This is a genomic window from Methylosinus sp. H3A, from assembly GCF_015709455.1.
Classification (GTDB): Bacteria; Pseudomonadota; Alphaproteobacteria; order Rhizobiales; family Beijerinckiaceae; genus Methylosinus.
This window is the reverse complement of sequence record NZ_JADNQW010000005.1, coordinates 3,516,591-4,391,449: the sequence shown is the minus strand read 5'-3', so window position 1 is coordinate 4,391,449 and position 874,859 is coordinate 3,516,591. Positions and strand designations below refer to the sequence as shown.

The window sequence follows — 874,859 nt, the reverse complement described above, 5'->3', positions numbered from 1 at the left end:
CGCAAATGCTCGGCGTAACGGTCGAGGGCCGGCGCGTTCAGACAGGCGTACCATTTCATCCGCGTTGATCCGCGCGGGTGGGCCGCTGCATCGCGCCGGCGCTTCTAAAAGCAGGTTTTATCGAAAAACCGAAACCCTGCTCGGCCTCAGGCCGTCTGCGGCAGGGCGGATTTGGCCTTTTCGACGATGGCCTTGAAGGCCTCCGGCTGGCTGATGGAGAGCTCGGAGAGCACTTTGCGGTCCACCGTGACGCCGGCCTTGGCGAGGCCGTCGATGAAGCGGCTGTAGGTCAGGCCGAATTCGCGGACGGCGGCGTTGATGCGCTGGATCCACAGGGCGCGGAAGACGCGCTTCTTGGCCTTGCGGTCGCGCGTCGCATATTGCATCGAGCGATCGACCGCGGCCTTGGCGGCGCGGATCGTATTCTTGCGGCGGCCGTAGAAGCCTTTGGCGGCATCCAGGGTTTTCTTGTGCTTGGCGTGCGAGGTGACGCCGCGTTTGACGCGAGCCATGACATGATCCTTTCAGGAAATCCGAAATTTGGGGCAGGGCCTCGAGAAGCTCAGCCGTTGGGCAGAAAATACTTCTTGATGTTGTCGCCGTCCGTCTTGAACAGGACGGACGTCCCGCGCAGATTTCGGATCTGCTTATTGGTGCGCTTGATCATGCCGTGGCGCTTGCCCTTCTGGGCATAGACCACCTTGCCGGTGCCGGTGATCTTGAAGCGCTTTTTGGCGCCCGATTTGGTCTTCAGCTTGGGCATTTTGCTCTCCTGGGCCGGGGCCCTGTTCTGCGCGCCGGGAAACCGGCGCATATTCGCGCGAGCGAAAAGAACCGCCACGGCAGCCCATCACTGGCCGGACGGTTCGGAAGCGCGGCTTATAAGCGGTAAGACAGGGGGTTGGCAAGCCCGTGGGCCGCGCGCGTCGGCGCGCGCGAAGGCGCCGTCACCGTGGCTTGGCCAGCCGCCACAGCCACAGGCTCAAGCCGAGCAGCACGATGAGCGCCACCGCGCTCGGCCAGAGCGGCAGAGCCATGCCGCTCACCTGCACGTCCGGCTGCGTCGCGAGCCGGCCCGCCTGGCCGAGCGCCATGAGCCCGAAAATGACCGCCGACACTTTCAGTCCGGTGATCTGAGAATCCATCGTCTTATCCTCCGGAGGCCTCGCGGCGTTCATATAAAGGCGCGGGCGGCGGCGAAAAGACGGGCGCCGCATTGCGGCCGCCCGCGCCTCGGCTTATCTGCGGATCGCCCCTCTCAGCGGCGAGCCTCGCATGCGGCAACCGACGATATTCCTCTCCCATGGCGGCGGCCCGTCCTTCTGGCTCGACGGCCCCATGGCCCGCGCTTTCGATGGGCTGAAGGCCTATCTCGGCGGCCTGCTCGACGATCTGCCGGAGCGGCCGCGCGCCATCCTCGTCGTCTCGGCCCATTGGGAGGAGCCGCGGATCACATTGGGCTCGGCGCCGGCGCCCGCGATGATCTTCGATTATTACGGCTTCCCGGCGCATGCCTATCGCCTGAGCTATCCCGCGCCCGGCGCGCCGGAGCTCGCCGAGCGGGCGCGCGGCCTGCTCGCGGCGGCGGGCGTCGACGCCGCGCTCGATCCGACCCGCGGATTCGACCATGGGGTCTTCGTGCCCATGCTGATCGTCGATCCCGGCGCGACGATCCCGATCGTCACCCTGTCGCTGCGGCAGGATCTCGATCCCGCCTTTCACATCGGCGTCGGCGCGGCGCTGGCGCCGCTACGCGAGGAGGGCGTGCTCATTCTCGGCAGCGGCAACAGCTTCCACAATATTCGCGCATTCTTCGACGGCGAGGAGACCGCCGCCGCCGGCTTCGACGCCTGGCTGACGGAGGCGGCGACGAAGCCCGAGGCGAAAGAGCGCGATGCTCTGCTCGAGCGCTGGAGGCAAGCGCCTTTCGCGCGCGATTGCCATCCGCGCGAGGAGCATCTTCTGCCGCTGATGGTGGTCGCCGGCGCCGCCGGCGCGGATGTCGGGCGCCGTGTCTTTCACGATTCGATCGCCGGCAAGGCGATCTCCGGCTTCGCCTTCGGCTGAGCGCTGCGAGCATCGCGCGTCACTGCGACGGAAGGGCGCCGTAATTTCCGGCCGTCATTGCGAGCGAAGCGAAGCAATGACGGTCATGCGGAAACCATATCACGCCGCGTGGCGCGCTTCCGACGGACCGAAATAATCGAGATAGCGCGCGTCGATCTCCGCGACGCGCATGATGACGAAAACATCCGTCGTGTTGAATTTGCGATCGACGACGGCGCCGTCGCCGAATTTCGCGCCTGCGCGCAAATAGCCCTTGATCAGCGGCGGCAGCGCGCTCATCGCCTTGCGCGTGTCGACGGCTTCCGCGGCGAGCATATCCATCGGCACATGCAATTCGCGCCGCGCGCTCACGCGCCAGTCGTCTTGCGCGCGCGCATGATGCGCGAGAAAGCTCAGCGCCGCCGCATGGGCGAGCGGATTGGCGCCCTCGAGGCTCGCGCAGCCGATCATCGCGTCGATGCGATGATGGCGCACATAGGCGAGTATGCCGCGCCACAAGAGCTCGATCGTGCGCTTGCCGCGATATTGCTCGAGCACGCAAGAGCGGCCGAGCTCGAGAAAGCGCATGCCGCTGTGGCGCGCGAGCAGCGGCGCAATGTCATATTCGCCGGCCGAATAGAATCCGCCCTTTTTCTCCGCGACGTCGTCGCGCAGCAGGCGATAGGCGCCGACCACCTTGGGCTTGATCTTGCCGAAGCGATTGCGCGCCTCGTGATCGATCACGATGAGATGATCGCAGAATTTGTCGAAGCGATCGGCGTCGCGGCGCGTGATCGCGGCTTTGGCGTCCGGCGTGGCGCCGCCCTTGCGGAAGAAGACTTTGAAGCGCAGCCGCTGCGCCTTGCGGATTTCCTTCTTGCCGCAGGCGAGCCGCACCTCGAGCGCGCCGAGCCGCGCGAGCGGGCCTTCGAGCGAGCCGTGCTTCTTCTTTTTCGGCTTCAGGAAATTCTGCGGCTGCAGCAGAGGAAAGGCGCCGGCGATGATCTTGCGGCCGGCGTCGGCGTGGATCGCCCACATTTCGCGTATCGTCTCCGCTCTTGTCGCGCTCGCGCTTTTGTCGCGAGCGCCTCGGATCGTTAGATCACGAGCGGGCGAAACTTTTGTGACGACGCGGGATCTGGACCGCGAGCCTTCAGGCTCTCGTCGCGAAAACAAAAGCCGAGAGTCTCTCCGTGTTTCATTGAAACACGGAGAGACTCTCGGACTCCCGCGTCGGAAGCGACGGCGCGCGAGAGTCTGCGCGCCGTCGTCATTCGCTCAGCGTCGCTGCGTCTGGGCCTGCGGGCCGTTCAGCAGCGGCGTGATGCGACGCACGGTCACGCGGCGGTTCTCGCGCGAGGGGCCTTGCGTCTGCACTTTGAGATGTTGCTCGCCATAGCCCTGCGTCGTCAGATTTTCGGGCGGCACGCCGAAGTCGCGCGACAAGATCGTCGCCACCGCCTGCGCGCGATGATCGGAGAGCGACAGATTGTCGATGTCCGAGCCGACCGCGTCGGTGTGGCCCTCGATGAGGAACACTTCCGCCGGATTGCGCCTGATCGCCTCATTGAGCGCCTCGGCGACGAGCACGAGCCGCTGCGCCTGATCCGGCGTGATCGCCCAGGAGCCGGTGTCGAAATTGATCGTGTCTATGTCGACGCTGCGCGTATAGGCGCGCAGCGACGAACTGTAGCGGATTTCGTCCAGCGTGTAGCGGCGCGGCATGGGCGCGAGCGGCGGCGCCGTCAGCGTCTCATAGAGCAGACGCTCGTCGGCCGCGCCGTAATCGACGACATAGGCGTCGGGCGCGATCTCGATCGGCGGCGGCGGCAGCACGACGACCTCCTCCGCGAAGCCGCGCGGCGGGCCGCGGAAGCCATTGTCGATGAGAATGATCTCCCGGCCGTCGGGGAAGCGGCGCAGCCGGCGCAGCAGCACGCCATTGGCGTCGGTGAAGGTCAGCACTTCGCCGCCGTCGCGTCGGGCGTAGACGCTCACATATTCGCCGCCGCGCTTTTCGCTGCGCAGATTGCCGCCGAGCTCGCGGAAGCGTTCGTTCTCGTCGTGGCGGATAAAGGCGCCGTCGCCGTCGCGCACGATGGTGCGGCCGGGCTCCTGCACGACGAAGACGCCGTCGCGCTCGAATTGCTGCCGGCGCGAGTGGACGTCGTCCAGGCGATGCGAGCCCGGCTGGCTCAGCACGAAGCCGCCGACGAGGCCGGCCGCCGCGCCGATGGCCGCCGCGGCGGCTGGCGAAACGCGCGGTCCGCCGGCGTGAGGCGGAGCGGGCGGCGGCGCTCCAAAGGGGGCGGCCGCCTGGGGCGGGGCGCCGGCAGGCGGCGCGCCGGGGCCGACGGGCGGCGGGAGGCGACCGCTGTGATCTCCGGCCGGGCCGCTGGGCGGCGGGCCGTTGGGACGCGGCGCCGCGCCGGGCGGGGGCGACGCGGGGAGGAAATTACCGCTTTGCGCAGGCGACGCCGGCGGTCGGCCATGCGGCGCCAGGGGCTCGGATTCGCCGCTTTCGGCGGGCGCCGGTTGCGGGCCGCCGAGATGCGGGGGCGCTCCCGGATGGTCGCCTCGAGGACCGCTCTGGGCGCCGCCGGCGGGAGGGGCCTCCGAACGAGGAGGCGTCGCGACGACGGGGGCGGCGCCGGTTTGTGGTCCGCCGGCCGGCGCAGCGACCGGAGCCTGCGGGGCCGGACGCAAGGGCGGCGCATGGCCTTCACGCGGCGCCGGAGGAGCGAGCGAGCCTGCAGCGGGAGCGGGAGCAGCGGGGCTGCTCGGCGCGGCCGGCGGGCGGAGCGACGGCGCCGGATGCGGCGGCGGAGCTTGCCGAATCGGCGCGGGCTGCTGCGGCGAATAGATGATCGCCGGCGCTACGGGCGCGCGTGCCGGAGCCTCGTGCGGGGGCGCTGCGCGCAATTGGGGGTGCGGCGGCGGGGCGCCGGCTCCGGGGTATGGGGCGGGTTGCGGCGCCGGGCGCGGGCTAGGCTGTGGCGCAGGCGCATGCAGGGCGGGCGCGGGGTGGAAGGGCGCAGCGGATGGCGGCGGCGCTAGTCGTGGAGCGGGGGCCGGAGCCGGAGCGGGAGCCGGAGCCGGTCGCTGCAGCGGCGAGCGCCTGTCGTGATTCGGGTTCGGATCGACGCCCGGCGGCGCGGCCTGCGCCAGCACGAGGCCTTCGCCGGCCGCGGCCGGCGCGACGACGGCGGCTTGCGGGCCGAGCGCCAGCGATGGCGTCATCAGTCCCGCGAGCAGCAAATTTTTTCGTCTCGACATTCTGTTCTCCACGACTCGGGCGTGACCGTTCGCAATCTCCCCGCGCGCCCATTGTGACGCGGGCGCAGGGCGAAATTTTTTCTTTTTTGTGGCTGCGGCGAAGCGCGGCGCAGGATCGCAAAAGGTCAGATCGCTTCGCGGGCCCCGGCCGCGCGGCGGCGGGAGCCTTCGATCGCCTCCAGGATCGCCTCCGACAGAGCGTCGAATTCGACCGGCTTCGTCAGCAGGAAGTCGACGCCGGCGCCGCGCGCGGCGCGCTCGTCCTCCTCGAGCGCGCTGGCGGTCAGCGCGACGATCGGGCGCCGGCTCGCGCCCATGCGCGCCTCCTCAGCCCGAATCAGGCGGGTCGCCTCGAGCCCGTCGAGCTCGGGCATGAACACATCCATCAAAATGACGTCGAAAGGCCGCATGCGCCCGCCGATCGCGGTTCGCGCGAGCTCGACGGCGCGGGCGCCGTCCTCGGCGCGCGTGACCAGCGCGCCGAGCTTCTCGAGATGACGGCAGACGATCAGCGCATTGACGTCATTGTCCTCGGCGACGAGCACGCGCCGTCCGGCGAGCGTCGGCGCCGGCGCGACGAATCCCGTCTCGTTGCGCGTCGGCGGCGGGGCTGTCGACAGGCGCTCGACGAGCGAGGCCGCGCGCACCGGCTTCACCAGCCAGCCGTCGAAATGGCGCAGCGCCGCCTCGCCGAAGGCGCGCCGCTCCATGGGCGAAAACATCAGGAACACGCGGCCGGCGCCGGCGCGCCGCGCTTCGTCCGCGAGACGCTCGGTCGCCGCCTCGCCGAAGGCGCAGTCGACGACGACGCAATCGAACTGCCCCTCCGTCGCTGCGCCGAGGAGGTCGGCGCCGCGCGCCTCGTCGCGCGCGATCTCCGCCTGCGCCCCGGCGCCGCGCAGGATCTCGGCCATGAAGGGGCCTTCGAAGATCGTCGGAGAGACGATCAACACGCTGGAGCCGGCGAGCGGCTTCTTGCGCTCGCGCGCGCGGTCGTCGAAGAGGGCGTGCGGCCCGCGCGGCAGAGTGAAGGCGAAGACGGCGCCCGAGCTCGAGCCCGACCCCTCTTCGATCTCCAGCCGGCCGCCCATCAGCGCGGCGAGATGGCGCGAGATGGCGAGGCCGAGGCCGGTGCCGCCGTGCCGGCGCGTCGAGGAGCCGTCGCCCTGCTCGAATTCCTCGAAGATGATCTCGCGCGCCGCCGGCGCGACCCCCGGCCCGGTGTCGGCGACACGAAAGACGAGCGCGCCTTTGGCGTCGCGCTCGACGCTGAGGCCGACGCCGCCGCTCGCGGTGAAATTCACCGCATTGCCGGCGAGATTGACGAGAATCTGGCGCACGCGCGCGGCGTCTCCGGCGACGGTCTCCGGCGCGTCCGGCGCGATATAGCTCGCGATCTCGAGATGCTTGGCCTGCGCGCGCGGCGCCAGCAGCTCCACGACGCCTTCGACGAGCGGCGTCAGAGCGAAAGGCTCGACCTCGAGCTCGATCTTGCCCGCCTCGATCTTGGAGAAATCGAGAATATCGTCGATGAGCTGGGCGAGCGAACGGCCGGAGGCGGCGATCGCGTCGACATAGCTCGCCTGCTCGGCGTCGAGCCGCGTCGCCGCCAGCAATTGCGCGAGGCCGAGCACGCCGTTGAGCGGCGTGCGGATCTCATGGCTCACCGTGGCGAGGAAGCGCGATTTGGCCTGGCTCGCCGCCTCGGCGCGGTCGCGCGCGGCGGCGGCGGCGCGCAGCTCCCAGATTTCATCGCGCAATCCTTCGAGCTCGGTCTCCACGGCCCGGCGGCGCAGCGCCCGGCGCGCGCGCAGAAACCAGAGCCAGCCGGCCGCGACGAGCGTGACGAGGAAAGCGAAGGCGACGAAGACGCAATTGGGGACAGGGGGCATACGGAGCGTCCAAAACCATTCGATGAAGGCGGTTATTTCACGACAATCGCGAGAAAAGTATGAATTGATCGGCAGGGCGTGAGCTCAGGCGGCGGCGCGCGCTCCGGCGGAGCCGCCTCGATAGGCGAGAGCTTCGGCGAGATGGCGGCGCGCGATCGCGTCCGAATTGTCGAGATCGGCGATGGTGCGGGCGAGCTTCAGCGCGCGGTGAAAGCCGCGCGCCGAGAGCCCGAGGCGTTCGGCGGCGTCGCGGATCAGCGCCGTCCCGGAGGCGTCGAGCGCGGCGGCCTTGTCGATCGCGCTCGCCGGAGCGCTCGCATTGGTGGTGGAGCCGGCGAGACCGAGCTTTTCATAGCGCCGGCGCTGGCGGTCGCGGGCCGCGGCGACGCGCGCCGCGACCTCGGCCGAGCCCTCGGCCGGCGGCGGCAAAACGAGATCGGCCGCCGACACGGCGGGAACCTCGATCCGCAGATCGAAACGGTCGATCAGCGGGCCGGAGAGCCGCGCCTGATATTGCGCGAGGCAGCGTTCATTGGGCTGGCGGCGGCAGGCGAAGCCCGGTTCGAGCGCATAGCCGCAACGGCACGGGTTCATCGCCGCGACGAGCTGGAAGCGGGCGGGATAGACAGCGCGGTGATTGGCGCGCGAGACGGCGACCTCGCCGGTCTCCAGCGGCTGGCGCAGACCGTCGAGCGCCTGCGCTTGGAATTCCGGCAATTCGTCGAGGAACAGAACGCCATTGTGGGCGAGCGAAATCTCGCCCGGACGCGCATGGGCGCCGCCTCCGACCAGCGCCGCCATAGAGGCGGAATGGTGCGGCGCGCGATAGGGGCGCCGATCGGTGAGCTCGCCGCCCGCGATCTCGCCGGCGACGGAATGGATCATCGAGACTTCGAGCAGCTCGCGCGGCGACAGCGGCGGCAGAATGGAGGGAAGCCGCGCCGCCAGCATGGATTTGCCGGCGCCGGGCGGGCCGTTCATCAAGAGATTGTGGCCGCCGGCGGCGGCGATCTCCAGCGCCCGTTTGGCGCTCTCCTGGCCCTTGATGTCGGCGAGGTCCGGGAGGTCCGCCGCGGCGGCGCGCACCGCTGGCTCCGGCCGCGCGAGAACCTGCGTTCCCTTCAGATGGTTGACGAGCTGGATCAGCGAGCGCGGCGCGATCACCTCCATCTCGTTGGACGCCCAGGCGGCCTCCGGCCCGCATTGGCGCGGACAGACGAGCCCATGGCCCCGCATATTGGCGGCGACGGCCGCGGGCAGCACGCCGGCGACCGGCGCGATCGCGCCGTCGAGCCCCAATTCGCCGAGCACCGTATAGCCGTCCAGCGCGTCCGAAGGGATGGCGCCGATCGCCGCCATCACGCCGAGCGCGATCGGCAGATCGTAATGGCTGCCCTCCTTGGGCATGTCGGCCGGCGCCAGATTGACGGTGATGCGCTTGGCCGGCAGCGCGAGGCCGGAGGCGACGAGCGCCGCCCGCACCCGCTCCCGCGATTCGGCGACCGCCTTGTCGGGAAGGCCGACCAGGGTGAACACCACATTGCCGCTGGCGATCTGGACCTGAACGTCGACCGGCTTGGCTTCGATCCCCTCGAAGGCGACCGTCGAGACCCTGACCACCATGGCGAAAGCTCCGACTCCGAGCAGAAAGAAAGCGCTCCAACGCGGACGTCGCCATAGTAGACGCGGCGTCTCGCCACGGCAAGAACAATATGAGAACGAAATTTCGCCGCGCTTCGGCAACGGCCCGCTAACCGGCGCGAGCTAGTCTGCGCCGAAAGTTCGACCCGATATTTTTGAGATTTGCGAAAGCGTCGCCATGCTGCGGCCGCGCTCTCATGGACTAAAGAGCCGCGGCGGGCTTCGCCCGAGAGATGGGAAAGCGCGAGATGTCTCAGAAGAATCGAATGATTACGGCGCTCGGCGTCGCGGCTCTGGCGTTCGTGCTGGGGCTCGCCCCGGCGAGCGGGCGGGCGGCCGAATGCGGACGCAATGGCGAGGGCTTCGAGCCCTGGCTCGAGGGTTTCCGGCGCGAGGCCGCGGCGGCGGGAGTCGCCAAGCCGGCGATCGATTCGGCGCTCGCCGACGTGTTCTACGACCGTTCGGTGATCTCGCATGACCGCGGGCAGAAGGTGTTTCGCCAGACCTTCGAGCAATTCTCCGCCCGCATGGCCAATTCCTTCCGCGTGAGCAAGGGGCGCTCGCTGTTGCTCAAACATGCGGCGCTGTTCAAGCGGATCGAGCAGAAATATGGCGTGCCGGGGCCGGTTCTCGTCGCGATCTGGGGGCTGGAGACGGATTTCGGCGCCTATCTCGGCAATTTCTCGACGATTCGCGCTCTGGCGACGCTCGCTTATGATTGCCGCCGCTCCGACAGGTTCCGCGCCGAATTGCTCGACGCTCTGCGCATCGTCCAACGCGGCGATCTCGACCCTGCGCAAATGCGCGGCGCCTGGGCCGGAGAGATCGGCCAGACGCAGTTCATGCCCTCGTCCTATCTGAAATTCGCCGTCGATTTCGACGGCGACGGCAAGCGCGATCTCGTTCACGATACGGCCGATGTGCTCGCCTCCACGGCCAATTTTCTGCAAGGCTCCGGCTGGAAGCCGGGCGCCGGCTGGGACGAGGGCGAGCCCAATTTCCCGGCGCTGCTCGAATGGAACAAGGCGAAGGTCTATTCCAAGACCATCGCCCTGCTCGCCGACAAGATCAAAGGCGCCGGCGACTGACAGACTTGGACTGACAGACTTGGACAGCGCGCGGTGGATTACTCCGCGGGCTCGGCGTCGGCCGTCTTCAGCGAATGTATCGGCCGATGCCGCAGATAGATGAAGAACATGGCGATCACGCCCGTGCCCATCAGCAGATAATAGGGCAGGGTGCGCATGAAGCTCTTGCCCACGGAGAAGGGAAAGCGCGACACCCAGCGCTCGCCATGCTCGCCCGTCACCGTCACAATGCCGACGAAATAGCCCGCATCCGGGAAGTCGTGCTCGAAATTTATCGTGCCGGTCGGATAGGTGCGCGGGCCGCGATAGGCGACGGTCACCGCATTTATGTCGGCGTTCTCCCGCTCCTCGCCGCCGACATCCTTGACGATTCTTATCTCCACCGCCATGTCGCGAAGCTCGTCCTGCTCGGCGTCGAGCGCGATGATGGTGTGGCCGGTCGCCGGAATGTCCTCGCAGAATTCGTTTTTCGAAGAGTCCGGAAGATAGCCGGTGAAATTCATTATGTCGGGGCCGATGAACAGCCGGCATCGGCCCTCTGCCGAGCCCAGCCGGCCATGGGCCGAGGCGGGCGCGGCCGCGGCGAGAAGCATGAGCGGCAAGACGAAGAGAATGGGCGGCGCGGAACGGATCGCCGAACGCAGAACCCCATCGATCGACCGCCAGAACGGGACAAGACCGCTGTCGGACATGATGATTCCCCCATGGAGCATGTGTTGCGGGCCTCGTTCCGTGGGCGCCTTCGCTCCGACGACGAAGCGAGAGCCGGATCGGCCGACCCGGTCGCTCGCCGCCTGCGACAATGCGGCATGTTAGCGCATTCTCTCGGAGCGGCAAGAGCGTGAGCGGGCTTCGTTTTTTTCCGTCTTTTCCGATAGGTTTCGGGCGCGTCGGCGACGCAATACTGCGGCCTTTGCTTGCGCTTTGTTCGGCGTGGCGCGGTCTTTGCGGGATTCGCCCCGCGGACTCTTGTCTTTCTGCGGCTCGCACGCCATATTCGGCGTCGAGGACCGCGCCGATTGGCCGGATAGACCGGGCCGCGCGGCCTTTTTCGAGAGGATGCTATGTCCAATTTCGACCGCAACACGAGCTTCGGCTATCGGGGCGGGGTCTCCAGAGCCGGCACGGCAGAGATCGACCAGGGCCTGCGCGCCTATATGCTCGGCGTCTATAATTACATGGTCCTGGGTCTCGGCGTCACCGGATTCGTGGCGCTCGGCACGCATATGCTCGCCGTGGCCAAGGAAGGCGGCCGCCAGATCGCGCTCACGCCCTTCGGCCAGATGCTCTACACGAGCCCGCTGAAATGGGTGGTGATGCTGGCGCCGCTGGCCTTCGTGTTCTTCCTGGGCTTTCGCGCCGACCGCATCTCCGCGGCGACGGCTCGCAACCTCTTCCTCGCCTTCTCGGCGGTGATGGGGTTGTCGATGTCGTCGATCATGATCGTCTTCACCGGCGCGTCCATCGCCAAGGTGTTCTTCATCACCGCGGCGGCCTTCGGCGGCCTCAGCCTCTATGGCTATATGACGAAGCGCGATCTCTCGGCCTTCGGCTCCTTCCTCGTGATGGGCCTGTGGGGCCTCGTGCTCGCGAGCCTCGTCAATCTGTTCTTCCAGAGCAGCGCGCTGCAGTTCGGCCTGTCGATCCTGTCGGTGTTCATCTTCGCGGGCCTCACCGCCTGGGACACGCAGTCGATCAAGGACGGCTATTATCAGAGCGCTGGCTATGGTCACGAGGTGGTGGCGAAGCAGAGCATTTTCGGCGCTCTGTCGCTCTATCTCGACTTCATCAACATGTTCCAGTCGCTGCTCTATCTGTTCGGCGACCGCAACGACTGACGATCCTTCGGTCGACGCGAGAAAACGAAGGCCCCGCTGCGGCGGGGCCTTTTCTTTTTCAGTCGCGCACCAATTCGAGCTTTTTTTGCAGTACGGCGATGACGCGCGCGAGCTCCTGGCCGCGACGCATCACGAGACCGCCGGAGGCGACGACGCTGAAGGCGCCCTGACGGCGGCCGAGCTCGGGGTTTTTCTCGATGCGATAGAGCGGCGCCTCGCTGGCGCGGCGATAGACGGAGAACACCGCCTTGGCGGGAGAGAAGTCGATGGCGTAGTCGCGCCATTCGCCGGCCGCGACCTTGGCGCCGTAGAGATCGAAGAGCAGCCGCAGTTCGCGCCGGTCGAAGGACACGAGCGGGGCGGTTCTGGTCTCGGGCGCGGGCCTGGACCGATCGGGGTCGTTCGTCGCGCGGCCTGCCACAACGGCGAGCAGGCCGCGCCGCCTGCTGGGTTCGGTCGTCTCCGTCTCGCTCATACCGCTTTTCCTCTTTCGCGGGCATGATCGCGCGCCGATCGCGCGAGGGCAAGACAAAGATGACATTCCGGCGACGATCGGCCCGGCGCGCAAAGATCAAATTTCACATTTTCGCCAATATCGAGCCCCTTGTCCGCCAAAGGAGCCGACCAATATCTAACGTATTGCCTCGACAGGCGCGGGAAGTGGTTTTTCCGGATTTCGTCAGCCCCCCAGCCCCCCGGAAGGGCGCTTCTCGAGCAGAGTGAGTTCGTGGCGATGGACGGGCCGGCCGGGCGACGCTCGGGCGGCCCGTCTTGTTTTTGCAGGTCGCGTGCGAGTCGCCGCGCGCAAGCTGCGCATCGCGACGCGTCCCGGCAGTGACGTGGGCCGGCGCTCTTGCAACTTTGCCGATGGTCTCCGATATCAGCTCTCGCGCACCGCTCGAGGCCGCTCGACGGGCGCCATTGCCGATCAATGACGATCTCTATATCCCGGCCAGTGCCCGCGCGCCGTCGGCCATGCTTCCATTGCGGGAGCGGCGCGCGCGGCGGAGCCGATAGAAAAAGCGGAGACGACGCCCGTGAACGACCACGCCGAAACAAATACGATCGACGCTGCCGAGCGCAGCGATTACGGCTTCCAGGCCGATGTCGCGCGGCTCTTGGAGCTCATGACTCATTCGGTCTATTCCGAGCGCGACATTTTTCTGCGCGAACTCGTGTCCAATGCGGCGGACGCGATCGAGAAGCTGCGCTTCGAATCGGTGGCGAACGAGGCGCTGGCGGCGCAGGCCGGCGCGCCGCTCGTCACCATAGCGCTCGACAAGGACGCCCGCACGCTGAGCGTCACGGACAATGGCGTCGGCATGTCGCGCGACGATCTCGTCGCCGCTCTCGGCACCATAGCGAGCTCCGGCACGCGCGCCTTTCTCGACGACCTCGAGGCGAAGGGCGGCGCCGACCAGGGTAACGCGGGCCAGGGAGGCTCCGACAAGGGAAACGCGGGCGTCGGCGGCTCGCTCATCGGACGTTTCGGCATCGGCTTTTATTCGGCCTTCATGGTCGCCGATCACATCGAGGTGGCGACGCGCCGCGCGGGCGCGTCGGAAGCGTTTCTCTGGACCTCCGAAGGCAAGGGCTCGTTCCAGATCGCGCCGCTCGCTCTCGACTCGGTGCCCGCGGTCGGCACGCGCGTGACGCTGCATCTCAATTCGGAATCGGATGAATTTCTGCAGCCCTATCGCATAGAGGAGATTTTGCGCGAGCACTCGGGGGCGATCGCGATACCGATCGATCTCGTCGAGGAGCAGGGCAAGGAGCCGCGCCGTCTCACCGACGGCTCGGCGCTGTGGACCAAGTCCAAATCCGAGGTGAGCGAGCAAGACTATAAGGATTTCTATCAGCAGATATCCGGCCAGTTCGACGAGCCGGCGCTCACAATTCATTGGCGCGCGGAGGGACGCACGGAATATACGGTGCTCGCCTTCGTGCCCGGCTCGCGGCCTTACGATCTCTTCGATCCCAAGCGCAAGAGCCGCTCCAAGCTCTATGTGCGCCGCGTGCTGATCTCGCGCGAGGCCGACGTTCTGCCGCCCTGGCTGCGTTTCATGCGTATCGTCGTCGACAGCGCCGATCTGCCGCTCAATGTCTCGCGCGAGATGGTGCAGAACAATCCGATCCTCGCCGCGATCCGCAAGGCGATCGGCACGCGCGTGCTCAAGGAGCTCGCCGATCTTTCCGCCAATGATTCGGAGAAATTCGCCGCCGTATGGAAGAATTTCGGCGCCGTCATCAAGGAGGGGCTGCACGAGGATCCGGTGCGCCGCGACGAGATATTCGCCATTGCGCGTTTCACGACGTCGCAGCATCCGGACGGCGGCCGCAGCCTCAAAGATTATGTCGAAAATCTGCGGCCCAATCAGACGGCCATTTATTACATCACCGGCGACGACAAGAAGCGGCTCGCCTCGAGCCCGCAGCTCGAAGGCTATCGCGCCAAGGGCATAGACGTGCTGCTGCTCGATGAGCCGGTCGACGCCTTCTGGGTGACGAGCGCCGTCGGCTATGACGGCAAGCCGTTCAAATCGGTGACGCAGGGCGCCGCCGATATCGACGCCGTGCCGACGCCGGAAGGTTCTTCCGACACGCCGCCGGCCGAAGCGAGCGCGGAGGTCGCGCTGCTCACCGGCATGTTGAAGGAGACGCTCGCCGGAGAGATCGACGATGTGCGCGTCTCGACGCGCCTGCGGGAGAGCCCCGCCTGCCTCGTCGCCGCCGATCACGGCTTCGATCTCCAGCTCGCGCGCATGCTCCAGGAGAGCGGCAATAAGGGCGTTTTCGGCAAGCCCGTGCTCGAGATCAATCCGCGCCACGAGGCGGTGCTCGCTCTCGCGCAAAAAGCGAAGGCCGATCGCGCCAGCGCGGAAGACGGCTTCTGGCTGCTGTTCGACACGGCGCGCATCGCCGATGGCGAGGCGCCGCTCGACGCGGCCGCTTTCGCCAGGCGCGTCGCCGCGCTGCTCGCCAAAGGGTGACGCTTCTGTCCCTGCTTGCGCTCGATCATGTGACGCGCGCCGCGGCGCTCGACGAGGTCGCGGCCTTTCTCGATCGCTCCGGCGTCGAGGATGCGCGTCGCGACGCGCGAGCGCTGCTGCTCGCCGCCGGCGGATTCACAGCGGCGGAGCTGCTGCTGGAGCCGACGGCGGCGCTCACGGGCGCCGCGCGGGAAAAACTGCGCGACTATGCGCAGCGTCGCGCGGCGCGCGAGCCGGTGACGCGCATTCTCGGCGCGCGCGGCTTCTGGACGCATGATCTCGTCGTCGCGCCCCGAGTGCTCGATCCACGGCCGGACACGGAGACGGTCGTCGAGCTCACGCTCGAGCTCATGCGCGAGCGTCGGCTCGAGCCGCTCGCGATACTCGATCTCGGCGTCGGCTCGGGCGCGATTCTCTGCGCGCTGCTCGCCGAATTTCCGAACGCGCGCGCGGTCGGCGTCGATCTCAGCGCCAACGCTTGCGCCGCCGCCGCGCTCAATCTGTCGCGCTCCGGTTTCGCCGAGCGCGCGGCGGTGCTGCGCGGGCGCTGGGCCGATGCGCTCGCTGCGCGTTTCGATCTCGTGGTCTCCAATCCGCCTTATATCGCGAGCGGCGAATTGGACGCGCTGGAGCCGGAAGTGCGGCTCTATGATCCGCCGCTCGCGCTCGACGGCGGCGCCGATGGACTCGACTGCTATCGCGAGATCGCTGCGGAGTTGCCGCGTCTGCTCGCGCCGATGGGCGTAGCGGCGCTCGAGGCGGGCGACAAGCAGGCGCGAAGCGTCGTCGCTCTATTGGCCGAGAATGGCCTCGAGCCCGCCGGAATTCGCAAGGACGCCGGCGGACGCGAGCGCGCCGTCGCCGCGCGGCGCAGCAGTTCGTGACATGCGAGGTCGTGACATATTGGCTACACCCCCTATTTATCTGAGGGACGGAACGTTCGCGCCCTTGGCGAGCCTGCCCGGGTGGACTATAGTCGCCTGCGACAAGACGCTGATCGTCGTGAGCGACGCTGAGCGCGGATGAGGGGGAATACGGCCGGTCCCCGAAATTTTGCCGAAGGCGCGAGTCCCGCGCCGCATGGGCCGGTGTCCGGCGCCACCGTTCGAACCCGAAAAGACGATGAATGATCGGGTGTTCGGCGCGCGAGACAGAGCGTGTTCGGACTCATCGAGCGTGAGCGACGGTTTCGCGATTCGACCGCGGCCGCGATGAAGGCGAGAGGCGTAACGCGCGCCGTGGCGGCGAGCGAGAGCCAGACGACTTCGACGCCGTCTTTCTTTAGGTCGAGGGGCCGACGAGCGGCCTTTGCTCAGTAGCGCCTTCGAGCGTGTCGGCGGCGCTCGGATGCAAGATGTGAATTCGGCGCAGGCTGTTCCACGAGGACGCCGCGCCGGCCGCGTGATCCATGTCTGGATCGCGCAAGCGACAGAACGGACAGAAACGCCGCTCGAGGTAGAGCGGAGTCGCTCCGTTGGATCGGGCATGGCGCCCGGCTTCCTTCTCTGACGCAGTTTCGAGCGTTCGTCCCTCTCGGCGCGTTCGGCCGAAGCACGACACGCCGAGCCAGCAAAGCGTAAGGACCTTCTCGGGGATATTCGATGAGACCAGGACAGAATAAACGCATCCGCGGCCGCAATGGGGGTCGAAAAGGGCCCAATCCCCTCACACGTTCCTACGAGTCGAACGGTCCGGACGTTAAGATCCGGGGAACCGCTCAGCATGTCGCTGAGAAATATCTTCAGCTCGCCCGAGACGCGCAATCCTCCGGCGACACGATCATGGCCGAGAGCCTGCTTCAGCACGCCGAACATTATTTTCGTCTGATCGCCGCGGCTCAGACCGCGCAACAGCAGGCGCAGGGCGGCTACGGCGGCCGTCCCTATGAGGCGGCTGAAACCGACATCGACGACGATGATGATTTCAGCGGAATCTCGGATCGTTTCGCGCCTCTCTCTGAGCGCTTGCCGCAGACCGCCGGCTATCAGCCGCCGCCGCAGCCTTATGCTTCTGCGCCCTATGCGCCGCAGCCCGCGGCGCAGCCGCAATTCGCGCAGCAGCCGCAACCGCAACCACAGCCCTACGAGGAGCGTCCGATCGGCGAGCGTCCGGTCAACGAGCCGCGCTATGAGCGCCAGCCGCGCCAAGATCGAGGCGGTTCGGATCGCGGTGGTTCGGATCGCGGCGGCTTTCGCGATCGACGCGACCGCGACCGCGGTGGCGAGCAGACCGCCGAGGGCGGCGGCGAACGGCCGCCTCGCCAGAATTTCGACCGCAATCGCGAGCGTCGTTTCCCGCCGCGCGTGCAGCCCGCCGTGCAGGACGAGGCTCCGGCCGCCGCGCTGCCGTCCTTCATCACAGCGCCGATTCGCGCGGCCGGGCCGGAGGAGACGGAGACCTTCGCTCGCACGGAGCGCACCGCGATTCGCGAGCATGAAGAGGCCGCCGCCGGCTTTCATCTCAATCAGCGTCGTCGCCGTCGCACGCGAGCGCCGAATGAAGATGCGAATGGCAATGTCGCTTCCAGCGACGAGCCGCCGCGTTCGGACGAGCTGCCGCTCGCCGATTGAGCGTAACGCCGCGGCGCGCCGTCAGAGCGCCGCGCGTCTTTGCCCGCGCGGCGCCCGCTGGGCGAGAATCTTGTCGATCCGGCGGCCGTCCTTGTCGAGAACTTCGAAGCGCCAGCCATGCGCGTCGAAGCTCTCGCCGATCTCCGGCAGATGGCCGGCGTGCGCCAGAACGAAGCCGGCGGCCGTCTGATAGCTCCTGTCCTCTGACGCCGGCATCGCCAGAAGCTCCAGCATTTCGTCGGCGGGCATGCCGCCGGAGATGAGCCATGAGCCGTCGTCGCGCTGCACGGCATGCGGCTCGGGCGGGCCCTCCGCGGTCCCGAATCCGCCGGCGATGGCCTCGAGGATGTCGGCGTCGGTCACGATCCCCTGGAAATGGCCGTATTCGTCGAAGATCAGCGCGACATGGACGGAGGCGCGCTTGATCATCTCGACCACGTCCAGCGCGTCGGCGGAGGTCGGGACGATCGGTGCTTGGCGCACGAATTCGCTCGGCTGCGGGTTCTCACCGCGCAGATAGGCGTCGAGCAGATCTTTCGCCTGCAGCACGCCGAGCATGTTCTCGGTCTTGCCGCGATAGGCGGGCAGCCGTGAATGGACGCTGGCGATGATCGTCTCGCGGATCGTCTCCGGCGAATCGTCGAGATCGATCATGTCGACCTCGCCGCGCGGCGTCATCACGCCGCGGACCGGGCGGTCGCCGAGACGCATGACGCCGGCGATCATCGCGCGTTCGCCCGGCTCCAGAACGCCGGCCGTCTCGGCCTCGGCGACGAGCGCCCTGATCTCCTCGTCCGAAACGAGATGCGCGCCTGCCGCGCCATAGCCGAGAGCGCGCAGCAGCGCGCGTCCGGAGAGATCGAGAATGAAGACGAGCGGCGCGGCGAGCCGCGCCAGCACGCTCAGGACCGGAGCGACGGCGGTTGCGATTCGTTCGGGATCGCGCAGGGCGATCTGCTTGGGCACGAGCTCCCCGACGATCAGCGACACATAGGTGATCGCCGCGACGACGAGACCGACGCCGAGCGTCTCCGACATGGCCGGAGACAAGCCGCGCGACGCGATCCATTCGGAGAGCCGCGCGCCAATGGTCGCGCCGGAGAAGGCGCCGGACAGCACGCCGATCAGCGTGATGCCGATTTGAACGGCGGAGAGAAATTTTCCGGGATCGGAAGCGAGGGCGAGGGCGGCGCGCGCGCCGGGAACCCCGCGCTCGGCCGAGGCTCGGAGGCGCGCAGGGCGCGACGATACGACGGCGAGCTCCGCCATGGCGAGCGCGCCATTGATCAGGGTCAAGGCGATGACGACGGCAATTTCCAAGTAAGGCATGGGTGAGAGCATAACGGCGCCGTTCCCGTCCCGCGAGTCCCCTTCGGGCCGTCGGCGACGCGCGGCGCCTGCGTCGGAGCGAAAAAATCCTCGCGCTCCAGTTGGTCGCACCCTCTTTTCGAGCGCGAGGGTCTTTCCCATATCGGCCATAACGGTCGCCGCAAGGGGCCGATTTCACGCCATATAGGGACGAGGCGCGCCGCTTTACGTGGCGCCTCGACGCCGGAGGGGTCTCCATGAATTTCGATAAATACACGACGCGCGCGCAGGGCTTCGTGCAGTCGGCCTTGTCGCTCGCGACACGCGAGGGCAATCCGCAGCTCACGCCCGAGCATGTTTTGAAAGTGCTGCTCGACGACGAGCAGGGGCTCTCCGCCGGACTCATCGATCGCGCAGGCGGCCGCTCGCGCGAGGCGCTCGCCAAGACCGAGGCCGCGCTGGCCAAGCTGCCGAAAGTCTCGGGCGGCGGCGCTGGACAGCCTTCGCTCAATCAGGCGACGGCGCGGCTCTTCGACAATGCCGAGAAGCTCGCGCAAAAGGCCAGTGATTCCTACGTCACCGTCGAGCGGCTGCTGCTCGCTCTCGCCCTCGAGAAGGGGACGGAGGCCGCGCGCATTTTGAGCGAGGCGGGCGTCACGCCGCAGACGCTCAATTCGGCGATCGAGGATTTGCGCAAGGGCCGCACCGCCGATTCCTCCTCGGCCGAGAGCGCCTATGATTCGCTGAAGAAATATGCGCGCGATCTCACTGAGGCCGCGCGTGAGGGCAAGCTCGATCCGGTCATCGGCCGCGACGAGGAAATTCGCCGCACCATTCAGGTGCTGTCGCGCCGCACCAAGAATAATCCCGTGCTGATCGGCGAGCCCGGCGTCGGCAAGACGGCGATCGTCGAAGGCCTCGCTCTGCGCATCGTCAATGGCGATGTGCCGGAATCGCTCGTGGACAAGAAGCTGCTCGCGCTCGACATGGGCGCGCTCATCGCCGGCGCGAAATATCGCGGCGAGTTCGAGGAGCGCTTGAAAGCCGTGCTGAACGAGATCACCGCCGCGCAGGGCGGGATCATATTGTTCATCGACGAGATGCACACGCTGGTCGGCGCCGGCAAGGCGGATGGCGCGATGGACGCCTCCAATCTGCTGAAGCCCGCATTGGCGCGCGGCGAATTGCATTGCGTCGGCGCGACGACGCTCGACGAATATCGCAAGCATGTGGAGAAGGACGCCGCTCTGGCGCGGCGCTTCCAGCCTGTGTTCGTCGACGAGCCGACGGTGGAGGACACCATCTCCATTCTGCGCGGGCTGAAAGAAAAATACGAGATGCACCATGGCGTGCGCGTCACCGACGCCGCGATCGTGGCGGCCGCGACGCTCTCCAATCGTTACATCTCGGACCGTTTTCTACCCGATAAGGCGATCGACCTCGTCGACGAAGCCGGCTCACGCCTGCGCATGCAAATCGATTCGAAGCCGGAAGAGCTCGACGAGCTCGACCGCCGCATCATCCAGCTGCGCATAGAGCAGGAGGCGCTGCGCAAGGAGACCGATCCTGCCTCGAAGGATCGTCTCGCCAAATTGGAGACAGAGCTCGCCGATCTGACCGAAAAATCATCGGCGCTCACCCAGCGCTGGAAGTCCGAGAAGGACAAGCTCGGCGTCGCGCAGAAGCTGAAGGAGCAACTGGAGACCGCCCGCAACGAGCTGGCTCAGGCGCAGCGTCGCGGCGAGTTCCAGCGCGCCGGCGAGCTCGCCTATGGCCTCATCCCCGATCTCGAGCGCAAGCTCGCGGCGAGCGAGAAGGAAGGCGCGCAGAAAATGCTCGAGGAGGAGGTGACGCCCGAGCATGTCGCGCAGGTCGTCTCGCGCTGGACCGGAATTCCGGTCGATAAAATGCTCGAGGGCGAGCGCGAGAAGCTGCTGCATATGGAAGACGAGCTGTCGCGTCGCGTCGTCGGGCAGCGGGAGGCTGTCGCCGCCGTCTCGACGGCCGTGCGCCGCGCTCGCGCCGGATTGCAGGATCCCAACCGACCGATCGGCTCCTTCATCTTCCTGGGGCCGACAGGCGTCGGCAAGACGGAGCTGACCAAGGCGCTCGCGAACTTCCTGTTCGACGACGAGACGGCGATGGTCCGTCTCGACATGTCGGAATATATGGAGAAGCATTCGGTGGCGCGGCTCATCGGCGCGCCTCCCGGCTATGTCGGCTATGAGGAGGGCGGGGCGCTTACCGAGGCGGTGCGGCGCAGGCCCTATCAGGTCGTGCTGTTCGACGAGATCGAGAAGGCGCATCCGGACGTGTTCAACGTCCTGCTGCAGGTGCTGGACGATGGCCGTCTCACCGACGGCCAGGGCCGCACCGTCGATTTCAAGAACACGCTCATCATCATGACGTCGAATCTCGGCTCCGAATTCCTGGTGATGCAGCAGGAGGGCGAGGATTCCTCCGCCGTGCATGCCGAGGTGATGCAGGTGGTGCGCGCGCATTTTAGGCCGGAGTTCCTGAACCGCGTCGATGAGATCGTCCTGTTCCACCGCCTGCGGCGCGACGATATGGGCGCGATCGTCGATATTCAGATCCTGCGGCTGCAAAAGCTGCTGGACGATCGCAAGATCACGCTGACTCTCGACGAGAAGGCGCGGGCGCTGCTCGCCGCCAAGGGCTATGACCCGGCCTATGGCGCGCGTCCGCTGAAGCGCGTGATCCAGAAGGAGCTGCAGGACCCGCTCGCCGAGGCGCTGCTCGGCGGCGACATAGTGGACGGCTCCACCGTGCGCGTCTCCACCGACAGTCAGGGGCTGACCTTGGAAGGTCGGCCGATCGGACGGCGGGGCTTCGGGGCCGAAAAAGCGGCGTGAGACGGGGGCGCGGCGGCGCCCCCTCATCCGACCCTCGCTGACGCGAGGGTCGGATGAGGGCCCTTCGGCGCGTAACTTGCTTCCCGCGAAAGCGGAGGCGCGCGAATGAAATTCTATATGACGCCGGGATCCTGCTCGACCGGAATTCACATTCTGCTCGAGGAGATCGGCCTCGTTTTCGAGGCCTATATCCTCAATCTGCCGCGAGGCGACCATCTGAAGCCCGAATATCTGGCCATCAATCCCCATGGCACGATTCCGACGCTGTTGCGCGACGACGGCACGGCGCTCTGCGATTTTGTCTCGATCGCGACATGGCTCGCCGAGACCTATCCGCGTCGCAAGCTCTTGCCCGAGGATCTCGCCGGCAAGAGCCAAGCGATGGAGGTGCTCAATTTCGCGACGCGCTACATTCATGGCGAGGGATTCCGCCGCGTCTTCACGCCGGAGCGTTACGCCGTCGCGGGCGACATAGAGGCGGTGAAGGCGCAGGGGCGCGAGATCGTCGCCGAGGCGCTGTTGAAAGTGAGCGGCGAGCTCGACGGCAAGAGCTATGCGGCGGGCGCCTTCTCCATCGCCGACGCCGGCCTCTTTTACGTGGAGTTCTGGGCCGACAAGATCGGCATGGAGCTGCCCGTCAATTGCCGCGCCCATTACGAGCTGATGAAGACGCGGCCCACCGTGCGGCAAGTGTTGGCCGAGGAAGGCTATCGCTGATCCATGTTCCGGCGCGCGACAACTTGCCGCATGGCCTCCCCCGCGGGCGCCTTGACCCTTTGCTGGCTCTCCCCTAGCGTGATGGCTCGCAGCTCGGAGTAGGCGGCCCGTGCAAGCCGAGAACCGTTCGATCTTCAGGATAGACAGAGCCGTCGTCGGCATGCTGGCGGCCGCCGTCCTTCTGTTGCAGATCGTGGCGGTCGGCTTCGCCACCGGCGCTATGGCCGAGGGCGGCGCTTTCGGCGTCGTCTGCGCTGCCGATCAGACGAGCTCGACGTCTTCCGACTCCGCTCCTCTGGAAAAGCATGTCGGCCCCTGCTGCATGCTCCATTGCAGCTCGGTGGCCGAGGTCGACGAGGCCGATGCCGTCATCATCGTCCTGAGCTTCGACTTCCCCTCTGCGGCCCCTCCCGTTTTCGACGATCGAACGGCCGCCGTCGCCCCGCCGGAATTGCGGTCTCTCTCTCCACGCGCGCCACCAGCGCGCTTCGCCTGATCCCGCGCGACGCGACTTCGAGGTCGTGACGAGAGAGGGGCGTTTCGAGCCCCCGAGCCGGGAACAGCGCGCGTCGGACGATCGAAGCGCATAGTCGCAGCGATCCTGACGCAGGAAGCGGAACTCGGAGCGATAGGCTCCCCTCCGCCCTCCCATCCAGACCATTTCCGCCTGTGTCTTGTCGAGCCGTCGCGCATCGAAGACGCGCCGCTCGCATTCCTTCAGGCAAGCTAATCGGCGATGCGGCCCACACAGCGGCCGCGGGCCTCTCCTCTTCACTCGGAAGCTCTCCTCCGAGTGGGGCTCCCAACTTTCCCCCTGCCCGAACATGGTTCGGGCAGGTTTTTTTTGTGGGTGGGGGGATCAGGCGGCGGCGGCGGTGACGCGATTGCGGCCGCCGCTCTTCGACTCGTAGAGCGCCTTATCGGCGCGGCGAAGCAGCGCCTCCGCATTGGCGTCCTGGCCGCGCTCCGCTATGCCGATCGACGTCGTGACGGGTATGGCGCCGCCATTGCGGTCTATGCAGAAGGGCTCCGATTGTATGGCGGCGCGCACGCGCTCGGCCACTTTGGCGGCGACGACCAGCGGCGTGTCGGGCATGACGATGACGAATTCCTCGCCGCCGAGCCGGCAGATGAGATCGGCGCTGCGCACCACGCGCTTCATGCGCTGCGCGAAATGCTTCAGCACCTCGTCGCCGGCGTCATGACCATGAGTGTCGTTGACCGATTTGAAGTGATCGATGTCGAGCATCATCAGCGTCAGCGCGCGGCCCTTATGGGCGGCCTGGTCGAGCAGGGCGGAGAGATGGGTCTCGAGATAGCGCCTGTTGTTGAGGCCGGTCAGCGAATCGACGGCGGCGAGCTCGATGGCGGCCTGCAGATCGGAACGCAGGCTGTCGGCGTAGCGTTTGCGGCGCAGCTGGCTGCGGACGCGGGCGACGAGCTCGTTTCGGTCGACCGGCCGCACGATATAGTCGTTCACGCCCAGATCGAGGCCGCGCAAAATGCGGTTGCGGTCGTCCATATCGGCGATGACGAGAATGGGCAGCGCCCGCGTGCGCTCCAGCGAGCGGACTTGGCTGCAAAAGCGCAGCGCGTCGAATCCATTGAGATCGAGGCTGACGGCGATGAGGTCGAAATCGCCCTCTGCGGCGCGGAATAGCGCGTCCTGCGGATCGGAGACGACCGTCACCTCATGCAGGTCGCGCAGCGCCATGGTGATTCGCTCGGCCGAGGCGCCGCGGTCCTCGAGCACGAGGATGCGGCCATTCTTGCCGGCGTCGGCCATTGCGCGCGCGCCCTTGTCGACGAGGCCGAGACTGGCCGACGTGTCCGCGCGGGCGCGCAATTCGTCGAGCATCACCTTGAGGCGGGCGAGTGAGCGGACGCGCGCGATGAGCGCGATCTCGTCGACGGGCTTGGTGAGAAAATCATCGGCGCCGGCCTCGAGGCCGCGCAGCCGGTCGGCCGGCTGATCGAGTGCGGTCACCATCACGACGGGAAGATGCGCGGTGACCGGATCGGCCTTCAGGCGCCGGCAGACCTCGAAACCGTCCATGCCGGGCATCATCACGTCGAGCAGCACGATGTCGCAGCGATCCTCGCGACAGAGCGCCAGAGCCTCGGGCCCGTTCGTCGCCGAGAGGACGTCGAAATATTCGGCCGTCAGACGCGCCTCCAGCAATTTTATGTTGGGCGCCAAATCGTCGACGATCAAAATGCGTGCAGTCATGGCGCTCGGCCTCTCATCTGTCCGCCAAAAATGCGTTCACAGTTTCCAGAAAGCGGGCCACGGAGATCGGCTTTGAGAGATAGGCCTCGCAGCCGCCCTGGCGAATTTTCTCCTCATCGCCCTTCATCGCAAAGGCGGTGATCGCGATGATCGGGATGGAGCGCAGCTGCTCGTCGTCCTTGAGCCAGCGCGTAACCTCGAGCCCGGATATCTCCGGGAGCTGAATGTCCATCAAAATGAGGTCTGGCGAGTGGCTGCGCGCCAGCGCGATGGCCTCGACGCCGCTCTTGGTCTGCAGCGTCGAATGCCCATTGGCCTCGAGGAGATCGTTGAAGAGCTTCATGTTGAGCTCATTATCCTCTACGATGAGGACGGTTTTCGGCATTGGCTCCGACTCTCGCGATTCTGCTCTCGTTCGGCGCGGCTCGCGCCCATTGGCGTCTCGTTCCCGGAGGCGGCGGCGGAAGGTTCCGTCTCGTCTCGAAATCGAAAGCCGGTGCATTCGAAGACGATCTCGCCTTCGGGTTAGCAGATGAAGATTGATGAAATGAAAATCGAAAAGACTAGACACCGTCTCGGTGGCGAAAAGCGGGCAGCCGCGCCATCGAAATCGGAGGCGCGATCTATCGCTTTGCGATCATTGGTCTTTCTGGCTGCCGATGACGACCGTATGGAGCGTTTTCTGGCGCTCACCGGCGTCGATCCCGGCGATATTCGCGCCCTCATGGGAGAAGAAGGGTTTCAGATCGCTCTGCTCGCGCATGTTTGTGGCGACGAGCCGCTGCTCATTGCTTTTTCCGCCGAGGAAAATCTTTCGCCCGAGAGCGTCGTCGCGGCGATGATGGCGCTATCGGGGCCCATCATGGATTGAGGCGCGAAAGCGGCGCAAACGCGTCAATTGCCAGGTTCTTGTGGCCGAATCACCGCCGCTTTCGTCATGCGCTTTCGTCATGATTGCCCATCGTCCAGGCTCTCCGCCCCCGCTTTGGCGATGATGCCATCCTGAAACGATTGCACGCCGGAAACGCCGATCGCCCCGACGATATCGCCGCGATAGACGAGCGGCAGGCCGCCCTCGACGGCGGTGATCCCGGGCAGGCTCAGCATGGCGACGCGGCCGCCCGCGACAATGTCTTCCAGCGCCTTGCTCGGACGCTTGAACAGGGCCGCGGTGCGCGCTTTCTGCGTCGCGATCTCGGCGGAGGCCGTCTGCGTGCCGTCGAGGCGCTGCAAAAGCACGAGATGACCGCCCTCGTCCACGATGGCGACGACAACGCTCCAGCCGTTTTTGATCGCTTCGGCCTCGGCTGCGGCGGCGACGCGCCTGGCGTCGGCGAGAGTGAGAGCGAATCTTGTCTTCATCGGCCGAGCTTCCTGTCCTTCGCAACAGCAGCGAGCGCCGCTCTTGCGCGCCGGCGCCTGCTCGAATAGGGAGGTAACCAGCACGAAACGGCCGGGACGCGCAAGCCGGCCGCAGCGCCGAGCCGCAGGTTCGGCACATTTTTCAGTGAGACCGCATGTCCCTGGTCATGCCGCTGCCCGAGCAGGCGATAATGGCGCGCCGCGAGGAGTTGCTCGCGCGGCTGCGCGCCATTCTGCCCGCCGCCAATGTCATCGCGGACGAGACCGCGCGCCGCGCCTATGAATGCGACGCGCTGGTGATGTATCGCGCTCTGCCGCTCGTCGTCGTTCTGCCGGAGACGGTGGCGCAGGTGAGCGCGATCATGGCGTTGGCGCAGGAGATGAATGTGAAAGTGGTGCCGCGCGGCGCCGGCACCTCGCTCTCCGGCGGGGCGCTGCCGCTCGAGGACGGCATTCTGCTCGGAATGTCCAAGTTCAACCGCATATTGGAGGTGGATTTCGAGAATCGCTGCGCCCGCGTGCAACCCGGCGTGCAAAATCTCGTCATCTCGAAAGCCGTCGAATATGCAGGCTTTTATTATGCGCCGGACCCGTCCTCGCAGATCGCCTGCACGATCGGCGGCAATGTCGGCGAGAACGCCGGCGGCGTGCATTGCCTGAAATATGGGTTGACCACCAACAACATACTCGGCCTCGAGATGGTGCTGATGGGCGGCGAGATTCTGCGCCTCGGCGGCAAGCATCTGGATAGCGAGCTCTATGATCTCATGGGGTTGATGACGGGCTCGGAAGGTCTGCTCGGCGTCGTCACCGAGGTCACTGTGCGGCTGCTGCAAAAGCCCGTTTCCGCCCGCGGCCTGCTGCTCGCCTTTCCCACAGTGGAGGCCGGCGCGCGCTGCGTCGGCGCGATCATCGCGCGCGGCATAATTCCGGGCGGCCTCGAGATGATGGACGCGGCGACCATCGGCGCGGTGGAGAATTTCCAGCCCTGCGGCTATCCGCTCGACGCCGGCGCGATCGTCATTGTGGAATTGGACGGCACGCCCGCCGAGGTCGATCATCTGGTCGCCGTGGTGGAGCAGATCGCCCGCGCCGAGGGCGCGACCGAGACGCGCGTCTCGCAGAGCGAGGCCGAGCGGCTGCGCTTTTGGGCGGGGCGCAAGAACGCTTTTCCGGCGGTGAGCTGCATCGGTCCCGATTATCTCTGCATGGACGGCACGATACCGCGCGGCCGCCTGCCGGAGGTGCTCACGCGCATGGACGCTCTGGCGAAGTTCCACGGGCTACGCGTCGCCAATGTGTTCCATGCCGGCGACGGCAATCTGCATCCGCTCATTCTCTATGACGCCTCGAAAGAGGGCGAAATAGAACGCGCCGAAAAACTCGGCGCCGATATTCTGCGCCTTTGCGTCGAGGTCGGCGGCGTGCTGACCGGCGAGCACGGCGTCGGCGTCGAGAAGCGCGATCTGATGGGCGAGATGTTCGACGAGACCGATCTCGCGCAGCAGCAGCGGGTGAAATGCGCCTTCGATCCACAGCATAGGCTCAATCCGGGAAAAGTATTTCCGACTCTGCATCGCTGCGCCGAGCTCGGCATGATGCATGTGCAGGGCGGCAAGCTGCCGTTTCCCGAGCTGCCGAGGTTTTGAGCGAATGATCGCCCCTTTCCGACAATCTCCGTGCGCGCACCTTCTCCCACTCGTGGGAGAAGGTGGCCCGGCCATAGGGCGGCCGAGAGGACGCCCGTCGCGAGCGACGGGCTTTTGGCCGGGTCGGATGAGGGGGCGTGCAAAATTCGCGCGGTCGAAAGAGAAGACGATATTTTTTCACAAACGGTCGAGGGCTTTCATCCGACCCCGCTTCGCGGGGCCATCTTCTCCCGCAGGCGGGAGAAGGAAGCGCGCGTCTTGTGACGGGAACAGTGTCATATGCCGCTGACGCCGAGAGACGAGAAAGATGTCGCCGAGGCGATCTGCGCCGCGATCGCCGAAGATGCGCCTTTGTCGATCGAAGGCCATGGCTCCAAATCGTCGCTCGGCCGTGCGACGCAGCGCGAGCGCGTTCTCTCGCTCGCCGCGCTCGCGGGCGTCACGCTCTATGAGCCGCAGGAGCTGGTGCTGACGGCCCGCGCGGGGACGCCCTTGCGCGAGATCGTCGCGCTACTCGATGCGCAGAACCAGCAATTGGCTTTCGAGCCGATGGACCATGCGGCGCTTCTCGGCGGCGCGCGCGACGACGCCACCATTGGAGGCGTCATCGCCGTCAACGCCTCCGGCCCGCGGCGCATAAAAGCAGGCGCGGCGCGCGATCATCTGCTCGGCTTTCGCTGCGTCACCGGCCGCGGCGAGATCGTCAAATCCGGCGGCCGCGTGATGAAGAATGTCACCGGCTATGATCTCTCCAAGCTCGTCGCCGGCTCCTATGGCACGCTCGCCGCGCTCACCGAGGCGACGTTGAAAGTCCTGCCCAAGGCGGAGACGGAAGAGACGCTGCTGCTGCGCGGTCTCGGCGAGGAGAAGGGTCTCGCAGCGCTGCGCAAGGCGTCGGGCTCGCCTTATGAAGTGTCGAGCCTCGCCTATGATCCGCAGGGCGATGCGGCGGCGTTGCGGCTCGAGGGCCCGGAGATTTCCGTCACGACGCGTCGCGACGATCTTGCGCGCTTTCTCGCTGGTTTCGGCGGCGCGACGGAAGTGCTGCGCGCAGACGAAAGCCGCGCATTCTGGACGCGTGTTCGCGACGCCGAGCCGATCGCAGGGGAGGGCGTCATATGGCGCGTCTCGCTCGCGCCCAGCGACGGTTTTGCATTCGTCGAGCGACTGCGCGGCGCCGGCGCGCCGCTCGTCGCGCATATCTATGATTGGGCCGGCGGCCTCGTCTGGCTGCGGCTCGAGACAGCGGCGGACGCGCATGCGACGGCCATTCGCGCCATCGTCGATGCGCTCGGCGGCCATGCGACGCTGATCCGCGCCGATGCGGCGACGCGTGCGCGCGTCGATGTGTTCCATCCGCAGCCTTCCGCTCTCGCCTCGCTCACGCGGCGCGTGAAGGAGGCCTTCGATCCGCGTTTCATTCTGGAGCGCGGCCGCTTGCGCGCGGAGTTCTGATGGCGCGGACGCCCCCTCCCTCACCCTCTCCCGCGCAGCGGGGGAGGGTGAGGGAGGGGGCCTCTTCGAGACAAGTCGAAAGAAGCGATGCTGACGCAATTCTCTCCTGAGCTTCTCGCCGATTCCGACATGTCGCAGTCGGAGAAAATCCTGCGCGCCTGCGTGCATTGCGGCTTCTGCACGGCGACATGTCCGACCTATCTGCTCACAGGCGACGAGCTCGATTCGCCGCGCGGGCGCATCTATCTCATGAAGGAGATGCTGGAGAACGGCCGTGACGCCGATGCACGCACCGTGCGCCATGTGGACCGCTGCCTCTCCTGCCTTTCCTGCATGACGACATGTCCGTCGAGCGTGCATTACATGCATCTCGTCGATCATGCGCGCGCGCATATAGAGAAGACCTATCGGCGGCGCTTCTTCGATCGCATGTTGCGCGCGACGCTCGCTTTCGTGCTCACGCGGCCGGCGTTGTTCCGGCAATCGCTGCGCGCCGCGGCGTTGGCGCGGCCTTTCGCGGGCCTGCTGCCTCGCGGCATGAGAGATATGATCGCAATGGCGCCGACGCATTTGCCCGCGCCTTCGCCGATCGACCGTCCGCAAATCATCGCCGCGCAGGGCGTGCGCAAAATGCGCGTCGCGCTGCTGAGCGGCTGCGCGCAGACCGTGCTCGACACGAAAATTCATGAGGCGACCGCGCGTCTGCTGACGCGGCTCGGCGCGGAAATAGTGGTGGCGGAGGGCGCCGGCTGTTGCGGCGCGCTGCCGCATCATCTCGGCAAGAGCGCGGACTCACATGCGCTCGCGCGCCGCAATATCGAGGCCTGGACGCGCGAGATCGAGCGCGGCGGGCTCGATCATATCGTCATCGACACCTCCGGCTGCGGAACGACGGTCAAAGACTATGGCCATATGTTCCGCGACGATCCTGCGCTCGCGGAAAAGGCGGCGCGCATCGCCGCAATGGCGCGCGACGTGACGGAGGTGATCGCCGCGCTCGATTTCGCGCCGTCGGCGGACGTCGGAAAGCTGCGCGTCGCCTATCATTCGGCCTGCTCGTTGCAGCACGGGCAGAAGATCGCCGATCTGCCGGTGGAACTGCTGCGCCGCGCGGGCTTCGATGTCGTTCCCGTCCCAGAAAGCCATATCTGCTGCGGCTCGGCCGGAACCTATAACCTTCTGCAGGGCGAGCTCGCCAGCGCGCTGCGTGAGCGGAAGGTCGCCAACATCCAATCGGTCGCGCCTCGAGCGATCGCCGCCGGCAATCTCGGCTGCATGATTCAGATCGGGCAGGGGATCGCGATACCGATTGTTCACACGGTGCAATTGCTCGATTGGGCGAGCGGCGGCCCGGCGCCGGTCCTCGTCCGGCAATGAATATCTGAACCGCAAATTCGCGTATTTTGCTTTTCATGTGCTTCGGAGAGAAGAGCTTGGCTCCCGCAATTCCTATTCTCGAAACGCCTCGATTGTCATTGCAGCCGCTGAGCCTGTCCGACGTCGACGCGGTGCAGCTGGGTTTCCCGCATTGGGAGACTGTTCGATTCATGTCCCGCATGATTCCATGGCCATATCCGCACGACGGCGCGCTCACCTACATTCGTGACGTCGCGCTGCCGGCAATGGAAAAAGGGCGCGCTTGGCACTGGTCGATCAGACGACGCGAAGCGCCTGACCGACTCGTCGGCGTCATTTCATTGATGGAGGGGCCCGACGAAAACCGCGGCTTCTGGCTCGCGCGGGAATGGCGGAAACGGGGTTTTGCGACGGAGGCCGCCGAGGCGGCGACCGACTATTGGTTCGAGACGCTGGAACGGCCGATTCTACGCGTTCCGAAAGCCGTCGCCAATATTCCCTCTCGGCGCATATCCGAGAAGGCGGGCATGCGCATAATCGCGTCCTGCGAACGCGATTATGTGTCGGGGAGGCTTCCCGCCGAAATCTGGGAAATCACGCGCGAGGAGTGGCGGGCGCGGCCCCGATAGAGGGTTACCGCAGAAAGCCGACGATATCCTTCACCGCATCCATATTCGTGCGCGCCAGTTCGCGCGCCCGCGCGGAGCCGTCGCGCAGCACATTGTCGATGTAGGATTCATCCGCCGTCAGCTTGCGCATTTCGGCAGTGATCGGCGAGAGCTTGGCGACAGCGAGATCGACCAGCGCAATCTTGAAGGTCGAGAAATTGGCGCCGCCGAATTCGGCGAGCACATCCGCCTTGCTGCGCTGCGACAGCGCCGCGAAAATGCCGACGAGATTATCCGCCTCCGGCCGGCCCTCGAGGCCTTTCTCCTCCGACGGCAGAGCGTCGGGGTCGGTCTTAGCCTTGCGCACCTTTTGCGCGATCTGATCGGCGTCGTCGGAGAGATTTATGCGCGAATAATCGGAAGCGTCCGATTTCGACATTTTCTTCGTGCCGTCGCGCAGGCTCATCACGCGCGTCGCCGGGCCGGAAATCAGCGGCTCCGGCAGCGGGAAGAAGGCCTGATTGAAGCCGTTGCGCGCGATCGATTCGGCGAAGTCGTTGTTGAACTTCTGCGCAATGTCGCGGGCGAGCTCCAAATGCTGCTTCTGATCCTCGCCGACCGGCACATGGGTGGCGCGATAGAGCAGAATATCGGCGGCCATCAGCACCGGATAGTCGAGCAGGCCCATGGAGGCGTTCTCGCGATCCTTGCCGGCCTTGTCCTTGAACTGCGTCATGCGGTTCAGCCAGCCGATGCGGGCGACGCAATTCAAGACCCAGGCGAGCTCGGCGTGCTCGGCCACTTGGCTCTGATTGAAGACGATGTTCTTCTTGGGGTCGACGCCGCAGGCGATGAAGGCGGCCGCGATCTCGCGCGTGTTGTTCCGCAGCGCGATCGGATCCTGCGGCACGGTGATGGCGTGCAGGTCCACGACGCAATAGAGGCAGTCGAAGCTCTGCTGCAACTCGACGAATTTGACGATCGCGCCGAGATAATTGCCGAGATGCAGATTGCCGGTGGACTGCACGCCGGAGAAGACGCGCTGCGGAAAGCTGGTCATGAGGAGCGCCGAGTGGTTGAGGCCGGCGGCTCTTATGACAATGCGGGCGCCCGAGCGCAAGAACCCGAGCGCAACTATCCCGCCTCAGCCCCGCTCGGCCGCCGCCCAGGCCTCATAGCCGCCGTCGAGGCTGTAGACCTCGGCAAAGCCCATCTCGGCGAAGGTGCGGGCGTAGGACTGGCTGGAATTGCCGTGATAGCAGCAGACGATGACGGGTTTCTCCTTCGGCGTCTCGAAGAGATAATAGGTCATATCGTCCTGGGAGGCGTTCTCCGCGCCCTCTATGTGGCCGCGCGCGAAGGATTGCGGGTCGCGCACGTCGAGGACGAGCGTCTCGCCGCGGCTCATCACGTCGCGCGCGGCGGCGACGTCGATCCTGCGAAAATCTTGCGCCATTGTTCGGTCTCGCGCTTCTTTGGCGCCGTCGGCGCCGCTCCGGCCGCGCCATGCGAAGACGGGGCCAACCGGACGTCGGCTGAACGAGAAGAGCCGCCGAAGGCGATCGGGAGGGGGAGTCTTTCTCGTGGAACCCCACCCCGGACCGCTTCGCGGTCGCGCTGCTTGCTGTTTGCTTGCTGTCCCTCGCACTCGACAATCGGCGCCGCCTCGTGTATGGCGACGCGTCCAAATCAAAACAGCGTCCCGAAACGCTCGCCAGAGCCGCTGCGGCGGCAAAAGGCGAAACGGCAGGAGTTTTTTTCATGCCCTCCATCATCGAGCAACTCGACGCCGAGCAATCGGCCCGCCTTCTCGAAGGCAAGTCGATCCCGGAATTCCGCCCCGGCGACACCGTCATCGTCAATGTGAAGGTGAAGGAAGGCGAGCGTTCCCGCATCCAGGCCTATGAGGGCGTGGTGATCTCCCGCCAGGGCGGCGGCCTCAACGAGAGCTTCACCGTTCGCAAGATTTCCTATGGCGAGGGCGTGGAGCGCGTGTTCCCCATCCATGCGCCGCTCATCGACTCGATCAAGCTGGTCCGCCGCGGCAAGGTACGTCGCGCCAAGCTCTATTATCTGCGCGACCGTCGCGGCAAATCCGCCCGCATCGCCGAGCGCATCGACAATAAGACGAAGGCCAAGGACAAGGCTGCGCCCGCGGCCGAGTGAGGCCCGGAGCTTTCCCCATCATCGCGAGCGTGGCGGAGCGATCCTGTGCGGCGATAGGCCCCAGGATCGCTTCGTCGTCTCGGGAGTCTTTTCATATTTCCTTTGAAACATGAAAAGATTCCCGGTTTTTAGTTTGACGCGTTTCCAGCGCCGGATCGGCGTCCACTTCGTCCGGAAACGCTCTGCTGTGCCGTGAAGAGGACCGATGAGCAAAATCCTGTTCTGGGATTTCGAGGGCGTCGTGGCGCGCCGCGAGCCGGATTGGCGGCTGGTGGACGGCGCGGCGGAGACGCTGGAGACGCTGGCCGCCAAGGGCTGGATCCAGATCGCCTTCGCCGCGGGGACGCAGGGTCTCGCCGCTGTGGCGGAAGGGCTCGGCCTCGCCGGCCGTTTCGCGAAGTTCTATGACGCCGGCGAGGGCGCGGAGCCGCTGGCGCGGGCGATCGAGGCCTCCCGGCCTTTCGATCAGGCTTTCGTCATCGCCGCCAGCGTGTCCGGCGCCGTGCTGCCGGCTCGGGCGGCGGTGGTTCCGTCCATTCTGGTCGGCGACGCCTCACCGCTCGCGCAATTCTGCTGCGAATCGCCGTCGGAGATCGAGCTGGCGCTCGACACTTGGACCTCGATGCGACGCTCTTTCTTCGTCGAGCCGTAACGCGAATTCTCGGCTGCGGCTCAGCCGCCGGACGAGTCGAGCGGCGCGTTCAAAATCCATCTGTGGCCGAAGGGATCGCGCAGCGCGGCGTAGCGCGTGCCCCAGAAAGTATTGGTCGGCTGCGTCTCGACCTTGGCGCCGAGCTGGCTGGCGCGGGCGACGATGTCGTCGACTTCCTGCGCTTTGTCATATTCGAGGCTCACCGAGGCGGTGACCTGCTCGCCGGGAAGCGGCGGGCGGGCGTGGCCGAGCTCGGGGAAGGCGTCCGCGAGCATCACCGAGCCGCCATTGATCGTCAGCTCGCAATGGGCGATGCGTATCCCGTCGACCGAGGGCATCAATGCCCGCTGTTGCGCGCCGAAGGCGGCAGTATAGAAAGCGATCGCGCCGGCGGCCGGCGAGACGGTAAGATAAGGCGAGACCCTCGGGCGCTGCATTTCATTCCCTCGCCGACGTTTCCCCCGCGGCGACCTCGTCGCCCCAGTCTTTCTTTTTTATAGGACCGAATTTCTGCTTATCGCGTTTCAGCACGGTAACTTCTTCGATTCCCGCCGCCGCGCAAAGCTTTATCCTTAATCCATGCTTGAGAACTTCCGGCCGAGCCAACATACGGGCCGGCGCAGGCTCGATGGAGGCTTCGGCTCGAGTCGCGACCAGATAGGCGAACTTCTCGTCCTCGAAGGGCGCGTCGGCGCCTTTGAGCAGCTTATGGTCGCGTGAGCGGGCGAGCCGCACCGAGAAATGGCACCAGTCCGGCGCCTCGAGCGGACAGGGCGCAGAATGCGGGCAGGGCAGGGAGACGTGCGCCCCGGCCGCGACGAGCCGCGCCCGCATCCGCATCAGCCGCGCATGGTCGCGCGGCGTGCCGGGCTCGACCAGGGCCAGCGCCCCCGCGCAGCGGCTCCAGGCGGCGTCGACGGCGGCGTCGAGCTTTTCCTCGGCGATTTCCGTCAAAGCGTAGCTCGCGACGACGAGGTCGAAAGCCGGGCCGAGATCGGGAGGCGCGGCGAGATCGCCGGCGATGATTCTCGCTTCCGCCAGCGACTCGCCGGCGAGTCGCCGGGCGAGCGCCAGAAAAGGCGCGCTGCGGTCGAGCAGCACATTCTCGTCCATTTGCGGCCAGACCTCGCGCGCGGCGAGGCTCGCGGTCCCGAGCCCCGCGCCGAGGTCCAGCATTCGCCGCGGAGCGAAGTCCGGGGCTCGTTCGGCGAGCCGGCCGAGCGCATGAATGGTCGCCGCGTAAGTGGCGGGAAGGCGATAGAGGGCGTAGGCGAGGGCGTCGTCTTCATCGAGAATCGCCTGCGCCGTCGTCCGGCCGGCGCGATAAAGGGCGGAAATGCGTGTGGTTCGCTCGGCCAGCGCCCGGCGGGAGCGCTCGTCCAATAGGCGGGCCAGCGCGGCCGTCAGCTCTGGCGGCGGCGCCGTCGAAAATCGCATCACGTCGAAGAGGCCTCCCGCTCGGGCGTCGCCGAGATTACATACTTCCAAGCCGAGCAGGTTGCGAGTAGAACAGCCTACCGGGTTCGGTCGAGGCCGAATTTGCGGCTCTTTTTACGGCAGTTCGGAGCAGGAACGAGACAAATGGCAGGACGCCCGCGCACGCTCTACGACAAGATCTGGGACGATCATGTGGTTCATGAGCAGGAGGACGGCGCGTCCCTCATCTACATCGATCGCCATTTGATCCATGAGGTGACGAGCCCGCAGGCCTTCGAGGGACTGCGCGTCACCGGCCGCAAGGTCCGCGCGCCGCAAAAGACGCTCGCCGTCGTCGACCATAATGTGCCGACGACCGATCGCTCTCTGCCGATCACAGACCCGGAGAGCAAGGCGCAGGTCGAGCAGCTCGCCATCAACGCCGCCGAGTTCGGCGTCGAATATTACAATGAGCATGATTCGCGTCAGGGCGTCGTCCATATCGTCGGCCCGGAGCAGGGCTTCACTCTGCCCGGCACGACGATCGTCTGCGGCGACAGCCACACCTCCACCCATGGCGCCTTCGGCGCGCTCGCCCATGGCATCGGCACCTCCGAGGTCGAGCATGTTCTGGCGACGCAGACGCTCATCCAGAAAAAGGCCGCCAATATGCTGGTGCGCGTCGACGGCAAGTTGGCCGAGGGCGCGACCGCCAAGGACATAATTCTCGCCATCATCGGCGAGATCGGCACCGCCGGCGGCACCGGCCATGTGATCGAATATGCGGGTGAGGCGATTCGCGATCTCTCGATCGAGGGGCGCATGACCGTCTGCAACATGTCGATCGAAGGCGGCGCTCGCGCCGGCCTCGTCGCGCCGGACGAGAAGACTTACGAATATCTCCGCGGCCGGCCCAAGGCCCCGCAGGGCGAGGTCTTCGACGCCGCCGTCCGCTATTGGGAGACGCTGCGCTCCGACGAGGGCGCGCATTACGACCGCGTGATCGTGCTCGACGCCGCCGCTCTGCCGCCGACTCTCACCTGGGGCACCTCGCCCGAGGATGTGATGCCGATCAGCGGCCTGGTGCCGACGCCGGACAGCGTCGCCAATCCGGCCAAGCGTCAGGCTATCGCCCGGGCGCTCGAGTATATGGGCCTGAAGGGCGGCGAGAAGGCGAGCGACATCGCCATCGATCGCGTCTTCATCGGCTCCTGCACCAATGGCCGCATCGAGGATCTGCGCGCCGCCGCAGCGGTCATCGCCGGCAAGCAGATCAACGCCCGCGTCAACGCCATTGTCGTGCCGGGCTCCGGCCTCGTGAAGGCGCAGGCCGAGGCGGAGGGGCTGGACAAAGTGTTCACCGCCGCCGGTTTCGAATGGCGCGAGCCGGGCTGCTCAATGTGCCTGGCGATGAATCCGGATCGTCTCGCGCCGGGCGAGCGCTGCGCCTCGACCTCGAACCGCAATTTCGAGGGCCGCCAGGGCTTCAAGGGCCGCACGCATCTCGTGTCGCCCGCCATGGCGGCGGCGGCGGCGATCGCCGGCCATTTCGTGGATGTCCGCAGCTGGAGGTAAGTCTCGCATGGCCTCGCCTCTCGACGATAGCGCTCTCGCCCAGCTCCGCGCCCCTTCGCTCGAGGACCTCGAGGTGCTGGCCGATGCGGCTTTCGCCTCGCTGCCGTCGCGCTTCACGCGGCTCTGCGAAGGTCTCGTGATCCATGTCGAGGATTTCCCGGACGAGGAAATCCTCGAGGAGATGGAGTGCGAGACCGAGTTCGATCTCTTGGGATTGTTCCGCGGCCAGGGCCTCGCGCAGCGCGACGCGACGGCGCACACGGGCGAGCCGCCGAATATGATCTGGCTCTATCGCCGTCCGATCATCGACTATTGGGCGGATGGCGAGGACACGCTGCAGGAGGTCATCACCCATGTCCTCGTGCATGAGATCGGCCATCACTTCGGCCTCTCGGACGAGGATATCGAGGAGATCGAGCAAAAGGCGGGGTGACGCGCCTCACGCGGGCGGGGCCGGAAAACGCAGCTCGCAGCGCAGGCCCGTCTTCTCGCCGGCGTCGATCGTGACGGCGCCGCCGAGCTGCTGCGCGAGGGAACGCGCCAGCTTCTGTCCGAAACCCGCTCCCTTCGATTCCATCGACGCCAGCCCGACGCCGTCGTCCTCCACCGTCAAGGCGAGATCGTCGCCCTCGCGCGCGAGCCGCACCTTCACCGTTCCCGCCCGATCCTCGGGAAAGGCGTATTCGAGCGCATTGACGACGAGCTCGTTGACGATGAGCGCGACTGCGCGCGCCTCGTCCACGCCCAGCGCGCAATCCGTCACCTCCGTCCGCAGCGCGATCGGCCGCAGGCCGATGAGGGCCAGACGCAGATCCGCGCAAAGATCGTCGATGAGCGGTCTCATCTCGACGTCGAGCGCGGCGCCTTGCTGAAGCAGCGCATAGACGCGGGAGACGACGGCGACGCGGCTCGCCGCCGAGAGCAGCGACGCGCGGCGGTCCTCGTCGTCGAGCGCGCGTCCCTCCATCTGCAGCAAGGAGGCGACGAATTGCAGATCGTTCTTGGTCCGATGCGCCATTTCCTGGAGATAGAGTCCCTTCATGCGCTCGGTCTTGGTCGCGCAGGCGAGGGCGGCGGATGTCTCCGCGGCGCGCCGGTCGAGCGCGCCGAAGAGCTCCTGCAGCACATAGACGATGCAGAGACCGACGCAGATGAATAGCACCAGCGCAAAGGCCTCGGCCGGATCGGAGACGGCGAAACCTTCGCCCTGGAACAAAAAATAGGCGGCGAGGGCGGCGCTGAAGGCGGCCGCCCAGCCGCCGGCGTCGCCGCCGAAGAGCAGAGCGGAGAATAGGACGGCCGGAACGAAGAGGAGAAGCTGGCCGGGCGGCAGGCTGTCGCGCAGCAGCATCTGCAGCGCGAGCGCGGCCAGCGTCAGGCCGGAGGCTCCCAGAGAACGCATCCAGGCGGGCAGGGCCCTGGAGCGCGCGGCCAACGCCAAAAGCTCATGCATGATCTGTCTCGGTCGTGACCGCGGCTTTTGCTCAGCTCGGCAGCCGCATCGTCACCTCGAATGTAGCGCCCTGCAGCGGTTGCGACCGCGCGGTCAGCGTCCAGCCGTGGCGATCGGCGATCGTCTTGCAGATAGCGAGGCCTATGCCCGTGCCTGGATATTCCGCTTTACTGTGCAGGCGCTTGAACGGCTCGAAGATCGCCTTGGCGTATTTCGCCTCGAAGCCGACGCCATCGTCGCAGACGGAGAGGCGCAGCTGTCCATCCTCGACATGGCCGGCTATGGCGATGCGCGGCGTTTCCCCTTGCCGGCGGAACTTGATGGCGTTGCTGACGAGATTATGCATGAGCCGCGCGAATTGCGGCGGGTCCGCCTCGAATTCGACGCGCGGCGCGTCGAGGCTGACATCGGCCTTGGATTCCTCGATCAGCTCGGAAATGTCGTTCAGCGCCGATTGGATTTCGACGCGCAGGTCGCGCCGCTGCACTTTGAGCGGTGCCTCGACGACGCGCGAATAGACGAGCAGATCCTCGACCAATTCGCGCGCGCGCAGCGCCGAGCCGCGCATCACCTCGCTCGCATAGGAAATATCCTTATGGTCCGAGGAGGCGACGGCCGCGTCGAGCATTTGCGAGAAGGCGACGATCTTGCGCAGCGGCTCCTGCAGATCATGCGAGGCGACATAGGCGAAGCGGGCGAGCCGCTCATTGACGCGCTCGAGCTCGACGATGCGCTGCTCCAGCGCGCCTTCCGCCGCGAGACGCGCCGCCTCCTCGCGCTTGCGCTCGGTGACGTCCTGCGCATAGCCGTGCCAGACGACGGAGCCGTCCGCCTGGCGCACCGGCTGCGCCTGCGTCTCCAGCCAGATCGCGCCCTTGGACGGATGATCGTAGCGGAACTCCTCGCGCAGCAGCGTCATCTGCGCCGCCGAGCGGGCGAAGCTCGCGCGCATGCGCTCATTGTCGGCGGGATCGATACGGCGGAGCAAGGGCGCGGCGTTGGACGCGATCTCCTCCGGCGCGACGCCGAAGACGGTGCGCACATTCTCCGCGAGATAGGGGCAGGAGCCGAAGCCGCCCGTGTCGAGCCGGAAGGAGAAGACGACGCCCGGCGCCGCGAGCGCGACATTGCCGAAGCGCTCGACGAGTCGCGCATTCTGCGCCGCGAGCCGCTCCATCGCATGGCGCGTCTCCAGATTGTCGATATGGGTCAGCGTGCGCTGGAACGCTTCGCCGACGACGACGATCAGGCCGTTCGTCGTCAGAAAGGTCGCGAAGGCGAGCGCATCCTCGAGGCCCTCGATCGACGCGAGCCAGAGCTGCGCGACCGCGGCGCTGATGAGCAGCGTCAGTGCGCCGGACACCGCGCCGCCGGTGAAGGAGGCGACGAGAACCGGCAGATAGAAGGTGACATAGGTGTGGCCGCCGCTCTCGCCGGCGATGAGCAGCCGCCAGATCACGCCCGCGGCCGCGGCGAGGAGCCCGATGGCGACGCGCCAGGAGAGCGGCGAGCGATACCAGCGCGCGAGCTGCGGCGCGAGCGCGGCGAAGATCGCGCGGACGCGGCCATCGGCGCGCGGCAGATCCGAACTCGTCGCAGACTGGGGCGGCCCTTTGACGCTCGACATGATTCGGCTCGCTCGAGGGCGCGGCGGGCGCCTGCCTTTGCGCCCTATGCGCCCGCTCCTCGGCTCATTTATGACCGAAAGCGGCGCATGGAAGGCGCTGCGACGAAAAGCCCGTCACACGGCCCGGCTTCCCGGCGTCTGGCCCTGCTCGTAATTGGTGCCGAACACATAGTCCCACCAGATCGCGTGAACGCCGAAGCCGCGCTCCGGATCGCGGAAATGATGCAGCATGTGCAGCCGGCGCACCAAATGGCCGAGCTTCGACTTCGGCTGGCCGTGATGCGTCCAGAAATGCACGCAGTCGTAGAGCACATAGCCGGCGATGAAGCCCGCCAGCATCGGCCAGGCGAAGTCTCCGCCGAAGACGAGGCGGATCAGCGTCAGCGCGATCAGCATGATCGGCGCGGAGAGCAGCGGCGGCATCACCAGCCGCAGCGGATCGCTCGGATAGATGTGATGCACGCCATGGATGAGGAATTGGAAGCGCGGCCCGAGCCCGAAGGGCAGCGGAAACACCGTGTGGAACAGGAAGCGATGGCCGAAATATTCGGTCAGCGTCCAGGCGATGTAGCCGGCGACGAAGGCGAGGAGAATATAGCCCGCGCTCGCATAATTGCTCGCATAGGCGATGAGCCAGAGAATGATCGGCCCATAGACGAGCGGCGGGGTCAGATGATGGACGCGCGAATATTTGTCGAGAAGGTCGCTCTCGAAGAGGCGCGGCGAGGCGTCGAGCGCGTCGTTTTCAGTGGCAGTCATGGGAAACTCTACTCCGCCGGGACGGGAACGAGCTGCGCGGCGCTGGCGCTCTCCACATTGGCGGAGCGCGTCTGCAGCGAATAGCGCGGGTCGAAGACGAAGGTGACGAGCAGGGCGAACCAGGAGTAATGCGCGCCGAGCGGCTTGTAGAACTCGGGCGCCATCTCGGTGAGCTCCGGCAGGCGTCGCCAGGGTATCTCGTGAAAGTCGTGATGCTCGTTGTGGTAGCCGATGTTGAGCGCGACTTTGTTGAGCGGGCCGTAATAGTCGAACGTGCCCTGATTGGGGCCGAAGGCGAAATGCTCCTGCACCCAGCGCGCGCTCAAAGGATGCAGCCCGCCGACCGAGAACCAGAAGGAGAGCGCCAGATAGAGCAGCGCATTCGGGCCGAACGCCCAGAGCACGAAGAGATCGAAGAGCAGGATGACGGCGGTGTTGACATAGGTCCAAAAGCCCATGAACGGCACCGTGCCCTTGAGCCGCGACAGGCGCGCCAGCTGGATCGCCGGGAAGAAGAACAGCCAAAGCGCCTTGCGCCCCGTGCTATTGCCGACCCACTCCACTTCCCAGCGGCTCGGAATATCGGCGTCGTAATCATAGGCCGACAGATGCGAGTGATGCTTGATGTGATAGCAGCGAAAGCCCATCGCCGTCGGAAAGGCGTTCGGCAGATCGGCGAGCAGGGCGGTGAGCTTGTTGTAGAGCGGATTGTCGAACACGCAATTATGGATCGCGTCGTGAATGGCGACGAAAGCCGCGTGATTGGCGAAGGCGCCGACGCAAATGGCGAGCAGCAGGGTGAGCGGCCAATAGGAGAGGCCGAGCCAGCCCAGAATGGCGGCGATCAGCAGCTGCCCGGCGAAGATTCCCGCGGTGATCTTGAAAGTGAGATCGTCCTTGCCGAACAGCGTCCTCACTTCCGGATGCGCCTCGAGAATGAGGCGGCGACGCTCGACATGCGAGCGATCGGCGGAGGACGTCGAAGAAATCGAGATGACATTCATGGCGTCGCCTCTTCTCTCACAGCCTCGGTTGCAGCGGGCGGCGCGCCCGCCACGCGCTTCTCATAGATGCGATGGATTTTGTCGATCTTGCCGCCGAACATTTCGATCGGCTTGCGCATGCCCATATTGTCCTCGAGCACCCAGCCGGCCTCGAGGGCGACGATATTTGCGTCGACGCAGCTGCGCCGGCGCATATCCTCGATCAGCGACAGCAGGATCGCGCCGCCCGTGGCGCTGTTCTGCAGCGTCTTGCGCGTGCCGAGCAGCAGCAGGCGCGCGGTCGAGAATTTGTGCTTGCGGATGCGCGAGATCAGCTTGAACAGATTGAAGGGCAGTAGCTTGCCGTCGAAATCGGCGGTGATCTCATGCAGATTGGGCAGCGCGACCGCGAAGGAGACCGCCTCGCCGTCGAACTCGAGCACGATGCCGAATTCCGGCGGCATCACATATTTCATGAGGTCCGCGAAGCCGTCGAGTTCGTCCTTGCCGAGTGGCACGAAGCCCCAATTGTCGCGCCAGCCGTCATTGAACAGATCGGACATCAGCGCGGTTTCGCCCTGTTTCAGATGATCGCGATCGAGCTGGCGAATCTTCAGCCGGTCGCGCCACTCGGGGCGGTCCGCGATGCGGCGCTCCTTGCTGAGATCCTGTTCGGCGGAGAGATGCCGGTAGGAGATCAGATCCTTCGCCTTGTCATAGCCGAGAGCCTCGATGAGCCGCGACAGATAGGGAGGATGCCAGGGCGTCAGATACATGGGCGTCGCTTCGAAGCCCTCGATCAGCACGCCGCTTTCGCCATTGATGTCCGGCGAGAAGGGGCCGACGATGGTCTGCGCGCCGCGCGCGCGCAGCCATTCCTCCGTGGCCTGCGTCAGCGCGCGCACCACCTCTATGTCGTCGATCGCGTCGAGCGAGCCGAATTGCCAGCGCGAGGTGGAGACGGGTTGGACCTCGGGCTTATAGACCTGCGCGCCGATGCGGCCGACCCATTTGCCGTCCTTGCGCGCCAGAAACTCCTGCGCCTCGACATGCTTGAAATGCGGATTGAGCTTGTGGCTGTAGAGATTCCAGCGTTCGGCGTCGAGTGAAGGCGCGAAGCCCTTGTGGCCCTTATAGATGAGACGCGGCAGCTTGCAGAAGGTCAGGAATCGCGAAAGACTATCGACGGGAACAATCTCGATGCCGGCCATGGCGAACACCTATCGAGCTAGAGAAGCGAGCGAAAGCTGGCATATCGACGCGGGAGAGCGGAGCGAGTGGGGGGAGCCGGCGGTCGTGAGCGGCGGCCTGCGTTTCTCTATTCCCCGCTCACTCCCTCATTTCCCTCACAGGCTCGCGCCCGCCATCGCCTTTTTCACCAATTCATGCGCCTCTGCGGCCACCGGCGGCAGATCGCGCAGCGCGTCGAGCACGGCGCGAATCTCATTCTCGGAATGATTGGCGGAGAGGAAGAAACGCAGACGCGGTTGGTCCTTGGGCACGCCGATCTGCACGATCGGCGGCACATAGAAGCCGAGGCCGAGCAGATGCTGCGAGGCCCACATGGTCTCGACGCTGTCCTGGAACAGAATCGGCACCACGCCGCGGCCAATCGCCGGCCCGGTGCTCAGCCCATTGGCGTGTGCGTAGTCGCGAAAGAGCTCCGCATTGCGCGCGAGCTTGCCGACGCGCCAGCTCTCCTCCTGCATCAGCCGCAGGGCGGTGCGCGCGGCGGCGAGGATCACAGGCGACAGGCCGACGCTGTAGACGAAGCCCGGCAGAGTATAGCGGAACCAGTCGATGACCGGCTTCTTCGCGCAGACGAAGCCGCCGCAGGAGGCGAGCGTCTTGGACATGGTGCCGACGACGAGATCGAGGCGGCCGGGATCGACGCCCTGCAGCTCGGCGAGGCCGCGGCCGGTCTCGCCCAGCACGCCGAGCGAATGCGCCTCATCGACCATCAGCCAGGCGTCGTGACGCTCTTTCAGCTCCACGAGGCGCGGCAGATCGGCGGTGTCGCCGTCCATGCTGTATATGCCCTCGACGACGATGAGCACATGGCGGAAGTCTTCGCGCTTCTTGGCCAGCAGATGGTCCAGATGCTCGAAGTCGTTGTGGCGGAATTTGATCACCTCGGCCGAGGAGGCTTCGCAGCCGGCGACGATGCTGTTGTGGGCGAGCTCGTCGATGAACAGCGCGTCGCGCTTGCCGAGCAGCCAGGAAATGGTCGTCACATTGGCGAGATAGCCGGAGACCAGCGTCAGCGCCGCCTCCATGCCGAGAAACTCGGCGATCTCCGCCTCGAAGGGCTTGTGCGTCGAGCGCTCGCCGCCGACGAGGCGCGAGGCCAGCGCGCCGACGCCGAGCCGATGCAGCTCGTGCTCGGCCTCCTCGACGATCTTGGGATGATTGGCGAGGCCGAGATAATCGTAATTGGCGAAGCTGACGAAATGCGTTCCCTTCGCCTCGAATTCGGCGCGAAGCCGGTCGATCTGCGCGAAGAAGGGATCGTGATATTGGAGGAGCGCATTGCCGGCGAAACGAAATCGTCTCGATGCGTAGTCCGAAAGGCTGTTATGCTTCGCCACTTAATGCGTCATCCCGAGTCTTTGGGCCGCGCGTGTTCTGGCGCGGCGCTCATTGGAAGCCGGCGCCCGATTCCTCGCGACGCCCGCGGTCGGCCCGCAGGCTTAGCATCCTTCGGCGCCATAGCGCCAGCGAAAGCATCGTGTCGCAATCATGTCGCAATTGTTTCGCTGGGGGCGGGGATTTCCCCTGCGGCGGAAGTTGTTCTATTGGCTCAGGCGATGACAGACGCTCCGCATCACCATTCCCGGCCCCACGCCGAACGGGCCTCCGCTCTGCGGCTGCGGGTGGAGGATCTCGCCGTCGCCCGCGGCGGGCGACGCGTCATCGCCGGCCTCGGCTTCTCGCTCACGGCCGGCGAGGCGCTGATCGTCACCGGCCGCAACGGCGCCGGCAAATCGACGCTTTTGCGCGCGCTGGCCGGCCTTTTGCCGCGCCTTTCCGGCCGCGTCGAGATCGAGGGAGCCGAGGAGGGGGAGGAGGCCGCCGCGCTCCTCCATTATCTCGCCCATGCCGATGGGCTGAAGGCGCCGCTCACAGCGCGCGAAAATCTGGAATTCTGGGCGCAATTTCTGACCGGCGAGCCGGATCGCCGCAGTCTCGCGCCGGCGCAGGCGCTGGAGCGGGTCGGGCTTGCGCATCTTTCGGAGACGCCCGTCGCCTTTCTCTCCGCCGGGCAGAAGCGCCGCATCGCGCTCGCCCGTCTGCTGGTCGTCTTCCGGCCGCTCTGGCTGCTCGACGAGCCGACCAGCGCGCTCGACGCCGCCTCGCGGGCCCGGCTCGCCCGGCTGATGACCGAGCATCGGGCGCTGGGCGGGATGATCATCGCCGCCACCCATGAGCCGCTCGGCCTCGAGGACGCGCGCGAGCTGGCGTTGGGGGCGAATTCGTGAATTCCCCGCTTCTCGCTTTGTTCTTGCGCGATCTGCGCGTCGCCCGCCGCATCGGCGGCTCGGCGACGATGGGCGTCGTCTTTTTCCTGGTGATGGTGTCGATCGTTCCCTTCGCCATCGGCCCGGACCCAAATCTCCTCGCCCGCATCGGCCCGGCGATATTGTGGATCGCGGCGCTGCTCGCGAGCCTCCTTTGCCTAGACCGGCTGTTCCAGGCCGATCTCGAGGACGGTTCGCTCGATCTCTTCCACCTCGGCCATTCGCCGCTCGAGCTCGCGGTGCTGGTCAAATGCGCGGCGCATTGGGTGACGACCGGCCTGCCGCTGACCTTGGCCGCGCCCTTTCTCGGCCTGATGCTCCAGCAGGACGAGGCGGCGCTCGTCGCCGTGACCGCGACGCTGCTCGCCGGCACGCCGGCTCTGACGCTGATCGGCGCCATCGGCGCGGCGGCGACGGTGACGCTGCGCCGCGGCGGCCTGCTGATGGGGCTGCTGGTTCTGCCGCTGACGATTCCCGTGCTGATTTTCGGCGTCTCGGCGGCGGAGGCGGCGACCGGCGGGACGGTGTCCTTCGCGGCGCCTTTCGCCATTTTATGCGCGATCAGCTTGGCGTCGCTGGCGCTGTGCCCTTTCGCGGCGGCAGCGGCGCTGCGGCATTTGGGGGAGTGACGAGACGTCGGCTTCCGCCATTCTACGTCACCCTCGACTCAACAAAGCCGTTACGCAGTCGATGATCGCTCTGCGGCGGCGATCATCGACTGCGTCGGCAGGGGTGACGTCGGCCCCGGGACGCGCGCCATAGTCGCTGATTTCTTTGTAGATATACGCTTTCGCGAGGAACTTCGGGAGCGATTTGTCGATCTCTCCGGTTTCTTTCGCCAAGCGGGCGAACTCGGCCCTCGCGCCCGAATGGGTTTTCACGCTCTTGCCGGTCGCTTCGACGATGAAGGCTTCGGCTGCATGGAAGGCTGTGTAATAGGCGCAGCGAGCGGCGACTTCGGCCTTCACAGCTCCACGCCTTCGCGGCGCAAGGCTCCCATCAGCGCCGTGGGCTCTCGATAGGCCGCGGCGAGGAAGGGCAGGGCGTTGATGACAGCGCCCGTGTCGTAAAGAATTTCGGTCTCGATCTCCGCGATCCGATCCGCCTCCCGTCCGATGCTCTCGATGTCCTCGAGGAACACGGCGACGTCGTAATCCGAGTCTGGACGCGCGTCGCCGCGGGCCCTCGAGCCGAACAGCACCACGCGTCGAAGCCGCTGGCCGTACGTGTCGCCGAGCGCGGCGCGAAACCGGCTCATGATCGGATCGATTGGGCGCAACATCACGCTCCCGCCCCGCTCAATACAGGCCGCCGGTCCCGCTTCCCACCTGCTTGTCCACATCCTGGGCGCCGCCGGAATGCAGGCCGCCGTCGCTGCCCGCCGCGGAATAGGAATCGGGCGGCGCGGTGCCCGGCTTGAAGGCCTCGAGGATCGAGCCGGAGCCCTTCGAGCGCAGGCCCGAATGCGGATCGACCGAGATCAGCTTTATGCCCGGCGGCACGCGGAAGGGCACGTCCGGCTTGTCCTTCAGCGCCACGGTCATGAAGTCGCGGAAGATCGGCGCGGCATAGGTCGCCGCCTGCGCGCTCTTGCCCTCGCCCACGGGCCGCGGCCGATCGTAGCCGATATAGACGCCGACGGCGAGGTCGGGCGAGAAGCCGACGAACCACAGATCCTTGGCCTCGTTGGTGGTGCCCGTCTTGCCGGCGAGATGCTTGCCCACGGCCTTGATCGACTGGCCGGTGCCGCGCTCGATGACGCCCTCCATGATCGAGGTGATCTGATAGGCGGTCAGCGGATCGAGCACCTGCTCGCGCTTGTCGATCAGCTTGGGCTCGTTCTGGGTCTCCCATTTGGGCGCGTCGCAGCCCAGGCACTGGCGCTCGTCATGGCGGTAGATCGTCTTGCCCCAGCGGTCCTGGATGCGGTCGATCAACGTCGCCTTCACGCGCTTGCCGCCATTGCAGAGCATGGAATAGGCGGTCACCATGCGCATCACCGTCGTCTCGCCGGCGCCGAGCGCCATGGGCAGATAGAGCGGCATGTCGTCGTAAATGCCGAAGCGCTTGGCGTATTCGGCGATCAGCGGCATGCCGACATCCTTGGCGAGGCGCACGGTCATCATATTCTTGGAGTGCTCGACGCCATAGCGCAGCGGATGCGCGCCCGTGCCATGCGCGCCCTCGAAATTCTCCGGAGTCCAGCTCTCGCCATTGGCCTGCACGATGGTGATCGGCTCGTCGAGAATGGAGGAGGAGGGCGTGTAGCCATTGTCGAGCGCGGTGGCGTAGACGAAGGGCTTGAAGGAGGAGCCCGGCTGACGCAGCGCCTGCGTCGCGCGGTTGAACTCCGACTGATCGTAGGAGAAGCCGCCGACCATGGCGAAGACGCGGCCCGTATGCGGGTCCATCGCCACCATGGCGCCGGAGATTTCCGGAATCTGCCGCAGCCGATACTGGCCCTGCCGGCCGGAGAGCGGCTCGACATAGATGACGTCGCCCGGCGTCAGCGCGGCGCGAATGCTGCGGCCGGCCCAGCGCATGCCCTCCTGGCCGAGCTGGCCGGTCTCGCGCTCGCGCGCCACCTCGCCGGATTTCTCGCGCGGCGGCTGCAGGCCGATGCGTGCGAAACCGTCATTGGCGTCCAGCACCACGGCGAGGCGCCAGGGCTTCACATCGCCGAGCGCCGGAATATCGGCGAGCGGCAGGCCCCAGTCATAGGAGATGTCGATATGGCGCATCGGGCCGCGGAAGCCATGCGCCTCGTCGAAGCGCACCAGGCCGTCGGCCAGCGCCTTGCGGGTGATGGCCTGCATTTTGGGGTCGAGCGTCGAGCGCACCGAGAGGCCGCCCTCATAGAGCTTCTTGTCCCCATATTTGTCGAGCAGCTCGCGGCGCACTTCCTCGGCGAAATAGCCGGCGACATAGGTGTTGGGCGAGGTCACGCGCGGATTGACGCCGAGCGGCTCGGTCTTGGCCTTGTCGCCGTCCTTCTGCGAGACGAAGCCGTCGGCGACCATGCGGTCGATGACGTAATTGCGGCGCTCGACCGCGCGGTCGCGATGCAGGAATGGGTGGTAGTTGTTCGGCGCCTTGGGCAGGGCGGCGAGATAGGCGGCCTCGGCGATGGTCAGCTCATAGACCGATTTGTTGAAATAATTCAGCGCCGCGGCGGCGACGCCATAATTGCCGAGGCCGAGATAGATCTCGTTGAGATAGAGCTCGAGGATGCGGTCCTTGGGATAGGCCGCCTCTATGCGGAAGGAGATCAGCGCCTCGCGAATCTTGCGCTCGAAGGAGCGCTCATTGCCGACCAGGAAGTTCTTGGCCACCTGCTGGGTGATCGTCGAAGCGCCCTGCATATGGCGCCCGCCCTGGGCGAGAATCGACACGGCGCGGGCGATGCCCTCGAAGTCGACGCCGTTATGCGTATAGAAATTCTTGTCCTCGGCCGAGATGAAGGCCTGCCGGACGAGCGGCGGCACGGCCGAGCTCGGCAGGAACAATCGGCGCTCGCGCGAATATTCGGCGAGGATGGAGCCGTCATTGGCGTGGATGCGCGTCGTGACCGGCGGCTCGTAATTGCGCAATTGCGCCGTGTCCGGCAGATCCTTCGAGAATACGTAGACGATGCCGGCCGCGGCCGCCACGCCGATCAGGAAGACGATGGCGCCGGTCGCGAAGAGGAAGCCGAAGAACCGGACGAGCAGACGCATGAAGGATGATCCTCGAAGAGACGCGTTACCTCAAATCTGGCGCGCGCCGCGCCGTCGGCGTCCCGTGTAGAGATATTTTGTCGAGACGGAAACCCGAATCGGCCTCTCGCCGCGCCCATCCTTATCCCCGTTTTTATGTTTTATTGTGGGCGCGCGGTCGCGGCGACGGCCTGAGCAGGCGCCGCGGCTTGCACTTGCTCTTGCGCCTGCTCCTGGCGTTCCGCGAAATAACGCTCGATCGCCTGCGCCGTGGCCTCGGCCGCATGGTCGCGCCATTCCGCCGAGACGAGCCGCGACAAATCGCGCGAGCTCGACAGATAGCCGAGCTCGAGCAGCACCGAGGGAATGTCGAAGGCTTTCAGCACCACGAAGCCGGCCGAGCGGCTCGGATTTTTGTTGAGATGGCCGACGGTCTGCCAATAAGCGATCAGCGTGCGGGCGAAGACGCGGCTGTAGGCGCGCGTCTCGCGCCGAGTGAGATCGAAGAGAATGTCGCCGACTTCGCCGGCGTCCTCGGATTTGCGCTCGAGCCCGGCCGCGCGATCGGCGAAATTCTCCTTTTCGGCGATTTTCGCCGCCTCGGAGTCCGAGGCGCGGGCGGAGACGGTGTAGACCGTGGCCCCCTCGACGCTCGCCTCGCCGAGCGTATCGGCGTGAATCGACAGGAATAATTCGGCCCCGGCCTGGCGCGCGACGCGCACGCGCTCGTCGAGCGCCATGAAGGCGTCCTCATTGCGGGTGAGGATCACGCGCAGCTTGCCATCCGCCTCGAGCTTCGTCTTCAGCGTTCGGGCGAATTCGAGGACGATGGTCTTCTCCTGCTCGCCATGCGGGCCGGCCGCGCCGACATCGACGCCGCCATGGCCAGGGTCGATGACCAGCAAGGGCTTGCCGCCCGGCGCGGGAGGCGGCGCCGGCTCGGCCGCGGCGGCGCGGGAGGCGGCGGGCGCCCTGCGGGCCGCCTCGGACGCAAAGCTCGCCGCGTCGGAGGGCTCGAGCTCGATGACGAGACGCGGGGTTTTCGATTTCGAATCGCTCTCGGCGCGAATGATCTTGGCGGGCCGTGCGAGATCGATGACGATTCGCGAGCGTCCGGGCGCGAAATGGCCGAAGCGGAAGGAGGTCACGAGCTCGTCGCCGCCGCGCTTGTCCTTGGGCCGGCGCCCGAGCTCTGGGTCGAGGCGGAAGGCCATTTCGGGCAGATCGACGACGATTCGATAAGGGTCGGCGACCGGAAAGACGGTCGGCGTCACCTCGGCCGTCGTCTCGAAGACGAGGCGCGCCCGGTCCTTCTGCTGTTCGATTCGCGCGGCGATCGCGGCGACCGGCTCGGGCGGAGGCGTCGGCTCCGCCGAAGCCCCGGCGATGCCGAAAGCAAGGCCCGCGGCGAGCGCGGCCCGCACGAATCCGCGCGCAAAACGCCCATGAGCCCGCGAAGGCCCGGCCCCCGTTCGCCAGTCGTCCATGTCGAAATTCGCCCCGCTCGCGCGTTCGCCCGCAAACAATATGGCGCGGCTCGCGCGAGCGCGCGAGCCCGAAATCTTTCTGAGGACATCTGGTTAATGCGGAGTTAGGAGCGGCCGCGCCGCCGGTTTCTCGGCCTGCCGCGGGCGCCTTCCTGTGGGCGAGCCGTCGGAGAGGGCACGTCCAACTTGCGGTGTCGCCTTCGAGACATTATGTATGGAAACGTTCCGTGGAAGGGTTCGAAATGCGCCTAGCGCATTTTCGGCGTTTTACGGCGTCGGGAACCGTCTCGGACGGACGGCGCGTTTTTCCACGGGATGAATTACGTTCGAATGCACGCCTCGCGCGCGGGTTCGGGACGGGCGGGCGCCGCCGTAAGGCGCTGTGACATAAGGTTTTTGTGACGAGCTCATGGCGAAGTCCATGACATGCCGCCAATCGAGGGGCCACTCCGCGCGAGAGTATCGCGCGCCGGTGGAGCTGTCGATTCGCGCTGTCTTCCCGAGCCGTCGTCACTCTGGCTCCCGGCCGGTCTCGCTTCGGCGGCCGATCGGGTCTCTCGCCCAGTCCGCCGGCGGTCGCGCCGGTTCGCGTATCCGATGTTTCGCGATCGACACCAACTCCTCGAAAACACGCGTCGACGCTCCGACGCTTCGCCGGACCGCGGTCGCATCATCCCTCACGGGATGTTCGCTCGAGACCGCCGGCGTCGCCTCGCGTCGCGCCGCAAAGAGTTTCTCATGGCCAACAAAATGCTCATCGACGCCTCCCACCCGGAGGAAACCCGCGTAGTCGTGCTACGCGGCAATCGCGTTCAGGAATTCGACTTCGAAGCCGCCGACAAAAGGCCTCTGCGCGGCAATATCTATCTCGCCAAGGTCACGCGCGTGGAGCCGTCGCTGCAGGCGGCCTTCGTGGATTACGGCGGCAATCGTCACGGCTTTCTGGCTTTCGCCGAGATACATCCGGATTATTACCAGATCCCTGTCGCCGATCGGATCGCTCTGCTCGAGGAGGAGAGCCGCGTCCATCAGCAGGAGGACGAGGAGCCGCGTCCCCATGGCGGCCGTCGCCGCTCGCGCCGCCGCAATTCGGACGGGGCCGAAAAGCGCTCCCGCTCCGATGAGGTGATCTCCGGGAGCGCCTCCGACAGCGAGGAAGGCGCCGAGATCGACGCCGCGGACGAGGCGGCGAATGTCGACGCCGCCGCGCCGGCCGAAGAGGTCCGCGCCGAGAGCGCCGAGCTCGCGTCGGCGCCCGCCGAAGAGCCGGAGGCTCCTGCGGCCGAAGCGATCACGTCGGAGACGTCCGAGGCGGAGCCGATCGCCGTCGATCCGCAGGGTTTCGGCGTCATCGAGGCCGGTCATCCGGAAGAAGCTCCGGCCGAGCCGGCCGAGCTCGACCACGAGGTCAAGGCGCGCCGTCAGGACGAGCGCGACCAGAGCGAGCGCTATGTGGAACACGAGGCCGAGCGCGAGCGCGAAGAAGCCCGCCGCCGCGACGACGACCACGACGAGGAAGAAGAGCACGAGGACGAGGAAGAGCACGTCGAGCATATCGGCGGCGACGCCATGGAGGAGGTGCCACACCGGCCTTCGCGCTCGCGCCGTCAATATAAGATCCAGGAGGTCATCAAGCGCCGCCAGGTTCTGCTCGTGCAGGTCGTCAAGGAAGAGCGCGGCAACAAGGGCGCTGCGCTCACCACCTATCTCTCGCTCGCCGGCCGCTATTCCGTGCTGATGCCCAACACCGCGCGCGGCGGCGGCATCTCCCGCAAGATCACCGACGGGGCCGATCGCAAGCGCCTCAAGGAGATCGTGCAGGAGCTCGAGGTTCCGGAGGGCATGGGCGTCATTCTGCGCACCGCCGGCGCCACGCGCACCAAGGCCGAGGTCAAGCGCGACTTCGAATATCTCCTGCGCATGTGGGAGAGCGTGCGCGAATTGACGCTGCGCTCCAGCGCGCCGACGCTCGTCTATGAGGAGGGCTCGCTGATCAAGCGCGCCATCCGCGACCTCTATGGCCGCGATGTGGACGAGGTCGTCGTCTCCGGCGAGGACTCCTATCGCGAGGCCAAGGATTTCATGCGTATGCTCATTCCGAGCCATGCCAAGAATGTCCGCCTCTATCGCGATCCCAATCCGATCTTCGCCGCCGCCGGGGCGGAGGCGCAGCTCGACGCGCTGTTCTCCAATCAGGTGACGCTGAAGTCGGGCGGCTATCTCGTCATCAATCAGACCGAGGCGCTGGTCGCCATAGATGTGAACTCGGGCCGCTCCACCCGCGAGCATAATATCGAGGACACGGCGCTGCGCACCAATCTGGAGGCGGCCGACGAGGTCGCCCGCCAGCTGCGCCTGCGCGATCTCGCCGGCCTCATCGTCGTCGATTTCATCGACATGGAGGAGAGCCGCAACAATCGCTCGGTCGAGCGTCGGCTGAAGGATGCGCTCAAGAACGACCGCGCGCGCATTCAGGTCGGCCGCATCTCGCATTTCGGCCTGCTCGAAATGTCGCGCCAGCGCATCCGCGCCGGCGTGCTCGAGGGCTCGACCGTGCCGTGCCCGCATTGCGCCGGAGCCGGAACCGTGCGCTCCACCGCCTCCATCGCGCTGCATGTGCTGCGCGTGCTCGAGGATGCGCTCATCAAAAGCGCGGCGCATGACATCATCCTGCGCACGCGCACTGTGGTCGCGCTCTATATTCTCAATCAGAAGCGCAGCCATCTGCAGGCGCTGGAGCGCCGCTTCGGCGTCGCCATCACCGTCTCGGCCGACGACAGCCTGACCGGCACCTCCTATCACGCGCTGGAGCGCGGCGAGCCGGCCACTGGCGTGCGCGAGCTTCCGGCGCAGCAGCCGCTGCGCGTCGATTCTCTTGCAGAGGATCTCGAGGAAGAACTGGAGCCGGCGGAGGCCGAGGAGGCCGCCGACGTAATCGAGATCGTGGAGCGCCGGCCCGAAAGCGCGCGACGTGAAGAGCGTGGCGCCCCTCCGTCCTTCGTCGAGGAAGACGAGGATGGACAGCCGCGCGCGCGTCGTCGTCGCCGGCGTCGTGGACGCGGCGGCGGACTCTCGGGCGGCGAAGCGCCGGCGCCGGGCGCCGAGCAGCCTTCGGACGAGGGTCTCGCCATCGTCGCGGAAATCGATGGCGTGCCCACCGCGCCCGCCAATGAAGTCCCGCGGCCCGCGGAACGGGGAAGCCGTGGCGGACGCGGCCGTCGCGCCGGCCGCTGGACGCGCTCTTCGCCGCTGCCGGCCGAGTTTCGCGAGCAGGGCGCCTTCCCGCTCGACGAGGGCGCCGAGGAGACGGCCGTCTCCACGGCCGAGGCTCATATCCCGCCCTTCGAGGCGAGCGAAGCGCCGCCTCCGGTGGTGGCCGAGGAGGCAGTTCCTCCCGCGGCTCCGCCGGGCGAGGCCGCTGCGCCGAGCGCGCCCGAGCCGGAGCGCCAGGCCCTGCAGCCCGAGGCGCTTGCGCCGGAGCCCGAGGCTCCCTCGGCTCCGATCACGCATGTGACCGCCCCGCCGCCGCCTCCGCGCGAGCCGACCGAGACCGTCATCACCCAGGCCGATCCCGACCGCCCCAAGAAGGGCGGCTGGTGGCAGCGCGCCAAGGCCTCGCTCGGCGGCGATTGATTGACAAAAAAGCGCGACGGCCCCCGGGCCGTCGCGCCGATCTTTTCGAGGCGGGCCTATTTGCCGAGCGCTTTTGCGCAGTCGGGGCCGAGTTCCGACGAGTGGTTCTGCAGGCAGGCGAGGATACGCCCACCGCCCGGCATGACGCCGCTGCACAGACGCTGATAATCCCCTTTGCAGGCCTTTTTCGCGACGTCGGCCCTATCGCCGGAAGGCGCCGTCTGCGCTACGGCGGGCTCCGCCGCAATGGCGGCGGCGAGAATGGCGGCCATGGCCGAGAGCTTCGTTCTGTTCATCGTGAGTCTCCTCGAAATGGTTGGTTGGCGCGTCAAAGGCGTCAGGCGGCGATGGGATGGCTCTCGTCTCGGCGCGATGTCTGCGCGGCCGCGCCGGGCGGCGCGAACAAAGCCCGTAGCGCGCCGCGCCAATCGTCGGCGGAGCCTGCGTCGCGGAACATGGCGACCCATTCGCCGAGCGCGATATTCAGCGGGTTGAAGCTCGGCGTCGCGCCGACGAGGCCGTAGCGCAGCGCCTCCTGCTTCGGCGCCTCGGCGAATGTGCCGAACAGACGGTCGAAGACGATCAGCACGCCGCCGTAATTCCGGTCGAGACAGGTCGAGTTGGAGGCGTGATGCACACGGTGATGCGCCGGCGTGTTCAGCACATGTTCGAGCGGTCCCAAGTGCGGGCAGAGCTCCGTGTGAATGAAGAATTGATACAGCAGATTGCCGGTGAGCATCAGCACGATCGCCATCGGATGAAAGCCGAGCCAGGCGAGCGGCAGGAAGAACAGAAAATTCCCGGAGAGCCCGGCCGTCCAGCCGAGCCGCACGGCGGCGGTGTAATTCATCCGCGTCGGCGAATGGTGGACGGAATGCGTCGCCCACATCCAGCGCACGCGATGCGAGGCGCGATGGTCCCAATAATAGAGGAATTCGACGCCGAGAAAGAGCGCGACGAGAGCGAGCGCGCTGGTCGGATCGAAATCGAAGAGGCGATGCTCATAGGCGAAGGCGTAGGGCCCGGCGACGATCAGCGCCTCGACGCCGCGCAGAGCGTTGCGCCCGAGGGCGACGCCGAGCGAGGCGGCGCTCTCGCGCAGATCATGATGCTCGCGCGCGGCGCGGCGCGCCAGCAGATATTCGAGCGCCATGAAGCCGATGGCGACGGCGAGAATGATCAGTCTCGCATGGAGATCGAGTGGAGAATTCGGAAGTAGCGGCATGACGCGTCCTCGTGAGAGGGGAGAGGCGAGCGGGCGGCGCCCGACAGGCTCAGCGGGAGACGGAGCGGGGATAGCTGTAGGCGTTGCCGCGGCCGGTGAACGACCCGCTTCGGCTCCAGGCGCCCGCCTCGGAGGCGGCCGCGATGGAGATGACCGCGGCCAGAGCCGGAGCGGCGATCGATCGAAACATGTGAAACCTCCTCATCGTCCCGTCGCCGGAATGGCGACGTGCGGAGAAGATGCGCGCGCCTCGTCCTGCGCCGATCACGGCGGCGCGATTTTTCGTCTCCGATTGTCGCCGCTTCGTAACGATGCGTAACAGCGTCTCCGCCGCTCTTGCCTCCGAGGCGCGGCCGATCGACATTTGCGCCATGAGCGCGCCCGCAGCCCGAATTCTGATGGTGGAGGACGATTCCGAAATCGGTCGGCTGGTCGGCGATTTTTTGCGCCGCGAGGGTTTCGAGCTCACCCTCGCGGCGGACGCAGAGGCGATGGACGAAGCACTCGCCCAGGCGCGGCCCGATCTCCTCATTCTCGATCTGATGCTCCCCGGCGAGGATGGCCTCTCCATCTGTCGGCGCCTGCGCGGGGGCGATTCGCTGCCGATTTTGATGCTGACGGCCAAAAGCGACGAGATCGATCGCGTCGTCGGCCTAGAAATGGGCGCCGACGATTATTTGACGAAGCCCTTCGGCCCGCGCGAATTGCTGGCGCGCGTGCGCGCGCTGCTGCGACGCGCGCAGGCGGCCCCGAGCCGGCCGGCGAGCCGGCGTTTCGCCTTCGATCGTTTCGTGCTCGATCTCGACGCGCGCGGCTTCGAGCCCGCCGAGCCCGGCCGCGAGCCTATCGCGCTGACGAGCGCGGAATTCGATCTGCTCGCTTGCTTCGTGCAGCATCCGCGCCGCGTGCTGACGCGCGATCAATTGCTCGACTGGACGCATGGTCGCAACGATGGTCGCAACGCCGACCCCTACGATCGCTCGATCGACATGCTGGTCTCGCGCCTGCGCAAGAAGCTCGAGGCGGCGGGGGCGAGCGCCGATCTTGTCGCCACCGTGCGCAATGGTGGCTATTTGTTCAAGGCCGAGGTCAGGCGGCTCTCATGATGTCGCGTTGGACGATCGCCGCGCGCCTCACGCTCATCGTCGTGGTGAGCCTGACGGCGGTCTGGGTCGCCGCCATCGCCGCGATCTATCGCTTCACCGCCGATCAGAGCGCGCGCGCGCGTCCGACCCCAGAACAAGTCGCCGCCGTCGTGGAGCTCATCGAACGAGCGCCGCCGCAGTTGCGCGCGCTCGCGCTGGAGGCGGTCGCTTCGCCGCAATTCGCGCCGCGGCTTCTGCCGGCGGGCGCGGCGCCCGAGTCTTCGGGGCCGCCCGTCGCCGAGGATATTCGCCGCGACTACGCCGCCGCGCTCGGCGACCGCGCGCTCATGCTGGAGTGGCGTCCCACTCTGCCGATCGGCCGCCGCTTTCCGCGGCTCGCCGGCGCGCTCTCCAATGCGCTGGAGTTTCGCATCGCGCTGCGCGACGGCGAGACATTGCTCATCGACACGCGCGGCGCGCTGCTCGTCGCGCGTTCTGGCGTTCCGGTCGGCTTGCTCGCCGGACTGTTCGGCACGCTGGTGGCGCTCGTCGCGCTCGTCATCATGCATCGCGAGACCAAGCCGCTGGCGCGTCTCGCCGCGGCCGTCGACGCCATCGATCTCGCGGGCGAGCCCACGCCTCTGCCGCGGCCCGGCGGCAATGCGCCGGAAGTGCGCGCGCTGCTCGCGGCCTTCGAGAGATTGCAGGCGCGGCTCGCGGGCCTCATGCGCGCGCGCATGGCGCTTGTCGGCGGAATCTCCCATGACGTGCGGACGTTTGCGACGCGTCTGCGCCTGCGTGTCGAAGGCATAGCGGATGAGGCCGAGCGCCGCCGCGCCATCGCCGACATAGACGATATGATCCGCCTGCTCGACGATGCGCTTCTGTCGAGCCGCGCCGGCGCGGGAGAGCTCACGCATGAGCTGGTCGATGTCGCAGCGCTCGTCGCCGCCGAGGTCGAGGATCGCGCGCAGGGCGGCGGCGTCGATCTGAATATCGGCGGCGCCGCGGGCTGCGTCGTGCTCGGCGATCGGCTGGCGTTGCGCCGCATTACCGCCAATCTCGTCGACAATGCGCTGAAATATGGCCATGCAGCGCATGTCGCTCTCACGCTGCGCGCGGGACAAGTCGAGATCGCCGTGGAGGATGAGGGGCCGGGAATTCCGCAGGCGCAGCGCGCGCTGATGCTGGAGCCCTTCAGCCGGCTCGAGACGTCGCGCAGCCGCAGCGCCGGCCTCGGCCTCGCCGTGGTGCGCGCGCTCGCGGAGGCGCATGGCGGCGAGGTGACGATCGGCCGCGCCGCGAAAGGTGGCGCGCGTGTCGCCGTCACGCTGCCGCTGTTCGAGAGCGGGTGAGTTACACGGCTCGTGCGATCGCATCGACGAATTGCTCGGCGGTCTCGATCGCCTGCTCGGCTTCCGAGACGCTCACGCCGACATCGTCGCCGATCGCATAGTCGGCGGTCGCTTTCAAATTATAGGCGCGCGCGAGAAATGTCGGAAAAGCCGGATCGATGCGCGGATCGTCTTTCGCGAGGCGGGCGAATTCGCTGCGCACGCCATTGTGGCTTTTCGCCCCTTTGCCGGTTTTCTCGAATATGAAAGCTTGCGCGGCGTTGTAGGCCGTAAGATAGGCGGCGCGGCCTGCCGCTTCCGGCAATTCATTGGCGAGCACGATTCGCGCTTCTCTCAGTGACTGTCGCGCCTTGGAGAGATAGGCGGTCGTCTCCGGCTGCGTCATAGATCGACGCCGTCGCGCCGAAGCTCATGCATCAACGGCGTGCGGGCGCCATAGGCTCCGGCGGAAAAGGGCAGGGCGTTGATGACCGCGCCCGTGTCATAGAGGATCGCCGTCTCGATCTCGGCGAGACGGCCGCTCTCTTTCCAGAAGCTCTCTGCTTCTCTGAGAAAAACCGCGACGTCATAGTCCGAATCGGCGCGGGCGTCGCCACGCGCGCGCGAGCCGTACAGCACTGCACGCTCGAGCCGATCGCCATAGGCGGCGGCGAGCTCGGCGCGAAAGCGCGTGAGAACGGGGTCGAGCGGAACCGGCGTCGTCATGCGGCGAGCCTGCCATAACAGAGCGCGATTTCACACCGGAAAATCTGGCGCCATCGGCGCCTTCGTCAAATCGACGTTTTCGCCGCGCCGAGCCAGGCCGCCAGGCGGTCGAGGCCGAGCCGAACCTCGCTCTCGGCGCCGGCGTAGGAGCAGCGCAGCATATGCTTGCCGCGCGTGCGGTCGAAATCGACACCGGGCGTGACGGCGACGCCGGCCTCCTCCAGCATGCGCTTGCAGAAGGCCGCCGAATCCGCCGTGAAGCGAGAGACATCGGCGTAGACATAGAAGGCGCCGTCGGGCGGCGCGAAATCGGTGAAGCCCAAGCGCGGCAAGCGCTCCAGCAGCAGCGCGCGGCTGCGCGCATAGCTGGCCTTCACCGCCTCGAGCTCCGCTCGGGCCTCGAAGGCGAAAGGCGCGGCGATCTGCGCCAGCGTCGGCGCGGAAATGGCGAGCGATTGCTGCAGTCGCTCCATCGGCCGCACCAAGGGCTCGGGCGCGACGAGCCAGCCGAGCCGCCAGCCGGTCATCGCGTAATATTTCGAGAAGCTGTTCACGACGATGGCGTTGCGCGACTGCGCCAGCGCCGTCTCGCAGGGGCGCTCATAGGAGAGGCCGTGATAGATTTCGTCCGAGACGAAGAGAATTCCGGCTTCCGCGCAAAAGGCGCAGATTTTCGCGAATTCGTCGCTCGGGATCATCGCGCCGGTCGGATTGGCAGGACTCGCCAGCAGCGCGCCGTCGAGGCGTTTTTCGCGATGCGCCGCCTCGAGCAGAGCCGCGGTCGGCGAAAAGCGCGTTTCGGCGCCGACGTCGATCAGCACGGGCTCGAGGCCGAGCGAGGTGAGAATATTGGCGTAGGCCGGATAGCCCGGCGCCGTCATGGCGATGCGCGCGCCGGGATCGAAACCGGCGAGAAAGGCCAGCAGAAAGGCGCCCGATGAGCCGGTGGTGACGATGACGCGCTCCGGCGAGACATCGACGCCATAGGCCTCGCCATAATGGCGCGCGATGCGCTCGCGCAGGGCCGGACGGCCGAGCGCCTCCGCATAGCCGATGGCGCCTTGCGTGAGCGCATGCGCTGCGGCCTCGCGCACGGCGAACGGCGCCGGCGCGCCGGGCTCGCCGAGCTCCATATGGACGATGCGCCGGCCCTGGCGCTCGAGCTCGCGAGTCTCGCTCAGCACATCCATCGCGATGAAGGGCGCGACGGCGCTGCGTTTCGAGGGGGTGGGAGGCGTCGTCATTCGATCAGCATAGCAGAGACGAACGCCGCGCGCGAAAACCCATGGCCGTGACTCTAGGCGCCCTTTTGCGACTGTTCCGCAAAGCCGCGCTGGCGCAGCAGCGCATCGACGCTCGGCATGCGTCCGCGGAAGGCGACATAGGCTTGCGCCGGGTCCTGCGTTCCGCCGGCCGCGTAGATGAAGCGACGCAGACGCTCGGCGATCTGCGGCGCGAAAGGATCGCCGGCCTCGACGAAAGCCTCATAAGCGTCGGCGTCGAGCGTCTCCGCCCAGAGATAAGAATAATAGCCGGCCGAATAGCCGTCGCCGGCGAAGACATGGGTGAAATGTGGCGTCCTGTGCCGCATGACGATCTCCTGCGGCATGGAGATTCGCGCGAGGCTCTCGCGCTCGAAACGAAGCGCGTCGAAATTCTCGTCGATCGCGCTTTCGTGCAGATCGAGATCGACATAGGCCGAGGCGCAGAATTCGACGCTGGCGAAGCCCTGGTTGAAATGGCGCGACTTGGCGATACGCTCGAGCATGTCCTCCGGTATGGGCGCGCCGGTCTCGGCGTGGCGCGCGAAGGCGCGGAGAATTTCCGGCTCCAGCAGCCAATGCTCATAGAGCTGCGACGGCAGCTCGACGAAATCGCGCGCGACGCTGGTGCCGGCGACGAGCGGATAGGTGACGTCCGACAACATGCCGTGCAGCGCATGGCCGAACTCGTGGAACAAAGTGCGTGCGTCGTCGAGGCTGAGCAGCGTCGGCGCGCCATCGGGCGCTTGCGAAAAGTTCAGTACATTGACGACGATCGGACGAATGCGTCCGTCGAGATTCTCCTGGCTGCGGAACTCCGACATCCAGGCGCCGCCGCGCTTGGAGGCCCGCGCGAAATAATCGCCGAGAAAGAGCGCGACATGCTCGCCTTTCGCGTCGCGGACATCGAAGGCGCGCACGCTTTGGTGATAGAGATCGAGCCCTTCCACCTCGACGAAGGAGAGGCCGAACAGCCGCTCGGCGACGTGGAAAGCGGCGGCGATCATCGCGTCGAGCTGGAAATAGGGACGCAGCTCGGCTTGGTCCAAATCATAGCGCTCCTTGCGCACGCGCTCGGCGTAATGGCGCCAGTCGGAGGCGGTGATCGCGACATTGGCGCCGTCGCGCTCGGCGAGCGCTTGCAGATCGTCGCGCTCGGCCTTGGCCGCGGCGAGCGCCGGCGCCCAGACGCGGTCCAAGAGCTCGCGCACGGCTTTGGGCGTCTTCGCCATCGTGTCGTCGAGCTTATAGGCGGCGAAGCTCGCAAAGCCGCTCAGCCGCGCGCGCTCCTCGCGCAGGCGCAAAATCTCGGCGATCAATGCGCGATTGTCGGTCGCCCCGCCATTCTCGCCGCGGCTGGCCCAGGCGCGGAAGGCGATGTCGCGCAGATCGCGGCGAGTCGAGCTCTGCAGAAAAATCTCGACGCTGGAGCGTGCGAGGGTGACGGCATATTTGCCCGGCGCGCCGCGCTCGCGCGCGACATGCGCCGCCGCGGCGCGGAAATCCTCGGAGAGTCCGTCGAGATCGCTCTCCTCGAGCAGCAGCAGATAATCGGCCTCGTCGGCGAGCACATTCTGCGCGAAAGAGGTGGTGAGATTGGCGAGACGCTCGGATATCTCGGCCATGCGACGCTTGGCGTTTTCGTCGAGCTTTGCGCCTGCGCGCAGGAAGCGCTTATGCGTCAGCTCCAGCACGCGCGCCTGCTCGGGCGTCGACGCCAGCGCGTCGCGGCGCGCATAGAGCGCGTCGACGCGGGCAAAGAGCGCGGCGTTCAGCAGGATTTCATTCTCGTGCCGCGCGAGCGCGCCGGATATGTCGCGCTCGATCTCCTGGAGCTCGGGCGTGGTGTCGGTCGCGGCGAGATTCCAGAACACGCCGCCGACGCGGGCCAGCAGGCGGCCGGATCGCTCCAGCGCGGCGATCGTGTTCTCGAAGTCGGGCGGCGAGGGGTCGGCGGCGATGCGCGCGATCTCGGCCAGATTTTCCGCCATGCCGGCCTCGAAGGCGGGGCGGTAGTGCTCGGGCTTCAGCGCGCCGAAGGGCGGCAGGCCGAAAGCTTCGGTCGAGGCGGAGAGCAGCGGATTTTCGGTCGTCATCTTGTCCCTCGGTCTTCGCCTCGAGATTTAAGGGCTCTCGCGCCGTTGCGCCAGCGATCTCGGCGGTTGTTCTCCATCCTTCGTTAGTGTAGTAGTCTTATAGACTAAATCTAATGAGGCGGCGGCCTTGCGCCGCCTGTCGAAGGAGCGGCGCGGTGACGCAAGCAAAGCAGGGGCCGCAAGCAGGGAGCGGGGCGGAGTTCGGCGGCTTTCCGCAGCTCGGCCGTATTGTCGCGGAGCTCGGCGAATTGCGCCGCGCCTCGCAGAAGCGGCGCTATCGCGACGGGCGTCTGCCCGAGCTGCCCTCGCGCGAGGCGACGATCGAGATCATCGACGATCTCGCCGCCAGCCTCTATCCGCGCCATTTCGGTCCGCCGGAGCTGACGACGGACGGCGCCGACGGCTTCGTGCTCTACACGCTGGACAAGAGTCTGCGCGCGCTGCGCGAGCAGGTGCGACGCGAGCTGCAATTGCTCGCCAATGGCGCTGATGACGGAAAGACCGACTATCGCCCGCGCGCGCATGAGATCGTCGACGCTTTCGCCGAGGCGCTGCCGCGGATACGCGCACTGCTCGACACGGATATTCGTGCGGCCTATGAGGGCGACCCGGCGGCCAAGAGTCTTGACGAAGTGGTCTTCTCCTATCCGGGCCTTTCGGCGATCATCCGCCACAGGCTGGCGCATCGTCTCTATCTGCTCGGCGCGCCCATGCTGGCGCGGCTCGTCTCGGAGATCGCCCATTCGGCGACGGGAATCGATATTCATCCCGGCGCCGAGATCGGCGAAGGCTTCTTCATCGATCACGGCACCGGCGTCGTCATCGGCGAGACGGCGATCATCGGAAAAAATGTGCGCCTCTATCAGGCGGTCACGCTCGGCGCGAAACGCTTCGAGGTCGATGAGACTGGCGCGCTGGTGAAGGGCGGCGCGCGTCATCCGATCATCGAGGACGATGTGGTGATCTACGCGGGCGCCACAGTGCTCGGGCGTATCACCATCGGCCGTGGCTCTGTCATCGGCGGCAATGTCTGGCTCACGCATGGCGTGCCGGCGGGCAGCAATGTCACGCAGGCGAAGCCTCTGAGCGAATCGTTCACCTTCGGCGCCGGCATTTGAACGTCACGGCGTCACCGACGCGGAGTCGCTCGTCGGGATGTCGTCTTTCACGGCGATACCGCCATTGGGCGTGACGCGATCGGAGATCGCAGAGCAGAGCGCGGCCGCATTGTTCCAAGTGCAAGTGGTCGCGCCGACGCCACGCATGCATGAGCATCGATAGAGCACGCCAGCCACGCATCGCGTGGCGCCGGAGTCGCTCGTCGATCGACAATCCTGGGCGGCGGCGGCGCTCGCGGCGATCACGATGGCGGCCGTGAGGCTCCTCCTCATCGGATATTTCATGTCGTATGCTCCGGCGATGGCTACGGATCGGCACCGGGCTATTTATCGCGCGGCCGAAGGGGATCAATATGCGTCGACTCGCCGCGTCGCACCCATGCGAGTCGTCCGCCCCGCGCTGCGAGAGGAGACGCGATGATTCGCGATTATGTCAGCCACGCCGCCAATGAGCGGACGTTTCTCGCCTGGGTGCGCACGGGCGTCGCGATCATGGCGCTCGGCTTCGTGATCGAAAAATTCGATCTTTTCGTTCACACCATCAGCGCCACACTTCCCGCGATAGAGCGCGGGCCGATCTTGCAGCGTCTCGACAAATTGTCGGGACCGCTGGCGAGCGGCGGTGGCGGCGTGCTGGTGCTCGGGGGCGTTGCGCTCATCATTGTCGCAACCGTGCGTTTCATCCACACGCGTCGCCTCATCGCCGATGAGGCGCAACATGGTTTCGACGCGGGGATCGGCGAGCTCGTTATTCTCGCCGCGCTCCTGCTGCTCGGCGCGGGTTTTGTCGTCTATCTCGCGATCGGCTGATCCCGCTCAGCGACCAGATTCCGCTCAGCGGCCAGATTCCGCTCAGCGGCCATGTGTTCCCGTCGCGGGAAGGTCTTCCTCCACATGGACAACCGGCGGTTGCTCGGCGGGCGCGTCGAGGCGCTGCGGCTCTCGCCACAACCGGCCTTCCTGCTCCGCGCGACGGAATTCCTCGAAGCCGTCGTAGATCGGCGCGAGCAGGCCATTGCATTCCGAGCGCGACAGTTTCGTCTTGTGCATCAGCACATCGACGATGCGCTCGAGCTCTTTCTGCAAATGCCGCAGCCGCATCGCCGTGACGGATTGGAGCTCTTCGAAGATCGACAGGCTCAACCGCTGCTTCTCCTCTTCGGCGAGCGAAGCGGTGTAGTGGGTCTTGAGCATGAAGGACTGCGCCAGCCGAAAGGCCGTATTCAGATTGCGGTCGTCGACGCCGTCCTGCGGCGGGGCGCTATTGAAAATATGTTCGGCGATGCGCGGCGCGAGCGCGCGCATCGCATGCAGCGCGTCCTTGTCGGCGGGCGTGGCGAGATCATTGATGAAATGCGCGACGCCCTTCTCCTGCTCGAATTGCACGTCGGCGAGCCAGAGGTCGGAGCCGGCGCGTCCCGATCCGCGGAAGAGCGAGACGCTCTGTGTCCGCAAGCCGCCTGTCGCCGAGATCAGCATGATGCCGGCCGCGCGCACCGCTGTGCGACGACGTCCCGATGTGTCGGGGTCCGTCGCCGTCATGCGCTTGCTCACCGCGCGCCTCAGCGCGCGCGCGGCTTTCTCGGCGCGGGAGCGCTCGGCCTCGATGCGTTGCTGTTCGCGCAGCGCGGCGAGCGCCTGCTCGCGCGCTGCGATCGCCGCGGCGTCGATCGTCGACGTCTCCGGCTTGGTCGACTTCGATTTGCGTCGAGTATGCGCGATATATGTGCCCACGCCGCTCCTCCGCAGAGCGCCTCGTCCGATCGGTCGCGATCTCGTGAAACGTCGCGAGCGTCTCAGGCGCCGGGGAAACGCTAGCGCCGAAGTCGACGGCTTCGCGATTGTGGAGATTCCGCTTGTGGCGATCACGCATGAGGTCGCGGGAGGCGAGGGGAGCGCCGTCACGCCGCCGCCGCGCGCATGGCCCTGCAATGACGCGGAAAAGCGGATGTATTCCTATTTACCTAGTCAAATTTATCAATTACGTTTCGATGCGGTCTTTATTCGATTTCGCCGCGGGCGGAACTGCCGCCGGCGGCCATTCAGCGCAGGCGGAGCGTCACGAATGTCGATCTTGCTTTTCCTTCATCGATGGGTGGGCGTCGTTCTGGCGCTGTTCATGCTCGTCTGGTTCGCGACCGGACTTTCCATCGCCTTCATCGGCTCGCCGACGATCGATCGAGCGCAGCGGCTGGCCCATGCGTCGGCGCTGCTCCCGCAGGATGGCTGGCTCTCGCTCGGCGAGGCGTTACGCGCGAGCGCTGCGGCCCGCGCGCAAGCATCGAAAGCGGGTGGCGAGGCCGCCGGCGGCGGCATGGCGCATGCGCGTCACGAGCATTCGGACGGCGCCGAGACCGAGCGCGGCGTCGTCGATGCGCGGCTGCTGCGTGTGGGCGGCGAGCCGATCTGGCTCGTCGAAGACGATGCGGGCCGGCGCTTCGCTCTGGCGGCGACGACTGGCGCGCTCATCGAGTTCGACCGCGAGGCGGCCGAGCGAATCGCGCGCGACTGGCTCGGGGCTCCGTCGCTGCTCTATCTCGACACGGTCGACTCGCCGGTCGGCGTGCGCAATGCGGAGACTTTGAAGCCCTTTCATCGCTTCGCGATCGGCGATTCGGCGGGCGCGCAGATCATCGTCTCGGCGCGCACCGGCGAGGTGGCTCAAGCGGCGACGCGGGTCGAGCGTGCTTTCGTCTATGCGGGCAATTGGCTGCATCTCTTCCGCTGGCTCGATGCGCTGGGCGCCGGCGACTATCGGCGCGACGCGCTGACCTACGCCGGATTTTTCGCGGCGATCGGCGCTTTCACCGGCGTCGTCCTCGGCTGGATCAAATGGAAGCCGGGGTTTTTCGGCCGCCCGACTTATGCGCGCGGGCGCACGCAGCCCTATCGCGAGAGCTGGCTGAAATATCATTTCTGGGCCGGCCTCATCGGCGGGACATTCGCCTTCGGCTGGGCGGCGAGCGGCTTCCTCTCCACCAATCCGGGGCAGATTTTCTCGCAGGCGACTGCGAGCCGCGACGAGCTCACGCGCTATCGCGGCGCAGGGCTGCCGCAGGCGGTCGTCGATTGGCGGCCCACCGCCGCGCTCGACCTCTCGGCCGATGTGGTGGAGCTGGATGTGGTGGAGCTGGCCTGGAGCCGTCTCGGCGAGGAGGCGCTGCTCGTCGCGCAATCGCGTGACGGCGCGCGCCGCGCTGTGGCGGCGCCTGGCGCCGTCTCCGGCCTCGGCGAGCAATCGCTTCTCGCTGCGGCGCGTCGGCTGAAGGAGGGCGTCGCCATCGCCTCGACCGAGACGCTCGCCGATTATGATTCCTATTATTTCGCCAATCATCGGCAGACAGCGCTCGACAAGCCATTGCCCGTGCTGCGCGTCGACTTCGCCGATGCGGAGCGCACCTCGCTCTACATCGATCCCGCGGATGGCCGTCTGCTCGCGAAATTCGACGCCAGCCGGCGCGTCTATCGCTGGCTCTATTCTGCCGTTCATCATTGGGATTTCGGTTGGTTCCGCAATCGCAGTTTCTGGTACGGCTGGATGGGTGTGTGGATTTCCTTCGGTGTGGCGTTCAGCGCCAGCGCCGTGGTTCTCGCCTGGCGCCGCCTGCGCCGCACGATCCCGGTCCCCGCGCCAGCGAGCGGCGAGCGGCGTGCGCGCCGCGCTGCCCAAGCCGCCTGATCGGGGCCGAGCCGGTCCGCATCTATCTATTTTTATCATAGAGTTAGAGATAAGAGCCCCGTCTCCGCGAGGAGGCGGGGCTCTCTTGTTTTGCGCGCCCTCCCGGCTGTTGCGCCGGCGCCACAGGCGATCGGCGAAAGCCCCCGGCTTCGAGCGAAGGTCGAGCGAAGCTGTTGACGTCCCCTACGAAATCTACGTAGTCTATAGATATTATACGTAAGCGCGCCATGGGGGAGCGCTGCGTAGACCGTCGTCGCGACTCGCAAGGGCCGCGCGCGACGGGACATGGGGAACAATCGGTGATGTCGAGAGCGAGTGGAGCAAGAAGAGAGTCGCGAGCGAGTTTGTTGCGCAGCGTCGGTTTCGCGTCATTGGCGGCGGCCGGCGTTCTGGCCTTCGGAATGGCTGCCGCCGGCCCGGCCGCGGCGCAATCGGCGCCTGCGCCGGCCGCCGATCCCAATACGGCGGTCGCCCAGGCCGCCGCCGCGGCGGCGAGCGCGCAGGTCGACGATGTCACCGTGACCGCGCGACTGCGCGAGGAAAAAGCGCAGGACGTGCCTCTGCCGGTCAGCGTCGTCGGCGCGAGGACCGCAGAACGGGAGCATATCGAAAGATTGGGGGATTTCGCGCAGAAAGTGCCGAATTTCGTTCCCTCGGTCACCAATCCGCGCACCTCCGCCATGGCGATTCGCGGCATTTCGGGCATTTCCGGCGGCGCGGACGGTTCGGAATCGGCTGTCGGCCTCATCGTCGACAATGTGTTCTACACCCACGTCGGTTTTCAATGGGCCGACTTCGTCGATCTCCAGAGCTTCGAGGTGGCGCGCGGCCCGCAGGGCACGCTGCTCGGCAAGAATACGACGGTCGGCGCCGTCATCATCCATACGCAGCTGCCGTCCTTCCAGCCGGAGGCGAGCTTCGAGACCTCCTTCGCCAATCGCGGCCGCATCATCGAAAAGGCGAATATCAGCGGGCCGATCATCGACGACAAGCTCGCCTATCGCGTCACTTTCTTCCTCGACAAGAGCGACGGCGCGATCAATGACGCGCTCACCGGCGCCGATATCCTCAACAATAATCGCTGGGGCGTGCGCGGCCAGCTCTATTATGTCGGCGATAATTTCACCGACCGTCTGATCTTCGATCGTCTTCGCTCGGATGAATATAATAATTACAGCGGCGTCATCGGCAACACTTTCCCGGTCTGGGCCAATGGCGCGATCAACACGACCTATGCGCAAAATCTCGCATCGCGCCTGCATTATCCCTTTCTCGTCAACAACCCCTATTCGCCGGTCATGTCGCGTCTCGGCAATCTCGACCAGCGCACGACGGGCGTCTCGAACGAGATCAATGTGCAGATCGGCGACAATACGCTGACGTCGATCTCCGCCTGGCGCGAATTCATTTTGCATCCGCGCAATTCGCTCGGCAACAACTTCACTCAGATCAGCGGCAACGCCTTCGACGTGAAGGTCGATCAATATTCGCAGGAGGTTCGTCTCGCCTCGCCCAAGGATCAGACGCTCGAATGGCAAGTCGGCGTCTATTCGCTGCGCGAAGCCGTGTCGTCCTATCAGCATACCGATTACGGCTATCAGGCGTCGCAATGGTTGCTGAACAATTTCAACGCCGATCCGGGTTTGCTCAATGGCGTTTCCGAGCATACGGACGGCAAGGCGCGCACTTTCAGCCTCGCGGAATTCGGCCAGGCGACCTGGCATATAGACGAGCAATGGTCGCTGACCGCCGGCCTGCGCGATACTTTCGAGATCCGGGAAGGCTCGGATTTCGGCTGGGCGAGCGGCGCCTACACGCCGGCGCAGTTCGCCGCCGTTCAGACTGCCGCGGGCACCACCTTCTTCGACACGGGCGGACGCAAGGCGACGCGCAACTCGCTCTCCGGCCTCATCAATCCGTCCTATAAATACAGCGACAATATTCTGTTCTACGGATCGGCGGCGCGCGGCGAGAAGTCGGGCGCCATCAATACGGCGGCTCTGCCGGTCTTCGACAGCAAGGGCAATTTCAAGGAGTGGCAGCCAGTCGTCACCAAGCCGGAGGTGTCATGGGACTATGAGCTCGGCGTCAAGACCAATTGGTTCGACAATAAGCTCATCCTCAACGGCAATCTCTATTGGAACGACATCTACGACTTCCAGTCGATATTGGTGAACACCGCTATCGTCGATGTGACGGGCGTGCCGCTGCGCAAGACCTATCTCGGCAATATCGGCCATGTGCGTCTGCGCGGCTTCGAGTTCGACGGCCGCTGGAATCCTGCCGAGCGTTTGTGGATCACCTTCTCGGCCGCTCTGACCGAGGCGCGCTACATCAACTACAAGAACGCCGCGCCGCCGCCGGACTGGACCTGGCCGGCCTCGCTCAACGCGAATGGGGTCGCCGCGCCGCTCTCCGTCGATCTTTCTGGACAGCGCATCACCGGCGGCGTCGCCGGCAATAGCCCGGTCGCGCCCTATTCCTTCAACATCGGCGTGAATTACGAGCAACCGCTCGGCCGCATATTCGAAGGGATCGGCGGCTTCGCCGATGTGCCGGTGACGGCCTTCACCTACGGCAATATCGCCTGGAAATATAAGACGCAGCTCTCCCAGCCGGGCTCGACCTATTCGGTGTTCCAATCGGCCTATTCCGTCGTGAATTTCGGCATCGGGCTGAAGACCGACGACGAGCGCTACAGCCTGCATTTCTGGGCGAAGAATCTCTTCGACCAACGCTACGTGACCACCCAGACGATCGGCACGGCCACGACGACCGGCTCGGCTCCTCAGACGGTGACCTTCGGCGACAACGCCTTCCGCGCTTATGGGGCGACTTTCCGGGTGAAGCTCTACTGACAAGCAGAAAGTATGAGGAGTTGAAACATGTCGAATTGGACGAAAAGCTTCCGCTCGATCGCCGCCCTCGCGGCGGTGATCGCGGCGGGCGGGGCCGCGGCGGCGGACCTTCCGTCGACGAAGGCCGCGCCTGCGCCGCCGCTGGCGCCGGCGTTCAGCTGGCAAGGCTTCTATATCGGCGCCTATGCCGGCGCCTTGCTGGGCGAGGGGGCCTTCACCTATTTCCGCGACACGCCGCTGCGCGGCGCGGGTTTCGTCGGCGGCGGCACGCTCGGCTATAATTGGCAGTGGACGCCGACGATCGTGCTCGGCCTCGAGGCGGATTTCGGCTATCGCGGCGCGATCAACGCCGAGACCGTCGCCTGGAACACGCCGAGCCCGACCGACACCGGAGTCTTCGGCACATTCCGCGGGCGTCTCGGCTACGCCTTCACGCCGAAGTGGATCCTCTATGGAACGGCCGGCTTCGCCTATGGGACCGATTTCGCGCCCGGCGCCTTCACGGCGATCCTGCCGGCGACGATCGGCCAGCTCTCCACGGGGACGACCGTGCGCGCCGGCTGGACGGCGGGCGCCGGCGTCGAATACGCCTGGTCCGACAATATCTCTGTGAAGGGCGAGTATCTCTATACGGAGCTCGCCGATTCGGGCGTGAGCTATTCCACCAATTTCGGCGCCGTGCCGATCAATGTGAAGAGCGCCGGCCATATCGTTCGCGGCGGCATCAACTATCATTTCGCGACGCCCGCCGTCGTGGCTCCCGCGCCTATCGTGACCAAATAAAGCGGGTCCGACGCGTCCGCGGCGTGATTCGACGCCGCGGGCGTCAGTGGGCCGCGGCGACGCCGCTCCATTCGGCGCCGAGCATGGCCAGCACCGACATGAGCAGCAGAACTCCGGCGAGGCGGGAGAGACCCCGGCTCGCCGCCGGTTCCGGCGTCCATCGTCGCGCGCCATAGCTCGCCGCGCAGCCGAGCGCGGAATAGAGCGTCAGGCACAAAAAGCTCGTCGTCCAGCCATAGACGAGGGCGTGCCGCCAGAACGGCCCGTCGGCGGCGGCGAAGAACTGCGGCAATATGGCGAAATAGAAGAGCAGCCCTTTGGGATTGAGCAGGCTGGTCGCGACGCCGGCCGAGAAGGCGGCCCAATCGTCACGCTCGGGGCGCCGGCTCAGCGCCTCGAAGCCGCCATCGGAGCGGATGAGGCGAAAGGCGAGCCAGGACAGATAGGCGACGCCGATATATTTGAGGGCGAGGAAAAGCGCCGGAAAAGCCTCGAAGACGAGCTGAAACCCCGCCGCCACCAGCAAGGTGAGAAGCGCATAGCCGGAGGCTATGCCGAGAGCGGAAAAGCAGCCCGCGCGTCCGCCGGACGCCAGCGAGCGGCCGAGGACATACAGCATGTCCGGCCCCGGAACGGCGATCAGACTGACGACCGTCGCCACGAAAACCAGATAACGGCCGCTCACGACATCCTCGCGCTTCTCCCCATTCGGCATGAGCCCAGCTCGCGTCCCTCGCGTCAAGGTGGGGCAGGCTCGGCGAGGCCGGCCCGGCGGTTGACAAATTTTCCCAAGGGCCGTTTGTGGACAAGCGTTGCGGGCTGCGCCACTGATCTAGAGGCGGCGGCGGCAAGCGCGCAATTTGTCGCAGCGACGCGAAGGCCGCTTGCGGTCTCACGCCAAACTGCTCAAAACAGGCGCGCCCATCGTGGAGGGATTTGTTTCCATTCGCGTTGCCGAGCCGAGAGGCAGGGGCCAGGGTCGAACTCGCGAGAGAGGTTCCATAAAGTGAGCAATGCGACAAAGGCGGAGCCGAACCGCCGGGATATCTTGTTCCTCGCCACCGGGGCGGCGGCGGGCGTCGCAGCAGGCGCCGCCGTATGGCCGCTGATCGCGCAGATGAATCCGGACGCCTCGACGCTGGCGTTGGCGTCGACCGAGCTCGACATCGCAGCCATTCCCGAGGGGCAGATCGTCACGGTCAAATGGCGTGGCAAGCCGGTCTTCGTGCGGCACCGCACCAAACAGGAGATCGAGGCCGCGCAGAATGTCCCGCTCGCCGCGCTGCCCGATCCAGAGGCCGATTCGGCGCGCGTGAAGAAGCCCGAATGGCTCGTCGTCGTCGGCGTCTGCACGCATCTCGGCTGCATTCCCACCGGCCATGAGGGCGAGTTCCACGGCTGGTTCTGCCCCTGCCACGGCTCCACATACGACACCTCCGGCCGCATTCGCAGCGGCCCGGCTCCGAGCAATCTCGAAGTGCCCGATTACGCCTTCCTGAGCGACACCAAGATCAAGATCGGCTGATCGCGGCCTCGTCGCCGTCCCAACCTCCGAGACGAAATCCATGACCGGACATTCGACTTACACGCCGAAGAGCGGCTTTGCGCGCTGGCTCGAGCGGCGCCTGCCGATCCTCGGCTTCATCCACGAATCCTTCGTCGCCTATCCCGTCCCGAAGAATCTGAACTATCTTTGGACATTCGGCGCGATTCTCTCTTTCATGCTCGTCGCGCAGATCGTGACCGGCATCGTTCTGGCGATGCATTACACGCCGGAGACGACGCTCGCCTTCGACTCGATCGAGCACATCATGCGCGATGTGAATTGGGGCTGGGCGCTGCGTTACGCGCACGCCAACGGCGCCTCCATGTTCTTCCTCGCCGTCTATATCCACATCTTTCGCGGCATGTATTACGGCTCCTACAAGGAGCCGCGCGAGGTGCTGTGGATATTGGGCGTCGTCATCTTCATGCTGATGATGGCGACCGGTTTCCTGGGCTATGTGCTGCCCTGGGGGCAGATGTCCTTCTGGGCGGCGACGGTGATCACCAATCTCTTCACCGCCATTCCCTATGTGGGCAATTCCATCACCACATGGCTGCTCGGCGGCTATTCGGTCGACAACGCCACGCTGAACCGCTTCTTCGCGCTGCATTATCTGCTGCCCTTCGTCATCGTGGCCATCGTCGGCCTGCATGTCTGGGCGCTGCATGTGACGGGGCAGAACAATCCGACCGGCGTCGAGGTCAAGGATGTGCAGAAGGAGACCGTGCCCTTCACGCCCTATGCGACGTTGAAGGACGCCGTCGGCCTCGTGATCTTCGTCGCGCTCTTCGCCTGGCTCACCTTCTTCGTGCCGAACTATACGGGCCATCCGGACAATTACATCGAGGCCAATCCGCTGGTGACGCCGCCTCATATCGTGCCGGAATGGTATTTCCTGCCCTTCTACGCGATCCTGCGCGCCATCCCCAACAAGCTCGTCGGCGTCATCGCGCTGTTCGCCTCGATCCTCATCGTCGCGGCGCTGCCCTGGCTCGACACGTCCAAGGTGCGCTCTGGCGTTTATCGCCCGGCCTTCAAGAAGTTCTACTGGGTCTTCGTCTTCGTGTCGGTCGGCCTCGGCTATCTCGGCGCGCAGCCTGCGGAGGGCGTCTATCTCCTCGCCGCCCGCATATTGATGGCCTATTACTTCCTGCACTTCCTCGTCGTGCTGCCGCTGCTCGGCAAATATGAGAAAACCTTGTCCGAGCCGCGGTCGATCGCCGCCTCCCTCGGCCAGGCCGCCACGGAGGAGAAGCCCCATGCGTGACGCGCGTCGGAAAGCGCCGATCATGAAATCGGTCGTCAACTCTTGGAAATCGATCATTGTGGCGGCGGCGCTCGCCGGCGCCGCCGGGGCGGCTCCGGCTCTCGCGGAGGAGGGCGGCGCGCATTCGCAGCCCAAGCCGCCGCGGCAGGAATGGAGCTTCGCCGGCGCCTTCGGCCATTTCGAAAATGCGCAGCTTCGCCGCGGCTACAAGGTCTATAAGGAGGTCTGCGCGAGCTGCCACTCGATCTCGCGGCTCGCCTTCCGCAATTTCGCCGAGAAGGGCGGGCCGGAGATATCCGAGGCGGAGGCCAAGGCGCTGGCCGAGAGCTATAAGATCAAGGACGGCCCCAACGACGCCGGCGATTATTTCGAGCGCCCGGGCCGGCTCAGCGACCGCGTCCCGCCGCCTTTCCCCAATGAGCAGGCGGCGCGGGCGGCGCTCAACGGCGCCTATCCGCCGGACATGTCGGTTCTCGCCAAGGCGCGCGGCTATTCGCGCGGCTTCCCTCTGTTCCTGGCGGATGCGCTGCCGGGCTTCTCCTATCAGGAGCATGGCGTCGACTATATCGTCGCCCTGCTCAACGGCTATGCGGAGGCGCCACATGGCGTCGAACTGGCGCCCGGGCAGTATTACAATCTCTACATGCCCGGCCGCCGCACCGGCATGCCGCCGCCGCTCTCGGACGGCGCCGTGACCTATGACGATGGAACGCCGCAGACGGTCGACCAATATTCCAAGGATGTGAGCGCTTTTCTGATGTGGGCGGCCGAGCCCCATCTCGAGGAGCGCAAGTCGATCGGCCTGAAGGTGGTCGGCTTCCTGATCGTCTTGTCCTTCCTGGTCTATTTCACCAAGCGCAAGATCTGGTCGAACATCCAGCATTGACGCGACAGGGCGACGCGATCCGGTGAGATCGCGTCGCCGCTCACCCCTGCAGAAACGCCCGCACGCCATCGGCCACGAATTGCACGGCCAGCGCCGCCAGCAGCACGCCGAGCAAGCGCGTCAGCACGACATTGGCCGCCGTGCCGAAGAATTGCGCCACCTCGCCGGCGATCAGGCAAAAAACCAGACAAATCGTCATGATCGCGGCGATGACCGCGATCAGCGTCGCGATGAGCGTCACGCTGCCATGCGCGTCGCTGGCCAGCAGCACGGTCGCCGTGATCGCGCCGGGGCCGGCCATCAGCGGAATGGCCAGTGGATAGGCTGCGATATTATGCACATGCTCGGCGAGCGCTTTTTCCGCCGCTTTGGAGTCGCGCTGTATGCGGACGCCGAACACCATTTCCGAGGCGATCGAGAATAAGAGAAACCCGCCGGCGATGCGGAAGGCCGGAATAGAGATGCCCATGGCGCCGAGCAGCCTCTGGCCGATGAGCGCGGAGCCCACCAGAATGGCGAGCGCATAGACGCTGGCGCGAAAGGCGATGATGCGTTTGGTGCGCGCCTCGAGTCCCGAGGTCGCCGCGACGAAAACCGGCGCGAGGCCGAGCGGCTCGACGACGACGAGCAGCGTCACAAAGGCCGAGACGAGATAGTCGAGATCCATCCCGGCCTCCGGTGGGAACGCATCCGGCAAGATAGCGCGCGGCGCATCGAGCGCCAGCATCTAGAGGCCGGGCGCCGCTTTGCTTTGCCTGCCCGCGCGCCTATAGGTTGGCGCCAGTTTCCGCTTCCGCCGGCGCGGCGATTCGCCCGCGCCTGCGCTCAAGGATCCGTCCATGCGCGTTCTCGGCATTGAAACCACCTGTGACGAGACGGCGGTCGCCGTCGTGGCCTCGCGCATCGGCGGCGATGGCGGCGACATTCTCTCCAATGAGGTGATGAGCCAGATCGCCCAGCATGCGGCCTATGGCGGCGTGGTGCCCGAGATCGCGGCGCGCGCTCATATAGATGTGCTCGAGCGGCTGATCGTGCGCGCCCTCGACACGGCCGGGACCGATCTTTCCGGCGTCGACGCGATCGCGGCCTCGGCCGGGCCGGGGCTCATCGGCGGCATTCTGGTCGGGCTCACGGCGGCCAAGGCGCTGGCGCTCGCCGCCGACAAGCCCTTCATCGCCGTCAATCACCTCGAGGCCCATGCGCTGACCGGCCGCCTCACCGAGCGGCTGGACTTTCCCTATCTCGCTCTGCTGATCTCGGGCGGCCATACGCAGCTCGTCGCCGTGCTGGGCGTCGGCGACTATAAGCGGCTCGGCTCCACAGTGGACGACGCCGCCGGCGAAGCCTTCGACAAGGTCGCGAAAATGCTGGGCCTGCCCTATCCCGGCGGCCCGCACATAGAGCGGCTCGCGGAGGAGGGCGACCCCGCGCGCTTCGACTTCCCGCGCCCCATGTTCGGCCGCGAGGGCGCGGATTTCTCGCTCTCCGGCCTCAAGACCGCGGTGCGCCAGGAGATCGCGCGGCTGGAGATCACACGCCCGGGACCGCCGACGGAGCGCGACGTCGCCGATCTCGCCGCCTCCTTCCAGGCGGCCATTGTCGATGTGCTCGTCGATCGCGTGCGCTCTGGGCTGCGCATCTTCACGCAGAATGGCGGCCGTCCCAATGGCCTCGTCATCGGCGGCGGCGTCGGCGCCAATGGCGCGATCCGCCGCGCGCTCACCCGCCTCTGCGCCGAGACCGGCCTGCGCTTCGTCTCGCCGCCGCCGAACCTTTGCTCCGACAATGGCGCGATCGTCGCCTGGGCCGGGCTCGAGCGTTTCGCGCGCGGCATGACGGATGATCTCACCTTCGCCGCGCGCCCGCGCTGGCCGCTCGACGCCACCGCCGGAGCGCTCCACCACGGCAAGGCGTGAGCTTGCGATGCGGTCGGCGGGGCGGTTGAGATGAAGCGGCTGTTGCTGGCCGCGGCGGCGACCTTCTCGGTTCCGCCGCCGCCCGGCGGCCTGCTGTCGCAGGAGCCGCTCGCCGTCGGCGTGCGCGTTTTCTATGGGCCGCGCGCCGGCTTCGAGGATCTCGATCTGCGCCTCATCGGCGGCGCGCGAAAATCCATCGACATGGCCGCCTATGTCCTCACCGATCGTGCGGTGATCTCGGCTCTCGGCGCAGCCGCCATGCGCGGCGTGCGCGTGCGAATCTATCTCGACGGGGAGGAGCGCGGCGGCCTCAGTCCCGCCGTCGAGGCCGTCGCCGCGGCGCGCAATATGGAGATCAAGCGCAAGGGTCGCTCGCGCGACCTCATGCATCTGAAATCCTATCAGGTGGATGGTCGGGCGCTGCGCAGCGGCTCGGCCAATTTTTCCGTCTCGGGCGCGGAATTCCAGGACAATGACCTCATATTGATCGAAAGCCCGGCCGCCGTCGCGCAATTCGAGGAGACTTTCGAGCGGCTGTGGGCGCGCTCGGACAATCAGAAGATCGGGATGAGATGAGCAGCGAGGAGAAGATCGCCGTGCTCGGCGCCGGCGCCTGGGGCACGGCGCTCGCCAATGTCGCCGCGACCGGCCGCTCGGGCGTCGCGCTCTGGGGTCACGATCCCGAGCATATCGCCGCTCTGGCGCGCGACCGCGAGAACCGCGCGTATCTCCCCGGCATGCCGCTCGCCGAGGGCGTCGCGCCCTGCGCCGAGCCTTCGGTGGTCGCGGGCGCCGGCGTCGTGCTCGGCGTCGTCCCCGCCCAGGCGATGCGCGGGGTCGCGCGGCGCTTCCGTCCGATTCTGGCGCCCGGAACGGCTTTCGTCATCTGCTCCAAGGGCATAGAGCGCGGTACGCGCCGTTTCATGAGCGAGGTGGCGGCCGAGGAATTGCCGCAGGCGAAGATCGCCATTCTCTCCGGCCCGAGCTTCGCCGCCGACGTCTGCCGCGGCCTTCCCACGGCGGTGACGCTCGCCGCCCGCGACGAGGCGCTGGCGCGGCGCCTCAGCGAATTGCTGTCGACGCGCGCTTTCCGCCTCTATCGCTCCACCGATGTGCTCGGCGTCGAGATCGGCGGCGCGGCGAAGAATGTGCTGGCCATCGCCAGCGGCATGGCGGCGGGCAGGGCGCTGGGCGCCAGCGCCGGGGCCGCGCTGATCGCCCGCGGCTTCGCCGAGCTGATGCGCCTCGGCCGCGCCTATGGCGTCAATCAGGAGACTTTGATGGGCCTCTCGGGCCTCGGCGATCTGGTCCTCACCTGCGGCTCGGCGCAATCGCGCAATTTTGCGCTGGGCGCGGCCCTGGGGCGCGGCGAGGCGCCGCTCGAGGCCGCCCATGGCAAGCTCGCGGAGGGCGCCTTCACCGCCTCCGCTCTCGTGGCCATGGCCAGGGAGCGCGGCGTCGAAATGCCGATCGCCGAAGCGGTGGATGCGATTCTGGCGGGCGCGATCGGCGTCGATCAGGCGATCGAGGCGCTGCTGATGCGGCCGCTGAAGGCCGAGGCTTGAGCTTTCGTTGACGGCTTCGTGCGATCGTCTCGCCGATGCAATGCGAGCCTGAAATCGCGCCCCTTTCCGGACCCTCTCCCGCTTCGCGGGAGAGGGAGCAGATTCCGCGCTTCATCGAGACTTTGCGAAACGTCGCCGCCCCCCTCTCCCGCGGAGCGGGGGAGGGTGAGGGCCTCGCGGTCTTCCGATCGAGCGACGCGCCCCGCTATTTCCCCGCCCTCATCGCCCTCACCCTTCTCGGCGCCGCGCTGCGCCTCTACGCCGCGCGAGGAGATCTCTGGCTCGATGAAATCTGGACGCTGAACCTGCTCGAGCGGGCGCGTTCCTTCGTCGATGTGTTCATCGGCCTGCATCACGACAATAATCATGTCGCCAATTCCGCCTGGCTCTGGCTCCTCGGTCCCGACGCTCCGGTTCCGCTCATGCGGCTGGCGGCGGTCGTGCTCGGCGTTCTGGCCATTCCCGCCGCCGCGGCCGCCAGCCGCCGCTATTGCGACGCCGCCGGGCTCCTCGCCGCCTTCGTCTTTGCGACCTCTTATTTCTTCGTCCATTACGGCTCGGAGGCGCGCGGCTACGCCGGCATGACGCTCGCCGTCCTGCTGGCCTACGGAATCTTGGACGCCATTGTGGTCCAGGGCGCCTCTGGGCGCCGTCTGCTGATCCTAGCGGCGGCGATCGGCTTTGGAACCTTCTGCCATCTCACAATGATCGAGGCGACGGCCGCGCTCGTTCTGACGGCGGTCGTGCGCGCCCGTCGGCGCGATCTGGGCCGGGCCGTCGCCATTGGCGCTGTGGCCGGGCTGGCCAGCCTTCCGGCGCTGGGCTGCTTCGTCTATGGCGCTCTCGCTCCGGATTTTCAGGTCGGGGCGATGGTCCCGTTGAGCGCGCAGATTTTCGCCGAGGGCGTCTCGGGAATGGCGCGGGCGACGCTGGGCTTCCCGCGCGGAGTCGATGATTTCGCCATTCTCGCCATGGCGGCGCTGCTCGCGCTCGGCCTGCTGGCGGTTCTGCCGGCCGAGCGGCAGGTGTTTCCGGCGATCGCGGTTTTCGGCCTACCGCTGCTGCATGTCGCCGCGGCTCTGCCGAGCCAGCAATATCCGCGTTTCCATTCCACGGCGGCGATCGGCCTGGCGCTGCTCGCCGCCGAAGGCTGCACGGCGCTCTACCACGCGGGAGCCTGGAGGCGCTGGGCGGCGATCATCCTGCTCTCAGGGTTTGCGGCCGGCGACGCGCTGAAGCTCGCCGATTTCTACCGCGACGGCCGCGGCCATTACGCCGATGCGGTGAAGATCATGGCCGAGCGGAAAGAGGCGCCTTACGCCGTCGATTTCGCGCGAGGGGAGACGAAGGCCGTCGTCGCCTATCACGCGCGCAGGCTCGGCGTCGCCGCGACGCCCGTCGCCCTGGCGGATTGGTGCGCCACGCCGCCGGTTTTTCTGCTGGTGGTCGATCTGCCGGATGCGAATGCGGACCATGCGGAGCGCCGCTCGGCCGGACCGTCGGATTGTCGCGCGGCCTTCCGCCGTCGCGGCGCCTTCCCGGCTTCCGGCCTCTCCGGATTCGCCTGGACGCTCTATGAGCGCGAGGAGGGCGTCACAATGTCGGGGCGATGACGCGCACGCGTTTCTTGACGCCATCGGCGCCGACGATCTCCCGCGTCGTCTCGCGGCCCGCGACCGGCCGTTTGTCCGGCTGAGCGGGCTCCGGGCCGGGGGAGGGGAGGTTGGGCGAGACGGCGCCCCGCGCAGCGCGCGCGGCGATCGGCCGCGAGAGCTCCTCCGCCTTTTCCTCCGAGACGACGAGATCGCCGCGGTTCCTCTCGGCCAGCAGGCGCTCTGCCTCGGCGAGCGTCTCCGCCCAGCTGCGGCCGGCCGGGCGGCAGGAGCAGGTGGGGTCGTAGCTCTTGGTGAATTTCAGCGCATTGGGATGGTCGGCATAGGCCTCGCCGTCCATCGACACTGCGGTCTCTATGTCGCGTGAGGGCGAGCGCGTGTAGAGCGCCACTTCGACATTCGGGCATTGCGCCCGGCAGATATCCTGGAGATCGGCGAGATTGGCGCGGCGGGCCGAATAGCTGATCGGGAAGAAGCCGCCGTCGCAAGCGCGCACGCAGACCGCGAGCGAGCCGCCGCGCGCGACCGGCGCGCCATTGTCGTCCAGATCGCTCTCCTGCGGCGTCGCCGGGAGCTCGCGGGCAGTCGTCGGCTCCTCCTCTTGCGAGCCGAACAGCTCCTCGAGAATATTGCGCTGGCGGGAGACGACGCGCGTCGGCTGCGGCCGGCACTGCTGATCGAAGCGCGCCTGCAGCGCCTGCCGCTGGCCGTCGCCCGAACTCTGCTGGAGCGAGGCGAGATTGGAGCGCATCTGCGCGACGCGGCCGTTGATCGCGCCGCATTGCGGCGGTGGGGCGTTGCCGAAGAACAGGAATTGCTGCCGATCGCAGCCGATGGAGCGCCCATAGGCGACGGTGCGGTCGATCTCTTTCTGCTGGGTCGCCGCGGCGGCGCGATAGCGGGCCGAGCCCGCATTATTGCCGGCGGCGGCGATCTGCGCGCGCAGATTGTCGCAATAGGCCGATTGCGCCAGAGCCGGCGAAGCGAGCAGCGCTGCGGCCACCAGGGCGAGCGCGCCCGCGAGGCGCCGTAGCGGCCCCTTCCGCGAAGCTGTCTCCGGGGTGATATGTTTGGCCGACATTGGTCCTATATCACGCGATTCGAAAGGCGAGGCGCCGGAGGCCGGCGAATCCGAAACCGTCGAGCTCGAGACCATATCGGGCATATCGTCCGTTCGATCAATCGGCTCGCGATTGTCGCGAGCTTCTTGTCGCGAACAAGGCGCGTCACGACATTTGTCGAGGGAATTTCCCTGCGCTCTGGAGGAACGCACTTATGAAGCCGTCCAAATTCGTCCTGTCCGCTCTCGTCACCACGGGGCTTTTCGCCGCTGCGGGCGCAGCGCCCGCCCGGGCCGACGGGCCGGACCTCATTTTCCGCAAGTCGACCGACTTCAAATTGCTGACCCCGAACGACAAATTGGCGACCTATGTGCTCGACGACCCGGAGATCGACGGCGTCGCCTGCTATTACACCGTGCATGAGAAGGGCGGCGTCGCGGGAATGTTCGGCGTGGCGGAGCAGACCTCCGACGTGTCGCTCTCCTGCCGCCAATATGGGCCGGTGAAATTCAAGGAGAAATTCGGCCAGGGAGACGAGGTGTTCAGCGAGCGCCGCTCGGCTCTGTGGAAGCGCCTGCATATCGTGCGCGGCTGCGACTCCAAGCGCAATGCGCTGGTCTATATGGCCTATTCCGACCGACTGATCGAAGGATCGCCGGAAAACTCCACCTCGAGCGTGCCGATCCAGCCCTGGGGGACGGGCGATGTCGCGCAATGCGGCGAGTTCTTGAAGAAATAACGGGCCGGCGGGCCTGCGCCCGCCTGCTCTCGATCGCTGCAGGATCAATCGCCGCAAGAGACGACGGCGGCCTCCGCCGTCGCAGGCCTGCGCGCCGAGGCCGGGCCGATCGCAGAGGTCACATCGTCGGCGCGGCCGAAGGCCACTGCGGGGCCGTGACCATGCGACTCGCACCAGGAATCGGCGACGACCTTCCCGCAATCTTTCTTCTGCGTGATGCATTCGACGACGCCGTAGCCTTCGTGGCCGGAAATCAAATAGACGTTTTTCGGCGCTTCGACGGCGCGCGCGCCGCCCTGCGCCGCCGCGAGCAGCAATCCGCCCAGCAGCGGAATGGCGAGACGCGGCAGAACGAGACGCTGAAAGTCGGTGGAGAACATGGGGAGCACGCCTCGCGCGGGGACGCTCATTCGCCTCGCCGCGCCGGCTTTCGGTTTATCCGATCGCGGTTAAGGCGCGGTTAAGTTCGCGCCGATTTGCAGGCCTGTCTGTGTGCGCGATGCTGGCGGCGGCGCTCTGCCACGCGGCAGGGGCTGTCGATCCGCAGAGCTTTTGATAGGAAATAATTCAGAGCGCGCGGGCGCGCCCCGGCACCGCGCGGCGCGGGGGTGAGAAAGGGCGTTTCGGGACGCCCCGGCCCCTGACGGCCGTTGCGCGAAGAATTCGATCGGGTCCAGAGCGTCCCGAAACGCGGTTGTCGTTCTCGTCGACATCCCGAGGCTTGGTCGGACCCGCGAATCCTGGGGTTTCTCGATCAAGACGCGATCGAGTCCGACGGCCTGGGATCACGGAGCGGTTCTTGTTTCTCCCTATGGACGGGAGAAGAACGCCGCCCGGCGACGCGCTGCCTGTCCATGGACGGGGGTCGCCATCCCGGATGGAGCCGCCCCCCGCCCGCGCCCCACGACCCGAGGAGCGCGCCCTTTGTGGGAGGGAGTGGGAGAGAGTGGGAGGGGTATAGGAATATTTTCAGGATGTGTCAAGGAGGGCTGTCGGGATCCCCGTCATGGCCGCGCTCGTCGCGGCCATCCACGCCGCGACCTCCCGGAAAAGCCGACGACACGAGCGAAACGGCGCTGTCTCTTCCTCCAGCGCGTCGCCGTGTCCTGGCGTGGATGGCCGCGACAAGCGCGGCCATGACGATGGAACATGAGGAGTGGGCTCTTGCCGCAATGCTGTATTTGCTGCATAATGCAGCATTGTTGGAGGGTGAAATATCCGACCTCGGCGGGCAGAAAATTAGCTGTCGACTTCAATAGAAAACGTGGTCTTTGAGAGCTTCGCACTGCGGATCGCGATATTTTCGCAAGGAGATCCTTTCATAAGATCACTAAGACGCCGACGATTTTCGTCGCTAAATTTTGGTCCTGTAATAATCGAAATTAAACTATCTTTATGGAATGCAACGCTTTTGGTTATTTCATCATCATAGACCACACGGATTTCGGATTCGTAAGCCCATTCCTCCGACTTTACAAAGAAAAGAATCTTCTCACTTTCTGCGCGTTTGAGAGGGGTGGCGTTGACCGGAATCCTAGGGCCGCCCAGCTTGGATGACAAAGAAAGCGCGAGGCTCAATGGATAGGTCGGGCGGTATTTCGTGTAACCGACATATCCCAGAGTATGATTTCTTTTCCACCTAAATCCTTTGGCAAGGAACTGAAGACAAGCGCCTTGGTAGCTGTTCGCATAATGAGCCCACAGCAGACCAGAATCTGCTCTCTCGCAGAACGAGATAATTCGATACTGAGTGGCGACACTGTTAAGAAATGATAACGCCTGCTGCCGATACGGCTCACAGTCTGAAAACACGTCCTGGAGTGGCATCGGCTGTTTACCAGAGAATCTCTCCATGATGTCATTATGTCTTACGGCCGCTGCAATCGTGTTTGGTTGGAGGTCGTCGAAAGTGTTTGGCGACAGCTCGAATGGATCGTTTAGACTTAGAGCAGATGAACCAACGAGCTCCAAATTGTGTAAGGTCTTATATAAGTAATCCCATGAGATATCAGAATTTAGACTTACATACTTGAACATTGATTGATGGTCGCTTGGTCGCTTTAGGTTGGTTCCTGTCTGAATTCGTGTAATTTCGTCGGCTGTCCAGCCCTCAAAATCATAGTTTGACATAGTTTTTACTTACGTCTCCCAGCAGTCAGGCGTGTGCCGAGGCTGATTATCGTCGAAACGCATGCCGCGCACAATGAAGCAGGTAGTGCCTGCTCAAAATCCAATCCGCCGCACTCCCCGCCCCTCCCGCCCGCTTGTAGCCCGGCCGCTTTTCCCTATAGTCCGCCTCGACAATTCCCACGGCGGACGAGGCTATGACGACCACCCCCCTACGCATCGGCACACGCGGCAGCCCTCTCGCTCTGGCGCAGACGTGGCAGCTGCGGGCCTTGCTGGCCGCGGCGCTCGGCCTCGCCGAGGACACGCTGCCGATCGAGGTCATCCGCACGACGGGCGACATCATCCAGGATCGGCCGCTCTCGGAATCGGGCGGCAAGGGGCTGTTCACCAAGGAGCTCGATATCGCCCTCATCGAGGGGCGCATCGATCTCGCCGTGCATTCCTCCAAGGATTTGCCGACGCATCTGCCGCCGGAGATCGCCATCGCAGGCTATCTCCCGCGCGAGGATGTGCGCGACGCCTGGATTGGCCGCGATGGCGCGACGCTCGACGCGTTGCCCGAGGGCGCGGTGGTGGGCACGGCGTCGCTGCGGCGCGGCGCGCAGGTGAAGCGGCTGCGGCCGGATGTCTCGATCGTCCTGCTGCGCGGCAATGTCGAGACAAGGCTGCGCAAGGTGGAGAGCGGCGAGGTGGACGGCACGCTGCTGGCGCTCGCCGGGCTGAAGCGGCTCGGCCTCGAGCGCCACGCCACCGCCATTCTGCCGATAGAGGATTTTCTTCCTGCCGCCGGACAGGGCGCCATCGCCGTGACCAAGCGCGCTGGCGACGCCCGCGTCCGCGAGGCGCTGGCCGCCATCCTCGATCCGGCGACCGCCGCGGCGCTGGCGGCCGAGCGCGCCTTTCTCACCGTGCTGGACGGCTCCTGCCGCACGCCCATCGCCGCCCATGCGCGGCTCGACGGCGAGGAGATCGCGTTCCATGGCATGGCGCTGCGGGCGGATGGATCGCAGGTCTATGAAGCGCGACGGCGCGGGCCCGCCATAGACGCCGCGCTGATCGGCGACGATGCGGCCAATGAAATTTTGCTGCGCCTGCCGAACGGGGTCGCGGGCCTCACATGAGGCGCGTTCTCGTCACGCGGGCGAGAGAGGACGCCGAGCGCACGGCGGAAGAATTGCGGCGCCGCGGATTTGCGTCGCTGATCGCGCCCGTGCTGGAAATCGCCGCGAGCGGCGCGCCGATTCCGACGGAGACTTTCGACGCGATCCTCGCGACCAGCGCCCGCGCGATCACTTTTGTGGGCGAGGGGCTGGCGGCTTTGCGCGCGCCGTTTTTCGTCGTGGGCGCCAAGACGGCGCAGGCGCTCGCGGCGCGTGGCGCGCAGGCGGAGGCGAGCGCGCCGGATGTGGCGGCGCTGACGGCGCTGTTGCAATCGCGCTTCGCCGGGCCGTCGCGTTTCCTCTATCTCGCCGGCCACGACCGCAAGGACGATCTCGAATCCTTCCTGCGCGCGCGCGGCCATGCGGCGACGGTCGTCGAGACCTATGAGGCGCGCGCGGCGCCGGCGCTCGGCGGCGAGGCAATAGCCGCGCTGATCGCCGACGAGATCGACGCCGTGCTGCATTATTCGGCGCGCAGCGCGTCGATCTTCCTCGCTCTGGCCGATGCGGCCGGAGCGCCCCCGCCGCTGCGCGCGCGCATCGCGCATCTCGCTCTGTCGGAGGAGGTCGCGCGCGTGTTGCGCGAGGCGGGCTGCGCCGAGATTCGCGTCGCCGCCGCGCCGGATCAGGCGAGTCTTCTGGCTGCGCTCGAGGCGGTTTCGCGATAGGGCCGCGCTCGCGCCAGCGGGACGAAAATTGCATAGCGTCGCCGGCGCCTCTAAGCTGCATCCTTACGCCCGCTCCGCTCGCGCCATCGCGCGCTGTCGATCGGCCAGCTTCTCCGAGGATGAAATGACGAAGACGTCGATTCTCCGACGACGATTTTTTTCTCTTCTCTTTCCGGCTCTCGCCCTTTGCGCGGCTGCGCTTTCGCCGGCGCTGGCGGAGCGCCTGCCGCTTTCGGACAATCTCGTCGATCTGCGCAGCGCGCAGGGGCGCGAGTGGTTCCTCGAGGCCGAGGCGCGCGAGGCCTATTGGCCGCTCTCCTCGGAATTCGTCACTCAGAAGAACGGCTCCTTTTGCGGCGTCGCCACTCTGGTGATGCTGCTCAACGGCCTCGACATTCCAGCGCCCGCCGGCGATGGCATGGGGAGCTTCTCGCAGGACAATGTCTTCAGCGAGAAGACCGAGGCGGTGGTGAAGCGGGAGAGCGTTCTGCGGCGAGGCATGACGCTCGACGAGTTCGGCGGCCTCGTCGCGAGCTTCGGCCTCGAGGCGAAGGTCACGCATGCCGCGCAGAGCTCGCTGGAGGAATTCCGCGCGAGCGCGGTGGAACATCTCTCGCGCAAGAGGCGCCATGTCGTCGTCAATTATCAGCGCGCCGCGCTGGGGCAGGCGCGCAGCGGACATATCTCCCCGCTCGCCGCCTATGACGCCAAGACGGATCGCTTCCTTCTTCTCGACGTGGCGCGCTACAAATATCCGCCCGTCTGGATCTCGGCCCATGATCTATTCGATGCGATGAATACGACCGACGCCGGCAATGAGGGCCGCAGCCGCGGCTTCGTTCTCATCGGCCCGGCGGCGGGAATAGGCAGCGGGCAATAGTCGGCCGCTGCGCATTGCTCCACACACGAGTCCTCGATGCGATTGCTTCTCTCTCTCATTTTCTCCCTTCTGGCTCTCACCGCTACGGCCGAGCCGGTCGCGACCGGGCGGCGCGGCATGGTGGTGAGCGAGCATCGTCTCGCGAGCGATATCGGACTCGACATATTGAAGGCGGGCGGCAACGCCGTCGATGCTGCGGTCGCTGTCGGCTATGCGCTCGCCGTCGCGCATCCTTGCTGCGGCAATCTCGGCGGCGGCGGCTTTCTGCTGCTGCATCTGCCGGGGCGCGGCGAGCGCTTCCTCGATTTTCGCGAGACGGCGCCTTCGGCCGCTACGCCGGATATGTTCCTCGACGCCAAAGGCGATGTCGACAAGCAGGCGAGCCGCATCGGTTATCGCGCCGTGGCGGTTCCGGGAACCGTGCTCGGTCTCGAGACCGCCCATGCGAAATACGGCCGCCTCCCGCGCGAAAAAATCATCGCGCCGGCCATTGCGCTCGCCGAGCGGGGCTTTGTTCTCGAGGAGGCCGACATTCGCCTGCTGCGGGCGGCGACGCGATTGAAAGACAGTCCCGCCGCGGCGAAAATCTTCTCGCGCGCGGATGGCTCGCCGTTGCAGGCGGGGGATCGTCTGGTCCAGAGCGATCTTTCGCGTCTCTTGCGCGAGATTGCGGAGCAGGGGCCGCGCGCCTTTTATGAAGGGCGCATTCCGCAGGCGATCGAGCGCGCCGCGCAGGCCGAGAAGGGCGTGATCGCGGCGCATGATTTCGCGCTCTATGACGTCATGGAGCGCGAGCCGGTCCATTGCGTCTATCGCGGCTATGATTTCTACTCCTCCGCGCCGCCGAGCTCGGGCGGCGTGGCGCTGTGCGAAATATTGAATATTTTGGAAGGCTATGATCTCGCCGCTCTCGGCTTTCACACGCCGCAATCCTCGCATCTTCTCGTCGAGGCGGAGCGTCGCGCCTTTTTCGATCGCAATAATTCTCTCGGCGATCCGGATTTCGTGAACAATCCGGTCGCGCGTCTCACATCTCGATCTTACGCGGCCGCGCTGCGAAAAAACATCGGCGCCGATCACGCGACACGCTCGGCCGATCTTTCGCCCGGCGCCGCGCCGCGCGAGCGGCTGGAGACGACGCATTATTCGATCGTCGACGGCGAGGGCGGCGCCGTCGCCGTCACCTATACGCTCAACGGCTATTTCGGCGCGCAGATCATGGCGCCGGAAACGGGCGTGCTGCTCAATGACGAGATGGATGATTTTGCCGCCGCGCCCGGCGCGGCCAATGGCTTCGGCCTGGTGCAGGGAAGCGCCAACGCCATCGCGCCCGGCAAGAGGCCGCTCTCCTCCATGTCGCCGACCATCGTCATGAAAGACGGAAAGCCCGTGCTCGTGCTCGGCAGCCCCAATGGGCCACGCATTATTTCGGTGACGTTGCAGACGGCGCTCAATGTCATCGATCATCACATGTCTTTGGCGCAGGCGGTGGCGGCGCCGCGCATTCATCACCAATGGCTGCCGGATGTCGTGCTGGCCGAGCCCGGCGCGCTCTCCGCCGACACGCGCCGGCGGCTCGAGGCGATGGGGCACAAGATCGAGGATCACGCGCCCTTCGGCGCATCGGAGGCGATCGCGATCAGCGACGGCGTGATGACGGGCGTCAATGATCCGCGCTCGGCGGCGGGAGCGGCGCGCGGCTATTGAGCCGGGGCGAGAGAAGGCGGGGTTGCGGATGCATATCGACTGGACGAATTTCACCCCTTGGAGTGCGGCGGCGGGCGGCGTGGCGATCGGCCTCGCGGCGGGCCTGATGATTTTGCTGCTCGGGCGCATAGCGGGCGTCAGCGGCATTGTCGCGGGTCTGCTGCCGCCCGCGAAAGGCGACGTCTCCTGGCGCGTCGCTTTCATCCTCGGCCTCGTCGCCTCGGCCGCGCTCCTGCGCCTCGCCGGCGCGGCGGCGACGCCGGTCTTCGACATAGGCTATGACGCGACCATCGTCGCCGGACTGCTCGTCGGTTTCGGGACGCGGCTCGGCGGCGGCTGCACCAGCGGGCATGGCGTTTGCGGCCTCTCGCGCTTGTCGCCGCGCGCGCTCGTCGCCACGCTCGCCTTCATGGCGAGCGGCGCGCTCACCATTTTCGTTCTTCGCCACATCATGGGTCGGCCATGACCAGATCGACGATCGCCGCTTTCGCCATCGGCCTCCTCTTCGGCCTCGGCCTCTGCGTCTCCGGCATGATTCTGCCCAGCAAGGTGAAAGGGTTTCTCGACGTCGCCGGCGCCTGGGATCCCTCGCTCGCCTTCGTCATGGGCGGCGCCATCGGCGTCGGGCTGATCGCCTTTCGTTTCGCGCGCGGCCGCTCGCGCGCGCTGCTCGGCGACGAGATGCGCCTGCCAACGAATAATCGCATCGATGCGCCGCTCGTCATCGGCGCGACGATCTTCGGAGCAGGGTGGGGGCTCGCAGGCGTGTGCCCCGGCCCAGCGATCGTCGATCTCGCCTTTCTCGAGCCGCAGGTCGCCGTCTTCGTTCTCGCCATGCTCGCCGGAATGGCGATCGAGAAAGGCGCGCGCGGCTTCATCGGCGGCGCGCGCTGACGTTCACGCGCCGCGGCCCAAAATCGTTTTTATGCGCGCGTCGAGACGTTGGGCGAAGGCCTCGGTCGAAAATCTGGTCTCGGCGAGCGTCCGAGCCGCGGCGATCTTGGCCTCTCGCGCTTTGCGGTCGGCGAAGACCGTCTGCATCGCTTCGACGCTGTCGGCGAAATTCGGCTCCGCCCAGAGCTGGTCGCCACGCGTGCGCGGATATTCGCCGGGGCCGACCGGAACGAGGCGATAGGGCACGAGAAACGCCGTCCGATCGTCGCAAAATTCCATATTGCCGGAATAGGCGGTGGCGATCACCGGCGTCTCCAGCGTCATCGCCTCCAGCATATGATAGCCAAAGCCCTCGGCGCGATGCAGCGAGACATAGCAATCCGCGCCTTCGATCAGCGCCATCTGCTCGTCATCGTCGAGAATGCGGTCGACGAGAATGATCCGATCGCATTCCTCGACGACATTGCGAATGGATCGCCAGACGTCCATTTCGCGCGTCGCCCGCACTCTGTCGACGCTATGCGTCTTGATGACGAGCTTGACCCTCGCCTCTTTTGGAAAGGCCGCGAGAAAGGCGCGCATCGTCCCGAGCGGATTTTTCCGATAGACGCCGGAGAGCGCGTCGCAGGAGGCGAGAAAGACGAAATCATCCGCGCGCGCGAAATCTCCATAGACGAGCGAACGCGCCGCTTCGCGCCCCCTTTTGCGCAAGGAGCGGCGCGATGTGCCGACCGTGAAGGTCGGTCTATGGCCGCTGAGCGCCTGCGTCGTGAAGTCCGACGCGGACCAGAGCTCGTCGACCAGCGTCAGGCCGAGCATTTGCGCCGGATGCGGCGTCGGCATTTCGAGATAGGGAAAGGCGACGGTCCGGCTGTCGGACCACACGTCCGGCAGATAGGCGATCGCGCTCGGCAACTCCTCGAGATTGAGGTGAAGAATATTGATCTTGGCGCGGCCGGGCGTCGTCGAAAGAGGCGCGGCGTCGGAGCGAATCCGGTTCGGATAATCCAGAGTGAAGTCGCAGAGCCGCACGGAATGATCGAGGCGTTCGAGCGCAGCGGCGAGCGCGCGGCAGCTGTCGGCTATGCCGAGTTGTCGGCTGAAGGGACCGATGAGTTGAATGTCGACCGTCTCGCCTTCGGGCGCGGGCAGCGTGACCGCATGCGCGCGATGTCCCGACGGCGTGCGCGAACGAAAACGCTTCGCGCGATCGTCATAGCCGAGCGCGTCGATCGACGCGCGCCAGCCCGACACTTCGACGCCGCCGGTCCCGAACAGGCGTCGCGACTCTTCGTCGAAGGGCGCGACGCCGTCCTGCTGCGGCGACAGAAAGGCCTCGAGCCAATCTCGCGGAATGAAGCTCAGATAATGCGGCGCCCGGGCGGCGAAGAGGAGCATGGCGAAATAGGCGGCGCGCCGATCGGCTTCCGTCGCGATATTCATGCGGCGTAGGAGGGGATGCGCGTCGAGGAAGCGCTTCATGAAGGCCGAGAGCGGGAAGCGGTAATGATCCTCGCAGGAGCGCAGCAGCTGCGCATGCGCTTCCGCGACGAGGCAATCCTCGACATTGAACGCAGCGCAGCTGAATGCGGCCCATCGAAAGATCGCGTCGAGACGCTCGGCCTCGGTCGCGCGCTCGGGCGGCGCTTCGGCGAAGAGGCGCATCGCTCGGCTCGGCGCGAAGCGATCGCCCGCGGTCGGCCCGTCATTTAGAAATTCGATGTCTCGCGCCGAGAGCGGTATGCGCAAGGGTCGCCGCGCGCGTCCGTAGAATTCGACATAATGGGCGAGAAAGGCTTCGCGATCCGCGATCGAAATGGTCGCGTCGAATTTGTCGGCGAGATCCCATTTATAGCGATTATGGTCGAGATAGGCGCAGAGCGCTTCTCCCAGAATGGGCGGCGGGGCGGGAACCGACGTCGGCGCGAACAGCAATTCCGTCGTGTGCAACGTCTGCGCCGCGCGAGGCGTAGAGGCTTCCGCCGTCTCGTGCTCGCGTGAGGCGAAAGCCGTTGCGAATGTCGCGCGAAGATAATCGTCCCGACCGAGGCGGCGAACGAACAGCGCGCGCGCTTCCGTCGATGTCAGCTCGAGCGGCGTCTCCGCGACGGCGTAGACGCGAATCTTCGTTTCGGCGCCACGCGAGAAGGTCGCGGGAATTGCGACGTCGAAGCCATGGCGGCCGTCGCCTATGCCATGGGCGGCGAGATCGTCTCTCGGCATATCCGCCGATCGTCGGCAGACGAAGACATCGTCCGCGAAAATATCGACGAGCACGCGCAATCTCGGATGCGCGGGGCGATAGGCCCAGCCATGGACGACGCCGTCGCGGCATCCGTCCAGGCGCCCGACGATGTCGAGATCGTCGGTCGGAAGGCCGAGCGAGAGGCGAATGAGCTTGATCGCTCGGCGCTGGGCGACGCCCATATTCGTCACGCGACCTGGATAGACAAGGTGAAATCGAGCGTCTCACCGGGGCGGGCATGCGCGATTCCTGGTTTTTGATCGAATTCGCCAGCGAATTCGATCGGCGAATCATAGCCTCGCCAGGGCTCTATGCATAAGAAATCCGCTCCGGGCTTGGACCAGAGGCCGAGATGCGCGAAACCCGTCCAGCCCACCTCGACCGACCGCCCGCTCCCGCAGGAATAGACGAGACGCCGGCTCTCCAGCGCGTCGAAAATGATCGCGTCATCCGCAAACAGCGTTTCTCGCAAGGAGAGCGTGTCATTCTCCACCGGAGACGGCTCCGTTCGACCGACGAGTCCGCCGACCAGCCTCCGCACCGGCGCGGGCTCGTCGCGCTCGAAGCGGATTTTGCTCTGTTGCTTGGCGGCGTCGCCGAGCGGCCAGCGAAAGGCCGGATGCGCGCCGATCGAAAAATGCATGTCGTCGACGCCGAGATTGGTCACGCCATGGCGAATGTCGAGGCGCCGATCCGACAGAGTGAATTCGACCTCGAGCAGAAAGTCGAAGGGAAAAGCGGCGCGCGTCGCGGCGTTGGAGCGAAGCGAGAAGCGCGCGAAATTCGGCGAAGTGCCGATGATCTCGAACAGGCTGTCGCGCGCAAAGCCGTGTTTGGGCATCGCATAGCTCTCGCCGCGATAGTCGAAGCGGTCGTTCGCCAGCCGGCCGACGATCGGGAACAGCAGCGGACTATGCTTTGGCCAGATCGGCTCGCCGCCCCAAAGGTAGTTCACGCCGTCGCTGTCGCGCAGCGATTGCAGCTCCGCGCCTTTCGGGGAAACGAAAGCGGTGAGACTGTCGGATGACAGGGTCACGCCTTCTCGCTGATCGGTCTTCGGCTCTGCCATTGCGTCAATTCGTGCGCCGATTCTCGAAAGGAAACTGGGCGGCCGGTCGGGCGCCCTCGAGGCGGGAGCCGGGATCGATCCCGGCTCCCGCCTTGTGTGATCGACGATTTACGAGAGGCCGCTTTCGCGGCCTCAGGCTTTCGCCAAGGGTTTGAGCCGCTCGAGATCGGCGTCGACCATTTCGCGGATCAGCTGGTCGAGCGAGGTCTCGGGGGCCCAGCCCAGGGCCTTGCGCGCCTTGGAGGAGTCGCCGAGCAGAATTTCCACCTCCGCCGGGCGGTAGAAATTCGGGTCGATCACCACATGCGCCTCCATGTCGAGGCCGGCATGCGCGAAGGCGATGCGGCACATGTCGCGCACAGTGGTGGTGACGCCGGTCGCCACCACATAATCGTCCGGCGTCTCCTGCTGCAGCATCAGCCACATGGCGCGCACATAATCGCGCGCATGGCCCCAGTCGCGCTTGGCGTCTATGTTGCCGAGGCGCAGCTCCTTGGCGAGGCCGAGCTTGATGCGCGCGACGCTGTCCGTCACCTTGCGGGTGACGAATTCTATGCCGCGCAGCGGGCTCTCATGATTGAAGAGAATGCCCGAGGAGGCGTGCAGGCCGAAGCTCTCGCGATAGTTGACGGTGATCCAATGACCGTAGAGCTTGGCGACGGCATAGGGGCTGCGCGGATAGAAGGGCGTCTTCTCGCTCTGCATCGGCTCCTGGATGAGGCCGTACATTTCGGAGGAGGAGGCCTGATAGAAGCGCGCGCCGGGAGCGCCGAGCCGCACCGCCTCGAGCACATTGGCGACGGCGACGGCGGTGATGTTGGCGGTGAGGATCGGCTGGCGCCAGGAGGAGGCGACGAAGGACTGTGCCGCGAGATTGTAGATCTCGTCCGGCTTCACCTCCTGCACGATGCGCAACAGGCTCGAGAGATCGCCGAGATCGCCGTCGAGCAGATGCACGTCATCGGCGACGCCGAGCCAGCGGAGCCGATGGTCCTCGACGCCCCGATGCGAGGAGCGCCGGATCACGCCATAGACCTCATAACCTTTGCCGAGCAGTAGTTGTGCGAGATAGGCTCCGTCCTGCCCGGTAATGCCCGTCAACAGCGCGCGTTTCGTCATGCACCCCTCTTTATTTGTAATCCGCTCTCGCGGCGTAAAAAATTCGTTCGAACGGGCCTCTATAGGCCCTCTAGGCGCGGCTATACAAATCGGCGAGACGCACGATATCGTCCTCGCCGAGATAGGAGCCGGTCTGCACCTCGATGAGCTCGAGGTCGATTCTGCCGGGATTGCTCAGGCGATGAATGCAGCCGATCGGCAGATAGATCGATTCGTTCTCGTGAACGAGCAGCGTCTCCTGATCGCGGCCGACCTCCGCCGTTCCCTTGACGACGATCCAATGCTCGGCGCGATGAAAATGCTTCTGCAGCGACAGACGCGCGCCAGGCTTCACGACGATGCGTTTCACCTGATGCCGATCGCCGGAATCCACCGACTGATAATAGCCCCAGGGACGGAAGATGCGCTTGTGCTCGCCCGCCTCGCGGCGGTTCTCGCGCTTCAATTGATCGACGAGCTGCTTGACATTGTCGCCATGCTCATGGCCGAGCACCAGCACCGCATCCTGCGTCGTCACCACAATGACGTCGTCGACGCCGACGACCGTCGTCAGAGTGTCGTCCGAGCGCACATGCACATTGCGCGAGTCGCGGATCACGCCATTGCCGCGCACCGAATTGCCGGCCGTGTCGCGCTCGGTCAGCTCCCAAACGGCGCGCCAATTGCCGACGTCCGACCAGCCGATGTCCGCCTCGATCACCGCGGCTCGGCGCGTCTTCTCCATCACCGCGTAATCGATGGAGGTCTTGGGCGCGCGCGCGAAAGCTTCGGCGTCCAGCACCAGAAAATCCAGATCGCGGCGCCCGGCGTCGATCGCTTTTTCGGCCGCCTCGAAGATCGCCGGCTCGAATTGCGCGATCTCCTCCTGCATCACATCGGCGCGGAAGATGAAATTGCCGCTGTTCCACAGATAGCCGGCGTCGATATAGCGCTGCGCCGTGTCGCGATCGGGTTTTTCGACGAAGGCCTCGAGCTTGGAGACCTCGCCGAAAAGCCGTTCGCCCGGTCGCAGATAGCCATAGCCGGTCGCCGGACTGTCGGGCTTGACGCCGAGCGTGACGATATGGCCCTCGGCCGCGGCGGCCGCCGCCTTTTTGCAGAGCTCGACGAGGCCTTGTCTGTCGCGCACGACATGGTCGGCGGCCAGCACGACGACGATCGTCTGCGGCGAGCGCCGGGCGGCGAGACCTGCGGCGACGGCGACGGCGGCGGCGGAATCACGCCGCGTGGGCTCGAGGACGATATCGGCGCAGGCGCCGATCTCACGCAGCTGATCGGTGACCAGGAAGCGATAATCGGCGTTGGAGATGATGACCGGCTTGTCGAAGGCTTCGTCCGACAGCGTCTCGATGGTCGTCTGAAAGGTCGATTTCTCGCCGATGAGCGGGATAAATTGTTTCGGGAGCGACTCCCGCGATTCGGGCCATACGCGCGTGCCCGCCCCGCCGCACATAATGACAGGCAGAATTTTTGTCATGTCTCGCCTTTCGGTCGAGGGATGATTCGGCGGGGGCAGATCATGAGAGGGAAGCCGTTTATCAGAATTTTCTCTAATAGATCGAGCGCTTCTATAGCGCAGGTCCCGTCCCTGCGGCCTTCCGCCAACGACTGGACGAGCTATAGGATGAACCCTCCGAGCTTGGCAAGTCGGCCGCGCTATCGTGGTGTGCGCTGGCTCACACGCGGCCGCCGTCCTGCGCGACAAAGGCGCGCCAACCGCCGAAATTCGTGATGTCTTCCGCGCCGGCGAGGGCCGCCGGCTCGACGAGAAAACCCTTGGGCGACGAGCCGTCGGCGAGGCGAAGCGCGCCGATGCAGAGCGGCGGCGGAACGGCGGCCACAAAGGCGCCGAAATTCGCGCGATCCAGTGATCAGACTTCGACCTCCACCTCGCCGCGTCCGGTCTCGTCGCGCAGCAGGCCGGGCTTGGGCGGCGTCTGTCCGACGAGCGCGAAGAGCCGATAGCCGCTGGTCGTGCGCGCTGCACGCAAAAAGCGCGCGCCGAGCGAGCGCAGCTCATCGTTGAGCGGCATGCCCGTAAGATGCGCGCCGACGACGGCGAGCTCGATCCGATCATCCATCGCCGGCGGCGGCTCAGCCTTGCGGGGGCGTGGCCGCCAGACGGTCGCGCCCAAAGTCGTTTCGCTGGCTGCGTGGAGATCGCGGGCCAGCGCGTCGGCGTTCGCCGGGCCGCGGTCTTCGCTCACGACGAGGGCGGCGAGGCCTGACGTTCTTCCTGCGGGCGCGGCAGGCGCGCGCGCCGCGCGGGGAGGGCGGCGAGGATGCGCTTACGCTCTCCCTCGGAGGCGGCGCCCCAGCCGGCTATCTCCGCTATCGTCCGCGCACAACCGATGCAGAAGCCGGTCTGCTGGTCGATCCGACAGATTTTGACGCAGGGACTCTCGGTCATCACACGTCCAGATTGGCGACGTTGAGCGCATTCTCCTGGATGAACTCGCGGCGCGGCTCGACGACATCGCCCATCAGCTTCACGAAAATATCCTCGGCCTCGGCGGCCTCCTTCACCTTCACCTGCAACAGCGAACGCACCTCGCGGTCGAGCGTCGTCTCCCACAATTGCTCGGCGTTCATCTCGCCGAGGCCCTTGTAGCGCTGGATCGCGAGGCCCTTGCGGCCCTGCGCGGCCATTGCGTCATAGAGCGCGAGCGGGCCGGAGAGCGGCGTCTCGTCGCCCCGCCGCGCCAGCGCCGCCGGGCCGGAGAAAATCTCGCGCAAGGTCTCGGCGCGCTCCTGCAGCTTGCGCGCTTCGCTCGAGGCGAGCAGCGCGGCGTCCAGCGTCACCGCCTGAGCGACGCCGCGCAAAGTGCGGTGGAAGACATAGCCGCCCTCGCGCAATTCGCCGGTCCAGCCACGCTCGGTCTCCTCTGCGATCGCATTGAGGCGGTTCGCCACCTCGGCCGCCTTCGCATCGGCCTGCGCCTCGTCCTGCGGCGGCTGCAAGGCGCCGGCCATGGTCGTCTGCTCCACCACATTGCGGTCGTAGCGCGAATGCAGGCTGGTCATGATCTGCCGGAAGGCGCGCGCATCCTCGAGCGCCTGGCGCAGATCCTTGCCGGCGCGCTCCTCGCCATTGCCGCAGCGGAGCACTGCGCCCTCCAGCAGCGAGTCGATCAGATAATCCTCGAGCGCGCGCTCGTCCTTCAAATATTGCGTCGATTTGGCCTTGGTCACTTTGTAGAGCGGCGCCTGAGCGATGAACACATGGCCGCGATCGATCAACTCCGGCATCTGCCGATAGAAGAAGGTCAGGATCAGCGTGCGAATATGGGCGCCGTCGACGTCAGCGTCGGTCATGATGATGATCTTGTGATAGCGCAGCTTGTCGGCGTTGAACTCGTCGCGTCCGATGCCGGTGCCGAGCGCGGTGATCAGCGTGCCGATCTGCTCGGACGACAGCATTTTGTCGAAGCGTGCGCGCTCGACATTGAGAATCTTGCCGCGCAGCGGCAAGACGGCTTGAAACTCGCGATTGCGGCCCTGCTTGGCGGTGCCGCCGGCGCTATCGCCCTCGACGATGAAGAGCTCGGCTTTGGCCGGATCACGCTCCTGGCAGTCGGCGAGCTTGCCGGGCAGATTGGCGACGTCGAGCGCGCCTTTGCGCCGCGTCAGCTCGCGCGCCTTGCGCGCCGCCTCGCGCGCGGCTGCCGCCTCGCAGACCTTGGAGACGACGGTCTTGGCCTCCTGCGGGCGCTCCTCCAGCCATTGGTCGAGCAATTCATTGACGACATTCTCCACCGCCGGACGCACTTCGGAGGAGACGAGCTTGTCCTTCGTCTGCGAGGAGAATTTCGGGTCCGGCGCCTTCACGGAGACGACGCAGGTCAGGCCCTCGCGGCAATCGTCGCCGGTCAGATCGACCTTCTCGCGCTTGGCGAGGCCGGAACGCTCGGCATAGCCGGTGATCTGCCGCGTCAGCGCGGCGCGAAAGCCCGCGAGATGCGTGCCGCCGTCGCGTTGCGGAATATTATTGGTGAAGGCCAGAACATTCTCGTGGTACGAGTCGTTCCACCACAGCGCCACTTCGACATTGATCTGATCGCGCTGGCCGTGAATGAGGATCGGCGCCGAAAGCAGCGGCGTCTTGGCGCGGTCGAGATAGCGCACGAAGGCCTCGAGCCCGCCCTCGTAATAGAGTTCCTCGCGCTTCTGCTCCGCATGGCGCATGTCGGTGAGCACGATACGCACGCCGGAATTCAAAAAGGCGAGCTCGCGCAGACGGCGCTCGATCGTCGCAAAATCGAATTCGATCATGGTGAAAGTGGCGGAGGAGGGCAGGAAGGTGACTTCCGTGCCGCGCTTCGGCTTGCCGTCCTCGATCGGCGCGGCGCCCACGACGGCGAGCGGCGCGACGGCGTCGCCATTGGAAAACTCCATGAAATGCTCGCGCCCCTCCTGCCAGACGCGCAGCTTCAGCCATACGGAGAGCGCGTTGACGACGGAGACGCCGACGCCATGCAGGCCGCCGGAGACCTTGTAGGAGTTCTGGTCGAACTTACCGCCGGCGTGCAGCTGGGTCATGATGACCTCCGCCGCCGAGACGCCTTCCTCCTTGTGGATGCCGGTCGGAACGCCGCGGCCATTGTCGGTCACGGTGCAGGAGCCGTCGGCGTTCAGCGTCACGGTGACGAGCGTGGCGTGGCCGGCGAGCGATTCGTCGATCGCATTGTCGACGACCTCGTAGACCATGTGATGGAGGCCGGTGCCGTCATCGGTGTCGCCGATATACATTCCGGGACGCTTGCGGACGGCGTCGAGCCCGCGCAGCACCTTGATCGAATCCGCGCCATATTCTTGCGGCGTCGTCGCATCGGCGTCGTCGGTCATGGTCGGGGACTCCTCAGGGGTGAACAGGACGATTCGAGAGCTTTGATTTTACCGCTAAACGCGGCCGAAAAGCACGAAAATCCGAGGCCTACGAGCCACAGGCGAAGCAATCCAGAGCCGTGAGGCCGCCCTTGGATCGCTTTGCTGCGTTCGCGATGACGACTCACCGAGGCGGCGGCTCACGCCCCGGCGACGAAAGCCCCCGGCAACCTCAATATACGGCAGGCGCCGCCCGCCTCCACCGCGCCAGCGCCCGCCTCGCGAATGAGCAGCGCCTGCGAGCGCGCGAGCTCAGTCAGCAGCGAGGAATCCTGCAAGGCTTGCGGCGTGGCGACGAGGCGTCCCTCGGCGTCGCGCGAGAGCGTCGCGCGCATATAATCGCGCCTTCCCTTATTGGCTTTCAGCGGCGCGCCGGCGATGGCGGCCTCGCTCTCGTCGGCGCCTGCGTGCGGATCGCCCTGCAGCGCGCGAATGAGCGGGTCGAGAAACACCAGAGCGCAGACGAAAGCCGCCACCGGATTGCCAGGCAGGCCCAGAATGCGTGTGTCGCCGAGCGTCCCATGGATCAGCGGCTTGCCCGGCCGCATGGCGATGCGCCAGAAGTCGAGCGTCATGCCTTGGTGGGCCAGCGCCGGCCGCAGCAGATCATGATCGCCGACCGAGGCGCCGCCGAGCGTCACCAGCACATCGGCCTTCGCCGCGCGTGCCTGCTCGAGGCCCTTTTCCAGCTCCGCTATGTCGTCGCGGAAAATGCCGAGATCGATCACCTCCGCGCCCGCGGCTTCGGCGATGGCCGCGACCGCATAGGAATTGCAGGCGATGATCTGGCTCGGCCCGGGCTCGGCGCCCGGCGGAACCAGCTCGTCGCCCGAGGCGATGAGCGCGACGCGGGGACGGCGCGCCACCGGCAGCAGCGGATGATTGATCGCGGCGGCGAGCGCCAGCTCGCTGGGGCCGAGACGCGCGCCGGCGAATAGCGCGGCGTCGCCCTCGCGGAAATCGAGGCCGCGCGGTCGAATGTGCCGTCCGGCCGGGGGTGGGGAGGCGGCGCCGATGCCCGCGGCGTCGACAGTCGCGTCCTCTTGCAGGAGGATCGTGTCGGCGCCTTCGGGAACGGGCGCGCCGGTGAAGATGCGGACGGTCTCGCCCGCTCCGAGCGGCGCATGATAGCCATGGCCGGCGGCGCTCTCTCCGACGAGTCTGAGCCGCGCGCCGGGCGCCGCGAGATCGGCGGCGAGCAAGGCATAGCCGTCCATGGCGGAGACCGCGACCGGCGGCTGCGTGCGGCGAGACACGAGATCCTTCGCCAGAGTGCGGCCGAGCGCCTTCGCGAGGGGGGCGTCTTCTTCTCCAGAGAGGCGCGTCACGCCGGCGAGCACGCGGGCGAGGGCCTCGTCCACGGACAGCAATTTGTCGTCAGCCATTTTGGTCCACTTCGTCGCGACGCCATTCGCCGGAGCGTCCGCCGCGTTTCTCGACGAGCTCGACGCCCTCGATACGCATCCCGCGATCGACGGCCTTCAGCATGTCGTAGATCGTCAACAAGGCGACGCCGACCGCGGTCAGCGCCTCCATCTCCACGCCGGTCTTGCCGGTCACCGACACTTCCGCCGTCGCGCGCACGCCCGGCAGGCTGGCGTCCGCCTCGAGATCGACGGCGATCTTGGTGACGGGCAGGGGATGGCAGAGCGGGATCAGCTCATGCGTCTTCTTCGCCGCCATTATGCCGGCGACGCGCGCGACGCCGAACACATCGCCCTTCTTCGCCTGCCCCTCGACCGCGAGAGCGAGCGTCGCCGCATCCATCACGATGCGCCCGCGCGCTATGGCGACGCGCTTCGTCTCCGCCTTGTCGGAGACGTCGACGATATGCGCTTCGCCCTTGTTCGAGAGATGCGTCAGCGATCCCATGTCTATGCGCGCGTCCGTCTGTGCTCGCCATTGGCGGAGCCATGCAGCAGCTCGCGCGTCGCTGTCGCCACATCCTCCTTGCGCACGAGGCTCTCGCCGACGAGGAATGTGTAGACGCCCGCCTTCTCGAGCCGCAGGCAATCCTCATGGCTCGTGATGCCGCTCTCGGCGACGATGATCTTGTCCTTGGGAATGCGCTCGACGAGACGCTCGGTCGTCTCCAGAGTCACATCGAATGTGTGCAGGTCGCGATTGTTCACGCCGATGAGCCGCGTCTCGAGCGCCAGCGCGCGGTCGAGCTCTTCCTCATTATGGACCTCGACGAGCACATCCATGCGCAGATCATGCGCCGTGGTGTTGAGGCGCTCGGCTTCCTCGTCGCCGACGGCGGCCATGATGATCAAGATGCAATCGGCGCCATAGGCGCGCGCCTCGAACACCTGATAGGGGTCGTAGAGGAAATCCTTGCGAATCGCCGGCAGGTTCACCGCCTTGCGCGCCGCTTCGAGATCCTCGAGCTTGCCCTGGAAGGAGGGGCCGTCGGTCAGCACGGAGAGGCAGGCGGCGCCGCCCGCCTCATAGGCGCGGGCCAGCGCCGGCGGATCGAAATCATGGCGCAGCACGCCCTTGGACGGGCTCGCCTTCTTGATTTCCGCGATCAGCGCGATGCGGCCTTCCGCGAGCTTGGCCTCGATCGCATGGACGAAGCCGCGCGGCGGATCATGGTCGCGCACATTGCGCTCGAGCGTCGCCAGCGGCATACGCACCTTGGCGTCGTTGATCTCGGTCCGCTTATAGGCTTCGATCTTGCTCAGAATGTCGGTCATGCCGCTTTTGGTCCTTCGCGCCTTCGAAAGGTTTTCTACCACGAAGACACGAAGGACACGAAGCATTTCCCGCCAGCGCGGCCGCGCGTCGCAGGGAATTTCAAGGCTTCGGCGCGCCTTGCGCATTGGAGACGCGAATGAGCGCCTCGAGCTTCGCCTGCGCGGCGCCGCTGTCGAGCGCTTTTGCGGCCAGCTCCGCGCCCTCGCGAAGCTCCGCCGCCGCCCCCGCCACGACCAGCGCCGCCGCAGCGTTGAGAACCGCTATGTCGCGATAGGCGTCGCGCCCGCCCGCCAGCACGGCCCGCAGCGCGCGGGCGTTATGGGCCGGATCGCCGCCGACGAGCGCGTCCGGCGTCGCCCGCGTGAGGCCGGCCTCCTCCGGCGTGACGGCGAAGCTTTTGACGACGCCGCCTTCGAGCGCGACGACTTGCGAGGTTGTGGTCGTCGTCAATTCGTCGAGCCCGTCCTCGCCATGGACCAGCCAGACGCGCTTCGAGCCGAGCTCGGCCAGCACGCGCGCCAGCGGCTCCAGCAGCGCGCGAGAGGCGACACCGAGCAGCTGCCGCTCGACGCGCGCCGGATTGCACAAGGGTCCGAGCAGATTGAAGATTGTGCGCAGGCCGAGCTCGGCGCGAATCGGCGCGGCATGGCGCATCGCCGGGTGATGCGTCGCGGCCGCCATGAAGCAAATGCCTGTTTCCGCAAGGCAAAAGGCGGCGTGTTCGGGCGTGACGCCGACCTTGACGCCGAGCTCCGCCAGAACGTCGCTCGCGCCCGAGCGAGAGGAGGCCGCGCGGCCGCCGTGCTTTGCGACGCGGACGCCGCAGCCGGCGACGATGAGCGCAGCCAAGGTCGAGACATTATAAGTTCCGGCGCCGTCGCCGCCCGTCCCGACGATGTCGATGGCGTCCGCCGCGCCCTCGACCGGCGCCATTGCGGCGCGCATCGCCTGCGCTGCGCCGACGATCTCCTCGATCGTTTCGCCGCGTTGGCGCAGGCCCATCAGAAAAGCGCCGAGCTGCGCTGGAGTCGCGCGGCCCTCGAGCACGACCGAAATCGCCGCGCGGGCCTCCTCGCGCGATAGCGTCGCGCCGGAGGCGATGGTCGTCAGAAAGGGCCCGAGGTCGGTCATGGTTGCAGGTCTCGGTCGCAGGTCTCTGATGAGGAGTGCGAGCCTTCAGGCTCGCATAGGCTCACGCGACTTTGGCGGGGCGGCGCGTCGCGTTCCACTCCTGCGCGAGATCGAGGAAATTGCGCAGAATCTTGTGGCCGTGCTCGGAGGTGATGCTCTCGGGATGAAATTGCACGCCATGCACGGGCGCGCTCTCATGCGAGAGGCCCATGATGAGTCCGTCCGGCGTCTCGGCGGTGACGCGCAGGCAGGACGGCAGCGTCTCGCGCGCGACGATCAGCGAATGGTAGCGCGTCGCCTGGAACGGCCCCTCGATACCGCGGAAAATCGTCTCGCCCTTGTGCAGGATCGTCGCCATTTTGCCATGCACCGGCAAAGGCGCGCGGATCACATCGCCGCCGAACGACAGTCCGATGGACTGATGGCCGAGACAGACGCCGAAGATCGGAATCTCGGCCCAGGCCGCGGCGATGAGATCGAGGCAGATGCCCGCCTCCTTGGGCGTGCAGGGGCCGGGCGAGAGCACGATGGCCTCCGGGCCGGCGGCGAGCACTTCGGCGACCGAGACCGCGTCATTGCGCTTGACCGTCACCTCGGCCCCGAGCGAGCCGAAATAATGCACGAGGTTGAAGGTGAAGCTGTCGTAATTGTCGATGAGCGTGACTTTTGTCATTCGCGCGGGTCCGGTTCTCGGCGGTCACGGCGCTTCCACCCGCCGTGGCGCGATTTTCTCGGCTCTTCGGCCGCTCAAGTCAATTCACGCTTCGGGCCTTCGCGACACGCCGCTCGTCCGAGGTCGCGGTCTGCGCTACATCTATTTGAATTATATTCATATTTCTACTCACGCCGGGCCAGCCGCCAGTCTGGCCGCATATTGGCGATGAGCATGATCTCGCCGATGCTCTGGCGCGTCAGCAGACCGACGAGCGTCTCCTCAGCGTTGAGCACGCCAATGGCCGAGGCGCCGGCGAATGTCTCGATCGTCTTGTCGAGCGGCGCGCCTGCGCTCACGGTCGGCGCGTCGCGCCGCACATAGGGCGCGATCGGCGCGCCGCGGTCGTCGCCCTTCAGCGCGCCGATAATGTCCGAGCGGTCGAGTAGGCCCATGAAGCGGCCGTCGGCGGAGACCACCGGAAACTGGTCCTGCGAGGTGGCGAGCAGGGTTTCGACCGCCTCGCCGAGATCGGCGCCCCAGCCGATCGCGGCGATGCGCGTCTCCATGGCGTCGGCGACCGAGAGGCCGCGCGCGGCCTCGCTCGCCGTCGTCATCTGCGCCTCGCCGCTGGCGGCCATGTAGACGAAGATGGCGATGAACACGAGCAGCGGATTGCCGAACAGGCCCAAGAATCCGAGCATGAAAGCGAAGCCTTGGCCGATGAAGGCGGCGATGCGCGTCGCCCGCGCGCGCGGCAACCACATGGCGAGCGCGGCGCGCAGCACGCGGCCGCCGTCCATGGGGAAGGCCGGAATCAGGTTGAACAGCGCCAGGAACAGATTGGCCGCGGCGAGACGCGCGAAGACATTGAGATGCGGGTCGTCGAGCTGCGTGAGCGCCTCCGGCTGGAAGGTGCCGAGCGCGGCGAAGAGGATCGCCGCGATGACGATGTTCACCGCCGGGCCGGCGAGCGCGACGAGCAATTCCTGATAGGGTTTTTCGGGCATATGGTCGAGATTGGCGACGCCGCCGATCGGCAGCAGCGTGACCTCCGTCGAGACGATGCCGAAGCGGCGCGCCATCAATATGTGCCCGAACTCGTGCAGCACGACGCAAGTGAATATGAGCGTGATGAAGATGACGCTGTCGCGCGCGGCGATCGCGCCGCCGCTGCGATAGGCGGAGAAGCCGATCCAGGCGAGCAGCAGCAGAAAGGTGATGTGAATGCGGACGGCGGTGCCTTTGAAAGATCCGAGAGTGATCGCCCAGCGCATTGAGGAGGCCTCTGTCTCGACGTGACGTCCGCGATGCGTTCTCATAGCAGAAATCCCGGAGGAAATCCCGAGGTTCGACGAGCGGGTCGAGAAAGCGGACATGAAAAAGGGCGATCGACGCAGGAAGCGACGATCGCCCGAGTAAGGCGGAGAAAGTCTCGAGGAGGAGAGGCGTCAGAGGCGATAGCGAATCTGATCCGTCCAGAAGCGCTCGAGGCGCGTCAGGGCGGTGTTGACGCTGCGGAACTCGGCGGTGGAGACGCCGCCGATCTGCTCGACGGTCGTTGCATGCTTCTCGTAGAGCGCGGCGACGATGTCATGCACTTCCTTGCCCTTGGGCGTGAGGCTGATGCGCACGGAGCGGCGGTCGACGCGCGAGCGGGCGTGGTGGAGATAGCCCATCTCGACGAGCTTCTTCACATTGTAGGAGACGTTTGAGCCGAGATAATAGCCGCGCGTGCGCAACTCGCTCGCAGTGAGCTCCTTGTCGCCGATGTTGTAGAGCAGGAGCGCCTGCACAGAATTGACATCGCCGCGATTGCGGCGGTCGAACTCGTCCTTGATCACGTCGAGCAGGCGGCGATGCAGACGCTCCACCAGCGTGAGGGATTCGAGATAGATCGGACGAATTTCGTTGATCTTCTCCGCGCGGGCCTGCGCCGCCTCGGTCTTCGACGCCGTATTCATGAACAAGCTCCGTCTCGTCTTATGCGCCGGATGTCGTTGGTCCGGTCCGCTCTCCATGGACACGAACCTATCCGCCGCGAATGAAGACCGCTTTAAACAACAGCCTGAATCCGTCGTTTACCTCCACTACCGTCGACGGGGTGAACGGTCGGTAAATCAAATCGTTAGAATTGTATTAGGCTTGTTGCGGCGCAGCGTTTGCGCGCCTAATCGCCGAGCCGGCCGAAGAGGGCGCGCGCATGGCGTTGCAAGCGGCCGAGGACGCCGTCGACAGCCTCGAACTCGGGAGCGCGCCGCCTGCGCCGCTTCTCGCGCAGGCGCTGCGCCTCATAGTCCCGGCCGGCCTCATAGGTGAGGAAGAAATAGAGGCCGATGAGCGCCAGATCGAGGGCGATGAGCCAATAGCCGCCGGCGAAAAACCCCGGCACGCTCAAGGTCACGAATATTTGCGCGCCGGCGATGAGCAGCCACAGCACGCCGCCCCAGGGCGTCGCCAGCCAGAGCCCGACGCCGGCGACGAGATCGAGCACGGCGAAAAAGACGACCGCGATGGCGGCGTTGGTCGGGGCTTCGTCGAAGATCGGCTTGCTCGCGGTGAGCACGATGACCCATTGCATCACGCCCTGCAGCAGCCAGAACAGCGCCATTATCCGCATGAACAGCGTGAGCATATTGCCCCAGCGCGCAGCCGCCCCGGCCGCGCCCGCATCGCCGAGGCGGATCGGGCGGTGAGGGTCGTCGGCGTCGTCATAGAGCGAATTGTCGGTCACACGCGGCCTCTTTCGCTCGGGTCTCGCTACTGCCCGCGCCTGGCGCGCGTCGCGAAGCGCACCGCTTCCTCGGCGGCGCGGAACAGCGCCTTCGATTTGTTCACCGTCTCGCGATGCTCATAATCCGGATCGCTGTCATAGACGACGCCGGCGCCCGCCTGCACATGCATCTTGCCGTCCTTCACTATGGCGGTGCGCAGCACGATGCATGTGTCCATCTGACCGCCGGCGCCGAAATAGCCGATGCAGCCGCCATAAATGCCGCGCTTGTCTGTCTCGAGCTCGTCGATGATCTCCATGGCGCGCACCTTCGGCGCGCCGGAGACCGTGCCGGCCGGAAAGCCGGCGGCCAGCGCGTCTATGCAGTCGCGCGCGGGATCGAGCGCGCCTTCCACATTGGAGACGATATGCATCACATGGCTGTAGCGCTCGATCGTGAAACTGTCGGTCACGCGCACGGTTCCCGTCGCCGCGACGCGGCCGACGTCATTGCGTCCGAGATCGAGCAGCATCAAATGTTCGGCGCGCTCTTTCTCATCGGCGAGAAGATCGGCGGCGAGGCGCTCGTCCTCCGCCTTCACGGCGCTGCGCCAGCGTGTGCCGGCGATGGGGCGGATCGTCACTCTGCCCTCGGCGACGCGCACGAGAATCTCGGGCGAGGAGCAGACGATCTGGAAATCGCCGAAATTCAGAAAGCAGAGAAAGGGCGCCGGATTGACGCGGCGCAGCGCGCGATAGAGCGCGAAGGCGGGCAGGGTGAAGGGCGCAGTGAAGCGCTGCGACAGCACGACCTGAAAAATATCGCCGGCGCGAATATAGTCCTTGGCGCGCTCGACCATTTCCAGAAAACGTTCGGGCGTCGTGTTGGAGACGGGCTCCTCGGCGAGCAGCAGCGGATCGGCCTCGGCCTCGCGCTGCTCGAGCGGCGCCTCGAGGGTCGCGACCACGCCGTCGAGCCGCGCGAGCGCGGCCTCATAGGCGGCCTGGGCGGTAACGCCCGCCGCGGGCCGCGCCGGCGTCACGACGATGATCTCGTCGCGCACATTGTCGAAGACGACCATCACTGTGGGGCGCAGCAGTATGGCGTCGGGCACGCCGATCGCGTCCGCTTTGGCGGGCGGGAGGCGCTCCATCAGCCGCACAGTGTCATAGCCGAGATAGCCGAACACGCCCGCCGCCATGGGCGGCAGATGCGCGACCTCCTCTATCGCCGACGCGGCGAGCAGCTCGCGCAGCGCGTCGAGCGGCGGCTTCGCGCAGGGCTCGAAGGCGGCGGGCTCGCGCAGCGCGCGGCGATTGATCTCGGCTTTTTCGCCTCGGATGCGGAAGACGACGTCCGGATCGAGGCCGATCATCGAATAGCGGCCGCGCGCGGCGCCGCCCTCGACCGATTCGAGCAGGAAGACATTCGCCGGCCGCTCGCGCGCGAGCTTCAGATAGGCCGCGACCGGCGTCTCGAGATCGGCGACGAGCCGCGTCGCTACGAGCGAGGCGCGGCCCGCGTCATAGGCGGCGGCGAATTCGTCGAACGCCGGTTCCGACAATGCGCTCACTGGTTCTGATCCGCTCCGCCGGTCGCCGCCTGCAACGCATGCTCGTTGATCGAGACGTTGAAGACCTTCTCGAGCGCGCCGACATATTGCTCGAGAATATCATTGGTGAAGGCCGGCCGCAGCTGTTCCGCTGCCGCCTTCGCCTCGATCGAGGCGGGATCGTAAGCCGGCGTCGACGCGCTCTTGACCTGGAAAACGAGCCGTCCGCCCTCGACGGCGGCCGAGCCGGCGCCATGCGGCGGCGCGTCGAAGATCGCGACGATCGCCGCGGTCGAGAGCTCGGGATGCGGCGCGCGCTTCACGTCGTTCACATGTCGCGTCTCGGCGCCGGAGCCCTTGGCGACGTCCTCGATCGCCTTGCCGGCGCGCAGCTCCGCGGTGAGCGCATCGGCGCGCTCGGTCAGCGCCTTCTGCTGCTTCTCGCCGCGCAGGGCCGCCTCGACGGCCTCCTTCACCTCCGCGAAGCTGCGCTGGCGCGCCGGCTCCACTTTGGCGATCTCGAACCAGACATAACCGCCGTCGCGCGTCGGCACAGTGTCATTGTCGACGCCGACGTCGGAGGCGAAGATCGCCTTCAGCAGATCCTCGGAGCCGAACAGGCCCGCGATCTCCTTGCCGGCGGGGTCGAGGCCGGTCGAATCGACGGCCTCGACCGTCGTCACGTCGAGCCCGGCCGATTTGACGGCCTCGCCGAGCGCCTTGCCGCCGGTGCGCTGATCCTCGATCGCGTCATGCAGCTTGCGCACGGAGGGGACGGAACGCTCCCGCGCGATCTCGCGGCGCAGCTCGTCGCTCGCCTCTTCGTAGCTGCGGGTGAAGACGCTGGGGACGATCTTCTCGACCTGGAGAATGGCGAAGCCGAAGGCCGTCTGGATCGGGCCGACGAATCCCGGCTGAGGCGAGGCGAAGACCTTGTCGGCGATCTGCTTGTCGCCGAGGTCGCGCGCCTCGAGCAGGCCGAGGTCTATGTCCTTCTGCGAGAGCTTGCGCTCGGTAGCCAGCTGATCGAAGGCGAGGCCGCCGCCGAGCCGCTCCAGCGCCTTCTCGGCCTCATCCTTCGAAGCGAAGAGAATCTGGCGCAGATGGCGCTTCTCGGCCGTGCCGTAGCGCTTGGCCTTGACCTCGTCATAGAGCTTGCGCGCCTCCGCCTCGCCGATCTCCTGCGGCTTGGCGAGCGACGCCGGCGTCACCGTGAGCAGGGTGACCTTGCGATATTCCCGCGCACGGAAGCTCTGCTCGCGGTCGTCGAAATATTTCTTCAACTCCTCGTCGGTCGGCTTGGCGACTTCGCCGACGGCCGCGGCCGGAAGGAGGAAATAATCGATCTCGCGCGTCTCGCTGCGGAAGCGATGCAGCGCTTCGAGCACGAGGCGCGGCGGCTCCAGCCCGGCGACGATGGAGTCGGTGAGCTCCTTGCGCAGATAGCTGCCCTTCTGCTCGACGAGGAAGCTGCGCTCCGTATAGCCGGCGTCGCGGATGATCTGCTTGAAGCGGTCGGAGTCGAACTTGCCCGTGGGGCCCTTGAAGACATTCTCTTCGCGGGTGAGGCGCAGCGTCTCGTCCTCGGAGATGGCGAGGCCGAGCGCTTTCGCCTTCTGGTCGAGCGAAAGCTCGGTGATGAGGCGTTGCAGCACCTGCTGGTCGAGGCCGAAGCGGCGCGCCTCCTCATTGGTGATCGCGCGGCGGGCGCGCTGCTGCAGGCGGCGCAGCTCGTTCTGATAGGCGCCGCGGAAGGCCTCGACTGAAATTTCGCCGGAGCCCACCTTGGCGAGCCGCGTGGAGGTGAAGCCGCGGAACACGTCGCCTATGCCCCACACCGCGAAGCTCAGCGCGATGAAGCCCATGACGAGCCCGAGGACGATGCGGCCGATCCGGTGTTGCGAGGCGATGCGCAGGCCTTCCAGCATGATGTGGGGCTTCCCTTGGGCGTTGCGGTCTCCGGCTCTTTCGTGTGCTCACGGCCGGAATTGGCGCGGACTATAGGTAGCGTCGCCTCCACTTGCAATCTTGCCCTCGCCACCCTTTCGGGCGGGCTATGGCGTGGCGGCGATCGGCTGTGACGGCGGAACCGTCGTCGCCTCCGCACGTTTGGACGCCCTGGGGGGACGCCGCGGTCTCTCGCGTAGAGCTCGCGATACGGGAGTGTGCAAATGAACCTCACGAATCTGACCATGGGCGCGGTCGCGCTCGGACTCCTCGCTATGACGGTTCCGACGCTGGCTTTGCCCTCGGCGGTTCCGGCGCTCGCCGCCGGCGCGGCCTCAGATATCGCCAAGGCTCGTTATCAGGACTATCCGGGCTCGCGCGCCTCCAAGGCGACAAAAGGCCGCTCCTCCGCCTATAGCGGAAACTCGGCATTGCAGAAAAGCTGGAAATCCGGCAAGGCGCGCGTCGCCGGCCAGAGCGGTTCGCCAGGTCGCTCCGAGGCCCAAGGTCGCTCCGAGATCCAAGGTCGCTCGGCGCTTCAAGGTCGCTCGTCCAGCCAGGGCCGCTCCTCGGTCGGCGGGCATGGCATCGCGCCCTATAGCGACATTCCGCATCGCATCATGAAGGGCGGCGCTCACGGCTCTCACGGAGCGCCGGCCGCTCGCTGACCGCCGAAACCTCATGGCCCGCGCGGGCTCTGCGCGCCGCCGGACGCATTCGCTGCGCCGGCGGCCGTTCGGCGCGCGCGGCGCTTCTGGAAATCGCCATTTTAGAAATGGTTTGGGGAGACAAGGGCTCTGAGCGGCGCGGCGGCGTTAACGCTCGGTTAACCATGGGCGCGGAGACTCTTCGTCCTGAGACATCGCTGCGGCGTCGCTCAGGAGGTCTCCCATGTCGACGCCAGAGGCGCGCCGAGCAGCGTCCCATTCGCGGCCCCACGGCATTCGGCTTTCGTGGCTTCTCGGTCTCGTCGCTTTGTCTGTCGGGGCGGGGGCGACGGCCGGCTTTCTCCTCGGCGCGCGCACCGGGGTCAAGGACGCGCTCCACGCCGCGCAGAGCATAGACGCTCAGACTCTCGCCAAGGCGCTCGACTGGAAGCCGGAGGTTTCTGTCGGCCTCGAGCAGCGTCGCGAGATCGCCCGCCTGCTCGACGAAGCGCGGACGACGCGCGCGCTCATCGAAGCGCTTCGCCATGACGAGGAGGCGTTGCGCGCCGGGACGCGGCTGCGCGCGCTGGAGTCTGCCCGCGATTTGGGCGCGACGCGGCTGGAGCGGCTCGAGTCGCGGCTCGATCGGCTCGAAAATGTGCGGATCGATCCCATGCCGACCGGGTCTGTCGCGCCGAGGGGCGAGTTCCGCCGGGACGCCCGCCCGGCGCCCGGCGCCAGCGCGCGGGACGGCCGCTGATCTCTGGTCGCGCCGACACGCAATCGTCACACGCCTTGGCCATTGGACGGCGGCGCTTCGGCGCCGTTCGATTCCGCGCGCTCGGGAGGTGACGGAAACGGCTGGCCGTGCGACATCCTCTCCCGCCGGGGCTCAGCCCGCCGGCGTTCTCGCGCCTCGCTTCGCCGAAAGCCGGTCGTTCATGCTGAATAGTTTCGTCTCGCTCACTGCGCTCGGCCGCCGCACACTGCCCAATCTCTGGGACTTCGTCGCCCTAGGCCTCGTTCTCGGGGTCTTCGCGCTCGCCGCCCTCGGCTGGCGCGGCATGGCGATGCCGCTCGAGGCGCCCGAGACCGCGCAATTGACGCTCGATTATTCGGCGCTGCCCTATTACGGCCTGCGCACGACGCTGCGCATGTTCGCGGCGATCGGCTTCTCGCTGCTCTTCACGCTGCTCTATGCGACTCTCGCCGCCAAGAGCCGACGCGCCGAGATGATCCTCGTGCCGCTGCTCGACGTGTTGCAATCGGTGCCGGTGCTCGGCTTTCTCTCCTTCACTGTGACCTTCTTCCTCGGCCTCTTCCCGGGCTCGACGCTCGGGGCGGAGGGCGCCGCCATTTTCGCGATCTTCACCAGCCAGGCCTGGAACATGGCCTTTTCCTTTCACCAGTCTCTGCGCACCGTGCCGCGCGATCTCGACGAGGTCGCCGCGAGCTTCGGCCTCACGCCCTGGCAGAAATTCTGGCAGCTCGAGGCGCCTTTCGCCATGCCGGGCCTCATCTGGAACATGATGATGTCCATGTCTGGGGGCTGGTTCTTCGTCGTGGCCTCGGAGGCGATCACGGTCGGCGATGTGAATGTGCGCCTGCCGGGCGTCGGCTCCTATCTCGCGCTGGCGATCGAGAGCAAGCGCATCGACTGCGTCGTGGTGGCGGTCGTCGCCGTGGCGCTCATCATTCTCGCCTATGACCAATTGCTGTTTCGCCCCATCGTCGCCTTTTCGGGAAAATTCCGCGTCGAGCTGTCGGCCTCGCAGGACGAGGCGGAGAGCTGGGTGCGCGACCTCTTCGTCCGCACGCGTTGGCTGCGCGTCGCCGCGGCCTGGCCGGCCGCGCTGCTCCGCCGCGCCTCGCTGTGGAAGCTGGCCTTGCCCTTTTCGGCGCCGCGCATGCCGCAGAGCCGCCGGGCGGTCGTCGTCTTCGATGTCGTCTGGTTCGCGGCCATCGGCGCGGTCTTCTTCTATTCGCTCTTCCTCGTATTCGAATTCGTGCGCAGCGCCGTCAGCGTGGACGAGTTCCGCCATGCGCTGCTGCTGACCTTCTACACGCTGATCCGCGTCGTCGTGCTGATCGCGCTGGCGACGCTCGTCTGGGTTCCGATCGGCGTCTGGATCGGCCTGCGCCCCCGCGTCGCCGAGAAGATCCAGCCGCTCGCGCAATTCCTCGCGGCCTTTCCGGCGAATGTGCTCTTTCCCATCGCCGTCATCGGCATTCTCACCTTCCGGCTCGATCCCGACATATGGCTGTCGCTGCTGATCATCTTCGGCACGCAATGGTATATTCTCTTCAACGTCATCGCCGGCGCCTCCGCCTTTCCCAATGATCTGCGCGAGGTCTCCGCCAATTTCCGCATTCGCGGCTTCGCCTGGTGGAAGAATGTCATTCTACCGGCGATCTTCCCCTATTACGTGACCGGCGCGCTCACCGCCTCGGGCGGCTCGTGGAACGCCTCCATCGTCGCCGAATATGTGAAATGGGGAAACGACACGATAGAGGCGCAGGGCATAGGCGCCTATATCGCCGCGGCGACGGCGGCCGGCGACTATCCGAAGATCGTGCTCGGCGTCTCGATGATGAGCGTCGTGGTCATTCTGTTCAACCGGCTGTTCTGGCGCCAATTGTTCGGCTTCGTCGAACGGCGCCTGCGCCTCTCCTGAAGGGTTCCGCCATGTCCGCGACAAAAGCGCCTCTGCTCGAGCTCCGCAACGTCTTCCAGGCCTATGGTCGCTCGAGCGGCGAAAAAGGCCCGATCGTGCTCGACGATATTTCCCTGCGGCTCGACGATGGCCAGATCGTCGGCCTGCTCGGCCGCTCGGGCTGCGGCAAATCCTCGCTGCTGCGCATCGTCTCCGGCCTCGCGCGGCCGACCGGCGGCGAGGTGCTCTATCGCGGCGAGAAGGTGGACGGCCCGGTCGACGGCGTCGCCATGGTGTTTCAGAGCTTCGCGCTGTTTCCCTGGCTCTCCGTGCTCGCCAATGTGGAGCTCGGCCTGCGCGCCAAGGGCGTGCGCGAGGCGGACGCGCGCCGCCGCGCGCTGAAGGCGATCGACATCATCGGCCTCGACGGTTTCGAGAACGCTTTTCCCAAGGAGATTTCCGGCGGCATGCGCCAGCGCGTCGGCTTTGCGCGGGCGCTCGTCGTCTCACCCAATATTCTGCTGATGGACGAGCCCTTCTCGGCGCTGGACGTGCTGACCGCCGAGACCCTGCGCACCGATCTGCTCGATCTGTGGGTGGAAGGCCGCATGCCCATCAAATCCATATTGATGGTCACGCATAATATCGAGGAGGCGGTGCTGATGTGCGACCGCATCGTCGTGCTCTCCTCCAATCCGGGCCGCATCGCCGCGGAAATCCGCGTGACGCTGGCGCATCCGCGCAATCGGCTCGATCCCGAATTCCGCCAGCTCGTGGACCAGATCTATGCGCTGATGACGCGTCGCGCCGAGCCGCCCAAGCGCGAGGGGACCTTCCCGGGCCTCGGCCTCGGCATGGCGCTGCCGACGGTCTCCACCAACACGCTCGCCGGCATGATCGAGGAGGTGGCGGCGCCGCCCTATGACGGCAAGGCCGATCTGCCGGCGCTGGCCGACAGCCTGCAGCTCGAGATCGACGATCTCTTCCCCGTCGCCGAGACTTTGCAGCTCCTGCGCTTCGCCGAGCTCGCCGAGGGCGACATCAAGCTGACGACGGCCGGCAAGCGCTTCGCTGAGATGGACGTCGATCAGCGCAAGAAGCTGTTCGGCGACCATTTGCTCGCCTATGTGCCGCTGGCGCAGCGTATCCGCCGCGTGCTCGACGAGCGGCCGTCGCATTACGCGCCCGCCACGCGCTTCCGCGAGGAGCTCGAGGATTATATGAGCGAGGATTATGCGGAGATGACGCTGCGGAGCGTCACCACCTGGGGCCGCTATGGCGAGATTTTCGCCTATGACGAAGGCGCGCAGACCTTCAGCCTGGAAAATCCGCAATAAGCGCGCCCGTCACCGCACGCGGTTCAACTGCCCGCGCAGCTCGCCTTCCGGATGCTTGGACGAGTGGATGTTGAAATACCATTGGCCATCTTCCAGCTGCTTGACCTGCTTGGCGTCGAGCGTCGCCGAGCCCTGGAATGTCTCCTCAACGGCCTCGACCGGCAGCACCGGCGCGGCTTTCTCGCCGGCCTTGGCGGGCCCGTGGAAATGCGCCTTCAGCTCCTGGCCCTCGAGGCCGACAAAATAGCCCTTCCAGCTGATTTTCCGCGTCTTGGGATCCAGCGTGACGGCGATGGAGCCGACGCCCTTGCTCGCGCTCGGCGGATTTTCCGCCCCGCCGCTGAGATCGCCCTTGAACATCTGCACTTCCGCCGCGGCGGGAAAGGCGGCGAAGGCCAGAGCGACTGCGGCCGCGAGCGCGAGCGATGCATTCAGCGATGCGTTCCTGGACATTTGTGGAGCTCCTGTGTCAAATGGCGGAAACAACGCCCCCGAGGGCTTGCCACCTAACGCGCCCGCGCGACGCTTCAAGCCGCCCGCCTGAGCCTTTACGGCCGCGGCGAGAGAGCCGACCGCACGGCCGCGCCTCGATTTGGGAAGACGACATGGCCGACTGGTATAATGAGATCAGCCTCGAGGATTTGAAGAGCGGCATTGCCGACAAGTCGATCATTCTGGTCGATGTGCGCGAGGCGGACGAATACGCCCAGGGTCATATCGACGGCGCGCTGTTCGTGCCTCTGTCCGCCTTCGATCCGACCAAGATTCCGACGCCGGCGGAGGGGCAGAAGGTGGTGATCTATTGCCGCTCCGGCAAGCGCTCGGTGAACGCCATGGAGCAGGCCCGCCTCTTCGGCCGCCGCGACGTGAGCACGCATTTCGGCGGCGGCATCATCGGCTGGCAGAAGGCCGGGGAGCCGGTGGTCACGGGGATGTGACGGGGCCGCAGGCTCACGTTTTTGCCTGCAGTAGATCCATGAAGAGCCGCGCGGCGCGCGAGGGCGTGCGTCCCGGCGCGGCGGCCAAGCCGAATTTGCGGTAGAGCGGCGGATCGAGCCGCGCGACACGTAAGCCCTTCCGCTTTTCCGGCAAGGTCGACTCGGGCGCGAGGCCGACGCCGACGCCTTCGCGGACGAGCGCAATGGCGCTCGTCCAGTCGCGCACCTCCATTCGGATATTCGTCAAAGACAAGCCGGCATGTTCGGCGAGCGTGCGCGCATGGATATGGCATCCTCCGGTCGCGAGCACGAAAGGCTCCGCCGTCAGTTCGGCGAGCGACACGGATGATCCACGTCGCGCCAGACGATGAGAGGAGGGCAGAACGCAGACCCAGGCGTCCCGCCCAATCGTGATCGTGTTTCTCTCTGGTGGCGGATTCAATACGACGCCGAGGTCCACCGATCCCTCGTCGAGCCAGATTTCGACCTCCCGATCATCCGTCTCCAGCGCGATCACGTCTATGTCGGGGTGGAGCGTGCGGAAGCGCCGGAGCAGGGGCGGCAGAAAGGTCGCGAACACGCTGGGGAAGGCGGCGATGCGGAGCGCGCCGAACTGCTCCCCGGCCGCGAGCGCCGCTTCTCGGCGGATCGCCTCCACATGAGTGAACGCCGCGCGGGCGTGCTCGAGAACGCGTTCTCCGAACGCCGTCAGCTCGATTCCGTTTGCTTTCCTCACCAATAATTTGACGCCGAGACTCTCCTCCAGCGCCGCGAGCGCCTGGCTCAGGCCGGACTGCGTGACGCCGATCGCTTCGGCCGCGGCGGTGATGCTGCCGGATTCCGCTACGGCGATCAGGCCGCGGAGCTGTGTCAACTTCATATTAGAGCTGCTTATATGAGAAATCTTTTACCGTAATTTTTCTTCTCCACTGCGCCATGTCAACATGCCCGCGTCCTTCTTCGACGGAGATGTCTGGATGAAGCTGTATTTTGCCGCCGGCGCCTGCTCTTTCGCTCCGCATATCGCGTTGCAGGAGCTGGGGCTGCCTTACGAGCTCGTACGGGTGAACAATCGAACCAAGAGGACGTCGGAGGGCGGCGATTTCTGGACGGTCAATCCGAAAGGCTATGTCGCCGCGCTCCGCGTGGGTTGTGGCGAGACGCTGACAGAAGGGCCGGCGATTCTCCAATTTCTCGCCGATCTGAAACCGGAGGCGGGGCTCGCGCCGCCGAACGGCGAATTGGAGCGCGTGCGTCTTCAGGAATGGCTCAACTTCATCGCCAGCGAGCTTCACGCCGGTTCGAGCCCTTTGTTCGATCACGCGTTGCCGAAGGCGGCTCGAGAGTTCTTCGAGGCGCGACTGTTCAAGCGTTTCGATTGGCTCGATTCGGCATTGGTCGACCGTCCATTTCTAATGGGTGGGGCCTTCACGGTCGCCGACGCCTATCTCTTCACCGTGCTCGGCTGGATGCCGCGCTTCTCGATCGATCTCGGGCGTTGGCCGAAGATCGGCGCCTATGTCGCGCGGATTGCCGCGCGCTCTTCCGTGGAGGCGGCGCGGGCTCGCGAGGCGGCGATCCCTGCGGTCGAATGACCGTAGCGGCTCGAAGCCCTCACTCCCACTCGATCGTCCCCGGCGGCTTGCTGGTCACATCGTAGACCACGCGATTCACCCCGCGCACCTCATTGATGATGCGCGTCGCCGCCCGGCCGAGGAAATTCATGTCGAAGGGATAGAAATCCGCCGTCATTCCATCGGTGCTCGTCACGGCGCGCAAAGCGCAGACATGGTCGTAGCTGCGGCCGTCGCCCATCACGCCCACTGTGCGCACCGGCAGCAGCACGGCGAAGGCCTGCCAGATCACGTCATAGAGCCCGGCCTTGCGGATCTCGTCGAGATAGATGGCGTCCGCCTTGCGCAAAATCTCCAGCTTCTCGCGGCTGATCCCGCCGGGGCAGCGGATGGCGAGGCCGGGGCCGGGGAAGGGGTGGCGGCCGACGAAAGCCTCTGGCAGGCCGAGCTCGCGGCCGAGCGCGCGCACCTCGTCCTTGAACAATTCGCGCAAGGGCTCGACGAGCTTCATATTCATGCGCTCGGGCAGGCCGCCGACATTGTGATGCGATTTGATCGTCACCGAAGGCCCGCCGGAGAAGGACACGCTCTCGATGACGTCCGGGTAGAGCGTGCCCTGCGCCAGAAATTGCGGCGCGCCGCGGCCGTCTGCGGCGATCTTCCTGGCCTCTTCTTCGAAGGTCTCGATGAAGAGGCGGCCGATCGTCTTGCGCTTGACCTCCGGGTCCTCGACCCCTTCCAGCGCTTGCAGGAACAGCTCCTGCGCCTCCACATGCACGAGCGGAATGTTGTAGTGATCGCGGAAGAGGGTGACGACCTCCTCCGCCTCGCCGCCGCGCAGCAGGCCGTGATCGACGAAGACGCAAGTGAGCGCGTCGCCGATCGCCTCATGGATCAGCACGGCCGCGACGGCGGAATCGACGCCGCCCGAAAGCCCGCAGAGCACGCGGCCGGCGCCGACTTGGCGGCGCACGGCCTCGATCGCCTCGCCGCGAAAGGCCGACATGGTCCAGTCGGATTTCAGCCCCGCGACATTATGGACGAAATTGGAGATGAGCTTGGCGCCATCCGGCGTATGCGCCACCTCGAGATGGAATTGCACGCCGTAGTAGCGGCGGGCCTCGTCGGCGATGGCGCCCATTGGGGCGTTCTCGGAAGCGGCGATGACGCGAAAGCCTTCCGGCAGGCGGGTGACGCGGTCGCCATGGCTCATCCATACGGGATAGTGGCCGCCCTTTTCCCACACGCCGGAAAAGAGCGGGCTCTCCTCGACGACGCCGATCTCGGCGCGGCCGAATTCGCGATGATGGCCGCCCTCCACCGCGCCGCCCAATTGCGCGGCCAGCAGCTGCTCGCCGTAGCAAATGGCGAGCACGGGGATTTTCGCGTCGAAAATGCTCTGCGGCGCACGCGGCGAGCCGTCCTCGGTGACGGAGCAGGGGCCGCCGGAGAGGATCACCGCCTTGGGGCGGATTTCGGCGAAGGCGCGCTCGGCGCTCTGAAAGGGCGCGATCTCGCAATAGACGCCGGCCTCGCGCACGCGCCGCGCGATGAGCTGCGTCACCTGCGAGCCGAAATCGACGATCAGCAGCTTGTCGTGGCGATCGGCGATGTCGTGGTGGAAGCTCTCAGTGGCGGTCATGCTGGTCTTTCGTGTGTGGGGGCGGTTGCGGTTCTGACTAACTCCCGCGGTCGGTCATGCGCAAGAGCGCGGCGTGCCCCCTCCCCAACCCTCCCCCGCTACGCGGGAGAGGGGGCAGATTGCGCGCTTCATCGAAATTGCGCAAAAAATGTCTGTAGAACAACGACCGCGCCGTTCTTCCCCTCTCCCGCGCAGCGGGGGAGGTGGCGAGCGTAGCGAGCCGGAGGGGGCCCCGGATGCGACAGACACGCCTCATGACGAAGCGCGCAAGGAGTCTCAGACGCAAGCTGACGGACGCGGAACGTAAGCTCTGGTACGCTTTGCGCGCGCATCGACTCGCAGGCCTGTCCTTCCGCCGCCAAGCGCCTTGCGGGCCGTTCATCGCAGATTTTCTCTGCGCCGAAGCGTGGCTCGTGGTCGAAGTGGATGGGGCCACTCATTCGACCGAAGAAGAAATCGCCTACGACAGGCGTCGTGACGAATGGTTCGCCGCCAATGGTTATCGTTTGCTGCGCGTGACCAATTCGGAAATCTATCGAAGCCTCGACGGCGTCTGTGAGACGATAGTTTCTGCCGCTCACCCGCGCTTCAGCACGCACACATAGAACCCATCCGTCCCCGCCCTGTGCGGCGTCAGGCGAATGCCTGCCCCGAGCGGCGAGGCGAAGCGCGCCAGCTCCGGCAGCCCGGCCTTGGCCGCCGCCTCCTCGGCCGGAACGGCGGAAAAATCCGCATGATCGGCGAGAAAGCGGACGATCTGATCCTCGTTCTCGTCGCGCAGCAGCGAGCAGGTGACATAGACGATCCGTCCGCCGGGCTTCACGAAGCGTGGCGCCTTGTCGAGCAGCTCCCGCTGCTCGGCGATGCGCTCCTCGAGCGCGCCGGGGGCGATGCGCCATTTGGCGTCCGGATGGCGTCGCCAAGTCCCGGTTCCGGTGCAGGGCGCGTCGATCAGCACCAGGCCGCAGCGGGCCTCGAGATCGGCGAGGACATCGGCCTGCCCGCGCGGGGCGCGGACCTGCACATTCCGCGCGCCGGCCCGTTCGAGGCGCGGATAGATGGGCGTGAGGCGCCGGCCATCGTCGTCGAAAGCGTAGATTTGCCCGCGATTGTGCATCTGCCCGGCGAGGGCCAGCGTCTTGCCGCCGCCGCCGGCGCAAAGGTCGAGCGCCTGCTCGCCGGGCTCGGCGGCGCAGAGCAGGGCGGCGAGCTGCGAGCCCTCGTCCTGCGGCTCGACGAGGCCTTTGACATAGGCGGGCTCGGCCGTGAGCGCCGGGCCGCGCCCCTTGGCCGGCGGCGCGATGCGCAGGCCGAGCGGCGAGAGCGGCGTCGGCTCGGGGGAAAGATGCGCGAGACGGCGCAGAGCGTCCTCGCGCGAGGATTTCAAAATATTCACGCGCAGATCGACCGCCGCGCGTTCGGCGAGCGCGCGGCCCTCATCGGCGGCGGACTCGCCGAAGGCCGTCTCGAAGCGCTCGGCCAGCCACTCGGGATAGTCGCCGCGCACATAAGCCGGCGCGCCTTCGAGCGTCACTGTGGCGAGGCGCTCGCGTTCTTCGTCCGTGAGCGGGGCGGAGGCGTGGCCCTCGCCGGAAAACAGCGCCGAGATTTCCTCTCCCGTGAGGCCGCGCGCCTCACGCAGCGAGCCGATCACGACGGCCCGCGGCGTTTCCGCGCCCATGAGAAAGGCCGCAGAGGCGCGCTTTCGCAGCGCGTCGAAGACGAGGCTCGAAATGGACGCGCGGTCCTTGGAGCCGGCGAATCTGTGGGAGAGACCCCAATCCTTGATCGCATCGGCCGCGGGACGGCGGCGCTCGGCGAGTCCGGCGAGGATTTCAATGGCGGCGGAGATTTGGGCGGCTGGCGTCATGGTCGGTCCAGCTTTACGGCCTCTGGGGCCCGCAGGCCAGCGCCTGCACGCCCCTCGAGAGCAGATAGCGCGTGGAAAAACAAAAAGTCTCAGAAAATAGCCATGGTCGCGCTCATGGCCACATTCTGGCCTCAATGGCCTCGCTCAAGTCATGTTGCGCCGCGAAAATCACGGCATTTTCCACCCCCCATCGACGGAAGCCAAAATGCGCTCTCTTCGTCCGCTCGCCGCTATTCTGATCGCCCTTTCGCTCGCCGCCTGCGCGGCGCAGTCGCAGCCCGACCTGACCCCGCCGCCGAAGAAGCCGCTCGACGCGAAGACGCAGCTCGAGACCGGCCGCAAATATTGATTTTCGCTTCGCCGTCGCGGGTCGTCAAAAGACGATCCGCGCGGCGAAGATCGCCCCTCAGCGTCATTCCGCGGACGAGGATGCGTCCGCGTAGAGCAGCGCCAGCAGTTTCGCCGACAATTCTTGCGTCGACAGGCCCAGAGCGAAGGCGGTCTGTCGATAGTCGCCGTTGAAGCGGCGCAATGTGCGCAGGACCAGGCGGCGTTCAACGGCCTCGATCGAATAGCCGATGAGCATATCCACGGCTATGTCCGCAGTGTCGAGCGGAATTTGTCCGTGATTTTGCGTAGGTTGAGCGGCGGCGCGATCGATCGCATCCTCCTCTCCGGCGATCAGCAGGATTCGGCTTTGGTCCGAATCCCCGTCCGTCGGAATGCGAGGACGTTTGCTCCGATCGGCTCCCATCGGCTCGCCCTTCGACGCCAGCGAAAATGCGACAGGATCGCCGACGGAGAGATAAGGTCCGTCTTCGTCGAACCGCACCAGAAATTGCGGCGCGAGGCCCTGGAAATCGACGGCATAGACGAGCGTCAGCTCCGCGCCGAGCGCCCGCAGCCTGACGCGGCGATATTTGCTCTGATCGTCGCCGGATCGCCGGCTTCCCGATTCTTCGTCACGACGCAGTCCACGCCGTCCGAAGGGCGTTGCGCTGGCGCAGGCGCGTGTGGAGCGGCCCGACATCAGGCGCCTCCTCGCGCCTGCCAGCCCGCATAGACGCCGACAACCGCCGCCACGAAGACCAGCGCCGCACAAGCGGCCCCTCCGGCCGCCAGAAGCCCGACGACAGCGCCGGAGATCGCGGCGATCATCATTCCGGTGACAGTGTCCGACACGCGGATATCCCCGGCCTCGAGGTCGCCGGGGCGCGCGCGCTCGTCCGGGACAGCAAGCTCGTTGCTGCCTAAGGTCGAAGGGAAAGAAGACATTTTTTCATTCCCGCGTCGGCGCTGGGCGGCAGCGTCGAACTCTCGATTTCGCGGCATAAACGGTCCTTTGTGACCATAACTAGCGCGTAAAAATCCTGTGACATCGTGCGCATGTTAGCATTGTAATTACAGGATTATTTTAACCGAGCGCATATTTCAAGGCGCTGGAAAGAAAGGACCGATTTTGTCAAGCCTTTCTGTCTCGTAATGAGATTGATTGGTAGACAAAAACCGATTCTTTACGCTGTAACGGCGCTATTTTGGCATCGAGACACGAGAACAAATAATGATCGTCGGCTATGCGCGAGTATCGACGGACGAGCAGAAACTCGATCTGCAGATCCAAGCCTTAGAAAAGGTAGGATGTGATGAAATTTTTACAGATCATGGGCGATCAGGACTCGATTTTGGTCGCGCAGGTCTGGAGAAGGCGATGCAAAATTTGAAGTCGGGCGATACTTTGATCGTCTGGCGGCTGGATCGGCTCGGCCGGTCTTTGCCGGCTCTCGTCGTGCTGATGGATCAACTCGGCAAGCGAGGGATCAATTTTCAGTCTCTGACGGAGAACATCAACACGACCTCATCGGGCGGCCGGCTGATGTTCCATATGATGGCGGCGCTGGCCGAGTTCGAGCGCTCCCTCATCAGCGAGAGAACGCGGGCGGGGCTGTCCGCCGCGCGCGCGCGCGGCTGCACGCTCGGCCGGCCGAAATCGCTCAGCCCTAATCAGATCGCCGACGCCTTCGAAGCCATTCGAGACGAGAAAACGCAGTTGCAGGATGTGGCGGTGGGGCTGGGCGTATCCGTTCGCACGCTCCGGCGGAGCCTGCGCGATGCGTTTCCCGGTCGGAACGGGCAGTTGGGTTAAACAAAAAGCATAGAGTCTTTTCATGTTCCGATGAAACATGAAAAGACTCTAGCGCGCAGCTTCGGCGAATGTCATTCGGCCACGAATTTCCCCGCCACGCGATGCTGGGCGCTGATGCGCCGCACCGTGCCGGTCGAGGAGCGATAGACGAGCGTCTCCGTCTCGATGAAATCCTTGCCGAAGACGACGCCGAAGAGCAATGGCCCGTCGGTGACGCCGGTCGCGCAGACGACGACGTCGCTCGAGGCGAGCTCCTCGATCTCATATTTCTTGCGCGGCTCGAGCACGCCCATCTCCGCCGCCCGCGCGACCTTGGCCGCGCTGTCGAGCAGCAGGCGCCCCTGCATTTGGCCGCCGACGCAGCGCAGCACGGCCGCCGCCAGCACGCCCTCCGGCGCGCCGCCCGCGCCCAGATACATGTCGACGCCGGTCTCGGCCGGCTGGGCGGTGAAGATGATGCCGGCCACATCGCCGTCGCTGATGAGCCGCACCCGCGCGCCCGCGGCGCGGCATTTGGCGATCAATTCGGCGTGGCGCGGCCGGTCCAATATGCAGACGGTCACATCCTGAGCCGCGACGCCTTTGGCCTCGGCCAGCGCGGCGATATTGGCGCCCGGCTCATTGTCGAGATCGACGATTCCCTTGGGATAGAAGGGGCCGATCGCGATCTTGTCCATATAGACGTCCGGTGCATAGAGCAGCGAGCCCGCCGCGGCGATGGCGACGATGGAGATCGCGCCTGGCATATCCTTGGCGCAGAGCGTCGAGCCCTCGAGCGGGGCGACAGCGAGGTCGACTCGCGGGCCGCCGCCGGCGCCGACCTCCTCGCCGATGAACAGCATGGGGGCCGAGTCGCGCTCGCCCTCGCCGATGACGACGCGGCCGCGAATCGCGAGCTTGTCCAATTCGCTGCGCATCGCGTCCACGGCGGCCTGATCCGCCGCCATCTCATCGCCGCGCCCGCGCCAGCGCGCCGCCGCCACCGCCGCCCGCTCGGTGACGCGGGCGAGCTCGAGGGTCAGATTGCGGTCGAGGGATTTGTCGACGGCCGATGGGGCGCGCGCCATGCCTTTATCTCCGGCGATGCGCTCTATTCGCGCTCGATGCGGATGACTTGCGCCGGCTCGGCGATGGTGCCGTCGGCGTAGATCGCCTCCAGAGCCTCGCGCACCAGGCGCTCCGTCGTCGCATGGGTGATGAGAATCACGCCGACCGGCGACTCGCCGACGCGCCGCGCGGTGCGCGCGCCGTGCTGCATGATGCTCTCCAGCGAAATCTTGCGCTCCGCCATGCGCGTGGCGATGGCGGCGAAGGCGCCGGGCACATCCGGCACCGACAGGCGAATGTAATAGCCGCCCTCGTGCAGCGCCGCCGGCGCGCGCTCGAGCTTGCGCAGCGAGGCGCTCGGCAGACCGAAGGGGGCCGAGCGCACGCCTCTGGCCACATCCGCTATATCGGCGACGACGGCGGAAGCCGTGGCGTCGCCGCCGGCGCCGGGGCCGACGAGCGTCAGCTCATGCACCGCGTCGGCGTCTATGGTGACGGCGTTGGTGACGCCCATCACCTGGGCGATCGCCGTCGTCTTGCGCACCATGGTCGGATGCACGCGCTGCTCTATGCCCTGCGCCGTGCGCTGGGCGACGCCGAGCAGCTTGATGCGGAAGCCGAGCTCGCCCGCGGCGTCGATATCGGCCAAGGTGACGCGCTCTATGCCTTCGATCTCGACGGCCTCGGGCGCGATGCGTGCGCCGAAGGCGAGCGAGGCGAGAATGGACAATTTATGCGCCGTGTCGAAGCCGCCTATGTCGAAGGTCGGATCGGCCTCGGCGTAGCCCAAGCGCTGCGCCTCCTTCAGGCATTCCTCGAAGGAGAGGCGCTCCGCCTCCATGCGGGACAGGATGTAATTGCAGGTGCCGTTGAGAATGCCGTAGACGCGCTCGATCGAATTGCCGGCGAGCCCCTCCCGCAACGTCTTGACGATGGGGATGCCGCCGGCGACCGAGGCCTCGAAGGCGAGCGCGACATGGCGGCTCTCGGCGAGCTCGGCGAGCGCCGAGCCATGCGCGGAGAGCAGCGCCTTATTGGCGGTGACGACGGATTTGCCCTTGGCGAGCGCCGTCTCGACGCTGAGGCGCGCCGGCCCCTCGGCGCCGCCGATGAGCTCGACGAAAAGGTCGATGGCGTCGGAGGCGGCGAGGGCGACCGGATCGTCATGGAAGGTCGCGCCGCCGAGGTCGACGCCGCGGTCCTTGCCGGGATCGCGGGCGGAAACGGCCGTGACGACGATGTCGCGCCCCGTGCGGCCCGCGAGCGCCTGCGCCTGCCGCTGCAGGAGCCGCACGACAGAAGCGCCCACCGTGCCCAAGCCCGCGACGCCGACGCGCAAGATTTCCGCCATTTGACACTGTTCCGGACAAAGAGTTCGCGCCGCGACGCGAGGCCCCGGCGCGGGCTGTTGTGACTTATTCCGGCGGGCGGATCAAGGAAAGCCTTCCCGGGGGCGGCGCGCCGAACGCGAGCGGCGGCGCGCCGAATCATGGACCTCGGCGGTTCAGCGCCGGCCGGTCAGCAGCCGCATTTGGCCTCGCAGGACGTCTTCTCGACCTTGGCCTTGTCGATATTGCCATTATAGGCCTGCGTCGCCTTGATCCAGACTTCGTCACAGCTCTCCATGCAATGGGCCTGCTTGTCGTCTCCACGCATGTCGCAGCTCACTTTTTCGACGAATCGCGGGGAGAAGAGATCGCCCAACCGATAGGGATTGGCCCGAGCGACGCTCGCGCCGGCTGCGGCGGCGACCAGGGCGAGTGTGACGACGAGGCGTATTTTCATTTCGTTTCCTCCATTTGCGGGCGCTCGAAACGCCGCTCGCGCCGATCGCGAGGCCGACGAGGCCTTCTTCTTTCGTTTTCATTCGAGCCGCCTTCGACCTGCGGGATGGGCGAAGGCGGCTCGATCGACCGGGGAGCGCGCCTCCGGCGACGAGAAGCGACAGCGACGCGCGCCCCCGGCCCGCATCGCCGCGCTCTCTCCGGATCGACCGCTTCGAGAGGGATCAACGGGCGGCCGCCGGAGGAAGAGCGAGGATGCGAACAGGCGCAATCGACGATGCGGGCCGGCATCGGCAATTACATCGTTCTACGAGATATTTCCTATCGTAGAACGATATATATAGCAAGCCCGCGCTCGCGTCCGGCGAGGCGTCGCGGAGAAGCCGCGGCGAATTCGGGACAGTCGATCGGGACTGCGACTTGACGGACGGCCGGGGAGCGAGCATGTTAAGGCCCATGATGAGCACGCTCCGTTCCTGCATCCTTTGTCGGATCATTATCAGCTAGCGCAAAAGCTGGCCGGAGCCGTCACGTCCCTCGCTATGACACGCAATGACGCCCCGGGCCGGCAGGCCGAGGGGAAATTCATGTCGTCCGACGCTCCCGTTCTGAAGCTCTACAATACGCTGACGCGCGCCAAGGAGGAGTTTCGTCCTCTCGATCCGGCGAATGTGCGAATGTATGTCTGCGGCCCCACCGTCTATGACTACGCCCATATCGGCAATGCGCGGCCGATCATCGTCTTCGACGTGCTGTTTCGCCTGCTGCGTCATCTCTATGGCGCGGATCATGTGACTTATGTCCGCAACATCACCGACGTCGACGACAAGATCAACGCCCGCGCCGCCGAGCGTGGAATCACGATCCGCGAGCTGACCGAGGGCACCAATAAAATCTTCCAGGAGGATGTGAAGGCGCTCGGCTGCCTCGAGCCGAGCGTGCAGCCGCGCGCCACCGAGCATATTCTGGAGATGATCGCGATCATCGAGAAGCTCGTCGCCGCCGGCCACGCCTATGCCGCGGACGGGCATGTGCTGTTCGACGTGCCGTCGATGGCGGATTATGGCCGGCTGTCGCGTCGTCCCCTGGACGAGATGATCGCCGGCGCACGCGTCGATGTCGCGCCCTATAAGCGCGGCGACATGGATTTCGTGCTGTGGAAACCCTCCAAGGAGAGCGAGCCGGGTTGGGACTCGCCCTGGGGACGCGGGCGTCCCGGCTGGCATCTCGAATGCTCGGCCATGTCGTGGAAACATTTGGGCGAGATCTTCGACATTCATGGCGGCGGCGTCGATCTCGTCTTTCCACATCACGAGAACGAGATCGCGCAGACGCGCTGCGCCTTCGGTCATGAGGCGATGGCGAATTATTGGATGCACAATGGCTTCCTGCAGGTCGAGGGCGAGAAAATGTCCAAGAGCCTGGGGAATTTCGTGACCATCCATGAGCTGCTGCACACGGAGAATTTCGGCGGGCGGAAATGGCCGGGCGAAGTGCTGCGCCTCGCTATGTTGCGCACGCATTATCGCCAGCCGATCGATTTTACCGTGAAGGCGCTGGAGGAGGCGGAAGCGAGCCTGCGCAAATGGAGCGCGCAGATCGGTGAGGCGTCGAGCGCGCCTGCTGCATCCAGCGAGATATCGAACGCGCTCGCAGACGATCTCAACACGCCTCTCGCGCTCGCCGCTCTGCATGAGCTCGATGCGGCGAGGCTCGACGGCGCATTGAAGCTCTTCGGCATAGACATTCGCGCCTACCGGGGCTGGGTCGATGGGGAGACGAAGCAAGCAGTGGATGCGGAAAAAGTGTCGTCACTGATATCGACGCGCCTCGCCGCCCGCGCCGCCAAGAACTGGGCCGAGTCCGACCGCATTCGCGACGCGCTGGCGGCGATGGGCGTCGCGCTCAAGGACAATAAGGATGGAACGACGACATGGGAGGTGAAGCGATGACGCTTCATGAGTCCCGATCGATCTACAACCATCATGACGCGCGCCCCTTCTCCCGCAAGCGGGAGAAGGAGACGCGCACAAAAATCACGAGAGGAGACCACGCCCATGCGTAGAAACGACTGGCGCCGATTTCTTCCCTTTCCGGGGCATTGGGCGTCCTATCTCGTGTTCAAGCTCATCATCCTCGCGCTCGCCGCCATCGCCGCGTGGCATGTGCTCGCCGCCTTCGAGATCATCTAGCCATGGCGCGCGCCGCCTCCATCCCCGGCCTGCGGCCCTTGCTGCCGACCGACGCGCCTCGGCTCGCCGAGCTGTTTCGCGCGAGCGTCGAGACGCTCGCGGCGGAGGATTACGACGAGGATCAGCGTTCCGCCTGGGCCGCCGCGGCCGATGACGCGGAGGCTTTCGCCAATAAGCTCGCGGGAGCGCTCACCATCGTCGCCTCGCTCGATGGCGAGCTCGCGGGCTTTGCCGCGCTGCGCGAGAATAAGCTCTTCGACATGCTCTATGTGCATCCGCGCGCTGCGCGGCGGGGCGTGGGGTCGGCGCTCGCCGACGCCCTGGAAAAACTCGCCGCCGCGCGTGGGGCGCGCGAGATCAGCGTCGACGCTTCCGACGCGGCGAAGGATTTCTTCGCCCAGCGCGGCTATGTCGCCTATCAGCGCAACATGCGCGAGCTGCGCGGCGAATGGCTCGCCAACACCACGATGAAAAAGACACTCGAGAGCAAGGCTGAGACGAAATGACACGGGAGAGGCTGACGCTCTTCGACACCACGCTGCGCGACGGCGCACAGACGACAGGCGTCGATTTTTCGCTCGACGACAAGCGCCAGATCGCCGGTCTGCTCGACGAGCTCGGCCTCGATTACATCGAGGGCGGCTATCCGGGCGCCAATCCGCTCGACACGGAATTCTTCGCGACGCGCCCGCGATTGAAGGCGCGCTTCGCCGCCTTCGGCATGACGCGGCGACAAGGCCGCTCGGCGTCCAACGACCCCGGCGTCGCCGCGCTGCTCGACGCCGATTGCGATTGCGTGACCTTCGTCGCGAAGGCCTGGGATTATCAGGTGCGCGTCGCGCTGCGCTCGACGCTCGAGGACAATCTCGACGGCATTCGGCAATCGGTCGCCGCAGCCGTCGCGCGCGGCAAGGAAGCGCTCGTCGATTGCGAACATTTCTTCGACGGCTATAAGGACAATCGCGATTATGCGCTGGCCTGCGCCAATGCCGCGCATGAGGCCGGCGCGAGATGGATCGTGCTGTGCGACACCAATGGCGGCTCGCAGCCGCATGAGGTGGAGCGCATCGTCTCCGAGGTCGCGCGCGTCATTCCCGGCGAGAAGCTCGGCATTCACGCTCACGATGATACGGGGCAGGCGGTCGCCGTCTCGCTCGCCGCGGTGCGCGGCGGCGCGCGGCAGATTCAGGGCGCTTTGAATGGCCTCGGCGAGCGCTGTGGCAACGCCAATCTCACGACGCTCATCGGCACGCTGCTGCTCAAGAGCGAGTTCTCGGATCGCTTCGAGATCGGCGTGACGCGCGACAGCCTCACGCATCTGACGCGCACGAGCCATGCGCTCGACGAGCTGCTCAATCGCGCGCCCGACCGGCACGCGCCTTATGTCGGCGCCAGCGCCTTCGCCACCAAGGCGGGCATTCACGCTTCCGCTGTGCTGACCGATCCGCGCACCTATGAGCATGTGCCGCCGGAGAGCGTCGGCAATCAGCGCCGCGTGCTGGTGTCGGATCAGGCGGGCAAGTCCAATATCGTCGCCGAGCTCGCGCGTCTCGGAATCGCTTTGTCGAAGGACGATCCGCGCCTCACGCGCCTGCTCGACGAGGTGAAGGAGAAGGAGGCGCAAGGCTACGCCTATGAAGGCGCCGACGCATCCTTCTATCTGCTCGCCAAGCGCGTGCTCGGCGAGGTTCCGCATTATTTCGATATCGAACGCTACAGCGTGGCCGTCGATCGTCGCTTCGGCGCCAATCTCGGCGTCGAGGAGGCGGGCGCGGAGGCGATCGTCAAGCTGCGCATCGACGGTCGTTCGACGATCTCCGCCGCCGAAGGCAATGGCCCGATCAATGCGCTGGACGTCGCTCTGCGCAAGGATCTCGGCAAATATCAATCCTTCATCGAGGATGTGCGGCTCGTCGACTATCGCGTGCGCGTGTTCCAGGGCGGCACCGATGCGGTGACGCGCGTGCTCGTCGAATGCGCGGACGCCAAAGGCGATATCTGGTCGACCGTGGGCGTCTCGCCCAATGTCGTCGACGCGTCTTTCGAGGCGCTGGTCGACGCCATCGTCTATAAGCTGGTGAGGTCCGGCGCGGTCTAGCCGTTCTTTCCTTCTCCCGCTCGCGGGAGAAGGTGGCCTCGCGAAGCGAGGTCGGATGAGGGCCGGCGCCGTAGCGAAAAGCTCAATGAATTTCCGCGAACCGCAGCAGCCCTCATCCGACCCGACTTCGTCGGGCCACCTTGTCCCATTTCATGGGAGAAGGAAGCGCGCTGCATTCAAAAATGCTGCTCAATGGCTTTCTCGTCGCCTTCGCTCTTGGCGACGCGTGTCGCGCGCAGCATGGGGATCACATCCTCTATGCGCTCGGCGACCATATAGCGCACCTCATAGCCCGGGCGGATGAAGCCGGCGTTATGCATATGCGCGAACAGCGACAAAAGCGGCTTCCAGAAGCCGCCTATGTCGGCGATGACGAGCGGCTTGCTGTGGCGGCCGAGCTGAATCCAGGTCAATTGCTCGGTCAGCTCCTCGAGCGTGCCGATGCCGCCGGGAAGCGCCACGAAAGCGTCCGACTTCTCGAACATCAGACGCTTGCGCGTATGCATGTCCGGCACGACTTGAAGATCGGTGACCGAGGAGAGGGCGATCTCGCGCTCGTCGAGAAAGCTCGGAATGATTCCGGTGACCTTGCCGCCCTGCGCGAGCGCGGCCTGGGCGACGGCGCCCATCAGGCCGCAAGAGCCGCCGCCGAAGACGAGCTCGATTCCCTCGCGCGCGAGCGCGGCGCCGAGTGCTTCCGCGGCGTGGACGAAGACGGGATCGTCGCCGGTCGAGGAGCCGCAATAGACGCAGACGCGTTCGATTTTTCGAATATCGCTCATTTTCATTTGATGGCCCGCCCGAGCACCCGCGTCAAGGCCGCCCGACGCCGGCGGCGTGAGCGGAGCGCTCGTGCGTTGGCGCTCCAAACCACCTATATGAAATCCAGATGTCATTTCGGCGCCTCCATGGCAAGGACTGGAAAAGGATGATGCGACAGGTCGACGGAGAAGAAGAGCAGGCTTTGGCGCAGGTCTCGATACATGGGGTGGTAGAGGAGCTCGAAAAGCCTAGCGGCCGGGAGTCCGTCATCGGGACCATTCGCAACCTCTGGCCCTATATATGGCCGAAAGGGCGGCGCGACCTCGAGCGACGCGTCCTCATCGCGCTCGCTCTGCTCATTGTCGGTAAATTGGTGAATATGGCCGTTCCATTCGCCTTCAAATGGGCGGCGGACAGCCTGACGGCCGACGCGGCCGTCTCGACGATCCTCGGCGGCGCGGTCGGCTTCACCATCCTCTATGGCGTGCTGCGGGCGGTCTATGCGCTCTTGACGCAGGCGCGCGACGCCCTATTCGCCGCTGTCGCCATGCATGCGGTGCGGCGGCTCGCCAATCACGTCTTCGTGCATATGCATCAATTGTCGCTGCGCTTTCACATCGGCCGTAAGACGGGCGGCCTGACCCGCGTGCTGGAGCGCGGCCGCGACGGCATAGAGACGCTCACGCGGCTCGTCATGTCGACGGCTGTTCCGACCATCGTCGAGTTCGCGCTCGTCGTCGGCGTGCTCGTCGTGCAATTCGACTGGGATTATGCGCTCGTCGCGGCGCTGACGATCGCCGCTTTTCTGCTCTACACGCTGATCGCCACCAATTGGCGCATCGCCATCCGCCGCTCGATGAACGAGAGCGACGTCGACGCCAATGTGAAGGCGATCGACAGCCTCTTGAACTATGAGACGGTGAAATATTTCGTCGCCGAACGGCGCGAGGCGGAGCGCTATGACAAATCCATGGCGATCTATGAGAACGCCAGCATACGCTCCTATATATCGCTCGCGCTGCTGAACGCCGGGCAAGCGGTGATTTATACGGTCGGCCTCGCGGTCATCATGATCCTGTGCGTGCAGGGGGTGCGCAGCGGGCGCAACAGCGTCGGCGATTTCGTGCTGGTGAACGCCATGATGATCCAGCTCTATCAGCCGCTCAACTTCATGGGCACGCTCTATCGCGAGACGCGGCAGGCGATCGTCGATATCGAAAAAATGTTCGCCATTTTGTCGCAGCAGCCGGAGATCGCCGATCGGCCGGACGCGCGCGACCTCGAGATTTTGGATGGGCGCGTCGTCTTCGACGACGTCGTCTTCGCCTATGACCGCAAGCGGCCGATTCTGCAGGGCGTGAGCTTCGTCGCCGAGCCTGGCGCGACGATTGCGATCGTGGGCCCTTCGGGGGCGGGAAAGTCGACGATCTCGCGTCTCATGTTCCGCTTCTACGAGCCGCAATCCGGCCGCATCACGATAGACGGGCAAGATATTTCTGCGGTGACGCAGCGCTCGCTGCGCGAGGCGATCGGCATGGTGCCGCAGGATACGGTGCTGTTCAACGACACCATCGCCTATAATATTCGCTATGGCCGCTGGGATGCGAGCATGGAGGAGGTGCGCGAGGCGGCGCAGCTGGCGCAGATCGACAGCTTCATCCGATCGCTTCCGGACGGCTATGAGGCGCAGGTCGGCGAGCGCGGTCTGAAGCTCTCGGGCGGCGAGAAGCAGCGCGTCGCCATTGCGCGCACGATCTTGAAAGGGCCGCCGCTGCTCATTCTCGACGAGGCGACCTCGGCGCTCGACAGTTTCACCGAGCATGAAATTCAGGAGGCGCTGACGCGAGTCTCGCGCGGGCGCACGACGATCGTCATCGCGCATCGTCTGTCGACCGTGGTCGATGCGGATGAAATACTGTTTCTGGATCGCGGCCGCATCGTGGAGCGCGGCACGCATCGCGGCTTGTTGGAGAAGGGCGGCGCCTATGCCGCTTTGTGGCGTCGTCAGCGTCAGGCCGACGAAGTCGAGGAGGCACTGCGACGCGCCGGCGGCGGCGAGGCGCAGCGCGAGCCCGAACAGGTCTGAGCCCGCGAGGATGCGCGGCGACGCGCTCAATCGCGGGATAGTCGCCGGTAGTCGCCCGGCGAGAACCGGCTGGCGATCGCGATCGAGAGAAGAATCGCGACCGCCATCGCTTCCCAGGCTCCGGAAAGATCGGCAAAGCGATCCCTTATCGCGCCTGCGAGAAACGGCGCGAGGCTCGCGACGATATAGCCGCCGCCTTGGACGAAGGCCGCTAGTTCGCCGGCGCGGACGGGATCGTCGACATGATCCAGCGTGACGATCAGCGACAGCGGAAACAATGCGCCAATGCCGAGTCCGAGCAGCAGCGCGGCCGGCGTCGCCAGAGACAGCGGCGAGGCGACGAGACAGACGAGGCCTGCGAATATGCAGAGCAGCACGGCGACGAGCGGCGCGCGGCGATCGGGAAAGCGGCCGATGACGGCGGAAACGCCGAGACCCGCCACGACCTCCGCAACGGTGACGGCGGCGAGCAGATAGCCGCTCATCTCGCGGCTCTGGCCGAGGCTCATGTAATAGGGCGGCAGCCAGGCGAGAACCAGCGTGTAAGCGCCGGTGCCGATCCCGAAGAACAACATCAATGTCCAGGCGCGGCCCTTGCGCCAGAGCGGATCGTGTATGTCATCGGGCGTCGCCTCGGTCGTTCGTGACGCGAGCGGCAGCGCCAGCCAGCCGATCGTCGCGACAACGGCCGGAAGCGCCCAGACCGCGAGGGCGCCGGGCCAGTCGAGCGCTCTCGCCAGTCCGGGCGCCGACGCCGCGGCAAGTGCGGCGCCGCCCATTATGGCGGTGGTGTAGAGTCCCATGGCGCGCCCGACGCCGGCGCCGAAGCGCTCCTTGATGACGCCGGGCAGAAGCGCCTGGATGACGGCGACGCCCAATCCGGCGCCGGCGGCCGTCGACAACATTCCGGATGCGTCGTTCCAAACCGCCCGGCTCGCGCAGGCCAGAGCGATCGTCGCTATTCCCAGAGCAATGATGCGCTTCGTTCCGAAGCGCCGCCGCAGGCGCCCGCCGGCGAAGGCGCCGAGCCCCAGGAGAAAAACAGGCAGCGTGGTGAGAAGCCCCGCTTCGGCCGAAGTCAGCCCGGTGGAGCTTTCGATGAGATCGAGCAGTGGTCCCAGTCCTGCAATGACCGGGCGGAGATTGAGCGCGAGCAGGATGATCGCGGTCAGGATCAGGCCATTGCCGACCGCGCTCGCCGGATGGGACGGACGCGGGTCCAGGGCGTCATCTAATTGTGTAGTCATGAGATTTCTCCGTCGAAAGCCCGGGGTCGAAGGCGATTGCCATCCGATCGCCGGACCGCTACTATCTTTGCACAAAGTATCTTGATATCGAGATATATCATGTCGAATGCCGATAGGTCAGAGGACCGCGCGGCGATCGCCGCCCGCCAATGGCGGAGCGAACGGCCGGATCTGGATTCATTCCCGATGGAGGCGGTGGGCCGGCTGCTCGAGTTGGCGCAGCTCATCGTCCGCGACCGGCTCAACCCTGTGTTCGTCCGCTTCGGACTACAGAATGGCGAGTTCGATGTCCTGGCGACGCTGCGCCGATCGGGTCCGCCTTACGCCTTGACGCCCACGGCGCTCTATGAGGCGACGATGATTTCGTCGGGCGGCATGACCGCGCGCATCGACCGGCTGGAAAAGGCCGGCCATGTCCGGCGCGTCAAACACCCGACGGATCGGCGCGGCACGTTGGTGGCTCTGTCCGACGAAGGCAAGTCGCTGATCGACGACGCCCTATCGATTCATGTCCAGACCGAGCGGACGATACTGGCGGCGCTGAGCGATGACGAGCAGAAGACGCTCGATCGTCTGCTCGCCAAGCTGCTCGCCCGCGTTGAAGGCGAGTGAAATCCGTTTCGTCGGGACTCCTCTTCCCGCTTCCATCCTCGCGCGTCCGGGGTCATATTCGCGGCCATGGCCTCTGCTCCGAAAAAGCCGAAAAACCCCGCCCGCCCGACGCGCGCCAAGGCCGCCAAGCCCGAGGTGTCGCCGATCGCGCCGCATTTGCAGGCGCTGCTCAATCCCGGTCTCGCCGAGCGGCAGGCCGGCTTCGAGGAGGCGCCGCAGGCCGCCTATGACGCCGGCGGGGACGAGGCGCCGGCCGAGACGCTCGACCTCGGAGGTTCGGGCGGCGTGTCGGCGACGATGGAGAGCCTCGAGCAGCTTTTGAAGCTCGGCGATCCGAACCTGCGCGAGACCAAGCCCTGGACGCCGCATCGGCCGGAGCGGCCGCAAAAGAGCGAGGGCGGCGTCAAATTCGACCTCGTCTCCGACTATCAGCCGCGCGGCGACCAGCCGCAGGCGATCGAGGAGCTGGTCGCCGGCATCGAGGCGAATGAGCGCGATCAGGTGCTGCTCGGCGTCACCGGCTCCGGCAAGACTTTCACCATGGCGCAGGTGATTTCGCGCACGCAGCGGCCGGCGCTGGTGCTGGCGCCGAACAAGACGCTCGCCGCTCAGCTCTACGGCGAGTTCAAGAGCTTTTTTCCCAATAACGCCGTCGAATATTTCGTCTCCTATTATGATTATTATCAGCCCGAGGCCTATGTGCCGCGCACCGACACCTATATCGAAAAAGAATCCTCGGTGAATGAGCAGATCGACCGCATGCGCCACGCCGCCACGCGCTCGCTGCTGGAGCGCGACGACGTCATCATCGTCGCCTCCGTGTCCTGCATCTACGGCATTGGCTCGGTCGAGACCTATACGGCGATGACCTTCGGCGTCAGCATGGGCGAGAAGCTGGAGCAGCGCCAGCTCGTCACCGATCTCGTGGCTCTGCAATATCGGCGCATCGGCTCGGATTTCACGCGCGGCACCTTTCGCGTGCGCGGCGATACGGTCGATATTTTCCCGGCCCACTATGAAGACCGTGGCTGGCGCATCTCCTTCTTCGGCGACGAGGTGGAGTCGATCTGCGAATTCGATCCGCTGACGGGAAAGAAGACGCAGGATCTCGAATTCGTGAAGGTCTACGCCAATTCGCATTATGTGACGCCGCGCCCGACGCTGTTGCAATCGATCAAGGCGATCAAGGACGAGCTGCGCGGGCGGCTCGGCGAGCTGAACAACGCCGGGCGCCTCGTCGAGGCGCAGCGATTGGAGCAGCGCACGCGCTATGATCTCGAGATGATGGAGGCGACGGGCTCTTGCGCCGGCATCGAGAATTACTCGCGTTATCTCACCGGGCGCAGGCCCGGCGAGCCGCCGCCGACTTTGTTCGAATATCTGCCGGACAATTCCATCGTCTTCGCGGACGAGAGCCATGTGAGCATTCCGCAGATCGGCGCTATGTATAAGGGCGACTTTCGCCGCAAGGCGACGCTCGCCGAATATGGCTTTCGCCTGCCGTCCTGCATGGACAATCGTCCGCTGCGCTTCGAGGAATGGGACGCGATGCGCCCGCAATCGGTCGCCGTCTCGGCGACGCCGGGCAATTGGGAAATGGAGCGCACGGGCGGCGTCTTCGTCGAGCAGGTCATTCGCCCGACGGGCCTCATCGATCCGCCAGTGGAGATACGTCCCGCGCGCTCGCAGGTCGACGATCTGCTCGGCGAGGTGAAGGAAGTCAGCCAGGCCGGCTATCGCTCGCTCGTCACCGTGCTGACCAAGCGCATGGCGGAAGACCTCACCGAATATCTGCACGAGAATGGCGTGCGCGTGCGCTACATGCATTCGGACATAGACACGATCGAGCGTATCGAGATCATTCGCGATCTGCGCCTCGGCGCTTTCGACGTGCTGGTCGGCATCAACCTGCTGCGCGAAGGATTGGATATTCCCGAATGCGGCTTCGTCGCCATTCTCGACGCCGATAAGGAAGGATTCCTGCGTTCCGAGACCTCGCTGGTGCAGACGATCGGCCGCGCCGCGCGCAATGTCGACGGGCGCGTGATCCTCTATGCGGATCACGTCACCGGCTCGATGAAACGCGCCATGGACGAGACCGACCGCCGCCGCGCCAAGCAGCAGGCCTATAACGCCGAGCATGGCATCACGCCGGCGAGCATAAAGCGCGATATCGCCGATATCTTGGGCTCGCTCGCCGAGCAGGATCATGTGACCGTGGACGCAGGCCTCTCCGAGCTGGCGCCGGGGCACAATATGCAGGCGACGCTCGCCGATCTCGAGAAGCGCATGAAGGCCGCCGCCGCCGATCTCGCCTTCGAGGAGGCTGCGCGTCTGCGCGACGAGATTTCCCGCCTGCAACGCGCCGAGCTTCTCGCCGAGGCCAATCCGTTGATGCGCCCGCGCGGAAGGGGAGGGGAGGCGCCTGCGATCTCCGGCACGCGCGCCCATAAGCCGACCGACGCCGATATGGGGCCGCATAATTTCGGCGGCGGCGAAGCGCGGCCGCTGTCGCGCCCCGCGCCGCGATCCATGGCGGGCAAGGGGAAGCTGAACAAATAGCGAAGTTGGTGAAGGGAAAGCCTAGATAGGCGATCTCTCGTTCGTCTCCTTTATTGGTCAGGTTGAAAAATCACAAACAATTTCGCCGTTGGATCCCTTGGGAATTTTGGCGGAATGACCAAAGGGAGCGCTCTCCGGGTCTGCTTTTAGAGCGTGGTCCGCCGCCGAAACTTCGGTTCCGAAAACGCGCAGCACCGCGGAACGCGGTTCCGAGAATCGAATCCGCCATTGCTGTACGCCGTTTCCATTTCCCACCGCGAACTCCAGCTCTTGCAACTCGAGTCCTCGCCAAAATCCGTCCAGCGGCACCACGACCTGCGTATATTCGCCCTTGTTGACGGATCGCGCTTTGCCAACTCCGGCTCTTATCTCGGGAGGAATTTTTACGCGAACCGACTGGTTTACTTGCGTATTCTTGGAGTCTGCGTCATTGCCGTAGCGATCTCCGATATTTTTATGGAGAGTCGCGAAAGCTTGTGATTGACGACAGCTCGCTGCTTCGTTGAAGAACGCGTCGAAATCGACAGGGTCAGCGTGTAGAGGAGTCACAAAAAGCATAGCGATTCCGCACCACAGACTTCGCATGGCCGCTCTCAATCTATTTTTGTTGAACCTGAGCTATTTGATTTTCCTGGGACTGGCTTGTCAAGGGCGGTGCGGGCGTCCATTCGGCGCGGGAATTGTTTTGACACTTGCCGCGCTCCGCCGCTTCCGCCATCCTGGCCGCGATACAATCGATCGAGTCGAAAAATTTCCCATGCCCGTCTGGTCCAATGAACAAGAGCGCGCGCTCTCGGCCGTCGCCGCATGGCTGAAGGACGGCCGCGCGCAGCTGTTTCGTCTGTTCGGCTATGCCGGCACGGGCAAATCGACGCTTGCGCAACATATCGCCGAGAGCGTCGACGGCGACGTCGCCTTCGGCGCTTTCACCGGCAAGGCGGCGTTGGTGATGCGCTCCAAGGGGTGCAAGGATGCGCGCACCATTCACAGCCTCATCTATCGCGCCACCGATACGGAGACCGAGGAGCCCGCCTTCGAGCTGAACGAGGACAGCGACGCGGCGAAAGCCAAGCTCATCATCATCGACGAATGCTCCATGGTCGACGAGGAATTGGGCCGCGATCTGCTCTCCTTCGGCAAGAAGGTGCTGGTGCTCGGCGATCCGGCGCAATTGCCGCCGGTGAAGGGCGGCGGCTATTTCACCGAATCGGAGCCCGATGTGATGCTGACGGAAGTGCATCGGCAGGCCGCGGATAATCCGATCGTGCGCCTCTCCATGATCATTCGCGAGGGCGGGCGGCTCGATTACGGCGTCTATGGCGAGACGCAAGTGGTGCGGCGCGACGCGCTCGATCCCGCGCTCATCACCAACGCCGATCAGGTGCTCGTCGGCCTCAATCGCACGCGCCGCGCCTATAATAATCGGCTGCGGCAGCTGCGTGGTTTTGTCGGCACGCTGCCGCAATCGGGCGAGAAGCTTGTCTGCCTGCGCAATAATCGCAAGAAGGGCCTGCTCAATGGCGCGCTGTTCAAGGTGAAGAGCGCCGGCGCTCTGCGGCGCGGCAAGGTGCGCCTGCTGGTCGAGCCGGAGGAGACGGCGGGAAAATTCCAGCGCGTCGGCGTGCTGCCGCAGTTCTTCGAAGGAGGCGACGCCGAGATTCCCTTTGCGCAGCGCAAGGATACGGATGAGTTCGATTTCGGCTATTGCCTCACCGTGCATAAGGCGCAGGGCTCGCAATGGGACGATGTCGCTTTGTTCGACGAATCCTTCGCCTTTCGCGAGCATCGCGCGCGCTGGCTCTACACTGGCGTCACCCGCGCCGCGCGGCGGCTGACAGTGGTGGCGTGAAAAATCGCAGCATTGCGAAGCGATCCAGCTCTGGCGCTTGACGTCGGCGCAATAGAGGCACATACATCTTTCTCATGAGCGAGCCTGATCCGGCCGAAGTCAGAGCCTGCGCGCAGAGCTGCGCCGTGGCCAATGTGCGCCGCGCGGCGCGTGCGATCGGCAAGCTCTATGCGGAGAGTCTCGGTGGGCTCGATCTCGAGCCGACGCAATATTCGCTGCTCGTCGCCTGTTCGCTCGCGGAAGGATGGACGGTCAGCAAGCTGGCCGAGATTTTCGTGCTGGACCGCAGCGCGCTCGCGCGCAATCTCGCGGTGATGGAGAAGCGTGGGCTCTTGCGTGTGAAGACGGGCGAGGATCGCCGCACCCGCGAGGTGACTCTGACGAAACAGGGCCGCGCGACTCTGGCGAAAGCGCTGCCGCTCTGGCGCGCGGCGCAGACGCGGGCGGAAGAGAAATTCGGCGCCGAACGATTGGCGCGTCTCGTCGGTGAATTGCGCGCGCTTGCCGTGGCCGTTCAGGAAGAGTGACGTTTGCGCGCGTCCTGCATGCGCAAAATCATGCGCAGAAAGGGGTATATGCACATGTCTGCCGATGCTCACGAAATCCTCTCGATGGTCCGTTCGCCGATGACGCCGGCGTCGGTTTTCGAAGCGCGGCGGTTACGCGAAATGGCGCTCGCCGCCGGAGCCGACGATGTCGGTTTCGTCTCGATCGACGATCCGGTTATCGCTTTCGAGCGCGAGGAGATTCTCGCGGCCTTCCCTTTTGCGAAGAGCCTCGTCTCCTTTGTCATGAAGATGAATCGCGAGAACATCCGCAGCCCGGCGCGATCCGCCGCCAATGTGGAGTTTCATCGCGTCGGCGACGAGACGGACGCCGTCGCGCATCGCCTCTCGCGAATGCTCGAGGATTTGGGCGTTCGCGCCGCCTATCCCTCCATGGCCTTTCCGATGGAGGCGACGCGCTGGCCCGGAAAAATGTGGGTCGTCTCGCACAAGCCTGTCGCCGTCGCGGCCGGGCTCGGGAAAATGGGCATACATCGCAACGTCATCCATCCGAAATTCGGCAATTTCATTTTGCTGGGCACGGTGGTCGTCGATGTCGAGCTCGAGTCCTATTCGCGTCCGCTCGACTATAATCCCTGCCTCTCCTGCAAGCTCTGCGTGGCCGCATGCCCGACCGGCGCGATCGCGCCCGACGGCGCCTTCGACCTTCCCGCCTGCTACACGCATAATTATCGAGAATTCATGGGCGGCTTCATGGATTGGGTGGAGACGATCGCCGACGCCAAAACGGCGGTCTCCTATCGCGAGAAAGTCACCGACGCCGAGAGCGTCTCCATGTGGCAGAGTCTCGCCTATGGACCCAATTACAAAGCGGCCTATTGCCTCGCCGTGTGTCCGGCGGGGGAGGATGTGATCGGCGCCTATCGCGACGATCGCAAGGGATTTTTGCAGAGCGTCGTCGATCCGCTGCAGAAGAAGCTGGAAACGATCTATGTGACGCCGGAGTCGGACGCCGAGGATTATGTGAAGCGCCGTTTCCCGCACAAGAGCGTGAAGCGCGTCGCCAATGGCATGCGCGCTGTCTCGATCGCGTCCTTTGCGCGCGGGCTGTCGCTGCGCTTCCAGAAAAAGCGCGCGGGCGAGCTGCATGCCGTCTATCACTTCGCCTTCAGCGGAGCCGAGCGCAAGCAACTCACCGTCGCCATCGCCGAGGGCAGGCTGAGCGTCGACGAAGGTTTGGTCGGCAAGGCCGATCTCAGCGTCTCGGCGGACGCCGAGGCTTGGCTTCGCTTCCTACGTAAGGAGACGAGCCTGGTCTGGGCGCTTCTCACCTTCAAGATAAAGCTGCGCGGCGACCCGCGGCTGCTCGCGGCTTTCGGGCGGTGTTTTCCGTGAAGTTTCGCGCATCCCCGACTATATGAGTGTGAGCGCCTCTCCCATGGGGCCGGGCGCAGATCACGCGAGGGGACATGGACAACGCGTCGAGGTCGCAACGAACCCGCAAGGCGGTCATTCAGGCCGCGCTGGCGATCATCGCGCGTGATGGGCCGGGGCGCTTGACGCTGGACGCGATCGCCCGCGAGAGCGGCGTCAGCAAGGGCGGGCTGATGCATCAATTCCGCACGAAAGAAGCGGTGCTGAAAGCTCTGCTCGAGCATCAGATCGAATATTTCGCGGATTTTTCGCGCGCCTATATGGCCGAGCATGGCGCCGGGCAGGCCGAGCCCCATCTCGCCGCGCAGATCGCGACGCTGCGCGAAACCCTCGTCGAGCCGCATTCCGTCGCATTCGCGATCTTCGGCGCCGTCGCGCAGGAGCCGAGCCTCCTCTCGATCACGCGCGAGAGCGATGGCGTGGCGCTCGAGGCGATCAAGGCCGAGGCCAAGGATCAGGATTTGGCCTTGCTGCGTTGGGCGGCGGCGCGAGGATTGGCGGTGAGCGCGCTGCTCGGCTTGTGTCCGCTCGGCGAGGATGAGCGCGAGCGCCTGTTCGACCGGCTGCTCGACGAGGGCCGTTGGGCCGCCTTGACGGAAAAATCCGGAGGCTCCCCGGCCTCGTCTACGTCGTCTGACTAGCAAGATATTGAAATAAATAGGTAAAACTCATAGGGCTGCATCGGCACTTAAAAACAAACCATCTAGACGGTTTGTATCTCAGGTGATAATCCTGCGTCCAGAGAGGTCGAGGGACCGCGAGTCCGGCCTCGGACGAGGAGACAACAATGTTGCAATCCCACAAGGTCGCCTGGCCGGTCGTCTTGACCTTCTGCCTGTCCGCGGCGGCCTGCTCGAGCGTGGAGCCGGTCGTCTATTCCGGGATCGCCTCCGCGCCCTATCTCGAGCCCAATCGGAGAGACGACGAGCGGCATGTCCGTTATCGCTATTCGGCGCGCACGGATTGGCGCAGCTACACGAGGCTGATCATCGATCCGGTGAAGATTTATCGCGGCCCGGACCATCAGTTCGGGGATATGTCGGAGGCCGACAAGGCGTCTCTCGCCGATTTCATGCAGCGCCAATTCGCCGAGAAGCTCGCAGGCCGCTATGCCGTGACGAGCGTCCCCGGGCCGGGCGTGCTGCGCTTGAAGCTGACTCTGACCGGCGCCGCGGCCAGCACGCCGGTCGCGAGCACGCTGTCGCGCTTCGATCTCGCCGGCGGTCTCTACAATGGCGTGCAGACGGTGCGGGGCGGGGAGGGGCTGCTCACCGGCTCGGCGACCTATGCGGTCGAGATCGAGGACGCTTCGACGCGCCGGCTGCTCGCCGCGCATGTCGCCAAGCATTATCCGAGCCCGATCGACATTCCGGCGAGCATAGGCGCGCTCTCCGCCGCGCGCGCGGGCATAGAGAACGGCGCCGAAGCGTTGCTCGCGCAGCTCGCCGATCCGACGACCTTCTGACCCGCCGACGCTCGGAGCCACATCCCATGAATTCGACCCCGGCCGAAACGAAGCTCGATGTTTTCGATCTGACGCCGCGCATCGGCTCTATGATCGAGATCGACGTCGCCGCTCTGATGAGCGGACGTCATGCGCCAGAGATCCGCGACCTTCTGGAGCGACGCGGCGTCCTCGTCTTTCGCGGGCTCCATCTCGATGACGCGCAGCAGCGCGCCTTCACCCGAACCATCGGCGAGCTGCTGCCGCAGGGCGACGACGGCCTATTGCGGATCACGCTCGACAGAGCGGTGAGCGCCGCCGCCGCGGATTATCTGAAGGGCTCCTTCCATTGGCACATAGACGGCGCGACCGACGATGTGCTGACGCGTGCGTCGATCCTCAATGCGAAGAAACTGTCGCCGACAGGCGGCCAGACCGAATTCTGCAACAGCTATGTCGCCTTCGAGGAGCTGCCGGAGACGGTGAAGACCGCGGTCGCCGACCTTCAAATCGTCCACAGCGTCGAGATGGCGCAATGGCTCGTCGATCCGACGCCGTCTTACGAAGATCTGCGCCGTTGGCGCGCCCACGCGCCCAAAACCCATCCCTTGGTCTGGACCCATAGATCGGGGCGCAAATCTCTGGTGCTGGGCTGCACGGCCTCGCATGTCGAAGGGGCCGACACGGATGAGAGCCGGCTGCTCCTGCGCGAATTGACCGAATGGGCGACGCAGCCGCGTTTCGTCTATCGGCACGAGTGGCAAGTCGGCGATTTGCTGATCTGGGACAATACCGGCGTGATGCATCGCGTGACGCCCTATGACCCGGAGAGCGGGAGATTGATGACCCGCACGACGATCGCAGGCGAGGAGCCGCTGGCTCCAAGGCGCGAGATCGATCGCCTTTGACTGCTGGATCATTCGAGCCCCGGCGTCACGCGCCGGGGCTTTTCGTTGGCGCTCCATTACGAAACATTCACGCGCAGACAACAATCATGCAATGCGCGTGGCGCGACTATGCTCGCAGAAGCGGGGCCGATCTCGACGCTTCGCAGGAATTGCGCCATGAACGCCGTCTCATTCGAGCTGATTATGAAGACTTTGAACCGAACCGTCGAAATCGTCGCGGTCGTGTTGTTCGGGGTCATGATGTATCTCGTCTTCACCTCCTGACCCGTTCGAGCTCATAGGTCGCCTCTCGGCCCGACCTGCTCGCCCGATCTGCCCGCCCGACTTGCCCGCCCGACTTGCCTTTGACGCTTCCGACAATTTGGGCTAAACGACTGCGGTAACGAGCCCCGGCGTTACGCGCCGGGGCTTTTGCTTGGCCCACGCGAGAAAGCAGACTGAAGCGCCATGGCGAATGTGGTCGTGGTCGGCGCCCAATGGGGCGACGAAGGCAAGGGCAAGATCGTCGATTGGCTCTCGCTCGAGGCCGATGTGGTGGTGCGCTTTCAGGGCGGCCACAACGCCGGCCATACGCTCGTCATCAACGGCGTGACCTATAAGCTCGCGCTGCTGCCCTCGGGCATAGTGCGGCCGGGCAAGCTCTCGGTCATCGGCAATGGCGTCGTCGTCGATCCGCATTTTCTCGTCGGCGAGATCGAGCGGCTGCGCGAGCAGGGCGTCGAGATCGGCCCCGAGAATTTCAAGATCGCCGAAAACGCCCCGCTCATCCTCTCGCTGCATCGCGAGCTCGACGCCTATCGCGAGGAGGCGGCCGGCAATGGCGTGAAGATCGGCACCACCAAGCGCGGCATCGGCCCCGCTTACGAGGACAAGGTCGGCCGCCGCTCCGTCCGTCTGATGGACCTCGCCGAGCCGGACACTCTGGATGAGAAGATCACGCGCCTGCTCGCCCATCACAATCCGCTGCGGCGCGGGCTCGGCCTGCCCGAGATCGAGGCCGCCGCCGTGCGGCAGGAACTGCTCGATGTCGCGCCACAGGTTCTGCCTTACATGGACGCGGTCTGGGAGCTGCTCGAGGATCTGCGTCGCGCCGGCAAGCGCATTTTGTTCGAGGGCGCGCAGGGCGTGCTGCTCGACGTCGACCATGGCACTTATCCTTACGTGACCTCCTCCAACACGGTCTCGGCCTCGGCTGCGAGCGGCTCCGGCCTCGGCCCGGGCGCGATCGGCTATGTGCTCGGCATCGCCAAAGCCTATACGACGCGCGTCGGCGGCGGCCCTTTTCCGACCGAGCTGCATGACGAGATCGGCACGCTGATCGGCGACCGCGGCCATGAATTCGGCACCAACACCGGCCGCCGGCGACGCTGCGGCTGGTTCGACGCCGTGCTGACGCGCCAGGCCGTGAAGACCTCCGGGATAGACGGCATCGCCTTGACCAAGCTCGATATTCTCGACGGCTTGGAGACGATAGAAGTCTGCACGCATTATCTCTTGGACGGCGTCCGTATCGATCGTCTGCCGGCTTCGCAATCGGCGCAGGCGCGGGTCGTGCCCGTCTATGAGACGATAGAAGGGTGGAAGGGAACGACCGGGGGCGCCCGCTCCTGGGCCGATCTCCCCGCCCAGGCGATCAAATATGTGCGCCGCATCGAGGAGTTGATCGGCGCTCCGGTCGCGCTTCTCTCCACCAGCCCCGAGCGCGACGACACGATTCTCGTGCGCAATCCTTTCGAGGATTGACGGGAATCGCCCGAGGTGGTCTTAGAAGCTCCATGGCCGACTATTATTCGCTGCTCGCTCGCGCGGTCGCCGCTCTACCGCAATCCGCGCCGGAGTCGCGGCAAGCGGTTTATGAACGAGCCCGCAAGGCGCTGTTCAACCAGCTTCGCAGCATTCAGCCTCCCGTCGCCGAGGAGGATATAGAGGCCGAGGGCCACGCTCTGGACGAGGCCATAGCGCGCCTCGAGCTCGAGATCGTCCGCGAGCAGACGGGCCGGGACGCCGCGCCCGCTCCCGGAGACTCGGCAGAGAAGCGCCCGCTCGAGCCCGAGAAGCGAGAGCCGCCGAAAAGCGCCGAATCTGTCGCCTCCGAGCCCGTCGCTTCCGAGCCGCAGGCCGAAAAGTTCCATCCTGCCTCTGCCCCCGAGAGGACGACTCCGGTCGAGGACGCGCCGGCGCAGCCGCAGCGGCCTCCGGCGCCTCTGCCGCCTCTGCCCGAGCCCGCGAGCGTCTCCCGCCGTGTGATCGTGATCGGCGGCGTGCTCGCCGCGGTCGTGGCGTTCGTCGCCGTTCTGGCGCTCCAATTCCGCGAGCGGCCGGAGGATCTCGCCAAGCTGCAGCCCGAGCCCTCCGCGGTAGAGAGCGGCGAGGGCGGGAAGCTTGTCGACCGCATCGGCGGCGATAGCGACGCTCAGCCCTCGCGCTCCGCGCCAGAGCCCAAGAGCCAGGCGGTCGCCGTCGCTCAAAAGGCGGAGCTCTGGGTCGCCGCGCCCGAGGAGGCGTCCAAGGTCAAGACCTATCAGGGAACCGTGGTCTGGCGGCTCGACAGCATGCCGGCGGGGGCCGGACAGCCGATTTCCCCCGCGATCCACGCCGAGATCGACTTCCCGACCGCCAAGCTCAAAGCGACGCTCGTCATCCAGAAGAATCTCGACCCGACGCTTTCGGCCTCGCATACGGTGAATGTGTTCTTCCACCTCGCCCAGGGGAACGAGCTCAAAGCGATCAAGGCGATCGCGCCGATCCAGATGCGCCGGCCGGAGGCGCAGTCGGGCGAGCAGGTCGCCGGCGTTCCCGTGCCGATCACCGAGAACGCCTTCCTCATCGGCCTTCTGCGCGGCAATCGCGAGGCGCGCAATGTCGTGCTGTTGCGCGCGCCCATGGTGCTCGACCTGCCCATGCAGCTAGAGGACGGCCGCGCGGCGACGATCTCGCTGGAGAAGGGCCCCGGAGGCGAGCGCGTCTTCGCCGACGCGCTGGACGCCTGGGCGAAATAGCGTCAGTGAAATAGGCCGGCCGCGGCTCCTTCACGCTGCGGCTCGCATGGCCCTATAATCGGCGCATGACGCATCCGTTCTTCTCGCTCCACTCGCATGGCTTCGTCCGCGTCGCCGTGGCCGGCCCGCGCACGCGCGTCGCCGATCCGGCCTTCAATGTCGCGCGCACGATCGAAATGGCCCGCGAAGCGGATGCGAAAGGCGTTTCGCTCGTTCTGTTTCCCGAGCTCGGATTGAGCTCCTATGCGATCGACGATCTGCTGCATCAGACGGCGCTGCTCGACGCTGTCGAATCGGCGATCGGGGAATTGCTGGAGGCGAGCCGCGCGCTGCATCCGCTGATCGCGGTGGGCGCGCCGCTGCGCTGGCGCGGGCGGCTCTATAATTGCGCGCTGATCCTGCGGCGCGGCGAGATCCTCGCCGTGATCCCCAAGATTTATCTCCCCAATTATCGGGAATTCTACGAGAAGCGCCATTTCGCCTCCGGCGCCTTCATCGTCGGCGAGGAGATGGAGATCGCCGGCCAGACCGCGCCCTTCGGCTCCGATGTGCTGCTGGAGGCGAGCGATTTTCCCGGCCTCGTGATCCATACGGAAATTTGCGAGGACGTCTGGGTTCCGATCCCGCCCTCGACGCGGGCGGCGCTCGCCGGCGCGACGGTGCTGCTCAATCTCTCGGCGAGCAACGCCATCGTCGGCAAATCCGATTATCGCGCGACGCTCTGCGCCGCTCATTCGGCGCGCTGCCTTTCCGCCTATCTCTACTCGGCTGCGGGGCAGGGGGAATCGACCACCGATCTCGCCTGGGACGGCGAGGCGATGATCCATGAGAATGGCGCGCTTCTCGCCAAGGCCGCGCGTTTCGCCGACGAGCCGCAGCTCATTCTCGCCGATATAGACATCGGCCGGCTCACGGCCGAGCGCATGCGTCAGGTCACTTTCGGCGATTGCGCCGATATAGAAGCCGACGCGACGAGCTTTCGCCGCATCGCCTTCGAGCTGCACGCGCCGCGGGACAAGAATTTGGGCCTGCTGCGCGAGGTCGCGCGCTTTCCCTTCGTCCCGGACGACGAGGCCCGGCTCGCCGAACTCTGCTTCGAGGCCTTCAACATCCAATCGCACGGGCTGCGGCAGCGGCTCGCGGCGGCGAAGTTCCAGCGTCTCGTCATCGGCGTCTCGGGCGGGCTCGATTCGACCCATGCGCTGCTCGTCGCCGTCACCGCCTTCGACGCGCTCGGCCTGCCGCGCGAGAATATTCTCGCCTATACGCTGCCGGCCTTCGCCACCACCGACCGCACCAAGGCCAACGCCTGGCGGCTTATGCGCGCGCTGGGGGTTTCCGCGCAGGAGATCGATGTGACGGCCGCCTGCCGGCAAATGCTGGAGGATATCGGTCATCCCGCCGCGCGCGGCGAGCCGGTCTATGACACGACATATGAGAATGTGCAGGCCGGCGCGCGCACCTCGCTCTTGTTCCGCCTCGCCAATCGCCATGAGGCGCTGGTGCTGGGCACGGGCGATCTCTCGGAGTTGGCGCTCGGCTGGTGTACCTATGGCGTCGGCGATCAAATGTCGCATTACAATGTCAACGCCTCGGTGCCGAAGACGCTGATCCAGCATCTCATCCGCTGGTGCGCCCGCGACGCGCATTTCGGCGCCGACACGGTCGCCGTGCTGCGCGACATTCTCGACACGGAGATTTCGCCGGAGCTGGTGCCGGGCGAAAACGTCCAGCGCACGGAAGATGTCGTCGGCCCCTATGCGCTGCAGGATTTCAACCTGTTCTACACGACGCGCTATGGGTTCGCGCCGTCGAAGACGGCGTTTCTGGCCTTTCACGCTTGGAGCGACGCCGAGGCCGGACGCTGGCCCGCGGATATTCCGGCGGAAAAGCGCCGCGCCTATGACATAGAAGAAATCAAGCATTGGCTCGGCGTTTTCGCGCGGCGTTTCTTCGCCTCGAGCCAATTCAAGCGCTCGGCTCTGCCCAATGGGCCGAAGGTCAGCTCCGGCGGCTCGCTGTCGCCGCGCGGCGACTGGCGCGCGCCGAGCGATTCGAGCCCGAGCGCTTGGCTCGCGGATGTGGACGAGATTCCTTGAGGCGCGGCGCTTCGGCCGCTGAAGTTCGACTGAAATCGATTTCGCGAGAGGAGCGGGAATGACGACCGTGGTGATCACCGGGGCAAATCGCGGCATCGGGCTGGAGCTCGCGCGCCTCTACGCCGCGGAAGGCGCCGATCTGATCCTCGGCGTCCGCAATCCGGAAAGCGCTGGCCCTGCGCCGGGAAAGAAATTGCGGCTCGATGTGAGCGACGACGGTTCAGTGACGCGCTTCGCCGAGGCGTTGGGAGGGGCGGGCGTCGATCTGCTCGTCAACAACGCCGGCGTTATCGGACCCGAGCGCCAATCGAGCGAAGACATGGACTTTTCGGGCTTCCTAGAGACATTGAACGTCAACACGCTGGGCCCGTTGCGGGTGACGCAGGCCTTGTCGGGCAATCTACGTCGCGCGCAAAGCGCGAAAGTCGCGATCATCAGCAGTCAGATGGGTTCTCTGGGCTACGCCAAATCCGATCATATCGCCTATCGGGCTTCGAAAGCGGCGGTGAACAAAGTAGCCCAGTGCCTGGCGACCGATCTCGCCGCCGACGGCATAGCGGTCGCCTCGCTCCATCCTGGTTGGGTGCGGACCGATATGGGCGGCCCCATGGCGGACCTCGATCCGAAAGAGAGCGCTCGAGGTCTGAAAAATGTCCTCGACGGTTTGACCCTGGTCGAAACCGGCAGATTCTGGAATTTCGACGGTTCGCTCATTCCTTGGTGAGAGCGAAGCTGTGAACGGGATTTTCCACGAGACCCAACGCCTCGCCGGCGCTCTCTGCGTCGGCGAGGACGGGCACGGCGGGCTGCGTTGGAACAAACGCTCGCAGGCCCCCAGACGAACGCTTCAGGTCACATATTCGCGAAAGCGGTGATCGCGGCAGTGACGGCGGCGCAGGTCGCGACGATCGATAGGATAGCCGTAATCGTGTTCATGAGCGCTTTCCCCATTATTCGTCGTTATGGGGACGAGCGGCCGCTCCTCGCGGGCGCTCGCCCAGGGTCGACGGCGCACCGTAACACGGCTTGGTCCGATTTGCGACATTTTGTCGCTCTGCAGATTCAGCTTTTGTCAAAATCTCTCTGACCACGGCCGAAGCTCGACCTCGAAGGACCAGGCGCTGCGCTTTTGGCGCAGTAGATCGAGATAAGCGTCGGCGATGGCGTCGGGCTCGAGCGTGGCGTCGGTGGGGTCGGCGCGGCCGGTGTCGCGGATCACCCCATCGATGACGACATGCGCGACATGCACGCCTTTGGGGCCCAATTCGCGCGCTGCGCTCTGGGCGAGAGCGCGCAGCGCGAATTTGCCCATGGCGAAGGGGGCCGAGAGCGCATAGGCCTTCAGGCTCGATGTGGCGCCGGTGAAGAAGAGCGCGCCGCGTCCGCGCGGAACGAAGCGCTTGGCCGCCTCCCGCGCGACCAGAAAGCCGCCGAAGGCGTTGAGGTCGATCGCCTGCCGCACCGCCTCCGGATCGAGCTCGGCGAGCGGCCCGCGAATGCGCGCGCCGACATTATAGATGACGACGTCGATCTCGCCGAGCTTCGCCTCGGCCGCCGCAAACAGTCGTTCGACCGAGGCGGGGTCGGTCGCGTCGGCGGAAAAGCCCTCGGCTCCGGTCTCGGCCGCGATGGCGCCGAGCCGCTGCGCGTCGCGCGCGACGACGCCGACCGTCAATCCGGCGGCGGAAAAGCGCCGCGCCAGCGAGGCGCCGACGCCAGGGCCGGCGCCGACGACGAGCGCGGTGCGATAGGGAATGTCGTTCATCTTTTTCCTCGCGTGTCGGCCGCGGCGGGGCCGCGACGCGGTCAGTCGTCGAAAGCGACGAAGCAGCGCAGCTCTATGCTCTCCCGCGGGCGGGCGTCCTTGGGCGTCGCCGGATCGTCGAAGGCCGTGTGAGGCGAAAAACGCGCCACATCCGCGCGCGAATCATAGCATTTGAGCAGCAAGACCTCGCCGCGCCGCATGCGCGGATAATAGAACCAGCGCTGCTCGGGCGAATAGGCGAGCGCATAGGTTTCGCCCCGGCGGTCGCGGAAGATGAGATCGCAAGCGACGAGGTCGCGCGCCGCGACGCTGCGCGCGTCGCAGACGGCGAGCGGGGCGTCCTCCACCGGGCCGAACAAAGGTCGCCAGACATTGATGATGGCGAAACGCCGGCGCGAAAAGCGCTCGGCCGCCTCCCCCAAAATTTCGCGCAGACGCCGGGGGCCGGAGTCCAACGTCTGGTCGACATGGGTGCGGCCGACGGGTTCGCGCGGCAAGGCTTCGACCGAGCGCCGGAAGCTCAGCGGGCCGGGAAGCGCGCGCCGGCGCAGCGTATGGTCGAAAATATGGACGTCGCGCGCGCGCAGCGTTTGTTTCAGCAGGCGCTCGGTCTCCGGATAATAGACCGCGCGCATCTGTTCTTCGTTCCAGAAATCCTCGACGAGCGTCGGCGCCTCGACGAGCTCGAAGCCCTCGCGATCGATCGAAGCCCCGGCTGCGATGAGGCGGGCGTCGGCGATCCGCGTCGGCAACGGCTCATATTCGCCGCTCTGCCGGGGCGCGCCCGGCGGCGGCTCGAATGTATAGGAGACCGGCTTGATGTCGGTCGGCTTCAGAAAATAGAGCTCGGCGATCGTCGCCGCGCCATCGGCCGGAGCGCCGGAACGGCTCGCCTCCATGCTCGTCGCCTTCGATCAGGAAAAAGCGCCTCGCGCGCCACGCCGGATAAATCTATCAGATTGGTCGAAATATTCAACGGGGTGCCAAATCTGCGTCGACGCTGACGAGGTTGCGTCCGCGCGACTTGGACACATAGAGCTTGGCGTCGGCGCGTTGCAGCAGGCTCTCGGCGCTCTCGAGCGGCGCGAGCTGGGCGACGCCGAAGGAGGCGGTGATGCGCCCGATCGGCGCGCCGCCCTTGATCGCCCATTTCTTGTTCTCGAATTCGGCGCGAATGCGCTCGGCTGTCGCTTTCGCCTCCGCGAAGGAGACGGAAGGCAGGATGATCGCGAATTCCTCGCCGCCAAAGCGTGCGACCGTGTCCTTGTCCTCGACATGTTTCGACATCGTCTTGGCGAAATTCTTCAGCACTTCGTCGCCGATCAAATGGCCATGGCCGTCGTTGATCTTCTTGAAATTATCGATGTCGGCCATGATGAGGCTCAAGGCGCGTTCGGTCGCGGACGCAGCTTTCGCCTCACGCGCCAGCGTCTCGTCGAAATAGCGACGCGTGAACACTTGCGTGAGCGAGTCGCGGACATTGAGCTCCTGCGTCTCGGCGAGCTCGGCGCGCAATTCGGTGATCTGCCGCTGCGATTCCTCGAGACGACGCTGATGTTGCTCCGTCTCGCGCAGCATTTTCTGATTTTCGGCGATCAGCAGGACGATGGCCGCGCGGATCTGGTCCGGGCTCGTCGTCGCAGCGAGCTCCCTATGGCCTTTCATCAGAGCCGCGGAATAGGTTTTGTTGCTCTCGAGATGCGCGCGCACGAGCGAGAGGATCGTGCCGAGCTCGCCGTCGATCAGCCGACGCGTCTTGACGAGATCCTCCGGCGCCTCTCCCGTGGCGCCGGCGCGGCTCGTGCGCGTGACGATTTCGACGACGCGCGGCGTCCCCAGCAGAACGCCGACGAAGGAGAGGGAGATGAGCGCGAGATTGCGCGCCAGAGCGAGGGGCTCATGCGCGACGCGAACAGCCTCGCCGGATGCGCCGACGCCGGTCGTCTCCCAATTGTCGAGAGACCAGGACCAGAGCGAGGCGAGGTCAGGCGCCGAGAAAAAGCCGGCTCGGCTCAGAGCGAATACGCCTGCCGCGGCGACCAGCGCGGCGCCCGCGACCAAAGCCGCGCTTCTCCTGTCGAGTTTCATCTTGGTCCGTCTTTCCCGTCTCTGCCGCCCTGACAAATTCTATTTGCATCCTCCTCGCCGGCGGAGCGGATGCTTCCGAGGCGGACGCGAATCATGCCTTGGACGGGAAGTATTGTCCTCTCTCTCCCGCGGGCGTCCATAGCGACGTTCGCGGCCGGAGGCGAGGCGGATCGAAGCAAATTCCAGGAGAAGAGCGCGCGGCGGGGTGGGGGCGGGGATCAGACGCCCTGGCCGTTCTCGTCCACGGCGACCCGACGGGCGTCGGAGAGCGCCTTGATCACGAGGCCGGCTATGGCGAAAGCGGCCAGTATCATGATCGCGGCGTCGAGCCGCGATACGCCGGCGTCGACCGTCTCGTCGATTCCCATGGCGTGGGCGGCGAAGGGCCAGATCACCATGAGAATGCGGAATTCGGTCGCGCCGAGGCCGATATAGGCCATCTGCTGCACATGGCGGGCGATCGCCCGAATATAAGTATAGGCGGAGAAGAGCAGATAGCAGATCAGGACGATGAAAGCCGACTCGATCGACAAGAACGGCGAGAGGCCGAAGGCGACGATGATCAATATCTGCGAGAAGAGATCATAGGTGTGCTCGACGAGGCCGAGCCGGGGATTGGCGGTCTGGCGATGCAGCGCGAGAGGGCCGTCAAGCGCCGCGCCGAACCAATTGAGGAAGACGCCGAGCGGGATCATCGGCATCCACAGCGCCGACCAGCGGCAGCCGACGAGCGCCACGGCGGCGACGAGCGCGCCGAAGAGACCGATGCGCGTGAGTTGCAGAGGCGTGACCGATTCCGGCAGCTCGCTGATGATCGCGCGCACGAGCCTTTGTTCGGCCGGAGCCAGAAAGCTCTGATGATGCCCCGACTTATGATCGGCGGTCTTCATGTGCGACGCACTCCGCTGTTGCCTCCGCGCGATCGGCCGTCCATCCCATGGACAGCGTTCTTGTTTTATATTGCCTCACATCCTCGCCGGCGCGCAAGCCCGAGCGAAACGCGGGTGCGCCGACCAGGCCTTAAGCCAAGCGTTAACCTTTCGAAAGGCATAGTGCCTGCGAAAATGGCGAGGACATGACCGATGGCGAGAGCAGGCTCGGCCGACGGGCCGAAGGGTTCGCTCCAATCGCGCGACATCGAGGCGGCGGCGCGTTGCGCGGCGGCGCGGCGGCGCGTTATCTCCATGTCCTATAAGGCCAATTCGGCGCATCTCGGCTCTTCGCTCGGCGTCGTCGAAATTCTCGACGCCGTGCTCGCGGTCTCCGATCTTCGTCCGGCGACGGCCCGCGCGGCGGAGCGCGACCGCGTCATTCTCTCCAAGGGCCACGCGGCAATGGCCTATTATGCGGCCCTCGAGCAATTTGCGCTCGTCGATCCGGCTCTGCTCGACGCCTATCTGCAAAATGGCACGCCGCTCTGGGGGCATGTCGGCCTCACCGACGCCGCGCCGGCGATCGACGCCACCAGCGGCTCGCTCGGCCATGGCCTGTCGCTGGCGTCGGGCTTCGCGCTCGGTCAAAGGCTGCGCGGGCGCGATCATCGCGTCTTCTGCATTCTCTCGGACGGCGAATGCGACGAGGGCTCGACCTGGGAGGCGGCGCTTTTCGCCGGCGCGCGCAAGCTCGCCTCGCTCACCGCCATCGTCGACTACAACCACATTCAATCGCTGGCGCCGACGAAAGAGGTCATCGATCTCGAGCCCTTCGGCGACAAATGGCGCAGTTTCGGATTCGAGACGATCGAGCTCGACGGGCACGATTGGGCGGCGCTCGTCGCGGCTCTGGAGCGTCCCTCGCGCGGGCGCCCGCGCGCGATCCTCGCCCATACGGTGAAGGGCAAGGGCGTCGCCCGCATAGAGAACACCGTGGCCTCGCATTATAAGCCCGCGCTCGCCGCCGATCTGGAGCTCGCCTGATGCGCAAGCGGATCATAGAGCTGATAGAGGCGGACGCCAGCGTCGATCCGTCGATCGTCTTCCTGACCGGGGATCTCGGCTTTTCTTTCGTCGAGCCGCTCGAGCAGGCGCTCGGCGAGCGCTTCGTCAATATGGGCGTCGCCGAGGCCAATATGGTCTCCGTCGCCGCCTCGCTCGCGGCCAGCGGCTTTCGGCCTTTCGCCTATTCCATCGCGCCCTTCATGAGCGCGCGCTGCTTCGAGCAGATTCGCAACGATCTTTGCTATCAGCGTCGCGCCGTGCGGCTGATCGGCGTCGGCGCGGGCTTCTCCTATGGGACGCTGGGGCCGTCCCATCATGCGCTCGAGGACGCCTCGATCCTGGCCGCGCTGCCCGATCTCGTCGTCGCCAATCCGGGCAATGCGGCGGAGCTCGACCGCTGTTACGCGGCGCTGCTCGACGATCCGCGGCCGGCCTATTTCCGCATCGCCCGCGAGAGCGGCGCGGCCTATGGCGCGCCGATCTTCTCGCCGCAGACGGCCGCCTTCGAGGCGCGTCGCGGGGCGGATGTGATTTTGGCCGCGAGCGGCGGCTCGGTGACGCAATGTCTCGCCGCCGCGGAGATTTTGGCGGCGGAGGGGGTCGAGGCCTCGGTCGTCAGCGTGCCGATCCCGCAGCCTTTCCCGGTCGAGGCCTTCGCCGCATGTTTGACCGGCGCGCCTGTCGTCGCCGTCTTCGAGGGCTATCGCGGCAATCCGCTGTCGGTCGGGATCATGGAGACGCTGCTCGCGCGCGGGCGCGGCGAGGCCTTCGTCGATCTCGTCGCGCCGCAGGTTTTCCCGAGCCTCGTCGGCGACACCGAGACATTGCGCCGGCGCGCCGGGCTCGATCCGGCGGCGATCGCCGCGCGGGCGCGCGCGCTGGTCGAGGCGCGGAGCGATGCGCGCGGCGTCGGCCGGGCCTGACCCCTTGCGCGTTTTTCTCACAGGCGGATCGGGATTCCTCGGAGCGGAGACGACGCGGCGGCTCGTCGAAGCGGGTAACGAATGCGCCGTTCTGCTGCGCGGCGAGATCGCGGCGACGCGGCTCGCGCCTCTCGCCGCACGGCTTCACATAATATCCGGCGATCTCTTCGCGCCCGAGAGCTATCGAGCAGCCCTCACGCGTTTCGCGCCGGAGGCGATCATCCATTGCGGTTGGCGCGGCGTCGCCGGCGCGGACCGCAACGACCTCGGCCAGCTCGACAATATCGTCGCGACCGGGCGGCTCGTCGACGCCGCCGCCGAGGCCGGCGCGCGCATTGCGATCGGCGTCGGCTCGCAGGCCGAATATGGCCTCCTGTCCGGCCGCGTCGGCGAAGACGCGCCGACCGAGCCGACCACGCTCTACGGCGTCTCCAAGCTGGCGGCCGGTCGGGCGCTGCTCACCATCGCGGCGGAGCGCGGCCTGCGCGCCGCCTGGGGGCGCGTCTTTTCTCTCTATGGACCCGGCGAGGCGCGGCCCTGGCTCGTGCCCTCGCTCATCCGCGCCTTCGCGGCGGGACGCTCGCCCGATCTCACCGCTTGCGAGCAGATTTGGGAGTTCACCCATGTCGGCGACGCCGCGGCGGCGCTCGTCGCGCTGCTCGACAGCGATGCGAGCGGCGTCTTCAACATCGGGTCGGGCGAGCCCATCGCGCTGCGCGACGCGGTTTTGATGCTGCGCGATCTGGTGGCGCCGGGAATCGAGCCGGGCTTCGGACGCACGCCCTACCGACCGGACCAGATCATGCATCTGGAAGCCGACATCTCTCGAATCCAGCGCGCGACCGGCTGGCGGCCGGCCGTGCCTTTGGCGCGCGGATTTGCGGAGACCATCGATTGGTTGCAATCCGCGGGCGACGCCGAAATTCATTGACCACAGGCTGTAGCGCGCGGGTCACAGGGGCGAGATAAAGAGCGGTCGCCGCACGGCAGGCCTTGTCTTCGCCAAAGAGACGGGGTCATTTGGGCGCGCGGCGAAGCTCCGGGAGCGGCTCGGAGCATTGGTCGGGGGCGGCGTGGTTTTGAAGACACTTCGTATTTTCGGTGTTTGCGCGGTCGCGGCCCTGCTTTCGGGCTGCAGCCTTCTTCCGGGCAGCGGTCCTTCCGGCGATGCGGTGATGAGCGCCGGCACGCCGACCGAATCGCAGCCGGAGACGCCTTTCGCCCTCGTCGAGATCGACGCGCAAGTGACGGCGGCGCTGGCCAAGCGAGGGGCGCCGGGCCTGCGCGGCTCCTTCGGCGATTATCGTCCGCCGGCCACGCAGCCGATCGGCGTCGGCGACACGCTGCAGATCACTCTATGGGAGGCGGCCTCCGGCGGCCTGTTCTCCTCGCCGGCGATGGACCGCGGCAGTCCCGGCTCGCGCTCGGCGGCGATACCGGATCAGACGGTCGGGCGCGACGGCTCGGTGACCGTGCCCTACGCCGGGCGCATCCAGGTGGCCGGCCGCACGCAGCAGGATGTGGAGGCGGTCATCGTCGAGCGCCTGCGCGGCAAGGCGATCGAGCCGCAGGCGCTGGTCAATGTGTCGCGCAACATCAGCAATACGGCGACGGTGACCGGCGAGGTGACGCAAGGCGCGCGCGTGCCGCTGACGCTGCGCGGCGACCGCGTGATGGATGTGATCGCCCAGGCCGGCGGCTTTCGCTCGCCGGTTCACGAGACCTTCATCAGCCTGACGCGCGGCGACCGCACCGCGCGCGCGCCGATCCAGGCGCTGCTCGCCAATCCGCGCGAGAATATTTTCGTGCGCCCCGGCGATGTGCTGACGGTGGAGCGCACGCCGCAGACCTTCACAGTGGCGGGCGCGACGGGGGCGAACGCCGTGGTGCCCTTCGATGCGCGGGGAATCACTTTGGAGGAGGCGATCGGCAAGGCCGGCGGCCTCACCGATCAGCGGGCCGATCCGGGCGGGCTGTTCGTGCTGCGCTACGAGCAATCGGCGGTGATCGCGGATTATCCGACTGTGTCGCCGCTGCTGGCGGCGCAGCGGCTGGTTCCGGTGGCCTATCATCTCGACATGCGCAATCCTGCGGCTTTGTTCACGGCGCGGAGATTCGCGATGCGGGACAAGGACATATTGTTCGTCTCCAACGCGCCGCTGACCGAGGTGGGCAAGGCGTTCCAGCTGATCTCCATGCTGACGCAGCCGGCGATCCAGGGCGCGGCGGTCGGCATGGCGGTGAAGTGAGCCGTGACGTGATCGGCGGTTGACCTGATGGGGTTGCGCGCAAAGCTCTGAATTCCGACCTAGAGGCGGCGATAGCGGTTGACGCAAGGGCGTCGCGCGGGCAAGCTGACGGTCGACGATATTGCGATGCAAAAGATGTCGCGGCCCGGGCGCGCTGGTCTCATTCGCGCAGGGCTGCGACACCCGGCTAGGTTTTCGAGGGGGTTTCTTGGCGAACCGATTGAATACGAGCCTGTTGGCGACTGGCGAGCGGCGCGTGCTGCAGGCGTTGGCGCCTCGACTTCCCGCCTGGACGACGCCGGATCATTTGACCGCCGTGGGGTTGGCGGGGGCGGCGGCGACGGCCGCCGGCTTCGCGCTGACCCATTGGTCGGCGTGGTTTCTATGGGCGGTGGTCGCCGGCCTGTTCCTGAACTGGTTCGGCGATTCGCTGGACGGGACGCTGGCCCGCCATCGCGGGATCGAGCGTCCGCGCTACGGATTTCTTCTCGATCATTCGAGCGATCTGATCGCGCAGAGCCTGATCGTGGTGGGGCTCGGGGTCTCGCCCTATTTCACTCTGCCGTCGGCGCTGTTCGTGCTGTCGCTCTATCTTCTGATGAGCTCCTACACTTATCTGCGCGTGGCGACGGCGGGGGTGCATCGCCTGTCTTATGGCGGCATGGGCGCGACGGAGTTTCGCATATTGGTGGCGTCCTGGAGCCTTTTCGCCTATTGGCTGGGCCCGCAGGTGGTGGAGGCGCGTCTTTGGCGCTTCACGGTTCTGGACGTGACGGTCGGGGCCGCTTCGGCGATCGCTTTCGCGCTGTTCGTGTGGATGGTTCGGCAGGATCTGGCGCGGATGGAGCGCGACGACGATCACGAGACGGCGACGGTTCACCGTCTGCCGACGCGCCGCCCCGCGGCCGAGCCGGCTCTGGCCGAGCCGGCGCAAGAGCTCGACAGCGAGCTCCCCAGCGCTTCCGCCGGCTGAGGCCGAGCGCAGCTTCAAAAAATCCGCGCGGGGCCATGGGAAGGCGCGCGCGGCGGCATATCTGGTCATAGCGATCCTGTCTTCCGCTCGAGGAGAAAGACGCATGGCCAATCGTGATATCCACTCCCGTCAAAAAGCCGCGCTGGAGACGCCGACCGGCCTCTCGGCCCAGGCTACGCGGGATGTGTCGGGCGCGCTCAACGCCGTGCTGGCGGACATTTTCGCGCTTTATCTGAAGACGAAGAATTTCCACTGGCACGTCTCGGGCCCGCATTTTCGCGACTATCATCTGCTCCTCGACGAGCAGGGCGCGCAGATTTTCGCGACGACGGACGAAATCGCCGAGCGCGTGCGCAAGGTCGGCGGCACGACGCTGCGCTCCATCGGCCATATCGCCAAGCTCCAGCGCATCCTCGACAATGACGCCGATTATGTCGATCCGCAGGACATGCTGGCGGAGCTGCGCGACGACAATGGCGTGCTGGCGGCGCGGATGCGCGAGGCGCATTCTGTCTGCGACGAGCGCGGCGACGTCGCCACGGCGAGCCTTCTCGAGAATTACATAGACGAGGCCGAAAGGCGCGTCTGGTTCCTCTTCGAGGCCGGCCGTCGCGGCAACGCCTGACGCGCATCGCCCGCGCCCTTCCCGTGTCGTTTCCGTTGCCCGTTGCGAAGCCGCGCGGCCGCGTGTAGGTGTGACGGGCATCGAGGTCCCATGCGCAACCCACCCCCCCAGGCCGTTCGTCTCGCCGATTACCGCCCGCCCGCGTTTCTGATCGACGCGGTCGATCTGGATATTTCTCTGCATCGCAGCAAGACGCGGGTGGTCGCGCGCCTCGCGATTCGGCGCAATCCAGTGGGGCGCAGCGGCGCGCCGCTCACGCTGGACGGCGACGGGCTGGTCTTGCGGCGCGCAGCGCTCGAAGGCGCGCCGCTCGCGCCCGAGGCCTATGAGGCGACGCCCGATTCCTTCGTGCTGCGAGCGCCCCCGGAGGGGCCTTTCACGCTGGAGATCGAGACCGAGGTCGACCCTTCGGCCAATACGCAATTGAGCGGGCTCTACCGCTCCGGCTCCGCCTATTGCACGCAATGCGAGGCGGAGGGGTTTCGGCGCATCACCTATTTCCTCGATCGGCCGGATGTGCTGAGCGTCTATACGACGCGCATAGAGGCCGATAAGAGCGAAGCGCCCGTGCTGCTCGGCAATGGCAATCCGATCGCCTCCGGCGATCTCGACTGCGGCCGACATTTCGCGGTGTGGCGCGATCCCTTCCCCAAGCCCTGCTATCTCTTCGCGCTGGTCGGCGGCGATCTCGGCCATATTTCGGAGAGCTACCGCACCCGCTCCGGCCGCGATGTGGAGCTCGCCATCTATGTCGAGCGCGGCAAGGAGCCTTTTGCTTCCTATGCGATGGATTCGCTGGTGCGCTCCATGCGCTGGGACGAGGAGGCCTTCGGCCGCGAATACGACCTCGACGTGTTCAATATCGTCGCCGTCTCCGATTTCAACATGGGGGCGATGGAGAACAAGGGCCTCAACATATTCAACGACAAATATGTTCTGGCGTCGCCCGAGACCGCGACCGACTCCGATTACGCCGGCATAGAGTCGGTCATCGCCCATGAATATTTCCACAATTGGACCGGCAACCGCATCACCTGCCGCGACTGGTTCCAGCTGTGCCTGAAGGAAGGCCTGACCGTCTATCGCGATCAGGAATTCTCGGCCGACCAGCGCTCCCGCGCGGTAAAGCGCATCGCCGATGTGCGCGGCCTGCGTCTGCAGCAGTTTCCCGAGGACGCCGGCCCGCTCGCCCATCCGGTGCGGCCGAGCCTCTACCACGAGATCAACAACTTCTACACGGCGACCGTCTATGAGAAGGGCGCCGAGATCGTCCGCATGCTGAAGACGCTGATCGGCGAGGCCGATTTCCGTCGCGGCATGGACCTTTATTTCGAGCGTTTCGACGGGACGGCGGCGACGGTCGAGGATTTCCTCTCCTGCTTCGCCGAGGCCTCCGGCCGCGACCTCGCGCAATTCGCGCTCTGGTACGAGCAGGCGGGCACGCCGCTCGTCGGCGTCGAGAGCGCCTATGACGCGGGCGCCAAGACGTTGACGCTCTCTCTCGAGCAATCGACGCCGCCGACGCCTGGCCAGAGCGAGAAGAAGCCTTTCGTCATTCCGCTCGCTCTCGGCCTCATCGGCGAGAATGGCGACGAGCTGACGCTCGAATCGTCGCAGGGCGAGAGCGGCGCGAGCGCCGCAGAATGCGCGCGCGGCGTCGTCGAGCTCTCGACGCGCAAGCGCAAGGTGGTTTTCGAGAATGTGCCGTCACGCCCGGTGGTGTCGCTGCTGCGCGGCTTTTCCGCGCCTGTGCGTCTCGCGCCGCCCCAATCGGCCGAGGATTTGGAGCGTCTGCTCGCCCATGACAGCGATTCCTTCAATCGCTGGCAGGCGGCGCAGAGTCTCGCGCTGCGCTCCATCTTCTCGCGCATAGAGGCCGCCCGCGGCGGCTCGGCGCCGGTGGAGGACGCGGCCTTTCTCGATTCGTTGAAACGCTTGGTCGAGGCGGAGGATGGCGATCCGAGCCTCGTCGCCCAGGCGCTCTCTCTGCCCTCCGAGAACGATATTGCGCGCGAGATCGGCAAGGATGTCGATCCCGATGTGATCTTCACGGCGCGCTCCGGATTGAAGCGCGATCTCGGTCGCCATTTGTCGGCCGCGCTGGTCGAGGCGCATGCGCGCTTCGCGCCCCAGGAGGGATTCTCGCCCGACGCCGCCAGCGCCGGACGGCGCGCCATGCGCAATGTCGCGCTCGATCTGTTGGCGGCAGGCGACCCGGCGCGGGGCGGCCCGCTGGCCGAGCGGCAATTCGCCGAGGCGGCCAATATGACCGATCGGATATCGGCGCTGGCGACCCTGTCGCATGTGCCGGGCGATGCGCGCGAGCAGGCCTTCGCCGCCTTCTACGAGCGCTACAGAAACGATCATCTCGTCCTCGACAAATGGTTCGCGCTGCAATCGACCATTCCGGAGGTCGAGACGACCGCGCGCATCGCGCGGCTGATGGAGCATGAGGATTTCTCGCTCGCCAATCCTAATCGCGTGCGCGCCGTGGTCGGCTCTTTCGCCAATGGCAATCCGACGCGTTTCCATGCGCTGGACGGCTCCGGCTATGCGCTGCTCGAGCGCGTGGTGCTGGAGCTCGACCCCAAAAATCCGCAGCTCGCCGCGCGCTTGCTTTCGGCGCTGCGCTCCTGGCGTTCGCTCGAGGAGCGGCGCCGTGGAATCGCCGAGGCGACGCTGCGTCGCATCCTCGCGACTCCCGACCTCTCCGCCGATGTCTCGGACATAGCGACGCGCGCGCTCGGTTGAGCGTTTACGTCCTTTTAAGGTCTGGACAAACGGCCTCCGCCGGATTCGAATGGGGCTGATTCGGGGCGGGATGCGGCGCGTTTTTCCCCCTCTTCGACAACTTGCGGGGACGAACGAAAATGGCGCGTGGGCGCGCGGCCGATACGACGACTTGCGCCGATTCGACCTGCGCGGATTCGACCTGCGCGGAGTCGTCATGGAGCGCTGCGGGCTCCGTGAGCATCGGCCGGGCGATCGCGGAACAGCTGAGCGCCCGGCATGTGACCGTGGCGCTCGGCCTCTGCGCCGCCGCGCTCGGCGCGCTGCTCTTTGCTCTGGCCGAGGCGGCCCATGAGCGGACATTGACCGAGGCCGCGCAGGATCTCGAGATTTTCTCCCGCGCCATTTCCCGCGACGTCGACGCGACGCTGCGCATCGGCGCGGCGGCGCTGCCGGGCTACGCCGCCTCGCGCGGACGCCGCGTCGCCGTCGCCGACGGGACGGGCCGCATCATCGCGGCGACGCCGCCGCTCGACGCCTCCGGCGCGCTCGTCGGCCTGCTGGGCGCCGAGCCGCTATTGACCGAATTCGCCGACAAGGCGGGGGTCATGCGCGTCACTCTGGCGGACGGGCGCAAGGCGCTCGCCACAGTGCGCAATCTCGCGCCGGGGGCGGGGCAGGTGGCTGCGATCCTCCCCTATGACGCAGCGCTCGCCGACTGGCGCGCCTTCGTCGCGCGCTATGCGGCGCTGTCGGCGGCGGCGACTTTGGCGACGGCGCTCGGGCTTTGGGCCTTTCGGCGCGAGGCGCGGCGCGCGGCGCTCGCCGAGCGCGCGCAGAGCGACATGCGCCGGCGCGTCGACGCGGCGCTCGGCTCCGGCCGCTGCGGCTTGTGGGATTGGGATATTGCGCGGGGCCGCATTCATTGGTCGGATTCGATGTTCGGCCTGCTCGGCCTCGATCCCGAGCCGCGGTCGCTGTCCTTCGGCGAATTGAAGGTCCGGCTGCATCCGCAGGATGGCGATCTCGCCGCCATCGTCGAGACGATCGTCGCCTCTGGCTCGAGCGGCATGGATCACGAGTTCCGCATCCGCAATGCGCGCGGCGAATGGGTTTGGCTGCGCGCCTGCGCCGAATTGATCGACGATTCGGAAGGCGGCAAGCGCCTCGTCGGCGTCGCTGTCGATATTTCCGAGCAGCGCGCATTGGCGGAAGGCGCGGCCACCGCCGACATGCGGCTGCGCGACGCGATCGAGACGATCTCCGAGGCCTTCGTGCTGTGGGACGCGCATAATCGGCTCGTCGCCTGCAATTCGAAATTCCTCGCTCTGCACGGTCTCGCCGCCGAGGCCGCGGCGCCCGGCGCGAGCTATGCGCGCATCATGGCGGGCGCCAGCGCCGCGCTCGCGGAGACGCAGATCGTCTCGGACCGGGCGTCCTCCTCGAGCGAGCGCACCTATGAGGCGCAGCTCGCCGACGGCCGCTGGCTGCAGATCAGCGAGCGCCGCACCAAGGATGGCGGCTATGTCTCCGTCGGCGCCGACATCACTGCGCTGAAGCGCAATCAGGAGAAGCTCATCGACTCCGAGCGCCGGCTGACGGCGAGCGTCGCCGATCTGTTGAAGTCCCGTCAGACGCTGGAGGCGCAGGCGCAGCAGCTCGCCACGCTCGCCGAGCAATATCATCTGCAGAAGGGCGAGGCCGAGGCCGCCTATCACGCCAAATCCGAATTCCTCGCCAATATGAGTCACGAGCTGCGCACGCCGCTCAACGCCATCATCGGCTTTTCCGAGATGATGCAGGCGCAGGTGTTCGGCCAGCTCGGCTCGACGAAATATGTCGAATATTGCAACCATATTCACCAGGGCGGCCGCTATCTGCTCGATGTGCTGACCGATATTCTCGACATGTCGCGCCTCGAAGCCGGCCGCGTGCGGCTCGATCAGCGCGAGGTCGATGTCTCCGGCGCGGTGCGCGCGACGGTGGAGCGATACCGCCACAGCGCCGAGACCAAGCGCGTCGAGATCAGCGTCGACGCGCGCGACGGGCTGCGCTGCTATGGCGATCACGACGCGATCGTGAAATCGATCGGCGTGCTCGTCTCCAACAGTCTGAAATTCACCACGGCCGGCGGCGCCGTGCGCGTGCGCGCGCGTCGGCTCGCGCGCTCCATCGCCATATTCGTCGAGGACGACGGCTGCGGCATAGAGAAGGCGGCGATCCCCAAGCTCGGCCGTCCCTTCGAGCAGCCGATCGCGGTCATAGAGAATGGCATGAAAGGCTCGGGGCTCGGCCTCGCCATAGCGCGCTCGCTGATGGCGCTGCATGGCGGCGCGCTGCGCATTCGCTCGCATGTCGGGATCGGCACGGTCGCCATGCTGCGCATACCCATGCGGCCGACGACGCGGGCGATGTCCGGCCAAGGCGCGCGGCCCTCGCTGCATTGACGCGGCGGGCGCGCGCCTCGCGCCGGATTTCGTCTCAGGCGACGGCCGCCGTCGCGAGAACCTCCCGCCGCGGCGGCGCGAAGGCGAGCTGCGGCTCCCAATAATTGCCCCTGTCGAACATGTGCCGCGCCTGGGCGTATTGGAACATGATGCGCGCCACGATCTTCACCGTCTCCGGCTTGCGCAGCGCCGCGCCCCACACTTTGTTCCACATGCGGCCTTCGGCGCCGCCGAGCTTGCGCACATCGGCGGCGATCTGCACCGCCTCCTGCTCGATCTCGCGGAAAGAGCTCGCATCGGGAATCGTCGCGTCGCTCGGCCCGCGCGCGCGGCCGAAGGCGTCGATGAAATTCAGCATGCGCTCGCCGAAGGCGGAAGGCGCATAGAGCGCGTTGCAGAGATTGTGCAGACCCTCGTTCAACTCCTCCATGCTCATCGTCACGGGACGAATGTTGGAGCCCCAGGGCACGGCCTGCGTCTCCACCGTGCCCTGCAAGAGGCGGCCTTCTCTGGTGATGCGATCGAACAGCGGAGTCGCTTCGGAGGCCATCAGCGCGCCGAGGCTGAAGATGGGGATCGGCGTCGACATGGCGAATTCATATTGCTGCGAGAAGACATCGGGGCCGTCGTGATCGAAGCCGACGATCATGCCGCCCATCACCGAAATGCCGCGGTCGATGAGCTTCTGCACTTCGCCGACGATGTCGATCTTGAGATTCTGCCTCTTGCCGGTCTCGCGCAGGCTCTCGAGATTGGGCGTCTCTATGCCGATGAACACTTGATGCACGCCGGCCTCGACCAGCATGTCCATCAATTCCGTGTCGCGCGTTGCGTCGATGGAGATCTGCGTGACGAAATCCATGGGATGTCCGTCGCGCCGCCAATGCGCCATCGCCGCGAGCAATTCCTTGCAATGGGCGCGATAGGCGGTGAAATTGTCATCCGCCAAGAATGTCGCGCGAAAGCCGTGCGCCCATAGCGCGTCGAGCTCGGCGAGCACATTGGCGATCGGCTTGTGACGCTGCTTGCGGCCGAGATATTGGATCACGTCGCAAAATTCGCATTCGAACGGACAGCCGCGCGAGGTCTGCACTGCGCCGAGCATGGCGCGATGATTGGGATAGAGATCCCAGCGCGGCACGGGGCTCGTCGCGAGCGAGGGCTTGTCGCCGATATAGCGGTCGCGCGGGCGCCCGGCGCGCAGATCGGCGAAGAACTCCTCGGCGATCTCCTCCATCTCGCCGCTCACGAGCACGTCGCAATGCTCGCGCAAATGATCGGGGCTGAGGCTGGCGTAGGGGCCGCCGATGATCACCTTCTTGCCGCGGCGGCGGAATTCGTCGGCGATCGCGATCATGCGGCGGCGCTGGCTGACCTTGCCGGTGATGGCGATCCAATCCGCATCATGGTCGAAATCGACGGGAGCGACGCCCTCGTCGCTGATTTCAATGGAGAAGTCCCGCGGCGCGAGCGCGGCGACGGTCGTCGAGGACAGATCGGCCATCATGACGCCGGGCCGGCGCCCCGTGGCGAGCAGGATTTCGGCTCCGAAATAAGTAGGAAAATCAGCTGCAGGATTGATGATATAAAGGGATGAGGTCATTGCGGGCCCCTTTTCCGACAAGGGCCGAATTAAGGTCTTTTTTTTAGTTGTGCGCAAGCGGGAAGCGCCCGTTCCGTAGCCCATTCGCGAGGCGCCCTGCGGCCGCGTTCGGGGGTTCTCCACAGGCTCGCAGTCGCCACGCAATAGCGGCTCGAGGCCGCGCGAGACGTCGAAACATCTTGCGCCTCAACGCGCTGTGTCGCGCCCTCCGGCGCCGAGCGGGAGGGCCCCGAGTTGACGCTCGTCGCCTCATCGCCTAAGCCTCGGGAGCCTGCGGCGAGAGGTGTTTCTACGGATGTTTTCGGGGGATAGAGCCGTTAAATGTCGCATGAAGCTTTGACCTCCGACCGGCCCGTCGAACGCGGGTCCGATCGTTCTTTCGGTCTGGTGATCGCCGCTGCGCTGACCATTGTGGCGCTGGCGCCCTTGTCGCGGAACGCCTCGCCGCATCTGTGGGCGCTCGTCGCCGCCTTCGCTTTCGCGGCGATCGCGATCGTCGCGCCCTCGCGTCTTTCCGGGCTCAATGCGCTGTGGTTCGCCCTCGGGCAGACGCTTCACAAAATCGTCAATCCGATCGTGATGGGCGTGTTGTTCTTCGGCGTGCTGACGCCGATCGCGGTCGTCTTTCGTCTACTCTCGCGCGATCCTCTCGCGCTTCGTTTCGACGCGGCGGCGGACAGCTATTGGACGAGGCGGGGCGATGCGGACGGCGCCTCCGACATGCGCAAGCAATTCTGACGGGAGATGAGCGTTATGGACATGGTTCTCGAACTGTGGGACTTCGTGACGAGCCGCAAGAAATATTGGATGGCGCCCGTGCTGGCGGTGATGCTGCTGCTCGGCGGGCTGCTGCTGCTGCAAGGAACGGCGGTCGCTCCTTTCATCTACACGCTGTTCTGATCGCTCGTGCGTATTCTGGGCGTTTCGGCCTTCTATCACGACAGCGCGGCCGCGTTGATCGAGGATGGGCGCATCGTCGCGGCGGCGCAGGAGGAGCGCTTCTCGCGCGTAAAGCATGACGCGCGCTTCCCCGCCAATGCGATCGACTATTGCCTCGGCGCCGCGGGCGTCCAGGCGCAGGACGTCGATTTCGTCGCTTTCTACGACAAGCCCTTCGTGAAATTCGAGCGCCTGCTCGAGACCTATATCGCTTTTGCGCCGCGCGGCTTCCAATCCTTCAAGACGGCGCTGCCGGTGTGGCTGCGCGACAAGCTGTTTCAAAAATCGCTGCTCGTGCAGAAGTTGAAGCATCATGCGCCGCAGATCGACTGGCGCAAGCGTCTGTTGTTCGCCGAGCATCATCTCAGCCATGCTGCGAGCGCCTTCTATCCCTCGCCCTTTCGCGAGGCGGTCGTGCTGACGATGGACGGCGTCGGCGAATGGGCGACGACCTCCGTCGCTCTCGGCGACGGCGCCAAGCTCTCCATGCAGCGCGAATTGCGCTTTCCGCATTCGCTCGGACTGCTCTATTCGGCCTTCACCTACTATGCGGGCTTCAAGGTCAATTCCGGCGAATATAAGCTCATGGGGCTCGCGCCTTATGGCGAGCCGAAATATGCGAGCCTCATTCTCGATCACATCGTCGATCTGAAGCCGGACGGCACGTTCCGGCTCGACCAATCCTATTTCGATTATTGCACGGGCCTGCGCATGACGAGCGAGAAGCTGCATCGTCTGTTCGGCGGTCCGCCGCGCGCGCCGGAGGAGCAGCTGACGCAGCGCCATATGGACATTGCGGCGTCGATTCAGGCGGTGACGGAAGAGATCGTGCTGCGCTTGACGCGCGCGCTCGCGGCGGAGACCGGCGCGCGCAATCTCTGCCTCGCCGGCGGCGTGGCGCTCAATTGCGTCGCCAATGGCAAAGTGCTGCGCGACAAGAGCTTCGAGCGCATCTGGATTCAGCCGGCTGCGGGCGACGCCGGCGGCGCGCTCGGCGCGGCGCTGCTCGCCTATCATGATTTCAACTCTGGCCCGCGCGAGGCGAGCGGCGAGGGCGACGCCATGCAGGGCGCCTATCTCGGGCCCTCCTTCGCGCAAAGCGAGATCGAGCGGCGGCTCTCCGCCTGCGGCGCGCGTTTCACGACGCTGTCGGACGAAGAGACGATCGCCGCCACAGCGCGCGATCTCGCCGAGGGCCGAGCGGTCGGCTGGTTTCAGGGGCGCATGGAGTTTGGGCCGCGGGCGCTCGGCGGGCGCTCCATTCTCGCCGATCCGCGTTCGCCGCAGATGCAGCGGACGCTCAATCTCAAGGTCAAATATCGCGAGTCCTTTCGTCCCTTCGCGCCGTCCGTGCTGCGTGAAGATGTCGCCGATTGGTTCGAGCTCGAGGAGGATTCTCCCTATATGCTGCTCGTCGCCGATGTGGCGAAGAGTCGCCGTCTGGCGACGAGCGCCGAGGACGAGGCGCTCTTCGGCATAGAGCGGCTGCACCGGCCGCGCAGCGTCATTCCCGCTGTGACTCATGTCGATTGCTCGGCGCGTGTGCAGACCGTGCATGAAGAGACCAATCCGCGCTACCACGCGCTGATCGCGGCCTTCAAAGCGCTCACCGGCTGTCCCATGCTGGTCAACACCAGCTTCAATGTGCGCGGCGAGCCGATCGTCTGCACGCCGGAGGATGCTTTCGCCTGCTTCATGGGAACGGAGATCGAGACGCTCGTCGTCGGCAATTGTCATTTGCGCAAGCAGGACCAGGATCCCGCTCTGCGCAACGATTACAAGGACAGATTCGAGCTCGACTGACGCGCCGTCGCGTTTCGGTCGGCGAGCGGGAGACGTGATGCCGGTGTCGTTCAAGAGTTTGCCCGCGCTGCGCGCCGCGGCCGTCGTGCTCGTCAATGTGGCTCTCGCGGCCGGGCTGCTGGTTCTGGCGGAACTCGTCCTCCATCGCGTCTACGATTGGAAGAACCCGTTTCTCGACAATGGCGAGACGCGACTACGCGTGCGCCATCCCGTCTTCACCCACACGCTGCGGGCGAAATTCGACGGCTATGACAAATGGGGGCCGGCGAATTCGCGCGTGTTCACCAATTCGCTGGGCTTCAAGGACGCATCGACGCGGGACGCGCCGCTCGTCGCGGATCGTCGGCGCGTCCTCTTCATCGGCGATTCTTTCACGGAGGGCGTCGGCGTCGCTTACGAGAAGAGCTTCGTCGGCCGCTTCGCGCAGGCCTTTCCCGAATTGGATGTGCTGAATGCGGGCGTCTCGACCTATGCGCCCTCCGCCTATTTCGCCAAGCTGAAATACTATCTCGACGCCGGGCTGAAATTCGACGAGGCGATCGTCTATATCGACATTTCGGACATTCAGGACGAAGCGATCGTCTATCGGCGCGACTTGAGCGGCATATTGCAGCTCGGCGTCTTCGCGGTGGACCCGGTCGCCTGCCTGCCGCAGCCGGCGCAGCTCGTCGCGCCGCCCGCGCGCGGCTGGCTGGAGGAGCATTCCTTCGTCGCGGAATTTCTGAGCAAAGCGCTTTATGCGCGGCGCGTCGAGGCTGCCGACGCGCGGGCGAGCCTCGACGATTTCATGCGCTCCGGCCGCGTCTACAGCCGGGATTGGGGCCGCGGGAGCTGGACCTATGACGCGCAGGCGGAATGTTTCGGCCCACGCGGCGTGGCCGGCGCGATCGAAAAGGCGAAAGCCGAGATGGATCGAATTCACGAGCTGCTCGCGTCCAAGGGAGTCGCGCTCTCCGTCGGCGTCTATCCCTGGCCGCAGCAAATGCTCTATGACCTCGAAGACTCGCGACAGGCGCAGATTTGGCGCGACTGGTGCGCCGGAAAATGCCGACGCTTCTTCGATCATTTTCCGGCCTTTTTCCGCTATGAGCGGGCGCATCCGGATTTCATCCGCGAGCTCTTTATCTGGGCCGACAATCATTTCAACGAGCACGGCCATGGCGTTCTCGCCGAGGATCTGATCGCGAAATATCGAGACTGAGCCTCACTCCGCCGGCGGCGCCAGCGGAACGGAAGGCAAGGGCGACACATTCGTCGGGCAGACTTTGGCCGGCGCGGCGAGCGGCAGAGCCAGCACGACGCGCAGGCCCGGCTCATTGTCCTCTATGCGCAGCGTTCCGCCATGCAGACGCGCGACCGCCGCGGCGAGCGACAGGCCGAGGCCGGAGCCCGGCCGCGAACGCGAATTCTCGAGGCGCACGAAACGTCCGATCACCCGGTCGCGATCCTCGGCGGCGATGCCGGGCCCGCGGTCGGAGATTTCGATCTCTATGCCGTCGCCGGCGCGCCGCGCGCCGACGCGAACCACGGCGCCGGGCTGCGTCGCGCCATATTTCAGCGCATTGTCGACGAGATTGACGAGCGCCTGACCGAGCAATTCGCGATTTCCGCGTAGCGTCAGCCCCTCCGGCGCGGCGAGCTCTATGCGCGCGCCATGCTCCTCGGCGACGGGCTCGTACATTTCAGCGATGTCCGCCGCGACGCGGGCGGCGTCGAATTCGCCCATGAAGTCGCTGCAATAGCCGGCCTCGGCGCGCGCGATCATCAAGAGAGCGTCGAAGATGCGGATGAGCGCGTCCGACTCCTCGATCATGTCGGTCAGCGCCTCGCGATATTGCTCCGTCGTGGACTCTGAGCGCAGCGCCGCGTCGGCGCGGTTGCGCAGCCGCGTCAGCGGCGTTTTCAGATCATGCGCTATATTGTCGGAGACCTCGCGCAGGCCGGTCATCAGCTGCTCTATGCGCTCCAGCATGGCGTTCAGATTACCGGCGAGGCGATCGAGCTCGTCATCGGCGCCCATCAGCGGCAGGCGCTGCTCGAGGTCGCCGGACATGATGCGGCGGGCCGAGGCGGAGAGCTTGTCGAGCCGCGCCAGAATGCGCCGCGCGACGATGATGCCGCCGAGCGTGCCGATGGCGATGAGCCAGAACAGCGAGGTGACGAGCGCCTGGCCGAGAATGCCGCGCAATAGCTTTCTGTCCTGCAGATCATGGCCGACGAGCAGACGAAAGCCGCCCGGCAGCTGAAACAGCCGCATCAGCGCGCGGTGATGGGCGGTCGCCTCGCCGCGTCGCTGATAGCGCGCCTCGACGAGTTCCGATTGATCGGGAAGGTCCGGCGGCAGAGCGGCGATATTGCCGACGACGAGCTCGCCGGAGAAGGTCGTCACCAGATAGAGCGAGGCGCCGGGCGCGCGCACGCGCCGCTCCACCACCTCCACCAGCTGTCGGATTCCGCCTTCCGAATATTGCTCGGCGAGGCCGCGAATGTCGGCGTCGATCGTCTGCGCGGTCTGCTCGTCGAAAATATCCTCGACATGGCTCTGCACGCGTTTCAGCACGATGCCGGCGCCGATGCCGAAGAGCACGAGATAGGCGAGCGACAGCTTGAAGGCCGTCGTGCGGAAGAGTCTAACGAGCGCCTTCACGGATCATATATCCCGCGCCGCGGATCGTGTGCAGGAGCGGCGTCTCGCGCCCCTTGTCGATCTTGGCGCGCAGTCTGGAGATGTGGACGTCGATGACATTGGTCTGCGGGTCGAAGTGATAATCCCATACGTTCTCCAGCAGCATGGTTCGCGTCACCACCTGGCCGGCGTGCTTCATCAGATATTCGAGCAGGCGGAACTCGCGCGGCTGCAGCACGATCTCCTGACCGGCGGAGACGACCTTATGGGCGAGGCGATCGAGCTCGAGATCGCCGACGCGATAGACGGTCTCCTCCGGCTTGGGCCCGCCGCGCCGGCGCGCCAGCGCCTCGACACGGGCGAGCAGCTCGGAGAAGGCGTAGGGCTTGGACACATAATCGTCGCCGCCGGCGCGCAGGCCGCGGACGCGATCGTCCACCTGGCCGAGAGCGGAGAGAATGAGGGCGGGCGTGTCGATCTTCTGCTCGCGCAGGCCCGAGATCAGCGAGAGCCCATCGAGCTTGGGCAGCATGCGGTCGATGACGAGCACGTCGTAACGGCCGTCGGCGGCCGCGGCATAGCCGGAGAGCCCGTCCGCCGCATGATCGGCGACATGGCCCTGCTCGCGGAACGCCTTCACCAGATAGGCGCCGGCGTCCGAATCGTCCTCGACGACCAATATTCGCATTTCTCTCATATAACGCGCCTCGAAGAAAAACGGCAGGCCGGCGGATACGCGCCGGCCTGCCGCGACTGATGCGCCGGGAGAGGAGACGACGTCTCCCGGCGTTCTCCATTGCGCGGCGCCCGTTACACGGGGGGCGGGCAAAGCGGGCCCCGCGCAAGAAGCTCTCGTGTTTCGACGTTTCCGACGCCGAGCCGGCGTCCGCTTCGGCTGGAAACGCTAAATCGTCAGGACGCCGGATTCACCGAGAGGGCGACGAAGCGCGCGCCCTCCGGCGATTTCACGCGCAGCAGGACGGATTTGCGTCCCTCCTTCTTGGCCGCGTCGATCGCCGCCTGCAGATCGCCGCGTCCCTTGAGCGACTGGCCATTGGCCTCGACGATCACATCGCCCTGGCGCAGGCCCTTCTGGGCGGCGGCGCCATTGGGGTCGATGCCGACGATGATGAGGCCTTCGCCGCCGCGGCCGCCGCGCACCTCGGACGCCGGCGCCACCTCCATGCCATAGGCGGCGAGCGCCGCGCCGGGCTCGACGCCATCGTCATTGGACTCGGCGGCGGCGGCCTCCTTCTCGCTGGGCAGCTTGCCGAGCTTCAATTTGACGTTCTTCTCGGAGCCGTTGCGCAGGAAGGTCAGCTCCGCCGTCTTGCCGGGGCCGAGCGTCGCTATGCGGCGGGCGAGATCGCGCGGGCCGTCGATCTTCTGGCCGTCCACGGCGGTGACGACGTCGCCGGCCTTGAGCCCGGCCGCCTCCGCCGGTCCGCCGCGCTGCGGCTGGGCGACGAGCGCGCCCTTATTCGTCTTGAGCCCGAGGCTCTCGGCGATCTCCGGGGTGATCGGCTGAATGGAGACGCCGATCCAGCCGCGCGCCACCTGGCCCTTGTCCTTGAGCGCGGCGATCACATCCTTGGCGACCTCGGCGGGGATGGCGAAGCCTATGCCGACCGAGCCGCCCGAGGGCGAATAGATCGCCGTATTGACGCCGATCACCTGGCCACGCTCGTCGAAGGAGGGGCCGCCGGAATTGCCGCGGTTCACCGGCGCGTCGATCTGGAGGAAATCGTCATAGGGGCCGGCGCCGATGTCGCGTCCGCGCGCCGAGACGATGCCCGCCGTCACCGTGCCGCCGAGGCCGAAGGGATTGCCGACGGCGATCACCCAGTCGCCGACGCGGGGCGTCGAGGTCGCCCAATCGACATGCGGCAGATTATTGCCGTCATTGATCTTCAGCAAAGCGAGATCGGTGCGCTTGTCCGTGCCGATGATCTTGGCGGGCAGCGTGCGGCCGTCGTCGAAGGTCACCTCCACCTGCGTCGCATTTTCGACGACATGATTATTGGTCACGGCGTAGCCGTCGCTGGTGATGACGAAACCGGAACCCTGCGCCTGGGTCATATGCTTCTGCCGGCGCCCTCCCGGAGCCTCGCCGAAGCGGCGGAAGAAGCGATAGAGCGGATCGTCTGGCGAGAGCTCGGGCGGCGCGCCGGGAAAGCCTTCCTCGGGTCCGCCGCCGACCTCCAGCGCCTTGGTCTTGATCGCGATGACGGCGGGCTTCACCCGCTCGACGACATCGGCGAAGGATTGCGGGCCGGAGGCGGGGAGGGCGCTCTGGCTAGGGTTCTGCGTCTGAGTCTGCGTCGCGGGGGCCTGGCCCCAGGCGAAGCTCTGCGCCGGCGAGAGGAGCGTCGCGCCGAGCGCGAGCGCGGCGGCGCCGGACATGAGGGACATGCGGAACGGGCGTCCTTCCGGACGACGCCATCGCGCCGTTCGGGTCGTGGCGAGAGCTCGACGAAAAACCATGGGCAAGGTCATCAAACCGTCTCCATCGATCTGCCTCGGGCGCGCTCGCTTTTCGAGGAGCCGCCGCCGGGGGCGCGGCGGGGCGTCCGCCTGTCGACGATGAAGATGGGGTTTGCGGGCTTACGCCACAGTGGCGGCCGCATGAAACTTTCGTAAGGCTCCGCTCGTGACGCGAGCTCGAGCGGGCGCGCGGGCAAATCACCCGAGGCGGCGAGGGAGCCCGTCCATGGCGGGCGAGGCCCGGCTCACGGCAGATTTTCCTTCGGGTTCATCGCGGACCGGGAGGAACGACAAATGCCGAATTTCGCTTTCGACGACAGCAACATCGCCTGGCGGCGCCTCGAGGGAGTGGATCACCTCTGGCTCTGCGTGCGGGACATAGACGACGACGCCGGGATTCTCCATGTCCTCTTCAAATTCGCGGCCAATGAAAAAATCCTGCTGCATCGTCACAAGACGCTGAACAAGACCTTCGTGATTCAAGGCGAGCATCGCGTCTATCACGCGAACCACGAGATCAAGGAGATCAGGCCTGTCGGCAGCTACAAGGTCAGCCCGCCTTCGGACGACCCGCATCGCGAAGGCGGCGGCGATCAGGACGTGGTCGTGTTCTTCACCATCTATGGAAAGGGCGTGCTCTACGAAATATTGGACGACGAGCAGGCTGTCGTCGGCGTCCTCACCGTCGAGGATTTTCGCGCGCTATTGTGATCGAGCGCGGAAGTCGGCTCACCCCCGGCGGGATGCGATGCCTCGATGACGACACGAATCTACCCGCGGAGCGGGGGAGGGCTGGGGGTGCGAGCGGATTGCCTTCGACGCCGGCGGCGCTTAGATCGTCGCCGATGTCACCGACGAGGCCTCGAACCATGAATGCATCGATCGCCGCGCCCGCAGCCGGGGCGGAGCCCGGCGTCGTCGCGGCGGCCGTCTATGCGGATGGCCGCCGGCTCCAGGACATAGCGATCGAGGAGGCCGGCGCCTTCGCCGCGCGTCCCGGCCATGTCGTGTGGATCGGGCTCTACGAGCCCTCTTTCGATCTGCTGGCGCGCGTGCGGCGACAGTTCGATCTGCATCCGCTGGCGATAGAGGACGCCGGCAAGGCGCATCAATATCCCAAGCTCGAGCAATATGGGGATGGTCTGTTCATCGTCGCGCGCACCGCGCAGATGGAGAGTGGCCGCATCGTCTTCGGCGAGACGCATCTGTTCGTCGGCAAGGGCTATGTTCTGTCGATCCGCCACGGCGCCTCGAGCTCCTATGCGCAGGTGCGCGAGCGCTGCGAGGCGGCGCCCCACGGCCTGTCGGAGGGCGAGGACTATATCGTCTACGCCATTCTCGATTTCATCGTGGACAATTACTTTCCCGTGCTCGCGACGATCAATGCGGAAGTCGAGGAGATCGAGGATCATATTCTCGCGCAGGCGCCGGAGAAGACCCATGTCGATCGGCTCTATGCGCTGCGACGCGACCTGTTGCGGCTCGGCAACGCCGTCGCGCCGCTGGTCGACGTCTGCCAACGCCTCGAGCATACGCAGGTGATGCCGATCGACGCCGCCATGCGGCCGCATTTTCGCGATGTGACCGACCATATTCTGCGCGTTCGCGAGCAGATCGACACATTGCGCGAGGTGCTGGCCTTCGCCTTCGAGGCGAGCCTGATGAACGGCCAGATGCAGCAGACCTATATCACGCGGCGGCTCGCGGCTTGGGCCGCCATCCTCGCCGTGCCGACGGCGATCGCCGGCATTTACGGGATGAATTTCGAGCATATGCCGGAGCTGAAGTGGCGCTACGGCTATTTCCTGGTTCTCGGCGCGACGGCGACGATCTGCGCCACGCTCTATTGGCGTTTTCGCCGCAACGGCTGGCTGTGACGCGCGGCGCTATGCCGTCGCGCGTTCTCGATCGCCTATGGCTCGGGGCCGAAAAGCCGGATCAGGCCTTCGGCCCGCCCCGCGCGATGCCGACCTTGGCCGGGCGCAGCACGCGCTCGCCGATCAGATAGCCGGGCTCGACCACTTGCGCGACCGTGCCATTGGGCACGCTCTCGTCCGGTATCTCGAACAGCGCCTCGTGCTGATTGGGGTCGAAGCGCTGGCCCTGCGCCTCGATCTTCTTGACGCCGAAGCGCGCGAGGCGGGAGACGAAGTCGCGCTCGGTGAGCTCCACGCCCTCGATCAGCGTGAGAATGCTCTGCTCGAGGCCTTCGCGCGCCGGCGCCGGCACGCTGTCGACCGCGCGGCGCAGATTATCCGCCAAGGGCAGCATTTCACGGGCGAAATTGGCGACCCCATAGGTCTTGGCGTCGGCGATCTCCTTGTCGGTCCGTCGCCGCAGATTCTCCATATCGGCGAGCGTGCGCAGCAGCTTGTCCTTCAAGCTGGCGACCTCGGCGTGGAGATTGCCGAGCTCGGTGAAGGGCTCGGGCTCGGCAATGTCGGATTCCGCCCCCGGCTGCGCCAGAGCGGAGGCGTCGGCCTCGCCGGCCTGCGCCTGACGGATGCGGGCCTCCTCGGGAGTTTCCTTTTTCTTATCGTCGCTCATGATCTCTTCCATTGGCGATGAAACGCCCCCGATATCAGTGCGGGAGCGCGCAAAATCAAGTCGGGGCGACGCTCGCGCCCGCGCCGGTCGATTTTCGCACCCGCAGCGCGAAGACGTCCAGCAATTGGCGCTTGATCGCCGCCTGACGCGAAGGCGAGACGATTTTCCCGCCGGTCAGATCGGTCACATAGAAAGCGTCCACGGCCCGCTCGCCGAAGGTCACGATATGAGCGGAGCCGATGTTGAGATTGAGATTGGAGATGGCGTTGGTCAAATCGAAGAGCAGTCCGACGCGGTCGAGGCCGGAGACCTCGATGACGGTCGCCATATTGGCGAAGCTGTTGTCGATGACGATGTCGGGCGCGATGTCGAAGGCCGTCGTCGCGGCGCGTTGCGCGCTGCGCGCGGCGACCGCCTCCGAAATGGCGATCTCGCCGCGCAGCGCTTTCTCGATGAAGTCGGCGACGCGGCGCGCCCGGCGCAATTCGTCGTCGTCCAGCGGAAAGGCGCGCGAGAAGAAGATCGTGTCCAGCGCGAGCCCGTCCGCCGTGGTGAAGATATGGGCGTCGACGATGTTGGCGCCGCTCGCCGCGCAGGCGCCGGCGATGATCGACAACAGCCGCCGATGATCCTGCGCGATGACGGTGAGCTCCACCGCGCCGCTCTTGGTGTCGAGATCGACAGTGGTGGCGAGCGGCGTCTTCGAATCGTTGAGGTCGCGCAACAGGCGCGCATGGCGCACCTTGCGGGCGAGGTCCGCCTTCAGCCAATAGGCGGAATAATGGCGCTGCGCATAGGCCGTGAAATCCGCTTCGCTCCAATCGGAGAGCGCGGCGCGCAGCTCCTCCTTCGCTTGGGCGACTCTGCTCTTGCGATCGGCCGCCGAATGGCCGCCGCCGAGCACCACTTCCGTCTCCCAATAGAGCACGTTGAGCAGCTGCGCCTTCCAGGCGTCGAGCACGCCGGGGCCGACGGCGTGAATGTCGCACATGGTCAGCACGAGCAGCATTTTGAGCCGCTCCATCGTCTGCACGATTCCGGCGAAATTCTCGATCGTGCGGCGGTCGGAGAGATCGCGGCTCTGCGCTATGCTCGACATCAGCAGATGATGCTGCACCAGCCAGGCGACGGCGCCGGTCTCCGCGGCGTCGAGGCCCAGACGCGGGCACAGCGAATACGCGATATCGGCGCCGGCCTGCGAGTGATCCTCCTTGCGGCCCTTGGCGATATCGTGCAGCAGCAGGCCGAGATAGAGCGCCTTGCGATTGGAGATCGTCGGCAGAATGTCGTTCGCCAGCGCCGCTTGTTTCGGCCCGCGGCCCGATTCGAGCGCCGCCAGCGCGCCGACCGCGCGCAACAAATGCTCATCGACAGTGTAGTGATGATACATGTTGAATTGCATCATCGCGACGATGCGGCCGAACTCCGGGATGAAGCGTCCGAGCACGCCCACTTCATTCATGCGTCGCAGCACCGTCTCCGTCGTATTGTGCGACAGCAGAATGTCGAGGAACAGACGGTTCGCTTCTTTGTTGGCGCGCAGATCGGAATCGATGAGCCGCAGCGAGCGCGTGACGGCGCGCACGGCGTCCGGATGGATCGCGAGCCCATAGCGATCGGCGGTCCAGAACAGGCGGATGATATTCACCGGATCGCGGCGGAAGACATCTTCGGCGGCGACATTGACGCGGTCGTGCTCGACAATGAAATTGTCCGGCGGCATTTTGCGCGCGCGGCGCCGCAGCCGGCCGAGCACGCGGTCGAGCATCGCCGGCGGCTTGGCCTCGCGCGCCTCGAGCGCCGCGCAGACGATGGCGGTGAGATCGCCGACGTCTTTGGCGACGAGAAAATAATGCTTCATGAAGCGTTCGGTGCGCGAGAGGCCGGCGCGGTCGTGATAGCCGAATTTCGCGGCGAGCATGGGCTGCAGATCGAAGGACAGACGCTCCTCGGCGCGGCCCGTCGAAAAATGCAGCTGGCAGCGCACGCGCCACAGAAATTCCTCGCAGCGCTGGAACAAGGTCAGCTCGCTGCGTGTAAACAGTCCGGCGGCGACGAGCTCCTCCGGCTCGCGCACGCGATAGACATATTTGGCGATCCAGAACAGAGTGTGCAGATCGCGCAGGCCGCCCTTGCCCTCTTTCACATTGGGCTCGACGAGATAGCGCGACGAGCCCGCGCGCGAGACGCGCTGGTCGCGCTCGGCGAGCTTGGCGGCGACGAAGGCGCGCGCGTCGACGCGCATGATCTCGCGATCGAAACTCTCGAGCAATTCGTGAAAGAGCTCTACATTGCCGAGAATGAAACGCGCCTCGAGAATGGTCGTGCGGATGGTGACGTCGGCGCGCGCCTGGCGCAGGCATTCGGCGACCGAGCGGCTCGAATGTCCGACCTTCTGGCGCAGATCCCAGAGCATATAGAGGATCGCCTCGACGACGCTCTCGCCCCATGGGGTCTGCTTATAGGGAAGCAGGAACAAGAGATCGATGTCGGAGCCCGGCGCGAGCGTGCCGCGCCCATAGCCGCCGACGGCGACGACGGTCAGTCGCTCGCCGAAGGTCGGATTATCGGCGACATAGACGAAGCGGACGACATAATCGTAGATCGCGCCGATGATCTCGTCCTCGAGATCGGAGAGATAGCGCGCGCAGGCCAGCCCTTTGCCGCCGGCGTCGAGATAGGCGTGCGCCGTCTCGTGACCCTCCGCCAGCGCGGCGCGCAGGATTTCGACCACCGCGGCGCGCGGCGGCTCGCCGGGCTTGGAGCCCGCGCTCACCGCGACGATTTTTTCGCCGAGCGCCGCGCGCGCGCCCTGCGCGCTCGGCTCCGCGGGCCGCGCGAGCGTGGGGACGTCACGGGACGCGCGCAGCGCGCCGGCGGCGCGCGCCTCAGCCATTCGCGCGCAGCTTCGCGAGCTTGCCCTCGATCGCGTCGAAGATCGGCGCGGCGAGGTCCGGGCCGCCGAGCCGGGCGAGCGCTCGCAAGCCGGTCGGCGAGGTCACATTGATCTCGGTGAGATTGCCGTCGATGACGTCTATGCCGACGAACAACAGGCCGCGCGCCCGGAGCGCCGGCCCGAGCCGCGCGCAGATCTCGCGCTCGCGCTCGGTCAGCGCCGTCGCCGCGGCCGCGCCGCCGCGCACCATATTGGAGCGAATGTCGTTTTCGGCGGGGATGCGGTTCACCGCGCCCAGCGGTTCGCCGTCGACGAGCAATATGCGCTTGTCGCCTTCGCTGACGGCGGGGAGAAAGCGCTGCACGACCCAGGGCTCGCGGAAGGTCGCGGAAAAGAGATCGAACAGCGAGCCGAAATTGGGATCGACTTCCGCCACTTTGAACACGCTCGCCCCGCCATGGCCGTAGAGCGGCTTCATGACGACCTCGCCATGCTCGGCGCGAAACGCGTCGATCGCGGCTTTGTCGCGCGTCAGCAGCGTCGGCGGCATGAGGTCGGCGAACTCCATGACGAAGAGCTTTTCCGGCGCGTTGCGCACGGCGGAAGGATCATTGACGACGAGCGTGCGCGACTGGATCTTCTCCAGAAAATGCGTCGAGGTGATATAGGCGAGGTCGAAGGGCGGGTCTTGGCGCAGCAGCACGACGTCGACGCTCGCGAGATCGAGGACGCGCTCCTCGCCGAGCTCGTAATAGCGCGCGCTATCGTCGAAGACGGCGATCTCCCGCGCCGGCGCGCTCAGCCGGCCGGCCCCGAGCGACAGTTTGTCGGGCGTGTAGTGCCACAGGCGATGGCCGCGCCTCTGCGCCTCGAGCATCAGCGCGAAGGTCGAATCGCCGGCGAAATTGATTTTTTCCAGGGGGTCCATCTGGACCGCGACGTCGATCATGCTCTCGATGTCTCTTTCGGGGCGCTCCGCGCCGGCCCCGTCGGGCCGCATCCGAGCAAGTAACGCGTTTCGCCGCGGGGCGAAAGCGCTTCCTCATTCGCAGGGCGACCACGAAGACGTTAACTTCGCTTGAAGGAGATTGCTCTAATTTGTGCGCGACTGTGAAAACAGGAACAAACGGGATACGGTTCTCAAATGCGGTTCACCTCGATCGGCGCCGGCCTCGCGCTCAGGCAGTTCCTCTTTCTGGCTCTGCTGCTGCTCATGGGAGCGACGGCCTATGTCTCGGTCGCCAATGTCCGCGACCTGACCGCCGCCGCTGCCGATCCGGCCAACGCCGCGCGCGCGGCGCAGCTCGCCGTGACCGCGAATCAGGCGGCGGCGACGCTCTCGCTGGAGCTGCTGCTCGGCACTCTGGCCGCCGCCTTTCTGGTGGTGGGCGTCTCCATCCCGACCATTCACCGCACCATCGCCGCGCCGATCAAGACGATCGCCCGCCAAATGGCCGATCTCGCCGCCGGCGACACCACCATCGTCGTGCGCGGCGCCGAGCGCGGAGATGAGATCGGCGCGATCTCCAAGGCTCTGATCGTGCTCAGAGACGCGGTGCGCGCCAATAATGAGATGGCCGCCGAGATCAGAGCCCGCGACGATCGCGAGCAGCGGCTGCGCCGCGAGGCCGCCATTCACGAGCAGGTCGAGCATTATTCCCATGAACTTTCGGCGACGACCGCGGCGCTCGGCGAGCTGACGAAAAAAATGGCCGGCGCTTCGGAGGAGATGATCGTGCAGGAACGGCGCGCCCGCGAGGATACGGATTTCGCCCGCACCGCCTCGTTGCAGGCGGCCGCGGATGTCGCCTCCGTGGCCACGGCCTCGGAGCAATTGCTGGAGGCGATCGGCGAGATCAGCCGACAGGCGGTCGAATCGACCACTGTGGTGCGTCAGGCCGTGCAGGAGACCAATGGCTCCAGCGCGGAAATGCTGCGCCTCTCGGCCGCCGCCAATCGCGTCGGCGATGTGGTGAGCCTCATCTCGCGCATCGCCGCGCAGACCAATCTTCTGGCGCTCAACGCCACGATCGAGGCGGCGCGCGCCGGCGAAGCGGGCCGCGGCTTCGCCGTGGTGGCGCAGGAGGTCAAGAGCCTCGCCACCCAGACCGGCAAGGCGACGCAGGAGATCGCCGATCAGATCGCCGAGATTCAGGCGGCGACCAATCTCTCCGTCTCCTCCATCGACAAGATCAAGAACAAGATCGCGGAAGTAGAGCATATTTCGGCGATCATCACCTCCGCCGTGCATGAGCAGGACGCCGCCACCAAGGACATCACCCGCAGCGTGCGCTCGGCCGCCGACAGCGCCTCGGCCATGTCGCAGCACGTCTCTCAAGTGGCGAGCGCCATGGCGATGACGGGCGCCGGCGCCGAGTCGATCGTCACTCTGGCGCGCGAGATCGACCATATGGCCCGCCGCACCCAGGCGCATACCGAAGAGCTGGCGCAGAGCCTCGCGAGCTGAGACTGGCCACGAGATAAAAAGGTTCGCAGCGCTTCGCCTCTCTTGTCAGCCCAAATCCAATTCCATCGCCGCCTCCATATGCAGCGGCAATCGCCGCGGCGCGATATAGACCGCATCGCCGCGCAGCGCATGATCCGCAGCCCAGGGATTGGACGCCAGCCATTTCGACGCCGCGCGGGAAATGCGCCGCCGCTTCTCCTCGGTGATCGAAATCATCGCCTCTTCGAGGCTCGCGCGCGCCTTCACTTCCACGAAAGCGATGGTCCGCCCGCGCCGCGCGACAATGTCGATCTCGCCGCCGCGAATGCGATAGCGGCGATCGAGGATCGTATAGAATTTGGCTCTCAGCCACAGCGCCGCGAGCGTTTCGGCGCGCAGCCCGCCGCGATGGCGCGCGCGCCGCGCGTCCGCCTGGCTCACTCGGTCCGCCCGGCCGCCAGTTTTATCGCCCGCGCATAGACCTCGCGGCGCGGCCGTCCCGTCGAGGCGGAGACGACGCTGGCCGCATCCTTCAGCGAATGGGCGGCGAGCGCCTCCTCGAGCTTGGCGTCGAGCTCGGCCTCGCTGGTCGCCTCGGCGTTCGCGCCGGGCGGGGCGACCAGCACCACGATCTCGCCTCTGGGCGGCTCCTCCTCGCGCAGCGCCGCCGCGAGCTCGTCGAGCCTGCCGCGCCGCACCGATTCGTAGATTTTGGTCAGCTCGCGGGCGATCGCCGCGTCGCGGGGGCCGAGCACGGCGGCCGCGTCCTCCAGCGTCTCGGCGACGCGCTTGGGCGATTCGAAAAAGACCAGCGTGCCGGGGATGCGCGCCAGCTCGGCGAGCCGCGCGCGCCGCGGCCCGCCCTTATGCGGCAGAAAACCCTCGAAGAAGAAGCGGTCGGTCGGCAGGCCGGCGACGACCAGCGCGGCCAGCACCGCGGACGGCCCCGGAACGGAGGTGACCTTCACGCCGCGCTCCAGCGCCTCGGCGACGAGCTTATAGCCGGGGTCCGAGACCAGAGGCGTGCCGGCGTCGGAGACTAGCGCCAGCGCCGCCCCGGACTCCAGCCGCGCGATGAGATGCGGCCGCATCACATGGGCGTTGTGCTCGTGATAGGCGACCAGCGGCGTCGAAATCCCATAATGGGCGAGCAGCGTCTTGGTGACGCGCGTGTCCTCTGCCACCACGGCGTCGGCCGCCGCCAGCGTCGACAGCGCGCGGAAGGAAATGTCCTTCAAATTGCCGATCGGCGTCGCGACGAGATGCAGTCCCGGCGCGATTTTTTCCGCCTCCGCCCGCAGGCCGAAAGCGGTATAGGCCGCCGGCGCCGTCGTCACTCTGTCTTCGCTCATGGCCATCGCCTGGTCTCCGCCGATGCGGACGTTCGATGAACCGTCCGCCTGTTCTTTTTACAGAACATGAGAAGCGCGTTCAAGGCCGCAATTTCCCCGCAAAATTCGAATTTATTGCAATTTAGGGGTTGCCGTGCGCTTTCCGCAATCGCGTATAAGACGGCGATTTCATCGGGCCGTTCGAGCGGGAGGCTTCTATTGGTCACGAGTCGGCTTGACAGGTTTCGGCTACGCGGCGCGGCGGCGTCGGCGCGGCTTCTCTGCGCCTTTGCTTCGGCCGTTGTTCTCTGCGCCTGCAATCCGACGGCGGGCCCCGGCGTGCCCGGCGCGCGCGACCTGCGCCTGTCCGCGCCGCTCGGCCCGGTGGAGGTCGGCCAGCTGACCGAGGGCGAGCAGATCGGCAATGGCGCGACGCGCATCGCGCTCATCGTGCCGCTCTCCCAGGCCTCCGGTCCGAGCCAGGTGGGCGCCTCGCTGCTGAACGCCGCCAAGCTCGCCTTCGCCGACAGCGGCGCGAATGACGTGACCATTCTGGTGAAGGACGATCATTCCTCGCCGGCGGGCGCCGCTCAGGCGACTCAGAATGCGCTCAACGAGGGCGCGGAGATCGTCATCGGCCCGGTCTTCGCCGGCGGCGTGAAGGAGGCGGCGCGTCTCGCGCGCGGCGCGGGCAAACCGATCATCGCCTTTTCGACCGATTCCTCGGTCGCCGGCAAGGGCGTCTATCTGCTCTCCTTCCTCGTCGAGAGCTATGTCGAGCGCATCGTCGACTTCGCCGCGCAGCGCGGCAAGAAGTCGATCGCCGCTCTGGTGCCCGAGAACGATTACGGCACGGTGGCGCTGGCGCAATTCCAGCAGAGCGCGGCCAATCACGGAATGCGCGTGCTGACGATCGAGCGCTACAAGCCCGGCGCCGTGCAGCCCTCGGTGCAGCGCATCGCCCAGGCCGCCGAGCAGATCGACGCGCTGTTCATCCCCGAGCAGGCCGAGGCCATGGCCGCCGTCTCGCAGGAATTGCAGGCGGCGCATATCGACACCAAGCGCATTCAGGTGCTCGGCACCGGCCTTTGGAACGACGCCCGCGTGCTGAAGCTGCCGGCGCTGCAGGGCGCCTGGTTCGTCGCGCCGGAGAACGCCGGCTTCAACACGCTCGCCCAGCGCTACCGCGCCAAGTTCAACACCGATCCGGCGCGCATCGCGACGCTCGCCTATGACGCCGTGTCGCTGGCCATCGCTTTGTCGCGCAGCCAGGGCTCGCAGCGCTATTCGGAGAATGTGCTGGTCAATCCATCGGGCTTCAACGGCGCCGATGGCGTGTTCCGCTTCAAGGCCGACGGCATGAACGAGCGCGGCCTCTCGGTGCTGGAGATTTCCGGCGGAGCGGCGAAAGTGCTGTCGCCGGCGCCGCGCACCTTCACGGGGAATGGGGCGTAAGAGCCCCCTCCCGTACGCTCCCCCGCCACGCGCTGGATTTCACACATAGCGAGACGCTTGCGGCCGTCCTGGCCGGGCTTGTCCCGGCCATCCACGCCAAGCAGCTGAGGAACCAAAGGAAAGCGCCCGCCATCGACGGATTTTATCCCATGTCGGACTCCACCGGAGCTTCGGCGTCACGCCAAACGTTCGAGACGCCTCGGCGTCCCGGCGTGGATGGCCGGGACAAGCCCGGCCAGGACGTCGCGGGGGCGAGGAGGATGTGCATTCGATAGCGCGAAGGGGGAGGGGGCCTCACGCCACTTTCGAGAAATCTGCGACCTGCAGCATCGCCTCGCGCAGCTCGGCGAGCAGGCGCAGCCGATTGAGCCGCACTTTCGCATCGTCGCAATTGACCGTCACCGCGTCGAAGAAAGAGTCGACCGGCTCGCGCAGCTTCGACAGCGCCTGCATCGCGCCCTCGAAATTCTCGGCGTCCAGCCGCTCGGAGGTCTCCTCCCGCGCGCGCTTGATGGCGGCGGCGAGCTTATGTTCGGGCAGCTCCATGCGCAGATTGGGGTGATGCGGCTCCTCATAGGCGCCGGCGCCGTCCTTTTTCTCCTCGATCTTGAGAATATTGGCGGCGCGGCGAAAGCCGGCGAGCAGATTCTTGCCGTCGTCGGTGTCGAGGAATTTGCCCAGAGCCTCGACCTTGCGCGTGATGGTGAGGAGATCGTCCGGCATTTGCGCGCTCCCTTCTCGAGACTGCGCCGAGGCCGAGGCCCCGAGCGCCGCGTCGATCAGGTCATATCGTGCGCCGCGATCGCGAAGGTAGACCTTCAGGCGATCGATGAAGAAGGCGAGGAGGTCGGCCGCATTGGCGGCCAGCAGAGGCGGCAGCGTCTCGCGCAAGAAAATCTCGGCGGCAGGCGAGGGCGCCTCGGCGCCCGCCTCTCTGCCGACGGCGTGAAGCTGCTTCTCTATGTCGCGGCGCAGATGCGCCTCGGCGTCGGCCGAGAGGGTCGCTGCGCCATTGGGCGAGAGGTCCGAGGCCACGCGATTGACCTCGCTCGTCACCAGCTCGCGCAGCGGCGTGCGCGCCGCGAGCCAGACCGGCCATTGCGCGGCGGCGAAAGCTTCGCGCAGCGGCAGCCGCAGCCCATTCTCGAGCGCGATGCGGATCACGCCCAGCGCCGCGCGTCGCAGCGCATAAGGATCCTTGCTCCCGGTCGGCTTTTCGTCGATCGCCCAAAAGCCGACGAGCGTGTCGATCTTGTCGGCGAGCGCGACAGCGATCGAGACCGGAGACGTCGGAATGCGGTCGTTCGGCCCCTGCGGCTTGTAATGCTCCTCCAGCGCCGCGGCGACCTCGGCGTCCTCGCCCTGCGCGGCGGCGTAATAGCGGCCCATCAGCCCTTGCAGCTCGGGGAATTCGCCGACCATTTCGGTGACGAGATCGGCCTTGGCGAGCGTCGCTGCCCGCGCGGCCTTGTCGGGATCGGCGCCGACGATGGGCGCGAGCTCGCGCGCCAGCGCCTCGATGCGCTTCACGCGCTCGCCCTGCGTTCCGAGCTTCTCGTGAAACACGATATTGTCGAGCTTGGGCAGACGCTCGCCGAGCGGCGTCTTGAGGTCCGTCTCATAGAAGAATTTGGCGTCCGACAGACGCGCGGCGATGACGCGCTGATTGCCGCCGACGATCGTCGCGCCGCCGTCGCTCGCGTCTATGTTGGAGACGAGGATGAAGCGATTGGCGAGGCCGCCGTCATGGCGCTTCAGCACGAAGCATTTCTGATTGACGCGGATCGTCGCGCGAATGACCTCCGGCGGAATGGAGAGAAAGCTCTCGTCGAAAGCGCCCATCAGCGTGACCGGCCATTCGACGAGGCCCGCGACCTCCTCGAGCAGCGCCGCGTCCTCGACCAGCTCCAGCCCCTGCGCCATGGCGAGATTGCGCGCGTCATGCAGCACGATGTCGCGCCGCCGCGCGCCGTCGAGCACGACTTTCGCCTTCTCGAGCGCGGGAACGTAATCGTCGAAGCGCTTCACCGGAAAGCTCGCCGGCGCGAGGAAGCGATGGCCATGGGCGATATTGCCGCTCTCGATTCCGTCGACGGAGAAGCGCACGATGTCCGGCGTTTCCATCTCCGGGCCGAAGGTGGCGAGGATCGATTGCAGCGGGCGCACCCAGCGCAGCGAATCGAGCCGCGTGGAGGCCGCGCCCCAGCGCATGGATTTCGGCCAGGGGAAGCTCTTCACGATCCCCGGCAGCACGTCCGCCAGCACGTCGATCGTCTCGCGTCCGGCGCGCTCGATGACGGCGACGTAGAACTCGCCCTTTTTGGCGTCTTTCTCGATCTTCGCCTCGTCGATCGACGCGAGGCCGGCGCTCTTCAGAAAGCCCTGAATGGCGGCCTCCGGCGCGCCGACGCGCGGACCCTTCTTCTCCTCGCGCACATCCGGCTGGCGGCCGGGCAGGCCGGCGATATGCAGCGCGAGCCGGCGCGGCGTCGCATGAGCGGCCGCTCCCTCATAGGTCAGCCCCTTTTCTGCGAGCGCGCCGCAGACGAGCCGCTGCAGATCATCGGCCGCCTGACGCTGCATGCGGGCGGGGATTTCTTCGCTGAAGAGTTCGAGGAGAAGGTCGGGCATCGATTTATCTATTTCTCGTGCGTGCGGAAACGAGGAGCGTTTCTACCCTCCCCTGGAGGGGGAGGGTCGGCCTGCGGAGCAGGCCGGGGTGGGGTGACCCCCGAGTCTTCGTCGCGAGAACCCCACCCCGCGCCTTCGGCGCGACCCTCCCCCTGAAGGGGAGGGTGGGGGCTCGGGTCTTGCGATATCTCGGAGATGACCATCGGGAGTCTCAGAGCTCTTCACTGGCCGGCGGCGGTGGCGCGCCAGGCTCCACTGTGAGAGAGCCGTACAGCGCCGCATAGATCGTGTCGAGAACGCCACCGACATTCTCGTAAACTTCCTGGTTCCAAAAGCGGAGAACGCGATAGCCTTCCCGTTCGAGCCAGAGCGTCCGCTCATTGTCGCGCTGCGACGCCTCGGGCTCCGTGTGCGACGGGCCGTCGACCTCGATCACGAGTCTTTCCCGCAAACAGACGAAATCGACGACATAAGGCCCGATCGGCGCTTGTCTTCGAAAATGCGTCCTCAGCAGCGGCACGCGATCCAGCTCGCGCCAGAGCCTCTGTTCTGCGCTGGTCGTATTCTCGCGTAGGCGGCGAGCCGTTCCGAGACGAAATCGTCGAAGCCTGTCCTCGTCGTGCATCGTCGGCCGTCCTGCTCACCCTCCCCTCGAGGGGGAGGGTCGGCCTGCGGAGCAGGCCGGGGTGGGGTGACCCCCGAGTCTTTGTCGCGAGAACCCCACCCCGCGCCTTCGGCGCGACCCTCCCCCTGAAGGGGAGGGTGGGGACTCGGCCATCGTCACAAAGGCTCCTCGGAGGCGAGCGCGTCGCCCGCATGGGCCGGCGTCTCCAGCAGATATCGCTCCACGTCCAGCGCCGCCATGCAGCCGAGGCCGGCCGCCGTCACCGCCTGGCGATAGGTCTCGTCGGCCACGTCGCCGGCGGCGAACACGCCTGGAATATTGGTGTGCGTCGTGCCCGGCTCCACCTGGATGTAACCCGACGGCTTCAGCTCCAGCTGCCCGACGAACAGTTCCGAGGCCGGCTGATGGCCGATGGCGATGAAGACGCCGTCCACATCCAGCGTCTGCGTCGTGCCGGTCTTCACATTCTTCACGCGCGTCTGCGTGACCGAGGGCGGGGCGGCGCCGCCCAAAATCTCGTCGATCGCGTGATCGAAGAGGATTTTGACATTGGGCCGCGCCGCCAGCCGCTCCTGCAGCACGCGCTCGGCGCGGAAGCTGTCGCGGCGATGCACCACCGTCACCTCGGCCGCGATCTGCGAGAGATAGAGCGCCTCCTCCACCGCCGTATTGCCGCCGCCGACGACGAGAACCTTTTTTCCACGGAAGAAAAAGCCGTCGCAAGTGGCGCAGGCGGAGACGCCATAGCCCTTGAACGCCTCCTCGCTCGGAATGCCCAGCCATTTGGCCTTGGCTCCGGTGGCGATGATGAGCGCGTCCGCCGTATAGAGCGTCCCCGAATCGCCGAGCAGCTCGAAGGGCCGCTTGTCGAGCCTGGCCTCGACAATATGGTCGGAGACCAGCTTGGCGCCGACATGCTCGGCCTGGGCGCGCATCTGATCCATGAGCCAGGGGCCCTGGATCGGCTCGGCGAAGCCGGGATAATTCTCCACATCTGTGGTGATCATGAGCTGGCCGCCCTGATCGAAGCCGGCGATGACCACGGGCTCGAGCATGGCGCGCGCAGTGTAGATCGCCGCCGTATAGCCGGCGGGGCCGGAGCCCAGCACGATGACGCGGGCGTGCAGGCGGCCTTTATCGTCTGCGGACATGAAGAGGCCTTTGCGAAAGTCTCCGCGCGGACGGCGCGGCGCGTTCGGATGGGCGCAATCTATCCATTATGCGTTGCGCCGCAACCGCCGCTCTTGCGCTGCAAGAGGCTTGCCGTGAAAGAGCGCGTAGCGCCGCGCGATCTCGGCGGCGATGGAGGGCGTCTCGTTCAGCGGCTCGTAGCGCCAATGTTCGGGCCGGCCGCGCCAGCGCCGCACAGCGCCATGCGCTTCGAGCCCATCGAGAAAGGCGGCGATCTTGGCGCCGCCGCCGTCGGGCGCGAAGACATGGACCGGCGCGCCCGTGCTCGCCGCCTCGGCGACCATATTGACGCTGTCGGCCGTCACCAGCAGCGCCTGCGAGCCGGCGAGAATCGAAAGATAAGGATTCTCGCCGTCCCCCGCCCAAAGAAAGGCCCGCGCTGCCTTCTCCCGCGCGCGGGAGAAGGCAGCGCCGCGAAGCGGGGTCGGATGAGGGCCCACGAGCCGCGCGCGCAACGCTTCGACCAGCCCCGCGGGCGTGCGCCGGGAGACAGTCGCCGCGACGCTCCACCCTTGCTCCAGCATGGCGCCGACGGCGGCGAGAAGCCTCTCCGCATCCCCTGCCGAATACCGAAAATGCCGGCTATCCCCGCCGATCAGCAGCCCCACTCTCGGCTCCGGCAGCGCCGCGATCCGCGGATCGAGCGCGGCACGCGCTTCGGCGAGGCGCTGCGGCGTCAGCCGATTCGCCGGCGCGAGCGGGGCGATGACATTTTCGCCCTCGAGCCCGTCATGGCGCGGCGCGACGATGACGTCCGCCGTCCCGAGGCCGCTCGCCGGACGATTCACATAGACGGTGAAGACCGCGCCGCCGGAGGCGCGCTTCACATGGCGAAGATAGGGGATTGTCCGCCTGCCGCAGGCGATGACGAGATCGGGATAGGGTGGGGCGAGGAGCGCCGCTTCGCGCGGGTCGATCGGGCCGAAAGGCGCGAGCGCGGCGATGAGGCCGCGCGGGGCGAGGCGGATCAGGCGTGGGGCGAGGTCGAGGGCTTCGGCTATGCCGAGGCTCTGGACTTCATGCCCGGCGCGGCCGTCGGAGAGAATCCAGGCTGTCGTGGGGCGGAGCCATGGGGCTCTCCCTTCTCCCGCGCGCGGGAGAAGGTGGCCCGGCGAAGCCGGGTCGGATGAGGGTCCGCGCCGCTCGTCAAAATATTGGACTGCGGGAGGCGCCCTCATCCGACCCTCGCTGACGCGAGGGCTGCCTTCTCCCACAAGTGGGAGAAGGAGAGCGCGCAGGTCTTCGCTCAGACGAAAGCGACCTTCAAAATCTCATAGCTCTTGCCGCCGCCCGGCGTCTTCACCTCGACCGTGTCGCCGGCCTTTTTGCCGATCAGCGCGCGGGCGATGGGGGAGGCGATGGAGACGCGGCCGTTCTTCACATCGGCTTCCGGTTCGCCGACGATCTGATAGGCCTTCTCCTCCTCGGTGTCCTCGTCGACGACGGTGACCGTCGCGCCGAATTTCACCGTATTGCCAGTGAGCTTGGAGACGTCTATGACCTCGGCGCGCGACAGCTTGTCCTCGAGGTCGGCGATGCGGCCCTCGTTCAGCGATTGCGCTTCCTTGGCGGCGTGATATTCGGCGTTCTCGGAAAGATCGCCATGGGCGCGCGCCTCGGCGATCGCCTGGATGATGCGCGGACGTTCGGTCTGCTGGCGTAGACGCAACTCCTGGTCGAGAGTGGCGTAGCCGGCGGCGGTCATAGGCACCTTGTCCACCATATCTCTTGCTCTTTCGCTCCTGGATGCGTCCGGACCCGGCCAAAAAAATTCCGGACGCCTGCCGGACCAGCGAAAGCTGCGGCGGACGGACGGATTTCCTCGATATGAACGAGCCGCGGATGCGGCGACCCTCACCGATTCGCGCGCGCAAATTTACGCGTCGGACGCGAAATAGTCCTGAAGGGCGCGGACTTCGAGATCTCCCGATACATAGGCCCTAATGCTCTGGACCGACGCGATCGCGCCGGCCAGAGTCGTATAATAGGGGACTTTATGCAATAGCGCAGCTTGGCGCAAGGAACGAGAATCCGCCAGCGCCTGGGCTCCTTCCGTCGTGTTGAACACGAGCTGAACGGAGCCGTTCTTTATGGCGTCCACGATATGCGGGCGTCCTTCCGACACTTTGTTGAGCTTTTGCGCCGGCACGCCCTGCTCCTGCAGGTAGCGGGCCGTGCCCCCGGTCGCGACGACGGTGAAGCCGAGGCTCACCAGCTGCTGGACCGCGGCCAGGACGCGCGGCTTGTCGGCGTCGCGCACCGAGACGAAGACGGTTCCCTGGCGGGGGACTTTGGTGCCGCCCCCCAGCTGGCTCTTGGCGAAGGCGGCCTCGAAGCTGCGGTCGAGGCCGATGACCTCGCCGGTCGAGCGCATTTCCGGCCCGAGCACAGTGTCGACGCCGGGGAAGCGTGCGAAGGGGAAGACCGATTCCTTCACGCCGACGTGATTCGGCGCGCGGGAGGGCAGGGTGAAGGCCGAGAGCTTCTCCCCGGCCATGATCCGCGCCGCGATCTTGGCGATGGGCGCGCCGATCACCTTGGCGACGAAGGGCACGGTGCGCGAGGCGCGCGGATTGACCTCGAGCACGAAGATTTCGCCGTCCTTCAGCGCATATTGGACGTTCATCAGCCCGATGACGCCGAGCGCCTTGGCGAGCTGGATCGTCTGCCGCTCGAGCTCGGCCACCGTCTCGGCCGAGAGCGAGCGCGGCGGCAGCGAGCAGGCCGAATCGCCGGAATGAATGCCGGCCTCCTCTATATGCTCCATCACCCCGGCGATGGCCGCCTCCTCGCCATCGGCGAGACAGTCGACGTCCACCTCTATGGCGTCGGTCAGATAGCGGTCGAAGAGCAGCGGATTCTTGCCGAGCACAGTGTTGATCTGCCCGGTCTTGTCATTGGGATAGCGCGCCTTGACGTCGGAAGGCACGAGGCTCGGCAGCGTGCCGAGCAGATAATCGTCGAGCGTGTTTTGATCGCGGATGATCGCCATCGCGCGCCCGCCGAGCACATAGGACGGCCGCACGACGAGCGGCAGGCCGAGCTCGCCGGCGACGAGCCGCGACTGCTCCACAGAATAGGCGATGCCATTCTTGGGCTGCTTCAATCCGAGCTTGTCGAGCAAGCGCTTGAAGCGGTCGCGATCCTCCGCGAGGTCGATCGAATCGACCGGCGTGCCGAGAATGGGCACGCCCGCCGAGCTCAGCGTATGGGCGAGCTTCAAGGGCGTCTGGCCGCCATATTGGACGATGACGCCATGCAATGTCCCATTGCTGCGCTCGACGTCCAAAATCTCCTCCACGTCCTCGGCCGTCAGCGGCTCGAAATAGAGACGATCGGAGGTGTCGTAATCCGTCGACACAGTCTCGGGATTGCAATTGATCATGATGGTTTCATAGCCCGCGTCGGCGAGCGCGAAACAGGCGTGGCAGCAGCAATAGTCGAATTCTATGCCCTGGCCGATGCGGTTCGGCCCGCCGCCGAGAATGACCACTTTGCGCCGATTCGACGGCCGCGCCTCATTGGCCGGCGCGCCGAGGAAAGGCGTCTCATAGGTCGAATACATATAGGCGGTGGGCGAGGCGAATTCCGCCGCGCAAGTGTCGATGCGCTTATAGACCGGCCGCACGTCGAGCGCCCGTCGCGCGGCGCGGACCTCCTTCTCGCCGGCGCCGGTGAGCGTCGCGAGGCGGGCGTCGGAGAAGCCGGCGAATTTCAGCGCACGGAAATTCTCGGCGTCCTTGGGCAGGCCGAAGGCGCGCACGCGCGCCTCCAGCGCGACGATCTCCTCGATCCGCGCGATGAACCAGGGATCTATCTTGCAGGCCTCGTGAATCTCCTGCGGATCCATGCCGAGCCGCAGCGCCTGGCCGACGACGAGCAGCCGATCCGGCGTCGGCGTGCCGAGCGCGGCGCGCAGCACATTCATATCGTCGCCGCGGCCCATGCCGTCGATCTCGATCTCGTCGAGGCCGGAGAGGCCGGTCTCCAGCGAGCGCAGCGCCTTTTGCAGCGATTCGGCGAAATTGCGCCCGATCGCCATGGCCTCGCCGACGGATTTCATCGCCGTCGTCAGAATGGGCTCGGCGCCGGGGAATTTCTCGAAAGCGAAACGCGGAATCTTGGTGACGACATAATCGATCGTCGGCTCGAAGGAGGCCGGCGTCGCGCCGCCCGTTATGTCATTGGCGATCTCGTCCAGCGTGTAGCCGACGGCGAGCTTGGCGGCGACCTTGGCGATGGGGAATCCCGTCGCCTTGGAGGCCAGCGCCGAGGACCGCGACACGCGCGGATTCATCTCGATGACGATCATGCGCCCGGTGGCGGGATCGACGGCGAATTGGACATTCGAGCCGCCGGTCTCGACGCCGATCTCGCGCAGCACGGCGATCGAGGCGTCGCGCATGATCTGATATTCTTTGTCGGTCAGCGTCAGCGCCGGGGCGACGGTGATCGAATCGCCCGTATGCACGCCCATCGGATCGATATTCTCGATCGAGCAGACGATGATGCAATTGTCCGCTTTGTCGCGGACGACCTCCATCTCATACTCTTTCCAGCCGATGACGCTCTCTTCGATGAGCACTTCGGTGGTCGGCGAGGCGTCCAGCCCGCGCTCGATGATGTCGATGAACTCCGCCTTGTTATAGGCGATGCCGCCGCCCGTGCCGGCCAAAGTGAAGGACGGCCGGATGATCGCCGGCAGGCCGATGTCCTCCAGCGCCTCCAGCGCCTCGGTCAGGCCCTTGGAAATATAACGGCGCTTGCGCTCGGGCTCGCCCGTCTCCCAGCGGCGGCGGATGTCGGCGACCGCCTTCTGCTTCTCCTCGGGCGGCAAAGCGGAAGCCTCGATCTCGGCGATCTCGGCGTTGCGCTTGGCCTTGTCGGCGGTTTTGAGATCGGTGGCGTTGGCGAGGCGCGAGCGCGGCGTCTCCAGGCCGATCCTGGTCATGGCCTCGCGGAACAATTCGCGATCCTCGGCCTTGTCTATGGCCTGCGCATTGGCGCCGATCATCTCGATCTCGAATTTGTCGAGCACGCCCATGCGCTTCAGCGAGAGCGCGCAATTCAAGGCCGTCTGGCCGCCCATGGTGGGCAGGAGCGCGAAGCCGCCGGGGATGGCGTAGCGCTCCTTCTCGATGATCTTGGCGACGATCTCGGGCGTTATCGGCTCGACATAGGTCCGATCCGCCATGTCGGGATCGGTCATGATGGTCGCGGGATTGGAGTTGACGAGGACGATGCGATAGCCCTCGGCGCGGAGGGCCTTGCAGGCCTGTGTGCCGGAATAGTCGAATTCGCAGGCCTGGCCGATGACGATGGGGCCGGCGCCGATGATCAGAATGGTCGAGATGTCTGTTCGCTTCGGCATGTCGGTCCGTCTGTCATCCTTTCTTCACGGGACATTCCCCAGAATGGGGGAACGCGCGCGTCTCGTCGCTTGCTGTCGTCCTGTATCGCGAGGGCCGCGCACAAAAAAAGGCCGCGCCGCAGCCTTTTTAGGTTCAGCGCGCCCTCCGTGAGACGAGACCCGGCGGGGCGAGAGGCCCGGCCCGGCGGTCGGGCGTGTGTTAGACGAGAATCCGCGGCAGGGGAAGGGGCCGTCGGCGCGGATCGGCGGGGCCGTCCACCTGAATGCGAGCCATGAGGCGCGTCGCAAAGGCCCGATCCGCCATGGGGCCCGCGCGGGCGCAGAGGCTCGAAGCCCGGTTCTGCGCGCGGCGATTCAGCCCTCTCCGCCCTGCGGCGAGGATCGCCGAAACGGGCCTGGAAGCTTCTGCGGCGCGGCGATCCGCAATTGCTTGTTGACGTTCATGCGTCCGAACACCACCTCGATCGCCGAGGGAGCGACGCCGAACTCGCCGGCGAGAAAGCGGACCATATGATCGGTCGCCCGGCCTCGGCGCGGCGCCGTGGTCACGCTGACCTCGAGCTGATGGCCCCTGGGCTTGCCGATGGCGTCGCGACTGGCGGCCGGCCGCCCCAGAATATTGACCACTAGAGTTTCGCCTTCCCACCAGAAAAAAGGCTCGGCCTCCGTCGATTTGCGCGTCAATTCGGATCGGCTCCCGCCCGCGTCCGCGGCGACGACGAATCGGCGCGGGCGGCGAGCCAGATCACATGCCGCGCGCCGCCGTCTCGGCCTCTGGCGCGCGTCTTCACCTCCTCCACACGGAAGCCGGTCTTGCGCAGGCGCGCGGCGAAATCGCGATCCGGCGCGCAGGACCATACGGCCAGCACGCCGCCCGGGCGCAGCGCGGCGCGCGCCGCCCGCAACCCGTCCTGGCCATAGAGCCCGTCATTGGAATCGCGGGTGAGAGCCTCGGGGCCATTGTCGACATCGAGAAGAATAGCGTCATAGCTGCCGCGGCCCGAGCGGATCACTCGCCCGACATCCTCGACCTCTATGCGGACGCGCGGGTCGGTCAGGCTGTCGCCGAACAGCTCCGCCATCGGCCCCCGCGCCCAGGCGACGACGGCCGGCACGAGCTCGGCGACGACGATCTGCGCCTTTGCCCCGAGAACGCCCAGCGCGGCGCGCAGGGTGAAGCCCATGCCGAGCCCGCCGATGAGAATGCGCGGCTGCGCCCGCGTCGCGATTTTCGCGCAGGTGAGCGTGGCGAGCGCCTCCTCCGAGCCGCTGATGCGGCTGTTCATCAGCTCGACGGCGCCGAGCCGGATGGAAAATTCCGCGCCCCGCCGCCGGAGCCGCAGCTCGCCCTCGCCGCCGGGCACGGGGGCCGTATCGAGCAGGGTCCAGGGGATCATAAAGGGGCTCTTTGGTGGGAGGGGCGGGCGCTGCGCGGAACGGTGATAGCCCGAGGCGAGATTCGGCGTCCAGCACCCCAGCGACTGGGAAAGATTTCCTCATTCTGAGGAGCCGGCGTCTAGAAGGACGAGGAAACCGTCTGCGCGGCCTTGGGCGTCGCTCGTCGCTTGCGCTGACGCGACAAAATGACTAGTTATCTGACTAGTCTGTGGAGGTCATCATGAAGAGCTGGGCCGTGCAGGATGCGAAGGCGCGTTTCAGCGAGCTGCTGGACGCCTGCCTCCACGAGGGTCCGCAGATGGTCACGCGGCGCGGCGCGGAGGCCGCTGTTCTGGTCCCGATCGTCGAGTGGCGCAGGCTTCGCCAGTCCGCGCCGCCGACATTGAAGGCCCTGCTCCTGTCCGACTCGGCGCGCGGCGATCTGGACCTGCCGGAGCGCGGCGCTCGGCGTCGTCGGCCGCCCCGCGGCTTCGATTAATGTATCTTCTGGACACGAATGTCGTCTCGGAATTGCGGCGCACCCGGCCGCATGGCGGCGTCCTCGCTTGGCTGGAGAGCGTCGCCGACCATGACCTTCATTTGTCGGCCGTGACGATCGGCGAGATTCAGGCGGGGATTGAGATCACACGCGTGCGCGACGCCGAACGCGCGGCTGCGATCGAAGCCTGGCTGGAGCAGGTCGCGGCGACCTACAATGTTCTCGCCATGGATGCGCCCGCCTTTCGCCAATGGGCGCGTCTCATGCATCGCAAGCCGGATCGGCTGATCGAGGATGCGATGATCGCCGCGACGGCGATCGTCCACGGGCTGACCGTCGTCACGCGCAATATGCGGGATTTCGAAGCGCTGGAGGCGCCGACGCTGAACCCGTTCGAGCGGAAGGCGTGATGGTCCCATCCTTGACAAATGCGGACTAAATTCCTATCTTCCTCCTCGCCTCCGCCGCATGGGGCGTCGTCCGAAGGGTCGGGCGGCGTCGGTGGGGGCACGGTTCGTAGAGGCGGGCGCAGACCCTCGTTCGCCGAAGCGACGCCACGCCGCCGGCACGGCTTCTCCTTCGTGCGGAGGCATGTGGGAACACATGCGAAAGTCGGCCGAATATCCGAGGCTCGCGCGGGGATAGATTACCCGAAAGGGGAAAACAACCCTGAGCCCGCAGGCGGCGAACAGAAAAGGCGGCCGTGGTCCGGGATGCTTCCGGCTTCGATGCGCGTCTCCTTTTACGCCACGGCCGAAACGGAGCCGCGGCGTCCCGGACCTCCCATCCTCCCGCGCCAAATTTCGGCGGCGGGCGCAAAGGCGCGCGCCCGCCTCTTCCTCGCCTCCCGCGACGTCCTGGCCGGGCTGGTCCCGGCCAATCCACGCCAACACCCCGAGGCGCCTCGACAAGTTCGGCGTGACGCCGAAGCTCCGGCGGAGCCCCACGGGATGAAATTCGTCGATGGCGGGCGCTTTCCTATGGTTTCTCAGCTGCTTGGCGGGGATGGCCGGGACCAGCCCGGCCAGGACGGCCGCAGCGTCTCGCTATGGGTGAATCCGATAGCCGCTGAAGGGGAGGGTGGAAGGCGCCGTTGCAGCTTGACACCGCCCCTTCCCCCTGCGCTTCTCCGCGGCTAGAAACATCCCTCCTATGAACATAAAGACACTCGAGATGCATCGCTATCGTTCGCATAATTGTGGAGAGCTGCGCGAGACAAAGGCCGGCGAGACCGTCCGCCTCTCCGGCTGGTGCCACCGCATTCGTGACCATGGCGGCGTGCTGTTCGTCGATCTGCGCGACCATTACGGCTTGACCCAATGCGTCGTCGATCCCGACTCGCCGGCCTTCAAAGACGCGGAGAAGCTGCGCTCCGAATGGGTCGCGCGTCTCGACGGCGAGGTGCGCAAGCGCCCCGCCGGCACCGAGAATCCCGATATGCCGACCGGCCTGATCGAGGTCTATGTGACCGAGATCGAGGTGCTGGGCCCGGCGGCCGAGCTGCCGCTGCCGGTCTTCGGCGACATCCCCTATCCGGAAGAGACGCGGCTGCGCTATCGCTTCATCGATCTGCGCCGCGAGAAGCTGCACGCCAATATCATGCTGCGCGGCAAGGTCATCGATTCGCTGCGCCAGCGGATGAAGTCCCTGGGCTTCTTCGAGTTCCAGACGCCGATTCTCACCGCCTCCTCGCCGGAGGGCGCGCGCGACTTTCTGGTGCCCTCGCGCATGCATCCGGGCAAATTCTATGCGCTGCCGCAGGCGCCGCAGCAGTTCAAGCAGCTGCTGATGGTGGCGGGCTTCGATCGCTATTTCCAGATCGCGCCGTGCTTTCGCGACGAGGACGCCCGCGCCGACCGCAGCCCCGGCGAGTTCTACCAGCTCGATATCGAAATGAGCTTCGTGACGCAGGAGGATGTGTTCGAGGCCGTCGAGCCGGTGCTGCGCGGCGTGTTCGAGGAATTCGGCGGCGGCAAGCCGGTGACGCAGAGCTTCCCCAAGATCGCCTTCCGCGACGCCATGCTGAAATATGGCTCCGACAAGCCCGATCTGCGCAATCCGCTGATCATCGCCGATGTCAGCGCGGAATTCGCGCGCGACGATGTGAGCTTCAAGGCCTTCAAGGGCAAGGTCGTGCGCGGCATTCCGGCGCCGGGCGCGGCGTCGCAGCCGCGCAGCTTCTTCGACAAGCTCAATGATTGGGCGCGTTCGGAAGGCGCGCCGGGCCTCGGCTACATCATCTTCGACGAGGAGAATGGCGCGCTGATCGGCAAGGGCCCGATCGCGAAATTCATTCCGCCGGAGGCGCTGGCCGCGCTCGCCGCCAAGGGCGGCGTGAAGGCCGGCGACGCATTGTTCTTCTCGGCCGGCGAGGAGCTGAAGGCGGCCAAGCTCGCCGGCGCCGCGCGCCTGCGCGTCGGCACGGAGCTCGGCCTGTCGAAGACGGATGTCTTCGAATTCTGCTGGATCGTCGACTTCCCGATGTACGAATATAACGAGGACGACAAGAAGATCGACTTCTCGCACAATCCCTTCTCCATGCCGCAAGGCGGCCTCGAGGCGCTGGAGAATAAGAACCCGCTCGATCTTCTCGCCTATCAATACGACATCGTCTGCAACGGCATCGAATTGTCCTCGGGCGCGATCCGAAATCATCGCCCGGACATTATGAAGAAGGCTTTCGAGATCGCCGGCTATGGCGAGGATGTGCTGCTCGAGAAATTCGGCGGCATGTATCGCGCCTTCCAATATGGCGCCCCGCCGCATGGAGGCATCGCGCCGGGCGTCGATCGCATCGTGATGCTGCTCGCGGGCGAGGAGAATTTGCGCGAGGTCGTGCTGTTCCCGATGAACCAGCGCGCCGAAGATCTGCTGATGGGCGCGCCCTCCGAGGCGACGCCCAAGCAGCTGCGCGAGCTGCACATCCGCCTGAACCTGCCCGAAAAGGGCTGAGTCTCACAACCGCGCCCCTTCTCCCGTTCCGGGAGAAGGTGGCCCGACGAAGTCGGGTCGGATGAGGGCCGCCGCGGTTGGCGCTCCTCAAAAAAATCTATCCCCATGCGTCGAATGGCGGTCAATATCGGCGCATGGTTTTTGACGTCCGCTCCACGCCGAAGCGCCCTCATCCGACCCCGCTTCGCGGGGCCACCTTCTCCCACGAGTGGGAGAAAGAAGGCGCGGCTTCATTTTTCCGCGAGCGTTTCCAGCGCGGCGCCGGTCATGCGGCAGATTTTCCATTCGTGCATGAGCTTTGCGCCCTGCGCCTCATAGAAGGCGATGGATGGCGTGTTCCAATCCAGCACCGACCATTCGAAACGGCCGAGTCCCTCGGCGACGCAGCGCCGCGCGAGATGGACGAGCAGCGCCTTGCCTATGCCGCCGCCGCGAAATTGCGGCCGCACGAAAATATCCTCGAGCCAAACGCCATGCCGGCCGCGAAACGACGAGAAAGTATAGAACCACAGAGCGAAGCCCGCGGGGGCGCCGTCGCTTTCGGCGATGTCGCAGAAGACGCGCGGGTTCGGCGCGAACAGCGCCTCGGCGAGCATCTCCTCCGACGCCTCGACCTCATGCGAGAGCTGCTCATATTCCGCGAGCTCGCGCACGAAAGCGGCGACGAGCGCGCTGTCTTCGCGCGCGGCGGGGCGGATGTGGATCACGCCTGCGTTTCCTCGACGATCTTATCCTCGACGATCAGAGCCGCGCGAACGAGCCCGCGCACGGAATTGCCGAAATAGAATTCCGCGTCGCCGGAAAAATCCTCGAGCCGCAGCAGGCTCTCGCGCGCCTCGCCGCTGGCGAGAAGATGCGCGCGCAATGTTCCCGGCAAGAGCCCGCTGGAGAGCGGCGGCGTCAGCAGCACGCCGTCGCGCGAAAGGAACACATTTGTGCGCGCGCCCTCGCAGACTTCGTCGCGCTCGTTGCGAAACAGCACCTCGTCGGCGCGGCAGCGCATCGCCGCTTCGGCCAGCTCGCGCTCATAGAGCTCGCGCCGTGTCGTCTTGTGGCGCAGCATCGGATCATCCGATTCGAAGCGCGCCTCGGCGATGGCGACGCGCCAGACCGTGTCCGGCTCGATGGCGTCGATCGGCAGCGAGCTCGCCTCGAAGCGGCCGTCGTGGCCGAGCGCATAGCGCACGCGCAGACGGTCATCGAGCGGGTCGGCGACCTCCTCGTTCAACGCCGCGAGAAAGGCCTCGTCGCTGTGAACGAATCCGAGCGCGCGCGCCGAGGCCGAGAGCCGCGCGATATGTTCGTCGAGATAGAGAAAACCGCCGCTCTCGGTCCACAGCAGCGTTTCGATCAGGCCGAATTCGTCAGCGCTCCGGTCAGGAATTTCGCCTTGATCAGACATTCTTCATATTCCTCGCGCGCCCGCGAATCGGCGACAACCGCAGAGCCGACGTTGCAGACGAGCTCCCCATCCGGGAAAAGGGTGAGCGTGCGGATCGCCACATTGAATCGGATCGCCCCGTCGGGCGCGATGAGGCCGAGCGAGCCGCAATAGACGCCGCGGGCGGCGCATTCGAGATCGCGGATAATTTCCATCGCGCGAATCTTCGGCGCGCCGGTCACAGAGCCGCAGGGAAAGAGCCCGGCGAAGAGATCGGAGAGCGTCACGCCGTCGCGCAGCTTCGCCTCTATGCCGGAGGTCATCTGATGCAAGGTCGGATAGGTCTCGACGGTGAAGAGATCGGTCACGCGCACCGAGCCGACCTCCGAGAGGCGCGAGAGATCATTGCGCAGCAGATCGACGATCATCAGATTTTCGGCGCGGGATTTCTCGTCCTGCGTCAGCAGGGCGGCGCGCGCCATATCCTCGCTCGGCATGAAGCCGCGTCGCGCGGTTCCCTTCATCGGCCGGGCGCGAATCGCGCCTTCGCAGACGTCGAAGAAGACCTCGGGCGAGAGCGAGACGATCCTCTCCTCGCCGAGCGCGACGACGCCGCCATAGGCGACCGGCTGGCGCTTGCGCAATGCGCGATAGAGCGCCGTCGCCTCGCCCTCGTAGCGGCCATGGAGCGGGAAGGTCAGATTGATCTGATAGACATCGCCCGCAAAAATGAATTCGCGGCATTTGTCGAAGCGCTCGGTATAGTCGGCGAGGCTCCAGGCCGGGGTCAGCGCGATCTCGACCGGCGCCGTCTCGGTAGCCAGCGATGCGGCGTTGCGCCATTCATATTGGCGCGGCGCGCGGAAGGCGCCGAAGAGCAGCAGCGGCGTGCGCGCCTGCGGCAGCGGGCCGCTCGCGAATTTCGCCTCCAGCGCATAGCCGAGCTCATAGCCGGCGTAGCCCGCGAGAAAGAGCCCGCGCCGCGTCGCCGCCTCCATGCGCGCGAAAGCCTGCGGAACTTCCGCCGCCGTGTCGGCGCGGATGATCTCCTCCGGCTCGTCGAAGAGCAGAGCGGCGCCGTTTCGTCCGTCCTCGAAGACGACGAAGGGGCCATCGGGCGCCTTATTGGGATCGAAAGGCTCGCGCCCGCGAAGCTCGGCGATATGGAACATGGGGGGCGCGGCGCTCCGGTTCGGAAAGCGCATCTTATATCAGCCGGGCCCGCGGATGAAGCCGCGAGTTGGTGCTTCATGGCGCGGCGTCGGGGCTTTTCGACGGCGCGATTTTGTCGAGCAGCCGGATCAGCTGCTCGATCTCGGCCGCGCTCAGCTCGGAAAAGGCGCTTCGCAAGGCTTCGGCCAGCAGAGGCGCCGCGCGTTCGAGCAGCTCTCTTCCCGAATCCGTCAGATGGTGGCGGATCGCGCGGCCGGGTCCACTCACGCGCTCGACGAGACTGCGTTTCGCCAATTTGCTCACCAGCTCGCCGACGGATTGATCGGTCATCATGCTCGCTTTCGCGAGCGCGTGGGTGGATAGGGCCGGACTGGCGCGAATTCGCTCGAGGACGACCCAGAGCGCCATCGTCAGGCCGACATTCGCCAGACATCGATCGAAAGCGGCGCTCTTGGCGATTTGCGCGCGTTTCAGACCGAGCGCCGCCAGCCTCAAACGGTCATCGAGCATATAAGGCTCCTTGCATAGATGCGCGGATCAATATATAAGGTTCCTTGTATATGGGGATCTCGCCGAAGCCATCGGAGCGCTCATGTCCGTCGTCAATTTCGCCGATCGAAAGGGCGATACCGCCCGTGTCGCTCTTATAACCGGAGCCACCGCCGGCATGGGGCTCGAAATCGCCCGCCAGCTTGCCGCTAAGGGGCTGAAGGTCGTCATCGGCGCGCGCGATGTCGAGCGCGGCCTTCGCGTCGCCGAGGAGCTCGGCTCCGGGGGAGGGGATGTCGTCGCGCTCGCGCTGGACGTCACCGATTCCGCTGGCGTCTCGCAAGCCGCCGCTCGGCTCGCCGGCGAGATCGGCCGGCTGGACGTGCTGATCAACAATGCGGGCGTCGCCAGGGACCAGCACAAGCGCCCGACGGAAACGACATTGCAGGATTTTCGCGAGACCTATGAGACGAATGTCTTCGGCGTGGCCACGGTGACGAACGCGTTTCTGCCGTTGCTCATGAAGTCGGACGATGGCCGCATCATAAATCAATCGGCCGCGCTCGGCTCGCACAGCATGACGGCGCGCATGGAGCCGCCATTGGTGAAGCTCAATTGGCTCGCCTACAACAGCTCGAAAGCGGCGCTGAATTCGATCACGCTGGAATACGCCAAGCATTTGAGGGAAACCTCGGTCAAAGTCTATGCGACCTCGCCGGGGCAGGTGGCGACCGCGCTCAATGGCTATCGCGCGGGCGGGGTGACGCCGGCGGAGGGCGCCGAAGTCGCCGTGCGTCTCGCGACGCTGGACCCGGCGCCGCCGAGCGGCGGCTTTTGGGGGCCTGCCGGGCGACTGGACTGGTAGCGTCGACCCCCGCGGAAAATTGCTCCTCGCCCCATTGCGCTATATGGAACAGCGGAGCTTTCCTCCCGTCCCATGAGCGCAAGATGCCCCATTCCCCCGATCATTCGCCGAGCGAGCGCGGAATGCGCCTCCTCTTCATCGGCGATGTGGTGGGGCGGGCCGGGCGCAAGGCCATACAGGAGCGGCTGCCGGAGCTGCGCCGTCGCTGGGGGCTCGATTTCATCGTCGTCAATGGCGAGAACGCCGCCGGAGGCTTCGGCATAACCGAGGCCATTTGCGACGAAATCCTCGCCGCCGGCGCCGATTGCGTGACGACCGGCAATCACGTCTTCGATCAGCGCGAGGCGCTCGTCTTCATCGAGCGCCAGCCGCGGCTGTTGCGCCCGGTGAATTATCCGCCCGGCACGCCCGGCCGCGGGGCCAATCTCTACACGGCCGAGAACGGCCGCCAGGTGCTGGTGGTCAATGTGCAGGGCCGCGTCTTCATGGATGCGCTCGACGATCCTTTCGCGGCAATCGAGCGCGAGGTGGGCGCCTGTCCGCTGGGCATGGCTTGCGACGCGCTCATCGTCGACATACATGCCGAAACGTCCAGCGAGAAAATGGCGATGGGCCATTTCGTCGACGGACGCGCCTCTCTGGTGGTGGGCACACATACGCATGTGCCGACGGCGGACGGGCATATCTTGCCCCATGGCACGGCCTATATGACCGACGCCGGCATGACCGGAGACTATGATTCGGTCATCGGCATGGAGAAGGAGGAGCCGCTGCGCCGCTTCACCCGCAAAACGCCGGGCGCCCGCTTCGAGCCAGCCCAGGGCGAGGCGACGCTCTGCGGCGTCGCGGTGGAGCTTTCGGCCGACGGCCTCGCGCGGCGCATCGCCCCGGTGCGGATCGGCGGCCGGCTGGCGCAGGCCAAGCCGGACTTCTGGCAGGTGGAGGACGAGACCCGCGCGGGGCTCGTCGAAGCGATCGGAGCGCCAAGGCGATGAGATGGGATCAGCTCGGCCAGTCCGACAATATAGAGGATCGTCGCCAGGAGACTGCCGACGCCGGCGCCGGGCCGAGCTTCGGAGGCGGCGGCGGGCTCGGGCTCGGCACGATCGTCATTCTCGGGGTGATCGCCTATGCGCTCGGCATAAATCCCGCGCTGCTCATCGGCGGCGCGGAAGTGTTCAGCAATATGCGCGGCGGCGGGCAGGTGGCGCAGCAGCGCCTCGACCGGCCGACGCGTCAGGCGCCGACCGGCGCGCCGGCCGATCGCCAGGGACAGTTCATTTCCGCCGTGCTCGCCGGCAATGAGCGCGTGTGGTCGCAGATTTTGCCGGAGCAGAAGGGGATTCGCTTCGATCCGGCGCGGCTCGTGCTGTTCAACGGCGTCACCGGCTCGGCCTGCGGGCGCGCGCAATCGGCCATGGGGCCTTTCTATTGCCCGATCGACCGGAAAATCTATCTCGACACATCGTTTTTCCGCGACATGGATCGACGCTTCGGCGGCGGCGGCGATTTCGCCTACGCCTATGTGATCTCCCATGAGATGGGCCATCACATCGAAAATCTGCTCGGCATTCTGCCCAAGGTCCAGCGCGCACAGCAGATGGCGTCGAGCCGCTCGGAGTCCAATAATCTCTCGGTCCGCGTCGAGCTGATGGCCGATTGCCTCGCCGGCGTCTGGGCGGCGCATGCCGATCAGAATTGGAAGATTCTCGAGAAGGGCGACATAGAGAAGGCGATCAACACCGCGCAGGCGATCGGCGACGACCGACTCCAGCAGGCCGGTCAGGGCTACGCCGTTCCGGACAGCTTCACCCATGGCTCCTCGGCGCAGCGCGTCCAGTGGTTCCAGCGCGGGCTCCAGACCGGCAAGATCGACGCCTGCAATACGTTTTCGGCGCAGCGCTGAATTTTTGGCACGACTGGGGTCGGTCGAGCGTTCATTCCAATTGCGGAAAATCTCATGGCGGACGAGCTCATTCCCCGCGCGCATCTGTTCGGCAATCCGAAAAAGGCGGCGGCGCGGCTCAGTCCCGACGGGCGGCTGCTCGCCTGGCTGCAGCCGGACGAGGGCGTGCTCAATATTTTCGTCGCGCCGCTCGAGGGCCTCGACGCAGCGCGCGCCGTCACCAAGGATCGCAAGCGCGGCGTGCGGATATTCTCCTGGGCCTATGACGGCCGCAGCCTGCTCTATATGCAGGACGAAGGCGGCAACGAGAATTTCCACGTCTTTGTCGTCGACGCCGAGGGCGGCGAGGCGCGCGATCTCACGCCCTTCGACGGCGTCGCCGCGCGCATCGGCAAGATCAGCCGCAAGATCCGCGACCGCGTCATTCTCAGCGTCAATCGCCGCGACAAGCGTTTCCACGACGTCTACGCCGTCACGCTCGCGACCGGCGAATTATCGCTCGTGCAGGAGAATCCGGGATACGCCGGCTTCATCCTCGATGACGAATACCGGCCCCGTCTCGCCCTGCGGAACACGCCGGACGGACGCAGCGAGATTCTGCGTTCCGAGGGCGGCGCCTGGGCGCCCTGGATCGTTTTCGATGCGGCGGATGCGCGCTCCTCATCGCCGCTGCATCTGGACGCCGAGGCGAAGACTTTGTTCCTGCGCGACTCGCGGAATCGCGACAAGGCGGCGCTCGTTCGCGTCGATCTCGCCTCCGGCGCGACGACGCTCGTCGCCGAGAGCGACAAGGCCGATATCGGCCATGTCATTACCGATCGCGAAAGCTATCTGCCGCTGGCTTACGGGGTCGAGCGCGAGCGCCTCGAATATTTCGCGCTCGACGATCGCATCCGCGCGGATATCGATTTTTTGAATGCGCGTGACATCGGCGATTGGGGAATCGCCAGCCGCACGGAGGATGATTCGTTGTGGGTCGTCTCGGCGGCCTCCGACACGAGTCCGTCGGTCGATCATCTCTATGATCGTCGCGCGAAGACGCTGCGCATTCTGCATCGCGCGCGGCCGGAGCTCGTGGGCGCGCCGCTGCGCCCGATGCGGCCGGTCACGATCAAATCGCGCGATGGGCTCGATCTCGTCTGCTATCTCACTCTGCCGAAAGCGGCCGAGGCGAAGGCCCCTCAGCCTATGGTGCTGCTCGTCCACGGCGGGCCGTGGAGTCGCGGCTCCTTCGGCTATGACGCGCAACATCAATGGCTCGCCAATCGCGGCTACGCCGTGCTCAGCGTGAATTTTCGTAGCTCCACTGGCCTCGGCAAGGCCTTCGTCAACGCCGGCGACCACGAATGGGGTCGGCGCATGGACGACGATCTTCTCGACGCCGTCGATTGGGCGATCCGACAAGGGATCGCGGATATGAGCCGCATCGCGATCATGGGCGGCAGCTATGGCGGCTACGCCACGCTCGTCGGATTGACGCGTAATCCGCAGCTCTATGCTTGCGGCGTCGACATCGTCGGCCCCTCCAATCTCGAGACGCTGCTCGCGACGATCCCACCCTATTGGGAATCGTTTCGCGCGCAGCTCGTGAAGGCGATCGGCGATCCGGCGACGGAGGAGGGGCGCGCATTGCTGCGCGAGCGTTCTCCCCTTTATCACGCCGACCGTCTCGCCAAGCCGCTGCTGATCGCGCAGGGCGCCAATGACCCGCGCGTGAAACAGGCCGAAGCCGAGCAGATGGTCGCGGCGCTCGAGAGCAAGAAGATTCCGGTCGCCTATCTGCTCTATCCGAACGAGGGCCATGGTTTCGCGCGGCCGGAAAACTCGCTCTCCTTCCACGCCATCGCCGAGAATTTCCTCGCCCGTCATCTCGGCGGCCGCGCCGAGCCGGTGCGGGCGGAGGAGCTGAAGGAGAGCAGTCTGCGCATAGAGAAGGGGGCGTCGGAACTCGCGCTGCCGTAGCGGCGGCTCGCGCCGTGTCAGATCGCGCGTCGCGCTTTCGTCGTCAGCTCCATCGCGCGCAGCTTTTTGGCGAGCGTCGCCAGATCGCCGGCTGCGCCGAAATCCTCGCGGCGCGCGACGAGGCCGACGGGCTCCGCCAGCCGCGGCGCGAGGCGTGTCAGCAGCGAGTTCGGCGCGGCGCGCAGCACCATGGCGCGGTCGCGCTCGCCATAGGCGAGGGCGTCGCGCAATTCGTCGACGAAGCCGCGCTCGGGCGCATGGCCGGCGCGCAAAACGAGAACATCGGGATAGCGCATGGCGGGCAGCGCGCGGGCGAGGCCAGAACGCGCGTCGACGGCTTCGACAAGCCCGCAGCCGGCCTCCTCGGCGATGACGCCGAGGCCGGAGTCCGGCGGGCCGACCAGAACCGCGTCGGCGACGAGGCCGGCCACACAGGCGTCCACGAGCGAGGCCAGAGTGCGCACGATCGCCTCGCGCTCGGCCGATTCCCGGCCGCGCCCGCCTGTCGCCGGCGGCGTGTCGAATGCGAGGATGACGGCCGAGAGCATGAGCGTAGCCAGTGGGTGCGCCTATCGTAAGACGCTCATATTCCACATTCTGGCCCTGCACGGCAAATGCGCTGCGGCGAGCTCGATCTCAGATGCGAAGCGTGTCGAATGTCGCGCCGATCTCCGCGGCGTCGAACTCCGCAATAGCGGCGGGCAGCAGCGGATCATCGCCTTCGATCCAGCGCTTCTCGGCCTCGGCGGAATTGAGAGCGAGAGCGACCGCGCCGTTGAGCTCGTAGAGACGCCAAGAGAGTCCGGCGGAACGCAGCGACGACATCAGCGCATTCTGCACGAGGCTGCGCACGACGAGATGCGGCGTCGAAATGCTGGTGTCGGCGTCGGCGCCGGCCGTCGCGGCGAGGCAGGCGTTCTTGTCATAGGAGGCGTGGCCGCGGCAGGCGAGCGGCCGCAGCCGATAGAGCAGGCAAAGGCCCGCCTCTATATAGGGGCAGGGCTGGCGCAGGGACATGCGCGCGCTCTCCGAGCAGCCATTGGCGAAGGCGTTGATCGCCGCTATGCGCCCCGGAAGATCGACGCCGCGTTGCGCCAGCGCGCGCTGATTGGCGGTGACGAAACGCGCGACGAGAAACACTTCCGGCGCCGTCGCGACGACGCGCAGCACGCAGCAGGCGGGACAATCGCCCGCGCAGGCGATGGCCGGCGCGCCTTCGGTCTGAATGGCGAGATTGCCCTCGAAACTGTCGAAGGCCTGGAGGCAGAGCGCGCCGATGAACTCCGGCCGGGCGCGGCGCTCGCGGATCGTCGCGTCGAAGGCCTGCGCCATTGCGTTGAAGAAAGAGGAGGGGCCTTCGGAGGTCGGGTCGGTCATAGGCGCGCTCGGCTATGTGGCTCGGTTACGCTATGTAACAACGATACATAATGATGAGCAAGCCACAGATTCTTCGCTCGAGCCGTCGTTCGGAGCCGCGGGTCGCGCGCGCGGCGGCCGGAACCGGCGTCCTGCTCGCGCGTTTTCTACGCCGTCGGGGGCAGGGGCGCAAAGGGGGAGGCCGCATCGATGAAACGAACCGTCTTCATCTTGTCCACGGTCGCCGCGCTCTCCGGCGCGGGCGCGGCCGACGCGCACAACGACTTCACCGATCGCGCGGAATATTTCGCGGCGACCCCGCAGTCGCCGGTCTACTATGAGCCGCAATTCTATTATTATCCGAGCTATGGTCAGCCGCTCTACACGGGGCGCTCGATCTATCTCGCGCCGCGGCGTCGGCGCCACTGAGGCGCCGAGACGCTCCTTTTAGAACTCGACCTCGAGCTCCTCGATCTCTTCCTTCTCGAGGAGAGCGGCGGCGATCCATTCCTGCATCGCCGGCCATTCGAAAATACGGTCGCAATAGGCTTGCGCGACATCGTCGAGCGGCACGTCATAGGTGCGGAAACGCGTCGCCACCGGCGCGTACATGGCGTCGGCCATGGAGAGCGGACCGAAGAGATAGGGCCCGCCATAGGTCTCCAGGCATTCGCGCCATATCTGCGTCACGCGCGCAATGTCGCCCTGCGCCTTCGACCACACTTTGAATTTCGGAAAATGCCCTTTCAAATTCATCGGCAGCGCCGAGCGCAGCGATGTGAATCCCGAATGAATCTCGCCGCAGATCGAGCGGCAATGGGCGCGGCGCAGGCGCTCGGCCGGCAATAGGCCCGCAGCTGGCGCAATCTCGTTCAGAAACTCGCCGATCGCCAGAGTGTCCCATATTTTGGCGCCGTCATAGGTGAGGCTGGGCACCAGAATCGATGGCGACAGCAGGAGAATTTCCGCGCGCGCCGCGACATCGTCGGGGCTGACGACCAGCTCCTCGAAAGCGAGGCCGGAGAGCTTGGTCATCAGCCAGCCCCGCAAGGACCAGGACGAGTAATTCTTGCTGCTGATCGTGAGCGTCGTCGCCGGCATGAGAAACGCTTCCTCCTTCTCCTTATTGTGGACTGCGCAGCAAGCCCTGTGCCATGCTAGAGCCGATCAATGGCACGGGGCTTGCTCGACGAGCCCTATCGGTAACGAGGTTTCGCGCAGCCGCATGATGTATGACGCTTATCAGAGCTACGCCGATGTGAGCAATCGACTTCGGACGGCGGCGGCGAGCAGCGAGCGATTGCTCAGTCTGTGGAAATCGACGCCCTATGCGTCGCCACTACGATGTTTCGAAGCCTATTGCGAATTGATCGCATTGCTCGGCTTCACCCATGAGCGGCCCGATTACGGCATCACGCAGCTCGCCTTGCACAATGGCGCGGTCGTCGACATCGTGGAGGAGCCCGTCTATTCCACGCCCTTCTGCACATTGCAGCGTTTCGTGCGCAAGGATGCAGAGAATCTGCCGCGCGTGCTGCTCGTCGCGCCCATGTCCGGGCATTTCGCGACCCTGTTGCGCGGCACGATCCGCACGTTGCTGCAGGACCACGACGTCTATGTGACCGATTGGACCAACACGCGCGACATTCCGCTCGCGGAAGGCGTGTTCGGCATGGACGAGTTCGTCCAGCATCTCATCGATTTCCTGCGCTTCCTCGGCCCGCCGTCGCATGTCGTCGCCGTCTGCCAGCCGACCGTCGCGGCGCTCGCCGCCGTCGCCGTCATGGCCGAGGACAATGACCCCGCCCAGCCGGCGAGCCTCACGCTTATGGCCGGGCCGATCGACGTCAGCGTCTCGCCGACCAAGGTCAATGAATTCGCCGTCTCCAAGCCGATCGAATGGTTCCGCAACAATGTCATCGGCACCGTGCCGCGCGCGCTGCCGGGGGCCGGGCGCCGCGTCTATCCGGGCTTTCTGCAGATCGCCGGCTTCATGAGCATGAATATCGAGCGCCACGCCAACGCTTTCATCGACCTCTTCCGCCACAGGGTCGAGGGCGATCATGAGAAGGCGGATCGCATCCGCACCTTCTATGAGGAATATTTCGCCATCATGGACCTCGATGCGGATTTCTACCTGCAGACGATCGAGACCGTCTTCCACCAGAATGCCCTTTCTGCAGGCAAATTGCTCTTTAGGGGGCGAACAGTGACGCCGCGCGCGATCAAGAAGACTTTTCTGCTCACCGTCGAGGGCGAGAAGGACGATATTTGCGCCGTGGGCCAGACGCTCGCCGCGCAGGATCTGTGCAGCGGCCTGCGCCCCTATATGAAGTCCCACCACCTGCAGGCCGGCGTCGGCCATTACGGCGTCTTCAATGGCAAGCGCTGGGACAATCAAATCTATCCGGTGGTCCGCGACCACATCCAATGCAGCGTGTGATCCGGCGAGTGGACCGCATCATCCGATTTGGAAGCGTGTCATTCCCGGCGCGCGCGATCGGGATTCCCGCGCGATAGCCGACATTTCGTGTCCGTGCTCTGGATTTCCCGGTCGGGCCTTCGAGCCGCCAGGAAAGACGATGCGTCTATGAGTTCAGGGCGCCGCGTTGCGCCAGCCCGGCCGGGGCTGTGACATTTTGTTGCAGGGCGTCACGGCTCGGCCACAGGGGTGGGGGAGAGGCGCTTCGCATTGCATATAATTATATGATTTAAAACAATAAAATACACAATTCAGAGGTCGTCGGGGTTGCCGGTCTATTACTGTCCTCTATAGGCCTACGGGAATTTTTCCTTGAATTTTTTGTGCGGCGCAATATTCTATCGTCACTGAATTTCGGTGCGCTCCGTCGAGCATCCTTCCCGAGCCGCGCCGCCGGAATTGAAATTTCTAAAGGCCTTCCGACCCGCACGTCCGTGGCTGTGAAGGCGAGACGAGGTCACTATGGAATCGATCAAGACTTGGTTTCAGGACTGGTCCGACGCCTGCGAATACGCCAAGGAATGCGCGCCCGACCTGTCTTTCCTCCCCGGCGAACCCTTCACCGCGCTCTTCGGCATCGGCGCCGTGTGCTTCCTCGTCTGGTGGTGGAACGAGCGTTCCCTGCGCGCGCAAATGGCGATTGTCGCCAGCACTTGGGCCACGCCGCAGCCGGTCGAGGCTCATGAGGGTCTGACCGCAGTTCTCGACCGCGCGCGGGCTTTCTTCCCGGCGGCTCTGAAGCGAGCCGCCTGATCGCGAGGGCGGACCGGAACGATCGGACGGCGGCGCCCCTGCCGTCCGCTCGTTTTCGAGGGAAGGTCGACAGGGCGGCGGCCATAGGCTAGGCGTGGAGCAGAGCTCCGCCGGACCCGCCGCCGCAATGCGCATCGACTCACGCCATTATCGCACCATCTGGGAGAACGCCGACGGAAGCGTCGAAGCGATCGACCAGACCAAGCTCCCCCATAGATTCGAGACCAAGAGGCTCGCCTCGCTCGACGATGCGGTCGCGGCGATCGCGACCATGGTCGTGCGCGGCGCGCCGCTCATCGGCGTGACCGGCGCTTATGGCCTCGCTCTCGCCGCCGCCGCCGATCCCAGCGACGAGGCGATCGAGGCCGCCCATGCGCGGCTGGCCGACGCAAGGCCGACGGCGGTCAATCTGCGCTGGGCGCTCGATCGGCTACGCCGTCTGCTCCTCGCCGCGGCCCCCTCCGAGCGGCCAGCGCTCGCCTTTGGCGAGGCCGGGGCGATCGCCGACGAGGACGCGCTCAGCTGCGAGGCGATCGGCGATCATGGCGCGGCGCTCATCTGCGCCGCCGCCACGGAGCGCCGCGGTCGGCCGGTCAATATTCTCACCCATTGCAACGCCGGCTGGCTCGCGGCCGTCGATTGGGGCACGGCGCTGGCGCCCATCTACAAGGCCGCCCGCGACGGCGTCGATCTGCATGTATGGGTCGACGAGACGCGTCCGCGCAATCAAGGCGCGAGCCTCACCGCCTTCGAGCTTTTAGGCGAGGGGATTCCCCATACGGTCATCGCCGACAACACCGGCGGCCATTTGATGCAGCATGGTCTCGTCGATCTCTGTATCGTGGGCAGCGACCGCACGACGCGCGCGGGCGATGTCTGCAATAAGATCGGCACCTATTTGAAGGCCTTGGCCGCCCATGACAATGGCGTGCCGTTCTATGTCGCTCTGCCGAGCTCGACGATCGATTGGCGCATGCGCGACGGCGTGGCCGAAATTCCGATCGAGCAGCGCGACGCTTCCGAAGTGACGCATATTTCCGGCCTCGCCGAGGATGGCGCGGTGACGCGCGTACAAGTGACGCCGAAAGGCTCGAGAGCCGCCAATTACGCATTCGACGTGACGCCTGCGCGCCTCGTCGGCGCACTGATCACCGAACGCGGGGTGTGCGCGGCGAGCGAGGCGGGACTACGCGGATTGTTCCCGGATTTGGCGTGATCGTGGTGCGCGACTCCTTCTCCCGCGTGCAGGAGAAGGTGGCCCCGCGAAGCGAGGTCGGATGAGGGGGCGCCGCGAATATCCGAATCTCGACTGCTTTGCGTCATCGCGCAAATAATCGTAAACGGCTGAAGTGGCGCGAGCCCTCATCCGACCCGACTTCGTCGGGCCACCTTCTCCCGCAGGAGGGAGAAGGGGCGCGCGCTGGTTTTTGATGCTCGGATGTTGTCATGGCCTCTGATGACGCTCCTTCCCGCAAGCGCGGCGAGAGAAAGCCCACGCCGATCGAAGATCTCTCGCCGCGGCGGGCGAAGCTCGAACATTCACGGCTCGCGGAAGAGATCGCCGAGCATGATCGCCGCTACTATCAGGAAGACGCGCCGAGCGTCACAGACGCCGAATATGACGCGCTGCGCCAGCGCTATGAGGCGCTGGAAAAAGCCTTTCCCGAGCTTTCCTCCGACGCATCGCTGACGAAGAAGGTCGGCGCCGCTCCGACGGAGAAATTCGCAAAAATAAAACATGTCGTGCCGATGCTCTCGCTCGGCAATGTATTTTCGGACGAGGAGGTCCATGAATTCGTCGCGCGCGTGCGGCGATTCTTGGGCTTTTCGGACGAGGCGCCGCTGCTCTTCACCGCCGAGCCGAAAATCGACGGCCTCTCCTGCTCGCTACGTTACGAGAAAGGCGTGCTCGTCTCCGCCGCGACGCGCGGCGACGGCTATGAGGGCGAGGACATCACCGCCAATATTCGCACGCTCGAGGAAATCCCGCAGCGCCTGCGCGGCGAGGTCTGGCCCGATGTGCTGGAGGCGCGTGGCGAAGTCTATATGCGGCGCGAGGATTTCTTCGCGCTCAATGAAAGACAGGCGGCCGCAAACAAGCCGCTCTTCGCCAATCCGCGCAATTCGGCCGCGGGCTCTTTGCGCCAGCTCGATCCCAATGTGACCGCGAGCCGGCCATTGCGTTTCTTCGCCTATAGTTGGGGCGAGGTCAGCGTCATGCCTTCCGATACGCAATATGGCATGGTGCAGGCCTTGGCGAGCTTCGGCCTGCCGACCAATCCGCTGACCCAAATTTGCGCCGGCGCCGAGGAGATGCTCGCGCATTTTCGTGACATAGAAGCGCGCCGCGCGACGCTCGGCTATGACATAGACGGCGTCGTCTACAAGGTGGACGATATCGGCTTGCAAATTCGTCTGGGCTTCGTCTCGCGCGCGCCGCGCTGGGCGGTGGCGCATAAATTCCCGGCCGAGCAGGCGAAGACCATCGTGCGCGGCATAGACATAAATGTCGGCCGCACCGGCGCGCTGACGCCGATCGCACGGCTGGAGCCGGTGACGGTCGGCGGCGTCGTCGTCTCCAACGCCACGCTGCACAATGAGGACGAGATCGCGCGCAAAGATATTCGCGTCGGCGACACGGTCGTCGTGCAGCGCGCCGGCGACGTCATTCCGCAGATCGTCGAGGTCGTCGTCGATAAGCCACGCGGCGAGAAGCCTTACGAGTTTCCCCATGTGTGCCCGGCCTGCGGCTCGGCGGCCGTGCGCGAGATCGACGAGAAGACAGGCGAGGCCGATGTCGTGCGCCGCTGCACGGGCTCGCTCGTCTGTCCGGCGCAGGCGATCGAGAGGCTGAAGCATTTCGCCTCGCGCAACGCAATGGACATAGAAGGGCTCGGCGACAAGCAGATCGAGGCTTTCTTCGAGGAAGGGCTCATTCGCACGGCTTCCGAAATTTTCACGCTGGCCGAACGAAACAGAGCGAGCCTGACCAAGCTCGAGAACCGCGAGGGCTATGGCGAGACCTCGGTGCGCAATCTCTTCGCCGCGATCGACGCGCGGCGCAGCGTGCCGATCAATCGCTTTCTCTTCGCGCTCGGCATACGCCATGTCGGCGAGACCAACGCCAAGCGCCTCGCACGGCATTTCGTCGATTTCGCCAGCCTGCGTGACACAGCGCGCGAGGCTGCGCCGGAGAGCGAAGCGCGCGAGCGCATCGAGTCGATCGAAGGCATAGGCGGCGTCGTCGCCGAGGCGCTCTACGACTTTTTCGCCGAGCCGCATAATGAGCGCGAGATCGATGCGCTTTTGGAGCATGTGACGCTGGAGCCCTTGCCGCAGATCGAGAGCGCCTCGCCCGTCGCCGGCAAGACGGTGGTGTTCACCGGCGCGCTGGAGCGGCTGACGCGCGAAGAGGCCAAGGCGCAGGCCGAGCGTTTCGGCGCGAAGATTTCGGGCTCCGTGTCGAAGAAGACCGATCTCGTCGTCGCGGGGCCGGGGGCGGGATCGAAGCTGACAAAGGCCAAGGAGCTCGGGGTCGAGGTCATCAGCGAAGAGGAATGGTTTTCTCGAACGGGGCAGTAGGGGGCGAAGTCGACCGGCGCTGCGCGAAATGGTAAGATCGCCCCGCCATTTTCAAAGTAGGGCGCGCGTCGAGATTCCAGTTTGATCTCTATGTGAGGACAAAGATGACGAGCGAACTCTCTCCGGAAAAAATCCTCGGTCTCGGTCTCGGCTTCTGGAATTCCAAGGCCCTGCTCTCGGCCGTCGAGCTCGGCCTTTTCACCGTGCTGGCGGGAGGGCCTGCGGATGCGCAGACGCTGCGCGCCCGCCTCGGCCTGCATGAGCGCTCGGCGCTCGACTTCTTCGACGCGCTGGTCGCGCTCGGAATGCTCGAGCGCGACAACGGCCTCTATCGTAATACGGCGGAGGCGGACCTCTTCCTCGATCGCGCCAAGCCGAGCTATGTCGGGCAAATATTGGAAATGTCCAATCTGCGCTTGTTCGCGAGCTGGAACCGCCTCACCGAGGCGTTGCGCACCGGAAAAGCGCAGAGCGAGAGCGCCGGCGACAAGGATTTCTTCGGCGCCCTCTATGCCGATCCCGATCGTCTGCGCAGCTTCCTCACCGCGATGAGCGGCATCAGCGCCGGGCCGGCGCAGGCCATCGCCGCGAAATTCCCGTGGAAGGATTATAAGAGTTTCGCCGATGTCGGCGTGGCGCAGGGCATGGTCCCGGCGACCGTCGCACGCGCTCATCCGCATCTGACCGGCGGCGGTTTCGATCTGCCGCAGGTGAAGTCGATCTTCGAGGATTTCATCGCGCAGAACGGCCTCTCCGATCGGCTGCGCTTCTATCCCGGCGATTTCTTCGCGGACGATCTGCCCAAGGTCGACGTCATCGTCATGGGGCACATCCTCCACGATTGGAATCTCGAGCAGAAGCGCATTCTGCTGGCCAAGGCCTATGACGCGCTTCCGAAAGGCGGAGCGCTCATCGTCTATGAGGCGCTCATCGACGATGAGCGCAAGACCAACGCCTTCGGCCTGCTGATGAGCCTCAATATGCTGATCGAGACGCCCGGCGGCTTCGATTACACCGGTGCGGATTGCCAGGGCTGGATGCGCGAGGCCGGCTTCTCGCAGACGCGCGTCGAGCATTTGCTCGGGCCGGATTCGATGGTCATCGCCGTGAAGTGAGGCGCGCGAGCGTTTCGCGTCGCTACGGGCATTCCTTCTGCACGCGGCCGAGCGCGTCGGAGAGGCCCTTCAGCGAATAAGTGTCGGTCGTCACATTGCCTTTGGCGGAGGGCGCCTTGATGACGAGCTTCGAGCCGTTCTTCAGCGCCTCGACGAACTCCTTCTCCTTCGCCGGATTCTTCACCCAGGCGTTGGCGCCTTTGGTGACGAGCTCGAAATTATCGCCGTCTATGTCGGCGCTGGCGGCGCCGCCGTCCTTGGAGGCGAAGCCGAGGATGATCGCCACCTCGTTGCGCACGGCCTCGGCCGGCCGCGTCGAGATGAAGACATAGGCTTTGTCGCGTTGCAGTTTCGCGGGCTGGCGGTCCTTCGGCTCGGCGAGCGCATAGCAGGTCTTGTCCTTGCCCTGCCCATGCGCGGTCATGGCGTTCCAATCGCCATAGGAGCCGATGGCGGTCGGCGTCTTGGCGACGGCTTTGTCCTTCTCGGCGGGCTTGTCCTTGCCGGTCCTGACGTCCTGGCTTTTGACGTCCTGGCTCTTGGCGTCTTTGACGCCTTTGTCCTTGGCGGCCTTGCCGTTCTTGTCTTTGCCGTTCTTGTCCTTGGCGCTCTTTTGTTCCGGCTCGGCGGAGTCCTCCGCATCTGCAGGCTTCTTGGCTTCTCCAGGCTTCTTGGCTTCTGCAGGCTTTTTCGCCTCGGCGGTCTTCTTCGCGTCTGCGGGTTTCTTGGAAGCCTCGGGCTTTTTTGCTTCGCCGGGCTTGGCCGTCTCGGTTTTCTTGGTCGCCTCTGTTTTCTTGGCCGCCTCGGCATTCTTGGCGTCCGGCTTGGCGGGCTTCTTCTTGTCGGCCTTGGCGTCGGAGGCCGCATCCTCGGCCGCCGGCTTTTCTTTCGCGAGGGCCGGCGCCGCGACAGTGAGGCCGAGGCCGGCGGCGAGAAGGAGGGGAAGGAAAGCTGGGCGAATCATAGAGCCGAGTTTATCGTCCGAGCCTGTGGCGAACCAGTGGCGGCGGCGCGTCCGATGGTCGCCGCAGTGGAATGTTTCCTGCTTGGCGCGGGCGCGCGGCAGACGCGCGCGAGACGAGATGTTTCCATGGCCAGACGGCATATTCTCTATATCGAGCGCGGCAAGCTGCCGAACCGCGCCGCTCATCAAAAGGCGATCGACGCGACCAAGATCGGCGTCGCGCTGGATCACGACTACGTCCCCTTCGCCGTCGAGGGCTATCTGCCCTGCACATTCGACGGCGAGGACGCCGGCTTCGACATACGTTTCTCGGAGCGCGATCCCAGCGCGGAGCTGTCGCCCGAGCTCGCCGCGGCGATCGGCGGCCGCGATGCGCAGCTCGCCATCAAATGGTCGAGCGATCCCCGCGAGAAGATCGCGGCGCTGGCCTTCAGCGCCGCGCTCGCCAAGGATTTCGACGCGATCGCCCATGATCCCGACAAGGACAAGATCATCGCCGCCGACGCGCTGCTGAAGCAGGCGAAGGCGGCGCTCGACGAATTATAGAGCTTCGCGCCGCCGCAGCAGGACCAGCCTTCCGTCGACCGGCCGGTTGGCCTCGATGCGGATCGTCGTCGCCTGTGAGACGAGCGGGACGAAATCCTTCTCCCACAGTTTTTCGATATAGGCCGGGTCATGCGCGAAGCGTCCCGCGGGCGCGAGCGCATAATCGGCTCCGGCGCCAGTCTCGAAGCTGAAAGCGAAGACGCCGCCGGGGACGAGCCGCGCGCCCACTCCGGCGAACAGCGCCGCGAGGTCGCCGAGATAGATGACCATGTCGAGCGCGACGACGAGATCGAAGCGCTCGCCGGAGCCGGGCAGGAACTCTTCGATATCCTGCTCGATCAGCCGCGCATAGATTTGGCGCTCTCGCGCCTTGTCCAGCATGCGGGGGGAGAGATCGACGCCGATGATCTCCTCACCGAAGGAGGCCAGCATTTTCGCGGCGAGGCCAGTGCCGCATCCAAGGTCGAGGATGCGTGGGAAGGCGCGTCCGGTTGCTGCCAGCAGCGGCTGCAATGTCTCCGGCAGCCGGTAGCCCAGCGTCTCGACGAGATGGCGGTCGAAGTCCGGCGCATATTTGTCGAAGCAGGCGGCGATATAGGCGCGTGAGGCGCGCTCATGCCGCCTGCCGCGCAGCGCATCGAGATGGAAGGGGATGATCTGATCCTCGGGCGCTGCGCGCAGCAGCGCCTCGCCGAAGCGGATCGCCGCCGCCTTGTGGCCGAAGCCGCAGAGCGCCTGAAAGACCGAGCGGCCGATGCGATCGTCGCTCTCCGCATGGACGCCGGCCGCGCGGCGATAGGCGGCGAAGGCCTGTTCGGGCGCTTCGTCTAGGGCCGCTTCCACGAATGCGGCGAGCGCATATTTGCGGATGATCGGCGCTTCATCGGGCAAGGCCTCGGCGGCGCGCTCGAATGCGGCGCGCGCGGCGGCGAACTCGCCGATCAGGAAGAGAGTCTGACCATAGCAGGCGTCGAGCGCCGGGGTGGAGACGCCGCGCTCCAAAGCGGCGCGCAACAGCGCGACCGCCTCGTCATAGCGCCGGCTCTCGAGGCAGATGAGGCCGAGCCCCGTCGCGGCTTCGGCGGAGGCTGGGTCGAGGTCCAGCGCCGCGCGATAGGCATGCTCGGCCGTGGTGATTTCGCCGATCTCATTGCAGAGGCCGGCGACCGTCAGCCAAGGCTGGACGCGATTCGGATCGCGTTCGATCGAGGCGATGAAACAGGCCAGCGCATCCGCCTTGCGGCCGTCGAGCCAGAGCACAGCGCCGAGGTCGGCGAGAAGGGCGGCGTCTTCCGGCGTCAGCGAGGCGGCGGTCGTCAGAGCGGCGACGGCACCGGTCACATCGCCTTCTTGCCAGAGTCCCAGGCCGAGATAGCGCAACGCTTTGACCGGTGACTCGCCAGCGTCGATCATTTCAGCGAAACGTGGAAAGCGCGCGCGCCAGACCGCGAGCGTGTCGACGAGGTCCGGCGGAGACGGCGGAGAAATATGCAGACTCATGATGCTATGCTCCCGAAACAAACGGGACATAGTCTGCCGCGCCGAGCTGACGTCAGGCTGGTCTCGCAGCCTGCGTCGATGAAAGTGAAGATGTTCGCGCGCCCCCTCCCCAACCCTCCCCCGCTCTGCGGGAGAGGAGGCAGATTAGGCGCTTCATCGAGGTTTCGCGAAACGTCGCCGTCTCCCTCTCCCGCGCAGCGGGGGAGGGTGAGGGAGGGGGCAACCGTCAGCCGGCCTTTTTCGCCGCCATCATGTAATTCACATCGGTGTCGTGGCTCTTGCGCCAGCTGCGCGTCAGCGGCTGGAAACTCATCCCGGCGCGATCGATCTCGCGCAGCCCGGCGCGGCGCAGCCAGGTCGCCAATTCGCCCGGCCGCACGAATTTGTCGTGATCATGCGTGCCGCGCGGCACCCAGCCCAGCACATATTCGGCGCCGAAGATGGCGAGCGCATAGCTCTTCAGCGTGCGGTCTATGGTGGCGAGGAAGAGCAGCCCGCCGGGCTCCACCAGCGAGCCGAGCGTGGCGACGAAGTCGCTCTGTCCCTCGACATGCTCCAGCACCTCCATGGCGACGACGATATCGAAACGCGCGCCTTCTTCCGCGAGCGCCTCGGCCGTGCTGTTGCGATAGGCGATGTCGAGGCCGGAGCGCTCCGCATGGCGGCGCGCCACCTCTATATTATTGGGGGCGGGATCGACGGCCGTGACCTTTGCGCCGAGCTCGGCCAGCGATTCGCTCAATATGCCGCCACCGCAGCCGATATCGACGAGGCGCAGACCTTCCAGCGGCTGCGCGTCATGGCGGTCCCGCGGCGCGCCATCGACGTGAAAATGCCGGCAGGCGAGATCGCGGATGTAATTCACGCGAACCGGGTTGATGTCGTGCAAAATGCCCATCTTGCCCGTGGCGTCCCACCACAGCTCGCCGAGCCGGTCGAAACGGTCGACGTCGGCGGGATCGACGCTGGCGGAATGGGGGCGGTCATGATGCTGCGGCACGCGGATCCTCTTTTGTTCGGCCTCGGCGGCCGCTCTCGCGATCTGGAGCTCTCCCTCGCGCTTCGAGACGGCTCCTTCGGAGCCTCCTCAGCATGAGGGAGAGGATTGCTCCCTTCACCAGTGGCGCTCCTCATGCTGAGGAGCCCGCGTAGCGGGCGTCTCGAAGCACGCGGAACCCCGTCGCGGCGTTGACACCGGCGGCGGGGGCGTCACATATACGCCCGCTTTTGGTCGGATGCGAGCGGCCATCCGGCTCGCCCGAGCCGGGCCCGTGTTTCTAATCTAGGTCGGTCATGGCTCGTCTGGTGATGAAATTCGGCGGCACCTCGGTCGCCAATGTGGAGCGCATCCGCAATGTCGCGCTCCATGTGAAGCGCGAGGTGGAGGCGGGATACAAGGTCGCCGTCGTGGTCTCGGCCATGTCCGGCAAGACCAATGAACTAGTCGCCTGGTGCAAGAACGCCTCCGCTCTGCACGACCAGCGAGAATATGACGCGGTCGTCGCCTCCGGCGAGCAGGTGACCGCTGGCTTGCTGGCCATCGCCTTGCAGAATATCGGCCTGTCCGCGCGCTCCTGGCTCGGCTGGCAGATTCCGATCCTGACCAGCGACGCTCATGGCTCGGCGCGCATCCAATCTATCGACGGCTCCGCCTTGCGCGCCGGCTTCGATCGTGGCGAGGTCGCCGTCATCGCCGGTTTCCAGGGAATCCACCAGCCGAGCGGCCGCATCACCACGCTCGGCCGCGGCGGCTCGGACACCAGCGCCGTCGCCGTCGCCGCGGCGATAGAGGCGGATCGCTGCGACATTTATACGGATGTCGATGGCGTCTACACCACCGATCCGCGTGTCGTTCCCAAGGCGCGGCGCATGGAGCGCATCGCCTTCGAGGAGATGCTGGAGATGGCCTCGCTCGGCGCCAAAGTGCTGCAGGTGCGCTCGGTGGAGGTGGCCATGGTGCATGGGGTCCGCACCTTCGTCCGCTCGTCCTTCGACGATCCGGCCCGTCCCAACAGCGGCACGCTGATCTGCAAAGAGGAGGATATTGTGGAAGCCCAGGTCGTGACAGGCATCGCCTTCTCGCGCGACGAGGCGCAGATCACGCTTCGCCGCGTCGCCGACAAGCCGGGCGTCGCGGCGGCGGTCTTCGTGCCGCTGGCCGAGGCCGGCGTCAATGTCGACATGATCGTGCAGGTCGCCTCGGAAGATGCGTCGACCGACATGACCTTCACCGTGCCGGCGGCCGAATATGAGCGCTGCGTCGCCATATTGGAGCAGGCCAGATCCTCGATCGGCTACGCCGGGCTGACGGGCGCCAAGGATGTCGCCAAGGTCTCGGCGATCGGCATAGGCATGCGCAGCCATGCCGGCGTCGCCGCCCGCGCCTTCAAGGCGCTCGCCGACAAGGGCGTGAATATTCGCGCCATCACCACATCGGAGATCAAATTCTCCGTGCTGATCGACGCCGCCTATACAGAGCTCGCGGTGCGCACGCTGCACTCGCTCTACGGCCTCGACGCCGAGTGAGGCCGGCTGCGAATTCGTCGCAATCGCCGCGTAATTGTCGAGACCCAGCTTTTTTAAAGTAGGAGCCGAGCATGGATGAATTGATCGCCCGCATTTCCGCAGCGCTGGGCGTCGAGCCCGAGACGGCGAGGCTCGCCGCCGGCCATGTGCTCGGCTTTTTCCGCAAGGAGTTCCCGGACGGTCCGGCGGCCGATCTCATCGCCAGACTACCCGGCTCGGAGGAAGCGATCGCGGCGGCCGAGGCGGCTCCGGCGGCGGATGGCGGGCTGCTCGGCGGCTTGCTGGGTGGGCTCGGCGGCCTCGTCGGCGGCTCCAAGGGCGATCTGATGGCGCTCGCCGGACGGCTCTCCAGCGTCGGACTCTCGATGGATCAGAGCCAGGCGCTGGCCAAGGAATTCTTCGCCCATGCCGAGGGGTTGGTCGGCAAGGAGAAGCTGAAGGAAATCACCGATTCGGTGCCGGGTCTCTCCCAGTTCTTGTGAGTTTGCGCCCTCACCCTCCTCCGCTTCGCGGGAGAGGGAAGCGGCAGGCGTTTCGCGAAATCTCGATGAAGTGCGCAATCTGCCCCCTCTCCCGCATAGCGGGGGAGGGTTTGGGGAGGGGGCGCGCTCAGCGCGGCGAAGGCGCGGAGCGTCGCAGTTGCGACAGGCGCAGGCCGAATGCCCGCAGGCAGATGGCGAGAACGCTCCCATAGACGAGCGCTCCCGCCGCGCCGAGCAGCAGCAGCGCGACAATGTCGCGCAACGGGCCGAGATGCCGCGCCAGCGCCATCGCCGGCCCATAGCCGTAGATCGCCGTCGCCAGCAGCGGAACGCTGGCGCAAAGGCTCGCGATGGAGACGCGCAGAAACGTCTCGTCGAAGCGCATCGCCCCGCGATGCAGCGCGAGGCCGATCAGCGCCGCGAGATTGATCCAGAGGCCGACGGAGGTCGCCGTCGCGAGGCCCGGCGCGCCCATGGGCTCATAGAGCGCGATCTTCAGCCCCACATTCACGACGACAGCGCCGAGCGCCACATACATCGGCGTCTTGGTGTCGCCGTGCGCTTGGAAGCTTGCGCGCGCCGAGGCGATCAGCACCAGCGCCATCAGCCCGCCGCCATAGGCCGCTAGCACATCGGCGGCGGCTGCGGCGTCGGCATGGGTGAAGGCGCCGCGCAGGAAGACGCCGCTCATGATGAGCTCGGGGATCGTCACAAAGGCGATGAAGAAAGGCGCGGCCAGGGCGATGGTCAGCGCCATCACGCGATTTTGCGCCGCTTGGGCGCCGTCCTCGTCGCCGGCGGCGATGCGGCGGCTCATCTCCGGCAGCAACACAGTGCCGGCCGCGAGGCCGATGACGCCATTGGGCAGCTGATAGATGCGATCGGCGTAATTGATCGAGGAGACGCCGCCGTCCGGCAACATCGACGCGATGATCGTATCCGCGAAAATGGCGATTTGCCCACTCGCGGAGCCGATCACCGCCGGCCCCAGCATCAGGAAGAATTCGCGCACGCGCTTCCAGTGCGGCCGCGCGAAGCCTTCCATCACGCCGATCATGCGGGCGTTGGCCATCAGCAGAGCGAGCTGCAGCACGCCGGAGATCGTCACGCCCCAGGCGGCGGCGAAGGCTGCGCTCGGAAAGAGGAATGCGACGGCGAGCGCCGCCATCATGGAGAGATTGAGCAGATTGGGCGCGAAGGCGGGCGCGGCGAAACGGCCATTGGCGTTGAGCGTGCCCTGATGCAGCGTCACCAGAGTCATGCAGAGCAGATAGGGAAAGGTGATGCGCGTCAGCGAAACGGCGAGCGCGAATTTCTCCGGCCGATCATCGAGGCCCGGCGCGAGCAGGGCGACGAATTGCGGCATGAAGGCGTAAGCGAGGATGAGCAGCAGAATCTGCGAAGCGAGCAGAAGCGTGAACACCTCGCTCGAGAATTCTTTCGCCGAGTCTTTTCCCTGCTGCTCGAGCGCCTTGGAATAGCAGGGGACATAGGCGGCGTTGAAGGCGCCTTCGCCGAAAATGGCGCGGAAATGATTGGGCAGTCGAAAGGCGATGAAGAAAGCGTCCGCCGCGAGCCCGGCGCCGAGAATGCCCGACAGCATCACATCGCGCAGAAAGCCCGTGATGCGCGAGAGCAGCGTGAAGCCGCCGACGGAGAGGAGATTGCGAATCATCGGCGGCGGCGCCCGCGATACACACTCCCCTCGAGGGCTATCGGATTCACACATCGCGAGACGCTATGGCCGTCATGGCCGGGCTTGTCCCGGCCATCCACGCCGAGCAGCTGAGAAACCGGAGGAAAGCGCCCGCTATCGACGGATTCATCCCACGGCGGGCGCCGCCGGAGCTTCGGCGTCGCGCCAAACTTCTCGAGACGTCTCGGCGTCCTGGCGTGGATGGCCGGGACAAGCCCGGCCATGACGTCGCGGGGGCGAGGATGTGTGCATTCAATAGCCCTCGAGAGGGAGGTGAGGCGCGCGTGCTGGATCGTCATTGTTCTTCCACCCCCACCCGCTCGGCGACGAGATAGAGCGGACGTCCTTTCACCTCGGCGAAAATGAGGGCGATATACTCTCCGAGCACGCCGAGCGAGAACAGCTGCATTCCGCCGAGAAAGGCGATGGAGACGATCAGCGAGGCGTAGCCGGGGACATCCACGCCATAGAACACCGTGCGCCAGAAATAATAGGCGGCCATGGCGAGCGCGAAGGTCGAGACGATGATTCCCACCACCGCCCAGACCTTCAACGGCACGGAGGAGAAGGACATGAGCCCGTCGAGCGCGAAGCGGATGAGCTTGGCGTAATTGAATTTGGAGCGGCCGGAGGCGCGCTCCTCCACCTCGAAGGGCACGCCGATCGATTTGAAGCCGATCCAGGCGAAGAGGCCTTTGGAGAAGCGCGCCCGCTCGCGCATGCGCGAGAGCGCGTCGATCGCCTGGCGGTCGAGCAGGCGAAAATCGCCGGCGCCGCGCGGCAAAGGTGTCTCGCCGAAACGATCGAACAGGCCGTAGAACAGATTGGCGAAGAGCGTGCGCAGCAGCGGCTCGCCGGCGCGGTCGCGGCGCACGCCATAGACGTTTTTATAGCCCTCGCGCCATTTGGCGATGAATTGCGCGATCGTCTCGGGCGGATGCTGCAGATCGGCGTCCATCAGCACCACGGCCGCGCCGCGGGAGTGGTCCAGCGCGGCGGCTATGGCGATCTCCTTGCCGAAATTGCGGCTGAAGGAGACGGCTTTGACGCGGGCGTCCTCGGCGTGCAATTCGCGTAGCCCCACGAGCGTCGCGTCCGAGGAGCCGTCGTCGACGAAGACGATCTCGAAAGAGGCGGCGCAGCGCTCCAGCACGGGCTTCAGCCTAGCGACGAGCGGACGGAGATTGGCCGCCTCATTGAAGACAGGGATAGCTACGGATATCTCCGGAGGCGGATTTTCGGCTTTATCGTCCATCGCTCGCCTTATAGGTTCGAACCGGGCAAGACCTAGGCGGGCGCGCGAAAATGCGCAAGCGCGAGAACTGGGGCGGGGAAGGGAACCAAGAATGACGGCGCAACGTTCGATCGCGCTCTGCGCGGACGATTACGGGCTCTCCATGGGCGTCAGCCTCGGCATTCTGGAGGCGCTGGACGCCGGCCGCCTTTCGGCGGTCTCGGCGCTGACCAACGCCGAGCGCTGGCCGGCCATGGGACGGGAGCTGGCGCGCCGCAACCACGACGCCGATATCGGCGTCCACTTCAACCTGACGCTCGGGCGCCCGCTCACCAATATGCCGAAATTCGCGCCGGGCGGCGTGTTTCCGCCGCTGCGTGAGGTGATTCGCGCCGCCATGCGCGGCAAGCTGCCGATGGACGAAATCCGCGCCGAGGTCGATCGTCAGATCGACCGCTTCTATGCGGTGATGGGCCGCGCGCCGGACCATCTCGACGGGCATCAGCATGTCCATGCGCTGCCGGGCGTGCGCTCCGCTCTGTTCGACGCGCTGGAGAAGCGCGGATTGCAGGGCGAGAAGATATGGCTGCGCGACGCCGGCGACAGAATGCATCGCATCTTCATTCGCGGCTCCGACCTCCGCAAGGCTCTTGCCGTCCGCGCCATCGGCCGCGGCTATCGCAACGAGGCGCTCGCGCGCGGCTTTCTGCTCAACGAGGGCTTCGCCGGCTTCTCCGATTTCGATCCGGATAGCGATTACGCCGCCCGCTTCGAAGCCTATCTGCGCGCGCCGGGCGAGCGTCATCTCGTCATGTGCCATCCCGGCCGCGTCGACGAGGATTTGCGCGCGCAAGACCCGGTGACGGTGACGCGCGAGCAGGAGCTCGCCTTTCTCCTCTCGCCACGCTTCGAGGAGGTGATGACGAACCGCAGCGCCGCGCTCGCCCGTCTGAGACGCGAGGTGTGACGCCTGCGCGTAGCTCAGCCGATCTCTATGTCCAGGCCGAGGTCCAGCGTCCGCGCCGAATGGGTGAGCGCGCCGACGGAGATGAGATCGACGCCCGTCTCCGCGACAGCCGCGATCGTCTCCAACGTGACGCCGCCGGACGCTTCGGCGAGCATGCGTCCGCCGATCAGCGCGACGGCGGCGCGCAGCGCCTCGGGGGCCATATTATCGAGCAGCACGATATCGGCGCCTTCGGCGAGGACTTCCTCGAGCTGCTCCAGCGTGTCGACTTCTATTTCGATCTTCACCATATGGCCGGCGAAGGCTTTTGCCGCACGCAGCGCCGGGCCGACGCCGCCGGCGACGGCGATGTGATTGTCCTTGATCAGCACCGCGTCGTCGAGGCCGAAGCGGTGATTGGCGCCGCCGCCGCAACGCACCGCATATTTCTCGAAAGCGCGCAGCAGCGGCGTCGTTTTGCGCGTGTCGCAGACCCTGGCTTTCGTATGCGCGATTTTTTCGGCGTAGCGCGCCGTGAGCGAGGCAATACCGCAGAGCCGGCCGAGAAAATTCAGCGCGACACGCTCGGCCGAGAGAATAGCGCGCGCGGGGCCTTCGATATGGGCAAGGACATCGCCCTTGCCGATGCGCGCTCCATCCTGCGTCGCAGCCGTGAAGGTGACGGAAGGATCGACGAGGCGAAAGGCGCAAGCCGCTACGCCGAGGCCCGCGACGATTCCCTCCTCGCGCGCGGCGATGACAGCGCGGGCGCGGGCGGTCTCGGGGATCGTCGCCTGAGTGGTGATGTCGCCGGCGCGGCCGAAATCCTCGGCGAGAGCGGCGCGCACGACATCTTCGACGGGCGGAGCGGGGAGCGTCCATGGGGCGGCCGTCATTTCAGCGCCTCCTCTGCGATGGCGCGCGCTTGCGCCATGGTCATATAGGAGCGATGCGCGAGAGCGTCCTCCGCCTGCGGAAAATCGGAGCGGAAATGCGCGCCGCGACTCTCGCGCCGCACTAGCGCCGCGCTCGTCACCAGCAGAGCGGTCAGCGCCATATTGCGCAATTGCGCGTGGGGCGTCGCGGATTCGATGCGCAGAATCGCCCGCGCCGCGCGCGTGAGCCCGATCGCATCTCGGATGACGCCGACATCGCGCGCCATCACATCGCGCAGCTCGTCGACGAGCCCTTGCTCGGGCGCGTCCTCTGCGTCGGGCGACGGGGCAGGGGCGGGCATGGCCTGGACATTCTGCTCGCCGATATCATTTGCGATGCGCGCCGCGAACACCACCGCCTCGAGCAGGGAGTTGGAGGCGAGGCGATTGGCTCCATGCACGCCGGTGGAGGCGACTTCTCCGGCCGCCCAGAGGCCGGCGAGCGACGTTCGCCCGCGCGCGTCGGTCGCGACGCCGCCCATGTGATAATGCGCGGCGGGCGCGATCGGAATGGGCGCGGTCACGGGATCGACGCCTCCGGCCATGCAGCTCGCATAGACCGTGGGAAAGCGCGCGGGGAACTCCGCGCCAACCGTGGTGCGCGCATCGAGAAAGGCGCCGCCTCCCGCCGCGATGGAGGCAAAGACGCCGCGCGCGACAATGTCGCGCGGCGCGAGCTCGGCGGCCGGATCGATTTCCGCCATGAAGCGACGGCCGGAGCGATCGACGATGATCGCGCCTTCTCCGCGCAGCGATTCGGTCGCGAGCGGCGCCGGATCGACGCCAATGTCGATGGCGGTCGGGTGGAATTGCACGAATTCCGCATCGGCGACGAGCGCTCCGGCGCGCGCCGCCATTGCGAGGCCGATGCCGCGCGCTTCGTTCGGATTGGTGGTGACGCGGTAGAGATGGCCGATTCCGCCCGTCGCCAGAACTACGGCGGGGGAGAGGAAATCGCGAAGCAGGCCATCGCGGCCGCGTGCGCGCAGGCCGATGACGCGGCCGTCATGGGTCAGTAATTCCTGCGCGGAAAAACCTTCCAATAATTCGATCGACGGCGTTCCGCGAACGGCGGCGACGAGCGTCTCCATTATGGCGCGGCCGGCCGTGTCGCCCTTCACGCGCACGATGCGCCGCTCCGAATGCGCAGCCTCGCGCGAGGGCGTGAATTTTCCGTCGACGCGATCGAAGGGCACGCCATAGGAGAGTAGGTCTTCGATGCGCGCGCGCGCCTCGCGCGCCATGCCGAGCGCAATGTCCGCATCGACGATGCCGGCGCCGGCCTTCAGCGTGTCCTCGGCGTGTCGCTCCGGCGAATCCGTGTCGAGCACCGCCGCCGCCACGCCGCCCTGCGCCCAGAAGGAGGCGGCGCCTTCGTCGATGGAGCCGGGCGTCAGTACGACGACGCGACGCGGCGCGAGCTTCAATGCGCAGAAGAGGCCGGCGAGGCCGCCGCCGACGATGAGGATGGGATCCTGCGTCACCACTGTGAAAGCTCCCGAGGGGGCGCGCCGGCCACTAGTCGATCGCTACGGTTGCGAGCTTGGCGAGCGCCTCGCTCTCCTTGGCGATGGCCGCCGCCACCAGTGTGCGCGTGCGCTCCGGCAGGGGCAGGGCGAGTGCGGCGCCATGGCCCTTGGGCGACATTTTGCACAGCGTCTTGCCGAGAATGTCGACGATCTTCTCATCGTCGTAATCTTTGTATTTCTCGTGGAAGTCGTCGAAATAATGCTCGAGGAAGACGATCGCCGCGACATTCTCCAACGCCTGGGAGTCGCGGTCCTTCTTCAGCTTCTCCTTGCGGATGATCGCGCCGACATGGGCGATCTCTTCTTCCTCATAGCCCTGCGCGCGCATGAGCTCGCCGACGAGGCGCGCGTGATGCACGCGGCACTCTTTGCGCCAATCATTATAGCCGTGGCGGCCGAGCGGGAATTTCTCGCGCGGAATATCCCAGCGCCGTAAATGCTGCGCGCGCGTCGCGATTTGCAGCAGCTCCGAAGCCTCGGGATAGAGCGCGGATAGGCGCGCCGTCATGCGCTCGGCGTAGACGATCTCGAAAGCGCGCTCGGCGCCGTCGATCGTCACGCGGCGTGGATCATCGGCATTGGCGGCGTCGATCGCTGCGATCAGAGCCTCGTATCGAGCCGTCATGGCCGCGCTCCTTGAAGAATCCTTCTCCCGCAAGCGCGAGAAGGGAGTCCATCACCCCAGATCGATCATCCGCTGCACGGCGACGCGCGCGCGCGCTGCGATCAGCGGATCGACCGTCACCTCTTCGCGAATATGGACCAGCGCATCGAGAATCTTCGGCAGTGTGATGCGCTTCATATGGGGGCAGAAATTGCAGGGGCGGATGAACTCGGTGCCCGTCGTCTCGGCGGCGACATTGTCGGCCATGGAGCATTCGGTCACGAGCAGCACGCGCGCCGGCTTTTTCGTGCGCACATAATCGATCATCGCCGCCGTCGAGCCGGCGAAATCGGAAATCTCCACCACTTCGCGCGGGCACTCGGGATGGGCGATGATCTTCACGCCGGGGTTATCGGCGCGATAGGTCTCGAGCTCTTCCGCCGTGAAGCGCTCGTGAACCTCACAGGCGCCGCGCCACGCGATGATCTTCACCTTGGTCTGCGCAGCGACATTCTCGGCGAGATAGCGATCCGGCAGCATGATGACGCGGTCGGAGCCGAGGCTCTCGACGACTTTCAGCGCATTGGAGGAGGTGCAGCAAATGTCGACCTCGGCCTTCACATCCGCCGAAGTGTTGACATAGGCGACGATCGGCACGCCCGGATATTCGGCGCGCAGCGCGCGAACATCGGCCGCCGTGATCGAGGCGGCGAGCGAGCAGCCGGCCTCGAGATCGGGCATCAGCACCACTTTCTCGGGGCTCAGAATCTTCGAGGTCTCGGCCATGAAATGCACGCCGCCTTGCACGATGATCTCGGCGTCGGAGGAGGCGGCGAGCTTGGCGAGCTGCAGGCTGTCGCCGACGAAATCGGCGACGCAGTGATAGATTTCTGGCGTCTGGTAATTATGGGCGAGGATGACGGCGTTGCGTTCCCGCTTCAGCTCGTTGATCGCCTTCACATAAGGCGCATGGAACGCCCATTCGATCGCCGGCATGACCTTCGCCACCCGTTCGTAAAGATGGGCGGTCGCGGACTCGACCTCCTTGTTCCAGGCGAGATTGGGCATGGGCAGCACCGGAAAGCGCTGCGCCGCGCCCTCGAGCGCGCCCAAAGCCGGAGCGGGCGCTCGCTCTTTGTCGGCGGTCTGGAACGGGATGGCCATTGGCTTGCTCCGAACTTACTTATGCTCAATTCGAGCATAAGTTGGCCAATCAAAAACTCCACCGGGGCCCCCCGACGGAGAATGGTTTTCAGCTTAGAAGCGATATGACGTTTCGGCAACCCTCGCCGATCCGTTGCTCCGAGACATATGCTCCCGATGAGCATATGTCAAATGCGCGCCGACGCAAAAAGAGCCCGCGCCGCTCCCCGCGGTCTCGGGCTCTTTGCGTCGCGGAAGGAGACGGGCTTATCGGGCGAAGACAGCGCCTTTTCGCTTCAGATAATTGCGGTCGACATAGCCGGACTTGCCCTCATAGGCGACCTTGCACCAGCTCGTCATCCAACCCTTCTGGCAGCCGGAGGAAACCACCTTCTGGCCGGGCGGTATTTTGGTGACGACTTTCCAGCTCTCGCCGGGGCCGGAGCGCACGGCGGTGATGTCGCGGGTGACGAGTGGGGCGACAATGACATTCTTCATCGTCGGCTCCAGCGTGTTTGCGGCGACGAAGCCGCGCTTGCCCTTGTAGCGGATCTGGCACCAATCGTGTTTCCAGCCCGGCCCGCAATTGTCGAGCCGGATTTCGCGGTCTCGGGCTCTTTGCGTCGCGGAAGGAGACGGGCTTATCGGGCGAAGACAGCGCCTTTTCGCTTCAGATAATTGCGGTCGACATAGCCGGACTTGCCCTCATAGGCGACCTTGCACCAGCTCGTCATCCAACCCTTCTGGCAGCCGGAGGAAACCACCTTCTGGCCGGGCGGTATTTTGGTGACGACTTTCCAGCTCTCGCCGGGGCCGGAGCGCACGGCGGTGATGTCGCGGGTGACGAGTGGGGCGACAATGACATTCTTCATCGTCGGCTCCAGCGTGTTTGCGGCGACGAAGCCGCGCTTGCCCTTGTAGCGGATCTGGCACCAATCGTGTTTCCAGCCCGGCCCGCAATTGTCGAGCCGGATTTTGGCGCCGGCCGGGATTTGCGCGATGACGGGCCAGCGCGCGCCGGGGCCTGACCTCATATTGGAGAAATCCGTGGCGACCGTGGGAGCCGCCATGGCCGTGGCGGCGCTAAGGGAGAGAGCCGCCGCGAAGAGCGGCGAGCCGAGCCGGAGTTGCATGGCGATCTCCTGTTTCGCGAAGAATTGTGGGAAAGGACGTTCTCTATGTCGGGCAGATTCGAGAACTCTTTTTCATCCCCTCTGGTTCCGCCATCGCTTTCGAGGGATCGTCTCGAGGATTCCTCAACCATGATGGCGCGAGGCTGGCCAGCGCGCGAGAAACTGTTATAGACGGCGGCCATGCCGCAAAAATCGCATCCCGCCTTCCCGCATCGCCATCTGCTCGGCATAGAGGGGCTGTCGCGCATCGACATCGGCACTCTGCTCGACATGGCCGAGGAGGCGATCGAGGTCTCCCGCCAGGTGGAGAAGAAGCGGGCGACTCTGCGCGGCCGCACGCAGGTCAATCTCTTCTACGAATCCTCGACGCGGACCCAGGCCTCCTTCGAGATCGCCGGCAAAAGGCTCGGCGCCGATGTGATGAACATGTCGGTCGCCAATTCCTCGGAGAAGAAGGGCGAGACGCTGCTCGACACGGCGATGACGCTCAACGCCATGCGGCCGGATATTCTGGTGGTGCGCCACGCTCGCGCCGGCGCCGTGCATCTGCTGGCGCGCAAGGTCGATTGCGCCGTGGTCAACGCCGGCGACGGGGCCCATGAGCATCCGACGCAAGCGCTGCTCGACGCGCTGACGATCCGCCGCCACAAGGGCCGCATCGAGGGGCTCACCGTGGCGATCTGCGGCGATGTGCTGCATTCGCGCGTCGCGCGCTCCAACATCATTCTCTTGAGCGCGCTGGGCGCGCGGCTGCGCGCGGTCGGGCCTTCGACTCTCGCGCCCGATTCGCTCGCGCGGCTCGGTGTCGAAGTGTTCCACGATATGCGCTCGGGGCTCGCCGGCGCGGATATTGTGATGATGCTGCGGCTTCAGCGCGAGCGCATGAATGGCGCCTTCGTGCCGAGCAGCCGCGAATATTTCCATTTCTTCGGTCTCGACGAGGAGAAGCTCGCCTTCGCCGCGCCAGATGCTCTCGTCATGCATCCGGGGCCGATGAATCGCGGCGTCGAGATCGACTCGAGCGTGGCGGATGGAAGCCGCTCGCTCATTCGAGATCAGGTGGAAATGGGCGTCGCCGTCCGCATGGCGGTGCTGGCGGCGCTCGCGCAGCATCTGCCGAATGTGTAGTATGCGCTTGTTTCGTCGATCGCAGAGGGGCGCCGCATGGTCTTTGTCGTTCGCCTGATCACATTGTTTTCCGAAGGGCTTCTGCAGCAGTTCATCAATGGCGTCGGCGTCGTCGCATTGATGGTCGCGCTCACTGTCGGCTTCTTTCGCCTGTCCTGGTGGAAGAGCGTGCTGATCCTCACCTTCATCTTCGGCTTCGGCGTCGAATATCTCTTCGAAGGCTGGATCAAATTCTCCGACAAGGCGGAGAGCGCCAGCGAGCGCTGGCCCTGGATGCTGTTGATCTACTTCTTCATCGTCTTCGTCGCTTATTGGAGCGGCCGCTTCGGCCGTCGCCATTTGGAGCGCCGCGGCAAGGCCGCTCCGCAAAAGCCCCATACGCACTGAAGCTTTGCGTGACGATCCGGGCCCACGGCCCGGATCGTCCTCGCATGGGTCAGACGCCTTCGAACAGCGCGGTCGAGAGATAGCGCTCGGCGAAGTCGGGGATGATCAGCACGATATTTTTGCCGGCGGCCTCTGGACGCGCGGCGATCTCGAGCGCGGCGGCGACGGCGGCGCCCGACGAGATGCCGACCGGAATGCCTTCGAATTTGGCGAGCTGGCGCGCAGTGTCGAAGGCCGTCTGATTGCCGATGGTGATGATCTCGTCGATGACCGTGCGGTCGAGAATCGGCGGCACGAAGCCCGGGCCGATGCCCTGAATCTTATGCGGTCCCGGCGGGCGGCCGGAGAGCACCGCCGAATCCTCGGGCTCCACGGCGACGACCTTGAGGCCCGGCCGGCGCGGCTTTAGCACTTGGCCGACGCCGGTGATGGTGCCGCCCGTGCCGACGCCGGAGACGAAATAATCGACCTCGCCATTGGTGTCGCTCCAGATCTCCTCGGCCGTCGTCGCGCGATGGATCTCGGGATTGGCCGGATTTTCGAATTGCTGCGGAATGACCGCGTCGGGATTTTCGGCGGCGAGCTCGGTGGCCTTGGCCACGGCGCCCTTCATGCCCTGCGCGGCGGGGGTCAGCACCAGCTCGGCGCCGAGCACGGCGAGAATGCGCCGGCGCTCGATCGACATGGATTCGGGCATGACGAGAATGAGGCGATAGCCGCGCGCGGCGGCCACGAAGGCGAGCGCTATGCCGGTGTTGCCGGAGGTCGGCTCGATGAGCAGATTGCGGCCCGGCGCGATGCGGCCGCTCTTCTCGAGCGAGTCGATGAGATTGACGCCGATGCGATCCTTGACGCTGGCGAGCGGATTGAAGAATTCGAGCTTGCCGAGAAGATTGCCTTTGACGCCCTTCTCCTTGGCGAGACGGTCGAAACGCACGAGGGGCGTGTCGCCGATGGTCTGGGTGATCGAATCATAGACGCGGCCGCGTCCCGGTTTTTCCGATCGGACGAAAATCGGCGCTGCTACTGCCTCTGACATGGGTTGCTCCTCGAATGGTGTTGGTCGCTGACGCGCTTGTGTTGACTTTAGCCTGCCACGGCCTCTTCGGCCACCCGGCGCGCACGGGGAAAGGCGATCTGCGGCGCGGTTTCCAGCGGCAGCGCCGTCGTCGCCTTGATGCGCTCCATGGCGAAGCGCGACACGACATTGCGCAAAGGCGCGACCGCGATCAGCCGCTTGTAGAATTCGTCGAAGGCGACCATGTCGGACACGACCACGCGCAGCATGTAATCGACGTCGCCCGCCATGCGATAGAACTCCACGACTTCGGGCATGGCGGCGACTGCGCGGGTGAAGCGGTCGAGCCAGGCGTCGGAATGCTCGCCGGCGACGATGGAGACATAGACGCTGAGGCCGAGGCCGAGCTTCTCGGGGGAGAGCAGGGCGACACGGCCCTGCAGCACGCCGCTCGCCTCGAGCCTCTGGATGCGTTTCCAGCAGGGCGTCTGCGACAGCCCGACCTGCGCCGCTATGTCGGCGATCGAGAGAGAGGCGTCCTCTTGGAGAATCGAAAGAATATGCCGATCGATGGCGTCCATTGGCTCGTCCCGTGGCGTTGGAGAATGATTTTCCTATAGTCCACAAAAATACTATAACATGTCAAGGTAAGAAGCGAAGCCCGAGCCCGTCCGCCGGGACTGTGGCCTGGCCGTGACGAAACCGATGAAACGCCGCGCGGGCGAGGGCCGGGGAGGGGGCTTTCGCGGCGTCGTTCCGGCGCTCGGGTCTTGTGCGCTGTTTTTTCGATGATTTTTATAGGCTGTAGAAGAAATTCGCCTTTGGGCGCGGCGCGGACGGCGACGTCGGCCGAGTGGACAATCGGCGCGAAATGGCGCCATTTTGCTGTAAAACCCGCTGGCTGTAGAAGAATTCACCATGACGCCGACGAGGCGGACTCAAGGAGACGCCGCTCCATGCTGACGAAAAAAGCGAAATACGGATTGAAGGCGATGGTCTATCTGGCGCGCTTCGAGCCGGGGCGGACGGCGCTCGTCACCGATATCGCCACGGCGAATCAGATCCCCAAGAAGTTTCTCGACGCCATCCTCGGCGAGCTGCGCAACGCCGGCTTCGTCCACTCCAAGAAAGGCAAGGGCGGCGGCTACACGCTCGCCCGCTCGCCGCAGGATATTCGCGTCGGGGCGGTCATCAGAGTGCTCGACGGGCCGCTCGCGCCGATCCAATGCGCGAGCCGCACCGTCTATCGGCGCTGCGACGACTGCGAGGACGAGGCGCGCTGCACTGTGCGGCTCTTGATGCTGGAGGCGCGCGACGCCATCGCCAATGTGCTCGACAATCGCACGCTCGCGCAGATGCGCGCGCTCGCCGAGGACGATCCCGCCGGCGCGCTGATTTCCGAGCTCGAGCGGAATTGAGGGCGCGCTCGAGGGGAAACGCGGGCGAGCTCGAGTGGAATCGCGGGGGAGGACGCCGGGCCGCCATGGACATGGGCGCGGCGCGAACCTATAAAGCGCACGGCCGAGCTCTTGCAGCCCGGCGAAGCGAAAGCGTTCGGCGAGAGGAGCCGGCCCGTCCGAACGCCTTCTTTGGAATTTTGGCGTCTTTCAATAGGCGGGGCGCCCGCGGCGGACCGGCGGCCGTCGTCGAGACCCCCCGCGAGAGGCCGGCGCGACGCCGGAAGGTCGATGGCCGAAGCTGCCCAGCTCAAAGCAGAGACGAGTTCGCAACCGGGTTCGGCGACGGCCGCGCTGCGCCAGACGATGGTCGAGCGGCAGTTGCGCACCTTCGATGTGACGGACCTGCCGCTCCTGCGGCGTTTCCTCACCGTGCCGCGCGAGATTTTCCTGCCGCATGATATCGCCCCGCTCGCCTATTCCGATCTCGCGCTGACGCTCGTCCACGAGAACGGCCGGCCGGCGCGTTCGCTGCTGCCGCCGCTGGTCCTCGCCCGCCTGCTGCAGGACGCCGACATTCGCGAGACCGATCGTGTGCTGGACATCGGCGGCGGCACTTTCTACTCCTCGGCGCTGCTCTCGCCGCTCGCGCGGGAGATCGTCGCCCTCGAGGACGATTCGAGGCTCGCGGCGACGGCCCGCTCCTATCTCCAATTCATCGGCGCGGAGAATGTTCGCGTCGAGGCGGGGCCGCTGGCGGCCGGCGTTCCCGGCGCGGCGCCCTTCGACGTCATCGTCATCCAGGGCGCGGTCGAGGCGGGTCTCGACCGTCTCTTCGAGCAGCTCACCCCCAATGGCCGGCTGCTCGCCATCGCCCGGTCGGAGCCGGACGCCGGCTGGGCCGTCACGCGTTTCGATCGCTCCGGCGGCGCGCCGGCTGGCGCGCGGGCGCTGTTCGACGCCGCTGCGCCCGTTCTGGAGGGCTTTGAAAAAGCGCCGGGTTTCGTGTTCTGACGTCTTCGATCCAAAGTCTTGGATTCGCCCTGTTTCGAGCGTCGTGTTCCGTGAGTAGGCCGAAGGGCTCGCCCTGCGCTTGCGTCGAGCGTCGGGCGCGCCTTGTTCCAGAGCGGGTCTTTGTGGAATGCGTATCGTCGAATTGCGTCCGTCGCCCTGGCTCGGGCTTTGGCTTTTGGCCATGGGCCTCGCTCACCCGTCCGCAGCCGCGGCGGAGACGCTGAAAGAGGCGCTGGCGCGCGCCTATCACGGCAATCCGGACATTAATCAGCAGCGCGCCAATGTGCGCGCAAAGGACGAGGACGCGCCCAAGGCCGCGGCCGGAATGCGCCCCAGGGCGAGCATTTCGGCCAGCGCCGGGCCGCAGAACTCCAACATCAAGATTCCGGCCGGCCGCAATCAGCTGACCAATCAGCGCACCTATATGTACGACGAATATGTCGGCTATCCGCGCGGCGCGACGTTGAGCCTCTCGCAGACGGTCTATGATGGCGGGCGCACCGGCAATTCGGTGCGGCAGGCCGAATCGGGCGTCTATGCCGCGCGCGCGGGGATGCGGCTCACCGAGCAGGCGACCCTGCAGAATGGCGCGACCGCCTATATGAATGTGCTGCGCGACACGGCGGTGCTCGATCTGCGTAAGAACAATGTCGCCGTGCTCGAGCAGCAGCTCGAGCGCACGCGCGATCGTTTCGCGGTCGGCGAGGTGACGCGCACCGATGTCGCGCAGGCCGAATCGACTCTCGCGCAAGCGCGCACCGAGCTCTATGGCGCTCAGGGCCAGTTGAAGACCAGCGTCGCCAATTATCGCCAGATCATCGGCGCGGAGGCGAAAAATCTGCAGCCGGCGCAATCGGTCGAGGCGCTGCTGCCGAAGTCGCTCGATCAGGCGATCACCGTCGCCATCGTCGAGCACCCCGGCGTCGTCGCCGCTCAGCATCAGGTCGATGTCGCCGCGCTCGCGGTGAAGGTGGCGGAAGGTGCGCTGCTGCCGACTGTCTCGGTCGGCGCGCAGCTCTCGCAGCAATATGATTCGTTTCTCGGCTCGCCCTCGACGCGGCAATTCTCCGCCGCCGCGACCGGGCGGCTCGACGTGCCGCTCTATCAGGGCGGCGCCGAATACGCCTCCATCCGCCAGGCCAAAGAGCAATTGGGCCAGGCGCGTTTCAACGCCGATCTGCAGCGCGACAGCGTGCGCGCCAGCGTGGTGTCGAGCTACGCCCAGCTCGACACGGCGCGCGCCTCCATCGTCTCCGGACAAGCGGCTGTCAAAGCAGCGGAAATCGCTCTGCGCGGCGTGCGCGAGGAGGCGCAGGTCGGCCAGCGCACGACGCTCGATGTGCTGAATGCGCAATATGCTCTGCTCAATGCGCGCGTCAGCCTGATCATCGCGCAGCGCGATCGCGTCGTCGCCTCCTATGCGGCGCTCGGCTCGATCGGGCGCCTGTCGGCCGAGAGTCTGAATCTCGATGTGGTCGCTTATGATCCGGCGGCGCATTTCGAGCAGGTGAGAGGTCTGTGGCTCGGCGTCGACACGCCCGCCCAGCGTTGAGCGGCGCGCCGTTAGCGGCTTTGTGTAAAAAAATCGTGTGCAAACTCCCGTAAGCGCAATCCCCATGGTTTTACCGAAAGGCGGAATCATCGGATGATGCGATTCGACGCTCGACCCGAGCGGACAAGAAGAGCGAGCGGCGACGATGTCGCGAGACCGCGTCGCCGCGAGACGGGAAGCAGCACATCTCATGAGCGCAGTGAACGCTTCGATCAATGCGCCGACGCTCGACGCCGAGCGCCGGTCGCATGAGCCCTCGATGGAGGAGATCCTCGCATCGATTCGGCGCATTATCGCCGACGATGACGCCCTGCCGGCTGCAAGGCGCGAGCGCGACAAGGAGAAGCGCCCGGCCGAGCCGCCCCAGCGCGAAGATGCGCCGCCCGCGCCCATCGCGTCAGCGCCCGTCGCTCCTGCGCTTGCCGCTCGCGCGCCCGTGGCCGTGCGGCCGCCTGCGCCGGCCGCCGCTGCTCCTGCTCCTGTCCCTGCGGTCGAGCCGGTGAAGCCCGCCGATTTCTGGATGCGGCCGAGCGCCGCTCCCGAGGTCGCCGAGCCCGAGCCCGCGCCAGAGTCGGAGGATCAGAGTCGCTGGACGGTGGATACGGTCGAGGAAGTCGTGGACGAAGAGCTCGACGAGCCGGTCGCCGCGCAAGAGGAGCCCTATGTCCAGGATATCGACGACGAAATCGCCGAAGAGGCGGTGAGCGCGAGCATCGTCGAGCCGAGCCCGGCCGAGCCGGCCAATGACAGCGAGCCCACACCGCTCGTTTCGACCGATGCGGCCATGTCGATCGGCGCCCATTTCCAGGCGCTAGCGGCGAGCATCGTCATCAGTGAAGCCGATCTCATCGAGCGCTACGCGCAGGACATGTTGCGGCCCATGCTCAAGCAATGGCTCGACGACAATCTGCCGCATTTGGTCGAACGCCTCGTGCGCGCGGAGATCGAGCGGGTGGCGCGCGGGCGGCGCTGACAGCTCCGCGCCGAAGCGGCGAGACCGAGGCCGTTAACGGCGCTTATACTCTGTTCGGCGCAAAGTGCGGGCATGTTCGCTCGTCATGTTTTGCGCTCCTTCGTGATCCCCTTGCTGCTCTACGGAGCGGCGGGGCTCGTGGCGGCTTATTTCGTCTGGCACGGGGTCAATGGCCAGCGCGGCCTCAAAGCCGGCGTCGAATATGAGCAGCGCATCGCCGAGTTGCGCGCCGAGCTCGGCGGCCTGAAGGCCGAGCGCGCGCAATGGGAGCGCAAGCTGGCGCTGGTGCGTGGCGATGTCGTCGACGCCGATATTCTGGACGAGGAGGCGCGCTCCGTGCTCGGCCGCGCGCATCGCAACGATATTGTGATTCTCACGCCGTCCTCGCCGCCCGCGCGTCGCTGAGGAGCTTTCGCGAGACCGCTCGTTTTCGGCGCGCTCTCGAGCTATTCTGCCGGAGGCGGGGCTCTTGCCGCGATGCGGGAGGGGACGAGGGCTCGCTCATCGCCTCATTCGCTCCCAGATATGTCAGAAGACGACGAGGATGGGCGGCCATGCCGGCAGCGGACAAGAACGCGAAATTCGCCGATGTCGCCGGCGCCGCCGAGGGGGCGGCCGCCGAGGGCGGGATTCTGGCCTTCTCGCGCGAGCAGGAGCTCGCCGCCTATCGGGCCATGCTGCTGATAAGGCGCTTCGAGGAGAAGGCCGGCCAGATGTATGGCATGGGCCTCGTCGGCGGCTTCTGCCATCTCTACATCGGCCAGGAGGCGGTCGTCGTCGGCGCGCGAATGTCGGCGCAATCCACAGATCAGTTCATCACCGCCTATCGTGACCACGGCCATATGCTCGCCTGCGGCATGGAGCCGAGGCGCGTGATGGCGGAGCTCACCGGGCGGCGGAGCGGCTATTCCAAAGGGAAGGGCGGCTCCATGCACATGTTCTCGCGCGAGAAGAATTTTTATGGCGGCCACGGCATCGTCGGCGCGCCGGCCCCGCTCGGCGCCGGCCTCGCTTTCGCCGATCTCTATCGCGGCGACGGCTCCGTCTCGCTGACTTTCTTCGGCGACGGCGCCGCCAATCAGGGCCAGGTCTATGAGAGCTTCAATATGGCGGAGCTCTGGAAGCTGCCCATCGTCTTCATCGTCGAGAATAATCGCTACGCCATGGGCACATCGGTCGAGCGCTCATCGGCGCAGGCGAATTTTTCGATGCGCGGAACGGCCTTCAACATTCCCGGCCGGCAGATCGACGGCATGGATGTGCGCGCCGTCGCCGCCGCCGCCCGCGAGGCGCTGGATTGGTGCCGCGCGGGCAAGGGACCGTTTCTGATCGAGGCGCAGACCTATCGCTATCGCGGCCATTCCATGTCCGATCCGGCCAAATATCGCTCCAAGGAAGAAGTGCAGCGCGTGCGCGAGGAGCATGATCCGATCGAGCAGGTGCGCGCCCGGCTGCTGGCCGGCGGCGCGACGGAGGACGAGCTGAAGCAGATCGACGCCGCCGTTCGCCGCATCGTCTCCGAGGCGGCGGATTTCGCGACCAATGATCCAGAGCCCGATCCGAGCGAATTGTGGACGGATGTGGTTCTATGAGGGAGGCGCTGTCGCCCCCTCTCCAGCCCTCCCCCGCTGCGCGGGAGAGGGAGCAGATTCGGCGCTTCATCGAGGGTTCGCGTCACGCCCGCCGCCCCCTCTCCCGCGCAGCGGGGGAGGGTGAGGGAGGGGGCCTGCGCCTTGGTTTCACTCGGCGGATAAATTCATGACCGTGAATGTCCTCATGCCCGCGCTATCGCCGACGATGGAGCAGGGCAAGCTCGCCAAATGGCTGAAGAACGAAGGCGACAAGGTCAAGCCCGGCGACGTCATCGCCGAGATCGAGACCGATAAGGCGACGATGGAGGTGGAGGCCGTGGACGAGGGCGTGCTCGCCCGCATTCTCGTGCCGGGCGGCGCCGAGAATGTCGCCGTCAACACGCCGATCGCCGTCATCGCCGAGGAGGGCGAGGAGATCGGCCCTGCGGAGGCCGCCGCGCCGTCGCCGGCCGCCGTTCCCGCTCCCGCGCAGGCCCCGGACATTCCTGCGTCCGCTCCCCAAGCCGCGGCCGCGGCGGCCACGGTTCCGGCGGCGCCGAAGGCCGCTCCCGCCGCTCCGTCGCCTGCTGTCGTCGCGTCGGAAATCCCCGCCGACACGACTCTCATCCCCATGACCATGCGCGAGGCGCTGCGCGACGCCATGGCGGAGGAGATGCGGCGCGACCCGAATGTCTTCGTCATCGGCGAGGAGGTCGCGGAATATCAGGGGGCCTATAAGGTCACGCAGGGACTGCTGCAGGAGTTCGGCCCGCGCCGCGTCGTCGATACGCCGATCACCGAATATGGCTTCGCCGGCCTCGCCGTCGGCGCCGCCTTCGCCGGGCTGCGGCCGATCTGCGAATTCATGACCTTCAATTTCGCCATGCAGGCGATGGACCATATCGTCAATTCCGCCGGCAAGACGCTCTATATGTCCGGCGGGCAGATCAATTGCCCGATCGTTTTTCGTGGGCCGAACGGCGCCGCCGCCCGCGTCGCCGCGCAGCACAGCCAGGATTATGCGGCCTGGTTCTCGCAAGTGCCGGGGCTGAAGGTCGTCGCCCCCTCCAACGCCTCCGACGCCAAAGGGCTTTTGAAGAGCGCCATTCGCGACCCCAATCCCGTCGTCTTCCTGGAGAATGAGATTCTCTACGGCAAGCAATGGGATACGCCCATGCTCGAGGATTTCCTCATCCCGATCGGCAAGGCGCGCATCGCGCGGCCGGGAACGGATGTGACGCTCGTGTCCTTTTCTATCGGCGTCATCCATTGTCTTTCGGCCGCCGAGGCGCTGGCCAAGGAGGGGATAGAGGCCGAGGTCGTCGATCTGCGCACGCTGCGGCCGATGGATGTTCCCGCCATCGTCGAATCGGTGAAGAAGACCGGCCGTTGCGTGGCGGTGGAGGAGGGCTGGTCGCAATGCGGCATAGGCGCGGAGATCGCCGCCCGCGTGCAGGAGGAGGCCTTCGACTATCTCGATGCGCCGGTTTTGCGCGTCACCGGCAAGGATGTGCCCATGCCCTACGCCGCCAATCTCGAGAAGCTCGCTCTGCCTTCCGTCGCCGAAGTGATCGCGGCGGCGAAGGCCGTTCTCTATAGATAAGCTTCATGGACTTTTAGACATGAGTAACTCGACGATTATACAAGATCTTACTAAAGAACTACCCAGGGATCCAAAACTCGCAATTTTGCAATTTGCGCGAACAGTGCGCGCTTACTGCAGAAAAATTTCACCAAATAAATTGGAACAGAAGGATGCCGTAGCTATATTTTTATTTTATGCAAAGTTTATTCGTAGGTTTGATATTTATGTTGATTTTTCTATAGATACAGATAGGGTGCAATCTGTAGCTCAGGATGCCGTAACTGAGGTAACAGACCGCATTATATCTAACGAGGCAAAAATTTTAGAGGCATCAATTTCTTCCGAAGTTGATGATGTTATTTCTGTATTCTCTGCGTCGGTTGACGACGATGGTTTTGGTGTAGCGAGGTTGAATTCGCAGGAAAAGCAAAAGATACATGACCATCTTTCAAATATAAGGAATCTTATTGAAGAAAGTGAGATTTCTCAAAAAAAGAAAAATGCTTTATTCGACCGGCTGAACTCCCTTGTGTCCGAGGTTGATGCGTATGGAACGCGCACGGATAGATTCTTCGCATTTCTCGGTGACATCGCATTTGTCGCAGGCGATATGACAAAGAAGGCAAAGCCGCTATTTGATGAAGTAAAAGACATGATGAAGATTGTTAGTCGTTCGCGGGCGAGACAGGAAGGAGTTTCTCTCCCACCCGGGGACGAAACGGTCCTTCTGCCGCCTCCTACCGGCTCTAATATTGGGGACTGACGACGATGACTCTCTTGGTAGGCGAGCGATCGGCCGATGGACGCATCTTCGCCTCGCCCTTGGCGCGCAGGCTGGCCAAGGAAGGCGGTCTCGATCTTTCCGCGCTGAAGGGCTCCGGCCCGCATGGGCGCATCATAGAGCGCGATGTGAAATCGGCGCTGGGCTCGGGCGCTCGTCCCGTGGCGGCGGCCTCTTCCGCTCCGGCGATCGAGGCGCTGGTCGGCATGTCCGACGCGGTGGTGCGCCAGCTCTTCGCGCCGGGCTCCTTCACCGAAGTCCCGCATGATTCGATGCGCAAGGCGATCGCCCGGCGAATGACCGAGGCGGTGCGGACCATCCCGCATTTCGCTCTGCAGACCGATTGCGAGATCGACGCGCTGCTGCGTCTGCGCGAGGATTACAATAGCGCCGCGCCCAAGGGCGCCAATGGCGAGCCCGAGTGGAAAGTCTCGGTCAACGACATTATCGTCAAGGCCATGGCGCTGGCGCTCCAGACTGTCCCGGACGCCAATGTCACCTTCACGCAGACGGCGATGCTGAAGCATAGATCGTCGGATGTCGGCGTCGCCGTCTCCATTCCCGGCGGGCTGGTGACGCCCATCGTGCGCAACGCCGAGACCAAGAATTTTCGCGAGATCGCCATAGAGTTGAAAGACCTCGCGCGGCGCGCCCGCGAGCGCAAGTTGAAGCCCAATGAATATGAGGGCGGAACGACCGCCGTTTCCAATCTCGGAATGTTCGGCGTGAAGAATTTCGCCGCGGTGATCAATCCGCCGCATGCGACGATTCTTGCCGTCGGCGCCGGAGAGGAGCGCGTCGTCGTGAAGAATGGCGCGCCCGCCGTGGCGACGGTGATGAGCGTCACGCTCTCCGTCGATCATCGCGCCGTCGATGGCGCGCTCGGCGCGACCCTGCTCGCCGAATTCAAGCGGCTGATCGAGCACCCCGCCGCCATGCTCGCGTGAGCGGCGCAGCCAGACGCGTGGCGCATCGACGCCGCGGCCGCGTCTCACTTTTCAATATTACTCTCCATTACGTAGCGGAAGCATAACGCGAATATTTCACGAAAGTCACGCGAATATCACATAGTCTTGCCGTGACGCCAAATTTCGTTCGAAACCGCCAAAAATTCCCGACCGATACGCTCCCACGTCAGGACGATGACAGGCTCTTTCCGTATAATCGAAACCATTCGGTCGGCGGCGATCGTCGGATCATGAGAATTTCGCTCAGAGGAGATTTCGAGATGGACCATGTCTCGCGCGGCGCCCAGGGCGGCTGGCGCGACCTGTCGCATCATCTTCCGGCCCGGGCGAGGATGCGGCCCACTCTGCGCCGTAAGGCGCAATCGCTGGTTCATCGCGGCGATCTCGCGCCCGACTGTATCGTGACCTCCATATTCGAGATGGGCGAATCGGTGATGTGCGTCACGCAATTCGCCTTCGGCGGCGGGGCGCGGCAGACTTTGATCGCGCCGCTGACTCAGCTCGCTTTCGATCGTGGCGGACCGCTCTCGAAGGAGATCGATCTTCTGCGCGCGCGAAACGCGATGCGAGACAGCGCGGCGACCCGCCGCGAACCGCCGACGCCGCACGCCTCCGGTCGTCGACCGTCGGAGATTTCTTAACAAGTCGTTCATCGACTTGTGCGCCGACACACAGAATTTCGCAGCCCCGTCCCGCAATATCATGGCGTTCGAAACGAGCCATAGAACGCCAAGAGATTTGGGACGGAGCATTGCGATGACCGATTTTGCCAAGAACCTGTTCGATTTCATCAAGAGCGCGACCCTGGTGACGGCGCTCGGCGCGCCGAGCGTCGCCGCCGGGGTTTTCGCCTATGAGCGGCCGGACGCGATCCTCCTGCTGCTCTCCAAGGTGCAGTCGGTCGAGATCGGCGATTTCAAGGTCGCCCTGGGGCAGAAGGCTTTCGAGATCAACGCCGATCTCGGCGAGACGAAGACTCATGAGGTTCGGGCCGATCTCATCAAGCGCGCGCGCGGACTCGGCCCGCGCGAGGTCGAGCGGCTGATCCATCTCTTGCCGCTCGACGAAACCAATATGGCGAAGCTCGGCCCCGAGGCGATCAAATGTGACTATGACAAAGCCGACGCCAGAACGCGCCTCTACGCCGTCATCGACAAATCGCTCGAAGAAAAGAAGCTGATCGAGATCGAGCGGCGCGATGAGTTCATCGATCAAAAAGTCCATCCCCAGTTCGGGCGCCCGAGCGCTTGCTATCAGACCGTCGTCACCGCTGCGGGCGCCGATGTGAAATCGATGATCGTCGCCGAATTGACGCGCTATTTCGCCGGCGAGCTCGATGTGGGGGCTCCGCCCATTGCGGACAAGCCCGCGAGCCAGAGGTCCAAGGAAAAGCTCTCCAAGACGCGCCGCGATCAGCCGCAGCGCATCGCCGCCCGCTGACGCGTCCAATTCCGCGAGCCGTCTTCGCGCTCGACCGTTTTCGATCGAGCGCAAAGCGCGCTAAGACAGCGCCCATGAGCGGCGAGGCGGACACATTCGAAGGCGCGCAGATCGTCGAGATTCTGCTGCCGGTCGCCGTCGACATGGCCTATTCCTATTTCGCGCCCCCGGCGCTGCGTCTTTCGCCCGGCGACTGTGTCGAAGTCCCGCTCGCGACGCGCAAATCCTTCGGCGTCGTCTGGTCGGTGGCGCAGGCGGGCGCCGCCGGGCCCGGCAATCTCAAGAGCGTGATCGCCAAATATGACCGGCCGCCGCTCGACGACAAGCTGCGCGCCTTCGTCGATTGGGTGGCGCGCTGGACGCTGGCGCCGCGCGGCATGGCGCTCCGTCTCGCCACCCGCGCGGTGGAGGAGGCGGCTCCCGAGACGCCCCGAATCGGCTACCGGCTCGCGGGCCCGCCGCCCGAGCGCATGACGCCGGCGCGCGCGCGCGTCATCGCCGCGGCGAAGGGCGGGCTGACTTTTCCCAAGGGCGAGCTCGCCCGCGCCGCCGCCTGCTCCAATGGCGTCGTGGACGCGCTCGTCGACGAGGGCACGCTGGAGGCCATCGCGCTGCCGCCCGAGCCGGTCGCCGCCGCGCTCGATCCCGATTACGCGCCTGGGTCGCTCCACGCCGAGCAGCAACTGGCCGCGCAGGCGTTGACGAGCGCGGTGAAGCTGGGCGGCTATCGGCCCTTTCTGCTGGAGGGCGTGACCGGCTCCGGCAAGACGGAAGTCTATTTCGAGGCCGTCGCCGAGGCGTTGCGCGCCGGCGCCCAGGCGCTGGTGCTGATGCCGGAAATCGCGCTCACCGCGCAATTCCTCGAGCGCTTCGCCGCGCGCTTCGGGGCCAAGCCCGCCGAATGGCACTCCGGCGTCTCCGAGCGCAAGCGCGCGCGGCTGTGGCGCGGCGTCGCGCTGGGCGATGTGAAGGTGGTGGCGGGGGCGCGCTCGGCGCTGTTCCTGCCCTTTGAGAATCTGCGGCTCATCGTCGTCGATGAGGAGCACGAGGCCGCCTATAAGCAGGAGGACGGCGTCGCCTATCACGCCCGCGACATGGCCGTTGTGCGCGCGCGGCTCGTGGGCGCGACAATCGCTCTCGCCTCGGCGACGCCCTCCATAGAGACGCGCGTCAATGCGCAGACGGGCCGCTATGAGCATTTGCGCCTCACCGCCCGCGCCAATGCGCGGCCCATGCCGTTGATCGAGGCGATCGACATGCGCCGCGAAGGGCCGGAGCGCGGACGCTGGATCGCGCCGCGACTGGCCAGAGAGGCGCAGGAGACGATCGCGCGCGGCGAGCAGGTGTTGTTCTTCCTCAATCGGCGCGGCTATGCGCCGCTGACTCTGTGCCGCAGCTGCGGCCATCGCTTCCGCTGCGAGAATTGCGACGCCTGGCTCGTCGAGCATCGCTTTCGCCGCGCGCTCGTCTGCCATCATTGCGGCCATGTCGAGCGCCGTCCGAATGTGTGCCCGGAATGCGAGGCGGAGGATTCTCTCACCGCCTGCGGGCCGGGCGTCGAGCGACTCGCCGAAGAGGCGGCGATCCTCTTTCCCGACGCCCGCGTGCTGGTGCTCTCCTCGGATTTTCCGGGCGGGCAGGAGCGTTTACGCCGCGAGCTCGCCGAGATCGCGGCCGGCGCTTTCGATATCGTCATCGGCACGCAATTGGTGGCCAAGGGGCATAATTTCCCCTTTCTCACTCTGGTCGGCGTCGTCGACGCCGATTCTGGCCTGGGCAGCGGCGATCCGCGCGCGGCCGAGCGCACGTTTCAGCTCTTGAACCAAGTCACCGGCCGCGCCGGGCGGGGCGACAGGCCGGGCCGCGCGCTGATCCAGAGCTGGCAGGCCGATCATCCGGTCATTCGCGCGATCCTCTCCGGCGAGGCGGAGGCGTTTTACGCGCAAGAAACGCGCTTGCGCGAGCGCGCCGGCTTGCCGCCCTTCGGAAGGCTGGCGGCGCTGATCGTCTCGGCCAAGGACGCTGGCGCCGCCGAGACCCATGCGCGCGCGCTGGCGCGGGCCGGGCATTCGCTGCCCTCGACCGATCGCTATCGCGTCGCGCCGGCCGGCGGCCTGCCGGAGGCCGATGAGATCGTGGTGCTCGGCCCGGCCGAGGCGCCCATCTCGCTCATCCGCGGGCGCTATCGTTTCCGCCTGCTGGTGAAGGCGCCCAAAAGCGCCGATCTGCAGGCCTATCTGCGCGCCATGCTGGCGGCTGCGCCCAAAGAGCGCGGCGGCGTGCGCGTGGCGGTGGATGTCGATCCGCAGAGCTTTTGGTGATATAGGAACATATTCAGCAACGCCGAAGCGTCCCGGGCGGCTCACGCGGCGCGGAGGAGGAAAGGGCGGTTCAGGACGCTCCGGCCCCTTACGGCCGGTGCGCGAAGAGTTTCATCGGGTCCGAAGCGTCCCGAACCGCGGTTGTCGTTCTCGTCGACATCCCGAGGCTTGGTCGGACCCGCGAATCCTGGGGTTTCTCGATCAAGACGCGATCGAGTCCGACGGCCTGGGATCACGGAGCGGTTCTTGTTTCTCCCTATGGACGGGAGAAGAACGCCGTCCGGCGACGCGCTGCCTGTCCATGGATGGGGGGTCGCCATCCCGGATGGAGCCGCCCCCCGCCCGCGCCCCACGACCCGAGGAACGCGCCCTTTGTGGGCGGGAGTGGGAGGGATATAGGAATATTTTCAGGATGTGTCAAGGCGGGCTGTGCGGGCGGTCGGATTTCCGTCTTTGACCCAAAGCGGACTAGAGGCGCTGAACGTTGGAAAGAAATTGGCTGACGTCCTTGCGGGAAAAGAGCCGTACCTTCTGGCCGAGGAAAGCCGCAAAAAGCCCTTCATGTCCCGCGAATGAACTCGACGTTTTTCGGTGTGAATAGTCTGTCGCCCAAGCCAGTAGAGCGGCGAAGGCCTCTTCGTCCCCGCCTCGGCGTGGACCACGTTGTTGTATATTGTCGATGCACTCACTGATGGGAATATCAAGCCAGATCAGCGTCGTTGCCCTTGAGACGGCTTCTTGTGCAAGCCAACCAAAAACACCTTCGATAATCCAGGTTTCTCTTGTGGCGGTTTGTCGGACCATGTTAACGGCGAGTTGCTTGTCGCGAGCGACGCCATAGCCGCCCGGCTCCCAGTGAATGGAGTCAAGGTCAATGGCTTGAACTCCGAGCATCTTGGCAAGTTGTTCTGACAGCCAGCTTTTGCCAGAGCCGCTGTTTCCCAGAACCAATGTTCGGGCGAAATCCGCTTTCTTGTGCATGCGACTTTCGGAATTTTGACTTGAAACACTGTCACATCAAATCTGGTCCCGATCAAGCGAAGGTCAGCTTTTGGCGCATCTCGGAAACTCAACTCGTTCCCGCTATCCCGCCGTCATTGCGAGGAGCGAAGCGACGAAGTCATCCAGGGTCGCGAGCGCATGCTGGCGAAACTTCGCGGCGCGGCTCTGGATTGCTTCGCTGCGCTCGCAATGACGCGCGGCCGGGCGAATTGGGCGTCGAAGTCGACGCTCGATGCGTCTGTGTCACGCGCGGCCCCTCACGTCACCTCATATTCCGCATCCACCTCCACGCCGAGCGCGGTGACGAGGCGGTTGGTCTCCGAGGCCATGCCGACGATGGCGAGCAGCTCGTGGAATTCGGCTTCGGTCATGCCTTTGGCGCGCGCGCTCGCCGTGTGGGAGTGGATGCAATAGGAGCAGCCATGCGCGATGGAGACGGCGATATAGAGCATCTCCTTCACCTTCGGGTCCAATACGCCCGGTCCCATCACCGCCTTTATGCTCTCCCATGTGCGCTTCAGCGTGACCGGATCATGCGCCAGAGCGCGCCAGAAATTATTCACGAAATCGCTTTTGCGCGTCGCGCGAATATCGTCGAAGACGGCGCGCGCCTCCGGCGAGAGCGCGTCGTCGGCGAGCAGAGTGACAGTGGCCATGCGTTGTCTCGCTTTCTCTCGTCGGATGTTTTGCGCGATTATAGCGCCCACGCGATCGTCGCGCATGCGCAGAGACTGGACAGGGAGACGCAAATGATCGGCAAATTCGCGCAGGCGAGGCGCGCCGCGCTCGTTCTGGCTTTTCTCGTGGCGGCCCCGCTCGCGGCGGCGCAGCAGGGGCGCGTCTGGACATTCTCCGTGGACGAGACGAAGCCGGGCCGCGCCTATCTGAATTATGGCCTGCCGGAGAGCGACGATTCCTTCGGCGGGTTTCATTGCGAGCGGCGGAGCGGCTTCGCGACGCTGTTCATCGCCGAGACGAGCGAGAGGCTGAAGGCCGGCGCGCGTGTGACGGCCCTATTGGCGGTCGGCGCGACGCAGGCGAAAGTCGCCGGCAAGCTGCTGCCGAATGAGGAGGCGGGCGTTCCGAGCTTCGAGGGGCGGCTCTCCGTGAGCGATCCGATCTTCGAGGCCATGGCCGCCGGCGAGACGCTGGTCGCGACGATCGCGCCGTCGAAGCAATCGGCGCCGTTGACAGGCGCGGCGGAAAAGCTGCGCAAATTCATCACCGCCTGCGCGAAGCCGTGAGGCCGGAGCGATTTGCCGCGTTTCGGGTCTTTTGATAGGACGGCGCATGACCGACGCGACGACTTCACCCATCACGCTCGAGGATTTTCCCGCCACGCGGCTCGTCGGTTTCTCTTGGGAGGGCTCCTTCGCCGAGGCTGCGACCGGCGTGATCGTCGCGCGCATGGAGGCGCTTCGCCTGCGCCTCGAGCTCGCGGAGGACGAACAGGTCTTCGGCCTCTCCTGGATCGACCGCGCCGACGGGTTCCGGCATTTTTGCGGCGTTCGGCGCGAGACGGCGCCGCCCGATCTCGCAGTCTTCGCAGCGCCGACGCTGCGCTGTCTCGTCATTTCGCATCCGGGTGGCGACGCCAGCGCCGCCTACACCCTTCTGATGAAGGAGCGCGACCGGCGCGGCTTTGCGGAATCGCGCGCCGTCGGCATGATCGATCAGCATCTCGGGCGGGACGGACGCATGCGCCTGTGGCTGCCGATTTGCGAAGCGTGAGGCCTGCTGCTCAGAAAATCCCCTCGATGCGGCGCAGCGCCGGCGTCGCGAAATCCACGAAGGCGCGCACCACGGGGCGCAGGAATTTCGTCGAAGGATAGACGAGGAAGAATTCGCTCGGCTCGATCTCATGGTCCGGGAGCACGCGGATCAGCGCGCCGCTGCGCAGCTCGTCGGCGACGAGCAGGAGTTGCGCGGTGGCGACGCCGCGTCCGGCGCGCAGCGCATCGACGAGGACTTGCGCGCTATTGGTCGTGAGCTTGGGCCGCACGGCGATGTCTCGCGCGGTCTCGCCTTTGCGCAGGCGCAGCGCGCCATTGCGCAGCGAGGCGTCGGTGACGAGGAGGTCGTGCGTCGCGAGATCGGCGATATCGCGCAGGGGAGCGGCGCGCGCGAGATAGGCGGGCGAGGCGACGAGAATGCGCCGGCTGAAACCGATGCGCTTTTGGATCAGCGACTGCTCGCTCGGCCGACCCATGCGCAGCGCGAGGTCGACATTCTCGAATATGAGATCGACCGCGCGATTTTCGAGCGAGAGAGTCACGGCGACGGCGGGATGCGAATCCTGAAACGCCATGACGATGCGATGCAAATGGCCTTCGCCGATGCAGCTCGGGCCGTGCAGGCGCAATTCGCCGGAGATCGCGGCGCCGTCGCCGCGCAGCGCTTCGAGCGCCGCGTCTATGGCCGCGAGCGGGCCGCCGGCCGCCTCATAGAGCGCGAGGCCCTGGGCGGTGGGGCGCAGCGCGCGCGGGCCGCGCTCGAGGAGGCGCGCGCCCGCATGCGCCTCGAGATTGCGCAGCAGCTTGCTGATGGCCGGCTGCGACACGCCGAGATCGGCGGCGGCCGCCGTCATCGAGCCGCGCTCGACGATGCGGACAAAAGCGCGGAGGGCGGCGGCGACGTCCATGCATAACCATCGGTTATGGTAATCGTGTCGCGCCTGTCGATAGACGCATGGCGGAGGATCGGCAACTCTCTTCGGTGACGATTTCAACCGGGAGAGAGACGATGACGATCGACAGGCGCGTATTTCTGGCCGCCGCCGGAGCCGCAGCGGCGCAGGGTTTTGCGCGCGCGCAGGAGTCGGGGGGGCGCTTGTCGGATGGGCTCTTGCCGGAGCGGCTCTTGTCGGAACGGCTCTTGCCGGAGGGGGCTCAGAGCCGGTTCTTCGAGGTCGATGGCCTGCGGCTGCATCATGTCGCGCTCGGCGCGGGGCCGCCGGTCGTGCTGCTCCACGGCTGGCCGCAGACATGGTTCGCCTGGCGCGCGACGATGGAGCGCCTGTCGCGCCGCTTCACCGTCATCGCGCCCGATCTGCGGGGGCTCGGATCGTCCGAGCGTTCGCCCTCCGGCTATGACAAGCGCAGCATCGCCGAAGATATCGCCGCGCTCATCGATCGCGTCGCGGGCGGACGCGCGCATGTGATCGGCCACGACATGGGCGGCAAGGCCGCCTATGTGCTCGCGCTGCTGCATCCCGCGAAAGTGGCCCGGCTCATTCTCGTCGACTGCCTCGTTCCGGGAACCGAGAATATGGATGCGCGGCGCGGCGGCGCCTGGCATTACGGATTTCACATGGCGCGCGAGATTCCCGAGCTGCTGACGCAGGGGCGGGAGAGGGACTATATCGCCGCGCAAATCCGCGCCTGGTCTTTTCGCAAAGATGCGGTGAGCGAGGCGGCGATCACGGAATTCGCGCGTCATTATGCGAGGCCCGGCGGCATGACGGCGGGCTTCGACTATTATCGCGCGCTTCCCGAGGATGCGCGTTTCGTGCAGCAGCTAGCGGATCGCAGGCTGGACATGCCGGCGCTGGCGATCGCCGGCCGCCATGGCGTCGGCGCGCGGCTCGCCGAGGCGCTACGCCCGCAGGCGAGCGCGCTCTCCTCGATCATCGTCGAAGAGAGCGGCCATTTCGTCGCCGACGAAGCGCCGGAGATTTTTTGGCGGGAAGTGGAGCGATTTCTCGCCGCGTGACGGCGTCACGCCCGCCGCACCACCAGCACCGCGTTGATGCCGCCGAAGGCGAAGGAATTCGACATGGCCGCGCGGATCGGCACGCGGCGCGCCTCATGCGGCACGGGGTCGATCGGGCATTTGGGGTCCGGCCCCTTGAAGTGGATCGTCGGCGGGGCGAGTTGGGCGCGCAGCGCGAAAATGGTGATGGCGAGCTCGAGCGCGCCGGAGGAGCCCAGCGCATGGCCGTGGATCGGCTTGGTGGAGGAGACCGGCAGACGCGCGCCGCGCTCGCCGAAGACGCGCAAAATCGCCTCCGACTCGGTGATGTCATTGGCGTGGGTGCCGGTGCCATGCGCGTTGAGATAGTCGATGTCGTCGGGCCCGAGCCCGGCGTCCTCGAGCGCCTGCCGCATGGCGGCGGAGGGCCCTTCGACATTGGGCCGCAGCGGATCGAAGGCGTCGCTCGTCGTGCCATAGCCGGCGAGCTCGCACAAAGGCTCGTGGCCCCGCGCGCGGGCCAGCTCGGCCGTCTCCAGCACGAAGATCGCGGCGCCCTCGCCGAGCACTATGCCGTTGCGTCCGGCCGAGAAGGGCCGGCAGCAATCGGGCGTCAGCACGCGCAGCGCCTCCCAGGAGCGCAGCGAGCCATTGATGACGGCCGCCTCCGCCCCGCCGACGATGGCGCGATCGGCCGCGCCGGAGCGGATCATCTGCAGGCCGACGCCGATCGCCTGGCTCGCGGAGGAGCAGGCGCTGGCGATGGTGAAGGTCGGCCCGTTGCAGGAATAGCGCATGCCGAGCATCGTCGGCGCGGCGCTGGGGATGAGACGCGGCACGGTCAGCGGATCGGCGCGCTCATGGGTCTGATATTCCTTATGGGCCTCGTCGTCGATCGTTTTGGCTCCGCCTATGCCGGAGCCGATGACGACGGCCGTTCGCGGCCCGCCGATGTCCTTGCGGCCGAAGCCCGCCTGCGCCATCGCCTCGTCGGCGGCGACGACCGCATATTGGGTGAAGGGGTCGCAATAGGGCAGAATCTCGGGCTCGAGATAGGCGAGGGGATCGAAATCGGGCGGTTGCGCGGCGATCTTGATGCGCCCGCCATAGGGGCGCGCGAGCTTCAGCGGGCGGACCTGGCAGCGGCCGTCGCGCGCCGCCTCCCAAAGAGGCTGCGCCCCGACGCCGGCGGCCGAGACGGCGCCCATGCCCGCGACCACGACACGTCTCGCATCTTGTTTCACCGCTGTCGCCAACCTCGACTTTCGCTCCGCTGCGGCGCTCTTGCGCCAATGGTCCGACTGGCCGGACGATAGTCCTTTTTGCCGTGAGGGTCGTGTCGCATGCAAGCGGGCGACCCCTCTTTTCCCCCAAAAGGCGCGCGGCGCGGCGCCGCAGAGGCCTGTAGGCCGCGGATTTGTCAGGGATTCTACTGACACCGGCCGCCCCGGGGCGCATCGGCTCGCGGTTTCTGGACCCGGCTTGACCTTCCCCTCCGGGCTCCCTATTCCCTCCTCAGCCAGTCGGCTGGATGGCCGCTGTCTTTCGGGGCAGAGGAAAGTCCGGGCTCCACGGAGACACGGCGCCGGATAATGTCCGGCGGGGGCGACCCCAGGGAAAGCGCCACAGAAAGCAAACCGCCGCGACCCTCGGGCCCGCGGTAAGGGTGAAAGGGTGCGGTAAGAGCGCACCGCTCGGGCGGCGACGTCCGAGGCATGGCAAGCCCCGCCGGGAGCAAGACCGAATAGGGGCGACTGGAAATAGCGATATTTCCCGGCCCGTCTCCGGGCCGTCGCCCGGGTTGGTCGCTAGAGGCGGCGCGCAAGCGTCGTCCCAGAGGAATGGCCATCGCGCGTGGAAGGGGCGACCCGACCGCGCCATACAGAACCCGGCTTATAGGCCGACTGGCGTCAATTCTCCTTACCGCTCCGCGAAGGGCGAGGCCGCCTCCATCAGCACGCGGACGAGACCGGCCTGGCTGCGCACGCCGGTCTTGTCGAAAATATTGGTGACATGGGTGCGTACGGTGCTGATGGCGACGCCCAAAATTTCGGCGGCCAGCGGCACGCCGCCGAGATCGACCACGGCGCGCAGCACGCGCGTCTCCTGCGGCGTCAGGCCGAAGCGCCGCGCCACCTCCGCCGCCGCCGCGGCGCCCGTGGGATCGAGCTTGCGCAGGAAGAGGATGAAAGCCGCCTCAGCGCCCGCCGCGACGGCGCTGCGGCGCTCGGCGTCCAGCGGCAGCACAGATGCGCCATGAACTCGCCGCCGGGGACGTCGATGGGAATGGCGACGCCCTGACCGCCGAGCTCGGACGGCTGAGCCGATCCGCCGAGCGCGCGGCGCAGGGCGCGATTGGCGTCATCCTCGGCGAGGTCGAGCCGGCCATTGACGTTTTTCGCCGGGCCGCCGGGCTCCAGCATGGCGAGGCCGGCGGCGTTGGCCTGCGCGACGCCGCCTTTTTGCGTCAGCAGGAAGACGCCGGAAGCGAGACTGTCCAGCACGGCGGAGAGGGATTCGGCGCGCGCCTCCGCCTCGCCCAGCACGCGGCCGATCAGAACGGCGCGGCGGATATGCGGATAGAGCAGAGCGAGAATCGCCATGGCCTCCTCGTCGAAGACGCCGCGCGTATCGTCGCGCACCAGGACGATGGTCGACAGCGTGCGCAGCGCCTTGTCGACGCAGAGCACGGCGCCGTCGACATAGCCCTGCGGCTCCATCCAGCCCTTGTAGAACTCCGTCTCGAGCAGCGCGCCATAATCGTCCCGGCTCGCGGAATTGCCCATCTCGCCGGCGCCCAGCCGGGCGACTTCGTCGGTGAAGGGATTTTGGATGTAATATTTCTCGAAATAGAGGCGCGTGAACTCTGGATCATAGCCGACATGCCAGTCCCAGGGCGGGGTGCGGTCGAGAATATCGTAGGAGATCAGCGCCACTGTGCGGGTCTCCAGCAGCGCCTTGATCGCCTCCAGCGCCTGCGGCCACGCCGAAGGCGTGAGGGCAGCGTCGTAGATCTTGCCCACGGCGGCGGAAAAAAGGGCGAGCTTCTCTATGTCCATCGCAATGTCCTCGTCGAAAAAGAATTCGTCGCAATAGGCGAGCGCGAACGCGGCCGCAGGGATAGTAGACCGAAATCGGCGCGGCGCGTAGAGCCCATGGCTAACGGCTTTCGTCGGACCGGCGCCCGCGTCAACGCTCTCTTAACCCTGACGACGCCTAATGATCGCAAGCGTCGCGCCGCCCGCGCCGTCTCCGTCGTCCGTGGTCTTTCATGATATGCGTTGTTGTTCAGAGCGATGACACGTCTTTCGGGAATAAGGCGGGCCGGCCGCGCGGGCGCGCTGGCGCGTCTTCGCGCCCGCACGGGCTCGGCAGGCGGGCGCGCCGACGCCAAATATCCGCTCTGGGGGGCGCGTCGGACAGACGCGGCCCGGCCGGGCGGCGCAATTTTCGGATCGGACGGAGAGGTGAGATGACGGCGAGCGGCGCTGAGCGGCATGTTCCCGTGCTGCTCGAGGAGGCGGTCGCCGCCCTCGCGCCGCAGGCGGGCGGCGTCTATCTCGACGCCACTTTCGGCGCGGGCGGCTACACGCGCGCGCTGCTCGCGCATGCGGACACGCGCGTGCTGGCGCTCGATCGCGATCCGACCGCCATCCGCAACGGCTATGCGCTGGTGGAGGCGGCGGGCGGGCGGCTGACGCTGGTGGAGGCGCGCTTCTCCGAGCTGGCGCAGGTCGCCGAGCGCATGGGGCTGGCGCCGCTCGATGGCGTCGTCGCCGATATAGGCGTCTCCTCCATGCAATTCGACGAGGCGGCGCGCGGCTTCTCCTTCCGCAACGACGGGCCGCTCGACATGCGCATGGAGGGGCGCGGAGTGAGCGCCGCCGACATTATCGCCGAGGCGGAGGAAGAGGCGCTCGCCGATATTTTGTATCACTACGGCGAGGAGCGCGCCTCGCGTCGCATCGCCCGCGCCATCGTCAAGGCGCGCGAGCAGGGCCGCATAGAGACGACGCGCGCGCTGGCGCAGATCATCGAGCGCGCGGCGCCGGGAAAGCCCGGCGACATTCACCCGGCGACGAAGAGCTTTCAGGCGCTACGCATCGCCGTCAATGACGAGCTCGGAGAATTGGTCGCCGCGCTCGCCGGCGCGGAGCGCGTGCTGAAGCCGGGCGGACGGCTCGCCGTCGTCACTTTTCATTCGCTCGAGGACCGCATCGTGAAACAGTTCCTGGCCGAGCGCTCGGGGCGCGGCGAGACGCGCTCGCGCCTCCTGCCGGGCGAGCCGGTTCCGCCGCCGCGGACTTTCACCAATGAAGGACGCCAGCCGGTGACGCCTTCGCAACGGGAGATCGCCACAAATCCGCGCGCGCGCTCCGCCAAGCTGCGTTTTGCGACGCGCAGCGAGGCGCCGGCGCGCGCGATCGACGAGACGCTCGCGCGCCTCGCCCGCCTGCCGGAACGCGTGAAAGGGAGACGCTGATGCTGCGCTTTCTCAATGTCGTCGCCATTCTCGCGCTGATCGGCTCGGGCTTCTACGCCTATTCGATCAAATATCAGACGATGCTGCGCGCCGAGCAGATCAACAAGATGAAGCGCGAGGCCAAGAGCGAGCGCGACGCCATCGCCGTGTTGCGCGCCGAATGGGCCTTCATGACGCGCCCCGAGCGCGTGCAGGAGCTCGCCGACAAATATCTCGATCTGAAGGCGGTCGCCGTCACGCAGATCGCGACGGCGCAATCGCTGCCCGAAAAGCCCGAGCGCATAGATTCGATCGGCCGCAAGCTGGATGCGCTCGGCCTCGGCGGCGCGGCGACGACGCCCGCCGCGATCGAGGCGCCGACGACGCCGAAAGGAAAGCCGCGATGACGACCGCCGACAAAGTGAAGCGCGCGAAGCCGGGCCTGCGCGGGCTGTTCGCCACCTCGCTCGGCAAGACCGGGAGGCGCATGCGCCTCGTCGCCGCCGGCTTCTGCTGCCTTTATGTCGGCATAGGCGCGCGGCTCGTCATCATCGGCTTCAAGCCCGATCCGACGACGATGCGTCGCGCCTCCGGCGAATCCATCGCGGCGTCGCGGCCGGATGTGCTCGACCGCAACGGTGAGATTTTGGCGACAGACGTGAAGACCATGTCGGTCTTCGCCGAGCCGCGCCGTCTCATCGACAAGGACGAGGCGACGGAGCTGCTCACCGCGGTGCTGCCCAATGTCGACGCGCGCGACTTGCGCGAGCGTCTCGCCTCGCGCAAGGGCTTCGTCTGGGTGAAGCGCGAGGTGACGCCCAAGCAGCGCGACGAGGTGTTTCATCTCGGCCTGCCGGGCGTCGGCCTCGTGCCGGAGAACAAGCGCGTCTATCCCAATGGCCCGGCCGCCGCGCATGTGCTCGGCTATGTGAATATCGACAATGCCGGCATCGCCGGCATAGAGAAATATATCGACGGGCAGGGTCTCGCCGATCTCCATGACGCGGGCTTCAGCCTCACGCCCGAGGAGTTGAAGCCGATCGCTCTGTCGCTCGACATAAAGGCGACGCACGCCGTGCGCGACGAGCTCGAGAAAGGCGTCGCCCATTACAAGGCCAAGGCCGGCGCCGCGGCGATCATGGACGTCAACACCGGCGAGGTGATCGCGCTCGCCTCGCTGCCGGATTATGATCCGAACAAGCCGCCGGACATGCGTGATCTGAGCTATATCAATCGCATGAATGTCGGCGTCTATGAGATGGGCTCCACCTTCAAGGCGCTGACCATCGCCATGGCGCTCGACTCCGGCAAGGTCAATCTCAACTCGCGTCTCGACGCGCGCGGCGCCTTGAGCTTCGGCCGTTTCCGCATCCATGATTATCACGCGCAAAACCGCGCGCTCACCGTGCCGGAAGTGTTCACCTATTCGTCGAACATCGGCACGGCGCGCATGGCCATGGGCCAGGGCGTCGAGCGCCACAAGGCCTTTTTGCGCAAGATGGGCCAGCTCACGCGCATGCGAACGGAGCTGCCCGAGAGCGCCGAGCCGATCGTGCCGAGGAGCTGGGGCGAGCTCAACACCATGACCATCGCCTTCGGCCACGGCCTCGCCGTCGCGCCGCTGCAGGCGATGATGGCCGTCTCCGCGCTGATGAACGGCGGCTATCTGATGGCGCCGACCTTTCTGAAGCGCAGCGAGGAGGAGGCCAAGAAGGACGCCGTGCAAGTGGTCAAGCCCGAGACGAGCGAGGCGATGCGCTATCTCATGCGGCTCAACGCCGAGATCGGCACGGCCAAGAAGGTCAATATCAACGGCTATTATGTGGGCGGCAAGACCGGCACGGCGGAGAAGGTGGTCGGCGGCCACTATTCCAAGACCCGCCTCTTCACCACTTTCATGGCGGTGGCGCCTTCCGACAAACCGAAGTATCTGTTCCTCACCATAATGGACGAGCCGCAGGGCCTGCCGGAGACCGGAGGCTACGCCACGGCCGCCTATAACTCGGGCCAGGTGACGGCGCAGATCATCGAGCGCGTCGGCCCGCTGCTCGGCCTGCCGCCGCGCTTCGACCCGCCGACGCAGCCCTTCCCGCTGCTCGCCCGGCTCGGCTACGGCATGGCCAATATTCCCGCCCATGGCGGGGGAGGGCATTGATGCGATTTTCCGACCTTCTCGGCGAAGCGCAAGCGGCGGGGCTCGGTGATCTAGAGATCGCCGGTGTCACGGCCGACAGCCGCGACGTGCGCGAAGGCTATGCTTTCTTCGCCGTGCCGGGCTTCGCCGGCGACGGTCTCGCTTACGCTTCTGACGCGAAGGCGCGCGGCGCGCGCGTCATCGTCGCGCCGCGCGCGGCGGAGGTCGAATTGCCGCTCGTCGTCGTCGCGGATGTGCGCGCCGCGCTCGCCCATGCGGCGGCGAAGCTTTTTGCGCGTCAGCCGGAGATCGTCGCGGCGGTGACGGGCACGAGCGGCAAGAGCTCGGTCGTCGATTTCCTACGCCAGATCTGGATCGCGCTCGGACGCGACGCCGCCTCGCTCGGCACGATCGGCGTAATCGACAAAAATGGCGCGCATTACGGCTCGCTGACGACGCCGGGGCCGGTGGCGCTGCATCAGACCTTGGACGCGCTCGCCGCGCGCGGCGTCACGCGGCTCGCCATCGAGGCCTCGTCTCTCGGCATAGACCAGCGTCGCCTCGACGGCGTGCGGCTCTCTGTCGGCGCCTTCACCAATTTCTCGCGCGATCATCTCGATCATCACCGCGATCTCGAGGAGTATTTCGCAGCCAAGATGCGCTTGTTCGACACTCTGCTCGCGCCGGGACAAACGGCGGTGATCGACGCCGACAGTTCCGTCGCCGCGCGCGTGATCGATATATGCGAGAAGCGTGGACTTACGATCTTCGGCGTCGGCGAGACGGGAAGCGCCATTTCGCTTCTCGCGGTGGAGGCGAATGCGCTCGGCTCGCAATTGCGCCTTCGCCACGCCGGCGAAGAATTCGACGTCGCTCTGCCGCTCGCCGGCGCTTTTCAGGTTTCCAATGCGCTGGTCGCCGCCGGCATGGCGATCTCCTGCGGCGAGCAGCCGGCGCAAGTCTTCACGGCGCTCGAAAAATTGCGCGGCGCGCCGGGGCGGCTCGAATTCGTCGGCGCGCGCCACGGTGCGCCGGTCTTCGTCGATTACGCCCATAAGCCCGACGCGCTGGACAAGGTGCTCGCCGCGCTGCGGCCGCTGGCGAAAGGGCGGCTCGTCGTCGTCTTCGGCGCCGGCGGTGATCGCGACAGAGGCAAGCGCCCGCTGATGGGCGAGATCGCGGCGCGCGCGGCGGATGTCGTCGTCGTGACCGACGACAATCCGCGCAGCGAGGAGCCGGCGACGATCCGCGCCGCCATTCTCGCGGCCGCGCGCGGCGCCGGGCGGGCGGAGATTCACGAGATCGGCGATCGCGCCGCGGCGATCCGCGAGGCGGTCTCCTGGCTGCGCGAGGGCGATGCGCTGGTCGTCGCCGGAAAGGGCCATGAAACGGGCCAGATCGTCGGCGATCAGATCCTGCCGTTCTCCGACCGGGCGGCGGTCGAGGCGGCCTTGCAGGGTGGGATCGAATGAAACAGCAAGCGCTATGGACGGGTCTGGGGCTGATCGGCGCGCTGCGCGCGCGCATCAGCGGCGGCCTGCCGCGCGACGTCACCGGCGTCTCCATCGACACGCGCACGCTGGCGCCGGGCGATCTCTTCTTCGCGATCAAGGGCGAGGCGCGCGACGGGCATGAGTTCGTGCGCCTGGCCTTCGAGCGCGGCGCCGCAGGCGCTGTCGTCGACGACGCCCATGCGAGCGCGTTTCGCGACCTTTCGCCGCTCTATGTCGTGCGCGACGTGCAGGAGTCGCTGGAGAGCCTCGGCGCCCGCGCGCGCGAGCGCTCCTCCGCCTATGTCGCCGCCATCACCGGCTCGGTCGGCAAGACCTCGACCAAGGATATGGCGAAGACCTTGTTCTCGCGCTTCGGCGAGACGCATGCTTCGGCCGCCTCCTACAATAATCAATGGGGCGTGCCGCTGTCGCTCGCGCGCATGCCGGCGTCGACGCGCTTCGGCCTCTTCGAGGTCGGCATGAATCACGCGGGCGAGATCGCTTCGCTGGCGCCCCTCGTCTCGCCGCATGTCGCCGTGGTGACGCGCGTCGCGCCGGTGCATCTCGAGCATTTCGATTCGCTCGAGGCCATCGCCGCCGCCAAGGCCGAGATTTTCTCAGGACTGGTCGAAGGCGGCGTCGCCATCATCAATCGCGACGACGACAGCTATGAGGCGCTGCTCGAAGGCGCCGCCGCCTCCAAGGCCGCGCATGTCTTCTCCTTCGGCCAGAGCGAGGGCGCGCAGGCGCGGCTCCTCTCTTATGACGCGGAGGAGCAGCTCGCAGAGGCGGAGATTTTCGGCCGCCGCCTGCGTTATCGCATCGGCGCGCCGGGGCGTCATTTCGCGGTGAATTCGCTCGCCGTGCTGACGATCGCCCATATCTTCGACATAGATCTCGAGCAGGCGGCCGCAACGCTCGCCGATTTCACCCCGCCCAAAGGGCGCGGTCGGCGCGAGAGCTTCTCGATCGGCGGCGGGAGTTTCACGCTCATCGACGAGAGCTATAACGCCAATCCCACTTCCATGCGCGCGGCCTTCGAGCTGCTCGGCGCGGAGAGGAGCGCGCGGCGGCGCGTCGCCGTGCTCGGCGACATGCTCGAGCTGGGGCCAAGCGCGGCGGAATTGCATGCGGGCCTCGCAGCGGACCTCGAGGCCGCGGGCGTCGATCTTCTCTTCACCGCCGGCCCGCTGATGGCGCGGCTGTTCTACGCCGCGCCGGAGCATATGCGCGGCGCGCATCGCGCCAACGCCGCCGAGCTCGAGGAAGCCGCGCTCTGGGCGATCGCGCCCGGCGACGCCGTCATGGTCAAGGGCTCGAATGGTTCGCGCATGTCGCGAATCGTCGAGGCGATACGAACGAAATTCTCGGCCGAAACCGAAGCGCCCCGGTAAAGGAAAAGACGAATGCTGACGCTGCTCGCGGACTACTCGCATCTGTTCGGTCCGCTGAATCTCTTCCGCTACATCACCTTCCGCGCCGCCGGAGCGGCCGCGACGGCGCTGTTCTTCGTCTTTTTCTTCGGCCCCTCGATCATCGACGCGCTGCGCTTGAAGCAGGGCAAGGGCCAGCCCATTCGCGAGGACGGTCCGGCTTCGCATCTGCTCACTAAAAAAGGCACGCCGACGATGGGCGGGCTCATGATCCTCTCGGGGCTTCTCGTCGCCACTCTGCTGTGGGCGAATTTGAAGAACTCCTATGTGTGGATCGTCATTCTCGTCACCGCCTCCTTCGGCGCGATCGGCTTCTATGACGATTATCTGAAAGTGACGAAGCAATCGCACAAGGGATTTTCCGGCCGCGCGCGCCTCGCGCTGGAGTTCGTCGTCGCCGGACTCGCCTGCTATGCGCTCACCACCGTCGGCGGCGAGAATATGTCGAAGGTCGCGTTGCCGCTGCTGAAGGGCTACGCCGTCTCGCTCGGCTGGCTGTTCATTCCCTTCGGCGCCTTCGTCATCGTGGCGGCGGGCAATTGCGTCAATCTCACCGACGGTCTCGACGGCCTCGCCATCGTGCCCTCGATGATCGCCGCGGGGGCCTTCGCCATCATCGCCTATCTCGTCGGCAATTCGATCTTCTCCGATTATCTCGGAATCAATCACGTCGCCGGCACGGGCGAGCTCACCATCGTCTGCGCGGCGCTCATCGGCTCCGGGCTCGGCTTTCTGTGGTTCAACGCGCCGCCGGCGCAGATATTCATGGGCGACACCGGCTCGCTCGCGCTCGGCGGCCTGCTCGGCGCCATCTCGGTCGCGATCAAGCAGGAGTTCGTGCTCGCCATCATCGGCGGCCTGTTCGTGCTCGAGGGCGCTTCCGTCATCGTGCAGGTGGCGAGCTTCAAGCTCACCGGCAAGCGCGTGTTTCGCATGGCGCCGATCCATCACCACTTCGAGCAGATGGGCTGGACCGAGCCGCAGATCGTCATCCGCTTCTGGATCATCGCCTTCGTGCTCGCCCTTCTCGGGCTCTCCTCGCTGAAGCTGAGGTGAGCGCATGACGCCGGCGACGACATTCTCGGAACGCAAGGTCGCGCTCTTCGGCCTCGGCGGCTCCGGCCTTTCGACGGCGCGCGCGCTGATCGCGGGCGGCGCGATCGTCGCCGCCTGGGACGATGGCGAGGCGGGCCGCGCCAAGGCGCGCGAGCAGGGGATCGACATCGTCGATCTTTCGACGGCGGATTGGCGCGAATTCTCCGCGCTCCTGCTCTCGCCCGGCGTGCCGCTCACCCATCCGCAGCCGCATTGGACGGTGGAGCGCGCGCGCGAAGCGGGCGTGGAGGTGATCGGCGACATAGAGCTCTTCTGCCGCGAGCGCGCGCGCCATGCGCCGGGCGCTCCCTTCATCGCCATCACCGGCACCAATGGCAAATCGACGACGACGGCGCTGATCGCCCATATTCTGCGCCGCGCCGGCAAGGATGTGCAGCTCGGCGGCAATATCGGCACGCCGATCCTCGATCTCGCGCCGCCCTCCGAGGGGCGCATTCACGTCATCGAATGCTCCTCCTTCCAGATCGATCTCACTCCCTCGCTCACGCCTTCGATCGGCATTCTCATCAATCTGACGCCGGACCATATCGATCGCCACGGCACGATGGAGAATTACGCGGCGGTGAAAGAGCGTCTCGTCGCGCGCGCCGATGTCGCGCTCGTCGGCGTCGACGACGTCTATTCCCATGCGATCGGCGCGCGGCTCATAGAGGCGCGTCGCGAGGGACAGCGCATCTATCCCGTCTCCGCCGCGCGCGCGCTCGATTGGGGCTTTTTCATCGAGGCGCGCAAGGCTCTCTATCGCGAGGCCGGCCATGGGCCGGAGGAGACCGAGACGCTCGGCGATCTCACGGGCGCGCGCACCTTGCGCGGCGCGCATAATGCGCAAAACGCAGCTTTCGCCGCCGCCGCGGCCTGGCATTGCGGACTCTCGGGCGAAGAGATCGCCGCGGGACTCGTCACCTATCCGGGGCTGCCGCATCGCATGGAGGAGGTGGGTCGGCGCGGTCGCGTCGTTTTCGTCAACGACTCCAAAGCGACCAACGCCGACGCGGCGGAGAAGGCGCTGCTCTCCTATGACGAGATTTTCTGGATCGCCGGCGGCAAGGCCAAGGAGGGCGGCATAGAACCTCTGCGCCCGCTGTTCTCACGCATCGCCAAGGCCTATCTCATCGGCGCGGCGGCGCAGGATTTCGCCCGCACGCTGGAGGGCGCCGTCGCCTATGAGCAATGCGGAACGCTCGACGTCGCCATCGCGCGCGCCGCCGAGGACGCCGCGCTGAGCGATGCGCGCGAGCCGGTCGTGCTGCTGTCGCCGGCCTGCGCCTCATACGATCAATTCGCCAATTTCGAAGCGCGTGGCGACGCCTTTCGCCTCCTCGCGCGCGAACTTCATGCACATGCGCCCATTGCCGGAGAAACCCCATGATCTCGCGCGCGGAGCGTTCCACTTTTTCCGATTGGGCCTGGACGATCGATCGCTGGCTCATCGCCGGCGTCGCTCTCTTGATCGTCTGCGGGCTCGTGTTCGCGATGGCCGGCAGTCCGCCCGTCGCCGAGCGCCTACATCTTTCCACTTTCTATTTCGTGCATCGGCAGGTGATGTATCTCGGGCCGGCGCTCATCGTGATGATCGGCGTTTCTTTCCTCTCGCCGCGCCATGTGCGGCGCGCGGCGATTTTGCTTTGGATCATCTCGCTGGCGCTCGTCGTCGGCACGCTCTTCTTCGGCCAGGAGGTGAAGGGCGCCAAACGCTGGATTTTCGGCATTCAGCCGTCCGAATTTTTGAAGCCGGGCTTTGTGATCATGGCCGCCTGGGCTTTCTCGGAAGGCGCCAAGCGCAAGGATGTGCCGGGCAATCTTCTCGCCATCGCGCTGCTGCCGGCCACGGTCGCGCCACTGGTGCTGCAGCCGGACATCGGCCAGACGATGCTGATCTCGCTCGTCTGGGCGGGGCTCTTGTTCATGGCGGGCATTCACTGGTTCTGGATCTTCGGCGTCGGCGGCGCGGGCGCCGTCGGAGCGGTCGCGGCTTACAAACTCCTGCCGCATGTGCATGCGCGCGTGACGCGCTTTCTCGATCCGCAAGCCGTGGGGCAGGGCGTCGCCGACACATTCCAGGCCGACACCGCGCTCTACAGTTTCATCAGCGGCTCCTGGTTCGGAAAAGGGCCGGGCGAGGGCACGCTGAAGCGCATTCTGCCGGACGCGCATACGGATACGATCTTCGCCGTCATCGGCGAGGAGTTCGGCCTCTTCGTCTGCATGGCGGTCGCCGCGATCTATGGCTTGATCGTGCTGCGCGGGCTCTATTCGGCCTCGCGCAATGACGACGCTTTCTGCGGCTTCGCGACGGCGGGACTGGTCATGCTGTTCGGTCTGCAGGCGGCCATCAATATGGCGGTCAATCTTCAGCTCATGCCGTCGAAGGGCATGACGCTTCCCTTCATCTCCTATGGCGGCTCCTCGCTCATCTCGCTGGCGCTCGGCTTCGGCTTTCTGCTCGCCGTCACGCGACGACGCCCGCATATAGAACCCGTCGTCGAAACGGCGCATGCGGGTCCGGCGCATATGGGGGCGCCGGCATGAGCCAGCGTCCCGTTCTGCTCGCCGCCGGCGGCACCGGCGGCCATCTCTTTCCCGCGCAGGCGCTGGCGCATGCGCTGCGCGCGCGTGGGCTCGAGGTGGAGCTCGTCACCGACGAACGCGCATTGCGGTATGGCGGCGAATTCCCCGCGCGCGCGATGCACACGATCGCTTCCGCGACGCCGCGCGGCGGCTCCGTCATCGACAAGGCGAAAGCGATCGCGACGCTCGGCGTCGGCGCCTTGCAGGCGCTGCTTCTTCTGCTGCGCATTCGGCCGCTCGTCGTCGTCGGCTTCGGCGGCTATCCGAGCGTGCCGCCGCTCTTCGCCGCCTCGCTCTTGCGCATTCCCACAGTGCTGCACGAAGCCAATGCGGTGATGGGCCGCGCCAATTCCTTTCTCGCCGGCCGCGTCGACATGGTCGCTTCGGGCTTTCCGCTCGCCGGGGTCACGGGCGCGCTCGCCGATAAGATCGTCGTCACCGGCAATCCGTTGCGCCCGGCCGCGCTCGCCGCCGCCGCGCAGCCCTATCCCGGTTTCGAGGACGGCAAGCTGCGTCTGCTCGTGACCGGCGGCTCGCAGGGCGCGCGGGTGATGGCGGATATCGTCCCGTCGGCGCTCGAATCTCTGCCGAAGGAATTGCGCGAGCGCATCGAGCTGACGCAGCAAGCGCGGGAGGAAGATCTCGCGCGCGTCGCCATGGCCTACGCACGCGCCGGAATCGTCGCGCAGATCGCGCCATTCTTCGCCGATCTTCCCGAGCGCATCGCGGGCGCGCATCTCGTCGTCGCGCGCGCCGGCGCTTCCACCGTCACCGAGCTGGCGGCGATCGGGCGGCCGAGCATTCTCGTGCCGCTGCCGCATGCGCTGGACCAGGATCAGGCGGCCAACGCCGACGTGCTGGCGAAATCCGGCGCGGCGGAAGTCGTGCGCCAAACGGATTTCACGCCGCAATGGCTCGCCGCGCGCATCGCCGAATTCGCCGCAAACCCGCAAGAATTGCAGCGACGCGCGCAGGCGGCCAAGAGCGTCGGCGTCGCGGACGCCGCCGAGCGGCTCGCCGATCTCGTGCTCGCCGTCGCGGAAAAGAAAGAACGCGCCGAGGCGGCGCAACGGAGCCCTTCATGAGAATGCCGCGCCGTCTCGGCCCCATTCATTTCGTCGGCATAGGCGGGATCGGCATGTCCGGCGTCGCCGAGATTCTTCTGGCGCAGGGCTACGACGTTCAGGGCACCGACGCCGCCGACGGCGCCAATCTGCAGCGGCTCGCAGAGAAGGGCGCGCGCGTTCATGTCGGCCATGACGCGAAATGGCTCGGCGAGGCCGCAGTCGTCGTCGTGTCGAGCGCGATCAAGCACGACAATCCCGAGCTGATGGAGGCGCGCGCGCGGCGTTTGCCCGTGGTGAAGCGCGCGGAAATGCTCGCCGAGCTGATGCGCGACAAGCGCTGCGTCGCTGTGGCCGGCACGCATGGCAAGACGACGACGACCTCGCTCGTCGCGACGCTGCTCGACGCCGGCGGCTTCGATCCGACGGTGGTCAATGGCGGAATCATCAACGCCTATGGAACCAATGCGCGGCCGGGCGCCGGCGAATGGATGGTGGTCGAGGCCGACGAGAGCGACGGCACTTTTCTAAAATTGCCGGCGGAAGTCGCCATCGTCACCAATGTCGATCCCGAGCATCTCGATCATTTCGGGGATTTCGACGGCGTGAAGCACGGCTTTCGCGCCTTCATCGACAATCTGCCTTTCTATGGTTTCGCGGCCGTTTGCGTCGATCATCCGACCGCGCGCGAGATCATCTCGCAAATCGAGGATCGGCGCGTCATTCCCTATGGCGAGAGCGAGGAGGCCGAGGCGCGGCTTCTCGATCTCGATCTTTCCGGCGGCGTCGGGCGCTTCTCCGTGTCGCTGCGCGATCGTGATACCGGCGCGGAGACGCGGCTCGACGATCTTACCTTGCCGGCGGCAGGGCGCCATAATGCGCTCAACGCCACGGCGGCCATTGCGGTGGCGCATCGGCTCGGCGCTTCAGTCGAGAAGATTCGCGAAGGGCTCGCGAGCTTCGCCGGCGTGAAACGGCGCTTCACCAAGACCGGCGAGTGGAGCGGCGTCTCGATCTTCGACGATTACGGCCATCATCCGGTGGAGATCGCCGCCGTGCTGCGGGCCGCGCGCGCGTCGACCAAGGGCAAGGTCATCGCAATCATGCAGCCGCATCGCTACACGCGGCTGCAATCCTTGTTCGATCAATTCGCGGCCTGTTTCGGCGACGCCGATGTCGCGCTGATCGCCGATGTCTATCCTGCGGGCGAGACGAAGATCGAAGGAGTCGACGGGCCGGCGCTGGCGCGCGCCGCGGCGGCGCAGGGACATGGGCGGGCGCTGTCCTTCGCCTCGCCGCGCGAGCTGCCGGAGCTCGTGCGTAAGATCGCGGCGCCGGGCGATTATGTGGTGTTTCTGGGCGCCGGCGACATCACCAAATGGGCCTATGCGCTGCCGGGGCAATTGGCGGAGCTGGCGCCATGACGCTCGCGCGATCTCTCACAATGCGCGCCCCTTCTCCCACTGGTGGGAGAAGGGGGCCCTCGCGTCAGCGAGGGGCGGACGAGGGGCCGCGGCCTTGCTCTCATCCGACCCCGCTTCGCGGGGCCACCTTCTCCCGCGAGGGGAGAAGGAATCGCGCCCGTAGAGTGTGGGAAGGAAGGGAAAGACGATGACCTTCCCCGATCTCACCGCGCAACTCGCCGCCCTCGCGCCCGATCTTCGAGGGCGTCTCTCGGCCAATGAGCCGCTCGCGCCCTTCACCTGGTTTCGCGTTGGCGGGCCGGCGCAAATTCTTTTTTCGCCGGCGGACGAAGCGGATCTCGCCTATTTCCTCGCGCGTCTGCCGAGCGAGATTCCGGTCATGGTCATCGGGCTCGGCTCCAATCTCATCGTGCGCGACGGCGGCGCGCCGGGCGTCGTGGTGCGGCTTACCGCCAAGGGCTTCGGCGCGATCACCGTGGAGCCGGGCGAGCGCATTCGCGTCGGAGCGGCCGTACCCGATGTGAAGCTCGCGCGCGCGGCCGCCGACGCCGGCATAGACGGGCTCGCCTTCTATCGCGGCATTCCGGGCGGCGTGGGCGGCGCGCTGCGCATGAACGCCGGCGCCCATGGCGGCGAGACCAAGGACGCGCTGATCGAGGCGCGCGGCGTCGATCGCTCGGGAACGGCGCGCGTCTTCTCGAACGCCGATCTCGGCTTCTCTTATCGCCACAGCGAGGCGCCGGAAGATGTGATTTTCACGCAGGCGCTGTATCAGGGCCGCAAGGGCGATCCGGCGACGATCCTCGCCGAGATGGAGCGCATCACCGCGGCGCGCGAAGCCTCGCAGCCGATCCGCGAGAAGACCGGCGGCTCCACTTTCGCCAATCCGCCGGGCCATAAGGCTTGGGAGTTGATCGACGCGGCCGGCTGCCGCGGGCTGACGATCGGCGACGCGCAAGTGAGCGAGATGCATTGCAACTTCCTCGTCAATCGCGGCCATGCGACGGCGGCCGATGTCGAGGCGCTGGGCGAAGAGGTGCGGCGGCGCGTCGAAGCGAAAAGCGGCATTCTCCTGCGCTGGGAGATCAAGCGGATCGGTGTTCCATGAGCGTGATCGAGCGCAGCGCCGTCGTCGCATGCGAGGAGCCGGAGCCGCTCTTGCGCGCGCTGTCGAGTTCGTGGCTCTGCGCGGCGCTCGTCCTCGTCGCGATCGTGCAGCAAATCGTCGGTCATATCGACTGCGACGTCTCCTGGTTCCTGACCTTCGCGGAGAAAGTGCTGGACGGTCGCGCGGCCTATGTCGAGGTGAGCGATCCCAATCCGCCGGCGGCCTTTCTCTCGCTCATGCCCGCCGTGCTGCTCGCCCGTGCGTCGCATCTCCCGCCGGAGGCGGTTCTCGCCGCGCTGGTCTTCGCCTTTGCGGCGGGCTCGATCGGCTTTTCCTTCTATCTGCTGCGGCGTGGCGCGGCGCGCAGCCGGCGGACTTGGATGCTGCTGCTCGATGCGGCGATCTTTCTGCTGCTGGTCGCGCCGGAGATCGTCTTCGCCGAGCGCGAGCATATCGCGCTGCTCGCCGTGCTGCCGCTGCTCGCGGCGCTGGCGGTGGAGGACCAGCGCGCGCCGCCGCCGCGATGGGCGCGCATCCTCGCGGGACTCGGCGGCGGCGTCGCCGTGGCGTTGAAGCCGCATTTCGTTCTCGCCATCGCGCTGCCGGCGCTGGCGATCGCCTGGCGCGAGCGCTCCTTGCGCATTCTGTGGCGCGAGGAGCTCGTCTCGGCGGCGCTGGCGGCCGTCGGCCTCACGGGCGCGACGCTCATCGCCTTTCCCGCCTATCCGACGCAGGCTCTGCCGCTGGCGCTCGAGGTCTATGCGCGGGCGCGCGATGATCTCGGCCATTTTCTCGCCCATACGCTGGCGCTGGTCTATGTCGCGCTGCTGGCGGGTTTTCTCGTCGCGGCGCGCGGCGTCCCGCTCGGCCGCGCGACTCTCGTCGCGCTGTTTTCCTCGCTCGGCTTTTTCGCCGCCTTTCTCCTGCAGGGGAAGGGCTGGATGAACCATGCTTTTCCGGCGCTCGCGCTGCTGCTGTTCGCCTGGACCTTTCTGGCGCTGCGCGACCGCATGGCGCGCGTCGCCCCGCCGACGGGGACGAAGCTGGCGCTGATGAAATTCCTGTTCCTGCCCGGCCTGCTCGCCGCGCCCGCCTATTTCGGCGTCGTCGAGCAGCTGACCGACCACGAGGAGCACCCCGGCCTGCTGGACGCGGTCGCTTTCGTCGCGCCGCCGCATCCGCGCGTGGCGACGATCGCGAGCCAGCTCGACTACGGCCATCCTCTGGTTCGGCAGCTCGACGGCGAATGGGTCGGACGGCAGAATGCGCTGTGGACGACGGCCGCGGTCGGGCGGCTGCTGACCTCCGCCGACCCGCGGGAGCGCGAGCGGCTGGAGGCGCGGCGCAGCGCCGATCTCGCCGGGCTCGCGGCGGATATTCGCGAGGGGCGGCCGGACATTGTCGTCGTCGAGGATCGGGCGACGCGGGAATGGGTGCTGCGGCGGCCGGAGATGGCCGGGGCGCTGGACGCCTACAGGCTCGCGAAACAGGCGGGGGATATCGAAATCTGGCGGCGGGCGGAGTGAGAGGGAGGCGGACATGCGAGAGCCGAAGCGGTCGGCCTATTCGAGGCTCGGCGTAGATAGTCGTGTCACTCTTCCTCGCGCCGTCCGTGAACATCTCGGCTTGCGGGCGGGAGACTCTCTGCGTTTCGTGATCGACGCCGCTGGCGTTTCGATCGCGCGCGTGGCGCTGCGGCCGGATGCAAGTTTCGCGACCTTCACGGAGTGGACGAGCGAGCAGGACGACGAGGCTTATTCCGACCTCTGAGGCAATAGGCGTAAACACCCTCCCCTAAAGGGCAGGGAGAGGGTCGGGCGCTGGACCTCCCCTCGAGGGGGAGGTGGGCGCGTGCGGCCTATTTGTAATCCACCGAGGGTGAAAGCCCTCGCACAACTCGAAGGTGCGTCATGACTGTTCACGTCGCCGTTCTCATGGGCGGATTCTCCTGCGAGCGCGAGGTCTCGCTGCGGTCGGGCGAGGCGAGCGCCAAGGCGCTGGAGAGCGTCGGCTTTCGCGTTTCCCGCGTCGACGTCGGCCGCGACGTCGCTGAGGTTCTGGCCAAGCTTTCGCCCGATGTCGCCTTCAACGCGCTGCACGGCCGCTTCGGAGAAGACGGCGCCATTCAGGGCGTGCTGGAGATTCTCCGCATCCCCTACACGCATTCCGGCGTGCTCGCCTCCTCGCTGGCGATGAAGAAAGACATCGCCAAGAGCGTCATGGCGGCGGCGGGAGTGCCGGTGCCCAGGGGCAGGGTGCTGCATCGCCTCGAGGCCGCCAAGGCCCATGCGCTGGAGCCGCCCTATGTGCTGAAGCCCGTCTCGGAGGGGTCGTCCTTCGGCGTGTTCATCGTCAAGGAGGGGCGCTCGCATCCGCCGCAGGAGCTCGCGGCCGCCGATTGGCGGCATGGCGATTTCATGCTCGCGGAAAATTTCGTCGACGGCCGCGAGCTCACCTGCGCGGTGATGGGCGACCGCCCGCTCGACGTCATCGAGATACTCCCCGTGTCGGAGGACTTCTACGGTTTCGACGCCAAATACGCGAAAGGCGGGTCGAAACACGTGCTTCCGGCGAATCTTAAACAAAATATTTACCAAGAGGTCCAACAGTTGGCCCTCGAGGCTCATCGGGCTCTCGGCTGTCGCGGCGTCAGCCGCGCGGACTTTCGATACGACGATCGCCCCGGAGGCACGGGCGAGCTCGTCGTATTGGAGGTCAACACGCAGCCGGGCATGACCGAGACCTCGCTGGTTCCCGAAATGGCGGCGCATGCCGGATATTCGTTTGGCGAGCTCGTAAGATGGATGGTGGAAGACGCGTCCTGCGATCGTTGAGAGAGCCTGTCGAGGCTCTCTTCGATGTCGCGCATCCGCATTCCGTCCAAGTCGGCGCTGTCCAAGGGGGCTCCTCCCTCCATGCCGGCTCCATCCAGGCCGGCGCCTACGCCGCCCCTTATCCCTCTTCTTCCCAGCCCGCGGAGCGGCGCGCCCGTCCGCAGTCGGCCGCCGCGCCGCATCTCGCCCAGCGCCCGGCGCGCGGTCTCTCGCGACTGGCCGCTCTTCCCGGAGTCGGCGCGACGGCGCTCGCTCTGCTCTTTGGCGGGGTCGGCCTCGCCGGCGTCGTCCAGAACGGCGGCTACGCCGAATTCGTCTCGCGCAATGGCGCGCCGCGCGACATCGTCGCGCGCGCGCTCGGCTTTTCGATCGAGGTCGTCACCATCAGCGGGCTCGGCGAGCTGAGCGAGGGCGACGTGCTCGCCGCCTCCGGCGTCAAGCCGACGCATTCGCTGCTCTTCCTCGACGCCGAGACGATTCGCGAGCGCCTGACGGCGCTGCCGCTCGTCGAGAGCGCGCGCGTGCTGAAGCTCTATCCCGATCGGCTGGTCATAGCGCTCGAGGGGCGGCGGCCCTTCGCGCTCTGGCAGCGCGACGGCAAGCTCTCGGTCGTCGCCGCCGACGGCGTCGTCGTCGACGAGATGCGCGACGAGCGATTCTTGGGCCTGCCCTTCGTCGTCGGCGAGGGCGCGGAGAAGCGGCTCGACGAATATATGCGTCTGCTCGAGGCGGCGGGCGATCTCAAATCGCGCGTTCGCGCCGGCGTGCTCGTCGCGGGGCGGCGCTGGTCGCTGGACATGACGAATGGCGTCGAGGTGAAGCTGCCCGAACGCGAGCCGGAGGCGGCCTTGGCGCTGCTGCAACGACTCCAGCGCGAGGCCAGGATCCTCGACAAGGATGTGATCTCGATCGATTTGCGCGCGTCCGGACGCGTCGCGGTGCGCCTCTCGGAGGAGGCGGTCGCGACGCGCGCGGCCGCGACGACGCGCAATTCACGCAAGGGCGGCCAGACATGAAGTCACATATCTTCCCGCCGCGAATGAAGCAGCTCGGCGCCCGCCGCAGCGCGACCATGGCCGTGCTCGACGTCGGCACGTCGAAGATCGCCTGCATCATCGCGCGGCTGACGCCGGTCGGCGACGGCTCGCCGCGTGGGCGCACGCATCGCGCGCGCGTGCTCGGCATCGGGCACCAGCGCTCGCGCGGCGTGAAAGCCGGCCAGATCGTCGATATGGAGGAGGTCGAGAGCGCGCTGCGCCGCACGGTCGACGCGGCCGAGCGCATGGCCAAATCGCAGATCGACGCGATCATCGTCACCGCCTCGGGCGGCAGGCTCGCCTCGCAGCATTTCGCCGCCAAGACGCGCGTCCACTCCGGCGCCGTCGCGCCGGCCGATGTGCATCGCGTGCTGGAGGCCTCCGCCGCTCATGTGACGGAGCGCGGCCGCGTCGTCGTCCATTCGCTGCCGACCGGCTTCTCGCTCGACGGCTCCTCCGGTATTCGCGAGCCGGCCGGCATGGTCGGCGGCGAGCTCGGCGTCGATCTCCATGTCGCCAGCTGCGATCAGGCGGCGATGCGCAATCTGCTCGTCGCGGTCGAGCGCTGCCACCTCGGCATAGAAGCCGCGGCCGCCGCGCCTTATGTCGCCGGCCTTTCCGTGCTCGAGGCCGATGAGGCGGAGCTCGGCGCCATCGTCATCGACATGGGCGCGGGCGTCACCTCGCTCGCCGTCTTCGCCGGCGGCGCGCTCGCGCATGTCGATGCGGTGACGCTCGGCGGCAATCACATCACCATGGACATCGCCCGCGGCCTCGACTGCCGGCTGAGCGACGCCGAGCGGTTGAAGACGCTCTATGGCGCGGCGATCTCCTCGCCCTCCGACGATCGCGAGACGATCGCCTTCGATCATGTGGGCGACAGCGGCGAGCATCCAGCGCATGCGCCGAAATCGCATCTCGTGCGCATCATTCGGCCGCGCGTCGAGGAGACTTTGGAGTTCCTGCGCGACCGCCTGGCCGCGTCGGGATTTTCCGCCCATGCCGGCCGCCGCGTGGTGCTCACCGGCGGCGCCTGCCTGCTCACCGGCCTGCCGGAGGCGGCGCGGCGCATTCTCGGCGGACAGGTCCGCGTCGGTCGCCCGGCCGGCATAGACGGCCTGCCCGAATCCGCCCGCAGCCCGGCTTTCGCCGCGGCGGTGGGACTGCTCGTCTATCCGCAATTCGCGGGGCGCGAATATTTCGAGCCGCGCCGCGAGGCGGAGGCGCGCGGGACTGGGACCAATGGTTACATCTCTCGGGTCGGACAATGGTTGAGAGACAGTTTTTGAGGATTTCGAGGAACGAGAGCGAGGCGCGCGTCGGCGAAGCGCTCCGGGGACGACAGCCGACGCCCAGTCGCATGAAAATCAGTCGAAAGGTCTGACGATGACGATCAATCTCAAAGCGCCCGAACTTCGGGAATTGAAGCCCCGCATTCTGGTGTGCGGCATCGGCGGCGGCGGGGGCAACGCCGTCAACAACATGATCATGTCGGGCCTTTCGGGCGTGGACTTTCTGATCGCCAACACCGACGCGCAGGCGCTCGCCTCCTCGCGCGCCGAGCGCATCATTCAAATGGGCCTGCAGGTCACCGAAGGCCTCGGCGCCGGCGCCCAGCCGGAAGTCGGCCGCGCCGCGGCGGAAGAGGCCAAGGACGAGATTCGCGAGCACCTCACCGGCGCTCACATGGTCTTCGTCACCGCCGGCATGGGCGGCGGCACCGGCACGGGCGCCGCGCCGGTCATCGCGGCCGTCGCGCGTGAGATGGGCATTCTGACGGTCGGCGTCGTGACCAAGCCCTTCCACTTCGAGGGCGCGCGGCGCCAGCGCATCGCCGAGAGCGGCATCGCCGAGCTTCAGAAGTCGGTCGACACTCTCATCATCATCCCGAATCAGAATCTTTTCCGCATCGCCACGGAGAAGACGACCTTCGCCGACGCTTTCGCCATGGCCGATCAGGTGCTCTATTCGGGCGTCGCCTCGGTCACCGACCTCATGGTCAAGGAAGGCCTCATCAATCTCGACTTCGCCGATGTGCGCTCGATCATGCGCGGCATGGGCAAGGCGATGATGGGCACGGGCGAGGCGACCGGGGAGCGCCGCGCGAGTCTGGCGGCGGAGGCGGCCATCGCCAATCCGCTGCTCGACGAAGTGTCGATGAAGGGCGCCCGCGGCCTGCTCATCTCGATCACCGGCGGCAACGACCTCACCCTCTATGAGGTGGACGAGGCGGCGAGCCGCATCCGCCAAGAGGTGGACGAGGACGCCAATATCATCCTCGGCGCGACCTTCGACTCCTCGCTCGAGGGCGTGGTGCGCGTGTCTGTGGTGGCGACGGGCATCGATCTGCCGAGCACCGCCGCCGAGGACGCCGCCGCCGCGGAAGCCCGCGTGCTGGAGGCCGCCGAGCGTCTGCGCGCCCAGGTGGCGGCGCAGGGCCGTGTCTCTTTCGTCCAGACCATCTCCGAGCCCGCTCCGCAGCCGGCGCCTCAGGCCTATGCGCCCCAAGCCTATGCGCCTCAGGCCTATGCTCCGGAGCCGCAGCCGGCCCCGGTCGAGCGTCCGGTCCAATCCTATTACGGCGAGCAGCAGCCGGCGCCGGCCGCTCAGAACGGCGTCTATCTGGAGCAGGTCGCCGCGACGCGGCCGAGCTATGCGCCGGAGCCCGCTCCGGCGCAGGCCCCGGCGATGGAGGTGCACGAGCCCTATATCCCGCCGGCCGCCGAGCTGCCGCGCATGCGCATGCCGCAGATCGAGGACTTCCCGCGGCCCGTGCAGGAGCAGTATCGCCAGGCGCGCGGCGAGCCCGCCGGCCAAGCGCCGGAGGCCGCCCGCCGCCGGACGCTGCTCGAGCGCCTCGCCTCCTTCGGCGCGAGCCGTCAGGAGGACGCGCTGCAGGGCCCGGCTACGGCCGCGCCGCGTCCGCCGATGCGCCCGCAGGCTCCGCCGCCCTCGCAGAGCCATGCGGAATACGCCAAGCGCCCCGTCGCGCCGGCTCCGCAGCCGGCGCAGGGACACGCCGGGCTCGATCCGCATGGCCGCCGCGTCGCGCCGGTTCGTTCGATCGAGGACGAGCAGCTCGAGATTCCGGCCTTCCTGCGCCGGCAGATCAACAGCTGACGCCGCCGTCCGGCCGCGAAATTTCCGAAAAGGCCCGCTCCGGCGGGCCTTTTCTCGTCCAGGGCCGTTGTAACATTCTGTAAAAAACCGTGACTGGAGCCGCGCCGCGCCGCGGACTATCCTGCGCCGGCGCCGATCGGCCACAATTCTGCGCGCCGCGGCGCGCCGCCCGTCTTCCCCGGGAGTGAAACGGACTTTCATGACCTCGCGTCGACCGACGAGGATGCAGACGACGCTCGGCGCCGCAGCGACGCTCGAAGGCGTCGGCGCGCATAGCGGCCTCGCGTCGCGGCTCGTCCTCGCGCCCGCCGAGGCGGGGTCGGGAATCGTCTTCACGCGGCTCGGACGCGGCGACGGCGAAGACGCGCCGCTGCGGGCTGTGGCGGGCAATGTCACTTCCACCGATCTCTGCATGCGCCTGGGCGCCGGAGCGGCCTCGATCTCGACGATCGAGCATTTGATGGCGGCGCTGCGCGGCCTTTGCGTCGACAATGTCGCGATCGATGTGGACGGGCCCGAGATACCGGCCATGGATGGTTCGGCCGCGGGTTTCGTCGAGGCGATCGAAGAGGCGGGAATCGTTGCGCTGCGCGCGCCGCGCCGCTTTCTCGAGATTCGCGCGCCGGTGCGCGTCGCCGACGGCGCCGCCTGGGCGGAGCTCGCGCCCGCGCCCGCCGGCGGTTTCCATATGGATGTCGAGATTTCCTACGCCGGGGCTCCCATCGGCCGTCAGCGACGGCGGATGCGGCTGACGCCGGCGAGCTTTCGCGCCGAGATCGCGCGGGCGCGCACCTTCGGCTTTCTGTCGGACGCCGAGCGTTTGTGGCGCGAGGGCAGGGCGCTCGGCGCCTCGCTCGACAATACGATCGTCATCGCGAAGGGACGCGCACTCAATCCGCAGGGGCTACGCTTTTCGGACGAATTCGTCCGCCACAAAATGCTGGACGTGCTCGGCGATCTCGCCCTCGCCGGCGCGCCGATCATCGGCGCCTTCCGCTCCTATCGCGGCGGCCATCGGCTCAATCTCGCGCTGGTCGAGGCGCTGCTGGCGACGCCTTCCGCTTTCGCCTTCGTCGGCGGCGAGGACGAAAATCCGAGGGCGCGCCGCCCCGCGGGCGCCTGGGCGCCGCGCTGAGGCGGCTCGGCCCGCGCCCGTGATTCGCGACGATGTGCGAACTCCCCAGAGATGAAGGAGATGCGGCGACTCGCCTCGCTCCGCCTCACTAGAAATCCGCCGTGAACTCGGCTATATGACGAAAAAATTTCTTCCGTTCGCCGTGCAGAAAGCGGCCCGCCCGGCGAATGGATCTTCCGCCGGAGTCCGCCTTTCTATGTCGTTCGACCCGATCAGCCACATTCCTCTGTCGTTTCTCGCCTGGGGCGCGCAAATGGTCGCGTTTCACGGGGTTGGATATGCATTCGAATGGTGCGATTCGACTGGCCGGCTGAAACGTTTCAAGGTGCGCTCGCTCGATCGCATGAGCTATCGCGAGCTGCTGCCGCGCGTGCTGTTCAATCAGACGGCGATTCTGCTGCCCTGCATGCTGGCGATGGAATATTTCGGCCTCGCCTTCGTCGGCGCGCCGCAGCTCTCCTGGACGGCGGCCGTCCTCTCGCTGGTGTGCATGACGATCGGCCATGACGTGGTGCAATATGTCGCGCATCGCCATCTCCTGCATCATCCGGAGCTGATGAGCCGGCTCGGCCATGCGCTGCACCACACGACCGGCGCCAGCAAGGCGATCAGCGCCTGCTATCAGTCCGGCGCGGATTTCTTCTTCGAGATCGTGCTGCCCTATCTGCTGCCTCTGGCGCTCGTCGGCGGCGGCGGAGCGGACGTCGCCTTCCACACCGTCATTCCGGCGCTCGGCGCACTCGGCGGCCTCTATGAGCATTCTGGCTATGATTTCGGCCTCGCCTTCCGCAATCGCCGAGCGACCGGCTGGCGCAGGCGGCTCGACGCCGTGCTCGACCATCTGACCACGAGCATCGCGCACGGCTATCACCACACGCGCGGCAATGTGAGCTTTTCCGACGGATTCGGCAGCCCCGGCCTTTGCGACATGATCTTCGGGACGCGCTGGGATCTCGTGCCCGAGCGCGTGCGGCGAAGGGAGCGGGCGGAGGCGCAGACCGGCTGACAGGCGCGCCGTCGCCTCGACGCCATAATCTCGCCCGATCCGGCACGTCTTCTGGACGCATGGGGACGGCGCGCTCGTCGCATGTTCCCGAGTGGCGCCCTTCGGCGAATTGGGTTAGAGAACGCGAATGCGAACGTCCCGCGAGGCCGAATCCATGTCGAATGCCAGATCGTTCCGACTTTCCGCCGCGCGCGCGGCCCTGGCGGCGGCCCTCGTCGCGGCGCTGCCCTCGGCGCCGGGACGCGCCGATATTCTGGACAGCATCACCAGCGGCTTCGGACTCTTCTCCGGCGAGAAATACAAGACCGAGATCCTGCCGGAGATTCCGGCCGAGGATATCTACAATCAGGGCCTCGCCCGCATGGAGGCGCGCGATTACGAGAACGCCGCCAAGAGGTTCGGCGAGCTCGAGAAGCAATATCCCTTCTCGCAATGGGCCCGCAAAGGCCTTTTGATGCAGACTTTCGCGCAATATCAAAAGCCCGCCTATGACGACGCCGTCGCCTCAGCGCAGCGCTACATCGGCCTCTATCCGACCTCGCCGGATACGCCCTACATGTATTATCTCGCGGGAATGTCCTACTATAATCAGGTTCCGGCGGTGATGCAGGACCAGGAGACGGCGGAGAAGGCGCTGGCCATCTTCACCCAGCTCGTCGAGAAATTCCCGAAATCGGAATATGTGACCGACGTCAAATACAAGATCCAAGTGGCGCGCGACCAGCTCGCCGCCAAGGATATGATGGTCGGCCGCTTCTATCTGACGCGCAAGAATTATGCGGCGGCGGTCAATCGCTTCCACGACGTGCTCGCCAAATATCAGACGACCCGCCACGCCGAGGAGGCGCTGTATCGGTTGACGGAGGCCTATTTCGCCATGGGCGTCGTCAATGAGGCGCAGACGGCGGCGGCCATTCTGGGGCATAATTTCCCCGATTCGTCCTGGTACAAGGACGCGCATTCGCTGCTCGCGACGGGCGGCGTCGCGCCCGAGGAACATCAGGGCTCCTGGCTCTCCAAGATCGGCAAGACGCTCGGCTCCAGCTGAGCGTCCGCATGGGCGAGCCGAGGGGACCGGAAGAGTAGAGCGCGCGCATGCTCGTCCGTTTGTCTATTCGCGATATCGTCCTCATCGACAGGCTCGATCTCGAATTCTCGTCCGGCCTGACCACGCTGACCGGTGAAACCGGCGCCGGCAAATCCATCCTTCTCGACGCTTTCCTGCTGGCATTGGGCGCGCGCGGCGACGCCTCGCTGGTGCGAGCCGGCGAGGAGCAGGGGCAGGTGACGGCGGCCTTCGATCTGCCGCGCGACCATCCGGCCCTCGCCGCGGCGCGCGAGTTCGGCCTCGACGCCGAGGATGAGCTGGTCTTGCGCCGCGTGCAGACCAGCGACGGCCGCACCCGCGCCTTCGTCAACGATCAGCCGGCCAGCGCCCAGGCGCTGCGCGCCATCGGCGCCTCGCTGGTGGAGATTCATTGCCAGCACGATGATCGCGCGCTCGTCGATCCGAGCGCGCATAGAGCGCTCGTCGACGCCCATGGCGCGCTCGGCGAGGCGGCGGCGCAGGTGCGCGAGCTGCATGGCGCCCTGCAGCGCGCGCGCCGCGAGCTTGCGGAGGAGGAGGCCCGCGTCGCCAAGGCGCGCGCCGACGCCGATTATCTGCGCCACGCCAATGAGGAGCTGGAGGCGCTGGCGCCGCAGCCGGGCGAGGAGGCCGCGCTCGCCGAGCGGCGCCAGACCATGCAGCGCTCGGAGAAAGTGGCGGGCGATCTGCGCGACGCGCTCGATGCTTTTTCCGGCGATCATTCGCCCGCCGGCGAGATCGCCTCCGCCGCCCGGCGGCTGGAGCGGCGCGCGACCCAGGCGCCGCAGCTGATCGAGCCGCCGGCCAAGGCGCTCGCCCAGGCGCTGGACGCGCTCTCCCTCGCCGAGCAGGCGCTGGAGCAGGCGCTCCGCGACGCCGATTTCGATCCGCACGAATTGGAGCGCATAGAGGAACGGCTGTTCGCTCTGCGCGGCGCCGCGCGCAAGCATCAGACCAGCGTCGACGCGCTGCCCGCGCTGGCCGAGCGTTTCGCCGCCGATCTCGCCGCGCTGGACGCCGGCGAGGCGCGCATCGTGGCGCTGAGCGAGGCGGTCGCCAAAGCGCAGACCGCCTACGCCAAGGCCGCCGCGAGCCTTTCGGCGGCGCGCCGCGCCGCGGCGAAAAAGCTCGACGCGCTGGTCGAGGGCGAGCTGAAGCCGCTGAAGCTCGAAGGCGCGCGCTTTCGCACCGAGATCGTCAGCGATCCCGAGACGGGCGGGCCGGAGGGTTATGACCGCGTCGAATTCTGGGTGCAGACCAATCCCGGCTCGCGGCCGGGGCCGCTGGTGAAGGTCGCCTCCGGCGGCGAGCTCGCGCGCTTCATGCTGGCGCTGAAAGTCGTGCTGGCCGATCGCGGCTCGGCGCCCACTCTCGTTTTCGACGAGATCGACACCGGCGTCGGCGGCGCGGTGGCCGATGCCATCGGCCAGCGCCTCGCGCGGCTCGCCGAGCGCGCGCAAGTGCTCACCGTCACCCACGCTCCGCAGGTGGCGGCGCGGGCGAGCCGTCATTTGCGCATCGCCAAGAGCGCCGTGAAGGGCGCGGCCGGCAAGGCGCAAGACAGGGTGGCGACGCGCGTCGCCCAGCTCGAGGAGGGGGAGCGGCGCGAGGAGATCGCCCGCATGCTCTCGGGCGCCGCGATCACCGACGAGGCCCGCGCCGCCGCCCGTCGCCTGCTCGAAGGGGCGGGCTAGAGTCTTTGCGTTTGACGCGTTTTCAACGCCGAACCGGCGTCCACTTCGGCTGGAAACGCTTTGAGGCCCCGTACGGATTCGCGCCGATTTGGCGAAAGCTCGATCTCGGGTTAAGAAGCGGTAACCAAATCGGCTCGGGAGGACGAATGAGACTGGCGATTTGCGCGGCGACAGCCGCCTTGGGCTTTGCGCTCGCGGGCTGCAATTCTCCTTCCCCCGAGCGCCAATTCGTCGCCAAAGCGGTGGACGAGCCGTCGCCGCCGCGAGTGAAGCTCTCGCAACGCGAGAAGCTCGACGAGAGCATCTCTCGCTATGCGCTCGCCTATGACATTCCCGAGTCGCTGATCCACGCCGCCGTCCGCCGCGAGAGCAACTATAATCCCGGCGCCAAGCACGGACCCTATTGGGGGTTGATGCAAATCCGCTACGACACTGCGCGCAGCGTCGGCTACAGCGGCCCGGCCAATGGCCTGCTCGACGCCGAGACCAATCTCGCCTACGCCGGCGCCTATCTCGCCAACGCTTTCCGCGTTGCCGGAGGCAACGCGCAGCGGGCGATCCAGCTCTATGCGAAGGGCTTTTATTACGAGGCTAAGCGCAAGGGGCTGCTCGGCCAAATGACGAGCGGGCGCTCCTCCACGGAGGAGAAGAGCGAGCCGGCCGTGGCGGCGGAGCCGGAGCCGCCGGTGACCGTGTTGGCCGCGATCGATATTCCCGCCGGCAAGCATCTCAGGACGACCGCGGAGCCGGAAGTCCAGCCGGCGCCGATCATGACCTCGGCGGAGGCGCAGGCCTCGATCGCGCTGGAGGCGCAGACGGCGCAGCAGTGACCGCCGAGCGTCAAAGAACGTCAGGCCAGCGGCGCGCGCCGTGATAGATGCGCAATATCTGAATGGCCTCGTTCTGCGCGCGATAGGGAATGATGAAGGGGGTTCCCACGACGACGAATTCCCGAGCGCCGAAAACGCGGCCGGGACGTCCGATGTGGGGAGCGCTGGGAAGCGTCGTTTCGATCGCCTCGACGAGATGTGAGGCGACCCGTCGGGCGGCGCCAGGATTATCGCGAGCGATATAGGCTCGGATCGCCGCCAGATCGCCGAGCGCTTTTCGCGACCAGACGATTTTCATGGAGCGGGTGTTTCATCCGCTGTGTCCCACGACTCCACCCACTTCCGCACGTCCTCATGTGGGATCGCCTCGCCCGCGTCGACAGCTCGGATCGCTGCGCGAATTCCCTCGACTTGCCATTCATTGGCGTCGAGAAATTGCGTGATCGCTTCCGACGCGAGGAAAGAACGACTGCGGCCGGTGCTCTCCGCGAGCTTCTCCAGGCGCTCCTTGGTCGTCGCGTCGACGCGGACCGTGAAGGTTTCGCTCGTTTGTGTTTTCATGTACACATCCTATCGCGAATGTGAATTCAGGCAAGCGCGCCGACGCCGTAGAGTTCCAATTCGTCGTTTTCCAGGCCTCCCCCTCGCATTGCCTCCCGCGTCGCGCTGGCCTAAGACAGCCTTCCGCCCTTTTCGTCACCAGCCCGCGCCGATGCGAGACGACGCTTTGCCCAAGATTGAGACCGAGACGCTCGCCGATCTGCGCGACGAGATCGACCGCATCGATCGTGAGATGCACGAGCTCTTGATGTGTCGCGGCGAGATCATCGATCGCCTGATCGCGGTGAAGGGCCAGACCGGCGCCTCCGCCTTTCGCCCCGATCGCGAGGCGCGGATGATGCGCGGGCTGGTCTCGCGCCATGGGGGCCTGCTGCCGGTCGATACGGTCGAGGGCATATGGCGCATCATCGTCTCGACCTTCACCTATATGCAGGCCGAATACAGCGTCCATGCCGATGATTCCGGCGGCGACGCCGCCATGCGCGACAGCGCACGCTTCCACTTCGGCTTCACCGTGCCTTATGTCACCCATCACGGCGCCGGGGCCGTTGTCGCGGCCGTAGCGGCGTCGAAGGGCGATCTCGGCATGTTGCGCTCCGCCGGCGCGCAGGAGGAGGGCGCCTGGTGGGCGCGCCTCATCGGCGCCGACGCGCCCAAGATCATCGCGCGCCTGCCCTTCGTCGAGCGGCCGAACCATCCGGCCGGCCTGCCTGTGCTGATCGTCGCCAAGCCGCTCGCCGAGGCCGCCTCGCAGGATATCGCGCTCTATGCGCTCTCGCTGCCGAAATGGCATCATGGAGCGCCGGCGGCGATCGATGCGCTCGCCGGCGAGATTCTCGCCACCGCGCCGCATGCCGGGGAATTGTCGCTGCTCGTCGCCGCGCCCGGCCATGTGAGCGCCGCACAATTCGTGGAAGGACTGGCGCGCGCCGGCGTCGGCCCTGTGAGCGCCGCGCTGGTCGGCAGCCATGCGGCGCGCTTCGAATTGGACACGGCCCGCAGCGGCGTTTTTGCCCCGAGGAGTTGACGAGATGACGAAACCTGTCGTGCGTCGAAACGTGCTGGCGATCGACGCTTACGTGCCCGGCAAGAGCGCCGCTCCCGGCGCCGCGCGCGTCTTCAAGCTCTCGGCCAATGAGACGCCGCTCGGGCCGTCTCCCAAGGCCGTCGAGGCGCTGCGCGCGCTCGCGCCCAAGATCGCCGCCTATCCCGACGGCTCGGCGACGCGATTGCGGCAGGCGATCGGCGCGGCGCATGGGCTCGATCCCGAGCGCATCGTCTGCGGCGCCGGCTCCGACGATATTCTGGCGCTGCTCGCGCACGCCTTTGTCGGCGAGGGCGACGAGGGAATCTATACGCAATATGGGTTCTTGGAATATCGCATCGTCATTCTGGCTGCGGGCGGCGTTCCCGTCATCGCGCCGGAGACGAATTACCGAGCGAGCGTCGACGCGATTTTGGAGAAGGTGACGGAGCGCACGAAGATCGTCTTCGTCGCCAATCCCAACAATCCGACCGGAACCTATCTGCCGAAATCGGAAATCCTTCGGCTCGCCGACGCGTTGCCGGCGCATGTCGTGCTCGTCATCGACGCCGCCTATGCGGAATATGCGCAGCGCGAGGATTATTCCGCGGCGCTGGAGCTCGCCGCGACGCGCGACAATGTGGTGACGACGCGCACCTTCTCGAAAATCTATGGCCTCGCGGGATTGCGCCTGGGCTGGGGTTATGGCTCCGCGCATATCGTCGATGCGCTGAACCGTCTTCGTGGCCCCTTCAATGTCAGCAGCGCGGCGATCGAGGCGGGCATAGAGGCCGTGCAGGACAAAGCGCATCTCGAGGCGGCGATCGCTCACAATGAGCGCTGGCTGCCGTTTCTGACGCGCGAGATCGAGGCGCTGGGCCTCGAGGTTCTGCCGAGCGTCGCCAATTTCATCGCCATTCGCTTTCCGGACGAGGCGGGGCGCACGGCGGCGGACGCCGATCGTTTCCTCACCTCGCGCGGGCTGGTGCTGCGCGCGATCGGCGCCTATGGCATGCCGCAGTTTCTACGGCTGACGATCGGCTCGGAAGAGGCCAATCGCCTCGTCGTCGAGGCGCTCGGCGAATTCACCGCCTCATGGCGCGCGGCGCCGCGGGCCGCGCATGGCTGACGCGCGCGCGCCGATCTTCGACAAGGTCGCGCTGATCGGCCTCGGCCTCATCGGCTCGTCGATCGCGCGCGGCATTCGCACCTATGGCGCGGCGAAGCGCATAGCGGCGAGCGATTCCTCGGCCGATGTGGTCGCGCGGGTGCGCGAATTGGCGATCGCCGACGAGGTCACGCAGAATGTGGCGGAGGCGGCGAAGGGCGCCGATCTCGTCATTCTCTGCGTGCCGGTCGGCGCCTGCGGCGAGGTTGCGCGCGCGCTCGCGCCGCATTTGGCGCCGGGCGCGATTCTCTCCGACGTCGGCTCGGTGAAAGCGGCCATCGTCGCGCAGGTCGCGCCGCATGTTCCTGCGGGCGTTCATTTCATTCCTGCGCATCCGATCGCCGGAACGGAATATTCCGGGCCGGACGCCGGCTTTGCGACTCTGTTTCAAAATCGCTGGTGCATTCTGACGCCGCCCGATGGCGCGGAGGCCGAGGCGATGAGAAAGCTCTCGGCCTTTTGGACGCGGCTCGGCGCCAATGTCGAGACGATGAGCGCGTCGCATCACGATCTCGTGCTCGCGGTGACGAGCCATCTGCCGCATCTCATCGCCTACAACATCGTCGGCACGGCCGCCGATCTCGAGGAGGTCACGCAGTCGGAGGTCATCAAATTCTCGGCGAGCGGCTTTCGTGATTTCACGCGCATCGCCGCCTCCGATCCGACCATGTGGCGCGACATTTTCCTCAACAATAAAGACGCCGTGCTGGAGATGCTCGGCCGCTTCGACGAGGATTTGACGGCGCTGCGCCGCCTGATCCGCACGGGCGACGGCGACGGGCTGTTCACGCTCTTCACGCGCACGCGCGCGATCCGCCGCAGCATCATAGAGCAAGGGCAGGACACGGCGGCGCCGGACTTCGGCCGCGCGGCGCCGCGCGAGGAGTGATGCGGTTCTGGCTGAAGGTTCGGCGCATTCCCTCTCTCCCCGCGTGCCTATCGCATGCACTCTCGAAAGCCACCAAGGCCGTCATGGCCGGGCTCGTCCCGGCCATCCACGCCAAGCGGCCGAGACATCGTCGGAAAGCGCCCGCGATCTGCGGATTTCTCAATTTTCGCGTTGGCTGCGTCGTCGCGGGCCCCGGTCACAGAGACTGTTGCCCCAACTATGGCGTCACGCGCAATTCTGGCAGAATCCTCAGCGTTTAGGCGTGGATGGCCGGGACGAGCCCGGCCATGACGGCCTACTGGAAATGTGTGATATGACTCCCTTAGCCCCGCGTGCGGGAAGAAGGAAGGCGGCGACGCTGTGCGAGCCTAGCGGCCGACGCGCGTCGAGCCGATCACGCACAGGCGCTCAGCCGACCGCAACATCACATTTGGAATGTCACATGGCCGCGCTCGTCGATCGGCCACGAGGGATTCCAGGCGATCTCCCACGCATGGTCGTCGGGATCGGCGACATAGCCGCGGAAACCGCCATGCGGCGGCGCGTCCGCCGGCCGCAATATCGCGCCGCCAGCTTCGGTCAGCCGCTTCATGACCGTTTCGACATCGTCTTTGTGCGGAACATTATGCGCCAGCGAGAAGGCTCCGGGCGTCGCGAGGCCGAAGCGGTTCATGTCCTCTTCGAGCGAGGCTTTCAGAAAGGCGCCGAGAACGAAGCCATTCATCTGGTAGAAGATGATTTGCGGGTTCTCGAAAACGGGCTTCCAACCGAAGCCGTCGACATAGAAACGACGTGAGCGCTCCAGATCGGAGACGCCGAGCGTGATGACGGACATTTGCTGTTGCATTCCACGACCTCATTGTCCGCCGGCGCGGGCTCGCGCCGCCTAAATCAGCCCCATCACCTGCAGCGCGTCGGCTATCTCCTCGCGCCGCCTCTCGACCGCCGCCTCGCCTTCGCGCACGGCTTCTTCGGTGCGGTCGAATTCGAGCAGGCCGATATGGCCGACGCGCGGCGTGATGTGAACGTCCGGCGGATCGCCGGCGAGGCGCGAGCGCGTCAAACGGTCCTGCATGATGCTGAGCGATGTCGTCATCACGCCGAAAATGCTCGGCCGATCCGGATCGCGGCGGAACACGCCGCGCGTCAACGTCTCGGTGAGCGAGAAGGCGAAGGGCTTTTGTCGCTCCTGCAGCAGAGTGACCGGATCGAAGCCCATGGTCGAAGGAATGCGCGCGGCGTCGCGCGACTTGCCGATGATGTCGGTGTTGAGATTGACGGCGATGACGAGCTCCGCGCCGAGCGCGCGGCAGGCGGCGACGGGCAGCGGATCGACGAGCGCGCCGTCGGCGAGCCAGCGCCCTTCGACCTCCATCGGCGGGAACAGGCCCGGCAAGGAAAAGGAGGCGCGCAGCGCTTCGGAGAGATCGCCCTTTTGCAGCCAGATCTCATGGCCGGTGACGAGATCGGTGGCGACCGCCACGAAAGGCGTCGGCAGCGTCTCGACGCGCAACGGCCCGACTGCGTTGCGCAGCTCCATCAGCAGCCGATCGCCCTTGATGAGGCCGCCATAGCCGAGCTGGAGATCGAGATAGGAGACGATCTTGCGCTTGTTGAGCGAATTCGCCCAGATTTCCAATTCGTCGAGCTTGCCGGCCAGGAAGCAGCCGCCGACGAGCGCGCCGGCCGAGGTTCCGGCGACGACGTCGAAAGTGACGCCCATGCGCGAGAGCGCGCGCAATGCGCCGATATGCGCCCAGCCGCGCGCCATGCCGGAGCTGAGCGCCAGTCCGATCTTGCGCCTGCCGAGCGGATGCTCGTCCGTCTTCGGCCTGTCCGTCGCTTGGTCCGCCATCGCCGCTCCGGCTCTTTTCTTCGCCCCCCGCAATTCACATATCACTATTCGCCGCCTTCGGGAGGCGCGATGGCAAAGGTCTCGCTGTCGCGACGCGCGGCGCGAGGGGAGGGCGATGAGCTCCGAGACGATCGGATATGATCGCTATCGCGTGATGGTCGAAGCCTCGCCGGCGGCGATCCTCATCGTGGGCGCCGACGGGCTCGTTCTTTACGCCAATCGCGAGACGGAGCGGCTGTTCGGCTATGCGCGTGAGGAATTGGTCGGCCGCTCGGTCGATCTGCTCACGCCGGCGGTGATCCGGCGCCGCCACGCCGCCTTCCGCAGGATGTATTACGCCGAGCCCTGCCGCCGCTTGATGGGCGTCGGTCGTGAGATCAGGGCGCGGCGCCGCGACGGCGGCGAATTTCCGGTCGAGATCGGGCTCGCGCCGCTGGTCACGGAGCGCGGCCTGCTCGTCACCGCGACCATTCTCGACATGAGCGAGCGGCGCCAGGCGGAGCAGGCCTTCGCCGCGAGCGTCGCCGAATTGGAGCGGGCGAATGAGCGGCTCGTGCAATTCGCCTATGTGGCGTCGCTCGATCTGCAGCAGCCGCTGGCCGAGATCGCCGCGCAATCGACGCGGCTCGAGGCCGCGATGGCGGCGGGCGAATGCGACGCGATCAGGCAGGCGAGCGCGCGCATGCGCCATGCGGCGATCGGCGCGCGCAAGCTCGTCGAGGATCTGCTCACCTATGCGCGAACCATCTATGGCGATCAGCAATTGGAGGTGCTCGAGCTGCGCGAGGAAGTGCAGTTCTCGCTCGCCGAGCTCGCGCAGTCGATCGCGGCCGGCGAGACCAGGCTCGAGGTCGATATTCCCGCCGCGGCCTTCCTCGGCGATCGCGCGCAATTCGCCTGCCTGATGCAGAATGTCGTCGCCAATGCGATCAAATATCGCAAGCCCGGCCGGCCGGCCGAGGTGACGATCGCCGCGACGCTCGAGGAGGGCGCGATTCACCTGTCGATCGTCGACAAGGGCGTCGGCTTCGCGCAGGAATTCGCGCAGCACATCTTCGAGCCCTTCAGCCGGCCCGAGAGCGATGTGGAATATGCCGGCACGGGCATAGAGCTGGCGATCTGCAAATCGATCGCGGATCGCCATGGCTGGGAGATTTCGGTGGAGTCGCGGCCGGGCGATGGGACGGCTTTTCGCTTCGCGATTCCGACGCTGTTCGCGCCGACTCTGTGAGGCCTTCTCCCACGCGAGGGAGAAGCCGGCCTCGCGAAGCGGGGCCGGATGAGGGCCGCCGCGATTCGTGACGTCCTTTTGGCGGACAGGGGTCGACCCCGGTCATGCTGCTGGGGCCCATCCGACCCTCGCTGACGCGAGGGCTACCTTCTCCCGCAGGCGGGAGAAAGAGTGCGCGAGCCTTTTTTGATTCAGCCCAGGCGTGAGGCCGCTTCGCGCAGATGGGCGAAAGCGTCGCGCGCGGCGTCGGCGATGGCCTCCGGGCCGCGCTTGCCGCGCATGCGCGGCTCCTTGGGCGCTTCCCGGCGCATCAGCCGCGGCTGAGCGAGATGCGGCGCCACGCCCTCGCGCATCACCGCGCGGCGCAGCGGCCCCAGCGCCGTCATGGCGATGAAGCCCGCGCCGCGAATGAGGTCGATGGGCAGATAGGGAATGATCAGCGAGCGATTGAGCAAATCGACGCCATGGGTGCGGAAGCCGATATCGGCGCGTCGATGCAGCTCATAGCGCGTGAGCCCGCGCGCGAGCTCCTTGGGATTGCGCAGATCGACGCTGGCGAGGCAGTCCTCGAGATCGGCGACGTCGCGCAGGCTGAGATTGAGCCCCTGCGCGCCGATCGGTGGAAACACATGGCAGGTCTCGCCCACGAGCGCGAGCCGCGGCCCCGTCAGCCGCGACACTTGCAGCCCGCCCATGCGAAACTCGCCTATGCCGCTCTCGATCGTGATGGAGCCGAGCTTCTCGCGCGAATAATCCTCCATCTCGTATTGCAGCTCGTCGCGCGGCTTGGCGAGGCGGCGCTTGGCGTCGCGCGGGCTCATCAGCCAGACGAGGCTGGAGCGATGTTCCGCGCCCTCGCGCGGCGGCAGCGGCACCAGGGTGAAGGGGCCCGAGCGCGTGTGAAATTCGGTCGAGATATTGTCGTGCGGCAGCTCGTGGCGCAGCAGAGCGGTGAGGGCGACCTGTGGATAGGTCCATTCCTTCGTGTCTATGCCGGCGGCGGCGCGCGCCTTGCTGCCGCGGCCGTCCGAGGCCACGATGAAATCGGCCTCTATGCGGCGCCCGTCGGCGAGGATCGCAGCGGCGCCGTCCTCCTCGAATTCATAATCGACGATGTCGCTCTCGACGATCTCGAAGCTCTGCGCGGCGCGGGCGTGCTCGAGCAGAATGGCGGTCAGCTCGTCATTGGAGACGTTGAGCCCGAAGGCGGGCAGATCGATCTCCTCCGACCGCATCACGAGATCTGGCACGGGGAAGAGCTGGTCGGTGTCGTCGACCATTTGGATCGTCTCGATCGGGCAGGCGGCCGCGCGCACCTTGTCGAGCACGCCGATCGAATCGAGGAAACGCAGCGACGCCTCGAACAGCGCGATGGTGCGGCCGGGCAGGGGCGGCGGAAAGCGCCCGGCGAGCGTCACGCGCCAGCCGGCATTGGCGAAGGCGAGGGCGGCGGCGATGCCCGTGGAGCCGGCCCCGGCGACGAGGATCTGCGTGTCGATCGCGGGGTTCGCCCCCGCCAGTGTCTCGGCCATGTGCTTCGTCTCCGTTTCGGAAATCCTTCTACACCATGGGGAGAGGAAGGCGAAGCCGCCCGCCGGCGGCTTTCCGCCGCGTTCAGAAAATCTGTTGCCTTTGTCGCGAGCGTCGATCCATGGTCGTATTCGACGTGGATTTTTTTGCGACGCGAAGTCATTCGGAGAAGATCATGGTGAAGGCCATACGCATTTACGAGACGGGCGGGCCGCAGGTTCTGCGCTATGAGGAGATCGAGCTTCCCGCGCCGGGGCCCGGCGAGGCGCAGATCGTGCAGAAGGCGATCGGCGTCAATTATATCGACGTCTATCTGCGCAGCGGCTCCTATCCCGCCGATCTTCCTTTCGTTCCGGGCTATGAGGGCGCGGGCGAGGTCGTCGCGCTCGGCGAGGGCGTCGACGAGGTCGAGATCGGCGATCGTGTCGCCTATGTCGGGCCGCTCGGCGGCTATGCCGAGGCGCGCAATATTCCCGCCGCCGCGCTGGTGAGGCTGCCGAAGTCCTTTTCCTTCGAGACCGGCGCCTCGATGATGCTCAAAGGACTCACCGCGCAATATCTGCTTCGCCGCACGCATAAGGTGAAGGAGGGCGATCGCATGCTCGTGCATGCGGGCGCAGGCGGCGTCGGCCAATTGCTCTGCCAATGGGCGAGCGCGCTCGGCGCGCATGTGATCGCCACCGTCGGCGATGAGGAGAAGGCGAAAATCGCCAGAGAAGCCGGCGCGGAACATACGATTCTCTATCGCAGCGAGGATTTCGCCGCGGCGGTGCGCGAGATCACCGGCGGAAAGCTCTGCGACGTCGTCTATGACGGCGTCGGACGCGCGACCTTTCCCGCCTCGCTCGATTGTCTGAAGCCCTTCGGACTCTTCGTGAGCTTTGGCTCCGCGTCGGGCAAGATCGAGGCTTTCGACATTAATCTCCTGTCGCAAAAGGGCTCGCTCTTCGCGACGCGTCCCTCTCTCTTCGCCCATATCGCGCGGCGCAAAGACCTCGTGAAGATGACGGAGGAGGTGGTGCGGGCGATCAAAAAGGGCGTCTTGCGGCTCGAGCGGCCGACGCTCTATCGGCTGGAGGACGCGGCGCGCGCCCATGCCGATCTCGAGGCGCGGCGTACCACGGGCGCGCTCGTGCTGGTCCCGTGAGCGACGCGTCGACCATTGGCCACAAAATATTCACATGTGTGATATTTTTGACACAGCCGCGCCGCGGCGCCCTCGGTCGCAGAATTTAGGGGATTGAATTTGCGGGCGCTGCCGAATCGCTCCGATCGGCCCCGCCCGCTCGGGCGGCGCTCGAACGTGGCCGTGTGGGCGCTCGCCGCGGCGAAGCCTGGACAAATGCGACCTTTTATGCCGGGCGCGGCGGCGCGGAATCGGATAGGCTCTCCAATTGTTCCGGCTTCGAGGTTCCTCCCACCTCCCGATGGGCCGGGGCCTACTCTCAAAACCCGGCGTTCTCGCCGGGTTTTTTTCTGCCCTCCCGTGTGACGCCGGCCGTCTTCCTGTCGCTTTTCTTCATTATCTCCCAATAACTTATGTCGCGATCTGGCCGCGACGGGGAGGGTGAGAGCGCAGCCTTCGCCGGGCGCTCGCGCATCTGCGCGGTTGCATTCGGGGCCAAAACGGCACATCTTGAGACACGCGGCGCCAGCGCCGCGAAGCATGAGGGTCGCAACGCTGACGACAAGTCTCCCCGGGGTGGCGCGCGCGCCGTCTCCTCCGGCTTCCGGGCCGATTGGCCAGATCGCCGGCTCCATTCTCCGCAATGTCCTCACGAGCCTCGACGACTCCAAGGCAGAGGACGTCATCTCCATCGATCTGCGCGGCAAGACGTCGATCGCCGATGACATGGTCATCGCGACCGGCCGCTCGACCACGCATGTCGGCGCCATCGCCGACAGAGTGCTCAAAGCCTGCAAAGAGGCCGGTCTCGTCGCTCCGCGCGTCGAGGGGCTGCCGCAGTGCGATTGGGTGCTGATCGACGCGGGCGACGTCATCGTCCACATTTTCAGGCCCGAGGTGCGTCAGTTCTACAACCTCGAGAAAATGTGGGGCGGCGCGCGGCCGAGCGAGCTGCGCGCGGTATAAGCGCCGCCCGAAGGGGCGAAACGAGACAGGACGGCGTTCGTCGCGAGCGAATGTCCGTAAGGGGACATGCGTCTCGGAATTCTCTGTGTCGGGCGGCTCAAGGCCGGCCCGGAGCGCGATCTCTACGCGCGATACGCCGCCCGCGTCGCGGCGATGCGAAATCTCGGGCTCACGGGGCTCGATCTCCTGGAAATCGACGAGAGCCGGGCGCGCAATCCGGTCGAGCGCATGGCGCAGGAGGGCGAAAGCCTGCTCGCCGCTCTGCCTGCGGGCGCGAAGCTCACCGTCTTCGACGAGCGCGGGACATCCGCGAGCAGCTCCGATTTCGCGGCGCTCGTCGAGAGCGAGCGCGATAGAGGAACGAAATCGCTCTGGTTCGCGATCGGCGGCTCGGAGGGCTTGGCGCCCGTGGTGCGGGAGAAGGCGGGCGCGGTCTTCTCCTTCGGGCGCATGACGCTGCCGCATCAGATCGTGCGTATTCTCGTCGCCGAACAGATTTATCGGGCGACGACGATTCTCTCCGGCCATCCCTATCATCGGGCGTGAGGCGCGCTTCGTGTCGGATTTTTCACCACGAAGACGCCAAGGACACGAAGATTGCATCCGCGTGGCGGCGAGGCGGAACGCTTTCGCGCGCGTCAAAGGACAAAAATGAACGAGCTGCCGCTCATACGCTTCATTGTCTGCGTCGGAGACGTCTGCGATCGCGACGGACGCGGGAGCGCGCTGCATGAGCGCTTGAGCGAGGCGCTCGACATAGATTTCGGCAAAGGGATCGCAGCCGGACGCATCGCCTGCACGCGGCGCAGCTGCCTGCGCCATTGCTCGCAGGGCGTTCCCATGCTGCGCGTCGAGCCGTCCGGCGACGTCTACGCCGATGCGGACATAGAGCGGATGCTCGATCTCGTCGAAGAGGCGCTGATGGCCGGCTGAGCCGGCCTCACTCGTCGCCGACCTTGGCCGGCTTCAGCACCACGGGGCGCAGCAGGAACGAGGGAATATGATCGCCGAGGCCGATGACCGGCGGCCCATCGTCCTCCGGCGGGCGCGTCGGCCTGCGGTCGCGTCGGTCGCCATAGGTCGGCGGCCTCTCGGGACGAGCAGCCCGAGTCGGCCTCGCTTCGCGCTCCGGCCTCGCTTCGCGTTCCGGTCGCGCCTCGCGCTCTGGCCGCGCCTCGCGCTCCGGTCGGGGCTCGCGCGCCTGGCGGGGCTCGCGGCGCATTTCGTGATCGGCCGTCGGGCGACGGCCGCTTCGCTCGCCACCGCGCGCGCTGCTGCGCCCACGGCCGCGCGACTCGCGCGCCGGCGCTTCGGAGGGCGGCGGCAGCTCGTCGAGGCGGGGCCCTTCCCAATCGATCTTATTGCCGATCAGCGTCTCGATTTGATCGAGATATTTGCGGTCGTCGCCGGTGACGAGCGTGAAGGCCGTGCCCGAGCGGCCGGCGCGGCCGGTGCGGCCGATGCGATGGACATAGTCCTCGCTATGCGTCGGCACGTCGAAATTGAAGACATGGCTGACGTCTGGAATATCGAGGCCGCGCGCGGCGACGTCCGAGCAGACGAGCAGATTGACGTCCCCATTCTTGAACGCGTCGAGCGAGGCCATGCGCGCCAGCTGGTCCATATCGCCGTGCAACGCGCCGGCGGAGAAGCCGTGCTTGTCCAGCGAGCGATGCAGGATCGCCACGTCGCGCTTGCGATTGCAGAAGATGATCGCGTTTTTGAAGTTGTCTGCGTCACGGATCATCCGGCGCAGCGTCTCCCGCTTCTCCGACTGGCCATGGCTGGCGATGAGCGCCTGGCGGATCGTCGCCGCGGTCGTCGCGGCGCGGGCCACTTCCACGCGCACGGGATTGTGCAAGAAGGCCTCGGTGAGGCGGGTGATCTCCGGCGGCATGGTGGCGGAGAAGAATAATGTCTGCCGCGTGAAGGGCACGAGCTTGCACACGCGCTCGATGTCGGGGATGAACCCCATGTCGAGCATGCGGTCGGCCTCGTCGATGACGAGGATCTCGATATTGGTGAGCAGCAGCTTGCCGCGATCGAAGAAGTCGAGCAGACGGCCGGGCGTCGCGATCAGCACATCGGCGCCGCGCATGATCTTGGCCTCCTGGTCGCCGAAGGCGACGCCGCCGATCAACAGCGCGACGTTGAGCTTGTGATTCGCGCCATATTTGGCGAAGCTCGCCTCGACCTGCGCGGCGAGCTCGCGCGTCGGCTCCAGAATCAGCGTGCGCGGCATGCGCGCGCGGGCGCGGCCCTGCTCGAGCCGGCACAGCATCGGCAGCGTGAACGCCGCCGTCTTTCCTGTGCCCGTCTGGGCGATGCCCAGAATGTCGCGCCCCTGCAGCGCTGGAGGAATGGCCTGTTCCTGAATTGGCGTCGGCGTGGTGTAGCCGGACGCCTCAACGGCCGCGAGGACCTTTTGGGAAAGGCCGAGTTCGTCGAAGTTCATCAATGGTCCTGGTCGCGGCGTTCGTGACATCTGGCAAGGGATGGACGCGCGTAGGCCGCGGGGGCGCGCGTCGTCCTCGAGAGGCGGGGCCGTCGCAAATCGACGGTCTATGTTCCGCTGGCGTTCTGCTCGACTATCGGGGAGCAAGACGCGCGCCATGCTTGGAGCCGAACGCGTCGGATGTCAATGAAATTGACGCGGCTCGTCGCGAGCGGCGCTGCGCCGCGCCGTCTGCTCGCGTCTCGGATTCGTCGTTATTTCGCGTCCAGACCGCAGGGCGAGACCGGCGCGACGGCTTTTGGCGCGCTCGCGATCGAGCCGGTGGCGGCGTGATCGACGCCGACGAAGCCGATGCGATTCAGCTGCTGAGCCGACGCTGCGGACGGCGCCGCTGCGATCTGCGCGCGGCCGCGCTCCTCTTTATGGACAAAAGCGATGAGCGGGAGCTCGCCGTTTTGTAACTTTGCCGACAGGAGATTGGCCCCGAGCACGCAGGCGAGCGCCAGCACTGCCGAACCCAAGGCCACTTTTTCGACGAGCTTGCCCGCCGTGTCCCGCCGAAACCGATCGAGCATCGACATTCGCGCCTCTTTTTAAATCGCGCGCCACGTTTTTTGACTGCGGGCGACTTTAGGGAGCGGCGGTAAAGGACGCGTTTACGCTCATGGTTTTCAATAAGTAGACAGGTGCGACGGCCGGTCGCGGGGGCGTCGAATCGAGACAATCGCGGCGCCCTTTGGAAACCCAATCCCGCGGCAGGCCGCGTCGATCGCCCTATTCACTTGTTCCGACGCGCCGGCACATTATGTCTCAGGCGGATTGTGGAAGAGGCGCGCTCGAGGCGCCGCGTCCGAGGCGGGCCTCGGACTTTTTTCGGCCGTTTCAGCTTTTCGGGTCTTGCCAATGCTCCCGCGAGAAAGAAAACTCGGCTCCTCTCCGCTTCGCCCGCTCCGAGCAAGCCGGCGAGGGGCCCGCGGCACAGAGAATGCTACGCACTCATCCGACTGGCCTGTCGCGGGCGAAACATCGGAAAGGGGAATGAGGAAAGCCGAGGTGACCGTGATCGATGATCTTACGCTCGACAACCGTGTTCCGTCCTCAGTGGACCAATACGGCGCGCCTCCCCATGCGGGCGGAAAAGAGCCTCGCAAGAGCGGCGGCGGCGATGGGGGAGCGGGGTCGGGAACGGCGCTGATCACCCGCACGAGGACGCAGACGCGGCGGCCCAACATGTACCGCGTCTTGTTGCTCAACGACGACTATACGACCCAGGAGTTCGTCGTCATCGTCCTGCGTAAATATTTCAACAAGAGCCTGGAAGAAGCCACTCGGATAATGCTGCACGTGCATAATCACGGCGTCGGCGAATGCGGCGTCTACACCTATGAGGTGGCGGAGACGAAAGTCACGCAAGTGATGGACTATGCGCGCAAGCATCAGCATCCGCTTCAGTGCATCATGGAAAAAAAGTGAGGGCGGACGATCGATGCCGACATTCTCGCGCAACCTGAAGCAGTCACTCGACCGCGCGCTCGCCTCGGCGAGAGAGCGACATCATGAGTATGCGACGCTGGAGCATCTGCTCCTCAGTCTCATAGACGACCAAGACGCGGCCGCCGTGCTGCGCGCCTGTTCGGTTGATCTGGATCTGCTCGCGAAGAGTTTGCGCGAATATATCGATCATGAACTGGACAATCTGGTCAATGAATCGGCAGGCGACTGCAAGCCGACCGCCGGTTTCCAGCGCGTCGTGCAGCGCGCGATCATTTCCGTGCAATCCTCCGGTCGCGAGGACGTCAGCGGGGCCAATGTGCTGGTCGCGCTGTTCGCCGAGCGCGAGAGCCACGCCGTCTATTTCCTGCAGGAGCAGGATATGACGCGCTATGACGCGGTCAATTACATCAGCCACGGCATCGCCAAGCGGCCCGGCCTCTCCGACGGCTCGCGCGCGCCGCGCGGCGTCGAGGACGAGGCGGAGCGGGGCGAGGGGCGCGAGGGCCGCGAGGGCGAGCAGCGCAAGAAGGAAGGCGCGCTCGAGGCCTATTGCGTGAATCTCAACCGCAAGGCGCGCGACGGCCGCATCGATCCGCTGATCGGCCGCGAGTCCGAGGTGCTGCGCACAGTCCAGGTGCTGTGCCGCCGGCAGAAGAATAATCCGCTGCTCGTCGGCGATCCCGGCGTCGGCAAGACGGCGATCGCCGAAGGCCTCGCCCGCAAGATCCTGCAGAACGAGGTTCCAGAAGTGCTCGCCGGCGCGACGGTGTTCGCGCTCGACATGGGCACGCTGCTCGCCGGCACGCGCTATCGCGGCGATTTCGAGGAGCGGCTGAAGCAGGTCATCAAGGAGATCGAGGCGCATAAGAACGCCATTCTCTTCATCGACGAGATCCATACGGTGATCGGCGCCGGCGCGACCTCCGGCGGCGCGATGGACGCCTCCAATCTGCTCAAGCCCGCGCTCGCGCAGGGCACGCTGCGGTGCATCGGCTCGACCACCTACCGCGAATATCGCCAATATTTCGAGAAGGACCGCGCTCTGGTGCGGCGCTTCCAGAAGATCGACGTCAATGAGCCGTCGATCCCGGATGCGGTGGAGATCCTCAAGGGTCTGAAGCCCTATTTCGAAGAGTTCCACAAGATCCGTTACACCAATGAGGCGGTGAAGGCGGCGGTGGAGCTCTCGGCGCGCTACATCCATGATCGCAAGCTGCCGGACAAGGCGATCGACGTCATCGATGAGACCGGCGCGGCGCAAATGCTCGTGCCCGAGTCCAAGCGCAAGAAGACGATCGGCCTGAAGGAGATCGAGACGACGATCTCGACGATGGCGCGCATTCCGGCCAAGACCGTCTCCAAGGACGACGCCGAAGTGCTGGCCCATCTCGACGAGACGTTGAAGCGCGTCGTCTATGGCCAGGACAAGGCGCTCACCGCGCTGACCTCGGCGATCAAGCTCGCCCGCGCCGGCCTGCGCGACCCCGAGAAGCCGATCGGCTGCTATCTCTTCTCCGGCCCCACCGGCGTCGGTAAGACGGAGGCGGCGCGCCAGCTCTCCACCTCGCTCGGCATAGAGCTCATTCGCTTCGACATGTCGGAATATATGGAGCGCCATACGGTGAGCCGGCTCATCGGCGCGCCTCCCGGCTATGTCGGCTTCGATCAGGGCGGCCTTCTGACCGACGGCATCGACCAGCATCCGCATTGCGTGCTGCTGCTCGACGAGATCGAGAAGGCGCATCCCGATCTCTTCAACATTCTGTTGCAGGTGATGGACCACGGCAAGCTGACGGATCATAACGGCAAGCAGATCGATTTCCGCAATGTGATCCTCATCATGACGACCAACGCCGGCGCCGCCGATCTCGCGAGGAAGCCCATCGGCTTCACCCGCGGCACGGTGCATAACACCGAGGACAATGAGGCGATCAATCGCCTCTTCGCCCCGGAGTTCCGCAACCGTCTCGACGCGATCGTCAACTTCGGCCATCTGCCGGAGGAGGTCATCGCCCGCGTCGTCGACAAATTCGTCTTGCAGCTCGAGGCGCAGCTCGCCGATCGCAATGTCACGATCGAGCTCGCCGACGAGGCGCGCGCCTGGCTCGTCGAGCATGGCTATGACCAGGCCATGGGCGCGCGGCCGATGGGGCGCGTCATCCACCAGCACATCAAGACGCCGCTCGCCGACGAGGTTCTGTTCGGCAAGCTGAAGAATGGCGGCGCGGTGCGCGTCGTGGTGGTGACCGACGACAATGGCGCCAAATCGCTCGGCTTCGTCTTTCCCGAGGGGCCGGTGCTGCCGCGTCCCGAGCGCGATATCGTCGAGGCCGGCAAGAAGCGTGCGTCCGAAGGCGGAGAGCCGCGCAAGAGCCGCAAGCCGAAGGAGAGCGACGTGGGCAAGACTGATCCGGCGCCGCGCAACGCCAGCGCCCGCCCGCGCAGCGTTCCGGAGACGCCGCTCAAGAACTGAGCAGCGCTTCGAATCCTCACGGGATGTTAATCCCTTCGACTGTATTCTCGAAGCCGGGCTCATGCCCGGCTTCGTCGTTCGCGCGCTCCCGCGAGGCTGTCCGAGCGTCGAGGTGGGCGAGCGTCGAGGTGGGAACATAGATGCGCGTGGCGATCGTTCACTATTGGTTCGTCGGCATGCGCGGCGGTGAAAAGGTCGTCGAAGCCTTGATCCGGCTCTATCCGCAGGCCGATCTCTTCACCCATGTCATCGATCCGGCCGCCGTCTCGCAGACCATCCTCTCGCGCCCGATCAAGACGAGCTTCATCCAGTCCCTGCCGCGCGCTGCGAAATATTATCGGCAATATCTTCCGCTCATGCCGCTGGCCTGCGAGCAGCTCGATCTGCGCGGCTATGATCTCGTCATCTCGAGCGAATCGGGCCCGGCCAAAGGCGTCATTCCGCCGCCGGAGGCGCTGCATGTGTGCTATTGTCACTCGCCCATGCGCTATTTGTGGAACATGTACCATGAATATCGCGAGGAGTCGGGGCCGCTGACACGCCTCTTGATGCCGCCGCTCGCGCATTATCTGCGCAATTGGGACGCGCTGTCGGCGACGCGCGTCGATCATTTCATCGCCAATTCGACGACGGTCGCGCATCGCGTCGAACGCTATTATCGGCGCTCCGCCGATGTCGTGCATCCGCCCGTCGCCGCCGACGCCTTCTCCATCGCTCCGCGCGAAGAGATCGGCGATTATTATCTGATGGTCGGCGAGCTCGTCGGCTATAAGCGGCCCGATCTCGCCATCGACGCCTTCAACGCCATGGGCAAGAAGCTCGTCGTCATCGGCGGCGGCTCCAATCTGGACGCGATCCGCAAGCAGGCCGGGCCGACGGTGTCTGTGCTCGGCCCGCAGCCCTTCGACGTGCTCACGCGGCATTATTCACGCTGCCGCGCGCTGATCTTTCCGGGCGAGGAGGATTTCGGCATCGTGCCGCTCGAGGCGATGGCGAGCGGGCGGCCGGTGGTCGCTTTCCGCCGCGGCGGCGCGACCGAGACCGTCGTCGAGAATGAGACAGGCGTCTTCTTCGATACGCAGACGGTCGAAGCGTTGAGCGAGGCGATTGCGCGCTTCGAGAGCAGGGAGTTTTCGCCGCCGCGCATTCGCGACCATGCGCTCGGCTTCGGCGAAGAGCGATTCCTGCGCGAGATGCGCGGGAAGATCGACTCCTATTTCGCCGCCCGCGGCGTGAAAAGCTGAAATGGAAAAGCGAGCTTGAAGGCTCGCGGTCCGGGGCGTGGATTGGACCGCGAGCCTTCAGGCTCGCAGCGCCTATTGCTCCTGTGCCGCGCGCTTGCGCTTGGGCGCAGATGTTTCCTTCGCCGCCTTCGTCTCCTTCGCCTTTTCCGCGCGCGGCGGACGGCGCTTCAGCACTTCGGCGAGATAGCGCCCCGTATGGCTGCGCTTCGCGGTGACGATATCGGCGGGTGGACCGGCCGCCACGATCTCGCCGCCGCCGTCGCCGCCCTCCGGCCCGAGATCGATGATCCAATCGGCCGTCTTGATGACCTCGAGATTATGCTCGATGACGACGACACTATTGCCCTGATCGACGAGCTCGTGCAGCACCTCGAGCAATTTCGCGACATCGTGGAAATGCAGGCCGGTTGTCGGCTCGTCGAGAATATAGAGCGTGCGGCCCGTGGAGCGGCGCGCCAATTCCTTGGCGAGCTTCACGCGCTGCGCCTCGCCGCCGGAGAGAGTCGTCGCCTGTTGGCCGACGCGAATGTAATCGAGGCCGACGCGCTTTAGAGTCTCCATCTTGTCGCGGATCGCCGGCACGGCTTTGAACAATACGGCCGCTTCCTCGACTGTCATGTCGAGGACGTCGGCGATGGACTTCTCGCGATATTTCACCTCGAGTGTCTCGCGATCATAGCGCTTGCCCTTGCAGACGTCGCAAGTGACATAGACGTCGGGCAAAAAGTGCATCTCGATCTTGATGACGCCGTCGCCCTGGCAGGCCTCGCAGCGGCCGCCCTTCACATTGAAGGAGAAGCGCCCCGGCGCATAGCCGCGCGCCTTCGCCTCTGGCAGGCCAGCGAACCATTCGCGGATCGGCGTGAAGGCGCCCGTGTAGGTCGCAGGGTTCGAGCGCGGCGTGCGGCCGATCGGCGATTGGTCGATATCGATGATCTTGTCGATATGCTCGAGCCCGTCGATCTTGTCGAAAGGCGCGGGATGCTCATGCGCGCTGTTGAGGCGCCGCGCCACGGCTTTGTACAGCGTCTCGATGACGAGAGTCGATTTGCCGCCGCCGGAGACGCCGGTGACGGCGGTGAAGAGGCCGAGCGGAATTTTCGCTTCGACATTTTTGAGATTGTTTCCGCGCGCGCCGGAAATCTTCAGCCAGCGGCCGGGGTCGGGCTTGCGCAGCGCATGGCGCAGCGTCACCTGCTTCGCGCCGGTCAAATATTGGCCGGTGAGCGAATTGGGATCGTCCATGATCTCCTGCGGCGCGCCTTTGGAGACGATGTGGCCGCCATGCACGCCGGCGCCGGGGCCGACATCGACGACATAATCGGCCGAGAGAATGGCGTCCTCGTCATGCTCGACGACGATGACGCTATTGCCGAGATCGCGCAGGCGCCGCAGCGTGTCGAGCAGCCGGTCATTGTCGCGCTGATGCAGGCCGATCGACGGCTCGTCCAGCACATAGAGCACACCGGTGAGGCCGGAGCCGATCTGCGAGGCGAGGCGAATGCGCTGGCTCTCGCCGCCCGACAGCGTGCCCGAGGCGCGCGACAGAGTGAGATAGTCGAGGCCGACATCGACGAGGAAGGTCAGGCGGTCGCGGATTTCTTTCAGAATGCGATGCGCGATCTCATTGCGCTTGGCGTCGAGCTTTTCCGGCAGCGCGCGGAACCAGTCGAGCGCCGCGCGCACGGAAAGGTCGGACACGTCGCCGATATGGCGCATGTCGATCTTCACCGCCAGCGCTTCCGGCTTCAGGCGATAGCCGAGGCAGGCCTTGCAGGGCTCCGCCGACATATAGCGGCCGATCTCCTCGCGCGCCCATTCGCTGTCCGTCTCCAAGAAACGCCGCTGCAGATTGGCGACGACGCCTTCGAACGGCTTCTTCACATCATAGGCGCGCGCGCCATCGTCATAGGAGAAGCGAATCTCCTCTTTGCCCGAGCCGTGCAGCAGCACGTCGCGCACTGTTTTGTCGAGTTTCTCGAAAGGCGTGTCGAGGCGGAATTTGTAATGCCGGCCGAGCGACTCCAGCGCTTGTTGGTAATAGGGCGAGGATGATTTCGCCCAGGGCGCTATGGCGCCTTTGCGCAAAGAGAGCTTGGGATCCGGGATGACGAGATCGGGATCGATCACCTGCTCCTGGCCGAGACCGCTGCAGGCCGGGCAGGCGCCGAATGGATTGTTGAAGGAGAACAGCCGCGGCTCGATCTCCGCAATGGTGAAGCCGGAGACGGGACAGGCGAATTTCGACGAGAAGACGATGTGGTCCGGCGCATAATGGTTCGAGGCATAGGCGGCCGCCGGCGCAGATGGCGCGGCGGTCTCGCTGGGTCGGCTCGCCTGATCCGCGAATTCCACCACCGCCAGCCCATTGGCCAATTCCAGCGCCGTCTCGAAACTATCGGCGAGACGCGCGCCAATGTCGGAGCGCACCACGATGCGGTCGACGACAATGTCGATGTCGTGCTTCAATTTCTTGTCGAGCGGCGGCGTGTCGGCGATCTCGTGATAGGCCCCGTCGATCTTCAAGCGCTGAAAGCCGCGCTTGGTGAATTCGGCGATCTCTTTTTTATATTCGCCCTTGCGGCCGCGCACGACGGGCGCGAGCAGATAGAGCCGCGTTCCCTGCGGCAGCGCCAGCACGCGGTCGACCATTTGCGAGACCGTCTGGCTCTCGATCGGCAGGCCCGTCGCCGGCGAATAGGGAATGCCGACGCGCGCCCATAAGAGGCGCATGTAATCGTGAATCTCCGTCACCGTGCCGACGGTGGAGCGCGGATTCTTCGAGGTCGTCTTCTGCTCGATGGAGATGGCGGGCGAGAGGCCGTCGATCTGATCGACGTCCGGCTTCTGCATCATCTCCAGAAATTGCCGAGCGTAGGCGGAGAGCGACTCGACATAGCGGCGCTGGCCTTCGGCATAGATGGTGTCGAAGGCGAGCGAGGATTTGCCCGATCCAGACAATCCGGTGAAGACGACGAATTTGTCGCGCGGAATGACGAGATCGACATTCTTGAGATTATGCTCGCGCGCGCCGCGAATGGAGATGACCTTGCCGTCGAAGAGAGCGTCGAGAGTGGTCTCGGCGGCGGATTTTTTCGAGCTTCGCATTTGCACGACCAAAACTGGAGCGGCGGGTTCGACGACGGCGAGGGCCTCGAGAAGCCCCCACCTCGACCCTCCCCCGCTTTGCGGGAGGGGGAGCAGATTCGGCGCTTCATCGAATGCTCGCGAAACGTCGCCGCCTCCCTTTCCCGCATAGAGCGGGGAGGGTGAGGGCCGACGGGCGATCGATCTTACGCCCTCCGTCCTCTCTTGCCATGCTGCGACGCACTAATCCACAGGCTCGAGCGCCCGCCATAGCCAGAGCGTGGCTGTCTCTCCCAAAGGGCGCGGCACAAATCATGCTGTCTGGACCGGGACAATCGGGAAAGGCGAGCGGTTCGATGGCGCTATACGGACAATTTTCCGCGGGGGAGGCGGCGAGATGAGCGAGCCCGTCCGCGCCGTCTTGATCGATATCGAAGGCGTCGTCCTGCCCATGGCCCTCATGACCGATACGCTCACGCCCCTCGCCGCCCAGCGGCTCGGGAGCTACATCGCCGAGCACGCCGAGGACGAGGTGGTGGAGGAGGCGCTGGAGGAGACCGGGCGACTGATGGGCGGCTATGAGCTCGATCCCACGCAGGCGGAATCGCTGCTGCTGCGCTGGATGAAGCAGGGCCGCAAGGCGACGCCGCTGAAAATCCTTCAGGGCCTCGTCTGGCAGGAGGCTTTCGACAAGGGCGAGCTCGCTGGCGCGCTCTATCCGGATGCGGTCGATTGCTTGAAATCCTGGGCTGCCGCCGGGCTTCGCCTGTTCGTCTATTCGTCCAATTCGGCGGAGGCGCAAAAGCTGCTGCTGCGCCGCTGCGCGACCGAGGATCCGACCGGCCTGTTCGAAGGGTTTTTCGACACCTCGCTCGGCCAGAAGATCGAGCCCGGCTCCTATCGCGACATCTGCGAGAGTCTGGCCCTGCCCGCGGCGTCCATCCTCCTGCTGTCGGAAAACGAGGACGAATTGGACGCCGCCAAGACTGCCGGCCTGGCGACGATCCGCATCGCGCGCGACGGCTCCGTCGCCAGCGGTCATGAGGTCGGCTCCGATCTCGCCTCGTTGAACATCGGACGGTGACGAATGGCGAAATTCACGCTCGAGACGCGCGACGGGACGAGGTCGGAGATCGCCGGCAAGGATCGCGCGACGATGATGAAGCTGATCCGCAAATCGGGCGTAGAGGAACTGGTCGCGGAATGCGGCGGCAGTTGCACCTGCGCCACCTGCCAAATCTATGTCGATCTGCCCGACGGCGTCGCCATGCCCCCCATGGAGCCCGCCGAGGCCATCATGCTGGCCAAGGCCGCCAACCGAGAGCTCAATTCGCGCCTCGCCTGCCAGATGAAATTCGACTCGAGCCTCGACGGCATGCATGTCCGCATCGCCCCGGAAGATTACAGCAATAGCTAGCGGCGCCGCGGGCGGAGCATTCTCATGCGACATCGCAAGCTCGGCCGGTCGGGCCTCGACTGCGCGCCTCTCGTGCTCGGCTGTCATGTCTTCGGCTGGACGGTGGACGAGGCGACCTCTTGCGCCATTCTGGACGCCTTCGTCGATCGCGGCTTCGCGCTGATCGACACCGCCGATACTTATTCGACCTGGGCGCCCGGCCATAAAGGCGGCGAATCCGAAACGATCATCGGCAATTGGCTGAAGGCGACGGGCAAGCGCGATCGGGTTCTGATCGCGACCAAGGTCGGCGGGGACATGCCGAATCTGGGCAAGGGTCTCTCTCGGGCCCACATCATCCGCTCGGCCGAGGAGTCGCTGCGCCGGCTCGGAACCGATCGGATCGACCTCTATCAGGCGCATTTCGACGACACGGCCGTCTTGTTCGAAGAAACGCTCGAGGCTTTCGCGCGCCTCATCCAGAGCGGTAAAGTGCGGGCCATAGGCGCGTCGAACTATTCGGCGCCGCGCCTCGCCGAGGCGCTGGCGACCGCCAGAGCCCAGGGGTTGCCGCTCTACGGCTGCCTGCAACCGCATTACAATCTCGTCACCCGCGCCTTTTACGAAGGCGATTTGCGCCGGCTGTGCCTCGAGGAGGATTTGGGCGTCATTCCCTTCCGCGCGCTGGAAGCGGGATTCCTCACCGGCAAATATCGCTCGATGGAGGATACGGTCGGCGCGGCGCGCGGCGCCGTCGTCGCGCGCATTCTCGACGATCGCAGCCTCGACATTTTGCGCGAGCTGGACCGCGCCGCGCTTCAGTTCGACGCCACGCCGGCGCAGATCGCCATCGCCTGGCTGCTGGCCCAGCCGGGCGTGACCGCGCCGATCGTCAGCGTCACGAGCCTGGCCCAGCTCGCGGAGATTTTCGGCGCGACGACGCTGACGCTCGACGCGCGGACGCTGATGCGGCTCGACATGGTGAGCGCGTGAGCGTTCATTCTCGTTCCCGGCTTGCGGCAAATCCTCGTTTGACGATAGACTTTCTCGTCAGTGTCGACATCCGCCGCAAATTGCACAGGACGAAGATGATTTTCAGGAAATTTCAGCAGGCGACGCTTTTCGCCGCCGCATGTTGCATTGCTTTTGCGCCCACGGGCGCCGCCGCCCGCAGCGTCAAAGATGGCGCCGTCGCTGCGAGCCCGCGCCGAGCGACGTCGCAGCGCGATCGCGACTCCTATCCAGAGCGCGTGGCGAGGGTGATACAGGCGCGGATCATCCAGATCGGGACGTGGCCGGGCGAAGGCGGCAGGGTGAGCGTCAAATATCGCATCCGGCCCGATGGGCGCATCGAAAATGTGCAGATCGTCTCCTCGCCGAGCGATCGTCTGGCGGAAGAAACCTACCGCTTGCTGACGGGATTGCGAGTGCCGCGGCCTCCGAGCCGAGACGGGGCGACCGCACACCAGAACGTCAATTTCGACGAGCCGCCCCCGATGCGCTGAGATCGCCACCTTTCCCTTCGCGCGGCGCCCGATTGCCCTCGTCTCCGCCGGGGGGTAGGAACGGAAGATCGAGGAACGAGGACACGCTGCTTGACGACCACGACCGCATCGAACGAGAAGCCGGCGCGCAAGCCGCTCTACCGCCTGCTCTATGTCCAAGTTCTCGCCGCCATCGTCATCGGGGCGCTTCTCGGCGTCTTCGCGCCCGACATCGCCGTCAGCCCCTGGATGGAGGCGATGGGCAAGGGCTTCGTCAATCTCATCAAAATGGTGATCGCGCCGATCATCTTCTGCACCATCGTCTCCGGCATCGCCCATCTCGAGAGCGCCGCCAAGGTCGGGCGCGTCGGCGTCAAGGCGCTCGTCTATTTCGAACTCGTCTCGACCATAGCTCTGGCGCTCGGTCTTCTCGTCGGCAATCTGCTGCGGCCCGGCGAAGGCTTTTCGGGCAAGGCGGACGCCGCCGCCGTCGCCAAATATCTCGAGCCGACCGCGCAGCGCAGCTCGGTCGAATTCGTGCTCGGCGTCATTCCCGACAGCGTCATCGGCGCCTTCGCCAGAGGCGATATTCTGCAAGTGCTGCTGTTCTCCATCCTCTTCGGCTTCGCGCTGATGGCTCTGGGCGAGCGGGGCAGGGCGCTGCGCGGCGTCATCGACGAGGCCGGCCACGCCATGTTCGGCGTCATCGCGATCGTGATGAAGGCGGCGCCGCTCGGCGCTTTCGGCGCTATGGGCTATACGGTCGGCAAATATGGCTCGCAGTCGCTGCTGAGCCTCGCCTGGCTGGTCGGCTCCTTCTATATCACCTCCATTTTGTTCGTCGTCGTCGCGCTCGGACTCGTCGCTCATCTCGTCGGCTTCAGCATTTTCCGCTTCCTCGCCTATATTCGCGACGAATTGCTGATCGTGCTCGGCACCTCCTCGTCGGAGAGCGCGCTGCCGCAGCTCATGGAGAAGCTCGAGCGCTTGGGCTGCTCGAAATCGGTCGTCGGTCTCGTCGTGCCGACCGGCTATTCCTTCAATCTCGACGGCACCAATATCTATATGACGCTGACGAGCCTGTTCATCGCTCAGGCGCTCGGCGTCGAGCTCTCGGCGGGGCAGCAATTCGTCATTCTCTCCGTGGCGATGTTGACGTCCAAGGGCGCCTCTGGCGTGACGGGGGCGGGCTTCATCACTCTGGGCGCGACTCTCTCCTCCATCGACCCGCGTCTCGCGCCGGGCATGGCGATCGTCATCGGCGTCGACAAATTCATGAGCGAATGCCGTGCGCTCACCAATATTTGCGGCAATGGCGTCGCGGCCATCGTCGTCGCCTGGTGGGAGGGCGAGCTCGATCATGACAAGCTCGCCGCCGGCCTCTCGCGCCGCATCGACCCCAGCGATGTGGAAACCGCGGTCACGACGGAATGAGGCGGGGCATTGCGCCCGCCCGCCGTGGATGCTAAGAACAAAAAAAGAACATCACGCGAATTGTGGACAAGGCGGCGGAACGCCTTCGCGTCCGCGCGTTTCGGACTAAGGTGCCGCGAGCATCATCAAAGCGGAGAGGGTCATGGCGGGCAGCGTCAACAAGGTCATCCTGGTGGGCAATCTGGGCCGCGACCCGGAAGTGCGCACACTGCCTTCGGGCGACCGCATCGTCTCTTTCTCCGTGGCGACGACGGAGTCCTGGCGCGATCGCAACAGCGGCGAGCGCAAGGACCGCACGGAATGGCACAATGTGTCGATCTTCAACGAGAATTTGGGGAAGATCGCCGAGCAATATTGCCGCAAGGGTTCCAAGATCTATCTCGAGGGCCAGCTGCAGACGCGCGAATATACCGACAAGGACGGCAATCAGCGCAAGGCGACCGAAGTCGTGCTGCAGCGCTTCCGCGGCGAGCTGACGCTGCTCGACAGCAAGGGCGGCGGCCGCGGCGAGGGCGATTACGAGGGCGGCGGGGGCTCCTATCAGTCCAGCGGCGGCGGCGGCTCCAGCTTCGGCCGCTCCTCGCCGATGGAGCGCCCGCCCGCGGAGCGCTCCCCCGCGCCGGCCGGCGGCGGACGCCTGTCGGAGCAGCTCGACGACGACATTCCGTTCTGAGTCATCGCGGATATAGGGCTCTGGAGGCCCCCTCCCTCCGCCGCTACGCGGGAGAGGGAGGCGGCAGGTAGATCGCGTGCCTTCGATGAGGGGCGGAGTCTGCTCCCTCTCCCGCGCAGCGACGCGAAGCGGGGGAGGGCCGGGGAGAAGGCGCTCCCGGCTCTCGAAATCTCTATGAGCTCCGCGAGCGCAGCCCATTCGTCCGGAATTCCCGCGACTGCGGCTTTGCGCCTGTCTGGCCCGTACGGCGGCCTTCGCCGGCCTTGCCGGTTCCCGCCGGTTGCCAGCCCGGCACGAGATGATGCTTGCCGGGGCCGATGAGATCGGCGCGGCCCATCGCTTTCAGCGCCTCGCGCAGCACCGGCCAGTTCTCGGGATCGTGATAGCGCAGAAAGGCCTTGTGCAGGCGGCGCTGGCGCAGGCCTTTCACGGCGTCGACCTTCTCCGACGCGCCGCGCCGCACCGGCTTCAGCGGATTGAAGCCCGAGTGATACATGGCCGTCGACAGCGCCATGGGCGAGGGCAGATAGGTCTGCACCTGATCGGCGCGATAGCCGTTCTTCTTCAGCCACAGCGCCAGATTCATCATATCCTCGTCGCTCGTGCCCGGATGCGCGGCGATGAAATAGGGGATGAGGAAATATTGCTTCTTGGCCGCCTGCGCCGCGGCGTCGAACAGTCGCTTGAAGCGATCATAGGAGCCGATGCCGGGCTTCATCATTTTGGCGAGCGGACCGCTCTCCGTATGCTCGGGCGCGATTTTGAGATAGCCGCCGACATGATGCTCGACGAGCTCGCGCACATAGGCCGGACTCTTCACTGCGAGATCATAGCGCACGCCCGAGGCGACCATCACCTTCTTGACGCCCGGCAGAGTGCGCGCCTTGCGATAGAGCTGGATCAGCGCGTCATGGCTGGTGTCGAGATTTTTGCATATGTCGGGAAAGACGCAGGAGGGCCGCCGGCATAGGGCCTCCGTCTCGCGGTCCTTGCAGGCCATGCGATACATATTGGCGGTCGGCCCGCCTATGTCGGAGATGATGCCCGTAAAACCTTCGGTCTTGTCGCGGATCGTCTCGATCTCTTTGAGAATCGAGCCTTCCGAGCGCGACTGAATGATGCGCCCCTCATGCTCGGTGATGGAGCAGAAAGAGCAGCCGCCGAAACAGCCGCGCATGATCGTCACCGAATGGCGGATCATCTCCCAGGCGGGGATTTTCGCATCGGCGTAGGAGGGATGCGGCGCGCGCGCGAAGGGCAGGTCATAGACGCTGTCCATCTCCGGCGTCGTCAGTGGAATGGGCGGCGCGGTGAGCCAAATGTCGCGCTTTCCGTGCCGCTGCGTCAGCGGACGCGCGTTGCCGGGATTGCTCTCCCGATGCAGCACGCGCGAGGCGCGCGCATAGAATTCCGGATCGCCCGCGACCTGCTCGAAAGCAGGCAGGCGGATGACGATGTTCTCGCTCTGCGCGTCCTTGCGGATGCGGCCCTCGTCGGGCCCGTCTATGTCCTCGGCCGAGGCCTCGATCCAACCCTCTGGCGTCGCCTCGCGCGTGAAGGCGACGCCGCGCACATCAGAGAAATCCTGCGCTATGCCGCGCTTGGCGATGCGATGCGCGACCTCGACGAGCGCGCGCTCGGCGTTGCCATAGAGAAGGAGATCGGCCTTGGCGTCGAAGAGGATCGAGCGCCGCAGCTTGTCCGACCAATAATCATAATGAGCGATGCGCCGCAGCGAGGCCTCTATGCCGCCGAGCACGATCGGCGCCTCCGGAAAAGCCTCGCGGCAGCGCTGGGCGTAGACGATGACGGCGCGGTCGGGCCTTTTGCCGCCCTCGCCGCCGGGCGTGTAGGAGTCGTTGTGCCGCAGCCGCCGGTCGGAGGTGTAGCGGTTCACCATCGAATCCATATTGCCGCTGGTGACGCCGAAGAAGAGGTTCGGCTTGCCGAGCGCGCGAAAGGCGGAAGCGTCGCGCCAGTCCGGCTGCGCGATGATGCCGACGCGAAAGCCCTGCGCCTCGAGCAGGCGGCCGATGATGGCCATGCCGAAGCTCGGATGATCGATATAGGCGTCACCGGTGACGAGGATCACATCGCAGCTGTCCCAGCCGAGCGCCTCCATCTCCGCCCGCGACATGGGCAGAAATGGCGTGACGCCGAAGCGATGCGCCCAATGCTTGCGATAGGAGAACAGCGGCTTTGCTGCGCCCAGAGGTTCGGCGGCTTTCGTCATGGTCTCACAAATATCATGGAAGGCGGGTGGGACGCGAGGAGCGTGACGCCTCGGCCCCCGCTAGACGATCTTGGCGAAAGCGGCCGCGCCCGCCTTGCCCGGCGCCTCGCGCTCGGCCTGCGGCGCGCGCAGCGCTTCGGCGAGCGCGCCCTGCGGATCGGCGGCGCCTTCGAAGATCGCCTCCACGCATTTGACGCAGAGCGTCACGCGGGCGTCGGCGAGGCGGTAATAGACCTGCTTGGCGGCGCGGCGCGTCTCGACCAGCTCGGCGCGGCGCAGCTCCGCGAGCTGCTGGCTCAGCGCCGGCTGGCCGATCGAAGTCGCGGCCTCTATCTCGCCGACCGTATGCTCGCCGGCGAGCAGATAGGAGAGGATCATCAGCCGCTGCGGCTGCGCGAAAATCTTCAGCCTTTCGGCGGCCTCGGCGGCGCGCTCGCGCGATTCGTAGATGGCGGTCATTTGTCCTTGCAGACCCTATAGAACCAGCTGTCGGTCGCGCCGGGCGCGAGCGCATCGGCCGCGGCGCTCGTCGGCGGCAGCAGCAGATCGGCGCCCGGCGTCCAGCCCTCCGGCGTCATCACCTCGCCGGAGGCGGCCTTCTGCAATGCGGTCGCGAGACGCAGCATCTCCTCCACCGAACGCCCGACCGTCAGCGGATACCAGGTGAGCGCCCGCACCACGCCTTGCGGGTCGATGTAATAGGTGGCGCGCATCGCAGAGGAATCTCGGGCGGTCTCGTCCAACATTCCATAGGCGCGGCCGATCGTCATCGTCGGATCCTCGACGATGGGGAAGGGGATGGTGACGCCGAACAAATCCCTGATCGCCCGCACCCAGGCGAGGTGGGAATAGAGGCTGTCCACCGAAAGCCCGAGCAGGGCGCAGCCGATCGCCTCGAAACGCGGCGCGGCGCGGGCGAGGGCGACGAATTCGCTGGTGCAGACCGGCGTGAAATCCGCCGGATGCGAAAAGAAGATCAGCCAGCGTCCGCGGAACTGATCGAGCCGCACGTCTCCCATTGTCGAACGCGCCTGAAAGACGGGCGCGACATCGCCGAGGCGCAGCGCCCGTGCGCCCGCCGCCGGAGCCTGAATCGGTTCTTTTTCCATGGCTTCCATCTGCACTCATTCGCTGCTTGACACAATTGTCTTATACGATTACATAGATTATGTAATTATGAAAATAAATGAGGTCGCCCATGACAGATGCAGCGCTGGAGCGCGCCAGGGAGCAGATCCTCGCCGTCGCCAAACGACCGCCGGCCCAGGTTCATACCTTCTTCGACGAGCCCACATTCACCGCTACCCATGTCGTCTATGATCCTGCGACGCTTCGCGGCGCGATCGTCGACAGCGTGCTGAATTTCGACGCCGCCTCCGGCCGCACCTCGACCCGTGGCGCGGATGAGATTGTCGATTACGTGAAACATGAAAGTTTGACGATCGACTGGCTGCTGGAAACCCACGCCCATGCCGATCATCTCTCGGCCGCGCCCTATCTCCAGACTAAGCTCGGCGGCAAGCTGGCCATCGGCCGAGAGATCACCACGGTTCAGAACGTCTTCGGCAAGGTCTTCAACTTCGGGACGGAGTTCGCCCGCGACGGCTCGCAATTCGATCATCTGTTCGACGATGGCGAAACTTTCGCGATCGGCGAGATTCCGGCGATCGCGCTGCATGTGCCCGGCCATACGCCGGCCGATCTCGCTTATGTGATCGGCGACGCGGCCTTTGTCGGCGACACTCTGTTCATGCCCGATTATGGCACGGCGCGCGCCGATTTCCCCGGCGGCGACGCACGCGCGCTCTATCGCTCCATCCGCCGGCTGATGGCGCTGCCAGAGGCGACGCGGCTCTTCCTCTGCCACGATTACAAAGCGCCGAAGCGGGACGTCTACGCCTGGGAGACGACGATCGGCGCGGAGCGCAGCGGCAATGTCCATGTGCATGACGGCGTCGGCGAGGAGGAGTTCGTCGAGATGCGCAGGCATCGCGACGCGACGCTGGATCTGCCACATCTGATCCTCCCCTCCGTGCAGGTGAATGTGCGCGGCGGACGCCTGCCGCCGCCCGAGGACAATGGCGCGCGCTATCTGAAGCTCCCGCTGGACGTCTTCTGATGACGCTCGCGGACTCCATGGCGCATGGCCTCGCCGGCGGGTCGATGATCGGCGCGAGCGCCTCGATCATGCTGCTCGGCGCGGGACGCATCGCCGGCGTCAGCGGCCTCTTCGCCCGCGTGATCGGCGTGACCAAGGCCTGCGGGCCGGATGGGCTCGCAGCCGGCTTCATCCTCGCTTTGCCGCTCGGCGCGGCTGTCGCCGCGGCGCTGGCGGGGCCGGTCGAGACGCGCTTTCCGCCGATGGCGGCGCTGCTTCTCGGCGGCCTGCTCGTCGGCTATGGCGCGCGGCTCGGCTCCGGCTGCACCAGCGGCCATGGCGTCTGCGGCCTCTCGCGCTTCTCGAAACGCTCGCTCGTCGCGACGGCGGTCTTCATGAGCGTCGCGGCGGCGACGGTCGCGACGATAAACGCCATGGGGCTCGCATGGTGATCCGCCCCACACTCCTCGGCCTCCTCTGCGGAGCGTTGTTCGGACTCGGCTTCGCCGTCTCCGGAATGGCGAACCCGGCGCGCGTGCGCGGCTTTCTGGACGTGTTCGGCGCTTTCGATCCGACGCTCGCTTTCGTGATGATCGGCGCGCTCGCGCCCATGGCAGTCGCCTGGCGCGTCGCGCGACGGCTGGAGCGACCGCTCGCGGCCGAGAGCTTCGATCTGCCGCCGACCTCGCCGATCGACGCGCGCCTCGTCACGGGCGCGGCGATCTTCGGCCTCGGATGGGGCGTCGCCGGTCTGTGTCCGGGTCCAGCGCTCGCCGATCTCGCCATCGCGCCTCTCGAGGCCGCGCCTTTCGTCGCGGCGATGGCGCTCGGAATGGTTCTGCAGCGCTACGCCACGCGGCGAAATCTGAAATCCGTCTTTCGAACGACCAATGAAACGCTTGAGCAGAAGGGCCGAGTCATGACCAGCAATGTCGGAACCTTAGACCGCATCGTCCGTCTCGCCGTCGTCCTCGTCATCGCCGTCGCCTATTGGCTCGGCGCGCTCTCCGGCGGGCTCGCCATCGCGCTCGGCGTCGTGGCGCTCGTCGCGCTCGTCACCAGCTTCTTCTCCTTCTGCCCGGCTTACCGTCTCTTGGGCGTTTCGACCTGCAAGCGCGGCTGATTGCGGCCGGCTCCAGGACGGCTGGCCGAAGCTTCCCTCATCCTGGGAGGGCCCGCCTCGAAGGATGAGGGAAGCGTCATGCGCCTTCAGGAGCTCGCCCGCGCGCTTTCAAGACAGACTCTTCGCGACCTCTCGGCATGAGCGCGAGGATCATCGATCGACTTCCGCGCCAAACGCCGCGAGAAAAACGAGGAACGATCCGTCATGAGCTTCACGAAATTATCGTCCGCTTTCTCCGCGTCGCCGCAGATTACCGAGGTCGATGTCGAGCGCGCCGCGCGCGAGGGGTTTCGTCTCGTCATCGACTGTCGTCCCGACGATGAAGAGCAAGGCCAGCCGAATTTTCGCGACGTCGCCGAATGGGCTGCGAAGCACGGCGTCGCGGCGAAGCACGTGCCGGTGACGCCGTCCAATATAGACGACGTCGCCGTCGCCGATTTCGCGGCAGCTCTCGCGACCGCGGGCGGCCCTACGCTCGGCTATTGCAAGACCGGCCGCCGCGCGAGCGCGCTCTGGGCGCTCGCTCAGGCCTTGCCGCTCGGCGCCGAGACGGTTCTTGCCGCCGCGAAAGAGGCCGCCGTCGATCTCGAGCCGTGGAAAGCGCGCATCGTCGCGCGCGGCGGCGCGCCGGCCGGAGATCGCGGTCCGGGCTCCTATGATGTCGTCATCGTCGGCGGCGGCAGCGGCGGCGTCGCTGCGGCGGCGAGCCTGTTGAAGCGTCGGCCGTCGCTCTCCATCGCCATCGTCGAGCCGGCCGAATTTCACTATTATCAGCCCGGCTTCACCCTCGTCGGCGCCGGCGTGTTCGAGCCGGAAGTGACGAAGCGTCCCATGGCGTCGGTCATTCCGGACAAGGCCGTCTGGATCAAGAAATCCGTCGCCGAATTCGCGCCCGAATCCGATGAGGTCGTTCTCGACGATGGCTCGCGGCTGCGCTATCGCGCGCTCGTCGCCTCGCCGGGCATAAAGCTCGATTGGGACGCGATTCCGGGCCTCGTCGAGACGCTCGGCAAGAATGGCGTCACCTCCAATTATCGCGCCGATCTCGCGCCCTACACGCATTTCCTCGCGCAGACTCTGCGCGGCGGCCGCGCGCTGTTCACGCAGCCGCCCATTCCGATCAAATGCGCGGGCGCGCCGCAAAAGGCCATGTATCTCTCCTGCGACGCATGGCGGCGCGCCGGCGCGCTCGCGAACATAGAGGTCGAGTTCCACAACGCCGGCGCCGTGCTGTTCGGCGTGCCCGCCTATGTGCCGGCGCTGATGGAATATGTGAAGCTCTATGCCATAGAGCTGCGCCTCGAGTCCAAGCTCGTCGCTGTCGACGGCCCCGCGAAAATCGCAACCTTCGAGCAGAAAGGGCCGGACGGCGTCGTTACGCGCGTCCAGCGCGATTTCGCCATGCTGCACGCCGTGCCGCCGCAGCGCGCGCCGGATTTCGTCGCGAAAAGTCCGCTCGCCGCCGAGACCGGCTTCATCGCCGTTGATCCGGAAACCTTGCGTCACACGCGTTACGCCAATGTCTTCGCGCTCGGCGATGCGATCGCCACGACCAACGCCAAGACGGCCGCCGCTGCGCGCAAGCAGGCGCCTGTCGTCGCCATCAATGTGCTCTCCGTGCTCGACGGCAAGGCGCCGCATGTCGGCTATGACGGCTATGGCTCCTGTCCGCTCACCGTGGAGCGCGGCAAGATCGTGCTCGCCGAATTCGGCTATGGCGGCAGGCTGCTGCCGAGCTTCCCCAAATGGCTGATCGATGGCGCGCGGCCGTCGCGCGCCGCCTGGTTCCTCAAGGAGCGTCTGCTGCCGCCGATCTATTGGCGCGCGATGCTCAAAGGCCAGGAATGGCTGTGCAAGCCGCATATGATCGAAAAATGCGAGCAGCAGCCCGCAGAATGACGAGGGCAAGGTGCATCTCGAGCTCGTTCAATATCTGATCGGCACCGGCTGCGGCGCGGCGATCGGATTCACGCTAGGCCTCATCGGCGGCGGCGGCTCGGTACTCGCCGTGCCGCTGCTGGTCTATGTCGTCGGCGTGAAGGATCCGCATGTAGCGATCGGCACCAGCGCTTTCGCAGTCGCCGTCAACGCGGCCTTCAGCCTGTGGAACCATGCGCGCACCGGCTCGGTGAAATGGCGCTGCGGCGGCATTTACGCCGCAGCGGGAATGCTCGGCGCCGTGGTCGGCTCGACGATCGGCAAGAATTTCGATGGGCAGCGCCTGTTGTTTCTCTTTGCTCTGGCGATGATCGGGACCGGCGTGATGATGCTGCGCGGACGCGGCGCGGCCGGCGACGCCGCCGTCGAATGCACATTGGAGCGGGCGCCGCGCGTCGCCTCCTTCGGACTCGTCACGGGATTATTCTCGGGCTTTTTCGGCATAGGCGGCGGCGTGCTCGTCGTGCCTGGACTCGTCGGCTCGACGGGAATGCCGATGATCAACGCCGTCGGCACGTCGCTGGTCGCGGTCACCGTCTTCGGCCTGACGACGGCGGTGACCTATGCGGTCTCCGGCCTCATCGATTGGCTGCTCGCCTTCATCGTCATCGGCAGCGGCGCCGCGGGGACTTTGATGGGCACCGTATTGGCGCGGCGCCTGTCGCAGAAGACCGGCCAGCTCGCCATCGCTTTCGCGATCGTCGTCTTCGCCGTCGCCGCCTATACGCTGTTCAATTCGCAGCTGCTTACGAAATAGCGCAGAAGCCTGCTCAGCGCATCGCCGGGGCTCGCGCTCCCGCCGGCTTTCGTCGGCCGAGCGCGAGGCGAGCGGAACCCATGCGCGACCGCAGCGCGTCTATATAGAGAAACACGACCGGCGTCGTATAGAGCGTCAAAATCTGGCTCACCAGCAGGCCGCCGACGATGGCGATGCCGAGCGGACGGCGCATCTCCGCGCCTTCTCCGGCGCCGAGCGCCAGCGGCAGCGCGCCGAACAGCGCGACGAGCGTGGTGATGAGAATGGGGCGGAAGCGCGCGACGCAGGCCTCGCGGATCGCCTCCTTCGACGACAGGCCGCGCCGACGCGATGCGTCGAGCGCGAAATCGACGAGTATGATGGCGTTCTTCTTCACGACGCCGATCAGCAGCAGCACGCCGATCATGGCGATGATGCTGAGCTCCGTTCCGCATCCGAGCAGAGCGAGAAAGGCTCCGACGCCGGCCGATGGCAAAGTCGAGAGAATCGTCAGCGGATGCAGGAAGCTCTCATAGAGAATGCCGAGAACGATATAGACCGCGGCCAGAGCGGCGGCGATCATGATCGGCTGATTGGCGAGCGCTTCCTGATAGCCGGCGGCGGTTCCGGCGAAGACGCCTTGCAGCGTCGCCGGCGCGCCGGCCTTCGCCATCGCGTCCTTTATCGCTTCGGCGGCGTCGCGCAGCGATTTTCCGTCCGCCAGATTGAAGGAGATGGTGATCGCCGCAAAATGGCCTTGGTGATTGACCTGCAAGGGCGTCACGCCCTCGGTGAATTTCGCGAAGGACGAGACCGGAATCATGGGCTGGGCGGCGGTGTTGACCGCGCTGCCCGGACTGCCGAGATCGCGCGCGGAAAAGACGCGGCTCGCCACGCGCGGATTGGCGCCGATGTAGAGATTATCGAGCGCGGCGAGCGTGTCGCGATATTTCGGCGCCGCCTCCATCACCACATGATATTGGTTGAGCGGCTCATAGATCGTCGACACCTGCCGCTGTCCGAAGGCGTCATAGAGCGTATTGTCGACCGCGCTGGTGGTGAGGCCGAGGCGGGAGGCTTTCACGCGGTCGATGACGACATCGCTGCGCAGGCCCTTGTCCTGCTGATCCGAGCTCACGTCGAGCAGCGCGCCGCCGCGGCGCAGAATGTCGACGATGCGCGGCGCATAGAGACGCAAATCCTCGAGATCGTCCGCGAGCAGCGTATATTGGAACATTGCGTTGCTCGGCCGCCCGCCCATGCGAATGTCCTGCGAGGATTGCAGGAACATGTTCGCGCCGCTGACGCGCGCCAATTTCGGCCGCAGCCGCGCCATGATCGCATCGGCCGAGGCCTTGCGCTCGGCGAGCGGCTTCAAGGTCACGAGCAGCTCGGCGACATTGATCGCGCCGCCGGGGCTGAAGCCGCCGCCTATGCTGCCCGTCGCCGAGGAAATGCCCGGATCCGCGGAGAGAATGGCGACGAATTGCTGGAGCTTTTCCTTCATCACTGGGAAGGAGACGCTCTGATCCGCGACGATATAGCCGCGCATGCGCCCCGAATCCTGAATCGGGAAGAAGCCCTTGGGCACGCAATCGAACAGGTAGAAATTGAGCGCCATGGTCGCGAGCAGCACGCCGAGCGTGACGCGCGGAAAATGCAGCGCGACGTCCAGCGTGCGGACATAGAAGCCATGCAGCGCCGCAAAGCCGCGCTCGCTCCAGCGCAGCAGGAAGAAGCGCGGCGGACCGCAATGATCGCGCAGGACGCGCGAGCACAGCATAGGCGTCGCCGTCACCGAGAGCGCGAGCGAGACGAGGATCGCGACGGACAGCGTCACGGCGAATTCGCGCATCAGCCGGCCGACGATTCCGCCCATGAACAGAATGGGCAGGAAGACGGCGAGCAGCGAAAGGCTCATCGAGACGAGCGTCGGCGCCACTTCGCGCGCGCCGTCGATCGCCGCCGCGCGCGCCGCCTCGCCCGCCTCTATGCGACGCATGACATTCTCGACCACGACGATGGCGTCGTCGACGATGAATCCGGTGGCGATGGTGAGCGCCATCAGCGATAGATTATTGAGGCTGTAGTCGAGGAGATACATGGCGCCGAAGGCGCCGATGAGCGAGACCGGCACGCAGACGCTCGGCGCGATGGTCGCTCGCGCATCCTTCAGCGACAGATAGACGATGAAGATCGCGAGAAATATCGTGACGATGAGCGTGAGGCCGATCTCGTGCAACGAGGCGCGGATCGTCAGCGTGCGGTCCTGCACGAGGCGCATTTCGACATCGGCCGGCAGCGCCGCGGCGAGCGGCTGCATCAGCCCTACGATGCGATCGAGCACTTCGACGAAATTCGCGCCCGGTTGGCGGAATATCTGCACCTGCACGGCGGTGCGGCCGCTGCTCATGCCGAAATTGCGCAGATCCTCCACCGAATCGACGACGGAGGCGATGTCGCGCAGCCGGACTGTCGCGCCATTGCGATAGGCGACGACAAGGCCTTCATAATCGGCGGCCCGCCGCGACTGGTCGTTGGCGTAGAGCGTCAGGCGGCTGTCGCCCACGTCGATCGCGCCTTTGGGGCTGTTGTAATTGGCGGAGGCGAGCGCCGCGCGCACATCCTCCAGCGAGACGCCGTGCTCGAACAGCGCCGGCGGATTGAGCTCCACCCGCACGGCCGGGAGCGAGGAGCCGCCGACGCCGACCTGGCCGACGCCGTCGAGCTGTGCGAATTTCTGCTGCAGCACATTGGCGGCGATTTCGTAGAGCTGGCCGGAGCTCATCCGCTCCGAGAAGAGCGCGATGATCGCCACCGGCACTTCCGAAGGATTGGAGGTGCGGAAGGTCGGATTATTGCGCAGCGCCGCTGGCAGATCGGCGCGTGCGGCGGCGATCGCCGCCTGTATGTCGCGCTGCGCGCCGTCTATGTTGCGGTCGAGATCGAATTGCAGCGAGATGCGCGTCGAGCCGAGCGAGCTCGACGAGGTCATCTCGGTCACGCCGGCGATCTGCCCGAGCTTTTTCTCGAGCGGCGTCGCCACAGAGGCGGCCATCGTCTCGGGGCTCGCGCCGGGCATGGAGGCGGAGACGGAGATCACCGGAAAATCGATATTGGGGACGGGCGCCGTCGGCAGCAGGAAAAAGGCGGAGACGCCCGCGAGCACGACGCCGAGCATCAACAGGCTCGTCGCGACCGGACGCGCGATCGCCGTCGCTGTGAGGCTCATGCGGCCTCCCGCGCCGCGACTTGCGCTGGCCGCGGGCGCAGGGATTTCGCCCAGCCGTCGAAAGCGAGATAGATGACCGGCGTCGTATAGAGGGTGAGTATCTGGCTGAAGATCAGTCCGCCGACGATGGCGACGCCGAGCGGCTGGCGCAGCTCCGCGCCTTCGCCGGAGCCGAGCATCAAGGGCAGCGCGCCGAGCAGCGCCGCGAGCGTCGTCATCAATATCGGGCGGAAGCGCAATATGCAGGCTTTGTAGATGGCTTCGCGCGGGGCGAGGCCGTCGTCGCGCTCGGCCTGCAGCGCGAAGTCGATCATCATGATGGCGTTTTTCTTCACGATGCCGATGAGGAGAATGACGCCGATGACGCCGATGACGCCGAAGTCGTCGCCGGCGAGCATCAGAGCGAGCAGCGCGCCTATGCCGGCCGAGGGCAGCGTCGAGAGGATCGTCACCGGATGAATGTAGCTCTCATAGAGCACGCCGAGCACGATATAGACGGTGACGATCGCGGCGAGGATCAGCAGCAGCGTGCTCACCGACGAAGAGTTGAACGCTTGCGTCGCGCCCTGAAAGACGGTGATGACGCTCGCCGGAGTCGGTATCGCCGCCTGGGCGACGGCCAGCGCCTCCATGGCGGCGCCGAGTGAGGCGCCCGGCGCGAGATTGAAAGAGATCGTCGTCGCGGGAAATTGCGCGAGATGGTCGATGGAGAGCGGCGCGGCGGTCTCTTTGATCTTCACTATGGAGGCGAGCGGCGTCTCCTGCCCGCCATTGGCGGGGATGCGCAGGCCGGCGAGAGTCTCGAGGCCGGAAGTCGAGCGCCTCGCCGTCTCCAATATGACGCGATATTGATTGGTTTGGGTGAACAGCGTCGAAACGATGCGCTGGCCGAATGCGTCATAGAGGATATTGTCGATCGTCGCGACGGAAATGCCGTAGCGCGCGGCGGCGTCGCGATCGATCTCGACGAAGAGCGCGCGTCCGCCGTCCTGTGCGCTGCTGGACACGTCGCGAAATTCGGGGAGGGCGGACAATTTGTCGACGAGGCGGCGGGAGTAGACGGAGAGCTCGGCCGGATTGGCGTCCTGGAGAGCGAAATGATATTCGCCGCGGGAGACGCCGGCGTCGATGGAGAGGTCTTGCGCTGGCTGCAGGAACAGCGAGCCGATGGCGTGGGCGCGCGCGGCGTCCTGCAGGCGACGTGTGACGGCGGCGATGGAGTCGCGCTCGGATTTTGGCTTCAGCGCGATGAGCAGGCGACCACTGTTGAGCGTGCGATTGACGCCGTCGACGCCGAGATAGGAGGAGACGCTGGCGACGGCGGGATCGGCGAGCAGCAATTCGACGAGGCCGAGTTGCTTGCGCGTCATCGCCTCGTAATTCAGCGATTGCTCGCCTTCGAAGAATCCCTGCACGAGCCCCGTGTCTTGCACCGGGAAGAAGCCTTTGCCGATGGCGGCGTAGAGCGCGCCGGTGAGCGCCAGAGTCGCGACGAAGCTCACGAGCGTCGCCCGCGAATGGGCGAGGACGAAGCGCAGCGTCGCGCCATAGGCGTCGATCAGCCGGTCGAACCAGCCTTTGCCCGCTTTCGCTTCGTGAGAATGCATGTCCTGCGCGCGCAGCAGCTTGGCGGCGAGCATGGGCGCCAGCGTCAGCGACACGACCGCGGAGATCACGATGGTGACGGCGAGCGTCACAGCGAATTCACGGAACAGCCGCCCGACGACATCGCTCATGAACAGCAGCGGGATGAGCACGGCGATGAGCGAAATCGTCAGCGAGACGATGGTGAAGCCGATCTCGCGCGCGCCGATGAGCGCGGCAGAGAGCGGCGTCTCGCCCTTCTCGATATAGCGGGAGATGTTCTCGATCATCACAATGGCGTCGTCGACGACGAATCCGGTGGCGATGGTGAGCGCCATCAAGGTGAGATTGTTCAGGCTATAGCCGAGCAGATACATCGCCGCCAGCGCGCCGACGAGCGAGAGCGGCACGGCGATGCTCGGAATGATCGTCGCGCGCGGGCTGCGCAGAAAGAGGAAGATCACCGCGACGACGAGCGCTATCGAGAAGAGCAGCTCCATTTCGACATCGTGAATGGAGGCGCGGATCGCCGTGGTGCGATCGGTGAGGATGGCGAGATCGACGGCGGCGGGCAGGGAGGCGGAGAGCGCCGGCAGCAGCGCTTTGATCTGATCGACGACGGCGATGACATTGGCGCCCGGTTGGCGCTGCACATTGACGATGATCGCCGGCTCGAGATCGGTCCAGGCGCCGAGCTCGCGATTTTCGGCGCCCTGCGTCACTTCGGCGACGTCGGAGAGGCGAACCGGGCCGCCATTGCGATAGGCGACGACGAGGCCTTCGTAATCCTTGGCGTTACGGAGCTGATCGTTGGCGTCTATGGCGAATTGCTGCGTGCGGCCGTCTATATTGCCTTTGGGCAGATTGACGTTGGCGTTGGAGATGACGGCGCGCAAATCCTCGAGCGACAGCGCATGGGCGGCGAGCTTGGACGGATTGGCGCGCACCACCACCGCGGGGCGATTGCCGCCGGAGACGCTGACGAGGCCGACGCCCGAGAGCTGCGATATCTTCTGCGCGATGCGGCTGTCGGCGAGATCCTGCACCTCGGTCAGCGGCAGCGTCTTGGAGCGCAGCGCCAGGGTGAGAACCGGCGCGTCGGCGGGATTGATCTTGGCGTAGATCGGCGGCGCCGGCAGGTCGGTCGGCAGAAAGCTCTGCGCGGCGTTGATCGCCGCCTGCACCTGCTGCTCGGCGAAATCCAGCGAGAGCTTCAAGCTGAATTGCAGCGTGATGATCGAGGCTCCGCCGGAGCTCGTCGAGGCGATCTGCGTGAGGCCGGGCATTTGTCCGAGCTGGCGCTCGAGCGGCGCGGTGATCGTCGCCGCCATCACCTCCGGGCTGGCGCCGGGATAGAAGGTGCGTACCTCGATCGTCGGATAGTCGATCTGCGGCAGCGCCGAGACGGGCAGGAGGCGAAAGCCGATCGCGCCGGCGAGGAAGATCGCCGCCATCAGCAGAGTGGTGGCGACGGGGCGCTCGATGAAGGGGCGCGAGATATCGACGGCGCTCATTGTGCTGCGCTCATTTTTGTTCGGTCAGGGCGCGGCGGCTTTTTCCGGCGGGCGTCGACCCTCCGCCGGCGGAGCTTTTTTCTCGGAGCCGGGCCCGGAGGCGAGCGTGATCTTGGCGCCGTCGCGGAGCTTGTCGACGCCTTCCACGACGACGCGCTGACCGGGCGCAAGGCCGGACTCGATGACCGCATGTTCGCCGTCGCTCGGCCCCAGCCGCACCGGACGCACGGCGACCTTGTCGTCGGTCTCCAGCACAAAGACGAAGGGGCCCTTGGCGCCGCGCTGGATCGCCGGCGTGGGCGCGAGCACGACATTGAGCAGCGTCTCCACGGTCAATTCGGCGTTGACGAATTGATTGGGGTAGAGCTTCTCGTCCTCATTGGCGAATTCGGCGCGCAGCTTCACCGTGCCGGAGGTCGCGTCGATCTGATTGTCGATCGCATAGAGGACGCCATGCGCCAGCGCTTGCGAATGCTCGTGGTCGTAGGCGACGACATCGAGCGCCTCGCCGGAGCGGAAGCGTTTGAGCACGCTCTGTAGTTTCACCTCGGGCAGGGTGAAGATCACCGTGATCGGCGAGAGCCGCGTCACCACCGCTATGCCGGTCTGATCATTGGTCTGCACGATATTGCCGGTGTCGACGAGGCGCAGGCCGATGCGGCCGTCGATGGGCGCCGCTATATTGGCGTAGCTCAAATTCAATTTCGCCTGGCCGACCTGCGCGCGGTCCATTTCGACGGCGGCGCGATATTGGCCGATGAGCGCGCGCTGCGTGTCGATCTGCTGGCCGGAGACGCCGTCCTTGACCTTGATGCGCAACAGCTCGTAGCGGGCGAGGTCGCGCTCGGCGTTCTGCAGCAGCGACTCGTCCTTCTGGAGCTGGGCCTCCGCCTGCGCGACGGCGAGATCGAAGGGCCGCGGGTCGATGCGGGCGAGAATGTCGCCGGCCTTGACCGTCTGTCCCTCCTTATATTTCACTTCCACCAGCGGTCCGGAGACCTGCGGCTTCACGACCGACGTCGCCGAGGCGGTCACCGTTCCGAGGCCGGAGAAGACGACCGGAAAATCGCCGCGCAGGATCTCCGCCGCGGCGACGGCGGTCGCCGGGCCGCGGCCAGTCGCGGGAAGCGCCGGCGTCTCGCCCGAGCGATAGCGCCACAGGCCGATCGCCACTGCGCCGACGATAGCGACGACGATCCACCGTGAGATGTTCCGACGCGGCAGGAAGCGTCTCGCCGCTCCGATCGAAGGAGGGACGGCTTCAGTCAGATCGGAACTCATTCGGTCGACACTCCGCGAGAATCGCATTCGGACAGAGGCGCGCGCCGCTCACGCCCTCAAATCGCCGGCCGGGCCGCCGAGTTGATGATAAAGAATATATGGAATATAGGAATAATCAATCTATTCGGCGCGGGCCGCACAGTCTTTTGCTTCGGCGTCAGGCGGGGGCGCGATCGAGATCGATGAGATGTCCGGCCTTGTCGCGCTTGGCGGCCAAATAACGGACATTATGGGTGTTTTTTCGTCCCTGAATGCGCTGATCGGCGACCACTTCGAGGCCCGCCTGCATCAGCGCGGCGATCTTCTCGGGATTATTGGTGAGGATCAGCACCCGCTGCGCGCCGAGCGCCTTCAGCATTTCGGCGGCGAAGGCGAAACGGCGCTGATCATTGTCGAATCCGAGCGACTCATCGGCGTCGTAAGTGTCGAAGCCGCGCGCCTGGAGATCATAGGCGCGGATCTTGTTGGCGAGGCCGTTGCCGCGCCCTTCCTGATCGAGATAGAGCAGCACGCCGCCGCCATTCTCGGCCATGAAGCGCGCCGTATAGCGCAATTGGTCGCCGCAATCGCATTTGAGGCTGCCGAAGAGATCGCCGGTGAGGCAGGCCGAATGCAGGCGCACATTGACCGGCAGCGAGAAATCCGGCGCGCCGATGATGATCGCGACCTGGTCGCGCAAGCCTTCGCCGCCGCGGAAGACGATGAATTCGCTATCGCACGCGCCCTCGAGCGGCACCGGCGCGCGCGCGACGATGCGCAGAGAGGCGAGGCGGGCGGGGCGATAGGAGGCGATATGCGCGAGCGCGACACCGAGCGGGCTCGCGAATACGGCTTCGGCGCCATCGGCACGGGCGACGATCGCCGCCGGAAGCACCTGCGCGAGCCGCATCAATTCCAGCGCGCCCTCCTCGAGCGGCGAGAGAGCGGTGGCCGGAGCGTCGAGGCGGGCGTTCGCATCGAAGGCGAGCGCATGCGCCCGCGCGGCGTCCGCGACGGGCAGCGTCACTGCGCCGGCGTCGCGTCGCTGCGCGCCGAGGCGTCGCAGCCGGGGAGCCGCTAGGGCGAGCCGCGTTCCGCCTGGCGCCAACAGCGCAAATCTCTCGCTGAGATCGGCGTCGAGCGCCTCGCAGGCCAGAGCGACGATGCGCTCCAAGGCGTCATGGAGAATAATCGGCCGGCCGGCGCGGATTTCGGCGATGGCGCGCTCGACGTCGATCTCGCCCGGCGCGTCGCGAAGACCGGGTCGCAAGGATGAAACTGTCACAAAGCCTCCGGCGCTCTCTGCAGAAGCTCGACAGATATAGTTTTTCTATCCGATCCAACAAGTGCAATTTTTCGGGTCTGACGGCATTCATGGGCGTCGCGCGCCGCGCCGCGCAAAAGACGCGTAGATGTGGAAGGACGCCCTCGATTTCTAAGTTTGTCCGACAATTCGCATCTCTCGTCACGGCGCCGCGGGCAAATTCATTCTTATGTGTAGAACTCGAGCACTTTGCTATTTATCATAGCTGATAAGTGTGAATATAATGGCGCATCGCAGCAAGACGGGAGCGTCCGATGGCCGGCACGACGCATCGCTTTTCGATCGAAGCCCTTCTCGACACGTCTTTTTCGCGCGCCGCCTGCACGGCCGTTCTGGTCTCGGCGGCGACGGTCTGCGCATCGGCGGAGCCGAGCGTCTATCCGACAGGAACGACGATCTACGACCCCGCGCGCGCCTATAATTCCTATGTGCTGTTCGCCGGCGGCGACGATGTGTCGAGGCTCGTCGATCTCACCGGCAAGGTCGCGCGCGAATGGAAATATACGGGGCAGCCGGTCGCCTTCATCGATCCGGCGCTGGCGGACGGCGCGCGCGGTCACATCTTCGTCACGCTGGAGAGCGTGGAGGGCAGGGGAACCGATCTCACCCCCGGCCGCGTTCAGACCCGCGTGCGCAAGAGCGTCGGCGAGGTCGATTGGGACGGCAAGCCGGTGTGGAGCTTCGGTTCCGCGGCGCCGGGCGGCGTCGCGCGGCAGCATCACGACATTTCACGCCTGCCCAATGGCAATACGCTGCTGCTCGCCAATATCTCCTATCCGCTGCCCGGCTTCGCCGCGCCGCAAGTGCTCGACGACGTCGCTTATGAGGTCAATCCCGATGGCGAGATCGTCTGGACATGGGCGGCCTCGGATCATCTCGACGAGATCGGCTTCACGGCCGACGAATTGAAGCTGATCAAGGGCTCGAAGAATCCGGACTATCTCCATGTCAATGATCTGAAGCCGGTCGGCCCCAATCATTGGTATGACGAGGGCGATACGCGCTTTGCGCCGGACAATCTGATCTTCGACTCGCGCAACGGCAATTTCATCGCCATCATCGACCGTAAGACGCGCAAGATCGTCTGGACGCTCGGTCCGCATTTCCCGCCCGTGTCGGAGGATGGATCGACGACCTCACGCAAGGTTCCGCGGCCCGTCGATCAGATATCCGGCCAGCATGACGCGCAGATCATTCCCAAGGGGCTGCCCGGCGCCGGCAATCTGCTCGTCTTCGACAATCAGGGCGAGGCCGGCTATCCGCGCGCTTCCGTCACATACACGGGCGGCTCGCGCGTGCTGGAGATCGATCCCGTCTCCAAGCAGATCGTCTGGCAATATACGGGCGCGAGCTCCGGCAATCCCGGCTGGACCTTCCGCAGCACGCATATCAGCAATGCGCGGCGTCTGCCCAACGGCAATACGTTCATCGACGAAGGCCAGATCGGTCGCTTCTTCCAGGTGACGCCGGAGGGCGACATCGTCTGGGAATATCTCAATCCCTATCCGCGGCGCGGCAAGGACGCCGAGACCGGGCGGCCGACGCTCAATTACAGCGTCTATCGCGCACAGCCGGTTCCCTATGATTGGGCGCCGGAGGGAACGCCGCATGCCGAGACGGCGGTCGCGCCGCCGGAGAACGCCGGCTTTCGCCTGACGTCCAAGTAGTAATCTTTCGAGTAAGCGCTTTCGATTGGAGAATTCCGTGCCGCAGCCAGACAGCGAGACGCGCATCGTCCGCATAATCGTCGACGGACGCGTGCAGAATGTCGGCTACCGGGTCTTTGTCGCCCGCGAGGCGGGACGACTGCATCTCATCGGCTGGGTTCGCAATCGCAGCGACGGCTCCGTGGAGACGCTGATCGCCGGCGCTCCCGAAGTCGTCGACGAGTTTCTCGCCCTCGCGGCGAGAGGACCGGCGACGGCGCGCATCGATTCCTATCGCGTCGACGAAGCCGACGCTCGCGCGCTCGCGGAAGGCGGCGGCGAGAGCGGTTTTGTCGCCGCCCCGGCGGTGTGAGCCGCCCTTACGCCGCGGACGAGCGGACGCGGCGCCATTCCCTGAAGCATCGGCGCGTTACGACGCGCCGGGAACGACCCGCCTCACCAAGGAAGAGAGGTTCTCATGTCGATACGCAGTTTCAAGACACTCGCCGGACTCGGACTGACCGCGTCGGTCTGGGCGGGAGCGGCGCAGGCCGCTTCGCTCCAGGAGGCGGCGACGCTTGCTTCCGCCGCCAGCGTCAAGACGCTGGAATTCGCGGGCTCGGGCCATTGGCGCCAATTCGGCCAGGCGCCTGTTCCCGGCGGCGATTGGCCGAAGTTCGACGTGTCCGCCTTCAGCGCGGCGATCGACTTCGACAAAGCAGCCGAGCGCGTGCTGATCACCCGCTCGCAGACGCCGGACGGCCGTGCGCGGCCGGCGCCCGTCGAGCAGAAGCTCGAATGGTATGTGGTGGGCGACAAGGCCTGGAATGTCGCGCCGCCGCAGGGCGCGGCTCCCGGCGCCGCGCCGGTCGCGACGCCGGCTCCCGCCGTCGTCGACGAGCGCGTCGCCGAAATCTGGACGACGCCGCAGGGCTTTCTGAAGGCGGCGCTCGCCAATAGCGCCAAGTCGGAAACCACCGGCTCCGGCGTGGAGGTCTCTTTCGCCATCGGCAATCGCCGCTTCGTCGGAACGATCGGCGCCGATAATCACGTCTCGGCGATCAAGACCTGGATCGACACGCCGGTGCTCGGCGACACGCTGCTGGAGACGCAATTCTCCGGCTATAAGGATTTCGGCGGGCTGCATTTCCCGGCCGAGATTCATCGCAGCGAAGGCGGTCATGAAATTTTGCATGTCTCCGTCGCCTCGGCCAAGGCCAATGGCGCCGTCGATATCGCTGTTCCGGCCAATGTCGCGAGCGCGCCCGCGCCCGTCGTCACTGTGGCGTCCGAGAAGCTCGGCGACGGCGTCTATTATCTCACCGGCGGCACGCATCACAGCGTCGCTGTCGAAGAGAAGGACCATGTCGTGCTGATCGAGGCGCCGCTGAGCGAGGAGCGCTCGATCGCGCTGATCCAGAAGGTCGGCGAGATCATACCGGGCAAGCCGATCAAATATGTGGTCAACAGCCATGTGCATTTCGATCACTCCGGCGGTCTGCGTACTTTCGTCGACGCCGGCGCGACCATTGTGACGCAGGACATCAGCAAGGCCTATTACGAAAAGGCCTGGGCGGCGCCGCACACGCTGCGTCCGGATCGCCTCGCGGCTTCCAAGAAGGCGGCGAAATTCGAGACCTATGAGCATAAGCGCGCGCTCGGCGACGTGCATGCGATCGAGATTCATCACATTGCCGGCAGCGGCCATTCCGATGATCTCGCGCTCGTCTATCTGCCGAAGGAGAAGCTCGTTATCGAGGCCGACGCCTATACGCCGGCCGCCGTTGGCGCGCCGCCTCCGGCGACGCCCAATCCCTTCTCGGTCAATCTCTACGACAATATTCAGAAGCTCGGTCTCGACGTCGAGCGCATCGCGGGTCTGCACGGCCGTGTCGCCAGCCTCGACGAGCTGCGCGCGGCGATCGGCCAGAAGAAGGCCGCCGCCAATTGAGAAAACAACCCCGGTCGCGCAAATCGCGCGGCCGGGTATTTTCAATTGCTCGGAGCATGCGCCGGAAAGCGGCGCCGCTTCTGGTCCCTGCGCGAGCGGTAGGCGCTGCTCTCGTAGACGCGAAGCGAGAGCTCGCGGTCTTCTAGGCTCGACGACGATGATGCGTAGGCTCCGGCGCGAGATCCCGAACCGACAGGCGTCGCCCGTTCAGCCCGTTCAGCCCATTCCCGCGGTCTTCAATATCGTGCGCGCGTCGACGAGAGCCGCTTCGACGCCGTCGTCTCTATCGAGGGCTTCGACCAGCTGCTTGAGACAGTCGATCGCCGTCGGCTCGAATAGGCGCTTCGTCACGAGATTCTGCTCCCGCGATTCTTCGACGGCGCGAAGGATCGCCCGGACATGGCGCAGCTTGTCCGCCAGTGGCTCGTCCATCGGCGATTTTTCGCCGCCGCCGACCGAAGGGGAGGAGAGCGGGCGTCGTCGCGCGCGCTCGGCGGATGGATCATAATTGATCGAAGGATCGTTTTTCTTGCTCATCGGCGATGTCATCTGTGTCGTTTTGGCGCAGTGGTCGAGAGTTCCACAACGCGAGACTCTCAAATCATTGTACTAACGCAATATTTTCACGCGGACGCAGCCGATCCGATTCAAAATGGAACGTGCGCTTTATCCGATCCACCCTAACGCAAGCGTCGTGCCTCGTTATCCTTCGAATGGAGGAGACAGGGAAAAATTCGAAATGTTCGGTGCAGAGAGGCCGACAATGCGTCGCGCCGCGCTCGATCGGACAAGAGGCGCGATGCGCTGCGCGGCTGCGTGTTTCTCCGGAACGGGCAGGGCGCGGCGTTCGATCTCGATCGTCGCGCCGAGACTCTGCCGAGAGCCGAAGGCGCGGGCCACGACGATGATGGCGGCCATGCGGCGACCACGGTCGTGACAGCGTCGAAAGGCCGCGGATAGAGTGCGGCGCTTGGGATTCCGTTCGAGCGGAAAGCGCTCTAACGACGAGCCGACGGCAATGAAAAGGCGCGCCCAATGCAGAAAATCTATAGCAAAGAGATTGTCGCCGCCCGTAAGGCGGCGCTCGTCGACGCTATCGGCGCGCTGAAGGCGCGCGGCGTCTCGCCAAAGCTCGCGGCCGTCGTCTGCTCGGCCGATCCGGCCGCGCTGAGCTATGTCGCCGTCAAGCGCAAGCACGCCGAGGAAGTCGGCGCCGCTTTCGAGGCCGTCGATCTCTCGCATGCGGGCTCCTACGCGGAAATCGAAATGCGAATGCACGATCTATGCGCGCGGTCGGACATAGACGGCGTCATTGTCGTCATGTCGTCGAAGCCCGAATTCGACGAGATCGACGTGACCAATCTCATCCCGGCGAATAAGGACGCCGACGGCCTCTCCGTCGGCAATCTCGGCGCGCTGCTGCAGAATGGTCCCCATCAGCGCTTCATCGCGCCCGCGACGCCGCGCGCCTGCATCGCGCTCGCAGAGTCGCAGGGGCCGCTCCTCGGCAAGAGCGTCGTCGTCATCGGGCGTGGACGCACGGTCGGCAAGCCGCTCGCGAATTTGCTGGTCAACGCCGGCGCCACCGTCACGGTCTGCCATTCGGCGACGCCGGACATTCCCAAATTCTCGCGCGCGGCCGACATCGTCTTCGTGGCGACGGGGCGTCCGCGTTTCTTCGGACGCGATTATTTTTCGCAAGGACAGCTCGTCATCGACGCGGGCGTCGGCTTCATCGACGGCAAGCTCGCAGGAGATGTGGACGCCGCGGCGCTCGAGGATCTGGATATTCGGCTCACGCCGGTCCCCGGAGGGGTCGGGCCTTTGACCTCGATTCTCATTCTCGAAAATCTTCTGCTGCTGATCGAGCACGCCGAGCGCGGACGCGGCGGATAGCGCTTTCGCCGCCCCCGTGCTGCCGAGGAGACATCGGGCATATTGCGACAATCAGTCCGATGTTTTTAGCGAATCATCAGCGCTTCATCGCGCCCGCGACGCCGCGCGCCTGCATCGCGCTCGCAGAGTCGCAGGGGCCGCTCCTCGGCAAGAGCGTCGTCGTCATCGGGCGTGGACGCACGGTCGGCAAGCCGCTCGCGAATTTGCTGGTCAACGCCGGCGCCACCGTCACGGTCTGCCATTCGGCGACGCCGGACATTCCCAAATTCTCGCGCGCGGCCGACATCGTCTTCGTGGCGACGGGGCGTCCGCGTTTCTTCGGACGCGATTATTTTTCGCAAGGACAGCTCGTCATCGACGCGGGCGTCGGCTTCATCGACGGCAAGCTCGCAGGAGATGTGGACGCCGCGGCGCTCGAGGATCTGGATATTCGGCTCACGCCGGTCCCCGGAGGGGTCGGGCCTTTGACCTCGATTCTCATTCTCGAAAATCTTCTGCTGCTGATCGAGCACGCCGAGCGCGGACGCGGCGGATAGCGCTTTCGCCGCCCCCGTGCTGCCGAGGAGACATCGGGCATATTGCGACAATCAGTCCGATGTTTTTAGCGAATTTCGACGCCACATCGATCGTTGTGGCGCTCGCCATGCGATCCCGCCCGGGAGCTTCCGGTGTCTCTCCGAGGCTCGAAGGTGCGCATCCGGGAGAGCATGGCGCCGCCGCGGCCGGGTGGTTTCTGGTCCATAACTTGCGTGTCGCCGCGGGCAGCTTCTTCTTTGAGGGCGATCCGATGGCGTTCACCTTTATCTGTAACACCAGCGCCGTGAGCGAAGGGGCCATGGGCCTCTTTCAGGCCGGCCGCAAGAGCGTGCTCGTGGTCTGGCCGACGGGCGGCGAGCTCAAGGCCTTTCGCGGCCGCTGTCCACATGCCGACATGCCGCTGAACGAAGCCGCCTTCGACGGCAAGACCGTGCTCTGCAATTATCACAATTGGGGCTTCGACGGCGTGAACGGCAAATGCGTGACGCATCTCGTCCGCAACGCTCTGCATCCTTATGAGCTGCGGGTGGAGGGCGACGAGATCCAGGTCGATCTCGGAGCGGCCAAGGCGGCGCGCGCGCCGGCCTGATCGGCCGCGGTTCCGGCGTCGCGTCGACGTCGCGCTTTTGGCAGGGATGTTGCTTCTAAATCTGAAACAGGAGCGACAGCCGTGCCCGAGACGCGAACCATCACGACCGAGAAGGACTTCGAGCATCCGGTCGACGCAGTCTGGCGCGCCATGACCGATTCGGAATGGCTCGCCGTTTGGTTTTTCCCGAACGACATCCGGCCCGAGGTCGGCCATTCTTTCACCATTTGGAGCCGCCCGATCGAGCGTTGGGACGGCGAGTTCCAATGCAAAGTGCTCGAGGTCGTCTCCGGCGAGAAGCTCAGCTTCCGATGGAAGGGCGGCCATGAGGAGCTCAAGGGCTTCGGTCATTACATGGATGTGACCGTCACCTGGACGATCTCCGCGCTGCCGAATGGCGGCACGCATTTCCACTTCGTCCAGGAGGGGATCTCCACCGATCCGACCTCCGATGCGCTCTATGACATCATGCTCAAAGGCGCGGACAGCGTGATGCGAAGCCTCGCCAAGCGCATTCCTGATCTCCTCGAGCACGAACCCTGACATTCGGCGCGGCGCGGATTCGCGCCGACGCTCGCGGCGCTTTGCCCGCAGTTTCATCGAAACGCGCCCTGTGCGGACGCGCACAGCGGCGCCCCTCTCGTCGACGCATAAAGACGGCGCGCGCCATGAGGCCGCGACCGTAAGAGGAAAGCGTCGATGAAAAAGAAGCTCCGCCCCTTGCTGCCGGCTCTTGTCGCGCTCGGCGCCGCCGTGAACCCCTTCGTGTCCGTTCCCGCCTCGGCGGCCGTGTTCCCGTCAGGCCCGCGCTGATTGGTGACCTGCGTAATCGCGGCGCTCAGGACGAACGCAGCGCCGTCGAGGCAGACGCCCCGGCGGCGCTGTCGCATGTCGGCATGTGTCCGCTCAGACGCAAAACGCTATAGAAACACGCGCGCGCCTTTCGCGCGCGTGCGTTCGACGAATCGGAGGGCCAATGGAGGAAATCGCCGCATCTATCGGAAATTACGTCGGCATATCGACGCCGACGGCGCGTCTGGCGATCGGCCATATTTTTGCGTTTCTGGAGAAGCGCGACGCCGCCATAGGCGGCGAGCTGATCGCGAAAGTGCCCGGCGGTCGCGAGGCGGTCGAAGACGCGGTCGCCGCGCCGCGCCGCGGCATCCTCGGCTTGGCGCTCGGCGGCCTGGGGACGCTCGTCGGAAAAAATCAAAAGGATGTGATCGAGCTCACGTCGCGGCTGACGAGCATGGGCCTGTCCGCCGCGCAGCTGCAGAAGCTCGCCAAAGCGGTTTTCGTGCTCGCCGAGCAGGCGATCGGCCGCGCCAGGCTGCAGACGATCACCGATACGATTCCGGGCCTCTCGAAGTTTCTCTGGCCGAACGGCTGACATCCTTCGTCGTTCGCCGCGCCTTGGCGGGGGGCGGCGAGGGACGCGCCTCCTCCTGGCGAGACGGCGTCGAGCCGGTCGCCGTCAGATCGATCGCCGTCGGATCGATCTCCGCGCGCTCCATCATGATCGGAGGCGCCGCCGGCGGCAGCTCGGCCTGCCGGATCATGGGCGCAGCGTCCTTGGCGGCGATGGCGGCGGGCTCGGTTCTCGTCGCATCGACATAGGCCCGCGCGCCGAGGAGAGGCGCCGCGAGCGCTGTCGCGACGAAGACGGCGCGCCCGATCGGGGCTTTGCGCGGCGCGGCGGGCGCGCCGGCCCGCGCGGCGTATCTCGCCGCGAAGACGAGGTCCGGGGCGGTTTGCGGCGCGGTCCTCCGGTCTCTGGCTCCGTCCGTTCGATAATTCCGGCCGACATGAAAGCGCATCGAAATTCAGTCCTGTCAGGTCTCGCAATAGTTGTGAAGCTTAAGGGCGCAATGGTTAATTTTGATTCACCGCGACGGCCGCGGCGCCGGCGCCCCTACATGCCGAGGCTTTCGGCCTTATATGCCCGCCTATCGCAGACAGGACGCTGGAGCGGCGAGGCGATGACGTCACGCGACGCCCCATTGGGCATCGATCTTACGATCTGCGATCGCGAGCCGATCCATACGCCGGGGGCGATTCAGCCGCATGGCGTGCTCCTGGCTATCGATCCGGACGACATGCGCATCGTCCAGATCGCCGGCGACACGCAGGCGTTGCTCGGCGCCTCGCATCGCGCGCTTCTCGGCCAGAGCGTCGAGGCGCGGCTCGGCGCCGTGGCGGCGACGCGGCTGACGCGCATCGTCGCCGGCGCCGCCGGGCCGCGCTCCTGTCTCGGCTTCGAGACCGAGCCGGGCGAAGGGGCGGTCGCGCTCGAGGGCGCGGTCCATGTCGGCGAGGGCGCGATCCTCGTCGAGCTGGAGCCGTGTCGCGGCGGCGCCGAACGCGATCCGCTCGGACTCGTGCAGAAAATGCTCGCTTCGGCGGCTGCTGCCGAAACCATAGACGCCTATGCCGAGGCGGTCGCGCGGGAGACGGCCCATGCGACGGGCTTCGATCATGTGATGGTCTATCGTTTCCTGCCGGACGGCTCGGGGAGCGTCATCGCCGAGACGATGACGGAGGAGCGCCCATCCTATCTCGGCCTGCGCTTTCCGGCTTCGGATATTCCTGCGCAGGCGCGCAAGCTCTATCTGACCAATTGGCTGCGGCTCATTCCCGATGCGCGCTATACGCCGGCGCCGATCGAGCCCGCGCTCTCGCCCAAGACAGGCCGACCGCTCGATCTTTGCCATAGCGCGCTGCGCAGCGTTTCGCCCGTGCATTTGCGCTATCTCGCCAATATGGGCGTGCGCGCCTCCATGTCCTTGTCGATCGTCGTCGGCGGCAAGCTGTTCGGCCTCGTCGCCTGCCATCATCGAACGCCGCATTTCCTCGACATGCGCCGGCGCGCCGCCTGCGAATTATTCGCGCAAATGATCTCTTTCGAGTTCCAGAGCCGTTCGGAGGCCGAGGCGGCGAAGCTGCGCATGCGCGCGGGCGAGGTCCAGAGCCGTCTCGTCGGCGCGATGTCGGGCCGGGCCGACCTCGCCGGCGCGCTGCTCGGGGGACGGCCGAATCTGCTCGATCTGATAGAGGCCGACGGTTGCGCCGTCTTCGTCGACGGCAAATGTGCGACGCTCGGCGGCGCGCCGTCCGCCGAACAGATCGGCGCGCTGCTGCACTGGATGCACGAGCGTTCGAAACAGGGCGTGTTCGCCACCGATCGCCTGCCTTTGTCCTATGCGCCGGCGGAGGCCTTCGGCGACGTGGCCGCGGGCGTCCTCGCCATCGCCGTCTCGCGCGAGCCGAAGGATTATGTGCTGTTCTTTCGCGGCGAGCTGCGGCAGGTCGTGCGCTGGGCCGGAAATCCGGCGAAGGCCGTGGAGGCCGATGGCCCGACGCTGACGCCGCGCGCCTCTTTCGAAGCCTGGGAGGAGACGGTGCGTCTCCAATCGCGGGCCTGGAGCGATGGCGAGATCGAGGTCGCGAGATCGCTGCGTTTCGCCATTCTCGAGGTCTTCGTCCATGCGCTCGATCTCGCGATGCGCGAGCGGCAGGCGGCGCAGGCGCGCCAGGATTTTCTGATGGCCGAGCTCGATCATCGCGTGAAGAACACATTGTCGGTGATCCAGTCGCTGGTGCGCTTCACCGCGCGCTCCGCCGTCTCGCTCGAGGACTTCAACGCGACGCTGCAGAGCCGGCTGCTGACCATGGCCCGCGTGCAGAGTCTTTTGACGCAGAGCCGTTGGGAGGGGCTGTCGATCCGCGCCATCGTCGACGACGAGCTCGCCCCGTTTCGCCAGGCGAAGGAGAACGCCTGCCAGATGCGCGGCGAACCAATCGCCTTGAAACCCAAGGCGGCGCTCGCCGTCAGCATGGCGATCCACGAGCTCGCGACCAACGCCGCCAAATATGGGGCGCTGTCGGCGCCGGGCGGGCGCGTGCGGGTCGAATGGCGCCGCCGCCGCGAGAAAGGCGAGGAGCGGCTCCTGCTGACTTGGAAGGAGAGCGGCGGGCCGGTGGTCGCGCCGCCCAAGCGCTCGGGATTCGGGCGCATGCTGATCGAACGCACCATGGCGATCGATCTCGGCGGCGAAGCGGAGCTCGATTTCGCGCCGAGCGGCGTCGAATGCCGCCTTCGCATTCCCGTATCGCAGATCGCTTTCGCCAAGGGGCCGCGCGAGAGCGGGGGACGCGCCGCATCCGCGGCCGAGCCGGCGGCGGGGTCGCTGTCGCATCGCCGCGTTCTGCTCGTCGAGGACGCCGCGCTCGTCGCGCTTTCGGTCCGCGAGGTGCTCGAGGAATGGGGGATGGAGATCGCGCAGACCTGCACGACGGTCTGGGACGGGCTGCGCGCGGCGCTACGACAGGATTTCGACGTTGCTCTGCTCGACATAGATCTCGACGGCGAGCCGGTATGGCCGGTCGCCGACGCGCTCGCGGAGGCGCATGTTCCCTTCGTCTTCACGACGGGCTTCGAGAGCCGGATGGTGGTGCCGCCGAGATTCGCCGGCCGGCCCGTCGCGCCCAAGCCCTATTCGCCCGAGGAGCTCGTCGGCGCCCTGTCGCGCGCCCTGTCCGGGGAGGCCGCGCCATGACGAGCCGAGTAGAGGAGAGCATTTCGCCGGCGCGCGCGGCTCTGCGCAGCGCGACCCATGCCGCACATCAGCGGCTGCATGGCCATCCGGCGCTGGCGGCGCTCGCCGCGGGAACGATCGCGCCAACGCAATATTTGCAACTGCTGGCGCGCCTCTACGGATTTCATCTGCCCTTCGAGCGCGCGCTGACCGAGGCCTCGCTGCGTCATGGCGTCGATCTGCGCATCGGCGCGCGCGCGCATCTCCTGGCGCGCGACCTCGTCGATCTCGGCGCGATGGGCGAAGCGATCGCCATTCTGCCGATGGCCGAGGCTCCGGCGTTGCGCAGTCCTGGTGAATGGCTCGGCGCGCTCTATGTGCGCGAAGGATCGACATTGGGCGCGATGCGTCTCGCCGCCGCGCTCGATCCCTTGCTCGGGGACGGAAATCCGCGCGGCCGACGCTTCCTTTCGGGCGGCGACGCGGAAGGCTGGCGCCAATGCTGCGCGGCGCTGGAGGCCGGCGCCGCGCGGGGCTTGCTGCCCGAGATCGTCGAGGGGGCGCGCGCGAGCTTTCACGCCTTAGAGCGCTGGCTCGCCGATCAGAATTTCACGCCGACCTTGCCGATCACCATGCGCGGCGCTCCGGGAAAATAGACGGAATGCGCAACGCGCGTCCGCTGGATTATTTCGCGACGACCGCGACGATGCGCGCCGGGCCGCCGGTGCCCCCGGCGATTTTCATCGGCAGAGCGAAGACGATCGCGCCTGTCGCCGGCAGCTTGTCGAGATTGTCGAGATTTTCGAGACCGGCGGCGTCGGCTCCGGCGACGATGCGATGCACCAGGAAATCTTGCGACGGGCCATTGTCCACACTGGCCGTGTCGACGCCGATCAGCTTGGCGTGGCGATCGACGACCAGCAGCGCCGCCGCCTGCGCGCCATAGCCGGGGAAATGCAGATGCGAGGCGTCGCCGGGCGTGTCGTCGCCGAGATAGGCCTTGCGGTCGCTCCAGCGCGCGCTCCAGCCGGTGCGCAGCAGCACGATCGCGCCCTCGGGAATGCGCCCATGCGCGGCCTCCCATTCGGCGATGTCTTCGGGCTTCAGCGTATAATCGTGGTCGGCGGCCGCTTTGGCGCTCACATCGATGACGAACGCCGGCCCGACGAAGCGATCGACCGGAATTTCGGCGCTCGTCCAATGGCCTCGAGCGAAATGCAGCGGCGCGTCGAGATGCGTGCCGCCGTGCTCGGGCGAGCAGAAGCTGTTGGCGGCGTAGAAATAGCCGCGCTCGGTCAGCCCATTGTGCAGGGATTTGAGCTCGAAGCCGGACGGAGAGGTCGGCCAATAGATCGTCTTGGCGTCGAACGGATGAGTGAGATCGACGATGGTCGATTTGGAAAGATCGAGGCTCTGCCCGAAGGCCGAATGCGAGACCGCGGAGCAGAGGACGAAAAGGAAGCCGCCGACGATCCGCAGCGCCATCGCGCGACCTCCCGAAAAGGAGGCTCGACTATGTCATTCTCTCGGGCCCCGGTCCAATCAGGGATTGCCGAGGCCGGAGCCCGAGAGCACGCGTCAGGGCTCGAGGCTTCTCCAGCGGAACAGCAGTCCCGCCGTCAGGCCGCCGAGCAGTGGCGCCGCGATGAACAGCCAGAGTTGCTCGAGCGCTTTGCCGCCGACGAACACGGCCGGTCCGAGCGAGCGCGCCGGATTGACCGAGGTGCCGGTCACGCGGATGAGCGCGATATGGATCACCACCAGCGCCAGGCCGATGGCGATTCCCGCCGCCGAGGTTCCGCCATTCGCCGAGGTCGCGCCGAGGATGACGACGAGAAACAGGAATGTGCCGACGAATTCGGCGAGAAAGGCGGAGGTCGTCGTGATATCGCTCCAGCCGTTCTGACCGAGCCCGGCGACGGCGACGTCATAGCCGCCCGCGCGGCCTTTCAGGATCGCATAGAGAACAGCGGCGCCGACGATCGCGCCGATGCTCTGCGCGATGACATAGCCGATGAGATTGAGGGTCGAGAGGCGGCCGGCGGACCAGGCGCCGATCGAGACGGCCGGATTGATGTGGCAGCCCGAGATCGGCCCGATGCCATAGGCGAAGGCCGTGACCGTCAGACCAAAGGCGAAGGCGATGGGCAGAACGGCGAGCGGCCCGACGCCTTGCGTGGAGCTCAGAACGCCGCCCAGGTCGCCGAGCGTGACCGAGCCGCATCCCAGCAAAACCAATGCGCCCGTGCCGATCGCTTCGGCGACATATTTTTTCACAGTCATTTCAACTCCTGTCGATCTTGAAAAATCGGTGCGATGATGAAAATCATCATCGTCGATGAACGGGAAATGAATTTAGGCTCTTACAGCGTTTCCAGTCGAAGCGGACGCTCGTCTCGGCGTTGGAGACGCGAAACATGAGAAGACTCGAGAGAGGGGCGCCAGACCGATGGTCGATCATTCGTCCGCATTGACCATTCGTCTCGACGTCCGGTCGCCGACGCAGGCCGTCGGCGATGCGCCGCTTACCGGCAAGGGCTTCGTCGTCAAAGAGAATATCGATGTGGAGGGCCATGTCTCCACGAATGGACAGCCGACATGGGCGGCGACCCATGCGCCGGCCGGCATGAATGCGCCAGTCGTCGACCGGCTGCTCGCCGCGGGCGCGCGGCTCGCCGGCAAGGCGCATATGGACGAGATGGCCTATAGCCTGCTCGGCGCCAACGCCCGCTACGGGACGCCGGTCAATCCCGCCGCGCCGGATCGGCATCCCGGCGGCTCCTCGTCGGGCTCGGCGGTCGCGGTCGCCGCCGGCCTCGCCGATTTCGCTCTGGGCACGGATACGGCGGGCTCCTGCCGCGCGCCGGCCGCCTTTTGTGGAATCTTCGGCTTCCGCTCATCGCATGGCGCGATCTCGGTGAATGGCGTCGTTCCGCTCGCCGAATCGCTCGATGTGCTCGGTTGGTTCGCACGCGACGTCGATCTTTTGGCGCGCGTCGGGGACGTGCTGTTGCCGCGCGATCTCTCCGGCGACGCGCTCGACGAGGCCGCGATCCTTCCCGAAGCCTTCGCGCAATGCGACGAGGAGACGCGCGCCGCGATGGAGCCGGCGCGCGCCGCCGTCGCGCAGAATTTCGCCTGCCGCGAGGCTGCGCTCGGCGAGGCGTTCTGGACCGAGTCGCTGCGTCATTTCCGCAATCTCCAAGCCTATGAGGCCTGGCGCGCGCATGGCGCGTGGATCGCGGCGGCCAAGCCGAATTTCGGGCCCGGCGTCGCGGGACGTTTCGATTATGCGGCGACGGTCACTCCTGCGGCGAAGGCCGAGGCCGACGCCTTTCGCAGCGCGGCGCGCGCGCGCGTTGCGGCCATGTTCGGTCCCAAAACGCTGCTCGTCGTTCCGACGACGCCTTTCGTCTCGCCGCTGCTGACGGAAGGCGAGGAGGAGCTCGATCGCAAGCGTTATCTGATGTTCCGCACTTTCCTCTTTGCGAGCTTCTTCGGCCTGCCGCAGATCAGCGTCCCGCTGTCGCGGCCCGCGGGCGCGCCGCCGCTCGGAATTTCGTTGATCGGCCCGCGCTGGTCCGACCGGCGGCTGATCGCCGCGGCGCGGGGGCTCGCGGAACGGCTGTAGCCGACGTCTCCGAAACTGTGATTTCGCCCTTTCAGCCGATTTTCCCGATCGGGGCGCCGGCGCCTTCGTACCATCCGCGCGAGCGGCGCACGATATGGACGACAGAGAGCATGACCGGCACCTCCACCAGCACGCCGACGACGGTCGCGAGCGCCGCGCCCGATTGGAAGCCGAAGAGGGCTATGGCCGTCGCGACGGCCAGCTCGAAGAAATTGCTGGCGCCGATCAGCGCCGAAGGTCCGGCGACGCACCATTCGACGCCGAGGCGGCGATTGAGGAGATAGGCGAGGCCGGCGTTGAAATAGACCTGGATCAGGATCGGCGTGGCGAGGAGCGCGATGACCAGCGGCTGACGCATGATCTCCTCGCCCTGCAGGCCGAACAGAATGACGAGAGTGAGCAGCAGAGCGCCGAGCGAGAGAGGGCCGAGCACACGCAGAGTCGCGGCCAGCGCCGCGGCGCCGCCCTTCGCCAGCAATGCACGGCGCCAGAGCTGCGATGCGATCACCGGCGCGACGATATAGAGGCCGACCGACAGAAGCAGCGTGCCCCAGGGCACAGTGATGGACGACAGGCCGAGCAGCAGAGCGACCAGCGGCGCGAAGGCGACGATCATGATCGTGTCGTTGAGCGCGACTTGCGACAGAGTGAAATGCGGCTCGCCGTCGACGAGATTGGACCAGACGAAGACCATGGCCGTGCAGGGCGCCGCCGCCAGCAGAATGAGGCCGGCGATATAGGCGTCGATCTGATCGGCCGGCAGATAGGGCCGGAACAGATGCGCGATGAACAGCCAGCCGAGCAGCGCCATAGAGAAGGGCTTGACCAGCCAATTGACGCCGACCGTGACCGCGATGCCGCGCCAATGCTCGCGCACTTGCGCCAGTGCGGCGAGGTCGATCTTCAGCAGCATGGGGATGATCATCAGCCACACCAGCGCCGCGACCGGGAGATTCACTTGCGCGACCGTCGCTTCTCCGATGGTGTGAAAAACGACGGGCGCCGCCTGGCCGAGCGCGATGCCGACGATGATGCAGAGCGCGACCCATAGGGTCAGATAGCGCTCGAAAACGCCCATGGCGGGCGTTGCGGCGGATTTGCTTCGATCAGGCTCCATGGCGGCCGGAGTTGCGCGCGGGTCCATCGGACTTCCTTTCGGTAAAGTATCAGGCTGCGGCGACGATGTGGCCCGCCAATTCCAGAAGGCGGGGAACGCCGACCGGCTCTTCCTTCAGCAGCGGGACGATCGCATAGCGCCGCGCATGTGTGGCGGCGACGGCGTCGATCTCGCGTATTTCATTGCGCGCGCGCTGACGCAGCAGCGGCGAATGCGGATGCGCGGCGGCCACGCTATTGTTGATGATCCACGCCCAAGGCTCGATTCCGGCGCGCCGCAGATCGGCTTGCAGGCTCGCGGCTTCGAGCACGGGCGTCGTCTCGGCGAGCGTCGCCAGCAGAACCTTGGTCTGTTTCGGATCCTGCAATTGCATCATCGGGGTCGTGTAATGCGCGCCTTTGGCGTCCAATTGGCGCGCCACCTCGCGATGATAGGCGCCCGTTGCGTCCAGCAGCAGCAGAGTGTGGCCGGTCGGCGCCGTATCCATCACCACGAAGCTTTCGCCCGCCTCGCGGATGACGCGCGAGAAGGCCTGAAACACGGCGATTTCCTCGGTGCAGGGCGAGCGCAAATCTTCTTCCAGCAGCGCGCGGCCCGCGGCGTCCAGCTTGGCGCCCTTGGCGGCCAATATCTCGCGACGATAGCGCTCCGTTTCGGCGTGCGGATCGATGCGGCTCACTTTCAGATGCTCCAATGATCCGTGGAGCGTTTCCGAAAGATGCGCGGCCGGATCGGAAGTGGTGAGATGAACGGGCAGGCCGCGGCGCGTGAGCTCCACGGCGACGGCGGCCGCCAGAGTCGTCTTGCCGACGCCGCCCTTGCCCATCAGCATCACCAGGCCGTGACCCTCCGCTGCGATGGCGTCGACCAGCTCCGACAGGCTCGGCGCGTCGAGCGCGATCGGCTCGTCCTCGCTCGCGCTCGCCGGCGACGGCGTTTCGACGAGCAATTGCCGCAAAGCGTCGAGGCCGACCAGATTGAACGGCCTCAGCGCGACGCGGTCGCAGGGGAGGGCGGCGAGCTCGGCGGGAAGCGCGCGCAACGCCGCCTGCTCGCGTTCAAAGATGGCGGCGGCGAGCGCATCCTGCTTCGCCTCCTCTTCCGGCAGAAAGCCGTTGATGACGAGATATTGCTGCGCGATGCCGATCGCCGCCAGCTCCTTATGCGTGCGGGCGACTTCGTTCAGCGTGGAGCGCTGCGCGCGGGCGACGAGCACGAGGCGCGTGCGCGCGGCGTCGGCCAGCGCCTCGACGGCGCGGCCATATTGCGCGCGCTGCTTGTCCAGCCCCGCCAGCGGCCCGAGGCAGGAGGCGTCGCCCTTGCCGGATTCGAGAAAGCCGCTCCAGGCGCCGGGCAATTGCAGCAGGCGGATCGTATGTCCCGTCGGCGCCGTGTCGAAGACGATGTGGTCGTAAGGCGCGGTCAGCGCGGAATCGACCAATAGCGCGGTGAATTCATCGAAGGCGGCGATCTCCGTCGTGCAGGCGCCCGATAATTGTTCCTCGATCCCTTTCACTACCGCGTCCGGAAGCTGGCCGCGCACCGGGCCGACGATGCGATCGCGATAGGCCCGCGCTGCGGCCTGCGGGTCGATCTCCAGCGCCGACAGGCCCGGCGCGCCGGGAATGTCGGTCATCCGATTGCCGATGATCGTTCCAAACACTTGCGCCACATTGGACGCCGGATCGGTGCTGACCAGCAGCACCCGCCGTCCGGCCTCGGCGAGCGCGATCGCCGTCGCGCAGGCGATCGACGTCTTGCCGACGCCGCCCTTGCCGGTGAAGAACAGGAAACGCGGCGGCTGCTCGAGGAATTTCATCTGGGGGCCTTCAGCAACTGCCGCCGCCGCAGCATCCGCTCTGCTTCGGCTCCGTCGCGGTCTCGACGAGGCCGGCCCAGCGCGCCAACTCGCTACGGCTCGGATAGCGCCCGGCGAGAGCGACCTCGCCCGCAACGAGCGCCAGAGGCAGCGCCTCTTGTCCAGAGCGCTCGAGAAAGGCTTTCACAATCGCATTCTCGGCGAAGGCGAGCGGTTGCTGGGCCAGATTGAATCGCTCGATGCGGGCGCCGTTCTGCTTGGCCCAATCGACATCGGCGGCAAAGCTCACCAGCGCCTGATCGACCTCGGTTCCGCACACGCCCGTGCTGCAGCAGAGCGCCGGGTCATAGATTTCGATTGCCGTCATATTCGTCTCCTCCGATTGTTATGCCGTCGCCACGCGCCGGCCGGCAGAATCGACGATGAGCTCGCCGTCCTCCTTGTAAAACGCGCCGCGTTGCGGCAGCGGCAGAATGTCCAGCACCGCCTCCGACGGACGGCACAGCTTCACGCCCATCGATGTGACGACGATCGGCCGATTGATGAGGATCGGATGCGCCATCATCGCGTCGAGCAATCGCTCGTCACTCAGCGTCGGATCGCCGAGGCCGAGCTCGTGAAAAGGCGTGCCCTTTTCCCGCAGCAGCGCCCGCGTCGAAATCCCCATTCGCGCGATGAGCTGCTCGAGCAGCGCGCGCGTCGGCGGCGTCTTCAAATATTCGATCACATGCGGCTCTATGCCGGCGTTGCGGATGAGGCCGAGCGTGTTGCGCGAGGTTCCGCAATCGGGATTGTGATAGATGATCACATCGGACGCGCTCATGCGGGCTCCTTCGCGCCGCAGCACGGCGCCTTTGCGGGAAGCTCCGGCTTCGGCGGACAGCATTCGCCCTGCGGCGTCGTCGGCGCGCAGCAGGCATTCGCCTCGCTCTTCAGCGCGTCCAGCGCCGGATCGCCTCCATAGACCGGGCTCTCGCCCGTCGTGAGAAAGGTCTCCCACATCAGCCCTTGCGGATCGGCGATCCAGGATTTTTCCGACCGCGCATAGCAGCAGGTGGTCGCGCCCTCTTCATAGACGAGGCCGCCGGCCTGCTTCAGGCGTCCATAGACGTCTTGCAGCTCATCCGTGGTTTCGACCTGAATGCCGAGATGCTCCAATCCGGGGCTCGCGCCCCGCGCCGAGATGGCGAAATTCACGCGCGGATCGTCGAGCATCCATTTGGCGTAATCGGGCTTTGCGACCGTCGGCGCGACGCCGAACAGCGCGCTGTAGAAGTGGATGGATCGCGGCAGGTCGTCGACGGACACATGCAGATGCAGGCGCTTCATGGAACCCTCTCGGTCTGGCAGGTCGTCTCCGCGTCAGTGACGCAGCAACCGGCGGCGTCGCCCTTGCAGCAATTCTCCGTCAGATAGGCGAGCAGCGCATTCATGACGGGATAGGCGGCCGAATAGATCAAGGAGCGGCCGTCGCGGCGGTAGGTCACGAGATCGGCGTGCTTGAGCTGATTGAGGTGGAACGACAGAGTGGTCGAAGGAAGCCCGAGCCGCTCGCTGATTTTTCCCGCGGGAAGCCCTTCAGGGCCGGCCTGCATCAGCAGTCGGAAAATATCGAGGCGCGACTCGTGGGCGAGGGCGACGAGGGCGGTTATGGCGGATGTCTTTTCCATAGTTCCATTATATTTGAAATGTTGGGCGCGTCAAGGTGTGGGGGCTTGGTGGGCGCGGCGAACTTCGGCTCGTGACCCGAAGCAGCCGTTATACCGTTCTGACCTGCAGGTCTCTGAAGGGTGGAAAGCGACATTTCCGCTCTTGGGGACCGGCTTCACAAGAGCCGACAATGCCTTGGATCGCTTCAGGCCACCAGCGAGAAGCACGCGAGATCAATGGTTGCCAGGTTGGCAAGGTAGGCCCCTTCCTTCGGATCTCTCCATCCTTCCGGCCAATTGCCAAGCAGCCAGATCGCCTGATCGAGCCGCGCCAGATTGAGGACTTCCTCCCAACTGGACACTTCAAGGTCCGTGAAGGCCACATGCAGCCGATAGCCTTGAAGGAAGCCGCGCCACTCAGCGGCCGTCCATAGCCGTCCCGGAGCAGTCGGTAGATCGCAGTGGAAGAGCAGCAGGGCCACGGCAAGATCGAACACGCGAGGCATTCTGGCGGCATGGTCCGGATCGACCAAAACTGGCTCTGGCCCGAAGACCAAGTTCGAAGCTTTGAAGTCGAAGCTGCACCCGGCGAGCGGCAGACCCGCAATCGGTGCCGCTCGCGCTGTGCGGCTGACCGCGACTGCCCTAATAGTGGCGGGATTCATACCATGGAGGCGAAGCGGCTCCTCGGCGGTGGCGAGATGGCGTTCGACCCACTCTGCGGATCGAACCACCGGCGCATCGTAGGTAGCAAGCATACGCGTCTCAGGCAGATCGGCCGCGTGCATCTGCCCGAGTAATTCCCCGGCTGCACGAATCTCGCTGTCCCGGGCGTGATAGGCGGTTCCGGACACGAACGGATAGACCACCCATTCCTTGCCATCATCTAGTCGGCGGGGGTTCGGTGAGAAGTGCAAAGCCGGGGCGACGACGTTGACACCCAGACTCCGCAGCGCTGTCAACCATTGACCGATGGCTGACCCGCCTGAATGGACAAGCCCAGTGCGCTTCACTACCCAATCGCCGTGTCTGTCTCGCACTCGGAAGACCGGTGCATAGTCGTACAATGAAACGGGCGGCTCTGGATGCTCGAAAGGGAACGCAGACAGAAATGCTGGATCGATCATGACACGAGCCTACCAAGATTCAGGATAGTCTCAACGTCCTTTTCTGGGGCAGGACTAAGTGGCGGGGAGCGTCCAGATTGGGTCGAAATCAGCTATTCGGCGTACGCGTCAAATGACCGCTATCGGCGCTCCACCCCACCCACCGCCTCACGCAGCATTATTCACCGCCAACTCCGTCGCCCCCTCCATCGCCGCAATATCGGCGAGGCGGCTCTTCAAAGCCGTTCGGTCCAGCGACTCGAAGGGCAGATTGACGAAGGCCGTCAGCCGCGCGCCGAGGCGGCGATAGGCTTCCATGAAGGCGGCGCGCTTCTGGACGTCGTCGCCCTTTGCCAGCGCCGGGTCGGCGACGCCCCAATGCGCCAGCAGCGTGTTGCGTGGCCAGGGGCCAGAGGGTTGCTCGCATATGTCGTCGCAGAGGGTGATGACGAAATCCATGCGCGGCGCATCTGGCTTGGTGAATTCCTTCCAGCTCTTGGAGCGAAACGCGCGCGTGTCATAGCCGAGCGACGACAGCAATGCGACGCCGATCGGATCGGGCCGCTCGGCGGGGCGGCTGCCCGCCGAATAAGCGCAAAAGCGGTCGCCGCCCTCGCGGTTCAGGATCGCCTCGGCCAGAATGGAGCGCGCGGCGTTGCCGGAGCACAGAAACAGCACATTGCGCGCCCGCTCGCCCGCCGATTTCGGACGCTTCTGCGGAAAGGCCGGCGCCGCGAGAGCGGGGAGCGCGACATCGTCGAGCGACGCCCCGAGATCGGCCAGCATCGTCGTGAGCACATGGCCCAATTTGCTGGAATTGGCGGCGTAGATGACCGAGCGCCCCTCGCGTCGTCCGAGGACGAGTCCTGCGCGCTCGAGATGGGCGATATGGGTCGAGAGCGTATTGTGCGGCACGGCCAGAAGGCGGGCGATGTCGCCCGCCGGCAGCCCATAGGGAAGATAGCGCAGCAGCAGGCGATAGGCCTCGAGCCGCGTCGTCTGCGCCAAGGCCTCGAAAATGCCGACGATCTCCTCCGCGGCGAGCCGTTCTTCCGCCACTTTGTCTCCGCCTCCATCGATCGCAAAAAATGTTCGAGATCGTCAGTGTTTCTTCGTCGAAAATAGTCGATTTCTCGACGCGTCGCTATCTATCGATAAATCGTCATCTCTCGAGAATTCGTTTTGGAGCGGATCGCATCGAGCGGCCGCTTGAGGCGGATCCGGGGCGGGCGTTTCCGCCGCGGCTTCCTCGGCCAACTGGCGCGCCGCCTCACGGCAGACACGCCAGAGCCTCGAGGCTTCGCGGAAGACTTCCTCATGTTCGGCGCTCGTTGCGCGCCATTGCTGTAATTCGTTGAAATCGGCGCGCGTCGCTTCACCCGAATGCAAGCGAACGACCCATGAAAGAGCCTCGCACAGCAGCGGATCTAAATCGGAAGGCGGATCGTCTGGTTCCATCAGATCGCAAGTCCGGTGATTCGAGCGTGATCAGGCCGTCCGCCTCTGCACGCGGCGCGCTCAGGCGGCCCCGTCGACCGGCTTCGCCTTGCCGATCTCCTCGAGCCGCCTCTGCAAGGAGAGCTTGTCCAGGCCCTTCATCGGCAAAGAGGTGAAGATCGAGATGCGGTTGTTGAGCATGCGGAACGCGTCGGCGAAGGCCAGATGCTTTTCGACCTCGGTCCCCTCGACAGCGGCGGGGTCCGGCAGGCCCCAATGCGCCGTCATCGGCTGGCCGGGCCAATAGGGGCACTCTTCCTTGGCGGCGTCGTCGCAGACGGTGAAGACGAAATCGAGCGGCGGAGCGCCGGGCTCGGCGAATTCGCTCCAGCTTTTGGAGCGATAGCCGTCCGCCTTGAAGCCGGACCTCTCCAATATCGCTACCGCATATGGATTGACCTCGCCTCTCGGCCGCGAGCCCGCGCTATAGGCTTTGAAGCGGCCGGCGCCGACGCGATCGAGGATCGCCTCGGCGATGATCGAGCGCGCCGAATTGCCGGTGCAGAGAAAAAGCACGTTATAGACATTGTCTTCGGTCACGAGCCGCTCCCCTAATATCGATATGTCGATAACTATCGACATATCGACTTATATCGCGATCTGCCGTGTCGGCAAGGGAAAAATCGAGCTCCTTCGTCGCCCTCGTCGCGGAGACCCGAGCGCGTATGATTTGCCTGTTTCGGCGCGTCTCGGCTTTTCCCTGTCAGATGTCCGGCGGCGAGCAGCGGCGTGTCGCTATCGCGCGCGCTCATCAACGAACCGCGCTTGCTTCTTGCCGATGAGCCGACGAGCGATCTCGACGAAGAAACCGAAGAGGAGATCATCTCTCTGCTAGAGGCGCTCAGGGCCGAGGAAGGCTTCGGCATGGTGATGGTCACTCTGGCGTTCTGATTATTATTGGCGACCTTCGTGTAGACAAACGTGTTTGCCGCGCCGTCGACGACGGCGCCTCCCGTCGGATTGGCGAGGCCGAACCCCTCGTATCGAATTCGAGCCGAACGGAACGCAAGGAGTCTCCGAGCATCGGCGTCGACGCCTCGGGGGGAGCTTTCAGAAGACGTCGATCAGCTTCGAGTTGGAAATATGTGTTGTTTACATTACGTCTGCGAATTCACATAATGCTGAAATCGTAGGCGTTCAGCCCATTTTTGGGTCGCGCGGCGCCCTGCGATAAAGCTGAAATAGTAAGTGGCTTCGCTATTGGAGGGTCTGTGTGCTCGAAAAATGCAAAGCCCGCATCGAAAAAAAGCCGGCGAGGAGGAAAGGCGCGCTTTTTGCAGTAAAGACGCCGGCTCTTGCTTATTCATGTAAATCGGATAAATGTCCGTCGATCGGGAGAATTCAGAAAAATGCAGATGGAATGGCTCTCGACGGCGATCGATTTCGGCGTCATCGGTCTCTTGGCCGCGCTCAGCGTCATCGTCGTCGCCGTGGCCCTCGAGCGTGTCTTCTTCTACCGCTCGATCGACCTCGCCACTTTCGCCAGCGTCAAGGCGCTCGAGCTGGAATTGACGAAGCGGCTCGTGGTGATCGCCTCCGTCGCGTCGAACGCGCCTTATATCGGCCTGCTCGGCACCGTGCTCGGCATCATGCTGACCTTCTACAATATGGGCCTCGACGCCTCGGCCGACGCCAGCAAGATCATGGCGGGCCTCGCGCTCGCCCTCAAAGCGACGGCGGTCGGCCTCGTCGTCGCGCTGGTGTCTGTGGTCTCCTACAACGCCCTGCTGCGGAAGACGAAGGTGCTGATGCTGAAATGGGAGATCGCCAATGGATGAGAAGCCTTTCGAGACGCTCAACGTCATTCCGCTGGTCGACGTGATGCTCGTGCTTCTGACCATGGTGCTGACCACGGCGAATTTTATCGCGACTGGCCGCATTCCCGTGTCGCTGCCGAACGCGACGCAGGCGAAGGTCGAAAAGCAGAAGGACAGAACGATCGAGCTCACCGTCGACGGGAGCATTTATTTCGACGGTCGCGCCGTGACGAAAGAGGAGCTGCCGGGCCGGCTCACAGCGCTGCCGCCGGAAACGGCCTTTCTCATTCGCGCCGACCGCGCCATCGCCTTCCAAAGCTTCATCGATGTCGCCGACATTCTGAAACGATTCAACTTCACCAAAGTCGCCGTGCAGACCAAGGCCGGCGGGAAATAGGAGGCGTCCGCGATGACTATGCAAGCGGTGGCCATGACGGCGAATGATGGCGGACGAGGAACTCGTTTCACTATTTATCACGGCTTCGCGGCTTCGCTCGCTTTGCACGCGCTCTTGTCCCTGCCTTTCATCCTCTCGCGTCTCGAGCCGGTAGAGGACGATCGATCGACGCTCGTCCTCGAGATGGACGGCCTCGTCTCGGACGATCAAGCCGATGAAAAGGTCCAGCAAGACACTGCGGGCCAGACGCAGCAGGCCGCCCAGAACGCCGTGCAGGCGCAGCAGCCGACCCCGCCCTCGGAGCAAAAGCCCGTGGCGGACGATGGCTCGCCGCTTCAGGCCAATGCGGTGACTGTTTCGACCCAAGCGCCCGCGAAACCGGAGCCCGCCGGCTCGACGCAGGTGAATGGCGTGGAGGAGCAACAGCTCGCCCGCACCATCGCGCATCGTGAAGTGTCGGAGGAGACGCTGCGCCGCGCCTATGGCAAGCTGGTGTCCAAGAAGATACACGGGCGGCTCGTCTATCCCGAGGCTGGGCGGCGCGCCGCTTGGCGGGGCGTGACGAAAGTATCGTTCTTCATTCTGGCCGGGGGGCAGATTCGATCCGACAGCGTGAAGGTGGTTTCGAGCAGCGGTGAGCCGCAGCTCGACGCCGCCGCGATGCAGACGGTTCGCGTCAGTGCGCCATTCGGGCCGCCGCCGCGGGAGATGAATGTAGCGATCGACGTCGTCTTTGGTCCCGAGCGCTGATCGAGCTCTCGACGCCTCGAAGACGAGGCCGAGAGGATGTCCACCGACAAGATCGACGCCGTGCGTGCGCTTCGCCGCAACTCCTCGGACGTGATCGCGTAAATGTGCTGGAGGTCGTCGCCAGGACCGGCGTCGCGCCGTCATCAGAGTTGTGCTGCCGGAGCGCGGCACGGCTCGCCGAGCGCGCGTAGGGCACGATGCTGACCTGATTGCCCTGATTTCCGCCGCATCCCCAGACGGTCTTCGCGTCGAAATCGGTGACGAAGAATGTATGGCCGCCGCCTGTGCGCTTCTTGGTCGCGATAGCGCCGACGATCGGCGAGAGCAGGCTCTGCCCCCATTTGGCGTAATCGAGCGCCCAGAGCGTCCCTGTGCCGTCCTGGCCGGCTTCGGCGAGACAGGCGCCGACGAATGCCGTACACCACGCGACGGAGTCGTGTCTGATCTCGGGATGGCCGGCGAGGCGATACATTTCGAGGACGACCGGATTATCGCGCGCGCCGACGCCCTCATGCGTGCCGATGTAGGAGCGCGCGATAGCGAGCCACGGCGGGATTGCGCCAGCCGCCGACGCCGAAGACGTCAGCCGCTCCCATTGCGCGAGCGCCGCGCGCGTCTGCGGGCCCGCGAGTCCGTCGATCGCGCCGCGATAGAGGCCGGCGTCGCGCAGCATGATCTGCTCATAGGCGATGCGCAGCCGCGGCCGGCGGCCAGTTCGCAGCCATACCGCCGACACTCGCCTGCACGGCGGCATAGATCGCTGCGAGCGTCGCCGGGCCGAGCTCGCCATCTCGGCGAGGCGCGCGCCCTTCGCATTGAGCGCGCGCTGAATCGCGCGCGCGTCGAGAGACCCCGCGGAAGTCGCGGTGGCGGAGATCGTCGTCATGTTTTGCCTTTCAGGGGGAGATCAAGCCGCCGTTAGGCGCGCCGATCGTTTGCGGGATGGGTAGATGCGGCAGTGCCGGCGAGGAATTATCTGCGGTCTGCCAGCCTGCCTTGGTAGTGTCTCAGTAGACACTACCCCTGCCTTTGCATATGATGAGGTAGTATGCTTTAAGAGATACGATTTAAATGGACGTGCTTACGATAGGGGATGACAAATGCCCAATGTGGTAATTACTGAACTACCCGCCTTCAAACTATATACTGATCTAGAAGACGACGATGTCGGTCGGCATGTAGCTGGAACTAAGGTATGGGAAGAGCATGTTACGGCAGCATTTCATAGATACATCCGTCCCGGAGATCTGGTAATAGACATAGGAGCAAATATTGGATTCTTCTCGATGCTCGCGGCGTCGATAGTCGGCGACAACGGCCTCGTTATATCCGTAGAGCCAAACGTAAATAACGTGCGCCTGCTTGAATCTAGCCGACGAGCGAACCGTTTTTCTAACGTCAAGATTATTCACATTGCCGCCGGCTCGAAACTAGAGCTACTTTCATTCTCTGCGCGCTTCACAAACGGGTCGGCGTCTCACATGAACGTCGACGCAGATGCTTTGAATGACTGGATTGTCCAAGCCGTCCCCCTCAATATCCTCTTGCCGACCGATAAGCGCATCGCCTTCATCAAAATCGATATCGAAGGGTTTGAGCCGCACGCCCTTGGCGGCATGGCTGATCGCATCAAAACAGACAGGCCAATTATCACAACGGAATTTTCACCGGGTTGCTTAGCTGCCAGCGGTGGGTGGGATGCAGAGGACTATCTTAGGTTCCTCATCAATCTAGGTTATAATCTTTACATCCTCGAAAATGATGGCGGCGAGATGTATTTCGGGTCGGACAGCGCTGGACTTATGGTAACGTACGGCTCCATCGCCGTTGCGCGCCAGACTTGCCATATCGACCTCATTGCTAAGCCAGTATAGGATATTTTATTTCCGACATAGGAGCAGATAGTGGTACGACAAACTGGAACATTTGAGGAATGATATGTCCGATATTGCGTTCAAACCGTATGTCGCCAAAAATAGGCGATTTGATGACCTATCGTTCCCGTTTTTGATCGTGAACGACGTAGGTAAACAGTGGTATGATGGCGGTGAAAATCAGTTCATGCCGGAGCGCGCCATTTGCAAAAGTCTAATCAAGACTAGCGATACTGTCGTTGATTGCGGCGCTCATCATGGGATGATGTCTGTTTTGTTTTCACATTGGACGGGGCCGGCCGGGAAAGTCTACTCTTACGAGATCGTCCCCGATAACATCGCCGTCATCAGGCAAAACATCGAACTGAACAAGCTCGACAATGTCACTGTGCGCCCCTACGGCGTTGGCGACGAAAATGCGGAGATTTCGATCTCTTTCCAGAGCAGCAACGCCTACGCGGATTCGAACAGCGATATCAAGGCGCGGATCGTTCGCCTCGACGATGACATTCCCACCGACGAGCGCGTTGACTTCATCAAGATCGACGTGGAAGGCTCAGACCTTCGAGCCGTCCGCGGCGCGTCGCGAGTCCTATCGAAGCGCCCGACGATCGACTTGGAGCTTCACCCGTTTCTATTCGCCGATCGCGGGGCAGTGACGGAGGAGATTTTCTCGGTCCTGTCCTACCGCAATTGGCGGTATATCGTGTTGCCCGAGATATTCGCCGATACGATCGAGATCGATGGTCAGATTGACTATAAGTGGCTGTCCGCCTTCGACAACCCGCATATTTTCTGCATCCCGCGCTGATGCTCAACGCGGCGGCGCGGAGCCGCCGCGTTCTCCTCAAAGCGCATCTAAGTCACTTCCCGGAGACGGTCCAGTTCATCTTGTTGCACCATAATTTATACGGCGTTGCGCCGGAGCCGGAATTAACGACCGTCGCGCCCCACGCAGCCCGGCGTCGCCGTCCGTGACGTAGGACTCGGTCCCGCCCGCTCCTGCATTGCATGTCGGGAACTCGCTGACCAGGAAGCCGGCCAATTTAGCCGTATTCATACTCAGCTGCCCGAAGAACATCACCGCCCCATCTTCATAGACACGTTGGTATTCGACTGCTGAAGCAACCTCACCGCCGGTCCCGGAATTATTGCCAACGTAGCGCGAAAAGTAGGGGACGATCGTGAAGTAGTTCGTAAACTCGGACATGCCGTGGCCGAGATAGTGGGTGAAGGTCGCGTCGAGGTTCGCGCCGAACACACCACCAGCGGTAAGCCCGATGTTGACGGCGCTGATACCCCCAGAAAACGTCTGCAAGGCGGACCACGTGTGCGGAATACCGAGCTGCGCGACGAAAAACGCAGTCGTCGCGACCTTTGTAGAGTTATCGGAGGCCGCTTGCGTCATTGCAGTCGCGTCGCCGAGACTAGGTATGACGAAGACAGGCGACGTAGCATGCGCAACTGCTCCTGTTCCTGTGTTACCTTCCGAGTTAGAGATATTAATCCATTCAAGGCCATTACACACCACCAAATAGTATGTCGCTCCGGAGCCGCTGTTGACGATAGTCTGGCCGATAGAGAGGCCGGCGTCGCCGTCATGGACGGCCCTCACAATCGCATATGTCGTCGTATAAATGCACACGCCTAGCGATGCTACCGTGTAGGATTCGCCAACATTATGCGACACATTCGGGATCGTAGCCGGAAGGTTATTCCATCTGGTTACGGCCCCCGTTGAGGAATCAAGCAGCGCCCCCGTATAGTTGCCTGTCAGATCGTTGTCGGTCAGGCTCGACCCGAGAGAGTTCGTGTCGTCGAGAATACCATAGCCCTGCTTGTTCGTTAGGCCCTGAAGCTTGAACTGCCCGCAATCGTCACATAGACGCGCCAGATCACCTCATTGTTCGCGCTGCCGATCTGCGTCTTGCCGCATCGGCCCTGGCCGCAACGGAAGGGGCGACTTTCGCTGATCGCGATCTCATAGCCGAGCGTCGCCGCGAGGCAGATGAAATAGGCGATCGATTGCCCGCCCTTGGCGGCGATACGCATGCGCAGGAACAGCTTGCGGCGCTCGACCGTTTGCGTAACGCCGGCGAGGCAAGGGTCCGGCAGGCCGAACTCGCTCTCCCAATCGGCGAGCGCGTCATTCGCCGCATCCTCGGGGCCGGAGAGCGTGCAGGTTGTGGAGGCGAGGGCGAGCTTCCATGTCTTGGCGTAGAGATCGGCGAGCGGATCGGCGACGGCGCGCCAGAAGCGATGCTGATAGCTGTTGTGATCGCCATCGGCGAAAGGAGCGTCAAGACGGCGATGGATAGCGCCACCGAGCTCGCCAAGCTGGATGGCAGAGTCATCGCTTACACGCTTCGGCAGTTATTTAATTCATTGGTGGGCCGGGCAGGAGGCGAAGTGTAGGCGCGTAAATCCTGATAAATCAGATGCTTGATTGTCGTCGCCGTTGGCGATGTTATGCAGATTGTGCCGCACCTGCAAGTGATCATTCTCTCGCATTCATCTCGAAGCCCAGATTTATTTGAAGGGCGCTACATGGCGGGCTGTCTGATGTTACCGCCTCCAGCAAAAATTTTGTCCTGGACAGGGAGGGGACTGAACCCAAGTCGATTTCTGCGTCCCGCCGAGGTTCGGTGCGAAACCGGGCGCTTGGCGGCGATCGCTGTGGCGCAAGACCGCGGACCATCGGCGTGATGATCCGCAGGTCAGCGGCGTCGATCTCCGCCTCACGCTCGCCGCCCTCGGCCGAGACAAGTCGAAGCGCGCCTGCTATCGGCTTCCGCGCCGAACGGCATTGCCGAGCAAACTCGATATCCGCCATGTATTTGTCCATCGCCACCACGCATGCGCCGGCCACCGATCTCGGCTTCCTGCTGATGAAGCATCCCGATCGCGCCCATGACGTCGAGCTGTCCTTCGGACGCGGAACCGCGTTTTTCCCGCAGGCCGATGCGCAACGCTGTGAGGCGGCTCTGATCCTCGACCTCGATCCGGTCGCTCTCGTGCGCGGCGGCGGCGAAGGGGTCGCGGATCAATATGTCAACGACCGTCCCTATGCCGCGTCGTCCTTCCTCTCGGTCGCGCCCCTGCCGGCGCCGCGCGACGGCGATTTGCTGGAGCGCCTCTTCGCGCCGCTCGGCTGGACTGTGGAGGCGCGCCGCATCGAGGAAGCCGACGGCGCTCCGCGCTATGTCGAGCTGCGGCTCACGGGGACACTGCGTCTCGCCGACGCGCTCGGCCATCTCTATGTGCTGATCCCGGCGATGGACGCCGACAAGCATTATTGGGTCGGCGACGACGAGGTGGAGAAACTCGTCGCCAAAGGCGGCGCCTGGCTAGCTGCGCATCCCGAGCGGGAGACGATCGCGCGGCGCTTTTTGAAGAACCGCCGCAGTCTCGCGCGCGCCGCCCTCGCGCGTCTTGCGCCGGAAGCCGAGAATGAGGACGGCCCCGAGGACGAAAAGTCGCCGCCGCGCGAAAAGGGGCTCGAAGCGCCGCTGCGTCTGCACGATCGGCGGCTCGACGCCGTCGTTGGCATGTTGAAGGAGGCGGGCGCAGCGTCGCCGATCTCGGCTGCGGAGAAGGTCGGCTGCTGCAACGGCTGGTCAACGACCGCAGCTTCGAGCGTGTGATCGGTCTTGACGCCTCCACCCGCGCGTTGGAGCGCGCCAGGGAGCGCCTGAAGCTCGATCGCGCCGGAGGCCCTTCGATGGAGCGCGGGAGTCTGCTGCATGGCGCGCTCACCTATCGCGATGCGCGCTGGGCCGATGCCGACGCCGTCGCCCTCGTAGAGGTGATCGAGCATTTGGACGCCGACCGTCTGCCGACGTTGGTCGAGATCGTCTTCGGCGTAGCGCATCCGAAGATCGTGTGCGGATTGAAGTATTCCGACTAAGCCGGCCAGCGTTCCGATTTGATGTCGGTCACCGGCGTCGTGCGTGCGCAGATCGATTTGAATGATGTTGCGCGTCGTGGACGCGGTCAAGCCTGTTCGAGTTTTGCGGGCGCCGAGCGGCGCTTGCGGAGGCTGTCGCCGGAGAGCTCGAGCCGGTAGGCGTTATGGATGACGCGGTCGAGGATGGCGTCGGCGATCGTCGGTATGCCGTGTGATCGAGCCCTTCGACATAGGCTTCGATGCAAGCGACAGCGATGCAGATTTGCTCGACGTGGCGTGACCTCGTAGCGCTTTTTTGCCGCTCTCACGGCGGCGTTGCTGCGGGGCCGCGATACGCTCGATCGGCGGGTCCGCGTGATTTCACCTTCGCTGGCGGGACTGTCAGGAATCTTGTGTGTGGGGCCATAGTAGAACCGCAGGAGGCGGGCTATGGCGATCAAGAAGGGCACATTGGACCAATTGCTGTCGGGACGCGATCCGAAGGAGGTTTTTTCCAAGGATGGCTTGTTCGATGAGCTGAAGAAGGCGCTGGCGGAACGGGTTCTGAACGCGGAGATGGACGACCATCTCGAGAGCGAAGCGGCGGCGGGCAAGGCGAACCACCGCAACGGCTATTCGAAGAAGACCGTGCTGACCGAGACGTCGAAGATCGACATCAGGGTCCCGCGGGACCGGGAGGGGAGCTTCGATCCCAAGCTGATCGCGCGCTATCAGCGCCGCTTTCCCGGCTTCGACGAGAAAATCGTGTCGATGTATGCGCGCGGCATGACGGTGCGCGAGATCCAGGGCCATTTGCTCGAGCTCTACGGCCTGGAAGTCTCGCCCGATCTGATCTCGACAGTCACCGACGCCGTGCTGGAGACCGTCGCCGAATGGCAGAACCGGCCGCTCGAGGCGATGTATCCCTTGGTTTTCTTCGACGCGCTGCGCGTCAAAATCCGCGACGAAGGCCTGGTCCGCAACAAGGCCGTCTATGTGGCGCTCGGCGTCACGCCGGACGGAACGAAGGACATTCTGGGGCTTTGGATCGAGACCTCGGAGGGCGCCAAATTCTGGCTTCGGGTGATGAACGAGCTGAAGAACCGCGGCGTCGGCGACATACTGATCGCCGTGGTCGACGGCCTGAAGGGCTTTCCGGAGGCGATCAATGCGGTGTTTCCGCAGACGACCGTGCAGACCTGCATCGTGCATCTCATTCGAAACTCGATGGAATTCGCCTCATACAAGGACCGCAAGGCGATCGCCGCCGCGCTGAAGACGATCTATCGCGCCCCGACCGCCGAGGCGGCCAAAGAGGCGTTGGAGGCCTTCGACGGCGGCCATTGGGGCAAGAAATATCCGTCGATCGCGCAGGGCTGGCGACGCAATTGGGAGCAGGTCATCCCGTTTTTCGCCTTTCCGATCGCGGTACGGCGGATCATCTACACGACGAACGCCATAGAATCCTTGAACGCGAAGCTGCGGCGCGCCGTGCGGACGAGAGGGCATTTTCCGACTGACGATGCGGCGATGAAGCTCCTCTATCTCGTCTTGCGCCAAGTCGCCGGGGAGTGGAAAATGGCGCCGCGCGAATGGTGCGAGGCGAAAAATCAATTCGCCATCATGTTCGACGATCGCTTCGTCGCGGCGTGATGGAAACCCGGCCCCGCACACAAGATTCCTGACAGTCCCTCGCTGGCCTTTCCCTCCGGGACCGCCATGCTTATTGCATCGCGACTCTTATCCAACGTCGCAGGATCGAGGCCGGTCTGCGGCGAATGTTGCGTTCCGTGATGCGCGCAGACACCATGCAGCTCGCTCCGGTTTTCACAAAGCATGCCCCTCTCGCGAATCCAATCTTCAAACGACCGTGCCGAAAACTTTCCCGATGCCGGCGGTGAGGGCCATCGCCAACGCGCCCCAGAATGTCACTCGAGTCGTCGCGCGCAGAACATCGGCGCCGCCTGCTCTTGCCCCGATGGCGCCTAAAAGCGCGAGGAAGGCCAAGGACGCGACGGACACGATGGGGACAAGCGTGCCGATGGGCGCCACGACGACCATGAGCAAGGGCATGGCGGCGCCTAGCGAAAACGTAGCTGCGGATGTCAGCGCCGCTTGCACCGGACGGGCGGTGGTGATCTCTGAAATGCTGAGCTCATCGCGCGCGTGGGCAGTCAGGGCGTCTTTCGCCATCATTTGCTCGGCGACTCGAAGCGCAAGCTCTCGATCGACACCGCGTGTGACATAGACGTCGGCGAGCTCATCGAGTTCGAACGCGACGTTATCGCTCAGCTCTTTACGTTCACGCTTGAGATCCGCTCGCTCGGTGTCGGATTGCGAGCTGACGGACACATATTCGCCAGCGGCCATCGACATGGCTCCAGCCACCAGTCCAGCGACGCCCGCGATCAAAACATCGTTTCGCGTCGCGGCCGCCGCGGCTACGCCGACGATCAGGCTCGCGGTCGAGACAATCCCATCATTGGCCCCGAGCACTGCTGCTCTCAGCCAACCGATGCGATCGACGAGGTGCTTCTCGGCGTGCAGGCGAAGACGACTCATCGGACACCGTTCGCGCGACGCCTGAGCTGGTGCGAACAAGGCGTCCGTGTGCGCTTTCCATGCACGTTACACCGATGAGTTGCAGCGGTCTCGATCAAAGCTGTCCTGTCAGAAGCAACACGACGACGATGATCAGAATTATGCCGATCACGCCGACGCCGCCGTGACCGTAGCCATAGCCATAGCCGCCGAAACGGCCGCTGAAGCCGCCGAACAAAAAGATGATAAGGAGAATGACGAGTATGAGCCCGATCGACATGAGCTTATCTCCATTTGTGATAGCCAAACTAGAGCGGCGCACTTCAGCGTCGCATTCCTTGCCGAGGCGCTGGGGCGCGATGCTGGTTGGCGAAAGAAGCCCGTATGCGGCCGTCTCGATTCAGCCCGACGGCGAGGGGCTTTTTCCAATATCGAGGTTCGAACGAGCTGCTCGACTCTTTCAAAAACGTAGCGCGGCTGTGCAATCGTTCAATGACGCCACAGCGCCGGCTCGCCCTCTCGGGCCACCGACTTTGCGACAACATGAGGAAATGCATTCAATGAATGCCAAAACCTAATTGCACGCTATCGCTTTTCGGCGGCGTGCGTCGCCGCTCGGAGAAGTGCTATCGCTAGTCGTCATTTGATCCACCCGAGGCCCAGAATTCCCGATACGATCAGAAAGATCGCGACGATGTAGTTGAGGAGCCGAGGGATGATCAGAATGAGAACGCCGGCGAGCAGCGAGACGATCGGCTGGAGGTGCTCGATGCTGATGTTCATGGACCTACTCCCTTAAAGCAATTTTTGGAGATTTTACGAACCGGATCATACCTTGAATTAGGCCGACGGAGCGAAATCGCAATCCGAGATGAATCGATTTCGCTCCGATTGTCAGGCGCCGACAGTGCAAATCGCAAAGGCGAACCTGCAGAGGCGCGTGGCAAAGAGCCGCGCGATGAAGATGCCTGGAAGTCCGTACGCCTCCCTAGTCGACGACGACGCGTCGTTCGCTTAGTTAGATTTTTTTGGCGTCCTTGATCGCGTCCTTTATTGTGTCCTTCGCCTCTCCGACCGCGCTGCGAACTGCGCCTCCGAGCTGATCGGCTTTGCCTTGCAGCTCGAGTTCCTTGTCGCCGAGAACCTTCCCCGCGACTTCTTCGATCTTGCCCTTTATCTTCTGTCCCGCGCCCTTGATGCTTTCCTTGTCCATGACATGATCCCCTGTTGGTTTATGTCCCGTTGGTTTGTCATTAACTAGGGCGCATACGGGAGTTTGACGAGTGGCGCAGTGGGCGCTTTGGCTTGCAGGCCGATCAGATCTCATGGAGCGGGGCCGACAGATCGGCCCGGAACGGGACTGTCAGGAATCTTGTGTGCGGGGCCGGGTTTCCATCACGCCGCGACGAAGCGATCGTCGAACATGATGGCGAATTGATTTTTCGCCTCGCACCATTCGCGCGGCGCCATTTTCCACTCCCCGGCGACTTGGCGCAAGACGAGATAGAGGAGCTTCATCGCCGCATCGTCAGTCGGAAAATGCCCTCTCGTCCGCACGGCGCGCCGCAGCTTCGCGTTCAAGGATTCTATGGCGTTCGTCGTGTAGATGATCCGCCGTACCGCGATCGGAAAGGCGAAAAACGGGATGACCTGCTCCCAATTGCGCCGCCAGCCCTGCGCGATCGACGGATATTTCTTGCCCCAATGGCCGCCGTCGAAGGCCTCCAACGCCTCTTTGGCCGCCTCGGCGGTCGGGGCGCGATAGATCGTCTTCAGCGCGGCGGCGATCGCCTTGCGGTCCTTGTATGAGGCGAATTCCATCGAGTTTCGAATGAGATGCACGATGCAGGTCTGCACGGTCGTCTGCGGAAACACCGCATTGATCGCCTCCGGAAAGCCCTTCAGGCCGTCGACCACGGCGATCAGTATGTCGCCGACGCCGCGGTTCTTCAGCTCGTTCATCACCCGAAGCCAGAATTTGGCGCCCTCCGAGGTCTCGATCCAAAGCCCCAGAATGTCCTTCGTTCCGTCCGGCGTGACGCCGAGCGCCACATAGACGGCCTTGTTGCGGACCAGGCCTTCGTCGCGGATTTTGACGCGCAGCGCGTCGAAGAAAACCAAGGGATACATCGCCTCGAGCGGCCGGTTCTGCCATTCGGCGACGGTCTCCAGCACGGCGTCGGTGACTGTCGAGATCAGATCGGGCGAGACTTCCAGGCCGTAGAGCTCGAGCAAATGGCCCTGGATCTCGCGCACCGTCATGCCGCGCGCATACATCGACACGATTTTCTCGTCGAAGCCGGGAAAGCGGCGCTGATAGCGCGCGATCAGCTTGGGATCGAAGCTCCCCTCCCGGTCCCGCGGGACCCTGATGTCGATCTTCGACGTCTCGGTCAGCACGGTCTTCTTCGAATAGCCGTTGCGGTGGTTCGCCTTGCCCGCCGCCGCTTCGCTCTCGAGATGGTCGTCCATCTCCGCGTTCAGAACCCGTTCCGCCAGCGCCTTCTTCAGCTCATCGAACAAGCCATCCTTGGAAAAAACCTCCTTCGGATCGCGTCCCGACAGCAATTGGTCCAATGTGCCCTTCTTGATCGCCATAGCCCGCCTCCTGCGGTTCTACTATGGCCCCACACACAAGATTCCTGACAGTCCCGGCAAAAATGCTTCAAGATCATGCGGCGTTCGACGAAATCAGGCGAACTTGGAGCGGACAAGTTCGGAAGACTGTGTTATCCATGCGGATCGGCCCAGTCGCCTCGGGCGCGGCGGTTCTCGAAGACCCAGCTCTGGTAGCGACAATTCGCAGCCAACATCGAAAGACCCTCGGCATTGAGATGGAGGCATATGGAGTGATGGTCGCCGCGGATGAAAGCCCGTTGCCCCAAGTGACGGCGCTCGCAATCAAGTCGGTGTGCGATTTCGCTGATCCAAGAAAGAACAACGAGCATCAAAAATACGCTGCTTACACGAGCGCCTCCGCGCTGCGCGTTTTCGCAGAGCGTTACCTGTAGGCGGGTCTTGCCATCAGGGCGGGGCCGATAATGTTGCCTGTCGCTAGACAACAAACAGGAAGCACATTGGTGCTCCGAATTTCGTCGCTTCTGAGGAAGGTGAGGCCGACGAGTCGCTCGAGGATCGAGCCGCGATGGCGGTCTCTTTGGCCATCTGCCCTAGCCGCGCCGCAAGAAGCGATGACAGGTCGGGACTTGGCACCAGGTCATGCGCGGCGAACCACTCCAAGACCGCCTGCGCGGGCTTAGGCCGCATCAGCTCGGAGACGACGTTGGTGTCCAGCAGGATGATGGCCTCGTTCATGAGAACGATGGCGGTTCGCGCATCGGGCCGCGCGCGGGAAGCTCCAACTCCACGCCGCCGATAGCGGCGAAGCGGGCGTGAATAGCCTGGCCGAGATTCTTCGGCGCGATGACGCTGCCGATCGCGCGGCGCAGGATTTCCCGTGCTTCTTCTTCCATGGAGCGGCCATGTTCAGCCGCACGCATGCGTAAGCGGCGCTTCAAATCGTCGTCCAGATTGCGGATTGTGATGCTTGCCACGACAGCCTCCAGAATGGCGTCGCCAGCAAAATAGGCAATGATTGCACTGCAATCAAGTTTGGCGTTGCCGGACGGATCGCGCGACGTGAATTTCGCGGGACGCTTCACGTGGGCCTTTTCCGGCCTCGCCGGCAAGGGGAACGAAGCAAAAGCTCCGTCCGCCCAACGATCCTTGATAGGGAGCGTTGCGGCTGTGGCGGAACAGTCGAAATTGCACGGATGTGTTCGGCACAGCAAGCGTCAGTGACGTCTCGTCGGCGGCGATGATATCGACTTCGAGCGCCTCTCCAGGGCGGTCTATGTCAGTGAGAGTTATTCGTCTTTCCACGACAGATGCTCCCAAACAAAATCCTTGAAATGTGATCGACGTCAATCGTGCTGCTGGTCAGGAAACGTCGGCTCCTGATGGCGCAAGCGCAATGCGCCGCCGTAGCCGGCGCACCGAGACTGCGATCGACTAATTGTCCGTCCGCCGCAACCTCACATTTTCCAACGCCTCTCGTATCATTTCGTCGACCGCGAAGCGGACATTGCTCTCGAGCGCGTCGAGTCCGTCTCTGCCGATCAGATAGAGAGCGTCGTCGACATGCGATTCGAGGAAGTAGCGGGAGATGATCGGCTGGTCGTAACCTGCGCCTTTCGATCTCGCTCTGATGCTCGCCATCGCAGCGTCACGCAGCGCGCGAGCGAACTGCTCGCGCGTGCTCAACAAAATCGTCGCCAAAGAGACGGCGTGACCCAGATGCTTCTCACGCATATTCGGACTCTCGGTCGTTTACGGACTCGCCCCCTCTGCCGCGCCGGCGCTTCCCTTCCTCGAACCGGCGGCTACCGTTTGTAGAGTATACTCCGTAGATAAATACTCTTCAAGCTGGCTGGTTCTCGTCATGGAAATGCGAGAGACGCTGGCGCGCAATCTGAGGAAATATCGACGGGCGCAACGCCTGTCGCAGGAGGAACTCGGCCATCGGGCGGAGCTCGACCGCACCTATATCAGCTCGATCGAACGCTGCGTCTATTCAGCGACGGTCGACGTCGTCGGCCGCCTCGCCGACGCTCTCGGAATCCCGGCGCTCGAGCTTTTGAGGCCTGCGAGCGAAATCGCGGTAACGAAATCGTCCGCGACATCGGCCGAAGGCGCCAGCACGAAAGCGCAAGTCAAGAAAGGCGCAAAGCCAGCTCGCAAAAGCGAGAGGCCGGCGCAAAGGGCAGCTCGAAGGAAGCCGGGTCCATAGCCGAGCGACCATGGACCCGAGCATGAGGATCACATCGGCAAGACGGCCGCTTCCGGCGACGTCAGCCGGGCGATATCCGCGAGCGCCGAGCGCAGTTCCGGCCAGGGAAACTCCGCATCTGTCGGGCTCGGCTCGCCGAGCTGAATGAGGATGGCGAGCTTGGCCGCGACGCCCGGCAGGCTGGCGGCTTTCGTCTTCGGGACCGAAGCCACAAAATCGCGCTCCTTGCCGAGAGCGGCCCGGAGTTCCGCGTCGACGGCGTCGAAACCGAGCGCCGCCGCCGCCTCGTCCCATCGCTTTTGCTGTTCGTCGAGCGCGGCGATCAGCGCTTCTTTCTCGATCGCCGGCTCGTTCGCGACCAGCTCCTCGATCTCGTCGACCGATTGAGCGATTTTCGGCTCCTCCTCGCCGGAAAGGCGGATCGTGACCTCGGGGATGCCGACCGAGTGAATGAGCCTCTTCTCGATGCGCTGCCACTGGCGCGTCAGCGCGACGACCTCAGTGTGATTGGCTTGCCAGTTACGCCAGAGCTGCAACGCGGGGTCGGACGGCGCCCCTTCCGTCCTCTTCCCGGACGGCAAGGCGCCGGTTCCTCGCAAAATGGCGCGCCAGCTAACGGCGGGCGGAGTCGTGCTATCTTCAGAATCAGCCATGATCCAGGCTCCTAGAAAGCGTGGGTTGTGGTCAGGCCGGGCGGGATGTTCCACCATCCCGTTCGGCCGCTGCTCATGAAATTGCAGTCGGGAGAAGGTAAGCCGACTAGAACGTTTTAGCAACGCATATTGGAAGCGGGTAGTGGGTCAGTTTGAATTTCTGCTTTCGGCCCCAAGCGACAAATCCTCCATCGCCAGGACATTCGCTTCGGCTGCGGCGACAAAGTCCGCGTCGTGTGAGGCGAAGAGGATCGTCTTCTCTCGGGAGCATCGACAAATAAGCTCCGCGAGAAGGTCCCGCGAGTCGAGATCGAGGCCGTTGCTCGGCTCGTCGAGCAAAAGGACGTCTGGTTCTCCAATCCAGGCCGCACACAGAACTAACTTCTTTTGCGATCCCAGAGACAGGTGGGAAAAGCGGACGCCCATGAAGGGGCGCAGCCCGAACTCATCGATCAATCCGACGACATATGCGTCGAGCGGGCGCTTTTTCGCCATGGAAACGAATTCGAGCAGGTCTGAGCCTGTCAGGAATGGATAGATCGGGCTCTCGTCCGGCGCGTAGGAAAGGCGCTGGCGCGCCCGCAGCGGCGCTTCGCGCATTCCGACGCCGGCGATGCGGATGTCGCCGGCGTCCGGCTCCTCCGCTCCGGCGAGCAGGCGCAACAATGTGGATTTCCCGCAGCCGTTCGGACCTTGCAGCGCCCAGGCTCCAGTCGAGAGCTGAAAGCCGATTTCTCGCAGGACCGGCCGCCCGTTGTAGGATTTGCGCAACCCTTCGCATCTCAACATCAGAACCGCTTCCTTCAATGGGCGATGGCCGCGATCGCCGCGCCCGACCACGCGGTCGTCAAAAACACCAAATAGAGAATGGCCCGCCGCCCGCCAAAAACAACGGGGAGCCGGACCGCCGCGAGCAACGCCAGAAAAGCCGCCGAAAGAGCGGTGAGAACAGGCACGGCGGCGACTTCGTGTGTGATCGCGGGCGGCAGCAGAATGGCCAGCGGCGGCAATCCGAGCAAACACACCAGCAAAGTGTCGCCGATCGCCCAGAATCCGGCCCGCAGGGGCAGCGTCGCGGAATAGAGCGTCATCGATGTGTGAGCCATGCGCAGCGTGCGGTAGAATCCGCTGAGGGCAATGGCGACAAACGCCATTGCGACCACGACCGTCGTCGCGGAGCGGGAATCGTAGTCGAAGGCCTGGAGCAGAAAATCGACAAAGGCCGCCACGCCCAGCGCCGCGCAAAAACGCAGGACCGAGCCGATGGGCGTCTCGACCAGAGCCTTGAGCTGAATCCGCAGAGCAATGGGTGTTTTTAGCGCCCGGCCGGTTGTCCGTGATTTTAGCGGCGCCTTCATTGATTTTATCGCGGTGGCCGATCGTGACTCGGCAAAGCCCGCCGCCGCCAGCGCCGGAGCGGCGAAAAGCAGCGCCCACTGAAGCGGCCCGCCGAAGACGGTCAGAGACAGAGCCAGCGGGAGATTCGCCGCGAGGGCCGCCATCATTGCCACGGCGTTTCGTTCGAGCAGCGCCAGTTGCGCCGACAGGAACAGCGCTAAGAGCGACAAAAGAGCAGCGATTCTAAACGCGCCGGGATACGGGCTCGCGGCTGGCGGGAGCGCCGCCGCCAGCGCGAAAAGAATCAGCCAGAGATTGTCGGCGGCGGCCAGAACAAGAAGATTGACGGCGCGCCGCGTGCCGGCCGAAAGCGGCATCGTGCGTGCGTAGGACGTAAATCCCCCGCCGCCAATCGCGTTTCGCTGCACGCCGGCCCATGCCAATCCCGCCGCTTGGACAACTAGCGGAAACACGATGCGCCACCAGAACCCTTGGTCGCGGGCGAAGAGATCGTTCAACAGCGCCGATAGCCCGAGCAGAAACGTCATGTCCCATGGGATCACCGTTCCGGCGACAAAGCACCACAGCCAATTCCGCAACAGGACGTCGCCGGTCGCTTTCGCGTACCAGCGCAACCGCATGCATGCGAACATAGGAATTGGGGACCGCATGCCCGCTCCGGGTTGTGACATTCGCCGCCCCGCCAAATCGCGGGCGAGTTTTCCACGAAATTGTGAATGAACGTCAGCGCGCGCCACTGCCCGGACTGCGCCAGCCCGACGGATGTTTTCATGGTTTGCTTGATCGTTGTACAGACTCATTTTGGGTCCGCAACCAGAATTTCAAACTGACCCACCACCTGGAAGCGCGAAGTCCATAGCGTCGCACAGCGGAGCGGTCGGGCTGTTCGGGACGGCGCATCGATTGGGGAGGAATCGGGTCCGTTCGTCAAAAAAACCCATAGCTTGCAAAGCGATAGCCGTTCGACTGGCGGCCTTGAAAAGGCCATTTAATTTCAATGAAATAGAGAGCGTTAGAACGGCTGATGGCGTCCCTGTCGTCTGCTATCCGATTCTGGAAATAAGCTTGTGAACCCGGGCTTTTCAGGTGAATTCGGAGCTTCGAGATCTGAAATGGGCTCTTGTCGCCTCGCGGCATCGAAGCCTTCGGCAAGCGGCGGAGACGCTGAACACGCGTCAATCCACCCTCAGTCGTCGATTGCACGATCTCGAATGCGAGCTCGGCGTGGACTTGTTCGAGCGCACGACCGGCGGAACGAAGCTAACGCCGATCGGTCGCGAATTTCTGGATTTGGCGCGGCCCATTGTCGACGAAGCGGTTAGCTGCCCACCGCGCGCCCGAAGTCCCGATAGGGCCGCGCCCGAAGTCCCGATACCATGTGCGCCCGAAGTCCCGAGTGTTTCCACAGACCTATCCACAGGGGCTGTGGATAAGTCGCTCGGCAGGATGTGTAGGAGCTCGCGCTGGCCGTCGCGCTCGATCCGCAGACGATAACCGGGCAGCGATTGCTGGCACACGATGAGTCGGACGTCGATCGCGAAATCCCTGAGCCTCGCGAGGCTGCCGGATTTTTGATGAAGATGCGGGATGTCGAAGGTCCAGCCCTGCCTCTGCCGGCCGGCGTGCTTGCGGGCCACGCGATAGAGCCAGCGCTCGACGCCGCCTGTCAGCCGGAAATAGGCAGGGTCGATGGCGAGCACGAGCGAGCGGTCGACGACGCCGCGGTAGAACCATTCCGGGAGGACGAATTCCATGCCTTCGACGCGGCCGTCGCGCGTCACGCATTCTTCCCATTCGTTGATCCAGGAGAACTGGCTTCGACGCCAGTGCTCGCCGTTGCGAATGGTGGTGCAGATGGCCGTCGATTGCAGGCGGGTGAGCGCGCCCTTCAGCAGTTTGTAGTCGCGCGCGCCGGTCGCCCGTCCGACCGCCTTGAGGAGCTGATAGGGCGTGAAGCGCAGGAATCGGGACGTCGTGAGGCCCAGATTCTCGGCTTCGACGATCCGGCTCGCCGCCCAGATCAGCACATCGGCATCCCATATGGTCGCCATGCCGTGCTCGGGCATGGCGAAGACTTCAACGCGCGCGCCGGCCGCCTCGTAGAGGATCGGCGCCGTGCGCTTCGCCTTGGCGAGCGAGAAGAATGGCCGCTCCATGAGATCGCGCTGATCGCGAGGGGATGCGTCCCCCGTCGCGATGACGAAGGGGTGGAGCCGGCTTCGCTCGTTCGAGATGACGGGGAGGCGGCGCGACATGGCGGCGTCGCCTCAGCGGTGAAAGTTCGGGCGGGCGATGCGCACGCCGGTGTCGACGCGGACGGCGTCGCGCGCTTCGACATATTGCGGGTCCGACGTGGAGCGGCAGGCGGCCCCATCGGCCCAGGCCTGGATGTCCTCGATCGCGTAGACGACACGGCCGCCGAGCTTGCGGAACGTAGGGCCAGCGCCGTGACAGCGGTATTTTTCGAGCGTGCGCGCGGAAAGGCTGAGCATTCGCGCGGCTTCGTGCGTTCGGACGAAGCGCGTGGCGCCCTCGGGTGATTTGTCGCGCAAGAGACGCCTCCGTAGCGGTGAGGTGCGCCGCAGGGACGTCGCGGCGTTTCGAGATCACCGTGGCGGAGAAGAGAAGCGCAGGGGGAGGACGAAGTTTTGAGGCCGGTCCGTGTCCCCCCTTCCGCGAGACGCACGCCGGGATGTGCAGGAGACGGAGAAGGTGGAAGGGCCGTCAGCGGCCGCGCAGCAGCCGCTTGTAGCCGCCGTTCATCAGCGCCATGGAATCGTGGATAAGGCGGTTCGCCTTGCGGCGCGTCGCCGAGCTCTTCCACTCGAGCGCGGGAAGCGCAGCGTCCTCGGCGTTGATCAGGGACGCGGCGATGTCGCGTGGCCCCGCGCCGCCGAGCCGGAAATCCAGCGCGTGCAGCAATAGGATGAGACGTGCGCGTCGCTGCGCAGTCAATTGCAGCGCGCGAGGAAACGGCCCTGCGGCGCCACCTCGAAGGCGGCGAACGAATCGCGACGCGACTTCGAGCCGGATTTCGAGCGACGCGTCGAGCGGCAAGATGATCGCTGGATGGCGCGGCGCGCCTTCGTTCATCCAGACATGAATCTCGCCTCGGGCCTCGGCGATCACGACCCGCCTGTCGCGGTCGTCGATCGGCGGCGCGCACGGCCTTTTCCGTCAGCATGCGCCGAATCTGGTAAGGCTCTTTGGACCATGACTTTTCCAGCGCCGCCCAGACCTGCTCCTGCCGAGCGTGGTCCGATGAGACGGTGAAGGCCATCAACTGCTCCAGCGACATTCCGTCTTCGGCATAGACGTCGAGTAGCTTCTCCGACACGCTGGTCAGCCGCAGGCGCTGCTTCACGATATTGACGCCGATGAAGAAGGCTGCGGCGATCTCCTCCTCGGACTTTCCTTTGCATCGCATCGCATGAAAGGCGCGGAACTGGTCGAGCGGATGCAGCGGCGCGCGCTGGACATTTTCAGCGAGCGAGTCGTCTTCCGCGAGGATGTCGCTCGTCGGATCGCGGACGACGCAGGGGACGGGCGCCGTTTTGGCGAGCCGCTTCTGTTTGACCAAAAGCTCGAGCGCTCGATAGCGGCGACCGCCCGCGGGAATCTCGAACATGCCAGTCTCGGCGCCGTCGGCGTCGAGCACGGGCCGCACGCTCAGGCTTTGGAGCAGAGTGCGGCGCGCGATGTCCTCGGCGAGTTCCTCGATCGAGACTCCGGCCTTCACGCGCCGGACATTCGCCTGGGAGAGGACAAGCTTGTTGAAAGGAATGTCGCGCGAGGACGACAATGTGATTTTCTGAACGGCAGTAGCCATGGGGATAAACTCCGTGACGGGCGGCCGAAAGCCTCTCTCTCGGCTCGCAGCTCGTCACGAAGCGCAGCGCCGCCCTCTCACTTTGAGGACGGCGCCGCGGAATCGACGATCAGCAAATGCAGAAATGCGCGGAACCGGAGATACGGATTTCCGTGTCTCCGGCGTTCCGGAATTCAGGCTGCGCGATCGAGGAGCTTCTTGGCGCGCGCCTCCAGATCGAGACGCGCGTCCTGGTGAGTCTTGTTCCGCGCGACGGCGGTGATGCCCTGCACGAAATCGAAGATGCTCTCGGGCTTCCGGCCTTCCTCGGCCAACACGGTCTCGATGATCTTCGCCGTCTCCCTCTTGGAAAAGCGGCGCCGTCGCAGGAACTCGTCGCGGTCCTCGTCGGTGCGCGCGACGATCTTTTCCCGCGCCGCCTTGATGCCGTTCACGAATGGCATGGGCGAGGAATCGGCGAAGCGCGTTAGCGCCGGCGCCGCCTCATGCGCGAAGCGGGAGGCGGCGTATCATAGATTCCTATTTTGGCAGACCGCGCGGAGATAGAAGCTCGCCATGCCCAGAGTCTTGGCGCCGACCTCGGAATTCCAGCAATAGAAGCCGCGGAAATAAAGATCGGGCGATCCGTCCGGCAGCCGACCGGCCTCGATCGGATTGAGATCGTCCACGAGAAAGAGAAAAACGTCGCGGTCCGAGGCATACAGAGTCGTGGTGTCCTGCGTGATATTGACGCGCGGATGGTAGACGCCGGTCGACCAGTCGAGCACGCCCGGCACCTTCCAGCGCGTGTCGCCCGTGCCGTTTCCCGCGATGCGCTGCACGGCCTCGACAAGTTCATGGTCGTAGATGCGGCCATAGTCCGGGCCGGTGACGGCGCGTAGCTCGACGCGACCATCCTCGATCTCCAGCGTCTTGACCTGCTCGGCGCGATTGGAGGTCAAACCGTATTGTAGGTTGATGCCGGCGAGCGGCGCCGGGAGCTGGCGGAGGTAGGCGGCCGGCGCGCCGACCAGGCTCACGAGCTGACCGAAGCTCCAATGCGTCGGCGCGACCGGCGCGTCGGCGCCGGGCAGCGTCAGCGTCAGGCGCTCAGCGTTGTCGCGGTTCGCCTCCACTCGGATCGCTGCGCTCTCAACGGTCCGGGTTCGGCTGCGCTCGGTCCGTCCGCGCACGGCCGCGAAGAGGTCCGACAGGGACAGGTAACGCTCGTCGGCCGGCCGCGAGAACCACTCCGACGACACTCGGCCGCTCCTCTCGCCGCGGCTCACATCCACCTTGTAGCCGCCGGCGCGATCGCGAGCGGCGTCCAGACCTTGCACCTGAGTCATGGGTCATCTCCATGACGGGCGCTGGAGTCCTCTCCTCCAGCCCTCGACCCGTCACGGAAAGCTCGCTTCCCTCTAACTCTCCAGGCGTTGCTGCGAAGCAGAACAATGCCGGGCGTTAAGATCGCGGCCCTATGAAGCGAAATCCGCCAAATATTCGGAGGTCGGCGTTACGCCCGTAAGCAGCAAATGCTCGCGCGCCCGCGTGCAGGCGACGTAGAGCAATCGGCGCTCGGTTTCGTAAATGTCGTCGAGCTCTGCTTCGTCCGCAGCGTCTGCGACACGTGCATCGAGCGGAAGGACTCCTTCGTCGCAAGCCATCACGACAACGGCGCGAAATTCGAGCCCCTTGGCGAGGCTCATGGGAGCGGTCGTCATCTCGTCGGCGCCGGCAAACCCGGCGATCGCGGCCCGGGCGCGACTGACGAGCTGCGGCGTCCGAACGAACAAGCCAATTTCATGGGGCGCGATCCCGTCGCTGAGCCAGTTCTCGACGGTTTGGCGGACTGCGTCAGCTTCCGAGGTGACGGTCGGGAGGGATTTGATTTCGGGCGCCGGACCGTCGAAGACCGAGATGATCCCGCGCCGCTCGTCCTCGAGCCCATCGGAGTCGCGCAGGACCGTTGGCAAGAGTTTATCGGCAGCGCGGCGGATCTGCTGCGAGGTACGGTAGCAGACCTTGAGTGTGTGCGACCGACCGCGCACATCGACGCCGAGGCTCGCCCAAGAAAATGGATGCTGGAAGATACGCTGTCCCACGTCGCCCGACAGGAACAGGCCATCTGCGCTGGCCGGCGCGAGGGCCGCGAAGAACTTCAACTCCGCCGGGGCGAGGTCCTGCGCCTCGTCGATGATGACATGGTCGAATGGCTTATGCGGCCGTTTCGCCAATGTTTCCGACAGCCCGGTGAAGACATTGGCCCAAGTCGTATAGCCCTCGGCCGACAGCGCGTCGCGCACCGACTGGAACACCGGCCACAATTTCGCGCGCTGATTGGGACCGAGCCGGCTCTTGCGCCCCATCCGCTGAACGGTCGAATAGGCTTCGAGCGACGAGAGGCCCCAGGCGTCGATAACGTTGATCCACTCCGATAATAGAAAACGTTCAGAAAAGCCTTTGAGATTCTCGGACGCGGCGGCGGCGCGCAAGCGTTCGCGCAGCACGGCGTCTTTGGCCATGCGGGGGCGCACGCCATGCTCGAGCTGAAACATCTGCTCGGCGATGCTTTGAAACGAGCCCGTAGTTATCCGAAGAACGATACCGCCGGTGTCGGGCGCCAGAACCAGCACCTTCTTCGCAAGCTCCGCCGCCAGGGGCTCGGAGAAGCTCGTCAGGAGCACTCTCGCATTCGGATTGTCGCGGGCGAGCCAGACGGCGCGATGAATCGCCACGACGGTCTTGCCTGTTCCCGCCGAGCCGGCAACGCGTGCGGGCCCCGAGAAGGAACGTTCGACCAGAGCCCGCTGAGACGGGTGGAGGAAGACGCTCCATTTCTCCCACGGAAAAGCGAGAGCCTGTTCCAATTCCTCTTGATTCGCGATCAGCCTGATCCGGCGCAACGCATCTGGATGTGCGAATGGACCCGCGATGATCGGGAGCAGAGCGGGCGCCACGAGCCTGCCGGTGGCGGCGTATTCCAGGAGAGCCTCTGAGGCTTCTGCCGGCAGGTGAGCGGTCAGCGCAAAGAATCCGTCCTCGCTCGCCGCACGGACATCGGCCAGCCAGTCGGCCGGCACGCCGATGGAGAGCAGCGCATCGTCATCCAAAGAAGAAAACAGCGCCGGCGAGGCTGCCGCCTTCTTTTTGCTGGTCGCGGGCTCGGGAAAGACGAAATCGAATGTCGCCGGCGGGGCGACTTCCTCCACACGCTCGCGCACCTCGACGATCTGGACGGCGCCAGTTCGTGGATGCGCCTCGATCCGCCGGCGCTCCGCCCACGAATAGGCGTCGTCGTGATGGCCGACATAGGCGACCAGCAAACTGTCGCCGGTCTTGTGAACGATCAGGCGGATGTCGCGATTGACCCGCGCCGACCAAAAATTCGGGTCCTTGCTCTTGTCGATCCGATGCAGCTGGAGACCATTACCGGTCGGGTCCATCTGAAGATCGAAGACGCTCGTCTTCACCGCCTTCTGATCCGGACTGGACAGGCGGTTGAAGGAAGCGGTGAAGGTATCGGCGATCAGAAAGTTCACGGCGCTACACCCTGAACACCTTCATCACCTCGTCGCCGAAGTGATTTATGACCTTGATGGCGATGCGGCTGCTATCCGGCCGCGCGAACGGACGCGAAATGTCGGAATAAAGCGTCGCCCATGCATCTTCATCTATGTCGGCCTGAAGCGCTGTCTTCAAGCTCTTGTAAGGATCGTTGGCGCCGAGGAAATAGGCGTGCCGGACGAAGAAGCTCTCTTCATTGTAGTCGGTGTCGATGAACCAGGCGGCGATGCCCGCCGTGTCGCTGGAGCGAATGTCGCCGGTGTTGGGGTCGAACACGTCGACGCCATTCACCTTGACGCGGATTTCCGGGCCGCCATCGTCCAGGATTTGGACGTCCGGCTCGCCGAACACGACGAACATATTGCCGCGTCCGGTGTTCTTGAGTTCTTCCGACATATGCATGTCGGGGTTGATGCGGGCCTTCAGAATCTTGAGGCTGCCGAGATTCGCCAGCTCCGACGAATGGGCGTCGAAATTGAAGGCGCAGGCGATCAGCACGTCGAAGCGGGCGTCAACCGCCTCGCGCGCGGCGGCGACGATGTCCTGCCGGCCGACCGTGCCATATTCCGGGCCGATCAGGATCGCGGCCCGACGCTCGGGGCCATTCTCGCCCTCGATGAAGGCGCCGCTGGCGCCGATGAAGTTTCCGGGCCAGGGGGTCAGGCTCTCGAAAATGATGCGGTCGCCCTTGGCCTGCTGCTTGACGCCTTCGGTCTTCAGATAGTCGATGACGATCGCCGCGAAGTCATGCCCAGCCAATTCGGCGTCAGCGGGCGAGCGCCGGCCTTCGGCCGCTTCGATCTCGTCGATCAGCTCTTCCTCGCTCGCCGGCAGCACGCGATGGGGCGAGAGGCTTTCGACCGTGAAGGGGCCGGCGACGCGAACGCGCGCATTGTCGATGTAAGGTTTGTCATAGAGATATTCGACATCGGCACGCGCGGCGATCGAGGCGTCGATCTCCCTCTGGCGAGCGATGCGCGCCTCGCACCATTTGGCGTGCGGCTCTTTGGCTGAAGCGGGGGCTCCGGCGGGCAGCTCGCGCGGAACCTGCCATTCTTCGTATGTCTTGCAGAGCGCGGTATTGAGCGCAGCGCGTAGCGGTTCAAGCACCGCCTGCCACTTCTCCCAGATGTCGTCGATCAGCGGATTGTTGGCGATCGACTTCAGGGTGATATGCGGCACGCGCTCGTAGACGAAGCCTTGTCGGAGGTCATTGTGAACCGGCGTGTCAGCCGGCACGCGCCGGTTCAGTTCGACTTCCTTGTCGCGGCCCTCGCGGCTATCGGCCAGTAAATACCATGGATAGCGCGCCGCCATCAGACGCGTGCGAGCCAGCGCCAGTGCCACCCGGCTGGTGTCGATTGTGATCCAACGGCGGCCCCATTGCTCGGAAACATAGGCGGTCGTGCCAGAGCCGCAGGTAGCGTCGAGCACGAGGTCGCCGGGATCGGTGGTCATCAGCATGCATCGCTCGATAACGGTGGTGGATGTTTGCACTACGTATGTCTTGTCTGTTGCCCCGCTAAGATCGTTCCAAATATTGGTTCGGGTCGACACGGAAAAGTCGTTGAAAGATCGAGCATATCGGACCGAATTTGAAAGCGGGATCAAGCGCTGAGAGCGCCTCAGGCGCTCCATTCCTGCTTCATTGGTTTTCCATCGGCTCTGCATAGTAGGCAGAAACTTTCTGCCCTGTATTTCGACAGGAAACCAACTCGCCGCGCCTTCCCCTTTGTCGCGCCCCGCCGACGCCGATTGAAGCGGATCAGGCGCAACGAGATTTGCCGCGTTAGCAGACGCGGCAGCTTTCTTGGGGATTAGTTCTCCCCACTCAGTTCTCACGAGAGTGAAACGCCCGGTATCGTCCTCGGTCAGTTTGCGGGCATCGTAAAGAGGATGATATTTCAAATGTGATCGGTTTTTGGAGAACCACAGGACGTAATCTGCCACGCCGCCCAAGAATTCTGCGTATGTTGATCCGGCTTTCTGAACCGTTATTTCTGAAATGAAATTCTCTCCACGAAAAATCTCATCCATCACAGCGCGTACGCGATGCACGTTCTCGTCGCCGATCTGTACGAATATCGACCCGCTCTCAGTCAGCAAATCGTGCATCGCAGTCAGGCGGTCGCGCAAATAGGCCAGGTAGGAGTGAATGCCGTCCTTCCAAGTGTCGCGGAAGGCCTTCACTTGCTCAGGTTCGCGCGAAATATCGGTCTGTTTGCCGTCCTTCACGTCGCGCGACTGCGTCGAGACCTGCCAGTTCGAGTTGAACTTGATGCCGTAGGGTGGATCGAAATAGATGCACTGCACCTTGCCGCGCAGCGCCTCGCGCTCGGCGAGGCTCGCCATCACCTGCAGGCTGTCGCCGAGGATCATGCGGTTCGACCAGTGCTGGTCGTGCTGGTAGAACTCCGCCCGCTGCTCGGGTGTGATGCCGTTGAAGTCGGCGAACAGGTCCGGCGCGTCGGTCTCGGCCTCGCGCTTCTCGGCCGTGCGGCGCTTCAGATCGTCGATGATCGCCTTGGGGTGAATCTTCTCCTGGATGTAGAGCGGCGGCACATTGACGACGAGATCGGACCAGTCCTGCCGATCCTTGCCGCGCCAGACGAGTTGCGCGTCGGAGAGCGTGAGCGCGCCGGTCTCCGCCAGCTCCTTCATCTGCGCGTCGGTGATGGTGATCTTCGCGCCGTTCCAGATCAGCTCGGGGCGGCTCGGCTCCTCTGGCGTCCGCGTCTCGCCCTCGGCCAGAGGCCGTGCGCGCGAATAATGCTTCGGCGGCATTGGCGAGGCGTCCTCCTCGCGTCGGAAGAAGCTTTCCATCTCCGCCGTCGGAATGTTCCGGCGGGTGGCCTCGTCGTGCTTGAGCGCGTCGACCTGTTTGGAGGTCCTGCCATTGGTGGATCGGGGAGTGCGGGCCATGTTCAGCTTCGATCCTGCAAGGCTTGGAAATGTCTGATATCATGGAGTTTCAACAAGGCGACAATTTCTCCCGGCAGTGGTGTTTCCGTCACCAGATAGGCCTCGACGACCGAGTCGGTTCGAACGTCCATGGCCTGACGCACGGCGCGATATTTCACACATTGAAATACGCCACGCCGCAAATCGATCTCGTTCGAAATTCTCGATTTGACCTCGATTACGATCGTCCGGTCGAGGCATTTGAAAACGACATCGACGCGGTCCCCAGAATCCAGATCGACCTCGGTGTCCGTTTTGGCGGCCATGAAATCCCGGTGAATCGCGCCAGGATTATCCATCACCCACAAGCGAAGCGCTTTATGCAAAGGACCTTCACCGCCGCTTCCGTAACCACGACCTGCGGGAACCCCATCGATCTCGCTTCCTTGCTTGCGATCCTTGCGATCGTTTTTGATGGCGGCTGCATCGAGCTTGCTCGCAAAGACACGTTCAAACAGCTTGGACCATTCTGCCTCGGAGAATTTATAGACTTCGCCGGCCGCGCGCGTAAAATAGTGTTCCCACAGCGGGGGATTCTGTTGTTTCGCATCCGCTGCTTCGAGCTTTGGCTCTCCAAAACGGCGGGCCATGAATGACCCTGCGCCCTCACTGGGTTGGCGATCTTGCTGATTGACCACCAGTACATTGATTAGCGGGGCGCTCGGCTCAACTTCCAGAATTCTCTCCATTAGGTTGCCGGCCACGAACCCTATACGCGTTGCAAAGATCGTGGAGAACCCGGCCTTGGTTTCGAGCTTTTCCTTCAGTTCGCCATAGGTGATCGTCGAGCCATCCAGCGCTACGGCTATCAACCAGCGCATCGTTGGCTCAAGCGCGTGAGCCAGCAGATTTTCATTCGTTGCGGCGTATGGCTTTGGCATGACGGCTTCACTTTGTAACGATGTTATCGACGAGCGCGGCGAAATCGTCTTCCATCATCGCCCAGTCGCGGAATTCAGCGAAAGCCCAGCGACCGAAGCCGCCGAGCGCATTGACGCCGGGAACCCAAAGCTCTCGTGTCGTCTGGGCTTTGGCCTTGTCGCTTTCATCGCGCATTCCCTTCACCTCGAGCACGAGGTTGAGGGGCTCCGCGCCGCCCGCGTCGAGGCGGACGAGGAAGTCCGGCAGGTAGCGCCGCGTGACGCCCCCGTCGCGATAGGGGATGTCGAAGCCCAGCGCCTGGTTCTTGGCGTAGGCCAGCACGCGCGGATGGTTCTCGAGCGTGAGCGCCAACGCCTCTTCCCAGCTCGAGTCGAGCACAACGTGGCTGATATGGCATTTGGGCGGCTGCGCGCCTGTCTTCCAGCAGGTCTTCGAGGTGATGAAGTTGACATGCCGGGTCGATCCTTTCGGGTTGTAGGGATCGAGCACCGCGATGATGCGTCCCTCGCTGGCGCGCGTGCAGGCGATGTCGATCTTGTCCGCGGCGCGCGCGAGCTGATCCTGATAAAGGATAGCGCCGACCGGAACACCCTTGGTGACGAGATAGCCCTCGTCGAGCTAACGGCGGGCGAGGCGCTGGATCTGCGGGAAGAGGTGCTGCTTCGGGAATCCGTCCTCGTCGCGGAAGCTCGTGTAGAGAAGATGCTTGGCGAGATTGAAGCTGATCTCCGAAGGCCGCAGCCGCTCCAGCACTTCGGGCGTAATGGTGACGCCCGCGCCGACGATTCCCTCCATGACTACGGATGTCGGGCCGATGTCGGCGGGCGTGATCTCCAAGCGGCTGTCTTCGGTGAATTCCGCTTCGAGCTTCTCAGACGGCAGATCGCGGCGGTAGCCGCTGACGCGCGGGAAGACGATCTCCAGCGACGCGCGATCCTTGATCGCATGGACGCGCGTGACCGGTTTCGGCTTGGTCGGCTTGGCGACCTGCGGCGATGTGGCGAAGTCGAACGGAATGCCCATGATGTCGGCGTATTCGACATCGAACAGGCCCGTTTCTGGATTGAGGTCGTAGGATTGCCGGCGCAGGCCACGCCCGACCACCTGTTCGCATAGAAGCTGGGTTCCGAAAGCGCGGACGCCCAGGATGTGGGTGACGGTGTTGGTGTCCCAGCCTTCCGTCAGCATGGATACGGAGACCACGCAGCGAATTTGCTCGCCGAGGCGGCCGGGGCGGCCGACAGTGTTCATCACTTCGCGGAGCAGCGCGCTCTCGCTCGCTTCGCCCTGCATGGCCCCGGCGCCCTCGCGGGCCGCCAGCTCGCGCTTGAACTGCTCGATCTCGGGGCCGGCTGCATCGCGGAATCCCTTGTCGAGGGCGTCCCCGGATTCGATCTGGCGGGAGTCGATCAGCAGCGTACGCGGACGGGGGAAACGGGCGCCCTGGTCGTCATAGTTGCGGAACAGATCGAGATGGCCGGCATGAAAGGCCGCGCGCTCGCCTTCCTCTGCGTCGCCGCGTTCGAAACCGGCGATCCATTCGAACACCAGCTTGGAGATCGCCGTGTTCTGGCACACGACGATGAACACCGGCGGCACGCCGATCCCGGCGCGCTGCCAACGCTCGAACTCGCCTTCATAATGGCTGTAGAGCGCGTTCAGTGCCGTCTTCAGCGTGTTGGGCAGGTCGAACGGGCTGAGCTTGCCGGCGCCAGCGGCGGTTTTCGGCAGGTCCTTCCCAATGTGCTTCCACAGGTCGCGGTAGACGACCGTATCGGTCTGCACCAGGTTGTCGGTCACGGGCACACGCGGCAGCTTCACGATGCCGCTCTCGATCGCGTCCATCAGACTGAAATCGGAAACGACCCAGGGGAAAAGCGTGCCTTCTTGGTAACCTGAGCCACGGAGGAAAAAGGGTGTGGCCGAAAGGTCGTAGACCGAGCGCACGCCCTTCGACAGCTTGCGATCCAGCGCCTCGATGCCGTTGATCCAGAGCCGCGCAGCCTCCTCGTTCTCGGCAGCCTCTTTCCCGTCGTCTCCGGTCAGCGCGCTTTCGGCATCCCCTCCGACCTTATGCCTGTAGCAGTGGTGCGCTTCGTCGTTGATGACGTTGACGCGGTCATAATTGAGAAGCTTTCCGCAAGCCCTCTCGAGCATCTCCGCGTCGGTTTCCGTCGTCTTGGGCAGATCAGGATCATTGCCCTGAAGGAAGCTGCGCGCGACCTTGGGCAGGGCGAGCGTCTCGCGATGCTGAAAAGCGTGGTAGTTGGTGATCACGATCTCTGCACGACGAATCTCGGGCAGCATGTCGGGCGGCACGATCTCGCGCGTCTCGTAATAGTTGTCCGGCTCGCTCGGCTGCAGCACGCGGAGCCGGTCCTTGATCGTGATGCCGGGCGCGACGATCAGGAAGGCGCGGGAGAAGTCTTTCGATTCCTTGCGGGCGGCGTTCACCGCCTGCCAAGCGATCAGCATGGCCATGACGGTCGTCTTGCCGCTGCCTGTCGCCATCTTCATGGCCAGGCGGAACAATTCGGGATTTGCCTCCTCGTTCGCCTTGGCGATCTGGTCCAACAGTCCCTTCGACACCGCACGCTTGGAGGCGACCTCGGTCAGCCAGATGATCGTCTCGACGGCTTCGATTTGGCAGAAGAAGGGACGCGGGCCTCCGAAGTTGTGATGGCGCCAATGTTCCAAGAGACGTTGCGTTACGCCGGTCACACCCCAGTCGGCGGGGTTGCGCAAACTCCGCCACCGATCGAGGTAATTGCGAATTTCGTTGATCAGCGCGTTTTCGGTGTAGGTTTCGAGGTCGAGAGACGACTGGCCGGCCGATGCCTTTTTTCGCGAGGCCGGAACGGGGACGATGAAACGGGAAGGACGGCGACCCTGCCTCGGCTCGCCTTCGAGCGGCTGACCACTCGGGTCGAGCGGATGATGCAGTTCGGGCGCACGATAGGGCGAGTTGAGAACCGGCCGTTCATAGAAACTGGTCAATGTCGCCCCGCTGCTCAAATCCCGTCGAAAAATCTACTCGGTACGCCCGTTCATGGCTATCGCTGTCAATCGGTGTGGGGTATCGACGCCGATCGGGGGTGTTCAAAACGTCCTCATAACTTCGGTCACGTGGCCGGCGGTCAGGCGAAAATCGTGGCGGTCGGGCACGGCGGTCAACAATGCCGCTGAGTGAAGCGACCGCCCCACGGAGTAGCCGGCGGCGTCAATCCATTCTACGCTTCCATTCCGCACGATTGGCCGGACGTCATAGGATCCGCGCCGTCCGTCGACGTGCGTGAGTTGTGCAGCGGTCGCCCGACCAGCGTCGGCCGCAACCGGTTGCGGGATCCGCGACCGCTGCCAAGCCAGAAAGCGCTGCGGGTCGATTAGGGTTTCGGCCTGACGATCAAATCCCTCGGTGGCGAGCCATGCTTCGAACGCGGGGCGAAGCAGAGCGGCCTCGTCGCGTGTCCTCGCGATTCCCTGCGCGAGAGCGAAAGCTACGAATGGGTCGAGCGTGCCCCAACGCAGCAGCTCTCGAAACCAGAAGCCTACCCATGGCAGTCCGGTCGTCGCACGCCATGTCTCCAATGTAGGCGTTTCGAGGTCTCCAGCGTTCCGACCCCATGCCTGAGCGACCGCCGCGCCGACCGCGACACCCAGGCGGAATTCGAGGTTCTCGGTCACGAAACGCTGCCACGCGCGGAGATGGTCTGGCGTCGGGGCCACGGCCTCCGGCCGTTGCATCCACCAGCCGAGTACGCCGATCCAGTTAGCGAGAACGATCTGATCGCCAGCCGTTTGACGGACGCGATATCCAATGCCGGGCTCAGCGCGCACGCGCTCACCTAATCGGAAGAAGAGCTGAAAGCGGGCCTCAACGGGATCGGCCCCGAAATTGGCCGCTCCCTGTAGCTCGGCGATTAGCTGCGGAGCGACAAGCTCAAAGCGGCGGCCAACGTAGGGCGTGAATCCATATTGATAGAGCCGGCGACGCTGCTCATGGTTGGGATAGAGAAGTTCAACAAAGGCACGACCCCGCTGGACAAAGCTGCGCTCAAGGAAATCTTCCTGGGCTGCGGCTACGCGTGCAAAAGTGCGTTGCCAAAGATTGCGGAGGTGCGCTTCGGCCCGGGCACCATCGATTGGCTCATTGGTCAACAGCGCGAGCTCTTCAATCGCCGCGAGAATGAACCCATCGAGTTCGTCGAGGCTGTCGCCGAGCTGATCGACAGGCACGCGTGATTCCGACGCAAGATTGGCGCCGGCGTTCTCGGGCAGGCTTACCTCAAGCCAGGCTACAAACTGCGCCTCGGTTTTCAAACCGAGGAATTGCACACATTTCTGAGCGATCGATCGCAGCAGGACGGCAAGTGGGCTGTAAACCGCTCCTTGGATCCCGGCGTCAGCCTGTAATCGCCGAAGGAGGTCGTTGTAGTCCGCCTCTGAACGCTGGACCTGTTGGAGTTGGGTGGGTCGGGTCCCCGCTGCCGTTGTTGACGGCGCCAGCGGCAGTGCGACGAAGGTCATTCCTTCGATCGCTTCAGCGGCGCCCGGTCGTCCTGCACGTCCTGCCAAGTTGCGAAACTCTGCCGTCGACATCGGCACAATATCTTGTTGCCCCGTCTGAACATCGAAGCCGCGTCGTAGGATGCTCGTCAGGAAGATGATGTCGAAAGGCAGATTGACACCTTCAGTCAGCGTCGCAGTTGCGACCGTAATCGCGCAAATCCGGCGATCGATAAGGTCGACCATCAAGCGGCGTAGCCGCTGCGGCATCTGCCCGTGGCTTGTCGCTATCCCGTGGTCGAGGAGTCTCAGCTCGTATGAGTTCGCTCCGCAATAGTCGATGCATGTTGCACGAGTCTCCTCGAAGCGCCCGCGATCGATCGGATCCGCCGGTAGCTCGAAAGCCGGGAGAGTCTCCCAACCGGGTAGGTCGAAAGCCTCCGCGAAACGCTTCATCAGGCGCTCGGGCGACTGCGCGACCGAGATAAGAACGCGCCGCTTACCCTCAAGCAGATGCAGCGCCGTCCAGAGCACGTAGTTCTCGGTGTAGTGGGGCAGGCTGTTACGGATGATCGGGGCCGGCAGCGGCATGGGTGGAATTCGCAAGGGCAGATACACCGGAGCGTCGCGACCGCGCACGTACAGCATCTGCCCGTTCATGATGTCGAGGATCGCAGCCGGTGTGCGACGGGGATCGCATTGCAGCGCGCCAATCAACTGACGACTGCTTCGATAGCCAAGACCTACCGGTAGCGCGTTCGCGTCGCCTTCTATCCATTGGGCCACAGGCAGAGCCGCGCCGCCTGCAACGGCCGTAAGTGCGATGCGGGCCATCTCGGGTTTCAGCGCCAAGAAGCGCGATACCATCCCTTCGAGGCGCATTGATCGGCTGCTGTGCGCTGCCAGCGCTAGGATCGAGTTGGCGTTGCCTTCGCTTACGACCTGATGTGCTTCGTCTATCACAAGCAGTCGAAGACGCCGGACGAGAAGGTGACCGACGTAGCGCATGAGCGCTTCGGCCTTTTCAACGGTCGCGATGAGAACCACCGGGCGGTTCGCTGTGAGCCAATAGTCGGTGATGCCCCAATCTGCACCCCCATATAGACCGGTGACGATGAGGTCTTCGCCAAGCTCAGCCGCGAGTTTTGTCTCGACTTCGCTCGCCAGCGCTCGCGAGGGCACGAGGTAGATTGCGAGTGGCGCCTGGTCACCTGCATCGACGAGCAGTAATTCCTTCACCAGCGCCAAATTGGCGACCAATGTCTTGCCAGAACCCGTCGGAGTGCAAAGTGCAAAGCTATCGCGCTCAATGAGTCGATCGAGACCTTGCACCTGCGACGTCCATAGGATCCCGCGGCCGCGAGCAAACTGCTCTCGCGCAAAGCGCCACAAGCGCTGCTGGAGGTTCGGTGCGCGTGCCGCTAGACGTGCCACCCGTTTATGCAGGCTATTGTCAGCGAACCGACGTGCGGTGGTCTCGAAGAGTGTGATCAGGATCCAGAGTTCATCGCTTGAAAGTCGAGTCGCTAGTGCTACGAGATCCGATAGCTTCTCTAACGCCTGGGAGAGTCGAGCGTCGTTGCCGCGCCGTAAGCTGTCGGCGAGTAGTCCGACTGATCGCACCAGTTCGACCACAACATATCGGCCTATCTTGCTACCCGCTGGAACCGTGGACCGGTCCGCCGCGTCGAGCCGGACTTGGCCATCACCTTCATCGAACGCAGGCTCGTCGTCCTCAGGATCTGCCTCAGGCTCCGCAAGCAATATAGCTGAGCCGCTGCGGCCGGTGAGTTCCGGATTATCACCCCAGAAGGCAGCGGACAGCCCGAGAACGTGCTCGAAATCGGCGCTCAGGAACGCTGCGAAGATTTCGGCGACGCCTTCGCCAAAGCCACCTTGTCGCAGCAAGCTAGTTGCCATCGCTGGTAAGCTTGCAAGTTGGTAGGCGCCCGCCGCGAGCAACGCAACTGGCACGTCGCGTGTGACCGAGTCGGATGACCGGGCAAGCCATTCGAGCAGTTCGCCTGCGCGCCGATAGCAACCAAGCGCCTCCACGGAGCCATCGCCGTCGAGGTCTCGAAAGATGCCCGCTGCATGAAGTAGCCGCCGGGCATCATCGAACTGTTCGCGCGATTCCCGTGCGCTCCAAGCGATCGGGGGGACCTGCCACGATGTCTGTAGGCTTCGAACGAAGAGGCGCGCCTGCGCCGGAGTAAGCTCATTCTCCGTCGCCCGACTGGCCCGGACAGCCGCGGCCAGCTCGCGGCGCTGCTCGTCGAGCCGCGCCATCAGCGTTCTCCCCACAGCGATGCGTAGAGCCGTTCGATCAGGTCGACGCCTCCTTCAACGACCATCTCCACGACCTGAAGTGGTCTTGCCGCGGAATACTCGGGTGGAGGAGCGCCTGTTGGCAAGTAGGTTGTACCCGGCTCCCGCCGTGCTGCCCTATTGCCGGCGACAAAAACGTAGTCGGTGCGAGGTAGGGGAGCTGCGCCAATAAGCAGCGCTCGATCGAGGGAGACGATCGTCTCCGCGTATTGATCTCGTGCCTTCTCGCAAAGGAGCTTGTTGATCTGCTCGAGGCCCTGCGGGGCCGTCAAGCCGGTGTTCATATCGTTCCAGATGCCATCGCCCTTGCGGACGCGTGCCCCCGCGGGACCGGTCCATTCGCCGAGCATGAGTTCGTCCATCGTGGCTGGCGTGAGCTTGGCACGCCATTTCGCTTCGCCGGCGATAAAGCGGACGACCTCGCCGGTCACCGGATCGATGCCGAGGGCGATAAAGTCGTTGCCGTGCCGTCCAGACACTTCGCGCACACGCGCTGGATCGCGCGCCAAATCGAAAATGTATGCTTCGACCTCGGCATGATAGCGGAAGAGGAAGATCGGAATGGTCCAACGGTGTCCACCCACAAAATGATAAGCCTCGGCCATCAATCCAGCGACGACCTCGCCAAACAGACCTTTCTTTGCCGTCGGCGGTAGGCAATTGGGATACTGAGCGTTCGCGCCCGGACCGTTCGCGTCGGGATGCAAGTCAATTCGAGCCGCGCGGTGAAAGACCTCTCGCGCGTCGAGGTGCGCGGACTCAAAGTAAGGGCGCAGTCCATCGATCAGTGCATCGTCGATCGGGGTGGCCTGCTCAAACAACATGTGGCCGTAATTGCCATTGTTGCGCGCCACCCCCCGCAGCCAGCGAGCAAGCAACCGCAATGGCGGAGGGCAGTTGTGCATCATCCGAGGTGTCGATTCGGCATCACGCAGTCGCGCCCACGCCACAGGAAAAGGCTGATGCGAGTCGCGTGGTCCGGCACTTTTCGCTCCGAAGGGTTCATGAGGAGCGCAAATTTAATCGGCCGAAGCGTGATGGTAATGTCTCCAAACGCCATACATTAGCCTCTAGGGATCGACGTGAACGTTCGGGTCACATGAAAAACCTGAACTGGTAAGGTGTTGAGCGGAGGCCCGACATTCGCTTGACGACCCGCGCCAGGACATGGGCGTAGCTCATCGTCACCGGCAAGGGGTCGTAGAGCGCGTCATTGTTCCAGTTCATCTTGGATAAAGCTAGGGCGGACCTGGCGGTGTCGTCCCACGGGCCATGACCCGCGTGTCGAACCAGTCTGATCGGACGAGGCGTGCTTCGCGCGCCCTGAAAATACGAGCCGCGTTCGCTAACGTCCCCGACGTCGCCGTGCATCCAGAGCAGGCTTTCGCGAGGACCCAAGCCGATCAAAGTCCCGCGGGCCACAGGGTAGGCCGCCGCCGTGCCCTTTGGCCCCCCTTGTCGGGCCGGGTCGATTCGAACGCCGCGCCATCCGACGTCCTCCACAACCTGTACGAGGTCTACGGCCTCGCAGAGGTGGAGCGCCTCCATGCAGCCGTCGATTTCCACAGATTTGAATTCGGTCGTCTTGTGAACGGTGACCCGGCGAGGCGTGCGCCCCGAATGACGGCGCCGATAAAGATCGATCGACCGGGTCATGACCCGAAACATTTCATTCCTAGAAAGAAACGGATTGTCGCGCTGAACCTCGACCTCGTGGGCGTCGTAGGCGACGAATTCGAGGCCGGCACCGTCAGCGTCGAAGACTTGGCTGCAGCAAGTGACGAAACGGGGGCGATCGGACGCAATCGACCGTACCGCGTAAGAAATGCCGATGTAGGCGGTTTCCGCGTCGGCTTCGGCCAGCTTCCAGGGGATTCCGCCCGCCTTTGCGTACAATGCCAACCCGACACGCCACATGACGCTCGCCCTGTGAGGGTACGCGAGAGCGCGATCTTCCCTCACCAGTTGGATCGGAATGCGTCGCGCGGCCGTCGCCGCCTTGAGATGATCATGCAGATCGAAATCTTCGTAGCTCGCACCAGCAAAGCCCGGCGACCAAGAGGCAGGCACGTACAAGAAGATCACATCAAACTCGTCTCGGCTCGCCTCCAGAATCTGAATAGCGCGAATAAGACGTGTCGCGAGCAAGACATGGGGCGATGCGGCGTCCCGCATTTCTCCTTCCAAGCGATCGTCGAGTTCGATATGGCAGGCCTTTGCAGCGCCCCGCATATGGAGGTTGAAGGCCGCACAGAATCCCGGCCACTTTGGCAGATAGTCTTTTCGTTCGGTGGGGTCGTATTCGGAATTCAGCTCCCTCATGAAGCTGTAGAGCCGGTGTCCCTCGCCGGCCGGAGCGATGGTCGCGACGCGAATGGGATCGGGAACCAAACCCGCCGAATAGGGCCCAAAGCGCAGGAGGCCTCGCAGGGGATGGGTATCGACGTCATCCGCCCGATCTGGATGGAACGCAAGTTTCGGTTCCGGAAACCACAGATGGGGCGTGATTTGGCTTGTCATCATCGCGATCTCCTCGAAAAGGCAGTGTCCAACCCGAGTTTGAAGACGGCGTCGACGCCAACCGTGACGCCCAGAGCGTGGAGTTCGGCGCCATCGGAAGCGATTAGACTCGCCCAGAAGGAGATCAGTTCGTTCAGCATGATATTGTATCGGCGAACGGTCCGCTCGCGGGAGAAGTCGGTCGAGGCGGCCCGGTTTTCTTCCGTGACCCCTTTCATGATGATCCGTGGCTCGAAGAGCAGCCACAACCGGTCATCTCCCCAGTCGAGACGCGTGCCGACGCCCTCGCTCCATTTCAGTTCCGGTTGCTTCGGAACAGCGCCGGACAGGCTACCGACAAGTTTCTTCAGCGGCGCCCAGCGGGTGTCGGCTGGATCGGCCGGCGCCAAGAGATCAGTGTTGCGTCGCCGGATGAGCGTCAGACCATGTCTACGGGCGAGAGCTTGTGAGAGGGCTTGGCGAAGAAGTCCCCGCTCCTGACTGTCGTAGCGCAGTCGGCGAACCTCAACGGCATGAAGATCGAATTCCTTGATGCCGTGTGCGGAAAACGCCGCTCGCACGTCGGTATCGGCGCCAAACACGAGGACGCCTGCCTGGGTTCGGGTCGCTAGAATGTCGACAGCCGCTCGCTCGATGGCGGTGACAACTTCGGCATGGCCGCCGATATTGCAATTCACACGTCGGCAAACAGACGGCACCGTCGTCAATTCGAGCGCGTTGAGCCTTACCACAGGAAAACCACTGCTGCCGCTAGGTTTGGCGGCTGGAGACCAGATGCTGCGTCGGGAGGAAAAAGCATTGAGCGCGGTTGTGTCAAGATCGCTGATCAAACGGACGAGGTCGCGTAGCGTCTCGTCGAAATTCTCGATTACGACGAGGCCCCCATCGACGCCAATTGCATCGAGCTTGGCTAGAAAAGCGGCTACCCTTGGAAGTGGTGGGTCTTCGCCGCGATGTAGCCAGAACAGGCCGCCAGGGAACGGGGAGGCTTTCTCCAGGACCTCCTCGAGCGCATCCATGATGGAGGCATCCCGTCCGCTATAGCCAGCGACGATCAAGCCCGATCGGCCACAGGCTCCCACCAGCAAGTCTCGTAAAATGGCGTCCTGCTGCCGCAACTCGTCGCCCGTGTTTTTGAGGCGGCGGGAACGGAAGTCGCCATGCAGTTTGATTTCGGCTGGCCAGCGGCCGCCGTTGAGCACATCCCTGGCGAGATCGGGGGCGTCCAGGGCAACCGTCGTCAGGTGTCCCGTTCCGTCATAGGCCTTGGCACAGGCATCGGCCACGAGCGGGTCGAAATTGGTTGTCCAGACGATGCGCGTCCGGCCTGCTTTCATAAGAGACGCGAGCGCGATGTGTCCAAAGGACGGCTTCGCGCCGGCGAGCTTGGCCGCGATATAGGTTCTGCGGTCGTGTTCGCTCGGATAGGCCGCTTCGAATAGAGCGGCATATTCATCGGGCGCGCCAGTCGAAGGGTATCGGCCCAGCCCCTCGATGAAGGATTGGAGAGACCGTCGAACGGCTGGATTGGAGAGATCGGCGACGGCCTTTAGCGAGACGCGACGCTGGCTTACGAAAAGCTGCTGCTTGAATTCCCAGATCATATCCCAGGCGGTCGGAATGCCCGCGGCGGCGGAAGCACCCGCACCTAGGAGCCACATGAGACCGCCCGCTCGCATGGAGAACCGGCGGGCGAAGTCATCGGCGGCGACGACAGGATAGGGGTTGTCACTCATCGCGCGCTCCAGACTTGCCGCCAAGCTGCAAACTCCGAGGGTCGGATCCGATAGCGGGCGAAATTGCCTTCGTGCAGGCTCGTCAGTTCGGCTTCGACGATTTCGGCGAAGTGCTGGCGATCGCCAGGGTCGATCTCTTCTGTCACCCAGTCGCCTATCCGCGCGGCAGCGTCCTTGCGGCCCAGGCGGGATCGGATGAGATCGCCGATGATCTCACGTAACTGTTCGCGGTAGCGAAGTCGGAAGGGATCGGGTTCGCCAAGCGACTGGCGGACGGCAGCATAGCGGGCGGCCGAGCGCTCGTAGGCCCAGATGAAGACGTCTTTGAGGAGGTCGATCTTGTTCAGCTCATAGACGCCGAGCACGGCTTCCGTATAGGCCTGCCGGGGTACGTCGGCGAAGGACAGCGGCGACAGATTACCCCTGATGAGGGGGATGTTCGCGGCGAGACGCGACACCCGCTTGTTCACGTCGTCGAAGGGTTGCAGATAAGGAAGTTGCACCATCACGAAGAATGCTTGTTCGAAGGAATCAGTGATCGCGGCGGCGGTCGCCAGGATCTGATCGAAGCTTTCCTCGATGAGTTGCGGCACCTCCAGCGGATGGAAGACGGAGCGTTCGATGCCAACAGCGATATATCGCAGTCTGCCGGCCGCTGTGGGATCGGCGAGCAGATTGTTTGCGAGAAGTGCGTGGAGATTGAGGATGGTATAGCGGTTGAAGCCGATCTCGTCGGCGGCGCTGACCAGGAACTCGATCGCATCCTTGTGGTTCAGGATCATCTGCGCTTCGAGATGCGCACGGCCCTTGGCCTCTTCGCCCAGTTCGATGAGGCGCTTGGTGTCGAGGAGCGAGTAAGTATTGCCTTCGAGGCGGCTTGAATTCCACGCGAGGTCGATCAGCAGCCGATTGAGGATCTGTTTGGCATAGGTGCCGGCGGGCTGTTCGGCGATCTGTGGGCGGCCGACGGCCGCTAGATGCGCGCGGTCCTGCTCGGTCAAGTAGAAAGAAATGTTCGGCCGATAGCGATCGAGGAATTTTCGGTCGTAACCGACCGGCTTACGGGCTTCTGGCGCCTGCCTAACGTAGTCTCGGACGGATGTACCCGCTTCAGAGAGCGGGATAATCAATTCATCTGCAGCTTCTCGCGCGGCCCGATCGACGGCCGTATTGGGCATCCGGTATTTCGCCCAGCGCCCTTCGCCGTCCATGATGAGACGATTTCGAGTGACGAGATGTTTAAGACGATATTGGAGAGTACGCGACGGCATCGGGTTTGCCAGGACGCGTAGAATCTCCGGCGCTGACACGCCGTCGGGGTGATGGCGGACGACATCTTCGATCGCCGCCAGTGCTTCGTCAGGAATCTGGTTTGCCAAAGCCATCTGTCCCGCGCGTAGAACTTAGGCGCAAGAATGGGGCAGTTAGGCGCAGAAATCAAGAGTAGGCGCAGGAATGAGGTCTAGACGCAAAAATGGAGTATTCGCGCAAGGAAAGCCCCGCGGATGCGGTCACCCGAGGCGGAACCTGGACACCCATGAGCCGTATAGCTTGGTGACCAATGCGATCGCGGCGGACACCATGTGGACACCAGAGCAGAAGAACGAAAGGCCGCCTTGCGGCGGCCTTATCATAACGCTTTCATTTCATTTATCAAATTTGAAGCGGGCGAAGGGATTCGAACCCTCGACCCCAACCTTGGCAAGGTTGTGTTCATAGCTGCGTAGGGCGGCGGCGCCTGCTTCTGAAGCCAGATTTTGCACGCGGCGAGCCAGACAATCCAATGTCGTCGGGCTCGAAGTGGCCGGTCATTGGCCGTACATTATCGAGAGGAGAAAAAAACCATGACCGACGCAGCATCCAGACAGAATGGGAGACGCACCCGGGCGGTGCGACTGGAGGCCCGCGTCACCGCCGAGCAAAAGAGCCTGATCGAGCGGGCGGCAGCCCTGCAAGGGCGGAGCGTCACCGATTTCGTGCTGACCAGCGTGCAGGACGCCGCCCGGCGCGCCATCGAGGAGCACAATCAGCTGTCGCTCTCGGTTCATGACAGCGAAGCGTTCGTTGACGCGCTGCTCGACCCGAAGCCAGTCAATGACCGGCTTCGCGACACTGTGCGCCGCTATCGCGAGCGAACCGGCGTTTGACGCGTGCTTGCCGGAAGAGACGAGAAGCTCAGCGTCGAGCCGCCGGCGTCGGGCCATGACAGATCGGGATTCGAGAGCGGCGTAGAGCTGCTCGACAGATATTTTCGGACGCAGGCCGGTCAGCACGCGCGAAAGAACATGGCCGCGCCCTTCGTTCTGGTGCTGCCCGACGGGACAATCGCGGGCTACTACACGCTTTCGTCGACCTCCGTGCAACTTTCCGAACTGCCGGAATCGACCCTGCGGAAGCTGCCGAAATATCCGCGGGTGCCGGCGACGCTCCTGGGCCGGCTCGCAGTCGACTGGCGGCTCCAAGGGAAGGGATACGGCCGGTTTCCGCTCGCCGACGCTCTCTACCGCGCAGCAAGGAGCGAGATCGCGCCGTTCGCATTGATCGTCGAGGCATTCGACGACAGCGCCCGCCGCTTCTACGAGCGGGAGAGCTTTCTGCCGTTCCCCGAACAACCTCTGAAGCTGTTTCGGGCGATGGCGGACATAAAGCAACTCTTCAAATGAGCGGAGACGGATGCGGGCGCCTCGAAGTTCGCATTCGGGAGAGGCACGGCGTGTCCGGCTCGGGCCGGGCGAGCAGGAAGAAAAAGCATATCAGTCTAAATGTTGAGTATCTTGGCGGTCAATCTCGGTAGGTCCAATCGGAAACGTCGGCGACCTGCTTGAAGACGTCATCGACTCCATTGGCTGTCGGATCGGCCCGCTGGAGCCACTCTTCCGCCCATGCGATCCACTCTTCAACGCAGCGTCCATCGATCTCAACGGAGGAATCGGTGGCCACTGACCGCAATGCCATCAGGAAATCGCGCGCGGTGGCGAGCTCGCGCCAATCCTGCGCCAGCTCCCTGAATTTTCGCCAGCGGTTAGCATCTCGCTTGCGCCGTTGCTGCTCTTCATAACGGCGCTTCTCGGCGAGATGGCGCTCGCGCTCGGCCGCCTCTCGATCCTTGCGTTGTTGAACGAGTAATGGTCCGGCTGCGACGAAAGTGGCCAGAATGTCCGGCAGCATACCTTCCATTGGCTGCTTTTCGGATTCAAGCCATTGGTGTGGAAGCCCCGCCGGCCATGGCCAGGTCTTGATCTCAAAAACCAGCCATCCTGTCGGCGCCAGTTCCTTCTTCCAGCCGTTGTCGCCGGGTGAGCGCCATCGCTTCTCGTCATCGGTCAGAGGCCGCCGTTCCTGCTTTTGCTTCTCGCGAACCTGAAACTCCACCTTTTCGCCCAGGACTTCGGCGAACAGGACGCCTCACTCTCCCCGCACGACCTTTCCGCCTTGGCGCTCAATCGCCTTGAAAAGCGAATCTAGAATGCGATGCTTGCGACGGTCCGTTTCGGTGAACTCGCTCGGACGGTACAGATTGCGCACCCATGGATCGCGTTCGTTGCGGGCCTGCCGCTTCTTTTCCTCATGCTCAGCAAGCCATGACGCGATCACCGCGTGTGGTCTCAGAAGGCGCTCGGGCACAACAAAGGCGGATGCGCTCGCGCGGGCTCTGTCCGCCTGTTGCTTGACCTCCGATGGTAACTCGATGGGAGGCGGTGGCAAAGGTGTCGGGCGGATGGTGATGGAGCGTGCGCTGCTCGATTTCGGCAATGGTGTCCGTTTCGGCGCTTTGCCCACGGCATGCTGCGCCCAATATCCGCGTGGCGGATACGGGATATCTTCCCGATCGCAAATCTTGGCGAGACCATTGCCACTGATCCCATATTCCTCAGCCAATCGCGACATCGGCGTCGTCCACACCGCGTTATAGAGCTCCTCTCGGGTCATTGTTGTCGGTTGTGTCGGACGTGGCTTTGGCGTGGTCTGCACAGGATTCTCAGGCTCGGCCATTGGAGTTTTCTGCGCCACGCCGAGAGCGGTCGCCGGATCCGCTGTGACATGTTTAGATTTGCGCCTACCCCCCTGCTTCTCGGTATCCAGCACTAGCGGCTCAACACATCCAGATGGCGTTGGCGGTAAAGGGGGCTGTTCTATGGGCTTTCCGAACTCTTTCCGCATCCAGTGCCCGGATGACGGCGTCGGGATATCGGCACGTCGCAGCAAAGTGCTGAGGATCGCCGCGGTGGTCCCGAGTTCGGTGACCAAGTGCGACATCGGCTTTGACCAGACGCGGTCATAGAGTTCTTGGCGGGTAAAGCGGTGTTCCATGGAGATCAGGCGGAGCGGCTGTCGTGTGTGCTCGACAAGGGATGCAAGCAATATCGTATCGAACATAATAAGAACATACGATAGCTAAGGAGGCAAGAGTTCGCCATACGACCTTGCGCGATTCGAACTTTTCATCGCCAAACGCCGCCGTCTCCCACTCTTTGCACAGGCGTAGTCTCGGCAGCTATAGCGTAATATGGAGGGCTCGGGGGTCTTTGAGCGGGCGAAGGGATTCGGCCCCTCGACCACAATTTTGGAAAGGTTGCTTTCCGCGATCTGCGTCAGGATCATGCAGACAAGTTCATCGCCTGGCTGATTTTCGTGCCGATCTCATCAACCGCTTGATGCAGGGGCGAGGCGGCGAGGTGGGCGTAGCGTGCGGTCGTGGTCGGTTGGGAATGCCCCAGAAGCGCGCCGATCATCGGCAGGCTCAGGCCGCTGGCGGCGCCGACGCTCGCGAAACTGTGTCTCAAGTCGTGCAGTCGGAGATTTTCGAGGCGCGCCGCTTTGCATATGTGCTCCCAAGGCACCCGGATAGACCGAAGCGGCTCATCGGCGCTCTTTCCTGGGAAAAGATATAGTGATTTCGGATTCCGACTGATTTTTCCTATGGTGCTGATAGCGGCCTCGGAGAGGTAGACGGTCTTCGCTCCTGTCTTGCTGTCCGGCAGCAGGAGAAAGCGACGTTCGATGTCGACGTCGGACCACCGCAAGTTCAGCACCTCGCCGAGGCGGCATCCGGTCAACAGCAGCAGTTCGATCGCCGCCACCGCGTAGGGATTTTCGGAGCGGGGACCGAGCTTCCTTTGACCACCCCGCTTGCGTTTGGCGGGCTTCACGGCATCTGGATCGACAATGAGACGGCCTTCCTTGGCGGCGTTCAACGCGCGTCCCAGGCGCGCGAGCTCGTCGACCGATAGATAGCGCTCGACCTTGTGCTCCGCGAAGCGCTTGGCGCCGCGGCAGGGATTGGAGCCGGCGGGTCGGTATTTCCAGTCCTCGGCCAGCTGGAACATCTTGGAAAGGAGCGCGTGAACGCGATTGGCGACGATCTCCCCACCTCGAACGATACGCCGTCCTTGACGCTTCGTTTTCTCGTCCTTCGCGGTCTTGCCGGCCGCGATGTCCCGCATGATGCGAGAGATGTCCTGGCGCTCGACGTCGGAGACCTTCAGCGCGCCGATCAGCGGCTTGATGTGATTTTGCAGGTTGCGCTTGTCTTGAGCCAAAGCCGAGGGCTTTTTGTGAAGCCCCGCATACTCCTCGAGATAGCGCTCCCCCAATGCCGCGATCGTCGGCACAGACCGCTCGTGAGAGCGGACCTGGGCCGGATTTTCTCCCGAGGCGATCAAACCACGTAGGCGGCGCGCTTCGTTTCTCGCCTGCTCGGCGGTGAACTCGACGCCGTGTCGGCCGATCGTCACGCGATGGTCTCGACCGCCCTGGCTGTATTGCAGGAGGTAGATGCGGCCCCCTTTAGGGGTCACCTTGCAGCCAAATCCGGGAATCTCGCTGTCCCAAAGAAAGGTGTCGCGCACCGAAGGCTCGATCGCCTCGACCGACCGCTTGGTAATCTTCTCCCGCATACCCGCTCTCCCTTTCGGCCAGAAGGGCGTCAGCTGGGAGCGAAGGCTATTGCCGAGCGCCATTTCTAGCAAGGGGACAGCAAGGAGCAGGAGGCAAGTCGCAGCGTATCCGGGCGTAGAGCCGGCGAAAGCGGCTCCGCCCGCGCGGCGGCTAACTTGTTGATTTATCGTAGTCTAGCGGGAAATTTCGTAGGCGGGAGTGGTGCCCAGGGGCGGAATCGAACCACCGACACTGCGATTTTCAGTCGCATGCTCTACCAACTGAGCTACCTGGGCCTGGGCGCCAATCGACGCCGAGAGCGGGCTTATAGAAATTGCCGTGGGTCTTGTCCAGACCCTTATGGCGCTTTTCTCGAACTCACCTGCGCCAAATCGTATCGTGGAGGCGGCGTTCTGTAGCGAGGCCGAGACGAACCGGCGTTCCAGCTGTTCGGGAGCCTCATTTGGGGGCCTATCGATCGGCAGCAGCGTCGAGCTGTGGCGCTCAGTGGCTCTCGTCGGGCGGGCCGGGGATCGGCAGAATCTCTATGCCTTCCTCGAGCAGGGCCTTCGCTTCCTCGAAGCTTGCGCGACCCCGGATCGCGCGCGTCTCGGCCTCGCCGTCCTGCATGCGTCGCGCCTCGTCGGGGAAGCGGTCGCCGACGTCTTCCGTCGTGGCGGCGATCTTTTGGCGTAGCTCCTGGATCATCGTCCGTAGCGCCGCGTGGCGTTCGTCGAGCAGCGCAGGGGCGCAATTCTCCTCCTCGCGCGAGCGGGAGGAGCGGCGCGCGACATGCGGCGCCATGATCGCCTTGGACACCTCGGTCGAATGGCAGAAGGGGCAGCCGACGGCGCCTTGCGCGGCCTGCTGGTCATAGGAGTCGCTGTCGCGGAACCAGCTCTCGAATTCATGGCCGTCCGAGCAGATCAGCCGGTAGAGGATCACGGCGTTTGCTCGCCGGCGGCGAGCAGCGGATCGAGCTCGCCCGCGCCGTCCAGAGCGTAGAGATCGTCGCAGCCGCCGATCGGCCGGCCGTCGATGAATATCTGCGGCACTGTGGTCCGTCCTTCGGCGAGCCGGCTCATTTCGGCGCGCTTGGACGCGTCGCCGTCGACGGAAATCTCTTCATAGGCGGCGCCCTTGATGTCGAGCAGCTGCTTGGCGGCGCGGCAATAGGGGCAGGTTCTCGTGGTGTAGATGACGATTTGCGGCATGACGATTTCGTGACCTCTCACATCCTTATAGGCGCTTCCCGCGCATGGTTTCAACGGAGGCCTTCGCTTCAGCTCTGGCCGACGACGCGAGCGTAGACCAGCACGTCGACGCGCGCCGCCCGCGCCCGCAGCAAGACGCGGGCCGCCGCATTCACGGTCGCTCCCGAGGTCAGCACGTCGTCGACGAGCACGATGTTGCGACCTTCGATCTCTTGTCTTTTCTCCTCCCGCAGCCGGAAGGCGCCTTGCATATTGGCGGCCCGCTGGCCGCGCGTCAGTCCGACCTGCGGCGGCGTCGGCTTCACCCGCTCCAGCGTCAGCGCCTCGACCGGAACCGCGCTCTCCCGCGAAATCACATGGGCGAGGGCGGCGGATTGGTTGAAGCGGCGCGACAGCAGCCGCATCCGATGGAGCGGGACAGGGACCAGCAGATCGGCGTCGGACAAGAGCTCTGCGCCCGCGCGCGCCATCCAGCGGCCGAGCGGCTCGGCGAGCTCCGAGCGGTCGTAATATTTCAGCCTATGGGCGAGGCTGCGGGCGCGATCGCTGTCATAGCGGACGACCGCGCGGGCCCGTGCAAAAGCGGGCGGATCGGCCGCGGCCTCGAGCGAGATCATGCCGGGGCCGAAATCGCGGTCGAAGGGCGTTCCCAGCCGCTCGCAATAGGGCTGCTCGATGAAGCCCATCTCGCCCCAGCAGCGCGGGCAGAGCGCGCCATGGCTCGCCACCGCTCTGCGGCAGACGAGGCAGACGGGCGGATAGACGACATCGAGTAGACGCGCGCCGACGCTTCCGAGCAGGGCGGCGGCGCGTCCGAGCGGCATGTCAGACCTCGACCTGACCGCCGAGCTCCACGACGCGGCCCGGCGGAATCTGGAAGAATTCGGTCGCCGGCAGCGCGTTGCGATGCATGAATTGGAAAATATGGATCTTCAGCCGCCGCCAGCGCGAGCGGCCGAGCGGCGTCACGGTGAGGCGGCCGACGAAGAAGGAGGTGTTCATCATATTGAAACGCAGCGGGCTCGAAACGGATTCGAGCATCAAGGCGCAGGGAATATTCGGCTGCTCCATGAAACCATAGTTCAACGTCATCGCGTAGAAATTATCGTCGAGCGTCGTCGTGTCGACGCGCCGCTCGCGATCGACGCGGGGCGTGTTCGCAGTCGTCACATGCAGCAGCACGACATGCTGGTGCAGAACCTTATTGTGCTTGAGATTGTGCAGCAGCGCGACCGGCACGACATCGGTGCGGCTCGTCAGATAGACGGCGACGCCATCCACGCGAGGCTTGCCGTGGAATCTGGCTACGAAGTCGGCGAGCGGGAATGTGTCGCGCTCGAGCGCCTTGCGCATGGCGTCGAAGCCCTCGCTCCAGCAGCTCATCAGGAAGAAGAGGATGGCGGCGACGACGAGCGGAATCCAGCCGCCCTCGAAAAATTTGATGAGATTGGCGCCGACGAAGGAGACATCGACGACGAGAAACATCCCGCCGACCGCGAGGGCGAGCGGCAGGCTCCATCGCCAGATCGAGCGCATCGCTATGAACATCAGCGCCGTGGTCAACAGCATGGTCAGCGAGACGGCGATGCCGAAGGCGGCGGCGAGATTTTCCGACGAGCGAAAGGCGATGGTCAGAACGAGCGTCAGCGCCATCAGCGTCCAATTGACGAAGCCGACGTAGATTTGACCGTAGCTGTGCGCCGACGTCTGGGTGATCGAAAGGCGCGGCGACAGGCCGAGCTGGATCGCCTGCCGCGCCATGGAAAAGGCGCCGGTGACGATCGCCTGACTGGCTATGACGGTGGCGAGCGTCGCCAGCGCGACCAGCGGCAATTGCAGCGGGGCAGGGCAGAGGTCGAAGAAAGGGTTCTCCGTCGCGCCGCCTTCGACGAGCAGCGCCGTCTGGCCGGCGTAGACGAGGACGAGCGACGGCAGCACGAGCCCATACCAGGCGAGGCGAATGGGACGCCGCCCGAAATGGCCCATATCGGCATAGAGCGCCTCGGCGCCGGTCGCGCAGAGGAACACGGCGCCGAGCAGCAGAAAGCCCTCGAAGCCATGGGTGAAGAGATAATGCAGCCCGACGCGCGGATCGACCGCGGAAAGAACGCTCGGATGCGCGATCACGCCTCGCGCGCCGAGAATGCCGATGGAGACGAACCACAGCGCCATGACCGGGCCGAAGAGGCGCGAGATGCGCTCCGTGCCCTGCGGCTGCAGGCAGAACAGGCCGATGAGCACGACGACGGAGAGCGGGACCACATAGGGCGCGAGCGCGGGCAGGGGCGCCTTCAGCCCCTCGAGCGCGCTCAGCACCGAGATCGCCGGCGTGATCGCGCCATCGCCGAACAGCAGCGCCGCGCCCAGCATGCCGATCGCGATGATCGCCGGATGGCGCCCGTGCTTCATGCCGAGCAGCGACATCAGTGCGAGAATGCCGCCTTCGCCGTCATTGTCGGCGCGCATGATGACGGCGACATATTTGACCGAGGTGACGATGATCAGCGTCCAGACGATCAGCGACAACATGCCGAAGGCCGTTTCGGCGCTCACATGTCCGCCGGACCAGTCGAGCGCCGTCTTGATCGTGTAGAGCGGGCTTGTTCCTATGTCGCCGAAGACGACGCCGAGAGCGCCGAGCGTCAAGGCTTTCACGCCGTTCTCATCGGCGTGCGCGGTCGAATTCGTCATGGAAATTTCGCCTCACGCCTCTTCGGCGGCCAGAGCTTCGTCCTCGAACAGGCCAGTCGGCAGTCCGTCTATGCTCCGCTGGTTCTTCTCGCGGCGATAGGCGTCGAGCGCGTCCTCGCCTTTGGAGGCGGCCCAGCGGTCGAGCCCGTCGCGCTCGCCCGTGTAATCGTAAAGCGGCACGGCGAAGCCGCAGGAGGTCTGCACCGATTCGACATCGAGCAGGATCATCTGCCGCGCGCCCGGCGGCTCCGCTCCGCCGAAGGTCGTGCGCAGCAGACGCGCATAGGCGTCGCCGCCGCGCTCCAGCGCCCGGCCTCGACCATAGAGGCGCAGGATCAGCGGCGCGCCCTCGAGCGCGCAGAACATGAAGGTGAGGCGCCCGTCCGCGCGCATATGCGCGGCCGTCTCATTGCCGCTGCCGGTGCGGTCGATATAGACGGCCGTGCGCTCGTCGATGAGGCGCAGCGTGTCGGCGCTCTTGGGCGAGACGTTCACGCGCGCCTCGGGCGCGGCGGAGGCGACGAAGAAGAGCCTCTGCTTCTCGATGAAGTCGCGATGCTGCGGCTCGATCGAGGCGAAGAATTTGCTCATCGGTGTAATTCCCGGCGCGTGCGATTCCGATCTTTGCCCCGCCTCAGCCTAGCAGGCCGGCGTTTTTCGGGGCAAGCGGATTATCCGTGAGCGCGGCGGCGTCGGGCGTGTCCGGAGCCGGTATGCCCGCGACCGCGGCATAGAGCTTCTCGACGAAGGACGGGTCCAAATCCTTGACGATGAAGACGAGGCGCGTGCGGCGATCGGCGTCCGGCCAGGCGGCGAGGCGATGCGGCGGATGGAAGACATGCTGCACGCCATGCACGGCGACGGGCCGCTCGCGATCGTCGGTGAGGCCGACGATTCCCTTCACGCGCAGCAGATGGGGGCCATGCGCCTGGCGCAGGATTTCGACGAACATATCGAAAGCCTGCGGCGTGAGCGGCGCGTCGCTGGTGACGCAGAAGGCGCGAATATGCGCGTCGTGTCGGTTCACGTCGCCATGGGCATGGACATGGACATGGACATGGCCTTGATCGTGGTGATGGTCGTGACCATGATCGCGATGATGCGCTTCATGGGCCGCGGCGACCGCCTCGTCATTGAGCCATTTGGCGACCTGCGGAATCTTGCCGGAGGCGTCATAGAGCCCGCAGTCGAGCAGGGCGGCGGGGCTCGCCTCTCCCGTCGCGGCGACGAGCCGGCGCGCCGCCGGATTGAGCCGAGCGAGGCGCTGGTCGAGCTCCGCGAGACGCGCGGCGCCCTCGGGGAGGTCGGTCTTGGTGATGATCAGCCGGTCGGCGACGGCGGCCTGCTTGACCGCCTCCTCATGCGCGTCGAGCGTCGCCGCGCCATTCACCGCGTCGACGAGCGTGACGACGCCGTCCAGTCGGTAGCGCAGCGCCAGATAGGGATGCGACATGATGGTGTGGAGAATGGGCGCCGGATCGGCGAGCCCGGTGGTCTCCAGCACCACGCGGCGGAAGGGGCGGATGCGGCCATTGTCGAGCTTGCGCAGCGCATCCTCGAGCGCGGCGACGAGATCGCCGCGGATGGAGCAGCAAATGCAGCCGGAGCTCATGACGATCATGTCGCCTTCGACATTCTCGACGAGCAGATGATCTATGCCGACCTCGCCGAACTCATTGATGAGCACCAGCGTGTCGGCGAGTTCGGGCGAGGCGAGCAGGCGGTTGAGCAGCGACGTCTTGCCGGCGCCCAGAAAGCCGGTGAGGATCGTCAGAGGAATGGGCGGCGGCGGACGACGCGGCTCGGAACGCTCGGTCATTGTCGAATCATTGCTCATTGTCTGGGTGCGGCGGCGCATGATCGCCTATCGCATGCTTGTCGTTCTTGGCAGAGACGTTCTTGGCGGAGACGTTCTTGCCGGGATTTTTTGCCGTGGCCTTGGCCGCAGGAGTTTTCGCCGCCGGCGCTTTGGCGGCGACATTCTTGCCCTGCTTGGGCTTGGCCGCTTTCGCCGGCTTTTCCGCCTTTTCGGGCGCTTCCGACTCGGCGGCGGCCTCCTGCGGCGGTTTTTTCGCCTTGGCCGCCTTTTCTTTGGCCGGCGCATGGGCGGCCTTGACCGCGGACTTGCGGCCGTGGCGCATGGAGAGCGCATCCGGCGCCGGGCGGCTGATGGGCGAGGCGGCGGCGGACGGAGGCTCATGCGCGTAGGCGGTGATCGTCGAGGGCGAGCCGACCGGCGAGCCCGGATCGCGCACGCCGGCGACCGGGCCCTCATAGCCGGGGACGCGGCCGAGGAAGATCGGGACCGGCTCGAAGCGCGGGCGGGGCAGAGCGGCGATCGTCTTGACGTTCACCTGATCGGTCGAGCCGTTCTCGCGCGGTATGGCGACGGTCATATCCTCGACCTCGGCCATGAATTCGGCGTTGGCCTTGCCGCGATGGCGGCAGACGCTGTCGCGCATGTCCGGCGCCTGGGCGACGCCGAAGGTCGGCAGCGAGGCGATCGAGCCCGAAGGCGAGCCGGTCATGAAGGCGCGGTCGAGCAGCGAGGCGGCCTTGGCGGTGCGTGCGGCGGCCGTCGGCGCGCCCAGCACCACGGCGATGAGCCTCTGGCCGCCATGGGTGGCGCTGGCCACCAGATTGAATCCCGCCGGACAGGTGAAGCCGGTCTTCATCCCGTCCGCGCCCGGATAGCGGCCGAGCAGGCCGTTGTGCGTGGGATGGATCTGCCGGCCGAGCTGCATCGCGCCTATGTTGAAAAAGCCGGCCGATTCGGGAAATTCCGTTAGCAGCGCGCGGCCGAGAATGGCGAGATCGCGCGCCGAGGTCACTTGCCGATCGTCCGGCAGGCCATTGGGGTTGGCCCAATAGGATTCGCGCATGCCGAGCTTGGCCGAGGCGCGGTTCATCTCATCGGCGAAGGATTCGACAGAGCCCGCGACGCCCTCCGCTATGGTGACGGCTATGTCATTGGCCGATTTGACCATCAGCATGACCAGCGCATTGCGCAGCGTCACCTCCGAGCCGACCGGAAAGCCCATTTTCGACGGCGCCATCGAAAGCGCGCGGGGCGAGACGATCATCGGCGTGTCATATTGGATGCGTCCGGAACGCACCGCGTCCAGAGCCACATAGACGGTCATCAGCTTGGTCAGCGAGGCGGGATACCAGCTCTGGGTCGCCTGCTCCTGCGCCAGCACCTGCCCGCTGGAGACATCGATGACGACGGAGGGGGCCGCCGACGCCGCCGACGCCGCGACGAGGGCGGCGGCGGCGAAGAAGGTCCGTAGGGTCGGTTTCGCGCTCATGTTCATCCGATCGGCCTCGGCCTCGGCCATTTTGTGGCCGCGCGTTCGATTCGAGACATTGTCCTGCTCCAAGGACGGCCCGAATATGGGCCGAATGTGGCGTAAACGCGCTCTGCGCCGTTTCGGGACGCCGAAAAGCGTCGTTATGGACAAGGGTTAGTACGCCCGGATGATCAAATTTCGTTCCAACTGCCGGGGGAGGCGCGGCGCATGCTCGCGGCTGAAGCTCGGCTAGTTGGGCCGCCAATTCTGATTGGGCAGAATGAAGAGCTTATATCGGTCGTAATAATTCAATCCGGATGCGACCGATAGGCGCGCCAGAGCGATCGAGATCGAGTCGGCGGCATTGTAGCCGGGCATCGATATTCGATCATTCACGACGAAGAACGCGAGATCGCCGGCCCCGCGCCATTTTCCGTCGATGAGACGTTCGACTCCATAGCGCAGCATAGGCGGCCTTCAGATCGACGAAATAGCTGCCGACGACGCTGAGCTCCGCCGTCTGGGCGGGGCCGACCCGCTGGGGCGGCGGCGACCGCCAGCTCCCCCGCTTCAGCTGTGTCGTCAGAAGAGATAGCCGCACCTGGTCGGTGCTGTTGTCCAGGCTGAGAACCGTCGTTGTTTCGTCGGGCATGCCGCTCCCCGAGGTTTCGTCCCCGGAGGAACAGGCGAGACGAGCTGTCGCAGATCGAAAGCGGTCCAGCTCTTGGTGTGGTTCGAATGGCGTCGGCGCGCGAGACGCGCGCCGACGCGTTCAATGGAAGCGGAAGGTCTGCTCGAAGTCGCGACAGTCTGTGTCCATGTCGAAGGGCGGCGGCGGCAGCTTCAGCGAGGTGATCATGCCCGCCGCGACCAGTGCTCGGGCGTTATTGTCGTAGTTCGCGAAAGACGCTCTGGTGACGTGGCCTCTGAAATCGACATGGAATTTGATGGTCACCGTCCCGCGTCCCAGATTCAGCTTCGGCGCGCGTTCGCGGAGCTGGTGGGTGACGGTCTGTATCCAAGCTTTGTTTTCCGGGATCGCCATGCAGGCGGCCAGAGTGGGCCGCTCCGAGGGACCGAAGAGAAATTGCGCGAAGGCCGCCGGCGACACGCCGATCAGACAAAATATGATGATTGCTCGAAACATGATGCAACTCCCCGCCGCCGGGCTCATGGATAGTAGAAGCTCTGCGAGAATAAGTGGCACTTGCCGCCGGCCGCCTTGCGGGCCGAGGCCGGCGGCGGCGGCAATTTGAGCGAAGAAATCGTGCTCAAGGCGAGGAGCGCCTGTTCGTTGTTGCTGGCTTTCACGACATTCGCATCGGCCACTCGGCCGGCGGCGTCGACGCAGAAATGCACGGTCACAGACCCATGTCCGAGCCAGAGGCGCGAGGTGTGCTCTTTGGCCTGACGGGCGATCGAGCGCTTCCATTGCTCATATTCCGCCTGGGCGGCGTCCCGCGCGGGGTCTCCCGTTCCGCCGAGCCCGTCGAAAATCGATTGCGCCACAGCCGGCTGGGAGAGCGCGAGCAGAGAAGCCACAAAAATCGTCGCCGCTTTCATAAATTTGGTCCTCGCACGAAACATAGCGCTGGAAATTCGCCGCCCGCGCCTCGTGATCTTATGAATATCCGAACGCGTAGCGCGGTCAATATCATGTGTGATTTCGTCGAGCGCCGGCAGGTTTTCCCGTCATTCGTTCCGGTCTTTTCTTTCCGGGCTGAGCGCGCCTCGTGGCGGGGCGACGCGGTTGAGGGCGGTGATCGATAGAAAGCCGCCGATCCAGGCGCCGAGCGCGGCGAACAGAACATAGGCCCAGTTCGACGTGTAGCTGATGACCGCGAAAGCGGAGAGCAGATACCACACGCTGCTCCAGCTCGCCGCCGCGACGCGACGGCGCTCCGAAACCGCAGCGTTGAAGAACACATAGACGGCGTCGGTCACGGCGGTCGACAGTGCGACTCCCGCCGCGATCGCCGGGTCGAAAGGGGGGATGTCCATGTCGGGGGCCTCTGATATGTTTCTTAGCCTGTTCGGCGTATAGTTTAGGCCGACGGACGGCGGAGTTGCCACTCGACCCATTTCGAAAAATTCGTTTGAGGAGGGCGCCATTATGGCTGAGCTATCAGCGCAACAGCAACTCTTGCTTCAGAAAGCGAGAGACTTTTATCGAAATCACGATGGTGCCGTGGGCGGATTCCAAGCCGATGGCATTCCTGAATTTCCGCTTAAGAGCGGAGTAGAGGGAGGGCCTTGGGGTGGCGCTCAAAGGGGCGGTTTCCCCAGAGGAGAAGGCTGGGGTTTTACGAGTGGAGGGCCTAGTCAGGGAAATGTCTCGACGCATGTCGAAGGACATGCTGCAGCCGTTATGTGGCAAAGGAATTTGAAGGTTGCCACGGTGGTTGTCGACCGTGAGATGTGTGGGATTTGTTCACGAGATCTTTCGCAAGCGCTACCGCCGGGGGCAACGCTGTTTGTCATCTCCGAAGCTGAAGGGCTTACGATAGTAAGAAGCTCTCACGCATTAGATGAGCGCCCGCCCTCGATCGCGCCGAGCAACGTTGGTCGTGGCGGAACGGACCGAGGTCCATCCGCTCCGCCCTCGATAGCGCCAAGCAACGTCGGTCGTGGCGGAACGGACCGAGGTCGCGCTCGACCTGTCCGTAATCCAGACGTGCAGGGAATTGCGATGGCGTTAGACCTTGCCTGGCGATGGGCCGAACAGCAGTCGATGCAGGATGTATTCGTTCAAGCGTGGAGCGAGCTTTTGGAAAGAGAACACGAAATAATCCGAAAGCAACGCGATAATCCAGTCTATCCTATATTTATAGAGATATACTATAAGATTTTTAATGAAAATAACCCGCATCTCTATAAAATATACCAATATCTCGGCCGTGCAGATATTTCGAACGGCGTCGGCGGCTTTCCAAGAGGACATACGTCACTGTGGGACTCGAACCAGCATCGATATCTGCTCGTCATACCCGCTTTGCTCAGTGACTCTACGAAGAGCAAGCCGGCAATTTTGGAACCAGCCACATGGCGGTCCGGATATACGTACGTCGTCGGAGCGCTGGTCGGAGACCGAACCATGGGCGGCGATGCGATCGCCGCACTCCGCATACTCAACGGCAGTCCAATGTACGACATTCTTCCGATACTGATGATGCTGAAGGCGAATAATTCATTTCTATTCAATAAATTGCAACAGGCGCTTTCTTGGCCGACAGCAAATGTGGGAGTGGATAGATTGCGGGCGGCGTTTTTTGCTGTCGAATTGACTTCCAGTACTGGTAATGCGTTCAATTACTATAAGACAGGTTGCCCCGAGTTCAGTCGGCTTCCCGCAGATCAGCAGGAGTCGATCGAGCAATTCCTGTCGGCGAAGTCAGAAAAACGAGACGAAGAAGGCGCCGAAATCGAGCGAATGGCGGCTGAGGAGGCGAGGAGATTGCTTCCCGGAATGTGGGACGTATGGATTGGCGATAAGGGGCAGGGGTGGAATGGCCTCTTCAAATTCATGGCCAAGGGCGGAGCCAGTTGGGCCGAAAAGGCGTCCCCAGATCGAGAAACGTCCGGAACATGGAGCATGGCGAAAGGGCGGCTATCGTGGAAGTTCGCGTCGGTAGGCGATTTTCGCACTTTCGTCGTCAAGCTGCCGCTTCAGCGGTATGAGACCAAAGGCGTGGTCCTGCCTGAGGGCCAGGGCTGGTTTTCCATGTCGAAGATATAGAAATCGGTGGGCACGCTCTGTTCGCCCGCGCTAATAAGCGCGAGCGATCAAAATCTCCTCCACTGCCGGCCGGCCGGTGAAGACGCAGACGCCCTTCGGCGCGCTCTGCTCCAGCGGAATATTGCGCAGCGTCAGCTTCAACGCCTTCAGACGCGTCTCCACCTCCTCGAGCTCGGCGCCGGTCGGGCGCGCCCAGGGCGCGCGCACCCAGCCCTTGAAGGCTGCGGCAGCCTCGTCGTCTTCGGCCGCCTTGCCGAAATAATCGGCGATCTCGGCGAAGCTCGTCAGATCGGAGCGAATATTGGCCTCGAGCCGCGCCTTGGCCTCGGCGAACAGCGCCGCCTGGATTTCCGCCAGCAGGGCGGGGACCGCGCCCACGAATTCCGCGCGGGGCGTTGCAATCGAGACGATCTTGTCGCCCTCGCGCAGCCGATCGCGGCGGATCAGAGTCACCACATCATTGGCGGCGTCGCGCGGGCCGATCTCGAGAATGATCGGCGCGCCGCGGCGCACCCAGTCCCAGCGCTTATTGGCGGCGCGCGCCGGCTTCTTGTCGACGATCGCGCGCAAAGGCGCGCCCAGCGCGAAGAGCCCGTCCAGGTCGGCTTTCAGCCGGTCGCAAAAGGCCAGAACCTCGGCGTCCTCGGGCTTTTCGCGCAGCATGGGCACGATCACCACCTGACGCGGCGCGATGGCGGGCGGCAGGCGCAGCCCGTCATCGTCGCCATGGGTCATGATGACGCCGCCGATGAGCCGCGTCGAGACGCCCCAGCTCGTCGTGTGGCAATATTCCAGCTCGCCGCTCGCGCTCTGGAAGCGAATGTTCTGCGCGTGCGCGAAATTGGTTCCGAGATAATGCGAGGTGCCGGCCTGCAGCGCCTTGCCGTCCTGCATCATCGCTTCGATGGAATAGGTGTTCACGGCGCCGGGAAAACGCTCATTCTCCGGCTTCTCGCCGGCGACGACCGGAACGGCCAGCACATCCTCGACGATCTGCCGATAGACCTCGAGCATTTTGCGGGTTTCTTCCCGCGCGTCGGCCTCGTCGGCATGGGCGGTGTGGCCCTCCTGCCAGAGGAATTCGCTTGTCCGCAGAAAAAGCCGCGTGCGCATCTCCCAGCGCACGACATTGGCCCATTGATTGATGAGCACGGGCAGGTCGCGATGCGAGGAGACCCAGCGGCGGAAGGCGTCGCCGATGATCGTCTCCGAGGTCGGCCGCACGATGAGCGGCTCCTCGAGCTTGGAGTCGGGATCGACGACGAGCTTGCCGTCCACAGCCTTCAGCCGGTGATGGGTGACGACCGCCATCTCCTTGGCGAAGCCTTCGACATGGCTCGCCTCCTGAGCGATGAAGCTCATCGGGATGAACAGCGGGAAATAGCAATTGTCGTGGCCGGTCTCTTTTATGCGCCGGTCGAGCGCGCCCTGGATCAGCTCCCAGACGCCATAGCCCCAGGGCTTGATGATCATGCAGCCGCGCACCGGGCTCGTCTCGGCCATATCGGCCTCGGCGACGATGGCCTGATACCATTGCGCGAAATTCTCGTCTCTCGTGACCGACAGGGCGCGTTTCATCTTTGCCTTCGGGGATTCGTTTTCGGGGTCCGGGCGGAGAGATAGCCCAAGCCCGCCGTCATGGCGAGCGGAGCGACGACCTCCTCCATTCGTGCGAGGCATTCGCCGATCCGGGCCTTTATGTATATAGTCCGCGCGAGCGTCCCCATTCGGTCCCGCAGGGCGCGAAGGGAGCCCGAGCCCAAGGTGATCGACAAGCTGGAATTCTTCATCACTGTCGCCAAAGAGCGCAGTTTTTCCCGCGCGGCGGAACTCTGCGGGGTGACGCAGCCTACGCTTTCGGCCGGGATCAAGCAGCTCGAGGACAGTCTCGGCGTGCTGCTCGTCAATCGTTCCTCGCGCTTCCACAGCCTCACCGCCGAGGGCGAGCGCGTGCTGGAATGGGCCAAGCGAATCGTCGCCGACACGCGGGCGATGCGCCTCGAGGTGCGGACGCTGAAGGAGGGGCTCGGCGGTCAGCTCAAGATCGCCGCCATTCCCACGGCGCTGACCATGGTGCCGGCGCTGACGACGCCTTTCCGCGAAAAGCACCCCAATGTGCGCTTCACCATTCTCACCAGCTCCTCGACCGAAATCCTGTCGATGCTGGACAATCTCGAGATCGACGCGGGCCTCACCTATCTCGACAACGAGCCTTTGGGCCGCGTGCGGACGGTGCCGTTGTTCTCCGAGCGCTATCGGCTGCTGACCGCCGCCGAAAATCCGCTCGGCAACCGTGGCAAGGTGACCTGGGCCGAGGTCGGCCGCATTCCGCTCTGCCTGCTGACGCCGGACATGCAGAATCGCCGCATCGTCGAGCGGCTGATCCGCGACGCCGGCGGCGAGCCCGAGCCCGCCCTCGAATCGAATTCGGTCATCGTCCTCTTCGCCCATGTGAAGACAGGACATTGGGCCACCATCCTACCCGAAAAGCTGGTCGACTCGCTGCGCGTCGCCGCCCCTTTGCGCTCTATTCCCATTGTCGAGCCCGAGGCCGTTCACGAGATCGGATTGGTCGTCCCGCACCGCGAGCCGACCATTCCGCAAGTGGCCGCGCTCGTGGCCGAGGCCAAGAAGCTCGCACGAAATCCGGGAGTTGGCGATTTATAGGAATCGCCTATCATGTAACCGTTCCAGATTATTGATCCCGCCCGCTTTTTGCGGCACTGTTGGGGCAATTACCTAAAATGGGCGGCCATCGCCCGTGATGGTCCGCCCTATAAGAACGGGGAAGAAATGTCTGGCGCTGTTCCGTGGAACGAGGCGCGGGCCCAGGAGATCATCGACGCCCATCTCGGGCTCGAGGGTCCAGGCCTGCCTATCCTGCACGCTATCCAGGAGGAATTCGGCTATGTGCCCGAGGCGGCTGTGCCGCAGATCGCGCAGGCGCTGAACATCTCCCGGGCCGAGATGCATGGCGTCGTGAGTTTCTATCACGACTTCCGCCGCGAGCCGGCCGGTCGCCATGTGCTGAAGCTGTGCCGGGCCGAGTCCTGCCAATCCATGGGATCGGAGAAGATCGCCAAGGATTTCCTCGAGCGCCTGAAGCTCGAATGGGGGCAGACGACCAATGATGGCTCGCTGACCATAGAGGCGGTCTATTGCCTCGGTCTTTGCGCTCACAGCCCCGGCGCGCTCTATGACGGAGAGCCGGTCGGACGAGTCGACGCCGAATTGTTGGACGAATTGGCGGCGGAGGCGCGCAACTCATGACCAAGGTCTATGTTCCCCGCGATATGGCCGCGTTGGCGGTCGGCGCCAAGCGTGTCCTCGCCGCGATCGAGAAAGAGGCCGCCGCGCGCGGCGAGACGATCCAGGTCATCCGCAACGGCTCGCGCGGGCTGCTCTGGCTCGAGCCGCTGGTCGAGGTCGAGACGCCGGAAGGGCGCATCGGCTATGGCAATGTGAAGCCCTCCGACGTTCCGTCGCTGTTCGACGCCGGCTTTCTGAAGGGCGCGGCGCACCCGCTCTCCATCGGCAAGGTCGACGAGCATCCCTATTGGGCCAAGCAGACGCGCGTGACCTTCGAGCGCGTCGGAATCATCGATCCGGTGAGTCTCGACGATTATGTCGCTCATGGCGGCGGGCAGGGGCTCGCCAAGGCCTTCGAGATCGGCCCGGCCAAGGTGATCGAGGAAGTGACGAAGTCCGGCCTGCGCGGCCGTGGCGGCGCGGGCTTCCCGGCCGGCATCAAATGGAAGACGGTCGCCGACGCTCCGGCCGACCGCCGTTACGTCGTCACCAACGCCGACGAGGGCGACAGCGGCACTTTCGCCGATCGCATGGTGATGGAGGGCGACCCCTTCGTCCTCATCGAGGGCATGACGATCTGCGGCTACGCCATCGGCGCGAGCAAGGGCTTCATCTATCTGCGCGCGGAATATCCGCAATGCGCCGAGGTGCTGACCGAGGCGCTGGAGGCGGCGCGCAAGGCCGGCTGGCTCGGCCCGAATGTGCGCGGCTCGGGCTTCGCCTTCGATATAGAGCTGCGCATCGGCGCGGGCGCCTATGTGTGCGGCGAGGAGACCTCGCTGCTCGAGAGCCTCGAGGGTCATCGCGGCATCGTGCGCGCCAAGCCGCCGCTACCGGCGCATGTCGGCTTCATGAGCCGGCCGACCGTCGTCAACAATGTGCTGACGCTCGCCACGGCCCCGGCCATTCTCGCCAAGGGCGGCGAATATTACGCTTCCCTAGGCGTCGGCCGCTCGCGCGGCACCATGCCGCTGCAGATCGCCGGCAATGTGAAATTCGGCGGCCTCTATGAGACGCCCTTCGGCCTGACGCTGGGCGAGATCGTCAACGACATCGGCGGCGGCACTCTGACCGGCCGTCCGGTGCGCGCCGTGCAATGCGGCGGCCCGCTCGGCGCCTATGTGCCCCCGTCGCTGTTCGACACGCCCTTCGATTATGAGGCGTTCCAGAAGCACGACAGCCTGATCGGCCATGGCGGCCTCGTCGTTTTCGACGACACCGTCGACATGGCGCAGATGGCGCGCTTCGGCATGGAGTTCTGCGCGATCGAGAGCTGTGGCAAATGCACGCCCTGCCGCATCGGCTCCACCCGCGGCGTCGAGACGATCGACAGAATCGTCGAAGGCGTCGACGTGGACGCGAATATCGAGCTTCTGTCCGATCTCTGCCACACGATGAAATTCGGATCCCTCTGCGCGCTCGGAGGTTTCGCCCCATATCCTGTCGAGAGCGCTCTTCGTCATTATCCGGAAGATTTCCGCAAAGCGACGCTTCCCGCCGCCGCCGAGTGAGGAGCAAAGCCATGACACTCGTCAAAGAAACCGATTACGGCACGCCCGCATCGAAGTCTGAGAAAGAAATCACTCTGACGATCGACGGCGTAGCGGTCACCGTGCCGGAAGGCACGTCCATCATGCGCGCCGCCATGGAGCTCGGGACCGAAATCCCCAAGCTCTGCGCCACCGACAGCCTGAAGGCCTTCGGCTCCTGCCGTCTCTGCGTCGTCGAGATCGACGGCCGTTTCGGCACGCCGGCCTCCTGCACGACGCCGGTTCTGCCGGGCATGAGCGTCCATACGCAGACCCCGCGTCTGAAGGCCATCCGCCGCGGCGTGATGGAGCTCTATATCTCCGACCATCCGCTCGACTGCCTGACTTGCGCCGCCAATGGCGATTGCGAGCTGCAGACGATGGCGGGCGCCGTCGGCCTGCGCGACGTGCGCTATGGCTATGAGGGCGCCAATCATGTGTTCGCCCGCAAGGACGGCAAGGCCAATTTCGAGTGGATGCCGAAGGACGAGTCGAATCCTTATTTCACCTATGACCCGTCCAAATGCATCGTCTGCAATCGTTGCGTTCGCGCCTGCGAGGAGACTCAAGGCACTTTCGCGCTGACGATCGACGGCCGTGGCTTCGACAGCCGCGTCTCGCCCGGCATGGCGGAAGCCTTCTTCGAGTCGGAATGCGTGTCCTGCGGCGCCTGCGTGCAGGCCTGCCCGACCGCGACGCTGACCGAGAAGTCGGTCATCGCCATCGGCCAGCCGGAACATTCGGAAGTCACCACCTGCGCCTATTGCGGCGTCGGCTGCACCTTCAAGGCGGAGATGCGCGGCGAGGAGATCGTCCGCATGGTCCCGTGGAAGGACGGCAAGGCCAATCATGGCCATAGCTGCATCAAGGGCCGCTTCGCCTATGGCTATGCGCTGCACAAGGAGCGCGTCACCTCGCCGATGATCCGCGACAAGGCGACCGATCCGTGGCGTGTCGTCTCCTGGGAGGAGGCCATCTCCTTCGCGGCCGATCGCTTCAAGGCGATTCAAGAGAAATACGGCAAGCGCTCTGTCGGCGTGATCACCTCCTCGCGTTGCTCGAATGAGGAGACCTATCTCGTCCAGAAGCTGACCCGCGCCGGCTTTGGCAACAACAACACCGACACTTGCGCGCGCGTTTGTCACTCGCCGACCGGCTATGGCCTCAATCAGGCCTTCGGCACCTCGGCCGGCACGCAGGACTTCGACTCGGTCGACGACACCGATGTGGTCCTCGTCATCGGCGCCAATCCGACCGACGCGCATCCGGTGTTCGGCTCGCGCATGAAGAAGCGCCTGCGTGAGGGCGCCAAGCTCATCGTCGTCGATCCGCGCCGCATCGATCTCGTGCGTTCGCCCCATATCGAGGCGGATTATCATCTGGCGCTGAAGCCCGGCACCAATGTCGCCGTCGTCACCGCTCTGGCGCATGTGATCGTGAAGGAAGGCCTCGTCAACGAAGCCTTCGTGCGCGCGCGTTGCGATTGGGACGAGTTCCAGGATTGGGCGGCTTTCGTCTCCGAGGAGCGCAACAGCCCCGAGGAAGTCGAGAAGCTCTCCGGCGTTCCGGCGGCGGATATTCGCGCCGCGGCGCGCCTCTACGCCACCGGCGGCCGCGCGGCCATCTATTATGGCCTCGGCGTCACCGAGCACAGCCAGGGCTCGACGACCGTCATGGCCATCGCCAATCTCGCAATGGCGACCGGCAATCTCGGCCGCCGCGGCGTCGGCGTGAACCCGCTGCGCGGACAGAACAATGTGCAGGGCTCCTGCGACATGGGCTCTTTCCCGCATGAGCTGCCCGGCTATCGCCACGTCTCCAACGACGCCGTGCGCCAGTCCTTCGAGCAGGCCTGGGGCGTCGAGCTCGACAATGAGCCGGGCCTGCGCATCCCCAATATGTTCGATGCGGCGATCGCAGGCGAATTCAAGGGGCTCTATTGCCAGGGCGAGGACATTCTCCAGTCCGATCCGGACACTAAGCATGTTTCGGCCGCTCTCTCGGCGATGGAATGCGTCATCGTGCAGGATCTCTTCCTGAACGAGACCGCGCATTACGCCCATGTGTTCCTGCCGGGCGCGAGCTTCCTCGAGAAGGACGGCACTTTCACCAACGCCGAGCGCCGCATCCAGCGTATTCGCAAGGTGATGAGCCCGAAGAACGGCTACGGCGATTGGGAGATCACCCAAATGCTCGCCAAGGCCTTCGGCCTCGACTGGAACTATTCGCATCCCAGCGAGATCATGGACGAGATCGCGCGGCTGACGCCGACGTTCAAGAATGTTTCTTATGAGCTGCTCGACGAGGTCGGCTCGGTGCAATGGCCGTGCAATGACGCATCGCCGGACGGCATGCCGATCATGCACATCGAGGGCTTCACGCGCGGCAAGGGCAAATTCGTCATCACCGAATATGTCCCGACCGACGAGAAGACCGGGCCGCGCTTCCCGCTGCTGCTGACGACGGGCCGCATCCTGTCGCAATATAATGTCGGCGCGCAGACGCGACGCACCGAGAACAGCCAGTGGCATCCGGAGGACGTGCTCGAGATCCACCCGCATGACGCCGAGCTGCGCGGCGTGCGGGATGGGGATTGGGTGCGTATCGCCAGCCGCGCCGGCGAGATCACGCTGCATGCGAAAGTCACCGACCGTGTGGCTCCGGGCGTCGTCTACACCACTTTCCATCACCCGCTCTCGCAGGCGAATGTGGTCACCACCGACAATTCGGATTGGGCGACCAATTGCCCCGAATATAAGGTGACGGCGGTGCAGATCTCGCCCTCCAACGGTCCGACCGAGTGGCAGGAGCAATATCGCGAGCTCTCCGAGAACGCCCGTCGCATCGCGACGGCCGCGGAGTAGGGCAGGGCGGTATCGATGGGCGCGTTCCTTCTCCCGCATGCGGGAGAAGGTGGCCCCGCGAAGCGGGGTCGGATGAGGGCCCTCGACGTTTCGTAATAGATTGGACGACGCCGGTGGTCGACGTGGTGAGTTTACGCCACGGACCCTCATCCGACCCGGCTGCGCCGGGCCACCTTCTTCCGCGAGCGGGAGAAGGGATGCGCGTTGGAGGAAGATCGCGGAAATGACAGAGGATCTTCCCGCCGCCAGCGTTCGCGTTCCGTGCGTCGCACGGCGCAATGACGCTGCGTCGGACAGCTCTCGCATTATCCCTGAAGAAACGCCCATCGCCTTCACTTATGGCGGCTCGACTCATGCGGTGATGATGGCGACGCCGGCCGATCTCGAGGATTTTTCTCTCGGCTTCGCGCTGACCGAGGGCCTTATCGATTCCGTCGCGGAGGCCGGCGAATTCGAGATCGTGTCGTCGGAGGCCGGCGTCGAGCTGCGCAGCTGGCTCGCCGGCGGGCGCCAGGAGGTCTATGCCGCGCGCAAGCGCTCCATGGCAGGGCCGACCGGCTGCGGCCTCTGCGGAATAGAGAGCCTCGAGCAGGCGAGCCGCCCGCTGCCGGTTCTCGACAATGCGCTGCGCGTGTCGTCGACGGCGCTCATCGCGGCCATGGATCGGCTGCCTGGCGCGCAGACTCTCAATCGCGAGACGCGCGCCGTTCACGCCGCCGGCTTCTGGGCGCCGGACTCCGACGCGCTCGTCCTGCGCGAGGATGTGGGGCGTCACAATGCGCTGGACAAACTGGCCGGCGCTCTGGCGCGCCAGGGCGTTCCTGCGTCGACCGGCGTCGTGCTGATGACGAGCCGCATCTCTGTGGAGCTCGTCCAAAAGGCCGCGCGCATCGGCGCGCCGATCATCGCCGCAGTCTCCGCGCCCACGGCTCTGGCCGTGCGTACGGCGGAAAAATGTGGCATGACATTGGTGGCGGTCGTGCGCGGCCGCGACTTCGAAATCTTCACCCACCCCGAACGCATTCTGGAACAGGTCTCGACCCATGTCGCATAATTCGGCCGACCGGCTCGTCAAAATGGCCAATCAGATCGGCCAGTTCTTCGCCGCGCAGAGACATTCGGACGCGGTCGCCGGCACGGCCGAGCATTTGAAGAAGTTCTGGGATCCGCGCATGCGCGCCGGCATCATCGCCCATGTCGAGCATGGCGGCGCCGGCCTCGATCAGGTGCCGCTCCAGGCGGTGCAGAAGCTCGCCGGGAAGTAGCCCCGCGGCCCGTCGCATCTTCGCGACGCGAAAGCCTTTCGGCTCAGGCGCCGACGTTTTCCGTCGTTCTGCGCCCGGCCACGACTTCGAGTTGCTGCGTGTTCTCCTGGTAGCGCCGAACGATCAGCCGAATCAGATAGAGTCCGAACTGCGGGTTCTGGAAATAGAGCTGCTCGAACTCCTCATAAGAGATCGACATCAGCCGACAATCGGTGAGAGCGCGCGCCGACGCCGTACGCACGCCTTCCTGGGTGAACAGGGCCATTTCCCCGAACAGGGTTCCCGGCTGCAGCCCAATTCCCATCTCCGAGAGCTCGATCTCTCCCTCGATCAGCATATAGGCGCGGTTCGCCTCTTCGCCTTTGCGAAACAAGACCGCGCCCGCCGTCACATTGCACGGGTGCATGAAGGGCTTCAGCCATTCGACCTTCAGCTCGCCGTCTGCGGCGCGCTTGACGCTCGCTACCAGCTTGCGCATCTCGCGCAGACGGATGAGGTCGAGCGGAAACAGAATGACGTGGCGGGTCAAGACGGCCATGTTGCCGCTCGCCGCGCCGACGACCACTCCGAGAAAATTCGCGATCGTGGATGCGATCCGCAAGCGGATCATCGTCTTCGAATAGGCGGACGCCACCGCCGCCGCCGATTGCATCCACGAGGCCGCGATCACCAGATACAGAATATGATCGCTGGTCACTTGTGATTCTCCAGGAGAGCGGAGCTTTCGCGTATCGTACGCAGCTCTACGCCTCTTTGGCGTCACAGATAGCTCATTTCTCACGCTGACGTCAGCTGCGACAACGCCTCGCGCTCCGTGCCGCCGCTGCGGGGTCAGCGTCGGAGCCGCTCCAGCACCGCCTTCGTCGCGAATCCATCGGCGGGCTGCACGCCTTCGCTCAGCTGAAAGGCATGCACGGCGTTGCGGCTCGTGCGGCCGAGCTTGCCGTCGATCGCGCCGCGATAAAAGCCGCGCGTGGTGAGCAGGCGCTGCATCTCCTTGCAATCGGCCGTCGACAGCGCCGCGACCTTCTTCGGCCAAGGCGCGACGGGCGCGCGTCGGCCGGCGATTCGGTCGGCGAGCAGGCCGATCGACAGCGCATAGGCGTCGGAGGTGTTGTATTTGCGGATCACCTCGAAATTATCGGTGATGAGAAAGGCCGGTCCAGCCGCGCCGGCCGGCAGATAGAGGCTCGCCGGCCCGCTCGCCGGCAGCGATCCGCCCTCCGCCGGCGCCGCGCCCAGCGCGCGCCATTGCGCGAAATCGAGATCGAAGGCGGCGTAGTCGAAATCCTTGGGCAGCACGACCTCGAGGCCCCAAGGCAGGCGTGGATCCCAGCCGGAGAATTTCAGAAAATTGCCGATGGAGGCGAGCGAATCGAGCCGATTCGTCCAAATGTCCGGCGCCGCGCCGCCAGCATAGCTCGCCGCATATTTCAGATAGGCCGAGGGGAGAAATTGCGGTTGACCCATTGCGCCGGCCCAGGAGCCGCGCAGTCGCGAGCGCGTGACGTCGCCTCTCTGCAGCATGACCAGCGCGGCGACGAACTCATCGGAGAAGATCGTGCCTCGATGGCCGGCATAGGCCAGCGTCGCCAGCACGCGCAGCGTGTCCGCGCCACCGGTCGCGGAACCGAAATTGCTTTCCACCCCCAATATGGCGAGCGCGATCTCCGAGGGCACGCCGCTACGCTCCTCGATCGTCGCGAGCGGACCGGAGAGCTCGCCCGCGAGCGAGCGCCCCCGCGCGACGCGCGCCGGCGTGACCGCGCCGGCGACATAGGAGGGAATGGAAATGGTGAACTCGGCTTGAGCCTGTGGGCGCTGCAGCAATCCGGGCTCCGGCGCCAGCCCGGCGACCGCGGAATCGAAAATCTCGCGCGAGACGCCGGCGTCGCGCGCCGCGGGCCATAATTGCTGCAGGAAACGGTCGAGATCAGAACCGGCAGCGCTTTCCCCGGCGTTGGCGAAAGGACCGAAAAAAGCCGTCAGGACAAAGAGTAGGAAAACGGCTGGCAATGTTTTGGACGCATCGCGGCGACTGGCGCGAGCGTGGCCGAAATCTTGTCTCATTTTTGCCCGCGAGCTTGGCCATTCTTTGGAATCTTTACACTTTTGGCCATTTTGTTTGACACTTCGCTGCGCTGCGTTTTCAATCGACATGTCTCGACTTCCACAAGGAGCCGCGAACAGGACAGGACCAAGGCGGAACGGAAATGACGCATCAACCCATGATTACGAGTTTTCGTGCGCCGATCCAGCTCGGAAAAAAGGCGATCCCCATCAAGGACGAGCATGAGCTGAAGGCCAAGCTGCGAGCCGCCGGCCTTCGCCCCACCTCGCAGCGCATCTCGCTCAGCAAGCTGCTCTATGGCAATGGCGACCGCCATGTGAGCGCCGAGGCCCTTCACGCCGAAGCGCGCGAGGCCGGCCTGCAGATGTCGCTCTCCACCGTCTATAACACTCTCAACCAATTCGCCGATGTGGGCCTGCTGCGAGAAATCGCCGTGCAGGGCCCGCGCACCTATTTTCACACCCGGACCGCGCCGCACCACCATTTCATGGACGAGGTGAGCAAGCGCATGTTCGACGTGGTCGACGGCTCTGTCGAATTCGCCAAGCTCCCCGCGCCGCCCGAGGGCATGGAGATCGTCGGCTGCGACGTGATTATTCGCCTGCGGCCGAAGCGTAAGGGATAACGGCCTTCGGGAGCGAAGCTCCCGCACCCTCTCCCGCAGAGCGAGGGAGGGCCTGGCGAGGGGGCCTCTCGGATCAGCCGAGCAGCTTGGCGATCTCCGCCTTGAGCCCGTCGGCGATATCCGGCCGCGCCAGCCCGAAGGCGAGATTGGCGGCGAGAAAGCCGAGCTTCGATCCGGTGTCATAGGTCTTGCCGTCGAAGCGCACGCCATGGAATGCCTGCGAAGCGGAGAGCGTCACCATGCCGTCGGTGAGCTGAATCTCGCCGCCCGCGCCCTTCTCGCCCTTGGCCAGAATGTCGAAAATCTCCGGTTGTAGAATATAGCGGCCCGAAATCATCAGATTGCTCGGAGCGGTCCCGCGCGGCGGCTTCTCCACCATGGCTGTTATCTCGAAGCTCGCCCCGAAATCCCCGCCCACGGAGACGATGCCATATTGATGCGTCTCCTCCGGCGGCACTTCCTCCACCGCAATGATGTTGCCGCCATGGGTCTCATAAGCCTCGACGGACTGGGCGAGGCAGCGGCTCTTCTTCGGCCCATTGCCGAGCGTCACCATATCCGGCAGCAGCACGGCGAAGGGCTCGTCGCCGACGATCTCGCGCGCGCACCAGACGGCGTGGCCGAGGCCGAGCGGCGCCTGCTGGCGGGTGAAGCTCGCCGCGCCGGCGGGCGGCAGATCGGCGATCAGCGCGTCATATTCCTTGATCTTGCCGCGCTTTTTCAGCGTGTCCTCGAGCTCATAGGCGATGTCGAAATGATCCTCGATGACGCCCTTGTTGCGCCCGGTCACGAAAATGAAATGTTCGATGCCTGCCTCGCGCGCCTCGTCCACCACATGCTGGAGCACGGGGCGATCGACGACGGTGAGCATCTCCTTCGGAACCGCTTTGGTCGCCGGAAGGAAGCGCGTGCCGAGGCCGGCCACCGGAAATACAGCCTTGCGAATGCGTTTGCTCATGATTAGTCCATTTCGAGCGAGTGTGACCCGAGCGCGAGATCGCGATGCCGGAGCGGGATTTCGAAAAAGTCGAAAGCGACTTTCCGATATCCCACAACGTCGCGAGACGACCGCTCGGCCCACGCCGGGCCAGGATTCGTCCTTAACCATTGCCCGTTAATTTCCCGTGAGGACGTCTTCAGCAGGAAGGGCGCGGAATGACCATTCTCGTGACCGGCGGCGCCGGCTATATCGGAAGCCATATGACGCTCGAGTTGCTCGACGCCGGCGAGGACGTCGTCGTGCTCGACGACCTCTCTACGGGCTTTCGCTGGGCGGTGCCGGAGCAGGTTCCGCTCATCATCGGCGATTTCGGCGACGAGGCGCTGTTGCGCGATCTGTTCGCGCGTCACGCGGTCGAGTCGATCATTCATTTCGCCGCCAAGATCGTGGTTCCCGAGTCTGTCGCCGATCCTCTCGGTTACTATCTCAACAATACGGCGAAAGCGCGAGCTCTGCTGGCGGGCGCGGTCGCTGCGGGCGTGAAGCGCTTCATCTTTTCTTCGACCGCGGCCGTCTATGGCGACCCGGAGCGCAATCCGGTGACGGAGGACGAGAGCCTGAAGCCGGTCTCGCCCTATGGCCGCTCCAAGCTGATGGTCGAGTGGATGCTCGAGGATGTGTCGCGCGCGCATGACCTCTCTTATGTAGCGCTGCGCTATTTCAACGTCGCGGGCGCCGACCCCAAAGGCCGCTCCGGCCAATCGACGCCCAAGGCCACGCATCTCATCAAGGTCGCTGTGCAGGCGGCGCTGGGGCTGCGTCCCGCCATGCAGGTCTTCGGGACCGATTATGCGACGCCGGACGGCACATGTCTGCGCGACTATATCCATGTCACCGATCTCGCCCGCGCCCATCTCGACGCGCTACGCCATTTGCGCGGGGGAGGCGAGAGCCTCGTCTGCAATTGCGGCTATGCCCATGGCTTCTCGGTGCTCGAGGTGATCGAGACGGTCAAGCGCGTCTCCGGCGTCGATTTCCCGGTCGAATTCGCCGGGCGCAGGCCGGGCGATCCGGCCGCGATCGTCGCCGCCAACGACCGCATCCGCTCGAAGCTCGGCTGGACGCCGCGCCATGACGATCTCGAGACGATCGTGCGTCAGGCGCTGGATTGGGAGCGAAAGCTGGCCGCGCGTAACGATAGTGGAGCGTAGTGTATATGCTAGGGAAATATTCTGGAACGTTTTGAATATCGACAAAACAACCCCTAAATACAATTATTTGTACAATGAATAAGCTTGCGGCATCCGATTTCGGCGCAGGCGCAGGCGCAGGCGCAGGCCGGCTTTAATTGGAGCGGCGTGGCCGGCGATCCGTCATTCGAGGCCGCGCCGCTCCCAGGGCGGAACGGGCGCGAAGCGGCGCAGGAGCTCGTCGACCGTCATTCTGACTTTCGGCGCCATATCCTTGGCGCGCGGCCAGAGAGCGTGAATCGGTGCGGGCTCCGTCGCCTCGGCGAGCAGCGATTCGAGCCGTCCGCTCTTCAAATCTTGGTCGATGAGCCAGAGGGGCAGAAGCGCGAGGCCGGCGCCGGCCAGCGCCGCGTCGCGCAGCGCTTCTCCATGGCCGAGCCTGTGGCGCGGCCGAACGCCGATCTCGACAGCCGCGCCGTCTTCACCGCGCAGGCGCCAGGGAAGCGTCCGGCCGTCGTGGGAAAAGGCGACGCAATCATGTCCGGCGATCTCGGTGGGGGTTCTCGGCCGCCCGCGCGCGTCGAGATAGGCGGGAGCGGCGCAAAGAAGCGCGCGCTGCGTCCCTAGCTTGCGGCCGATGAGGGTCGCGAGATCGCCGGGCTCGCCGAGGCGAACGACGAGATCGACGCCTTCCTCCACCAGCAGCACGTTGCGGTCGGTGAAGGAGATGTCGAGGTCGAGCTCGGCATGGCGCCGCGCGAGCTCCAAAAGCGCCGGCATGACCCACAGCCGCCCGAAGGCGATCGGCAGGCTGACGCGCAGCAGGCCGCCGACCGTCTGACGCCGGGACGCCAGAAGCGCCTCTGCGCTCTCGAGTTCGGCCAGGACTTTCAGGCAGCTCTCGTAATAGGCGCGCCCATCCGCGGTCAGCCCGAGGCTGCGCGTCGTGCGGTCGAGGAGGCGCGCGCCGAGTCTCTCCTCTAGCCGGCCGACGGTTTTGGCGACAGCGGATTTCGAGAGGCCCATCTGCGCCGCGGCGGCCGTGAAGCTTCCCGATTGCGCAGAATGGACGAAAGCGGCGACGCCGGAGAGATGCGAACGCGGGTCGAGGCTCATCCCATCGATCCTTTGACGACAAAATTGCGGAAATGCTCGTCCAAAGGAGCGCCATGAGCGCAGGATGGTTGTCAATATAGTCCTCGCCGGATGCGACCGCCGTCCCGGCGGCTGCCCGACGAATGGAGAGTCTCATGAGCGGTTCGATGCGCGTCTGGCGTCTGCGCCAATTCGGTGTCGACAATCTCGAACGGGTCGACATCCCGATTCCTGCCGTCGGCGAGGGCGAGCTTCTTATCCGCGTCGCGGCCGTGTCGCTGAACTATCGCGACAGCCTGGTCGCGGAGGGGGGACTCCTCGCCGAGCCGCCCGCCTGGCCGTTCACGCCGGTGTCGGATTTCGCGGGTACCGTCGTGGAGACGGGCGCGGGCGTGACGCGTTTTCGCGTCGGCGATCGCGTGATGGGGAATTTCTGGACGCGCTGGATCGACGGGGAGCCGCCCGTCTCGCTGTGCCGCTACGGCGAATCGCTCGGCGGTCCGCTGCCCGGCGCGCTCGCCGATTACATCGTTCTGCCCGAGACGGTCTCCGTGCGTTCGCCGTCCTCGCTCTCGGACGAACAGGCCTCGACGCTGCCCATCGCGGCGCTGACCGCCTGGTTCGCCCTGGTGGAGACAGGACGCCTCGCGGCGGGCGAGAGCGTGCTGATCCAGGGAACGGGCGGCGTCTCGCTGTTCGGCCTGCAGATCGCGCGTGCGCTCGGAGCAAGGACGATCGTCCTCTCGCGAGACGCCGCCAAGCTGCGCCGCGTCGAGGCGCTCGGCGCCGATCATGGCGTCGACACGTCACAGACGCCCGAATGGTCCGCTGCGGTCCTCGCTTTGACGGACGGACGGGGCGTGAACCATATTCTCGAGACGATCGGCGGCGACAATCTTCGCCGCTCGGTGGAAGCCCTGGCGAGCGGAGGGCGTATCTCGCAGATCGGCCTGCTCGCGGGCGAGACGCTCCAATTCCCGGCCGTGCCCTTCATGCTGCGGCGGGCCATATTGCAAGGCGTCGCCGTCGGCCACAGACGCGCATTCGAGGATCTCGTCGAGGCGATCGACCGCTTGGCCATCGCGCCGGTCATCGACCACGTCTATGGTTTCGACGAGGCGCCCAGTGCCTTCGCTCATCTCGGGCGAGGCCCATTCGGCAAGGTGATCGTCTCGATGGCGCGCTGACGCGCGCGCGTCACCCCGTGTTGCGCAGGCCGGCGGCCACGCCATTGATGGACATCAATATGCCCTGGCGGATGTCGTCGCCGGTCTGGCCGCCGCGCCAGCGGCGAATGAGCTCCACCTGCAGATAGTTGAGCGGCGCAATATAGGGGAAGCGATGATGCAGCGAGCGCGCCAGCGCCGGATTGTCGGCGAGCCGCTGGCTCGATCCGGTGAGATCGGCGAGCGCGGCGTTGGCTCTGCTCCACTCCGCCTCTATCTCCCCATAAATGCGGTCGGCGAGCGCGTGATCCTGCACGAGGCCTGCATAGTGACGCGCGATCGAGAGATCGGTCTTCGACAGGATCATGTCGATATTGGAGAGCAGCGTGCGGAAGAAAGGCCATTCGCGATACATGCGCTTCAGCAGCTCGAGCTTGGCGCCGTCGTCGCCCTCGCGGAAGCGCGCGATCGCCGAACCGAAGCCATACCAGCCGGGAAGGGCGAGGCGCGCCTGACCCCAGGAAAAGCTCCACGGAATGGCCCGCAGATCCTCGATCTTGCGTGACGGCTTGCGCGAGGCCGGCCGCGAGCCGATGTTGAGCGAGGCGATCTCGGAGATCGGCGTCGAGGCGAAGAAATAATCGACGAAGTCCGGCGTCTCGTAGACGAGGCCGCGATAGGCGTCCATGCCCCATTGCGCGAGCTTTTCCGCCACCTCGAGGAATTCCGGCGGCGGGGCCTTGCTGTGCGAGAGCAGCGTCGCCTCCAGCGTCGCGGCGACGAGCAGCTCGAGATTGATGCGGCCGATCTGCGGATTGGCGTATTTCGCCGCGATCACCTCGCCTTGCTCGGTGAGGCGGATCTGCCCGTTCACCGTGCCCGGCGGCTGCGCGAGAATGGCGTCGTAGCTCGGGCCGCCGCCGCGTCCCACCGTGCCGCCGCGCCCATGGAAGAGGCGCATGGCGATAGACGGCAGGCCGGAGAAGAAATCCGCGAGCGCGGTGGAGGCGCGATAGAGTTCCCAAATGCTCGCGAGAATGCCGCCGTCCTTGTTGCTGTCGGAATAGCCCAGCATGATGTCCTGTTGCGCGCCGGAATTGGTGACGAGCTTGACGATGCCGGGCAGCGCATAGAATTCGCGCATGATCACAGCGGCGTTGCGCAGATCGCCGATCGTCTCGAACAAAGGCACGATGATGAGATCGGCGGCGACGATATTGGCGTCGCGCGGATCGAGCGTGCCGCGCATCATGCCGCATTCCTTCTGCAGCAGCAGCACTTCCAAAAGATCGCTCACCGTCTCCGTATGGCTGACGATGTAATGGCGGATCGACTCGTGACCATAGGTCTTGCGCATCTCCGCCGCGCGCTCGAAGATCGCCAGCTCGCTCGCGACGTCCTCCGAATAAGTGGCGTCGACGAGCCGCACCGGCCGTGGGTCGCTCAGCAGCTTCAGCAGCAGCGCGCGCTTCTCCTCTTCCGAGAGCGCGGCGTAATCTGGAGCGACGCGCGCCTCGCGCAGCAGCGCGGCGATGGTCTCCTCATGACGGTCGGAGCTCTGGCGCAGATCGACAGTGGCGAGATGGAAGCCGAAGACTTCCGCCGCGCGAATCAAAGGCTCGAGACGTTGCGTCGCAATCACCTCGCTGTGATGGCAGCGCAGCGAATCGTCGACGATCTCGAGGTCGGCGAGAAAGGCGCGCGGGTCGGGGTAGGGCGCGCCGGGCGCCCGCGCATGGCGCTGCGCCTGCTGGCCGGTCAGCTCCTCGAGCGTCGCGGCGAGGCGGGCGTAGACGCCGATCAGCGCGCGGCGATAGGGCTCGTCGTCGCGATGCGGATTGTCGTCGCCCGAGCGCGCGGCGAGCGCCTCGAGCGCCTGGCTGCAGCCGGCGTAGCGGCGCGAGATGGACAGCTCGGCGCCGAGCTCATGCACCTCGTTGAGATAGAAGCGCAGCGCCGTCTCGCCCTGCATGCGCAGCGCATTGGCGAGCGATTCGGCGCGCACATTGGGATTGCCGTCGCGGTCGCCGCCGACCCAAGTGCCCATGCGCAGAAAGGGCGGAATGCGCAAGCCGCCGAGACGCTCTTCTATATCGGCGTAGAGCAGAGGAATTTGGCGCAGGAAGGTGCTGCGATAATAGCTCAGCGTATTGGCGATCTCGTCGCGCACGGTGAGCCGCGCCTGGCGCAGCAGTTCCGTCTGCCACAGCTGCGAGACGCGGGCGCGCAATTGCAGCTCGTTGCGGGCGAGCTCGGCTTTGTTGCGCGCATGTGGGCGCGCCTCCAGCAGGGCGGAGATGGCGTGCTCGGCGTCGAGCAGGCTCTTGCGCCGCACTTCCGTCGGATGCGCCGTGAGCACGGGCGAGACCCAGCCGTTGGAGAGCACTTGCGCCACCTTGCCGGGGCCGATCGAGGCCTTGCGCAAATGGGCGAATGTGTTGGCGAGGCTCGGCTGGGGGGAGGATTCGTCGCCCTGCAGCGGATGCAGATCCTCGGCGATATTGGCGAGATGGGAGAAATAGCTGAAGGCGCGGATGACGGTGACGGCCTCGCTCGCCGAGAGCGAGCGCAGAAGCGCCTCGAGCTTCTGGTCGGCCTCGTCGTCGCCATTGCGGCTGACGGCCACGGAGAGGCGGCGGATGGTCTCTATGCGCTCGAAGGCGGCGACGCCCTCCTGCTCGCGCACCGTGTCGCCGAGCAGGCGTCCGAGCAGGCGAATGTCGGCGAGCAGCGACTGATCGTCGAGCATGGCGGAGGAGCTGAAATTGGCGGCGTCTGTTTCGACTTGCATAGGGGGCGTCGATCCTCGAGCGGGGGCGCCGTCGGGCGCGGTAGGTGAGGGCAGCTATAGCAGATTTTGGCGAAATTACGATGCGGGGCGGTGATGGAGGCGGATCCGGACAGCGCATCGAACCGAATGCGGTAGCCCCGACCCGACGCTCTCCCTTGTTCCGCCCGCCCGTCCGACTTATAGACCTCGCTGCGGCCGTAACCTCACCGAGTTCGTCCAGATGGAAGACGCGTCCTCGATTCTGATTCCCGCCGCCGTCGGCGCGCTGCTCGGCGCGGCTTTCGCGTTTCTCGCGCGCTGGTCGGAGCGTTATCCGCAGGCTGGCTCCCGCCGCGTGCTGGCCTATGCGCTCATCGCTACGGCCGCGCTCTATGTCGGTCTCGCTTTCGCTTCGGACAATCCCAAGGCCTGGTTCGGCATAGAGATGACCGGCTTCGCCATTTTCGGCTCCTTCGCCTTGCTGGGTCTCGTCGGCTCGCCCTGGTGGCTCGCCATCGGCTTCGCTCTGCATCCGTTCTGGCATTTGCAGTTCCACTATGTCGGCACCGGCTCGGAGTTTGCGCCGGCGTGGTTCACGCTCGGCCTCACGGGTTTCGATCTGGCGGTCGCCGCTTATGTCGTCTATGCCGTGCTGCGTGACGCCGATCCGGCGCTCCAGCGCAAGGCGCAGCGGTCGACTGTCCCGGACGAGGACGAGCCGGAGCGCCCGCTCACGCGCAACGAACGCCGCGCCGCCAAAAAACCGCGATGAACCGCAACGCCGCAGAGAGGCTCGCTCGATGAACGCTCCCGCCGATTTCACTCTCCGTCACGACTGGACGCTGGAGGAGATCGTCGCCATCCACGACACGCCTCTCCTGGAGCTCGTGGCGCGGGCGAGCGCGCTGCACGCCCGCTTCTTCGATCCCAATGACGTGCAGAAGGCGGCGCTGCTCAGCATCAAGACCGGAGGCTGCCCGGAGAATTGCTCCTATTGCTCGCAATCGGCGCATCACCGCGAGGTCAAGCTCGACCGCGTGGAGCTGATGGGGGTGGACGAGGTTCTGGGCGCCGCCAAGCGCGCGCGGGAGGCGGGGGCGGATCGTTTCTGCATGGGCGCGGCCTGGCGTCAGGCGCCGAAGGGCGAGCGTTTCGACTCCGTGCTGGAGATGGTGCGCGGCGTGCGGGCTCTCGGCATGGAGGCCTGCGTCACGCTCGGCATGCTCGACGACGGACAGGCCAAGTCTCTCGTGGAGGCGGGCCTCACCGCCTATAATCATAATCTCGACACGGGGCCGGAATTCTACGGCGAGATCGTCACCACTCGCAGCTATGAGGACCGCCTCGCGACGCTCGCCGCCGTGCGCCGGGCCGGCATAGAAATGTGCTGCGGCGGCATCATCGGCATGGGCGAGAGCGTGCGCGACCGCGCCCATATGCTGCAGGTTCTGGCCTCCTTCGATCCTCATCCAGAGAGCGTGCCGATCAATGCGCTGGCGGCCATAGAAGGCACGCCGCTCGAGGGCCGTCCACCGGTGGATTCGCTGGAGCTGGTGCGAATGATCGCGACGACGCGCATCCTCATGCCGAAATCCCGCGTGCGCCTGTCGGCGGGTCGCTCGGGCCTTTCGCGCGAGGCGCAGATATTGTGCCTCGTCGCCGGCGCCAATTCCATTTTCTATGGCGAGAAGCTGCTGACGGCCGGCAATCCCGGCCTCGACGCCGACGCCGCGCTGTTCTCCGCGCTTTCCGCGCAAGGGGAGGGCGCCTGCGCGGCGAAGCAATAGGCGCGGGAGGCGCGTTCCAGGACGCGGAGGATAAGCGGGGAGAGACAGATGCACGGGCAAGACCGCTTTCTCCTCGCCGGCGTGATGGGCTGGCCGATCTCCCATTCGCGCTCGCCCAAAATCCATAATTACTGGCTGGCGCGCTATGGCCTCGCGGGCGCCTATGTCCCGCTCGCCATAGAGCCCGGACGGCTCGAGGCGGCGTTGCGCGCGCTGCCGTTGCTGAATTTCTCGGGCTGCAATCTCACCATCCCGCACAAGGAAGCGGCGCTTTCCGTCGTCGACTCTCTGGACGCCAGCGCGAAACGCATCGGCGCGGTGAACTGCGTCGTGGTGGAGGAGGACGGAACGCTGTCGGGCCGCAATTACGATGGTTTCGGCTTCACCGCGTCATTGCATGCGGCGGCGCCCATGTGGCGGGCGGACGCCGGGCCGGTGGTCGTCATCGGCGCGGGCGGGGCGGCGCGTGCGGTCATCGCAGGGCTCATCGACGCCGGAGCGGCGGAGGTGCGGCTGTTCAACCGGACTCTCGAGCGCGCGCAGAAGATCGCCGCCGATTTCGGCGCGCCCGTATCGGCCTTCCGCTGGGAGGAGCGCGCCGAGGGCCTCGCCGGCGCGGGCTTGCTGGTGAATACGACCAATCAAGGGATGGTCGGCGAGCCGCCGCTCGACCTGCCGCTGGATCGTCTCCCCACGGAGGCGCTCGTCTCCGATATCGTCTATGCGCCCTTGGAGACGCCGCTGCTGGCCGCCGCTCGCGCGCGCGGCAATGTCGCGGTGGACGGGCTCGGCATGCTGATCCATCAGGCGCGGCCGGCCTTCCGCGACTGGTTCGGCGTCATGCCCGAGGCGACGCCGGAGCTGCGCGCGCTGATCGAAGCGACGCTCTAACCCGCTTTCCGCTCGGCCGGTTTCGGTCGAGCGACGCGCATTTGCTCGACGACGTCACGCCACAAAGGCGGAGACGGCGAAGCGGAAGGGCGACCAGCGGCTCGAGAGTTCGACGAATTCATTGGCGCGCTTCACGAAGGTCGAATAGCGCTCGCTCGCGAAACGTGATTGCGCCTCGAGCGCGTCTCCCATCGATCGCGCCTGACCGAGCGCCAGCGCCAGATCGAAGACGGCGGCAGTGTTCTCGTTCACGAGATCTATCGTCTTCAGCGGCCAGAGGCTGGGATCGAGCGGGAGCGCTGGCTTGGCCACGGACGTCTCGATCTTCGCGGCGACGATGGTCACGGGCGCGAGCGGCGGCTCGACGGCGGGTTCGGCCACGGTCTCGAGGATCGGCGTCTCGGGCGCCGGTTCGGCGACGGTTTCGAGGAAGGTCTCGACGATGGGCTCGGCTGCCGACAGAGCCACTTCGACAGGCTCCAGCGCGGCGGCTACGGCTTCGATCTCGGCGGGCGGCGCGGGTTGCTGCTGCGCGGCCTCCGGCTCATCGTCGTCCAGCGCGTCCTTCAGGGTGATCGGCGGCTCCTTCGGCGTCGGCGCCGGCGGGCGCTTGGAAGAACCTCTCGTATGGGTGGCCATCGCTTCGGGCTCCTGTGCTCTGGTTCCGGCGCGCCGATCCGAATCGCCTCGGCGCGAGGCTCGGGGAGACGCCGCCAAACTCACGCCGTGAACGCGTCTCGTCGAGGCGCCGCGCGTCATCGGCGCGGCGCCGTCGGAACTCACTTGCCGGTCGTCGCCTTTTGCAGCGCGGCGCCCAAATCCTTGGCCTGGCTCTGGATCGCCTCGACCTGGCTCTTCACATATTCCGCCTGCAGCTGGAGAACCTCCTGCGGATCCTTCGCGCGCAGGAGCTTCTGGGCGAGGTCGAAGGCGGCGTTCACATTGGCTTCGGCGTAGCCGAGCGCCTTCGCGCTCACATCCTTGGCCCCGACCTGGAAGGTGGCGGTCGTGGTCTCGACAGAGCCGATCGCTTTTTGCGCGGCTCCGGCGAATCCCTCGAACGCCTTGCGCGCCTGCTCGACGCTCTTTTCGGCGAAGTCGCGGACTTCGTTCGGTATCTGGTAGATCGGATCGCTCACGAATGCTTCCTTCTGGTCGGGCCGGCCTCGACCGCCCGTCGGCCGAGGAACGGGCGCCGGCCGGCCGCCTATGGCGCCGTTCAACGCGCGGCGCGATTGGAAATCATCGCGCGTCGCGAAGCAACATGAACCGCCGATTCGAATATGGCTCAACTCATGTTGCATTGCAACATAATTGTCGCCGCCAACCGGCGCATCCGTTCATCATGAATCGTCGAAGCTTGTTAAAATGTCGTGCGCCGCATAGACCAAGCCGCGCCGAACCTTTAAGTTTCTTTTAACCGATCGTTCACCTTCGATCGGCCGCGTCGCGCGTTCCGCGTCGCCTTTGTTCCGCGCCGGATTCCGGCGCTTGTCGCGTCCGAAGAGGCGCTGTCGATATGAGCGAGCACGACAGGCTGGGGATCGAGAGCGAGGCGGTCGCCGCACAGATCAGCGCCGATCCGGCCTTTGCCGCGCTCGAGGCGTCTGGCGCGCCGATCGTCGCGGCCGCGGGCGAGCCGCTCGCGGTCGTCCACGCCAATGAATCCGCCATCTCCGTATTCGGCGGCGATCTCGACGCGCTCGGCGAACGTTTGTTCCGTGGCGCGGAGCCCGGCGCGCGCCGGCTCCGCGAGCTCGCGGGCGCGCAGAGCCACGCCTCGGCGCCGCGCCTCGAGCGGCTGCGCTTCTCCTTCGGCCCCATAGCGCAGACGGCGACGGTGCTGTGTCGCACCCTGGCCGCCGAGCGAGACGCGCCGTCTTTGTTCCTCGTCGCCTTGCTCGGCATGCGCTCGGCCGCGTCCGAGAGCGCCGTCCCGGCCGTGCCGCAGCCCGATCCCGAGAAAGCTCCCGAGAAAGCTCCAGAGACACTCGCGCCGCCCGCGCGGCGACCGGAGCGTTTCCTCTGGCGCGCCGACGCCGAGGGGCGCGTCCTCGACGTCACCTCCGCGCTCGCGGATGTCGTCGGGCGGGAGAATGGCGAAATCGCCGGACGGCTGTTTCTCGATCTGGCGAGCCGTCTGCGGCTCGCTTCCGACGATCGCCTCGCCGAGGCTTTCGCCTCGCGCCGCTCCTGGAGCGGGGTGGAGCTCGACTGGCCGCTCGAGGGCGGCTCGGCGCGCGTCCCGGTGACGCTCGGCGCGCTGCCCGTTTTCGACGATGGGCGTGGTTTCGGTGGTTATCAGGGCTATGGCGTGCTGCATGTGGACCGACTGCGCAGCGAGGCCGAGCCGCAGATCGCGGAGATCGAGCCGCCGCCCGTCGCGGTCGCCGAGGCTCCTGTGGAGACCGAGTCCACGCCGGTGATGGCCGGCGGCGCCAAGATCGTGCCGTTGCGGCCGATGCCGCGGCTCGAAGAGGCCGCCGCCTCCATCGGCGAGGCGCTGTCGGCGAGCGAGCGCACGGCCTTCGACGAGATCGCGCGGGCGCTCGCCTCCGCCGCGCAAAAGCCGGCCAAGGGATCTGTGCGAGATCTGTTCGAGACGATCGAGCAGGCGACGACGGGGCAGGCCGTGGCGGCGTCGGCGGAGCCCGAGGCCGAGGTCGAGCCTGCGCCGTCGAATGAGAATTTCGCCATTCCCGGCGATGTGTCGCGCGCCGCCGCGCTGCTCGACCGCCTGCCGATCGGCGTGATGGTCGCGCGCGGGGCCGAGATTCTCTACGCCAATCGCACGCTGCTCGAATATTTGGGCTATTCCGACGCCGACGCTCTCGCCGCCGACGGCGGGGCGACGCGGCTCTTCGCCGGCCGCCGGCCGCCCACCGCGCCGGATGGAACCGCGGGCGGCGTCGTCGAAGTCTTGGATTGCGATGGCGAGCCGCTCGAGGCGGACGCGCGTCTCGAGCCGATCGAATGGGATGGCGTTTCCGCGACCCTCGTCACCTTGCGCAGCGCGCATCCGCCCTCCGCCGCGCCGGAGTCCGCTCGCGCCGGCGCATTGCGCAAGGAGGCGGAAACGCGCCGCCACGAGGCGGAGGAGCTTCGCGCCGTTCTCGATGCGATGATCGACGCTGTGGCGGTCGTCGATGCGGACGGCAGATTGCGCAGCGTCAATGCGGCGTTCGTCGGGCTCGTCGGAGCCGAGCCGCGGACGCTGCTGGGCTCCGGCCTCGCCTCGCTGTTTTGCGACGCCGATCAGGGAGCGGTCGCCGATTTTCTCCGCCGCCCCGCGGGACGTGAGACGGGGGAGGGGCTCCAGGTCCAAGCGCGCGTGCGCAAAGGCCAATTGCTTCCGGTGCAGCTGACGCTCGCGCCGCTCGGCCCGCCGCCCGAGCAGAGGCGCTGCGTCATTCTGCATGTCATCCGCCGCCGCAGCTCGGACGACGAGCTCGAGGCCGCCCGCCGCGAGGCCGAGCGCGCCAGCGCCGCCAAGACCGATTTTCTGGCCAAGGTGAGCCATGAGATTCGCACGCCGCTCAACGCCATCATCGGCTTCGCCGAGGTGATGATGGAGGAGCGCTTCGGCCCGCTCGGCAATGAGCGCTACAAGGAATATCTCAAGGATATCCACACGTCCGGCGCGCATGTGCTGAGCCTCGTCAACGATCTGCTCGACCTTTCCAAGATCGAGGCGGGCAAGTTCGAGCTCGATGTGGAGCGCATCGACGCCAACGCCGTCATCTCCGAATGCGTGTCGATCATGCAGCCGCAGGCGAGCCGTAGCCGCGTGGTGATCCGCCTGTCCTTGTGGCCGCGCTTGCCGCGCATCCTTGCCGACGGCCGGTCGCTGCGGCAGATATTGCTCAACCTTCTGTCCAATGCGGTCAAGTTCAACGAGGCCGGCGGGCAGGTGATCGTGTCGAGCGCCTTGACCGACGCCGGATATGTGGTGATCCGCGTGAAGGACACAGGCATAGGCATGTCCGAGAACGAGATCGAGACGGCGCTCGAGCCTTTCCGTCAGATCGGCGCGTCGCGCGGCGGCACCGGGCTCGGTCTGCCGGTGACCAAAGCGTTGATCGAGGCTAATCGCGCCTCCTTCTCGATCAAGAGCCGCAAGAACCAAGGCACGCTGGTCGAGGTCGCCTTTCCGCCGCCGCAAGTGCTCGCGGCGGAATAGGGCGAGCCTCTCAGGCGGGGCGCGCTGGAGAGGGGAGCTCGATGAATCCGTCGGATGTCTTTTGCATGGAAGAGGCGTTTCGTCAGGCGAAGAAGAGCTTCGACGAGGGCGGTTTGCCGATCGGCTCCGTGCTCGCCGAAGGCGCGCGCATTCTCGGCCGCGGCCATAATCGCCGCGTGCAGCAGGGCGATCCGATCCTGCATGGCGAGATGGATTGTCTGCGTGACGCGGGGCGCAGGGAGTCCTATCGCGAGACGACGCTCTATACGACGCTCTCGCCCTGCATGATGTGCGCTGGGACGATCGTGCAATTCAAAATTCCGCGCGTCGTCGTGGGCGAGAACAGAAGCTTTGGCGGCAATGAGCAGTTTTTGCGCGACCATGGGGTCGAGGTGACGCTGCTCGACGATGCGCGCTGTCGCGAGTTGATGCGGAGCTATATCGAAGCGCATCCTTCGATCTGGCGCGAGGACATCGCCGAGGACGAGGCGCGTGGGGGAGCCGGGGCACAGTGACAGTCGATCTCAACGCCGATCTCGGGGAAGGATTCGGAGCCTGGCGCATGGGCGACGACGAGGCCATGCTCGACCTCGTCACTTCCGCCAATGTCGCCTGCGGCTATCACGCGGGCGATCCCGACATAATGGCGCGCTGCTTCTCGCTGGCGAAGACGCGCGGCGTCGCCATTGGCGCGCATGTGTCCTTTCCCGATCTCGCGGGCTTCGGCCGCCGGCGCATTCCCTATTCGGCCGCCGAGGTCGAGCGTCTCGTCGCCTATCAGATCGGCGCGGCGCAGGCGCTAGCGCTCTATAGCGGCCATCGCCTCACTTATGTGAAATGTCATGGCGCGCTCGCCAATGTCGCGGAAGTCGAGCCGGAGATCGCGCTCGCCGTAGCGCGGGCGACGCGCGCCGTCGACGCCGGCCTCACTCTGCTCGCCATCGCGCGCAGCGAGCAGGTGGCGGCGGCCGAGCATATCGGCGCGCTCATCGCCCATGAGGTCTTCGCCGATCGCTCCTATCTCGACGACGGACGGCTGAAGTCGCGCAGCCAGAAGGGCGCCGTCATCGAAGATCCCGATTGGGCCGCCGCGCGCGCGCTCGCGATGCTCGAGGAGCAGGCGATCGTCACCGAGAGCGGCAAGCGCTTGCCGACGCCGATCGACTCGATCTGCGTGCATGGGGACACGGCGCACGCCGTCGACATGACGCGGCGTCTGCGCGTGGCGCTGGAGCGCGCCGGCTATAGACTGTCACCCTTCGCGCCAGCGGAAGCCTGAGGCGATGCGCTACGCCGCGCCGCGTTGTCTCGACGCCGGCGAGGCGGCGCTCGTCATCGAATTCGGCGACAGCGTCGATCTTTCCATCAACGCGGAAGTGCTGGCTCTGGACGCAGCGCTGCGCGCCGCGCCGCTCGCGGGAATCATCGAGACGGTTCCGACCTATCGCTCGCTGATGATTCATTACGATCCTCTGGCGCTGGAGCGCGCCGCGCTCGTCGCCCATGTCGAGGCGCAGGAGAGCGCCATGCAGGAGAGCGCTGCGCCGAGCGTCCGCTGGATCATCCCCTGCTGCTACGAGCCGCCTCATGGCGAGGATCTCGCAGCGGCGGGCGCGGCGCTGTCGCTCGCGCCCGAGCGCGTCGCGGAGCTTCACTCGGGCGCAGAATATCGCGCTTATATGTATGGCTTCGCGCCGGGCTGGTGCTATCTCGGCGGCCTGCCGTCGGCGCTCGCGGTTCCGCGCCGCGCCGCGCCGCGCGGGCCGACGCCGCGGGGCGCTGTGCTCATCGGCGGCGGCCTCTCGCTCATCGGCGCCGATCCTATGCCGACCGGCTGGTATGTCCTCGGCCGCACGCCCGAGCGGCTTTTCGCAGTGGAGCGCGATCCGTCCTTTTTCGTCCAGGTCGGCGACGCGCTGCGTTTCGAGCCGATCGACGAGGCGACGTTTCGCGCGCTCGAGGAGAGGAGCGCGCGCGGTGAAATTGTCGCGCGGCGCGAGACGGCGTCATGAGCGCGCGTCTCGTCATCGGCACGGCGGGGCCGGGCGTCACGCTGCAGGATGCGGGGCGCCGCGGCAGCCTGCGCTTCGGCGTCACGCCGGCCGGTCCTATGGATGAGAGCGCCTTCGCCGCCGCCAATCTCGCGGCGGGAGCCGCGCCGGGCGCTGCGGCGATCGAGGTCTCGCTCGGCGGCTTGGAGCTGACGGCGGAAGGCGAGACCATAGGCCTCGCCATCGCAGGCGGCGCGTTCGATATTCGCGTCGACGGCGTGGCTCTTCCCTCCGCTTGCGCTCTATCGCTGGAGCCGGGCGCGCGTCTCTCCATTCGCGCGGGGAGGGGCGGCGCCTGGTGCTATGTCGCCGTCGTGGGACGCATCGACCTGCCGGCGGCGCTCGGCTCGCTCGCCACTCATACACGTTCGTCGATGGGTGGGCTCGAGGGACGCGGATTGCGGGCCGGCGATGTTCTGCCGCTCGCCGATCTCGCCTCGCCGCCGCGGGAATTGCTGGCGCTCGAGGCGCAGTGGCTCGCCGCCGGGGGCGAGCCGATCCGCGCGCTGCTCGGCCCGCAGGCCGATTATTTCACGCGAGAGGCGATCGGCGAGTTTCTGTCGGCGCGCTGGCGGGTCTCGCCGCGCAGCGACCGCATGGCCTATTGGCTCGAAGGCCCGCGCCTTCTTCATGCGAAGGGCCATGACATCGTCTCGGACGGCGTCGCGCTCGGCGCGATACAGGTTCCGGGCGATGGTTCGCCGCTCGTGCTGATGGCCGATCGCCAGCCGACCGGCGGCTATCCGAAGATCGCCAATGTCATCGGCGCCGATATCGGCCGCCTCGCGCAGAGACGGCCGGGTGAAGATTTCGCTTTCGTCGCCGTCTCGATCGAGGAGGCCGTCGCGGCCCGGCGCGCGCTGAGCGAGGCGATCGCCGCCGGGGTGCGGTTGCGTGCCGTGGGCGGGGAGATTTCGACGGAATTGCTGCTGTCCGCCAATTTGATCGGCGGCGTCACCGATGCGTATCGGCCTTTGGAGAAAGAGTAGGACACGCTCCTCCCCTAATCTCCCCTGCTGCAGGCTATCGGATTCACCCTTCGCGAGACGCTGCGGCCGTCCTGACCGGGCTTGTCCCGGCCATCCACGCCGAGCAGCTGAGAAACCAAAGGAAAGCGCCCGCTATCGACGGATTTCGTCCCATGCCGGGCTCCGCCGGAGCTTCGGAGCTACGTCAAACTTCTCAAGACGCCTCGGCGTGTCGGCGTGGATGGCCGGGACAAGCCCGGCCAAGACGTCGCGGGGGCGAGGAGGATGCGTGCATTCGATAGCTCGCCGCGCGGGAGGGGGAAGGCGGCAAGCATTGCGCAGACTTTTGCGAACGGCGGAATCCGCTCCCTGTCCGGCGCAGCGGGGGAGGGTTGGAAAGGGGGGCTAATCCTGCAACGGCCCCCAGGACGGATCGGACGCGTAAGACGGCGTCGGCACGGGGAATTCCGAGCGGCCGAAAATATCGACCATGAAAATCTTCGCGCCCGATCCGCCGCCCGGATCGCGGAAGAACATCAGGAACAGCCCGTTGGGCGCCCAGGTCGGGCCCTCGTTGTGAAAGCCCTCGGTGAGGATGCGCTCGCCGGAGCCGTCCGGCTTCATCACGCCTATGCCGAAGGAGCCGCTCGATTGCTTGGTGAAGGCGATGTAATCGCCCTTGGGCGACCAGACCGGCGTCGAATAACGACCCTGGCCGAAGGAGATGCGCCGCGCGCCGCCGCCGCTCGCACCCATTACATAGATCTGCTGCGAGCCGCCGCGATCCGATTCGAAGACGATCTCGCCGCCGCTCGGCGAATAGGAGGGCGAGGTGTCGATGGCGTTGGTGTCGGTGAGCCTGGTCGTCGTGCGGGAGCGTATATCCATGGCGTAGAGATTGGTCGCCGCGCCCTGCGAGAGCGACATGACGATCTTCTGCCCGTCCGGCGAGAAGCGCGGCGAAAAGGTCATGCCCGGAAAATTGCCGACCACCTCGCGCTGGCCGCTTTCTATGTTCAGCAGCAGCACTTTGGGATCGGCGGAGCCGAAGGACATATAGGTGACGTCCTGCGAGGAGGGCGAGAAACGCGGCGTGACGACGAGCTCGTCGCCGCGGGTCAGAAAGCGCACATTGGCGCCGTCCTGATCCATTATCGCGAGTCGCTTGCGGCGATGCTCCTTGGACCCGCTCTCGTCCACGAAGACGACGCGTGTGTCGAAGAAACCTTTCTCGCCGGTGATGCGCGTGAACACCGCGTCCGAGACGAGATGGGCGACGCGGCGCATATTGGCGGAATCGGTCACATATTGCTGGCCGGCGGCCTGCTCGCCCGTCGTCACGTCGAAGAGGCGGAACTCGGTCTTGAGCCGCCCGTCCGGGCCGCGCTGCGAGCGGCCGGTCACCACATATTGCGCGTTGACGGTGCGGAAGAGATCGAGATTGGGCGCGGCCTCGGAGCCGGCGGGCTCGGGGAAGCCGCCGGGCTCGATCGGGCGCAGGAAGACGGAGCGCTTGAAGTTATTGACGATGACGCTGGTCACTATGCGCGCCGCCTCGTCGCCGGAGAAATTCGTCACCGCCACGGAGACCGGCTGAAAGCCGCCGCCCGCGCGCAGATCGAGCACGCGCGCCGCGCGCGCGGGCGCGGAGAGGAGCGGCGAGAAGGCTGCGCCGGCGAGAAGATGGGCGGCCGTGCGGCGGGTGATGTCGATCGTCATGAGACAGGGATCCTGGGCGTTTTCGAATTTCGGAGGCGAAGAGCGAGACGCCGCTACATATCTTCCCTCATATCCAATTCCGTGACGCGCCAATAATCGTAATGGGGCGCGAAGGCCGCCGGAATCGGCATGGGGCTGCAGCGCCGCACGGCGGCGAGCGCCTGCTCGCCGCGGCTGTGCTCGACGGGATCGGAGGAGGGGTTGAGCAGGCGCGGCGCACCCTCGAGCGCTCCTTCGCGCGTCAGGCGGAATTCGACGCGCGGCACATAGCTGTGTGCGTTGATCGACAGCGCGGCCTGCCAGCAACGGCGATAGTGATCGACCGTATAAGCGTCGATCTGCGCTTGCAGCGTCGGCGACATGCGCGGCGCGTTCGCCGTCGGCGCGCCGAGCGAGGCGGTCTTGGTCAGATCGGCGCCGGTCGCGGCGCGCCGCTGCGGGGCCTCGTGGCTCAAGAGATTGGCGATATTGGCGGCGTCGAATTTCGACTTGGGCGCGGATTCGTCGCCGGATTTCGGCTTGGCCGGCGGCTTGTCGGACTTCTTCTTCTCGTCGGATTCGCTCGGCGCGCCCTTTTCGGCGGCTTTCTTCTTCTCCAGGAGCTTGGCCACCTCATCGACCTTCAATTGCTTGGCGGGCTCCTTCGGCTTCGCCGCTTCCTTTTTGGCCTCTTCCTTGGGCTTCGGCTTCTCGGGAGGCTGCGGCGTCTCCTTCGCCTCCTTCTCGGGCTTCGGACGCACGGGGGGCTTTGGCTTCACCACTTCGGCCTCTTCCGGCTCCTCGCGCTCGGGCGGCGTCGGCGCGGGCTTGGCGCGCTCGGGTTTCGGCGGCTCGGGCTTGGGAGGCTCCGCCTTGGCCGGCTGCGGCTCGGCTTTGGCGGGCTCGGCTTTGGGTGGCGTCGGGCGGAGGGGGGGCTCCGGGGTCGGCGGCAGAGCGGCGACGCGTTTGGGCGGGGGCGGGGCCTCGGGCTTGTCCTCCGGCTCCTCTAGCCGCGGCTTCATCGGCGGGGGCGGGGCGGCGACATCCTTCTTGGCCTCGGCGAGCGGCGGCAGCGGCTTGGTCTCATGCTGCTCGGCGATCTTGTCGGCGCGTTGGACGGGCTTGATCTCCTTGGCGGTCTTCTCGCCCTTCATCACCTGATTGATCTGCGCATCCGTGACGATATCGACAGGCACGGTCTCCTGCGCGTCATCGAATTTCTTCGTGTCCGAAAAGGCGATGAGCGTCGCCAGCAGTAGCCCGGCATGGGCGGCCGCCGAGACGATGAGGCCGGGTTGGGAACGCGAGGGCTTCAAGCCGCTCCCTCACTTCTTGTCCACTTCGGTCACCAGCGCGACCTTCTTGTAGCCGGCCGACGTCACCAGCGACATGATCTCGGCGACGCGGCCGTAATTCACCGTCTTGGAGGCGCGCATATAGATGCGCTCGTCGAAGCCCGCTTTGGCGGTCTCCTTCAGACGGTCGAGCAGCTGGCCGATCTCGATCGGCTGATCCATCAGAAAGATCTGCCCCTTGTCGTCCACGGCGATGGACAGCGGCTTCTGATCGATATTGAGCGGGCCGGCCTTGGTCTGCGGCAGATCGACAGCGACGCCAGTGGCTAGCAAAGGCGCCGCCACCATGAAGATGATGAGCAGCACCAGCATCACGTCGATGAAGGGCGTCATATTGATCTCGGCCATGGCGCCATAGCGCGGCGTTCCGCGTCGGCGGCGGCCCGAGCCCTTGCGTCCAGCGGCGATCGACGCTCCCATCTGCGCTTCTCCCGCTCAGGCCGCGCGATCGCGGCCGGACTGGCCGGCGTGCTGATCGATCTGGCGCGACAGAATGGCGGAGAATTCGTCGGCGAAGCTCTCGAGCCGCGCCTGGGTGCGGGCGACGTCGCCCTGCAGCTTATTATAGGCGACCAGCGCCGGAATGGCCGCGAAGAGGCCAATGGCGGTGGCCAGCAGCGCTTCCGCTATGCCCGGCGCGACCACGGCGAGCGAGGTGTTCTTGGAGGCGGCGATGGAGCGGAAGGAGGTCATTATGCCCCACACCGTGCCGAACAGGCCGACGAAGGGGCCGGCCGAAGCGACCGTCGCCAGCACCAGGAGATTGGATTCGAGCTTCTCGACCTCGCGGGCGATGGAGACGTCCAGCACTTTGTCGATACGCGCCTGCAGGCCCATGAAGGAGGCGCCGGCGTTCTGGAACGAGCGCTTCCACTCGCGCATGGCGGCGATGAACAGGCTGCCCATTCCGGCTGCCGGACGCTCCTGCAGCTTGGCGTAGAGATCCTCGAGCGAGGAGCCGGACCAGAACACTTCCTCGAAACGATCCATGGCGCGGCGCGTGCGCGAGAACAGCAGCACTTTGTTGACGATGATCGCCCAGCACCAGACCGAGGCGAGGAGCAGGCCGACCATCACCAGCTTCACGACGATATGCGCGCCCCAGAACATGCCCCAGATGGAGATTTCTGTAGCGGCGCCGGAGAGCGGGGCGGCGATTTCGGCTGGATTCATGAAAGTCGTCCTCGGAAGTCGCGGGGTCGGCGGCGAAACTGGATCGATCGCGGCGGAATCGTCGGCTTCTGCCCGGGGATCGGGCGGCGGCAAGAAAAATCAGGTCGCGCTCGCTTCCGCAGCGCCGAGCCGAAGGCTGCGGAGCCAGAGCGGTATGAAGCGCGAATCCGCCGAGATTTTGTCCTGGATGCGCCGCACAAACAGAAATATGAGCGGAAGGCTTAAGGGACCGTAAAGGTCAAGCGTCGCGAGGCCGGGCGACCGAGGCGAATTTCTCGCGCACCTCGGCCGGCAGACGGCGCGGCCGGCCGCCTTCCACCGCGGCGATCTTCACGCGAGCGGAAACCAGAGGCTCGTCGCCGCGCAAAACGCGCTGGTCGAGATCGAAGGAGGCGCCGGACACCTCGCGGACGATCGTCTCCACAGTGAGAGAATCGTCCATCTGCGCTGGCTTTCGGAAGTCGATCGTCATGGCGCGCACGACGAAGAACAGGCCGCCTTGCGCTTGGAGCAGGTCGCGCTGGCCGAGGCCGAGATCGCGCAACAGCTCGGTGCGGCCGCGCTCCATGAAGCGCAGATAAGAGGCGTGATAGACGAGGCCGGAAAAATCCGTGTCCTCGTAATAGACGCGGACGGTGAGGTGGTGCGGATGGGTCATTTCGCGCGCGCAAGATCGCTGGAGGCTCTGCTATACAGCAGGCGTCCGCGTCTCGCACCCCTTTCGAGCTCGAAGGCGCGGGGCCGCGAGCGGGCTCGCGTTTGCGCTGCAGCAGGCGAGTTGCGTCACAATATGTAATTATGATACACAGCGATCGACGTCGCGCGTATCGAGGCTGAGAAGGATCGATGAACAAAGAGCAATGCGTTCTCGTCTGCGGCGTCGGAGAAAGGGCTTCGGCCGTGGCCAGGCGGCTGATCGGCGAAGGCTATGCGACCGTGCTCCATCAGGAGCGGCCGCCGCGCGCTCTGCGGCGGCGCATGTGCTATGCGGACGCCTGGTTCGACGGGATCGCCACTCTGGGCGGCGTCGAGGCGCGCCGCGCCGACCGGCCGACCGAATTTCTCTGCGGCATGCAGACCCGGCAATTTCTTCCGCTTCTGCTGCGGCCTCTCGAGGAGGTCGTCGAGCGCTGGCCCTGGGACGTCATCATCGCCGCGCCCGACCATGACGGGCGGCCGGCGCGCTCGCTTGCCAATTTGGCCGAGCTGACGATCGGCGTCGGCTCCGGCTTCGTGGCCGGGACGGATTGCGATCTGGTGATCGCGACGGACGGGCTCGATCCGGGCGCGGTGCTGCGCGCGGGCGATTCGCCGCCGAGCCGCCGCGGCGCCGATCGCCTCGCGCTCGACTATTGGGATGTGATCGCCGTCGCCGAGGGCGAGCTCGCCGCGCGCAAAACCATCGGCGATCGAGTCGAGGCCGAGGAGATTTTGGGCTTTCTCGGCGAGGAGCCGGTGCGCGCGCCCGTCGCCGGGCGGATCAGCGGGCTGGCCCGGCCGGAGCAGTTGGCGCTGCCCGGCGCGCCGATCGCCGAGATCGCGACCTCCGAGCGCGCGCCCGTCGTCGGCGTCGCCGACCGCAACAAGCTCATCGCCCGCGGCGTTTCCTTCGCCGTGGAGATGGAGGCGGGCGGCTGGACCCCGGTCTCGATCGGCTCGCGCTGACGCCTCGCTCGGAATGTGCGCTGGCGCACATTCCATAGCGTCGCCGATCGGCATGGCTCGCCTGGGCGCCGCGAGGAGCGGCTCGCCGGGGCCAGTCTTTTCATGCAACGCCATTCCTTTATCGCTCTGCTCGTCGTCGTCGCGGTTTCGTTCAGCCTCGCGACGCGGCTCTGGCGTTTCGCGCTCGCCTCTTTCCACGATCCGAAATGGTCGCCGGCGCTATCGGCCGACTCCCCCGTTCATTTCGAGCCGGCCGCTGAGGGCTGCGCCCTCGTCGTCGGCCGGATGCTGCCGGAGGCGATGCGCAGCGTCGAAGACGCGCATGGGCGACCCTTCGCGCGCACGCCGATCATCGGCGTCTACGCCTCCTACGACAATTACGCCAAGGCCAATGGAATGGGCGATCCGGGCATTGCGGCGGTCGCTCTGTCGGAGCGCATCGTGCTCTCTCCGACATTGTGCGGGGCCGAGCGCGCGCGCCTCGCGCCGGTGCTGACGCATGAGCTCTCGCATGCGCATTTGCTCGGCTGGCGCGGAATGTGGGCGGCGCGTCCACCGAGCTGGTTCGTCGAAGGGCTGGCGGTCATGGTTTCGGGCGGCGCTGGCGCGGAGGAGATGAGCGAGGAGGAGGCCAGGGCCCAAATTCGCGAAGGTCACGCGCTGATCATGGCCGAGCACGGCGTCTGGGCGGATTTCTCCGCGATCGGCTTCTCGAAGGAGAAGATCGGCGATTTCTCCAAATATGATCTCGCCTATCGTCAGAGGCTGGCGTTTCGCCAGGCGGCTATGTTCGTGGCCTGGCTGAAGGCGCGGGACGCCGCGCGCTTTACCGATATTTTGCGCCGCCTGGAGGCGGGCGAAGCTTTTCCTGCGGCCTTCGAGGCGGCGTTCGGAGCCGATCTGCCGACGCTATCGAGGCGCTATCTCGCCGATATGCGCAAGTGACGGGATAGGCGCGCAATTGCATATGCCGGCCAGAGAAACGGCGCTTCAGCCTGGAGCGTCGTTCATCGACTCGAGATCCGCCTTCGCGAGAGGCAATGTGAAGCTGAAGATCGCTCCGCCGTCCGGATTGGGTCGGGTCCATATCTTTCCGTAATGCGCTTCGACGATCGAGCGCGATATCGACAATCCGACGCCTATGCCGCGTGTCTTCGTCGTGACGAAGGGCTCGAACAGCTTGGCTTCGACCTTTTCCGGCACGCCGGGACCGGAATCGGCGACATCGATCTGGATCATGTCCGCCTCGGCCGAGGACGTCGACACCATCAGCTCGCGCTTGTCCGAGGCGCTCATCGCATCGATGGCGTTCCGCATCAGATTGATCAGAACCTGCTTGACCTGGACATCGTCCACGAGCGCACGATCGTCCTTCGCATTCAAATGAAACGTCGCATGGACGCCCGACTGCCTGGCGGTCGGGAGGGTGAGCTCATAGGCCTCCTCGATCAATTTATGCACGCTCTCGTAAGTTTTCTGCGGCTCGTCACGGGAGACGAACTCACGCAGGTGATCGACCACTCGCGCCGCCCACAGCACCTGCTCGACGGCGCTTCCCAAAATGCTTTCGATGCTGGCCGGTCGCTGCTTCGACGGCAGCTTCAACGACCGCTGCGCCGCGTGGAGATAGGTCGCGGCCGCCGAGAGCGGCTGATTGATCTCATGCGCGAGGCCGGTGCCCATCTCCTTCATCGAGTTCAGGCGGTTGGCTTGCAGCTTCTGCACCTGCTCTTCGGAGCGCGTCGAGCCAGTGACGTCGATAAATGTCGCCACGACGCCGTCGATCTGTTGGGAGGCGCTGCGATAAGCGGTGAGGCGGACGAGATAATAAGGCGCGTCGGCGTCGTTCTTATGCACGCGCCGCTCGATCGAGGCCCCGCTTTCCAAGACCTTGCGAAGATCGGCGGTCAAGTCGGGGTAGTCGAGCTTTGCCGCGAGGTCGGTCAGCGGTCGTCCGGCGTCGGACGGGATGATATTGAAGATTTGCGACGCCATCGGGGTGAAGCTGCGGATGACGAGATTGTGATCCATGAAGATCGTCGCGATCCGAGTGCTCGCGAACACGTTTCTCAAATCGCTATTGGCGCGATCCAGATCGTCGATCTTGCTCTCCAGCTCATGATTGACCGTCCGCATCTCCTCGTTGAGCGATTGCAGCTCCTCCTTGGAGGATTCGAGCTCCTCATTGGTCGATTGCGTCTCCTCGTTCAGCGAGATGAGCTCTTCATTCGCCGATTTCAGTTCCTCGAGAGAGGTCTCATATTCCTCGATCGTCGCCTGCAATCGCTCGCGGGTCTCGAACAATTCACTTTCCAGCCGCGCCGCATCGCTCGTCGGCTCGCGCTCGCCGGGGAGCGGCTGGGCCACGTCGGCCGTCGAAGACTCCCTTCCTTGGAACAGAATCAAGAAAAGCGACTGGCCGCCATCCCGGTCCGGCAGAGGCTCCGCCGTCAGCGAAACGAGCTCTGTGCGGCTTTCATCGGTCTCGACCTTCACATTCTGGCGCGTCGCGGTCCGGCGCATCTCGATCGCCTCACGCAGCACGGCGCGCAAATCGAGGCGCAAACCCTTGCGCGCCATAGCAAAGAGCTGACGATCGGGCGCGCCCGGCGGCGATTCGAGATATTTGCCCGTTCGGGCGGAAAAGTGAACGATTTCGCCGTCCTCGGTCACGACGACATGGGGCGGCGCGAAACGTTCGGCGATTCGCGCATCCACCGCCCGCCGCAGTTGCGACACGGAGCCCGAGCCCGTCTTGTCGGGAGCATGAGCGGCGAAGGGAATGCTGTGCAAGCTCGCCATGAAAGGCGGCATACGCACGCGTCGACCGGAGTCGCGGGCCTCGAACAGACAATGTTTCTTGTCGAGCGGCGTGAACAGCTCGGAGAATTGGCCGACGCTCTCCGACATGCCGAGAAAGAGAAACCCGCCGGCTCGCAGCGAATAGTGAAAGATGGGAATCACCTGCCTCTGCGCGTCGGCCCCGAGATAGATCAATAAATTACGACACGAAACGAGGTCCATATGCGAGAAAGGCGGATCGCGCAGAATGCTGTGGGGGGAGAAGACGCAGAGGTCGCGAACCGCCTTGACGAGAACATAGCCGCCGGACTCGGCGGTGAAGAAGCGTCGGCGTCGCTCATCAGAAACGCCGTCCATCAGCGCTGCGGGATAGCGGGCGGCGCGTGCGATCGTGAGCGCCGCCTCGTCTATATCCGTCGCGAAAATCGTCACGCGAGGCGCGGCTCTCAGCCCGTCCATATGTTCGCGCAGAATGATCGCGAGCGAATAGACTTCTTCGCCTGTGGAACATCCTGGCACCCAGACTCGCACCGAGTCGGCCGCTCCTTTCCCCTCGAATAGCCGGGGGACCGCGCTTTTCTCGAGCGCGCAGAAGGCGTCCGCATCGCGAAAAAAGCTCGTGACATTGATCAGCAGATCCCGAAAGAGCGCCGTCGCCTCGCCGGGGAGTTGACGCAGCCGCTCGACATAGTCCGTGATCGTCTCGCATTTCTGGATTTGCATGCGGCGACGAACCCGGCGCATGAATGTCTTCGTCTTATATCCGCTGAAGTCATGTCCCGCATGATCGCGCAGCATCGAATAGATGGCCTGGCGCGCGTCGAGGACGACGCCGTCGTCCTCGTTCATCGGCGCCTCCGAGGCGACATCTTCCGGCTCCGCTATATCGCGCATGATCTCGATGAGCTTCGTCGCCATCGTATCGATGGGAACCGCGAAATCGACCAGCCCGCTGGCGATCGCGCTGCCCGGCATTCCCCCGAAACCCGGACCCGATTCATCGGTCGCCTGCGCCAGGGTCACGCCGCCGTGCTCCTTGATCGCTTTGATGCCGAGAACGCCGTCGCTGCCGCTGCCCGACAGCACGACTCCGACGGCAGATTCGCCGCGGTCGCGCGCGAGCGCGCTGAAGAAAATGTCGATCGGCGATCGCTCGTGATGGGCGGCGTCGGTCGCGATCAGCCGAAGCCGCCCCGCGGCGATCGTCAGTATCGCGGCCGGCGGAATGACATAGATCTTGTCTTTTTCGAGCTGCTGACCGTTGCGGGCGACCTCGACGCTCATTTTGGCGTGGCGCGCCAATATGTCGGTGAGGAGGCTTTTTCGGTCCGGCGCCAGATGCATGATGACGACGAAGCTCATGCCTGGATCGGCCGGCATGGCGCGGAACAGGCTCTCCAGCGCCTGGATGCCGCCTGCAGAGGCGCCGACGCCGACGATGGGGAACGACGAGTCGAGGTTCATTGGCGTCGCCTTCGGTCTCTCTCTGTCAGATAATGCGCGTCCTGGTCTTCGATGTCACTTCGATCTGTAACGCGGCATTATAGAAATCGACCAAGGCAAAGATCGTGTTCGTTCGCTTCACGAGAGCCGAGCAATGTATTTCTGGTCGAGGGACGCCACATTATCCGGGCGATGACGAGGACGCTCGTCATCTTCGTATCTCATCGCCCGCCGTGCGGGCGCGAACGAGGGCGCGCAATTGGAAAGCCGAAGCCGCAATATCGGATATTTCGTCGACGAAATCACGAAAGCCGTCGAAAAGGCCCATTGGATCGCGATCAAATTTTATCGATAGCGAGGAGCGCGATGCTCACGGCTCCGACGACCGGAGGTCGAACGCGATCGAAAGCCTCTCCGAAGCTGATGAGAAGGCGAGGAAATGTCCGAGTTCACGATCAAGGTGGCGCGCATCGAAACGGCGACGCCGAATACGAAAGGCGACCATGTTCTCGTGACATTTCAGATCGAGAGGGGGCCATTGGTCTTTCATGTCCCGATTCTCCTGAAGATGAGAGATTTCGACGACACGGAAATGGTCCAGGTCGCGCGGAACGAGCTGCATCGAACATTCGATGAATTAACGGCCCAGACCGAGAAATGGACGCTGACATCGGAGGACATCAGGATGCTCTCCAGCATAAGCTCGCGCCCAACGTCATGATTTCGTTCGCGGCGACGGCTATGAGCGCACGTATCGGCCTCGAACCCGGCGCTCGGGAGCCTCTCATCGATCGCGGCGGCCGTTTCCATTCGTCGCATCGTCGGCGCCGTTCGCGCCTTCGGCCGTCCGCGCGATCCCGGCGACGCCATTCGCTCGTCGGCGCAATTCGACGTCAGGCGCGGCGTTTTCCCCTCCGCGGGCGAAGGCCGACGCGCATAAGCGCTTGCTTTATCTTGGAAAATTGGTCGGAGTGAGAGGATTCGAACCTCCGACCCCCTCGTCCCGAACGAGGTGCGCTACCAGGCTGCGCTACACTCCGATTTGGCGTCCGCGAAGCGGTCGCCGCTGGTCGAGGCGGTTTATAGCTTCAGGTTCTTCGGCCTGCAACAGCTGTTTGCACGACCTCGCCTCTCACTTGCGTTCGAGCCGCAGATAATGGAAATCCGCCTCGTCCTCGGCCGTTCGTCGCGGCGTTTCGCGCGCGGTCTCGCGCCATTCCGCAGGGTCGAGCGTGGGAAACAGGGCGTCGCCCGCGATCGTCAGCTCGACCTCGGTCAAATGAATCACATCGGCCAGCGGCAGAAAGGCAGAATATATCTGCGCGCCGCCGGCGACGATGATCTCCGGCGATTTCATCGAATCGGCGAGGCGCGTCGCGAGGCCGAGCGCCTCCTCGAGGCTGCGCGCGAGATGCGCGCCCTCGGGACGAAAATCCGAATCGCGCGACAAAGCGACGGTCTCGCGGCCGGGCAGGGGGCGCCCGATCGATTCGAATGTGCGCCGCCCCATCAGCAGCGGTTTGCCCCAGGTCAGCTCGCGAAAGCGCTGGAGATCGCTCTTCAGCCGCCAGGGCGTGCGCTCCTCGGCGCCGATGACGCCGTTGCGCGCCACGGCGGCGACGAAGACAAGTTTCGGCGTCACGTGCTACGAAGCCTCCTCGAGAGCGCTTTCCGCTCGAACAGTATCGTTCGAGCAATCGGAATCCGATCTAAATGAAAAATTAGTCCAGTTTCCGATTCAATGAGATCGAATACCGATCTCGGCTTCCCGCCGCGCGGCCCTTTGCCGCAAGGTCGGAGCATTCCTATATAGACCACGCCCGAGTGATTCCTTTCGTCGGGCGAACCGCTCGAGGATAGTCATGTCGACTTGGACATCGAACTCCAAATCTCTGCCGGCGCTCGCGCTCGCCCTGCTCATCGCCTTCGCTCCGGCTCTCGCCGAGGCCAAAATGGGCGGCGGCGCGAGCTCGGGAAGCCGCGGCTCGCGAACCTATACGCCGCCGCCCGCGACGACGACCGCGCCGCGTCCGGCCGCGCCCGTGGAGCGCAGCATCGCTCCGCAGCCCGCGCCTCAGGCGCAGCCCGCTCCGGCCGCGCCGAGCCGTCCGGCCGCCGCTCCCGCCGCCAATCCCGTCGGCGGCGCCTTCGGCCGCGGCCTGCTCGGCGGCCTCGCCGGCGGTCTGCTCGGCGCCGGCCTGTTCGGCCTCCTCTCCGGCAATGGCCTGATGGGCGGCCTCGGCGGCCTCGCCTCCATCATCGGCCTGCTGGTCCAGATCGCGATCATCGCCCTTTTGGCGCGACTCGCCTTTCAATGGTTCTCGAGCCGCCGCTTGGCGGGCGCCATGGGCGGCGCCGGAGGCGGCGCGCGTCCGGGGGCTTTCGCCTTCACCGGCGGCGGGACGGGTCTCGGTGGCGGCGCGGCGCCGCGCCATGCAGCCAATGAGCCGGTGACGCTGCGTCCGGAGGACTTCAGCTCCTTCGAGCGCGCGCTCACCGACGCCCAGGCCGCCTATAGCCAGGAGGACGTCGGCCGGCTGCATGATCTCGCGACGCCGGAGATGGTCTCCTATTTCTCCGACGACATTCGCGCCAATGCGCGTGAGGGCGTCATCAACCGCATCTCGGAGGTGAAGCTGCTGCAAGGCGATCTCTCCGAGGCCTGGCGTGAAGGCTCGGAGGATTTTGCGACAGTGGCTATGCGCTTCTCGCTGATCGATCTCTTCATCGATCGGGCGACCGGCAAGGTCGTCTCCGGCGACGCCTCGCAGCCGACGCAATCGACCGAGGTATGGACCTTCCGCCGCCCCGCCGGCGAGGGGCCGCAGGCGTGGAAGCTCTCGGCGATCCAGCAGGCGGCCTGATCGTTTCCGCCTCTATGGACGAAAACACGAAGCGCCCCTTTCGAGGGGCGCTTTTTTCATTTCGTCGCGAGGCGTTCGAATTCTGCGATATGAGCGTCGGCGCAGCGCGCCCAGGAGAATTCCTGCGCGCGGCGGACGGCTTCCACTTTCAGACGCCTTCGCTCGGTCGTATTCGTGGCGAGGCGTAGAATCGCCGCGGCGATTTCGGACGGATCCAAGGGATCGACCAGCAGCGCGGCGTCGCCTCCGATCTCCTCCGTGCTCGACCCGCGCGAGGTGACGACCGGCGCGCCGCAGGCGAAGGATTCGAGGATGGGCAGACCAAAGCCCTCGGCGAGCGACGGAAAAACCGTGCAGATCGCCCCCTCGTAGAGCGTCCTGAGATCGCCGTCCGGGACGCGCCCGAGAAAGTGAATTCTCTTCATCGCATCTGTGGCGGTCTGATGGAGCTCGGTGAGATCGACCTTCCATCCTTCCTGGCCGACGATCAGCATGTGCAGATCACGAACTTCTGGCCGATCCGCCAGAAGCGCGAAGGCGGCGATCGCATTGAGGAGGTTCTTGCGCGGCTCGATCGTGCCGACGCACAGAATATATCGCGCGTTTCGCGGGAGAGCGACGATCTGGCGAAGCTCGCGCCGCTCGGTTCGCTCGTCCTCATCTGCGGCGAGATAGGCGATGGATGAAGAGGCCCGCAGCGTCGGCAGCGCGTCGAGCAGCTGGCGCTGCGTCGCCCCCGAATTGCAGAAGATATGGTCCATCGTCAGCAGCTGGCGGAGCTGGCGCTGGAAGGTCGCCGACGCTTCGGCGCTGAACCATTCCGGCCGCTCCAGCGGAAACAGATCATGCACCATTATGCTCTGCGGCAGAGCGGCGAAGCGCGCCGGAACGGCGTCGATCGGGAAATACGGCAACAGCACGACGGCTCGCGCCGAAATCGCCTCGTCTGCGCGCGCTTCGCGGTCGAGCCAGACGGGCTCGGCTGCAACCAATTTGCTCCACGCCTGTCGCAGGGACTGCGAATAGAAAACGCGCAGGTTCACGCGCGAATCGCGCAGCAGCTCGCTCACGACGTTCTTCACATAGCGATGAACGCCGGTTCGCGCCTTCGGATCGACGACCGCCATGCAGAGCACGTCGACATTGACATAGACGGCGACGGCCTCGCCGCTCGCCGGCGGTGACGCGCGCTTGGCTATCCTCTTTGTCAAGGCCTTGAAGGCGTTCGAATCCGCGTCGTAATGATGCGTTCTCAGCTGATCGACGAGAGCGGAATGACCCCCTGCCTCGACGAGGCGGCGCGCTTCGAAAAATTCGCGGCGCGAGGGAATGCGCTTACGCGCCGCCACCAGGCAGGCGAGAGTGAATTGCGAATCCGTCAGCTCTGCATCGGCGTCCACGCTCGGCCCGCCGAAGCGCGGCGCAGAAAGCGCGATGTCCAGCTCCGCCATCAAGGGGCGATCCGGCCGATCGCGATATTCGCCCGAACCGGCGAACTCCCGAATGACAGCCTCGCGCGGCTTGCCGGTCTCGATCGCATGCGCATAGCCGTGCAATTCATTGTCGTCACAGCCCCGTTGAAGCAGATAGGCGTAGGCGAGCAGTGCGAATTCGAAGTGCGGCAGTGACAGCAGAATGTCGAGGTCGTCGCAGGCGAGAAACGCGGGATCGCCGGGCGGCGTGAGACGAGGAACGAAATCACGTCGCTCCTCCGGCGACAGCGTCATGAATTTGACGCAGCGCAAGAGCTTCGACCTCGTGCGCGCGTCGAAGAGGGACAGATAGCGGCTATAGTAGAAAACAAATGCGCGCGTGCGGTGCTCTGCCGGACAATATGCGCTCAGAATGTATAAAATCGCCCGCACGAAATTGGCCGAGCGCAGCGAGAAGAATTTCATATTCTTCTTCGAGAACGGGCCGTCGGCGTCGAGCGTGAAGCGATTATAGAGTCGCGCGCGCAGAGCGATCAGGCGTTCGATCCCCGCCTTCTCGGCGCGCATCGTGAATTCGCTGTCCGCATGATAATGCGGCGCATTGCGTTGCTCATAGAGACCGATCTTCTCGAAAACGGATTTGTGAACGAGCGTGCCATTGCCGCATAGATAGTCGACAGCGATCATGTCGGCGCCGCGCCGCTCCTTTGCGTCGAGCGCGTCCTCGAAGACATTGGCGAATCCCGTCTGCACGAATGCGCCGCTCTCCCAATTATTATAGGCGCCGACGCCCCAGAGCCGGCCGGGCTCATTGGCGTAGGAGATCACGCTGCCGACGATGGGCGCCTCGCTGTCGAGCGCGCCCTCGACTATGTTGGTGATGAAGTCATCGGGAAGGATGGCGTCGTCATTGAGCGTCAGAATATAGTCGCAGCCGTCGTTGAGGGCGGCCGTCACGCCGGAATTCGTCGCCGCCGTCCAATAGTGCCAACCTGGATCGTCTATGACGACGACCTCGCTCGCGCCGAGAGCGCGTAGCGCCTCGGGCGTGCCGTCGGTCGAACCCGAGTCGACGATATAGAGCCGGAAGAAAGGATAGTTCTGCTTGCGCATGCTCTGCGCGAAACCGAGCGTCCAATCGCGACGATTGCGAACCGGCGTGACGACCCCGACGATCGGGTAGGCATGCTTGGCTTTCCGATGCGCGTCGGACACGGCCGCCACCAGCCGCTGCGCCTCGCGCGGCTTGTCGGAGACAGGCGGCGCTTCGCTTTCGGCGTTCGCCGGCTCGCTGCGTCGAAGGAAAAGGTCTGCCATTCTCATTGTCGACGTCCGTCGGCTCGAGAGTCATCAGCGATGGATGCGCGACCCGGAAAGCGCAGGCGCGTTCCCTGAGTGCAAAAGGCGCTGAGATAGGCGATGTCGCCATTATAGAGATCGCTCAGCGGGCCGCTGCGGCGGATCACCGTGTCGGTGACGACAAAACCCGTCTTGCGGCGCTTCTCATATTCCAAAACGCCGTCGATTTCCGTCGGCGCCGGGTCGAGCGTCACATTCACAGCGTCGAAATCTATCTCCGCGTAAGTCGCCGAAGGATTGAGATCGAGAACCATCAAAATAGCGTCCACGACATCCGCGCGATAGTCGGAGGTCTTCTGTGGCAGAGTGGTGACGAGCTGATAGTGCGCGTCATTGTAGCGATGGCTGAAGTCCTGCGTCGCGAGCTCGAGCGCGCGTGACTTGGACGAATCGAGCACGATCGTGCGGCGCGCATTCGCGAACAGGGCTCGAAAAGCTTCATCTTGCAGCAATGAGATGTCGACGCCGACCGTCACTTGCGCCTGCGCTCCGAACAGCCGGGCGTGATGGAGATCGAGATCGTCTATATCTCGCAATGCGGCGGCCTGCTCCGGCTCGAGCGGCTCCAGATAGAGAGCGAATACGGCGAGCCTTTCGATCACCGCCGGGCGCCTTTCGCGACGGCTCGCCGGAACATTCGCGTCGGCGCCGTTCTTCTTTCGATCGACGAGCGTATCGATGGCCGCGGTCAATTGCTCGGCCATTTTTCGCGACGAGAAATTTTCGGCGCGTGCATAGCCTTTTTCGACGAGCTCTCGACGCAGATCGGCATCGAGCCAAAAGCGCTCGATATCATTGGCGACAGCCAATGCGTTTCGCTCGTTTTGGAAATAGGCGCAGGCGTCGCCGCCGATCTCTGTGATCGCCGATGACGTTCCTGTGAGAACCGGGACGCCGAGCTTCATCGCGTCGACGATGGGAATGCCGAAGCCTTCATAGAGCGAAGGAAAGACGAGGCCGACGCTATGGATGAAATAGTGAAGAAGCGTGGATTCGGGGAGAAAGGCCTCGATCTGGACGAGGTCGGCGACGCCGAGGTGCTGCGCCCAGCTCATCAGTCGTTCGACGCGCTCCTTCTTCGCGCCGGCGTTTGTCAGCATGATCGGAACGTCGAGACCGCGGTGGCGGAGCACGGCGATCGCTTGCAGCAAGATTTCGTGGTTCTTGTGAATCCACGGCACTGCCGGATAAATGAGATAGCGGCGCTCGATCGATTTTTCGGCGCGCGCGGTCGCTACGTCCTCTCGCGTCAACCCGGCGTCTTCCGCCATGAAGCCGCTCAGATGCATCACTCGGATGGAGTCGACGCCATAGAATATCTGGAAGTTGCGCTTCTCGAATTCGGAAATTGCAACGAGAACGTCGGCGCGATCGAAAACATAACCATATTCGCGCAGACGCATCGTGTTTTCGGTCTCCGAAAAGAACGTCGGGTGATGCATGTGCTGTAGATCGAGAACGCAGCCGAGCACCGGCACATGTTTCGGAATATAGGTCGGTCGCAGCGCGTTCAGCGGATCGAAATAGCAGTCGCACCAGTCGAGATGCTCGCTCATCTGCGCAGTGTCGTCGGCGGTGACGACGACGAATTCGGCCTTTGGATAGCGCGGCGCGAGATGGGCGTGATAGGGCGCGACGGCGACGCGCAACGAGACGAAATCCGGTAGGTGGGTGAGATAGGCCTTGCAGACGCGACCGGCGCCGCCGGCCCCTTCCGTCTCCGGGAGCAAGCGCACGAGATTCATCAGAAGGCGGATGCGCCCGTCACTTTCGCGTTGAAGCCGCGCGGCTTGCTCATGAGCCGAATTCGGCGCGAATTCGAGCCGGAGAAGCGAGAAGGTCGGCCGCGAGCCGTCGGCAGGATCGAAGCGAATGCGGATGACCGGCTTGTCGAAGCGGCAATAGGCGGTGAAGCCTCCATCGGTTTCTTCGAAGAAGCGAATGGGAAGCCGTTCGTCCTCGGAAAATCCCGCTCCCGTGTCGATATAGAAGGAGGCTTCGTGGAGCTGGGCGAGCGCGCCGCCGCCGATCGCTCGCATCGCGTAAGAGCCGGCAGGGAGGGGAATCACGCCGATGCTGGCGAGGTCGAATTGTGGATCGGGGCCGGTGACTTTCCACTCGCCGGCCGCATCCGCATTCGCTTCGATGTCCAGTAGCGGGATGACACCGAGACTGCGGGGAAAACGGCTGATGAACTTACCGAGGTTCATCGATCCGAAAGCCGAAGTGACGAGACTTTTGGCAGATTCACCTATCGACACGCGCACCTCAAGTCGTTGACTTTGGCCAATCAATATCTCTATATCTCATCGAGTCAACTCGTTCATGACAGAGCGGCGTACGCATTGGCGCATCGACATCGGTGACTTAAATGCCTCTGCGTGCGTCGCGTATGTGCGACGGCGCACATCGAGATTCACATGGCGCGGCGGCTTCTAGCGCGTGGCTCAGTTTGATCGCGCTTCATTCCTATCACGTCGAGTGCGGCGTTGCTCGATCGCATCTCTCGTCGCAGTTTCGATTCGGCATTCGTGACGGAGCGGCATATGCCCGATCATTACGCAATCTGAGTAGAGATCGGCGCTGGCTTGGCTGTTATTCGAGCGAGCTAACGTGACTCGCGCAAGGGGGCGCAGTCGCTGGGTCGTCGGGGTTCGGCGCTTCTCTCGGGAGGACGAGGTCCCACGCCTGGACGAGGAGAGAACCCCTGGAGATGGCCTCTGGACCGAGCGGCGCTCGCAGCCTCGGCGTCCGGAGGAAAAATTTGGGCGTCCACCGATGCGATGGCGGGCGTCCCTCCGGTCTCGAAAATTCGAGTCAGCCGACGGCGTCTAGGACGGGCGCGCGCGCTGCGTTTTCCTTGGCGAGGAACCACTGATAGGCGCTGGCGATTCCCTCTTCGAGGGAAATCTTCGGGGCCCATCCGAGTCCCCGAAGCCGGTTCGAATCCATCAGTTTGCGCGGGGTTCCATCCGGCTTGGTCGTGTCGAACACGAGTCGACCCGAAAATCCCACGGCGCGCTGCACCGTTTCCGCGAGCTCGCGGATCGTGACTTCGGAGCCGGCCCCGCAATTGATGTGCTCATAGCCGTCATAATTATCCAGGCAGAACACGACGCCCCGCGCGAGATCGTCGACATGTAGAAATTCGCGTAGCGGCGTTCCCGTGCCCCAAACGACCACTTCGGCGCGGCCGGCCTCCTTCGCCTCGTGAAACTTGCGGATGAGAGCGGGGAGGACATGGCTCGTCTGCAGGTCGAAATTGTCGTTGGGGCCGTAGAGATTGCAGGGCATGACGGAAATGTAGCTACGGCCATATTGCTTGCGATAGGCCTGACAGAGCTTGATGCCGGCAATTTTGGCGATCGCGTACCATTCGTTGGTCGGCTCCAATGGGCCGGTCAGCAGCGCATCCTCGGTGATCGGCTGAGGCGCGAATTTGGGATAGATGCAGGACGATCCGAGGAATACAAGGCGATTCACCCCCGCTGCATGGGCGGAGTGAATGATATTGGTCTCGATGGCGAGATTATCATAGATGAAATCGGCCGGATAAGTGTCGTTGGCATAGATGCCGCCGACTTTCGCCGCGGCGAATACGATTGCGTCGGGCCGATTTTGTTTCAGCCAGACTTCGACGGCGATCTGATTGCGGAGGTCGACCACAGAGCGATCGACCTTCAACACCACTTCTCCCTGCGCCTCGAGATGCCTCGTCACGGCGGAGCCGACCATGCCCTTGTGTCCGGCGACCCAAACTCTGCGCGCGTCGGCCATGTCAAATTCCTTCTCGGAGCTGACGCCCGGCTACATGCGTCGAATGCATCCGGAGGTTACTACGGCAGAATATTCCCTGAGCCAAACGAAAAATCGTGACGGCGAGCGACGCCCGGCTTTCGCCCGAAAGTCGAGGCGGAATCATGTCTCGCGTCGATTGGACGCTCGCATGTCGGCGGCTTTGGAGACAGCGAAGCGCCGCACGTAGAATTGAAATGGACAATGGTCGAGCGGATGAGTCGTGGGGCCGTTCTTCTGATCTTCTGAAGATTTCGCGCCACGGTGAAAATTCGGGCCACGGTGAAACTTCGTGCCACGGTGAAACTTCGTGCCATGGTGAAACTTCGCGCCATGGCGAAACTTGGTCTTTGGACGGAAGCGGCCGGGCGTCGTCGCCGCTGCGCGCGGTTCGGCGCCGATGTTCGCGATAAGATCGTCAAATGGCGTCCCGGAAGGGATTCGAACCCCTGACCTACGGTTTAGGAAACTGGTACGAATGCGCTGATACAGCACGAGAAATTGCGGATTATTGGTTCGCGGACAGCCTCTTACGCGGCATGATCGTCGATGTGCGCTGATCTGTAAAGGTCTCCGCGCGGTGCTCTGAACAGTGCTCCGGAGAAGACGAAAATGGCTGTCCTGAACCTCACCGAGGCCCGCATCCGCGACCTCGCGCTCGGCTCTGGCATCTGGCGCGACGAGCAGGTCAAGGGCCTGATGGTCATATGCCACGCCACGACCAAGACTTACGCCGTCCAGGGCGACGTCCGGCGGAACGGACGGCACGTCCGGACGGTGCGGGTGAAGATCGACCGCGTCGACCGCATCGGCCTGCGCGAGGCCCGAAGCCGCGCCAAGGCGATCATGTCGCAGATACAGTCCGGCGTTGACCCAACGGCCGGGCCGAAGGAGAGCGGCATCACCATCTCGCAGGCGCTCAAGGCCCATCTCGGCGAGAAGGCATTCCGCGAAGCCACGTCCGAGAGCTACCGCTACAATGTCGACCACTATCTCGCCCGCTACAAGAATCGAGCCGTGGCCGACCTCGGCCGCGCCGAGGTGAGGGACATCTACGAGCGTCTGCGGGAAAGAAGCGGCCAGACGACGGCCACCGGCGTCATGCGCACGCTGCGCGCGTTGATCAACACCGCCATGCGCATGGACGAGACGATATCTTCCAACCCGGTCTGCGCCATCCGAATTCCTGTGCCTAAGCGGCGCGAGGTCGACGGCCTCGACCTTGCCGCGTGGTGGCCGGCGACGGAGGGACTGTCGCCCATCCGGCGCGATCTGCATCGCGCGATGCTTTTGACTGGCGCCCGAAGGTCGTCGATCCTTCAAGTCCGCCGAGCGGATGTCGACCTCGAGAAGGGCGTGCTGATCTTCAACCATATGAAGACCGGCGGCAGGATGCTGTTTCCGATGGGTCGGTGGCTAACGGCGATTATCGAGGCTCGCCTCGAGCACGACGAGCCCTTGAACAATCCTTGGCTCTGGCCATCACCCTTGAGCAGCAGCGGGCATGTGAGCGAGCCGAAGGAACAGAGTGCCGCTCTGCCGAGCCCTCACGAATACCGGCACCATGCCCGCACGCTCTTCATCGCGGCGGGCGTTCCCTATGCCGAGAGCGCGCTTCTGCTCGGCCAGCGGCTTCCGGGCGCGTCCGGCGGATACGTCCATGCGGAGCATCTCGTCGAGCACCTGCGGCCCCATGCGCAGGCGCTGGAAGACAGGGTTCTCGCTGCCCGCAAGCAGGACGCTCCTCCTCCCGAGAACGACGAGGCCCGCGATGCCGCGTAGGCCGTCCCGCCCCGATCGATCGAAGAAGGCAGTCGCGTCGATCTCCCGTCTCGTCGAGACGCCGGCGACGAAGATCGGCCGCGTGCCGGTCTCCGAGGTCGAGGACATCGTGAGGCGGATGCTGGCGACCCAGCGATACAGCCCATGGCTCGACACCGAAGAGGCCGCCCACTATCTCCGGAAGGAGCCCGGTACGCTGAAGGGCTGGCGGTCGAAAGGCGAAGGCCCTCGCTTCCACGTCGTCAACGACAAGTTCATCCGATATCACGTCGACGACCTCGACGCCTACGTGCGGGCTGCGGGGCAGGCGCCGAGTCCTGTCGAGGCCCCATGCGACGGCGGCGAGAAACGTTGATCCTCGTCGATCCTGATCGGTGATTATTAGACGACGCGCGCCGAGAGGAGCCCTCCAGGCAGGCGCGTGATCGGGAAGAGTCCCGGTTCTCCTCAGACAGAAGCCCATGTCTGAAACGCGAGCCGGCGGCTTGGCCGTCCGGCCGACCGGAGGTCCATGCCATGTCGGCGCCTTTGACCAAGAACGACGTAGAGGACGCGGTGCGCCGCGTGCTCGAATCCCACAGCCGCAGTCCCTGGCTCGCCACCGAGGGCGCGGCAGGCTACCTCAGCTCGACGCCCGGAACCATGCGCTCTTGGCGCGCCAACGGTGAAGGGCCGCGCTACCACGTCTTCCACGGCAAGTCGGTCCGCTATCACGTCGACGACCTCGACGCCTTTGTGCGCGGGGAGGGCAGGAGATGAGTTCGCTCGGGAAGGAGTGCGGGCGCGCCGAGGGGATCGGCGCGCCCGCACAGGATTCGGAGAAGACTGTCGAGTTCGACTTCGACGCAAACCATGATGGCAAGGCCGAGGGGTCGAGGACGCCGTCGTTCCAGGACGCGAACTGCCTCGACGCCCACGCCGCCGCGGGACACCCGCTCATCCCCCTGAGCGGCAAGAAGCCCATCGAGCCGAGGTGGACCACGACGGCGAAGCCGATGGAGTTGGCCAAGGCGAAGGAGCGGATGCGCGCCGGCGGGAACGTGGGCGTGAGGCTGCGCGCGACGGACCTCGTCGTCGACGTCGATCCAAGGTACTTCCATGACGGCGACGACCCGTTCGAGCGCCTGAAGGCGGACTTCGCTCTGCCCGACGCGCCCTTCGTGACGACGGGCGGAGGCGGTTGGCACCACTACTTCCGCAAGCCCGCAGAACTGGCCGTGGTCAACGACCTGAAGGAATACAAGGGGATCGAGTTCAAGTCGAAGGGCCGGCAGGTCGTCGCCGCCGGCTCGATCCATCCGACCACAGGCGAGCCGTATCGTCTCGAAGACGATCCGATTGCTATGTCGCTCTCCGAGGCGCCCGAAGCGCCCGGCGGCCTCCTTGACGCGATCAGGAAGTCTTCTGAAGAGACATCGAGCGCCGAGGCCGGCGAGATCGAGCCGGAGCGGCTGGCCGAATGGCTGAAGCACATCGACGTCGGCGAATACCGCGACGAATCCAAGTGGCGCGAGCTCATGATGGCCTGCCACCACGCCACGGCCGGCGAAGGCGTCGACGAGTTCGTCGCCTGGAGCACGTCCGATCCGCCCTTCCACGACCACGAAGAGATCATCCGCCGTCGCTGGCGCTCGCTCGAAAGCAAGTCGAAGGGCATCACCATCAAGACGTTGATCGCGGCCCTGCCGAAGGACAGGCGGCGCGAGGCGGTCGAGGCAGTCGGCCGCGTTCCGCCGGAGCAGGACTTCCCTGACAAGCCCGAGGCCGGGGAAGAGCCCACGCGCGACCTCATCGACCGGATGAACGAGCGCTTCTGCGTCGTCCTGCACGGAGGCAAATTTGCCGTCTTCATGGAGGACGAGGACGGCGTCCTTAACCCGCCGCGCCGCGTCTGGACCAAGATGTCGCGCGCCGACTTCGTCCATTACCACGAAGACGAGCGCGTTCGGGCAATCGGCCGCTCGCGCGAATTGTCAGTTGCGGAGGTCTGGCTCGCGAGCCCGCGCCGTCGCAAGTATCCAGGCATAGTCATGGACCCCGAGGGGCGGCACGGAGACAGGCTCAACCTCTGGCGAGGCTGGGCCGTCGAGCCGAGGCCGGGCGACTGGTCGCTAATGCGGGAACTCATCGAGGACGTGCTCTGCTCCGGCGATCGCGCCTCGTCGGACTTCGTGGTGCGCTGGATCGCCTTCATGCTGCAGAAGCCCGGCGTGCCGGCCGAGGTGGCGATCACCTTCCGCGGCACCGAGGGGACGGGCAAGGGCACGCTCGGCCGGGCGCTCATGGCGATAGCCGGCGCACACGGGCTAACCGTATCGTCGCCCGCGCAGTTCGCCGGCCGCTTCAACGCCCACTTGCGCTCGGTCGCCTTCCTGTTCGCCGACGAGGCGTTCTGGCCGGGGCACAAGGAGGCGGAGGGCGTGCTGAAGCAGCTCGTGACAGAGCCGTTCATAGCCTACGAGGCGAAGGGGGCGGACATCGCGCCGGGCCGCAACCTCGTGCACCTGATGATGGCGAGCAACAACGAGTGGGTCGTTCCGGCTGGGCTCGATGCGCGGCGCTTCGCCGTGTTCGACGTGTCGGATGGCAGGCGCGGCGACGAGGCGTTCTTCCGGGAGCTTAACGTCCAGCTCCAGAACGGGGGGCTGGCCGCAATGGCGCACAGCCTCCTGTCGATGAAGCTCGGGGATTGGCATCCGGCGCGCCACGTCCCGAGGACTCAGGCGCTCGCCGACCAGAAGGCCCTCAGCCTCGACCCCGCGTCGAAGTGGTGGATGGGCCTGCTGGACCAGGGCATGCTGCCGACCGCCGGGCCGCTCGACTGGGAGGCCGGCGCCGTCGCCCTGGACTCCGTCGCCAAGGCGGAGCTCCTGGACGACTTCGACAGGTTCCTGAAGGCGAACCGCATCTTCAGCGCCAAGGCGACCCACAAGGGCCTCGTGGCCGCCGGGAGGTCGCTCGGCCTGGAGACTGGCAGGACGGGAGGCGGCAGGGAGCGGCCCTGGTCGCTGCCGGCGCTCGCTGAGGCGCGGCGGCTATTCGCGGAGAGGCTCGGCGCCTCGGACCTGTTCGCGTGAGAGTGCGGAGCGCGCGGACGGGGGGGGGGCGAGTGCTTCCTCCCACGCTGTGACACTTGTGACGCTTGACGCTTCCGGCGATTCCCCCTTCCGTGTCGCTCGTGTCGCTCGTGACGCATGGAAAAGTCGAGGTGACACGGCTAAGCGAATGATCTGTAATGATAAACTGAGACGGTGTCGCGTGACGCTTCCGGAAACGACTTCTTCGCACGGAATTTCCGGCATCCGATCCACCGAAGACCTGGGACGGTTGGCGGAGCCTCATCGGTTCGATATTCTAAAGTGTCACTAGTGTCATAAGTGACATAAAATAAATATAAACAAATACTTATGGTGTAACGTTTGGCGTGTCGCTTCGGACAAAGCGTCACAGGCACCCAGCCGCGTATGGGCCTCCCCCTGTGGCAGGACAAGGGCGCTCTCCGACCCACTCGATTGGCACGCTCGGGGAACGCAACGGCGCGCCGCCCGCCCGCCTTGCGAGCCTCGCGCGCGTGGCGGGGCAGCGGAGCTGGCCTTTCGATGTGTCCGTCCCCTTGGACCTCTGGGTCGGACAATCCCCCTTGCGGGGGCAAGCCTCGCGCCTCGGGAGCCGCGGTGACGCTCGGGCGTGCCCCTCGAGCGCGTCCCCCATCGGGAGGTCTAAAGGCGCTCAGGTGCGCCGCTCTGCGGGGCTCGAGGATTTCTGGCCTACGAGGCTTGCGTCGCTCCTCGAGCGCGCCCCGCGCCGTCCCTGCCTCCTCGTGCAGGGCGCGGCCCGCGTCTGTGAGGCCGCTGTGGGAGGCTCAAGTCTTTCCCTTGAGCGTGCCTTGGCCAGCCTGCTTTGCGCCGCGTGAGGTCGGCGTGGGGCCCGGCCGGCGCCAGAGCATCCGTTCTGCGATCCGGCGCCGTGGACCGATTGGGGGAGTCCGAACAACGGCTTGGATGACCGTGGCCTGGAAAAGCTCCGAGCTGGGCACCGGATTCGGGGCGGCGCCGCCGGCCCGCAACGATGGCTCTCCGCGAGTCCCGCGCGCCGCATACTGCGTCGCGCAGCCGGTGGAGGTCGAGGCGATGGCATTGCAGGCGGAGGGGCGGGCGGTGCGCCGCCCCGAGATGGACCGCAAGTGGTCGCCGGCCATAGAGGAGCTCGTCCTGGACGTCGTCGCCAGGACCGGCTCTCCGAAGCGGGCCGCCGAGGCCGCGGGCGTCTCAACGGCGACGATCCACGACCATCGCAGGCGCGACCCCGAGTTCGGCACGAGCTACGCCGAGGCCATGGATGCCGCGTTCCACGGCGTGCTCGGCCGAGCCTTCGAGCGCTCCCTCGACGAGGAGCAGCCGTCGGACCGACTCATCGAGGTCCTGCTCAAGTTCCGCTTCGTCGACCGCGCGCCCGCCTTCGACCCGACCGCGCCCGGCGTCAGGACCGACGGCCCCGCAGGCCTCGACCCGCGCGTCATCGCGAGAATGGCGCCGGCGGACCGGGCGGCGCTCGCCGCGGCGCTCGGCGCCTACGTCGTGACCGAGACGGAGCTGCACGCCGATGACGCGCTCACGATCCTCAACCCGTAGTCCCGCGCTCGCGATGCTGCGCGACCTGGCGGCCGCGGATGCGCTCGTGCGGGCGCTCAAGAGGACCGCTCCGCGGGCGGTCGCTGCGGCCGGCGGCGCCGCCGCGCTCGTCGCCTGGTGCGGCGCGCCGACCGGCGCGCAGTTCTGGTCACTGCGGCCGTTCCCCGAGCGGCTCTGGGAAGCGATGGCCGGCGAGCACCAGGCGGCGAGCCGGTCGAATGTCGGCGATAACCCGTGAGGTCGCGGGGCTTCGCCACGAACTAGGCCATCGCCGGGCGCGCCGTCGTTCAACCTACTTCCCGCGTGAAGGGGGTGGGTGTGCTGTGTCACGGGCTTCCCCGCGAGGAACAGCTCGCGCGCGCATGGGGGAGCATCAGGTCGCTCTTGCGACGAAGTCGGAGGAGAGGGCCGACGCTTGACTACACGACGAAGCCGCGCTGGAGCACAGCCACCCGCACACAGTGGTGACGAAGGACGACATCGATATCGTCACGCAGGCCGTGGCCGAGGTGGTCGATCCGCGCGGGGGCTATCCATCGAGATGGCGCATCTTTCAGGCGTGATCGCGGCGCACGTGGATGCGCTGGACTGCGCGCTGCGGCACGACCTCTCGCTGGTCGAAGACCTAGTGACGCGGGTGCTGAGCGAGAAGCTGATGCGCGCGGGCTACTTAGTTGCTCGGCCTTTGGTCGACGGCGTCTGGGCGTGGGGTTCCGCGCCGTCGTTCAACCCACTTCCCGCGCGAAGGGCGCGGGCGCCTCGGGACTTCCTGGTGCCCGTCAACCCATTTCGTCCGGCTCTCGTTGGGAAGGCGTCGGTCCAAAAATATCCGAGGGAGTTCCGCCGGGAGCGAACGATGGTCCGACACTCGGCGACATCGGCGCATCCTGGTCGGGTCAGGGTGCGCCGATGGGCGCGTCCGTAACGCGATGGCGTGGACGAACGAGACGGCCTGAGGCCGCGCCCGATTCTCTCCCGCCGAAGCGAGACGCCGAGAGCGAGGAGAGAGAGCGTGGCGACGAAAAAGATCGCGCCCACCATCGGGGCCAAGTGGGTGTCCGTGACGGACATCAAGTTGGCGCTGACCCGGGCAAGAGAGAACCGCGAGCGGCAGACGCGGCTGCTCGACAACTTGTCGGCCAAGGTGGCGCAGCGTCAGAGGGACGTGGAGCGCACCCTGGCGGACCTTCACCCCAGTCAGCAAGCTTTGATTGTCGGACGGGCGGTCTCCACCTTCCGGACGCAGATAAAGCGGGAGAGCGCCGACGAGCGCCTCGCCCGCGTCCGCGAAGCCGGCAGGCTGGCCCACGAGGTCGCGGGGGCAAGGCAGCATTACGCGTCGGCGGTCCAGATGCTCATCCGCGAGGGCCTCGGCTCGGAACGGCGTTCCCGCCTCATGCAGCAGATCGAGCACAGCGGCCCGACCGAGCTCGCCAGCCTCGCCGCGCTCGCGGCGTCGACCGGCGACCGCGAGATGGGCGCTGCGCTCGTCTCCCGCGTCAACCGCATGGACGCTGGCGATCGCCCATTCAGCTCCCAGGCCCTCGCTGCGGTTCTCGTCGGCGCCGAGTTCCGCGACGTGACGGCCGCGCTCATGGAGATCGAGCGCACGGCGGAGGAGGCGGCGCACGCCGACACGGCCTTCGAGCGTGGGCACGCCAACCTGGTCCGCGCGATCAAGTCGGCGCTGGACCGCCGGGCGCAGGAGGCGGTCGGGGCCGACCTCGACGCGTTCGTAATCGGCCGCAATACGAACACTTCTTCAGCTCAATACGTGAGCCGCCACCAACGTTCGAGGCAACGTCGTCAGGAAGGCGAACAACGTTGGACCCATGGTCGAGATAGAGCGTTTCGGGTAGCAGGTGAGAGAGATTTAAATCGGGTAGAATGGGCGCGTTGCGAGTCGTTCCATTGGGAAATTCAGCTATGCCAATGGCAAGACCCCAAATGTCGACAAACTCCTGTGGCACGCCGAATTCCAACTCAGCTTCAATTCTTGCATGCTCATTGATTGAAAAGCCAAGCCCAAATCGCGACCACGATGGTCCGCTATGCAACTGACGATCAAATACTGCCCCTTCCACACGAACACGCAACTTTAGTCCGGTGCTGTGAGGCGTCAGAATAAAGCCCCCGAATCCTGCGACTGCGCCAGGCTCTTTTGGCTCTAATTGGGCAGCAACTCGGATTACCTTTAATGGCGCGGTTCCCTGTAGCCTATTCCCGGCACTCTCGAGAATCTGCTGATAATCTCTTCGGCTCGCATATTTATCTTCGCGATCCTGCTTGGCGTGCCGCCGCACAATGTCCTCCCAGCTTATTGCTGGAACATCGCATTGCGGACCTCAAACTTCAAGAGACTCGCGTTTAAGGCAGGCCGCAGGGCGGAAGAGGAGGGCGGCAGCCCTTTGAAGCCGAATCAACGCTAGGGGATATGCGATGTTGCTGGGTTTGCGCCCTGAGCCTGTCATCAATTGGGTAAGGCGCCCTGCGGATAGGCCTGCGGATTCCCAAGATTGAGTTTGCGTGATTCATAGGCAGTCGGCCGCATCGGAGGGGCCGACCGATGGTGCGACGTCACGCCTTGCGCAATGATCAATGGCAGCGCATCGAGAATTTGCTTCCCGGGCGCGCGGGAACGGTCGGCGTGACCGCCAAGGAAACCGGCTTTTCGTCGAGGCGGTGCTGTATCGCTATCGCGCCGGCGCGATTTACCGGAGCGCTTCGGCGATTTTCGTGTCGTGCACACGTGTTTCAGCCGCTGGGCCAAGGCCGGCGTTTGGGCGCGGGTTTTCGAGCATTTGGCGCAAGACGCCGACAATGAATACGCCATGATCGACACGACGATCGTGCGCGCGCATCAGCACAGCGCCGGCGCGCAAAAAAAAAGGTGGCGAAGACCAAGCGATCGGCCGCAGCAAAGGCGGATTGAGCACGAAAATTCATGCCACGGTCGACGCGCTCGGCAATCCGACCGGCATTCATCTCACGCCCGGACAGGCGCATGATCTCTTGGGCGCCGACGCGCTTTTGCCGGGGCTCGAGGTCGAGGCGCTGCTCGCCGACAAGGCTTACGACGCCGACGAACGAGTGATTCAACCTTTGCGCGACGTCGAAATAGAACCCGTCATTCCATCAAAGACCAACCGCAAAGAGCCGCGCTCCTACGACAAAGACCTCTACAAAGCCCGCAGCCTGATCGAAATTTTCTTCTGTAAGCTCAAGCAGTTTCGAGCCATCGCCACTCGCTACGACAAGACGGCCCGGAATTTCCTCGCCGCCGTCCACCTCGCCGCGGCCGTCATCGGGCTCAATTGATGACAGGCTCTGGGTTTGCGCCTTGATCAAGCGGACTTCGTCGCCGACGCGACGGCTCAGCCTGCTCAACGAAGAATTTTAGCTAGTGCCCGCTCACTCATCACGCTCGCAGTAGGAGAGAAGGGAGCGAGAGCGAAAACTCGCCTTGACAGCAAATAGCACTATTTGCTTAGATAAGCAGATCGGAGAATGGAGAATGGCTATGTCCCGTTCGGTGAATATTTCGACTGAGGTTTTTGCAGCCATCTGGGCCAACAGGGCTGCGGGAGAAGAAACCGAAGATGCTATTCTGCGACGGCTACTCGGATGCGAGCTTTCTTCCAAGGAAACTCAGAATCTAACAGAATCGCCTTCTGGCGGCGGGGTCCATGACGATCGGAACGGCGTCAACTTCCCAGAGGGCTTCGAGATTTTTCGCTTCTACAAGCGTCGAGAGTATGTCGCGCAGTCTCATGGCGGAGCATGGATTCGCAAGGACAACGGCAAACGGTTTCCGACGCTCAACCAGTTGAACTCTTCGATCGCGGCCGGAGTGGAGAACGTATGGAATGGCAACTGGAAATTCCGGGCAACTGATGGCTCGGTCAAATCGATTGCGGAGCTTCGTCGCTGATTTGACCTGCGTATACAAATGGCAGAGGTCGCCGGCAATCTACACCACCGACGACCTTTCTTCTGATCCTATGTCGCGCGACCAGTCTGAGGCTTCACGGCTGCCGGACGTCGAGCTGTCCGCACAATGCGTCAAAGTCCTCCTTCCATTGGAAGCGTCGCCCGAAGCCGCCCTCCGGCCGCGGCCGATATCCGAGAACGAGGAGGAACCCCAACGTCTCCCATTCGACGTCTTCTGTGAACGCATAGACCTCGGGCCGCCCCCGAAAGAGGTCGGGATCGTTGGATCGCGAATACTCGTCGGCCAGGGCCTGCGGCAGGACGAGCATCATGTAGGCCTCGAACAGGGTGTCGATTCTAGCCCTGGCGGCCAGGCGACTCTTGCAGTAGGACCACGGCGACTTGCCCCTTATCTCCTTCGGCCAGGCCTCGCACCGGATCGTCTCGTCGCCGCTCGGCAGCGGCAGCAGCGACCGGTGCAGGACGCTGACTTTTTCCTCCTCTTGCTCATTCATCTCGATCATAGGACCTCTCCCGAGGTGCCACGCGTGGGCTCATGCCCGCGAACGACGAAGTCGGGCGCCGACGCGAGGTCGAGCACGGCCCAGTCCGCGAGTGCGCCGGGATTAGCGCCGACGAGTGCCTCGGCCACCGCTTGCGCGGCGGCGGCGTCGGCGGCCTGCACGAAGATTGCGTTGCGGCGGTCCGCCCTGCGGAGGTGCGGCTTGTGCGCGTAGACGACGTAGTTGGCCATGGTCAGTCCTCCTTATTCTCCGTGGCCTCGTTACCCGTGGGACCGGGTCAAGCAGGACGCTTGAGTTTTCATAAGCACAACGCGAAGGTCAGTGGCCATCAGAACGAATGCCGCGCCTGCAAGAAGTGGCGGATCAACGATTCATTTAACCCTCTACGAACTGTCGATCAGCTCAATGAGAGTTCGATCATCACACGCGAACGCCGATTGCTCTTGCGGGAGCCGGAAATTTTGCAGTCCATTAAGGAGCGAGAGGGCAGAGGTCTGAAAAGCATCGTATGGGAGCGCTTCGGGCGGCGCTGCTTTTATTGCGAAAAGCCATTGACATTGAAAGAGGTTGAGCTGGATCATACTCGTCCCTTGGCCTACCTATGGCCGATTGATGAATATGCCACGTGCCTGTGCGCCGAACACAACAATCATAAGAAGGACAAGTTTCCAGTCGACTTTTATACGCTGGCCCAACTTAGGCACTTGTCGAGAATCACCGGTCTATCCCTTCACGACCTTCAGGCTCGGGCGGTCTGCGAGCCGCAACTACTGCGGATTCGTAAGGACATCGGGGGATTTGCGAACAAGTGTGACCCGCGAGCATTCAACGCTATTGCCCGGAAGGTGCGGGAAATTCGACCCGACGTTGATCTATGGGTCGAGTTGTTGGATGCAAATCGCATCGTGTACGAGCGGACGCGAAAAGCGGCTGCGGAAAGGCCCGCGAGCACAGTGCCGGCTGATGTCGAGATCGATGCTATACTAGAAGCGCTCGAAGAGTAGCAAGATATGGGTGCTCGTCGTGCCCTTATCCCTAATACCGTGTTTTTCGACGTGTTCCACATTTTCCGAAATGGTCGCGCGATGATGCAAATAACGTGAGCCAATTGAGGCTAGTCGCGTTGCCATTTCGTATCCCTTGGAGCCGCCGACGTGGAGGATTACCGGCCCCCCTGCTGCTGTAACTTCGCTGCAGACAGCAAAAAATTCCTGGTAGACTTCAAAGTTCGTTCCTTGTTGACGCTCCAGAAATTTACGGCTGGTATGATGAAAGTCGTTTTCCATCCAGCCACAGAACCACATTCGCAGCCAGTTAGGCCGGTCGAACCTCATTCCCGGAAATGGTGGCGAGCAGATGATTGCGTCAACCTGCTGAGGCAGAAGCTTGGGAAGCTCACGAAAATCTGCGTGCCATGACTTGCCTTGGATAAATCCCTGCGGCCGTTCAAGGGCCATGAGTCGCTCGCATCGAACGCTTAATCTCTCCAGCAGCGATCGATATTGAAACGGTCCTGTGGGACTGAACGGTGTAATTGGATGCGATATACGCGACAGTGCATAGGGTCGATTACCGTGCAGTATATGCAGGAGGCAGGCCTTGATGAAGTTTCGCGAGGCTGAGAGTTCCGAGCTGGCGAGAATCCGCCGAGCTTTGAGCACCTCCTCCAAGGTATCCCGGTGGTAATAATCATGCACTTGAGCATTCAGCCCAAACTCTGCAGCCATGTAATCTTCTGTTGTCAGCTTCACACTCGCCAATTCATCGGCGAACACCTCCATCTCAGATTCAAGGTCCGAGGAGGCTGGAGGCGCGACTTTTGCGCGGGCAACTGTCGAAGCGAATGGGCTCAAGTCGCAGGTGAAGGCGGGACGTCCGAGGAGACCAGCCTCGAATGCTACCGTTCCGACCCCGCCCAATGGGTCCAAGACACGATCGCCCGAGCCCGTGAACTGTCGAAGTAACCAGTGGGCAAGTGCAGGCTTAAGCTTGCCTTGGTAGGAGGAAAGCGAGTGGAGACCGTGTCCCCACGCTCGGCTGCTAAAGGGAGCTTTTGTGTGCGGAAGAGTTGATTGGAAGGCAACCGCCCTTTGCTCCAGTGGTAGTCTGCACTCAGTGAGCATTGGCGAACGTTAACTCCACCTGCTTGAGTGGCGTTTTGTCCCGAGAGTGACGCCGCGCGAGTAGCCTCTCTTCGATCAGACGAAGGCCCGCCGCACTCGCCACTTCGCCCAGGAGAATATCTGTTGGGACGTGTATGCCGTAGAATTGAGAGTCCCCGATGTCCAGCACCAGCCGGCCTCCGGGCCGGAGATAGGAAGCACAGTTTCGAAACATCGAGAGCATGTCCGAAAAGTAGCCCCTCACCAGCTCTGGAATGCGTAGGTCGGGGCTGACCCGATCGAGCTCGATAGCGACCGCCTCTACAGCGCCAAATCGGTGCTCGGCCGGGCGTCCTTTGACAACATTGCTGATGCCGCAAACCATGCATGTCTTATTGAGCTGGGAAAGCTCGCGTTCAGAACGAATGAAGCCGGTCAACCAAAGCTCAAGTTTGGTGTTACGAATGTAGCTGGTGCCATTCAGATAAGGGGGTGACGTGAGGATCAGTCCCGCTTCGCCACGTAGTTGCTCGACCGATTGACGACAATCTGCGGAAGCGAAAAGAGCTGGCGCATAGTGGGCGGGCGTGACACGTATGTCTCGCTCGATCGAAGCGAGTTTTTCTATAACTGCGCCGCGAACATCTACAACGCGCCCTTTGTATTCGTCCACTCTGCGTCGTCGCAGGTCGGCGCGTCGAGTCATGTGAGAGCAGGCTACAGTCACTGAGGCAACCGCGAGCAGTAACAGGTCACGAAAAGCTGCGTTGTCGGAACCGATCACGCGCGCTGCGTCACGCAGCACCTGGAGTTCGCGGATGTCCTTTTCCGCAAAGAAGTCTCTGCCCTCGAAAGCTGTGAAATAGTCGGAAAGGCTCTGTTCGCGCACCGAACGATGAAAATCTGGACTGTAGGCCCAGGTTCTAAAAGCGGAGGCGCATCGCTCAAATTCAGCGAACCGGAGACGTGCAATATGGCGAGCATTCACTTTCGTTTCGGCAACGAAACGCATGAAGGGGTTAGCTTCCGAGAATGCGCTCGGAACGCCCATAAGAGATGAAATCAAGTTTACCGTCCCGCTCCCTCCGAATGGGTCATACACGATGCCGTCGCTGTTATGCGCACGCACAAGATCTTCGATGTAACGTGCTGAGAACCCCTCGACGTAAGGATACCAGCCGTGAACCGGTAATCTCTTGCTGTCACGGAACGTGAGCCCGAGATTCGAATTGGCGCGAGGCTTTCCGGGGAGGGTTTCATCGGGAAACAACGATGAGTTGTCGAACAAATTTGCCGCATCGGCTGGCATGCTTGCACCCTTCTATCTTTGTTCTCTCGCCCATACTCTAGTCCAGGTCGTTCGGGTGCCGGATCGTAGCGTTACCTTTGTTGCAACGGCGGCCAGCCGAATCAGAATGCGACCGAGCCCCATAAGCTCAGGATACCGAGAGGCAGGCTCTCAAGCATATGCATTACAGCGGTTCCCACGGAAAAGGAGCGGTCTCTGAGGAGAGCGAACGAGGATTATGGCGTCCCGGAAGGGAGTCGAACCCCTGACCCCAGGTTTAGGAAACCTGTGCTCTATCCTGCTGAGCTACCGGGACAATCTGCCTCGTTCTCGGTGCCTATCCGGTGCTCGGCCGAGCCGGACGGCGCTTAAGCTTATGATCCGAATCGCCTTTCCGTTTCAAGACCCTCGAATTAGGAAACCGTTGCTCTATCCTGCTGAGCTACCGGGACCGCGTCACGGACGTCTACTAGAGCGGGGAGCGTTTGAAAAGGCGTCGCGCGTCTCCTGCATCGTCACATGCGGCCCGCCGGCAGACCGCGCCAGTGCGAGAAGATGCGGTCGATCTTTGTCGCCATGATGACGTCGTTCTCGTGCAAACCTCTGATCTTCTTCGTCTGCAGCGAGATCGTCGCATAGCCCCAGCCGAAGGCGATGTCGGGATGATGGCCCTCCGCCTCGGCCAATTCGCCGATTTGCCGCACGAATTCCGCCGCCTCGCGGAAATTGCCGAAGCGGAAGCCGCGCTCTATGCGGCGCGCCTCGTCGAGCAGCGCCCAGTCCGGCGCCTGTGCGAGCAACGCCTCGGCCTCGGCGCGCTCCAGGGGCGGAACGCCGCCGCGGCAGGGTGTGCAGGTCTTTTCTGCGAGCGTCGTCGGCATTTGGAGCCTCCTTTCGACGAGCGACCAAAATTCGCTCCCACCGAAAAAATCGAGACGCGTCTAGCGATCGATCTCGCCGAACACGATATCGAGCGAGCCGACTATGGCCGCGACATCGGCGAGCATATGGCCCGTCGAGAGACGGTCCGTCGCCGCGAGATGAGCGAAAGAGGGCGCACGGATCTTGCAGCGATAGGGGCGGTTCGATCCGTCGGCGACGAGATAGACGCCGAACTCGCCCTTGGGCGCCTCCACGGCGGCGTAGACTTCGCCCGGCGGAACGTGAATCCCTTCGCTGAAGAGTTTGAAATGCTCGATCGTCGCCTCCATCGAGCGCTTCATGACGCCGCGCGCCGGCGGTGTGACTTTGTGATCGTCGACGGCGATCGGGGTGCGGCCTTCCGGCGCGCGCAGCAGGGCGACGCACTGCCGCATCAGATGCGCGGACTGGCGCATCTCGGCCATGCGCACGCAATAGCGATCGTAGCAATCGCCGTGGCGCCCGACCGGAATGGCGAAATCCAGCTCCTCGTAGCATTCGTAGGGCTGCGCCTTGCGTAAGTCCCATTGCGCGCCGCAGGCCCGCAGGAACACGCCGGAAAAGCCGAGACTCCAGGCCTCCTCCAGCGTCACCACGCCTATGTCGGCGTTGCGCTGCTTGAAGATGCGATTGTCGGTGAGCAGCCCTTCGAGATCGTCGCAGACCGCGAGGAAGGGTGCGCAAAAAGCCTCGATATCGTCGAGGAGCGCGGTGGGAAGATCCTGATGCACGCCGCCGATGCGGAAATAGCAGGCGTGCATGCGCGCGCCGGATGCGCGCTCATAGAAGCCCATCAGTTTCTCGCGCTCCTCGAAGCCCCAGAGATTGGGCGTCAGCGCGCCGCAATCGGAGGCCTGCGTCGTGATGTTGAGCAGATGCGAGAGCAGCCGTCCGATCTCGCAATAGAGGACGCGTATGAGTTGCGCGCGCTTTGGAATCTCGAGGCCGAGCAGGCGCTCGGCGGCGAGGCAGAAGGCGTGCTCTTGATTGATCGGCGCGACATAATCGAGCCGGTCGAAATAGGGCAGGGCCTGCAGATAGGTCTTATCCTCTATGAGCTTCTCGGTGCCGCGATGCAGGAAGCCGACATGCGGATCGACATGGGAGACGACCTCGCCGTCGAGCTCCAGCACCAGCCGCAGCACGCCATGCGCGGCCGGATGCACCGGGCCGAAGTTCAGGGTGAAGCTGCGTTCCGAGCGAAGGCTGGACTGCGTTCTGTGGCCGAGGCTCATCTGCGCGCCCTCAGGGACGGAAACCGGATCGACGCGCCGACGTTATCCCTGGTCGATCCTCGATCAGGGGAGAAAGAGATGAGTGATCTTCTGCGCTGGGCCATCGTCTTTTTGGTGGTCGGTCTGATTGCGGCCTTCTTCGGCTTCGGCGGCGTCGCCGGCACGGCGGTGGAGGCCGCGCGCATATTGTTCTGGGTGGCCGTCGTGCTCTTCATCGTCGCCCTCGTCGGCGGCGTGCTGCGTCGCGGCGTCTGAGGAAGCTGGCGGCGACGGCGCGGGAGCGTCGCCGCCGCATATTGTCGTCAACGTCGTCGGGCGGCGAAAGTTGCTGCCCATCCGGCGCCGCGCGGCGCTATATTCCCTCGGGCGGACAGCGCGGGGAAGCAGCGCCTTGGACGAAGTCGAGAAAGACGTTTTCCGGCGCGCCCTCGGGCCGCTGGCCCCGCGGGCCGAGCGCCTGCCCGCGCTATTGCGCATTCCGCTCGACGCCTTTCTGCATTTCGTCGAACGCGACGGCTTCGCAATAGCGAGCCATATCGCCCTGTCGACGCTGATGTCGCTGTTTCCCTTTCTCATCGTGGTGACGGCGCTCGCCGGCCTCATCGGCTCCAAGAGCCTCGCCGACGAGGCCGGCCGGCTGCTGCTCGACGCCTGGCCGCCCGAGGTCGCGGAGCCCATCGCAGGGGAAATCCGGCGCGTCGCGACGACGCCGCGGGGCGGCACGCTCACCTTCGGCGCGCTCTTTGCCGTCTATTTCGCCTCCAGCGGCCTCGAGAGCCTGCGCATCGGCCTCAATCGCGCCTATGAGACGGAAGAGACGCGCAGCTGGTGGCTGCTGCGGCTCGAGTCGATCCTCTATGTGGTCGGCAGCGCCGTGGCTCTGCTCGCGCTCTCGGTTCTGGTCGTGCTCGGCCCGCTCATCACCGATGCGGCGGCGCGCTATCTCGACTGGTTCGAGCCCTTCGAGACGATGGTGACGCTGGCGCGCTACGGCCTCGCCACTCTGATTCTGGCGCTCACGCTCTTGGCCATTCACATTTGGCTGCCGGCGGGGCGGCGGCGCTTTCGCGACATAGCGCCGGGCGTGTTGGCGACGCTTTTGCTGTGGCTCGTCGCCGGCGCCGCCTTCGGCCGCTATCTCGCGGCCTTCTCGGATCGCTATGCGCTCACTTACGCGGGCCTCGCCTCGGCGATGATCGCGCTCGTCTTCCTCTATTTCTCTGGCGTCATCTTCATCTATGGCGGCGAGCTCAACGCCGCCATCGTCCGCGCGCGACGCGGCGCTAGATGAAAGGGAGAACGAACAAAGGTCTCCCCTCATGGCTCCTCGCGCGCGCGCTTATTGGCAGGGCTATCTGCGGCTCTCTCTCGTCTCTATCGGCGTCGAGCTCTATGCGGCGACGTCGAGCGCCCAGACCATGGCGCTGCATCAGATCCACAAGCCCTCGGGCAAGCGCGTGCGCTATGAGAAGGTCGTGCCCGGCGTCGGTCCGATCGACTCCGCCGATATCGTCAAAGGCTTCGAGATCGGCGACGATTCTTATGTCGTGCTGGAGCCGGACGAGCTCGACGAGATCAAGCTCGACAGCGGCAAGGCGATCGAGCTGGTGCAATTCGTCGGACGCGAGGAGATCGATCCGCGCTATTTCGACAAGCCCTATTATCTCGCGCCGGAGGGCGATGTCTCGACCGAGGGCTATGCCGTGATACACGAGGCGCTGCGCCGTGCGGATAAGATCGGCATAGGCCGTCTCACCATGCGCGGACGTGAGAGCATCGTCGCGGTGACGCCGCTCGGCAAGGGCCTGCTCGTCGAGACTTTGCGCTACGCCAATGAGCTTCGCGGCTATGAGCCCTATTTCGCCGAGATCGGCGAAGGCGAGAGCGACCCCGAAATGGTCGCGCTGGCGACAGAGCTCATCGAGCGCAAGACCGCGCCCTTCGATCCCAAGGCGTTCAAGGATTCCTACGCCGAGGCGCTGCGCGCGCTGGTCGAGCGCAAGCGCGAAGGCCACGCGATCGTCACCACGGGCGAGGAGGAGCGTCGCGGCCCTGGCAAGGTCATCGATCTGATCGAGGCTCTGAAGCGTAGCGTCGGCGAGAGCGCGCCGCGACCCGCGCGCGGCAAGGCGCGCGCCGCCGCTTCGCCCGCCGCCAAGCCGGCCAAGAAGACGAGCGAGACCAAGACGGGAGCGGCCAAAAAGCGCGCCTGACCGGCGCGGGGGAGCGCAATGAGGAGCGAGACGCTCGCGGCCTATCGGGCCAAGCGCGACTTCCGCCGCACGACCGAGCCCGAAGGCGACGCGCCGACGAAGGAGCAGGGCGCCTATGTCGTGCAGAAGCATCGCGCGCGTCGGCTGCATTTCGATTTTCGTCTCGAGCTCGACGGCGTGCTGAAAAGCTGGGCCGTCACGCGCGGCCCCAGCCTCGATCCCGCCGATAAGCGCCTCGCCGTGCGCACGGAGGATCATCCGCTCGACTATGGGCGTTTCGAGGGGACGATCCCCAAGGGCCAATATGGCGGCGGAGAGGTGATGCTGTGGGATCGCGGGCGCTGGACGCCCAAGGGTGATCCGCGCCGCGGCCTCGAGGAGGGGCGTCTCGAATTCACGCTGGAAGGCGAGCGGCTCCGAGGCGGTTTTGCGCTCGTGCGCTTGCCCCGCCGGCGCGGCGAGACGAAGGACAATTGGCTGCTCGTCAAAATGAAGGATGGGCGAGCCGAGGCCGATCTCGATCCGACGCATGAATGGATGCGCAGCGTCGCGACCGGCCGCAGCTTCGAGGAGATCGCGGAAGGCAAAGCCGCCCGCCCGCCGCCTTTGCCGAAATTCCGCGCGCCGCAGCTCGCGACGCAGGCCGCCGAGCCGCCCGCTGGCGATGATTGGCTGCATGAGATCAAATTCGACGGCTATCGCGCGCTCGTCGCGACATCTGGCGGCCGAAGCCGCGTTTCTACGCGCTCCGGCCTCGATTGGACGAAGAAATTCTCGGGCGTCGCCGAAGCCGCCGCGCAATTGCCGATGCGAAGCGCGCTGCTCGACGGCGAGATCGTCGCGCTGGACGAAAACGGCCGTAGCGATTTCGGCCTGCTGCAGAAGATGCTGGAGAAGCGCCCGCGCGCGCTCGTCTTCTACGCCTTCGATCTGCTGGAGCTGGACGGAAAGGACATTTCGCGAGAGCCGCTGATCGAGCGCAAGGCCCGCCTCGCCGCGCTATTGGAGGAGGCGCCTTCCGCCATACGCTATAGCGGCCATGTGATCGGCGCCGGCGCGCGCTTTCTCGCCGAATGCAGGCGCATGGGGCTGGAGGGCGTGGTCTCCAAGCGTATCGATCGGCCCTATCTCTCGCGGCGCACGCGCGCCTGGATCAAGGTCAAATGTCTCGGCCGCGACGAATTCGTCGTCGGCGGCTATCGCCCTTCGACGAAGAAGGGCCGCGACTTCGCCTCTCTGCTGCTCGGCGAATTCGTCGATGGCGCTTTGCATTATCGTGGCCGCGTCGGCGCCGGCTTTTCCGATGGCGATCTCGCTGAGATCGGCGCAGCGTTGCGTGGGCTCACACGCAAGACGTCGCCTTTTGTGGCTCTGCCTGCGGAGATCGCGCGTCAGGCGCATTATGTCGCGCCACGACTCGTGGTCGAGATCGATTATACGGAGCGCACGAAGGAGGGGCTGCTGCGTCATCCGGTTTTCGTCGGCTTGCGCGAGGACAAGCCCGCGCGCGAGGTGAAGAGTGGAGCGAAAAACAGTGACCCGCGGCGCACGCCCGGAGGCGGGGGATGATCCGTCTCACCAATCCGGACAAGCCGCTCTATCCGGCCGCTGTCCATGTCACCAAGCAGCGGCTCGTCGACTATTGGCGCCGCGTCGCGCCTTTCGCTCTGCCGCATATAGCGGCGCGCCCTCTGTCGCTGCTGCGCTGTCCCAATGGCGCCGCGCAAGGCTGCTTCTTCCAGCGCCATCATCGGCGCGGCCTGCCGCCCGGCCTGCGTCCGGCGCTGATCGGGACCGAAGAATTTCTCGTCATCGACGATGTCTCCGGCCTCGAAGGCGCGGCGCAGATGGACGCGCTGGAGCTGCACATTCGGGGCGTCCATGTCGACGCTCTCGAGCGCCCCGATCGCCTCGTCTTCGATCTCGATCCGGACCCTTCCGTCTCCTTCGACGAGGTGAAGCGCGCCGCCCGCGATTTCCGCGCTCTGCTCGAGGCGGCGGGGCTCGCGAGCTTCGCGCTGCTTACCGGCGGCAAGGGAATGCATGTCGTCGCCCCGCTCGACGCGGCGCTCGATTGGCCGACCTTCACGGCTTTTGCGAAAGGCGTGGCGACGCGTCTTTCGGCGGATGATCCGGGACGCTTCACCGCTATGGCGACCAAGGCGCGACGCGTCGGCCGAATCTACATCGACTATCGACGCAATGAGCGCGGCGCAAGCGCGGTCGCGCCTTTCTCGCCGCGCGCGCGGGAGACGCCCGCAGTGGCGACGCCCGTCTCGTGGGAGGAACTCGCCCGGATCGAGCGCGCCGATTTCTATTGTCTGGACAAGGTGGAGCGCCGCCTCGCCGCGCTACGCGCCGATCCATGGCCCGGCTATTTCGATCTGCGACAAGGCGTCTCGCCGGCGGCGTTGCGCATGTTCGCCGGAGCGAGGCTATAATTTCGACGGTGCTGTTTCTCGAAAGGCCGGCGCATGGAGACGACCGAATTGTTCCGCCGCATGACGGTGGCGCTGGCGATCGGCCTGCTGATCGGCCTCGAGCGCGGTTGGCAAGCGCGCGAGGACGAGGAGGGCGAGCGCGCCGCCGGCTTCCGCACCCATGCGCTGGCGGCGCTGCTCGGCGCCGTCTGGGGCGCGATCTCCAATCAGACAGGCATAGGCGGCGCCGTGTCGCTCGGCCTCGCCTTCGCGGTCTTCGCCGCTGCGATCAGCCTGTTTCGCTATCGCGAGATCGTTCACGACGCCACCTTCGGCGCGACGACGGTCGTCGCGTCGATGCTGGCCTTCGCGCTCGGCGCCTTCGCTGTCGTGGGCGATGTCGAGGCTGCGGCGGCGGCCGGCGTCGCCACGGCGGGATTGCTGGCGCTGAAGTCCGCCGCCCATGGCTGGCTGCGGCGCCTGAGCTGGGAGGAGCTGCGCTCCGGCCTGACGCTCGCCGCCATGACGGTCATTCTGCTGCCGCTGCTGCCAGACCGCGCCGTCGATCCCTGGCAGGCGGTCAATCCGCATGAGATCTGGCTGATGACCGTGCTGATCGCGGTCATTTCCTTTCTCGGCTATGTCGTCATGAAAGCGACGGGCGGCGCGCGCGGCGTGGCGCTGACGGGGATCGCGGGCGGTCTCGTCTCCTCCACCGCGGCGACGATGACGATGGCGCGCCTTTCTCGCGAGCAGGGCGGCGCTGCGTCGCTCTTCGCCGCAGGCGCGCTCTTCGCCAACGCCACTATGGTGTTCCGCGTGCTGGCCGTCGTCACTTTGATCGACGCCGAGCTGCTCGGCGCGCTCGCGCCGCCTTTCGCCGCTGGCGGGGCCGTGATGCTCCTCTTCGCGGCTTTCTTCATGCGCAGCGCCGCCGCCGTCCCCTCCGGCGCGGGCTTCGCGCCGAAGAATCCGCTCGATCTCGGGGCCGTGCTCGAATTCGGCGCGCTGCTCACCGTCATCGCGGTCCTGGCGCGGCTGGCGACGCGCATGGCCGGCGGCGCCGGCGTGCTCGCGGTGGCGGCGATCTCGGGTCTCGTCGACGTCGATCCCATCACTTTGTCGGTGGCGCGGCTCGATCGCGCGACGCTCGCGCTCGATGTCGCAGCGGCGGCGATCGGCCTCGCCGTCGCCGTCAACACGCTCGCCAAGGCGGCGCTGACCTGGTGGATCGGCGGCTCGGGCATCGGCTTTCGCGTCGCCGCCGCTTCGGCGCTGGCGCTCGCCTGCGGCCTCGCGATCGCGCTGCTGGCGCGCTGATAGCCGCGGAACCTTCGCCGGGCCCGCCCGTTTCCTCCGGTGAACACAAGGAGGCGAGTGATGAAAGTTCAAGACATCATGACGCGCGAAGTCTGTCTCGTCGAACCCGATCAGACGATTCGCGACGCGGCGCGACGCATGGCCGATCTCGACGTCGGCCTTCTGCCTGTCGGCGAGAACGACCGCCTCGTCGGCATGGTCAGCGACCGCGACATCGCATTGCGCGCAATAGCCGCCGGCAAGGGCGCCGAGACCAAGATTCGCGACGTCATGACGCGTGACGTTCGCTATTGCTATGTGGATCACGACGTCGAGGACGTCGCGCAGAACATGGCCGAGCAGCAATTGCGCCGTCTGCCCGTGCTCGATCGCCGCAAGCGCCTCGTCGGCATCGTCTCGCTCGCCGATCTCGCCATGGACCGCGACGCCGGCCTCAGCGGCGCCGCGCTGCGCGGCGTCTCGCAGCCCGGCGGCCATCATTGCCAGAGCGCGCGCGCCGCGTGAGCGGACAAAAAACGTCCTATTGGTCGGCCGAGGTCGGGCGCAAGAGCAATGCGCTGGACCTCGAGCTGGAGGTCTTCACGCTCGACGATCCGCGCGCCATCGCGCGCTCGCTGAAGCAATCGGCGGAGTCGAGCCTGCGCCGCAAGAGCGCGCCCTTCCGATCCGCAATGTCCATGCTGAATTTCTATATCAATCGCGCCGGCGGCGGCCTGCCGGCGGAGCGTCGCCGCATATTGGAGCAGGCCAAGGTCGAGCTCAGAAGAGTTTTCGGGCGCGCCTGAAACGTCGCCGCATTGTCGCCACGCCCGAGCTGTTAAACACATTGCAGAAAAACGTCATACATGAAACGGCAAAGTCATTGCTGGCTGCGACAGCCGTCTCTAACCTGCCGAATCGACCGAAACAGCGGCGGGAAAGCTCATGTCGGACACTCTCCAGGGTTCGGGCGACGTTCTCGCCTATTCCTCGTCCACTCGCGTCCGAGCCGAGGCTACGCCCACGCGTCTGCGGCTTCGCGAGCTCGACGGATTGCGTGGCTGGGCGGCTTTCTCCGTGCTGCTCTTCCATTCGACGTGGCAGATTTTCGGCGAGAATTTTGCTATTCTCCGCAATTCTTCGACAGCGGGACTCGTCGACGGCCCGCTCGATGTGAGCGTCTTCTTCGTCGTCTCCGGCGCGGCGCTGAGCGCGCCCTTCTTCGCGGGCGGCGGCGGCGAATATATCCTCTCCGCGGCTCTGCGACGCTACATCCGCCTGACGACGCCGATCGTCGCGACGGTTCTCCTCCTCATTCTCGCGGAGCGCTTCGGCTTTGCGCGGCTTGCGGAGGCCAGGCAATTCGCGCCGGGCCTTTCCGCCATCGCCGGCGAGACGGGGCTGAGCTTTGCGCAAGCGCTGAAATGGTCGCTCAGCAACGTCTACACCAAGCCCGCCGAATGGGGGCCGGTGCTGCCTTTCCTATGGACCATGCCCTGGGAAATGGTCGGCTCGCTGGCGCTCTTCCTGCTGCTCTCCTGCTATCCGGCGATGAAGCGGCCCGAGCGCTCGATCGCCATCGGCGCTTCTTTTCTCATGCTGCTCTTTCCCTACCTCGCTGCCTTTCTCTTCGGCGCGCTGATCGGAAAGGCGAAATTCACGGGCGCGTTGAACGCGCCGGCGCCGGGGCGTCTCGGCTTCCTAGATTCGCTCGCGGCGAAAATCGCCGTCGCTGCGGCGCTCTACGTGCTCGCCGCCTGGTCGATGACGGCGGGCGCCGTCGCCCATGTGCATGTGATCCTCGCCGTGGCGGTCGTCGCTCTGGCGCTGCGCTCGCGTGGGCTATCGGACTTCCTCGCGGAAAACGCCCTGTCGCGCTTTCTAGCGAAAATCTCTTTCCCGCTCTATCTCATTCATTATGTGGTGATCGTGACGGCGACGTCGGCGGCGATCGCCTTTGTCGGCGATAGGCTCACTTTGCCGCTCGCCTTGGCGATTTCGGCGGCGACGATCCTTCTCTCGATCGTCGCTGCCGTGCTTTTCCAGCCTATCGAGCGCTTCGCCCATTTCGCCAGCCGGCGCTTCGCCGCGCTGGTCCTCGGATGACGCGATTCAGCCTTTGAACGGGCCGAGCGCGGCTTTAATCTTCTCGGCCTGCGCCTTCAGCTTCTCGCCATCGGCCATGGTTCCCGGCGGGCGCAGGGCGACGCCCTCGAAGCGCGGCAGAATGTGGAAATGCAGGTGGAAGATCACCTGTCCGCCGGCGCTCTCGTTGAATTGCTGCAAGGTCAGACCGTCGGCCGAAAAAGCGTCCTTGGCGGCCTTGGCGACATGCTGCACGCGGGTGACGAGCGCGGAGAGCGCGGCCGGGTCTATGTCCAAGAGACCGCGTGCGGGAACCTTGGGGATCACCAGCACATGGCCCTCGGCGCGCGGCATGATGTCCATCATGGCGAGTGCGACATCGTCCTCATAGACCTTATGCGCAGGGATTTCTCCGCGCAGGATTTTGGCGAACACATTGTCCTTGTCATAGGCTGCGGCCATGGATTCTCTCCCATCTGAAACCAGGGAATTGGGCGAAGGCTGGAGACGCGCGAGAGATCGCGTTTTTCAACTCCCCCTCGAGGGGCAGGGTGAGACGCGCCATTCGAGGCTCGCAAGATTACCTAGCGTTTGAAACTAATCGCCATATTCGAACGGACGCTTGTTCTCCATGCGGAATCCGTGCGCCGGATAGACGCCGATGATCTCGAGCTCCTTGGAGAAGAAGCGTAATTCATCGAGCGCGCGGGCGAGCGGCGGCTCGTCCGGATGGCCGTCGACATCGGCGAGGAAGCGCGTCGCCGCGAATTCGCCGTCGACCATATAGCTCTCGAGCTTGGTCATGTTCACGCCATTGGTGGCGAAGCCGCCGAGCGCCTTGTAGAGCGCCGCCGGCACATTGCGCACGCGAAAGACGAAGCTCGTCATCGTCGGCCCGCTATTGGGCTCCGGCCGCTGCGGCGTCTTCGACAGCACGACGAAGCGCGTCGTGTTATGCGCGGCGTCCTCGACATTTTCCGCGAGAATGTCGAGACCGTAGATCGAGGCGGCGAGGCGCGGCGCCAGCGCCGCCTTGGTCGCGTCGCCCCATTCCGCCACTTCGCGCGCGGCGCCGGCGGTGTCGCCGGCCGTATGGGCGACGAGGCCGAGCTCGCGGATGATCCGGCGGCACTGGCCGAGCGCATGCACATGGCTATAGACGCCGCGAAGCGTCTCGCGCGTCGCGCCGCGCGGCGCCATCAGCTGAAAATGGATGGGCAGAAAATATTCGCCGATGATGTAGAGCCCGGCGTTGGGCAGGAAATGATGAATATCCGCCACGCGGCCGGCGATCGAATTCTCGATCGGGATCATCCCCAGCGCCGCGACGCCTTCGGTGACCGCCGCGAAAGCGTCCTCGAAGCTCGCGCAGGGCAGGGGATCATAGCCCGGATAGGCGTCCCGACAGGCGATGTCAGAATTGGCGCCGGGCTCGCCCTGATAGGCGATTTTCGGCCGCACGCTCATCGACGGCTCCGTTCGACTTGGTCCTGCGCCTCGCGCAGGCGTTGAAGATCGGCGCTGGTATCCACCCCGCGGGCGGCTTTGTCCAGGATCATGGCGTCTATTCGCATGCCGGCCTCGAGCGCCCGCAACTGCTCCAGCCGCTCGCGAATCTCGAGCGGGGAGGGCGGCAGGCCGGCAAAGCGCGCGAGCGCCGCGCGGCGAAAGGCGTAGACGCCGATATGGTGATAGTTCGGCCCCTCGCCGTGGGGCGCCGGGGCGCGGGTGAAATAGAGCGCACGCATCCGACGCGGCGCGACCTCGGCGCCGATCAGCTTGACGGCGTTGGGATCGTCGCGTTCGCTCGGGCCGGCGGGGGTCGCGAGCGTTGCGATATCGACCGCAAGGTCCGCGAGCGGCTCCAGCGCGACCGCGAGCGCGCCGGGCTCTATGTCGGGCTGGTCCCCTTGAAGATTGACGATCACGTCATGGTCGCCCGCCGGATCGAGCCCGCCGAGCGCTTCGCCGATGCGGTCGCTGCCGCAGGCGTGATCGCCGCTGGTGATCACGGCCCGCCCGCCGGCGGCCTCGACGATGCGTGCGATCTCGTCCGAGTCGGTCGCGACAGCGACCGGGCCGATCGCGGCGGCCAGCGCCTTTTCCAGCACATGCAGGATCATCGGCCGGCCGGCGATCGGCGCGAGCGCCTTGCCCGGAAGGCGGGAGGAGCCCATCCGGGCGGGGATGACGACGAGCGGACGGATCATGGATGAACGGTGCTCCTTCCTCGGACCGCCGCTCTCGCGGCGGCTTTCGAGCGATCAGAATTCGCTCCAAACGAGAAATTTAGACCAGTCCGCTCCGTTCCCATCGGAGCGGATCGGTCTAATAGGCGTTCTGGTCTTCGCCGACCCAGCCCTTGTCGGATCGCACGAAATGCAGCGTGCCTTCCGCCTTCAACACTTCTCCCTTCTGGAAGCTCTGGCTCTGCGCGAGGCCGAGATAGGCGCAGCGGCCGCGCGCGCGCTCATCGGCGCAATTGGCCTCGAAGGCTTCCGGGAATTGCACCTCGGCCTCGTACCAGAGCTCATAGGCTTCGGCGCTCGGCGTCTTCAGCGCGCGACCGTCGGTCTTTTTGAAGGAGATCAGCTTGCCGTTGACGCCCTGCTTGGAGAGCAGATTGCGCAGCACCTTGGCGCCGATCGCGTCATTTGGCTCGCGGCCGCCGCTGCAGGCGACGAGCGCCAGGGCCGCCGCGCTCACAAGCGCCAATCCAAGACCTCGCATCCTCATCGATATTTCCTCCCGCGCCGGCGCTGGCGCTCTGCTTTGTGGCCGGCGGCCCGTCGCTTTCGAAGATCCCCGGCCGGGTGGGTTTGCCACAAAGCTCGATCCCGAGCAAAGGCGGCGTGGAAAACTCCGTCGCTCGGCCGCTCCAGAGCGGCCCGACGGCCGGGGGTCGCTTCACAACACGCTGTTTTTGCCTTTATATCTCGAAATTTGTAGAAAATCTTGCCAGAAGGTTGCATTTTTATGCAGCTGAGCTAACCTCAGCCATGCCAAAACGTGATGCGCGTCAGGCAGCGTCGGGGGGCAAGAAGAAAAAGAACCCCTAGACATGCTTTGTGTTCGATGCGTATCGGCAAACAACTTCGAATACCCTACGGAGTGCTCAGGTCCGCCGCATCTCCTGGGTCCGTGGGGTTGGCCGGCTGGCGTTGGTTGGAGTGGCCTCCTTAAAGCCAGCGCCAGTCGGCCGCCTTCGTTTCGGGGGAAACGAAGGCAGGCGAGACGAGGGAGAAGAAATAATCTTCTCCTCTCGGCTTGAAACGAAACGAGCCCGGAACGGATTTTTCCGTTCCGGGCTCGTTTCGTTTCAAGGGTCGTTTTTGAGAGGGAAGAGGCGGGGAGGCCCGCCTCGCCTCACTTGATCTTGGTTTCCTTGAACTCGACATGCTTGCGCACGACGGGATCGTATTTCTTGAACACGAGCTTCTCGGTCTTGGTGCGGGCGTTCTTCTTCGTCACGTAGAAGGTGCCCGTGTCGGCCGTCGACAGAAGCTTGATCTTGATCATGGCGGATTTGGCCATTGCCGTCAGTCCTGAAATCGTGAGGGGACACTCTCGCTCCGGTCCCGATCCTTCACGAACCCGGCTGCGAATTGGCCGGCACCATAAGGGTGCTCGTGTCTTTGTCAAGGCAGGCCGAGGCGACTGGCGGGCAAAGGCGCGTAATCGCTCCGAATTCGCCCTTCTGGACGCGTTTCGGGCCAAATTCGCGGATGTTTCGCCCGCCCGCGCGGGTCAGCGCCGCGACGGACAGGCGCCGCCCTCGCGCCAGCGTTTCAGGCAGGCGTCGTCATTGGGTAGAGTGAGCGGTGCGAACCATCGCGCTTGCTGGCCGTCGATCAGCTGGCTCTGATCGATCCAGGTTCCCGCCGCGGGAATCACGGTCTGATAGCGGACTGCGTCGTCGCCCTGCGCGGCGGTGAGAGTCGGGGTGGAGACGACCGGCTCGGGCCCGTAGATTCCCGCCGCCGTGGCGTCGCCGGCGCGGCGCCCGCCGCTCACCAGCCAGAGCTGATTCTGCTTGGCCGCCGCATAAGGGAAGAAATCCGCGCGGCCGGTCGGCGGATCGGGAACGCCGAACAGCGCCGAATCGATCTCGACCTTCAGCGGCGAGGGCGCGCCGGCCGGGGCGGCGAGAATGTCGGTCCTCTGCACGCCATAGAGTCCGCCGAGCTCCGGCGTCGCCAGCTCCCCCGCCGTGGCGAGGCCGACGCGGCCGAGCGGCGTCTCGATGACGGCGATCTCGTCGCCCGGCGTCGCCCAGCTGCGCGCTGCGTCCGGATGCGTCGCGCGATAGCGGCCGAGAATGGCGCCGTCCGGCCCGGCGAGAGTGACCGTATGAAAGACGCGCTCGCCGGCCCGCTCGGGGTAGCTCCCCGCCACATAGGCCTTGTGCCCGCGGGCGAGAGCGGCGAGGGCGCGCTCGAAGGAGCCGCCTTGCTCCTCGGCGCGGGATTTTATCTCCGCGGGCGAAAGGCCGGAGGGAAGGCCGGACAGCTCGGGAAGAACGGTCAGTGAGCCTTTCGGCGGTTTCGTCCTGTCCATCAGCGACGGCCCCTCCGGCCACTGTGCGGCGACCAGCGTCGCCTTGCGCCGTGTCTTGGCGGCGTTGGGGTCGACCGGACTGCGATGCAATGCGAGCCAGGGCGTGTAGAGCTCCGGCCGGCGCAGGGCCAGTCGCTCGGCGCGGGTCTTGTCGGCGTCGGTCGGCGTGATCGTCGTGCTGTAGACGCCGTTCAGCCCGGGCGGCAGCTCTTCCGGCGGCGCGACGGGCGCCTGAACGAGCCTATGCCCCTCGGGCGACCATATGCTCGAGCCGCCATTATAATAGAGCTTGCCGCCGGTGATGGGGTTGGTCTCGACGCCGCTGCGGGTCGCGCCGATCACGAACACTCCGTTCTGCGCGCTCATGTATTGAACGTTGGAGACGGTAGAGTGATCGCCTTTGGATTGCGCGGCGGGCGTCCCCGGCATCACGCGGTCGGAGACCGAGTGCCAGGCGATGATCTCCGCCCCTCGCAACGCCGCCAGACGCGCATATTGCCAATAAGTGTCGTCATAGCAGATCAGCAGCGCGATGCGGCCGATCGGCGTGTCGAAGACCTCGACGCCGGTGTCGCCTGGCGCAAAGACCTTCTGATCCTGCGGATTGAGCCCGATCTTGCGATATTTTCCGATGACGCCCTTCGGCCCGAGCAGCACGGCCGTATTGTAGGGGAGGCCGGTCTCCCTATCCCGTTCCGCAATTCCAACGCTCATATACATGCCGGTCCGGGCGAGGATAGGCAGCAGAGCTTTCGTCGTGTCGCCGGGAATCGTGTCGAGATAGGGCGCGATCTGCGACGGATCGCTGAACAAATAGCCGCTGACGGCGGTCTCCGGGAAAACGGCGAAGGTCACGCCCTGCCGCGCGACCTGTTCCACCGCGTCGGCGAGACGGCGGATGTTGCCGTCGAGATCGCCCCAGGCGGGGATGAAATCCACCGCGGCGACCTCGATGGACCGCGCGGACGGCGCCTGAGCCGTGGCGACGCCGGCAGTCCAGAACAGAGCGAGAAGGATAGCGGCTGCCGTTTTCCACTTCATGCGCGTCCTCGCGAGAGGCGACCGGCCGTTGCGGCCGGTCCTTCGCATGAAATATCGGGCGCTACGGCCCCGCGACCGCTGGTGAGGCCGCTCGGGGCGAAAGTTTCGTCAAACCGCCGGCCGTCTCATTTGCGCCGCTTCTGCTTCGCGCGCTCGACGCGGCCGCGTCCAGAGAGCCGGCCGCTCTTCATCGGCGTTGATTTCCGCGCGCCGCCCGCCACCTCGAAGCGTAGCGCGCCGGCGATCGGCGTCGCCTCGACGAGCCGCGCCTCTATCATGTCGCCGAGCCGGAAGCTCTCGCCCGAGCCGCTGGTCAGCGCATGGCCGGCCTCGTCGTAGCGGAAATATTCGCGCCCGAGGGTCGCCGCCGGAATGAAGCCGTCTGCGCCGGTGTCGAGCAGCCGCACGAACAGCCCGGCGCGCGTCACGCCCGAGATGCGCGCCGGAAAACGTGCGCCGATCTGCGCGGCGAGATGGGCCGCGATGAGCCGATCGACGGTCTCGCGCTCGGCCGCCATGGCGCGCCGCTCGGCGCCGGAGATGCGCGCCGCCACCTCGGCGAGCTCGCCGGCCGAAATATCCGGCATGGCGCCGGGCCCGAAATTCAGCGCGCGGATCAGTGCGCGATGCACGACGAGATCTGCGTAGCGGCGGATGGGCGAGGTGAAATGCGCGTAGCGACGCAGATTGAGGCCGAAATGGCCGTAGTTCTCATGCGTATATTCGGCCTGCGCCTGCGTGCGCAGGATGATCTCATTGACGATATTCTCGTGCTCCAAGCCGCGCACGCGCGCCAGAATGACGTTGAAATGCGAGGGCCGCAGCACCTGGCCCTTGGCGAGCTTCACGCCGATCGTCGATAGAAATTCCGAGAGCGCGGCGACCTTCTCGCGCGAGGGCTCGTCATGCGCGCGATAGATGAGCTTCTGCCGGTTCTCCTCGAGCACTTCCGCCGCCGCCACATTGGCGAGGATCATGAATTCCTCGATCAAGCGATGCGTGGAAAGACGCGGTGGCACGACGACGCGGTCGACCGTTCCGTCGGCTTTCAGCAGAATTTTGCGTTCCGGCAGCTCCAGCTCCAGCGGCGCGCGCAATTCGCGCGCCTGATCGGCCGATTTATAGGCCCGAAAGAGCGGCTCCAGCACGCGCTCCATCAGCGGCGCGCAAATCTCGTCCGGGCGTCCGTCGAGCGCCTCCTGCGCCTGCGCGTAATTGAGCTTGGCCTTTGACCGCATCATCACGCGATGGAAGGAATGGTCGAGCTTGTGACCTTTCTCGGTGATGCGCATGCGGACGGCGAGCGCCGGCCGATCCTCGTGCGGTTTCAGCGAGCAGAGATCGTTGGAGATGCGTTCCGGCAGCATGGGCACGACGCGATCGGGGAAATAGACCGAATTGCCGCGCTCGAGCGCATCCTTGTCGAGCGCCGAATGCGGGCGGACGTAATAGGCGACATCGGCGATGGCGACAGTGACGATATGGCCGCCTTCATTGTCCGGCGCCGTATCCGGCTCGGCGAAGACGGCGTCGTCATGGTCCTTGGCGTCGGGCGGATCGATGGTGACCAGCGGCAGCTCGCGCCAATCCTCGCGATGCGCTTCTATGCGGGCGGCTTTCGCCGCCTCGGCCTCGGCGATCGCCTCGGCGCGGAACTCGTCCGGAATGCCGTGGACGCGCAGCGCGATCATGCTGATCGCCTTTTCCGTGGCGAGCGCGCCCAGCGTCTCGCGTACGCGGGCGCGCGGCGCGCCGAGCCGCGTCTTGCCGACGAGGTCGACGGAGACGAGATCGCCGTCCTTCGCCTCGCCGCAATCTTCCGCCGCTATGGCGAGCTCGCGGCCGGCTTGCTTCTTTTCGACCGGCTCGATATGCGCGACGCCATTGGCGGCGACGCGCAGCACGCCGATGACGCGCGCGCGCGCCTTGGACAGGAGTTTTACCACGCGGCCGGCGTAGGGCGGATCATTCGGGCCGGCGTCGCGATCCGGCTCGGCGCGCACGAGCGCGCGGTCGCCGACGCCGGGCAGAGGCTCGCCGGGCTTGGGCCGGCGTGGCGCGGAGATGCGGATGCGGGGAGGGGGGCCGAGCTCATCGGCATCCCATTCGGCCGGCGCGGCGATCAGCTCGCCGTCATGGTCGCGTCCCACAATGTCGGCCAGCACGACGGCGGGCAGCGCGCCAGGCCGCGTCAGACGCTTGCCGCGCCGCTCCAGCGCGCCTTCCGATTCGAGCTCGGCCAGGAGCCGTTTCAGTCCGATGCGGTCGGCGCCTTTGACGCCGAAAGCGCGGGCGATCTCGCGCTTTCCGATTTTTCCCGCATGACCGGCGCGACTCATCGCCTCGCGTTCGCGGGCGATGAAGGCGAGAATGTCCTCTCGGGAGGGGAGGGCGGGAGGAGGTGAGCCTAACTCGCGAGGTTGTTTGGTCAAAGTCGGTCTCGTCGGCCGCGGAATCGTCCCGCCGGCAGGCGCCGGGACATAAGATATATACACCGCGCGCCGGCCAGCGCGCGCCGACGATCTACGCTCCGTTTACGCTTTCTCGAGGTTATCGAACGTCAATGGTAATTGCCCGGATCGATTTAGAGCCGGATGACGAATTTGCAGTAAGCGTAAGCTATCCTATTTGCACAAACCTCGAGAGTTCCAAATATGCGGCCTGTATCGGGATCGGCTCGCTCTTTCGCGCAAGATCGAAGCGGAAATATCGCGATCATACTCGGTCTGAGCTTCGCGCCGGTCGTCATGATGATCGGCGCGGGCGTCGATTACGGCCGCATAGCGGCGGCGCGCGGCTCGCTGCAGCAGGCGGCGGACGCGGCCGTGCTCGCAGTGGCCAAGGGCATTGTCGCCTCCACCACCGATCAGCAGGCGCGCAGCCAGGCGCAGGTCTATCTCACCACCAATTACCGCAACGGCGCGGCGACGGTGGCGTCGGCGACGATCGCCAAGGATCGGCTGTCGCTCTGCATCACGGCGCAGGCGCAGGTCGCGACCACCATCATGCAGATCGCGCGGACGAGCACGATGTCGACGCAAGTGACCGCCTGCGCGGCGCTGCAGGGCGGCATCAGCCCGACCGACACCTACGAGATCGCTCTGGTGCTGGACAATTCCGGCTCGATGCGCCGAAGCACCAGCGGCACGACGAAGATGGAGGCGCTGCGGACCGCGGCGACGAGCTTCGTCAACACAATGTTCACGAAGGCGCCGAGCCGGGTGAAGTTCGCCATCACGCCATTTGCCGCAGGCGTCGTCGCCGTCGATCCGACGGTGACGTCGAATCGCGCGCTGTCCTGGATCGATCTCGCGGGCGCCAATTCCCAGCATTGGGTGGCGTTCAGCAACGGCGAAGTCGACGGCAAGGGAAATGTCGACCCGGTCAAGGCCAGGACCGACGCCACCGCCGCCGGCTTCACCAACCGCTTCGACATTTTCACCAAGCTCAAGGCGATCAAATCGTCCTGGGACTGGGGCGGATGTTTCGAGCAGCCGGTCTATCCGTTGAATGTCGCCGACACCACGCCGACGACCTTGGACCCGGAGACCCTCTTCGTTCCCTATCTCGCGCCGGACGAGCCGGACACGGGATATGACAATGATTATATCGACGACGACGGCTCGACGACGACCACGACGAGGACGTCTAGCGGAAAGAAGGGCAAAGGCAAGAAGACGACCGTCACCAGCTCGACCTGCTCGGATGTGGCGAGCGGTGATTGGAGCCAGCTCACCCATGTGTGCAAATATAAGGTGACCGCCGCGGCGGGCGGCGGCGACGGGCCGAACAGCTTCTGCCCCGATTCCTCGACGCAGACGATCATGCAGCTGAATGCGACTCAGACGACGGTGACGACGACGATCGGTCAGCTCGTCGCCAATGGCAACACCAACCTCCATGAAGGTTTCATGTGGGGTTGGCGCACCATCTCGCCCAATCCGCCTTTTTCGGCCGGACGCGCCTATGCCACGGCCAATAACCACAAAGTGATCGTGTTCATGACCGACGGCTTCAACAATTGGTCGAGCGCGCCGGACACGGTCACCGGCTCGAGCTATGAGGCGGCGGGCTACTACAGCTACAATGGGACGAAGAACAAGCGCTTCCCCGACGGCACAGCGGGCAATAAGATCGATTATCAGACCGCGCTGAACGCCGCCTCCGGCAGCTGGTCGGATTATCACGACAAATCGCGCGAGATGCAGGATGAGCTGACGCTCGAATCCTGCGCCAACGCCAAGGCCGCGGGAGTCGAGATTTTCACCATCGGCTTCTCGATCCCGAGCGATCCGATCGACGATCAGGGACTGACGCTGCTGAAGAACTGCGCCACCAACAAGGATCATTATTTTGCGGCGACCGACGCGGCCAGCCTCAACCTCGCCTTTTCGACGATCGGTACCGGGCTCGGCTCGTTGCGGCTGACGCAGTGAGGGGACGTCAGCGCTTGGGCCTGTGAAGCTCGGCGGCTTCGCGGATTGCCGCAGTCAACTCGCCGGCGGTGGTGGACGGGCGCCCGAAAGGCGTCCGTTGGTCTTGGCGTCGCGTCAATAGTTTCCTAGCGCGGGTTTCGGCCCGCTCTACGCGCGCGATCATCTCGTCGAAATCACAGAGCTTCGCTCCGTCTGGATCATATTCAGGACGCAGCGACCGCAGATGCGTGCAGACGGCCTTGTGTCCGTCGGGCCTGTCGAAGTCTGTCTCGTGGAGAATTAGCCAGATTTCGAAGCAAGGGTTGGAACGACAGACGCGGACGCCTTCGGAGATGCAGAGCGCGACGGCCTCGTTGAAATTCGGATGCTCGTCGACATCGAAAGCGGCCCATATTTGATCGTGCTCCTCGAAGGAGCTTTTCGGCTTTTTCCGCGAGCTTTTCGCGAGACCTTCGGCCCTCGCTCTCGCGACCGCGCTTTCGGCGACGCTCATAGGCACGCCGGCCGGGATTGGCTCGACCTTGATGAGCGTGTCTCGGTAGAGGCGCGCGAATGCTCGGAAATAGGCGGGTTCGGTATTCTCGCCCTCGCAATAGATGATGATGCGACGCTTCGGCTCCCGCTTGGCCTTCGCGCGTGCGAGATCCCAGCGGTCGCGCGCCATGCGTCAGTTCGTCTTCAGCAGATCGGCGGCGGCGCCCGCGAAGGGAATGGCGCCAAAACGGCCTTGCAGATAGCCCTTCTCGAGATTGTCGCCCTTACGCGTCTCTATGTCGCTCAAGGGATAGAGATGCGTCGCGCCGGTCTCGTCCTTCTCTGTGAACCAGATTTGATCCCGCCTTAGGCCTGCAGCATTTAATAGGTTCGTGTCATGTGTCGCAACTATAAGTTGGGCGCCATTCGGATTCGACTCTTTTGACGAGAAGAGAGAGAGAACGAGTTCGGATGCGCGCGTGTGGACGCAGCTACCAAATTCGTCGATGACAATGACATGTCCAGCGTCGAGCGCAGAAAAAACTGCTTCCAGAATAGCCAGCATCTGGATCGTGCCAGCGCTTTCGTCAGACATCCTCAAGAATACCGTTTGGTCATCTACCGTCTGGTGCCCTAACCGTAGTTCTCGCATGTGTTCCGACATTCCAAATGTCACTTCCGGAGGAGGTGGATATCCAATGAGCTTTTCGAACGCCGAAACAACAGCGCTTTGGAATTCGATACCTTTTTGACCGATGGCGACTTCTTCGATTTGAGCAGATGAAATACCAGAGCCAATCAATTTCAGAAAGTTAATTGATTTTGCATTCAGCCCTTGTTCGGCGAGTCGTACCGAGACGATCTCGTCCGACTTGATATTTGCGTCTACATGAATGGAAGAGACGAAGCCGGCGACCTCGCTCAACTCCTCATGATTGTTCTGCGCTGCCGCTGACAAAAAAAGACTATTCGGCCGCGTCAAATCCTCGATGACTTTGTTCCTTCCCTTCAAGCTGCGTCCGAATTTGAATTCCTGCCGTTCGCGCTCGAACAGCAGGGTGACCGGTCCGCCTCGCCAGACATGCAGCGACTCCTGCGTGAATTCATTCCCCAGCGCCTCGAAGCGATAGGCGTAGCGCGCGCCGTTCCAGACGAAATCGATGGCGAAGACGCTGGGTTTCGTCGCATAGGTCGGGTCGAGCAGAAAGGGTTTCAGCGGGATGGGCGCGCCCGGTTCGCCCTGGCGGTGCGAGTTGCGCACCAGCAACTGCATATGCGCCAGCGCCCGCACGAGATTGCTCTTGCCGGAAGCGTTGGCGCCATAGATCACGGCCGAGGGCAGGATTTTTTCCGAGCGCAGCGCTGGCGTCTCGATGAGACCTCCGGGCTCGTCCTTGAGCGCGGAGGCGATCATCGACAATTGCTGCTCGTCGCGGATCGAGCCGAAATTGGCGACGGAAAAGCGCAGCAGCATCGGATCGTCCTTTAGCCGTTGCGCAGTCTATGAGCGATTTTCGTCGACATTCCGTGAATATGACGTGTGAAATGCGTCAAGGCAACGAGAGGCGGCGCGAAATTGCGGTTTCGCGCCTCCGATCACTTCCCCGAGACCGCCTTTTTTGCGGGTTTCTTAGCCGGCGCCTTTGCCGCGGCGGCCTTTTTCGTGGGAGCCTTCGCCGTGGGCTTGGAATCGGCGAAGGGAACCTCGTCGCTCTCTTCTATGTCTTTCTTGGCGGTCGCTTTTTTCGCTGGCGCCTTGGCCTTGGAGGCGGGAGCGGCCTTCTTGGCCGGCGCCTTCTTCGCCTTCACCGGGCCGCCCTTCTCCTCGATCAGACGGATCGCTTCGTCCAGCGTCACATCCTCGACGCCCATGCCCTTGGGCAGAGTGGCGTTGACCTTGCCGTGATTCACATAAGGACCGTAGCGGCCCTCGCGCACGGTGATGGCGCCGCCCTGCGGATGGTCGCCGAGCGATTTGCCGCTGGTGGAGCCGGCGCCGCTCGCCTTGGCGGCCAGGAGCTCGACGGCCTGCTCGATCGTCAGGCTCGCCGGATCGGTTCCCTTGGGAAGAGTGGCGTTGACCTTGCCCCAATTCACATAGGGGCCGAAGCGCCCGCTCTTCACGCTGATCGCGCCGCCTTGCGGATGGTCGCCGAGCGTGCGGCCCGGGTCCGAGGAGCGGCCGAAGCGCGAGCCGCCGCCGCCGCTCTCCTTGGTGACGATCAGATCAATGGCGCGATTGCCGCCGATCGAGAGAATATCGTCGTCGCGGCCGATATTGGCGTAGGTCTTCCCATGCTGCACATAGGGGCCGAAGCGCCCGATGCCGGCGACGATCGGCTCGCCGCTCTCTGGATGCTTCGCCACCTCGCGCGGCAGCGACAAGAGGCGAATCGCCTGCTCGAGCGTGAGCTCGTCGGCCTTGATGCTCTTGGGGATGGAGGAGCGCTTGGGCTTCTCGCCTTCCTCCGCCTCGCCCTCCTGCACATAATCGCCGAAGCGACCGCCGCGCAGAGTGATCTCGGCGCCGCTTTCCGGGTCCTGGCCCAGAACCCTCACGCCCGGACGCGCGCCCTCGGCCGCATCGCCGGTCGGCGGCGACAGCGTGCGGGTGAAGCGGCATTCGGGATAGTTGGAGCAGCCGATGAAGGCGCCGAATTTGCCGAGCTTCAGCGACAATTGTCCGGCGCTGCAGGCCGGACAGGCGCGGGCGTTCGAGCCGTCGGGCTTGGCCGGGAAGATATGCGGGCCGAGCAAATCATTGAGGCTGTCGAGCACCTGGGTGGTGCGCAGCTCCTTGGTGCCGTCGACAGCGCCTGAGAAATCGGTCCAGAAGTCGCGCAGGACCTCTTTCCAGTCGATCTCATTATTGGAGACCTTGTCGAGCTTCTCCTCGAGATCGGCGGTGAAGTCGAACTCGACATAGCGGGAGAAGAAGCTCTCCAGAAAGGCCGTGACGATGCGGCCCTTGTCCTCGGGGACGAGGCGCTTCTTGTCGAGCCGCACATAATCGCGCTCGCGCAGCACGGCGAGCGTCGAGGCGTAGGTGGAGGGGCGGCCGATGCCGAGCTCCTCCATGCGCTTGACCAGCGTCGCCTCGGTGAAGCGCGGCGGCGGCTCGGTGAAATGCTGGCTCGCGTCGATCTTCTCGCGCGTCGCCGGCTCGCCGGGCTGCATCGGCGGCAGGCGGCCGCCATCCTCGTCCGCCTCGTCGTCGCGGCCTTCCTGATAGAGCTCGAGAAAGCCGGAGAAGCGCACCACCTGGCCGGAGGCGCGCAGCTCCAGCGCGCGCTTGCCGACGGCGGCGTCTATGTCGACTGTGGTTCGCTCGAGTTCGGCGGACTCCATCTGGCTCGCTATGGTGCGGGTCCAGATCAGCTCATAGAGCTTGGCCTGCTCCGGCTCGAGATGCTTGGCCACATGCTTGGGCAGGCGCGAGAGATCGGTCGGGCGGATCGCCTCATGCGCCTCTTGGGCGTTCTTGGCCTTCACCGTATATTTGCGCGGAACCTTGGGCACGAAGCGCTCGCCATATTCCTTGGCGATGACTTTCCGCGCCGAGGCGATGGCCTCCGGCGCCATGTCGACGCCGTCGGTTCGCATATAAGTGATGAGACCGGCCGTCTCGCCGCCTATGTCGACGCCCTCATAGAGCCGCTGGGCGATGCGCATCGTCTGCGCCGGGGCGAGGCCGAGCTTGCGCGAGGCCTCCTGCTGCAGCGTCGAGGTGGTGAAGGGCGCGTAAGGGTGCCGCTTGACCGGCTTGGCCTCCACCGAGCGAATGGTGAAGGCGGCGCTCTCCAGCGCTTTTTTGAAATCCTCGGCCTCGGCGCCGGAGCCGATGTCGAGACGGGTGATCTTCTTGCCGTCCGCGCCCGAGAGCCGGGCGGTGAAGGGCTCGCCGGCCTTGGTTTTCAGATGCGCGACCAGCGACCAATATTCGCGGGTGACGAATTTCTCGATCTCCAGCTCGCGGTCGCAGACGAGCCGCAGCGCCACCGATTGCACGCGGCCGGCCGAGCGCGCTCCGGGCAGCTTGCGCCACAGCACCGGCGAAAGGGTGAAGCCGACGAGATAGTCGAGCGCCCTTCGGGCGAGATAGGCGTCGACCAGCGCCTGATCGATCTCGCGCGGATGCGCCATCGCCTCTTTGATGGCGTCCTTGGTGACGGCGTTGAAGACGACCCGCTCGATGCGTTTGTCGCCGAGCGCTTTCTTCTTCTTCAATATGTCGAGCAGATGCCAGGAGATGGCCTCGCCCTCGCGATCCGGGTCGGTCGCCAGAATGACCTTGTCGGCGCCTTTGACGGCCTCGGCGATCGCCGAGATGCGCTTGGCCGATTTGGCGTCGCTCTCCCATTTCATCGCGAAATCTTCGGCCGGATCGACCGAGCCGTCCTTGGGCGGCAGGTCGCGCACATGGCCGTAGCAGGCGATCACATTGAAATCGCGGCCGAGATATTTGTTGATCGTCTGGGCCTTGGCGGCCGATTCGACGATGACGACGTTCATCGAGCAGTCCTTCAGAAATCCGGTCGCGGGCGGCCCGCCTGGGGCGTTGCCGGGGGCCCGGCCCGCGGTTGGGGCGCGAACATGGGCAAAAGGGGGGCGTCCTGTCAAATAGGGGGTGAGACGGCCCTCCCGCGGCTGCGGGCGGATCGGACGTCGATCGCCGGTTGCGGCGGCACACATTTTCGTCCCCATCCGCGCTCTATGCAGGGACGAATTCGGGGCGGGACGGCTATAGTCCGCGCGAGAAAGCGCAGCCGAGGCCGCGCCCGCTCCCGAATGCTTTTCTAAGACGGGAAGAATTCGCCATGACCCGATCGAAATTCACCACCGACGATCTTTGCGCGGCGCGCGAGGCCGGGATCATAGACGCCGCCGCCCATGAGCGCCTGTCGCGATTCCTCGACGAGCGGGGAGCGGCCGAGCAGGGATCGACGTCGGAGGGCGCGCCGCGCTTCGATATCGTCAATGTGCTCTGGTATATGGGCGCGCTGATCGTGATGGGCGCGATGAGCCTGTTCAGCACGACCGCCTTCGGCCTCTGGGGCCCGCGCGCGCTCATGCTCACCTCGCTCGCCTATGGCGTGGGCTTTGCCGGGGTGGGCGCCTGGCTCTGGCGGCGTCGCGGCCTGCGCACGCCCGCCGGGCTGCTGGTGACCTGCGCGGTCTCCATGGCGCCTCTCTTCGTCTTCGCGCTCCAGCTTCTCGGCGGCCATGATCCGACCGAAGCTACGCCCTATCATGATTTTTATGTGTGGGTGCGGTCGAGCTGGCTGCCCATAGAACTCGGGACCATCGCCGCGGCGCTCCTCGCCCTCGTCTTTTTTCCCTTTCCTTTCCTCACGATGATTATCGCCTTCGCTTTGTGGTTCATGTCCATGGATCTGACGCCCTGGCTCTTGGACCAGGAGCATTTCACCTATCAGCAGCGCGCCAATGTGAGCCTCGCCTTCGGCGCGCTCGTCATCGCCGCCGCCTGGCTCGTCGATCTGAAGCGCTGGCGGGGAGGGGACTTCGCCTTCTGGCTGCATCTTTCCGGGCTCCTGGCTTTTTGGGGCGGGCTGACGGCGCAGCACAGCGGCGACGAGATCGGCAAGGCGCTCTATTGCGCGATCAATCTTTGCCTTCTGCTGCTGTCGCTGGTGTTCATGCGCCGCGCCTACGCCATGTTCGGCGCTATCGGGGTCTCGCTCTATCTCGGCCATCTGGCGTCGGAGGTGTTCAAGGATTCGATTCTCTTTCCCTTCGCTTTGTCGGGCATCGGCGTCGCGGTGATCGCCGCCGGCCTGTTGTTTCATCGCCACGGACCGCGGCTCGGCGCGGCGGTCGGCGCGGCTTTGCCCGATTATGTCAGAGGGCTGCGGCCCGCCCATGCGCGGGAAGGGGCTTGAGCGCTCAGAGCGGGCCGATCGGCGATTGCGCTTCGCTGGCGGCCGGTCTATATGGAGAACATTCCCCGCATGGTTATCCGTAAATATCGCGGCTTCGGCCCCGCGGCGCGGGCGCGGCTTATCTCGCGCGCGGACCTCTGGCGCGCACGGCCCTCTGAAGGAGAATCGATCGATGAGCAACGCTCCGCTCATGCCCAAGGCGACCGCCGTCTGGCTCGTCGAGAACACGTCGCTCGCCTTCGACCAGATCGCCGATTTCTGCAAGCTGCACCCTCTCGAGGTGAAGGGCATCGCCGACGGCGAGGTGGCCGCCGGCATTCGCGGGCTCGATCCGATCACCTCCGGCCAGCTCACCCGCGAGGAGATCGCCCGCGGCGAGCGAGACCCGGCCTATCGGCTGTCGCTCTTGGTCTCCAAAGTCAAAGTCCCGGAGATCAAGCGTGCGCGCGGGCCCCGCTATACGCCTTTGTCGCGGCGTCAGGACCGTCCCAACGCCATTCTGTGGCTGGTGCGCAACCATCCCGAGCTCAAGGATGCGCAGGTCATGCGCCTCGTCGGCACGACGAAGAGCACGCTGAAGGCGGTGCGCGAGCGCACCCATTGGAATTCCGCCGCGCTCGCGCCCATGGACCCGGTGACGCTCGGGCTGTGCTCGCAGATCGATCTCGATTTCGAGGTCAATCGCGCGGCCAAGGATCGTCCCGCCTCTCTCGACGAGGAGCAGGGCCAGACGCTGCAGCCGGCCGAGATCACGACCGCTCCCCATCACGAGCCGACGACGACGGAAGATGTTTTCGGCAAACGTCCGCCCGCGCCGCCGGTCGAGGAGGAGGATCATTTCGACGCCGACCGCGTGTTCGGCCGGCTCAAGAATGTCGACTTCGACGACTGAGGAGGGGGCGCGACAATCTGGCGCATTTACCGCAGGCGGCGCCCTGTGATTACCTGCGCGCAGATCGAGCTTCTGGCGTCTGACGTAGACGGGGCCGACAAAAAAGTAACGCCGGCGACGGGCGGTCGCCAGCGTTACAATTCGGACGAGTCGTCAGAGAATCTGCGGACCGGACCCCCGGGTGTCGCGTCCAAAGGGAGAGAATCGAACGGCTTGTGACTTATTTGAAGTAGAAGCCGAGAATGCCGCCGGCAAGGGCGCCGACAACGGCCGCGGAAAGCGTATTCGCGACGCCGCCGAGACCTGCCGCGCCGAGGCCGCCGAGAAGCAGGGCGCCGACGCCAGCGAAGATATAGACATTGGTGGTGATTTCGAATTCGCGTTCAGCCATTGGTGTCACTCCTTTGGTTTCCAGAACGTCCCGCCTTATCGTTCGCGTGGTGACGGGTGCGCTCCTGCCCCTCTCTGCGGGGCTGTCTTTTCGACGATGACGAGCCTAACATAACCTTGTCGACTGTCCAGATCGCTTCGAGATCGGATTTTCGAGAATTTACGGCGCTTTTTCCTATGTCGAACCGATTCAACTGCTTGGCGTGGAGCCCCTTGAGGCCTGCGACGTCGCGAAATCGGTGGCTCGGCGCGATCCGGCTTGGAATGACCCCGCTAGCGCGCCTATATCGGCTCGTATGACAGCCGAAACCGTCTCTCCCGAACCTCGCTCCTCTCCCGAAGCTCGCTCCTGGCGTCGCGCCTTCGACGCGCTGGAGCCGCTTCTTCCCTACGCTTGGCGTTACAAGGTCCGAATTACGCTCGCGCTCGTCGCTCTGGGCGTGGCGGCGATCTCGACGCTCACCTTGCCGCTCGCCGTGCGCGGCATGATCGATCACGGATTTTCCGCCGACGACCCTTTGGCCGTGAACGTCTATTTCGGCGCGATGGTCGGCGTCGTCGCGATTCTCGCGCTCGCCTCGGGGACGCGATATTATCTCGTGATGACATTGGGCGAGCGAATCGTCGCCGATCTGCGCGGCGATTTTTTCCGTCATCTCACTTTGCTCGACGCGTCCTTCTACGACAGCGCGAAAACGGGCGAGCTGACCTCGCGACTGACCGCCGATACGACGCAACTGAAATCCGTGTTCGGCTCCTCTGTGTCGATCGCTCTACGCAATCTCTTCATGTTCGCCGGCGCGATCGTGATGATGATTCTGACCAGCCCCAAGCTCACCGGCGTGGCGCTGACGGCGATTCCCTTCATCGTTCTGCCGCTCATCGCCTCGGCGCGCGTGATGCGGCGGCGGTCGCGCCATGCGCAGGATCAGCTGGCCTCGGCGAGTGCCTACGCCACGGAAAATCTCGCGGCGGTGCGCACCATGCAGGCCTGCAATGCGCAGCATGTCGCGGCCGAGCGATTCGGCGCGGCCGCGGAAGACGCCTATGCGGCTGCGCGCGACGCGACGCAGACGCGCGCCTTGGTCACCTCGGTCACGATCTTTCTCGCCTTCGGCAGCGTCGTCGCCATGTTGTGGTTCGGCGCGCAGGACGTGCTGGCGGGGCGCATCACCACGGGCGTTCTCTCGCAATTCGTGCTCTACGCCGTGCTGGCGGCGAGCTCGCTCGGAGAATTGTCGCAGGTCTGGAGCGAGGTCTCCGCGGCCGCTGGGGCCGCTGGCCGAATCGGCGAGATTCTGGCCGTCAGTCCAGCCGTCGCGCCGCCGGCCGTTCCGCTGCATCTGCCGAAGCCGGTGAGCGGCCGCGTCGTCTTCGACGAGGTCAGCTTCTCTTATCCCGGGAGCTCGGGGTCCGCCGCCGTCGAGGGACTGAGCTTTTCCGTCGCGCCGGGCGAGCGCGTCGCCATTGTCGGCCCGTCCGGCGCCGGCAAGTCGACGGTGTTCCAGTTGCTCGAGCGATTCTATGACGTGTCGGCGGGCGCGATCACCATCGACGGCGTCGATTTGCGCGCGCTCGACCCGGTCGAGCTGCGCGGAGCGATCGCGCTGGCGCCGCAGGATCCGGTCGTTTTCGGCATGACGGTCGCGGAGAATATCGCCTATGGCCGCGAGGGCGTCTCGAGAGGCGCGATCGTCGAGGCGGCCGAGCGCGCGCAAGCGGCGCAATTCATCGCCGCTCTGCCGCGAGGCTATGACACGGAGATCGGCGAGCGGGGAGTCACGCTCTCGGGCGGCCAGCGCCAGCGCCTCGCGATCGCGCGCGCCATTCTCGCCGATGCGCCGATCCTGCTACTCGACGAGGCGACATCGGCGCTGGACGCCGAAAACGAGGCCTTGGTGAAGGAGGCGCTGCATGATGTGATGCGCGGCCGCACCACGCTGGTCATCGCCCATCGCCTCGCCACCGTGCTCGAAGCCTCCCGCATTCTGGTGATGAGCGGCGGGCGCATCGTCGAGGAGGGCTCCCATGCGAGCCTCGTCGCCGAAGGCGGCCTCTATGCCCGGCTCGCGCGTCTCCAATTCGACACGAGCGCGGAGGCGGCCGCGCTGGAGGAGGCCTGATCGCGACCGCTTGCGCGGGAGAGGGAGGCCGCGTCGCGGCTTCGATCGAGTTTTCCACCGATTGAACGCCGAGATTTTGCCTTCCGTCACATTGGTGCTATGAGCACCCGCCAACCCGGAAGACGGCCAGCGTCGCCGTCTTTTCGTCGTCCGGCCTCGAGCGTGGCCGGTTTTTGCGCCCCGAGGGAGTTGGCTCCATGACATCTTACGCACGACCGCCGTTGCACGAGGCTCTGACCTTCGACGATGTGTTGCTGCGCCCTAGCCACTCGCTGGTCATGCCGTCGCAGGTCGACATCTCGACGCGGCTGACGCGGGACATCACGCTCAATCTGCCGATCATCTCCTCCGCCATGGACACGGTGACCGAGGCGCGGCTCGCCATCGCCATGGCGCAGGCCGGCGGTCTCGGCGTCATCCACCAAAATCTCACTCCCGCCGCCCAGGCCGCCGAAGTGCGCAAGGTCAAGCGCTTTGAGAGCGGCATGGTCGTCGACCCGATCACCATCTATCCGGACGAGACGCTCGCCGATGCGCTGGCGCTGATGGCGCGCTATGGCATTTCCGGCATTCCGGTGGTCGAGAGGGGCCATGGCGAGAAGCCCGGCAAGCTCGTCGGCATATTGACCAATCGCGACGTGCGCTTCGCCGATAATATGCGCGAGCCGGTCGCCGAGCTGATGACCAAGCAGCTCATCACCGTGCGCGAGGGCGTCGATCAGGAGGAGGCGCGCCGCCTGCTGCATCAGCACCGTATCGAGAAATTGCTCGTCGTCGACGAGGATTATCGGTGCGTCGGCCTCGTCACGGTGAAGGACATAGAGAAGGCGACTCTCCATCCGCACGCCGCCAAGGATGCGGAAGGGCGCCTGCGCGTCGCCGCCGCCGCGACGGTCGGCGATCGCGGCTATGAGCGCGCGCTGCAATTGATCGACGCCGGCGTCGATCTCATCGTGATCGACACGGCGCATGGCCATTCGCAGGCGGTGCTCGATCAAGTCGGCCGCATCAAGAAAATCTCCAATAAAGTGTCGATCGTCGCCGGCAATATAGCGACGCGCGAGGCGACCAAGGCGCTGATCGACGCCGGCGCCGATGCGGTGAAGGTCGGCATCGGGCCCGGCTCCATCTGCACGACGCGCATCGTCGCGGGCGTCGGCGTGCCACAGCTCACCGCGATCATGGACGCCGCCGAGGAGGCGCATAAGGCCGGCGTGCCGGTCATCGCCGATGGCGGCGTCAAATATTCAGGCGATCTCGCCAAGGCCATCGCCGCTGGCGCTTCGGTCGTGATGATCGGGTCGCTGCTCGCCGGCGCCGAGGAGGCCCCCGGCGAGGTGTTCCTCTATCAGGGCCGCTCCTTCAAATCCTATCGCGGCATGGGCTCTGTCGGCGCGATGGAGGCCGGCTCGGCCGCCCGCTATTTCCAGCAGGACGTGAAGGAGAGCCTCAAGCTCGTGCCGGAAGGCATAGAGGGCCGCGTGCCGTTCCGCGGGCCTGTGGCGCCGATCCTCTATCAGCTCGCGGGAGGTCTGCGCGCGGCCATGGGCTATGTCGGCGCGCCGACCATCCCCGAGTTCCAGGCCAAGGCGGAATTCGTACGCATCACCAACGCCGGACTGCGCGAGAGCCACGTCCATGACGTGTCGATCACCCGCGAGAGCCCGAATTATCCGACCGGGGCCTGACATGCGCATCCTCGTCCTCGGCGCGGGGGCCGTCGGCGGCTATTACGGCGGAAGGCTCGTCGAGGCGGGCGCGGATGTGACTTTTTTCGTGCGGGAAGCGCGGGCGCGGCTCCTCGCCGATCACGGGCTCACGATCGAGAGCGTCCTCGGCGGCGCGCGGCTCGCGGCGAAAGCGGTCTGCGATCCGAAGGCGCTCGCGCCTTTCGATCTCGTGATCCTGACTTGCAAGGCCTACGACCTCGACGAGGCGATGGAGACGATTGCGGGAGCGGTGGGGCCGGGGACCGGCGTTTTGCCATTCCTCAACGGTTTCGCTCATCTTGACCGGATCGCGACGCGCTTTCCCCAGGCGATCGTTTTCGGCGGCGTAGCGCAGATCAGCGCGACGCTCGTGGAAAACGGCGTCGTACGGCATTTCGGCGAGCGTAACCGTCTGATTTTCGGCGCGCGCGATGGCGGGGCGGATGAACGGCTCGCGGAACTGGCGGCCGTTTACGCGCGGACTCCAGTCACGGCGAACCTCGTCGGCGACGTCGAGAAGCAGATGTGGGATAAATTCGTGCTGCTCGCGACGCTCGCGGGGATCACCTCGCTGATGCGCGCGAGTGTCGGAGACATTCTGGCGACTCCTTCGGGACAGCGTCTCATCCGGCTTCTGCTCGCGGAATGCGAGAGCGTCGCCCGCGCACAGGGCTGGACGCCCTCTCCCGAATTCCCGGAACTCCTGTCAATCCTATTCGTGCGCGGCTCGTCGCTCAAAGCCTCTATGCTGCGCGATATCGAGCGCCGCGGCCCAACCGAGGGCGCGCATATTTTGGGCGACATGCTGGCGCGCGCCCGATGCGCTGGCGTCGAGACGCCGGTGCTGGAGATCGCCACGACGCATGTGAGGGCTTATGAGGTGAGCCGGTCCTGCTCGGGCTGACGGCACGAAATTCGCGTAATTCTCGGCCTCTTCGGCGAAAGGCGCCGCAGACCGGGGACAAGACAGATGACCGATCCGAGCGCGAGCCTCGCCAAGGCGGAGGAACAGGTGCTCGCCGCCGCGCGGCGCAATTTCGACAGCTTTTTCCGCTGGATCGCTTTTCTCGACGATTCGATCAAAAAGGATATAGGCCCGAAGTTCGGCGTCGAGCTGGCGCTGAAGGCCAGCGCCGTCGAGCAGAAGGCGATGGGCCTGCTCTTCGTTTCGCGTCCGCTGAAGGAGCCGCTGCCGATTCCCTTCGAGATCGAGGGAACGACGATCCGTTTCGGCCATCCGAAGTTCGAGCGCGACGACGAGGCGACGGGCGAGAAAACCAGCCGCTACGACCTCTCCACCATCGACGATGTGAACCGCATTCTGGGCGATGTCGTGCAGGATTACATCGGTTGAGCCGAACGGGTCTGGGCTGAGCCGGCCGGGGCGTGGCATGTCGATTGCTATCTAATTCTGAGACAAGCAATCAGACGGGTCTTGGTCCTTTCATGGGGATCTGGCTCTTTGTCGGAGATCGGACATGCTGCCGCAAGTCGTCCTGGTCGATGGCGTCCCCAGATGCGTCATTCGCCCGACCGATCAAAAAGCGCTCGATCGCTTCGTGCGCAACAGCAGGAAGTGGCTCCAAGCGGGCAATTCCGACGCCAAATGCACCTACCGCCCGGCCGATGACACAGAAAGGGCCGTTTGGACGGACGCTTTCGAGCTGCACAAGGCCGCCGGCTCGGATGAGGAGAGCTTTTTCGGCATTCCCCTCGTTGGCGTAGCGGCATTGGCGGCGGCGCCGTCCGAATAGCCGCCTCAGTCGACGCTGCAGCGGATCGGGGCCGGCGGTTGCGCCGTTCCGGTCGCCGCCTGCGCGGCGGCGGCCAGAGCCATCGGACAATTGGCGCAATCGTGACCCGCGCAGCCGGCGCAAGGGGAGAGAGCCGCCGCCGCCTGAGCCGGGGCGGAGGCGCCCGTGAGGTTCTGCGCGTCGCGAGGCTGGTCGCCCGCGGCGGCCAAAGCGGAGCCGGCGATCAGCAGGGCGGGCAGGGCGAGAGCAAAGGTTTTTCGCATAGCGCGTGTCCTCGATTTTGGCGTGCTCAATGCTGGCCCGGCGCGAGCTTCACGCCGCGCCGCTCGAATGTAATGTAGGAGACGAGCGCCGTCATGCGCGGATCGTCGGGCGCGAGATTTGCGCCCTGCAGCGGATTGCGAATGCACCAGTTCACCATCTCGAAGAGCTGCGCCACCTTGCCGAGCTGCTTCTGGAACTTCGGATAGGTCTCGGGGTGCGTGTTGGCGGCGTTGGGGTGGCATTGCGCGCAGGCGACGCCATTGGTCCCGACCGCGCCGCTCGTCCATAATTCGCGACCTTTCGCGGCCACGAGCTCGAATTCCTTCTGATAGCGCTCGACGTCGGCCTTGGTGAATTCATCGGCGCGCGCCGCCGTCGCGCCGAAGGCGGCGAGACCGAAAGCGAGAAGCAAAGTCGAGCGAAGCATGGCGAACTCCGATCAATAATGGGTTTGCGGCAGACGACGCTGCGTCGGCTCCTGATAGGCGACATCGACCGGACGCCCGGCCTTGTGGTCGAAGGCGACTGTGCGCTGGTCATTGTCCCAGAGCTGATAGCGCGCGGTGACGCGGCCAGAGCCTATGTCGATCAATTGCCAACCGGTGGCGTCGCGCTCGAAAAACGGATCGGCGCGGTTCATCGGAATGGTGAGCACGGGCAGATGGCTCTCGGCCTGCGCATAGCTCTGCGGATAGGGCCAGGGCCAGGCCGTCGCCATCACCGAATTGAAGCTGATGTTGCCGATCTGATTGTACTGAATCTGATGCACATGGCCGTAGATGACGTTCACGCTGTCGAAGGGTTGAAGCAGCGCCTGAACCTCGTCGGCGTCGTCGGTCCAGAAGTTCCAGCCCTTGTAGATCTTCTGCAGCGGCGAATGGGAGAAGACGACGAGCGGCGTCTTCTTGTCCAGCTTGGCGAGATCATTGGCGAGCCATTTTCGCTGCTTGTCGCCGACCATGAAGGGCGAGCCATTGGGATTGTCGAGCCCCGCCATCTCCAGCATGCGCTGCTCGGCCGTCGGCCAGCGATGGAAGGTCCATTGCTCGCTGGTCAAAATCGAGTTCAGCACGACGAAATGCACGCCCTTATGGTCGAAGCTGTAGTAATGTGGGCCGTAGAGTTTGCTCCAATAATCGCCGAGATCGAGATAATAATCGTGCTCGCCCATGACCACGTGCAGCTTGCCTTTGAGCTTGGAGAGCATTTCGGCGCCGTGGTCCAGCTCCTCGCGCTTGCCGAGCTGGGCGAGATCGCCGCCGAAGATGACGAAATCGGATTCCGGCTTCACCAGATTGGCTTCGGCGACGGCGCGTTTCAGCCCCTGATCCCAATTGCGCACGAAGCTCGCGCCCTTGATCTGCTGGATATGCGCGTCGGAAATATAGGTGAAGGTGAAATCCTCGCGCGTCCCGCCGAAGGCCAGTGTGACCATGCTGATCGGCAGAGTGGTCAGCGCCGCGCCGGCGCCGGCTCCCGCGAGCACGCTCCGCCTGGTGATGAATTCGCTCATCTGCTCGGCTCCTTTTTCGCGATCGCGCGCGGCGTTCAGCTCATCTGGTTTTGGCGCCGAAATAGGCCGGCGTGGTGAGCGTCTCCATGAAGGCGACGAGATCGTCCATCTGCTGCTCGGAGAGGTTGAGCGGGCGAATGCCGCCGGAGAGATAATCATTCACCTTAGCCGGATCGCCTTCGCTGCGCCCGCCATTATTGTAATGCTTGACGACGTCTTTCAGCGTCTTCAGCGAGCCGTCGTGCATATAGGGCGCGGTGACCGCGACATTGCGCAAGGTCGGCGTCTTGAAGGCGCCGATCACGTCGAATTGATCGGTGACGGCGAAACGGCCGAGCTCGGACGTCTTGGGGTCGGTGAGCACGGCCTTGTCGACGTCGGCGCCCTTCGCCTTGGCGGTCAGGAATTCGGCGGAGAGTCGAGGGACGTCGAACTGCGCCCGATTGATGCCGACGCCGATATTGTGGAAGCGATTGTCGGTGAACAGCGCTTGATCCTGCTCGATCACATGGCAGGAGACACAGCGGCCCTGGCCGATGAACACCTCGAAGCCGCGCTTCGCGCCTTCCGATATCGCATTCTCCTCATGGCCGAAGCGCCAGCGGTCGAAAGGCGAATCGGCGGAGACGATGGTGCGCTCATAGGCGGCGATGGCTTTCTTCACCTCCTCCATCGTCACGCCAGCGCCGCTCTTGCCGAAGGCTTTTTTGAAGAGCTCGACATAGAAGGGATCGGAGCGCGCTATGGCGAGGATCGGCTCATGCGTGGCGAGGCCCATCTCGACGGGATTGAGAAAGGGATGCTGCGACTGATCCTCCAGCGAGGCCGAGCGTCCGTCCCAGAAGAGCGTCGTGAAATAGGCGGCGTTGATGATCGTCGGCGCATTGCGCGTGCCGGTCTTCTTGCCGACTCCGCCCTCGGCGCGAATCCCCTCGGAGGTGCGCAGCGGGCTGTCGGTGAAGGCGTGGTCGTCCTTGTGGCAGGTGGCGCAGGCGACCGTTCCATCGGAAGAAAAACGCAGATCGTGAAACAGCCGATTGCCGAGCGCGATCTTGTCGGCTGTCTGCGGATTGTCCTGAGGAATAGGGACAGGCGGAAGGCCCAGCGGCTCCGCGCGAGCGACGTCCGCGAGACCGAGCCCTGAAAGACTGAGCATTGCCGCGAGCAGTGTCGCGGCGCGCTTGCGCACGGCCATGTCTTCCTCCCCGACTCGTCGCGCCCTGTCGGATGCTCCCGCTTCTTTTCGTCGGCGCGAGGGCCACGATCCTGCCTGGAATTTTTCTAATCGGCAAGGCTTCTCATGGTCTGCACAGAGCTTTTGTCTTCGGCCTCGCCAGTAACTCTAGCTGTGCAGCGCAAAAATATTTCAGCGTTCCGGGACGAGAACAATATCTGCGGATGCGATCATGTCGTCAAATCGACATAATCGAGAAAATTGCCACGCTATAGTTGCAATTACATGATTTCTCGTAATTTGCTGCATTATTGCCTTTGCCCGAGAGCCCAGCTTGTGGTAGGCGGGCGGCGGTTCGGGCCGAGGCTGTTTCGCAGCGCACGCTCGTTTCCCAATCGGAGGAGCCCTCGGAAAATGTCACGTGCATTCATCGCCACGCTGAGCGTGATGGCGCTGTTCCCGTTCGCCGCTATCGCGGGCGATCTGCGGAGCGACGCCAACGCCGTCTTCAAGCCGATCACCCCGGCGGCGGCCGCCAAGGCCGTGAAGAACAACGACCTCACGCCTGCCAAGATCGAGCTCGGCAAGCAGCTGTTCTTCGATCCGCGCATCTCCTCGAGCCAGCTCATCAGCTGCAACTCGTGCCATAATCTGAGCCTCGGCGGCGTCGACGCCGGCTCCACCTCTGTCGGACATGGCTGGCAGAAAGGCCCGCGCCGTGCGCCGACCGTTCTCAACGCCGTGTTCAACGTCGCTCAGTTCTGGGACGGCCGCGCCGAGGATCTGAAGGCGCAGGCCAAGGGCCCCGTGCAGGCCGGCGTCGAGATGAACAACACGCCCGCCAATGTCGAGGCGACGCTGAACAGCATTCCGGGCTATGTCGCCTCCTTCCAAAAGGCCTTCCCCGGTGACAACAAGGCCGCCAATTTCGACAATTTCGCCAAGGCGATCGAGGCCTTCGAGTCGACGCTGGTCACACCCGGCTCGCGCTTCGACAAATTCCTCGGCGGCGACGAGGCGGCGCTCGACGCGACGCAGAAGAAGGGCCTGCGCCTCTTCCTCGACAAGGGGTGTAGCGGTTGCCACGACGGCGTGAATATCGGCGGCGGCAACTACACTCAGTTCGGCGCGGTCGAGAAGCCGGCGCCGGCCGTTCTGCCGGAGGGCGACAAGGGTCGTTTCGCCGTCACCAAGAGCCCGGCGGATGTGTTCTCCTTCCGCGTCGCGCCGCTGCGCAATGTCGCGCTGCGCGCTCCCTACTTCCATACCGGCCAGGTGTGGACGCTGGAGGAGGCGGTCTCGCTCATGGCGAAAACGCAGCTCGGCGTCGAGCTCGCGCCCGACGAGACGACGGCGATCGTCGCCTTCCTCGGAGCGCTGACCGGCGAGCAGCCGAAGGTCGACTATCCGATCCTGCCGGCGCGCACCAATGCGACGCCGCATCCGCAGCTGGAGGTCGGCGCGAAGCAGGGCCACTGAGCGGCTTCGCCCCAGCGATAGACAGAGCCTCCGCGCCCGTGCGCGGAGGCTTTTTCGTCAAGTCACGAAATTGTACCTTTGCATTTCTAGTGTATTCTGAGCCTTCGACACGATCATTTCGAAACGGAGCCGCGGATGACGCTCTCACGGATTTTCGCCAAAGCGTTCGCTTGGCCGCTGATTTTCGGCCTCACCGGCTCCGCGCTCGCGCAAGAGGCCTCAAATCCTTTCGCCGCGATCGGCCATATCGTCGTCATCTACACGGAGAACCGCAGTTTCGATAATGTCTTCGGCCTCTATCCAGGCGCCGAGGGACTCGGCATAGGCGCAGATCGCTTCGCCCAGGTCGATTTCGACGGCAAGCCTTTCGGCGAATTGCCGCCGATCCGCGGCGACAAGGGCGTCGACAGCCGCTTTCCGTCCATTCTCCCCAATGCGCCATTCCCGATCGACGCCTTCCTGCCCAATGCGGAGAAGACGCCGGATATGACGCATGACTTCTTCCAGGAGAAGGAGCAGATAAACGGCGGAAAAATGGATCGCTTCGCCGCCGTTTCCGGGGCGGGCGGGCTGGTCATGGGCTATTATGACGGCCGCTCGCTCGCGCAATGGCGCCTCGCCCAGGAGTTCACGCTCGCCGATCATTTCTTCCACGGCGCCTTCGGCGGCTCCTTCCTCAATCATATGTTCCTCGTCTGCGCTTGCGCGCCGACCTTTCCTTCGGCGCCGCCGTCGTTGATCGCGGAGGTCGACGAGGCGACCGGCTTGCTCGCGCTCGCCGCGGATTCGCCCAAGAGCGCGCATATCGGCCCGCCGCACTATCGAAAGCCCGGACCCGTGACGAGCGACGGCTATGCGGTGAGCACACTGCAGCCGCCGACGCCGCTCTCGCCGCGCGACTCCGCCACGCCGGCGGGATTCGGCCTGCCGCCGCAGACGCAGCCGACGATCGGCGATCGGCTCACGGAAAAGGGCGTGTCATGGGCATGGTACGCCGGCGGCTGGAACGACATGCGCGCCGGGCGCATTCGCCAGCGCGAGGCGCCGGAGTTTTTCCAGACGCATCATCAGCCCTTCCTCTATTTTGCGAATTTCGCGGCCGGCGCGCAGGAGCGGGAGCTGCATCTGAAGGACGCCGATGATCTCTTCGCAGCCGCGGAGGCGGGGACTCTGCCCGCCGTGTCCTTCTACAAGCCGGTCGGCAAATTCAACGAGCATCCCAGCTACGCCGATCTCAAGACCGGCGACGCGCATCTCGAGGAGGTCGTCGCGCGGCTGCGGCGCAGCCCCAATTGGCGAGACATGCTGATCATCGTCACCGCCGATGAGAATGGCGGCGCCTGGGATCATGTCGCTCCGCCGAAGATCGACCGTTTCGGCCCCGGCGCGCGCGTGCCGACGTTGATTCTTTCGCCCTTTGCGAAAAAGGGATTCGTCGACCGCACGATCTATGACACGGCGTCGATTCTGGCGACGATCGAGACTCGCTTCGCATTGGCGCCGCTCACCGCGCGCGACAAGGGCGCCGCGGATCTGCGCAATGCGCTGGAGACGACCGTGACGGCGCCGGGAAGCGCTACCCGCTGAGCGGCGCCGCGCCGCAGCCTAAGCCATTCTGTCACAGCCCAGACAGGCAGGCGAATTTATGGCTGCGGCGCCGAAACAATAGGCGCATCGATCATCATATCATGCTGAATAAAGCCCGCTTCAATTCCCGTCCTGGGAATCGGGCGGGCGTTGGCGCGGGTGGGACCGCCCGAAATTGCGGCGCCACATAAGCCACCTGATAGATCACCAGTAACTACTCTATAGATTATTTTGACCTACCCTATTGGATATTGTCATTATGGGGCGGAACGGAAATGGTTGCGGCTCGCCGAACGGGGGCGTTTCGGATGTTTTGGCGCTGGGAGGCGCGGGCGTTCGAGGTTTTCGTTTCGCGCGGCGATTTCGAAAGAATTCGTCACCGAGCAAACAAGAAGAAAGCCGCCGGTCGGTCCTTTTGAGGTTCGGCGCGACGGTGAGAACGGGAGGTCGGGACGGCGCTTCGTCCGACGAGAAGAAGCGACTGCGACGACATCAACCGCGGAGACGAAGGCGCGTGCCGAGCAGGGAGGCGGGACGCGGCGAAATCGCTTCGAGAATCCCTGGGAGCACTTAGGAGGAATTGAGATGAGCGTAACGACAGAGACATCGGCCGGCGCAGCCGCCGGCTCAGATGCCATCGTGGACCTGAAGGGCATGTGGATCGGGATCACGGTGCTCAACGTTTTTTATCTGTTCATCCGCATTTATGAGCAGATCTTCGGCTGGCGCGCGGGCCTCGACTCGTTCGCTCCGGAGTTTCAGACCTATTGGCTGACGATGCTGTGGACGGAAATTCCGCTGGAGCTCGTGGCCGGTCTCGGCCTCGCCGGCTATCTGTGGAAGACCCGCGACCGCAACGTCGACGCGGTGGCTCCGCGCGAAGAGCTGCGCCGCCATGTCGTTCTGCTGCAGTGGCTGACGGTCTATGCGGTGGCGATCTACTGGGGCGCGAGCTTCTTCACGGAGCAGGACGGCACCTGGCACATGACGGTGATTCGCGACACGGACTTCACGCCGTCGCACATCATCGAGTTCTATCTGAGCTACCCGATCTACTCGATCATGGGCGTGGGCTCGTTCTTCTATGCGAAGACCCGCATCCCGTTCTTCGCTCACGGCTACTCGCTGGCGTTCCTGATCGTCGCCATCGGCCCGTTCATGATCATCCCGAACGTCGGTCTCAACGAGTGGGGCCACACCTTCTGGTTCATGGAAGAGCTTTTCGTCGCTCCGCTGCATTGGGGCTTCGTGTTCTTCGGCTGGATGGCGCTCGGCGTGTTCGGCGTGGTGCTGCAGATCCTGGCCGGCGTGAAGCGCCTGCTGGGCAAGGACGGCGTCGCGGCGCTGATCGGCTGATAAGAGCCTGAACGAGGCCGCCCGCGCGCTGCGCGGACGGCCGCCTCCGGCGACGACTTTTCCGAATGCTCCCGGAACAAAGACTTCGTCCGGACGGCCGCGCTGCGCGGCGGTTCGGGCGGGGTTTGGGCGAAGGGCGCGCCGGGCGGAGAGCCGGAGAGACGCATTCCAAAGGACAATCCGGCGCGAGAGAGCCGGAGACAGGTCTCGAGACGCCGGCGTCGAGACGCCGGACGGACAGACACCAAGGAGAAGAGTGATGTCTACATCGAAGAGCGGGGGGGCTATCGGGCCTTTCCATTCCATCGCGGAAGCGGCGGGATGCGTTAAGACGTCCGACTGGCTGATTTTGACGCTGCTGTTTCTGGCAGTGCTGGGCGGCTATCACATTCACTTCATGCTGACGGCTGGCGACTGGGACTTCTGGGTCGACTGGAAAGACCGTCGTATGTGGCCGACTGTCATCCCGATCCTGGGCGTGACCTTCGCGGCTGCGGCGCAGGCGTTCCTGTGGGAGAACTTCAAGCTCCCGTTCGGCGCGACCTTCGCGGTGCTCGGCCTTCTGATCGGCGAGTGGATCAACCGCTATGTGAACTTCTGGGGCTGGACCTACTTCCCGATCAGCCTGGTGTTCCCGTCGGCTCTGGTCGTTCCGGCTCTGTGGCTGGACATCATCCTGCTGCTGTCGGGCTCCTATGTGATCACGGCTGTGGTCGGCGCTCTGGGCTGGGGTCTGCTGTTCTACCCGAACAACTGGCCGGCGATCGCCGCCTTCCACCAGGCGACGGAGCAGCATGGTCAGCTTATGTCGCTGGCCGATCTGATCGGCCTCCACTTCGTCCGCACCTCGATGCCGGAATATATCCGCATGGTCGAGCGCGGCACGCTGCGCACCTTCGGTAAGGACGTCGTGCCTGTGGCCGCGTTCTTCTCGGGCTTCGTGTCGATGCTCGTGTACTTCCTGTGGTGGTTCGTCGGCAAGTGGTACTCCACCACGAAGGTGATCACCAAGATCTGATCGACCGCGAGGTCGTGGATCACGAGATCCCTCACGCGAGGAGGGGCGGCTGCGAAGGGCTCCTGCAAGAGAGTCCGGGACCGAGCCGCTCCCGACAAGGACGACAGCGGACGATCGGCCCGCAGGGCTGGTCCGCGAAGAGAAACTTGGGAGGTTGTTCCATGAAACTGTTGGAGAGAATGGCCGTGCTGGCGACCGGACGGGTCGCTCGGCTCTTCGGCCTGGGCATGGCGGCTGCGGTCGTCGCAACGATGGGCTCCGTCGCTCCGGCGTCGGCGCATGGCGAGAAGTCGCAGCAGGCGTTCCTGCGCATGCGCACGCTGAACTGGTATGACGTGAAGTGGTCGAAGACCTCTCTGAACGTCAACGAGTCGATGGTGCTTTCGGGCAAGGTGCATGTGTTCTCGGCTTGGCCGCAGGCCGTCGCGAACCCGAAGTCGTCGTTCCTGAACGCCGGCGAGCCGGGCCCGGTTCTGGTGCGCACGGCGCAGTTCATCGGCGAGCAGTTCGCTCCGCGCTCGGTTTCGCTGGAGGTCGGCAAGGACTATGCGTTCCAGATCGATCTGAAGGCGCGCCGCGCGGGCCGTTGGCACGTTCATGCGCAGATCAACGTCGAAGGCGGCGGCCCGATCATCGGACCCGGCCAGTGGATCGAGATCAAGGGCGACATGGCGGACTTCCGCGACCCTGTCACGCTGCTGGACGGCACGACCGTGGACCTCGAGACCTACGGCATCGACCGCATCTACGCCTGGCACTTCCCGTGGATGATCGCGGCTGCGGCCTGGATCCTCTACTGGTTCTTCAAGAAGGGCATCATCGCTTCCTACCTGCGCATCAGCGAAGGCAAGGACGATGAGCAGATCGGCGACGACGACCGTCGCGTCGGCGCGATCGTTCTCGCTGTGACGATCCTGGCGACGATCATCGGCTATGCTGTGACGAACAGCACCTTCCCGCGCACGATCCCGCTTCAGGCCGGCTTGCAGAAGCCGCTGACGCCGATCATCGAGGAAGGCACCGCCGGCGTGGGAACCAAGGTTGTTCTCGCCGACCTCAAGGGCGGCGTCTACAAGGTTCCGGGCCGCGAGCTGACGATCCAGGTCAAGATCACCAACAAGACGGACGAGCCGCTGAAGCTCGGCGAATATACGGCTGCCGGCCTTCGCTTCCTGAACCCCGACGTGTTCACGACGAAGCCCGAGTTCCCGGACTATTTGCTGGCCGACCGCGGTCTGTCGACCGATCCGACGCCGATCGCGCCGGGCGAGACGAAGACGATCGAGATCAAGGTTCAGGACGCCCGTTGGGACATCGAGCGTCTCTCGGATCTGGCCTATGACACGGACAGCCAGATCGGCGGTCTGCTGATGTTCTTCGGCCCGTCGGGCAAGCGCTACGCCACCGAAATCGGCGGCCCGGTCATTCCGAAGTTCGTCGCCGGCGACATGCCCTGATCGAACCGCGTTTCGACCCTGAAATATCCGCCGGCCGGGCCTTGCGCCCGGCCGGTTCTTTTTTGCGTTCGCGCCTTTCGCGATCGCGCTTCTGAGACCTTGCGACAGCGCCTCTTCGGCGCCGAGAGCCCGAACTGGGCAATTATATCGGGATGCGATGAACGCGGCGTTTCGACGCAGGAGAAACTGTCGCGTCCGCGCCCGAAGACGCATAGAGTTTTTGCAGATAGTCTCATGCTGGCGTGATCGCCTCGGAACGCGCATCTCCGCCGTATCGTCGACGAAATAGCGATTTCAAATCGGCTCCTTTTTGCACTAAGAAAATCGGGATAGGCGAGGGCGGAGATCAGCTTCGCTCTCTCGCAGCTCGAGACAAAAAATGCGAAGCGACGCGCCGCCCGCAAGGCGCGCGTGGTCGGGAGGAAGGAAACGATGATCGTTCGATCCGTGAACTCTTGTCTATTGGCGTTAGCGCTGCTCTTCGCGTCCTTTTCCGTCACTCCGGCTCGCGCCGGTGGCGACGGTCCGGAAGCGATGGTCATGGACAATATGTGCATGGTCATGTTCGGCTATGACATGATCCACATCACGGCCTATGAGGCCGAAGGCGCGCGCGATCAATATTGCGAGCATATTCCGATCGTCGGCCGGATCATCTTCACTTTCGATATCGCCAATCCGGATTTTCGCGATCTGCCGATCGAGCTGCGCATCATTCACGATCCGCTCGTGCCGGTCTCGGCCGACACCGATCTCGAGCCGCTCACGCTCATTCATCTGCCGCCCAAGCTCTACAGGACCGGCACGTTCAACTTCGAGCACAAATTCACCGACAAGGGCCATTTCATCGGCTATGTGACGCTCACGCGTCCCAATGGCGAGAAAGAGACCCAGCAGTTCAAATTCATGGTCGGACAGACGCTGTGGTCCTATGTGCCGCAGGTTCTGGGGGCCGTGTTGATCGCGTTGATGGTCGGCGTCTATTGGCGCCACAGCCAATCGAAGCCGAAGACCGTGGATCCGGTGGATGCGCTGAAGTCGTCTTGAACAGGCGTGGCCGACCGCCCAGATCATGATGCGAATAAACCAATAATATGGGAGGAGCGACGATGAAGGTGAAGTTCGGAGCCGGCCTCGTGGCGGCTTTGCTATTCATGAGCGCCGGCGCGGCGTTCGCCCATTCCTTTCTGGTCGACGCCTCTCCGTCGGCCAAGGACCATGTCGCCGCCTCGCCGAAATTCGTGAAGCTGCGCTTTGGCGGCGGCGTGGAGGCCGCCTATTCGACGATCTCGATCCTCGATGCGAACGGCAAGGTCGTCGTCGAAGGGGCGAAGGGCGCGCCCGACAAGCCGCGCGAGCTGACGCTCGACGCGCCCGAGCTCGCGGCGGGAAAATATGTCGTGAAATATCGCGTTCTCTCCTCGGACGGCCACATAGTCGAGGGGAAATACGAGTTCACGGTCGACGCTCACTGAGTCTGGCTCACGAACATCTTTGAAAGCGGGCGGCGCCGATCGGCGGGGCGCCGCGCCGCGTTCGCGAGCGTAACGGAAGTCGAAATCCATGGAATTGGCGACGCTTCGCTTCGTGGAGAGCGTTCTGTCCGCTCTCGCCGTCGGTCTATTGCTGCTGCCCCGCCTCCTCGAGGAGGATGGCGCGCGTTTCAAAAAGCCGATCGCCGCGGCGGCGGTTCTGCGCCTGCTGTTCGGCTTCGGTCTGATCGTGGCCTCTGCGCGCAACATCATCCCCGCCGAGCGGCCGCTCGACTGGTCGACGCTGACGCAGTTCATCTCCGGCACTGTGATCGGCAAGGCCTGGGTAGCGACACAAATTCTCGCCGCGATCTTCACCGCGACGACGCTCATCCGTCTGCGCGTCGATAATGTCTGGCTCGACCGCGCGACGCTCGGACTGGGCCTCGCTGTGATCGCCGTCGTTTCGGTCACTGGCCATGCGGTGGACGACAGCCTGCCGATCTACACGCAGCTGAGCTTCCCCTTCCATACTCTGGCGGGCCTCACTTGGATCGGCGGCCTGCTCGGCCTCGTCTATTGGATGCTCACCGGCCGCGGCAAGCCGCCGGAAGTCGCCTGGCGCCTCGCGGAGCGTTGGTCCCTCGTCGCCAAGGGCGCGATGCTCGTCGTGCTGCTGAGCGGACTGGTCCTCGCGTGGGAGACGGTCGGGAGCTTTCCCTTCCTTCTGGCGACGCCCTATGGGCGGCTGCTCTCCTTGAAGCTGGCGCTGCTCTGCGCGGCGCTGCTGCTGGCCCTCTCGCTCGCGCGCTATTTGACGCTCGGCGCCTCCAAGAAGGATTTCGATATCGCCTGGTATGCTAAGATTGGCGGCTTCGAAGCGGCTTGCGCGCTCGGTCTCCTGTTCGTCGCCGGCTGGATCGCCACCATCACGCCCGCGGCGCATGAGAACAACGTCTATTGGCCGCTTCCCTTCCGCGTCACCTATGCCGGCACCTGGGGCCTGAAGGTCACGCCCTGGATCGATCCGACCTGGCAATGGGGCGTCGCCGGAGCGGTTCTCGCGCTCATCGCCGCGGCGGCCTGGTTCGCGCCTTTGCCGCAGCTGCGCGAGCGGCGCAAATTATCGACGCCCATCCTGGGCGTCGCGGCGGCCGTTTGCGGAACGGTTTCGCTGTCGGTCCAGTCCTATCCGGAGACCTATACCGATCCGCCCATCCCCTATACGGACGCTTCGGTGAAGCGCGGCTTCGAGGCGTTCCAGGCCAATTGCATCCCATGTCATGGCGTGACTGGCGAGGGCAATGGCCCCATGGCCAAGGCTCTCAAAGTGCCGCCGGCCGATCTCACTGCGCCGCATGTCGCAACGCATACGCTCGGCGATATTTTCCATTGGCTGACCTATGGCGGACAGAGCGGAGTGATGCCGCCATTCGCCGATGCGATCACCGAGGACGAACGCTGGGATCTCATCAATTATCTCACCGTTCTGTCCAACTCCAACCAGTCGCGCTTCTTGAGCCCCAAGGGCGTCATTCAATGGCTGGTCGCGCCCAATTTCGCGCTCGACGATCCCAAAGGCGAGATCGTCGACGTCGAAAAGCTGCGCGGCGTGCCGACGCTCGTCTCCTTCGCGCGCTGCAAGCCGGAGGACGCCGAATTCGTCGATCGCGTCGCGAGCCTGAAGGCGGCGGCCGAGACGGTGAAGGCGATGGGCGCGCATCATGTCACCGTCTATTTCGGCGAATGCCCCGCCGATGCGGAGGCGCTGACGCCGAGCCATCCCGACGCCACGGAGCTCACCTATTCGATCATCAACCACTATCTCGACGAGCCGGTGGTCAACGAGATTCCGGAAGGACATTTTCTCATCGATCGCTCCGGCTTCGTCCGGGCGAGATTCCGCCATTTCGGGACGGGCGACGGCAATCTGTCTTCGCTGAAGGCACAAATCGCGCTGACCGCGAAAGAGCCGGTCGTCTATGTCTCGCCGCATCAGCACTGAGCGGCGGGGGAGGAATGGCGCGCAATTCGTCGCATGGTCGCGGTGCGGCGGAACGAGGCCCAAAGAGCCTCGCTGACAATGAAGCGACGAATGCAACAGCCCGACGGCTTTCGTCGGGCGAGTAAGGGAGAACGCACATGATGATCAAGCGGCGTGATCTGTTGGCGGCGGGCGGCGCTCTATTGGGCGGCGCGGCGTTCGGCGCGTTGACTCCGATGCGCTCGGCGCAGGCTCACGAATATGATCTCGGCAAGCTCACCATCGAGCATCCCTGGGTGCGCGCGCCGAAGGACGGCGAGACCACGGCCTATTTCTACGCATTCATCCACAATAAGGGCGGGGTCGCCGACAAGTTGATCGCGGTGAAGTCGCCGAATGTCGGCAAGACGACCTTCCACGCCGACGCCAGCCATGTCGTCGCCGAAGGCGGCATCGCCGTCGCCGCCAATAAGACGACGACGCTCTCGCCCGAGGGACCGCATGTCGTGCTGGCCGAGGTCAAGAAGATCAATCCCGTCGGCTGGGGAATGGAGCTCGTCCTCGTTTTCGAGAAGGCCGGCGAAGTCACCGTCGACGCGGCTGTCGACGCGCCCGACGCCAAACATGCACATGATGCGGAAGCGTTGGAGCGCTGGGAAAAGGCTCATGCCGCCGGCAGCGAGGCCAAGCCCGCCAAGCCCGCCGCCGAGCATGACCATGGCGGCCATGAGCATCACCATCACCACGAAGAGCCTGCGGACGCCAAGAAGCCGTAACGCCAAGCTCGGCGGGGCCGCGTGAAAGCGCGGCTCCGTGGCTCGAGCGGCGAACTCAGTCGACGCCGACGAGACGCCCGATGAAGAGATCGCCTGCATCCGACGAGACGGCCGGCGTCGGCGGCGTGCTGCGCGGCGCGTTGAGCGGCAGCGCGAAGCCCAGGATAAAGGCCGCGAGCGCCATTGCGGCGACGAGGAAAAGCGAAACCCTGAACTGACGCCGCGCCGATTCCGGATCGAAGCTGCGCGTAAAAGCCGGCTCCATCCGGTCTTCGAACTTATCCACCAACGACATGACGCACCCTCTCCCGCGACGCTCTCCCCCAGAACGTCCGACGCGTCGCGACCGATCCTCCCAAAGGACGTTCGCTCGCTCTGCGAAGAATAAACGGCGGCCCGACCCGAAAAGTTTCATCCCTTGGGCAGTCGGCGCCGTTTTTTTTTCGCGAGGTGAAGTTTTTATGGTCTTTCAGCGCACTGATCGAAGCGATGCGGCGGCGCCCGCATGGCGAAAACATGCCTCTCGCGCATTTGACAGAATTGTCGCGAACAAAGCCGCGACCGTGACCGCGCCCAAAGGAAGCCACAGCGCCGTGGCGAGGGGCCGCGCCAAGAGCGGGATCACGAAGGCCGCGGCCAATGCGCTTTTCATATAGGGCCCGAAACCTCGCTCCAGCCCTTGCGAGACGAGCAGAGCGAAAGCCGGCGCGAGCGCGGTCATATCGTAATCGAGGCAATAGGGCGTGGTGAGGAATGTCGCGACGATGGCGCCTGCGGCTTTGACGCGATCGTCCGCGGCTCCCCGCCAGAGCCAGACGAGAGCGACGAGCGTCGTCGCCGTGACGAGCGTCTGCGCGGCATAGGCAGTCTTTATGTCGGCGCCGATCAGGCGCGCCGTAGCGAAGACGCTTTGGATTTTCGTAAATCCTGCGGCGCCCTGCTCGACGACGAGGCGGCGGGTGACGTCGAGACTCTGCGCGAAGGCGATCCAGCTCTCGGGGCCGAACACGACGGCGCTGACCGCGGTCATGACGAGCAGCGAAGCCGCGGCCGCGACGAGCGTCCGCCAATGACCGCCGGCGACGAGCGCGACCGGCAGCGCGAGCGCGAATTGTGGCTTATAGGCGAGCAGCGCGAAGCAGAGGCCCGCGAGAGCCGGCCGGGCTCGCAGAGCGAGAAAGCCGAAGCCGAGCAGGGCGGCGGTCAAAAACCCGTTCTGGCCATGGCCGAGATTGACGAGCGCCGCCGGAAAGGCGAGCGCCAGCAGCGCGACGCGCCAGGGCGGAGCGGCGCTTCCCCGCAGGAGCGCGAGCAGAGCGGCGAGATAGAGCGCCAGCGTCGCCAATTGCCAGACGGCGAGCGCTTCGAGATAGGGCAGATGCGCGAGCGCCGCCGCCGGCGCGAGGAAGAAGGGCGGGTAATGCCAGCCGTAGACGTCGCTGTCGGCGCCGAATTCGGCGCGCTGCTCGGCGATGTGGCGCTCGAGGTCGAAAGGCGCTTCCGGATGGCCGCGCAAAGTCTCGAGGCCCGCCACCCACACTTGGCTGAAATCCGTGCCCAGCGGATGGCCATTGGCGTCGAAGCGGCCCTTCGCCGTCACCAGCACGGCCGCGACGCAGCCCGCCGCGAGCAGCAGCAGCATCGCCGGATAGACGCGCAGACGCTCCTCGTCGAGCCAATCGCCGCTGCGCAGTTTTTCCCACATGTTCCGCGCCTCTCCACGGCTCGAGGCGAAGTCGAGCGTCGCAATTCTACGGAGGAGAGGTTAAGCGCTTCGTTTCGACGCGGGGGCGGCGGGCTGATTTTCGATTGCCCCGCACGTCCGCCGCGTCTATCTTCGACGCGATTGTGCAGCGCACACATGCCCAGAGGAGCTCCCCAAATGGCCTTCATCGCCGACGCTTTGTCACGCGTGAAACCTTCCGCCACGATCGCCGTGACGCAGAAGGCGCGTGACCTCAAAGCGCAGGGCAGGGAGGTCATCTCGCTCTCGGTGGGCGAGCCGGACTTCGACACGCCGACGCATATTTGCGACGCCGCCGTCGAGGCGATCCGCCGCGGCGAGACGCGCTATCCGCCGGTGCTCGGCATTCCGCAGCTGCGCGAGGCGGTGGCCAAGAAGTTCAAGCGCGAGAACGGCCTCGACTACAAGGCCTCGGACGTCATCGTCGCCACCGGCGGCAAGCACATCCTCTTCAACGCCTTTCTGGCGACGATCAATCCCGGCGACGAGGTGATCGTGCCGGCGCCCTATTGGGTCAGCTATCCAGAGATGGTCGCCATTTGCGGCGGAACCACCGTCTTCGTCGACACGACGATGGAGCATGGCTTCAAGCTGCAGGCGGCGGACCTCGAGCGCGCCATCACGCCGCGCACCAAATGGCTGGTGCTGAACTCGCCCTCCAACCCGTCCGGCGCGGCCTATACGCGTGACGAGCTCAGCCAAGTCGCCGAAGTGCTGCTGCGCCATCCGCAGGTGCATATCCTCACCGACGACATCTATGAGCATCTCGTCTATGGCGATTTCAAATTCGCCACCATCGCGCAGGTCGAGCCCGGCCTCTTCGACCGCACGCTGACGATGAACGGCGTCTCCAAAGCTTATGCGATGACCGGCTGGCGCATCGGCTTCGCCGCCGGCCCGGCGCCGCTCATCAAGGCGATGGACATGCTGCAGGGCCAGCAGACCTCGGGCGCCTGCTCCATCGCGCAATGGGCGGCGCTCGCGGCGCTGGAAGGTCCGCAGGATCATCTCGCCGTGTTCCGCAAGGCGTTTCAGGAGCGGCGCGATCTCGTCGTCTCCATGCTCGGCCAGGCGAAATATCTGCAATGCCCGTCGCCCGAGGGCGCCTTCTATGTCTTCCCCTCCTGCAAGGAGGCGATCGGCCGCAAGACGCCGGAGGGCAAGGTGATCGAGAGTGACGTCGATTTCGTCACCGCTCTGCTGGAGGCGGAAGGCGTCGCCGTGGTGCAGGGCTCGGCCTTCGGCACGGGACCGAATTTCCGCGTCTCCTATGCGGCGTCCAATGCGACGCTCGAGGACGCCTGCACGAAAATTCAGAGGTTCTGCGCGAGCTTGACGTAAATGGCCGAGGCGACAAATCGCGAGCGCGACCTATCGATCCTGCGCTCCGACCTTCGCGCGTTCGAATTGCGCGTGACCGCGAGGCTCGGCGGCCTGACGATCTTCGCGACCGCAATCATCCTCGTGGCGCTTTCGCATTTGCCGCGCGCGCACTGAACTTCTCGACGAGAGGACAGTGAGAAGATTATTTGACGGCGGCGACGCATCGCGCCGCCGCCGTATGAAACTGTCTTACTTCGTCGCGGCCTCGTAGAGCTCCTCGACATATTCCCAGTTCACGAGATGCTCGAGGAAAGCCTTGAGGAAGTCGGCGCGGCGATTGCGGTAGTCGATGTAATAGGCGTGCTCCCACACATCGGCGACCAGCAGCGGCTTGGCGCCGAACACCAGCGGGTTCTCGGCGTTCGGGGTCTTGCGCACGGCGAGCTTGCCGTCCTTGATCTCGAGCCACACCCAGCCCGAGCCGAACTGGCCGAGACCCTGGGTCTGGAACTCTTCCTTGAACTTGTCGACCGAGCCGAAGGACTCGACGATCGCCTTCTCGACCTTGGCGGGGATCGCGCCGCCGCCATTGGGCTTCAGCCACTTCCAATATTCGGAGTGGTTGTAGATCTGCGCCACATTGTTGAAGATCGGCACGTTCTTGCCGTAGGAGGCGACGATGATCTCCTCGATCGGCTTGCCTTCGAACTCGGTGCCTTTGATCAGATTATTGGCGTTGGTGACATAGGTCGCATGATGCTTGTCGTGATGATACTCGAAGGATTCTTTCGACAAATAGGGCTGCAGCGCATCATAAGCGTAGGGAAGGTCGGGAAGGGTGAAGGTCATAATCCTTGCTCCTGACTGGGGTTCGCGAGCGCAGCAATCTCCGCTCGCCTCTACCTAGAACCCGGCAGGGCTCCAAGCAATCTCGCACGACCGCAGTCTAACAAATTTCATGCAAAGCTCGGACGACAAGCCCGCGCGCAGCGCAAAAAACCCGCCCGATCGGATCGGGCGGGCTCGCAGGAGATGATCTCACTCGGCCTGATGGAGCGCTGCTTCCGCCGGCGGGGCTCCGCGCCGCCAGGCCACCAGCCAGAGGCCGGCGCTCAGCGCCAGGAAGCCGATCCCATAGAGGACGTATTCGATCGTGTTCCAGAGGCTGAAAACACCCACGCGGAAGGGAAAGCGCGAACTCCACTCGTGACCGTCGCGATCGGCGACGGTGATGATGGCCACGTAATTCCCCGCCTCCTTGAAGTCGTGCTCGAAGGTCATGGTGGCGTTGCGATGGATTTTCGGCGGGGCGTAGAACTCCGTCGCCGCGGCGATATCGGCCTTTTCCTTCTCCTCGCCGACATCCTTGACGATGCGCACGCCGATGGCGATCTCGCGCAAATCGACGACCGTATCTCGCGGCGCGATGGCGGCCCCCTGATTCTGGGCCATGTAGGAATCGGGCTGACGGCCGGACTCTATGGCTGTCAGTGCGATCACCGTCGGGCCGGTGCGGACGATATCGTCGCAGAATTCCTCCGGCTCGCCTTTGCGCTGATAGCCGATGAAATGCACTTTGACGGGCCCGACCGTCGTCACGCATTCGTCCTGTTCCAGCTTCACGCCGCCATGCGCCAAAGCTGAACTTGGCGTAAAAGCAGAGCCTCCCGTCGCCAAGGCGAAGAGAAAGGTGAGTGTAAATAAACTACGCCTCTTCGAGCGCGCATCCATTGGTCCGACTCCCCTGATATAGGCGGATCGTTGCCGAGTTTCGTGTTAGAGACGTTCGTCTCTACTTTTGATGTCTGTATTGGCGCCGCTGAATTCCATGTGGCGTTACGACGCAGATATGTTGTTTTCTAGGGGATTGAATATTATGTGGAAGCGCCATTGCGTCGGGTCGGACTCCGGGCGACCACAATCGCGCCGGAATTCTCGCGCCGAATGCGGGTCGAAAGCCGTCGCAGCGGCGCGCGAGCGGGCGTGCTAACAGACGGCGGGCGACGCGAATCCGTCGCGTGATCTCGGTCGCCATGCGAGAGCGAAGAGGGCGAACATGCGGGGCGTCTGGTATTTTCGTTTGACGCGTTGGGGCGTCTTTGGGCTCGGCGCAGCGCTGGCGGCTTGGGGCGTCGCGGCCATGTTCGAGGGCTGGGACAAGATCCAGATCGAGCGCGGCTGGAGCCTGTTCATTTCCGGAGCCGTGGCGCTGTCCGGCGGCGTCGTGACGCTGGCGATCGCCGCCGTTCTGTCGCGACTCGACCATGCGCTGCAGGCGCTCTCTCCGCGAATCGCCCCGGCCGCCGCAGAGGCGCCGGCGCACCCCGCGTCAGCTCCTTCTCCCGCTCCGCCGCCGATGGCGCCGCCGACAGCCATGGCGCCGCCGCCCGGCTTCGAGGCCTATGCGCCGAAGCGCTATGTCGAGGAAACGCCGGTCGCGGAAGCGCCGGTCGAGGTCGATCGCTATGAGAACGGCGGCGCGCTCTATGTGATGTTCTCGGACGGCTCGGTCGAGATTCGCGACGAGGGGCGCGTGCGGCGCTTCGCTTCGCTCTCGGAGCTTCGGGCGCAGGTCAGCGCCTGAGGCCTCAGATCGAAAGAGAAATCGTCACCGGCACGTGGTCTGACGGCCGTGTCCAATTGCGCGCCTCGCGCAGCACGGTCATGTTTTCGAGCGTTCCCGACAGCGCCTCGCTCGCCCATATGTGATCGAGCCTGCGGCCGCGGTCGGATTTCTCCCAATCCGAGGCGCGATAGCTCCACCACGTATAGAGCTTCTCCTCCTTCGGCACGAAGCGGCGCATAGCGTCGATCCAGCGGCCGGCCTCGATCACGCGGCCGAGCTTCTCCACCTCTATGGGCGTGTGGCTCACCACTTGGAGAAGCGCCTTGTGGCTCCAGACATCCTGTTCCAGCGGCGCGATATTGAGATCGCCGACGAGCACGACGCGGCCGTCCGTCACGCGATCGCGCACGATCCATTCGGCCATCTCGTCCAGAAAATCGAGCTTATGGGCGAATTTCGGATTGATCTCGCGATTGGGCTCGTCGCCGCCGGCCGGCACGTAGAAATTATGCACTCTGAGCGGCGTTCCGCCATTGGCGAAGGCGACCGAGACATGGCGCGCGTCGCCCTTCTCGCAGAAGTCGCGCGTCTCCAACAGTTCGAGCGGATGTTTCGAGACGATGGCGACGCCATGATAGCCCTTTTGGCCATTGATGGCGAAATGCTCATAGCCGAGCGCGCGAAAATCCGAATAGGGGAATTCGGCGTTGCGGCACTTGGTCTCCTGCAGGCAGAGGATGTCCGGCGCATGCTCTTTCAAGAATTGCGCGACGATCGGCATGCGCAGGCGCACGGAATTGATGTTCCAGGTGGTGATCTTCATCCGCTTGTCGTCTTCTCGAGAGGGAGGGATCGCCGCGGCCCGGCGACGTCAGCCATTGCCGCGGTCGCCGAACAAGAAAGGCGCCACATCGGCGACACCGGGCGGCTTTTCGGCGCTGAACGGCATGGGTCGGCAGACCGCCATCGCCGAGAGGCCGACGCGCGCGGTCATCAGCCCGTTGAGCACGCCCTCGCCGAGCCGCGCGGAGAGTTTTGCGGCGATGCCGTGGCCGACCACCTGCTGCAACAGCGAATCGCCGATGGCGAGGCCGCCGGTGATCGCGAGATGCGCGCCGACCGAGCGCGCGAGCTTGAAAAAGCCCAGCAGCCCCGGCCGTCCGCCATAGATTTCCGCGATGCGGCGCATCAACCTTATCGCCTGCGCGGCGACGAACAGCACGTCGAGCAGCGCACGCGGGCTGACCGTGGTGACGATGGAGACGCGCTTGGAGGCGTCGGCGATCTCGCGGCGCGCCTGCGCGTCGAGCGGATGGGCGAGATGACGCTCGGCGAGATCGACGAGATCGCGCCCATCGATGATCTGCTGCGAGAATTCCAGCACGAGCGCTCGCGCCCTGCCGGTCTCGGGGCGGTCCTCATAGAGTTTGCACAGCTCTTTCACATGTTCGCGCGCGGCTTTTATATCGTCGCCGAGGCGCGCCTCGGCGAGCGCGATATGCAGCTTGGCGATACGATTCTGGCGCGCGATCGCGGTGAACTCCTTGGCGAGCAGCGCCAAAAGCGCGACGAGCGCGGCGCCCGCGAGGACCAGGCCGACCGTTCCGAGCAGCGCCGAATGGGCGAAGAGATCCTCGACGAGATTGGCGAGCCACATGGCGCCGGCCAGCGAGAGCAGTCCGGTCACCGCCGAGACGAATAATCCGCCCCATGAGACCAGCATGCTGCGCAGAACGCCGCGCTTCTGCGCAGCCTCGATCGCCTTTTCTTCCTCGACGAAGTCGCGCGGCGTCTCGAGCTCGAGCGCGAAGACGTCGACTTGCGCCTCGAAAACGCTCGCCTGGGCGCGGTCCGCCTCCTGAGGCTTCGCGCTCCTGGGCGGGACGATCTGTTCGCCGTCGAGGCGGAAGGCGCGCGGGCGCGGTCTGCGTTCTGATTCCGTCATCTCTGTCGCTTCGAGGCGCTCTCGCCCCACAGCTTTCTAGCGCATGGGGATCGGCCCCGCTCGGGAAAATTGCCGCTCGCGCCGAGCTCTCGACAGAAATCATGCGGGTGGGGCGTTCTCGCCCCACCCGGAGCGGGGCGGTCAGGCCGGGGCCCAGGCCTGCCGTGAAGCGAGCTTCTCATTCTGCTCGACGGCGCGCAGCCGCGCCGGGCGGTTCTCGAGGCCGCGCCAATAGGCTTCGAACTCGGGCCGCTTCTCCAACGCGCCGAAGCGCATGCCGAAGCCGATCATCGAGCCGACATAGACATCGGCCGCGCTGAAGGCGTCGCCGGCGATGTAGCGCTTGCCCGCCAACGCCGTCGCCAGCGTGTCCACGACGGCGGCGTAGCAGCCGTAGCCGAAGCGGCGCTGCATATCCGCCGAAGGATCCCAGCCGACGGAATGATTGGACATCGCCGGCTCCAGGCAGCCGGCGGCGAAGAACATCCAGCGATAATAGGCGTCGCGCGCGGCGGGCGGCGGCGCGAGCGCGGCCTGTGGAAAGGCGTCGGCGAGATAGGCGCAGATCGCGGCGGCTTCGGTCACGATCGCATCGCCATGGCGGATCGCCGGCACCTTGCCCATGGGATTGATCGCCAGAAATTCCGGCGCTTTGATCGTGGTCCCATAGTCCTCGACCTCGACCCTATAGGGCGCGCCGATCTCCTCGAGGAGCCAATGGACGATCATGCCGCGCGATTGCGGATTGGTGTAGAAAACGAGTTCGGACATGGAATCTCCTTTTGCCGGCGCAGACGCGCGACGTCCATAGGCCGAGACGCTGTCAGATTCTGTCAGCATAGAGTTGCGCCAGTCTTTTTGCAGCGCATGGCGGCGGCGCGGCGGGCGCTCGTCCAACAGCTCCGCCGTCTCGATCCGGTCGGTGCGGAAATGGCGGAAGTCGCCTCTCAGCTCGCACCAGGCGACGAGCACGCGGGCGGATTCGAAAAAGCCGAGCGCCACCGGCCAGACCTTGCGTCGCGTGCGCGCGCCTTTCCCGTCGCTGTAGGAGATGGCGAGCTTGCGCTCCTCGCGCAGCGCGCGGCGCAGCAGCTTCAGCTCGACAGGCTGGATCTTGCGCCATCCCGGGCCGACGATGAGCGCGTCATGCTCCGGTCTCGTCCGTAGATCTTGCGGCAGAACCGCGCCGATTTTCGCCATGGCGCTCCGCGCCGCGCGCGAGAGCCCGTCGTCGGTGCGCTGCGCGACCCATTTGGCGCCGAGCTCCAGCGCTTCGATCTCCTCCTCGGAGAACATCAGCGGCGGCATCAGAAAGCCGGGACGCAGAACATAGCCGACCCCCGGCTCGCCTTCGATCTCCGCGCCCATGGTCTGCAGCGCGGCGATGTCGCGATAGAGCGTGCGCAAGGAGACGCCGGCCTCGCGCGCGAGCTCTGCGCCGCTGACGGGACGTCGGCGGCCGCGCAGAATCTGCAGCAATTCGAAGAGGCGGCCAGCGCGAGACATGAGCGCGAATTTAGCACGATTTGCCGCAGAATTTCACAAGAGGCGGCGGCTGCGCGCCACCAGAGCGCAGCGCTATTTCGTCGGCGGATAGGGGAGCTCGAGCTGACGCGCGAGCAGAGCGGCGAGCTGAGATTGGCGGCCGACGCCGGTCTTGGCGAAGACGCCCTTGAGCTGGCAGCGCACGGTCGCCCGCGAGGTTCCGTGCCGCTCGGCGATCTGCTCCGGCGACAGGCCTTCGACGATTCCGCTCGCGACATTCGCTTCGGCGGCGGTGAGATCGAAGAGACCGCGGATCAGCGCCGCATCGGGAGCGCGGCGCACGGCGACCGGCGTGACGACCATCAGGGCGCATCCGCCGTCGAAGAGATCGCGCGCCTGGCCGGTCATCGGAACGAGATGGACGATCACCGTATCGTCGGCGCGTCCTCTCGCGGGAAAGGAGCGGACCGTCGCGGCGGCGGGAGCGGAAATATCCGCCAAGGCGCGCCGAAGCATGCCATTGGCGGTGGAATCGGCGAGCGCGAGGCGATCGTCGGGCAGCCATTTGACGTGCCGCGTCATCTTCTCGACGAGGTCGTTGGCGGCGAGCGCTCTGCCGCGCGTGTCGAGGACTGCGGCGGGAAGCCCGATCAGCGCGAGCGCCTCCGTCGCCGCGCGCAGGCGCTCGAGGCGCCAACGCGCCGCGAGGAATCCGGCCCGCGCGAGATGGGGACGAAACGCATCGAGACGCGCGATGTCGGCGGGTTCGAACGGAGGCTGGCCGATACGGCGATTGACCTGGACCACCACGAAATCATCGGTCGGCATGGGCGCGGCCAAGGCGGCGGCGTGGCGCAGGCCGGCGGGGGTTCCCCAATGCGTCATCACTGGATCGGCGAGCCACTCCTCCGGCGTAAAAACATCATAGGCGTCGACGAAGCCGGCTCTTTCCGCGGCGAGCAGCCGGACGGTCGCCTGGCTCGTCGCGACGGCCGGCGAGTGGAGATAAGCGTCGACCCCGGCCATAGCGGACGAATAGCGCCATCCGAGCCATGCGTCGGCCCGACGAGTGAGGATGACGCCGCCCGCCGCATCCACGCAGGCGGCGAGATCATGCATCGCCTGCGGCCATAAATCCGGGTCCGTGGCCGAGCGATAGATCAGATCGACGAGATTCTCGAATTCGGCCATCGATCGGCTCTGTGCGCGACTTCCCTGAATTTGCTTTATATGGTCTCGGGTCGGTTTCGAAGCACATTCCGCGCCATGCCGCCGCGATCGTCGGCCTTTCCTCGTCTTCGTTTTCGTCCTCGTCTTGCAGGGAACGGCGGGCTCGACTAACTTCGGTCGCGCGTTCGGCGAAAGGCGTCGTCCGCGCGGCTCGGGTCTTTGTCCTTGACGTTTTTTTCTCTTTCAGAGCTCGGCGCGCTGGCGGTCGGCTATCTTCTCGGGTCAATTCCCTTCGGCCTGCTGCTGACGCGGCTCGCGGGGACGACCGACATTCGCTCGATCGGCTCGGGCAATATCGGCGCGACCAATGTCCTGCGCACCGGGCGCAAGGATCTCGCCGCGGCGACGCTGCTGCTCGACGCGCTCAAAGGCGTCGCCGCAGCGATCATCGGCGCGCAGATTTCGTCCGACGGCGCCGTCATCGCTGCTGCGGCGGCCTTCGTCGGCCATATCGCTCCCATCTGGCTGCGTTTTCGCGGCGGCAAGGGCGTCGCGACCTTTCTCGGCGCATTGTTCGGGCTGAGCTGGCCGGCGGGCCTCGCCTTCGCCGCCGTGTGGCTGTCGACCGCCGCTCTGTTCCGCTATTCCTCGCTCTCGGCGCTCGCCGCGAGCCTCGCCGCGCCGCTCGTCCTCGCGGCGAATGGGCATGGACGCGAGGCGTTCGTCTTCGCGGCCATGGCGGCGCTCTTGTGGTGGAAGCATCGCGATAATATCCGTCGTCTGCTGGCCGGCAACGAGAGCCGGATCGGGCAAAAGGCATGAGCGAGCCGCCCTCCGCGAGCCGTTTGTCGGAGGAGCAGCTCTTTCACTGGCTGCGGCTGATACGTTCGGAGAATGTCGGGCCGCGGACTTTTCGTCAGCTCGTCAACAAATTCGGCGGCGCGCAGGCGGCGCTGGAGGCGCTTCCCGATCTGCTCGCGCGCTCCGCTCATGGGCGGATGATCCGCATCGCCGAGCCGGACGACGTGCGCGCCGAGATGGCGCGCGCGCAAAAGCTCGGCGTGCGTTTCGTCGCGCTCGGCGACGCCGATTATCCTGCGCCGCTGCGCGCGATCGAGGCGGCGCCGCCGTTGCTCGCGTTGCGCGGCTCGGCGGAAATTCTGTCGCGGCCCTGTGTCGCCATCGTCGGCTCGCGCAACGCCTCGGCCGCCGGGCTCACTTTCGCCGAGCGTCTTGCGCAAGGGCTCGCGCGGGAAAATTACATCATCGTCTCGGGCCTCGCGCGGGGCGTCGATCTCGCCGCCCATCGCGCGAGTCTCGCCGCAGGAACCATCGCCGTCCTCGCCGGCGGCCATGCGCGACCCTATCCGTCCGAGCATCTGCCGCTCATCGAGGAGATCGTCGCGCGGGGCGGCGCGGTGGTGACGGAAATGCCGCTCGAATGGGAGCCGCGCGGCCGCGATTTCCCACGCCGCAACCGCATCGTGTCGGGCCTGTCGCGCGGCGTCGTCGTCGTCGAGGCGGCGCGTCGCTCGGGCTCGCTCATCACCGCGCGATTCGCGATGGAGCAGGGCCGCGAGGTGTTCGCCGTCCCCGGCTCGCCGCTCGATCCGCGCGCCGAAGGGACCAATGATCTCCTGCGCCAAGGCGCGACGCTCTGCGCGGGGGCGGACGACGTCACGCGCGCGCTCGCCGCGAGCGCCGGTCGACAGGGCGATCTGTTCGGGGAAGGGGAGGGCGTTCGCGCCGAGGAGCCGTTCTGGGAAGAAATGGACGATTTGTTTTCCCTGCAGGAACGGGCGACGAATTTCGCGCATGATCGTCCTCCGCCGCTCGCGCAGGAAGACTATCCGGCGAGCGCGCGGCGCATTGCGCTCGCAACCGCCGACGACGAGACGGAAGCGATCGACCCGGTCGCGCGGATCATGGCGCTGCTCGGCCCCGCGCCTGTCGCCGTCGACGATCTCGTGCGAGCGGCGGGTCTTCCGGCGCGCGAGGTCAACGCCGCGCTATTGGAACTCGATCTCGCCGGGCGCCTGGCGCGGCACGGGTCGAATCTCGTCTCTTTGGTGTGAACGAGCGATTTGTCAGGCGCGGCCGCGCGCCCTGGCGGCGACCGAAGCGGTCAGCTCGCGCGATTTCGCCTCGGCCTCGACACGCGCGAGATTGAGGAAATAGGCGAGCATCGTGAGCTCGGATCGATCCGCCATCGTCGCCAGCTCCCCCGCCATTTCTGCAATATAATCGGCGAGAGAGGCCGTCCTCGCATCGCTCGCGGCGGTCTCGGCGGAAAGGGCGTCTCGGCTATTTCGCATCGGCTCCTCGCGTCGGCGCGAAGGGAGCGCCGGCAATTCAAACTTTCAACCTATAGTCGTAAAATGCCTCTCGGCCTTTGACTTGTCAACGCGGTCGGAGGTCGTTTTTGCGTCGTTCGTCGACGGGAGCTCAAGTCGTCGCAGCTGAGGACCTCGGGTCGCCGTTCGCGTCGAAATATGACGCGATACAACTCAAAGTTTTTCTATTTCGGGCGCTGCTGCGGAGGCGGGAGCGTTAACGGAGGGTTTTTTTTGATCCTCGACGGTCTGGACGGAAGGTAAGGGCGCCTTAGTTCCCTCTTCACCTGGACCGCGGTTCTCATCGGAGCGGCGGCGTAATTGGAATTTTTGTCGAGGCGCGCTCGAGCGACTGATGAGTTGGGGACTGATATGTGCGTTGGCTTCCATTTACCGACAGCGCTCCTCCCTGCGCAGCCAGTCGTCCGCGCTTTCGCGACTGCCATCACCACTATGATCGTCCGCGCCGGCGCGAGCCGACGTCGAGCCGGCGCGCGGATCGCGCCGTGACGAAAGGTTCCGGCCGCCTCGTTCGGGCGGCGGGAAAGGGGGGCGAGAGCCACGAGGAGGCTTGGGTCATGAGCAAGGTTGTGAATTTGTCTCTACTGGGCGCCGCGAGCGCCGTGATCGGCTTCGCCGCGCCTATCGGCGGCGGCGCCGCTTTGGCCGGACCGGTCGGAATGGCGAATGTGGCGTCCGTGTCGCTGCCGGCGGCGACGGACGAGGTTCATTTCCGTCGTCATCGCGAAGGCCGTTCCGCCCATTACTGCCCGCCGCGTCGTATCGAGCACCGCACGGTCTATGTGCGTCGCATCATCGAGCGCCGCACCGCCTACTATCCCTTGTATGAGCGTCGCACGGCCTATGTCGCGGCTCCGGTGGCGACGGCTGTCGCCGTGCCGGTCGTGGCGGCTACCTACGCCTATCCCTCCTATGGATACGGCTATGGCGGCGGCCCCGGCATCATCGGCGCGGGCGCCGGCCTTCTCGGCGGCGCGCTGAACATCGGCTTCGGCGGCGGCGGCTGGGGCGGCGGCTGGGGTGGCGGCTGGGGCGGCTGGGGACGTCGCGGCTGGTGGTGAGCCGGTCGTTCTAGCCTCCCGTAGCGAGGCGCCCCAGCCTGTCTAGGGCGCCTTGCAGAATATAGGCCGCGGCCATGCGATCCACGACCTCGGCCCGTTTGGCGCGCGAAACGTCCTGCGCCAGCAGCTCTCTGGTGACTGCGGCCGTCGAAAGCCGCTCGTCCCAGAAGGCGTAGGGCATTCGTCGCGTCGCGTCGAAATTGCGCATGAAGGCCCGTGTCGCTTGCGCGCGCGGGCCTTCAGACCCGTCCATGTTGAGCGGCAGGCCGACGATCAGCGCGCCGATCTCGAATTGCGCGAGGAGCGCAGCGAGACGTTCGGCGTCCTTGGTGAATTTCACGCGGCGTATCGTCTCGAGCGGCGTCGCCAGCCGGCGTTCGACGTCCGACAGCCCCAGGCCGATCGTCTTCGTGCCGATGTCGAGCCCCATCAGCCGGCGCTTTTGCGGCAGCAGCGCGGCGAGCTCCTCGAGCGTCTTTGGTCCGGCGGTCATCGCAACCGCCTAGCACGGCGCGGCGTCTTCGGGAAATCCGGCGGGGAAATCCGGCGCGGCCGTTGCATGGCCGAAAGCAGACGTGCGCATTGCGCCGTCGAAGCCGCGAGTGGTATAGCGCGCGGGACGAAGTCGGAACGGAGCTCCACAAAATGTCCGTCGATCAGGCGACTGTCCGCCGCATCGCCCATCTCGCGCGCATCGCCGTCGAGGATGAAGAGGTCGAGCGCCTCGGCGCGGAGCTCAACGCAATATTGGATTTCGTCGCCGAGCTGTCGGGCGTCGACGTCGAAGGCGTCGAGCCTTTGACATCCGTCCTGCCCATGCAAATGAAGAAACGGAAAGACGTCGTCACCGACGGCGGCTTCGCCGACGCCATTCTGGCCAATGCGCCGGAAAAGGAAGACCATTATTTCGTCGTGCCCAAGGTCATCGAATAACCGCCTTCCGCAACGACGAGCGAGCGCCCGCGCGAGACGCGGGCTCAAAGACCGAACGAGCGAACGCATTCATGTCCGATCCTACGCATTTCTCCCTCGCCGAGGCGCGCGACGCGCTCGTTTCGAAGAAACTGTCGGCGGTCGAGCTGACCCGCGCCCATGTCGAGGCGATCGAGACCGCGCGCGCGCTCAACGCCTTCATCACCGAGACGCCGGAGCTCGCGCTGGAGGCGGCGCGCGAGAGCGACGTGCGCCTCGCCCGCGGCGAGGCGCGCCCGCTCGAGGGTCTGCCGCTCGGCATAAAGGATCTCTATTGCACCAAGGGCGTGCGCACCACGGCGGGGAGCCGCATCCTCGACGGCTTCACGCCTACTTACGACTCGACCGTGTCCGCCAATCTCTGGCGCGACGGCGCGGTGATGCTGGGCAAGCTCAACCTCGACGAATTCGCGATGGGCTCGTCCAATGAGACGAGCGCCTTCGGCCCCGTCGTCTCGCCCTGGCGACGCAAGAAGGATGGCGGCTTCGACGACGCGAAGATCGTTCCCGGCGGCTCCTCGGGCGGGTCTTCCGCCGCTGTCGCGGCGCGTCTCGCGCTGGGCGCCACGGCGACCGACACGGGCGGCTCCATTCGCCAGCCGGCGGCTTTCACCGGCACCGTGGGCATAAAGCCGACCTATGGCCGTTGCTCGCGCTGGGGCATTGTCGCCTTCGCCTCCTCGCTCGATCAGGCCGGGCCGATCACGCGCACGGTGCGCGACGCGGCAATCATGTTGCGCTCCATGGCAGGCCATGATCCCAAGGACACGACCAGCGTCGACGCGCCCGTTCCCGATTACGAGGCGGCGATCGGCGCCTCGGTGAAGGGCCGCCGCATCGGCATCCCCAAGGAATACCGCATCGGCGGCGGCGCCGAGATCAATGCGCTCTGGGACCAGGGCGTCGCCTGGCTGCGCGACGCAGGCGCGGAGATCGTAGAGATTTCCCTGCCGCATACGCGCTATGCGCTGCCGGCCTATTACATCATCGCTCCGGCGGAGGCCTCCTCCAATCTCGCGCGCTATGACGGCGTGCGCTACGGCCTGCGCGAGAAGGGCCGCGACATCGCCGGCATGTATGAGAAGACGCGCGCCAAGGGTTTTGGAGCCGAGGTGCGTCGCCGCGTGATGATCGGCGCCTATGTGCTCTCGCATGGCTATTACGACGCCTTTTATGTGCGCGCGCAAAAAATCCGCAGCCTCATCAAGCGCGATTTCGACGAGGCTTTCGCGGCCGGCGTCGACGCCGTGCTGACGCCCGCGACGCCTTCCACCGCCTTCGCGCAGGGTGAGAAGGGCGCGGCCGATCCCGTCGAAATGTATCTCAACGACATTTTCACCGTGACGGTGAATATGGCGGGCCTGCCGGGCATAGCCGTGCCGGGCGGGCTCGGCGCCGACGGATTGCCGCTCGGCCTGCAGCTCATCGGCCGCCCCTTCGACGAGGCGACCTTGTTCTCGCTGGCCGCGGCGCTGGAGAGCGCCGCTCCGAAGATCGACTTCCCGCAGCCCTGGTGGACCGAGGCGAAATGACGCGCAGAGCAGAGGCCGCAAAGCTCGAACCGCGCGACGAAATGTCGGACGTGCGCGCCACTATAGACTCGCTCGACGACGAGCTCGTCGCGCTGCTCGCCCGCCGCCAGCGCCAGATCGAGCGCGCCGCCGCCGTGAAGCCGTCTCTGGGCATTCCGGCGCGCGTGCCCGAGCGCGTCGACGAAGTGCTGGCGCGCGTCGCCGCCGCGGCGGAGCGTGAAGGACTCGCCGGCGAAGTGGCGCAAGCGCTGTGGCGCGCGCTGATCGAATGGTCGATAGCCCATGAGGAACGGCTGATGGGCGAGCGCGAGCAGGGCGAGGCGCCTTCGCGCTCCTGAGCCGCATTGCGCGAGCGGAGCGGCGAAGCAATCCAGGAGCCGTCCCGCGGCCCCTGGATTGCTTCGCCTTCGGCTCGCATATGACGAGCGTCGATCTTAGATGTAGAATTCTCCGGAACGAAAGACGCAGGTCGAGGACGAAGAGACATGAACACGCGCGAGACGCAGCCCAGCAAACTCATCAAAGGCGCGACCGGCGACTGGGAGATCGTCGTCGGCATGGAGATCCACGCCCAGGTGACGAGCAAGGCCAAGCTCTTCTCCGGCGCCAGCGCGGAATATGGCGGCGAGCCCAATGACCATGTCTCGCTCGTCGACGCCGCCATGCCCGGAATGCTGCCGGTCATAAATGAGGAATGCGTCCGCCAAGCCGTTCGCACCGGGCTCGGCCTGCAGGCGAAGATCAATCTGCGTTCAGTGTTCGATCGGAAGAATTATTTCTATCCCGACCTGCCGCAGGGCTATCAGATTTCTCAGTACAAGCATCCGATCGTCGGCGAGGGCGAGGTGATCGTCGATGTGACGCCTAGCGAGCGCATCACCGTCGGCATAGAGCGGCTGCATCTCGAGCAGGACGCCGGCAAGTCCATCCACGATCTCTCGGCCACCGAGAGCCACGTGGATTTGAACCGCTCCGGCGTCGCGCTGATGGAGATCGTGTCGAAGCCGGACATTCGCTCGGCGGAGGAGGCGCGCGCCTATGTCTCCAAGCTGCGCACCATTTTGCGCTACATCGGCTCCTGCGACGGCAATATGGAGCAGGGCTCTCTGCGCGCCGACGTGAACGTCTCCGTGCGCAAGCCCGGCGCGCCCTTCGGCACGCGCTGCGAGATCAAGAACGTCAACTCCATACGCTTCATCGGCCAGGCGGTGGAGGTGGAGGCGCGCCGCCAGATCGGTATTCTCGAGGATGGCGGCGTCATCTCGCAGGAGACGCGCCTCTTCGATCCCGGCAAGGGCGAGACGCGCTCCATGCGCTCCAAGGAGGAGGCGCACGATTACCGCTATTTCCCGGACCCGGATCTGCTGCCGCTCGAATTCGACCAGCCCTATGTCGACGCGCTGAAGGCCGAACTGCCGGAGCTGCCGGACGAGAAGCGCGCGCGCTTCGTCGCCGATTACGGCCTGCCGCCCTATGACGCAGGCGTTCTCGTCGCCGAGCGCGCGAGCGCCGACTTCTTCGAGGAGGCGGCGAAAGGCCGCGACGCCAAGCTCGTCGCCAATTGGGTCATCAATGAATTGTTCGGCCGCCTCAACAAGGAAGGTCTCGACATTACGCGTTCGCCCGTGTCCGCTGCGGCGATCGGCGCCATCGTCGATCTCATTTCGCAGGGCGTCATCTCGGGCAAGCTCGGCAAGGATTTGTTCGAGATCGTCTGGCAAGAGGGCGGCGATCCGCGCGAGATCGTCGAGACACGCGGTCTGAAGCAGGTGACCGACACCGGCGCGATCGAAAAGGCGATCGACGAGATCATCGCCGCCAATCCAGACAAGGTCGCGCAAGCGAAGGCGAAGCCGACGATGCTCGGCTGGTTCGTCGGCCAGGTGATGAAGGCGACCGGCGGAAAGGCTAATCCGCAAGCCGTCAATGAGTTGCTGAAGAGCCGCCTCGGCGTCTGAGACGCTTCCGACAAAGCCGAAATACGAATCACTGGCGGCGTCGATTCGATCGAATCGACGCCGCGCGAAGGCCGCAGCGCGGCTTTCGCGACGCTCGGCGCGCGCGCTGCGCACAATTTTTTTTCATGCGATCTGCGGCGCTCGACGAGCGCTCGACGGCTTTCGCGAGCGCGTCGCCGACGCCGTCTCGCGCAGACCGAGACTTGCGACGCGAAGGTCGCAGAGCGTTGGCGACAGCGTGAAACAAAACCTCGAAATGTCGATCGAGCGCGCGGCCGATGTCGCGCGCATGCGCGTCGCGCAATTGCGTGCGCGCGCTAGTCTACAAAGAAAAACAATAGATTGAACGCTTCGTCGGCGGCTGCTCATTGCGCGTCGACGAGATGACGGCGCATCTTCGCCGATGCGTGACGAGCGTTTCCGACAATGTCGAGATCAATGTCGCGATGTGGCGCGCGCGACGCGTTCTGCGCCTTTGCGACGCATGCGGCGACGTCGTCGGCGTCGCGCAGTCGCTCTTGTTTCGCGGTATGCGACATCGCTCGCGCATGCAATTCGTGAAAGCGCCACTTGAACGACTGGTTAACCACGCTACGCTATTGCCGCCTATTGTCGGTCATAGCGACATTCCGACGATATGGATCAAGGGGACTGAAGATGGCGAAACCAACGACGAAGCGTAAGCCTGCGAAAAAGGCGACCGCGAAGAAGGGTGCTCGTAAGACTGCGACCAAGAAGACCGCGACCAAGAAGGCCGCGACCAAGAAGGCCGCCGCCAAGAAGGCCACGCGGAAGGTCGCGCGCAAGGCCGCTTCGAAGAAGGTCGCCCGCAAGACCACGCGCAAGGTGGCGACGAAGAAGCGCGTCGCTACGAAGAAGCGCGTCGCTACGAAGAAGCGCACCGCGACGAAGAAGACCGCAACGAAGAAGACCGCGCGCAAGGCTCCCGTCAAGCGTCGCGCTCCGCGCAAGCCAAAGGAAACTCCTCCGGCGCCGGAAAGCTCGGAGACGGTCTGACGAAAGACCGCGGCCGAAACGCGTTCGCCATGCGCAGCCGATCCACCTCGCATCGTGAACGCGTTTCGCAGCAATCCTATTGCCCGGGCCGGCTCGGCCCGCGCTCCTCGATCGCCTGACGCGCCTCCTCTTCGGACCTCGACGTTATGGTCTCGGACAGACGGCGAAGCGCGACTTCAGGCCTTCAGCGGGTCAGACATCGGGTCGCGAATTCGCGCCAGCTCGTCCCGCCCACTCGCCCTTCCTGCTTGATCTTCATCCATTGCATCGCGCATTGGCGCATGCGTTCGCGCGGCGCGCGCGGCAGCGACGGCGGCGGCGCCGAAGTGTCGAGCGGCGGCAGCTCCGGCGGCGCGGCGGGCGGAGCCTCTGCCGGCTGCGGCGCGCGTTGCTCCGGCGGACGACGCGGCGGCGCGGGCGCGCGCGGCGCGCGGCGCGCGGCGACATGGGGCGGGCGATCGCTCGAAGGCGCGGGCTGTGGCGCGGCGACAGCGGTCGTGAGCATGCAGAGCGAAGCGACGATCGCCGCGCAGGCGCTCCGCGGCGGAGAGGGAACGCCGCCGGGGTCTCGCGCGATCACTCGTTCCGTCATCGGCTCCCAATGCTGCGTCGCGCCGCGTCCGCGGAAAAAGGCGCGGCGTCGGGCTCGACGACGGCTCTAGACCGGAACGCTGCGGGGCGTCAACGTTCGGAGGTTTCGCAGTCTTCCCAATATGGCGAGCGGCGTGTTAGGCACGCTTCGCCGCGGCGCGCATCCTCTCCTCACGTGGCTGCGCTGGAGGTCGACATTTGGAGGTCGACATGGAGTCTTCCGGAAACAAAATCAGCGCGTCATCCGCGCGGCTCACGCTCGCGACGCGCCCGCGCCGCAATCGCAAGAGCGAATGGGCGCGCCGCCTCGTGCGCGAGACGCGGCTCACCGCCGACGATCTGATCTGGCCGGTGTTTCTGCTCGACGGCGTAGGGCGCTGCGAGCCGATCGCGTCCATGCCGGGCGTCTATCGCTATTCGATCGACACGGCGCTGGAGGCGATAGAGGAGGCGGCTTCGCTCGGCGTGCCGGCGGTCGCGCTCTTTCCCAACACCGATCCTGCGCTGCGCGATCCGCATGGCTCGGCGGCGCTCGATCCCGAAAATCTCGTCTGCCTCGCCTGCCGCGCGATAAAAAAGGCGGTTCCCGACATAGGGATTATCACCGATGTCGCGCTCGACCCCTATACGAGCCACGGCCATGACGGGCTGCTGATCGGTGACGAGATCGTCAATGACGAGACCGTCGCCGTGCTGGCGGCGCAGGCGGTCAATCAGGCGCGCGCCGGCGCCGATGTCATCGCGCCCTCGGATATGATGGACGGCCGCATCGGCGCGATCCGCGCCGCGCTCGACGCCGAGGGGTTCGAGAGCGTCCAGATCATGAGCTACGCCGCCAAATACGCCTCGGCCTTCTACGGGCCGTTCCGCGACGCCATCGGCACCAATAAGACTCTGCGCGGCGACAAGCGCACCTATCAGATGGACCCCGCCAACTCGGACGAGGCGCTGCGCGAGGTGGCGCTCGACCTCGAGCAGGGCGCCGATATGGTGATGGTCAAGCCGGGCATGCCCTATCTCGACATCGTGCGGCGCGTCGTCGACGCCTTCCACGCGCCGACCTTCGCCTATCAGGTGTCCGGCGAATATTCGATGATCGAGGCCGCCGTCGCCAATGGCTGGCTGGACGGCGAGCGCGCGATGATGGAGAGCCTCACCGCCTTCAAGCGTGCGGGCGCGGCCGGCGTTCTCACTTATTACGCGCCGCGCGCCGCCGCCTTGCTGCGCCGCGGCTGAAGCCGCGGGGCCGTCTCACCACACGGATTTCACCAGCGGCAGCTTCTGCTTCAGCCGTGTGATGAGATCCTTCAGGCTCTGGCGATTGTCCTTGTCGCAGAGCTGCGCGTCGAGATCGGCCTGCACCGATTGCGACAGCCACCAGCTCATCGACACTTTGGACATGGACAAGGTCTGGCCCTTGAAGCGGGCGCAGGTCTTGTCGAGCAGCGGATCGTCGCCGCCGTCCGCGACCAGAACGGGCTGCACGCGCACGCCGATCTGGAAGAAGCTCGCGGTCATGTCGCCGGCATAGCGGTCGGTGTCGGCGTTCATCTCGACGAGGCTGCGCTGGGCGAGCGCCGCCTGTTCCGCCGCATGGCCTGCGCGCGTCGCCAACAGAGCGTCTACGGGCGCGGCGACGAGGCCGAAGAGATCGGACAAGAAATTCACGCCCGTCGCGCCGAGCCGCGGCGTGCCCGCCGCGCGCGGCGGCAGCGTATTGTCGGTGAGCGCGCCGACAGGATCGTTCTGCACCCACAGGATCAGCGGCGTGACGCCTTCGCCTTTCAGCGCGCGCGCGACATCGAGCGCGGAGGCGAGGCCGGCATTGTCGAAGTAGCCGCCGTCGACGATGCGGTCGCCATGTGTCGCGTCATCCTTGGTGCGCAGCGCGCCCGCCGGCGAGATCACGGGGAAGCGCGCGCTGAGCAGCGCCGCCGTCGACAAGAGAATGTCGGGGCCGTTGCGCAGCGACGCGACATCCTCTGCGCCATGCGCCGCGGCCGGGCACATATCGCCCTTCGGCGATTTGCAGGGCGTCGAGATCATCTCGAAGAAATCATAGGCCGCCGGATAGAGCGGCGCGCGCGAATTGCTCGCCGGGGCGGGGCGTGTCGAAATAAGATCGGTTCCGATGATGCGTGTCCCGCTGTCCACCGACGTGCCGTTGAGCAGCAGCAGCGGGGCCCATTTGCCGGCCGGCGTCGCGCGCGCATAGCCCAAGCGGCGGCACATGCCGCGCGTCGCGCCGCTCGCGCAGGGCTCGCCGGTCTGGATCAGCTCGCCGGTCCAATAGTCGTTCTTATAGGCGGGGTTGGTCACGAAATCATAATGACGCTCCCAGGACTTCTCGAGCAGCGCCGCGCGATCCTCCATCCAGCTCTCGTCGCCCACGAAAAATTTGCGCGGCGAGAAATTGTCGCGAAAGCCGAGGCCGACGACGGTCGGCGAGAGATAATCGCCGGAGACCAGCAATTGCAGGCAGTCACGCCAGCTCGTCGTCGGATCGCGGCCCTCATGGGCGCCGACCCAGACGCGCGCTGTATTGACGCAGGGCGGAGTCGCGACGTCCTTTTCCGCCACGTCCGAGAGCGCCGCGCGGAAAATCGCCGAGCCGAAGGCGCCGCCCGAGACGCCGGAGAAAGCGAAGACGCGCCGTCCGGGCGACGTCAGCGCCGGCCCATCGCCGAGATCGCCATCGCGATCGATCAAATGGCCGACGACCGTCGCCGCCATATAGGCCGCGCGGCTGGCGCCGCCCTCGGCTGCGACGATGAGCGCCGGCGGACATTCGTTCTCGGCGCAGCCATTGGCGGCCTTCCAATTGCGCACAGCTTCGGTGATGTCGATCTGCCGATCCGCCTTGGAGAGCGCGTCGGCGGCCTCGGGCAGGGTGCGCACATCGTCGAGCCGCGTATTCGCCGCCGTGATCGCGGCGGCGAAGAGGATCGCGGTCAAAAGCAGCGGCCGTCCGGTCTCATAGCCCTTGCGCACCAGCCAGCTCGCGCCCAGCACGAGGCTGCCGAGCAGAAAGGGAGCGATCAATGCGCGCGGCGCATGATCCGACAGGAAGAAGGGCCAGATCAGCGCCGAAACGAAAACCGCGGTGGTGGCGTAGAGCGAGGCGTCGGTCAGCAGTTGCAGATTCATGCTCGCGCCGATGAATTTGGCGATGCGCTGACGCTTCACGACGAAATAGACGAAAGCCGCGGCCGTCGCGGCGTCGAGCGCCAGCAGCGCCCATATCTGGTCGCGCGTCGCCGTCGCTTCCGAGAGTATGGCGGCGTTCTCGATCGAGGCCTGCGCGCCCATGAGGCCGAGCGCGACCGCGACGAAAGGCGTGAGGCCGAGAAGGCGCGGCGTCCAGGCGATGACGTGCCCGAAGCGGCGGCGCACATGGTCGCGGACGGAGCGAATGTCGTTGTCGCGCATTTCGACGCGGAGAAAATAGGGGATCATCCAGGCCGAATCGGCGTCCTCGAGCACGCGGCGCGCGCCGTAATGGACCGGGAAAGCCCAGACCAGGAAGATGGCGACGAAGACGGAGAGCCAATAATGCGCCCCGAAGAGGAAGTCGTCGAAGGAGCGATCGGCGAACAAATTCTGCGCCTGATCGACGAGGCCGAACAGCAGCAGGCCGGCGAGCGCGCTCGCCACGCTCACGCGGCAGGCCCAGAGAATGCGGCAGACCCAATAGAAATCCGTCTTCCACTGCGGCGCGGGCGCCGTGACCTCGTCTTGAGCCTCGGTTTTCGTCTCGAGCAATTGCGACATGATGCGCTCCATCGAAAAGTCTTGCCCGGACCTCTACGGTCCGGCGGGAAATCCTGTCTCGAAGTCTACGCTAGGACCGGACGGTGACAAGACGGCCACGCCTCGACCGGCTTCGCGCCTGTCGAGGCGTCGTCAGCGTGGCGTCGTCGGGGTGGACAAAGCGGCCGTCCCGTGGTTTGGCTGTGCATGCGCCGCTTCGGGCCGCGGGTCCGCGGCGCCGCTTCTTCGACCCTCTCGCGACTGTCCTTCCCAATGTCCGGCCGCTCGACTCCGTTTGTGATCATTTCGTGTTGTCTTTGCGCTATATCCGCTGCGAGAGCGGATTTTCGGCTGTGCAACAACACGACGAATCGGGTGAGCGTGGCCTTGGCCTATACGGACGGACGCAATTGGCTGTCGGAAGGGTGGTGGAATTTGCGCTCCTCGGCCTGCGAGACTTTGTTGCGCGGACCGCTCGCGGCGCAGTACTATTACGTATATGCGATGGACGAGCGTGGCGGAGAATGGAAGGGCAAGGCGTTCATGTGTACGCGTGATCGCGAATTCCGCATCGACGGGCGGGACGATTGCTTCGCGCGCGGCTTCGACCGCACGGGCTTCTTCGAGATCGACACGGGGCGTGACGCCAAGAATTGGACGGTGCAGCTCACCGATCCGACGCCGTCCTCGACACAGTGACGAGGGTGGCCGCGCGGCTCTGACAAACGAGGATTGGGCGAGAAAATGAGAAGGTTGCGGCGCGTGAAGATCATCGCGACGCTCGGTCCGGCGAGCGTCGAGAAGACCGTCGTGGCCGGCCTGTCGACGGCCGGCGCCGATGTGTTTCGGATCAATATGAGCCACACCGATCATGCCGGGCTCGCCGCCTATGTGCGCATGATCCGCGAGATCGAGGCCGAGACCGGCCGCGCCATCGGCATATTGGTCGATCTGCAGGGGCCCAAGCTCCGCATCGGCGCCTTCGCCGATGGACCAGTGCATTTGCGCAAGGGCGATCATTTCGTGCTCGACGCCGACCCGACGCCGGGCGACGCGGCGCGCGTGCAGCTCCCGCATCCGGAAATTCTTCAGGCGCTGAAAGCCGGCGATTCGATCCTCATCGACGACGGCAAGGTCCGCCTGCATGTCGTCGAGACCTCGGACGATATGGCGCGCGCCGTCGTCGACGTCGGCGGACGCGTCTCCAACCGCAAGGGCGTGAGCCTGCCGGACACCGACATTCCTATCACCTCGATGACGCCGAAGGACCGCGCCGATCTCGACGCCGCTCTGATCGAGGGCGTCGATTGGGTGGCGATCTCCTTCGTGCAACGGGCGGAGGATGTGCTCGAGGTCAAGCAGGTCGTCGGCTCGCGCGCGCTGGTCATGGCCAAGATCGAGAAGCCGCAGGCCATCGCCCGGCTGGACGAGATCATAGAGGTGGCCGACGCGCTGATGGTGGCGCGCGGCGATCTCGGCGTCGAAGTGCCGCTCGAGAAGGTGCCGAGCCTGCAAAAGCGCATCACCCGCGCGGCGCGCCGGCTGGGCAAGCCGGTCGTGGTGGCGACGCAAATGCTCGAATCGATGATTTTGGCTCCGCTGCCGACCCGCGCGGAGGTCTCGGATGTGGCGACGGCCGTCTATGAGGGCGCCGACGCGGTCATGCTCTCGGCCGAGAGCGCCGCGGGCCAATATCCGATCGAGGCCGTGGCCACGATGAGCCGCATCGCCGAGGAGGTCGAGAGCGACGGCGTCTATCGCTCCATCCTCAACGCCCAGCGCAACGCGCCGCCAAATCCCACCGCCGCCGATGCGATAGCGGTCGCCGCGCGCGACGTTGCCGAGACGCTCGACTCCATGGCGATCTGCGCCTGGACCGCTTCCGGCGCGACGGCGCTGCGCATCGCCCGCGAACGGCCGCGCCCGCCGATCCTGGCGCTGACGCCCAATCGCGACACGGCGCGCCGGCTGGCGCTCGTCTGGGGCGTGCATTCGCTCGAGACTCAGGACGCGCGCGACGTCGAGGACATGGTCGATCGCGCCTGCGTCAATTCCCTCGGCGAGGGCTTCGCCTCGCCGGGCGACCGCATCATCATCGTCGCGGGAATGCCCTTCGGCTCGCCGGGCGCGACCAATATGGTCCGGCTCGCGCTGGTCGGGGAAAAAGGCGGAGCCTGAAACGCTTTCCGATCGAGCGGAACCGTTCGATCGATCAGGGCGCTCAGGGACCGGCCTTGGCGGTCGACGACCATTCCATGATCAGCGTCGGCCGTCCCGAAAGGCTCGGCCCGCCTGCGGCGACGCGCACGAAGCCCTCGCGTTCGTAGAATGCGACGGCGCGTGTATTGTCCTGATTGACGTCGAGCCGCAGCCGCGCCGGCGAGAGGCTGCGCGCCGCCTCGATCAGCGCCTCCGCCGCGCCGGAGCCGAAGCGGTCGGGATGCACGCAGAGCTGGTCCAGCCAATGCGTGGCCGGATCGACGGTGACGAAGCCGATGAGCGCGCGGCCGGGGCCCTCGAACAGGAGCAGCGTGCGCGCGCCGCTGCGTTCCAGCTGCACCATATGATTCTGCAGCCAGTCGCGGCGCGCCTCGAAATCGATCTCCGCATAGGTCTGCCGCCAGGCCGCGACCCAGAGGTCGAGAAGCGCCGCCCAGTCCGAATCGCGGCGCGCGACGATGCGCGGGCCGGATATCGGGCCGCGGCCGTCCATGCTCAAGCCTTGCGGACAGTGTCGAGCAAAAGGCGGTGGATCGCCTCATTGCCGGCGCAGATCGCGCCTTTCGGCAGCATGTCGCCGCCGCCTTCGAGATCGGTGACGAAGCCGCCGGCTTCCCGCACCAGCACGATTCCAGCCGCAATGTCCCAAGGCTTGATGCCGCGCTCCCAATAGCCGTCGCAGCGGCCGGCCGCGACGAAGGCGAGATCGAGCGCGGCGGCTCCCATGCGGCGCACATTGCCGGTCTTGGCCATCACGGCGGCGAGCTCGGTCTGGAAGCGGGCGTGGCGGTCCAGCGCGGCGAGGGGAGGGATGCCGCAAGCCACGAGCGAGTCGGTCAGAGATTTGCGCGAGGCGACCCGCATGCGTCGATTGTTGAAATAGGCGCCCTGGCCTTTCTCGGCGACGAACATGTCGTCGGTCGCCGGATTATAGACGACGCCGGCGACGAGCTGGCCTTCGCGCTCGAGCCCGATCGAGACCGCGAAAACCGGAATGCCGTGCAGGAAGTTGGACGTCCCGTCGAGTGGATCGATATGCCAGGTGTGGGTCTTGTCGCTGCCCTCGACCGCGCCGCCTTCCTCCATGAGAAAGCTGTAGCCCGGACGGGCGCGCGACAATTCCTCGAACACGACCTTTTCGGCGCGCCGGTCGGCGGCGGAGACGAAATCGCCGGGGCCCTTCACGGACACCTGTAGATTCTCGACCTCACCGAAGTCGCGCTTCAGGCTGCGCCCCGCTTTGATGGCTGCGGCAGTCATGACGTTCATCAATGCGGATCGGATCATGGAGTCCTGGGAAAATCGCGAGGGGGGAGGTGGGCGAAGGCTTCAAATGACAGGGAGGCGGCGGGCGCGTCAAGCATTCACTGCAGGTCCGTCGACCCTGGCGTTAACCAGGAATAAACCGTGCCGACGACGGCGCGTCGCTGCCTTCACCGTTTCGAAAGCGCCGGCTCGCCAGAGTGAGGCCCTGCGCCCCGCTTCATGGAGAGTTTTCCCGTGCCGATCGATCCTGTGGACATCGTCGAGACGAGCGCCCGCCGGTCCGCCGCCGTCGCCGGCCTCCCCGAGCGAGCCGGTTCGCTCGCGCTGTCCGGCCGACCGGCGCCCTCCGCAGGGCAATTGCTGCGCGTCGGCCTGCTGCTGGCGATCGCCGCTCTCTGCGCGGGCGCGCTGAAGGCGGGCCTCGGACGAACGGTCGCCGGCGCCGATCGCACGGCCTCGCCGCAAACCTCTGGCGGAGCTTTAAGAGCTTGATCTAAAGCACTCGAGAAAAACAATTTTTTGCGAAACCGCCGATCGCCGCCGGGCGATTTGGCGGCATTCTTCGCGTGATGGTTAAGGCAAACAGATAAAACTAGATATTTCATTTGGTTAAAGCAGTCGGCTAATCTTTTTCATCAGCATTGGTCCCCCCGGCGCAGGCGGGCGCTCGACGCCGCGGGAGGGGCCCGGGCGCCGTGACCTCAGGCGCAATACGTACGGAATCAAAGATTAAGGTTAAGCAAAACCTAATAGGGCGCGCCCCGCAAATTTGCGTTACATAAGGACCATCGGAACGGAGCGAAACGATCGCGACGTTCGAGCGTTCGAGAGCGTCGTATCATGGGGCAAGCGTCCGATTCGGTGGAAAGCATTCAGACGCCGGTCTCCTTCGCGGAGAAGCTGGCGGGGTCGGAGGCCTTCGGGGCCATGTTTCGCGAGGGCATGGCGCTTGTCGAGGAGGCGGCCGCCTATCTCGACGGCGCAGGCCGCGACGACGCCAAGGCGCTGCCGCGCCCGGAAGCGCTCGCCTATGCGGCCGAGAGCATGCGGCTGACGACCCGACTGATGCAGATCGCATCCTGGCTGCTGTTGCAGCGGGCGGTCAATCAGGGGGAAATCACAAGGGTGCAGGCCGCGAGCGACAAGCACAAGGTGCGGCTGTCGCAGCAGGAGCTCGCGTCCAATCCAGACGTCTTCGCGCATCTCCCGCAGAAGCTGCGCGATCTCGCCATTCACTCGCTGCGCCTGCAGGCGCGCGTGATCCATCTCGATCAGCTGATCTATGGAACGGAGAGGGGCTACCCTTCCGCGCAATCGGAGAGCCCCGTCGAGGCGCAGCTGCAGCGACTGCGCAACGCTTTCGCTCCAGGCCTCTAACGCTTACGCTCCCGGCCTCTGAGGAAAAAGCGCCCGAGTGAAATGCCGGGCATCGAGCCCAAATGAAAAAAGCCGCGCTTCCGAGCGCGGCTTTTTTTCGGCGTCGGTATGTCCGAGCGCGCTTACTTCTTGCCGAAGGACATATTGCCGAAGCGCGAGTTGAAGCGCGACAGGCGACCGCCACGGTCGAGCAGCTGCGCCGAGCCGCCGGTCCAGGCCGGATGCGTCTTGGGGTCGATGTCGAGATTGAGCGTGTCGCCCTCGGAGCCCCAGGTCGAGCGGGTGAAATACTCCGATCCGTCGGTCATCACGACCCTGATCGTGTGATAGTCGGGATGGATTTCTTTCTTCATCGTCTTTCCTCGAACTGAGAGCCGCGCCGACGCCGGCGTTTGGCGGCGCTCATAGCGCATGGCGCGCAAAGGAGCAAGGTCGCGCGCGCGTCGCAGCGTCGCGCCGGGCGCCATTCGCGGCGCGATCAGGCGGCGAGCAGCCGCTGCACCTCATTGACGAGATCCTTGAGGTGGAAGGGCTTCGAGAGGATTTTCGCCTGCCGCGGCGCCTGATTGTCCGGATTGAGGGCGACCGCCGCAAAGCCGGTGATGAACATCACTTTTATGTCCGGGTCGAGCTCCGTGGCCCGGCGCGCGAGCTCTATGCCGTCCATCTCCGGCATGACGATGTCGGTGAGCAGGAGCTCGAACGGCTCCACGCGGAGCTGATCATAGGCGGAGAGGCCGTTGTCGAATGATGTGACGGAGAATCCGGCCGTCTGCAGCGCGCGCACCAGAAAGCGGCGCATGTCGGTGTCGTCTTCCGCCAGCAGGATTTTCGCGGCAATCTTGTCGGTCATATCGCTCCTCGCATGTTCTATGACATAAGGGCGCAGTTTGGTAAAAATCGGGTGAAAATAAGGACCCGCTCACGCCGGCCCGTGAAATTCCGGCCCTTGTTTCGCATGAACGGAAATTTTCGGGAATATGCGCGCCGAAGAGACTATGCTGCTTGTCCGCGATATTCTCTCGAGGGGGCGACATGAGCGTGAGATCGATGAGGTCCGGACGATGATGGACGACGAGCGGGCCGAGGGCCCGAGGCCTGCCGATCCCGAGCTCCATGTTCCGTTCGAGCTGGTCGAGCCCGCCGAGCTCTCCTCGCCGCTCGTGTTCTCGTCGCCTCATTCGGGGGACATTTATCCGGCGAGCTTCCTCGCCAGCTCGCGTCTCGATATTTCGAGCCTGCGCCGGTCCGAGGACGCGCATGTGCATGATCTTTTCGCTCTCGCGCCGGCGTTCGGCGCGCCGCTGCTCAAGGCGCATTTTCCCCGCGCCTTTCTGGATTTGAATCGCGAGCCCTATGAGCTCGACCCGCGCATGTTCGAGGATGCGCTGCCCGAATTCGCCAACACCCGCTCGCTGCGCGTGGCGGCCGGCCTCGGAACCATTCCCCGCGTCGTCGCCGACGCGCGCGAGATTTATTCCGGCCGGCTGCGCGTCGCCGAGGCGCTGCATCGCATCGACAGCCTGCACAAGCCCTATCACGCCGCCCTGCGCGGGCTGATGGAGCGAGCGCGTCGCCGCTTCGGCGTGGCGCTGCTCGTCGACTGCCACTCCATGCCGTCCAATGTCGCTAAGGAGAGCTCCTCCGGGCGCGAGAAGCGCAAGCCGGATTTCGTGCTCGGCGACCGTTTCGGCGCGAGCTGCTCGGCCGATGTCGTCGACGCCATAGAGACGCGGCTGCGGCAATGGGGCTATCATGTGCAGCGCAATCGACCCTATGCGGGCGGCTATATCACCGAGCATTACGGCAAGCCCGGCGCCGGCTGGCATGCGGTGCAGATCGAAATCTCGCGCAATCTCTATATGAACGAGGCCGATCTGCGCCGTGGCGTCGACTTCGAATTGCTGGCCTCCCGGCTCGGCGAGATCGTGCGGCTGCTGACGCAGGCCATGGGGCCACGCGAACAACGCGCCGCCGCCGAATAATATCAGCGCCCGGAGAGGCAATGACCGCCGTCGATTTCGAAAAATTCGTCGAACGCCTCGCCGACGCCTCAGGCGAGGCGATTCTGCCCTTCTTCCGCACCAGCCTCACCGCGGAGGACAAGGCCCCGGGCGGCGCCTTCGATCCCGTGACCGAGGCCGACCGCGCCGCTGAGACCGCCATGCGGCGGCTCATCGAGCGCACTTTTCCCGATCACGGGATCATCGGCGAGGAATTCGGCAATGTCCGCGCGGACGCCGAATATGTCTGGGTGCTCGATCCCATCGACGGCACCAAGAGCTTTATTTGCGGACTGCCGCTATGGGGCACGCTCATCGGCCTCCAGCATCGCGGCCGGCCCTGCTACGGGCTGATGCACCAGCCCTTCACGCGCGAGCGCTTCTCCGGCGATGGCGAGGCCGCCTATTGGCGCGGGCCCGCCCGCCACCATCACCCCGAATCGGGATGGAAAGCGCCGCCGCCGCCGGCCGAGGATCGCCGCAAGCTGCAGACGCGCCCCTGCGCCTCTCTCGCCGAGGCGACCTTGATGACGACCTCGCCGCGACTCATCGACGAGCGGCGGCGCGACGATTTCTTCCGCGTGGAGGCGCAGACGCGGCTCTCGCGCTATGGCGGCGACTGCTACGCCTATTGCGCGCTCGCCGCCGGCCATGTCGATCTCGTGATCGAGACCAATCTCAATCCGTATGACATTGTCGCGCTGATCCCGATCGTGGAAGGCGCGGGCGGGATCGTCACCACCTGGGACGGCGGCCCGGCGGCGCTGGGCGGCGCGATCATCGCCGCCGGCGACAAGCGCGTGCATGAGGCGGCGATGCGGGAGCTGGCCGCGGGATGACCGCATCCTCCACCGCTTGACCCCGCTTTCGCGAGACGCCACCCTCCGCGCGCCGTTCCCTCGAGACGAGAGGTCTCGCCATGCGACATATTTTGCGCCTTTGCCTTTTTGCCGTCCTTTCGACCTTCGCCGTCAGCGCGCTGGCTCAGGCGCCGCAGCCGGCGGCGCCGACCGCCAAGCCGGCCAAGAGCGCGCCCGCCAAGCCAGTCGCGCCGGCGCCGGAGCCCGCCAAGGAGCCGGCCGCCACCAAGCCGGCCGAGCTGCTCGACATAAATTCGGCGACGAAAGAAGAGCTGGACGCGCTCCCCGGCATAGGCGAGGCGCGTTCCGTGGCGATCATCAAGGGGAGGCCCTATAAGGGCAAGGACGAGCTCTATCAGAAGAACATCCTACCCAAAGGCGTCTATGAGAAGATCAAGGACAAGATCATCGCCAAGCAGAAGTGAGCGCGCGCGTCATGCGCGGCGCCGTCCTTGATCGCATTCTCGGATAGGCTGCCGATCGACGAGGTTCTGCCGCGCGTGACCGCGGCGCTCGGTGCGGCGGGCAATCTCGTCGTCGTGGCGCCGCCCGGCGCCGGCAAGACGACGCGCATTCCGCTCGCTCTGCTCGGCGCCGATTGGGCGAAGGGCGGCAATATCATCCTGCTCGAGCCGCGCCGCCTCGCCGCGCGCGCCGCCGCCGCGCGCATGGCCGCGACATTGCGCGAATCCGTCGGCGAGACGATCGGACTGCGCATGCGGCTCGAATCCAAAGTGTCCGCCCGGACGCGCGTCGAAGTCGTCACCGAGGGCGTATTCGCGCGCATGATCCTCGACGATCCCATGTTGGAGGGGATCGCCGCTGTTCTCTTCGATGAATTCCACGAGCGCTCGCTCGACGCCGATGTCGGGCTCGCTCTGGCGCTCGATGCGCAGGCGGGACTGCGCGACGATCTGCGCATCATCGCAATGTCGGCGACGCTCGACGGCGCGCGCGTCGCCGGCCTCATGCGCGGCGCGGAAATCGTCGAGAGCGAGGGCCGCGCCTTTCCGGTGGAGACGCGCTATCTCGGCCGCGATTCCAACGAGCGCCTGGAGGAGGCTGTCGCCCGCGCCGTCTCCCGCGCGCTGGCGGAGGAGGGCGGCTCGCTGCTGGTCTTCTTGCCGGGGCAGGGCGAGATACAGCGCGTCGCCAATCTGCTCGCCGAGCGGCGCCTGCCCGCCAATGTCGATATAGCGCCGCTGTTCGGCGCGATGGACCGCAAGGAGCAGGATCTCGCCGTCGCGCCGGCCGCGCCGGGACGGCGCAAGGTCACGCTCGCCACTTCGATCGCCGAGACGTCGCTGACGATCGAAGGCGTGCGCGTCGTCATCGATTGCGGCCTCTCGCGCGTCGCGCGTTTCGAGCCCGATCTCGGCCTCACGCGGCTCGAGACGGTGCGCGCCGCGCGGGCCAGCGTCGATCAGCGTCGGGGCAGGGCGGGGCGCACCGAGCCGGGCGTCTGCTACCGCCTATGGGACGAGGCCGCGACCGCCTCGCTTCCCGCCTTCGCGGCGCCGGAAATTCTCGCCGCGGATCTTTCCGGCCTCGCGCTCGATCTGCGCTCCTGGGGGCTCGACGACCCGAACAAGCTCGCCTGGCTCGATCCGCCGCCGGCTCCGGCCTGGAAGGAGGCGGTCGCTCTGCTGCGCGAGCTGGGCGCGCTGGACGAGACGGGCGCGCTCACTGCCACGGGCCGCGCGATCCGCGCTCTGCCACTCGCGCCGCGCCTCGCCCGCATGATCCTCGAGGCGGCGCGCCATGGCGAAGCGGAGCGCGCCGCCGATCTCGCTCTGCTGCTCTCTGAGCGCGGTCTCGGGGGAACGTCCTGCGATCTCTCCGAGCGCCTCGATCGGTTCCGCTCCGACAATTCGCGACGTGCTCGCGACGCGCAGCGGCTCGCGAGCGGCTGGGCGAGGCAGGCAAAATCCGCCGTCGCGCGCGAGGCGGAGGCCGATCTCTCCGATGGCGCGGTGGTCGCCATGGCCTATCCCGATCGCATCGCCAAGGCGCGCGGCGCGGGCGGCGAGTTTCTGATGGCCAATGGCCGCGCCGCCGCCGTGCAGCCGCACGACCGTCTCGCCAATGCGTCTTTTCTGGCGGTCGCCGAGATCACCGGCCGCGCCGCGCAGGCGCGCATTCTCGCGGCCTGCGCGCTCTCGGCCGAAGAGGTGGAGCGCATCGGCGCCGATCGCATCGAGACGCGCGACGAAACGATCTTCGACGCGCAGAGCGCGAGCCTGCGGCGTCGGCGCTTCCGCAGGCTCGGCGCGATCCGCCTCGCCGAGCAGAATCTCTCCGTCGAGGCGCGCGAGGATAACGCCGCCATTCTCGCCCGTGGAGCCGCCGGTCTTGGAATCTCCCGTTTGCCCTGGAGCAAGGCGCAGGCGCAGCTGCGGGACCGCATCGACTTCCTGCGCCGCGCGGAGAACGACGAGTCCTGGCCGGATGTGAGCGATGAAGGATTGGCGAAAAGCGTCGAGGATTGGCTCGCGCCTTTCATCCTCGGCCGCGCAAGTCTCGCCGCCATCACGGCGGAGGATCTCGACGCCGCGCTCGCGGCCTTGCTTCCCTATGAGCTGACGCGACGGCTCGACCATGAGGCGCCGGCCTTTTTCGAGACGCCCGTCGGTTCGCGACACGCGCTCGACTACTCGGCCGCCAATGGCCCGTTGCTGTCGGTGCGCGTGCAGGAGCTGTTCGGCCTTCAGGCGCATCCGACGCTCGCCAAGGGCCGCGTTCCCTTGACGCTGGAGCTTTTGTCCCCGGCGCATCGGCCCATTCAGACGACTCGCGATCTTCCGGGCTTCTGGGCCGGCTCCTGGGCCGAGGTGAAGCGCGAGATGAAGGGCCGCTATCCGCGCCATCCCTGGCCCGACGATCCCGCCGGCGCGGCGCCGACGACGCGGGCGAAGCCGCGGGGAACGTAAGACTTCGTGTCGTTCCAGTCTTCGCTCCGAAGGCTTGATTGCGTGCGTCTCCGCGACAGATAGAGCCGCTTGCAAGGAATCTCGCCAATGACCGAGGTTCAGACGCTCGCGGAATTCGTCGGACGAGCGCGGCTCGAGGAGATGAGCGACGCCGCGCTCGGCCAACTGAAAATCCGCGTTCTCGACACGATCGGCGTCGCCATAGGGGCGCTCGACGCTCAGCCCGTCGCGGCGATCCGCGAGCTGACGCGCGAGCTCGGCGGCGCGCCGCTTTCGACGCTCATCGGCGGCGGCAAGACGGCGCCGGATCGCGCCGCCTTCTACAATGGCGCGCTCTCCCGCTATCTCGATTTCATGGACAGCTATCTCGCCCCCGGCGAGACCTGCCATCCTTCCGATAATCTCGGCGCCGTTCTCGCCGCCGCAGAATCCCGCAACGCCAGCGGCGCGGAATTTTTGACGGCGCTCGCTGTCGCCTATCAGGTGCATACGCGGCTCAGCGACGTCGCGCCGGTGCGCGCCAAGGGTTTCGATCATACGGTGCAGGGCGCCTATGCGGCGGCCGCCGGCGTCGCCAAAGCGCTGCGTCTCTCGCGCGAGAAGATCGCCAACGCCATCGCCATCAGCGGAACTGCCAATAATGCGTTGCGCGTGACGCGCACCGGCGCGCTCTCGCATTGGAAGGGGCTCGCTTATCCCAATACCGCAATGGCGGCGACGCATGCGGCGTTGCTGGCGGCGTATGGGATCACCGGGCCGGGGGAAGTCTTCGAAGGCAATAAGGGCTTCAAGGAAACGATCGCCGGCGCGTTCGAGATCGACTGGCTGCGCGAGGATTTGGAGAGCGTCACGCGCACCATCGTGAAGAAGCACAATGCGGAGATTCATTCGCAATCGGCGCTCGACGCGGCGCTCGATATTCGCGCGCGGCCGGGCTTTTCGGCGGCGGCGGTGCGCGAGGCGCGGCTCGAGACTTTTTCTGTCGCCTTTCAGATCATCGGCGGCGGCGAGGAGGGCGACAAGCGCCTGGTGCGCAACAAGGAGGAGGCCGACCATAGCCTTCCCTACATGCTCGCCGTCGCGCTCCTCGACGGCGAGGTGCAGCCGGAGCAATATGCGCCGCAGCGCATAGTCGCCGAGGACGTGCAGACGCTGCTGCGCAAGGTGAGCGTCGCGCCTTCGGCCGAGCTCTCGGCGCTGTTTCCGAAATGGCTGCCGGCGCGGCTCGCGATCGAGCTCGAGGACGGGCGTCTGCTCGCCTGCTCGCGCGACGATTATCACGGCTTCTACACCGATCCTTTCGATTGGGCGGCGGCGCGGCGCAAATTCGATCGCGTCTCATGCGCGAAGACGAGCGCGGCCGAGCGCGACGCCATCGCCGATGTGGTCGAGACGCTGGAGCGTCGGCAGGTCGCGGAGCTGACGGCGCTGCTCGGGCGGATCGGCGCTTCGTCGGAGAGGGAGCGACGAATGCGAGCCTGAAGGCTCACGGTCCAGAGACCGTATTGGACCGCGAACCTTCAGGCTCGCACTCGAGCACGCTAGGTGAACGCCATGGCCGAGACCACATTCTCCTTCATTCCGCGCGCCGCGCGCACGGCGAAGCCGCGCCAGCGTGGGCTCACGGAAATCCGCGGGCCCTATTACAGCGCCTATGGGCGGCGCCATATTTCGGACCTCTTCGAGACGATGGGCGCCTGGATCGACGGCGTGAAATATGCCGGCGGCTCCTTTGCGCTGATGCCGCCCGAGGCGGTGAAGACATTCAACAAGACCGTCCATGACCATGGCGCCTATATCTCGACCGGCGGCTGGATCGAGAATGTGCTGCGCTTCGGGCCCGACGCCGCCACCCGCTATATCGAGGAAGCGAAATCGCTCGGCTTCGATGTGGTCGAGATTTCGGCGGGCTTCGTCAGCCTGCCGATCGAGAGCATGTTGCGGCTGGTGCGCATGGTGAAGAAAGCGGGGCTGAAGGCCAAGCCGGAAGTCGGCATTCAATTCGGCGCGGGCGGCGACACTTCGGCGGCGGAATTGGAGGCCGAGGGAACGCGCGACGTCTCCTGGCTCATCGCGCAGGCCGAGCGCGCGCTCGACGCCGGCGCCGACATCATCATGATCGAGAGCGAAGGGATCACCGAGAATGTGACGCGCTGGCGCACCGATGTCGCGGCGCGCATCATCGACAAGCTCGGACTCGAGAAAGTGATGTTCGAGGCCGCCGATCCGCCGGTCTTCGAATGGTACGTGAAGAATTACGGCAATGAGGTCAATCTCTTCGTCGACCACTCGCAAATCGTGCAATTGGAGGCGTTGCGCCAGGGCATATGGGGCACGAAAAGCACTTGGGGCCGCATTCAGAATATCGGCGCGTGATCAGGCCGGCCCGGCGCGGAAGGTCCATAGGCGATTGCCCAGATAGGACCAGAAGAAGACGATTCCCGTGGTGACGATCTGCGCCGGCACATAGGGCGCGCCCATGCGGTCGACGAAGAGGCCCATGAAGCCATAGGTGAGGCAGAAGCCGACCAAGGCGACGAGGGCGAAACGCCATGTCGTCTCCTCATGCGGCCGGTCGCTCGCGAATGTATGCCGGCGATTGAGGTAATAGGAGACGACCCCGCCGGAGAGATAGCCGGCGAGCGCGCCCGGCACGGGCGCCCAGGCGGCGAGCTCGACGAGGCCGACGAGCACGGCGTAGTGGAGGCTCGTCGCGACGACGCCCACCAGAGCGAAGACGGAGAGCTGGCGGGGGAGCGGCATGCCGAGACAATCGCATGTTTCCCGCTCCCGCGCGAGAGGGCTGCGCCCGAGCCTATTGGCGCAGAACCAGTCTGCCGGCTCCGGCCTCGATACGCGACAGGCGCGACAGGAAGGTCATGCCGAGCAGGCTGGCCCCGAGAGCGCCGCGCTCGGCGACATAGGCGTCGACATCGCGCAGCGCGATCTGGCCGAGACGGGCGTCGCGCAGCTTCACCCGCGCCATATGGGCGACGCCATTGGCGGTCTGGGCCGGATATTTGAATTCGGCGGGCGCCGGAAGATAGCCGATCGCGGCGGCGTCCTCATAGGACAGGACCACCGTGCTCGCCCCCGTGTCCACCAGCATGCGGACGCGCTGACCTTCGATTTCGACATTGGCCGAATATTGGCCGAGACGGTCGGCGACGATCGTGGCCTCTCCGAGCGTGGCGCTCGGCGCCGCAGGCGCGACGGGCGCATAGGCGCGCATCGGAGCGGCATATTCCGCCTGATGGCGGTAGGGCGACGTCTTCGCCTGGACCTGAGAGAGAACGTGAACGAGCGATTGAGATGCGACAAGCGTGAAAAACGCGCCGCCAATGGCGGTTCGTAGGATAGAGCTGGACATCGACATGGTCCCTGAACGCCGGCGACACACCGCCGGCTACGGAACGCAGAATAGCGGGCGGACCCTGATCAATACTTAAGGCGTTCCCCGAAACTCGAGCTTGTCACGGAAAAGTCGCTCAGCGCTTTTTGGAGAGGCGGCCCTGCGCCGAGACCGCGTCCAGGGCGGCCTCCGGCTCAGGCGTCGGATCGCGGATCGACGGCGCGGAGCCGAAGCCCGCGCTCACCACATGCACGAGCGCGGTCCGCACGTCCCAGCCATGGTCGGTGAGCGTTATGTCGTAGCAGGCCCGCGGCTCGCCAATGTCGGATTTCTTGGCCGCCTTCGCCTGAATGGCGAGCACCTTGGCTTTGGTCTGCGGGTTGTCGACGAGCGCCGCCAATCCTCGATCCTGCAAATGGCGATCGGTGCTGAAATCGTCGATCATCGAGGTGGTCGCCTTCTCGAACTCGCAGAGATTGGCGAGCAGGCCGACCTGCAGCAGCCGCAGCGCCATGCGTGGCTCGAGCGTGTTCAGGTCGCGGGAGACGCGTCGCTTGTCCTTCGTGTCGAGCCGCTCGAAAAGATCGGGCGGCACGCGCTTTTCGATTGTCGCTTCGCCGAAGTCGAGCTTGACGCCGGCGATTTCGGCTCCGCGCAGCCCGCCGAACCGATCGGCCAGCGTCGAGAGTCCGTCGCCGATGGCGTCGGCGTTCACGATGGCGAAGCCGATCGCCAAGACGAGGCCGAGCGTCGCGATCAGGCTTTTCAGCGCCGCGAGCGCGTCCTGCAACCCTTTGATATCCATTTCGCCCCCGAAAACGCATGCGAAAAAAGCCGATCATAGCGGCGCTCGGGCCACCGCGCCATCGTGGGCGCGCTTGCGCCCCGCCGCCGGTTCGGCTAAGGGGCTGTGCTTCATGCACTCCAGCCCGCCGGAAGAGCCGTGGCGAAGTCGAAGAAGCCAGTCGCGATCATCATGGGTTCCCAATCCGATTGGGCCACCATGCGGCATAGCGCCGAAGCGCTCGAGGCGCTCGGCGTCGGCTATGAGGCGCGCATAATTTCCGCCCATCGCACGCCGGACCGGCTCAGCGCCTTCGCCAAGGGCGCCGAGGCGGAGGGATTCGAGGTCATCGTCGCCGGAGCGGGCGGCGCCGCCCATCTGCCCGGCATGACGGCGGCGTATACGATCCTTCCCGTGCTCGGCGTGCCGATCGAGACCGCCGCGCTCTCGGGGATGGATTCGCTGCTCTCCATCGTGCAGATGCCGGGCGGCGTGCCCGTGGGCACTTTGGCCATCGGCAAGGCGGGCGCGATCAACGCCGCTCTGCTCGCGGCCGCCATTCTCGCCCGCGGCGACGCGGAGCTCGCCGAGAGGCTGCAGGAATGGCGACAACGCCAGACCGAGCAGGTCGCCGTAACGCCCCGCGACGACGCATGACGAAAGCGACGATGCTGCGTCCCGGCTCCACGATCGGAATATTGGGCGGCGGGCAGCTCGCCCGCATGCTGGCGAGCGCCGGCGCGCGCCTCGGCCTGCGCGCCCATGTCTTTTCGCCTGCCGCCGACGATCCCGCCTTCGAGGTCTGCGCCGCGCGGACCATTGCTCCTTTCGAGGACGAGGCGGCGCTCGCCGCCTTCGCCGCCGCGGTCGACGTCGTCACTTATGAATTCGAGAATGTGCCCTCGGACACGGCGGCCTTTCTCGAGGCGCATTCGGTGGTGCGGCCCAATCCGCGCGTGCTGGCGCTGACGCAGGATCGCTTCACCGAAAAGAATTTCGTGCGCGGCCTCGGCATAGAGACGGCGCCTTTCGAGAATGTCGAGGACGCCGCCATGCTGGCGGAAGCGGCCGCGAGTCTCGGGCGGCCCTCCATTCTGAAGACCAGGCGATTCGGCTATGACGGCAAGGGCCAGACCCTGCTGCGCGAGGGCGTCGATCTCGCCGCCGCCTTCCAGTCGCTCGGCGGCGCGCCTTGCGTGCTCGAGGGCTTCGTGCCCTTCTCGCGCGAAGTGTCGGTGGTTGCGGCGCGTGGGTCGGACGGCGCCTTTCGCGCCTATGACGTCTGCGAGAACGTCCATGAGCGGCATATTCTCGCGCTGACCGTCGCGCCGGCGCGGATTTCCGCGCAGACGGCGGCGGCGGCCGTCGAAATGGCGCGAAAAATCGCCGAAGCGGCCGATTATGTCGGCGTGATCGCGGTGGAGTTGTTCGTCGTCGAGGAGGCGGGCGGGGAGCGGCTGGTCGTCAATGAGATCGCGCCGCGCGTGCATAATTCCGGCCATTGGACGCTCGACGGCGCCGTCACTTCGCAATTCGAGCAGCATATGCGCGCGGTCGCCGGCTGGCCGCTGGGCTCGACGCGCCGTCACGGCGTCCGCGTCGAAATGCGCAATCTGATCGGCGACGACGCGGAGAAATGGCCGGAGCTGCTCGCGGAGGAGGGCGCCTGTCTCCACCTCTACGGCAAGAAGGAGACGCGCGCCGGCCGCAAGATGGGCCATGTGACGCGGGTGTTTCCGTAAGACCGACCGGCGCGCTTCAGCGCGCCTCGGCCACCTTGCGCCGGGCCGCCGCCGCATCGAGATTGCGTTCGACGAGCGGGGCAATGCCGGCCACGATGCGCTCCACCCCGGCGGCGTTGGGATGAATATGGTCCTCCTGCATCAGCGCCGGATGGCCGAACACGCCCGCGAGGAAGAAGGGATAGAGCGAAGCGCCCCAGCGCGCTGCGAGCTTGGGATAGAGCTGGTCGAAAGTCACATTATAGACGAAGCCCAGCTCCGGCTTGGACAATATCCCGCCGATGACGACGCGCGTTCCCCGCCGCCGATAGCCGTCGAGTATCCAGTCTAGATTGCGTGAGACGACCGCGGGATCGGTCTGCTGCAGCATATCATTGCCGCCGAGTTCGACGATGACGACGTCGGCGTCATAATCCTGCGGCGTCGAGGCGAGGCGGGTGGCGGCGTCCGCCGTCGTGTCGCCGGCCATGGAGCCGTTGACGATGTCGATATTGCGATAGCCATCCGCCCGTAGCCGGCGGGCCAGGACCGGGCCGAAGCCGTATCCCTCCGGAACGCCGAGGCTCGTGCTGAGGCTGTCGCCGAGGATGAGCAGCTTGAGCGGCGCTGGCTGAGCGGAAGCCGCGGAGGCGACAACGAAGGCGGCCAGCGTCATAGCCGGCAGAATTTTACGACGATGCGGCCGTCCAGCCGCATCGATGGGAGATGATCTGCGCAACATGACACACCCTCGAAAAATCAGACGCGATAAATCGAGGCGCAAGTTATGCGCGGCGCGTCAATTCGACATGAAGAAATCCGGGTGAATTGACGCGTCTTTCGTGCATTCGAGAGGCTGGGGCTCGGGCTCGGCCTGCATTCTCTTCACATGAGCTTCACGCGGAAGGCCCCGCCGAAGGTCGCAGGCCAGCGCGCGAGGCCGACCCTCGTCGGATTGCTGGCGCTTCCGGGGTCGAAGGAGGAATATGGCCTTTCGTCGAAGACGTTCTTTGCCCAGAAGCTCAGGCTGTAGCGATCGTCATCGGTGCGAAGGCCGAAGCCGAAATTGACGATCGCATAGGACGGTTGCCAGAACTGAACGATGGACCAGGGGTTGGTGAGCTGCGTCTTGTCCTGCCAATTCACGTTCACATAGCCGAAAGCGGTCATCGGCTGTCGCGCGAAGTCGCCGAAGGTGTCGAGGCCGGAGTCGATGAGCACGGCTCCCAACGGATGCTCGTAATTGGCTCCAATGTTGAACGTCCAGAGAGGAACGCTTTGCCACCTCGTATTGGAGAGCGACAGATATTTGGGCGCTGGGCCTCCGGTGGTCCACTGCCAATCGGTGGGTGGGGCGGCGTCCGGATAGGAAATCCAGCGCGCATCGGAGAAGGCGGCGTTGCCGGTTATCCATAGTCTTTCGATCGGGCTCCAGCGGGCGTCGAGCTCGACTCCACGCAGACGCGCATGATCGGCGTTGCCGAGCGACGACACTGAGATGGGCGCGCCGAGGGCGTCGGTGCGGCTGGCGTCGACGGTCGTGGTCTGGAAGTTGTAGAAGTCGTTCCAATAGAAATTCGCGTTGAACAGAAGCTTGTTGTCGAGCCAGTTCGTCTTGAAGCCGAGCTCATAGTCCCAGGATACTTCCGGCTTGGTGAAAAGCGGCGTCCAGGCGCTGAAGACTTTCTGTCCGGTCGCGGCGTCGGTGGCATAGGTCGGATTGCCGCTCGTGTTGACGGCGGCGGCCTTCTCCGCGCGGCCGACCAGGCCGAAGAGGAGGATATTCTCGGTCCATCGATATTGCGGATTGAGGATGCCCGTAACATGGTTGCTCGACCGTGACTGGCCGCCGCGATCCGATAGTCCATATCCCCCGGCCGCGATGATCGCCTGATCCTGATCGACGATCGACAGTGTGGGATAATATCGGTTGAGATGGCTCACCGAGCCCTGACGGATCTCATAGCTGTTGCGAAAACCCAGCGTGATCGCCAATTGCTCGTCGTAATGCCAGGTCGCCTGGCCGAAGGCGGCGAATTGAATGTCGCGCGCCTTGGTGTACCACCAGTCCTCGACGCCCGGCAGCGCGGCCGGCATGCGGAGCCATTTCGCGGCGTCGGAGCCGAATTGCACATGATGCATCTGATTGCCGGCGTCGTCGTAGAAGAGATAGACGCCGGTGGTCCATTCGAGCTCCTGCTCCTTGGGGGAGGAGAAACGGAATTCTTGGGACGCTTGGCCGACATTGGTGTCCATGCCGGTGCGCCAGAGCCCGAGCAGCTGGGTTTCTTCGCGGTAGCTTTCCTCGTTCCGGCTGTAGCCATAGGCGGAAAGCGAGGTCAATATATTCTCCCCTATGCCCCAGTTGATCTCGTTCGACACCATTATGTTTCTGACCGGATCGGCTCCCATTCCGGCGATCGAGGGCGTGTAGGGATTATAGGACAAGATCGGCTTTCCCAGCCGGGTCGCGACATTGCGCGCGAATGTCGCGCTCGGGAGCGTGCCATTGGCGTAGATCAACGATGTGTCGCCGATCGGGCCGAGATTGTAGCCGTTATATTCGTGCGACTGGTTGTAGTTGAAGATCAGCCGATCGCTGAAATTGTCGCCGACATAGAGCAATTGGCCGCGCACGGCCCAGCGATCCGTGTTCTTGTAGCCGGCCCCGCTCACCTGATCGTGAATCCATCCGCCGCTTTTGTCGAGGAAGGCGCTCAAGCGATAGGCGAGCGTGTCGTCGATGATCGGTCCGGTGACGCTGGCCTTCTCGATGACGCGGCCAAAATTGGCGTAGTTGGTCTCGAAGGTCGCTTTCCGCGTGAAGGATGGCAGCTGGCTGCGAATGATGAGGCTGCCGACGGCGGTATTCTTTCCGCCCGCCGTTCCCTGCGGGCCATAAGCGACCTCGAAGGATTGCAGATCGAAGAGCTCGCCCCACTGGAAACCCCAATATTTCCAGAACACATTGTCGACGACATAGCCGGTCGGCGATTCCGTGCCGACGCCAGTGCCTGCGCCGATGCCGACCCAACGCATGGTCTGACGCGCGGAGCGCACGACGGCGCCGTTGTTGGCGCGATAGCTCGGGATCTTCTGCTGAAACTCGTCGAGGCGATTGATGTTTTCCCGCTCTATCGCCTTCGGGTCGACGACAAAGATCGTGCGCGGCTTCTTCTGTGCATCCATCACAGAACGAGACGTTTCGCCGCGATCTTCATCGCCGTCGGGCACGACGACATCGCCGATCTCGACTCGGACCGGAGTAGGCGCTTCCTCGGCGCGCGATCGCCCCGGCAAGGTCGAGATAGCCATGAGGGCCAGAGAAATCGTGAGGCCGGATCCGCTGGATAGTGTCCGAAACTTGTACGCTGGCGCGACGCTCGACGCTGAACGGGACATGCTCTGAACCTTTATATGTATATTTTTTTGATAGGAATAATAGAGCATCTGCGGGGCCTGACCGTCAAGCGCCGCGCGAGGCAGCGCGCAGCCGATGAGCGGGCGACGACAAAATATCGTGTGATTGCAGTTATATCTGGCTGGCTTTGCGCGCGCTGAAAATCGTCGGTTGCCGCATTAAAAAATATAAATTCGATCTAATTAATGTGTAATAAGCTGGTGAAAGACATTCGGTGCGCGCTCTCGCATGGCGAGCCGCGCATTTTCTCTGCTTTTCGATCGAGGGGAGGGGCGATTTGGTCCTCGGCTGCTCCGAGGGGCGGAGGCGCCTGGGATAGCTGTGCGGCTCGAGTCGGTCCGCCCGGCGCGTCGCACGCGGATTCGTCGAAGAAAAAAGCCGCCGAGAGTTGAAAGAAGGGAAGGGCATGCGTCGGGGCTCGCCGACGCATGTCTCGGCTGATCAGTCGGCGAATTCCATGATCACCGCGTCGACGGCGAGGCTGTCGCCCGGCTTGGCGACGATCTTCTTGATCGTCACGTCGCGCTCGGCGCGCAGCACATTCTCCATCTTCATGGCCTCGACCATGCAGAGCGGCTCGCCGGCCTTCACCTCCTGGCCCTCGACGACGTCGACCGTCTTGACGAGGCCCGGCATGGGGCAGAGCAGATGCTTGGAGACGCCGACATTTTTCTTCTTTGGCATCAGCGCGTTGAGCTCGGCCTCGCGCTGGGTGAAGACGCGCGCGTCCACGGCGACGCCCTGATGCGAGAGCTCGAATCCATTGAGGATCGTCCGCACCTGCACATAGATCGAGGCGCCGTCGATCGTTCCCGCGAAGACCGGGTCGCCCGGCCGCCAGGAGGAGGAGATGCGCCGCGTGCGGCCGTCTTCCTCGTCGAAATGAACGATCAGCGCCTCGCCCTGCGTGTCCAGCGTCACATGGAACGACTGGTCGCCGAGAGCGCAGACGCGCTTGCGCTCGAATTCGAAGGGGCGGCCATGGGCGAGCTGGCCACTGATGAGGCGCTTGCGCTCATTGCCGATGTGGTCGACGAGCGCCGCGACCGTCGCCAGCACATGCGCGACCTCGCCGTCCGGCTGCGGGGCGGCGAACCCGCCCGCATATTCCTCGGCGATGAAACCCGTCGAGAGCCGGCCAGAGCGCCAGCGCTCATGCTGCATCAGCGAGGCGAGGAAGGGGATGTTGTGGCGGATGCCGTCTATGACGAAGCGGTCCAGCGCGTCGCCCTGGGCGTCGATCGCCGCGAGGCGGTCGGGGCCATGGGTGACGAGCTTGGCGATCATCGGATCGTAATGGATCGAAATCTCGCGCCCTTCCGCCACACCCGTGTCGTTGCGCACGGTGATCGCGCCCTCGCGCTTTTCCTCCGGCGGGCGGTATTTCACCAGCCGGCCGATGGAGGGCAGGAAGTTGCGGGTCGGATCCTCGGCGTAGATGCGGCTCTCCACCGCCCAGCCGTTGATCGTCACCTTCTCCTGACGCAGCGACAGCGGCTCGCCGGCGGCGACGCGGATCATCTGCTCGACGAGATCGATGCCGGTGATGAGCTCGGTGACCGGATGCTCCACCTGCAGACGGGTGTTCATCTCGAGGAAGTAGAAGCTCTTGTCCTGCCCCGCGACGAATTCCACCGTGCCGGCGGAATCATAATTCACCGCTTTGGCGAGGGCGACGGCCTGAGCGCCCATCGCGGCGCGGGTCTCCTCGTCGAGCAGCGGCGAGGGGGCCTCCTCTATCACCTTTTGATTGCGGCGCTGGATGGAGCACTCGCGCTCATTGAGGTGAATGACATTACCGTGCTTGTCGCCCAGCACCTGAATTTCGATATGGCGCGGGTTGACGATGAATTTCTCGATGAAGACGCGATCGTCGCCGAAGGAGGAGGCGGCCTCGGAGCGGGCGCGGTTGAAGCCCTCGACCACTTCCTCGGCCTTGAAGGCGACGCGCATGCCCTTGCCGCCGCCGCCGGCCGAGGCCTTCAGCATGACGGGATAGCCGATCTCATTGGCGATGCGGACCGCCTCGTCGCCGTCCTGGATGACGCCGAGATAGCCGGGCACGACGCTGACATTGGCGGCGGAGGCGAATTTCTTCGACTCGATCTTGTCGCCCATCGCCTCTATGGCGCGCGGATTGGGGCCGATGAAGACGATGCCGGCGTCCGCCAGCGCCGTGGCAAAGGCGGCGCGCTCGGAGAGGAAGCCATAGCCAGGATGCACGGCCTCGGCGCCGGTCTCCTTGCAGGCCGCGACGATCTTGTCGATGAGCAGATAGGATTGCGCAGCGGGGGGCGGGCCGAGATGAATGGCCTCGTCGGCCATTTCGACATGCAGCGCGTCGGCGTCGGCGTCCGAATAGACGGCGACCGTCTTGATGCCCATGCGGCGAGCGGTTTTGATGATGCGACAGGCGATCTCGCCACGATTGGCGATCAGAATTTTACGAAACATGCGCGCCCCGATACATGCGGAACGGCGCGCCCGCTGTTTTCGACTGTCGAAAACAGCGGGCGCGCCGGGATTTGATCTTCGTCAGGCCTTGGCCTCGGTCGCATCGTCCGGGTGGTTGACCTCCACCTTGTCGACGATGCCGAATTCCCTGGCCTCCTCGGCGGACATGAAGTGATCGCGATCGAGGGTCTTGTCGATCGTCTCATAGTCCCGGCCGGTGTGCTTGACGTAGATTTCGTTGAGACGCCGCTTGATCTTCATAATGTCCTCCGCATGGCGGAGGATGTCCGACGCCTGGCCCTGGAAGCCGCCCGAGGGCTGATGCACCATGATGCGGGCGTTGGGCAGCGCGATGCGGTTACCGGCCTCGCCGGCGCACAGCAGCAGCGAGCCCATGGAGGCCGCCTGGCCGATGCAGAGCGTCGCGACCTTGGGCCGGATATATTGCATCGTGTCGTAGATCGCGAGGCCCGAGGTCACCACGCCGCCCGGCGAGTTGATGTAGAGATAGATCTCGCGCTTCGGGTTCTCGGCCTCGAGGAACAAGAGCTGGGCGATGATGACCGAGGCCATATGGTCCTCGACCTGGCCGGTCAGGAAGATGATTCGCTCGCGCAGCAGGCGCGAATAGATATCGAAGCCGCGCTCGCCGCGGCTCGTGTTCTCGATCACCTGGGGGATCAGATACTGGTTGTAGACGTCGATCGGATCACGCATCTGTTTGCGCCTTTTTCAGATTTGACTGGCCTGCGACCGGAGACGCCACAGGGCGGGGGCGTCATGCCCCCGGCCGCGCGGCGGCCTCTTCGACCCGCCGTTCTTTCCCCCGAATGGAGCGAAAGCCACGAGCCAGCTTTTGACTCGTTGGTAGCATATTGCGGCAGGCCGTCCAGACACAAACCGCAAAAGCCGCGCGCGGGAACCCCGGGGCCGCCCTTAAGGGGCTCCGGGGCGCGGGCCGGATCAGGCGGCGGGCTGCGCCAGATCGTCGTCTTCCTCGGCCGCGAGCAGCTCTTCGCGGGTGACGGTCTTGTCGGTGACGCTGATCTTGGTCACCAGATGGTCGACGACCCGCTCCTCATAGAGAGGGGCGCGGATCTGGGCGAGCGCCTGAGGATTGTTGCGGTAGAAGTCCCAGACCTGCTTCTCGCGGCCGGGGAAGGCGCGCACGCGCTCGACCAGCGCGTCGGTCACGTCCTTGTCGTCGACCTTCACGCCGGCGCCCTGGCCGATCTCCGCCAGCACCAGGCCGAGGCGCACGCGACGCTCGGCGATCTTGCGATATTCGTCGCGGGCGGCTTCCTCGGTCGTGCCCTCGTCCTCGAAGCTCTTGCCGGAGCGCTGGCGCTCGCCCTCGAGCTGGGTCCAGATCGTGTCGAATTCCTGGGAGACGAGGCCCTCGGGCAGCTCGAACGAATATTTCTTGTCGAGAGCGTCGAGCAGGGCGCGCTTCAGCTTGGCGCGCGAGGCCTTGGCGAAATCCGCCTCGAGATTGCCACGCACGGCGAAAGTGAGCTCGGCGAGCGATTCGAAGCCGTATTTGGAGGCGAAGGCGTCGTCGATCGGCAGCTCCGCGGGGGCGGCCACGCCCTTGACCGTCACGTCGAATTCGGCGTCGCGGCCGGCCAGCGTCGGCACGCCGTAATCATCGGGGAACTTCACCTTGACGACGCGCTGCTCGTCCTTGGCCGCGCCCTCGAGCTGCTCCTCGAAGCCCGGGATGAAGGAGCCGGAGCCGAGCACCAGAGCGACGTCGCCGCCGGTCCCGCCCTCGAAAGGCTCGCCGTCGAGCTTGCCGGCGAAGTCTATGGTGACGCGATCGCCCTTGGCGGCGACGCCCTCCTTGTCCGCAAATTCGCGGATGCGGTCGGCGAGGTCGGAAATGGCCTTCTGCACCTCCTCCTCGGCGACCTCGGCGACTGGGCGCTCGATCGCAATGTCGTCGAAGGCGCCGACCTCGATCGCCGGCAGAACCTCGAAGGCGACCGAATAGGAGAAGTCGCCTTCGGCCTCCAGCGCCTTCTCGACCTCGGCCTGATCGGTCGGGAAGTCGAGGCGCGGCTCCAGCGCGACGCGCAGGCTATTGTCTTCGACGATCTTGCGATTGGCCTCGTTGACGGCCTCCTGCAGAACCTCGCCCATTATGCCTTTGCCGTAGATCTTCTTGAGATAGGAGAGCGGCGCCTTGCCCGGGCGGAAACCCTTGATCTGCGCCTTGCCCCGGAGCTCCACGAGCTGGGACTCGAGCTTGGCGGCGAGCTCGCCGGCCGGGAGGATCACCTTGAATTCGTGTTTCAAGCCCTGCGACAGGGTCTGCGTCACCTGCATGTCGTTCTCGCCTTCTCGAATCTCGACCAGTCCGGCGTTCGCCGGGAAAAATTCTCTGCCGCCGGCGCGCGTCGCTGGTGCGGGCGGAGGGAGTCGAACCCCCACGACTTGCGTCACCGGAACCTAAATCCGGCGCGTCTACCAGTTCCGCCACGCCCGCCGCCCCGACGCGCAAACGCCCGACGAGCCGCCGGCTCGCGGGCGAAACGCCAAAGGACCGAAGCCCCGAGCCGTCCGGCGTCGAAACGCTCGCGGCGACGGCCGAAATACCGGCTTCGAAATACCGGTGTCGACGCGCGGACGCCGCCACGCGCCGGCTCGGGCGGTGGGCTCTATAGCACGACGCCGCGCCGGAGCTAAAGAAAATGTCGCGCGCGGACCTGTTGAAAGCCGCGCGCCGGTCGGGCCATATGCGACGGCGAGGAGAAATCGGAGACAACATGCCGTCCAACTGCTCACGCCGCGCCTTTTTGGTCGGAGTCGCCGCGACCCTCGTTTCGCTCGACGCTCGCGCCGAGCCGCCGGCCGCCGGGCCCAAGGTGGCCGGGCTCACGACGCTGGAGGCGCGCAAGGGAACGGCGCGTCTCCTGCCGGAGCCCGCCCATGCGACGGAAATTTGGGGTTTCGGTGGGAAGACTCCCGGCCCGCTGCTGCGCCTCGCGCAGGGCGAGGATCTCGCGGTCGGCCTCGTCAACGGCCTCGAAAAACCGCTCTCCATTCATTGGCACGGGATGCGCGGCGACAACGCCATGGACGGCGTCGCGCCGCTGACACAGGCGGAGGTCGCGCCGGGCGGACGATTCGATTATCGCCGCAAGGCGGCCGACGCGGGCCTCTTTTGTTATCGCCCCTCGGTTTTCGGGGCGACGCCGGAACTGGTCGGCCGCGGCCTGAAGGGGCTGCTCGTCGTCGACGAGCCCAAACCCCTCGAAGCCGACGCCGATCTTCTGCTCGTCCTCGACGACTGGCGGCTGGATAAGGATGGAGCGATCGAAGGCGATTTTGCCGCGCCCGGGGCAGGGCGGCTCGGGTCGCTGGTCGCAGTGGACGGCTCTCCGGCGCCGGCGCGCCGCGATTTTTCGCCCGGCGCGCGCATCCGTCTGCGCTTCGCCAATCTCGCCAATGCGCGAATCATGTTCGTCGGCTTCGACAATATCCAGCCTTTCGTCGTCGCCGTGGACAGTCAGCCCTGCGACGCCTTCGAGCCGGTGCGGCGCACGATACCGGCCGCGCCGGGCGCGCGATTCGAATTGCTGTTCGATTTGCCGCAGGCCGAGAATACGACAGCAAAGCTCGTCCTGCGCGGGATCGACGAGCCGGACCGCGATCTGGCGATCTTCACCACGAAAGGCGCCAAGGCCGTAGCGCGACCGGCCATTGCCGCGCTGCCGCAGAACCCGCTGCTCCCCACAGAGATCAAGCTGCAGGCGGCCAAGAAGGTCGATCTCACATTGGAGCCGCCGGCGTCGCCGGGCGTGGGCTGGCGCATCAATGGCGCGCCGAGCAAGGCCTATGGCGGCCCGCCGCTGTTCCAGGTGAAGCGCGGGAGCCCGGTGACGCTCGGCTTCGTCAATCGCGCCGAGGTTCCGGTCGTGATGCACGTCCATGGCCATTGCGTGCGGCTTCTGCACGACCTCGACGATGGCTGGGAGCCCTATTGGCGCAATGGCGTCGTCGTGCCGCCGGGCAAGACCAAGCATGTCGCCTTCGTCGCCGACAGCCCCGGCAAATGGGCCGTCCATGACGATATTCTCGAGCATGAGGCGGCCGGACTCGCCGCCTGGTTCGAGGTGAAGTGACCACGAGAGACGCCAGCGAGGCGGCTGCGATTTGGGATCTACGAATAAATATAATATTCTGAAATAAGGATGCGATAACTTCCGAAGCGGTAGATTGACCCGCGTCGCCACCTCGCGTCGCGGCGCATGTAGGTTCAGATTTCGGTTGCATCACACTCGCGAGTTGAATCAGAGCGGCCCCGATGACCGAAGCTTTCGCGTTCGAAATCAAAAAGCCGGAAGATTTTCCGCATTGGGAGTTCGATCACATCGATCTCGAATATGACACTGTGACGCGCGCCGTGTGGATGAATTACAAGGTGTCGTCGCCTCCCTTCTATGCGATGCAGACCCTCGCGGATATGGCGAGCGTGCGCGACTCGCTGCGTCATATGTACGAACTCGACGGTTTTGCGTGCTTTCCCGTCCGCTATTTCGTGATGAGCTCCAACAAGAAGTCGGTCTTTAGTCTGGGCGGCGACCTCGTGACCTTCACATCGTCGATTCGTAGCGGCCGGCGCGATCGATTGATCGCCTATGCACATGCTTGCATCGATCTCATCTATTCGCTCGTCTGCGGCCTCTATCTGCCGATCGTTTCGCTCGCGGCTGTGCGCGGACAGTGTCTCGGCGGCGGCTTCGAGGCGGCTCTCGCCTCGGATTTCATCCTGGCCGAGGAGAGCGCGAAACTGGGCGTGCCAGAGGCGAGCTTCAACGCATTTCCGGGAATGGGGGCGGTGTCGCTGCTCACGCGGCGGCTCGGCGTGGCCCAGGCGGAGCGGATCATAGGCGCCGGCGCGATCCATCCGGCGAGCGAGATGCTCGAGCTCGGAGCCATCGATCTGACGACTCCCGATGGATCGCTGCGCGCGGCGGCCGACGCCTGGATGCTGGAAGGCGGAGATGAGCGCTGGCTGCGCCGGCGGGCGCTGTCTGAGGCGCGAAGAAGCTGTTTTCCGGTGACCAGGGACGAACTCATCGAGATCACCGATCTCTGGGCGGATTGTTCGACCGCGCTGAGCGATCAGGATCTTCGTCACATGGAGCGGCTCGCCGCAGCCCAGAAGCGCATGACGTCTTCGGGCGGAACGGCGGAGGACGGCCGGTCTCGATAACGCCGATCGCTCGGCGATCGTTTGCGACATGAAAGTCATACCGATGACGAGACGACAAATCGAGGATGTCGCGCCAGAGGACCAGAAGAACGAGATCTACGCCGATCTCGTCGAAACGCTGTTCGGCACGCCGGGCTCGTTCATCGCGGGCATCGGCGCGGGAATGCTGGTCGCCGTCATCGCATGGCTGACGACCGGCGATCTCGTCTATTTCGGCTTCGTTCTGGCTCTGCTCGTGATCAGCATGTATCGGATACATGTCTTGATCACGCATACGCGGACGCCTGTCGAGCAACGCCGGCGCGACGCGCGACAGTGGGAGTTGCGCTACGCCATCGGCGGCGTGAGCTTCATGACCGTCGTCGGCATAACGGCCGCCGTGCTGTTCAACTCCCATCACGGCGAGATGGTGGCCTATTACGGCGTTGTGTTGATGACCGGATGCGCCGGCGCGCTGGCGGGCCGCAACGCAGGGCGACCGCGCATCGTCCTGTGGCAGGTCATCGGGGTCTGCGCGCCGCTGGCCATCACTTGTCTGTTCAATTTCAGCATCTGGTACTGGGGCCTGACTTTAATCATCGTGCTCGGCATCATTTCGGTGGAGTCGACCACGAAATTCTTGAATTCGGTCCTGGAGTCGGCTCTGCGCAACGGCCGCGACGCGGACACGCAGCGCCGGCGCTTCAAATCGGCGCTGAACAGCATGACGCATGGCTTGTGCATGGGCCGCGCGGATAAGACGCTCACCGTCGTCAATCGCCGGATGTATGATTTCTTCGGCCTCGATCCGGACGATATGCCGAGAGACCTCGCCGCGCTCACCAGCATGATCGGCGAGAACACGAACATGTCCCGCGAGGACGCGCGGATATTCCTCGACCAATGGACGTCGCGAGCCTCGCTTCCGCGAACGGACGTCTTCTCCCGCGAGATCGGCAGCCGCATTTTCGATTTCCGATGCGAGCCGGCCGACAATGGCGCCTTCGTCACCGTGGTCGAGGACGTGACCGAGCAACGGCGCGCGGCGCGCGAGATCGAGCGGATCGCGCATTTCGACACGCTGACCGATCTCGCCAACCGCTTTCAGTTCCAGCAACGATTGGAACGCGACCTGCGGCACATTCGCAAACGCGGATTGAGCCTCGCTCTGCTCTGCATCGACCTCGATCAGTTCAAAGAGGTCAACGACACGCTCGGACATACGATCGGCGATCGCCTCTTGTGCGCGGTCGCCGAACGTCTGCGCGATTGCGTGCGCTCGGTCGACATGGTCGCCCGTTTCGGCGGCGACGAATTCTGCATCCTCATGCATCCGACGATCGAGACGCCCCCGGCCGACGCTCTGGCGCGGCGTGCAATCGAGGCGATCGCCCGTCCCTATGTCATAGAGGGGCACACGATCGTGATCGGCGCGAGCGTCGGCCTGTGCGTCGCGCCGCGGGATGCGACCTCGGCCGAGGGGCTGCTGAAATGCGGCGATCTCGCAATGTATCATTCCAAGGCCGCGGGACGACGGCAGGCCATCTGGTTCGAGACGGCGATGGAGGATGCGCTGGTCAGCAAGCGGCGCATCGAGCGGGAGCTCCGAGAGGCCCTGCGGACCGAGGCGCTCGAGGTCCATTATCAGCCGATCTTCGACGCGCGCGACCAGTCCGTTTCGACCTGCGAAGCGCTGACGCGCTGGCGCCACCCGCAATTGGGCTATGTGCCGCCCTCCGCCTTCATTCCGATCGCGGAAGAGACGGGGATGATCGTAGAACTCGGCGAATGGGTGCTGCGCAGGGCCTGCCGAGACGCTCATCTGTGGCCGTCCGCGGCGCGGGTCGCCGTCAATTTCTCATCGAGGCAGTTTCAGCAGCCCGATATGGTGGATCATGTGCGGAGCGCGCTCGCCGCCGCCGCATTGGAGCCGGGGCGCCTCGAGATCGAGATCACCGAATCCACCCTCATGCAGGATACGGAGGACGCCGCATCCAAGATCGCGGCGCTGCGCGCGCTCGGCGTTCGCCTGTCGCTCGACGACTTCGGAACCGGATTCAGCAGCTTGGGCTATTTGAACCGCTTCCCCGTCGACAAGGTGAAGCTCGATCGCAGTTTCGTGTCGGAGCTGAGCGCCTCGAGCAAGACCCAGGCGATCATTGGCGCGGTCTCACTTCTGACCGCCGAGCTCGGCATCGATCTCGTCGCGGAGGGCGTAGAGACCCATGAGCAGCGAGCGCTCCTCCTCGCCAAAAATGTGCATTTGATGCAAGGTTTTCTCTTCAGCATGGCGAAGCCGCAGGCGGAGCTCGCGCTGCTCTTTGCCGGAATGACGCGCGGCGGCAAGCTGAAGGTCGTCGCCTGACGGTCGGCGGAGCGCCCACGAGAGCCGCGGGCGCTCCGCCCGATTTTTTCCCGTTCCAGAGATCAGACGCGCCGGCTCGCCGGGGCCGCCGGGCTCTGCCGGCGAACCGGCGGCGCGCTGATGCGCTGCGCGCGAAACATGCTGTAGGAGGCGTTGTAGCGGCGGCCGCACTGCCGCACATAGCTCTCCGCTCCCAATAGGCCTTCGTCGTTCTCGACGATGTGCTTGACCAGGCAGAGCTCCTGCATCTGCTCGGCGGTCAGCACCTCGCCATTCTCCATGAGCCGCTCCGCCTTCACGAAGCCGAGCTTTTGCGCGAGCGCGCCATAGACGCCGATGGCCGACGCCAGATCCGCGTCGAAGCAGAAACGCGCATGGCGATCCGCGACCATCATCGAGCAGGATAATGCGAAGTCGAGATCCGCTCCGTTCAGATAGGTTCTCGCCCATGCGATCGAGATCACCGGAGCCTCGAGAATGAGGCGGGCGGTCGCCGACGCCAACTCGTCGAAGCCTTCTGCTGCGACAGCTCGAGCGTCGTCGCAATGCGCAAAGTCGAAAACCAGATATTTGAGGCCCGGCAAATGGCCTTCCGAAATTTTGCGCAGCAACAAGGTCAAGCCGTCGATGCTGTCTCGATCGAAACCGCAGGCGAGTTTGCTCACCAGGATCGTATCGAGCTCATCCATGCGATGGATCTCCAGCGACGAGCGCTGTCGGATGAAATCCAGCGGATCCGAAAAGTCGGAAGGTGAAACATAAGTCTCAGCGACGACAGCGGAGGTGATGTCGTTTTTCGAAACTACCGCATTCATGTTTCGTCTCCTATCTCGAATGGTTTCGCAATTCTTACCGAGTTACTTAAATTTTTAAAGAATTTTCGGCCGCGTCTTCGGTCATGGTTAATTTTCTTCGTCCAAAATTACGTACGTACTCCAGGGAATATAACTCTCTGGACGGGTTGCGACTTTTTGCCGCTGGCAGGATCTCGAAGAGAGTCGGATTCCTGCCCGAAAGTGCGGAAGCAGCCTGATCGGAGACGGAAGAACAGAGACCGAAGCCCACATTCGCGGTCGCCGGCTCAGCCAGCGCCGCGGAATTTCCGCGCCTCGGCGTTCTCCGGCGAAAACTTCGTCCCTATGTCGATGAGAGTGTGTGCTAAAAGCCGGGAGCGACTATCGGTCGTCGAGCCGAGTCGTATCGCGGTCGTTGACGCCGAGGTCGGCGAGAGTGTTGCAGCCGCTCGCAGAAGCGGCGAAAACCATGGATAGGGAGAGAAAAGATGAATCTTCGACTTCTGGTCGCTCTTGCCCTGGCGACGGCCGGACTGGTCGGCGAGGCCCATGCACATGGCGGCGTGAGCTCCGATACCGGCCAGTGCATCATGAAGATCGGGCCCGACACGATGAACTTCACCGGCTATCAGCCGCTGAAATCGCGCGAGGTCTTCTGCGACGATATTCCCGATGTCGGCCCGACGATCATCGTGCTGGACGCGGTTCAGGACGAATTGCGCGACATGACGCTGGAAATCCGCATTCTTCGCAATGTCGGGCAGGGCGACGACAACGAGAATCTCGAGCAGAACACGGAAGTCTATGTGCCGCCGAAGAAATACCGCACCGGCACGCTCAACTTCGAATATAATTTCACCAAGAAGGGCGACTTCATCGGTCTGGTCAAAGCGAAGGCCGACGACGGACGCGAATATGTGTCTCGCTTCCCCTTCGCGGTCGGCACGACCGAGGACAAGAACATCATCATCGCCGTGTTCTTCGCTGCGCTCGGCCTCGTCGGCTTCGGCCTTTGGTACAAGAACAGCTTCATCGACAAGAACAAGAAAAAAGCGGCCTGAGCCGCGATGGAGCGAGCGCCCCGGCCGGATGGGGATCCGGCTGGGGCGCTCTATTTCAGTTCGGACGCATTCAAGCGAGCTCGACGAGACGCCCGTCGCTGAGCGTCACGCGACGGTCCATCTGAGCCGCCAGATCGAGATTATGCGTCGCGACGAGCGCGGCGAGGCCGGTGTTGCGCGCGAGCGTCAGCAATGTCGCGAAGACATGCTCCGCCGTGCGCGGATCGAGATTTCCCGTCGGTTCGTCGGCGAGCAGAACATGCGGCGCATTGGCGACGGCGCGGGCGATGGCGACACGCTGCTGCTCGCCGCCCGAGAGCTGCGAGGGAAGGTGCCGAGCCCGCGCGCCGAGCCGCAGATAGTCGAGCAGCTCGGCGGCGCGCCGCTCCGCCTCACGGCGGTCCAGCCCGTTGATCGCCTGCGGCAGCGCGACATTCTCGAGCGCCGAAAACTCCGGCAACAGATGATGGAACTGATAGACGAAGCCGATCGTCGAGCGGCGCAGGCTCGTGCGTTCATTGTCGCTCATGTCCGACGTCGCGTGTCCGGCGATGAGGACTTCGCCGTCGTCTGCGTGCTCCAGCAGGCCGGCGATATGCAGCAGCGTCGATTTGCCGGCGCCCGAAGGCGCGACCAGCGCCACCGTCTCGCCGGCCGAGAGGGTGAGATCGGCGCCGATCAATATGTCCAGCCGCGTATCGCCTTCGCGATAGTGGCGGGCGACGCCGGAAAGCTCGAGTGCGAAAGCTGTCATGGGCCTCACTCGTGGCGCAGCGCGTCGATCGGATCGAGGCTCGCCGCTTTCCATGCCGGATAGATCGAGGCGAGAATGGCGAGCACGAGCGTCATGACGACGACGAGCGCCACCTCGCGCGGCTCGACGATGGAGGGCAGGCGCGACAGGAAATAGAGCTCCGCCGGAAACAGATTGGCGTGCATCAGCTTGTTGAGCAGCAATCGGATCGCGTCGAGATTTTTGGCCAGCGTCAGGCCGAGCAGAAAGCCGGCGAAATCGCCGACGATGCCGATCGAGGCGCCGATGATGAGAAAGATGCGCAACACCGCCCCGCGCGTCGCGCCCATGGTGCGCAGAATGGCGATGTCGGAAGATTTGTCCTTCACCAGCATGGTGAGGCCGGAGATGATGTTGAGCGCCGCCACCAGCACGATCAGCGTCAATATGATGAACATCACATTGCTCTCGACCTGCAGCGTGTCGAAGAAGGTCTTGTTGCGCTGCCGCCAGTCGGTGAGCATTAAGGGCCGGTCGAGATTGGCGTCTATTTCGGCGCGGAATTTGTCGACGGCGTCGGGGGCGTCGAGAAAGGCCTCGATCACTGTCGCTTCATTCTCGTGGTTGAAGAACAATTGCGATTCGGCGAGCGGCATATAGACGAAGACGCGGTCGTATTCGGACATGCCGATCTGAAAGATCGCCGTCACCGGATAGGCTTTTATGCGCGGCGCCACGCCGAAGGGCGTCGATGCGCCCTTGGCGATGAGAATGCTGATATTGTCGCCGACGCGCACGCCCAGCGTCTCGGCGAGGCGCTGACCGATGGCGACGCCGCCGGCGCTGTCGAAGCCCTGGAATGTCCCGTCCTTCACATTGCCGGTCAGTCCCGGCAACCGCAGAATGTCCTGCTCGCGAATGCCGCGCACCAGCACGCCCGACTGCCCATAGGGCGAGGAGACGCCGGCCGCGCCCTCGACCATAGGGACGACGAGCTTCACGCCGGGAAGCCGCTGCATCCGCGCCGTGACCTCGGCCCAGTCGGTCAGCGGCCGCTCGGCCGCCTGCACGAAGGCGTGGCCGTCTATGCCGACGATCTTGTCCATCAGCTCGCGATGAAAACCATTCATCACCGACATCACGACAATGAGCGTCGCCACGCCGAGCATGATGCCCAGAAAGGAGAAGCCGGCGATCACCGAGACGAATCCATTGGCGCGTCGCGCCCGCACATAGCGGAAGGCGACGGCCCATTCGAAGGGCGCGAAGACGCGCGTGCGCGGCGTCGGCTCGATCTCGACCACGGAAGACAAAGTAGATTCGCTCATTTTGGCATTGTGCCCATCCGCTCGAGCCTTTCAAGCGCGCCATAGAATTGGGCCTTTCTCATGCGACGGCGGCGAATCGAAGGCGGGCGCGGGCGAGTGGCCGAAAACCGACAAGGGCTCGTGTCCGGTTTCGCTCGGCGAGAAAAGTCAACGAGAAAAATTAACGCCTGGCCCTTAATTTGCTGCACTGCGGTCACCACCTCGAGGTTCGGCGGTGGGCAATCGAGGAGAACGACACATGGGTTCGATCGCCCAGCTGAAGAGCGCGCCGCGCAAAGCGCATGGCGCTGTCCACGACAATGTCGAGTTCGATCGCTTCGAGCTCGATCTCGAAGACGGCACGGCCGTCGCCTATTATCGTCTGGCGCCGGGCGCCATCGTCCTCACCCATACGGAGACGCCGCCGGCTCTGCGCGGCAAGGGCGCGGCCTCGGAGCTGATCCGCGGCGCGCTGGAATGGGCGCGGGCGCGGGGGCTCAAAGTCGTTCCGGAATGCTCCTTCGTGGCCGATTATATCGCGCGCCACCAGGAATTCGCGGATATCGTCCTTCGCAAATCGGCCTGAGCGGTCTGAGCCTGCATCCGTCGCCTCGCCGACGAACGCCGGCTCAGAGTCTTCGGGAGACGCAGGATTTTTCGAAATCCTGCTCAGCCCTCGTCCGATAGCGCGAGCCATTGATCTTCGGCCTCGGCGAGCGCCGTCGCGAGATCGGCGCGCTGCTGGGCGAGCCGATTCGCCTCCTGCGGATTGCGCGAAAAGGCGCTCGGATCGGCGAGCGCCGCATCGACGCGCGCCAACAGCTCGCCGAGCTTCTTCATGCGTTCTTCCGCGACCGCGAGCTTGCGGCGCGCTTGGCCGGCGTCGCGTTTTCCTTCGACCCGGCGAGGCTTTTCGCGCGATTCCTCGTCCTTGCGCGCGTCCCGCGCGTCGCCATTGGCCCGCGCCAGCACATAGCGGGCATAATCGTCGACGTCGCCGTCGAAGGCGCGCACAGTGCCGCCTTCGACGAGCCATAGCTGGTCGGCGCAGGCCTCCAGCAGATAGCGATCATGGGAGACGAGCACGATCGCGCCTTCATGGGCGTTGATCGCCTCGACCAGCGCGGCGCGGCTGTCGATGTCGAGATGGTTCGTCGGCTCGTCGAGAATGAGCAGATGCGGTCCGGCGAAGGAGGCGACGCCGAGCAGCAGCCGCGCCTTCTCGCCGCCGGAGAGACGCTCGATCTTCGTTTCCGCGCGCGCGCCGGAAAAGCCGGTCTGGGCGGCGCGCGTGCGAATGCGCGCCTCGGGCGCGCCGGGCATCAGCGCCGCGAAGACGGAGTAGGGCGTGTCCTGCTCGTTCAGATCGTCGATCTGATGCTGGGCGAAGAAGCCGGCCTCGAGCTTTGCCGCCCGCACCACATTGCCGCTCTTGGCCTCGAGACGCCCCGACAGCAGCTTGGCGAAGGTCGATTTGCCATTGCCATTGGAGCCGAGCAAGCCGATGCGATCGTCATTCGAGAGGCTCAGCGACAGGCGCGACAGCACGGTGCGATCGCCATAGCCGACGCTGACATTTTCAAAGGCGATGATCGGCGGCGACAGCGGCTTTTCCGGCGAAGGCAGATAGATGGGCAGCACCTCGTCGTCGACGATGGCGGTGACGGGCTCCAGTCTGGCGAGCATTTTGAGGCGCGACTGCGCCTGCCGCGCCTTGGTCGCCTTGAAGCGGAAACGGTCGACGAAGGCCTGCAGCTCGCGGCGGCGCTCCTCCTGCTTCTTGCCCGCTTTGGCGGCGAGCGCGCGCGCCTCGAGCCGCTGCGCCTCGAAGGCGCTGTAATTGCCCTTGTAGAGCGTCAGCCGGCCGCGCTCGAGATGCAGAATATGCGTCGAGACGGCGTCGAGCATGTCGCGATCATGGCTGATGACGACGACATTCGCAGGGTAGCGCGCGAGATAGTCGACGAGCCAGAGCGTGCCCTCGAGATCGAGATAATTGGTCGGCTCATCGAGCAACAGAAGCTCCGGCTGCGAGAACAGCACGGCGGCGAGCGCGACGCGCATGCGCCAGCCGCCCGAGAATTCCGAGAGCGGGCGCTGCTGCGCCTCGGCGTCGAAGCCGAGGCCGGAGAGGATAGCCGCGGCTCGCGCCGGCGCCGCATGGGCGTCTATGTCGACGAGGCGCGTCTGGATCTCGGCGATCTCATGGGGGTCGGTCTCGGTTTCGGCGCGCTCCAGCAGCGCGGCGCGCTCGGTGTCCGCGGCGAGCACGAAATCGACGAGCGCCGTCGGTCCGCCGGGCGCCTCCTGCTCGACGCGGCCGATCTTCAGCTTGGCGGGCAGAGATATTGTTCCAGTCTCGCCTGCGATCTCGCCGCAGATCATGCGGAACAGCGTCGTCTTGCCGGCGCCGTTGCGGCCGACGAAGCCGGCCCTCGTCCGCGGCGGCAGGAAGACGGAGGCTTTGTCGAAGAGAAGCCTCGCGCCGAGCCGGTAGGTGAGATCATCGATGGAAAGCATGGCCTCGCCTCTAGGGCCTTTGCGGTCGATGTGCAACGTCGGCGCCGCGGAACAGGGCCCGCGACGCGGGAAGGGGCGCCGCCCGCGGGAGGCTAACGACAAAGGCGTTCATGGCGCTTGTCAGCCCGAGCGCGGCCCTCTATATCTGCGCCCGCTTCGCGCCGGCCACTCGCCGGCGCAGCCCGCGCCCATCGTCTAGAGGCCTAGGACGTCGCCCTTTCACGGCGAAAACACGGGTTCGATTCCCGTTGGGCGCGCCATTTGCGTATAAAACCGCGAACACCCTTGCCGATTTGTTCTCCGGCGACGACGGCCTGTTCGAGGCTGGCTTTGGAGCCGTGAATGCGGATGATGTGGTCGTCGACCTCGACGGCTTCGACGACCGCCCGCAAATAGGCTCTGCGGAACGACGTCTCTCCCACGGTGATCTTCTCGCGCATGAATGTGCCGAATCGCTCGAGCTGGTCTGGTTCGAGCTGGATTTGCGGCGCGGCCTGGGCTTTGATCCGCTCCAGCGCGGCTTTCGCCCGCTCCCGGTCGGATTTGAGAGTGGCGAGACGGTCCCGAAGCAGATCGTCCATGTCGGTGACGCCGTCCTCGACCATTCTATAGAGGCGCTTCAGCCTGTCCTCAGACTGAGCGATTTCCGCTTGGAGGGCTTCCACTCGACTGCGGACCTCGTCGTCGCCGGCGGCGCGCTTCTGGGCCAGGGACGTCAATATGCCGACCAGCCGATTCGGGCCGAACAGCCGATCGGCGAGATGGGTCGTGACCAGCCCGTCGAGCCGGTCCATCGGGATCGAGCGCCCCTTGCAGCCGGTCTTGCCGACGCGCGCGGCGGTGGAGCAGCTGTAATAGCGATGCACCTTGCCGCTCTTCGAGGTTCCGGTGCGCAGCGTCATCGCGCCGCCGCAAGCAGCGCAGACGGCGAGGTCGGTAAGGAGAATGGGGCCGGTGACGACGCGGGGCGGCAGGACGCGCGGGTCTCTCGCTTTCAGGCTCGCCTGGGCCTTGTCGAACACGGCCGTTTCGATGATCGGCGGAACGGCGATCTCGATGACTTCACTTTCGGCCTTGGTTCTCCCGGTTTTGGCCTCGCGCTTGTTGAAGCGCCACCGGCCTGCATAAACCGAATTGGTCAAGACCTTGTGGACCGACGCGACGCCGAAGCGCGCGCCGAGTCGCGTTCTCAGCCCGCGCCCATTGAGCGTCTTGGTCACCTCCTTGACGCCCATCGGCCCCTTGCCGGCGTCGCCTTCGAGATAGAGACGATAGATCATCCGCACGGTCTCGGCCTCGACAGGATCGACGACGAGCTTCTTCTTCGTCGTGTGTCCGCGCTTCTCCACTTCGGCGAGCGCATAGCCGAGCGGCAGGCGTGAGCCGTTGTAGAATCCCTGGCGGGCGTTCTCCTTCATCGCGCGCAAGACGTGCTTGCCGTTCTCGCGGCTCTGATATTCGTCGAACAGCGCGATAACCTGCCGCATCATCACCTGCGCCGGATCGTCGCCGAGCTCCTGGGTGATCGAGATGAGCCGCACATTGTGCTTGGCGAGCCTGCGCACATACATTTCCAGGCCGAAGGCGTCGCGGAAGAAGCGAGAGAACGAATGGACGACGATGACGTCGATCGGATGATCGTCGTCGCAGGCGCGTTCGATCATGCGCTGAAACTCGGGACGATGGTCGTCCATGGCGGAAGCGCCGGGCTCGACATATTCGGCGACGATGCGCCAGCTATGGCGTGTGCAATAGGCGCTTGTTTGGGATTGCTGGTCGGGGATAGAGAGGTCGACCTCCGCCTGCCGCGTCGTCGAAACCCGGAGGTAGAGCGCAGCGCGAGTGCAATCGGGCATAGGGGCAACTCCCGTCGTCATCAAATTCGTTGCGCGAGTCCGATCAATCGGCCGAGTCTATTCCCAGGATGCGCAGGCGTCACCGGAATTTCGGCTGCGCCAGCGACAATAGCCCCGGATCGTCCCGCAATGATACGGGTTCCGGCTGATTGACTCGGCGACGGGGATTCCCGGGGCGAATCGAAGTAGCTAAGCTGTATCGCCATGAATCGCTGGAGGCGGGTCATGGCGACGATAGCTGCGCATTTGAGCGTCGATGCGTTGCGTGAACGGTATGTTTCGAGTTCGAACGCGCGCGAGGCGCGGCATTTCCATGCGATCTGGCTGCTCGCCAAGGGCCACACGCTCGGCGAAGTCGCCGAGATGACGTCCTTTGCCCAGCGCTGGATCGAGCAACTCGCGGCGCGCTACAACGCAGAAGGACCGGAGTCTCTCGGCGACTTGCGCCGGCGCAACGGCTCGACGGCGACGGTGTTGAAGCCCGATCTGCTCGCCGAGCTGCGCGTTCGGCTGAACGAGCCCCCCGACGACGGAGGCTTGTGGACGAGCGCGAAAGTCGCGGCTTTTCTCGCGCGCGAATTGGGGCTGGAGAAAGTTGCGGTTCAGCGCGGCTGGGAAGCGCTGAAAGCCTGCGGCATGTCGATCCAGGCTCCACGCCCCAAAAATCCGAAGGTGGCTTCGCCCGAGGAGGCGGCGGCGTTCAAAAAAACCTCGAAGACGCCGTCGCGGAGGAAGCCGCGAAGCATCCAGAGCGATCGGTCGAGGTCTTCGCCAGCGACGAGCACAGGCTCGGCCTGAAACCGGTCACGCGGCGCGTCTGGGCGCCCGTCGGCGAGCGGCCGATCGCGCATGGCCATCATCGCTTCGACTGGCTCTATGTGACCGCCTTCGTCTCGCCGGCGAGCGGCGAGACCTTCTGGTACGTGCACGACGGCGTCTCGAAGCCGTTTTTCGCGGCGCTGCTCGAGACCTTCGCGCGCGAAGCCAAGGCCGGCGTCGATCGCACGATCGTGCTCGTCATCGACAACGCCGGCTGGCACGGCGAGGCTGGTCTGAGCGTGCCGGATGGCGTGCGACTGGTTTTTCTGCCGCCCTATACGCCGGAGCTGCAACCCGCCGAGACCTTATGGGCTCTCGTCGACGAGCCGATCGTCAACAAGCACATCGGAACGATAGAGGAACTCGACGCGATCATCGGCGAAAGATGCGCCGCGCTCGCGAGCGAGCGCGACATCATCAAAAGCCGCGCCGGCTTCCATTGGTGGCCAAAAATCGCCAAGCCGAAGTAATCAGCCGGAAACCGTATGAGAAGCAAAACGAGCCGCGGAGACCGCGGCTCGAAAATTGTGCGATCGACAATCTCGCCGTCACACGGCTCGCTTCAAAACTTCGGAAACGAATCGAGGCGACCGATACGGACCAAGTCGGTCAGCGCCGAGCGGACCTGCGGCCAGGGAAATTCGGGGCAGTTCTCGCACCATTCGCCCTCGCGGAGCACAGCGTGGAGCTTGGCCGCGACGCCTTCGACGGTCGACGCCGGCGTGGCCGCCAGCGCATCGGCGAGATCTCTCGCTATATCCGCGGCTCGCTCTTCGTCTTTTTTCGCTTCGGAGTAGCCGACGGCCAAATCTGCGGCAGCCCAACGCGTACGATAGATTTCTTCCTCAATGGCGCAGCCCGCCTCGGCGCCTTCGTCATCGTCGATGCCGTCTGACGCGCGGATCATCTGCATCAATTGGGTTTCCAAGCTCTGCTGCTTCTGGCAGAGAACATCGGTGAGGTCCTGGGTGGTCTTCCATTGCGTCCACAGGGACGTTGCCGGATCGACGACCATCGTATGAGACGAGTCGACGCTCGCGATTCCCTTGAAAGGCGCCGGCGTGACGGCGCCGACGCTCGCAACCAACAAAGTCCTTCGGGTGAAAGCAGCACTCGTGATAGTCTCGGGGTCAGCCATGATCCGAGCTCCTCATAAGCCGGGTTGTGGTCAGGCCGGGCGAGGTGTTGACGCACGTCGTCCGGACGCACAGGCGCACTCGGCTCGAGGCTGTTTCCAGTTGCTCGGGCGATGTGATAGCGAGAACGCCATGCGAGTGGAATCATATCACGTCCGCCGTGGAGATCAACAATATATCATATGAGCTGTATGTGATCACAGGAGCGCAAATACGGGCGGCGCGCGCCCTCATTCGTTGGACCGCCGAAGACTTAGCGTCTACCGCAAAAGTCGGCATCGCCACCGTGCGACGCGCCGAGGGCGAAGACGGGCAGCCGTCGACCACCGCTGCAAACCTGAACGCTATTCGCATCGCCTTGGAGAATGCAGGCGTGGAATTCATTCCCGAGAATGGCGCCGGCGCCGGCGTGCGGCTGAAGAAGTAGAGGGGTCGCCGTCGACCGGCAACAAGTGGGCGATCTTCGTTTCCTTGCCCCTTCATCGACGTGGTCCGAATCGTTGGTCGAACAAGTCGCCGAGCCACGCCTCGATTACATCGACCTCGGCGCGCGTGACCGGGACTTCTTCGGGCCAATCATCGGTGACAGTCCAGGTTTCGAGGTCTCGTTGCGCCTCTCGATCGATGTTCGACCGAGCGTCATTCCGCGTCGACGCGACGCGGCGATCGGCTCCGACGCAGCGAGGATCGAGAGGATTTGCGCGCGCTCGCGACATCCCGGCAGGATCGCGCGCTCGATCTCGAACAAGAATGGCCTAATTTTACTCCGGGATGCGCTTTCCTACGCACTGCCATCGAGACGGTGAACGGATGACGGCCGACTCATGATCGCCGTGCGCGCCGAGGTCTCGGCGACACAGCGAGTCCGAGGAAGACGAGCACCGCTTGGTTGAGACGCAAAATGTCCTCGTCGTCCAAGCGCCCGATATGTGCGCCGATCTTCGATTTCGGAACGGTGGTGACCTTGTCCGCCATCAAGCGGCAGGGCACGCGCAATCCGTTGCGCTTGTTCGGCTCCACGGGCAGACGGAACAGAGGCGCATCCGTCTCGTCTGTCGTGAAAGCGCAAATGGTGATGGAGTCCGTCGCGTCGAAACTGTCATCCTGAATAATGACCACAGGGCGCGGCTTGCCCGCGTAGTCCTTGCCGCCGGCAACGGTCCAGATGTCGCCGCGTCTCATTCGTTACCGTTGTCATCGACGTCGATGACCGACACCGTATCGATGAACGATTGGTCATCGAGAGAATGGGGGCTCGTGGCGACCGCGAGCGACTGGCGATGCGCCTCCGCCCGGAAGGAAGCGGCGCGCACGTCCGGCACCCAAATCTGAATAGGGCGCAGCCCTTGGGCGCGCAGGCGCTCGCGATGATCGCGCACCTTGACGCGGGAGGGCTTGGGCTTCGCCGCTGGGGTCATAATCAGTCTCCAATTGGTTACATGTAACCTATCACGAGCCGTTGCGTTTCGACAATCCCGACCTTTTGCATCGGCTCTGGTCGCGGCCGGACCTCCACGGGGCTCGAGGCTTTCATCACAGTCCCAGCCCGCGCTTCCGGCCGAGGTCCCACTCGATGCCGCCGCCGTCACGGTGAACGCCGCTGAGATATTGGCCGATGCGCTTTTCGAGAACGGGCTGCCAAGGCACGAGCTGGAAGCCGAGGCCGTCCTCGATCATCGCGAAGCGCCCGCTGGCGAGATTGGCGACGCCCGCCAGCCGCCCCGACACATATTCGCCCGGCCCGCTCGGCGAATACGTCAGCCCGCGCTCCGCGGCCATCTGCCGGCCGACACGTTCCACCTCCCGCCGCTCCAACGTAGCGATGGCGCCGCGAGGGATGGAGATGGATTTTCCATTGTCCGTGGCGATGCCCATTTCCACCAACTGCTCGGCACGCCGATGAAGCGCATTCTTCACGTCCCGACTGAAGCCTGTTTCTACTAACGGAATCGGCTTGTCGGTGACGAGTTCGCGGTCGAGCCACGTCGCTCCGTCGCTCGCGATCTGCCGTTCGAGGTCGAGGGTCGAGAGCGTGCGCACGCGGAGTCCGTCGCCGCCCTGAGCGAGGTCATAGGCTCGGCCGCGCTCGACGATATCCGTCGGTACGCGCCAATGGTCCGCGTTGACGCGTTCGACGTGCCCGGCCCGGCGCAGCGCCTCCAGCCGGCGGACATGGAAGCGAACGAATGCGTCCGGGTCCTTGCCCTGCCGCTCGAAGCTCTCGCGAATGCGTTCGAGATGAGCGCTCGGTCGGTAGACCCCGTCCTTCTCCGCAACGATGGCGATGTTGCGGTCGGCGGGCCTCGGACCGGAAAAGGCGGGCGCGGCTTCGACGATCATGCCTCGGCCGACCTCCTCGATGCGGGTCGGATCGGCGAACTCCATATGATGAACTCGTCCGTCGACGCCGTCGACGATGAGATAGACCCGCTCGCCCATCTCGTCGCCGGCCAGCCCTTTGGCCAGCACCCGGCCTACGATCGGCTCCTTTCCGGTCTCCCCGTGGCAAACATATTGCGCGACGCCGCGCTCGTCCGCCAGACCGTGACCGGCCAGCGCCTGACGGATGGTCTCGATCGCTTCGTTTCGCGCTCCCAATTCTTTGAGCATCGGCTCGGCGCGGTCGGAAATGGCCCACCGTTCCGTCTCGAGTTCGGCAGCGAGCCCGTAGCGTTCCAGACGCCGCACGCGGCCGAGCAGCAGCGCCCGGTTCTCTCGGACCGAGATAGGAGGCGCCTTCCCCGAGCCTGAGATCAATGACGCCTTGTTCGCGCTGCTCGGCGAGCAACATCTTGTCGAGCCGCGTCAGCCGCTCCGCCGTAACTTCGTTCGTGAGCTTCGTCTGAAGCTCGATCTCGCTCTGATGGCCGAGCTCCAGCGTGACGAGCTCGCTCGCCCGGTGACGAACGCCATGCGCGATATAGTCGCCGGCGATATTGAGGATGCGGCCGTCGTCGAGCACGCCCCGGACGATGATGTGGGTGTGAGGATGGCCGGTGTTGTGATGGTCGACGGCGATCCAGTCGAGACCTGTGTCGAGGTCCTTCTCCACTTGCCGCATGAGGTCTCGCGTGAAGCCGCGTAGATCAGCCATGTCGACGGAATCCTCCGGCGCGACGATGAAGCGGAACTGATGACGGTCCTCGCGCCCGCGCTCGACGAAGGCGCGGCCGTCCGCCTCATTCTCGATCGCCGAATAGGCGTGGCCCTTCTCGCCGTCGCGGGTGACGCCATCGCGTTCGAGATAGCGGAGATGGGCGTCGACGGCCTTGCTCATCGCGCCGCGGATTTTTGGACCGCGCGTTCCGCGTTGCGGGTTGAGCTTCACGACCCGCGCCTTCACGACGACACGTCGCGATCGGAACAGTCCGGCGGAGTCGCGCCGCCAGCCGCCGCCGTCTCTCGGCAGCGACGCCGCCACCTTCGCGCCTCGTCCCCGCGCGTTGAACCGGCCGCTTCCTTCTCCTCCTTTCCGGCCGACTGCGTCCGCGGAGCCTCGGCCGATCCGGCTCGGATTGCCGCCGGCCTTGCGAACAGCGATCTCGACCTGCCGGACGAAGGGCAGCGAGCGCGGACTGACGCTCCTTCCGCCAGCTCGGGACCGGCCGGGTCGAATGTGGAAATCGTCTCTGTCGTCGCTGGCCATGGCGAGACGATCGGCGTCGAAATCCGCCTGCGCAACCGCCCTCGAACGCCGATCGCAGTCAGGCGTGAAAATACCGGCTGTAGCGTGGAGCCGGCGGGACATGCCACGTGGCGCCTCTCGAACGCCAGCGTCTATCACGCTGCAAATACGAACAAATTCGATTCTGGCGGAAACCGCGACACATCGTGCCGTATCATGCCTGCCCATTTGTAGCCTGCAAAAACCAATGTGCAGACAACCAATTACGAGCCTCGCGAGGTGCGAACGTCAGTTCGCTTTATCTTGCCCTCCTAATCGGGCGTCGTCGCGTTCACTTCTTCGCCACGAGTGTCTTCGTCTTTGGGTCGTATCCGTTTCCTTTCCTCGAAGCGACAGCCTACGTCGGGATGCGCTGTGAAGCGTCTGGCGGCCATATAGTCGTTCATGCTCGGTCCCGTGTGCCGGGCCGGCGCACATTTTTGCGTCTGGATCGCGGGGCCACAAGCAGTCGGGCTCATTGTCGGCCTCCGAGGAGGCGTCGTCGCCGGCAAGATATCGCGCTCTCCGCATCCGCTTCGATCCACTAGGTTTTCGCCCGCCGAATGGCGGAACTCGTGTCGGCGCCGCGCCGTCAATTCGTCGACATGTCGTCGTTCTGCGCGCTTCGATCGACTCCGGCGGCGCGCTCAGGACGCGATCGCCAGAGTCCTCCTCGCTCCGCTTTTCGCCGAGCCCGAGAGCTCTTCCTGCGCCGAGATGCGGAACGCGCCGTCGACGATCCACATCCGATGCATGATGACGGCGAGCTTGCGCGCCACCGCGACGACGGCGCGCTTGTGGCCGCGCTTCACCGCGATCTTGACGCCCCACGCCTTCACGGCGCACCATTTCTTCGAGCGCACGAGCATGGCGCTGGCCGCTTCGTAGAGCGCCGTGCGCTCTTCGCCGTCGCCGCATTTGGAGATATGGCCGTCGATATCGATCGTATCGCCGCTCTGAATGCGGCGCGACGTCAGTCCGAAATGCGCGCCGACAGTCTTGGATTTGGCGAAGCGGGTCGGATCGTCGACCGCCGCTTTGAACGACAGAGCCGTCACCGGACAGACGCCCGGAATCACCATGAAGCGGCGGCAGAGCTCGTCGCGGCCGACGAACTGGACGAGCAGCGTGTGCAGCCGCTTGTATTCGCTCCACAGCGTCGACCAGGCGCGCAGCATGCACTCCGTCACGCCGGCAATGAGCCGGTCATGCGCCACCAACGCTTGCACGCGCGCCTCGAACGAGCTGCGTTGAACGCGCGGCCCCAGCATCAGACCGAACACTTTCAGCGACTGACGAACCTCGTTCTCTATGTCGACCAGCTTGCGTTTCAGCGTGCGCCGATGCGTCAGCAGCAACCGCAGCCTGGCTGTCCACGCTCTTCACATGAACCGGCCTGTACCAGTCAGTGCGCACCAGCTGCGCGAGCCCTTGGGCGTCGCTCCGATCGGTCTTGTTGCGCTGAATCTTCAGAGCGGCGGCCGCCTGTCGGCTTTCCAAAAGCACCACGGGCAGGCCGAGCGCCGCCAATTCGCGATACAGCCAGGGTGCCACCGAGCCAGCTTCGTGGCCGATCCGCTCCAGACGCGGCAAATAGGGTTCGAGCGCCGCGGCGATCGCGCCGGGATCGGTCGGAACGGTCGTCTCCAAGACGGTCTCGCCGTCTTTGCTCGCCACCACGCAGATGGCGGTCTTTGTCGAAGAAGTGTCGAGGCCGGCGCAAAAAGTCATGGGAATTCGTCCTTTGCGGCGGATCGTCGTTGAACCGCCGCCACTATGCCCCACACTCCGCTCGACTGCCGAAACGCTCCCGCCAAGCCCGATTACGTCTGCATTTCTAATCGGGCTCTATTTGTCAACGTCTTTCGTGCAGCCATTTCGATTTCTCCTTCGCTTTCAAAATTGCCGTCAAATAGCAGTCGACCAGCATCCAGCGTGTCGCCGTATTGCGCTCAGTGGTGGTCCATGCATTTCTACGGGCTTGGCCAGAAGCCGGCGCCATGCTGGCCAAAGAGGAGTCGGAGTGCGCCGAGCAGTCACGCGGCTTCCGGCAAGCTGGCCCGGCAAGATAGCGGCCTTTCATTCCGGCCCGCGACACCACCACGGGCGTCTTTCCGCCGTAGCGGATGCGGTTAAACTGTTGTCGACATGATCGATCTGTTCAGTCGCTACGCTCCCATAGTGATTGCCGGCGTGCCGTCGCCTTGCGAACCATCTGCACGCGTCCAGCGGAATTCCGTGCCGTCGAGCCACATTCTGTGCATCACAACAGCAAGCTTGCGAGTAACGGCGACGACGGCGCGCTTGTGACCGCGCCGCTTCGCTATGCTCATTCCCCAAGCTTTCAAAGCCGACCACTTTTTGCAGCGAACCATGAGCGCACTCGCCGCCTCATAGAGGTTCGTTCGCACTTCAGGAGTGCCACATCTCGTGATACTACCGTCTAAAGTGCGGCGCAGGCGAGCGCCGCTCAACATCGATTTGCTCGATCTCGACGGCGACGGAATCGAGCTGACGAGCTGGATCGAGACCAACATCTTCTTCGACACGCTCGGCGACGGCAAACTGCATCAGACCGGCTGGGTCGCCGATCACGACGGAATTCTCGCGCTCGATCTCGATGGCAATGGCAAGATCGACAGCATCAAGGAAACCATCTCCGTCCATTACAACGGCGGAAGTTTCGCCGATGGCATAGCCGCCCTCGCCAGCCTCGCGCAGCCGGGCGCGACCAGCTTCTCCCGCGCCACCTCGCTCACCAATGCGGCCACCGGCCGTCTCTATTTCGATGATCTGCGCGTGTGGGTCGACGCGAATCACGACGCCAAGACCGACGCCGGCGAGTTGAAGACGCTCGGCGAGCTCGGCGTCGCCTCGATCAGCCTCGTCGGAGCCGGAAACACGGGCGAGAACATCGCCGGCAACGACATATTGAACCGCACGACCTTCACCAAGACCGACGGGACGACCGGACAAATCGCGAGCGTCGATTTTCAGGTCGAAGGCGCGGCGATCACGACCAGCACTCTCGGCGGCGCGACGGTGATCAAATCCGAAGGCGCGGCGAGCGTCACCTCCTATGTGGTGACGGATGGCGCCGGCCATTCGATCACCGCCTCGAGCTTCACGCTGGCCGACGGAACCCATCCCAACGCCTTTTATTCGACGACGGGCAATGACAGCTTCCTGGTCGACGCGACCGATATGCGCTCCTATTGGCTCGGCGGCGGCAGCGGATCGCTGACGCTGCGAGGCGGCGCGGGCAATGACGTGCTGCTCATCAACGCCGCCACGGCGCAGGCCAATATAGACGGCGGCGGCGGCTTCGACATCGTCAAGGTGAACGACACGCGCGGCGTGACGCTCGATCTGGCAGCGGCGCATGTGGAGGAGGCGATCGGCGACATCGGCGACGATGTGTTCAACGCCTCGGGCATGACGGCGAACGCCTTCCTCGACGGCGCCGGAGGAAATGACATTCTCATCGGCGGCAGGAGCCGTGATCGTGTTCTCGAATGCGGCAGCCGATATGGCGTTTGAGCTATTGAATGGAATTGCGTCACGCGGAAATGTTTTTGGAGTCTCTTTCGGGTTAGGCAGTTCTCGATCGTCTTATAGGTTGAGAGTTCACGGAAGACGCCGACTGGCCCGATAGGTGACATGGTTTCAAAAAATGACTCTTCATCGTGAACATTACACTGGATCAATCAGGCTGCTCGCGACGCGATTTGCGTTGCTTCTTTCGATTCTTGCACTGTTGGGCGAGGTGGCGATGGCTCGGGACGCGTCACAGGACGACACGATATCGGCACCGCAATTCACGGGGGCGCCGTCGTTGGAGACGACGCCGGTCGATATCCGCATGAGTGGCAAGCGATGGCGCATTCCGAGGAATTTCCTCGAAACGGCGAGGCTTCACAAGAGGTATATCGACATCACGAATTATGTGAACGAGGCGGTGCTGACGATCGTCACGACTTTTCCTGAATTTAGGGAGCTACGCCCGCCACCATTCGTTGCTACAAGCCTCTGGGCGCTTGTCAGAATACAATTCTTGTGGACTTTCTTGGGCAAGACAACAACGACGAACCCGCCGTGCGAAACAGGCCGGCGATCAGAGATGCCGCGCAGGCGCCGCAGGCAGGGCCATATGGGCTCGTCAAAGTCGCGACCAGAATTTCGCTAGTTCCGAGGGACGTCTACGTCTTCCGCGGCGACTCCGATGAAAGCTCGGTCGTCATCGGGTGCCCGCAAGAAGACCATGACAAGAGTAGACCTTTGCCGAATCTATGTCGACTTTCATGGGACGCCGTTCCTGTATCGCTATGAGAAATATCTGCTGCCCCACTGGCGCAAGATTCACGACGGAATCACTCGCCTGCTCGATTCGTTTTATGTCGGAGAGATGCGGTGAGACGTAAAACGATTTGCGAATGGGCCTCTCGTTTGCGCGACTCGGATCGTCCGAGTCGGCTCCATGAAATGATTTCTCGCCTTGGACATTGCGTGGGATCAATCAGGCTGCTCGCGACGCGATTTGCGTTGCTTCTTTCGATTCTTGCACTGTCGGGCGAGGCGGCGATGGCTCGGGACGCGTCACAGGACGACACGATATCGGCGCCGCAATTCACGGGGGCGCCGTCGTTGGAGACGACGCCGGTCGACATCCGCATGAGCGGAAATCGATGGCGCATTCCAAGGAATTTCCTTGAGATAGCCATGCTTTACAAGACGTATACGGACCCCGAGAATTACACCAACACGGCGTCACTCACGATTGTCACGACTTTCCCAGAGTTGACCGGAGCTACGCCCGCCACCATTCGTTGCTACAAGCCTCTGGGTGCCTGTCCGAATACGATCATCTTGGACTCTCTCGGGCCTGGTAGCAGAAACGAACCCTCCGCGCGAAACGGGCCGGCGATCAGAGACGCGGCGCAGGCGGCGCAGGCAGGGCCATATGGGCTCGTCAAAGTCGCAACCAGGATTTCGCTGGTTCCGAAGGATGTCTACGTCTTCCGCGGTGATTCTGACGAAAGCTCGGTCGTCATTGGCTGCCCACAGGAAGACGGCGACAAAATAGACCTGTGCCGGGTCTATATCGACGTTCATGGGACGCCGTTCCTGTATCGCTACAAGAAATATCTGCTGCCTCACTGGCGCGAGATTCACGACGGAATCATGCATTTGTTTCATTCGTTTTATGTCGGAGAGATACAATGACGCTTCGTCTGTCGTCCGAGGCTTTGAGCCAAATCAACACGCTTATATCGAACGCCGGCAATTCGCAGCGATACGCTCAAGCATATACGATTGCTCTGAACGATCTCCAAAGCACATATGGCGGCCTCGTTTTGAATCCGGATGACCAAGACGTGGTGCGTTGGCTCGGGATAGCGGAGCAGGTCAACTCGGGCGCACAAAATCCGGTCGCCGTGCTCATCCGGGCGAATAATCAAGCCGCGCTCGCCTATGAGCGAGGCCAGATCATCGATCTGTTCGGTCCAGAACAACAGGCGTCGTCGGACGCGGTCGCTAAAGCTTTTTTCGATGACATCCGACCCGACAGATCGCTCCCGAATTTTAAGGACATCCAAAAAATAGACGCCGGTACCGGCCTCCAGAGCCTGGGTCTCAGCCGCGCCGCCTGGGGCGGGGCGGTGCCGACCGAGATCAGCGGAATAGCGACAGGCTTCAACGACAATTCCTATATTCTGACCTTGACGCCCGCCGAGCAGCGCGAGGCGTTTTTAAATCACCTCAACGCTCTCGACACGACGGCCGCATTTTTTGCGGGCACGGCCTTGGGGCTTTCGCCGGAACAGCGCGATTCGCTCGACCGCAGCATCGCCAAGCTGGACGCGCAGCTTCACCACGGGGCCGACATGGCCATTGACGCGCTGAGCGGCACGGCCGACCTCGTGGATAATGCGATTTCCGGTGGTTGGAAGGCAATGCTCCGACTGTTCGGGGAAACCACCGCTGCGAACAGTTTCAACACATCCGCCGTCGGTAGTCTTTTGAACGACATCGAAACCGATCTCGCCGGCCTCTATTTCGTTCGGCCCGGCGACACCTACGGCTCGATCGCGCAAGCACTCGGTCTGCCGGGCGTCACGGGAAGCATTCTGGCGCGGTTGAACAATGACGCGAGCGGAACATTGCTCGTCGAAGGCGGCCTGGTTAATGTTGTGACGAACGCCTACTCGCTCGGATCGCAATCGGCGACGCTCACATCGGGCGCAGGCCATCTTTTGATCGTCGATCGAGCCTCCGGCCTATTATTGACGACGGCGCCGAGACCGGATGGTTCGGCTGCGGGTCTGCTCGAATTCGTCAACTCCGATGGAGGGACGGTCGCGACATTCGATCAGGCCGCCATCGGGAGCCTGACGTTGGTCGGCGGAAATTACGGCGTCGGCATTCTCGACCAGAATGGGGCGGCGGCCGGATCGATCACGATCGGTTCCAGCATCGTCGCTCATTTCGGATCGACGACGCTCGATTTGACCGGCGCTCCGAGCGGCGTCAGCTGGACGGATGGTCGATTGAATGTGCCTTTCTACCGTAATGCCGTGGGCGAGCTCGATCATGTCTATTCGCTCGACGCCAACGGCAATCTGGTTTTGACCGGGACGCGCTTCGTCGCAGTCGAGCCTTCCAGCGTCAGCCAAGCTCTGAATGGCGTCTCGGCCTTGCAGGCTACCGTCGATTCCACGGTCGGCGTCACAAATCCTTCCGGCGCGGCCGACAACTCCCGCCTCGACGTGGGCGGTGGCAACTGGTCGAACGGCGCGCCGGCGCAGCAGAATCCGGCGCTCGCCGATCCGCAGCCCAATGCGCCTGGCGGGCTCGGCTTCGCCTCCGGCGCGTTCCACGCGGCGACGCCCAATATCAACACTAACGGCTATCTCCCCGTCGCGCAGAACTATCTCGTCACCGGCAATGTCAATTGGGCCCGCCAGACCGTGCAGGCGGCTTTCGATGATTTCGCGCAGCGAATCGACAATAACGGCGGCGTCTATGTTGGCACGCCGGAGATCGTCGGCACGCCGAATAATTATCTCACGGCATTCCGGTACAGCGCGCTCGAGGCGCAAGCCACAACGCTGCAAAACATCGATCCTCTGGTCCTCGATCTCGACGGCGACGGAATCGAGCTGACGAGCTGGATCGAGACCAACATCTTCTTCGACACGCTCGGCGACGGCAAACTGCATCAGACCGGCTGGGTCGCCGATCACGACGGAATTCTCGCGCTCGATCTCGATGGCAATGGCAAGATCGACAGCATCAAGGAAACCATCTCCGTCCATTACAACGGCGGAAGTTTCGCCGATGGCATAGCCGCCCTCGCCAGCCTCGCGCAGCCGGGCGCGACCAGCTTCTCCCGCGCCACCTCGCTCACCAATGCGGCCACCGGCCGTCTCTATTTCGATGATCTGCGCGTGTGGGTCGACGCGAATCACGACGCCAAGACCGACGCCGGCGAGTTGAAGACGCTCGGCGAGCTCGGCGTCGCCTCGATCAGCCTCGTCGGAGCCGGAAACACGGGCGAGAACATCGCCGGCAACGACATATTGAACCGCACGACCTTCACCAAGACCGACGGGACGACCGGACAAATCGCGAGCGTCGATTTTCAGGTCGAAGGCGCGGCGATCACGACCAGCACTCTCGGCGGCGCGACGGTGATCAAATCCGAAGGCGCGGCGAGCGTCACCTCCTATGTGGTGACGGATGGCGCCGGCCATTCGATCACCGCCTCGAGCTTCACGCTGGCCGACGGAACCCATCCCAACGCCTTTTATTCGACGACGGGCAATGACAGCTTCCTGGTCGACGCGACCGATATGCGCTCCTATTGGCTCGGCGGCGGCAGCGGATCGCTGACGCTGCGAGGCGGCGCGGGCAATGACGTGCTGCTCATCAACGCCGCCACGGCGCAGGCCAATATAGACGGCGGCGGCGGCTTCGACATCGTCAAGGTGAACGACACGCGCGGCGTGACGCTCGATCTGGCAGCGGCGCATGTGGAGGAGGCGATCGGCGACATCGGCGACGATGTGTTCAACGCCTCGGGCATGACGGCGAACGCCTTCCTCGACGGCGCCGGAGGAAATGACATTCTCATCGGCGGAATCGCCAATGACGCGATCGGCGGCGGAGCGGGCGACGACTATATCGACGGCGGACGCGGCAATGACATTCTGCGCGGCGGCGACGGCCGCGATCTGATCTTCGGCGGCGAGGGCGACGATCTCGTGTTCGGCGAGGGCGGCGACGACACGCTGGTCGGCGGCGCGGTGTCGGGGGCGAGCGGCGCCAATATGCTCGAAGGCGACGAGGGCAATGATCTCTTGATCGGAACCGGCGGCTATACGGTGGCGCGCTATCGCGGCTCCTTCTCCGAATACAGCTTCACGCGCAACGCCGACGGGACCTTCACCATCGCGGACAGTCAGGCGGGGCGTGACGGAACCGATATTCTAAAGGACATTTCGGCGCTCGATTTCACCGACATCAGTCAGGTGCCGGTGAACGCGAGCCTGCCCAATTACGGCTATGGCATGCCGGTGAACGATCGCATCCAAGTGTCCGGCTCCGGCCCTTATGTGATCGCGGCCGCTGCCCTTCTCGCCAATGACAAGAATTACGCCGGCCTGTCGCTGTCGATTCGCGAGCTTCTCGATGTGAACGGCAATACGATCGCGCGGGGCGCGAGCGGCGCTGTGGTCGGCGGCGTGGCGGCGCTGTCCGCCGAAGGCGCGACCATCACTTTTACGCCGACGGCCGGCTTCGCCGGCGTGATGAAATTCAAATATCATGTATCGGACAGCGCCGGAAAGACAGGCGCGATCGTGCAGCAGGTCGGCACGACCAATACGGCCGAAGTGACCGGCGCGGTCTATCTCCACACGCCAGATCTCCCGTCCGAGGAACTGTTCGATCAGCAATGGTATCTGCCGGAGATCAATATACTCCCGGTGTGGAAGGACTATACCGGCAAGGGCGTCAAGGTCGCTGTTTTCGATCCTAGCGGAAACGTCGACCGGACGCATCCGGACCTTGCGGCGAACGCCCGGGAGTCGATCAAGAACAATGGCGACCCGGGAGTAGAGCGTTATGGAGCTCATGCGACGCTGGTCGCCGGGGTGATCGGCGCTGCTCGGGACGGCGAGGGCGTTGTCGGCGTCGCCTATGACGCCACCGTCGGCTCGGTCTCGCTGCCGACCGACGCGACCACAAATCTCGTAAATCTGCGGCTATGGAAGAATTACGACGTCGTGAACAACAGCTGGAGTTTCAATCCGGCTTTCTTGGACAGCTTCCTCGTCAATCCGGCTTATGAGAGCGCCTATTACGAAGCGGTCAGTCAGGGCCGCGGAGGCAAGGGTACTGTTTTGGTCTTTGCCGCGGGCAATGATCGCGCGACACGCAACACCAATGATCTGAACGAGACCAACTCTCTCTACGGCATTACGGTCGCGGGAATCAACGCCAAGACCGATCTTCCGTCGCTGACGATCGCTCCGGGGCCGTTCAGCACGCGAGGAGAGACGATCCTCGTGTCGGCGCCGGGCTCGAACATCGTCTCGACCAGCGAAATCCTGACGAGTTCGACGGGCACGGCCTTCGGTAGTGATTACGCCACGGCGGAAGGCACCTCTTTCGCGACGCCGATCGTCTCGGGCGTCGTGGCCCTCATGCTCGAGGCCAATCCCGATCTCGGCTATCGCGACGTGCAGGATATTCTGGCCTATTCCGCCCGCAAGGTGAATGATTCGGCCACGACATGGCAGACCAATCTCGCGAAGAATTGGAATGGCGGCGGTCTCCATTATAGCCGGGATTACGGTTTCGGCGAGATCGACGCGCGCGCCGCCGTGCGCTTGGCCGAAAGCTGGCAGGGCCAGAAGACCGTCGGCGCTCTGCTGGAGACCGGCTGGGGATAAAGCCAGACGGCGACCGTCGGAAATGGCGCGCACCTCATCATAGACTCCCAGGGCGCTCGATATGAGTATGCCAAAACCTTCTCAATTTCATATGCGCCGACGGTTTCTGGGATGCAGGTCGAGCATGTCGAGGCAGATGTCGATCTGGACGTCGACGCTTATCCTCTCAATGACATCAAGGTCATTCTCGAGCCGGTGCATACGACTGTCAACACGTTGAATTGGTATGGAACGATCTATACTCTCACCAATTACAATTACGTCGACAGCCAGGCGTCTACTTTGCTCGACGGCGAGCAATCGGTCCCGAGCGACGCGAGCTACGTGACCACCGCCGACGGGCATCGGCATCTCCGATTCGTATACGGCTCTGTGAAATATCGCGGAGAGAATCCTGGCGGCGATCTGTGGGTCCTTCGGATCATACGCAATTCGACGGGCCAGGAAGTGACGCCTTCGGCCAATTGGAGCATTCGCTTCTTCGGGGCGAGCGCATCGGACGCGCAGCAGTGGATATTCACAGACGAATATGCCGGCGGCGCCAGCATTACGCCGGTCAGCAACGCGGACAGCTTCAATGCCGCCGCCGCCACCGGCAACAACACGATTGATCTGCGGGGCGGAACCACCGACTCCCTGATCAACGGCAAGGCGGTGACGCTCAACGGCGATCTCGCCAAGGGATTCGGCGGAGACGGCAATGACGTTCTGATCGCCAATGCGTCCGGCGATGAGCTCGATGGAGGCCGCGGGAACGATCAACTCGTCGGCGGCGCCGGCAATGACACACTGGACGGCGGCCCAGGCAATGACGCGCTGACTGGCGGCGGCGGCTACGATACATATATTTTCGACGCCGATTATGGCCAGAGCGTCATCGTCAACGGCGTCGCCACGAATGCCGGGCCGAGCGGCGAGCTCGCTATGGGCGGTGGCGTTTCTCTATTCGACCTCCGGTTCATGCGGTCCGGCAATGATCTCGTCATCACCGTGATCGGCACCGAGAGTCGAGTCGCTGTCCGCGACTGGTTCGCCGGGGCATATGCGCAGCTTACGAAGCTCACCTTCTCTGACGGGTCGCAAATTGGCGCATCCGCGATCACCGCGCTGGCCGCGCTCGCCGATGCGCCGAGCGGCATGATCGAGAACGCCGGCAATATGGTTCTCGTGGCGGCAGGCAATAATTACGGGCTCTACGGCAAGGACGGCTCGGGGAATCCGACGACGGGGCCGCTCCTTCGATATCAGGGCGCCGCCGTGACGCCGGGCCAGTTCTCCGGGTGGTCGCTGGTGGCCGCGCAACAAACCGCGAGCGGTTATGTGGCGGCGCTCTGGAATGCGGCGCTCACGTCGTATTCGATCTGGAACGTCGACGCCAGTGGCAATTACGTTACCAGTGTGGGCCTAGAGAAGAATGACCCTCGTCTGTGGTCGTATGAGACGCAGTTCAATTTCGATCTCAGCGGCGACGGCAAGATCGGCGCGCCGCTTTCGCCGAGCGGCGCGATCGAGAACGCCGGCAATGTCGCTCTCGTGGCGTTGGGCGGTTATTACGGCCTCTACGGCAAGGACGGCGCGGGGAATCCGACGAAGGGGCCGCTCCTGCGATATGAGGGCGCCGCCGTGACTACCGGCCAGTTCTCCGGGTCGTCGCCGGTGGCTGCGGAAAAAACGGCGAGCGGTTATGTGGCGGCGTTCCGGAGTATGGACGGCACATTGTTTTCGATCTGGAACGTCGACGCCGACGGCAATCACCTTTCCCATGTAGGCGTCGCGGAGAACGACCCGGGGCTGTGGTCGTATGAGACGCAGTTCGATTTCGACCTCAACCGCGACGGCAAGATCGGCGCGCCGATTTCGCCGAGCGGGGTGATCGAAAACACCGGCAATGTCGCCCTCGTGACGGTCGGCGGCTATTACTGGCTCTACGGCAGGGACGGCGCCGGGAATCCGACGGCGGGGCCAGTCCTGCGATATCAGGGCGCCGGCGTGACGCCGGGCCAGTTCTCCGGATGGTCGCTGGTCGCCGCGGAACAAACCGCGAGTGGCTATGTGACGGCGTTCCGGAGTGCGGATCTCACATCGTTTTCGATCTGGAAGGTCGACGCCGACGGCAATTATGTTTCCGGCGTGGGCGTCGCGGAGAACGACCCGGGTCTGTGGTCGTATGAGACGCAGCTCGGTTTCGACCTCGACGGCGACGGCAAGATCGGCGCGCCGATTTCGCCGAGCGAGGTGATCGAAAACGCCGGCAATGTCGCCCTCGTGACGGTGAGCGGCTATTACTGGCTCTACGGCAGGGACGGCGCCGGGAATCCGACGGCGGGGCCGGTCCTGCGATATCAGGGCGCGGGCGTGACGCCGGGCCAGTTCTCCGGGTGGTCGCTGGCGGCCGCGGAAAAAACGGCGAGCGGCTATTTGGCGGCGTTCCGGAGTGCGGATTTCACGTCGTTTTCGATCTGGAGCGTCGACGCCGACGGCAATTACGTTACCAGTGTGGGCGTCGCGGAGAACGACCCCGGTCTGTGGTCGTATGAGACGCAGTTCAGTTTCGATCTCAACAGCGACGGCAAGATCGGCGCGCCGGTTTCCCCGAGCGATGTGATCGAAAACGCCGGCGATGTCGCTCTCGTGACGGTCGGCGGCTATTACTGGCTCTACGGCAGGGATGGCGCCGGGAATCCGACGACGGGGCCGGTCCTGCGATATCAGGGCGCGGGCATGACGCCCGGCCAGTTCCCCGGGTGGTCGCCAGTCGGCGCGGAGGCGACTGCGAATGGCTACGAAGTCGCCCTCCAATCGACCGGAAAACAGTTCCTGATATGGAACGTCGACAAGAGCGGCAATTACCAATCCGGCGCGGAGTTGGGCGGCGCTCTCGATAATGCGGACGGGAGCGGCGGCCTTTTCCTGCAAGGCGATGACCTGACCATAACGCTTTCTCCGACACAATCGACCGTGGCTACGGCGGCCGGAAACGCATTTACATTCGGCGGGCATGTGTCCGAATCGATCACGGCCTTTGGTCTGACCGACGAGACATTCGTTTTTACGCCCGGAGCGGGCCAGGACATTCTCTACGGCTTTGTGGCCGGTGGCGGGATAGGACACGACACGCTGCAGTTCAACGCCTCGGCTTTCGGCGCCGGCCTGACCGCGGCCGATCAAAACGCCGATTGGCAGGCGTTGTTGGCGCATACGGCGAATAACGCCGCCGGCTCCGCGGTGATCGCAGATGTGTTCGGCGACAGCATCATCCTCAGCGGCCTTTCAAAAGCGTCGCTGACCGCGAGCGATGTGCGATTCGTTTGAATACAGCTTCGACGATTTCCGGCGCGGATCGGGGCGAGACGTCCATGGGGAATTGGACGGTCGACATCGCCGATGCGGGCGGGGCGGCGTCGCAAGCCGTCGTGACCGGAGTAGAGGCGCTGTTCGAAGGCGCTCCCACGCCGTCGAATGCGCGTGGTCAGGCCTATCTCTACATCGATGAGTTTGCCCAATTGTCCAGCGCTTCGACCGGCTTCGATCTGAACGCGGGTAGTTCCGACAGCACCATTGACGGTCGGAGTTTGTCGATCGCGGTCGATGCTCATGTCGACGGAGTCCATCTCGGAGACGGGAGCGGAGTCGTGGTCGGAAATAGCGAAGGAGACATATTCAGCTCGGGGAGAGGCTCCGACGTCTTCTACGATGGGAGTGGACAGGACAGTTTCGTATTCCATAATGACTTTTATCACGACGCAATCGACGGTTTCGGCTCAAACGACACGATCCAGTTCGATCAATCCGTGTTCGCCGACTGGGCGCATCTTCTCGGCGCGACTCGACAAGCGGGAGCGGATAAGATCATCACGTTGGACGCTGCTGACTCGCCGGGCCGGTCCCGATCATGAATGTGCGAATGGAAAAAGGCGTAACCGGCGAGACGATCGACTCCGGCTTACAGGCGCTTTGCGGGATCGCCGCCTATTATCGCATCCCTGCGGACGCAGCGCAGATTCGACGTGAGCTCGCGCTGAGCGACGCGCCGGCGAATTCGCAGGACCTCCTGCGCGCCGCTCTGCTCGTCGGCCTCAAGGCGCGTATCGTTACTCGGCTCGATCCCGATCGGCTCGCCGTGCTGCCGGCGCCGTCGATCCTGCGACTGCGCGAAGGCGCCTATCAGGTATTCGGGGGCCGTCTGCCTTCGGGCCTCTATCGGATCGTGGATCCGATCACGCGCATCGACCGTGAGCTGACGATCGAGCAGCTCGTCGCCGCAATTCAGCCGGAAGCGATATTGATCGCCCGTAAGCTCGGCGGCACTGGCGTCGATCCGCAGACTTTCGGCTTCAAATGGTTCCTCCCCTCGATCTGGCGGTATCGCCGGCCATTGGCGCATGTGATCCTCGCCTCCTTCTTCGTGCAGATATTCGCGCTGGTGACGCCCTTGTTCTTTCAGGTGGTGATCGACAAGGTCTTGAGCCACAAGGGCTACGACACGTTGTTCGTGCTCGTCGGCGGCCTTGCGGTCATAGGCATTTTCGATGTCGTTCTACAATATTTGCGCACCTATGCGCTGTCGCATACGACCAACCGCATAGATGTCGAGCTCGGGCGGCGGCTGTTCTATCATTTGTTTCGTTTGCCGATGCAATATTTCGAGACCCGCTCGGCTGGGCAGACGGTCGCGCGCGTGCGCGAACTCGAGACGATCCGTTCCTTCCTCACCGGACAGGGGCTGTTCTCGGCGCTCGATATCTTCTTCACCATCGTCTTCATCATCGTCCTCCTCGCCTATTCGTGGAAGCTGACGCTCATCGTCCTCGCCTCGGTTCCGCTCTATCTGCTCATCGCCTTTCTCGTCCGTCCGGTGCTGCGCGAGCTCATCAACGAGAAGTTCAACCGCGGCGCGGAGAGCCAGCAGATGCTCGTCGAAGCGATCGTCGGCGTGCAGACGATCAAGGCGTCGGCCGTGGAGCCGGCGATGCAGATGCAATGGGAGGAGAAGCTCGCCGCCTATGTCTCCTCCTCCTTCGACGCGGGCTTGGTCGGCGCCGGCGGGCAGAGCGCCATTCAATATGTCACCAAGCTGACCAGTGCCGCCCTGTTGCTGTTCGGCGCCAAGGCGGTGATCGACGGCGAATTGTCGGTCGGCGAGCTCGTCGCATTCAATATGATCGCCGGCCAGGTCGCGCAGCCCATCCTGCGCCTGTCGCAAATCTGGCAGGACTTCCAGCAGGTGCAGATATCGATCGACCGCCTCGGCGACATTCTCAATGTGCCGACCGAGCCGCTGAATGTCGCGCATGGCAATCTTCCGCCGGCGAAGGGCGCCATCGAATTGCGCAATGTGACGTTCCGCTATCGCCCCGGCGCGCCGGAGGCTCTGAAGAATGTCTCGCTGACGATCCGGCCCGGCGAGGTCATCGGGATCGTCGGGCGGTCTGGCTCCGGCAAGTCGACGCTGACCAAGCTCATTCAACGTTTCTACCTGCCCGAGGAGGGGCAGGTGCTCGTCGATGGGGTCGACCTCTCGCAGGTCGGTCCCGCCTGGCTGCGCGCGCAGATCGGCGTCGTCCTCCAGGAAAATCTGCTCTTCAACCGCTCGATCCACGACAATATCGCGCTGTCGGGCTCCATGCCGCGCGCTCGGGTGATGGCGGCGGCGCGGCTCGCCGGCGCCGATGATTTCGTGAGCCGGCTGCCGCGAGGCTATGACACGATCATCGAAGAGCGCGGCGCCAATCTCTCCGGCGGCCAGCGTCAACGTCTGGCGATCGCCCGCGCGCTCGCCATGAATCCGCCGATGCTGATCTTCGACGAGGCGACCAGCGCGCTCGACTACGAGAGCGAGCGCATCATTCAGAAGAACATGCTCGAAATCGTCAAAGGCCGAACGGTCATCATCATCGCTCATCGGCTACAGGCGGTGCGGCCCTGCCACCGCATCGTTGGCGTCGACGAAGGCCGCATCGTCGAGATCGGCGCGCATGACGAGCTGCTGCGCAGGAACGGACTCTATGCGCATCTCTGGGCGCTGCAAAACGATCTGGCGGGGGCGTGATGTCTTTTTTGAAGCATTTCGCGGACAAGGAGACCGAATTCGTCCGGCGCCAAATGGTGCGCTCCGACCAGGAGTTCCTGCCCGCGGCGCTCGCCATATCGGAGACGCCGCCTTCGCCGATCCAGATCGGTCTCCTCTGGAGCATCTGCCTGCTCGCGATCCTCGCCATCGGCTGGAGCTATTTCGGTCAGATCGACATTCTAGCCACAGCGCAGGGAAAGATTCAGCCCTCGGGCCGGGTCAAGACGGTCCAGCCGCTGGAGATCGGCAAGGTGGTCGCCGTCCAGGTCGAGAACGGCCAGCATGTCGCGACGGGCGATGTGCTGATCGAGCTCGATCCGACCGAAGCCTTCGCCGACGAGACGTCGTCGCGAGCGGCTCATGCGGCGTTCCGCGCCGAATGGCTGCGCCGGAAGGCGGCAATCGCCGCCGCGGAAAGGCGCGATATCGCTCGCCCACCGACGATCGTCTGGCCGGAGGACATTTCCGAGGAGATAAGAGCACGTGAGCAACGGGTGCTCGACGGAGACCTGTCACAATTGAGGGCGGCCGTGCTGAGTTTCGACGCGCAGATCGTCGAGAAGCGCGCAGAGGAAAAGCGTCTCGAGAATACGATCGCCGCTCAGGAGACACTGATCGACACATTGACGAAGCGGGTCTCCATGCGGACCGCCCTCGTCGCGCGCAAGGCGATCGCGGCGGCGAGCCTCATCGACGCGCAGGAAGCGTTGCAGAGCCAACAGACCGCGCTCGCGACACAAAAGGGACAACTCGCGGAGGCGCGCGCCAATGTCGACGTGCTGACGAAGGAGCGCGACAAGGCGTTCGGCGCCTTCCTCGCCGACAATGCGCAGAAGCTCTCCGAGGCCGGACGGCAGATCGACGACCTCGAGCAGAAATCATCGAAGGCGCATGCGCGGGCCGGTCATATGACGCTCTCGAGCCCGATCGCCGGCGTGGTCATGGGCCTATCCGTCACCTCGAGGAATCAGGTGGTAACGCCCGGCGAAGAGCTCATGCGCATCATTCCGGACGACGCTGGCCTCGAGATCGAATGCTACGCGCAGAACAAGGACATCGGCTTCATCCAGACCGGCCAGACGGCCGTGATCAAGATCGAGTCCTTTCCCTTCACGCGCTACGGTTCGCTCGACGGACATGTCACGCGGGTGGCGCGCGACGCGATCCCGGAGCCCGACGCGCAGACCATTGAAGGCAATCCGGCCAAGACGACGAAGTCGAGCTATTTCGGCGGCGGGCAACGCACGCAGAACCTCGTGTTTCCGGTGACTGTGGCGCCCGACAGCCGGATCATGAACGTCGATGGGCAGGCCATTCCTCTGTCTCCGGGAATGGCGGTCTCGGTCGAGATCAAGACAGGCAAGCGTCGAATTCTCGAATACCTGTTCTCCCCGCTGGTCGAGACCGCGTCGCGCGCCATGAGAGAGAGATGAGCGATACTCGACGCCACATGTAAAAGCGCATGGCGTCGTTCAGTCTTCATCGGGGCCACTGTGAGAGTTCCGCGTTATGGCGTTTCAATTTTGGGCGATCCTACGCGTCTACAATGCGTCGCGCGCTTTCGATCTCGCGACGATCGCGGCCGTCTCCATCCTCTCCCTTTGTCCTTCGGCTTCGCGCATCGCTCGCGCGGAGACGATGAAGTCTTCGCTCGCTCGGGCCTATCTCGGCAATCCCGACCTGAACCAGCAGCGGGCCAATGTAAGCGCCCGCAACGAGGACGTCGCGAAAGCGGCGGGCGGCGGCATGCGGCCGAAGCTGAACGCGTCGATCAATGGCGGTCCGCAGCTCAATCGCCTCCGTCAGCCCGCCGGCCGCAACAGCAGCAATGAGCGGGTCTACAGCACGGAACATGTCATCGGAGAACCCCGCGCCGCTTCATTCGGGCTGACGCAGACGTTGTTCGACGGCTGGCGGACCGATAATTCGATCCGGCAGGCCGAGGCGAATGTCTTCGCGGCTCGTGAAACCACGCGCATCACAGAACAGGCGACGCTACTGAACGGCGCGACCGCCTATATGAATGTCTTGCGCGACACCGCCGTCGTGTCGCTGCGAAAAAGCAACATCGCCGTTCTGGAGGAGCAATTGCGCGTGACGCGCGACCGCGCCGAGCTCGGCGATACGACATTGACCGACGTTGCGCAGGCGCTGGCCGCGCTCGCGCATGCGCGAACGGAATCCTACGCAGCGCAAGCGGCGCTCGACGCGAGCGCCGCGAGCTTCCGGCAGATCATCGGCGTCGAGCCCGGTCGCCTCGATCCTGCGCCGCCGATCGAGGAGCTCCTGCCCAAGACAGTGGAGGAGGCCACGGCGATCGCGCTCGTCGAGCATCCCGGCGTCGTCGCCGCCATGAGGCAGGTCGATGCCGCGGATTATGCGGTGAAGGTCGACGAGGGCGCGCTGCTGCCGACGCTTTCCGCGAGCCTTCAAGTCAATCAACAATATGATTCGTTCTTCGGCATCCCCGGCGCACGGCAATTCACCGCGCAGGCGAGCGGCGCGCTCAACATCCCGATCTATCAGGGCGGCGTCGAATATGCGTCGATCCGCCAGGCGAAGGCCCAATTGCGCCAGGCGCGCTTCAATGCTGATGTTCAGCGCGATGCCGTTCGCGCCGGGGTCGTCACGAGCTTCGGCCAACTCCGCAACGCGAAGGCGTCCGTCGCCTCTGGCCGCGTCGCCGTGAAGGCAGCCGAAGCGGCGCTGAAGGGCGTGCACGACGAGGCCCGGTTCGGCCAGCGAACGACGCTCGACGTGCTCAATGCGCAGCAGACGGTGCTCAACGCGCGGGTCGATCTGGTCACGGCGCAGCGGGACCGCGTCGTCGCCGGCTATGCTATCCTCGGCGCGATCGGCAGTCTCTGCGCCGAGCGGCTGAATCTCGACGCGAATATCTACGACCCGACGGCGAACCTCGAGGAAACCAAGGGCAAATGGATCGGGCTCGACACCCCATAAGGGCGGTAGCAGCCACGGCACGCCGCCGCGCCCGACGGTTCCATACAATCCGCCCGCCGTGCGCGGCGGCGCCCGGTGGCGAAAGCGTGCTATCGTTTGCAAATCGGGCACAAACTGGGCGTAGCAGCGCTGTGCCGAGATCGGTTTGGGGGAGAATGGCTGCGGCGCGCCGACTACATCCGCGCGGACGCTCTGGGGCGCGAGCTGCGCCTGCCGAAGGTCGCGACGATCACGCGCCCGCGAAGGTCGCGATCCGCTCTTGGCCATGACGCTCGGCGTGATCGAGCGCGAAAGCGAGAGACGCCAACGTCTTCCCGCCGCCGGTCGGCACGGTGAGCGTGAAGAGGCCGCGCTCCATCTCCGCCCGTTTACGCACATGGGCGAAAATTTCCGCGCGCAGGGCGTACACTGTGGTGTCGCTCGCGCTAGCGGGCATTGCCGCCATATGCGCGGTCGACGCTGGGGCCTCCCTCGAGCCGTTTCTGGTTTCGAGATGGAGTTAGGTGGATTGATAATTTAAATTATTATATCAACGATATAAGTGTTCGCATCTTTGTCCTGTCCGGCGCGCTAGTCGCGACGGCGACCGGTTCACCCGATCCCGAAAACCCGCTCGAACAGCCAATAGGCGCCGACGCAAGCGATGACGCCAGAGCCGGCGCGCACAAGGCGTGGGTCGCGCAGCCCATGGGTGAAAATCCGGTCGATCGCCAGGAGCAGCGGCAGCACCACCAGCACCACGCCGATCTGCCCGGCCTCGACGCCGAGATTGAAGCTCGCCAGCGCCGGCACGAGGGCGCGCTGCGGCACGCCGATCTCGATGAGGCCGCTCGCAAAGCCGAATCCGTGGATGAAGCCGAAGACGAAAGTGTCGCGCCAGCGGCCTTCGACCTTGCAGGTGAAGAAATTCTCGACCGCGACATAGATGATCGACAGCGCGATCGCGACCTCCACCCAGCGGCTCGGTAGATCGACGAGGCCGAGCGCCGCCAGCGACAGGGTCACAGAATGCGACACGGTGAAGGCGGTCACCAGCTTCACCACCGGCCAGACGCGCGTCGCCCATAGCATCACTGCTATCAGAAAGCACAAATGATCGTAACCGGTCATGATATGCTCGACGCCGGCCGCGAAAAACTTCGGCGCGAGCTGCCAGGGCGTCAGCAGCGGCTTGGAGAGATCGACCATCGCGTCGCCGGGGAAGATCATCACCTCGCCCGGAGCCGGCTCCAGGCCCTGGAGCTGCGCCTCGGTCAGTCGCTCTCCCGCGTCGCGTTCGCCGACGCCGACGAGATGTTTGGCGCGCTTTCCTTGCGCCTCGAGCAGCTTGTAGGGGTTGTAGAAGATCTGCTCGGAAACGGCGCTGCAATTCATGCGCAGCACGACTTTCGAGTCGCGCGGATTGGCCGGGTCGGCGCCCACCGAGACGACCTCGCTCGGGCAGGTCTCTCCGGCTGCGTTCTGCAGCGCGACGCGGCTCTGAATGAATTTGCCGATCATCGCCTCGATCATGCCCGGCTCGGTGAGATCGACATCGGCCTGGTTCGGCTTATTCTCGGCGAACATGCGCTCGATGTCGGCGCCGAGAAAGCCGACATCGACGCGATAGCGGCCGTCTCCTTCGGGAACGATGCGGCTGCTGGAAATATCGGCCGTGTGGGCCTTCGCCACGCCCGCGCCGCCGACGCCCAACAGAATGACGATGAGCAGAGCGATGGGCGAAAGCGCCATTCCTGTCGACTCCCTTGACGCCTCGCGACAAGGCGGCGTATGCACGAAATCTAGATAGTGCATATCATGCCAGCCTTGACAAGGTCGGCGGTCCCGAGGGCGGTCGGGCGCCGCACCGCACAATCGCGAGTGGAGCGCGCGCCTTGCTCGCGCTCGAGAGGCCGCTTAGCATCGACGGATGCACGACAAACGGAAACCATGATCCTTCCCGCCGCGGCTCCCGCAAGCAATCGAGATCGAACCGTCGTTTTTCGCAGGGCGGCTGCGCGCATGAGCGCGTATCTCTTACTGGGCTCGGCGATAGGTCTGTCGATCGGCGGCGCGCCCTGCGCATTTGCGCGCGGGAGCGGCTCGGAGACGGCCCCGACCGATCGCCTGTCGCATTTCGAGACGCCTTCGGCGCTCGGGCTGCTCGGTCCGTCGCAGGAGCCGCCGCAGCGGGCGGAGCGGCCCATTCTGCTGGCTCATGCGATCGTCGTGCGGACCTCCCCGGCGCAGGACGGCGTCGCCGCCGGCAGTATCGGCAAGGTCGATGTCTGGTACGACGCCGGCATAAGGGACGCCTTCGCCGCTCTGGCGGTGATCAGCGCTTCCGGCGAGCGTGTCGACAAGCGTGATGCGGCGATCGACCGAGCCGACCCTGCCCATGTCTCGGTGAGCGTCAATCCGCTCGGCCCCGGCAAATATACGGTTCGCTATCGCGCTTTGTCGGCCGATGGACATCTCGTCAGCGGCGCTTGGGATTTCGAGGTCCGACCCTGAGAGGCGCGAAGGCGAGCGACGAGCGGCCGTCTTCGCGCGACGAGAAAAAGCCGCTCGACCAAGGGGAAAGGACAAATCGGCGATGAGCCCCAACGGCCGGATGAATCTAATGTTGTTCCTCGTCGTCGTCGTGATCGCCGCCGGCAATGTCGCCGCCTTTTCTTACTCTCTGTGGGGGCCCTCCTTCAGTCTTTATTGGAATGATTTTCTCGACGCGCATTTCTATCGGCCGGCCGTCAAGGCGGGCGACCGCACAATCGCGAATTGCCTCAAGGTGAGCGACTTTTATTCGGCGCGGCTGACGACCTATTTCCTCGCAGACTCGGATAAGAGCGCCGGCGGGCCGACCAATGATCTCAGCAAATATGACGAATATTGCGACCGGGTTCCGGGAACCGGGAAGGTGATTTTCTCCGTCACGCTGATGGAGAAAGACGTGAGGAGCCAATCCGTCGGTCTGTCATTCTACAAGACCGACGCCAAAGGCGCGCTCGAGCTCTTGACCGCCGTGCCCTCCAAGCCACGTCCGGCCGGCTTCGTGACCTTGGAGTCCTCGGTCGACCACAAGGGCAAATATGTCCTCAAGCTCGCTTTCGGCGAAGGCAAGAGCGAGGAGGATATGATCGAAATGCCGATTTCCGTCGGCCAGTGACGAAATCTGGAGCGAATTCTGATCGATCGAACGATTCCTTTCGATCGGAAAGCGCTCTGAGCGTCATATCGTCGGGCGACGCGCGCGGCGTTTGTGGCGCCATCGCAGGAAGCCGGTCACATAGAGGAGCAGGGGCGCAAGCCCCGTCAGCAGAACCAGCGCGCGGCCGAGCGCGCCGAATGCCTCGCCGCAATGCAGCGGGAACAGCCATTCGAGAAGCGTCTCGCCCGCGGTGAACACCTCCCGGTCCTGCGCCTGCAGCACACGGCCGCTGTAGCGATCGACGCCGACATTGCGGAATGTCTTGGTGCGGTTGGGCTCGTTCTGTGACTGCTTGCCGACGACATAGACGCCATCCTCGCCGCTCGGCAGAAGAATCCAATGCAGCCGCCCCGTGGGAAAGACTTTGTCCGCGCTGGCGACGGCCGCGTCGAGGCCGATCGGCTCCTGGCCGGGAATGGGCGTCGATTTTCCATAATCCGGCTCTGGACGCACGGAGGAGATCAGGGCCGCCAGCGAATGCGTCGTCGGTTTGAAGATCATCGCGATTCCGGTGGCGAGCATCACCAGCAGAGGAATCGCGAAATAAACGCCGACGCTCCGATGCGCGTCATAGGCGATCCTCTCCGGGCTCGCGCCCCATTTGATCTTCAAGCCCAGCCGCCAATCGCTATTGCGCGGCCGCCAGAGATAAAGCCCCATCGGAATCGAGAAGAAAACCAGAACGCCGATGGCGCCGACCAGATAGGCCTTGTTCGCGCCGAGCAGCAGCGTCCAGTGAAACGCCATGACGATCTGGACGAGGGGCTGCGAAAACACATCGTCGCCATGCGAATATAAGCGGCTTCCGATGACCTTCGCCGTATAGGGGTCGATGAACAGCTGGTGGAAATAACTGTCGAGATCGTCGGTCTCGACCATATAGCTGACGATCGCGGCTGCTCGGGCATGACGCGGCGACGTGATGCGCTCCGGCCTGCCTTCCGCCGGCATCTCCGCGGTCGCCGCCGCGAAAATCTCGTCGAGCGGGCGCAAGGACGGCCGAGCCGGCGTTTCCACGCGCATGAGCGGGGCGTTCAGCCATTCGTCTATGTCTTCGCGAAAGGCGAGCATGCTGCCGCTGAGGCCGACAAGCGCGACGATCGCGCCCGCGAAGAGGCCGATGATACGATGGGTCGCCAGAAATATTTTGCGGCCCAGCTCGTTCCGACCCATTATGGGCGCCTCCGATCGAAAGCTCGCCTCGACCACTCGGAGCGTCGCGGGAGCTCGAAATATCTCGGCTCGGCTTCGCTCGCGCCGCGTGGCCGATCGATGGGAGCGTGTTCCCGCGGCAGTGTCAATGGACGCTCGACGGCTCAGCGGTGAGAGCGCGATTTTGCGCGTCGGGAGGTTTTTGTGATTCGACGTTAATGTGTAATATCGATTTATTGAGACGCCGGCTGCGATGCCGCGCGTCGATGGGGCGATCGTCGCTGCGCTGTTCCGTCGCATCTAGGCTTATTGTATCTCTCTTGGACAGGCATAGGCTCGCCAAAATTGAAAAAAGCACGGCGGAGGACCGTATGGGGAGCGCCCAGGAAAGCAAGGAAACCGTAAGGCTGGTGGCGGTCGTCGCGATCGTCGCAGTCGTTTCGCTCGCCGTCGCAGTCGGTCTCAGAATGTGGAAATAGCGCGCCGCTCACGCGTGGTGGATCACGCGATTATATCGGGCGTGAGCTGGTCTTCCAGAAAAGCGATGCGATCGCGCAGCAGCAATTTTCGCTTTTTCAGCCGTTGAATTTGCAGCTGGTCCACGGCGCCGACCGCGAGAAGGGCGTCGATCGCATCCTCGATATCCCGATGCTCGAGCCTCAGGCGCTCTACTTCGATCCGGAGAGAGTTGCGTTCGACTTCGTTGAGCTCATCGACCATTCGACAACCTGCCCGAGCGCCGCGGCGCGGCGAGTCGTGACGCGTGATTATCGCCTCGCGTCATGTTCATCTTCAAGTCCAAATACGGATAGGGCGGCGTGTCCACGCGAATTTTCCCGCTTCTCTCAGTCGACGGCGACCGCTTTGTCCAGCTCCAAACAGGCCGCGGGGTCGACGCGCTCGAGCCGGAAGACGCGGTTTTGGCGCGTGAGCTCGAGATAGGTGGATTTCTTCTTCTGGTCCGGACCGCGCCAGCCGCTGACGCCCTCGTCCATGTAGAGCGTGAGCGAAGCGCCGTCCTCGGCGAGGTCGATGGGGAAATCGCCGCCTTCCTCGGCCGAGCCGCCGAGGCCGCCGCGGGCCATGCATTGCGCCGCGGCGTCCTCGTGGAACGATTGAATGAGGCGGACGCCGCGGACGTCGCGATTGGCCTCCTCGCTCCAGGCGCAGCCGCCGACGACATAGAAGGGCTTGGCGTGGCCCTTCTGGCGAAACTCGACGCGTAGCTCGCGCGCGTCCTCGGGCGTGAAGGGTAGCTCGCGACGAAGCGATATCCGCACCGAGACGGTGGTCTGGCCGGGATGCTCGCGAAGATGCGCTTCGTCATAGCGGCGGAAGAAGCAGGCCCCGCTCGGCGGGGTTTTCTCGATCAGCAGATTCTTGGCGGCGGCGGCGCTCGAGAGAGCGAGAAACAGCAAGGCGCAGATCGAGCGGCTCATCTTCCAAATGTCATCCCCCGGCAGGCGCCGGCGCATAGGCTTCGCGCATGGAGGCGATCTGCGCGATCTTGTCGTCGAGCGCGCTCCAATCGTCGAGTTCGGCGATTTGCGCCCAGATCGATTCGACCTCTTCGATCAGCATAGTGCAGGGGATGGGGCGACGGAAATAGGGATGGTCGAGATTGGCCGCGGGCGACGTCTCATGCGCGGCCAGCGCCTCGCGCAGTCCGGCGAATTCCGGCGCATCATAGAGCGTGGCCTCCGGGCTCGCGGCGGCGCGCTCGCGGCTCGCCAGACCACCGCGCCAATCGAAAAAGGTCTGCTCGAAGGGCGCCTGCGTCTTGCCGAGAAATTCGAGCAGTCCCTTGGCGAGCGCGGCGTCCTGCTCGGGATCGTCCGCCGGCAGCAGGCCGAAACGGTCGAGCAGCGCGAGCTGGAACTCGCGTTGAATGACGCTCTGATAGCCGCCGAGAATCTGTTCCGCCCGCTGGAGCCCGACCTGCGGCAAAATGGTCTCCGCGAGCCGGGTGAGGTTCCAGCCGAGCGCGCCGGGCTGACGGCCGAAGGCGTAGAGCCCGCTGTCGTCGAAATAGGCCGCCGTGAACTGCGGATCATAGCGCGGCGCGAATCGCCATGGCCCATAATCGAAGCTCTCGCCGGTGATGTTGATATTGTCCGAATTGAGCACGCCATGGACGAAGCCGGCAGCCATATAGCGCGCTCCGAGCCGCGCCACCCGCGCCACGACTCGCTCCAGAAAGGCGCCGGCGCGGCTTTCCGCCGGCTCGTCGGCGAGCTCGGGGAAATAATGGGCGACGCAATAATCGATGAGCCGCCCGAGCGCGGGCTGATCGTCGAGATGGGCGAGGCGCTGGAATGTGCCGATGCGGATGTGAGAATGGGAGAGTCGCGCCAGCACGCTGGAGCGCGTCGGCGAGGGCTCGTCGCCGCGATAGAGCGGCTCGCCGGTCTCGATCAGGCTGAAGCTCTTGGATGTGTCGACGCCGAGCGCCTCCAGCATCTCCGTGGCGAGAATCTCGCGCACGCCGCCTTTGAGCGTGAGCTTTCCGTCTCCCTGGCGCGACCAGGGCGTGCGGCCCGACCCCTTTGTGCCGAGATCGAGCAGCCGGCCATCCCCCGCGTCGCGGAGCTGGGCGAACAGAAAGCCGCGGCCGTCGCCGATGTCCGGATTGTATGTGCGGAATTGGTGGCCGTGGTAGCGCAGCGCCAGCGGCTTGGAAAAGCCGCCGGGCAGGGGCTCGAAACGCCCGAAATGGCCGATCCATTCCGTCTCGGTCAGCGTATCGAGGCCGACGCGCTCGGCCCAGCGCTGGTTGCGATAGCGCAAGATGTGCTCGGGGAAGCGGGCGGGCTCGACGAGGTCGAAAAAGCCGTCGCCGAGCGAGGCGTGGAGCGTTTCAGCGCGATAGCGCGGGGAAGGGGGCATGGGGCGTCTTCGCTTTCGCGTTGGGAAATAATGCGTCGGGCCAAACCGCGAAGCAAGCCGGGCGCCCGCAGGGGCCGCAAGGGCTCGGGACACAAAAAAAGGCGGAGAAGTGCTCTCCGCCTCGACGCTAGACCTCGATTGGGCTGTCAGTGCAGGCTGACGCCTTGCCGCAGCTTGTTGATCTCGTCCTTGAGCTGAAGCTTTTTGCGCTTCAGCTCGTGGAGCTTCGAATCGTCTTGTCGGCGGTGGTGATGCTCCTGCTCGATCTCTTTCTTGAGCGCCTGATGGCGGCGTTCGAGCTCGACGAGATGGGTCTGTAGCGACATACGGCGCCTCCTTTGGTTGATGACAGAAGGACGACGTCAGTGTGACACGAATTCGAAGGCCGGCAAGAGGCGAAGAGGTCGCGGGAATGTGAATTATTTCGCCGAAAAGCTCTGTTCGTGGAAGGGAATCTTAAAATTTCCTTGCTGTGGCCGGCGTCTCGGCGCAGGCGTGGAAAGGTTTCGAACGGCGCTTGCGCCTCGGCCCGACAGCCATTATACGGGCTGCACTCGCGTCGGACCGAAGCATCCGGTCGGCGCCGGGGGCGCGTAGCTCAGCGGGAGAGCACTACGTTGACATCGTAGGGGTCACAGGTTCAATCCCTGTCGCGCCCACCATTCCGAGCCACTGGTTTCCTGGCAGGACAGTCTCGGCGGTCGCCGAACGGCGACGTATGGTGCGGATTTCGTCGATACGATCCCGCTCCCGCTTGCCACTCTCAAAATATCCGACCGCGACGAGAAACGGAGCCCGGTCCCGAAAAACCTGCTCGTTGTTCGATGCTGGCCTCTTTTCGAGGGAAGTCGCCGATTGCAATCGACATCGATATCGGGTCCAATAGAAAGGATTGGAACGCCGAGGAAACCAACATGTCCGAAGCCGAAGACAAAGCGCTCGTCGCACAGATACTTTCTTCCTATCTTTCAAATAATACTGTTGCTCCTGTCGATCTTCCTTCTGTTATCGCGGCCGTGAAAAAAGCCTTCGGCGGCGGCGATGTCGAGTCGACGAACGCCGCGGATGGCGAGGTCAAACAGTGGCGGCCTGCGGTTCCGGTGAAAAAATCCGTAAACGCGGACGCGATTACTTGCCTTTGTTGCGGAGAGCCGTTCAAATCCTTGAAGCGCCATTTGCAGGCCGAGCACAAGCTGACGCCGGACGAATATCGCGCGGGCTTCGAGCTGAAGAGCGACTATCCGATCGTCGCGCCCAATTACGCCGCGCAGCGTTCGGCCCTGGCGAAGTCGCTTGGCCTCGGTCGCAAGCCGGCGGCGAAGCTCGTCCCTGCGCCGAAGAAGCGCGGCGCGCCGGCGAAGAGAGTGGCTGCGGACGCCTGACGCGCTTCGTCGGCGCCCTCGTGGCTCGCGGCGCCATAGCGCGGGCTTGCTCTGCGCTCTATGCCGGCGGCGCGACTCATTCGACATGATAGTTTTCGAAGGAGCCGGCGCCGGAATAGGGGGAATAGGCGTATCGGCCGTATTTCCGCGCTTTCGCCTCGATCACCAGATTGAACACGGCGCCCGCGATCTTCCCACGCTCCGGCAGACGCTCGATCGCATGCGCGACAGCCTCGCGCGGGGTCGCCGCCCAGCGAATGACGAGAACCGTTCTGTCGACGAGCCCGGCGACGATGAGCGGATCGAGGACGGGGCCGATCGGCGGCGTGTCGATGACGACGAGGTCGAACTGGCGGCGTAGCGCGGCCACGAGCGCCTTCATCTTCTCGGATGCGAGCAGATCGCTCGAATTCTGTATTTCAGCGCCGGCTGGAAGCACCCATATTCCGCGTTTGTCGTCGAAGAAGATCGTCGCGCTCGGCTGGGCGGAGCCGATGAGGAGATCGACGAGGCCTGGCTTTTCGCCGGCCGAGAAAATCCGCGACGCGGCCCGATGGCGAAGATCGGCGTCCACGAGAAGCGTGCGTAAGCCCGATTGCGCGGCCGAGGCCGCGAGCGCCGAGGCGATTGTCGTCGTCCCTTCTCCGGGGACGGTCGAAGTGAGCTGAATCAGCTTCGGCGGATCGTCGACATCGCTCATCGCGATCGCGCTGCGCAGCGCGCGGAACGCTTCGCCGGCGCGCGACAAAGGTTTGGCGCGCAAATAATCTGCGAGGATCGGCGCGACGCCGCCGTTCGCGCCGCCGTGCGATTTCATTTCCGATATCGAGGCCAGAAGGGGAAGCGCGAGCTTCGCTTCGATTTGCGCGAGCGTCGTGAACCCTTTGTCCGCCAATTCGCTGGCGTAGGCGGCGCCGACGCCGGCGATCACGCCGAGCGCGAGCGCGATCAGCATGGTCTGCGCATTGTCTGGCCAGATCGGAGCGCTCGGAGCGAGCGCGGCCGATATGATCCTCGCGACGCGCGGCTCGAAGGTGGATTGCTCTTGGACCAATCGCGCGCGGCGCAGCATGTTTTCGAGAAGCTTTCTGTCGGTCGCGGCGGCGCGCTCCAGCTCGCCTCGCATGATCGCCGCCGATTTGCCGCGATCGTCGGTCGCGGTGATATCGCGCAGCGTCGTCTCCGCGGCTTCTCGGCTTCCCTCGGCGAGCTCGAACGCATGGCGGACGCCGACCGAGAGCCGGCGAACCTCCGTTGCGATGGCGCGATCGACGTCTGCGATCTGCGCGCGAAGCGCGACGACGGAAGGGTGGCCGTCGGTGTAGCGGGATCGAAGCTCCGCCTCCTGTCGGGACAATTGCGCCGCGCGTCGGCGCAGCTCGTCGATCGCTCCGCCGACGCCAGGGAGCTCGGCGGCGTTCCCGCCACGACCCTCGATCCGTTGCAGCAGCTCGAGGCGCGCTTTTCGCTCGGCCGCCTCCGCCCGCACGCCCGCCACGCGTCGAGCGAGACTCGCGCTCTGCTCGGGATCGATTTTCATGCCCTCCGCCCGCGCCGAAGCGCCGGTCGCGGCGAGAAAAAGCGCCAGCGCCTCCTCGGAGTTGTGCGACTGCCGCCGCAGCGCGACGAGCCGATCGGCGAGCCAGGCGGAGGCGCGTCTCGCCGCCTCGAGCCGCGCGTCGAGCTTGTCGACGACATAGGCGTCGGCGATGGCGTCGGCGAGCCGCGCCGCTTTTGCCGGATCCATGGACGTCACCGCGATCTGGATCACACGCGAGTTGCGCAGCAGAGTGACGGCGAGCGCATTCTTCAGGCGTTCGATCGTCGCGGCGATCGTTGCGGCGCCGAGCTCCGGATCGTCGATCAGCTTTTCTCTCTCGACGACGCGCCGTAGCAGCGCGGCCGATTTGATGACGGCGATCTCGCTCTTCATCATGCGCTTGCCGATCGGGGCCGGCGTCAGTGTCGCATCGGCGCCGATCGCGCGTTCCTGTCGAATTTCGATCAGCAATTGCGTGGAGGCCGAATAGAGAGGCGTCGCCGTTGCGATGAAGAGGGCTCCGGCCACGAGGGTAAGCATCGTCGCGCCGACGAGCGGCGGCCAGCGCCTCCGGGCGAATTGCGCCGCAGAGCGAAAACTGCCGCTGCGCGCTTCGAGCCAGGCGGACGCCCTCTCGGATCGCCGGAGCATTGCTCTAGACGCGGTCAGTTGCGGCCCGTGAACAACATGCGGCGACTGTCGCCTTCGAGCACGAGGGCTGTGAGGACGGAGGTCGCGAATGCGCCCGTATCGATATTGATGCGATTGGGCAGGACTTCGGGCTCGGAGACGGGCGTATGGCCATGCACGATCAACTTTTCCCAGTTTCCACGGAAGTTCAGGAACTCCTCCCGAATCCAGAGCAGATCCTCGGCCTTCTGGTCACGGAGAGGCACACCCGGCTTCACCCCCGCGTGACAGAAGAAATAGTCGCCATAGCTCGCCGTCAGCGGCGTTTCGACGACGAATTGCCGGTGGTGATCGGGGAAGCGCGCGACCAGCGCGCGCCGCGCTTCTTCATAGCCTTTGCCGCGCATGACGGAAGAAACGTCCACACCATAGGAATGGAGCGTCTCCACCCCTCCGAACTTGCGCCAGCCGTCGAGAACCGAGTCGTCATCGAGGAAGCGCAGCAATATTTCTTCGTGATTGCCGCGCAGCGCATGAAAGGGCGTCGGAAAATCGCCGCGGCTCAGCCATTCGACGACGGTCGAAGATTGCAGGCCGCGATCGACATAATCGCCGAGGAAGATCGTCAGCGTCTCCGTCGGCGCCGAGGCGAGCTCGTCTTCGATCTGGCGCGCGAGCGCGTCCAGGAGGTCGGCGCGCCCATGGATGTCGCCGATCGCATAGATGCGCAGATTCGGTGGAAGGACTGTCGGGAATCCTATTTGCAAAGTCTGAAATTGCGCAAATCGTGAAATCGTCATCTCGCCGACCCGATCCGGTCCGTCGCGCCCGGCGGGCCGCCGCGACAGCTGACGCCGATACTAGGACATATCGTCGACCGACGAAATCGTGAGGGGCCGCGATTATCGCGCTTTTGTCCTCGATCGATCGAGAATCGCCGCATTGTTGACATATCGCTGCGGCTATGCTCAAGATAAAGAGCGCTCAATTTGGCCATTAATACCTTGTTTGCACTGGGAAATTTCCAATATGAGGGTGGCGTCGCCGGCATCGAGGGATAGGACGGCGTTCCGTCTCCAGCTGGCGGATCTCTGCTGGGCGACGGCTGCGCCCTTCATCGCTCTCGCGCTGCGCGACCCCGCGCTTCTCGATTCGAGCGAGTTCTCTCAGGACATACCCGCTCCCTATCGCTACGCCTTCCTTTCGATCTCATGCTCGCTGTTGATCTTGTGGAGCTTTCGGCTGAGCGACCGCATGGGGCAGTTTTTTTCGCTTCGCGACGCCGTCGATGTTTGCGGCGCGTCGGCCTGCGCGGTCGCGTCGAGCAGCGTCATTCTCTTCACGCTCACGCGGCTGGAGGGCGTGCCGCGTTCGACGCCCGTGATCTATGGCCTCGTTCTGAGCGCGGGCCTGATCGCGATCAGGGCGGCGACGCGGCTGCACCATAGGGACGTCTGGCGCAAAGAGCTCGAGACCGATGTCGCGGACCCCGCGGTCGCCTTGCGACGCGTGATCCTGATCGGCGTGGACCGTTTCGCTTCGGTCGCGATCAAACTGACCGATTATCAACGGCCGCGGACGACGCAGGTCGTCGCAGCCCTCGACGCGCGGCCGTCTTTCGTCGGTCGAAAGGTCGGCGGCGTTTCGATCGTCGGCCTTCCGCAGGACATTGGGGCCGTGCTCGACGAATATGCCGAGCACGGCGTCGAGATCGGCGAGGTCTGGATCGCCGATGACAAAGAGGCCTTGCCCGCCGAGCTGCTCGTGGAGGTCGCCGCGCAATGCGACGCCCGCGGCCGGGATTGCATCAAAATTTCGGAGGCGCTCAATCTCGCGCCGCGGCAGGCGCCGCCCGATATGCGGCTCGGCGCGGCGCCGGAGGGGCCTTTCGACGCGCCGGACTATTTCAACTCCAAGCGGGTGATCGATCTTTTGTTCACGAGCCTGCTGCTCGTCCTCGCCCTGCCGGCGGGGCTGGTCGTCGCTTGCGCCATTCTGATCGATGTCGGCGCGCCGATCGTTTTCTGGCAGCAGCGGGTCGGGCGCAATGGCGAGAGATTCTTCGTCTATAAATTCCGCACGTTTCGTCCGCCCTTCGATCGCTACGGCCGCCGCCTGCCGCGAGAGCGGCGCCTGTCGAGGATCGGCCGCGCGATCCGAGCCGTGCGGCTCGACGAGATTCCGCAGCTCTACAATGTGATTATCGGCCATATGTCGCTCATCGGGCCGCGCCCTTTGCTGCCGGTCGATCAGCCGGCGGACCCGCGGCGGCGGCTCAGCGTGCGGCCGGGCGTCACCGGATGGGCGCAGATCAAGGGCGGAACGCTGGTTTCGCCCGAGGAGAAGAACGCGCTCGACGTCTGGTATATCCGGCACGCCTCCTGGCGGCTGGATCTGGCGATCGCCTTTGGCACGCTCTCCGTCGCTCTCACCGGCGAAAAATTGAACCGGGCGGCTGTCGATCACGCGACCCGCTGGTATCGGCGCGAGTTCGAAGGCGCGGCGGCGGCGCGCGGCCGGGTGGAGCGTCAGGAGGCCGCGAGCGTCCGGTCACATGCGCGGCCGAAGCCTCCCGCATTCGCGCCGGGGCGACCGATTTGACGCCGCCCGTCGAATATCCTTCGCGCCGTGGCGGCGCGTCCATGCCCCGAGAGCGAATACGTCCGCGATGAAATTCATCTTCTTCAATCGTTTCTTCGCGCCAGACGTTTCGGCGACGAGCCAGCTCCTCTCGGATCTCGCCTTCCATCTCGCCTCGAAAGGGGAGGAGGTCGTCGTCGTGACGAGCCGCGGCCTCTATGACGACGCCTCCGCCGATCTGCCGGCGTGGGAGATGTCGAATGGGGTGACGGTCCATCGCGTCTATCGGTCGCGCTTCGGGCGGCATTCCATTTGGGGCCGGGCCCTCGACGCCGCCGCGCTCTACTATCATTTCGTGGCGGCGGCGTTGCGCCTCGCCGCGCGCGGCGACAGCCTCGTCGTCATGACCGATCCGCCGCTGCTCTCCGTGGCGCTCGCGCTCGTGGCGCGGCTCAAATCCTGCCATCTCGTCAACTGGCTTCAGGACGTCTATCCGGAAGTGGCGCTCGGGCTCGGCGTGCGCCTTCCGGCGCCGTTCGGCGCGCTTCTCGCGGGCGCGCGCAATCTCAGCCTCAAATTCGCCGCACGCAATGTCGCGATCGGCGAGCGCATGGCGGCGCGTCTGCGCGCCTCGGGCCTGCCGCCGGAGCGCGTCGCCATCATCCCCAATTGGTGCGATGACGAGCGCGTCATTCCCCGCCCGATCGATGACAATGCCTTGCGCGCCGAATGGGGCGCGAGCGAGCGCTTCGTCGTCGCCTATTCCGGCAATCTCGGCCGCGCGCACGAGTATCGCACGCTGCTCGACGCCGCCGAGCGCTTGCGCGACGAGGCCGATCTGCTGTTTCTGTTCATCGGCGGCGGCTATCTCACGAGGGGCCTGCGCGCAGAGGTCGAGACGCGCGGCCTCTCTTCTCTGTTCCAGTTTCGTCCCTATCAGGACGCAGAGCTCCTGCCGCTCTCGCTCACAGCCGCCAATGTCCATTGGATATCGCTGCTGCCGTCGATGGAGGGGCTGATCGTGCCCAGCAAATTCTATGGGGTCGCGGCCGCCGGCCGCGGCGCGATCGTCATCGGCGACCCCGAGGGCGAGATCGCTGCGCTGGTCACGCGCCACGACTGCGGCGCCGCCGTCGCGTCCGGCGAGGGAACCGATCTCGCCGCGCTCATTCGCCGTTTGAAGCGCGACCCCGCGATGGTCGCCCAGTGGGGGCGCAATGCGCGCGCGCTGCTGGATGGCGAATTCGGCCGCCGCCGATCGCTGCTGGAATGGGAGACTCTGCTCGCGAGCCTGCGGGGGAGACAGTTCGACGATGCGGAGCTCGCCGCTGCTCGCGAAGAAATCGGCGAAGTAGAGCCCGTCTTCGCTCGCGTGCCGGGCGAATGACGGGGCGACGAAAGAGCTGCGTCAGACGCGCGGAATGCGCGTGATCAGCATGTCGCCCAGGGCGAGCGCGTCCATGTTCGTGCGCAGAAAACAATCGAGCGCCTCCTGCGGCCGGCAGACGACGGGCTCATTCTCGTTGAAGGAGGTGTTGAGCGTCATCGGCACGCCGGTGATGTCTCGAAAGGCCGAAATCAACGCGTGAAAGCGCGGATTGGCCGAATGCGCGACCGTCTGCAGGCGCCCCGTCCCATCGACATGGGCGACGGCCGGAACGCGCGCTCGCTTGTCCGCGCGGATCTGCGCCACCGAGGCCATGAAGGGCGCGTCACCCTCCTCCTCGAACCATTCCGACGCCGCTTCGGCGAGAACCGAAGGCGCGAAAGGGCGGAAGGATTCGCGGCGCTTGATCTTGGCGTTGAGAATATCCTTCATATCGGCGCGGCGGGGATCGCAGATGATCGAGCGATTGCCGAGCGCGCGCGCGCCCCATTCCATGCGCCCTTGAAACCAGCCGAGCACATGGCCCTCGGCGACGATCGCCGCGGCGCGTCGGCACAATGACGCCTGGTCCGCGATCCGCTCGACCGAGCAGCCCGCCTCGGCGAGCCGCTCCGACTGGGCGTCGACGAGAGGCGCGATTTCTTCGGTTGCGAATTGCGGGCCCCAATAGGCGTGATCCATCACGAAGCGCCGCGCGCCGCCGCTCCTGCGCCAGACGGCGAAGGCCGCGCCGAGGGCGCCGCCGGCGTCGCCCGCCGCCGGCTGCACATAGACATGCCGGTAGGGCGTCATCCGGCGGATTTTTCCATTGGCCGCCGAATTCATCGCGCAACCGCCGGCGAGCGCGAGATTCGGCTGGCCGTGGCGCGCATGCAGAGCGTTCAGCAGATTGAAGAAGGCCTCCTCGTACATCGCCTGCGCGGAGCGGGCGATGTCGCGGTGACGTTCCTCGAGCGGAGCGGAGGGCGCGCGCCGCGGGCCGAGCAATTCTTCGAGCGCAGGCGTGAACAAATCCGCGAATGCGGGCGCGTCGTCCCAACGGAACGCGATCTTCTCCTTGTGATGGCGAAAATAGGGGAGCGCCAATTCGAAGGAGCCGTCGCCATGGAGACAAAGGAGCAGCCGCATCTGCGGCAGATAATTCGGCGCGCCATAGGGCGCGAGGCCCATGACTTTGTATTCGTCGCCATAATGGGGAAAGCCGAGATATTGGGTGATCGCCTGATAGAAGACGCCGAGCGAATGCGGAAACGACACCCGCCCTTCGGTCTCGAGCGGGCCCTCGCCGCCGAGCGCCCAGGCCGCGCTCGCAAAATCGCCGAAGCCGTCGATCGAGGCGACGCTCGCCTCGCGGAAGGGCGAGACGTGAAACGCCGAATAGAGATGCGCGAGATGATGCTCGACATGAGCGATCTCGGGAAGGCGGCGCGCATCTGGATATTCGCGCCGCAGAATTTGCGCGACGCCGTCTCTCGCGCGGCGATTGCGCGCCCGTTCCACCACGCTCGCGAGGCTCGGGCGGGCGCCGAGCAGATAACGCAGCTTCGCGCCGAGATTGGCGCGCCCATCCTGATTGAGCGCGACGATATCGACGGCGCCTATGTCGACGCCGGCTTCCGCCAGACAATAGCGCACCGCCTGCGACGGAAATCCGCCCCAATGCTTGATGCGGCGGAAGCGCTCCTCCTCCGCGGCGGCGACGAGCTCGCCATCGCGGATCAGCGCCGCGGCGGCGTCTGCGTGGAAGGCGTTGATCCCGAGAACGATCATCGCGCGCCCATCCGATTATCGCGCATCGTCGTCGCGCGCCCCGTCTCGCGTCGAAGGCGCGACGTCCGGGCTCAGCCGCTTTTCAAGCGCCATCAAAGCGAGGATCGATTCCGCGATCAGCCGTTGCAGCGCGTAAGCGAGACCGGCGCGGCCATCGAGAAACAAGCCCTTGACGAAATAGGCATAGACGAAGGCGGCGATCGGCATCAGCGGCGGATGATCGCGCAGGCGGCTCTTCAGAGAATGCGGATCGGCGTCGAGCCGCTCGACCTCTCGCGACATATAGCGAATCTGCGCCGAGACGAAGCGCGCCGTCGATTTTCGGTCGTCATGGACGATTCGGCCGGCGAGCCTCTCGATGCGGCCGTGGACGCGCCAAGCCTCGGTATGACCTCGATCGTAGACGGAGAAACAGCCGCTGCGCAAAAGCACGGTGTTCGGCGGATAGAGCGACGTTCGCAGCGCGCCGCCGAAGATCGCGTAATCGAAGGATATTTCATAGGCTGCGACATCGGGCGCGGGGCGCAGGTCGCGCAGCTCGGCGATCAGCGCGTCGCTCACGCGATAATCGGCGTCCAGCCGCAATATCCAATCGGAGGCGACGCCTGTCTCCATGACGGCGAAGCGCCATTGGCTCGCATGCGTGTCGAAAGGCCGGGCGAAGACGCGCACGCGCGGGTCGGCGCGCAAAATATCGAGCGTTCGATCCGCGCTGCCGCTGTCGACGACGACGATATCCTTCGCCCAGCGCAGATGCGACAGAGCGCCGCCGATGTTCGGCTCCTCGTCGTGAGTGAGCAGAACCGGCGTGATCCGATCCAGCAGGGAAGGGGCGGTCATCTTATGCGGAGCCTCGCGCGTCGGATCGCAGAAGGACGCTTTCATAATGCGCGATCATGTCTTTTGCGATGGCGCGCCAGCCCCATCGCTCTTCGACCGCCAGACGTCCGCGCGCGCCCATTGCTTCTGCGGCGCGAGAATCCGAGGCGAGCGAGGCGAGACCGCGCGCGATCGACGCCGCTTCGGGAGCGACGACGACGCCGGCTTCGGCCGCTATGACGGTCTCGGCGACGCCGGCCTCGCGAGAGACGAGGACCGGCCGGCCATGCGACATCGCCTCGAGCGCGACATTGCCGAAATTCTCGTTGAGCGAGACGAGAGCAAGACACAGACAAGCGCGATAGAGCGCCGATCGATCCGGCTCCTCGATCTGGCGCGCGAGGATCGTCACGCGCTCGCCGACGCCGAGTCGCGCCGCGAGCTGCGCGAGCCCTGCGGCGCGGCCTTCGTCGTCATTGCCGGCGATGACGCAGTGCAGATCGGGCGTGAGCGCGACGGCCTCGACCAACGCTTCGAGATTTTTTTTCCAGTCGATGCGTCCGAAGGCGAGCGCGAAGGTCGAACCCGTGATCGCGGCGGCGACGTCGGCGCTCGGCTCCGCCGCGCGCGCCTGCGAGGGCGGGGCGTCGACGCCGAGGCCGACGTTCCAAATGGGCGGCGGATCGAAGCGGAAGGGCTTCAGATCGTCGGCCTCGCGCCGCGAGGCGACATGAATCGCAGCGGCTTCGCGGATCGTGCGTCGCTCGAACAGCGCGATCCATGCGCTTTTGAGCAACGCGCTCTTGGCGCGCACGAGCGACGCGACCAGCATGCCATGTGGCGACAGCACATAGGGCGTGCCGCGGCTCGACGCGATGCGCGCTGCGGCGAGAGTCGGCCAGAGGAAGACGGAATGAAGGTGGAGAATATCGAAATCCGCCGCCTGTCGCCGCAGCGCGTCGCCCATTGTCGGGGATCGATAGAGGCGTCGCCCGAGCCCCGTCTCGAAATAGGTCACGCCGACTCCGTCGAGATCGACGCGCGCGCCGACAGGGACGGGCGATACGCCCGGACCGTCGACATTCGTCGTATAGACCTCGACCGCATGGCCGAGCGCGGTCTGCGCCTTGGCGAATCCATGCACGGCATGGACCGTGCCGCCATAGCGAACCGCGGGCAAATAGGTCGGCGTGACATGGAGGATGCGCAGCGTCGTCTCCGTCAAAGCGCGCCGGCGAGGCAGCGGTCGATCGCCTCGATCAGGCGATCGCGTCCAGCCTCGCCCGTATAGGCGCGGCCGAGTGTGCGGGCTTCGGCGCCCATGGCGCGCAGCCGCGCGATGGGCAGGCGCGCGATCTCGCGCAAAGCCCGCTCGAGCGCGATGGCGTCGCCGGCCGGAATCAGCCATCCGCACTCGTGCGTGACGCGTTCGACCGCCGCGCCCGTCCGATCGCTCGCGAGCACGGGCATGCCGGCGGCCATGGCTTCGATGACGACGAGGCCCCAGCCGTCATGACGCGAGGGCGCGAGGAGGACGTCGGCGCGGGCGTAGACCTCCGGCAAAGCCTTCATCTGCGTGAAGTCGATCAGCTCGACGCGTCCCGGATAGCGGCGCGCGAGCTGCTCCGCCTGCGGGCGCAACGGTCCGTCGCCGACGAAGATCGCCTCGATCGCGACGCCGTCGGCGAGGATCCGCTCGAGCGCGGCGACCGTCAGATCGGCGCCCTTGCGCGCGATCAGCGAGCCGGAGAAGAGAAGGCGCGGGGCGCGCGTTTCGACATGTTCTCGCGCGATCGCCAGAAAGCCCGAGAGATCGGACGTATAGGGAATGTTCCGGTAGCGGCGGCGCCGACCGAACTCGCGTCGGTAGGAGGCGACGGCCATTTCGCCCATGCCCCACATTTCCGAGTCGCTCGCGTGGAAAGCGCGCATCGCCCAAAGGCGATAGAGCGCGCCGAGCGCGGGCGGCATTTCGAAACCGAAGCGCTCGCCCCAAAAAACGAAAGGTCGGCGCGTCGCGCGGCGCAGCTTCAGCAGCCGACGCACGGTCGGATCGCGATAGCCGCCGAATATGCAGAGATCGCTATCGCGGACCCATTGTTCGAGGCGCTCGAAAGGCGCGTTGCGGCCGCAGGCGTGCTCATGCGCGAGCGGCGGAGCGCTCCAGGCGCGGTCCGCCGCCCTCATTCGCTCATAGATCACGCGCAGCGTCACGCGTCCGTCCGCGGCGACGAGATCGAACAAATGCGCCTGATAGGGCGACGGCATGTTCGTTATGACGACGACGGATCGCATTTGTGTTCGCTATCGTCTCGGACGGGCGGCGGCGCGGGGCGGGTTTTGCGGGAGGTGAAGAGGCTGACGGCGGTCCAGGCGAGCACGGCGTAGGTCATCAAAATGATTTCCTGCATTGAGCGCATGCCGACGAAAAAGACCATGAGGCCGAGGCTATAGAGCACGCGGGCGTTTTCATTGCGCTCGCGCAGCAGCGTCGTCCAAGAAGCAGCGGCCCAGCCGAGCAGCAAAGCGCCGATGACGACGGCGATGAGCCCATATGAGGCATAGAGCTCGCCGATGATCGAGCTCGATAGAGAGACGTCGTATTTGCCGACCAGCCCTGGAAGGCTGAAACCGGCGTCGATCGGCTTGTCCGGCCAGAGCGCGCGCGGAATGGGCCGGACGAGCACGTAATAGATCTGCTTCCAGCCGACATATTCGACGACGTCGGGGAAATAGTGAATGATCTGCGCGAGGCGCAGGAAATTGTCGTCGACATGGAACTGGCCGGCGAATTCGAAATCGTCGAGGTCCACATCGCCACTCAAATATCCCTCGAGCCCGACATTGCGGATGACGAGGATGAATTGCATCAGGCTCAGCACGCCGATCGCGCCGCCCGTCACCACCGCCGCGCGCACGATGGAGAAGCGGTCTTTCAGGATCATCCACAGCAGGAGCCCGGAGCCCAGCATCATGCCGATGATCCGGCGCCCCCCGCTCTGGGCGAGAAAGGCGCAGACGATGGCCGTGAGCAGGATGGATATCCAGACGCGGGGGTCGGCCCAACGCGCCTTGGCGCGCGTCGCCACCAGCACCGTCGCCGCCGGCAGGACATAGCCGAAATAGCTCAGATGATCGATGAATGCGTCCCAGCCGCCGAAGTCGCCGCGCGACCAGGGCGCACCGAAACGCGGCTGAAAAAGGCCGTCGATCATCCGCGCCGGATCGAAATTCGTCGGTATGCCGAAGCGCGCGATGCAGAGAGCGAAGCAGATGCATACGGCCGCGAAAGCGCTCTGCGCCGGCAGATCGGCTCTCGCGGCGCGCAAGATCGGCTTCGGCGCGCCGAAGGTCGGCGCGAGCCGCCCGAGCGGCGTGACCATCGCGAAAATCGCGATCACCTGAAGCGCGGCGATCACGTCGTTGCGACTGAGCTCGTCCAGTGGATAGGCGCCCTGCAGCAGATCGAGCAATATCCAATAGATGATCGCGACCAGGAGGAGATTTTCGGCATGGAGCAATCCACGCAGTCCCTCGCGGAGCGCGCGCATCATCGGGATCGCGAGCAGGCTCGCCGACAATAGGGCCGCAGGCCAGACCATGGCGCCAGGGGACGCATATTCGGTCGGCGTCTGTGAGACCGCGAGGATCGCGCCGACGCCGATGATCGCGGAGCCGGCGAGCGCGACGCCGACGTCGCCGGGAAGCGGCCGCATGCGCCGCTAGGCTCCCGCGCCGCTGTCGTGCCGGCGGCGCCGAATGGCCTCGCGTCCCACTTCGCGCAGTTGATCGATCACCGCGGTCGGATCGAAATCGGCGGCGCGGGAGATGGCGCGCGCCGCCATGGGGCCGAGGCGCTCGGGGTGACGCAGCGCCCAGAGGATGGCGTCGCGAAGCGCCTGCGCGCTCACCTCCGGCAGCACGATCCCGCTCGCGCCGTCGAGGACGACGTCTCCGCAGCGGCTGGAGACGATCGCCGGCAGCCCATGCGCCTGCGCCTCGAGCTGGGTGAGCGCGAATCCGTCGGAATGGGTCGGCAGGACGAACACATGCGCCTTTCGGTAGTAGCTCGCCGTTTCGCCGCGCGAAACCTCGCCGACGAACCGAATATTGCAATAATCCTTTTGCGCGCCGGCGCCCAGTTCGTCGCGGCCGACAATGAGGAACTCGACCGGCTGGCCCCGCAGGGCGGCGGCCGCCTCCAGCACCGTCCGCGCGCCCTTGCGCAGCGAGAACGCGCCGAGAAAGAGCGCCACGAGCGGATGATCCGCATCGAAGCGCTCTGGATAGCGACGCTGCGCGCTCGGCTCCTCGGGACGATACATCAACGGAACGATTGCGAGCTTTTCGTGCGCGATCCCCGCGGCGACGAGGCAATCCCGCGACCAGGACGAATTGACGAGGATCATATCGGCCGATCGGCATTCGTCGCGCCAATTGCGCCAATAGGCTTCCGGGGGCGCGCATTCGGCTCTCGACGCCTCGCCTTCGGCCAGCGCCGAGATCAGCCGCGCTTCCTGCGGACCGCCGTCGATCTGGTTCAAAATGGCGGCGAAGCCGCGGCTCCTCGCGGCGCGCAGCGTCCGCGACGCGGCATAGCTGTAACAGAGCGCGACGCCGTCGCCGCCGCGCGGCTTGCGAATATTCTCGAGCCGCGCGGCGGCGAAATGGTCGAAGCGGAGATTATCGGCCATGAGGCCGGGCCAGGTCGCCCTTTTCGGCGGTAGCCGCGCTACGCTGCGCGAGAAAACCGAAGGAATTGTGTCCGCGAAGACGCTCGCCCCCCCGAGCTCCGCCGAATAGCGGCAGGCGAGACGCGGGCCCGCCGCCCGCAGCGCACGAGTCCAGAGCCGATCGGGCGGCAGCCAGATGTCGGTGACGAGCGCGTGCAAGAGGCCGCGCCCGTGAAGCGCGGCGGGCAAAGCGTAATGCTCGCGCGCGCCGATCTGGCAGACGATCCAGTCCGCGGCTTCCGTATCGTCAGAAATCGGTCCAGTCTCCTTTGCGCAATGCGAATTTCGCGGCGACGGCCGCCTCGGACACGAGTCGCCGATGCGCTCGCATCCGCCAGAGATGGAGCGGGATCATCGCCAGTCCGGCGGCGACGCCGCGCAGGCGTCCCATCCGCAGGCAGAACCAGACGCGATTGGCGACCTGCAGCGCCGCGCGCGGATAGTAGCGCGGCGGATAGCGCAAGAAAGCCAGCAAAGCGATATTGGCGATGGCCATTGCATTTATGCGCGGCTCGGCGTGATGCGCGAGGGTCGAATTGTGAAAGACGCGCAGCCAGGGCGTGGCGACGAGCCGCCGCCCTCGGTCGATCAGGCGCAGAGAGACGTCTTCCTCCTCGGCCCCATAGGCGATCGGCAGCGGCAGAAAGCCGCCCGTCTCCAAAATATGGCTGCGCCGAAACACGACGCCGCCGCCGCCGAATCCGCCGGTCTCTCGGATGACGCGCCGATCCGGCGCGAGCCTTTCGCCGGGATGAAATATTTGCGCCGCCGCCAGCGAAACCTCCGGCAGGCGTCGGAAGAGCTTGTCGGCGCGCGCGAAGAAGTCGGGATCGATCGGATAGGAATCATCGTCGAAATTCGCGACGAGCTCGTGGCTCGCGGCCGCGATCAGCTTGGTGCGTCCGCCGCCTGGGCCGACGCCGGTCTCGCTGACGATCACCTTCGCCGCCGGGAAGGCGGCGCGCACCGCGGCGGCGCAATCATGGCGTCCGGCGTCCACATGCACGATCGTCTCGGCGGGCGGCGGGCGACAGGATTCGAGACGGCGCAATGTGTCCAGCGTCTGGTCGATCCGCTCGAAGGCGGTCACGGTCGCGGTGATCTTCGGCCGATCAGCCACGGGCCGGCCCCGTCAGGCGCGCAGTTTCGACGAGGCTCTGCGCGAAAGCCGCGGCGCCGCGCGCATTGGGGTGAAAGCCGTCGCGGTAGAAACAATCCGGCCGTGCTTCCGCGGAGAGGTTCGACGGCCAGTCGACGAAAGACGATCCGCGCTCGGCGGCCAGCGCCCCGATCGCCGCGCTGCGTTCACGAAAGATGCGCGCCGAGCCCGGAAAGACGCGCTCGTCGACGCGGGGAAGCCCTAACGCGATTGTGACGGCGTCGAGCGCGGCGCAGCGAGCGAGCAGGGCGTCATAGGCCTCGAGGAATGCCATGTCGCTCAGCAGTGGCCGGCCCGGCTCTTTTCTCAGCAGGCGGCGCCGGGCGGCCTGTTTGGCGGCGTCGACGCTCGTCTGCTTTGCGCGCCGCCACCATGTTTGGCTGAAGTAGCAGCGTGGATCGAGCGCCGAGGGGGCGCGCCAGCTCCCCGGCAGCCAGACTGGAGGCCGGCCGTCCAAGACGGCGGCCGGACGCAGGATCGACTCGAGCGCGCCGCGCAAGATGAAGACGCGCGCCGGCGCGAGGCCGCGGAGCAGCCAGAGCCATGAGGCGTCGTCGCGCACGGTCGTGCCCTCGCATCCGAGGTTCCACAGCAGCAGCCGCGCCGTGGCCGCGCGTTCGCCGACCATGCCGGCGATGTCATAGGGAACGGCCCCGGCGATCCGCATCGGCCGGAGCCGGATCATTTCCGCGCCCGGAAGCGTCTTCGCCAGCTCGCCGACGAAGCCGATCCGCGACGATCCGACCCCCTCGCAGAGGCTGTCGCCCAGAAACACCCAATTCTCGACGGTTTCGCCGCTCATCTCTCATCGCCTTGGGCGATGGCCCGCATCAGGCCCTTCAGCCGTCCGCGCAGGCTCTCGCGCGTGCGGGGGCCGCCGGCGCCGAGCAGCCGGCGCGTCGAGCCGAGGGATTCCAAAAAAGCGTAGGCCGATACCAGCGCGAGAGCATCGGCGCGCGAACGTCCGAGCGTGCGTCGCAAGATCATGTAGCGGTTGAACACATCGTCCTCCGCGGCGACCTCGACCGTGACGCGGCCGCCAGGCGCGTGGAAATGCGCCAGCCGCGCGCGCGGCGCGAAATAGAGCGCGCCGAAGCGGCGCAGCTTCAAGGAGAGATCGACGTCCTCGTTCATCGTGCAGCGATGCAGGAAAAAATCCGAAAAACCGCCCGCGGCCTCATAGGCCGAGCGCCGGATCAGGGAATTGCAGGAGCCGATCCACTCCACCTGCGTGATCTCCGCTGGCCGCGGCGAAAAGCCGAAGCGCAGCAGCGGGCCGATCACGCGCCCCTGCCATCTTTCCTCGCGCAGGCCGAGCGCATGTCGCAGCACGAAACGCCAGACGCGGGTCGGCGCCGCCCAATCCTCATTGCTGAAATCAGCCATGACGCCGACACTGTCGGCGCGCGCATCGAGCGCTCGAGCGAGCTCGGCGACGCAATCCGGCTCGAGCTCGACATCGTCGTCCAGCAGCAACAGCAATTCGCCGCAAGAGGCCGCGACTGCGGCGCGGCGCTGCCGCACCGCATTGGGCGGCGATGCGGTGAGGAAGCGAATAGAGAGGCCGCGTTCGCGCCAAACAGGGGCCGTGGCGACCGCCGCGGTCTCCGGATCGCAGCCGCCGTCGACGATGACGATCTCATCCGCCATCCGCGTCTGCGTCGCCAGCGAATTCAGCAGACGCCGCAGCGATTGCGGCCGACCGAGCGTCGGAACGATCACGCTGATCCGCATCGCGGCCGTTGCGACATCGGCGCCTTCTAGCATCGAGCCTCGCCGTGTCGGAGCGCCGTCTCGAATGTCGCGAGCGCCGCACGATGCGCGAAATCGTGATCGCCGGCTTCGCCGGCCGTCTCGCCCAGCCGCCGGCGCAGCTCCGGGTCGCGCGCGAGCGCGCCGAGCGCCGCGCCGAGCCCCGCCGTGCCGGGCTCTTCCACATGGAGCAGCGCGTCGCCGTTTGCGCGCGACCAGGCCGCCGCGGCGCAATTCGGCGGGCCATAGAGCAGGATCGGCCGGCGCGTCAGCGTATAGTCGGCGAGCTTGCTGGGGAGGGAGAAGCGCATATAGGCGTTCTCCTCGCGGAAAAAGGTCGTGGGGAGAAAGAGCGCGTCCGCGCGCGCGGAGATCTCCTCGAGAAAATCCGCCGCAGGGATCATGCCGCCGACGATCACCGACGCCCCGCAAAGACCGATAGACTCGGCCTGGGCGCCCGTGAGCGGCCCAAAAATCAGGAGCCGCCCGCCTATCGAGGCGGCGGCCGCGGCGGCGTCCCGCAGCGCCGCGACGTCGCCCGGCGAATGGATGCTTCCCGCGAAGACGAGCGTGAAGGGGCGATCCGGCGGAGTGGACCGCGCCGGCGTCGACGCGTCGCGGCCGCGCAAGGGGGGCAGGACGTTTCCCGCCACGCCATAGCGCATGGCATATTCCTCCGCCATTCCGGCAGAAATGCAGAGTCGCGACGCGGCTCGCCGATAGACGGCGCCGAATTGTCGATCGAGCGAGAGCCTATGGGCCTCGCCGCGTATCGACATGCGAGGCCAGTCGTCGTGGACGATGAAATGGAGCGGCAGGCCCCGACGCGCCGCGAAGGCCGCCGCCGCGCGCCAGGAATTATAGTGCCCGACGGTGACGACGGCGTCGACGCGCCAATCCCCGACATGGCGGGCGATGCGAAGCGCGTCATATTCGGCGAAACGTTCGACGACCGCCTCCAAGAAGGGAGCAAAGCGCGTCGTCTGCAGGCGCGGCCGCTTGCGCGTCAATGCGGCGTAGCGCACGCCCGGCAGGCGACGATCGGCCTCGGAAGACCCGAGATAGCCCTCGACGATGCGTAGAGAATTCGCTGGCCATGTCTCGAGGAGCCGATAGAGAAACAGAGAGCCGTGGCAGGAGCGCTCGACCGGGACGCAGCCGCAATAGAGGAGATTCACGTCGCTTTTCTCCAGGCTCGAATAGTCACTCCGCGCGCTCGCCGAGCTTCACCAGCGTCGGCGGCGTGGCGGAGGGCAAAGCGACGAATCCATAGCCGAAGGTCTGTTTGAAGTCCCAGCTTCCCCCTCCGACATTGGAGAAGGGCGTTTCGAACTCGATCGCCTCATAGACCTGATGATCCCAATTCACCATTGTCACCGCCGTGGCGACGTCGATGCAATAGCTTCCTGAGGCCAGAAAGATCGGCGCCGCGTCGATCGTGAGCTCATAGGAGCCGGGCTCGGTCGGCAGCGACATGGCGTCGAAATGATGCATGGACCAGAGCGCGATGCGCGAGCGCAGCGCATTGGTCAGGAACACGTCGACAGAGAGACCCGGCGTTCCATCGGTATCGAGAAGGATGCGCAGGCGCAGCGGCGTTCCCGGCAGATAAATGCGCGTCGGACCGTCCGCTCCGATCAACTCGACGGAGCGTATGCGCGTATGCGCGCCGGCGCCCCAGTCGCGACCATCTTCGCCATCCGCGTCTGCCTGCTGCAGCCGGCTATAGGCGGCGATCGTCTCGTCGACGCCGCCCTGCAGCACGAGCCGCCCGCGGTCGAAGACGAGGCCGCTCGTCGCCAGACTCTTCACCGCCGCGAGATTATGGCTGACGAGCAGCACGGTGCGGCCGCCGCCACGCGAGACCTCGTCGATCTTGCCGAGGCATTTTTGCTGGAAGCGCATGTCGCCGACCGCGAGCACCTCGTCGACGATGAGAATATCCGGCTCCAGATGGGCGGCCACCGCGAAAGCGAGGCGCACATACATGCCGCTCGAATAATGTTTGACCGGCGTGTCGATGAAGCGCTCGATCTCGGCGAAATCGACGATGGCGTCGAAGCGCTTCGCGATATCGGCGCGGCACATTCCGAGAATGGAGCCGTTGAGGAAGATATTCTCGCGGCCGGTGAGCTCCGAATGGAATCCCGTGCCCACCTCGAGCAGGCTGGCGACGCGCCCCTCGAGCGTGACACGGCCCTCGGTCGGATCGGTGATGCGCGAGAGGATTTTGAGCAGCGTCGACTTGCCGGCGCCATTGCGTCCGACGACGCCGACGACCTCGCCCTCGGGGATATCGAAGGAGATGTCGCGCAGAGCCCAGAAGGTCGCCTCGTCCTCCGGCGCGACGGCGCGGCCGCGCAGCCGCGCGAGGGGAGCGGCCGCAGCCTCGACCAGCGCCTCGCGCAGCGTGCGATAAGTTCGCGCGGGCTTGCCGATGCGATAGCGTTTCGACACGCCTTCGGCGCGGATCGCCGTTCCGCCGCGTCTGGCCATTTTCATACTATGTCCGCGAAGCGGCGTTCGACACGCGCGAAATAGGCGACGCCGGCGCAGAAAATCGCGAGCGCGGAGGCGCCGGACAGGATGACGCCCAAAGCATCCGGCGACGATCCGATGAGGCAGCGACGAAAGCCGTCGATCATTCCCGCCATCGGATTGAGAAAATAGAGCCAGCGCCACTCCGCCGGCACGAGGCCGACCGGATAGGCGACAGGCGAGGCGAACATCCAGAATTGGATGAGAAAAGGCACGACATAGCGAAAGTCGCGATAGGCCACGGTCAGCGCCGACAGCAGCACGCCTGTTCCGAGCGCGGCGATAATCATCCCGAGCACGAAGAAGGGCGCCGCGAGCTGGCTCCGGCAAAAGCCGATGTCGCTCCACGCCAGGACGACGACGAGCAGCAGAGCGGAGATCGAGAAATCGACGAGCGGCGCGCCGGCTGTCGACAACGGAATCAATATGCGCGGGAAATAGACCTTGGTGATGATATTCGACGAGGCGACGAGCGAATTCGCCGCCGTCGGCGCGACATTGGCGAAGAAGGTCCAGGGCAGCAGCCCCGCTATGGCGAAGACCGGATAGGGCGCGCCGTCCGAGGGAAGGCCGGCGAGCCGCCCGAAGACGACGGAGAGGACGATCATCATCGTCAGCGGCTGCAGCAGCGCCCATGCGACGCCGAGCGCCGTCTGCTTGTAGCGCACTTTGAGGTCGCGCGCTGCAAGGACATAGAGCAGCTCGCGATAGGCGAAAGCCTCGCGGAAATCGAAGACGCGCCAACCGGGCCGCGCTTCGATGACGGTGATCGGCTTGCGCGCGCGAGGCGATGGCGGTCCTTCACCCATATGCGTCGAGATCGGCTCATCCATTTCGCTTCACTTTTATCGGAGGGGCGGCGACGGCGTGAGGCCGATCTCGGCGGCGACTTGCGCGCCCGCCACGCCCGAGCGGAGAAGCGCCGCTCTCACTTCGTCTTGCGTCTCGCCAGGCGACAGATAGACGATCGACACGAGCGCGTCGCGCTCGACGCCGGGCGTTCCCTCCCATCCGCCGACGAGATCGGCGACGAGACTTCGGCGCGCCGCGACGGCGAGCCGCGGCCACAGCGGGATGGCGAAGGCCGCGCGCCGGCTCATCAGCCAGCCTTCATTGGGGGCGACGAGGCTCGACATGGCGAGCGCGCTCTCGACTTTCTCCATCGGCTCCTCGGTCTCGAAACGCGCCTGCGCGAGCGCCAGCCATGCGCCGCCGGAGAGCGGAATTCGCGCCAGGAGACGGCTCAGCCGCTCGCGCCGCTCGTGATCGCTCGCGCCTGCGTCGAGCTCGAGCAGCCGCGTCTCGGCGATCGCTCCCACCATGGGATCGTCGACGAAGAGCGCGAGCGTCTTCGCCGCATTCGCGGTCTCCGCGGTGAGATCTGCGAGGCCGAAGGCGAGGAGCTTTGCCGCCGCGAGCATGGCGAAGCCGGCGATCACGGCGACGGCGATCGCGGTCCAGAGGCGCAATTCCCGCAGGCGGTTCATTCGGTGTAGTATTTCTTATAGTAGCGGCCGCCGTAATAATAGGAATAGGCGTATTTGCCGTATTTCTGCGCCTGGGAGTCGATCACTTGGTTGAACACGACTCCCGCCACTTTCTTGTGGCCGGACAGCCGGTCGATCGAATGCGCCACCATCTCGCGCGCAGTCGAGGCCCAGCGCACGATGAAGACGACCTTGTCGACGAGATTGGAGATGATGAGCGGATCGACGACCGGCCCCATCGGCGGCGTGTCGATGACGACGAGATCGAATTGCTGGCGCAAGGTCGCGACGAGCGTCTTCAACCGCTCGGACAAGAGCAGGTCCGGCGGATTCTGCGTCTTGCCGCCGGCCGGCAGAAACCAGAGCTTCAACGTCTCGCTGTAGACGATCGCAGATTGCAGCTCCGCCGCGCCGACCAGGCAATCGACGAGGCCGACGCTCTTGTCCGCCCCGAAATATCGCGAGGCGGAAGGGCGCCGCAGATCGCCGTCGATGACGAGCACCCTCTGTCCCGATTGCGCCGCCGAGCCGGCGAGCGCTATGGCGAGGGTGGATTTGCCTTCGCCGGGAATCGTCGAGGTGAATTGTAGAACCTTGGGCGGATTGTCGACGTCGCTCATTTGTATGGCGCTGCGCAGCGAACGCAGCGCTTCGCTGAGGCGCGACAGCGGCTTGGCGAGCGGATATTCGGGGATGGAGAGGACAGCGCCATTCACCGAAAGCTCTCGAGACTCCATTTTCGAGATCGAGGCGAGCAATGGCAGAGCGAGGAAATCCTCGATTTCGCGCGGAGTGGTGAAGCCCGCGTTGAACCTCTCCAGCGCATAGGCGCCGAGCGTCCCGGCCATCACGCCGAGGACGAGGGCGACGAGCATTGTTTGGATCGTCTTGGGCGAGGTCGGCGTGATCGGCGCCAGAGCCGGCGTGATGATGCGCGCCTCGCGCGCCTCGAAGGTCGATTGCTCCTGCGTGACGCGCTCGCGTTGCAGAAAATCCTCGAAGAGGCTCTTGTTGACGGCGGCGGTGCGCTCCAATTCGCGCAGGGTGATGGCTTTGGCGTTGTCGAGATCGTTGGCGCCGGTGACTTCGCGCAGCGTCCGCTCGACAGCGTCCTGTCTCGTCTTTGCGAGCTCGAATTCATTGCGAATGTTGGAGGCGAGCCGCTGCGCCTCGGCGCCGATGGCGCGATTGATGTCCGATATCTGTGCGCGAAGATTGACGACCGACGGATGGTTGGGGTTATAGCGGGCGAGCAGCTCGGCCTCCTGGCGCGAGAGATCGGTCGCCTGTCGGCGCAATTCCGCGATCGCGCCATTGATGACGTCCGGCAGCTGCGTGATATTGCCGCCGCGCGTCTCGATTTTCTGCAGCATTTCCAGCCGCGCCTTCTTCTCCGCGGTCTCCGCGCGCGCCTGGACGAGACGGCCGTTGAGCTGGGCGAGCTGGTCCTGATTGAGCGTCGCGCCCGGGGTCGATCCCGAAAGACTATTCTCGGCGCGAAAGCGGGCCACCGCCTCTTCGGACTCGCGCAGCTGCTGGCGCAGCTCGACGAGGCGGTCGGACAGCCAGGCGGAGGCGCGCTTCGCGGCCTCGAAACGCGCGTCGAGCTTGTCGACGACATAGGCGTCGGCGACCGCATTGGCGAGGCGCGCGGCCTTCTCTGGATCGGAGGAGGTGAAGGAGACGTTGATCACATAGGCCTGGCCGGCGCGCGCGACGGCGATCGCCAGCTTGACCATCTCGACAGAGGCGATCGCCTCCGCCGCGCCCTCCGGCGGCGATTTCGGCGCGCGCCGACCGGGCGTCGCCGGCGGCGGCGCATCGCGCGACAGGAGGCCACGCAGGCGGTCGAAAAGGCCGCCGCCTCGAATCCGCGCGCCGCCGAACTCCGGATCGTCGACGAGCCGTTCCTTGTCGACGACGCGCCGTAGCAGGGCGCTCGATTTGATGATCGCGATCTGGCTCTCGATCGTCGGAAGATCGAGAGCGGCGTCGGTCATAATGGCGTCCTGCCCGCCGGCCTTCTCCTTATGCGGATCGAGCAGTAATTGCGCGGAGGCGGTGTAGAGCGGCGTCGTCCGGGCGATCTCGACTGCGGCGACGAGGAGGAAGAGCGCCGTCACGCCGGCGATCAGCTTCCACTGTCGCCAGACGAAATTGACATAGCCCTGTATGTCGAAGCCTTCGTCGGCTTCCGCCGGCGCAGCCGCCTCCCTCAGTGTCTCGAGACGTTTCAGCATCGAATGTTTCTTTTCTCGAAGTGCCGGGGGCTAATCGGAGAGGGAGATGCGGGAGCTCTCGGCCTGTGCGACGCCGGCGCCGAGGATGGCCATATAGGTCAGGGCCACGGCCTCGATCTGAACGCCGAAATCGACGAGAGCATGGACGCCGATGAGCAGGGAGCAGGCCGCAGCCGCCGCGGCGGGCGTGGGCGCCCGGCGGCGCGCGACCGCGCCGGCGAAACATTTGGCCGCGAGCCATAGGAGCGCGCCGATGAGCGCTGTCCCGAAGACGAGGCCGAGCCCCATGAAGGTTTCCAGATAGGCGTTATGCGCCTTGTCCCAGACATCCGCCGTCGGGATCGACCGATCGCGGTAGAGGGGAAAGACGTCGGCGAAGGCGCCATAGCCATAGCCGAAAAGAGGAGTGTCGAGAATCGCGCGCAGGGCGATCGCAAAAACCGCGAGCCGGCGACCGTCGTCGAAGCCCGAGGCGAATAGGCGCGCGACGATCAGATCGCCGAAGAAGAGGATCGTCGCGCCGAGCCCTGCGAGGACGAGGGCGATGGCTCCGACACTTTCGCCACGGCGGCGGCGTCCGCGGGAATAGGCGATGGCGAGAAGCGCGCCGGCGCCGAGAATCGTCGCGAGTATTCCCCCGCGCGAGACTGTCCCGAGCAGCGCGACGAAAATCACGAAAGCCGCCGCGAGCAGGAGCCAAGCGCGCAGCCCGGCCGCTTCGACGATCTTCGACAGTCGATAGGCGCGCGAGCCTGTCTCGGACGGAGCGTCGCGGTCGGCGAGCGGCAGGATCAGCGCCAGAGTCGTCACCAGGCCGAGACCCGCGTAAGTGGCGAAATTATTGCGATTGACGAAGGTCGAGCGGACGAAGAGCCCTAGGGCCGGCGCGTCGAAGAAGGGGATGGCCGCCGCAAAGAAGGCCGAGAGAACGAGCCCATAGACGGCATAGGCCGTGACGATGACGACGATCGCTCGCAGAAGCAGATGGACGCGGAGCGGGCGGCGCGACAATTGGAGGGCGAGCCAGAAGACGCTCGCCGCCGTCGTGAGACGAAGAAGAAAGACCAGCGTCTGGCCGCGGTCGACGGACACGCCGCCCTCGAGCGGACGCTCGAGCATCTCGCTCGCCATGCCCCAGATCGGATGCGCCGACGCTCCCGAGGCGAGGGGCGAGGCCTGGAAGAAAATCCAGAGGAGCGTCGCGCCGAAGAGCGCCGCCGGACCTGCGATCGTGGCGATCGAAACCGGATGCCGACGTCCCCCGAAAAGGACGCCGATTTCGAAGAGGATCGCGAGCGCCGGGAAATAGAGCCCGTTCACGCCCCAGGCGGGCAGGCGATTGCCGCCGAGCCAGAAGGGCGCCCAGGCCAGCCCGGCGATCAGGCCGAAGAGGAGCAGAGCGTCGAAACCGCCCTCCGCCCATAGCGCGCCGAACAGGCCGCCCGCCGAGCGCGGGCGCGCCGGCTCCGCGCGGGATTTTGCCGCCAGGAGAAGAGCGTCCCGCGACGAGGGCGTGAATTCCGGCAATGGGCGCCTTTTTCCATGCTACCGCCATTCGGGTGAAATGCGGCGTTTTCACCCGTCGGCGCAACTGCGAAGACACGCGCGTGAGCGCGCAGCCGATCATATCGCCGCAAGGGACGGCGGGTCGAGACCGCCGACGCGGCCCATTTTCGCGGGGAGCGCGCGCAAAAGCGGCCGCCCGCCGCCTATGGCGCGAAAGGTCCGTTCGCCGGCGAGACGAAAAGCCGAGGATGGGCGAGCGCGCCGCTCAATAGCGATAGGTCACGCCCGCCGACACGACGTTCTGCACAAATCCCCAGCCCGTCGAATGGGAGACGCCGAGAATATTGAGCAGGCCATTGGCGTTGGAGCCGGTCTTCTGGAATTGATAGTCCAGCGTGATCGCCATGTTGCGCCAGAAGGTGTAGTTGACGCCGACGCCGGCCGCCCAGACAGTGTCGCCGCGCGGCGAGTTGGCCCAGCGCGTCTCGCCATATCCCCCGCGCATATAGGCGGTCCAGAAGGGGGAGAAGGCGTAATCGACCTGCAGTTTGGACTGTGTGTTGAGGCTCGCCGGCGACCATTGGCCGAGATGGGCGGCGAGAGTCGTCGGCGCGGCCGCCGCGGCGAGTGTCTGGTCGACCGTGGCGGTGAAAGTCAGATAGGGCGTCGGATAATAGAGCAGCCGCGCGCCATAGGTGGGTTTGGAGACCGTGCCGCCGAGGAAATTCTGCTCGCTCGACTGGCTCTGATAGCCGCCATAGACCTCGCCGCGGAACAGGCTGATGAGATCGGAGCCGAAGCCGCCGATAATGCGATAGCCATTGGTGTCCGAGATCGAATTTTCATAGCGCCGCAGGTCGAGCGTCGGCTCGACGAAGCCGTAGATCATCGGCGAGAGCCACACGCCGCCGCGTAGCGAGGCCGTGTAGCTCAATCCGTTCTGCGCGTCGCCGCTCGCGGCAAGGAATGGAAAATTCCCGCTCGGCCGGCTGTCGTAGGCGACATATTGCACGCCGGTCGAGCCGCGCACGAACCAATCGGCGATCTTCTTCTCGACGGCCACAGAGCCGGAAATCTGGTTGGAAAACTGCTGCGACGCCGCGACCGTATAGCCGGCCGGAACATAGACGGCGGGCGCGCCCGCCCCGAAATTGGAGCCGAACAGCCCGTTCTGACGGGTGTAGTCGGCCGTGAAATACACGCTGAGGTCGCTGACGGGCGACCAGATGTGGCGCAGTCCGGCCCGCCCGGTCACATTGGTCGGGTCGACATCGGTCGTCGGCGTGGGAAACAGCCGATATTGCGAGCCCAGACCCGGATAGAGCTGGGCGTCGGCGCTGATATAGGCCGTCGTCTTGTGCAAGCCATTGTCGACGCCGGCCTGGAGCGACGGGCGCACGCGCACGCCGACGGCCGAGCGCCGGCCATAGGCGGTCGCATAGATATTGTCGTTGAAAACGGAGCCGACGAAAAGCGACGGATAGACGATCCACCCGTCGATCGCCAAGCCTTCCGCGGGATTGGGGCCCATGGCGGTGACGCCCGCCGGAGCATCCTCGCCCTTGGCGACGGAGCCGACGACGGTGGATATGAGAAGCGCGATCCCCGCCGCGACGCCATTCGGCAGCAAATTGCTCTTCATAACGCCCTCTCGAATGCGCTCAGCTTGTATGTGAAACGCGCTCGCAGTCAAGCCTTCGCTCGTCTCGGCGGGTGGCGCGGAGTGGGCGGTCAGAAATAGCGCTCCGGCACGCGGATGAGGTCGCCGGGCAGCACCGGGATCATCGGAGCCAGCGGATATTCCTTGAATCCCTGCTCGCCCACATGCTGAATGAGAATATTCGATCGGCTCGCCCGATAGGTGGAGCCGCCGGCGAGCGCTATCGCACTCATCACATTGAGTCCGCTCTTATATGTATATTCGCCGGGCTTGCCGACCTCGCCGAGTATATAGAAGGGACGAAAGCTCGCGACATCGACGGTCACTTTTGGATTGCGCAGATATTCGCCGCGGAATTTTTTGGCCAATTCCTGTTCGAGTTGCGGCTTGCTCGAGCCCGCCGCCTTCACCGTGCCGGCCAGCGGCAGCGAGATATAACCCGCCGGATCGATCTCATATTCCCCGGACAGGCGGTCCTCGCCGAAGACGGTGACGCGGATTTTCTCGCCCGGCTGCAGATTTGGCGCGGTCGTCGCCGCGGTTCGAATCAGAGCGTCGCGCTCCTCGACGGAGACCGGGCCGAGATTGGAGCCGCCGTCGCATCCCGTCAGAAGAAGACAGAGCGAGAGGCAGAGGCCGGCTGAACGAAATAACGACATCGATTTCGAATGTCCTCGTCCTGGAATGGCGCGACGCGGGCGTAGATAAGTTCCCGACGCGCGGCGCGTAATATCACGCTCGATCCGCCCATGGCGAGCGGTCGATGACTTTTCGGCGGCGGGACGCTACACGATCGGACGGCTTTGCGGCAAAGCCGCCAAAAAACAAAGTCGCGCGCGCAGCCGTCTGCACGCCGTCACGCGAAAGGACGTCTATCGCGCATGGCGACCGCTAGACTGGATTTCACGGCGGCTGTCCTGCTGCTTTCCATCGCGGCGCCGGCGCCCGGCGCGGCGGCGGAGTTGGCGCGAGGGAGCTTCGTCTTCTCCTCGGCCCGCAATTGCGCGGCGAGCGGACGTTTTCCGGCGGAGGTCTGCGCTTTCGCCGAGACCAACGCCGCCGCCGAATTCGAGGAGAAGGCGCCTCGCTTTCCGCAACGCGCCCTCTGCGAGCAAATCTATGGGGCAGGGGGCTGCTCGCTCGGATTCGTCGGCGCGGACGGATGGGTCGGCAAAAAGACGGCCGTCTTTTTCTCGCCGCGCCAGCGCGGGTTTCGCGTCACGGCGCGATCGGAGCGCGATGTGACCGTGACGCCCATGGCCGGCGATCTGCAATTTGTGACGCGTTCGGCGCTGCGGCGCGACGCTTCGATCAATCCGAAAGCCGCTCGTGCGACGACGGCGCATGGCGGCGGCGCATTCGGCGTGTCGAGCCCGGACGGGCCGGCCGGCCCGACGCCGCCGCACGCGCCGGTCGATCCGAATTTCGACTGCGCCGCCGTGCTGGAGCCGACCGACAAGGGCGATCCGGCGAGCGGCTGCGCGCCGATGCGCGCGCGGCGATAGGCGGCGAATAGTCTGGCTTCGGTAACCGTTTCTTTGCCGGCGCCGGCGATGCTGCCGCGCGGAGCGAGGACGCGCATGCACATGGTAGAATACGGCCGTCGACCGACGAGCGAAATTCCCGTTCGCGCGGGACGCCGCCCGAGAGGCGCAGGATTCGTCGCCTGCCGCCGCGGCGCGGCGATCGTCGAATTCGCTTTCATCGCCGCCCCGCTCTTCGCGGTGCTGATCGCCATCTGTCAGGTCGGCGTCGTCTTTCTCGCGCAGCAGGAGCTCGAATCCGCCGTCGAGAAATCGGCGCGCACGCTGCTGACCGGCGAGGTCCAGAAGAACGGCCTCGACAAGGCGCAATTCGCGACCAAGGTCTGCGGTGGTCTGACCGCGCTGTTCACCTGCTCGCAGGTGATGGTCGATCTGCAGACCGCGAGCGCTTTCTCCTCCATCGACACATCGGCGCCGACGCTCACTTACGATTCCAGCGGCAATGTCACCAACAGCTGGAAATTCCAGACCGGCGGCGTCGGCAGCATCCTCGTGCTGCGCGTGATCTATCAGTTTCCCGTCGTCGGCGGGCCTCTCGGCTTCAATCTGGCCAATCTCGCCAATGGGAAGCGCTTGTTGATGGCCACCGCCGTATTCCAGGTCGAGCCTTACTCGTAATATGGAACCCGCGCGAATGCCTTGTCTCTGTCGCCTGATCTCGATCGCCGGCCGGCGGATGCGCTACGGCGCGCGCGTGCTGCGGCGCGACGAGCGCGGCATGATCGCGGTCGAATTCGCATTGATGATCCCCATCGCCGTGCTGATTCTCGTCAGCGAATTCACACTCGGAGAGGCGATCAGCATCAGCCGCAAGGTGGCGATCACGGGACGCACGCTGACCGATCTCGTCGCGCGGCGGGCGGTCGTGTCGACGTCGGATCTCACGACCATATTGAACGCCTCGACGCAGATCATCGCTCCCTTTTCGACATCGAATTTGACGATCATCCTCGCCGAGGTCTCGACCGATACGCACGGCGCGACGACCGTCGACTGGAGCGAGCCGTTCAATACGACGGGTCTCGTCAAAGGATCGCCTTTCGTCTTGCCGACAGGCATGGCGCAGGCGAGCACGTCGCTGATCTACGCCTATGTGCGTTACGATTACACGCCGCCTTTCGCCACGAAGATGATCCCCGCCGTGCCGATCCGTTACACCTTCTACATCAATCCACGAGTCACCTCATCCGTTCAGCGGGTGAACTGAGCGAAAAGGCCACGCGACGCGCATGACGATCTTTTCCGATCTCGCGAGATTCTTCGCCCATCGCAGCGGCAATGTCGCGATCATATTCGCGCTCGCGGCGATCCCTTTGATGATCGCCGCCGGCGGCGCCATCGATTATGCGAGCGCCGGACGCGTCAAGACGCAGCTCTATGCCGCGGCCGACGCCGCGGCGCTGGCCGCGACGACGCCGCCGATGATGCTGAAATCCTCCGCCGTCGCCAAAGCGGCCGCCACGACGATGTTTGCCGCCCAGGTCGCGCAGATCACGCGGCAGACCTACAACGCCGCCAATCTCACCATCAACGTCGCCGACGATCCGGCGTCGGGCTCGATGACACGCAGCGTGTCAGTCACTTATGCGACGCAGGTCCAGAACTCGTTCGGCGGCTTCTATGGCTTGCGGACGTCCAACATAACGGTGAGCGCCAAAGCGAGCGCGACGACGGCGCGCAACATCGATTTCTATCTGCTGCTCGACAATTCGCCGTCGATGGAGCTCCCGGCGACGCAGGCGGGGGTCGACGCCATGAACGCCTTCGGCTGCGCTTTCGCCTGTCACGAGAAGAGCTTCACCGACAGCGAATATACGACCCACTATCCCGGCTGGGGCAGCATGGACAGTTATACTTACGCCGAGAACAACGGGATAAAGCTGCGCATCGACAATGTTCGTGATGCGGCCAAGAGCCTCGCCTCGACGGCGCAGTCGGTGATGGCTTCCAATGGCGCGACCTATCGTCTCGCCGCCTATAATTTCAATTATGGGGTGACGATGATGCAGAGTCTCGTCCCCACGACGAGCGCCAATGTGAGCGCTATTCAATCGAACATCGGAACAATGACGCCGCCATTGATGGATTCGAACAATGTGCTCGCGGCGAATTTGTCGTACACCTATCCGACCGGCAACTCGACCTATAGTACGGTCACGACGACCAGCGCGCTCAATACGAACGACGCGATGACCGATCTCAATCAGGCGCTCACCAAATTGAATGCGACCATGCCGGCCCCCGGTGGCGGCACCAAGGCCACCGGCGACACGCCGCAGGAGGTCTTGATGCTGCTGACCGATGGCGTGATCGACGCCAGCTATTATTCGAACGGGACATGCACGACCTCATTGAATTGGAGCTATTCGAACGCCTATGGCTCATTCTATCGCTGCCTTCAGCCGGTCGACACCTCCTTCTGCACGACGATAAAGAACCGCGGAATTCGCATCGCGGTCCTCTACACGACCTATTATCCGGTCCCGAGCAACGGCTTCTATCAAGGCACGGTCGCGACCTTCGCCTCGCGGATATCCGACAATATGAAGAGCTGCGCTTCTTCGTCGGATCTCTTCTTCGAGGTCAACACGGGCGGCGACATCACTTCCGCTCTGGCGATCCTGTTTCAGAAGGCGGTTTCCACGGCCTCGCATCTCACGCAATAGTCGGCGCCGCGTTGCTTTCCCGCCCGGCGCGCCTTAATCTGCGCGCCGGCCGCGCGTTGTCGTCGGCCGGAGGATTTTCGTCTCGACGCGGGCGTGCGAAATAGGGATGCGGTCATCTCCTTCGATTTTCGGCCTCTGCGCAGGGCTCGCTGCGCTGCTCGCGGCCGGCGTGGCTTTCGGCCGCGGCGGCGATCATCATGATCCGACGCCTGCGAGCGACAATCCGCCGACGATCGCGACGAGCCTCCCCGAATCAGTGGCGCAGCCGGCCGCGGCGCGCGACGCGCTCGCCGAGCGCGGATTCGAATTCGGCCTCAAATATATCGGCGAGAGTTTTTCGGATGTCTCCGGCGGATTGCGGCGGGGAACGATCTATGACGGCAAGCTGCGCGTTTCCTTCGACGCCGATCTGGAGAAAGCCTTCGGCCTATCCGGCCTCGTCTTTCACGCCAACGCCTCGCAACTGCATGGACGCGGCATAGACCAATTCTACACGGGCGCGCTGATGCCCGTGAGCAATATAGAGGCGACGCCCACGACGCGCCTCTTCGAGGCCTGGCTCGAGCAGAGTTTTGCCGAGGGCGCCTCGATCCGTCTCGGGCAGATGGGCGCGGATCAGGAGTTCATGACGCGCGCCTCGGCGAAGATTTTCGTCAACAATAGTTTCGGATGGCCGGCGCTCGCGATCGCCGATCTTCCCGCGGGCGGCGCGGCGTTTCCGCTGTCCGATCTCGGCGCGCGCGTGAAGGCGGAGACGGAGCGCTTCGCCTTTCTTGCTGCGATTTTCGACGGCGATCCGGCCGGGCCGCAGAAGACCTTCGAGTCTCCCGATCCGCAGCGCCGCAATGCGGACGGGCTGCGATTCAGATTGAAGGACGCGCCTTTCCTCATCGGCGAAGGGCAGTGGAAATATTCCGTCGACGGCCTCGATGGCGTGGCGAAAATCGGCGGCTGGCGACATTTCGGCGGCTTCGCCGATCAGCGCTTCGGCGCCGACGGCCTCTCGCTCGCCGATCCGGCGAGCAGCGGCGTTCCACTGCGTCGACGCGGAAACTTCGGTCTCTATGCGCTCGTCGATCAGCAGATTTTCCGCTCCGGCGAGCAGAGCGCCGGCGCTTTCGCCCGCGCGGAGGCCGCGCCCAATGATCGAAATCTCGTGAATTTCTACGCCGACGCCGGCGTCTCCTTTCGGGGGGCTCCGGCGCGGCCGGACGATCTCTTCGGCGTCGCCGTCGGCTACGCCAGAGTGTCGAGCGGCGCGCGTGGGCTCGATCGCGACGGCGCGGCGTTCGGCAATGGTTTCGCGCCAATTCGCTCCGGCGAGGCGCTCGTCGAAGCGACCTATATAGCGAGCGTCGTTCCCGGCTGGACGCTGCAGCCGGATTTGCAATATATCCGCCGGCCCGGCGGCAATATCGCAGATCCGCGTGATCCTTCCGGCGTCAGGAGCCTGCGCAATGCGCTGGTCGTCGGACTGCGCACGCTCATTCGCTATTGAGCGTCAGACGGAGACCTTCCGGCATTCCTCCGCGCAGGCCTGGCAAGAGTCTCCGCAGGCCTTGCATTCGGAATATTGCGGGAAGCGGTCGCATTCCTTCTTGCACGCCATGCAGACGTCGCCGACCGCCTTCGCCAGAGTCGGCGTCAAAGGCGAATTGACCGCCGCCAAGGATTCGAGCGCGGCGCAAGCGGAGACGAGATCATAGGCGGCCTTGGTGCAGTTCGCCATGCTCGCATCGTTCATCGACAACATGCCGAAGCAATGACGCAGGCATTCATTGCCCGTCGAAACGCATTCGGAGCTGGTCTTCATCAGCGCCTGGAATTTCGGCCCATGCATCATGTGCTGGGCATGTGGATTGGTGATCTGATCCTCGGCCAGAGCGCGGGTGGCGGAGAGGGCGGCGGCAGCGCCGACGGCGGCGGCGGCGACGAATTCTCGGCGTTCCATGGAGAGCCTTCCTTACGTTCGAGAAAGTTTTGCTCTAACTGGCGTGCGCTACAGAAGCTTCAATCCTTTCTTCTCCGTCGGAGCATCCGTTTCATTGCGCGCGCATGCGGCCGACGCCATCTAGGGCGAACAAGGGAGGAGGAGAGAGATGGAGCCGAAAATCGTGCTCACGCTCGCGCGCAGCGACGCTGAAGCGCTCGTGGTCAGCCTGCGCCGCCGCTTCGAGCGGCTCTGCGACATTCGCAAGGAGCTCTGCGAGCCGGACGAATTCGACGAATTGGAGCGCGAGGAGCGCGCCTATTTCGACGCGGAGAACGCGCTCGTCGAACGCATCATCGGCGTGCTGGCGCAAGCTCTGGAAGAGGATCCGCGCCACTGAGGCGATAGCGTCGCCCTCGTCTCACGCGTCGCTCGCCGTCGCATCCCAGGCGAGAGGCCGCGGCGCGCGACGGCGCGTCTCCGGCCATCGCGCGAGCAACATCCGCAACACGACCATGAGATCGGCGGCGGCGCGCGACTGGCCGAGATCGACGAAGGCGCGAATATCGGCGACGAGAATGTCGCGCACGGCGGCGGCGCCGCGGTGGCGGTTGAGGAGATAGCTGGCGAGTGTTCGCTCATGCGCCTTGGAGGGCGCGGCTTCGTCGAACGGCATGGGAACGAGGCCGCTCGGCGCCAGTATTTCGGCGATCTGCATCATCGGTCGGCTCCACGACTCGCGTCTGACGCAGAGCGCTAAACCGATGACGATGACGTTTTGTGACAGCGAGTATCGGGGAAATTACCTATGCAGCGCGGCCTCGGCGGCGCGGGCTTTTTCGCCCAGCAGCCGCTCCGCCGTCTCGGCGACGCGCAACCAGACGCCATGCCCCTCGCTGTCGCCCGCTCTCTGGAAATCGACGGCCCGCTCGCGCGCATTGGAGGGCGCCTCGCGCTCCAACCTGCGGGTCAGCGCGCGCGCGTGAATCTCGACGGCCTGGTCCAGAGAAACTTCCATGGCGTCAACTCCTCTGTCGGGCGGGACGGGCCTCGTTACGCCCATTGGGCCATTTGTGTCGCACATAAGGCGTCATTGTGGCCCTGCGGCGCATTGTCGCGGCTCATGTCGAGCTCGTGGCGAGCGCCGACGCGGCGATCCGCGTCCCGTCTGAGGAAGAACGCCGTCGTTCGACGGAGGTTGCGAGGCGGCGCAGCGCCGCGAGCGAGGTCGGCCAGTCGAGGCAGGCGTCGGTGACGCTCTGGCCATAGACGAGCGGCTTGCCCGCAACGATGTCCTGCCGCCCTGCGACGAGATGGCTCTCGATCATCAAACCGATGATCCGCCGCTCTCCTGCCTCGATCTGCCGCGCCACATCCTCGACGACGGCGGGCTGATTCTCGGGCTTCTTGCTGCTGTTGGCGTGCGAGGCGTCGATCATCAGATAAGGGGAAACCTTCGATTTTTCCGCCTCTTTCGCCGCGGCGTCCACGCTGGCGGCGTCGTAATTCGGCGTCTTTCCGCCGCGCAGGATGATGTGGCAATCCTCATTGCCGCTGGTCGAGGCGATGGCGGAGCGGCCATCCTTGGTGACGGCGAGGAAATGATGCGGCTGCGAGGCGGAGAGCACGGCGTCGAGGGCGATGCGAACATTGCCGTCGGTGCCGTTCTTGAAGCCGACGGGGCAGGACAGACCCGAGGCGAGCTCGCGATGCACCTGGCTCTCGGTGGTGCGCGCGCCGATCGCGCCCCAGCCGACGAGATCGGCGATATATTGCGGCGTCGTCATATCGAGGAATTCGCAGCCGGCAGGCAGGCCCAGCTCATTGACCTCGAGCAGCAGGCGCCGGGCGAGGCGGAGCCCGGCCTCTATATCGAAGCTGCCGTCGAGACGCGGATCATTGATGAGGCCCTTCCACCCGACCGTGGTGCGCGGCTTCTCGAAATAGACGCGCATGATGATCTCGAGCCGATCGCCGAGCTCGCGCTTCGCGTCGGCGAGCAGTCGGGCGTATTCCAGCGCGGCCTCGGGATCATGGACGGAGCAGGGGCCGATGACGACGGCGAGGCGGTCGTCGCGTCCGCGCAGGATTTCGCGCAGGGCGGCGCGGGCGCCGAGCACCACGGCGCTCGCCGTCTCGCTGCGGGGCAATTCGCGCATGATCTCTGCGGGCGGGCTCAGCTCGGTGATTTTGACGATGCGAAGGTCGTCGGTCTCTGTCGGCACGGCGGGGCTTCCTTTTTTGAAGTATCACGCCGGCGGAACAAAAAAGCCGCCAGCGGGACTGGCGGCTCTCGGGGATTTTCAGGCTTCGCGATGCTCGGTCACACGCGTTTGCCTCCCTTCGCCGCCGGCGCAGGATAGCTAAAATACCAGTAGTAGCGCGCAGAGCGGACGAGGGTCATGGGCGTGGAGTTAAAGCGGAGCGGGGGCGGAAGTCAAGCGGGGCGGATGTCCGGCGGGGGGCGAAAGTCACGCGGGTGGGGCGTCACGGCGCGGGCACGCAGAGACCCGAATATCCCGTCATGCGCGTGTTCAACGGCGATCCGTTCTCCTTGCCGTCCGCCGCAATGCCGAAAGAGGCGCGCGGCTGCAGCTTGCGCGCGGCTTCGACGCATTTCTCCTCGGTGGCGTAGCCCGGGATGGCGTTGGTGGCGACCGCACCGGCGGCCTGGGAGGTGGTGACGACGAAGGTCGCTATGACGAGCGTGTAGGACATTGCAAATCTCCACGAAAATAAAAATCGAATGAAATGCGGCGGCGCGCCGCCCGCTGTCTCCAATAGCGTGAAACGATTGCCAAACTGTCGCCGCTCAGCGGTAGATTTCGGCGATCGCCAGAAAATCCTTCGCCGTCAAGGATGCGCCGCCGATAAGCGCCCCGTCCACATTGGCGATGCGCAACAGCTCGCCGGCGTTGGCCGGCTTCACCGAGCCGCCATAGAGGATGCGCGTCGCTCCCGCGCCCGCGCCGAACAAAGTGACGAGCCGCGCGCGGATCGCGGCGTGCATTTGCGCCACATCCTGCAACGTCGGCGTGAGGCCTGTGCCGATTGCCCAGACCGGCTCATAAGCGACGACCAGCCTCTCCGGCGCGACGTCCTGCGGCAGCGAGCCGTCGAGCTGGCGTTCGACGATCTCGCTGGCGCGGCCGGCGTCGCGTTCGGCGCGCGTCTCGCCGACGCAGACGATGGGCGCGAGACCGGCGCGCAGACCCGCCTCCGCCTTGGCGCGGACCAGCGCGTCACTCTCGCCATGATCGCAGCGCCTCTCGCTGTGGCCGACGATGACATAGGCGGCGCCGGCGTCGGCCAGCATCTCGGCGGAAATGTCGCCGGTATGGGCGCCGTTCGCCTTTGCGTGGCAATCTTGCCCGCCGAGCCGGATTTCGGCGCCGGCGACGATCGGCGCGGCTCGAGAGAGAAGTGTGGCTGGCGGGCAGATCGCCAGCTCGACTTTGGCGCGCAGACCCGCGTCATAATGTTGCGCGATCGTCTCGATCTCACTGATCGACGCCGAAAGCCCGTTCATTTTCCAATTTCCGGCGACGAGCGGGCGCGGCGTGGAAGACATGTCCGGGCGTTCCTCTCAAATCGAAGCGAGCAAAGCTCGCCATATCAGCGCTCGCCGCCCTGGGCAATTCGCCGCGACGCCGCGCGGTTGCGGGCATGAGGAAAATTGTCGCCGCTCGGGGAGCGGGTTGCCGGGCGTCCGGCCGACGGCTATAAGCGCCGCGATCCTAAATCCCATCCTCGAACTCGACGAGACGACGCGCCCATGGCGATCGAACGCACATTCTCCATCATCAAGCCGGACGCCACCAAGCGTAATCTGACCGGCAAGATCAACGCCCTCATCGAGGACGCCGGGCTCCGCATCGTGGCGCAGAAGCGTATCCGCTTGTCCCGCGAGCAGGCCGAAACCTTTTATGGCGTCCACAAGGAACGCCCCTTCTTCGGCGAGCTGATCGAATCGATCACCTCCGGTCCGGTTGTCGTCCAGGTGCTGGAAGGCGAGGGGGCGATCGCCAAATATCGTACGGTCATGGGCGCCACCAATCCGGCCAGCGCCGATCCGGGCACGATCCGCAAGGAATTCGCCGTGTCGATCGGCGAGAACTCGGTGCATGGCTCCGACGCGCCTGAGACCGCCGCCATCGAGATCCCGCAGTTCTTCTCGGGCAATGAGATCGTCGGCTGATTTTCAGGCCGAGGCGTAGCTCGGGAAATAGGCGGCGAGCAGCCGGTCCCGATAGGCGACGAGATTGGCCGTGCCGGCCACGGCCTCCCGCAATGGCGATACGAGCTCGGTGACGAGCGATTCCGCCACCATTGCGAAGGCCATGGCGTCGGCGGCGCTGGGCGCCTCGCCGAAGAGATAGGGCTTGTCGCCGAGCAGGACGGAAAGCGCCGCTATGTCGCGCCGTCCGAGCTCGGCGAGCTCCTCGTCCGAGTGCCGCCCGAGGCCCTGCGCCACGAGGCTGCGCGCCACTTTCTTGCGGATCAGCGCCTTCACGAGCGGACGAATGACCGCCGGCGCGCCGGAGAAGAATTGCGCCGGACCACGCGCGAAATTGCCGTCGTCGATCCAGCGGGCCTGCACCAGCAGCCAATAATAATGTTCCTCCAGCATTTTCTCGATCGCCCAGCCGGCGGCGCGCTGCTCCGGCGTGAGGCCGGCGTCGAAATCGATGCCATAGGTCTTTTCGAGATAGAGGCGGATGAAGGTCGAATCGGCGACGATCGTCCCCTCGTCGTCGATATAGGGAAGCTTGCCCTTGGGCGCGCGGCCGTAGCCGGAGTGGTCCTCCACGAAACGCAGGCCGGCGAATTTCAGCAGCGTCATCGCCTTGAGCACGAAGGGGCTGGCGTCCGGGAGACCGAAATAGGGACCGAATGAATATAATTTGATCATCGGTAAAACCTCTTTGCGCCCTCACGGCATATGATCGACCAAGTCCGTTCACGCCACTTTGCGCGCCGCCGAGATCGAGGAATTCTCACCTTTTTACGTTAACATGGAACAGCGCGCGCAGCGGGCCGCGGCGCGTAGACGGGCGAGGCCGAAAGACGCCATGACGAAGCGGAGAGCCTATTGGACATGGCGCGCAGCGGGGTTGCTGTCGCTCGGCGTTCTACTTCTGGCGACGCCTTTCGACGGCGCGCTCGGTCTCGCCAAGCTGCTGGCCTTCGCCGTCTATCTTTGCGTTTTCGCCTTGCCGAGCCCGTGCAAAAGCGGGGCGGCCTATCCGTTCGGACATGGCTTTCGCCCCGGAGCGGGATGTCCGCGGCCGAGTCAGCCGGAGGAGGGGACGGCGAGCGCCGGCTCCGGCGAGGAAGCCGCGCCGAGCACACGATTGCCCTCGGCTGTGACCGCGCCGGAGGCGACGAGCCGCAGCGCCCGCGGATAAAGCAGATGCTCCTGCTCGAGCACGCGCGCCCCCAGCGTCTGCGGCGTATCGGAATCGAGCACGGCGACTGCGGCCTGAGCGACGATCGGCCCTTCGTCCATTTCCGGAACCACGAAATGGACGGTGCAGCCGTGGATTTTCACGCCCTCGGCGAGCGCCCGCTCATGCGTGTGGAGTCCGCGAAACGCCGGGAGCAGAGCCGGGTGGATATTGAGCATGCGCTCGCGCCACTGGCCAATGAACCAGGGCGTCAGCAGCCGCATGAATCCAGCGAGGCACAGAAACTCGATGCGATGCGTCTCCAGCACGATCTGCAGCGAACGCTCGAACTCTTCGCGGCCGGCGTAAATCTTATGGTCCACGGCGGCGACGGCGACGCCAGCCGCCTTGGCTTTGGCGAGGCCCGCGGCGTCTGGGCGATTGGAGACGACGAGCGCGATCTCGGCCGGAAAATCCGGCGCGTGGGCCGCCTCGATCAGCGCGTCCATATTGGAGCCGCGCCCGGAAATCAGGATCGCCGTGCGCAGCCGCCGGCTCACAGCGGCAGCGTCCCGCGTATGCCGACGCGGGGCCCGTCGCCCGTCGCCGCGATCTCACCGATCGCGATCGGCGTCTCGCCCGCCTCAAGCAGAGCCGCGAGCGCTTCGTCGACGCCATCCCGCGCGACGATGACGACCATGCCGATTCCGCAATTGAAGGTGCGCAGCATTTCCGCCTCCGCGACGCCGCCTCGCTGCGCCAGCCAGGAGAACACCGGCGGCGGCCGAAACGCGCCGAGGTCGAGCGAAGCGCCGAGGCCCTTGGGCAGCACGCGCGGCAGATTGTCGGGGAAGCCGCCGCCGGTGATATGGGCGAGGGCCAAAATAGCGTCGCTCCGCTTCAGCGCCGCGAGCAGCGGCTTCACATAGATGCGCGTCGGCGCGAGCAGAGCGCGGGCGAGACTCTGGCCGGAGGCGAAGGGCGCGGGCGCGTCCCAGGCGAGACCGGCCTCGGCGACGATGCGGCGGATGAGCGAGAAGCCGTTGGAATGGGCGCCGGAGGAGGGCAGGCCGAACAGAAGATCGCCCTCTTTCACCTCGGCGCGGGGAAGCAGGCGGGAACGCTCGGCCGCGCCCACGGCGAAGCCCGCGAGATCATAGTCGCCCTTGGAATAGAGACCCGGCATTTCCGCGGTCTCGCCGCCGAGCAGCGCGCAGCCGGCCTCGACGCAGCCGGCCGCTATGCCGGAGACGACCGCCGCCGCGGCCTCCGGCTCGAGCTTGCCGGTCGCATAATAGTCGAGGAAGAACAGCGGCTCGGCGCCCTGCACGACGAGATCGTTGACGCACATTGCGACGAGATCGACGCCGATCGTGTCATGGACGCCGGATTCGATGGCGATCTTGATCTTGGTGCCGACGCCGTCATTGGCGGCGACCAGCACGGGATCGGAGAAGCCTGCCGCCTTGAGGTCGAACAGGCCGCCGAAGCCGCCGATCTCGCCATCCGCGCCCGGCCGGCGCGTCGAGCGCACGGCGGGGCGGATGAGATCCACCAGACGATTGCCGGCGTCTATGTCGACGCCAGCCTGCGCATAAGTGAGGCCATTTTGTCCTGACGCCATTGCGATGTCCCGGTCCCGCGCTCGGTTTCGAGCCTGCGGCCTAGCGCCTTACGCGCGCCGGCGCAATCCGTTTCGGACAGGGGACAAAACGTTCCGAGACTCGGCCAGCTCTCCAGGATACGCTTCCCGTTCTAGCACTCTGCTTCCGTGGGAGGCCGGACACGCATTTGCCGCGCTGGGTCCGAAGCGCCGCACAGATGGAAGTTTTGTCGCGCTCGGGTGAGTGACAGCGAGCCATTCGGGCCGCCACGGACCTCGTCGGCGTCATGATCGTCCTGCCCGTCGTCCTCCCAAAAACACACTGGGCAAATCTCATAGGCGCCCCGTTCATCGAGCGTGCGATAGCCGCAACACGGGCAACGATGCACGGGCACCTCCGAGAATGGCGCGATAATATTTCTCAATATCACCGCCCCAGTTAGACACGTGTCCGGGAGGAAGGAAGGCTCAGCCGTTCACATGCTTCTCGATCGCGCTCGGATCGACGGGATTGAGCTCGACGCTCTCGCCGCAGCCGCAGGCCGAGGTCTGGTTCGGGTTCTGGAACACGAAGCTCGACGAGAATTGCTGCACGTCGAGATCCATGCGCGTGCCGAGCAGATAGAGGACGGCCGCGCTGTCGACGATGACGCGCGCGCCCTTTTCCTCGATCACCTCGTCGCCGGGCGAGGGCTCGGCCAGCGCCATTTTATAGGCCATGCCGGCGCAGCCGCTCTTTTCCACCGAAATGCGCAGTCCGATGTTGGGATTCTCGGCGCCGACGAGCAGGCCGCGCACGCGTTCGGCGGCGGAGTCGCTGAGGCTCATGACGTTCATTCTTCGCTCCTATTGCCGTCTCTTCGTCGTCCGCTTATCGCGGCCCGACGTCGCGATCAATAATTCTTCCATATGCCCGGCGTCGCGAGCTCGACGAGATTGCCGTCGGGATCGCGGAAATAGAGGCTGCGCCCCCCGCGCGGCCAGTCCATCCGCGCCTCGACCGGCGCGCCCGCTTCGGCGAGCCGGCGCTCCCAGAGGCTCAAATCCTCCAGCCGGATCGCGAGCGCGAAATGCAGCCGCCCGCGACCCTCATGCGGTGGAATCTCGCCCCCCGGCAGAACCACCTTTTCCCCCGTCGTCCCGCGCGCGAACAGCAAAAGCACGCTGCGCGGGCCGCAATCATAGGCGATGAGCCGTTGATCGGCGAACATGGGCGAAAGGCCGAGAACCTCCTCGTAGAAACGCGAGGCGCGTGCCAAATCGTCCACATAGAGAGCCGTCTCGAGACACCCGTCGATTTTCGGCGCGGGCGCGTCCATCGGCTCTCCTCGCGCTCACCACATATCGAGCGTCATGCGCGCTTCGTCCGACATGCGGCTCTGGTCCCATGGCGGCTCGAAGACGAGCTTGACGATGACGGCCATCACGCCCGGCACGAGGCTCACCGAGCTCTGCACCTGCTCGACGATCTGGCCGGCGACGGGACAGCCCGGCGCGGTCAAGGTCATGTCGATATAGACGACGTCCTCGGGCGTGATGTCGATATTGTAGATGAGGCCCAGCTCGAAAATATCTGCTGGAATTTCCGGGTCTTGGACGGTCTTCAGCGCGGCGACGATGCCTTGCGTCAGACGCTCGACCTCATCTTGCGATCGGCCCGCCGGGAGGGGCTGCTGCTCATCCCGTGTCAGCTCCCGACCGGTCACGACTTCCTGCGGCTCTACCGCGTCATCGGTCTTGGTCACGATTCTGTCTCCTTCAAGAAAACAGCGCCTTCGCCTTCAGCAGCGCTTCCGCCAAGCGGTCGACCTCGTCGCGCGTATTATACATAGCGAAAGACGCGCGGCAGGTGGAGGTGACGTTGAAGCGTTGCAGCAGCGGCATGGCGCAATGGGTTCCGGCGCGAACGGCGACGCCGGAACGGTCGATGACGGTCGCTATGTCGTGAGCGTGGGCCTCCGGCATGTCGAAAGCGACAATCGGTCCCTTGTCCTTGGCGTGACCGAAGATTCGAAGCCCCGGTATATCGGAGAGGCGCTCATGCGCATAGGCGATGAGGTCGGCCTCATGGGCGCGGATCGCCGGCCGGCCGATCTTCTGCATATAGTCGAGCGCCGCGCCGAGCCCCGCCGCCTGCACGATGGGCGGGGTGCCGGCCTCGAAGCGATGCGGCGGCGTGTTGTAGGTCACATAGTCGCGCGTGACCGTCTCGATCATCTCGCCGCCGCCGGCGAAGGGCGGCAGCTTCTCGAGCCATTCGCGCTTGCCATAGAGCGCGCCGATGCCGGTCGGCCCATAGAGCTTGTGGCCGGTGATGATGTAGAAATCGACGTCCAGCGCGCGCACGTCGACATCGAGATGCACCGCGCCCTGCGAGCCGTCGACGAGCACCGGCACGCCATGCGCATGGGCGATGCGCACGATATCGGCGATCGGTGTCGGCGCCGCCAGCACATTGGACATATGCGTCAGCGCGACGATCTTCGTCTTCGGCGTGATCAGTTTCTCGAAATCCTCGAGCGAGAAGACGCCGTCATCGTCGGTCTCGATCCATTTCAGCACCGCGCCCTTGCGCTCGCGGAGGAAATGCCAGGGCACGATATTGGAGTGATGCTCCATGATCGAGAGGATGATCTCATCGCCCTCACCGATATTGGCGAGGCCGAAGGAGGAGGCGACGAGATTGATCGCCTCCGTCGCGCCGCGCGTGAAGATGATCTCCTCGCGATCGCCGGCGTTGAGGAAGCGGCGCAAAGTCTCTCGCGCGCCCTCATAGGCGTCGGTCGCCGCATTGGCGAGATAATGCAGGCCGCGATGCACATTGGCGTATTCGTGCTCGTAGACCTGGGAGATGCGCTCGATCACCTGCCGCGGCTTCTGCGCCGAGGCGGCGTTGTCGAGATAGACGAGATCCTTGCCATAGGGCTTCTCGGCGAGGATCGGAAAGTCGCGGCGGATCGCCTCGACGTCATAGGCGGCAGTCGCTTCGGCCAAGAGTGGCTGGTTCATTTGCCGGCCCCCCGATTGCCGAGCCAGGCGCGGATACGCTCGAAATAAATGTCGCGCGTCGCTTCCTCGCCGAGCGCCTCGATGATCTCGCCGGCGAAGCCCTCGATCAGCAGCGCCTCGGCCTCATGCTTGGGCAGGCCGCGCGCCACGAGATAGAAAAGCTGGTCGGCGTCGAGACGTCCGCACGTCGCGCCATGGCCGCAGACGACGTCGTCGGCGAAGATCTCGAGCTCCGGCTTATTGTTCATCGTGGCGTTTTCGCTGATCAGCAACGCCCGCGACTGCATGGAGCCGTCGGTCTTCTGCGCGCCGGGGCGCACCACCACCTTGCCCTGGAACACGCCGGTCGACTGGCCGTCGAGCACATTGCGAAAACGCTCGCGGCTCTTGCAGTTGGCGGCCGCATGCTCGACGACGAGCGTGGTGTCGGCGTGATCCTTGCCGCCGAGCAGGGAGATCCCGTCGAGCGAGACATCCGCCTCCTCGCCGGCGAGCCGCGCGAAGATTTGCCGCCGCACGAGTCCGCCGCCTTCGATGAAGCCGAGAGATTTGAACGAGGCCTTCGCCTGCGTGGTGACGAGCAGGCTGAACAGGCGGATCGCCGATTCCGACTGCGGGCCGATGTCCGCGATATGCTCGACCTCGGCGCCGGCTCCGATCGAGAAAGCGAGAACGTGATTCTCCTGCGCGCCGGAGGGCGTGAGGGCGAGCGAGGTCTCGACGATCTTCGCCTTCGCTCCGTCGCCGACGACGACGAGCGAACGCGTGAAGGCGGAGCGCGCCTCGCCGCCCGTCGAGAGCAGCAGGATCTCGATCGTTTTCGCTACTTCCGTCGCAGGTGCAACACGCAGCACGACGCCATCCTGCATCAGCGCAGCATTCAACGCGACGATCGCGTCCGCTCCGGCGTTCTCGGGCAGGCCGAGGGCGGTCAGCGCCGCAGCGTCTTCCGTGGCGAGAATATCGGCTAGAGAGGCGACCTCGACGCCAGCCGGCAGAGCCGCGACATCGGAGAGCTCGGGACGGAAGGCGCCGTCGGCGACGACGAGCCGAACGCGTCCCTCGGTCGCCGGCGGCAGCGTGATCGCGCCGGGCGCTCCGAGCGGCGCGACGACGCGCAACGACGCCCGCAGATCGGTGTAGTGCCATGCCTCGACACGACGCGTCGGCAGCCCTTTGCGCGTGAAGAACTCCCACGAGGCCTGGCGCAACGCCGGCGCGCCCTTGCTCTTCATCGCCTCGAAGGCGCCGGCGAGAGCCGTATCGGCTTCGCTTTTCTTGTCGATCGCCTGCACGGTCATGATCCTGCCCTCACGCCGCTTCGCCGACATAATCGCGATAGCCGCTCTTCTCGAGCTCGAGCGCCAGCTCCGGGCCGCCGGTCTTCTGAATCTTGCCCTTGGCCATCACATGCACAGTGTCCGGCTTGATGTAGTCGAGCAGGCGCTGATAATGGGTGATGACGAGGAAGCCGCGATTGGGCGAGCGCAGAGCATTGACGCCTTCGGAGACGATGCGCAGAGCGTCGATGTCGAGGCCGGAGTCGGTCTCGTCGAGAATGCCGAATTTCGGCTGCAGCAGGCTCATCTGAAGAATGTCCATGCGCTTCTTTTCGCCGCCGGAGAAGCCGACGTTCAGCGCGCGCTTCAGCATGTCCATGTTGATGCCGAGCTTGGTGGAAGCCTCGCGCACCACTTTCATGAAATCGGGCGTCTGCAGCTCTTCCTCGCCGCGCGAGCGGCGCTGCGCGTTCACGGCGGCCTTGAGGAAGGTCATCGTCGCGACGCCGGGAATCTCGACCGGATATTGGAAAGCGAGGAACACGCCCTTGGCGGCGCGCTCATGCGGCTCGAGGCCCAGAATATTTTCGCCGTCGAGCAGCACCTCGCCCTCGGTGACGTCATAACCGTCGCGGCCGGAGATGACATAGGAGAGGGTGGATTTGCCCGTGCCGTTCGGCCCCATGATGGCGGCGACCTCGCCGTCCTTCACCGTGAGGTTCAGCCCCTCGAGGATTTTGCGCTCTCCGATGGAGACGTGGAGATTCTTGATTTCGATCATGGTGTCGTCCTGTTGGCTGTTCGCTGTCGTGCGAGGGACGTTGCAAATCGGAGGCCGCTCTATCGGGGCCGTTTCGTCGCCCGCCTGCCTCGTAAAGAGGCGCTCACTAAAACGCAGAGCGCCTCTTTGCTCATCGATACGTCAACCGACGCTGCCTTCGAGGCTCACTGCGATCAGTTTCTGCGCTTCCACTGCGAATTCCATAGGCAGCTTCTGCAGCACGTCGCGCACGAAACCATTGACGATGAGCGCCGTCGCCTCTTCTTCGGAGAGTCCGCGCTGCATGCAGTAGAACAGCTGGTCCTCGGAGATCTTCGACGTCGTCGCCTCATGCTCGAACACGGCGGAGGCGTTCTTCGACTCGAGATAGGGCACCGTATGCGCGCCGCATTTGTCGCCGATGAGCAGGCTGTCGCAATTTGTGAAATTGCGCGCGCCTTCCGCCTTGCGATGCGCCGACACCTGCCCGCGATAGGTGTTCTGCGAATGGCCGGCGGAAATGCCCTTGGAGATGATGCGGCTCTTGGTGTTCTTGCCGAGGTGGATCATCTTCGTGCCGCTGTCGACCTGCTGATAGCCGTTCGACACTGCGATCGAATAGAACTCGCCTTGCGAATTATCGCCGCGCAGAATGCAGGACGGATATTTCCACGTCACCGCGGAGCCGGTCTCCACCTGCGTCCAGGAGATGTGCGAGCTCTTGCCGCGGCAATCGCCGCGCTTCGTCACGAAGTTGTAGATGCCGCCCTTGCCCTCGCTGTCGCCGGGATACCAGTTCTGCACCGTCGAATATTTGATCTCGGCGTCGTCGAGCGCGACCAGCTCGACCACGGCGGCGTGCAGCTGGTTCTCGTCGCGCTTGGGCGCCGTGCAGCCTTCGAGATAGCTGACATAGGAGCCGGCGTCGGCGATGATGAGCGTGCGCTCGAACTGTCCCGTGTTCTTCTCGTTGATGCGGAAATAGGTCGACAGCTCCATCGGGCAGCGCACGCCCGGCGGAATGTAGACGAAGGAGCCGTCCGAGAAGACGGCGGAGTTCAGCGTGGCGTAGAAGTTGTCCGTCACCGGCACGACCGAGCCGAGATATTTGCGCACCAGCTCGGGATGCTCGCGGACCGCTTCCGAGATCGGGCAGAAGATCACGCCGGCCTTGGAGAGCTCCTCCTTGAAGGTCGTCGCCACCGAGACCGAGTCGAACACCGCGTCGACGGCGATCTTGCGCTGCTCGACGCCGGCGAGAACTTCCTGCTCGCGCAGCGGAATGCCGAGCTTCTCATAGGTGCGCAGAAGCTCCGGATCGACATCCTCGATCGAGGTCGGCCCGGGCGTCGATTTGGGCGCCGAGTAATAATAGAGGTCCTGATAGTCGATCGCGGGATAATCGACGCGAGCCCATTTGGGCTCCTCCATCGTCAGCCAGCGCCGATAGGCCTCGAGCCGCCACTCGGTCAGCCATTCGGGCTCGTTCTTCTTTGCCGAAATGAAGCGGACGATATCCTCGCTGAGACCCTTTGGGGCCTTTTCGGATTCGATATCGGTGGTGAAGCCGTATTTATATGCGTCGACGTCGATCTCTTCGACGCGCGCCACCGTCTCCTGGCGAGCCGCCATGTGTCCTCTCCTCGTCTCGACGGGTTCAAGGCCCGCCGGCCGAAATTAGAGCCGCCGGAGCCGCCCTTCAGGCGGCCGTCCGCCGCGCCCTGATCCTCTTTGCGACCCCTGCAAAAGCGATACCAAACAAATCTACATGCTCTTCGGTCGAACTCCAGCCCAAACTCGCCCTGAGCGCGGCCATTTCCGCGAGACCCATCGCGGCGAGCACATGGGAGGCTTTCACCTTGCCCGAGGAGCAGGCCGATCCCGACGACAGCGCGACGCCTTCGACATCGAGCGCCATCAGCAGAGTCTGCGTCTTCTGGCCGGGCGTCAGAAAGGCCGAAGTATTGGCCAACCGAGGCCCTTTTGCGCTCAGAAACACAGCCTCCGGCCAGATTTCCGCGACTTTCGCCTCCAATCTGTCGCGCAGCGCGCCGAGCCTTTCGGCCTCCGCGGCGACGCTCTCTTTCGCGACTGCGAAAGCCGCGGCGAAGCCGGCGATCGCGGCCACATTCTCGGTGCCGGCGCGGCGGCCGCTCTCCTGGCCGCCGCCACGCAAAAGCGCCTCTCTGATATGGAGTCCGTCGCCCGCGAACGCCAGGGCGCCGGCGCCCATCGGTCCCCCGATCTTATGTGAGGAAAAGAACAATGCATCCGCGCCCAGGGCGGCGAATGTGGTCTCCAGCCGGCCCATCGCCTGGGTGGCGTCGCAGACGAGCAGCCCGCCTGCCGCATGGACGAGCTCGGCCGCCGCGGCGACCGGCTGAATGCTCCCGGTCTCATTGTTGGCGGCCTGCAAAGCGAGCAGGATTCGTCTGCCTTTGTTGCACTGCAGCGTATTCGCCAGCGCGTCGAGCGACAGTGCGCCCTCGGGGTCGAGCGCGACGCTTTCTACACGCGCTGCGGGAAAGCGATGACCGGCGAGCACGGCCGAATGCTCGCCCGCGCCGACGAGCAACAGCTCGATCTCGGCCGTCGTTTGGTCTCGTTGTAAGAAAGGCGTCAAAACCAGATTGGCGGCCTCGGTCGCGCCGGACGTGAAGACGACATTGCGCGCTTTCGTCCCCAATCCCGCGGCAATCTCGCCTCGCGCGGCCTCGACGAGCGCCCGCGCGGCGCGACCTTCGGCATGGATGGAGGAGGGGTTGCCGAGCGTCTCCAGCGCCGCGAGCATGGCCTCGCGCGCCTGCGGCCGCAGCGGCGTGGTGGCGTTGTGATCGAGATAGGCGCGCGGAGTGGACATGAGTCGAAGCTAATCGCTCCGCGCGAAGAATGGGAGAGCCGATCGCCGGCCCGCGACCGGGGCGTAACTCCCCCAGAGCAGCTGCGCGCCGGGCAGGCGGCGCGTGACGGCGACGAGGGCCATAATTCCGGCGACGATCGCGATTGTCGCCGCCGCCGCCACGAGATAGCCGCTCTGGAAATCGGGCGGCAGCGGCAGGAAGCGAAAGACCACCGTCTGCGCCAGATAGATTTCGAGCGTCATCCCGCCGATGACCGCCAAGGCGTGCGACGCCGCGAGATCTCCGAACCTGTCATGAGCGGCGACCGCCGCTCTCAAAAATGCGAGCGTCGCCGCCGCGGCGACGCAGAGCATCAGCGTCACGTCCGCCGCGGCCTCCGGGCGCCAATAGGCCAAGGCGTTGTTGTAGATATAGGTGTCCCGCGTCCAAAAGAGCGATCCGACGGCGGCGAAGACAGCCGCGCCGGCGGCGACCTCCGGTCGGATGGAGCGGATCGTCAGCCCGGATCGGCCGCAGGCGTAGGCTGCGAGATAGAAGGGCGCGGTGTAGCGGATGATCGAGATCGGATAGGTTTCGATCGGCGCAAGCAGCAGCAAGGCTGCGATCGCCAGCGTCGCCCGGCGTCCGCCGGCCTCGAAGCGCGAGGCGAGGAAGGCGCAGCCAGCGCTGACCACGAGCGCCCATAAAAACCAATAGAGGGTGAGAAAATTGTCCCATATCTCCGTCGCGACATGGGCCTGCGCGCCGACGAAAGCTCGCCGCAGGCTCGGCCCCGCGGATATCGTCGACCATATGATCATCGCCAGGAGCAGGGGAAGCATGCGGCGCGAGACGAGTTCGTGAAGGCTGGTCGTCGCATCGATCTTCCGAGCGGCGAGATAGCCGGAGACCGCGATGAAAGCCGGCATGTGAAACAGATAGATCGCCTCGAACAGGCCATCGTCCCAAAAACTCTCCGTCCGCGCATGCGCGATGAATTGGACGGAGTGGCCGAAGACGACGAGGAGAATAAGAATTCCCTTGATGAAGTCCACGCTCCGGTCTCGCTCGGCCGGGTTCGTCGTCTCCGAAATCTCGAGCGAAGCCGCGCGCCGGACGATATCGAACAAGAAACCACACCTCTAGGAGCGCTTTTCGCCGCCGAGCTCGCGATCGAGCGCCCAAGAATGCGCCGCGGCCTTCAAAACTCTTGCATCTAGCGCCGTCACACATGCTAGAAGGCCCGCTCGGCCGTCAATGAGCCGCGGGTTCGGAGCGCGCCGGACGCGCGGAGGCCCGGCAAGGGCGCTCCGGCCGGAGCATAACGCATTTTGGGCGCCGGCGGAATCCGCCCGCCTGAAAATGGCGTTTTTCGCGCGGGGGAGACGAGGAACTTCATGCCCGAGGTCATTTTCACCGGCCCCGCCGGCCGGCTCGAAGGCCGCTTTCATCAATCGGCGCAACGCGGCGCGCCGATCGCCATCGTGCTGCATCCGCATCCGCAATTCGGCGGCACGATGAACAATCAGATTGTCTACCACCTCTATTACGCTTTCGCGGAGCGCGGCTTTTCCGTGCTGCGCTTCAATTTCCGCGGCGTCGGCCGCAGCCAGGGCTCCTTCGACCATGGCGCCGGCGAGCTCTCGGACGCCGCGGCCGCGCTCGACTGGGCGCAGGCCGTCAATCCGGAGGCGCGCGCCTGCTGGATCGCCGGCGTCTCCTTCGGCTCCTGGATCGGCATGCAATTGCTGATGCGCCGGCCGGAGATAGAGGGTTTCGTCTCGGTCGCGCCGCCGGCCAATCGATTCGACTTCTCCTTCCTGGCGCCATGTCCGTCCTCGGGCCTGTTCATTCATGGCGACATAGACCGCGTCGCGCCGCTCAAGGAAGTGACCGGCCTCATCGAGAAGCTCAAGACGCAGAAGGGCATCGTCATCGAGCATGCGGTGGTGCAGGGCGCGAACCATTTTTTCGAGAACCGCATCGAGCCGCTGATCGCCCAGGTCGATTCCTATCTGGACAAGCGGCTCGGCAATCCGCCGCGCATCGCAATTCCTGCGCGAGGCGACTGACGTCGGATCGCCAGCAGGATTGGAAGGATGAGAGCGCGACGTTCGCGAGCGTCGCGCTTTTTTTATGCGGAAATCGCGCACCGACCAGCGTCGGGGGGAGCGCTCCCGCCGTTCCCACAATCCTCTGAGACGGGGCCGGGGCGGGCTGGACGGTGGGCGCGGAATCGAGAAAGTGAGCCGCGCACCGGCGGGAGCGAGCAGAGGCTCGCCTCTATGCCGCCCGAGCTCAAGTTAATTTTTGTCAATATTAGAATAGGCGCCGAATAGACGCCGAGCCTGACGAGGCTATGCTTTTGTTACGAAAATTTAATGTCGTCGAATTTCGACAAAGTCGGCGACGCAGTCTCGCGAGCCGCCGGCGCATCGAAAATCATGGCGCCGCCTTCGCGCGCGGCTCTCACGCGCCCTTGGCCAGCGCCGGCAGAACGCGAGTTGTGATCGCATCCTCGTCGATCGGCCCGAGAATCGAGACGTCGATCTTCGGACCCGGCGCCACGACGAAGCTCGCGGGAACGCCGCGCGCGCCGAGCGCCCGTTGGAGGAGGGCGCGCTCGTCCCGGCCCACGGCCACGAACGGATTGCCGTGCTCGGCCAGAAAGCGTCGGGCGTGGGCGGGGTCGTCCTTCACATTCGCGCCATAGATCGCGACGCCCCGCGCCGCCAGCGCCATCACCAGATGATGCTCGGCGCGGCAGCTCGGGCAATAGGAGGCCCAGAGATAGAGGAGCGAGCGCTTGTCCCCGAGATCGGCGGAAGCAAAACCGGGGACAGGACGCCCGTCCGCGAAGGTCAGCCCCGGCGTCGGCGGCAGATCGAACGCCTCGATCGACAGAGTGTTGAAGAAGCGGGCCGAAAGGTCTTTTCGCTTCCAGACATGTTCAACGGCGGCGGCGCCGGCTCCGGCCGAAATCGCGCAGAGAGCGCCGAGAAGGAGATTGCGTCGGCTCGGCCAGGCGGGGGCGTCCTCGTCTCGCTCGATCGTCTCACTCATCTGTCGCTCCCTGCATCCTTGCGCCGCCTTCCCATCTGAAGACGAAACCCTCAATGCGGAATGAAAGAGGCGACGAAAGCTAGAGCGATCTCGCTCCGCCGGCTCAGCCGACGGCGCGGCGTGGTCCGCGAGCGCTCGCCGTCGCGATTTCGCCGCCCCTCGTCGGCGCGCGGACTCCCGTCGTTCCGGGGAAAGTCAGCGGCAGGCCCCTCGACACACGCGCCGCGAGAAAGGCGAAGGCCTGGGCCTCGATCGCATCACCCATCCAGCCGATCTCGTCGGCGGTTGCGACCGGGCAGGGGAGGCGTCGGGCGAGCTCTCCCATCAGCGTCGGATTATGCGCTCCGCCGCCGCAGACGATCGCCCGCTGCGGCGTCGAGGGCGTCTGCGTGAAGGCAAGGGCGAGCGAGGCGGCGGTGAAGGCGCTCAAGGTCGCGGCGGCGTCCTCGACCGAAAGCGTATCTGTTGGACGAATTGAAAAATCATTCCTATCTAGTGATTTAGGCGGTAGTTTCTGAAAAAATGGATGAACTAATAGCGATTGCAGGATCGCCTCGTCGACCCGCCCCTCGGCGGCGGTCGCGCCGTCGCGGTCGACCGGCCGGCCCGTCCGGGCGAGCATCAGATCGTCGATGAGCGCATTGCCTGGACCCGTGTCGAAGGCGAGGGGTTCGGCGTCGCCATCGATGAAAGTGACATTGGCGACGCCGCCGATATTGATCACGGCGACCGGCCCCGCGAGCCCGCTCGCTGCAACCAAAGCGCGATGATAGGCGGGAACCAGAGGCGCGCCCTCGCCCCCGGCGGCGACATCGGCTCCCCGAAAATCATAGGCGACATCGATTCCGATCCGATCGGCGAGCGCCTGCGCGTCGCCGATCTGGATGGTGAGCCGGCTCAGCGGCCGGTGCAGAACCGTCTGTCCATGAAAGCCGACGATATCGATCGCGGCGGGGTCGAGCTTCTGGTCGCGCAGGAATGTTTCGACCGCCTGCGCATGGCGATCGCCAATCAGCCTTTCGGCCGCTCCGACGGCTCCCGGCCGCGCCTTGCGGTCAGAGAGGCGCGTCGCCTCGGCGAGCGCGGCGCGAAGCAGCTCGCGGTCGGCCTCGGAATAAGGGAAAAAGCCGGTCGGCCCGAAGACGAGCCGTGCTTCGCCATCCGTATCGAGCAGCGCGACGTCCACCCCATCCATGGAGGTGCCCGACATCAGGCCGATGGCGCGATAGAGGGTCATAGGGCGTCTCCTGCTGCTCGCGTCCATATGGGGCGCGTCTGACGCTGATCCGGATTTCCTTGCCAGATCAGCGTAAATCGCTCAAGGGTTGCGCGTCTTTTCTCGCCTTGGGCGGGGCTCGTCATGAAACACCATTCGCATCACGCCGCGCCTTCGACGCTGCGCCGCTTTCTCGCGAGCGAGGCGGCCGGCGGCGTCGTGCTGATGGCGAGCGCGGCGGTCGCGCTCGCGCTCGCCAATTCGCCGTGGGCGGATTCTTATCACGGCCTGCTCGCGGCGCCGATCGCCGGCCATACGGCGCTGCATTGGATCAACGACGGGCTGATGGCGGTGTTTTTCCTGCTCGTCGGCCTCGAGATCAAGCGCGAGCTCGTGGATGGCCATTTGCGCCATTGGTCCGCCCGCGTGCTGCCCGGCGTCGGGGCGCTCGGCGGAATGCTCGCGCCGGCGTTGATCTACGCCTATTTCAACGGCCATTCGCCGGAGATGGCGCGTGGCTGGGCCATACCGTCGGCGACCGACATCGCCTTCGCGCTCGGCGTTCTGGCGCTGCTCGGCGACCGCGTCCCCGGCGCGCTGAAAGTGTTTCTCACCGCGCTCGCCATTCTCGACGATCTCGGCGCCATCGTCATCATCGCGATATTCTACGCCGGCGAGCCCGCGGCGCAGCCCCTTCTCGGCGCCGGGGTGACTCTGTTCCTGCTGCTCGGCCTCAATCTCTTCGAGGTGAAATTCCTCCCGCTTTATCTCCTGCTCGGCGTGGCGCTGTGGCATTTCGTGCAGCTCAGCGGCGTACATGCGACGCTCGCCGGCGTGCTGCTCGCCGTCATGATTCCGCTGCGCCTCTCCGGGCCGGACCCGGACGAGCACACACCGCTGCATCGGCTCGAGAATGCGCTCGGCCCCTTCGTCGCCTTTATCGTGCTGCCGCTCTTCGGCTTCGCCAATGCGGGCGTGGCGCTCGGCGGCGGCGATCTCGCGGCGGCCGGCGCGCCGGTTCTTCTCGGCGTGGCGCTCGGCCTCTTCATCGGCAAGCAGGCCGGCGTTTTCGCAGCTATAGCGCTCGCCATAGGGACGCGGATCGCATCGCGGCCGCCCAAGACCGGCTGGGTCCAGCTCTATGGCGTTTCCGTGCTTTGCGGAGTGGGCTTTACAATGAGCCTGTTCATCGGCCAGATCGCCTTCGAGGCCGATGAGGGCGCGATGCGCGCGACGAAGATCGGCGTGCTCGCCGGCTCGGCCGCCTCCATCGCGCTCGGCTCGCTGGTTCTGTGGATCGCGGCGAGGCGCGCGGCGGCGAGGCGTCTGCTGACCAATTCGTAAAAAATAGGTTAAACGTCTTCGTTGCTCCCATTTTTCGCGAGGCGTCGGCTCATGCCAAATTTCAAGCTTCCCCTTTCGGGCGACGTCGCCCAGACCATCAATCCCTGGACTGCCGTCTTTAGCCCCTACGGCGGTCAATTCGGGCTCATCAACATAAATCTCGGGCGCTCGAGCGCCCCGCAGGTCGAGGAGGATGTGCTTTCCGACGTCGGCAGCTATGGCAAGCAGCTGGGCCGCATCGGCGACGCGCTGGCCGTCCTTCTCGCGCATTTTCAACCGCAATGCGAGCTCACGGCGAAGGAGGAGAAGGCGATCGCCGATTTGAAGGCGATGCTCGAGGAGATCGACGCGATCAAGCGGCGCCATCATCGACCCGCGACTGCGCCCTGATACGCGAGCGCCGGCGTCCGGCACAACCTTGACAAGCGCTCCGAACCGGGTTGAACTCGAAATTATTGAATTCGAGAGAGTAGGATTTCCGATGGATCAACTTTTCCGAGCGTCCAATAGCCCCGAAGTCATCGAGCTCTATCGGCTGATGCGCGCGCTGCTCGCGCTGCGGGACATGTTCGACGGCGCCTATGAGCGTGCGGTTTTGTCCATGCTGCCCGAGACGACGCGGGCGCGCTTCGATCGACTCGCGAAATCGGTCGACGACCGATCCGGCGTCGCGCTCGCCCGGCCGATCGTCGACGATTCCTATGATGCGCTGGAAACGGTGTTCGACGAATACAAGCATGAGGTGGCGGAGAGCCTGCTCGCCGCCGCTCTCGCGGATACTGTCGCCGATTTGCCGGAGAAACTGGGCGCTCTGGAGAAAAGTCTGCTCACCGAGCGTCTTTAAGCCTCGAGCCGCGTGGGCGGAGACTGGAGGCCTCGGAGGGAATCGAACCCCCGTACAAGGATTTGCAGTCCTCTGCGTAGCCACTCCGCCACGAGGCCCCGGACGTCGACGCCGAAAGCTCGACGTCGACGTGAGAAGGCTCGCTCATACAGGACATGTCGGCGAACGGCAAGACTTTGCGCGGCGCTCGGCGAGAACTCGGTGAGTTCTTCCACTTCTCGGCGCGCCGCGCTCGATCACCAGTGATTCGGCGCGCAACGACCCCATTGATTGACGTGGAAGCCGGGGCCGCAACGGAAGCCAGGACGCGGACCATAGGCCGGCGGCGGATGATAGCCTGGACGCGGACCGTAAGCGGGCGGCGGCGGATGATAGCCAGGACGCGGACCATAGGCGGGCGGCGGCGGACGACGATGCGGCACGCAGCGGCCCCAGGGATCGACGTGCCAGCCCGGGCCGCAGCGTCCGCCGATCTCCTGCGTGAGCGAGCCGGCGGCGGCTGCGTCTGTCAGCGGCGCGGCCGGCATGGCCATCGCCGCCGGCGCCTCGACGCCGGCGAGCGCGAGCGCGGCGACGAAAGCTAGTCTGAATTTCATTTGTGTCCTCCTATCGGAATGCGCAGCGAGGGCGCGAGCATTGGCGCATGGGAATGAACCGGCGGTGAATGACGCGCATAAAAGGGCGTTAACCGATCGTTCATCGCAATGCTAAGGCTTTGTTCAACTCCGCGAGGCAAGCTGAAGTCTCGTCAGTCCAGCGGAGCTCGCAGATGAGATCGAATGTCGCGCCATCTATGCGCCTACTGGCCGGCGGCCTGATCCTGGCGGCCGCGGCCGCTGATATCGGATGCGCAGTCGCCGAGTCGCGTCGCTCGCACGGCGGCGGAGCGCTCATAGAAGAACTCGGCGCCCCCGATGGCAAAGGTTTCGACGACATCGTCGTCAAGCTCGCGCCCCTCGTCGCATCCAAGCCGGAAAAGGCGGCGCGTCCGGCCGAACGTCCGCCGGCGGCAGCTCTCGAGGCTCCGACGGTCGCAGCCGCTGCGCCGACGCCATCGATCGATTCGGCGAAGCCGGCGCCCGCGGCTCCGGTCTTCCTGCGCGAGCCGTTTCCCATCATAGAGAGCGCGCCTGTCGAAGAAATCGCCAAAGCTCGAGAGCCGGACGTCGCGGTCGAGGCGAAGGCCGAAGCGTCGACGGAGCCAGCGCCGGAGGCTGTGACGCCGGCCGTTGTCGAAGCGAAGGGCGAATCACAACAGAGTGAGGCGCCTGTCGCCGAGCAAGCCGCGCCGGCGCCACGCGCGGAAGAGCCGTCGCCGTCGGAAGAAGAAAGCGAGTCGCCGCTCGCCGTCTGGCAGGCGCTCGTCGCAGCCCTCGCGCTCGTCGGGCTGCTGGCGATGAAATATGTCAAGCGCGGGCCCGCGCCCCGCGCCGCCGAGAGCGAGCCCAAGCCGGCGAAGACCGCGGAGCGCGACTCCCAAGAGGAGGGCGGGAAGGCCCAGACCGGCCGTTTCGCCGTGCTTCTCGCGGCGATCGCCGCCGCGCGCGCGAACATCGAGCCCATTCGCGCCAAGATCGCCGCGCTCCGTGGGAAGACGGCGGAGCGCCCGTCGCAGGCGACCGCCGCGACGCCGAAAGACGCGCCGAAAAAGCCGAAGACATTGGATTGGACGGAAGTCGCGGCCGCGTTGCGTGCGCGAATCAGCGGCGCGAAAGCGACAGGCGGGCCGGCCGCGCCCCAGCCCAGTCGCGTGATCGCCCTCGTCGAGACGGAGGCGAGGGGCAGAGGGACGGACGCCAGAGGGGCCGACGCTTGGGAGGCGAGCGAGGAGGATGGGCCCGAGCTGCTCGAGCCCGGCGACGCCAGCGCCCGGACGATCGTCATGAACGCCCGGCGGCGGCTGCGCGCGGCGCAGAGCTGACGCCGCAGCGAAACCAATTGGAACGAAAATGAATCGGAAATGATTTGAAGAACTTTTCTAAACCCGTGTTTCTCCGAGAGGAACCGCGGGGCGGCAGGCCCGGGCAAACTGGCGTCGCAGACAAGAATCGCCTATAGGAAAAAGGCGGTTTCGAGCGTTGTCGACGGCTGCTGAAAGGCTCCTGTCCGGCGCGCCTCGTTCGAAACGTCCTGCGAGCGCGACCTCCGCGGCCCGCCTCTCTCTCGAGCGGCGAATCTACAACTCGCCTCACCTTCGTCGGCGAGACGGGTCGACGATGAGACGACGCTCACTCCACAGAGCCGGCGCTGAAGCGCCGCGGCAGGTTTTCGCCGCGGCGGGCGCTGGACGATCCATCGGATTGGCGAGCCATTGGCCGAGAACGACACAGACGACACTGGACCGACCCCGCCCGGCTCCGATATTCGCCCGGTTTCGATCGCCGACGAGATGAAGCGCAGCTATCTCGATTACGCGATGAGCGTGATCGTGAGCCGCGCTCTGCCGGATGTGCGCGACGGTCTGAAGCCCGTGCATCGGCGCATCATGTTCTCCATGCACGAGAACGGCCATACGCCCGATAAGCCTTACGTGAAATCGGCGCGCATCGTCGGCGACGTCATGGGTAAATATCACCCGCATGGCGACGCCGCGATCTATGACGCGCTGGTGCGTATGGCGCAGCCCTTCTCGATGCGGCTGCCGCTCATCGACGGGCAGGGCAATTTCGGCTCCGTCGACAACGACCCGCCGGCGGCCATGCGTTACACCGAGTCGCGCCTCGCCAAGCCGGCGCTGGCGCTGCTCGAGAACCTCGATGAAGGCTCCGTCGATTTCAAGCCGAATTATGACGACAAGGAGATGGAGCCGACCGTCCTTCCGGCGCGCTTCCCCAATCTGCTCGTCAATGGCGCCGGCGGCATCGCCGTCGGCATGGCGACGAATATTCCGCCGCACAATCTCGGCGAAGTGATCGACGCCGCCATCGCGCTGATCGACCGGCCCGACATGACCGTCGCTGAGCTGATGGAGATCGTGCCCGGCCCGGATTTCCCCACGGCGGCGACGATTCTGGGGCGCGGCGGCATTCGCAACGCCTATTCGACCGGGCGCGGCTCGATCATCATGCGCGCCAAGGCCGAGATCGAGACTTTGCGCAAGGAGCGCGAGGCGCTCATCTTCACCGAGATTCCCTATCAGGTGAACAAGGCTGCGCTGATCGAGCGCATCGCCGAGCTCGTCCGGGAGAAGAAGATCGAAGGCATTTCCGATCTCCGGGACGAATCCGATCGCCAAGGCATGCGCATCGTCGTCGAGCTGAAGCGCGACGCGGTGGCGGATGTGGTGCTGAACCAGCTCTGGCGCCATACGGCTCTGCAATCGAGCTTCCCGGTCAATATGATCGCGCTCAATGGCGGCCGGCCGGAGCTGCTGACGCTGAAGGACGTGCTCGTCGCCTTCGTCGATTTCCGTGAGACGGTCGTCACGCGGCGCACGAAATTCCGCCTCGCCAAGGCGCGCGACGCGGCGCATCTGCAGGTCGGCCTCGCTATCGCCGTCGCCAATATCGACGAGGTCATCCGCCTCATCCGCACCTCGGCCGACGCCGCCACGGCGCGCGAGGCGCTGATGGAGCGCGAATGGCCGGCCAAGGACATGGCGCCGCTCGTCGCGCTGATCGCCGATCCGCGGCATGTGCTCTCCGAGGATGGCGCGATCCGCCTTTCCGAGGCGCAGGCGCGCGCCATACTGGAACTGCGCCTGCAGCGCCTCACCGCTCTCGGCCGCGAGGAGATCGCCGAGGCGCTGAACAAGCTCGCCGTCGAGATCGCCGAATATCTCGAGATTTTGCGCTCGCGCGAAAAACTGTTCGGGATCGTCAAGGACGAGATGATCGCGGTCAAGGAGCAATATTCGACGCCCCGCCGCACGCAGATCGTCGATGGAGACGGCGACGTCGAGGACGAGGATCTGATCGCGCGAGAGGACATGGTCGTCACGGTCTCGCACGCCGGCTACATCAAGCGCGTGCCGCTCTCGACCTATCGCGCGCAGCGGCGCGGCGGCAAGGGTCGCTCCGGCATGCAGACGAAGGAAGAAGATTTCGTCCAGCGCCTCTTCGTCGCCTCGACGCATACGCCGGTGCTGTTCTTCTCCTCGCTCGGCCGCGCCTACAAAGAGAAAGTGTGGCGTCTGCCGCTGGCGGCTCCGCAGGCGCGTGGCAAGGCGCTGGTCAATCTTCTGCCGCTCGAGCAGGGGGAGCGCATCACCACCATCATGCCGCTGCCGGAGGACGTGTCGAGCTGGGCGACGCTCGACGCCATATTCGCGACGACGGGCGGCACGGTGCGGCGCAACAAGCTCTCGGATTTCTCCGACGTGCGCCGCTCCGGCATCATCGCCATGAAGCTCGACGAAGGCGAGGCCATCGTCGATGTCGCCACCGCGGCGGAGCAGGAGGATATTCTGCTGACGACGCGCGAGGGGCAGTGCATCCGCTTCCCGGTGAGCGATGTGCGCGTCTTCCAAGGGCGCACCTCCATGGGCGTGCGCGGCATCGCGCTCGCCGACGACGATCGCGTGATATCGATGTCGGTCCTGCGCCACTTCGAGGCGGTCGGCGACGAGCGCGCGGCCTATCTCAAGCGCGCCGCCGCTCAGCGACGCAATGCGGGAGCGGAAGGCGCGGAGGAGGGCGCGGCGGAGACTGAGGAGGCCTCGACCGCGATCGAGCTGACGGAAGCGCGCTTCCGCGAGATGGAGCAGGCGGAGCAGATCATCCTGACCGTCTCCGAGAACGGCTATGGCAAGCGCAGCTCCTCCTTCGAATATCGCATCACCGGACGCGGCGGCAAAGGCATCGTCGCCATGGCGGTGAACGCCCGCAACGGCAAGCTCGTCGCCTCCTTCCCCGTGGGCCGGGGCGACGAGATCATGCTGGTGACCGACGGCGGTCAGCTCATCCGCTGCCCGGTGGAGGGCATACGCATCGCCGGCCGCGGCACGCAGGGCGTCATCGTCTTCGACACGGCGGAGGGCGAGCGCGTCGTCTCGGTCGAGCATTTGGCCGATGCGGGCGAGGCGGAGGAAGAGGCGGGCCCCGAGGCGGGCTGAGCCTCGGATTTCGTCGACGACAGCGTTTCGCCGAGATCGAGTTTCGGCGAAACGCGGTGTTTTTTCATGGAATTTTCGCGCGGGGGCGCGCTCCGATTTTTTTTGCGCTGCGTCCGATCGCCGCCTCGGCCCTTCGACAAACGCAACCCGGCGTCAATGGCGCTCGCGCGCGCATCCGTCTAGACTCGTCTCGTCACGCAGCTTGTCCAAGAGGGGGAAAAACGCATGCTCACGATCTGGGGACGGCGCAACTCCTTCAATGTGCAGAAAGTCATGTGGCTCGTCGGCGAGCTCGGGCTCGATCACGCCCATGTGCCGCTCGGCGGCGCCTTCGGCGGCCTCGACGATCCGCAATTTCGCGCGCGCAATCCGCATGGCCGCATTCCGGTCATCGACGACGAGGGCGTCGTCGTCTGGGAGTCTCATGCAATCTTGCGCTATCTGGCCGCGCGCCATGGCGGCGAAGCATTCTGGCCGTCCGATCCGGCCGCGCGCTCTCATCTCGATCGCTGGATGGACTGGGCGCAATCGTCGTTGCAGCCGGCCTTCGTCGACGGCGTTTTCGTGGCCTATTACCGCACGCCGGAAGACAAGCGCGATTGGCCGGCGATCCGCGCCGCCGTCACGCGTTGCGCGCAGCATTATCAATTTCTCGATAGCTGGCTCGCGGATCGCCCTTTCCTCGCCGGCGACGATCTCACCCTCGCGGATATCCCCGCCGGAACGACTTTGTTTCGCTATTTCGCGCTCGACATAGAGCGGCCCTCGCTTCCCAATGTCGAGGCTTGGCATGCGCGCCTTTGCGAACGGCCCGCCTATCGCCAGCATGTGATGGTGCCCTTCGACGATCTGAAAGGCTGAGACGCCGAATGGCGCGAGGGGCGAAATTGGGATAGAGTCATTCCGTGTTTCATTGAAACACGGAATGACTCTCTAGGCTTTTGTTTTGGCGCCTTTCCAACGCCGAACCGGTGTTCCCTTCGGCTGGAAACGCGCTAGGATCGGTCTCATGAACGCGCTGCCGAAGACGAAGATGACAGCCGAGGAGTTCGTCGTCTGGGCCGAAGGTCGGCCCGGCCGCTATGAGCTCGTCGACGGCGAAGTCTTCGCTCAGGCGTCGGAGCGCGTCGCCCATGCGAAGGCGAAGCTCGCTGCTGCGCTCGCCTTGCAGGACGCCGTCCGCCGGGCCGGGGCGCCTTGCCATGTTCTCCCGGACGGAGTCGCCGTGCGCGTCGACGCCGCCACCGTCTTCGAGCCCGATGCGCAGCTTTATTGCGGTCCCGAGCTTCCGCCAGACGCGCTGCTCGTCGAAAGCCCGCTCGTCGTTGTCGAAGTGCTGTCGCCATCCACCGGACGCAATGACGTTCTCGGCAAGCTCGAGGGATATTTCCGCATCGCGAGCGTCGCGCATTATCTCATCTTCGATCCAGATTCGCCGCTCGTCATCCATCATCGCCGCGGGCAGGGCGGCGATATACTGACGCGCGTCATTCGCGAGGGCGATATACAGCTCGACCCGCCCGGTCTCTCCTTTCCGCTCTCGGCCGTCTACGGCGAAGCGCGCTGAACGCCCCTGTGTCGGCGCGCACAGCCTCATGCGAGCGCTGCGCCTAATCTCCTCTGCATCCGATCGCATTTCTTTCACGCGGCGGTTTCACAAAAGGAGATTGAAAATGTCGAAAGTGCTTTTCATCGATACGAAGACCGAGCATACCCTCGCGCCTGGCGCGACGGTTCATGGCTGGTGGAACAACGCCTCGCCCTTCAACGCGGTGTGGGATGCGCAGGCCGTGCCCTTCGCCACCGGCAGCACCGCTAGCGGCTTCACGCAGGACACGTCGCTCGAGGTGACGCGCGTTTGGCGTCATTACACGGTGACGGAGATCAAGCCGAACCCGCAGTCACAGACCGTCGACACCAAGGACGAGACCGAGATCCATTACGAGATCAAGAATATCGGCAATAGCGTCGCCAAATTCCATGTGGTGCTGAGCGCGATCTACGAGTGAGCCGGCGCGCGCGAGCCGCGAGGCTCGCGCGTCCATTCAATCGCGCGCGATGAAGAGGGCGGCGCAGCCGACAATGTCGATCTCGACATTGCGAAAGCGCCGCTCGAGCGCATAGCGCAGACCGTCGAAATCGTCGGCCCTGTTCGAGAACACGCCCTTGCGATTGTAGAACGCCATCAGCCGCCGCGCGGCGGCGGAGCGCTCGACGCCGCCTTGCAGCAAGGTCGAGCCGAAAAAGACGGCGCCGTCATTCGTCAGCGCCTTCAGATGATCGAAGACGACGGCCTTTTCGGTGATCGCGCCGGGAAGGCAATGCAAGAGATAATTGACGCCGACGGAATCGAATTTCGGCGCGTCGAAAGCGATCGGCTCCAGAACATTGCGGCGATAGGTCTGCGGCGAAAAACGCGCGATGCGCTCCGCCGCGAAGCGAAGCGCGTCCGGGTTCAAATCCATGAGCGCGACGCGCGGCGCGGCGACCGGAAAGCGACAATGGTCGAGGAAATATCCCGTGCCGATTCCGACGTCGAGATGATTGCCCGACGCGTGGAGATCATAAAGCGCGCGCAGGCGCGGCGTCGGACATTTCCAGATGAAGCGGTTGGAGAGGCCGAGGACGAGCATGTCATAGAGCCGGAGAACGGCAGGCGTATAGACGGCTTGGCCGGCGGCGATCTGCTCGGGACTGGCGGTCATCTGCGTAACGTCCTATTGCTCGCCCACCGCCTGTTCGACGGGAAGGAACCAATGCCCATTCTACGCTATTCCGCCGCCTCGCCCTACGCCCGCAAAGCGCGCATCGTCGCCGAGCTGCTCGGCTTCGGCTCCGGCCTCGAGCTCGTCGGCGCCGACACGACCAATCCCGCCGACACGCTGCGCGAGCAGAACCCACTCGGCAAAGTGCCGACGCTGATTCTCGACAGTGGCGAGACGCTCTACGACAGCCGCGTGATCTGCGAATATTTCGACCTTCTCGCCGGCGGCGGAAAGCTCTTTCCGGCCGATCCCGCCGCGCGCATCGCGGCGCTGACGCTGCAATCGCTCGGCGACGGGATCAATGACGCGGCGCTGCTGATCCGTTACGAGGCGACGCGGCCGGAGCCTTTGCGTTCGTCCGATTGGATCGCGCTGCAGACCGGCAAGGTGGAGCGCGTCCTCGCAGCGCTCGACGCCGATCCGCCGGCGGGCCCGGTCACGATCGGTCATGTGGCCGTCGCCGCCGCGCTCGGCTATCTGGACCTGCGCTTCGAAGGCGCCTGGCGCGCGAAACATCCCGCGCTCGTCGCCTGGCTCGACGCTTTCTCTCGCGAGGTTCCGGCCTACGAGGCGACGCGCGTTTCCTGATCGCCTTCGCGCCTTGGCGGCGAAACGCGCCGCCAAGGCGCGAAGTGGCCTCACATCCGCGCCGGCAGCTTGTCCTCCTCGGCGAGATTGGAGAAGCGCGTCACCTCCGCCTCGAAGGCGAGCGTGACCGTGCCTGTGGGCCCGTGGCGCTGCTTGCCGAGGATCGCTTCGGCGCGTCCATGCACGCGCTCCATCTCGTTCTGCCAGGCGATATGCTCTTCCGTGCCCTCGCGCGGCTCGCGATTGCGCAGGTAATATTCTTCTCGATAGACGAACATCACCACGTCGGCGTCCTGCTCGATCGAGCCGGATTCGCGCAGGTCAGAGAGCTGCGGGCGCTTGTCGTCGCGGCTCTCGACCTGACGCGAGAGCTGCGAGAGCGCGATGACCGGCACGGCCAGTTCCTTGGCCAGCGCCTTGAGGCCCGTGGTGATCTCGGTCAGCTCCTGCACGCGATTTTCATTGCGTGACTTGGAGCCGGAGAGCAGCTGCAGATAGTCGACGACGAGCAGATCGAGCCCGCGCTGGCGTTTGAGGCGTCGCGCCCGCGCGATGAGCTGCGCGATGGAGATGCCGCCGCTCTGATCGATGAAGAAGGGGACGCTCTGCATCTCCCGCGCCGCCTCGGCGATGCGGCGGAAATCATCCTCGTTGATGTCGCCGCGGCGAATCTTATAGGAGGGCACGCCGGATTGCTCGGCGATGACGCGCGTCGCCAATTGCTCGGCCGACATTTCGAGCGAGAAGAAGCCGACGATGCCGCCATTCACCGTCTTTGCCGAGCCGTCCGGCTGTTGCTCGGACACATAGGCCTTGGCGATGTTGAAGGCGATGTTGGTGGCGAGCGCCGTCTTGCCCATGCCGGGACGGCCGGCGACGATGATGAGATCGGATTTCTGCAGCCCGCCCATCTTCTCGTCGAGATCGACGAGCCCTGTCGCTATGCCGGAGAGGTGGCCGTCGCGCTGATAGGCGCTGCTCGCCATATCCATGGCGGTGGCGAGCGCCTCGGCGAAACGCTGGAAGCCGCCGTCATAGCGGCCGGTCTCGGCGACGGCGTAGAGCTTGCGCTCGGCCTCCTCGATCTGTAGGCGCGGCGCCTGATCGACCGCCGCGTCGAAGGCGGCGTTGACGATATCCTCGCCGATGACGATCAGCTCCCGCCGCACGGAGAGATCATGGATCGTGCGGCCATAATCCTCGGCGTTGATGATCGTCGTCGCCTCGCGCGCCAATCGCGCGAGATAGGCCTGCATCGTCACGCCGCCGGGCAGCTCCACATCGCCGAGATGCGTCTTCAGCGTCACGACGGTGGCGACGCGGCCGGCGCGAATGATCTGCGAGGAAACCTCGAAGATGCGCCTGTGCAGCTCCTCGGAGAAATGGTCCGGCCGCAGAAAATCCGAGACGCGATCGAATGCGTCATTGTTGACGAGAATGGCGCCGAGCAGCGCCTGCTCGGCTTCGATATTATGGGGCGGCGTGCGATAGGCGGGCTGGTCGAGCATTTCTCTCTCGGGAACGGAACATAGCGGGGTAATCACAGCGACGACGACATCGCGCAGAAGGCCGGAGCTCCGTGTCCCCTCGGGAGAGGAGGTCGAGCGCGGATGGCGATCGGGAGGAGATCATCCCCATCTCGGGGACGCTCAGCCCGGCCGTTCGCCTGATTGCCTCTGATGGATGTCTTCGATGCACTTGAACGCGTTGCGACAGGCACTCGAGAACGGCCGCGACATTGCCCGAAGCGGAGAGCGGCGCCAATGGCAAAGATCGCGCGCGGCCCTTCCAATGCGCGAGCGGCGTCTTTGTGAGTCATTTCCACATGCGCGGCGCATCTTTCGGCGCGCTCACGTAAAATCGATTGTGTGTGGCAATTTCGCCACGCCGAATCGCCGGCCTATGAAAAAGGCCGGAGACGCGAGCGCCTCCGGCCTTTTTTAAATTGAGCAGAATCGGTCGCGAGCGATCAGAGCTCGACGTCGCCGGCCTCGGCCAGCGCCGCGCCGACCTCGAGGCCGAGATCGTCGAGCGTCGTCTCCTCGCGGGTGGCGGCGGCCTCGCCGCGCGCCTGGCGCTCGGCCTCTTCGGCGGAGCGGGCGACGTTGACGATGATCTTCACCTCGATCTCGGGATGCAGATGCACCGGCACATTATGCAGGCCGAGCGCCTTGATCGGATGTTGCAGATCGACCTGACTGCGGTTGAGCGTGAAGCCGCCCGCGGTCGCCGCGTCGGAGATGTCGCGCGTCGCCACCGAGCCATAGAGATGGCCGCTCTCGCCCGCTTGGCGGATGATGACGAAGGTCTGCCCCTCGAGCTTCTCGGCGACGGCCTCGGCCTCCTTGCGAGCGGTGAGGTTGTGCGCCTCGATATGGGCGCGCTGCGTCTCGAAATGCTTCTTGTTGTTCTCGGTGGCGCGCAGCGCCTTGCCGCGCGCCAGCAGGAAGTTGCGCGCATAGCCGTCGCGCACGCGAACGGTGTCGCCCATCTGGCCGAGCTTGGCCACGCGCTCCAGCAGAATGACATCGACCATGGGTTCTATCTCCTCGTGTCTCTCTCGAATTTTACCGCAGCGATCTCAGCCGCGCCGCGCCTGCGCCGCCTGCTTGCGGCTACGGAACGAAAACACCGCGTCGACGACGCCGATCACGGTGAACAGGACGATCGGCCAAGCGAACAGGCCGATGACGATATAGATGACGATGAGCGAAACGCCGCCGACGCGCGTCCCGCGCAGCAGGGCGTGAACGACCGCTAGCCCCTGCATCGCCAGAGCGAGGCCGAGCGTCTCGGCGAAAACAAGTCCGATCTCGCCGGGAAGATCGCCGAGGAAGGCCACGGCGGCTGCGACGAGGAACAGCCCGGCGACCGTGCGCGGCAGCACGAATTCCTGCGCGATGTCCGGCCAGGGACGCGAGAGCGCGTCCGACGCGCGCGCCAGCAGGCCAGCGCCCCAGAGATTGAGCGTGTGGCTGAGCAGCGTCAGCGCGGCGAGAGTCGCCGGGAAGGCGAAGACGACGAGCGCCGAGAGCTGGCTCGGATCGAGCTTGTCGCCGAGCTCTTGCGTCCGCACCAGATCCTCGATCGCCATGAAGGCGCGGGCGCGCAGCGGATTGAGCGCCTCGTCGAGGCCGCCGAAACGAATCGCAGCGATCGTGACCGCGATGGAAACCGCCGCCGCCACCACGCCGCCGGCGGCGAGAACCGCCCAGGCCGGCACATGCGCGGTCACGAGCTCGCGCCTGCGCCAGGGCGCTCCGGCTGCGACATAGGCGGCGGCGAGCGCCGGAACGCCGACGAGCAAGGCGTAGACGAGGCCGAAGATCGGATTGGGCCAGATCGACAGCAGGCCGGTCGCGATGAGGGCCGAGGTCGCGCCGTGGCGAAGGCCGAAGCCCAGCGCGACGATCAAAATCGGCAATGGCGCGAGAAAGGCGAACAAAACCGCCGCCGAAGTGCCCTTGGTGATGACCGCGAACACGGCCGCGCCCGCGAGCCCTCCGCCGAGCGAGGCGAAGATCTGCGGCAGCGAAAAATCGCCGTTGTCGGGAACGGGCAGTTTCTTGCGTTCGGGTAAAAGCTGGGGCATGGGCTCTACGCTTGTTCGAGGGCGAGCACGATCATCTCGCGTCCAGCCCCCTGAACGCCGGCGAAGCCCGCCTTTTAAGGCGGCCGATCTCTTCCGGCAAGGGCAGCGCGACGAAAAAGCCGCTTCCGGCGGCCGAAAACGTCGCCGTCGGGGCTTTTTCCGCGCTATTGGCGGCGCAGAGCGGGGCCCGGCTTCTCTCCGAGCGCGCGCCAGCTTCCCGCGAGGCCGAGGACGACGGCGAAGACCAGCGCGCCGAGCGTCGTCAGAGCGACGGGCCAGGGCAGAAAGACGAACTCCATTTTCATCAACGCCACCAGGATGAAGCCTGCCGCGCCCGCGCCTGCGACGACAGAGAATATCCCGGCCACGATCCCGAGCAGCGCGAACTCCAGCGCAAAAGCGCTGGTCAGCCAGCCGCGCGTCGCGCCGAGCGTCTTCAGCACGATGGCGTCGCGCTGGCGGCCGCGCTGGCTCGCCGCCACTGCGCTGCCGAGCGCCAGCGCCGCCGTGACGATGGCGAGGCCGGCGGCGGCGCGCGCGGCGAAGGTGAGCTGATCGGCGATCTTCTCCACCGCCTCCAACGCGTCCTTGACCCTCAGCGCCGCGACCTGCGGAAAGCGCGCCGCAACTTCGCGCACGAGTCGCTTGTCGCGAACCGGATCGTCGCGATCGGCGAAAGCGACGGTGAAAATTTCCGAATAGGGCGCGTCGGCGAAGGCGTCCGGCGAGAACACCATCATGAAATTGATGCCATAGCTGCGCCAATCGACGCGGCGCAGATTGGCGACGCGCGCCGCGACGTCGCGGCCGAGCACATTGACGACCATCTCATCGCCGATTTCGACTCCGAGCCCTTCGGCGACGCGCGCCTCCAGCGAGACGAGGGGAGGGCCGCTCCGCTCCGTCCCCCACCAGCCGCCGGCCACGATGTCCGAGCCCTTCGGCGGCGCGGCGGAGAAAGTGACGCCGCGGTCGCCCTCGAGCGCCCAGGCGATCTCCTCCGGCGGCTTCAAATTTTCGGCGCGGACGCCTTTCACGGCGACGATGCGGCCGCGCATCATCGGCACATGCTCGACTCGGGAGTCGGCGGCGAAGGAGGCGAGGAAAGGCGTGAATTCGTCGACCTGCTCCTTGGCGACGTCGACGAAATAAAAGCTCGGCGTGCGGCTCTTCTGCGCCTGGAACAATTCGGCGTGGATCGAGCCTTCGATCAGCGCCAGCGCGACCAGCAGCGTCTGCGTGACGCCGATCGAGACGATCAATGTGGCGGCGAGGCTCTTCGGCCGGCGGATATTGCCGATCGCATGGCGAAGACGCGCATCGGGCACATGGGAGATTCGTCGCGCCGCGCGAACGACCAGCGCCGCCACGCCGCGCAGCAGCGCAAAGGCCGCCGCCGTGGCGACGATATAGGTCGCGGCGAGCTTCTTGTCGCCAGCGGAGACCATCACCAGAACGATGAGCGCCGTAGCCGCGGCGAAAGATGCGAGCAGAAAACCGCGCGGCGGGGCTTTCTCCTCGGCCTCGTCGCGCAACAGGCGGGCGACCGGCGTCCCATAGGCCCGGCCGAGCGGCGGCAGCGCGAAGATCAGCGCCACCAGCAGCCCATAGGCCGCGCCGACGCCGAGCGAGCGCGCGTCGACCGAGGGCGAAAAGGGCAGGGGGACGGACGCCGAAAGAGCGAAATCGGCGAGATAGGGGAAGGTCGCGCCGAGAGCGAGGCCGCCGACGACGGCGAGGCCGGCGACGAGCAGGACTTCGACCAGCGCCATCACGAAGACGCGCGAGGCCGGCGCGCCGAGCGCCTTCATTATCGCGAAAGCGTCGCGCTTTTTGGCGACGAAGCCGGCGACGGCGTTGGCGACGCCCGCGCCGCCCGCCACCAGCGCCGTCAGCGCGACCAGCGTCAGCAGCTGGGTGAAGCGCTCCTGATTGCGCGAGAATTGCGGGGAGACGGCGTCCCGCTTGCGCAAATCCCAGCCGGCGTCCGGAAAGGCCGCCGTCAGCGCCGTCACGAAACGCTCGACCTCCGCGTCGCTGGCGACCGCGCCGGCGCCGCCGAGCGAGATTCGGGTGAGCCAGCGCGCCACCGCGCCAGGCTGAACGAGCCCGGTCGCCCGCAGGGCGTCCTGGCTCATCAGCACCCGCGCGCCGAATCCGAAGCCGCCGGCGAGCTTGTCGGGCTCGCTCGCGAGCTCGGCCGTCAGCGTGAAGGCGGCGGCGCCGATCTTCACCTTATCGCCGATTTTTAAATCCAGCCGGGCGATCAGCGTCGAATCGGCGACGAGGCCGAATGCGCCATCGCCCTGGCGCAGCGCCTCGGCCAGCGGCCGCGCCGGAGCGAGCTCCACCGCGCCGGCGCCCGGATAGACGGAATCGACGGCCTTGATTTCGACAAGCGTCGCCTCGCCGTCGACGGCGCGGGCCATGGCGCGCATCAGCGCGATTTCGCAGACGCGGCCGTAGCGCTCGAAAAATTCGCGCTCCTGCGGCGCGAGGCGCCGCATGGTGGTCGCGACGGAGACGTCGCCGCCCAAAATCGTGCGCCCCTCGCGGGCGAGACCCTCCGCGAGCGAGCGCGACACGGCGCCGACGCCGGAAATCGCGGCGACGCCGATGACGATGCAGGCGATGAAGACGCCGAAGCCGCGCAGATCGCCGGAAAGATCGCGCAGAGCGAAACGTAGCGCCAACGGCAGCCGCGAGACGAGGCCGCGCTTCATGACGCCTGCGCCTCTTCGCCGTCGATGCGGCCGGAGCGCAGACGCACGGCGCGGTCGCAGCGGGCGGCCAGCGAAGGATCGTGGGTCACCAGCACGAGCGTCGCCGAGCGCCGCGCCTTTTGCGCGAAGATCAGATCGACGATGGCCGCGCCGGTCTCCGAATCGAGATTGCCGGTCGGCTCGTCGGCGACGAGGATGACGGGATCGGGGGCGAGGGCCCGCGCGAGCGCGACGCGCTGCTGCTCGCCGCCGGACATTTGCGACGGATAATGCGAGAGACGATGAGCGAGGCCGACAGCCTCGAGCTCGCGCCCCGCGCGCTCGAAAGCGTCGGCGCGGCCGGCGAGCTCCAGCGGAACGGCGACATTCTCCAGCGCCGTCATCGTGGCGATGAGCTGGAAAGACTGGAAGACGACCCCTATCTTCCCTCCGCGGAACCGCGCCAAGGCGTTTTCGTCGAGGCGAGCGAGATCGCTCCCGTCGACGAGCACCTTGCCGGAATCGGGCCGCTCGAGGCCGGCGAGCGTCATCAGCAATGTGGATTTCCCGGAGCCCGAGGGCCCGACGAGACCCACGGCCTCGCCGCGCGCGACCGCGAGGCTTATGTTCTTGAGCACATGGACGCGCGCCGCGCCCGCGCCGAGGGTGAGATCGACATCCTCGAGTTCGATGACCGGCCGCTGCACTTTGGGGGAGTCCTGCAATGGTTTGCCGCTGCGCCGCCCGCCGGTTCGCGTCCCGCGATCCGGCTCAGACGCCCGCCCCGACATATGCGAAGGCGCTCGCTGTTTCCAGTCTCCGGCCGCGCTTTCGGCCGCTCGGCCCGGCCGCTTTCCTGTGCGCCGCCGCTTTTCTGGCGCTTTTGATGACGTTCGCGCGCCCTGCGGCGGCCGAGCCTCTGCGCGTCGTCGCCTTCGGCGACAGTCTGAGCGCGGGCTTTCAGCTTCCGGCCGACGCCGCCTTTCCGGCGCAGCTCGAGGCGCGGCTGAAGAATGACGGCTATGACGCCCGCGTCGTCAACGCCGCCGTTTCCGGCGACACGACCCGAGGCGGAGTTTCCCGGCTCTCCTATGCGCTGCGCGACGGCGGGGATCTGCTGATCCTGGAGCTCGGCGCCAATGACATGCTGCTCGGCTTCGAGCCGGCGGTGACGCGCGCAAACCTCGAGAAGATCGTCTCCACCGCGCAGGAGCGAGGACTCGACGTGCTGCTCGCCGGAATGCTGGCCAACGCCAATTTCGGCGAGGATCACAAAAAATCCTTCGACGCGATTTTCCCCGAGCTCGCCGCGCGGCGCGGCCTGCCGCTCTATCCCTTCTTTCTCGACGGCGTCGTCGGCGAAAAGGGCATGACTCTCGTCGACGGGCTGCATCCGAGCCGGGCGGGCGTCGCGAGGATCGTCGCCGGCGTCGCGCCGCTCGTCGAAAAGAGCCTCGATTCGTTGCAATCCAAGCGCCGGGAGGCCGCGCAGCGCTGAACCGCAGCCGGGAACGAAGTCGCGCATAACTCTCGGTCGTCGAGAAAAAACGGGCGTCGCGCGCGGGTTTGTCGATACAGCTGTCGCATTCCGGCTATAGTGCGGTCACCATCCTTTGCGCGCGCCCGAGACGGCGCGCCGATCCGCGAGGAGGCGCCGACATCGGCCCCTCGCTCCGCCGCGACGCGGCCGGGCCGGGGCTCTGCGAGCAGACAGCGACTTCGGCCTGTACCCGCTCCCGCGCGCCTTGCGAGGCCAGGATGGAGGATCTCCGATGCCCAGACTGTTCACCGCCCTCGAAATCCCCACTCTCGTCGCCGGCGATCTCGCCGCGCTGCGCGGAGGCCTTCCGGGAGCCCGCTGGATCGACGCCGAAAATTATCACATCACCCTGCGTTTCATCGGGGATGTGGACGATGCGCTCGGCCATGACGCCGCTATGACGCTCGCCGCGATCCGCCGGCCCCCGGTCTCGATCGCGCTCGAGGAGCTGTCGAGCTTCGGAGGCGACAAACCGCGCGCCATCGTGGTGAAGGCGCGCGCCGATTCGGCTCTCGCCGAGCTGCAGGCGGAGCAGGAGCGACTGCTGCGGCGCATCGGCATTCCGCCCGAGCCGCGCAAATTCGTGCCGCATGTGACGCTCGCCCGCCTGCGCGGGGCGTCCTGCTCGTCGGTCGCGACCTATCTCGGAACGCGCGGCTATTTCCCGCCCATGCGCTTCGAGGCGGCGCGCTTCGTGCTGTTCTCCTCGCGCGATTCGGTCGGGGGCGGCCCCTATATCGTCGAGGCCGACTATCCGCTGCGCGACCGCAAGGCCGTCGGCGCCGGTCAGCGAGAGCTCACCGCCTACGATCGTTAGAGCGCTGCCAGCCGAAGCGGACGCCGGTTCGGCGTCGGAAACGCGTCTAGGATTCGGCGGTCGCCTCATCGGCTTTGCGTCCGCGCTCCACGACGGCGGCGAGCGAGGGATCGCGCGCGACCGCCTCTTCGATGAGGCGGTCGGAGGCGGCCTCGATCGTATCCTGCATGCGCTGAAAGAACTCTCGCGGCGCGAGCCCCGCCGGAATCGGCGGCAGATATTCTATGACCACCGTTCCCGGCCGCACGATCCAAGCCCGGCGCGCCCAGAACAGGCCGGAATTCAGCGCCACCGGCAGGCAGGCCGCGCCGGTCTCGCGATAGAGATGGGCGACGCCGAATTTATAGAGCGGCGGCGCGCCGGCCGGGCGCCGCGTGCCTTCCGGAAAAATAAACAATTGCCGACCCTCGGCGAATAGCGCCTTGGTCTTCTCGATGAGCTGCGGCAGCAGCTTGCCGCCCTTGGCGCGGTCGATGCCGACCTGCTCCGCGCCCATCAGATACCAGCCGAAAAAGGGGATGAATACCAGCTCACGCTTGAGGATGTAGGAGAAATCCGGCGAATGCAGCGGCAGGACGAAGGTCTCCCACATCGACTGATGCTTGCAGGCGACGATGATCGGACCTTTGGGGATATTCTCGAGGCCGCGAAACTCGAATTTCAGCCCGACGATCTTCTCGAGCCAAAAGAGCGACGTTCGCCCCCAGACGCGGCCGAGCTGCATCGAGGCCTGCCGCTTCATCAGCAGGCCGGGCAGCCAGAGTATCTGCAGCGTCATGAGATTGACGTAAAAAACGATGTGGAACAGCACCGAGCGCAGGAAGAGCATTGCGTGGGTCGCCTGACGGTTTCGCGGGGCTAGGGCGGGTTGGCGACGCCTTCTAAGCAGGATTTCGAAAAAGTGGGAATCGGTTTCTCGCCGCGAGCGCTCCGGCGGGCGTTTCCTCAGCGCGGCGGCAGCCGCGGCTCCGAGACGGCGGTCGCGCCGGCCGGTCCGGAAGCGGTGGCCGAAAAGCCCGGCTCGAGCAGCCGAGTGCGCAGCAGCACATAGAGATATTTGACATATTCGGCCGCGATGAGCCGCGTCACCGCCAAATCGTCGAGCCAGTCCTCGACGCGTAGATGATCGCTGACGACGGAGAAGGGGTAGAGCTCGACCTCGGGCAGCGCCGCCGAGAGCTCGGCCAGCGCGCGCGGCATGTGATAATTGGAGGTGACGATGATGAGCGAGCCTTTGCCGATTCCGCGCGCCCGCGCCCAGTCGCGCGTCTCCAGCGCGTTGCCGATCGTGTCCTGGGCGCGATAGCCGAGATCGACGCAGCAGTCGAAGAGCTCGCGCGAGACGGGCAGGAGCTTGGCGATCTCATGGCCGCGCGTCGCGCGATTGACGCCGGTGATGAGAAGCCGGCGCGCCTGGCCGCGCGCCAGAAGGCCTCCCGCCTCAAAGACGCGATCGGAGCCGCCGGTCAGCACCACGACGCCGTCGGCCTGCACGGTCAGCGTCGATTCGGTCCGCTCCAGCGAGAGGGCGAAGCCGATGAAGCCGGCGACAAAGGCCGAGGCGAGAAAGCAAACGAAAAACAAGGCCGCGACGCGCCAACGTCCGGGCGCGGCGGATCGGTCTGCTCCCGCGTCTCGCGCATAGGCTCGCAAGCGTCCGTCCTCGTCGTCGGCCCCGGTTCCTCGACAAGATGGAAGCGGCGCTCGAGGCCGTCCAGCGCCGAACGAAAATTATACACGGGAAGAATTCACAGCCGCGTCCGATCGCATCGGATCGGATGCGATCGCCGTCTCGGGAGAAGCCGGATCGTTCGACCGCATCCGTTCGGGCGGAAAGCGTCTATTCGGCCCCGTCCAGCCGCCGCAATTGGCGGAAGACGATCTCCTGCGACATGAAGCCGGTGAGCAGCCCGGCCGCCGCGGAAATGCCGCCGACCACGGTGAAACCGAGGGGCCCCAGGGAAAAGCTGCCGAACATGGCCTCGAGCTGGTCGCCGTCCGGCGTCGCGGTCCAGCGGTTGGCGAGATAGCCGCAAAAGAGAAAAAAGACCATGGCCGAGGCGCCGCCGATGAAGCCGCCCCTGAGCCCGAGCGCCAGAAAGCGGCGCTGAAACTGCTGGGCGATGTATTTGTCCGCGGCGCCGACCAGATGCAGCACCTCTATGATCTCGCGATTGCCGACCATGGCCGCTCGCGTGGCGAAGGCGACGGCGAGCCCCATGGCGACGACGATCAGCACGAAGACGAGCGCCGCCACCGCCACCACAGTGCGCGCCATCTGGCCGAGACGCTCCACCCAGAGCCGATGATCGTCCAGCGCGGCGCTCGGCAGGGCCTGCGCGAGCTCCCGGCGCAGCGCGTCGAGATCGATGTGGCGGCTGTCGTCCAGCTTGACGACGATCATGCGGGGGGCGGGCAGCTCGGCGAAGTCGAGGCCCTGGCCGAGCCAGGGCGCGAGCAGCGCCTCGGACTCGGCCTTGGTGTAGACGCGCACGTCGCGCACGCCTTCGGCGGCGACGAGAACGGCGGTCGCGCGGCTGACGTCGGCTTCTATGTCGCGGCCGACGACAGAGCGGATCTGCACGCTCGCCTCGCGCGCCACATCGCGCCGCCAGTCGACGCTGGCGTCGGCGACCATCAGCGCCGCTCCGGCCGAGAGCGCCGCGAGAAAGGTCATGATGGCGATGACGATGACGAGCGAGCGCCCGGCGATGGAGGAGGTGGGAACGAGCGGCGTCTCGCGGCCGAGCGTCTCCTCCAGCGAGGCGTCGCGCCCTTGGCTCGGAGACGGGGAGAGCCGGCGCAAGGCCGCGCGGGGCGATTTCGCGTCATTCGAAGACATGCAGCCGCCCGTCCGCGAGCACCAGCCGGCGCGCGCTCTCATATTGGTCCATCAGAGCCAGATCATGGGTGGCGATGACGACCGAGGTTCCGCTCTTGTGCAATTCGACGAAGAGCCGCAGCAGACGCCGCGCCAGCGTCGGATCGAGATTGCCGGTCGGCTCGTCGGCGAGCAGCAGCTCCGGCCGCACGATCAGCGCGCGGGCGATGGCGGCGCGCTGCTTTTCGCCGCCCGAGAGCACGCTCGGCAGGCTGGAGATGCGCTCGTCGAGCCCCACCCAGCGCAGCAGCTCCAGCACCTCGGCGCGATAGCTCGTCTCCTCGCGGCCGATGACGCGCAGCGGCAGAGCGACATTCTCGTAGAGGGTCAAATGGTCCAGCAGGCGGAAGTCCTGGAAGACGACGCCGATGCGCCGCCGGATCTCGGTCACCGCGTCCTTGTCGAGCGTTTCGGCGTCCTTGCCGAAGAGGGTGATTCGTCCGCGCGTCGGCTTCAGCGACATCAAGACGAGCTTCAGCAGCGTCGTCTTGCCGGAGCCGGACGGTCCGGTGAGGAATTGGAACGAACGCGGCGCAATGGAAAAGGCGAGATCGCTCAATATCTCGCTGCCGCTTCCATAGCGCAGGCCGACGTTCTCGAAGGTCAGCAAGTGTGTGTGTCCATTGGCGCGGCGGGCGCAGAATCGCCGCCCGTGAGATTAGCAGTTCACCGGCCATTAACCATATCGGCGGTTAATCGACGACATATCCGGCGGCCGATTTCGAAAATGGACGCCGGCGGCTCGGAGACCGGCCATGCGCAACGATGTCGTCAAGCCTATTCCCCCGATCCGCTCTGTCGTCGCCCCGCATTCGGGCGATGGGGACGAGTCCGCGCTGTGGCGAGAGCCCCCGCGCGAGAGCGACCCCATGCGCAACCGGCGCGAGCGCCTGCTGCCATTGATCGCGGCGATCATCGCCGTCGTCTTCGGGGCCATGGCGCTCATCGGCATGCGCGAGAAGATCGTGCGGGTCGTTCCCGTCGCGACGGCGCTCTATTCGGCTATCGGTTTGAAGGTCAATGCAGCGGGGCTCGATCTGCGCGGCGTCACCTCTAAAATCGTGACCGAAGGCGGGCGCAAAGTGCTGACCGTCGAGGGCGAGATCGTGAATTTGCGTCGCTCGGCCAATCGCGTGCCGCCGATGGCGCTCGCCGTGCGCGGCGCCGATGGGCGGGAGCGCTACGCCTGGACCGCCGCCGCGCCCAAGATGCAACTCGCCGCCGGCGAGAGCGTGCAGTTCCGCGCCCGCCTCGCCGCGCCGCCCGCGGACGGGGCCGATGTGCAGGTGCGATTCGCCAGTCTCGGCGAGGCGCGATAGCGCCTGCGTTCCCTTGGCCGTCGAAATCGCCTAATGAGGCGTCCATGCCGACGCATGCGCCTCTCCTCTTCGTCAACGCCCGCCTCGTCGATCCCGCCTCCGGCGTGGAGACTCGCGGGGGACTCCTCGTTCGCGATGGAAAGATCGCCGATCTCGGACCGGCGCTGAAGCCCGACGCCGCGCCGCAAAGCGCGCGCATCGTCGATTGCGCGGGCGATGTGCTCGCGCCCGGCCTCATCGACATGCAGGCCTTCGTCGGCGAGCCGGGGGCCGAGCATCGCGAGACCATCGCCACCGCCACCGCCGCCGCCGCCGCCGGGGGCGTCACCACCATCGTCGCCACGCCCGGCACCTCGCCGCCCGTCGACGATCCGGCGGTCGTCGATTTCGTGCTGCGCCGCGCCCGCGACACCGGCCGCGTGCGCGTATTGCCCATGGCCGCGCTCACCAAGGGGCGCGAGGGGCGGGAGATCTCCGAATTCGGCCTGCTGCGCGAGGCCGGCGCGATCGCTTTTTGCGACGGCAAACGCTCGCTGCGCAACGCCCAGACCATGCGCCGGGCCATGACCTACGCCCGCGATTTCGACGCGCTGATCATTCATTTCCCGGAGGATCGCGATCTCGTCGGCGAGGGCGTGATGAATGACGGCGAGCTGGCGATCCGCCTCGGCCTCGCCGGCGTGCCACGAGAGGCCGAGGCCATCATCGTCGATCGCGATCTGCGGCTCGCGGCGCTGACCGGCGCGCGCTATCACGCCTCCATCGTCGCCAATGGCCTGTCGCTGGCGGCGCTGGAAACGGCCAAGGCGAGCGGCCTGCGGGTGAGCTGCGGGACCACGATCAACCATCTGACGCTCAACGAGAACGACATTGGCGACTACCGCACCTTTCTGAAGCTGCGGCCGCCGCTGCGCCATGAGGACGAGCGTCGCCTGCTGGTCGAAGCCGTGGCGAGCGGGCTCATCGACGTCATCGTCTCCGACCATGATCCGCAGGATGTGGAGACGAAGCGCCTGCCCTTCGCCGAGGCCGAGGCCGGCGCCGTCGGCCTCGAGACCATGCTGGCGGCGGGATTGCGGCTCGTCCATTCGGGCGATGTTCCACTGGCCACGCTGCTGCGGGCCATGTCGACGCGGCCAGCGGAAATTCTGCGTCTGGAGCAGGGACGCCTCGCCAAAGGCGCGCCGGCCGATCTCATTCGCTTCGATCCCGACGAGCCCTTCGTCGTCGACCCGGCCGAGTTGCATTCCCGCTGCAAGAACACGCCTTTCGACACTGCGCGTCTGCAAGGTCGGGTGAAATCGACCTATGTCGCGGGAGAATCCGTCTTCGAGAGGCGAGACGGCTAAAGCTCGGCCACAGCGAAATAAGGCGATTTGCGGCCGTGTTTGGGACAAAGTCGGGAAAAACAGGCAAGTCGAATGTGAATCTTTGAAATAGGTACGTAGGTTTCCCGCCCGTAACTTCCCGAAATCGAAGGCGTGGCGTTAACCCTGATTCTGCGTTTGTTGTCCCGCGGCGCTTCGCCTTCGACGAGAAAATCGCCCGAGCGGCCGGGCCGTCACGTGGAAGAGAAACGATGCTTGGTTCCCGAATTTCCCTCGTCGCGCTGATGGTCGCCGCGGCGCCTGCGCTGCAGGCCCGCGCCCAGGAGGCGCTGCCCGATATCGACATTATCGCGACATCGCCGGAGGCGGGCGCGGGGATCGAAAAGTCGAAGATTTCCACCAATCCGATCACCATATCGCGCAAGGATCTCGACCGCGATCACGCAATCCTGGTCACCGAGACGCTGGCGCGGCGCAACGCCTCGATCAACATCAACGAGGTGGCCGGCAATCCCTTCCAGCCGGATGTGACCTATCGCGGCTTCTCGGCCTCGCCGGTGGCCGGCACGCCGCAGGGTCTCGCCGTCTATCAGGACGGCGTGCGCATCAACGAAGCCTTCGGCGACGTGGTCAATTGGGATCTGATCCCGACTGTCGCCATCGCCAATGGCGACATCGTCAGCGGCAATCCGCTGTTCGGCCTCAATGCGCTGGGCGGCGCGCTGACGCTCGAGATGAAGAACGGCTTCACCTGGCAGGGCTTCGAGGCGGACGGCCGCGGCGGCTCTTACGGAAGGCGCTTCGGCTCGCTGCAATATGGCAAGCAGATCGACAATTGGGCCGCCTATCTCGCTTTCGAGGGCATTGGCGACGGCGGCTGGCGGCAGCGTTCGGGCTCCTCTGTGCTGCGCGGCTACGCCGATCTCGGCTATAAGGGCGACAAGACCGAATTCCATTTGAATTTCACCGGCGCGGGCACGCGGCTCGGCGCGGCGGCGGCGACTCCGATCGATCTGCTGCAGCGGGGCGGATACGGCTCCATCTTCACGACGCCGCAAACCTCCAACAATGATCTCGCCTTCGTGAATTTCAGGGGCGCCTATGAGGCGACGAACCATCTGAAGTTCAACGGCAACGCCTATTTCCGACAGTTCCGGCAGGAGCATGTCGACGGCAATCTGGCGGATGTCGAGCGCTGTAGCTCGAACGCCTTCATCTGTCAGGACAATGATCCGTTCCTGGTCAATGTGCCGACCAACGCCCAGCGTCGTCTGCGCGACGTCTCCGGCAATTTCATTCCCGCCTCGGTCCTCGCCGGCGGCGTGGCGGCGAGCGTCGACAAGACGAAGACCGATTCCCGCTCCTATGGCTTCGCGCTGCAGGGGACTTATGACGAGGCGATCTTCGGCTTCAAGAACAAGCTCGTCGTCGGCGGCTCGCATGATCGTCAATTCGTCGACTTCCGCGGCTATTCCGAGCTCGGCGTGCTGCAGCCCGATCTTTCCGTGGCCTCGACCGGGCTCGTCTATCAGAACGCCGTTCCCGAGGGCGGCTTCCAGCAGGTGAGCGTCGGCGGCCGCAATTTCTATTGGGGCGTCTATGCGCTCGACACGCTGGATGTGACCGACAAGCTCACCGTCACCGCGGGCCTGCGCTTCAACAGCGCGGATATCGCGCTCTTCGATCACCGCGGCGTCTCGCTGAACAGCAATGCCATCTATCAGCGGGTCAATCCAGTCGCTGGCCTCACCTATAATTTCCTGCCCGAATTCACCGTCTACGGCAATTACTCGGAAGCCAATCGCGCGCCGACGGCGCTGGAGAACGGCTGCTCGGACCGCCTGCATCCCTGCATGATCGATGGTTTCCTCGTCTCCGATCCGCCGCTGCGGCAGGTGGTGGCGCGGACCTGGGAAGTGGGCTTTCGCGGCTATCACCCCATCGGCCCCGACAATGGCCGTCTCGACTATCACGCCGGCTTGTTTCGAACCGAGAGCTCGGACGACATTCTCGCGCTGCCTTCCGACGTGATCCAAGGCCGCGGCTATTACGCCAATGTCGGCCAGACGCGCCGGCAGGGCGTGGAAGCCGGCGTCACTTGGCGTAACGACTTCCTGGCGCTCTACGCCGATTACGCGCTCATCGACGCGACCTTCCGCTCTTCTCTGACGCTGAATTCCGGCGACAATCCCTTCGCCGACGCCAATGGCCAGATTCACGTGCGTCCGGGCAATGTGCTGCCGGGCATTCCGCGCCATCGCGTCAAGCTCGGCTTCGATTACAACATCACGCCGGAATGGAAGTTCGGTCTCGACTATATTTTGACGAGCGGCGTGCATCTGGCCGGCGACGAGGCCAATCTCGACAAGACTCTGCCGTCCTGGGGGATCGTCAATCTGAAGACCTCCTACAAGATCATGGATAATGTCGAAGTCTATGCGCTGGTGCAGAATCTCTTCGATCGGCGCTACTATACTTTCGGCACTTATTTCGAAACCGCGGCGCTGTCGGGCTTCGGCAATCCGCGCACCGTCGGACCGGGCGCGCCGATCGCCGCCTATGGCGGAGTCAAGGTCAAGTTCTGACCGTAAGGTCATGATATAGCTGAATAATATTCTTTATCAAACGGGGAGGCGGCGTTCGGCGGCGCCTCCCCTATGTTGTTTGGGCGGCCCGGCGGAATCGCGAACGCACTTGAAGAAAGGCGGCAACCGCCTTAAAGGCTCGCGCGCGCGGGACGCGAGGCGCGCCGCAACCGAAGCTGGAACCAGAAAGCATGGCCAAGGAAAAATTCTCACGCACGAAGCCGCATTGCAACATCGGCACGATCGGTCACGTGGACCATGGCAAGACGTCGCTGACGGCGGCGATCACCAAGGTTCTGGCCGAGAGCGGCGGCGCGACCTTCACGGCCTATGACCAGATCGACAAGGCCCCCGAGGAGCGCGCCCGCGGCATCACCATCTCGACGGCGCACGTCGAATATGAGACCGCCAATCGCCATTACGCCCACGTCGACTGCCCCGGCCACGCCGATTATGTGAAGAACATGATCACCGGCGCCGCGCAGATGGACGGCGCGATCCTCGTCGTCTCCGCCGCCGACGGCCCCATGCCGCAGACGCGCGAGCATATTCTGCTCGCCCGCCAGGTCGGCGTGCCGGCGCTGGTCGTGTTTCTGAACAAGGTCGATATGGTCGACGATCCGGAGCTGCTCGAGCTCGTCGAGCTCGAAGTGCGCGAGCTGCTGTCGAAATACGAGTTCCCCGGCGACGATATTCCGATCACCAAGGGCTCGGCTCTGGCGGCGCTCGAGAACAAGACGCCGGAAATCGGCCATGATGCGATCCTGAAGCTGATGCAGACGGTCGATGAATATATTCCGCAGCCGGAGCGTCCGAAGGATCAGCCCTTCCTGATGCCGGTGGAGGACGTGTTCTCGATCTCGGGCCGCGGCACGGTGGTGACGGGTCGCGTCGAGCGCGGCGTGGTCAAGGTCGGCGAGGAAGTCGAGGTCGTCGGCATTCGTCCGACGATCAAGACGACGGTGACGGGCGTCGAAATGTTCCGCAAGCTGCTCGATCAGGGCGAGGCGGGCGACAATATCGGCGCGCTGCTGCGCGGCACCAAGCGCGAGGACGTGGAGCGCGGCCAGGTTCTGGCCAAGCCCGGCTCCGTGAAGCCGCACACCAAGTTCAAGGCGGAAGCCTATATTCTGACGAAGGAAGAGGGCGGCCGTCATACGCCGTTCTTCACCAACTATCGTCCGCAATTCTACTTCCGCACGACCGATGTGACGGGCATTGTGACCCTTCCCGAGGGCGTCGAAATGGTGATGCCGGGCGATAATGTGGCGATGGAGGTGAACCTCATCGTTCCGATCGCCATGGAGGAGAAGCTGCGCTTCGCTATTCGCGAAGGCGGCCGCACCGTCGGCGCCGGCGTCGTCGCCTCGATCATCGAATAAGAAAAGCGAGCCTTTTGGGCTCGCTCTCAAAAACGGACTGCGAGCCGAAGGGCTCGCAGTCTGGACTGGGCCGCGAGCCGTCGGCCTTTAGGCTGCGAGCTGCTCTTCGAGGAGGATCGCCGGCAAACGCGCGTCCTCGGACTCGTCGCTCTGTTCCGAGCCCGAATGGGTCATCACCTCGAGCGCTGCGGCGACGGCCGAAATGCCGATCTCTCGATAGAGACGGGCGAGCAGATCGTGCGGGCGGTCGGCGGATTGCGTTTCGCTGAAATCGGTGGCGACGAGCTTCGACATGGCTGGGGACTCTTCTACTGAAGGTTTTTAGGACTCTCGTGGAATGTCGTGCATTTGAATTAAAGTCTCCCTCAGGCCGGTAAACTATTCGTAAAATCGCGGAGCCAGCCGCGCGTCTTCCACAGCTCGCGATTGGTGAGCGACGCCGCGATCGATGCTATGATCGGCCGCATGCTGCGCCATATCCCAGAAGAGCCCGTCTCCAACGCCGCGGTCTGGTGCCGGCGGCTCGCGGTTTTCGCGTTGCCGGTGGCGGCCATCGCCGTGCTTCTCGCGCGCGCCAATGCGGTCGAGCCGCAGGCGTCTCTCGCCGTGCTCGGCGGCGCGATCCTCGTCGCGCTGGTCGCGCTGCTGCTCTTTCTGGCGGCCTGCGTCGTCATTTGGCAGGAGGGCCGGCGCGGGCTGGGCGAGGCGCTCGGCGGCGCCTTTCTCGCCGCGCTGACGCTCGGCTATCCGGCCTATCTCGCCGTCCAGGCCGTGCGCCTGCCCGTGCTCTCGGACATCTCGACCGACACTTCCGATCCACCGCGCTTTTCCACATCCCGCGCGGCGGCGGCGGCGCGCGCCGGCTTCACGCCCGGCGCTTTCGACTCCGATTCCGCGGAGCGGCAGCGGGAGGGCTATCCCGACATAGAGCCGATCGTCGTCGATCTCGAGCCGGACGAAGCCTTTCAGCTCGTGCTGGAGACGGCTGCGAGCCGTGGCTGGCGGGTCATCGATCAGCGCCCGCCGGGCGGACGTTCCGGCGTCGGCCATATCGACTTTCTCGACCGCACTCTGGTGATGGGCTTCGGCGACGACATCACGGTGCGGCTGCGCCCGCTCGCCGGCCAGACGCGCATCGATGTGCGCTCGGCCTCACGCACCGGGCGGCACGATTTCGGAGCCAATGCGAAGCGGATCAGGCAATTCGCGGAAGAGCTGCAAGCGGGGCTGAATGAGAAGTGAGTGGGGAGTAGGGGAAGAAATCCACTCCCCAATCACTACTCCCCACACTTGAAATACCGCGCCTCCAGCGTCGCCGGCCCGTCGGCGCGGACGAGGCCGCGCTCGACGAGATCCTCGAGATGGGCGAAGACAGAGAGCGCCGCCGCTCTCTGCAGGCGGGCGTCGAAACCTTCATAGATGCGCGCGACGATGGCGACGATCGTCTCGTCGCCGGCCTCGAGCCGCTCCAGGATCGCCGCCTCGCGCTGCCGGCGATGGTGGAGCAGGGCGCGTAGATAGCGTTGCGGCTCCTTCACCGGACCGCCATGGGCGGGCCAATAGAGGCGGTCGTCGCGCCCGCGCAGCCTTTCCAAGGAGGCGAAATATTCGCGCATGGAGCCGTCCGGCGGGGCGATCACAGTCGTCGCCCAGCCCATCACATGATCGCCCGTGAAGAGCGTGGCTTCCTCGGCGAGCGCGAAGCAGAGATGGTTCGTCGTATGCCCCGGCGTCGCGACCGCCTCGATCGTCAGGCCGCCGAAGGCGAGGCATTCGCCGTCGGCGAGCGTGACGTCCGGCGCATAGGCGCGGTCATGCGAGGCGTCGAGGCCCGGCCCAGTGACCGAAAGATCGGGCGGCGGCGCATAGGCCGCGCAACCGGCGATCGTCGCGCCGGTCTTGTCTTGCAGAATGCGCGCCGCCGGCGAATGGTCGCGGTGCGTGTGGGTGACGAGCAGATAGCGCAGCGTCTCTCCCCCGATCGCGGCGAGCAGAGCCTCGATATGCGAGGCCTCCGCAGGACCGGGGTCGACGATCGCCAGCTCGCCTTCGCCGATGATGTAGCTGCATGTGCCCGTATAGGTGAAGACGCCGGGATTGGGCGCGACGATGCGGCGCGTCAGCGGCGACACGCGCAAAAGCGCGCCGGGCGGCGCGTTGTCGAATGTCATGAGGAAGGAGTCTCGATCGGTCATGGGCGAATATTACGTCGTCGCGCGCGACGTGACGACGCCGGCAGGGGGCAGGGTGTCCGTCATTGGAAGCTCCGTCCTTTCGGCATGGCCTCGCGCGCCTTTGCGCTGCGCGATTGCTCGAGCAGCCTTAGATCGGCGCTCATATCCTCGATCTTCTGCGCGATCACATGGACGACGCCGGATTCGTTCTGAACGCCCGTGACAGCGACGAGCCGCGCGCCGATGACCTCCGGACGCCGCCGCTCGAATAATTTCGGCCAGACGACGATATTGGCGCCCCCCGTCTCATCCTCGATCGTCATGAAGATCACGCCGCTCGCCGAGCCCGGCCGCTGGCGCACCAGCGCGAGGCCGGCGACCGTCACGCGCGCCCCCTCCCTCACCGGCAGCACGGAAGAGGGAGATAGCCGGCCGCGGCCGGCCTCGAGCGGGGCAGGGGGAGGCGCGCCATTCTCCATGACGACGACGCGCAGATAGGAGAAGGCGCGCACGACGCCGGTGAGCGAATTGCGATCCGCTATGCCTATGCCGATTTGGCCGAGCGCCATCGCCTGCGCGACCATCTCCTCGGGATACGAGGCGCCGCGCAGGAAAGAGAAGTTCGTCGTCGCGAGTTCGGCGTAGCGGGGCATCGCAGGCTCGGGCATGCGCTATGTTCACGGATTGTCCTGCATTTCCCGAACAGGGGCAAGAGCTGCGCGAGGGCCGCGCGAGCGCCCTCGAACGCCGTGCGGCGCGCGTATCGGCGCGGCGATGTTCGATGATCGTCGCAACTGTCGCAAAACTGCGACGATCGTGGGCGCGTCGCCATTTCGTGATCTGGCGAAGGCGCGCGCATTCGTGGAACCTCCGTTGCGAGCGGCGTCGCATGCAGCCGCTGCATGAGCTCACGACAGACGGCGCGCGGTTTCCCGGGCCGTCGCCGCCTGTCGCGAAGAACGCGCAAGCGAGAAAATATCAGGTTGCGGAGGGAATAAATGCAGATGAGAAAATTCCGACTGTCGATGTCCGTCTGCGCGCTCGCGCTCGCGGCGAGCGGCGCCTATGCGGATATGCTGCTCGAGCTGCAGAAGGATCCGCGACAGTGGGTGTCGCCGACGGGCGATTACGCCAATCGCCGCCATTCGGCGTTGAAGCAGATCACCACGGCGAATGTCCATAAGCTCGCCGTCGATTGGCAATTCTCGACCGGCGTTCTGCGCGGACACGAAGGCGCCCCGCTCGTCATTCACGACGTCACGATTCCTGCGGTCGTCGACAAGGACGGCAAGACGACGAATAAGGCCTTCGTCACCGATGTGATGTATCTGCACACGCCGTTTCCGAATGTCGTCTTTGCTCTCGATCTGAGAGACCCGGATCACAAGGTGCTGTGGAAATATGCGCCGCAGCAGGACGCTTCGGTCGTCCCGGTGATGTGCTGCGACACGGTCAATCGCGGCCTCGCCTATGGCGATGGCAAGATATTCCTCGCCCAAGCCGACACCACTCTCGTCGCGCTCGACGCCGCGACCGGCGCTTCCAGCGGTGAAAGCAAGGACAAGCCGATCTGGTCCGTCAAATTCGGCGATCCGTCGAAGGGCGAGACCTCCACGGCGGCGCCGCATGTGTTCAAGGACAAGGTGCTCGTCGGCAACGCCGGCGGCGAATATGGCGTGCGCGGTCATATCAGCGCCTATGACGTGAAGACTGGCGCGCTGCTGTGGCGTGGCTATTCGACCGGGCCGGACGAAGAGACGTTGATCGATCCCGACAAGACGACGCATCTCGGCAAGCCGGTCGGCAAGGATTCCGGGATCAACACTTGGAAAGGCGATCAGTGGAAGCTCGGCGGCGGCACGACATGGGGCTGGTACAGCTACGACCCAGAGCTCAATCTCGTCTATTACGGCTCCGGCAATCCTTCGACCTGGAATCCTATCCAGCGTCCCGGCGACAATCGCTGGTCCATGACGCTCTGGGCGCGCGATCTCGACACGGGCAAGGCGAGATGGGTCTATCAGACGACGCCGCACGACCAATGGGATTATGACGCGGTGAACGAGATCATGCTCGTCGATCAGGAGATCGGCGGCAAAAAGACGAAGACGGCCGTTCACTTCGACCGCAACGGCTTCGGCTACACGCTCGATCGGACGAATGGCGAATTGCTCGTCGCCGAGAAATTCGACCCCGCCGTCAATTGGGCGACGAAGATCGATCTCGACAAATCGTCGAAGACCTATGGCCGTCCGATCCTCGACGAGCGCTTCTCGACCGAGGCGCATGGCGAGGACGAGACGACGCGCGGCGCCTGTCCGACGACGCTCGGCTCCAAGGACGAGCAGCCGGCGAGCTATGATCCGGGCACGGGCCTCTTCCTCGTGCCGACCAATCACGTCTGCATGGATTTCGAGCCGTTTCGCGTCAGCTATTCGGCCGGCCAGCCCTATGTCGGCGCGACGGTCGAGATGTTCCCTGCCGATCGCGACAAGGGCGAGACGCATACCGGCAATTTCATCGCCTGGGACGCCAAGACCGGCAAGATCGTCTGGACGAACAAGGAGCAATTCTCCGTGTGGTCGGGCGCCGTCTCGACGGATGGCGGCGTGACCTTCTATGGAACGCTCGAAGGCTATCTGAAAGCGGTCGACACCAAGACCGGTAAGGAGCTGTTCCGGCGCAAGACGCCCTCCGGCATCATCGGCAATGTCATCACCTATGAGGTCGGCGGCAAGCAATATGTCGCCGTGCTCTCGGGCGTCGGCGGCTGGGCGGGCATAGGCCTCGCGGCCGGCCTCACCAAGAGCAGCGACGGTCTCGGCGCGGTCGGCAATTATCGCAGCCTGTCGAATTACACGGCGCTCGGCGGCGTGCTCACCGTGTTCGCTCTGCCGGAATAGGGCTGCGCGCCCGGCGGCCCCCTCAGCTCGGGTCGCCGGGCGTCTCGTCTCGGCTTTTGCGCCGGGTCACTTTCTTGGGCTCGCGCCGCGGGCCTTCGACCAGCCGCACCACCACGCCCCACAAGGTCCGCACGTCCTGCTCTGTCATGTTCATGCGGTGAAACATGTTGCGCAGATTGCGCGACATCACCGGCTTCTTCGTCTCGGGGCGGAAGAACTGCCGCTCGTCGAGATGCTTCTCCAGATAGTCGAAGAAGGCGAGCGTCATTTCGCGGGTGGCGGGCGGCGAGCGCTCGGTGACGTCGAAGGGCAGCGTCTCGCCATGGGCGTGGCGGAACCATTCATAGCCGGTGAGCAGCACCGCCTGCGCCAGATTGAGCGAGGCATAGGCGGGATTGACCGGAAAGGTCAGAATCGAGTCGGCGAGCGCGACATCGTCATTGTCGAGGCCTGTGCGCTCGGGGCCGAACATCACGCCATGGCGCTCGCCGGCGGCGACATGCGCGACGGTCGCCGACATTGCCGCGGCGGGCGTCAGCACGGGCTTCACCTGCCCGCGTCCGCGCGCGGTCGCCGCATGGACGAAGGAGAGATCGGCGATCGCCTCGCGCGCCGTCTCGTAGAGCTTGGCCGAGTCGAGCAGATAAGCGGCGCCGGCGGCGGCGGCGTAAGAGGCCTCGCGATAGACGGGATCGCGCGTCGGCCAGCCCTCGCGCGGCGCGACGAGACGCAGGTCCGAGAGGCCGAAATTGGCCATGGCGCGGGCGCACATGCCGATATTCACGGCGAGCTGCGGCCGCACGAGAATGACGGCGGGGCCGCCTTCGAGCTTTGGCTTGGTGTGGTCGGTTCCGGCGCCGGTCACGGGATCAATGCTCGGTCTCGCCCATCACGGCGTCGGCGTCCCGCCGCGAGTGCATGATGTCGATGATATCGAGCCTGTCGTCGCTATAGCGCATGAAGATCACGAAACCTTGGAATGGAAAGCTGCGCAGGCCGGGCGCGAGATCGTCGCGAGGCCTGCCGAGGATGGCGGGCAGTTCCGCGGCCTTCACGCATTTGTCCCGAATGCGCCACATGATTGGTGAAGCGAGCGCTTCCGCGCCCATCTCGATCGTCAGATATTCGAGAAGATCGCCGAGGCTTCGTCGCGCCGCGCTCGAATAGACGAGTCGGCGCAAATCAATATCCTCGCGCTTTCAGTTCCGCGGCTTTCTTATCGAGATAAGCGGCCACCTCTTCGTCGCTGTGCTCGCCCCCTTCGGCCAGCGACGCCTCTATCGTCTCGCGCAGCGCCTTCAGCTTCGTCTCGCGCTCCTCCACGAGGCGCAGGCCTTCGCGCATCACCTCGGTCGCCGAGGCGTAGCGGCCCTGCTTGACGAGGGAGTCGATGAACTCTTCCCAATGCTTGCCGACGGATACGTTCATGGCGCGCCTCCTCGGCGGACTATAACACGATATGTGCATAGCGTGTCATAGGCCTTGCGCCGAGGACCGCGCCAGATTGAGCGCGAGGAGCTTTTCCAGCGCCTCCTCGGTCGAGATATCCTCGGGCCAGCCATAGGCCGCCGCGACGGCGCGGTCGAGCTCGGCATGGGCGTCGGCCAGCCATTGCGGGCGCTGATTATAGAGATTGGTCAGCGTGCGCTCCTTGAGCTTGACTGCCGCTTGCGCATCCTTCGGCAGAATGCGGTCCGGATAGCCGGGGACGACCTCGGGGACGATCTCGACGAGATCGGACGGGTTCAGCCAGGCGCGGCGCAATTCGTCGAGCCGCTTCGCCGCCGCCGCTATGCGCCGGGCGCGTGGATCGTCGGCATAGTCCTTCGCCGGAATATTCGGCGTGAGGCCTTCGGGGAAGGGGAAGGTTTCGAAGGTTGTGTCATGTGTGTACACGGGGTCGTTTCCGACGCCGTGATATTGACATTTACCTAGTGACCAAGCTGTGTGAAATAACGAGCTTAGAACTCCAAAGCTTACCAGGTCGGATCGAAAAATCGTTACAACCCGAGTATCTGTAATGTATATGCTTTCAAAAAACTGAAATAGACGGTACTTTGCAACAAGAGGTGTTACGATAATTTTGTCAATATTGCGCACCTTCGATCGAAACTCTGCACCAGAGCGCCGTAATAGCCACCACTTTTTCGCTGTGCGCTGCTCTCTGTTTGTTTTTCTTAAATCTAAGTTTTTATCCTTCACGAACTTGAAGGGCTCTTCGAAGAGAGATGCTTCTGCTTCATTTAAACCAAAGAAGTCGAGAAGCCAGTAGTCGCTGGGACGAGCGGTTAGGTCGGTGACAGTTAGAAATTTTTTAACAACATCTGCGTTGGGTCTATTGTTGACGTTCAATGGTGCGCGGAGAAAGCCCCGTCCGGTCGATCCATCGACGTGAAAAACCCCTCCCCGCTCAATGCCTCGGACTGCAACCCCAAAATTTTCGGCGAGTTGCCGCGCCTTGGTCAGATCTGCCGCGCGCATAGTCAGATCGGCGTTGAGCGACTCTACCAGATCGCCGTCCAGATGCTTGCCGTCATCGCCGTCGCCGAAACACACGAGGCTCACCCGCACCGCGGCGCCGTCGACGATCCAAGGCTGGTCGCTCCAGGCCTCGAAAATCGCGCCGTCGCGAGCGATCGGCTCCAGCACGCGGCGATTGGCGCCGCCGCGAATGGAGTTGGTCGAGACGAAGCCGACTCGGCTAGCGCGCTTCTCCTCGAGCGCGCGCCAGCCTTTCGCGAACCAATAGCAGACGAGATCGGCCTCGGCCGGCACGACGCCGTCATAGGCGGAAAACAGCGCGTCGACATAATCGTCGCCGAGTCCTTTGCGCAGCAGCTTCCCGCCCAGAAACGGCGGATTCCCGACGATGAAATCCGCCTCCGGCCATTGCGCCTCGCTCCCATCCTCGGCGAGCACGGCGTCGCGTCGCTCGATCGAATCGAGCTTGCGCAGGATCGGCTCGGGACGCGAATAAATGCCGTTCTTGATCGACCATTGAATATCGCCGATCCAGATCGTCATGCGCGCCAGCTCGGCGGCGAAAGGGTTGATCTCGATCCCGTGCAGAATCTCCGGCCCGACGCGCAAGGGCGGACGCGCGAGCCCATAGAGCTCGCAATCGTTGATCGCGCGATATTCGAGGTCTTTGACCCCTTGCAGCGCCAGATAGAGGAAGTTTCCCGAGCCGCAGGCGGGGTCCAATATGCGCAGGCGCGTCAGCCGCTCGACGAATTCATCGCGCAGCCGCGCGACCTCGGCTCTGGCGGCGGCGAGTTTCTTGTCGGCGTCCTTGCGGCTCTTGCGGGCGCCGGTCTCGACGGCGGGCGCCATCAGCGCGTCGATGCGCGCGCGCGTCTCCTCCCATTCCCGACGCAGCGGGCGCAGCACGACCGGCTCGACGATCATCATGATCTTGTCCGGGTCGGTGTAATGGGCGCCGATCTGCGCGCGCTTGTCGGGATCGAGGAAGCGCTCGAACAAAGTGCCGAAAATGGTCGGGTCGATGAGGCTCCAATCGAGGCTCGTCGCCGCAAAAAGCAGGCCGATCTCGCCATAGTCGAGCAAGAGCGCGCGGCTGCCGTCGAAGAGTCCGCCGTTGAAATGGGCGATCTCGGTCAGATCGAACTCGCCGCCCTTCTCCATCTGCCCGAAGAGCTTGTCGAAATAGTCCTTCGACTTGTGCGGGCGCCGCTCGGCCGTCTGCAGCAGCTTCTTGAGCAGGCCCTCGGGCAGCAGCTTCACACTGTCGGCGAAGAAGCAGAAGACGAGCTGATTGACGAAATGGGCGACCGCCTCGCGGTCGGGATTGCGCTGCTGGAGCCGGTCCGAGATCGTCTGGAATTTGTCGGCCGCGTCGGCGGTGATCTTGGCGCGGGTGCGGGTAGGCCGCAGCGCGTCCGGATCGTGGAAGGCCGCCCGCAATATCGCGAAGGTCGCCGGGTCGGCGAGATCCTCGAGCTCGAAAGCGTAGGTCTTGGTCTCGAGATTGGTCCAGGTGGTGACGATCTGGAACCGGATCGTATCGCAGACGACGAGCAGGGGCGGGTGCTCGAGCGCGGCGGCGTAGCGGGTGAGCTGCACCAGCGCCTCGTCGAGGTTGCGGCGGCGCTTTTTATATTCCCAGGCGAAAAAGCCTTTTTTCCAGACATCCGCCCAACCGTCGCCGCCGCCGGTCTTGGAGACGCCCCTCTCGAAGGTGAAGCTCGCGCCGTCCGGGCCCGCTTCCGCAGGCGTCGGATGCTCGAACATGCGGCAGAGGTCGATGAAATGCTCTTGCGCCGCCGCCCGCTCGGTGAGGGCGTGAACCTTCCATTTGCGAATGAACTCAACGGGCGTCATAGCTTCCGTTATCATGATTCTTCGCTGGCGCCTGCTTTGCCTCGTGGGGCGCGCGCGCTATAAGGCCGGCGGCTCACGCGGGGAGAGGCATTATATGAGCAAGATCAAGGTCGCAAATCCGGTCGTCGAGCTCGACGGCGACGAGATGACCCGCATCATCTGGGCCTATATCAAAGACAAGCTCATCCATCCTTATCTCGATCTCGAGCTGCTCTATTACGATCTCTCGATCCAAAATCGCGACGCCACCAATGATCAGGTGACGATCGACGCGGCCGAGGCGATCAAGACCCATGGCGTCGGCGTCAAATGCGCCACCATCACGCCGGACGAAGCCCGCGTGCAGGAATTCGGCCTGAAGGAAATGTGGAAGTCGCCCAATGGCACGATCCGCAATATTCTGGGCGGCGTCATCTTCCGCGAGCCGATCATCTGCAAGAACGTGCCGCGCCTCGTGCCCGGCTGGACGCAGCCCATCGTGATCGGCCGCCACGCCTTCGGCGATCAATATCGCGCCGTCGATTTCCGCACGCCCGGCAAGGGCCGGCTGACGATGAAATTCGAGGGCGACGACGGGACGGTGATCGAGAAGGAAGTGTTCCGCTTCCCCGGCGCCGGCGTCGCGATGGCGATGTACAATCTCGACGATTCGATCCGCGAATTCGCCCGCGCCTCGATGAATTTTGCGCTGAACCGCAAATTCCCCCTCTACCTCTCGACCAAGAACACGATTCTCAAAGCCTATGACGGGCGCTTCAAGGATTTGTTCCAGGAGGTGTTCGACGCCGAATTCAAGACGCAGTTCCAGGCGCAGGGCCTCACCTATGAGCATCGCTTGATCGACGATATGGTCGCCTCGGCGCTCAAATGGTCCGGCGGCTATGTGTGGGCCTGCAAGAATTACGATGGCGACGTGCAGTCCGACACGGTGGCGCAGGGCTTCGGCTCGCTCGGCCTGATGACCAGCGTGCTGATGACGCCGGACGGCAAGACCGTCGAGGCGGAGGCGGCGCATGGCACGGTGACGCGCCATTATCGCGAGCATCAGAAGGGTCACGCGACCTCGACCAACTCCATCGCCTCCATTTTCGCCTGGACGCGGGCGCTCGCCCATCGCGCCAAGCTCGACGGCAATGAGGCGCTGGCGCGCTTCGCCCTGACGCTGGAAGAGGTCTGCGTCTCCACGGTGGAGCAGGGCTTCATGACCAAGGATCTGGCGCTGCTCGTCGGCCATAATCAGAAATGGCTGTCGACCACCGGCTTCCTCGACAAGATCGACGCCAATCTCGCAGCCGCGCTTTCGCTCGGTAAATGAACGCCGACGAAGTGATTGTGCTAGCGGAGCGTCGCGGCTATATAGACGCCGCCGTTCAGGCTTAGGGAGGATTCGCGGCCATGGCGGTGGATCTAGACGCGAGCTACAGACCGTCCGAGCAAGAAGATTTCATGAACGACCGGCAGCGCGAGTATTTCAGGCGCAAGCTGCTCGCGTGGAAAGACGAAATACTGCAGGAGAGCCGCGATACGCTCGCCACTCTGCAGAGCGAGAACGAAAACCATCCCGACCTCGCCGATCGCGCCTCCTCGGAGACCGACCGTGCGATCGAGCTCCGCGCGCGTGATCGTCAGCGAAAGCTCATATCGAAGATCGACGCCGCGCTCGCGCGGCTCGAGGACGGCACCTATGGCTATTGCGAGGAGACGGGCGAGCCGATTTCGCTGAAGCGGCTCGACGCCAGGCCGATCGCCACTTTGTCGATCGAGGCGCAAGAGCGGCACGAGCGGCGCGAGCGCGTCTATCGCGACGACTGACGCCTCGGTCTTTTCTCGCCGAGCTTCGAATCGAAAACAGCGCCCGCGGCGAAATCCGCGGGCGCTGTTTTGTTTATCGGATATTGTCCCCGGTCAGGCCTTGCTAAAGTCAGGGCTTGGCGTCCGGGCGGCCGAGCAGGCGCGCCATTTCGGCCTCGAGCGAGTCGAGCGGATCGACCGCCGCCGCGGGCGGAGCAGGCGGCTCCTCCGGCGGAGGCGGAGGGGGCGGCGGCGGCTCGACGATCACAGGCTCGGGCGGCAAAGGCTCGGGAGCCGGCGGCGGCGGTTCGGGAGCGGGCGGCGGCGGGGCCTCGGCGACCGGCGGCGCGGGCGGCTTCGCGGCGCGCGAGAGGAAGGGCGGCGGAGCCGGCCGCGGCGGCCGCGGCGTGGGGGTGAAGGGCGGACGCTGCGGCGTGAAGCGCGGCGTTCCGGCGCGTGCGGCCTCCGGCGGCGCGGCCGGCTTGGCCGGCGGCGGGCCGAAGAGATCGGGCGGCAATGGCGCCAGTCCGGGCGCCGAAGGCGCCTCCGGCGGCCTGGGCGCTTCGTTCTCTGGCGACGGAGCCGCTGGGCCGATCGGCGGCAGGATGGGCGCGGGGACGGCGGCGGGCGCGTGAGGCGCGGCGGGCCCCTGCGGCCAGCCGGGGCCGGCGGAGGCCTCCTTCTCGCGCGGGCGCTGCTCGCGGGCCTCTACCCGACTGATCGAGGCTTCGACCAGCAGATCATTGGGGCCGCCGATGAGCAGAAGATGCTCGACATTGTCGCGCCGCACGATGACGAGCTGCCGGTCGCCGTCGACATCGAAAGTATCGACGATGTCGAGACGTCGCGGGCGATTGCGCGGCCCAGGAGCCTTGATGCGTCGTCCGAACAAGAGTCGGTAGATGTAGACGAGCAGCAGCGCCGCGAACAGGAACGCGACTATTGCGGCGAGTATCGGCAGGAGCTGCGACTGAGTGATGCTGGACGGCATGAATCTAATTTTCTTTCGTCGTGACGCGGCGCGAGCATGCAGTCTATCAGCGTTGGACGCAAGCGCGCCTCAAAGGTTAACCAATGGTTAATAGTGCATTCTTCACGATTCGCGCTTGCGGAAAATGCGCAAGGACATTGCCATGCGCCCCGGCCGGGGCCATTGTTCCGCCTGATTCTGCCTGCGCCGCGGCGTTTGCCGGGCGCAGGAGCCCATCATACGGCCCGAAGAGACGGCCCATGAGACAATTCCCGTGACCGACAGGACGGCGCCGCCCGCTTACGATCGCACCGAACGCCCCGGAAACGTCGGCTTGGTTCTCGCGCTCGCCGTCGCTCTCGTCGGCGCGATCGTCGTGGCCTCGCTGCTGCCGGCGCCCGTCGCGCCCAAATTCGCCGTCGGCCTGCTGGCGCTGCTCGCCGTCGCCGGCGTGTTCTGCGCTTTCGCCTATGCCGTTGGATTCTTACGTTTTCCGGGCCGCTCGGCGCGACTCGACATCGCCCGGCAGATCGCCGACTCCTTTTCCGAGGGGCTTCTCGTCACCGATGGCGACACGCAGATCATCTACGCAAACGACGCCTATCTCGAGCTCTGTGGCTCGCGTGATCCCGCCGGTCTGCTGACGGTCGAACGACTGTTCTCAGGGCCGGCCGAGGTGTCGGAGGCCATTTACCGCCTCGCCCAGGCGGCGCGGGCCGGACGCGCTCATGTCGAGGATGTGCGGCTCGTCCCGCCGCTCACCGGCGACGCCGAGGTCGGCTGGTATCGCATCCGCGTGCGCCCGCTCGACCGCGACGGGGCGCGCCACACGAATCTGTGGACAGTCGTCGACGCGACCGCCGACCGCCAGCGGCAGGAGAATGTCTTTCAGGAGCTCCAGCACGCGATCGACTTCCTCGATCATGCGCCTGCGGGCTTCTTCTCGGCCGGCCCGGACGGCGCGATCTCTTATATGAACAAGACGCTCGCGGGCTGGCTCGGCTATGATCTGACCCAGGTCGGCTCCGGCGGCGTCTCGCTCGCGGATATCGTCGCCAACAATGGCTCGACTCTGCTCACCGCGATCACCGGCGGCTCGGGCGAGGTGCGGACCTCGCAGATCGATCTCGATCTCAAGCGGCGCAACGGCCGCTCGCTGCCGGTGCGGCTGCTGCATCGCGTCGCCTTCGGCCAGGACGGCGCGCCGGGGGCGTCGCGGACGCTGGTGCTGAATCGCACCGCCGGCGAGGAGCCGGAGGAGGATCTGCGCGCCGCCGAGGTTCGATTCGCGCGCTTCTTCAATTCGACGCCCATGGCGATCGCCGCCGTCGATCCGGACGGAAAGGTGACGCGCTCCAACGCAGCCTTCGCCAAACTACTGCCGCAGGCGATGAAAGGCGGAGCCTCCGCCTGGCCCGTGCTGGCCAGCGTCGTCGAGCGCGACCGCGCCGCCCTCGAGAGCGCCATCGCCGCCGCGCTCGACAATCGCGGCGACGTTCCGCCGATCGACGCCGCTCTGGAGGAGGAGGACGGCCTGCCGACGCGCTCGGCGCGCTTCTTTGTCGCCCCGTCCGAGGACGCCGGCAAGAAGGGCGCGACCATCTATGCGCTCGACACCACCGAGCATAGAAAGTTGCAGGAGGGTTTCGCCCAATCGCAGAAGATGCAGGCGGTCGGCCAGCTCGCCGGCGGCGTGGCGCATGATTTCAACAATATGCTCACGGCCATCCTCGGCTATTCCGATCTTCTGCTCGCCAATCACCGGCCGACCGACCCGTCCTTTCAGGACATTATCCAGATCAAGCAGACGGCCAACCGCGCCGCCGGGCTCACCCGCCAGCTGCTCGCCTTCTCGCGCCGCCAGACCTTGCGCCCGCAAGTGCTGCAGCTCGGCGACGTGCTCACCGAGCTGCAGCTGCTGCTGCGCCGCCTCGTCGGCGAGAAGGTCGAGGTCGATTTGAAGCACGGCCGCGACCTTTGGTTCGTGAAAGCCGATATCAACCAATTCGAGCAGGTGGTCATCAATCTGGTGGTGAATGCCCGCGACGCCATGCCGGAAACTGGCGGACGCATCCAGCTGCGCACGCGCAATGTCGCGGCGGGCGAATGCGCCGCTTTCGGCGAGGCCTCGCTCACGCCGGCCGAATATGTGCTGATCGAGGTCGAGGACAATGGCTCCGGCATCGCCCCCGATGTGATGGCCAAGATTTTCGAGCCCTTCTTCACCACCAAGGAGGTGGGCAAGGGCACGGGACTCGGCCTCTCCATGGTGTTCGGCATCGTCAAGCAATCGGGCGGCTTCGTCTTCCCGGCGAGCGAGGTCGGGCGTGGCACGGTTTTCCGCATCTTCCTGCCGCGGCATGTGCCGGAAGCCGGCGAGATCGCGGCAAAGCCCGAGGCCGCCAAGCCCGCGGCCGATTACACGGGGCAGGGGACGATCTTGCTGGTCGAGGACGAGGACGCCGTCCGCGCCTTTGCGGCGCGGGCGCTGGGCTCGCGCGGCTATAATGTGATGGAGGCAGCCTCCGGCCTCGAGGCGCTGGAAGTGGTGGAGCGCGAGGGCCAGCGCATCGACCTCATCGTGTCTGATGTGGTGATGCCGGAGATGGACGGCCCCGCCATGTTCGCGGAATTGCGCAAGCGTGGCGTGACGGCCAAGGTGGTGTTCGTCTCGGGCTACGCCGAGGAGGCTTTCGCCAAAAATCTGCCCGAGGGCGATTTCGGCTTTCTGCCCAAGCCTTTCAGCTTGAAGCAGCTCATCGAAACGGTGAAGGCGAGCTTGGGGTGAGAGGGCGCGGCCCTCCTTCTTCCCTCGCGGGAGAAGGCGCGCGCACGCAGGTTACGCGCAACCGAAAATCGCCTATATCCGCGCTATGACTCGCACGGCGCTCTACACCGGCTCCTTCGATCCGCTCACCCTCGGCCATGTGGATGTGATCCGCGCCGGGCCGAGCATTTGCGATCGCCTCGTCATTGCGATCGGCGCGCATCCCGGCAAGACGCCGCTGGTCCCGCTCGAGCAGCGTATCGCGCTCATCGAAACGGTCTGCGCCGGCCTCGACGAAGCCCGCTCCTGCCGTTTCGAGGTCGTCTCCTTCGCCGGCCTCGCAGTCGAGGCGGCGCGCGCCCATGGCGCCGAGCTGATCCTGCGCGGATTGCGCGATGGCGCCGATTTCGACTATGAAATGCAGATGGCGGGGATGAATCTCGCCATGGCGCCGGAGATCAGAACAATTTTTCACCCCTCTTCTCCGGCGGTCCGGCACATCACCGCGACGCTCGTGCGGCAGATCGCCTCTCTCGGGGGCGACGTCTCGCCCTTCGTTCCGCCCGAGGCGGTCGAGGTTCTGCGCCGCGCGCTCTCCGGCCGCTGACCAAAACAATCCAAGGGAGGCTCCATTGCCTATCGATCGCCGCAGCTTCACGCTCGCCGCTCTATCCGCCGCCGCCCTCGTCGGCGCGGCCCATGCCGAGGACGCGCCGCCGCATACGCTCTATCTCGACACCAAGGACGGCCGCATCGTCATCAAGCTGCGCGCCGACATCGCGCCCAAGCATGCGGCGCAGATCGAGACGCTGGCCAAGCGTCATTTCTACGATGGAATCGTCTTCCACCGCGTCATCGACGGCTTCATGGCCCAGACCGGCGACCCCACCGGCACCGGCATGGGCAAGTCGGACCTCCCCAATATCCCGGCGGAATTCTCCAAGGAGAAATTCGTGCGCGGCACTCTGGGCATGGCGCGCAGCCAGAGCCCGGACTCGGCCAATTCGCAATTCTTCATCTGCCTCGCGCCGGCGCGCTATCTCGAGGAGCAATATACGGTGATCGGCGAGGTCGTCTCTGGCATGGACGTTGTCGACAAGATCAAGAAGGGCGACAAGGCCGACAATGGCAAAGTGTCGAGCCCCGACAAGATCATCAAGCTGCGCCTCGCCGGTGACAATAGCTGAGCCGCCGCAAAGGCGAGCGGCGAAGCGATCCAAAGCCCGCTCGGGCCCCTGGATTGCTTCGCATCGCTCGCAATGATGGGACACAAGACATCAAGGAGTGGACATGTCCGAAGCCGAAAACCTGAAGCTCGAGACGACCAAGGGCGATATTCTGATCAAGCTGCGCCCCGATCTCGCGCCCAATCATGTGGCGCATATCAAGAAGCTCGTCTCCGAAGGCTTCTATGACGGAATCGTCTTCCACCGCGTCATCGAGGGATTCATGGCGCAGACCGGCTGCCCTCACGGCACCGGGACGGGCGGCTCGAAATATCCTGATCTGAAGCAGGAGTTCAACGCCGCTCCGCATGTGCGCGGCACCTGCTCCATGGCGCGCGCGCAAAATCCCGATTCCGCCAATTCGCAATTCTTCATCTGCTTCGACGACGCCCGCTTCCTCGACAAGAAATATACGGTGTGGGGTGAGGTGATCTCCGGCATGGAGAATGTCGACCAGATCAAGCGCGGCGAGCCCGTCCAAGACCCGGACAAGATCGTCAAGGCGACGCTGGTCTGACGAAGGCTCGCGCATTCCTTCTCCCGCTCTGCGGGAGAAGGTGGCCCTCGCGTCAGCGAGGGTCGGATGAGGGCTCTCTCCGTCTCCGCATATTTTAATAATGCGCGGCGAGCGGAAGGATTTTGCCGTGCGGGCGTCGGCCCTCATCCGACCCCGCTTCGCGGGGCCACCTTCTCCCACGAGTGGGAGAAGGAGTCGCGCAGGAAGATTCCACCTAAAAACCACATGCGCGTCGATCTCTTCGATTTCGAGCTGCCTCAAGAATCGATCGCGCTGCGTCCCGCCGATCCGCGCGGCAGCGCGCGGCTGCTCGTCGTCCCGACAGATGGCGCGTTCATGGACCGTTCCATCCGCGATCTGCCGGAGTTTCTCGCGCCCGGCGATACGCTGGTCGTCAATGACACGCGCGTCATTCACGCGCGCCTCTCGGGGTTTCGCGCACGGGGAGAGACGCGCGCGCATATCGAAGCGACCTTGATCGAGCGCGTCACCGCAGATCGCTGGCGCGCGCTCGTCAAGCCGGCGAAGAAGCTCGCCATAGGCGAGATGGTTCGCTTCGGCGCCGATGGCGCGCTCGCGGCGCGCGCGCTCGAGAAGGGCGAGAATGGCGAAATTCTCCTCGCCTTTTCGCTGTCCGGCGCCGCGCTCGACGAAGCGGTGGAGGCCGCCGGCGTCATGCCGCTGCCGCCCTATATCGCCGGCAAGCGCGCGGCGGACGCACGCGACGAAAGCGATTATCAGACCTTGTTCGCCGCCCACGCCGGAGCGGTCGCGGCGCCGACCGCGGGTCTGCATTTCACGCCGCGACTGGTCGAGGCGCTGCAGGCGAAGGGCGTCGCGCTGCATCGCGTGACGCTACATGTCGGCGCCGGAACCTTTCTTCCCATGAAGGTCGACGACACCGCCGCGCATAAGATGCATTCCGAATGGGGCGCTCTCGACGCCGCGACGGCGCAGGCGCTGAACGAGACGCGGGCGCGGGGAGGGCGCATCGTCGCGGTCGGCACCACGGCGCTGCGCCTGCTCGAGAGCGCGGCGCGCGAGAACGGACGGCTGGAGGCGTTTTGCGGCGAGACGGCGATCTTCATCACGCCCGGCTATCGCTTCCGCGCCGTCGACGCGCTGCTCACCAACTTCCATTTGCCGCGCTCCACTCTGTTCATGCTGGTCAGCGCCTTCGCCGGCCTCGAGCGCATGAAGGCGGCCTACGCCCATGCGATCGGCTCGAACTATCGTTTCTATTCCTACGGCGACGCCTGCCTGCTGTTGCGACAATGAGCGATTCCGCCTTTCTCGATGTGCGCGTTCTGGCTCTCTGGCGCGACGATCGCACCGAATGTCCGCTGACGCTCGATCTGCGCATCGACGCCGATAGCCGTCGCGTGATCTCGCATTGGGAGACATTCGGCGCCTGCGATCTTTCGGGCGGCAAATGCCGCCCCTTCGTGCTGCGGCGCGACGGCGCGCTGGATTTCGGCGCCGGCGCGGCGGAGGCTTGGCGGAGCGATCTGCGCACTATCGTCATCAAGGTCGGCGAACGTTTCACGGTCCATTGGAACGAGCGCGATTGCGGGCTTTACGAGATCGTCAAAGTGGCGTCTCTCGGCGCCAAGAGCTGAATAAGAGAGACGCATGACGCAGCAATTCGCTTTCCAGCTACTCGCGAAAGACGGCGCCGCGCGGCGCGGCCTCGTCTCGACGCCGCGCGGCGAGATACGCACGCCGGCCTTCATGCCCGTGGGCACTGCGGCGACGGTCAAGGCGATGTTCCCGCAGGACGTGCGTGCGACGGGCGCCGATATCGTGCTCGGCAATGTCTATCATCTGATGCTGCGGCCAGGCGCGGAGCGCGTCGCGGCGCTCGGCGGCCTGCATGAATTCATGAACTGGCCGCATCCGATCCTGACCGATTCCGGCGGCTTTCAGGTGATGTCGCTGTCGAAGCTGCGCAAGCTCGACGAGCAGGGCGTCGCCTTCCAATCTCACATCGACGGCTCGCGCCATATGCTGACGCCCGAGCGCTCGATGGAGATTCAGCGCCTGCTCGATTCCGACATTCACATGCAATTCGACGAATGCGTGCGCCTGCCCTGCACGGAGGCGGAGGCCGAGCGCGCCATGCGCCTGTCGCTGCGCTGGGCGGAGCGCTCGCGCAAGGCTTTCATCGACGGCGAAGGCAGAGCGATCTTCGGAATTGTGCAGGGCGGCGCGTCCCCGCCGCTGCGCATAGAGAGCGCGCGAACGCTCGCGGCCATGGATTTCCACGGACTCGCCATAGGCGGTCTCGCCGTCGGCGAGCCGCAGGACGTCATGCTGGCGATGCTGGAGACGGTCATCCCGCATCTGCCGGAGGGCAAGCCGCGCTATCTGATGGGCGTCGGCACGCCGGACGATATCGTGCAATCGGTCGCGCGCGGCGTCGACATGTTCGATTGCGTGATGCCGACGCGCGCCGGGCGCCACGGCCTCGCCTATACGCGCTTCGGCCGCGTGAATCTGCGTAATGCGCGCCATGCGGACGATTCCGCGCCGCTCGACGCGGGCGCCGCCTGCGCCTCGGCGCGCGATTATTCCCGCGCCTATCTGCATCATCTGGTGAAGGCGGGCGAAATCCTCGGCATGATGCTGCTGACGCAGATCAATGTCGCCTATTACCAAGAGCTGATGGCCGGGCTTCGCGAGGCGATAGAGCAGGGGCGTCTCGCCGATTTCATCGCGCAGACGAAGGAAGGCTGGGCGCGCGGCGAGGCGCACCGAGCGTGAACGATTCGTCAGAGGTATAGGGTCAGGAGATAGCCGACTCCACCCAGCTGCGCACGCCTCGTAAATAGGCGAGCGCCAAAGTCTTCGGTCCGAGACTCGCGATGGTCAGGCAATCGTCACTGTTCGAACCAAAGAACGGTTCGAGCAGAACGCCAGGCACGTCGTCGAGCGCATAGAGGGAGCCGCCGCCTCGATCGGATCTATCGACGAGCACGACGCCGCGGTCGCGCAGACCGAGCGCTTCGACAGTGCTGGTCCTGCACGATTCGGCGAGAGCGCGCGGTCGTCCGATATCTCGTCGACAAAGCACGGAGGTTCCGCGAGCGCTGGGCTGTCCGCTGTTGAAATGCAGCTCCAAAGAACATCCAGCTCCCCAGTCCTTCACTTTGTCATAAACGGCTTTGACTTCCTCGCCATAGGATGCGCTCGGCTCGCGCAAGAAGGTTTCAGCTTCGAGATTATAGTGCCACGCCTCGTCTTTGATCGACTGCGCGACCCCTTGGTTGAACTGAAATTCGTGGGCGTTGATCGGTGACCCTGCGAAAGCGCCGGGCGATCGGCGATTGTGCCCGACCACGATCGCGACGCGGAATGCCCGCGCGATCGACGTCGACGGACTATTTTGAGCGAGTTCTCGCTCTGCTTCCGCGAGGTTTCGGAGAACGACGGCGACATAGTCGCGATCGGTCGCGTAACCTTGGCCGGCGATATAGCGGAGATAGGCGGCCGAGTCGTTTTCGTAAGAGCGATAATCGTCGTATGGGCCCGACGAGATGAAGCGCCAATATCCTCGCACGAAGGCTTCGATGGAGGAGAATTTGCAGTAGGTCGTCAGTTCCCCGTCGCTGCCGCGGTAGTCGACCGGGTCGGCGTATCCTTGCATCCTCTGTCGGAACTTGATCCCGCCGAAATTCAGATGCTGGGTCGCGAGAACACTCGTTCCTCTCGCAGATTCGACGATCCATTGAGCGAGGCTCGCGGCTTTCAGAGCGGGGGTCACGCCACTGAAATTTTTGTAAAAATCGATAAGGTCGGTCCAGATGGACATCGCATTTCCCTCCAAATTCTCATATCGAACGGAAAATGATGAAAATGACTTGACCGCGAGCGTAGCAAAGTTTTTCGCAGAACGAAAGCCGTTTTCGGCGAACGATTCGTCGCGTCTCTTGCAGAGGAGCTGCAATGTTCTCGAAGACTGCTGAACCGACATCGGTCAATGTCGATCTTGTCCGGGAGCTGACTTGCTTCGACGCCTTCGGCGCGCCGACGCGGCGGATCGAGGAGGAGGGCGTCCTCTATCTCGTCAATGAATTCTGGACCTCCGCGCAGCGGCAGGCGCATTCGCTGCACGAGATCAGCTATCGCGCCTGCTTCAAGCCGCAATTGCCAGGCTTCTTCATCTCCCGCCTCACGCGCGAGGGCGAGGCGGTTTTCGATCCCTTCATGGGCCGCGGCACCACGCCGATAGAGGCCGCGCTCCAGGGACGCCGGCCTATCGGCGCGGACATTAATCCGCTCTCCATTCTGCTGACGCGTCCGCGCCTCGCGCCGCCGTCGCTCGCCGCGATCGAAAAACGGCTCGCCGAAATTTCGTGGGAGAGCGACGAGATCGAGCGCGACGATTTGCTCGTCTTCTATCATCCCGAAACATTGCGGCGGCTCGACGCGCTGCGCCGCCATCTCCTCGAGCGCGCCGAGACGGACCCGGTCGACGATTGGATCAGAATGGTCGCGATCAATCGCCTGACCGGACATTCGCCGGGTTTTTTCTCGGTCTATTCGCTGCCGCCGAACCAGGCCGTCTCGATCGAGGCCCAGGCCAAGATCAACGCCAAGCGCAAGCAGGCGCCGCCGCCGCGCGATGTGGCGGCGCTGATCCTGCGCAAATCGTGCGCGCTTCTCTCGGACGGCGTTCCGCCGGAACATCCTTCGGCGCTGCTCGCCACGAGCGAAGCCTGGCGCGCGCCCTTTGTCGCCGACGGCGCCGTGCGGCTCGTCGTCACCTCGCCGCCGTTTCTGGATGTGGTGCAATATGCGAGCGACAATTGGCTGCGCAATTGGTTCGCGGGCATAGACCCGGATGCGGTGCGGATTTCCGCGCATCGCGGCGAGGCGGAATGGGAGAGAATGGTGCGCGCCTGTCTCGAGGAGTTCGCGCGCATCGTCGCGCCGGGCGGTCATGTCGCCTTCGAGGTCGGCGAGGTGCGCGGCGGCAAGGTGCTGCTGGAGCGGCTCGTCTGGCGCGCCGCGGAAGGACTGCCCTTCGAGCGGCTGTTCGTGCTGGTGAACAGCCAGAGCTTCACCAAGACCAGCAATTGCTGGGGTGTCGGCAACAACGCCAAAGGCACGAACACAAATCGCGTGGTGACGTTGAGGAGGCGGTGACGTCTCAGCCGACCAGGGCGAAGGCCGGATGATAATCGACCGCGCCGAACGCGATCGTCGATCCTAACGGTAAGGCCATGAACAAATCTGAAGGACCACCGGCGAAGCGAAGCCCGGCATAGATGCCGAATCCAAAACGGCCATAATACTTCGGCTCGCCGAAGACGACGCAGCCGGCAGCGTCTGCGGCGCGCAGCCTCGACAGGGCAGCATCGATCAGCGCGGCGCCGGCGCCGCGGCCTTGGCGCTCGGGCAGCACAGCGATCGGGCCGAGGCCGAACCAGCCGAGCGAGGCTCCGTCGATCGTGATCGGCGAGATCGCGACATGGCCGAGAATGACGCCGGCGTCCTCGGCGACAAGGGACAGTGTGAGCGCCCCCGCGTCGCGTAGCGCGTCGACGAGCTCGCCCTCCCGCCCATTGCTGAACGGATGGCCTTCGAAGGCGGCGGAGACAACTCTCCGCACCGCGTCGCGATCCGCTGCGATCTCGTCTCGGATGAGCATGTCTCGACGCCTTTGATCAGCCCTATCTCTACGGTAAGAGTGCCGTCACACTGCGCCACCGTCAACGTCGAGCTCGCCCCATGACCTCCAAAACCACCCGCGACATGCTCGCCGCCGCCAGCGCCTGCGTCGCCTGCACGGCCGCCGCCGCCTCGCTTCCGCCCGGCTTCGTGCGGCTCGCCGATCTGGCGCCGCAGATCGTGCAGGACATGCGCTATGCGGGCTTCGACAATTTCACCGGCCGCCCCGTGCCCGGCTATGGAGCGGCGCAATGCTGGCTGCGCGAGGATGCGGCCAAGGCGCTCATCGCCGCGCAGGTGGAGGCGAAGGCGGAAGGCTTCGAGCTCATCCTCTATGATTGCTATCGGCCGCGCCGCGCCGTCGCCGCCTTCATCGATTGGGCCAAAAGCTCCGACGAGAGCATGAAGGCGCGATATTATCCGCATGAGACCAAGCGCGATCTGTTCGCGCGCGGCTATATCGCCGAGAAGTCCTCGCATTCGACCGGCCTCGCGGTCGATCTCGGCGTCCTCGGCTGGGATTTCGGCACGCCTTTCGACTTTTTCGACGAGCGCTCCTGGACCGCGAGCAAAGATGTGAGCGCTATGGCGCAAGAGCATCGGCGGCGCCTCGAGGCGCTGATGCGCCGCCACGGCTTCCACAATCTGCCGACCGAATGGTGGCATTTCGCCTTCACCGGCTCGAGCGAGGCGCCGAGCTTCGACGTCGAGATCGAGTAGTCAGACGTCCTTGCCGAAGCGCTCGAACAAATAGCCCAGCATGCCGAGCGAGAGCTCGGTCTCCGGCGCGAAGACGCGGCCGATCTTCTCTTGCTCGAGCAGCTCGGCCTCCGTCTCGTCGCGCGCGCGCAGCGCCACGCCCACGGCGGGATTGGCGCGCCTTGCGGCTGTCACCATTCTCTGCAGATCGCAGCTGTCGGGCGTCGTCGCGACGATCAGCTCGCTGGCGCGCGCGATATGGGCCTGGACCAGCGAGGCGGGCTCGGAGGCGTCTCCGCAGACGGCGGCGATATCGCGCGCCCGCAGCGCCTCCACCAGCTCGCGATTCTGCTCGATCACCACGAAGGGAACGCGCCATTCGAGCAGCTTTTCGCCGATCTTGCGTCCCACGCGGCCATAGCCGACGAGCACCACCTGACCGCTCAAGCGGGAGTCGTCGACGGTCGGCGGCAGCTCGGCCAAAGGATCGAGGGAGCGCGCCTTTTGCCCGAGCCGCGCGCGGATCGGCTCGATCGCGACGAACATGAGCGAATTGAGCGCGATGGAGACGAGCGCACCGGCGAGGATCAGATTGCGCCCGTCCGGCGAGATGAGGCCGAGCCCGACGCCGAGGCCGGCCAGAATGAAGGAGAATTCGCCGATCTGCGCGAGGCTCGCGCCGACGGTGAGCGCCGTGTCCAGCGGATAGCGCAGCGCGAGAGTGAGGGCGATCGCGGCCAGCGTCTTGCCGACCATCACTATGCCGACGACGGCGAGCACGCGCCAAGGCTCGTCGATGAAGGCGCGGGGATCCAAGGCCATGCCGACCGAGACGAAGAACAAAACAGAAAAAGCGTCGCGCAGCGGCAGGGATTCATCCGCGGCGCGATGGCTGAACTCCGACTCGCGCATCATCATGCCGGCGAAAAAGGCGCCGAGCGCGAAGGAGACGTCGAACAGCTTGGCGGAGCCATAGGCGACGCAGAGCGCGGTGGCGACGACGCAGAGCGTGAATAATTCGCGCGAGCCGACGCCCGCCACCCAGAACAAAATGCGCGGGAACAGCCGCCGTCCGACCACCAGCATGAGAATGACGAAGGCGGCCACTTTGGCGAGCGTCATGCCGACGATCGGCCATATATCGACCGCGCCGGCGTCGGCGTCCGGATCGCCGCCTCCGAGCAGCCCCGCCGCAGGGGGCAGCAGGACCAGCAGCAGAACGGTCGCCAGATCCTCGACGACGAGCCAGCCGACGGCGATGCGGCCGTTGATCGTCTCCATTTCGCCGCGCTCCTCCAGCGCACGCAGCAGCACCACAGTGCTGGCGCAGGAGAGCGAGAGGCCGAAGATAAGCGCCGCGCCGAAATGCCAGCCCCAATAGGTGGCGACGCCGACGCCGAGCGCCGTGGCGATGGCCATTTGCACCACAGCGCCCGGCGCGGCGATGCGGCGGACGGACAATAAATCCTCGAGCGAGAGATGCAGGCCGACGCCGAACATCAGCAGAATGACGCCGATCTCGGCGAGCTGATCGGCGAGCGAGACGTCGGCGACGAAGCCTGGCGTCGCCGGCCCGATCAACACGCCCGCGAAGAGATAGCCGACGAGCGGAGAGAGCCGCAGCTTGGCGGCGATGAGCCCCATCACGAGCGCGAGGCCGAGCGCGGCGGCGAGGGTCGTCAGCAGATCGACGCCGTGATGCATCTATCCTCCCGGGAGCGTCAGACGGTCGAATAGAGCAATTCGAGCGCCAAGACGGCCCGAGGTGAAGACAGCCCGAGGTGAAGACAGCCCGAGGTGAAGACTGCTCGAGGCGGAAGACGGCCCGAGGTGGTCAATCGGCGCTGGGCAGGCGGCGGATGGTGAATTCGATGCGGCCGTCCTCGAGCTCTCGCCAGAACTCGATCTCGGTCATATAGGCCGCCTTGGGATAGAGGTCGAACCATTCGCGCGCCTTGGCGCGGGCCTCGCCGCGCTCCAGCGTGAAGCTCTCGCGCCGCCAGCCGTCGCTGCGCGCGCTTTTGATCGTGCGGGCGCGATCGGCGAGCCGACGCGCCACGTCCCTCGGCTGTCTCGTCTCGACGCCCATACGCTACTCCTGCGGTCGATGCACGAATGATAGCGCGCCCGTCGCTGAAAAGAAAAGCCGTACGCAAAGACACGCCGAGGATTTTTTGCGCGTCTCGACGCACTGGTCGGGGCGAGGCTGCGCCCCAGATTCCTCGCCGAGCCATTCCGATGGCGCAAGATCCGGAAATATGTCGCAAAATCGCCAGTCGCATATTTTGAACGCGGCTTCCAGCCTGCTCGGCATCTGCTTCGTGCTGATCACTGGCCTGAAGATCAGCGGAGCGAGCGACAGCACGCTGCTCGACGAGGTCGCCATGGCCTCGGCGGTCGGCTTCGTCGCCTCCTGCCTGTTCTCCTTCGCGTCCATGCTCCAGCTGCGCACGCCGATCAATTACGAGCTGATCGCCGATTTTTTGTTCGTCCTCTCTATGCTCTGCCTGTTCGCAGCGGTGCTGATGTTCGGACGCAGCCTGTTGTAATCACACGTTGCAATCAATCATGGAAGCGGCGGCCGCATCGCGTCGCGCGTCGCCTCCTCGACCAGTCGCGTCACCGTCGCCGGATCGCGCGGAAAACCGGCCCTGATCCATTTCGCCTGCAATTCCTTAAGCATCGCGCCCAGCGCGCGGCCGGGCGAGAGCCCGCGCGCCATGAGGTCCGCGGCTTTGACCGGAAAATCCGGCGCCGGCGCCTCGGCGAGAAAGCGCGCCGCGCGCAGCCAGAAGGCCTCGTCCGCCGCGGCGCGGCTCTCCGCATGGGCGAGCGCCAGCGCGTCGCGCGCGCCGTCGCGGCCCTCTTCGAAGAGAAGCCGCGTCAGCTCCAATTCGGGCGGCGGCGATTGCGCGCCATGCAGCCCCTCGAGAATGCGCGCCGCATGGGCGAGGCGGCGATGCTCGGCGTTGGAGAGCCGCAGCCGCTCGCGCAAGCGGTCGGCGTCCTCGGGCGCGAGAACGCAGAGCGCGCCGAGGCGCAGCAGCGGATCGACGCCGTGGGAAAGCGTCGCCTCGATCGCGGCGATCCGCTCGAGCCGCGCCGGGAAGGTCGCGCCGACGACGATTTCCAGCACGCCCGCCTGCGAGATTTCGCGCGCGACCTCCACCGCCCGGCGCGCGGCCAGCAGCTTCAGCGTCTCGGCGCGGATGCGTTCGCCGGAGAGCGCGGCCAAGCTCGCGCGTGCGACGATCGCCGCATGAAGGCCCGCGGCGTCCAGCGGGCCCTCGCCGAAAGTCGCGTGAAAACGGAAGAAGCGCAGCACGCGCAAATGATCCTCGGCGATGCGCGTCGCCGGATCGCCGATGAAGCGCACGCGCCGCGCCTCGAGATCGGCGAGGCCTCCCGCATAATCATGGAGCTCGCCGTCTTGCGAGAGCGACAGCGCGTTGATGGTGAAATCACGCCGCTGCGCGTCCTTCTCGAAATCGTCGCCGAAGCGCACCTTGGCGTGGCGGCCGAAGGTCTCGACATCCTCGCGCAGCGTCGTCACCTCGAAGGGCGTGCCTTCGACGACCACTGTGACCGTGCCGTGATCTATGCCCGTCGGCACGCTCTTGAGGCCGGCGGCGTTGGCGGCCTTGGTCACCGCCTCGGGCAGCGCCGTCGTGGCGAGGTCGATCTCATGCGGCGTGCGGCCGAGCAGGGAGTCGCGCACGGCGCCGCCGACGATGCGCGTCTCGCCGTCCGTCGCGCTCAAAGCCTCGAGCAGGCGGATGATCTTGGGATTGTCGAGCAGACGGAGCGGCAATTTACTGAAAGCGGCCGGGCGCGAGCCGGCCGTCCTCTATATGCGCCGGCACATAAGTTCCCTCGTTGCGCGGCGACAGCAGCGCCAGAAAGACGAATCCGGCGACCGCGATGGCGAGGCCGACGATCGTCAGCGACGAGACGACGCCGCGCGTCCACAACGCGGCCACGAAGGGCCAACGCCGACGCGTCAGCAGATAGAGCGCATAGACGACGAAGGGCGTGACGAAGAGCAAAGCCGGTTGAACGATGACCCGCCACATGGGACGCCTCGCGATCGATCGGCGGCCGGAGCCGGCGAAAAAGGCTCGCGCGAATGACGATTCCGGGAATCGCCGCGCCGAGCCTGCGCAAAATTATAGCACGACCGGGCGCCTGCATGCCGGCCGACTCGAACGTGTCTGAAATTTAAAGCATTTTACAGATAGTTAGTCGTAATCGAAAAGATGTGCGCCGGCGCGGCCTCAATTTTCTGGAAAGAATTGCGGTCCCACCGCTCCCAGTGCGGCGAGCGCTTCAAGTCCGGCGATTTTTCGCGAACCCTGAGTTCGCGCTGCAATGACGGCGCGGATCGCAATCGCGGCATGACGCCATCACCGTCGAACCGGCTGGGCGCCGCGTTCGCGAGCGTCAAAAAGCCATAGTTGCCGGCGAACCCGTTATTCACAGCCACGCCGTCCCCCGCGCGGGGCTTTCGCCGTGCTGCGCTCGAGCGCGCTGAAATTCATCATTCTTTAACGTCGACAAGCGTCCTTTCCGGCTTATCCTAGGGGGAAACTGCGACGCAGCCGGCGTCGCCGATCGAAGGACAGTCAATGACCGAGCAAGATTTGGCGAGCGCTCCCGTCGCCGCCGCCGAGCGTGTCCTCGAACAGATCGGCCGCGCCCGCGCCGCGGTCTCGACCGTCATCTTCGGCCAGGAGGAGGCGGTCGAGCAGGCTCTCGTCACTCTGCTCGCCGGCGGCCACGGCCTGCTCGTCGGCGTGCCCGGCCTCGCCAAGACCAAGCTCGTGGAAACCTTGGGGAAGGTGCTCGGCCTCGACGAGCGGCGCGTCCAATTCACGCCCGATCTGCTGCCGGCAGATATTCTCGGCTCCGAAGTGCTCGAGGAGACCGCCGACAAAAAGCGCGTGTTTCGCTTCGTCAAAGGCCCGATCTTCGCGCAATTGCTGATGGCCGACGAGATCAATCGCGCTTCGCCGCGCACGCAATCGGCGCTGCTGCAGGCGATGCAGGAATATCATGTGAGCGTCGCCGGCGAGCGTCACGATCTGCCGCGCCCCTTCCACGTGCTGGCGACGCAAAATCCGCTGGAGCAGGAAGGAACTTATCCTCTGCCCGAGGCGCAGCTCGACCGCTTTCTTCTCCAGATCGACGTCGACTATCCCGACCGCGCCAGCGAACGCCGCATCTTGCTGGAGACGACCGGCGATCGCATCGTGGAGGCGCGCAAGACGCTCTCGGCCGAGGATCTCATCGCCGCGCAGCGGCTCGTTCGACAATTGCCGGTCGGCGACAAGGTCGTCGACGCCATTCTCGATCTCGTGCGCTCGGCGCGGCCGGGGGAGGGCGACGCGGAGATCGCGGCCCATGTCGCCTGGGGCCCGGGCCCGCGCGCGGCGCAGGCCCTGATGCTCGCGACCCGCGCCCGCGCGCTTTTGTCCGGGCGGCTCTCGCCTTCGCTCGACGATGTCGCGGCGCTCGCAGCGCCGGCGCTGCGTCACCGCATGGCGCTGACATTCGCCGCGCGCGCGCAGGGCAAGACCATCGCCGGCCTCGTCGAGAAGCTCGTCGCGAGGATCGGCTGAGGTGGCGGGACCGGCGGTTTCCACGAGCGCCTTCGATCCATCCGAACGGCTCGCGGCGAGCGCGCGGCGCATAGACGCAGCGGAGCTCGCGAGCCGTCTGCCGGACGTCGTCATCCGCGCGCGGGAGGTCGCCGCGACCGTCGTCCATGGCGCGCATGGCCGCCGGCGCGCGGGGACGGGCGAGAATTTCTGGCAGTTTCGGCCCTTCGGCGCAGGGGAGGCGGCCCATCGTATCGACTGGCGCCGCTCGGCGCGCGACGATCGGCTTTTCGTGCGCGAAAGAGAATGGGAGGCCGCCCATTCCTATTTTCTGTGGATGGACTGCTCGCCTTCCATGGCTTTCGTCTCGTCGCTGGCGCTCGAGCCAAAGCTCGATCGCGCGCTGACGCTCGGCCTCGCGCTCGCCGACGTCCTCATGCGCGGGGGCGAGAGGATCGGCCTGCTCGGCCTCACCCATCCCATGTCGACGCGCGACATCATCGAGCGGCTGGCGCAGGCGCTTCTCGCCGCCGGCCCTGCGGCGCGTGGCGAATTGCCCGAGGCCGTCGCTCTGCCCGGCGGCGCCAAGGCGCTGCTCGTCTCCGATTTCCTCTGCGATCCGCAGGCGCTCGCCGAGCGCCTCGGAACGCTCGCGGCCAATGGCGCGGCGGGCGCGCTGCTGATGATCGCAGATCCGGTCGAGGAGACATTTCCGTTCGAAGGCGAGACGATCTTCCTCGACACCGACAGCCGCGCGCAACTCCGCGCCGGCCGCGCTCAGGCCTGGCGCGACGCCTATGTGGAGCGTCTGTCGCGGCATAGGGACGAGATCGCCCAGGCTGCGGCGAGCGTCGGCTTCGCGCTGCAGATTCACCGCACCGACCGCCCGGCGGCGGAGGCCGCCCTCTCTTTGAGCTTCGCGCTCTCTGGACGATTGGAGCGCGTCTGATGGGACTGACTTTCGCCGCGCCGCTCGCGCTATTCGGGCTTCTGGCTCTACCCGCCATCTATTTCTTGTTGCGGGTGACGCCGCCGCGCCCGCGGGAAATCGTCTTTCCGCCGATCCGCCTGCTCTTCGATCTGTTGCGCCGCGAGGAGACGCCGTCGCGCACGCCCTGGTGGCTGCTCGCGCTCCGCCTCGCGCTGGCGGGCTGCGCAGTGCTGGCGATGGCTGGCCCCGCCGTCACTCCGACGGCGACGGCTTCCTTCTCTGGGGCGCCTCTGCTGATCGCCATCGACGACGGCTGGCCCGCGGCGCCGGATTTCGACGCCCGCCTCGAGGCGGCGCGCGCCATCGCCGCCGATGCGGCGCGCTCCGGCGCCAGGATCGCCGTTCTGCCCATGTCGGACGCCGAGGCCGCGCCTGCGCTCGAGGACGGCGGCAAGATCGACGAGCGCCTACGCGCGCTCGCGCCGCAGCCCTTTGTCCCGGACCGCGCCGCCGCAGCAGCCCGGCTCGGCGAATTCGTCGCCGCGCATCCCCGCGCGCGCGTGATCTGGATCGCCGACGGGCTGGAGCAGGGCGGGGCGCCGGCCTTCGCCAATTCCCTGACCTCGGCGGCCGCCGGCGGCGCGGAGGTTCGGATTCTGGCCAGCGATCATGTTCCGCGCGCCCTTTCGACGCCGCAGAACACCGCGGGCGGTCTCGAAGTGGACATTGCGCGCGCTTCCCTTGCGACAATCTCCTCCGGCTCCGTCTCCGCCTATGACCAGCAGGGGCGCGCGCTGGCGCAGGCGCGTTTCGATTTCGGCGCCGGGCAAAAAGCGCGAGCGCGCTTCGATCTGCCGATCGAATTGCGCAATGAGGCGGCGCTGCTGCGCATCGACGGCGAGGCCTCGGCCGGCGCTGTGGCGCTGCTCGACGGTCGCTCCAAAGTGCGCCGCGTCGCCGTGCTGAGCGGCGCGAGCGCCGATCTCGCGCAGCCGTTGCTGGAGCCGCAATATTATCTGCAAAAAGCCTTCGCGCCTTTCGCCGAGGTGCGCGAGCCGCGCCCCGGCGCAGCCGATCCGCTGCCGGGCCTCATCGCCGAGCAGCCCAATATCGTCGCCCTCGCCGATATCGGCGTGCTGCCTGCGGACGCGCATGAGGCGCTGATCCGTTTCGTCGAGGACGGCGGCGTGCTGCTGCGCTTCGCGGGCGCGCGCCTGGCCAATGGCGGCGACGATCTCACGCCCGTGCGGCTGCGGCGCAGCGGCCGCGTGCTCGGAGGCGCCATGTCCTGGGACACGCCGAAGAAGCTCGCGCCATTCGATCCGTCGAGTCCCTTTTATGGCCTCGCGGTTCCCGACGAGGTGACGGTGACGCGGCAGGTGCTCGCCGAGCCGGAGCCCGGCCTGCCGGCCAAGACCTGGGCGGCGCTCACCGACGGCACGCCGCTCGTCACCGCCGAGCGGCGCGGCAAGGGGCTCATCGTGCTGTTCCATGTGAGCGCCGACGCCGCCTGGTCCAATCTGCCGATCTCCGGCCTGTTCATCGACATGCTGCACCGGATCGCCGCCGAGAGCGGCGAGGCCGCCGCGCGCCGCGCCGAGGATGGGCCGCGCAGCGACGCCCCGGCGCTCGCGCCGCTCGTCACTCTGGACGGGCGCGGCCGCATGGGCGCCCCGCCGCCGTCGGCGCGTCCCATCGCCGGCGATTATGACGGCGGCGCCAGCCGCGACCATCCGCCCGGCTTCTATGGCGCCGCCGATACGCCTCTCGCCGTGCAGCCGCTGCGTCCCGGCGACGAATTGCGCAGCTTCGATTTCGCCGGGCGGGGGCTCTCGGTCTCGGCGCTGCGCGCCGGCGCGCCGATCGATCTGCGCCCTTGGCTGCTGGCGCTCGTCTTCCTCGCTCTGCTCGCCGATTGGCTGATCCTGCTGGTCATGTCCGGCGGCTTGCGCCGCGTCGCGCCGATCGCGATCGGCGCGCTCTGCGCTCTGGCCGTTCTCGGCGGAGCGCCCGAGGCCGCCCGCGCCAAGGACGCGCCGGCGGCCGCTTCGCCGCGCGACCGCGAGGTGGCGCTGACGACGCGGCTCGCCTATGTCCTCTCCGGCGACGCGCGCGTCGACGAGACCAGCAAGCTCGGCCTCGAGGCTTTGTCGCGCGCGCTCAATCAGCGCACCTCCTTCACGCCCGGGGCGCCCGTGGGCGTCGATCCCGCGCGCGACGAGCTCGCCTTTTATCCCATGCTCTATTGGCCGATCGTCGCTTCCGCGCCGCTGCCATCGGCGCCGGCGATCGCCAAGATCGGCGTCTATTTGAAACAGGGCGGCACCATCGTCTTCGACACGCGCGACGCGCTCACCGCGCATGAGGGCGGGCCGCCGACGCCGGAAACGCAATGGCTGCGCGATCTGACGCGCAATCTCGACATTCCGCCGCTCGAGGTCGCCCCGCGCGACCACGTCATCACCAAGACCTTCTATCTCATCGACGGTTTCTACGGCCGCACGATCAATGGCAAGACCTGGGTCGAGGCGCTGCCGCCGGAGAGCAAGGACGATCCGACGCGGCCGGTGCGCGCGACCGACAGCGTCTCCTCCGTCGTCATCACCTCCAATGATCTCGCCGGCGCCTGGGCGGCCGACCGCAACGGCCAGCCGCTCTACACGCTGACGCCGGGCGGCGCGCGCCAGCGCGAGCTCGCCATACGCGGCGGCGTCAATCTCGTGATGTACACGCTGACCGGCAATTACAAATCCGATCAGGTCCATGTTCGCGACCTTTTGGAGCGGCTCGGCCAATGAGCGAGCTTTCCCTCACTTTCACGCCGCTTCTGCCCTGGCCGGCGCTCGCCGTGCTGGCGATCGCGGCGGCGCTCGTCGCGCTTCTCTCGCTGCACGCGGGCGGCCGCGGCGCGCCTCTGCGTCTCGCCACCCTGGCGCTCGTGCTGCTGGCGCTCACCGATCCTTCGCTGCTGCGTGAGCAGCGCGAGCCGCTGAAGACGATCGTCCCGATCGTGCTCGATCGCAGCGAGAGTCAGAGCTTCGGCGAGCGCATGCCGCAGACGGACGCCGCGAAGGCGGCTCTGGAGACCGCCCTGCAAAAGCTCGGCGACATCGAGCCGCGCGTCATCGACGCCGCGCGTCCGGGCGGCGAAGCGGATGGAACCAAATTGTTCCAGGCGCTCGAGGAGGGGCTGAAGGACGTCCCGCGCGAGCGCATTGGCGCTGCGATAATGGTGACGGATGGGATCGTTCACGACATTCCCGCGAACGCCGCCGCGCTCGGCTTCAAGGCGCCGCTGCATGTGCTGGTCACCGGCCATGAGGGCGAGCGCGACCGCCGGCTCGAACTCGTCGAGGCGCCGCGCTTCGGCATCGTCGGGAAAGACCAGACCATTCGCGCGCGCGTCGTCGACAGCAATCTCGGCGGCGCGGAGCCTGTCGTCATAGAGACGCGCCGCGACGGCGTGGCGCTCGCGCCCATTGTCGCGCGCGCCGGCGAGATCGTCGATATTCCGGTGCGCGTGGAGCATGGCGGCTCGAACGTCGTCGAGCTCGAGGTCGAGACGTTGCCGGGCGAGCTGACCGCCGTCAACAATAAGGCCGTCGTCACGATAGAGGGCGTGCGCGACAAGCTGAAGGTGCTGCTCGTCTCCGGCGAGCCGCATCCGGGCGAGCGCAGCTGGCGCAATCTCTTGCGCTCCGACGCCAATGTCGATCTCGTGCATTTCACCATTCTGCGGCCGCCGGAGAAGCTCGATGGCACGCCGCCGAACGAGCTGTCGCTGATCGCCTTTCCGACAGCGGACCTCTTCGGCCGCAAGATCAACGAATTCGATCTCATCGTCTTCGATCGCTATTCGAACCAGACGATCCTGCCGTCCGTCTATTTCGACAATATCCTGCGCTATGTCGACAATGGCGGCGCTTTCCTCGTCGCGACGGGGCCGGATTTCGCCACTGTGCAGGGGCTCTATTACTCGCCGCTCGAGAGCATCATCCCGGCGCGGCCGGACGGCTCGCTCTATGAGCGCGCCTTTCGCGCGAGAGTGAGCAAGGAGGGGGAGAAGCATCCCGTTACGCGCGGGCTCGAGGGCGCAAAGAGCGATCCCCCCGCCTGGGGCGAGTGGTTTCGCCAGGTCGATACGGACGTGGTGAAGGGCAATTCGATCCTCACTGGCGCCAATGACAAGCCGCTGCTGGTGCTCTCGCGCGAGGGCAAAGGGCGCGTTGCGGCGCTGCTCACCGATCAAATTTGGCTATGGGCGCGCGGCTATGAGGGCGGCGGCCCGCATGTCGATCTGATGCGACGCCTCGCCCATTGGCTGATGAAGGAGCCCGATCTCGAGGAGGAGGCGCTGCGCGCCAGCGCGCATGGCCATGACATAGCGATCGAACGCCAGAGCCTGAAGGAGGCCCCGGCGCCCGTGACGATGACGACGCCCTCCGGCGCGACATCGCCGATCGCTCTTGCGCCGGCCGAGCCCGGCCTCTCGCGCGCGCATCATACGGCCAAGGAGACGGGGCTCTATCGCTTCCAGAGCGGCGAGCTGACGGCGCTCGTCAATGTCGGCGCGGAGAATCCGCGCGAGTTCCGCGAGGTGGTCTCGACCACGGAGAAGCTGCGGCCGCTCGCCGAGGCGACCGGAGGCACCGTGCGGCGTCTGGCAAAAGACGCGAGCGGCGCGATCGTCATGCCGCGCATCGTGGAGATGCGCGAGGCCTCGGTTTTCGGCGGCGCGGACTACATCGGCGTGAAGCGCACGGGCGCGAGCTCGCTGAAGGGCGTCGAGGTCGCGCCACTGGCGATGGGGCTGTGGGGCCTCGCGGCGCTGCTCGGGGCGATCGTGCTGGCGTGGGGCTGGGAGGGGCGGAGGTAGGCGACCATTGGCGGCTTTCGTCTATCTAATTGCAATTCAGATGTGATCTCGGTCTATGCCTTCCCCAAATCACCCGCTGAAGCCATGTATAGCTTCCCTGCGTTGCGGAAAAGAAATCATAATCGTTGTCGATAGCGCGACGAATTGCGTGCAAATGCGCTTGTTTTTCTTCATCAAGCGCCTTGATGAACGGATTATTTTCTGTGATCATTCCGTCGTCGTCTGGGACAACAACGCGGTCCTTGATCTCTATAGAAAGACCAGATCGATATTTGCTGGGAATTCGTCGAATATCAAAATCGAAATTGTCTCCATTGGCGGTAGGATAGGGTAGCAACGAATATATGTATCTGCTCGGGATGCCGTCCCATAGGCTGTCGAATATCTCGACCCCTTTGTATTTTAATATGGGCTTTTTAGACATATGAGAACTCGACGCTATGGCTCGCTCCGTTCGACGTCGATAAATAGCAGCGCATGACATCTTCGCAAAGCGATCTTCACTTCAACGCGAACGGCACGATCACATCCACCGCGAACATGCCGGTCGAGCGCCGAACGCCGCTCGCGCCAAAGAAAGGCGCCGCGCCGGTCAAGGATGCGTCGAAGCGCAACTCCGGCCGCAATGTCAGGCCGGTGATCGGCAATCCTTTGGGAATTTGCGGCGTGATCGTCAGGCCAGCGGTGAGCTCCAAATAGCTCGTTCCCCGACCCTCCGGCTGGAAGATCGCCGAGGGCGCGTAAAAGCCGTGGTCTATGTTCATGTAATCGAAATAGCCCGGATAGGCGCCCACGAAATAATTATTATGGTCGCGCCAGAATTCCACACGGCCGTTGAGCTGGAACACATCGTCGATCTTGTAGGACGCATATTGCGCGATCCCATAGCCATTGACGCCGCGCGCGCGGCGCGGAACGAGCGCGGCGTCGAAGCCATAGAGGTCGGCGAGCCTGTTCAACACGCCGTCGGATAGTCCGGTGATCGAAAGAGCGTTCCATCCGTCGTCGCGAACATAATTGATATCCATGCTCAAAGTGAGCTTGTCGGTCGCCTTCCAAGTGAGGGTGACGTCATTGCTGTAGGACAAGGCCCGATTGGGATCGCAGGCGCATTCATAGGGAATGTTCGGCCAGCCGACGCCGAGCGGATCGAGCTGCTTGGGATCTTCTGGACCTATATGCGTCGTTCCGAGAATCGTCAGCTTGCCGTCGAAGGCTTTGATGCGCATGCCGCCTTGGAAAGAGGCCGCATTGTTGTTGTCGCCGGGCCAGCCCAGGCTCGCGCTGTCGCCGGACATCACGCTCGCATGGACATAGAGCCAGGAGGAGAGATCGGCTGACAGCATCACGCCTGTCTGTTTGAGCGGAATGCCGAAATTGAAAATATAGGAATGGCTGTAGAACAGACTATCCACCAATTCGGCGCCTTCGAGCGTGACGAACTGGCCGATCCTCACATCGAAGCCATTGTCGATGATCCAGGGCAGATGCGCGGTCGCGAAGGCCTGGAGAATGTCGAGCTGCGTGCGGTCGCGCATCGCATAATCGAGCTCGCCGAGAAAGTGCGTGTAGCGCGCGTCGGAGCCGACCATGCCCTGAATCTTGAAGCCGAAGTCGAAATCCTTCGTCGCTTTCGGATCGGGCAGGCGCTGCATCGTCATCACGCCGGCGTTGAATTGCGGCTGATTGGCGCGATCGGTGAAAAGATGCCCCCAATTGAGCTTGTTGAAGGGATTGTCGAAGTTGAAAGTGGAGCCGGCGTTGACGAAGCCGTTCACCGTCAACGAGTCGAGCCAGGCGGGCGGCGGCTTTTTTTTCTCCGATTTCTCGTCCGCGCCGGAGCGCGACGAAGATCGTGCGCTGGAGGCGGCAGGCGGCGTCGGCCATCCGAGAAGCGCGCGATCGTCGTCGTCTTCCGCGAATACGGGAGTGACCGCGAGCGTCGCCGCGACGACGCAAGCCGCAAGTCTCGATTCGACCACAAGGAGGCCAGCCTCTGCTTTGAAAAAATCGAATGAAACGGGAATACGGATAACGCCGTCGATCAGGGAGGCCTATCCGATTCCGCCGGCGCGCGGGAGTCGGTTATTCCACGGCCCTGGTCTGCGGCTCCGACAGGTAATCCTGCGAGCGCATCTCGATGAGCCGCGACACGGTGCGGGCGAATTCCTGCGCCTCGTGCCCGCTCGGCGCGCGATAGAGTTCCTGCGCTTCGCTCTGCGCGGAGAGGACGAGCCGCGTTTTCTTCTCATAGAGAATATCGACGAGTGTGATGAAACGCTTGGCCTCGTTGCGGCGCTCGAAATTCATCGCCGGGACTTCGTCGATGAAGATCGTGTCATAGGCCTCGGCGAGAGCCATATAGTCCGAGGCGCCGATCGGGCGAGAACACAGCTCCTCGAATGCAAAGCGCGCGACGCGCCCCGCCGCCTGCGGGATCATTATGTCGCGACGAGCGACGCGCAGACTCGTCGGCGCGCCTGTCGCGACGCCCGTCAGCTGCAGAAACATCGCGTCCAGCGCCGAGCGGGCGCGCGCGTCCGCCGGGGTGAAGAAGGTCTCGCCGAGCGCTGTCTTCTCGAGGCGGAAATCGGCGCGCGCGTCGAGGCGCAGAATGTCCAACCGCTCCTCGATCAGCGCGATGAAGGGCAGGAAGAGATCGCGATTGCGGCCGCCTTCGTAGAGCCGGCGCGGTTCGACGTTGGAGGTCGCCACCATTATGACGCCGCGCTCGAGCAGCGCCGTGAAAAGGCGCGAGAGAATGGTCGCGTCGGCGATGTCGGTCACGCAGAATTCGTCGAAGCAGAGCACGCGCGTCTCGCTCGCGATCTCCTGCGCGACGCGCGCGAGCGGATCGGTCGCGGCGCTGCGGCGGGCGGCGAGCAGGCGCGCGTGAACATCCGCCATGAAGGCATGAAAATGCGCCCGGCGCTTGGCCGCGAGCGGCAAGGCAGCGAAGAACATGTCCATCAGCGTCGTCTTGCCGCGCCCGACGAGGCCGTGAATGTAAACGCCGCGCGGCGTCCCGCAGGGCGCGCCGCGTCCGAGCAGACCGCGCAGCCGCGCGGCGAGGCCGCTCGCGGGCGGCTGCCGGGGCCGACGCGCCAGCTCGCGCGCCAGCGTCTCCAGCCGCTCGAGCGCGGCGAGCTGCGCCGGATCGCGCTCGAGCGCGCCGCTCGCGACCAGATTTTCATAACTGGCGAGGAGGGGGTGCGGCGCCGTCACTCGCGGCGCCTCGTCGTCGAGGTCACAGCCGGCGCATCCTGCCATTGGCGGCAGCGAAGGCCCCGTCGCGCAGCTCGCAATAGAGCAGACGCTCGGGATCGACGGGGCCGGGCATGACGATCTTGCCGCGCGGCGCGCGAGCGAAGCCGAGGCGGGCGTAATAGTCGAGATCGCCGACCAGCAGCACCAAGCCGTGACCGGCCTCCCGCGCGGCGTCCAGCGATTTCTTGACCAGCGCCTCGCCGAGTCCCTGCGAGCGGAAGGCCGGCTCGACCGTCAGCGGACCGAGCAGCAGGGCGCGCGTCTCGTCGATGAGGATGGAGGTCATGCGATTGGCGCCGACGAGCAGAGTGCCGACATGGGCGACGAAGGAGAGCGACAAATCCGCCTCGACGCCCTCGCGGAGCCGATAGGCCGTGCGCGCGTAACGGCCCGGACCGAACGCCCGTTCCTCGAGCTTTTCGATTTGGGGCGCGTCGGCCGGCGTCTGCGGCGAGAAGCGGATGACGAGATCGATCATGGCTGCGCATAACATGCGCCGCCCGGCCGGCAAAGACCGTGCGCCCGCCGGCCGGCCGCCGCATTGCTTCCTCGAGTTTCTGCGAACGTCGATCGCTGAAATTTTGTCAGGAGCTCGATCGCATGCATCGCCGCCCATTTCTCCTCGGTCTCGGCGTTTCCGGCGCGATTCCCTTCGCCCGCGCCGCCGGCGCGACCGATCTTTCCGCGCGCGTCGGCGAAATCGAGCGGCGCTCCGGCGGGCGGCTCGGGGTCGCGGTTCTCGCGAGCGACGGGCGGCGCTTCACCCACCGCGCGGACGAACGATTCCCCATGTGCTCGACCTTCAAGGCGCTCGCGGCCGCGGCCGTGCTGAAGCGCGTCGACGCCGGCGCGCTGTCGCTCGAGCGCAAAATCGCCTATGGCCACGCCGATCTCTTGGATTATGCGCCGGCGACGCGGGCCCATGTCGAGGACGGCGCGATGAGCCTCGGCGATCTCTGCGCGGCCGCGATGCGGCTCAGCGACAACACCGCCGCCAATCTCATTCTGCGCACGCTCGGCGGGCCGCAGGCCGTGACCGAAATGGCGCGATCGCTCGGCGATGAGGCGACGCGGCTCGATCGCGATGAGCCGACGCTCAACAGCGTCATTCCCGGCGATCCGCGCGACACGACGACGCCGATGGCGATGGCGCGCGACTTGCGCGAGCTGATCACGGGCGAAACCTTATCGGAAGCGTCGCGGCTCCGGTTCGAAGACTGGATGGTCACGAGCGAGACCGGCAGGAAGAGGCTGCGCGCCGGCCTTCCGCCCGATTGGGGCGTCGGCGACAAGACCGGCACCGGAGAAAACGGCGCCGCCAATACGATCGCCATTTTCCGCCCGCCGCGCCGCGCCCCGCTTTTCGTCGCAGTCTATCTCGCCGATGCGCGCGGCTCGAGAGAGGAGCGCGACGCTGTGCATCGCGACGTCGCGAAATCGATCGCCGAGACTTTCTGACCGGCCCGAGTCTTGCTCAAAAATCGCGCATGACAGCGATCGAAATCAGACCGGCGACGCAGGCGGATGCGCAGACGATCGCCACCCTCCATGTCGCCTGCTGGGGCGAGACCTATACGCCTCTCGCCCCGGCGGAAATTCTCGCCGAATACACGCTGGAGACGCGTCTCGCGCAATGGCGAGAGAGTTTGGGCGGAGCTGGGCCGCAACAGCCGCCGCCGAGCGTGTTTCTGGCGCTGCGGGAGGGGCGCGCCATAGGCTTCGCCGCCAGCGGCGCGCAGCAGAGCGCCATTCTCGGCGAGCGCGGCTACGCGGGCGAGTTCCAGGCGATCTATCTGTTGAAAGAGGCTCAGCGCCTCGGCGCCGGCCGCAGTCTGATGCGCGTGATGGCGCAGGCGCTGCGCGAGCGCGGGATCGAATGGGGGAGCCTCTGGGTGCTGCGGCATAATTTCACGGCGCGGAAATTCTATGAGAAGCTCGGCGGCCGCAAGATCGGCGTCGAAGGCGCCTGGCGCGGCGTGCCGGAGGTCGCCTATGGTTGGCGCGATCTCGGCCTGCTCATCGATCCACCGCCGGCCAAGCCCTGGTGAATGAAGCTGACGAGCGAGTTTTCGATCCGCGTCGCGACAGCCGAGGATGCGCCGACGCTCGCCGCGCTCAATCTCGCTTGCTGGCGCGAGACCTATGAGGGGCTGCTGCCGGCCGAGACCTTCGCGGCTCTCACGCTCGAGGAGCGGCTCGACCATTGGCGCGGCGTTTTTCAGACGAGCGGAGCGCGTGTCGCTCTGGTTTTGGATCCGGGCGGCGAGGCCGTCGGTTTCACCCAATGGCGCGCGCATGAGTTCGTTCTCGGCGGCCGGCTCGGGCGCGGCGGCGAGATTTGCGCGATCTATCTACGCCGCTCCGCGCAGAGACGGGGCCTCGGCCGCAGGCTCATGCGGCTGATGGCGCAGGAGATGCGCGCGAGCGGCTGCAAATGGGCGAGCCTCGTCGTGCTGCGCGAGAATCTCCCGGCGCGCCGCTTCTATGAGGCGATGGGCGGGCGCCGTTTCGGCCGCGAGCTCTCCTGGCGCGGCGTCCCGGAGGTCGCCTATGGCTGGCGGGACGTCGGCCGGCTCGCCGATCACCAATAGGGCGAGATCGGCGCGCCGCCGAAGACCTCGGCGATGCGGGCGCGCGTGGCCGCGGTCGTGTCCGAAGGAAGCGCGTCGAGTGAAAAGAACCCCGCCTCGGCGATCTCATGGTCGGGCGGGCGCGGCGCGCTCTGGCGGAAGGCCCGCGCGACGAAAAAGGCCACATGATCGCGCTTGGAGATGCGGCGGTTGAGATAGACCCCGCGCAGCTCCGCCGGCTCGTCGAGATGAATATTGCCTTCCTCGGCGAGCTCGCGGGCGAGCGCCTGCTCGAGCGTCTCGCCCGGCTCGACGCCGCCGCCGGGCAGATAGAAGCCCGAGATATAGGTGTGGCGCACCAGCAGCACGCGACGCTCGGCGTCCACCACCAGGCCGCGCACGCCGAGCGTCATCGGTCGCATGGCCATGCCGGCGAGCACCACGAGGCGCGTCGTCAGCAGGGTCCGCCAGCCGGGCTCGCTCATCGGCGACGCGCCCGCGAGGGATGCCCCGCCGATTCAAATGACTGGCGTTCCATGGTACGACACTCTAGAACCGCTCTAATTCGTCGCTGGCGCGAGCGAGAACGTCGAGAGCTAACTAGCGCCGCCGTTCCGCCATGCGCAAGGAGCGCCAGATTGAAATCCTTCTCCGACCTCACGGAACGCGAGATTCTCGCCGTCGCCATCGCCTCGGAGGAAGAGGACGGCCGCATTTATCAGAGCTTCGCCGAAGACCTCTCCGAGCGCTATCCGTCCTCCGCCAGCGTCTTCGAGGAGATGGCCGAGCAGGAGGCCGCCCATCGCCATGCGCTGCTCAACCTCTATCAGAAGCGCTTCGGCCCCAATCTGCCGCCGATCCGGCGCGAGGATGTAAAGGGCTTCCTGCGCCGAAGGCCGATCTGGCTGACGCGCAATCTTTCGCTGGAGACGATCCGCAAGGAAGCGGAAGTCATGGAATATGAGAGCGCGCTCTTCTACCAGCGAGCCGCCGCGCGGGCGACCGACGTCGGCGTGCGCAAGCTGCTCGGCGATCTCGCCGCGGCGGAGCAGGGCCACGAGACCTTGGCCTCGCGCCTCGGCGCGCAGATTCTGACGCCCGGCGCGAAAAAGGCCGAGGACATCGCCTATCGGCGCTTCTTCATCCTGCAATATGTGCAGCCGGGCCTCGCCGGCCTCATGGACGGCTCGGTCTCGACGCTGGCGCCGCTGTTCGCCGCCGCCTTCGCAACGCATAATAATTGGGAGACCTTCCTGGTCGGCCTCGCCGCCTCGATCGGCGCCGGCGTCAGCATGGGCTTCGCCGAGGCGCTCTCCGACGACGGCTCGCTCACCGGACGAGGCTCGCCTATGCTGCGCGGCGGCGTCTGCGGGCTGATGACGACGATCGGCGGCCTCGGCCATACGCTCCCCTATCTCGTGCCGGATTCGATCCCCAATAGTTTCGGCATAGCGACGACGATCGCCGGCGCGGTCGTCTTCGTCGAGCTCTGGGCGATCGCCTTCATCCGCGCGCGCTACATGGACACCCCGTTCATGCAGGCCGTATTTCAGATCGTGCTCGGCGGCGCGATCGTGCTGGCGGCCGGCATTCTCATCGGAGGCGCGTGAGGATCGGCATGGGATTTCTGCTCGCCCATCTCTCCGACGCCCATATCGGCCCGATCCCGCGGCCGAGCCTGCGCGAGCTCGCCGGCAAAAGGCTGACCGGCTACGCCAATTGGCTGAATAAACGCGCGCAAGCGCATGACATGGGCGTGCTCGGCCGGCTCGTCGAAGACATAGAAGCGCAAAAGCCCGACCACGTCGTCATGACGGGCGACATCGTCAATATCGGCCTCGACGCCGAGATCGCGGCGGCGCGCCGCTGGCTCTCGAGCCTCGGCCGTCCCGAGGATGTGAGCTTCACCCCCGGCAATCACGACGCCTATGTCCCGGCGGCCGTCCCCCGCGTGGCGGAAACCTTCGCGCCCTGGACGACGTCGGAAGAGGGGGAGGGCTTTCCCTATCTGCGGCGCCGTGGCGGGGTCGCGCTCATCGGGCTCGATTCGGCCGTGCCGACCGCGCCTTTCGTCGCCTCTGGACGGCTCGGCTCGGAGCAGCGCGAGAAATTGGCGGCGCTGCTCGACAAAACCAGGTCGGAAGGGCTCGTTCGCGTCGTGCTGCTGCATCATCCGCCGCATCGCGGCGGCGCCAAGGCGCTGCGCGGCTTGGATGACGCCGCCGAGCTGGAGGCGATCATCGCCCGCCATGGCGCGGAGCTGGTGCTGCACGGGCACAATCATAAGATCAGCTTGCATCGCCTGCCCGGCGCGCATGGCGAGACGCCGGTCGTCGGCGCGGCCTCCGCCTCGGCGAAGGCCGGCACGCATAATCATCGCGCGGCCTATAATCTCTATTCCATTGCGCGCGAGGGCGACAAAGTCGTCATCTCCGCCCGCTCACGCGGGATCAAGGACGATGGCGAGGCGATAGAAGAGTTGACCGGGCTCGCTCTGTGAGGACGCGTCAGCGCGTCAGATAAGGGCCGATGGCGTAGACGGCGAGCTGCCACAGCAGAAAGAAGAAAGCCGCCGCGCCAGCGCCCTGCGCCAGGAACAGCGCCGCCCGGTAGACTTTCTCGCCGATCCCGCCGGGCCGGGGCAGGACGGGCAGTCTCGCCGTCGGGGCCGCGATCCGCTTCTTCTTCACCTCTTCGGCGAAGGCGCGGGCGCCGCCCTGGCCGGCGAAATCGAAAGCCAGCGCTCTTTCGCGCTCGATCAGCCGATGGGCGATATATTCGGTGATCGCCTCGACCACCGTCGCGACATTGTCGCTCTCGCCGATGGTGACGCGGCCGTGGCGCGTGTCCTGCAGAAAGCGGAAGGTGCGGCGATCGCGGCCCATCTCGACGAATCCGACATGGTCGATGAAGAGGCGCGGCCGATCGCCATGCGAGACGCCGATGTCGAAGAGATCGCAATCCTCCGGCAGCTGGGCGAGAACCGGACCCAAATGGTCGCGTAATATCTCGAGCCGCGCGGTCTCGGCGTCGCGCAGATCGGCGAGCACGCCCGAGCGCTCGGCGTTGGCGAGACGCGCTCGCCGCATCGCGCCGGTCAGATTGGCGACGCGCGTTTCCTTGGTCTCGGCAGTGAGGGCGCGCTGACCGGGGCCGCCCCGCTCTCCGGCGGTCCGCCTGTCGGAGACAAGGGCCGGGGTGGCGGGCGCGTCGCCCGTCGTCGCCGTCTGGCCGTCCCTCTTGGACTCGTCCATCTCACTCATTCGCACAAAAGACCGCATGGCGCATCTCATCCATTATACCCTGTCGCGACCGAGTTTCGACTGGAAAGCGCCGCTGGCCGCACAGGTCCGGCCGGCGCTCCCGTCTCATGTATCGATCCATTATCGGCGACGAGCTTTTTCTTGTTAGATCGCAAAGGCGGATAAAACATGACCGTCGTTACGATCGCGCCAATCGGATGTCAGGAATAATACTTATAATTCGATATGAATAGTAGATGAGCGCAGCCGGTTCTATCGATGTTCCTTTCAGCTGCTCGGGAAACACGCCGGCCGCGACGACGCGGATCGCTCGGCCGACAGCCGAGCTTGCGGAAGAGTCGACATTTGCGCCGCCTTCCGGCAAATCTCCGGCCGACGAGAGCGGGCGCCCGCGATTCGCGCGCAGGAGGAGGCCGCAGCCCGCCGCTGGCCGCGCGCAAGTTGGAGACCCATATGGCGCCTTTCGACGCCGGCCTGCCCACGGCGGGCGCGCGATTCGGGCGGATCGCGTTCGGTTCGATCTGCGGACTGGTCTCCGCCCTGGAGGCGGGCGGAGGCAGGGAGCATCTGCTCGTCGCCGGCTTTTTCGCGGCGACGAGCCTATTCCTGCTGCGGCCGGCGCTCGGGCGCATCCGCCAGGGCGTCGATTTCGCGCTGGATTTCGCCGCGATCGGCGCGCTCGCTTTTCTCTGCGATCCCTCCGGCGTGCTCTGGCGCGCGCCGGATTCGCTCGCCAGCCTGTTGACGCTGACGCCGATCGGGGCGAGCACGGCGGTGGGCCTCTATCTCCTCGGCGTCGCCATTCTGCCGGGCTCCCGTTTCGCGTTGCGCGGGGCGCTGTTCCTGCTGCCGTTCCTGTTCTGTCTCCTGGTCACGCTCGGCTCGCGGACGATCGGCGATTTGGGCGGGCTCCTCTTTCTCGGCCTCGAGGTTCCGCAGACGGCGCGCGTCATCGCCGCGCGCGCGCTCGTCCTGTTCCTGCTGAACGAGGCCGTCATCGTCGGCGCGCCGCTGGCGCTCGGCCGCTATCTGCCGCAGCAATGGCGCCCACATGGCGTGCTGTTTCTCGCCGCTCTGATCGCCGCCGTCACGCCGGAGATCGCCAGCCTCGGCGCGCATCCGCATGTCGCCTTTCTGCCCGCGCCGATCGCGATCGTCGTCGCAGCGCTGCTCGCCGCCGCCGCCCAGGCCGGTCTGTGGGGCGAGACCTATCTCGTCACCCAGGCCATGGCCGGAATGCTGCGCGGGACGCCCTCGCTGCCGGTCATCGTGCTCAGCGATTGGAAGACCGGCGCCGCCAAGGGCGCCGTCTATGGCTTCGTCTTCATGGCGCTGCTGCTCGTCGCGGGAATGATCGTGACCTTCCCGCCGGCACTCGGTCTCGTCGTCGCGGCCGGGCCGGTCGGCGGCGCGCTCATCGGCGCGGCGACATTCCCGCTGGTCCGCGCCATCGTCGAGAGCACGGATTCGACGCCGCCCTTCTACGCCCGGCTACGGGGCGAATATCGGCGGATCGCCAATCTCCCGCGCGGCCTCGTCGCCGGCGCCGCGGTGGGATTCGCGCTTCTCCTCGGCCTGCCGCACGAAGACGGCGGCGCGCGTTTCCTCTTCGGCGCAGGAGCGGGTCTTCTCGCCTATGCCGGCGTCGACATGGGCTTCGATCTCTACGCTCTGCAGCAGAAACGCCGCCAGCACTTGCGCAGCTGGCGCGTCTATGCGCTCGGCGCATTGCTCGGCGGTCTCGTCGGCGGCGCCGTCGCCTGGTATCTCGACGCCGATCAGCTCGCGACGATCACCAAGAAATTCTTCGCCTATATTTCCCTGAGCTATGCGGCAGACGGGCGGCCGGTCGCCGATTACGTCATCCGGCCGCTATTCTCCAAATGGGGCGCGACAGATCTCGGCCTCGTCGATGGCGGCGTGCGACTGTTCTTCGACGAGTCGCTCTCGGGCGTCATCCAATGGGTGTTCGCCGCGCCCTTGTTCTCGATCAACCTGTTCTTCCTCACGGCGCTGGTGCGCCGCAGCCTCGCGCCGCTACGTCAGCTCGCGAGCTGGGAAGGCCTCGACATGCTGGTCGAGAACGCCGTGCGCGTGCTGCGCTGGGGCCTGTGGATGGCGCCGGTCATCTATTCCTTCCTGAAGGCGACGCCGGACCCCACTTGGTACAATCAGGACGGCCTCATCCGCACCGGAATCGCAGTGTGGATGAATCATGTGCTGCCGGACCAGGATTTCCGCGCCTGGAGCCTCGACATATTCACGGCTCTGCTCGCCTATGACGCGATCCGCGTGCTCATCTGGTTCGACCATATGGGTCTGCGCGTCGCGACTTTGGTCAACCTCTCCTTCGTCGGCGGCGATGTCGCGGATGAAAAGGCCGCACGCTTCATCGGCAAGGCGCAGAAGAGCCGCGCGATACCGGAAGGGCTGCGCCGCTTCGCGACCTGGGCGCCGCTGCTGCTGCCCTTCTATATTCCGCGCGGCGCGGAATGGGATACGGCCTGGAGCGCGGCCGAGCGCATGTCGCATCTTCGACCGCCGTCCTATTCCTATCTCATCGGCGGCTATATGGCCTATGCGGGCGTGCTCTCCATCGCGCTCGTCGTGTTCTTGCTGATGCAGCTGGCCAAGGCCGGCAAGCTGCCGCTCGAGGGAATCACCGGCGCCGGTGGCGTTCCGGGCTCCAAGCCATTCGAGCTGACCAATGGCCTCGTCACCAGCCAATGGTTCGAGGACGGCCAGGGGGCGATGCGCGTCGAGGGCGTCGCGCGCGGCGGCCCGCCGATCGATCTCACCCGCCGGCCGGACGATCACGCCCATCCGCGCGGACGCTTTTTGTTCTTCCGCGAGGATGGCCGCGATCTCTGGTCTTTCGGCGCCGCGCCGACTTGCGCGCGCTGCGAGAAAGTATCGCTCGAGAGTGAGGGCTGCACTTTCCTCTATTTCCTGATGGAGCAAGGTGGCTTCGCCATAGAGGCGAAGATCGCGCTCGCGCCGGACGAGGCGGTGGAGATCACACGTCTGCGCCTCGTCGATCTCGAGCAGCGTCCGCGCAAGATCACGCTCGCGACCTTGCGCGAATGGGTGCTGAACGAGACCGGCGTCGAGCAGCGTGACGCCGCCTATAACGCCATTCACATCGGCACATGGTTCGTCGGCGGATTGAATGCGATCATCGCGCAGAACCGTTTGCTCAAGGGCGGCGCGCGCCGCGACGTCGACCGGCGCCTGTCGCCCGAGGTCGGCTTCCATGCGATCGGCGCCTGCGAGGGAACCAAGCTTCGCGTCATCGGCTATGAGGATGTGAAGGCGCGCTTCTACGGCCTCGGCGCCGCCGGCGCGCCGGACAGTCTGCGCGACGGCGCGCCGCCACGCGACATATCGGACGAAGGCCTGCTGTTCGGCTTCGAGCCGATCGCGAGCCTGCGTGCCGAGCTCGAGATTTCGGCCGGCGGCGCGGCGGAGATCGTCATCGTCGACGGCTGGGCGCGCGACCTCGCCACAGCGACGCGGACGATCGCCAAGCATCTCTCCCGCGACGGCGTGAATTTCGTGAGCGTCGAGGCGGCGCTCGCGCATAAGCGCGCGCTGCTGCAGCCGCCCGTTCCGGCCGAGCATCGCTTTTCTTTCGCGAAGGACGGCCGCAGCCTCACGCTTCCTCCCGACACGCCGCGCCTCTACGCCCATGTGATCGCCAATTCGGTCGGGCAGGGCGCCGTGCTCGGCAATCACGGCGATATCTATTCCTTCCACGGCAATTCGCGGCTCAACAGCCTGACGCCCTTCCGCATGGGCGAGGGCCGCATGACGCCGGCGGGCCAAGCGATCTATGTGTATGATCTCGCGCGTCAGGACGCGCATTCGGCGAGCTTCGTCCCGCTGCGGCGGCGCGACGCCGAGCATAGCGTCGAATATGGCCTCGGCTATGCGATCTATCGCGCGCGCCGCGACGATCTCGATCTCGAATTGACCGTCTTCGTCCCGCCGGAGCAGCCCGTCGAAATCAAGCTGCTGCGCATCGTCAACAACAAGGACCACGAACGGCTGCTACAGATCGTGCCGGCGATGGAGATCGTCTTGGCGGAGACGCCGAACGACAGTCTCGGCCGCGTCGAGGCGATCGCGGGCGAAAATGATCGCGCTCTGTTCTTCCGCAATCCGGACAATAATTTCGTCCAGGGCTGGGCCTTCGTCTCGACCTCGATCGAGGCGGAATTCGCCGAGACCTCGCGGCGGCGCTTCCTCGGCCATGAGAGCCGCGATCCGGCGCTTCCCTATATGGTCGAGCACGGCCATCCCGACGCCGGCGCGCCGGAGCATCAACGCAAGGTCGCGAGCTTTTCCGGCGCGATCGATGTGCCCGCCCATGGCGAAAAGCTGGTCGTCGTCGCGATGGGACAGACGCCGACGCTGGAAAGCTCGAGAATATTGGCGGCGCTCGCCAGCGACCCCGCTTTTGCGACCCGCGCGCTGGAAGAGACCAAGCGCGATTGGGACGCGCGCCTCGGCGTGCTGCGCATCACGACCAACCGGCCGGAGTTCGACCGGCTCGTCAACGACTGGCTGCCCTATCAGCTGCTCGTCTCGCGGCTCTGGGGGCGCTCCGGCCCGGCGCAGCGCTCCGGCGCGACCGGTTATCGCGACCAGCTGCAGGATGTGTTGCCTCTGATCCATCTGTCGCCCGAGCTCGCCCGCGCGCAGATTTTGAAGCACGCCGCGCATCAATTCATCGAGGGCGACGCGGTCAAATGGTGGCATGACGCGCCCGATGGCGGCTGCGGCATAGCCGATCGGACCCACGCCTCCGACCCGCATCTGTGGCTGCCCTATGTCACCGTCCGCTATGTGAAGGGCACGGGCGACGACGCCATTCTCGATGCGATCGAGCCCTTCCTTGAGGCCGAGCCGACGCCGGCGGATCGCGAAGGCAATGCGAGCGTGCCGCTCACATCGCGCGACAAGGACAGCCTGCTCGGCCATTGCGCGCGCGCGATCGACTATTCGCTCGAGCGTTTCGGCGCCCATGGCCTTCCGCTGATGGGCACGGGCGACTGGGACGACGGCCTCAATCTCCTCGGCGCCGAAGGGCGCGGCGAGAGCGTCTGGGTCGGCTTCTTCCTGCACGGAATTCTCGTCGACATCGCGCCCCTCTTCGAGGCGCGCGGCGACGTCGCACGAGCGGCCCGCTATCGCGAGCGCGCCGCGACGCTGCGCTCCGCGCTCGATACTTGCTGGCGTGGCAACCGTTTCCTGCGGGCTTATGCGGATGATGGAACCGAGGTCGCGCCGATGAGCGCCATGACGGCGTCCTGGCCGGTCCTCTCCGGCGCCGTGGATTTTTCGCGCGGCAAGGAGGCGCTGGACAATGCGATGGCGCAGCTCGCTCGGCTCGACCGCATTCTGCTCGTCAGCCCCTTCTTCGACGAGAGCTCGCGCCCCTATCCGGGCCGCAGCGCCGAATATCCGCCAGGCGTGCGCGAGAACGGCGGCCAATATTCGCATGGCGTCTCCTGGCTCGTCGACGCGCTGACGCGCCTCGCACAGGAGGCCGCAGAGCGCGGCGATCACGCCGAAGCCGATGCGCTCTTTTCCCGCGCCTGGAGCGCCTGGTTCGCCATCTCGCCGCTGTCGCGCCTCACGACGCCGGAGCAGGCCGATGTCTATGGTCTCGCGCCGCATCAGCAGCCGGCCGACGTCTATGAAGGCGAGGGCTATGAGGGTCGCGGCGGCTGGAGCTGGTACACGGGCGCCGCTGCGCGCATGCTCTCGGCCGCCTATGGGTTGCTCGGCGTAGAGATGATCGACGGCGATTTGCGCCTGCGTCCCGACGCCTTCGAACCCAAAGGCGATTTGAAGCTCGAGAGCGTCAGTTGGCGCGGCGAGACCTTCTCCGCCTGACGCGCATCGGTTCACCATGAATCGGCGCCCGAGCCGGGCGCCGCTTGTGGACAAAGTGTTTTCAATTTAGCTTTTTTCAGCTCGATCTGCGGCTTGCGCGCGAGCGTCATGCGGCGTTTCCTTCATGCGTTCATGGGCGCGTTTTTGCTCCTGCGCCGCGGCGCTGTCGATTCTCCATTCGACGGCGTGCCGCGCCGGCGCGTTTCTACAGAAACCAGGCGAGGGGATCGTCATCGTCTCGACGAGTTTCGCCGACGCGCACAAGGCCTATGACTCGCGCGGCAAGCTCGTCGCCGCGCCCTCCTACGCCAAATTCGAGACGCAGGCCTATGTCGAATACGGCCTCATCGACGAGCTCACCTTCGTCGCCGAGTCGAGCTATATGCGCTTCCGAGGGTCCGATGGCTCGCGTCAGCTCGAGCAATTGCAGTTTCTGACCGCCGAAGCGCTCGCCGGCGCGCCGCTCTATCTGCCGCCGGGGGTGGGCGGCGGCGCGCGTTACGAAGGACTCGGCGCCGGCTGGCTCGGCGGCCGGCTGCGCCTTCTCGAATGGGGCGCGACGGTCCTCTCCGTGCAAGCGAGCCTGCGCGCCGCGACGCCCGCCGCGCAGACCTATCTCGACATGAAGCATCGGCTCCAGGAAGACGTGCGTCTCCAGCTCGGCTGGCCGCTCGAGCTGCTCGGCATTTCCGGTTTCGGCGAGGCGCAGCTCGGCTTTCGCTCCACGGGCCAGAGCGGCGACGAGCTTCGCGGCGAGATGACCTTCGGCCTGCGGCCGATCGACGGCGTGCTGCTGCTGGCGCAGAGCTTCATCGCCGTCTCACCCTGGAGCGGCTCGGCGCCTTTCATGTCGTCACAAAAGGCGCAGCTGAGCGCGGTTTGCGATGTGACGAACGAGGTCGCCGTGCAGCTCGGCGTGCGCGCGGCGCTGCGCGGCGTCAATGATTCCGCCGAGCGCGGTCTTCTCGGCGCTCTATGGTATAGGTTTTGAGACAGGCCGCGGGCGAGGGGAAGATGACGCGCTGCTTCGGACTCATTCTGGCCGGCGGGCAGGCGCGGCGCATGGGCGGCGTCGCCAAGCCGCTGCTCGAGGTCGGCGGCGCGCCGATCCTCGAGCATCTTCTGCGCCGGCTCGCGCCGCAATGCGTGCGGCTCGCGCTCAACGCCAATGGCGATCCGCAGCGCTACGCCGCCTTCCATCTGCCGATCGTGCCGGACAAGGTGGAGGGCTTCGCCGGTCCACTCGCCGGCGTGCTCGCCGGGCTCGACCATGTCGCCGCCAATTTCCCGGATATTCCGCTGGTGCTGAGCGTTCCGGCGGATACGCCTTTCATCCCGCATGATCTCGCCCAGCGCCTCGCGAGCGCGCGCGCAGACGCGAAAGCGGAGATCGCCGTCGCCAAATCGGGCGACCGCGTGCATCACGCCGTCGCTCTATGGCCGGTGGCGCTGCGCGAGCCGCTGCGCCATGCGCTGGTGAAGGAGGATTTGCGCAAAGTCTCGGGGTTCATCGAGCGCCACGCCAATACGCTGGTGGAGTGGCCGGACGCGCCTTACGATCCATTCTTCAACGTCAACCGGCCGGAGGACGTCGAGCAGGCCGAGCGCATTGCGGCGAGCCTCGAGGCTCAGCGGTCGTAGACGAATTCGATGCGGCCGACGATGCTCTCGACCGGCACGAGGCCGACGCCCCCGTCCTCCGTCGCGACGCGCGAATCCGCGGCATTGTCGCGATTGTCGCCGAGCACGAAGAGGCGCCGCGCCGGGACTTCGACGATCGGTGTCGTCGACAGCGGCGGCGTCGACTTGTCCGAGCAGACGATCTTTTCGTAATGTGTGAAGCTGCGCCCCTCGGGCAATCGCTCCTCGACCAATCGGCTGTCGCAATCGGCCTCCGCCGGCACGTCCGACGGGCGGTCGAGAACGCGCCGCGGAACCTGCGCCTCATTGATCCACAGCTCGTTGCGAAGCAGCCTCACGCGGTCGCCCGGCAGTCCGACCACGCGCATCACCATGTCGCGGCCATCCTCCAAGCGGAACACGATGACGTCGCCGCGCATCGGAAGAAGATCTGGCCAACGGCCGGCGAGGGGGAGTGGAAACCAATCATAACTGAAGGGCCCGAGACCATAGGCGAGCCGGTTCGCCCAGACCGTCGCCTCCTCATATTCGATCGTCGGCTCCATGACCTCGCTCCCGAGATGATAGGTTCGGAAGACGGGTCCGATATTCGGCAGGCAGGCCCAGACAACGAGAAACAGAAGAAAGCCGATCGCCGTCATGCGGCGAAACAATCGTCGATCGGCGATGTCCGCCGGCTCCGCCGCGTCGAAACTCATTTTGAAAATCCCGCAACGATCCAAATCCTGCGTCGGCGTCCGGCGCGGGCGTCAGATTATCGCGAGGCGTAGCGGGAGTCACGGGCGTGCGAGGCGCCGCTCATACAAATCCCGGATCGATCTTGCCCGTCGACTCGAGCCAGCGCGGCGTCGGCAGATTCTGCCCGCGCAAAAACTCGAGATTATAGAGCTTGGACGCGTAGCGCGTGCCGAGATCGGCGAGGATGGTCACGATCGTATGGCCCGGCCCCAGCTCCTTGGCGAGGCGGATCGCGCCGGCGACATTGACGCCCGAGGAGCCGCCGAGCAGCAGGCCTTCGTTCTCGGCGAGATCGAAGATGATCGGCAACGCCTCCGTATCGGGTATCTGATAGGCGAGATCGATGGGCGCGTCCTCGAGATTGGCGGTGATGCGGCCTTGCCCGATGCCCTCTGTGATGGAGGAACCCGAGGCCTTCAGCTCGCCGGTCGTGTAATAGGAATAGAGCGCCGCGCCGAGCGGATCAGCGATGGCGATCTTCACGGAGGGTTTGCGCTCCTTGAGCGCGATGCCGATGCCCGCGAGCGTGCCGCCCGTGCCCACCGCACAGACGAATCCGTCGATCTCGCCGTCGGTCTCGGCAAAAATTTCCGGCCCGGTGCCGCGAATATGGGCGTCGCGATTGGCCACATTGTCGAATTGATTGGCCCAGATCGCCCCTTGCGGGCTCTCCTTGGCGAGACGCTCGGCGAGGCGGCCCGAGAGCTTCACATAATTATTGGGATTGGCGTAGGGAACCGCCGGCACCTCGACCAGCTGCGCGCCCTGCAGGCGCAGCGTGTCCTTCTTCTCCTGGCTCTGCGTCTCTGGGATCACGATGACGGTGCGGAAACCCAGCGCATTGGCGACCAGCGCGAGGCCGATGCCCGTATTGCCTGCCGTGCCCTCGACGATGGTGCCGCCCGGCTTCAGCGAGCCTTCCGCGATGGCGGCCTGCACGATGGAGAGCGCGGCGCGGTCCTTCACCGAGCCGCCCGGATTCATGAATTCCGCCTTGCCGAGAATGCGGCAGCCGGTCGCCTTCGACGCCGCCTTCAATTCGATGAGCGGAGTGTTGCCGATCGCTTCGATGACATTGGCGGCGAATTTCATGTCGGACCCGTCCTTTACGCGCGACTAATCCGCGCTAGCCGATAGAAAGTGGGAAGCAAGGATTATTCCTATTCGCTTCCCTCCCGCCGCTCCAAGCGGAAAGTTGCGGCATGCGCGGCGCTCTCGCCGGGGGCGAGGATTCGCATGGAGGGCTTCTCATAGAGATCGCCGCGAAAATCCTCCGGGTCTCCGTGCCCGGTCCAGGCCTCTATGCAGAGGAAAGGCGCGGGCGGCAGCGCCCATAGCGCGATATGGGGAAAATCATCGAGCTCGACCGAAAGCCCGAGCCCGTCGCCATTGTCGTAAAAGAGACGGCGGCTCGCCGCGCCCAGAAAGCAGAGCGCTTCCTTTTCGAGGAGCTCGGCGGAAAGCGGAAGCCGCCCATTTTCCAGTGGGATGGCGCGTCGGTGGGAGGAGAGCAGGCCACCGGGCGCGATGACAGGAACCTCGCCTTGCTCAGGCGCGTCGAAATGGATCGCATGCGGCGCGGCCGAGCCGCCGAGAGGCCAGCGAAATCCCGGATGGAGTCCGACCGCATAGGGCAGGGACCGCGCGTCGCGATTGGTCGCGCTCAGCGAGACGCGCAATTCGCCCGGCCTCAGGACGAAATGCGCCTCGAGACGAAAGGCGAAGGGATAGAGCGCACGGCTGTCCTCGTCCTCCTCGAGCACGAGAGAGACCGTCTCCGGCGACCGCTCCCGGATCGCGAAGCGCTTATGCCGCGCGAAGCCGTGCAGGCCGAGCGGGAAATGCGCGCCGTCGACGCGAATTCCGTCGCGCGTCCAGCCCACCACGGGAAAGAGCAGCGGCGCAGTCTGCGGCCAGACCTCGGGCTGCGGCTCCCAGATCAGGTCGACGCCTTCCGCGCGCCACGAGAGGAGCTCGGCGCCGAGAGGAGAGACTTCGGCCGTGTCGCCGGGGCCGGCCTGCAGACGAATCACATTGCTCATGGGCCGATCGTAGCGAGCGGGGCCCTGGCCAGGGAGGGGCGCGCGGGCGCTGCGCCTTCTGCGGACGGTGAAGGACGTAAGAACGGTGGAGACGCTTCTCCACCGCATTGACCCGCCGGACCCACGCCGCGATGCTTTTCAGCAACGATTCTCTTTTCGTCGCCGGGCCCTGGATGCTGGATAAAATCGCCGGGAGCGACCGACCGCCCTACCTCGGGGTCGAGCGCTCCATTTCGGGCCGCGCCTGGCGCGCGCGCCTGCGGCCGCATGACGAGGCCCAGGCCGCCGCCATCGCGCAGATTCACGGCCATGGCGACGCCCTCGCGCGCGTGCTGGCGGGGCGGGGCGTGACGCAGGAGACGGCCGCCGCTTTTCTCGACCCGACCCTGCGCGCGCTCATGCCGGACCCGCTGCTGCTGCAGGACATGGACGCCGCCGTCGAGCGTCTGGCGCGGGCGGTCGAGACCCGCGAGCAAATCGCCATTTTCGGCGATTATGACGTCGACGGCGCGACCTCCTCGGCGCTTTTCGTCGAATTTCTGGAGGCGGCGGGCTGCCCGCGGCCCTTTCTCCACATTCCCGACCGCATTCTCGAAGGCTATGGCCCCAACGCCGAGGCGATCGCGGAGCTGAGGGCGCGAGGCGCGAGCCTGCTGGTGACGCTCGACTGCGGGACGACGAGCCACGCCGCGCTCGCCTCCGGGCGCGCGTTGGGGCTCGACGTCATCGTCATCGATCACCATCAGGCGCCGGAGGTTTTGCCGGACGCCATCGTCGTCAACCCCAATCGCGCCGACGATCTCTCCGGCCTCGGCCATCTCTGCGCGGCCGGCGTGGCCTTTCTCGCGCTCGCGGCGCTGGCGCGCGAGCTGCGCCGCCGCGGGCATTGGACCAGCGCGCGGCCGCAGCCGGACCTGCTCGCGGGCCTCGATCTCGTCGCCCTGGCGACGATCGCCGATGTCGCGCGGCTGCACGGCCTCAATCGCGCCTTTGTGGTGAAGGGCCTCGCCGTCATGCGGGGCCGGGCGCGGATCGGTCTTTCGGCGCTGCTCGACGCAGCGCGCGTGGACGGCCCGCCGCGGGCCTATCACCTCGGCTTCGTGCTGGGCCCGCGCATAAACGCCGGCGGGCGCATCGGCGATGCGGCGCTCGGCGCGCGGCTGCTGACGCTGTGTGACCCTGTCGAGGCCGCCCGCATCGCCGCCGAACTCGACCGGCTGAATGTCGAGCGCCAGGCGCTGGAGAAGGCCACTCTCGAGGAGGCCGAGGCCGAGGCGGACCGGCAGCTCATGCGCTCCAATCGCCTCTCCTGCCTCGTCGTGGCGGCCGAGGGATGGCATCCGGGCATTGTCGGAATCGTCGCCTCGAGGCTCAAGGACAAGTTCAAGATTCCCGCCTTTGTCATTGCAAAGACAGGTGAAATCTGTTCAGGCTCAGGTAGAGGCACGAGTGGCGTCGACCTCGGTCGCACGGTGCGGCTCGCCGTCGAGGAGGGCCTGCTCCAGAAAGGCGGCGGGCACGCCATGGCGGCCGGCGTCACGCTGGCGAGCGAGCGAATCGAGGCGTTCCGCGCCTTTATGAACGACGCGCTGCAAGAGGATGTCGAGCGCGCCCGCGACGCCGACGCGCTGCTCGTCGACGGCGCGCTGACGGCGCGCGGCGCGAGCGTCGAATTCGCCCGCGAGCTCGAGCGGGCGGGGCCGTTCGGCGCCGGCAATCCGGAGCCGCTCTTCATATTTCCGGACCATCGCATCGTCGATGCGGCGCTCATCGGCGCGTCCCATGTGCGGGCGCGGTTTCAATCGGGCGACGGGGCGCGGCTCGACGCCATCGCCTTTCGCGTGGCGGGAACGGCGATCGGCGACGCGCTGCTCGAGGGTCGCGGACGGCGGCTGCATGTCGCTGCGCGACTGGGAACGAATGTGTTTCGTGGATCGGAGCGGGTGGAGACGCGCATCGTCGATCTCGCCGTCCCGGATCGCCAAACATGGTGAACGCGGCGCTACGCCCGGCGATTCCGCGGCCTCTGCGCGGCGAGCCGGGTCCGTCGCGTCGCATTTTTGTCGCAATCGACCCTTCTCATGGCGAAGCTCGAGGATGCGGGAGAGGGAGCGCGAGGCGCGTTAACTCTCGAGTAATTCGGGCGCGAGACATTGAGGCGTGCGGTCGCGCCGACCTCGTGGTTTTCGGAGCCCCGCAAGCGTGGTCCCGCAAGGCCGCGGGAGCGAAGCGAACCGTCCCCCATTTCGAGCGAATGCGCCCCTGACATGCGATCGAGATCAAAACTGCCGGACTTTCGCAATTCCTTCGTGCTTCTGGGCCTCTGCGCGCTTGCGGGGTGCTCGTCCGCGCCGCCCGTGGCGCAGCGGATGGCGCGTTCGCAGGTCGATCCGCGCTATGGCGTCGCGCCGAGCCCGCGCGTCGTCGCCGATGGCGAGGAGGTGCCGCGGGGCGGCGGCTATTACATGGTGGGCAAGCCCTATCAGATCGCCGGAAAGACCTATTATCCGAGCGAGCGCTCCTATTCGGCCGTCGGCCTCGCCTCCTGGTATGGATCGGATTTTCACGGACGTAAAACGGCGAATGGCGAAGTCTTCGACCTCGCCTCGATCAGCGCCGCGCATCCGACCATGCCGCTGCCGAGCTATGCGCGCGTCACCAATCTTCGCAATCATCGCTCGATGATCGTGCGCGTCAACGACCGCGGCCCATATCACGGCGGGCGCGTGATGGATGTGTCGCAACGCGTCGCCGAGGCGCTCGATTTCCACCGTGTCGGCACGGCGCGGGTGAAGGTCGATTATGTCGGCCACGCCGCGCTCGCTGGCTCCGACGACGCCAAGCTGCTCGCGACTTTGCGCGAGGACGGCAGGCCCGCGACGCTGCCCGGCGGCGCGCCGATCATGGTGGCGACCAATCTTCGCGAGCCGCCGAACCGCGTCGCCCGGCTCGAGCGCGCGGAGGAGGCGCAGCCCGAGCGCGCCGAACGCGCGACGACGTCCCGGGCCGAGGCGAGGGACGAGGAGATCACGCCCCGCGCCGAAGCGCGCGAGTCCGAGAGCCCGCGCCACTCCGAGGCGCGCGCCGCCGAGAAAGAGCCGGTCTCGACCATTCCGACGCCCATTTCGGCCAAGGCGCTGGCCATGGCCAAGAGCGCGCCGCTGCCGCCGTCGCGGCCCTTCGACCTCGGGACGGCGCCCGCCCGCAGCGCTCGGCTGAGACAAGCACTCAATTAACCTCGACGGCGGTCCTACCGACCGAGCGCAGCGCGAGGCCGTTGCTTTCTGCGGCCCAACGCGCCACATTTTAGCGGAACTCATTGCGTGGGGCCGTCGACGCGCTCCGACGGCGATTCGAAGAAGGCGAAAGACGCGTGCCTGTCTCCCTTCCCAAATCCCTCCTCTGCCTCGGCAAAGTCCAGCTCGGCATGGCCTTGGCGGTCTCCCTCATCGCGCCGTCGGCGGTCTTCGCCGAAGGTTTCCAGACCAGCGCGCCACGCGCAATTCTCGTGGACGCGGGAACGCATACGGTGCTGCTCGAGAAGGGCGCCGACGAATATGTGACGCCCGCCTCGACGGTGAAGATCATGACCGCCGAGATCGTGTTCCACGAGATCGCCGAGGGACGGCTGAAGCTCGACGACGAGTTCACCGTCTCCGAGCACGCCTGGCGTAGCGGCGGCGCGCCGGCCGGCGGCTCGGCGATGTTCCTCGCCGTCAACAGCAAGCCGCGGGTGGAGGATCTGATCCGCGGCCTGGTGATCGATTCCGGCAATGACGCGGCCATCACGCTGGCGGAGGGCGTCGCGGGGTCCGAGGAGGCCTTCGTCGGCCGCATGAACAAGCGCGCCTCCGAGCTCGGCATGACCAAATCGATCTTCGGCAATCCCTGGGGCCAGGCGGGACCGGACCAGAAGGTCACGCCGCGCGAGATGGTCCAGCTCTCCGCGCATCTCATCAAGACCTATCCGGACCTCTATCGCTATTTCGGCGAGAAGGAGTTCACCTGGAACAAGATCCGCCAGCAGAACCGCAATCCGCTGCTCACCATGAGCATTGGCGCGGATGGGTTGAAGACCGGCAATATCGATGATTCCGGCTTTGGCATGGTCGGCTCCGCCGTGCAGGACGACCGGCGTCTCATCGTCGCCGTCTATGGACTGCACACGGCCAAGGACCGGGCCGAGGAGGCGCGCAAGCTTCTGCAATGGGGCTTCCGCAATTTCGAGGAGAAATCGCTGTTCAAGGCCAATGAGGCGGTCGGCTCCGCGCAGGTCTATGGCGGAACCGCGGGCTCCGTGCCGCTGACCTCGCCGAGCGACGTCAAAGTGCTGCTTCAGCGCGGCGGCTCCGAAAAGCTCACCGGCAAGATCGTCTATGAGGGGCCGCTGATCGCGCCGGTCGAGGCGGGAACCAAGGTCGCCAAGCTGGAGATCCGCCGCGGCGCGACGGTCGTGCTCGAGCAGCCGCTGGAAGCCGCCGAGACGATAGAGAAAGGCTCGCTCGCGAGCCGCGCTTTCGACGCGGCCTATGAATATGCGGCCGGCGCCATTCACAACAAGCTGTCGAAGAAGCAATGAGCGCAGAGCCGCCGCTCGGCCCGGCGCGTGGGCAGGAAAAGGGCCAGGCCGGCAAGTTCATCACGCTCGAGGGCGGCGAGGGGGCCGGCAAGTCGACGCAGATGCGCCGGCTGCAGGAACGTCTCGCGCAAAAAGGCGTGGAGGCGATCGCGACGCGCGAGCCCGGCGGCTCGCCGCATGCCGAAGTGTTGCGCGAGGCGCTGCTCGGCGGCAAGGCGGCCTCGCTCGGCCCGCTCGGCGAGGCGATTTTATTCTCGGCGGCGCGAATCGATCATCTGGACCGGCTGATCAAGCCGGCGCTGGCGCGCGGCGCCTGGGTGATTTGCGACCGTTTCGCCGATTCGACGCGCGCCTATCAGGGCGCGCGCGGCGGCGTCGATCCGCGGCTCATCGCTCTGCTCGAGCGCGTCGCGCTGATGGGCTCCTCGCCGGACCTGACCATCATCCTCGATCTGCCGCCCGAGACCGGCCTTGAGCGCGCCAAACGGCGCCGAGCCCCGGACGAGGCCGCCGACCGCTTCGAACGCGAGGGGCTGGAGTTCCACCGCGGCCTGCGCCAGGCCTATCTCGACATAGCCGCGAGCGAGCCGGGCCGCTGCTGCGTCGTCGACGCGCTGGCGCCGGAGCAGGAGGTGGCCGAAGCCATTTGGCATGTCGTCGAAGCGCGCTTTTTTCGACCCGAAATCGTCGTTCCTCTCCAGAGCCTGATTGCGTGAAGCGCGACGTAGAGGCCCCGCCGGAGAGCGACCGCTTCGCCGATGCGCCGCATCCCCGCGAAACCCATGCGCTGCTCGGCCATGCCGGCGCCGAGAGCGAGCTCGTCGACGCTTTTCGGCGCGGCAAGCTGCCCCAAGCCATTCTCATCGGCGGGCCCGAGGGAATCGGCAAGGCGACGCTCGCCTGGCGCCTCGCGCGCTTTCTGCTGGCGCATCCCGACCCGTCCACGCCGGAGGCGGCGAGCGCCCGGTCACTCTTCGTCGGCGAGGAGAGCGCCGTCAGCCGGCGCATCGCGGCGCTGGCTCTGCCCGATCTTTTTCTGCTGCGCCGCGAGTGGAACGAGAAGACCAAGAAGCATTTCACCGAAATCCGCATCGAGGATGTGCGGCGGCTGATCCATCTCTTCCATCAGAGCTCGGGCGAAGGCGGCTGGCGCGTCGCCATTGTGGATTGCGTCGACGATCTCAACCGCTCCAGCGCCAACGCCCTTTTGAAGCTCATAGAGGAGCCGCCGGAGCGCTCGCTGTTCCTGCTCGTCGCGCATCAGCCGGGACGCGTTCTGCCGACGATCCGCTCGCGCTGCCGCAAGCTCACGCTCGGCCCGCTCGCCGAGCCGGACGTCGTCGCCGCGATCCGCGCGCTCGGCGCGCCCTGGAGCGAGCTGCCGGAAGCGACGCTCTCCGGCGCAGCGGAGGGAGCGGAGGGCTCCGTCCGCGAGGCGCTGCGGCTGCTGGATGGCGACGGTGTCGCTTTCGACGCGGCGCTGCGGGCGATGTTCGCGCGCCTGCCGCAGGTCGATTGGCTCGCCGTGCATTCACTCGCCGACCGACTCGCCGGGCGTGACAATGAGCACGCCTATGAGACCTTCATGAGCGGCCTCTATCGCTTTCTCGACCGAATTATTCGGTCGAAAGCGGGCGAGGGCGCGAGCGCGGCCAACCTCGCCCCTTATGCGCGCGCCTGGGAGCGCATAACGGAGGCGGCGCGCGATACGGAAGTCTTCAATTTCGACAAGCGAGGGCTCATTCTGTCGATCTTCGCCGATCTCGAAGAAGCGGCGAGGCGATAGGGGTTTCCTTGGACGGCGTTCCGACCTCGAAAGGCTTCCCGCCCGTCGCGCGCGCCGACGCGCGTGTGCTGATCCTCGGCTCGCTGCCGGGACAGGTCTCGCTCGCCCACGTCCAATATTACGCCCAGCCGCGCAACGCCTTTTGGCCGATCATGGGGCGGCTCTTCGGCGCCTCGCCGGAGATTCCCTATGAGGAACGGCTCAACCGGCTGATGGCGCGGGGAGTCGCGCTGTGGGACGTCTGCGCCGAGGGGCGGCGGCCGGGTAGCCTCGACCAGAAAATCGACGTGGCCAGCGTCGAGACGAATGATTTCGCGGGTTTTCTCGTGGCTCACGCCCAGATCGGGCTGATCTGCCTCAACGGCGCCAAGGCCGGCGATCTGTTCCGCCGCAAGGTCGCGCCGACGCTTGGCTCATCGGCGCCGCGCAGCCTCGTCCTGCCGTCCACGAGCCCGGCGCATGCGGCGATGACTTTGGAGCGCAAGCTGGAACATTGGCGGGCGGCGCTCGGGGAATTCCTCTAGCATCCCAGAACCACACCGTCTGGTTCCAGGAATTCACGATCTCGTGCGGCGCGCCGAGATGGTCTGGCGCGATGTAGAACACCGAGCCGCCCTGCAGTGTCGCGATCGGCAGATCGCCGAGCCAGACGATCTCCTCCCGCGCAAGGTACAGGTCCGGCCAGGGACGGCATGCTACCGGCGATAATTGCACAACGGGAATTTTTTTAGCGTATGATCAACATCAAGTCCTGTATTTTCAATTAGACTCGTGATATCTGCAATCAATTTTGGAAAAAACAGAAGCATCTCATCTAATTTAACTGTAATTTCTCCAAGTATTCTTTCCGATCCGCCTACGACAAACTCGATTTTTACCTTCATTACCCGCTCGCCCGCCGGACTCGCCGTAAGCCAAAAACCTTCGCCAATTTGCACTTCGAACCCGCTTTTTATTCCGAGCGATAAAGCACAGAGCATTTCATACAGCAACGGAAGCGCATCAACTTTAACTCCATAATTCGAGCCAACGCTTATATGTATAGTCAATATCATGCTCATGGCAAGATGCTCCCAGTCATCTATCTCGTCGAGCTTCTCTTGCTCGAATGGCCCAGAAAGCCGGGATATATCGACCACATCAAACCATGACGCCTTCATTTTACCCTCCTACCGTATGCTGGATGTCACTTCGGAAACGCGCCCGTCACCGTATAATAGCCAGGGAAAGCTGGTGTCCCGGCTGCTGCAAGCCGATCGCGCTCACGAGCCGGCCGCTCCCGGCATCATAGCTCCATTGGCCTCTGGAGAAAGTTGCTGCGCTGCACGCCTGCCGCTTCCACAGGGCGGCAAAGCGCGCTAGACCCGTGTCCATGGCTGAACGTCCGACCTTCATGATCACCACCGCCATTCCTTACGCGAATGGCGCCCCGCATATCGGTCATGCGTATGAACGCATCGCCACCGACGCCTTCGCGCGCTTCAAGCGGCTCGACGGCTTCGATGTGCTGTTCGTGACCGGAATGGACGAGCACGGCCAGAAGATGCAGCGCACCGCCGAGCGCGAGGGGCTGACCCCGCAGCAGCTCGCCGACCGCACCGCCGACCAGTTCCAGACCATGGGCGAGACGCTGAACGCGCTCGCCGACGATGTCGTGCGCACGACGCAGCCGCGCCACGCCGACGCCGCGCTCGAGATATGGAAGCGCATGGAGGCGGCGGGCGATATTTATCTCGCCAAATATTCCGGCTGGTACTCGGTGCGTGACGAGGCCTATTACGACGAGGGCGAGATCACCGAGGTCGACGGCAAGAAGCTCGCGCCGACCGGCACGCCGGTCGAATGGGTGGAGGAGGAGAGCTGGTTCTTCAAGCTCTCGGCCTATCAGGAGAAGCTGCTCGCGCTCTACGAAGCGCATCCGGAATTCATCACGCCAGAAAAATACAGGAACGAGATCGTCGCCTTCGTGAAGCGCGGGCTCACCGACCTCTCGATCAGCCGCACCACTTTCGATTGGGGCATACCTGTCCCGTCCAAGCCGGAGACCAATTCGCCGCATGTGATGTATGTGTGGGTGGACGCGCTCACCAATTACATCACCGCGACCGGCTTTCTGACCGGGGAGGAGGAGCGCGCGCGCTTCTGGCCGGCGAACGCCCATGTCATCGGCAAGGATATCACGCGCTTCCATGCGGTCTATTGGCCGGCCTTTCTGATGTCGGCCGGCGTCCCCTTGCCCAAGCAGATCGTCGTGCATGGCCATTTGTTCAGCCGCGGGGAGAAGATGTCGAAGTCGGTCGGCAATGTCGTCGATCCGATCGATCTCGCGCAGCGCTATGGCGTCGATCAGCTGCGCTATTTCTTCCTGCGCGAGATTCCCTTCGGCCAGGACGGCAATTATTCGCATGAGGCGATCGTCAATCGCATCAACGCCGATCTCGCCAATGACCTCGGCAATCTGGCGCAGCGCTCGCTGTCGATGATCGCCAAGAATTGCGGCGGCGTCGTTCCGACGCCGGGCGAATTGACCGACGCCGACCGCGCGCTGCTCGCCGACGCCTCGGCGGCGCTCGGCAAGGCGCGCGAGGCGATGGACGCCTATTCGCCGCATCAGGCGCTGGCGGAGCTGTTCCGCGTCGTGGGGGACGCCAATCGCTATTTCGCCGGCGAGGAGCCCTGGGCCAAGAAGAAGACCGACCCGAAGCGCATGGAGACGATCCTCTATGTGACGGCGGAGGCGCTGCGGCGGCTGGCGATCGCGCTGCAGCCTTTCATTCCCGCCGCGGCCTCGAGCTTGCTTGGTTTGCTCGGCGTTCCAGCCGAGGCGCGCGATTTCGTCCAGGCGGGCGAGGCGCAGGCGCTCATCCCCGGCGCGCCGCTGCCGGCGCCCGCCCCCGTCTTCCCGCGTTATGTGGAGGAGGGGGAGGCGGCCATCGGCAAGAACTGATGCGGAGAGGATCGTGAGCAAGCTGCAAGGGAGCCGGCTTCGAGCGGCGGCGGCCGCCGCCGCCATCCTTTGTTCGGGCGCCATCCTCTGTTCGAGCGACTTGCACGCCGAAGGCTGGCGCAGCTATCACAACCCGCGTTTCGGGACGACGGCCGATGTGCCAAAGGACTGGAGCATGGGCGCGGCGCCGGAAAATGACGACGGACGCGTCTTCACCTCGCCGGACAAAAGGTCGGTAATCATCGTCTATGGCGGATTTCGGACCTTCCAGAAGGAGCAGGAGATCGCCGATCGGCTCGCGCCGGGCGAGGGCGAGACCATCACCTACAAACGGCGGAGCAAGGACTGGGTCGCGGTCTCCGGGACGAAAGGCGACCGCATATTCTATCGAAAATCACTGCTGTCCTGCCGCGGAGCGGTCTGGAACAATGTGTCTATCGAATATCCGGCTTCCGAGAAGAAGAAATTCGACGCGCTGGTGACGCGCGTCTCGCATTCGCTCCGCCCCGGACGGGCCGAGGGACTGGTGACGGACTGCCGCTGACGAGGCGAATAGAGAATGCTCATCGACACACATTGCCATCTCGACTTTCCCGATTTCGCTCCGGAACAGGAGGAGGTCGTCGCGCGCGCCCGTCGCCAAGGGGTCGCGCGCTTCGTCACCATCTCGACCCATGTCGAGAAATTCTCGGCGATCGCCGCGATTGCGGAGCGGTACGAGGATGTGTTCTGCACGGTCGGCACCCATCCCAATCACGCGCATGAGGAGCGCGAGGCGAGCGCCGCCGAGCTCGTGGAGCTGGCGCGCCATGAGAAATGCGTCGGCATAGGCGAGGCGGGGCTCGACTATCACTATGACAAGGCCCCGCGCGAGCTGGCGCATCGCGTGTTCCGCACCCATATCGCGGCCGCGCGCGAGAGCGGTCTGCCGCTCGTCATTCATTCGCGCGACGCCGACGCCGATTGCGCCGCCATTCTACGCGAGGAAATGGGGAAGGGGGCTTTCAAGGCCCTGCTCCACTGCTTCACCAGCTCGCGCGCGCTGGCCGAGACGGCCGTCGAGCTCGGGCTCTACATCTCCTTTTCGGGCGTGGTGACGTTCAAGAACTCCGGCGAATTGCGCGAGATCGCGCGCGACGTGCCGCTCGAGCGGCTTCTGGTCGAGACCGACGCGCCCTTCCTCGCGCCCGTCCCGCATCGCGGCAAGCGCAATGAGCCGGCCTATGTCGCCGACACAGCGCGCACGCTGGCCGAGGCCAAGGGCGTCTCCTTCGAGGAAATGTCGGCGCAAACGACGGCCAATGCGCTGGCGCTGTTCTCCAAAATGACGCCGATCGAAGACGATCGGGAACGGCGGGCCGCGGAATGAGCCTGACGGTCACTATATTGGGCTGCGGCTCCTCGGGCGGCGTGCCGCGAGTCGGCCAGGGCTGGGGCGCCTGCGATCCGACCAATCCGAAGAATCGTCGGCGCCGCTGCTCGATACTGGCGATGCGGACGGATGGCGCCGCGCGGACCAATGTGCTGATCGACACCTCGCCCGATCTGCGCGAGCAATTGATCGACGCGAAGGTCGACCATCTCGATGCGATTCTCTTCACCCATCCGCACGCCGACCACACCCATGGCGTCGACGATGTGCGCGGGCTCGTCCTGGAGAGCGGCCGGCGCATTCCGGCCTATCTGGACGAGCCGACGGCGAAAATGCTGACCGATCGCTTCGACTATATCTTCAAGACGCCGCCCGGCAGCTATTATCCGCCGCTGCTCGACGAGCATCGCATCCATCTCGGCCGCGAAGTGTCGGTCGACGGCCCAGGCGGAACGATCGAAGCGACGCCGTTCCGGCTCGACCATGGCGACATGGACGCTCTGGGGTTCCGAATCGGAGGCCTGGCCTATACGCCGGACCTCAATTCCGTGCCCCGAGAAAGCTTCCGCCATCTCGAGGGGCTCGACGTCTGGATCATCGACGCCTTGCGCCACAAACGCCACGGCACGCATCTTTCCGTCGGCGAGGCGCTGGAATGGGTCACCCATTTCAAGCCTCGCCACGCGATCCTCACCGACCTGCATGTCGATCTCGACTATGAGACGCTCAAAGAGACTCTGCCGGACAATGTGACGCCGGCCTTCGACGGAATGCGGATCGAGCTGGCCTGAAGCCAGCGCTCGAAGCAAAGCCCATTATCCATGACTGCGCCGGCCAGCGGCGCGCAGCATCGACGCATGCTAGGCTGCGCCGGCGGAACGCCTCCGCCGAGCCGGACGATCCGTCATTGAGGCATGCGATTTTAAGTTCCATAATATCGATTATGCGAATCTTGGAATTTACAACGCGTTCTAATTCTTGTCGATTGCCCCCAACGGCGGCCGCCCCTCTCCGTCGAGACGACGCGTAACACGACCGCCGCCGTCGTGGATGACGGCGCTCTTTGCCGCGCTCGCGCCACTTTTCAGGCCTTCGATCGCGCGTTCCTCCCACCCGATTCGTCGGGTGGCGAACAGCGGCCTCGGGTTTTTTCGCCTCGTCGGCGAATTCATCTAGCCAGAATGGGCCGTTTACTGGTAAAAAGGCGATTGCGCGGGACTATATGGCATTCAACTGGCACACTTACGAACGCACCGGAACCGGCTCTCTCCGCGAGACGCCGGTGGACGCGCGTCGTCGGCGCTTTTGCGCCCGGCGAGAGGCCGTGCATGTGGCTATAGCGGTCTTTTGGCGGATGGCGGAGACGAGTACCAAGACATGAGCAGCAAAGGTCGAGACTTCCGGGGACCCAGAAAACGCGGGTTCGACGACGACCCGCCGTACGGCTATGACAGCCCGCGGCCCAGCCGGCCGCCGAGGTCGCCATTCGGCGGAGGTGGCGGATTCGGTGATTCGCCGCCCCCTTCTTCCAACGAGCCCGCGATCGACGCGGTCGTGAAATGGTTCAAGCCCGAGAAGGGCTTCGGCTTCGTCGAGCTCGGCAATGGCACGGGCGACGCGTTCCTGCATATCGGCGCGGTTCAGGCGGCCGGCTTCGAAGCCTTGCCGCCCGGCGCCAAGCTGAAGGTGCAGGTCGCGAGCTCGGTCAAGGGCCAGCAGGTCTCGCGTGTGCTCGAGGTCGATCTTTCGACCGCGACCGCCGAGCGCCCGCGCAGCCCCAGCAGCAGCGGCGGCGGCTTCGACCGGCCTCCGCGTCGTCAGGCTCCCGATCCGTCGACGGCAGTGCCGGTCACCGGCAAGGTCAAATGGTTCGACGAGACCAAGGGCTTCGGCTTCGTGCAGTCGAACGACGGCGGCAAGGACGTCTTCGTCCATATCTCGATCCTCGGCCCCTCCGGCGTCAATCATCTCGCCGAAGGCCAGCCTGTGACGATGCAGGTCGTCGACACGGCAAAGGGTCGCGAAGCTCTGTCGATCACGCTCGACTGACGCGCTGAAAATGCGAGCCGCAAGCCGAATTCGGCTTGCGGCGGCGCGCGCCTGCCAGCAATGACGATTATTTACCTCGGATGCGCAAGTCGGGTCCGAGGCGCTGTCGTTTGCAAGGCGTACTACGGCCCCGGACCCTCGGATCGACTGCAGAGGGCTGCACACCAAGGGCGCAGTCGATATCCGGCCTCGATGCTAGAGCAAAGCGCCTCGAATTCCTCACCTTTTTTGCGCGACCGACTGCGTCAAAACAACGCGCCGCTCGCGCTTTCAGACGCCCGTTCGGCCGGCCAGAGGCGCATCGATGACACAGGATGAAATCGCGCGCCTCCTCGGCATAATGGCGGCCCTGCGCACGCCGCAAACCGGCTGTCCATGGGATCTCGAGCAGACCTTCGCGAGCATCGCCCCCTATACGCTCGAAGAAGCCTATGAAGTCGTCGATGCGATCGAGCGCGGCGATCTCGGCGATCTCCGCGAGGAGCTCGGCGACCTGCTGCTGCAGGTCGTCTTCCACGCGAGGCTGGCGGAGGAGGTCGGAGCTTTCGCCTTCGTCGATGTCGTCGCGGCGATCTCCGACAAGCTCATCCGCCGCCACCCACATGTATTCGGCGACAAAACCGCGGCCTCGGCGGCCGACGTCTCGGTGCAATGGGCGCAGATCAAGGCGCGCGAAAAGCAGCTCCGCGCCGAGCGCCGCGGCATAGAGGAGGCGCCGGGCCTGTTGGACGGCGTTCCACCCGCCCTGCCCGCTCTGACGCGCGCGATCAAATTGCAGGAGAAGGCCGGCAAGGTCGGCTTCGACTGGAACGACGCGCGGCTCGTGCTCGAGAAAATTCGCGAGGAGACGCTGGAGGTGGAAGCGGAGCTCGGGGAAGGAGACGCGCCTCCCTCGCCCGCGGTCGCGGAGGAGATCGGCGATCTTCTCTTCGCCGTCGCCAATCTCGCCCGCCATGTCGGGGCCGATCCCGAGCAGGCGCTGCGCGGCGCCAACGCCAAATTCGAGCGGCGCTTTCGCTTCATCGAGCGCGCGCTCACGGAAAAGGGAACGCGCCCGCAGGATTCGACGCTAGACGAGATGGAAGCATTGTGGCTCGCGGCGAAAGCCGCCGAGCGTGCGTGAGCAGCGGCCCGCTCACTTTTCGAATTTTTCCAGAACCCAGGGCTCGCCGCGTCCCTCGCTCAGCCATGCCTGATAGCTCGGCAGAGCGAGAATCGCGTGCATATAATCCTGCGCTTGCGACGAGACCTCGAGGACATAGGTCGTAAATCGACAGACGACCGGCGCAAACATGGCGTCCGCGGCGGAGAAGGCGCCGAAGAGAAACGGCCCCTCCGATCCGAAGCGCGCTCTCGCGTCGCGCCAGGCGGCGTCGATACGCGCGATATCGGCGGCGGCCTCCCGGCTCGGCGGCGCGATCGGGCGCGGCGCGCGGCGGAAATTGGTGGGGAATTCACTTCGCATCGAGGTGAAGCCGGAATGCATTTCCGCCGCGAGCGAGCGCGCCAGAGCCCGCGCCGCCGGATCGCGCGGCCAGATCGCGAGATCGGGAAAGCGCTCGGCGATGAATTCGATGATGGCGAGCGAATCCCAGACGATTACGTCGTCGCTGCGTAGCGCCGGAACCTTCCCGGCCGGCGAAAAGGCGAGGAGCCTCTCTTTCGACTCCGGGCCATAGAGCGGAACCACCGTCTCCTCGAAGGGAATCTCGAATTGCTTCAGCAGCAGCCAGGGCCGCAGCGACCAGGAGGAATAGGCCTTATTGCCGACGAGCAGGGAGAGAGTCATCGAAGCGTCCTCAATGGGCGGTCTGGGAAAAGAGGCTCAGCAAAATGACGCCGGCGATGATGAGACCCATTCCGGCCATTTCTCCGGCATTGAGCGTCTGGCGAAACACCAACCAGGCGACGAGGGCGATCAACGCTTGGCCGACGCCCGACCATATCGCATAGGCGACGGCGACCGGAATGCTGCGCAGAGCGAGCGACAGCAGGAAAAAGGACACGCCATAGCCGATGACGACGATGATCGAAGGCAAAGGCTTCGAAAAAGCCTCGCTCGCCTTGAGCGCGGAGGTTCCGACGACCTCGCAGAGAATGGCGATCACCAGATAGATTCGATCCATGATGCGGAGGCCCCTCGGAGTGCGAACGCCTCGCGGCTCGAGGCGCGCCTATGAAATTAGCGCGCGCGCCGCCGGGTCGTCGCTTCCGCGCGCACTTCGGCCTGCGGATAGCGCCGCGTCACCCCGTCGAATCGCTCCGGCGCGACGCGCACGACAAGCCGCGCTCTCCCGTCCGGCAAAGTCTGCCGATCCAGCACTTCCGTATGGGCGTGGAGCCAGGCGATGCCGGCGCCGTCGGCGGGATCGAGCTCGACCTCGAGCCGGACGCGCCCTTCCGCCAGTCGCGTCTCTATGCGATCGAGCAGCGCGTCGAGCCCCTCCCCGGTCAGCGCCGAGACGAGCGAGGGACGGTCGACGCCCTTGCGGCCGCGCGCGGCGACGCGCATGGCGGCGAGCCGCTCCGGATCGAGCGCGTCGATCTTGTTCCAGACCTCGAGAATGCGCGTCCCCGCCTCGCCGGAAAGGCCGAGCTCGCCGAGAATGGATTCGACGTCGGAGGCCTGCGCCTCCCAATCGGGATGCGAAACGTCGCGCACATGCAGGATGACGTCGGCCAGCGTCACCTCTTCCAGCGTGGCGCGGAAGGCGGAGATCAGCATGGTCGGCAGATCGGAGATGAAGCCGACCGTATCCGAAAGCAGGATCTTTGCGCCATGCGGCAGGCGAATCTGCCGCAACGTCGGGTCGAGCGTCGCGAACAGCATGTCCTCGGCCAGCACGCCGGCCTTGGTCAGGCGATTGAACAGCGTCGATTTGCCGGCGTTGGTGTAGCCGACGAGCGCGACGACCGGATAGGGCACCTCGCGGCGCTTCTTGCGGTGCAGGCCGCGCGTGCGCTTGACCTGGTCGAGGTCGCGCTCGATGCGCGCCATGCGCTCCTCGATGAGGCGGCGATCGGTCTCGATCTGCGTCTCGCCGGGGCCGCCGAGGAAGCCGAAGCCGCCGCGTTGACGCTCGAGATGGGTCCAGGATCGCACGAGGCGCGATTTCTGATAGGCGAGATGGGCGAGCTCGACCTGCAGCGCGCCCTCCTTGGTGCGGGCGCGGCGGCCGAAAATCTCGAGGATCAGCCCGGTGCGGTCGATGACCTTGGCGCCCCAGGCTCTTTCCAGATTGCGCTGCTGCACCGGCGAGAGCTGGCAATCCATCGTCACCAGCTCCGCCTCGGCGGCTTTCACCGTCTCGGCGATCTCCTCGACCTTGCCCTTGCCGAGATAGGTCGCGGGCCGGACGTCGTGCAGAGAGACGGCGATCTCGCCGACGATGTCGAGCTCGATCGCCTCGGCGAGGCCGACCGCTTCGGCGAGCCGGGAGACAGGATCGCGCTCCGCCCCCTGCCCCGCGGCTTCGGAAGGCCGCGTGCGCGTGGGATAGGGGCCGACCACGAGAGCCTTTGTGGACGCGCCGGCGGTCCGGTCCTCGGACGCTGATGTTTTTTCGCTCAACCCGACCTCGACCCGCTGAGCGAAGCGCGGCGGCGGCTCGCCCCGCATCTTGTCAGCGTCTATTGTTTTCGCGGGACTTTCAACGGAAAATCGGGCGCCGATCTTCCGAAATCCCGCTCAGCGATGGCGTTCTGGCGCGCTCTCCGCGCCTTCCTCACCCGGCTCGAACATATGGATCGGATGACCGGGCATGATCGTCGAGATCGCATGTTTATAAACGAGCTGGGAATGCCCATCGCGGCGCAGCAAGAGGCAGAAATTGTCGAACCAAGTCACGATGCCCTGCAATTTGACGCCGTTGACCAGAAAAATCGTGAGCGGGACTTTGTTCTTCCTCACGTAATTCAAAAACGTATCTTGCAGATTCTGCGCGCGTTCGGAGGACATCGGCTATCCTGTTCTGTTTTTCGTTATCGGGGCGACTTGCGTCGCTCTTATCGGTCCATAGCCATCCAACCGCATATTAGAGACTGCGCCGGCGCAATGCGCAAGACGCAACTCCTTCATGCGGCGAAAGGCCTCCACTTACGGTCCTGTAACTCGCTGTTTCGACGTGTTTACGACGAGACGAAACGCATCAACTAGAGCCAAACAGCCGCAGAGCCAATAGGAAATTTTCACAAGGTCTTGTATCGGCGAGATTTGTCGCCTCATTCGATGGCGAGCGACTTCAACTTGCGATGGAGCGCCGACCGCTCCATTCCGATAAATTCGGCCGTTCGGGAAATATTGTTGCTGAAGCGATTGAGCTGGGCGATCAGATATTCTCTCTCGAACACTTCCCGCGCCTCGCGCAGCGGCAGGCTCATCAGTTTCTCGCCACGCACGCCGGCCGGCGTCGAGGGGACGAGCTGGCCGATCTCCGAGGGCAGCATATCGGCGGAAACCTCGGCGGTCGCGTCGCCGGCGGTCAAAATCATCAGCCGCTCCACATTGTTGCGGAGCTGGCGGATATTGCCGGGCCAGTCGTGCAATTGCATGACGGCGAGCGCGTCCTCGCTGATCTTGCGGCGCGGCATGCCGGAGGTCGCCGACACCTGCTCCATGAAATATTCGATGAGCTCGGGGATATCTTCGCGACGCTCGGCGAGCGAGGGGATGCGGATCGGCACCACGGAGAGGCGATGGAAGAGATCCTCGCGCAGCGCCCCCTCCTCTATCGCCGAGGCGAGGTCGCGCGCCGACGAGGAGATGATACGCACATCGACCTCGACGCGCGCCGTCCCGCCGACGCGCTGAAACGTCTGCTCGACGAGGACGCGCAGGATTTTCGACTGCGTGTCCTTGGGCATGTCGGCGATCTCGTCGAGAAAGAGCGTGCCGCCATGGGCCTCCTCGAGCGCGCCGATCTTACGGGGCCCGTCGCCGCCCTCGCTGCCGAAGAGCTCGATCTCCATATTTTCCGGCGTGATCGTCGCCGCATTGATGACGACGAAGGGGCCGAGGGCGCGCTGCGAAGCCGCATGGAGACAACGCGCGGCGAGCTCCTTGCCCGAGCCGGGCTGGCCGGTGATGAGCACGCGCGAATTGACCGGCGCGACGCGGGCGATGATCTGCTGCAGCTGATGCGCCGGGAAGGAGCTGCCGACGATGCGGTCCGAGGCGCCGGCGCGCTGGCGCAGCGCGCTGATCTCGCGGCGCAGATGCGAGGCCTCGAGCGCGCGCTCGGCGACGAGCAGGAGACGATCCGCCTTGAATGGCTTCTCGATGAAGTCATAGGCGCCGAGCTTTATGGCGCTCACCGCTGTTTCTATATTGCCGTGGCCCGAGATCATCACCACAGGCAGATCTTTGTGCTGCTTCTGGATGATCTCCAGAACCTGCATGCCGTCGAGGCGCGAGCCCTGCAGCCATATGTCGAGGAAGACGAGATGCGGGCGGCGCTGCTCGATCGCCGCCAGCGCGCCATCGGCGTCCTTGGCGGTGCGAACGCCATGGCCTTCGTCGCCGAGAATGCCGGCGACGAGCTCTCTGATGTCTTCCTCGTCGTCGACGATGAGAATGTCGCTGACCATCTGCCTCACCATTCACGAAGTCCGCGCCTGCGCCTCCTCCGCCGCGGCGGCCTCGCCGAGCGGAATGAACAGGCGCACACAGGCGCCGGTTCCGGAGGGGGCGTCGAGCAGTTCGAGTCGTCCGCCATGGTCCTCGATGATCTTGGCGACAATAGGCAGGCCGAGCCCGGTGCCCTCGGCGCGCGTCGTCATATAAGGCTCGAGCAGGCGCTGTCGGTTGAAGGCCGGGAATCCCTTGCCATTGTCGATCACATCGATCTCCGCCATTGCGTCGCGCACGCCGAGGCTGATATCGATCCGCTTGGCGTCATGCGCCGCGGCGTCCTCGCGGGCGGCGATGCCCTCGGCGGCGTTTTTCACGATATTGGTGAGCGCCTGCGACAAGAGCCGCCGGTCGAAGACCGCGAAGACCGGCGCGTCCGGCAGTGTCAGTGTCATTTCCACGTCGTTATGGGCGACTCGCGTCAGAAAAAAGGCCTGGCGCATGCAGTCGCACAGATCGTCGCGCTCGGGCCGCGCCTTGGGCATGCGGGCGAAGGAGGCGAATTCGTCGACCATGCGCTTGATGTCGTCGACCTGCCGCACGATCGTGTCGGTGCATTGGTCGAAGATGTCGCGCTCGAAGGTGATGTGCTTGCCATATTTGCGCTTCAGGCGCTCGGCGGAGAGCTGGATCGGCGTCAGCGGATTTTTGATCTCATGAGCGATGCGCCGAGCGACATCGGCCCAGGCGGAGGTCCGCTGCGCGGTGACGAGATCGGTGATGTCGTCGAGCGTCACGACGAAATCCGAGCCCCCCTGCTGCATGCTCGCCGAAGTGACTCGAACGGCGAGCGTCAGCTCCTTGGCGCCGCGCCTGATGTTGATCTGCGTCTGAATAGCGCGCGGAAAGGCTTCCACCGCATCGGCCAGAATGGGCGCGATCTCGGGGAGAGCTTCGGCCGCCCGCGCGCCGATCGCCGCCGTGGCGCCGTCACGTCCCGCTCCGCCGACGAGAAGCTCCTCCGCCGAACGGTTGAGCACATTGATCCGCCCCTCCGCGTCGACGCCGATGACGGCCGCCGGCACGCCGGAGAGCACCGCCTCGGTGAACAGACGCCGCTCCTCGTTCTGGCGATTGGCCGTGAGCAGACGGCTCTGCTGCTGCTCGATCTCGCTGGTCATATTGTTGAAGACGGCGCCGAGCCGGGCGAGATCGCCGTGCGAGCGCTCGACATCGACGCGCACATCGAGATTGCCGGCGGACACTTGATCGGTCGCGGCGATGAGCGCGCGGATCGGCGCGACGAGCCGGTCGACGAAGTCGAGACCGACCCAGACCGCCGAGAGCAGCATTATGGTGGCGAGCAGCGCATACATGACGGTGAAGGCCTTCTTCACCGCGCCGCGATAGGCCTCGAAAGCGTCATAGGTGGCGATGAGGCTCGCCGCCTGCTCCGGAAATTGCACGCCGAAAGGATCGACCGGACGCGTCACATAGAGGAATGTGTCCGGAAAGGTCGACAGCGGCCGCAGCGCGACGAAAGTGCGCCCGTCGTCGATGACGAGGCAGAGCGGCTCGCCTATGCGCGCATCCTCGAAATCGGAAGCCGGCGGCGCGATGACGATCGCCGAGCCGTCGGCCGTCACATCGACGCGCTCCAATATCTGTCCGTCGGTCTTGACGATCGCCGCCACGGAAAAACCGAGGAAGCGCGCTCGCGAGACAAAAAATTCGTGGAACAGCCCGCGATCGGCGTTGAACATGGCGCGCGCGCGATCGAGGTCCGAGGCGGAGAGCTGCGCCTCCTGCAGCAGCGAGCGGCATTGCGTCTCGCGGAACACGCGCGCCGCCTCCGCCGTGCTATGCACCGAGGTCTTCACCATGGCGAGGAATTGCGGGTTCAGCGCGCGCTCGAGCGTCACCGAGCCGACGATGGCGAGAATGATGGCCGGCGTCAGCGCCAGCACGGAGAAGAAGCCGACGATGCGAATATGGAGCCCGGCCGCCGCCGCGCCGCGCCGCCAGGAACCGATGAGCGAGCCCGCCTTGACCAGCACCAGAGTGGCGAGCAGGACCAGCGCGACCGCGTCGGCGAAGAACAGAGGATAGACGACGTCGCTGGTCGGCGCGACGGGCGCGAGCTCGGCCATGACGAAGAAAGTCGCGAGCGCGCAGGCCACTGCCGCGACGACCGCGATCGGCCCGAACCACAGGCGCCAAGATCTTTTCCTGGGCGCGGCCGGCGGCGCAGGCGCCTGAATCTCTCCCGCCATGGACATGCGCCTGTATAGGTCGCGATGCGCGGAGTGGCAATCTCGCGCGCTCCCTTCTCCCGCGAGCGGGAGAAGGAGTCCGCGCTATCGCGGCGAGCGCATCAGGCGGATGTCGAGATCGTTGACCTTCTTGCGCAGCGTGTTGCGGTTGAGGCCGAGCAGCTCCGCGGCCTTGATCTGATTGCCCCGCGTCGCGGCGAGAGCGGCGGAGATCAGCGGCACCTCGATCTCGCGGATGACCCGATGATAGAGGCCCGGCGGCGGCAGGCGATCGCCATGGTCACGGAACAGCTTGGCGAGATGCTGCTCGACCGAGGTGGAGAGCGTCAAATCCTTGTCGGAGGGCATATCCGCCATGACGGACGTCGCCGGCAGGAGCCGGTCGCCGGGCGAAGCCTGACGCATCTCATGCTCGAGCTCGAGCTCCACCACCTGCTCGGTGATGACCTCCTGCGGATGCAGGGCCGCGAGGCGCCGGATCAGATTCTCCAGCTCGCGGATGTTGCCCGGCCAACGATAGCGCTTCATGCGGTCGAGCGCCGCCTGCTCGATATATTTCTGCGGCAGGCCCTCGCTCGCCGCCACTTTGAAGAAGTGATGCACGAGGTCGGCGATGTCCTCCGAGCGCTCGCGCAGCGGCGGCAGCCGCAGCGGCACGACGTTGAGGCGGAAATAGAGATCTTCGCGGAACAGGCCCTGCTGGATCAGCGCGCGCAGATCCTTATTGGTCGCGGCGATGATGCGGACATTGGTCTTGATCGGCGTGCGGCCGCCGACGGTCGTATATTCGCCCTGCTGCAGCACGCGCAGAAGACGCGTCTGCGCCTCCATCGGCATGTCGCCGATCTCGTCGAGGAACAGCGTGCCGCCCTCGGCCTGCTCGAAGCGGCCGATAGAGCGCTGATTGGCGCCGGTGAACGAGCCCTTCTCATGGCCGAACAGCTCGCTCTCGATGAGATCGCGCGGAATGGCCGCCATATTGATGGCGACGAAGGGGCCCTTCTTGCGCTTGCCGTAGTCGTGCAGCGCGCGAGCGACCAGCTCCTTGCCGGTGCCGGACTCGCCATTGATCATGACAGTGAGGTCTGTCTGCATCAGCCGCGCGAGCGAGCGATAGATCTCCTGCATCGCCTGCGAGCGGCCGACGAGGGGCATGCCCTCCATATCGTCCGGGCCGTCGATCTCGTTCTTCTTGCGCGGCTCGGCCATGGCGCGGCCGACGATGCCGACCAGCTCCTTCAGATCGAAAGGCTTGGGCAGATAATCATAGGCGCCGCGCTCGGAGGCGCGGATCGCGGTCATGAATGTGTTCTGCGCGCTCATCACGATGATGGGCAGATCGGGGCGCAATTTCTTGATGCGCGGCAAAAGCTCGAAAGCGTTCTCGTCCGGCATCACGACATCGGTGACGACGAGATCGCCCTCGCCCGATTGCACCCAGCGCCACAGGGTTGCGGCTGTGCCGGTCGTGCGCACCTCATAGCCGGCGCGCGACAGCGCCTGCGCGACCACCGTTCTGATCGCGGCGTCGTCGTCGGCGACCAGAATCTCGCCGTGGGTCATCGGATTTTTCTCCAGCAGATCGTTCTCACGAGCGGCGCTCTCTTGGCGCCGGCTCCGGTCCCTCGGCGACGGGAATTTGTTTTCTGGCTCGTCGTTCGTCTGCTCGTTTCTCCTCGTCTTTGTTGCGATACATCGGCATCAGGATACGGAAAGTGGTTCGCCTCGGATGAGATTCGCATTCGACGATGCCGCCGTGGTCATTGACGATCTTGGCCACCAGTGCAAGTCCGAGGCCAGTTCCGGAAGTCTTCGTGGTGACGAAGGGATCGAACAAATGCGCGGCTATGTCCTCGGGCACGCCGCGGCCATTGTCGCGCACACAGAATTCGAGCGGCAGGCCGACCGGGCGCTTCTCGCCCAGCGTGCGCAGGCTGACCCCGGGCCGGAAGGCGGTGGAGAGCTCGATCTCGCCGTCTATGGCGTCGCCGATCGCCTCGGCGGCGTTCTTCACCAGATTGAGGAACACCTGCACCAGCTGGTCGCGATTGGCGGCGACGGGCGGCAGCGAGGGGTCGTAATTCTCGATGAAGCGAATGTGGCGGGCGAAGCCGCTGCGGGCGACGCGCTTCACATGGTCGAGAACGACATGAATATTGACCTTTTCGCGCTCGAGCGGCCGCGAGTCGGAGAACACCTCCATGCGGTCGACGAGGCGGACGATGCGGTCGGTCTCCTCGCAGATCAGCCGCGTCAGCGCCCGATCTGCGTCTCCCACCGAGCTTTCCAGCAGTTGCGCAGCGCCGCGAATGCCCGACAGCGGGTTCTTGATTTCATGCGCGAGCATCGCCGCGAGCCCAGAAACCGTGCGCGCCGCCCCCCTATGGGTCAGCTGCCTGTCTATTTTATCGGCAATTGTGCGCTCTTGCAGCACGACCAGCACGCCACCCTCGCTCTCGGGCAGCGGCGCGCAATGCACATCGACGCGCCTTTCGCCCTCCATTCCGGGGCGGCCGAGGTCGATGCGATATTCGTTGATCGCCGAGCCGCGCTCGCGCACCTGCTCGATGAGCGCGAGCAGCGGCGAGCCGAAGGGCACCAGACGGCCGAGCTCCTGCCCGATGAGGATCGGCTTGCCGATCTCGAAAAAGGACTCGGCTGCGGCGTTGGCGTCGACGATCACGCCGTCCGGGCGGATCGCCAGGATCACATTCGGCAGCGCCTCGAGAATGCAGGCGCGATTGTCGTCGGCGATAACGCGCAGCCTCGCGCCGACGGGCGTCGTGAGCGCGCTCTTGCGCCGCTGCGGGTTGGATTCGGCCGTCATCTCGACACCTCGGACTCATTTTCGGGCGCGGATCGCGCGCCGATCCTCTATGGGACTTTCGCGTCAGCAATGTGCCGGAGCCGGCTCCCTTTGCGCCGGCTCGAGCGAGAACAGCCGGCGAAGAAGTCCACGGACTTCTTCGGCCGAGGCGGAGGCGACGAGCGCCCCGCGCAGACGCGCGCGCTCTTCGGCGCCTCCTTCCGCCCGCTCGGCGTAGGCGGATAGATGCTTGCGCGCGTGGCGCAGGCCGGCGTTCGCGCCCATGGCCGCGAGCAGGCCGTCCAAATGGTCCAGCGCCGCCTCGAGCCGCGCTGTCGCGGAGGGCGCGGCGCGGCGACGGCCGGTCGCCAGAAAATGCGCGATGTCGCCGACGAGCCAGGGCTGCCCCAGCGCCGCCCGGCCCACCATCACCGCATCGGCGCCCGAAGCCGCGAGCATCGCAGCGGCGTCCCGCGGCGAGGCGCAGTCGCCATTGGCGACGACGGGAATTTCGACGGCGGCCTTGACCTCGGCGATCGCCCGCCAATCCGCCCTGCCCTCGTAGAATTGCGCGCGCGTGCGGCCATGCACCGTCACCATGGCCGCGCCCTCGGCCGCGACGAGACGGGCGAGCTCGGCGGCGTTACGGCTAGAATCATCCCAACCGAGCCGCATTTTGACGCTGACCGGAACCGAGACCGCCGCCACGGCGGCGCGCACCAGCTCGGCGGCGAGCGCGGGCTCGCGCATCAGCGCGGCGCCGGCGAGGCCGCCGGTCACGCGCTTGCAGGGACAGCCCATATTTATGTCGATCAAAGTGGCTCCAGCGGCTTCGGCCCGGCGCGCCGTCTCGGCGACGCCGACCGGATCGCGCGCCGCGATCTGGACGATATGGGTGTCGAGGCCGGAGCCGTCGAGCCGATGGCGGGCCTCGGCGTCGCCACGCGCCAGTGCGCTCGCCCCGACCATTTCGCCGACTGCCGCGGACGCGCCGAAACGCAATGCGATCCGCCGCATGGCGAGATCGGTCACGCCGGCCATGGGGGCGAGCAGCGCCCGCCCCTCGAGATGAAGCGAACCGATGCGCAAAGGCGTGGCTCCTATGGTCTCGCCTATAATTTCATCAGTTGTCATCGTGCCTATACTATATGCAGACAGCCATACGTACGCAATGAGTACATCCCCGAGATTCGCGAAAATTGACGCCAAGGTGAAATTGACGCGACAGCGAAAAAGCGGGAGAGGAACCTTCTATGAGCTCTTCCTCGACCATTGCGATCCTCACCGTCGCCGGCGGCCGCGGCGTGCGCGCGGGCGACGGCCTTCCAAAACAATATCGTGCGCTCCTCGGCAAGTCTGTGCTGGCGCGCACGCTCGAAGCCATGCACCAAGCTGCGCCTTCGGCTACGCTCGTCGTCGCCATCCACGCCGACGACGCCGAGCTCTACCGCGCGAGCGTCGCCGAGCTTTCGGAGGGCGCGCGGGATCGGCTGCTCGCACCCGCGATCGGCGGCGCGACGCGGCAGCAAAGCGTGCGCAACGGCCTCGAGGCGCTGGCGGCCCTCTCCGCCTCCCCGGATATCGTGCTGATCCAGGACGCGGCGCGGCCCTTCGCCGATGCGGCGCTCATCGGCCGGGCGATCGAGGCGGCGCGCGCCCATGGCGCGGCTGTGCCCGGCCTGCCGCTCGCCGACACGGTGAAGCAGATCGACGCGGAAGGCGTGGTGACGGCGACGCCCGACCGCGCCAGCCTGCGCTTCGTACAGACGCCGCAGTCTTTCGCCTTTCCGCTGATCCTCGAGGCGCATCGGCTCGTCGCCGGGAGCGGCGGCGAACTCACCGACGACGGCATGGTCGCCGAGGCCGCCGGCCACAAGGTCCATGTGTTCGCGGGCGACGCCGCCAATTTCAAGCTCACCACGCCGGAGGATTTTTTGCGCGCGCAAGACAGGCTGCTCGGCGAGCTCTCGGATATTCGCACCGGCCAGGGCTACGATGTCCACGCCTTCGGCGAGGGGAGCGAGGTCTGGCTCGGCGGCGTCCCGGTGCCGCATACTCATGGCCTCGCCGGCCATTCCGACGCCGATGTGCTCGCTCATGCGATCACCGACGCTCTGCTCGGCGCGCTCGCGGACGGCGACATCGGAAAGCATTTCCCGCCCTCAGACCAGCAATGGAAGGGCGCGCCCTCCTCCATATTTCTGGCCTTCGCGGCCAAGCGCGTGCGCGAGCGCGGCGGGATCATCGCCCATGTCGACGCCACCATCGTCTGCGAGGCGCCCAAGGTCGGCCCGCATCGCGACGCCATTCGCGAGAGCCTCGCGAAAATCATGGAGATCGATATCGGCCGGGTGGCGGTGAAGGCGACGACCTCCGAACGTCTGGGCTTCACAGGTCGGCAGGAAGGCATGGCGGCGCTGGCGCTGGCGACGGTGCGGCTGCCGGCGCTCACGCCCTGAGCACAATTCAAAAAAGCGGGTCCGCAGGCGGCCTCATCCGCCCGCGGCCATCGGCCATTCACAAATCCGTCATAAAAAATAATGCCTTATCGACCGCGACGTTAGCCGTTTCGAAACGCGACCCTGTGCATGTTCGCGCGTCGCTTCCTCCACACGGCTTTCAATCAAATGAAATCGAGCATCGCACATAAACTCGGCGGCGTCGTCGCGCTGCTCGGGGCTGTCGCCCTCTGCCTCTCCGTTTTCGCCTTCTGGCAATCGCGTCTCCACGCGCGGCAGACGGATGAGATCGAGGCGGCCTATGATTTCGTCCTCGAGGTGCGCGGCCTCGCCCAATCCGTGCAGCATGTGGCGATCCTCGCCAATTCGGTGTTTTCGTCGGACGACAAGAACGATGTCCAGCGAAAGCTGGTGATCTTGCGACAGGCGCTCGACCGGCTGCGCGAATCGACCGATGCGCTCTTGCCTCGCGCCGGCGATCGCATGTCGGAGCAGCAGAAGACGAGGCTCTCGCTCGCGATACGCGAATTCATCGCCTATCAGAACGATACGATCGAGTTCGGCCTGACGATCTCCCCCAAGGCTGCGTTGGTTCAGGCGAATGACGAGGCGACGATCGCCAATCGCGAGCGCATGATCGCGGAGATGGACGCCTTCGTGCGCGAGACGCTCGAGCGGCTCTCGACCGAACGTCGCGCGGAGGACGTCCGCCGACGCAGAGACGAGGCGTTGACGCTGGCTGTCCCGACCACGGCGACGGCGTTCGCCATAATCGTCGCGCTCTGGATCGTCGCGACGCAGATCCGCAGACCGCTCTCGACGATCGCGCTGGCGTTGAAGCGCGCCTCGAAAGAGGAGTTCGACGAGAATATCCCCTTCGTCGAGCAGCGCGACGAGATCGGCGACATGGCGCGGGCGCTACGCGCTTTCGAGGCGGCGGCGCAGGAAAAGCGCCGGTTGGAGCGAGAGGCCGAGGCGCAACGTCGTCTGGCGGCAGAGCTGCGCGAAGCGAGCGACGCCGAGCGCCGCCGCGCGGCCGATGAGCAGGCGCAGGTCGTCGCCGCGCTGGCGCATGGGCTCGAGAGGCTCTCGGGCGGCGACTTCACCTCCCGGCTCGCAAAGCCCTTCGCGCCGCAATACGAGCCGCTGCGTGCCGACTTCAATCTCGCCGTCGAAAAGCTGCGGCGCGCTATGGCTGCGGTCGCCAAGAACTCCCAGGCCGTTCTCGACAGGACGACGGAAGGGGCCCGCGTGGCGGATCATCTGGCCGAGCGCAGCGAAAAGCAGGCGCTGGACCTCGAAAAGGCCGCCGCCGACCTCGGCCACTCGTCCGATGCGATCAGGCGCACCGCCGAAACCACCGCCGAGGCGCGCGATCTCGTGACGCGCGCGAGCGACGGCGCGCAGAAGGGCGGCCGCGTGCTGCAGGAAACGATCGCGGCGATGAACGCCATCGAAGCCTCCTCCGGCCAGATCGGTCAAATCGTCGATCTCATCGACGAAATCGCCTTTCAGACCAATCTTCTGGCTTTGAACGCCGGCGTCGAGGCGGCGCGCAGCGGCGAGGCGGGTCGCGGCTTTGCGGTCGTCGCCTCGGAAGTGCGCGCGCTCGCCCAGCGCGCGCTGGAGGCGGCCAAGGCGATCCGTCGGCTGGTTTCCAATTCGCAGACGCAGGTCGAACGCGGCGTCGCTCTGGTCAAGGAGACGAGCGGCACGCTGACCGGGCTCGTCCAGCTGACGGCGGCGACCAATGTGCTGGTCGCAGAGATCACCGCGGCGGCCAAGGAGCAATCGACCAGTCTCGGCGACATTTGCGCGACGATCGGGCGTATCGACCAGGCGACGCGCGAGAACGCCGCAATGGCCGCCCAATCCTCCAGCGTCAGCGCCGCGCTGGCGGATCGCACGCAAGAGCTGATCGAGCAGGTTCAGCGATTGCAGATCGTCGAAGCGCATCCCGCGCGCGCCGCATGACTGCGGCGCTTTGACGGAGCGGGGAGCCGCACTATGCTTCCATTCGACCCGCTCCGAGATCGACAGACGCCATGTCCGCTCCCGATATTGTCGTCCTCGCCACGAGGCTGCTCGACCTCTGCCGCGCACAAAGCCTTCGCCTCACGACTGCGGAATCCTGCACCGGCGGGCTCGTCGCCGGGGCGATCACAGAGGTCGCCGGCTCCTCGGACGCCTTCGACCGCGGCTTCGTCACCTATTCCAACGCCGCCAAGGAAGAGATGCTCGGCGTGCCGCATGATATCCTAGAGCGCTATGGCGCAGTCAGCGCCGAGACGGCGCGGGCCATGGCCAATGGCGCCGCCGAACGCTCCTTCGCCGATATCGCCGTCTCGATCACAGGGATAGCCGGCCCCGGCGGCGGCAGTGAGGAAAAGCCCGTCGGGCTCGTCCATTTCGCCTGTCTGCGCAAGGGCTTCGGCGTCGAGCATGTCGAGCGTCGCTTTGGTCCTGGCACGCGCGAGGCGATCCGCGAGGCCTCGGTCGTCCAGGCGCTGGAGCTGATGATCGCGGCCGCTCAGCGGCGGCCGTAGACCTCGCCGGCGCGCTTCACGAAAGCGTCCGAATATTTGTGGAAGGCGGAGTCGAACATCGCCCCCATGACGAGCCCGAGCGTCCGGCTGCGGAATTCGTAATTGATGTAGAAATCGACGACCGAGCGCGGCGCGCCGTCCGGCCCCGCGGGCTCGTCGGTGAAGGTCCAGCGGTTCTCGAGCTTTTTGAACGGGCCGTCGACATATTCGACGAGGATCTCGCGCTTGTTCGGATCGCAGGTGACGCGGCTGGCGAAGCGCTCGCAGACCGCTTTGAAGCCCACCTGCATCTCGGCGAGGATCACCTCCACGCCGTCCTCCGTCGTGCTGCGGCGACGCACACGCAGCGCCTCGCAGAGGGGCACGAATTTCGGATAGGATTCGACGTCCTTGACCAGGGCGAACATGTCGTCGGCGCGGAAGTTCACGCGGCGGCGGTTGCGGAAGCTCTTCATGGGCGAAGCTATTACCACTATTGCGGAAGACCGGAAAACCGCCTTTTCGCCCGCGCGACGCGAGCCCTTCCCGCCCTATCTGCGCTCCCCGGGGGCCTTCGACCCTGAGGAAAAACATGTTCAAGATCAAGCGCGCTTATGAGCCGGCGAGCGCCGAGGACGGCAAGCGCATCCTCGTCGATCGCCTGTGGCCCCGCGGCCTCGCCAAAGCGAAAGCCGAGCTGGACGAATGGGATCGCCGCGTCGCGCCGAGCGACGGGCTGCGGCGCTGGTACGCGCATTCGCCGCAGCGCTGGCGGGAGTTCAAGGCCCGCTATGCGCGCGAGCTGCGCGAGGCCTGCCCGGAGGAGCTGAAGCGCCTGCGCGCGCTCGGCCGCGGCAAGGTGGTGACGCTCGTTTTCGCCTCCCGCGCGCCGGCGATGAACAACGCCGCCGCGCTGAAGGAGATCATCGAGACGCGCCGAGCCGTTTTGCCCGCAGCCTCTCGAAATCTGCGCCGGCATGGTGCGAGGAGCGGGTGAGCGGCGAGGATGACACCATCGAAAAGCCCTTGGCGTAGGCGATCGTCGTGAAGGCCTCGAACTCCTGCGGCGTCACGAAACGCGCGACCTCATGGTGCTTGCGGGTCGGTTGCAGATATTGACCGATGGTGAGGAAATCCACATCGGCCACACGCAGATCGTCCATCACCTGGAGAATCTCGTTCCGCCCCTCGCCGAGCCCGACCATCAGGCCGGATTTGGTGAAGATCGTGGAATTGAGCTCCTTGACCCGCTGCAGCAGGCGCAGCGAGTGGAAATAGCGGGCGCCCGGCCGCACCGTCACATAGAGCGACGGCACGGTCTCGAGATTATGGTTGAACACATCCGGCCGCGCGGCGACGACTTTTTCCAGCGCGCCGTCCTTGCGCAGGAAATCCGGCGTCAGCACCTCGATCGTCGTCGTCGGACAGGCGGCGCGTATGGCGCGGATCGTCTCGGCGATATGCGCGGCGCCGCCATCGTCGAGATCATCGCGGTCGACCGAGGTGACGACGACATGGGAGAGGCCGAGCTTGGCCGTCGCCTCCGCGACCCTCTCCGGCTCGGTCGGGTCGAGCGCCGCCGGCAGGCCGGTCGCCACATTGCAGAAGGCGCAGGCGCGCGTGCAAACCGACCCCATGACGAGGAAGGTCGCGTGCTTTTGCTCCCAGCACTCGCCGATATTGGGACAGGAGGCCTCCTGACAAACGGTCGAGAGTCCGCCGCCGCGCAATATCTCCCCGGTCTCGCGCCAGGCCGCCGAGCCCGGCGCCTTGACGCGGATCCAATCCGGCTTGCGCACGACGGGCGTGTCCGGCCGATGCGCTTTTTCCGGATGGCGCGCGGCGGCGGCCGCGTCGCGCTTGCGCGGGTCGTCATGGAGGAGATCGAGCAGAACGGTCATGGCAATGCCTAACGCCTCGGTCTTTCGCCCGGCGGGACGGGCGCGCGAGGCTGCGGTCCGAAGCCGTGACGACGGTTCTCGCCGTCGACTCGGGCCCAGAGGGAGACGATGATTATGGACCCGAGGAGGCCGGCGAGGAAATGGCCGATCGAGCCCTCGGCGGCGAGCCCGCCGAGATCGGCGAATTTCGCCCCGAGCCATGCCCCGGCGACGCCGATCGCCATATCGGCAAAGAGCGAGTTTGTCCCCCACAGGAGCGCTCCGACCAGCCAGCCGACCAGAGCGCCAATGACGATGAGCGGCAGGAAACCCGCGTCTGGCCTTCCGAGAAAACCGATGGCCTCTTCCATTCCCGCCTCCTCGATCGGAGCGAGCGCCGCCCGTCGCGGCGATTGGCTTCTAAGATAGGCGCGTCGCCCGCGCGCCAGAAGAGGCGCAGCGTCGCAGGACGCGAAAAGGCATGTTGAAGCATCATCTCAGGTGAAGAGACTTATTACGTATTTTCAATAACTCGGCATCATTACCTAATGTAATGAGCAAAGCTCTGGCCTCCCGAGCGGGACGTCAAACATGCTCCACGGCGAGGACGCCGGGGATCGTCTTCAGCGCCCCGGCGACATCGGCCGAGACGGAATAGCCGCCCGGCAGTTTGATCTCCACCTCGCTGGCCATGCGCTCCAGCGCCACGACGATCGACACCTCGCCCTCGCCCCGCGTCGCCAGCCGCGACTTCAGCGCGTCGAGCGGCGCGGCGTCCTGCAGAAAGATGCGCAGCCCCTTTTGCGCCCGCGCGGCCGCGGCGGCGAGCGGCTGAACCTCGGTGATGCGTGCCCGCACATCCTCGCCTTCCAGCGCGGCGGAGAGCGTCACCAGCACTGTCGCGCCCTTCTCGAGCAGGTCGCGATATTGGTTGAGCCCCTCCTGGAACAGGATCGCCTCATATTGGCCGCTGTCGTCCGAGAGCTGGACCACGCCCATTTTGGACCCGGATTTGGTCCGCCGCTCGGCGCGGTCGAGCACGACGGCGGCGAGCCGCGCGGCGGTCGCGCCGCGCTTCACCGCGACGGTGAACTCGGCCCAACGTGTGAGGCGCAGCCGGCCGAGCACGCCCGCATAGGAGTCGAGCGGGTGGCCGGAGAGGAAAAAGCCGGCGGCGTCGAATTCGCGCTTCAGCTTTTCCGAGGCGGTCCAAGGCTGGCTCTTGGGCAGGACGATCTCCTCCTCCGCCTCGGCGCCGCCGAACAGCGCATTCTGTCCGGCCTGCCGATCCTCGGCGCAGCGATTGGCGCAGGCGAGGATCGTCTCGATCGCGCCGACGACGCGGGCGCGGTCGGCGTCCAGCTCGTCGAAGGCGCCGCAGCAGGCGAGATTCTCCAATACCTTCTTATTGACCTCGCGCGGATTGATCCGTCGCGCGAACTCCGAGAGATTGCGGAAAGGCGCGGCGCCGCGCGTCCGCACAATGGACTCCGCCTGCCCCTCGCCGACGCCCTTCACGGCGGAGAGCGCGTAGCGAATGGCGAGATTGCCATCGGAGCCGGGCGCGACGTCGAAATCGACGCCCGAACGGCGGATGGAAGGCGGCTCCACCGCAATGCCGAGCCGCCGCGCCTCATTGCGGAATTCGGCCAGCTTGTCGGTGTTGCCCTTGTCCAGCGTCATGGACGCGGCCAAAAACTCCACCGGATAATGCGCCTTGAACCAGGCCGTCTGATAGGCGATCAGCGCATAGGCCGCCGCATGGCTCTTGTTGAAGCCGTAGTCGGCGAATTTCGCCAGCAGGTCGAAGATATCGCTGGCCTTTTGCGCCGTGAGGCCGCGCTCCACCGCGCCGGTGACGAAGCGCTCGCGCTGGGCGTCCATCTCCGCCTTGATCTTCTTGCCCATGGCGCGGCGGAGCAGATCGGCCTCGCCCAGCGAATAGCCGGAGAGCACCTGCGCGATCTGCATTACCTGCTCTTGGTAGATGATGACGCCGAATGTCTCCTTTAAGATGTGCTCGATCTTGGGGTGAATGTAATCGGGCTCCTCATCGCCGAGCTTCACGGCGCAATAGGTCGGGATATTGGCCATAGGGCCGGGCCGGTACAGCGCCACCAGGGCGATGATGTCCTCGAAATGGTCGGCGTGCATTTCGACCAGCGCCTTGCGCATGCCAGCGCTTTCCAGCTGGAACACGCCCACCGTCTCGCCGCGCCCGAGCATCGCGTACGTTTCGGCGTCGTCGAGCGGAATGGCGGCGAGATCGAAATCCGGCGCGCGCCGGCGCACCAGATCGACGGCGGTCGCCAACACGGTCAGCGTCTTGAGGCCGAGGAAGTCGAATTTGATGAGGCCGGCCGGCTCCACCCATTTCATATTGAACTGGGTGGCCGGCATATCGGATTTGGGATCGCGATAGAGCGGCACCAGCGCGTCGAGCGGCCTGTCGCCGATAACGACGCCCGCAGCGTGAGTCGAGGCGTTGGAATAGAGCCCTTCGAGCGCCGCCGCGATCTTGAACAGGCGGGCGACCTTTCCATCCTCGTCGATGGCCTCGCGCAATTTCTGCTCGCCGGCGACGGCCTCGGCCAAAGTCACCGGCTTGGCGGGGTTCTGCGGGACCAGCTTGGCGAGCTTGTCCACCTGCCCGAGCGGCATTTCCAGCACGCGGCCGACGCTGCGCAGCACGCCTCGGGCCAGAAATGAGCCGAAGGTGATGATCTGCGCCACTTTCTCGGCGCCATAGCGCTCGCGGACATAATCGATGACCTCGCCGCGTCGCGTCTGGCAGAAGTCGATGTCGAAATCCGGCATGGACATGCGTTCGGGATTGAGGAAGCGCTCGAAGAAGAGGCCGAAGCGCAGAGGATCGAGATCGGTGATGGTCAGCGCATAGGCGACCAGCGATCCCGCGCCCGAGCCGCGCCCCGGCCCGACCGGAATCCCTTGCGATTTGGCATATTTGATGAAGTCCGAGACGATCAGGAAGTAGCCCGGAAAGCGCATCTTCTCGATCGTGTCGAGCTCGAATTCGAGGCGCGCGTCATAGGTCTCGCGCGTCTGCCCCGGAGCCGGCGGCTGCGCGAGGAGGCGCGCCTCGAGGCCTTCCTTCGCCTGCCGGCGCAATTCGCGCGCCTCTATGTCCTCGAGGGATTCCCCGCCCCCTTCCCCGTCCAGCATGAAGCGCGGCATGATGGGCTTGCGCGTCAGCGGGCGGAAGGCCGAACGGCGCGCGATCTCGACCGTCGAATCCGTCGCCTCGCGGAGGTCGGCGAAGAGCTCGCGCATCTCCTTGCGCGTCTTGAAATAATGCTGCGGCGAGAGCCGCCGGCGCTCGGCGACGCTCGTCACCGTGCCCTCGGCGATGCAGAGCAGCGCGTCATGCGCCTCGAAATCCGCCGCCGTCGCGAAAAACGGCTCGTTGGTCGCGACGAGAGGCAGGCCGCGCCGATAGGCGAGATCGAGCAATTGCGGCTCGACGCGCCGCTCCTGATCGAGGCCATGGCGCTGGATCTCGACATAGAGGCGGCCGTCGAACAGGGGCAGCAGCGCCTCGAGCCGCGCGCGCGCCTGCTCCGGCCGGCCTTTCGCGAATTGAGCGTCGAGTCCGCCCTCGGCCCCGCCGGTGAGCGCGATCAGCCCTTCGCAATTGGCCGCGAGACTGTCGAGCGACACATGGGAGGCCTCGCCGAGCGCGGGCTCGAGATAGGCGCGCGAGGCGAGTCGCATCAGATTGGCGTAGCCGCGTTCCGACTGCGCGATGAGCACGATATGGCCGCGGCCATCCGTAGCTCCCACGGCGCTCTGCGTCCCATCGCCGAAATCGATGGTGAGCTGAACGCCCGGGATCGGCTGGACGCCGGCCTTGGCGGCCTTTTCCGAAAACTCCAGCGCGCCGAAGAGATTATCCGTATCGGTGACGGCGAGCGCCGGCATCTGGTCCTTCTGGGCCAGATCGATGAGCCGCGTGAGCGTCAGCGCGCCTTCGCGCAGCGAGAAGGCGGTGTGGACATGCAGATGAACGAAGCCGACCTCGTCGATCACGCTCATTTGGCCGCCTCCTCGCACGCGCCCCCGGTCTCCGGCGGCCATATCGCGCCGCAGCGGCCGGATTCGCAACGCGCTCGTCGCCGCCCGCGGATTTTACGCACAGGCTTCGCGATTTTGCCGCGGCGCCACAGAGGTCGAACAAACGAAAAGCCGGGCGGAAAATTCCGCCCGGCTTTTCCGAGACGAGGGTCGAGGACGCGTCGAGCCGGCGGCTCACTCGCCCGCGGAATAGACTTTCGTCGCCGCCGCTTCGACCGGCTTGAACGCCTCTTTGGCGAGGCTGGAATAGAGCTCGCCGAGCTTGGTCGCCTCGGCGATGAAATCCTCGTACGCGCCCTTGGCGTAATCCGACTGCAATTGGATGGCTTCGTCGATCTTCTTGACACCGATCAGCTTTTCAGCGAGGAGGCGGCTCTTTTCGAAGGACTTCTTCGAATAGTCGGTCGTCTCCGCCGCAATGGTCTGCCAGCCCTTGGTGAGGGCGGCCGCCGCCGCGGACACCGCTTCGAATTGCTCCTTGCCCGCCTGCTGAACGCTTTCGAAAGTGGCAACCATCGGTCTCGTCCTCGTATCGAGCGCGCTTCGGCCTTCGCCCCTTGGCGGACTCCATGCGCTCAGGTGACAATGAAAACTTATATGCAATGCACAATCGAAGTCAATAAGAATGTTGCGATGCAAAACCACAATCCCGAACGGCTTTTGCCTTAACCAGGGGGTAACCTCGGTTCGGTAAGATTGTAATCATGTGACTTTTCGGCAACGCCCACGCTGGCGGGCGCGGCCGAGCACATGACGCGGGCAGTGAAACGGGATTGGGATAGATGACGAAGCGTGGCGTCGCGAGCGGGCTCGAGCGGTGGAAGTGGATGGTAGCGCAAGCCGCGATCCTGTCTGCGCTATTGGCGCTCTTCTCGTCGCCCGCGGAGGCCAGGCGGCATCATTATTCCGGGCGGGGCTATCACGCGCGTCACGCCTTTATCCATCATGCGGCGCATCATCGCCGCGGCGGCGCGCATCTCGTCCATGCGGCGCGGCGCGGCCACGCCGGCGGCGGTGGGGGCCCGGCATTCGCGGCGATCGTCGTCGACGCGAATAGCGGCCGCACGCTCTATGCGCGCAACGAGCACGAGCTGCGCCACCCCGCTTCCGTCACCAAGGTGATGACGCTCTATCTGCTGTTCGAGCAGCTCGAGAAGGGCCGCCTGCGGCTCGATTCGCCGCTGGTCATCTCCGCCCATGCGGTCGCGCAGGCTCCGACCAAGCTCGGCCTCGCGCCCGGCCAGACGATCGAGGTCGACAGCGCCATCAAGGCGGTCGTCACCAAATCGGCCAACGACATCGCCGCGGCGATCGCCGAGAACATCGCCGGCGACGAGGAGACTTTCGCCGAGATGATGACCCGCAAGGCCCATCAGCTCGGCATGACGCGGACGCATTACGCCAACGCCTCCGGCCTGCCCAATGACCAGCAGATCACCACCGCGCACGATCTCGCCGTGCTCGGCCGCGCGATCCAGGACCGCTTCCCGCGCTTCTACCACTATTTCTCGACTCACGCCTTCGTCTGGCGCGGCCAGTCGCACCGCAATCACAATCATCTGCTCGGCCAGATCCGCGGCGTCGACGGCATAAAGACCGGCTACACCCATGCCTCGGGCTTCAATCTGCTGACCTCGGTGCGGCGCGATGGCCATCATATCGTCGCCGTCGTCATGGGCGGACGCACCGCCGCCGCGCGCGACAATGTGATGGCGGGACTCATCGCCGAGCACATCGGCGACGGCGCGCCAGTTCGCACCGCGCGCGCGATCACCGAAGGCGAGCCCGCGCCGGTCGCCCGGATCGACGCCGCCGAGGAAGAGGAGACTCCGGTCGTCGCAGCCGCGATCACGGCTCCCCCCGCGCCGCGCGCCGCGCCGCCGCTGGCGCTCGCCTCGGCCGCTCCCGTTATCTCGCTTCCGACGCCCGAGCGCGCCGACAAGATTCGTCCGGCCTTCGTCGCCGGCGGTCGCAAGGCCGCCGAGCCGGCGCCCGAGCGCGGCGCCCGCCGCCAGCCCGAGCCGACGACGCGCCGTGACGGGGTCCGCGCGACCACGGACGGCTCGACGGCGGCCAAGGCCGGGCATGGGACGAAATCCGCCGCGGCGACGACGCCGGCCGCTCTGCCGCGCGCTTCGGAGACCGATCGCACGCTGGTCGCCCGCAGCGATCGCGCCGAACCGTCCAAGGCCGAGCAGGCGCGTCCGATTCACTCGGGTTGGATGATTCAAATCGGCGCGACGGACGACGCCGAAAAGGCGCAGCAACTGCTCTCGCGCGCTCGCGCCAAGGGCGTGCCGGCCACAGCCAAGGCCTTCACCGAGAAGGTGCAGAAAGGGCGAGAAACGCTCTATCGCGCCCGTTTCGCCGGGCTCGAGGAGAAAAGCGCGGAGACGGCCTGTCGCGCCCTGAAGCGCTCCGGCTTCTCCTGTTTCGCGACGAAGAATTGAACGACGGACCTATTTTTCCAAAAAGCGACGAGCGTTGAGCGAACAAGGCCGAGCTTCAATGATGATGACGACGCATGAGGACATCTTTGGCTTCGTTGACCCGGGCCGCGAGATCGGTCGTCCCGCCATGGTCCGGATGAAGCTTCTTCATCAAATCGCGGTGCGCCCGCGCAATGTCCTGGCGCGCCGCTCCCTTTTTGAGGCCCAGAATTTCATAGGCCTCATCTTCCGAAATCGTGCCGCCGCGGCGGCCTGGTCCGACGCCGCCCGCATCGGCGCCCCCCGCGTCGCGTCGACCGTCTCCTGTCTGACGCCAGCCGGCAAACCGGCGGTCCAGATACACCTCTAAGAGACGCGCCCCTTCCGGATCGACGCTGCGGCAATGGCGGTAGAGCTCCATCACCGCCGATCGGGTGAGCGCGTCCAGTCTCTTGCCCTCGTCCTTGCCGGCGAGGATCGTGCCGCGGATGGCGCCGCTCGAATGGTCGAGCTCCATCTCGATCATGGCGGAGCGCACACGCGACATGCCGCCGCCCGCGCTCGCATGGCCGAAGCGCTTCACCCCGCGCGAGAAGGCGCCATAGAGCCACATGCCGACAGAGGTCAGCACCAGGCCGATGTCTATGCGTCCGCGCAGAATGAAGAACAGGCCGAGCGCGATCGTCGCGGCGCCGCCGCCTTTGCGAATCATGCGAGCCATCGCCGCAGGCGAAGCGCGTGTGAACACGCGCAATCCGTAGAGCGCCAAGACCAATGCGAGAAATCCGATCAGAACGGGCATGAAGCGGGCTCCTCACCCCATCTGTGACAAAAGAAGACGGGCGGCGTCTTCGCCTTTTGTAGCGCGCCGTTCGAGCTCGGCCAGCCCGCCCGCGGCATAAGCGGCCGCAGCGGACAGAAGCTCGGCGAGACGGCGCGGCGCTCCGGCGTCGAATGCGGCATAGGCTCCGCCGGTCAACCGCGCGATCTCGCGAAAGGCGGAGCCGGCTTCGGCGTCGCCGCCCTCATGGAACATGAAGGCCTTGACGCCGAGAAGGCCGAGGCGGCCGGCGAGTTCGCAGAGCTCGTCGACATTTTCCTCCATCGCGTCGCCGACGAAGACCAGAGCGCCGATGCGGCGCGCGCCCGTCTCCTCGAGCGCGTGGCGAAACACCTTGGCGATCTGCGTGCGGCCGCCGCGGCAGGAGATTTTCGCCATCAAGGCCGCGAGCCCCTGCCCGCCGCCGACGAAATCCGAGGCTCGGCATTCGCCGAAGCCGCGAAAGAACACGAGCTGCACATCGAGCCCGCCGAGCGCGGACGTCGTCTCGAACATGCGTCCCTGCAAAGATTGCGCGAGATCCCATGTCGGCTGGCGGCTCATCGTGGCGTCGAGCGCGAAGATCAGCCGGCCCCGCTCGGCCGAGGCGTCGACGCGCCGCGCCTCCCGAATGAACGCCTCCACCGCCTCCGCGCGAGCGGAGCGGGAAAGCGGCGCATTGCCTCGTTCATCGCTCACGGCTGTTCACGTCGCGTCCCTGACCGTCTATATCAGATCGGGCGCCGCCCCGGAATGACAAGAGGCGCGAGCCTCGCCGAACAAAAGCGGCCCGCCGCCGATCTCGGAAGAATAGGCGAGTCCGTCGCGCGCCGCGACAGAAATCGCGCCATTCTGCGCTCACGAGAAAAGTGAAATGACCCTTTACGCAACCTTGCCCCGCTCGGCGCCGATTGCCGCTTTGCCAGGAGAACCGAGCGCGCAGGCTCAAGCGCTGATCGCGGATTTCGCGCGGCGTCTCGCCGAGAGCGGCGCCCGCGTCGCCGGCGTCACCCAGGCGCGCGTGCTCGACGAGGCGACCGGCCGCAGCCGCATCGTGCTGCGCGACGTCGCCGATGGCGCGCTCTACGCGATCTCGCAGGATCTCGGCGCAGGCTCGGTCGCCTGCAATCTCGACTCGAGCGAGTTGGCGCTCGCTTGCGCCGCGATCGAGCGGCGCGTCGCCGAGGGCGTCGACCTCGTGGTCATCAGCAAATTCAGCAAGCAGGAGGCTGCGCGCGGCGGCTTGAGCGACGCCTTCCGCGCCGCGATGCTCGCCAAGGTTCCAGTGGTGACGGCCGTCTCTCCGCATTATGTGGAAGAGTGGCGCGCATTCGCCGGCCCGCTGGCCGAATTCCTCGAGCACGATTTCGACGCGCTCTCGTCTTGGTGGGAGCGCGCGCAAAAGGCTCAGCTCACGCGCGCGGAGTGATCCTCCAAACGGCGGCGATGCCGGTCACGCGATAGCTCCAGCGGCCCGGCGTCCGGCGCGCGCGGCGGCTTGACGCTCACGACCAGCGCATAGCTCACGATCTGCAGCAGGAACCAGGAGCCGAGCTTCGCCGGGCCGACCGGAGACCAGACCGCGAGCTGGTTCGGATAGAGCCATGTGCGCGTGAAGGTTCCGATATTCTCCGCCGACCAGATGAAGATCGCGGCCAGCAGAGCCGCGAGCAGCAACGGCATCGATCGCCAGGAATGATGAACGCGGTAATAGATCCATGTGCGCGCAAAAAGCGCCGCCGTCGCCGCGAACAGCAGAATGCGCAAATCCCAAAGATAGTGGTGAAGGAAGAAATTGACGTAGATCGCGCCGGCGAGCGCCGCCACCGTCCACACAGGCGGATGGCCGATGAAGCGGAAATCGAAGATCATCCAGGCGCGCATCATGTAGCTGCCGATCGCCGCATACATGAATCCGGTGAAGAGCGGCACGCCGCCGATGCGGAAAAAGGCGGGCTCGGGATAGACCCAGGAGCCGACCGCAGTCTTGAAGACCTCCATGATCGTCCCGACGAGATGAAACAACAGAATGACTTTCGCCTCCTGCAGGCTCTCGAAGCGCGTCGCGATCAGCAACGCCTGAATGGCGAGCGCCGCGAGAAACAGAAAGTCGTAGCGCTCGAGGAAAACGTCGCGCGGATAGACGAAATGCGTCCCGATGAGCAGCGCGATCATCAGAAAGCCGAAGAGGCAGGACCATGCCTGCTTCACGCCGAAGCGTAGAAACTCGTAACCGAGACGGCGCAGCGGCCGCTGCGCCGCCCAGCGCGCGAGCCGCGCCTCGGCGACGGCGAAACGCGCGAGCGGAGCCCATTGCGCCGCCGCGCTCACGCGCGGATCGAGACTGTCGCGATCTGTCACCTCGCTCACCGCACCGGGGGTGCATACATCAGCCCGCCCTTGGTCCAGAGCGCGTTGAGACGGCGATCGAGGCCGATGGGCGAACCGGAGCCGAGATTGCGCTCGAAGACTTCTCCGTAATTGCCGACATGTTTGACGATGCGATAGACCCAGTCAGCCTCGAGCCCGAGCCCCTCCACACGGCCGCCGTCGACGCCGAGCAGGCGCCGCACGCGGGGATCGGCGGATTTCAGCTGCTCGTCCGCATTGGCGGAGGTCACGCCGAGCTCCTCGGCGTCCACCATGGCGAAATGCGTCCAGCGGACGATGTCGAACCATTGGTCGTCGCCCTGCCGCACGATGGGGCCGAGCGGCTCCTTGTCGATGAGCTCGGGAAGAATCGCATGATCGCCGGGCGCGGCGAGCTCCTGCCGCTTGGCCGCGAGCGTCGAGAGGTCGGCGGTGAGCGCCTCGCATTTGCCGTCGGAATAGGCCGTGGCCGCCTCTTCGAATGTGGGAAAGAGCCGCGGCTCTATCGGCTTGACGCCCTCGCGCCGAGAATCGACGAGATCGAGCTCGAAGGGCGTGCCCTGCTGCACGCAGACCGATAGGCCGCCGAGATCGCGCAGCGAGGCGATGGATTTTTTCCGGGCGAGAAATCCCTGCCCGTCGAAAAAGCTGATCGCCGCATAGGAGAGCCCCTGCCCCGCGTCGCGCGACAGCGTCCAAGCGGCGCCACGCGCCAATAGATCGACCATGCCCGATTGCAGCGACTTCACGCGATCCTTGGCCGAGAGCGTCACGAAGCGCATTTTATCGGGATCGTCGAAAATGGCGGCGGCGAGCGCGCGGCAGAAGTCGACGTCGAAGCCGCTCCAGCGGCCGGCCTCGTCCTGATGCGCGAAGCCGGGCAGGCCATTGCTCGCGCCGCAGATCAGGAAGCCGCGCTTTTGCGCCTGCTCGAGCGTGGCGGCCTGCGCGGCGGCGGCGAGCAGCAGAAAGCCCCCGAGGAGGATGATGCGGCGAGAGAAGCGAGAGATCATATCCGACTCGGGGTTTCAGCTGGCGACGCCTCGAGCGATCATTGGACAAATTCCCCATGATCGCCCATGTCCCGCCCATCGGCGCCGATCGCGTCGAAACCGGCTATACTGCGGCGCGGAACAGGCCGCCGCAAATCCGTTCGACGAAAGGCGCGATAGGCGAGACATGAGCGAGACTAAAGGACAATCTGGGCGAAAAAAGCGAAGCCGCACCCGTCTCGCCCATGCCGGGCGCGACCCCTCGCAACAATTCGGCTTCGTGAACACGCCGATCTATCGCGGCTCCACCGTGCTCTTTCCCGATACGGCGTCGCTGCTCGCCAATCGCGGCGCCTATACCTACGCCACCAAGGGCACGCCGACGACGCATGCGCTGGAAGAGGCCTGGATCGACGTCGCCGGCGCGGCGGATGCGGTCGCCGTCCCCTCCGGCCTCGCGGCCATCACCCTCGCGCTGCTGACGGCGCTGAAGGCGGGCGACCATCTGCTGGTGACCGATTCCTGCTATCTGCCGGCGCGCATGTTCTGCGACACGGTGCTGAAGCGCCTCGGCGTCGAAACCACATATTATGATCCGCGCATCGGCGCCGGCGTCGCTGCGCTGATGCGGCCGAACACGACGGCCGTTTTGACCGAATCGCCCGGCTCGCAGACGCTGGAGGTGCAGGACGTTCCCGCCATCGCCGAGGTCGCCCATGCGAGAGGCGCCTGCGTGATCCTCGACAATACTTGGGCGACGCCGCTGTTCTTTCCGCCGCACGAGCGCGGCGTGGACCTCGCGATCGAAGCGGGCACCAAATATCTCGCCGGCCATTCCGATCTTCTGCTCGGCCTCGTCTCGGCGAATGAGAAATGGGCCAAGCGCCTGCGTGCGGCCTACAACGCTTTCGCCATGTGTCCCGGCCCGGAGGACGTCTTCCTCGCTCTGCGCGGCATGCGGACGATGGAATTGCGCCTGCGCGAGGCCGAACGCGCAGGGCTCGACATCGCCCACTGGCTCGCCGGGCGTGAGGAGGTCGCGGAGGTGATCCATCCCGCCTTCGAGAACCATCCCGACCACGCTCTGTGGAAGCGCGACTTTCTCGGCTCGACGGGCTTGTTCTCCTTCATTCTGAAGCCGGTCCCGCCGGCCGCCGTCGCCGCAATGCTCGATGGGCTGGAGCTGTTCGGCCTCGGCTATTCCTGGGGCGGCTTCGAGAGCCTGGCGCTGCCTTTCGACTGCGCCTCCTATCGCACCGCGACAGCGTGGGCTCCCGGCGGTCCGGCGATACGTCTCTCGATCGGGCTTGAGGATATCGACGATCTGAAGGAGGATCTCGACACCGGCTTCGCGCGCCTGCGCGCCGCCGCGCAGAAAGCATAAAATTCGATCGCGCTTTCGATACGTAATCCCCCCGATTTCCCCTATCGACGAAAGCGCGTACTGACGAGACGAGGCGCGACGGAATGTCGCGGAGCGGCGGACTCGAGGGGAGCAGTTTCATGTATGGCGCGCAAGGCAGGGCTTTCGATCCGACGCCCACATCGAATGAGGTGATGTCGGGCGTGCGGCCTTCGGCGCAGCATGACGTTCTGCTCGCCTCCTATCTTCTCGGACTCCGCCATGGGCCGGCCGTGGTGCGCGATCTGATCGTCGCCGATCTCGACGGATTTTTGGACCTCGGGCTGAACCGCCGAGCGGCGGATCAGCTCGTGGTGCTGCGGGCGTTTTTGGCGAAGTTTCCGGAGGCTGGACGGCCTCCTCGAGGCTTCGAGGCGTGATGCCTTCTGCGTGACAATGTGTGCGGCTCGAGGCGAAGCTCGCCGAGACCATGGCCATATTCTGGTCGCGCGCGCATTGGATCCGCTCGCGCGCATTTCCGTGACAGAAAGAAACACCCTGCATGGGACGAAATCCATGCAGGGTGTTCGCTGAAACGCGCGTCAGAACTCGACCTTCAGCGATCCGAGGAAGCTGCGCGGCGCGCCGGGCATGACGCCGATCGTGTCGCCCGGCGTGACAAAGTAGGTCTTGTCGAGCAGATTGTTCACATTGAGCTGCGCAGTCACCTTCAGATTTGACACCATGAAGGAATACCGCGCCATCACATTGACGACAGCGTAGCCGGGAATTTGAAAGTTATTGGCGTTATTACCCTGAGTGGAGCTGCGGGCGACGAAGCCCGCGCCGAAGCTCGCTCCGCGCAGAACGTCGAAATCCGGCTCGTAGACCGCCCAGAGACTTCCGGAACTCTTCGGCACGCCGTATAGGCGATGGCCGACATTGCCGTTGTTGTCCTTCAATATCAAGGAATCGATATAGGAATAGCTGCCGACGACCTTGATCTCCGAGGTCACTTGGCCGCTCACGTCGAACTCCCAGCCGCGGTTACGCGCTTCGCCGGTCGAGACCTGCGCGCCGAGCGCCGAGCGCGCTGGATCGGGATCGGGCGTCGGCACATTGACCTTCACGATGTCGAACCAGGCGACGGTCGCGGTGAGCCGCCCGTCGAATAGATCGGTCTTTGCGCCGAACTCCCATTGCCGCGCAGATGTGGCCGGTAGGAGATTGGTATTGGGACGGGTGGAGCCGTCCACCACAGGAGACAGGCCGAAATTTTCGACATAGCTGCCATAGAGGCTCAGCTGCGGTATCGGCCGCCACAACAAGCCGACGCGCGGCTTGATCGCGTCGTTGTAAGACGTGGCCGTGGCGAGCGTGACGGGCGTCGGAACCGTGTCTATCGCCGTCGAGCCCATTCGCGCATTATCGTATCGAAATCCAGCCAGCAGGTGGAAATCATAGGGCAGAGTGATCTGATCCTGGAAATAGAAGCCGTACCAACTCTGGCCGGCGTCGATCGAGAAGGCCCAGTCCGGGTTGGCGTAGAGATAGTTCGGAAATCCGGTATGCACCGGGCGGAAGAGATCGATCGAGGGCGCGGAGAAATTGAATTTGCGCTGAATTCTATAGTTGTCGAGATAATAGTCGCCGCCCGCGAGGACGTTGTGCGAGAGGCCGAACGCGTCGAACCGGCCCTTTAGGTCGAAGCTCGTGAAATAGGCCTGCGACTGGACCGCCGGCTGGTTGATGATGCGGTCGATTGTGCAAGAGGCGACGCTGCAACTCGAGAGATTGGGCCACAATGGCACGACGACGTTGTTGATCGCATCGCGAAAATTCGCATCGAAGCGGTGCGATACGGACCAGTTCGGATCGATGTTGTAGGACCAGTCGAAACCGACGCGCAGATCCTCCTTCAAATAGGACTCGCTGCCTACCTCGCCGTAGTTGCGCGAGATCGGAACGGGCGCTGGAACGCCGTTGATCACGGGCACACCGAAATCCAAAGGCGCGCGCCCGCGCTGATACTCGAGATAGACGTTCAGCCGCGTGTCGGCGGTCGGCTCATAGCGAATCTTCGGCGCGACGAAGATTCGGTCGGTATGCGCGAACTCCCGAAAGGAGTCGGCGTTCTCGTAGGCCGCGTCGATGCGATAGAGTAGCGACTTGTCGGCAGTGAGGGGACCGGTCGCGCCAGCGGTCGTGCGATAAAGGCCGTAAGAGCCGATCTGTTGCTGCAGATCGTAATGCGCCTCGCGGGAAGGCTGCTTGGTCACGACATTGATGAGGCCTCCAGGCTCGAGGCGCCCGTAGAGGATCGAGGCCGGCCCCTTGAGCACCTCGACGCTCTCGACGTTGGCCATTTCTCTCGTGATCGGCGTGAACTTGTTGTCCACGCGAACGCCGTCGAGATAATATTTGTAACTCTCGAAGCCGCGCACGAGAAAGCCCGACTGAAGCCCGGCGACAGGAATCGGCGTCACGCCGCTGACATTGGCGAGAGCGTCGTCGATGACGACGATCTGCTGATCGCGCAAGATCTGCTGGGGAACCACCTGAACGCTGACCGGCGTCTCGATGATCGGCGTGTTCGTCTTGGTCGCCGTGCTCGTCGATTCGACTTTGTAGGCGTTCGAATTGCCGGCGCCGCCATTTTCTCCGCGTCCATCGCCTCTGCCGCCAGCACGAACCTGCGCCGCCTCCGCCCCCACATCGATCGGCGGCAGCGCCTCCGCCCCTCCCGCATCGCTGCGCACGGCGTCGTTCTGCGCCAATATGATCGACACCGCCGTCTCGTCGGGACCGCCGAAACGATAGGTCAGCCCGGTGCCCCAGAGCAGACGATCGAGCCCCTCGCGCACCGAATAGGCGCCTGAAAGCCCCGGCGTGCGCAGCGCCCGCGTCACCCGCGCGTCATAGAGCAGATGCAGGCCGTTCTTCACGGCGAAGGCGTTGAGCGCCGTCGCCACTGCTCCCGCGGGTATGTCATAGACCATGACGACGCCGCTGCGCTCCTGCGGCGAGAGGGAGGCCTCGGCGGGCGTCCCTCCCAGGGCCATGGCGCCGAAGGCCATGGCTGCAACCGTCGAACTCATCGCCGCACCCTCGTTACGCAGACCCTTCTTCGTCTTCATCGCCGCTTCCCGTCGAATGTGCCGCGGACTTTTTCCGTCCGTGTCCATTCGACGCGCTCGCGCCGATTTCGGAATGTCGAAGCGTCAAAAAAACTCGAGCCGCGCCGACGTGGCCGGCGGCGCGGCTCAATCGGTCAACACGATCAGATAATCTGTGAGGTGAATCGCGCGCAGGCCGAGAAAGAACTCGATCTCGCGCAAGGCGGTCAGCGGCTCGGCCGCGGAAAAGACGCCGCTCACCCGCCGCGCGCAGATCGACGGCCACAAACAATAGACGCGCCCATGGCGGTGGCGTCCGAACGTCGCCAGAACCTCGCCGAGCGGGCGGTCCTCGACGACGAGCGCGCCGCGCCGCCAGGCGCCGATCGCCTCCGCCGCGACATCGCCGGGCCGCGCGGCGGGGGCCTCCGCCGCAAAGGAGGTCTGCTGGCGCTCTGCGACAATGACTTTTCCGCCCCCGCTCGCCACAGCCACCCTATGCTCGCCGACGGCGACACGCGCCCCGCCCGCCGTCAGCGCGACGTCGAAGGCCGTGCCGAGCGCGGTCACCTCGCCGCCCGCCGCCTCGACGACGAAGGGCCGCGCCGGATCGGGCGCGACCTCGAACCAGGCCTCGCCCGCCAGCAATCGGACGCGGCGACGCCCCGCCTCGAAATGGATGGCGACGGCCGACGCCCCATCGAGCTCGACGCGCGAGCCGTCCGCGAGGATCGCCGTCCGACGCTCGCCGACGCCAGTCGAATGGTCGGCGCGCCACAGCAGGGAAAGATCGCCGAACCAAACGGCGATGGCGATAGAGGCGGCGAGCAATCCGCCCCAGGCGGCCGCGCGTCCGGGCCGCGCGAGGCGCTGCTGCGGCCGGCGGGCCGGACGCAGCTCCCGCGCCTGCGCAAACATTCCGGAAATATCGGCATAGGCGCGGGCGTGGGCGGGGTCGGCGGCGAGCCAGGCGTCGAATTCGGCGCGCGCCTCGCCGACGAGCTCGCCCGCCGTCTCCCGAATCCACCATTCAATCGCCGCCGCGTGGAGGGCGCCGTCATCCGTCGTCATCGCGTCGTCGCTCCACGCGCGACGAACGGCGCGCGCCTGTCGAATACGACGCAGAAAAGCGAAAAAAGGAAGGTCGGGGCTAAAAATTCTCTCACCCGAGCGCCGCCCAGCAACGCTGCATGGCGATGCTCATATGTTGGCGGACCATGCGCTCGGAGACGCCGAGGCGCGCCGCGATCTCGGGAAACGACAGATCCTCGAAGGCGCAGAGCTCGAACACTTCCCGGCAGCGGGGCGGCAGAGCCTCGATCGCCGCGGCGAGGCGGCGCGCGCGGCGATCATGGTCGACGATCTCGTCCTGCGGCGCGTCGCCGTTCGGCCTCTCGCCGAGAAACTGTTGGAAGCTCAGATATTTGGTTTCGGTGCGTCGGCGTCTGGCGAAATCGCGCGTCAGATTGGCGGCGATCTGCTGGAGAAAGGCCGGCGGATCGGCGACATCGTCGAGCCGCTCGTGCCGCAGCGCGCGCACGAAGGTCTCCTGCAGCAGGTCCGAGGCAGCGTCCGCGCCGACGCGGCGCGTGAGATAGGCCGTGAGGACGCGCCTGTTGCGCACGAACAGATCGCGAATGAAATGAGATTTCTTTGTCGACATTCGCCGCCGCCCGCGGCGGTCTCGGCGGCGCGCGGGACGCGACGGACGAGACCGAAAGAAGAGGAAATCAGAGTGATGTAGTCGATCGGCCGATCGACGACGGCGGCGGCGCGCGTGACGAAAATAGGCTCCGCCGTCCGATCGGCGGCGGGGGACGCCGGCTCTGGAATGGAACGTAGAGCGCCCCGCGGAGTGGCGCGGGTTCGGGCTTCGGCTCCGAGAATAGCGCGATCGGCGGCGCATCGCGCGAGCAGACGCGGCACAAGATGCACTGTGCATGCGAATGGTCGCGCTTCGCCGGCGCGCGATCGCCGGACCCGATGTCGCAGAGCTGGTCGGCTCCCAGAGACAGGGCCCAGCCCGACTGCGCAAAAGGCGCGCTCGCCTGCGCGACGCCGACGATCGCCTGGAGCAGCAGCCACGCCGCGGCAAGCGCGGCGTGCGCGCCGTGCAGCCGGCCGATATGCGCCCGAGACGAAGCCATGGTCCCATTGGAGACAGGCGGAGCCGTGACCGTCAAGGCGGAAATGCGCCGCGCAGCCGGGCCGAGGCGGAAATCGCCAGACTGTCGCAGCGCCGCCACGGTCGAAGCCACAGCGCGAATGCTGTGCGCTCGACTCTAAATGGTCAAGGACAGCCGCACCACGCCGGCATGCACGAATTTGCTCACCGCCAGCTTCGGCCCGGTCGGCATGAACACAGTTCCATAGGCCTGGTAGTTTCCCGTTTGAGGATTGGGGACCACCCCGGTCGGAGAGCAGCGCTGAACGGCGACAAATCCTCCGGCGACCGGCGGAAAGATGGAGATTTTGTAGTATCGCAGCACGGTCGCCTCGGTTCGGGAATAATAGATCGTTCCGCCCGGATGGCCGCCGTTGCCGACGTTCGGCGTGACCGGATTGACCGGGACGGACTTGACCCTCACGCGCGCTGCGCCCAGGCCGCCCGCAGGAATATTCGGCGTGATCGGCGCAGGCGCCGCCTCGATCGCATCCGCGACCGCGATGAAAATCAGCGGCTGACTGGCGTGTTGATTGTGAATGATGATCTCGTAGCGCATGATCTGGTTCCCAATCCATTTCGAGAAAATGCGGCGACCCTCGCCTTTCGGTTCGCGGCGGCCGATGGCGACGAAATAGCCCGTGCTCGAAAAAAGCGGTGTGGGAATTCACACAGAACGATCGAATTGGCGCGCCACGGCGGCCGTGCTCGCGCGCCGACGAGCTCGCTCTCGCATCGATGACGTCAGCGCTATTTTTCGCCCGACATCGGATGAACAGGCGGGGCGTTTGCGCGCGGAGGCGCAAACGCAGATCACGTCAGCGCGGCCTATGCGTGAATAGAGAGGCAGAGAAAAATATTGCGCCGAAAAGCAACAAATAGAGTCCGAGGCCAACCGGGCGCGACAGGCCGAACCAATCTTGAAGAAGCTGCTTCGTGACGCTTGCGGCGACGACGCTCGCGATGCAGAGGGCGATGGCTCTGCCGCCTCGACTCGAGGAGCGCGCGCTCGACATAGATTCGTATCTCTTAATCTAAATCGGACGAGCGCATAATGCGCTTGCTGGCGACCCCGGTAGGATTCGAACCTACGACCTACTGCTTCGAAGGCAGTTGCTCTATCCAGCTGAGCTACGGAGTCGATCGTCGCAATCTAGCATGTTCGGTCGGCGCCGTCTCGGTCACGATTTCGTCGTCGAGACGCCGGACTCCGACCAACTTCGGTCTGCGCCGTCTTCGGCAGGCGCTGCGAAAAAAGCATCGAAGGGAAAATCATCGGCTCGTGCGAATCGAACACCGGGCGGAGCGCGACGAAAGGCTTCCGGTCGTCGACCGCATGGCGACCCCGGCTGGATTCGAACCAGCGACCTACCGCTTAGAAGGCGGTTGCTCTATCCGGCTGAGCTACGGGGTCGTGACGGCGGCGGTGTCGCGGCGTCAATGCGTCCACTGGCCGACGCGCTGCGTCTTGAAATTATCGGCATAAGACATAATGCGGCGCGACGGCGCGCCGGGCTTGGGCTCCTCCACGCGATAGACGAGCGAGCGTCGCTCGGCGTAGGCGATCGCCTCCTCCTTGGTGGAGAAGCGCAGCCTGATCTGCGCCTTGGCGTCCGACGTGCCTGTCCATCCCATCAGCGGATCGAGCTCCCGCGGGGTCTCGTTCTCGAATTCGAGCACCCAGGGCTTGGCCGGTCCCGGACCGGATTGCGTCGCGCTGGGGGACGGGCGGTGAATGCGTGCGGTCATATCGGCCTCGGCAAGAGCCGGCTCGCGAGCCGGCCAGAACGAAATAGCGGCGCTGTGGCGGGGACTCCGCGCCAATGGTCGGGGCAGCAGGATTCGAACCTGCGACCTGAAGTACCCAAAACTTCCGCGCTACCAGGCTGCGCCATACCCCGTCTCGCGAATAGGCCGCGGAGCCCATTTCCCGCCGAACGCCTCGCTAGCACGAGGGCGCGCCGCTCACAAGCGCGAGCGCGCGAGCCGACGCCGCCTATCTGTCGAAAATCGGATGTTTGACGACGTCGCCGACAGAGATCGACAAGCGCTGGGCCGCGCCGGCGGCGAGCTCTATGACGGCGAGCGCCGCTCCGCCGGAGGAGATGACCCGTTCCGAATAGGGCTCCGCTCCGAGCGCTACGGAGACGATGCGGCCGGCGCGCGACACGAAGATCATGTCGAGAGAAAGCGGCGTGTTCTTCATCCACATGGAGACCGGCCGCTCCTCATGAAAATCGAACAACATGCCGCCGTCGGCAGGAAGCGCGGTGCGGTACATCAAGCCCCTCTCGCGCTGGTCCGGCGTGCGCGCCACCTCTACGCGCAGCAGATGTGGGCCGGTCGTCGTGACGATCTCGAGCGGTTCGACAGCCATTTTGACCGCGGGAGGCGATGATCCCGCCTCCTTCGCGCGGCCCGGAACAGGCGCGCAAAGAAGAAGGACGAGAAGCGTCACGACGACGCCGGAGACTCTCCGCGACAACTCACCCGACATGTTCACCCTCGTCACATTCCGACCGCCGAACGCAGCGCGGCATCGTCGAAACGCTCGCGCTCGACGGCCATTCTGCCATTGCGATCAGGAAATACAAAGCGGGCCGGAAGCGTGCGTCTCGCTCCGCTTTAATGCGAGGCCGGCAGCGCCGATTCCAGCGGTCGCACTTCGGTCGCCATCAGGCCCTTGGGGCCGTCGCCATAGCGCACCAGCACGCTGTCGCCGGGCTTCAGCTCGGCAAGTCCGTAGCGCCGCACCGTCTCCATATGGAGGAAGATATCGTCGGTGCCCTCGCCGCGGGTGAGGAAGCCGAAGCCTTTCACCCGGTTGAACCATTTGACGATGGCTATCTCATAGCCGCTCGACGGCGCCACTTGGACATGGGTGCGGGGGGCGCCGTTCTGCGAAGGATGAACGGCCGTCGACTCGTCCATGCCCACGACGCGGAACACCTGCATTCCCTTGGCGCGTTTCTGCGCTTCGCAAACGACGCGCGCGCCTTCATAGGCCGACTGGTATCCGGAACGCCGCAGGATCGTCACATGCAAGAGAATATCCGCGCCGCCATCATCCGGAACGACGAATCCGTATCCCTTCGAAACGTCGAACCACTTGATGGTTCCGGACACTTCGACGAGATCGAGCCCGGCTTCGCCGTTTTCGACATTGATGGCCGACGCGCTCAACTCATTCTGGAATGAAATTTTTGCGCCCAACAGACCAACTCCCCCTGCCGATTCGGAACGAATGCGCTCCGCTCGCCTTCGAAGACTCGAATCGCGACGCTCGCCCGTGAATCACTGTGGTTAAGATATCATCGCCGCGCTTTCCTCCAACCGACTTTTTTGTCTCGAGCGCCTTCGCTGTGGATACAAAGCCCGAAAATGCTTGGCGTTCCGCGCCATCGACGCGAGTTACGCGAAATACCGTACGAGCGCCTTCGGCGAGCGATCGCCGCGTCGCGAGAGAGAAATTTCCGCGTTGCGCGCGATTTCGCAGAGCCGGTCTTCGCCATGAAAGCGGCGCGATTCGGCGCCACAGCCACATTCGGACGCGCGACGCGCGCCTCGTCCCCCCGCGCGGCCCGGCGATCGCGCTGGACAGAGCGGCGCGAAACAATATGCTCTTCCATATGTTGCGGTCCGCACGAAGCCGCGACATAGTGCGCCGCCGCCACAGAGGGTGGCGCGCTTGACCGGCCGCAATTCCCGCGAGAAGATCGCGCGCCGCCCCTATAGGATACGGACGCTGAACGAATGACCTTTATTTCGCCGCGAGACGATCGCGACCTGGCGCAGGACGGCGGCGCCCCGAATTTCGATCTCGCCTCCCTTTATGCGGAGCGCGAGAACGAGCGTTTCGCGCTGCACTCGCAGCATCTCAACGAGATGTGGGTACGGGTGCTGAAGACGATCGGCTACGACGTCGGATTCGTGCGCGGCGCCGGTCAATATCTCTATGACCGCAAGGGCGCGCGCTATCTCGATCTCTTGAGCGGTTGGGGCGTGTTCGCGGTCGGACGCAATCATCCCGCGCTGCGGGCGGCGCTGATGAGCGTGCTCGGCGCGGAGCTGCCCAATCTTGTTCAGCTCGACGTATCGGTGCCCGCGGCGCTGCTGGCGGAGCGGCTGCTCGGCTTCGCGCCCTTTCTCGACAAAGTCTTCTTCGCCAACTCCGGCACGGAAGCCGTCGAGGCCGCGATCAAATTTTCGCGCGCGGCGACGGGCCGCGCGGGCATATTGCATTGCGCGCATTCCTTCCACGGCCTCACCTATGGCGCGCTGTCGCTCAATGGCGACGAGATTTTCAAAAAGGGCTTCGGCCCGCTGTTGCCCGATACGCGTGAGATTCCGTTCGACGATCTCGTCGCGCTCGAGGAGGCGCTGCGGCATCGTGATGTCGCGGCCTTCTTCGTCGAGCCCATTCAGGGCAAGGGCGTGAACATGCCGGCGCCGGACTATCTCGCGCAAGCCGCCGCGCTCTGCCGCAAATATGGGACGCTGTTCGTCGCCGACGAGATTCAGACCGGCCTCGGCCGCACCGGAAAATTCTTCGCGATCGAGCATTATGGCGTCGAGCCCGATCTCCTGCTCGTCGCCAAGGCGTTGTCGGGAGGCCACGTCCCCGTCGGCGCCGTGCTGACGCGCAAATGGATCTTCGACAAAATGTTCGACCGCATGGATCGCGCGGTCGTGCATGGCTCCACCTTCGGCAAGAATGAACTCGCAATGGCCGCCGGCCTCGCGACTCTCGAGGTCATCGCGAGCGAGAAGCTCGTCGAGAACTCCGCCGCCAAGGGCGAGCGTCTGCTCGCCGCCTTCCGCGCCATGGCCGAGCGCTATGAGCTCGTCGCCGATGTGCGCGGCAAGGGGCTGATGATCGGAATCGAATTCGGCGAGCCGCGTTCGCTGAAGCTGAAAGCCGCGTGGAATCTGCTGGAGACGGTCAATTCGGGCCTGTTCTGCCAGCTCATCAGCATTCCGTTGTTCGAGCAGCACAAGGTGCTGACTCAGGTCGCCGGCCATGGCAATCACACGATCAAATTGCTGCCGCCGCTCACCATCGACGATTTCGATTGCGATCTGATCGAGCGCTCCTTCGACAAGGTCATCGCCGACGCGCATCACGCGCCGGGAGCGGTCTGGTCGCTCGGCAAGACGCTCGCCGGCCATGCGCTGAAAGCCAAGCTCGGTTAGCGGAAAATCTCGGTTAACGAATTGGGAACGCGCCTTGCTCCTGGCAGGCGCGCGACAGGGAGCCGCGCCGATTTGACACGTCGGCGCAAATTTCCGCCCTGCCGCGCTCTGCTTCGAAACGAAAGGCTCCGATCATGCGTATCAGTGCGACGATTCTGTCAGCGGCCTTGCTGGCCGCGCTCTTTGGCCTTCCCGGCCCATCCATCGCCGGCGCGCGAGGGCCGGTCGTCATTCGCGGGCTCGGTCCCGATGATTTTACTCCTCGGGCCGCCGCGAATTTCCGGCATAGTCGCCCCGCCCATCCTGCGCGCCGCTGGCGGGAGCCGGAGCCGGCCTATGCTCGCGCTGCAATAGCGCCACCGCGCTTCCGCGTCGCAGCGGCGGAGGATGCGCAGGACTGGCGGCAGTCCGCTCGGCCGCGCTATCGCGCGAGCGAATTCGCGCCTGCGCCTTATATAGAGCCGGCGTATTACGCGCCCGAGAGCAATCCTTATGACCGCGTCTATCGCCCTGGAGCCTATACGGCGGCCGATCCGATTCCGCCGAGGCCTGGGCCGATCTATGGCTATTACCTCGACGAAGGCCCCTTCCCCGCGCCGAGATGAGCCGAACGACGCCGCCCGCGCAGCGTGACTCGAAACGGACGCATTGATCGGCTTAGACGTCATGCGTCTGTTCGAGGCCAGAATGACGCCATGAGGGAGACGTCATGAGCATCCTGACCCGGCGCGCCTTCCTGAAGGGCGCGATCGCCGGAGCGGCTTCCGCCTTCGCGGGAGCGGCCTACGCCTTCGGCTATGGTCCGCTGCAGGGACCGCGCGTCGCCCGCTATCGCGTCGCGCCACGCAATTGGCCGAAGGGCTTCGCGCTCGAGATCGCAGCGCTCTCCGATCTCCACGCCTGCGATCCCTGGATGTCGATCGAGCGCATCGACGCCATCGTCGATCGGATGAATGCGCTCCGGCCGGACGTCATCGTGCTGCTCGGCGACTATGTCGCCGGACTGCATCATTTCGCCACGCCGATCCCCGCGGCGCAATGGGCGCGCGCGCTCTCGCGTCTCAGCGCTCCGCTCGGCGTCCATGCGATCCTCGGCAATCACGACATGTGGGACGATCGCAATGTTCAGCGCCGCGGCGGCGGCGATGTGATCGCGCGCCGCGCGCTCGAGGACAATGGGATTCCCGTCTATGAGAATGCGACCGTGCGCCTGAACAGCCGCGGCCGCGACTTCTGGCTCGCCGGCCTCGCCGACCAATATGCGATTTCCGTCGGACGGCGCCGATGGAAAGGGCTCCACGATCTGCCGGCGACGCTCGCCGCCGTCACGACCGACGATCCTGTCATCCTATTGGCGCATGAGCCCGACGTTTTTCCCGATGTGTCGGAGCGCGTCGCTCTGACGCTCTGCGGCCATACGCATGGCGGACAGGTGCGGCTCTTCGGCTGGGCGCCGATCGTGCCATCTCGTTTCGGCAATCGCTATGTCTATGGCCATATCGTCGAGGACGAGAAGCATCTCGTCGTCTCCGGCGGTCTGGGATGCACGGGGCTTCCGGTGCGCTTCGGCGCGCCGCCGGAAGTGCTTCATGTGCGGGTCGAAGCGCCGGCGGCGTAATGCGCGCCGGCGCCCGATCATTCGCCGGCCGCCTTCAGCTTCTCGCCGCTCTGGCTGCGCGCCAAGAGCTCGGTGAGCGCGCGGCGATATTCGACCGGCATCACCTTGCGGAACTTCGGCTTGTAATTCTCCCAATCGTCGAGGATCGCACGCGCGCGCGTCGAACCCGTGTAGCGTAGATGATTGGAGATGAGATGCTTCAGACGCTCGGCGTCGAACCGCGTCATATCGGTCATCACATCGACGCGGCCATGCTGCTCGAGATCGCCGCTCTGATGATAGCTCTGCGTCATCGCGGTCTCCTCGTCGCGCACCGGCTCGAGATCGACCATTGCGAGATTGCAGCGCTCGGCGAAGCCGCCGTCTTCATCGAGCACATAGGCCACGCCGCCCGACATGCCGGCCGCGAAATTGCGGCCCGTCTGACCGAGCACGACGACGACGCCGCCGGTCATATATTCGCAGCCATGGTCGCCGACGCCCTCGACGACGGCATAGGCGCCCGAGTTGCGCACGGCGAAGCGCTCGCCGGCGACGCCGCGCAGATAAGCCTCGCCCGCAATGGCGCCGTAGAGCAATGTGTTGCCGACGATGATCGACTTCTCCGGCACGATCTGCTTGGCGTCGCGCGAGGGATAGACGATGACCTTGCCGCCGGAGAGGCCCTTGCCGACATAGTCGTTCGCCTCGCCCTCGAGCCGCAGCGTCACGCCACGCGCGAGAAAAGCGCCGAAGCTCTGTCCCGCCGTGCCCGTCGCGCGAATGTCGATCGTGTCCTCGGGCAATCCCGTATGACCGTAGATGCGGGCAACCTCGCCCGACAACATCGCGCCGGTCGAGCGATCGACATTGCGGATCGCCGTCTCGATGGATGTCTTCGCGCCGCGGTCGATCGAGGCGCGCGCCGCCTCGATGAGCTTATTGTCGAGAACCTTGTCCAGCCCGTGATCCTGCGCGAAGCTGTGGCGGATCGCGGCGCCCTCGCCTGCCGGCTTGTGGAACAGCTTGGAGAAGTCGAGTCCCTTCGCCTTCCAATGGGCGAGCGCCTTCTCCTTGTCGAGCATCTGCATCTGGCCGATCAGCTCGTCGAAGCGGCGATAGCCCATTGCCGCCATCAGCTCGCGAACCTCTTCGGCGACGAAGAAGAAGAAGTTGATGACATGCTCGGGCTGGCCGACGAAGCGCTTGCGCAGCACCGGATCCTGCGTCGCGACGCCGACAGGACAAGTGTTGAGATGGCATTTGCGCATCATCACACAGCCCGCCGCGATGAGCGGCGCCGTCGCGAAGCCGAATTCATCGGCGCCGAGCAGCGCGCCGACGATGACGTCGCGGCCCGTGCGCAAGCCGCCGTCCACCTGCACGGCGATGCGCGCGCGCAGATTGTTCAGCACCAAAGTCTGATGCGTCTCGGCGAGGCCGATCTCCCACGGGCTGCCCGCGTGCTTGATGGAGGTGAGCGGCGAGGCGCCCGTGCCGCCGTCATAGCCCGAGATCGTCACATGATCGGCGCGGCCCTTGGAGACGCCGGCGGCGACCGTGCCGACGCCGACCTCGGAGACGAGCTTCACAGAGACATTGGCGCGCGGATTGACGTTCTTCAAATCGAAGATCAGCTGCGCCAAATCCTCGATCGAGTAAATATCATGATGCGGCGGCGGCGAGATGAGGCCGACGCCCGGCGTCGAATGGCGCACTTTGGCGATCACCGCGTCGACCTTGTCGCCGGGCAATTGGCCGCCTTCGCCGGGCTTCGCGCCCTGCGCCATCTTGATCTGGATCATGTCGGAGTTGACGAGATATTCCGCCGTCACGCCGAAACGCCCGGAAGCTACCTGCTTGATCGCCGAGCGCGCGCTGTCGCCATTGGGCAGCGGCTTGAAACGCTCCGGCTCCTCGCCGCCCTCGCCCGTGTTGGATTTTCCGCCGATACGGTTCATCGCAATGGCGAGAGTCGTATGCGCCTCGCGCGAGATGGAGCCGAAGGACATGGCGCCGGTGGAGAAGCGCTTGACGATCTCGCTCGCCGGCTCGACCTCGTCGAGCGGCACGGGCGCGCGTCCATCCTCCTCCGCCGTCTTGACGCGGAACAGGCCGCGCAGATTGAGCAGCTTCTCGTCCTGCTCGTTGAGATGCTTGGCGAAGGCGCGATATTTGTCCTGCGCATTGGCGCGCACGGCATGCTGCAGCAGAGAGATCGTCTGCGGCGTCCAGCTATGCGCCTCGCCGCGAATGCGGAAGGCGTAATCGCCGCCGACATCCAGCGCGTCGCGATAGATCGCCACATCGCCGAAAGCGTCCTTGTGACGGCGCACGGTCTCGGCCGCGATCTCGTCGAGGCCGACGCCCTCGACGCGCGTCGTGGTGCCGCGGAAGAATTCGTCGATGAAGCCCTGCGCCAGGCCCACGGCGTCGAAAATCTGCGCGCCGCAATAGGACTGATAGGTCGAGATGCCCATCTTGGACATGACCTTCAGCAGGCCCTTGTCGACCGCCTTGATGAAACGCTTGATCGCCGTAGGGCCATCGACGTCGGAGGGGAAATCCTCGGTCGAAGCCTCGAGCGTCTCGAAGGCGAGATAGGGGTTGATCGCCTCCGCGCCATAGCCGGCGAGCAGCGCGAAATGATGCACCTCGCGCGCTTCGCCGGTTTCGACGACGAGGCCGACCGATGTGCGCAGGCCGCGGCGAATGAGGTGATGATGCACGGCCGCGGTGGCGAGCAGCGCCGGAATCGGAATGCGATCCGGCCCCACCATGCGGTCGGAGAGGATGATGATGTTATAGCCGCCGTTCACCGCTTTCTCGGCGCGCTCGCCGAGCCGGTTCAGCGCCTCGCGCAGGCCGGCGGCGCCGGTCGCGGCGTCATAGGTGATGTCGAGCGTCTTGGTGTCGAAGCTGTCTTCGATATGACCGATGCAGCGGATTTTTTCCAAATCCTCATTGGTGAGGATCGGCTGCCGCACTTCGAGACGCTTCTTCTTCGACGAGCCCTCGTGATCGAGAATATTCGGGCGCGGGCCGATGAAGGAGACGAGGCTCATCACCAATTCCTCGCGGATCGGATCGATCGGCGGATTGGTCACCTGCGCGAAGTTCTGCTTGAAATAGGTGTAGAGCAACTTAGGCTTGTCGGAGAGCGCCGAGATGGGCGTATCCGTGCCCATGGAGCCGATCGCCTCCTGGCCGGTGACGGCCATGGGAACGAGCAGAAGGTCGAACTCCTCCTGCGAATAGCCGAAAGCCTGCTGGCGATCGAGCAATGACACATCGGCGCGCGAGGCGCGCGGCTCGACGGGCTTCAAATCCTCGAGCACTATCTGCGTGCGCTCGAGCCATTGCTTATAAGGCTGCGAGGAGGCGAGCTCCTTCTTGATCTCGTCGTCGGAAACGATGCGTCCCTGCTCGAGATCGACGAGCAACATCTTGCCCGGCTGAAGACGCCATTTCTGGACGATCTTCTCCTGCGGGATCGGTAGCACGCCCATCTCGGAGGCCATGACGACGAGCCCGTCCTCGGTCACGAGATAGCGCGCCGGACGCAGGCCGTTGCGATCCAGCGTCGCGCCGATCTGGCGGCCGTCGGTGAAGGCCATGGCGGCGGGGCCGTCCCAGGGCTCCATCAGCGCGGCGTGATATTCGTAGAAAGCCTTGCGTTCGGCGTCCATCAGCGGATTGCCGGACCAGGCCTCCGGAATCAGCATCATCACCGCATGGGCGAGCGGATAGCCGCCCTGCACGAGAAACTCGAGCGCATTGTCGAAACAGGCGGTGTCCGACTGCCCCTCATAGGAGATCGGCCACAGCTTCTCGATGTCATTGCCGAACAGCGGAGAGGCGACGGAGGCCTGCCGCGCCGCCATCCAATTGAGATTGCCGCGCAGCGTGTTGATCTCGCCATTATGCGCGACGAAGCGGTACGGGTGCGCGAGGCGCCAGGACGGGAAAGTATTGGTCGCGAAGCGCTGATGCACCAGCGCGATGGCGCTGATGAAGCGCGGGTCTTTCAGATCGAGGAAATATTCGCCGAGCTGCGAGACCAGCACCATGCCCTTGTAGACGATGGTCTGCGAGGACACGGAAACCGAATAATGCTCGCGAGCCGCCGGCCCCCGCGCATAAATCTCGTTGGAGGCGGTCTTGCGCGCGAGATAGAGCCGGCGCTCGAAATCGATGTCGTCGGTCACGGCCTCGCCGCGGCCGATGAACACCTGGCCATGCACCGGCTCGACCGCCTTCACCGCCTCGCCGAGATCGCTCGAATCGACCGGCGTGTCGCGCCAGCCGAGCACGACGAGCCCCTGGGACGCGGCCGCCGCCTCGATGAATTCCTTCGCCTTGGCGCGCTCCGCATCGTCGCGCGAGAGGAAGAACTGGCCGATGGCGTAATGGCCGGGCTCCGGCAGCGCGAAGCCGAGCTTGGCGCATTCCTCTTTGAAGAACTGGTGCGGAATCTGCACGAGAATGCCGCAGCCGTCGCCGAGCTTGGGATCGGCGCCCACGGCCCCGCGATGATCGAGATTGAGCAGGATCTGCAGACCCATCTCGACGATCTCGTGGCTCTTGGCGTTGTGCAGATCGGCGACGAAGCCGACGCCGCAGGAATCGTGCTCTTTGGACGGATCGTAGAGGCCCTGAGCCTGCGGCAGGAGGGGGTCTCTGGCGTCGATCGCGGTCATGGCGGCGTCTCCCGGGCGAGTCCGGAGGCGGCTCGGCCCGATCGCCGCGCCTGCGTCCCCGTCCCCTATCGTCGAATTCATCGATTTGCTCCGAAGCGCGCGGATGCGTCATCGGAGAAGAATGGTCAGCAAGGCTGACATATCAGCGGGAAATATTGTTGCCAGATTTACGCGCAGCACACAAGCAATCTGCCGCCACAAAACCGAAATCCCGGCGCATTCCGCCCGCCGAGCGCGCCGCCTGCGTCCAAAGCTCGCCGCAATGGTCGCGGAAGCTCCGCTGTCGAGACGGGGCCCGATGATCAATGAAGATGTGGAGCGGTTCATGACGCTATCGAGACTGCGGCCGAAGGTCTTGCTCGCCCTTGCGAGCCTCGCGCCGATTGCGGCCGCGACGCCGGCCGCGGCGGATTTCTTCTTTCGCCCTTTCGGCTACGCCTTCCACCGGCCGATCCCGGAGACGGCACCCGACGCCTCGCCGCGGGCCATCGCTGAAATATTGGGGGAAGAGGGCTTTCGCCTCGTCGGCGGGCTCGGCCGCCGCGGCGATCAAGTGGTGGCGACCGGCGTCGACCGCCGCGGGCGCTACAGGCGCTTCCTCATCGACCCCTATGAGGGCGAGATTCTGAAGTCCTGGCGCGTCGGACCGGAGGTCGTCCACGAAGCGCCGGGCTTTATCGACGCGCCGCCGGCCGCCTATCGCGGCGCGCCGCCGGTCGAGACCCATGACGCGCCGCGAACCGGAGCGGTCCAGGATCCTCTCGTCGTGCCGGGCCTCGGCGCCGAGCCGCGCCGTCCCGCGCCGCAATCCGCCGCCTCGCCCCGAAGGACGGAGACGCCGGGCCGGACCCACGCCGCGGCCCGGCCCGAAGGCGCCGAGACGCAGCGCATCCCTCACGCGCCGCCCTCGCAGGCGACAAAGCCGCCCGCGCGGCCGACCCAGTCCGCCGCGCCCCACGGGTCCGAGAAACCGGCCTCGCCCAGACCTGCCGCCGAGACGCCAGAGGAGCGGAAAGCCCAGCCGCAACCGCAGTCCGCGCCGACGCCCGTCGCGGCTCCAGCGCCTCAGGCGGCCCCCGCGCCGGCGACCGAGCCGAAAGCCCCGGCGCCTTCCCAGGATGCGGCGCCCCACGCCGCCGCGCCCGTTCCGGAGCCGTCCGCCATCGTCGGCCACCAGCAGGCCGCCCCGGCGCCACAGGCCGCGCCCGTCAATCCCGTCTCGGCGGAACAGTCCAAGACGCCGCCGACGCCAGAAGCGCCCAAGCCGACGCCAGGCGGATGAACCAAAAAAAAGAGGCGTCCCCGCTTTGGGACGCCTCGATTTTTCTACGGCTATGGAAGGCCGGTCAGGCGGCTTTGGCGTCGATCGTCTGCGCCGGAGCGCCGCCGCCGATCTCGATGCGGCGCGGCTTTTGCGCCTCCGGAATCTGGCGGACCAGATCGACATGCAGCAGGCCGTTGGCGAGGCTCGCTCCGGTCACGACGACATGGTCGGCGAGCTGGAAGCGCCGCTCGAAGGCTCGCGCCGCAATGCCTTGATGCAGGATTTCGCGCTTGACGCCGGTCTCAGGCGCAGTCTCCTTGGCGCCCTTGATGGTCAGCGTGTTCTCGCGCGTCTCGATCGACAGATCTTCTCGCCCGAAGCCGGCCACCGCCAGGGTCACGCGATAGTCGTTCTCGCCCGTGCGCTCGATATTATAAGGAGGATAGGCGGGCGCCGCCTCCGGGCCCGCGCCCTGGTCCAGCAGGGAAAACAGGCGATCGAAGCCGACGGTCGAGCGATAGAGCGGGGAAAGATCGAAGTGACGCATGACATTGTCCTCCTAGAAGCGACAGTGGAGCGCGATCGGGATCGTCGTCCCCGCTCGCGCCGGGGATGAAGCGCGTCCGCTACGGCCCGCGCTGAAATTCATGTGGGAACGCCTTTCGCGCCATGCAAGAGGCGTCCGGGGCCGGTCGGTGTCGCAATTTTGTGACGGGGGCCGAGTTTTTCGCCACGCGCGTGACGAATTCATTGACGCCGGAAATTGCCCGGCTCTAGGGTCGCGCATGGCGAAGCCCAGGTCTCTCGGCTCCAGATCGGCCGGCTCCAGATCATATGGCCCCGCGGCGAGACGCGCGCTCGTCTCGATGCTGGCGCTTTGCCTTTTCGCGCTGCAGGCGCTGTTCGCGCTCTCCATCTCTCGATCTCACGCGACGGCCGCGGACGTCAGCGGCTTTTCCGCCTCCGCCTATTGCGAGCCGCACAGGGACGGCGGCTCGCCGCCGGCCGATCGCGATCACGCTCCCTGCTGCATCCTCTGCGTCGCCGGACGCGACGCGCCGCCCATCGCCGCGCCGGAGGATGAGGAGCCCGCTTTCGCGCTTCCCATCGTCTCCCTCGCGCCGCTCGCCTTTGGCTGGGCCGCGCCGGCGGAGCGCGAGCCGATCGGCTGGGCGAGTTCCTGGTCGTCGCGCGCCCCTCCCCTCGCCTGACCCGCGACGCGCCGCGCCAGCGGCCGTTCCTTACGACCTGACAAAAAGACAGACCGGACGCCGCTTTCTGCGCCCGGCGGCCGCCGTGACGGAATGGCGCCATGTCCGACAGCAAATTCTTGTCTCTGCGCGACCTGTTCGCGCGCACGCAACGCGAGCTGACGCGGTTGCTCGCGCGGCGCGTCGGTCCCGATCACGCCCCGGACATCGTCCAGGAGGCGTTTTTGCGCGTCATGCATCGCAATATGACGGAGGAGATCGCCGATCCCCCCGCCTATCTGCGCCGCACGGCCGTCAATCTGGCGATGGATTTTTCGCGCCGGCGCCGGCTCGAGACGAAAATCTTCGTCGCCGACGCGGACGCCCCCGACGCCCTCTCCGAGGAGGCCACTGCGGAGCAGAGGCTCGACGCCGACCGGCGCGCGCGCCTGCTCGCCGAGGCGATCGAGGCGCTGCCGCCCAAATGCCGCGAGGTCTTCGTCCTGCGCATGCACGAGGACGTCCCGCAAGACGAGATCGCGGGGCGGCTCGGCATTTCCCGCAATATGGTGGACCGGCATTTGCGCATCGCCATTCAGCGCTGCCGAAGCGCGGTCCAATAGAAAAATCTCGCAGCGGCGCATCCTGATCGGCGCCCTCGTTCGTCTGTATGAGTGAGGAGTGAGTTTCGAACGATGACCGGCCGCCCGAAAGACGACCACGGAAGCGACGATTCGATCGACGCCCAGGACGCCGCCGTCATCTGGTGGGTGAGGCGCGACGCCGGACGTCTGTCGGCCGCCGAGAGCGCCGCTTTCGAGGCCTGGCTCGCCGATCCCGCCAACGCCGCGGCCTTCGATGAGATTTGCGCACTCTGCGGCGATGTGCGGGCTCTGAAGCGGCGCCACGTCACCGCCCCGGCGCCCTCGCCGCGGCGGCGTCGTCTGGCCGTAGCGGCGGCGCTCGCCGCCTCGCTCGCCGCAATGGCGAGCTTCGACGATCTTCGCCTCCTCTGGAGCGCGGACTTCCGCACCGCCACCGGCGAGACGCTCGTCGTCGGCCTCCCGGACGGGTCGAAGGTTCAACTCGGCGCAAAATCCGCGCTCGCGGTGAATTACGCCGCCGGCAAACGCGAGCTGACGCTGCTCGAAGGCGAGGCCTTCTTCGATGTCGCGACGGACGCCGCTCGGCCTTTCGTCGTCGCCGCGGCGGGCGGGACCGTGACCGCGCTCGGCACCGCCTTCGACATTGCGCTCGAGGAGACGGGCGCGCGCGTGACCGTCGCCGAGCACAAGGTCTCCGTCGCGAGCCGCGGCGAGAGGACGCTGGTCGAAGAAGGACGCCAAAGCGGTTTCGGCCCCGTTGCGCCGACGAGCGCGCCCGTCGCCGTCGCGGTGCAGGATGCGACCGCATGGCGGCGCGGCAAGCTCATTTTCGTCGATCGCCCGCTCGGCGAGGTCGTCGATATTCTCGCGCGCTATCACCGCGGCTATGTCCTCATACCGAGCGCCGCGGTCCGTAAGCTGCGGGTCACCGGCGTATTCGACGCAGCCGATCCGATCGGCGCCTTGCGCGCGATCGAATCCTCGCTCGATCTCGACGCCATTCACCTCGGCGACTATCTCGTCGTGCTGCGCGGATGAGACAGAACGCCGCATCATGCGCTCGCATTTTTTCGCAGGGCGGACGTGCGAGTTTTCGCGCTCCATTCGTCAGAGTTAACAGAGGGACTGTTTCGTCCCTGCTGAGAACTCGGAGAACGACGGATGAAGCGGCGATATTTTCGTCTCGAGAATAAGAACATGGGCGCGACAGCGATAGCGACGGCTCTGAGCGCTCTCGTCCTCGGACAAAACGCGCCGGCGACCGCGCATGTCGCAATGCCGGAAGCAGAACTTTCCGCCGCGGTGCGCAGCTATGAGATTCCGGCGGGCTCCGTCGCCTTGGCGCTCAATCGCCTCGCCGACGCCACCGGCGCGCAGCTCGTCTACAAGGCGAGGCTGACGCGCGATCTCACGACGCGCGGACTCGTCGGCGCATTCACGCTGGAAGACGCGCTCGATCGTCTGCTCGCGGGAACGGGAATCGGCTATCGCCTGGCGCGCGACGGACGCAGCGTCGCCATCGTGCTCGCGCAGAACGAGACTGTGCGCAACGACGCCGGCGCCGTTCCGCTGCCGCCGATCGAAATAGCGGCGGAACGCGAGCGCGCGCTGCGCGCCGCCGCAAAGCGCGCGGACGGCCCCTTCACGCCGATCGGCGTGACGGAGATCAGCGGCGAGGCGCTGGACGCGCAACGTCCTAATGCGAGCGATACGTCGCAACTGCTCTATGGGGCGCCGGGCGTCGATCTCTATGAAGCGGGCGGCGTGTCGCGCCTTCCCGCGCTGCGCGGCCTCGCCGACGATCGCATCAAGATTCTGCTGGGTGGCGTCGAGATCACCTCGGCTTGCGCCAATCACATGAATCCGCCGCTCTCCTATATCGATCCGAACAATGTCGGGAAGATAGAAGTGCTCTCCGGCGTGACGCCGGTGAGCAAGGGCGGCGATTCGATCGCGGGCACGATCTCCGTCGAGCCCAAGACGCCGATATTCGCCAATCCGCGCGTCGCTTCGGCGCCCGGCCTCGTTCCGTCCATCGCCCCGGGCGTCATCGCCTCAGGCTCGATCTCGGGCTTCTTCCGCAGCTCCAATAGTGGATTCGGCGTGTCGGGAACGGCGAATGTCGCCACCGAGCATTTCAGTCTGCTCTACAATGGCGGCTATACGCGCGGCTCCGACTATCACGCCGGCGACAATGGTCCGAAGGTTCTTTCCACCGGCTTCATCTCCGAGAATCATTCGGCGACCTTCGCCTATCAGAACGACGGACATCTCTTCACGCTGAAGGGCGGCTACCAGAACATTCCCTATCAGGGCTTCGTCAATCAGCGCATGGATATGACCGCCAATCGCGCCTATTCCGTCGACGCCGGCTACAAGGGCGCGTTCGAATGGGGAAAGCTCGAGGCGCGCGCCTTCTGGCAGCATACCGCGCATGAGATGGGCTTTCTCTACGACAAGCAGCCCGCCAATATGCCGATGAATACGTCCGGAACGGACTATGGCTATTCGATCAAGGCGGAAATTCCACTCGACCCCTCGAATCTGCTGCGCGTCGGCAATGAGTTCCACGGCTATCATCTGAACGATTGGTGGCCGCCGATCGTCGCCAGCATGATGATGGGCCCCGGAACCTATTGGAACATCAATGGCGGACAGCGCGATCGCGTCGGCACATTCGCGGAATGGGAGGCGAAGTGGACGCCGCAATGGACGACATTGCTCGGCGTGCGCAACGATATCGTCTGGACGAATACGGGAGACGCGCAGGCCTATGATCCGCGCAATCCCATCCCGATGGGCATGATGAGCATGTCCAATCCAGACGCCACGGCGGCGCGTTTCTTCAATGCCCGAAGCCATGCGCGCACCGACGTCAATTTCGATATGACGGCGCTGGTTCGCTACGAGGCCGATGAGACGAGCTCCTATGAGCTCGGCTATTCGCGCAAGACGCGCTCGCCCAATCTCTACGAGCGCTACGCCTTCGGCGTCGGCGGCATGGCGAGCAGCATGATCGGCTGGTTCGGCGACGCCAATGGCTATGTCGGCAATCTCGATCTGAAGCCCGAGGTCGCGCATACCGTGTCCGTCACCGCCGTCTGGCGCGATCCCGTCCACCGCGACTGGGAGGTGAAGGCGACGCCCTATTTCAGCTATGTCGAGAATTTCATCGACGTCGACAGAATCGGCGGCTTCACCGACAAGAACGGCTCCTGGTTCCCGATCCTGCAGTTCCGCAATCACAAGGCGCAACTCTATGGCTTCGATCTCTCGGGCCGCGCCAAGCTGGTCGAGACGCCGGAGCTCGGACGGCTCACGCTTTCGGGCGTCATCGGTTATGTCTATGGCGAAAATCTCGACCGCGGCGACGGGCTCTATCACATCATGCCGCTCAATGCGCGCTTCGCTCTCGAGCATAAGCTCGGCGGCTGGAGCAACGCCGTCGAGCTGCAGCTCGTCGACAGCAAGACCCATGTGAGCACGGCGCGCAACGAGCTGAAGACGCCCTCTTACGGGCTCGTCAATCTGCGCACGAGCTATGAATGGGACGCGTTCCGCATCGATCTCGGCGTCACCAATGTCGCCGATGTGCGTTACTACTCGCCGCTCGGCGGCTTCGACTATACCAACTATAAGAAGACGAGCCTCCCCGGCGCCGTGGCCGGCCCCGGCCGATCCTTCTATGCAGGGCTGACCGTGAAGTTCTGACCCTCGCCTTTTGCGCGGTCGGACGAGTCATGCGATAGACGGGACGAGAGGCGCGCGCAGCGTCTCTCGTCCCGGCCGCAGCAGGACCGCCCGACATGCCGCTCACCGAAATGCAGCTCGTTGCGACGCCGAGCAATCCCATACCGCCCAATGCGTCGGTTTTCGCCATTCGCACCGCGGACGGACGCATGCTGCGCGCGGCCAGCTTCGCGCCACGACGCGGGGCGATCGGCACTGTGGCGCTGTTCCAGGGCCGCGCCGAATTCATCGAAAAATATTTCGAGACCATCCACGACCTGCTCGCGCGCGACTTTCATGTCGTGACGCTGGATTGGCGCGGACAGGGCGGCTCGGAGCGCGACCTCTCCGATCCGCGCAAGGGCCATGTCGACGATTTCGCGCTCTATCAGCGCGACCTCGACGCCTTCATCACCGATGCTCTGGCGCTCGAGTGCCCTTCGCCATGGTATGCGCTCGCGCATTCCATGGGCGGCGCCATTCTGCTCGACCGCGCCCATTCGGCGCGGTCGCCCTTCGATCGTGTGATCGTCGCGGCGCCCATGATCGATTTCGAAGGCTTGCGCTTTCCGATCGGCGCGCGCGCGATCGCCGACACGCTCGACATGTTCGGACTCGGCGCGATGTATGTGCCGGGCGGCGGACCGAAATCGCTCGAGGAACAGCCTTTCGAGCGCAACCGCCTCACCTCCGATCCCGCGCGCTTCGCTCGCAACGCCGATGTGCTGCGCGCCGCGCCGCATCTCGCCGTCGGCGATCCGACGGTCGGGTGGGTCAACGCCGCCTTCCGCATGATGAAGCAATTCGGTAGGCCCGACTATGCGCGCGCCGTGCGCACGCCGATCATGGCCTTTCTCTGCGGGCGCGACCGCATCGTCTCCTCCCGCGCGATCGAGCGTTTCGCTCAGCGTCTTCCGGTCGCGAGCCTCATAGAGGTTCCAGGGGCGCGCCATGAGTTGCTGATGGAGCGCGACGAATTGCGTGAGCAGTTCTGGGCGGCGTTCGACGCTTTCGTCCCCGGCGAGGCGGTGGATCGCGCCTAGCGCATGGTCCAGACGGGCGCGAAGCGGTTTTTAGAAGAGAACATGCGAGCTCCGATCGTTCTGGAGCCCGCCCATCACTCGAAGGCGGTCTGGAAGCGCACGATCGCCCGCGCGACCGGCCGCGTCGGCAGATAGCAAAAGGAATTTGTGGCGATCTTCGCCTCTTTGCAATGCTCGTGCTCGGCGTTCCACTCATAGCCGAGCCGCTCCATGCAGCCGACGATATGGTCGTGCAGCACCCTGCTGTTCTTGTGCCGCTCCTCGGGCAGTTTGGACTCGCTGTCCAGCTCGCAATCGGTCACGTCGATCTTCAGCCCGGCGAAATAACGCCCGCTGCTGCTGCTCGTCACGAAGACGAGTTCTGTGGCGACGATGAAGGCGAGGCCGATCGCAAAGGCGACGCGCGCTTTGAACTTGCTGTCGAAATAATCGATCCCGATGAAGGACAGACCGCCCAGAGCGAAAAGGCCGCCGCCGAGCACGAGCGTCAGCGGAGCCACGAAGGCGGCAATGTCCTCGTTCATCGGCACGTCTCCCGTCCGTTCCCGACAGGGCGCCGCCTTCCCCTCAGTCTCGAGGTCAAATGGAGCAAAAGCTCCGAACGGCAAGCGCCCCGCGGGCGAAGAGAGAACTTAGCCGCGCCGTCGCGCCCGGGCTATTCGAATCTCAGCTGGAATGCAGTGATGGTGCGGTCGAAGCCGCTGGCCGGCAGATAGCAATAGGGATTGGTGGCGACCGGCGCGTCCTTGCAATTGCGATGCGTCGGCGACCATTCATAGCCGGCCTCCTGCATGCAGCCGAGTATGTGCTTTTGAATGATCTTGGCGTCGCCGCCGAGTCGCGCCTCCGGATGCGCCGACTCGCCCTCCAGCTCGCAAGCGGAGGTCTGCACCTGCTGCGCCTTGAAGAAAGAGACGCTGCTGCCGGCGAGCACGACCTCCAGAGCGGCAAGTACGATAGCGCCGACGACGAGCGCGGCGATCGCTTGAACGCGCGACTTCAGAAATTGGATGTCGATGAAATAGAGACCGCCCGCAGCGATCAACGCGCATCCGATGACGAGAGCGAAGGGAGTGATGAAAACCGAGAGATCCTGATTCATAACCATTCCTCCTGCATTTTGAGCGCGAACGCCCTTACTCGATGATCTTGCGATCATCGGCTTCAGCAGGAGTCATCAGCCTCTTCGGCGGTTATAGGGGGCACCCCATCCCCTGGTCGTGACGGCTTTCGCCCCCGCGACCTTATGTAGCAAATTCGATACAGAAAGGCGGCGGCGACGTCAATGCGCCGAAAGGCGGCTTCACCGCGCCTCGGCGAATCCCAACGTCTTGACGCCGCTCTGCGCCGGCGCCGGTTCGCCGCGTGTCGCGGCGGCGATCGTCACGCCCGATTCGCCGCCCGCCGCGGCGGCGAGCGCCTCGGGCGTGTCGGAGAGAAAGGCGGCGAGCTCGTCGGCTCCGCGCGCCGCCACCTCGGCGAGCGCCCTGTCGTCGAGCAGCGTCCAGGGATCGCCCGCGCCCCTCACGGCGATCTCGTCGGTCAGACGGCGGGCGCGCCGTCCATTGCGGTCGAAGACGTCGAAGACATAGGCGAAGCGCGTCGCGCCCTCGGCGCCCGCATAGGCGGTGAGATAGCCACGCAAACGATAGGCGGCCTCCGGCTCGCCGGCGGAGGCGATGTCGCGGCTCTCGGCGGCGCGGACAAAGACCGGGCGGAAACGAGCGAGCGCCTCCTCGGGCGCGCCTTCGAAGCTGGTGAGCGCCACTGGCGCGCCGCGCGGACTGACGCCGGGGCGCGGCGTCGGACGCTGCCGCTGGGCCAGTTGCTCGGGACGCGGATGGCCGATCTCCACCGCCGTGTCGACACAGCCGGCGAGGGTGAGAGCGCCGAGAGCCGCGCAGACAGGCGCATGAAAACGACGGTCGGAGCGTTTCAGGTCGCGCATCGTCTCCGATTCCCTCCGCCGTATGATGTATGAATTGCTAACAATGATCGGCGCGGCGGTCCAGCCCCCGCATTCCCCATCCGCAATTCCCTGCGTTTCCTTTCGCGCCGTCTTTTCGCCTCACTCGCGCCATCGACCGCATCGACGATCAAGCTCACGTTAACCTTACCGGCATTCGATACGCCGCGACGAGGCGCGCAAAGCTTTCGTCAAGGTTGACGGAACCTTCGTTTAACCTCTGCGCAGATAGGACTGGCGACAGTAGAGCCGTCGTCAGAGGAGTTTCGAGGACATGGCATTCGTTTCCGCCGCGCGCGCCCTGCGCTTCGCCGCCGCCCTGCTGGCGGCGGTCTCGCTCGCCGCCTGCGCCAAGAACGCCGAGGACGAAAACGCCGCGCTCGCAGGCGCCAATGGCCGCGGCGGCTATGCGGCGCCTGGAAGCCCGCAGGATTTCGTCGTCAATGTCGGCGACCGCGTCTATTTCGAGACCGATTCGAGCGAGCTGACGTCGACGGCGCAGGCCACCCTCGACAAGCAGGCCGATTGGCTGCAGCGCTACGGGCGCTATTCCTTCACCGTCGAAGGCCATGCCGACGAGCGCGGCACGCGCGAATATAATTTCGCCCTCGGCGCCCGCCGCGCGGAAGTGGTGAAGAATTATCTCGCCTCGCGCGGCCTCGCGGCGGCGCGCATCCGCACGATCAGCTTTGGCAAGGAGCGGCCGGTCGCCGTCTGCGACGACATTTCCTGCTGGTCGCAGAACCGTCGCGCCGTGACGCTGCTCTCGGGCGGCAATTCCTGACGCCAAAATGCGCCGGGGGCTGGACCCGGCGCTCGTCCTCGACGCGAAAATGCGCCCGGGCAAGCCCCGGCGCTTGCATCCTCGGCCGCGATGCGGCATGAGAGCCCCGACGGCGCGCCGTCACCGCAGGAGTGTAGCTCAATCGGCTAGAGCACCGGTCTCCAAAACCGGGGGTTGGGGGTTCGAGTCCCTCCACTCCTGCCAGATTCAAAAATAAAGCAATAGAAATCAGGATCTTATGCCATGCGGGGCAGCGTCCGCCCCACTCGGTATGACATGCTGTTCCCCTGCCAATTCCCCCGATCAGCCTTACGGCGCCCGATGCGAGGCGCTTGCTTTTCGCCCACCAACGTAAGGTCTCGAGACCTGCCCCAACGTCATTCAGTCGTCGAGCGTTCCGGCGCCGCCGGACGGTGATCCGCGCAAACCTCGACCATCTCGAATGAACCAAGAAAGAGCCCCGCCGGTGAAGCACCGGCGGGGCTCTTTCTGCATTAACGAAATTTGATCGATTGATTTAGGCGGCCAGCAACCGTTCGTTGCTATGGGACCGGCGCGCCAATGATTGGCGTCGAACGAGGTATCGACATGTCGGTCGATCCAGATCTCGCGCGCCTCGTCGCGCGAACACTTGAGAACACCGATCGGCTTCTCGAGGACGAAAAAACCTCCTGGGACGTCGCCGTGACGGGCGTCGGGAAGGTTATAGCCGACCTCGCCAATCGCTACCCACAACACAGCGACTGGATCGAGAAGCAATATGCAGAGTGGCGGCGTAAGCATGGTCATTGAGGCATTTTTCGCAGAGGCCGTCTTTTTTCGTTGCGGCCTCCCCTAAACCCTGGTCCGATCAGCGAAAATACGGGATCGGCTCCGGGCGTAGGCACATGATTCGAAAAAATCCCACGGAATCGTCGAAGCAGTCGGCAGTCGCTGAATTCGATCGCGTATCGACGATGTTGAGCCTGATCGACTATCTGATCGTCGAGGCCAAGCAGTCAGATCCAATGGTCGAATATTTCTTGCAAATGGCGAGATTATCACTTCTGGAAGAGGAACAGGCGCGCGCCGACGTCGAAGGCCGCAATTGACGATGACGTCGCCTCGACGTTTCCCCCGCAAAACGAATAGACCGGTTGGCGCTTTCCGGCGAACGGCGACGCTCATCCTCCGGCACGCGGACGTGTCGTCCTCCGAATTTGTCCCCCAGCGCGACGGCTAACGGCACGCCCTTCTACCTGGCTGGGGGCAGCGCCGAAGAGTGGGACAGGGCCATAGACATGCCGTTGATATGATTAGATTATCCCAGCGCTGGAAAAGCGGAAGATATCTGTCCAACCCGCTGAAGCAAAACAGAATGGCTAGTCACTCCACACCTGCCAGCGCCCTCACCCGGATTTACACGATCGCTTTCTTCCCGCGGCCGCTCCAGCGAGCGCCGATCGCGGAAAACTGTCGGCGAATACAAAAACGCCCCGCCTGTTCATCCGAGGTCGGGGCGTTTCTCGCTTCGGCTCCTGACGAAGCCGGAATGATCGCAGACTGAGAGCGCCCTGTGGCGAAAGCAAGGCGTCGCCGCGCGGTCGAGCCGCAGTGTCTGCGTGAATCAGATCCGGGCTCGCGACACGGGTTTGCGATGATCAGCCGGCCTTTGGAATCAGCGCCTTCAAACGCTCTGCGCCTTCCGGAACCGCACGGCGCGGCGGTCCCCCGGGAGGCGGTCCGCCGAGCGGCGGGCCGGCGAAATGGTCGCCACGCGGCGGCGGCTGGAAGGGCGGCGGCGGCACGGCGCGCACCGCCTTTCGGTCGATTCGCACCTGCAGCGTCGCGACATAGCGGCCCGCGCTCTCGCGCACCTCGCCGCGCGTCGTCTCGCCGGCGGCGAGCGCTATTCCATCCGTCGAATTCAGCGTGTCGCGCAGACGGCCGCGCGCATAGTCGCCGAGATTGGCGTAGAGGAATTCGCTCAGCGCGTCGGGCAGGAATATCTGCGAGGTCAGCCGGGCGGTCGCGCCATCGATGATCTTGAAATGAACATGGGTGGTGCGGCCGGGATACCAGCCGGGATAGACGCTCGAGAAGCGCGCGCGTCCATCCGCCCCGGTGATTTGCGCGCCCCTCAGAAACGTCTTTCCCGAGAGATCGAGCCGTCTGTCCTCGCCCTGGCCGCCAAAGCCGGAATAGCGGCCCTGCGCGTCACAATGCCAGATATCGACGCGGGCGCCCGGAAAGATCGCGCCGGTTTCGTCGTGGACGATGAAAGCAATGTCCAGCGGGACGCCGGCGAGCCCTTCGGCGATGTCCGACCGCCGCAGGTCGAGATCGAGATAGAAGGGCCCCTCCTCCGCCGCCGCCGTCAATGGAGGGGCGGCGGGTTCGGGAGAGGCGGTCTCCGGAAGGACGGCGGTCGCCGAACCGGCGAGCGCCACGGCCACGAGGCCACGTCGCGTCAAAGCAATTTTCTCGCGCATCTAATTCCTCAGTCTTTGTCAGCGCGCTCAGAATGAAGCGGCGCAGTGTCGGATGCGCGGCGGAAATTCTCTCCCGCGTTTCCGGTCCATGTCCGTTCGCCGACTGGCGCGGGGTGGGCTTTCTCGGCAGACGGGCTATAAGTCGCGTCGTCAGCCATCCCGCATCTCGAATGAGCCGGTCTCCCGTGAAACGTCCAACGCTCGATTCCTTCCGCCGCATCGTCGTCAAGGTCGGCTCCTCGCTGCTCGTCGATCCTCGCGAGGCGAAGGTGAAGCGCGAGTGGCTGGCGCGGCTCGCCGGCGATCTCGCGGCTGCGCATCGGCGCGGCGCGGATGTGCTCGTCGTCTCCTCGGGCGCCGTGGCGCTGGGACGCAGCGTTCTGGGTCTGCCCTCCGGCCCGCTGCCGCTCGAGGACAGCCAGGCGGCGGCCGCCGTAGGCCAGATCGCCCTCGCCCGAATATGGGCGGAGACGCTGGGCGATCTCGGCATCACGGCGGGGCAGATTCTCGTCACCTTCGGCGATACGGAGGAACGCCGCCGTTATCTCTACGCCCGCGAATGCCTGACTCGGCTGCTCGCGCTCAGGGCGGTTCCCGTCATCAACGAGAACGACACGGTCGCGACCTCCGAGATCCGCTATGGCGACAATGACCGGCTCGCCGCCCGCGTCGCGACAATGGCGAGCGCCGATCTTTTGGTGCTGCTCTCGGACGTCGACGGTCTCTACACCGCCCCGCCGGCGAGCGATCCGAATGCCAAGCTGATCGAGATCGTTCCGCGGGTCACGGCGGAGGTGGAGGCGATGGCCGGCGGCGCCGCCTCGCAATTTTCGCGCGGGGGAATGCGCACCAAGATCGAGGCGGCCAAGATCGCGACCACCGGCGGCGCCCATATGGTCATCGCCGACGGCCGCGTGGAGGCGCCGCTCACCCGCATAGCGGAAGGTGGGCCCTGCACTTGGTTCCTCACGCCCTCCTCGCCGGTGACGGCGCGAAAAAAATGGATCGCCGGCTCGCTCGAGCCCAAGGGCGTGGTGCATGTGGACGACGGCGCGGCGCGCGCGCTGTTTTCCGGCAAGAGCCTGCTGCCGGCCGGCGTCACGGCGCTCGAAGGCGGCTTCGCGCGCGGCGATTGCGTCGTGATCCGCAATGCGGCGGGCGGGGAAATCGGTCGCGGACTCGTGACTTACGACGCATTGGACGCGGCCCGCATCATCGGCCGCTCCTCGCGCGACATAGAGGGACTGCTCGGTTTCAAAGGGCCGGACGAAATCATCCATCGCGACGACATGGCGCTCGCCGGCGACTGACGCGCCGACGCCTTGCATTTTCCGCCGTCGAAACTCGGGTCTCGAGCGCGGCCGCGGCCCTTGGCAGAGGGAAGGGGCGCTCCCATATTTCTGGCGCCACGCCCGCGAAGAGGGCGGGTTCCAACTGGGAGAGACACATGTCACCCGAAGAACGCCAACTGCTTGCCGGTCTGTTCGAGCGTACGCGCAGCGCCGCCGGCGGTCAGCGCGATCAGGAGGCGGAGAGTTTCATCGCCGAGCAGCTGAAGTCGCAGCCGGGCGCGCCCTATCTGCTGGCGCAGACCGTTCTGGTGCAGGATCAGGCGCTGCAGGCGGCCAATCAACGCCTGCAGGAGCTCGACAGCCGCGTGCATGAGCTGGAGAGCCGGCCGCAGCAGCAGTCCGGCGGGTTCCTCGGCGGCTTGTTCGGCGGCGCCCAGCGGCAGGCCCCGCCCCCGCCGCGTCCGGCCCCGCCTCCGGGCTATGGCCAGCAGCCGGCCTATCCGCAGCAGGCGCCGGGCGGTCCCTGGGGCGCGGCTCCTGCCGCAGCGCCGGGTTATGCGCCTCCCGGCTACACCCCTCCTGGTTATGCTCCTCCGGGCTATCCGCCGCAGCAGCCGGCCGCTGGCGGCGGCTTTCTGAAGGGCGCGCTGGGCGCGGCAGCGGGCGTCGCCGGCGGCGTGCTGCTCGCCGATTCGATTCGCGGCCTGTTCCATGGCGGAGCCGGCGGCGCGGGGAGCAATCTCGGCATAGGCTCGGGCTTCGAGCATGCGAACGCCGGCGGCGGCGACACGATCATCAACAACTACTACGGCGACCAGGGCGGCGCCCCCTATCCGGACGCCGGCTACGCCAATCCCGATCCGGGCGGCCCCGATGTGCAGAGCGCCGACTATGACACGGATGCCGGCGGCTTCGACGATGGCGGCGGAGACGGCGGCTTCGACGTGTGATCGGGCGAGTTCGAATTGAAATCGCGGCGCGCCTCTCCGGCGCGCCGCTTTTTTTGATCTCGATCGCCTTCATCGCTTCATTGGCCGAGCGCGATATGACGCAGAAGCTCGCAATTCTGACGCTCCCGTTTCCCTCGACGGCTTTGATCCGCGATCCCACGCTACGCACCGACGGCTCGGACTTGGCGTTCTCGATGGAGTTCGACGACGAAGGCGAGATGCGATCCGCCGGCCTTCGCTTCGTGAAGGAACGCGCATTCCGCAAGCGCTCGGAAAGCCATTGCGCCGCATGGCATGTCGCGGACGCGACACAGAGACCTAGCTCCGCTCCGTCGAGACTATTGCAGTGACGCGCGCAGACGAATTTGTCTGCGCGCCCCCTCGCTCGCTTCGACCAGCGTCGAATGTGTCGAGAAGATGCGCGAGCTTTCGGTAGAGTTCCCTATTCGCCTCGCGCCCGCCTTTCTCGAAAGGCTTCATGCGCGCGCCATGGGTCGCGGCATTGTGGTCGAAGGCTCTGCCGAACGCCTCGTCCAGCCGCTGGTGGCGCCATTTTCCTCGCTCGAGCCGATCTTCGAAGCCGAAAATCCCCTCGCCGCCGACTGGATGTGCGCGGCCGATGAACGGAAAGCGCTGAGAGATCATATTCACGACGCCGTCATTCTCGCGCCAGAGCGCCATCGTCAGCTCTCCGCTTCCCCAATCGGGCGTCGGCGCCACGGCGAAATCTGGACGTGTCGCTATGTAATTCGCCGAATCCCGCATCGTCAGATCCATGGCGCGGTCGGGGCGATGCCTTTTGCTCAGAAAGGGCAAGCCCAAAAAACTCCCCTCGCGCGTCGCGCTGGAGACGAACGAGAGATAGAGGCTGTTCTCGAAGGTCTCCAGAGACCGATTGAGGTGCGCGGCGCCGTGCAGAGTGACGTCGCATCCTAGATTGTCGCCGCTCTCGACGAAGCGGCTGGCGTCGAGTCGCTGCGCGAATAATTCGCCGCTCGCCTCTTCGCGCGTCCAATGATCGAGATGCAGATCATAGAGGCGCGACGCGCCGACGCTGGACAAAGCAGAAACGACGGAAAGGGCGCCGGCGACCAGCGCGCTCGGCAGCATTTTGGGCTTGCCCTGCTCTTCGTCGCAATAGCGATAGGCGAGTGTCGAGCCATTGAGCGGACCAGAGATGGCGACGATCGCCTCCACCCAATCGGCGCTCGAACCGACGCCCCAGAAATCCCGGGCCAGAAGATTTTGCAGCATACGGCAGGTCTGAGCGCCGGCGCTGTGGCCGATCACAATCACCGGATTTTCGGCCGACCAGCCCTCGACGAAGCCGCGGCCGGTATAATCGCGCGAGAAGCGCGCATGGCCGGCGCCGGCGCTATGGCTCTCGCCATAATCGATGCGCGCGCCGACGATCTGCGCGAAAAGCTCGCAGGCGCAATCATGGACCGAGCTGAGCGGCCCGCATTTGGCGAGATGGGTGCGAAAGCGCGGCGTAAATTGCGCCGGAGCGTCGCCCCAATAGGGAAGCCCGCCGAGATCATTCGGCCCCCATCCCATCAGGCCATGAACGAAAACGACATTGCTCGACTTCATCGATAGCGGCCCTCGTCGATCGCGACGGCTCGCAAGCTAGCAGGAAGCGATTTCTGCGTCAGGGCGGCGAAACGGTTCTGATCGCACGCGATCACGAATCACGAATTCGGCGTCAATTCTGCAATTCGTCACATGCCGCGTGATAAGGCCAATTTCGATCAGTTGTTCTGCAGAAAATTATCATACTTGCTTTACAACATATCGAAGCATATAAATATGATATTGATATATTCTAATATGAGATTAGACAATAATCTCCAATTATGATATCAGTTGTCGCATAGTTACGTGTAGGTGTGAATTTGAGCGTTCCGCATCTATGCCATTGTATTATTTATTTCCGCAAATGTCTTTTATTTAAGTGCTTATACTACGCACGCATTGCGAAATATCTGCATTTTTTAGGCGTCGTAAGATTACGGCATGCGCCTTGCTGTGAAAGACCTGACGTCGGGATTGCTTCTGGTCTGCGGGCGGCACGAGCCTCGGTGTGTCGCGCTTTGCGTTGCGAAGCGCGCGCCTGCCGCGCTCGGCCTCTGCGAACGCCTGCGCGGAACGACGTCACAAGATAAAATCTAGCGGAGGAAACATGGCTATCAGTCTCGCAACCAATGCGGCGACAGACGCGCTGAAGGTCAATCGCGCGCCGGTCGGAATCGAGCCGCAGGAAGTCCATAAATGGCTGCAGAGCTTCAATTGGGACTTCAAGGAAAACCGTACGAAATACGCGACCAAATACCGTATGGCGAACCAGACCAAGGAGCAGTTCAAGGTCATCGCCAAGGAATACGCCCGCATGGAGGCGGCCAAGGACGAGCGGCAGTTCGGCACGCTGCTCGACGGCCTCACGCGTCTGGGCGCCGGCAACAAGATTCATCCTCGCTGGGGCGAGACGATGAAGGTGATCTCGAACTTCCTCGAGGTCGGCGAATATAATGCGATCTCCGGTTCGGCGATGCTGTGGGATTCTGCCACCGCCGCCGAGCAGAAGAACGGCTATCTCGCGCAAGTGCTCGACGAAATTCGTCACACGCATCAATGCGCTTTCATCAATCACTACTATTCCAAGCACTATCACGACCCGGCCGGCCACAATGACGCGCGCCGCACGCGCGCCATCGGCCCGCTGTGGAAGGGCATGAAGCGCGTCTTCTCCGACGGATTCATCTCCGGCGACGCGGTCGAATGCTCGATCAATCTGCAGCTCGTCGGCGAGGCCTGCTTCACCAATCCGCTGATCGTCGCGGTGACGGAATGGGCGGCGGCCAATGGCGACGAGATCACGCCGACGGTGTTCCTCTCGATCGAAACGGACGAGCTGCGCCATATGGCGAACGGCTATCAGACGATCGTCTCGATCGCCAATGATCCGGCGGCGGCCAAATATCTCAACACCGATCTCAACAACGCCTTCTGGACGCAGCAGAAATATTTCACGCCGGCGCTCGGCTATCTGTTCGAATATGGCTCCAAGTTCAAGGTCGAACCCTGGGTGAAGACCTGGAACCGCTGGGTCTATGAGGATTGGGGTGGAATCTGGATCGGCCGCCTCGGCAAATATGGCGTCGAGAGCCCGGCTTCGCTGCGTGACGCCAAGCGCGACGCCTATTGGGCGCATCACGATCTGGCTCTTGCCGCTTTCGCGCTGTGGCCGCTCGGCTTCTCGCGCGTGTCGCTGCCGGACGAGCAGGACCAGGAATGGTTCGAGGCGAATTATCCTGGCTGGGCGGATCACTACGGCAAGATCTACAATGAGTGGAAGCGGCTCGGCTATGAGGATCCCAAGAGCGGGTTCATCCCCTACGCCTGGCTGCTCCAGAACGGCCACGAGGTCTATGTCGACCGCGTGTCGCAGGTGCCGTTCATTCCGACGCTCGCCAAGGGCACGGGCTCTCTGCGCGTTCACGAATACAACGGCCACAAGCATTCGCTGACGGATGATTGGGGCGAGCGCCAGTGGCTGTCGGAGCCGGAGCGCTACGAGGCGCAGAATCTGTTCGAGCAATATCTCGGCCGCGAGCTTTCGGACGTCATCGCCGAAGGCCATGGCGTGCGCTCCGACGGCGTCACGCTGATCGCGCAGCCGCATGTGCGCGGCGACAATCTGTGGACGCTCGAGGACATCAAGCGCGCCGGCTGCGTCTTCCACGACCCGCTGGCGAAGTTCGACTGATCCTCGCCCGTCGCAACCCTGCCTTCGCCGGACGCTCGCGCCCGGCGAAGCGAGCCCCCTCGAGGAGAACGCTCCCCAGAATTTCGGAACTGATCGTTGCTGCTTTTTTCGGCCGGGCCGAGCAGGTTGCGCGTCCCGCGCGCCCCTTCTCGGCCCGGCCGAACGCTACTCTCTACCTCACAGACTCGCCCTCTGGAGATTTTCTTCGGAGGGCCTTTTTTCGTGGGCTGGAACGCGAAAGGCTCCGGGGTGGGCGAAGCCCGACACCGCGAAAACGCCCCCGTCCGATAGCGCCCCTCCTTGCGCCCCGCCCGCATTCCCCGTAACACCCTGCCCCCATGTCCGACGCATTCCGCCCCAAATCCGACTTCCTCGCGACGCTCATCGAGCGCGGCTTCGTGCATCAATGCTCCGATTTCGAGGGGCTGGATGAAAAAGCCCGCTCCGGCGAGCTCGTCGCCTATGCGGGCTTCGACTGCACCGCCTCGTCGCTGCATATCGGCAATCTCATGTCGATCACTCTGCTCGCCTGGCTGCAACGCGCCGGCGGCAAGCCTCTCCCGCTCGTCGGCGGCGGCACGACGCGGGTCGGCGATCCCTCCGGCAAGGACGAGAGCCGCAGGCTCCTCACGATCGAGACGATCGACGCCAACAAAGCCTCCATCAAGACCGCTTTCGAGAAGTTCCTCACCTTCGGCGAACGCAAGACCGACGCGATCCTGCTCGACAACGCCGAATGGCTGACGAGCCTCAACTACATCGACTTCCTGCGCGACGTCGGCCGGCATTTCTCGGTCAACCGAATGCTGTCGATGGATTCGGTGAAGCTGCGGCTCGAGCGCGAGCACGAGCTCTCCTTCATCGAATTCAACTATATGTGCCTGCAGGCCTATGATTTCGTCGAAATCAGCAAGCGCTATGGCGCCACGCTGCAGCTCGGCGGCTCCGACCAATGGGGCAATATCGTCATGGGCATCGATCTCGGCCGGCGCCTCGGAACGCCACAGCTCTATGCGCTGACGGCGCCGCTGCTCACCACGGCTTCCGGCGCGAAGATGGGCAAGACCGCCGCGGGCGCGGTCTGGCTCAACGCCGACCAGCTCTCGCCCTACGACTATTGGCAATATTGGCGCAATACGGAGGACGCCGACGTCGTCCGCTTCCTGAAGCTGTTCACCTTCCTGCCGCTGGACGAGATCGAGAAGCTCGCCGCGCTCGGCGGCGCCGAGATCAATGAAGCGAAGAAGGTTCTGGCCACCGAGGCGACTGCGCTGCTGCATGGGCGCGAGGCGGCCGAGCTCGCCGCCGAGACGGCGCGCCGCACTTTCGAGGAGGGCGCGCTCTCCCTCTCTCTGCCCAAAGTCGCTGTAGCGGCGAGCGAAGTGGCGGCGGGCATCGGCGTGCTCACCGCCTTTGTGAAGGCGGGGCTGGTCGCCTCCACCGGCGAAGCGCGCCGGCAGATCAAGGCCGGCGGTCTGCGCGTCAATGACGCTCCCGTCACCGATGAGAAGGCCGTGCTGTCGGAGAAGGATTTCGCCGAGGGCGTCGCCAAACTGTCACTCGGCAAGAAGAAGCATGTGCTGCTGGAGCGGGTCTCGGAGTAGATCGTCCCTCCCCGACCGCAGCGGAGCAAAAATCTATCTAATAGCTGCTATTTGCGCAGCGCCGCCTTCGCGAGCATGGCGGAATATCGCCTCTCCACCAGGAAAATACCCATATTTCAATACATGCTCATAGCCGTCGGCGCAGATTATTCGCCTAATTTCCTATTTAGTTTATAGACATAATAGATAAATACCCCTACTAGGTATGACATCGTACGTTGCGCCCGATAGCCCCGGGAGACGGTCTTCGAACGCAGCGGACGAAGGCGAGGAGGAGTCCGGGGGGATTCGTCCTCTGGTCGTATCTCTAGGGGATTTGGTAATGGCGGTTGTCCGAGGAACGTTTTTCACGAAGCGTCTGGCTTCGAGCGTGTCGCTGGCGTCCATTCTGGCGGGGATTGCGGCCGGCGTCCCCGTCGGAGAGGCGCTCGCTCAGGCGACCGCGCAACAAGCGGCCGCCCCGAGCCAAGAAGGCGGAGCGACGGCGGTAGCCGTGATCGAGGACGTGCAAGTGACCAGCTCCGAAGCCGCCGGCGAAAAGCTGCTGGAGAAGGTGCTGACGAAGACGCCGCGCTCGGGGAATGTGGTCAGCGAACGCGCCCTGGAGGAGCAACAGGTCGACACTTTCACCGACATCTCACGCCGCGTCGCAGGCTATCGTCCGAACATCTCGACGGCGAGACAATCCCGCAACTCGCTCAGAGGCGTCGGCGTCGCGGCGGGCGGCGGAACCGGATCGGCGTCGGAGACGGGCTATATCGTCGACAATGTCTATTGGAACTTCGCCGGCTTCCAATGGGGCGATCTCATCGATCTGAGCTCCGTCGAGCTGGCTATGGGCCCGACCGGCACGGCCGGCGGAAAAAACACCAACGCCGGCTCGGTCATATTGCATACGCAAGCGCCCGCCTTCGAGCCGAAGACGATGGTGAAGTCGACATTCGGCAACTACAACCACTTCAAGCAGACCATCAACACGACCGGCCCGCTGATCGAGGACGCCCTCGCCTATCGTTTCGCCGCCTATCTCGACCGAGGCGACGGCTGGATCAAGGATCCGCATACAGGCACGACCTATCTGGACACCAATCGTCTGGGATTGCACTTCCAGCTCCTCGGTGTCGGAGACGGATGGAGCGACCGCGTCAGCTTCATCTACAACGCCTCCAACGAGCACAACGACTATCTCACGGGCACGATCGGCGACACGAGCCTCGTCTACGCCAATGGAACACTCCCGTCGGCGACCTTCTTCCAGAACGTCATCAAGAAGCTCGGCAAACCGATCTGGACGATCGACCCGAACACGCCCTATCTGTCGCGCGGCGGCCGCGACCCGGCGCATATCTTCATGCTGTCGAACGAGCTCAACTACCAGATCGGCGAAAATATGCTGACCGCCATCACCGCGGTCGGCTACGGCTCCTTCGTCAACTGGGGATATTCGGACAATCAGCTGCTTCAGCTCGGCCTCGGCTCGGGCAGCATGGACACTTATGTCCTGCAGAACTCTCAGGAGCTGCGGCTCTCCTCGCCCAAGGAGCAGGAGTTCGAATGGACGACAGGCCTCTACGGATTCTATGAATATGCCTGGGATCGCATGCACCACTATGACTATGGCGTCGACACGGCGGCCTGGCTCGGCAATCCCGCTGCGCTTCCCGGCCTGACGCCCTGGTGGCTCAACAAGTCGGGAGATTTCCAAATCGCCGCTTATGCGCAGGGAACCTACCATGTCGACGAGAAGTTCTCGCTGACCTTCGGACTGCGCGACAGCTATGAAATCCGATATAGCTCCAACAAATTCCGGCCCAACTATTACTTTGGCGTGCCTTACACGGTCTGGCAGCAGGAAGCGGCGATCGTCGCCGGCGGCGGCTACGGATGGTCCGACTCCGGCGGCGAGACGAAATATCACAATGGCGTCACCGCCATCGTCAATCCGCAATACCAAGTGAACGACAACATCTTGGTGTACGGCGTGGTCGGGCGCGGCGACAAGCCGCAGTCGGTGAACACTCAGAACCGCCCCTTCTACATCAACGGCGCCGCTCAGTCCTTCACCCAGGGGTTCAGCCGGCCAGAGGTCTCCTGGGACTACGAGCTCGGCGCAAAGACAAATTGGTTCGACGGCGCGCTCATCTCCAACGTGAACCTCTATTGGAATGATCTCTATGATTTCCAAATCACACAGACCAAGACCTACACCAGCAGCGCCGGCGTCACGACCAATGTCTCCTATCTCGGAAACGCTCCCCACGTACGGGTGCGCGGCATCGAATTCGTGGAGCGCTGGACTCCGTTCGAAGGGCTGACGCTGAACGCTTCTGGCGCCTACAACGAGGTCCGCTACGTCGACTATAAGGAATCGCCGTCGCCGACCGACTGGACGTTCAAAGGCGGCCCGTCGACGATCTCGCTCAGCAACACCAGAGTCACGGGTCTGCCGTGGTGGCAGGTCAATGGCGGCTTCAATTACGAGCACAGGCTCGGCAACATACTCGCGGGCCTCGGCGACTGGAGCGATCGACCGATAACGGGCTTCGTCTATTCGAACGCCTCCTGGTTCAATAAAGCGCAATATACGAACCCGCGCTCCTTGGTCCAATATTGGCAGCCGGCCTATGTCATGTTGGACGCCGGCCTCGGATTGCGTACCGAAGACCGCAAATACAGCCTCACGCTCTGGTCGAAGAATCTTTTCAACAACCGCCCCTGGTCGAGCTGGACGCCCGGCACCTCGTCGGCTCCGACGACAGTCGGCATCTCGACGCAGGGGCCGCGCACATTTGGCGTCACCTCCTCGATCACCTTCTGAAGATCGCAACTCGATTGTCGGAGAAAGGAAACAATGAAAGCGTCACTCTCGATCGTCGTTATCGGCTGCGCGCTCGCGCTCGCCGCCTGCAATTCGACGAATTCGCCCAAGCCCGCCGTCGCCGCCAATGAGGACTATAAGAAGCTCGGCGGCATTCACGCCCATCATACGCCCGAGCAGCACGCGGCGTTTCTGAAGCGCGTCGGGCAATTGCCGACAGACGACGAGGCGGAAGGCGCGACGGCGGGCGGCGGCGGCCATCACCACTGAGCGCGCCAAAATGTGGAAGGCCGCTTCCATCGACGCGCGAGCCGCCCTGGCGTGGCTCGCGCTCGTTCTGCTCCTCGCCTGCGGCGGCGCCTTCGTATTGGCGGCGACGCTCCGAGACTCCTCGGAGCCCACCGGCCCGATTTGCCGACGCGCGCGATGACGACGCCTTTCGCCGCTCGCGCTCCTTCAGCGCGGCGCCGGCGCGCTCTCCGGCAGGCGGCCCGTGCCGGTCCCGTCTATGACGCCGAACACTTTGCGCAAAAGGCCGGGCGCGATCACCGACAGCGGATTGACCGTCAGCACCGGCGCGCTGAAGGCGCCGCTCACGCGAAAGCTCACCGCGAAGACGCCCTCGTGCTGGCCGCCGGCGAGCATGAAGCCGATGACCGGAATATTCGACACGAGATTATTGAGCCCATAGGCGGGCACGAAGGAGCCCGACACGTCGATGCGGTCGTGCGCCATGTCGATATAGCCGTCTACGGTGAGGCCGATCTCCGTCCCCGACATCACCGCGTCGCGCATGGCGAGCCGGCCATTCGCCCAGGTGAAGGAGGATTGCACGCGCGCGAATTTCACCGAATCGGGATCGAAATGCGCGGCGCCCTTGTCGTCGGTGCGCGCGGCGCCCTGCATCACCAGCTGGCGGATGGCGGGCTCGTTCTGCAGATAAAAATCATTGATGCGCATGGCGCCGTCGGAGCGACCCTGATTGAGCAATATGGTCGCCGTCAGCGCGCCGCTCTCCATGCGATGATAGAGATCGAGGAAAGAGAGGAAGGCGCCGCCGTCGCTCGTCGAAAGGTCGATCTGCGGCGCGCCGCTGGGATGGCGCGTCAACATGGCCGCGAAAGGCTCGCGGCCGAAATTGCCGGTCAGCGACAATTGCCGCGGCTTGCCGCCGCGACGCTCGAAGCGCAGATCGACATTGGAGAGGATCTGCTTGCCGTGTCCGGTGACGATCGGCGATTTGAGATCGAGATCGAAATCATCGCTCGCCGGCGGCTTTCCCGCGACGGCGGCGGCGGATGGCTCCGCGGAAGGCTGCGAGAGATAACGCAGCAGCGGACGCACGTCGATATTGGCGCCGCGCACGACGAGCTTCAGCGCGTCGCCGCCGCGCGTCGCCTCGAGCCGCATGTCGTCGCCGGGCGAGAGCTTCACCTGGGAGAGCTTCGCCGAACGCAGAAGGCCGTCGCGTCCGAGCTCTACGACGCCGGCGAATTGCTGCAGGCCCGCCTCGGCTTGCAATTGCTCGAGCGCCGAGCCGTCTGGTCGCTTCACCAGAGTGAAGCTCGCGCTGCCCGGCTTGCCGAGCGGTTTCGTCAAGCCGGGTAGAGGATGGTCGAGCGCGGCTTTCGAGAAGTCGATCTCGAATTGCGACTCGGCGTCCTCGATCGGCAGCTTGGTCTGCACCTGCACGCCCACGACGCCGGAAACGCCGGTAAAACCATAGCCGGCGCGCAGGCGCGCGGCGTCGTCGAGCGACAGCGACAATTGCGCTTGCGCCTGTCCCTTCTCACCGGCGGCGCGACGCAGATCGAGCGTGACCGGCGCGCCGAACACGCGGCCCGCGCCCGTGACGCGCAGCCCCTCGCGATCGGAGACGAGCCGCAGCGCGGCTCCCTCCAGGCGCTCCTTGCCGATGAAGCGCTCCATGGAGAGATTGCTCGTCTCGGCGTCGACGGCGATGCGCGTATGCTCCTCCTTCGCCGATTGGCCGAGCTCGAAATCGATGCGCAATTTGCCCTCGATCTGCCCTTTGAGCGCGTTGGCGTCCATGGGCAGGCTCGCGGCCGGGGCGACGCTCTTGAGCGAAAGAATATCGGCGACCGCCTCGACGCCGCCGGCGAGCTTCAATTCGATCCAGGCGGGCGCGGGATCGGGGCCGAGCGAGGGGGCGCGGAAGACGCCCTCGGTGATGGCGAGCTTGCGTCCCGGCGTGCTCTCCATCACCCCCGAGGAGGCGACGAAAGAAGCCGTGCGGCCGGTGAGCGCGATATGGCCGTTCATTCCATTGATCGGCCACAGGCCAGGAACGGCGTCGACGAGCGTCGCGTTCTCGAGATCGAAATCGCCGCGCAGCGCGCCGTCCGGCGGCGGCCGCTCATAGCGCCCGGCGATCATCGCCTGCGGGTCGAGATCGGCGGCGAGCGCGCCGCTGCGCATCACGCCCGCGGTGATATGCGCGTCCATCCACATGCGCGTCGGCGCGGCGACCTGCGTCGGCCAGATGCGCAGAACGGAACGGATCGGCGTCTGCGTCGCGCGGATCGCATATTTGAGATGCGTCCCATCCGGCTGCGCGCCATCGACCTGCGCCGAGGCCGTGGCGTGGATCTCCGGGCCGTCGAGATAGACGCGATCGACCGTATATTTCTTCGCCGTCAGATCGAGCGTCGCCGAAAGGCCGGCGTTCTCGATGACCAGCGGCGCCTCGCCATGGCGCTCCGGCAGAAAGACGCCTGGCCGCGCGAGATCGAACGAGAGCGCGAACGCCCCCGCCCCTTCCGCCGGCGGCGTCAGCGCGCCCTTGAAGCTCAGCCGCGCGACGCCGGTGCGGATTTCGACCGGCTCTATCGCGAGCAGCCGGCGCTCCATGTCCCAGCGGCCCGAGATGGAGAGCTCCTGGAGCATGAAGGGTTCGGCGTCGGGCTCCTCGAGGCGGAAGAACCCCTCGCCAGCGGAGAATTTCCCGCTCGCCTCGACGACGCGGCCGTCGCCGGCGAGCGCGAAATGCAGATCGAGCGACAAAGGCGCGTCAGTGTCGAAAGGCAGCGTGCGCGCGCCGACGGCGAGCGCGACTTCCTCCATGGAGAGGCTGCGCAGACGCGCGTCGAGCGTGCGCCGCTCGCCCATGGCGCCCCTGGCCTCCACCTCGGCGCCCACATGGCCGGAGGAGCCCGTCGCCCCGAGGCGCAGCCGTCGCGCGCCGGCGGTCTTGTCGAAGCTCAGCGCCAGATCGTCATAGACGATCGTCTTGTCCAGCGTGCGGTCATCGATGACGAGGCGAGCGTTGGAGACGCCGACCTTGTCGATCGCGCCGATCGGGCTTTCCGGACTGACGATGAAATCCATCAGCGCGCGCAAAGCGCCGGCCGCCTGCCGCAGCGAAGGGACAGCGGGGGCCGCCTGCGGCTCGGCGGAGGGTTCGGCGGGCGGCGGCGACGTATCGAGGGGAATGGCGACCGGATCGGCGCCGGGCGCGGAGATCGCCACCACGCCATCCGGCAGAACCTCGAGCCGCAGCTCGAGGTCGAGCACATCGAGCCGGCGCGGCGTCAGCCTGCCGACGAGGAGTCCCTTGGGGTCCACCGACAATTGCGCGCGCGGCGCCGCGAGAATGGTGCGCTCGCCGCTCTTCATGGCGAGGCCGTTCACCGTGAGCGTGAGGCCGTGATCCGTGCTGGCGATGGCCGCCGAGCTCAGCGCGAATTGGTAGCGATGTGTATAGAGATCGTCGAGCGCCTCGACGATCTTGGGGGCGAGCCAGTCGGAGGCGATGGGGCCGCGCGCGAGCGCCGCGAAAAACGCGCCGACGGCCAGAACGACGATGAGCAGCGCCGACACCGCCACCACCGACACGCAACGCACGACGCAGAAGGCGCGCAGCCGGAGCGAGGTGGAGCCGCGAGGCGCAAATCCCAAAAAAAAGCGCGGGATCCGCGCTCCGATCGGCGGGCCCTCGTCTATCCTCTGCGTCAAACGCCCGCCCTTCGGTTCGACCGCGCCAGTCCGCTCGCGCCCTCGGACGCGCCGGCGCCGAATCTGCACGGCCTCGAGAAGATCACAACTCGTACGGCGCGCAACTGGGGATTTTCACCAGAATCTCTTGCGAAGCGCGCCATCCTCTGCATGCTGCCGATTGTAACGGCGGATGAGACGAAAGGAAGGCGCAGTGACCGAGGCGAAGAAATCCACAGGCTTGCGCGAAGGCGACGCGGCCCCCTCCTTCGAGCTGCCCGGAGCCGGCGGCGAGACGCTCTCACTTTCCGGCTTTTCCGGCAAGAAGCTGGCGCTCTACTTCTACCCCAAGGACGACACCTCCGGCTGCACCAAGGAAGCGATCGAATTCAACGCTTTGAAGGCCGATTTCGCCAAGGCGAAGACCGCGCTCGTCGGCGTCTCGCCGGATTCGCCGGCCAAGCACGACAAATTCCGCGCCAAATACGAGCTGACCTTTCCGCTCGCCTCGGACGAGACGAAGGAAATGCTCTCCGCCTATGGCGTGTGGGTCGAGAAGAGCATGTATGGCCGTAAATATATGGGCGTCGAGCGCTCGACCTTTCTGATCGGCCCGGACGGGAAGATCGAGAAAGTCTGGCGCAAGGTCAAAGTGCCGGGCCATGCGGCCGAGGTTCTGGCGGCGGCGAAGGGGAAGTAGACCCCTCGCCCTTGCCCGAGGCGGTTCTAGCAAACCTGCACTCGTCCTGAGACGCCCATTTTTTATGGCTCGCCGGGGCGAGGAGCTGGTTTTGACCAGTTTTCTTGCCCCCCGATCGCCGATGGTCGATTTGCGCAAGCGCAGCCACATGGCGTTGTGCGGCTCGCGTCCCGTTGTTACGCTTCGAAAATGGCTATTCCCGATTATCAATCATTGATGCTCCCGGTCCTTTCGGCCGCCTCGCTGGGCGAAGTTCGTATCGGCGACGTCGTGGAGCGCGTGGCGGAAAGCCTCGCCCTGACGGCGGAGGAGCGGGCGCAGCTGCTGCCTTCCGGCAGGCAGACCCTTTTCGCCAATCGCGTGCATTGGGCGAAAACCTATCTGAACAAAGCTGGCTTGGTCGAGATCACCCGGCGCGGGCATTTCACGATCACAGATCGAGGAAAAATAGCGCTGCAATCAAATCCTGAGCGTATCGACAATGCCTTTTTGAACCGGTTCGAGGAGTTCCGGGATTTCGTCAAAGGCTCACAGCAAGAAGACGCCGAGGCTCCTCCTGTCGCTCTGTCTCCGATCGAACTTCGATCGCAGACGCCCGATGAGATCATGCGTGAGGCGCATCGTGAAATCGATGCGAGCCTGAGACGAGATCTGCTCGATCGTGTTCGCGGCGCGCCACCCGAGTTTTTCGAGCGGCTGCTCGTCAATCTGCTCCTCGGGATGGGTTTCGGCGGCTCCGTCGCCGACGCTGGACGCGCTCTAGGTCGCAGTGGCGATGACGGCGTAGACGGCGTGATCGATCAAGACGCGCTCGGGCTGGATCGGGGTTACATACAAGCCAAACGCTATGCCGAGGGCAATAATGTCGGCTCGGGAGCGATCCGAGATTTCTTCGGAAGCCTCGATCGGCACAAGGCGACCAAAGGCCTGTTCGTGACGACCTCGCGTTTTTCGGCTTCGGCTATAGAAACGGCCCAATTTCTCAGCAAGCGCATCGTATTGATCGACGGGGACCAGCTCACGAAGCTGATGATCCGATACAATGTCGGGTGCCGAGTAGAAGAGACGCTCGAAATCAAGAAGATAGACGAAGACTATTTTGAATGATCGGCCTGCGGTCGAGCAGGCGAACCGCCATCTTTTTAGGGCTACAGTGATCACAACTCCTCCTCGGTCCACGGGAGTTCGATCCGCCGCGTCTACCCGCGCCTCCGCTTGACGCCGCCATCCCGCTCGGCTACCCCAATATATGTTATAATATAACATATGGCGCGCCATGGCCCAGACTCCCGACCCTCGCCTCCCCGTCACCGTCCTCTCCGGCTTTCTCGGGGCCGGAAAGACGACGCTGCTCAATCATGTTCTCAATAATCGCGAGGGTCGGCGCGTCGCCGTCATCGTGAATGATATGAGCGAGGTGAATATCGACGCCGACCTCATCCGCGACGGCGGCGCGGAGCTGTCGCGCACCGACGAGAAGCTCGTCGAAATGACCAATGGCTGCATCTGCTGCACCTTGCGCGACGATCTGCTCGCGGAGGTGCGGCGCCTCGGCGAGGAAGGCCGCTTCGATTATCTGCTGATCGAGAGCACGGGCATAGCCGAGCCGCTGCCGGTCGCCAGCACCTTCTCCTTTCGCGACGAGAATGGCGCCAGCCTTTCCGATCTCGCCCGGCTCGACACCATGGTCACAGTCGTCGACGCGGCCAGCCTGCTGCAGGACTATGGCTCGAACGACTTTCTGCGCGACCGCGGCGAGGTCGCCGGGGAGGACGACGATCGCACCCTCGTCGATCTGCTGGTGGAGCAGATCGAATTCGCCGACGTCATCATCGTCAACAAAGCCTCGGCGGTGTCGGAGGAGCGGCTGGCGCTGGTGCGCAAGGTGGTGAAGTCGCTCAACGCCGACGCGCGCATCGTCGAGACCGATTTCGCCGCGGCGCCGATGGACGCCATTCTCGACACCGGCCTCTTTGACGAGGAGAAGGCGCAGCGTCATCCGCTATGGCACAAGGCGCTCTACAGCCCGGAAGACCATGTGCCGGAGTCGGAGCAATATGGAATAGAAAGCTTCGTCTATCGGGCGCGGCGGCCGTTCCACCCCGAGAAATTCAACGCTTTCATCAATGCGACCTGGCCCGGGCTCGTGCGCGCCAAGGGGCATTTCTGGCTCGCGACACGGCCGAAATGGGTCGGCGAATTCTCGATCGCCGGCGCCGTCGCCCGCGTGACCGCAATGGGCTATTGGTGGATCGCCGTGCCGAAACAGCATTGGCCCGACCATCCCGACTGGAAGCGCCATTTCGAGCGCAATTGGGACGCGGTCTGGGGCGATCGCCGGCAGGAGCTCGTCTTCATCGGAATCGGCATGAACGAGGCGGCGATTCGCGCGGCGCTCGACGCCTGCCTCGTCGGGCCGCAAAAGCCCAAACGCTTCGACGCCTCGGCCTATCGCGCGCTGCGCGACCCCTTCCCCGCATGGGAGAGCGCCGATGCTGCGTGACGAAGCCGCTGCGCCCGTGTCGCGGCGAGCGCCGCGAAATCTCATGCAGTCCCGCTCGATCTGCCTGATTCCGCGGGAATTAGAGCCGGGAGTCGCCGCCGCGCTGGACGCGACGACGCTCGCCAGCCCGCTACGATTGCGCGTGACGGGCGAAGAGGAGACGCTGCGGCGCGCGCTGGCGCAGGGCTTGGCGGACGCCGGCCTCGAGCCCGCATGGCTCGCGGAATGGCTGGTGAGCGATGTGATGCGGCTCGCGCTTCTCTATCGGGAGGCGACGCGCGCGGGCGAGATTCGCGTGCGGCTCGAGACGATCGCGGACGACGCCTGTCGTTTGTTTCACGTCGATTTCGTGCGCTTTCGCCTCGTGACCACCTATCGCGGGCCGGGCACGCAATGGATCGCGCCGGCCCCGGGAGCGGACCCTCTCGCCGAGGAGCCCATTCGCCGGCTCGAGCGCGGCTGGGTCGCGATCCTGCGCGGCGAGAAGGCCGCGACCGCCGAAGCGCCCGCTCAGCCGCATCGCTCGCCGCCGATCGCCGGAACGGGCGTCGAGCGTCTCTTTCTCGCGATCGACGAGGCGCCTTCCGCCTCCCGTTGAAAGAAGTCAGACCGCCTCGGCGCGCGCTATTGCGCCGGCGCGGCGGCGGCGCGGGCGGCGAGTTGCTTCGTCACCTCGTCCAGCCCCTTTTTCGCCGCGGCGAGAGCAGGATCAAGCGACAGCGCCTGCTCGAGATCGGGCTTGGCGTGCTCGAGATCGCGCTTGCCGCGATAGGCGTTGGCGCGGTTGAGGTAAGCGCGCGCATATTTGGCGTCGATCGCGACGGCCTTGCCGAAATCGGCGATGGCGCGGTCGAAATCGCCCTTGGCGTGCAGCGCCAGACCGCGATTGTTGTAGGCGATGGCGAGCTTGCCGTCGCTGGCGATCGCCTTGTCGTAATCGGCCAGCGCATGGTCGAGATCGCCCCTGGCCTGATAGAGCGCGGCGCGATTGAGGTAGGCCTGAGCAGATTTGGGCTCGAGCTTTATCGCCGCGTCGAAATCGGCGAGCGCTCGATCGAGATCGCCCTTGGCGCGATAGGCGCGGCCGCGATTGCTCAGCGCGGCGGCCGATTTCTTGTCGAGCTCCAGCGCCTTGTCGTAATCGGCGATGGCCTTGTCGAGATCGCCCTTGCCTTGATAGGCGCCGCCGCGGCCGAGATAGGCCGCGGCCTTCGGCTGCGCGGCGACGAGCTTGTCGTAATCGGCGATGGCGTGGTCGAAATCGCCCTTGGCGCGATAGGCCGCGGCGCGATCGGCCAGAGCGACCGCCGAATTGGGGTCGATCTCCAGCGCCTTGTCGAAATCGGCGAGCGCGCGCTCATAATCGCCCTTGGCGTGATAGGCTCCGCCGCGATTGACGTGCGCGGCCACGCGATTGGGCTTGGTCTCCTTGTCGCCGCGGGCGATCACCTCGCCGCAGCCCTCTATGCGCTTGTCGGGATCGGCGGCGCGGCAACCGCTCCAGGCGTCGCCCTTGGCCTCGGCCGCGACGCAGCAGAGGGAAAAGGCCGCAGCCAGAGCGAAGCGGAGCGGCGAGCGAAAAGGGGTCGAGACGAAAGCGAGGGGCGCCATTTGGCCGACGGGCTCCATTTGTTGACTATTTCACTATGATTTCATTTCGCCGCGTCGAGGGCAATCGGAAAAACTGCGCGTCGGGCCGGCGTCATGCGCGGATATCGCGCGAATAATTGGTCATATCTGGCGACGCAGGGCCGCCCTCATAGATCATTTTATGAAACAACTCAACAGATTGCGCGGTTTTTTGGCCTTGGCTCCGATCGATGGCCGCCGCGTCCCCGCCCCGCGAGCGAATCCCCTCTGCCGTCGCCCTTCGGCCCCGGCTTCGACCTCGCGGCGCCCGCGACGTCTCAGCTCCGAGCGCGGGCCGGCGCGGCCCCGTCGTCGCCCGGAAAAGCCGTCAGGCCGGAAAATCGGTCGAAAACATGCGCAAAGACTCCGAAAACATGCGCCGAGACACTTCAGGACCGGAAAAAAGTACTCTAAGACTTCATGTCGATGAGCCTCTTGACCTCTACCGATGATCTCGCCGCCGCTTGCGCCCGTCTCGCCCGTCATCCCTTCGTCACCGTCGACACGGAGTTCTTGAGGGAAACGACTTTCTGGCCCAAGGTCTGCGTCATTCAACTGGCCTCGCCCGAGGAGGCCTTCGCCGTCGACACTTTGTCCGAAGGACTCGACCTCACGCCCTTCTTCGAGCTGATGGCCGATGAACGCGTGGTCAAGGTCTTCCACGCCGCCCGCCAGGATCTCGAGATCGTCTGGCGGCTCGCGCGGCTGATCCCGGCCCCGCTGTTCGACACGCAGGTCGCAGCCATGGTCTGCGGCTTCGGCGATCAGGTCTCCTATGTCGAGCTGGTCAAGGCTATCTCCAAGGAGAGTCTCGACAAATCCTCGCGCTTCACCGATTGGTCGAAGCGGCCGCTGTCCGCGGCGCAGATCGACTACGCCATCGCCGACGTCACCCATCTCCGGCAAATCTACACGCATCTGCGCGCCCGGCTCGAGCGCTCCAACCGGCTCGACTGGCTCGCCGACGAAATGCGCACGCTGACCACGCCCGAGACCTATGAGCAGAGCCCGGAGAACGCCTGGGAGCGGCTGCGCCATCGCGTGCGCAAGCCGCGCGACCTCGCCGTTCTGATGGAGCTGGCCGCCTGGCGCGAGAGCGAAGCTCAAGGCCGCGACGTGCCGCGCTCGCGCGTGCTCAAGGACGATATGCTGATCGAGATCGCGCTCGCCGCCCCGCGGACGCAGGAGGCGCTCGGCAATCTGCGCGCCTTTCCGCGCGGGCTCGAGCGCTCGCGCTCCGGCGCGGACATCGTCGCCGCGATCGAGCGGGCGCTGGCCCGCGATCCCGCCACTCTGCCGCGCATAGAGCGCGAGAAGCGCGGCAGCTCCAGCGGAGCCACTGTCGAGTTGCTCAAGGTGCTGCTGCGACAGGTCGCCGAAGAGACGGGCGTCGCCACCAAGATGATCGCCACCGTCGAGGATCTCGAGGCGATCGCCGGCGACGATGCGGCGGACGTGCCCGCCCTCTCCGGCTGGCGGAGGACGATTTTCGGCGACAAAGCCCTGCAGCTAAAGTCCGGACGGCTGGCTCTGGCTGTCGAAAAAGGCAAGGTCGTCACGCTCGACTGGCTGGACAGCGACGAGTCCGCAGGGCGCTGAATCCGCCTGCCGGGTAGGTAACTCTCCCAGCCTTTTACGCTTATCCACACCTATTCGTACAGGTAGGTCAGGGTGGTCCTGCGCCGACCCGACCGTGCGCGCCGGCCTATCCGATTTTGCGGCGCACAACTCATCTTTCGATCTGAATTCATTGCATAATCGAATAGTTCGATAGAGCTCGACCTGCGACAATGCGCGCCTTGAATTCGCGCTGCTGCGCTGCAACATACACTCATGTTGCGACGCAATGTGATCTCGATGCGGCTTCGGCGCGTAGAGGTCTGTGTCGCGAAGGCGCCTCCCGGCGCCGCCGTTCGAGATGAGGAAGGACAAGACCATGATGACAGCAGGAAAACGCATCTTCGCTCTGGCCCTCGCCGCTGTGCTGAGCCTTTCGGCGGGCGTGTCCCTGCGCGCCGAGCCCCACGGGTCGGCGACTGCGCCGGTGACGCTGAAGCCGCTCGCCGCGGCCAGCTTCGACGCGGGTCAGAAGCATGTGTTGAGTTACTTTGTCGGCGGCGACGGCGCCTGCCGCTTGACGGTGATCATCTTCGACGCGCCCTCGCTCGAGGAGGCGACACCCGCGACGGCCACGACCAGGCTCATCGTGCCGATCTCCACCGGCAAGTCGGCCAATCTCGACACCGCCGTCGCCAAGACGCTGCGCTTCGCCTGCTCGGCCGACGCCGCCGCCATGACGGTGACCGCGCAAGACCGTATCGCGCCCCGCGCCGCTTATTGAGTATGAAAAACGCCGCCTCCGTCAGCCGACGGGGGCGGCGGCCTCTATCACCGCCTCGGCGCCGATGAGACGGCCGAGCGCCTTGGACCGGCTGGCCAGCCGCTCGCTCACGAGATCGGCCAATTCCTCCGGCAAGGACAGAACCAGCCTTCCCCCATGCGTGACGAGCGGCGTGCGCGGCAGAACGCCGGGCATCGCCGCCGTCAGCAGATAGGCGACGCGCAAGGCAGCCGAGAGAACGCGCGCGCGCTCCAGCAGCCGCGGCGACATGAGACCGCGAACCGGCAGCGCGCCCTCGCTGTCCGGGCCGGCGTGGCGCAGCACCGCGACCAGCGCCAGAAAGGCGCGGCCCGGGTGGTCGACGGCCACGAAGGCGGAATTGGCGATCACATTCATCGCCTGATTGGCGCGATAGTCCGGATGCGCGCGCCAGCTCACGTCCGAGAGAAAACAGGCCGTGTGACGCAGCCGCGCCTCATCTTCCGTCTCGTGCAAGCCAGACGAGTCGAAGAGCGCGTCGGTCCAGGCGATGAGATCGTCGCCATAGCCCGGCGCGCGCGCCATGGCCCGCTCGAGCTCGCGCGCCGCGGCGACAAGCGGATCGGCCGCGCGCTGCTCCTGCGACAGACGCTCATAGAGCAGCCCCTCGCGAACGCCCGCGGCGGAGATGACGATCTCCTTTGGCCGCGCCTTGCGAATCACCTCGTCGAGCACGATCGCCCCATAGGCGAGCAGCGGACGGCGCGCCGTCGAGACTGCGGCGATATCGGCCAGCGCCTCGCTGTCGACACGCTCCAAAAGGCTGGCGAATTCGGCCGCGTCGCTCGTCGGAATGCGATAATTATGCATCATGTCGAGCGGATAATTGCGCTGGCGCATGTGCAGCCGCGCCAGGGCGCGCCAAGTGCCGCCCACTGCGTAGAAGGCCCGGCCCTTGAGCCGCTGCAGCGGAAGCGCGTCGTCGATCGCCTTGCGGGCGATTCGCGCGGCCTGACGCGTCGAGCGGCTCGCGGCGTCCATCAGAGCGAGGCCGCCGAGCGGCAAGGTCACCCCCTCGCCCATCGCGCCGCCGTGAAGGTCGATGAGCTCCAGCGAGCCGCCGCCGAGATCGCCGACGACGCCGTCCGGCTCATGAATGGCCGAGATCACGCCGAGCGCCGAAAGCTCGGCCTCACGACGGCCCGACAACAGCGAAATCTCGCGGCCGATCGCATCCTGCGCGGCGGCGAGGAAGGCGGCGCCATTGACGGCGTCGCGCGCCGCGGCGGTCGCGATCACCTCTATGTCGCAGATTTCCATGATCTCGCAGAGCGAGCGGAAGCGCCGCAGCGCGGCCAACGCCTTGCGAATGGCGTCGTCCGGCAGCCGGCCGGTGGTGAAGACGCCACGCCCGAGCCCGCACATGGCTTTTTCGTTGAAGATCGGCGTCAGCGCCCGCTGCAGCCCCGCATAAGCGACGAGACGCACCGAATTGGAGCCGATATCGACGATAGCGACGGGCCGCTGCGCATCCGCGAGCGCCGCGGCCTCGATCTCCGCCGCGTCAGTCCTCGCGCGGCTTGAGGAGCGAACGCGGACGCCATTCCTTGAGAGACTTGCCACGGCCTGAGAGACTCGGGTTGGTCATGAAGTATTTATGGGCGTTGAACCGCTCTTCGCCCTCCGGGGGTGTTATGCGTAAGGACGAGCCATCCGGCAAGACTCGATAGCTCTGTTCGTTGTCGATGAGATTGGCCAGCATGATCTGATCGAGGATCTGCTGATGGACGGTCGGATTGGTGATCGGCATCAGCACCTCGACGCGGCGGTCGAGATTGCGCGGCATCAAATCGGCCGAAGAGATATAGACATGGGCTTTGGCGTGCGGCAGCGTATGCCCGCCGCCGAAGCAATAGACGCGGGCGTGCTCGAGGAAGCGCCCGACGATCGATTTCACGCGGATATTGTCCGAGAGGCCGGGAACGCCGGGCCGCAGACAGCAAATGCCGCGCACGACGAATTCGATCGACACCCCCGCCTGCGAGGCGTGATAGAGCGCGTCGATGATCTCCGGATCGACGAGAGCGTTGCATTTGCCCCAGATCGCCGCCGGCTTGCCGGCCTTGGCGAAGCCGATCTCCTGCTCGATATGCTCGAGCAGCCTGGTCTTGAGCGAGATGGGCGAAACCGCCATGCGCTCGAGCCCGGCGGGCTCCGCATAGCCGGTGATGAAGTTGAAGATACGCGAGACATCGCGGCCGATCGCCGGATCGGCGGTGAAGAGCGAGATGTCGGTATAGATGCGCGCCGTCACCGGATGGTAATTGCCGGTGCCGACATGGCAATAAGTGACGATGGCGCCGCCCTCGCGCCGCACCACCATCGACAGCTTGCCGTGAGTCTTGAGCTCGATGAAGCCAAACACCACCTGCGCGCCGGCGCGCTCCAGATCGCGCGCCCAGCGGATGTTGGCCTCCTCGTCGAAGCGCGCCTTCAGCTCGACCAGCGCGGTCACCGATTTGCCGGCTTCCGCCGCCTCCACCAGCGCGCGCACAATCGGGCTGTTGGAAGAGGTGCGATAGAGCGTCTGCTTGATCGCGACCACATTGGGATCGCGCGCCGCCTGTTGCAGGAATTGCACGACGACGTCGAAGGATTCGTAAGGGTGATGGACCGCCAGATCCTTCTGCTTGATGGCCAGAAAGCAATCGCCGCCATTGTCGCGCACGCGCTCCGGGAAGCGCGGCGTATAGGGCTTGAATTTGAGATCGGGCCGATCGAGCGCGACCAGCTCGGAAAGATCGTTCAGCGCCAGCATTCCATCGAGCACGAAAATCTCGTCCCCGCCGACGTCGAGCTCCTCGGCGACGAGCGCGCGCAGCGATTCCGGCATGTCGGCGGCGACCTCGAGGCGAATCACCGAACCGCGGCGGCGACGCTTCAGCGCCGTCTCGAACAGGCGCACGAGGTCTTCCGCCTCCTCCTCCACTTCGAGGTCGCTGTCGCGAATGAGGCGGAAAATGCCCTGGCCGCGCAGCTGATAGCCGGGAAAGAGCTTTTGCGCGCTTATGGCGATGAGCGTCTCGAGCAGCATGAAGCGCTCGCGCCCCTGCCCTGTCCCTTGCGCGCTCGGCAGGCGCACGAAACGCTCGATCTTGGACGGCAGGCGCACCAGCGCATGCAGCGTCTTGCGATCGCCCGGACGCACCAGCTCGAGCGCCAGAGTGAAGCCCAGATTGGGAATGAAGGGGAAAGGATGCGCCGGATCGATCGCGAGCGGCGTCAGCACCGGGAAGACGCGCGACATGAAATGCTCTTCGAGCCATTCGCGATCGGCCTTGGAGAGATGGCCGGGCTCGACGAGGACGATGCCGACATCCTCGATCTCGGCGCGCAATTCGCGCCAGCGCCGCGTCTGCGCGGCGGTGAGCAGATTGACGCGCTCGTTGATCTTCACCAGCTGCTCGGCGGGCGTCAGCCCGTCCTGCGACAATGTGGCGACGCCGGTACGCACCTGGCCACGCAGGCCGGCGACTCGCACCATGAAGAATTCATCGAGGTTGTTGGCGGAGATGGACAGGAAGCGCAGTTGCTCGAGCAGCGGATGATTGCGGTTGGACGCCTCCTCGAGAACGCGGCGGTTGAACTCGAGCCAGGACAATTCGCGATTGATGAAGCGCTGCGGCAGGGCGGCGAGCTCTTGCGGACGCTCCAAGAGGTCGCCCGGCTTATCCATGACGGGAATGTCGGCTCCGGTCCGCTCGGCCTCGAGATTGTCCTGGATGTGCTTCGTCATGCTTTTTCCACCTCTCGCGCGCCGGCGCGACTCTGACAGATTTTCCGCCACCCGGAACCCCTCATGCGCCGCGCGACGCGTCGAGCAGCTGGAGCAGCTCGCCGGCCAGCGCGCGCGTGACCGGGCGGCCGCGCGCGAGCGCCTCCTCGTCGAGCATGCGCACAAAGGCGCGAGCCGCCTCCAGCGAGCGCTCGAGCCGAAGCGCGACATAGTCGACGAGCGTCGCCTCGACCGCCAATTGGCGATCACGGAACAGCTTTTCCAGCACGGCGCGAATCAGAGAATCGTCCGGCGCGCCGATTTCTACGACCGGCGCACGACGTAAACGCGACAATAGATCGGGCAGCGCGATTTTCAACGTCGACGGCGGCCGCCGCGACGAGATCAGCAGCGAGCCGCCGCTCTCGCGGATAAAATTCATCAAATGAAACAAAGCGGTCTCATCCGTCACCGCCTCCAGCCCGTCGAGCAGGACGGCGGCGCCGGCGAGACGGCCGGGCTCGGGAATCTCGGCCGGCGGAACGAGGATCGCGTCATTGCGGCGGGCGAAGATCGCGCCGAGATGGGTCTTGCCGGAGCCCGGCGGCCCGACGAGCAGAAGAGCGCTGTCCGGCCAGTCCGGCCAGCGCCCGATCATCTCGAAGGCCGCCCGATTGGCGGACGAGATCAGAAAATCCGCCTCGCCATAGCGCGGCTCGCCCGCCAGATCGAAGAAGAGCTGGGCGGGGCCGCGGCGAGAATCGCCTGCGCCGGAATCGCCTGCGCCGGGCATGGGCTCAGCTCTCCCCCGGCTCGGCCGGTCCCAGAAAGAGCGCGCTCTGGCGATAGCGCCGCACAGTGAAACGCAGGATCACCCCGAGCGCCGCCGCGACCGGCGCCGCCAGCAGCAGGCCGGTGAAGCCGAACAGCGAACCGGCGGCGAGAAGCGCGAACATCAGCCAGACCGGATGCACGCCGATGGAGCTGCCGACGAGCCGAGGCGACAGAACATTGCCGTCGAGGAACAGGCCCGTGGAGACGATCGCCACCGCCAGGGCCGGCAGGCGCCAGTCCGGCCAGCCCTGAACCGTGGCGACGATGATGGAGAGGACGAAGGCGGTGATCGAGCCGACATAGGGCACGAAGCTCAGCACGCCCGCGCTGACGCCGATGAGGAAACCGAAATTCAAGCCGATGAGCGACAGGCCGATGCTGTACCACAGCCCCAGGAACAGGCAGACGAGCGCCTGGCCGCGCAGAAAGCCGGCGAGCGCCTTGTCGATGTCGCGGGCGATGGCGCGCACGACGTCGCGATGGCGCGGCGGCGTCAGCTGGTCGAGCGTCGCGACCATATCGTCCCAATCCAGCAGAATATAAAAGGCGACGACCGGCGTGATCACCACCAGCGAGGCCATGTTGACGAGCGCCGCGCCGCCGGAGACCAGAGATTTGAGGAAGGCGCCGCCCATTCGCGCCGCCTCGCTCGCGAGATCATTCACATATTTCTGTGTGTCGAGCGAAGCATCGGCGATCGGGAGCCCGAGCTTTTCGTAGACGCTCTTCACGAAATCGCCGGTCGCCTCCCGGCTGACGCGCGTGAGCAGCCCCTGCAGAGTGGTGAGATAGCCCGGCAGGCTCTCGATGAACTCCGTCAATTGCCGGCTGAGCACCGGGGCGACGAGCAAAACGATCGCCGTCACCAGCAGGACGAACACCGTCAATATGGCGAGCGAGGCGCCGAGCCGCGAGAAACCGAGAGTCTGCAGCCGGTCGGCGACCGGATCGAGCAGATAGCCGAGCGCGAGGCCCGCCAGAAAAGGCGCGAGCACCGCGCTCAGGAAATAAAACAGCGCGAAGACGAAGAGAATCGCCGCCGCCCACAAAGCGAGCCGCCGCTCGAGCCCGAGCTCGCCCGGGGCCGCCTCAATTTCACGCTCCGACATCGTCCGGCCCCATGAGCTTGACCCAGCGCCAGAGATAGACGGCCGCCGAAGCGACGGTCAATGCCGCGACCACGGCCGAGACCAAGTCCGCTGTCCCCGCGAGCGGAATGGCGAAGGCCTCGCCAGCCAGCGCTATGGTGGCGAGCAGGAGCTGCGTCGCCGTCGTCGCCTTGGAAACAGGCAAAGGGCGGAGGTCCATCGGTCGCGCGAGCAGCCAGGCGACGAACACCGCGCCGACGATCAACACATCGCGCGAGATCACCAGCAGCGCGAGCCAGGCCGGCAGCACGCCCTTGACCGCCAGCGTCGCATAGATGGAGACGATGAGCGCCTTGTCGGCGATCGGATCGAGCACGGCGCCGAGCTCGGTGCGCAGATCGAAGGTCTTGGCCAGCCAGCCGTCCAGCGCGTCCGACGCGCCGGCGAGAACGAAAATCGCGAAAGCGGCGCGCCAATGCTCGCCGACGATCATGTCGATCGCCGCCGGCGTCAGGACGAGACGTCCGATCGTGATGAAGTTCGGCAGCCACCGCAGACAGAGTGAGCGCATGACCATCATATCTGGCGCGCCGCAGGCTCGGCGCTAGACCGCTTCGCGATCCTTCAGCGGAATGCGCGCCCCGTCCCGAATGTGACGCTCCGCACACACGCGCGCAGCAGCCGAGCTATCGTGGCTGAAACGGCCCCCACTCGCCGGATCACGATGCTCCGAAGGTTAAAGCGAAAGCGTCGGAGCCGATATCAGTCGAAATACCTATGGCTCGCCGCCGCTTCGCTGCTCGCGACAAGGACGCTCTCGTTCGAAAAGGACTCCATTATGGCCCAGCATGTTCTCATGAAATTGTCGAATGGCGGCTGCTCCTGCTGCGATCCTCCGTCCGCGCCGGGCATTGCGATCGACGGCTCCGTCGGCCGCGGCGGGCGCAATCTTCCCAATGACGTCCGCACCATCCAAGCCGCCCTGAACAATGTGAGCTCCGCCGATGGCGGGCCGACGTTGAAGCTCGCGGTCGACGGTTTCGTCGGACCGCTCACCATCGCGGCGATCGAGAAATATCAGACACGCAAGCTCGGCTGGGCGGATGGCCGAATCGATCCCGACGGCCCGACGATTCATGCGCTGAACGGTCAGAGCTCCGGCGTGGCGGCGCCCGCCAAAGGCGGCGCGGCGCCCACGCCGCCGCCCAAAGCCACGGCGGAGCAGAACGCCAAATTCGTCGAGCGCATCGGCGCTTTGCTGCCGCGGGCGCGACACTGGATATCGATGGCGCAGCTCAATATCGACATGGCGTCCGACTTCGTGCGTCGCGGCCCGCCCGGCCGCAGCGACCCGTTTCCCTCTCTGCACGACATCGGGAAATCGCAACTCGGTCTCTTCGACAAATATTTTCACACGGGAAAACATTCGAACGAGACCAAGCTGCAGCAGCTGCACAAAGCCAAGCGCATCTATGATTCGATGAACACCGTCATCACCCATTCGCTGCTGGAGGCGCCGATGTTCGGCTGGGGCGTCGGCTATTTCCAGCCGGACCCCGCCGACGGAACGCTCGCCGCGCTCAATTATGTCGCCTACACTTTCTACGGCGGCTGGCAGGCGCGCCGCCCGGACGGCCGGCCGCGGCTTTCCGGCGACGACAATTACAAGGGCCGCAAGGATCTGCGCGAGGACACGATCTTCTTTCCGGTCGGGCAGCTCTTGACGAAGACCGACAATTACATGCTCGAGACGATCCTTCACGAGCTCGCGCATTTCGTCGGCCCCGGCGTGAAGAGTCCCGACCGCATCGGCGACCACACTTACGACACCAAGGCCGATTTTCTCACCGTGAACAATTGGACGGCCCTGCATACGGCCGAATGCTACGGCTATTTCGCCGCGGAATCGGCTCTGCGCAGCACGATAACCATACCGATCCACTGACCTCGAGAGGCTCGATCGACCGAACGCAAACGGTCGATCGACGCTTATTTCGACATGCAGGCCTTGATGTCGCTCGAGGCCTTCATCGCCTCGAATGTGTCGGCGCAGAATTTTTCGAGGCTCGGGCGCAGCTCGGGATTGGAGGCGTTGGCGCGCAGGCTCATCGCGCCCTCGAGCAGCTCCTTCTGCGCGGCGTGAATATTGGCGCGCGGCAGCTCGACCGAGCATTCCTCATAGCGCTTCAGCAGCGCGTCGCAGATCGGAATGCCGGTCGGATCGACGGCGAGCGCCGGCGTGGCGAAAAGGAGAACCGCTGCGAGAGACATGAGATATTTCACTGCCGAATTTTCCCTTATCGCCCAACCCGGCCGTCCCTATAGAGGCTCTGGCGCAAAAAGAAAACGGGCGACGGGCGCTCGCGCGGCCCGTCGCCCGACTCTGGCGCTGTGTCTCGCGAACGCCCGAGATTCCTTCGCGAAAGGCCGTCACAGCCCCGCGAGATAGCCGGTCGGATCGACCGGCGTCGAACCTTTGCGCAGCTCGAAATGCAGCTGCGGCGAGCCGACATTGCCGGACTGGCCGGATTTGGCGATCGTCTGGCCGCGCTTCACCTGGTCGCCGCGCTTCACATCGAGCTCGCCATTATGGGCGTAGGCGGAGACAAAGCCATTGGGATGGCGGATCAACACCAGATTGCCATAGCCCTTGAGCTCGCTGCCGGCGTAGGCGACGACGCCGCCCTCGGCCGCCTTCACCTGTGTGCCCTCGGGCACGGAGATATTGATGCCGTCGTTGCCGCCCGAGTTGAAGCCCTGGATGATGCGGCCGCGCGCCGGCCAGCGGAACTCCGGACGCGCGTCGGCGCTCGCCTGGGTGGAAGCGGGCGAGGGCTTCTCCTCGGCCTGCTGCGGCGGGATCGAGGCTGTCGGCGTCTTGTCTATGTTGCGCTGCGCCTGCGGCTGCGGGGCCGGAGCGGCTTCGGCGAATCTCTGCGGCTTCTCGACCTGCGGCGCGGCGCGAGCGATCTCCTTCGCCGGGGCCGGCTCGGGCTTCTTCTTGGCCGACTTCTCGGCGCGGACCTCTGGCTCCGGCTTGCGGGCGGGCTCCGCCTGGGCGAGCTTGCGCTGCGGCTCCGCCGGCTTCGCCTTGACGGGCTCGGGCTCCTTCGTCCGCTGCGCGAGCTGCGCGCGGGCCGGATGGGCCTCCGCCTGTTTCGGCGCCGGAGCGGGCTTCGCCTGAACAGGCGCCTGCGCGATCTGCCTGGGCGCGGACTTCACCGGCTGCGCCTCGGCCTGCTTCGGCGCGGGCTTCGCCTGCTTCGCTTCGATTTGGACCGGAGCCTGGGCCTGCTTGACGGGCGCCGGATGCGGACGCTCGGCGACCGCCTGCCTCACCGGCGTAGGCGCAGGCTCGGGTTCGGCCATCGAGGTCTTTTTCTTCGGCTCGACCAGTTTCCTGGACTCGACCGGATTTTTGGACTCGACCGGAGCGGCCGCCCTCTCCGTCTTGCGATCACGCACATCCGCGCCCTTCGCCGCCGGCTGAGGCTGCATCTTGGGCTGCACAGCAGCATGGACGGGAGCCGGAGCGGCGACAGGCGCCGCGGCAGCGGAGGCGACGGAGGCGCGATAGATCGGGATCACCAGCCGGGAGCCCGGATGCACCTCGGCCGCTTTGCCGAAGCCGTTGACGCGCAGCAACGCGTCGACCGGCACGCCATAGCGGGTGGCGATCACGCCGGCCGATTCGCCTTCTGCGACGACGACGGGCGTGCCGCCCTCGGCGCTCCAGTGATTATAGGCGCCCGCGGCGCGGGCCGGGGCGGGAGCCGGCGCAGCGGCGATGGGCGCGGGGGCCGCGGCTGGCGCGCTCTGGCTCACCGCCTGCGGCGGGGCGAGCGGGCGCTGCTCGACGACGCTGCGGCGCACGGGATTGGTCCCGGTCGGCGCGCGATCGACGCGGCCCACGGGCGCGGAATCCTGGAACGGATTGGTGAAAGGATCGGCGAAACGGGAAGCGTCCGAACAACCGGCGAGCAAACCGGCGGCGCCGGCTGCGAACATGAGCCGCTTAGCGACCCGCGATAGAAAAACACGACGCTCAATTGCCATGACGCGACCTACACTCGAACGCGATCCTCACTGGCGTTCATCTAGCCATAGGCCGGTTAAGGGAGCGTTTAAGATGAATGCGGGTTCACGCGCGCCTCGCGGATTTTAGGTAAATACGCACGCTCACAGAGCCTTGGCGCGCCCGGCGAGCGCCGCGCCGAGCCGGCAAGGGCCGAGATCGCTGTCCGTCCACAGCGGCTCGCTCTCGCGATGCGAGAGAAAAAGCCGCTCTCCCGGCCGGGCGTTCTCAGAAACCGGCGCGTCGAAACGGCCGAACACCGCCGTCCCGCCCAGCGCCAGCGCGGCCAGGACCGCATAGGGCGGCTCCTGAAAAGACATGTGCAGAATGACGCGGTCGAAATATCCGCGCGTCTCATTCGCTGCGAGGCCGTCGCCGAAGAAAACCTCGACATTGCCGCGGCCGAGCTCGGCGAGCCGCTGGCGCGCCTCTATCGCCAGCGTCTCAAAACGCTCGATCGTCACCACCTCGCGCGCGAGCCGCGACAGCACCGCCGCGCCGAAGCCGGAGCCCGTACCCACCTCGAGCACGCGATGATGCGGCTCCAGCCTCAGAGCCTCGAGCCTGCGCGCGAGATCGGCGGCCGCCGGCATGGTCTGGCCGCAGCCGATCGGCAGCGACATGTCGCGGGCGGCGAGATCGCGGAAGCGATGCGGGGCGAACAGCTCCCGGGGCGTCGTCTCGAAGGCGCGCATGATGGAGAGGTCGCGCACGCCGGCGCGCCGCAATTGCAGGAGAAGCGCCGCGCGAGCCTCGATCGACTGTTCTTCGCCGGCGCGCTCCTCCATTTGGCCCCTATTCGAAAGCGGCGGAGAGCCGCGTCAGCGTCGGATGGTCGGTGAAATCGAGGCGCAGCGGCGTCACCGAAATTTTGTTCGCCTCGACCGCCTCGAGATCCGTGCCCGGCCCCGACGTAAAATTGCCGCGGCGGAAGCATATCCAATAATAGGGAATGCCGCGACCGTCCTTGCGGTCTTCGATATGCATCAGATCGTTGGAGCGCTGGCCCTGCATGGTGACGGCGACGCCCTTCACATCCTCCGGCGTGCAATTGGGAAAATTGACATTCATCAGCACGCCCGGCGGAATGCCCGCCGCGACGAGCTTGCGAATGATATCCGCCGCATGCGTCTCGGCGCAGGCCCAATGAATATGCTGGCGGCCGGCGAAAAAGTCATAGACCTGCGACAGAGCGATGGAGGGAATGCCGAGCAGCGTGCCCTCTATGGCGCCGGCGATGGTGCCCGAATAGCTGACGTCCTCGGCGAGATTCTGGCCCGAATTGACGCCGGAGAGGATGAGGTCCGGCGGCTTGTCGGCGAGCAGCTTGCGCACGCCCATGATGACGCAATCGGTCGGCGTGCCCTTGACCGCGAAATGCCGTGAGGAGATTTCGCGCAGGCGCAGCGGATCATTGATGGAGAGCGAATGCGCGACGCCCGATTGCTCGCTCTCCGGCGCGACGACGAAGACATCGTCGGTGAGGCTGCGGGCGACTCGCTCGGCGAGCGCGAGACCCGCGCCGTGAATGCCGTCGTCATTGGTGATGAGAATGCGCATATGCTCACAAACACTGATCGCTGGCGATTCCTTCTCCCACTCGTGGGAGAAGGAATCGCGCACCTAGATTACGCTAAGGGCTACCTCGCCGCGGCGATTCGCTCCAGTCCGCCCATATAGGGGCGCAGCGCTTTCGGCACTGTGACGGAGCCGTCGGCCTCCTGATAATTCTCCAGCACGGCGACGAGCGCACGGCCGACCGCCACGCCCGAGCCATTGAGCGTATGCACGAAACGCGTCGCCTTGCCCTCGGCTGGGCGGAATCGCGCATTCATGCGCCGCGCCTGGAAATCGCCACAGACCGAGCAAGAGGAAATCTCGCGATATTTCCCCTGCCCCGGCAGCCAGACCTCGAGGTCGTAGGTCTTCTGCGAGGCGAAGCCCATGTCGCCGGTGCAGAGCGTCACCTTGCGATAGGGCAGATCGAGCAATTGCAGCACTTTCTCGGCGCAGCCGGTCATGCGCTCATGCTCCTCGAGCGATTGCTCGGGCGTGGTGATGGAGACGAGCTCGACCTTGTAGAACTGATGCTGGCGGATCATGCCGCGCGTGTCGCGCCCCGCCGCGCCCGCTTCGGCGCGGAAGCAATAGGTGCCGGCGGTGAAGCGCAGAGGGAGCTGCGATTCGTCGAGGATCGATTCGCGCACGAGATTGGTGAGCGGGACTTCGGCGGTGGGGATGAGCCAAAGGCGCAATCCAGACAGCAAGGCGGCCAAACGCAAATCAAATTCTTTGGCAGGAAACGCTCCGTTATCAAACTCAGCCAAAGCTTGTTTCATTGCCTCCGGAGCAAAAGTGATGTTGCTTGCAGAGAATTGATCTTCTCTGAACTTCGGCAGTTGCGCCGTGCCGAACATTGCGTCGTCGCGCACCAGCAGCGGCGGCGCCACTTCCGTATAGCCGTGCTCGCCCGTATGCAGATCGAGCATGAATTGCGCGAGCGCGCGCTCGAGCCGCGCGATCCCGCCCTTGTTCACGACGAAGCGCGCGCCCGAGAGCTTGGCGGCGCTCTCGAAATCCATGAGCTTCAGGCCTTCGCCAATGTCGAAATGCTCTTTCGGCGGATAGTTGAACTGCCGCGGCGCGCCCCAGAGCAGAACCTCGACATTGTCGTGCTCGTCCTTGCCGTCCGGCACTTGCTCGAGCGGCGTGTTGGGGATTTCCGACAGCGCCTTGTCGAGCGCGGCGCTCGCCTCGCGCTCGGCCTGCTCGAGCTGCGGGAAATCCTCCTTGAGCTTGGCGACTTCCGCCTTCAGCGCCTCGGCGCGGGCGGCGTCCTTCTCGCGCATGGCGAGGCCGATCTCCTTGGAGGCGGCGTTGCGCCGCTCCTGCGCCGCCTGCAGCGCCCCGATCGCCGTGCGGCGCGAATCGTCGAGGGCGAGCAGTCGCTCGGACAAAGGCTCGAGGTTCCGGCGGCTGCGGCCTGCGTCGAAAACGGCGGCGTTATCGCGAATCCATTTGATGTCGTACATGAGAATTATTCCGCCGCTGGTGCGAGGCCCTCATCCGACCCCGCTTCGCGGGGCCACCTTCTCCCGGAACGGGAGAAGGAGCGCGCACCTTGTTTTCGCGAAACGTCGGCCGCTCCCTTCTCCCCTTGCGGGAGAAGGTGGCCCGGCATAGCCGGGTCGGATGAGGGCCCTTCTCTCGCATGCGCGAGAAGGGGTCAACCCGCGGCCTGTTGTCCCTCGGCGGCGGCGCGCTTCTTCTCGATCCAGCGCACGGAGATGATCGAGGCCTCGTAGAGCAGCAGCCCCGGAATGGCGAGCGCCAGCTGGCTGAACACATCGGGCGGCGTCAGCACCGCCGCCACGATGAAGACCAGCACGATCGCATAGCGGCGCTTCTCGGCCAGGAATTTCGACGAGACGATGCCGATCTGTCCGAGCAGCGTCAGCGCCACCGGAAGCTGGAACACGACGCCGAAGGCCAGCACCAGCGTCATGATGAGCGAGAGATATTCGGACACGCGCGGCAAAAGCTCGATCTGCGCCTTGCCGGGCTCATTGGCCTGCTGCATCGAGATGAAGAAATGCAGCAGATTGGGCATGACGAAAAAATAGACGACGAGCGCGCCCAGCGCGAAAAAGACTGGAGTCGCGACGAGATAGGGGCGGAAGGCCTGGCGCTCGTGGCGATAGAGGCCTGGCGCGACGAAAGCGTAGACCTGCCCGATGACGATCGGACAGGAGACGAAGGCCGCCATGAACATCGCCACTTTGATCTGGGTGAAGAAATACTCCTGCGGAGCCGTATAGATCAGCTTGGCCTCCGGCCCCGCCGCGATCGTATAGGGAACCACCAGAAGATTATAAATGTCCTTGGCGAAGAAGAAGGAGAGAATGAAAGCGCCCAGAAAAGCCAGAAGCGCGCGGATGAGCCGCTCGCGCAGTTCCATCAAATGCTCGATCAGCGGCGCCTTGGTGGCGTCTATGTCGGCGTCGGTCATTTCGGCTGACTTTCGGGAGGCGTGGCGGCTTCACTCGCCGGCTCCGGCGCAGGCGCGGCGTCGAGGACGGCCGGCGCTTCGGGCGCGGGTTCGACAGCCGTGCTCTCAGGCTCGCCGGTCTGCGTCGCAGCCGGCGGACCTTCGATAGCGCCGACGATCTGCTCGCGCGCCTCTTTGAGCGGATCGAAGGCGACGTCCTTGCCGACGCCCGCGAAGGCCGAATCGACCTCGCTCTTCAAATCCTTGTGGACATCGGCGATTTCGGCCTCGCGCATCGCGTCCATGAACTGGCCCTGGAACTCGGCCGCCATGCGTCGCATGCGTCCGGTCAACTGGCCGATCTGCCGCAATACGCGCGGCAAGTCCTTGGTCGGAATCGCGACGAGCGCGACAATGCCGATGACGATCAGCTTTCCGGGATCGAGATCGAACATGGTCTCTTCTGAGCCTGCGCTCGGTCGACGAAAAAAGTGGCGTCAGGCCTTCTTCGCCTCGACCGGCTTGTCGTGAAGGTCACTGGCGTGGGCATGGTTCGCGAGCGGCTGATGGTCCAGAGCCTTCGCCGGCTCCTCGGTCTTCGCCTCGGAGTCGTCGTCGGCGAGGCCCTTCTTGAAGGCCTTGATGCCCTTGGCGACGTCGCCCATCACGTCGGAAATTTTGAAGCGCCCGCCGAACAGGATGAAGGCCACGCCGCCGACGATAATCCAATGCCAGATCGACAGACCGCCCATGGCGCAAACCTCCACTCGTCTTCGTGGCCGGCGAGGCCGGCCGAAACTGTCCGGAACCTAGGACGGCGGACGCGCAAAAACAAGTTGGATCGCAGGTTCGCGGGTCGATTTCTCCGACCACGCCGATAGGATTTCACCCGCCCATCCGAGGCTTCGCGCGCAGGCGCGGCGAAGACGCGCGACGCGCCCCCTATTCCTCGAGCGCTTCGGGCTCCTCCGGCGCGTCGGGCTCCTGCAGATAATCGAGCTCGAGCGCCGCCTCGGCGTCCCCTTCCAGCGGCTCCTCGTCCTCCTTGAGCGATGCGTCGTCGGTCGGCTGCGGCACGTCGAAGCCCTTGGGCAGGCGGCCGTCGAAGAGGCCGGCGCCCTTCAATTCCTCCAGGCCGGGCAGGTCGCCGATCTGCTCGAGGCCAAATTGCATGAGGAAAGAATCGGTGGTGCCATAGGTCAGCGGCCGGCCGGGCGCGCGGCGGCGTCCACGCAGGCGAATCCATCCGGTCTCCAGCAGCACGTCCAGCGTGCCCTTGGCCACGGCGACGCCTCTGATGTCCTCGATCTCGGCGCGCGTCACCGGCTGGTGATAGGCGACGATGGCGAGCGTCTCCAGCGCGGCGCGCGACAGTTTCCTCTGCTCGACCTGCTCACGGGCCAGCACCCAGCCGAGATCGGCCGCGGTGCGGAAGAACCATTTGCGGCCGACCCGGGTCAGCGTCACGCCGCGGTCGGCGTAATCCTGCTTCAGCCGCGCCAGCGCGGCCTCGACATCGGCTCCGTCCGGCAGGCGGCGGGCGATTTCGGTTTCGTCGAGCGGCTCGCTGGCCGCGAACAGCAGCGCCTCGGCGACGCGGGCGGCGTCGCGCAACGCCTCCTCCTCGCGGGCGAGCGTCGCCTCGTCGTCGAATAATTCGATGGGTCGCAAGGCTTGCGCCAAATGATGTCTCCCTCGCCTTTGGACCACGAGCCTTCAGGCTCGCTACTCCGAGGCTTCGCCGAGCGAGCCTGAAAGCTCGCGGTCCAGTTCCGTTTCCTCGTCGCGCCGCCGCAGCCAGATCGGCGCGAAGGCGCGATCCTGGCGAATGTCGAACCGTCCTTCCCGCACCATTTCCAGCGAAGCCGAAAAAGACGAGGCGCGGACGGTGCGCGCCGTTTGAATATCCACACAATAATCCAACAGATAATCGTCGAGCGCGGTCCATTGGGCCGCAATTCCGGCGAGCCGCTCGAGCGTCTCGCGCGCCTCCGCCAGCGACCAGACGTTGCGCTGGCGCAGCGTCACCCTGGACACGGCCTGCTTCTGGCGTTGGCGGGCATAGGCCGAGAGCAGATCATAGAGGCTCGCCGTGAAGGTCGAGGCCGTCCTGGTCTCCACTCCTTCCGGCCCGCCGCGCAGAAACATGTCGCGGCCGAGCCGCGCTCGCTCCTGGAGCTTGTCCGATGCGGCGCGGATCGCCTCGAGCCGGCGCAGCCGATCGGCCAGCGCGGCGGCGAGATCGGCGGCGGAGGGCTCCTCGCCGGTCTTGGGCTGCTCCGGCAGCAGAAGCCGCGACTTCAGATAAGCGAGCCAGGCCGCCATCACCAGATAATCGGCGGCGAGCTCCAGGCGCACGCGCCGCGCCTCCTCGACGAAGGCCAGATATTGCTCGGCCAGCGCCAGAATGGAGATGCGCGCCAGATCGACCTTCTGCCGGCGCGCGAGCTCGAGCAGCAGATCGAGCGGGCCCTCGAAACCGTCCACATCCACGAGGAAGGCGGGCTCCGCCTCGGCGCGCTCATGTTCGCCGGCGATGTCGAAAGCCAAATCCTGCGCCATCTCGCCTCACGGCGTCCTCTCACGTCCCCGCCCCTCGCCTCCCGTCATTGCGAGAGGCGAAGCGACGAAGCAATCCACAGCCGCGGTGCGGGCTCTGGATCGCTCCGCTCCGCAATGAAGAAGGGAGAGATTGGGCCGATCAGACGCCGGCCGCAAGAGCCGCGTCGAATTGCCGGGCGCCGTCCACAGGATCGAAATCCTCGGGCGCGGCGATTCGCGCCAGCGCCGCGCGGGCCCGCACCAGCGCGCGGCCGGCGAGATCGCCCGCCCCTTCGGCCACCGCGCGGGCCTCGACGAGCGCGCCATTGCAATGCAGGACGATGTCGCAGCCGGCCGTGATCGCCGCCTCGGTCCGCTCGCGGAAACCGCCCGAGAGCGCCTTCATGGATATATCATCGGTCATCAGCAGGCCGTCGAAGCCGATTTGCCCGCGGATCACGCCTTCGACCACGAGCTTGGACAGCGTGCCCGGCCGCTCGGGGTCGATCGCCGTATAGACGACATGGGCCGTCATGCCGAGCGGCAGATCGGCGTCGGCGCGGAAAGGAATGAAGTCCTGCGCCTCCAGCTCGGCGCGCAGGGCGTCGACGACGGGAAGCTCGAGATGGCTGTCGGCCCGCGCCCGGCCGTGGCCGGGAATATGTTTGATGACCGGCAGCACGCCGCCGTCGAGCAGGCCCTCCGCCGCCGCACGGCCGAGACGGGCGATCTCGGAAGGCGCGCGGCTATAGGCGCGGTCGCCGATGACATTATGGGAGCCGTCCACGGGAACATCGAGCACCGGCAGGCAGTCGACATTGATCCCGACCTCGCGCAGATCATGGGCGATGAGCCGCGCGCCGAGCCGAACGATCCGCGCCGTCTCCTCGGGAGCGAGGCCCAGCTTCTCGAAGGCGGCGGCGGACGGATAGGCGCGCCAGACCGGCGGCCCGAGACGCTGGACGCGCCCGCCCTCCTGATCGACGAGGATGGGGGCGTCGTCGCCGAGCGCCTCGCGGATTTCCGCGGTGAGGGCGCGGAGCTGCTCGCGCGAGGCGACATTGCGCTTGAACAGGATCGCGCCCCAGGGCCGCGCCTCGCGCAAGAAGGATTTCTCCTCCAGCGAAAGGGCGAGGCCCGAGCAGCCGCAGATGAAAGCGCGGGTCACGGAGCCGCTCATCCCCTCAATTGGCGGCGACGAAGCAGGAGCCGCCCGACGCCTTGACCTTCTCGCAGACGCCGACCGCCGCCTCGCGGCTCATGCCGGCCGCGCGCACGCGATAGACGGATTTCTCGCCGACTTTGGCGAGGCGGAAGCCGAGCCGTTTTCCGCCGAGCTGCGCGCTGTATTTGGAATTCACCGTCTGCATCAGCCGGCGCGCTTCGTCCTCCGAGCCGGCGGCGCCGAATTGCACGGCGAAACCGCCATTGCCGGCGGGAGCGGCCTCCGGCGCGGCGGGCTCGATCGCCGCGGTCTGCTCGGGAGCGGCGGCCGGCGCCGGCTTGGGACGCGGCGGCTGGGCGACGCGGGGCGTCGTCGCGGGCTTGGCCGGGCTCTTGGGCGTCGCGGTCGGCGGCTCGGCCGCGGGCTCGACGGCGCTCGGCCTGGCGGCGAGCGACGGCGGCCGCGCCGGGGGCGCCACATTGGCCGGCGCCGGACGGGCGATCGCCGGCGTCGGCGCGTCATTGTCGATGACGGTGCCATCCGGCCGCACGGAAACGGTTTTTACACGCCGCGGCTCCGCGCCATAGGGATTATTGGCGCCGCCGGCGGGAGCGGGCTCGTGCGGCGCGTCGACCGGCGTATCGCCGAGCTTGACGACGCGGATGGCCGCCGCCGGATCGACGGGCTGCTCCTGCTTGGAGACGACCTTTTTGACCGGGGCATTCTGATTGCGGTCGAGCACGGCCGCGCCGCGCTGGGGAGCCGCCGCCTCGGCGACGGTGGAGGGCTGCACCTTGGCCGGGCCCTCCGGCGCTTTGATGGTGGCGAGCTCTTGCGGCGCGACGACGCCGCCGCGATGGCCCAAGGCCAGGCCGACACTCACGGCGCCGACGCCGGCCAGCGCGACGACCGCGTGCCAGGGCCGCAGCCGATCGCGCAGCGCGCCGAAAAAGCCCTTCCGTTCCGGCGGCTCGTCATAAGGCTCGTCCACCTCGACGCCATAGTCGAGATAGTCCTGCTGCTCCTGATGCGGCCATTGGGTCTCGGCGGGGGCGCGCACGGCGTAATAATCATCCGACTGCGACTGTTGCTGCGCCGCCGGCGACATGGGCGGCAAGGCGCCCCGCAGCTCGGTCGTCTCGAAAACGTCTCTATTTCCCACGGACGGCTCCCGGCGCTGCGGTTCGGCGAACACCTTCCCATAAGGGTCGGCCGCGGCCGCCGCCTCGTCGCCGTGCAACAGCCGCGCCAGCTCGGCGAGCGGATCGCTCTTCGCCTCGGCCTTGCCCGGCTTCTCCGCCTGCTGCTCGCCGCCACGCAGGCGCCGCTCGAACTCGCTGATGTCGATGGAAGGCCCTCGGGCCGTCGCCTCGCGCATGATGCACCTTCCTGCTCACTTCCCGACGGACGCTTCGTCGCCCTTCCCGGACGCGAGCGCGCGCCGCACGCTCTAGCGCCGGCCGCGTCACCGCATCTCGTCGGGGGCGCTCACGCCGAGGAGTCTCGAACCCGACGCCAGGACGCAAGTCAAAGAAACGACCAGCGCCATTCGCGCATAGGTCGAATTTCTATCATCTGCATTAACAAAGCGTAATTGTGGCCGATCTTTGCCTTTGTTCCAATGGGAATGGAAGACGCTCGCCAGATCGTAGAGATAGAAGGCGATTCGATGCGGCTCATGGGCCGCCGCCGCCGATTCGATCAGCCGCGGATATTGGGAGATCGCCTTGGCGAGCGCGATTTCGCCTTCGTCCTGCAATAGTTCCAGAGGCGCGGCGGCGAGCGCCTTCGCCGAGACGTCGAGATCGGGAAAAGCGCCCAGCGCCTGCCGCACCGCCGATTTGGCGCGCGCATGAGCGTATTGCACGTAGAAGACGGCATTGTCCTTCGATTGCTCGATGACCTTGGCGAGATCGAATTCCAGCGGCGCGTCATTCTTGCGAAACAGCATCATGAAACGCACGGCGTCGACGCCGACCTCGTCGACCACCTCGCGCAGAGTGACGAAATCGCCAGAGCGCTTCGACATTTTCACCGGCTCGCCATTGCGCATCAGCTTCACGAGCTGGCAGAGCTTCACATCGAGCGTGACCTTATTGTCCGAGAGCGCGGCGACGGCGGCGGACATGCGCTTCACATAGCCGCCGTGATCGGCGCCCCAGATATCGACGAGAGTCGTGAAGCCGCGGTCGATCTTCGATTTGTGATAGGCGATGTCCGCGGCGAAATAGGTATTGGAGCCGTCCGACTTCTTCAGCGGCCGGTCGACGTCGTCGCCGAAATCGGTGGAGCGGAACAAAGTCTGCTCGCGGTCCTCCCAATCATCCGGCAATTGCCCCTTGGGCGGCGGCAGACGGCCGTCATAGACGAGACCGCGCGCGCGCAGCTCGTTTATCTCCTTGTCGATCTCTGAGAGCCCATTGATCTTCTCATGCAGCGTGCGCTCGGAGAAGAAGACCTCATGGCGAATGTCGAGCGCGGCGAGATCGTCGCGGATCATCGCCATCATCGCGTCGATCGCCGCACGCTTGACCGGCTCCAGCCATTCGCTCTCGCTCTTGTCCAAAAGCTCGCGGCCATATTGCTTCGCCAGAGCTTCGCCGGCGGCCTTCAGATAGTCGCCCGGATAGAGGCCCTCTGGAATTGTGATCGTCTCGCCGAGCGCCTCGCGATAACGCAGGAAGGCGGAGCGGGCGAGAACATCGACCTGCGCGCCGGCGTCATTGATGTAATATTCGCGCGTGACCTCTGCTCCGGCGAAGGCCAGGAGATTGGCGAGCGCATCGCCAAAGACCGCGCCGCGGCCATGGCCGACATGCATCGGCCCGGTCGGATTGGCCGAGACATATTCGACATTGATCTTGGCCGTGAGCGCCCCCCTGCCCTGCGGCCTGCCATAGGCTTCGCCGCCGTTCAGCACGGCGCGCAGCACATCGGCGTAGAGGCTGGGCTTCAGGCGGATATTGATGAAGCCCGGCCCCGCCACCTCGGCCTCGGCCACATTGGGCAGATCGGCGAGCGCCGCCGCGATCTCGACCGCGAGCTGGCGCGGATTGGCGAAATTGGCCTTGGCCTCCTTGGCGAAGACCATCGCCGCATTGGTGGCGAGATCGCCATGGGCGGCGTCCTTGGGCGGCTCGACGACGAAACGCGAATAGTCGAGCGTCTCCGGCAGGCGCCCGGAGGCCTTGATGGAATCGAGAATGGCGGCGATGGCGGCGTGGAAGTCGGAGAAAATGTTCATCGAGGGTCCGGGCCGAAGGGGTTCCTGAGCGGCGGATTAGCAGAATGGCGGCCGGAACGCATCTTTTCCCATTGCCGCCGCTTCGGGCGGCAATGGGAAAAGATGCGTTCGGCGTCACCCGCGTCGTCGCAACGAGCCATCCTCGTGGCCCGCAGCATTTTTCCTGCTATCTTGCCCGCACCATCGTCCCCGAACATATATTCGGCCACCAGGGCCCTGAATGAGCAATTCCGTTCCGTTCGACACATTGAAATTCGTCGAGAAGCTCGAAGCTGGAGGGTTCACTCACGCTCAGGCAAAGGCTGCGGCCGAGGCCTTCGCGGAAGCGACGACCGATATTGCTTCGGTTCGGTCCGACATAGAGATCGCCAAGCGCGACCTGAAGATATGGTTCGGCGCGGTCATGGTCGTCGCCGTCGGCGTCATTCTCGCCGCGATCCGCTATCTTCCACATGGAAATTGAAGCGCGGGCCTACGATTTTTTCGCCGCTCACTCGTCTATGCTCCAGCTCGCGAGCTCCTTTCCGGCGCTGTCCAATATGCGGAAGCCATGCGGCAGGGGCTTATGCGTGCGCTGAACGATCACATTTGCAAACAGTGACTTGGCGTGCGTGACGGCCTTATGCACGTCGCTGATGTCGGTGTTCATCCGGTCGATGACCTGAGCAATCGCCCCCTCTGGAGCGACGCCGACGAATTCGATGACGAGCATGGGAGCCTCCCGGTCAGAACCAGGAGGTCGGGCGCGGGTGAGGCTCCGTCAAGGCGCGTTGCGGTCCGCCCTCAGCCGAGCGACATTTTCTCGCCGAACAGCTTGCGGTATTCGCCGAGCGCATAGCGGTCGGTCATGCCGGCGATATAGTCGGCGACATGGCGCGCCCGGGCGGCGCCCTGCTCCCCGCTCGCGAGCTCGGCCCATTCCGGCGGCATTTGCGCCGGATCGTCGAAATAGACCGGGAATAGCCGCGAAATCACCTGTTCGGCGCGGTCCCAGACGCCCACCACCTTCTCGTGCCGATACATATGCTGGAAGAGGAAGGCCTTGATCGAGCGGTCGGCCTCGGCCATGGGCGGCGAAAAGGCCACGGTCGCGACGCCGGCGCCGCGCACATCGGCGACGCTGCCCGCCGAGACCAGCCGCAGGCGCTTCTCCGACTGGATGATGGCGTCCTCGACGAATCGGGTGATGACGCGCCGTCCGAGCTCGTGAATGACGCGGGGACGCTCGAGCGGGCCATAGACAGCCCTTATCTCGTCCAGCATCACGCCGATGAAGGGCACGGCGGCGATATCGTCCAGCGAGAACAAGCCGGCGCGCAGCCCGTCGTCTATGTCATGGGCGTCATAGGCGATGTCGTCGGCGAGCGCCGCCGCCTGCGCCTCGGCCCCGGCGAAAGTGTCGAGCTCCAGTGGAAACAGCGCGTCGAACTCCACCACATAGGGGGCGAGCGCCCGATTCGCGCGCGGGCCGCGCACAGGGCCATTGTGCTTGACGAGGCCTTCCAGCGTCTCGAAGGTGAGGTCCAGCCCGTCATAGCGGGCGTAGCGGCGCTCCAGCAGCGTGACGACGCGCAGCGCCTGGGCATTGTGGTCGAAGCCGCCATAGACCTCCATGCAGCGCTGCAGCGCATGCTCGCCGGCATGGCCGAAGGGCGTGTGGCCGAGATCATGGGCGAGCGCCACCGCCTCGGCGAGATCCTCGTCCAGGGCCAGCGCCCGGGCGAGCGCGCGGGCGATCTGCCCCACCTCTATCGTATGGGTCAGCCGCGTGCGGAAATGATCGCCGTCGAGCGGCACGAAGACCTGAGTCTTATGCGCGAGGCGTCGAAACGCCGTCGAATGGATGATGCGGTCGCGATCGCGCTGGAACTCGCTGCGCGTCGGCGAGGCCGATTCGGGAAACAAGCGCCCGCGCGAGGCCGCGGGATCGCTGGCGTAAGGGGCGCGGCCGGAAGCGGGGATCGCCAATCGTCGGCTCCTGTCATTGCAAGGTCGCGCGAGCGGCCATATCTTGGTTTCGCATATCCCGGCCGCGCGGCGCAGCGCAAGGGACGAGGCCGGGAGAAGGAAGGCCGTGTCGAAATGAGCGAATCCGGGACGATTGCCAAAGTGGAGATGAGCGAGCGGGCCGCCAAGCGCGTCCTCGCCATTCTCGCCGGCGAGGAGGCGGGCGCGGCGTTGCGCCTCGCGGTCGACGGAGGCGGCTGCTCCGGCCTGCAATACGCCTATTCGGTCGAGACCGCGCCCAGGCCCGAGGACGTCGCCATAGAGCGCGACGGGGCGAAAATCGTCGTCGATCCGGTCTCCGTCACTTATATCGCCGGCGCGCGCATCGATTATGTCGAGGATTTGATGGGCCAGTCCTTCCGCGTCGAGAATCCGAAGGCGACCGCCTCCTGCGGTTGCGGCTCGAGCTTCTCGGTCTAAATCCGGCGCGCCCTCCTTTTCGGAGCCCTGGCTTGCAATCTCTGTTCATCGGCCACTCTTATATCGACGTGACCATGCGCACGCATGTCATGCCCAAGGGCGACGAGAAGGATGTGGCGGAGGATTACGCCGTCTCCTTCGGCGGCAATGCGGTGACAGCCGCCTTCGCCTGCGCCAAGCTCGTCGGCGAGGGCGTCGATCTCTTGACCCAGCTCGCGCCCGATTGGCTCGGCCATATGTTCATGGATATGGCGGCCACCTATGGGATTCGCGTGCATCCGCGCCGGGTGCGGCGCTCCTCGCTGTCCTTCGTTCTGCCCAAGGAGGGCAAGCGCGCGATCCTGCGCGCCCGCGACGGGAATTTCCTCGAGGAGTTCCCGCGTCTCGACACGGCAGGCCTGCGCGCGCTGCACAGCGACGGGCATATCGCCGACGCCGCGCTCCATTACGCGCGCGCCTGCCGCGAGATCGGCGCGCTGACCTCGCTCGACGGCGGCGCGCTGCGGCCGGGCATCACCGAGCTGCTGGAGTTCATCGACGTCGCCATCGTCGCGGAGCGGCTTTGCGAGCAGATGTCGCTTTCGGAGGCGGACATGCTGGCCTTTCTCAAGAGCAAGGGGTGCCGAATCGGCGGCGTCACCAATGGCGAGAGGGGAATGCTCTGGTACGACGAGAGCGGCGAGGTGCAGCGCCTCCCCTCCCTGCCGGTGCCGGCGGAGCGAATTGTGGACACATCGGGCGCCGGCGACGTGTTCCACGGCGCCTATATGGCCTCCTATCTGGAGCGGCCGGAAGCGCCCTGGCGCGAGCATTTCCGTTTCGCGCGGGCGGCGTCGGGCTTCAAGATCCAGCATTTGGGCAATGAGGCGGGCCTGCCGTCCCAGAATGACATAGTAGCGACACTCGCGCTTTTTCCGCCTGCCGATTGAATGGCTTGTGGAGAGTCCGGAAGGAAATCCGGAAAGGTCGCGAACAGGGCTTGGCAAGAGTGCTTAGAGCTTGCTATATGCCGCCACCGTTCCCCGATAGCTCAGCCGGTAGAGCAAGCGACTGTTAATCGCTGGGTCGCAGGTTCGAGTCCTGCTCGGGGAGCCAGCCATCTCCTACCGCCCTGTGAAAGCCGGCCCTCGGCGCCTAGATTGGCGGCACGGGAGCCTCGCCATGCAAAAAACCATTGTCGTCACCGTCTCGCATGATCTCGGAGTCGAGACCGCGCGGGCGCGCGTCGCCGCCGGACTCGACCAGCTGCGACGGGACTATGTGGACAAGCTCGCCCATTCCGAGGTCGCCTGGACCGAAAATGCCGCCGATCTGAAGGTCGTCGCCTTCGGCCACGCAATGCAGGCGCGCATCGACGTGCTGGCCGATTCGCTGCGCATAGAGGTCTTGCTGCCGTGGATTCTCGCCGCGCTCACCGGCCGCATCCACTCCACGCTCGCCCATAGAGCCGGCGAGGCGCTGCAGATCGAGCGCAAGCCGAAGGGCTGACGTTCAGCGCTTGCCGGCGGCCAGTCGCGCCGCGCGGCGGCGATAATATTGCAGCCGCGTCGTGCGCAGGCCATCGACGCCATGACGATCGATGAAACTCGCCCAAGCCTCGAACTCGTCTCTGGTGAGAGAATAGCGCCGACAGACGTCGTCGAGCGAAATCAGCCCGCTCCGCACGGCTGCGACCACCTCGGCTTTGCGACGCACCACCCAGCGCGTCGTCGCAGGCGGCAGGCTCGCGAATTCGAAACGCTTCTCGACGCCGGCGTCATTATCGCCGATCGGAGCCGACGTCGTCACAGGATCAAGCGTCGTCATAGGACCAAGCGTCGTCATGGCGCCGCTCCAAAGAAGACCATCCGCGCCACATTGCGGAAACGGCTTCCCGCCGAGGCGGGAATCGCGAAAGATTTCCAGCAAAGGTTGAAGAAAGTCTTTCGGCGCAGCGACGCGCGACATGCGAGCTTAACCACATCCGTCCGAGCGCCGACCTTTCGAGGCGTCATGGTCTAGACTGGGCTTCGATTCGAAATCGGAGACGTCCATGCCGAAAATCTCGCTCGCTGCGACGATCGTCGCCAGCGTCGCGCTCGTGACCTCAGCCGCGGCGGAGCCGTTCGGCGCCGGACGCTTCGACGAGCCGGGCGCCCGGCCCTCGCCACGCGCGCGGGCGGCGGAGGAGCGCCGCGGCGACTTCTGGGAAGGACGCGACCACTCTCCCGAGCAGCGCAGCCGCCGGCGTCATAGGCAGCCTCCTCCGCCCGGCCAGAACGCGGGCGGCTACCCTTACGCTTACGGCGCCCCGAATGGCGGCTATTGGTACGGCGGCGGCTATGGCGGCGACTACGCCAATCCCCCGCCGCGCCCCGCGCCGCCGCCATCGCCGCGCGGACTGCACGACGGTCTCTGGTATTACTGAAGCGTCGGCGGCGCCACGCCCTCGGCGCTGCTGCGGCGCTCCAGCGCCGAGCTCACGATCTCCAGCGCGATCGCCAGAAGCGCCTCGGCGTCATTGGGCTTGACGAAAACCTTGTCCGCGCCGGCGCGCATCGCCTCCTCGTGAATGGAGGGCGCGGTGGAGGTCGTCAGCACGAACACCGGCAGATCCTTCAGCAGCAGCGAGCGGCGCAGCGACTTCAGGAATTTGACGCCGTCGAGCCGCGGCATGTTGAGGTCGAGCACCAGCACGTCCGGAAGCTTGTCCGTGATCTCCTCGCGCGAGACGAGAAAGATCGCGTCCAGACCATTGTCCACCTGCTCGCATTCAATGTCGCGCTCCAGTATGGAGCGCACGGAATCGAGGGCCCGCTTGAACAAGAAGACGTCGTCCTGATCGTCCTCGATGATTAAAACCCGGCAGGCCCGGTTCTTCGTCTCGACAGCGGACATCACAATCCCCATCTTCTCGATTGCGCTCGTTTCTCCGACGCTGTTTTCCTGAAAATAGGATGCGGCCGCGCCGCGCGCAGCCAACGAGAGCGATTATAGCGCGCGCGACAAGATTATAGCGCGTGACGAGGGGTGCGAGGATGAGCTTCGACAGCATAGGCGAAGACCACTTTCGCCTGGCGGTGGAATCGGCGCCCGCCGCCATGATCGTCAGCAGCGCCGACGGACGCATCCAATTCGTCAACGCGGAGACCGAGCGTATGTTCGGTTATCGTAGCGACGAACTGATCGGAAAGTCCATCGATATTCTCGTCCCCGCGCGCATGCGGGCGGGCCATTCCTCCTTGCGCCAGAGCTTCTTCGCTCATCCGAGCAGACGGCCGATGGGCGTCGGCCGCGATCTCAAGGCGACGCGCCGCGACGGCAGCGAGTTTCCGGTCGAGATCGGGCTCACGCCGATCGAGAGCGAGAGCGGTCCCATCGTGCTCGCGACCGTGCTCGACATCACTGCGCGGCGCGAGGCCGAGAATGCGCTGTCGCAGCGCGCGGCGGAGCTCGAGCGCGCCAATGAGCGGCTCGCGCAATTCGCCTATGTCGCCTCGCATGATCTGCAGGAGCCGTTGCGCAAGATCGCCGCCTTCTCCGACATTCTCGAGCACGCGATCTCCAGCGCGAATGAGACCGACATGACCTACGCCAACAGCGTCATGCGCTCCTCCGCGCTGCGCGCGCGCGAGCTCGTCGACGATCTCTTGACCTATTCGCGCGCCATCAACGACGCGCAGAATGTCCAGGAGCTCGATCTGCGCGAGGAGATCGAGCTCGCGGTCGACGATTTCTCCGAGACGGTCGCGGAGACCGGCGCAAGCCTCCGCATAGACGCGCCGCATGTCGCCTTTCGCGCCGATCGCTCGCAATTCGCGCGGCTCACGCATAATATCGTCTCCAACGCGCTCAAATATCGCAAGCAAGATCGCGCGCCCGACATCGTCATCCGGGCGACGCAGAACGAGCGTGAGATCGTCATCGCCTTCGCCGACAATGGCATCGGCTTCGAGAGCAAATATGAGCAGCTCGTTTTCGAACCGTTCAAGCGCCTGCATCCCAAGGGCCGATATCCCGGCACCGGCATCGGCCTCGCGATCTGCAAATCCATCGCCGACCGCCACGGCTGGCGGCTCTCCGTGGCGTCGCAGCCGGGACAAGGTTCGACTTTCTATGTCGCAATTCCGATGGGAAAAGTCGGCAATACCGAGTAGATAGGCGCTCATCGACGCCTATTCGTCCCGACACGGAGCCCCGGCATGATCGACCTCCACTATTGGCCCACGCCCAATGGCCACAAGATCACGATCTTTCTCGAAGAGGCGGGAATCGCCTATCGGATCGTCCCCGTGGACATCTCCAAGGGCGAACAATTTGCGCCGGCCTTTCTCGCCATCTCGCCCAATAATCGCATGCCGGCGATCGTCGACCATGCGCCGGCAGATGGCGGCGCTCCGGTTTCCCTGTTCGAATCCGGCGCCATTCTCGTCTATCTCGCCGAGAAGACGGGCCACTTCCTGCCGGCCGATCTGCGCGGTCGCGCGCGCGCGCTGGAATGGCTGTTCTGGCAGGTCGGCGGGCTCGGGCCCATGGCCGGGCAGAACCATCATTTCCGCAATTACGCGCCAGAGAAGATTCCTTATGCGATCGATCGCTATGTGAATGAGACCAATCGCCTCTATGGCGTGCTGGATCGGCGGCTCGCGGGGCGCGACTTTCTCGCCGACGATTATTCGATCGCCGACATGGCCGCCTATCCCTGGATCGTTCCCTATGAACGGCAGGGACAAAATCTCGACGATTTTCCCAATGTGAAGCGCTGGTTCGAGGCGATCCGCGCGCGGCCGGCGGTCGAGCGCGCCTATGCGAAAGGCGAAGCCCTTTCCCGCCCGCGCGAGGGGTTCACGGAGGAGGAGCGAAAAATCCTCTTCGGCCAGACGGCGGCGAGCGTCCGCGACGCCGGCTGAGCGCGCTCACTCGCCTTGTTTTTTCGCCTCGCGCGCGAGACGCCGCTTCTTGTTCCGCCAGGACGCGAAGAAGATGACGGCGAGAAAGACATTGATGGCGAGAACCCATTTGTCGCTCCACGACAGATGGCTCCAGATCGTCTGCAGATAGGACAATTCGCTCTCCCTTTGCGGGCGCTCGCCGCCCGCTTTTTCTCGTTTTGGCCGCCGCAGCGGCGCAGGTCTGGAATTTACGCGCAACGGCGCTTTCGATAAAGGGCCGGCGCGCTCATCCCGCCCGCAGCAGCTTCACCGCCTCGTCGCGCTCGAAGAGATAGAGCAGAACCCTGAGCGCCTCGCCGCGGGGGCTCGAAAGCTCCGGATCGCGCCGCAGGATCAGCTCGGCGTCGTCGCGCGCGGTGGCCAGCAGCCGCGCATGCGCCGTAAGATCGGCGAGGCGGAAGCCCGGCAGTCCCGATTGCCGCGCGCCCAGGATTTCCCCCTCCCCGCGCAGGCGCAAATCCTCCTCCGCTATGCGGAATCCGTCCTCCGTCTGGCGCAGCATGACGAGCCTCGCCTTGGCCGTTTCGCCGAGCGGGCCCTTATAGAGCAGCAGACAGGAGGATTTGCCGGAGCCGCGGCCGACACGCCCGCGCAGCTGATGCAATTGCGCGAGGCCGAAGCGCTCGGCGTGCTCGATCACCATGACCGTCGCCTCGGGCACGTCGACGCCGACCTCGATCACCGTCGTGGCGACGAGAATGCGCGTCGCTCCCGCCTTGAAGGCCTCCATTGCGGCGTCGCGCTCGGCGGTCTTCATGCGGCCGTGAACGAGGCCGACGCTCTCGCCGAAAATGCGCGCCAGATCCTCATGACGATCCTGCGCCGCGGCGAGGTCGAGATCCTCATTCTCCTCGACGAGTGGGCAGACCCAATAGACGCGCGCGCCAGAGGCCAGAGCGCGGCGCACGCCCTCCACCACATCACCGATGCGCGAGACGGGCAGCGCGCGCGTTTCGATGGGCGAGCGACCGGGCGGCTTCTCGTCGAGGATGGAGCTGTCCATATCGCCGAAATAGGTGAGCGCCAGCGAGCGCGGAATGGGCGTCGCCGTCATCACCAGAACATCGGCGTTCGCGCCCTTGGCCCCGAGCGCCAAGCGTTGCTGCACGCCGAAGCGATGCTGCTCGTCGACGACGGCGAGGCCGAGATCGGCGAAGGCGAGCTCGCTCTGCACCAGAGAATGCGTGCCGATGACGATATCGACGTCGCCCGCGGCGATCGTCTCGTAGAGACGCGCGCGCTCGGAGGGCTTGGCGCGGCCGGTGAGCAGCGCCAAGCGCAGCCCCGCGCCGTCGGCGAGCGGCAGCAGGCGCTCATAATGCTGCCGCGCGAGAATTTCCGTCGGCGCCATCAGCGCCGCTTGCCGCCCGCATTCGACGACGCTCGCCATGGCGAGCAACGCGACGATCGTCTTGCCGGCGCCGACATCGCCCTGCAGCAGTCGCAACATACGCCGAGAGGAGGAGAGATCGTCGCGTATCTCGGCGAGCGCGCGCTGCTGCGCGCCGGTGAGCGCATAGGGAAGCGCCGCCTCGATGACGCGCGCGATGCGTCCGTCGCCGGCGCTTTCGCGGCCCGGCGTGCGGCGCATTTTGGAGCGCACGAGCCGCAGCGCCAATTGCTGCGACAGCAATTCATCGAGCGCGAGACGCTGACGCGCTTTGCTCGCGGGCTCGATGTCCGATGGCGATTTGGGGTTCTGCGCCGCGGCGAGCGCCGTCGCGAAGTCGGGAAGGCCATTGGCGGCCAGCACGGAGGCGTCCTGCCATTCCGGCAGATGCGGCAGCCGTTCCAGCGCCCCCGCGACGGCGCGCTGCACGAAGCGTTCTTGCAATCCTTCCGTCAGGCCATGCACGGCCTCCGCCGGCGGCAGCTTGGCGAGGCCCGCCTCGTCCAGCACGCGGTCCGGATGCACGATCTGCCTGCGCCCATCATAGAGCTCGATCTTGCCACAGACCCAGCGCGTCGCGCCGATGGGCAGGCTGCGCTCGATCCAATCGGCGTTGGAGAGGAAGAAGACCAGCTCGGCGTCGCCCGTGTCGTCCTCGACGAGAACTTTGAACGGCGCCTTGGAATAGCGCCCCTGCGGCTTGCGATGTTCGGCGACGCGCACCTTCAGCACGACGACGCGATCCGTCGGCGCCTCGGCGATGGTCGGGCGCAGGCTGCGGTCGACGAGATTGATCGGCAGATGAAACAACACGTCGACGAGGCGCGTCTCCTTGCCCGGCCGCGCGAGCAGCCGGTCGAAATGCTTGGCCGTCTTGGGGCCGATCCCGGGAAGGGCGGCGGCGCGGCCGAACAGCGGATCGAGGATCGAGGGACGCATAAAGCGCTTTTTCCCCTATCGGAGGCGCTTTGTCATTCCCGGCAGCGCTCTAATCGGGCAGAACATCGGGCGTCTCCCAGGCGAGATGCTGGCCGCCGTCGACGGCGATCATCTGCCCGGTGACGCTGCGCGCCTCGGCGAGATAGACGACGGCGTCGACGACGCCCGAGACATCGGCCGCGCGACGCAATGGAACCCCGCGCGCCTCTGTCTCGAAACCCTTCTGCCCATGCACGGCGTTGGGAAACACCGGCCCCGGCCCCACGGCGTTGACGCGAATGCGCGGCGCGAAGGCCTGCGCCATGGTGCGCGTCGCCGTCCACAATGCGGATTTTGCGAGCGTATAGGTGAAATAGCGTGGCGTCGGCCGAAACACGCGCTGATCGACGATATTGACGATCGCCCCCTCGGCGTCTTCCGGCAATTGCGCCGCCATGTCGCGCGCGAGCAACAAAGGCGCGCGCAGATCGACGGCGAATTGCCGGTCGAACACATCGACGGTGAAATCCTGCGCCGCATCGAGCTCGAACACCGAGGCGTTGTTGACGAGCAGAGTGATGGGCCCGAATTGGCGCGCGGCGACGCCCATGAGCGCCTCTGTCTCGCGCGGGTCGGAGAGGTCGGCGCCGACAACCGCAGCGCGGCCGCCTTTGGCGCGGATCGCCTCGGCGGCGAGCTCCGCCTCCTCGATCGAGCGCTGCGAGGCGTGCAGCACCACAGGGCGCCCGGCATGAGCGAGCCGCGCCGTGATCGCCAATCCGATCCGCCGCGCCGCTCCGGTCACCAGAACCGGCCCCGAACCGCCTGCGCCGCCAGCGCTCATCGATCGAATCCCCATCTCTCTCGCGAGCAAGGCAATTCTCACGCCGCGACGCCGGGGTCAATGCGCCATCGAGACGTAACCATAAGCGATTTTACGCTTTATTAGGCAATCTGATCGCCTGTTTGCGATAGGATCGTCTGAAACAAAATCGATAACGACACGATAAATCCGGTTAATTCTAAATATATCATGGTTTCGACATAATCAATACATTCGAGATCGCTTTGGTTTTGCTTCCGGCCGAGCGCAGGCTCGGACGGCGCAACACTCCGTTAACGTGAACGATTTTAATTCGACCTAGCTCTGGCTGGGCCTTGCCCCTCGCCCGCCCCGAGTTTTGTGACCGCGAGCCGAAGGCCCCGAAGGCGCGCGAATGTGGAGTCGAGTTCGATGAGACCTATGCTGCTTCCCGCGCTGCTGGCGCCCGCCCTGCTCTGCGCCGGCGCGTCCGCCCTCGCCGCCGATCTGCCGCGACGCTCCGCGCCCGCCGCCGATTATTACAGCCCGCCACCCGCCTTCACCTGGCAGGGCTTCTACATCGGCATCAACGGCGGCTATGCGCTCGGCGCGTTCCAGAACGGCAGCAGCAGGCTGCTGGGCGAACCGAACGGGTGGGTCATCGGCGGCACGACCGGCTATAATCTCACCTTCGCTCCGAACTTCCTCGTCGGCGTCGAAGCGGATTTCGATTTCAACAGCTCCAAGGACGGTCGCTCGCCTTTCGCCGGCGTCTCCGGCAATGGCTCTGTCGACAATACGCTCACGATCCGCGCGCGCGCCGGCGTCACTGTCGATCGCGCATTGTTGTTCGTCACCGGCGGCTTCGCCGGCAGCAACACCACTGCGAGCGTGAACAATGCGTTCCAAGGCTTCTACGGCCAGCAGTCGAAATTCCTGGCGGGCTGGGCGCTCGGCGCCGGCGTCGAATTCGGCGTCGCGCCCAATCTCTCCGCCAAGGCGGAATATCTCTTCACCTCTGTCGGCGGCGATCGTTATTTCGATTTCTCGACCAATGCGCTGCAGACGAACATCGACACGTCGACGATCCGTGGCGGTTTGAACTATCACTTCTGACATGCGCGCCGATCCCGCCGGGAAGCGGGGTCGGCGTCATTCATTCGCATGAAACTCCATGAGCGAGCCGTTCGCGTATATCGTTCCGCTCAATGCCCCTGCGGCTTGCTCAATGCGCGAGAACCGGCTTTGAAAACCAGATAAGCGACGATCGACACGGAGACGACGGCGATGACGACGGCCTCCGCGAGCAAAGTGAAAACGATCGGATCATTGGCTCCGTAAGTGGACATTGCCGATTCCTCCAGTCGCCTGTGCGATATTTCGAGACGCCAGGCTTGCATGAAAGATTAGGCCTTCGACGCGACGCTCGACGAGCGCGCGCGTAGCCGCAGCGTCAAACAACCGCAGCAGCGCGAATGCTTTTGATTTACGTCAAAAGAGAATTTCGTCACGGCGACGAATGCGCCACACATCGCATTGCGCGCGCCTCTCGCCGACACGAATTGGCGACATAGTTTTCTTTCGTTCGCGCGCGTTTGTTCGCAGCGTAGACGAAGGAGATCGCATCATGAGCACAGTCGTCAGATTGTCGGCGGTCGGCGTGTTGGCGCTCGTCGTCGGCCCGCTCACTGTCGACGCCGCCATCGCCAGAGAAAAGCGATGTCGACAAGTCTGCGAAGAGAGAACCGAATATGAGCCGCCGCCATGCGAACAGAGGACGAGCTATGTGCGCCGCGTCGTCGAGCACAGGACGGTCTATGTCGCCCAGCCCGAGGTAGTGGCGACTCCAGTGATCGCATACCCTGCCTATACCTATGGATATGCCTACCCGTACGGCTATGGCGCGGGCTATGGCGTAATAGGGGCGAGCTTCGGCGGCTGGGGCTGGGGCTGGGGCTGGTAGCCCTCGCGGAGCGAGCGCGGCGCCTTGCAGCGCCGCGCACGAACCGACTCGAATACGCATTTGACAATGTCGAGACCACGCCTGATAGTTAAACTGGGGATTTTTCAGGCTGGCGAAGATGATCGACGAACATCACCGCGAATTTCATGGCGACGAATCCAATTCCGACGCTTCGTCGCAACTCACGCGCCGCGCGCTGCTGACGGGGCTGTTCGCGCTTCCGGTCGCCGTGCTCGACGCCGGCTCCGCCGAGGCTCAATATATCGGCTTCGGTCCATTCCGGCTGCATCTCGGCCCGACCGGCGGCGGTTATAACGGCGGCTATCCCTATCGCACGCGTCGTCCCCCACGGCAGGTCGTCCACCATCACGGCGGAGGCGGCGGCTCCCGCCACGCCTCGCGGCGCAGCCGTCGCGGCGGCAATGGAGGCGGCGGCGGCAATGGAGGCGATACGGGCGGCGGCGCCAACAGCAGCGCGACCGGGCTCGGCAAGGCGGATTACTGAAAAATCCGCCAAAGCGGCTCCATCAATATTTGCCGGATTTGCGAAGCGCGTCCAAAGCCTCGGCGGCGCCGGGAAAATCCTGCGCCTTGGCGAGGCGGTAGAGATCGCCGGCCTTCTTCACATCCTTCTTCAGAATATTCGGTACGCCCTTTTCATAGGCCTTGCCCAGCCAGAACTGGCCGCGGGCGTTGTTCTGCTCGGCCGCCTTCATGAACCAGCGAACCGCCTCCTCGAGATTCTCGCCGCCCTCCGCGTCGCCATTCTGATACATATTGCCGAGCATCGCCTGCGCGTCCGGAAATTCCTTCTCGGCCGATTTCTTGATCCATTTGAAAGCGGTCGGAAGATGCTGGGAGCGCCCCTGCCCTTTCAACGCAATCATGCCGACGATGAATTGCGCTTCTCTTTCGCCCGACTCGGCGAGGGGCTCGCCGATCGCAAAAGCGCGATCGAACTCTTTCTCCTTCAACGCGCGGCGCAAATCGGCGACCGTTCCGGCCGAGCCGAGCGAGGCCTTCTCGACGGCGGCGGTCTTCTGGCCCGGCACAGTGGACGGCTGGCAATCGGCTATGCTGAAGCCCTCGTTGCATTTGGGCTTGGCCGCCGGCGCATCCGTCATCAGCGCCGGCCGGTCGATCTCGTTTCGCACCTGCTTGATCTCGCCGACCTGGCCGTAATCATAAGTCTTCACCGTTTGACGGCGATCACTCTCCAGCTCCGTCGCGCGGCGGTCGCGCTCAACGCGATCGTCGCGCTTCTTCGCCCCGGCGTCGTCGCCGCCGAACAGCAGAGGCGCGACGGCCGCGAAAGCGACAAGAGCCACCGACACGCCCTGCAACGCCGGATGCAGCGATTTGAAGCGCCGGACCAGCGAGGTCGAGCGGCTCTTGGCGACGGCCAGAGCGACAGAGGGCAAGGAGGCGGCGGGGCTGGCGCTCGCGGTCTGCGTCGCGCGGTCGAGCAGATGCGCGGGGCTCTGGACGATCGCCGTTGCGTCCACGCGAAGGCTGGTCGCGCCGATCGCGTCGCTGAAGGCGCGGATCGACGGATAGCGCTGCTCGGGCCGCTTGGCGAGCGCCTTCATGATCGCCGCCTCGAGCTCCGGCGTCACGCCGCCGACGCGCGGCACCAGCGGCGGCGGGTCTCTGCTGATTTGGGCCTGCAGCAGCTCGACTTCGTCGAGCCCGGCGAAAGGCGGCGCGCCGGAGACGATCTCATAGAGCACGACGGCGAGCGAATAGAGATCGCTGCGCTCGTCGCCCTCGCTGCCGCGACGCTGCTCCGGCGCCATATAGAGCGGCGTGCCGATCGCCGTGCCGGCGCGCGTCATCCGCACGCTGCCCTGCACGCGGGCGATGCCGAAGTCCATGATCTTCACGCGCCCGTCATTGCCGATCATGAGATTGGACGGCTTAATGTCGCGATGGATCACGCCCATCTGATGTGCATAGGCGACGCCGTCGGCCGCCTGCGAGACGATGGCGAGGCACTCTTTGAGGCCGAGCGGTCCGCCGCGCTCGCGCAGCACGTCGTCGAGCGGGCGGCCGCGCACCAGCTCCATCACCATGAAGAGCTCATTGCCCTCGGGCAGCAGCGAATGGAGCATGGTGATATTGGGATGATTCAGGCGCGCGAGGCTCTGCGCCTCCGCCTTGAACCGCCCGACGAATTCCGGATCCTGCGTCAGCTCCGCGCGCAAGGATTTGATCGCCACCTCGCGCCCGTCGATGAAAGTGTCGGCGGCGGCGTATACTTTGCCCATCGCGCCGGAGCCGAGCAGCTCGACGATCCGGTAATGGCCGATCATTCTCTGGTCGCTCATGACCCTATGCCTCTATCGAACAATGACGACGCGCGTCGGCGGCGCGCCGTCCGCGACGACTGAAATCTTCTGCGTCGCGGCCTGATCGGAGCGCGCGCCCGGCGGCGCGACGATCCGAAACACGCCAACCGAAATATTGTCGTGCCCCCCCGCCGCGAGGGCGGCGTCCACCAGCAGCCGGCAGGACTCCTGCGGCGCGCGTTCGGGGACGATCGCGGCGAGCTCCACGTCGGAGACGAGATTGGAGAGGCCGTCGGAACACAGCACGATCGCATCGCCGATCGCGAGCGGCAACCCCTCCGACCAGATCGTCGGCGCGACTTCCTTGCGCGTTCCGACAGCCTGGAGAATGACATTGCCGCCGGGGCTGCGCTCTACCTCCTCTTGCGTCATCACGCCCTCGCGCACCAATTGCGCATGCAGCGTCTGATCGTCGGAGAGTTGCGAGACCTCGCGGCCCCTGACGATATAGGCGCGGCTGTCGCCGACATGGGCGAGCCACAGCCTGCCGTCGCGAATAACGACGGCGGTGCAGGTCGTGCCCATTCCCTTGCATTCGGGCTCGCGCGCGCTCTGCTCGAAGACGGCGCGATTGGCGGCATCGAAAGCGGCCTTCAGCGCGCGCGGCGGCTCGACATCGAGCGAATAGAACACGCGGCGCACCACTTCCGTAGCGAGGGCGCTCGCCACTTCGCCGGCCGCGTGGCCGCCCATTCCGTCGGCGACGATGGCGAGATAGCCGGATTTCGCTTCGGGCGCGTCCGGCGCCGGCGCGACAAAGGCCACGCTGTCCTCATTGGAGGAGCGCACGCGGCCGACATCCGTCCGCATCGCGCCGACGACGCGGAAAGCGCCCAAAGGAGCCTCGAGGCCCGTCGCCATTGTCCTCGACCTTCGATCAGTTGCGCTGCGCGCGCAGCAGGTCTCGCCCGAATTTGATCGGCACGGCGAGCGTCACGCGCGCGTCGCCGCGGCTACGGCTGTAGGTGAACAGGCCGATGACCTTGCCATTCGAGTTGAACACCGGGCCGCCGCTATTGCCGGCGCCCGTCGCCAGCACGGAGAGCTGAATGCGCTCGCCGGCGCTGGTCAGAGTAACGCCGTCTTTTTCCTTGAAGCCGGTCGACAGCTTCGAGACGATGCCGTCCGTCACCGTCGCCTCGGGAATGACCTCGTTCTGGACGCGCGTCAGGCCGTTCTCGACCGTGACCTGCCGCTGGACATTCTCGACCGAAATGCCCGGATAGCCGAGCACGATGACCTTCTCGCCGATCGTCACCTGATCGTCGTCGGCGAGCTCGACCTTGTCCAGCAGCTGCGGCGAGTCGATCTTGATGAGCGCCGCGTCGGAATCTGCCGAAGCGCGCACCAGAGTGGCGTTGACGCCGAGCCGCGCGCCGGGGAAACGCACCTCGAGCTGCTCGTTGCGGCCCTCGAATGTGCGCTGCTCATTGCGAGTCATGTCGGGAATATTGTTGCGGCCGATCGGAATGGCGACGCTCGACGGGAAAATGACGCCGCCCGCCTCGGGAACCCACATGTTCAAATCGGCGTAATCATCGGATTCGAGATCGATGACGCCATATTTGCGCAATTTGGCGTTCTTCGCGCCCGGACCACCGCCCAGATCGAAGACGAAGCCGAAGCGCCCCGACTCATAAGTCACTTTCCAGCCGGCCGCGACATGCTTGTTGGTGAGCAGATAGCCCTGCTCGTTGATGACGAAGCCGGAGCCGCGTCCGGAGCCGGCGATCTGCTGATTGGAGCGCTGATCGTCCTCGAGCGTCAGCCAGCGCACGACCTTGCCGTTGGGAAAGCGCACATAGGCCGGCAGCGTATCCTTGCCGATTCTGAACGTCTGATGGAAGATCGGCTTGCCGGTCTGCGTGTCGAAGAGACGCCAGCGCAGATCGATGCGCGCCGTCGCATTGGCGTATTTGTTGTAGATGTCGAGCGGCGTCATGCCGATGAGATTGGTCTTCACCTCGCCCTGAAGCGCCGCGGCGCGCTGATCGACATGCTTGGTGTCGGCCTTCACGTCGGCGAGATCGGCCTGATGACGCTCGTCGTCCTTGATCTGCTTCCAATAAACGGCGCCGCCGCCCAGCGCGATGAAAGCCAGCAGTCCCGCCGCCACCGCGCCCCAGGTGCGGCTCACGGAGCGGCGCTCCTCGACGATCAGCCGCTGCACCGTCTCCTGGCCGACCCCGGCCTTGTGCGGCGTCGCCGACGTCTTGGAAGAGGTGATCTCGGCGACGGCGGTCGAGGCCGCCGTCTGCGCCGTCTCGATCAGCCGCGTCGCGGCGGAATCGTCTATGCCGATGACGCGCGTGCGCGCCGCGAAGCTGGCTGGACGCGGCTGCAGATCGAATGTGAATTTCGGCCCTTTGGCGCCGCCGAGCTCGATCTTGTCCTCGGGCAGCAGCTCGGCCTCCTGCGAGATGCGCTGGCCGTTGAGGAAGGTGCCATTGCTGCTGTTGAGATCGAAGAGCTTGAACTTCACATTATCGCCTTCGCCTTCGATGCGGATCACCGCATGCTGGCGACTGACGACCCCGTCGATGGTGGGATCGAAGGCGATTTTCGAGGTCGGATCGCGGCCGATAGTTATCTCCTCGAGACCGCCGATCGGAAGCTGCTCGATCTGATTTGCCTTCGACCCGGACAAATGCCGAATGACGACGCGCTCGACGACTCCAACCATAGCCCCGCCCCTGAAAAAAAACGCGACTTTGTTTCGGCGCGCGGAAATCCAAAAATTGCGCCTATGTCGCCTCGATTTACACAATACCAGCGGCGCGAGCCGCCTCGCAAGGGGAGTTCGTCGGCGGCGTCGCCCGGCGACTTGCGCCGGGCGACGCGATCGTATAGCACGGTCGCGCTGGACGATGAGCGCGGAGTCCTTCTCCCGATGAGCAAGAAGCCCTTGAACCTAGTGCATTTGTCGACGCTGGTCGCGGTCGCGATTCTGGTCGGCACGGAGCTCGTCGGCGCCTCCTGGGCGGCCGGCTGGGCGCTCGGCGGCCTGTTTCAGCTCGACCCGGCGGTGAGCCGCATTTTTGAAATCGCCTTCGCGCTGGTGGGTTTCGTCGGCCTGTATTTCTTCATGCGCACCGCCGTCCGCCATGAACCGATACGCTGAGTTGCCGATCCGCTGATTTCACGCGCCTTCGGCCGACGACAGGCGTTCCCCCGCGCTGCGAGGCTCCCTGCATGATCGACGACACCGATCGCCGCTCCTTCCTCAAGGCCGCGGCGACGAGCGCGCTCGGCGCCGCCGGCGCGACCGAGCTCCACGCCCAGCCGGTTCCCGGCCGCCTCGATCTCGGGGCGCCAGAGCCCTTCTCCTTCGAGCGGCTGAAGGAGACGGCGCGTCGCCGCATCGCCGAGCCGTTTCGGCCGCCGAGCCAGCCCGATCCCGAGATCACCTCGAAGATCGACTATGAGGCCTGGGGCAAGATCAGCTACGACACGAATTACGCGCTCACGACCGGCGCCGGCCGCTTCCCGGTCGAATTCTTCCACCTCGGCATGTTCTTCAAAAAGGCCGTCCGCATGTATGCGGTCGATGGCGGCCAGGCGCGCGAGGTGCTCTACAATCCGAAATATTTCGACATGCCGGCGGATTCGATCGCGCGCCGGCTGCCGCCGGGAGCCGGCTTCGCCGGTTTTCGCATCCAGGAGCCGAAAGACGGCCCGCTCGACTGGCGCAAGAACGATTGGGTCGCCTTTCTCGGCGCGTCCTATTTCCGCGCCATCGGCGCATTGCGCCAATATGGGCTCTCCGCCCGAGGCGTCGCGCTCGACACTTGGGTCTCTGGCCGACCGGAAGAATTCCCGGACTTCACCAATGTCTATATCGGCCCGGAGACCGAGGACGGGCTGACGTTGCATCTCTTGCTCGAAGGCCCTTCCATCGTCGGCGCCTTTCGCATTCTCGCAAAGCGCGGCAAAGGCGTGGTGATGGACGTCGATTGCTCGCTGCATTTACGCGGAAGCTTCACTCGCTTCGGCATAGCGCCGCTCACCTCCATGTATTGGTTCTCCGAGACCAAAAAGCAGACCGCCGTCGATTGGCGCCCGGAGGTGCATGATTCCGACGGGCTCGCAATGTGGACCGGCCGCGGCGAACGGCTGTGGCGGCCGCTGAACAATCCCGACCGCGTGATGGCTTCGGCCTTCTCGGACGAAAATCCGAAAGGCTTCGGCCTGTTGCAGCGCGACCGCAATTTCGATCATTATCTCGACGGCGTGTTCTACGACCGCCGCCCGAGCGTGTGGATCGAGCCCAAGAGCGATTGGGGCAAGGGCGCCGTGCAGCTCGTCGAAATTCCGACCGACGACGAGATCCACGACAATATCGTCGCCATGTGGGTTCCGGAAAAACCGGCCGTCCTCGGCTCCTCTTTCGATTTCTCCTATCGTCTTCATTGGCTCGCCGACGAGCCCGCCCCCACGCCGCTCGCGCGCTGCGTGGCGACGCGGCTCGGCAATGGCGGCCAGCCCGGCAAGGCGCGGCCCAAGGGCGTGCGCAAATTCATGGTGGAGTTTTTGGGCGGCCCGCTCGAGCGTCTGCCCTTCGGCGTGAAGCCCGAGCCGGTGCTGTGGTCCTCACGCGGAACCTTCTCCTACATCTACACAGAGGCCGTCTTCGACGGCGTGCCCGGCCATTGGCGGGCGCAATTCGATCTGACGGTCGAAGGAAACGATCCTGTCGAAATGCGCCTCTTCCTGAAGCACAAGGACGAAGTGCTGTCGGAGAATTGGCTCTACCAATATCACCCGTTCTGAGGCGCAGCGCTCAACGCGCCGCGTCGAGCCGCAGGGGATAGTCGCCCTCCCGCAGAATGCGCGCCAGCGCCTCTGCGGACCGGCGCCAGGACAATATGTCGCAGGCCTGCGCAGGGGTAGCCGGCGTGGCGAGCGCCTCCTTCATACGGGCGAGCAGAGCGTCGCTGTCCGCCGGATCGAAATAGGAGACCCAATCGCCGCCGACCTCCCGGAACACGGGAATGTCGCTCGCGATCGCGCGCGCGCCGAAATGCGCGGCCTCGACGAGCGGCAGGCCGAACCCCTCCGCGATCGAGGGAAACACCAGCGCGCGCGTGCGCTCATA

800 protein-coding genes, 12 tRNA genes, 1 other RNA gene, 14 pseudogenes and 1 riboswitch (1 of these 828 only partly in view) are annotated in these 874,859 nt (G+C 65.3%); of the genes and pseudogenes, 404 read left to right on the top strand and 423 right to left on the bottom strand.

Going from position 1 to position 874,859, the window contains the following annotated elements; genetic code table 11:
• Positions 1-146: 146 nt before the first annotated feature.
• From rplT to IY145_RS23305, 3 genes are all read right to left on the bottom strand, one after another.
• Positions 147-512, bottom strand: coding sequence for a 50S ribosomal protein L20 (gene rplT / locus IY145_RS23315; RefSeq protein WP_196410379.1), 366 nt, complete (start codon positions 510-512; stop codon positions 147-149).
• A 50-nt stretch (positions 513-562) separates the two neighbouring features.
• Entirely contained in the window at positions 563-763 is a 201-nt protein-coding gene (rpmI, locus tag IY145_RS23310) for a 50S ribosomal protein L35 (RefSeq protein WP_003612034.1), read from the bottom strand.
• A 184-nt stretch (positions 764-947) separates the two neighbouring features.
• Entirely contained in the window at positions 948-1,145 is a 198-nt protein-coding gene (locus IY145_RS23305; protein WP_196410700.1) for a hypothetical protein, read from the bottom strand.
• Between the two features lie 130 nt (positions 1,146-1,275).
• On the opposite strand from IY145_RS23305, the gene IY145_RS23300 reads away from it, so the two are divergent.
• Positions 1,276-2,067 carry a DODA-type extradiol aromatic ring-opening family dioxygenase gene (locus IY145_RS23300; RefSeq protein WP_196410378.1) on the top strand — a complete coding sequence of 264 codons (792 nt, stop codon included), beginning with the start codon at positions 1,276-1,278 and terminating at the stop codon, positions 2,065-2,067.
• Between the two features lie 99 nt (positions 2,068-2,166).
• On the opposite strand, the gene IY145_RS23295 is transcribed toward IY145_RS23300, so the two are convergent.
• From IY145_RS23295 to IY145_RS23280, 4 genes are all read right to left on the bottom strand, one after another.
• Positions 2,167-3,084: a GNAT family N-acetyltransferase gene (locus tag IY145_RS23295; RefSeq protein WP_196410377.1), complete on the bottom strand. Its 918-nt coding sequence runs from the start codon at positions 3,082-3,084 to the stop codon at positions 2,167-2,169.
• A 240-nt stretch (positions 3,085-3,324) separates the two neighbouring features.
• Positions 3,325-5,322 carry an OmpA family protein gene (locus tag IY145_RS23290; RefSeq protein ID WP_196410376.1) on the bottom strand — a complete coding sequence of 666 codons (1,998 nt, stop codon included), beginning with the start codon at positions 5,320-5,322 and terminating at the stop codon, positions 3,325-3,327.
• A gap of 125 nt (positions 5,323-5,447) precedes the next feature.
• Positions 5,448-7,214, bottom strand: a complete 1,767-nt coding sequence (locus IY145_RS23285; protein ID WP_196410375.1) for an ATP-binding protein — start codon at positions 7,212-7,214, stop codon at positions 5,448-5,450.
• Between the two features lie 84 nt (positions 7,215-7,298).
• Positions 7,299-8,837, bottom strand: coding sequence for a YifB family Mg chelatase-like AAA ATPase (locus IY145_RS23280; protein ID WP_196410374.1), 1,539 nt, complete (start codon positions 8,835-8,837; stop codon positions 7,299-7,301).
• Positions 8,838-9,103: 266 nt separating this feature from the next.
• On the opposite strand from IY145_RS23280, the gene IY145_RS23275 reads away from it, so the two are divergent.
• Positions 9,104-9,943 carry a lytic transglycosylase domain-containing protein gene (locus IY145_RS23275; RefSeq protein ID WP_246722168.1) on the top strand — a complete coding sequence of 280 codons (840 nt, stop codon included), beginning with the start codon at positions 9,104-9,106 and terminating at the stop codon, positions 9,941-9,943.
• A 38-nt stretch (positions 9,944-9,981) separates the two neighbouring features.
• Here IY145_RS23275 and IY145_RS23270 read toward each other — a convergent pair whose 3' ends face one another.
• A complete protein-coding gene (locus tag IY145_RS23270; RefSeq protein WP_246722167.1) occupies positions 9,982-10,635 on the bottom strand; it encodes a hypothetical protein in 654 nt (217 codons plus the stop codon).
• Between the two features lie 372 nt (positions 10,636-11,007).
• Between IY145_RS23270 and IY145_RS23265 the strand changes: the two genes are divergently transcribed.
• A complete protein-coding gene (locus IY145_RS23265) occupies positions 11,008-11,781 on the top strand; it encodes a Bax inhibitor-1/YccA family protein (RefSeq protein WP_196410372.1) in 774 nt (257 codons plus the stop codon).
• 58 nt (positions 11,782-11,839) lie between these two features.
• Here IY145_RS23265 and IY145_RS23260 read toward each other — a convergent pair whose 3' ends face one another.
• Positions 11,840-12,256 carry a DUF2794 domain-containing protein gene (locus IY145_RS23260; RefSeq protein WP_196410371.1) on the bottom strand — a complete coding sequence of 139 codons (417 nt, stop codon included), beginning with the start codon at positions 12,254-12,256 and terminating at the stop codon, positions 11,840-11,842.
• Positions 12,257-12,818: 562 nt separating this feature from the next.
• Here IY145_RS23260 and htpG point away from each other — a divergent pair.
• The 3 genes from htpG (at position 12,819) to IY145_RS23245 (ending at position 17,341) form a co-directional block, all read left to right on the top strand.
• Positions 12,819-14,771 (top strand): molecular chaperone HtpG, encoded by a 1,953-nt coding sequence (htpG, locus tag IY145_RS23255; protein ID WP_196410370.1) that lies wholly within the window; start codon positions 12,819-12,821, stop codon positions 14,769-14,771.
• Positions 14,768-15,655, top strand: a complete 888-nt coding sequence (gene prmC, locus IY145_RS23250; RefSeq protein ID WP_312030625.1) for a peptide chain release factor N(5)-glutamine methyltransferase — start codon at positions 14,768-14,770, stop codon at positions 15,653-15,655. The genes htpG and prmC overlap by 4 nt, the downstream gene beginning before the upstream one ends.
• 717 nt (positions 15,656-16,372) lie before the next feature.
• Positions 16,373-17,341, top strand: coding sequence for a DUF4167 domain-containing protein (locus tag IY145_RS23245; protein WP_196410369.1), 969 nt, complete (start codon positions 16,373-16,375; stop codon positions 17,339-17,341).
• Between the two features lie 21 nt (positions 17,342-17,362).
• Here IY145_RS23245 and IY145_RS23240 read toward each other — a convergent pair whose 3' ends face one another.
• Positions 17,363-18,670: a hemolysin family protein gene (locus tag IY145_RS23240; RefSeq protein ID WP_196410368.1), complete on the bottom strand. Its 1,308-nt coding sequence runs from the start codon at positions 18,668-18,670 to the stop codon at positions 17,363-17,365.
• Between the two features lie 236 nt (positions 18,671-18,906).
• Here IY145_RS23240 and clpB point away from each other — a divergent pair, with 236 nt between their 5' ends.
• From clpB to IY145_RS23225, 3 genes are all read left to right on the top strand, one after another.
• Positions 18,907-21,522, top strand: coding sequence for an ATP-dependent chaperone ClpB (clpB, locus tag IY145_RS23235; protein ID WP_196410367.1), 2,616 nt, complete (start codon positions 18,907-18,909; stop codon positions 21,520-21,522).
• Between the two features lie 105 nt (positions 21,523-21,627).
• Positions 21,628-22,239 (top strand): glutathione S-transferase family protein, encoded by a 612-nt coding sequence (locus tag IY145_RS23230; protein WP_196410366.1) that lies wholly within the window; start codon positions 21,628-21,630, stop codon positions 22,237-22,239.
• Positions 22,240-22,348: 109 nt separating this feature from the next.
• The gene (locus IY145_RS23225; RefSeq protein ID WP_196410365.1) at positions 22,349-22,735 is read left to right on the top strand and encodes a DUF4006 family protein; all 387 of its coding nucleotides are present in this window, start codon (positions 22,349-22,351) and stop codon (positions 22,733-22,735) included.
• 363 nt (positions 22,736-23,098) lie between these two features.
• Here the strand turns inward: IY145_RS23225 and IY145_RS23220 are convergent, their stop codons facing one another.
• Both IY145_RS23220 and IY145_RS23215 read right to left on the bottom strand, forming a co-directional pair.
• Positions 23,099-24,469: a PleD family two-component system response regulator gene (locus IY145_RS23220; RefSeq protein ID WP_196410364.1), complete on the bottom strand. Its 1,371-nt coding sequence runs from the start codon at positions 24,467-24,469 to the stop codon at positions 23,099-23,101.
• 13 nt (positions 24,470-24,482) lie between these two features.
• Positions 24,483-24,854: a response regulator gene (locus IY145_RS23215; RefSeq protein WP_024880681.1), complete on the bottom strand. Its 372-nt coding sequence runs from the start codon at positions 24,852-24,854 to the stop codon at positions 24,483-24,485.
• Positions 24,855-25,001: 147 nt separating this feature from the next.
• On the opposite strand from IY145_RS23215, the gene IY145_RS26215 reads away from it, so the two are divergent.
• The gene (locus IY145_RS26215; protein WP_196410363.1) at positions 25,002-25,340 is read left to right on the top strand and encodes a DUF3572 domain-containing protein; all 339 of its coding nucleotides are present in this window, start codon (positions 25,002-25,004) and stop codon (positions 25,338-25,340) included.
• 77 nt (positions 25,341-25,417) lie between these two features.
• Here the strand turns inward: IY145_RS26215 and IY145_RS23205 are convergent, their stop codons facing one another.
• Positions 25,418-25,831 carry a heme-binding protein gene (locus tag IY145_RS23205; RefSeq protein ID WP_196410362.1) on the bottom strand — a complete coding sequence of 138 codons (414 nt, stop codon included), beginning with the start codon at positions 25,829-25,831 and terminating at the stop codon, positions 25,418-25,420.
• Positions 25,832-25,986: 155 nt separating this feature from the next.
• Between IY145_RS23205 and IY145_RS23200 the strand changes: the two genes are divergently transcribed.
• The 4 genes from IY145_RS23200 to IY145_RS23185 all read left to right on the top strand — a co-directional run bounded on the left by IY145_RS23200 (position 25,987) and on the right by IY145_RS23185 (position 30,920).
• A complete protein-coding gene (locus IY145_RS23200) occupies positions 25,987-27,480 on the top strand; it encodes an FAD-linked oxidase C-terminal domain-containing protein (RefSeq protein ID WP_196410361.1) in 1,494 nt (497 codons plus the stop codon).
• A gap of 279 nt (positions 27,481-27,759) precedes the next feature.
• Positions 27,760-28,935 carry a glycolate oxidase subunit GlcE gene (gene glcE / locus IY145_RS23195; protein ID WP_196410360.1) on the top strand — a complete coding sequence of 392 codons (1,176 nt, stop codon included), beginning with the start codon at positions 27,760-27,762 and terminating at the stop codon, positions 28,933-28,935.
• A gap of 87 nt (positions 28,936-29,022) precedes the next feature.
• Positions 29,023-30,312, top strand: coding sequence for a glycolate oxidase subunit GlcF (glcF, locus tag IY145_RS23190; protein WP_196410359.1), 1,290 nt, complete (start codon positions 29,023-29,025; stop codon positions 30,310-30,312).
• 35 nt (positions 30,313-30,347) lie between these two features.
• Complete coding sequence (locus IY145_RS23185) at positions 30,348-30,920, top strand: GNAT family N-acetyltransferase (RefSeq protein ID WP_196410358.1); 573 nt, start codon at positions 30,348-30,350, stop codon at positions 30,918-30,920.
• 4 nt (positions 30,921-30,924) lie between these two features.
• Here IY145_RS23185 and trpS read toward each other — a convergent pair whose 3' ends face one another.
• A complete protein-coding gene (trpS, locus tag IY145_RS23180; protein WP_196410357.1) occupies positions 30,925-31,959 on the bottom strand; it encodes a tryptophan--tRNA ligase in 1,035 nt (344 codons plus the stop codon).
• Positions 31,960-32,043: 84 nt separating this feature from the next.
• Positions 32,044-32,355, bottom strand: coding sequence for a thiosulfate sulfurtransferase GlpE (glpE, locus tag IY145_RS23175; RefSeq protein WP_196410356.1), 312 nt, complete (start codon positions 32,353-32,355; stop codon positions 32,044-32,046).
• 305 nt (positions 32,356-32,660) lie between these two features.
• Between glpE and rplS the strand changes: the two genes are divergently transcribed.
• The gene (gene rplS / locus IY145_RS23170) at positions 32,661-33,065 is read left to right on the top strand and encodes a 50S ribosomal protein L19 (RefSeq protein ID WP_196410355.1); all 405 of its coding nucleotides are present in this window, start codon (positions 32,661-32,663) and stop codon (positions 33,063-33,065) included.
• Between the two features lie 205 nt (positions 33,066-33,270).
• Positions 33,271-33,717, top strand: a complete 447-nt coding sequence (locus IY145_RS23165) for a hypothetical protein (RefSeq protein ID WP_196410354.1) — start codon at positions 33,271-33,273, stop codon at positions 33,715-33,717.
• 20 nt (positions 33,718-33,737) lie between these two features.
• Here IY145_RS23165 and IY145_RS23160 read toward each other — a convergent pair whose 3' ends face one another.
• A complete protein-coding gene (locus IY145_RS23160) occupies positions 33,738-34,154 on the bottom strand; it encodes a glyoxalase/bleomycin resistance/extradiol dioxygenase family protein (RefSeq protein WP_196410353.1) in 417 nt (138 codons plus the stop codon).
• A gap of 1 nt (position 34,155) precedes the next feature.
• Positions 34,156-35,154, bottom strand: coding sequence for a small ribosomal subunit Rsm22 family protein (locus IY145_RS23155; RefSeq protein ID WP_196410691.1), 999 nt, complete (start codon positions 35,152-35,154; stop codon positions 34,156-34,158).
• 144 nt (positions 35,155-35,298) lie between these two features.
• On the opposite strand from IY145_RS23155, the gene leuC reads away from it, so the two are divergent.
• Both leuC and IY145_RS23145 read left to right on the top strand, forming a co-directional pair.
• Positions 35,299-36,708, top strand: coding sequence for a 3-isopropylmalate dehydratase large subunit (gene leuC, locus IY145_RS23150; protein WP_196410352.1), 1,410 nt, complete (start codon positions 35,299-35,301; stop codon positions 36,706-36,708).
• A 7-nt stretch (positions 36,709-36,715) separates the two neighbouring features.
• A complete protein-coding gene (locus IY145_RS23145) occupies positions 36,716-37,141 on the top strand; it encodes a metallopeptidase family protein (protein ID WP_196410351.1) in 426 nt (141 codons plus the stop codon).
• Between the two features lie 6 nt (positions 37,142-37,147).
• Here IY145_RS23145 and IY145_RS23140 read toward each other — a convergent pair whose 3' ends face one another.
• From IY145_RS23140 to IY145_RS23115, 6 genes are all read right to left on the bottom strand, one after another.
• A complete protein-coding gene (locus IY145_RS23140) occupies positions 37,148-38,161 on the bottom strand; it encodes a sensor histidine kinase (protein WP_196410350.1) in 1,014 nt (337 codons plus the stop codon).
• A 31-nt stretch (positions 38,162-38,192) separates the two neighbouring features.
• The gene (locus IY145_RS23135) at positions 38,193-39,788 is read right to left on the bottom strand and encodes a sensor histidine kinase (protein ID WP_196410349.1); all 1,596 of its coding nucleotides are present in this window, start codon (positions 39,786-39,788) and stop codon (positions 38,193-38,195) included.
• Positions 39,789-39,902: 114 nt separating this feature from the next.
• The gene (locus tag IY145_RS23130) at positions 39,903-40,547 is read right to left on the bottom strand and encodes a sterol desaturase family protein (RefSeq protein WP_196410348.1); all 645 of its coding nucleotides are present in this window, start codon (positions 40,545-40,547) and stop codon (positions 39,903-39,905) included.
• Positions 40,548-40,555: 8 nt separating this feature from the next.
• Complete coding sequence (locus tag IY145_RS23125) at positions 40,556-41,551, bottom strand: fatty acid desaturase (protein ID WP_196410347.1); 996 nt, start codon at positions 41,549-41,551, stop codon at positions 40,556-40,558.
• Positions 41,548-42,741, bottom strand: coding sequence for a hypothetical protein (locus IY145_RS23120; RefSeq protein ID WP_196410346.1), 1,194 nt, complete (start codon positions 42,739-42,741; stop codon positions 41,548-41,550). The genes IY145_RS23125 and IY145_RS23120 overlap by 4 nt, the downstream gene beginning before the upstream one ends.
• Before the next feature lie 135 nt (positions 42,742-42,876).
• Complete coding sequence (locus tag IY145_RS23115) at positions 42,877-44,118, bottom strand: aminotransferase class I/II-fold pyridoxal phosphate-dependent enzyme (protein ID WP_196410345.1); 1,242 nt, start codon at positions 44,116-44,118, stop codon at positions 42,877-42,879.
• A gap of 219 nt (positions 44,119-44,337) precedes the next feature.
• Between IY145_RS23115 and ccmA the strand changes: the two genes are divergently transcribed.
• Together ccmA and ccmB are read left to right on the top strand one after the other, a co-directional pair.
• A complete protein-coding gene (gene ccmA, locus IY145_RS23110) occupies positions 44,338-45,009 on the top strand; it encodes a heme ABC exporter ATP-binding protein CcmA (RefSeq protein WP_196410344.1) in 672 nt (223 codons plus the stop codon).
• Positions 45,006-45,677 carry a heme exporter protein CcmB gene (gene ccmB, locus IY145_RS23105; protein WP_196410343.1) on the top strand — a complete coding sequence of 224 codons (672 nt, stop codon included), beginning with the start codon at positions 45,006-45,008 and terminating at the stop codon, positions 45,675-45,677. Before ccmA ends, ccmB begins: the two co-directional genes overlap by 4 nt.
• Positions 45,678-45,704: 27 nt before the next feature.
• On the opposite strand, the gene IY145_RS23100 is transcribed toward ccmB, so the two are convergent.
• The 4 genes from IY145_RS23100 to IY145_RS23085 form a co-directional block, all read right to left on the bottom strand.
• Positions 45,705-46,016 (bottom strand): HEPN domain-containing protein, encoded by a 312-nt coding sequence (locus IY145_RS23100; RefSeq protein ID WP_196410342.1) that lies wholly within the window; start codon positions 46,014-46,016, stop codon positions 45,705-45,707.
• Positions 46,013-46,330, bottom strand: coding sequence for a nucleotidyltransferase domain-containing protein (locus IY145_RS23095; RefSeq protein WP_196410341.1), 318 nt, complete (start codon positions 46,328-46,330; stop codon positions 46,013-46,015). The genes IY145_RS23100 and IY145_RS23095 overlap by 4 nt, the downstream gene beginning before the upstream one ends.
• A gap of 16 nt (positions 46,331-46,346) precedes the next feature.
• The gene (locus IY145_RS23090; protein WP_196410340.1) at positions 46,347-48,764 is read right to left on the bottom strand and encodes a penicillin-binding protein 1A; all 2,418 of its coding nucleotides are present in this window, start codon (positions 48,762-48,764) and stop codon (positions 46,347-46,349) included.
• 140 nt (positions 48,765-48,904) lie between these two features.
• Entirely contained in the window at positions 48,905-50,230 is a 1,326-nt protein-coding gene (locus tag IY145_RS23085; RefSeq protein WP_196410339.1) for an N-acetylmuramoyl-L-alanine amidase, read from the bottom strand.
• Between the two features lie 738 nt (positions 50,231-50,968).
• On the opposite strand from IY145_RS23085, the gene IY145_RS23080 reads away from it, so the two are divergent.
• On the top strand, positions 50,969-53,863 hold the full coding sequence (locus IY145_RS23080) for a ribonuclease E/G (protein ID WP_196410338.1): 2,895 nt from the start codon (positions 50,969-50,971) through the stop codon (positions 53,861-53,863).
• Positions 53,864-53,919: 56 nt separating this feature from the next.
• Here the strand turns inward: IY145_RS23080 and IY145_RS23075 are convergent, their stop codons facing one another.
• Genes IY145_RS23075 through IY145_RS23065 form a run of 3 tightly spaced genes read right to left on the bottom strand, consistent with a single transcriptional unit; the run spans position 53,920 to position 55,278 of the window.
• On the bottom strand, positions 53,920-54,159 hold the full coding sequence (locus IY145_RS23075; protein ID WP_246722165.1) for a cysteine rich repeat-containing protein: 240 nt from the start codon (positions 54,157-54,159) through the stop codon (positions 53,920-53,922).
• Positions 54,160-54,200: 41 nt separating this feature from the next.
• Positions 54,201-55,088 carry a sterol desaturase family protein gene (locus IY145_RS23070; RefSeq protein ID WP_196410337.1) on the bottom strand — a complete coding sequence of 296 codons (888 nt, stop codon included), beginning with the start codon at positions 55,086-55,088 and terminating at the stop codon, positions 54,201-54,203.
• Positions 55,089-55,137: 49 nt separating this feature from the next.
• A complete protein-coding gene (locus tag IY145_RS23065) occupies positions 55,138-55,278 on the bottom strand; it encodes a hypothetical protein (protein ID WP_196410336.1) in 141 nt (46 codons plus the stop codon).
• A gap of 181 nt (positions 55,279-55,459) precedes the next feature.
• On the opposite strand from IY145_RS23065, the gene IY145_RS23060 reads away from it, so the two are divergent.
• Complete coding sequence (locus IY145_RS23060) at positions 55,460-56,194, top strand: response regulator (RefSeq protein ID WP_196410689.1); 735 nt, start codon at positions 55,460-55,462, stop codon at positions 56,192-56,194.
• Complete coding sequence (locus tag IY145_RS23055) at positions 56,191-57,528, top strand: ATP-binding protein (RefSeq protein WP_246722164.1); 1,338 nt, start codon at positions 56,191-56,193, stop codon at positions 57,526-57,528. Before IY145_RS23060 ends, IY145_RS23055 begins: the two co-directional genes overlap by 4 nt.
• Before the next feature lies 1 nt (position 57,529).
• Here IY145_RS23055 and IY145_RS23050 read toward each other — a convergent pair whose 3' ends face one another.
• The 4 genes from IY145_RS23050 to IY145_RS23035 form a co-directional block, all read right to left on the bottom strand.
• On the bottom strand, positions 57,530-57,913 hold the full coding sequence (locus IY145_RS23050) for a HEPN domain-containing protein (protein WP_196410335.1): 384 nt from the start codon (positions 57,911-57,913) through the stop codon (positions 57,530-57,532).
• A complete protein-coding gene (locus IY145_RS23045; protein ID WP_196410334.1) occupies positions 57,910-58,233 on the bottom strand; it encodes a nucleotidyltransferase domain-containing protein in 324 nt (107 codons plus the stop codon). The genes IY145_RS23050 and IY145_RS23045 overlap by 4 nt, the downstream gene beginning before the upstream one ends.
• A 65-nt stretch (positions 58,234-58,298) precedes the next feature.
• Positions 58,299-59,477: a pyridoxal phosphate-dependent aminotransferase gene (locus IY145_RS23040; RefSeq protein ID WP_196410333.1), complete on the bottom strand. Its 1,179-nt coding sequence runs from the start codon at positions 59,475-59,477 to the stop codon at positions 58,299-58,301.
• 53 nt (positions 59,478-59,530) lie between these two features.
• Positions 59,531-61,591: a M3 family metallopeptidase gene (locus tag IY145_RS23035; RefSeq protein WP_196410332.1), complete on the bottom strand. Its 2,061-nt coding sequence runs from the start codon at positions 61,589-61,591 to the stop codon at positions 59,531-59,533.
• A 155-nt stretch (positions 61,592-61,746) separates the two neighbouring features.
• Between IY145_RS23035 and epsC the strand changes: the two genes are divergently transcribed.
• Positions 61,747-62,709, top strand: a complete 963-nt coding sequence (gene epsC, locus IY145_RS23030; protein ID WP_409455317.1) for a serine O-acetyltransferase EpsC — start codon at positions 61,747-61,749, stop codon at positions 62,707-62,709.
• A 3-nt stretch (positions 62,710-62,712) separates the two neighbouring features.
• On the opposite strand, the gene IY145_RS23025 is transcribed toward epsC, so the two are convergent.
• On the bottom strand, positions 62,713-62,994 hold the full coding sequence (locus IY145_RS23025) for a hypothetical protein (protein WP_196410331.1): 282 nt from the start codon (positions 62,992-62,994) through the stop codon (positions 62,713-62,715).
• Positions 62,995-63,126: 132 nt separating this feature from the next.
• Between IY145_RS23025 and IY145_RS23020 the strand changes: the two genes are divergently transcribed.
• Positions 63,127-63,519 (top strand): YidH family protein, encoded by a 393-nt coding sequence (locus IY145_RS23020; RefSeq protein WP_196410330.1) that lies wholly within the window; start codon positions 63,127-63,129, stop codon positions 63,517-63,519.
• Between the two features lie 42 nt (positions 63,520-63,561).
• Here IY145_RS23020 and IY145_RS23015 read toward each other — a convergent pair whose 3' ends face one another.
• Positions 63,562-64,443, bottom strand: a complete 882-nt coding sequence (locus IY145_RS23015; RefSeq protein ID WP_196410329.1) for a hypothetical protein — start codon at positions 64,441-64,443, stop codon at positions 63,562-63,564.
• Between the two features lie 331 nt (positions 64,444-64,774).
• On the opposite strand from IY145_RS23015, the gene IY145_RS23010 reads away from it, so the two are divergent.
• From IY145_RS23010 to IY145_RS23000, 3 genes are all read left to right on the top strand, one after another.
• Positions 64,775-66,388, top strand: a complete 1,614-nt coding sequence (locus IY145_RS23010; RefSeq protein ID WP_246722163.1) for a PepSY domain-containing protein — start codon at positions 64,775-64,777, stop codon at positions 66,386-66,388.
• A gap of 347 nt (positions 66,389-66,735) precedes the next feature.
• Positions 66,736-69,246: a TonB-dependent receptor gene (locus tag IY145_RS23005; RefSeq protein WP_246722162.1), complete on the top strand. Its 2,511-nt coding sequence runs from the start codon at positions 66,736-66,738 to the stop codon at positions 69,244-69,246.
• A gap of 27 nt (positions 69,247-69,273) precedes the next feature.
• The gene (locus IY145_RS23000; RefSeq protein ID WP_196410327.1) at positions 69,274-70,029 is read left to right on the top strand and encodes an outer membrane protein; all 756 of its coding nucleotides are present in this window, start codon (positions 69,274-69,276) and stop codon (positions 70,027-70,029) included.
• Positions 70,030-70,072: 43 nt separating this feature from the next.
• Here IY145_RS23000 and IY145_RS22995 read toward each other — a convergent pair whose 3' ends face one another.
• On the bottom strand, positions 70,073-70,744 hold the full coding sequence (locus IY145_RS22995; RefSeq protein WP_196410326.1) for a LysE family translocator: 672 nt from the start codon (positions 70,742-70,744) through the stop codon (positions 70,073-70,075).
• A 291-nt stretch (positions 70,745-71,035) separates the two neighbouring features.
• Between IY145_RS22995 and petA the strand changes: the two genes are divergently transcribed.
• The 3 genes from petA to IY145_RS22980 are packed head-to-tail and all read left to right on the top strand — an operon-like array spanning position 71,036 to position 73,728.
• Positions 71,036-71,554, top strand: coding sequence for a ubiquinol-cytochrome c reductase iron-sulfur subunit (petA, locus tag IY145_RS22990; RefSeq protein WP_196410325.1), 519 nt, complete (start codon positions 71,036-71,038; stop codon positions 71,552-71,554).
• A gap of 40 nt (positions 71,555-71,594) precedes the next feature.
• Positions 71,595-72,842 carry a cytochrome b/b6 gene (locus IY145_RS22985; protein ID WP_196410324.1) on the top strand — a complete coding sequence of 416 codons (1,248 nt, stop codon included), beginning with the start codon at positions 71,595-71,597 and terminating at the stop codon, positions 72,840-72,842.
• A gap of 22 nt (positions 72,843-72,864) precedes the next feature.
• Positions 72,865-73,728, top strand: coding sequence for a cytochrome c1 (locus tag IY145_RS22980; protein WP_196410685.1), 864 nt, complete (start codon positions 72,865-72,867; stop codon positions 73,726-73,728).
• Positions 73,729-73,768: 40 nt separating this feature from the next.
• Here IY145_RS22980 and IY145_RS22975 read toward each other — a convergent pair whose 3' ends face one another.
• Positions 73,769-74,395 carry a MarC family protein gene (locus IY145_RS22975; RefSeq protein WP_196410323.1) on the bottom strand — a complete coding sequence of 209 codons (627 nt, stop codon included), beginning with the start codon at positions 74,393-74,395 and terminating at the stop codon, positions 73,769-73,771.
• 172 nt (positions 74,396-74,567) lie between these two features.
• Between IY145_RS22975 and tsaD the strand changes: the two genes are divergently transcribed.
• The 4 genes from tsaD to IY145_RS22955 all read left to right on the top strand — a co-directional run bounded on the left by tsaD (position 74,568) and on the right by IY145_RS22955 (position 78,822).
• Entirely contained in the window at positions 74,568-75,644 is a 1,077-nt protein-coding gene (tsaD, locus tag IY145_RS22970) for a tRNA (adenosine(37)-N6)-threonylcarbamoyltransferase complex transferase subunit TsaD (protein ID WP_196410322.1), read from the top strand.
• 30 nt (positions 75,645-75,674) lie between these two features.
• Positions 75,675-76,220, top strand: coding sequence for a phospholipase D-like domain-containing protein (locus IY145_RS22965; protein ID WP_196410321.1), 546 nt, complete (start codon positions 75,675-75,677; stop codon positions 76,218-76,220).
• Entirely contained in the window at positions 76,217-77,209 is a 993-nt protein-coding gene (locus IY145_RS22960) for an NAD(P)H-dependent glycerol-3-phosphate dehydrogenase (protein ID WP_196410320.1), read from the top strand. Before IY145_RS22965 ends, IY145_RS22960 begins: the two co-directional genes overlap by 4 nt.
• 122 nt (positions 77,210-77,331) lie before the next feature.
• Positions 77,332-78,822: a glycosyltransferase family 39 protein gene (locus tag IY145_RS22955; RefSeq protein WP_196410319.1), complete on the top strand. Its 1,491-nt coding sequence runs from the start codon at positions 77,332-77,334 to the stop codon at positions 78,820-78,822.
• Here the strand turns inward: IY145_RS22955 and IY145_RS22950 are convergent.
• Complete coding sequence (locus IY145_RS22950) at positions 78,803-79,903, bottom strand: DUF2865 domain-containing protein (RefSeq protein WP_246722160.1); 1,101 nt, start codon at positions 79,901-79,903, stop codon at positions 78,803-78,805. The genes IY145_RS22955 and IY145_RS22950 overlap by 20 nt on opposite strands.
• Positions 79,904-80,097: 194 nt before the next feature.
• On the opposite strand from IY145_RS22950, the gene IY145_RS22945 reads away from it, so the two are divergent.
• Positions 80,098-80,622: a CreA family protein gene (locus tag IY145_RS22945; RefSeq protein WP_196410317.1), complete on the top strand. Its 525-nt coding sequence runs from the start codon at positions 80,098-80,100 to the stop codon at positions 80,620-80,622.
• A gap of 44 nt (positions 80,623-80,666) precedes the next feature.
• Here IY145_RS22945 and IY145_RS22940 read toward each other — a convergent pair whose 3' ends face one another.
• Positions 80,667-81,032 carry a hypothetical protein gene (locus IY145_RS22940; protein WP_246722159.1) on the bottom strand — a complete coding sequence of 122 codons (366 nt, stop codon included), beginning with the start codon at positions 81,030-81,032 and terminating at the stop codon, positions 80,667-80,669.
• Positions 81,033-81,861: 829 nt separating this feature from the next.
• Positions 81,862-82,752: a DUF2971 domain-containing protein gene (locus IY145_RS22935; protein WP_196410316.1), complete on the bottom strand. Its 891-nt coding sequence runs from the start codon at positions 82,750-82,752 to the stop codon at positions 81,862-81,864.
• Between the two features lie 194 nt (positions 82,753-82,946).
• Here IY145_RS22935 and hemC point away from each other — a divergent pair, with 194 nt between their 5' ends.
• From hemC to IY145_RS22905, 6 genes are all read left to right on the top strand, one after another.
• Entirely contained in the window at positions 82,947-83,873 is a 927-nt protein-coding gene (hemC, locus tag IY145_RS22930) for a hydroxymethylbilane synthase (protein WP_196410315.1), read from the top strand.
• Positions 83,870-84,580 carry a uroporphyrinogen-III synthase gene (locus tag IY145_RS22925; protein WP_196410314.1) on the top strand — a complete coding sequence of 237 codons (711 nt, stop codon included), beginning with the start codon at positions 83,870-83,872 and terminating at the stop codon, positions 84,578-84,580. The genes hemC and IY145_RS22925 overlap by 4 nt, the downstream gene beginning before the upstream one ends.
• Before the next feature lie 124 nt (positions 84,581-84,704).
• The gene (locus IY145_RS22920) at positions 84,705-85,460 is read left to right on the top strand and encodes a phytochelatin synthase family protein (protein WP_196410313.1); all 756 of its coding nucleotides are present in this window, start codon (positions 84,705-84,707) and stop codon (positions 85,458-85,460) included.
• A 36-nt stretch (positions 85,461-85,496) separates the two neighbouring features.
• A complete protein-coding gene (gene ggt, locus IY145_RS22915) occupies positions 85,497-87,167 on the top strand; it encodes a gamma-glutamyltransferase (protein ID WP_196410312.1) in 1,671 nt (556 codons plus the stop codon).
• Positions 87,168-87,195: 28 nt separating this feature from the next.
• The gene (locus tag IY145_RS22910) at positions 87,196-87,633 is read left to right on the top strand and encodes a YeeE/YedE thiosulfate transporter family protein (protein ID WP_196410311.1); all 438 of its coding nucleotides are present in this window, start codon (positions 87,196-87,198) and stop codon (positions 87,631-87,633) included.
• Complete coding sequence (locus tag IY145_RS22905; RefSeq protein ID WP_196410310.1) at positions 87,630-88,061, top strand: DUF6691 family protein; 432 nt, start codon at positions 87,630-87,632, stop codon at positions 88,059-88,061. Before IY145_RS22910 ends, IY145_RS22905 begins: the two co-directional genes overlap by 4 nt.
• 3 nt (positions 88,062-88,064) lie before the next feature.
• On the opposite strand, the gene IY145_RS22900 is transcribed toward IY145_RS22905, so the two are convergent.
• The 17 genes and pseudogenes from IY145_RS22900 to IY145_RS22815 all read right to left on the bottom strand — a co-directional run bounded on the left by IY145_RS22900 (position 88,065) and on the right by IY145_RS22815 (position 108,055).
• Positions 88,065-90,488 (bottom strand): glycosyltransferase, encoded by a 2,424-nt coding sequence (locus tag IY145_RS22900; protein ID WP_210332717.1) that lies wholly within the window; start codon positions 90,486-90,488, stop codon positions 88,065-88,067.
• A 5-nt stretch (positions 90,489-90,493) separates the two neighbouring features.
• On the bottom strand, positions 90,494-91,375 hold the full coding sequence (locus IY145_RS22895; protein ID WP_196410308.1) for an aldose 1-epimerase family protein: 882 nt from the start codon (positions 91,373-91,375) through the stop codon (positions 90,494-90,496).
• Between the two features lie 132 nt (positions 91,376-91,507).
• Positions 91,508-92,494 carry a GDP-mannose 4,6-dehydratase gene (gene gmd / locus IY145_RS22890; RefSeq protein ID WP_196410307.1) on the bottom strand — a complete coding sequence of 329 codons (987 nt, stop codon included), beginning with the start codon at positions 92,492-92,494 and terminating at the stop codon, positions 91,508-91,510.
• A gap of 70 nt (positions 92,495-92,564) precedes the next feature.
• A complete protein-coding gene (locus IY145_RS22885; RefSeq protein WP_196410306.1) occupies positions 92,565-93,971 on the bottom strand; it encodes a mannose-1-phosphate guanylyltransferase/mannose-6-phosphate isomerase in 1,407 nt (468 codons plus the stop codon).
• Positions 93,972-94,170: 199 nt separating this feature from the next.
• Positions 94,171-94,575 (bottom strand): annotated as a pseudogene (locus IY145_RS26650) (hypothetical protein).
• Between the two features lie 122 nt (positions 94,576-94,697).
• Positions 94,698-94,904, bottom strand: a complete 207-nt coding sequence (locus IY145_RS22870) for a DUF1289 domain-containing protein (protein ID WP_196410303.1) — start codon at positions 94,902-94,904, stop codon at positions 94,698-94,700.
• Complete coding sequence (gene gyrB, locus IY145_RS22865) at positions 94,904-97,339, bottom strand: DNA topoisomerase (ATP-hydrolyzing) subunit B (RefSeq protein ID WP_196410302.1); 2,436 nt, start codon at positions 97,337-97,339, stop codon at positions 94,904-94,906. Before gyrB ends, IY145_RS22870 begins: the two co-directional genes overlap by 1 nt.
• A gap of 179 nt (positions 97,340-97,518) precedes the next feature.
• Positions 97,519-98,763, bottom strand: a complete 1,245-nt coding sequence (gene glp, locus IY145_RS22860; RefSeq protein ID WP_196410301.1) for a gephyrin-like molybdotransferase Glp — start codon at positions 98,761-98,763, stop codon at positions 97,519-97,521.
• Positions 98,756-99,250 (bottom strand): cyclic pyranopterin monophosphate synthase MoaC, encoded by a 495-nt coding sequence (gene moaC / locus IY145_RS22855; protein ID WP_196410300.1) that lies wholly within the window; start codon positions 99,248-99,250, stop codon positions 98,756-98,758. The genes glp and moaC overlap by 8 nt, the downstream gene beginning before the upstream one ends.
• A 2-nt stretch (positions 99,251-99,252) precedes the next feature.
• Positions 99,253-100,077, bottom strand: a complete 825-nt coding sequence (trpC, locus tag IY145_RS22850) for an indole-3-glycerol phosphate synthase TrpC (RefSeq protein WP_196410299.1) — start codon at positions 100,075-100,077, stop codon at positions 99,253-99,255.
• A gap of 100 nt (positions 100,078-100,177) precedes the next feature.
• Positions 100,178-101,209, bottom strand: coding sequence for an anthranilate phosphoribosyltransferase (gene trpD, locus IY145_RS22845; protein ID WP_196410298.1), 1,032 nt, complete (start codon positions 101,207-101,209; stop codon positions 100,178-100,180).
• A gap of 61 nt (positions 101,210-101,270) precedes the next feature.
• A complete protein-coding gene (locus IY145_RS22840) occupies positions 101,271-101,882 on the bottom strand; it encodes an anthranilate synthase component II (protein WP_196410297.1) in 612 nt (203 codons plus the stop codon).
• 164 nt (positions 101,883-102,046) lie between these two features.
• Positions 102,047-103,138, bottom strand: a complete 1,092-nt coding sequence (locus tag IY145_RS22835; RefSeq protein ID WP_196410296.1) for a site-2 protease family protein — start codon at positions 103,136-103,138, stop codon at positions 102,047-102,049.
• Between the two features lie 174 nt (positions 103,139-103,312).
• On the bottom strand, positions 103,313-103,825 hold the full coding sequence (gene ldtR, locus IY145_RS22830; RefSeq protein ID WP_196410295.1) for a transcriptional regulator LdtR: 513 nt from the start codon (positions 103,823-103,825) through the stop codon (positions 103,313-103,315).
• A 206-nt stretch (positions 103,826-104,031) separates the two neighbouring features.
• The gene (locus IY145_RS22825) at positions 104,032-104,595 is read right to left on the bottom strand and encodes a DUF6163 family protein (RefSeq protein WP_196410294.1); all 564 of its coding nucleotides are present in this window, start codon (positions 104,593-104,595) and stop codon (positions 104,032-104,034) included.
• Positions 104,596-104,621: 26 nt separating this feature from the next.
• Positions 104,622-106,139: an anthranilate synthase component I gene (gene trpE / locus IY145_RS22820; RefSeq protein ID WP_196410683.1), complete on the bottom strand. Its 1,518-nt coding sequence runs from the start codon at positions 106,137-106,139 to the stop codon at positions 104,622-104,624.
• 5 nt (positions 106,140-106,144) lie between these two features.
• Positions 106,145-108,055, bottom strand: coding sequence for a SurA N-terminal domain-containing protein (locus IY145_RS22815; protein ID WP_196410293.1), 1,911 nt, complete (start codon positions 108,053-108,055; stop codon positions 106,145-106,147).
• Between the two features lie 243 nt (positions 108,056-108,298).
• Here IY145_RS22815 and IY145_RS22810 point away from each other — a divergent pair, with 243 nt between their 5' ends.
• From IY145_RS22810 to IY145_RS22795, 4 genes are all read left to right on the top strand, one after another.
• A complete protein-coding gene (locus IY145_RS22810; protein ID WP_196410292.1) occupies positions 108,299-108,742 on the top strand; it encodes a hypothetical protein in 444 nt (147 codons plus the stop codon).
• A 223-nt stretch (positions 108,743-108,965) separates the two neighbouring features.
• Positions 108,966-109,481 carry a hypothetical protein gene (locus tag IY145_RS22805; RefSeq protein WP_196410291.1) on the top strand — a complete coding sequence of 172 codons (516 nt, stop codon included), beginning with the start codon at positions 108,966-108,968 and terminating at the stop codon, positions 109,479-109,481.
• 181 nt (positions 109,482-109,662) lie between these two features.
• Complete coding sequence (locus IY145_RS22800) at positions 109,663-111,396, top strand: ABC transporter permease subunit (protein ID WP_196410290.1); 1,734 nt, start codon at positions 109,663-109,665, stop codon at positions 111,394-111,396.
• Between the two features lie 11 nt (positions 111,397-111,407).
• Complete coding sequence (locus tag IY145_RS22795; protein WP_196410289.1) at positions 111,408-112,712, top strand: AAA-associated domain-containing protein; 1,305 nt, start codon at positions 111,408-111,410, stop codon at positions 112,710-112,712.
• A 9-nt stretch (positions 112,713-112,721) separates the two neighbouring features.
• Here IY145_RS22795 and IY145_RS22790 read toward each other — a convergent pair whose 3' ends face one another.
• On the bottom strand, positions 112,722-113,165 hold the full coding sequence (locus IY145_RS22790) for a CHRD domain-containing protein (protein WP_196410288.1): 444 nt from the start codon (positions 113,163-113,165) through the stop codon (positions 112,722-112,724).
• 152 nt (positions 113,166-113,317) lie between these two features.
• On the opposite strand from IY145_RS22790, the gene IY145_RS22785 reads away from it, so the two are divergent.
• Positions 113,318-113,650: a rhodanese-like domain-containing protein gene (locus tag IY145_RS22785; RefSeq protein WP_196410287.1), complete on the top strand. Its 333-nt coding sequence runs from the start codon at positions 113,318-113,320 to the stop codon at positions 113,648-113,650.
• A 13-nt stretch (positions 113,651-113,663) separates the two neighbouring features.
• Here IY145_RS22785 and IY145_RS22780 read toward each other — a convergent pair whose 3' ends face one another.
• Positions 113,664-114,530, bottom strand: a complete 867-nt coding sequence (locus tag IY145_RS22780) for a LysR family transcriptional regulator (RefSeq protein WP_196410286.1) — start codon at positions 114,528-114,530, stop codon at positions 113,664-113,666.
• A 97-nt stretch (positions 114,531-114,627) separates the two neighbouring features.
• Between IY145_RS22780 and gstA the strand changes: the two genes are divergently transcribed.
• Entirely contained in the window at positions 114,628-115,245 is a 618-nt protein-coding gene (gene gstA, locus IY145_RS22775) for a glutathione transferase GstA (protein WP_196410285.1), read from the top strand.
• Positions 115,246-115,264: 19 nt separating this feature from the next.
• On the opposite strand, the gene guaA is transcribed toward gstA, so the two are convergent.
• Positions 115,265-116,866, bottom strand: a complete 1,602-nt coding sequence (gene guaA, locus IY145_RS22770; RefSeq protein WP_196410284.1) for a glutamine-hydrolyzing GMP synthase — start codon at positions 116,864-116,866, stop codon at positions 115,265-115,267.
• A 236-nt stretch (positions 116,867-117,102) separates the two neighbouring features.
• On the opposite strand from guaA, the gene IY145_RS22765 reads away from it, so the two are divergent.
• Positions 117,103-117,471: an endonuclease domain-containing protein gene (locus IY145_RS22765; RefSeq protein WP_196410283.1), complete on the top strand. Its 369-nt coding sequence runs from the start codon at positions 117,103-117,105 to the stop codon at positions 117,469-117,471.
• Here IY145_RS22765 and IY145_RS22760 read toward each other — a convergent pair.
• Complete coding sequence (locus tag IY145_RS22760) at positions 117,444-118,736, bottom strand: RsmB/NOP family class I SAM-dependent RNA methyltransferase (RefSeq protein WP_196410282.1); 1,293 nt, start codon at positions 118,734-118,736, stop codon at positions 117,444-117,446. The two genes, IY145_RS22765 and IY145_RS22760, sit on opposite strands and share 28 nt — an antisense overlap.
• 205 nt (positions 118,737-118,941) lie before the next feature.
• On the opposite strand from IY145_RS22760, the gene IY145_RS22755 reads away from it, so the two are divergent.
• Complete coding sequence (locus IY145_RS22755) at positions 118,942-119,085, top strand: hypothetical protein (RefSeq protein WP_196410281.1); 144 nt, start codon at positions 118,942-118,944, stop codon at positions 119,083-119,085.
• A gap of 63 nt (positions 119,086-119,148) precedes the next feature.
• Here IY145_RS22755 and IY145_RS22750 read toward each other — a convergent pair whose 3' ends face one another.
• Together IY145_RS22750 and IY145_RS22745 are read right to left on the bottom strand one after the other, a co-directional pair.
• Positions 119,149-119,766: a hypothetical protein gene (locus IY145_RS22750; protein WP_196410280.1), complete on the bottom strand. Its 618-nt coding sequence runs from the start codon at positions 119,764-119,766 to the stop codon at positions 119,149-119,151.
• Positions 119,766-120,011, bottom strand: coding sequence for a hypothetical protein (locus tag IY145_RS22745; RefSeq protein ID WP_196410279.1), 246 nt, complete (start codon positions 120,009-120,011; stop codon positions 119,766-119,768). The genes IY145_RS22750 and IY145_RS22745 overlap by 1 nt, the downstream gene beginning before the upstream one ends.
• Positions 120,012-120,297: 286 nt before the next feature.
• On the opposite strand from IY145_RS22745, the gene IY145_RS22740 reads away from it, so the two are divergent.
• On the top strand, positions 120,298-120,879 hold the full coding sequence (locus IY145_RS22740) for a recombinase family protein (protein WP_196410278.1): 582 nt from the start codon (positions 120,298-120,300) through the stop codon (positions 120,877-120,879).
• Between the two features lie 71 nt (positions 120,880-120,950).
• Here IY145_RS22740 and glpX read toward each other — a convergent pair whose 3' ends face one another.
• The 3 genes from glpX to IY145_RS22725 all read right to left on the bottom strand — a co-directional run bounded on the left by glpX (position 120,951) and on the right by IY145_RS22725 (position 123,711).
• On the bottom strand, positions 120,951-121,946 hold the full coding sequence (gene glpX, locus IY145_RS22735; RefSeq protein ID WP_196410277.1) for a class II fructose-bisphosphatase: 996 nt from the start codon (positions 121,944-121,946) through the stop codon (positions 120,951-120,953).
• A 23-nt stretch (positions 121,947-121,969) separates the two neighbouring features.
• The gene (locus IY145_RS22730) at positions 121,970-123,277 is read right to left on the bottom strand and encodes a homoserine dehydrogenase (protein WP_196410276.1); all 1,308 of its coding nucleotides are present in this window, start codon (positions 123,275-123,277) and stop codon (positions 121,970-121,972) included.
• A 167-nt stretch (positions 123,278-123,444) separates the two neighbouring features.
• Positions 123,445-123,711: a hypothetical protein gene (locus tag IY145_RS22725; protein WP_196410275.1), complete on the bottom strand. Its 267-nt coding sequence runs from the start codon at positions 123,709-123,711 to the stop codon at positions 123,445-123,447.
• 586 nt (positions 123,712-124,297) lie between these two features.
• On the opposite strand from IY145_RS22725, the gene cysS reads away from it, so the two are divergent.
• The 4 genes from cysS (at position 124,298) to cimA (ending at position 128,000) form a co-directional block, all read left to right on the top strand.
• On the top strand, positions 124,298-125,662 hold the full coding sequence (gene cysS / locus IY145_RS22720) for a cysteine--tRNA ligase (RefSeq protein WP_196410274.1): 1,365 nt from the start codon (positions 124,298-124,300) through the stop codon (positions 125,660-125,662).
• 105 nt (positions 125,663-125,767) lie between these two features.
• Entirely contained in the window at positions 125,768-125,902 is a 135-nt protein-coding gene (locus IY145_RS26210; protein WP_281433679.1) for a hypothetical protein, read from the top strand.
• Positions 125,903-125,904: 2 nt separating this feature from the next.
• On the top strand, positions 125,905-126,408 hold the full coding sequence (locus tag IY145_RS22715) for a GNAT family N-acetyltransferase (RefSeq protein ID WP_196410273.1): 504 nt from the start codon (positions 125,905-125,907) through the stop codon (positions 126,406-126,408).
• Positions 126,405-128,000, top strand: coding sequence for a citramalate synthase (gene cimA / locus IY145_RS22710; protein WP_196410272.1), 1,596 nt, complete (start codon positions 126,405-126,407; stop codon positions 127,998-128,000). The genes IY145_RS22715 and cimA overlap by 4 nt, the downstream gene beginning before the upstream one ends.
• Before the next feature lie 176 nt (positions 128,001-128,176).
• Here the strand turns inward: cimA and IY145_RS22705 are convergent, their stop codons facing one another.
• Positions 128,177-128,782, bottom strand: coding sequence for a TIGR00730 family Rossman fold protein (locus IY145_RS22705; protein ID WP_196410682.1), 606 nt, complete (start codon positions 128,780-128,782; stop codon positions 128,177-128,179).
• Positions 128,783-128,931: 149 nt separating this feature from the next.
• Here IY145_RS22705 and IY145_RS22700 point away from each other — a divergent pair, with 149 nt between their 5' ends.
• Positions 128,932-130,848 carry an ABC transporter ATP-binding protein/permease gene (locus tag IY145_RS22700; protein WP_196410271.1) on the top strand — a complete coding sequence of 639 codons (1,917 nt, stop codon included), beginning with the start codon at positions 128,932-128,934 and terminating at the stop codon, positions 130,846-130,848.
• Between the two features lie 26 nt (positions 130,849-130,874).
• Here IY145_RS22700 and IY145_RS22695 read toward each other — a convergent pair whose 3' ends face one another.
• On the bottom strand, positions 130,875-132,095 hold the full coding sequence (locus IY145_RS22695; protein WP_196410270.1) for an MFS transporter: 1,221 nt from the start codon (positions 132,093-132,095) through the stop codon (positions 130,875-130,877).
• Between the two features lie 99 nt (positions 132,096-132,194).
• Here IY145_RS22695 and IY145_RS22690 point away from each other — a divergent pair, with 99 nt between their 5' ends.
• Positions 132,195-132,707 (top strand): MarR family winged helix-turn-helix transcriptional regulator, encoded by a 513-nt coding sequence (locus IY145_RS22690; protein WP_196410269.1) that lies wholly within the window; start codon positions 132,195-132,197, stop codon positions 132,705-132,707.
• A gap of 66 nt (positions 132,708-132,773) precedes the next feature.
• Positions 132,774-135,269 (top strand): excinuclease ABC subunit UvrB, encoded by a 2,496-nt coding sequence (gene uvrB / locus IY145_RS22685; RefSeq protein ID WP_196410268.1) that lies wholly within the window; start codon positions 132,774-132,776, stop codon positions 135,267-135,269.
• A gap of 57 nt (positions 135,270-135,326) precedes the next feature.
• On the opposite strand, the gene IY145_RS22680 is transcribed toward uvrB, so the two are convergent.
• Positions 135,327-135,827: a hypothetical protein gene (locus IY145_RS22680; RefSeq protein WP_196410267.1), complete on the bottom strand. Its 501-nt coding sequence runs from the start codon at positions 135,825-135,827 to the stop codon at positions 135,327-135,329.
• Positions 135,828-136,026: 199 nt separating this feature from the next.
• Between IY145_RS22680 and IY145_RS22675 the strand changes: the two genes are divergently transcribed.
• From IY145_RS22675 to IY145_RS22630, 10 genes are all read left to right on the top strand, one after another.
• Positions 136,027-137,118, top strand: coding sequence for an ATP-dependent RecD-like DNA helicase (locus IY145_RS22675; protein ID WP_196410266.1), 1,092 nt, complete (start codon positions 136,027-136,029; stop codon positions 137,116-137,118).
• Between the two features lie 74 nt (positions 137,119-137,192).
• Positions 137,193-137,645 carry a MarR family winged helix-turn-helix transcriptional regulator gene (locus IY145_RS22670; protein WP_196410265.1) on the top strand — a complete coding sequence of 151 codons (453 nt, stop codon included), beginning with the start codon at positions 137,193-137,195 and terminating at the stop codon, positions 137,643-137,645.
• 84 nt (positions 137,646-137,729) lie between these two features.
• On the top strand, positions 137,730-139,019 hold the full coding sequence (locus IY145_RS22665; protein ID WP_246722158.1) for an SCP2 sterol-binding domain-containing protein: 1,290 nt from the start codon (positions 137,730-137,732) through the stop codon (positions 139,017-139,019).
• Positions 139,020-139,093: 74 nt separating this feature from the next.
• Positions 139,094-139,699 (top strand): TetR/AcrR family transcriptional regulator, encoded by a 606-nt coding sequence (locus IY145_RS22660; RefSeq protein ID WP_196410263.1) that lies wholly within the window; start codon positions 139,094-139,096, stop codon positions 139,697-139,699.
• A 146-nt stretch (positions 139,700-139,845) separates the two neighbouring features.
• Positions 139,846-140,523 (top strand): DUF3313 domain-containing protein, encoded by a 678-nt coding sequence (locus IY145_RS22655; RefSeq protein WP_196410262.1) that lies wholly within the window; start codon positions 139,846-139,848, stop codon positions 140,521-140,523.
• Positions 140,524-140,549: 26 nt separating this feature from the next.
• The gene (locus tag IY145_RS22650; protein WP_196410261.1) at positions 140,550-141,410 is read left to right on the top strand and encodes a TauD/TfdA family dioxygenase; all 861 of its coding nucleotides are present in this window, start codon (positions 140,550-140,552) and stop codon (positions 141,408-141,410) included.
• Positions 141,411-141,857: 447 nt separating this feature from the next.
• The gene (locus IY145_RS22645; protein ID WP_196410260.1) at positions 141,858-143,153 is read left to right on the top strand and encodes an adenylosuccinate synthase; all 1,296 of its coding nucleotides are present in this window, start codon (positions 141,858-141,860) and stop codon (positions 143,151-143,153) included.
• Positions 143,154-143,185: 32 nt separating this feature from the next.
• On the top strand, positions 143,186-144,409 hold the full coding sequence (locus IY145_RS22640) for a hypothetical protein (protein ID WP_196410259.1): 1,224 nt from the start codon (positions 143,186-143,188) through the stop codon (positions 144,407-144,409).
• 65 nt (positions 144,410-144,474) lie between these two features.
• Positions 144,475-146,508, top strand: coding sequence for an NAD(+) synthase (locus tag IY145_RS22635; protein ID WP_196410258.1), 2,034 nt, complete (start codon positions 144,475-144,477; stop codon positions 146,506-146,508).
• Positions 146,509-146,566: 58 nt separating this feature from the next.
• A complete protein-coding gene (locus tag IY145_RS22630) occupies positions 146,567-147,232 on the top strand; it encodes an SDR family oxidoreductase (protein WP_196410257.1) in 666 nt (221 codons plus the stop codon).
• 348 nt (positions 147,233-147,580) lie between these two features.
• Here IY145_RS22630 and IY145_RS22625 read toward each other — a convergent pair whose 3' ends face one another.
• From IY145_RS22625 to IY145_RS22610, 4 genes are all read right to left on the bottom strand, one after another.
• Complete coding sequence (locus IY145_RS22625; RefSeq protein ID WP_196410256.1) at positions 147,581-148,273, bottom strand: SDR family NAD(P)-dependent oxidoreductase; 693 nt, start codon at positions 148,271-148,273, stop codon at positions 147,581-147,583.
• 41 nt (positions 148,274-148,314) lie between these two features.
• A complete protein-coding gene (locus tag IY145_RS22620) occupies positions 148,315-149,172 on the bottom strand; it encodes a CmcJ/NvfI family oxidoreductase (RefSeq protein WP_196410255.1) in 858 nt (285 codons plus the stop codon).
• Positions 149,173-149,245: 73 nt separating this feature from the next.
• The gene (locus tag IY145_RS22615) at positions 149,246-150,334 is read right to left on the bottom strand and encodes a GGDEF domain-containing protein (protein WP_196410681.1); all 1,089 of its coding nucleotides are present in this window, start codon (positions 150,332-150,334) and stop codon (positions 149,246-149,248) included.
• Positions 150,335-150,579: 245 nt separating this feature from the next.
• Positions 150,580-151,251: a CDP-alcohol phosphatidyltransferase gene (locus IY145_RS22610; RefSeq protein WP_196410254.1), complete on the bottom strand. Its 672-nt coding sequence runs from the start codon at positions 151,249-151,251 to the stop codon at positions 150,580-150,582.
• Positions 151,252-151,443: 192 nt separating this feature from the next.
• Here IY145_RS22610 and IY145_RS22605 point away from each other — a divergent pair, with 192 nt between their 5' ends.
• The 8 genes from IY145_RS22605 (at position 151,444) to IY145_RS22570 (ending at position 162,245) form a co-directional block, all read left to right on the top strand.
• Positions 151,444-152,277 (top strand): transketolase, encoded by an 834-nt coding sequence (locus IY145_RS22605; protein WP_246722157.1) that lies wholly within the window; start codon positions 151,444-151,446, stop codon positions 152,275-152,277.
• On the top strand, positions 152,277-153,221 hold the full coding sequence (locus IY145_RS22600) for a transketolase family protein (RefSeq protein ID WP_196410253.1): 945 nt from the start codon (positions 152,277-152,279) through the stop codon (positions 153,219-153,221). Before IY145_RS22605 ends, IY145_RS22600 begins: the two co-directional genes overlap by 1 nt.
• A complete protein-coding gene (locus tag IY145_RS22595) occupies positions 153,196-154,152 on the top strand; it encodes an NAD(P)-dependent oxidoreductase (RefSeq protein ID WP_246722156.1) in 957 nt (318 codons plus the stop codon). The genes IY145_RS22600 and IY145_RS22595 overlap by 26 nt, the downstream gene beginning before the upstream one ends.
• Before the next feature lie 244 nt (positions 154,153-154,396).
• The gene (locus IY145_RS22590; RefSeq protein WP_246722155.1) at positions 154,397-155,470 is read left to right on the top strand and encodes a polysaccharide biosynthesis/export family protein; all 1,074 of its coding nucleotides are present in this window, start codon (positions 154,397-154,399) and stop codon (positions 155,468-155,470) included.
• Between the two features lie 208 nt (positions 155,471-155,678).
• Positions 155,679-156,443, top strand: coding sequence for a CDP-alcohol phosphatidyltransferase family protein (locus IY145_RS22585; protein ID WP_246722154.1), 765 nt, complete (start codon positions 155,679-155,681; stop codon positions 156,441-156,443).
• Between the two features lie 103 nt (positions 156,444-156,546).
• Positions 156,547-157,068, top strand: a complete 522-nt coding sequence (locus IY145_RS22580; protein WP_196410251.1) for a Dps family protein — start codon at positions 156,547-156,549, stop codon at positions 157,066-157,068.
• A 90-nt stretch (positions 157,069-157,158) separates the two neighbouring features.
• The gene (pepN, locus tag IY145_RS22575) at positions 157,159-159,819 is read left to right on the top strand and encodes an aminopeptidase N (RefSeq protein WP_196410250.1); all 2,661 of its coding nucleotides are present in this window, start codon (positions 157,159-157,161) and stop codon (positions 159,817-159,819) included.
• Between the two features lie 119 nt (positions 159,820-159,938).
• Positions 159,939-162,245, top strand: a complete 2,307-nt coding sequence (locus IY145_RS22570) for a PAS domain-containing sensor histidine kinase (RefSeq protein WP_196410249.1) — start codon at positions 159,939-159,941, stop codon at positions 162,243-162,245.
• A 34-nt stretch (positions 162,246-162,279) separates the two neighbouring features.
• Here the strand turns inward: IY145_RS22570 and IY145_RS22565 are convergent, their stop codons facing one another.
• Positions 162,280-163,848, bottom strand: coding sequence for a radical SAM protein (locus IY145_RS22565; protein ID WP_196410248.1), 1,569 nt, complete (start codon positions 163,846-163,848; stop codon positions 162,280-162,282).
• A 321-nt stretch (positions 163,849-164,169) separates the two neighbouring features.
• On the opposite strand from IY145_RS22565, the gene IY145_RS22560 reads away from it, so the two are divergent.
• Genes IY145_RS22560 through IY145_RS22545 form a run of 4 tightly spaced genes read left to right on the top strand, consistent with a single transcriptional unit; the run spans position 164,170 to position 167,791 of the window.
• Positions 164,170-164,586 carry an SxtJ family membrane protein gene (locus IY145_RS22560; protein ID WP_196410247.1) on the top strand — a complete coding sequence of 139 codons (417 nt, stop codon included), beginning with the start codon at positions 164,170-164,172 and terminating at the stop codon, positions 164,584-164,586.
• Between the two features lie 15 nt (positions 164,587-164,601).
• A complete protein-coding gene (locus tag IY145_RS22555; RefSeq protein ID WP_196410246.1) occupies positions 164,602-164,748 on the top strand; it encodes a DUF5989 family protein in 147 nt (48 codons plus the stop codon).
• Between the two features lie 6 nt (positions 164,749-164,754).
• Entirely contained in the window at positions 164,755-166,590 is a 1,836-nt protein-coding gene (locus tag IY145_RS22550; protein ID WP_196410245.1) for a carbamoyltransferase, read from the top strand.
• Between the two features lie 37 nt (positions 166,591-166,627).
• The gene (locus IY145_RS22545) at positions 166,628-167,791 is read left to right on the top strand and encodes an SGNH/GDSL hydrolase family protein (RefSeq protein ID WP_196410244.1); all 1,164 of its coding nucleotides are present in this window, start codon (positions 166,628-166,630) and stop codon (positions 167,789-167,791) included.
• Between the two features lie 3 nt (positions 167,792-167,794).
• Here the strand turns inward: IY145_RS22545 and IY145_RS22540 are convergent, their stop codons facing one another.
• The 3 genes from IY145_RS22540 to IY145_RS22530 all read right to left on the bottom strand — a co-directional run bounded on the left by IY145_RS22540 (position 167,795) and on the right by IY145_RS22530 (position 171,619).
• Positions 167,795-169,237 (bottom strand): ATP-binding protein, encoded by a 1,443-nt coding sequence (locus tag IY145_RS22540; protein ID WP_196410243.1) that lies wholly within the window; start codon positions 169,235-169,237, stop codon positions 167,795-167,797.
• Entirely contained in the window at positions 169,221-169,904 is a 684-nt protein-coding gene (locus IY145_RS22535) for a response regulator transcription factor (protein ID WP_196410677.1), read from the bottom strand. The genes IY145_RS22540 and IY145_RS22535 overlap by 17 nt, the downstream gene beginning before the upstream one ends.
• Before the next feature lie 224 nt (positions 169,905-170,128).
• The gene (locus IY145_RS22530; protein ID WP_246722402.1) at positions 170,129-171,619 is read right to left on the bottom strand and encodes a Do family serine endopeptidase; all 1,491 of its coding nucleotides are present in this window, start codon (positions 171,617-171,619) and stop codon (positions 170,129-170,131) included.
• A 375-nt stretch (positions 171,620-171,994) separates the two neighbouring features.
• On the opposite strand from IY145_RS22530, the gene IY145_RS22525 reads away from it, so the two are divergent.
• Positions 171,995-172,411: a regulator gene (locus IY145_RS22525; RefSeq protein ID WP_196410241.1), complete on the top strand. Its 417-nt coding sequence runs from the start codon at positions 171,995-171,997 to the stop codon at positions 172,409-172,411.
• A 158-nt stretch (positions 172,412-172,569) separates the two neighbouring features.
• Complete coding sequence (gene corA / locus IY145_RS22520) at positions 172,570-173,577, top strand: magnesium/cobalt transporter CorA (RefSeq protein ID WP_196410240.1); 1,008 nt, start codon at positions 172,570-172,572, stop codon at positions 173,575-173,577.
• 61 nt (positions 173,578-173,638) lie between these two features.
• On the opposite strand, the gene grpE is transcribed toward corA, so the two are convergent.
• From grpE to gshB, 3 genes are read right to left on the bottom strand one after another with little or no spacing between them, the layout of a single operon-like run.
• Positions 173,639-174,247 (bottom strand): nucleotide exchange factor GrpE, encoded by a 609-nt coding sequence (grpE, locus tag IY145_RS22515; protein ID WP_196410239.1) that lies wholly within the window; start codon positions 174,245-174,247, stop codon positions 173,639-173,641.
• Between the two features lie 55 nt (positions 174,248-174,302).
• The gene (locus IY145_RS22510) at positions 174,303-177,143 is read right to left on the bottom strand and encodes a [protein-PII] uridylyltransferase (protein WP_246722153.1); all 2,841 of its coding nucleotides are present in this window, start codon (positions 177,141-177,143) and stop codon (positions 174,303-174,305) included.
• Complete coding sequence (gene gshB, locus IY145_RS22505) at positions 177,136-178,092, bottom strand: glutathione synthase (RefSeq protein ID WP_196410238.1); 957 nt, start codon at positions 178,090-178,092, stop codon at positions 177,136-177,138. The genes IY145_RS22510 and gshB overlap by 8 nt, the downstream gene beginning before the upstream one ends.
• 195 nt (positions 178,093-178,287) lie before the next feature.
• Here gshB and IY145_RS22500 point away from each other — a divergent pair, with 195 nt between their 5' ends.
• Positions 178,288-179,610 (top strand): methyl-accepting chemotaxis protein, encoded by a 1,323-nt coding sequence (locus tag IY145_RS22500; protein WP_196410237.1) that lies wholly within the window; start codon positions 178,288-178,290, stop codon positions 179,608-179,610.
• 45 nt (positions 179,611-179,655) lie between these two features.
• On the opposite strand, the gene IY145_RS22495 is transcribed toward IY145_RS22500, so the two are convergent.
• Positions 179,656-180,030, bottom strand: coding sequence for a YraN family protein (locus tag IY145_RS22495; protein ID WP_196410236.1), 375 nt, complete (start codon positions 180,028-180,030; stop codon positions 179,656-179,658).
• Positions 180,027-180,941 carry a 16S rRNA (cytidine(1402)-2'-O)-methyltransferase gene (gene rsmI / locus IY145_RS22490; RefSeq protein WP_196410235.1) on the bottom strand — a complete coding sequence of 305 codons (915 nt, stop codon included), beginning with the start codon at positions 180,939-180,941 and terminating at the stop codon, positions 180,027-180,029. Before rsmI ends, IY145_RS22495 begins: the two co-directional genes overlap by 4 nt.
• A gap of 198 nt (positions 180,942-181,139) precedes the next feature.
• Here rsmI and IY145_RS22485 point away from each other — a divergent pair, with 198 nt between their 5' ends.
• Positions 181,140-182,375 (top strand): penicillin-binding protein activator, encoded by a 1,236-nt coding sequence (locus tag IY145_RS22485; RefSeq protein ID WP_196410234.1) that lies wholly within the window; start codon positions 181,140-181,142, stop codon positions 182,373-182,375.
• A 294-nt stretch (positions 182,376-182,669) separates the two neighbouring features.
• On the opposite strand, the gene glyS is transcribed toward IY145_RS22485, so the two are convergent.
• From glyS to IY145_RS22445, 8 genes are all read right to left on the bottom strand, one after another.
• The gene (gene glyS, locus IY145_RS22480) at positions 182,670-185,006 is read right to left on the bottom strand and encodes a glycine--tRNA ligase subunit beta (RefSeq protein ID WP_196410233.1); all 2,337 of its coding nucleotides are present in this window, start codon (positions 185,004-185,006) and stop codon (positions 182,670-182,672) included.
• Positions 185,007-185,217: 211 nt separating this feature from the next.
• A complete protein-coding gene (locus IY145_RS22475) occupies positions 185,218-185,631 on the bottom strand; it encodes an endonuclease domain-containing protein (protein ID WP_196410232.1) in 414 nt (137 codons plus the stop codon).
• A 155-nt stretch (positions 185,632-185,786) separates the two neighbouring features.
• Positions 185,787-186,782, bottom strand: a complete 996-nt coding sequence (gene trxB / locus IY145_RS22470; protein ID WP_196410231.1) for a thioredoxin-disulfide reductase — start codon at positions 186,780-186,782, stop codon at positions 185,787-185,789.
• 66 nt (positions 186,783-186,848) lie between these two features.
• Positions 186,849-188,000, bottom strand: coding sequence for a mitochondrial fission ELM1 family protein (locus IY145_RS22465; RefSeq protein ID WP_196410230.1), 1,152 nt, complete (start codon positions 187,998-188,000; stop codon positions 186,849-186,851).
• A 68-nt stretch (positions 188,001-188,068) separates the two neighbouring features.
• Positions 188,069-188,545, bottom strand: coding sequence for a transcription elongation factor GreA (gene greA, locus IY145_RS22460; protein WP_196410229.1), 477 nt, complete (start codon positions 188,543-188,545; stop codon positions 188,069-188,071).
• Between the two features lie 153 nt (positions 188,546-188,698).
• Positions 188,699-192,193 (bottom strand): carbamoyl-phosphate synthase large subunit, encoded by a 3,495-nt coding sequence (gene carB, locus IY145_RS22455; RefSeq protein WP_196410228.1) that lies wholly within the window; start codon positions 192,191-192,193, stop codon positions 188,699-188,701.
• Between the two features lie 354 nt (positions 192,194-192,547).
• Entirely contained in the window at positions 192,548-192,877 is a 330-nt protein-coding gene (locus IY145_RS22450; protein ID WP_196410227.1) for a DUF167 family protein, read from the bottom strand.
• Positions 192,874-193,590 carry a spermidine synthase gene (locus IY145_RS22445; protein WP_196410226.1) on the bottom strand — a complete coding sequence of 239 codons (717 nt, stop codon included), beginning with the start codon at positions 193,588-193,590 and terminating at the stop codon, positions 192,874-192,876. Before IY145_RS22445 ends, IY145_RS22450 begins: the two co-directional genes overlap by 4 nt.
• A 221-nt stretch (positions 193,591-193,811) precedes the next feature.
• Here IY145_RS22445 and IY145_RS22440 point away from each other — a divergent pair, with 221 nt between their 5' ends.
• The 3 genes from IY145_RS22440 to aspS all read left to right on the top strand — a co-directional run bounded on the left by IY145_RS22440 (position 193,812) and on the right by aspS (position 197,021).
• Complete coding sequence (locus tag IY145_RS22440; RefSeq protein WP_196410225.1) at positions 193,812-194,069, top strand: type II toxin-antitoxin system Phd/YefM family antitoxin; 258 nt, start codon at positions 193,812-193,814, stop codon at positions 194,067-194,069.
• Positions 194,069-194,479, top strand: coding sequence for a type II toxin-antitoxin system VapC family toxin (locus IY145_RS22435; protein WP_196410224.1), 411 nt, complete (start codon positions 194,069-194,071; stop codon positions 194,477-194,479). The genes IY145_RS22440 and IY145_RS22435 overlap by 1 nt, the downstream gene beginning before the upstream one ends.
• 763 nt (positions 194,480-195,242) lie before the next feature.
• On the top strand, positions 195,243-197,021 hold the full coding sequence (gene aspS, locus IY145_RS22430) for an aspartate--tRNA ligase (protein WP_196410675.1): 1,779 nt from the start codon (positions 195,243-195,245) through the stop codon (positions 197,019-197,021).
• A 230-nt stretch (positions 197,022-197,251) separates the two neighbouring features.
• Here the strand turns inward: aspS and IY145_RS22425 are convergent, their stop codons facing one another.
• The 4 genes from IY145_RS22425 to IY145_RS22410 all read right to left on the bottom strand — a co-directional run bounded on the left by IY145_RS22425 (position 197,252) and on the right by IY145_RS22410 (position 200,085).
• A complete protein-coding gene (locus IY145_RS22425) occupies positions 197,252-197,728 on the bottom strand; it encodes a GNAT family N-acetyltransferase (RefSeq protein WP_196410223.1) in 477 nt (158 codons plus the stop codon).
• The gene (locus tag IY145_RS22420) at positions 197,725-198,423 is read right to left on the bottom strand and encodes an aminotransferase class IV family protein (protein ID WP_196410222.1); all 699 of its coding nucleotides are present in this window, start codon (positions 198,421-198,423) and stop codon (positions 197,725-197,727) included. Before IY145_RS22420 ends, IY145_RS22425 begins: the two co-directional genes overlap by 4 nt.
• Positions 198,372-199,574 (bottom strand): aminodeoxychorismate synthase component I, encoded by a 1,203-nt coding sequence (locus IY145_RS22415; protein ID WP_196410221.1) that lies wholly within the window; start codon positions 199,572-199,574, stop codon positions 198,372-198,374. The genes IY145_RS22420 and IY145_RS22415 overlap by 52 nt, the downstream gene beginning before the upstream one ends.
• Before the next feature lie 76 nt (positions 199,575-199,650).
• Positions 199,651-200,085, bottom strand: coding sequence for a MarR family winged helix-turn-helix transcriptional regulator (locus tag IY145_RS22410; RefSeq protein WP_196410220.1), 435 nt, complete (start codon positions 200,083-200,085; stop codon positions 199,651-199,653).
• Positions 200,086-200,167: 82 nt separating this feature from the next.
• Here IY145_RS22410 and IY145_RS22405 point away from each other — a divergent pair, with 82 nt between their 5' ends.
• The 4 genes from IY145_RS22405 to IY145_RS22390 all read left to right on the top strand — a co-directional run bounded on the left by IY145_RS22405 (position 200,168) and on the right by IY145_RS22390 (position 204,797).
• Entirely contained in the window at positions 200,168-200,929 is a 762-nt protein-coding gene (locus tag IY145_RS22405; protein WP_196410219.1) for an SDR family oxidoreductase, read from the top strand.
• Between the two features lie 122 nt (positions 200,930-201,051).
• Positions 201,052-201,924 carry a TIGR00282 family metallophosphoesterase gene (locus tag IY145_RS22400; RefSeq protein WP_196410674.1) on the top strand — a complete coding sequence of 291 codons (873 nt, stop codon included), beginning with the start codon at positions 201,052-201,054 and terminating at the stop codon, positions 201,922-201,924.
• Entirely contained in the window at positions 201,921-202,835 is a 915-nt protein-coding gene (locus IY145_RS22395) for a neutral zinc metallopeptidase (RefSeq protein ID WP_196410218.1), read from the top strand. The genes IY145_RS22400 and IY145_RS22395 overlap by 4 nt, the downstream gene beginning before the upstream one ends.
• A 54-nt stretch (positions 202,836-202,889) precedes the next feature.
• Complete coding sequence (locus IY145_RS22390) at positions 202,890-204,797, top strand: S9 family peptidase (protein WP_196410217.1); 1,908 nt, start codon at positions 202,890-202,892, stop codon at positions 204,795-204,797.
• Positions 204,798-204,814: 17 nt separating this feature from the next.
• Here IY145_RS22390 and IY145_RS22385 read toward each other — a convergent pair whose 3' ends face one another.
• Positions 204,815-205,345, bottom strand: a complete 531-nt coding sequence (locus IY145_RS22385; protein ID WP_196410216.1) for a transposase — start codon at positions 205,343-205,345, stop codon at positions 204,815-204,817.
• Between the two features lie 88 nt (positions 205,346-205,433).
• Entirely contained in the window at positions 205,434-206,174 is a 741-nt protein-coding gene (locus IY145_RS22380) for a hypothetical protein (protein WP_196410215.1), read from the bottom strand.
• 189 nt (positions 206,175-206,363) lie between these two features.
• On the opposite strand from IY145_RS22380, the gene IY145_RS22375 reads away from it, so the two are divergent.
• Positions 206,364-206,582: a hypothetical protein gene (locus IY145_RS22375; RefSeq protein WP_196410214.1), complete on the top strand. Its 219-nt coding sequence runs from the start codon at positions 206,364-206,366 to the stop codon at positions 206,580-206,582.
• Between the two features lie 18 nt (positions 206,583-206,600).
• Here the strand turns inward: IY145_RS22375 and IY145_RS22370 are convergent, their stop codons facing one another.
• Complete coding sequence (locus tag IY145_RS22370) at positions 206,601-207,254, bottom strand: glutathione S-transferase family protein (RefSeq protein WP_196410213.1); 654 nt, start codon at positions 207,252-207,254, stop codon at positions 206,601-206,603.
• A 127-nt stretch (positions 207,255-207,381) separates the two neighbouring features.
• Between IY145_RS22370 and IY145_RS22365 the strand changes: the two genes are divergently transcribed.
• From IY145_RS22365 to IY145_RS22345, 5 genes are all read left to right on the top strand, one after another.
• Entirely contained in the window at positions 207,382-208,596 is a 1,215-nt protein-coding gene (locus IY145_RS22365) for a polyhydroxyalkanoate depolymerase (protein WP_196410673.1), read from the top strand.
• 501 nt (positions 208,597-209,097) lie between these two features.
• Positions 209,098-209,388 carry a hypothetical protein gene (locus tag IY145_RS22360; protein WP_196410212.1) on the top strand — a complete coding sequence of 97 codons (291 nt, stop codon included), beginning with the start codon at positions 209,098-209,100 and terminating at the stop codon, positions 209,386-209,388.
• 127 nt (positions 209,389-209,515) lie between these two features.
• A complete protein-coding gene (gene mtnA / locus IY145_RS22355; RefSeq protein WP_196410211.1) occupies positions 209,516-210,604 on the top strand; it encodes an S-methyl-5-thioribose-1-phosphate isomerase in 1,089 nt (362 codons plus the stop codon).
• Between the two features lie 230 nt (positions 210,605-210,834).
• A complete protein-coding gene (gene ligA / locus IY145_RS22350) occupies positions 210,835-212,970 on the top strand; it encodes an NAD-dependent DNA ligase LigA (protein WP_196410210.1) in 2,136 nt (711 codons plus the stop codon).
• 104 nt (positions 212,971-213,074) lie between these two features.
• On the top strand, positions 213,075-214,085 hold the full coding sequence (locus IY145_RS22345) for a methyltransferase (protein WP_196410209.1): 1,011 nt from the start codon (positions 213,075-213,077) through the stop codon (positions 214,083-214,085).
• Positions 214,086-214,107: 22 nt separating this feature from the next.
• On the opposite strand, the gene IY145_RS22340 is transcribed toward IY145_RS22345, so the two are convergent.
• Complete coding sequence (locus IY145_RS22340) at positions 214,108-215,049, bottom strand: invasion associated locus B family protein (RefSeq protein WP_196410208.1); 942 nt, start codon at positions 215,047-215,049, stop codon at positions 214,108-214,110.
• A 126-nt stretch (positions 215,050-215,175) separates the two neighbouring features.
• Here IY145_RS22340 and IY145_RS22335 point away from each other — a divergent pair, with 126 nt between their 5' ends.
• The gene (locus IY145_RS22335) at positions 215,176-215,595 is read left to right on the top strand and encodes a hypothetical protein (RefSeq protein WP_196410207.1); all 420 of its coding nucleotides are present in this window, start codon (positions 215,176-215,178) and stop codon (positions 215,593-215,595) included.
• On the opposite strand, the gene IY145_RS22330 is transcribed toward IY145_RS22335, so the two are convergent.
• Both IY145_RS22330 and ubiG read right to left on the bottom strand, forming a co-directional pair.
• Positions 215,590-217,095, bottom strand: coding sequence for a methyltransferase domain-containing protein (locus IY145_RS22330; RefSeq protein WP_196410206.1), 1,506 nt, complete (start codon positions 217,093-217,095; stop codon positions 215,590-215,592). The two genes, IY145_RS22335 and IY145_RS22330, sit on opposite strands and share 6 nt — an antisense overlap.
• A gap of 226 nt (positions 217,096-217,321) precedes the next feature.
• Complete coding sequence (gene ubiG / locus IY145_RS22325) at positions 217,322-218,095, bottom strand: bifunctional 2-polyprenyl-6-hydroxyphenol methylase/3-demethylubiquinol 3-O-methyltransferase UbiG (RefSeq protein ID WP_196410205.1); 774 nt, start codon at positions 218,093-218,095, stop codon at positions 217,322-217,324.
• A 293-nt stretch (positions 218,096-218,388) separates the two neighbouring features.
• Between ubiG and IY145_RS22320 the strand changes: the two genes are divergently transcribed.
• Together IY145_RS22320 and IY145_RS22315 are read left to right on the top strand one after the other, a co-directional pair.
• Complete coding sequence (locus IY145_RS22320) at positions 218,389-219,621, top strand: aspartate kinase (protein WP_196410204.1); 1,233 nt, start codon at positions 218,389-218,391, stop codon at positions 219,619-219,621.
• A 71-nt stretch (positions 219,622-219,692) separates the two neighbouring features.
• A complete protein-coding gene (locus tag IY145_RS22315) occupies positions 219,693-220,103 on the top strand; it encodes a DUF2267 domain-containing protein (protein ID WP_196410203.1) in 411 nt (136 codons plus the stop codon).
• Positions 220,104-220,230: 127 nt separating this feature from the next.
• On the opposite strand, the gene murJ is transcribed toward IY145_RS22315, so the two are convergent.
• Both murJ and IY145_RS22305 read right to left on the bottom strand, forming a co-directional pair.
• Positions 220,231-221,778: a murein biosynthesis integral membrane protein MurJ gene (gene murJ, locus IY145_RS22310; RefSeq protein WP_196410202.1), complete on the bottom strand. Its 1,548-nt coding sequence runs from the start codon at positions 221,776-221,778 to the stop codon at positions 220,231-220,233.
• Between the two features lie 316 nt (positions 221,779-222,094).
• On the bottom strand, positions 222,095-223,054 hold the full coding sequence (locus IY145_RS22305) for a glycosyltransferase family 2 protein (RefSeq protein WP_196410201.1): 960 nt from the start codon (positions 223,052-223,054) through the stop codon (positions 222,095-222,097).
• Between the two features lie 91 nt (positions 223,055-223,145).
• On the opposite strand from IY145_RS22305, the gene IY145_RS22300 reads away from it, so the two are divergent.
• A complete protein-coding gene (locus IY145_RS22300; protein ID WP_196410200.1) occupies positions 223,146-224,000 on the top strand; it encodes a ChbG/HpnK family deacetylase in 855 nt (284 codons plus the stop codon).
• A gap of 14 nt (positions 224,001-224,014) precedes the next feature.
• Here the strand turns inward: IY145_RS22300 and nadC are convergent, their stop codons facing one another.
• The 6 genes from nadC to IY145_RS22270 form a co-directional block, all read right to left on the bottom strand.
• A complete protein-coding gene (gene nadC / locus IY145_RS22295; RefSeq protein WP_196410199.1) occupies positions 224,015-224,875 on the bottom strand; it encodes a carboxylating nicotinate-nucleotide diphosphorylase in 861 nt (286 codons plus the stop codon).
• On the bottom strand, positions 224,872-226,398 hold the full coding sequence (locus IY145_RS22290; protein WP_196410198.1) for an L-aspartate oxidase: 1,527 nt from the start codon (positions 226,396-226,398) through the stop codon (positions 224,872-224,874). The genes nadC and IY145_RS22290 overlap by 4 nt, the downstream gene beginning before the upstream one ends.
• Before the next feature lie 34 nt (positions 226,399-226,432).
• The gene (locus IY145_RS22285) at positions 226,433-227,068 is read right to left on the bottom strand and encodes a DUF4202 domain-containing protein (protein ID WP_196410197.1); all 636 of its coding nucleotides are present in this window, start codon (positions 227,066-227,068) and stop codon (positions 226,433-226,435) included.
• 51 nt (positions 227,069-227,119) lie between these two features.
• Complete coding sequence (gene nadA, locus IY145_RS22280; RefSeq protein WP_196410196.1) at positions 227,120-228,211, bottom strand: quinolinate synthase NadA; 1,092 nt, start codon at positions 228,209-228,211, stop codon at positions 227,120-227,122.
• 246 nt (positions 228,212-228,457) lie between these two features.
• Positions 228,458-228,688 (bottom strand): SH3 domain-containing protein, encoded by a 231-nt coding sequence (locus IY145_RS22275; protein WP_246722152.1) that lies wholly within the window; start codon positions 228,686-228,688, stop codon positions 228,458-228,460.
• 143 nt (positions 228,689-228,831) lie between these two features.
• Complete coding sequence (locus IY145_RS22270) at positions 228,832-229,323, bottom strand: SH3 domain-containing protein (protein WP_196410195.1); 492 nt, start codon at positions 229,321-229,323, stop codon at positions 228,832-228,834.
• A gap of 180 nt (positions 229,324-229,503) precedes the next feature.
• On the opposite strand from IY145_RS22270, the gene IY145_RS22265 reads away from it, so the two are divergent.
• Both IY145_RS22265 and IY145_RS22260 read left to right on the top strand, forming a co-directional pair.
• Complete coding sequence (locus IY145_RS22265; RefSeq protein WP_196410194.1) at positions 229,504-230,451, top strand: aspartate carbamoyltransferase catalytic subunit; 948 nt, start codon at positions 229,504-229,506, stop codon at positions 230,449-230,451.
• 36 nt (positions 230,452-230,487) lie between these two features.
• A complete protein-coding gene (locus IY145_RS22260; RefSeq protein ID WP_196410193.1) occupies positions 230,488-230,838 on the top strand; it encodes a hypothetical protein in 351 nt (116 codons plus the stop codon).
• A 49-nt stretch (positions 230,839-230,887) separates the two neighbouring features.
• On the opposite strand, the gene cysK is transcribed toward IY145_RS22260, so the two are convergent.
• Complete coding sequence (cysK, locus tag IY145_RS22255; RefSeq protein WP_196410192.1) at positions 230,888-231,877, bottom strand: cysteine synthase A; 990 nt, start codon at positions 231,875-231,877, stop codon at positions 230,888-230,890.
• Positions 231,878-231,924: 47 nt separating this feature from the next.
• Complete coding sequence (locus tag IY145_RS22250; RefSeq protein WP_196410191.1) at positions 231,925-232,437, bottom strand: Lrp/AsnC family transcriptional regulator; 513 nt, start codon at positions 232,435-232,437, stop codon at positions 231,925-231,927.
• Between the two features lie 375 nt (positions 232,438-232,812).
• Here IY145_RS22250 and IY145_RS22245 point away from each other — a divergent pair, with 375 nt between their 5' ends.
• From IY145_RS22245 to IY145_RS22190, 12 genes are all read left to right on the top strand, one after another.
• Positions 232,813-233,274 (top strand): Rrf2 family transcriptional regulator, encoded by a 462-nt coding sequence (locus IY145_RS22245; RefSeq protein ID WP_196410190.1) that lies wholly within the window; start codon positions 232,813-232,815, stop codon positions 233,272-233,274.
• A 270-nt stretch (positions 233,275-233,544) separates the two neighbouring features.
• Positions 233,545-234,267 (top strand): protein-L-isoaspartate O-methyltransferase family protein, encoded by a 723-nt coding sequence (locus IY145_RS22240; RefSeq protein WP_196410189.1) that lies wholly within the window; start codon positions 233,545-233,547, stop codon positions 234,265-234,267.
• A 127-nt stretch (positions 234,268-234,394) separates the two neighbouring features.
• On the top strand, positions 234,395-235,819 hold the full coding sequence (locus IY145_RS22235; RefSeq protein ID WP_196410188.1) for a TolC family outer membrane protein: 1,425 nt from the start codon (positions 234,395-234,397) through the stop codon (positions 235,817-235,819).
• 190 nt (positions 235,820-236,009) lie between these two features.
• Complete coding sequence (locus IY145_RS22230) at positions 236,010-236,792, top strand: PopZ family protein (protein ID WP_196410187.1); 783 nt, start codon at positions 236,010-236,012, stop codon at positions 236,790-236,792.
• Positions 236,793-236,864: 72 nt separating this feature from the next.
• Positions 236,865-237,197, top strand: a complete 333-nt coding sequence (locus tag IY145_RS22225) for a septum formation initiator family protein (RefSeq protein ID WP_196410186.1) — start codon at positions 236,865-236,867, stop codon at positions 237,195-237,197.
• Between the two features lie 149 nt (positions 237,198-237,346).
• A complete protein-coding gene (pdhA, locus tag IY145_RS22220) occupies positions 237,347-238,384 on the top strand; it encodes a pyruvate dehydrogenase (acetyl-transferring) E1 component subunit alpha (protein ID WP_196410185.1) in 1,038 nt (345 codons plus the stop codon).
• 166 nt (positions 238,385-238,550) lie between these two features.
• Positions 238,551-239,966: a pyruvate dehydrogenase complex E1 component subunit beta gene (locus tag IY145_RS22215; RefSeq protein WP_196410184.1), complete on the top strand. Its 1,416-nt coding sequence runs from the start codon at positions 238,551-238,553 to the stop codon at positions 239,964-239,966.
• 19 nt (positions 239,967-239,985) lie between these two features.
• On the top strand, positions 239,986-240,711 hold the full coding sequence (locus IY145_RS22210) for a hypothetical protein (protein WP_196410183.1): 726 nt from the start codon (positions 239,986-239,988) through the stop codon (positions 240,709-240,711).
• Between the two features lie 5 nt (positions 240,712-240,716).
• Positions 240,717-241,676, top strand: coding sequence for a 2-oxo acid dehydrogenase subunit E2 (locus IY145_RS22205; RefSeq protein WP_196410182.1), 960 nt, complete (start codon positions 240,717-240,719; stop codon positions 241,674-241,676).
• Positions 241,677-241,927: 251 nt separating this feature from the next.
• Complete coding sequence (locus IY145_RS22200; protein ID WP_196410181.1) at positions 241,928-242,338, top strand: hypothetical protein; 411 nt, start codon at positions 241,928-241,930, stop codon at positions 242,336-242,338.
• Positions 242,339-242,453: 115 nt separating this feature from the next.
• Positions 242,454-243,137, top strand: coding sequence for a hypothetical protein (locus IY145_RS22195; RefSeq protein WP_196410180.1), 684 nt, complete (start codon positions 242,454-242,456; stop codon positions 243,135-243,137).
• Positions 243,138-243,211: 74 nt separating this feature from the next.
• Positions 243,212-245,458, top strand: a complete 2,247-nt coding sequence (locus IY145_RS22190; protein WP_196410179.1) for a primosomal protein N' — start codon at positions 243,212-243,214, stop codon at positions 245,456-245,458.
• Between the two features lie 468 nt (positions 245,459-245,926).
• Here the strand turns inward: IY145_RS22190 and IY145_RS22185 are convergent, their stop codons facing one another.
• A complete protein-coding gene (locus IY145_RS22185) occupies positions 245,927-246,439 on the bottom strand; it encodes a hypothetical protein (RefSeq protein ID WP_196410178.1) in 513 nt (170 codons plus the stop codon).
• 278 nt (positions 246,440-246,717) lie between these two features.
• On the bottom strand, positions 246,718-247,116 hold the full coding sequence (locus IY145_RS22180; protein WP_196410177.1) for a carboxymuconolactone decarboxylase family protein: 399 nt from the start codon (positions 247,114-247,116) through the stop codon (positions 246,718-246,720).
• 93 nt (positions 247,117-247,209) lie between these two features.
• Between IY145_RS22180 and IY145_RS22175 the strand changes: the two genes are divergently transcribed.
• Positions 247,210-247,704 carry a hypothetical protein gene (locus IY145_RS22175; RefSeq protein WP_210332716.1) on the top strand — a complete coding sequence of 165 codons (495 nt, stop codon included), beginning with the start codon at positions 247,210-247,212 and terminating at the stop codon, positions 247,702-247,704.
• Positions 247,705-247,750: 46 nt separating this feature from the next.
• Complete coding sequence (locus IY145_RS22170) at positions 247,751-248,191, top strand: GyrI-like domain-containing protein (RefSeq protein ID WP_196410176.1); 441 nt, start codon at positions 247,751-247,753, stop codon at positions 248,189-248,191.
• Between the two features lie 10 nt (positions 248,192-248,201).
• Here the strand turns inward: IY145_RS22170 and IY145_RS22165 are convergent, their stop codons facing one another.
• On the bottom strand, positions 248,202-249,101 hold the full coding sequence (locus IY145_RS22165) for a LysR family transcriptional regulator (RefSeq protein ID WP_196410175.1): 900 nt from the start codon (positions 249,099-249,101) through the stop codon (positions 248,202-248,204).
• A gap of 101 nt (positions 249,102-249,202) precedes the next feature.
• Between IY145_RS22165 and IY145_RS22160 the strand changes: the two genes are divergently transcribed.
• Complete coding sequence (locus IY145_RS22160; protein ID WP_196410174.1) at positions 249,203-250,171, top strand: alpha/beta fold hydrolase; 969 nt, start codon at positions 249,203-249,205, stop codon at positions 250,169-250,171.
• A gap of 5 nt (positions 250,172-250,176) precedes the next feature.
• Here the strand turns inward: IY145_RS22160 and IY145_RS22155 are convergent, their stop codons facing one another.
• Entirely contained in the window at positions 250,177-251,370 is a 1,194-nt protein-coding gene (locus IY145_RS22155) for a beta-ketoacyl synthase (protein WP_210332715.1), read from the bottom strand.
• 299 nt (positions 251,371-251,669) lie between these two features.
• Between IY145_RS22155 and rnpB the strand changes: the two genes are divergently transcribed.
• Positions 251,670-252,062, top strand: an RNA gene (gene rnpB / locus IY145_RS22150) — RNase P RNA component class A.
• Between the two features lie 8 nt (positions 252,063-252,070).
• On the opposite strand, the gene IY145_RS22145 is transcribed toward rnpB, so the two are convergent.
• Complete coding sequence (locus tag IY145_RS22145) at positions 252,071-252,286, bottom strand: response regulator transcription factor (protein WP_196410172.1); 216 nt, start codon at positions 252,284-252,286, stop codon at positions 252,071-252,073.
• Positions 252,265-253,209, bottom strand: coding sequence for a hypothetical protein (locus IY145_RS22140; RefSeq protein ID WP_196410171.1), 945 nt, complete (start codon positions 253,207-253,209; stop codon positions 252,265-252,267). The genes IY145_RS22145 and IY145_RS22140 overlap by 22 nt, the downstream gene beginning before the upstream one ends.
• Positions 253,210-253,622: 413 nt before the next feature.
• Here IY145_RS22140 and rsmH point away from each other — a divergent pair, with 413 nt between their 5' ends.
• From rsmH to IY145_RS22030, 22 genes are all read left to right on the top strand, one after another.
• Positions 253,623-254,633 carry a 16S rRNA (cytosine(1402)-N(4))-methyltransferase RsmH gene (gene rsmH, locus IY145_RS22135; protein ID WP_196410170.1) on the top strand — a complete coding sequence of 337 codons (1,011 nt, stop codon included), beginning with the start codon at positions 253,623-253,625 and terminating at the stop codon, positions 254,631-254,633.
• Positions 254,633-255,019, top strand: coding sequence for a hypothetical protein (locus tag IY145_RS22130; protein ID WP_196410169.1), 387 nt, complete (start codon positions 254,633-254,635; stop codon positions 255,017-255,019). The genes rsmH and IY145_RS22130 overlap by 1 nt, the downstream gene beginning before the upstream one ends.
• A complete protein-coding gene (locus tag IY145_RS22125) occupies positions 255,016-256,767 on the top strand; it encodes a penicillin-binding protein 2 (protein WP_196410168.1) in 1,752 nt (583 codons plus the stop codon). Before IY145_RS22130 ends, IY145_RS22125 begins: the two co-directional genes overlap by 4 nt.
• Complete coding sequence (locus IY145_RS22120; RefSeq protein WP_196410167.1) at positions 256,767-258,218, top strand: UDP-N-acetylmuramoyl-L-alanyl-D-glutamate--2,6-diaminopimelate ligase; 1,452 nt, start codon at positions 256,767-256,769, stop codon at positions 258,216-258,218. Before IY145_RS22125 ends, IY145_RS22120 begins: the two co-directional genes overlap by 1 nt.
• Positions 258,215-259,633, top strand: a complete 1,419-nt coding sequence (locus IY145_RS22115) for a UDP-N-acetylmuramoylalanyl-D-glutamyl-2,6-diaminopimelate--D-alanyl-D-alanine ligase (protein WP_196410166.1) — start codon at positions 258,215-258,217, stop codon at positions 259,631-259,633. The genes IY145_RS22120 and IY145_RS22115 overlap by 4 nt, the downstream gene beginning before the upstream one ends.
• A gap of 12 nt (positions 259,634-259,645) precedes the next feature.
• Positions 259,646-260,728 carry a phospho-N-acetylmuramoyl-pentapeptide-transferase gene (mraY, locus tag IY145_RS22110; protein ID WP_196410165.1) on the top strand — a complete coding sequence of 361 codons (1,083 nt, stop codon included), beginning with the start codon at positions 259,646-259,648 and terminating at the stop codon, positions 260,726-260,728.
• Between the two features lie 4 nt (positions 260,729-260,732).
• A complete protein-coding gene (gene murD / locus IY145_RS22105) occupies positions 260,733-262,157 on the top strand; it encodes a UDP-N-acetylmuramoyl-L-alanine--D-glutamate ligase (RefSeq protein ID WP_196410164.1) in 1,425 nt (474 codons plus the stop codon).
• The gene (locus IY145_RS22100; protein ID WP_196410163.1) at positions 262,154-263,317 is read left to right on the top strand and encodes an FtsW/RodA/SpoVE family cell cycle protein; all 1,164 of its coding nucleotides are present in this window, start codon (positions 262,154-262,156) and stop codon (positions 263,315-263,317) included. Before murD ends, IY145_RS22100 begins: the two co-directional genes overlap by 4 nt.
• The gene (gene murG / locus IY145_RS22095; protein WP_196410162.1) at positions 263,314-264,441 is read left to right on the top strand and encodes an undecaprenyldiphospho-muramoylpentapeptide beta-N-acetylglucosaminyltransferase; all 1,128 of its coding nucleotides are present in this window, start codon (positions 263,314-263,316) and stop codon (positions 264,439-264,441) included. The genes IY145_RS22100 and murG overlap by 4 nt, the downstream gene beginning before the upstream one ends.
• The gene (gene murC, locus IY145_RS22090) at positions 264,438-265,844 is read left to right on the top strand and encodes a UDP-N-acetylmuramate--L-alanine ligase (protein WP_196410161.1); all 1,407 of its coding nucleotides are present in this window, start codon (positions 264,438-264,440) and stop codon (positions 265,842-265,844) included. Before murG ends, murC begins: the two co-directional genes overlap by 4 nt.
• A gap of 187 nt (positions 265,845-266,031) precedes the next feature.
• Entirely contained in the window at positions 266,032-266,952 is a 921-nt protein-coding gene (gene murB / locus IY145_RS22085; RefSeq protein ID WP_196410160.1) for a UDP-N-acetylmuramate dehydrogenase, read from the top strand.
• The gene (locus IY145_RS22080; RefSeq protein ID WP_196410159.1) at positions 266,949-268,478 is read left to right on the top strand and encodes a hypothetical protein; all 1,530 of its coding nucleotides are present in this window, start codon (positions 266,949-266,951) and stop codon (positions 268,476-268,478) included. Before murB ends, IY145_RS22080 begins: the two co-directional genes overlap by 4 nt.
• A gap of 13 nt (positions 268,479-268,491) precedes the next feature.
• On the top strand, positions 268,492-268,722 hold the full coding sequence (locus tag IY145_RS22075; protein WP_196410158.1) for an AbrB/MazE/SpoVT family DNA-binding domain-containing protein: 231 nt from the start codon (positions 268,492-268,494) through the stop codon (positions 268,720-268,722).
• Positions 268,723-268,862: 140 nt separating this feature from the next.
• Positions 268,863-269,786 carry a D-alanine--D-alanine ligase gene (locus IY145_RS22070; protein WP_196410157.1) on the top strand — a complete coding sequence of 308 codons (924 nt, stop codon included), beginning with the start codon at positions 268,863-268,865 and terminating at the stop codon, positions 269,784-269,786.
• Positions 269,783-270,802, top strand: a complete 1,020-nt coding sequence (locus IY145_RS22065; RefSeq protein ID WP_246722151.1) for a cell division protein FtsQ/DivIB — start codon at positions 269,783-269,785, stop codon at positions 270,800-270,802. Before IY145_RS22070 ends, IY145_RS22065 begins: the two co-directional genes overlap by 4 nt.
• A complete protein-coding gene (gene ftsA / locus IY145_RS22060; RefSeq protein ID WP_196410155.1) occupies positions 270,799-272,112 on the top strand; it encodes a cell division protein FtsA in 1,314 nt (437 codons plus the stop codon). Before IY145_RS22065 ends, ftsA begins: the two co-directional genes overlap by 4 nt.
• 97 nt (positions 272,113-272,209) lie before the next feature.
• Entirely contained in the window at positions 272,210-273,943 is a 1,734-nt protein-coding gene (ftsZ, locus tag IY145_RS22055; protein WP_196410154.1) for a cell division protein FtsZ, read from the top strand.
• Positions 273,944-274,142: 199 nt separating this feature from the next.
• The gene (lpxC, locus tag IY145_RS22050; protein ID WP_246722150.1) at positions 274,143-275,078 is read left to right on the top strand and encodes a UDP-3-O-acyl-N-acetylglucosamine deacetylase; all 936 of its coding nucleotides are present in this window, start codon (positions 274,143-274,145) and stop codon (positions 275,076-275,078) included.
• 196 nt (positions 275,079-275,274) lie between these two features.
• Positions 275,275-276,084 (top strand): sterol desaturase family protein, encoded by an 810-nt coding sequence (locus IY145_RS22045; RefSeq protein WP_196410153.1) that lies wholly within the window; start codon positions 275,275-275,277, stop codon positions 276,082-276,084.
• A 154-nt stretch (positions 276,085-276,238) separates the two neighbouring features.
• Entirely contained in the window at positions 276,239-277,132 is an 894-nt protein-coding gene (locus tag IY145_RS22040; RefSeq protein WP_196410152.1) for an outer membrane protein assembly factor BamD, read from the top strand.
• A 47-nt stretch (positions 277,133-277,179) separates the two neighbouring features.
• Positions 277,180-278,865, top strand: coding sequence for a DNA repair protein RecN (gene recN / locus IY145_RS22035; protein ID WP_196410151.1), 1,686 nt, complete (start codon positions 277,180-277,182; stop codon positions 278,863-278,865).
• Between the two features lie 146 nt (positions 278,866-279,011).
• Positions 279,012-279,695 (top strand): lytic transglycosylase domain-containing protein, encoded by a 684-nt coding sequence (locus IY145_RS22030; protein WP_196410150.1) that lies wholly within the window; start codon positions 279,012-279,014, stop codon positions 279,693-279,695.
• A gap of 10 nt (positions 279,696-279,705) precedes the next feature.
• On the opposite strand, the gene IY145_RS22025 is transcribed toward IY145_RS22030, so the two are convergent.
• Both IY145_RS22025 and IY145_RS22020 read right to left on the bottom strand, forming a co-directional pair.
• Positions 279,706-279,993, bottom strand: a complete 288-nt coding sequence (locus IY145_RS22025; RefSeq protein ID WP_196410149.1) for a type II toxin-antitoxin system RelE/ParE family toxin — start codon at positions 279,991-279,993, stop codon at positions 279,706-279,708.
• On the bottom strand, positions 279,990-280,256 hold the full coding sequence (locus IY145_RS22020; RefSeq protein ID WP_196410148.1) for a CopG family ribbon-helix-helix protein: 267 nt from the start codon (positions 280,254-280,256) through the stop codon (positions 279,990-279,992). The genes IY145_RS22025 and IY145_RS22020 overlap by 4 nt, the downstream gene beginning before the upstream one ends.
• Positions 280,257-280,407: 151 nt before the next feature.
• Here IY145_RS22020 and IY145_RS22015 point away from each other — a divergent pair, with 151 nt between their 5' ends.
• Genes IY145_RS22015 through IY145_RS22005 form a run of 3 tightly spaced genes read left to right on the top strand, consistent with a single transcriptional unit; the run spans position 280,408 to position 283,337 of the window.
• Positions 280,408-281,283: a chorismate mutase gene (locus tag IY145_RS22015; protein ID WP_196410147.1), complete on the top strand. Its 876-nt coding sequence runs from the start codon at positions 280,408-280,410 to the stop codon at positions 281,281-281,283.
• Between the two features lie 4 nt (positions 281,284-281,287).
• A complete protein-coding gene (gene hisC, locus IY145_RS22010; protein WP_196410146.1) occupies positions 281,288-282,409 on the top strand; it encodes a histidinol-phosphate transaminase in 1,122 nt (373 codons plus the stop codon).
• Positions 282,402-283,337, top strand: a complete 936-nt coding sequence (locus tag IY145_RS22005; protein ID WP_196410145.1) for a prephenate/arogenate dehydrogenase family protein — start codon at positions 282,402-282,404, stop codon at positions 283,335-283,337. Before hisC ends, IY145_RS22005 begins: the two co-directional genes overlap by 8 nt.
• A 424-nt stretch (positions 283,338-283,761) precedes the next feature.
• Here IY145_RS22005 and IY145_RS22000 read toward each other — a convergent pair whose 3' ends face one another.
• The gene (locus IY145_RS22000) at positions 283,762-284,184 is read right to left on the bottom strand and encodes a VOC family protein (protein ID WP_196410144.1); all 423 of its coding nucleotides are present in this window, start codon (positions 284,182-284,184) and stop codon (positions 283,762-283,764) included.
• 39 nt (positions 284,185-284,223) lie between these two features.
• Positions 284,224-285,192, bottom strand: a complete 969-nt coding sequence (locus IY145_RS21995; RefSeq protein ID WP_196410143.1) for a patatin-like phospholipase family protein — start codon at positions 285,190-285,192, stop codon at positions 284,224-284,226.
• A 115-nt stretch (positions 285,193-285,307) separates the two neighbouring features.
• On the opposite strand from IY145_RS21995, the gene IY145_RS21990 reads away from it, so the two are divergent.
• A complete protein-coding gene (locus IY145_RS21990; RefSeq protein ID WP_196410142.1) occupies positions 285,308-286,423 on the top strand; it encodes an ATP-binding protein in 1,116 nt (371 codons plus the stop codon).
• 191 nt (positions 286,424-286,614) lie between these two features.
• Here the strand turns inward: IY145_RS21990 and IY145_RS21985 are convergent, their stop codons facing one another.
• Positions 286,615-287,955, bottom strand: coding sequence for an FAD-dependent monooxygenase (locus IY145_RS21985; protein ID WP_196410141.1), 1,341 nt, complete (start codon positions 287,953-287,955; stop codon positions 286,615-286,617).
• A gap of 173 nt (positions 287,956-288,128) precedes the next feature.
• Here IY145_RS21985 and IY145_RS21980 point away from each other — a divergent pair, with 173 nt between their 5' ends.
• The 4 genes from IY145_RS21980 to IY145_RS21965 all read left to right on the top strand — a co-directional run bounded on the left by IY145_RS21980 (position 288,129) and on the right by IY145_RS21965 (position 290,978).
• On the top strand, positions 288,129-289,100 hold the full coding sequence (locus tag IY145_RS21980) for a quinone oxidoreductase (RefSeq protein ID WP_196410669.1): 972 nt from the start codon (positions 288,129-288,131) through the stop codon (positions 289,098-289,100).
• 519 nt (positions 289,101-289,619) lie between these two features.
• Positions 289,620-290,045 (top strand): ribosome silencing factor, encoded by a 426-nt coding sequence (gene rsfS / locus IY145_RS21975; RefSeq protein WP_196410140.1) that lies wholly within the window; start codon positions 289,620-289,622, stop codon positions 290,043-290,045.
• 66 nt (positions 290,046-290,111) lie between these two features.
• Positions 290,112-290,591, top strand: a complete 480-nt coding sequence (gene rlmH, locus IY145_RS21970; RefSeq protein ID WP_196410139.1) for a 23S rRNA (pseudouridine(1915)-N(3))-methyltransferase RlmH — start codon at positions 290,112-290,114, stop codon at positions 290,589-290,591.
• Positions 290,592-290,696: 105 nt separating this feature from the next.
• Positions 290,697-290,978 (top strand): (2Fe-2S) ferredoxin domain-containing protein, encoded by a 282-nt coding sequence (locus IY145_RS21965; protein ID WP_196410138.1) that lies wholly within the window; start codon positions 290,697-290,699, stop codon positions 290,976-290,978.
• A gap of 7 nt (positions 290,979-290,985) precedes the next feature.
• On the opposite strand, the gene IY145_RS21960 is transcribed toward IY145_RS21965, so the two are convergent.
• Positions 290,986-292,500, bottom strand: coding sequence for a DEAD/DEAH box helicase (locus tag IY145_RS21960; RefSeq protein WP_196410137.1), 1,515 nt, complete (start codon positions 292,498-292,500; stop codon positions 290,986-290,988).
• A gap of 254 nt (positions 292,501-292,754) precedes the next feature.
• The gene (locus IY145_RS21955; protein ID WP_196410136.1) at positions 292,755-293,081 is read right to left on the bottom strand and encodes a hypothetical protein; all 327 of its coding nucleotides are present in this window, start codon (positions 293,079-293,081) and stop codon (positions 292,755-292,757) included.
• A gap of 457 nt (positions 293,082-293,538) precedes the next feature.
• Between IY145_RS21955 and clpS the strand changes: the two genes are divergently transcribed.
• From clpS to IY145_RS21940, 3 genes are all read left to right on the top strand, one after another.
• Positions 293,539-293,973: an ATP-dependent Clp protease adapter ClpS gene (gene clpS / locus IY145_RS21950; protein WP_210332714.1), complete on the top strand. Its 435-nt coding sequence runs from the start codon at positions 293,539-293,541 to the stop codon at positions 293,971-293,973.
• Positions 293,974-293,986: 13 nt separating this feature from the next.
• Positions 293,987-296,467 (top strand): ATP-dependent Clp protease ATP-binding subunit ClpA, encoded by a 2,481-nt coding sequence (clpA, locus tag IY145_RS21945; protein WP_196410135.1) that lies wholly within the window; start codon positions 293,987-293,989, stop codon positions 296,465-296,467.
• Positions 296,468-296,607: 140 nt separating this feature from the next.
• A complete protein-coding gene (locus tag IY145_RS21940; protein WP_196410134.1) occupies positions 296,608-297,711 on the top strand; it encodes a glycosyltransferase in 1,104 nt (367 codons plus the stop codon).
• 72 nt (positions 297,712-297,783) lie between these two features.
• On the opposite strand, the gene uvrA is transcribed toward IY145_RS21940, so the two are convergent.
• Complete coding sequence (gene uvrA / locus IY145_RS21935) at positions 297,784-300,819, bottom strand: excinuclease ABC subunit UvrA (RefSeq protein WP_196410133.1); 3,036 nt, start codon at positions 300,817-300,819, stop codon at positions 297,784-297,786.
• A 376-nt stretch (positions 300,820-301,195) separates the two neighbouring features.
• On the opposite strand from uvrA, the gene mtnC reads away from it, so the two are divergent.
• The 6 genes from mtnC (at position 301,196) to ssb (ending at position 305,785) form a co-directional block, all read left to right on the top strand.
• Positions 301,196-301,882: an acireductone synthase gene (gene mtnC, locus IY145_RS21930; protein WP_196410132.1), complete on the top strand. Its 687-nt coding sequence runs from the start codon at positions 301,196-301,198 to the stop codon at positions 301,880-301,882.
• Positions 301,883-301,885: 3 nt separating this feature from the next.
• On the top strand, positions 301,886-302,215 hold the full coding sequence (locus IY145_RS21925) for a 2Fe-2S iron-sulfur cluster-binding protein (protein WP_196410131.1): 330 nt from the start codon (positions 301,886-301,888) through the stop codon (positions 302,213-302,215).
• Positions 302,216-302,239: 24 nt separating this feature from the next.
• A complete protein-coding gene (locus IY145_RS21920) occupies positions 302,240-303,187 on the top strand; it encodes an aldo/keto reductase (protein WP_196410130.1) in 948 nt (315 codons plus the stop codon).
• Between the two features lie 95 nt (positions 303,188-303,282).
• Complete coding sequence (locus IY145_RS21915) at positions 303,283-303,699, top strand: energy transducer TonB (protein WP_196410129.1); 417 nt, start codon at positions 303,283-303,285, stop codon at positions 303,697-303,699.
• Positions 303,700-303,789: 90 nt separating this feature from the next.
• On the top strand, positions 303,790-305,112 hold the full coding sequence (locus IY145_RS21910) for a dicarboxylate/amino acid:cation symporter (protein WP_196410128.1): 1,323 nt from the start codon (positions 303,790-303,792) through the stop codon (positions 305,110-305,112).
• Positions 305,113-305,254: 142 nt separating this feature from the next.
• Positions 305,255-305,785 carry a single-stranded DNA-binding protein gene (ssb, locus tag IY145_RS21905; protein WP_196410127.1) on the top strand — a complete coding sequence of 177 codons (531 nt, stop codon included), beginning with the start codon at positions 305,255-305,257 and terminating at the stop codon, positions 305,783-305,785.
• Between the two features lie 172 nt (positions 305,786-305,957).
• On the opposite strand, the gene IY145_RS21900 is transcribed toward ssb, so the two are convergent.
• From IY145_RS21900 to IY145_RS21890, 3 genes are read right to left on the bottom strand one after another with little or no spacing between them, the layout of a single operon-like run.
• Positions 305,958-308,018, bottom strand: coding sequence for a YgiQ family radical SAM protein (locus IY145_RS21900; protein ID WP_196410126.1), 2,061 nt, complete (start codon positions 308,016-308,018; stop codon positions 305,958-305,960).
• A 60-nt stretch (positions 308,019-308,078) separates the two neighbouring features.
• The gene (locus tag IY145_RS21895) at positions 308,079-308,477 is read right to left on the bottom strand and encodes a metalloregulator ArsR/SmtB family transcription factor (RefSeq protein ID WP_196410125.1); all 399 of its coding nucleotides are present in this window, start codon (positions 308,475-308,477) and stop codon (positions 308,079-308,081) included.
• Positions 308,474-309,127, bottom strand: coding sequence for a peroxiredoxin (locus IY145_RS21890; RefSeq protein WP_196410124.1), 654 nt, complete (start codon positions 309,125-309,127; stop codon positions 308,474-308,476). The genes IY145_RS21895 and IY145_RS21890 overlap by 4 nt, the downstream gene beginning before the upstream one ends.
• Positions 309,128-309,216: 89 nt before the next feature.
• Here IY145_RS21890 and IY145_RS21885 point away from each other — a divergent pair, with 89 nt between their 5' ends.
• The 6 genes and pseudogenes from IY145_RS21885 (at position 309,217) to IY145_RS21865 (ending at position 313,934) form a co-directional block, all read left to right on the top strand.
• Complete coding sequence (locus tag IY145_RS21885) at positions 309,217-310,137, top strand: MBL fold metallo-hydrolase (protein ID WP_196410123.1); 921 nt, start codon at positions 309,217-309,219, stop codon at positions 310,135-310,137.
• Positions 310,137-310,568: a YeeE/YedE family protein gene (locus IY145_RS21880; RefSeq protein ID WP_196410122.1), complete on the top strand. Its 432-nt coding sequence runs from the start codon at positions 310,137-310,139 to the stop codon at positions 310,566-310,568. Before IY145_RS21885 ends, IY145_RS21880 begins: the two co-directional genes overlap by 1 nt.
• Positions 310,568-310,978, top strand: a pseudogene (locus tag IY145_RS26645) (DUF6691 family protein); the annotation flags it as partial. The gene IY145_RS21880 and the pseudogene IY145_RS26645, both read left to right, overlap by 1 nt.
• A 57-nt stretch (positions 310,979-311,035) precedes the next feature.
• Positions 311,036-311,239, top strand: a complete 204-nt coding sequence (locus IY145_RS26640) for a DUF2892 domain-containing protein (RefSeq protein WP_246722398.1) — start codon at positions 311,036-311,038, stop codon at positions 311,237-311,239.
• A 204-nt stretch (positions 311,240-311,443) separates the two neighbouring features.
• Positions 311,444-313,138 carry a bifunctional protein tyrosine phosphatase family protein/NAD(P)/FAD-dependent oxidoreductase gene (locus IY145_RS21870; protein WP_196410120.1) on the top strand — a complete coding sequence of 565 codons (1,695 nt, stop codon included), beginning with the start codon at positions 311,444-311,446 and terminating at the stop codon, positions 313,136-313,138.
• A gap of 10 nt (positions 313,139-313,148) precedes the next feature.
• Positions 313,149-313,934: a sulfite exporter TauE/SafE family protein gene (locus IY145_RS21865; protein ID WP_196410119.1), complete on the top strand. Its 786-nt coding sequence runs from the start codon at positions 313,149-313,151 to the stop codon at positions 313,932-313,934.
• Positions 313,935-313,947: 13 nt separating this feature from the next.
• Here IY145_RS21865 and IY145_RS21860 read toward each other — a convergent pair whose 3' ends face one another.
• The 4 genes from IY145_RS21860 to ribA form a co-directional block, all read right to left on the bottom strand.
• Positions 313,948-317,145: an efflux RND transporter permease subunit gene (locus IY145_RS21860; protein ID WP_196410118.1), complete on the bottom strand. Its 3,198-nt coding sequence runs from the start codon at positions 317,143-317,145 to the stop codon at positions 313,948-313,950.
• Positions 317,142-320,243, bottom strand: a complete 3,102-nt coding sequence (locus IY145_RS21855) for an efflux RND transporter permease subunit (protein WP_196410117.1) — start codon at positions 320,241-320,243, stop codon at positions 317,142-317,144. Before IY145_RS21855 ends, IY145_RS21860 begins: the two co-directional genes overlap by 4 nt.
• Before the next feature lie 24 nt (positions 320,244-320,267).
• A complete protein-coding gene (locus tag IY145_RS21850) occupies positions 320,268-321,524 on the bottom strand; it encodes an efflux RND transporter periplasmic adaptor subunit (RefSeq protein ID WP_246722149.1) in 1,257 nt (418 codons plus the stop codon).
• Between the two features lie 157 nt (positions 321,525-321,681).
• Complete coding sequence (gene ribA / locus IY145_RS21845; protein ID WP_312030624.1) at positions 321,682-322,788, bottom strand: GTP cyclohydrolase II RibA; 1,107 nt, start codon at positions 322,786-322,788, stop codon at positions 321,682-321,684.
• A gap of 293 nt (positions 322,789-323,081) precedes the next feature.
• Between ribA and IY145_RS21840 the strand changes: the two genes are divergently transcribed.
• From IY145_RS21840 to IY145_RS21830, 3 genes are all read left to right on the top strand, one after another.
• Positions 323,082-324,494: an aryl-sulfate sulfotransferase gene (locus tag IY145_RS21840; RefSeq protein ID WP_196410115.1), complete on the top strand. Its 1,413-nt coding sequence runs from the start codon at positions 323,082-323,084 to the stop codon at positions 324,492-324,494.
• Between the two features lie 37 nt (positions 324,495-324,531).
• Positions 324,532-324,846, top strand: a complete 315-nt coding sequence (locus tag IY145_RS21835; RefSeq protein ID WP_196410114.1) for an acylphosphatase — start codon at positions 324,532-324,534, stop codon at positions 324,844-324,846.
• A gap of 105 nt (positions 324,847-324,951) precedes the next feature.
• Positions 324,952-326,424, top strand: coding sequence for an MBL fold metallo-hydrolase (locus tag IY145_RS21830; protein ID WP_196410113.1), 1,473 nt, complete (start codon positions 324,952-324,954; stop codon positions 326,422-326,424).
• A 216-nt stretch (positions 326,425-326,640) separates the two neighbouring features.
• Here IY145_RS21830 and IY145_RS21825 read toward each other — a convergent pair whose 3' ends face one another.
• On the bottom strand, positions 326,641-326,961 hold the full coding sequence (locus IY145_RS21825; RefSeq protein ID WP_196410112.1) for a hypothetical protein: 321 nt from the start codon (positions 326,959-326,961) through the stop codon (positions 326,641-326,643).
• Positions 326,962-327,459: 498 nt separating this feature from the next.
• Between IY145_RS21825 and IY145_RS21820 the strand changes: the two genes are divergently transcribed.
• The 5 genes from IY145_RS21820 to IY145_RS21800 all read left to right on the top strand — a co-directional run bounded on the left by IY145_RS21820 (position 327,460) and on the right by IY145_RS21800 (position 330,836).
• Complete coding sequence (locus IY145_RS21820; RefSeq protein ID WP_196410111.1) at positions 327,460-328,320, top strand: bifunctional 5,10-methylenetetrahydrofolate dehydrogenase/5,10-methenyltetrahydrofolate cyclohydrolase; 861 nt, start codon at positions 327,460-327,462, stop codon at positions 328,318-328,320.
• 59 nt (positions 328,321-328,379) lie between these two features.
• Positions 328,380-328,856 (top strand): hypothetical protein, encoded by a 477-nt coding sequence (locus tag IY145_RS21815; RefSeq protein WP_246722148.1) that lies wholly within the window; start codon positions 328,380-328,382, stop codon positions 328,854-328,856.
• 251 nt (positions 328,857-329,107) lie between these two features.
• Positions 329,108-329,446: a Rieske 2Fe-2S domain-containing protein gene (locus IY145_RS21810; protein ID WP_196410110.1), complete on the top strand. Its 339-nt coding sequence runs from the start codon at positions 329,108-329,110 to the stop codon at positions 329,444-329,446.
• Between the two features lie 81 nt (positions 329,447-329,527).
• On the top strand, positions 329,528-329,989 hold the full coding sequence (locus tag IY145_RS21805; protein WP_196410109.1) for an SRPBCC domain-containing protein: 462 nt from the start codon (positions 329,528-329,530) through the stop codon (positions 329,987-329,989).
• A 433-nt stretch (positions 329,990-330,422) separates the two neighbouring features.
• The gene (locus IY145_RS21800) at positions 330,423-330,836 is read left to right on the top strand and encodes a DUF2267 domain-containing protein (RefSeq protein ID WP_196410108.1); all 414 of its coding nucleotides are present in this window, start codon (positions 330,423-330,425) and stop codon (positions 330,834-330,836) included.
• Here the strand turns inward: IY145_RS21800 and IY145_RS21795 are convergent.
• On the bottom strand, positions 330,787-331,263 hold the full coding sequence (locus IY145_RS21795; RefSeq protein WP_196410107.1) for a hypothetical protein: 477 nt from the start codon (positions 331,261-331,263) through the stop codon (positions 330,787-330,789). The two genes, IY145_RS21800 and IY145_RS21795, sit on opposite strands and share 50 nt — an antisense overlap.
• Before the next feature lie 162 nt (positions 331,264-331,425).
• Here IY145_RS21795 and IY145_RS21790 point away from each other — a divergent pair, with 162 nt between their 5' ends.
• Together IY145_RS21790 and IY145_RS21785 are read left to right on the top strand one after the other, a co-directional pair.
• Positions 331,426-334,002, top strand: coding sequence for an HWE histidine kinase domain-containing protein (locus IY145_RS21790; RefSeq protein ID WP_196410106.1), 2,577 nt, complete (start codon positions 331,426-331,428; stop codon positions 334,000-334,002).
• Positions 333,999-334,637 carry a biliverdin-producing heme oxygenase gene (locus IY145_RS21785; protein WP_196410105.1) on the top strand — a complete coding sequence of 213 codons (639 nt, stop codon included), beginning with the start codon at positions 333,999-334,001 and terminating at the stop codon, positions 334,635-334,637. The genes IY145_RS21790 and IY145_RS21785 overlap by 4 nt, the downstream gene beginning before the upstream one ends.
• Before the next feature lie 28 nt (positions 334,638-334,665).
• On the opposite strand, the gene IY145_RS21780 is transcribed toward IY145_RS21785, so the two are convergent.
• Together IY145_RS21780 and IY145_RS21775 are read right to left on the bottom strand one after the other, a co-directional pair.
• Positions 334,666-335,466 carry a cyclase family protein gene (locus IY145_RS21780; RefSeq protein WP_196410104.1) on the bottom strand — a complete coding sequence of 267 codons (801 nt, stop codon included), beginning with the start codon at positions 335,464-335,466 and terminating at the stop codon, positions 334,666-334,668.
• 93 nt (positions 335,467-335,559) lie between these two features.
• On the bottom strand, positions 335,560-336,258 hold the full coding sequence (locus IY145_RS21775; RefSeq protein WP_196410666.1) for an aquaporin: 699 nt from the start codon (positions 336,256-336,258) through the stop codon (positions 335,560-335,562).
• A 172-nt stretch (positions 336,259-336,430) separates the two neighbouring features.
• On the opposite strand from IY145_RS21775, the gene IY145_RS21770 reads away from it, so the two are divergent.
• Entirely contained in the window at positions 336,431-337,612 is a 1,182-nt protein-coding gene (locus IY145_RS21770) for an amidase (RefSeq protein WP_196410103.1), read from the top strand.
• 31 nt (positions 337,613-337,643) lie between these two features.
• Here IY145_RS21770 and arsB read toward each other — a convergent pair whose 3' ends face one another.
• The 10 genes from arsB to IY145_RS21720 form a co-directional block, all read right to left on the bottom strand.
• The gene (arsB, locus tag IY145_RS21765) at positions 337,644-338,690 is read right to left on the bottom strand and encodes an ACR3 family arsenite efflux transporter (RefSeq protein ID WP_196410665.1); all 1,047 of its coding nucleotides are present in this window, start codon (positions 338,688-338,690) and stop codon (positions 337,644-337,646) included.
• A gap of 88 nt (positions 338,691-338,778) precedes the next feature.
• On the bottom strand, positions 338,779-340,548 hold the full coding sequence (gene arsA, locus IY145_RS21760; protein ID WP_196410102.1) for an arsenical pump-driving ATPase: 1,770 nt from the start codon (positions 340,546-340,548) through the stop codon (positions 338,779-338,781).
• 10 nt (positions 340,549-340,558) lie between these two features.
• Positions 340,559-340,915 carry an arsenite efflux transporter metallochaperone ArsD gene (gene arsD, locus IY145_RS21755; protein ID WP_196410101.1) on the bottom strand — a complete coding sequence of 119 codons (357 nt, stop codon included), beginning with the start codon at positions 340,913-340,915 and terminating at the stop codon, positions 340,559-340,561.
• A gap of 18 nt (positions 340,916-340,933) precedes the next feature.
• Positions 340,934-341,371, bottom strand: a complete 438-nt coding sequence (gene arsC, locus IY145_RS21750; protein ID WP_196410100.1) for an arsenate reductase (glutaredoxin) — start codon at positions 341,369-341,371, stop codon at positions 340,934-340,936.
• On the bottom strand, positions 341,368-341,877 hold the full coding sequence (locus IY145_RS21745) for an ArsI/CadI family heavy metal resistance metalloenzyme (protein WP_196410099.1): 510 nt from the start codon (positions 341,875-341,877) through the stop codon (positions 341,368-341,370). Before IY145_RS21745 ends, arsC begins: the two co-directional genes overlap by 4 nt.
• Entirely contained in the window at positions 341,874-342,218 is a 345-nt protein-coding gene (locus IY145_RS21740; RefSeq protein ID WP_196410098.1) for a helix-turn-helix transcriptional regulator, read from the bottom strand. Before IY145_RS21740 ends, IY145_RS21745 begins: the two co-directional genes overlap by 4 nt.
• Before the next feature lie 185 nt (positions 342,219-342,403).
• Positions 342,404-343,324: a phosphotransferase enzyme family protein gene (locus IY145_RS21735; protein WP_196410097.1), complete on the bottom strand. Its 921-nt coding sequence runs from the start codon at positions 343,322-343,324 to the stop codon at positions 342,404-342,406.
• 147 nt (positions 343,325-343,471) lie between these two features.
• Positions 343,472-344,362, bottom strand: a complete 891-nt coding sequence (locus IY145_RS21730; RefSeq protein ID WP_196410096.1) for a helix-turn-helix domain-containing protein — start codon at positions 344,360-344,362, stop codon at positions 343,472-343,474.
• A 42-nt stretch (positions 344,363-344,404) separates the two neighbouring features.
• Entirely contained in the window at positions 344,405-344,761 is a 357-nt protein-coding gene (locus IY145_RS21725) for a FecR/PupR family sigma factor regulator (RefSeq protein ID WP_196410095.1), read from the bottom strand.
• Positions 344,762-344,821: 60 nt separating this feature from the next.
• Positions 344,822-345,340 (bottom strand): arsenate reductase ArsC, encoded by a 519-nt coding sequence (locus IY145_RS21720; protein WP_312030623.1) that lies wholly within the window; start codon positions 345,338-345,340, stop codon positions 344,822-344,824.
• Between the two features lie 189 nt (positions 345,341-345,529).
• Between IY145_RS21720 and IY145_RS21715 the strand changes: the two genes are divergently transcribed.
• The 4 genes from IY145_RS21715 (at position 345,530) to IY145_RS21700 (ending at position 347,704) form a co-directional block, all read left to right on the top strand.
• Positions 345,530-345,691 carry a hypothetical protein gene (locus tag IY145_RS21715; RefSeq protein WP_246722147.1) on the top strand — a complete coding sequence of 54 codons (162 nt, stop codon included), beginning with the start codon at positions 345,530-345,532 and terminating at the stop codon, positions 345,689-345,691.
• A gap of 458 nt (positions 345,692-346,149) precedes the next feature.
• A complete protein-coding gene (gene exbB / locus IY145_RS21710; RefSeq protein ID WP_196410093.1) occupies positions 346,150-346,578 on the top strand; it encodes a TonB-system energizer ExbB in 429 nt (142 codons plus the stop codon).
• Positions 346,571-346,954, top strand: coding sequence for a biopolymer transporter ExbD (locus IY145_RS21705; RefSeq protein WP_196410092.1), 384 nt, complete (start codon positions 346,571-346,573; stop codon positions 346,952-346,954). Before exbB ends, IY145_RS21705 begins: the two co-directional genes overlap by 8 nt.
• Positions 346,955-346,966: 12 nt before the next feature.
• Entirely contained in the window at positions 346,967-347,704 is a 738-nt protein-coding gene (locus tag IY145_RS21700) for a TonB family protein (protein ID WP_196410091.1), read from the top strand.
• Here the strand turns inward: IY145_RS21700 and IY145_RS21695 are convergent.
• Positions 347,631-348,590 carry a TIGR02594 family protein gene (locus IY145_RS21695; RefSeq protein ID WP_196410090.1) on the bottom strand — a complete coding sequence of 320 codons (960 nt, stop codon included), beginning with the start codon at positions 348,588-348,590 and terminating at the stop codon, positions 347,631-347,633. The two genes, IY145_RS21700 and IY145_RS21695, sit on opposite strands and share 74 nt — an antisense overlap.
• Positions 348,591-348,804: 214 nt before the next feature.
• On the opposite strand from IY145_RS21695, the gene IY145_RS21690 reads away from it, so the two are divergent.
• Positions 348,805-349,578 carry an FkbM family methyltransferase gene (locus tag IY145_RS21690; RefSeq protein ID WP_196410089.1) on the top strand — a complete coding sequence of 258 codons (774 nt, stop codon included), beginning with the start codon at positions 348,805-348,807 and terminating at the stop codon, positions 349,576-349,578.
• Between the two features lie 64 nt (positions 349,579-349,642).
• The gene (locus IY145_RS21685) at positions 349,643-350,389 is read left to right on the top strand and encodes an FkbM family methyltransferase (protein ID WP_196410088.1); all 747 of its coding nucleotides are present in this window, start codon (positions 349,643-349,645) and stop codon (positions 350,387-350,389) included.
• Between the two features lie 75 nt (positions 350,390-350,464).
• Here the strand turns inward: IY145_RS21685 and IY145_RS21680 are convergent, their stop codons facing one another.
• Together IY145_RS21680 and IY145_RS25910 are read right to left on the bottom strand one after the other, a co-directional pair.
• Positions 350,465-350,986 carry a hypothetical protein gene (locus tag IY145_RS21680; protein WP_196410087.1) on the bottom strand — a complete coding sequence of 174 codons (522 nt, stop codon included), beginning with the start codon at positions 350,984-350,986 and terminating at the stop codon, positions 350,465-350,467.
• A 437-nt stretch (positions 350,987-351,423) separates the two neighbouring features.
• The gene (locus IY145_RS25910; RefSeq protein WP_246722397.1) at positions 351,424-351,693 is read right to left on the bottom strand and encodes a putative phage tail protein; all 270 of its coding nucleotides are present in this window, start codon (positions 351,691-351,693) and stop codon (positions 351,424-351,426) included.
• Here IY145_RS25910 and IY145_RS25905 point away from each other — a divergent pair.
• Positions 351,604-351,993, top strand: coding sequence for a hypothetical protein (locus IY145_RS25905; RefSeq protein WP_246722146.1), 390 nt, complete (start codon positions 351,604-351,606; stop codon positions 351,991-351,993). The genes IY145_RS25910 and IY145_RS25905 overlap by 90 nt on opposite strands.
• 82 nt (positions 351,994-352,075) lie before the next feature.
• Here IY145_RS25905 and IY145_RS21670 read toward each other — a convergent pair whose 3' ends face one another.
• Positions 352,076-352,411 (bottom strand): hypothetical protein, encoded by a 336-nt coding sequence (locus tag IY145_RS21670; protein ID WP_196410086.1) that lies wholly within the window; start codon positions 352,409-352,411, stop codon positions 352,076-352,078.
• On the opposite strand from IY145_RS21670, the gene IY145_RS21665 reads away from it, so the two are divergent.
• A complete protein-coding gene (locus tag IY145_RS21665; RefSeq protein ID WP_246722145.1) occupies positions 352,410-353,222 on the top strand; it encodes a hypothetical protein in 813 nt (270 codons plus the stop codon). The genes IY145_RS21670 and IY145_RS21665 overlap by 2 nt on opposite strands.
• Entirely contained in the window at positions 353,180-353,485 is a 306-nt protein-coding gene (locus IY145_RS25900; RefSeq protein ID WP_312030645.1) for a methyltransferase domain-containing protein, read from the top strand. Before IY145_RS21665 ends, IY145_RS25900 begins: the two co-directional genes overlap by 43 nt.
• 86 nt (positions 353,486-353,571) lie before the next feature.
• Here IY145_RS25900 and IY145_RS25365 read toward each other — a convergent pair.
• Positions 353,572-353,694: pseudogene (locus tag IY145_RS25365) on the bottom strand (ATP-binding protein); the annotation flags it as partial.
• 220 nt (positions 353,695-353,914) lie between these two features.
• On the opposite strand from IY145_RS25365, the gene IY145_RS21660 reads away from it, so the two are divergent.
• The gene (locus IY145_RS21660; RefSeq protein ID WP_196406404.1) at positions 353,915-355,117 is read left to right on the top strand and encodes an IS256 family transposase; all 1,203 of its coding nucleotides are present in this window, start codon (positions 353,915-353,917) and stop codon (positions 355,115-355,117) included.
• Between the two features lie 207 nt (positions 355,118-355,324).
• On the opposite strand, the gene IY145_RS21655 is transcribed toward IY145_RS21660, so the two are convergent.
• The 5 genes from IY145_RS21655 to IY145_RS21635 form a co-directional block, all read right to left on the bottom strand.
• Entirely contained in the window at positions 355,325-356,026 is a 702-nt protein-coding gene (locus tag IY145_RS21655) for a VIT family protein (RefSeq protein ID WP_196410085.1), read from the bottom strand.
• A gap of 94 nt (positions 356,027-356,120) precedes the next feature.
• Positions 356,121-356,285: a DUF3309 family protein gene (locus tag IY145_RS21650; RefSeq protein ID WP_196410084.1), complete on the bottom strand. Its 165-nt coding sequence runs from the start codon at positions 356,283-356,285 to the stop codon at positions 356,121-356,123.
• 359 nt (positions 356,286-356,644) lie between these two features.
• Positions 356,645-356,788, bottom strand: coding sequence for a DUF3096 domain-containing protein (locus IY145_RS21645; protein ID WP_083967044.1), 144 nt, complete (start codon positions 356,786-356,788; stop codon positions 356,645-356,647).
• Positions 356,789-357,023: 235 nt separating this feature from the next.
• Positions 357,024-357,218 carry a CsbD family protein gene (locus IY145_RS21640; RefSeq protein WP_196410083.1) on the bottom strand — a complete coding sequence of 65 codons (195 nt, stop codon included), beginning with the start codon at positions 357,216-357,218 and terminating at the stop codon, positions 357,024-357,026.
• 182 nt (positions 357,219-357,400) lie between these two features.
• Entirely contained in the window at positions 357,401-358,603 is a 1,203-nt protein-coding gene (locus tag IY145_RS21635) for an IS256 family transposase (protein ID WP_196406404.1), read from the bottom strand.
• Between the two features lie 62 nt (positions 358,604-358,665).
• On the opposite strand from IY145_RS21635, the gene IY145_RS21630 reads away from it, so the two are divergent.
• Positions 358,666-359,016 (top strand): hypothetical protein, encoded by a 351-nt coding sequence (locus tag IY145_RS21630; protein ID WP_196410082.1) that lies wholly within the window; start codon positions 358,666-358,668, stop codon positions 359,014-359,016.
• Positions 359,017-359,059: 43 nt separating this feature from the next.
• Here IY145_RS21630 and IY145_RS25360 read toward each other — a convergent pair whose 3' ends face one another.
• From IY145_RS25360 to IY145_RS21615, 3 genes are all read right to left on the bottom strand, one after another.
• Entirely contained in the window at positions 359,060-359,320 is a 261-nt protein-coding gene (locus IY145_RS25360) for a hypothetical protein (RefSeq protein ID WP_210332711.1), read from the bottom strand.
• On the bottom strand, positions 359,317-359,559 hold the full coding sequence (locus IY145_RS21620; protein ID WP_196410663.1) for a FitA-like ribbon-helix-helix domain-containing protein: 243 nt from the start codon (positions 359,557-359,559) through the stop codon (positions 359,317-359,319). The genes IY145_RS25360 and IY145_RS21620 overlap by 4 nt, the downstream gene beginning before the upstream one ends.
• A 457-nt stretch (positions 359,560-360,016) precedes the next feature.
• Complete coding sequence (locus IY145_RS21615) at positions 360,017-360,316, bottom strand: hypothetical protein (protein ID WP_196410081.1); 300 nt, start codon at positions 360,314-360,316, stop codon at positions 360,017-360,019.
• Between the two features lie 130 nt (positions 360,317-360,446).
• Between IY145_RS21615 and IY145_RS21610 the strand changes: the two genes are divergently transcribed.
• Entirely contained in the window at positions 360,447-360,794 is a 348-nt protein-coding gene (locus tag IY145_RS21610; protein WP_196410080.1) for a helix-turn-helix domain-containing protein, read from the top strand.
• 29 nt (positions 360,795-360,823) lie between these two features.
• Here the strand turns inward: IY145_RS21610 and IY145_RS21605 are convergent, their stop codons facing one another.
• From IY145_RS21605 to IY145_RS21595, 3 genes are all read right to left on the bottom strand, one after another.
• Positions 360,824-361,447 (bottom strand): hypothetical protein, encoded by a 624-nt coding sequence (locus IY145_RS21605; RefSeq protein WP_196410079.1) that lies wholly within the window; start codon positions 361,445-361,447, stop codon positions 360,824-360,826.
• A 147-nt stretch (positions 361,448-361,594) separates the two neighbouring features.
• Positions 361,595-362,236 (bottom strand): ABC transporter ATP-binding protein, encoded by a 642-nt coding sequence (locus tag IY145_RS21600; protein WP_196410078.1) that lies wholly within the window; start codon positions 362,234-362,236, stop codon positions 361,595-361,597.
• A 14-nt stretch (positions 362,237-362,250) separates the two neighbouring features.
• Positions 362,251-363,333 (bottom strand): hypothetical protein, encoded by a 1,083-nt coding sequence (locus IY145_RS21595; protein WP_196410077.1) that lies wholly within the window; start codon positions 363,331-363,333, stop codon positions 362,251-362,253.
• 559 nt (positions 363,334-363,892) lie between these two features.
• Between IY145_RS21595 and IY145_RS25895 the strand changes: the two are divergent.
• A pseudogene (locus IY145_RS25895) lies at positions 363,893-364,024 on the top strand (LysR family transcriptional regulator); the annotation flags it as partial.
• Here the strand turns inward: IY145_RS25895 and IY145_RS21585 are convergent.
• The 14 genes and pseudogenes from IY145_RS21585 to IY145_RS21520 all read right to left on the bottom strand — a co-directional run bounded on the left by IY145_RS21585 (position 363,982) and on the right by IY145_RS21520 (position 386,499).
• Complete coding sequence (locus IY145_RS21585; RefSeq protein ID WP_246722144.1) at positions 363,982-365,061, bottom strand: replication initiator protein A; 1,080 nt, start codon at positions 365,059-365,061, stop codon at positions 363,982-363,984. The pseudogene IY145_RS25895 and the gene IY145_RS21585 overlap by 43 nt on opposite strands.
• A 12-nt stretch (positions 365,062-365,073) precedes the next feature.
• Positions 365,074-365,298, bottom strand: coding sequence for a helix-turn-helix transcriptional regulator (locus IY145_RS21580; protein WP_246722143.1), 225 nt, complete (start codon positions 365,296-365,298; stop codon positions 365,074-365,076).
• A 232-nt stretch (positions 365,299-365,530) separates the two neighbouring features.
• On the bottom strand, positions 365,531-365,935 hold the full coding sequence (locus IY145_RS21575; RefSeq protein ID WP_196410075.1) for a DUF2285 domain-containing protein: 405 nt from the start codon (positions 365,933-365,935) through the stop codon (positions 365,531-365,533).
• Positions 365,931-366,635 (bottom strand): annotated as a pseudogene (locus IY145_RS21570) (ParB/RepB/Spo0J family partition protein); the annotation flags it as partial. The pseudogene IY145_RS21570 and the gene IY145_RS21575, both read right to left, overlap by 5 nt.
• Positions 366,636-366,808: 173 nt before the next feature.
• A pseudogene (locus IY145_RS21565) lies at positions 366,809-367,963 on the bottom strand (DUF932 domain-containing protein).
• Between the two features lie 129 nt (positions 367,964-368,092).
• Positions 368,093-370,156, bottom strand: a complete 2,064-nt coding sequence (locus tag IY145_RS21560) for a UvrD-helicase domain-containing protein (RefSeq protein ID WP_196410074.1) — start codon at positions 370,154-370,156, stop codon at positions 368,093-368,095.
• Between the two features lie 4 nt (positions 370,157-370,160).
• Positions 370,161-372,965 (bottom strand): site-specific DNA-methyltransferase, encoded by a 2,805-nt coding sequence (locus IY145_RS21555; protein ID WP_246722142.1) that lies wholly within the window; start codon positions 372,963-372,965, stop codon positions 370,161-370,163.
• A 140-nt stretch (positions 372,966-373,105) separates the two neighbouring features.
• The gene (locus tag IY145_RS21550) at positions 373,106-374,023 is read right to left on the bottom strand and encodes a hypothetical protein (RefSeq protein WP_196410072.1); all 918 of its coding nucleotides are present in this window, start codon (positions 374,021-374,023) and stop codon (positions 373,106-373,108) included.
• Between the two features lie 7 nt (positions 374,024-374,030).
• Positions 374,031-377,021 (bottom strand): annotated as a pseudogene (locus tag IY145_RS21545) (BPTD_3080 family restriction endonuclease).
• 102 nt (positions 377,022-377,123) lie between these two features.
• Positions 377,124-380,819 (bottom strand): DEAD/DEAH box helicase, encoded by a 3,696-nt coding sequence (locus IY145_RS21540; RefSeq protein ID WP_196410071.1) that lies wholly within the window; start codon positions 380,817-380,819, stop codon positions 377,124-377,126.
• On the bottom strand, positions 380,819-381,766 hold the full coding sequence (locus IY145_RS21535) for an aminotransferase (RefSeq protein ID WP_196410070.1): 948 nt from the start codon (positions 381,764-381,766) through the stop codon (positions 380,819-380,821). The genes IY145_RS21540 and IY145_RS21535 overlap by 1 nt, the downstream gene beginning before the upstream one ends.
• A gap of 187 nt (positions 381,767-381,953) precedes the next feature.
• Complete coding sequence (locus IY145_RS21530) at positions 381,954-383,381, bottom strand: hypothetical protein (protein ID WP_246722140.1); 1,428 nt, start codon at positions 383,379-383,381, stop codon at positions 381,954-381,956.
• On the bottom strand, positions 383,378-385,114 hold the full coding sequence (locus IY145_RS21525; protein ID WP_210332710.1) for an SIR2 family protein: 1,737 nt from the start codon (positions 385,112-385,114) through the stop codon (positions 383,378-383,380). Before IY145_RS21525 ends, IY145_RS21530 begins: the two co-directional genes overlap by 4 nt.
• Complete coding sequence (locus IY145_RS21520) at positions 385,111-386,499, bottom strand: Fic family protein (RefSeq protein ID WP_196410069.1); 1,389 nt, start codon at positions 386,497-386,499, stop codon at positions 385,111-385,113. The genes IY145_RS21525 and IY145_RS21520 overlap by 4 nt, the downstream gene beginning before the upstream one ends.
• Before the next feature lie 459 nt (positions 386,500-386,958).
• On the opposite strand from IY145_RS21520, the gene IY145_RS21515 reads away from it, so the two are divergent.
• Positions 386,959-387,261: a DUF1778 domain-containing protein gene (locus IY145_RS21515; protein ID WP_196410068.1), complete on the top strand. Its 303-nt coding sequence runs from the start codon at positions 386,959-386,961 to the stop codon at positions 387,259-387,261.
• 3 nt (positions 387,262-387,264) lie between these two features.
• Positions 387,265-387,777, top strand: a complete 513-nt coding sequence (locus tag IY145_RS21510; protein ID WP_196410067.1) for a GNAT family N-acetyltransferase — start codon at positions 387,265-387,267, stop codon at positions 387,775-387,777.
• 118 nt (positions 387,778-387,895) lie between these two features.
• Here IY145_RS21510 and IY145_RS21505 read toward each other — a convergent pair whose 3' ends face one another.
• The 15 genes from IY145_RS21505 to IY145_RS21435 form a co-directional block, all read right to left on the bottom strand.
• Positions 387,896-388,486 carry a hypothetical protein gene (locus IY145_RS21505; protein WP_196410066.1) on the bottom strand — a complete coding sequence of 197 codons (591 nt, stop codon included), beginning with the start codon at positions 388,484-388,486 and terminating at the stop codon, positions 387,896-387,898.
• A 33-nt stretch (positions 388,487-388,519) separates the two neighbouring features.
• Entirely contained in the window at positions 388,520-389,491 is a 972-nt protein-coding gene (locus IY145_RS21500) for a hypothetical protein (RefSeq protein WP_196410065.1), read from the bottom strand.
• Positions 389,492-389,712: 221 nt separating this feature from the next.
• A complete protein-coding gene (locus IY145_RS21495; RefSeq protein WP_196410064.1) occupies positions 389,713-391,011 on the bottom strand; it encodes a tyrosine-type recombinase/integrase in 1,299 nt (432 codons plus the stop codon).
• 200 nt (positions 391,012-391,211) lie between these two features.
• A tRNA-Phe gene (locus IY145_RS21490) sits at positions 391,212-391,287 on the bottom strand.
• A 208-nt stretch (positions 391,288-391,495) separates the two neighbouring features.
• On the bottom strand, positions 391,496-391,936 hold the full coding sequence (locus tag IY145_RS21485; RefSeq protein WP_196410063.1) for a DUF1178 family protein: 441 nt from the start codon (positions 391,934-391,936) through the stop codon (positions 391,496-391,498).
• Positions 391,933-392,205, bottom strand: a complete 273-nt coding sequence (grxC, locus tag IY145_RS21480) for a glutaredoxin 3 (protein WP_196410062.1) — start codon at positions 392,203-392,205, stop codon at positions 391,933-391,935. Before grxC ends, IY145_RS21485 begins: the two co-directional genes overlap by 4 nt.
• 68 nt (positions 392,206-392,273) lie before the next feature.
• Entirely contained in the window at positions 392,274-393,029 is a 756-nt protein-coding gene (locus IY145_RS21475; protein ID WP_196410061.1) for a ComF family protein, read from the bottom strand.
• A 1-nt stretch (position 393,030) separates the two neighbouring features.
• Positions 393,031-394,896, bottom strand: a complete 1,866-nt coding sequence (locus tag IY145_RS21470) for a potassium transporter Kup (protein ID WP_196410060.1) — start codon at positions 394,894-394,896, stop codon at positions 393,031-393,033.
• Positions 394,897-394,908: 12 nt separating this feature from the next.
• Positions 394,909-395,487 (bottom strand): pyridoxamine 5'-phosphate oxidase family protein, encoded by a 579-nt coding sequence (locus IY145_RS21465; RefSeq protein ID WP_196410059.1) that lies wholly within the window; start codon positions 395,485-395,487, stop codon positions 394,909-394,911.
• A 43-nt stretch (positions 395,488-395,530) separates the two neighbouring features.
• The gene (locus IY145_RS21460) at positions 395,531-396,715 is read right to left on the bottom strand and encodes a GTP-binding protein (protein WP_196410058.1); all 1,185 of its coding nucleotides are present in this window, start codon (positions 396,713-396,715) and stop codon (positions 395,531-395,533) included.
• A gap of 7 nt (positions 396,716-396,722) precedes the next feature.
• Positions 396,723-398,204 (bottom strand): D-alanyl-D-alanine carboxypeptidase family protein, encoded by a 1,482-nt coding sequence (locus tag IY145_RS21455; RefSeq protein WP_196410057.1) that lies wholly within the window; start codon positions 398,202-398,204, stop codon positions 396,723-396,725.
• 231 nt (positions 398,205-398,435) lie between these two features.
• A complete protein-coding gene (locus tag IY145_RS21450) occupies positions 398,436-398,654 on the bottom strand; it encodes a hypothetical protein (RefSeq protein ID WP_196410056.1) in 219 nt (72 codons plus the stop codon).
• Between the two features lie 304 nt (positions 398,655-398,958).
• On the bottom strand, positions 398,959-399,333 hold the full coding sequence (locus IY145_RS21445) for a hypothetical protein (RefSeq protein WP_196410055.1): 375 nt from the start codon (positions 399,331-399,333) through the stop codon (positions 398,959-398,961).
• A 23-nt stretch (positions 399,334-399,356) separates the two neighbouring features.
• Complete coding sequence (locus IY145_RS21440; RefSeq protein ID WP_196410054.1) at positions 399,357-399,749, bottom strand: energy transducer TonB; 393 nt, start codon at positions 399,747-399,749, stop codon at positions 399,357-399,359.
• A 129-nt stretch (positions 399,750-399,878) separates the two neighbouring features.
• Positions 399,879-400,187: a hypothetical protein gene (locus IY145_RS21435; protein WP_196410053.1), complete on the bottom strand. Its 309-nt coding sequence runs from the start codon at positions 400,185-400,187 to the stop codon at positions 399,879-399,881.
• A gap of 112 nt (positions 400,188-400,299) precedes the next feature.
• Between IY145_RS21435 and IY145_RS26635 the strand changes: the two are divergent.
• Positions 400,300-400,668: pseudogene (locus IY145_RS26635) on the top strand (DddA-like double-stranded DNA deaminase toxin); the annotation flags it as partial.
• Between the two features lie 207 nt (positions 400,669-400,875).
• On the top strand, positions 400,876-401,922 hold the full coding sequence (locus IY145_RS25885) for a hypothetical protein (RefSeq protein WP_246722139.1): 1,047 nt from the start codon (positions 400,876-400,878) through the stop codon (positions 401,920-401,922).
• Positions 401,923-401,952: 30 nt separating this feature from the next.
• Here IY145_RS25885 and proS read toward each other — a convergent pair whose 3' ends face one another.
• Positions 401,953-403,500, bottom strand: coding sequence for a proline--tRNA ligase (gene proS / locus IY145_RS21425; RefSeq protein WP_196410051.1), 1,548 nt, complete (start codon positions 403,498-403,500; stop codon positions 401,953-401,955).
• A 186-nt stretch (positions 403,501-403,686) separates the two neighbouring features.
• Here proS and IY145_RS21420 point away from each other — a divergent pair, with 186 nt between their 5' ends.
• The 6 genes from IY145_RS21420 (at position 403,687) to IY145_RS21395 (ending at position 410,889) form a co-directional block, all read left to right on the top strand.
• The gene (locus IY145_RS21420) at positions 403,687-404,589 is read left to right on the top strand and encodes a LysR family transcriptional regulator (protein WP_196410050.1); all 903 of its coding nucleotides are present in this window, start codon (positions 403,687-403,689) and stop codon (positions 404,587-404,589) included.
• 126 nt (positions 404,590-404,715) lie between these two features.
• A complete protein-coding gene (locus IY145_RS21415) occupies positions 404,716-405,192 on the top strand; it encodes a formate dehydrogenase subunit gamma (RefSeq protein WP_196410049.1) in 477 nt (158 codons plus the stop codon).
• Positions 405,189-406,742 carry an NADH-quinone oxidoreductase subunit NuoF gene (locus IY145_RS21410; protein WP_196410048.1) on the top strand — a complete coding sequence of 518 codons (1,554 nt, stop codon included), beginning with the start codon at positions 405,189-405,191 and terminating at the stop codon, positions 406,740-406,742. The genes IY145_RS21415 and IY145_RS21410 overlap by 4 nt, the downstream gene beginning before the upstream one ends.
• Before the next feature lie 11 nt (positions 406,743-406,753).
• Positions 406,754-409,624: a formate dehydrogenase subunit alpha gene (fdhF, locus tag IY145_RS21405; protein WP_196410047.1), complete on the top strand. Its 2,871-nt coding sequence runs from the start codon at positions 406,754-406,756 to the stop codon at positions 409,622-409,624.
• A 223-nt stretch (positions 409,625-409,847) separates the two neighbouring features.
• Positions 409,848-410,678, top strand: coding sequence for a formate dehydrogenase accessory sulfurtransferase FdhD (fdhD, locus tag IY145_RS21400; RefSeq protein WP_196410046.1), 831 nt, complete (start codon positions 409,848-409,850; stop codon positions 410,676-410,678).
• Positions 410,668-410,889 (top strand): formate dehydrogenase subunit delta, encoded by a 222-nt coding sequence (locus tag IY145_RS21395; RefSeq protein WP_196410045.1) that lies wholly within the window; start codon positions 410,668-410,670, stop codon positions 410,887-410,889. Before fdhD ends, IY145_RS21395 begins: the two co-directional genes overlap by 11 nt.
• A gap of 43 nt (positions 410,890-410,932) precedes the next feature.
• On the opposite strand, the gene IY145_RS21390 is transcribed toward IY145_RS21395, so the two are convergent.
• A complete protein-coding gene (locus IY145_RS21390; protein ID WP_196410044.1) occupies positions 410,933-411,586 on the bottom strand; it encodes a Crp/Fnr family transcriptional regulator in 654 nt (217 codons plus the stop codon).
• 134 nt (positions 411,587-411,720) lie between these two features.
• A complete protein-coding gene (locus IY145_RS21385; protein ID WP_246722138.1) occupies positions 411,721-412,905 on the bottom strand; it encodes a lytic murein transglycosylase in 1,185 nt (394 codons plus the stop codon).
• A 197-nt stretch (positions 412,906-413,102) separates the two neighbouring features.
• On the opposite strand from IY145_RS21385, the gene irrA reads away from it, so the two are divergent.
• On the top strand, positions 413,103-413,585 hold the full coding sequence (gene irrA / locus IY145_RS21380; RefSeq protein WP_246722137.1) for an iron response transcriptional regulator IrrA: 483 nt from the start codon (positions 413,103-413,105) through the stop codon (positions 413,583-413,585).
• 73 nt (positions 413,586-413,658) lie between these two features.
• Here irrA and IY145_RS21375 read toward each other — a convergent pair whose 3' ends face one another.
• Positions 413,659-414,543, bottom strand: a complete 885-nt coding sequence (locus IY145_RS21375; protein ID WP_196410042.1) for a UTP--glucose-1-phosphate uridylyltransferase — start codon at positions 414,541-414,543, stop codon at positions 413,659-413,661.
• A gap of 197 nt (positions 414,544-414,740) precedes the next feature.
• On the opposite strand from IY145_RS21375, the gene galE reads away from it, so the two are divergent.
• Positions 414,741-415,736, top strand: a complete 996-nt coding sequence (gene galE, locus IY145_RS21370; RefSeq protein WP_196410041.1) for a UDP-glucose 4-epimerase GalE — start codon at positions 414,741-414,743, stop codon at positions 415,734-415,736.
• A 162-nt stretch (positions 415,737-415,898) separates the two neighbouring features.
• Here the strand turns inward: galE and IY145_RS21365 are convergent, their stop codons facing one another.
• Positions 415,899-416,831: a LysR family transcriptional regulator gene (locus IY145_RS21365; RefSeq protein WP_196410040.1), complete on the bottom strand. Its 933-nt coding sequence runs from the start codon at positions 416,829-416,831 to the stop codon at positions 415,899-415,901.
• A 134-nt stretch (positions 416,832-416,965) separates the two neighbouring features.
• On the opposite strand from IY145_RS21365, the gene IY145_RS21360 reads away from it, so the two are divergent.
• A complete protein-coding gene (locus tag IY145_RS21360; RefSeq protein WP_196410039.1) occupies positions 416,966-417,997 on the top strand; it encodes an NAD(P)-dependent alcohol dehydrogenase in 1,032 nt (343 codons plus the stop codon).
• A 10-nt stretch (positions 417,998-418,007) separates the two neighbouring features.
• Here IY145_RS21360 and ppc read toward each other — a convergent pair whose 3' ends face one another.
• Complete coding sequence (gene ppc / locus IY145_RS21355; RefSeq protein ID WP_196410038.1) at positions 418,008-420,767, bottom strand: phosphoenolpyruvate carboxylase; 2,760 nt, start codon at positions 420,765-420,767, stop codon at positions 418,008-418,010.
• A 220-nt stretch (positions 420,768-420,987) separates the two neighbouring features.
• Here ppc and IY145_RS21350 point away from each other — a divergent pair, with 220 nt between their 5' ends.
• From IY145_RS21350 to IY145_RS21340, 3 genes are read left to right on the top strand one after another with little or no spacing between them, the layout of a single operon-like run.
• A complete protein-coding gene (locus IY145_RS21350) occupies positions 420,988-421,518 on the top strand; it encodes a DUF6010 family protein (RefSeq protein WP_196410037.1) in 531 nt (176 codons plus the stop codon).
• Positions 421,519-421,546: 28 nt separating this feature from the next.
• Positions 421,547-422,533: a biotin synthase BioB gene (gene bioB / locus IY145_RS21345; RefSeq protein ID WP_196410036.1), complete on the top strand. Its 987-nt coding sequence runs from the start codon at positions 421,547-421,549 to the stop codon at positions 422,531-422,533.
• Between the two features lie 48 nt (positions 422,534-422,581).
• Positions 422,582-423,424 (top strand): shikimate dehydrogenase, encoded by an 843-nt coding sequence (locus IY145_RS21340; RefSeq protein ID WP_196410035.1) that lies wholly within the window; start codon positions 422,582-422,584, stop codon positions 423,422-423,424.
• A gap of 54 nt (positions 423,425-423,478) precedes the next feature.
• On the opposite strand, the gene IY145_RS21335 is transcribed toward IY145_RS21340, so the two are convergent.
• Positions 423,479-424,063, bottom strand: a complete 585-nt coding sequence (locus IY145_RS21335; protein ID WP_196410034.1) for a phasin family protein — start codon at positions 424,061-424,063, stop codon at positions 423,479-423,481.
• Positions 424,064-424,203: 140 nt separating this feature from the next.
• Complete coding sequence (locus IY145_RS21330; RefSeq protein WP_196410033.1) at positions 424,204-424,563, bottom strand: phasin; 360 nt, start codon at positions 424,561-424,563, stop codon at positions 424,204-424,206.
• 380 nt (positions 424,564-424,943) lie between these two features.
• Between IY145_RS21330 and IY145_RS21325 the strand changes: the two genes are divergently transcribed.
• From IY145_RS21325 to IY145_RS21305, 5 genes are read left to right on the top strand one after another with little or no spacing between them, the layout of a single operon-like run.
• Complete coding sequence (locus IY145_RS21325; RefSeq protein WP_196410032.1) at positions 424,944-427,604, top strand: histidine kinase dimerization/phospho-acceptor domain-containing protein; 2,661 nt, start codon at positions 424,944-424,946, stop codon at positions 427,602-427,604.
• 41 nt (positions 427,605-427,645) lie between these two features.
• Positions 427,646-428,119 carry a nucleoside deaminase gene (locus IY145_RS21320; RefSeq protein ID WP_246722136.1) on the top strand — a complete coding sequence of 158 codons (474 nt, stop codon included), beginning with the start codon at positions 427,646-427,648 and terminating at the stop codon, positions 428,117-428,119.
• Positions 428,116-428,883, top strand: coding sequence for a LamB/YcsF family protein (locus IY145_RS21315; protein ID WP_196410031.1), 768 nt, complete (start codon positions 428,116-428,118; stop codon positions 428,881-428,883). Before IY145_RS21320 ends, IY145_RS21315 begins: the two co-directional genes overlap by 4 nt.
• A 4-nt stretch (positions 428,884-428,887) precedes the next feature.
• The gene (locus tag IY145_RS21310; protein ID WP_196410030.1) at positions 428,888-429,616 is read left to right on the top strand and encodes a 5-oxoprolinase subunit B family protein; all 729 of its coding nucleotides are present in this window, start codon (positions 428,888-428,890) and stop codon (positions 429,614-429,616) included.
• The gene (locus IY145_RS21305; RefSeq protein ID WP_196410029.1) at positions 429,613-430,644 is read left to right on the top strand and encodes a biotin-dependent carboxyltransferase family protein; all 1,032 of its coding nucleotides are present in this window, start codon (positions 429,613-429,615) and stop codon (positions 430,642-430,644) included. Before IY145_RS21310 ends, IY145_RS21305 begins: the two co-directional genes overlap by 4 nt.
• Before the next feature lie 384 nt (positions 430,645-431,028).
• Here the strand turns inward: IY145_RS21305 and tolB are convergent, their stop codons facing one another.
• The 5 genes from tolB to ybgC all read right to left on the bottom strand — a co-directional run bounded on the left by tolB (position 431,029) and on the right by ybgC (position 435,507).
• The gene (tolB, locus tag IY145_RS21300) at positions 431,029-432,342 is read right to left on the bottom strand and encodes a Tol-Pal system beta propeller repeat protein TolB (protein ID WP_196410028.1); all 1,314 of its coding nucleotides are present in this window, start codon (positions 432,340-432,342) and stop codon (positions 431,029-431,031) included.
• A gap of 53 nt (positions 432,343-432,395) precedes the next feature.
• Positions 432,396-433,637, bottom strand: coding sequence for a cell envelope biogenesis protein TolA (locus IY145_RS21295; RefSeq protein WP_196410027.1), 1,242 nt, complete (start codon positions 433,635-433,637; stop codon positions 432,396-432,398).
• Positions 433,638-433,646: 9 nt separating this feature from the next.
• Positions 433,647-434,096 carry a biopolymer transporter ExbD gene (locus IY145_RS21290; protein WP_196410026.1) on the bottom strand — a complete coding sequence of 150 codons (450 nt, stop codon included), beginning with the start codon at positions 434,094-434,096 and terminating at the stop codon, positions 433,647-433,649.
• Between the two features lie 15 nt (positions 434,097-434,111).
• The gene (gene tolQ / locus IY145_RS21285) at positions 434,112-434,849 is read right to left on the bottom strand and encodes a protein TolQ (RefSeq protein WP_196410025.1); all 738 of its coding nucleotides are present in this window, start codon (positions 434,847-434,849) and stop codon (positions 434,112-434,114) included.
• Positions 434,850-435,087: 238 nt separating this feature from the next.
• Positions 435,088-435,507 (bottom strand): tol-pal system-associated acyl-CoA thioesterase, encoded by a 420-nt coding sequence (gene ybgC, locus IY145_RS21280; protein ID WP_196410024.1) that lies wholly within the window; start codon positions 435,505-435,507, stop codon positions 435,088-435,090.
• 188 nt (positions 435,508-435,695) lie between these two features.
• Here ybgC and IY145_RS21275 point away from each other — a divergent pair, with 188 nt between their 5' ends.
• Positions 435,696-436,514: a hypothetical protein gene (locus IY145_RS21275; RefSeq protein WP_196410023.1), complete on the top strand. Its 819-nt coding sequence runs from the start codon at positions 435,696-435,698 to the stop codon at positions 436,512-436,514.
• Positions 436,515-436,616: 102 nt separating this feature from the next.
• Positions 436,617-437,459, top strand: a complete 843-nt coding sequence (locus tag IY145_RS21270; protein WP_196410022.1) for a hypothetical protein — start codon at positions 436,617-436,619, stop codon at positions 437,457-437,459.
• A 45-nt stretch (positions 437,460-437,504) separates the two neighbouring features.
• Here IY145_RS21270 and IY145_RS21265 read toward each other — a convergent pair whose 3' ends face one another.
• The 4 genes from IY145_RS21265 to IY145_RS21250 all read right to left on the bottom strand — a co-directional run bounded on the left by IY145_RS21265 (position 437,505) and on the right by IY145_RS21250 (position 442,401).
• Positions 437,505-440,780 (bottom strand): chemotaxis protein CheB, encoded by a 3,276-nt coding sequence (locus IY145_RS21265; protein WP_196410021.1) that lies wholly within the window; start codon positions 440,778-440,780, stop codon positions 437,505-437,507.
• A gap of 349 nt (positions 440,781-441,129) precedes the next feature.
• Positions 441,130-441,381, bottom strand: a complete 252-nt coding sequence (locus IY145_RS25355; RefSeq protein WP_210332708.1) for a hypothetical protein — start codon at positions 441,379-441,381, stop codon at positions 441,130-441,132.
• Between the two features lie 341 nt (positions 441,382-441,722).
• Positions 441,723-441,799, bottom strand: a tRNA-Pro gene (locus tag IY145_RS21255).
• A 92-nt stretch (positions 441,800-441,891) separates the two neighbouring features.
• A complete protein-coding gene (locus IY145_RS21250) occupies positions 441,892-442,401 on the bottom strand; it encodes a dihydrofolate reductase (RefSeq protein ID WP_196410019.1) in 510 nt (169 codons plus the stop codon).
• 220 nt (positions 442,402-442,621) lie between these two features.
• Here IY145_RS21250 and IY145_RS21245 point away from each other — a divergent pair, with 220 nt between their 5' ends.
• Positions 442,622-443,623 (top strand): Tim44 domain-containing protein, encoded by a 1,002-nt coding sequence (locus IY145_RS21245; protein ID WP_196410018.1) that lies wholly within the window; start codon positions 442,622-442,624, stop codon positions 443,621-443,623.
• A gap of 56 nt (positions 443,624-443,679) precedes the next feature.
• Here IY145_RS21245 and IY145_RS21240 read toward each other — a convergent pair whose 3' ends face one another.
• From IY145_RS21240 to IY145_RS21230, 3 genes are all read right to left on the bottom strand, one after another.
• Positions 443,680-446,373 carry a glycosyltransferase gene (locus IY145_RS21240; RefSeq protein ID WP_196410017.1) on the bottom strand — a complete coding sequence of 898 codons (2,694 nt, stop codon included), beginning with the start codon at positions 446,371-446,373 and terminating at the stop codon, positions 443,680-443,682.
• Between the two features lie 2 nt (positions 446,374-446,375).
• Entirely contained in the window at positions 446,376-448,625 is a 2,250-nt protein-coding gene (locus tag IY145_RS21235; RefSeq protein ID WP_196410016.1) for a glycosyltransferase family 4 protein, read from the bottom strand.
• Positions 448,626-449,232: 607 nt separating this feature from the next.
• Positions 449,233-450,192 (bottom strand): GDP-L-fucose synthase, encoded by a 960-nt coding sequence (locus tag IY145_RS21230; protein WP_196410015.1) that lies wholly within the window; start codon positions 450,190-450,192, stop codon positions 449,233-449,235.
• A gap of 630 nt (positions 450,193-450,822) precedes the next feature.
• On the opposite strand from IY145_RS21230, the gene IY145_RS21225 reads away from it, so the two are divergent.
• From IY145_RS21225 to IY145_RS21185, 9 genes and pseudogenes are all read left to right on the top strand, one after another.
• On the top strand, positions 450,823-451,992 hold the full coding sequence (locus IY145_RS21225) for an integrase (protein ID WP_196410014.1): 1,170 nt from the start codon (positions 450,823-450,825) through the stop codon (positions 451,990-451,992).
• Entirely contained in the window at positions 451,982-452,347 is a 366-nt protein-coding gene (locus tag IY145_RS21220) for a helix-turn-helix domain-containing protein (RefSeq protein ID WP_196410013.1), read from the top strand. Before IY145_RS21225 ends, IY145_RS21220 begins: the two co-directional genes overlap by 11 nt.
• 161 nt (positions 452,348-452,508) lie before the next feature.
• Complete coding sequence (locus tag IY145_RS21215; RefSeq protein ID WP_196410012.1) at positions 452,509-452,751, top strand: helix-turn-helix domain-containing protein; 243 nt, start codon at positions 452,509-452,511, stop codon at positions 452,749-452,751.
• Positions 452,748-455,069, top strand: coding sequence for a bifunctional DNA primase/polymerase (locus tag IY145_RS21210; RefSeq protein ID WP_196410011.1), 2,322 nt, complete (start codon positions 452,748-452,750; stop codon positions 455,067-455,069). Before IY145_RS21215 ends, IY145_RS21210 begins: the two co-directional genes overlap by 4 nt.
• Positions 455,070-455,993: 924 nt before the next feature.
• Positions 455,994-456,623 carry a hypothetical protein gene (locus tag IY145_RS21205; RefSeq protein ID WP_196410010.1) on the top strand — a complete coding sequence of 210 codons (630 nt, stop codon included), beginning with the start codon at positions 455,994-455,996 and terminating at the stop codon, positions 456,621-456,623.
• Between the two features lie 13 nt (positions 456,624-456,636).
• Positions 456,637-456,861: a hypothetical protein gene (locus IY145_RS21200; protein WP_196410009.1), complete on the top strand. Its 225-nt coding sequence runs from the start codon at positions 456,637-456,639 to the stop codon at positions 456,859-456,861.
• Positions 456,862-457,635: 774 nt separating this feature from the next.
• Positions 457,636-458,634, top strand: a complete 999-nt coding sequence (locus tag IY145_RS21195) for a hypothetical protein (RefSeq protein ID WP_196410008.1) — start codon at positions 457,636-457,638, stop codon at positions 458,632-458,634.
• A gap of 558 nt (positions 458,635-459,192) precedes the next feature.
• A pseudogene (locus IY145_RS21190) lies at positions 459,193-459,941 on the top strand (IS5 family transposase).
• A gap of 202 nt (positions 459,942-460,143) precedes the next feature.
• Positions 460,144-460,554 (top strand): hypothetical protein, encoded by a 411-nt coding sequence (locus IY145_RS21185; RefSeq protein WP_196410007.1) that lies wholly within the window; start codon positions 460,144-460,146, stop codon positions 460,552-460,554.
• A gap of 94 nt (positions 460,555-460,648) precedes the next feature.
• Here the strand turns inward: IY145_RS21185 and IY145_RS21180 are convergent, their stop codons facing one another.
• Entirely contained in the window at positions 460,649-461,077 is a 429-nt protein-coding gene (locus IY145_RS21180) for a hypothetical protein (RefSeq protein WP_246722135.1), read from the bottom strand.
• Positions 461,074-461,307, bottom strand: a complete 234-nt coding sequence (locus IY145_RS21175; RefSeq protein ID WP_196410006.1) for a hypothetical protein — start codon at positions 461,305-461,307, stop codon at positions 461,074-461,076. The genes IY145_RS21180 and IY145_RS21175 overlap by 4 nt, the downstream gene beginning before the upstream one ends.
• 60 nt (positions 461,308-461,367) lie before the next feature.
• Here IY145_RS21175 and IY145_RS21170 point away from each other — a divergent pair, with 60 nt between their 5' ends.
• Positions 461,368-462,081 carry an HNH endonuclease gene (locus IY145_RS21170; RefSeq protein ID WP_196410005.1) on the top strand — a complete coding sequence of 238 codons (714 nt, stop codon included), beginning with the start codon at positions 461,368-461,370 and terminating at the stop codon, positions 462,079-462,081.
• Here the strand turns inward: IY145_RS21170 and IY145_RS21165 are convergent.
• The 5 genes from IY145_RS21165 to IY145_RS21145 form a co-directional block, all read right to left on the bottom strand.
• The gene (locus IY145_RS21165; RefSeq protein ID WP_196410004.1) at positions 462,061-462,858 is read right to left on the bottom strand and encodes a class I SAM-dependent methyltransferase; all 798 of its coding nucleotides are present in this window, start codon (positions 462,856-462,858) and stop codon (positions 462,061-462,063) included. The two genes, IY145_RS21170 and IY145_RS21165, sit on opposite strands and share 21 nt — an antisense overlap.
• A 331-nt stretch (positions 462,859-463,189) precedes the next feature.
• On the bottom strand, positions 463,190-464,488 hold the full coding sequence (locus tag IY145_RS21160; protein ID WP_210332707.1) for a hypothetical protein: 1,299 nt from the start codon (positions 464,486-464,488) through the stop codon (positions 463,190-463,192).
• 218 nt (positions 464,489-464,706) lie between these two features.
• Positions 464,707-464,783 (bottom strand) — tRNA-Arg (locus tag IY145_RS21155).
• 199 nt (positions 464,784-464,982) lie between these two features.
• A complete protein-coding gene (locus tag IY145_RS21150) occupies positions 464,983-465,348 on the bottom strand; it encodes a 4a-hydroxytetrahydrobiopterin dehydratase (RefSeq protein WP_196410003.1) in 366 nt (121 codons plus the stop codon).
• 60 nt (positions 465,349-465,408) lie between these two features.
• Positions 465,409-466,623, bottom strand: a complete 1,215-nt coding sequence (locus tag IY145_RS21145) for an NADH-quinone oxidoreductase subunit D (protein WP_196410002.1) — start codon at positions 466,621-466,623, stop codon at positions 465,409-465,411.
• Positions 466,624-466,701: 78 nt separating this feature from the next.
• On the opposite strand from IY145_RS21145, the gene IY145_RS21140 reads away from it, so the two are divergent.
• From IY145_RS21140 to IY145_RS21100, 9 genes are all read left to right on the top strand, one after another.
• The gene (locus IY145_RS21140) at positions 466,702-466,878 is read left to right on the top strand and encodes a DUF1328 domain-containing protein (protein ID WP_196410001.1); all 177 of its coding nucleotides are present in this window, start codon (positions 466,702-466,704) and stop codon (positions 466,876-466,878) included.
• A gap of 136 nt (positions 466,879-467,014) precedes the next feature.
• Positions 467,015-467,914, top strand: a complete 900-nt coding sequence (locus IY145_RS21135; protein ID WP_246722134.1) for a YihY/virulence factor BrkB family protein — start codon at positions 467,015-467,017, stop codon at positions 467,912-467,914.
• Between the two features lie 28 nt (positions 467,915-467,942).
• A complete protein-coding gene (locus IY145_RS21130; RefSeq protein ID WP_196410000.1) occupies positions 467,943-468,836 on the top strand; it encodes a Ku protein in 894 nt (297 codons plus the stop codon).
• An 18-nt stretch (positions 468,837-468,854) separates the two neighbouring features.
• Complete coding sequence (gene ligD, locus IY145_RS21125) at positions 468,855-470,405, top strand: non-homologous end-joining DNA ligase (RefSeq protein ID WP_196409999.1); 1,551 nt, start codon at positions 468,855-468,857, stop codon at positions 470,403-470,405.
• Positions 470,402-471,277 (top strand): non-homologous end-joining DNA ligase, encoded by an 876-nt coding sequence (gene ligD / locus IY145_RS21120; protein WP_196409998.1) that lies wholly within the window; start codon positions 470,402-470,404, stop codon positions 471,275-471,277. The genes ligD (IY145_RS21125) and ligD (IY145_RS21120) overlap by 4 nt, the downstream gene beginning before the upstream one ends.
• A gap of 33 nt (positions 471,278-471,310) precedes the next feature.
• Positions 471,311-472,576 (top strand): MgtC/SapB family protein, encoded by a 1,266-nt coding sequence (locus IY145_RS21115; RefSeq protein ID WP_196409997.1) that lies wholly within the window; start codon positions 471,311-471,313, stop codon positions 472,574-472,576.
• Between the two features lie 60 nt (positions 472,577-472,636).
• Positions 472,637-473,080 carry a CBS domain-containing protein gene (locus tag IY145_RS21110; RefSeq protein WP_196409996.1) on the top strand — a complete coding sequence of 148 codons (444 nt, stop codon included), beginning with the start codon at positions 472,637-472,639 and terminating at the stop codon, positions 473,078-473,080.
• Positions 473,077-473,361, top strand: a complete 285-nt coding sequence (locus IY145_RS21105) for a DUF3175 domain-containing protein (protein ID WP_312030621.1) — start codon at positions 473,077-473,079, stop codon at positions 473,359-473,361. The genes IY145_RS21110 and IY145_RS21105 overlap by 4 nt, the downstream gene beginning before the upstream one ends.
• A gap of 139 nt (positions 473,362-473,500) precedes the next feature.
• Entirely contained in the window at positions 473,501-474,661 is a 1,161-nt protein-coding gene (locus IY145_RS21100; RefSeq protein WP_196409994.1) for an acyltransferase family protein, read from the top strand.
• Positions 474,662-474,667: 6 nt separating this feature from the next.
• Here IY145_RS21100 and IY145_RS21095 read toward each other — a convergent pair whose 3' ends face one another.
• From IY145_RS21095 to rnr, 7 genes are all read right to left on the bottom strand, one after another.
• Positions 474,668-475,102, bottom strand: coding sequence for an HIT family protein (locus tag IY145_RS21095; protein WP_196409993.1), 435 nt, complete (start codon positions 475,100-475,102; stop codon positions 474,668-474,670).
• Positions 475,103-475,237: 135 nt separating this feature from the next.
• Entirely contained in the window at positions 475,238-476,107 is an 870-nt protein-coding gene (locus tag IY145_RS21090) for a prephenate dehydratase (protein ID WP_210332705.1), read from the bottom strand.
• The gene (locus IY145_RS21085; RefSeq protein ID WP_196409992.1) at positions 476,104-476,850 is read right to left on the bottom strand and encodes a 3-deoxy-manno-octulosonate cytidylyltransferase; all 747 of its coding nucleotides are present in this window, start codon (positions 476,848-476,850) and stop codon (positions 476,104-476,106) included. The genes IY145_RS21090 and IY145_RS21085 overlap by 4 nt, the downstream gene beginning before the upstream one ends.
• A gap of 118 nt (positions 476,851-476,968) precedes the next feature.
• Entirely contained in the window at positions 476,969-477,346 is a 378-nt protein-coding gene (locus IY145_RS21080) for a hypothetical protein (protein ID WP_312030644.1), read from the bottom strand.
• Positions 477,347-478,006: 660 nt separating this feature from the next.
• Entirely contained in the window at positions 478,007-478,174 is a 168-nt protein-coding gene (gene rpmG / locus IY145_RS21075; RefSeq protein WP_003612885.1) for a 50S ribosomal protein L33, read from the bottom strand.
• A 213-nt stretch (positions 478,175-478,387) separates the two neighbouring features.
• Positions 478,388-480,238, bottom strand: a complete 1,851-nt coding sequence (locus tag IY145_RS21070; protein ID WP_196409990.1) for a carbon-nitrogen hydrolase family protein — start codon at positions 480,236-480,238, stop codon at positions 478,388-478,390.
• Positions 480,239-480,363: 125 nt separating this feature from the next.
• On the bottom strand, positions 480,364-482,670 hold the full coding sequence (gene rnr, locus IY145_RS21065; protein WP_196409989.1) for a ribonuclease R: 2,307 nt from the start codon (positions 482,668-482,670) through the stop codon (positions 480,364-480,366).
• Between the two features lie 222 nt (positions 482,671-482,892).
• Here rnr and IY145_RS21060 point away from each other — a divergent pair, with 222 nt between their 5' ends.
• Positions 482,893-484,674, top strand: a complete 1,782-nt coding sequence (locus IY145_RS21060) for a TadE/TadG family type IV pilus assembly protein (protein ID WP_196409988.1) — start codon at positions 482,893-482,895, stop codon at positions 484,672-484,674.
• A gap of 7 nt (positions 484,675-484,681) precedes the next feature.
• On the opposite strand, the gene IY145_RS21055 is transcribed toward IY145_RS21060, so the two are convergent.
• From IY145_RS21055 to topA, 3 genes are all read right to left on the bottom strand, one after another.
• Positions 484,682-485,338, bottom strand: a complete 657-nt coding sequence (locus IY145_RS21055; RefSeq protein ID WP_196409987.1) for an RloB family protein — start codon at positions 485,336-485,338, stop codon at positions 484,682-484,684.
• A gap of 3 nt (positions 485,339-485,341) precedes the next feature.
• Complete coding sequence (locus IY145_RS21050) at positions 485,342-486,622, bottom strand: ATP/GTP-binding protein (RefSeq protein ID WP_196409986.1); 1,281 nt, start codon at positions 486,620-486,622, stop codon at positions 485,342-485,344.
• 122 nt (positions 486,623-486,744) lie between these two features.
• Positions 486,745-489,660, bottom strand: a complete 2,916-nt coding sequence (gene topA / locus IY145_RS21045) for a type I DNA topoisomerase (protein ID WP_196409985.1) — start codon at positions 489,658-489,660, stop codon at positions 486,745-486,747.
• Between the two features lie 305 nt (positions 489,661-489,965).
• Here topA and IY145_RS21040 point away from each other — a divergent pair, with 305 nt between their 5' ends.
• Positions 489,966-491,048: a hypothetical protein gene (locus tag IY145_RS21040; RefSeq protein ID WP_196409984.1), complete on the top strand. Its 1,083-nt coding sequence runs from the start codon at positions 489,966-489,968 to the stop codon at positions 491,046-491,048.
• Between the two features lie 172 nt (positions 491,049-491,220).
• Positions 491,221-491,940 carry a DUF1013 domain-containing protein gene (locus tag IY145_RS21035; protein WP_196409983.1) on the top strand — a complete coding sequence of 240 codons (720 nt, stop codon included), beginning with the start codon at positions 491,221-491,223 and terminating at the stop codon, positions 491,938-491,940.
• 220 nt (positions 491,941-492,160) lie between these two features.
• Here the strand turns inward: IY145_RS21035 and IY145_RS21030 are convergent, their stop codons facing one another.
• The gene (locus IY145_RS21030) at positions 492,161-492,331 is read right to left on the bottom strand and encodes a hypothetical protein (RefSeq protein ID WP_196409982.1); all 171 of its coding nucleotides are present in this window, start codon (positions 492,329-492,331) and stop codon (positions 492,161-492,163) included.
• Positions 492,332-492,626: 295 nt separating this feature from the next.
• Between IY145_RS21030 and IY145_RS21025 the strand changes: the two genes are divergently transcribed.
• From IY145_RS21025 to IY145_RS21005, 5 genes are all read left to right on the top strand, one after another.
• Positions 492,627-494,453: an ABC transporter transmembrane domain-containing protein gene (locus IY145_RS21025; RefSeq protein ID WP_196409981.1), complete on the top strand. Its 1,827-nt coding sequence runs from the start codon at positions 492,627-492,629 to the stop codon at positions 494,451-494,453.
• Between the two features lie 197 nt (positions 494,454-494,650).
• Complete coding sequence (gene guaB, locus IY145_RS21020) at positions 494,651-496,141, top strand: IMP dehydrogenase (RefSeq protein ID WP_196409980.1); 1,491 nt, start codon at positions 494,651-494,653, stop codon at positions 496,139-496,141.
• A gap of 1 nt (position 496,142) precedes the next feature.
• On the top strand, positions 496,143-497,066 hold the full coding sequence (locus IY145_RS21015) for a ketopantoate reductase family protein (RefSeq protein WP_196409979.1): 924 nt from the start codon (positions 496,143-496,145) through the stop codon (positions 497,064-497,066).
• Positions 497,067-497,132: 66 nt separating this feature from the next.
• Positions 497,133-497,516, top strand: coding sequence for a hypothetical protein (locus tag IY145_RS21010; RefSeq protein WP_196409978.1), 384 nt, complete (start codon positions 497,133-497,135; stop codon positions 497,514-497,516).
• 124 nt (positions 497,517-497,640) lie between these two features.
• Positions 497,641-497,916: a hypothetical protein gene (locus IY145_RS21005; protein ID WP_196409977.1), complete on the top strand. Its 276-nt coding sequence runs from the start codon at positions 497,641-497,643 to the stop codon at positions 497,914-497,916.
• Positions 497,917-497,921: 5 nt separating this feature from the next.
• Here IY145_RS21005 and IY145_RS21000 read toward each other — a convergent pair whose 3' ends face one another.
• The 4 genes from IY145_RS21000 to IY145_RS20985 are packed head-to-tail and all read right to left on the bottom strand — an operon-like array spanning position 497,922 to position 500,888.
• Complete coding sequence (locus IY145_RS21000) at positions 497,922-498,179, bottom strand: hypothetical protein (RefSeq protein ID WP_196409976.1); 258 nt, start codon at positions 498,177-498,179, stop codon at positions 497,922-497,924.
• 26 nt (positions 498,180-498,205) lie between these two features.
• Entirely contained in the window at positions 498,206-498,607 is a 402-nt protein-coding gene (locus IY145_RS20995) for a cytochrome C (protein ID WP_196409975.1), read from the bottom strand.
• A 12-nt stretch (positions 498,608-498,619) separates the two neighbouring features.
• Positions 498,620-499,693, bottom strand: coding sequence for a metallophosphoesterase (locus IY145_RS20990; RefSeq protein WP_196409974.1), 1,074 nt, complete (start codon positions 499,691-499,693; stop codon positions 498,620-498,622).
• A 40-nt stretch (positions 499,694-499,733) separates the two neighbouring features.
• Positions 499,734-500,888, bottom strand: coding sequence for a cytochrome-c peroxidase (locus IY145_RS20985; RefSeq protein ID WP_196409973.1), 1,155 nt, complete (start codon positions 500,886-500,888; stop codon positions 499,734-499,736).
• 393 nt (positions 500,889-501,281) lie between these two features.
• On the opposite strand from IY145_RS20985, the gene IY145_RS20980 reads away from it, so the two are divergent.
• From IY145_RS20980 to IY145_RS20940, 9 genes are all read left to right on the top strand, one after another.
• On the top strand, positions 501,282-502,346 hold the full coding sequence (locus IY145_RS20980) for a cytochrome-c peroxidase (protein WP_196409972.1): 1,065 nt from the start codon (positions 501,282-501,284) through the stop codon (positions 502,344-502,346).
• A gap of 135 nt (positions 502,347-502,481) precedes the next feature.
• Positions 502,482-503,933: an acid phosphatase gene (acpA, locus tag IY145_RS20975; RefSeq protein WP_196409971.1), complete on the top strand. Its 1,452-nt coding sequence runs from the start codon at positions 502,482-502,484 to the stop codon at positions 503,931-503,933.
• Positions 503,934-504,518: 585 nt separating this feature from the next.
• On the top strand, positions 504,519-505,289 hold the full coding sequence (gene amoC, locus IY145_RS20970; RefSeq protein ID WP_196407289.1) for a bacterial ammonia monooxygenase, subunit AmoC: 771 nt from the start codon (positions 504,519-504,521) through the stop codon (positions 505,287-505,289).
• Between the two features lie 259 nt (positions 505,290-505,548).
• Positions 505,549-506,307, top strand: a complete 759-nt coding sequence (amoA, locus tag IY145_RS20965) for a bacterial ammonia monooxygenase, subunit AmoA (RefSeq protein ID WP_196407288.1) — start codon at positions 505,549-505,551, stop codon at positions 506,305-506,307.
• A 161-nt stretch (positions 506,308-506,468) separates the two neighbouring features.
• Positions 506,469-507,764, top strand: a complete 1,296-nt coding sequence (gene amoB, locus IY145_RS20960) for a bacterial ammonia monooxygenase, subunit AmoB (RefSeq protein WP_196410417.1) — start codon at positions 506,469-506,471, stop codon at positions 507,762-507,764.
• Positions 507,765-508,196: 432 nt separating this feature from the next.
• The gene (locus IY145_RS20955; protein ID WP_196409970.1) at positions 508,197-508,811 is read left to right on the top strand and encodes a hypothetical protein; all 615 of its coding nucleotides are present in this window, start codon (positions 508,197-508,199) and stop codon (positions 508,809-508,811) included.
• 62 nt (positions 508,812-508,873) lie between these two features.
• On the top strand, positions 508,874-509,239 hold the full coding sequence (locus IY145_RS20950) for a copper resistance CopC family protein (protein WP_196409969.1): 366 nt from the start codon (positions 508,874-508,876) through the stop codon (positions 509,237-509,239).
• Positions 509,240-509,327: 88 nt separating this feature from the next.
• Positions 509,328-511,241 carry a CopD family protein gene (locus IY145_RS20945; RefSeq protein WP_196409968.1) on the top strand — a complete coding sequence of 638 codons (1,914 nt, stop codon included), beginning with the start codon at positions 509,328-509,330 and terminating at the stop codon, positions 511,239-511,241.
• 137 nt (positions 511,242-511,378) lie between these two features.
• Positions 511,379-511,996 (top strand): copper chaperone PCu(A)C, encoded by a 618-nt coding sequence (locus tag IY145_RS20940; protein ID WP_196409967.1) that lies wholly within the window; start codon positions 511,379-511,381, stop codon positions 511,994-511,996.
• 55 nt (positions 511,997-512,051) lie between these two features.
• Here IY145_RS20940 and IY145_RS20935 read toward each other — a convergent pair whose 3' ends face one another.
• Together IY145_RS20935 and IY145_RS20930 are read right to left on the bottom strand one after the other, a co-directional pair.
• Positions 512,052-512,291 (bottom strand): hypothetical protein, encoded by a 240-nt coding sequence (locus tag IY145_RS20935; protein WP_196409966.1) that lies wholly within the window; start codon positions 512,289-512,291, stop codon positions 512,052-512,054.
• A gap of 174 nt (positions 512,292-512,465) precedes the next feature.
• Complete coding sequence (locus IY145_RS20930) at positions 512,466-513,701, bottom strand: glycosyltransferase family 87 protein (RefSeq protein WP_196409965.1); 1,236 nt, start codon at positions 513,699-513,701, stop codon at positions 512,466-512,468.
• Between the two features lie 177 nt (positions 513,702-513,878).
• On the opposite strand from IY145_RS20930, the gene IY145_RS20925 reads away from it, so the two are divergent.
• Both IY145_RS20925 and IY145_RS20920 read left to right on the top strand, forming a co-directional pair.
• Positions 513,879-515,081, top strand: a complete 1,203-nt coding sequence (locus tag IY145_RS20925) for a pyridoxal phosphate-dependent aminotransferase (protein ID WP_196409964.1) — start codon at positions 513,879-513,881, stop codon at positions 515,079-515,081.
• Positions 515,082-515,237 (top strand): hypothetical protein, encoded by a 156-nt coding sequence (locus IY145_RS20920; protein ID WP_196409963.1) that lies wholly within the window; start codon positions 515,082-515,084, stop codon positions 515,235-515,237.
• Between the two features lie 75 nt (positions 515,238-515,312).
• Here the strand turns inward: IY145_RS20920 and IY145_RS20915 are convergent, their stop codons facing one another.
• Together IY145_RS20915 and IY145_RS20910 are read right to left on the bottom strand one after the other, a co-directional pair.
• Positions 515,313-515,912 carry a superoxide dismutase gene (locus IY145_RS20915; RefSeq protein ID WP_036290886.1) on the bottom strand — a complete coding sequence of 200 codons (600 nt, stop codon included), beginning with the start codon at positions 515,910-515,912 and terminating at the stop codon, positions 515,313-515,315.
• 189 nt (positions 515,913-516,101) lie between these two features.
• Positions 516,102-516,686, bottom strand: coding sequence for a hypothetical protein (locus tag IY145_RS20910; protein ID WP_312030620.1), 585 nt, complete (start codon positions 516,684-516,686; stop codon positions 516,102-516,104).
• 433 nt (positions 516,687-517,119) lie between these two features.
• Here IY145_RS20910 and IY145_RS20905 point away from each other — a divergent pair, with 433 nt between their 5' ends.
• Positions 517,120-517,647 (top strand): hypothetical protein, encoded by a 528-nt coding sequence (locus IY145_RS20905; RefSeq protein WP_196409961.1) that lies wholly within the window; start codon positions 517,120-517,122, stop codon positions 517,645-517,647.
• Positions 517,648-517,651: 4 nt separating this feature from the next.
• On the opposite strand, the gene xth is transcribed toward IY145_RS20905, so the two are convergent.
• The 4 genes from xth to IY145_RS20885 all read right to left on the bottom strand — a co-directional run bounded on the left by xth (position 517,652) and on the right by IY145_RS20885 (position 522,250).
• Positions 517,652-518,452 carry an exodeoxyribonuclease III gene (xth, locus tag IY145_RS20900; RefSeq protein ID WP_196409960.1) on the bottom strand — a complete coding sequence of 267 codons (801 nt, stop codon included), beginning with the start codon at positions 518,450-518,452 and terminating at the stop codon, positions 517,652-517,654.
• Between the two features lie 48 nt (positions 518,453-518,500).
• The gene (locus IY145_RS20895) at positions 518,501-519,574 is read right to left on the bottom strand and encodes a YcjF family protein (protein ID WP_196409959.1); all 1,074 of its coding nucleotides are present in this window, start codon (positions 519,572-519,574) and stop codon (positions 518,501-518,503) included.
• 141 nt (positions 519,575-519,715) lie between these two features.
• Positions 519,716-521,080 carry an HTH domain-containing protein gene (locus IY145_RS20890; protein ID WP_196409958.1) on the bottom strand — a complete coding sequence of 455 codons (1,365 nt, stop codon included), beginning with the start codon at positions 521,078-521,080 and terminating at the stop codon, positions 519,716-519,718.
• 72 nt (positions 521,081-521,152) lie between these two features.
• Positions 521,153-522,250: a helix-turn-helix transcriptional regulator gene (locus IY145_RS20885; protein ID WP_196409957.1), complete on the bottom strand. Its 1,098-nt coding sequence runs from the start codon at positions 522,248-522,250 to the stop codon at positions 521,153-521,155.
• 204 nt (positions 522,251-522,454) lie between these two features.
• On the opposite strand from IY145_RS20885, the gene plsY reads away from it, so the two are divergent.
• Positions 522,455-523,051, top strand: coding sequence for a glycerol-3-phosphate 1-O-acyltransferase PlsY (gene plsY / locus IY145_RS20880; RefSeq protein WP_196409956.1), 597 nt, complete (start codon positions 522,455-522,457; stop codon positions 523,049-523,051).
• Positions 523,048-524,304, top strand: a complete 1,257-nt coding sequence (dprA, locus tag IY145_RS20875; RefSeq protein ID WP_196409955.1) for a DNA-processing protein DprA — start codon at positions 523,048-523,050, stop codon at positions 524,302-524,304. Before plsY ends, dprA begins: the two co-directional genes overlap by 4 nt.
• Before the next feature lie 12 nt (positions 524,305-524,316).
• On the opposite strand, the gene IY145_RS20870 is transcribed toward dprA, so the two are convergent.
• Complete coding sequence (locus IY145_RS20870; RefSeq protein WP_196409954.1) at positions 524,317-524,544, bottom strand: hypothetical protein; 228 nt, start codon at positions 524,542-524,544, stop codon at positions 524,317-524,319.
• 596 nt (positions 524,545-525,140) lie between these two features.
• Here IY145_RS20870 and IY145_RS20865 point away from each other — a divergent pair.
• Entirely contained in the window at positions 525,141-525,644 is a 504-nt protein-coding gene (locus IY145_RS20865; RefSeq protein ID WP_196409953.1) for a hypothetical protein, read from the top strand.
• 10 nt (positions 525,645-525,654) lie between these two features.
• Here the strand turns inward: IY145_RS20865 and ruvX are convergent, their stop codons facing one another.
• Positions 525,655-526,137 carry a Holliday junction resolvase RuvX gene (ruvX, locus tag IY145_RS20860; RefSeq protein WP_196409952.1) on the bottom strand — a complete coding sequence of 161 codons (483 nt, stop codon included), beginning with the start codon at positions 526,135-526,137 and terminating at the stop codon, positions 525,655-525,657.
• A 152-nt stretch (positions 526,138-526,289) separates the two neighbouring features.
• Here ruvX and gatC point away from each other — a divergent pair, with 152 nt between their 5' ends.
• From gatC to IY145_RS20835, 5 genes are all read left to right on the top strand, one after another.
• Positions 526,290-526,577, top strand: a complete 288-nt coding sequence (gene gatC / locus IY145_RS20855) for an Asp-tRNA(Asn)/Glu-tRNA(Gln) amidotransferase subunit GatC (RefSeq protein WP_196409951.1) — start codon at positions 526,290-526,292, stop codon at positions 526,575-526,577.
• 71 nt (positions 526,578-526,648) lie between these two features.
• Positions 526,649-528,148: an Asp-tRNA(Asn)/Glu-tRNA(Gln) amidotransferase subunit GatA gene (gene gatA / locus IY145_RS20850; protein WP_196409950.1), complete on the top strand. Its 1,500-nt coding sequence runs from the start codon at positions 526,649-526,651 to the stop codon at positions 528,146-528,148.
• Positions 528,145-528,486 (top strand): chorismate mutase, encoded by a 342-nt coding sequence (locus IY145_RS20845; protein WP_196409949.1) that lies wholly within the window; start codon positions 528,145-528,147, stop codon positions 528,484-528,486. The genes gatA and IY145_RS20845 overlap by 4 nt, the downstream gene beginning before the upstream one ends.
• A 147-nt stretch (positions 528,487-528,633) precedes the next feature.
• Complete coding sequence (gene gatB, locus IY145_RS20840) at positions 528,634-530,106, top strand: Asp-tRNA(Asn)/Glu-tRNA(Gln) amidotransferase subunit GatB (protein WP_196409948.1); 1,473 nt, start codon at positions 528,634-528,636, stop codon at positions 530,104-530,106.
• A 657-nt stretch (positions 530,107-530,763) separates the two neighbouring features.
• Complete coding sequence (locus tag IY145_RS20835; RefSeq protein WP_196409947.1) at positions 530,764-531,123, top strand: hypothetical protein; 360 nt, start codon at positions 530,764-530,766, stop codon at positions 531,121-531,123.
• A gap of 184 nt (positions 531,124-531,307) precedes the next feature.
• Here IY145_RS20835 and IY145_RS20830 read toward each other — a convergent pair whose 3' ends face one another.
• Positions 531,308-531,715 carry a hypothetical protein gene (locus IY145_RS20830; RefSeq protein WP_196409946.1) on the bottom strand — a complete coding sequence of 136 codons (408 nt, stop codon included), beginning with the start codon at positions 531,713-531,715 and terminating at the stop codon, positions 531,308-531,310.
• 209 nt (positions 531,716-531,924) lie between these two features.
• On the opposite strand from IY145_RS20830, the gene hemB reads away from it, so the two are divergent.
• Positions 531,925-532,950, top strand: coding sequence for a porphobilinogen synthase (hemB, locus tag IY145_RS20825; protein ID WP_196409945.1), 1,026 nt, complete (start codon positions 531,925-531,927; stop codon positions 532,948-532,950).
• A gap of 15 nt (positions 532,951-532,965) precedes the next feature.
• Here hemB and IY145_RS20820 read toward each other — a convergent pair whose 3' ends face one another.
• Positions 532,966-535,485 carry a hypothetical protein gene (locus tag IY145_RS20820; RefSeq protein WP_196409944.1) on the bottom strand — a complete coding sequence of 840 codons (2,520 nt, stop codon included), beginning with the start codon at positions 535,483-535,485 and terminating at the stop codon, positions 532,966-532,968.
• 252 nt (positions 535,486-535,737) lie between these two features.
• Here IY145_RS20820 and IY145_RS20815 point away from each other — a divergent pair, with 252 nt between their 5' ends.
• Both IY145_RS20815 and pyk read left to right on the top strand, forming a co-directional pair.
• On the top strand, positions 535,738-536,163 hold the full coding sequence (locus IY145_RS20815; RefSeq protein WP_196410654.1) for a DUF1036 domain-containing protein: 426 nt from the start codon (positions 535,738-535,740) through the stop codon (positions 536,161-536,163).
• Positions 536,164-536,208: 45 nt separating this feature from the next.
• Positions 536,209-537,642, top strand: coding sequence for a pyruvate kinase (gene pyk, locus IY145_RS20810; RefSeq protein WP_196409943.1), 1,434 nt, complete (start codon positions 536,209-536,211; stop codon positions 537,640-537,642).
• Positions 537,643-537,685: 43 nt separating this feature from the next.
• On the opposite strand, the gene IY145_RS20805 is transcribed toward pyk, so the two are convergent.
• Positions 537,686-538,177: a GNAT family N-acetyltransferase gene (locus tag IY145_RS20805; RefSeq protein ID WP_196409942.1), complete on the bottom strand. Its 492-nt coding sequence runs from the start codon at positions 538,175-538,177 to the stop codon at positions 537,686-537,688.
• A 2-nt stretch (positions 538,178-538,179) separates the two neighbouring features.
• Complete coding sequence (locus IY145_RS20800) at positions 538,180-538,971, bottom strand: inositol monophosphatase family protein (RefSeq protein ID WP_196409941.1); 792 nt, start codon at positions 538,969-538,971, stop codon at positions 538,180-538,182.
• Between the two features lie 213 nt (positions 538,972-539,184).
• On the opposite strand from IY145_RS20800, the gene IY145_RS20795 reads away from it, so the two are divergent.
• Both IY145_RS20795 and IY145_RS20790 read left to right on the top strand, forming a co-directional pair.
• Positions 539,185-539,442 carry a hypothetical protein gene (locus tag IY145_RS20795; protein ID WP_196409940.1) on the top strand — a complete coding sequence of 86 codons (258 nt, stop codon included), beginning with the start codon at positions 539,185-539,187 and terminating at the stop codon, positions 539,440-539,442.
• Between the two features lie 348 nt (positions 539,443-539,790).
• Positions 539,791-540,327: a DUF1465 family protein gene (locus IY145_RS20790; RefSeq protein WP_196409939.1), complete on the top strand. Its 537-nt coding sequence runs from the start codon at positions 539,791-539,793 to the stop codon at positions 540,325-540,327.
• Positions 540,328-540,449: 122 nt separating this feature from the next.
• Here IY145_RS20790 and rpmE read toward each other — a convergent pair whose 3' ends face one another.
• Together rpmE and cpdR are read right to left on the bottom strand one after the other, a co-directional pair.
• Complete coding sequence (gene rpmE, locus IY145_RS20785) at positions 540,450-540,680, bottom strand: 50S ribosomal protein L31 (protein ID WP_108918516.1); 231 nt, start codon at positions 540,678-540,680, stop codon at positions 540,450-540,452.
• A gap of 125 nt (positions 540,681-540,805) precedes the next feature.
• The gene (cpdR, locus tag IY145_RS20780) at positions 540,806-541,180 is read right to left on the bottom strand and encodes a cell cycle two-component system response regulator CpdR (protein WP_108918517.1); all 375 of its coding nucleotides are present in this window, start codon (positions 541,178-541,180) and stop codon (positions 540,806-540,808) included.
• Between the two features lie 214 nt (positions 541,181-541,394).
• Between cpdR and IY145_RS20775 the strand changes: the two genes are divergently transcribed.
• The 6 genes from IY145_RS20775 (at position 541,395) to IY145_RS20750 (ending at position 548,496) form a co-directional block, all read left to right on the top strand.
• Positions 541,395-542,312, top strand: coding sequence for an N-formylglutamate amidohydrolase (locus tag IY145_RS20775; RefSeq protein WP_196410653.1), 918 nt, complete (start codon positions 541,395-541,397; stop codon positions 542,310-542,312).
• A 20-nt stretch (positions 542,313-542,332) separates the two neighbouring features.
• A complete protein-coding gene (gene hisN, locus IY145_RS20770) occupies positions 542,333-543,169 on the top strand; it encodes a histidinol-phosphatase (RefSeq protein WP_196409938.1) in 837 nt (278 codons plus the stop codon).
• Between the two features lie 80 nt (positions 543,170-543,249).
• Complete coding sequence (locus tag IY145_RS20765) at positions 543,250-543,615, top strand: helix-hairpin-helix domain-containing protein (RefSeq protein ID WP_196409937.1); 366 nt, start codon at positions 543,250-543,252, stop codon at positions 543,613-543,615.
• Between the two features lie 27 nt (positions 543,616-543,642).
• Positions 543,643-546,120, top strand: coding sequence for an ATP-dependent helicase HrpB (hrpB, locus tag IY145_RS20760; RefSeq protein WP_210332703.1), 2,478 nt, complete (start codon positions 543,643-543,645; stop codon positions 546,118-546,120).
• 87 nt (positions 546,121-546,207) lie between these two features.
• Positions 546,208-547,602 (top strand): MmgE/PrpD family protein, encoded by a 1,395-nt coding sequence (locus IY145_RS20755; protein ID WP_196409936.1) that lies wholly within the window; start codon positions 546,208-546,210, stop codon positions 547,600-547,602.
• A 72-nt stretch (positions 547,603-547,674) separates the two neighbouring features.
• Positions 547,675-548,496 carry a phosphosulfolactate synthase gene (locus IY145_RS20750; protein WP_196409935.1) on the top strand — a complete coding sequence of 274 codons (822 nt, stop codon included), beginning with the start codon at positions 547,675-547,677 and terminating at the stop codon, positions 548,494-548,496.
• On the opposite strand, the gene IY145_RS20745 is transcribed toward IY145_RS20750, so the two are convergent.
• The 3 genes from IY145_RS20745 to IY145_RS20735 form a co-directional block, all read right to left on the bottom strand.
• The gene (locus IY145_RS20745; protein ID WP_196409934.1) at positions 548,497-548,883 is read right to left on the bottom strand and encodes a GtrA family protein; all 387 of its coding nucleotides are present in this window, start codon (positions 548,881-548,883) and stop codon (positions 548,497-548,499) included.
• Between the two features lie 52 nt (positions 548,884-548,935).
• Positions 548,936-549,490: a TIGR02281 family clan AA aspartic protease gene (locus tag IY145_RS20740; RefSeq protein ID WP_246722132.1), complete on the bottom strand. Its 555-nt coding sequence runs from the start codon at positions 549,488-549,490 to the stop codon at positions 548,936-548,938.
• A 118-nt stretch (positions 549,491-549,608) separates the two neighbouring features.
• Positions 549,609-550,277, bottom strand: a complete 669-nt coding sequence (locus tag IY145_RS20735) for a hypothetical protein (protein ID WP_196409932.1) — start codon at positions 550,275-550,277, stop codon at positions 549,609-549,611.
• 171 nt (positions 550,278-550,448) lie between these two features.
• Here IY145_RS20735 and purE point away from each other — a divergent pair, with 171 nt between their 5' ends.
• The gene (gene purE / locus IY145_RS20730; RefSeq protein ID WP_196410651.1) at positions 550,449-550,913 is read left to right on the top strand and encodes a 5-(carboxyamino)imidazole ribonucleotide mutase; all 465 of its coding nucleotides are present in this window, start codon (positions 550,449-550,451) and stop codon (positions 550,911-550,913) included.
• Positions 550,914-550,924: 11 nt separating this feature from the next.
• Positions 550,925-551,998, top strand: a complete 1,074-nt coding sequence (locus IY145_RS20725) for a 5-(carboxyamino)imidazole ribonucleotide synthase (protein WP_196410650.1) — start codon at positions 550,925-550,927, stop codon at positions 551,996-551,998.
• A gap of 16 nt (positions 551,999-552,014) precedes the next feature.
• Here IY145_RS20725 and IY145_RS20720 read toward each other — a convergent pair whose 3' ends face one another.
• The 6 genes from IY145_RS20720 to IY145_RS20695 all read right to left on the bottom strand — a co-directional run bounded on the left by IY145_RS20720 (position 552,015) and on the right by IY145_RS20695 (position 560,340).
• The gene (locus IY145_RS20720) at positions 552,015-552,719 is read right to left on the bottom strand and encodes an arylesterase (protein ID WP_246722131.1); all 705 of its coding nucleotides are present in this window, start codon (positions 552,717-552,719) and stop codon (positions 552,015-552,017) included.
• 143 nt (positions 552,720-552,862) lie between these two features.
• A complete protein-coding gene (locus IY145_RS20715; RefSeq protein WP_196409931.1) occupies positions 552,863-555,292 on the bottom strand; it encodes a TonB-dependent receptor in 2,430 nt (809 codons plus the stop codon).
• A 547-nt stretch (positions 555,293-555,839) separates the two neighbouring features.
• Positions 555,840-557,852, bottom strand: coding sequence for an acetyl/propionyl/methylcrotonyl-CoA carboxylase subunit alpha (locus IY145_RS20710; protein ID WP_196409930.1), 2,013 nt, complete (start codon positions 557,850-557,852; stop codon positions 555,840-555,842).
• A gap of 81 nt (positions 557,853-557,933) precedes the next feature.
• Positions 557,934-558,569 (bottom strand): ATP-dependent Clp endopeptidase proteolytic subunit ClpP, encoded by a 636-nt coding sequence (clpP, locus tag IY145_RS20705; protein ID WP_196409929.1) that lies wholly within the window; start codon positions 558,567-558,569, stop codon positions 557,934-557,936.
• 246 nt (positions 558,570-558,815) lie between these two features.
• The gene (gene tig, locus IY145_RS20700; RefSeq protein ID WP_196409928.1) at positions 558,816-560,180 is read right to left on the bottom strand and encodes a trigger factor; all 1,365 of its coding nucleotides are present in this window, start codon (positions 560,178-560,180) and stop codon (positions 558,816-558,818) included.
• 75 nt (positions 560,181-560,255) lie between these two features.
• Positions 560,256-560,340: transfer RNA gene (locus IY145_RS20695), tRNA-Leu, on the bottom strand.
• A gap of 280 nt (positions 560,341-560,620) precedes the next feature.
• On the opposite strand from IY145_RS20695, the gene IY145_RS20690 reads away from it, so the two are divergent.
• The 3 genes from IY145_RS20690 (at position 560,621) to IY145_RS20680 (ending at position 565,417) form a co-directional block, all read left to right on the top strand.
• Complete coding sequence (locus IY145_RS20690) at positions 560,621-561,979, top strand: multicopper oxidase family protein (RefSeq protein WP_196409927.1); 1,359 nt, start codon at positions 560,621-560,623, stop codon at positions 561,977-561,979.
• A gap of 182 nt (positions 561,980-562,161) precedes the next feature.
• Entirely contained in the window at positions 562,162-563,073 is a 912-nt protein-coding gene (locus IY145_RS20685) for a crotonase/enoyl-CoA hydratase family protein (RefSeq protein ID WP_196409926.1), read from the top strand.
• A 43-nt stretch (positions 563,074-563,116) separates the two neighbouring features.
• Complete coding sequence (locus IY145_RS20680; RefSeq protein ID WP_196409925.1) at positions 563,117-565,417, top strand: putative bifunctional diguanylate cyclase/phosphodiesterase; 2,301 nt, start codon at positions 563,117-563,119, stop codon at positions 565,415-565,417.
• A gap of 62 nt (positions 565,418-565,479) precedes the next feature.
• Here the strand turns inward: IY145_RS20680 and IY145_RS20675 are convergent, their stop codons facing one another.
• Positions 565,480-566,232 carry an enoyl-CoA hydratase gene (locus IY145_RS20675; protein WP_196409924.1) on the bottom strand — a complete coding sequence of 251 codons (753 nt, stop codon included), beginning with the start codon at positions 566,230-566,232 and terminating at the stop codon, positions 565,480-565,482.
• Between the two features lie 467 nt (positions 566,233-566,699).
• Between IY145_RS20675 and IY145_RS20670 the strand changes: the two genes are divergently transcribed.
• Positions 566,700-567,272 carry a hypothetical protein gene (locus IY145_RS20670; RefSeq protein WP_196409923.1) on the top strand — a complete coding sequence of 191 codons (573 nt, stop codon included), beginning with the start codon at positions 566,700-566,702 and terminating at the stop codon, positions 567,270-567,272.
• Positions 567,273-567,342: 70 nt separating this feature from the next.
• Here the strand turns inward: IY145_RS20670 and IY145_RS20665 are convergent, their stop codons facing one another.
• On the bottom strand, positions 567,343-568,026 hold the full coding sequence (locus tag IY145_RS20665; RefSeq protein WP_196409922.1) for an ABC transporter ATP-binding protein: 684 nt from the start codon (positions 568,024-568,026) through the stop codon (positions 567,343-567,345).
• A 5-nt stretch (positions 568,027-568,031) separates the two neighbouring features.
• On the bottom strand, positions 568,032-569,333 hold the full coding sequence (locus IY145_RS20660) for a lipoprotein-releasing ABC transporter permease subunit (RefSeq protein WP_196409921.1): 1,302 nt from the start codon (positions 569,331-569,333) through the stop codon (positions 568,032-568,034).
• 238 nt (positions 569,334-569,571) lie between these two features.
• On the opposite strand from IY145_RS20660, the gene IY145_RS20655 reads away from it, so the two are divergent.
• Positions 569,572-569,898, top strand: a complete 327-nt coding sequence (locus tag IY145_RS20655) for a GNAT family N-acetyltransferase (protein ID WP_196409920.1) — start codon at positions 569,572-569,574, stop codon at positions 569,896-569,898.
• Between the two features lie 83 nt (positions 569,899-569,981).
• Here the strand turns inward: IY145_RS20655 and IY145_RS20650 are convergent, their stop codons facing one another.
• Entirely contained in the window at positions 569,982-571,832 is a 1,851-nt protein-coding gene (locus IY145_RS20650; protein WP_196409919.1) for an ABC-F family ATP-binding cassette domain-containing protein, read from the bottom strand.
• Positions 571,833-572,016: 184 nt separating this feature from the next.
• Between IY145_RS20650 and IY145_RS20645 the strand changes: the two genes are divergently transcribed.
• Positions 572,017-572,092: transfer RNA gene (locus IY145_RS20645), tRNA-Glu, on the top strand.
• A gap of 558 nt (positions 572,093-572,650) precedes the next feature.
• Here IY145_RS20645 and IY145_RS26350 read toward each other — a convergent pair.
• A pseudogene (locus IY145_RS26350) lies at positions 572,651-573,688 on the bottom strand (recombinase family protein); the annotation flags it as partial.
• 204 nt (positions 573,689-573,892) lie between these two features.
• On the opposite strand from IY145_RS26350, the pseudogene IY145_RS20635 reads away from it, so the two are divergent.
• Positions 573,893-574,387 (top strand): annotated as a pseudogene (locus IY145_RS20635) (winged helix-turn-helix domain-containing protein); the annotation flags it as partial.
• Entirely contained in the window at positions 574,300-574,977 is a 678-nt protein-coding gene (locus IY145_RS25880; protein WP_312030643.1) for an IS630 family transposase, read from the top strand. The pseudogene IY145_RS20635 and the gene IY145_RS25880, both read left to right, overlap by 88 nt.
• 92 nt (positions 574,978-575,069) lie before the next feature.
• Here the strand turns inward: IY145_RS25880 and IY145_RS20625 are convergent, their stop codons facing one another.
• Positions 575,070-575,522: a hypothetical protein gene (locus IY145_RS20625; protein ID WP_196409918.1), complete on the bottom strand. Its 453-nt coding sequence runs from the start codon at positions 575,520-575,522 to the stop codon at positions 575,070-575,072.
• A 308-nt stretch (positions 575,523-575,830) separates the two neighbouring features.
• On the opposite strand from IY145_RS20625, the gene IY145_RS20620 reads away from it, so the two are divergent.
• Positions 575,831-576,070, top strand: a complete 240-nt coding sequence (locus IY145_RS20620) for a transcriptional regulator (protein WP_196410648.1) — start codon at positions 575,831-575,833, stop codon at positions 576,068-576,070.
• Between the two features lie 395 nt (positions 576,071-576,465).
• On the opposite strand, the gene IY145_RS20615 is transcribed toward IY145_RS20620, so the two are convergent.
• The 6 genes and pseudogenes from IY145_RS20615 to IY145_RS25865 all read right to left on the bottom strand — a co-directional run.
• Positions 576,466-576,825 (bottom strand): type II toxin-antitoxin system PemK/MazF family toxin, encoded by a 360-nt coding sequence (locus IY145_RS20615; protein ID WP_196409917.1) that lies wholly within the window; start codon positions 576,823-576,825, stop codon positions 576,466-576,468.
• A complete protein-coding gene (locus IY145_RS20610; protein WP_196409916.1) occupies positions 576,822-577,061 on the bottom strand; it encodes an antitoxin MazE family protein in 240 nt (79 codons plus the stop codon). The genes IY145_RS20615 and IY145_RS20610 overlap by 4 nt, the downstream gene beginning before the upstream one ends.
• A gap of 115 nt (positions 577,062-577,176) precedes the next feature.
• Positions 577,177-578,400, bottom strand: a complete 1,224-nt coding sequence (locus IY145_RS25875) for a DUF3363 domain-containing protein (RefSeq protein ID WP_246722130.1) — start codon at positions 578,398-578,400, stop codon at positions 577,177-577,179.
• 229 nt (positions 578,401-578,629) lie between these two features.
• Positions 578,630-578,737: pseudogene (locus IY145_RS26630) on the bottom strand (hypothetical protein); the annotation flags it as partial.
• Between the two features lie 1,217 nt (positions 578,738-579,954).
• Positions 579,955-581,038, bottom strand: a pseudogene (locus tag IY145_RS20600) (IS110 family transposase).
• Between the two features lie 437 nt (positions 581,039-581,475).
• A pseudogene (locus IY145_RS25865) lies at positions 581,476-581,748 on the bottom strand (IS110 family transposase); the annotation flags it as partial.
• On the opposite strand from IY145_RS25865, the gene IY145_RS20595 reads away from it, so the two are divergent.
• The 9 genes from IY145_RS20595 to IY145_RS20555 all read left to right on the top strand — a co-directional run bounded on the left by IY145_RS20595 (position 581,738) and on the right by IY145_RS20555 (position 598,294).
• On the top strand, positions 581,738-582,847 hold the full coding sequence (locus tag IY145_RS20595; RefSeq protein WP_196409915.1) for a hypothetical protein: 1,110 nt from the start codon (positions 581,738-581,740) through the stop codon (positions 582,845-582,847). The pseudogene IY145_RS25865 and the gene IY145_RS20595 overlap by 11 nt on opposite strands.
• Before the next feature lie 721 nt (positions 582,848-583,568).
• Positions 583,569-583,721, top strand: a complete 153-nt coding sequence (locus IY145_RS20590; protein ID WP_196409914.1) for a hypothetical protein — start codon at positions 583,569-583,571, stop codon at positions 583,719-583,721.
• The gene (locus IY145_RS20585) at positions 583,718-584,530 is read left to right on the top strand and encodes a hypothetical protein (RefSeq protein WP_196409913.1); all 813 of its coding nucleotides are present in this window, start codon (positions 583,718-583,720) and stop codon (positions 584,528-584,530) included. Before IY145_RS20590 ends, IY145_RS20585 begins: the two co-directional genes overlap by 4 nt.
• Before the next feature lie 152 nt (positions 584,531-584,682).
• Complete coding sequence (locus IY145_RS26345) at positions 584,683-589,263, top strand: S8 family serine peptidase (RefSeq protein ID WP_196409912.1); 4,581 nt, start codon at positions 584,683-584,685, stop codon at positions 589,261-589,263.
• 111 nt (positions 589,264-589,374) lie between these two features.
• Positions 589,375-592,575, top strand: coding sequence for a calcium-binding protein (locus IY145_RS20575; protein WP_196409911.1), 3,201 nt, complete (start codon positions 589,375-589,377; stop codon positions 592,573-592,575).
• 44 nt (positions 592,576-592,619) lie between these two features.
• Positions 592,620-593,159 (top strand): hypothetical protein, encoded by a 540-nt coding sequence (locus IY145_RS20570; RefSeq protein ID WP_196409910.1) that lies wholly within the window; start codon positions 592,620-592,622, stop codon positions 593,157-593,159.
• An 8-nt stretch (positions 593,160-593,167) separates the two neighbouring features.
• A complete protein-coding gene (locus tag IY145_RS20565; protein WP_196409909.1) occupies positions 593,168-595,312 on the top strand; it encodes a type I secretion system permease/ATPase in 2,145 nt (714 codons plus the stop codon).
• On the top strand, positions 595,312-596,766 hold the full coding sequence (locus tag IY145_RS20560; RefSeq protein WP_196409908.1) for an HlyD family type I secretion periplasmic adaptor subunit: 1,455 nt from the start codon (positions 595,312-595,314) through the stop codon (positions 596,764-596,766). The genes IY145_RS20565 and IY145_RS20560 overlap by 1 nt, the downstream gene beginning before the upstream one ends.
• Before the next feature lie 76 nt (positions 596,767-596,842).
• Positions 596,843-598,294 (top strand): TolC family outer membrane protein, encoded by a 1,452-nt coding sequence (locus IY145_RS20555; RefSeq protein WP_196409907.1) that lies wholly within the window; start codon positions 596,843-596,845, stop codon positions 598,292-598,294.
• A 229-nt stretch (positions 598,295-598,523) separates the two neighbouring features.
• Here IY145_RS20555 and IY145_RS20550 read toward each other — a convergent pair whose 3' ends face one another.
• Positions 598,524-598,730 carry a hypothetical protein gene (locus IY145_RS20550; protein WP_196410699.1) on the bottom strand — a complete coding sequence of 69 codons (207 nt, stop codon included), beginning with the start codon at positions 598,728-598,730 and terminating at the stop codon, positions 598,524-598,526.
• A 155-nt stretch (positions 598,731-598,885) separates the two neighbouring features.
• Entirely contained in the window at positions 598,886-600,025 is a 1,140-nt protein-coding gene (locus tag IY145_RS20545) for a HupE/UreJ family protein (RefSeq protein WP_196409906.1), read from the bottom strand.
• A 270-nt stretch (positions 600,026-600,295) separates the two neighbouring features.
• Here IY145_RS20545 and IY145_RS20540 point away from each other — a divergent pair, with 270 nt between their 5' ends.
• Both IY145_RS20540 and IY145_RS20535 read left to right on the top strand, forming a co-directional pair.
• Positions 600,296-600,787 (top strand): copper resistance protein CopC, encoded by a 492-nt coding sequence (locus tag IY145_RS20540; protein ID WP_246722129.1) that lies wholly within the window; start codon positions 600,296-600,298, stop codon positions 600,785-600,787.
• A gap of 109 nt (positions 600,788-600,896) precedes the next feature.
• Complete coding sequence (locus IY145_RS20535) at positions 600,897-601,439, top strand: hypothetical protein (RefSeq protein ID WP_246722128.1); 543 nt, start codon at positions 600,897-600,899, stop codon at positions 601,437-601,439.
• Between the two features lie 63 nt (positions 601,440-601,502).
• Here the strand turns inward: IY145_RS20535 and IY145_RS20530 are convergent, their stop codons facing one another.
• From IY145_RS20530 to IY145_RS20510, 5 genes are all read right to left on the bottom strand, one after another.
• Complete coding sequence (locus IY145_RS20530) at positions 601,503-602,654, bottom strand: PepSY domain-containing protein (RefSeq protein ID WP_196409904.1); 1,152 nt, start codon at positions 602,652-602,654, stop codon at positions 601,503-601,505.
• Between the two features lie 480 nt (positions 602,655-603,134).
• Positions 603,135-603,353, bottom strand: coding sequence for a YdcH family protein (locus IY145_RS20525; RefSeq protein WP_196409903.1), 219 nt, complete (start codon positions 603,351-603,353; stop codon positions 603,135-603,137).
• Between the two features lie 125 nt (positions 603,354-603,478).
• Complete coding sequence (locus IY145_RS20520) at positions 603,479-604,072, bottom strand: hypothetical protein (RefSeq protein ID WP_196409902.1); 594 nt, start codon at positions 604,070-604,072, stop codon at positions 603,479-603,481.
• 10 nt (positions 604,073-604,082) lie between these two features.
• Complete coding sequence (locus IY145_RS20515) at positions 604,083-605,519, bottom strand: protein adenylyltransferase SelO (protein WP_196409901.1); 1,437 nt, start codon at positions 605,517-605,519, stop codon at positions 604,083-604,085.
• 146 nt (positions 605,520-605,665) lie between these two features.
• The gene (locus IY145_RS20510) at positions 605,666-605,845 is read right to left on the bottom strand and encodes a YdcH family protein (RefSeq protein WP_196409900.1); all 180 of its coding nucleotides are present in this window, start codon (positions 605,843-605,845) and stop codon (positions 605,666-605,668) included.
• Positions 605,846-606,106: 261 nt separating this feature from the next.
• Between IY145_RS20510 and IY145_RS20505 the strand changes: the two genes are divergently transcribed.
• Positions 606,107-606,181: transfer RNA gene (locus tag IY145_RS20505), tRNA-Val, on the top strand.
• Positions 606,182-606,433: 252 nt separating this feature from the next.
• Positions 606,434-606,901: a MucR family transcriptional regulator gene (locus IY145_RS20500; RefSeq protein WP_196409899.1), complete on the top strand. Its 468-nt coding sequence runs from the start codon at positions 606,434-606,436 to the stop codon at positions 606,899-606,901.
• A gap of 76 nt (positions 606,902-606,977) precedes the next feature.
• Here IY145_RS20500 and IY145_RS26340 read toward each other — a convergent pair whose 3' ends face one another.
• Complete coding sequence (locus IY145_RS26340) at positions 606,978-608,969, bottom strand: polysaccharide biosynthesis tyrosine autokinase (RefSeq protein WP_196409898.1); 1,992 nt, start codon at positions 608,967-608,969, stop codon at positions 606,978-606,980.
• Between the two features lie 137 nt (positions 608,970-609,106).
• Positions 609,107-609,871 carry a metallophosphoesterase family protein gene (locus IY145_RS20490; protein ID WP_196409897.1) on the bottom strand — a complete coding sequence of 255 codons (765 nt, stop codon included), beginning with the start codon at positions 609,869-609,871 and terminating at the stop codon, positions 609,107-609,109.
• A gap of 229 nt (positions 609,872-610,100) precedes the next feature.
• Between IY145_RS20490 and IY145_RS20485 the strand changes: the two genes are divergently transcribed.
• Together IY145_RS20485 and IY145_RS20480 are read left to right on the top strand one after the other, a co-directional pair.
• Complete coding sequence (locus IY145_RS20485; RefSeq protein ID WP_196409896.1) at positions 610,101-611,672, top strand: sugar transferase; 1,572 nt, start codon at positions 610,101-610,103, stop codon at positions 611,670-611,672.
• A gap of 67 nt (positions 611,673-611,739) precedes the next feature.
• On the top strand, positions 611,740-613,038 hold the full coding sequence (locus IY145_RS20480; RefSeq protein ID WP_196409895.1) for a glycosyltransferase family 4 protein: 1,299 nt from the start codon (positions 611,740-611,742) through the stop codon (positions 613,036-613,038).
• A 21-nt stretch (positions 613,039-613,059) separates the two neighbouring features.
• Here the strand turns inward: IY145_RS20480 and IY145_RS20475 are convergent, their stop codons facing one another.
• The 17 genes from IY145_RS20475 to IY145_RS20395 all read right to left on the bottom strand — a co-directional run bounded on the left by IY145_RS20475 (position 613,060) and on the right by IY145_RS20395 (position 633,361).
• Positions 613,060-614,808, bottom strand: a complete 1,749-nt coding sequence (locus IY145_RS20475; protein ID WP_196409894.1) for a carbamoyltransferase C-terminal domain-containing protein — start codon at positions 614,806-614,808, stop codon at positions 613,060-613,062.
• Between the two features lie 15 nt (positions 614,809-614,823).
• The gene (locus IY145_RS20470; RefSeq protein WP_196409893.1) at positions 614,824-615,648 is read right to left on the bottom strand and encodes a glycosyltransferase family 2 protein; all 825 of its coding nucleotides are present in this window, start codon (positions 615,646-615,648) and stop codon (positions 614,824-614,826) included.
• Between the two features lies 1 nt (position 615,649).
• On the bottom strand, positions 615,650-616,852 hold the full coding sequence (locus tag IY145_RS20465; RefSeq protein ID WP_196409892.1) for a glycosyltransferase: 1,203 nt from the start codon (positions 616,850-616,852) through the stop codon (positions 615,650-615,652).
• Positions 616,849-617,922 carry a glycosyltransferase family 4 protein gene (locus tag IY145_RS20460; protein WP_196409891.1) on the bottom strand — a complete coding sequence of 358 codons (1,074 nt, stop codon included), beginning with the start codon at positions 617,920-617,922 and terminating at the stop codon, positions 616,849-616,851. Before IY145_RS20460 ends, IY145_RS20465 begins: the two co-directional genes overlap by 4 nt.
• The gene (locus IY145_RS20455; protein WP_196409890.1) at positions 617,901-619,343 is read right to left on the bottom strand and encodes an O-antigen polymerase; all 1,443 of its coding nucleotides are present in this window, start codon (positions 619,341-619,343) and stop codon (positions 617,901-617,903) included. The genes IY145_RS20460 and IY145_RS20455 overlap by 22 nt, the downstream gene beginning before the upstream one ends.
• Positions 619,344-619,349: 6 nt before the next feature.
• Positions 619,350-620,549 (bottom strand): glycosyltransferase family 4 protein, encoded by a 1,200-nt coding sequence (locus tag IY145_RS20450; protein ID WP_196409889.1) that lies wholly within the window; start codon positions 620,547-620,549, stop codon positions 619,350-619,352.
• A gap of 58 nt (positions 620,550-620,607) precedes the next feature.
• Positions 620,608-621,480 carry a glycosyltransferase gene (locus tag IY145_RS20445; RefSeq protein WP_196409888.1) on the bottom strand — a complete coding sequence of 291 codons (873 nt, stop codon included), beginning with the start codon at positions 621,478-621,480 and terminating at the stop codon, positions 620,608-620,610.
• Positions 621,473-622,321: a hypothetical protein gene (locus IY145_RS20440; protein WP_196409887.1), complete on the bottom strand. Its 849-nt coding sequence runs from the start codon at positions 622,319-622,321 to the stop codon at positions 621,473-621,475. The genes IY145_RS20445 and IY145_RS20440 overlap by 8 nt, the downstream gene beginning before the upstream one ends.
• Positions 622,318-623,286 carry a glycosyltransferase family 2 protein gene (locus IY145_RS20435; protein WP_196409886.1) on the bottom strand — a complete coding sequence of 323 codons (969 nt, stop codon included), beginning with the start codon at positions 623,284-623,286 and terminating at the stop codon, positions 622,318-622,320. Before IY145_RS20435 ends, IY145_RS20440 begins: the two co-directional genes overlap by 4 nt.
• Positions 623,280-624,449 (bottom strand): glycosyltransferase, encoded by a 1,170-nt coding sequence (locus IY145_RS20430; protein ID WP_196409885.1) that lies wholly within the window; start codon positions 624,447-624,449, stop codon positions 623,280-623,282. The genes IY145_RS20435 and IY145_RS20430 overlap by 7 nt, the downstream gene beginning before the upstream one ends.
• A 25-nt stretch (positions 624,450-624,474) precedes the next feature.
• On the bottom strand, positions 624,475-625,767 hold the full coding sequence (locus tag IY145_RS20425) for a polysaccharide ABC transporter ATP-binding protein (protein WP_196410646.1): 1,293 nt from the start codon (positions 625,765-625,767) through the stop codon (positions 624,475-624,477).
• 2 nt (positions 625,768-625,769) lie between these two features.
• Positions 625,770-626,642: an ABC transporter permease gene (locus tag IY145_RS20420; RefSeq protein WP_246722127.1), complete on the bottom strand. Its 873-nt coding sequence runs from the start codon at positions 626,640-626,642 to the stop codon at positions 625,770-625,772.
• Positions 626,643-626,654: 12 nt separating this feature from the next.
• Positions 626,655-627,296, bottom strand: coding sequence for a hypothetical protein (locus tag IY145_RS20415; RefSeq protein WP_196409884.1), 642 nt, complete (start codon positions 627,294-627,296; stop codon positions 626,655-626,657).
• Entirely contained in the window at positions 627,293-629,536 is a 2,244-nt protein-coding gene (locus IY145_RS20410; RefSeq protein WP_196409883.1) for a polysaccharide biosynthesis tyrosine autokinase, read from the bottom strand. The genes IY145_RS20415 and IY145_RS20410 overlap by 4 nt, the downstream gene beginning before the upstream one ends.
• A 30-nt stretch (positions 629,537-629,566) precedes the next feature.
• Entirely contained in the window at positions 629,567-631,063 is a 1,497-nt protein-coding gene (locus tag IY145_RS20405; RefSeq protein ID WP_196409882.1) for an O-antigen ligase, read from the bottom strand.
• A gap of 244 nt (positions 631,064-631,307) precedes the next feature.
• Positions 631,308-632,684: an outer membrane beta-barrel protein gene (locus IY145_RS20400; protein WP_196409881.1), complete on the bottom strand. Its 1,377-nt coding sequence runs from the start codon at positions 632,682-632,684 to the stop codon at positions 631,308-631,310.
• A gap of 89 nt (positions 632,685-632,773) precedes the next feature.
• On the bottom strand, positions 632,774-633,361 hold the full coding sequence (locus tag IY145_RS20395; protein ID WP_196409880.1) for a polysaccharide biosynthesis/export family protein: 588 nt from the start codon (positions 633,359-633,361) through the stop codon (positions 632,774-632,776).
• Positions 633,362-633,583: 222 nt separating this feature from the next.
• On the opposite strand from IY145_RS20395, the gene IY145_RS20390 reads away from it, so the two are divergent.
• The 5 genes from IY145_RS20390 to IY145_RS20370 all read left to right on the top strand — a co-directional run bounded on the left by IY145_RS20390 (position 633,584) and on the right by IY145_RS20370 (position 638,410).
• Positions 633,584-634,207: a DUF1190 domain-containing protein gene (locus IY145_RS20390; RefSeq protein ID WP_196409879.1), complete on the top strand. Its 624-nt coding sequence runs from the start codon at positions 633,584-633,586 to the stop codon at positions 634,205-634,207.
• A 75-nt stretch (positions 634,208-634,282) separates the two neighbouring features.
• Entirely contained in the window at positions 634,283-634,864 is a 582-nt protein-coding gene (locus IY145_RS20385) for a TadE/TadG family type IV pilus assembly protein (protein ID WP_246722126.1), read from the top strand.
• A 16-nt stretch (positions 634,865-634,880) separates the two neighbouring features.
• Positions 634,881-635,453, top strand: a complete 573-nt coding sequence (locus IY145_RS20380) for a TadE/TadG family type IV pilus assembly protein (protein ID WP_246722125.1) — start codon at positions 634,881-634,883, stop codon at positions 635,451-635,453.
• A gap of 22 nt (positions 635,454-635,475) precedes the next feature.
• Positions 635,476-636,912, top strand: a complete 1,437-nt coding sequence (locus IY145_RS20375; RefSeq protein WP_196409878.1) for a TadE/TadG family type IV pilus assembly protein — start codon at positions 635,476-635,478, stop codon at positions 636,910-636,912.
• Between the two features lie 106 nt (positions 636,913-637,018).
• Positions 637,019-638,410: a carbohydrate porin gene (locus tag IY145_RS20370; RefSeq protein ID WP_196409877.1), complete on the top strand. Its 1,392-nt coding sequence runs from the start codon at positions 637,019-637,021 to the stop codon at positions 638,408-638,410.
• A 3-nt stretch (positions 638,411-638,413) separates the two neighbouring features.
• Here the strand turns inward: IY145_RS20370 and IY145_RS20365 are convergent, their stop codons facing one another.
• The gene (locus IY145_RS20365) at positions 638,414-638,863 is read right to left on the bottom strand and encodes a four-helix bundle copper-binding protein (RefSeq protein WP_196409876.1); all 450 of its coding nucleotides are present in this window, start codon (positions 638,861-638,863) and stop codon (positions 638,414-638,416) included.
• 148 nt (positions 638,864-639,011) lie between these two features.
• Here IY145_RS20365 and IY145_RS20360 point away from each other — a divergent pair, with 148 nt between their 5' ends.
• Positions 639,012-639,242, top strand: a complete 231-nt coding sequence (locus tag IY145_RS20360) for a hypothetical protein (RefSeq protein ID WP_196409875.1) — start codon at positions 639,012-639,014, stop codon at positions 639,240-639,242.
• A 21-nt stretch (positions 639,243-639,263) separates the two neighbouring features.
• Here IY145_RS20360 and IY145_RS20355 read toward each other — a convergent pair whose 3' ends face one another.
• The 5 genes from IY145_RS20355 to tpiA form a co-directional block, all read right to left on the bottom strand.
• The gene (locus IY145_RS20355; RefSeq protein ID WP_246722124.1) at positions 639,264-639,563 is read right to left on the bottom strand and encodes a hypothetical protein; all 300 of its coding nucleotides are present in this window, start codon (positions 639,561-639,563) and stop codon (positions 639,264-639,266) included.
• An 81-nt stretch (positions 639,564-639,644) separates the two neighbouring features.
• Entirely contained in the window at positions 639,645-639,860 is a 216-nt protein-coding gene (locus IY145_RS20350) for a hypothetical protein (protein ID WP_196409874.1), read from the bottom strand.
• Positions 639,861-639,963: 103 nt separating this feature from the next.
• A complete protein-coding gene (locus IY145_RS20345; RefSeq protein ID WP_196409873.1) occupies positions 639,964-641,067 on the bottom strand; it encodes a 3-deoxy-7-phosphoheptulonate synthase in 1,104 nt (367 codons plus the stop codon).
• Between the two features lie 262 nt (positions 641,068-641,329).
• Positions 641,330-641,560: a hypothetical protein gene (locus IY145_RS20340; protein ID WP_196409872.1), complete on the bottom strand. Its 231-nt coding sequence runs from the start codon at positions 641,558-641,560 to the stop codon at positions 641,330-641,332.
• A 94-nt stretch (positions 641,561-641,654) separates the two neighbouring features.
• Entirely contained in the window at positions 641,655-642,413 is a 759-nt protein-coding gene (gene tpiA, locus IY145_RS20335; RefSeq protein ID WP_196409871.1) for a triose-phosphate isomerase, read from the bottom strand.
• 204 nt (positions 642,414-642,617) lie between these two features.
• Here tpiA and ndk point away from each other — a divergent pair, with 204 nt between their 5' ends.
• Complete coding sequence (ndk, locus tag IY145_RS20330; protein ID WP_196409870.1) at positions 642,618-643,040, top strand: nucleoside-diphosphate kinase; 423 nt, start codon at positions 642,618-642,620, stop codon at positions 643,038-643,040.
• A 3-nt stretch (positions 643,041-643,043) separates the two neighbouring features.
• On the opposite strand, the gene IY145_RS20325 is transcribed toward ndk, so the two are convergent.
• The 13 genes from IY145_RS20325 to IY145_RS20265 all read right to left on the bottom strand — a co-directional run bounded on the left by IY145_RS20325 (position 643,044) and on the right by IY145_RS20265 (position 654,851).
• Entirely contained in the window at positions 643,044-643,754 is a 711-nt protein-coding gene (locus tag IY145_RS20325) for a glutathione S-transferase family protein (RefSeq protein ID WP_196409869.1), read from the bottom strand.
• 381 nt (positions 643,755-644,135) lie between these two features.
• Positions 644,136-644,789: a phosphoribosylglycinamide formyltransferase gene (gene purN, locus IY145_RS20320; protein ID WP_196409868.1), complete on the bottom strand. Its 654-nt coding sequence runs from the start codon at positions 644,787-644,789 to the stop codon at positions 644,136-644,138.
• Positions 644,786-645,853: a phosphoribosylformylglycinamidine cyclo-ligase gene (gene purM, locus IY145_RS20315; RefSeq protein ID WP_196409867.1), complete on the bottom strand. Its 1,068-nt coding sequence runs from the start codon at positions 645,851-645,853 to the stop codon at positions 644,786-644,788. Before purM ends, purN begins: the two co-directional genes overlap by 4 nt.
• A gap of 131 nt (positions 645,854-645,984) precedes the next feature.
• Positions 645,985-646,221, bottom strand: coding sequence for a CPCC family cysteine-rich protein (locus tag IY145_RS26625; protein WP_210332701.1), 237 nt, complete (start codon positions 646,219-646,221; stop codon positions 645,985-645,987).
• A gap of 79 nt (positions 646,222-646,300) precedes the next feature.
• Positions 646,301-646,669: an iron-sulfur cluster assembly accessory protein gene (locus tag IY145_RS20305; protein ID WP_196409865.1), complete on the bottom strand. Its 369-nt coding sequence runs from the start codon at positions 646,667-646,669 to the stop codon at positions 646,301-646,303.
• 56 nt (positions 646,670-646,725) lie between these two features.
• Positions 646,726-647,151, bottom strand: coding sequence for a VOC family protein (locus IY145_RS20300; RefSeq protein WP_196409864.1), 426 nt, complete (start codon positions 647,149-647,151; stop codon positions 646,726-646,728).
• A 15-nt stretch (positions 647,152-647,166) separates the two neighbouring features.
• A complete protein-coding gene (locus IY145_RS20295) occupies positions 647,167-647,577 on the bottom strand; it encodes an iron-sulfur cluster assembly protein (protein ID WP_196409863.1) in 411 nt (136 codons plus the stop codon).
• A 13-nt stretch (positions 647,578-647,590) separates the two neighbouring features.
• Positions 647,591-648,841: a cysteine desulfurase gene (locus IY145_RS20290; protein ID WP_196409862.1), complete on the bottom strand. Its 1,251-nt coding sequence runs from the start codon at positions 648,839-648,841 to the stop codon at positions 647,591-647,593.
• On the bottom strand, positions 648,838-650,142 hold the full coding sequence (sufD, locus tag IY145_RS20285) for a Fe-S cluster assembly protein SufD (protein ID WP_246722123.1): 1,305 nt from the start codon (positions 650,140-650,142) through the stop codon (positions 648,838-648,840). The genes IY145_RS20290 and sufD overlap by 4 nt, the downstream gene beginning before the upstream one ends.
• 10 nt (positions 650,143-650,152) lie before the next feature.
• Complete coding sequence (sufC, locus tag IY145_RS20280; RefSeq protein WP_196409860.1) at positions 650,153-650,902, bottom strand: Fe-S cluster assembly ATPase SufC; 750 nt, start codon at positions 650,900-650,902, stop codon at positions 650,153-650,155.
• A 141-nt stretch (positions 650,903-651,043) separates the two neighbouring features.
• On the bottom strand, positions 651,044-652,513 hold the full coding sequence (gene sufB, locus IY145_RS20275; RefSeq protein WP_196409859.1) for a Fe-S cluster assembly protein SufB: 1,470 nt from the start codon (positions 652,511-652,513) through the stop codon (positions 651,044-651,046).
• Positions 652,514-652,580: 67 nt separating this feature from the next.
• Positions 652,581-653,741 carry a cysteine desulfurase family protein gene (locus IY145_RS20270; protein ID WP_196409858.1) on the bottom strand — a complete coding sequence of 387 codons (1,161 nt, stop codon included), beginning with the start codon at positions 653,739-653,741 and terminating at the stop codon, positions 652,581-652,583.
• Positions 653,742-653,750: 9 nt separating this feature from the next.
• Positions 653,751-654,851, bottom strand: a complete 1,101-nt coding sequence (locus tag IY145_RS20265; protein ID WP_196409857.1) for an acyltransferase family protein — start codon at positions 654,849-654,851, stop codon at positions 653,751-653,753.
• A gap of 267 nt (positions 654,852-655,118) precedes the next feature.
• On the opposite strand from IY145_RS20265, the gene IY145_RS20260 reads away from it, so the two are divergent.
• Entirely contained in the window at positions 655,119-655,793 is a 675-nt protein-coding gene (locus IY145_RS20260; RefSeq protein WP_196409856.1) for an alpha/beta hydrolase, read from the top strand.
• 397 nt (positions 655,794-656,190) lie between these two features.
• On the opposite strand, the gene IY145_RS20255 is transcribed toward IY145_RS20260, so the two are convergent.
• Both IY145_RS20255 and IY145_RS20250 read right to left on the bottom strand, forming a co-directional pair.
• Positions 656,191-656,784 carry a redoxin family protein gene (locus tag IY145_RS20255; RefSeq protein WP_196409855.1) on the bottom strand — a complete coding sequence of 198 codons (594 nt, stop codon included), beginning with the start codon at positions 656,782-656,784 and terminating at the stop codon, positions 656,191-656,193.
• A 103-nt stretch (positions 656,785-656,887) separates the two neighbouring features.
• The gene (locus tag IY145_RS20250; protein ID WP_196409854.1) at positions 656,888-658,021 is read right to left on the bottom strand and encodes an anhydro-N-acetylmuramic acid kinase; all 1,134 of its coding nucleotides are present in this window, start codon (positions 658,019-658,021) and stop codon (positions 656,888-656,890) included.
• A 123-nt stretch (positions 658,022-658,144) separates the two neighbouring features.
• On the opposite strand from IY145_RS20250, the gene nhaA reads away from it, so the two are divergent.
• From nhaA to IY145_RS20235, 3 genes are all read left to right on the top strand, one after another.
• Complete coding sequence (gene nhaA / locus IY145_RS20245) at positions 658,145-659,344, top strand: Na+/H+ antiporter NhaA (RefSeq protein ID WP_196409853.1); 1,200 nt, start codon at positions 658,145-658,147, stop codon at positions 659,342-659,344.
• Between the two features lie 51 nt (positions 659,345-659,395).
• The gene (locus IY145_RS20240; protein WP_196409852.1) at positions 659,396-659,734 is read left to right on the top strand and encodes a hypothetical protein; all 339 of its coding nucleotides are present in this window, start codon (positions 659,396-659,398) and stop codon (positions 659,732-659,734) included.
• 91 nt (positions 659,735-659,825) lie between these two features.
• Positions 659,826-660,188, top strand: coding sequence for a hypothetical protein (locus IY145_RS20235; protein ID WP_196409851.1), 363 nt, complete (start codon positions 659,826-659,828; stop codon positions 660,186-660,188).
• A gap of 24 nt (positions 660,189-660,212) precedes the next feature.
• Here the strand turns inward: IY145_RS20235 and IY145_RS20230 are convergent.
• Positions 660,213-660,286: transfer RNA gene (locus IY145_RS20230), tRNA-Cys, on the bottom strand.
• 138 nt (positions 660,287-660,424) lie between these two features.
• Positions 660,425-660,784, bottom strand: coding sequence for a GCG_CRPN prefix-to-repeats domain-containing protein (locus IY145_RS20225; protein ID WP_196409850.1), 360 nt, complete (start codon positions 660,782-660,784; stop codon positions 660,425-660,427).
• 173 nt (positions 660,785-660,957) lie between these two features.
• On the opposite strand from IY145_RS20225, the gene IY145_RS20220 reads away from it, so the two are divergent.
• The 5 genes from IY145_RS20220 (at position 660,958) to IY145_RS20200 (ending at position 667,250) form a co-directional block, all read left to right on the top strand.
• Positions 660,958-662,109 (top strand): hypothetical protein, encoded by a 1,152-nt coding sequence (locus tag IY145_RS20220; protein WP_196409849.1) that lies wholly within the window; start codon positions 660,958-660,960, stop codon positions 662,107-662,109.
• Positions 662,110-662,499: 390 nt separating this feature from the next.
• Positions 662,500-665,241, top strand: a complete 2,742-nt coding sequence (gyrA, locus tag IY145_RS20215; RefSeq protein WP_196409848.1) for a DNA gyrase subunit A — start codon at positions 662,500-662,502, stop codon at positions 665,239-665,241.
• A gap of 225 nt (positions 665,242-665,466) precedes the next feature.
• On the top strand, positions 665,467-666,102 hold the full coding sequence (locus IY145_RS20210; RefSeq protein ID WP_196409847.1) for a glutathione S-transferase family protein: 636 nt from the start codon (positions 665,467-665,469) through the stop codon (positions 666,100-666,102).
• A gap of 148 nt (positions 666,103-666,250) precedes the next feature.
• On the top strand, positions 666,251-666,808 hold the full coding sequence (locus tag IY145_RS20205) for a Uma2 family endonuclease (protein ID WP_196409846.1): 558 nt from the start codon (positions 666,251-666,253) through the stop codon (positions 666,806-666,808).
• A 106-nt stretch (positions 666,809-666,914) separates the two neighbouring features.
• Positions 666,915-667,250 (top strand): hypothetical protein, encoded by a 336-nt coding sequence (locus IY145_RS20200; RefSeq protein ID WP_196409845.1) that lies wholly within the window; start codon positions 666,915-666,917, stop codon positions 667,248-667,250.
• A 36-nt stretch (positions 667,251-667,286) separates the two neighbouring features.
• Here IY145_RS20200 and IY145_RS20195 read toward each other — a convergent pair whose 3' ends face one another.
• Positions 667,287-667,946 (bottom strand): class I SAM-dependent methyltransferase, encoded by a 660-nt coding sequence (locus IY145_RS20195; protein WP_196409844.1) that lies wholly within the window; start codon positions 667,944-667,946, stop codon positions 667,287-667,289.
• 51 nt (positions 667,947-667,997) lie between these two features.
• On the opposite strand from IY145_RS20195, the gene IY145_RS20190 reads away from it, so the two are divergent.
• Positions 667,998-668,594 carry a glutathione S-transferase family protein gene (locus IY145_RS20190; protein WP_196409843.1) on the top strand — a complete coding sequence of 199 codons (597 nt, stop codon included), beginning with the start codon at positions 667,998-668,000 and terminating at the stop codon, positions 668,592-668,594.
• A gap of 50 nt (positions 668,595-668,644) precedes the next feature.
• Here the strand turns inward: IY145_RS20190 and IY145_RS20185 are convergent, their stop codons facing one another.
• The 5 genes from IY145_RS20185 to IY145_RS20165 form a co-directional block, all read right to left on the bottom strand.
• Positions 668,645-670,102 carry a replicative DNA helicase gene (locus tag IY145_RS20185; protein ID WP_196409842.1) on the bottom strand — a complete coding sequence of 486 codons (1,458 nt, stop codon included), beginning with the start codon at positions 670,100-670,102 and terminating at the stop codon, positions 668,645-668,647.
• Between the two features lie 461 nt (positions 670,103-670,563).
• Positions 670,564-671,130: a 50S ribosomal protein L9 gene (rplI, locus tag IY145_RS20180; protein WP_196409841.1), complete on the bottom strand. Its 567-nt coding sequence runs from the start codon at positions 671,128-671,130 to the stop codon at positions 670,564-670,566.
• A 45-nt stretch (positions 671,131-671,175) separates the two neighbouring features.
• Positions 671,176-672,186, bottom strand: a complete 1,011-nt coding sequence (locus IY145_RS20175) for a DUF2232 domain-containing protein (RefSeq protein WP_196409840.1) — start codon at positions 672,184-672,186, stop codon at positions 671,176-671,178.
• Positions 672,187-672,350: 164 nt separating this feature from the next.
• Positions 672,351-674,909 (bottom strand): ABC transporter permease, encoded by a 2,559-nt coding sequence (locus tag IY145_RS20170; RefSeq protein WP_196409839.1) that lies wholly within the window; start codon positions 674,907-674,909, stop codon positions 672,351-672,353.
• The gene (locus tag IY145_RS20165; RefSeq protein ID WP_196410641.1) at positions 674,906-675,595 is read right to left on the bottom strand and encodes an ABC transporter ATP-binding protein; all 690 of its coding nucleotides are present in this window, start codon (positions 675,593-675,595) and stop codon (positions 674,906-674,908) included. The genes IY145_RS20170 and IY145_RS20165 overlap by 4 nt, the downstream gene beginning before the upstream one ends.
• A 179-nt stretch (positions 675,596-675,774) precedes the next feature.
• Between IY145_RS20165 and IY145_RS20160 the strand changes: the two genes are divergently transcribed.
• Complete coding sequence (locus tag IY145_RS20160) at positions 675,775-676,386, top strand: arylesterase (RefSeq protein ID WP_246722122.1); 612 nt, start codon at positions 675,775-675,777, stop codon at positions 676,384-676,386.
• 274 nt (positions 676,387-676,660) lie between these two features.
• Complete coding sequence (gene thpR, locus IY145_RS20155; protein ID WP_196409837.1) at positions 676,661-677,245, top strand: RNA 2',3'-cyclic phosphodiesterase; 585 nt, start codon at positions 676,661-676,663, stop codon at positions 677,243-677,245.
• A 46-nt stretch (positions 677,246-677,291) separates the two neighbouring features.
• Here the strand turns inward: thpR and IY145_RS20150 are convergent, their stop codons facing one another.
• The 4 genes from IY145_RS20150 to ftsE form a co-directional block, all read right to left on the bottom strand.
• Entirely contained in the window at positions 677,292-678,074 is a 783-nt protein-coding gene (locus IY145_RS20150; RefSeq protein WP_196409836.1) for a 1-acyl-sn-glycerol-3-phosphate acyltransferase, read from the bottom strand.
• 116 nt (positions 678,075-678,190) lie between these two features.
• Positions 678,191-678,829 carry a YdcF family protein gene (locus tag IY145_RS20145; protein ID WP_246722121.1) on the bottom strand — a complete coding sequence of 213 codons (639 nt, stop codon included), beginning with the start codon at positions 678,827-678,829 and terminating at the stop codon, positions 678,191-678,193.
• 256 nt (positions 678,830-679,085) lie between these two features.
• Positions 679,086-680,087, bottom strand: a complete 1,002-nt coding sequence (locus IY145_RS20140) for an ABC transporter permease (protein WP_246722120.1) — start codon at positions 680,085-680,087, stop codon at positions 679,086-679,088.
• Positions 680,074-680,736: a cell division ATP-binding protein FtsE gene (gene ftsE / locus IY145_RS20135; protein ID WP_196409833.1), complete on the bottom strand. Its 663-nt coding sequence runs from the start codon at positions 680,734-680,736 to the stop codon at positions 680,074-680,076. Before ftsE ends, IY145_RS20140 begins: the two co-directional genes overlap by 14 nt.
• Positions 680,737-680,881: 145 nt before the next feature.
• Here ftsE and IY145_RS20130 point away from each other — a divergent pair, with 145 nt between their 5' ends.
• From IY145_RS20130 to tuf, 4 genes are all read left to right on the top strand, one after another.
• Positions 680,882-681,445, top strand: a complete 564-nt coding sequence (locus IY145_RS20130; RefSeq protein WP_196409832.1) for a hypothetical protein — start codon at positions 680,882-680,884, stop codon at positions 681,443-681,445.
• Between the two features lie 44 nt (positions 681,446-681,489).
• On the top strand, positions 681,490-682,794 hold the full coding sequence (locus tag IY145_RS20125; protein ID WP_196409831.1) for a dihydroorotase: 1,305 nt from the start codon (positions 681,490-681,492) through the stop codon (positions 682,792-682,794).
• 230 nt (positions 682,795-683,024) lie between these two features.
• The gene (locus tag IY145_RS20120; protein ID WP_196409830.1) at positions 683,025-685,358 is read left to right on the top strand and encodes a TonB-dependent receptor; all 2,334 of its coding nucleotides are present in this window, start codon (positions 683,025-683,027) and stop codon (positions 685,356-685,358) included.
• A 191-nt stretch (positions 685,359-685,549) separates the two neighbouring features.
• Positions 685,550-686,740: an elongation factor Tu gene (tuf, locus tag IY145_RS20115; RefSeq protein WP_196407313.1), complete on the top strand. Its 1,191-nt coding sequence runs from the start codon at positions 685,550-685,552 to the stop codon at positions 686,738-686,740.
• A gap of 87 nt (positions 686,741-686,827) precedes the next feature.
• Here tuf and IY145_RS20110 read toward each other — a convergent pair whose 3' ends face one another.
• Complete coding sequence (locus IY145_RS20110) at positions 686,828-687,034, bottom strand: hypothetical protein (protein ID WP_196409829.1); 207 nt, start codon at positions 687,032-687,034, stop codon at positions 686,828-686,830.
• Positions 687,035-687,205: 171 nt separating this feature from the next.
• Here IY145_RS20110 and IY145_RS20105 point away from each other — a divergent pair, with 171 nt between their 5' ends.
• Positions 687,206-687,982 carry a DUF1499 domain-containing protein gene (locus IY145_RS20105; RefSeq protein ID WP_196409828.1) on the top strand — a complete coding sequence of 259 codons (777 nt, stop codon included), beginning with the start codon at positions 687,206-687,208 and terminating at the stop codon, positions 687,980-687,982.
• Between the two features lie 35 nt (positions 687,983-688,017).
• Here IY145_RS20105 and IY145_RS20100 read toward each other — a convergent pair whose 3' ends face one another.
• Both IY145_RS20100 and IY145_RS26620 read right to left on the bottom strand, forming a co-directional pair.
• Positions 688,018-688,911 (bottom strand): MBL fold metallo-hydrolase, encoded by an 894-nt coding sequence (locus tag IY145_RS20100; RefSeq protein WP_246722119.1) that lies wholly within the window; start codon positions 688,909-688,911, stop codon positions 688,018-688,020.
• Between the two features lie 83 nt (positions 688,912-688,994).
• Positions 688,995-689,567, bottom strand: coding sequence for an OB-fold nucleic acid binding domain-containing protein (locus IY145_RS26620; protein ID WP_196409826.1), 573 nt, complete (start codon positions 689,565-689,567; stop codon positions 688,995-688,997).
• A 351-nt stretch (positions 689,568-689,918) separates the two neighbouring features.
• On the opposite strand from IY145_RS26620, the gene IY145_RS20090 reads away from it, so the two are divergent.
• Positions 689,919-691,817 carry a methanol/ethanol family PQQ-dependent dehydrogenase gene (locus tag IY145_RS20090; RefSeq protein ID WP_196410640.1) on the top strand — a complete coding sequence of 633 codons (1,899 nt, stop codon included), beginning with the start codon at positions 689,919-689,921 and terminating at the stop codon, positions 691,815-691,817.
• Between the two features lie 22 nt (positions 691,818-691,839).
• On the opposite strand, the gene IY145_RS20085 is transcribed toward IY145_RS20090, so the two are convergent.
• The 4 genes from IY145_RS20085 to IY145_RS20070 are packed head-to-tail and all read right to left on the bottom strand — an operon-like array spanning position 691,840 to position 696,173.
• Positions 691,840-692,682, bottom strand: coding sequence for an RNA methyltransferase (locus IY145_RS20085; RefSeq protein ID WP_196409825.1), 843 nt, complete (start codon positions 692,680-692,682; stop codon positions 691,840-691,842).
• Between the two features lie 4 nt (positions 692,683-692,686).
• On the bottom strand, positions 692,687-692,998 hold the full coding sequence (locus tag IY145_RS20080) for a type II toxin-antitoxin system RelE/ParE family toxin (RefSeq protein WP_196409824.1): 312 nt from the start codon (positions 692,996-692,998) through the stop codon (positions 692,687-692,689).
• Position 692,999: 1 nt separating this feature from the next.
• On the bottom strand, positions 693,000-693,245 hold the full coding sequence (locus tag IY145_RS20075) for a type II toxin-antitoxin system ParD family antitoxin (protein ID WP_196409823.1): 246 nt from the start codon (positions 693,243-693,245) through the stop codon (positions 693,000-693,002).
• Between the two features lie 45 nt (positions 693,246-693,290).
• Positions 693,291-696,173 carry a class I SAM-dependent DNA methyltransferase gene (locus IY145_RS20070; RefSeq protein WP_246722118.1) on the bottom strand — a complete coding sequence of 961 codons (2,883 nt, stop codon included), beginning with the start codon at positions 696,171-696,173 and terminating at the stop codon, positions 693,291-693,293.
• A 79-nt stretch (positions 696,174-696,252) separates the two neighbouring features.
• On the opposite strand from IY145_RS20070, the gene IY145_RS20065 reads away from it, so the two are divergent.
• Together IY145_RS20065 and dksA are read left to right on the top strand one after the other, a co-directional pair.
• On the top strand, positions 696,253-697,473 hold the full coding sequence (locus IY145_RS20065) for an NADP-dependent isocitrate dehydrogenase (protein ID WP_196409822.1): 1,221 nt from the start codon (positions 696,253-696,255) through the stop codon (positions 697,471-697,473).
• Positions 697,474-697,553: 80 nt separating this feature from the next.
• Positions 697,554-697,970: an RNA polymerase-binding protein DksA gene (gene dksA, locus IY145_RS20060; RefSeq protein WP_024880015.1), complete on the top strand. Its 417-nt coding sequence runs from the start codon at positions 697,554-697,556 to the stop codon at positions 697,968-697,970.
• A gap of 109 nt (positions 697,971-698,079) precedes the next feature.
• Here the strand turns inward: dksA and IY145_RS26205 are convergent, their stop codons facing one another.
• Positions 698,080-698,940 (bottom strand): flagellar biosynthetic protein FliO, encoded by an 861-nt coding sequence (locus IY145_RS26205; RefSeq protein WP_196409821.1) that lies wholly within the window; start codon positions 698,938-698,940, stop codon positions 698,080-698,082.
• 253 nt (positions 698,941-699,193) lie between these two features.
• Between IY145_RS26205 and cckA the strand changes: the two genes are divergently transcribed.
• From cckA to tgt, 7 genes are all read left to right on the top strand, one after another.
• Positions 699,194-701,707, top strand: coding sequence for a cell cycle histidine kinase CckA (cckA, locus tag IY145_RS20050; RefSeq protein ID WP_196409820.1), 2,514 nt, complete (start codon positions 699,194-699,196; stop codon positions 701,705-701,707).
• Between the two features lie 85 nt (positions 701,708-701,792).
• Entirely contained in the window at positions 701,793-702,293 is a 501-nt protein-coding gene (gene coaD / locus IY145_RS20045) for a pantetheine-phosphate adenylyltransferase (RefSeq protein ID WP_196409819.1), read from the top strand.
• Between the two features lie 25 nt (positions 702,294-702,318).
• On the top strand, positions 702,319-702,873 hold the full coding sequence (locus IY145_RS20040) for a peptidylprolyl isomerase (RefSeq protein ID WP_196409818.1): 555 nt from the start codon (positions 702,319-702,321) through the stop codon (positions 702,871-702,873).
• Positions 702,874-702,976: 103 nt separating this feature from the next.
• The gene (locus tag IY145_RS20035) at positions 702,977-703,429 is read left to right on the top strand and encodes a peptidylprolyl isomerase (protein ID WP_196409817.1); all 453 of its coding nucleotides are present in this window, start codon (positions 702,977-702,979) and stop codon (positions 703,427-703,429) included.
• Positions 703,430-703,654: 225 nt separating this feature from the next.
• A complete protein-coding gene (gene queA, locus IY145_RS20030) occupies positions 703,655-704,707 on the top strand; it encodes a tRNA preQ1(34) S-adenosylmethionine ribosyltransferase-isomerase QueA (RefSeq protein ID WP_196409816.1) in 1,053 nt (350 codons plus the stop codon).
• Positions 704,704-705,048: a hypothetical protein gene (locus tag IY145_RS20025; RefSeq protein ID WP_196409815.1), complete on the top strand. Its 345-nt coding sequence runs from the start codon at positions 704,704-704,706 to the stop codon at positions 705,046-705,048. Before queA ends, IY145_RS20025 begins: the two co-directional genes overlap by 4 nt.
• 13 nt (positions 705,049-705,061) lie before the next feature.
• The gene (gene tgt / locus IY145_RS20020; protein WP_196409814.1) at positions 705,062-706,192 is read left to right on the top strand and encodes a tRNA guanosine(34) transglycosylase Tgt; all 1,131 of its coding nucleotides are present in this window, start codon (positions 705,062-705,064) and stop codon (positions 706,190-706,192) included.
• A gap of 22 nt (positions 706,193-706,214) precedes the next feature.
• On the opposite strand, the gene IY145_RS20015 is transcribed toward tgt, so the two are convergent.
• On the bottom strand, positions 706,215-707,240 hold the full coding sequence (locus IY145_RS20015; RefSeq protein WP_196409813.1) for a glucosaminidase domain-containing protein: 1,026 nt from the start codon (positions 707,238-707,240) through the stop codon (positions 706,215-706,217).
• Positions 707,241-707,374: 134 nt separating this feature from the next.
• Between IY145_RS20015 and IY145_RS20010 the strand changes: the two genes are divergently transcribed.
• Positions 707,375-708,577, top strand: coding sequence for a DNA methyltransferase (locus IY145_RS20010; RefSeq protein ID WP_196409812.1), 1,203 nt, complete (start codon positions 707,375-707,377; stop codon positions 708,575-708,577).
• Positions 708,578-708,581: 4 nt separating this feature from the next.
• Here the strand turns inward: IY145_RS20010 and IY145_RS20005 are convergent, their stop codons facing one another.
• Entirely contained in the window at positions 708,582-709,082 is a 501-nt protein-coding gene (locus tag IY145_RS20005; RefSeq protein ID WP_196409811.1) for a GNAT family N-acetyltransferase, read from the bottom strand.
• An 80-nt stretch (positions 709,083-709,162) separates the two neighbouring features.
• On the opposite strand from IY145_RS20005, the gene IY145_RS20000 reads away from it, so the two are divergent.
• The gene (locus IY145_RS20000; protein ID WP_196409810.1) at positions 709,163-709,822 is read left to right on the top strand and encodes a M15 family metallopeptidase; all 660 of its coding nucleotides are present in this window, start codon (positions 709,163-709,165) and stop codon (positions 709,820-709,822) included.
• Here IY145_RS20000 and IY145_RS19995 read toward each other — a convergent pair whose 3' ends face one another.
• Both IY145_RS19995 and IY145_RS19990 read right to left on the bottom strand, forming a co-directional pair.
• Entirely contained in the window at positions 709,823-711,505 is a 1,683-nt protein-coding gene (locus tag IY145_RS19995; protein WP_196409809.1) for a cation:proton antiporter, read from the bottom strand. It lies immediately after the preceding gene.
• A gap of 130 nt (positions 711,506-711,635) precedes the next feature.
• On the bottom strand, positions 711,636-711,890 hold the full coding sequence (locus tag IY145_RS19990) for a hypothetical protein (protein WP_196409808.1): 255 nt from the start codon (positions 711,888-711,890) through the stop codon (positions 711,636-711,638).
• Between the two features lie 169 nt (positions 711,891-712,059).
• Here IY145_RS19990 and IY145_RS19985 point away from each other — a divergent pair, with 169 nt between their 5' ends.
• Positions 712,060-712,350, top strand: a complete 291-nt coding sequence (locus IY145_RS19985) for a hypothetical protein (RefSeq protein ID WP_196409807.1) — start codon at positions 712,060-712,062, stop codon at positions 712,348-712,350.
• Positions 712,351-712,367: 17 nt separating this feature from the next.
• Here IY145_RS19985 and IY145_RS19980 read toward each other — a convergent pair whose 3' ends face one another.
• From IY145_RS19980 to IY145_RS19970, 3 genes are all read right to left on the bottom strand, one after another.
• Entirely contained in the window at positions 712,368-713,612 is a 1,245-nt protein-coding gene (locus IY145_RS19980; protein ID WP_196409806.1) for a CCA tRNA nucleotidyltransferase, read from the bottom strand.
• 1 nt (position 713,613) lies between these two features.
• Positions 713,614-713,874 carry a DUF6111 family protein gene (locus IY145_RS19975; RefSeq protein ID WP_196409805.1) on the bottom strand — a complete coding sequence of 87 codons (261 nt, stop codon included), beginning with the start codon at positions 713,872-713,874 and terminating at the stop codon, positions 713,614-713,616.
• Between the two features lie 155 nt (positions 713,875-714,029).
• Positions 714,030-714,284, bottom strand: a complete 255-nt coding sequence (locus IY145_RS19970) for a hypothetical protein (protein ID WP_196409804.1) — start codon at positions 714,282-714,284, stop codon at positions 714,030-714,032.
• Positions 714,285-714,426: 142 nt separating this feature from the next.
• Here IY145_RS19970 and IY145_RS19965 point away from each other — a divergent pair, with 142 nt between their 5' ends.
• Genes IY145_RS19965 through IY145_RS19950 form a run of 4 tightly spaced genes read left to right on the top strand, consistent with a single transcriptional unit; the run spans position 714,427 to position 721,205 of the window.
• On the top strand, positions 714,427-715,419 hold the full coding sequence (locus IY145_RS19965; RefSeq protein ID WP_196409803.1) for a MoxR family ATPase: 993 nt from the start codon (positions 714,427-714,429) through the stop codon (positions 715,417-715,419).
• A 1-nt stretch (position 715,420) separates the two neighbouring features.
• Entirely contained in the window at positions 715,421-716,347 is a 927-nt protein-coding gene (locus tag IY145_RS19960; protein ID WP_196409802.1) for a DUF58 domain-containing protein, read from the top strand.
• Complete coding sequence (locus IY145_RS19955) at positions 716,347-719,127, top strand: DUF4159 domain-containing protein (protein ID WP_196409801.1); 2,781 nt, start codon at positions 716,347-716,349, stop codon at positions 719,125-719,127. The genes IY145_RS19960 and IY145_RS19955 overlap by 1 nt, the downstream gene beginning before the upstream one ends.
• Entirely contained in the window at positions 719,124-721,205 is a 2,082-nt protein-coding gene (locus IY145_RS19950; protein WP_196409800.1) for a hypothetical protein, read from the top strand. Before IY145_RS19955 ends, IY145_RS19950 begins: the two co-directional genes overlap by 4 nt.
• Positions 721,206-721,230: 25 nt before the next feature.
• On the opposite strand, the gene IY145_RS19945 is transcribed toward IY145_RS19950, so the two are convergent.
• From IY145_RS19945 to IY145_RS19930, 4 genes are all read right to left on the bottom strand, one after another.
• Positions 721,231-721,629 carry a hypothetical protein gene (locus IY145_RS19945; protein ID WP_196409799.1) on the bottom strand — a complete coding sequence of 133 codons (399 nt, stop codon included), beginning with the start codon at positions 721,627-721,629 and terminating at the stop codon, positions 721,231-721,233.
• A 76-nt stretch (positions 721,630-721,705) separates the two neighbouring features.
• Entirely contained in the window at positions 721,706-723,187 is a 1,482-nt protein-coding gene (locus tag IY145_RS19940; RefSeq protein WP_196409798.1) for an outer membrane beta-barrel protein, read from the bottom strand.
• 103 nt (positions 723,188-723,290) lie between these two features.
• Complete coding sequence (gene zapE, locus IY145_RS19935; RefSeq protein ID WP_196409797.1) at positions 723,291-724,475, bottom strand: cell division protein ZapE; 1,185 nt, start codon at positions 724,473-724,475, stop codon at positions 723,291-723,293.
• Positions 724,453-724,950, bottom strand: coding sequence for a GNAT family N-acetyltransferase (locus tag IY145_RS19930; protein ID WP_196409796.1), 498 nt, complete (start codon positions 724,948-724,950; stop codon positions 724,453-724,455). Before IY145_RS19930 ends, zapE begins: the two co-directional genes overlap by 23 nt.
• Before the next feature lie 122 nt (positions 724,951-725,072).
• On the opposite strand from IY145_RS19930, the gene bla reads away from it, so the two are divergent.
• From bla to IY145_RS19915, 3 genes are read left to right on the top strand one after another with little or no spacing between them, the layout of a single operon-like run.
• Entirely contained in the window at positions 725,073-725,930 is an 858-nt protein-coding gene (gene bla, locus IY145_RS19925) for a class A beta-lactamase (protein ID WP_196409795.1), read from the top strand.
• 29 nt (positions 725,931-725,959) lie between these two features.
• The gene (locus tag IY145_RS19920) at positions 725,960-726,520 is read left to right on the top strand and encodes a GNAT family N-acetyltransferase (RefSeq protein WP_196409794.1); all 561 of its coding nucleotides are present in this window, start codon (positions 725,960-725,962) and stop codon (positions 726,518-726,520) included.
• Complete coding sequence (locus tag IY145_RS19915) at positions 726,521-727,063, top strand: GNAT family N-acetyltransferase (RefSeq protein WP_246722117.1); 543 nt, start codon at positions 726,521-726,523, stop codon at positions 727,061-727,063. It abuts the gene before it with no gap.
• On the opposite strand, the gene IY145_RS19910 is transcribed toward IY145_RS19915, so the two are convergent.
• Positions 727,054-727,527, bottom strand: coding sequence for an NUDIX domain-containing protein (locus tag IY145_RS19910; RefSeq protein ID WP_196409793.1), 474 nt, complete (start codon positions 727,525-727,527; stop codon positions 727,054-727,056). The two genes, IY145_RS19915 and IY145_RS19910, sit on opposite strands and share 10 nt — an antisense overlap.
• 153 nt (positions 727,528-727,680) lie before the next feature.
• Here IY145_RS19910 and mbfA point away from each other — a divergent pair, with 153 nt between their 5' ends.
• Together mbfA and IY145_RS19900 are read left to right on the top strand one after the other, a co-directional pair.
• Positions 727,681-728,652, top strand: coding sequence for an iron exporter MbfA (gene mbfA / locus IY145_RS19905; RefSeq protein ID WP_196409792.1), 972 nt, complete (start codon positions 727,681-727,683; stop codon positions 728,650-728,652).
• An 8-nt stretch (positions 728,653-728,660) separates the two neighbouring features.
• Positions 728,661-729,542: a metallophosphoesterase gene (locus tag IY145_RS19900; RefSeq protein WP_196409791.1), complete on the top strand. Its 882-nt coding sequence runs from the start codon at positions 728,661-728,663 to the stop codon at positions 729,540-729,542.
• Between the two features lie 7 nt (positions 729,543-729,549).
• Here the strand turns inward: IY145_RS19900 and IY145_RS19895 are convergent, their stop codons facing one another.
• A complete protein-coding gene (locus tag IY145_RS19895) occupies positions 729,550-730,296 on the bottom strand; it encodes a hypothetical protein (RefSeq protein ID WP_246722116.1) in 747 nt (248 codons plus the stop codon).
• 462 nt (positions 730,297-730,758) lie between these two features.
• Here IY145_RS19895 and IY145_RS19890 point away from each other — a divergent pair, with 462 nt between their 5' ends.
• The 3 genes from IY145_RS19890 to mobA all read left to right on the top strand — a co-directional run bounded on the left by IY145_RS19890 (position 730,759) and on the right by mobA (position 737,847).
• A complete protein-coding gene (locus tag IY145_RS19890; protein WP_196409789.1) occupies positions 730,759-736,206 on the top strand; it encodes a GH36-type glycosyl hydrolase domain-containing protein in 5,448 nt (1,815 codons plus the stop codon).
• Positions 736,207-736,330: 124 nt separating this feature from the next.
• Positions 736,331-737,197 (top strand): hypothetical protein, encoded by an 867-nt coding sequence (locus tag IY145_RS19885; RefSeq protein ID WP_196409788.1) that lies wholly within the window; start codon positions 736,331-736,333, stop codon positions 737,195-737,197.
• A 23-nt stretch (positions 737,198-737,220) separates the two neighbouring features.
• Positions 737,221-737,847 (top strand): molybdenum cofactor guanylyltransferase MobA, encoded by a 627-nt coding sequence (gene mobA, locus IY145_RS19880; RefSeq protein ID WP_196409787.1) that lies wholly within the window; start codon positions 737,221-737,223, stop codon positions 737,845-737,847.
• On the opposite strand, the gene lepB is transcribed toward mobA, so the two are convergent.
• From lepB to IY145_RS19865, 3 genes are all read right to left on the bottom strand, one after another.
• Positions 737,835-738,545 (bottom strand): signal peptidase I, encoded by a 711-nt coding sequence (lepB, locus tag IY145_RS19875; protein ID WP_196409786.1) that lies wholly within the window; start codon positions 738,543-738,545, stop codon positions 737,835-737,837. The two genes, mobA and lepB, sit on opposite strands and share 13 nt — an antisense overlap.
• 100 nt (positions 738,546-738,645) lie before the next feature.
• Entirely contained in the window at positions 738,646-739,677 is a 1,032-nt protein-coding gene (locus tag IY145_RS19870; RefSeq protein ID WP_196409785.1) for a cysteine synthase A, read from the bottom strand.
• Between the two features lie 68 nt (positions 739,678-739,745).
• Complete coding sequence (locus tag IY145_RS19865) at positions 739,746-740,627, bottom strand: aldose 1-epimerase family protein (protein ID WP_196409784.1); 882 nt, start codon at positions 740,625-740,627, stop codon at positions 739,746-739,748.
• Positions 740,628-740,800: 173 nt separating this feature from the next.
• Between IY145_RS19865 and recJ the strand changes: the two genes are divergently transcribed.
• The 6 genes from recJ (at position 740,801) to IY145_RS19835 (ending at position 747,516) form a co-directional block, all read left to right on the top strand.
• Positions 740,801-742,621, top strand: a complete 1,821-nt coding sequence (gene recJ / locus IY145_RS19860) for a single-stranded-DNA-specific exonuclease RecJ (protein ID WP_196410637.1) — start codon at positions 740,801-740,803, stop codon at positions 742,619-742,621.
• Between the two features lie 375 nt (positions 742,622-742,996).
• Positions 742,997-743,863, top strand: a complete 867-nt coding sequence (locus IY145_RS19855; RefSeq protein ID WP_409455316.1) for a septal ring lytic transglycosylase RlpA family protein — start codon at positions 742,997-742,999, stop codon at positions 743,861-743,863.
• A 191-nt stretch (positions 743,864-744,054) separates the two neighbouring features.
• On the top strand, positions 744,055-745,206 hold the full coding sequence (locus tag IY145_RS19850) for a D-alanyl-D-alanine carboxypeptidase family protein (protein WP_196410636.1): 1,152 nt from the start codon (positions 744,055-744,057) through the stop codon (positions 745,204-745,206).
• Positions 745,203-745,922 carry a dTMP kinase gene (tmk, locus tag IY145_RS19845; RefSeq protein ID WP_196409782.1) on the top strand — a complete coding sequence of 240 codons (720 nt, stop codon included), beginning with the start codon at positions 745,203-745,205 and terminating at the stop codon, positions 745,920-745,922. Before IY145_RS19850 ends, tmk begins: the two co-directional genes overlap by 4 nt.
• Positions 745,919-746,992 (top strand): DNA polymerase III subunit delta', encoded by a 1,074-nt coding sequence (locus IY145_RS19840; RefSeq protein ID WP_196409781.1) that lies wholly within the window; start codon positions 745,919-745,921, stop codon positions 746,990-746,992. The genes tmk and IY145_RS19840 overlap by 4 nt, the downstream gene beginning before the upstream one ends.
• An 8-nt stretch (positions 746,993-747,000) precedes the next feature.
• The gene (locus IY145_RS19835; RefSeq protein ID WP_196409780.1) at positions 747,001-747,516 is read left to right on the top strand and encodes a DNA-deoxyinosine glycosylase; all 516 of its coding nucleotides are present in this window, start codon (positions 747,001-747,003) and stop codon (positions 747,514-747,516) included.
• Positions 747,517-747,687: 171 nt separating this feature from the next.
• Here the strand turns inward: IY145_RS19835 and IY145_RS19830 are convergent, their stop codons facing one another.
• Positions 747,688-748,152, bottom strand: a complete 465-nt coding sequence (locus tag IY145_RS19830) for a hypothetical protein (protein ID WP_196409779.1) — start codon at positions 748,150-748,152, stop codon at positions 747,688-747,690.
• 212 nt (positions 748,153-748,364) lie between these two features.
• Here IY145_RS19830 and metG point away from each other — a divergent pair, with 212 nt between their 5' ends.
• From metG to mazG, 6 genes are all read left to right on the top strand, one after another.
• On the top strand, positions 748,365-749,939 hold the full coding sequence (gene metG / locus IY145_RS19825) for a methionine--tRNA ligase (RefSeq protein WP_281433677.1): 1,575 nt from the start codon (positions 748,365-748,367) through the stop codon (positions 749,937-749,939).
• A 13-nt stretch (positions 749,940-749,952) separates the two neighbouring features.
• Positions 749,953-750,483 carry a hypothetical protein gene (locus IY145_RS19820; RefSeq protein ID WP_312030619.1) on the top strand — a complete coding sequence of 177 codons (531 nt, stop codon included), beginning with the start codon at positions 749,953-749,955 and terminating at the stop codon, positions 750,481-750,483.
• A 15-nt stretch (positions 750,484-750,498) separates the two neighbouring features.
• Positions 750,499-751,308 carry a TatD family hydrolase gene (locus IY145_RS19815; RefSeq protein WP_196409778.1) on the top strand — a complete coding sequence of 270 codons (810 nt, stop codon included), beginning with the start codon at positions 750,499-750,501 and terminating at the stop codon, positions 751,306-751,308.
• Positions 751,305-752,102: an MBL fold metallo-hydrolase gene (locus IY145_RS19810; RefSeq protein ID WP_196409777.1), complete on the top strand. Its 798-nt coding sequence runs from the start codon at positions 751,305-751,307 to the stop codon at positions 752,100-752,102. The genes IY145_RS19815 and IY145_RS19810 overlap by 4 nt, the downstream gene beginning before the upstream one ends.
• Before the next feature lie 586 nt (positions 752,103-752,688).
• Complete coding sequence (locus IY145_RS19805; RefSeq protein ID WP_210332698.1) at positions 752,689-753,360, top strand: cold-shock protein; 672 nt, start codon at positions 752,689-752,691, stop codon at positions 753,358-753,360.
• Between the two features lie 304 nt (positions 753,361-753,664).
• Positions 753,665-754,483, top strand: coding sequence for a nucleoside triphosphate pyrophosphohydrolase (gene mazG / locus IY145_RS19800; RefSeq protein WP_196409775.1), 819 nt, complete (start codon positions 753,665-753,667; stop codon positions 754,481-754,483).
• Between the two features lie 12 nt (positions 754,484-754,495).
• Here the strand turns inward: mazG and IY145_RS19795 are convergent, their stop codons facing one another.
• The 9 genes from IY145_RS19795 to dusB all read right to left on the bottom strand — a co-directional run bounded on the left by IY145_RS19795 (position 754,496) and on the right by dusB (position 765,097).
• Positions 754,496-755,149: a glutathione S-transferase family protein gene (locus IY145_RS19795; RefSeq protein WP_196409774.1), complete on the bottom strand. Its 654-nt coding sequence runs from the start codon at positions 755,147-755,149 to the stop codon at positions 754,496-754,498.
• A gap of 10 nt (positions 755,150-755,159) precedes the next feature.
• Positions 755,160-755,486 (bottom strand): multidrug efflux SMR transporter, encoded by a 327-nt coding sequence (locus IY145_RS19790; protein ID WP_196409773.1) that lies wholly within the window; start codon positions 755,484-755,486, stop codon positions 755,160-755,162.
• A gap of 56 nt (positions 755,487-755,542) precedes the next feature.
• Entirely contained in the window at positions 755,543-756,931 is a 1,389-nt protein-coding gene (gene hflX, locus IY145_RS19785) for a GTPase HflX (protein ID WP_196409772.1), read from the bottom strand.
• Between the two features lie 117 nt (positions 756,932-757,048).
• On the bottom strand, positions 757,049-757,318 hold the full coding sequence (gene hfq / locus IY145_RS19780) for an RNA chaperone Hfq (RefSeq protein ID WP_196409771.1): 270 nt from the start codon (positions 757,316-757,318) through the stop codon (positions 757,049-757,051).
• Positions 757,319-757,581: 263 nt separating this feature from the next.
• Positions 757,582-758,946 carry a sigma-54 dependent transcriptional regulator gene (locus tag IY145_RS19775; RefSeq protein ID WP_196410633.1) on the bottom strand — a complete coding sequence of 455 codons (1,365 nt, stop codon included), beginning with the start codon at positions 758,944-758,946 and terminating at the stop codon, positions 757,582-757,584.
• 12 nt (positions 758,947-758,958) lie between these two features.
• Positions 758,959-761,208, bottom strand: a complete 2,250-nt coding sequence (locus IY145_RS19770; RefSeq protein WP_196409770.1) for a sensor histidine kinase — start codon at positions 761,206-761,208, stop codon at positions 758,959-758,961.
• Between the two features lie 78 nt (positions 761,209-761,286).
• The gene (ntrC, locus tag IY145_RS19765) at positions 761,287-762,765 is read right to left on the bottom strand and encodes a nitrogen regulation protein NR(I) (protein WP_196409769.1); all 1,479 of its coding nucleotides are present in this window, start codon (positions 762,763-762,765) and stop codon (positions 761,287-761,289) included.
• Positions 762,766-762,790: 25 nt separating this feature from the next.
• Positions 762,791-764,029, bottom strand: a complete 1,239-nt coding sequence (locus IY145_RS19760) for a two-component system sensor histidine kinase NtrB (protein ID WP_246722115.1) — start codon at positions 764,027-764,029, stop codon at positions 762,791-762,793.
• A 63-nt stretch (positions 764,030-764,092) separates the two neighbouring features.
• A complete protein-coding gene (dusB, locus tag IY145_RS19755) occupies positions 764,093-765,097 on the bottom strand; it encodes a tRNA dihydrouridine synthase DusB (protein ID WP_246722114.1) in 1,005 nt (334 codons plus the stop codon).
• A gap of 164 nt (positions 765,098-765,261) precedes the next feature.
• Between dusB and IY145_RS19750 the strand changes: the two genes are divergently transcribed.
• The 3 genes from IY145_RS19750 to IY145_RS19740 all read left to right on the top strand — a co-directional run bounded on the left by IY145_RS19750 (position 765,262) and on the right by IY145_RS19740 (position 769,013).
• Positions 765,262-766,467 carry a bifunctional 2-C-methyl-D-erythritol 4-phosphate cytidylyltransferase/2-C-methyl-D-erythritol 2,4-cyclodiphosphate synthase gene (locus tag IY145_RS19750; RefSeq protein ID WP_196409767.1) on the top strand — a complete coding sequence of 402 codons (1,206 nt, stop codon included), beginning with the start codon at positions 765,262-765,264 and terminating at the stop codon, positions 766,465-766,467.
• Between the two features lie 168 nt (positions 766,468-766,635).
• On the top strand, positions 766,636-768,441 hold the full coding sequence (locus IY145_RS19745; RefSeq protein ID WP_246722113.1) for a methyl-accepting chemotaxis protein: 1,806 nt from the start codon (positions 766,636-766,638) through the stop codon (positions 768,439-768,441).
• Between the two features lie 71 nt (positions 768,442-768,512).
• On the top strand, positions 768,513-769,013 hold the full coding sequence (locus IY145_RS19740) for a CinA family protein (RefSeq protein ID WP_196409765.1): 501 nt from the start codon (positions 768,513-768,515) through the stop codon (positions 769,011-769,013).
• Here the strand turns inward: IY145_RS19740 and IY145_RS19735 are convergent.
• Positions 768,998-769,468, bottom strand: a complete 471-nt coding sequence (locus tag IY145_RS19735; RefSeq protein ID WP_196409764.1) for a type II toxin-antitoxin system RatA family toxin — start codon at positions 769,466-769,468, stop codon at positions 768,998-769,000. The two genes, IY145_RS19740 and IY145_RS19735, sit on opposite strands and share 16 nt — an antisense overlap.
• Positions 769,469-769,584: 116 nt before the next feature.
• Between IY145_RS19735 and IY145_RS19730 the strand changes: the two genes are divergently transcribed.
• Positions 769,585-769,989 carry a DUF488 domain-containing protein gene (locus IY145_RS19730; protein ID WP_196409763.1) on the top strand — a complete coding sequence of 135 codons (405 nt, stop codon included), beginning with the start codon at positions 769,585-769,587 and terminating at the stop codon, positions 769,987-769,989.
• Here IY145_RS19730 and lipA read toward each other — a convergent pair.
• From lipA to IY145_RS19710, 4 genes are all read right to left on the bottom strand, one after another.
• The gene (gene lipA, locus IY145_RS19725) at positions 769,916-770,893 is read right to left on the bottom strand and encodes a lipoyl synthase (RefSeq protein WP_196409762.1); all 978 of its coding nucleotides are present in this window, start codon (positions 770,891-770,893) and stop codon (positions 769,916-769,918) included. The two genes, IY145_RS19730 and lipA, sit on opposite strands and share 74 nt — an antisense overlap.
• Before the next feature lie 8 nt (positions 770,894-770,901).
• A complete protein-coding gene (locus IY145_RS19720; RefSeq protein WP_196409761.1) occupies positions 770,902-771,243 on the bottom strand; it encodes a GlsB/YeaQ/YmgE family stress response membrane protein in 342 nt (113 codons plus the stop codon).
• Between the two features lie 214 nt (positions 771,244-771,457).
• Positions 771,458-774,925: a DNA polymerase III subunit alpha gene (gene dnaE / locus IY145_RS19715; RefSeq protein ID WP_196409760.1), complete on the bottom strand. Its 3,468-nt coding sequence runs from the start codon at positions 774,923-774,925 to the stop codon at positions 771,458-771,460.
• 213 nt (positions 774,926-775,138) lie between these two features.
• Positions 775,139-775,480: a phasin family protein gene (locus IY145_RS19710; protein ID WP_196409759.1), complete on the bottom strand. Its 342-nt coding sequence runs from the start codon at positions 775,478-775,480 to the stop codon at positions 775,139-775,141.
• Positions 775,481-775,746: 266 nt separating this feature from the next.
• Here IY145_RS19710 and IY145_RS19705 point away from each other — a divergent pair, with 266 nt between their 5' ends.
• Positions 775,747-777,414: a D-alanyl-D-alanine carboxypeptidase gene (locus tag IY145_RS19705; RefSeq protein WP_196409758.1), complete on the top strand. Its 1,668-nt coding sequence runs from the start codon at positions 775,747-775,749 to the stop codon at positions 777,412-777,414.
• Positions 777,415-777,469: 55 nt separating this feature from the next.
• On the opposite strand, the gene IY145_RS19700 is transcribed toward IY145_RS19705, so the two are convergent.
• Together IY145_RS19700 and IY145_RS19695 are read right to left on the bottom strand one after the other, a co-directional pair.
• Positions 777,470-778,195, bottom strand: coding sequence for a DnaJ domain-containing protein (locus IY145_RS19700; protein ID WP_196409757.1), 726 nt, complete (start codon positions 778,193-778,195; stop codon positions 777,470-777,472).
• A gap of 12 nt (positions 778,196-778,207) precedes the next feature.
• The gene (locus IY145_RS19695) at positions 778,208-778,858 is read right to left on the bottom strand and encodes a VWA domain-containing protein (RefSeq protein ID WP_196410631.1); all 651 of its coding nucleotides are present in this window, start codon (positions 778,856-778,858) and stop codon (positions 778,208-778,210) included.
• Between the two features lie 229 nt (positions 778,859-779,087).
• Between IY145_RS19695 and IY145_RS19690 the strand changes: the two genes are divergently transcribed.
• On the top strand, positions 779,088-779,642 hold the full coding sequence (locus IY145_RS19690) for a DUF2478 domain-containing protein (RefSeq protein ID WP_196409756.1): 555 nt from the start codon (positions 779,088-779,090) through the stop codon (positions 779,640-779,642).
• Here the strand turns inward: IY145_RS19690 and IY145_RS19685 are convergent.
• Positions 779,621-780,583 (bottom strand): DUF817 domain-containing protein, encoded by a 963-nt coding sequence (locus IY145_RS19685; RefSeq protein ID WP_196409755.1) that lies wholly within the window; start codon positions 780,581-780,583, stop codon positions 779,621-779,623. The genes IY145_RS19690 and IY145_RS19685 overlap by 22 nt on opposite strands.
• Positions 780,580-781,596 carry an amino acid ABC transporter substrate-binding protein gene (locus IY145_RS19680; protein ID WP_196409754.1) on the bottom strand — a complete coding sequence of 339 codons (1,017 nt, stop codon included), beginning with the start codon at positions 781,594-781,596 and terminating at the stop codon, positions 780,580-780,582. The genes IY145_RS19685 and IY145_RS19680 overlap by 4 nt, the downstream gene beginning before the upstream one ends.
• A gap of 166 nt (positions 781,597-781,762) precedes the next feature.
• Between IY145_RS19680 and metC the strand changes: the two genes are divergently transcribed.
• Positions 781,763-782,959: a cystathionine beta-lyase gene (metC, locus tag IY145_RS19675; RefSeq protein WP_196409753.1), complete on the top strand. Its 1,197-nt coding sequence runs from the start codon at positions 781,763-781,765 to the stop codon at positions 782,957-782,959.
• 83 nt (positions 782,960-783,042) lie between these two features.
• Positions 783,043-783,357, top strand: a complete 315-nt coding sequence (locus IY145_RS19670) for a hypothetical protein (RefSeq protein WP_246722112.1) — start codon at positions 783,043-783,045, stop codon at positions 783,355-783,357.
• 162 nt (positions 783,358-783,519) lie between these two features.
• On the opposite strand, the gene IY145_RS19665 is transcribed toward IY145_RS19670, so the two are convergent.
• The 11 genes from IY145_RS19665 to IY145_RS19615 all read right to left on the bottom strand — a co-directional run bounded on the left by IY145_RS19665 (position 783,520) and on the right by IY145_RS19615 (position 791,410).
• Positions 783,520-786,054: a TonB-dependent siderophore receptor gene (locus IY145_RS19665; RefSeq protein ID WP_246722111.1), complete on the bottom strand. Its 2,535-nt coding sequence runs from the start codon at positions 786,052-786,054 to the stop codon at positions 783,520-783,522.
• 126 nt (positions 786,055-786,180) lie between these two features.
• On the bottom strand, positions 786,181-787,104 hold the full coding sequence (locus tag IY145_RS19660) for a FecR domain-containing protein (protein WP_196409752.1): 924 nt from the start codon (positions 787,102-787,104) through the stop codon (positions 786,181-786,183).
• A gap of 91 nt (positions 787,105-787,195) precedes the next feature.
• Complete coding sequence (locus tag IY145_RS19655; protein ID WP_196409751.1) at positions 787,196-787,696, bottom strand: RNA polymerase sigma factor; 501 nt, start codon at positions 787,694-787,696, stop codon at positions 787,196-787,198.
• A gap of 67 nt (positions 787,697-787,763) precedes the next feature.
• On the bottom strand, positions 787,764-788,291 hold the full coding sequence (locus IY145_RS19650) for a hypothetical protein (protein ID WP_196409750.1): 528 nt from the start codon (positions 788,289-788,291) through the stop codon (positions 787,764-787,766).
• A 24-nt stretch (positions 788,292-788,315) separates the two neighbouring features.
• Positions 788,316-788,756, bottom strand: coding sequence for a hypothetical protein (locus IY145_RS19645; protein WP_196409749.1), 441 nt, complete (start codon positions 788,754-788,756; stop codon positions 788,316-788,318).
• 505 nt (positions 788,757-789,261) lie between these two features.
• A tRNA-Arg gene (locus tag IY145_RS19640) sits at positions 789,262-789,338 on the bottom strand.
• Between the two features lie 196 nt (positions 789,339-789,534).
• Positions 789,535-789,611 (bottom strand) — tRNA-Arg (locus tag IY145_RS19635).
• 23 nt (positions 789,612-789,634) lie between these two features.
• Positions 789,635-789,946 (bottom strand): ETC complex I subunit, encoded by a 312-nt coding sequence (locus IY145_RS19630; protein ID WP_196409748.1) that lies wholly within the window; start codon positions 789,944-789,946, stop codon positions 789,635-789,637.
• Positions 789,947-790,021: 75 nt separating this feature from the next.
• Positions 790,022-790,098, bottom strand: a tRNA-Pro gene (locus IY145_RS19625).
• A 95-nt stretch (positions 790,099-790,193) separates the two neighbouring features.
• Positions 790,194-790,694, bottom strand: coding sequence for a DUF192 domain-containing protein (locus tag IY145_RS19620; RefSeq protein WP_196409747.1), 501 nt, complete (start codon positions 790,692-790,694; stop codon positions 790,194-790,196).
• 128 nt (positions 790,695-790,822) lie between these two features.
• Entirely contained in the window at positions 790,823-791,410 is a 588-nt protein-coding gene (locus tag IY145_RS19615) for a cold-shock protein (protein ID WP_409455315.1), read from the bottom strand.
• 540 nt (positions 791,411-791,950) lie between these two features.
• On the opposite strand from IY145_RS19615, the gene IY145_RS19610 reads away from it, so the two are divergent.
• The 3 genes from IY145_RS19610 (at position 791,951) to IY145_RS19600 (ending at position 795,008) form a co-directional block, all read left to right on the top strand.
• Positions 791,951-793,390, top strand: coding sequence for an aspartate aminotransferase family protein (locus IY145_RS19610; RefSeq protein WP_196409746.1), 1,440 nt, complete (start codon positions 791,951-791,953; stop codon positions 793,388-793,390).
• Between the two features lie 134 nt (positions 793,391-793,524).
• Positions 793,525-793,995: a hypothetical protein gene (locus IY145_RS19605; protein ID WP_196409745.1), complete on the top strand. Its 471-nt coding sequence runs from the start codon at positions 793,525-793,527 to the stop codon at positions 793,993-793,995.
• Between the two features lie 110 nt (positions 793,996-794,105).
• Positions 794,106-795,008 carry a metallophosphoesterase gene (locus IY145_RS19600; RefSeq protein WP_196410627.1) on the top strand — a complete coding sequence of 301 codons (903 nt, stop codon included), beginning with the start codon at positions 794,106-794,108 and terminating at the stop codon, positions 795,006-795,008.
• Between the two features lie 17 nt (positions 795,009-795,025).
• Here IY145_RS19600 and gltB read toward each other — a convergent pair whose 3' ends face one another.
• The gene (gene gltB, locus IY145_RS19595) at positions 795,026-799,687 is read right to left on the bottom strand and encodes a glutamate synthase large subunit (RefSeq protein WP_196409744.1); all 4,662 of its coding nucleotides are present in this window, start codon (positions 799,685-799,687) and stop codon (positions 795,026-795,028) included.
• A gap of 325 nt (positions 799,688-800,012) precedes the next feature.
• Here gltB and IY145_RS19590 point away from each other — a divergent pair, with 325 nt between their 5' ends.
• The gene (locus IY145_RS19590; protein WP_196409743.1) at positions 800,013-800,969 is read left to right on the top strand and encodes a hypothetical protein; all 957 of its coding nucleotides are present in this window, start codon (positions 800,013-800,015) and stop codon (positions 800,967-800,969) included.
• Between the two features lie 64 nt (positions 800,970-801,033).
• Here IY145_RS19590 and IY145_RS19585 read toward each other — a convergent pair whose 3' ends face one another.
• Positions 801,034-801,498, bottom strand: coding sequence for an Hsp20 family protein (locus IY145_RS19585; RefSeq protein ID WP_196409742.1), 465 nt, complete (start codon positions 801,496-801,498; stop codon positions 801,034-801,036).
• A gap of 319 nt (positions 801,499-801,817) precedes the next feature.
• Here IY145_RS19585 and IY145_RS19580 point away from each other — a divergent pair, with 319 nt between their 5' ends.
• The 5 genes from IY145_RS19580 to IY145_RS19560 all read left to right on the top strand — a co-directional run bounded on the left by IY145_RS19580 (position 801,818) and on the right by IY145_RS19560 (position 807,518).
• The gene (locus IY145_RS19580; protein WP_196409741.1) at positions 801,818-802,162 is read left to right on the top strand and encodes a DUF2946 family protein; all 345 of its coding nucleotides are present in this window, start codon (positions 801,818-801,820) and stop codon (positions 802,160-802,162) included.
• Between the two features lie 101 nt (positions 802,163-802,263).
• Positions 802,264-802,764, top strand: a complete 501-nt coding sequence (locus IY145_RS19575; RefSeq protein WP_196409740.1) for an RNA polymerase sigma factor — start codon at positions 802,264-802,266, stop codon at positions 802,762-802,764.
• A gap of 72 nt (positions 802,765-802,836) precedes the next feature.
• Positions 802,837-803,784 carry a FecR family protein gene (locus IY145_RS19570; protein WP_196409739.1) on the top strand — a complete coding sequence of 316 codons (948 nt, stop codon included), beginning with the start codon at positions 802,837-802,839 and terminating at the stop codon, positions 803,782-803,784.
• A gap of 123 nt (positions 803,785-803,907) precedes the next feature.
• Entirely contained in the window at positions 803,908-806,457 is a 2,550-nt protein-coding gene (locus IY145_RS19565; protein ID WP_196409738.1) for a TonB-dependent receptor, read from the top strand.
• A 95-nt stretch (positions 806,458-806,552) separates the two neighbouring features.
• Positions 806,553-807,518, top strand: a complete 966-nt coding sequence (locus tag IY145_RS19560) for an alpha/beta fold hydrolase (RefSeq protein WP_246722110.1) — start codon at positions 806,553-806,555, stop codon at positions 807,516-807,518.
• A gap of 74 nt (positions 807,519-807,592) precedes the next feature.
• On the opposite strand, the gene IY145_RS19555 is transcribed toward IY145_RS19560, so the two are convergent.
• The 3 genes from IY145_RS19555 to IY145_RS19545 form a co-directional block, all read right to left on the bottom strand.
• Complete coding sequence (locus IY145_RS19555) at positions 807,593-808,042, bottom strand: hypothetical protein (protein ID WP_196409737.1); 450 nt, start codon at positions 808,040-808,042, stop codon at positions 807,593-807,595.
• A gap of 131 nt (positions 808,043-808,173) precedes the next feature.
• Positions 808,174-808,620 (bottom strand): hypothetical protein, encoded by a 447-nt coding sequence (locus IY145_RS19550; protein ID WP_196409736.1) that lies wholly within the window; start codon positions 808,618-808,620, stop codon positions 808,174-808,176.
• 59 nt (positions 808,621-808,679) lie between these two features.
• Positions 808,680-808,742, bottom strand: a riboswitch (Fluoride riboswitch).
• Positions 808,743-808,821: 79 nt separating this feature from the next.
• The gene (locus IY145_RS19545) at positions 808,822-809,466 is read right to left on the bottom strand and encodes a hypothetical protein (protein WP_196409735.1); all 645 of its coding nucleotides are present in this window, start codon (positions 809,464-809,466) and stop codon (positions 808,822-808,824) included.
• A 292-nt stretch (positions 809,467-809,758) separates the two neighbouring features.
• Between IY145_RS19545 and pal the strand changes: the two genes are divergently transcribed.
• Complete coding sequence (gene pal, locus IY145_RS19540) at positions 809,759-810,268, top strand: peptidoglycan-associated lipoprotein Pal (RefSeq protein WP_196409734.1); 510 nt, start codon at positions 809,759-809,761, stop codon at positions 810,266-810,268.
• 127 nt (positions 810,269-810,395) lie between these two features.
• Positions 810,396-810,472, top strand: a tRNA-Trp gene (locus tag IY145_RS19535).
• 177 nt (positions 810,473-810,649) lie between these two features.
• Here IY145_RS19535 and IY145_RS19530 read toward each other — a convergent pair.
• Positions 810,650-811,057 carry a hypothetical protein gene (locus IY145_RS19530; RefSeq protein WP_196409733.1) on the bottom strand — a complete coding sequence of 136 codons (408 nt, stop codon included), beginning with the start codon at positions 811,055-811,057 and terminating at the stop codon, positions 810,650-810,652.
• Positions 811,058-811,224: 167 nt separating this feature from the next.
• Here IY145_RS19530 and IY145_RS26200 point away from each other — a divergent pair, with 167 nt between their 5' ends.
• Positions 811,225-811,359, top strand: coding sequence for a hypothetical protein (locus tag IY145_RS26200; RefSeq protein WP_281433676.1), 135 nt, complete (start codon positions 811,225-811,227; stop codon positions 811,357-811,359).
• A gap of 549 nt (positions 811,360-811,908) precedes the next feature.
• On the opposite strand, the gene IY145_RS19525 is transcribed toward IY145_RS26200, so the two are convergent.
• Positions 811,909-812,739 carry an intradiol ring-cleavage dioxygenase gene (locus IY145_RS19525; RefSeq protein ID WP_196409732.1) on the bottom strand — a complete coding sequence of 277 codons (831 nt, stop codon included), beginning with the start codon at positions 812,737-812,739 and terminating at the stop codon, positions 811,909-811,911.
• 170 nt (positions 812,740-812,909) lie between these two features.
• Between IY145_RS19525 and proB the strand changes: the two genes are divergently transcribed.
• The 3 genes from proB to IY145_RS25350 all read left to right on the top strand — a co-directional run bounded on the left by proB (position 812,910) and on the right by IY145_RS25350 (position 815,331).
• Positions 812,910-814,049: a glutamate 5-kinase gene (proB, locus tag IY145_RS19520; RefSeq protein ID WP_196409731.1), complete on the top strand. Its 1,140-nt coding sequence runs from the start codon at positions 812,910-812,912 to the stop codon at positions 814,047-814,049.
• 137 nt (positions 814,050-814,186) lie between these two features.
• Positions 814,187-814,981 carry a DUF2076 domain-containing protein gene (locus tag IY145_RS19515; protein WP_196409730.1) on the top strand — a complete coding sequence of 265 codons (795 nt, stop codon included), beginning with the start codon at positions 814,187-814,189 and terminating at the stop codon, positions 814,979-814,981.
• A 95-nt stretch (positions 814,982-815,076) separates the two neighbouring features.
• Positions 815,077-815,331, top strand: coding sequence for a hypothetical protein (locus tag IY145_RS25350; RefSeq protein ID WP_210332696.1), 255 nt, complete (start codon positions 815,077-815,079; stop codon positions 815,329-815,331).
• On the opposite strand, the gene IY145_RS19510 is transcribed toward IY145_RS25350, so the two are convergent.
• A complete protein-coding gene (locus IY145_RS19510) occupies positions 815,300-816,574 on the bottom strand; it encodes a hypothetical protein (RefSeq protein WP_196409729.1) in 1,275 nt (424 codons plus the stop codon). The genes IY145_RS25350 and IY145_RS19510 overlap by 32 nt on opposite strands.
• 589 nt (positions 816,575-817,163) lie before the next feature.
• Between IY145_RS19510 and mmoX the strand changes: the two genes are divergently transcribed.
• From mmoX to IY145_RS19490, 4 genes are all read left to right on the top strand, one after another.
• Positions 817,164-818,747, top strand: coding sequence for an aromatic/alkene monooxygenase hydroxylase subunit alpha (gene mmoX / locus IY145_RS19505; RefSeq protein ID WP_196409728.1), 1,584 nt, complete (start codon positions 817,164-817,166; stop codon positions 818,745-818,747).
• Positions 818,748-819,085: 338 nt separating this feature from the next.
• Complete coding sequence (gene tyrS, locus IY145_RS19500) at positions 819,086-820,351, top strand: tyrosine--tRNA ligase (protein WP_196409727.1); 1,266 nt, start codon at positions 819,086-819,088, stop codon at positions 820,349-820,351.
• A 370-nt stretch (positions 820,352-820,721) separates the two neighbouring features.
• Positions 820,722-823,169, top strand: a complete 2,448-nt coding sequence (locus IY145_RS19495; protein ID WP_312030616.1) for a TonB-dependent receptor — start codon at positions 820,722-820,724, stop codon at positions 823,167-823,169.
• A 33-nt stretch (positions 823,170-823,202) separates the two neighbouring features.
• A complete protein-coding gene (locus tag IY145_RS19490) occupies positions 823,203-823,439 on the top strand; it encodes a hypothetical protein (RefSeq protein ID WP_196409725.1) in 237 nt (78 codons plus the stop codon).
• Positions 823,440-823,625: 186 nt separating this feature from the next.
• On the opposite strand, the gene IY145_RS19485 is transcribed toward IY145_RS19490, so the two are convergent.
• Entirely contained in the window at positions 823,626-827,087 is a 3,462-nt protein-coding gene (locus IY145_RS19485; protein ID WP_246722109.1) for a DUF3971 domain-containing protein, read from the bottom strand.
• Between the two features lie 229 nt (positions 827,088-827,316).
• Here IY145_RS19485 and IY145_RS19480 point away from each other — a divergent pair, with 229 nt between their 5' ends.
• From IY145_RS19480 to IY145_RS19465, 4 genes are all read left to right on the top strand, one after another.
• The gene (locus IY145_RS19480; RefSeq protein WP_196409723.1) at positions 827,317-827,823 is read left to right on the top strand and encodes a peroxiredoxin; all 507 of its coding nucleotides are present in this window, start codon (positions 827,317-827,319) and stop codon (positions 827,821-827,823) included.
• A 189-nt stretch (positions 827,824-828,012) separates the two neighbouring features.
• Positions 828,013-828,930 (top strand): restriction endonuclease, encoded by a 918-nt coding sequence (locus IY145_RS19475; protein ID WP_196409722.1) that lies wholly within the window; start codon positions 828,013-828,015, stop codon positions 828,928-828,930.
• Positions 828,931-829,099: 169 nt separating this feature from the next.
• Positions 829,100-830,326 (top strand): zinc metallochaperone GTPase ZigA, encoded by a 1,227-nt coding sequence (gene zigA / locus IY145_RS19470; RefSeq protein WP_196409721.1) that lies wholly within the window; start codon positions 829,100-829,102, stop codon positions 830,324-830,326.
• Positions 830,316-830,924 carry a DUF1826 domain-containing protein gene (locus IY145_RS19465; protein ID WP_196409720.1) on the top strand — a complete coding sequence of 203 codons (609 nt, stop codon included), beginning with the start codon at positions 830,316-830,318 and terminating at the stop codon, positions 830,922-830,924. Before zigA ends, IY145_RS19465 begins: the two co-directional genes overlap by 11 nt.
• Before the next feature lie 26 nt (positions 830,925-830,950).
• On the opposite strand, the gene IY145_RS19460 is transcribed toward IY145_RS19465, so the two are convergent.
• The gene (locus tag IY145_RS19460; protein WP_196409719.1) at positions 830,951-831,937 is read right to left on the bottom strand and encodes a tetratricopeptide repeat protein; all 987 of its coding nucleotides are present in this window, start codon (positions 831,935-831,937) and stop codon (positions 830,951-830,953) included.
• A gap of 444 nt (positions 831,938-832,381) precedes the next feature.
• On the opposite strand from IY145_RS19460, the gene rnd reads away from it, so the two are divergent.
• Both rnd and IY145_RS19450 read left to right on the top strand, forming a co-directional pair.
• Positions 832,382-833,554, top strand: coding sequence for a ribonuclease D (gene rnd, locus IY145_RS19455; RefSeq protein ID WP_196409718.1), 1,173 nt, complete (start codon positions 832,382-832,384; stop codon positions 833,552-833,554).
• A gap of 337 nt (positions 833,555-833,891) precedes the next feature.
• Positions 833,892-834,296: a hypothetical protein gene (locus IY145_RS19450; RefSeq protein WP_196409717.1), complete on the top strand. Its 405-nt coding sequence runs from the start codon at positions 833,892-833,894 to the stop codon at positions 834,294-834,296.
• A 21-nt stretch (positions 834,297-834,317) separates the two neighbouring features.
• On the opposite strand, the gene ppx is transcribed toward IY145_RS19450, so the two are convergent.
• The 5 genes from ppx to IY145_RS19425 form a co-directional block, all read right to left on the bottom strand.
• The gene (gene ppx / locus IY145_RS19445) at positions 834,318-835,898 is read right to left on the bottom strand and encodes an exopolyphosphatase (RefSeq protein ID WP_312030614.1); all 1,581 of its coding nucleotides are present in this window, start codon (positions 835,896-835,898) and stop codon (positions 834,318-834,320) included.
• Complete coding sequence (locus IY145_RS19440; protein WP_196409716.1) at positions 835,840-838,071, bottom strand: RNA degradosome polyphosphate kinase; 2,232 nt, start codon at positions 838,069-838,071, stop codon at positions 835,840-835,842. The genes ppx and IY145_RS19440 overlap by 59 nt, the downstream gene beginning before the upstream one ends.
• A 61-nt stretch (positions 838,072-838,132) precedes the next feature.
• Positions 838,133-838,843 carry a DnaA ATPase domain-containing protein gene (locus IY145_RS19435; protein WP_196409715.1) on the bottom strand — a complete coding sequence of 237 codons (711 nt, stop codon included), beginning with the start codon at positions 838,841-838,843 and terminating at the stop codon, positions 838,133-838,135.
• A gap of 4 nt (positions 838,844-838,847) precedes the next feature.
• A complete protein-coding gene (locus tag IY145_RS19430; RefSeq protein WP_196409714.1) occupies positions 838,848-839,993 on the bottom strand; it encodes an AI-2E family transporter in 1,146 nt (381 codons plus the stop codon).
• Positions 839,980-840,549 carry a CDP-alcohol phosphatidyltransferase family protein gene (locus tag IY145_RS19425; protein WP_196410624.1) on the bottom strand — a complete coding sequence of 190 codons (570 nt, stop codon included), beginning with the start codon at positions 840,547-840,549 and terminating at the stop codon, positions 839,980-839,982. Before IY145_RS19425 ends, IY145_RS19430 begins: the two co-directional genes overlap by 14 nt.
• Positions 840,550-840,810: 261 nt before the next feature.
• Here IY145_RS19425 and IY145_RS19420 point away from each other — a divergent pair, with 261 nt between their 5' ends.
• Positions 840,811-841,917, top strand: coding sequence for a peptidoglycan-binding domain-containing protein (locus IY145_RS19420; protein WP_196409713.1), 1,107 nt, complete (start codon positions 840,811-840,813; stop codon positions 841,915-841,917).
• Positions 841,918-841,961: 44 nt separating this feature from the next.
• Here IY145_RS19420 and IY145_RS19415 read toward each other — a convergent pair whose 3' ends face one another.
• The 13 genes from IY145_RS19415 to argS form a co-directional block, all read right to left on the bottom strand.
• A complete protein-coding gene (locus IY145_RS19415) occupies positions 841,962-842,243 on the bottom strand; it encodes a hypothetical protein (RefSeq protein WP_210332694.1) in 282 nt (93 codons plus the stop codon).
• Positions 842,244-842,402: 159 nt separating this feature from the next.
• Positions 842,403-843,980, bottom strand: coding sequence for a LysM peptidoglycan-binding domain-containing M23 family metallopeptidase (locus IY145_RS19410; protein WP_196409711.1), 1,578 nt, complete (start codon positions 843,978-843,980; stop codon positions 842,403-842,405).
• Positions 843,981-844,151: 171 nt separating this feature from the next.
• The gene (locus tag IY145_RS19405; RefSeq protein ID WP_196409710.1) at positions 844,152-844,835 is read right to left on the bottom strand and encodes a protein-L-isoaspartate O-methyltransferase family protein; all 684 of its coding nucleotides are present in this window, start codon (positions 844,833-844,835) and stop codon (positions 844,152-844,154) included.
• A 7-nt stretch (positions 844,836-844,842) separates the two neighbouring features.
• The gene (gene surE / locus IY145_RS19400; protein ID WP_196409709.1) at positions 844,843-845,607 is read right to left on the bottom strand and encodes a 5'/3'-nucleotidase SurE; all 765 of its coding nucleotides are present in this window, start codon (positions 845,605-845,607) and stop codon (positions 844,843-844,845) included.
• Between the two features lie 80 nt (positions 845,608-845,687).
• Positions 845,688-847,079, bottom strand: a complete 1,392-nt coding sequence (gene serS / locus IY145_RS19395; protein WP_196409708.1) for a serine--tRNA ligase — start codon at positions 847,077-847,079, stop codon at positions 845,688-845,690.
• Positions 847,080-847,273: 194 nt separating this feature from the next.
• The gene (gene tatC, locus IY145_RS19390) at positions 847,274-848,056 is read right to left on the bottom strand and encodes a twin-arginine translocase subunit TatC (protein ID WP_196409707.1); all 783 of its coding nucleotides are present in this window, start codon (positions 848,054-848,056) and stop codon (positions 847,274-847,276) included.
• Entirely contained in the window at positions 848,053-848,490 is a 438-nt protein-coding gene (locus tag IY145_RS19385) for a twin-arginine translocase subunit TatB (RefSeq protein WP_196409706.1), read from the bottom strand. Before IY145_RS19385 ends, tatC begins: the two co-directional genes overlap by 4 nt.
• 42 nt (positions 848,491-848,532) lie before the next feature.
• Positions 848,533-848,787, bottom strand: coding sequence for a twin-arginine translocase TatA/TatE family subunit (locus IY145_RS19380; protein WP_196409705.1), 255 nt, complete (start codon positions 848,785-848,787; stop codon positions 848,533-848,535).
• 190 nt (positions 848,788-848,977) lie between these two features.
• Positions 848,978-849,718 carry an SMC-Scp complex subunit ScpB gene (gene scpB, locus IY145_RS19375; protein WP_196409704.1) on the bottom strand — a complete coding sequence of 247 codons (741 nt, stop codon included), beginning with the start codon at positions 849,716-849,718 and terminating at the stop codon, positions 848,978-848,980.
• Positions 849,719-849,760: 42 nt separating this feature from the next.
• Entirely contained in the window at positions 849,761-850,597 is an 837-nt protein-coding gene (locus IY145_RS19370; protein WP_196409703.1) for a ScpA family protein, read from the bottom strand.
• Between the two features lie 139 nt (positions 850,598-850,736).
• Positions 850,737-851,756 (bottom strand): beta-N-acetylhexosaminidase, encoded by a 1,020-nt coding sequence (gene nagZ / locus IY145_RS19365; RefSeq protein ID WP_196409702.1) that lies wholly within the window; start codon positions 851,754-851,756, stop codon positions 850,737-850,739.
• A gap of 4 nt (positions 851,757-851,760) precedes the next feature.
• Entirely contained in the window at positions 851,761-853,119 is a 1,359-nt protein-coding gene (locus IY145_RS19360; RefSeq protein WP_196409701.1) for an SPOR domain-containing protein, read from the bottom strand.
• A gap of 87 nt (positions 853,120-853,206) precedes the next feature.
• Entirely contained in the window at positions 853,207-854,985 is a 1,779-nt protein-coding gene (argS, locus tag IY145_RS19355) for an arginine--tRNA ligase (RefSeq protein WP_196409700.1), read from the bottom strand.
• 220 nt (positions 854,986-855,205) lie between these two features.
• On the opposite strand from argS, the gene IY145_RS19350 reads away from it, so the two are divergent.
• Positions 855,206-855,448 carry a DUF1640 domain-containing protein gene (locus IY145_RS19350; RefSeq protein WP_196409699.1) on the top strand — a complete coding sequence of 81 codons (243 nt, stop codon included), beginning with the start codon at positions 855,206-855,208 and terminating at the stop codon, positions 855,446-855,448.
• A 27-nt stretch (positions 855,449-855,475) separates the two neighbouring features.
• On the opposite strand, the gene IY145_RS19345 is transcribed toward IY145_RS19350, so the two are convergent.
• Together IY145_RS19345 and IY145_RS19340 are read right to left on the bottom strand one after the other, a co-directional pair.
• Positions 855,476-855,697, bottom strand: coding sequence for a hypothetical protein (locus tag IY145_RS19345; RefSeq protein WP_196409698.1), 222 nt, complete (start codon positions 855,695-855,697; stop codon positions 855,476-855,478).
• Positions 855,698-855,768: 71 nt separating this feature from the next.
• Entirely contained in the window at positions 855,769-856,953 is a 1,185-nt protein-coding gene (locus IY145_RS19340; RefSeq protein WP_196409697.1) for a deoxyguanosinetriphosphate triphosphohydrolase, read from the bottom strand.
• A gap of 114 nt (positions 856,954-857,067) precedes the next feature.
• Here IY145_RS19340 and IY145_RS19335 point away from each other — a divergent pair, with 114 nt between their 5' ends.
• The 4 genes from IY145_RS19335 to IY145_RS19320 all read left to right on the top strand — a co-directional run bounded on the left by IY145_RS19335 (position 857,068) and on the right by IY145_RS19320 (position 858,900).
• Positions 857,068-857,412 (top strand): iron-sulfur cluster assembly accessory protein, encoded by a 345-nt coding sequence (locus IY145_RS19335; RefSeq protein ID WP_196409696.1) that lies wholly within the window; start codon positions 857,068-857,070, stop codon positions 857,410-857,412.
• Positions 857,413-857,444: 32 nt separating this feature from the next.
• The gene (locus IY145_RS19330; RefSeq protein WP_196409695.1) at positions 857,445-858,341 is read left to right on the top strand and encodes a sugar kinase; all 897 of its coding nucleotides are present in this window, start codon (positions 857,445-857,447) and stop codon (positions 858,339-858,341) included.
• Between the two features lie 90 nt (positions 858,342-858,431).
• A tRNA-Asn gene (locus IY145_RS19325) sits at positions 858,432-858,507 on the top strand.
• A gap of 66 nt (positions 858,508-858,573) precedes the next feature.
• Positions 858,574-858,900, top strand: a complete 327-nt coding sequence (locus tag IY145_RS19320; protein WP_196409694.1) for a polyhydroxyalkanoic acid system family protein — start codon at positions 858,574-858,576, stop codon at positions 858,898-858,900.
• 3 nt (positions 858,901-858,903) lie between these two features.
• Here the strand turns inward: IY145_RS19320 and IY145_RS19315 are convergent, their stop codons facing one another.
• On the bottom strand, positions 858,904-859,236 hold the full coding sequence (locus tag IY145_RS19315; protein ID WP_246722108.1) for a DUF1153 domain-containing protein: 333 nt from the start codon (positions 859,234-859,236) through the stop codon (positions 858,904-858,906).
• 208 nt (positions 859,237-859,444) lie between these two features.
• Here IY145_RS19315 and IY145_RS19310 point away from each other — a divergent pair, with 208 nt between their 5' ends.
• Positions 859,445-859,819 carry a hypothetical protein gene (locus tag IY145_RS19310; protein WP_196409693.1) on the top strand — a complete coding sequence of 125 codons (375 nt, stop codon included), beginning with the start codon at positions 859,445-859,447 and terminating at the stop codon, positions 859,817-859,819.
• On the opposite strand, the gene IY145_RS19305 is transcribed toward IY145_RS19310, so the two are convergent.
• Positions 859,813-860,289, bottom strand: coding sequence for a response regulator (locus IY145_RS19305; RefSeq protein ID WP_196409692.1), 477 nt, complete (start codon positions 860,287-860,289; stop codon positions 859,813-859,815). The genes IY145_RS19310 and IY145_RS19305 overlap by 7 nt on opposite strands.
• Positions 860,290-860,429: 140 nt before the next feature.
• On the opposite strand from IY145_RS19305, the gene IY145_RS19300 reads away from it, so the two are divergent.
• Positions 860,430-861,548: a sensor histidine kinase gene (locus tag IY145_RS19300; protein WP_196409691.1), complete on the top strand. Its 1,119-nt coding sequence runs from the start codon at positions 860,430-860,432 to the stop codon at positions 861,546-861,548.
• 45 nt (positions 861,549-861,593) lie between these two features.
• Positions 861,594-862,301, top strand: a complete 708-nt coding sequence (locus tag IY145_RS19295) for a glutathione binding-like protein (protein WP_196409690.1) — start codon at positions 861,594-861,596, stop codon at positions 862,299-862,301.
• Positions 862,302-862,307: 6 nt separating this feature from the next.
• On the opposite strand, the gene IY145_RS19290 is transcribed toward IY145_RS19295, so the two are convergent.
• The 3 genes from IY145_RS19290 to IY145_RS19280 form a co-directional block, all read right to left on the bottom strand.
• Positions 862,308-862,457: a hypothetical protein gene (locus IY145_RS19290; protein ID WP_196409689.1), complete on the bottom strand. Its 150-nt coding sequence runs from the start codon at positions 862,455-862,457 to the stop codon at positions 862,308-862,310.
• Between the two features lie 112 nt (positions 862,458-862,569).
• Positions 862,570-864,672 carry an ATP-dependent DNA helicase RecG gene (recG, locus tag IY145_RS19285; protein ID WP_196409688.1) on the bottom strand — a complete coding sequence of 701 codons (2,103 nt, stop codon included), beginning with the start codon at positions 864,670-864,672 and terminating at the stop codon, positions 862,570-862,572.
• A gap of 49 nt (positions 864,673-864,721) precedes the next feature.
• Positions 864,722-865,495: an SDR family oxidoreductase gene (locus IY145_RS19280; RefSeq protein WP_196409687.1), complete on the bottom strand. Its 774-nt coding sequence runs from the start codon at positions 865,493-865,495 to the stop codon at positions 864,722-864,724.
• 390 nt (positions 865,496-865,885) lie between these two features.
• Here IY145_RS19280 and IY145_RS19275 point away from each other — a divergent pair, with 390 nt between their 5' ends.
• Positions 865,886-866,569, top strand: coding sequence for an outer membrane protein (locus IY145_RS19275; protein ID WP_246722107.1), 684 nt, complete (start codon positions 865,886-865,888; stop codon positions 866,567-866,569).
• Between the two features lie 89 nt (positions 866,570-866,658).
• On the opposite strand, the gene IY145_RS19270 is transcribed toward IY145_RS19275, so the two are convergent.
• Positions 866,659-866,802: a hypothetical protein gene (locus IY145_RS19270; RefSeq protein WP_196409686.1), complete on the bottom strand. Its 144-nt coding sequence runs from the start codon at positions 866,800-866,802 to the stop codon at positions 866,659-866,661.
• 278 nt (positions 866,803-867,080) lie between these two features.
• On the opposite strand from IY145_RS19270, the gene IY145_RS19265 reads away from it, so the two are divergent.
• The gene (locus IY145_RS19265; protein ID WP_196409685.1) at positions 867,081-867,416 is read left to right on the top strand and encodes a hypothetical protein; all 336 of its coding nucleotides are present in this window, start codon (positions 867,081-867,083) and stop codon (positions 867,414-867,416) included.
• Positions 867,417-867,534: 118 nt separating this feature from the next.
• Positions 867,535-867,921: a hypothetical protein gene (locus IY145_RS19260; RefSeq protein ID WP_196409684.1), complete on the top strand. Its 387-nt coding sequence runs from the start codon at positions 867,535-867,537 to the stop codon at positions 867,919-867,921.
• 22 nt (positions 867,922-867,943) lie between these two features.
• Here IY145_RS19260 and IY145_RS19255 read toward each other — a convergent pair whose 3' ends face one another.
• The 3 genes from IY145_RS19255 to IY145_RS19245 are packed head-to-tail and all read right to left on the bottom strand — an operon-like array spanning position 867,944 to position 872,447.
• Positions 867,944-869,743, bottom strand: a complete 1,800-nt coding sequence (locus IY145_RS19255) for a serine/threonine-protein kinase (protein WP_196409683.1) — start codon at positions 869,741-869,743, stop codon at positions 867,944-867,946.
• 12 nt (positions 869,744-869,755) lie between these two features.
• Complete coding sequence (locus IY145_RS19250; protein WP_196409682.1) at positions 869,756-870,625, bottom strand: PP2C family serine/threonine-protein phosphatase; 870 nt, start codon at positions 870,623-870,625, stop codon at positions 869,756-869,758.
• Positions 870,626-870,641: 16 nt separating this feature from the next.
• Positions 870,642-872,447 (bottom strand): trypsin-like peptidase domain-containing protein, encoded by a 1,806-nt coding sequence (locus tag IY145_RS19245; protein ID WP_196409681.1) that lies wholly within the window; start codon positions 872,445-872,447, stop codon positions 870,642-870,644.
• Between the two features lie 207 nt (positions 872,448-872,654).
• Here IY145_RS19245 and IY145_RS19240 point away from each other — a divergent pair, with 207 nt between their 5' ends.
• Positions 872,655-872,885 carry a hypothetical protein gene (locus IY145_RS19240; RefSeq protein ID WP_196409680.1) on the top strand — a complete coding sequence of 77 codons (231 nt, stop codon included), beginning with the start codon at positions 872,655-872,657 and terminating at the stop codon, positions 872,883-872,885.
• A gap of 71 nt (positions 872,886-872,956) precedes the next feature.
• A complete protein-coding gene (locus tag IY145_RS19235; RefSeq protein ID WP_196409679.1) occupies positions 872,957-874,534 on the top strand; it encodes a glucan biosynthesis protein in 1,578 nt (525 codons plus the stop codon).
• A 10-nt stretch (positions 874,535-874,544) separates the two neighbouring features.
• Here IY145_RS19235 and IY145_RS19230 read toward each other — a convergent pair whose 3' ends face one another.
• Positions 874,545-874,859, bottom strand: the final stretch of a protein-coding gene (locus IY145_RS19230; protein WP_196409678.1) for a glycosyltransferase family 1 protein. Its footprint extends 1,056 nt past the window's final position; only the last 315 of its 1,371 coding nucleotides appear in the window; its start codon lies off the right edge, out of view; it ends in the stop codon at positions 874,545-874,547.

Coding starts and splice junctions, on each gene's coding strand:
- rplT (WP_196410379.1), bottom strand. CDS start 512: ATGGCTCGCGTCAAACGCGGCGTCACCTCGCACGCCAAGCACAAGAAA.
- rpmI (WP_003612034.1), bottom strand. CDS start 763: ATGCCCAAGCTGAAGACCAAATCGGGCGCCAAAAAGCGCTTCAAGATC.
- IY145_RS23305 (WP_196410700.1), bottom strand. CDS start 1,145: ATGGATTCTCAGATCACCGGACTGAAAGTGTCGGCGGTCATTTTCGGG.
- IY145_RS23300 (WP_196410378.1), top strand. CDS start 1,276: ATGCGGCAACCGACGATATTCCTCTCCCATGGCGGCGGCCCGTCCTTC.
- IY145_RS23295 (WP_196410377.1), bottom strand. CDS start 3,084: ATGTGGGCGATCCACGCCGACGCCGGCCGCAAGATCATCGCCGGCGCC.
- IY145_RS23290 (WP_196410376.1), bottom strand. CDS start 5,322: ATGTCGAGACGAAAAAATTTGCTGCTCGCGGGACTGATGACGCCATCG.
- IY145_RS23285 (WP_196410375.1), bottom strand. CDS start 7,214: ATGCCCCCTGTCCCCAATTGCGTCTTCGTCGCCTTCGCTTTCCTCGTC.
- IY145_RS23280 (WP_196410374.1), bottom strand. CDS start 8,837: ATGGTGGTCAGGGTCTCGACGGTCGCCTTCGAGGGGATCGAAGCCAAG.
- IY145_RS23275 (WP_246722168.1), top strand. CDS start 9,104: ATGTCTCAGAAGAATCGAATGATTACGGCGCTCGGCGTCGCGGCTCTG.
- IY145_RS23270 (WP_246722167.1), bottom strand. CDS start 10,635: ATGTCCGACAGCGGTCTTGTCCCGTTCTGGCGGTCGATCGATGGGGTT.
- IY145_RS23265 (WP_196410372.1), top strand. CDS start 11,008: ATGTCCAATTTCGACCGCAACACGAGCTTCGGCTATCGGGGCGGGGTC.
- IY145_RS23260 (WP_196410371.1), bottom strand. CDS start 12,256: ATGAGCGAGACGGAGACGACCGAACCCAGCAGGCGGCGCGGCCTGCTC.
- IY145_RS23245 (WP_196410369.1), top strand. CDS start 16,373: ATGAGACCAGGACAGAATAAACGCATCCGCGGCCGCAATGGGGGTCGA.
- IY145_RS23240 (WP_196410368.1), bottom strand. CDS start 18,670: ATGCCTTACTTGGAAATTGCCGTCGTCATCGCCTTGACCCTGATCAAT.
- clpB (WP_196410367.1), top strand. CDS start 18,907: ATGAATTTCGATAAATACACGACGCGCGCGCAGGGCTTCGTGCAGTCG.
- IY145_RS23230 (WP_196410366.1), top strand. CDS start 21,628: ATGAAATTCTATATGACGCCGGGATCCTGCTCGACCGGAATTCACATT.
- IY145_RS23220 (WP_196410364.1), bottom strand. CDS start 24,469: ATGACTGCACGCATTTTGATCGTCGACGATTTGGCGCCCAACATAAAA.
- IY145_RS23215 (WP_024880681.1), bottom strand. CDS start 24,854: ATGCCGAAAACCGTCCTCATCGTAGAGGATAATGAGCTCAACATGAAG.
- IY145_RS26215 (WP_196410363.1), top strand. CDS start 25,002: ATGAAGATTGATGAAATGAAAATCGAAAAGACTAGACACCGTCTCGGT.
- IY145_RS23205 (WP_196410362.1), bottom strand. CDS start 25,831: ATGAAGACAAGATTCGCTCTCACTCTCGCCGACGCCAGGCGCGTCGCC.
- IY145_RS23200 (WP_196410361.1), top strand. CDS start 25,987: ATGTCCCTGGTCATGCCGCTGCCCGAGCAGGCGATAATGGCGCGCCGC.
- glcE (WP_196410360.1), top strand. CDS start 27,760: ATGCCGCTGACGCCGAGAGACGAGAAAGATGTCGCCGAGGCGATCTGC.
- glcF (WP_196410359.1), top strand. CDS start 29,023: ATGCTGACGCAATTCTCTCCTGAGCTTCTCGCCGATTCCGACATGTCG.
- IY145_RS23185 (WP_196410358.1), top strand. CDS start 30,348: ATGTGCTTCGGAGAGAAGAGCTTGGCTCCCGCAATTCCTATTCTCGAA.
- trpS (WP_196410357.1), bottom strand. CDS start 31,959: ATGACCAGCTTTCCGCAGCGCGTCTTCTCCGGCGTGCAGTCCACCGGC.
- glpE (WP_196410356.1), bottom strand. CDS start 32,355: ATGGCGCAAGATTTTCGCAGGATCGACGTCGCCGCCGCGCGCGACGTG.
- rplS (WP_196410355.1), top strand. CDS start 32,661: ATGCCCTCCATCATCGAGCAACTCGACGCCGAGCAATCGGCCCGCCTT.
- IY145_RS23165 (WP_196410354.1), top strand. CDS start 33,271: ATGAGCAAAATCCTGTTCTGGGATTTCGAGGGCGTCGTGGCGCGCCGC.
- IY145_RS23160 (WP_196410353.1), bottom strand. CDS start 34,154: ATGCAGCGCCCGAGGGTCTCGCCTTATCTTACCGTCTCGCCGGCCGCC.
- IY145_RS23155 (WP_196410691.1), bottom strand. CDS start 35,154: ATGCGATTTTCGACGGCGCCGCCGCCAGAGCTGACGGCCGCGCTGGCC.
- leuC (WP_196410352.1), top strand. CDS start 35,299: ATGGCAGGACGCCCGCGCACGCTCTACGACAAGATCTGGGACGATCAT.
- IY145_RS23145 (WP_196410351.1), top strand. CDS start 36,716: ATGGCCTCGCCTCTCGACGATAGCGCTCTCGCCCAGCTCCGCGCCCCT.
- IY145_RS23140 (WP_196410350.1), bottom strand. CDS start 38,161: ATGCATGAGCTTTTGGCGTTGGCCGCGCGCTCCAGGGCCCTGCCCGCC.
- IY145_RS23135 (WP_196410349.1), bottom strand. CDS start 39,788: ATGTCGAGCGTCAAAGGGCCGCCCCAGTCTGCGACGAGTTCGGATCTG.
- IY145_RS23130 (WP_196410348.1), bottom strand. CDS start 40,547: ATGACTGCCACTGAAAACGACGCGCTCGACGCCTCGCCGCGCCTCTTC.
- IY145_RS23125 (WP_196410347.1), bottom strand. CDS start 41,551: ATGAATGTCATCTCGATTTCTTCGACGTCCTCCGCCGATCGCTCGCAT.
- IY145_RS23120 (WP_196410346.1), bottom strand. CDS start 42,741: ATGGCCGGCATCGAGATTGTTCCCGTCGATAGTCTTTCGCGATTCCTG.
- ccmA (WP_196410344.1), top strand. CDS start 44,338: ATGACAGACGCTCCGCATCACCATTCCCGGCCCCACGCCGAACGGGCC.
- IY145_RS23095 (WP_196410341.1), bottom strand. CDS start 46,330: ATGTTGCGCCCAATCGATCCGATCATGAGCCGGTTTCGCGCCGCGCTC.
- IY145_RS23090 (WP_196410340.1), bottom strand. CDS start 48,764: ATGCGTCTGCTCGTCCGGTTCTTCGGCTTCCTCTTCGCGACCGGCGCC.
- IY145_RS23085 (WP_196410339.1), bottom strand. CDS start 50,230: ATGGACGACTGGCGAACGGGGGCCGGGCCTTCGCGGGCTCATGGGCGT.
- IY145_RS23080 (WP_196410338.1), top strand. CDS start 50,969: ATGGCCAACAAAATGCTCATCGACGCCTCCCACCCGGAGGAAACCCGC.
- IY145_RS23075 (WP_246722165.1), bottom strand. CDS start 54,159: ATGAACAGAACGAAGCTCTCGGCCATGGCCGCCATTCTCGCCGCCGCC.
- IY145_RS23070 (WP_196410337.1), bottom strand. CDS start 55,088: ATGCCGCTACTTCCGAATTCTCCACTCGATCTCCATGCGAGACTGATC.
- IY145_RS23065 (WP_196410336.1), bottom strand. CDS start 55,278: ATGTTTCGATCGATCGCCGCTCCGGCTCTGGCCGCGGTCATCTCCATC.
- IY145_RS23060 (WP_196410689.1), top strand. CDS start 55,460: ATGAGCGCGCCCGCAGCCCGAATTCTGATGGTGGAGGACGATTCCGAA.
- IY145_RS23055 (WP_246722164.1), top strand. CDS start 56,191: ATGATGTCGCGTTGGACGATCGCCGCGCGCCTCACGCTCATCGTCGTG.
- IY145_RS23050 (WP_196410335.1), bottom strand. CDS start 57,913: ATGACGCAGCCGGAGACGACCGCCTATCTCTCCAAGGCGCGACAGTCA.
- IY145_RS23045 (WP_196410334.1), bottom strand. CDS start 58,233: ATGACGACGCCGGTTCCGCTCGACCCCGTTCTCACGCGCTTTCGCGCC.
- IY145_RS23040 (WP_196410333.1), bottom strand. CDS start 59,477: ATGACGACGCCTCCCACCCCCTCGAAACGCAGCGCCGTCGCGCCCTTC.
- IY145_RS23035 (WP_196410332.1), bottom strand. CDS start 61,591: ATGACGACCGAAAATCCGCTGCTCTCCGCCTCGACCGAAGCTTTCGGC.
- IY145_RS23025 (WP_196410331.1), bottom strand. CDS start 62,994: ATGAAATATCCGATGAGGAGGAGCCTCACGGCCGCCATCGTGATCGCC.
- IY145_RS23020 (WP_196410330.1), top strand. CDS start 63,127: ATGATTCGCGATTATGTCAGCCACGCCGCCAATGAGCGGACGTTTCTC.
- IY145_RS23010 (WP_246722163.1), top strand. CDS start 64,775: ATGTCGATCTTGCTTTTCCTTCATCGATGGGTGGGCGTCGTTCTGGCG.
- IY145_RS23000 (WP_196410327.1), top strand. CDS start 69,274: ATGTCGAATTGGACGAAAAGCTTCCGCTCGATCGCCGCCCTCGCGGCG.
- IY145_RS22995 (WP_196410326.1), bottom strand. CDS start 70,744: ATGCCGAATGGGGAGAAGCGCGAGGATGTCGTGAGCGGCCGTTATCTG.
- IY145_RS22985 (WP_196410324.1), top strand. CDS start 71,595: ATGACCGGACATTCGACTTACACGCCGAAGAGCGGCTTTGCGCGCTGG.
- IY145_RS22980 (WP_196410685.1), top strand. CDS start 72,865: ATGAAATCGGTCGTCAACTCTTGGAAATCGATCATTGTGGCGGCGGCG.
- IY145_RS22975 (WP_196410323.1), bottom strand. CDS start 74,395: ATGGATCTCGACTATCTCGTCTCGGCCTTTGTGACGCTGCTCGTCGTC.
- tsaD (WP_196410322.1), top strand. CDS start 74,568: ATGCGCGTTCTCGGCATTGAAACCACCTGTGACGAGACGGCGGTCGCC.
- IY145_RS22965 (WP_196410321.1), top strand. CDS start 75,675: ATGAAGCGGCTGTTGCTGGCCGCGGCGGCGACCTTCTCGGTTCCGCCG.
- IY145_RS22960 (WP_196410320.1), top strand. CDS start 76,217: ATGAGCAGCGAGGAGAAGATCGCCGTGCTCGGCGCCGGCGCCTGGGGC.
- IY145_RS22950 (WP_246722160.1), bottom strand. CDS start 79,903: ATGTCGGCCAAACATATCACCCCGGAGACAGCTTCGCGGAAGGGGCCG.
- IY145_RS22945 (WP_196410317.1), top strand. CDS start 80,098: ATGAAGCCGTCCAAATTCGTCCTGTCCGCTCTCGTCACCACGGGGCTT.
- IY145_RS22940 (WP_246722159.1), bottom strand. CDS start 81,032: ATGAGCGTCCCCGCGCGAGGCGTGCTCCCCATGTTCTCCACCGACTTT.
- IY145_RS22935 (WP_196410316.1), bottom strand. CDS start 82,752: ATGTCAAACTATGATTTTGAGGGCTGGACAGCCGACGAAATTACACGA.
- hemC (WP_196410315.1), top strand. CDS start 82,947: ATGACGACCACCCCCCTACGCATCGGCACACGCGGCAGCCCTCTCGCT.
- IY145_RS22925 (WP_196410314.1), top strand. CDS start 83,870: ATGAGGCGCGTTCTCGTCACGCGGGCGAGAGAGGACGCCGAGCGCACG.
- IY145_RS22920 (WP_196410313.1), top strand. CDS start 84,705: ATGACGAAGACGTCGATTCTCCGACGACGATTTTTTTCTCTTCTCTTT.
- ggt (WP_196410312.1), top strand. CDS start 85,497: ATGCGATTGCTTCTCTCTCTCATTTTCTCCCTTCTGGCTCTCACCGCT.
- IY145_RS22910 (WP_196410311.1), top strand. CDS start 87,196: ATGCATATCGACTGGACGAATTTCACCCCTTGGAGTGCGGCGGCGGGC.
- IY145_RS22905 (WP_196410310.1), top strand. CDS start 87,630: ATGACCAGATCGACGATCGCCGCTTTCGCCATCGGCCTCCTCTTCGGC.
- IY145_RS22900 (WP_210332717.1), bottom strand. CDS start 90,488: ATGGGCGTCGCCCAGCGCCGAGCGATCAAGCTCATTCGCCTCTCGCTC.
- IY145_RS22895 (WP_196410308.1), bottom strand. CDS start 91,375: ATGGCAGAGCCGAAGACCGATCAGCGAGAAGGCGTGACCCTGTCATCC.
- gmd (WP_196410307.1), bottom strand. CDS start 92,494: ATGACGAAACGCGCGCTGTTGACGGGCATTACCGGGCAGGACGGAGCC.
- IY145_RS22885 (WP_196410306.1), bottom strand. CDS start 93,971: ATGACAAAAATTCTGCCTGTCATTATGTGCGGCGGGGCGGGCACGCGC.
- IY145_RS22870 (WP_196410303.1), bottom strand. CDS start 94,904: ATGACCGAGAGTCCCTGCGTCAAAATCTGTCGGATCGACCAGCAGACC.
- gyrB (WP_196410302.1), bottom strand. CDS start 97,339: ATGACCGACGACGCCGATGCGACGACGCCGCAAGAATATGGCGCGGAT.
- glp (WP_196410301.1), bottom strand. CDS start 98,763: ATGGCTGACGACAAATTGCTGTCCGTGGACGAGGCCCTCGCCCGCGTG.
- moaC (WP_196410300.1), bottom strand. CDS start 99,250: ATGGGATCGCTGACGCATCTCTCGAACAAGGGCGAAGCGCATATCGTC.
- trpC (WP_196410299.1), bottom strand. CDS start 100,077: ATGACCGACATTCTGAGCAAGATCGAAGCCTATAAGCGGACCGAGATC.
- trpD (WP_196410298.1), bottom strand. CDS start 101,209: ATGACCGACCTCGGGCCCTTTCTGACGACCATCGCCTCCGGCGCGACG.
- IY145_RS22840 (WP_196410297.1), bottom strand. CDS start 101,882: ATGACAAAAGTCACGCTCATCGACAATTACGACAGCTTCACCTTCAAC.
- IY145_RS22835 (WP_196410296.1), bottom strand. CDS start 103,138: ATGCGCTGGGCGATCACTCTCGGATCTTTCAAAGGCACCGCCGTCCGC.
- ldtR (WP_196410295.1), bottom strand. CDS start 103,825: ATGAATACGGCGTCGAAGACCGAGGCGGCGCAGGCCCGCGCGGAGAAG.
- IY145_RS22815 (WP_196410293.1), bottom strand. CDS start 108,055: ATGCTGGAAGGCCTGCGCATCGCCTCGCAACACCGGATCGGCCGCATC.
- IY145_RS22810 (WP_196410292.1), top strand. CDS start 108,299: ATGAACCTCACGAATCTGACCATGGGCGCGGTCGCGCTCGGACTCCTC.
- IY145_RS22805 (WP_196410291.1), top strand. CDS start 108,966: ATGTCGACGCCAGAGGCGCGCCGAGCAGCGTCCCATTCGCGGCCCCAC.
- IY145_RS22800 (WP_196410290.1), top strand. CDS start 109,663: ATGCTGAATAGTTTCGTCTCGCTCACTGCGCTCGGCCGCCGCACACTG.
- IY145_RS22795 (WP_196410289.1), top strand. CDS start 111,408: ATGTCCGCGACAAAAGCGCCTCTGCTCGAGCTCCGCAACGTCTTCCAG.
- IY145_RS22790 (WP_196410288.1), bottom strand. CDS start 113,165: ATGTCCAGGAACGCATCGCTGAATGCATCGCTCGCGCTCGCGGCCGCA.
- IY145_RS22785 (WP_196410287.1), top strand. CDS start 113,318: ATGGCCGACTGGTATAATGAGATCAGCCTCGAGGATTTGAAGAGCGGC.
- IY145_RS22780 (WP_196410286.1), bottom strand. CDS start 114,530: ATGAAGTTGACACAGCTCCGCGGCCTGATCGCCGTAGCGGAATCCGGC.
- gstA (WP_196410285.1), top strand. CDS start 114,628: ATGAAGCTGTATTTTGCCGCCGGCGCCTGCTCTTTCGCTCCGCATATC.
- guaA (WP_196410284.1), bottom strand. CDS start 116,866: ATGACCGCCACTGAGAGCTTCCACCACGACATCGCCGATCGCCACGAC.
- IY145_RS22765 (WP_196410283.1), top strand. CDS start 117,103: ATGCGACAGACACGCCTCATGACGAAGCGCGCAAGGAGTCTCAGACGC.
- IY145_RS22760 (WP_196410282.1), bottom strand. CDS start 118,736: ATGACGCCAGCCGCCCAAATCTCCGCCGCCATTGAAATCCTCGCCGGA.
- IY145_RS22755 (WP_196410281.1), top strand. CDS start 118,942: ATGCGCTCTCTTCGTCCGCTCGCCGCTATTCTGATCGCCCTTTCGCTC.
- IY145_RS22750 (WP_196410280.1), bottom strand. CDS start 119,766: ATGTCGGGCCGCTCCACACGCGCCTGCGCCAGCGCAACGCCCTTCGGA.
- IY145_RS22745 (WP_196410279.1), bottom strand. CDS start 120,011: ATGTCTTCTTTCCCTTCGACCTTAGGCAGCAACGAGCTTGCTGTCCCG.
- IY145_RS22740 (WP_196410278.1), top strand. CDS start 120,298: ATGATCGTCGGCTATGCGCGAGTATCGACGGACGAGCAGAAACTCGAT.
- glpX (WP_196410277.1), bottom strand. CDS start 121,946: ATGGCGCGCGCCCCATCGGCCGTCGACAAATCCCTCGACCGCAATCTG.
- IY145_RS22730 (WP_196410276.1), bottom strand. CDS start 123,277: ATGGCGGAAATCTTGCGCGTCGGCGTCGCGGGCTTGGGCACGGTGGGC.
- IY145_RS22725 (WP_196410275.1), bottom strand. CDS start 123,711: ATGAAAATACGCCTCGTCGTCACACTCGCCCTGGTCGCCGCCGCAGCC.
- cysS (WP_196410274.1), top strand. CDS start 124,298: ATGTCGTCCGACGCTCCCGTTCTGAAGCTCTACAATACGCTGACGCGC.
- IY145_RS26210 (WP_281433679.1), top strand. CDS start 125,768: ATGCGTAGAAACGACTGGCGCCGATTTCTTCCCTTTCCGGGGCATTGG.
- IY145_RS22715 (WP_196410273.1), top strand. CDS start 125,905: ATGGCGCGCGCCGCCTCCATCCCCGGCCTGCGGCCCTTGCTGCCGACC.
- cimA (WP_196410272.1), top strand. CDS start 126,405: ATGACACGGGAGAGGCTGACGCTCTTCGACACCACGCTGCGCGACGGC.
- IY145_RS22705 (WP_196410682.1), bottom strand. CDS start 128,782: ATGAGCGATATTCGAAAAATCGAACGCGTCTGCGTCTATTGCGGCTCC.
- IY145_RS22700 (WP_196410271.1), top strand. CDS start 128,932: ATGCGACAGGTCGACGGAGAAGAAGAGCAGGCTTTGGCGCAGGTCTCG.
- IY145_RS22695 (WP_196410270.1), bottom strand. CDS start 132,095: ATGACTACACAATTAGATGACGCCCTGGACCCGCGTCCGTCCCATCCG.
- IY145_RS22690 (WP_196410269.1), top strand. CDS start 132,195: ATGTCGAATGCCGATAGGTCAGAGGACCGCGCGGCGATCGCCGCCCGC.
- uvrB (WP_196410268.1), top strand. CDS start 132,774: ATGGCCTCTGCTCCGAAAAAGCCGAAAAACCCCGCCCGCCCGACGCGC.
- IY145_RS22680 (WP_196410267.1), bottom strand. CDS start 135,827: ATGCTTTTTGTGACTCCTCTACACGCTGACCCTGTCGATTTCGACGCG.
- IY145_RS22675 (WP_196410266.1), top strand. CDS start 136,027: ATGCCCGTCTGGTCCAATGAACAAGAGCGCGCGCTCTCGGCCGTCGCC.
- IY145_RS22670 (WP_196410265.1), top strand. CDS start 137,193: ATGAGCGAGCCTGATCCGGCCGAAGTCAGAGCCTGCGCGCAGAGCTGC.
- IY145_RS22665 (WP_246722158.1), top strand. CDS start 137,730: ATGGTCCGTTCGCCGATGACGCCGGCGTCGGTTTTCGAAGCGCGGCGG.
- IY145_RS22660 (WP_196410263.1), top strand. CDS start 139,094: ATGGACAACGCGTCGAGGTCGCAACGAACCCGCAAGGCGGTCATTCAG.
- IY145_RS22655 (WP_196410262.1), top strand. CDS start 139,846: ATGTTGCAATCCCACAAGGTCGCCTGGCCGGTCGTCTTGACCTTCTGC.
- IY145_RS22650 (WP_196410261.1), top strand. CDS start 140,550: ATGAATTCGACCCCGGCCGAAACGAAGCTCGATGTTTTCGATCTGACG.
- IY145_RS22645 (WP_196410260.1), top strand. CDS start 141,858: ATGGCGAATGTGGTCGTGGTCGGCGCCCAATGGGGCGACGAAGGCAAG.
- IY145_RS22640 (WP_196410259.1), top strand. CDS start 143,186: ATGGCCGACTATTATTCGCTGCTCGCTCGCGCGGTCGCCGCTCTACCG.
- IY145_RS22635 (WP_196410258.1), top strand. CDS start 144,475: ATGACGCATCCGTTCTTCTCGCTCCACTCGCATGGCTTCGTCCGCGTC.
- IY145_RS22630 (WP_196410257.1), top strand. CDS start 146,567: ATGACGACCGTGGTGATCACCGGGGCAAATCGCGGCATCGGGCTGGAG.
- IY145_RS22625 (WP_196410256.1), bottom strand. CDS start 148,273: ATGAACGACATTCCCTATCGCACCGCGCTCGTCGTCGGCGCCGGCCCT.
- IY145_RS22620 (WP_196410255.1), bottom strand. CDS start 149,172: ATGGAGGCGAGCCGTTCCGGCGCTCCGGCCGATGGCGCGGCGACGATC.
- IY145_RS22610 (WP_196410254.1), bottom strand. CDS start 151,251: ATGAAGACCGCCGATCATAAGTCGGGGCATCATCAGAGCTTTCTGGCT.
- IY145_RS22605 (WP_246722157.1), top strand. CDS start 151,444: ATGGCGAGAGCAGGCTCGGCCGACGGGCCGAAGGGTTCGCTCCAATCG.
- IY145_RS22600 (WP_196410253.1), top strand. CDS start 152,277: ATGCGCAAGCGGATCATAGAGCTGATAGAGGCGGACGCCAGCGTCGAT.
- IY145_RS22595 (WP_246722156.1), top strand. CDS start 153,196: ATGCGCGCGGCGTCGGCCGGGCCTGACCCCTTGCGCGTTTTTCTCACA.
- IY145_RS22590 (WP_246722155.1), top strand. CDS start 154,397: ATGAGCGCCGGCACGCCGACCGAATCGCAGCCGGAGACGCCTTTCGCC.
- IY145_RS22580 (WP_196410251.1), top strand. CDS start 156,547: ATGGCCAATCGTGATATCCACTCCCGTCAAAAAGCCGCGCTGGAGACG.
- pepN (WP_196410250.1), top strand. CDS start 157,159: ATGCGCAACCCACCCCCCCAGGCCGTTCGTCTCGCCGATTACCGCCCG.
- IY145_RS22570 (WP_196410249.1), top strand. CDS start 159,939: ATGGCGCGTGGGCGCGCGGCCGATACGACGACTTGCGCCGATTCGACC.
- IY145_RS22565 (WP_196410248.1), bottom strand. CDS start 163,848: ATGACCTCATCCCTTTATATCATCAATCCTGCAGCTGATTTTCCTACT.
- IY145_RS22560 (WP_196410247.1), top strand. CDS start 164,170: ATGTCGCATGAAGCTTTGACCTCCGACCGGCCCGTCGAACGCGGGTCC.
- IY145_RS22555 (WP_196410246.1), top strand. CDS start 164,602: ATGGACATGGTTCTCGAACTGTGGGACTTCGTGACGAGCCGCAAGAAA.
- IY145_RS22545 (WP_196410244.1), top strand. CDS start 166,628: ATGCCGGTGTCGTTCAAGAGTTTGCCCGCGCTGCGCGCCGCGGCCGTC.
- IY145_RS22535 (WP_196410677.1), bottom strand. CDS start 169,904: ATGCGAATATTGGTCGTCGAGGACGATTCGGACGCCGGCGCCTATCTG.
- IY145_RS22530 (WP_246722402.1), bottom strand. CDS start 171,619: ATGTCCGGCGCCGCCGCGCTCGCGCTCGGCGCGACGCTCCTCTCGCCG.
- IY145_RS22525 (WP_196410241.1), top strand. CDS start 171,995: ATGCCGAATTTCGCTTTCGACGACAGCAACATCGCCTGGCGGCGCCTC.
- corA (WP_196410240.1), top strand. CDS start 172,570: ATGAATGCATCGATCGCCGCGCCCGCAGCCGGGGCGGAGCCCGGCGTC.
- grpE (WP_196410239.1), bottom strand. CDS start 174,247: ATGAGCGACGATAAGAAAAAGGAAACTCCCGAGGAGGCCCGCATCCGT.
- IY145_RS22510 (WP_246722153.1), bottom strand. CDS start 177,143: ATGGCTGAGGCGCGCGCCGCCGGCGCGCTGCGCGCGTCCCGTGACGTC.
- gshB (WP_196410238.1), bottom strand. CDS start 178,092: ATGATCGACGTCGCGGTCCAGATGGACCCCCTGGAAAAAATCAATTTC.
- IY145_RS22500 (WP_196410237.1), top strand. CDS start 178,288: ATGCGGTTCACCTCGATCGGCGCCGGCCTCGCGCTCAGGCAGTTCCTC.
- rsmI (WP_196410235.1), bottom strand. CDS start 180,941: ATGAGCGAAGACAGAGTGACGACGGCGCCGGCGGCCTATACCGCTTTC.
- glyS (WP_196410233.1), bottom strand. CDS start 185,006: ATGCCCGACCTTCTCCTCGAACTCTTCAGCGAAGAAATCCCCGCCCGC.
- IY145_RS22475 (WP_196410232.1), bottom strand. CDS start 185,631: ATGCACGACGAGGACAGGCTTCGACGATTTCGTCTCGGAACGGCTCGC.
- trxB (WP_196410231.1), bottom strand. CDS start 186,782: ATGTCCGCAGACGATAAAGGCCGCCTGCACGCCCGCGTCATCGTGCTG.
- IY145_RS22465 (WP_196410230.1), bottom strand. CDS start 188,000: ATGAGGGCGCCTCCCGCAGTCCAATATTTTGACGAGCGGCGCGGACCC.
- greA (WP_196410229.1), bottom strand. CDS start 188,545: ATGGTGGACAAGGTGCCTATGACCGCCGCCGGCTACGCCACTCTCGAC.
- carB (WP_196410228.1), bottom strand. CDS start 192,193: ATGCCGAAGCGAACAGACATCTCGACCATTCTGATCATCGGCGCCGGC.
- IY145_RS22445 (WP_196410226.1), bottom strand. CDS start 193,590: ATGATCCCCTGGACCCTGCTCGATACGGCCCCCGTGCCCGGCGGCGAG.
- IY145_RS22440 (WP_196410225.1), top strand. CDS start 193,812: ATGAAGAGCTGGGCCGTGCAGGATGCGAAGGCGCGTTTCAGCGAGCTG.
- IY145_RS22435 (WP_196410224.1), top strand. CDS start 194,069: ATGTATCTTCTGGACACGAATGTCGTCTCGGAATTGCGGCGCACCCGG.
- aspS (WP_196410675.1), top strand. CDS start 195,243: ATGCATCGCTATCGTTCGCATAATTGTGGAGAGCTGCGCGAGACAAAG.
- IY145_RS22420 (WP_196410222.1), bottom strand. CDS start 198,423: ATGTCTGATCAAGGCGAAATTCCTGACCGGAGCGCTGACGAATTCGGC.
- IY145_RS22415 (WP_196410221.1), bottom strand. CDS start 199,574: ATGTTCCATATCGCCGAGCTTCGCGGGCGCGAGCCTTTCGATCCCAAT.
- IY145_RS22410 (WP_196410220.1), bottom strand. CDS start 200,085: ATGCTCGATGACCGTTTGAGGCTGGCGGCGCTCGGTCTGAAACGCGCG.
- IY145_RS22405 (WP_196410219.1), top strand. CDS start 200,168: ATGTCCGTCGTCAATTTCGCCGATCGAAAGGGCGATACCGCCCGTGTC.
- IY145_RS22400 (WP_196410674.1), top strand. CDS start 201,052: ATGCGCCTCCTCTTCATCGGCGATGTGGTGGGGCGGGCCGGGCGCAAG.
- IY145_RS22395 (WP_196410218.1), top strand. CDS start 201,921: ATGAGATGGGATCAGCTCGGCCAGTCCGACAATATAGAGGATCGTCGC.
- IY145_RS22390 (WP_196410217.1), top strand. CDS start 202,890: ATGGCGGACGAGCTCATTCCCCGCGCGCATCTGTTCGGCAATCCGAAA.
- IY145_RS22385 (WP_196410216.1), bottom strand. CDS start 205,345: ATGCTCTCGGCCGTCATCCTCGCATTCGACACGCCGCCGGCGACAGGC.
- IY145_RS22380 (WP_196410215.1), bottom strand. CDS start 206,174: ATGACCGACCCGACCTCCGAAGGCCCCTCCTCTTTCTTCAACGCAATG.
- IY145_RS22375 (WP_196410214.1), top strand. CDS start 206,364: ATGAAACGAACCGTCTTCATCTTGTCCACGGTCGCCGCGCTCTCCGGC.
- IY145_RS22370 (WP_196410213.1), bottom strand. CDS start 207,254: ATGCCGGCGACGACGCTCACGATCAGCAGCAAGAATTACTCGTCCTGG.
- IY145_RS22365 (WP_196410673.1), top strand. CDS start 207,382: ATGTATGACGCTTATCAGAGCTACGCCGATGTGAGCAATCGACTTCGG.
- IY145_RS22360 (WP_196410212.1), top strand. CDS start 209,098: ATGGAATCGATCAAGACTTGGTTTCAGGACTGGTCCGACGCCTGCGAA.
- mtnA (WP_196410211.1), top strand. CDS start 209,516: ATGCGCATCGACTCACGCCATTATCGCACCATCTGGGAGAACGCCGAC.
- ligA (WP_196410210.1), top strand. CDS start 210,835: ATGGCCTCTGATGACGCTCCTTCCCGCAAGCGCGGCGAGAGAAAGCCC.
- IY145_RS22345 (WP_196410209.1), top strand. CDS start 213,075: ATGACGAGCGAACTCTCTCCGGAAAAAATCCTCGGTCTCGGTCTCGGC.
- IY145_RS22340 (WP_196410208.1), bottom strand. CDS start 215,049: ATGATTCGCCCAGCTTTCCTTCCCCTCCTTCTCGCCGCCGGCCTCGGC.
- IY145_RS22335 (WP_196410207.1), top strand. CDS start 215,176: ATGGCCAGACGGCATATTCTCTATATCGAGCGCGGCAAGCTGCCGAAC.
- IY145_RS22330 (WP_196410206.1), bottom strand. CDS start 217,095: ATGAGTCTGCATATTTCTCCGCCGTCTCCGCCGGACCTCGTCGACACG.
- IY145_RS22320 (WP_196410204.1), top strand. CDS start 218,389: ATGGCTCGTCTGGTGATGAAATTCGGCGGCACCTCGGTCGCCAATGTG.
- IY145_RS22315 (WP_196410203.1), top strand. CDS start 219,693: ATGGATGAATTGATCGCCCGCATTTCCGCAGCGCTGGGCGTCGAGCCC.
- murJ (WP_196410202.1), bottom strand. CDS start 221,778: ATGATTCGCAATCTCCTCTCCGTCGGCGGCTTCACGCTGCTCTCGCGC.
- IY145_RS22305 (WP_196410201.1), bottom strand. CDS start 223,054: ATGGACGATAAAGCCGAAAATCCGCCTCCGGAGATATCCGTAGCTATC.
- IY145_RS22300 (WP_196410200.1), top strand. CDS start 223,146: ATGACGGCGCAACGTTCGATCGCGCTCTGCGCGGACGATTACGGGCTC.
- nadC (WP_196410199.1), bottom strand. CDS start 224,875: ATGACGGCCGCCCCATGGACGCTCCCCGCTCCGCCCGTCGAAGATGTC.
- IY145_RS22285 (WP_196410197.1), bottom strand. CDS start 227,068: ATGACGGCTCGATACGAGGCTCTGATCGCAGCGATCGACGCCGCCAAT.
- nadA (WP_196410196.1), bottom strand. CDS start 228,211: ATGGCCATCCCGTTCCAGACCGCCGACAAAGAGCGAGCGCCCGCTCCG.
- IY145_RS22275 (WP_246722152.1), bottom strand. CDS start 228,688: ATGAAGAATGTCATTGTCGCCCCACTCGTCACCCGCGACATCACCGCC.
- IY145_RS22270 (WP_196410195.1), bottom strand. CDS start 229,323: ATGCAACTCCGGCTCGGCTCGCCGCTCTTCGCGGCGGCTCTCTCCCTT.
- IY145_RS22265 (WP_196410194.1), top strand. CDS start 229,504: ATGCCGCAAAAATCGCATCCCGCCTTCCCGCATCGCCATCTGCTCGGC.
- IY145_RS22260 (WP_196410193.1), top strand. CDS start 230,488: ATGGTCTTTGTCGTTCGCCTGATCACATTGTTTTCCGAAGGGCTTCTG.
- cysK (WP_196410192.1), bottom strand. CDS start 231,877: ATGTCAGAGGCAGTAGCAGCGCCGATTTTCGTCCGATCGGAAAAACCG.
- IY145_RS22250 (WP_196410191.1), bottom strand. CDS start 232,437: ATGGACGCCATCGATCGGCATATTCTTTCGATTCTCCAAGAGGACGCC.
- IY145_RS22245 (WP_196410190.1), top strand. CDS start 232,813: ATGCTGACGAAAAAAGCGAAATACGGATTGAAGGCGATGGTCTATCTG.
- IY145_RS22240 (WP_196410189.1), top strand. CDS start 233,545: ATGGCCGAAGCTGCCCAGCTCAAAGCAGAGACGAGTTCGCAACCGGGT.
- IY145_RS22235 (WP_196410188.1), top strand. CDS start 234,395: ATGCGTATCGTCGAATTGCGTCCGTCGCCCTGGCTCGGGCTTTGGCTT.
- IY145_RS22230 (WP_196410187.1), top strand. CDS start 236,010: ATGAGCGCAGTGAACGCTTCGATCAATGCGCCGACGCTCGACGCCGAG.
- IY145_RS22225 (WP_196410186.1), top strand. CDS start 236,865: ATGTTCGCTCGTCATGTTTTGCGCTCCTTCGTGATCCCCTTGCTGCTC.
- pdhA (WP_196410185.1), top strand. CDS start 237,347: ATGCCGGCAGCGGACAAGAACGCGAAATTCGCCGATGTCGCCGGCGCC.
- IY145_RS22215 (WP_196410184.1), top strand. CDS start 238,551: ATGACCGTGAATGTCCTCATGCCCGCGCTATCGCCGACGATGGAGCAG.
- IY145_RS22210 (WP_196410183.1), top strand. CDS start 239,986: ATGAGTAACTCGACGATTATACAAGATCTTACTAAAGAACTACCCAGG.
- IY145_RS22205 (WP_196410182.1), top strand. CDS start 240,717: ATGACTCTCTTGGTAGGCGAGCGATCGGCCGATGGACGCATCTTCGCC.
- IY145_RS22200 (WP_196410181.1), top strand. CDS start 241,928: ATGAGAATTTCGCTCAGAGGAGATTTCGAGATGGACCATGTCTCGCGC.
- IY145_RS22195 (WP_196410180.1), top strand. CDS start 242,454: ATGACCGATTTTGCCAAGAACCTGTTCGATTTCATCAAGAGCGCGACC.
- IY145_RS22190 (WP_196410179.1), top strand. CDS start 243,212: ATGAGCGGCGAGGCGGACACATTCGAAGGCGCGCAGATCGTCGAGATT.
- IY145_RS22185 (WP_196410178.1), bottom strand. CDS start 246,439: ATGCACAAGAAAGCGGATTTCGCCCGAACATTGGTTCTGGGAAACAGC.
- IY145_RS22180 (WP_196410177.1), bottom strand. CDS start 247,116: ATGGCCACTGTCACTCTGCTCGCCGACGACGCGCTCTCGCCGGAGGCG.
- IY145_RS22175 (WP_210332716.1), top strand. CDS start 247,210: ATGATCGGCAAATTCGCGCAGGCGAGGCGCGCCGCGCTCGTTCTGGCT.
- IY145_RS22170 (WP_196410176.1), top strand. CDS start 247,751: ATGACCGACGCGACGACTTCACCCATCACGCTCGAGGATTTTCCCGCC.
- IY145_RS22165 (WP_196410175.1), bottom strand. CDS start 249,101: ATGGACGTCGCCGCCGCCCTCCGCGCTTTTGTCCGCATCGTCGAGCGC.
- IY145_RS22160 (WP_196410174.1), top strand. CDS start 249,203: ATGACGATCGACAGGCGCGTATTTCTGGCCGCCGCCGGAGCCGCAGCG.
- IY145_RS22140 (WP_196410171.1), bottom strand. CDS start 253,209: ATGGACATAGAGAAGCTCGCCCTTTTTTCCGCCGCCGTGGGCAAGATC.
- rsmH (WP_196410170.1), top strand. CDS start 253,623: ATGACGGCGAGCGGCGCTGAGCGGCATGTTCCCGTGCTGCTCGAGGAG.
- IY145_RS22130 (WP_196410169.1), top strand. CDS start 254,633: ATGCTGCGCTTTCTCAATGTCGTCGCCATTCTCGCGCTGATCGGCTCG.
- IY145_RS22125 (WP_196410168.1), top strand. CDS start 255,016: ATGACGACCGCCGACAAAGTGAAGCGCGCGAAGCCGGGCCTGCGCGGG.
- IY145_RS22120 (WP_196410167.1), top strand. CDS start 256,767: ATGCGATTTTCCGACCTTCTCGGCGAAGCGCAAGCGGCGGGGCTCGGT.
- IY145_RS22115 (WP_196410166.1), top strand. CDS start 258,215: ATGAAACAGCAAGCGCTATGGACGGGTCTGGGGCTGATCGGCGCGCTG.
- mraY (WP_196410165.1), top strand. CDS start 259,646: ATGCTGACGCTGCTCGCGGACTACTCGCATCTGTTCGGTCCGCTGAAT.
- murD (WP_196410164.1), top strand. CDS start 260,733: ATGACGCCGGCGACGACATTCTCGGAACGCAAGGTCGCGCTCTTCGGC.
- IY145_RS22100 (WP_196410163.1), top strand. CDS start 262,154: ATGATCTCGCGCGCGGAGCGTTCCACTTTTTCCGATTGGGCCTGGACG.
- murG (WP_196410162.1), top strand. CDS start 263,314: ATGAGCCAGCGTCCCGTTCTGCTCGCCGCCGGCGGCACCGGCGGCCAT.
- murC (WP_196410161.1), top strand. CDS start 264,438: ATGAGAATGCCGCGCCGTCTCGGCCCCATTCATTTCGTCGGCATAGGC.
- murB (WP_196410160.1), top strand. CDS start 266,032: ATGACCTTCCCCGATCTCACCGCGCAACTCGCCGCCCTCGCGCCCGAT.
- IY145_RS22080 (WP_196410159.1), top strand. CDS start 266,949: ATGAGCGTGATCGAGCGCAGCGCCGTCGTCGCATGCGAGGAGCCGGAG.
- IY145_RS22075 (WP_196410158.1), top strand. CDS start 268,492: ATGCGAGAGCCGAAGCGGTCGGCCTATTCGAGGCTCGGCGTAGATAGT.
- IY145_RS22070 (WP_196410157.1), top strand. CDS start 268,863: ATGACTGTTCACGTCGCCGTTCTCATGGGCGGATTCTCCTGCGAGCGC.
- ftsA (WP_196410155.1), top strand. CDS start 270,799: ATGAAGTCACATATCTTCCCGCCGCGAATGAAGCAGCTCGGCGCCCGC.
- ftsZ (WP_196410154.1), top strand. CDS start 272,210: ATGACGATCAATCTCAAAGCGCCCGAACTTCGGGAATTGAAGCCCCGC.
- lpxC (WP_246722150.1), top strand. CDS start 274,143: ATGACCTCGCGTCGACCGACGAGGATGCAGACGACGCTCGGCGCCGCA.
- IY145_RS22045 (WP_196410153.1), top strand. CDS start 275,275: ATGTCGTTCGACCCGATCAGCCACATTCCTCTGTCGTTTCTCGCCTGG.
- IY145_RS22040 (WP_196410152.1), top strand. CDS start 276,239: ATGTCGAATGCCAGATCGTTCCGACTTTCCGCCGCGCGCGCGGCCCTG.
- recN (WP_196410151.1), top strand. CDS start 277,180: ATGCTCGTCCGTTTGTCTATTCGCGATATCGTCCTCATCGACAGGCTC.
- IY145_RS22030 (WP_196410150.1), top strand. CDS start 279,012: ATGAGACTGGCGATTTGCGCGGCGACAGCCGCCTTGGGCTTTGCGCTC.
- IY145_RS22025 (WP_196410149.1), bottom strand. CDS start 279,993: ATGAAAATCGTCTGGTCGCGAAAAGCGCTCGGCGATCTGGCGGCGATC.
- IY145_RS22020 (WP_196410148.1), bottom strand. CDS start 280,256: ATGAAAACACAAACGAGCGAAACCTTCACGGTCCGCGTCGACGCGACG.
- IY145_RS22015 (WP_196410147.1), top strand. CDS start 280,408: ATGCGAGACGACGCTTTGCCCAAGATTGAGACCGAGACGCTCGCCGAT.
- hisC (WP_196410146.1), top strand. CDS start 281,288: ATGACGAAACCTGTCGTGCGTCGAAACGTGCTGGCGATCGACGCTTAC.
- IY145_RS22005 (WP_196410145.1), top strand. CDS start 282,402: ATGGCTGACGCGCGCGCGCCGATCTTCGACAAGGTCGCGCTGATCGGC.
- IY145_RS22000 (WP_196410144.1), bottom strand. CDS start 284,184: ATGCAACAGCAAATGTCCGTCATCACGCTCGGCGTCTCCGATCTGGAG.
- IY145_RS21995 (WP_196410143.1), bottom strand. CDS start 285,192: ATGGCGGACCAAGCGACGGACAGGCCGAAGACGGACGAGCATCCGCTC.
- IY145_RS21990 (WP_196410142.1), top strand. CDS start 285,308: ATGAGCTCCGAGACGATCGGATATGATCGCTATCGCGTGATGGTCGAA.
- IY145_RS21985 (WP_196410141.1), bottom strand. CDS start 287,955: ATGGCCGAGACACTGGCGGGGGCGAACCCCGCGATCGACACGCAGATC.
- IY145_RS21980 (WP_196410669.1), top strand. CDS start 288,129: ATGGTGAAGGCCATACGCATTTACGAGACGGGCGGGCCGCAGGTTCTG.
- rsfS (WP_196410140.1), top strand. CDS start 289,620: ATGAGGGTCGCAACGCTGACGACAAGTCTCCCCGGGGTGGCGCGCGCG.
- rlmH (WP_196410139.1), top strand. CDS start 290,112: ATGCGTCTCGGAATTCTCTGTGTCGGGCGGCTCAAGGCCGGCCCGGAG.
- IY145_RS21965 (WP_196410138.1), top strand. CDS start 290,697: ATGAACGAGCTGCCGCTCATACGCTTCATTGTCTGCGTCGGAGACGTC.
- IY145_RS21960 (WP_196410137.1), bottom strand. CDS start 292,500: ATGAACTTCGACGAACTCGGCCTTTCCCAAAAGGTCCTCGCGGCCGTT.
- IY145_RS21955 (WP_196410136.1), bottom strand. CDS start 293,081: ATGTCGATGCTCGATCGGTTTCGGCGGGACACGGCGGGCAAGCTCGTC.
- clpS (WP_210332714.1), top strand. CDS start 293,539: ATGAGGAAAGCCGAGGTGACCGTGATCGATGATCTTACGCTCGACAAC.
- clpA (WP_196410135.1), top strand. CDS start 293,987: ATGCCGACATTCTCGCGCAACCTGAAGCAGTCACTCGACCGCGCGCTC.
- IY145_RS21940 (WP_196410134.1), top strand. CDS start 296,608: ATGCGCGTGGCGATCGTTCACTATTGGTTCGTCGGCATGCGCGGCGGT.
- uvrA (WP_196410133.1), bottom strand. CDS start 300,819: ATGCGAAGCTCGAAAAAATCCGCCGCCGAGACCACTCTCGACGCTCTC.
- mtnC (WP_196410132.1), top strand. CDS start 301,196: ATGAGCGAGCCCGTCCGCGCCGTCTTGATCGATATCGAAGGCGTCGTC.
- IY145_RS21925 (WP_196410131.1), top strand. CDS start 301,886: ATGGCGAAATTCACGCTCGAGACGCGCGACGGGACGAGGTCGGAGATC.
- IY145_RS21920 (WP_196410130.1), top strand. CDS start 302,240: ATGCGACATCGCAAGCTCGGCCGGTCGGGCCTCGACTGCGCGCCTCTC.
- IY145_RS21915 (WP_196410129.1), top strand. CDS start 303,283: ATGATTTTCAGGAAATTTCAGCAGGCGACGCTTTTCGCCGCCGCATGT.
- ssb (WP_196410127.1), top strand. CDS start 305,255: ATGGCGGGCAGCGTCAACAAGGTCATCCTGGTGGGCAATCTGGGCCGC.
- IY145_RS21900 (WP_196410126.1), bottom strand. CDS start 308,018: ATGACGAAAGCCGCCGAACCTCTGGGCGCAGCAAAGCCGCTGTTCTCC.
- IY145_RS21895 (WP_196410125.1), bottom strand. CDS start 308,477: ATGACCGCCATCTACGAATCGCGCGAGCGCGCCGCCGAGGCCGCCGAA.
- IY145_RS21890 (WP_196410124.1), bottom strand. CDS start 309,127: ATGGAAAAAGAACCGATTCAGGCTCCGGCGGCGGGCGCACGGGCGCTG.
- IY145_RS21885 (WP_196410123.1), top strand. CDS start 309,217: ATGACAGATGCAGCGCTGGAGCGCGCCAGGGAGCAGATCCTCGCCGTC.
- IY145_RS21880 (WP_196410122.1), top strand. CDS start 310,137: ATGACGCTCGCGGACTCCATGGCGCATGGCCTCGCCGGCGGGTCGATG.
- IY145_RS26640 (WP_246722398.1), top strand. CDS start 311,036: ATGACCAGCAATGTCGGAACCTTAGACCGCATCGTCCGTCTCGCCGTC.
- IY145_RS21870 (WP_196410120.1), top strand. CDS start 311,444: ATGAGCTTCACGAAATTATCGTCCGCTTTCTCCGCGTCGCCGCAGATT.
- IY145_RS21860 (WP_196410118.1), bottom strand. CDS start 317,145: ATGAGCCTCACAGCGACGGCGATCGCGCGTCCGGTCGCGACGAGCCTG.
- IY145_RS21855 (WP_196410117.1), bottom strand. CDS start 320,243: ATGAGCGCCGTCGATATCTCGCGCCCCTTCATCGAGCGCCCCGTCGCC.
- IY145_RS21850 (WP_246722149.1), bottom strand. CDS start 321,524: ATGAGTTCCGATCTGACTGAAGCCGTCCCTCCTTCGATCGGAGCGGCG.
- IY145_RS21840 (WP_196410115.1), top strand. CDS start 323,082: ATGGCCGGCACGACGCATCGCTTTTCGATCGAAGCCCTTCTCGACACG.
- IY145_RS21830 (WP_196410113.1), top strand. CDS start 324,952: ATGTCGATACGCAGTTTCAAGACACTCGCCGGACTCGGACTGACCGCG.
- IY145_RS21825 (WP_196410112.1), bottom strand. CDS start 326,961: ATGAGCAAGAAAAACGATCCTTCGATCAATTATGATCCATCCGCCGAG.
- IY145_RS21820 (WP_196410111.1), top strand. CDS start 327,460: ATGCAGAAAATCTATAGCAAAGAGATTGTCGCCGCCCGTAAGGCGGCG.
- IY145_RS21815 (WP_246722148.1), top strand. CDS start 328,380: ATGTTTTTAGCGAATCATCAGCGCTTCATCGCGCCCGCGACGCCGCGC.
- IY145_RS21810 (WP_196410110.1), top strand. CDS start 329,108: ATGGCGTTCACCTTTATCTGTAACACCAGCGCCGTGAGCGAAGGGGCC.
- IY145_RS21800 (WP_196410108.1), top strand. CDS start 330,423: ATGGAGGAAATCGCCGCATCTATCGGAAATTACGTCGGCATATCGACG.
- IY145_RS21795 (WP_196410107.1), bottom strand. CDS start 331,263: ATGCGCTTTCATGTCGGCCGGAATTATCGAACGGACGGAGCCAGAGAC.
- IY145_RS21790 (WP_196410106.1), top strand. CDS start 331,426: ATGACGTCACGCGACGCCCCATTGGGCATCGATCTTACGATCTGCGAT.
- IY145_RS21785 (WP_196410105.1), top strand. CDS start 333,999: ATGACGAGCCGAGTAGAGGAGAGCATTTCGCCGGCGCGCGCGGCTCTG.
- IY145_RS21780 (WP_196410104.1), bottom strand. CDS start 335,466: ATGGCGCTGCGGATCGTCGGCGGCTTCCTTTTCGTCCTCTGCTCCGCG.
- IY145_RS21770 (WP_196410103.1), top strand. CDS start 336,431: ATGGTCGATCATTCGTCCGCATTGACCATTCGTCTCGACGTCCGGTCG.
- arsB (WP_196410665.1), bottom strand. CDS start 338,690: ATGGGCGTTTTCGAGCGCTATCTGACCCTATGGGTCGCGCTCTGCATC.
- arsA (WP_196410102.1), bottom strand. CDS start 340,548: ATGAAATTCCTCGAGCAGCCGCCGCGTTTCCTGTTCTTCACCGGCAAG.
- arsD (WP_196410101.1), bottom strand. CDS start 340,915: ATGACGGCAATCGAAATCTATGACCCGGCGCTCTGCTGCAGCACGGGC.
- arsC (WP_196410100.1), bottom strand. CDS start 341,371: ATGAGCGCGTCCGATGTGATCATCTATCACAATCCCGATTGCGGAACC.
- IY145_RS21745 (WP_196410099.1), bottom strand. CDS start 341,877: ATGAAGCGCCTGCATCTGCATGTGTCCGTCGACGACCTGCCGCGATCC.
- IY145_RS21740 (WP_196410098.1), bottom strand. CDS start 342,218: ATGGAAAAGACATCCGCCATAACCGCCCTCGTCGCCCTCGCCCACGAG.
- IY145_RS21735 (WP_196410097.1), bottom strand. CDS start 343,324: ATGATCGATCCAGCATTTCTGTCTGCGTTCCCTTTCGAGCATCCAGAG.
- IY145_RS21725 (WP_196410095.1), bottom strand. CDS start 344,761: ATGGAACCAGACGATCCGCCTTCCGATTTAGATCCGCTGCTGTGCGAG.
- exbB (WP_196410093.1), top strand. CDS start 346,150: ATGCAGATGGAATGGCTCTCGACGGCGATCGATTTCGGCGTCATCGGT.
- IY145_RS21705 (WP_196410092.1), top strand. CDS start 346,571: ATGGATGAGAAGCCTTTCGAGACGCTCAACGTCATTCCGCTGGTCGAC.
- IY145_RS21700 (WP_196410091.1), top strand. CDS start 346,967: ATGACTATGCAAGCGGTGGCCATGACGGCGAATGATGGCGGACGAGGA.
- IY145_RS21695 (WP_196410090.1), bottom strand. CDS start 348,590: ATGACGACGATCTCCGCCACCGCGACTTCCGCGGGGTCTCTCGACGCG.
- IY145_RS21690 (WP_196410089.1), top strand. CDS start 348,805: ATGCCCAATGTGGTAATTACTGAACTACCCGCCTTCAAACTATATACT.
- IY145_RS21685 (WP_196410088.1), top strand. CDS start 349,643: ATGTCCGATATTGCGTTCAAACCGTATGTCGCCAAAAATAGGCGATTT.
- IY145_RS21680 (WP_196410087.1), bottom strand. CDS start 350,986: ATGACGCAAGCGGCCTCCGATAACTCTACAAAGGTCGCGACGACTGCG.
- IY145_RS21665 (WP_246722145.1), top strand. CDS start 352,410: ATGTATTTGTCCATCGCCACCACGCATGCGCCGGCCACCGATCTCGGC.
- IY145_RS21670 (WP_196410086.1), bottom strand. CDS start 352,411: ATGGCGGATATCGAGTTTGCTCGGCAATGCCGTTCGGCGCGGAAGCCG.
- IY145_RS21660 (WP_196406404.1), top strand. CDS start 353,915: ATGGCGATCAAGAAGGGCACATTGGACCAATTGCTGTCGGGACGCGAT.
- IY145_RS21655 (WP_196410085.1), bottom strand. CDS start 356,026: ATGAGTCGTCTTCGCCTGCACGCCGAGAAGCACCTCGTCGATCGCATC.
- IY145_RS21650 (WP_196410084.1), bottom strand. CDS start 356,285: ATGTCGATCGGGCTCATACTCGTCATTCTCCTTATCATCTTTTTGTTC.
- IY145_RS21645 (WP_083967044.1), bottom strand. CDS start 356,788: ATGAACATCAGCATCGAGCACCTCCAGCCGATCGTCTCGCTGCTCGCC.
- IY145_RS21640 (WP_196410083.1), bottom strand. CDS start 357,218: ATGGACAAGGAAAGCATCAAGGGCGCGGGACAGAAGATAAAGGGCAAG.
- IY145_RS21635 (WP_196406404.1), bottom strand. CDS start 358,603: ATGGCGATCAAGAAGGGCACATTGGACCAATTGCTGTCGGGACGCGAT.
- IY145_RS21630 (WP_196410082.1), top strand. CDS start 358,666: ATGCTTCAAGATCATGCGGCGTTCGACGAAATCAGGCGAACTTGGAGC.
- IY145_RS25360 (WP_210332711.1), bottom strand. CDS start 359,320: ATGAACGAGGCCATCATCCTGCTGGACACCAACGTCGTCTCCGAGCTG.
- IY145_RS21615 (WP_196410081.1), bottom strand. CDS start 360,316: ATGCGTGAGAAGCATCTGGGTCACGCCGTCTCTTTGGCGACGATTTTG.
- IY145_RS21610 (WP_196410080.1), top strand. CDS start 360,447: ATGGAAATGCGAGAGACGCTGGCGCGCAATCTGAGGAAATATCGACGG.
- IY145_RS21605 (WP_196410079.1), bottom strand. CDS start 361,447: ATGGCTGATTCTGAAGATAGCACGACTCCGCCCGCCGTTAGCTGGCGC.
- IY145_RS21600 (WP_196410078.1), bottom strand. CDS start 362,236: ATGTTGAGATGCGAAGGGTTGCGCAAATCCTACAACGGGCGGCCGGTC.
- IY145_RS21595 (WP_196410077.1), bottom strand. CDS start 363,333: ATGACGTTTCTGCTCGGGCTATCGGCGCTGTTGAACGATCTCTTCGCC.
- IY145_RS21585 (WP_246722144.1), bottom strand. CDS start 365,061: ATGTCGCGCCGCCTCCCCGTCATCTCGAACGAGCGAAGCCGGCTCCAC.
- IY145_RS21580 (WP_246722143.1), bottom strand. CDS start 365,298: ATGCTCAGCCTTTCCGCGCGCACGCTCGAAAAATACCGCTGTCACGGC.
- IY145_RS21555 (WP_246722142.1), bottom strand. CDS start 372,965: ATGCCGCCGAAGCATTATTCGCGCGCACGGCCTCTGGCCGAGGGCGAG.
- IY145_RS21550 (WP_196410072.1), bottom strand. CDS start 374,023: ATGCCAAAGCCATACGCCGCAACGAATGAAAATCTGCTGGCTCACGCG.
- IY145_RS21540 (WP_196410071.1), bottom strand. CDS start 380,819: ATGGCGCGGCTCGACGAGCAGCGCCGCGAGCTGGCCGCGGCTGTCCGG.
- IY145_RS21535 (WP_196410070.1), bottom strand. CDS start 381,766: ATGATGCACAACTGCCCTCCGCCATTGCGGTTGCTTGCTCGCTGGCTG.
- IY145_RS21530 (WP_246722140.1), bottom strand. CDS start 383,381: ATGATGACAAGCCAAATCACGCCCCATCTGTGGTTTCCGGAACCGAAA.
- IY145_RS21525 (WP_210332710.1), bottom strand. CDS start 385,114: ATGAGTGACAACCCCTATCCTGTCGTCGCCGCCGATGACTTCGCCCGC.
- IY145_RS21520 (WP_196410069.1), bottom strand. CDS start 386,499: ATGGCTTTGGCAAACCAGATTCCTGACGAAGCACTGGCGGCGATCGAA.
- IY145_RS21515 (WP_196410068.1), top strand. CDS start 386,959: ATGACCGACGCAGCATCCAGACAGAATGGGAGACGCACCCGGGCGGTG.
- IY145_RS21500 (WP_196410065.1), bottom strand. CDS start 389,491: ATGTTCGATACGATATTGCTTGCATCCCTTGTCGAGCACACACGACAG.
- IY145_RS21495 (WP_196410064.1), bottom strand. CDS start 391,011: ATGCGGGAGAAGATTACCAAGCGGTCGGTCGAGGCGATCGAGCCTTCG.
- grxC (WP_196410062.1), bottom strand. CDS start 392,205: ATGCCGCAAATCGTCATCTACACCACGAGAACCTGCCCCTATTGCCGC.
- IY145_RS21475 (WP_196410061.1), bottom strand. CDS start 393,029: ATGCCGCTCGGACGCGCCGCCGCCCTGCTCGGAAGCGTCGGCGCGCGT.
- IY145_RS21470 (WP_196410060.1), bottom strand. CDS start 394,896: ATGACGAATTCGACCGCGCACGCCGATGAGAACGGCGTGAAAGCCTTG.
- IY145_RS21465 (WP_196410059.1), bottom strand. CDS start 395,487: ATGAGCAAATTCTTCGCCTCGATCGAGCCGCAGCATCGCGACTTCATC.
- IY145_RS21460 (WP_196410058.1), bottom strand. CDS start 396,715: ATGACCGAGCGTTCCGAGCCGCGTCGTCCGCCGCCGCCCATTCCTCTG.
- IY145_RS21455 (WP_196410057.1), bottom strand. CDS start 398,204: ATGAGCGCGAAACCGACCCTACGGACCTTCTTCGCCGCCGCCGCCCTC.
- IY145_RS21450 (WP_196410056.1), bottom strand. CDS start 398,654: ATGCTGCGCTATGGAGTCGAACGTCTCATCGACGGAAAATGGCGCGGG.
- IY145_RS21445 (WP_196410055.1), bottom strand. CDS start 399,333: ATGTTTCGAGCAATCATCATATTTTGTCTGATCGGCGTGTCGCCGGCG.
- IY145_RS21440 (WP_196410054.1), bottom strand. CDS start 399,749: ATGAAAGCGGCGACGATTTTTGTGGCTTCTCTGCTCGCGCTCTCCCAG.
- IY145_RS21435 (WP_196410053.1), bottom strand. CDS start 400,187: ATGGACATCCCCCCTTTCGACCCGGCGATCGCGGCGGGAGTCGCACTG.
- IY145_RS25885 (WP_246722139.1), top strand. CDS start 400,876: ATGGCGTTAGACCTTGCCTGGCGATGGGCCGAACAGCAGTCGATGCAG.
- proS (WP_196410051.1), bottom strand. CDS start 403,500: ATGAAACGCGCCCTGTCGGTCACGAGAGACGAGAATTTCGCGCAATGG.
- IY145_RS21415 (WP_196410049.1), top strand. CDS start 404,716: ATGTCTGGCGCTGTTCCGTGGAACGAGGCGCGGGCCCAGGAGATCATC.
- IY145_RS21410 (WP_196410048.1), top strand. CDS start 405,189: ATGACCAAGGTCTATGTTCCCCGCGATATGGCCGCGTTGGCGGTCGGC.
- fdhF (WP_196410047.1), top strand. CDS start 406,754: ATGACACTCGTCAAAGAAACCGATTACGGCACGCCCGCATCGAAGTCT.
- fdhD (WP_196410046.1), top strand. CDS start 409,848: ATGACAGAGGATCTTCCCGCCGCCAGCGTTCGCGTTCCGTGCGTCGCA.
- IY145_RS21395 (WP_196410045.1), top strand. CDS start 410,668: ATGTCGCATAATTCGGCCGACCGGCTCGTCAAAATGGCCAATCAGATC.
- irrA (WP_246722137.1), top strand. CDS start 413,103: ATGACGCATCAACCCATGATTACGAGTTTTCGTGCGCCGATCCAGCTC.
- IY145_RS21375 (WP_196410042.1), bottom strand. CDS start 414,543: ATGAGCAAACGCATTCGCAAGGCTGTATTTCCGGTGGCCGGCCTCGGC.
- galE (WP_196410041.1), top strand. CDS start 414,741: ATGACCATTCTCGTGACCGGCGGCGCCGGCTATATCGGAAGCCATATG.
- IY145_RS21365 (WP_196410040.1), bottom strand. CDS start 416,831: ATGAGCCTCGACCCGCGTTCGCATCTCTCCGGCGTCGCCGCTTTCGTC.
- IY145_RS21360 (WP_196410039.1), top strand. CDS start 416,966: ATGAGCGGTTCGATGCGCGTCTGGCGTCTGCGCCAATTCGGTGTCGAC.
- ppc (WP_196410038.1), bottom strand. CDS start 420,767: ATGCAAGTCGAAACAGACGCCGCCAATTTCAGCTCCTCCGCCATGCTC.
- IY145_RS21350 (WP_196410037.1), top strand. CDS start 420,988: ATGGAAGACGCGTCCTCGATTCTGATTCCCGCCGCCGTCGGCGCGCTG.
- bioB (WP_196410036.1), top strand. CDS start 421,547: ATGAACGCTCCCGCCGATTTCACTCTCCGTCACGACTGGACGCTGGAG.
- IY145_RS21340 (WP_196410035.1), top strand. CDS start 422,582: ATGCACGGGCAAGACCGCTTTCTCCTCGCCGGCGTGATGGGCTGGCCG.
- IY145_RS21335 (WP_196410034.1), bottom strand. CDS start 424,063: ATGGCCACCCATACGAGAGGTTCTTCCAAGCGCCCGCCGGCGCCGACG.
- IY145_RS21325 (WP_196410032.1), top strand. CDS start 424,944: ATGAGCGAGCACGACAGGCTGGGGATCGAGAGCGAGGCGGTCGCCGCA.
- IY145_RS21320 (WP_246722136.1), top strand. CDS start 427,646: ATGAATCCGTCGGATGTCTTTTGCATGGAAGAGGCGTTTCGTCAGGCG.
- IY145_RS21310 (WP_196410030.1), top strand. CDS start 428,888: ATGCGCTACGCCGCGCCGCGTTGTCTCGACGCCGGCGAGGCGGCGCTC.
- IY145_RS21305 (WP_196410029.1), top strand. CDS start 429,613: ATGAGCGCGCGTCTCGTCATCGGCACGGCGGGGCCGGGCGTCACGCTG.
- tolB (WP_196410028.1), bottom strand. CDS start 432,342: ATGACGATCGACATCACCCGCCGCACGGCCGCCCATCTTCTCGCCGGC.
- IY145_RS21290 (WP_196410026.1), bottom strand. CDS start 434,096: ATGGGAGCGTCGATCGCCGCTGGACGCAAGGGCTCGGGCCGCCGCCGA.
- tolQ (WP_196410025.1), bottom strand. CDS start 434,849: ATGAATCCAGCCGAAATCGCCGCCCCGCTCTCCGGCGCCGCTACAGAA.
- ybgC (WP_196410024.1), bottom strand. CDS start 435,507: ATGACCCATCCGCACCACCTCACCGTCCGCGTCTATTACGAGGACACG.
- IY145_RS21275 (WP_196410023.1), top strand. CDS start 435,696: ATGAACAAAGAGCAATGCGTTCTCGTCTGCGGCGTCGGAGAAAGGGCT.
- IY145_RS21270 (WP_196410022.1), top strand. CDS start 436,617: ATGCAACGCCATTCCTTTATCGCTCTGCTCGTCGTCGTCGCGGTTTCG.
- IY145_RS21265 (WP_196410021.1), bottom strand. CDS start 440,780: ATGAACCTCGACTCGTCGTTCCCCATCGTCGGCGTCGGCGCCTCTGCA.
- IY145_RS25355 (WP_210332708.1), bottom strand. CDS start 441,381: ATGCAGCTCGTTCCGCGCGACCTGGACCATTTCCGTGTCGTCGAAATC.
- IY145_RS21245 (WP_196410018.1), top strand. CDS start 442,622: ATGTCGACTTGGACATCGAACTCCAAATCTCTGCCGGCGCTCGCGCTC.
- IY145_RS21240 (WP_196410017.1), bottom strand. CDS start 446,373: ATGGCAGACCTTTTCCTTCGACGCAGCGAGCCGGCGAACGCCGAAAGC.
- IY145_RS21235 (WP_196410016.1), bottom strand. CDS start 448,625: ATGAACCTCGGTAAGTTCATCAGCCGTTTTCCCCGCAGTCTCGGTGTC.
- IY145_RS21230 (WP_196410015.1), bottom strand. CDS start 450,192: ATGGCCGACGCGCGCAGAGTTTGGGTCGCCGGACACAAGGGCATGGTC.
- IY145_RS21225 (WP_196410014.1), top strand. CDS start 450,823: ATGGCTGTCCTGAACCTCACCGAGGCCCGCATCCGCGACCTCGCGCTC.
- IY145_RS21220 (WP_196410013.1), top strand. CDS start 451,982: ATGCCGCGTAGGCCGTCCCGCCCCGATCGATCGAAGAAGGCAGTCGCG.
- IY145_RS21215 (WP_196410012.1), top strand. CDS start 452,509: ATGTCGGCGCCTTTGACCAAGAACGACGTAGAGGACGCGGTGCGCCGC.
- IY145_RS21210 (WP_196410011.1), top strand. CDS start 452,748: ATGAGTTCGCTCGGGAAGGAGTGCGGGCGCGCCGAGGGGATCGGCGCG.
- IY145_RS21205 (WP_196410010.1), top strand. CDS start 455,994: ATGACCGTGGCCTGGAAAAGCTCCGAGCTGGGCACCGGATTCGGGGCG.
- IY145_RS21200 (WP_196410009.1), top strand. CDS start 456,637: ATGCTGCGCGACCTGGCGGCCGCGGATGCGCTCGTGCGGGCGCTCAAG.
- IY145_RS21185 (WP_196410007.1), top strand. CDS start 460,144: ATGTCCCGTTCGGTGAATATTTCGACTGAGGTTTTTGCAGCCATCTGG.
- IY145_RS21180 (WP_246722135.1), bottom strand. CDS start 461,077: ATGATCGAGATGAATGAGCAAGAGGAGGAAAAAGTCAGCGTCCTGCAC.
- IY145_RS21175 (WP_196410006.1), bottom strand. CDS start 461,307: ATGGCCAACTACGTCGTCTACGCGCACAAGCCGCACCTCCGCAGGGCG.
- IY145_RS21165 (WP_196410004.1), bottom strand. CDS start 462,858: ATGGAGGTGTTCGCCGATGAATTGGCGAGTGTGAAGCTGACAACAGAA.
- IY145_RS21160 (WP_210332707.1), bottom strand. CDS start 464,488: ATGCCAGCCGATGCGGCAAATTTGTTCGACAACTCATCGTTGTTTCCC.
- IY145_RS21150 (WP_196410003.1), bottom strand. CDS start 465,348: ATGCCGACGACGCTCGCAGAAAAGACCTGCACACCCTGCCGCGGCGGC.
- IY145_RS21145 (WP_196410002.1), bottom strand. CDS start 466,623: ATGAGCCTCGGCCACAGAACGCAGTCCAGCCTTCGCTCGGAACGCAGC.
- IY145_RS21140 (WP_196410001.1), top strand. CDS start 466,702: ATGAGTGATCTTCTGCGCTGGGCCATCGTCTTTTTGGTGGTCGGTCTG.
- IY145_RS21130 (WP_196410000.1), top strand. CDS start 467,943: ATGGCTCCTCGCGCGCGCGCTTATTGGCAGGGCTATCTGCGGCTCTCT.
- ligD (WP_196409999.1), top strand. CDS start 468,855: ATGAGGAGCGAGACGCTCGCGGCCTATCGGGCCAAGCGCGACTTCCGC.
- ligD (WP_196409998.1), top strand. CDS start 470,402: ATGATCCGTCTCACCAATCCGGACAAGCCGCTCTATCCGGCCGCTGTC.
- IY145_RS21115 (WP_196409997.1), top strand. CDS start 471,311: ATGGAGACGACCGAATTGTTCCGCCGCATGACGGTGGCGCTGGCGATC.
- IY145_RS21110 (WP_196409996.1), top strand. CDS start 472,637: ATGAAAGTTCAAGACATCATGACGCGCGAAGTCTGTCTCGTCGAACCC.
- IY145_RS21100 (WP_196409994.1), top strand. CDS start 473,501: ATGTCGGACACTCTCCAGGGTTCGGGCGACGTTCTCGCCTATTCCTCG.
- IY145_RS21095 (WP_196409993.1), bottom strand. CDS start 475,102: ATGGCCGCAGCCTATGACAAGGACAATGTGTTCGCCAAAATCCTGCGC.
- IY145_RS21090 (WP_210332705.1), bottom strand. CDS start 476,107: ATGAGCGTGCGGCCGAAAATCGCCTATCAGGGCGAGCCCGGCGCCAAT.
- IY145_RS21085 (WP_196409992.1), bottom strand. CDS start 476,850: ATGATCCGTCCGCTCGTCGTCATCCCCGCCCGGATGGGCTCCTCCCGC.
- rpmG (WP_003612885.1), bottom strand. CDS start 478,174: ATGGCCAAATCCGCCATGATCAAGATCAAGCTTCTGTCGACGGCCGAC.
- IY145_RS21070 (WP_196409990.1), bottom strand. CDS start 480,238: ATGAAGTGGAAAACGGCAGCCGCTATCCTTCTCGCTCTGTTCTGGACT.
- IY145_RS21060 (WP_196409988.1), top strand. CDS start 482,893: ATGCGGCCTGTATCGGGATCGGCTCGCTCTTTCGCGCAAGATCGAAGC.
- IY145_RS21055 (WP_196409987.1), bottom strand. CDS start 485,338: ATGGCGCGCGACCGCTGGGATCTCGCACGCGCGAAGGCCAAGCGGGAG.
- IY145_RS21050 (WP_196409986.1), bottom strand. CDS start 486,622: ATGCTGCTGCGCTTTTCCGTCGCCAATTTCGGCTCGATCCGCGACGAG.
- topA (WP_196409985.1), bottom strand. CDS start 489,660: ATGAACGTCGTCATCGTCGAATCGGCCGCCAAGGCCCAGACGATCAAC.
- IY145_RS21040 (WP_196409984.1), top strand. CDS start 489,966: ATGACCCGATCGAAATTCACCACCGACGATCTTTGCGCGGCGCGCGAG.
- IY145_RS21035 (WP_196409983.1), top strand. CDS start 491,221: ATGAGCAACGCTCCGCTCATGCCCAAGGCGACCGCCGTCTGGCTCGTC.
- IY145_RS21030 (WP_196409982.1), bottom strand. CDS start 492,331: ATGGCTGAACGCGAATTCGAAATCACCACCAATGTCTATATCTTCGCT.
- IY145_RS21025 (WP_196409981.1), top strand. CDS start 492,627: ATGACAGCCGAAACCGTCTCTCCCGAACCTCGCTCCTCTCCCGAAGCT.
- guaB (WP_196409980.1), top strand. CDS start 494,651: ATGACATCTTACGCACGACCGCCGTTGCACGAGGCTCTGACCTTCGAC.
- IY145_RS21015 (WP_196409979.1), top strand. CDS start 496,143: ATGCGCATCCTCGTCCTCGGCGCGGGGGCCGTCGGCGGCTATTACGGC.
- IY145_RS21010 (WP_196409978.1), top strand. CDS start 497,133: ATGACCGATCCGAGCGCGAGCCTCGCCAAGGCGGAGGAACAGGTGCTC.
- IY145_RS21005 (WP_196409977.1), top strand. CDS start 497,641: ATGCTGCCGCAAGTCGTCCTGGTCGATGGCGTCCCCAGATGCGTCATT.
- IY145_RS21000 (WP_196409976.1), bottom strand. CDS start 498,179: ATGCGAAAAACCTTTGCTCTCGCCCTGCCCGCCCTGCTGATCGCCGGC.
- IY145_RS20995 (WP_196409975.1), bottom strand. CDS start 498,607: ATGCTTCGCTCGACTTTGCTTCTCGCTTTCGGTCTCGCCGCCTTCGGC.
- IY145_RS20990 (WP_196409974.1), bottom strand. CDS start 499,693: ATGAGCGAATTCATCACCAGGCGGAGCGTGCTCGCGGGAGCCGGCGCC.
- IY145_RS20985 (WP_196409973.1), bottom strand. CDS start 500,888: ATGGCCGTGCGCAAGCGCGCCGCGACACTGCTCGCGGCAATGCTCAGT.
- IY145_RS20980 (WP_196409972.1), top strand. CDS start 501,282: ATGTCACGTGCATTCATCGCCACGCTGAGCGTGATGGCGCTGTTCCCG.
- acpA (WP_196409971.1), top strand. CDS start 502,482: ATGACGCTCTCACGGATTTTCGCCAAAGCGTTCGCTTGGCCGCTGATT.
- amoC (WP_196407289.1), top strand. CDS start 504,519: ATGAGCGTAACGACAGAGACATCGGCCGGCGCAGCCGCCGGCTCAGAT.
- amoA (WP_196407288.1), top strand. CDS start 505,549: ATGTCTACATCGAAGAGCGGGGGGGCTATCGGGCCTTTCCATTCCATC.
- amoB (WP_196410417.1), top strand. CDS start 506,469: ATGAAACTGTTGGAGAGAATGGCCGTGCTGGCGACCGGACGGGTCGCT.
- IY145_RS20955 (WP_196409970.1), top strand. CDS start 508,197: ATGATCGTTCGATCCGTGAACTCTTGTCTATTGGCGTTAGCGCTGCTC.
- IY145_RS20950 (WP_196409969.1), top strand. CDS start 508,874: ATGAAGGTGAAGTTCGGAGCCGGCCTCGTGGCGGCTTTGCTATTCATG.
- IY145_RS20945 (WP_196409968.1), top strand. CDS start 509,328: ATGGAATTGGCGACGCTTCGCTTCGTGGAGAGCGTTCTGTCCGCTCTC.
- IY145_RS20940 (WP_196409967.1), top strand. CDS start 511,379: ATGATGATCAAGCGGCGTGATCTGTTGGCGGCGGGCGGCGCTCTATTG.
- IY145_RS20935 (WP_196409966.1), bottom strand. CDS start 512,291: ATGTCGTTGGTGGATAAGTTCGAAGACCGGATGGAGCCGGCTTTTACG.
- IY145_RS20930 (WP_196409965.1), bottom strand. CDS start 513,701: ATGTGGGAAAAACTGCGCAGCGGCGATTGGCTCGACGAGGAGCGTCTG.
- IY145_RS20925 (WP_196409964.1), top strand. CDS start 513,879: ATGGCCTTCATCGCCGACGCTTTGTCACGCGTGAAACCTTCCGCCACG.
- IY145_RS20920 (WP_196409963.1), top strand. CDS start 515,082: ATGGCCGAGGCGACAAATCGCGAGCGCGACCTATCGATCCTGCGCTCC.
- IY145_RS20915 (WP_036290886.1), bottom strand. CDS start 515,912: ATGACCTTCACCCTTCCCGACCTTCCCTACGCTTATGATGCGCTGCAG.
- IY145_RS20905 (WP_196409961.1), top strand. CDS start 517,120: ATGCGGGGCGTCTGGTATTTTCGTTTGACGCGTTGGGGCGTCTTTGGG.
- xth (WP_196409960.1), bottom strand. CDS start 518,452: ATGAAGATCACCACCTGGAACATCAATTCCGTGCGCCTGCGCATGCCG.
- IY145_RS20895 (WP_196409959.1), bottom strand. CDS start 519,574: ATGACGGAATCAGAACGCAGACCGCGCCCGCGCGCCTTCCGCCTCGAC.
- IY145_RS20890 (WP_196409958.1), bottom strand. CDS start 521,080: ATGTCTCGCGCTGGCCGCCTCTTCGAATTGCTGCAGATTCTGCGCGGC.
- IY145_RS20885 (WP_196409957.1), bottom strand. CDS start 522,250: ATGGCCGAATTCGAGAATCTCGTCGATCTGATCTATCGCTCGGCCACG.
- dprA (WP_196409955.1), top strand. CDS start 523,048: ATGAGCGAGCCGCCCTCCGCGAGCCGTTTGTCGGAGGAGCAGCTCTTT.
- IY145_RS20870 (WP_196409954.1), bottom strand. CDS start 524,544: ATGCGAAATAGCCGAGACGCCCTTTCCGCCGAGACCGCCGCGAGCGAT.
- IY145_RS20865 (WP_196409953.1), top strand. CDS start 525,141: ATGAGCAAGGTTGTGAATTTGTCTCTACTGGGCGCCGCGAGCGCCGTG.
- ruvX (WP_196409952.1), bottom strand. CDS start 526,137: ATGACCGCCGGACCAAAGACGCTCGAGGAGCTCGCCGCGCTGCTGCCG.
- gatC (WP_196409951.1), top strand. CDS start 526,290: ATGTCCGTCGATCAGGCGACTGTCCGCCGCATCGCCCATCTCGCGCGC.
- gatA (WP_196409950.1), top strand. CDS start 526,649: ATGTCCGATCCTACGCATTTCTCCCTCGCCGAGGCGCGCGACGCGCTC.
- IY145_RS20845 (WP_196409949.1), top strand. CDS start 528,145: ATGACGCGCAGAGCAGAGGCCGCAAAGCTCGAACCGCGCGACGAAATG.
- gatB (WP_196409948.1), top strand. CDS start 528,634: ATGAACACGCGCGAGACGCAGCCCAGCAAACTCATCAAAGGCGCGACC.
- IY145_RS20835 (WP_196409947.1), top strand. CDS start 530,764: ATGGCGAAACCAACGACGAAGCGTAAGCCTGCGAAAAAGGCGACCGCG.
- IY145_RS20830 (WP_196409946.1), bottom strand. CDS start 531,715: ATGACGGAACGAGTGATCGCGCGAGACCCCGGCGGCGTTCCCTCTCCG.
- hemB (WP_196409945.1), top strand. CDS start 531,925: ATGGAGTCTTCCGGAAACAAAATCAGCGCGTCATCCGCGCGGCTCACG.
- IY145_RS20820 (WP_196409944.1), bottom strand. CDS start 535,485: ATGTCGCAATTGCTCGAGACGAAAACCGAGGCTCAAGACGAGGTCACG.
- IY145_RS20815 (WP_196410654.1), top strand. CDS start 535,738: ATGTCCGGCCGCTCGACTCCGTTTGTGATCATTTCGTGTTGTCTTTGC.
- pyk (WP_196409943.1), top strand. CDS start 536,209: ATGAGAAGGTTGCGGCGCGTGAAGATCATCGCGACGCTCGGTCCGGCG.
- IY145_RS20805 (WP_196409942.1), bottom strand. CDS start 538,177: ATGGACGGCCGCGGCCCGATATCCGGCCCGCGCATCGTCGCGCGCCGC.
- IY145_RS20800 (WP_196409941.1), bottom strand. CDS start 538,971: ATGATCCGATCCGCATTGATGAACGTCATGACTGCCGCAGCCATCAAA.
- IY145_RS20790 (WP_196409939.1), top strand. CDS start 539,791: ATGGGGCAAGCGTCCGATTCGGTGGAAAGCATTCAGACGCCGGTCTCC.
- rpmE (WP_108918516.1), bottom strand. CDS start 540,680: ATGAAGAAAGAAATCCATCCCGACTATCACACGATCAGGGTCGTGATG.
- cpdR (WP_108918517.1), bottom strand. CDS start 541,180: ATGACCGACAAGATTGCCGCGAAAATCCTGCTGGCGGAAGACGACACC.
- IY145_RS20775 (WP_196410653.1), top strand. CDS start 541,395: ATGGACGACGAGCGGGCCGAGGGCCCGAGGCCTGCCGATCCCGAGCTC.
- hisN (WP_196409938.1), top strand. CDS start 542,333: ATGACCGCCGTCGATTTCGAAAAATTCGTCGAACGCCTCGCCGACGCC.
- IY145_RS20765 (WP_196409937.1), top strand. CDS start 543,250: ATGCGACATATTTTGCGCCTTTGCCTTTTTGCCGTCCTTTCGACCTTC.
- IY145_RS20755 (WP_196409936.1), top strand. CDS start 546,208: ATGACCGAGGTTCAGACGCTCGCGGAATTCGTCGGACGAGCGCGGCTC.
- IY145_RS20750 (WP_196409935.1), top strand. CDS start 547,675: ATGGCCGAGACCACATTCTCCTTCATTCCGCGCGCCGCGCGCACGGCG.
- IY145_RS20745 (WP_196409934.1), bottom strand. CDS start 548,883: ATGCCGCTCCCCCGCCAGCTCTCCGTCTTCGCTCTGGTGGGCGTCGTC.
- IY145_RS20740 (WP_246722132.1), bottom strand. CDS start 549,490: ATGTCCAGCTCTATCCTACGAACCGCCATTGGCGGCGCGTTTTTCACG.
- IY145_RS20735 (WP_196409932.1), bottom strand. CDS start 550,277: ATGGATATCAAAGGGTTGCAGGACGCGCTCGCGGCGCTGAAAAGCCTG.
- purE (WP_196410651.1), top strand. CDS start 550,449: ATGGGTTCCCAATCCGATTGGGCCACCATGCGGCATAGCGCCGAAGCG.
- IY145_RS20725 (WP_196410650.1), top strand. CDS start 550,925: ATGCTGCGTCCCGGCTCCACGATCGGAATATTGGGCGGCGGGCAGCTC.
- IY145_RS20720 (WP_246722131.1), bottom strand. CDS start 552,719: ATGTTGCGCAGATCATCTCCCATCGATGCGGCTGGACGGCCGCATCGT.
- IY145_RS20715 (WP_196409931.1), bottom strand. CDS start 555,292: ATGGCTATCTCGACCTTGCCGGGGCGATCGCGCGCCGAGGAAGCGCCT.
- IY145_RS20710 (WP_196409930.1), bottom strand. CDS start 557,852: ATGTTTCGTAAAATTCTGATCGCCAATCGTGGCGAGATCGCCTGTCGC.
- clpP (WP_196409929.1), bottom strand. CDS start 558,569: ATGCGTGATCCGATCGACGTCTACAACCAGTATCTGATCCCCCAGGTG.
- tig (WP_196409928.1), bottom strand. CDS start 560,180: ATGCAGGTGACGCAGACCCTGTCGCAGGGCTTGAAACACGAATTCAAG.
- IY145_RS20690 (WP_196409927.1), top strand. CDS start 560,621: ATGCCGTCCAACTGCTCACGCCGCGCCTTTTTGGTCGGAGTCGCCGCG.
- IY145_RS20685 (WP_196409926.1), top strand. CDS start 562,162: ATGACCGAAGCTTTCGCGTTCGAAATCAAAAAGCCGGAAGATTTTCCG.
- IY145_RS20680 (WP_196409925.1), top strand. CDS start 563,117: ATGACGAGACGACAAATCGAGGATGTCGCGCCAGAGGACCAGAAGAAC.
- IY145_RS20675 (WP_196409924.1), bottom strand. CDS start 566,232: ATGAATGCGGTAGTTTCGAAAAACGACATCACCTCCGCTGTCGTCGCT.
- IY145_RS20670 (WP_196409923.1), top strand. CDS start 566,700: ATGAATCTTCGACTTCTGGTCGCTCTTGCCCTGGCGACGGCCGGACTG.
- IY145_RS20665 (WP_196409922.1), bottom strand. CDS start 568,026: ATGACAGCTTTCGCACTCGAGCTTTCCGGCGTCGCCCGCCACTATCGC.
- IY145_RS20660 (WP_196409921.1), bottom strand. CDS start 569,333: ATGAGCGAATCTACTTTGTCTTCCGTGGTCGAGATCGAGCCGACGCCG.
- IY145_RS20655 (WP_196409920.1), top strand. CDS start 569,572: ATGGGTTCGATCGCCCAGCTGAAGAGCGCGCCGCGCAAAGCGCATGGC.
- IY145_RS20650 (WP_196409919.1), bottom strand. CDS start 571,832: ATGCTTTCCATCGATGATCTCACCTACCGGCTCGGCGCGAGGCTTCTC.
- IY145_RS20625 (WP_196409918.1), bottom strand. CDS start 575,522: ATGGTCGTCGATCCGGCAACGTCCCTGTGGACGCAATGGAAGACCACC.
- IY145_RS20615 (WP_196409917.1), bottom strand. CDS start 576,825: ATGAGACGCGGCGACATCTGGACCGTTGCCGGCGGCAAGGACTACGCG.
- IY145_RS20610 (WP_196409916.1), bottom strand. CDS start 577,061: ATGACCCCAGCGGCGAAGCCCAAGCCCTCCCGCGTCAAGGTGCGCGAT.
- IY145_RS20590 (WP_196409914.1), top strand. CDS start 583,569: ATGACAAGAGTAGACCTTTGCCGAATCTATGTCGACTTTCATGGGACG.
- IY145_RS20575 (WP_196409911.1), top strand. CDS start 589,375: ATGCAGGTCGAGCATGTCGAGGCAGATGTCGATCTGGACGTCGACGCT.
- IY145_RS20570 (WP_196409910.1), top strand. CDS start 592,620: ATGGGGAATTGGACGGTCGACATCGCCGATGCGGGCGGGGCGGCGTCG.
- IY145_RS20565 (WP_196409909.1), top strand. CDS start 593,168: ATGGAAAAAGGCGTAACCGGCGAGACGATCGACTCCGGCTTACAGGCG.
- IY145_RS20560 (WP_196409908.1), top strand. CDS start 595,312: ATGTCTTTTTTGAAGCATTTCGCGGACAAGGAGACCGAATTCGTCCGG.
- IY145_RS20555 (WP_196409907.1), top strand. CDS start 596,843: ATGGCGTTTCAATTTTGGGCGATCCTACGCGTCTACAATGCGTCGCGC.
- IY145_RS20550 (WP_196410699.1), bottom strand. CDS start 598,730: ATGCCCGCTAGCGCGAGCGACACCACAGTGTACGCCCTGCGCGCGGAA.
- IY145_RS20545 (WP_196409906.1), bottom strand. CDS start 600,025: ATGGCGCTTTCGCCCATCGCTCTGCTCATCGTCATTCTGTTGGGCGTC.
- IY145_RS20540 (WP_246722129.1), top strand. CDS start 600,296: ATGAGCGCGTATCTCTTACTGGGCTCGGCGATAGGTCTGTCGATCGGC.
- IY145_RS20535 (WP_246722128.1), top strand. CDS start 600,897: ATGTTGTTCCTCGTCGTCGTCGTGATCGCCGCCGGCAATGTCGCCGCC.
- IY145_RS20530 (WP_196409904.1), bottom strand. CDS start 602,654: ATGGGTCGGAACGAGCTGGGCCGCAAAATATTTCTGGCGACCCATCGT.
- IY145_RS20525 (WP_196409903.1), bottom strand. CDS start 603,353: ATGGTCGATGAGCTCAACGAAGTCGAACGCAACTCTCTCCGGATCGAA.
- IY145_RS20520 (WP_196409902.1), bottom strand. CDS start 604,072: ATGAGCCGCTCGATCTGCGCCTTGCTGTTTCTCGCTCTCTCGAGCGCC.
- IY145_RS20515 (WP_196409901.1), bottom strand. CDS start 605,519: ATGCCCCCTTCCCCGCGCTATCGCGCTGAAACGCTCCACGCCTCGCTC.
- IY145_RS20510 (WP_196409900.1), bottom strand. CDS start 605,845: ATGTCGCTACAGACCCATCTCGTCGAGCTCGAACGCCGCCATCAGGCG.
- IY145_RS20500 (WP_196409899.1), top strand. CDS start 606,434: ATGTCCGAAGCCGAAGACAAAGCGCTCGTCGCACAGATACTTTCTTCC.
- IY145_RS20490 (WP_196409897.1), bottom strand. CDS start 609,871: ATGACGATTTCACGATTTGCGCAATTTCAGACTTTGCAAATAGGATTC.
- IY145_RS20485 (WP_196409896.1), top strand. CDS start 610,101: ATGAGGGTGGCGTCGCCGGCATCGAGGGATAGGACGGCGTTCCGTCTC.
- IY145_RS20480 (WP_196409895.1), top strand. CDS start 611,740: ATGAAATTCATCTTCTTCAATCGTTTCTTCGCGCCAGACGTTTCGGCG.
- IY145_RS20475 (WP_196409894.1), bottom strand. CDS start 614,808: ATGATCGTTCTCGGGATCAACGCCTTCCACGCAGACGCCGCCGCGGCG.
- IY145_RS20470 (WP_196409893.1), bottom strand. CDS start 615,648: ATGACCGCCCCTTCCCTGCTGGATCGGATCACGCCGGTTCTGCTCACT.
- IY145_RS20460 (WP_196409891.1), bottom strand. CDS start 617,922: ATGCGATCCGTCGTCGTCATAACGAACATGCCGTCGCCCTATCAGGCG.
- IY145_RS20455 (WP_196409890.1), bottom strand. CDS start 619,343: ATGCGGCCGCTTCCCGGCGACGTCGGCGTCGCGCTCGCCGGCTCCGCG.
- IY145_RS20440 (WP_196409887.1), bottom strand. CDS start 622,321: ATGAGCGGCGAAACCGTCGAGAATTGGGTGTTTCTGGGCGACAGCCTC.
- IY145_RS20435 (WP_196409886.1), bottom strand. CDS start 623,286: ATGCTAGAAGGCGCCGATGTCGCAACGGCCGCGATGCGGATCAGCGTG.
- IY145_RS20425 (WP_196410646.1), bottom strand. CDS start 625,767: ATGGCCAGACGCGGCGGAACGGCGATCCGCGCCGAAGGCGTGTCGAAA.
- IY145_RS20420 (WP_246722127.1), bottom strand. CDS start 626,642: ATGGATGAGCCGATCTCGACGCATATGGGTGAAGGACCGCCATCGCCT.
- IY145_RS20415 (WP_196409884.1), bottom strand. CDS start 627,296: ATGAACCGCCTGCGGGAATTGCGCCTCTGGACCGCGATCGCCGTCGCC.
- IY145_RS20410 (WP_196409883.1), bottom strand. CDS start 629,536: ATGCTGAAACGTCTCGAGACACTGAGGGAGGCGGCTGCGCCGGCGGAA.
- IY145_RS20400 (WP_196409881.1), bottom strand. CDS start 632,684: ATGAAGAGCAATTTGCTGCCGAATGGCGTCGCGGCGGGGATCGCGCTT.
- IY145_RS20395 (WP_196409880.1), bottom strand. CDS start 633,361: ATGTCGTTATTTCGTTCAGCCGGCCTCTGCCTCTCGCTCTGTCTTCTT.
- IY145_RS20390 (WP_196409879.1), top strand. CDS start 633,584: ATGGCGACCGCTAGACTGGATTTCACGGCGGCTGTCCTGCTGCTTTCC.
- IY145_RS20385 (WP_246722126.1), top strand. CDS start 634,283: ATGCACATGGTAGAATACGGCCGTCGACCGACGAGCGAAATTCCCGTT.
- IY145_RS20380 (WP_246722125.1), top strand. CDS start 634,881: ATGCCTTGTCTCTGTCGCCTGATCTCGATCGCCGGCCGGCGGATGCGC.
- IY145_RS20375 (WP_196409878.1), top strand. CDS start 635,476: ATGACGATCTTTTCCGATCTCGCGAGATTCTTCGCCCATCGCAGCGGC.
- IY145_RS20370 (WP_196409877.1), top strand. CDS start 637,019: ATGCGGTCATCTCCTTCGATTTTCGGCCTCTGCGCAGGGCTCGCTGCG.
- IY145_RS20365 (WP_196409876.1), bottom strand. CDS start 638,863: ATGGAACGCCGAGAATTCGTCGCCGCCGCCGCCGTCGGCGCTGCCGCC.
- IY145_RS20360 (WP_196409875.1), top strand. CDS start 639,012: ATGGAGCCGAAAATCGTGCTCACGCTCGCGCGCAGCGACGCTGAAGCG.
- IY145_RS20355 (WP_246722124.1), bottom strand. CDS start 639,563: ATGATGCAGATCGCCGAAATACTGGCGCCGAGCGGCCTCGTTCCCATG.
- IY145_RS20350 (WP_196409874.1), bottom strand. CDS start 639,860: ATGGAAGTTTCTCTGGACCAGGCCGTCGAGATTCACGCGCGCGCGCTG.
- IY145_RS20340 (WP_196409872.1), bottom strand. CDS start 641,560: ATGTCCTACACGCTCGTCATAGCGACCTTCGTCGTCACCACCTCCCAG.
- tpiA (WP_196409871.1), bottom strand. CDS start 642,413: ATGTCTTCCACGCCGCGCCCGCTCGTCGCCGGAAATTGGAAAATGAAC.
- ndk (WP_196409870.1), top strand. CDS start 642,618: ATGGCGATCGAACGCACATTCTCCATCATCAAGCCGGACGCCACCAAG.
- IY145_RS20325 (WP_196409869.1), bottom strand. CDS start 643,754: ATGATCAAATTATATTCATTCGGTCCCTATTTCGGTCTCCCGGACGCC.
- purM (WP_196409867.1), bottom strand. CDS start 645,853: ATGGCGTCAGGACAAAATGGCCTCACTTATGCGCAGGCTGGCGTCGAC.
- IY145_RS20305 (WP_196409865.1), bottom strand. CDS start 646,669: ATGAACGTCATGAGCCTCAGCGACTCCGCCGCCGAACGCGTGCGCGGC.
- IY145_RS20300 (WP_196409864.1), bottom strand. CDS start 647,151: ATGGACGCGCCCGCGCCGAAAATCGACGGGTGTCTCGAGACGGCTCTC.
- IY145_RS20290 (WP_196409862.1), bottom strand. CDS start 648,841: ATGAACCAGCCACTCTTGGCCGAAGCGACTGCCGCCTATGACGTCGAG.
- sufD (WP_246722123.1), bottom strand. CDS start 650,142: ATGACCGTGCAGGCGATCGACAAGAAAAGCGAAGCCGATACGGCTCTC.
- sufC (WP_196409860.1), bottom strand. CDS start 650,902: ATGATCGAAATCAAGAATCTCCACGTCTCCATCGGAGAGCGCAAAATC.
- sufB (WP_196409859.1), bottom strand. CDS start 652,513: ATGGCGGCTCGCCAGGAGACGGTGGCGCGCGTCGAAGAGATCGACGTC.
- IY145_RS20270 (WP_196409858.1), bottom strand. CDS start 653,741: ATGTCCACTCCGCGCGCCTATCTCGATCACAACGCCACCACGCCGCTG.
- IY145_RS20260 (WP_196409856.1), top strand. CDS start 655,119: ATGCCCGAGGTCATTTTCACCGGCCCCGCCGGCCGGCTCGAAGGCCGC.
- IY145_RS20255 (WP_196409855.1), bottom strand. CDS start 656,784: ATGAGTGAGACGATCGAGCGAGACGAGGACGCCCCCGCCTGGCCGAGC.
- IY145_RS20250 (WP_196409854.1), bottom strand. CDS start 658,021: ATGACCCTCTATCGCGCCATCGGCCTGATGTCGGGCACCTCCATGGAT.
- nhaA (WP_196409853.1), top strand. CDS start 658,145: ATGAAACACCATTCGCATCACGCCGCGCCTTCGACGCTGCGCCGCTTT.
- IY145_RS20240 (WP_196409852.1), top strand. CDS start 659,396: ATGCCAAATTTCAAGCTTCCCCTTTCGGGCGACGTCGCCCAGACCATC.
- IY145_RS20235 (WP_196409851.1), top strand. CDS start 659,826: ATGGATCAACTTTTCCGAGCGTCCAATAGCCCCGAAGTCATCGAGCTC.
- IY145_RS20225 (WP_196409850.1), bottom strand. CDS start 660,784: ATGAAATTCAGACTAGCTTTCGTCGCCGCGCTCGCGCTCGCCGGCGTC.
- IY145_RS20220 (WP_196409849.1), top strand. CDS start 660,958: ATGAGATCGAATGTCGCGCCATCTATGCGCCTACTGGCCGGCGGCCTG.
- IY145_RS20210 (WP_196409847.1), top strand. CDS start 665,467: ATGCTCACGATCTGGGGACGGCGCAACTCCTTCAATGTGCAGAAAGTC.
- IY145_RS20205 (WP_196409846.1), top strand. CDS start 666,251: ATGAACGCGCTGCCGAAGACGAAGATGACAGCCGAGGAGTTCGTCGTC.
- IY145_RS20200 (WP_196409845.1), top strand. CDS start 666,915: ATGTCGAAAGTGCTTTTCATCGATACGAAGACCGAGCATACCCTCGCG.
- IY145_RS20195 (WP_196409844.1), bottom strand. CDS start 667,946: ATGACCGCCAGTCCCGAGCAGATCGCCGCCGGCCAAGCCGTCTATACG.
- IY145_RS20190 (WP_196409843.1), top strand. CDS start 667,998: ATGCCCATTCTACGCTATTCCGCCGCCTCGCCCTACGCCCGCAAAGCG.
- IY145_RS20185 (WP_196409842.1), bottom strand. CDS start 670,102: ATGCTCGACCAGCCCGCCTATCGCACGCCGCCCCATAATATCGAAGCC.
- rplI (WP_196409841.1), bottom strand. CDS start 671,130: ATGGTCGATGTCATTCTGCTGGAGCGCGTGGCCAAGCTCGGCCAGATG.
- IY145_RS20175 (WP_196409840.1), bottom strand. CDS start 672,186: ATGCCCCAGCTTTTACCCGAACGCAAGAAACTGCCCGTTCCCGACAAC.
- IY145_RS20170 (WP_196409839.1), bottom strand. CDS start 674,909: ATGAAGCGCGGCCTCGTCTCGCGGCTGCCGTTGGCGCTACGTTTCGCT.
- IY145_RS20160 (WP_246722122.1), top strand. CDS start 675,775: ATGACGTTCGCGCGCCCTGCGGCGGCCGAGCCTCTGCGCGTCGTCGCC.
- thpR (WP_196409837.1), top strand. CDS start 676,661: ATGCCCAGACTGTTCACCGCCCTCGAAATCCCCACTCTCGTCGCCGGC.
- IY145_RS20150 (WP_196409836.1), bottom strand. CDS start 678,074: ATGCTCTTCCTGCGCTCGGTGCTGTTCCACATCGTTTTTTACGTCAAT.
- IY145_RS20140 (WP_246722120.1), bottom strand. CDS start 680,087: ATGTCTTCGAATGACGCGAAATCGCCCCGCGCGGCCTTGCGCCGGCTC.
- IY145_RS20130 (WP_196409832.1), top strand. CDS start 680,882: ATGCGCAACGATGTCGTCAAGCCTATTCCCCCGATCCGCTCTGTCGTC.
- IY145_RS20125 (WP_196409831.1), top strand. CDS start 681,490: ATGCCGACGCATGCGCCTCTCCTCTTCGTCAACGCCCGCCTCGTCGAT.
- IY145_RS20120 (WP_196409830.1), top strand. CDS start 683,025: ATGCTTGGTTCCCGAATTTCCCTCGTCGCGCTGATGGTCGCCGCGGCG.
- tuf (WP_196407313.1), top strand. CDS start 685,550: ATGGCCAAGGAAAAATTCTCACGCACGAAGCCGCATTGCAACATCGGC.
- IY145_RS20110 (WP_196409829.1), bottom strand. CDS start 687,034: ATGTCGAAGCTCGTCGCCACCGATTTCAGCGAAACGCAATCCGCCGAC.
- IY145_RS20105 (WP_196409828.1), top strand. CDS start 687,206: ATGCTGCGCCATATCCCAGAAGAGCCCGTCTCCAACGCCGCGGTCTGG.
- IY145_RS20100 (WP_246722119.1), bottom strand. CDS start 688,911: ATGACATTCGACAACGCGCCGCCCGGCGCGCTTTTGCGCGTGTCGCCG.
- IY145_RS26620 (WP_196409826.1), bottom strand. CDS start 689,567: ATGCCCCGCTACGCCGAACTCGCGACGACGAACTTCTCTTTCCTGCGC.
- IY145_RS20090 (WP_196410640.1), top strand. CDS start 689,919: ATGAGAAAATTCCGACTGTCGATGTCCGTCTGCGCGCTCGCGCTCGCG.
- IY145_RS20075 (WP_196409823.1), bottom strand. CDS start 693,245: ATGAACGTATCCGTCGGCAAGCATTGGGAAGAGTTCATCGACTCCCTC.
- IY145_RS20070 (WP_246722118.1), bottom strand. CDS start 696,173: ATGATAACGGAAGCTATGACGCCCGTTGAGTTCATTCGCAAATGGAAG.
- IY145_RS20065 (WP_196409822.1), top strand. CDS start 696,253: ATGAGCAAGATCAAGGTCGCAAATCCGGTCGTCGAGCTCGACGGCGAC.
- dksA (WP_024880015.1), top strand. CDS start 697,554: ATGGCGGTGGATCTAGACGCGAGCTACAGACCGTCCGAGCAAGAAGAT.
- IY145_RS26205 (WP_196409821.1), bottom strand. CDS start 698,940: ATGCCGTCCAGCATCACTCAGTCGCAGCTCCTGCCGATACTCGCCGCA.
- coaD (WP_196409819.1), top strand. CDS start 701,793: ATGACTCGCACGGCGCTCTACACCGGCTCCTTCGATCCGCTCACCCTC.
- IY145_RS20035 (WP_196409817.1), top strand. CDS start 702,977: ATGTCCGAAGCCGAAAACCTGAAGCTCGAGACGACCAAGGGCGATATT.
- queA (WP_196409816.1), top strand. CDS start 703,655: ATGCGCGTCGATCTCTTCGATTTCGAGCTGCCTCAAGAATCGATCGCG.
- IY145_RS20025 (WP_196409815.1), top strand. CDS start 704,704: ATGAGCGATTCCGCCTTTCTCGATGTGCGCGTTCTGGCTCTCTGGCGC.
- tgt (WP_196409814.1), top strand. CDS start 705,062: ATGACGCAGCAATTCGCTTTCCAGCTACTCGCGAAAGACGGCGCCGCG.
- IY145_RS20015 (WP_196409813.1), bottom strand. CDS start 707,240: ATGTCCATCTGGACCGACCTTATCGATTTTTACAAAAATTTCAGTGGC.
- IY145_RS20010 (WP_196409812.1), top strand. CDS start 707,375: ATGTTCTCGAAGACTGCTGAACCGACATCGGTCAATGTCGATCTTGTC.
- IY145_RS20005 (WP_196409811.1), bottom strand. CDS start 709,082: ATGCTCATCCGAGACGAGATCGCAGCGGATCGCGACGCGGTGCGGAGA.
- IY145_RS20000 (WP_196409810.1), top strand. CDS start 709,163: ATGACCTCCAAAACCACCCGCGACATGCTCGCCGCCGCCAGCGCCTGC.
- IY145_RS19995 (WP_196409809.1), bottom strand. CDS start 711,505: ATGCATCACGGCGTCGATCTGCTGACGACCCTCGCCGCCGCGCTCGGC.
- IY145_RS19990 (WP_196409808.1), bottom strand. CDS start 711,890: ATGGGCGTCGAGACGAGACAGCCGAGGGACGTGGCGCGTCGGCTCGCC.
- IY145_RS19985 (WP_196409807.1), top strand. CDS start 712,060: ATGTCGCAAAATCGCCAGTCGCATATTTTGAACGCGGCTTCCAGCCTG.
- IY145_RS19975 (WP_196409805.1), bottom strand. CDS start 713,874: ATGTGGCGGGTCATCGTTCAACCGGCTTTGCTCTTCGTCACGCCCTTC.
- IY145_RS19965 (WP_196409803.1), top strand. CDS start 714,427: ATGACCGAGCAAGATTTGGCGAGCGCTCCCGTCGCCGCCGCCGAGCGT.
- IY145_RS19955 (WP_196409801.1), top strand. CDS start 716,347: ATGGGACTGACTTTCGCCGCGCCGCTCGCGCTATTCGGGCTTCTGGCT.
- IY145_RS19950 (WP_196409800.1), top strand. CDS start 719,124: ATGAGCGAGCTTTCCCTCACTTTCACGCCGCTTCTGCCCTGGCCGGCG.
- IY145_RS19945 (WP_196409799.1), bottom strand. CDS start 721,629: ATGTCTAAAAAGCCCATATTAAAATACAAAGGGGTCGAGATATTCGAC.
- zapE (WP_196409797.1), bottom strand. CDS start 724,475: ATGGCAGGATGCGCCGGCTGTGACCTCGACGACGAGGCGCCGCGAGTG.
- IY145_RS19930 (WP_196409796.1), bottom strand. CDS start 724,950: ATGATCGATCTCGTCATCCGCTTCTCGCCGCAGACGCCGGCCGACGCG.
- bla (WP_196409795.1), top strand. CDS start 725,073: ATGCATCGCCGCCCATTTCTCCTCGGTCTCGGCGTTTCCGGCGCGATT.
- IY145_RS19920 (WP_196409794.1), top strand. CDS start 725,960: ATGACAGCGATCGAAATCAGACCGGCGACGCAGGCGGATGCGCAGACG.
- IY145_RS19915 (WP_246722117.1), top strand. CDS start 726,521: ATGAAGCTGACGAGCGAGTTTTCGATCCGCGTCGCGACAGCCGAGGAT.
- IY145_RS19910 (WP_196409793.1), bottom strand. CDS start 727,527: ATGAGCGAGCCCGGCTGGCGGACCCTGCTGACGACGCGCCTCGTGGTG.
- IY145_RS19900 (WP_196409791.1), top strand. CDS start 728,661: ATGGGATTTCTGCTCGCCCATCTCTCCGACGCCCATATCGGCCCGATC.
- IY145_RS19895 (WP_246722116.1), bottom strand. CDS start 730,296: ATGGACGAGTCCAAGAGGGACGGCCAGACGGCGACGACGGGCGACGCG.
- IY145_RS19890 (WP_196409789.1), top strand. CDS start 730,759: ATGGCGCCTTTCGACGCCGGCCTGCCCACGGCGGGCGCGCGATTCGGG.
- IY145_RS19885 (WP_196409788.1), top strand. CDS start 736,331: ATGCGTTCATGGGCGCGTTTTTGCTCCTGCGCCGCGGCGCTGTCGATT.
- mobA (WP_196409787.1), top strand. CDS start 737,221: ATGACGCGCTGCTTCGGACTCATTCTGGCCGGCGGGCAGGCGCGGCGC.
- lepB (WP_196409786.1), bottom strand. CDS start 738,545: ATGAGTTTCGACGCGGCGGAGCCGGCGGACATCGCCGATCGACGATTG.
- IY145_RS19870 (WP_196409785.1), bottom strand. CDS start 739,677: ATGAAATTCGCCGCCAATGTCATCGAAGCGATCGGCAACACTCCGCTC.
- IY145_RS19865 (WP_196409784.1), bottom strand. CDS start 740,627: ATGAGCAATGTGATTCGTCTGCAGGCCGGCCCCGGCGACACGGCCGAA.
- recJ (WP_196410637.1), top strand. CDS start 740,801: ATGCTGGATAAAATCGCCGGGAGCGACCGACCGCCCTACCTCGGGGTC.
- IY145_RS19855 (WP_409455316.1), top strand. CDS start 742,997: ATGGCGCGTTCGCAGGTCGATCCGCGCTATGGCGTCGCGCCGAGCCCG.
- IY145_RS19850 (WP_196410636.1), top strand. CDS start 744,055: ATGGCCTTGGCGGTCTCCCTCATCGCGCCGTCGGCGGTCTTCGCCGAA.
- tmk (WP_196409782.1), top strand. CDS start 745,203: ATGAGCGCAGAGCCGCCGCTCGGCCCGGCGCGTGGGCAGGAAAAGGGC.
- IY145_RS19830 (WP_196409779.1), bottom strand. CDS start 748,152: ATGAAGGCGTCATGGTTTGATGTGGTCGATATATCCCGGCTTTCTGGG.
- metG (WP_281433677.1), top strand. CDS start 748,365: ATGGCTGAACGTCCGACCTTCATGATCACCACCGCCATTCCTTACGCG.
- IY145_RS19815 (WP_196409778.1), top strand. CDS start 750,499: ATGCTCATCGACACACATTGCCATCTCGACTTTCCCGATTTCGCTCCG.
- IY145_RS19810 (WP_196409777.1), top strand. CDS start 751,305: ATGAGCCTGACGGTCACTATATTGGGCTGCGGCTCCTCGGGCGGCGTG.
- IY145_RS19805 (WP_210332698.1), top strand. CDS start 752,689: ATGAGCAGCAAAGGTCGAGACTTCCGGGGACCCAGAAAACGCGGGTTC.
- mazG (WP_196409775.1), top strand. CDS start 753,665: ATGACACAGGATGAAATCGCGCGCCTCCTCGGCATAATGGCGGCCCTG.
- IY145_RS19795 (WP_196409774.1), bottom strand. CDS start 755,149: ATGACTCTCTCCCTGCTCGTCGGCAATAAGGCCTATTCCTCCTGGTCG.
- IY145_RS19790 (WP_196409773.1), bottom strand. CDS start 755,486: ATGGATCGAATCTATCTGGTGATCGCCATTCTCTGCGAGGTCGTCGGA.
- hfq (WP_196409771.1), bottom strand. CDS start 757,318: ATGTCCTCCGAACGCGCGCAGAATCTGCAAGATACGTTTTTGAATTAC.
- IY145_RS19775 (WP_196410633.1), bottom strand. CDS start 758,946: ATGGTCAGCGACATTCTCATCGTCGACGACGAGGAAGACATCAGAGAG.
- IY145_RS19770 (WP_196409770.1), bottom strand. CDS start 761,208: ATGTCCATGGCGGGAGAGATTCAGGCGCCTGCGCCGCCGGCCGCGCCC.
- ntrC (WP_196409769.1), bottom strand. CDS start 762,765: ATGACCCACGGCGAGATTCTGGTCGCCGACGACGACGCCGCGATCAGA.
- IY145_RS19760 (WP_246722115.1), bottom strand. CDS start 764,029: ATGACGGCCGAATCCAACCCGCAGCGGCGCAAGAGCGCGCTCACGACG.
- IY145_RS19750 (WP_196409767.1), top strand. CDS start 765,262: ATGAGCTCTTCCTCGACCATTGCGATCCTCACCGTCGCCGGCGGCCGC.
- IY145_RS19745 (WP_246722113.1), top strand. CDS start 766,636: ATGAAATCGAGCATCGCACATAAACTCGGCGGCGTCGTCGCGCTGCTC.
- IY145_RS19740 (WP_196409765.1), top strand. CDS start 768,513: ATGTCCGCTCCCGATATTGTCGTCCTCGCCACGAGGCTGCTCGACCTC.
- IY145_RS19735 (WP_196409764.1), bottom strand. CDS start 769,468: ATGAAGAGCTTCCGCAACCGCCGCCGCGTGAACTTCCGCGCCGACGAC.
- IY145_RS19730 (WP_196409763.1), top strand. CDS start 769,585: ATGTTCAAGATCAAGCGCGCTTATGAGCCGGCGAGCGCCGAGGACGGC.
- lipA (WP_196409762.1), bottom strand. CDS start 770,893: ATGACCGTTCTGCTCGATCTCCTCCATGACGACCCGCGCAAGCGCGAC.
- IY145_RS19720 (WP_196409761.1), bottom strand. CDS start 771,243: ATGGAAGAGGCCATCGGTTTTCTCGGAAGGCCAGACGCGGGTTTCCTG.
- dnaE (WP_196409760.1), bottom strand. CDS start 774,925: ATGAGCGTGATCGACGAGGTCGGCTTCGTTCATCTGCATGTCCACACC.
- IY145_RS19710 (WP_196409759.1), bottom strand. CDS start 775,480: ATGGTTGCCACTTTCGAAAGCGTTCAGCAGGCGGGCAAGGAGCAATTC.
- IY145_RS19705 (WP_196409758.1), top strand. CDS start 775,747: ATGACGAAGCGTGGCGTCGCGAGCGGGCTCGAGCGGTGGAAGTGGATG.
- IY145_RS19700 (WP_196409757.1), bottom strand. CDS start 778,195: ATGCCCGTTCTGATCGGATTTCTCGCATTGGTCTTGGCGCTCTACGGA.
- IY145_RS19690 (WP_196409756.1), top strand. CDS start 779,088: ATGACCCTTTACGCAACCTTGCCCCGCTCGGCGCCGATTGCCGCTTTG.
- IY145_RS19680 (WP_196409754.1), bottom strand. CDS start 781,596: ATGATCTCTCGCTTCTCTCGCCGCATCATCCTCCTCGGGGGCTTTCTG.
- metC (WP_196409753.1), top strand. CDS start 781,763: ATGAGCGAGACTAAAGGACAATCTGGGCGAAAAAAGCGAAGCCGCACC.
- IY145_RS19670 (WP_246722112.1), top strand. CDS start 783,043: ATGTCGCGGAGCGGCGGACTCGAGGGGAGCAGTTTCATGTATGGCGCG.
- IY145_RS19665 (WP_246722111.1), bottom strand. CDS start 786,054: ATGAAGACGAAGAAGGGTCTGCGTAACGAGGGTGCGGCGATGAGTTCG.
- IY145_RS19660 (WP_196409752.1), bottom strand. CDS start 787,104: ATGACGACGGATGACGGCGCCCTCCACGCGGCGGCGATTGAATGGTGG.
- IY145_RS19655 (WP_196409751.1), bottom strand. CDS start 787,696: ATGTCGACAAAGAAATCTCATTTCATTCGCGATCTGTTCGTGCGCAAC.
- IY145_RS19645 (WP_196409749.1), bottom strand. CDS start 788,756: ATGCGCTACGAGATCATCATTCACAATCAACACGCCAGTCAGCCGCTG.
- IY145_RS19630 (WP_196409748.1), bottom strand. CDS start 789,946: ATGACCGCACGCATTCACCGCCCGTCCCCCAGCGCGACGCAATCCGGT.
- IY145_RS19620 (WP_196409747.1), bottom strand. CDS start 790,694: ATGTCGGGTGAGTTGTCGCGGAGAGTCTCCGGCGTCGTCGTGACGCTT.
- IY145_RS19610 (WP_196409746.1), top strand. CDS start 791,951: ATGACCTTTATTTCGCCGCGAGACGATCGCGACCTGGCGCAGGACGGC.
- IY145_RS19605 (WP_196409745.1), top strand. CDS start 793,525: ATGCGTATCAGTGCGACGATTCTGTCAGCGGCCTTGCTGGCCGCGCTC.
- gltB (WP_196409744.1), bottom strand. CDS start 799,687: ATGACCGCGATCGACGCCAGAGACCCCCTCCTGCCGCAGGCTCAGGGC.
- IY145_RS19590 (WP_196409743.1), top strand. CDS start 800,013: ATGACGCTATCGAGACTGCGGCCGAAGGTCTTGCTCGCCCTTGCGAGC.
- IY145_RS19585 (WP_196409742.1), bottom strand. CDS start 801,498: ATGCGTCACTTCGATCTTTCCCCGCTCTATCGCTCGACCGTCGGCTTC.
- IY145_RS19580 (WP_196409741.1), top strand. CDS start 801,818: ATGCTGGCGCTTTGCCTTTTCGCGCTGCAGGCGCTGTTCGCGCTCTCC.
- IY145_RS19575 (WP_196409740.1), top strand. CDS start 802,264: ATGTCCGACAGCAAATTCTTGTCTCTGCGCGACCTGTTCGCGCGCACG.
- IY145_RS19570 (WP_196409739.1), top strand. CDS start 802,837: ATGACCGGCCGCCCGAAAGACGACCACGGAAGCGACGATTCGATCGAC.
- IY145_RS19565 (WP_196409738.1), top strand. CDS start 803,908: ATGAAGCGGCGATATTTTCGTCTCGAGAATAAGAACATGGGCGCGACA.
- IY145_RS19560 (WP_246722110.1), top strand. CDS start 806,553: ATGCCGCTCACCGAAATGCAGCTCGTTGCGACGCCGAGCAATCCCATA.
- IY145_RS19555 (WP_196409737.1), bottom strand. CDS start 808,042: ATGAACGAGGACATTGCCGCCTTCGTGGCTCCGCTGACGCTCGTGCTC.
- IY145_RS19550 (WP_196409736.1), bottom strand. CDS start 808,620: ATGAATCAGGATCTCTCGGTTTTCATCACTCCCTTCGCTCTCGTCATC.
- IY145_RS19545 (WP_196409735.1), bottom strand. CDS start 809,466: ATGCGCGACCTGAAACGCTCCGACCGTCGTTTTCATGCGCCTGTCTGC.
- pal (WP_196409734.1), top strand. CDS start 809,759: ATGGCATTCGTTTCCGCCGCGCGCGCCCTGCGCTTCGCCGCCGCCCTG.
- IY145_RS19530 (WP_196409733.1), bottom strand. CDS start 811,057: ATGACCATGCTTACGCCGCCACTCTGCATATTGCTTCTCGATCCAGTC.
- IY145_RS26200 (WP_281433676.1), top strand. CDS start 811,225: ATGTTGAGCCTGATCGACTATCTGATCGTCGAGGCCAAGCAGTCAGAT.
- IY145_RS19525 (WP_196409732.1), bottom strand. CDS start 812,739: ATGCGCGAGAAAATTGCTTTGACGCGACGTGGCCTCGTGGCCGTGGCG.
- proB (WP_196409731.1), top strand. CDS start 812,910: ATGAGCCGGTCTCCCGTGAAACGTCCAACGCTCGATTCCTTCCGCCGC.
- IY145_RS19515 (WP_196409730.1), top strand. CDS start 814,187: ATGTCACCCGAAGAACGCCAACTGCTTGCCGGTCTGTTCGAGCGTACG.
- IY145_RS25350 (WP_210332696.1), top strand. CDS start 815,077: ATGACGCAGAAGCTCGCAATTCTGACGCTCCCGTTTCCCTCGACGGCT.
- IY145_RS19510 (WP_196409729.1), bottom strand. CDS start 816,574: ATGAAGTCGAGCAATGTCGTTTTCGTTCATGGCCTGATGGGATGGGGG.
- mmoX (WP_196409728.1), top strand. CDS start 817,164: ATGGCTATCAGTCTCGCAACCAATGCGGCGACAGACGCGCTGAAGGTC.
- tyrS (WP_196409727.1), top strand. CDS start 819,086: ATGTCCGACGCATTCCGCCCCAAATCCGACTTCCTCGCGACGCTCATC.
- IY145_RS19490 (WP_196409725.1), top strand. CDS start 823,203: ATGAAAGCGTCACTCTCGATCGTCGTTATCGGCTGCGCGCTCGCGCTC.
- IY145_RS19480 (WP_196409723.1), top strand. CDS start 827,317: ATGAGACGAAAGGAAGGCGCAGTGACCGAGGCGAAGAAATCCACAGGC.
- IY145_RS19475 (WP_196409722.1), top strand. CDS start 828,013: ATGGCTATTCCCGATTATCAATCATTGATGCTCCCGGTCCTTTCGGCC.
- zigA (WP_196409721.1), top strand. CDS start 829,100: ATGGCCCAGACTCCCGACCCTCGCCTCCCCGTCACCGTCCTCTCCGGC.
- IY145_RS19465 (WP_196409720.1), top strand. CDS start 830,316: ATGCTGCGTGACGAAGCCGCTGCGCCCGTGTCGCGGCGAGCGCCGCGA.
- IY145_RS19460 (WP_196409719.1), bottom strand. CDS start 831,937: ATGGCGCCCCTCGCTTTCGTCTCGACCCCTTTTCGCTCGCCGCTCCGC.
- rnd (WP_196409718.1), top strand. CDS start 832,382: ATGAGCCTCTTGACCTCTACCGATGATCTCGCCGCCGCTTGCGCCCGT.
- IY145_RS19450 (WP_196409717.1), top strand. CDS start 833,892: ATGATGACAGCAGGAAAACGCATCTTCGCTCTGGCCCTCGCCGCTGTG.
- IY145_RS19440 (WP_196409716.1), bottom strand. CDS start 838,071: ATGACGAAGCACATCCAGGACAATCTCGAGGCCGAGCGGACCGGAGCC.
- IY145_RS19435 (WP_196409715.1), bottom strand. CDS start 838,843: ATGCCCGGCGCAGGCGATTCCGGCGCAGGCGATTCTCGCCGCGGCCCC.
- IY145_RS19430 (WP_196409714.1), bottom strand. CDS start 839,993: ATGTCGGAGCGTGAAATTGAGGCGGCCCCGGGCGAGCTCGGGCTCGAG.
- IY145_RS19425 (WP_196410624.1), bottom strand. CDS start 840,549: ATGGTCATGCGCTCACTCTGTCTGCGGTGGCTGCCGAACTTCATCACG.
- IY145_RS19420 (WP_196409713.1), top strand. CDS start 840,811: ATGGCCCAGCATGTTCTCATGAAATTGTCGAATGGCGGCTGCTCCTGC.
- IY145_RS19415 (WP_210332694.1), bottom strand. CDS start 842,243: ATGTCTCTCGCAGCGGTTCTCCTTTTCGCCACGCCGGCGCTCGCCGTC.
- IY145_RS19410 (WP_196409711.1), bottom strand. CDS start 843,980: ATGTTCGCAGCCGGCGCCGCCGGTTTGCTCGCCGGTTGTTCGGACGCT.
- IY145_RS19405 (WP_196409710.1), bottom strand. CDS start 844,835: ATGGAGGAGCGCGCCGGCGAAGAACAGTCGATCGAGGCTCGCGCGGCG.
- surE (WP_196409709.1), bottom strand. CDS start 845,607: ATGCGCATTCTCATCACCAATGACGACGGCATTCACGGCGCGGGTCTC.
- serS (WP_196409708.1), bottom strand. CDS start 847,079: ATGTACGACATCAAATGGATTCGCGATAACGCCGCCGTTTTCGACGCA.
- tatC (WP_196409707.1), bottom strand. CDS start 848,056: ATGACCGACGCCGACATAGACGCCACCAAGGCGCCGCTGATCGAGCAT.
- IY145_RS19385 (WP_196409706.1), bottom strand. CDS start 848,490: ATGTTCGATCTCGATCCCGGAAAGCTGATCGTCATCGGCATTGTCGCG.
- IY145_RS19380 (WP_196409705.1), bottom strand. CDS start 848,787: ATGGGCGGTCTGTCGATCTGGCATTGGATTATCGTCGGCGGCGTGGCC.
- IY145_RS19370 (WP_196409703.1), bottom strand. CDS start 850,597: ATGGCGCAGGATTTGGCTTTCGACATCGCCGGCGAACATGAGCGCGCC.
- nagZ (WP_196409702.1), bottom strand. CDS start 851,756: ATGAGCGGCTCCGTGACCCGCGCTTTCATCTGCGGCTGCTCGGGCCTC.
- IY145_RS19360 (WP_196409701.1), bottom strand. CDS start 853,119: ATGCGCGAGGCGACGGCCCGAGGGCCTTCCATCGACATCAGCGAGTTC.
- argS (WP_196409700.1), bottom strand. CDS start 854,985: ATGAACATTTTCTCCGACTTCCACGCCGCCATCGCCGCCATTCTCGAT.
- IY145_RS19350 (WP_196409699.1), top strand. CDS start 855,206: ATGAGCAATTCCGTTCCGTTCGACACATTGAAATTCGTCGAGAAGCTC.
- IY145_RS19345 (WP_196409698.1), bottom strand. CDS start 855,697: ATGCTCGTCATCGAATTCGTCGGCGTCGCTCCAGAGGGGGCGATTGCT.
- IY145_RS19335 (WP_196409696.1), top strand. CDS start 857,068: ATGAGCGAATCCGGGACGATTGCCAAAGTGGAGATGAGCGAGCGGGCC.
- IY145_RS19320 (WP_196409694.1), top strand. CDS start 858,574: ATGCAAAAAACCATTGTCGTCACCGTCTCGCATGATCTCGGAGTCGAG.
- IY145_RS19315 (WP_246722108.1), bottom strand. CDS start 859,236: ATGACGACGCTTGGTCCTATGACGACGCTTGATCCTGTGACGACGTCG.
- IY145_RS19310 (WP_196409693.1), top strand. CDS start 859,445: ATGCCGAAAATCTCGCTCGCTGCGACGATCGTCGCCAGCGTCGCGCTC.
- IY145_RS19305 (WP_196409692.1), bottom strand. CDS start 860,289: ATGTCCGCTGTCGAGACGAAGAACCGGGCCTGCCGGGTTTTAATCATC.
- IY145_RS19300 (WP_196409691.1), top strand. CDS start 860,430: ATGAGCTTCGACAGCATAGGCGAAGACCACTTTCGCCTGGCGGTGGAA.
- IY145_RS19295 (WP_196409690.1), top strand. CDS start 861,594: ATGATCGACCTCCACTATTGGCCCACGCCCAATGGCCACAAGATCACG.
- recG (WP_196409688.1), bottom strand. CDS start 864,672: ATGCGTCCCTCGATCCTCGATCCGCTGTTCGGCCGCGCCGCCGCCCTT.
- IY145_RS19280 (WP_196409687.1), bottom strand. CDS start 865,495: ATGAGCGCTGGCGGCGCAGGCGGTTCGGGGCCGGTTCTGGTGACCGGA.
- IY145_RS19275 (WP_246722107.1), top strand. CDS start 865,886: ATGAGACCTATGCTGCTTCCCGCGCTGCTGGCGCCCGCCCTGCTCTGC.
- IY145_RS19270 (WP_196409686.1), bottom strand. CDS start 866,802: ATGTCCACTTACGGAGCCAATGATCCGATCGTTTTCACTTTGCTCGCG.
- IY145_RS19265 (WP_196409685.1), top strand. CDS start 867,081: ATGAGCACAGTCGTCAGATTGTCGGCGGTCGGCGTGTTGGCGCTCGTC.
- IY145_RS19260 (WP_196409684.1), top strand. CDS start 867,535: ATGATCGACGAACATCACCGCGAATTTCATGGCGACGAATCCAATTCC.
- IY145_RS19255 (WP_196409683.1), bottom strand. CDS start 869,743: ATGAGCGACCAGAGAATGATCGGCCATTACCGGATCGTCGAGCTGCTC.
- IY145_RS19250 (WP_196409682.1), bottom strand. CDS start 870,625: ATGGCGACGGGCCTCGAGGCTCCTTTGGGCGCTTTCCGCGTCGTCGGC.
- IY145_RS19245 (WP_196409681.1), bottom strand. CDS start 872,447: ATGGTTGGAGTCGTCGAGCGCGTCGTCATTCGGCATTTGTCCGGGTCG.
- IY145_RS19240 (WP_196409680.1), top strand. CDS start 872,655: ATGAGCAAGAAGCCCTTGAACCTAGTGCATTTGTCGACGCTGGTCGCG.
- IY145_RS19235 (WP_196409679.1), top strand. CDS start 872,957: ATGATCGACGACACCGATCGCCGCTCCTTCCTCAAGGCCGCGGCGACG.